Below are 922,746 nucleotides of genomic sequence, written 5' to 3' on the forward strand. Positions count from 1 at the left end.
GAAACATTAAAACGTTTTTTCATATTTTTTTGGTAAAAATTTACGGTGTGCTCAGAAATCGACAAAATAAGTGAAATTTCTTGTGACGTTTTGCCTTCAGCAGTCCATCTCAAAATTTCGAGCTCACGCTGACTAAAATCATTTCCCTGGACCATCAGTGCTTCATCATTCAGGCGTTCGAATAAGGACAGGCTTTGCTCAGCCAAAAAATGCAGCTTTACCTCGAGCTCAACTCGCCGGCTGCCAGTAATAAAGGGACGCTTTGATCCTATAGATAATATACCAACGGCGCGATTTGATGCCATTGCAGAACACGAAAATCCGCTCAGGAGCCCAAAATTACACGCATCCTGCCACATTTCTTTTGCCGAGCTAAACAGCTCAGGCGTCCACTCAACCCCTTTTCCTGAGCGCAGGCAAAGCTGCAACACGGGATCGATCGCATAATAATTCTGCTCTTTATAACGTTTAATCCATAATTTAGGATAAGTGTCATGTAAATAAACACGTGGTCGGGTAAAAGGAACGCGGTGCTGGATAAAAAAAGCGAAATAATCGAAACCCAGTGACTGGATATAATCCTGCAGGAGCCCCTTTAATTGTTGGGTCGTCGCCAGTGCCTGAAAATGATTTTCAGTCTCAGTCCGCCAGGAAAAATAATCTTCACTTGTCATATTGCCTCAACTTCCACTACGTGCTTGATATCTTTGCATCAGAAATGAATTTACCCTGTGTCAGCACATCAAAAAAAGCTTTATTTTCATTTGGTTTTCAGGACCCGTTACGGGCAAAATGCCAAAACCAGGGATAAAAGAATGCTGCTGGCAATTCAGGCAACGCGTGATGGGCAGAATAATAGGATTTTTCTTATATTTTTTCAATCTTTAAACGCAGCCAGCATTGAAAAATAATACTAAAGAAGTTGCGGTCCGCAACTTATTATTTTCCTGGATGACCCATTTGATACCCGCAACGGGTCAATGTACACCTTTTATGCATCATCATTGCTGATTAAACGTTCAAGGCAAAGCCTAAAAAAGAACATGCTGCAGTATCGCTGACATCAAATGTGGCGTTATTCAAACCTCCGGGTAACATGATCTCTGCCGAAAACGCGTCCCTTACCGCGCCTGGCGCCCTACCCTTTTGGCTCTGCTCAAGCGTGATGCACGACCTTAAGTGAAACGCGTGACGCAAAGAGAATGTCTTTTCCCTGATAAGAAAGAAGCTGTTCATATTGTTGCCCCAGGATAAAATATCAGACATGAATTAACTTAACATATTGTCTGAGCGGGGGTAAAATACAGCCTGTAAAAAACAATCAATAACGTATTTAATAAGAAAAAAATATCACAATAAAATATCGGAATGTTAATAAAATTAAAACACGGCAACGACCTCAGAATTCATTATCCCACATGCATTAAATAACGTCTATTCGCTGCAAGGCACAACGCCACACATAAAAAAGGTTGCATACCCGGATATAATGTTAATAAAAAAATCGAAGCCTGAAAAACCGAAATAGTCGCATATTTTTTATGCTGGATAATAAGAAATAAAAACCCCGTAATTACCCTCAGCGCTGTCCTGTTACTATCTGCAATAACCTGCCCCACGCATGCCAAAATGAAAATGTGTTGCATGCGCAGTATTATAATCCGGCCCAAGCGCATTACCAAAAAAGTGACAACCTGTTCGCCACAATCCGTGAAGTAATAGCGCTTTCTCTTCAGGTTGCTGCCAGTGTTGACTGACCACCAGCCGCTGACCATTGGCCAGACGATAGGCCGTTATATCCCAGGCGTCAGCAGTGGCATGTTCGCTTAGTCGCCCCTGAGTTCGGTGATAGATATTACGACAGGCATAACTGCCAACATGCTCAATGCCCACCAGCCGGGTGCCCGACTGCTGAAGAATCTGCTGACTGCTGTGAACCACATACAGGGTGGCCGCAACGGCCATGGGACAGCTGGCCAGAAAGCTGCTGCTGAGTGATACTGCGCCCATTTTTTGCACTCTCAGCGGCTGAGCTAGCGGACACTGGCCGGCGATGGCTGGTTGCTGGCTGAAACTCACCCGTCCCGCCTGCTCTGCCCGACGCATGACGTCAAGACAGGCGGCAGGATCATTTTGCAGACGCTTGATTTTCAGCCGCGTCATCCAGCCTGGCGGATCGGTCACCGACAGAGGCGTGAACGGATTAAACTGCGGGGGTAAGTGCTGTTTCAGCCAGGGCAAACTCATCCACCCCAGTCCGGTCATGATAATAAGCAGGACAAGCGTGCGCATAATGCCTCTGATGTGAAACAACCAATAATGAGGAAGTGTAGAAGCGCCGTGCGTTGTCTGCCCCGGAGATAACACAAGGTGATGAAATATTACCTAATCTGACGTAAAAACCGCCTGCTGGAAGCAAAAATGCTCTTTTGATGAGTATGTTGTCTGATATTGTTAAAAAATGATTACCGTTTTTATCCTTACTTCCTCTATCTTATGCCCAATTGTTTCAGACACTCAGTCATCCTCAACAGCCATCAGAGCTGACACAACATCAAGACAGGAAAGACAATTTCATGGTTGATCACTCTCACCACACGCAGAGCCCGCAAGGCTCAGACACATTGCGGCGTAATCTGCATAACCGGCATATCCAGCTCATCGCTATCGGCGGCGCTATCGGAACGGGTCTGTTTATGGGCTCGGGAAAAACCATTAGTCTGGCCGGCCCGTCCATCATTTTCGTCTATATGATCATCGGCTTTATGCTGTTTTTCGTCATGCGCGCAATGGGCGAATTGCTGCTGTCGAATCTGGAATACAAATCCTTTAGCGATTTTGCGGCCGACTTACTTGGGCCGTGGGCGGGCTACTTCACTGGTTGGACATACTGGTTCTGTTGGGTGGTCACCGGTATCGCCGACGTGGTGGCTATCAGCGCCTACTTCCAGCTCTGGTTTCCAGGGTTCTCCATCTGGATGAGTGCGCTGTTGTGCGTCTTTGTCTTTTTGGCGTTGAATATCGCCACGGTGAAGATGTTTGGTGAGATGGAATTCTGGTTCGCCATCATCAAAATTGTGGCGATTGTCGCCTTAATTGTGACCGGAATCGTGTTGGTTTCACTCCACTATCCTTCTCCCGGTGGCGGTACCGCAGCCCTGAGTAATATCTGGGATCACGGCGGTATGTTTCCCAAAGGACTGAGCGGATTTTTTGCCGGGTTTCAGATCGCTGTGTTTGCCTTTGTCGGCATTGAGCTGGTCGGTACGGCCGCCGCCGAAACACAGGATCCGCACAAGGTCTTACCGCGCGCCATTAACGCGATTCCCTTGCGCGTCATTATGTTTTATGTCCTGGCACTGATGGTAATCATGTCTGTCACGCCCTGGACAGAAGTGATGGCCGATCGCAGTCCGTTCGTTGAGATGTTTGTTTTAATTGGTCTTCCGGCGGCGGCAAGTATCGTGAACTTCGTGGTATTAACATCTGCCGCCTCATCGGCTAACAGCGGCATTTTCTCGACTAGTCGCATGCTGTATGGCTTATCACAGCAGGGCGTTGCCAGTCGGGCTTTTGGGCGGTTATCTGCGCGCGCCGTTCCCACGACCGGCCTGTTCTTCTCCTGCTTCTGTTTGCTGTGCGGCGTAGCGCTGATTTACCTGATTCCGGATGTGATGACCGTCTTTACTCTGGTCACCACGGTTTCGGCCATTCTGTTTATGTTCGTCTGGACCATCATCCTGTGCAGCTATCTGGCCTATCGCAAAAAATTTCCGGAACGCCATGCGGCATCTAACTTTAAAATGCCGTTGGGTAAATTCATGTGTTGGGTTTGTATGGCCTTCTTCGTGTTTATTCTCGTCCTGCTCACGCTACAGGAGGATACACGTCAGGCATTAATGGTGACGCCATTATGGTTTATCCTGCTGGCCATCGGCTGGCAGCTGCGTAAACGCACGCGCCGTTAATCCCCAGCATGAAGAAAGCCCGACAAAAGTCGGGCTTTTTTTTTATAACTGCTCAGCAATATGGCTGAACGTGCGCTTCAACGTGCGCCCGGCGGACGGGAGGCGCTGCGGCCGGGCATCCGGACGCTGTGCCGTTCCCAAACCAAAGGTGAAGGTGTAGCGGTCATCGTCGCCCATACGCAAATCGGCGATGGTGACCTGTCCATCGCGCTCACTCATGGCATAAAAGCCGTGGCTGAACCACGCAATGCGCTCGGCAAACCAGTTCCCCTTGAATGATGCAAATAATTCAGGATGACGGGGCCGCCAGGTCACCGTAACGGGACGCCGCGGCGACAGCAAAGACCAGTAAGCTTCCCCATAACGATCGGGCGTGATAATGACGCTACGCCAGACAAGGGTATTTAGCGCCGTGGGCGTGACCAGCACCTTGTTTGTTGCAATGCCCTGCTGTTCAAGTGACTGTTTGATCTGCCCGTCCGCGACCTGCTGAATCAGCACGCTCCAGACGAGATAGGCCGAGCTCAATGCCAGTCCCGCGCGGTTCCAGCGCAATCCCCGATCGCTGCGACGCCACAACGCCACCGCTAAGCCAACGAGCAGCGGTAAGGTATAAAGCGGATCGACAATATATATGCTGCCGATCGCGTAAGGATGATCGGTAAGCGGTAATCCCAGTTGCGTGCCATATACCGTCATCAGATCGAGAAGAGGATGGGTGATCAGCGCCAGCCAGATGGCGGGCCACCAGGCCGTCCATGCTGGCCCGGCACGACAAAGCCGTGCAACCAGCCAGGCCACTAAGGGGGAAAGCAGCGTCAGATAAAGCAGCGCATGGCTTTCGGTTCGGTGCAGCGTCATATTGCGGATAGCATCACCGTGATCGAGAAAGACATCAAGATCCGGCAACGTTCCACAGGCCGCGCCGATAATGGCGGCCTGCCAGGCCGGAACACGGCGGCCCATCACCGCCAGGGTTACTGACGCGCCCAGTACGCATTGTGAAACAGAATCCATCAGCCCGCTCCAGTGTTTATTCCTGTATTCAGTATGGCCTTGTTCTTTTAACGCACCCGAATACCTTCAATAATAATGCGCTGAACGTTCTCTACCGTTTCTTCAAAAAACAGCGGATTAGTGAGCCTGTTTCCCGTAATGGCTTCAACCTGACTGGCAAAATCGGCGTAGTGCTGCGTGGTTGCCCAGAGCATAAAAATCAGGTGTTGGGGCTGAATACCCGCCAGCCGTCCTTCGGCTATCCAGCGCTGTATAATCGCTGTTTTATCATCCATAAGTTGTTTTAAATCCCCCGCCAGTTCACCTTTCAACAGGGGCGCCCCCTGGAGCATTTCCAGGCAAAACAGCCTTGATGCCTGCGGATGGTCCCGCGAGACTTCAAGTTTTAGGCGGATATAGTGCCGAATGGCTCTCAAAGGATCCTGATCGTGGCTCAGTGCACGCAGGGGCGCCAGCCAGACATCCAGGATCTCTTTCAACACAGCAATATAGAGCGCTTCTTTGGAAGGATAGTAGTACAGCAAATTCGTTTTAGAGACACCGGCGCGGTCAGCGACTTTTTCCAGCCGCGTACCGTGGATGCCAAACTGGGAAAAAAAGCTCAGCGCGGCCTCCAGAATAGCAGCCCGTTTGGCAGCGACGGCCACTGAGCGGCGCGTGGGCACTGATTGTTCCTTTTTCATAGGGTTCCCCTCGCCTGACACTGTGTATCACAGCAAGCTCATGAATTTGCCACGTGATAACAGTGAAGGTTTAAACGCTGCGGTAATGTCAGTAACACGCACAACGACAACATCTCTCTCAGAACAGGCGCAATAACCGACTCGCGCCTTCGCGTCATCCTTTCGACCTTCATTCGTCCCGCGAAGAGGCTGAGGGTATCGCTTTGCGGCGCTTCAGACGCAGTTCACTGATAATCACGCCGCAGACGATAAAAGCGCCACCAAGTATCGCGGCTGCCGGCAAACGTTCGCCGGCGATGCGCCCGACCACGCCCGCCCATACCGGCTCTCCGGCGTAAATAACCGTTGCCCGCGTGGGCGACACGCTGCGTTGTGCCCAGTTCATCGTCACCTGGATAAGCGCACTGGCGGCACCCAGACCTAATGCGCTGAGCAATAACGGCGTCGACAGGGCAGGCAACGTTTCCCCGTTGGGAAGCATAAAGCAGAAGGCACAGAGTGAAGCGACGGTAAGCTGTATAAAGGTCACACGACGAACATCAACATGACCGGCAAAGCGGCTGATAAGAATAATTTCGCCCGCAATCGCCAGGGTACTGATAAGCGTGGCAATCTCACCCTGATTGAGCACCACCCTTCCGTCCTGCGGCCCCGCAACCAGTATTAAGCCGCAAAACGCCAGTAAGATACCCAGCCATGCCATTAACGGAGGTGGACGCCGCAGGAACAGCCATTGTAAAAGCGGCACAACCGGAACGTATAAGGCGGTCAGAAAGGCCGACTGGCTGCTGGAGATGGTCTGCATTCCCCATGTCTGCAGACCGTAACCCGCGGCAATGGTCAGGCCGATAAGCGTTCCCGCTTTTATTTCAGTCCAGCTGATTGCGGCAAGGTAACGGCGAAAAAAGAGCGCCAGCAGGATGGCCGCAGTGGCAAACCGCAACCCAACAAAGAAAAACGGGCCTGAGTGCTGCATCGCCCGATGTACCACTAAAAACGTCCCGCCCCAGATCATCGTAATGAAAATAAGTACCCATTCCTGACGCGTTATACGCACGGTCAGTCTGCGCGTCGTAGTCGACATAGTTCACCTGCCTGATTGATTCAGGCGCTATTGTGATCGGCGATGCCGGGTAATGCAATGTCACTCGCCGACGCGCTGACCCTGAAGACGAATAAAACGCGCTGCCGCCATCGGTAATGGGCCACTTTACCTTTCCGCCCGGAATGAATCCGGTCAGGCGCGGCATCATGTCTTACCGCTTCCGTTGCACGCCTTAGCATCTTTCATTGAGCCGCCTTTGTAAACGGACAGGCTTTGATGAGTCATATTCCAGGAAGGATGCGCGACGACATGTTGCCCCCCCGAATTAAATAACTTTCAGGGCTTTCAGGGCTTTCAGGGCTTTCAGGCAGAAATTTACATTTAGAAACAGAGCAAACGCTAAGAATCGCCCTGGAATTAGAATATTAACCCCAACAAAACCCCATTTTCAGCGTTTTTTAAGCCGTTAGGCCGAGTGCGTACCAGCAGTTGTTCAAAGCTCTTCTATACTTTTGGGTGTGTTGAATAACCCCCGGAGAGACCAATGGCCAAGATTCTGGTGCTGTACTATTCAATGTATGGACATGTTGAAACCATGGCTAACGCCGTGGCAGAGGGCGCCCGCAAGGTACCGGGTGCGCAGGTAGACGTGATGCGCATTCCTGAGACTATGGACGCTGACCGCTTTGCAGACGTTGGCGGTAAAACGCAACAGTCCGCGCCTGAAGCCACGCCTGAGATATTGCCGCAATACGACGCCATTATTGTCGGCACACCTACCCGTTTCGGTAATATGTCCGGTCAGATGCGTACGTTTTGGGACCGCACAGGCGGCCTGTGGGCATCCGGCGCGCTGTACGGCAAAATCGCCAGCGTCTTTGCCTCAACGGGTACAGGCGGCGGCCAGGAGCAAACCATTACCTCCGTCTGGACCACCCTCGCCCATCACGGCATGGTTATCGTTCCGATCGGCTACGGCACGAAAGAGATGTTTGACATTTCTCAGGTGCGGGGCGGCACGCCTTATGGCGCAACCACGCTGGCAGGAGGAGATGGCTCACGTCAGCCTACGGAAGAAGAATTGATCATCGCCCGTTTTCAGGGTGAACACGTTGCCGGACTGGCAGCAAAACTTAAGGATTAAACGCCCGGAAGGAGATCGTTATGTCGAATAGTCAGGCAAAAGCCCACCATGTTGGCGAATGGGCCAGCTTACGTCACACCTCACCTGAAATTGCCGAGGCCATTTTCGAAGTCGCCAATTATGACGAACGCCTTGCTGAAGAAATCTGGCGGCAACAGGGCAGTGACGACGTATTAATCCGTGCATTTGAAAAAACCAACCAGGATGTCCTTACCTGGGACGACAAAACGGTAGAACGAAAGAACGTTTAGCAGCATGGCGGGCTATCCCGCCATGCTTTTTTTATCGCTGACCAAGGAGCACTCTATGTCTTCCTATCAAAGCATCAACCCTGCAAACAACCAGTTAATGAAAAGCTGGCCTTCCCACGACAGCGCGGCGGTAAGTCATGCGCTGGAAACGGCCGACCGCCTCTATCATTCAGACTGGAGTAAAGGCGACATCCAGCCACGCCTCCAGGTGCTGAAAAAACTGGCTGATCTGATTGATGACCGTGCGGAAGAACTGGCTGCCATTGCCAGTAAAGAAATGGGCAAGCTAATAGGCCAAAGCCGCGGTGAAGTGCAGATCTGTTCCCAGATTGCGCGGTACTATGCCGAGCATGCGGAGCGCATTCTTAAGCCACAACCTTATGACAGTGAACTGGGCGAAGCCTGGGTTGAATATCATCCTATCGGTGTGCTGGTGGCGGTTGAGCCCTGGAACTTCCCGTATTATCAGCTAATGCGCGTGCTGGCACCCAACCTGGCGCTGGGAAACCCTGTACTGGCCAAGCATGCCAACATTGTCCCGCATTGTGCTGACGTATTCGAGAAGTTGGTCAGGGAAGCCGGCGCACCCGAAGGGGCCTGGACTAACCTGTTCATTTCTACCGATCAGGTGGCGGAACTGATTGCCGACGATCGTGTTCAGGGCGTAGCACTGACCGGATCCGAACGTGCCGGAAGTGCTGTCGCAGAACAGGCTGGTAAGCATCTGAAAAAATCGACGCTGGAACTGGGCGGCAACGATGTCTTCGTGGTAACTGAGGACGCCGACCTGGATGAAGCCGTACGCCAGGGCGTGCAGGCGCGTCTGAGCAACTGCGGTCAGGTTTGTACGGCCGCTAAGCGCTTTATCCTTAATGAGAAAATTGCGGATACCTTTATCGATAAGTTCAGCGCGGCAATGAATGCCGCAACGTTGGGCGATCCGCTGGATGAAAAAACCACGCTCGGCCCCCTTTCCTCCGCCGACGCACGCGATCGTCTGGTAAAACAGGTTGATGAGGCAGTGGCGAAAGGTGCCCGTCTGATCACCGGCGGTAAAGCCGTGGCAGGCGTGGGCTGCTTCTATCAGCCCACGGTCCTGACCCACATCACGCGCGACAATCCTGCTTACTTTGAGGAGTTCTTTGGCCCCGTCGCGCAAATGTACGTGGTGGCTAACGACGCAGAAGCGGTGGCGCTGGCCAATGATTCGCACTATGGGCTAGGCGGTTCGGTGTGGACACAGGACATTGCGCGTGGCCGCAAGCTGGCATCGGCGATCGAAACCGGCATGGTCTTTATTAACTCGCAAAGCGATACCTCGGCTGAGCTGCCGTTTGGCGGCGTTAAACGTTCGGGCTATGGACGTGAATTGTCCGATCTCGGCATTAAAGAGTTTGCTAACCAGAAGCTGGTGGTCGTTGCAGGCCAGGCCGGTTGATTCCGGCAATAAAAAACCCCGTCTCGACGGGGTTTTTTCTTTTCAGGTATTGTGCAGGATCAGTTGGCGGTAGCGGGTTGCTTCGCCTCACCGGTTTCAGCTTTGGTCTGCGCATTACTGCCAGGCGCATTGCTGCTGCCAGCCGGGGCCGCACTGCTGTCGGCCTTAGCCTTCTCATCAGCCGCTTTTTGCGCGGCAGCCTTATCTGCTTTGGCCTTTTCGTCTGCGGCTTTCTGCGCAGCCGCCTTGTCAGCATTAGCCTTTTCTTCAGCCGCTTTATCCGCTTTGGCCTTCTCATCAGCCGCTTTCTGCGCGGCGGCTTTGTCGGCGGCCGCCTTATCAGCATCCGCCTTTTGCGCCGCATCGCCCGCCGTGGCCGCTTTCGCATCCTCAGGTTTCGCCGCAGTCGCAGGCTGTGCCGGCTGGGCTTCCGCAGCAGGTTGCAGCGCCGTACCCTGTAGTGCGCTGTTCAGCACCTGGGCAAACTGATCCCAGCTGCAGTATCCATTAGCGTCTGTCGGGCAACCCGCCAGTTGAAGCGTAACGCGCTTAGGCGGCTTCTTAAGGCTCAGAACCTCTGCATCGCGCAGTTGATCGGCGGTCTGATAAACGTATTCGATTTTAAGCAGATCTTTATTGTTTTTCGCATCGTGCCAGCGTTCAAACACCACCTGACCGCCGATTGGCGTTTTTTCGTAGGTCTCAGGTAAGTCATAAGGCTTAACCTGTAACGCACTTAGCAGTGACGCAATGTTGGAGTCATGCCCGACCATCAGCGTAACTTTAGGTGAGTCTGACTTTTCCTGATCGATCAGCTGGCTGCGAATGTAGTCCACCAGTGGCGCGGCAACGTCGCGTGCAACCTCAGGCGTGGTAAACAGCGTGTCCTGATAGCCATTTTTAATAGCGGATAGTGCCTGCCACTGTTCAGGGGTTTTGATTTGTCCCCAGGCGACCTGGTCCAGCGGGAAGCCTTCATAATATTGCAGCGTAAAGGCATCCATTAGCGAATTGCCCACTTTTAGTGGCCCGTTCACGCCGGGTTCTTTGCCGTTTTCAACGATAAAGGTGTTCTGGCCATTGCTCAGATCGCACTGCTTTTTGTTATTACAGGCAGGAGAGGATTTGTAGTCAACAATCTTCTCGAGCCGCTGAAAAGCGGGTTTCAGTGACAGCTTTTCGTTGGCAGCGGTCATTCCGGCCAGCGCTTTCTTAATGAATTCTTCGTTCCCGTCTGTAATAACCGGATTAAATACCGGATCCATGCTGCCCATTTCATCCTGGTGAGTCACAGCAATGTCACAGCCCGGGAAGGCACCATTTACGAAGAACTGAGCCGTCGCCACGGTACGCTGCAGGCTGTTGGCGTAGACAAAGACGCTGTTGCTGTCCGGACAAACGCCATTTTTTACCAGCCCCTGCTGAGCAAGCCACTGACGGGTATAGTTACCCATGTACACTTCCAGCACGCCGCCTTTAGTGGTCAGCTGTCCACCCGGCACATCCCACTCCGGCCAGGTTTTTTTGGTGGATTGCGCCAGCACGCTGCCGTTATCCGCAAGCGGTGCACGCAGGTTATGGCGGCTGAACATTAACACCTGCTGTAACTGCATATCGTTGTCAGCGGCCTGTGCCAGCGTTCCAATCGGTAATGCAGCAAGTACCGACAATGCGCAAAGACTCAGTTTCTTGATCATTGTGCCTATTCCATTCATTCAGTAAAAAAACACTCTGGCTATCAACCGATTAGCTCGCATCAGAGCGACGTGGCGAATAGTGTAACTCAGCTTGCCCCTGAAAAGCGCCAGGCAACAGCAAAAACAATTAATGGACTATAGCAGAGATGCCAGATGCCGTTCAAAACCGCGCAGTCCGCTGAAAAGCAGGAAGAATTTTAAACGGGCGTGAGAAGAGAAAACAAAACGAAACAGGCCAGCACACTGTGCTGGCCTGTAAAATGTGGCGGAGGAAGAGAGATTCGAACTCTCGGATGGTTTCCCATCGGCGGTTTTCAAGACCGCTGCCTTAAGCCGCTCGGCCATCCCTCCGGGTTGTAACACTACTGCAAAGGCAAGATGATATTATGCTGTCTTGCCTCTTCATGCCTGCTGGCAATGAAGTGGCGGAGGAGGAGAGATTCGAACTCTCGGATGGTTTCCCATCGGCGGTTTTCAAGACCGCTGCCTTAAGCCGCTCGGCCACCCCTCCGCAATGACGCGCACTATAAACATCCCCTCTGGAGATGTAAAGCCTGCGATAATCCGTTCGCGTGAAAAACAGCCAAATTCGCGTTATTCGTTGGCTAAATCGCCATTCTGCTCAAAGAATTAACACCTTAACGCGTAAAGAAGGGTAAAACGGCTTTTCCCTCTTTATAGGGCTGCGTATTCTCAGAGCATATTTGGTGTTCTGCCTTACAGGAGCGCAACATGGACAGAATAGTTTCTTCATCATCGCGACAGTCATTACTCAGCACGCACAAAGTGCTGCGTAACACCTATTTTCTGCTGGGCCTGACGCTCGCCTTCTCAGCGGTGACCGCCACGGCAAGTACACTTCTGGCATTACCGGCACCCGGTTTAATTTTGATGCTGGTGGGCTTCTACGGTCTGATGTTTCTGACCTATCGCCTGGCTGACAGCCCAATGGGGATTTTAGCCGCCTTCGCCTTTACGGGCTTTTTGGGTTACTGCCTGGGGCCAATCTTAAGTTCTTTCCTGACGGCAGGAATGGGCGATGTGATCGCGTTGGCGTTAGGCGGTACAGCGCTGGTGTTCTTCTGCTGCTCCGCCTATGTGCTGACAACAGGTCGTGACATGTCATTCCTGGGCGGCATGATGATGGCGGGCTTCGTGGTGTTACTGGTGGCCGTGGTGGCTAACCTGTTCCTGCAGTTGCCTGCTCTTCACCTGGCGATTAGCGCCCTGTTTATCCTGTTCTCTGCTGGCGCCATTCTGTGGGAAACCAGCAACATTATTCATGGCGGCGAAACTAACTATATTCGTGCCACAGTAAGCCTGTATGTTTCCCTGTATAACATCTTTGTTAGCCTGTTAAGCATCCTGGGTTTTTCCCGCAGTAATTAATCGACGCCGCTGGCGCGATACGAACCCCGCTCAGGCGGGGTTTTTGCTTTTTCTGCGGTGCCATTTTGCTAAACTGCAGCCCGAATGATAATGAGGACGCGTTATGAACTATAAGGGTGACGAAATAGCTGTGGATGCCGAAGGCTATTTGAAAAACCACCAGGACTGGAGCGAGGAGCTGGCACAGCAGATTGCTGACAACGAGGCCATCGTAATGACGGAAGCCCACTGGGAAGTCGTGCGCTTTGTCCGTGACTTTTACCTGGAATTTAATACTTCTCCCGCCGTACGTATGCTGGTGAAGGCGATGGCGAAAAAGTATGGCGAAGAGAAAGGTAACAGCCGCTACCTGTTTCGGCTGTTTCCTGAAGGGCCCGCCAAACAGGCGACAAAAATTGCTGGCCTGCCCAAGCCTGCCAAATGTCTTTAATTAACCGGTGGTAAAGCTGCGGGGGAAGTCGCCGGGCTGATGCGGCTCCAGCAGCACCTTTTCCACATGGGCCGTGCGCGGCCCACCGGCTTTTAACCATGCGATTAACGCCTCGACCTGCTCTGCCTCACCGCAGGCGAGCACCTCAACCCGGCCATCATCAAGATTACGCGCATAACCCTGCACACCGAGCGCGTTGGCTTTCGCCTGTGTGCTGTAGCGAAAACCCACGCCCTGCACGGTGCCCTGCACCAAGGCTTTGTAACACATGCTCGCCATGGTCCTCTCCCGCTGTTCGTTGCAATTTGCCGTTATCCACTGGACAATAGCGCCTCATTTTTTCAGGTAAGCATAGCAAACTATGACAGTTCGATTGATTCTCGCCAAGGGACGTGAAAAGTCCCTGCTCCGTCGTCATCCCTGGGTTTTCTCTGGGGCCGTCGCCCGCCTTGAAGGGAAAGCCCAACAAGGGGAAACCATTGATGTTTGTGACAGCAACGGTAAATGGCTGGCGCGTGCCGCTTATTCACCTCAGTCACAAATTCGCGCTCGCGTCTGGAGCTGGCAGCAGGACGAATCTGTCGATATCGCTTTTTTTGTCCGCCGTTTTCAGCAGGCACAAATCTGGCGCGACTGGCTGGCTGCACGCGACGGCCTGGACAGCTATCGTCTGATTGCCGGGGAGTCCGACGGCCTGCCAGGCGTGACTATCGATCGCTTTGGTCAGTTTCTGGTGCTGCAACTGCTGTCTGCCGGCGCGGAGTATCAGCGGCCCGCCATTATCTCCGCCTTGCAGCAGTGTTTTCCGGATTGCGCTATCTACGATCGCTCAGATGTCGCAGTACGTAAAAAAGAAGGTCTGGAACTGACCCAGGGAACCGTAACCGGTGAACAGCCTCCCGCGCTATTGCCGATCACAGAGCACGATATGAAGCTGCTGGTAGATATCCAGGGCGGACATAAAACGGGCTACTACCTTGATCAGCGAGACAGCCGCTATGCCACACGCCGCTATGCCAAAGACGCGCGCGTGCTGAACTGCTTTTCTTATACCGGAGGCTTTGCCGTTTCGGCATTGATCGGCGGCTGTAAAGAAGTGATTAGCGTTGATACGTCGCAGGATGCCCTGGATGTGGCACGTCAAAACGTCGAACTGAACGGTTTAGATCTGTCCCGTGCCCGGTTTCAGCGCGATGACGTCTTTAAGCTACTCCGCCGCTACCGCGATGAGGGTGAGAAATTCGATCTGATCATTATGGATCCGCCCAAATTTGTTGAGAACAAAAGCCAGCTGATGGGCGCCTGCCGTGGCTATAAAGACATTAACATGCTGGCCATTCAGTTGCTGAATCCAGGCGGGATGTTACTGACCTTCTCCTGTTCAGGCTTGATGGCAACAGACCTGTTCCAGAAAATTATTGCGGATGCCGCGCTGGATGCAGGCCGTGACGTCCAGTTCGTTGAGCAATTCCGCCAGGCTGCCGATCATCCTGTGATCGCCACCTACCCCGAAGGTCTTTACCTGAAAGGTTTTGCCTGTCGCGTCATGTAACTTGAAAAAACTGTCTTTGCCCCCATCTCTTATGCAGGACAGTTTTTTCGGAGGTCATCATGATTGCCAGTAAATTTGGTATTGGTCAGCAGGTTCGTCATCGGTTATCCGGCGTGCTGGGTGTGATTGTCGATGTCGATCCTGAATATGCGTTAGATGAGCCACAGCTGGACGAGATCGGGGCAACTGACACGTTGCGCAGCGCGCCCTGGTATCACGTGGTCATGGAAGATGAAGAAGGCAGTCAGGTCCATACCTACGTCGCCGAAATTCAACTTGCCGGTGAAACCAGCCCTGAACATCCAGAGCAACCCTCTATGGATGAACTGGCCGCATCGGTACGTCAGCAGCTCCAGGCACCGCATTTGCGTCACTAACAGTGGGCGGCAATCTGTTTGCCGCCGCTATTGTTATTGCCCCATTCCCAGTCGCGGGATTTCAATTTTCGGGCAGCGATCCATCACGACCGTCATGCCCGCATCCTGCGCCAGCACGGCAGCCTGCTCATTAATCACGCCCAACTGTAACCAGAGCGTATCCGCACCGACCGCAATGGCTTCCTGCGCGACGCCCCATGCCGCTTCCGAATTGCGGAACACATCGACCATGTCAATTTTTCCGGGGACTTCTGCCAGCGAACCATACGCGGTTTGTCCCAGCAGAGTCTGACCTGCAAGCTTAGGACTGACCGGAATCACTTCATAACCCTGATCGAGCAAATACTTCATTACCCCATAGCTGGGGCGTTCGGGGCGATCGCTGGCGCCTACCAACGCAATACGTTTTGTGCGGGTCAATACGTCGCGAATAGTCTGATCATTCATGGGCTTCTCCTTTCTGTCTGCTCTTCATTGTAGTTGAGCCTTTACACACTCGCGGGGCGTTGCAAATACATATTGTGCCGCTTCGCTGGAATAAATATGTATAATTGTAAACTTAATGCCATAATGTAAGAATTTGCTACATCCATTCATTTTTAACCGGAGTCGAAATGAAGCTGTCAATGGCTGTAACGGGGTTCATTGCTCTCCTCGTTTCGGCATCCTGCTCTGCTATTACCCTAAAGCTTGATCCTCAAATCACGTTGCTGGTTTTGGACGGTCGCAAGATCTCCGGCTCACTGCTGAAAGGGGCTGACAGTTTAGAGCTGGATCGGGGTCAACATCAGTTCCTGTTTCGGGTGGAACAACCGCCTGGTGACAGCAAAACTCCTTCTCAGTACTATCAGTCTGTGCCGATGATCGTGACATTCACCGCCAAAGCCAGGAGCATCGCTATCCGCCTGCCTCCGCTCAGCAATTCACGAGAAAGACATAACTTTGACCGTTCACTGGCGTTCAGGCTGGTTGATGAAAAGGGTAAAGAGGTCTTTAGCGTGCGCGATCGCCTGCCGGTTACGGCTGGTGCGGATGTTGAAAAAGCGATGGTCAGTTACAATCGTATGGGCTTAGCGGCTTCGGTGCCTCAGTTCGCCAATCTCACCACCCCTTCCCCATCAGCACAACTTACTGCCGATCTTGCCTGGTCGGTTGAAACTACTACGCCGTCAATTCAGCACTGGTTTCAGCGTTTCGATGAGGCCACTCGTCAACAGTTCATCAATCTGGTCAAAATGCTGCGGGCAAGTTGATAGTGTGAAATGGCGCAGGGTAAACTGCTGCAACGGGCGTTTTTGCTCCTTTGCATCAGGATGCTGTTATGGAATACACCTTACGTACGCTTGGAAAACAAAAACATATCGCGCTGGTCGCTCATGACCACTGCAAAGACTCTCTGCTGGATTGGGTGACGCGTAATCAACCCGCGCTGGAATCTCATATTCTTTATGCGACAGGCACGACAGGCAATCTCATCAATCGTCACACCGGCCTGAACGTAAATGCAATGCTGAGTGGCCCAATGGGCGGAGACCAACAGGTTGGTGCATTTATTGCCGAGGGCAAAATTGATGCGCTAATCTTTTTTTGGGATCCGCTAAATGCGGTTCCTCATGATCCTGACGTCAAAGCGCTGCTTCGTCTGGCGACGGTCTGGAATATCCCGGTCGCCACCAACCGGGCGACCGCCGATTTTATCATTCAGTCGCCGCTGTTTGATCAGCCCGTCGATGTCCGTATTCCGGATTATGCACGTTATCTTGCCGATCGCCTGAAATAACTCAGGCTTTACGCAGCACCGGCACGTCCAGCTCGCGGAAGGTCTCGACAAAGACCGAAGGTTGCTGCTTATCAAACAGCAACCAGACCTGCTGGCGTGCGCGGGTTAACGCAACATAGGCCAGCCGCCGCTCTTCCGCATCCGGAAACGCTTCGGGCTGAGGCAGCAAGCCTTCCTCAATGATGGACTCGCGCTGCGCCGCCGGAAAGCCTTCTTTACCTTGCTGAAGCCCCAGCAGAATGACGTAATCTGCCTGCTGGCCCTTACTGGCATGAATGGTCAGAAAATCGATGTTTAATTTTGGCCAGCGGGTTTTGGCTTTATCCAGCACGTCAGGACGCAAATAGTGGTAACGTGCCAGTATCAGCACCCGCTCGTGGGGTTTTGCGTAGCCACTCAGCTTATTCAGCAACGGCTCCAACTGATCCTGCGGTAACAGGGCAATGGATTTTTTATTGCCCTTAACCAGGCTGTTTAAGGGTTTGCGCAGCTGATGCGGATTCTGCTGGATGAAGCGATTTGCGACTTCACCAATCCGATCGTTAAAGCGATAGGTCGTGTCCAGCACGCAGCGATCGCCCTCACCAAAATAGTGATGAAATGCCGTTGTGAGGCTCATTTCAGCCCCGCTGAAGCGGTAGATCGCCTGCCAGTCATCGCCAACAGCAAACAGCGTAGTGCGCTTGTTTTGCTGGCGCAGGGCGCTGAGCAAGGCTGCACGCTGGGGCGAAATATCCTGAAATTCATCGACCAGAATATGCTTCCATGGGCTGATAAAACGCCCCTTTTCCAGGATCGCTACGGCCTGATGAATCAGCCCTGAAAAATCGACGGCGCCCTCTTCCTTGAGTGCGCTTTTCCAGGCCTTCAGCAGCGGTGCCATCAGCTTGATGCGTTTACTGAACAGCTCACGTAGCGCCTCAGGAACGCCGTCGATCATGGCGGCCTGTGCACCACCGTGCATGCGCATCAGGCTTAACCAGCGTTCAAGCCGCGGTGCCAGACGCTCAGCCAGGCGATCGTCCTGCCAGAAAGGCCCCTCGCCGACCTCCCACGCCAGTTCATCACGCAGCCATTGCCGCCAGCCATTCGCCTGGGCTTTCTTTTCATGGCATTGCTGACGCCAGTTGTCGATCAATAATGCCCGGCGCGCGGCGGCGTCGCTTTCCAGTTTACTGATGACAGGCTGTTTATTACTGCCTTCGCGGATAATGTGCAGGGCCAGAGAATGAAAAGTACGTGCCTGCATATCCGTTGCCTGTAGCCTGCTCTGGATACGGTCGTTCATCTCTTCAGCAGCATGACGGCCAAAGGCTAACAGCAGAATCTGATCGGCGCTGGCGAGTCGGCGTTGTAATAACCAGCCCGCCCGGGCGACCAGCACAGAGGTTTTGCCACTGCCCGCGCCCGCCAGTACCAGCACCGCATCCTCACCGTTTACCACGGCTTCAGCCTGAGATCCGTTAAGCGGCGTGGACTCAACCGTGGCGAAGAAATCCTGATAACGCGTGAGCATCGCAGCAGTCCAGTCGCGGTTACGCTGACGGATTGCGGCCTCGCCCTGTTGCAGCCAGTGTTGGCAAAATGCCCAATTTTCCCGACAGGACTCAAAATCGTTGATGCGTGACAGCGGGAGTGGCAAGGCATCAAACTGCTTGAGAATTTGATCGTTAATCGCCTGCAGCTCACTGCGTTTTAACCAGCGGTCCTGCTCACTGAACCCGTTAATTTCAGCACGAAGGCCCTGCAGAACCGAGGCACACACGTCACTCATCTCATGGCTCCAGTCCTGCCATGCCTGCATCAGATAATGATAAAAACGTTGTGTCTCCTGCCATTCAGTGCCATGCAAACGCACAACCTTATTGTCCGCCAGCAGAAACTCGAGCTCTCCCCAGACCATGCCACGCTTACAGGTAATGTCCGACAACTGGTTAAAGGGAATCAGATATTCGTGTTTATCACCACTGACTTCAACACCAGCGGTCAACAGGCGAACACGATTGTAAGGATGCTGGGCAAGCCGTTTGCCCATGGATGTTGCTTTAAGTTCCACGCCGACACCAACGACCGAGATAAAGAGTAATCGGAGTTTACCTGTCAGACTCTTGACGCTCCAGCCTTAAAACACGCTAAACTGCGACATATCTTGCGGAGTGCAAAAGGAAAAGCGGTTATGCGCACTGTTTTAAATATTCTTAATTTTGTATTGGGTGGCTTCTTCACCACGCTCAGTTGGCTGTTCGCGACACTGATCAGCATTGTGCTGATCTTTACCCTGCCGTTGACGCGTTCATGCTGGGAAATCACCAAACTCTCGTTTCTTCCGTTCGGCAATGAGGCGGTGCACGTGGATGTGCTGCGTCCCGACAGCAAAAGTCACATCATGAACACCGGCGGCACCTTCCTGAATATTTTCTGGCTGATTTTCTTCGGCTGGTGGCTCTGCCTGTCCCACATCTCTGTCGGTATTGTGCAGTGTGTCAGCATCATTGGTATTCCGGTGGGAATCGCGAATTTCAAGATTGCGGCTATTGCACTGTGGCCGGTCGGCCGTCGGGTTGTCTCTGTGGAAGAGGCGCGTGCCGCGCGTGATGCCAATGCCCGCCGCCGCTATTAGTATTCTGTCCGGATGGCGTAAGTATCTTTTTAACAGCACCTGGCGTTACCTGCTGCGGATTCTGTTCGCCTTAACCGGCTGTGCAGCAGTGCCCTGGGTGCTGCAGCAGATTGAATGGACCATTCCCCTCACGCTTGGGGTGGTCGCCGCCGCGCTGGCCGATCTGGATGATCGACTGGCGGGACGTTTAAAAAATCTGCTGATTACCCTGTTGTGTTTTTGCGTTGCGTCGGTTTCAGTGGAACTGCTCTTTCCCCATCCGCTGGCCTTTATTATCGGTCTGGCGATCTCCACCTGGGGTTTTATTTTGCTGGGCGCTCTCGGGCAGCGCTATGCGACCATTGCTTTCGGCGCCTTGCTGATTGCCGTTTACACCATGTTGGGCATCGGACTGTTTTCCCAGTGGTATCTGCAGCCCATCCTGCTGCTGGTCGGCGCGCTCTGGTATAACCTGCTGACGCTGTTGGGCCACGTCATGTTTCCCGTTCGCCCGGTTCAGGAGCAGCTGGCAGCCAGTTTCTCGCAGTTAGCGCAATACCTGGACGCCAAAGCTAACCTGTTTGATCCGGACGCCGATGCGCAGGATGATGCCACGTTTGTTGAGGCGGCGATGGTGAACAGCCAGCTGGTCGCCCAGCTTAATCTGACCAAAACCACACTGCAAAGCCGCTTGCGCGGCGACAGGGGCTCACGTGGTACCCGACGCAGTCTGCACTACTATTTTGTTGCTCAGGATATCCACGAACGCGCCAGCTCTTCTCATCTCCAGTATCATTTACTGCGCGGCAACTGGCGCTATAACGAAATTCTGTTCCGCTTTCAGCGCCTGCTGAATATGCAGGCTCAGGCCTGTCGGCAACTGGCCCGGTCTGTTTTACTGCGCGAACGCTGGGAACATGACAGTCGTTTTGAGCGTGTTTTTGAACGCTTACATAATGCGATTCAACGCCTTGAAGATAGCCATCCGGATGCCACGCATACCCGGGCCCTGTTTTGGTTATTACGTAATCTGCAGGCGATTGATGCGCAACTGGCTTCTCTCGAATCTGAGCAGGCACTGGCCGACGATCCGCAGCACAGCGACAACATGCTGTCACGTGAAGAGATCAGCGGCTGGAGCGACATCAAGCTGCGCTTCAGCCGCCACCTGACGCCCTCTTCGGCCCTGTTCCGTCATGCTGTCAGAATGTCAGTGGTAATGTGCACCGGGTACGGATTCATTCAGGTTACCGGTCTGGAACGAGGCTACTGGATTCTGTTAACCAGCCTGTTCGTTTGCCAGCCCAACTACAGCGCGACCCAGCGCAGGCTGGCACTGCGCATCGGCGGCACGCTGGCTGGCATTGCCATTGGGTTGCCATTGCTCTGGCTGGTGCCCTCAGTAGAAGGCCAGCTGTTTCTGATTGTCGTGACGGGCGTACTCTTCTTTGCTTTCCGCCAGGTGCAATACGCGCATGCCACCTTGTTTATCACCCTGCTGGTTCTGCTCTGTTTTAATCTGCTGGGTGAGGGATTTGAGGTCGCGCTGCCGCGGGTAGTGGACACCTTACTGGGCTGTGCGCTGGCCTGGCTCGCCGTGAGCTTTATCTGGCCTGACTGGCGTTTTCGTCAGCTTCCGGCCGTTGCCACTCGCACGCTTAATGCCAACTGCCGTTATCTTGATGCGATCATGGAGCAGTACCATCAGGGCAAAGACAATCGTCTTGCTTATCGTATTGCGCGACGTGACGCCCACAACGCCGATGCTGAGCTGGCATCGGTGGTATCAAATATGAGCAGCGAACCCCGTACCAGCACTAAGCTCAGGGAGTCGGCATTTCAGTTACTCTGCCTGAATCACTCCTTCCTGAGCTATATCTCCGCTCTGGGCGCTCATCGCGACAAAGTGACCCAACCAGCCCTGCTGGCCCTGCTCGACGATACAGTATGTTATGTTGAAGATGTGCTGCAGACGGATGTCGTCAGCGACAGCCGGGCAGAGAAAATGCGTATTGAGCTGGTGCAGCGCATCGCGCAACTGACCGCCGAGCCCGATCCGCGTGCGCCGCTGGTTTTGCAACAGTTGGGCTTGCTGGTTGCCCTGATGCCCGACATTGCGCGCCTGCGACGCTCGCTGGACAGGCGCTAACGGCCTTTTTCTTTACATTCCGGCGTACTGAGTGCGGCCTGATACCATTCGCCTAACTCGGTTTTAATGGTTTGTGGCAGCGCCGCATGATGATGGCCGGAAATCGCCCCTTCAAGCGCTAATAAGGTTTTAAGGCCGAGGTGTTGATTATTGCGCCGCAGCCTTAACCAGCACTGCCTGGCCCCCGTTTCACGCAGATGTTTGACGGTACAAATACCTATCTCATGCAGCATCATTTCCAGTCGCAGGCTGACGTTTGGTAAGTCTTTTAACCGCACCTTACCCAGCCGCTCATTGTGCTCACGTTGGGCGGTTTGCAGAGACGCAGCAGAAAGGCGAACCAGATGCTCCGGATGCGCCCACAGGCGATCGTCTACCTTAAAATAGTTGAGGCTTACCGCAATACCCCGCTTATGGAATGTCAAGGGTTCCAGCGGCTGCTTTGCCCCATATTCCCGTAATGCTTCACTGGCACGTAAGTAGAGTTCGTCTTCTTTTACCAGCGCAAAAACCACGCGCTCAACAGCCAGTGCGTAGCCACCGAACTGGGTACGGGATTCAATTTTGCCCAGCGGTGCCAACTGCTGTATTGAGCGTAAAATTATCCGCTTCTGTTTCTTCATTTCATCACCTCCTTGTAACAAAAGCCTGCTAAAAATCTTACTATTCAGGAAGTTAGAAGATAATTAAATTCAGTTAGAGGTTCAATGAATAAATCCGTTAAAAGACAAGCTGATGCAAATTTTGCGAGGCGTTTTCAGAAATTCAGGTTGATCTTTATCCAGGATGCCATTACTGTACATCCATACAGTCAACTGCTGAGTGATTAATTTATGCGCACCCAACATACCAGTAATGTATGCTCTGCTCACCGTTACGCTTCGTCCTCTGTTCCGGCTACTCATAAAGGCTGGATTACTGAATTACGCTATAGCGAACAACCCGGAATGATGCAGATGCTGCTGTTACCACTGCTTCAGCAATTAAGCCAGCAGTCTCGCTGGCAGCTGTGGTTAACCCCCGCGCACAAGTTGAGCCGGGTCTGGATGCAGGAAGCCGGTTTGCCACTTGAGAAAAGTATGCATATCGCCGATGCTGAACGTTACAATGCCGTTGAAGCGATGATCAAAGCGCTGCGCACAGGAAATTACAGCGTGGTTTTGGCCTGGATTCCTTATGAATTAGACGTGGACGAACGTCGTGAACTTGAACGTGCAGCAGCGGAAGGAAAGGCGTTGGGGCTGATTTTACGCTCGGGTGAAACCCTCAAAACGGCAGTAAGACCAGAAAACTCGCTAAAAATTCAGTCTGATTTGTTTCATTAAGTAAAAAATGAGATTTATCTCAAGCAGTTTTTTATCTCGCTTAAGGCTAAGGCACTGATTCTGCTCCCCCCAGCAATGACAACGGCTTAGCCCCCATTTTGTGGGGTAAGCACCTCACAGAAGTTCAGGGTAAATTGTTAGAATTTATGTATAAAACACTGTTTTTTTACATAAGTGCCTCACATCACACTTGTAAGTTTCCAATCTCGTTGTAGACTTTATCTCGCCAGGGTGCTCAATAACCTCCGTTTTTTGCGGTAGAGTCATAAGCGAGCGTTTTGACCCGGCGAAGGATTAAACCAAGAGCAACCTTTATGCTCATTGCCTATTTGGATGATAACGAGGCGCAAAATGAAAAAGACAGCTATCGCAATTGCAGTGGCACTGGCTGGCTTCGCTACCGTAGCGCAGGCCGCCCCAAAAGATAACACCTGGTACACCGGTGCTAAACTGGGCTGGTCTCAGTATCACGACACTGGCTACTACGGTCACAATTACCAAAACAACGACGGTCCAACTCATGAAAGCCAACTGGGCGCAGGCGCGTTCGCTGGTTACCAGGCTAACCCATACCTGGGTTTCGAACTGGGCTATGACTGGTTAGGCCGCATGCCTAATAAAGGCAACCAGATTAACGGCGCATTCAAAGCACAGGGCATCCAGCTGGCTGCTAAACTGAGCTACCCAATCGCAGACGATCTGGACATCTATACCCGCCTGGGTGGCATGGTATGGCGTGCAGACTCTACTCAGCAGAACCTGGCTACTGGCACTCGCATCAGCGACCACGACACCGGTGTTTCTCCACTGGCAGCCGTTGGTGTTGAATATGCTCTGACCAAAAACTGGGCAACCCGTCTGGATTACCAGTGGGTTAACAACATCGGTGATGCACAGACCGTTGGTGCTCGTCCAGACAACGGCATGCTGAGCCTGGGTGTTTCTTACCGCTTCGGTCAGGATGATGTTGCTGCGCCAGCTCCGGCTCCAGCACCAGCTCCAGCACCAGTGGTACAGACCAAGCGTTTCACTCTGAAATCAGACGTTCTGTTCACCTTCAACAAGTCAACCCTGAAGCCAGAAGGTCAGCAGGCTCTGGATCAGCTGTATAGCCAGCTGAGCTCCATGGATCCTAAAGACGGTTCAGTTGTTGTTCTGGGCTTCACCGATCGCATCGGTTCAGAGCAGTACAACCAGAAACTGTCTGAGAAACGTGCTCAGTCAGTAGTGGATTACCTGGTATCTAAAGGTATCCCTGCTAACAAGATCTCTGCTCGCGGCATGGGTGAATCCAACCCAGTGACTGGCAACACCTGTGACAGCGTGAAAGGTCGTAAGGCCCTGATCGACTGCCTGGCGCCAGACCGTCGTGTAGAAATCGACGTTAAAGGCATCAAAGACGTGGTAACTCAGCCACAGGCTTAAGTTATCCGTTATGAAAAAACCCCGCTTATGCGGGGTTTTTTTTGGCCTGAATTTATCAATGCTGCTCATCCCGTATCGCGGAGTCTGAATCCGTAATCTCTCGCGTGAACTCAGGACTCTTTTTCAGACCCTGGATGACCTAATATTGCCTGCAGATCCTGCTTTAACGTTGACATCTGACTGGCATACTTCTCTTTACGTTCGGCATCTTCAATAAGCTGTACGATGGTTTCAGACAGCGTATTGTTACGACGTTGCGCCAGCCCTGCCAGTCGCTGCCAGACCAGATATTCCAGATCGATTGATTTTTTTCGGGTGTGCTGGTGCTCAGCATTGAAGTGACGTTTACGCCGGGCGCGGATAGTTTGCTTAAGCCGGTTATCGAGGTCGGGGTGAATATGCTGGCTGATCCAGTTGTTTATCTCTACCGGATTATTTTCCATCACCAGTAATTTATCCACCGCGGCCTGCGCAGCGCTAAGTTCAAGGTGACGCGTGATCAGTTCACCCTCCCGATGTTTTTTCACCAGGTATTTCCACTTCCATCCACTTTCAAGATTTTCGAGCTGCTGGTATTTCATCGGAATCTCATCGTGATCGCGTAACAAACTAAGAATAACAGCTTTTTTACCGGATGCAGCAACGAAAAACATGCTGCCAGCGTCACAACATCTGAATGAACTCTGCAGTGCTTAAGCAGGGTGAATCCTGTATAATCTCGCTTTTCTCAAAACAGACAAATGCGATTATTTTGACCAGCACTCAACTTACGTGGCAAACCTTACAGCCGGATAGCACGCAATATCAATCCGTTTTCTCCCGAATCGCTGATGAAGAGACCGATGCCCTGGCAACGGTACAGCCCCGACTGCTGAACGCGCTGGCCCACTTACATCATCAAAGTCAGGGTCTTCCCCTGCTGCTGGTTCGCAGCCAGGAAAACCGTGAATACCTTGCGCTGATAGCAGAGGCGGCTCAACGCGTTATGGGTGAGTCATCAACTCTGTCAGGCGGTGACTACCATATTCTGGCCGACAACGTCACGTTGCAACCGCCTACCGACAGCCTGCGCCCTTTTACCAGCCAGGGCGGGATTCACTATGCTGACTGGATCGAGCAGGAGCAGCTGTTTGGCTGCGTGCGGATGCACAAAGATCGGATCCAACTTGAGCCAGGGCTGATCCATCGCGCCAATGGCGGAACGTTAGTCCTTTCACTTCGTGCTTTACTCACTCAGCCGCTGCTGTGGCTGCGTCTGAAAAAGAGCATTGAGCAAGGCTACATCGAGTGGCAATCCCAGGACGAACGTCGTCCCCTGCCGGTTTCCGTGCCTCCGCTCCCGCTCAAGCTTAATCTGGTGCTCTGTGGCGAGCGCGATACCCTGGCCGATTTTCAGGAGCTGGATGCTGAAGCGCATGAAATGGCGATCTACACCGAATTTGAAGAAAATATTCAGATTGTGGATGAAGACGACATGCTCGCATGGTGTCGCTGGACGGTCGATCTGGCCGGGCAGGCTGATATTGCTGCACCCGACGAAGACTTCTGGCCCGAACTCATCAAAGAAGGTGTACGTTACAGCGGCGATCAGGATACGCTTCCGCTCTGCCCTCGCTGGCTGCTGCGCCAACTGCGCGAGACCGCGTTGATGGGAGAGACGCTCAGTGCTGAAGCGCTGCGTGACGCCCTGGAAGCGCGCCTGTGGCGTGAAAACTACCTTAATGAACGTATGCGTGATGAAATCCTGCTACGACAGATTTTGGTTGAAACGGAAGGTGAGGTCGTCGGCCAGATAAACGGCCTGTCCGTTGTGGAATATCCCGGTCATCCGCGCGCCTGGGGCGATCCCTGCCGTATTACCTGTGTGGTGCATCCTGGCGACGGTGAATTCACCGACGTCGAACGCAAAGCGGAGTTAGGCGGCAATATTCATGCGAAAGGCATGATGATTATGCAGGCCTATTTAATTGCTGAACTGGAGCTGGATCAGCAACTGCCCTTTTCCGCTTCGCTGGTATTTGAACAATCCTATTCCGAAGTTGACGGCGACAGTGCATCGCTGGCAGAACTGTGCGCATTAATCAGCGCCCTTGCCGGTGCGCCACTGAATCAGCAGATTGCGGTTACGGGCTCGGTGGATCAGTTTGGTAATGTGCAACCGGTTGGCGGGCTGAATGAGAAGATTGAAGGATTCTTTGATATCTGCCATCAGCGCGAGTTAACCGGTCAGCAGGGTGTCATTATTCCCGCCTGTAACGTTCGTCACCTTAGCCTGAACCAACAGGTGGTGAGCGCGGTGGAAGAAGGACGCTTCCATATCTGGGCGATCGACAGTGCGGATGAAGCGCTGCCGCTGCTTACGGGGAAAATATGGAATACGGAAGACGGCGAAGGCGAATGCCTGCTACGCACCATTCAGGAGCGCATCAGTCAGATGAATCAGCCTGAGCCCTCACCGCGATCCTGGCCGCTGCGCTGGCTTAACTGGTTTAACCACCGCTAATCCTGTTTGCTCAGCGTACAACTGTTCGCTAATATTCGTGATTCACTAAAAGAAGGCATATTAAGAACATGGTAGATAAACGCGAATCCTATACCAAAGAAGACCTGATTCTGTCCGGTCGCGGTGAACTGTTCGGCGAAAATGGTCCGCCGCTTCCATCCGGCAATATGCTGATGATGGACCGCGTGGTCAAAATGACCGAAGACGGTGGTAAATACGATAAAGGCTTCGTAGAAGCTGAACTGGATATCAATCCGGACCTGTGGTTCTTTGGTTGCCACTTTATTGGCGATCCGGTGATGCCCGGCTGCCTGGGTCTTGATGCAATGTGGCAGTTGGTTGGCTTCTATCTCGGCTGGTTGGGCGGCGAAGGCAAAGGCCGTGCGCTGGGTGTGGGCGAGGTTAAATTCACTGGCCAGGTTCTGCCAGAGGCGAAAAAAGTCACCTACCGTATTCACTTCAAGCGTGTGATCAACCGTAAACTGGTGATGGGCGTTGCAGATGGTGAAGTGCTGGTTGACGGTAATCTGATTTACACCGCCAGCGATTTAAAAGTCGGTCTGTTTAAAGATACCGCAGCGTTCTAATCGTTCCCCAGAAACGAAAACCTCCGCTTAGTGCGGAGGTTATATCCCTTTTCAGTGACATCCGGCTAAGCAGCAGCCGACCTGTCCTCCATGGCTTGTCGCCAACCTCCCAACCAGTGAGACTTAGCATCTATCATTTGATACGGACACATCTCTTTAGAGCGTCCTGTAATACCTGCTTGATAACCACGTGAATGGGCGCGCTCAAGGCGGTCTCGTTTCTGTCTCTTCATACTCCGTGTCCCTCATGTAAGGTCTGTGGAATCTGGTGGAAAGAAAAAGGTGACTAATAAATGTTCAGCCACCCTTTTGTTTTACTCGCTCTGTATGAAAAGATCAATGCGCAATATTCACGCCAATGTCACAAATGTGACCTGAAGTGGACATGAATTTTCTGTTTCGTGATGTAAGCCTATTGCTTTATCCACATGATTTATATAGAAACCCGATGTTATGTCAGAAAATAAGCACTAACCGAAACAACAGGTTAACTACAAGCCCGTTCCTGTCGAATTCTCAGAGGCCACATTGCGGGCAATCTGTTGCGCAATTTGCTGCCAGCCCTGAGCAAGGGTTTTGACAAGGGCATCATAGCCATCTTCCTGCTGTGGCAACACCAGGTTGAAAGCCTGCTTTGTGAAGCGTCCCTGATGTTCCAGCGTCCACTGCCCGCTAATGACCGCTTTGCCGTCATAGCGTCCCTGGAAATCGTTGACCGTAATGTTCAGGGTGTCATGTTCCTGCCCCATTAACGTCTGAGTCACCAGCCGACCCGGTAACGCTTTGGTGAGATTGGTTATCATCGTTTGCTGTAGCTGCTGATCGAGCGGGCTGGCCCACAAATTATTGGCGGCGATAACGTATTTAACATCGCTGGTTTGATATACCAGCCCATTACCCGCCAGATAGTCCGGAACCACAACCTGCTGTACCCATAAGGTCGGCTGTGCATTTGCCTCACTGCCGATCACCTGCATCGAGGCCGCCCCTGAGGGCAGCTGATAGTAAGTGGTATTCACCGTGCTGCTACAGGCACTCAGTGCGAGAGCGGCCAAAAAAACGAGTCCTTTTTTCATTGTTTTGCCCTCTTCGGCTGGGGATCCTGTCCCGGTTTTGCTTCAAACACTAACGCATTACTTTTGGCATTTAGCGTCTTCAGCACTGGCTGCAGTTCGCGCAGCACCTGATCAAGCCGTTGCATATCGCCCACCAGCTTGCTGTAGGCCGGTGAGCCAGGCTGCAGGCCTTTCATACTGCGGTTGAGCTCACGTAGCGTTTGCTGCGTCTCTTCCGGCAGCGTTTTCATCGCCGGACTGCTGGTTACAACGTTAATGTTGTCGATGGTACGTTGCAGATCGCGCAGAGTTTTCTGGCTCTCCTTCAGCGTTCCGGTGGCTTCCGACACCATATTGTTGAGCGGTAGACCGTTAATTTTATCCAGCGCAGCCATCAGTTTCTGCTGAATCTGGCTCAGGCCACCACTCACCGTCGGGATCACTTCATAACCCGCGACTTTATCTGGCCCTTTATAGGCAGGGGCATTGTCATAGAAGTCGATATCGACAAACAGCGCGCCAGACAACAGGTTGCCGGTTTTCAACGTTCCGCGCAGGCCACGTTTCTTACCGTCCTGCAGATGCTGCTCAAGATCGAAGTTTTCACCCAGACGGCTAATAAAGCGATCGGGTTCAATGCGAATCAACACCGGCACGCGGTAGTCATTATTTAGCGCCTGCGCAGTGCCCGCATTCATGAACGGCACCTCCGCAACGGTACCCAGACGAATGCCGCGGAATTCAACCGGCGCGCCCACCTGCAATCCACGAATCGAATCAGAGAAGAACATCAGATAGTCGATATGATTGGTATACAGTGAATCCTGAATACTGCGCTGATCGTCAAACAGGTGATATTCAGCCTGATTCTGCGCCGCCTTACCTAAATCCCAGCCGTCAGGCACGTCAAAGCTGACCCCGCCGCTAAACAGCGTGGTGAGCGACCCCATTTCAACCCGCATGCCTGATGCCGACATATCCACCGCGATGCCGCTGTCTTTCCAGAAACGCACATTCGTCGTCACCAGACGATCGTAGGGGGCGGCGACAAACAGCTGATAGGTCATCATGCGCTTATCGGTGTCGAAGCTGCTGGTTTCAACGGTGCCGACACGATAGCCGCGAAACAGCACCGGATCGCCAGCGTTAAGCTGCCCCGCTTTTTTGCTGTCGAGTGTAATACGAATGCCCTTCGCATCAGGCGGCGCTAACGGCGGCGCATCCAGCAAGGTGTACTGATCCAGGGGATCTTTTTTGGTACCAGGCTGCAGCTCGATATAGGCACCAGACAGCAGCGTTCCTAAGCCCGTAATGCCTTCGCGACCGACCTGCGGCTTAACGACCCAAAATACGCTGTCGCTGTGCAACAGCTTTTCCATACCTGAATTCAGTCGGGCTTTAATCTCAACGTGATGGAGATCGTCTGTGAGGACGGCACTCTCGACCACACCGACATTGACGCTGCGGCTTTTGATGGTGGTTTTACCCGCTTCAATTCCTTCTGCGCTCTCGGTGATCAGCGTCACTTCCGGTCCCTGATGACTAAAATGATAAAACAGAATCCAGCCGCCAATTAACAGCGTGACAATAGGGACGATCCATACCGGTGACCAGCGCTTAATCTGATCCACTTTGGCATGACCGTGATTATTTTCCGTCAAGATGCGGCTCCTTCATATTTTTCTCACCAGCACGATCCCAGGTTAAGCGCGGGTCAAACGTCATTGCTGCAATCATGGTCAGAATCACCACCAGCGCAAACAACACCGCTCCCCATGCCGGATACACTTTCATTAACTGTCCCATACGCACCAGCGCGGAGAGCACGGCAATCACAAAGACGTCGATCATTGACCAACGCCCAACAAACTCAACCACCTCATAGATCAGGTGCATTTTATGGCTGTCGCGCTGCCCGCGTCCGCTGGCATCCCAGCACAGCCAGCCAATCGCCAGCATCTTCAGAGACGGAACCATAATACTGGCGATAAAAATCACCAGCGCGACCGGATAAGATCCATCGCCCCAAAGTAAAATTACCCCGGCCATGATGTTCGAGGGCATCGCCGATCCCAGCGTTTCGGTAATCATAATCGGCAGCAGATTGGCGGGCACATAAAGCATAACGGAGGTTATCAGCAGCGCCAGTGTCCACTGCAGGCTGTGTTTACGGCGGGCATCGGCAACCACGCCGCAGCGCGGACATTCCCGCTGTGTCACAGGTAACACCGCAGTGCAGCACGGACAGGAGCGCAGGCCCTGGCTTAATCCGCTTACGCCTGCCTGGGGCGCATGGGGTAAAGACGGCATCGCTTCAATACGATCCCACAGCCAGCGGCGATCCAGACACTGAAACGCGCGCAGTTGCAAAAGGCAAAACAGACACCAGGGCCAGAAGCTGGTTTCGAGGCCAATTTCGCCATAGGCCATGAGCTTGACGAAACTAACCAGCACCCCGGCCATGAAGATTTCTGCCATTCCCCAGTTGCGCATATGAAAAAGGATACGCGCCAGGCCCAGTTTCAGGCTGACGGGCATTTTCACCTGATTGACCAGCAGGACAATGGTGATCATACAAAAGGCGGGAATTCCCTGGACAAACAACAGGAACAGTGTGGCCAGGCTGGCGTAATCGTCGGCCACCATCACCCTCGGGATTTGCATCAGGCTGATCTGACTGGACAGCCCGGCGACTTTCATGGTGATAAACGGAAACAGATTGGCAAGCACCAGCATAAATAGCGCGGCCAGCGCGTAACCGGTCGGACGCTTACGCGGCTCCGACCAGTTGACGGTCAGGGAGGTATGGCAGCGCGGACAGGACGCTCGGCTGCCAACGGGAATGGCCGGCAGTTTTACCATTAAGTCGCACTGTGGACAGAGCATCCACGCGTTCGTTTTCTCTGCTGAACACATTCCCGCCCCTTAATGACTATGCGCCGTTTCTCAGTGATTCCAGCTCTTCCCAACGCGCAAAGGCGGTTTCCAGCTGCTGTTCGACGTCAGCCAGTTCATCGAGCACCGGCTGCGTTTTATCGTGTGGCTGACTGAAAAAATCCGGATGACTCATTTTGGCCTGAAGCTCGCCAATACGCGCCTCTAACTGTTCCAGCTTTTGCGGTAACTGTTCCAGTTCACGCGTCAGGTTATAGCTTAGTTTGTTCGCGTTACGTTTGGCAGCGTCATTTTTCGTATCGGCAGGCTTGAGGGCACTATTTGTCCCCTTTGCTGAGCCCTGCACCTTTTGCTGTTTGTACGCTGCACGCTGCTGCTGCGCATCGTGATAGCCGCCGACAAAGGTCCCTATCTCGCCGTTGCCTTCAAAAATCCAGCATTCGGTTACGGTATTGTCAACGAACTGACGATCGTGACTGACCAGCAGCACTGTGCCCTGGTAACCGTCGATGAGCTCTTCCAGCAGCTCCAGCGTTTCCACATCAAGGTCATTGGTCGGCTCATCAAGGATCATCAGGTTACTGGGACGCAGGAACAGACGCGCCAGCAGCAGGCGGTTACGCTCCCCACCCGACAGCGCCCTGACCGGCGTCATCGCGCGTTTAGGATGGAACAGGAAATCCTGCAGATAGCCCAGCACGTGACGCGGTTTACCATTGACCAGCACCTCTTGTTTGCCTTCCGCCAGGTTGTCCATCACGGTCCGATCGGGATCGAGTTCCGCACGGTGCTGGTCGAAATAGGCCACTTCAAGTTTGGTCCCGGAGTGCACACGACCGTGATCGGCCTTCAGCTGTTGCAGCATCAGACGCAGTAACGTGGTTTTACCACAGCCGTTCGGCCCAATCAGGGCGATCTTGTCCCCGCGCTGCACCTGGGCTGAGAAATCTTTCACCAGCTGCTTGCCGTCTACCGCGTAATCCACGTTTTCCAGTTCAAAGACAATTTTGCCGGAGCGTGATGCTTCACCGACCTGCATATTGGCTTTGCCCATGACTTCACGGCGTTCTGAACGCTCGCGACGTAAGGCTTTTAACGCCCGAACGCGGCCTTCATTACGGGTTCGACGTGCTTTGATGCCCTGACGGATCCAGACTTCTTCCTGTGCCAGCTTGCGGTCAAACTCAGCATTTTGCATCTCTTCAACGCGCAGGGCTTCTTCTTTGCCTTCCAGATACGCGTCGTAGTTACCCGGCCAGGAAACCAGCTTGCCGCGGTCCAGATCCACAATACGGGTGGCCATATTACGGATAAAAGAACGGTCGTGAGAGATAAAGACGATACTGCCGCTGAAGCTTTTCAGGAAGGTCTCCAGCCAGTCAATCGTTTCAATATCAAGGTGGTTGGTGGGCTCGTCCAGCATCAGTACGCGAGGATTACTGACCAGCGCACGCCCCAGCGCGGCTTTACGCAACCAGCCACCGGACAGAGACGACAGTTCAGTGTCCGGCGACAGACCAATCTGCTGCAGCACGTCCATGATACGACTTTCCAGCTGCCACAAATTGTGATGATCCAGGATGCCCTGCAGACGCGCCATCTCATTGAGATTTTTATCACTGGGATCGTCCATCACCTGGTGCGAGATCGCATGGTAGGCTTTGAGATGCTCCGCCTGCTCTTCGACGCCCTCTGCCACAAAATCATAAACTGATCCGGTGATATTGCGCGGCGGATCCTGCTGGAGCCGCGCCACGACCAGATCGGTTTCATAAATGATGCGTCCGTCATCCAGCGGCTGCTCGCCGTTGATGATTTTCATCAGTGTGGATTTGCCCGCCCCGTTTCGGCCAACCAGACACACGCGCTCATTTTCTTCGATATGTAGTTCGGTATTGTCTAACAGAGGCGCATCGCTAAAAGACAGATAAGCGCCGTGGATACTAATCAATGACATGAAACTTATTCCTTACCAGCATGAGTGATCAGCCAGCAGTTATGAATTTGGCGATTACGCGCAAAATCCTGTGACAGGGTTTTCTGAGTGATGTCCTGAGCCTGGAGCCCCAATGCGTTAAGGCCATCCAGATCCATTTTGAAACCACGTTTATTATTCGAGAACATGATAGTACCGCCTTTACGCAACAGCCGTTTCAGGTTACGCATCAGCATCATATGATCGCGCTGCACATCAAAACTCTCTTCCATACGTTTTGAGTTAGAGAACGTGGGCGGATCGATAAAGATCAGGTCGAAATTTTCGTCGCTCTCGTTCAGCCAGCTCAGGCAGTCGGCATGCAGCAGGCGATGCTGACGACCGGTGAGGCCGTTCAGCCGCAGGTTACGCTCTGCCCACTCCAGATAGGTACGCGACATATCCACGGTGGTGGTAGAGCGTGCGCCGCCCAGACCCGCATGCACGCTGGCAGAGCCGGTGTAAGCAAACAGGTTCAGGAAATCCTTGCCCTGACTCATCTGACCCAGCATCTTGCGGGCAATACGGTGATCGAGGAACAATCCCGTATCCAGATAGTCAGTCAGGTTCACCAGGAAACGGGCGTTAAATTCCTGCACTTCAAAATAGTCGCCCTTCTCACTCAGCTTTTGATACTGCGCTTTGCCCTTCTGACGTTCGCGCGTCTTGAGGATTAAGCGGTTTGACGGCAGCGCCAGCACGCTCAGCGTGGCACTAATCACGTCAAACAGGCGTTGACGGGCTTTATTCGCGTCGATGGTTTTGGGTGGCGCATATTCCTGCACCACCACCCAGTCCGCATAGCGATCCACGGCCACATTATAGTCCGGCAGATCGGCGTCATAAATGCGGTAGCACTCGATACCTTCCTGGCGCGCCCACTTATCCAGCTTCTTGAGGTTTTTGCGCAAGCGGTTCGCGTAATCTTCAGCAATCTGATTACCGCGCTCAGCGCTGTTCGCCGACAGCTGATAGTTTTTCTGCACACAGTCCAGCGGGCCATTTTTGGCTTTGAACTGACGGTCGGCACGCAGTTGCAGACAGCTCAGTAGTTCGGGCGATGCGCTAAACAGCGACAGATTCCAGCCGGCGAAGTGCTGCTTCATCAACCGGCCAAGCTGGCTGTGCAGCGCAATAAGCGCAGGCTCACTTTCAAGACGTTCACCGTAAGGTGGGTTACTGAGCACCGTTCCCGTCACCTCAGTCTGAAGAGGATTCTGCAGCTTCAGCAAATCCTGTTGGCCAAAGGTGAACAGTTCAAAAACGCCGGCACGACGTGCATTCGCTTTTGCCCATTCCAGCACCCGTCCATTATTGTCATAACCAAAAAAGCGCGCCTGGCACGCCGCCGTCCCGGCACGGGCACGGGCCTGAGCATCGCTCTTGACCTCGCGCCACAGGCTTTCGTTAAAACCGGCCCATGCCGTGAAGCCCCACTGGTTACGCAGTAAACCCGGCGCGCGGTCGCAGGCCATCAGCGCAGCTTCGATCAGTAACGTGCCTGAACCACACATCGGATCGATGAGCGGCGTGGACGGCTGCCAGCCCGAACGCATCACAATCGCTGCAGCCAGGTTTTCTTTCAGCGGCGCCTGACCCGTTTGCTGACGATAGCCGCGCTGATGCAGGGCACTGCCGCTCAAGTCCAGAGCTATACTGGCGCGGTCGTCATCAAGCCAGACGTTAATACGAATATCGGCCTGTTCACGATCGACGTCCGGGCGTGCCAGGTTACGACGGGTAAAACTGTCGACAATCGCATCTTTGACGCGCAGCGCGCCAAACTGGCTGTTACGGATCTCATCGTTGGTGCCATTAAAGTGCACCACGAAGGTTTTGTCGCTACCGAACATGGCGGGCCAGTCAATGCCCTGCACGCCCAGATAGAGATCGAGATCGCTGTAAACGCCGACCTCGGTCAGAGGCAGCAAAATACGCGAAGCCAGACGACTCCACATCAGGCTTTGGTACATTACGCGGTCATCGGCCTTGAAGTGAACGCCTCCCTGTACCACTTGCAAATCCTGCGCGCCCAGCGCGTCCAGCTCATTTTTTAACAGCTCTTCGAGCCCACGCGCCGTGCTGGCAAACAGAGAATTCATATCGTCACTTTTTTACTCTTGAGAAAATTGTTGCGCATTATAGCGAATCGCAGACCTATGTCATAAAGTTAGCTTCTTTTGTCTTGCGCGCCCGCTTCTGGAGACTTTCATGATCACGCTTTCCCGCTTATTTATCCATCCCGTAAAATCCATGCGCGGGTTGCAGGTCTCACATGCCTGGGCTGCCAGTAGCGGGTTAACCTATGACCGTATTTTTATGGTGACCGAACCTGACGGAACCTTTATTACGGCGCGTCAGTTTCCGGAGATGGTGCAGTTCACGCCGGCGATTACGCCAGACGGTCTGTTCTTACAGGCCCCCGACGGGAGCCAGTCGCTCATTCGTTTTGCCGACTTTACCCATGCTGAGCAGCCCACGGAGGTCTGGGGCAATACGTTTACCTCACGAATCGCACCCGAGACGATCAACCAGTGGCTGAGTGCGTTCTTTCCACGACCGGTGCAGCTACGCTGGGTCGGACCGCAGCCTTCACGCCGCGTCAAACGTTTTACCGATGTGCCACTGGGCTTTGCCGATGGATATCCCTACCTGCTCGTGAACAGTGCTTCGCTGCAGGATTTACAGCAGCGCTGTCCCGCCAGCGTGCGAATCGAACAATTCAGGCCAAACCTGGTCGTGAGTGGCGCACCTGCGTGGGATGAAGACAGCTGGGCGGAGATCGCTATCGGTCAGGTTAATTTCGCCGTTCCAAAACCCTGTAGCCGCTGTGTTTTTACTACGATTGGCGTGGAAAGTGGTCAGAAGCATCCTGAGGGGCAACCTTTGACCACGCTGCAGGGCTTTCGTACGGCGCAGGACGGCAGCGGGGACATTGATTTTGGCCTGAATCTGATCGCGCTCAACAGCGGTATTATTCGCGCTGGCGACGCCGTCAGGATACTGAAACGCCAGTCGCCGCGCGTCTATGGTCCAGGAGAGGTGACTGAAACACTGAAACCGCAACGGCAACCCGCCGCGCAGGTAACCATCACCTGGCAGGGCCAGCGTTTCAGCGGTGATAATCAGCAGGTCTTACTTGAGCAGCTTGAAGCCCAGGGCTTTCGCATACCCTATTCGTGTCGGGCGGGTCTGTGCGGCAGTTGTAAAATAACGCTGGTTGCGGGAAAGGTGAACGCCTTAAAGCAAAGCGCCATCCGTCACGATGGCACTATATTGAGTTGCAGCTGTATTCCTGCAAGCGATATCGAGGTGATCTGAATTACACCGCGCGCGCATAGCGCGTGGTTTTTTCCTGCTGGTGCGGTTGTAGCCGATCGTTCATCACTTTAATCGCATCGCCGAGCACCATCCCCTTGCCCGCCAGCGTCAGAGCGGGCTGTGCCAGTAAGCAGAGTGCGGCATTATCACCGTTTTCAACCACCAGCAGACGCGCCTGCTCGCCGCTGTCCGCCAGCGTCACCGCCACCATCTCACCCACCGCAGGCTGCATAGGCTGGCGGTGCGCGGAGAAATGCCAGCTTTTCGGCATCAGTGGCTTCAGGAAACGTGCGGCAACCAGCGCATTTAAAACCAGCTCGGCACGCTGGTCGCTGCTTAGCGGGCTTTGACGACACTTCTCTTCGAACGTGAAATAAAGAGCCGCATCGTCAACACAGAATCCGGATTCGGTGAAAGCATCAGGGGTCAGCATTTTACGTGCATAGCGGGAACGAAAAAGCATACCGTCAGCCAGATCGAGCATCATACGGTCGTGCTCTGCGTCGTAGAACCAACGCCATTTGTCATCGGGTTTAATTTTCATCATGTGCCCTGTATTTACCGCTGCGCTAAAGCTAAAAATCCATAAAATAAAAATGCATGCTGAAAAATCGTGCAACAGGACAAAATATAAACGAGCCGGAGGGATAAATAAACCCCCCGGCGCATTATTATGGCGAATGTCTTAGATATGGTTCACGATATCTTTAATTAAACCGGGCCCTTTATAAATAAAGCCAGAATAAATTTGAACCAACGTCGCGCCCGCTGCTATTTTTTCACGCGCAGCAGTAAGCGAATCAATACCGCCTACGCCAATAATGGGCAATCTTCCCTGTAACTCCTGCGACAGTCGCTGGATGACGGCGGTACTGCGCGACTGTACCGGACGACCACTTAATCCACCGATTTCTTCGCCATATTTCAGGTCCTTTACCAGAGAACGATCGAGCGTGGTATTGGTCGCAATGACACCATCAATTTGGTGACGTATTAAACTGTCGGCAACCTGGATCAATTCCTCTTCAGAAAGATCCGGCGCGATCTTAACAGCCACCGGCACATATTTGAGATGCCGTTTTTCCAGATCTTTCTGTTTGGCTTTTATGGAAATGAGCAGATCGTCCAGCGCCTCACCATATTGTAACGAGCGTAAACCCGGTGTATTGGGTGATGAAATATTGATCGCGATATAACCGGCGTGCGCGTACACCTTCTCCATACAGATCAGATAATCGTCTTTTCCCTGCTCCACGGGTGTGTCTTTATTTTTGCCGATATTGATCCCGAGTACGCCTTTAAAGCGGGATTTTTTTACGTTTTCAACCAGGTTATCAACGCCGAGATTATTAAATCCCATGCGGTTAATAATCCCTTCGGCTTCCACTAAGCGAAACATGCGTGGCTTGTCATTGCCCGCCTGCGCGCGCGGCGTGACTGTTCCGACCTCCACAAAGCCGAACCCCATTGCCCCAAATGCATCAATACACTCGGCGTTTTTATCCAGGCCCGCCGCCAGGCCAAGAGCATTGTCGAAGGTCAGCCCCATGCAGGTAACCGGACGCGAGGGTAAATGCTGGCGAATGATCATTTCCAGCGGCGTGCCGCTCATAAAGCGTAATTGCTGAAAGGTGAGATGGTGCGCACGTTCAGGATCGAGCCTGAACAACGCCGGTCGGACAATTGAGTAAAACATGCACTCTCCTGGAAGACGGAAGCGATGGTGAAAATCAGTGCACGGGAAATTGTGCGCCAGAATGGTAAGGTGCTCTGGCGCAAAAGTAAATCGCGGGGCGCTAAGTCGGGAGACTGTTTAAAGTCGTTTTGATCTTACACAACGGAATCGTTTGCTGTACGGGAATTCAGCCTGTCCGGGAAAGCATAGTCGCGCCAGATGTTATGCCGCACCATAATGCCGAAGATACCAATACAGACCAGCACCTCGGCCAGTACCATCGACCAGGCCGCACCGATGGCACCAAACTTCCATGCCAGCAGACAGCACACCGGGACGTTAACCACCCCCGCAACCATCATTACCATCATACGTTGCCGCGCCAGTCCATGCGGAATCAAAATCTGCAGGCCCGCCGGATAGGCAATATTGCCAAACAGGAAGCAGAGTACAAAGACGCGCAGCACATCCGCTGACGGCAGGAAGTCTTTCCCTAACAGCAGTGCGACAACCTCATCGGCAAACAGCCAGGTGAAGATCACGATAGAGAGGCTCAACGCAAACGACAGCATCAGGCTTTTGCGCGTCGCCGCCACTGCAGCGGCTTTATCACGCCCAAATAAGTGGCTTACGCGGGGGAAAAACGCGCTACCAATCTGCTCCGGCACCGAGTTGGCGGCCTTGCGCAGCCTGTCCGCACCGTTATAGATCCCCACCATATAGTGCGAGGTAAACGACGCCAGAATCACGACGTTTACGCTGTTAAACAGATTGGCACCTGCGATGGCAATAAAGACATCGGCACTGTCGGTAATGCGCTGTTTGATTTCGCGTGGTTCAAAGCGATACGCGCCAATCACCTTCATTTCCAGCACAAACTTCAGCGTAATGATGGCATTGATGATCGATACCGCGCCCGGTATCAACGCAGCCAGCCAGGTATCGTCCGGCGTTTTAACCAGTAGGAACGTGAGCGGAATGGCACAAAAGTTACCAAAAGTGGCAATGACTGCAGTTTTGCCCAGCTTTTCGAAGCCCTGCATTAACCAACCAAACGAAAACAGTGAGCCGATTAAGGTGGTGCAGTTGGCCAGAATAATAAAGAACAGCGAATGCCAGGATGGATTAAACCACGTCGCAGTGAGTAACGTACCGCTGGTAACCAGTAACAGCATCAGCTTGGCGTTAAAGGTGGACCAAAAAAGCTGGGTAACACGTGCCTTATCGTCACGGTGATGGGCAATGTCCTTAGTGGTAAAAACATTGAATCCCCAGTCGGAGATGGTACTGCAGTAAAGGACGCAGGCAATCGCCAGCGCCAGAATCCCCATATGGTCCACCCCCAGCACGCGCGCCAGATAGGGGAGCGTCGCCAGCGGAAACAGGAACGAGGCTCCCCGGTACGCCAGCAAAGATAAGATATTCACTACTAAACTTTTATCGAGCACTTTTGCCATGTCGCAACAACCTTATACACATTGCATGTCTCACCTTCTCATTTCGCTCAGGTGCAAACAACATCAGGTCCCATTTTTAGGAATTACGGAACGCGTTTGAGTTCTTTCTTCACTTTATGGCTTTGCAATAAAATGAAGGTTTCCGGACGGTTAAGCAGCAGCCATTCTTTGAGGCTGCCGGCTTTAATTCTGCGCCCCAGATATCGAATCGCATTGAGCACATATTCCGGTACAGGCGTTTGATTGTAGAGCGACAGATAGATCATTAAACGGAAGGAGTGAATAAGGTAAGCTTTTTCCAGCGCCTTTTTTAATTCACTTTGGGTCTGCGCACAACATAAGGTGTCATAGGTGGCAATAAACGCATTGTAGCGTTGGGCGAAAAAGGATGGACTTTTACTGCTGTTAGTCAGTGATCCAACGCGGATACGCTGTTTGTAATACGTCTGGCGAGTGACCCATGCCTGTTGGCAATGCATAAATACCGATAAGGTAAATTTGTGATCTTCATGCACGCGATCGACGAAGCGCAAATGGTGCTGCTGGATAACGGTTTTTCTTACCACATAATTCCAGGCCGCCGACGTATAGGAGCCATTATGCAGCAAACTTAGCAGGACATCCTGTGGCTTCTGAATGCCGGTCAGGTTATGCCTGACTTTTGGCCACGTCACGTCCGGTTTGTCTTCGCGGTAAGCGCTCGAATTAAAACAAAATAAATCGGTATCGGGATAATTGTCGACAACCTGGGCCAGCTCATTGACGAATCCCTCCACCACCACATCATCCGGGTCGCAAAAGAAAACGAACTGCCCTTCAGCAACCTCAACGCCTTTATCACGCGCATTTCCTGCGCCACCGTTGGCAATAGTGATCAGTTTCACCTGAGGAAGATGACCATAGTGCTGTTCAATTAACGCCACGGTTCCATCGGTAGAACTGTCGTTAACAATGATAATTTCGTTTGGCGCGCTAATTTGTCTTAATAATGAATCCACACATTCGACAATATATTTTTCAACATTGTAAGTGGGAATAATGACCGATAACAGGATGTCAGACATACAGGTTTTCTCTGCTGTTAGAAAAGGACAAATAAATCCACCAGCCCGAGACAGGCACTGACCAAAGGCAAATAGTAATTTTAAAATAACAGGCGCTTACATTGAGCAGAGACATTTTACTGCCTGAATGACTAAAATGCCTGCCTCAATCTCAACAGGGTCCGAATGTGGCAAAAACCATGGTTAGAAAATCTGAAGAATAGCTCGCTGATAATCATCTTCCCGTTGAGGAACCATTTAGGCACAGCCGTCTGTTCAGGGGGGTTTCAGGCCGGACATCTGTAACTAAAAATGAATTGTTGTTAAAAACTTCGCCAGACTGCTGCACTTAACACGCACCGCCTGATGCAACTATTCCTAATCCCCTCTCGCCATCGCGTTAAATAACATTGAATTTTAATTCTTTTTTCTTTTTCCTTCCTCCTGTGAATTTAAAAAAGCGAAAGGCGTGTTTTCGTTTTACCTGAATGTTTCACTTTTCTGATACTCAAGTAACCAAATGTACGGATTTCCGGGTTTAAACGAATTTTATTCACCCGGATTAATGTATCGACTCGCCCGTCCTGGCGTTTTTAAGATTTGTCGCATCAGGTCTTTCTCAGAGACGCGGCGCTCTCGCTTCAGGCCTTTTGCCGGTTTTCACCTTTAGATTGTCAGAAAAATCATTTAAGCCGTGCCGCCGCCTCTGCCAGGATGAAAGCATCAGTTCTCAACAAAAGATAATCAATAACTTTCAGTTATAAGGAGTCGTAATGAGAGTGCTCACCCTGGCAGGTAGTCCGAGATTTCCTTCACGGTCCACATCGTTATTAGCGCTGTGCCAGCGCAAACTGGAAGCATCCGGTGTTGAGGTTATTCCCTGGAATATTCATAACTTTCAGCCTGAGGATCTGATCAACGCCCGCTTCGATTCCCCGGCTATTCTCGCCCTGAGCGAAGACCTGGCTCAGGCTGATGGCCTGGTCATTGCCACGCCGGTTTATAAGGCGTCTTTCTCGGGCGCGCTAAAAACCGTTTTGGATCTGTTACCTGAACGCGCGCTGGCCCACAAAGTGGTGCTGCCGTTAGCGAGCGGGGGCAGCGCTGGCCATATGCTGGCCCTGGATTACGCACTCAAACCCGTATTAAACGCCCTGAAAGCCGAAGAAGTGCTTCATGGTGTTTACGCCGAAGATAAACAAATTCATCACTATGATCGCCAGCCGGAACTGGATCCGGTACTGGCTACCCGTCTGGAGGAGGCGGTTCACACGTTCTGGCTGGCGCTGTCCCGACGTCATCTGCCCGTTGCCCTGGCTGTGTAAGGAAACAATGATGAAACGAATAATCAGCGCGTGGTTAATGGCAGGGATGTTCGTGGCAAGCACACAGGTGAATGCCGCAGAACCCGCCCCTGCACAGGTTCGCATCGGCTATCAAAAAGGATCGGTCAGTATGGTGCTGGCCAAGGAGCATCAGCTGCTGGAGAAGCGTTTCCCTGCTACCCGTATTCAATGGATCGAATTCCCGGCCGGACCGCAAATGCTGGAAGCGCTGAACGTTAACAGTATTGATATTGGCAGCACCGGTGACATTCCGCCTATTTTCGCCCAGGCAGCCGGGGCGGATTTACTGTATATCGGCTCAGAGCCGCCTAAGCCGAAAGCTGAGGTCATCCTGGTCAGCCAGAACAGTCCGTTGAAGTCGGTTGCCGATCTCAAAGGCAAAAAGGTGGCGTTCCAAAAGGGTTCCAGCTCGCACAATCTGCTGTTGCGTGCGCTGGAAGAAGCGGGTCTCAGTATCAAAGATATCCAGCCGGTTTATCTGACGCCAGCCGATGCGCGCGCCGCTTTCCAGCAGGGTAACGTGGACGCCTGGGCAATATGGGACCCCTACTATTCTGCCGTACTGCTTCAGGGCAATGTCCGCGTGTTGAAAGACGGCACCACGCTGAACCAGACGGGGCCGTTCTACCTTGCAACCCGCCATTTTGCGCAGGAACACAATGACTTCGTCTTAGCGACGTTAAAAGCCTTTAGTGATGCCGAAGCCCTGACGCGTAGCGAACGTGACCAGAGTATTCATCTGCTTTCGACATCGATCGGTCTGCCTGAGGCCGTCATTGCCAGCAACCTGGACCACCGTCCACCCAGCCCGGTCAGTCCGGTCAGTGCGCGCACGGTTGCTATGCAGCAGAAAACCGCCGATCTGTTTTATGCCAATCATCTGATTCCCGTAAAAGTATCGATTGCCGAGCGCATCTGGCATCCCCAGGCCGTGACGCAATAAGGAGAGAAAAATGAGTGTTTCTGTATTCTGGTTCCTTCCAACCCATGGTGACGGCCATTATCTTGGCACGGCTGAGGGCGCGCGTCCGGTTGATCATGCCTATTTACAACAGGTTGCCCAGGCTGCCGATCGTCTGGGATTTGGCGGCGTACTGATCCCTACCGGGCGTTCCTGCGAGGATGCCTGGCTGGTGGCGGCATCGCTGATCCCCGTTACGCAGCGTCTGCGCTTCCTTGTCGCGCTGCGTCCTGGCGTGATTTCCCCCACCCAGGCGGCGCGCCAGGCTGCAACGCTCGATCGTCTTTCCAACGGACGCGCGTTGTTCAACCTGGTGACCGGGGGCGATCCCGAGGAACTGGCCGGTGATGGCGTCTTTCTTGACCACCGTGAGCGCTATGCAGAATCGGCCGAATTTACCCGCGTCTGGCGCCGCGTGCTGGAAGGCGAAACGGTGGATTACGAAGGCAAGCACGTGCATGTACGAGGTGCGCGTCTGATGTTTAAGCCGGTACAGCAGCCTCGTCCGCCGCTGTGGTTCGGGGGTTCGTCAGAGCCCGCTCAGGATCTGGCTGCCGAACAGGTTGATGTGTACCTCACTTGGGGAGAACCGCCTGCACTGGTGAAAGAAAAAATTGAGCAGGTGCGGGCGAAAGCCGCAGCACAGGGCCGAAAAGTCCGGTTTGGCATCCGGCTACATGTCATCGTGCGAGAAACCAATGAGGAAGCCTGGCAGGCAGCCGATAAGCTGATCGCGAATGTGGATGATGCCACCATCGCCAAAGCACAAAGTGCCTTCCAGCGCACCGACTCGGTAGGCCAACAGCGCATGGCCGCCCTGCACGGCGGACGCCGCGATAAACTGGAAATCAGCCCCAACCTTTGGGCTGGCGTTGGGCTGGTGCGCAGCGGGGCAGGCACCGCGCTGGTTGGCGATGCGCCTACCGTAGCGGCTCGCATGAAAGAGTACGAAGCCCTGGGCATTGAAACCTTTATTCTCTCTGGTTATCCGCATCTGGAAGAGGCTTATCGCGTCGGCGAGCTGCTGTTCCCCCATCTGGATCTGGCTATTCCCCAGATTCCTCAGCCTCGTGTTGTTCAGGCGCACGGTGAAGCGGTCGCCAATGATTTTACGCCTGAGAAAAAAGCCGCGCGGGCCTGAGGAGATAACGATGACCAGACTACGTCAATCCTTCTCAGCGGCGCTGGTGCCCTGGCTGCTGCCGGTGTTACTGGTGGTGGTCTGGCAAGTTGCGTCACAGACCGGCTGGTTGTCCAGCCGTATCCTGCCAGCGCCGGAAAAGATTGTGACGACCTTTTGGCAGTTGGCTATCAGCGGAGAGCTCTGGCAGCATCTCGCCATCAGCAGCTGGCGAGCGTTACTTGGCTTCAGCATTGGCGGATCGCTCGGCCTGGTACTGGGATTAATTACCGGCACTTCGCGACTGGGTGAGCGTTTGCTGGATACTTCGCTGCAAATGTTACGTAACGTGCCCCATCTTGCGCTGATCCCATTGGTCATTCTGTGGTTTGGCATTGATGAGTCAGCCAAAATTTTTCTGGTGGCGCTGGGTACGCTGTTTCCCATCTACCTGAATACCTATCACGGTATTCGTAATGTGGATCGTGGGCTGGTTGAGATGGCCCGTAGCTACGGCTTATCCGGCTGGAGCCTGTTTGTTCAGGTGATCTTACCGGGTGCGTTACCGAGCATCATGGTGGGCGTCCGCTTTGCTTTAGGGTTGATGTGGCTGACCCTGATCGTCGCCGAGACAATTTCGGCTAACGCAGGGATTGGCTATCTGGCCATGAATGCCCGTGAATTTCTGCAAACCGATGTGGTGATGGTCGCCATTATTCTTTATGCCCTGCTGGGAAAACTGGCTGATGTCAGCGCACTGCTGCTGGAACGCGTCTGGTTACGCTGGCATCCGGCCTATCAACGTCAGGAGAAAACAGCATGATAAACTCCGCCAGCCCGGCGCGTCTGAATGCGGGTACCCCCGTAGGTGTGAAGGGCGTCAGTAAAAAATACGGTGAACGCACCATTCTGAATCATATCGATCTGCATATTCCTTCCGGCCAGTTTGTTGCCGTAGTCGGCCGCAGCGGTTGCGGTAAAAGCACCCTGCTGCGTCTGCTGGCCGGTCTGGAAAGCACGACCCAGGGCGAGCTGCTGGCAGGCAATGCGCCGCTGCAGACCGCACGTGAAGAAACCCGGTTAATGTTCCAGGATGCGCGACTGCTGCCGTGGAAAAAAGTGATTGATAACGTCGCTCTCGGCCTGCGTGGCAAGGCATGGCGTAAAGCCGCCCTGGAGGCGCTGGAAGCGGTAGGCCTGGCGGACAGAGCGCAAGACTGGCCTGCCGCTTTATCCGGTGGGCAGAAACAGCGCGTGGCACTGGCCCGGGCGTTAATTCACCGTCCCGGCCTGCTGTTGCTGGATGAGCCTCTGGGTGCGCTGGACGCCTTAACGCGAATCGAGATGCAGGAGCTCATCGAATCGCTGTGGCAGCAGTACCACTTCACGGTTCTGTTGGTCACGCACGATGTCAGTGAAGCGGTCGCGATGGCTGATCGGGTATTACTGATAGAGGAAGGCCAGATAGGACTGGATTTGCAGGTCGATTTGCCCCGGCCACGGCGACGAGGCTCGGCGCGTCTGGCAGAGCTGGAAGCCGAAGTGCTGGATCGGGTGATGCGCCGCGGCGCGGCAGAAAAGCCTCCCCGCTACGCGCAACAGCGTTAAAGAAACGGCGGGCATTTGCCCGCCGTTTCTTATCAGGCATTCAGTGCCTTGGTGATTTTCTCGTACAGATCGCCCGACAGTTTATCCAGTCCTTGTAACTGTTCCAGCGCCTGGCGCATCAGCGCCTGACGGTGGGCATCGTAACGTTTCAGACGAATTAATGGCTCAATCATACGCGAAGCCACCTGCGGATTGCGGGTGTTCAGATCCGTCAGCATCTCCACCAGGAAACGATATCCGCTGCCGTCTTCGGCGTGGAAGGCGGAAGGATTACCCGAAGCAAAAGCGCCAATCAGTGAACGGATGCGATTCGGGTTGCCCATACTGAAGGAACGATGTGACAGTAAACGGCGCACGTTGAGTAAGGCATTCTGCGCCGGGCTGGTAGCCTGCAACATAAACCATTTGTCCATGACCAGGCCATCCTTGTGCCAGCGCTCATCATAGTCGGCTAACAGCGCATCACGGCAGGGTAACTGTGCCGCCACCGCAGCGGAGAGTGCCGCCAGGGAATCCGTCATGTTATTGGCATGGTGGTATTGCGCCTGCACCAGCTTATCCGCCAGATCCATATCACCAAACGCCAGATAGTACAGACAGATGTTCTTCAGCGAACGTTTGCCGATTTCCGCATGATCAACGTGGTACTCCGCCTGCTGATTGGCGTTATAAACGGCAAAGAATTCATCTGCCAGTTCCCGCGCCAGGGTACGAACCAGAGCTTCGCGCACCAGTGCAATTGCCTGAGGATCGATAATCTCGAACAGTTCGGCGATTTCGTTTTCGCCAGGCAGCGACAGAATCAGAGCGGTCAGCGCCGGATCGCTGTTGGCATCCAGCAGCACCGTGCGGAAGGCATCAGCGACATGCAACGGCAGCGACAGATGCTGGCCCTGCTGATGGCGCGCGACATTGAGGCGCAGGTAGGTTGCCAACAGACTTTGCGCCGCGTCCCAACGTGAAAAATCGTTGCTTGCATGACGCATCAGGAAGGTCAGCTGCGCGTCGCTCCACTTGTAGTCGAGCTTCACCGGCGCGGAAAACTCACGCAGCAGCGATGGCACCGGCTGGAAGTAAACGTTGTCGAAAATAAAGGTCTGGAACTCTTCCGTTACGTTCAACACGTTATGCACCGGATGACCGTTGTGCTGCAACGGAATGACCTTACCCTGTCCGTCATACAGTTCGATGTCCAGCGGGATATGCAGAGGCAGTTTCTCTTTCTGCTCGGCCGTCGGCGGCGTGTGCTGCGTCACGTGAAGCGTGTACTGCTCCAGTTCCGGATTGTAGTCATCGCGTACCGAGAGCGTAGGCGTGCCTGACTGACTGTACCAGCGACGGAACTGGGAAAGATCAACGTTAGACGCGTCTTCCATGGCCTGAACGAAATCATCACAGGTCGCCGCGCTACCGTCATGACGTTCGAAATAGAGCTGCATGCCCTTCTGGAAATTCGCTTCGCCCAGCAAGGTGTGCATCATACGGATCACTTCTGATCCCTTTTCATACACCGTCAAGGTGTAGAAGTTGTTCATCTCGATAACCTGATCCGGGCGGATCGGGTGCGCCATCGGGCTGGCGTCCTCGGCAAACTGCGCGCCGCGCATAATGCGCACATTATCGATTCGGTTTACCGCACGCGATCCCAGGTCGGAACTGAACTCCTGATCGCGAAACACGGTCAGTCCCTCTTTCAGGCTCAGCTGGAACCAGTCGCGACAGGTCACACGGTTACCGGTCCAGTTGTGGAAATATTCATGACCGATGACCGCCTCAATCCCCAGATAATCTTTATCGGTGGCGGTTTCGGCTTTGGCCAGCACGTATTTGGAGTTGAAAACGTTAAGTCCTTTATTCTCCATGGCCCCCATGTTGAAGAAGTCCACCGCAACAATCATAAAGATGTCGAGGTCATACTCCAGGCCGAAACGCTCCTCATCCCACTTCATGCTGTTCTTTAATGACGTCATCGCCCAGTCGGCACGATCCAGATTGCCGCGATCGACGAAGATCTCCAACGCAACATTCCGACCCGAACGCGTAGTAAAGCTGTCACGCAGCACGTCAAAATCGCCCGCGACCAGCGCAAACAAATAACAGGGCTTAGGAAACGGATCCTGCCACTTCACCCAGTTACGGCCCTTGTCGTCCTGACCGCTGTCAATGCGATTTCCGTTAGACAGCAGGAAAGGATAACGGCTGCCGTCGGCAATGACGGTGGTCGTGAAGCGCGCCAGCACGTCGGGGCGATCTAAATACCAGGTAATATGCCGAAAGCCTTCGGCTTCACACTGGGTACAGAGCGCTTCACCCGATTTGTATAAGCCTTCAAGGGCACTGTTACGATCGGGATGAATGTCATTGACGATTTTCAGCGTAAAGCTGTCCGGTAACTGGCTGAGCACCAGGCAACCCGCCTCTTCACGCCAGGCCGTCCAGGCCTGTCCATCCACTTCCAGCGAGATCAGCGTCAGATCTTCGCCGTCCAGACGCAGTTCAGCCTGGCTGTCTCCCTGACGCTTAACCTGACTCACCGCCGTCACCCGCGTGGTGCTTTCATCGAGTTCAAAGGTTAAATCGATATCGGTGATGGTGTAGTCTGGTGCACGATAATCGTGTCGATATTTTATTTGTGGCTGCTGCGTCATATTCCGTCCCGCATTAAGTAGTTATTCATCAACGTCTTTGCATTATTCACTCAAGTATAAGCCCTACGCGTCAAACGTCTAAGCATGATGCGCCGAGCTTAGCATGCACAACGTGCACATCAGGTAAAATGGCTACAATTTGTTAACAATGACACATTTCGTCCTCGACTCGCTATCCTGAAATATGCTGTGATCGCTGTCTCTTAGTGATTTATACTTTTGCGTCTTTTACGACGTTTAATACACCGGGCTCTGCGCCACCGAACAGGATGCCGAAACGCGCCATGACAGGACATGCTTCCCCGATACTGACTTCGCTGCTGGATACGGATGCTTATAAGCTCCATATGCAGCAAGCCGTATTCCACCGTTACCATGATGTCACGGTGGCCGCGGAGTTTCGCTGCCGTAGCGACGAATTGCTGGGTTTTTATGCTGACGAGATCCGTACAGCCATTGACGCCATGCAGGCACTGGCGCTGACCGATGCTGAATATGCCTGGTTATCTGATCTGCCCTTCTTTGCTGATGACTACCTTAACTGGCTGCGAAATTTTCGCTACGACCCGCAGCAGGTAGAAGTTCGCAATCATCATGGCAAGCTGGCTATTCGTATCCAGGGCCCCTGGCGGGAAGTGATCATGTGGGAAGTCCCCCTGTTGGCCTTGATCAGTGAAGTGGTCCATCGCCACCGCACACCGGCCATCAGCAGCCAGCAGGCCGTGGATTTTCTGCATCAGAAACTCGCTACCTTTAAGACTCAGGTTGCCGACACTGACATGTCACGTTTTCGCCTGATGGATTTTGGTACCCGCCGCCGCTATTCCCAGGATGTACAGGAATCGATCGTCAGCACGCTGAAACAGGATTTTCCCTGGCTGATGGGCACCAGTAACTACGACCTGGCCCGTCGCCTCGCACTCACGCCAGTGGGTACCCAGGCCCACGAGTGGTTCCAGGCTTTTCAGCAAATCAGTCCGGTACTGGCGAACAGTCAGCGCGCTGCCTTACAGGCCTGGCTGGATGAATATGACGACAAGCTGGGCATTGCACTCACGGACTGTATCGCCATGGATGCCTTCCTGCGCGATTTCGGCCCGGTGTTCGCCCGCCGTTACCAGGGGCTGCGTCACGATTCAGGTGACCCGGTTGAGTGGGGCGAAAAAGCGCTGGCCCATTATCAGAAGTTGGGTATCGATCCGCTCACGAAAATGCTGGTGTTCTCAGATAACCTCAATCTGGATAAATCGCTGGCGCTGTATCGCCACTTTGGTCAGCGTACCAACGTCGTCTTCGGCATCGGCACGCGCCTGACTTGTGATATTCCTGGCGTTACGCCGCTCAATATCGTGATTAAGCTGGTGCAATGTAATGGTAAGCCGGTCGCCAAGCTTTCCGACAGCCCAGGTAAAACCATTTGTCAGGATAAAGCGTTCGTTAAGGCCCTGAGAAAAGCCTTTGATCTGCCACTGGTTAAAAAAGCCAGCTAGCGTCTTTGTTATCGGGGCGTTATCGCGCCCCGCCTTCCTGCAATAAATCGGTTATTCCCCTGAATTTTGCTTGTTTCCTGTTGACTCACAAGTAACATAGCTACACCCCAGTCTGGGGAATTCATTCACACACTTCTTCTATATAGAGAGATATTTATGAGCGTAGTGCCTGTAGCGGATGTACTGCACGGTCGCGTCGCGGTTGACAGTGAAGTCACCGTACGTGGTTGGGTGCGTACCCGAAGAGATTCCAAAGCCGGTCTTTCCTTTATCGCTGTCTATGACGGCTCCTGCTTTAATCCCGTTCAGGCTGTCGTCAATAATTCTCTGAATAATTATCAGGACGAAGTGCTGCACCTGACCACCGGCTGTTCCGTCATTGTCACCGGTAAGGTCGTTGCATCTCCGGGTCAGGGTCAGGCATTCGAAATTCAGGCGACAAAGCTGGAGGTCGTGGGCTGGGTAGAAGATCCCGACAGCTACCCAATGGCGGCAAAACGTCACAGTATCGAATACCTGCGTGAGGTAGCCCACCTGCGTCCGCGTACCAACCTGATTGGCGCCGTGGCGCGCGTTCGTCATACCCTGGCCCAGGCGCTGCACCGCTTCTTCCATGAGAACGGCTACTTTTGGGTTTCCACGCCGCTGATCACCGCCTCTGACACTGAAGGGGCCGGTGAGATGTTCCGCGTTTCGACGCTGGACATGGAAAACCTGCCGCGCAACGATCAGGGCAAAGTCGACTATTCGGAGGATTTCTTCGGGAAAGAGGCGTTCCTGACGGTTTCAGGGCAGTTGAACGGTGAAACCTACGCCAGCGCCTTGTCGAAAATCTACACCTTCGGCCCCACGTTCCGTGCGGAAAACTCCAATACCAGCCGCCATCTGGCAGAGTTCTGGATGCTGGAACCGGAAATCGCTTTCGCCTCATTAGACGATGCGGCAGCCCTGGCGGAAGCCATGCTCAAGTATGTCTTCAAAGCCGTGCTGGATGAGCGTGCAGACGATATGGCATTTTTTGCCGAGCGCGTAGACAACGATGCGATTAATCGCCTGGAGCGTTTTGTTACCACCGATTTCGCCCAGGTCGATTATACCGATGCCGTCGATATCCTGATGAACTGCGGGCAGACCTTTGAGAACCCAGTGTCATGGGGCATCGATCTGTCCTCTGAACACGAACGTTATCTTGCCGAGAAGCATTTCAAAGCGCCGGTGGTGGTGAAAAACTATCCGAAAGATATCAAGGCATTCTATATGCGCCTTAACGACGACGGGAAAACCGTGGCGGCGATGGATGTGTTAGCGCCGGGTATCGGTGAAATTATCGGCGGTTCTCAGCGTGAGGAACGTCTGGATGTGCTGGATGCGCGTCTGGAAGAGATGGGGCTGAAAAAAGAAGATTACTGGTGGTATCGCGATCTGCGTCGCTATGGCACCGTGCCACATTCAGGGTTTGGATTAGGTTTCGAACGTTTAATCGCCTATGTCACCGGCGTACAAAATGTAAGAGATGTTATCCCCTTCCCACGAACACCACGCAACGCGAGCTTCTGATTTTCAGCATTAAATATAAGAAATTCATATATATAAAGAGGTCGGCATCGCCGGCCTTTTTTTATTTTTGTAAATTTTGATATGACTCACAAAGTTCCGTTATTTTTACATTTTGTAATACATTTTTTATATTTGAAACAAGATTACGACTTTTGTAGCATTTTCGCAGTAGAATTACCCGATGGGGGATGGAAAGATGCGTGCAGACACAGGAGACACCAAACTTCTTTCAAGGTTCACGTAAAGTTTTCTTGACGGCAGTGGCAGGTGTCCAAATAACTCCAATGAGGGTAATAAATAATGATGAAGCGCAACATTCTGGCAGTGGTTATCCCTGCTCTGCTCGCCGCCGGCGCAGCCAACGCAGCAGAAGTTTATAACAAAGACGGCAACAAGCTGGACCTGTACGGTAAAGTGGATGCGCGTCACCAGTTCTCTGATAACTCAGGCGATGACGGCGACAAGAGTTACGCGCGTTTAGGTTTTAAAGGCGAAACTCAAATTAATGACCAGATGACCGGTTACGGTCAGTGGGAATACAATTTCCAGTTAAACAACCCTGAGTCATCAACAGATGCTGCGCAGAGTGGCAACAAAACCCGTCTGGGCTTTGCTGGTCTGAAATTTGGTGATGCGGGCTCAATCGACTACGGCCGTAACTACGGCGTGGTTTATGACGCGATCGGCTGGACAGATATGCTGCCAGTTTTCGGTGGTGACTCAGGTAATCCTGATAACTTTATGAACGGCCGTAGCACCGGTCTGCTGACCTATCGCAACAGCAACTTCTTTGGCCTGGTTGATGGCTGGAACTTCGCTGTTCAGTATCAGGGCAAGAACGAAAATTCTAACCGTAATGGCCAAACTGCCAACGGCGATGGCTGGGGTGTGTCTTCCTCCTACACCGCGCCAATCGGTGTCGGCATTGTTGGTGCCTATAGCAGCAGCGACCGTACTGACGCCCAAGCTCAGGGTGTTGTTGCAAATGGCAACGTGGTTGGCGCAGGCAAGCATGCAGAAAGCTGGGCAACCGCTCTGAAATATGATGCTAACAATGTTTATCTGGCAGCGATGTATGGTGAAATGCGTAATGCAGCACCAATTTCAATCGTTACTGGCCCAACAACTACCGCTGCTGCCTTTGCAAACAAAGCTCAAATCATTGAGATGGTTGCTCAGTATCAATTTGATTTCGGTCTGCGTCCATCTCTGGCCTACGTTCAGTCTAAAGGCAAAGACATCGAAGGTATCGGCGATGCGGACCTGTACAAATACTTCGATGTGGGCGCAACTTACTACTTCAACAAAAACATGGCCACCTACGTTGATTACAAAATCAACCAGCTGGACAAAAACAACCCACTCGGCATTCCTAACGATGACGTAGTTGGTGTTGGTCTGGTTTACCAGTTCTAAGTTTGTTGATGCAGTACAAAAAACGGAGCTTCGGCTCCGTTTTTTATTGCCGTTTCCTCGCACTAAGCCCCGCGCTATCCCACTGTTAACATTAGAACGGGTAATTCTGTCGCACAGACGATGAATTTTATCGCAAACGGTTGGCATTTCGCCGTGCTGACGTTAACCTGATGGTTCATTTGCTAAAGTTCACGCTACTGGACCCGACTCATGTTTGAATCGATCTCTGCTGCACCCGCTGACCCCATTCTTGGCCTGGCCGATCTCTTTCGTGCCGACGACCGCCCCAATAAAATCAATCTCGGTATTGGTGTTTACAAAGATGAAACCGGAAAAACCCCGGTGCTCACCAGCGTTAAGAAAGCAGAGCAGTACCTGCTTGAACACGAAACCAGCAAAAATTACCTGAGCATTGACGGTCTGCCAGATTTCGCGCACTGCACGCAGGAATTGTTATTTGGTCAAGGCAATGCCCTGATCGCGGCGGGCAGAGCCTGCACGGCACAGACGCCGGGCGGTACAGGCGCACTGCGCGTCGCCGCGGATTTCCTGTCTACTCAGACGTCCGTTAAGCGCGTGTGGGTGAGCAACCCGAGCTGGCCGAACCACAAAAACGTGTTTAATGCCGCCGGGCTTGAGGTATGCGAATACCAGTACTATGACGCAGCAAACCATACCCTGGATTTTGACGGCATGCTGGCCTCACTGAAAGAGGTGAAAGCCGGTGATGTGGTGCTGTTTCATGGCTGCTGCCATAACCCAACCGGTATCGATCCTACTGCAGAGCAGTGGCAACAGCTGGCACAGCTCTCTCTGGCTAACGGCTGGCTGCCCCTGTTTGACTTTGCCTACCAGGGCTTTGCCCGTGGTCTGGAAGAGGATGCTGAAGGTCTGCGCATTTTTGCGGCCAGCCATCAGGAACTGATTGTCGCCAGTTCTTATTCCAAGAACTTCGGCCTGTATAACGAACGTGTGGGTGCAATTACGCTGGTTGCGGGCGATGCCGCGACGGCCGACACCGCATTCAGCCAGGTGAAATACACCATCCGCGCCAACTATTCTAACCCGCCGTCACACGGTGCAGCCGTGGTGGCCACGATTCTGGGCAACGACGCGCTCCGCACTATCTGGCAGCAAGAGCTGTCTGATATGCGTCAGCGTATCCAGCGCATGCGCCAACTGTTTGTGAACACCCTGGCGGATAAAGGCGCGCAGCAGGACTTCAGCTTTATCATTAAGCAGAATGGCATGTTCTCGTTCAGTGGGCTGACCAAAGATCAGGTCATTCGCCTGCGCGAGGAGTTTGGGGTTTATGCCGTTAATTCAGGCCGCGTAAACGTTGCCGGTATGACACCAGATAATATGTCTGCACTGTGCGAGGCGATTGTCGCCGTACTCTAAGCGCATCGCGTATAAAAAAATGGGCCATTCTGGCCCATTTTTTATTGCAGGAAAGGATTGGTCAGACGTTCACGGCCCAGCGTTGACACAGGCCCGTGACCGGGTAAAAACGTCACATCGTCGCCGAGCGGCAGCAGCTTATTATTTATCGCATCGATAAGATGTTGATGATTACCCTGCGGGAAGTCGGTACGCCCGACGCCGCCGCTAAAGATCACATCACCTGATACCAGTAAGCGGCCTTTGGCATCAAAAAATACAATGTGCCCCGGCGTATGTCCGGGACAGTGCAGCACATCAAGCGTGACCTGACCAACCTGAACGGTATCCCCCTCCTCCAGCCAGCGATCCGGCGTCAACGGGGCACAATATTCCAGCCCAAACATTTGGCTTTGAGTAGGTAGGGATTCCAGCCAGAAAGCATCCTGCTTTTGCGGGCCGACCAGCGGCACCTGCCAGAATGCAGCCAGTTCTGCCGCTGCCCCAACATGATCGAGGTGACCATGCGTAAGCAGAATCTGTGCAGGCTTCAAATCAAGCTGCGCCAGCGTTTGCCTGATGGTATCGGCATCGCCACCCGGGTCCACCAGGGCCGATTCACGCGTGGTTTCGCACCAGATAACCGAACAGTTCTGGGCGAAGGCGGTGACGGGGATAATGTGATAATTCATAACGCTCCATGGTCGGCACCCGCAGCGTTGCCGACGTTACTACCAGTGCCTGACGGGACCGGTATCAATATGTACAAAGTTGCTGCTGGGATAATATCCTACACCACCGGCACGCATTTTTAATGCGGCTTTGCGAACATTCGCCAGCGTCACCCCTTCAATGTGGAAATCCATCGCCTGGCCTTTGGTGTGATAACTGTGTTTTGCCACACCGGGCCCGGATTCCCGCAGCATATTGTTCGTCGCCAGTGAGCGATAGCCGGAGACGAGCTGGACGGGTTTGCGCGTTTCTAACAGCGCCTGAAGGCGATAGAGCTGGTCAAATAAGTGGGGATCGATACTTTTGGTTTTATTGGCACGGTAGTCGCGGAAAAAGTGGTTCAGGCGTGACAATTCACTTTTGTCGTAACTTTTACCGTTAAAGAATTCCGTTTTAAGGGTTTCACCAGTGTGAAGATTATTGAGCGTTAATATCCGCGGGCGTGAAGTGGAGAGTGATGCCATCGCGGTCTCTGGCAGTAAGGCCAGGCCGGCAGCGGCACTTCCGCAAAGCAGCAGTTTGCGACGTAAAGAATCGATTGTAGACATGGAGCGGTTTACCTGAAAGCAGAGTCAAAGACATGTGCAAAAAACGTACTGGCGAACCATAACTTTATGGCGGTAGCACGTCAACCCATTATGGGCAAGTTTGGAAGGCGGCTCCGGATAAAGCCGCCTGAATGACAGGACTGAATAACGGACATACCGTACGACTAACGATTGAAAATCAACTATTAGAGTAATAACTGCTGCGCACGGCTTAAGACCTGGCTCGCCGAACGCGCCGTATTATCATAATTGTAAATATCTGTACGGAACTGCGTTTTGCCGTCATCCGCAACCCAGGCCGTTAAATAATACAAGTTAACCGGGATGCGATGCCGAATGGGTACATAGCGCGTATCGCCCTGCTTGAGCGTGTCAGAGATACGCGCGTCATTCCAGCCGACATCCTGCAACAAAATACCGGCCAGTTCCGAAGCTTTATTCACGCGCACGCAGCCCGAGCTGAGCGCACGAATATCGCGCTGAAACAGATTGTGGTTCGGCGTGTCATGCAGATAAATCGCATCCGAGCTTGGCATATTAAACTTATAGCGACCGAGTGAATTGGTTTGCCCCGGTGCCTGACGTATGCGGTAAGGGAAGGATGAGGCTGACACCATACTCCAGTCAATCATGCTGGGATCGATGACTTCGGAATCGGCGCTCCAGCCAGACAGCAGCGTGTATCCATGTTTATACAGATAGGTTGGGTCCTGTTTCACCTTAGGAATAATGTCCTGACGCACCAGATTGGTCGGCACATTCCAGGGCGGATTCAACACCACATTATTTAGTGCGCTTCGCATCAACGGCGTTTTACGATCTGGTCGTCCCACGATGACCCGGGAGGACAGCACTTTAGTGCCGTTGTTGTAATAATTCAGCGAATAGTTGGGGATGTTCACCATAATGCCGTTGTGCATATCATCCGGCAGCAAACGCAGCCGCTGGATATTCAGCGCCAGCAAGGCCGCACGCTGTTGAGGAGAGACATTCAGCCATTCCCGTGTACGCAGGCCAATCGCCCCATCGGCGTCCAGCCCCTGCCACTGTTGAAAGCGTTTTACCGCCGCGACCAGCTCATCGTTATAAACATTCACACTGCCGGGCGCAGCGGGAGCATTCTGGACGTTACCCTGAACACCGGGTGCCGCAGCAGGTATATCGTTAACCGTGACGGCCGAAGGGCTGACGGCGACAGGCTGCTCGCTGTGGCTGACGGCAACGGGTGCGGTGGGAACGGCATCCTCATTGGGCGCGGGTGCGGTTACCTGTGCACTCAGCATGCCGCTGCGGCGAAGAATTTCCCGCAACGCCGGCACATCGTCACTGACCTGTCCAGGTCGTAGCGTGTCGCGATTTTTAATTTGTGGCCAGGGTTGTTTATCTTCAAGCAGGCTTTTCAGGGCCTTATGCATGAGTGGATACTGCGGATGCTGCGGCACCAGTGAATTAACAAACGCCGCCGAACTGCCCGCATTGACGGCATTTTGCCAGGCATTGATCACGGATACAGAAGGCACAGCCAGCTTGTAGGGCGTGGTGCTGTACAGCCAGGTTTCTCCCTGGGCAGGCACCGAGGAGACAAACTGCAAATAGCCCAGCATCGCATCAGACAACGTGACATCACGGGCAAAGCCTGTGATATCAGGATCGGTCAGGCGATCGACCCAGCGGGTAAACTGCGGCTGCACGCCGGAGAGGGCAACCTCCGCCAGCTGCTGCTGAAATTTCTGTACGGCTTCATGATCCTGCCAGATCGGCTGCATGTTACGCGCGGCGTAGAGCGCGGCCAGAGAAGCACCGTAAAAAGGCTGGCTGTCGCCTGAAAACGCCTGGCGAATCTTCTGCTGACTCTCACTGACGGATGTGGTGGCGTACGCCGCGTGCGTACCGGGCATCGCGGCGATGATCGCAGCCTGAGCCATTGCACAGGGAATGAGCGTGAGCGCTAGCGTCAGCCACGAACTAACCTGATGAATTTTGAAGCGTTTATACAGTAACATCCCTGCCCCCTTCATTGATCTACCGCGCAGCCTGTCAGGAAACAACTGCGATCGGGCTGTTACTCATATTATTGAGTATACAAATAAAAACGGCATTTGCCTCCTGTGACAAATGCCGTTACCAGATTAACTAATGGCGCTGTTTTTGACTATCTCTGCATCGTGAATATTATGTCGTGGTTTCGCTCGCCGGATCGGCTTCGCTGCTGCGTTTTGCGGGCAGTGGATCGGCCGCGAAGCCCCGCAATCCTACCACGTGAACGTGCTCGGTGTTGTTAAACACTTTACGCATCAGTTTATAGGTGGTGCCCTTCTCCGGACTGATATTTTCTGGCGCCGCGATTACTAGTTGCATCTCCAGTCGCTCACAGAGTTCAAACAGGGTCGCGATCGAGCGCGCATCCAGACGTGCGGCTTCATCCAGGAACAGCAGACGGCAAGGCGAAATATCTTTACCGCGCAGGCGACGTGATTCCTCTTCCCAGCTCTGCACCACCATGACCAGAATTGACATCCCCGTACCAATGGCCTCACCGGTGGAAAGCGCGCCACTTTCGGCACGCAACCAGCCATCTGAACCCCGGTTGACCTCGACTTCCATCTCAAGGTAGTTACGGTAATCCAGTAGCTCTTCACCGATGGTTTGTGGTGTACGCTGCCCCATATCAATATGCGGATTCAGACGCTGGTAGAGTTTAGCCAGCGCTTCCGAGAACGTGAGTCGGTTGCTGTTAAACAGATCCTGATGCTGTTCGTGCTCTTCAGACAAGGTGTCCAGCAGCATGGCATGCGTTTCGCGCACGTTGACGTTCAGCCGGACGCTGCGCACCTGACCAAAGCTCACGGTTTGCAGCCCCTGATTCAGCTGGCGGATACGGTTCTGTTCACGCTGAATCGTTTTACGAATAATATTCGCGACGCTGCGTGAACTGATAGCCAGGGTCTGCTCGCGGGCCGTCAGCTCTTCCGTCAGTCGATTGAGTTCAATCTCCATCTGCTCGATGGCTTCAACCGGATCGTCCGTGCGAATGATATCCTGGCGGATACGTTCGCGCAGATGTTGATACACGGCGATGAAAAACTGAATCTTACGTTCCGGGCGTTTCGGATCTTCAGACAAACGCAGCACATCGCGCAGATGTTCGTTATCGGCCACCGCCAGGCGCAGTGCGCCCAGTGCCTTATCCGACATGGAACGCAGTTCATCGCCACTGAGATAAGCCAGTTCACGACGATGCAGACGACGTTCAACACCGTTATCTTTCACCAGACGCAGCACCAGGCACCAGCCCGCCTTAGCACTCACCACCTGTTCGCGGTTCTGGTGATAGTTACGTTCAAGCTGGCGCAGTTTTTTCTGCAGGTTGTCCATTTCTGCTTCGCAGAAAGTGAGCTGTTTCTCCAGCTGATTACGGCGGGCGCGGTTGTGACTTAACGCCGTATAAAGTTCATCGCGGCGGATACGCGCGCGTTCTTCCGCGCTGGCATCGGCCTGAACACCGATATCCTGCATTTCCTGCTGCAACTCTTTCAGCATATCGCGCTTGGCATCATAGGCGCTTTTAAGCGATGCCAGCACCTGAGAATATTGCGTCAGCTGCGACTGATGGCCGCGCAAACGCTCACGACAGCGGCTGCGCTCGGCTTCTGCCTGCTCCAGCCTTTGACGCAGTTTGTCGCTGAGATCGTTGTTGCCGCCCAGCATGCTGGCAGAGTCGTCATAGCCGAAATGCGCACGACGCTGCACCACTTCTGTCAAGGCAAACGCCTGCTGACGCGCGTTACGTTGCTGTTGCTGCGCCTGCTGGTAATCCGCCTGCAACTGCTCATGCTGTTCAGGATCGCTTTGCAGTACCGCAAGCATCGGCTCCAGTCTGGCCAGTTTTGCGCCATGTAAATGGAGGAAACGCGCGGCCTCCTGTGCCTCTTCAACCTGCTCGCGAATCTCCTCACAGCGATCCGCCAGCGTCTCATCCCGCAGCAGACTGATGCGCGGCAGCAGGCGGTTAAGCTGTGCAACGCCCTCTTTGGCCAGTTCATACTGCTGACGCTGTTGCTGATTATTACTTTCATGCTGATTGAGCGCACGTTCCAGCTCACCGCGACGGGCGCCGAGCTGACGGATTTGCGCTTCTGGGTCATCATCAAAGGCCACCGCAAGATGGCTGCCGATAAAGCGACTAAATGACTGATGCAGACGTTGCGTCTTTTGTACGTCAAACGACAAGGTGGCGTAACGTTCCGCCAGCCGGTCGCGCTCGTTATTGAGTAATTCAAGCTGGTTTTCGCGCGCCGCCCGACCAAACAGCGGGATTTTCGGGAAGCGGGAATAGCGCCACTGACGCTCGGCGACTTTTACCACGACGGCGTTCTGTAGCTCGTCTACGCTAAACACGCTGTCATCAAACGACTGCGGATCCCCTTCGATCAGGTACAGATCTTCCGGACACTCTTCTAAGCCATCGAGTTGCTCGCGCACCAGCGACAGATCGGGTACGACAATGGCGTGGCGCGATGGGCCGTACAAGGCAGAAAAGTAAGGCGCATCGTCCAGCGTTACGTCATCATAAATTTCCGACAACAGTACGCCGCCAAATCGCTCAGCCAGCTGATTCAGGCGAGGATCTTCGGCACCGCCCGGTTGGCTGAGGCGTTCAATCTGCTGCTCAATTTCACGCTTGCGGGCTGCGACTTCGTCACGCTCAACGGTGGTTTCACGCTCGCGCTCCAGCAGCTGCTGCATGTATTCCGTCACATCCTGACTGTTGGCCAGGTCCTGACCGGTTTGCTCACTGAGCTGAGTCAGGATTTCTTGCGCGGCCAGCCAGTGCGGCGCGCGCGCGGTCAGCGCGGTGATACGTTCGCGCAGTTGCTCAAGTTCCTGACGCATCATCATGCGCTGTTCGCCCGCGTCTGCCACGCTGCTGTTCAGCTGCTCGATTTGCGCTTCAAGCTCACGCTGAAGGCCTTCCAGCGCGTCAGGATCGTAGTGCTGCCCCTGACGTTTACAGAACTCTGCCAGCAGACGCTCGGCTTCCTGCTGCTCACGCAGGCGCTGTTCGAGTTCATTCAGGCGCAGGCGCAGGGAGGAAAGCTGATCGGCATGGTGACGTTGATTGCTGGCATCGCGCAGCAGATCGCGCCCGACCTGCCAGGCTTCTTTGCGGCTAACCTCACCGGCAATGCTGGTGACCAGTGATAACGCCTGTTCAAACTGGCTGTGGGCGGCTTCCGCTACACTCAGCTTCTGCTCCAGATTCAGCAGTTGCCCGGTGGCTTCTTCTTCTTTGGCCTGGAAACTGGCCTGCCATTCGGCGGCATTATCGATGGTTAAGTCTGGCAACTGACAAAGCGTGCGGGCGCGTTCCAGCGCCTGTAATGCCTGTTGATACTGAATAGCACGGGTTTGCTGCACATCCAGCGCCTGCTGAAAATCGGCCAACTGGCTCTTCAGCTCATCCACTTCCAGTTCTGCGGCTTCGGCACGGGCCTCATTTTCTTCCTGGATTTCGCGCGCTTCAGCAACGACTTCGCTCTGCTCTTCCAGACGGATCGTAAGATCTTCAATATCGCTGTCATAGCGCGTAATTTTTTCCTGCTGGCGCATCGCCGTCTGCACCAGATTCAGGTGATCGCTCGCCGCCTGATAATCGACTTCGAGATCGTTTTCTGCCCCGCTATGTTCGGCCAGCTCACGCGCCATCTCTACATGGCGGTACTGTTCAGAAGCCAGCTGTTTGCGACCGCTGAGCAGTTCATTGCGCAGCTGTAAGGCGCTGTCGAGGTGGATGCGTCGCTCGTTGGCATGACGCATATAATCCGCCGACACATAGCTGGTGGCCTCAGAAATAAGGTGCTTAAACAGGTCACGATCCGACTGGGTGACGCGGATCGCTTCCAGCGTCATACGGTTCTCGCGCAGCGCCGCTTCCATATCCTGAAAGGCTTTACGCACGCCGCTGTTTTCCGGCAACAGATAATCACGTAGCGAGCGGGTAATCGCACTGGAGATACCGCCGTAAAGAGAGGCTTCAATCAGGCGGTAAAACTTGCTGCGATCGCTGGCCGAACGCAGACGACGCGGGACAACGCCGAGATCAAACATCATGGCGTGATAGTCGGTGACCGAGCTGTACTGACGGAACTGAACGCCTTCCAGCGCCTCAACGCGTTCTTTTACCTCATTAAGCGGTAACACGCGCGCCTGGCGGCTGTTGAGGATTTCCGTCAGCATATCAGTAGGCAGCGTATCTGTAGGTAAACCATGAATACTGAAAGGTTTGATATCGACTTTCTTATCGCGTCCGGCGATCTGCTGCAGTCTGACGCCCGCCACCACGCGTTGGTGACGTGAATTGACGACGTCCAGCATGGCATAGCAAACACCGGCACGGAGTTTACCGTGCAGGCCTTTATCACGTGAGCCTGAGGTCGCGCCCGCTTCGGTCGTGTTACGGAAGTGCAGCAGCGTTAAGTCAGGGATCAGCGCCGTTACAAAGGCCGCCATGGTGGTTGACTTGCCTGCCCCGTTACCGCCCGACAGCGTGGTGACCAGTTCATCGAGATCAAAGGTTCGGGCAAAAAAACCGTTCCAGTTGATCAGCGTTAGCGAACGAAATTTGCCGCGTTCAATCATGCCTGTTCTTCCTCCGCGATATCACCCGCATCGCTGTCATTCTCATCACTGTCATCAGCCTCAGTCGTGGCCGTGGCGTTATCCAGCAACATTGCCTCACCGTCACGAATCAGGCGCAGCTGCGCTTCCCGCGGATCGTCACCGCTGCGCACATCGGCGCCGAAGCGAAAAACGGACTCGATAATACGGAACTTGCTGCTGTCGTTGCCAAAAAACCACACCATGCCAAGACGGCGCAGGCGGCTTAAAGACGCACGCATTTTTTCCTGCAGCTTGGCGCGATCGAGATCTGAGCCGGTTGAGCGCTGGTTAACCAGTTTCAGCAGTTTACTTTCATCCGCCAGGGACAGCAGCTCGTCATAAAGTTCCTGCTGGGTAAAAATGCCTTCATTCGCCAGGCGTTCCGGGCTGAGATAGAGATAGCAAAGGATTTTACCGACCATCATATCCAGCTCAGACAGGACAGAACGGGGAATGAGCGTGGTTGAACGCGGACGCAGATAGAAGAATCCCTCTGGCGCGCGAATCAGCTCAACGTTGTAGCGGGTGTAAAACTCTTCCAGATACTGCTGGTAATCCATCAGAAAAGCATGATTGTCCAGCTCTTCGATACCAATGTGGCGTCCGGCGCGTAACTGGCTGTCCAGCGCCGGAAAAATCGGATTTGCCAGTGCCTGTGCCAGTTTAACCGGCATCACTTGTTCAATATTTGTCGATGACATGTGCCTGCACCTTGGCTCCGTAATCATTAATGGCTTGCCATTCCACAGGCAAGCCGGCTAAATCGGCTTCCGCTACGCCGAGCCGCACGGCCTGATCCACCACAATACGCGCCAGGTCAAAGTGACGCGCGCGTGGATATTGAGCCAGATAGTCGCGCATCACAGCGGCGAGGTTGAGCGGTTTTTGCTGCGTTTTATAAATCTCTAAGGCTTCTTCAATCATGGCCGCCAGCTGCTCGCGAATTTCATTGAATTCTTCAAACTCCAGCTCGGCCGGCAATTCGCCCATAACTTCGTCATTGCGCAGCGTCAGTTCGTCGTCACGCATATCGTAAAGACGTTCGGCGTTGGCATAGGTGAGCGCCCAGGGCGCATCAAAATAGTTCTGCACAGAAACACGCAAACGCTGGGCGAAAACGCGGTTTTTGTCCATGTCGATGGCGGTACGAATGAATTTATGCACGTGGCGATCGTAGCCAATCCAGAGATCGATGGCCTGCTGCCCCCAACTGGTAATGCGATCGAGTTTGCTTTGCAAATCGAAAACCAGTTTGTCGACAAAACCCAGATCCGGGCTGTCCAGCGTGGCATCCTGAATGCGCAGCAGATTTTCCTGCAGCTTATCGCCCGCTGCCTCCAGCGTATCCTGCAGTTCACGCAGCGTACCTGAGGTTTCCGACAGCAACATTTCACAGCTCGAAATCGCGGCTCGCCAGTCTTTGTTCAGCAGTTCGGCAATATCCGTCTTAACCGCCTGCTGTTGCTCATCCATCAGGCGCTGCGTCATATCGATACTGTCGAAAATTTCGGCCACCGAATATTTCAGCGGCGCGAACACGTTGCGGTGCCAGTGAAATTCATCGCCGTTTTCCTGAGCCGCATCCGCGGCGCGCTTCAGCTCCGCCGCCACGATAGAAAGCTGCATTGACAGGCGCAGCGTGGAGAATTCCCGCTGGCGAATATAGTAATCAGTGATGCCAATGGCCAACGGGGTCAGGCGATAAATCGCATTGCCCTCGGTTAACTCACTGGTAAAGCGGTTTAACAGGCGCTGGCGCACCATATCGTTGATGGCGTTGTTGGCGCGTACCAACACCGTTTCACTGGTTTGCTCAAAGGCTTTGCTGACGTGACGAAACGCATCAATCAGGTCACCTTCGCTCATTTCACCGTCCATGCGTTCGCCATTTAGCGTGGCGATGGCCAGCAAAAAAGCCAGACGTTCAACTGGCAGCGCAAGCGAGAAGTCATTCTTGCGCGCCCAGGATACCAGCTCCGGTACCGTCTGGGAAAATTCACTCATAATTCGTCCTTCTGCCCGGGTTTGCGCGCGGTCACGTGGATGTAACGCCCTAAGCTTAAAAAGGGTTCCTGGCGGCAAAAGCGCCGCTCCATCTCAATAATTTCGTCGTCGCTCTTTGGCTCGCCTTTAGGCGGCTTCATATAATCGCTGAATACGCGAATCCCGGCACGCCGTTCAATCTGAAAACCACAGTTCTCCAGCCAACGATACACGTCATCGGGATCGCGGGGATAGTCCGGTGACAGCGTGCGCTTCTTGCGTTTGGTCAAGTTAGTGCGCAGATAACCAAAGTTGCCCAGCGTCAGGGTGCGTAATGTTAACCCATGCAGGTTGTAAAACATCAACGACAGCACGCCGCCGGGGCGCAGTGTATCAAACAAGGCTTTTAACACCGCTTCAGGTTCCGCAACCCACTCAAGCACAGCGTGAAACAATACCAGATCCACCGGCTTATCCAAATGTTCACCGACCTGCTGCGCGCTAATTTGTTTGAATTGCATGTTGTGGCTCACACCCAGCACATCCGCATTTTCCTGGGCACGGCGTAACATCTCTCCGGAAAGATCGCACAGCAGTATCTGGTGGCCCCGCCCAGCCAGCCCGCTGGACATCTGACCGATGCCGCCGCCCGCATCCAATACGTTCAGCGCGGAGGATGACAGGCTGGGAAGAATCGTTTCCAGCTCATCCCATAAGATGGCCTGACGCACCAGGCCTTTGGTTGTGCCGTAAATGTTTTGCGAAAATTTATCCGCGAGATCGTCAAAGTTACGATCCTGCATGGCGTGGGCTCCGGTATGCTGCGGTGAAACATATGCTATTTTGTCACAGGTACGGTAAGAATGAAGCTTTGATACCATTCTTGCGCTCTGGCTGCTGTTTTTTCGGACAACAAGAGGTTTTTTACATGGTTTTTATGCTGAAAAAGGCCGTCGGTAACCTGTTGCTGCCCTTGCCTTTTCTGCTTTTACTGATGGCGGCAGGCATTTTACTGCTTTGGTTCAGCCGCTGGCAGAAAAGCGGCAAAATACTCATCTCGGTGAGCTGGCTGATAATATTACTGATTAGCCTACAGCCTGTGGCAGACCGCCTGTTATTGCCGGTGGAGTCGCGCTATTCGACATGGAATGGTAGCCAGAAAGTGGATTACATCGTGGTACTGGGTGGAGGCTATACCTACAATCCTGCCTGGGCACCCAGCTCAAACTTGTTGAATAACAGTTTGCCTCGCGTGACAGAGGGCGTGCGTCAGTGGCTGCGTAACCCGCAGGCAACGATGGTCTTTACCGGTGCTGCTGCAGGGCACAATCCCAAAAGTAATGCGTGGGTGGCCGCACAGGTCGCCGAAAGCCTTGGCGTACCTGACGCTCATATTCATATTCTGGATCAACCCAAGGATACTGAGCAGGAAGCGCGGGCGGTCAGCGCAGTGATCGGGCATCATTCCTTTTTGCTGGTCACATCAGCGAATCATATGCCGCGTGCCATGCGTTTCTTCCAGCAGGCAGGGCTTAACCCGATTGCCGCACCGGCGAACCAGTTGGCAATTACCTCCCCGCTCAACTGGTGGGAGCGGGCTTTTCCTTCTCCGCTGTGGATGGGCCACAGCGAACGCGCCATCTATGAAACGCTCGGCAGTGCATTGCAACGCATTAATCCCCCCACCGAAACACCCGCTTCGTAACAGCGTTGAAGGATGCGCACGACGCCGCGCGCATCCTTCAATCGGGTAATCAGAAGAGCGGAGAGCCGTAGTCACGCCCTGAACCTGACGGATGACCTCAGCCGCGCATGGCAGCGCGCACACGAATCAGGTCCTCTGGCGTATCGACCCCAACGCCCGGCACCGTTTTTGCTACCGCTACGTGAATCTTTTCGCCGTACCACAGCACCCGGAGCTGCTCGAGTAATTCAATCTGCTCAAGGGGACAAGGTGCCCAGTCGATGTAACGGCGAATAAAGCCTGCCCGGTAGGCGTAAATGCCAATGTGCCGGAGCAGCGTATCGCCGATGCGATCGCGTGATTCCGCATAGCGCTCGCGGTCCCAGGGAATGGTCGCACGAGAAAAATACAGCGCATAGCCTTTGGCATCCATAACGACTTTCACGGCGTTAGGATTAAAGGCTTCTTCTGCATCGGTAATGGGCACGGCCAGCGTCGCCATACCGGCCTCAGACTGCGCCAGATTATTCGCCACCTGGTGCACGATTTCGGCCGGGATCATAGGCTCATCGCCCTGAACATTGACGATAATTTGATCGTCTGCGAACTGATACTTCTCAATCACTTCGGCAAGGCGTTCTGTGCCTGAATGATGATCGGCGCGCGTCATGCAGACTTCGCCTCCCGACGCTTCCACTGCGCTGGCCACATCCGGGTGATCGGTCGCCACGATAACCCGGCTGGCACCGGATTCGCGCGCGCGTTCCATCACATGTACCACCATCGGCTTGCCATGAATATCGACCAAGGGTTTACCGGGTAGACGGGTTGAGGCATAACGAGCAGGAATGATGGCAATAAAACTCATGGATGGATCTCTTCAACCGACAACGTACGGGCTTCGTTTTCCAACAGGACCGGAATGCCATCGCGCACCGGAAAAGCCAGTGCATCGGGCTTGCAGATCAGTTCTTGCTGTTCGTTGTTGTAATACAGCTTGCCATTGCAAACCGGGCAGGCAACGATTTCGAGTAAACGGTGATCCATATATCCTCCATCACGGACCGATAGCGTAAGCGCTAAAGCATATCACAGCGTTGATAAGAGCGGGTAAACCACACCGGTTGTGGCATCACGAATTATCCAGCGTCCACAACCGCGGCCAGTGTGCCCGCAATGCCGGAGGAGCCTGCTGTAACACGACCGTCTCTGCACCCTGCCAGCGCGCGAAACGGGTAATTGCCCGTTGTGCATCCTGGAGAAAGGAGGTGGTGACAGAGACGTCGTGCTCCAGCCAGATATTTTTGATCTCCAACTGACGTGACGCGCGAATCATTCGTGCATCCAGCCGGGCTTTAAGCTGGCCACGATGCAGCAAAGGTAAAACGAAGTAACCGTACCTGCGCTTTTCGGCAGGCGTGTAGCATTCGATACGGTAGTCAAAATCAAACAGTTCTCGCGCCCGCTTTCGATCCCAGACTACGGGATCAAATGGGGATAACAGCGCGGTGTGCGTCGCTTTCAAAGGCGTCGTTAATCCGGGCAGCGCGCTCTGGTGCAGCCACATCGCGCCCATCCCCTTGACCTCGACCGGAATAATGTCTCCCGCGACCTGCGCCGATTGGATAAAGGCTTTGATCGGTGCCTGTTTCAGCCGGTAATAATCGGCCAGCCATTCACTGCGAAAAATCCCCAGGCTGCGCGCACTGTTCATCAACATCAATCGGATCGCTTCATCCTCGCCGATCGCGTGGATCGCATCCTGCCAGTCCGGCATCACCCGGGTGCGTAAATCGTAGACTCGCTGAAAATTTCGGCGCTCTGCTACCATCAATTCACCTGCGCTAAACAGATTTTCGAGATGCCGCTTGTGCGGTTTCCACGCCCACCATCCCGGTTTATGATTTTTTTCGGTGGCAAAATCGGCCGATCTGACGGGGCCGTTATCGCGGATGTAGGTCAGTAAATCGGCCATCTCCTGCTGATACTCGGCAGCCCATTGCGCACTGTATTTCCAGCCCAGGCGTTCGGGCGAGAGCATGCGATGTCGCAGTAATTTGTAATCGTTGCGCGGAATAAAGCAGGCTTCGTGGGCCCAGTACTCAAAAATGTCCCCCTGAGCCAGGGATGTATCCAGCCAGGATTGAGGGTAATCCCCTAAACGACTAAACAGCACCAGATAAGGGCTTCGGGCAACCACATTGATGGTGTCGATTTGTAGTAAGGCCATTCGGGTAATACAGTCTGGAATGTCCTGCTGACGCGCCCGGCGGGCTGCCGGACGGAGCAGCCCCTGAGCTGCGAGGTGGATGTTACGTGCCTGCTGTCGCGAAAGTGAATGTATGCTCATTCTCTTCCTTATCAGATGGGGAGGTTAGTACTTTGCCCGGTGTGCAGACGTACGGCAAAGGTTTTCTATATCCTCTAACAGCAAGGTGGCTGCCTCGGCGTGCAGTTGTGCATCAACCGGCAGATACCACCACGAGGGTTGTGCGAATGCCCGGCACTTTACCGCATCTTTTTCGGTCATCAACAGCATCTGCTCAGGCTGCAGCAGACGTGAAAGTTCTTCTTCGCTGTAAGCATGGTGGTCGGCAAAAGCGATTTCCGCTACAGGCGTTAACCCCTGCTGCTTTAAGGTATTAAAGAAGCGTGGCGGATGACCAATTCCCGCCATAGCAACAACGTTATGAAAGGTGCTGAGCGGGCGTTGTTCCCCGCTCAGCAGATGCGTCGCCTTGCCCGGGCGCAGTTGCATCGCAATTTCACCTGCCTGCGGTTCGCCGCCATTGACGATAACGGCATCCACCGTTTTGAGACGTGAAGCGCGTTCGCGCATTGGGCCAGCAGGTAACCACCAGCCGTTGCCGAAACGGCGCACGCCATCCACCACGACAATCTCCCGATCGCGCTGCAAAGCGTAATGCTGCAGACCATCGTCAGTCACAATCAGATCCAGTTCGTGATGCTTCAGGAGAAGGTCAATGGACTCACGGCGGCGCGGCGCAACGGCCACGGGCGCAGCCGTGCGCTGGGCGATCAGAACGGGTTCGTCACCCGCCTGTTCAGTGGCGGTTGCGGCAGTGACCTGCAATGGATAATGGTCTGCTTTACCGCCATAGCCTCGTGAAATCACGCCAACACGCAGGCCGCGTTGTTGCAGGGCCTCTACCAGCCAAATCACCACCGGCGTTTTGCCGTTCCCGCCTGCGGTTAAATTCCCGACCACCACGACAGGCACGGGCGCACGCCAGCTTTTGCGCCAGCCGCGTTGAAAACTGAAGCGGATCAATGCCGTAATCGCCCCGTATAGCACACTAAGTGGCCATAGCAGTACCCATAAAGGCGATCGCCCGCTCCAGATGCGCTCAATCATTGGCCAAATTGCATTTTATGAAGTTGGGCATAGGCGCCTTTTTCCGCAAGGAGCACGGCATGCGTGCCGCGCTCGATAATTTTGCCCTCTTCCACGACCACAATTTCATCCGCTTTTTCGATAGTCGACAGGCGGTGTGCAATCACCAGGGAAGTACGGTTTTTCTGCAACTCATCCAGGGCTGACTGAATAGCACGCTCAGATTCCGTATCCAGCGCCGAAGTGGCCTCGTCAAGAATCAGGATAGGACAGTCGCGCAGTAACGCACGCGCAATGGCGATACGTTGACGCTGACCGCCAGACAACAGGACGCCGTTTTCGCCGATAACCGTATCCAGCCCTTTATCCATTTTATTGATAAAATCCATGGCATGAGCCATGGTCGCCGCTTTTTCAATCTCCTCACGGCTGTACTGCTCGCTGCGCGCATAGGCAATGTTATTGGCGACGGTATCATTAAACAGGTGCACATTTTGCGACACCAGCGCGACCTGATTACGCAATGACGATAAGGTGTACTCGCGCAAATCGTAGCCATCCAGCAAAATGTTGCCCTGCTGAATATCATAAAAACGGGTCAGCAGGCTTGCCATGGTCGATTTACCCGAGCCTGAACGCCCCACCAGGGCTACCGTTTTGCCTGCCGGCAGCGCCAGATTAATGTCTTTCAAGGCAGGCGTTTCACGGCCCGGATAGGTAAATGTCACATTACGGAACTCGACATCCCCTTTTGCGCGGGTAATTTCACGCTTACCGTTGTCAATTTCCTGCTCGCTGTCCAGAATGGAGAACAGCGTCTGGCAGGCCGCCATACCACGCTGGAACTGAGCATTCACGTTGGTCAGTGACTTCAGCGGGCGCATCAGCGCAATCATGGATGAGAACACCACAGTGATCGTACCGGCGGTCAAGGTATCCATCACGCTGGGGAAACTCGCCGCATAAAGCACAAACGCCAGCGCCAGCGAGGCAATCAGCTGAATAACCGGATCGGAGATCGAGGACGCTGACACCAGCTTCATACCCTGCTGGCGCATACGGTTGCTGACCTTGGCAAAACGCGCCGATTCGATTTCCTGTCCGCCAAAAATCAGCACTTCTTTATGCCCTTTCAGCATCTGCTCGGCACTGGTTGTCACCTGCCCCATGGTGTTTTGCATGGATTTGCTGATGTTGCGGAAACGCTTCGACACCATACGAATGGCAAAGGAAACAATGGGGGCGAGCACGATGAGAATCAGCGACAGCTGCCAGCTGTAATAGAACATCATGATAAACAGGCCGATGATGGACGCGCCTTCGCGCACGACCGTGACCAGTGCGCCTGATGAAGACGATGCAACCTGCTCCGAGTCATAGGTGATACGCGAGAGGAGCGTACCCGTAGACTGCTGATCGAAGAAGGCCACCGGCATGCCCATCATATGACTGAACAGACGCCGACGCATGTTCATGACCACATTCCCGGATACCCAGGAAATGCAGTAGCTGGAAATATAGCTACTTACGCCGCGAACCAGCATCAAGCCAATAACTGCCAACGGCATCCACAGCATCACGGACCTGTCCGCTTTACCAAAGCCGTCATCCAGCAAAGGCTTCAACAGGGAGAGCATTAACGTATCGCCTGCGGCATTAATAATCAGGGCCGTAGCCGCCACAATTAAGCCAGCTTTGTTGGGTGCGATCATCGGCCAGAGTCGACGGAATGTCTGCCACGTTGAGAGATCTTTATCTTGATGCATTATTTATTCACGTTGTTGGAAATAGCCGGCCATTCTACCTGGATTCGCGTTTGACGCCAAACCACTGATGATACCAACGGGGCATTAATTGTTCTCTGAGGGTAAAAACCTGCATTTTACCTTTACCAACTCTGATGCTTATCTGTCCAGATTGCCCTGTATCGAGCCAGTTATAGCCATATTCATGGTAATTACGTAATACAGGTTTAGCCGGCATTCGCCATGCATTGTAGCGCGCCAGAGAGGCAATCGCGGTGTGTCCGGCCACGCTACGAAGCAGTAATCGGGAGGATGACGTGCGGCTGCCATGATGGGGAACCTGCAAAATATCGGCTTTTAGCTGCTGCTTCTCCAGCCTGACCAACTGCTGCTCAGCCAGTTTTTCCAGATCGCCGGTCAGCAACAGCCGGACATTTCCGTCATCAACGCTCACCACGCAGGAGTCGTTATTTTCACCTTTATTGGGTGAACTGAGTGGCCAGAGCACGCTGAAATTTAGCTGCTTCCAACGCCATGTTGCTCCCCGAACGCAGGCCAAATGGTGCGTTCCCTCCAGGCTGCTGCGCACCTTTATCCCAGGCCAGCGTTGCAGAATGGCAGCGAGCCCGCCGGTATGATCGAGATGTCTGTGGCTCAGGATAACCTCCTGCAGTACCAGACCTTTATGTTGTAACCAGGGCGTAATCACGCGTGTTCCTGCATCACTGTGTTGCCAGCGTGGCCCCGTATCGTACAACACGGCCTCACGGCCCTGACTGATGACCACGCTCAAGCCATGCCCGACATCCAGCATATCAATGCGCCATTCCCTTTCCGGTTTATAGTGGCGGGAAAACACCATGGCCAGTGCGATAGCGCTGCAGCTCCACGGCAGGCTGAACAGTGCACCAGTGCGCCAGACCAGCAAGCCGCCCCACACCATGAGCATAAAAAAGGCTGCCCCCTGCAATGGCCACCAGCCCGGCGGCAACAGCGCCAGGCTGGTTAACAGAAAACGAAGAGAGCCATCTGCCGCCAGCCAAAACCAGGTGGAGAGTGCCGGCACCGGTAGCAGCATCGCAACCAGTATTAACGGCACCGTGACAAATGACACCACCGGGATGGCCAGCAGATTGGCTATCAGCGCCGTTATACTAATGCCGTTGAACAAGCCCGCCTGTAACGGCAGCATCAAAATCATCATGCCTGACTGCAGGTGGAGAAGCTGTATCGGTAACCAGCGGCGTGCGTGCCGAAAGCGCGCCGCCAGTGGGAACCAGTGGTACCAGGTCAACAGCATGCCCACCGCCAACACAGAAAGCCAGAAGCTGTCAGAGAGTACCGTAAGCGGGTCGACGGCAAGCAGTAAACCCACACACAGCGTCCAGACTTGCCAGCTACTCAACTGCACGCCAACGAAACGTGTTACAGCCCAAAGTGTCAGTGCCAGTAATGCCCGCTGCGCAGGTGCATGCGCCCCGGAAAGCCAGGTATACAGCGCGGCAAAAAGCCAGCCCATAATGACAGGATACAGATAGCTGACAGCGCGGGCCGGAAACAGAATCTGGCTTCCTCGTGCCAGTAACCACCCTGTCCCTGCTGCCAAAGCAATGTGCATGCCTGAAATTGCCATAAGGTGCGCGGTACCGGTCTCCCTTAACAGCTGTCGGGTCGCCTCGCTGAGGTTGTCCCGGATGCCAAAGGCTAACGCTTCAAGCGTGGCTGAGGCAGGCAAGTGGCCGTTTTGCTGACGATGGTGAGTGATAAATCGCCAGCGCACGCTGCAGGAGGCGTGCGTGATGGTCTGGGAAACAATACGGCCCTGCACGGGTGCATGATTCGCCATGGCGAAGCGCTGCGCATCAAACGCCCCTTCGTTGAGCCTGGCATGCACCGCTCTCAGCCTGAGCATCATCTTTCCACGCTGACCGGGGCAATACTCACTGGCGTTATCCGGCAACGAAAGCCACGCAAAGCGCGGCGGAAAGAGAATGTGATCGTCCACTTTTAGCAATCTGACTCTGATGCGCGAATGCGTCTGATGGACGTCCTCAATTTGCACATCAAACTTCCCCGGGGCAGCAATCATCATTTCGGTGTCTTTTACCAGTGATTGTGCATTAAAAAGCCCCCAGGCCGTGAACAGGAGCGCCACGCCGGCGATGCGGATCCTGCGATGAGACAAGGCAATCACGCAGACACCACTCAACAGCAGCACCAATATGGTGAAAGGGGAAGGAAGCCCGGGTAACACCAGTAAGGGTAACGTCGTGATCGCGGCGATTCTTGCCAGTAAAATCCATGTCAACATAATGCATCCCGCTCCTGTCGTGCCACAAGTATGCCGCACGACTTCTCAGGATAAAGCGCATTCGTTGTTCACCAGGTGAAGGATCGCAGTAAAAATCGGCCGTTGCAGCGAAGAGACATTTTTCTGGAAGAGAGATCCATCGCAGGTGACAGGCAAAAAAAAACGACATCCGGAGATGTCGTTTAGGCGGTTCGGTATCGGCTTAGCCGTAAATGTTTGCACGGTCACGCAGTTCTTTGCCCGGCTTGAAGTGGGGAACGTATTTACCTTCCAGATCCACTTTGTCACCCGTTTTCGGGTTACGACCGGTGCGCGGAGCGCGATAATGCAACGAAAAGCTGCCGAATCCCCGGATTTCAATGCGTTCGCCCTGTGCCAGCGTCGTGGCCATGTGCTCCAGCATTTCTTTGACGGCATCCTCAACGACTTTCGCCGGTATATGAGTATGCTGTCCCGCCAGCCTTTCAATCAGTTCTGACTTGGTCATGTAACCTCCGGTTAATCCCTACAGGAATGTATGACAGCTTTTACCGAAACCGGGCGAATAAATCCGCCCGGTGCAAGGTCGATTACTCGCCTTTAGCCGCTTTGAACGCTTCAGCCATAGCGCTAGAGAAGTTGCCTTCTTCCTGTTTGGTGTTAACAGTATTGATGGCTTCTTTCTCGTCAGCCTGGTCTTTCGCACGAACAGACAGGCTAACAACGCGGTTTTTACGGTCAACGCCGGTGAATTTAGCTTCAACGTCGTCGCCTACGTTCAGAACCAGCGTAGCGTCTTCGATGCGGTCCAGTGAAGCTTCAGAAGCGCGCAGGTAACCTTCAACGCCGTCTGCTAATTCAACTGTAGCACCTTTAGCATCAACTGCAGTCACTTTACCGGTGACGATGGCACCTTTCTTGTTCAAAGTGATGTAGTTGTTGAACGGATCTTCTGCCAGCTGTTTAACGCCCAGAGAGATACGCTCGCGCTCTGCATCAACCTGCAGTACAACGGCAGCGATTTCGTCACCTTTTTTGTACTCACGAACGGCTTCTTCGCCAGTCGCGTTCCAGGAGATGTCAGACAGGTGAACCAGACCGTCGATGCCGCCGTCCAGGCCGATGAAGATACCGAAGTCAGTGATTGACTTGATTTTACCTTCAACGCGATCGCCTTTATTGTGAGTCTCGGCGAACTGCTGCCATGGGTTAGATTTACACTGCTTCAGACCCAGGGAGATACGACGACGCTCTTCATCGATGTCCAGAACCATTACTTCAACCACATCGCCTACGTTAACAACTTTAGACGGATGGATGTTTTTGTTGGTCCAGTCCATTTCTGAAACGTGTACCAGACCTTCAACGCCTTCTTCGATTTCTACGAAGCAGCCGTAATCAGTCAGGTTGGTCACACGACCAGTCAGCTTGGTGCCTTCTGGATAGCGCTTAGCGATAGCCACCCATGGATCTTCGCCCAGCTGCTTCAGACCCAGAGATACACGGGTACGCTCGCGGTCGAATTTCAGGACTTTAACGTTGATTTCATCGCCAACATTCACGATCTCGCTTGGATGCTTAACGCGCTTCCAGGCCATATCAGTGATGTGCAGCAGGCCGTCAACGCCGCCCAGATCAACGAACGCACCGTAGTCAGTCAGGTTCTTAACGATACCTTTGACTTCCATGCCTTCCTGCAGGTTTTCCAGCAGCTGATCGCGCTCTGCACTGTTCTCAGATTCGATAACCGCACGACGTGAAACCACGACGTTGTTGCGTTTCTGATCCAGCTTGATCACTTTGAATTCAAGCTCTTTGCCTTCCAGGTGCAGCGTGTCACGCACTGGACGCACATCTACCAGTGAACCTGGCAGGAACGCACGGATACCGTTCAGCTCAACTGTGAAGCCACCTTTGACTTTGCCGTTGATAATACCGGTAACAGTTTCAGCTTCTTCGTAAGCTTTTTCCAGCGTGATCCAAGCTTCATGACGCTTAGCTTTCTCACGGGACAGCAGAGTTTCACCGAAGCCGTCTTCCACTGCGTCCAGAGCAACGTCAACTTCGTCACCAACCTGGATTTCCAGTTCGCCGGCTGCGTTTTTGAACTGCTCTGCAGGAATTGCAGATTCAGATTTCAGGCCCGCATCAACCAGAACGACGTCTTTGTCGATAGAGACAACGACGCCACGAACGATGGAACCCGGGCGGGTTTCGATTTCTTTCAGGGATTCTTCAAATAGTTGAGCAAAAGATTCAGTCATATTGATAATCTTAGGATTCTTCAATTTAACGTCCATCTGACTTCATGTCGGATGGGGTTGTTTCACATGCCCTGCACCGGATCCCTGGCACAGGGTTAATACAATTCGTTTAAACCAAAATGTTAAATGCCCAGCGTTTTGCGGGCATAATCTAACGCTTTATCAATAACTTGCTCGATAGACATCTGTGTTGAATCCAACACTAACGCATCTTCAGCAGGCACTAATGGCGCTATAGCGCGGTTACGATCGCGGTCGTCGCGCTCTTTTATCTCGGCTAAAAGGCGATCAAAGTTAACATTAAAGCCCTTGTCCTGCAACTGTAGCATACGTCGTTCTGCACGGACTTCCGGGCTGGCATCAAGGAAAATCTTCACAGGCGCGTCGGGGAAAACAACGGTTCCCATATCACGCCCATCGGCAATCAGGCCGGGAGCCTCGCGAAAGGCGCGCTGGCGGCGTAACAGGGCTTCACGCACGCGAGGAAATGCCGCAACGCGCGACGCGGTATTGCTCACTTCCTGGGTGCGAATTTCGCTGGTGACTTCTTCGCCTTCAAGGATGACCTGCATCTCACCGTTCTGTGAGATGAAGCGCACATCAAGGTGAGCGGCAATCGGCACCAGTCCTTCTTCAGATTCGATATCAACCTGGTGATGTAATGCAGCTAACGCCAGAACACGGTAAATCGCGCCAGAGTCCAGTAAATGCCACTGCAATGCTTCCGCCATCGCTTTGCACAGGGTGCCCTTTCCCGCACCACTTGGCCCATCAATAGTTATGACCGGGGCAGTTGCTGTCATTATTCCCTCCTGTTGCTGCGCGCATTTTGGCCAGTTGGCCATCACAAATGTCGGGCATTATACGCTGCCCTGCGACACGGCGTTACCCTTAAGAGAGAAGGTTAGGCGAAATTTCGTCTGAAAAAGGGCTTTTTGACGCGAGAAATGAGACAGGGAAAACGGCCCGGTGAAATACTCACCGGGCACAGGACTCAGGCGTTATGGCTAATTTTTGCCAGTTGCTCAAAATAGTCAGGGAAGGTTTTAGCAGTACAGCCCGGGTCAAGAATTGTTACGGGCGTATCTGATAACGCCACCAGCGAAAAACACATAGCCATACGATGGTCGTTATAAGTTCCGATGTCAGCATGCATCAGCTTAGCCGGCGGGGTAACACGGATAAAGTCGTGCCCTTCTTCGACGTCAGCCCCAACTTTACGGAGTTCTGTTGCCATCGCCGTCAGGCGATCGGTTTCTTTAACCCGCCAGTTGTAGATATTGCGCAGTTGGGTCGTGCCTTCAGCAAACAGCGCAGCAGTGGCAATTGTCATCGCGGCATCGGGAATATGGTTCATATCCATATCAATAGCCTGCAGCTTGCCCGCCGTACAGGCAATGAAATCGTCACCCCACTCGATGGTGGCACCCATTTTTTCCAGCACGTCGGCAAAACGAATATCGCCTTGCACGCTATGACGACCGATACCGGTCACGCGCACAGTGCCGCCTTTAATCGCGGCCGCCGCCAGGAAATAGGACGCAGAAGACGCATCGCCCTCCACCAGATACTCCCCCGGTGACTGATACTGCTGTTTTCCCTGGATCAGGAAATGCTGGTAGTGCTGATTTTCAACCTCCACGCCAAAACAGCGCATCAGGTGCAGGGTAATGTCGATGTAGGGTTTCGAGACCAGATCGCCTTTAATCGTGATTCGCGTGTCTTCCTGAGCTAACGGCGCCGTCATCAGCAACGCGGTCAAAAACTGACTGGATACGCTACCGTCAACGGTGACCTCTCCGCCCGTAAAGCCGCCACGCAGACGAACAGGTGGATAATCCGTATTCTCAAGGTAATCGATTTGGGCGCCGCCCTGACGTAGCGCGTCAACCAGATGCCCTATCGGCCGCTCTTTCATCCGCGGTTCGCCCGTCAGCACCACATCCTGCTCGCCAAGGCACAGCGCCGCAGCCAGCGGACGCATAGCCGTACCAGCATTGCCCAGGAAGAGTTCAACGGGTTGTGACGCCTGAAGCGGTCCGCCCTTTCCGGTAACGTCGCAAACGGTACGATCGCTGGAAAGCGTGAAATCGACGCCCAGAGCCTTAAGCGCATTAAGCATGTGCTTAACATCATCACTGTCCAGCAGATTAGTGAGTCGGGTTTTGCCGTTCGCCAATGCGGCCAGCAGCAGCGCGCGGTTTGAAACACTCTTGGAGCCGGGCAAATTAACCGTGCCATTTACGCGAGCAATGGGCTGAAGGGTCAGGGAATCTTGCATGTGAAACTCTATCCTCAAAAAAACGACAACTCCGCCGTATGGCGGAGTCAGGTGTCAGCAATCCCACTGACTGGGGAATAATCAGCCGTGGCGGCGTTCGAAATCGATCATGAAGTCTGTGAGGGCTTTAACACCTTCCAGCGGCATCGCATTGTAGATGGATGCACGCATGCCGCCAACAACGCGATGGCCTTTCAAGGCATGCAAACCTGCTTTAAATGACTCTTCCAGGAACAGGCTGTCGAGTGACGCATCCGCCAGTTGGAAAGGAATATTCATTCGCGAACGGTTCAGCAGAGCAACATCGTTACGGTAGAAATCACTCTTATCGATGAGGTCGTAAAGCAAGCCCGCTTTTGCCTGATTAATTTTTTCAATTTCACCGACGCCGCCTTTCTGCTTCAGCCACTTGAATACCAGACCGCTCAGGTACCAGGCGAACGTTGGCGGCGTGTTGAACATGGAGTCGTTTTCCGCCAGAACACTGTAATCCAGAATGGAAGGCACACTTTGATGCGCTTTACCTAACAGATCGTCCCGGACGATGACCAGGGTAATGCCCGCCGGACCAATATTTTTCTGGGCGCCCGCATAAATCACGCCATAGCGGCTGACATCAATAGAGCGGGATAAAATCGTGGAAGAGAGATCGGCAACGACGACCTTGTCGCCAAAATCAGGTTCTTCATCAATGGCAACGCCGTCAATGGTTTCATTCGGGCAGAAGTGCAAATAGGCTGCCGCATCGCTGACGTCCCACTCACGCATAGGCAGAATGGCGCGTTTTCCCTCAAGGGTCGTTTTGACATCCAGCGTGCGGGGCGAACAATATTTTGCCGCTTCTTTAATGGCGCTGTGCGCCCAGTAGCCGCCGTCGGCATAATCCGCACTGGTGGCGCTGCCCAGCAGGTTACCCGGTACCGCAGCAAACTGCGCACGTGCGCCGCCGTGGCAGAATAAAACTTTGTAATTAGAGGGGATTTTTAGCAGATCACGGAAGTCCGCTTCCGCTTCCTCGGCCACCTGAATAAACTCCTTACTGCGGTGACTGATCTCCATTACTGAAGTCCCCAGACCATGCCAGTTTGTCAATTCTTGTTCTGCACGGCGGAGCACTTCGCTCGGCAGCATCGCTGGCCCAGAGCTAAAATTATAAATTTGCGTCATTTCCCTCACCACTGTCATATCGAACGGTTATGAATAACGATTCGGTTTTATCACTGCATTCTGGTGGCTGCAATCATAAATCTAACACCGGTCACATTTTTTCAGCACGGCGCACCGGAGGTTATGTTACCAATGCAAGCCAACACAAAATATTGTGAGGGACGTTCCTTTCACTCGCTGCCGGTATTGGCAGACAAACCCTGACATGAGAAAACGTCCTGTAAAATTGCAGCGACTTGATAGCGAACAGGCGGTAAAAAACGTATCATTGCGCGCTTTAGGCACCCTATTCACAGAGAGAGCGGCACCATGACGCAAACTTTTATCCCGGGCAAAGATGCCGCCCTGGAAGACTCCATTACGCGTTTCCAGACCAAACTGCAGGATCTGGGCTTTAATATAGAAGAAGCTTCCTGGCTTAATCCCGTTCCACACGTCTGGTCTGTGCATATTCGCGACCGCGACTGTCCACTCTGCTTTACCAATGGCAAAGGTGCCAGCAAGAAAGCCGCCCTGGCTTCCGCATTGGGTGAATATTTTGAGCGCCTGTCCACGAACTACTTTTTTGCCGATTTCTGGCTGGGTAACCGTATCGCTCAAGGCGATTTTGTTCATTACCCCAATGAAAAATGGTTTGCGCTTCCGGAAGATGACAGCCTGCCAGAGGGGATCCTGGACTCACGCCTGCGTGCCTTTTACGATCCTGAAAATGCGGTGGCCGCATCAGACCTGATCGATCTCCAGTCGGGTAACAGCGAGCGCGGTATTTGCGCCCTGCCTTTTACCCGCCAGTCCGATCAGCAAACCGTCTATATCCCGATGAACATCATTGGCAACCTTTACGTATCGAACGGCATGTCGGCCGGCAATACGGCCAATGAAGCGCGGGTGCAGGGATTATCCGAGGTCTTTGAGCGCTACATTAAGAACCGTATCATTGCCGAATCGATCAGCCTCCCAGTCATCCCTGAGTCAGTGATGGCGCGCTACCCTTCCGTGGTCGAGGCCATTGCGCGCCTGGAAGCTGAAGGCTTCCCAATCTTTGCGTATGACGCGTCGCTGGGCGGTAAATATCCGGTTATCTGTGTGGTCCTGTTTAACCCTGCCAATGGCACCTGTTTCGCGTCCTTCGGTGCGCATCCGGACTTTGGCGTTGCGCTGGAGCGCACCGTTACTGAACTGCTCCAGGGCCGCAGCCTCAAGGATTTGGACGTCTTTACCCCACCCACCTTTGATGATGAAGAAGTGGCAGAGCACGCCAATCTGGAAACCCACTTTATTGATTCAAGCGGCCTGATTTCCTGGGATATGTTTAAAGAAACGGCCGATTATCCGTTTGTTGACTGGACGTTTGCTGGCACTACCGAGCAAGAGTTCAGCACGCTGATGGCCATTTTTGCTGCCGAAGATCAGGAAGTTTATATCGCGGACTACGAGCACTTAGGCGTTTATGCCTGCCGCATTATTGTGCCGGGCATGTCCGATATCTATCCGGCCGAAGACCTGCTGCTGGCAAATAACAGCATGGGCGCAGGCATTCGTGACACGCTGCTTGCCCTGCCCGGCAGCAACTGGAATCCAGAAGAGTACCTTGATCTCATTTCGCAGTTGGATGAAGAAGGTTTTGATGACTTCACCCGCGTCCGTGAGTTGCTTGGCCTGGCAACGGGTAAAGATAATGGCTGGTATACCTTACGCATCGGGGAGCTTAAAGCCATGCTTGCGCTGGCCGGCGGCGATCTGGATCAGGCATTGATCTGGACAGAATGGACCATGGAATTCAACGGCTCCGTGTTCAGCCCAGCGCGGGCAAATTATTATCGTTGCCTGCAAACTCTGCTACTTCTGGCCATGGAAGACGAGCGTAATCCACTGGAATATCACGCCGCCTTTGTCCGTATGTATGGCGCAGAGGCGGTAGAAGCGGCATCCGCAGCCATCAGTGGTGAAGCAGCCTTCAACGGTCTTCAGTCGGTAGACAGCGACCTGACCGCTTTCCCTGCTCATCAGGCGCTACTGGCGGCTTATGAAAAATTGCAGCGTGCCAAACGCCGCTACTGGGAAAATGCCTAAGCTGGCGTTGAACATTCACGCGGGTTAGTCTGACAATCATGCCTGAGGCACTGAACCTGTTCAGTGCCTTTTTATTGATCCTTATGTATTCCTGCCATTAATAGATTAATGTCATTATTTTTCTGCTAAATAGCGACACCAACAACCTATCTTATTAACAAATCTACAATATTTCAGCCTTGATTACGCCCTCTCGTTAAACAAAACCTGTATTATTTAAAATAAATTTATTCATTATTTTTCATGACGTTAGTTCCAAAAACCACCTTTCTTGTTAAACCTTTACCGTTGTTGCTCTGCTGGACATGATCTATATCAACTTTCATCACAGGTGCATTTGTTATTATTTTTTTCAGACAACTTTTGGAGTGAGTTAGTGTGAAAGCTGACAATCCTTTTAATCTGTTATTACCCGCCGCGATGGCAAAAGTGGCTGAAGACGCTGGCGTCTACAAAGCCACCAAGCATCCGCTGACGACAACCTTTCTCGCGTTTACCGCAGGCATGTTTATCTCCATCGCTTTCGTGTTTTACATCACAGCCACCACCGGCAGCGGTGAAATGGCTTACGGCATGGCTAAGCTCGTCGGGGGGATATGTTTCTCACTCGGGTTGATACTCGTTGTGGTATGTGGTGCCGACCTGTTTACCTCCACCGTGCTGATCGTCGTTGCGAAAGCGAGTGGCCGCATCACCTGGGGGCAACTGGCACGTAACTGGATCAACGTTTATGTTGGTAATCTGGTCGGTGCGCTGTTTTTTGTCGCGCTGATGTGGTTTTCCGGTGAGCATACGGTGGCCAACGGCGCATGGGGTTTAAACGTGTTGCAGACTGCCGACCATAAAATGCATCACACGTTTGTTGAAGCGGTCTCTCTGGGTATTCTGGCTAATTTGATGGTCTGTCTGGCGGTCTGGATGAGCTATTCAGGACGGACCTTAATGGATAAAAGCCTGATTATGATTTTGCCGGTGGCGATGTTTGTTGCCTGTGGTTTTGAACACAGTATCGCAAATATGTTTTTAATTCCTTTCGCCATCGTCATTCGCGATTTTTCTGGCCCGGAATTTTGGCATGCTGCGGGCGCGACGGCAGCACAGTTTCCGGCCCTTTCTGTGAAAAACTTTATTTTCGACAATCTGATTCCAGTCACGCTCGGCAACATTATCGGCGGTGGAGTGCTGGTCGGATTGACCTACTGGGTAATTTACTTACGCGGTGGACACGAAGCGCACTAATCCAGCCTCGAGGGTTCATCCCAACCGGATCGACCCAAGAGCAAAAGTCTCCTTAAATAAGGCAGGTATAATATGACCGAACTTAACGCAAAACTGGCCTCAGCCTGGCAGGGTTTTACTGAAGGCGAATGGCAGAACAGCGTCAACGTACGCGACTTCATCCAGAAAAACTATACGCCGTATGAAGGCAATGAATCTTTCCTCGCTGGCGCCACCGAAGCCACCACTAAACTGTGGGAAAGCGTGCTGGAAGGCATTAAAGTTGAAAACCGTACCCACGCACCCGTCGATTTTGATACCGATCTTGCTTCTACCATCACCTCGCACGATGCCGGCTATATCAATAAATCGCTGGAAAAAGTTGTTGGCCTGCAAACGGAAGCGCCGCTGAAACGCGCCATTATTCCTTTTGGCGGCATTAAGATGGTCGAGGGTTCATGCAAAGTTTACGGGCGCGAACTCGATGCTTCACTGAAAAAAATCTTCACCGACTATCGTAAAACGCACAATCAGGGCGTGTTTGATGTTTATACCCCTGACATTTTACGCTGCCGTAAATCAGGTATATTAACCGGCCTGCCTGATGCCTATGGTCGTGGACGCATCATCGGTGACTACCGTCGTATCGCCTTATACGGCATTGACTACCTGATGGCCGATAAGTTTGCTCAGTTTGCGTCTCTGCAAAGCGATCTGGAAAATGGCGTCAACCTGGAAGCCACCATTCGTCTACGCGAAGAAATTGCTGACCAGCATCGGGCGCTTGGACAAATCAAAGAGATGGCAGCCAAATATGGTCACGATATCTCAGGTCCGGCGACCAATGCAGTCGAAGCCGTTCAGTGGACCTATTACGGCTATCTTGCCGCAGTAAAATCACAGAACGGTGCAGCCATGTCCTTTGGCCGTGTTTCAACCTTCCTGGACGTGTTCATTGAGCGCGATCTCAACGCCGGTAAGCTGAACGAAGCGCAGGCGCAGGAACTGATTGACCACCTGGTGATGAAACTGCGCATGGTCCGCTTCCTGCGCACGCCTGAGTACGATGAACTGTTCTCTGGCGACCCCATCTGGGCAACGGAATCGCTGGCCGGTATGGGCGTTGATGGACGTACGCTGGTGAGTAAAACCACCTTCCGTTTCCTCAATACACTGTACACCATGGGCCCTTCACCTGAGCCTAATATGACCATTCTGTGGTCTGAGAAGCTGCCGGTTAACTTTAAAAAGTATGCGGCGAAAGTGTCTATTGATACGTCATCACTGCAGTATGAAAACGACGACCTGATGCGTCCCGATTTCGACAACGATGACTATGCAATTGCCTGCTGCGTCAGCCCAATGATCGTCGGTAAGCAAATGCAGTTCTTCGGTGCCCGCGCCAACCTGGCGAAAACCCTGCTCTACGCAATCAATGGCGGCGTGGACGAAAAACTGAAAATGCAGGTCGGACCAAAAGAAGCCAAGATTACCGATGAGGTGCTTGATTTTGACGTGGTAATGGCGCGTCTGGATCACTTTATGGACTGGCTGGCGAAACAGTACGTCACTGCACTGAACATCATCCACTTCATGCACGATAAATACAGCTATGAAGCCGCGCTGATGGCACTGCACGATCGTGACGTTTACCGCACCATGGCATGCGGTATTGCCGGACTCTCTGTCGCGGCCGACTCGCTGTCTGCCATCAAATACGCGAAGGTGAAACCGGTGCGTGATGAAGATGGCCTGGCCATCGATTTCGACATCGAAGGAGAGTATCCGCAGTTCGGGAATAACGATCCCCGCGTTGACGATCTGGCCTGCGACCTTGTTGAACGCTTTATGAAAAAGATTCAGCAACTCGAAACCTACCGCAACGCTGTACCGACCCAGTCTGTGCTGACCATTACCTCTAACGTGGTTTACGGCAAGAAAACCGGTAATACGCCAGACGGTCGCCGTGCAGGCGCGCCTTTTGGTCCGGGCGCTAACCCGATGCACGGTCGCGATCAGAAAGGTGCCGTGGCCTCGCTGACCTCGGTGGCGAAACTGCCCTTTGCTTACGCAAAAGACGGTATCTCCTACACTTTCTCTATCGTTCCTAATGCGTTAGGCAAAGATGACAACGTGCGTAAAACCAATCTGGCAGGCTTGATGGACGGTTACTTCCATCATGAGACCAGTATTGAAGGCGGTCAGCATCTTAATGTGAACGTCATGAATCGGGAGATGTTAATGGACGCGATGGATAATCCTGAAAAATATCCTCAGTTAACCATTCGCGTCTCCGGTTACGCCGTTCGCTTTAATTCGCTGACAAAAGAGCAGCAGCAGGACGTGATCACCCGTACCTTTACACAATCGCTGTAAGCGCTGTCGCCATCAGCCCTTTCTGAGGCTCCTTCATGGAGCCTCATATTCAAAGTCTGCTTTGGTCGTTGTCTGAGATACGGATAACCACCAAAATTGATTTCCTGTTCAGAGCACACCAGAGAGTGTGCCACCTGCTCCGCAGGCTTACCTGGAGAAACATCGCAATGTCAGCCATAGGTCGCATCCACTCATTCGAATCATGCGGAACCGTAGACGGTCCCGGCATCCGGTTTATTACCTTTTTCCAGGGTTGCCTGATGCGTTGCCTTTACTGCCACAACCGCGATACCTGGGACACGCACGCCGGTAAAGAAATCACCGTTGAGGCGCTGATGGCGGACGTTCTGTCCTACCGTCACTTTATGAATGCCTCTGGCGGTGGCGTCACCGCATCGGGTGGCGAAGCTATTCTTCAGGCTGAGTTTGTGCGTGACTGGTTTCGTGCCTGCAAGGCAGAAGGCATACATACCTGTCTGGATACCAATGGTTTTGTTCGCCGCTACGATCCGGTCATTGATGAGCTACTGGACGCAACAGATTTAGTGATGCTGGACCTTAAACAGATGAATGACGAGGTTCACCAGATTCTGGTTGGCGTATCTAACCATCGCACGCTTGATTTCGCTCGCTACCTACAGAAAAAAGGCAAACGGACATGGATCCGTTTTGTCGTCGTGCCTGGCTACTCAGATGACGACGATACCGTTCATCGCCTGGGAGCGTTTACCCAGGATATGGCGAACGTTGAAAAGATCGAGCTTCTGCCTTATCACGAACTGGGTAAACATAAGTGGATCGCGATGGGCGAAGAGTACAAGCTTGATGGCGTGAAACCGCCCACCAAAGAGACGATGGAACGGGTAAAAAACATTCTTCTCCGCTACGGACATGAAGTCATGTATTGAAAACGGGGCGGAGATCTCTACCGCCCCACAGGAACCTTTCAGGAAGGCGCACTGACCACCATGCAACAACGAGGCACAGTGCTGCCCTCTGCAGAAGGCATTCAGGCATGCGCCACGGGCGTGGCATGATGATCGGCTTTACGCAACAGCATCACCAGGTAAACCAGCGCCACTGCCGCAATCATAACGAACAGTAAACGGTCTGAGTAACTCTGCATCAGCATTGCTGTCATGCTCGGCCCCGCCAGACTGCCCAGCGTATAGCTCAGTAACAGCGCCTGATTCATGGCCACCAGTTCGTGATGCGCCACGGTTTCGCAGGCCCACGACATCGCCACAGGGTAAAGCGTAAAACCCGCCAGCCCCAGAACAAACAAGGCAGGTGCCATCGCGGCATTGGTTAGCATCGCAATCGCGCCCAGGATTACCACAAATACCTGCACACGTAGCACCATCATGCGGCCAAAGCGATCGGCAAGGCGCCCAATCGGCCACTGCCCGACAATACCTGAACTAACGAGTAACGCCATCCAGTAACCTACGTTTGCATCGCTCATGCCCTGATGGGAAAGATAGAGCGGCATCAAGCCATATAACGAACCTAAAACAATCCCGGAGATGATGCAGCCGTTGATGCCCAGGCGCGAACTGCGGCGGCGTAGCATGGGTAAGATACGGCCACCCGGCAAGGCTTCAGCCGGATCACGGCTGGCAGCAACCTGTGTGAAGATCAGCGGTAAAATGGCACAAATCACCGTCGCGGTTACCCAAGGGATCACACTTAACAGCTCTGTGGAAAGTTTGCTCACCAGTAGCTGCCCGGCAACCGTTCCCAGATAATAGACAATCATATAGGCAGCCAGGAGCTGCCCACGGTTACGCACCGTGCCGCTGCACAATAAAGCGCTTTCAACCACGACCCAGACTAAGGCGCAGCCGACACCCGCGCTAAAACGCAACAGCGTCCATGACCAGAAGCCTGCCAGCACCATCATACACAGGGTTGCCACCGCAAACAGGCCGGTTGCCAGATAATAACTACGGTTAAATCCATACTGTTTAATCAGCCAGCCCGCCAGCAACGTGCCAAGCAGATTGCCGGTGTAATACGACGAACTCACCACGCCCACCTGCCAGGTAGCCAGAGCATCATGCGTCAGCCAGAGAGGCACTAACGTATTCAGCACAGCAATTGAAACTGTCATTAACATCAGGCCGCAAAGCAGCAGTATCACAGGACGTGACCAGGTCGACATAGGGAATTAAAACCAAAAGAAATGAAGGAAATTGCGCGCAGTTTGCCACTGCGTTATTTAAAGTCAACGGGGCCAAACGCACCGCAGCACATTTTGCTGCCCGACAATTTAATTTATTTATCTTCAGTAAGTTAGCGGCATATTTTACGTCAGGGAAAATAAAGCTATCTTACTGATAATGTAGATTTTTACGCTTTCGGCATCGGGATATATCGATAACGTTTATTTGTGATAAATTCTGATACCGTCCTTTGGCATCGATCCGTCTTTCGGACCAAAAAAAACCCAGCAGCCGCTGGGTTTTTCAGAGAATAACGGGCGATTAACCAATAAATTCCAGGCCCTTCATATAAGGACGTAACACTTCAGGCACGGCGATGCGGCCATCCTGCTGCTGGTAGTTTTCCAGCACCGCTACCAAGGTGCGGCCCACGGCCAGACCGGAACCATTTAATGTATGGACCAGACGCGGCTTTTTATCCTGCTTACTGCGGGTCCTTGCCTGCATACGGCGAGCCTGAAAATCACCCATGTTTGAACAAGAGGAGATTTCACGGTACGTATTCTGCGCCGGTAACCACACTTCTAAATCGTAGGTTTTGGTCGCACCAAAGCCCATATCGCCGGAGCACAACAGCACTTTACGATAAGGCAGATTCAGCAGCTGTAAGACTTTTTCGGCGTGGCCGACCAGCTCTTCCAGGGCATCCATTGAGGTTTCAGGCGCCACTATCTGTACCATCTCGACTTTATCGAACTGGTGCATACGAATAAGCCCGCGCGTGTCACGGCCATAGGAACCCGCTTCAGAGCGGAAGCATGGCGTGTGAGCCGTCAGCTTAAGCGGCAGGTTTTCTTCCTCGACGATTTCATCGCGTACCAGATTGGTCAGCGGCACTTCGGCAGTAGGAATCAACGCATAGTGGCTGCTTTCTGACTCTTCTTCCAGCGGCCGGGTGTGAAACAGATCTTCACCAAACTTTGGCAACTGTCCTGTTCCGTACAGGGTCGCATGGTTGACCAGATAAGGCACATAGGTTTCCAGATAGCCATGCTGCTCGGTATGCAAGTCAATCATAAACTGGCTGAGCGCCCGGTGCAGGCGGGCAATCTGGCCCTGCATCACGACAAAGCGTGAACCGGTGAGTTTGACCGCCGCAGCAAAATCCAGCCCTTTCGCGGCTTCGCCCAGCTCAACATGATCTTTCACCTGAAAATCAAACTGACGCGGCTCACCCCAGCGGCTGATTTCCAGGTTCTCGGTATCGTCTTTACCCAGCGGTACAACATCTGCAGGCAGATTCGGCAGCGCCAGGCTGAAGTCACGAATCTGATTTTGCAGTTCATCCAGTTCTGCTTTGGCAGCATCCAGGCGTTCGCCCAGGCTGTTCACTTCCTGACGCAGTGGCTCGATGTCTTCCCCACGTGCTTTGGCCTGACCGATGGATTTGGATCGGGAGTTACGCTCGGCCTGCAGATTTTCAGTTTCTACCTGCAAGACTTTGCGACGCTCTTCGAGCGAACGCAGCATTTCCACATCCAGTTTGAATCCTCGGCGTGCCAGTTTTTCTGCGACTGCGTCTGGCTCATTACGCAGCAGATTGGGATCGAGCATGCTTATCCTGTGTATTTATGAGTTGAAAGAAGGGACGCATTCCAGCTGGAATGCGTTGAAAACATTGACCACATTACCGCAACGTCTGTTTTAGCGGTAGCGTTTTGTCTGGCTATTTTGATCGAGTTCAGTAAGCCAGGCCAGCTTTTCGCCAATTTTGCCTTCAAGACCGCGTTGGGTGGGATGATAGTAACGTGTTTGTGCCATTTCCGGAGGGAAATAGACCTCACCCGCCGCATAGGCGTTGGCTTCATCATGGGCATAGCGATAGCTTTCACCCAGGCCCATTTCTTTCATCAGCTTAGTGGGGGCATTGCGCAGATGATCGGGAACATCAAAATCAGGGTGGTCGCGCGCATCGCGCATCGCCGCTTTAAAGGCGGTATAAACGGCATTACTTTTTGGCGCACAGGCGAGATACACGATGGCCTGAGCAATCGCCCGCTCCCCTTCTGCCGGACCCACGCGGGTGAAACAGTCCCACGCCGATATCGCCACCTGCATGCCGCGCGGATCGGCATTGCCCACGTCTTCAGAGGCAATGGCCAACAGACGACGCGCGACATACAGCGGATCGCCACCTGCGGTAATAATCCGGGCGTACCAGTACAGGGCAGCATCGGGTGCTGAACCGCGAACAGACTTATGTAACGCAGAAATAAGGTCGTAAAAGCGATCACCCTTGTTATCAAACCGGGCAGATCGCTCCCCGGCAACTTCAGTCAACAGCTGTGGCGTCAGTTCTCTTTTGCCTTGCGCGTTGGTTTCGGCCATATCGGCCATCATTTCCAGCGTGTTAAGCGCACGGCGCGCATCGCCGCTCACCAGCTCAGCGATCATGCGGCGCGTATTATTCGGTAACAGGATATCGCTGTTGCCATAGCCGCGATCGGCATCTTGCATGGCCTGGTCAAGCACCTGCTCAATGTCTTCTGTGGTCAGGGATTTCAGTAGATAAACGCGGGCGCGTGACAGCAGTGCGGAATTAAGCTCGAAACTGGGATTTTCAGTGGTGGCGCCAATGAAGGTAATGGTGCCGTCTTCAATATGCGGCAGGAAGGCATCCTGCTGACTTTTATTGAAACGGTGCACCTCATCCACGAAAAGGATGGTGCGACGGCCGGCCTGCTTGCTCAAGCGCGCACGCTCTATCGCTTCACGAATTTCCTTGACGCCGGAGGTGACGGCAGAGATGCGTTCAACGTCCGCATTACCGTAGTGCGCGATAATCTCGGCCAGTGTGGTTTTGCCTGTTCCCGGCGGCCCCCAGAGAATCATGGAATGCAAATGGCCAGCCTCAATGGCGCGCGGCAGCGGTTTCCCCGCAGCCAGCAGGTGCTGCTGACCAATATAGTGCTTCAGGGTTTCTGGCCGCATACGCGCGGCCAGAGGTTTAAAATCTTCGCTGGAGAAATCCAGAGACAGGTTGCCCACTACCACCTCACTGACGTTGATCATCCACCGTGACACCTTTCGGCGGGGTGAAAGTGAATTTATCCGGACTGATAGGGCCGTTTTTCTGGCTCTTCAGCTGGTAATTACTGCGCTGTCCATCCTGCTCTACGGCGCTGAACTGATTAATCGTGCCATCTGGCGTTACGTCGATAGTGAACTGCTTGAGGTTACCGTCGCTTTTCTTCGGCGTCAGTTCAAATTTATCGCCCTGCTGCTTAACGTTGTATTGCTGCCAGTCGCTGGACTGATTGCGGGCAATTAACATAAACGGCGTATTGCTGGTAGCATTCTTTAACAGACTTACCGTAGCCTGCTCTACAAACGGGTTGTAGAACCATAACGATTTTCCGTCAGAGACAATGACGCTCTCGTCAGGCGCGGTCATGTGCCAGTTAAACAGGCTTGGGCGCTTGACCCACAGTTCACCTTCTCCATCCTGCACGTTAGCACCGCTGCCATCGGTCACCTTTTGCGTAAAGCTGGCGTGGAAGCTGTTTACTTTATTCAAACGCTGTTGCAGGTCACTTGATGCATCAGCGAAAGCGCTGGCTGAACCCAAAGCGGCCAACAGGCCTAAGGCAATTACGCGTAATTTCATCTGCTTAAATCCTTATTAAATCGTTTCCCGTTGATAACGCTACTAAGCCTGGTCGCTGTCCTGCGTTTAATACAGGAGAAAAAACCGAAAGCCTAATCAACTATGGGGGTAAACGGCTAAAAAACAATGAGCCAGCAAGAACTGGCTCATTGATTTATGTTTCAAAGCTTATCGTTCAGGCTCTACATATCGTGGGGAGGCGGTGACAGCACTTCGCGGTTACCGTTATGTCCCGGTGCCGAAACGATGCCCTGGGCTTCCATCTGCTCAATGATGCGCGCGGCGCGGTTATAGCCAATACGGAACTGACGCTGAACGCCTGAAATCGAGGCGCGGCGCTTGTCCACCACGAAACCCACCGCCTGATCGAACAACGGATCCAGTTCTTCATCGCTGTCGATGCCGCCCGCACCTTCGCTCTCTTCGCCCGCTGTAATGCTTTCAATGTATTGCGGACGGCCACGCGCTTTCCAGTCCTGGACCACCGCATGTACTTCCTGATCGCGCACGAAGGCACCGTGAACACGAACCGGCATGGAGGAGTTTGGCGGCATATAGAGCATGTCACCCATGCCCAGCAACGACTCCGCACCGCCCTGGTCGAGAATAGTACGCGAGTCAATTTTGCTCGACACGGTAAAGGCGATACGCGTTGGAATGTTGGCCTTGATCAGGCCGGTAATCACATCCACCGAGGGACGCTGGGTGGCCAGCACCAGGTGGATACCGGCCGCACGCGCTTTCTGCGCCAGGCGGGCAATCAGCTCTTCCACTTTTTTACCCACGGCCATCATCAGGTCGGCGAACTCATCCACCATCACCACAATGTAAGGCAGTTTTTCCAGCACCGGCGGCGTCATGTCCATACTGTCGCCCGGTTTCCAGAACGGATCGGGGATTGGACGGCCCATCGCCTCAGCCTGCTCAACTTTCTCGTTGTAGCCCGCAAGATTACGCACGCCAAGTGCCGACATCAGTTTATAGCGGCGCTCCATCTCACCGACGCTCCAGCGCAGCGCATTCGCCGCATCTTTCATATCGGTGACGACTTCGGTGAGTAGATGCGGAATGCCTTCATAGACCGACAGCTCAAGCATTTTCGGGTCGATCATAATAAAGCGCACTTCTTCCGGCGTGGCTTTATACAACATGCTGAGAATCATGGCGTTCACACCGACTGACTTACCCGAACCGGTGGTACCCGCTACCAGTAAGTGTGGCATCTTCGCCAAATCGGCCACTACCGGCTGACCAGCAATGTCTTTACCCAGTACCACGGCCAGAGGTGAAGGATTGTCACGGAATTTTGGACAATCCAGCACTTCACGTAAGTAAACGGTCTGACGGTGCTTATTCGGTAATTCCAGTCCGACATAGGGCTTACCCGGAATCACTTCAACAACGCGCACCGCCGTGGTGGACAGTGAACGGGCCAGATCGCGCGACAGGTTAGAAATACGCGCGGCTTTCACGCCCGGTGCCAGATCCAGTTCAAAGCGGGTAATGACCGGGCCGGGAGAGATGCCGACGACCTCAGCCTTAACACGATAATCGCCCAGGCGCGATTCAACCAGGCGCGCCGTCTGCTCAAGGGCAAACATGTCAACCGGCTCTTCTTCTGCAGGCGGTGCGGTTAACAGATCCAGAGAAGGCAACGGCGTAGAGGGTTTTTCCAGCGGCTGTTCATGGCGCATCAGGAAAGGATGAATCAGGCTGTCATGCAACGACGGCTTCGCCTCTTCCACAGGTTCGGGCTGCTCGACAGGTGCCGCGAAGGTATCCGACGCAACGTTCTGCGTCGGCATGCTTCTCTGCGCGTCCGCATGCGTCGGCGCAGCCTGTACTTGCTGCCACGGCTCATGTTTGGCCGCGACCTCATCCGTTTCCGGCGTTGCCGCAATGGTGAACAGCGGCTCAACCGGGCCGTCGTCAACCAGATCTTTCATCGGTGAGAAATCAAAGGCCGCAGACGTGTCCAGGTTGAATACCGGCGCATTGTTGGCAGATTCGGTCTCATAACGCTGTTGCTGCTGCTCGGCGAACTGACGGGCCAGGGATGCCTGCTCTAGAGCCTGTTCATCGTCTTCACTCTGTTCATCCTGTTGCCAGCTCTCGCCATAACGCTGTTGCTGCTCAGACTGAAACGCCTGACGTAACTCAGCCTGTTGCAGAGCATCCTGCTCCTCCGCTGACCAGTCTGGATTATGCGGCTGATCGGAAGCCTGTGGAGCCGCCGGGGCTTCAGACAGTCTGGCTTTCTCTTCTGCCATGCGCTGGGAAGGAAGTTTAATTCCGTAAGAAGCCAGTTCGCGTCGGGTCGGTAATTTAACCGGGTTTGGCCGCGGTAACGCCGGACCTATCCCCTGCTTCACCTGTGGATTCGCCTGATTTTCAGGCACAGGTTCAAACAGGGGCGACATCGAGGCCGCGGCTTTTCCTGCCGCGCCTGCCGTTACCGCACTGCTCAGGGTTGCAGCAGAGGCTGCCTCGCGCCAGTTGCCCATCTTCGGCGCATCATCCTCATAGGCCGTAAAGGGTGCTGAGGATGCGGGTGTTTCATCCGGCATTTCAAAACGGTACAGAGGCGGTTCACTGACCGGTTTATCCTGCGGAACAGGATCACGCGGTGCAAAATGACGCTCTGGAGCAGGATGAGGTACAGCCGCTTCCTGGGCGGGCGCGGCGACAGTATTCACGGGCGCAACCGCAGGCTGGGCTGCAGATGGGGCTGACGGCGGCACGGTAGCCGTGGTAAAGGTTGACGCCACGCTGGCTGCAGGTTGCTGGACGGGTGCCACCGGCATTTCAGCAGCGTCGGTGGTTGCCGCGACGGCAGCGCGTGTCGCTGTTGCCGCCTTAGCCAGCAGCGGATCGTGCTCGTCCAGATCGGGCTGCGCCTTACGGGGCGCAGAAAGCAGAACGTCATCGTCGTCATGGGGCTGCGCGTGAAGAACAGGCACATCATCTTCATGATGTTCGCCCTCGTCCTCTTCCTGCCAGGGTTCGTCGTGACGTGAACGGTTGCTGGCAAATGTCAGCACGCCCATGACCACGCCACCGATTCGTTCTGCAATGGTCAACCACGACCAACCGGTATACAGCGTAATGCCCGCTGCCCAGATGCAAAGCAGAGTGAGGGTGCCACCAGCAGGACTAAACCAGGGTGAAATCGCATTGCTGACGAGGCTGCCGATCACGCCGCCTGAAGCAAAGTACCAGATGTCGTCAGCATTCAGTGCAGCCATGCCGCAGGTCGTCACGACCAGGGCCAGCACGCCAATTAAGCGCAAACCTACGGCGAAATAGTCGAAGTAGTCCTGATTATCGCGCTGGCGAAAGGCTATCCAGCACAATCCAAGGATCACCGGTGGAATGGCGTAAGCCATCACGCCAAAGATGAACAACAGCGTGTCAGCCAGCCATGCCCCTACCGTACCGCCGATATTATGGATAGGCTCGTGCCAGGCCGTCTGCGACCAGCTCGGGTCGGAAGGATTAAAACTGACCAGGGAAACCATCAGGTAGACGGCAAATAACGCCACCAGAATGAGCAACGCTTCCAGCAGACGGCGTCCACTGCTCAGCGACTGTAACGAAACGTCTTTATCTTCTGTGTATTCCTGGCTCAAGAGAACTCTCCAGGTGCCTGTAAAGTAAGAAACAACAGCGTCGGGCTCACCCGACGCTGGTCCTGTATGTATTCACAGGAGTGTACCGAAATTTCACAGGCTTTGCACCTGCCACGCATCAGCGCGTTTTGATCACCAGACGGTTACTCTGTTTGACCTCTTCCATCACCACGTAAGTACGCGTGTCGTTTACACCCGGCAGGCGCAGCAGGGTTTCCCCCAGCAGCTTGCGGTAGGCGGACATATCGGGCACGCGTGTTTTCAGCAGGTAGTCGAAATCACCAGAAACCAGGTGACACTCTTGAGTTTCCTCAAGTTTTTGCACAGCGGCGTTAAATTGCTCAAACACATCTGGTGCGCCACGATTCAGAGTAATCTCAACGAATACCAGTAATGAGGCGTCCAGGTAGTGAGGGTTAAGTTGCGCAGTATAACCAAGGATGAATCCCTGGCGTTCAAGACGACGTACACGCTCAAGACAAGGTGTAGGCGATAATCCTACACGTTTGGAAAGTTCCACGTTTGAGATACGACCGTCTTTCTGCAATTCATTCAGAATATTTCTGTCGATCCTGTCGAGGTCTTTACCGGGGCGTTTCTTATTATCTACCATTATTATTGTCTCTCTTAATTCCTTCCCTTTACCTGCCATCCCCTGAAAACGCTCATTGTTCGGGGCATTTTTTGAAGTGAAATAACGGCGTCTCAGTGCTGTCGCACCTATGTGTATGACGCATGTTGTCTGTCCACATCATGCGTCATGACTCATATCAGACGACAAAATTCGTTCGGCACATTGCCCAAAACCCGGCGGCAAAACCCGTTTTGTTCCGAAGATGTCATTCGCTTCTCACACTGTTTTCGCAAATGCGCAGGCGATTGTCAAAGTAAAATGTCTAAATTCAGGACAAGATGCCAGACACATCGCTGGGTCACTGTTTTTAAATGAGTATTTTCGGGCGATAAGGTGCAACAACGTGAATTTTTGCCCCCTTTTGGCGCAAACCGCAGGCAAAAAGTGCAATCATCGTCTACGCCTTTTGCAGTAATCGCTAACAAACGCGCGCAAGTGTTGTCAATGACACGGCTTATTCCCTACAATCGCAGGCTATGTCAGACGAATGAAACTGAGGAACGCATGAGTACGGCTAAACACAGTAAGTTGCTCATTCTGGGCTCTGGTCCAGCAGGTTATACCGCAGCCGTTTATGCTGCACGCGCGAATCTGAATCCGGTGTTGATTACCGGTCTGGAAAAAGGCGGACAGCTGACGACCACGACGGAAGTGGAAAACTGGCCGGGCGACCCGCACGATCTGACAGGTCCATCGTTAATGGAACGCATGCATGAGCATGCCGAGAAATTTAACACTGAGATCATTTTTGACCACATCCATTCCGTGGATCTGCAGAATCGTCCGTTCCGTTTAACCGGTGACAGCGGCGAATACACCGCAGATGCCCTGATTATTGCCACAGGTGCATCGGCACGCTACCTCGGCCTGCCGTCAGAAGACGCGTTTAAAGGCAAAGGCGTTTCGGCCTGCGCTACCTGCGATGGTTTCTTTTACCGTAATCAGAAAGTCGCCGTGATCGGGGGCGGTAATACGGCGGTAGAAGAAGCACTTTACCTGGCCAATATCGCCGCTGAAGTGCATTTAATTCACCGTCGCGACAGCTTCCGCGCCGAGAAAATTTTGATCGATCGCCTGATGGAAAAAGTCAGCAACGGCAACATTGTGCTGCATACCCACCGTACGCTGGAAGAAGTGGTTGGCGATCAGATGGGCGTGACCGGACTGACGCTGCGTTCAACGCTGGACGACAAAACCGAGTCGCTGGAAGTCGCTGGCCTGTTTGTGGCGATTGGCCACAGCCCAAACACAGCGATTTTCGACGGCCAGTTAGCGCTGGAAAATGGCTATATCAAGGTTCAGTCTGGCCTGCACGGCAATGCAACCCAGACCAGCATTCCGGGTGTGTTTGCTGCAGGTGATGTGATGGACCATATCTATCGCCAGGCCATTACCTCTGCGGGCACCGGCTGCATGGCTGCTCTGGATGCAGAACGTTATCTTGATGGTCTGGTTAAAAACGATAAGTAAGTTGTTAATAACCTGATCTTAATTGTTTGAGGCGACTGTTTTTCAGTCGCCTTTTTTATTATCACCATGCTAAATTCATGCGCCAGGCGGGAGGGGCTCGCCTCTTTTCCTTTGTCTTCGCCACTGTGGGTTTCGCATGAACAAATCGCGGCAGCAGCACCTTACCCGTTGGCTTCGTCAACAGCGGCATCATGCCGGTCCCTGGTTACGGCTCGCCTCACTGTCAGGTTCCGCCAGTGCGTTGCTGATTATCCTGCAGGCCTGGCTGCTGGCGTCGTTGCTTCAGGCGTTGATTGTGACGCACCAGTCGCCCCCGTCGCTTCTTTCACAGTTTATGTTACTGCTGCTGTGCTTCGTGCTGCGGGCGATGCTGAACTATGCGCGCGAGCAGGCAGGATTCCGTGCCGGTCAGGCTATTCGCCAGGCGCTGCGCAAACAGATTCTGGACCGTTTATCCGCACTGGGCCCCGCCTGGATTCAGGGCAAACCGGCCGGCAGTTGGGCAACCTTACTGCTGGAACAGACAGAAGATATGCAGGCGTACTATGCGCGCTACCTGCCGCAGATGACGCTGGCGGCCGTCATCCCCTGCGCCATTTTGATTGCGCTGTTTCCGTTAAACTGGGCCGCCGGATTGATTCTGCTGGCTACGGCACCGTTGATTCCGCTGTTTATGGCGCTGGTGGGCATGGGCGCGGCCGATGCCAATCGGCGCAATTTTCTGGCCCTGGCGCGCCTGAGTGGTGACTTTCTTGATCGCCTGCGCGGCCGGGAGACGCTGAGGCTGTTTCATCGGGCCGAAGCAGAAAAACAGGCCATTGCCGCCACCACGACAGACTTTCGTCAACGCACCATGGACGTCTTACGGCTGGCTTTTCTCTCCTCCTCCGTTCTGGAGTTTTTTGCGTCATTAGCTATTGCTGTGGTCGCGGTTTATTTTGGTTTTTCCTACCTGGGTGAGTTGCACTTTGGCGATTATGGCAAGGGCGTTACGCTGTTTGCCGGTTTTCTGGTGTTGATTCTGGCCCCGGAATTCTTTCAGCCTTTGCGCGATCTCGGCACCTTCTACCATGCTAAAGCGCAGGCCATCGGCGGCGCCGATGCCATTGAGCGCTTTATGCAGGCGACGCCACAGTCAGAAGCGCGCAACGGCACTATCCCGTTTGCCGCCGCCGCACCACTGGAGCTGGTTGCTGACAACCTGGTGGTCTGCGCGCCCGGCGGTAAAATCCTGTGTGGTCCTTTACATTTCACTCTGCGCTCGGGCGGACGCATCGCGCTGGTCGGTAAAAGCGGCGCAGGCAAAACCGCGCTGTTGAATGCGCTGCTGGGATTTTTACCTTATCAGGGCTCGCTTAAAGCCAATGGGATTGAGTTACGCGATTTGGTTCAACGCGACTGGCATCGGCATCTTGCCTGGGTCGGACAAAATCCCCAGTTACCGGCAGAAACGTTACGTGAAAATATCCTGATGGGCGCGCCCCTCGACGCCGCACGTCTGGATGCCTTAATCGCGGCTTGTGGCATCCACGAGTTTCTCTCACGACTGCCTGACGGGTGGAATACCGCACCGGGCGATGCCAGCAGCGCGCTGTCCGTTGGTCAGGCACAGCGCATTGCGGTTGCGCGGGCGCTTTACAAACCGGCTCAGCTATTGCTCCTTGATGAGCCTGCAGCCAGCCTGGATGCGCTGAGTGAACATCATGTCATGCAGGCACTTCATCAGGCCGCGCGACAGCAAACCACCCTGATGATTACGCATCAGATCGATTCGCTGCGCGACTGGGATGAAATCTGGCTGATGGAGGCGGGAAAACTGGTACAGCAAGGCAGTTGGCAGGCACTGACGGCCCAGCCCGGCCCTTTCCGTGCACTGCTGCAACATCGTCAACAGGAGTGCATCTGATGTCTGCTCTGCGTCCTTTTCTGCGGCTGTGGCTGCGTCATCCCTTCCGGCTGGCGCTGGGGATTATACTGGCGATAGTCACGTTGCTGGCCAGTATTGGCCTACTCACCCTGTCTGGCTGGTTTCTGGCGGCATCGTCCGTTGTTGGCGTCGCGGGCCTGTACAGTTTTAACTATATGCTCCCGGCCGCCGGCGTGCGTGGCGCGGCCATTATACGTACCGCGGCACGTTACTTCGAACGGCTGGTCACGCACGATGCCACGTTCCGGGTGCTGCAGCATTTGCGCGTTTTCACCTTCAGCCGATTGATTTCACTGGCACCGGGTCAGCTTGCGGCCTTTCGCCAGGCGGATCTGTTAAACCGTTTTGTTGGGGATGTGGATACGCTGGATCACCTCTACCTGCGGGTAATATCGCCGCTGCTGGGCGCATTTATCGTTATTGTGGTGGTGACAGCCGGTTTAAGCCTGATTGATCCGCAGCTGGCACTCCTGCTGGGCGGTACCCTGCTTGCCCTGCTCTGTCTTTTTCCTCCCCTGTTTTACCACCTGGGCGCCCCGGCGGGCGTGGCGATAACCCGGCAGCGTTCGCACTGGCGCGTGCAGTTAATGCACTGGCTGGCGGGCCAGGCTGAACTGACGTTGTACGGTAACGCCTCCGCCTGGCGCGCGCGGCTGGACAGCAGCGAACAACAGTGGCAGAACGCGCAGCGCCAGCAGGCACGTTTAGAGGCACTGGCGCAGAGTCTGTTGCTGATGTGCAGCGGTATCACGGTGACCGCCTTGCTCTGGCTCAGCGCCGACAGCATTGCGCAGCAGCATCTTCCCGGTCCCTTTATTGCGCTGGTGGTGTTTTGTGCCCTGGCCGCTTTTGAAGCGCTGGCCCCGGTCGCGGGTGCCTTTCTGCCCCTGTCTCAGGTGATCACCGCCGCCCAGCGCGTCAATGAGATCATCGAGCAAACGCCGGCGATCGTTTTCCCCTCCGCAGCCGCTGTCCCGCCCGGCGCGCTCAGCATGAGCGTGCAGGCGCTTGAATTCAGCTATCCCGGTAGGCCGGAAAACGTGTTAAACCAGTTTTCCCTGCACATTAAGGCGGGTGAACATGTCTCGCTACTCGGGCCTACCGGCTGCGGAAAATCCACCCTACTTGGCCTCCTGACGCGCGCCTGGGATGTTGAGCATGGCGAGATAGCGCTGAACAACCTCCCGCTTGCCGAGTGGGATGAAGCGCAACTCCGTCAGCGCATCAGCGTTGTCACCCAGCGCGTTCATCTTTTCAGCCAGACCCTGCGTGATAATTTATTGCTGGCCTGCCCCGATGCCAGTGATGAAACCCTTACCGTGGCGTTAATGCAGACCGGCCTGCAGAGTCTGCTGGATAATGAAGAAGGATTAAATGCCTGGCTGGGCGAAGGCGGCCGGCCGCTGTCGGGTGGCGAATTGCGACGCCTGGCGATTGCCCGTGCGCTGCTGCACAACGGCGACCTGTGGTTGCTGGATGAGCCGACGGAAGGGCTGGATGCCGCGACCGAGCAGCATATTCTGTCCCTGTTGCAGCAGCTGACAGCGGGCAAGACCGTGATTATGGTTACCCATCGTCTGACCGGACTGGCGCAGATGGATAAAATTTGCGTTATGGACGGCGGGAAGATCATTGAGCAGGGAAATCATTCCGAATTAGTCGCAAAAGGTGGACGTTACTGGCGTTTCCAGCAACGCTTTGCGTTATAGTTTTGTAAAAGCTGATGGATAACTTAACGCGATGAGACTGGTTCAACTGTCACGGGAATCGTTGCTGTTTCCTCCTCCGGAAACGGCGCTGCGTGAGCCCAATGGCCTGCTGGCTATGGGCGGTGATCTCTCGCCTGCGCGCCTGCTCAACGCCTATCAGCAGGGGATTTTCCCCTGGTTTTCCCCTGGCGATCCGATTCTGTGGTGGTCACCCGACCCTCGCGCGGTGTTACTCCCAGACCGTTTTCACCTCAGCCGCAGTATGAAGCGCTTCCACCAGCAATCACCTTATCGGGTTACGATGAATGAAGCCTTTTCCGACGTGGTCGAAGGCTGTGCGGCCGGTCGGGAAGAAGGGACATGGATTACTTTTGAAGTCAAACGCGCATGGCTGAAGCTTTATGAGCTTGGTCATGCCCATTCCATTGAAGTCTGGCGCGAGCAAGACCTGGTGGGCGGCATGTATGGTCTGGCGCTGGGCCAGATATTTTGTGGCGAATCCATGTTCAGCCTGCAGACCAACGCCTCGAAAACCGCACTTTGGGTTTTCTGTCAGCATTTTATTAAGCACAAAGGACGCCTGGTGGATTGCCAGATACTGAATCCCCATACGGCTTCACTCGGCGCGGTCGATATTCCCCGCGAAGCTTACCTGGATGCGGTAAAAAACCTGTCCTCGCAGCCCGTTGACAGCGGCTGCTGGCGGAATCAAACCCTTTTTTAATCCGCGCGCAGATGTTTTGCACACATAAACCCGGTTAAGTGATATAATAGCGGCGTTTGGTATGTCGTCCGCGCTTGATTTTCAAGCCGGAATTGCCAGGCTGGGAATCTCATCGCACTCTCGGAACTGTTTCAATCGTGCGCGTGTTACCGGTTGATTCAGATTCTTAGCCCGCTAATCCCCCGCAGACGTCACATAAACACCCGAATTTAACCGACATGCTCGCGTTATAACGCGAAGCACGGCGATGCGTTGGCTTTATTGCCGACGGTTCTTTACATAACTTGTTGAATTGGGCATTATCTTGCCGGTTCAACTGAAAGGTAGTACACCCAGAGGATTCGATGGCCAAAGAAGACAATATTGAAATGCAAGGTACCGTACTGGATACGTTACCTAACACCATGTTCCGCGTAGAACTTGAGAACGGACACGTGGTTACCGCTCATATCTCCGGTAAAATGCGTAAAAACTACATCCGCATCCTGACGGGCGACAAAGTGACTGTCGAGCTGACCCCGTACGACCTGAGCAAAGGCCGCATTGTCTTCCGTAGTCGCTGAGTTGCGTTGATGTCGTTGCCTGCGCCTCGTGTGTGGGCAAACAAAAAAAGGCCGGATATTATCCGGCCTTTTCTCTTTCTGTCATACCGCGCTTAGTGCACGGTGCCTTCCGTTTTACGTTTTTGCGCACTCAGGAAGTGATAGGTCAGTTGCCCCTTCTCTTTATCCAGCGCAACAGAGACCGATCCACCGTCAACCAGCGAACCAAACAGCAGTTCGTTCGCCAGCGGTTTCTTCAGGCTCTCCTGAACGGTACGCGCCATCGGACGAGCGCCCATCGCTTTGTCATAGCCCTTCTCTGCCAGCCAGTCACGCGCTTCGTCACTGACCTCCAGTGAAACACCTTTCGCATCCAGCTGTGCCTGCAGTTCAACAATAAACTTGTCGACGACCTGATGGATAACGTCCGTTGACAGGTGGCTGAACCAGATAATGTTGTCCAGGCGGTTACGGAATTCAGGGGTAAAGATTTTCTTAATCTCTTCCATGGCATCCGTACTGTTGTCCTGATGGATCAGGCCAATGGATTTACGCTCGGTTTCACGCACGCCGGCGTTGGTGGTCATCACCAGCACCACGTTACGGAAGTCGGCCTTGCGGCCGTTGTTATCGGTCAGCATACCGTTGTCCATCACCTGCAGCAGCAGGTTGAACACATCCGGGTGCGCTTTCTCAATCTCATCCAGCAGCACAACGGCGTGAGGATGCTTGATTACCGCATCGGTCAGCAGGCCGCCCTGATCGAAACCCACATAGCCCGGAGGCGCACCGATCAAACGACTGACGGTATGGCGCTCCATGTACTCAGACATGTCGAAGCGCAGCAGCTCAATTCCCAGCGCTTTCGCCAGCTGAACGGTAACTTCGGTTTTACCGACGCCAGTTGGGCCAGCAAACAGGAACGATCCCACCGGCTTGCGATCCTGCCCCAGCCCTGCACGGCTCATCTTGATGGCTTCGGTCAGCGCTTCAATGGCGTTATCCTGACCAAACACCAGCATTTTCAGACGGTCGCCCAGGTTCTTGAGTGTATCGCGATCGGTTGCTGAAACGCTCTGCTCTGGAATACGGGCAATACGCGCCACCACGGTTTCGATATCAGCCACGTTAACGGTTTTCTTACGTTTGCTCGCGGGCATCAGACGCGCACGGGCACCGGCCTCATCGATCACGTCGATGGCTTTATCCGGCAGATGGCGATCGTTAATGTATTTCACCGCCAGCTCAACGGCCGCACGCACGGCTTTGGCCGTATAGCGAACGTCATGGTGCGCTTCGTATTTGGTTTTCAGGCCGTTAAGAATCTGCACCGTTTCTTCCACCGACGGCTCGGTGATATCGATTTTCTGGAAACGACGCGCCAGCGCACGATCTTTTTCAAAGATGTTGCTGAATTCCTGATAGGTGGTAGAGCCCATCACGCGGATCTTACCGCTGGAGAGCAGCGGTTTGATCAGGTTTGCCGCATCGACCTGTCCACCCGATGCCGCACCCGCACCGATAATGGTATGAATCTCGTCAATAAACAGGATGCTGCTGTTATCCTGCTCCAGCTGTTTCAGCAGCGCTTTGAAACGTTTCTCAAAGTCACCCCGGTATTTGGTGCCCGCCAGCAAGGAGCCGATATCGAGAGAGTAAATCGTGCAGTCTTTCATCACTTCAGGCACGTCACCCTGCACAATGCGCCAGGCTAAGCCTTCCGCAATGGCGGTTTTCCCGACGCCGGATTCGCCCACCAGCAGGGGATTGTTTTTGCGACGACGACACAGGACCTGAATAGTCCGTTCCAGCTCTTTGTCGCGACCGATCAGCGGGTCAATTCCGCCGACGCGAGCAAGCTGATTGAGATTGGTGGTGAAGTTTTCCATACGTTCCTCCCCGCCTGCTTGCTCTTCGTTAACCGGATTTTCAGCACCAGGTGCCTGGCCGGGTTCGTCTTTACGCGTGCCATGAGAGATGAAATTCACCACATCAAGGCGGCTGACTTCGTGTTTGCGCAGCAGATAAGCCGCCTGCGACTCTTGCTCGCTAAAGATGGCAACCAGCACGTTAGCGCCGTTAACTTCACTGCGTCCGGATGACTGAACATGGAAAACCGCACGCTGCAATACACGCTGGAAACTGAGCGTAGGTTGTGTGTCACGCTCTTCTTCGCTGGCTGGCAGCACAGGCGTGGTCTGTTCAATGAAGGCTTCGAGTTCCTGCCTTAGAGCCACAATGTCCACCGTACAGGCTTCCAGTGCCTCTCTGGCCGACGGGTTACTGAGCAACGCCAGTAACAGATGCTCGACGGTCATAAACTCATGACGGTGCTCACGCGCTCTGGCGAAAGCCATGTTTAAACTGAGTTCCAGTTCTTGATTGAGCATTAGGCACCTCCTCCAGTTAATCGCTCTGACCTGCTTCCTGTATGGAGAGAGGCTCAGGCTTTTTCAAGCGTACACAGCAACGGATGATGATTGTCCCGCGCGTAATTATTCACCTGCGCCGCTTTGGTCTCAGCGACCTCTGCGGTAAATACACCACAGATTGCTTTACCGTGGTAGTGAACTTTCAGCATCAGTTGCGTTGCACGTTCAATATCATAAGAAAAGAACTTTTGCAGAACGTCAATAACAAATTCCATAGGTGTATAATCGTCATTATTCAGAATGACTTTATACATGGAAGGCGGCTTTAACCCTTCGCGTACTTTATCGTCAGCTAATTGTTCAAAATTTAGCCAGTCATTTGTGTTTGCCATAGTGTTCCGTTGTGATTCTGTACATCGTCATAAACCCGGTTCATCTGTAGAGTTTAACACGTGTGTCAAGTGCACAGTCGCTAATGAATCATTCCGCTAAAAATGCCACACGCGACCTGTATCACACAATTTCAAATAGCGTTAACTACCTCAAATTTTGATGATTTTTTCCCCACCTTGCCCGGTGGTTTGCTTGACGACCACGCCAGTTTCTCTACATTCTACCTTCACAAGCTGATTGAGTTTTAATCAAACCCGACTCACGGCTTCAGTGACCTCACCTACTTATAAAATGTCTTGCGAGGGAAGTAAAAGCATGGAGACAGGTACCGTTAAATGGTTCAATAACGCCAAAGGTTTCGGCTTTATCTGTCCAATCGGGGGCGGAGAAGATATCTTCGCACACTACTCAACGATACAGATGGATGGTTACAGAACGCTAAAGGCGGGCCAGCAGGTCCATTTTGACGTTCATCAGGGCCCTAAGGGCAACCATGCCAGTCTGATAGTACCCGTTGAAGTGCAACAGGCTGTCGCCTGAGATCACCCCAACGTTGGACCGCTCCGTTGAAAATGCCAGCCTGCCGTGCTGGCATTTTTACTTGCGAATCGCTAACCCGCTTTACCCTGCGCCAGTCTGATAACGCGTGCAAACATGTCCCGCAGGCGTTCCGGTATGGACTCGGTGCCGCGTTCGGCTGCCGCCATCGCGACCATAATGGCCAGTTCAGGTTTAGATGCACGATGAATCGCTTTGGTAATAATACGCCTGGGTTTCATCGGCACGTTTAACGGCAGGTGCGCTGCTTGTTGATAAATATCGCTAAAGCCATGCTGATAAAGGAAGTGCTCTATATCCGCCGCCGGTAGCGCCGTTAAGTGATGCTTCTCAACGTCAGGCGGCAGGAACTGACTGCGCGCCGTGGCCGCGTATTTTTTCCCTGCCATATCGCCGTCAGTCAGCACATGCCAGGCAATGCCCATACGCCGGGCAAATTTTAACAGCGGTTTTAATCCTGACTGGGCGAATTCAATCACCTTTATGCCTTCCGCGGCAAAGTGAAAGCCGCATTGTCGCGCCATCTCGTTAATGATCCAGACTTCGGTTTCGCCTTCAACCAGGAGCCAGCAGCGGGCAAACAAGGCCGAAGGCCGGTTAACTTTAATATGGAAGCCGATTCGCCGGCTCTCTTCAGCACTCAGCCCTTCGGGACCGACGCGCCATGCGGCCACGCGCGCGGGCTCGCGAACCAGCCGGCAAACATGCTCGATCGCGACCTGAGAAAGCAGCTCTCCGGAATTGGTTGTCGCGATCTTCTGCAGCGGCAGCAGCGTCAGCAGATTCCACGCCACGGACAGCATAATGGGATGCAGGCGGGTCTCCGGATCCTCAATCAGCAGCAGCGGCCGTGCGCCCGGCGCCAGAGGTTCGCTTCCCCGTGCCTGCACCAGCAGGGTAAACATGCGCAACAAAATAAGCTGACGGCTGCGAACGTCGGTGGCGGCAATCAGATGATTGAGCTGATCCAGCGAATGCCAGCCCCGGGCACCTTCACGGGACTGCGGCTCAACGCGGTGCGGCTCGCTGCCCCGCTCAGGATGCTGGATCAGGAAATAGTGTTCTACGAGCTGCTGCATCGTCTGCAATCCTTGCCGCAGCATGGCATTACTCATCTGCTGCGGGTGCTGCTCCAGATCTCGCGTGAGGGTATCCAGCTCTTTCGCCAGTTGGTTTAAGGTAGAGAGGCGGGCATCAATACCGCTCTCAACCGGTCGGATGCGGCGGCTGAAGCGGGCATCGCGCAGCCGTAATACCGGGTTCATGCGCAGCAGGTAATCTATCGCCGCCGCGCTTCCCGCTTCCGGTAATACCTGCCCATTCCCGTCGATAAAGCGGCGCGTCGAGGTAATCTGATCGTCACGCCGTCTGGCCTGCACGCTATAGCTCAGGCGGCGCTTTCCCTGCTCGCCGGGTTGCCAGAATGGCTGCAGCAGCTCGCTGGTGTCCGCTTCGTCATCCGCAAAGTGGAAAACAACCGACAACCGATGCACCCGATCCTTAACCTCACCCGGCGTAAAATGAAAATCATCAAGGGAGAACGCATAGTCGCGCGTGCGGGGAGAGAGCAGCAGGCTGAGCGCGTCGAGCAGGCTGGATTTCCCCCAGGCGTTTTCACCAATCAACAGGTTGATGCGCGTCAGCGGTAAAGAGAGTTGATTGATGCCGCGGAATCCCCGGATATCGATATGTTCCAGAATCATAGCGTTTTTATCCTCTTTGCTTTCCGAAGAATGGAGCGGCTTCATCAGGGGGTCAAGAGACTTTATGACAAAGGTTTACTCCCCTACGCTTTTTCGCTAGCGTGTCGTGACTTTCGACATGGACGAACCTTTCATTATGTATTCCGGACTCTTAATTATTCTTCTGCCTCTGCTGGCAGGCTGGCTGTTACCGCTTCGGCACGTTGCGTTCCTGAAGGCCGTAAACCGGCTGCTGGGTTGGATGGTCTACGTCATCCTGTTTTTTATGGGCATCAGCCTGGCCTTTCTCGATAATCTCAGCAGCAATCTGGTGACGGTGTTTTATACCGCCGCCGTGGCAACGGCTTGCATTCTACTGTGTAACCTGCTGGCGCTACGCTGGCTTGAGCATCGCCTGCCCTGGCAGCACAGTCACAAACAACAAAAGCTGCCCTCACGTTTGCATATGGCGCTGGAATCGCTGACGTTATGCGGCGTCGTGATCGCCGGCTTTGTGCTGGGCCTGACCCAGTGGCCCTGGCTGCATCATGCGTCAGCCGCCAGTGAATATGCATTACTCTTTTTGCTTCTGCTGGTGGGGATTCAGCTGCGCGGCAGTGGGATGACGCTGCGGCAGATTGTGTTAAACCGCCGTGGCATGATGGTGGCGGGTGCGGTGCTGTTGAGCGCGCTGCTGGGCGGAATGATCGCGGCGCTGATACTGGGGCTGCCGCTGAAAACCGGTCTGGCCTTAGCCAGCGGCTTCGGCTGGTACTCGCTTTCGGGGATTCTGATGACGGAAGCCTTTGGCCCGGTGATCGGCAGCGCGGCATTCTTTAACGATCTGTTGCGAGAGCTTATCGCCATCATGCTGGTGCCCGCGCTGATTGCCCGCCACCGCAGCACAGCGCTGGGCTTATGCGGCGCCACCTCGATGGATTTTACCTTACCGGTATTGCAACGGGCGGGCGGTTCAGAAATCGTTCCGGCTGCGATTGTGCACGGTTTTGTCATGAGCCTGCTTGCGCCGGTCTTGATCGCGCTCTTCTCTGCCTGATGGCTGAATTCAACTTTTGATGCAATTTTTTACGGTTGAGTTGAATCAGCGTCGTCTACGCTTCTTGTGAGCTGTTTGATTCTGCTATCCGGTGGATGGCGACGGATGACCAAGGAGAAGAAGATGAAACAAACCGTAGCGGCGCTGGTGGCCAAAACGCTGGAAAACGCCGGTGTAAAACGTATTTGGGGCGTCACGGGTGACTCATTAAACGGTCTGAGCGACAGCCTGAACCGAATGGGCACCATTGAGTGGATGCCCACCCGCCATGAAGAAGTGGCCGCCTTTTCTGCTGGTGCAGAAGCGCATGTCAGTGGGGAACTGGCAGTATGTGCGGGTTCATGCGGCCCCGGTAACCTGCACTTGATTAACGGCCTTTTTGACTGCCATCGCAATCGCGTGCCGGTCCTGGCGATTGCGGCCCATATTCCTTCCAGCGAAATCGGCAGTGGTTACTTTCAGGAAACCCATCCTCAGGAGCTGTTCCGCGAATGCAGCCACTACTGTGAGCTGGTATCGAACCCCGAGCAGTTGCCGCAGGTGCTGGGCATTGCGATGCGTAAAGCCATCCTGAATCGTGGCGTATCGGTGGTTGTCCTGCCGGGCGATGTCGCGCTGCAGGCCGCACCGGAATCCGCCCGCGCTGACTGGTATCCACCGCAGTTGCCGCTGGTGCTGCCGTCCGCCGATGAGCTGACTACCCTGGCGCAAACCCTGAACGACGCGAAAAATATTACGCTGATGTGCGGCAGCGGCTGCGCAGACGCGCACCGGGAAGTCGTGGAGCTGGCGGCGACGCTGAAAGCGCCGGTGGTCCATGCCCTGCGCGGCAAAGAGCACATTGAATACGATAACCCGTACGATGTGGGCATGACCGGACTGATCGGTTTTTCCTCGGGCTATCATGCCATGATGAATGCCGACACCCTGGTCCTGCTTGGCACCCAGTTCCCCTATCGCGCCTTCTACCCGGAAAAAGCGAAAATTATCCAACTCGACATTAATCCGGGCAGCCTGGGCTCGCACTGCCATGTAGATCAGGCTTATATCGGCGATGTCAAAACCACGCTGCGCGCGCTGCTGCCAAAGCTGCAGGTCAAAACCGAGCAGCGTCACCTGGACAGCGCACTGAAGCATTATGCCGAGGCGCGTAAAGATCTGGATTCGCTGGCAACCGCCAATGATAACCAGCCGATTCATCCGCAATATGTGGCCCAGCAAATCAGTCAACTTGCCGACGACGACGCGATCTTTACCTGCGACGTGGGCACGCCAACCGTCTGGGCGGCTCGCTACCTGAAAATGAACGGTAAACGCCGCCTGCTTGGCTCCTTTAACCACGGTTCAATGGCGAACGCGATGCCGCAGGCCATGGGCGCGCAATCACTCAACCGTGACCGTCAGGTCGTGGCGCTATGCGGCGACGGCGGATTCAGTATGCTGATGGGCGATTTCCTGACCGTCGCCCAGTTGAAGCTGCCGGTAAAACTGGTGATTTTCAACAACAGCTCGCTGGGCTTTGTTGCCATGGAGATGAAGGCCGGCGGTTATCTCACCGACGGCACCGATCTGCACAATCCTGATTTTGCCGCCATTGCTCAGGCCTGTGGTGTTAAAGGCATTCGCGTTGAGAAAGCCTCTGAACTGAATGGCGCGCTGGAACAGGCCTTTGCCCATGATGGCCCGGTCCTGGTCGATGTGATTACCGCAAAAGAAGAACTGGCGATGCCGCCGGAAATTAAGCTGGAACAGGCCAAAGGCTTTAGCCTCTATATGCTACGCGCCGTTATTAACGGCCGCGGTGATGAAGTGCTTGAACTGGCAAAAACCAACTGGCTGCGGTAAAACAGACGGATGTTACAGGCGGGTTCTCCGCCCGCCTGGCATTTTGCTGCCCAGGAGCACAATGTGATTGATCTACGCAGTGATACCGTGACCCGTCCCAGTGCCGCCATGCTACAGGCGATGATGGCTGCTGAAACCGGGGATGATGTTTATCGGGACGATCCTACCGTTAACGCACTGGAAGCCGAAGCGGCGAGGCTGAGTGGTAAAGCCGCTGCGCTGTTTCTGCCCACTGGCACCCAGGCCAATCTGGTGGCGTTGCTGAGCCACTGTCAGCGTGGTGAAGAGTACATTGTGGGCCAGCAGGCGCATAACTATAAGTACGAAGCAGGCGGCGCGGCGGTACTGGGGAGCATCCAACCCCAGCCGATTCTGGCGGCGGCCGACGGCAGCCTGCCGCTGGATGTGGTGGCCGACTTCATCAAACCTGACGATATTCATTTCGCCCCGACCCGGCTCCTGAGCCTGGAGAATACCCATCATGGCAAAGTCCTGCCCGCGGGCTATCTGGAGCAGGCGTGGCATTTTACCCGCAAGCATAAGCTGGCGCTGCACATTGACGGCGCACGTATTTTTAATGCCGTCGTGGCGCAGCAAACCACGCTGGAAAACCTTGCCCGTTATTGCGATACCTTAACTATCTGCTTGTCAAAAGGACTGGGCGCGCCCGTGGGTTCACTGCTCTGCGGCGATACAGATTATATTGAACGCGCGCGTCGCTGGCGCAAGATGACTGGCGGCGGTATGCGTCAGGCGGGGGTGCTGGCAGCGGCGGGGCTGTATGCGTTGCAACACAACGTCGCACGGTTACAGACCGATCACGAGAATGCAGCCTGGCTAGGAGAGGCGCTGCAGAAGATCGGCATTGAGGTCACGGAGCAGCAGACGAATATGCTGTTTGTGCGCGTCCCGGCAGACCAGGTTGACGCGCTGGGTCAGTGGATGAGATCCCATGATGTGCTGATGAGCGTGGGTCCCGTGACCCGAATCGTCACCCATCTGGATGCTGAGCGCCCGGCGCTGGAAAAGGTGCTGTCGCACTGGCGGGCGTTTTTGGCACAGCATCGTCCCGGAGCTCCCGTCACGCCGTCTTCCCTTGCCGCGTCACCTTACGCGAGTCGCTAGATGTTGAGCGCGGTAACCACCGGTTATTGCGCTTCCCCGTATTTTTCCAGCAGCGCCTCTGCAATCGCCAGGGTTTCAGCATCCGCTAAACCCTGATAATTCGCTGGACGGAAATGCATCTGAAACGCCGCAATCAAATTCCGTTGCTGGTTCGCGCTCATCCCTTCCGTGACCTCATAGCCGTAGCGCTGCAGGCGATCAAGCACTGTGGCAACCGGTACGGCGGCATCTCGATGCTGCCCGGCTAAGTAAAAAGCGACGCGCTGCGGATCGGGCCAGGCGCCAATGCCCTGCTCAGCCAGCTGCCGCCACGGGAACCGCGGGCCAGGATCCTGTTTACGCTGAGGGGCGATATCGCCGTGGCCCACGATATTTTCCGGCGCGATACCATACCGGCGGGCGATATCCTTGATGAGGGCGCCGAGCACACGGATTTGTTCGGGAGGAAAAGGCTGCCATTCCAGGCCGGTCAGGGTACGGCGATAGCCGTTGTTCACCAGCTCAATGCCGACTGACGTATCGTTGATACGGGTTGCGCCGCGCCAGAAGCTCGGCCCGGCATGCCAGGCCAGATCCTGCTCCGGTACCAGTTGCAAGATAATGCCCTGCCCCTTGCGCTGCGGCGGCTGGCGAGGAATAAGATAATGGACGCTGACGTCACGATCGGTCAACGTGGCCAGGGAAGAGGAAAAGTCTTCTGCGGTATAGTGAATCACCACCACTTTTACGCGCGGTCGCGCGCCCTGAGCGGGATGACGCAGATCGACCCAATAACCCGGTCGTGATTCTATGCCCGACTGGCAGCCCACCAGCACCCAGAGCGCCAACAGCAGCAGAATACGTTTCAACGAATCACAACCGCCGTGCCGGTCACGCTCACCATCAGCATGCTGCTGTCTTTACCCACGGTTTCGTAATCGATATCAATGCCGACGACCGCATTGGCACCCAGCGCGCTGGCCTGCTCTTCCAGCTCTTTAAAGGCAATCTCGCGCGCTTTGCGCAGTTCCTTTTCATACGCGCCCGAGCGGCCACCGACAATATCGCGAATGCCGGCGAAAAAATCGCGGAAGATGTTGGCACCGAGAATGGCTTCCCCGGTGACCACGCCACAGTAATCCGTAATACTGTGTCCTTCCAGGGTTGGCGTCGTCGAAAATTTCATCGTTTTCTCCTGTTACGTAAACCGGCCAAAGGCTCTTTCACCTAAAAGCAGAACTATACTCTATGTTAAAAAGGCACCTTGCCAGAGAACAATAAGGAAATCGAGATGAGAAACAAAGGTTTTGCGCTTTTGCTCCCGGCCGCGCTACTGCTGAGTGCCTGTACGACAGTAGAGCCGGTAATTAAGGATAACGGCCCACGACTCGCCCCTTGCGTTGAAGGCGGCCCCGACACCGTGGCACAAAAGTTCTACGATATGCGGATCGCACATCCCACCGCCGGTCTGCCTGACACCACCACACTGGCAAACTATCGTCCTTACCTGAGCGAAGGCCTCTATCACGCCCTTCAGGAAGCAAGCCAAAGCCAGAACGCAACACAATGGCACAGCGGCGATCTGTTCTCCAGCCTGGCACAGGGGCCAACTCAGGCTGATGTTGCTGATGCGTCGACCATTCCAAACCGGGATGCCCGCAATATCCCGCTGCGGGTAAACATGAGCCGTGACGATAAGCAGTGGCAGGATGAAGTGTTGATGATCCATCAGGGCAGTTGCTGGGTGGTGGACGATGTCCGCTACGTCGCAGACGTGCCTCACCCGGCAGGCGGTTCTCTGAGCCAGATGCTTGAAAAGGCGAAAAAATAAATAACCTTTACCTCCACGTCTGAACGCGCGGGCTTAACCGCCGGACGCGTTCAGACGGCATTCAGCCTGCCTTTCCAGAAATGCCCGCCGTTCGCCTCACAACATCTTGTGCTAATCTTTTGGGTGTTTACCGCTTATTCGTAAATTTTAAGCCACCTTAATTGCATAACTATTTTGGTGACGTTAAAATCCGCAAAACTAATAGCTATTCAAAATTGGCGCATGAGTATTCAACTAAACGCGATTAACTGTTTCTACGGTGCTCATCAGGCGCTGTTTGACATTAACCTGGAATGTCCGCAAGGCGAAACCCTGGTGCTGCTTGGCCCAAGCGGTGCAGGGAAAAGCTCGCTGTTGCGTGTGCTGAATCTGCTTGAGCACCCGCGCTCTGGTCAGTTGCACATTGCAGGTCACGATTTCGACTTCAGCAAAACGCCTTCGGCGGCGGCAATACGCGAGCTGCGCCAAAACGTAGGCATGGTTTTTCAGCAGTACAATCTCTGGCCCCATCTGACGGTACTGCAAAACCTGATGGAAGCGCCCTGCCGTGTACTGGGCTTAAGCAAAGCCGATGCCCGGGCCCGAGCCGACAAGCTGCTCGATCGTCTGCGTCTCACCAGCTACAGCGACCGCTTTCCCCTGCACCTCTCTGGCGGACAGCAGCAACGTGTTGCGATTGCCCGCGCGCTGATGATGGAGCCGCAGATCCTGTTATTTGATGAACCGACCGCCGCGCTCGACCCCGAAATCACCGCACAGATTGTCAGTATCATTCGCGAACTGGCCCAGACCCAGATTACCCAGGTGATCGTGACCCATGAGGTGGAAGTGGCGCGTAAAACGGCCAGCCGTGTGGTGTACATGGAAAACGGTCATATTGTGGAACAGGGCGATGCCAGCCGCTTTACACAGCCGCAAACCGAGGCGTTTGCACATTATCTTTCGCACTAAGTCAGGATGCTAAAAATGAAAAAAGTCGTACTTGCTGCACTGCTTGCCGGATTAAGTCTGAGCGCTTCCGCTGCCGAAACCATTCGTATTGCTACTGAGGCTTCCTATCCTCCTTTTGAATTTGTTGATGCGAATAACAAAATTCAGGGCTTTGATGTCGATCTGGCTAATGCGCTGTGTAAAGAGATGGATGCGACCTGTACATTCACCAACCAGGCCTTTGACAGCCTGATCCCCAGCCTGAAATTCCGCCGCTTTGATGCGGTGATGGCAGGCATGGACATCACCCCTGAACGTGAAAAGCAGGTCCTGTTCAGCAAACCTTACTATGACAACTCGGCGATCTTCGTTGCGCAGAAGGGCAAAGTGGCGAGCGTTGAGGCGCTGAAAGGCAAGCGCGTCGGCGTGCAGAATGGCACCACGCATCAAAAATACCTGACGGACAAGCACGCGGATATTACCGTGGTGCCTTACGACAGCTACCAGAATGCGGTACTGGATCTGAAAAATGGCCGCATCGATGCCGTCTTTGGTGACAGCGCCGTGGTCAACGAGTGGCTGAAGCAGAACGCTAACCTGGCCCCGGTGGGTGAGAAAGTAACGGATAAAGCGTATTTCGGTACCGGTCTGGGCATTGCTGTGCGTCAGGGAAATACCGAGCTGCAAAGCAAATTCAACACGGCACTGGACAAAATCAAAGCCGATGGCACCTACAAAACCATCTACAGCAAATGGTTCCAGCAGTAATTTCTGATGAATGAAATAATCCCGCTTGCAAGCGCCGCCGGCATGACCGTCGGCCTTGCTGTTTGTGCCCTCATCGCTGGCCTGGTGCTGGCGATGATCTTTGCCGGCTGGGAGTCACTGCGACTGAAGCCGCTGGCGTGGATCGGAACCACGCTCGTCACGCTGATTCGCGGCCTGCCGGAAATCCTGGTCGTGCTGTTTATCTACTTCGGCGCATCACAGCTGCTGCTGACCTTATCCGACGGCTTTACGCTGAACTTCGGCCTGTTTACGCTGCCGGTTCAGATGCACATTGAAAACTTTGACGTTAGCCCGTTCCTCTGTGGTGTTATTGCTCTGGCCATGCTTTATGCGGCCTATGCTTCTCAAACCCTGCGCGGCGCGCTTAAAGCCGTCCCGATTGGACAGTGGGAATCCGGCCAGGCGCTCGGCATGAAAAAGTCAGCGATTTTTTTTCGTCTGATTATGCCGCAAATGTGGCGCCATGCCTTGCCAGGCCTGGGAAACCAGTGGCTGGTTTTGCTAAAGGATACGGCGCTGGTGTCGCTGATTAGCGTTAACGATCTTATGTTGCAGACGAAAAGTATCGCGACCCGCACCCAGGAGCCTTTCACCTGGTTTTTAGTGGCGGCGGCCATTTATCTGGCGATCACGCTTTTCAGTCAGGCCGTACTGCGCCGAATTGAACTGCGCACCACGCGTTTTGAGCGGGGGAACAGCTGATGCTGAGCTATCTACCCGAACTGCTTAAAGGGCTTAACACCAGCCTGAGCCTGACCGCGGCCTCGCTCGTAACCGCGCTGCTGCTGTCGCTGCTCTTTACCATCGTACTGGCCTTGAAAACCCCGCTGTTTTCTCCGCTGGTAAAAGGCTTTATTACCCTGTTTACCGGCACGCCGCTGCTGGTGCAGATCTTCCTGATCTACTACGGGCCGGGCCAGTTTCCCAGCCTGCAAACGCTGCCCTGGTTATGGCATCTGTTATCACAGCCCTGGCTCTGCGCCATGCTGGCCCTGTCGCTTAACAGCGCGGCCTACACGACTCAGCTGTTCTACGGCGCCGTTCGTGCCATTCCCGCTGGTCAGTGGCAGTCCTGTGAAGCCCTGGGCATGACGCCCCGGCAAACCCTGCGTATTTTGCTGCCTTATGCGTTTAAGCGCGCCCTGTCTTCTTACTCCAACGAAGTGGTGCTGGTGTTTAAGGGCACATCCCTGGCGTTTACCATTACGCTGATGGAGGTCATGGGCCATGGTCAACTGCTGTATGGCCGGACCTATGACGTCACGGTCTACGCGGCTGCCGGGCTGATTTACCTCTGTGTCAACGGGCTGCTCACCATTATGATGCGCCTGATCGAGAAACGCGCCCTGGCGTTCGAACGGCGAAATTAACCCGCAGGCAGGGCAGCCTGCCTGATTAATTTTATAATCATATTTATTGCATAAAAATTCATTTACTGGCATCGTGTGGCGCATTCACTTGCTGTGTTATTGATGGCTAACGGGAGCCTGTAATGAAAAAATGGATGATTGCCGCTGCACTGGTAAGCCTGGCCGTAAGCGCTCAGGCTGCTGAGAAAATTCGCTTCGCGACCTCTGCCACCTACCCACCTTTCGAATCGCTGAACAGCGATAATCAGATTGTCGGTTTCGACATCGATCTGGCGAAAGCGCTGTGCGAACAGATGAAAGCGGAATGCTCGTTTACCAACACGGCCTTTGACAGCCTGATCCCCTCACTTAAGTTCCGCCGCTATGACGCCGTGATTGCCGGTATGGATATCACCGCTGAACGCAGTAAGCAGGTTGACTTCACTCAGCCCTATTACGCGAACTCCGCCATTGTGATTGCGCCTAAAGGGAAATTTACCGCTATTGATGCGCTGAAAGGCAAACGTATCGGCGTTGAGAACGGTACAACGCACCAGAAATATCTGCAGGACAAGCATCCGGAAATCAACGTCGTCGCGTATGACAGCTATCAGAATGCGATTCTGGACATGAAAAACGGACGTCTTGACGGCGTATTTGGCGACAGCGCAGTTGTCAATCAGTGGTTAAAAACCAACAACGATCTGGCCAGCGTCGGTGAACACGTTACGGACCCGGCGTACTTTGGTACCGGCCTGGGGATTGCGGTGCGCAAAGGTAACGCCCCACTGCGGGATAAATTTAATCAGGCGCTGGCGGCCCTGAAAGCCAACGGCAGCTGGCAGAAAATCAATCAGAAATGGTTCCCTGAATAACGCTCATGGGCCAGCGGCGTTTCTGCTGATCGGTTCTGCACTCTTCTCCGTTCAGCAGAGGATCAGGCTGGCCCGCCTGACCGTTGACGCGTCAGTAGCGTCAGCACTTCAAAATGCGCCGTGTGCGGAAACATATCGAACAGCTGTACCTGGGTAACCTCGTAATCCTTCAGCCGGGCAATATCCTGTGCCATGGTCTGCGGATTGCAGCTTGAATAGAGCACATAGTCAGGCGCCATGGCGCTCAGATAATCACACAGCGCTTCCCCAATCCCGCGACGCGGCGGATTCACCAGCACCAGCTGTGGCACCCTATCCCGCTCAGTGGCAAACGCGGTGGAATCCAGTGCGGCAAAACTGACGTTGTTCAGACCCAGCATCTGCGCAGAGCGCTGCGCGCACTGGATGGCTTCGGGACTGATCTCAATACCGGTAAGCGCTAACGTGGGTGAGGCACAATGCAGGCCAAATCCGCCCACGCCGCAAAACAGATCCCACATGCTGGTCACCGGCAGTTGACGTACCCAGTCGCGCGCCGTCGCGTACAGCGCACTGGCGACCTGAGGATTGGTCTGGAAAAAGCTTTGTGGTCGAATCCACAACGGCACGCCGTTAAACTCGTCCGCCAGCGCCTGAGTGGATGTCAATGCGACCTCCTCGTCCCCTTCCAGAATAGCCATATGCACCGGCTGTATGTTGGCTGAAATGACCTTTAGCTGTGGGAGTTGCTGCTGTAGCCACGGCAGGGCGTTACGCAGCTGTGTCAGTTTGGTGTGCGACCGCAGGACAAAACGCAGCATCATGCCGCCCTGGGTACTTTCGGTGAGCAGCAAATACTTCAGTTCACCGCGCTGACGTTCAATGTTATACGGCGTTAAACCGGCACGCGCGATAAAGGGTTTTAAGGTCGCCAGTACCGGGGAAAAGCTGTCAGGATAGAGCGGACATGCGCAAAGATCTGTCGCCTCGCCGTTGCGCTGCACCATGCCGAAAACCGGACGCTCAACGCTGCCGCTTACCACCATCTTTGCTTTATTGCGGAACCCTTGCTGCGCTGAGGTTACCGGCGGCAGCCACTGTTTAACCGGAAACGCGGCCAGCAGTTGGTTCAGCCGGGCCCCTTTATCATCAAGCTGCTGGGGATAGGGTTTTTCAAGCCACTGGCAAGAGCGGCAACGGTGAGCGTCATAGAGCGCGCAGTGCATGGTAAAGCCTGTATTAACTGTCGGGAAGGTTGGCGGAGCGCGATTGTATCACCGCTTGCGGAAAAATGCGCGGCTGCTGGCGGGCAGAAAAAGCAGTAATAACACCATCAGATCGGGCAGTTTTTGCAGCAGCGTGCGGTGAATAATCTGCAGATTATTTTCACCTGCAATACTGTAGATTTCCGGATAGATCCCGCCTGTGGAGGCCATCAACATATATAACAGCACCACAATTTGCGCCGCCACGAATCCCCAGCGTCCCCGGTTGCTTCCGCGCATCAGCGTGAAGGCACAGCGCAATTCAAATAAGAAAATGACCTGGCTGGCGATGAAGATCAGCGTGGAATCCCATGACTGCGCACTGCGATGGACAAAGTTGGCCAGCTCGGTATAACCCAGTTCATTCGCCAGCATCAACACGCTCAGGCAGCGCGTTGCGATAATCGCCACGCCCGCCACCGTGACGGGGACCGGGGCAGCCGGTAAAACAGCGCCGTGTTTAAGCATTTCCGACATGTCTTTCACTCCACCATGACGATAAAAAGGCTGGATTAACCAGCCCTTCTATAGAATGGCAAAAGTCGGGGATTTCAGCCACGTTTCGCTTTCTGAATATCGCTTAAACGCTGTTTTTCTTCATGTGCCATGACGCGCCAGGCAATAAAGCCCACGATGCCCACAACGAACAGGATCAGGGAAGCCAGCGCGTTGATCTCCGGATTAACGCCACGTCGTACCGTGGCAAAAATCGCCATCGGTAAGGTGGTGGCACCCGGGCCGGTCACAAAGCTGGCAATCACCAGGTCATCCAGTGACAGGGTAAAGGCCAGCAGCCAGCCGGTCACGATGGCCGGCGCAATCATCGGCACCGTGATCACAAAGAAGACCTTCAACGGCGTCGCGCCAAGATCCATTGCGGCTTCCTCAATTGACCGGTCCAACTCGCGCAGGCGCGAATTGATCACCACCGCCACGTAGGCGGTACAGAAGGTCACGTGCGCCAGCCAGATGGTGAGCGTACCGCGTTCTGTCGGCCAGCCCAGCGCATTGCCGAGCCCGACAAACAGCAACAGCAGCGACAGGCCGGTAATCACATCGGGCATGACCAGCGGTGCAGTGAGCATAAAGGCAAAGCCGTTATGGCCACGAAAACGCCCAAACCGCACGATGATCACCGCCGCCATGGTACCCAGCACCACCGCCATGGTGGCGGAAAGCGCGGCAATGGTGAGGCTCAGCAGCACCGCATCGATCATGGCATCGTCCTGAAACAGCACCTGATACCAGTGAAATGAAAACCCTTCCCAGACCGTAACCAGTTGGGAACTGTTAAAGGAGTAAACCACCAGCAGCAGCATGGGCGCGTACAGAAACATAAAGCAGCAGGCCAAAATCGCCGTGCGCCAGGGAGAGCGGATCGTTGGCAGATTATTCATCCCTTCTCTCCCATTTCTCGGTTTTGATGTTTATGGAACCAGATAATCGGCAGAATCAAAATCAGCAAAATGATCACCGCCAGCGCGGAGGCCACCGGCCAGTCGCGGTTGTTAAAGAACTCCTGCCAGAGAATACGACCAATCATGATGCTGTCCGGTCCGCCCAGCAGTTCGGGAATCACGTACTCGCCGACCGCCGGGATAAACACCAGCATGGAACCGGCAATGATGCCGCCTTTGGTCAGAGGCACGATCACGCTGAAGAAGGTTTTCAGCGGGCGCGCGCCCAGGTCCAGCGAGGCTTCCACCAGCGAGTAATCGATACGCGTCAGCGCGGTATAGATGGGCAAGACCATAAACGGCAGATAGCAGTACACAATCCCGATATAGACCGCCGTATTGGTGTAGAGGATCACCAGTGGATGATCGATCACGCCTGTCCACATCAGAAAACGATTAAGAATACCGTTATTGTTCAGCAGCCCCATCCAGGCGTAAACCCGCACCAGGAACGACGTCCACGACGGCAATATGACCAGCAGCAGCAGGACAGACCGCATCGAGGGCTTACTGTGCGCGACGGCCCAGGCCAGCGGATAACCAATCAGCAGACAGATGACAGTGGAGATCGCGGCCACTTTTAACGACTGCAAATAGGCGTCGATATACAGCGGATCCTCACTGAGCGTGACATAGTTGCCCAGATTCAACACCAGACTCAGCTGATCGTCAGCCCAGGTGACCAACTCGGTGTAAGGCGGAATAGCACGGGCAATATCCGCAAAGCTGATTTTTAAAACAATCAGGAACGGCAACAGAAAAAACAGAATCAGCCACAGGTAAGGCAATGCAATGACGAGCTTGCGCCCGTGCTGCATTTTTATGCGCGTTGCCCAGCGCTGCAAGGGTGTACCGAGCAGCTTAGCCGGGGCTTTCGTGCGTTGAAAAATCTGGCTCATCGCGCCTCCTTAAACTGTCAAAACCACGCAGCTGTCACTGTCCCAGCACAGGCGCACCTGGTCGCCCCAGGTCGGCATACCTTTGCGGTAGCGATGTTCATTTTGCAGCTGGGCACTGAGCATCTGACCGCTGTGCAGGCGAACATGGTAAATGGAGAGATCGCCCAGATACGCGATGTGTACCACCTCACCGTCCGCGACGTTACAGCCATCGGCAGGGATCTCTTCACACAGCATCACCTTTTCCGGGCGCAGGGCAACGTGAACCGGCACGTTATCGACGACCGACACATCGGAATCCACTTTCAGAGGATGCTTGAGGCCCGGACTGTCAATCACCAGGCCGTCTTCCTGACGTTCACGCAGCAGACCGTCGAACACGTTAACTGAACCGATAAACTCGGCGCTGTAGCGGCTGGTAGGATGCTCGTAAATCTCTTCCGGCTCACCAATTTGCACGAATTTGCCCCGGTTCATGATGGCAATTCGCCCCGCCATCGTCATGGCCTCTTCCTGATCGTGCGTCACCATCACGCAGGTCGCCCCGACCCGCTCCAGAATATCGACCACTTCCAATTGCATACGGTCGCGTAGCTTTTTGTCCAGCGCCCCCATGGGTTCATCCAGTAGCAGCAGTTTAGGCCGCTTTGCCAGGCTGCGCGCCAGCGCCACGCGCTGCCGTTGACCCCCTGAAAGCTGGTGCGGCTTACGTTTGGCAAATTCCTGCATGTGCACCAATGACAGCATTTCTTCCACGCGGCTGGCGATTTCGCCCTTTGCCAGTTTGTCTTGCTTTAGGCCAAAGGCGATGTTCTGCTCCACCGTCATATGGGGGAACAGCGCATAGCTCTGAAACATCATATTGATCGGCCGTTGATAGGGCGCGACATGGGAGAGATCGTGCCCATCCAGCACAATCTGGCCGCTGGTGGGCTGTTCAAAACCCGCCAGCATGCGTAACAGGGTAGATTTGCCACAGCCGGACGCGCCGAGCAGAGCGAAAATCTCCCCTTTGTAAATGGTCAGGCTGACATCATCCACGGCATGCTGGCCGTCAAACGATTTGGTCAGGTTGCGAATTTCCAGCAGCGGCGTTAACGCTTTTGCGGTTTTATTTTGCGGGCGAGGGATGGCATCGTTCACGAATGTAGTTCTCCGGAGCCAGGCGGAACAACGCGGCAAACAGTGCCGCTAAAAATGGCACAACAGAGGCCTGCACTGCGCCTCTGTTGCTGTCACAAAACATATGCTGTCGAATTACTTACCGCTTTTAACCTTAGTCCATGCACGCGTACGCACACGATCCAGTTTTGGATCCTGAACCTTCAGCACAAACAGTTTGGCCATGGCATCCGGCGTCGGGTAAATACCCGGGTTATTACGGATATCGGCATTAATCAGCGGCAGTGACGCTTTATTGCCGTTGGCGTAATTCATTTTATTGGAGATGTCAGCAATCACTTTCGGATCCATGATGTAGTTCAGCCAGGTGTAAGCGGCATCCACATCTTTCGCGTCTTTTGGAATCGCCATCATATCGAAGAAGGCCAGTGCGCCCTCTTTCGGTACGCTGTAACCAATGTTGACGCCATTCTTTGCTTTCTCCGCACGGTTTTTCGCCTGAAGAATATCGCCTGACCAGCCAATAGCCACACAGATATTGCCGTTCGCCAGATCGTTAATATATTGCGAAGAGTGGAAGTAACGAATATTCGGACGCAGCTTAAGTAGCAGATCCGTCGCGGCGCCAGAATAATCTTTTGCATCGCTGCTGTTAGGATCTTTGCCCAAATAATTAAGTACGGTTGCGAAGATCTCTTCAGGCGCATCCAGGAAAGACACGCCACAGCTTTTCAGTTTTTCCAGGTTTTCCGGCTTCAAGACCAGATCCCAACTGTTTACCGGCGCATCCGCGCCCAGCGCAGCTTTCACTTTTTCGACGTTATAGCCAATGCCGGTGGTGCCCCACAAATAAGGAATCGCATATTTGTTACCCGGATCGTGTTGCGCCACTTTCGCCATTAACGCGGGATCCAGATTTTTATAATTTGGCAGTTTGCTTTTATCCAGCGGCTGAAACACGCCGGACTGAAGCTGACGCGCCAGGAAACTGGAAGAAGGCACCACGACATCGTAACCCGTACTGCCGGCCATCAGTTTGCCTTCCAGCACTTCATTGGAATCAAACACGTCGTAGACGACTTTAATGCCGGTCTGCTTTTCGAAATTAGGCACGGTATCTGGCGAAATATAATCCGACCAGTTATAAACGTGCAGCGTCTTATCTTCCGCCATGGTACTGGCTGAAGCAGCCATCAGCACCCCAGCAACCACACCTGACAACCATTTTTGACGTTGGTTGAACATGCTTTTAATCCTCCTGAGCGGGTTATAACAACGCTGCACATCAGTGATTCAGTTTTGCGTTTTATGATTAAAATTCAGTGACACAATGAATCATTATTCAGTGGACGTTTAATAGTAAAAACCTATACCTGCGCGGCAATCTAAGGCTTGTCGCCGCCCCGCAAGCATAGCCCCCCCGTTAAGGGTTCACCAGACCTCAGCGTAAAAAACGCCTGAACTCAATATTTTAGGCATGTTTAAGCTATGAGGTTCGGCTTTTATGGCATAAAGAACGTCATAAATCTGGCAATTAAGGGCTTAATGCAGAATAAAACATTACGGTTATAAATTAATCTATGTCGTTCACAATTGATAACATTAAGAATTACGCGTGCCGGAGACAGGGATCTTTGCGGCTGCATCGGCGGGGCGGGAAATAGCGCGGGTCAGCAAGTAGACATTCGCCGGGAATAAAAAAAGCCGTCACGGGTGACGGCTTAATCAGATCCTGTACTTAGTGCAGAACAGAATGGATGCTGCTGCTTGAGACGTGCTCTTCGTCTTCACCTATCATCAGCAGATTATTGGCAAAGGCTTCCATAATGACCATGGAAATTTCTTCTTCGCTCTGCTTCATAAAATGTGCAAACTGCCCGAAGGTTAACCCGGCAGTGGTCATCATTGACTGACAAACAATAAGCTTAGGCAGGTTGTCATCCTGTATATCGATGAACGCCTTCACCGTGAGCGAACTGGCGTTAATTTGCGATAAGTCACCCACCAGCGGAATAAGCGCAGTCGGTTTTACTTCGGCCAGTGCCGAAAACAGAATGACGTTATCGACCAGGTCGATTTTAGCGTCAAACACCCCGTCGAAGTTTTGCATGTGCGGCAAATGAAGTGCCTGACAAGCATCACATTCAAACCAAGTGATATTTTGCTGATCCAGCCAACGACGCAGCAGGTCGATATCCGGAACGACAAGAGAATCCATTGTAAAATCCCATGGGGTGATAAATAAGCGACCTAGCTTACGGAAAAACGTGGTGAGATTCCACGAAAACCACTGAAAAGCGCGGGTCAACCCGTGGTTTTAGGACGGAGCCCGGGGGTAGCATGCCGTTCAATGTGGTCAATCATCATGCCGGCGATGTCAAGACCGCTTGTGGTTTCAATCCCTTCCAGACCTGGTGAAGCATTCACCTCCATCACCAGCGGGCCGCGCGCCGAGCGCAGAATATCCACCCCCGCGACGTCCAGCCCCAGAACCGCGGCGGCTTTGACTGCCATCTCGCGCTCCTGCTCGCTAATGTCAACCGTGCAGGCTTTGCCGCCGCGATGTAAATTCGAGCGAAAATCGCCCTCTTTCGCCTGGCGCTCAATGGCCGCCACGACCCGATCGCCAATGACCAGACAGCGCACATCGCGTCCGCGCGCTTCCTGAATAAACTCCTGCACTAAAATGTGTGCATTCAGCCCACGAAAGGCATCGATAACGCTTTCTGCCGCCTGGCGCGTCTCTGCCAACACCACGCCGATCCCCTGCGTGCCTTCGACCAGTTTCACCACCAGCGGCGCGCCGCCTACCATGGCGATCAGATCCTGCGTGTCGTCAGGAGAAGAGGCAAATCCCGTTACCGGCATATCAATTCCGTCCCGCGCCAGCAGCTGCAGGGAACGCAATTTGTCACGCGCGCGGGTCACGGCGGCGGATTCATTTAAAGGATAACTGCCGCACATTTCGAACTGGCGTAGCACCGCCGTGCCGTAGAAGGTAATCCCGGTGCCAATGCGCGGAATAACGGCATCGAAGTGCCCCAGCGGCTCGCCACGGTAGTGAATACCGGGCGAGGCGGGGTTGATGTTCATGTAACACGAGAGCGGATCGATGATTTGAACAAAATGACCGCGCTGTTCGGCGACGTCACGTAAACGGCGACAGGAATAGAGCGTTCCATCGCGCGACAGAATGGCCATTTTCATCAATCAAAATCCTTGCGTTAAATTAGCGTGTTGCCCAGCCCTGCTGATGCAGGTAATCCAGCATAAACGGGCGCGTCTCTTTGATGATCAGGCGCTGAATCAACTGGCTCCAGGTTTCGCTACGCTGGTTGCTGTCGCGTTGTTCATAGTAGATCGCCGTGCGGCTATCGTAATCAGCCAGCACCGCAGGATCCACTGGTTGATAACGATTTTCGTGCACCAGCATCGACTGCGGGATGCGCGGTTTAACATCCGGTATGGATTCAGGATAGCCAAGACAGAAACCAAACAGCGGCAGCACAAATTTTGGCAGGCCCAGCAGTTCGGTAACCTGAGCGATATTATTACGAATGCCGCCAATAAAGACGCCGCCCAGCCCCAGGGATTCCGCTGCCACCATGGCATTTTGCGCCATCAGCGCCGTATCCACACAGCCCAGCAGCAGCTGTTCTGCCCGGCCTAACTGGGCATCAGGGCAGATTTGCAGGTGACGATTAAAGTCAGCGCAAAATACCCAAAACTCCGCCGCCTCGGCCACCCATGTCTGACCGCCCGTCAGGGTAACCAGTTGGTCACGTAACGCCGGATCGGTGATGCGTACAATAGATGAGCACTGCAAAAAGCTGGATGTGGACGCCGATTGGGCCGCAGCAATAATCGCCTCACGCTGTTCAGCACTCACCTTTTGATCCGTAAAAGAACGGATGGAACGGTGGCTGCATAATAAATCGATAGTCGGTGTCATAAAATCTCCAGCTAATTATCTTTTTTTTCAGAAAGGTTGAACAACTGCGGCGCAAGTGCTTTGGCACAGCGCCACATCAATAGCCAGGCGGCAGGTAACATCAGCAAAATGCCAATAATAAACAGTGCGGTCGCCAGACGCGTGCTCCCGGCACCGGCAGGCAGTGCGGGTAACCACTGGTTAACGACCAGCAGCGCGCTCGCGATAAGTACGCCGCCCAGCGCCTCCATTGCCAGTATGGTCTTGGGCAATTTTGCGACATTCCGCATGGTTTCCTCCTGCCTCAGGGCTGACTGAGTCTCAATTATGGATAACATCCTTAAAATTGCCCATCAGCGGTTTCGGAGAGTGCCATTGCAGAGCACCGGGCCCGGCTTTGCGACGTCATAGGATGCGGGCATCAGACTAACAGGTAAATCCTGCTTTCTTTAAGCACGACGAGCGGGCATCATTACCGGCTTTCCAGACTTTGTCGTGTGATCGTCATCACACACTGACCTCGCAAGGAGTTCTCAATGATTGCTGTTATTTTTGGTCGTCCCGGCTGCCCTTACTGTGTTCGGGCGAAAGAACTGGCGGATAAGCTGCAGGCCGGGCGTGACGATTTCAATTACCAGTATGTTGATATTCAGGCGGAAGGCATCACAAAAGCCGATCTGGAAGCCAGTGCAGGTAAACCTGTCAGCACCGTACCGCAGATTTTTCTGGATGAGCAGCATATTGGTGGCTACACCGAATTCGCCGCCTGGACAAAAGAGAATCTGGGATTTGTTGCCTGAGCAACGGATGTATCAGAACTGACGTCCTGAAAAGTGCGCGCTGGCGTGATGCCAGCCGCGCCTTGATGATCGGTTAAGCCAGCCCCGCGTGCGTTAACGCGACAACGGCAGAATGCAGCTCAACACAGTAGCCTAACGCTTTGACGCCGCGATCAGTCGCAGCAACCGCACCAGCAATGCCCCGCATCCCGCCCAGAACATACCGCTCATGCTCCAGACAGCAATATAATTCCAGCTGGCACTCCCGGCAAACACGCTATGTAGCAGCAGCGCAGCCAGCACCGTTCCAGTAAACGCCATCACCAGCGTGCTTTTTAGCGGCGCCTCCCGCTGCATGAGCGCCATGACGGCACCCGGCAGTAAAAAAAGCAGCAATTCAGGCTGGCTGTGTAGCGTCTGCGTGCCTGACAGCCGGAAATCCTGGGTAAACATAAACACGACACAATAAAACACGCCACCTGATACGCAGGTTGCCCAGAAATAATAACGCTGCGGCATAACTCCCCACTCATTAAAAACATGCCAAAACTTCGCCTTTGACCTTGCCGAGCCTGGTGGAAATAAAAAGAAACAGTCGTTTTGAGAACGAATGAAAGTCGCCAATGGCTGAGAATGATTTTTCTGATTAGAATATTGGCCGCGTTACCTTTTCAGACATCAGTGATAGCTGGAGGTAATCTTACGGCCTGCTCAAGATAGCGAAAAACAGGCCTCTCTTCAATAGGTTACAAGTAAACAAGAAGTTAAAATGTTGAATGTTAACATCGCAGAATTGTTAAGAGGTAATGACATTCTGTTATTATTTTTCGTACTGGCACTGGGACTTTGCCTGGGAAAATTACGTTTTGGCTCGATACAACTCGGAAATTCCATTGGCGTATTAGTGGTTTCATTATTATTAGGTCAGCAACACTTCTCGATGAATACGGATGCCCTGAGCCTGGGTTTCATGTTGTTTATTTTCTGCGTCGGCATTGAAGCAGGCCCCAACTTTTTTTCCATTTTCTTTCGGGATGGCAAAAATTATTTCATGCTCGCCATTGTGATGGTGGTCAGCGCCCTGCTGCTGGCCCTGGGATTCGGCAAGCTTTTTGGCTGGGACATCGGCCTGACCGCAGGCGTACTGGCCGGCTCCATGACGTCCACGCCGGTCCTGGTTGGCGCGGGTGATACGCTGCGCCAGAGCATCAGCGATCCCAGACAGCTGAGCATCATGCAGGATCAACTCAGCCTGGGTTATGCCGTAACCTATCTTGTCGGGTTAGTCAGCCTGATTTTCGGCGCACGCTATCTGCCCCGTTTACAACATCAGGACTTACCCACCTGCGCCCAGCAGATTGCGCGCGAACGCGGTCTTGACGCTGACAGCCAGCGCAAAGTGTTTCTGCCGGTGATTCGCGCTTACCGCGTCGGCCCGGAACTGGTGGCGTGGAGCGGCGGCAAAAACTTGCGTGAGCTCGGTATATACCGGCAGACCGGCTGCTATATCGAACGAATTCGCCGCAATGGCATCCTTGCCAGCCCGGATGGTGATGCGGTGCTGCAACTGGGGGATGATATTTCCCTGGTGGGCTATCCGGATGCCCACGCGCGCCTGGATGCCAGCTTTCGTAACGGCAAAGAAGTTTTTGACCGCGATCTGCTGGATATGCGGATTGTGACGGAAGAGATCGTGGTGAAAAACCACAATGCCGTCAACAAACGGCTAAGCAAACTCAACCTTACCGATCACGGCTGCTTTCTCAACCGCGTGATTCGCAGCCAGATCGAGATGCCTATTGATGACAACATCATGCTGAACAAAGGTGATGTGTTGCAGGTCAGCGGCGAAGCACGACGGGTGAAGAGCGTAGCGGATCGCATCGGCTTTGTGGCGATTCACAGTCAGATGACCGACCTGCTGGCATTCTGTGCTTTTTTTATCATCGGTCTGATGGTCGGGTTAATTACGTTCCAGTTCAGCAACTTTAGCTTTGGCATCGGTAACGCCGCAGGGTTGTTGTTTGCCGGCATTATGCTGGGCTTCCTGCGCGCTAACCATCCTACCTTTGGCTATATTCCGCAGGGTGCGCTGACGATGGTGAAAGAGTTCGGGCTGATGGTATTCATGGCGGGCGTCGGGCTGAGCGCCGGCAGCGGTATCGACCACGGTATATCGGGTAACGGCGCGCTGATGCTCTTGTGCGGCCTGCTGGTCAGCCTGTTACCGGTGGTGATTTGCTACCTGTTTGGCGCCTATGTTCTGCGCATGAACCGCGCGCTGCTGTTTGGCGCCATTATGGGTGCACGCACCTGCGCGCCAGCCATGGAGATAATCAGCGACACGGCTCGCAGTAACATCCCGGCACTCGGCTACGCCGGGACCTATGCTATCGCGAACGTTTTGCTGACGCTGGCGGGAACATTAATCGTTATTATCTGGCCGTTATTGCCCTTATAAAATTTTTTTACTGACGTCCAGAACTTTTTTTCCCGACCACAGTCTGAATAAGTGCCACTGCTTTTCTTTGAAATCCCCAAATTGTGGAGCCCGCTGGTCTTTTTCCCAGCGGGTTTTTTTATGCCTTTCTCCTGCCCGCCCTGCCTGGACACTAAAACATCATTAAACTTAAACCGTTTTGCAACCTTAACGCAGATTAAGAACCTTGTGATGGACTCTCCGACCGTCTGCACGCAGGATAGGCAGCTTATTTTGTTAGCAGTATGTGCTAGCAGATGCGACAGACTCAATCCGGTTTCGCTCGTTGGCTTAAGCCCTTTTTCCCGGATTGAGAGAATCTGAACATCAGTAAGAGGAACCGATCCCGTAATGGAAGAATTGAACCGCACCCTGTTTATGGCAATTAACGCAACACCGGATTCGCCTCACTGGTTATTGCAGCTTGCCATCTTCATCGCCAGAGACTTAATCGCCATCGTTCCGCTGCTGATTGTGGCACTGTGGCTGTGGGGACCGCGCGATCGGGTTGCCTCACAACGTGTGCTGGTATTAAAAACCGGCATTGCGCTGCTGTACGCGCTCGCCATCTCCTGGTGCGTTGGGCAGCTGTTACCGCATCCGCGCCCTTTCGCGATCAATTTTGGTCATCAGTTTCTTGCGCACGCGGCCGATGACTCCTATCCCAGCGATCACGGCACCACGATTTTCACCTTTGCGCTGGCTTTCCTGTTCTGGCATCGGCTCTGGTCGGGCATCATTCTGATGGTGGTCGCCACCGCAATCGCCTGGTCCCGTGTTTACCTTGGGGTTCACTGGCCAATGGATATGCTGGGCGGTTTTCTGGTGGGAATGCTGGGTTGCCTGGCGTCACACCTTGCCTGGCAACTGTATGGCGAACGCCTGCTCAATATCATCAACCCGCTCTATCGGGCGCTGTTCGCTTTACCGATTCGTAAAGGCTGGACACAAGGTTAAAAAAAAGGGACGCCACGGCGTCCCCTGTTTTTAGCTGAACCACTTCCCGAACCAGCCATTAAATTTCATCATGACGAAATCAATGATGCGGCTGAAGAAGCCGCCTTCCGGCACATCCTGCAGCACCACCAGCGGACGTTGTTCGATCGTTTTACCGTCCAGCTGAAAATCAATGGTGCCCACGACCTGATTTTTCTTCAACGGCGCCTCAAGCTGCGGCGATGTCAGGCTGTAGCTGGCTTTGAGGTTTTTCATCTGCCCTTTAGGAATGGTCAGTGCCGCGTCTTTTTCCACGCCCAGGTTGACCTGATTGTGTTCGCCAAACCAGACGCGCTGCTGGGCAAAAGGCGCACCCGCTTTAATTGGGGTCACGGTTTCAAAGAAGCGGAAGCCCCACGTCAGTAATTTTTCACTTTCCCGGAAGCGAATGGCATCGCTGGCGGTGCCCAGCACAACCGAGATCAGTCGCATATCGCCTTCGGTGGCTGAAGCGACCAGATTATTTCCCGCGCCAGAAGTGTGGCCGGTTTTAATCCCATCCACCTTCAGATTGCTGCTCCAGAGCAGACGGTTGCGGTTCATCTGACGAATATTGTTAAAGGTAAACTCTTTTTCCTTGTTCAGGGCGTACTCTTCCGGCACATCCCGAATCAGCGCCTGCCCAATCAGCGCCATGTCCCGCGCGGTGCTGTACTGTCCGTCGGCATCCAGACCATGCACCGTCATAAAGTGGGTGTTTTTCAGGCCAAGCGCTTTCACATAGTTATTCATCAGACCGATAAAGGAATCCTGACTGCCGGCAACATAGTCTGCCAGCGCGATGCAGGCATCGTTCCCGGACTGGATCACAATCCCTTTGTTCAGCTCATGCACCGGGATACGATCGCCGGGCTTCAGAAACATCAGAGAAGAGCCCCGCAGTTTAGGATTGCCGGTAGCCCAGGCATCCTGCCCCACTGTTACCATGTCGTCAGGTTTAATTTTGCCGGATTTGATTGCCTGGCCAACCACATAGCTGGTCATCATTTTTGTCAGGCTGGCGGGATCGAGTCGCTGATCGGCATTGGATTCGGTCAACACTTTGCCGCTGGCGTAGTCAATTAAAATCCAGGCTTTGGCGTCAATTTGAGGGGCGGCCGGTGCCTGTTCCGCGAAAACAGCCATTGGCGCAACGAGTAGCAAAGAGGTTGCAGCAATACGCCGCAGGTGAGATGAAAAGCAAGTATTTGTCATGGGCTTGGCCGGATTGTCCTTAGTAAAACGAGAGTCAAAGGCTTAACACCTTCTGTGAGAACGCTACCCGCTGGCGTCAATGAAAAAAACCGCTTAATCGTAAAGTTTTATAGATTTTAGTAGATTAACCCTGGCAAGCGTGCCGCGCGCGTGCCATTTTCCCGCACGAATGTCGCACATAAAAATGCGCTAAATTCTGATTTTTTAATCAGAAAGTTAAGGCCGTCACAAAACTGGGTTACCCTGACTTTATTCAATTGAGGAGAACCCCTATGGATCTAGCCCTGTTTGATCTGGACGAAACGCTGATTAGTGAGGACAGTACCGGCCTGTGGCTACGCTGGCTGGTCTCACAAGGCTTTGCCTCTAGTGACCTGATTGATGAAGAACAGGAATTAATGCGTCAATATTATGCCGGGACGCTGTCGATTGATGAGTACATGCATAAAACCCTTTCCCCGCTGACCGGCATGGCGACGATGACGGTGGAAGGATGGGTTCGACGCTTTATCCACCGTGATATCATGCCGCGCGTTTACCCGGAAGCCCGGGCGCGACTTGACTGGCATCAGGCGCGCGGTGACAGAATTATCGTGATCTCCGCCAGCGGCGAACATCTGGTGAATCCTATCGCCAGCCAGCTCGGTGCCTGCGGGGCCCTGGCCATTGGTGTCGAAGTGGTGGACGAACGTTACAGCGGCAACACCTATGGCACCCTGACGTTTCAGCATGGCAAAGTGAAGCGGGTAGAAGAATGGAAAGCCGCGCGCCCTGCCGAAACCTATGCGCACACCTGGGCTTACAGTGATTCCATGAACGACCTGCCCATGCTGGCGCAGGCCGACTATGCACACGTAATTAATCCGGCGGAACCGCTGTTACAGGAAGCCGAAAAGCGCGGCTGGCAGGTCTGCCACTGGGCTCGCTGAGTTAACCGCGGGACGCGCTGGCGTCCTGCGTCAACCCAACCCTGAGCAATTTACCGTTAGCCTCATCCGTCAGTAAATAGAGATAGCCATCGGGCCCCTGACGGACATCGCGGATGCGCTCATTGCGCCCGTCCAGCAACCGTTGTTCTTCGACGACCTTCTCGCCGTTGATATGCAACCGAATCAGGTTCTTCTCTTTCAGCGCGCCAATAAACAGCGAATTTTTCCACTGTGGAAAACGTGCGCTGTTATAAAACGCCATACCGCTGATCGCTGGCGAGACTTTCCAGTAAAACGCCGGCTGTTCCGTGCCTGCCACATGCGTGCCTTTGGATTCCGGCACCTTACTGCCGTTGTAATCAATGCCGTAGGTTGCCAGCGGCCAGCCATAATTTTTGCCCTTCTGAATAATATTTACCTCATCGCCACCGCGGGGACCATGCTCACTTTCCCACATCACCTGAGTCCAGGGATTCAGTGCCAGCCCCTGAGGATTGCGTAAACCATAGGCCCAGATTTCGGGGCGCGCGCCGGGTTTATTGACGAAGGGATTATCGTTTGGCACGCTGCCGTCCGCGTTCAAACGCAGCAGCTTGCCCTGAAGTTTATCGAGGTCCTGTGCGGCACTGCTGACAAAGTTGTCGCCAAAGGCAATCCATAAAAAGCCCTGACGATCGAAGGCCAGCCGGGTGCCGATATTATTGCCACTTGAGAGGCGCGGCGTTTGCTGAATCACCTCATGAAAATCGGTTAACTGGCGGTTATCAGGGCTGAGTTTACCGTAGCCCACTACGGCGCCCGCCTTGACGTTGCTGTCCGCTTCGGTATAGCTGAGCCAGACGCGGCGGCTCTGGGCAAAATCGGGGGCCAGCACCACGTCCAGCAGTCCGCTCTGACGCTGCGCCCAGACCTTTGGCACGCCCTGAATCGGTTCGGACAAGCCGCTGTCAGGTCGCCAGCTGCGCAGTTGGCCGGATCGTTCAGTAATCAGCAACGTCTGATTATCGGGCAAAAACGCCACAGACCAGGGGTGATCCAGCTTATCCTGAAGCACCTCAACCTTAAGGTCACTCGCCCACAGCGGGCTGGAAAAGAGTAATGCGCCACTCAATAACAACGGGGTCGGAATACGAACCATAGTCTTCTCCTGACAGCGTGCAGTGCTGTTAAGCGTAGTCAGACCGTCTGGAATGCAGTAAAGGATTTACAAAAGATTAAACAAGGCGTTGGCAGCAGGATGGCTAATGGCATGCGCTGGGAAATCCGACCGAAAAGGGATCGTGAAGAGAAGAGACCGCCCGCAGTAAGATAGCGGGCGGAAGCGGTTATTCGAAACAGGTATCCGGGTTTTCCGCCAGTGAGATAAACTCTTTACCGCCTGGCGTCAGCGCCAGAATCGTACCGCTTTCAATATCGTACACCCAGCCGTGCAGGCGCAGCTTGCCCTGACGTAACCCGACCGAGACTGACGGGTGGGTTTTCATGTTGTTCAGCTGGGCAATCACGTTTTCCTGCACCATTTCGTTGAGCTTCTTCTCAGGCGAATCGTATTCACGCTGCTCAACCACCGCTTTTGCCGCATCGGCATAACGCAGCCAGTGCTCGACGGCTGGCATAGAATCCATACAGGCACAGGAGGCGATAGCGTTCATCGCGCCACAGTTTGAGTGACCACAGATAATGATGTCAGAAACCCCCAGCGCCATTACGGCATACTCAATTGTCGCTGACACGCCGCCCGGTTCCGGACCAAAAGAGGGCACAATGTTGCCCGCATTACGGATGACGAACAGCTGTCCGGGTTCCTGCTGAGTAACGAGTTCCGGCACCAGACGGCTGTCTGAGCAAGAGATAAACAGCGCTTTTGGATTCTGATTAGATGCCAGACTTTTAAAAAGCGCCTTTCTTTCGGGAAAGACTGTCTGCTGAAAACTCAGAAACCCGTTGATGATCTCTTTCATTATTTTGCTCTCACATTGTCCACGTCATGATCTGAAGAAACGACGCCTTCAGTACTGGTTAAGCGATTCATTATTAATGAAAACAAGCAAATATCAACTTAGAATGTGACCAAAATCGCTGTCGTAAAGTTAAAGATGTTTAATATTTATCCACCTGATTATTCGGTGTTTATTAGAAATTCTTTTACACAACGGTGAGTTACTGACTTTCGGTTGCCCTCGTGTTCTGCCGTCCGACCCCGGGCGATGGGTGCAGACCTTTACGGGTTTTTGCGTTACTTTACGCTTAACTAATCCCTTACAGATAACGCTACAATTTTCATCACAACACAGGTAAAATCGCGCGCCATTGCTGTGCTGAACCGGAAACCACCTTATGTCCACTACCAATACACTGCCGCCGCGCGTCGGATTTGTCTCGCTCGGCTGTCCAAAAAACCTTGTTGACTCAGAGCGCATCCTGACGGAACTGCGCACCGAGGGTTATGAGGTGGTACCACGCTATGACGATGCTGAAATCGTTATTGTTAACACCTGCGGATTTATCGACAGCGCCGTCCAGGAATCTCTGGAAGCGATCGGTGAAGCCCTGAACGAAAACGGTAAGGTCATCGTGACCGGCTGTCTGGGCGCCAAAGTCGATCAAATTCGTGAGGTGCATCCGAAGGTGCTGGAGATTACGGGTCCACACAGCTATGAACAGGTGCTGTCGCATGTGCATCGCTACGTGCCTAAGCCGCAGCACAACCCGTTCCTGAGCCTGGTGCCGGAACAGGGCGTGAAGCTGACGCCGCGCCATTACGCCTACCTGAAGATTTCTGAAGGCTGTAACCATCGCTGCACCTTCTGCATTATTCCTTCGATGCGTGGCGATCTCGACAGCCGTGCCATTGGTGAAGTACTGGATGAAGCGAAACGTCTGGTTGAAGCTGGAGTGAAAGAGTTGCTGGTGATTTCACAGGATACCTCGGCCTATGGCGTGGACGTGAAGCACCGGACGGGCTTCTGGAACGGTGCGCCGGTAAAAACCAGCATGGTCAGCCTGTGTGAGCAGTTAGCCAAACTCGGCGTCTGGGTCCGCCTGCATTACGTCTATCCGTATCCCCACGTTGATGACGTTATTCCGCTGATGGCTGAAGGCAAAATTCTGCCGTATCTGGATATTCCGTTACAGCATGCCAGCCCACGCATTCTTAAACTGATGAAACGTCCTGGCGCAGTAGAACGGACGCTGGAGCGCATTAAGCGCTGGCGTGAAATCTGCCCTGAGTTAACCCTGCGCTCAACCTTTATCGTTGGCTTCCCCGGTGAAACCGAAGAAGACTTCCAGATGCTGCTGGATTTCATTAAAGAAGCCCGTCTGGATCGCGTAGGCTGTTTCCAGTACAGCCCGGTCGAAGGCGCGACGGCGAACCAGTTGCCCGATCCGGTTGATGAAGCTGTTAAGCAAGAGCGTTACGACCGCTTTATGCAGTTGCAGCAGCAGATCTCTGCTGAACGCCTGCAGGAAAAAGTGGGACGCGAGATCATGGTCATCATTGATGAGGTCGATGAAGAAGGTGCGATTGGTCGTAGCATGGCTGATGCGCCGGAAATCGACGGCGCCGTTTACCTGAACGGCGAGAGCAACGTTAAGCCGGGTGATGTCCTGCGCGTGAAGGTGGAACACGCAGACGAATACGATTTGTGGGCCAGCCGCGCTTAACCGTACTTCTGCTGGTGCGCTTTTTTGCGCGCCAGGTAGTCATCATCAGCACGTAGCTTGTCCCAGTATGCTTTGAAAATGGCCGCCGCAGCGGCCTTTTCTTCGTCCCTGCCCCAGGGCAATTCCTTCCCCTGGGCATCGTATTTCCGTCCGCCCTTGTGGTTGCTGTAGCGACGCGCGCGGGTATAACCCATCTGGATAAATTTGCGTGCCATGTCCATGCCGACAAAATCATCCTGCTGGCGATAGGCTTCGAACAGCGCCATGATTTCTTCTGCCGAAGCTTTGGCAACCTCAACGGTACGAAAACGCCAGTGCGGTAAGATCTCGCCCTTATAAGGCTGGACCATGAGCACGCCCTGCTCTCCGCGCCCCACCTGGTAACGCTCAGGCTGCTTGCGAAAATCGATGGTGCTGAAGTCCTGGTCATAATCAAAAGGTTTCATGTCTTAAGTTTAGGATCAAGTGCGTCACGTAGCCCGTCGCCAAGCAAATTAAAGGCTAAAACCGTAAAAAAAATGGCCAGCGCCGGAAAAATCGCCACATGCGGCGCTATGACCATATCGGCCCGCGCTTCGTTGAGCATGGCACCCCACTCCGGCGTGGGCGGTTGCGCGCCCAGTCCCAAAAATGACAGGCTTGCCGCCGTGATAATCGACGTACCGATGCGCATAGTGAAGTACACCACAATGGACGATACCGTCCCTGGCAACAGGTGGCGCAGGATAATCGTCCAGTCGGATGCCCCGATGCTGCGTGCAGACTCGATATAGGTTTGATGTTTCAGCACCAGCGTATTGCCGCGCACCAGACGGGCAAACGCCGGAATACTGAAGATCGCCACGGCGATAATCACGTTGCTGATACCGGTGCCCATAATGGCCACCACGGCAATGGCGAGCAGAATACCGGGAAAGGCAAACAGTACGTCACAAACGCGCATGGTTATCCTGTCCCACCAGCCTTCGTAGTAGCCCGCCAGCAGGCCCGCCAGAGTGCCGATAAACGCGCCTATTGCCACGGAGACAAAACCGGCAATCAGCGAAATTCGGGTGCCCACGAGTACGCGGCTGAAAATATCGCGGCCCAGTGAGTCCACGCCAAACCAGTGCATCAGGGAAGGCCCGTCATTCAGGCGGTCATAGTCAAAATAATTTTCAGCGTCGAACGGCGCAATGGCCGGTGCCGTGAATGCCAACACAATCAGCACCAGCACGAAGAGACCGGCCAGCAACGCCACGGGCTGATGGCGAAAGCGCCGCCAGAACTCGCGCCACGGTGTTCTCACCCGGTTGCCGTTTAACAGCGGCATACTTTTTAATGCCGCTTCCCGTCGCCAGTTTTTCATCAGGTGTCCTTAAAGCGAATCGCCGGGTTAATGACGGCATATAACATATCGACAAACAGGTTAATCAGGATAAACTCCAGCGAAAACAGCAGCACCTCCGCCTGAATGACCGGATAGTCACGCATCTGCACTGAATCCACCAGCAGACGCCCCAGACCCGGCCAGTTGAACACCACCTCCACCACAATCGACCCGCCCAGCAGGAAACCAAACTGCAGGCCCATCATGGTCACTACCGGAATCATGGCATTCCGTAATCCGTGTTTAATCACCACGCCGGATTCACGCACGCCTTTCGCGCGCGCGGTGCGCATGTAATCTTCCTGCATCACCTCAACAAAAGAGGCCCGGGTAAAACGCGCCATGACGGCGGCGACGGCCGCCCCCAGGGTAACGGAAGGCAAAATGTAGTGCTGCCAGCTATCGGCTCCCACCGTGGGTAGCCAGCCCAGCTGGACAGAAAACACCTGCATCAGCAGCATGCCAAGGGCAAACGCCGGAAAGGAAATGCCCGAAACCGCCAGCGTCATGCCCAGGCGGTCCGGCCAGCGATTGCGCCACACCGCAGAAACAATGCCAATCGCCATTCCCAGGATCACCGCCCATACCATACTAACTAAGGTCAGCCATAAGGTTGGCATAAAGCGGGTAGCGATTTCCTGTGAAACCGGCCGCCTCGACACCAGCGACTGGCCAAAATCCCCCTGTAGGGCATTGACGACAAAGTGCCAGAACTGCAGTGGCAGCGGTTGATCCAGCCCCAACTCCTGGCGTACCAGCGCGACGACGGAGGCATCGGCTTCCTGGCCGGCAATCAGGCGTGCGGGATCCCCTGGCAGTAAGTGCACAAACATAAACACCAGCACCGCCACGATAAACAGCGTGGGAATCAGGCCCAGCAGTCGTTTCAGAAAATAGTTAAACATGTCAGATCCTACACAGCCGCCAGCCGTCGCGGCTGGCCTGCCCGCCCGCTTCAGCACACACGGCAAAAGCGGGCATTACACGGCCCGCTCAGGTTTGGCTGTGGGCCGTGCCCCCTCACGTCAACCTGAACGGGTCCGCCGGGTTACTTCAGCTCGGCATCGTCAAAACTAAATGAGGTATCCGGCATCATATAAAAGCCACTCAGGTTTTTGCTGTGGGCTGAAACCAACTGCTCCACCACCAGTGGAATCCAGGGATAATCGTTCCAGATCGTATCCTGCGCATCTTTGTAGAGTTCGGCTTTTTGCTTGCTGTCGGTGGTTTTCAACGCATCGGCCAGATCCTTATCGACTTTCGGATTGCTGTAGAAGGCAGTATTAAAGATCGCTGGCGGCCAGGCGGTCGTGGCAAACAGCGGCGTTAATGCCCAGTCAGCTTCCCCGGTGGAAGCAGACCAGCCGGTATAAAACATGCGTACGCCGCTCTCTTTCTGACCTTTGCCTTCCACTTCCGCCGCGCGCTGTCCCGCATCCATGGCGGTAACCTTCACCTTAACGCCCACCTGTGCCAGCTGCTGCTGCACAAACTGCAGAACTTTCTGTGCCGTACTGTGGTTGTGAGAGGACCAGAGCGTGGTTTCAAACCCGTTCGGATAGCCAGCTTCTTTCAGCAACGCTTTTGCTTTGGCAGGATCATAGGGAATGGGCGGATAGGTTTGAGCGTACTCAATTGATGGCGGCACAATACCCGTAGCCGGTGTGGCATAACCGGCAAACGCGACTTTGACCAGGGCCTGACGATTAATCGCGTATTCCAGCGCCTCACGCACCTTTGGATTATCGAAAGGCTTTTGTGTCACGTTCAGGCTGATATAGCGCTGCATGATCGAGGGCGAGACCACCACGTCAAGCTTGCTGTTTTTCTCCAGCAGTTTGGCCTGCTCGTAGGGCACCGGGAAAGCAAAGTTCGCCTCGCCCGTTTGCAGCATGGCCGCACGGGTGTTGTTATCCACCACCGGACGCCACGTAATACTGTCGAGTTTTGGATAGCCCTTCTTCCAGTAGCCATCCCATTTTTTTACCTTAACGAAGTCGGTCTGGTTCCAGGTGACGAATTCAAACGGCCCGGTTCCCACCGGATGGAACCCAATCTCCTTACCATATTTTTTCAACGCAGCGGGCGAGATCATCGCGGCGGCCGGGTGCGCCAGAATGTTGATAAAGGCCGAGAAAGGCTGTTTGAGCGTGATTTTTACCGTCACAGGATCGACGGCTTCCGTGCTGGCGATATATTTGAACAGGTTATAGCGTTTCAGATGATTATCGGGATTACTGGCACGGTCGAGGTTGGCCTTCACCGCCTCGGCATTAAAGTCGGTGCCATCCTGAAACTTCACGCCGGAGTGCAGTTTAATCGTATAGGTCAGACCATCCTCGCTCACCTGGTAGCTGTCCGCCAGCACGTTGATGCGTTTCATGTCTTTATCAAAGCCGAACAGCCCCTGATAGAACGACTTTGCGACCGCCTGCGACAGCGTATCGTTGGCGTCGTAGGGATCGAGGGTGGTGAAATTAGAGGCCACGGCAATGACCGCATCCTGTGCGGCCCAGGCGGGTAACGCCATTGCACTGCTGAGTACGCCCGCTGCCAGTAAGCCTTTTCGCATCGTTATCTGCATTGTCTTCTCCTTGTTATCCCTGTCTGATTTGTCGCCGTAGCGACGGCTTAGTTATTCAGGTCGCGCGTTAGCGTGACGTGCCACGAAATGGCCGGGCGCGACTTCCATCAGCGAAACCGTTTCGGGTTCGTCGCCCAGTGAACGAATTGGGCTGGGGATCTCATCGACCAATAAACTGCGCTCGCGCTGCCGCTGCGACGGATCGGCAATAGGCACGGCGGCCATAAGCTTTTTGGTGTAAGGATGCTGCGGGCGTTCAAACACCGCCTGACGCGGCCCCATCTCGACGATTTGTCCAAGATACATCACCGCAACACGATGGCTGATGCGCTCAACGACCGCCATGTCATGGGAAATAAACAAAAATGCGATGCCAAACTCGCGCTGTAAATCCAGCATCAGGTTAATAATCTGTGCCTGAATAGACACATCCAGCGCCGAAACCGACTCATCGGCAATCACCACTTTCGGGTTCAGCGCCAGCGCCCGCGCAATGCAAATACGCTGCCGCTGGCCGCCGGAGAACTCATGGGGATAGCGCCTTGCATGCTCCGGCAATAACCCGACCTTTTCCAGCAACCACGCGACGCGCTGCTCTGCTTCATGGCGCGGCATCACCTTGTGGACCAGCAGTGGCTCCATAACAGAGAAGCCGACGGTCAGGCGAGGATCCAGCGACGCATAGGGATCCTGAAAAATAAACTGAATATCGCGCCGCAGATGGGCCAGGGCAGGACCGGAGAGATCGTTTATGCGCTGACCGTTAAAGGTGATACTGCCGCCCTGGCTGGCAACCAGCTTTAGCAGGGAGCGTCCGGTGGTGGATTTTCCGCATCCGGACTCCCCTACCAGCGCCAGCGTTTCACCTGCGTAGAGATCAAAACTGACATTCTCGACCGCGTGTACCCGACTTTTCACCCGGTTAAATAACCCTGAGCGGATATCAAACCGCGTGACCAGATTGCGTACCTGTAAAATCGGTGGCCGATCGTGGCGTACGGTATTCTGTGGTACTGCCGGTTCGTCGCCGCTGCCAATCAGCGGGAACCTGGCGGGCAGCGGCTGGCCCCGCATGGCACCCAGCGCCGGTACGGCGGCCAGTAGGTCGCGCGTGTAAGCCTGGCGGGGCGCACTGAACAGCTGAGCCGTTTCGGCATTTTCCACCACTTCGCCACGGTACATCACCTGTACCCGGTCAGCCATTTCAGCCACCACGCCCATATCGTGAGTGATAAAAATCACCCCCATCCGCATCTCTTTTTGCAGTTCGCGAATCAGTTGCAGAATCTGCGCCTGAATCGTCACGTCAAGCGCGGTGGTGGGTTCATCTGCAATCAGCAGCGCAGGTTGACATGACAGCGCCATGGCAATCATTACGCGCTGACGCATGCCGCCCGAGAGCTGGTGGGGAAAGCGGCGCAGGATCTTTTGCGCATCGGGAATACGTACCCTGTCGAGCATGCGACGCGCTTCTGCCAGCGCCCCGGCGTGGGATTGGCCCTGATGAAGACGAATGGATTCGGCAATCTGCTCGCCAACCGAGAACACCGGATTAAGCGACGTCATGGGTTCCTGGAAGATCATCGCCATATCGGCCCCGCGCACCTGCCGCATCTGACCGCGCGGCATGCGCATCAGATCCCGTACCTCGCCGTTACGACCGCGCAACAGGATCTCGCCGCTGACGTCTCCGCCGGCCTGCTCAATCAGGCGCATCAACGCCAGCGAGGTCACTGACTTGCCCGAACCAGACTCGCCCACCAGGGCCAGGATTTTACCCCGGTAGACGTCAAGGGAAAGATGGCGTACAGCCTGGGTGACTACGCCATCGTTTTCAAAACGCACGTTGAGATCGCGTACGGCCAGCACCTGCTCGTCGGTCAATACTGTTGTGCCAGACAGGCTGTTGTGGAGGGCCTCACGATTAGCTTTCACGGTAAATTGCCACCTCTGCGGCCTCATCTGTGCGGGCATAAGCCCGGTACATGCCTTCGCTGTTGAAAGGCAGCGCGACGTTGCCCTCACGATCAACCGCAATCAGCCCGCCGCTGCCGCCTAACTCCAGCACGCTGTCGTGAATAACATTTACGCTGGCCTGTTGTAACGTGCGTCCACCGTAGCGCATCTGCGCCGCCACATCGTAAGCGGCCAGCGTGCGGATAAACACTTCTCCGGTACCGGTACAGGACACCGCAACGCTGTCGTTGCTGGCATAGCAACCCGCACCGGGTAAGGGCGAGTCGCCAATGCGGCCAACCTGTTTATTGGTCATCCCGCCGGTAGAGGTGGCGGCGGCGAGATTGCCGTCGTTGTCCAGCGCAACCGCCCCCACCGTGCCGAACTTACGGTCCGGATCAAGGGGATCGCCGCCCTGGGCCGCACCATCATGGTCCAACAGCGCGGTATCGCTGCCGAGCGCGCGCTGCAGTTGCTCCCAACGTTCAGGCGTAGAAAAGAAATCAGGTTCAACCTGCTCAAGGCCTTGTGCCCGGGCAAACGCTTCAGCGCCCTCGCCCGCCAACAACACGTGCGGGCTGTTTTCCAACAGCGCGCGGGCCGCCAGCACCGGATTGCGTATACGCGATACGCCCGCCACTGCGCCGGCCTGTAACGTCCGGCCATCCATGATGCAGGCATCCAGTTCATGGGTGCCCTGCCGCGTAAACACCGCGCCTTTACCTGCATTGAATAACGGGCACTCCTCAAGCCTGCGCACCGCCTCAGTCACCGTATCCAGCGCAGAAGCCCCCTGAGCCAGCATGCTCTGCCCGTGCGTCACAATGTCGTAAAGCGCCTGTCGGTATGCCTGCTCTTTTTCTGCGCTCATGGCGGCACGGGTAATTGCCCCCGCACCGCCATGAATGGCGATCGCTGCTTTAGCCATACTGCGTTACCCTGTGGTTGCATCAGAAGGAAAAACACTGATTTTGAATGGTTTTAACTCGGTTTGGACCATTTTTGAATATAGAAAGCCCGCTATAGGTTGTAAAGCGGAAACTGACAATGCGCTAATAACCTTTCGTTGTGCCTTATGCCGATGTGACTCTGAAGGGAAAAGTCACCATAATAGACAGCCCTTGCAACAGACAAGCTGAGAATAGAATGGAAAGCTTTACTGCCGGACTGATTTCCCTTGAGGACGCGCAACAAAAGATGCTGGCGTCGCTAACGCCCATCACAGACTCGCTTGAGCTGAGCCTGCCAGACGCGGCCGGGCGCATTACTGCCTGCGCGGTCACGTCACCGATCGATGTTCCCCCTTTCAACAACTCGGCGATGGATGGTTACGCCGTCAGGCTGGCTGATATTGAGAGTAACCAGCCTCTGCCGGTTGCAGGTAAAGCCTTTGCCGGGGCCCCGTTTAGCGGTGAATGGCCCGCGGGTAGCGTGATCAGAATAATGACGGGTGCCCCTGTACCTGCCGGTTGTGACGCGGTCGTTATGCAGGAGGAAACCCGTCTGCAGGATGAGAAGGTGATTATCACCGCCCCGGTCAACGCCGGACAAAATATCCGGCTGACGGGTGACGATATTCGGGCCGGCCATCAGGTGCTGGCGGCGGGCGTGCGTCTGGGTGCTGCCGAACTGCCCTTACTGGCCTCGCTCGGGATCGCGACCGTGCGGGTGCTGCGTAAACTGCGCGTCGCGATTTTTTCCACCGGCGACGAACTTCAGCCTGTGGGCCAGCCGTTAGCGGCGGGGCAAATCTATGACACCAACCGTTTTGCGATTTCGCTGATGCTGCACAAGCTGGGATGCGAGGTTATCGATCTGGGCATTATCAAAGACGATCCTGCTGCACTGCGTGCGGCCTTTACCGAAGCCGATCGCCAGGCTGATGTGGTCATCAGTACCGGCGGCGTTTCGGTGGGCGAAGCCGATTTCACCAAAACGATGCTGGAAGAACTCGGCGTGATTCGCTTCTGGAAGCTGGCGATGAAACCCGGTAAACCTTTTGCTTTTGGTCGTCTGGCGAACAGCTGGTTCTGCGGCTTACCCGGAAATCCGGTTTCTGCCGTAGTGACCTTCTATCAACTGGTGCAGCCGCTGCTGTCCACCCTGACGGGACAAACGGCTGCCGCGCTGCCGCCCCGCCAGCGCGTACGCACGGCAACCGCGTTGAAAAAATCGCCTGGCCGGCTGGATTTCCAGCGTGGCGTTCTGCGGCAAAACAGCCAGGGTGAACCAGAGGTTGTCAGCACCGGCGCGCAGGGATCCCATGTCTACAGCTCTTTTTCTCAGGCCAACTGCTTTATTGTGCTGGAACGCGATCGCGGCCCTGTTGAAGCAGGTGAATGGGTGGATGTCGAACCCTTTAATACGCTGCTGGAGGGGTAAATGCTGCCCGAACTGAGCCACGAAGAGATGCTGCGCTACAACCGACAGATTGTATTGCGTGGTTTTGACTTTGACGGTCAGGAACGATTAAAAGCCAGTCATGTGCTGATTGTCGGGCTGGGCGGTTTAGGCTGTGCGGCCTCGCCCTATCTGGCGGCAGCGGGCGTAGGCAATCTTACGCTAGTGGACTTTGATACGGTCTCACTTTCTAATCTGCAGCGACAGATTTTGCATTACGATGCCGATATTGGCCGCGCCAAGGTGGAATCCGCCCGGGAAACGCTGGCCGCCATTAATCCTCACTGCCAGTTACAGGCTGTGCAGGGTCAACTGGACGATGAGGCGCTCAACGCCCTGATTGCCCGGCAGCAGGTGGTGGTGGACTGCACGGACAATGTGGCGGTGCGCGAGCAAATTAACCGGTTATGCTACCAGTTGAAAGTGCCGCTGGTTTCAGGCGCGGCGATTCGTATGGAAGGCCAGCTCAGCGTATTTGACTGGCAACCCGATACGCCCTGTTATCGCTGCATCAGCCGGTTGTTTGGCGCCCAGGTTCTGAGCTGTGTGGAGGCCGGCGTAATGGCGCCGCTGGTGGGCGTCGTCGGCGCCATGCAGGCGATGGAAACCCTGAAGCTGCTGACGCACTTCGGCTCACCGGCGCGCTCACGTTTGCTGATGTACGATGCGCTGAGCGCGGAGTTTCGTACCCTGAAGGTCGCGCAGGATCCCCATTGTGAAGTCTGCGGTCATCATGACTGAGCCGTTAATTGATAGGGTTCATGCGTAAAGCGGAGGGGGCTGCAGGTCAGGTAACGAAAGGATTTTAAGCCGGATCGTCGCAGGCAATCCACCCTGACGCACAGACCCAAACGATAACGGGGTAGCCATCGCTACCCCGTTCTTGTTAGACGATGCCCTGGCTGCGCAGGTAATCTTCGTAATTACCGGTGAAGTCCACAATGCGATCGGCTTTGATTTCCATCACTCGCGTCGCCAGTGAACTGACGAACTCACGGTCATGAGATACAAAAATCAGCGTACCTTCATACATTTCCAGCGCCATGTTTAATGACTCAATGGATTCCATATCAAGGTGGTTTGTCGGCTCATCCATAATCAGGATGTTGGGCTTTTCCATCATCAGCTTGCCAAACAGCATCCGACCTTTTTCCCCACCCGACAGCACCTTAGCCGGTTTTTTAATATCGTCCTGTGAAAACAGGAGGCGGCCAAGAATCCCACGCACGGCCTGTTCATCATCGCCCTGCTGTTTCCACTGGCTCATCCAGTCAAATACCGTCAGGTCGTTAGCAAAATCGTCTGCATGATCCTGGGCATAATAACCAATCTTCGCGTTTTCAGACCATTTAACGCTGCCGCTTTCCGGCGTCAGTTCACCGACAAGCGTTTTTAACAGCGTGGATTTACCAATACCGTTAGCGCCGAGGATCGCCAGTTTTTCGCCCACTTCCAGCAACAGATTTAAATTTTTAAACAGCGGACCGTTATCAAACCCTTTCGTCAACGCTTCGACTTCCAGTGCATTACGGAACAGTTTCTTATCCTGTTCAAATCGAATATACGGGTTCTGACGACTGGAGGCTTTTACCTCTTCCAGCTTTATTTTGTCCATCTGTTTCGCACGCGATGTCGCCTGACGTGATTTAGAGGCATTAGCACTAAAACGGCTGACAAAGGATTGCAGATCGGCAATTTGTGCTTTTTTCTTGGCGTTATCTGATAACAGTCGCTCACGCGCCTGGGTGGCAGCGGTCATATATTCATCATAATTACCAGAATAAACACGCAGTTCGCCGTAGTCCAAATCAGCCATGTGGGTACAGACCATATTGAGGAAGTGACGGTCGTGCGAAATGATAATCATGGTGCTGTCGCGTTCGTTGAGGACCTGCTCCAGCCAGCGAATAGTATCGATATCCAGGTTGTTAGTCGGTTCGTCCAGCAGCAAAATATCCGGGTTGGAAAACAATGCCTGAGCCAGGAGAACACGTAATTTAAAACCCGGGGCAATTTCGCTCATTGGGCCATAATGCTGCTCTACCGGAATACCGACGCCCAGTAATAATTCACCGGCGCGCGGTTCAGCGCTGTAGCCATCCATTTCACCATACAGCACTTCAAGGTCGGCCACTTTGTAGCCTTCCTCTTCTGTCATTTCAGGTAAGGAATAAATACGGTCACGTTCCTGCTTCACTTCCCATAATTCATGGTGCCCCATGATGACCGTATCTAACACGCTATATTCTTCGAAGGCGAACTGATCCTGACGTAATTTACCAATACGTTCATTAGGATCGTAAGAGACATTGCCGCCTGATGGCACCAAATCGCCACCCAAAATCTTCATGAAGGTGGATTTTCCGCTGCCGTTCGCACCGATTAAACCGTAACGATTACCGCCGCCAAATTTTACGGAGATATTTTCGAACAGTGGCTTGCTGCCAAACTGCATGGTGATATTGCTGCTAACTAACACGGCGTTGACCTTAGTGAAGAGAGTGGATGGAAAAACGGCGGCTATTATGCCAGATGTGACGTAGCGCACGCCAGTCTCCGGCAAGGATTGCCTGAGTGTCCCTTGAAAACGCGCAACTTTTAATTATCGTCCTGCACGGTTTACTGCAGCTGGCGCGCAGGTCGCATCGGGTTGCCACGCATGCCACAGACGTTGCCGTCACGCACGACGAGATTAATTAACGTGTGGAGATCGTAAACAGGGAAACGGCACGCAGGGTTTTTTAAATAAAAAAAGCCGGGAACATAAATGCACCCGGCTACCGCTTACAAGGATTGTGTCGATTAATCGATCAGGAAACTGTCCAGGCTTTTACCTTCATCCAGCGCTTTTTTAATAGCTGCTGGGGTGCGGCCCTGGCCGGTCCATGATTTTTTCTCGCCGTTTTCGTCGGTGTAAGAATATTTAGCCGGACGCGGCGCACGCTTAGTGCGTTTTTTACCCTGCTCCAGGGCACCTAATAATTCATTAGGATCGATGCCGTCAGCCAGCAACATTTCGCGATATTTAGATAACTTCTCTTCTTTTTCACGATTCTGCTGCTCTTCAGCGTGAGCTTCTTCACGGCGTTCAGTCACAACGACGGTCAATTTCTCAAGAATCTCTTCCAGATCGCTCAGTGGCAGTTCACGAGCCTGGGCACGTAATGTGCGAATGTTGTTTAGAACTTTAAATGCGTCACTCATCACAATATCCTTGATTAAGGGGGTTTAATTAAACTGTAGCGACAAGACTACCTAATTCAAATAAAAAAATAAATTAATTTATTACTACAGATAATTCCGAGTGTTTTTTTAAATGGCCGTGAAGTATTCAGAATCCTTATGTGGAGAGATTATTAACCACGAATTAACACTAAACGCCTGCTATCCTTGCACAATGTAAACGATTTCATTGATTACGCACGCTGCATGAATCCACCCCAAAACTTTATAACGTTCCGGTCGATTATTTTATCGTCTTTAAAGAATTTGCATTAAATTCGCTGCCTTCCCGTCTGTTTTTCTCACCACGGCCGCTCTGCCGCTCACAAAATTAACCTGCATATAACGGCAAAGTTATCCGGTTACCCGGGACAATATCGGGATGCTTTTTTATCATTCCGGCGTTTGTATCGCGCGTTCCTGCGTTTCTCTGACGTAAAAAAATACGCGCGCGTTTACAGACCCGGTGAGTGCTACTTCGGCGAGGACGTGATTCCTTCTCTTAACGTCGGGCGTAAAAGATAAATAGCGGAGCGTCGTTGGGCGGCGATTTCGACAGAGTAACATGAGGCGTTTGATGATTTTTATTTGACGATAAAACGCATAAATAATAAATCACGGGTATCAGTAGAGCGGATTGTCAGGCCGCGCCCTTTTAACAGGGGGCGCGGCCTGAACGCTTAGTTCACCTGCGTGGCGGGACCAAATACATCGTACTGCGGCAACTGCACGTTCTGGTAGGTCTCCCAGCCGCCCCCTAAGGCTTTATACAGGGCGACGAGATCCAGCCCGCTTTGCATGCGCGCCTGGGTCGCCTGTTCCTGGGCCTGCGCCAGCTGGCGCTGTGCATCCAGCACCTCGAGGAAAGTGGATAATCCCTGACGATAACTGTCACTGGCCAGATCGAAGGTACGCTGCAGCGCGCCAGTCGTCTCATCCAGTGCCGTTACCCGTTGCTGATCGGCACGGTAACTGACCAGGGCATTTTCCACATCCTGCAGGGCAGTCAGCACCGTCTGACGGTAGTTCAGTGCCGCGCTGGCCTGTTGCGCCCGCGCCAGCCTGACGCTGGAAACCAGCCTTCCCCCCTGGAAGATGGGAATAGATAACGACGGTCCCACGCTGTAGAAATGACTGCTCCAGTTATCAAGATAGCTGACGTCAGTGTTACGCACGCCCAACTGACCGGTCAGCGACAGGCTGGGGAACAGCTGCGCAACAGACACGCCAATCTCGGCGGTCTGTGCATGCAGTGTGGCTTCTGCCTGACGAATATCCGGACGACGTCGCGCCAGTGTGGAAGGAATGCCCACAGAAACAAACGCAGGCAGTGCAGGCAGTGCTTTCGGCTCGCTTAACTCGGCATCCAGCGCGCCCGGCGTTTTGCCCAACAGCACGGCCAGCCCGTTCATCGCCTGGCGCGTTTGTGCCTGATACTGCGGCAACTGCGCCTGCAGACTGCTTAACTGCGCGCGGGCATTTTCGACATTCGTGACTGGCGCTAAGCCGTTGCGCTGTTGGCTTTCCGTCAGTTGCCAGGTCTGATCCGCCACCGCAATCTGTTGTTGTAACGTTTTTACCGTTGCCTGCGCGCCACGCAGCTGTAACCACGCGCGCACCACTTCGGCCTCAAGCGACACCAGCGCGTCGTTGCGCTGCTCAATCGCCGCCTGCTGTTGGGCATTCGCTGACTCGATCTGGCGGCGCACCTTGCCCCATAGATCCAGTTCCCAACTGGCATCGAAACTGCCCTGATACAGCGTGACGGGCTGTGTCAGGCCGTTCAGCTGGCTGGCGACATTACTGTCGAGCTGGTCGGCACCGTTGGCTTTCAGTAGCCCTTCCAGGCCAAGCTGCTGACGGGTGACTTTGGCTGAACCGTTAAGGCTGGGAAACAACCCGCCCTGCGCCTGTGATAACTGCTCGCGCGCCCCGGCAATGCGCAATACTGCCTGTTGTAATGAGAGGTTACCTTCGATGGCGCGCGCAATCAGGCTATCGAGCTGAGGATCCCCGAAATTGCGCCACCAGCGCGAATCCACCGCTGACGTTTGCGGCCTTGAGGTTTCCTGTGAATCCAGAGCGTGATAGCTGCCCGGGAGCTGGGGCTTTGGCGCCTGGTAGTCCGGGCCAACGCTGCAGCCCGTCAGGGCGAACAACAGCATCAGGTTGAGTGGATTCAGGCGATGCGTAGTCATAACTTTCATGTCAGTGTGCTCCTGCACTGCCTTCGCTCTTGACAGGCGACAGCAGCCAACAAAATGGAATCAAAATCAGGGCAACGATACTCAAGCCTGAAAAGACGTCGATATAAGCCAGAATGCGGGACTGGACAATCATCTCTTTGTAGAGCTGACCCGTTGCCAACGTAACGGGATCGCCCACCGCAGAAGTGAAGTCGCGAATCGCCTGTGCCCAGTGCTGAACGGTGATGTTGAACTGTTCGTTCAGCGGCGTCATGTTGTGCACCATATGGGCCGAACGCGCCTGCTCCCGTTCAGTAATCGCCGCGGTGGACAACGAGATACCAATCGAACCCGCTACGTTACGGAACATGGTGAACAGGGCTGAGGCGTCCGCATTCAGGCGCTGGGGAATCGTAATAAAGGCAATGGTAGTCAACGGCACGAACAGGAAGCCCAGGCCAATTGACTGCGCACTGCGCATCATGACCAGCGTCGTGAAATCGACATCAGGCGTTAAGGACGCCGAATAGAAGAAGGCCAGCGCCAGGCAGCTAAAACCAAAGGCAATAATGTAGCGGGTCTGCACCACCGGCATCAGTTTCAAGACCAGCGGAATGGTCAAGACGATCAACACCGCGCCGGGAGACAGCACCAGTCCCGACCAGGTCGCCGTGTAGCCGAGATCCTGCTGCGCCAGCTGGGGCAGAACCACCGAGCTGCCGTAAAGTATCATCGCCATGCCGGCCATTAATAAACCAGCAACCCAGAAATTGCGATCTTTCATGACCAGAATGTCAACGACCGGTTTACGGGCATACATCAGCCAGTAAATGGCCCCCACGATCCCGACCAGCGCCAGCACGGCAAACAGGACGATAAAGTGCGAGGCGAACCAGTCTTCATCCTCGCCACGATCCAGCATGACCTGCAAACATCCCAGGCCGAGCGTAATCAGGCTGATGCCGATATAGTCGATCTTGAGTTTGCCCTTGGCCCATTTACGCTCCCACGGCGGATCTTCCAGCAAGGGTAAAATGGCCATGATGGTCAGCACGCCGACCGGGATATTAATAAAGAATACCCAGCGCCAGCTGTAATTATCGGTGATCCAGCCACCCAGCGTCGGGCCAATAACCGGCGCAACGATAATCGCGATAGAAGAAAGGCCAAACGCTTTGCCCCGATCTTCGGGTTTGAAGTAGTCGAGCAGCACCGACTGTTGTACCGGCTGCAGCCCGCCGCCAAAAAAGCCCTGCAGGACGCGAAACAGAATAATTTGCCAGAGTTCCGTGGCAATACCGCACAGGAAGGAGCAGATGGTAAACATCACAATGCAGATTAAAAAAAACTGTTTGCGGCCAAACAGACGGCTGAAAAAGGCAGAGATGGGCAGCACGATACCGTTCGCTACCAGATACGACGTCAATACCCAGGTTGATTCATCGTAACTGGAAGAGAGTGAACCCGCGATGTGCGGCAGGGCCACGTTAACGATGGTGGTATCCAGGATTTCCATAAATACCGCCAGCGTGACCGTAATGGCCACTAGCCAGGGGTTACTGGCGGGTTTCCAGCTCTGCGATTCGCTCATTCCACGGTTACCTTCGGTTCAACCGATAATCCCAGTGGCAGCGGTCGGTTTGGATCCAGCCCTTTATCAATCACGATTTTCACCGGAACACGCTGGACAATTTTCACGTAGTTACCCGTGGCATTCTCAGACGGGAAGGTGGAGAAACGCGATCCTGTGCCCATCTGAATACTGTCGACATGCCCTTCCAGCTTCATGTCTGGCCAGGCGTCTACGCTGATTGCCACTTTGTCACCGGGATTCATTCGCTCAAGCTGAGACTCTTTAAAGTTTGCGGTGATCCAGATGTCCGGAGAAACCAGCGAGAACAGAGCACTTCCCGCCTGGACCAGCGTGCCCATCTGGACATTGCGCTTCGTGACAAAGCCATCGTAAGGCGCACGAACCTGAGTGTAAGAGAGATTCAGCTCAGCCACGTTGAGCTGCGCTTTGGCCTGCTCAACCTGCTCCTGACGCGCTTCAACATTGGTTTCCTGCTGACGAATTTGCAGGGCAACCTGCGAGGCCACTTCCACCTGAGCTTTGGCACTTTGCAGCTGTGCCTGCGCAGAACGGAGCTGTGCAGATGCCGAGTCGATGTTTCGCTGACTGGTGGCACGCGGATCGACGCCACGCTGGCGCCGGTAGTCCGCCTGGGCGTTCATGTAGTTGGCTTCGGCTTTCGCCTGGTCGGCCAGCGCCTGATCGCGCTGGGCCGGATACTGAACACGAGAGAGAGCTAACTGCGCCTGTGCCTGATGCAGCTGTGCCGTGGCCAGACCCAACTGGGCTTTAGCCTGAGCACGCTGGGCCTCATTGTCACTCGGATCGATTTCAACCAGCAGATCGCCCTTCCTGACGCGTTGGTTATCGTTAACCAGCAGTTTAACAACATAGCCGGACGCTTTTGCGGCAATGGTGACCGCATTGCCTTCGGTAAAGGCGTCGTCAGTGGTTTCTTCGTTACGGGTCGTAAACCAGAAGAAAAAGGCCACGATTAGCATGACCACCACGACAACGGCCAGGATGATTAACGGTTTTTTGCCGGGGCGTTTGCGCGGCTTTTCGTCGTCATGATCCTGATTGTCATGTGGCTGGCTGTTTTTATCTGGCGCGTTTTCTGCGTCTTCCTGATGTGAATCGCGGTTGTTGTTCTCGCTCATAGTGTCCGTCGCTGGCTAAGGCCCTCTGTCCTGGGCGTAGAAAGTCCACTAAACATTAGATCGAAAACTGACAAAATCCAGTACAACTTTACGTAACTTGAGAAAGGCAGCACATCCTGCACCGCGGCAGGATGTGTCTGAGTCAGGCGACCAGTATCAGCAACAGCCAACCCGTGAGCATTGACCAGGCGAGTAAGGGCACGGAGAAGAGATGAAAACGCCACCAGATGGCGCGATCTTTGGCCATTCGTAGCGCAATAAGGTTAGCGAGCGAACCGGGAAGCAAACCAAAGCCACCAATATTGACCGCCCAGGCAAGCACTTCTGTCGGCTGCACTTTTTGCAGTAGCAGGATGGTGGCCGGCACATTACTGATGACCTGGGACAGACCGATGGCCAGCAGATAAAGCTCGCCTTTGCCCAGATGCGTAATGGCATCGAAATGCGCCTGAACGACCGGTAAACGCGTCAGCAAGAAGACATCCAGGAACATCACGATGAAGACCACCAGCAGGCTCCAGTCGATATTGAGCAAGACCTGACGCGCCATAATCAGGAAACACACCATAATCAGCAACAGGGCCCAACCGGTCACATGCCATTCCAGCGCGGCAATAAAAAGCAGATACAGCACGACACTGACGGCAAAAAGGGGTTTCTGCCAGTTGTGCTCTTCGATGGTCTCGTGCTTGTCAATCGTGCGTTTGGCAAAGCTGAACCAGGTCACCACCATCAGGCTCAGCAGCAGCCAGGCGGCCAGCGGCGTCATTTGCAAGATAAAACCGCCCACGCTCAAAGAGCCGTGGCTCCACAGCAAAATATTTTGTGGATTGCCCACCGGGGTGAGTAGCGAACCGGCATTGACCGCCAGCGCTTCAAAGATAATCAGGCGCGAGATAGGTAAATGCGAAAATTTGCGTAACGTCAGCGTCAGCGGCACCAAAATAAACAGCGCCACATCGTTGGTTAAGAAGGTCGACAGCAGCGCCGCCGCCAGCACCATAAAGAGTGCCAGCGTGCGTTCGTGTTTGAAGCGCGCAATTAACCTGGCCCCGAGAACATCAAAATACCCGCTGGTTTCTAACCCTTTTGTGAGGATAAGTAATCCACTCAGGGTAATGATGGTATGCCAGTCCACCGCGGCGGGAAGATCCGGCCAGCGATAGTCAGCAAGAAACAGCAGAACAACCCCAACAACGACTAACAAGTGCAATATATGGTCATGCAAAAATGAGCGAAGCACGATGGGCATGATGTCCGGCGCCTTACCTGAGGGTTAATTGTTTTCGTAAAATTTCTGGAATACAGCCAGGGTTTCATCACTCACGTGATGTTCAATGCCTTCTGAATCGCGCCGTGCCGTCTCCGGACTGATGCCAAGCGCTAACAGAAAGGTTTCAACAATATGATGGCGGGCGCGGCTCTCTTCAGCCAGCTTTTCGCCTTCACGTGTCAAAAAGACACCACGATAAGGGACCTGCTCTACCAGCCCGGCGGTACCTAATCGCTTTAACATTTTTGCGACGGTGGGTTGCGAAACCCCCAGGCGCGCCGCCATATCGACCTGACGTGCTTCACCAAATTCACCAATTAAATCAGAGATTAGCTCAACATAATCATCAATCAGCTCACGGCGATGCGCCTCGCGCACCTGCCGAAACCCTTCGACATGCTCTTCAATATCTTTTAGTGGTCCTTGCGGGGCAGAAACCACGCTTTTGGCACGACGACTCATTCAGCTTCCTCTTTATTTTTTTCCACACCAGCCCTGCCGTATGGATTTAGCTGCGCTCATTGTAAACCAGGCGCAAATAAGCTCAAATTTTTCGTCGTTAGCCTTGGCTAAACGATATAGCCAATGCTATATTTGTTGATAATGTAAACAGAGTGGTGCATTAAAGCACGATTAGGCCAGTCTGCTTACCGTTGCGTTAAATTAATTGGGAGGTGATGTTATGAGCACCCTGAAAAGCTGCATCGACTGCGGCAAATGCTTTCAGGCAGAAAAATCTACATCAGGTATGAAATCCTGGTGGTGCCTGCTGACGCGTTCCCCTTTTACGCTGCGCCTGATGTTGATCAACAAACTCCTGGGTCACGAACCTGAAGAACGCCACTGCCAGAAACTGATCTGGCGCGGCTAATCGTTGATAACGCCTTCTGGCTGCGAGCCTGAAGGTGCCATCTTCCGGCTGCTCGCCCTTTTTTTTCGCTGTCTGGCTGCGCCATTCGCGCACGATTTGCCTTTTGCTGTCGCCCGTTTGCACACCTCCAGCGCTTCTCACTTTTGCATCACCCTGTCTGTGGCAATCCCACGTTTATTTTGCAACCCACGACCACGTGGCTGTCTCCGGCATCGCCTGGCGGATCGCTTTTCTCATTGTGCAGCCGTCGTTTTCAGCACGAGCAAGCCGGTAAGCTCAGAGGGAGACAGGCTGCGGCGCCGCATCCGGTAGGGAGTCAGGGTACTTGAAGATATCGGGAAGACGTGAAGGCCAGGCTGACGCTCTCTGGCGGGCTGTTTTTTTGTCACCAATAAAAACGGCCCTTAACAGGGCCGTTTTTTTAAACTCGACTAAGATCACTTAGAAGCTGTAACCTACGCCAGCAATCCAGGTGCCAACGTCAACGCTACGGATGCGGCTCTGCTCATAGCCCACGTCCAGTGCAACGTTTTCCATTGGGTTGAACTGCATACCTGCGCCGTAAGAGAAACCGTAATCGCTGGTATCAGTTTTGCCGCGTGAAGCAGTGTCGTTCTGCTGGTATTTACCGTAGCCAACACCGACTACACCATAGATGCTTGCCCAGTCATTCAGACGGAATGCTGGACCACCGGTGATGCCGTAGTACTGGCCTTTATTGTAAATGCCATCTTCGGTACGATCTTTCTCGGTGTAGGTGAATGAGCCGATCCAACCCAGTGGGTTAGAACCGTCTTCATAACGATATTTCAGGTTGAAGCCGTTTGCTTTGTTAGCAACGCCCTGGTAGTCGCTCTGTGCGTAGCCACCGGTTACAGTGCTTTGTGCCATGGCGGAACCTGTCGCTACTGCTAACACACAGGCTAATGCTGAAAGACATGCAATTTTTTTCATAACCACCTCAAATGTGAAAGTACTTCTCTCCTGACAACGCTAAAAATATAACAAAAATTAGCGAGAAACTCTGCCCGCATTTTGTTGTCTAAGACATAGTTTGGTGTAACAGGAAGTTAATGAAGTTTCGTATGTCATTCTTTTTTCTTATAAAATACGTCATATGATTGCAACAAACCTGCTTAATAAATTTTCATGCTTTAAGTTAATTCCTAAAAAATCCTGACATTAATTTACTTTTGCAGCCGCAAATGTGCCTAAAATCCAGGCAAACAGACAAAATTAAAATCGGTTTACGTCCTCTTTTTGACCGCCACTTCCATTACACTGGTCATCTTTAGCTCATGTTTGGGAAGTGCCTACAGGATGTCAGCCACCTCGTTAAAGTCCATTACACCCGTTTTTATTCCCGTTATTGTTCTGCTTGTCTCAATGTTGTCACTTCAGGGCGGTGCCTCGCTGGCGAAAACCCTGTTTCCCACCGTGGGCGCAACCGGCATTACTGCGCTGCGTCTGGGATTTGGCACCCTGATCCTGTGCATTATTTTCAAACCCTGGCGACTGCGTTTTAGCCGGGAACAACGTACGCCGCTGCTGATTTATGGTTTGTCACTGGGCGCGATGAACTTCCTGTTCTACCTCTCCATCCGTACCGTGCCCTTAGGCATTGCGGTGGGCCTGGAGTTTGTCGGTCCACTGACGCTGGCGCTGCTCGGTTCGCGCCGCGCGCTGGACTTTGTCTGGGTCCTGCTTGCCGTGGCAGGGCTGTGGTTCCTGCTGCCGTTTAGCACCGGCATTGCCTCGGTGGATCCGGTCGGCGCGCTGTTCGCGCTGGGTGCCGGCGCCTGTTGGGCGATATATATCTTATCGGGCCAGCGCGCAGGGGCAGAACATGGTGCTGCGACCGTGGCCATCGGATCGCTTATTGCCTCGCTGGTTTTTGTTCCCGTGGGTCTGACGTTTGCCGCCAGTGGCATCTGGCAGTGGAGCGTGGTTCCCGTCGCGATTCTGGTGGCGTTTCTTTCTACAGCACTGCCCTACTCGCTGGAAATGGTGGCGTTAACGCGCTTGCCGGCGCGCATCTTTGGCACATTGATGAGCCTTGAGCCTGCAGTGGCAGCTCTGTCGGGGATGATGTATCTGCATGAAAGCCTCTCGGGTAAGCAATGTCTGGCGTTGCTGGCCATCATCCTGGCTTCCGCAGGCGCCACCTTGACGATGCGTCCAAGAAAGAGTCAGTTAAATGAAGTTGAATTGACCGACAACGTAAAAAAATAATCCGCTTTAGCCTGTTGAAAAACATGCTAAATAACAATAAAAATCATCTTGATAATTATTTCATCGAAAATGTCATTGAAAATTAATATTTTGAAACACACAAAACCTCTTTCCAGAACCCCCACCTAACCAACTGATTTTTATTACCTTTAAAGCGCTGTTAAATTTAACATATTATTAACTCTTTCGGTGTTTACGTCGTTAGAGCTAAGGCAGATGCTATTTCAGCCATTGATAAGGCCAATCCTGCAAATCCCGGAATCGCTGCTATACTTAGTTTCGTACTTGATTAGGACAACCATTGAATGAGAGGACTGAAACAATGAGTACCGCTAAACTGGTTAAAACAAAATCTTCTGATCTACTTTACACCCGTAATGATGTGGCAGATGACGAAAAGAGAGCCACCATTGAGGTGCTCAACCGCCTGGTAGTGGAGTTCATTGATCTGTCGTTGATCACCAAGCAAGCCCACTGGAACATGCGTGGTGCAAACTTCATCGGCGTGCATGAGATGCTGGATGGCTTCCGCACCGCGATTACCGATCACCAGGATACTATCGCTGAACGTGTTGTGCAGTTGGGCGGTGTGGCACTGGGTACCACCCAAGTTGTGAACGACAAAACGCCGCTGAAAAGCTACCCGTTAAATATTCACAGCGTACAAGATCATCTGAAAGCGCTGGCCGATCGTTACGGCATTGTCGCTAACGATACACGTAAAGCGATTTCGGAAGTTAAAGACGAAGATACTGCAGATATTTTCACTGCCGCCTCGCGTGACCTTGATAAATTCCTGTGGTTTATCGAATCCAATATCGAATAATGTCAGACACTGAGGTGTCAACAGGCGGGGAAACCCGCCTTTTTTACGTCTGTGTAATTATAATTTTATGACTTTGTTAACAGTTCTTACTTCCTGCCCTTCCTGTTTTTCCCGTCTGATGCACACTACCTCTGCACCACCGTAGCACGATGCACCAACAAAGAGCACCAAAACAGTGTACACCGTTTGACCTGTGCAGAATCGTGTCAGCGATTGTGTCACAGGCGGTGAATTCTGCGGTTTTTGCAAAGTTGGCATAATTTTTTCATATGATAGCCCGCAAACGATAGCTCGCAAACCTGGCTTTGGGCCCGGTCGTAAAAAGGAAAAATAATGAAATCGCTGTTTAACGTCTCTGTGGCCGCCCTGGCGCTGGCCTTCTCTCTCTCCGCTACCGCAGCCGAAAAGAAACTGATTGTCGCCACTGATACCGCCTTTGTCCCGTTTGAATTTAAACAGGGTGATAAGTACGTTGGGTTTGATGTGGATTTGTGGGACGCCATCGCCAAAGAATTAAAACTGGATTACACCCTGAAGCCAATGGATTTCAGTGGCATCATCCCTGCACTGCAAACGCGCAACGTTGACCTGGCCTTAGCCGGTATCACCATTACGGATGAACGTAAAAAAGCGATCGAATTTTCTGATGGCTATTACAAAAGTGGTCTGCTGGTGATGGTGCGTAATAACGAAAACGACATCAAAAGCATCAATGACCTTAACGGCAAAGTGGTCGCGGTGAAGAGCGGAACCGGCTCGGTGGATTACGCCAAGAGCCACATTAAAACCAAAGATCTGCGTCAGTTCCCTAACATCGACAACGCCTATATGGAACTGGGCACCAACCGTGCTGACGCCGTGCTGCACGATACGCCAAACATCCTCTACTTTATTAATACTGCGGGCAAAGGCCGCTTCAAGGCAGTCGGTGATTCCATTGAAGCACAACAGTACGGTATTGCCTTCCCGAAAGGCAGTGACGACCTGCGTGAAAAAGTGAATGGCGCCCTGAAAACGCTTAAAGAGAACGGTACGTATAACCAGCTCTACAAAAAATGGTTCGGCACCGATCCTAAATAATAACTGAAACGGTTTTACTTTTTTCAGCAGGGAAGATTTCCCTGCTTTTTTCCATCGCAACAACTGGAGTTTCACCATGGAGTTTGACTGGAGCGTCATTTGGCCAGCCATGCCCGCGCTGCTCGAAGGCGCAAAAATGACCTTAATTATTTCCATTATCGGCCTGGTGGGCGGTTTGATCATCGGGCTGGTCGCGGGTTTTGCGCGCGCTTACGGCGGCTGGATAAGCAATCATATTGCCCTGGTTTTTATTGAAATCATTCGTGGCACGCCTATCGTTGTGCAGGTCATGTTTATCTATTTCGCCCTGCCAATGGCTTTCCCGGATTTACGTATCGATCCTTTCACCGCTGCCGTGGTGACCATCATGATCAACTCGGGCGCTTATATTGCGGAAATCACGCGCGGCGCCGTGCTGTCAATTAATAAAGGTTTTCGCGAAGCCGGCCTGGCGCTGGGCCTGTCGAGCCGTGAAACCCTGCGCTATGTGATTATGCCGTTAGCGCTGCGCCGTATGCTCCCTCCGCTTGGTAACCAGTGGATCGTCAGTATCAAAGATACCTCTCTGTTTATCGTGATTGGCGTGGCCGAACTGACGCGTCAGGGCCAGGAAATTATTGCCGGTAACTTTCGCGCGCTGGAAATCTGGAGTGCGGTAGCGATTATCTATCTTGTGATTACGTTGGTGTTGAGCTTTGTGCTGCGCCGCATTGAGAAAAGGGTGAAAATCCTGTGATTGAATTTAAAGACGTCTCAAAGCATTTTGGCAAAACCCAGGTGCTACACAATATCGACCTGAAAATTAAGCAGGGAGAAGTGGTGGTAATTATTGGCCCATCCGGCTCCGGTAAATCCACACTGCTGCGCTGTATTAACAAGCTGGAAGAGATCACCAGCGGTGAGCTGATTGTCGATGGATTGAAAGTTAACGATCCGAAAGTCGACGATCGCCTGATTCGTCAGGAAGCGGGCATGGTGTTCCAGCAGTTTCACCTTTTCCCGCAGATGAGCGCCCTGGATAACGTGGCTTTTGGTCCGATTCGGGTACGGGGTGCCAGCAAAGAAGAGGCTCGTCAACTGGCGCAAAGCCTGCTGGCTAAAGTGGGCCTGGCCGAACGCGCCGGTCACTTTCCCTCTGAGCTGTCCGGCGGCCAGCAGCAGCGTGTCGCAATTGCCCGCGCGCTGGCGGTTAAGCCCAAGATGATGCTTTTCGATGAGCCGACCTCTGCGCTGGACCCGGAGCTTCGTCATGAAGTCTTGAAGGTGATGCAGGATCTGGCTGAAGAAGGCATGACGATGGTCATCGTCACCCATGAAGTCGGCTTTGCACAGAAAGTCGCATCGCGGCTGATCTTTATTGATAAAGGTCGCATTGCTGAAGACGGCGATCCTGATACGCTGATCAGCCATCCGCCAAGTGAACGTCTGCGCGAATTTTTACAGCACGTTTCCTGAGTGATTAACACAGCAGCCCATAACGGGCTGCTGTCTCATCGTGACAGACGCTGTGCGCGTTGGGCGGCGGACATAAAGCTCCACGCCAGAAAACGGCTCTGCTTCTGCCCCTGCGCCATATTGACGACCCGGACCACCGCGGTATCCAGTGCCTGTAACTGTTTTTCCAGCGCAGGCAAATGCTCTTTTCGCGATACCAGTGAGGTAAACCACACCACCTGACTTGCCAGGCCAGCGCTTTCCGCAATCATTTTCCCCACAAACGCTTTTTCACCGCCTTCGCACCAGAGCTCATTATGCTGACCGCCAAAGTTGAGCGGCGCCGACTGCTGTAAGCCCAGATTTCGTGATTTACGCTGTGAACCCGCCGCCGCCTCTGCAGCCGACGCATGAAATGGCGGATTGCAGATGACCGCATGGAAAAACGCACCTTTATTCACAACGCCGTTCAGCACCGCCTGAGGATTTTTTTGCCGACGTAAGCGGATCAGACGCGACATACCGGCGTTGGCGGCGACAATTTTACCTGCGGCTTTCAGGGCAGCGTCGTCGATTTCGGTTCCGGTGAAACGCCAGCCGTATTCTGCGGCTCCAATCAGGGGATAAATGCAGTTTGCCCCGCAGCCAATATCCAGCACGTCGGCCGAGGGAACCCTGCCCTGATTATCCAGCGCCAGGAGATCCGCCAGATAATGCAGGTAGTCGGCGCGCCCCGGCACGGGCGGACACAGCGATCCCGGCGCCAGCTGCCAGTCGAGTCCGTAGAAGAGTTTAAGCAGCGCCTGGTTAAGCAGCATCACGGCCTCGGGATCGGCAAAATCAACCGACATGACGCCATAACCATTGGGCCGGACCTTTGCTGCCAGCGGTGGATGCGCCGCCGTGAGGGCAGCAAAATCATATTCACCCTGATGGCGGTTTCGGGCGTGGAAGAGCGACGGGCTGGCAGACTTTTTCATACTTTCTCTCATGTTTTCAGGCGCGCGTACAATACGCTGTGACTGGCAGAAAATAAACAGCATTCTCGGCTGAAAGCAGACTTTATGGCGGGCAAGCCAGGTGATGTTATGCAGGCGAATCGCTGTTTAGGGTGTTTGGCAAAGCGAATAAAAGGCAGAAGAAGGGAAAAGCATGAGCGGAGAGCAAAATGCGCGCCGCCAGTCATCATGCTGGCGGCGCGACTCACGAATGCGGGATTATTTAAAATCGACGCGCATTAAATCCTGGATGGGCATCCCTTTCGTCGTTTCTACACAACGATCGATATAGCTGGTAAAGCCCGGGGGCGAACTCATTCCCAGACGCAGCAACTTATCATTAGAAAACACGACATTCAGACGGGCAAACTCGCCGTACAGACGCATCGCGCGCAGCATCAGGCGTTCGTTGCAAGGCCCGTAAATCTTTTTAAAGTTCTTACGCTCTTTAACGATTTCGCTGAAATCAACTTGCAGATAGTTAGGTGCCAGCGGTGCACTTTTTTCTGCGGTGGCAAAGGCCGAATCGATCTCAGAGAAGGTGTTGCTGCTGCGCTCACCGGCAGAAATATGGTAGACCATCTCTTTGGTGCAGCCGTGATCCATCAGGAATACCAGGGATTTTGCACAGTAGTCCACCGGGATAACATCGACACGATCATCAAGCGAGCAGAGGAATTTCTCCAGCTTCATCACCATTTTAAATACCCAGAAAATGCTGCCTGACGGCGTACAACCTTCCTGAGAATGGCCAACAACGATGGACGGACGGGCAATGACCAGCGGCAGGTGCGGTAACTCCTGCTTGATCTTGTTTTCGATATAAGATTTGGAATAGGTGTAATCGACAATGTGATCTTCACGTGACGACAGCACCAGGTCCTCTTTGACGACTTCACCCTGATCCGGCGCGGAAGACATTGCCGTGCCCACGTGAACAAATTTTACGAATTCTGGCAGCCCAGCCATTCTGGCAGCCAGCTTAAAGGTGCCTTCGACGTTGACGCGCCAGATATCGTTATTTTCACCAAATGACGCAATCGCTGCGCAGTTGATAACGTGGCTGACCTGATCGATACGCGCATCACCCAGAAAAAGTTCGGGTGCAAGGAGATCGCCGACCAGAATATGATCTGCGGTCAGGCGTTGAATCGCCTGTGCCGAACATGAAAACTTGGTTAAATTTTCTTTAACCCTCTCCAGTCCCTGGTTAGCATCGCTGGCTCTGACAAGCAGCAGCAACTCAACATCCTGGCGCATCAGCAATTCTGCCACAACTGCACCACCAACGAATCCAGAAGATCCTGTAACAAGAATTTTTTTCATATCGACCACGAGAACAATTGATGAGGTTGTATAGTGCACCTAATTCGTTAAACAAATACGAAACTTTGTTAGCACAAAATGTATAAAATGCAATCGTTTACTTTTCGTTTACTTTTGCACCATCTGTTTTCAGCAGTAAAATCGGAAAATAACACTTAACTAACTGATATAAATAAAAATTCATCCGTTAGCACAGAAAGTAACGGCTGTTATTATTCAGGAATAATCCGGTACCTGATCGAGACCTTTTTTACAGATTTGCCCCGCCAACAGCCATTTACCCACTACGCTTGAATCAGCTTTTACAGGGAGACAACCATGAACAAACGTTATTCATACCAGCCACGCGCCGGACACGGTCTGCCGCACGATCCACTCAATGCGATTATCGGCCCGCGCCCCATCGGCTGGATAAGCTCCACCAGCGCCAAAGGCATACGTAATCTTGCCCCTTACAGCTTTTTCAACTGTTTCAATTACCTGCCGCCGATCATTGGTTTTGCCAGTAGCGGCTGGAAAGACAGTGTGCAGAATATTGCTGAAACCAAAGAATTTGTCTGGAATCTGGCGACCCGTCCGCTGGCTGAGGCCATGAATGAAAGTTCGATTTCTGCGCCCGCCGATCAGGACGAGTTTGCCCTTGCCGGTTTAACGCCCCTGGCCGCCTCTCAGGTTAACGCCAGTCTGGTGCAGGAAAGCCCGGTGAATTTTGAATGTAAACTCACGCAGCTGATTCAGTTGCAGGATGCGCAGGGAAAAGCCATCGACAGCTGGCTGGTGTTAGGCGAAGCCGTCGCTATCCACATTGACGAAAGGCTACTGGAAAACGGGATTTATCAGACGGCAAAAGCCGAACCGATTCTGCGCGCGGGCGGCCCCAGTGCCTATTACGGGATCACTGAGGCGCAGCGGTTTGACCTGGTGCGTCCGGATGCGCGGCGGGGATAAATCTCAGAGCACCTCCGGCATCTGGGTTCGAAGGACCTGCACCGCGCGGGCAATCTCCGGTGCCAGCCAGCGATCCTCTTGCCAGCAGGGTACAATCTGACGCAGACGTCGCCAGGCGCGAAGGGTTCCACTTGCCAGTTGCGCCTCACCGTGGAACTCCAGCGCCTGGGCCGCCAGCAGGTATTCAATGGCGAGAATGTAATAGACGTTACTCACGGTTTTCAGCAATTTTAATGCCGCACCGGTTCCCAGACTGAGGTGGTCTTCCTGTAGCCCGGAGGTGATGTAGTTATCCAGCACCGCCGGCTGAGCCAACTGGCGATTCTCAGCACAGAGCGAAGCCGCCACGTATTGCGCAATCATCATGCCGGAGTTGACGCCGGGCTGGCCGACCAGGAAAGGCGGTAAGCCGCTGACCAACGGGTTGACCAGACGATCCAGACGCCGTTCGGCAATGCTCCCCAGTTCCGCCAGGGCAATGGCCAGCAGGTCGCAGGCCATCGCGACCGATTCACCGTGTGGATGCGCTTGTGAGACCACGCGCCAGGCCTGCGGTGTGCCCATTACCAGTGGATTATCGGTACAGGCGTTGAGTTCCGTTTCAATCTGACGCTCGGCATGTGCAAACTGATCGCGGCAGGCACCGTGCACCTGCGGCATGGATCGCAGGCTCAATGCATCCTGGGTCCGGATGCCGCTGCTTATCTTCAATAGCGGGCTGTCGCCCAGTAAACGCCGTAACCGCTCGCCGCTGCGCTGGATACCCGGGCTGGCTTTAAGGGACAACACCTCTTCGTCAAAGGCAACCAGCTGCCCACGCAAGGCTTCAAAACTCATGGCTCCGGTAACGTCTGCCCAGTCCAGCAAACGGCGGGCATCATCCAGCGCCAGGCAGGCCAGTCCGGTCATGCACGGCGTACCGTTTACCAGGCTAAGCCCCTCTTTTGCGCCGGGTCGATAGGGCGTGAGTCCGGTCCGCGCCAGCGCCTCACAGGCAGGCACAATCTGCCCATCAAATTCCGCCTCGCCCACGCCAATCAGCGTCAGGCTGATATGCGCCATGTGCGTCAAATACCCTACCGATCCCTGCGAAGGCACCTGAGGCGTAATGTGCTGGTTAAGCAGCACCAACAGGCGCCGAACCAGTTCGACCGACACGCCGGATTTCCCGTGACTGTAGTTCGCTATTGCGGTGCATAAGATAGCGCGCACCTCATGTTTTGCCAGCAGCGGCCCCACGCCACAGGCATGACTTAACAAGGTGTTACGCGACAGCTGACTCAGCTCTTCTTCCGCCAGCATAATATTGCACAGCGCCCCCAGCCCCGTGTTGATGCCATAGGCGATCTGACCACTCGCAACGATATTCGTTACGATTTCTCGCCCCCGGGCAATGCGCTGCCAGGCACTCTCGCTCAGCACCAGCTCGGCATCGTGGCGGGCGACCTCAACCACCTCCTGCCAGGCTACCGGCGCGTCTCCCCAGACAACAACGCGACTCATTACACAGACTCCGCTGCATGGTGGCTGGAGATAAACTGCCTGAAGCGCGCCGAGCCGCCCTCACCGAACATGTCATCCGGCGTTCCCTGACAGTCAATGGTGCCTTGATGCATAAATATCACCCGGTTTGATACGTGGCGGGCAAACCCCATTTCATGCGTCACCACTAACATGGTGCGCCCCTCTTCTGCCAGACTGCGCATGACCTTCAGCACTTCGCCGACCAGTTCAGGATCAAGTGCCGAGGTGGGCTCATCAAATAACATCACCTCCGGGTCCATGGCTAGCGCACGGGCAATGGCGACGCGCTGCTGTTGACCACCCGACAACTGGGCCGGATAAAAACCTTTGCGATTCAAAAGTCCGACCCGGTCCAGCAGCTGTTCTGCCTGCGCAATACAGGTTTTCTTATCGCGTTTCAGAACATATTGCGGCCCTTCAATGACGTTTTGCAGCACGGTCATATGGGACCAGAGATTGAAGCTCTGAAAAACCATCCCCAGGCGTGAGCGCAAACGTTCCACCTGTTTGGGATTCGCGGCCAGTTGATGCCCGCGGGCATGGCGTTTCATCTCAATGGTTTCCCCGCCGACGCTTACCACGCCGGAATCGGGTGTTTCCAGCAGGTTAATACAGCGCAGCAAGGTACTTTTGCCCGAGCCGCTGGCACCGAGGATCGAAATGACGTCACCTTTGTGGGCCTGTAATGAAATGCCTTTCAGCACTTCCATGGCGCCAAATGATTTATGGATATCGCTGGCGGACAGCGTTACGGCGGATGAATCCTGCATCTTAATCTCCCCCAGGGACGGGTTTAATGGCCGCTAGCGGCTTCTTTGCGGGCTGATGAACCGGCGTCAGTCGACGCTCAAGCAGGGCATACAGCTGCACGATGATGAAATTGAGGATCAGGTAAATGGCGGCGGCACACAGAAACACTTCCATCGTGCGGTAGGTACGCTGGATAATCTGCTGCGCGACGCCCGTGACATCCCACACGGTAACCAGGCTGGCGAGTGCGGTGGACTTCACCAGCAAAATGGCTTCGGTTGAATAGGCCGGCAAGGCATAGCGCAACATCACGGGCGCAATAATGCGCCGCAGCAGCAGCCAGCGCGACATACCGCACGCCATACCGGCTTCCACCTGCCCGGCGGGCACCGCCAGCAACGCACCACGCAGGATTTCTGCCGTATAGGCAGCGGTGCACAGGGACAGCGCCAGCACGGCACAGCTGAATGGCTCACGTAAAAACGGCCAGACAAAACTGTGGCGAATCACGCCAAACTGGCCCAGGCCGTAATAGATTAAAAACAGCTGGATCATCAGGGGAGAACCGCGAAACACCAGAATATAGCCACGGGCAAAACTGCTCAGTATGCGCCAGCGGCTCATGCGCAGCGCCAGAATGCCCACCGCCAGCACGCCGCCGCACAGGAATGAACTGATAAACAGGCCGAGCGTAACCGGCAGGGCGGCGCTTAACTTCAGGAAAGTATCAGCAAGAAAGGCAAAATCGATCATGGTGCGGTTCCTTAATGCTGTGCCGCCGTTCGGCTCTGCCAGGCGCGGCCCAGACGAGCTTCCACGCGCAGAAAAGCCCGATTCGACAGCACAGTTAACAACAGATAGCATCCGCCGCCGATCAGATAAAAGGTGAAGTAGTCCCGCGTAGAACCCGCCGCGACCTGACTGGCGCGCATCAGCTCCACGATGCCGGTGACCGAAACCAACGCAGAGTCTTTCAGGCTCATCTGCCAGACATTGGACAGGCCAGGCAGCGCGTAGCGCGCCACCTGAGGCAGCAGGATGCGCTGACGAATTCGCCAGCGCGACATGCCTGTTGCCACCGCCGCTTCCACTTCGCCCCGGGACAGCGCCAGCCGGGCAGCACGATAAACTTCAGCCTGGTAGGAGCCCGAAATCAGCCCGATCGCCAGCGCGCCGATCAGAAAAGGCGGCGCCTCGATAAATCCCTGCGCACCAAATATTTGACCGATCTGGGTGATCAGGCCTGAACCACCAAAGTAAAACAGGTAGATCACCAGTAGCTCCGGGATGCCGCGAAAAATCACCGAATAGCCCTCACCCAACCAGCGTAAGGGACGGTGAGAAGACAATTTCGCCGCGGCGATGCCTGAGCCCACGACGGCTCCTACCATCAGCGCGACCAGCGACAACAGCAATGTAGTAAGCGTTGCGCTCACTATCAGCCGCCCCCAGCCATCTGCGCCAAAACCCAGCAGGCTTATCATGCTCGACCTCACTTATGGCGTAACGTCAGTTTTAAACCATTTCTCGCTGAGCTCTTTTACGGTGCCGTCAGCCAGCGCGGCCTTAATGGCATCGTCCAGTTTTGCTTTCAGATCGCCGTCTGCCATCCGCACGCCCATGGCTTCACCTTCGCCCCAGATCGGGCCGCCCAGTTGCGGACCGCTGAAGGCCAGGTTGCTGTTGTCTTTGCGCGTCAGCATTGATTTAGCAAAGGTCACATCGTCAAACACCGCATCAATACGTCCAGCCTGTAAATCCAGAATGGCATCGGCAGAGGTGGTGTATTCGCGTATGTCGGCCACGCCTTTGAAATATTTATCGATAAAAGGCGTGTATACCGTGCCGGAGGCAATACCGATGGTTTTTCCTTTCAGGGCCGCCTTTATCGGTGCCAGTGCGGCTTCAATCTCTTTTTCATCATCATGCAACTTCGTCACGCCCTTGCCCGGGGGGAGCAGCGTCCCTTTTACGGCAATAAAGGTGGCTGGCGTAGAGGCATAGGGAAGCGTAAAACTGACCACTTTTTTTCGCTCTGGCGTGATCACAATGGCGTCCATGATCACGTCGTATTTACCCGCATTCAGCCCGGCAATCATGCCATCCCAGTTCTGGACAACCAGTTTGCATTCCATGCCCATGCGCTTGCACAGGTTGGCCATGAGTTCCGGCTCAAATCCCCCGAGTTTGCCGCCGGGCAGCGTCAGGTTCCAGGGTTCATAGCTGCCTTCCGTCGCTATCGTGATCGATTTCCACTCTTTCGCCTGCACCGCAACGGTGCTGAGCAGCAGGCTGGAAAACAGGGTCGTAAGGCAAAAACGGCGAAACGCTTCGGGGTGCTTCATACGGCTTCTCCTGGATGAAAATGCGTTTTAAGAGTGTCAGTGTTGTTTTAACAAAAAGCTTACAAGATGATGAATCATGTATATACAAGCTAACATTGTCGAATTCATTGTCGGCTTGATCGTTTTGTGAGCCAGACACGATAAATAGCAACGGGATATCGAACAGAGCTAACTTGTACATACAACCTAGCAAAGGTCGTGCCAGTTCAGGACGCTCGGCAACCGCCGCCCCATTGCCCGGTGAAAGTGCTCTTACCAGGCCAATGCCCGTTTCAGGTGCAGCACTGCACACATTCAGCGCAAACTTGCGCGCAGTGCTGCGGCGGACAGAAACAGATCGGCAACCGATTATGTTATCGCCTGGCGGGGATCACGGATAAGCGCCCTGCATTTAGCCCCTCTCACTGGTCTGGCGAACATCATCGCTCAGCCTCTTCATGCCTGGCGCGCACCTGTAAATGCCTTGCCTGAACAGGCGAAAAGATGCTGAGAGTCGTGGGAGAAAGTCGTGCGCTATGCGGTAAAAGGAGGCAGCCGGGACCCAGCGTGGCGCCCGGCTGTGTGCTATTGTGCCAACGGGCGCTAAGTGGCCGAAGCCCATCAGGTCCGTTATTCTGCGCCGGCCAAAACCGCCAGCCGGGCCGCGGTGATTGGGTTACGCCTCAGCCCGTTTTTCCCTGTTCGAGAAAGCTATGCAGCAGCGGCTTTAACACCTTCTTCAACTGCGCAGCCCGCGCTTCATGCCAGGTAAACGGCGGCGTTTCATCCATATAGTTAATTTGCGACAGCTCCAGCTGCACAGCCTGAACCTGCTGCTGCGGCTGCCCGTAAGCACGCGTGATATAACCACCTTTGAAACGGCCGTTCACCACCCAGCTGTAGCGATCCTGCGCGCGGCACACCGAGGTGAGTCCGTTAATCACGGCACTGCTGCAGCTCGCCCCATCGTTGGTACCAATATTGAGATCCGGCAACCGCCCCTCAAACAGACGGGGAATTTCACTGGCAATAGAGTGCGCATCAAACAGCAAAGCGTAACCAAACTCCGCTTTCATTTGCGCCAGCGTCTGCTGAATCTGCTGATGGTAAGGTTGCCAGATAGCGTTGATGTAGCCCTGGCGCTGCGCATCCGTGGGCGTTTTGCCCTCGATAAAAGTCGGCGTGCCGTCAAACAGGGTTTCGGGGAACAGGCCGGTCGTGGCCGTGGTATAGAGCGGTTGATTATCCGACGGGCGATTCAGATCGATAACAAATCGTGAGTAGCGACCGATGATAATGCTCGCTCCCATATCACGCAGAAAATCATAAAGTTGTGGCAGGTGCCAGTCGGTGTCAGGTAAGTTGCGGGCGGCCTCGCTGAGTCCCTCCTCCACTTCCGGTGTCAACAGCGTACCGGCATGAGGGATACTGACCAGTAGGGGAATATTGCCCTGGGTGAAATGAAAAGGTGTCATTGTGCTTCTCCGCGATAGATGACCGTACAGGGCAGTTCACCGCCCAGCCAGTAAACCAGTTCCGCCGGGCGAGCCAGCGGCCAGTGGACAAAACTGGCAACTTTGCCAGCCTCAAGCGAGCCGTGGCTGGCTTCCAGCCCTAGCGCCTTCGCGCCCCACAGGGTGACGCCGGCCAGCGCCTCTTCCGGCGTCATGCCAAACAGCGTGCAGCCCATATTGAGCATTAACCGCAGTGACAGGGCCGGAGAGGTACCAGGGTTGGCATCACTCGCCAGCGCCATGGGCACGCCATAGCGGCGAAACAGAGCCACAGGTGGGCGCTGCGTTTCCCGTAACAGGTAAAATGCGCCAGGCAGCAGTACCGCGACCGTGCCGTGCCCGGCCATCGCCTGGACATCCTGCTCGGTAGCATATTCCAGGTGATCGGCTGAGAGCGCGTCATGGCGTGCTGCCAGCGCCGCACCACCCAGCGCAGACAACTGCTCTGCATGAAGTTTTACCGGCAGCCCCAGCGCCTTTGCCCGCTCAAACACCCGGGCCACCTGCTGAGGAGAAAAGGCCAGATGTTCACAGAAAGCATCAACCGCGTCAGCCAGCCCTTCGGCTTTGACCTGAGGCAGCAGGCGTTCGCAGATAATCGCTATCCAGCCCTCGGGATCCTGTTTAAATTCGGGCGGAAAAGCGTGCGCAGCAAGGCAGGTTGCCTGCACATCCGCAGCCACCTCTTTACCCAGTTGGCGGATGGCGCGCAGCATACGTAATTCGCTCTCTTCGTCCAGCCCGTAACCGGATTTGATCTCGACAGTCGTCACGCCTTCAGCCAGTAAACGATTCAGTCGCCAGCGGGCCGATGAAACCAGTGCCTGCTCGCTGGCCGCGCGCGTAGCCCGAACGGTAGAGAGGATCCCCCCGCCCTGTGCCGCTATGTCGGCATAACTGACCCCGTTGAGACGCTGTTCAAATTCCTGACTGCGATCCCCACCAAAAACCAGATGCGTATGACAATCGACCAGCCCTGGCGTGATAATCCCGCCCGGTAACTGATGATGTTTTTGTGCGCTAAAGGCAGGCATATCCGCGGCGGCGCCTACCCACACCAGCTTGTCTGCCTTCACCGCCAGCGCCCCCTGCTCAATCATCGCGTAGCGACCACCGCGCATGGTCACCACATCAGCACCGGTCCACACACTGTCTACCTGGAGTTCTTCTGCCATTCCTGCCTCTCGTTACTCTCGCCGTTTACAGCCCACTTTAAAGTATGTATATGTATATACAACCACATCCCTTGAGGATCAACTATGGCAACTTTTTTTGCGCCCCGCGCACTGCTGGCTGACGGCTGGTACAAACAGGTACGCATCCACGTCAGTCCGGCCGGAATCATTGAGGCCATCACGCCCAACAGTGATGACCGTCAGGCATGTCGCTTACCCGGCGAGGTCATTCCCGCTATCGCAAATCTGCACTCTCATGCTTTTCAGCGCGCCATGGCCGGTCTGGCCGAAGTGGCGGGCGATCCACAAGACAGCTTCTGGACCTGGCGCGACTTAATGTATCGCATGGTGCAGCGCCTGACGCCCCAGCAGGTGGGCGATATTGCCGCGTTGCTGTACATCGATATGTTAAAAGGTGGCTACTGCCAGGTTGCAGAATTCCATTATCTGCATCATGACGTTAACGGCGCGCCCTATGCCGATGATGCCATGCTGCAGCAGTTGATTGCCGCCGCCGAGACGGCAGGCATTGGTCAGACCCTGCTTCCGGTGCTTTACAGCTACAGCGGGTTTGGCGCGCAGCCGCCTGTGGCCGGGCAGAAACGCTTTATTCAGCAGACCGACAACTACCTGCAACAGCAGGCACGCCTGCAGGCGTGGGTGAAAGACAAGCCATTGCACAACGTAGGCCTGTGCTTTCACTCACTGCGTGCGGTGAGCGAAGTGCAAATGCACGAAGTGTTAGCCGCCAGCGATCGGTCGTTACCGGTGCACATCCACGTTGCCGAGCAGGAAAAAGAGGTGAACGACAGCCTGGCCTGGAGCGGCGAGCGCCCGGTGAGCTGGCTGATGAACCGCTTTGACGTTGACGCGCGCTGGTGCCTGATCCATGCCACACATCTTGATAACAGCGAGGTGACGCGCCTTGCCACCAGCGGCGCGGTCGCCGGGTTGTGTCCGACTACCGAAGCCAATCTTGGCGACGGCATTTTCCCGGCGGTGGACTATATCGCTCAGGGCGGTCGCTGGGGCATCGGCTCTGACAGCCATGTCTCATTGAGCGTTCAGGAAGAGCTGCGCTGGCTGGAATATGCTCAGCGTCTGCGCGACCGCCGTCGTAACCGTATCGCCCTGGCTCACCAGCCTTCCGTCGGCGACCTGCTGTGGCAGCAGGCAGCTGCAGGCGGCGCTCAGGCCTGTGGGATCAGGAGTGGTTCACTGGCCGTGGGGCAGCGCGCCGACTGGCTGGTACTGCGCGATCAGGCCTGGCTGGGCAGCGTGAATGAACACGCCCTGCTTAACCGTTGGCTGTTTGCGGGCCAGCGCGATCAGATTCGCGACGTGTATGTGGCGGGCAATCGGGTCATTAACGACGGGCATCATGCCGAAGAACACGCCTGCGCGGCGCGCTTCGCCCAGGCAATGGCGGCGCTGCAATGAGAACGTTATTTTCTCTGGAAAACTTACCCGTCAGCCGCTGGCGCAACGGCGGAGGCGAAACACGCGAGATTATCAGCTTTCCGCCTGATGCCGACGATTTCGCCTGGCGAGCCAGTATTGCGACCATTGCTCAGGACGGCCCGTTTTCGACGTTCAACGGCATAGATCGTACCATTACTCTGCTGAACGGCAGCCCGGTGCTGCTGCGCGGTCCTGCAGGCGAACACCGCTTACTGCCTGAATTCCCCTGGGCTTTTGCGGGTGAATGGGCGCTTGAAGCCAGTCTGGAAGGCAAAGAGGCCAGTCAGGATTTTAACGTCATGACGCGGCGTGACGCATGGCGGGCGCAGGCCGACGTCGTTACGCAAGCCGTCTGCAGCGAGCACGGCGTGGCGTGGGTGCTAGCCGGAGAATGGCGCATCGCGGATGACGCGCGGTTAGAGGCGCAGCAGGGGACATGGTGGGTAGATCACTCCACCCTGCTCTCGCCAGCCAGTCCCGAGGCAAGACTGCTGTTCGTGCGCCTTACCCGTGTCCTTTGAAGCGGCCCAGCAGCTTATAGCGCGAGCCCGGATAGAGTAATCGCGCATAGGTCACGATTTTATTGTCGCTCCAGGTCTGGCGGCGGATAAGCAGACAGGGCTCATGCTCATCGATCGCCAGATGTTTACGCTGACGCGCATCGGGCATCACCGCTTCAACGATGTGCTCGCCTGCCGTTAACGGCGCGGCCCGCATCAGATAGGTATAAGGCGTGAGCGTATGGTAATCCTGAGTCAGATAGTCCGGAGCCAGCTGCGGATTCACCAGTCGGTCTTCAAGCTGCACCGGCAACTCGTTTTCATAATGCACAATCAGCGAATGAAACAGCGTTTGCCCGGTGGTCAGCCCCAGAACCGAAGCCTGCTCGGGATCGGCTTTGTTCTGACCCATCATCAGAATTTTGCAGCTGTGCTGGTGACCGCGCTGGGCAATTTCATCGGCGATGTTATGCACTTCGAGCATGGCCGTATAGCCTTTCATTTCGGCAACAAATGTTCCTACGCCCTGCATACGCACCAGAAACCCTTCGCTGGTCAGCTCGCGTAATGCACGATTGATGGTCATCCGGCTCACGCCTAGTTCATTGACCAGCTCGCTTTCGGAGGGCACGCGCTGATTTGCTTTCCAGTGTCCTTCACGAATCTGGCTGATGATAGCCTGCTTGACCCGTTGATAAATAGGCGCAGGTTCATCGCTCATGGCCGCCGCCAGTTGTGCAATTGCCGTATGCTCGGCCATAACGTTTTCCTTTCGCAGATAATGCGCAGAGTTTACTGCCTGCAGGGTTGGATGTATATACATTCAGACGCGGTTTCAGCACTTTAACCGTGCACCTGCTGCCTGATAAAGGTGCAGCAATACCGGTCGTTGCTCGCTCCCCCCTGTCCTGACGCCCGATCAATTTTGTGATCGGTTTGGCACGCTGATTGCAACTTGTATAGACAAGAATAGACACTTATGGTTCACTCGCGTTATTCAGTTGATCAGGGTCAATAAAGATGCCCTGCGGCAACCCAACCCTTGTATAGACAGGAGCAGGTTATGTCAGGTTCGACTCAGGTATTACACCTGGTGCCAGGTAATGTTGATCTCGCGACGTTACGCGCAATTTATCAGGGCAACGTTACCCTCAGCCTCGACGATGGCGCCCGCCAGGCCGTCGCCGAGGCACAACGCACCGTTGACGCGATCGTCGCCTCCGGCAGCGTGGTTTACGGCATTAACACCGGTTTTGGCAAACTGGCCCAAACTCAGATCCCCGCCAGCCGTCTGGCGGATCTGCAACGTAATCTGGTGCTGTCCCACAGCGTCGGGTTAGGGAATTTACTGCCTGATAACGTCACGCGGCTGATCGTCGCCAGCAAAGTGATCAGCCTTTCGCGGGGCCATTCGGGTGTACGCATCGAACTGATCGATGCCCTGCTGGCCCTGTTTAATGCCGGCATCATGCCGTGCATTCCGGAAAAAGGATCGGTGGGTGCCTCGGGCGATCTGGCGCCGCTGGCGCATATGTCGCTCATGCTGCTTGGTGAAGGTCAGGTCAGGTTCAAAGGGGAACTTATTGCGGCGACAGAAGGCCTGGCTAAAGTCGGGTTGACGCCCTTTGTTCTGGGCCCGAAAGAAGGTCTGGCATTGCTTAATGGCACCCAGGTTTCCACGGCGCTGGCGCTGCGTGGCCTGTTTGAAGCCGAAAACCTGTTTGCCGCAGGTTTACTGGCGGGCGCCCTGTCGTTAGAAGCGATCAAAGGTTCGTTAAAACCCTTCGATGCCCGTATCCATCAGGCGCGCGGTCAGCACGGGCAGATTGCCGTGGCCGCCGCGATTACCAGCCTGATTGAAGGAAGCGAAATCCTCGGTTCACATACCCACTGTGGCCGGGTACAGGATCCCTATTCTATCCGCTGCGTACCTCAGGTAATGGGCGCCTGCCTGGATAACCTCTCTCATGCCGCGCGCGTCCTGCAAATTGAAGCCAACGCCGCCTCTGATAATCCGCTGGTTTTCAGCGAAACCGGCGATGTGATCTCCGGCGGCAACTTCCATGCTGAACCGGTCGCCTTTGCAGCCGACATTATTGCGCTGGCCGTGGCTGAAGTGGGCGCTATCTCGGAACGTCGACTGGCCCTGCTTCTGGATACCGGCCTGTCCGGACTGCCACCTTTCCTGGTTCGCGACGGCGGCGTGAACTCCGGCTTTATGATTGCCCAGGTCACTGCGGCGGCGCTGGCATCAGAAAATAAATCGCTGGCCCATCCCGGCAGTGTAGACAGCTTACCGACCTCGGCTAACCAGGAAGATCACGTTTCCATGGCCACCTATGCCGCCCGCCGCCTGGGGGATATGTGCTTTAACAGCGCCGCCGTGGTGGGCATTGAAGCGATGGCCGCCGCCCAGGGCATTGAGTTTCATCGTCCCTTGCAAAGTTCTGCACCGATAGAGCAGGCCATTGGCCGCATCCGCGAACGCGTTGCCTTCCTGGAAGAAGACCGCCTGCTGGCACCCGACATTGAGGCGATGCGTCAGTGGGCAAGCCGCTGCGACTGGCCAGAGGCACTCACCGCATTACTACCCAGCATGGGCACCTATTCAGTTAAATAAGGAATCCGTCATGAGCGAAACCCTGTCTAAAGCGGTAGCACGCGAGATCCGTGCGCCGCGTGGAAATGAACTGCACTGCGCTAACTGGTTAATTGAAGCGGCTTACCGCATGATTCAGAACAACCTGGATCCCGACGTGGCAGAACGTCCGGAAGATCTGGTGGTGTACGGCGGTATTGGTAAAGCCGCGCGCAACTGGGAATGTTTTGAGCAAATTTTACGATCGCTGCAGCTCCTGCAGCCGGACGAAACTCTGCTGATCCAGTCGGGCAAACCCGTCGGCGTGTTTCGTACCCATGCGGATGCCCCCCGCGTCCTGCTGGCCAACTCCAATCTGGTTCCTCACTGGGCTAACTGGGATCACTTCCACGAACTGGATAAAGCCGGGCTGATGATGTATGGCCAGATGACGGCCGGCTCATGGATTTACATTGGCGCCCAGGGAATCGTTCAGGGCACCTACGAGACGTTTGTCGAGGCCGGACGCCAGCACTATAACAATGATCTAAGCGGACGCTGGATCCTGACCGCCGGTTTAGGTGGCATGGGTGGTGCGCAACCCTTGGCAGGCGTGCTGGCGGGCGCCTGCGTACTGGCGATTGAGTGTCAGGAATCCCGTATCGATTTTCGTTTACGCACGCGTTATGTCGATTACAAAGCCACCTCGCTGGATGAGGCACTGGCCCTGATTGATGAGGCAACCAAAGCGAAGAAAGCCATTTCTGTCGGCCTGCTGGGCAATGCGGCGGAAATCCTGCCCGAGCTGGTTAAGCGCGCCAAAGCGGGTGGACCTAAGCCTGACATCGTCACCGACCAGACTTCGGCGCACGATCCCCTTAACGGCTATCTGCCCATTGACTGGGACGTCTCACGCTGGGAGCAGGAACGCAAGACACATCCTAAAGCCGTGGAGAAAGCTGCCCGTGCCTCTATGGCCGTCCACGTTCAGGCGATGCTCGACTTCTGTCATATGGGCATTCCTACCGTCGATTATGGCAACAACATTCGCCAGGTCGCACTGGATGAAGGCATCAGCAATGCCTTTGATTTTCCCGGTTTTGTGCCAGCCTATATCCGTCCCCTGTTTTGCGAAGGTAAAGGTCCGTTCCGCTGGGTTGCCCTGTCTGGCGACCCCGAAGATATCTATAAAACGGATGCCAAACTCAAAGAACTTTTCCCGCAACATAAAACGCTGCATCGCTGGCTGGATATGGCGCAGGAACGCATCGCCTTCCAGGGCTTACCGGCGCGTATCTGCTGGCTGGGATTGGGTGAGCGCCATCTCGCGGCCCTCGCGTTCAATGAAATGGTACGCAACGGCGAGCTAAAAGCACCGATTGTGATCGGTCGCGATCACCTCGACTGCGGCTCTGTTGCCTCGCCAAACCGTGAAACCGAAGCGATGAAAGATGGGTCGGATGCGGTATCCGACTGGCCGCTGCTCAACGCCCTGCTGAATACGGCGGGCGGCGCGACCTGGGTGAGCCTGCATCATGGTGGTGGCGTGGGCATGGGCTTCTCCCAGCATTCTGGCGTGGTGATTGTGTGCGACGGCACGGAAGCGGCTGATGCCCGCTTGGGCCGCGTGCTATGGAACGATCCTGCTACCGGCGTGATGCGTCATGCCGATGCGGGATACGAACAGGCACAGCAGTGTGCGACAAAACACGGTCTGAACTTACCGATGCAATAACCCGCAACGCCGATTTTATTGAGTCGCGTCATGCGGTAAAAAACGCTGTTCCGGGGAGTGCGGTTCCGGAACAGCGGCGCGAAATGCTCGCAACAGGCTTACTCAGGCTTCGTGGACGTCAGCGTAATCCGTTCCAAAGGCCCGACAATAAAGAGATAGGAAATCAGGCCGAGCAGCCCCATCGATCCCACATATAAAATCGCATAATCAAATGATTGCGTATTCGCCAGAATGATCCCGATCACCAGCGGGGTAACGATACTGGCCATATTGCCGCACATGTTGAAAACGCCACCGGCAATGCCCAACACCTCTTTCGGCGATGTATCGCTCAGCACGCACCAGCCCAGGTTGCCAAAACCTTTGGCGAAAAAGGCAACGCTCATGGCCGCAACCACCACAATTTCCGAGGACGTGTAATTGGCGATGACAATGACACAGGAGAGCAGCATCCCACAGATGACGGGCAGTTTACGCGCAACCGTCAGGCTGTAACCGCGTTTGAGTAACGCATCAGAAAACACGCCGCCCAACAGGCCGCCCACAAAACCCGCGATGGCCGGTATACTGGCAATAAATCCCACTTTCAGAATCGACATGCCCTTGGCCTGATAGAGATAGGTAGGGAACCAGGTCAGGAAGAACCAGGTAATTGAGGTGACACAAAACTGGCCAATGTAGACACCAATCATCATGCGGTTAATACACACGCTTTTAAACTGCGCCAGTGTAATTTTCTCTTGCGCCTTTTTACTGCCTAATGCGGGTTCTCCACCGCCGTCACGAATATACTCGATTTCCTCCTGATTTACTTTGGGATGCTGTAAGGGATCTCTGACTTTAAACAGCCAGACGATCCCTAAAATAACGCCAATCGCGCCGATATAATAAAAAACATAGTGCCAACTTAAATTATGAAGAATAATTGTCATCAAAGGCGTAATAATTCCGAGCGAGATATATTGTGCTGACTGATAAATCGACGTCACAAATCCCCGCTCTTTGTTTGGAAACCACTGCACACTTAACCGACTGTTTGCCGGAAACGCTGGCGCTTCAATGGCCCCCATCAATAAACGCAAAATCACCAGAACGATAAGCGGACTGGCGTAGAGATAAATCGTGCCCTGCAGCATGGTCACCAGCGACCAGCCAATCAGCGCACAGCCGTATACCATGCGGGCACCGTAGCGGTCCAGTAACCAGCCGCCGGGTAATTGCATAATGACATAGGCGATACCAAAGGCCGAAAAGGCCAGCCCCATCGCTTCAGGATCAAAGCCCAACTCCTGACTCATAAAAGGCGCGACGACAGATAACGTCGCACGATCGGCATAATTAAATACGGTGGCAAGAAACAGAAATAGCAAAATAGAATAACGTACCTTGGTACGTTTTATTATTGTATTCATCACCCACTCCTGGATATCGGGTTGAGAGAGATTTAAAAGGAGAGGTGGCGGGAGAGATTCCCGCCAAAAAGATTAGGGACGTTTGCCGAACTCACAGGTTAATTGAGTCCAGCTTCGTGCCTGTTCGCTGAGCGTAAAACCAAGTCCGTGGCGATCTGAAACAAACATCCGTCCGTCACGTAATTCCAGTTGCTCATTAAATAACGGGTTCAGCCATTCGAAATGCTCCAGCCAGGGCTCAAGCGGATAAGCCGCCGCCAGATGCAGGTGAACCTCCATGGCGAAATGTGGCGCAAGTTTACGACCGTGCTTCGCCGCCAGATCCATGATTTTCAGGAAAGGGGAAATGCCACCCACGCGCGGCGCGTCCGGCTGAACGAAATCACTGGCGTTGCCCAAAATCAGTTGCTCATGCTCACGGAAGCTGGTGAGCATCTCACCGGTCGCAATGGGCGTGTCCAGCGCGGCGGCCAGTTGTGCATGGCCTTCCACATCGTAAGCATCCAGCGGTTCTTCAATCCAGATCAGATTGAACGGCTCCATTTTGCGGCCCATACGGATAGCGGTCTCACGATCCCACTGTTGGTTGGCATCAACCATCAACGGAAAATCGTCGCCCAGCGCTTCACGCACTGCCGTTAAGCGACGAATGTCTTCGGCACAGTTTGGCTGCCCCACTTTCAACTTGATCCCGCCGATGCCGTTTTCACGTGAAATCACCACGTTCTTTAATACCTGCTCCAGCGGTGTATGCAGGAAGCCGCCCGAGGTGTTGTAGCACTGTACGGAATCACGATGGGAACCTAACAGTTTTGCCAACGGCAGCCCGGCGCGTTTCGCTTTCATATCCCACAGCGCAATATCAATGGGAGAGATAGCCTGCACCGCCATGCCGCTTCGTCCTACCGATGCGCCCGCCCACAGCAGTTTGGTGTAGATTTTATCAATATCGTTTGGATCTTCCCCCAGCAGATTATCGGCAATCTCCTTAGCATGCGCGTAAATGCCCTGCCCACCAGCGCGTTTGGAATAGCTGAATCCCACCCCTTCAAAACCCTCACGGCTACGAATTTCAGCAATGATAATGGCCACTTCGGTTAACGGCTTTTGGCGCCCTGTCAGCACCTTGGCATCGCTGACGGGCGTGGCCAGGGGTAAAATCGACAGGGAGAGTTTGACCCATTCAATACGATCACCGACGTCAGCCGCCGTTTTGGCGTTCACCGTTTTGGCATAGCTCACGGCATGAGAATTTGCGCTTACAGACATAGTTATCTCCTGTGGTTTAAAAATGATTGCGCTAACATTTTTATCTTTACATCCCGGCCTGCGACAGAAAACCGCGTTGTGTTTATTTTGAACAACAGATCACATTTACCTTGCATAAAGGGAGACATGCTGCCAGCGAGATCGCATTTATGACTTTTTCTTCGTGTTAAACAATATAATGATTGCGTTAACATCTATCGCGAATTTTTTTAGTCATGTCAGCGCATATTGCTTAATGCGTAACGCACCGGCTGGAAATGCTCAGGAACATGAAGAATAATGCCAGTGCGAATACCGCCGTCACCGTGAAATGGATTGCCGTGAAAAGTTCGAAACCGACCCATGCGCCCACGCTTGAAGATGTCGCCCGTCATGCCGGACTGTCACCGATGACCGTCAGCCGCGTGCTGAATGCCCCGCAGTTAGTGCGGCCTAAAACGGCAGAAAGAGTCATGGAGGCGGTGCGGGTGACGGGATACATTCCTAATGCGCTGGCGGGAAGCCTGGCTTCAAGGCGCAGTAAGCTCATCGCTGTCGTGGTGCCGCAAATCAACAACAACATGTTCGTGGATACCATTCAGTCGTTGAGTGATGAGCTGGGCTTGCGGGGTTATCATATCCTGCTGAGCGTGGCGGGCTATCGCACTGATACTGAAGCCGAACTGGTGGCAACACTGCTGTCACGACGTCCGGACGGGATTGTTCTGACCGGGATCCATCATTCGGCCGCCCTTAAAAAGGTGATCCTGAATGCCGCGATACCGGTCGTTGAAATCTGGGATCTGACGCCAACGCCGCTCGATATGCTGGTGGGATTCTCGCATCAACGCGTCGGTCAGGCCACGGCAGAATACCTGCTTGAACAAGGCTTCCGTCGGCCCGGCCTGGTGTGGACGTCAGACAAACGTGCCGGACAGCGTAAACAGGGATTATGTGACGTCTTCAGCCAGCAAGGAATTGACGCAATCCCACAGGCAGACGCGGCGCTCCCCGCCTCTCTGGCATCCGGACGCGCCGGTTTAACGCAGCTCTTCGATCAGGGTGAGTATGACGTCATCGTCTGCAGTTCAGACACGCTGGCACAGGGTGCGATTATGGAGGCAGAAAGCCGTGGCCTGCGCGTGCCTGAAGATATTGCGGTGATGGGCTTTGGCGATCTGGATTTTGCTGCCAGCAATCGCCCTGCCCTCACCACGGTCAGCGTCGATCGGGTCGCTATAGGTCAACGTGCCGCTACGCTGCTGGCCGATCGGATTGAACAGCGTCCCTGCGCAGAAAGCATTATTGATATCGGCTTCCATTTAATTAAGCGTGAGTCGGCATAACAGGCGATACGGTTGCACGCTTGTTTATTACTTATTCCATTTTGATTTAGCCCATTCGCTATTTTATCGCGCCTGGCGATAGACGCGCTCTCGCCCGGCCTCTAAAGTGAAGCTTCCTGAATGATATGGAGCGCGACATTGCATGACTCTTTCCTCTGACCTGCTTGATGATGCGCTGCGCTGGCGCCACCAGTTTCATCGCGAACCCGAACTCGGCTATGAGGAACATCGGACCAGCGATAAGGTTGCGCATGAACTTGAGCAGGCGGGCCTGCAGGTATTTCGTGGTCTTGCCGGGACGGGCGTGGTTGGCACCCTGAAAAATGGAAGCGGACCGGTCATCGGCCTGCGTGCCGATATGGACGCGCTGCCCATCAATGAAAAAGGCGAAACCGCCTGGCGCTCCAGTAAACCTGGTGTGATGCACGCCTGCGGCCATGATGGCCACACGGCGATTTTACTGGCGGCCGCCAGACAGCTTGCCGCCACGCGTCAGTTCAGCGGCACGGTGCATTTTATTTTTCAGCCTGCGGAAGAAAACCTCGGCGGCGCCCGGAAAATGGTGGAAGAGGGATTATTTACCCGTTTCCCCATGGATGCTGTCTATGCGATGCACAACTGGCCCGGCCTGCCGCTGGGATCGCTGGCGGTTAACGCCGGTGCGATGATGGCCTCACTGGATGCGTTTGAAATTACGCTGAGCGGTAAAAGCTGCCACGCGGCCATGCCGGAAAGCGGTGCCGACCCGATGGTGGTGGCAGCTGAACTGATTCTGGCCCTGCAAACGATCCCCTCACGTCGCCTTTCTCCCCTTTCCTCAGCCGTGGTGAGCGTCACGCAGATTCAGGGTGGTGAGGCAATTAACGTGATTCCCGAACAGATCGTTCTGCGCGGCACCGTGCGCTGCCTGCAAGACGATGTGCGCAAACGGGTTCATGCGCTTATTGATGATTTTGTCACTACGCTGCCGAAACCCTTTGGCGTCTGCGGCGCGATTCGCTGGCTACCTGGCTACCCGGTGACAACCAACCATACAGGCCCGGCCCGGCAGGTTCACGACGTTGCCGTCAGTACGCTGGGGGAAGAGCAGGTGCGGTGGCAGGTGAATCCCTCTATGGCCTCTGAAGATTTCGCCTGCATGCTGGAAGCCTGCCCGGGGGCCTATTTCTGGCTCGGTGCAGATGGTGCAACCCCATCCGCCCCCTTACATAATGCTCACTACGATTTCAACGATGCGCTCATCCCCACCGGTATCCGCTTCTGGCAAAACCTGGTTGAGCACGCCCTGCCACAGGCTCACCGTTAAAAACCGGCCGCCGCCAGTTTCTCAAGGCCGGCTTCCCGCGAGGCGCACTGACCGCTTGCGCGCAGGCAGCAGGCAATTTGCAGTCGCAGCGCCTCTGGCAGAGGGCGCTGGTGATTCAGCACCTCTTCCGTCCACCGCGCTGTCTCGGCGGCCGACTTGTCGGCGGGCAGCGGCACCGCTACCTCCGGCTGTCTCTCTACCCAGACCTCCGCCTGCTGTGCTGCACCGCCCAAATAGCTGATGGCCGGGCAGCGCTGCGGATTGGCATAAACCTCACCTTCGGTCCCGTTCAGCAGAATCGCGGGGGCATCGATAGCGCTAAAAAAGGTCGCCACCCGTGGAACATACTCCGGGTGGGATACGCTTGACAGGCGCAGGGCCTCGCGCTCACCAAACGGCGTGGCCAGCTTCGCCAGCGTGTGGGCGCTGTTACGCACGCCCATGCGCCAGCGTAACGACAGCTGTTTTGCCATGGGTGGGCAGAGGTGATCGATGGTAATAAAGGCCAGCTCACCCCTGTCGAGCTTTGCCTGTGCCTGTTCGGCCGTAGTGACCGGCACGATCCCCAGCGCGGCAAAGACCGCTTCGCTGGTCACGCGCGTGGCATCGTCACTGACGCCGTGAACCAGCACGGGCAGACCGAGCCTGTTAAGCACCTGCGCCAGTAATGGGGTTAAATTTCCCTGACGGCGCGCACCGTTATAGCTGGGAATGACCACAGGCATTGGACGACCGCTCGGCGCCTGCAGGCGCATCACACGCGACTGCATCGCCTGATAGAAGCCGCGCATTTCTGCTTCGCCTTCACCTTTGATTCGCAAGGCGATTAAAATACTGCCCATTTCAAGATCCGGCACCTCGCCGTCCAGCATTGCGCCGTAGAGTGCCAGGGCACTGTCGAAATCGATATCGCGAGCATGGTTCTTACCGCGCCCGACTTCTTTGATAATTTTATTCAGTTCCATCACGCATTTCCGCTCAGTGGCAACGACTTAACGCTGCTTCGCACGCGGTTTGCGCGTGCCGGGATTGGGTTTGGTGTTTCTGGCCTCGGGTTCAGGCGTGACCGGCTGCTCAATTGAAAACACCGGCAGCGCCGCCAGCAGCCGACTGCCGTAAGCTTTACTCAACAGGCGGCGATCGTAAATAACTATCTCGCCAAAACACTGATGGCTGCGGATCAAACGCCCGACCTGCTGAATCAGCGTAAAAGAGGCGCTGGGTAAGCTCTGTACCTCAAACGGATAACGCCTGAGGCTCTTCAGCCATTCGCCCTCGGTTAAAATTACCGGACTGTCTATGGGCGGAAAAGCAATTTTATGGATATGTACCTGACTGAGCAGCTCACCTTTTAAATCCAGCCCTTCCGCAAACGACTGCAGGCCGATGAGAATACTGGTATCGCCCTGCTCTACCCGTTTGCGGTGTAGGGCGATCAGGCGACTGCGGGGCTGATCGCCCTGCACCAGCATCATCAGTCGTAATTCCGGCAGCGCCTCGACAAACTGTTGCATGGCGCGCCCGCTGGCAAACAACACCAGCACGCCTTTATGCTTTTCTGTCTGCATTTGCTGGCGGAAAAAGGCCGCCATCTCCGCGATGTGCTCAGCCTCATTCGCCATCAACGGTTCGTAGCGCATCTGCGGGATCACCAGCTTGCCCTGATCGACGTGGCTGAACGGCGACGCCAGTGCCACAAAACGGTCGCCCGCCTTTTCATTCAACCCCGACATTTCCTGCAGGCGGCTAAAGCTGTTCAATGAGCGCAAGGTCGCGGAGGTCACGACAACGTGAGGAATCTTGCGCCACAGCATTTTTTCCAGCTGATCGCAGACGCGAATTCCCGCGCAGTGGAAGAACAGGTGTGCCTGACCGTCGCGCAGTTCACGGGTTATCCATTTTGAAACGGGCGCACCAGAGGCTTTTTCCATCGCAGCCAGTCGCCACAGCTTGCTGACTGATTCAAACCAGCCAAAGTGGCGGTTGAGCTGCAATAAATTGCGGTGCAGACGCACGAGATCGACGCTTCCGGTTTGTTCACTCAAGGCGTTAATCAACCCTTCGCTGAGCCCACGTAGCCCGTCGCTCAGCTTGAACAGCCGGGCGCACAGCGCCAGCAGCTCGTCGGGTAAGGTGCCCAACACGAAACGAAACTCGCCGGGCTGATTGTGCGGCGGAAGCAATGGACTTAATGCCTCACTTATGGTGGCAAGGCGTTCGCGCAGTTCATCACAGTGGGCTTTAAGACGTTCGGGATTAGCCAGCGGCGGGGGTGATTTGGGCCGCATCTGGCTCATAATCGCCTCCACCAGCTTCACAAACAGATCGAGCTGCAGGCTGGTCCAGCCGGGCGTGATATCGGCGCTCATCTCCAGGGCATCACGCGCCACTTCAGGCAGGTGATGCCCTTCATCCAGCACCAGCATCAGATTTTTGGCCGGGGGCAGCACCGATTCGTTTTCCATGGCCGCCATCACCAGCGCGTGGTTGGCCACCACCACATCGACCTGCTCGATTTCCCGCCGGGCAACGAAAAACGGACATTCGCGATACCAGCGGCAATGCACGCCAAGGCAACTGGCTTTGTCAGTAGACAGACGCTGCCACAGGCTGTCGCTGACGTTCTCCTCGCTGTGATCGCGCAGGCCGTCCCACTGGTAGCGATCCAGTGACTTTTGCAGCCGTCCGCACTGAATCTGCTCTTCTTTGGTGCTGCTGACCGCTTCGTCATCCAGGTAGAACAGCAAATCGGCCTGCTGATTATCGTCTGCGACCAGCGCGGCCAGATTGCGCGGACACACATAGCGCCCGCGGCCAAAGGCCGCAGTAAAGGTGAGATCCGGAATGATTTTTTTAAGCAACGGCAAATCTTTGCTGAAGATCTGATCCTGCAAGGCGACGTTGGCCGTGCTGATCACCAGCCGCTTCTCTTCCGCGCGGCTGACGGCGATGCCCGGAATAAGATACGAAAGGGTTTTACCCACGCCAGTCGGCGCTTCGACAGCCAGGTGGCGCCCGTCATCACCCGACAGACATTTCGCGACTTCCGCGATCATCTGCCGCTGGGCAGGACGGGGAATAAAGTCTGGCACCTGTTGCTGCAGCGCTTTATACCACTGTGCGATCTGGCTTTTTAATGCTGCTGTCAGGGCCATGTTAAGATTACCACTTTACTCGATGGCCTGTATTTTTACACAGTATCGCAGTGACGTCAGCTTTCGGGTCTGTTTTTTCGTGCTGGCTTCAGAAAAGGCCTGCTCGTGCTTTAGGGTCAACAGCAGGCCACAGCCGCCGTGGCGCGTTGTTGCGTGTTGCGTGTTGCGCAGGGATAAGGCGGCGGCCCGAAGGCCTGTACTTCAGCCGCCGTGCGAATCCAGCACCTTAAACATCACTGTGGTCGCGTCCAGTTTTCCCTCAATAGACTGCGCATAGGCGGGAATCTCACCCGCAACCTGCCAGTGCAGCGCGCGATAAAGATCGCTGGCCACGTCCCCGGATCGGGTGTCCAGCACCAGCAGGCGTTTTCCCTTCTGATGCGCCCGCTGTTCTGCCTGCTGCATTAACCTGCGCGCTATCCCCTGCCGCCGCGCCTGCGGATGCACGAGCAGCTTACTGACTTCGGCCCGATGGCTTCCATTGGGCATGGCGCTGTCATTGAGCATCACGGTGCCCACCACCCGGCCATGCTGGCGGGCAACCAGCAGTTCACTCTGGCCTTTTTCCAGCGCGGCAAGCTGATTTTGCCAAAAAAGGGTCATCACGCTGATGTTTTCAGGATCGATAAAACCGATGCTGGCACCCTCGGCCACACAGGCCTGTAAGACCTGGGCCAGTTCGGGTAAAACCTGCTGTGCCTCAGCGGCGCTGAGTTGTTGATACGTCATCATGATTTGCAGACCACCAGTAAGTAGCGGGCACCTTCAGTGAGATGTGCCTGAAAAGCGGACGCGCCGCTAAGATGAAAACGCAGGCTGTCACCGGGTGCTAAGGTCCAGCTCTGCGCGCCCATGGTTATCGTCAGCTGTCCCTGTTGCATCCAGATATGTTGTTCCATGCCCTGTAGCGGTGGCGCGTCGTATTCGACGCGCGCGCCGGGCCGCAGTGTGCCTTCGATCAGCTCACAGCGGAAATTATGGGCGGGCGGTGAGACATTGCGGCGGCTAAATCCACTGGCTTCGTCGTTCCAGATCGGCTGGCGCTCGCGAGGGATCAGGAGATCGCTTTCCGCTTCCACTTCACTCAGCAGGCGCGACATGGTCAGACTGTAAGCCACACACAAACGATTAAGCAGGGCAGCCGTTGGGCTGGTTTCAGCACGCTCAATACGCGATAATGTGGGCCGGCTAATGCCGGTGGCGGTTGAGAGTTCATCAAGTGACCAACCCTGCTTCATCCGTAATTCTGCAAGGCGGGCTGCTAAGCGTTGCTCCGTATTATCAAAAGACATGTTTCATCTCACTTATGAAAAATAAATCTCATAATTGAGATAGAACAACAATTAAGCGCAGCCGTCAAGTTGTACATCTAAAAATTGGTTGTACAACTTAACAGGCTTCGTTATGGTGTTTTAACTCAGGTCAGTTTAAAGAGGTAAATATGACCTTATACAGTATCGGCGATGTCGCCGAACGCTGTGGCATAAATCCGGTTACCTTACGCGCCTGGCAACGACGTTATGGATTATTGAAACCACAACGTACCGAAGGCGGTCATCGACAGTTCGATGAAGAAGATGTTCAGCGTATCCAGGAAATCATGCGCTGGATTGAAAGTGGAGTACCAGTAGGCAAGGTCAAAGCACTACTGGAAGGTGGAGATGTTGATTCCAACGATGGCTGGACCGCCATGCAGGACGAACTCATCAGCATACTGCGCCATGTAAGACCGGCTAAGCTACGCAACAAGATCGCTTTAATTGGTCGCGAACATGCGGTTGATGCCTTGATCGATCACGTTTTTATGCCCATAAGGCAGAAACTCAGCCTGGATCAGAATACAGCACGGACAATGTGCAGCCTGCTGGATGGCATCCTGATCGACTACGTGGCTTTTTGTCTGGCAAGCAGTCGCAAAAAAGCCGGTAAAGAAGCGCTGATTATTGGCTGGGGCATTGAAGATCGCACGCGCATCTGGCTGGAAGGATGGCGACTGTCGCAGCACGGCTGGCGCATCGACGTCCTTGCCGAACCGCTTGATGTTCCCCGGCCCGAGTTATTTCCGGGGCTAAATATGTTTGTTTTTACCGGTAAAAGACTGACGCGCCGTCAGCAGGAACAGCTGGCACACTGGCAAGAACAGGGATTCTCTGTACGTTTGCACGACGCACACTGAAATAAAAACGCACGCTCGGCACTATGACTGCTGCCTTGCGCGCGCTATTATCCCCGCCTTGACGTAAACACCCTCAGGTTAGTTATGAACTGGAAAAAAACATTTTTTGCCACGCTGTTTGCCATTATGGCTATCGGCGGCACCAGTGGACTTATGCTGGTTGGCTATTCACTTATCGTTCATTCACGCTAAGACGGCGCTGCAGCCGTTCAAACAGGCGATCGCTGACGATCGCTAACAGCCCGACCAGCAACGCGCCTTGTATGACATAGGCGGTATTAAAGCCGCTCAGGCCGATGATGATGGGCGATCCCAGGCTCTTTGCCCCGACGGTAGAGGCGATGGCCGCCGTGCCGATATTGATGATGACGGAGTTACGTATCCCGGCAATGATCACCGGTGCCGCCAGCGCAAGCTCAACCTGCCACAAACGCTGCCAGCCACTCATGCCGACACCCACGGCGATCTCACGACTGCTGGCCGGGACGCTGTCCAGCCCCGCCAGTGTGCCCTGTAAAATTGGCAGCAGCCCATAAAGCAGCAATGCCACCACGGCAGGCCACGCGCCGAATCCCATGACAGGCACGGCTATCGCCAGCACCGCCACCGGCGGGATCGTCTGACCGGCGGCGGCGATGGTTTTTAACAACGGGCGAAAAGCCCGTCCCGCAGGGCGAGTGACCAGCACGCCGCTGCCGACGCCGATAGCAACCGCCATCAGGCTGGCGGTTACCACCAGAAAAAGATGTGCCAGGGTGAGCTGCCAGAAACTGTCCTGCTGATAAAGCGGGCGGGCCAGATCGGGAAACCAGGCGGCAAACACGGGGCCGCTGTAGGGCATGGCCGCCAGCAGGCTGAGATAAAACAGGACCAGCCACAGCAGAGGATCGGCTAACCGTCGCATTGTTGAGCCTCTGCGTGATGAAGGAGATCGCTGAAGTAGAGCACGCCCAGCGGTTGCTGATGCGCATCTACGACGGGCAGTTTATCCGTGCCGCGGCTGATAAACTGTGACAACGCTTCGCGCAGGCTCAGCGTCGCCGCCAGCGGCTCGGCATCCAGCCATTCCCCACGACGTACTGCGCGTCCCACCTGGCCAAGCGCCAGCAGATGCAGCCCTATCTGGCTGCGCCCCAGAAAATCACGCACAAAGTCGTTGCCTGGCCGGGTCAGCAATTCAAGCGGTTTACCCTGCTGAACGATCTCACCGTCGTCCATGAGTACAATATTGTCGGCCAGCGTCAGGGCTTCATCAATATCGTGCGTGACCAGCACGATGGTGCACCCTGAAGCACGGTGAATGCGTAACATCTCCTGCTGAAGCGCAGTGCGCGTGACCGGGTCCAGTGCGCCAAAGGGTTCATCCATCAGCAGTACGTCAGGATCCGCCGCCAGCGCCCGCGCAACACCAACGCGCTGCTGTTGTCCCCCGGAGAGCTGATGTGGATAGCGGCGAAGTAATGCCGGATCCAAATTCAGCAGTGCGATCAACTCGTCAATACGTTCGCGCCTGCGCGCTTTTGACCAGCCCAGCAAGGCAGGGACGGTAGCCATGTTCTTTTCAATCGTCCAGTGCGGAAACAGACCAATCGACTGAATGGCATAGCCGGTACGGCGGCGCAGCGCCTGGGCATCCATCTGACGAATGGATTCGCCTGCAAAGCGGATTTCCCCTTCATCGTACTCCACCAGACGATTAATCATTTTAAGCGTGGTCGATTTACCTGAGCCCGAGGTGCCCAGCAGCACGGTAAAGGTTCCTTTTGCGATGGTCAGCGACAGGTTTTTAACCGCGGCTTTACCCGCAAAGAACCGGGTGACGCCATCAAACTGAATCATCTTTTCTCTCCAGCAGGGAAATCAACAAGCGGAATAACGCATCCAAAGTCACCGCCATCGCAATCACCGGGATCACGCCTAACAGCACTAAGTCCAGCGCGTTGCTCAGCAGCCCCTGGAAAATAATCGCGCCGAATCCGCCTGCGCCGATCAGCGCCGCCACCACGGCCATGCCCAGTGTCTGCACCACCACAACCCGTATGCCCGACAACCACACCGGCAAGGCCAGCGGCACCTCCACGGCGAAAAACTGCTGCCTGCCGCTCAGCCCCATGCCGCGCGCACTTTCGCGCACGTCTGGCGGCACCTGCTGCAGTCCGGTTACCACGCTGCGCACCAGCGGCAACAGGGCATACAACACCAGCGCGATCAGCGCGGGCGCCATGCCAATGCCGCTGATGCCCCATGCACCTGCCCAGGGAAAGCGTTTTGCCAGCCCCGCCAGTGGGGCAATGAGTAAGCCAAACAGCGCCACGGAGGGCACCGTCTGAACCACATTCAGCACGCCGAAGACGCTGCTTTGCCAGCCGGATCGCCGGTAAAGCACGATGCCCAGCGGGAAAGCAATCAGTAAAGCAGGCAGGACGGTGGCGGCCAGTAGCGTCAGATGACGCAATAAGGCCGCATCAAAGACCGACTGGCGGTTGGCATATTCTTTCAGTAACGACAGGTCGTCCAGCTGGCCGCTGAACAGCAGCCAGAGGGGAAGGATCCATACCAGCAGATTCAGCACCAGTTGCCACAGCCTGCGGCGGGTGAGCGCACGCGCGGTATCGGTGATCAACAGTAGCGTCAGCGCGCTGCCGCACCACATGCCGCTCGCAAAGCTGGTTCGCGCCAGTCGGCTGCCCTGCCCGGCCAGCACCCTGGCCTGGTCGCCGCTGAGCCAGATCATGACCGCCAGCACCAGCCCGGCGCTTATTAACTGCAACGCGCAGCGAAACCCCGTCGGTCTGGCCCACAGCAGTAACCACAGCAACGCCAGCGGGGGCAGAAGCGCCATGCCGTGCGCCATTTGCCAGAGCATCACCGGCTGGCCGGCAACCAGACGATTAGCCGCAAAGCTCACAAACGGCAGGCAGCCTGACGTCAGGCTCAGTAACATAATCAGTACCAGCGCCACCGGCTGCTGTCGAGGCCGGGATATCGCCTCCCGCGATAGCCACATCGGTTACAGCAGCTTTTTCTGTTCTAACCACGCTTTCGCCACGCTGCTGGCGTCCTGCCCTTCAACGGCAATTTTGGCGTTGAGCTGCTGCAATGTCTTTTCATCCAGCGCACTGAAAACGGGTTTAAGCCATGCAGCCATTTGCGGGTAAGCCTGGAGAACCGCTTCACGCACTACTGGCGCAGGCGCATAAATGGGCTGAACGCCTTTTGGGTCACTGAGCGTTTTCAGGCCCAACGCGGCAACCGGGCCATCCGTACCGTAAGCCATGGCGGCATTGACGCCTGACGTTTGCTGCGCGGCTGCGCCGATAGTCACGGCGGTATCGCCCCCGGCCAACGATAACAGCTGATCCTGTTTTAACGTAAAGCCATAGGCTTTTTCGAATGCGGGAAGCGCATCACTGCGTTCAATAAATTCCGCAGAGGCAGCCAGCTTGAACGTGCCCCCTTTTTTCAGATAGGCGCTGAGATCGTCAAGGGAGTTGAGGTGATTTTTCTCCGCGACGTCGTTACGGACCGCGATGGTCCAGGTGTTGTTCGCCGGGGCGGGCGTCAGCCACACGAGGTGATTTTTTTCGGCATCAAGTTTTTTCACTTTTTCATAGCCTTCGCGGGCATGCTTCCAGGCACTGTCTTTTTCATCATTAAAAAAGAAGGCTCCGTTGCCGGTGTATTCCGGGTAGATATCCAGTTCGCCCGCGGTGATGGCGCCCCGCACCACCTGGGTTGCCCCCAGCTGAATTTTGTTAACGGTCTTGACGCCGTGCTTTTCCAGCACCAGCAGGATGACATTGCCCAGCAGTGAGCCTTCAGTATCTATCTTGGAACCCACACGCACCGGGTCGGCCGCGTGTGCCATTCCCAGACTCAGCAGTAAAAGGCTGATGCCGGCCAAACCGCGAATGTTTGCCATGATGCTTTCCTTATTGATGTATTCATCTGGAAGTACGGTTGGCTGTAGGGATAACCTGCCAGGCACGCCCACCGTTTTAGAGGTTGCAATAAAAGCGTAGCCTGGCAATCGCATTCCGCGATCTGTTTTGTCCTGAAATCAGATGCGGCTAACCCTGACCGCATCGGCCAGGGCTCGGTGATTAAGCCGGGAAAGTGAAACTGTCGAGACAGGCTGGAATACGGGGAAAGGTATGAAGGAACCAGGGCGTAAACTGCTGGGGCTGCTGCTGCATTTGCTGGGCAATATCCTGCATTGAGCGGTAGTCAAATGCATCCGCCTCCTGCGGGTTAAGCACGGGCAGCGCGTCGCTCACGGCAAAAAAGACATGGCCGTACTCGTGCTCTGTCAGGCCATTACTGAGCGGCAGGTTATAGCTCAGTTCGAAGACAGGCGTCAGCGACAGGATCATGCCCATTTCTTCGCGCAGACGGCGTTCGGCCGCCTCTTTAGTCGATTCATGAGGATAAGGATGACCGCAGCAGGTATTGCTCCATAATCCGCCGCAGTGATATTTGTCACTGGCGCGACGCTGGAGCAGCAGCTCCTGCCGGGTGTTAAAAACGTACACCGTGACAGCGCGGTGCAGTAATCCTTTTTCATGCACTTCCAACTTTTCCATTTTGCCGGTGGGACGATCAAGATGGTCGACGAGGATAACTTCAATAGCAGACATGAGGATTCCTTGAGTGTATTCCTCATTATTCTGGCACAAGATTGGGGAGGTTGAGGGGATAAAATTGTGCTGTTTATGCACAAATCTGTCAGACGGCAATGGCGATCGTCGAAAACGTCAGGCCAGCGGGCGCTGGCCTGACTGTGAATTACAGTTTGAAGCTTTGTACAACCTGTTCCAGTTGCAGACTCTGGGCTTCCATCGCCTGCGCGGCAGAGGAGACCTCTTCCACTAAGACGGCGTTCTGCTGCGTGGTGCCGTCAAGCTGAGTAATGGCAACGTTAACCTGTTCGATGCCCATGCTCTGCTCACGACTGGCGGCCATGATCTCGCTCATTAGCGTAGTGACGCTGCTCACGCCCTGCACCAGCTCGTCCATGGTTTGTCCTGCCTGTTCGACCAGCTGACTGCCTGCATCGATATTCGCGACCGACTCTTCGATCAGTTTTTTGATTTCACGTGCGGAGTTGGCCGAACGCTGCGCCAGATTACGCACCTCCGAGGCGACCACGGCAAAACCACGGCCCTGCTCGCCAGCACGCGCGGCTTCAACGGCGGCGTTGAGTGCCAGGATATTGGTCTGGAAGGCAATGCTGTCGATCACGCTGATGATATCGACGACTTTACGCGAAGAGTGGTGAATTTCGCCCATCGTGCTCACCACCTGACGAACCACTTCCGTTCCGCGCGACGCCACTTTAGAAGCCTCACCCGCCAGCTGGTTCGCATGCGTTGCGTTGTCGGCGTTCTGGCGTACGGTGCCGGTCAGTTGCTCCATAGAAGCCGCCGTTTCAACAATCGAGCTGGCCTGCTCTTCCGTGCGCGAGGAGAGGTTGGTGTTGCCGCTGGCAATTTCACGCGACGCCGCAGAGATGGCCAGGGCGCTGCTGCCGACCTGCTGCATTAACCCCTGCAGATAGCTGATAAAGTGGTTAAAGCTCTGCGCAACGGCGTTAAATTCCGGGCTGTTACTGGCTGGCAGACGCTGCGTGAGATCCGCGCCCCCTGTCGACAGCGCTTCGATATTTTGGTTGAGCATGCTCAAACGCTTCATCATGGCGCGCATGAAACCCAGCATGACCAGCAACAGAATAATGGCCAGAGGGATCTGCACCAAACCCAGGCGCATCAGCATATTGTGGGACTGGGCTTTCAGCAGGCTGGACGGTACGCTACTGGCCAGATACCACGGGCTGCCCGGAATAGCCTGCAGAAACAGCGTTTGCTCGCCATCGTTGCTGCCATAGGTTGACTCTGCGGACTTTGTCCCCGCACTGGCAAGCATCGCTTTCAGCGGCGCAGCCATAGGATTTTGCAGATCGCTCAGGTTTTCGAGTTTCGGCGTGCCGTTAACCAGCGCCGCGTTACCCACGACTTTGCCGTCGGACTCAACGATCAGGACGTCTCCATGAATCGCCTCGCCCATCTTTTTAGCCAGTTGGTTGAAGAAACCCAGCGTAACGTCGATGGTGGAAACGCCCCAGACTGTCCCGTCGCGGTAGATTGCCATGGCACAGTTGGTACGCGGCTGTGGGCTGGCGGCATCCTGATAAGCTTTAGCCCATGCGCACTGCCCTTTCGGCGCGGCCATGCCGTCTTTATACCAGGGCTGCTCCCAGTATTTGTCCGCGGCTTCAGAGTTCCAGTAGGTGTTAACCTGAAGCTTGTTGCTGGCGTCACGTGCAAAAAAGCTGCTGTCTTTCTCTTTACCCGCCTCGCGACGATGGGGTAAAGGCCAGATACCGCCACCGAAAACGTTACTGTCCTGATACTGGTTGACCAGTGCAGGTAATAAGGTGTCGATGGCGGCGCTGTCGATGACCGAGGCGGCCTCGGTAATGGCACGTTGCTGTGCCTGAACACGGTTCATTTGCTCAACGATGCCGGTTGCCAGCGAATCCACCTGATAGCGAATCAGGCGGCTTTCATTGTCCACCAACTGAGGCGCGACAAACTGGTTGATCACCCAAATAGTGACCAACACTAGCGCAACAAAAAAACCGATAAGCGTTGCTGTGAAGCGGGATTGCGTGGTCTTTAACATCATTGTTCCCCTGGACCTTTTGTGGCGCTATTGCCTGATCGGGGTTAACGGCACGGCAAGGGGGAACTTGAGTAGACCAGATCACAAATTTAACAAGTCTTTTAACAATAAAGATATTTAGTTACGCCAGGTCAGTAACTTTTTCCACCAGGAGGAAAAATCGCCCTGTCTCCGGCGTTTATTCTGTGTTCACGACCTGTTCGCGCGGTCGAAATATGTGCGTATTTCCCCCGGCGGTGAGCCGTTCACGCAGATGCTGCCCGCCCTGGGCTTCGCTCTGGGCAAATTGCCGTTCCGCTTCGGTTACCGGCGTGGCCCACAGCAGCGTGGGTCTGTCGCCATCCTGCCTCGGCAGCGGGAACTGGGCCTGTTCCGGGGCCAGCTCGTTGGCTAACAGGTAGCTTTCGAATCCCACCGGTGCCACCTCTGAGGCCAGCGTATGGCCTTCACCCAGCCAGGTCAGCCGCGCCCACGGCAAATGGACAAATTCAGCCAGCGCGCTGGCCATCTGGACCGCATTGCTTTCTGTCATGACTTCGCCATCGACCGCCATCGCCAGCTCTGCCCGGCGGTACTGCGGGGCCAGCTCATCGAACAGAAAATCAACCTGCGGCATGGGGCGAATGCTCATGCCCAGGGTCAGAAAGTACCAGATGCCGTTATGGTAGTGCTGAGAGAGCGCCATGGGCGGCCAGTTGCCCTGATCGATCGCGTAGTATTTGACCGACTCGCCAAACTGCGCCTGATAACAGGCCAGCAAGTCCTGTTGCACCTTGTCCCATTGGCTGCCGTCATGCCATTCACGCCAGAACTGGCGCTGCTGTTCGGCAAGGGCATAGTAATGATTGGTCGAGGCTGAACCGAGCGGCGCGGTCAGACGGTTTTTTTTGATACAACCGGCGGAGAAACTGACCTGTTTATCCTGGTAAAGGCTCCAACCAGGAATCACGGCAAGAAGTTGCCCGTAGTACCACAGTGCCGCTCCCGCATCTCCGGGTTCCCAGAGAATTTGCAGACCTGCGGGATCCAGCGGCGGTTCAGCTTCCAGATTACGGCAGTATTCTGCACTCAGCAGGGGGGCAATGCCCTGTTCCATCGCCTGGTGATCTTCCTGAACCGGCGCAGGGAGCAGGTTTCGTAACCAGCAGCCACGCACCGCAAACTGGCTACGAAACAGATCGGTTGGCCAGATATAGAAATAAGCAGTCCGCGCATCCTGTTCGACAATTGCCGTCAGGGTGCGCTGCTGATTGTGGACTTCAGCAATCAGTGATTGATACGTCATAGCGCCTCGACAGTACTTGAGGAATCCATTTTCCCCGAGGATAGAGCAGGATCACGTCTGCTGCCACGACAGGCAAGGGTAAAACTCTCAAAGTGAATCGATGAAGGCAGAAGGCAGAAGGCAGGATAAACCCGCCTCCCCGAACGGGGAAGCGGTGACATCAGCAGGAACCTGCAACCAGGTCCGTCTGAGGTTTACTGATAGGTGAATTGGGTGTTTTGCGTGCGGACTGAGTCCAGACCAATCATGACGTTAAATTTACCCGGTTCGGCAACGTGCTTCATCTGCTGGTTCCAGAACTTCAGCGCATCCACATCAATCTTAAAGGTCACCTGCTGAGATTCACCGGCTTTGAGCATGATGCGCTTGAAGCCATGCAACTCTTTTACCGGACGGCTGATGCTGGCAACGGGATCGTTAAGATAGAGCTGTACCACCGTGGCACCGTCCACTTTGCCGCTGTTCGTTACGGTTACGCTGGCTTCGATACTGCCGTTATGCGCCATCGTTTCTGATGAAAGCGTGACTGGCGACACGGTGAACGTGGTGTAGCTCAGGCCATAACCAAACGGATAAAGCGGGCCGTTTTCCGCATCGTAGTAGTGCGATGTGTACTTGTTGGGCTTGGCAAAATTGTACGGGCGGCCGGTCGGTAAATGGTTGTAATAGATGGGAATCTGACCCACGGAGCGGGGGAAGGACATCGGCAGTTTACCCGATGGGTTGTAATCGCCAAACAGCACATCCGCGATAGCATTGCCCCCTTCTGTTCCGCTGAACCAGGTTTCCAGCATGGCATCGGCCATTCTGTCTTCATCAACCAGCGTCAATGGGCGACCATTCATCAGCACAATCACCAGCGGCTTGCCTGTCGCTTTCAGCGCGGCTAACAGCTTCTGTTGCGAAGGCGGGATCATCAGATTACTGCGGCTGGACGCCTCGTGCGCCATGCCCTGCGCTTCCCCTACCGCCGCCACGATGACATCGGCCTGCTTCGCTTTCTCGACCGCCTCATCAATCATTGCCTGCGGCGAACGCGGATCGACCGCCACGGCCGGTTCATACATGTTGAGGAAGTCCTGAATGCCTTTGTTATCTGACACGTTCGCGCCTTTGGCGTACAGCAGCGTGGCTTTGCCTTCGGTGGCGTTTTTCATGCCCTGCAGCAGGGAAACCGACTGTTTGGCGACGCCCGCCGCCGACCAGCTGCCCATGACGTCACGCTGGCTGTCGGCAAGCGGTCCAATCAAGGCAATGGTGCCAGATTTCTTCAGCGGTAAGGTATCAAGGCGGTTTTTCAGCAGCACCATACTCTTGCGGGCCACATCGCGGGCTTCCGGGCGGTGTAAACGGCTTTCTGCGTTGGTATCCTGCGGATCGCTCTCTTTCGGGCCAAGATGACTGTAGGGATCGTTAAACAGCCCCATATCGTATTTCACATTGAGCACGTGCCGGGCCGCATCATCGATTTCGGCTTTGCTGACGATGCCGCGCTTCACCAGGTCGGGTAAATACTGGCTGTAGTATTCATCGCTCATACTCATATCTACGCCAGACTTAATGGCAATACGCACGGCATCCTGGGGATCGCTCGCCACACCGTGCTTGATCAGCTCTTTAATCGCCCCGTGATCGCTGATGGTTATTCCTTTGAATTTCCATTCATGACGCAGCAGATCTTTCAGCAGCCAGCTGTCGGCCGTCGCGGGCACGCCATTAATGGAATTCAGCGCGACCATTACGCCGCCGCTGCCGGCATCCAGCGAGGCTTTATACGGCGGCAGGTAGTCCTGGAACATGCGCTGTGGGCTCATATCCACGGTGTTGTAATCGCGTCCGCCTTCCACCGCGCCATAGAGCGCAAAGTGTTTCACGCTGGTCATAATGTTGTAGCGGTCTGCGGGGCTTTTGCCCTGCATCGCCTGCACCATGGTGCGTCCCATGGCAGAGGTTAAATAGGTGTCCTCGCCGAACCCTTCAGACACGCGGCCCCAGCGCGGTTCACGGCTGACGTCGACCATCGGTGCCCAGGTCATATTTAACCCATCGTCCGCCGCTTCATAGGCAGAAATGCGCCCCACTTCATTGACGGCGTCGAGATCCCAGCTGGATGCCAGCGCTAAGGGAATCGGGAAAATCGTTCGCTGCCCGTGTACCACGTCATAGGCAAAAAACAGCGGAATTTTCAGGCGGCTTAGCTGCATCACCTGGTCCTGCATCGCGCGAATATCCTGACGCGTCACGGTATTAAAAATGGCGCCAACCTGACCTTTGTGGATCATCTCACGTACGGCTTCTTTTGGCGTATCCGGGCCCACGCTGATTAAACGTAACTGGCCGATTTTCTCGTCCAGCGTCATTTTTTTCAGCAGGTTGTTCACGTAGGCATCACGCGCCTGTTCGGTCATGGGATGGTGAACGGTGGGCTCCCCGGCAAATGCAGGTTGCAGAGCAAGGGAAACAGCGAGGCTAACAGAGCAAATCCATTTCATCAGGTTGGGTTCTCTTAAGTAACTGCGCAATATCGACTAAATGCAGAATGCCATCTTCAGAGCATAGCATGTCACCTGCGGCTATCACACTGCGCCCGACGCAACTCACGTGCTACAGTAATGACGCATGCATAAGACAAGGGAATTGCCCATGATGACACCTTCTGCCCTGATCGCCGATCTCCGCCGCCAGGTCGGCTCTGGTAACGTACTGACCGAGGCCGCCCATACCGCCCGCTATCGTAAAGGCTTCCGTTCCGGTGAGGGAGACGCGCTGGCGGTCGTCTTTCCCGCGACGCTGCTGGAACTGTGGCGCGTCCTGCAAACGCTGGTGACTGCCGATGCCATTATTCTGATGCAGGCGGCGAACACCGGCCTCACCGAAGGCTCAACGCCGCAGGGTAACGACTACGATCGCCCGCTGGTCATTGTCAGTACCCTGAGGCTGGATAAGCTACAGCTGATCGACAACGGCAAACAGGTGCTGGCCTTTCCGGGGAGTACGCTGTATCAGCTGGAAAAAATCCTCGCGCCGCTGGGCCGCGAGCCGCATTCCGTTATTGGATCATCCTGCATTGGCGCGTCGGTGCTGGGTGGCATCTGCAACAACTCCGGCGGTTCACTGATTAAACGTGGCCCGGCCTACAGTGAGATGGCGTTGTTTGCCCAGATTGATGCCCAGGGACGGCTGAAGTTGGTTAACCACCTTGGTATTGAGCTTGGCACCACGCCGGAAGAGATTCTGGGGCGGCTGGATGATGATCGCTGGCAGCCCGGGGATGTGCTGCATGACGGCCGTCATGCCTCCGATCACGACTACGCCGAACGGGTGCGTGATGTTGATGCCGATACGCCCGCCCGTTTTAACGCCGATGCCCGCCGCCTGTTTGAAGCGTCGGGCTGCGCAGGCAAGCTGGCGGTATTTGCGGTGCGCCTGGATACGTTTGCGCGCGAACCGCAACAGCAGGTGTTTTATATCGGCACCAATGATGCCTCGGTACTGGGTGACCTGCGCTGCCATATGCTGGCGAATTTCAACAATCTGCCCGTGGCCGCGGAATATATGCATCGGGATATCTACGACATCGCCGAAGTCTATGGCAAAGACACCTTCCTGATGATCGACAAGCTTGGCACCGATAAGATGCCGCTGTTTTTCAGTCTCAAGGGCCGGGTCGATGGCTGGTTGAACAAACTGTCGTTTATCAAACCGCATCTGAGCGACCGACTGCTGCAGCGCGTCAGTCGCCTCTTCCCCGCCCATCTTCCCAAACGCATGAAACAGTATCGTGATAAATACCAACACCATTTAATGCTGAAAATGTCGGGTGATGGCATTGCGGAGGCGCGTGACTATCTGCGTGAGTTTTTTCGTGAGGGCGGCGGCGAGTTTTTTGAATGCGAAGGAAAAGAAGGTGCGCATGCCTTTCTGCATCGCTTTGCGGCCGCGGGCGCGGCAGTGCGCTATCACGCCGTTCATGCGGATGAGGTAGAAGATATTCTGGCGCTGGATATTGCGTTGCGTCGCAATGATAAAGCGTGGTTTGAGAGCCTGCCTGATGAGATTACCCAGTCGATAAGCCATCGCCTATATTACGGGCACTTCTTCTGCCATGTCTTCCATCAGGATTACATTGTGAAAAAAGGCGTGGATGTTCATGCGCTGAAAGAAAAGATGCTGGCGATTTTGCACAGCCGCGGGGCGGAATATCCGGCAGAGCATAATGTCGGGCATCTGTATCAGGCCCAGCCACAGCTCACCGCGTTTTACCGCAAGCTCGATCCCACCAACAGCTTTAATCCGGGCATCGGTAAAACCAGTAAGCTAAAAGGCTGGGCGGTAAAACAGCCCTGACTGGGCACGTCGCACCTGAACAGAGTAAAACGGGCGGCCAGCGAAAATGACCGCCCGTTTATTTAGCGAGGAGGTTCTTCGGTTACCGCATCAGAAGAAACCAGCTGACGGCGCTCAATAATCATGGTCTGAGGGGTGGACAGCACAATGCCCTCTTTACGCAAGCGGGTCAGAATATCGAACAGTAGATCGCTCTTTGCGCCCGCGATCTGGCGCTGACTGGCAACGTTGCCGGTGACGCTCAGCACGATGCCCTGGGCGGTAAGATCTTTAAAGGATACCGAGGGTTCCGGGTTCTCCAGAATACGCTCGTTTTCCTCATAGACCTTCAGCAAAATCTCCCGCACCTGTACCGGATCGATATCCAGCGGAAACGTCAGGCTAATGGTCACCACGCCCTGCGCATTGCCCATTGTCGCATTACGTACGTTCTGAGAGATGAACTGTGAGTTAGGCACGATCACGGTGGATTTATCACCCAGCTGGATTTCCGTTGCGCGCACGTTGATGCGGCGAATATCCCCTTCAACGCCACTGATCGTCACCAAATCCCCGACTTTGACCGGACGTTCAGTCAGCAAAATCAGACCGGAAATAAAGTTTTTAACGATTTCCTGCAGGCCGAAACCGATACCGACCGACAGGGCGCTGACGATCCAGGCCAGCTTGTTCCACTGCAGCCCCATAATCGATAGCGTCAGCAAAATAATCAGGACATAGCCGACGTTGCTGAACAGCGTGACCAGCGACATGCGCATGCCGCTGTCCATGGTGGTCTTCGGCAGGAAATCGGTATCAAGCCAGCGACGTACCGAGCGCAGAATATAGATGCCCACAATCAGGCACAGCAGCGCGTTAACCAGGTGGGCAGGCACAATATTTAGGGATTCAAGGCCCTTACCGCCCCAGAACTCAATCGCCTTTTGCAGCAGCTCAATCGGTGTTGAAGAGGCAAAGGTGCCGTTAAGCAGTGCCAGCGCGACAAACATGATCAGCAAGGTTTTACCGATCGCCGCAAGAATGGTGGCGACCTGCTGCAGATGTCGCTCATCAATGTTTAGCGAGCCCTGAATACGCTTGCCCGTCGTATTATTGACAGAGAAGAGGCTTTCACAGCCGTCGTTAATCAAATGACTGAGTATGTAAAACGAACCAAACAAAATGCCACACCACACCAGCTCGTAGCTTAAAAAACGCGCCAGGGTGACGTAACCAATCACCAGCGAAGCCAGAATCGTCAGCGACGTCAGCGTCAGGGCCATCTGAATCAGCCCGACCAGCGTTGAGCGCGCTTCCGGCGGCGTGCCTTCCTGCGCCAGACGCCGACGAACGCGCTTGGTGCGCATGCTGATTGCCAGCGCCGTGCTGCCGATCAGCAATGCCGTCAGGCCGTTAGCAAAGATACTGGTATTCAGGCTGGTCCCGGCGGTGTAGTTAAAGGACTCTACCGTCTGGAAAATAAACACCAGCAAGGCGGTGATAGGTGGGAAAGGTTTCAGGGCCAGCGCCACCTCGTTCGAGATGGTGGGTAAACGCCAGCTTGGCCGACGCGTTGACAAAAATGCCCGCCCGAGCCCGGCAATCAAACCACAATAAACGCTTAATTCGACCAGACGATAAATAAAGTCCTGCACGTCGCTGGAAACTTCATCGCGGCGGGTAAAGGCCTGGGAAATAAAGGCAAAGGTCAACACCACCGCCACCAGGCTGGTCAGGGCCACGGCCGTCGCCAGAAAGCTGCGGCGCAGGCGTCCTTCCGGCAGTTTATTAATGCTGACCCAGGCTAAAAATTCTTCGCCATAGCGGCGTCCCAACGTCATCACCAGCACGGCGGCCAGCAACCAGCCTAGCGTACCCAGACGCCAGCCTGACTCCCAGGATAGCGCAGCGGTATCTTTCAGCTCATTTAAGAAATCGCCAATCTTCTCATCATCAAGATCCTGACTGCTGAATACCGGCGACCAGAAACGTGGCCCTAAAATGCTGCCAGAGTTAAGCGCCAGTTTGTTTTTCAACTGATCGCGGCGCAGATTGACGATTTGCGATGACAGCATCAGGGCGCTGTTTTTAATGCCCTCCGCCTGCTTAATCTGCTCGTCGAGCTTACTTTTCTGACTTTCCAGCGCGCTACGTTTGCGCGTGACGTCTGCCGTCTCTTTGACGCCGCTTTCCGGTTTGGGGGCTGGGCCAAGCACGGCCAACTGGGCCTCAAGCTGCTGACGGTCAGGCTGCAACGCCTGGGCCAGCGTATCCGTATTGCCTGACAGCTCCAACGCCATTTCATTCAGCCGACTCAGCTTATTTTCATCGCTTTCAACGGAAACCTGACTTTTAATTTTGTCGAGGATTTTCTGCATCTTGGGCAGCTCGACCGAGGCGTTCACTTTCGGCTTGTCGTCAGGCTGCTGGGTAGTGGTGGCCTGAGCCGGATCGTCTGCGGCGACGCTCAGGGTGGGAACGGCGGTGAACAATGCTAAAAAAATCAGAACAATAAAGGATCGTAACGTGAGCATATGAATGAGATTCCGGCACAGTAATCAGGCGAATCACCCTCGCCATTTGCGGGTAGTTTAGGTTTTCGCCTGGCGTGAAACTATAGGAATACCGATCAATATTGGTCGGGCCGCCCGCGGCAGCCCGACGGGATATTACTCTACTTCAGAACCGCTGGCAGCGTTGCTGGCAACCTGACCTGCTTTCTGTTTTTTATAGGCCAGCGCGGCCGCCGGAACCGGCGCCGCTTTGCCCGTTTCCAGCCAGTCGCGCAGACGGTTAGCATCGGCAAAATGGGTATATTTACCAAATGCATCCAGCACCACCAGTGCCACCGGGCGGTTTTTAATCATGGTGCGCATGACCAGGCAATGTCCCGCTTCATCGGTATAGCCCGTTTTGGTCAACTGAATGTGCCAGCCATTCTTATACACCAGATGATTGGTATTGCGGAACGGCAGCGCGTAGCTGGGATGGGTAAATACGGCGGTTTCTTCTTTGGTCGTGCTCAGCTCGCCCAACAGGGGATATTCGCGCGTGGCTTTTAACAGCTTCACCAAATCTTCTGCGCTGGAGACGTTCTGAATGGAGAGACCGGTAGGTTCAACGTAATGGGTATGGTTCATGCCCAGCGCACGCGCCTTAGCATTCATCGCCTTAATAAAGGCGTTATATCCGCCGGGATACGCATGGGCCAGGCTGGCCGCCGCGCGGTTTTCAGATGACATCAGCGCCAGCATCAGCATGCTCCGACGGCTTATCTGGCTGTTAAGCTTCACGCGTGAAAACACGCCGCGCATCTCTGGCGTCTGACTGATATCAACCGTGACCATCTCGTTCATCGGCTGATGCGCATCCAGTACCACCATTGCCGTCATCAACTTGGTGATCGAGGCAATCGGCCGCACCCGGTCAGGGTGACTGGAAAATAACGTTTTCCCGCTCGTCAGATCGACGATCAGGGCGCTGCCTGAGGCAATTTGCGGCTGAGCAATGGGCGCCATTTGCGACAGCGTCGTGGTCGCCTGTGCTGGAAGGGAAACAACCTGCCCGGAAACGAGCAGCGCCAGCGTTAACAGTGAAAAGCGAATTTTTGCAGGCATCGTGAAAAAAAGACCCGGTTAAGATTGTGCGCTGTGTAAACACAGGCCGCCGACGACTGAGCAGGCAGAGCGCGGGCTGGCCGCAGCATCATACTCTGAAGCGGTAAAATTATCCTGGTGAGATTGTTTCTGAGCGTTAAAAAGATGTTGCCGCCCTGCAGGCGGCAACGGCACGTTAAAACAGGTGCGGGCCATAGCCCCACAGAATCACGGTTAAGGCCAGCAACACTTCAAATACCAGCACGCCGATGGCCAGAGTGGAACTGGAAAAACGCAGGCTTTCATCCCGGTCAATGTTCAGAAACAGTGGGATGCCCACGTACAGCAGATAGCCGGTATACAGCAGCGCCAGCGCACCCGCTAATACGCACAGCCATACCAGCGGATAAAGTGCCACGAGTCCGCTTAAAAACAGCGGCGTAGCCACATAGCCCGCAAACACCGTACAGCGTTCAACGCCAGGGCGCTGCGGGTAGTCACGCGCCATCCAGTGAATAACGCGTCCCATCACCGCCACACCGCCCAGAATCAACAGATAAAACAGAATACCCAGGCCCAGTGCTGTCAGGAAATTCAATTGTACATACTGCCCTTCACCCAGATTCCAGCCTGAGTTCGTGGTGCCGATTATGGCGCAAATAACCGGAATGGCTGCCATCAGCAGAACGTGATGAGTGTAATGGTGCGAAACCGTTTCGTTCTCTTGCTTGATATTGCGCATTTCCTGATTAGGATGCGCTAACAAACCCCAGACATGGTTCATACGCTTACTCCTCTGATGCCGTTGGGCTACCCCGTTTTGATGCAGCATCCACGTAAGGGCAGCATTGCTTACAGTATAAACGGCAAGGCAACTTCTGTGGGGCCTGCGCAAAAAAACAGCGAAAAAGATCGCTGATTAACGCTTAAACGGATGGCTTAACGAATCAGGTATAAACTGAAAGAAATTTCTTCACACAGGAAGTGCACCTTGCATTTGGATATCAACGCATTAATTACGCAGTACGGCTATCTTGCACTGTTTATCGGCTGTATTGCCGAAGGGGAAACATTTCTGTTGCTGGGCGGCGTAGCCGCGCATGAAGGATTACTGCATTACGCGGGTGTGGTACTGGCGGCGATGGCAGGCGGCATTCTGGGCGACCAGCTGCTCTTCTGGATTGGCCGGCGCTTTGGTACAGGCATCCTGCGGCGGTTTAAAAAACATCAGGACAAAATTGTTAAAGCTAACCGCCTGATTAAGCGGCGTCCCAGCCTGTTCGTGATCGGCGCGCGCTTTATGTACGGCTTTCGCCTGATTGGTCCCATTATCATTGGGGCAAGCCGCCTCAATCCGCTGAAGTTTCTGGCGCTTAACATCATTGGGGCGGCATTATGGTCACTGCTGTTTGTGACACTCGGCTATTTTGCTGGCGGAATCATTGCCCCCTGGCTGCACAAGCTTGATCAGCACTTTAAACATCTGTTGTGGCTGGCTGCTGCCGTACTCTTTGCCTTTGGGGTTCGCTGGGCCATTCGCCACTGGAATAACCGCCGGGCCGACGATCAGTAACCCTTGAACTGGGGATTTGCCAGCATAAAGCCGCCATCGATGATAAATGACTGGCCGGTGGTATAGGTGGCCCATTCAGAGCTCAGCCAGGCCACCATGCTGGCAATTTCGTGCGTATCTCCTGGACGACCCGCAGGAATCTCAGGCATTTTGACCTTGTGCGCATCGTCATCGGTCATTTTGTTCATCGGCGTGGCGATCGCGCCTGGCGCCACGGCGTTCACCAGAATATTGTGGGGCAGCAAACTCAAGGCCATCGATTTAGTCAGCCCGCCTGCCGCATGTTTAGCCGCGGTGTAGGCAACGGAACCCGGCAGCGGAGTATGTTCATGCACGGAGGTGATGTTGATGATACGTCCGCCCTGCCCCTGCTTGATCATGTTGCGTGCCGCAACCTGGCCGCAGATAAACACGCCATCCACATCTACGCTAAATGTCTTACGCCAGTCTTCCCAGGTCACGTCCATAAAGTCCGCTTTGAAATTCGCCCCGGCATTGTTGACCAGAACATCAATGCGGCCCAGCTTGTCTATAAGCTGCTGCAGCACCTTGCCCCCTGCGGGCGGATCGGCCAGGTCGAGCTGGATCGTCTCAGCTCGCTGCCCAATCTCCGCCACCCGTTTTGCCGTGCGCTTTGCGCCTTCCTCATCAGACCGCCAGGTGATGCCAATATCAAACCCCTGCTCTGCTAACATTTCAGCACAACGACTGCCAATGCCTGAATCCGACGCGGTAACGATTGCAACTTTTCGTTGTGGTGTAGTCATGAAGGTCTCCTCTGGAAGTGTATGAAAAGTATATACCGCAATGAAAATTGTGCCGTTTGCGGACGGCCCGGCGCCCGGATTAACGATCTGTGTCAGAACACAGCGCGATGAAGGCACCTGGCTATAGTTAAGGCTGACACTGACAGGGAGAAACCGATGAGTAAGGTTAAACGTAAGATTGACGACCATGGCGTAATAGGCGATTTACGCACCTGCGCCCTGGTCGCAAACGATGGCACTATCGATTATCTCTGCTGGCCGGAACTGGATAGCCCATCGGTATTTTCCGCCCTGCTGGACAGCGACGAGGCTGGCCTGTTTTCCCTGGCACCCGACTGGCAAAATGCCCGACGCCAGCAAATTTATCTGCCTGATACCAACATCCTGCAGACCCGCTGGCTGGCCGAAGAAGGCGTGGCCGAAATCACCGACTACATGCCGATTTGCGACCGGCAGGATAAACTGCCGCGTATCATCCGTCGGGTAAAGATGGTTCGGGGCCGGGCACACTTTAATATGGTGTGCTCCCCGCGCCATGATTACGCCCGGGCGGACACCCGCGCTGAGGTACAGCGGGGCTGTATCGATTTTCACGCCACCGATCAGCCCTCGCTGCGCCTGGCAGCAACGGTGGTGATGACGCTGGAGGGCAATCACGCCACCGCCAGTTTTGAGCTTAAAGCCGGTGAACATGCCGAATTCGAATTTGGCAGCGTACAGGATGCCCACATCGAAAAGCTGGCCACCGCCAACTGCTTTGAAGAAACGCTGAGCTACTGGCGGGAATGGAGCAGCCGCAGCACCTATCACGGTCGCTGGCAGGAGATGGTACAACGCTCTGCGCTGGTTCTTAAGCTGCTGACCTCCTGGCAACACGGCTCCATCGCCGCGGCTGCCACCTTTGGCCTGCCCGAGGAGCTGGGCGGCGAGCGCAACTGGGATTACCGCGCCTCCTGGATACGGGATGCCTCATTCAGCATGTACGCCCTGATGCGGCTGGGTTACGTGGACGAAGCCAAGCACTTTACGGAATGGGTCGGTCGCTGTGTAGAAAACAGCCACCACGATGAAATGCGGCTGCAGGTGATGTACCGCCTGGACAGCAGTACGGATCTTCAGGAGATGTCGCTGCTTAACCTGTCCGGCTATGCCAACTCCAGTCCGGTGCGCATTGGTAACGATGCCTGGCGGCAAAAACAGTTAGATATTTATGGCGAACTGATGGATGCCATCTACCTGTCCAACAAATACGGCGAGGCCATTTCTCAGCGGGGCTGGAATCATGTGTCAGAAATGCTGGACTGGCTGTGCGATAACTGGCATCAGCCCGATGCCGGCATCTGGGAAATGCGCGGCGAGCCGGAGCACTTCCTTCACTCACGTTTAATGTGTTGGGTCGCTCTGGATCGGGGCCTGCGGCTGGCAATGAAGCGTTCACTGCCGATGCCTTACGATCGCTGGGACAAAACCCGTCGCGAGATCCGCGATGATATCTGGAAGAATTTCTGGAACAGTGAACGCGGGCATTTTGTTTCGACCCGCCACGGTGAACACCTTGATGCCTCCATGCTGCTGATGCCGCTGGTGCGTTTTGTGGGCGCCACCGATCCGGACTGGATCGCCACGCTGGATGCCATCCAGGTGAACCTGGTGAGCGACGGCATGGTACGTCGTTATAACATTCACGAAACGCCAGCTGATGGGCTAACGGGCGCAGAGGGCTCCTTTGGTGCCTGCTCGTTCTGGTATGTGGAATGTCTGGCGCGTGCCGGACGCATTCGCGAGGCACATTTTGAGTTCGAGAAATTACTGAGCTACGCTAATCCGTTGGGTTTGTATGCGGAAGAGTTTGACAGTCATGGGCAGGCACTGGGAAATACGCCCCAGGCGTTGACGCATCTTGCGTTGATCAGCGCCGCGTTTTTCCTGAACCGTAAGCTAAACGGGGACGTCACGCTTTGGCAGCCATAATGGGCTGTTTTTCGCCCAAATTGGTAAAGAACAAAGGCAGATAACGCAGGCGAGTCAGGTAAAGTATTTTAAAGCGGTTAAAATCCTGATTCACAACATCAGTTTAATGAACATATAATGCGCAGCAGGTCATAGTGACCAGCATGGGTTCGATACATTGACAAGCCTGAAACATGGCGATAAAGACTTGTAAAATATGAAAAAAAGCATTCGCGCGTTCGCTTCACTTGCATTGGCTTTGGCGGCATTCAGTCAGTCAGCCCTTGCTGTTGTTTACCCGTTACCGCCGGCAAACAGCCGTCTGACCGGGCAAAATATTGAAATTACCATTCCCGAGGACAGCAAATTACCTCTGGAAGCTTTTGCAGCTCAGTTCCAAATGGGCCTCAGCAATATGCTGGAAGCCAACCCGGGCGTTGACGTTTATCTGCCAAAACCTGGCAGCAAACTGATTATCCCACAGCAGTTACTGTTACCTGACGCGCCGCGTGAAGGCATTGTGATCAACAGTGCTGAAATGCGTCTTTACTACTATCCGAAAGGCACCAAAACGGTGGTTGTACTGCCTATCGGTATCGGTGAACTGGGTAAAGACACGCCGCTGAACTGGACCACCACTGTTCAGCGTAAAAAAGATGGTCCGACGTGGACGCCAACGAAAGCGATGCACGCGGAGTACGCTTCACGTGGTGAAAACCTGCCTGCCGTGTTCCCGGCTGGTCCGGATAACCCGATGGGGCTGTATGCGCTCTATATCGGTCGTCTGTATGCCATTCACGGCACCAACGCTAACTTCGGTATTGGCCTGCGGGTCAGCCACGGTTGCGTGCGCTTACGTGCCGACGACATCAAATGGCTGTTCGATCATGTGCCGGTTGGCACGCGCGTGCAGTTTATCAACCAGCCGGTGAAAGCCTCGGTTGAGCCAGACGGTTCACGCTGGATGGAAGTGCACAATCCGCTCTCGACCACGGAAGAGCAGTTTAACTCTCGTGAGCTGGTGCCAATTACGCTGACCCAGGCCGTTGGCAAAGTTCTGGTAGACGGCAGCGTCAACCAGTCTCAGGTTGATAAAGCGATTCAGAACCGCTCCGGTATGCCCGTACAGGTTAACGCGCCAGAAAACAACGTGGTGCCCGCGCCTGTTCAGGTAACCGAAGGCGAAGACGCCGAGCCGAAGGAAGAGCCGATGACGCCGGTGATGTCACAGCCAACGAATCCGGTCGCTGTGCAGCCTGAGCCTCAGCAGTCGCAACCGGCAGAACAGCAGCCGCAGGTTCAGCCTTCACAGCCTGTGCAGCCGTCACAGCCTGCGCCAGCAAGCAATGGTAATCTGTAAGGTCTGAGCCTTAACGGGGTAAAAAGCCAGTGCCGGTTAACCGGGCTGGCTTTTTTTTTGTGCCCTTTACAGGCTTTGTCACCGGGTGCAGCCTCTACACGGTTGGCCTTCGCAAGGCCAGCCAGCCCGCCAGCAGGGTAAACGCGAGCACGATCAGCACCAGCAGTAAAAACCCGTGCGGATTCGCTGCCAGCGGAATACCGCCTACATTCATGCCAAAAAATCCCGCCACAATATTAATTGGCAGTGCCAGAACGGTTATCACGGTTAACAGGTAGAGCGTGCGGTTACTCTGTTCCATCAGACGCGCCGCAATCTCTTCCTGCAACAGCCGGATGCGCTCCATCAGGCTGGCGAGATCGTTGAGCACCACGCTGAACTCTTCGGTAAACGCCCGCAGCTCGCGGAGCGTGTCGTGGTTGAGCCAGGCCGGAGGTCGGTTGAGCAAGCGAAACAGCGCCGCCGGTTCAGGTGCCAGGAGGCGCTGAATCCGCAACAGCATGCGCCGATAGTGCCCCAGCTCGCTGCGATTAGCTTTAATGGCGGGGCTTAAGAGGCGCTCTTCAATGTTATCGACCACCTGACTGATGCGCCGCACGACCTGTTCCAGTTGCGACTCCTGCTCACCAAGCAGATAAAGCAACAAAGCCTCTGCACTGGGAAAGCTATGCCGGGCTAACCTCTGCTGCATCTTTTCAATCATCACTGACGGGCGATAACGTGCGCTGACCACCAGGTTACGCCGGCACCATATCCACAGCGTCGCATTTTGCGTACTGCGGTTCTCCTGGTTAAGCGTGACGTCGTTGAGTACCGCCAGCAACGCGCTACTTTGCTCCGCCAGCCGGGTTCGCGGCGAGGCCGAGTGAATTTCATCGAAGAAGTCATCATCCACCTGAAAATGACTCTGCACCCAGTGCTGCGCGCGGGCATGGTTCAGATTGATATGCAGCCAGAGAAAGCCGTCATCAGGAAGATGCTCACCGAGTTTAACTGCTTCACGGGCATTCAGGCGAACAGGAAGGGCATCGGGAGAAAAGAGATAACCATGAATGAGTCCTGCCACATCATCATCAAAATCACGTTTTTGTGGGGTAAGAACAACGTCTGTCGCCATGGCTATCCTGTCAGCATCATTAATAAAGAGGTTCAGCCTGCTGAAGTTTTGTTACAGCAAAATGACCTCTCACGGCGCAGATCATTTTTTTGTCACAAAAAGCGGGTATCACACAGCGTGAAACAGATGTAAATCCGCATCTGCATCCGCTATGAGGTTTTGCATGAGCGAAAACAGTTTACCCTCTTCAGGCCCGACTCATGGACGACCCGATTTCAATGGCAAAGGTAGCCGCTTCACAAAACCGATTTTCTTTCTTCTGCTGATCGCCGGTCTGGCCTTTGCCGGATTTAACCTGTTTCATGACGTAGAAAAAACCAACACGCCGGTCACCAGTTACTTACCCTTCTTTTTATTGGGCCTCGCGCTGCTGATTGCGCTGGGCTTTGAGTTTGTAAACGGTTTTCACGATACCGCAAATGCGGTCGCGACGGTCATCTATACCCACTCTCTGACGCCCGGTGTTGCCGTGGTCTGGTCGGGATTCTGCAATTTCCTTGGCGTGATGCTCTCCAGCGGTGTGGTGGCGTTTGGGATTATTTCGTTGCTGCCCGTCGAACTGATATTGCAGGCCAGCAGCGGCAACGGTTTTGCCATGATTTATGCCCTGCTCTTCTCGGCCATTATCTGGAACCTGGGCACCTGGTATCTTGGCCTGCCCTCCTCCTCCTCGCACACCTTGATTGGCTCGATCATCGGAGTGGGCGTTGCCAATGCCATGCTGCACGGCCGCAGCGGGCTGAGCGGCGTTGACTGGGAGCAGGCGCTGAAAGTCGGTTATGCCCTTCTGCTGTCGCCGGTGGTGGGGTTTGTCTGCGCCGCCCTGCTGCTGTGGACGATGAAGCTGTTTATTCGTAACCGTCAGCTTTATCAGGCCCCGCAGAGCAACGAGCCGCCGCCCGTCTGGATCCGTGGACTGCTGATTCTGACCTGTACCGGCGTCTCTTTTGCCCATGGATCGAATGACGGACAAAAAGGCATGGGGCTCATCATGCTGATCCTGGTCGGCACCATGCCGATCGCCTATGCCCTGAACCGTTCCCTGCCGCCCGATCAGATCCCGCGCGTGGCCGCCCTGACCGACGTCACGGCGCGCCAGCTCCTGCACATTCAGCCTGCCACCACGCCCGCACCGGCCCCACGGGACGTGTTAACCGCGTTTGTCAGCAGCGAAAAAATGAATGCCAACGTGCTGCCGGCCCTGGCGATGACGCTGCACGACGTGGGCGAACAGATCCGCCGCTACGGCTCGATGGAAAATATCCCGGCGCAATCCGTGAGCAACACGCGCAATCAAATGTACCTCGCGTCGGAGTCCATTAAACATTTGCAAAGCGCCCACGTTGCCCTGCCGGACGACACTGAACGCAATTTAACCGCCGTGAAAACCGAGCTGGACAGCGCTACGCGCTTTATTCCTGTCTGGGTGAAGGTGGTCGTGGCGATTGCACTGGGGCTGGGCACAATGGTGGGCTGGCGTCGCATTGTGGTCACCGTGGGGGAACGTATCGGTAAAACCCATCTGACCTATGCGCAGGGTGCCAGCGCCGAACTGGTGGCGATGGTGACCATCGGTGCGGCCGACGCATTCGGTTTGCCTGTGTCCACCACGCACGTTCTCTCCTCCGGTGTGGCAGGCACCATGGCGGCGAACCGATCGGGCCTGCAAATGTCCACGCTGCGGAATCTGGCAGTGGCCTGGATATTGACGCTGCCGGTTTCAGTCTTACTTTCTGCCCTGCTCTACGGGCTGTTTATCCACATCTGACCAGGTGATTCGTTATGGCAACACACGATAACAGCTTCAACCGGGATACATTTAATCAGCGTCTGTTACAGGAGTTCTACGACAGCTACGATGAAGAACTGGAGATGGAACTCGACGACCTGCGTTTTGGCGAGACCACGCCTGACGGGAATGATGAGAAGGCCTGGCGTCGTCGCTATTTTCGCGAACTGCTGCACCTGCAGGGCGAACTGGTTAAGCTTCAGGACTGGGTGATGCGCACCGGCCATCGGCTGGTCATTCTGTTCGAAGGCCGCGACGCCGCCGGTAAAGGCGGTGTTATCAAACGCATCACGCAACGCCTTAACCCGCGCACCTGCCGGGTTGCCGCCCTGCCAGCACCTAACGACCGCGAAAAAACCCAGTGGTATTTCCAGCGTTACATTGCTCATCTGCCCGCCGCCGGGGAAATGGTGCTGTTCGACCGGAGCTGGTACAACCGGGCGGGCGTGGAACGGGTGATGGGCTTTTGCAGTGAGGCTGACGTCGAGGAGTTCTATCGCAGCGTGCCGGAATTTGAAAAAATGCTGACCCGCAGCGGTATTCAAATCGTCAAATACTGGTTTTCCATTACGGACGAGGAGCAGGAACTGCGCTTTTTGAGCCGTATTCACGATCCGCTGAAGCAGTGGAAACTCAGCCCGATGGACCTGGAAAGTCGCCGCCGCTGGGAAGATTATACCGAAGCCAAAGAAGAGATGCTGAGCCGGACCCATATCCCGGATGCGCCCTGGTGGGTCGTTCAGGGCGTGGATAAAAAGCGTGCGCGACTGAACTGCATCAGCCACCTCTTGCAACAGGTGCCGTATGAAGACGCTACGCATGATGAAATTATTTTGCCACCGCGTGAACGGTCGCAGGATTACCGCCGTAATGACGTGCCGGACACGATGATCGTGCCTGAAAAGTATTAATGGCAAGCGCGGCAGGACGCTGCGCTAACCGGTTTTCACCACACTGAAGGCTTCAGAGCTGGCCTGCTCTTGCAACCGGGCATAACGGTCGATGGCCGTGGCGATATCCTGGGATGATTTTAACGCGCGAATCTCACCGAACAGCTCACCGGCTTCAACGTAGGCTTTACGTAAATACCCGAGCCACTGTTTGATACGGGCAACATGGTACATGCCGGTATCGCCCTGTTTTTCCAGCCGGGTATATTTCTGCAACAGCGCCACCACCTCCGGCCAGGGCATGGGCGCGTCATTGTATTTGATGACCCGACTCAGGTTAGGCACGTTAAGCGCGCCTCGGCCAATCATCACGGCATCACAACCGGTGGTCCGCAGGCAGTCCTGGGCCGTTTGCCAGTCCCAGATCTCGCCATTCGCGATAACCGGAATACGTAGGCGCTGACGGATGTCGCCGATGGCCTGCCAGTTGATCGCCTCGGCACGATAACCGTCTTCTTTGGTTCGACCATGCACCACCAGCTCGCTGGCGCCGGCCTGCTGTACCGCATCCGCAATTTCCATACTGCGCGCGCTGGAATCCCATCCCAGCCGCACCTTCACCGTGACGGGCAACGAAGCCGGTACCGCTGCCCGCATGGCTTTTGCCGCGCGATAGATTAAATCGGGATCTTTTAGCAGCGTGGCACCGCCGCCGCTGCCGTTGACCAGCTTTGACGGACAACCACAGTTCAGATCAACGCCCCAGGAGCCCAGAGTAACCGCTCGTGCGGCGTTTTCCGCCAGCCAGTCCGGATGCTGCCCCAGCAGTTGCAGACGGACCAGCGTGCCCGAGGGCGTGCGGCTGGCATGGTGCAGTTCAGGGCAGAGTCGATAAAAGGATTTTACCGGCAAGAGTTGATCCACGACGCGCAAAAATTCTGTAATGCACAGATCGTAGTCGTTGACCTCCGTTAACAGCTGGCGCACCAGAGAATCCAGTACGCCTTCCATCGGTGCCAGTAAAACCCGCATTGTCAGGCGTTTCCGCTACGCTTAGGCGCTGGGCGACGTGGACGCGCGGCTGGCTTGTCAGACGGGCCCGCTGCCGGTCCCTGACGACGGGGCTGTGAACGCTTGTCCCCTTGCGGACGCGCAGCGCCTGCACCCTGTCCGCCCTGGCTGCGACCACGGCCGCGTGGCTGCTGTGACTGACGGCCATTCACGATAGGTTCCGCTTTGATGCTTGGATCCGGCTCATAGCCCGGTACGGCCAGACGCGGAATTTCACGCTTAAGCAGACGTTCAATATCGCGCAGCAGTTTGTGTTCATCCACGCACACCAGTGACAGTGCGACGCCGGTTGCCGCCGCACGGCCGGTACGACCAATACGATGCACATAGTCTTCCGCTACGTTTGGCAGCTCATAGTTTACGACGTGTGGGAGTTCTTCAATATCCAGGCCACGGGCCGCGATATCGGTGGCCACCAGCACGCGAATTGCGCCGGATTTAAAATCAGCCAGTGCGCGCGTACGTGCACCCTGACTCTTATTGCCGTGAATCGCCGCAGCGGTAATACCGTCTTTACCCAACTGTTCTGCAAGGTGGTTAGCCCCATGCTTGGTTCGGGTAAACACCAGCACCTGCTGCCAGTTACCTTCGCCGATCAGCTGCGACAGCAGTTCCCGTTTGCGTTTCTTATCAACAAAATGCACCTGTTGAGAAACCTGCTCCGAAGCGGTGTTGCGGCGTGCCACTTCCACCTGCTCCGGGTTATGCAGCAGTTTTTCTGCCAGGGTTTTAATCTCGTCCGAGAAGGTGGCAGAGAACAGCAGGTTCTGACGTTTGGCAGGCAGTTTTGCCAGCACACGGCGAATATCGTGGATAAAGCCCATATCGAGCATACGATCGGCCTCATCCAGAACCAGCACTTCCACCTGAGAGAGGTCAACGGCGTTCTGATGGACCAGGTCCAGTAAACGGCCCGGTGTTGCCACCAGAATATCGACCCCGCCGCGCAGCTTCATCATCTGCGGGTTAATGCTGACACCACCAAACACCACCAGCGAACGAAGCGGTAAATACTTACTGTATTCAACAACGTTTTCCCCGACCTGAGCGGCCAGTTCACGGGTAGGCGTGAGGATCAGCGCACGCACCGGACGACGTCCACGTACTGCGCCGGTATTCGCCGACAGCTTCTGTAGTAAAGGCAGCGTGAATCCGGCCGTTTTGCCGGTGCCGGTCTGCGCACTTGCCAGCAGATCGCGGCCGGACAGCACCACAGGAATCGCCTGGCGCTGGATAGGAGTCGGTTCGCTGTAGCCTTGCTCAGCAACAGCACGCAAAATATCGGCACTCAGGCCGAGAGAGTCAAAAGACATGACGAGTATTACTCCGGTCCACTCTGACCGTGTTTCACGGTGTAGTTTTCAGAGGGATAGTGACGCCAGCTGACGCTGACGCGTGAAAAGGGTGCAAACTACGATGCATAAGCGGCGGAGTGTAACAGCTTTAACGTTCCTGTGCGAGATAGCTCACAATTGATTACAAACGGCCTAAACAACAAAGCCACCTTACGGTGGCTTTGGTTATCGGACGGTTCAGTTAACTGCGTTTTTTCTCAATGCGTCGTGCAGGCTCTTTGGCCAGCAGAGAAACCAGTGCCGGGCCCAGTAGCATAACCATGCCCAGGCTGGCCAGCAGCAGATTGTTGTGGAAAATGCGAGAGACCAGGAACAGCGTCATCATCGCAGCGCCGAAGTAGTAGGTGGTCGTCGCCTCTTCGAGGTAATCACCGAGGGTACGCAAACGGGCACTACGCTGCGTGATCAGCATGGCGATAAACACCCCTGCATACGTCACCACCAGGGTACTGCACACTTCGACCAGTGCTTTGTGTTTCCAGCCCCATACCAGCGCGGCAATCACCAGCAGGTGCATAGCGATATGGGCCCAGGTTTGACCGGTAATAATTTGAAAGCGATTAGACAATTTCATTTTTTCTCCTGCAGACCTGGCGGGTTGCCTGAATGCAACCGGATCCGGCCAGGGACGGTTTCATCAATGTAAAGCAAATATCAGATAACGCCTTATTTATTCCTCTTCTTCACCCTCCATTTGTGACAAAGACTACACTTTGTGGTTGATGAAGATGAAAAGGAGCGCGTCGCGAGTATGCCACAAATCCAGCAAGGATTTTCATTTAAAGTCCTGACGATCAATACCCATAAAGGTTTTGCCCCGTTTAACCGACGCTTCATCTTGCCAGAATTGCGCGAAGCCGTACGCGCAACGTCGGCAGATATCGTCTTGTTGCAGGAGGTGATGGGAACACATGACATCCATCCTCTGCAACATGAAAACTGGCCCAATACCTCACATTACGAGTTTCTGGCTGACACCATGTGGAATGATTTTGCCTATGGGCGTAACGCAGTCTATCCGGAAGGACACCACGGCAATGCCGTGCTGTCGCGCTTTCCCATTGCCGAATATCAGAACCGCGATGTCTCGGTGGCCGGTAGTGAAAACCGGGGCATGCTGCACTGCCAGATTACGCTCCCCGCGCCCTACGGTACGCTGCACGTTATCTGCGTTCACCTTGGTCTGAAAGCGGCCCACCGTCGCGCCCAGATGGCAATGCTGAACGAGATGGTGCTGGCCCTGCCGCCGGATGCGCCCGTGGTGGTGGCTGGCGATTTTAACGACTGGCAGGGACGCGCCAATAAAATCCTGCAAAAAGGGGCCGGGCTAAAAGAGGTATTCAGCATCAAACATGGTCGACCGGCACGCACCTTCCCGGCCCGCTTTCCTCTTCTAAGACTGGATCGTATTTATGTTCGCAACGCCACGGTGAGTCATCCCTGGGCGCTGCCGCGTAAACCCTGGTCACACCTTTCCGATCACGCGCCGCTGGCGGTGGAGATCCATTTATGAATTTTGACTGGCAAAACGGCAATAAACTGCGCCTGCTGGAAAACGGGGATACGTTTTTCCCCCGGGTTTTTGGCGCAATTCAGCGTGCCGAGCGCAGTGTGCTGTTGGAAACCTTTATCCTGTTTGAAGACGATGTCGGTAACGCTTTACACCGCGAGTTGCTGGCCGCAGCACAGCGCGGCGTCAAAGTTGAAATGATGGTGGATGGTTACGGATCGTCGGAGCTGTCAGACGACTTTGTGAACAGCCTTACCCAGGCGGGCGTCCGTTTTATTTACTACGATCCGCGTCCGCTGGTGATGGGCATGCGTACCAACGTCTTTCGCCGCCTGCATCGCAAAACCGTGGTGGTTGACGGGGTTATCGCCTTTGTCGGCGGGATTAATTTCTCCGCCGAGCACTACACCGACTATGGCCCTGAAGCCAAACAGGATTACACCGTTGAGGTGAAAGGACCGGTAGTGGCGGATATTACCCGCTACCTGCAAGAGGCAATCGGCAGTCAGGCCACCACCCGCCGCTGGTGGGGACAGCGTTCACATCGTCCGGCTAAGAACGCCCTGCCCGGCGACGCGCAGGTGCTCTTCGTGTATCGCGATAATGATGATCACCGGGACGATATTGAACAGCACTATCTGGATATGCTGCGCAGTGCCAAACAGGACGTGATTATCGCGAATGCCTATTTTTTCCCCGGCTACCGACTGTTGCGGGAAATGCGCAATGCGGCACAGCGCGGGGTTCGGGTGCGTTTGATTGTGCAGGGCGAGCCCGATATGCCGATTGTGAAAGTTGGCGCAGAGCTGCTCTATAACTATCTGGTGGATGCTGGCGTGGAGGTCTACGAATACTGCCGTCGTCCGCTGCACGGTAAAGTGGCGGTGAAAGATCAGCAGTGGGCGACGGTCGGCTCCAGCAACCTCGATCCCTTAAGTTTATCGCTAAACCTCGAAGCGAACCTGATCATTCACGATCGCCACTTTAATGAGACATTACGCGACAATCTTGAGCATTTACTGGCAGAAGATTGCCAGCGCGTTCAGGAGGATAAACTGCCGCCGCGTAACTGGTGGCAGTTGTCGAAAAGCGTCGTAGTGTTCCACTTCCTGCGCCACTTTCCTGCAATCGCCGGCTGGCTGCCGGCACACACGCCAAAACTGGCCCAGGTTGACCCGCCCGTGCAGCCTGAAATGGAGACGCAAGATCGCGTCGAAGCCAACAATGAAGGAGCAAAATCCTGATGGCAAACACGCATCCGCGCTGGAAACTGGCAAAAAAAATACTCACCGGCCTGTTCTTCGTGGCCGTCATTGTGCTGCTGGTCATCTATGCACGCAAGGTGAACTGGGATGACGTCTATAAAGTTATCGTCAACTACAACCGTTTCGTGGTGCTGACCGCCGCAGGCCTGGTGATCGTCAGCTACCTCGTGTATGGCTGTTACGACCTGATTGGTCGCGCCTACTGCGGTCATAAACTGGCCAGGCGCCAGGTGATGCTGGTGTCGTTTATCTGCTATGCCTTTAACCTGACCCTCAGTACCTGGGTTGGCGGCGTGGCTATGCGCTATCGACTGTACTCACGCCTTGGCCTGGACAGCGGTACCATTACGCGCATTTTCTCACTCAGCATTGCTACCAACTGGCTGGGCTATATCCTGCTGGCGGGCGTCGTCTTCAGCGCGGGCATGGTTTCCATTCCCAGCGGCTGGTTTATTGGCGAAACCACGCTACGGCTGACCGGGGTTGTCTTGCTGGTGCTGGCCGCCTTCTACCTCTGGTCCTGTGCCTTTTCAAAACGTCGCCGCTGGACGGTCAAAGGCCAGACGTTACAGCTGCCTTCATTACGTATGGCGCTGTTTCAGTTTGCCGTTTCCTGTGCCAACTGGATGGTGATGGGCACCATTATCTGGTTGCTACTGGGCCGGGATGTGGGCTATCCGATGGTGCTGGGGGTTTTATTGATCAGCAGTATCGCTGGCGTGATTATTCATATTCCGGCGGGGATTGGCGTGCTTGAGGCGGTGTTTTTAGCGCTGTTGAGCGGCGAAGATCTCTCTCACGGTACCATTATTGCCGCCCTGCTGGCCTACCGGGTGCTCTACTTTATTTTGCCCCTGCTGCTGGCGCTGGTGCTGTACCTGGGGCTGGAGAGTCGCGCTAAGCATATGCGGCATAAAAACGAACAGAAACTGCAGAAGTCGTAACCGGGGAGCGGCTGCTCTGGCAAACCAGAGCAGCCCGTTTTTTAGCGGCGATTGCCGAAAATACGCAGCAGCATCAGGAACAGGTTGATGAAGTCAAGGTAGAGCGTCAGCGCGCCCATGATCGAGTAGCGACGCAGGTTTTCCGTGTCGCGCGCATCAATCTGCTCGCCAATGTTTTTCAGTTTCTGCGTGTCATAGGCCGTCAGGCCCACAAACACCACCACGCCAATGTAGGTAATCGCCCACATCAACGCCGGGCTTTTCAGCCAGAAGTTCACCAGCGATGCCAGCAGAATACCGATCAGCGCCATAAACAGCAGGCTGCCCAGGCGGCTCAGATCGCGCTTGGTGGTGTAGCCATAGAAGCTCATGGCACCAAACATCCCCGCCGTGACAAAGAACGTACTGGCAATGGAGGAATAGGTGTACACCAGGAAGATGCTGGCCATGGTTAACCCGGTCAGGGCCGAATAAAGCATAAATAACCCGGTCGCTACGGCACCGCTCAGGCGATGGACCATGCCAGAGAGGAAGAACACCAGCGCCAGCTGCACAATAATCAGGCCGAAGAAGGTAATGCGGTTTGCAAACACCAGCTCCATCACCGCCGGCGTGCGGGCGGCAAACCAGGAGACAAACGCGGTGAGTAATAAACCACAGGTCATCCAGCCATAAACCTGTGCCATGTAAGCCTGCAACCCGCGAGATGCAGGCTGAACTATTGAATCATTCTGTGGATATCGGTCCATGATGCACCTCTTGTTGAACAAATGGGTTATTCCCCTGACAGGGGAGCCTGGTTAAGTGTGGCACAGCTCTGTTCAACTGCGCCACAACGCCGTGCTTATTGACGTTTCATGCACTGCTGATAACGACCGTCCACGCGCTGAGCAAACCACGCGGTGGTTAAATTGCGGGTGATTTTAGGGCTTTCAAGCTTAATGCCCGGCAACATTTCACGGGGCAGGCGCCGTCCGGCCATTTTATCTGCCAGCGCAAAGACCTGCTTCCACAAGTCGCTGTTACTGAATTCGGCCTTTTCGCCCTGCTCAAGATCGTCGCGAATTTCGCTGTTGCTCATATCCAGGCGTTTCGCCAGGGTGCGCACCGCCAGCTCCGTCGATCCCGCCTTGTCTGAGCCGTACTGAATGAGATCGCCATCCAGCGCCAGTTTCATGCCTGTCGCACGAGAGACTGCCGCCTGGAAAGCGGCATTGCGGCTGGCGTACCAGCCCGCGTTATAGTCCGCAAAGCGGTAAAGTGGCTTGCTGTAATCGGTAGGATAACCGAGCAGGTGCATCGTGCCGAAATAAACGCCGCCATGGCGGGTGAAGACCTCACGGCGGATGGAGCCGTCAACCGGCCATGGGTAGCCTTTGGCATGGGCTTCGGCAAACGCGATGCTCACCTGCATCGGCCCGCCGGTATGCACAGGGTTAAGGTTGCCAAACAATGTCTGCCCCATGGGCACCATCTCGATAAAGTCGTCGAAAATATCGCTCAGATCTTTTTCACTTTTTGCTTTATCCAGCCGCGCGGCATAGCTTTCGCCGTTGCTGGATTTGATGAGCAGCGCTGTGCGCACTAAAAACGCCGGCACGTGAACCTTCGCCGCGCGGCGGTCGATCTCGTCCCAGGCAATTTTTGACATGCCGGGCACGTTACCGCTGGCGTCAAAACCCGACTCCTGTCCCGCTACGGCAATGACCGCGCACAGGTTGCTGTCGCTGGCCTCAAGCCCCTGGGTGCGGAATGAGGTATAGATATCCTCCGCCCAGCCTGATTTGTTACTGACGTTGGCAGGCAGCAGGCGTTGGATCTGCGCTTTGACATCCTCAGGCTGCTTTGCAGGCGCTTCCGGCGTTTTTTTACTGCTACAGCCCGCCAGGATCAGCACGGCAAGCAGCGTCAGGCGTTTGGGTAAAGAAGTGAATGACATACCTGTCCTCTGAGGGGAAAAAGAGTAGCTTAACACTGCCCCGCTTCGCAGAGCAGGGTGGATTATCTGAACTCAGGTTATCGCTTTTCGCGCAACTGGCGGAAAAGGGATCTGTGATGTCAACGCGCTGGACGGTAACGTGATGCCGTTGCAACGCGACGAGGGCGGCGGCGAGCACGCGTAGGGAAAGATCCGGTTTGCCCCCGCAGCGCAACGCTCGCCCCTAATCCCAGCGCTGAGCGGCCTCATGATCGCTGTTGCGCGCATCCACCCAGCGGTCGCCCTGTTCGGTGGTTTCACGTTTCCAGAACGGAGCGCGGGTTTTCAGGTAGTCCATAATAAACTCCGCGGCGGCAAACGCGCTGCTGCGGTGTGCGCTGGTGACGCCAACAAACACAATTTCATCGCCGGGGAAGAGTTCACCAATGCGGTGAATCACGGAAACCCGCTGCAGCGGCCAGCGCTGGCGTGCGTCATCAATGATTTCCTGCAGCGCCTTTTCCGTCATGCCGGGATAATGCTCCAGCGTCAGGGCCGCCACATCATCTCCCAGATTATGATTGCGCACTTTGCCGGTAAAGGTCACCACAGCGCCGTCTTCTGGACATCCTGCCAGCCACTGGTACTCCTGAGCCATATCAAAGGCAGCCGGGCCCACCCGAATTTGCGTGTCCATTTATCCTCCCGTCACCGGCGGAAAAAAGGCCACTTCATCCCCGTCCTGCAGGGGATGATGCAGTGCGGTGAGCGTGTGGTTAACCGCAGCCAGTAAACGTTCGCTGTCCAGCGCCAGCGCCCAGCGTTCGCCCCGCTGCGCCAGAGCAGCCCGCAGCGCCGCCACATCGGGGTAATCCGAAGCCAGGGTGAGCGAATCGGTGCCCACCAGTTCCCGCACCTGAGCAAAAAACAGCACCTTAATCATGGGCAACCGCCTGAAAATCGCCGCTTTTGCCGCCGCTTTTGTGCAGCAGGCGCAGTTGGTCGATGACAATGTCTTTTTGTACCGCCTTGCACATGTCATAGATGGTCAGCGCGGCTACGGAGGCCGCCGTCAGGGCTTCCATTTCTACCCCGGTTTTCCCGGTGAGCCGACACAGTGACGTAATGCGCACCCGGTTCCACGCTGGCTCAGCCACCAGCGCGACTTCCACTTTGCTCAGCATCAGCGGATGGCAAAGGGGGATCAGCTCCCACGTGCGTTTTGCCGCCTGAATACCGGCGATGCGCGCCGTCGCGAACACGTCACCTTTGTGGTGACTGCCCTCAATAATCATCTGTAAGGTTTCCGGCTTCATCAGCACCAGCACTTCAGCCTGTGCCTCGCGCACGGTGTCGTTTTTAGCGGAAACATCCACCATATGGGCTTCGCCAGCGGCGTTAATGTGGGTAAGTTGTGACATGCTCAAAGCTTCTTTAAATGAGTAACAAAGTTGCAGGGACGCGTACGGGCATCCAGTTGATCGGCGATGATGCGCTCCCAGGCGCTGGTACAGGCCGATGTCGAGCCGGGAACCGCGAAAATTAACGTCTGGTTTGCCAGACCGGCGACCGCGCGGGACTGTAACGTCGAACCGCCAATGTCTTCATAGGAAATCATGCGAAACAGCTCGCCAAAGCCTTCGATTTCCCGATCGAACAGCGGCAGGAGCGCCTCAGGGGTGCTGTTTTTCAGGTTAAAGCCGGTGCCGCCGTTGACGATGACCACCTGAACGTCTTCACTGGCAATCCAGCGTGAGACAATAGCCCGAATGCGGTAAAGATTGTCGGGCACGATGGCGTGGTCGATGACGCTGTGTCCGGCTTCGGCCGCGGCCTCACGCAGATAATCCCCGGACGTATCATTACTGGCATCACGGCTGTCTGAGACCGTCAGCGTGGCAAGCTGTAACGGTTGAAACTCGCTGGCTGGTTTACCCATATTTGCTCCTGCAATTAACCGCCAATGTAAGAAAGATTCTGTGTGATACCGGTATTACCCTGCAACAGGAAATGCGTCTGTTTCTTCTGGCCCAGGCTGCTGGCAATGCGCGCCTGCAATTCATCTTGCTGATCGTCGGACGCCAGTAAATCACGCAGCGGAATGCCGCCATCGCCAAACAGACACAGGTGCAGGTTACCCTGAGCGGAAACCCGCAGGCGGTTACAGCTGGCGCAAAAATCTTTGGAATACGGCATGATCAGCCCGATTTCACCCACGTAATCCGGATGATAAAACACCTGCGCCGGGCCATCGCTGCGGCCGCTGATACGGCGCTGCCAGCCCTGCGCGAGAAGTCGATCGCGGATCACCTCGCCCGACACGTGCTGCTCGCGAAACAGCGCACCGCCCTCACCGGTTTCCATCAGCTCAATAAAACGCAGTTGAATGGGGCGCGTACGGATCCAGTCAAGAAAGGTCGTGAGGTTGTGGCTGTTGACGTCGCGCATCAGCACGCTGTTCACTTTGACCTGGCTGAAGCCGGCCTCAAAGGCCGCATCAATCCCGGCCATCACCTGGTGGAATTTATCCTGACCGGTTATGGCATGAAACTGGCGTGCATCAAGGCTGTCCACGCTGACGTTCAGGGCGGTGAGTCCGGCATCGCGCCACTGCTTAACGTCACGCGCCAGCCGGTAACCATTGGTGGTGACGGCGATATGGCGGATAGCCGCGTTTTCTCTGACCGCCGCAATGATGTCGGTAAAATCGCGACGTAATGAAGGTTCACCGCCGGTCAGGCGCACTTTCTCCGTGCCCGCCGCCGCGAAGGCGCGCGTGACCCGACGAATTTCATCCAGCGAGAGAAAACTTTTATTGCGGATACCGTTTGGCTGATAGCCATCGGGCAGGCAATAGGTACAACGGAAGTTGCATACATCCGTGACCGACAGGCGCAAATAGTAAAATTTGCGCGCAAATGCATCAGTAAATTGTGACACCAGAACACCTTTCCAATTCGGGAGATGCAGTCATTTCTTCCTGCACCCTGGCAGCGCGTAGGCTACGGCCTGAATCCCCTATCCACCGACGTAGGCATTCAGGCTTGAGTGTACGTTAACCGGCTGGTCAACGCGGTATACAGATGGTAGCGCGATTAGTGGTGATGCGCCATCCACGGCTTTTACTCTGTGTGCTGCATAACGTTAACTTTCACCGTATTTCGCTCACAGGATAAGTTAAAATACCCGGTAAGCATTGACGTAAATTACCCCCGTCTGCATCAACCGGGCCGCTGGCCGGCGCAGACGTGAAAAGGAGAAGTATGAATCGAACACTGGCGGACCTGGATCGCGTGGTGGCCTTAGGTGGCGGACACGGATTAGGACGCGTGATGTCGGCCCTGTCCCCTCTGGGTTCACGCCTCACAGGCATTGTGACCACGACAGACAACGGTGGCTCCACGGGCCGCATTCGTCGCGCAGAAGGTGGCATCGCCTGGGGCGACCTGCGTAACTGTATTAACCAGCTGATCACGGAGCCGAGCGTGGCCTCCGCCATGTTCGAATATCGCTTTACCGGCAACGGTGAACTGGCCGGACACAATCTGGGTAACCTGATACTGAAAGCGCTGGATCACCTTAGCGTGCGGCCGCTGGAAGTGGTCAACATCATCAGAAACCTGTTGAAAGTTGACGCCTTTTTAATCCCCATGTCAGAGCATCCGGTTGATTTAGTTGCAACCGATAGCGAGGGCAACGCGGTGTATGGGGAAACCGCTATCGACGCCATGCAGCTTCCACCGCAGGAACTGATGCTGCATCCTGCCGTGCAGCCCACCCGCGAGGCGCTCGATGCCGTTGCAGAAGCCGATCTGATTCTGATTGGACCGGGCAGCTTTTACACCAGCCTGATGCCCATTCTGCTCATGAAAGAGATGGCGCAGGCATTACGCCGGACGCCCGCTAACATGGTGTTTATCGGCAACCTGGGCCGCGAGTTGAGTCCTGCGGCGGCAACGCTTACCGTGGCCGACAAACTGGCGATGATGGAGCACTACATTGGCAAGCGGGTGATCGACGCGATCGTAGTTGGCCCGTCCACGGACGTCAGCCGGGTGGAAAACCGCCTGATTATTCGTGAACCGCTGGAGGCCGCCGATATCAAGTACCGCCACGACCGCCAACTGCTGCGCGCCGCGCTGGAGCACGCCGTTCAGGGATTTAACTGAATCAGGACACCGCAATAAACAATGTGCGCAATTCCTGCAGCTGATCGCGCAGGCCAGCCGCCTGTTCGAACTCCAGGTTTTGCGCATGTTGCTGCATCTGCCCTTCCAGCTCGTGGATCTTTTTCTGCAACGCCTGGGGGGACAACGCCAGGTAATCGGCGTCTGCCTCAGCGGCATTGCGCTTAGCGGGCTTGGCTTTACCACGCGTTTTCACCACGTTATTGCCCAGTTCCAGAATATCGGTGATTTTCTTGTTCAGGCCCTGAGGCACGATGCCGTTTTCTTCGTTATGCCGCTGCTGCTTCTCACGGCGGCGTTCCGTTTCTTCAATCGCTCTGGCCATTGAAGGCGTGATCTTGTCGCCATACAGAATCGCTTTACCGTTAATATTACGTGCCGCACGGCCAATGGTCTGAATCAGCGAACGCTCCGAACGCAGGAAGCCCTCTTTGTCCGCATCCAGAATGGCCACCAGCGATACCTCAGGCATGTCCAGCCCTTCTCGCAACAGGTTGATCCCAACCAGTACGTCAAATTTGCCCAGACGCAGGTCACGAATGATTTCCATCCTTTCCACCGTGTCGATATCCGAGTGCAGATAGCGCACCTTTTCACCGTGCTCTTCAAGGTACTCTGTCAGATCTTCCGCCATGCGTTTAGTCAGGACGGTCACCAGGACGCGCTCGTTGATCGTAACGCGCTGGCGGATCTCAGACAGTAAATCATCAACCTGCGTCGCCACGGGGCGGACCTCAAGAATCGGATCCAGCAGGCCGGTTGGACGCACCACCTGATCGATGACCTCGTCGCCGGATTTCTCCAGCTCATATTTGCCCGGCGTTGCCGACACATAGATCGTCTGAGGGGCCAGCGCTTCAAACTCTTCGAACTTCATCGGACGGTTATCAAGCGCCGAAGGCAGTCGGAAACCGTACTCTACCAACGTCTCTTTACGTGCACGGTCGCCACGGTACATGCCGCCAATTTGGGGAATCGTGACGTGGGACTCATCCACCACCAGCAGGCCATCTGCGGGGAGATAGTCAAACAGCGTAGGCGGCGCCTCTCCCGGCCCACGGCCCGACAGGTAACGCGAGTAGTTTTCGATGCCGGAGCAGTAGCCCAGCTCGCCCATCATCTCCAGATCAAACTGGGTGCGCTGAGTGATGCGCTGCTCTTCCAGCAGTTTGTTGTTTTCCAGCAGGGTTTTACGCCGGTCGGCCAACTCAACCTTGATGTCTTCCATGGCCTGCAGAATGCGCTCACGCGGCGTAACATAGTGCGTTTTCGGATAGATGGTAAAACGCGGTACAACCGATTCAACCTGCCCGGTGAGCGGATCAAACAGGGACAGGCGCTCGACCTCTTCGTCAAATAACTCCACCCGCAGTGCCATATCATCGGACTCTGCCGGAAAAATATCGATGACCTCGCCACGCACCCGGAAGGTGCCGCGCTGAAACGCCTGGTCGTTGCGCGTGTACTGCAGCTCTGACAAGCGACGCAGAATGCTGCGCTGGTCGATGATCATACCGCGCGTCAGGTGCAGCATCATTTTCAGATAAAGATCGGGATCGCCCAGACCGTAAATGGCCGACACCGAGGCAACGACGATAACATCACGCCGCTCCAGTAATGCTTTAGTGGCGGAAAGACGCATTTGCTCGATGTGTTCGTTAACCGAGGCGTCTTTTTCGATAAAGGTGTCAGAGCTTGGGACATAGGCTTCAGGCTGGTAGTAATCGTAATAGGAGACAAAAAACTCCACCGCGTTGTCCGGGAAAAACTCCTTCATCTCACCATACAGCTGGGCCGCCAGCGTTTTGTTCGGTGCCAGCACCATGGTGGGCCGGTTAAGATCGGCGATCACGTTAGCCACGGTAAAGGTTTTACCCGATCCGGTAACGCCTAATAGCGTCTGGTGCGCCAGGCCATCTTCCAGTCCGGCTTCAAGACGACGGATCGCCTCTGGCTGATCGCCGGAAGGCTTGAAAGCGGAGTTCAGTTTAAAATCTTTACTCATGAATGCGGTTCCTGCAGATGAAAGACGGCGGGCAGCCCATTATTTTACTCTGCTATGGCGATTTTGCCAGAAAAAAATACTGGATATAATAACAGTATTGATGCACAGTAACGGCAACCACTTTACGCTTGACTCTTTGACATTATCGCGCGCGCTAACCGGATTCTGTTGCGCAAGGTTATCCCCAAGCCCGATATTGATTTAACATTTGTCAAGCATGTGTCATAAAATTGCAGTTTGATGAATCGGCCCCAATCCGGCAGGCTTGTTTTTTGCTAAGTCACTGAATTAATGTCGTTACTTTAAAAAGCCCAGATTCTCATCATCGGGTTACCAGGCCCCGTATTTCCTCGCTTCCAACCTGTTTTCATTACCTAATGCACAAGGTTATCCACAGGAATAGTGGATAACTAATGACAGCCCTTTGCACATCGGCTGTGTATAATTTTTTTCACTCCCCTTTGGGCGATAAAAAAATATTTTTTTTCGCTTATTTTCTGACGCTAACGGGTAGTGATTTAGCTATCAGCGCAATCCGTGCCTTGATCGGCGACAAGTGCGTCTCACTTTTCTTTTTTTTATTGCCCCATTAACGAGCAGGTGCACTTCCCGGCTTCATGAACCTGCACCAACGCTGTACCGCGTAAGCGTCCTGACGTGGAATTGTTAACTTTTATTTATCTTTAAACAGGGTGATTTTCACTGGTTAGCCCCGACTCCACTCACCGTTGAGACTCTGGCCTGGTAATTGCATGCTCTCTCATCTGAGTGTTACAGGCAGTAGCCGCGTGAAATGCGCCGCTATCTCATTAGAGCGATTTACCAGAAATGAACGGCGAAAGCATTCAGGTTAATTATCTGGAAGGAGCGCGTCAGATGCTAAGTTTACGGTCGGTGAATCAGTTTTACGGTAAAAATCATATTCTCTGGAATGTGGATCTTGATCTGCCTCCCGGCACCTGCACCGGCATACTGGGACGCCCCGGTATGGGAAAAACCACGCTGGTGAACTGCATTATGGGCAAGCTACCGATTAACAGCGGGACGATCAGCTGGCAGCAGGATGGCTCACCGCCGGAAGACCTGCTCTCGCAGCCTGCTGAGCTGCGGGCCCGACAGGGGATCGGGTTTGTTCCGCAGGGGCGCCACATTTTTACTCAGATGAGCGTTGAGGATAATTTACTCATTGCCCTACTGGCAGGCGCACAGGCGAATGACGGTTATCGGGCGATCCCGGAAATGATCTTTGATCTGTTACCCGCCCTCTATTCGCTGCGTCAGCAGCGCAGCGGCGACCTGCCGGTCTATCAGCAGCAGCAGTTGGCTCTGGCCCGTGCGCTGGTGCTGCAGCCCCGCCTGTTGATTCTGGATGAGCCCGCCGACGGCATGGCGCCCTGGCTGGAAGAAGAGATGGGGAATCTGATTCGTCGCCTTAATCGTGACTACGGCCTGACGATTCTGCTGCTTGAACAGCGCGTCTCGCTGATTCGCCGCGTGGCTGACAACTTTCTCCTGCTGCATCGCGGGCGCAATGTGGCACAGGGCAACGTCGCCCAGCTGGATGACGCGACCCTGGAGAAGTGGTTAACGGTGGCCTGATCGATCCGGCAGCGTCAGATAATGTCCACAGTTTGCCTGCTGGTCTTCCTGGGTTAGCCAGGGGATCACGCCCAGGCAAGGTGCAGGAAGCCGCTGCGTTAAGGCCGCCAGGTAGGCCTGATAACGCTGGCCGGGTGGCTGTACCGTATTGGCGATCCAGCCCGCCAGGTGCAGGCCGCGTGCGCGAATCGCATCGGCAGTCAGCATGGCATGATTGATACATCCCAGCTTGACGCCCACCACCAAAATGACCGGTAGCTGCTCCTCCTCAACCCAGTCTGCATAGGTTTGCGTCTCAGAAAGCGGCGTGTACCAGCCGCCCGCACCTTCCACCAAAATCCATTCTGCCAGCGGCTCAAGTTCCCGCAGCCCCGCCGACAGCGTGGCAAACTCAATCGGTCTGCCCTCATCCGCGCTGGCGATATGAGGTGAAGTCGGCTCCATAAACGCCAGTGGATTGACCTGTTCGTAGCGCAGCGGGACGTTGCTGTAACGCTGTAAGGTCAGCGCATCACTGTTGCGCACGCCTGCTGCGGTGAGCTCGCAGCCTGAGGCCACAGGTTTATAGCCCGCGCTGCGGTAGCCTGCGGCGGTGGCAGCCTGCAGCAGCGCCGCACTGGCAACCGTTTTACCGACTTCGGTGTCGGTACCGGTAACAAACCAGCGATTCAACATTGTGTCACTCCAAACATAAGATGGTAACTGAGGCGGAAACCCTGCTCATCCCGCGGCCAGTGGGCTTCGAGCTGAGCAAGACGCTGGCGCGTTAATACGCAGCCAGACCGTCCGGTATGCAGATGCGTTGCCCCGATGCCCTTCAGGGAGCGCATTGCACTCAGCGCATCGGGAAAATGCAGGGTAAGGGTTTGCGCATGGCAGCGCAGACGCTGTGTTTCACAGGCGGCAGCAATCTCCTGTGCAGGCAAAAAGCGGTTCGCATGGAGACGGCCATCCACCTGTGACCAGGCCTGATGCACTTCTTGCAGGGAGCCCGCGCTCAGGGTGGAAAACAGCAGACAGCCGCCGGGCCTGAGTACCCGGTTAAACTGCATCAGCGCCGCCTGAAGATTCTCGCTCCACTGCACCACCAGATTGCTCCATACGAGGTCAACAGACTGGTCTGCCAGTGGCAGAGCATCAATATCGCCGGCCAGATAGTGATGCGCGGCCCCGTTTTGCCGGGCCTGTTGCAGCATCTGCGGGGAAAGATCCAGCGCCGTGACCTCTTTACCCCGATCGCGCCATATCCGGCTGTACCAGCCGGTTCCGCATCCGGCATCCAGCAGTTGCAAACCGCTGTGCGCTGGCACCTGCGCCAGTAGCGCGTCCCCGCTCAGCCGCTGGAGTTCAGCATAGTGATCATACTGAGATGCGGCGCGGCCAAATGCCCGTGCAACCGCGCCTTTATCAACCTGCAGCGTCATACAGCGCCTCCAGCAGGGCATCAATATCCTCTGGCTCATGGACGGCGGTAAGCGTGATGCGCAGACGGGCCGTGCCCGGCGGCACGGTCGGCGGACGGATCGCACTGACCCAGCAGCCCGCCCTGGCCAGGCGCGCAGACAGCGCCAGCGCCTCGCCGTTATCCCCGACGATTAATGGCTGAATGGCGCTGGACGACGCCATAAGTTGCCAGGGCAACGAGGCCGCGCCGTGCCGGAAATGGGCGACATTACGCGCGAGACGTTGACGGCGGTCATCACCCGCCTGCACCTGTTTCAGCGACGCTAACAGCGCACTGGCCTGGGCTGGCGGCATCGCCGTGGAGTAAATCAGATGACGGGAAAATTGCACAAAGTAATCGGCGGTCGCCTCATCACACAACAGCGCGGCCCCGCTTACGCCAAAGGCTTTGCCAAAGGTCACCACCAGCAGGTCGGGTTTCATGCCCTGTGCCCAACAGCTGCCACGTCCCTGCTCGCCCGTCACCCCTATGCCGTGCGCATCATCGACCAGCAAACAGGCACCGGCATGTTTCGCCCGGTCGGCGATCGCCTGAAGGGGCGCGCTGTCGCCGTCCATACTGAAAACCCCTTCGGTTACCACCAGCGTTTGCCCTTCGCAGGGCGCATCGAGGCGCTTAGCCAGACTGAGAGGATCGTTATGGGTAAAGCGGCGCAGCTGAGCAGGGCTTTGGCTGGCGGCCTCCAGCAGCGAAGCATGCGTCAGTTTGTCGGCCAGAATGCGGTCATTTTTCTCTGCCAGCAGGTGAATCACCGCCTGATTCGCTGCAAAGCCGGAAATAAACAGCAGCGCGCGCGAATAGCCCAGCCAGTCTGCCAGCTGTGCTTCCAGCTCGGCATGTAAACGATGAAAACCGGTTACATGGCCCGATGCACCCGCACCGGCACCGGCCTCGTCCACGCCTTGTTGCCAGCCCGCCATGACGGCGGGATGCTGGCTCAGCCCAAGATAATCGTTACTGGAGAAATGGCGAAAGGTCTGACCGGCATGGCGGATCAGGCGCGTCTGATTCTCTTCAATCACGCGCCGTTCGCGCCAGCCATCTTCAGCACGGCGCTGTATCAGCGCCTGCTGGATGCGTTGCTGCCAGCTCATTACAGCGCCGCGTTATAGAATGTTTCTGTATCGGCATGAAGCAGTTGCTCACTTAACTGCTGCTGCTGGGCATTGTCGCCGTTTGCGGTCTGCGTATGCTCAGGATTCAGCCCCAGCTTACGGAACAGCAGCATATCTTTGTCTTCTTCCGGGTTCGGCGTCGTCAGCAGCTTGCAACCGTAAAAAATGGAGTTTGCCCCGGCCATAAAGCACATCGCCTGGGTTTGCTCGTTCATCTGCTCACGGCCTGCGGACAGGCGAACATGCGAGGTGGGCATCATGATGCGCGCCACGGCGATGGTGCGGATAAAGTCGAACGGTTCAACGTCATCATTGTCTGCCAGCGGCGTGCCTTTCACCTTCACCAGCATGTTGATGGGCACACTTTCAGGCGGCGTCGGCAGGTTAGCCAGCTGTACCAGCAGTCCGGCACGGTCGTTTACGGTTTCACCCAGGCCCACAATCCCGCCCGAACAGACCTTGATGCCGGCGTCACGCACTTTCCCCAGCGTATCCAGTCGTTCCTGATAGCTGCGCGTGGTGATGATATTGCCGTAAAACTCCGGTGAGGTGTCCAGATTGTGGTTGTAGAAATCCAGTCCGGCACTGCCTAAACGCTGCGCCTGACTGTCGCTCAACGTGCCAAGCGTCATGCAGGTTTCCATGCCCATCGCTTTGACGCCTTCGACCATCTTTTCCAGGTAGGGCATATCGCGATCGCTGGGGTTTTTCCATGCCGCCCCCATGCAGAAGCGGCTGGAGCCTGCGGCTTTGGCTTTTTGCGCGGAACGCAGTACCTCATCCACTTCCATCAGTCGCTCAGATTCCAGGCCCGTCTTGTAGCGGGCGCTTTGCGGGCAATATTTGCAGTCTTCCGGGCAGGCACCGGTTTTAATCGACAGCAGTGTGCTGACCTGCACCTGACGTGGATCGAAGTGCTGGCGGTGCACCTGTTGCGCTTCAAACATCAGTTCAAGAAATGGCCGATCAAACAGCGCCTGGGCCTGAGCCAGAGTCCAACGTTGTGACATTACTTACTCCAAAAAAGGTGTCATCCCGACAGTTAACGTGGTTATACTTGTAAACTAAATCTTTTTATTTTGGTTTACAACTCCGATGTTTACTTCTCAGGACGCTGAATTTGATCGCCAGCATATCTGGCATCCCTACACCTCAATGCAGCAGCCGCTGCCCTGCTATCCGGTTGTTGCGGCACAGGATTATCATCTGCAGCTGGCAGATGGTCGTACCCTGGTGGACGGAATGTCGTCCTGGTGGGCGGCGATACATGGCTATAACCATCCGCGCCTGAATCGCGCCCTGCAACAGCAGATGGGGCAGATGTCCCACGTGATGTTTGGCGGCATTACCCATCCTGCCGCGGTGGCGTTGTGTCGTCAGCTGGTCTCGATGACGCCAGACGCGCTGGAATGTGTATTTCTGGCCGATTCCGGCTCGGTCGCCGTTGAAGTCGCGATGAAAATGGCGCTGCAATACTGGCTTGGGCGAGGCGAGACGCGTCAGCAATTTTTGACGCTCAAACGCGGTTATCACGGCGATACCTTTGCCGCGATGTCGGTATGCGATCCGGATAATTCCATGCACAGCCTGTGGCGCGGCTACCTGCCGGAACACCATTTCGCCGCGGCGCCGCAGTGCGGTTTTGATGACGAGTGGGATGCGCGTGATGCAGAGGATTTTATCCGGCTGATCCAGCAGCATCGGGGGCAGCTGGCCGCGGTGATTCTGGAACCCATCGTTCAGGGTGCCGGGGGAATGCGTTTTTACCATCCGCGGTATTTGCAGTGTGTACGAGAAGCCTGTGATCGCTACGGCATTCTGCTGATCGCCGATGAGATCGCAACCGGCTTTGGCCGCACCGGTACGCTGTTCGCCTGCGAACATGCGGCGATTTCACCGGACATCATGTGCGTAGGCAAAGCCCTGACCGGCGGCACGATGAGCCTCGCCGCTACCCTCACCACCCGTGACGTGGCCGATACCATCAGCCTCAGTCCGGCGGGCTGCTTTATGCACGGCCCCACCTTTATGGGCAATCCGCTGGCGTGCGCGGTGGCGTCAGAAAGCCTGGCAATGGTGCAGGAAGGTGACTGGCGTCAGCAGGTTGCGGCGATCGAGCGTCAGCTGCGTGGCGCGCTGCTGCCCCTGCGTCACGCGCCCGCGGTGGCTGACGTGCGCGTGCTGGGAGCCATTGGCGTGGTGGAAACGCATCAACCGGTCAATATGGCGGCGCTGCAACAGTTCTTTGTCAGTCAGGGCGTCTGGATTCGCCCTTTTGGCCGCCTGATTTATCTGATGCCGCCTTATATCATCTCCCCTGAGGCGCTGGATAAGCTGGTCAATGCGATTGGGGCGGCACTGGAGCAGCCCGCTCACTTTCTTTCTTAATGTTGCAACGGCTGGACGTAAACCGGCTTTTGGTTAAGATGAAAAGGCAGTGACCATTAACGCAAGGAGATGTAATGCGAGTTTACAGCCAGGATTTACACGACGGCGACAAGATGCCGGAGAAACACGTTTTTAACGGAATGGGTTATCAGGGCGATAATCTTTCCCCTCACCTTGCCTGGGAAGATGCGCCAGAAGGTACCAAAAGTTTTGTCATCACCTGCTTCGATCCGGATGCGCCTACCGGCTCAGGCTGGTGGCACTGGGTGGTGGCGAATATTCCGGCCGAGACCACATCGCTGCCGCAGGGTGCCGGTTCGGGTAAAGCCGCACTGCCCGCCGGGGCGCTACAAACACGCACGGATTTCGGTCAGGCCGGATACGGCGGCGCAGCACCGCCTGCCGGTGAAACCCATCGTTATATTTTCAGCGTTCATGCGCTGGATGTGGACAAAATCGACGTCGATGAGGGTGCCAGCGGCGCCATGGTCGGGTTTAACGTGCATTTTCACGTGCTAGCCAGCGCATCGCTGACCGTTCATTACGTCTGATCGCCGCATAAAAATGCCGCTTCCGGCCTGTCGAACGATTCCGGAAGCGGCAATTTGCAGGTTATCCTGCCAGCTGATGTACCACTACCCACATCGGACCCTGTCCAACGGCGTAACGGCCCACCGGCTTCAGTAAGCCCTGTGGCTCAGTGATATTGTAGACTTCAATGTGGTGTGACTTCTGCCCCGCCGCCACCAGGAACTGGCCCGCGTGATCGATATTGAATCCGCGCGGCTGCGTTTCGGTCGGCTGAAACCCTTCGACTGTCAGCACGGCACCGTCTTCGCTGACGCTAAATACCGTTAAGGTGCTGCTGGTGCGATCGCAGGCGTACAGGAAACGTCCGTCTGGCGTCAGATGAATATCGGCAGCCCAGCGGGTACCGGTAAAATCAGGCGGCATCATATCCAGCGTCTGTACCGACTCAACCTTGCCCTGCGCATTGTTCAGCGCCCAGACCTCGACCGTGCTGTTCAGCTCATTGACGCTGTAGGCGTACTGTCCGTTGGCATGAAACGCCATGTGGCGAGGCCCGGCGCCTTCCGCCGTGGTAACCTGCTCCTGCGAATGCGGGGTTAACTGACCGTCTGCGCCAAGGGTAAACAGGCAAATGCGATCCTGCTTCAGGGCAGGCACGTACAGCGTCCGATCGGCATTGTCGATATTGGCGGAGTGGCATCCCGCCAGGCCGTTAATGACCTGGCTCGGTGCCTGTGGCACGCCGTCATCCCCTATTGGGCTGATACTGACGCACGCATCGTTGTAAGAGCCGCAAAACAGGAAACGGCCGGCATGATCGGTGGAAATATGGGTCGGGCTGCCCGGCAGAGGCGCCTGTCCGGCTTCGGTCAAGGTGCCGTCTGAGGCGATGCGAAACGCCAATACACGGAAGTCGGGGCGCACGCCTACATACAAGAAATCTTTTTTTGGACTCACCACCATAGGCTGAACCTGACCGGCGACGTCCGTAACCTGCAGGAGCGTCAAGGTGCCATCTTCATTCAACTGCCAGACATGGATTTGTTGACTCTCGGGACTGGCGGTGTAGACAACCTGCTTCATGTATTCTCCTTTTTCGCTGACTCATGTTGTTCTGAGGGTCACTGTAGCGCGTTTTTTTCTGTCTCGCTGGAATGATTTGTGCCCTGATTTTTGTTTCTGTACCACGGTCAGGTGTAGACTTACTGTTCTGCTAACCCATCCCGATGAGAGGATTAATGAGCTATCGTGTAATCGCCCTCGACCTTGACGGCACGCTGTTAACCCCGACGAAAACCATTCTGCCCCAATCCGTGGAAGCGATTACTCAAGCGCGTCAGGCTGGCGTCAAGGTGATTATCGTGACCGGCCGTCATCACTGCGCTATCCATCCTTTCTACCAGACGTTAGCCCTGGATACGCCTGCAATCTGCTGTAATGGTACCTATTTGTATGACTATCCGGCCAAAAAAGTGCTGGCCGCTGACCCGCTGGACGTCGGCAGCGCGGTGCGCGTCATTGAGATGCTGGACGAACATCAGATTCACGGCCTGCTGTATGTAGACGATGCAATGCTGTATCAAACGCCAACCGGCCATGTGATTCGCACACTGAAGTGGAGTGAGTCGCTTCCGCCGCACCAGCGTCCTGTGTTTAAGCAGGTGGACAGCCTGGCGCAGGCGGCCAGAGAGGCCGGGTCGATCTGGAAGTTTGCCCTGTCTCATGAGAACACCACCGAACTGCAGCAGTTTGCGCAGCGCGCGGAAACCGAACTCGGGCTGGCCTGTGAATGGTCATGGCACGATCAGGTCGATGTAGCCCGCGGCGGCAACAGCAAAGGCAAGCGCCTGGCGCAGTGGGTAGAATCCGTGGGGCTGAGCCTGCAGGACGTCATTGCCTTTGGTGACAACTATAACGACCTGAGCATGCTGGAAACGGTGGGGCTGGGCGTGGCAATGGGGAATGCGGATGACGTGATTAAATCCCGGGCAAAAATGGTCACTGGCACCAACCTGGAAACCAGTATCGCCGACACGCTTTACCAGTACGTCCTGTAATCCTGCCCAACCCGGCAAGGCACACGCCTGCCGGGTTCAGGCCGTCACCGACACGCTTTTAATCTGGACATACAGCCACTGTGACGGCCGGATATTGAGCTCGTCGCGCGCCCAGGGCGAGATGCGCGCCCACAGTTCGCTTACGCCAATGCGCAACCTGACCTCAACCTGATCGCCCACCTCAATGAGTTCGACGACCTGCGCAGGCAGGATATTGCGGATAGAGCTGTGCTGAGCCGGTTGCAGCGTCAGGGAGACGTCCGCCGAGGCAATACGGATCCGCAATGCCGATTTAACGGGCAAATTCACCCGACTGACCCAAATATGTTGATCGCCCAGAGACAGCGCCGACATAGGATAATCAGGATGGTGCTCCAGCACCTGCACACGCAGCACGCTGGTCAGATCGCTGGCGGGCAGCCATGGCCGCATTGCGCTGCTGCTCCAGACGCGCTCCAGCGGGCCAAAGGCTTTAACCTTACCCTGATCCAGCACCAGCACGTTATCCGCCAGCTGCAGAATCTCCTCCAGGCTATGGGAGACGTACAACACGGGAATATCAACCTGCTTCGCCAGCTTCTGCAGATAAGGCATCAGCTCACGCTTGCGCGGTAAATCCAGCGACGCCAGCGGCTCATCCATTAACAGAATATCGGGCGCACTGAGCAGGGCGCGGCCAATAGCAACACGCTGCTTTTCTCCGCCCGACAGCGACAGCGGAAAACGATCCAGCAGCGGCTCAAGGCCCAGTAACGCCACCAGCGAATCAAACTGGCCCTTCATGCTGGCCGAGAGGCCGTAACGTAAATTCCCCCGAACCCGGTAGTGCGGAAACAGCCGTGCGTCCTGGAAAACGTAGCCGATGCGGCGCTTTTCCGGCGGCAAGGCGATCTGCTGATCGGCATCAAACAGTATTCGCTCATTCAGCTGAATCCGTCCGCGCTGAGGTTGGGTTAAGCCGCCAATGGCGTTAATCAGTGAGGTTTTGCCCGCGCCCGACACGCCGAATATCGCGGTGATACCGCTGGCGGGGATCGTCACATCAACCTCAAGCTGATGCTCGCCCAGGCGTTGAGCCATGTTCAGCGTCAGCATGAAGCACCCATCCGTTTACGCCCCCACTGCGCCAGCCATTCAGACGCCAGTAAGGAAGCCAGTGCCAGAACGATCGCGATAACGCACAGACGTGCGGCGGCCCCTTCCGCCCCGGGCGTTTCAATCAACGTATACATCGCCAGAGGAATGGTGCGGGTTTCGCCGGGAATGTTGGAAACGAAGGTAATAGTGGCACCGAACTCGCCAAGGGAACGGGCAAAGGCCAGTACGGTGCCGACAATAATACCGGGCAGCGTTAACGGCAGCGTAATGGTAAAAAAGACCCGCCAGCGTCCGGCACCTAAGGTGCGCGCAGCCTGCTCCAGCCGGCTATCCACCGCCTCCAGCGCCAGACGAATGGCCCGCACCATCAGGGGAAAGGCGATAACCGCAGAGGCCAGCGCCGCGCCGCGCCAGCTAAAGGCGAAGCTGAAGCCAAACCATTCATACAGTTTTTCACCGATCATACCGCGCCGACCCAGGCCAATCAGCAACAGGTAACCCACCACCACCGGCGGCAGTACCAGAGGCAAGTGGATCACACTGTCGAGGATGGCTTTACCGGGGAAACGGCAACGTACCAGCACCCATGCCATCAGGATACCGAATGGCAGACTGCACAGTACGGCAATGCCTGACACCTGCAGGCTGAGCAGGACCGCCTGCCATTCAACATCACTGAGTATCATTTTTTAGGCGAGAATCCGTATTGTTTGAACACTGCGGCCGCTTCAGGCCCTTTCAGGTAGTTATAGAAAGCCTTAACGGCAGCGTTGTCGCGATCGTTAACGATTGCGACAGGATATTCGACCGGCTTGTGGCTGTCTTCCGGAAAGGTGCCCACCACCTGAACTTTTTTACTGGCTACAGCATCTGAGCCGTACACAATGCCATAAGGCGTTTCATTACGTTCCACCAGCGCCAGGGCGGCGCGCACATTACTGGCACGCGCGAGCGCCGGGGAAACAGAAGACCAGGCACCCAGCTTTTGCAGCGCTTCTTTAGCATAGATGCCCGCCGGCACGTGATCGGGATCGCCCACGGCCAGACGTTCGCCCTTCAACAGGCTTTTCCAGTTGGTTTGATCGTTGATCGTCACCGGTTTGGCGCTGTCGCTGCGCGGTGCAATCAGCACCAGGTCATTGCCCAACAACGTATAGCGGGTGCTGTCGATCATACTTTTTTTAGCAACGGCATCGTCCATCCACTGTTGATCGGCTGAGATAAACAGATCGGCAGGTGCGCCCTGCTCAATCTGACGCGCCAGTACCGAGGACGACGCAAAGGATGAGACAACGTCAGTGCCGTGCGTTTTTTTGTACTGTGCTGCAATCTCTTCCAGCGCGTTAGTGAGTGACGCCGCCGCAAACACGGTGACCTTATCAGCCGCCAGCGCCTGGCCTGCCAGTGAAACGCTCATTACCAGCGCAATGCTCAGACGACGAAAGGGTAAACGCATGATTTTTCTCCAGTGATCGTTATATATTGAATAATACAACGCATTATCTGACAGCGGCGTCAAATTAGCAAAAAAGTAAAAAGAGGCGTTCAGGGCGAGGACAACGTCCGCACTGAGGCGGACGTTGTGTGGGGATTAGTTCTGTGAGCGGGCGTTGTTGTTGTTGCGGCGACCCGTTTTAGAGATGAGGTTAAACACTTCACCCAGGCCGTAGATCAGGCCTAACATAATCGCCATTACCACAGGTACCATGATCACTGCCACGGCGAGGCTTTTGATGAGTTCCAGCATGAAGAGTCCCACTTTGCGTGTAAAAAAAGAGATTGTAACGGCTTAGTAAAACTTTGCGCAGACCTTTTCGTGCTTTTACTTTGAGGCTGAAAGCTCGTTATCATCTGCCTGATTACGCGATTCATTCTTTGCAGGAGCCACCATGCAAGCCGAACTCACCCTTCACATCCGCCTGCAGCAAAAGCTGTTTGCCGATCCACGCCGCATTGAACTGTTAAAGCGCGTGCAGCAAACCGGTTCGATTAGCCAGGGCGCGAAGCTGGCGGGCATCAGTTACAAAAGCGCCTGGGATGCCATCAACGAGATGAACCAGCTGGCTGAACAGGAAATGGTGACGCGGGCAACCGGTGGCAAAGGCGGCGGTGGCGCGCAGTTAACCCGCTATGGCGAACGTCTGGTACAGCTGTTCGGCCTGATGGAAAAGATTCAACAGCACGCCTTTGATGCTCTGCAACAGGACTCGCTGCCGCTGGACAGCCTGCTGGCCGCTATCGCCCGCTCTTCATTGCAAACCAGTGCACGTAATCAACTGTTCGGCACCGTGGTGGATAACGACGCGCAGCATATCCAGCAGCACCTGACCATTCTGCTCTCGGATGGCGTAACCCGGCTCAACGTCGCCCTGACCGCGCGCAGCGCAGAACGCCTGCATCTCAAGGCCGGCAAAGAGGTGCTGGTTCTGATTAAAGCCCCGTGGATCAGCCTTCATACTGATGCAACCGGGGCGGATAATCAGCTGGCCGCCACCATAAGCGCTATCGAAACCGGTGAGCAGGTCAGTGAAGTCCTGATGCGCCTGCCGGGCGGTGAAACGCTGTGTGCCACGCTGGAAAACGCGGAAATTGCGCGTCGGCAGTGGCAACCGGGTCACGCCGTGATCGCCAGCTTTAGCGCCAGCCACGCCATCGTCGCCGCTTTGCGTTGATTTATCATTCGGGTTTGACTTCGTTCGAAGCAGTGGCTACAACAACGGTTAACGCTGCAAAAAATGGAACGAATCATGGCTTCATTGCATATTTCGCAAGGCATATTTCATCTTAATGATGCGCGAGTGTTGTCGCTGACCGATGTACACCTTCAGCCCGGCGAGCGCTGGGCATTTGTCGGTGCCAACGGCAGTGGTAAATCCTCACTGGCGCGCGCCCTCTCGGGGGAACTGGCACCGCTGTCAGGTCAGGTAACCTGTGATTTTCAACGTCCCAGCCGCCTGTCGCTGGAGCAGTTGCAGAAGCTGGTCGCCGATGAGTGGCAACGGAATAACACCGACCTGCTGAGCGAAGGTGAGGATGATACCGGCCGCACAACGGCTGAAATCATTCAGGATGAGGTTAAAGACAGGGTGCGCTGCGAGCAGCTGGCCACGCAGTTTGGTATCACCGGCCTGCTTAACCGCCGTTTTAAATACCTCTCTACCGGTGAAACGCGCAAAACATTACTGTGCCAGGCGCTGATGAAGCAGCCCGACCTGCTGATTCTGGATGAGCCTTTTGACGGCCTGGATGTCGAATCGCGCGCGAATCTGACCGCCACGCTGCACCAGTTGCCGCAGGCGGATTTTACCCTGGTGCTGGTGCTGAACCGCTTTGATGATATTCCGGACTACGTTGACCGGGTCGGCGTACTGGCAGAATGCAGCCTGACGCATGTCGGACCCCGTGAGGAGATTCTGGCGCAGGCGCTGGTGGCCCAGCTGGCGCGCAGTGAGCAACTGGCAGGTATGGCGCTGCCGGAAGCCGACGTCCCGGATGCGCTACCGCCGCTGGCAGATGACGCGCCACGAGTGCTTCTGCGTAACGGCATCGTATCCTATAACGACCAGCGTATTATCGACGGCCTCGACTGGCAGGTTAATACCGGGGAGCACTGGCATATTCTCGGGCCAAACGGCGCGGGCAAATCCACATTACTCAGCCTGGTCACGGGCGACCATCCCCAGGGCTACAGCAACGATTTAACCCTGTTTGGCCGGCGCCGTGGCAGCGGCGAAACCATCTGGGATATCAAACAGCATATTGGCTGTGTCAGCAGCAGCCTGCATCTTGATTACCGCGTAAGCGTCAACGTCCGGACCGTGATCCTGTCCGGCTTTTTTGACTCGATTGGTCTTTATCAGGCCGTCTCCGATCGCCAAATGACGCTGGCGCGTCAGTGGCTGGCGCTGCTGGGCATGGATAGCAGAATGGGAGATATGCCCTTTCACGGTTTATCCTGGGGCCAGCAACGGCTGGTGTTGATCGCCCGGGCGCTGGTTAAGCATCCTACGCTGTTGATACTGGATGAACCCTTGCAGGGGCTTGATCCACTCAACCGCCAGCTGGTAAGACGTTTCATCGATATTTTGATTGGTGAAGACCGTACTCAACTGCTGTTCGTTTCACATCATGCTGAGGACGCGCCCCAGTGTATTACCCACCGTCTGCATTTTGTGGCCCAGCCTGACGGCGGCTATCGCTACCAACAGGACAGCATTTGAGTGCCCTGACGCCGTGCCAGCGGCGTTGTTTACCACCAGATGTAAACGCTACCATTTAAACCTGTTTTTTAGCGATGCGATGTGCGGATCCGCCTTTAAATAAGAATATTCAGCTTGTGTAAACGATACCACTTATCCAGACTGGATCACGTTTTTGACTCACCCGATGTGCTATTTTTTCTTGATGACTTTTTAATTTTGACGCTTACCAGGATGCAACATGGAAAAATTTAACCCGGCCGATCATCCTCATCGCCGTTACAATCCCCTGACCGATCAGTGGATTTTGGTTTCTCCTCATCGTGCCAAACGTCCCTGGCAGGGGGCTCAGGAAACGCCCGCAGTGAATACGCTGCCGTCACACGATCCTGACTGTTTCCTGTGCGCAGGCAACACGCGCATCACGGGCGATGTGAATCCTGATTATCAAGGCACCTACGTTTTTACGAATGATTTTGCCGCGTTGATGACGGATACGCCCGACGCGCCTGAAAGTGATGACATGTTGATGCGTTGCGAAAGCGCGCGCGGTACCAGCCGCGTGATCTGCTTTTCGCCCGACCACAGTAAAACCCTGCCCGAAATGTCACTGAGCGCGTTACAGGAAGTCGTCCGCACCTGGCAAGAACAGACGGCTGAACTGGGTCAGCACTATCCCTGGGTGCAGGTCTTTGAGAACAAGGGCGCCGCGATGGGCTGCTCTAATCCTCATCCCCATGGACAAGTGTGGGCCAACAGCTTTCTGCCTAATGAAGCCCAGCGCGAAGACGATCTGCAGCGCCGCTACTTTGCCCAAAAGGGCTCGCCGATGCTGGTGGATTACCTTGCGCGTGAACAGCAGGATGGCAGCCGCACCGTTGTTGAAACCGAACACTGGCTGGCCGTGGTGCCCTGGTGGGCGGCGTGGCCGTTTGAAACCCTGCTGCTGCCAAAAACCCATGTTAAGCGCCTGACCGATTTGACCGATGCGCAGCGTGACGATCTCGCTTGTGCCATCAAGCGCCTGACCAGCCGTTACGACAACCTGTTTCAGTGCTCTTTCCCCTACTCCATGGGCTGGCACGGCGCGCCGTTCAACGGTGACGACAATGAACACTGGCAGTTGCACGCCCACTTTTATCCGCCGCTGCTGCGTTCCGCAACGGTGCGCAAATTTATGGTCGGCTACGAGATGCTGGCTGAAACCCAACGCGATTTAACCGCAGAACAGGCAGCCGAACGCCTGCGTTCCGTGAGCGATATTCATTTCCGTGAGGCACAACAATGAGCTTAAAAACCATCACGCAGCAGGTGTTTACTGAGACCTTTGGCTATGCGCCTACCCACGCGATTCAGGCCCCAGGCCGCGTTAATTTGATTGGCGAGCACACCGATTACAACGACGGTTTCGTGCTGCCTTGCGCTATTGATTATCAAACGGTTATCGCCTGTGCAAAACGCGACGACCGCCAGGTACGCGTGGTTGCCGTGGATTACGATCAGGCGCAGGACATCTTTTCACTGGATGCCCCGATTACCAGCGTAAAAGAACCCATGTGGGCGAACTATGTGCGCGGCGTCGTCAAGCACCTTCAGCAACGCGCACCGGATTTTGGCGGCGTCGATATGGTGATTAGCGGCAACGTGCCTCAGGGCGCGGGCCTTAGCTCTTCCGCCTCGCTGGAAGTGGCGGTCGGAACGGTTTTCCAGCAGCTGTTTAACCTGGCACTGGACGGCGCCGCCATCGCGGTCAACGGTCAGGAAGCAGAAAACCAGTTCGTGGGCTGTAACTGCGGCATTATGGATCAGCTGATTTCCGCGCTGGGCCAGAAAGATCATGCCATGCTGCTGGACTGCCGGACGCTGGGCACGACACCGGTTTCGATGCCGGACGATATTGCCGTGGTCATCATCAATTCCAACTTCCGTCGCAGCCTGGTGGGAAGCGAATACAACGTTCGCCGTGAGCAGTGTGAAGCCGGCGCACGCTTCTTTAACAAAAAGGCGCTGCGTGATGTCGACCTGGCCGAGTTCAACGCGGCTGAGTCTCAGTTAGATCCGCAGGTTGCCAAACGCGTACGTCACGTTATCACTGAAAACGCCCGTACGCTGGAGGCCGCCGAGGCGCTGTCTCGCGGCGATTTAGCCCGCATGGGCGAACTGATGGCGGAATCTCACGCCTCAATGCGTGATGACTTCGAAATTACCGTGCCGCCGGTGGATACCCTGGTCGAGATTGTTAAAGCCGAGATCGGCGATCGTGGCGGTGTTCGCATGACCGGCGGTGGCTTCGGTGGCTGTATTGTCGCCCTGATGCCGCTTGATCTGGTGGATCGGGTTCAGGCCGCCGTCGCCAGCCAGTATGAAGCCAAAACGGGCATCAAGGAGACCTTCTACGTGTGCAAAGCATCAGAAGGAGCGGGCCAATGCTAAACGATGTGAACTCCCATGCGCCGGACGGTCAGCCGTGGCGCATCACCGTATTACGTAATGCCAATGGCATGATTGCCACCTTTATGGACTGGGGCGCAACCTGGCTGTCGGCGCGAGTCCCACTGCAGGACGGTCACGTGCGTGAAGCCCTGCTGGGCTGTGCAACCCCTTCCGACTATCTGCATCAGGATGCCTATCTGGGTGCCACGGTAGGCCGTTATGCGAACCGTATTGCCGGCGCAAAACTGAATAAAATCAGCCGCCCGTTGAGCGCCAATCAGGGCGAACATCAGTTACACGGCGGCCCAGAAGGGTTTGATAAACGCCGCTGGCAAATTGTCAGTCAGTCAGAAACGGAAGTGCATTATCGTCTTGATTCGCCCGATGGCGATCAGGGCTACCCGGGCAACCTTATTGCTGATTTACGCTATGTGCTGGATGACGATAACTGCCTGTCTATTCACTATCAGGCGCAGTGCGACCAGCCCTGCCCGGTCGGTCTCACCAACCATGCTTACTTTAATCTTGATGCGCATCATGGTGATGCGCGCCAGCATCGGTTACAACTGCACGCCGATCGTTACCTGCCCGTGGATAGCGAGGGGATTCCCAACGGCCCACTGAAGGCAGTGGACGGCACCAGCTTCGATTTCCGTCAGGCCAAACGCATTGAGCAGGATTTTCTTGCCGATGACGATCAGAAGGCAGTTAAAGGCTATGACCATGCTTTCCTGCTGAACAGTGCAGGCGATAGCAGCCAGCCTGCCGCTGAACTCTGGTCAGAGGACGGCAAGCTCCAGTTGAGCGTGACCACGTCAGCGCCCGCGTTACAGTTCTACAGCGGTAACTATCTGGCCGGCACGCGCGCCCGGGAGCAGGAAAGCTATACTGCTTTTCAGGGGATCGCGCTGGAGAGTGAATTTTTACCGGATTCGCCTAATCATCCCGAGTGGCCACAGGATGATTGCTGGCTGCAACCGGGAGATCGTTGGGAATCCGTCACGCGCTATCGCTTTACACCACGCTGAGCCACCGTGTGAAAAACGCGCAGTGCGTCACAGACAGACTTACGCAGTGCGCCGTTTTCCGCTATGGTAGAACGCAATTGGTCAGCCAACGGGCTGGCGACAGCAGGTTTCCATTATCTCAGAAACATCAAGTATTAAGGAGTTAAGCTATGGCTGTAACTAAGCTGGTTCTGGTGCGACACGGCGAAAGCCAGTGGAACAACGAAAACCGCTTCACCGGATGGTATGATGTAGACCTTTCTGACAAGGGCCGTACCGAAGCTAAAGCAGCCGGACAGCTGCTGAAGAAAGAAGGTTTCGTGTTTGATTTCGCCTACACCTCTGTGCTGAAACGCGCCATTCACACCCTGTGGAATGTGCTGGATGAGCTGGATCAGGCCTGGCTGCCCGTTGAGAAATCCTGGCGTCTGAACGAACGTCACTATGGCGCGCTGCAGGGCCTGGACAAAGCTGAAACCGCCGCAAAATACGGCGACGAGCAGGTTAAACAGTGGCGTCGTGGCTTCGCGGTGACTCCGCCAGAGTTGGACCGCAGCGATGAGCGTTTTCCTGGACACGACCCGCGTTATGCTTCACTGAAGCCTGAGCAGCTGCCCACCACCGAAAGCCTGGCGCTGACCATCGAACGCGTGATCCCTTACTGGAACGAATCCATTCTGCCACGTATCAAAAGTGGTGAGAAAGTGATCGTGGCGGCCCACGGTAACTCACTGCGTGCGCTGGTGAAATACCTGGACAACATGAGCGAAGAAGAGATTCTTGAACTGAATATCCCGACCGGCGTTCCGCTGGTGTACGAGTTCGATGAAAACTTCAAACCGATCAAACATTACTACCTGGGTGATGCTGACGAGATCGCAGCGAAAGCCGCGGCCGTTGCCAATCAGGGTAAAGCGAAGTAATTTTGCTTCCGTGCAAAAAGGGCCAGACAATGTCTGGCCCTTTTTTATTGCGCCCTGCTTACCTGCGACGCTTTATAACCGCATCGGCCAGCTGACGCAGCACCTTTTCGGTATCGGCCCAGCCAATACAGGCATCCGTGACGCTCTTGCCATAGACCAGCGGCTCGCCGCTTTCCAGGCTCTGATTCCCTTCAACCAGATGGCTTTCAATCATCACGCCGATAATACCGCGCTCACCGTTGATCATCTGCTGTGCCACATCGTCCGCCACCTGCATCTGCTTCTGAAACTGCTTGCTGCTGTTAGCATGGCTGAAGTCGATCATTACCTGCTGAGGCAACCCGGCTTTTTCCAGACCGGCTTTCACCGCGCTGACATGACTGGCGCTGTAGTTCGGCTCTTTACCGCCGCGCAGGATGATATGGCAGTCGCCGTTACCGCGGGTTTCCACAATCGCGGAGTGACCGTATTTGGTCACTGACAGGAAACAGTGCGGTGAACCGGCTGCGTTGATGGCATCAATCGCCACTTTAATGGTGCCGTCCGTACCGTTTTTAAACCCTACCGGGCAGGAAAGGCCGGAAGCCAGCTCGCGGTGAACCTGTGACTCGGTGGTACGGGCACCGATGGCCCCCCAGCTCATCAAATCCGCCACGTACTGCGGCGTAATCATATCCAGGAATTCGCCAGCGGCAGGCAGGCCGGAATCGTTGATCTCCAGCAGCAGCTTACGCGCCAGGCGCAGGCCGTCGTTTAGCTGAAAGGAGCCATCCATGTAAGGGTCGTTGATCAGCCCTTTCCAGCCAACGGTGGTACGCGGTTTTTCAAAATAAACGCGCATGACCACTTCCAGCTCGCCTTTAAGCTGCTCACGCAGGGTTAACAGGCGCGCCGCGTACTCTTGTGCGGCTTCCGTATCGTGAATTGAGCAGGGCCCAATGACCACCAGCAGGCGATCGTCCTGGCCGGTCAGAATCTGGTGAATGGCCTGGCGAGCCTGAGACACGGTCTGCGCTGCACGTTCGGTGGCAGGAAATTTCTCCAGTAAGGCTACGGGGGGCAGGAGCTCTTTGATCTCTTTGATGCGTAAGTCATCGTTCTGGTAATTCATACTCATTCCATATAATTTCTGGCCCGGCGCCCGCCGGACACAACCCAGCCAATGTAGCCCGAAGCGCACAGGGTGTAAATTCCTGATGAGCGCATAATGTATGCGTGAAATTTGCATAAATGGGTAATGCGTCTAGACTTTTAAAGGTAATCACTGAGGAACGGTGGCTTACTTTTATTAACACCTGTCTTTAAGCTAACCAGCGAAATTTTATTTCGCTCAGGGCGTTTTTTCTCTGAACCTTATCTGGCAGCGGTTAGAGACAGCAAATATCATTTATTAACGGGAGCATAATGATGAATAAGTTTGCAATAATTTTTCTGACGGCAGCAATGACTCTGGGCAGTGGCGCAGCAATGGCTGCCAACGGAAACTCTAACCAGGCCGCAGCAGCAGGCGCAGTCGCCGGCGGCGCGAATGAGAATCTGCCACCGAACAAAGTGGATAACAGCAAAATTAATAACACCGGCACTGAGATGTCTTCTCCAACCCGAGACAGCACCTCCAGCAGCAAACACATGACTGCCGATGAAATTGACAAGAACACGCAGTGTAAAGATGGCAAATGCCCTGACATGAATAAAAAAGTGCACACCAAAAAAGGTGGCGGTCACGTCAATACCAAAACTGACGGCACCACGCAGTAATCACTGACTGTTGAGCTGATAAGGAGAGCCTGGCTCTCCTTTATTTTATCCCGCCGCAACTTCCGCTATGCTGAGCCTGTTAACTTGACAGGGAAATGTTCATGGCCTCACTGCTTCTGATAGACGATCATCCACTGGTTGAAGTAGCACTCGAAGCTGCGTTAGCTAAATCCCCCATTCCTCTTCAACTTTATTCCGCCTGCAGCGAACAGTCCGCCCGCGCTTTTCTCTCGCTTCCGCCCGATATCGTCGTGCTGGACATCGGCTTGCCCGATGGTGATGGGCTGGAGATCCTGCGTCGCCTGAAAATCCATTTACCCGACTGCCCGGTGCTGATTTATTCTGCCCAGCAAACTAGCCACTACGTCAGGCGCGCTCAGGCCCTGGGCGCGGCGGGCTATGTGGTGAAGAGCCAACGCATGGAGCAGTTACTCAGTGCGATTCTGGCGGTACTCGGTGGGCACGCCGCCTTCCCCGACTGTCCTGACGAGCCGGAACTGCCGTTGACCAGTAAAGAGCGCCAGATACTGGCTTTGCTGGCCAGTGGCTTATCCAACCTGCAAATTGCCGAGCGGCTGCATATCAGTAACAAAACCGTCAGCACCCACAAAAAGAATATTCTGGAAAAAACCGGCACCCGCTCCGTCGTTGAGCTGGCTGATTTATGGAAAGCACAGCAGTGAGACGCTGGCTGCTCCTGTTCCTGCTGATGTTTACCACGCTAGCGCAGGCCGATGTGCGCCCGGTCAGCAGCATCAGTCTGCCCATGATGATGCCGGTCAAAGGCGCCGAGCTGATGCAGGGCAAAGTCTTGCGGGTCGGCCTGCTGGAGGAGAATAATGCGCCCTGGACAATGCGGGTGGGTAACGATCTCTACGGCATCGATGCCGATTACCTGGCCGCGCTGCACCAGTTAACCGGGGCGCAGTTCACGCTCAGTCTTTATGCCACTCAGGCTGACTTATTAGGCGCACTAACGGACGGCCGGATAGATTTTGCTTTGGGAATGATTGCCCCGCCCCTGCCAGCCAATACGGTCGCCAGCGACAGCTGGTTTAGCAGTCCGTTGCGTATTTATCGCAATCAGCAGAACCAGCGTGCCGTGATGTTCAATAGTCATAATGCTCAGTTGGCTATCAGTCATCTCACGCTGGCCCAGCTGCCCCCGGCCCTGGCGGCCCGTCATCAGTGGCGAACCTACGGCAGCGATCTTCAGGCGCTCTATACGTTGTTGAATCAGCAGAACGATTACGTTGTGGCGGATGAAACCAGCGCGGGTTTTCTGTTGAGTCAGTTGCAACAGGGACAAATCTACCAAATCGCTTCCGGCATCGATGCCGGTCAGCTCAACCTGCGCGCCGTGGCGCGCGATCCGGCGCTTATCGCGTGGCTGAACGAGAGTCTGCGTCAGCTCCCCGCCGAGCTGATGAGTACCCTGCAGGCGCGCTGGAGCAGCAGTCTTCCCCGCTATCAGGACACGCAGACGCTGATGCTTAGCGCCAGCGAGCGCGAGTGGATAACGGCCCACCCGGTTGTGGCCTACGCCGCTGAAGCGGATAACTATCCCTGGAGTTACCGTGACAGCAACGGCACCGCGCGGGGCTACGGTATTGATCTGCTCAACGCGGTGGCCCAAAGCACAGGATTACGTTTTACCCCGCGCTGGGTCAGTAACCCTCAGGAGGCCGCCAGTCTGATCGCTCAGCACCAGGTGATGTTACAGCTGATGCAGCCGCTTAACGGCGAAACGCAAAGTACCAGCCTGCCGGTCTGGCGCGCGCTGTGGGGCATTTATATCCGCCAGCCAGCTGACTGGTCGCACTGGAGCGATCTGGCAGGCAAGCGCATCGGAATTCTGCAGAATGACCTGGCGCAACGCCTTATTCCTGAGAACGCGCAGGTTCAACGCTACAGCGACCGAAACAGCCTGTACGATGCGCTGGCAACCGGGCAGATTGATGCCTTAGTGGATAACGTGTTGTCCGCGCGCTGGCGGATTGCCAGCCGCAACGATCCGCAGATTCATCTGGCTTTTGCCGCCAGCGATATTGCGTGGCCCATCGCGGTGGGCATCGCGCCCGATCGGCCCGAGCTGCGTTCCCTTCTGGATCGCGCATTGCAACAGATCCCCGCCGATACGCAAAACCAGATGCGCGATCGCTGGTCGATGCCACCGCAACCTGGCAGCGTTGCGGCGATGCGTGTTCTGCCGGTGGCCGTATTGTTGACGGGCGGCGTCGCCATCGTGATTTTGCTGGTGCTGCTTGCCCGGCGTTACTGGCAACAGCGACGTGACCGTCAACAGCGTGAGCAGGCCGAACGCGCCAACGCGATGAAAAGCCAGTTTTTAGCGACGGTCAGTCACGAACTGCGCACGCCCATGCAGGCGATACTGGGCTTGCTGGAGCTGGAAAAACAGCAGCGTTCCAGTGACAACCTGCAACTGCTGCACCGCAGCGCGCAGTCACTGATGACGCTGCTTAACGATCTGCAGGATCATGCGCGTATTGAAAATAACAGTTTTGCCCTGTCGCCCCGTCCGCTGGCGCTAGCCCCCTGGCTGGCGCAGCAGCGCCATTTCTACCACCCGTTGATGCGCCCGGAGGGGCCGCGGCTGCAGGTTGAAGCCCTGACCCCGCTGCCTGACGCGATTATGATGGATGCCGATCGCCTGCAGCAGGTCGTGAATAATCTCATCACCAACGCGTTTAAATTTACCCGGCAGGGCCTGATTCGCCTGACGCTGTCGGCCACGGACAGGTTGCAGTTAACCGTGAGCGACAACGGCAGCGGCATCCCGGCAGAGGAGCAGCGTAAACTGTTCGATCCCTGGTACCAGGCACCGTCGGGAAAAGCCGTATCGGTCCAGGGCAGCGGACTGGGGTTGTTTATCTGTCGGGAGATGGTGCAGCGGATGGGCGGCGATATTGCACTCCATTCCGTACCCGGCAAAGGCACGGATGTCACGATCGTGCTGCCACTGATCCCCTGTGATCCCGTTCCTGACAGCGACCCGACCGCCCTGCCGGGCTTTCCGGGGCTGCGCGTGGCGGTGGTTGACGATCATCCCACCAACCTGATCGTCATGGAGCAGCAGCTTGCCCGCTTTGCTGTTCAGGCTGACTGTTTTGAGCATGGCCGCGATCTGCTGCTGGCCGATGCGCGCTGCCCTTACGACCTGCTGTTTATCGATCAGATGATGCCGCGTCCTGATGGCACGCTGCTGCTGCGCCTGTTACGCCGTCGGCAACGACAGCGTGGCGGCAGGCAGCGACGGGTGCTGTGTTCCGCCGATGCGCAGTTACTTAACGTGCAGCTGGCTGCGAACGAGCGCGTGCTGATTAAACCGGTTCAGCTACAGGATATCGGCGAGATACTGGCAGACTTCCGCGACGATCCGCTGGCGTCAGTGGAGGACAATCTGTGGCAGCTGGCACAGCAAAACGAGAAATTTCTTAACCGACTGGGTAAAACATTACGTGATACCCTGGAGAAAGATCGGGCACAGCTGTATGCCGCGCACCAGACCGGTGACGCGACGCAGCTGGCCGAGTCAGCACACCGTATGAAAGGAAGCTGGCTGTTGATTGGCATTGAAGAAGGGGCAAGGCTCTGTCAGCAGCTGTCTGACAAGGCGAAGCACCAGCAGGACAGCTCAGCAGAATGGCAATTGCTGATATCATTGACCGACAGGTTATTACTCAAACTGGATACTTATGGCACACACCCACTCTCATAGCGGTCAGGACACCAACCGTAAGCGCCTGATGGCGGCCTTTGCCGTGACGGCGCTCTTTATGGTCGCGGAAGTGATTGGCGGCTGGATTTCAGGCTCACTGGCCCTGCTGGCGGATGCAGGTCATATGCTGACCGACGCCGCCGCGCTGCTGATGGCATTACTGGCCGTACAGTTTGCCAAACGTAAACCCAACGATCGTCATACCTTTGGTTTGCTGCGGCTTACCACGCTGGCCGCCTTCGTTAACGCTATTGCCCTGATCCTGATTACCTTCCTGATTGTCTGGGAAGCCATTGAACGCTTCTCCCATCCGCAGCCCATCACCGGCGGCCTGATGCTGGGCATTGCTATTGGCGGGCTGCTGGCGAATATTCTCTCATTCTGGCTGCTGCACCACGGCAGTGAAGAGAAGAACCTCAACGTGCGGGCGGCCGCCTTGCATGTGATGGGCGACCTGCTGGGTTCGGTAGGTGCCATCGTCGCGGCGGTCATCATTCTGTTGACGAACTGGACGCCTGCTGACCCTATTTTGTCGATTCTGGTGTCACTGCTGATACTGCGTAACGCCTGGGCGCTGCTGCGGGAGAGTTTTCATGAGCTACTGGAAGGCGCGCCTGATTCGCTGGATGTGACTAAGCTCAGACGCGATCTGAAGCGTAATATTGCAGAGGTGCGCGATGTTCATCATGTGCATATCTGGCAGGTGGGCGAGAAGCCGATTTTAACGCTGCACGTTCAGGTGATCCCGCCACGCGATCATGATGGTTTACTGCGCCGCATTCACACCTATCTGCACGACCATTATCAAATTGAACACGCGACGGTGCAGATGGAGTTTCAGCCCTGTGTGGGACCGGACTGCGCGCTTAACACGCCGGTGATTGAGGGAGCTCACCACCATCACGAGCACGGTGAGCACGCACATCATCACTGAGCAGACAGCGCACGAGAACCCTGTTTTCGTGCGCTGATTATCCACATCCTCGAGCCATTGAGCGCAATCAACGTCAAAATAGCGTACTCCAGCGCCATCGCGTAAACCCCCTGACGGGCAAATATCATCACGCTGATGACGTTGATAATCACCCAAAGCAGCCAGTTCTCGACGTACTTACGCGTCATCAGCACCATGGCCACAATCGACAGCACCATCAGGCAGGCGTCCCAGAAGGGAAACGCATCCGGCTGCAGCGTGGGCATCGCCACGGCAAAGCCCGCCGCATTCATGAGGCTCACCGCCATTTGAGTGAGAAAGGCAAAGACCGGATCGATATACACCGTCATAAACGCAATCGCGATCACGCAGCCAACCGCCCAGCCAATGGCTTTTGCGCGCGGTAACCAGCGTATAGTTAACTCGGCCTGATGATCCGACGTTTGCCGACTCCAGGCGTACCAGCCATAAACGTTAGCCGCAAAAAAGAACAGCTGTAACAGCAGGCTGGCATAAAGCTGAATTTGAAAAAAGATCACCGCAAACAACGTGACGTTTAGCAGACCAAACGCATAGTTGACGATCTTTTCCAGACTGGCGAGCCAGATACACAGCAGGCCCGCCAGTGTCCCAATGGCTTCAATCCATGAGAGATCGTAGCCCGTGGCCCCCAGGGGGATGTGCACTAAAATATTTTGTGTGCTAAAAAAATCCATATCAGCCACCTGTCAAAGACGCGCGTTACGCGTTTCCTTTCACGTTATGTTTGAGATTTGCAGCAAAGGATAGCATACGGTTCAGCGGTACCAGTGCGGCTTCACGCAGCGCCGCATCCACGTGAATTTCATGTGCCTGCCCACCTGACTCCAGCGCCTCGGCAATGGCTTGCAGTCCGTTCATGGCCATCCAGGGGCAGTGCGCACAGCTTCGGCAGGTCGCACCTTCGCCTGCCGTCGGCGCTTCCAGCAATATTTTGTCGGGCACCGCCTGCTGCATCTTGTAAAAGATACCGCGATCGGTCGCCACGATCATCTGCGGATGCGGCAGGCTTTTGGCAGCCTGAATCAGCTGGCTGGTCGAGCCTACCGCATCGGCCAGATCCACAATCGCCTGGGGCGATTCGGGATGAACCAGCACCGCCGCATCCGGATAAAGCGCCTTCATCCGCTGCAGTGCCTGGGTTTTGAACTCATCATGGACGATGCAGGCGCCCTGCCAGCACAACACATCGGCCCCGCTTTTTTGACTGACGTAGCGCCCCAGATGCCGATCGGGTGCCCAGATAATCTTCTCACCCAGGCTATCCAGATGCTCGATTAATTCCACCGCGATACTGGAGGTGACCACCCAGTCGGCGCGCGCTTTCACCGCCGCCGAGGTATTCGCGTAAACCACGACTGTACGATCGGGATGGGCATCGCAAAAGGCGTTAAATTCCTCAATCGGACAGCCAAGATCCAGCGAGCATTCGGCTTCAAGCGTGGGCATCAGGACGGTTTTTTCCGGGCTGAGGATTTTGGCCGTTTCCCCCATAAACCGGACGCCGGCCACCAGCAGCGTACCGGCCGCATGCTGGCTGCCGAAGCGCGCCATTTCGAGCGAGTCAGAGACGCAGCCACCGGTTTCTTCCGCCAGGGCCTGAATCTCAGGATCGGTGTAGTAATGCGCCACCATCACGGCATTGCGAGCCTTAAGCAGCGCTTTAATTTTTTCCCGATAAAAGGTTTTTTGCTCGTCGTTCAGCCGGGCAGGCTTCGGGGGAAAAGGATAAACAGCATTTTCTGGATCAAAGATTGCGCTCATGACACCGCTCTCGTTCTGTAAAATTAACGAAAATCGCCAGTTATGGCTCAACAGGACGTAAATATCGCCATCGTGTTTTATATGCTAAACACGATAGCGGAAAAGCGGCAGAGTGTCGTGTTTTATTTGTTCGCTACGATGAAGAGAGGCCGACAAGCCCCTGCTGGGGCGCTTCCAGCTTGAGTAAGAAGGCTTTGACCGCCAGCCCGCCCGCAAAGCCGGTCAGTTTGCCATTCGTCCCAATCACCCGATGACAGGGCGCCACAATCGACAGCGGGTTTCGGCCATTCGCCGCGCCCACCGCGCGCACCGCGGCAGGATGACCAATCGCCTCGGCAATTTGTCGATAACTGCGCGTTTCGCCAAAGGGAATGGTGAGCAGCGCCTGCCACACTTTTATCTGAAAGTCGGTTCCGGCGAAATCCAGCGGTAAGGTAAAACGCTGGCGCGTCCCCGCGAAATACTCGTGCAGCTGGGTTTCGGTTTCGCGCAGCACCGGATGGTTATCGTCGCGTTCTACCGGCGATAAGCGGGGATGTCTGCGCACTTCGTCCTGCCATAAAATGGCCGCCAGACCGCGATCGCTGGCGATAAGCGTGAGTTCGCCGACCGGGGTTGTCACAGGTTTGCAGTAATACATGCTGTTCCTCCCATCATCATTCTGTCGGGCATTATCGCACTTTTTTAGCGTCAAACTGGCTGTTTTCGGTCATTACAATAAACTGATGTGCTGTCCGAAAACAGCCAGTCAATCTCATCCGCCAGCGCTACGCTGTCGCTATTTGCCGGAGAGCAACCATGTTTGATCCAGATACGGCTTACCAGGCGTTAACGTCGCGGGATACGCGTTTTGACGGCGTGTTTTTTGTTGGCGTGACCTCAACCGGCATTTATTGTCGTCCGATATGTCCGGTTAAGCCGCCGATGCAAAAAAACTGCGTGTTCTTTAGCAGTGCTGAGGCCGCGGAGAAAGCGCGTTTTCGCCCCTGCCTGCGCTGTCGTCCTGAACTGGCACCCGGTAATGCGCCCGTCGACAATGCCCACAGAGTGGCCGACCGTCTGGTGCAGCGCATTGAAGAGGGGTTGCTGGAAGAGCACGCAGGACTGGACGACATCGCCACCGAGTTTGGCATGAGTGCCCGTCAGCTGCGGCGGATTGTGCAGCAGGAGTTAGGCGTCACCCCGCTGGAGCTGAAACAGACACGGCGCATGTTGCTGGCCAAGCAGCTACTGACTGAAACCACGCTCCCGGTTACCGATGTTGCCTACGCCAGCGGCTTCGGCAGTTTACGGCGCTTTAATGACGTGTTCCAGGCCCGCTATCGCATGACACCCGGCGCCTTGCGAAAAACCGCGCCGCAACCCACACAGCAGCCAGGCGATACCATGCAACTACAGCTCAGCTATCGCCCGCCCTATGACTGGCAGGCAATGCTGGATTTTCTGCAGTTGCGGTTGATGAAAGAGATTGAAGCCGTTGAGGGCCAAACCTACCGCAGAACCGTGGCGCTGGGTCAGTATCGCGGCTGGGTCAGCGTTTCACCGCTCCCGGCCAGGCATGCGCTCCGCGTTGAGTTCACGCTGTCCCTGACGCCGGTATTACCTGCACTCCTGCGCCGCCTGCGCGATCTGTTCGACCTGAACGCGCAGCCGCAGCGAATTGCGGCTCACCTGCAGCAGGATCCTCTGCTGGCACAAAGCCTTCATGACGCTCCCGGCCTGCGCGTGCCTGGCGCGTTTGACAGCGTTGAAATGGGCGTCCGTGCCATTCTGGGTCAGCAGGTCACCGTGAAAGCAGCGACCACCCTCAGCAGCCGTTTTGCCCAGGCGTTTGGTGAGCCCTGCTCGACGCCATTCCCGGACCTGTCCCGCTATACTGTCCAGCCACAGCGCATCGCACAGGCGACGGTCGATGAGATTGCCAGCCTTGGGATTGTCAGCGCGCGAGCCAGAGCGATTCTGGCGTTTGCAGGTGCCTGTGTTGAGGGCAGCCTGCGTTTTAACGCTACGCTCACGCCCGATGAGATTATGACGCGGCTGGTCGCGCTGCCGGGCATTGGCCCCTGGACCGCGCATTACATCGCCATGCGCGCACTGCGCTGGCCTGATGCTTTTCCCAAAGAGGATATTGCTATACGCAATAAGCTGGGAGGCCTGACGCCTAAGGCCGCAGAAGTTCGTTCGCAGCAGTGGCGCCCGTGGCGCAGCTATGCCGTGATGCATATCTGGAAAAGCCTGTAAGCCTTACGCGGCGCGCTCATAATTTCTGCATTATCAAAAAAATAACCGCGTTCTTACTAAACTCCTGCCCTGTGCAACCGATAACCAATTTGGCTTAACATCGTTGACATGGGCAGGAGGCAGAAGTCATGGGGTTGCGGTTAGAAAATACAAAAATTGCGCACAAACTCAGTTTAGGATTTGGACTCGTTTTATTGTTAGTGGTGGGCTCGGGCAGTATCAGCGTATTACGCTTTAAAAATATTCGTGATGTTTATGAACAAAGCACCCTGATTTACGATATCAACATTGATGTCTTTCAGGCCAAAGTCAACCGGCTCAAACTGCTTTATGGGGATGAAAAAGCCGGCAAAGTGATGGCAGATTACATTGCCCACGCCTCTCAGCTCACTCAGGATGCTCAGCAGTTCACATGGCAGCCTGAACAGCAGGCCGAACTTCAGGCTATCGCCAGTCAACTCAGTCACTTTCAAAGCAGCATCACCACCATGACCCAGGCAGTCCAGACGTTGGCCGCCACGGGTAAACAGCTCGATCAGCGCAACATGCAAAGCCAGTCAACCCTGTATGAAGCGTTAATTAAAACGCAGATGACCGATGCCAGCGTACTGTTCCAGCAGCTTCTCGCCATCAGCCAGCTACGCGATCAGCTTCAGTTACTGCGCTACGACCCGGTTAATGCCGCTACGCTTCAGGTGCAGCTTGAACAGCAAGCCAGGGCGATTCAGTCCAGCCTCTCCGCCTTATTACCGCAGTTGCCCCCGGAGGCACAGACGCAGTTGAACGCACTGTGGAGCGCAACGCTTGACGTGAAACAACTCAGTGAGCGTTACGCGGCAGGCTTTCGCGAACTCAGCGTTGCGGAAAGCGCCGTTAAAACGGACGGTGATAAAAGCAGTGCCATCATTAAAATGCTTCTGCAGCAGATGAAAGTTGAAAACAGCAACCTGACCCACGGTTCAATTAATCTGACGCTGCTGACGGTCAGCATTGCGGTTCTGCTGGGTATTCTCATCGCCTGGCTGATCAGCCGTCAGATCACCGCCCCTGTCCGAAACAACCTGCTGCTGGCCGAGCGCATCGCCAGCGGGGATTTAAGTGCCGATATCAAACCGGGCGGCCGTGATGAGCTTAGCAAGCTGGCCGGTGCAATGGGCGCAATGAATCACCGCCTGCGGACGATGATTCAGGAAGTCCGCGACAGCGTCTTCACCGTCTCCCAGGCGGCGAGCAGTATTAACAGCGACAACCACAACCTTTCCTCACGGACTGAGCAACAGGCAGCGGCTGTCGTGCAGACTGCTGCCAGCATGGAGCAGCTCACCGTGACGGTGAAGCACAACGCGGATAACGCTCGCCATGCCAGCCAGATAGCGGCGGAAGCCTCTTTGCAGGCTGAGCAAGGCGGTGCTGCGGTGAGTGAAGTGGTGCAAACCATGGGCGACATCTCTGCCAGTTCCAAAAAAATTGCCGAGATCACTGCCGTCATTAACAGCATCGCGTTTCAGACCAATATCCTGGCACTGAATGCGGCGGTTGAAGCGGCGCGGGCGGGCGAACAGGGGCGCGGATTTGCGGTGGTCGCCAGCGAAGTGCGTAATCTGTCTCAGCGCAGCGCTCAGGCGGCGAAAGACATTGAGCAGCTCATCAGTGCATCCGTTGGTCAGATTGCCGAAGGCAATAACCGCGTTGCGCGTGCGGGCGAGAGAATGGGACAGGTGGTGAATGCCATTTCCCGCGTCAATCATATTGTGGGTGAGATCTCTTCGGCTTCTGACGAGCAAAGCCGCGGTATTGAGCAGATCGCCCGGGCGGTATCGGAGCTGGACAGCACCACGCAGCAAAACGCCTCGCTGGTCTCCGCCTCTGCCCTGTCCGCCAATGCCCTGGAAGATCAGGCGCTGCGGCTCGAAACGCTGCTGAAACAGTTCAATCTCGAACCGGGCCAGACCGCCGCACGCTAATCCTGCTGATGCCTCACGCCACACAAGCGCCCACAGGGCGCTTTTTTTATGGCAGATGGCTAGCAAGGAGGCGGATGATTCAGTCGGCCTGTGGCGGGCGCTTATCGCACGTTTAACCGCACTGCACGCCTGACGAAATGCCCGGTGGGCGTGCTTTTCTGAATGGGTGGGTCGTGCAGGATTGCCTCAGCGGGCGGGCCTCGCCCTCCGGGTAATGCTGACGCATCAGCCTGAATCGCTGCGCGATTCAGTCGAACCTGCTGCAGGTTCTCATCCCACACGTTTTACGCATAGCAAAAAGGCGCCTTTAGGGCGCCTTTCAACATTGGTGGGTCGTGCAGGATTGCCTCGGCCCGGCGGGCCTCGCCCTCCGGGTGATGCTGACGCATCAGCCTGAATCGCTGCCCGATTCAGTCGAACCTGCTGCAGGTTCTCATCCCGCACGTTTTACGCATAGCAAAAAGGCGCCTTTAGGGCGCCTTTCAACATTGGTGGGTCGTGCAGGATTGCCTCGGCCCGGCGGGCCTCGCCCTCCGGGTAATGCTGACGCATCAGCCTGAATCGCTCTGCGATTCAGTCGAACCTGCTGCAGGTTCTCATCCCGCACGTTTAACTACGCGGCGCGACAAACGAAAAGAGCGCCCACTGGGCGCTCTTTTCTGAATTGGTGGGTCGTGCAGGATTGCCTCGGCCCGGCGGGCCTCGCCCTCCGGGTAATGCTGACGCATCAGCCTGAATCGCTGCGCGATTCAGTCGAACCTGCTGCAGGTTCTCATCCCGCACGTTTAAATACGCGGCGCGACAAACGAAAAGAGCGCCCGGAGGGCGCTCTTTCCTGAATTGGTGGGTCGTGCAGGATTCGAACCTGCGACCAATTGATTAAAAGTCAACTGCTCTACCAACTGAGCTAACGACCCGCTCGGGGCTGACAACCGCTCAAACACATTCACCAATAATGCCTGAGGTTAAGATGGTGGGTCGTGCAGGATTCGAACCTGCGACCAATTGATTAAAAGTCAACTGCTCTACCAACTGAGCTAACGACCCATCTTAAGGTTGTGAAGCAATACTGAAGGTTCTCTTGGGGAACAACGTCCTGCGGGAGATGGTGGGTCGTGCAGGATTCGAACCTGCGACCAATTGATTAAAAGTCAACTGCTCTACCAACTGAGCTAACGACCCATCTTCAGGCTTGCCAGACACATCTGCAATGTGTCCCGGCAACGGCGGCATATATTACTGATTTACCGAGGTAGCGCAACCCTTATTTTCTGTTAAAGGGTTCAATTGCCTACCTTTCATGCGGCAAGACCAGAAATCACTCGATATCCGGTCAAACCTGCACAAATTACATACCAGACAACCGTTTTTGCGCCTGCTTAGCAGATTCGGTATCAGGATAAAGTTTGATCACCTGTTGATAAACGGCTTTGGCTTTCGCCGTGTCGTTTTTCTCCTGCATGATCACGCCAACCTTTAACAACGCTTCAGCAGCCTTGGGAGATTTTGGATACTGCTTCACCACCGTGGCGTAATAATACGCGGCGTCGTCTTTCTTGCCTTTGTTATAAAACAGCTGCCCCAGCCAGTAATTGGCATTCGGCTGATACGTCGAATCCGGATAGCGTTTCACCCACGCCTGTAGCGCAGCGATCGCCTGGTCATACTGTTTTTTCTCCAGAATGAGCGCGACAGCAGCATTGTAATCGCTGTTGGCATCGCCACTCTGTACCGGCGCACTGCCGCCGGCTGCTGCGGCACCGGAATCCGTGCCAGAGGCTGCTGCCGCGCCCGCACCGGCGCTATCACCGGCACCTGCGGCTGGCTGGCTGGCGTTGCTGTTATTGCTGCTCAGACTGTCGATCTGCTGATAGATCTGCTTCTGGCGCTCAACAACCTGGTTCAGCTGATAGGTATTTTGCTGGATTTCCCCACGCAACGAGTCGATATCCCGCTGGTTATCACTCATCTGCTGCTGCAGTTGCTGCATCAGCTGTGCCTGGGCGTTTGAGATTCTTTCTAGACTGGTGACGCGGTCTTCGACCGAGCCGGAGCCAACGCTACTGATTGACGCTTGGGCATTAGCGGCCCAGGGGGCCGCTACGCCAATCAGTAACGACAGACTCAACAGGTGATGTCTGAAGTTACTAACCATATGATTCTCTTAGTATACCAGTACGGCACGACGGTTTTTAGCGTAAGCCGCTTCGTCGTGGCCCAGAACGGCCGGCTTCTCTTTACCGTAAGAAACGATAGACATCTGGTCAGCTGACACGCCTTTACCTTGCAGATACATCTTAACGGCGTTAGCACGACGCTCGCCCAGGGCGATGTTGTATTCTGGCGTACCGCGCTCATCCGCATGACCTTCGATGGTCACTTTGTATGATGGATTGCTACGCAGGAAGTTAGCGTGCTGATCCAGCATCTGAGCGTAGTCAGACTGAACGTCATATTTGTCCAGACCGAAGTAAACGATGTTGTTCTGTTGCAGCTGTTGCATCTGCAGACGCGCCTGCTCATCAGAAGACATGTTACCGTTGCCGTTCATGCCAGAGTTAGCACCGTAAGCGCCATCAGCACCTGCGCCAGACTGGTCATTGTTGTTATTTTTGTGTGAGCTACACGCCGCAACTGCCATGATTGGCAGAGCCAGCATTAAACCCTTCAGTACTTTGTTCAGTTGCATTTGAAAATTCCCATTATTGTTTATTTTTTTGTAATGTCAGAAAGCTCAAACATTACAGGTACGGCGACCAGGCAGGAAATTTGACCTGTCCATCAGTTGCCGGAAGACGCGCTTTGAAACGACCGTCAGTCGAGACCAACTGCAACACGGAACCCATGCCCTGAGTAGAGCTGTAGATCACCATAGTGCCGTTTGGTGCCAGGCTCGGCGTTTCATCCAGGAACGTGTCCGTTAACGTTTGAACGGCTCCCGTTACCAGATCCTGTTTGGCGACGTGTTGAGCACCGCCACTGGTGCTAATCATCACCATTGATTTACCATCGCTGGCCACATCAGCATCCTGGTTCTGAGCCCCTTCCCAGGTAATACGCTGTGGTGAACCACCATTGATACCAATCTTATAAATTTGTGGTGCGCCAGCCTGGTCAGAGGTGTAAGCCAGCGTCTGGCTGTCCGGGAACCAGGTCGGTTCAGTACTGTTATAACGGCCGTCGGTGATCTGACGAATCTGACCAGAAGCCAGGTCCATTACGTACAGATTCAGGCTACCGGTTTTCGATAAGGCGAACGCCAGTTTGGTGCCGTCAGGCGAGAACGCCGGAGCACCGTTATGACGTGGGAATGAAGCCACCTGACGCACCGCGCCGTTCGAGAGCGTCTGAATAACCAGCGCCGACTTGCCGCTTTCAAAGGTCACGTAGGCCACTTTGCTGCCGTCTGGCGACCAGGCCGGTGACATCAGTGGCTGTGGTGAACGATGCACGACGAACTGGTTATAGCCGTCGTAGTCCGCCACGCGCAGTTCGTAAGGGAACTGACCGCCGTTGGTCTGCACCACATAGGCGATACGAGTACGGAATGCCCCTTTGATGCCCGTCAGTTTCTGGAACGCTTCATCACTCACGGTATGCGCCGCGTAACGCAGCCACTGTTTCGTGATTTTGTAAGAGTTCTGCGCCAGCACGGTACCCGGAGCACCTGCCGTATCGACCAGCTGGTAAGATACCTGATAGCTGCCGTCGGCGTTAGGCTGAATCTGTCCTACGACGACAGCATCAATGCCCAGTGCACTCCATGCAGCAGGCTGAACTTCCTGCGCGCTGGTCGGCTGCTGTGGCAGGCGAGAACGATCGAGCGGATTAAACTTACCGCTGTTACGCAGGTCAGCCGCGACGATGCCACCGATATCTTCCGGTGCCGCGCCAGGGCCTGCCCACTTGAACGGAACCACACCAATGGGACGCGCGCTGTTGACGCCCTGGGTGATTTCAATGCGAACCTCTGCGTGCAGCACTGCTGCCCACAACAGGATAAAAAAGCCTAACGTTACGCGAAGAGCTTGCTTCATTTTATCTCCCTTATCTGAACCTGAGTCCGCGATAATTGGCACTGTTCCTGAAAACCACGAGTACAACTAGAGTACGGCAAGCTAACCATAGATCAACCTGCCGCCGGTTACTGCATTATTGCGGTCTGAAACGCATCGGCGCGTTTTTAAACACTTCGTACACCGCTTGTGAAGGCGGTTTCGGAATACGTGCCTGCTTCGCTGCCGCGATGGCAGCCTGACAGAGCGCCGGATCGCCCCCTTCTGATTTCACATCAATCAGCATACCGTCAGGAGCAAGTTTAATACGTAAGTCACAGCTTTTGCCGCTATACAGGTCCGCATCGTAAAAACGGCTCTGGATAGCACTGGTAATCTGGCCAAGGTACGCGTTCACATCTGCGCCAGAGGCACCCGCTTTCTTCTGGTTGCCCTGCCCTGCAGCACCGCCAGAGGCGCCGCTTTTCGGTGCATTCTTACCGGACGCTAAGCCGCCCAGCAGATCGTCGACGTCGCTGTCGTTCGCTGCCTCAGCCGCCGCTTTCGCTTTTGCTTCCGCTTTTGCCTTCGCGTCTGCTTTGGCTTTTGCGGCAGCATCGGCCTTGGCTTTTGCTGCGGCTTCGGCTTTTTCTTTCGCGGCTTTCTCTTTGGCTTCAGCCGCCGCTTTCTCTTTAGCTTCCTGCGCGGCCGCGGCTTTAGCTTCGGCGGCGGCTTTCGCTTCTGCCGCTTTGGCTTCTTTAGCGGCTTCCGCTTTAGCCTGCTTCGCGGCTTCAGCCTTGGCCTGTTTCGCGGCCTCGGCAGCCTCGGCTTTCGCCTGTTGTTCAGCCTGTTTCTTTGCTTCGGCCGCGGCGGCTTTCGCCTGTTGCTCAGCCTGCTTCTTCGCCTCGGCCGCAGCCTGCTTAGCGTCTTCCTGAGCCTTTATTTTCGCGTCAGCGGCTGCTTTCTGCTGTTCAGCCTGGGCTTTCGCCTGCTGCTTCGCGTCTTCCTGGGCCTGCAGGCGTTCTTTTTCCAGCTCTTTCAGCCGCTGTTGTTCAGCCGCCTGCTTCTGCTGGAGCTCTTCGGCCTGCTGTTGTGACTGTTTCTGGCGCTGCTGCTCGGCACGCTGACTGTCGCTTTGCTGATTCTGCTGACGATTATATTGCTCAACCACCGCACCGGGATCGACCATAACTGCCTCGATATCGCTCCCGCCGCCGCCTCCGCTGGCTTCAATGTGCTCATTAAATGAGCTCCATATCAGCAGCGCAATCAGCACGATATGCAGAATCACCGAAATGATTATCGCGCGCTTTAATTTTTCGTTTTGCTCGGTTGCCTTCGACACACTCGGTTCCCAAAAACGGTTCGACTTTAAATCGGCTGCGTCATCAAACCGACAGATTTAACTCCAGCCTGATGCAGCAGGTTCAGCGCCTTAATGATTTCATCATAAGGGACCTCTTTGGCACCGCCGATCAGAAAGACAGTTTTCGGATTGGCTTCCAGACGACGTTGCGCTTCGCTAATCACCTGTTCAGGGGGTAGCTGCGATAAACGATCGTGATCCACCACCATGCTGTATTGGCCCACACCGGACACTTCTACAATTACAGGCGGATTATCATCACTGGAAACCGTCTTCGAATCCGTCGCATCCGGCAAATCCACTTCCACGCTTTGGGTAATGATCGGGGCCGTCGCCATAAAAATCAGCAACAGCACCAGCAAGACGTCCAGCAGTGGAACAATGTTGATTTCCGACTTTAGCTCGCGGCGACCGCGACCACGCACTCGGGCCATCATTTACCTCTGTTTACTTAGCGCTGTCGCTGGAAAAAGCCTGACGATGCAGGATAGCCGTGAACTCTTCCATGAAGTTGTCATAGCCCTGTTCCAGTTTATTGACGCGCTGGTTCAGTCGGTTATAAGCCATTACCGCAGGAATTGCCGCGAATAAACCGATAGCGGTCGCGATCAACGCTTCTGCGATACCCGGCGCAACCATCTGTAGCGTGGCCTGCTTTACGGCGCCCAGGGCAATAAAGGCATGCATAATCCCCCACACCGTACCAAACAGACCAATATACGGGCTGATGGACCCTACGGTGCCAAGGAAGGGAATGTGATTTTCCAACGCTTCCAGCTCACGATTCATGGAAATGCGCATCGCCCTGCTCGCCCCTTCCACTGCCGCCTCAGGCGCATGGTTGTTGACCCGATGCAGACGTGCGAACTCTTTGAAGCCGGCGTAAAAGATTTGCTCCGAGCCTGCCAGCTCTTCGCGACGCGCCTGACTTTCCTGATACAGGCGAGAAAGCTCAACGCCGGACCAGAATTTGTCTTCAAAGGCATCAGCTTCCCTTCCCGCCGCATTCAGAATACGCGTGCGCTGGATAATGATTGCCCATGAAGCAATCGAAAAGCCGATCAAAATCAACATGATAAGTTTGACCAGAAGGCTCGCCTTCAGGAACAAATCAAGAACGTTCATGTCAGTCACTGCTTGAACTCCGCGACAATAGACTTGGGAAGCGCAATCGGCTTCATTAGGTGTGGGTTGATGCAGGCAATCAGGACTTCTGCCTCATTGAGCACTTTGCCTTCTGCATTCACGATACGCTGGGTAAATGTCATCGTCGCCCGGGTCATTGATGTCACTTCACTCTGAATTTCCAGAAGATCGTCAAGACGCGCCGCCGAAAGATAGTCCACCGTCATGCGCCGCACCACAAAAGCAATCTGCTGTTCTAACAGCGTCTGCTGATTGAAATGATGCTGACGCAACATTTCGGTACGTGCTCGTTCATAAAAAGCGATATAGCTGGCGTGATAAACCACACCACCGGCATCGGTATCTTCATAGTAGACCCGAACCGGCCAGCGAAACAGCGTTGTACTCACTCTACATCCCGGCCTCGTTTTAAACGTTGCTACTATACGCAAGACAATTGGGGTTGGGAATGGGCTGCCAGGGCCAGGAGAAAATAATTATCAGTTGGTTACAACCGGAAGGCTTTAGTGGAGGTTTCTTGACCAGACGCTGAAGTAAACTCACGCTTCAGCGTAAAATGCTGACGGGCTGTCAGAGATAAAACCGGCTTACGCCCCACAAGAGTATCACTAATGCGGGTAAAGGGGTAAACAGAGCACGCCAGCGTAATCGTCGCGGACGAAACCCAACACCGTAAATCACGCCGGTGCATACCGCCCAGATGAGCAACACGCCCTGCCACAGCAGAATGCCGCCAGCACCGCTGGCATAACGTGCGGGATTCCACAGCAGACATCCCGCCAGCCAGAGTGCCAGCACCAGTGAAAGGGCCCGGAACGGGCCCTTATCCATCAGACGACAGGTCGTCTGTAGCCATCCGCTCATCAGGATTGTCGATCCGATGCGGCGCTGTCTTCGATATGCTCTATGGCCAGCGCCGTGATGATACCAAAGGCGCAGGCCAGCAAGGTGCCAAGAATCCAGGCAAAATACCACATGTGTTGACTCCTTATCAGTACAGTGAGTTGCTGTTGCTCTCAACATGCTCTTTGGTGATACGGCCAAACATCTTCCAGTAACACCAGCTGGTGTAAAGCAGGATGATGGGCACAAAAATAATCGCGGCAAAGGTCATGGTTTTCAGCGTCAGCAGACTGGAGGTTGCATCCCACATGGTCAGACTGGTGCCCGGTACCGTGCTGGAAGGCATAATAAACGGAAACATGGCAATACCGGCCGTCATAATGACGCAGGCAAGCGTCAGTGAAGAGAACACAAACGCCCATGCGCTTTTGTGCATACGTGAGCACAGCACCGTCAGCAGAGGCAGCACAACGCCCAGCAGTGGGAATAACCACAGCACGGGATGCTGCTGGAAATTCACCATCCAGGCACCGGCTTCGCGCACCACGGTTTTACCCAGCGGATTCGAGGCCGCATAGTGATCAAGCGTACTGGTCACCACATAACCGTCAATGCCGTACTTCACCCACACGCCCGCCAGTGCGAAGCACACCATCATCACCAGCGTGGAAATCTGGGTCGTGGCGCGTGCGCGCAGGTACAGTTCGCCGTTCGTGCGCATCTGCAGGTAGGTTGCGCCCTGCGCCAGTATCATGGCGACGCTCACCACCCCTGCCAGCAGGCCAAAGGGATTAAGTAACTGGAAGAAGTTACCGGTGTAATACAGGCGCATATACTCATCAGCATGAAACGGCACACCCTGGAGCAGGTTGCCAAAGGCCACGCCAATCACCAAAGGAGGGACGAAGCTGCCGATAAAAATGCCCCAGTCCCAGGCGCCGCGCCAGCGCTTGTCTTCAATCTTAGAGCGGTAATCAAAGCCCACCGGACGAAAGAACAGCGACGCCAGCACCAGAATCATTGCCACATAAAATCCTGAAAACGCTGCCGCATAAACCATCGGCCAGGCGGCAAACAGCGCACCACCCGCAGTAATTAACCAGACCTGGTTACCGTCCCAGTGCGGCGCAATGGTGTTAATCATTACCCGACGCTCGGTATCGGTGCGTCCCAGCAGGCGCGTCAGCATGCCCACGCCCATATCAAAGCCATCAGTGACGGCAAAGCCCACCAGCAAAATGCCGATCAGCAGCCACCAGACAAAGCGCAGAACTTCGTAATCAAACATGGCGGTTCTCCTTATCCACGTACCGGCTGAACGGTTTTCGCCATCTGCTCATGGTGATAACGACCCGTTTTCAGGCTACTTGGACCCAACCGGGCAAATTTAAACATCAGGTACATCTCGGCGACCAGGAACAGGGTATACAGACCGCAGATCAGCCCCATGGAGAACAGGATATCCCCAACGGTGAGCGACGAGTTCGCCACGGCCGTTGGCAGCACTTCGCCTATCGCCCAGGGTTGACGGCCGTACTCCGCCACAAACCAGCCTGCTTCAACCGCAATCCACGGCAGCGGAATGCCATACAGCGCGGCCTTGAGTAACCAGCGATGTTTGCCGATACGATTACGAATGACGCTCCAGAACGACAGCGTGATAACGCCGAGTAACAGCACGCCGCAGAGCACCATGATGCGGAAGGCAAAATACAGCGGCGCCACGCGTGGAATGGAATCCTGTGTTGCCTGCTTGATTTGCGCCTCGCTGGCATCTGAGACGTTTGGCGTATAGCGCTTCAACAACAGACCATAACCCAGATCTTTTTTGCTGTGATTAAAGGCATCACGCACGGCCGGATCGGTATTCCCGCTGCGCAGTTCATTTAACAGTGCGTAGGCTTTCATCCCGTTACGAATGCGAACTTCATGTTGGGTCATAAGCTCTTTCAGGCCCGTTACCGGCGTATCCGTAGAACGGGTGGCGATGAGTCCCAGCAGATAAGGAATTTGAATGGCGTAGTGGTTCTCTTGTGATGCCTGATCGGGTAGACCGAACAGCGTAAAGGCAGCCGGAGCAGGCTGGGTTTCCCATTCGGCTTCAATGGCCGCCAGCTTGGTTTTCTGCACATCGCCCATTTCGTAACCGGACTCGTCGCCCAACACGATGACTGACAATACAGCTGCCATACCGAAACTTGCCGCGATAGCAAAAGAGCGTTTGGCAAACGCCGTGTCGCGGCCTTTCAGTAAATACCAGGCGCTGATGCCTAAAATAAACATGGCACCGGTGGTGTACCCTGCCGCGACGGTGTGAACAAATTTCACCTGGGCGACTGGATTTAAGACCAGCTCAGAGAAGCTCAGCATCTCCATGCGCATGGTTTCAAAGTTAAACTCAGAGGCAATTGGGTTTTGCATCCAGCCGTTTGCCACCAGAATCCACAGCGCCGACATATTGGATCCCAGCGCCACCAGCCAGGTCACGGCCAGGTGCTGAACTTTGCCCAGCCGATCCCAGCCGAAAAAGAACAGGCCAACAAAGGTGGACTCAAGAAAGAAAGCCATTAATCCTTCAATAGCTAACGGCGCGCCAAAAATATCGCCGACATAATGAGAATAGTAAGACCAGTTGGTGCCGAACTGAAACTCCATGGTCAGTCCGGTCGCCACGCCCAGCGCAAAGTTAATACCAAATAACTTGCCCCAGAATTTTGTCATATCCTTATAAACTTGTTTGCCGCTCAGCACATAGACCGTTTCCATTATCGCCAGCAAAAACGCCATACCGAGCGTTAAAGGTACGAAAAGAAAATGGTACATGGCTGTTAAGGCAAACTGTAAACGCGACAGCTCGACAATATCTAGCATAATGACTCCTTGCTCCTCACCTTAACTCTGTATCCGTACAGACTGAATAAGAGTCAGGAACGACTGATTATTGATTCCAGTTTTGTCATCGACAGGACAGTACTGTGTGCGGCCTGGGATGAGGGCGTAACCGTTAACGGTAACCTGTGAAACACCAATGCAGCCGCGTGGTTCAGACGTTTAACGGGGCATAATTTAAAAATTGATGCTTTCCCGTATTTGAACAAACGTTTGATTATTTTTTTAAAAGGCTGGATTGATGCAGCGCAATTTAAGCGCTTAACCGCGCCCTTTGCTAGCAGTAAAGTTTGTTATATATGGCGGGAAATTGATTTGGAATAAGGAAATAATGTGGGAAATATGTTTAAACGGAAGCTTTGTTAAAAATGTGTCACCGGGCAATTTAATTTTATATAAATATTTAACTTTATAGCGTGTTTAATAACGCCCATTCTTTTTGCGCCCCAAAAGCCAGGTCAGATAAAGCATACCAAACACCACGGAAATACTTAAGATTATTTTATGTTATTTAAGGCACGACGCCAATCAGTTATGCGGCAAAAAGGCGTGCTCAGGTTTAAACGATAAAAAAAGCCACCCGAAGGTGGCTTAATGCATTCCGCTCAGACCGCTTATTTGGCTGGCAGAACCGCTTTCACGGCATCGCCGATGTCAGCCAGGCTGCGTACGGTTTTCACACCTGCGGCTTCCAGCGCAGCAAACTTCTCGTCTGCCGTTCCTTTACCACCGGCAATGATGGCGCCAGCGTGGCCCATACGTTTGCCCTTCGGTGCCGTTACGCCCGCAATGTAGCCGACAACCGGCTTGGTCACGTGCTCTTTGATGAACGCAGCAGCTTCTTCTTCCGCACTACCACCGATTTCACCGATCATGACGATCGCTTCAGTCTGTGGATCGTCCTGGAACATTTTCAGGATGTCGATGAAGTTAGAGCCCGGGATCGGGTCGCCGCCGATGCCGACACAGGTAGACTGACCGTAACCGATATCGGTGGTTTGCTTAACGGCTTCATAGGTCAGGGTACCGGAACGCGAGACGATACCGACACGGCCAGGCTGGTGAATGTGGCCCGGCATGATGCCGATCTTACATTCGCCAGGAGTGATCACACCCGGGCAGTTTGGCCCGATCATGCGCACGCCTGCTTCATCCAGCTTCATCTTCACGGTCAGCATATCCAGCGTTGGGATGCCTTCGGTGATGGTGATGATCAGCTTGATACCTGCATCGATAGCTTCCAGGATACCGTCTTTGCAGAACGGAGCTGGCACATAGATGACGGTTGCGGTCGCGCCTGTGGCTTCAACGGCTTCACGCACGGTGTTGAACACCGGCAGGCCCAGATGGGTGGTGCCGCCTTTGCCCGGTGTTACGCCGCCAACCAGCTGCGTGCCGTATGCCAGCGCCTGCTCAGAGTGGAAAGTTCCCTGTCCGCCGGTGAATCCCTGGCAAATGACTTTGGTGTTTTTGTCGATCAAAATGGACATTATTTACCCTCCGCAGCAGCAACAACACGCTGTGCCGCGTCTGTCAGACTGGTTGCTGCAATGATGTTCAGACCACTGTCCGCCAGTTTCTTAGCGCCCAGTTCAGCGTTGTTACCTTCCAGACGTACCACGACCGGTACGTTAACACCGACTTCTGCTACTGCACCGATGATGCCGTCTGCGATCAGGTCGCAACGCACGATGCCGCCGAAGATGTTAACGAATACCGCTTTCACCGCGTCGTCAGACAGGATGATTTTAAAGGCTTCGGTTACGCGCTCTTTGGTCGCGCCGCCGCCGACATCCAGGAAGTTCGCTGGCTGGCCACCGTGGTGCTTAACGATGTCCATCGTACCCATCGCGAGGCCTGCGCCGTTAACCATACAACCGATGTTGCCTTCCAGCGCAACATAGTTCAGTTCCCACTGTGTCGCGTGCGCTTCACGAGGATCTTCCTGGCTTGGATCGCGCATTTCACGCAGCTCTGGCTGACGGAACAGGGCATTGCCATCGGCACCCAGTTTGCCATCCAGACAGATCAGGTCGCCCTGCTTGGTGATCACCAGCGGGTTGATCTCAACCATCGCCAGATCGCGCTCCAGGAACATGGTGGCCAGACCCATGAAAATTTTGGTGAACTGGCTGACTTGCTTACCGGTCAGGCCCAGTTTAAAGGCTAACTCACGGCCCTGATAAGGCTGTGGACCGGCCAGTGGATCAAGCGCCATTTTGTGGATCAGGTGTGGCGTTTCTTCTGCCACTTTCTCGATTTCCACGCCGCCTTCGGTCGATGCCATAAAGATGACGCGACGGGTTGCACGGTCAACCACGGCACCCAGGTACAGCTCCTGATCGATATCGGTTGCCGCTTCAACCAGAATCTGGTTTACCGGCTGACCATTGGCGTCAGTTTGGTAGGTCACCAGACGTTTGCCCAGCCAGTTTTCAGCGAAAGCACGGATGTCTTCTTTGCTGTTAACCACTTTCACACCGCCCGCTTTACCGCGGCCACCGGCATGAACCTGACATTTAACTACCCACGGGCCTGCACCGATTTTCGATGCCGCTTCTTCTGCTTCACGTGGTGTAGTACAGGCGTAGCCGGTCGGTGCTGGCATGCCATACCGTGCAAACAGCTGTTTAGCCTGGTATTCGTGTAAGTTCATGATGTTCTATCCATTCAGATCTGAAAAGAGTATTGAGATTGGGCACGCAACGCGTGCCCAGTGATGAATCAGACATCCAGCAGCAGACGCGCCGGATCTTCCAGCATCTCTTTCACTGCGACCAGATAGCCGACAGATTCACGACCATCGATTAAACGGTGATCGTAGGAGAGAGCCAGGTACATCATTGGCAGGATCACAACCTGACCATTGACCGCCATAGGACGATCTTTAATGGCGTGCATACCCAGAATCGCGCTCTGTGGCGGGTTGATGATTGGCGTAGACATCAGCGAACCGAACACACCACCGTTGGTGATGGTAAAGTTACCGCCCGTCAGATCGTCAACCGTCAGCTTGCCGTCACGGCCTTTCACTGCCAGTTCTTTAATTTTCTTCTCGATGTCAGCCATGCTCAGCGCATCAACGTCACGCAGGACAGGCGTCACCAGTCCGCGTGGCGTAGAGACGGCAATACTCACATCGAAATAGTTGTGGTACACCACGTCTTCGCCATCGATAGAGGCGTTGACTTCTGGATAACGCTTCAGCGCTTCGACCACGGCCTTGATGTAGAAAGACATAAAGCCCAGACGCACACCATGACGCTTCTCGAACGCATCGCCGTACTGCTTACGCAGATCCATAATCGGCTTCATGTTGATTTCGTTGAAGGTCGTCAACATGGCGGTGCTGTTCTTGGCTTCCAGCAGACGCTCCGCGACGCGCTTACGTAAACGCGTCATCGGAACACGTTTTTCGCTGCGGTTGGCAACAGGCTGCTGAGCCGTTGCTGCACCCGCCGCTGGCGCGGCGGCTTTCTCAGCCTGCGGTTTGTTCGCCAGATGTTTTTCAACGTCTTCACGCGTTAAACGTCCGCCCACGCCGGTGCCTTTGATCTGCGCAGCGTCAAGATTATGCTCCGCAATCAGGCGACGGATCGCCGGGCTGAGCGCATCGCTGCTCTCTTCTTCAAGCGACGCTGTCTGACGCTGGGCTGGCGTGGTGTCATTGCTTTCCGCTTTGGCACTGCTTTCTTTACCCGCACTGTTGCCTTCTTTCAGGCGACCCAGGATCTGGCGGGACGTAACGGTTGCCCCTTCGTCTTCCAGCACGGCTTCCAGCACGCCATCGGCAGATGCCGGCACTTCCAGCACGACTTTGTCAGTTTCAATTTCGACGATGACTTCATCGCGGCTGACTGCATCGCCTGGTTTCTTGTGCCAGGTTGCTACTGTGGCATCTGCAACCGATTCAGGCAGGTCGGGAACGAGAATATCTACGCTACTCATTATCTTTCCTTTTAATTAATTGACGTTCAGTGCGTCATTAACCAGGTCTTGCTGCTGTTGTTGGTGTACGGACATATAACCCACGGCCGGAGAAGCCGATGCCGGGCGACCTGCATAACGCAGGGTGGCACCAAACGGCACGACATCACGGAAATGATGCTGGCTACAGTACCAGGCGCCCTGGTTCAGAGGCTCTTCCTGGCACCAGACAAAGTCCTGTACGTGAGAATAGGCTTTCAATGCTTCCTGTACCGCCTGATGCGGGAACGGGTAAAGCTGTTCGATGCGCACGATGGCAACATCGGTTTTCTCGTCTTTACGACGCTGTTCCAGCAGATCGTAGTAAACCTTACCGGAGCACAGCACGACGCGTTTCACGCCCTGCGGATCCAGATCGTCGATCTCACCAATGGCTGGCTGGAAACTGCCGTTTGCCAGTTCATCCAGCGACGAGATCGCCAGCGGATGGCGTAACAGCGACTTCGGCGACATCACCACCAGCGGACGGCGCATCCCGCGCAGCGCCTGACGGCGCAGCATGTGATACACCTGAGCCGGCGTCGACGGGACGCAAACCTGCATGTTCTGCTCGGCGCAAAGTTGCAGATAGCGTTCCAGACGGGCAGAGGAGTGTTCCGGGCCCTGACCTTCGTAGCCATGCGGCAGCAACATCACCAGGCCACACATACGGCCCCACTTCTGTTCGCCAGAGCTGATGAACTGGTCAATCACCACCTGAGCACCGTTGGCAAAGTCACCAAACTGCGCTTCCCAGATGGTCAGCACGCGCGGCTCAGCCGTGGCGTAACCGTATTCAAACGCCAGCACGGCTTCTTCAGACAGCACAGAATCCCAGACTTTGAACTCGCCCTGGCTGTTATGAATATGGTGCAGCGGCGTATAGGTTGAACCGTTAGCCTGGTTGTGCACGACCGCATGGCGATGGAAGAAGGTTCCACGACCGGAGTCTTCACCCGAGAGGCGAACCGGAATACCTTCATCCACCAGCGTGGCGTACGCCAGATTCTCGGCACCGCCCCAGTCGAACGCTTTCTCGCCTTCGGCCATCAGCTTGCGATCGTTATAGATCTTGGCCACGCGCGACTGCACTTCAATCTGCTCAGGGACCTGGCTGATACGCAATGCCAGTTCCTTCAGGCGTTTCATGTCAACCTGTGCCGGGTAAGGCTCATCCCATTCGTGGTTCAGATAAGGCGACCACGTGAAGGAGTGCAGGCTCATCGGACGCCATTCCGGCACCACGCATTCGCCCGCATCGAGCGCATCGCGGTACAGGTTCACCATCTCGGTGGCATCTTCCTGCGACGCGACACCTTCGCCTTCCAGACGATCGGCGTAAATTTTACGCGGCGTCGGATGCTTTTTGATTTTCTGGTACATCAACGGCTGGGTAGCACTTGGCTCATCCGCCTCGTTGTGACCATGACGGCGATAGCACACCAGATCGATAAACACATCGCGTTTGAAGGTGTTGCGATAGTCCAGCGCCAGGCGGGTAACAAAGGCCACCGCTTCCGGATCGTCAGCATTGACGTGGAAAATCGGTGCCAGCACCATCTTGCCGATGTCAGTACAGTACGGGGTTGAACGCGCATCTTTTGGGTTGGAGGTGGTAAAACCAACCTGGTTGTTAATGACGATACGTACCGTGCCGCCCACTTCGTAGCCGCGCGCCTGAGACATGTTCAGGGTTTCCTGAACCACGCCCTGACCAATCACCGCCGCATCACCGTGAATGGTGATAGGCAGCACTTTATTGCTGACCGGTTCGGCCAGACGATCGAGACGTGCACGTACCGATCCCATGACCACCGGGCTGACAATTTCCAGGTGAGAGGGGTTAAACGCCAGCGCCAGATGCACCAGACCACCTTCGGTTTCAATATCCGAAGAGAAGCCCATGTGATACTTCACATCACCGGTGCCCAGATGCTCTTTGTGTTTACCGGAGAATTCGTCGAACAGATCCTGTGGCTTTTTACCCAGTACGTTAATCAGTACGTTAAGACGGCCACGGTGCGCCATCCCCAGTACCACTTCACGTGTGCCGCTTTTGCCCGCATGACGAATCATCTCGCGCAGCATCGGCACCAGCGCATCACCGCCTTCCAGCGAGAAACGTTTTGCACCCGGGAATTTCGCGCCCAGATATTTTTCCAGCCCTTCTGCCGCGGTCAGCTCTTTCAGGAAACCTTTTTTCTCTTCGCCACTGAATGACGTCTGGCTCGCACCGGATTCGATACGCTGCTGGATCCAGCGTTTCTCTTCGGTGTTATTGATGTGCATATACTCTGCACCAATCGAGCCACAGTAGGTCTGCTTCAGCGCGTCGAACAGATCGGCCAGCTTCATGGTTTCTTTGCCAATGGCAAAAGAACCTACGTTAAAGCTTTCCTGAAAATCGGCGTCGGTCAGATCGTGAAAGGCAGGATCGAGATCGGCAACGCGGTCCTGTTTCCACAGGCCAAGCGGATCGAGATTTGCTTCCTGATGTCCGCGGAAACGAAACGCGTTAATCAGCTGCAGCACTTTCACTTGTTTGGAGTTGGTTGCCGGATCGGTAACTGAGGAGGTGTAACGAGATGCGTCTTTCGCCAGGCGACGGAAATATTCGCGAGTTGCGGAGTGGAACTGCTCAGGTTTCACTCCCGTGCCTGGTAACTGTTGGAACATCGAGCGCCACACTGCATCCACAGAGTCAGGATCGGTCAGGAAATCCTCATAGAGTTGCTCTATGTAAGACTGATTCGCGCCGGCCAGCCAGGAGGAGTCCAGCCAGGGCTTCATCGCGCTGTTCTGCATTGTGATCCCTTAAGCAATGTTATGCTTTTTTGAGGTTTCATTTGTTGCCGCTTTCGCGGTTTGCCGTAGTGAGTTCAGCGATACGAGCACTGTGCGCAGCGCGCGCCCGGCCCGTAAGGGAACCTTTGTAAACGTGGTCGGGACCGCGTTTACAGAGGCTTCCGTAAAATACCGGGAACCTGAGGTTCCCGGTGGTACAACTACGCGCTGCGTTGCAGCAGCATCGACTTAATGTGGCCGATAGCACGCGTCGGGTTTAGCCCTTTAGGACAAACACTTACACAGTTCATGATGCTGTGACAGCGGAAAACGCTGAATGCATCGCTCAGATTATCCAGACGCGCATCCGTTTCCGTATCACGGCTGTCAATCAGGAAGCGGTAAGCGGCCAGCAGGCCTGCAGGACCAATAAACTTGTCCGGGTTCCACCAGAACGACGGGCAAGAGGTTGAGCAACAGGCGCAGAGAATACACTCATACAATCCGTCCAGATGCTCACGCTCGCCCGGCGACTGCAGATGCTCTCGCGCTGGCGGGTTTTCACCGTTATTCAATAAGAAAGGCTTAATTTTCTCATACTGGGCATAAAACTGGCCCATGTCCACCACCAAGTCGCGCACGACCGGCAGGCCCGGTAGAGGACGGATAACGATTTTCTGCTTGCCGTTGCCTAACGCCGAAACCGGCGTGATGCAGGCCAGGCCGTTTTTCCCGTTCATGTTCAGGCCGTCTGAGCCGCACACGCCTTCACGGCATGAGCGACGAAACGCCAGGGTAGGATCCTTCTCTTTCAGACGGATCAGCGCATCCAGCAGCATCATGTCACGGCCGTCTTCCGCTTCCAGGGTATAGTCCTGCATGCGCGGTTTGTCATCGACGTCCGGGTTGTAACGATAGATCGAAAATTCAAGTCTCATGATGATCTCCGCAATTAGTAGGTACGCGCTTTCGGCGGGAAGGCCGCACGCAGTTTCGGTTGCATGTTCACCTCACGGCGCGTCATGCTTTCCGTTTGCGGAACATAGAGGCTATGGCACAGCCAGTTGGCATCATCACGTTCCGGATAGTCGAAGCGGCTGTGTGCGCCACGGCTCTCAGTGCGGTAGTTGGCCGCCACTGCGGTGGCATAAGCGGTTTCCATCAGGTTATCCAGCTCAAGGCACTCAATACGCTGTGTATTGAAGTCAGGTGAGCGGTCATCCAGGCGCGCGGACTTCAGACGCTCACGGATCTCTTTCAGTTCAGCAAGCCCTTCACGCATCGCATCGCCTTCACGGAATACCGAGAAGTTGTTCTGCATGCAGCGTTGCAACGCCTTGCGGATTTCAACCGGATCTTCACCCGTGGTGTTATTTTCCCAGCGGTTGAAACGCGCCATCGCGGCATCAATGTTTTCCTGGCTGGCTTCACGCAGTTCACCCTGCTCTTCCAGACATTCAAGCAGATGCACGCCAGCCGCGCGACCGAAGACCACCAGGTCCAGCAGCGAGTTGCCACCCAGACGGTTCGCCCCGTGTACCGATACGCAGGCGATTTCACCCACCGCGAACAGGCCAGGAATCACTTCGTCTTCACCCTGCTCATTCACACGCAGCGCCTGACCGGTGACTTTGGTTGGCACGCCGCCCATCATGTAGTGACAGGTTGGGATAACCGGAATCGGCTCTTTAATCGGGTCAACGTGAGCAAAGGTACGGGACAGCTCAAGGATGCCCGGCAGGCGCGATTCCAGCACTTCCGCACCCAGGTGATCGAGTTTCAGCTTGATGTGCGGGCCCCATGGACCGTCGCAACCACGCCCTTCACGGATCTCCACCATCATCGAACGGGCCACAACGTCACGACCGGCAAGGTCTTTGGCGTTAGGCGCATAGCGCTCCATGAAACGCTCACCGTGTTTGTTTAGCAGATAACCGCCTTCACCACGACAGCCTTCGGTGACCAGTACACCAGCACCGGCGATACCGGTTGGGTGGAACTGCCACATTTCCATATCCTGCACAGGCACGCCTGCGCGCAGCGCCATGCCAACACCGTCGCCGGTATTGATGTGGGCGTTCGTCGTGGACTGATAAATACGTCCTGCACCGCCCGTCGCCAGAATGGTGGCCTTGGCTTTGAAGTAAACCGTTTCGCCGGTTTCCATGCAGATTGCCGTACAGCCTACGATGGCACCGTCGTCATTTTTGACCAGATCCAGTGCATACCATTCGGAGAAGATAGTGGTTTTATTTTTCAGGTTCTGCTGATACAGCGTATGCAGCAGTGCGTGGCCGGTACGGTCGGCCGCTGCGGCAGTACGCGCCGCCTGCTCACCGCCGAAGTTTTTCGACTGACCACCAAACGGACGCTGATAAACGCGTCCGTCATCAAGACGGGAGAAGGGCAAGCCCATGTGCTCCAGTTCCAGAATCGCTTCCGGACCGACGTGACACATGTATTCAATCGCGTCCTGGTCACCGATGTAGTCGGAACCTTTGACGGTGTCATACATATGCCATTCCCAGTTATCGTCATGGGTGTTACCCAGCGCAACGGTGATTCCGCCCTGCGCGGAGACCGTATGGGAACGGGTCGGGAAGACTTTGGACAACAGGGCACAGGTCTGGCCCGACTGGGAGATTTGCAACGCCGCGCGCATACCCGCGCCGCCTGCGCCGATCACCACGGCATCAAATTCTCTTACTGGTAAACTCATTTACACACCCCACACCACAACAAATCCATAAATTGCATATGACAACAGCGCCACTACGATGACCAACTGCAACAGCAGACGCGTTGCCAGCGGTTTAACGTAGTCCGTTAAGACCTGCCACATACCGATCCAGCCGTGGATCAGAATGGAAAACAGCGTCAGGAGCGTGAACACTTTTGTAAATGCAGAAGCGAAGAAGCCACGCCAGATGTCATACGTCAGCGTGTCTGTCATCACCACGAAACCGAGGAGATAGATGATGTAAAGCGTGATGAGGATTGCCGTCGCGCGCAGCAGCAGCCAGTCCTGAATGCCATTGCGACCCAACGCGGATGCATTGCTTACCATACGAGGACTCCTGCTAAAATTGAAAGCACGACAGTAATACCAAACGTCACCTGCGCAGAACGCTTACCTGCTTCGAGCGTTTCGGCCAGATAACCAAAATCCATTAACATATGACGTATCCCGCCCACTGCATGATAGGCCAGCGCAGTCAAAATGCCCCACATGATGAACTTCGCAAAGAAGCCATTCATGACAGATGCAGCGTGCTGGAAACCTTCAGGAGAAGAGAGGGAAAGACCGAGAAGCCATAACAGGATGCCGAGAGCAACCAGGGTGATGACGCCGGAGACGCGGTGAAGAATGGACGATATTGCAGTAACGGGAAACCGGATCGTCGAGAGATCCAAGTTGACAGGTCTTTGTTTTTTCACGGTTTTGCCCACACAGCTCTTTTTTATTTTGCTTCCTCCGGACATAAGACCTGAACCCTAAACGTGTTCAGACTTTATCCGTCACCAAAATAGCAACATCCAGTGTTAAATGACGTGTTACAAACGCTGGGTGGCTCCTGGTGTCAGGGTATTCCGGAGACCTGGCCGGAAGTATAGGACGATCACATTCTGATTACAATTCCCCTACAAACTCTTTGGAGAATTTTGGGTGGAACAGTGATCATTCTCACGTTTTTCACAATTCATACAAATTTAATTATCTGATTTGACAATAGTTCAACAATTCAGTTACAAACTATCCCGATAAAATCCTATGATGCACAAAAGTTATGGGGATACACTTTCTCCTAAGCTCAAGTTATGTAACATTGCCACTAACAGCTTTTAAAACCATCAGGTTATTGGTTACAAAGAAGTTATGTCCTGACCGGATCTTTAACAACCGCGATATGCACATGTCACGGCTTTACATTTCCTGTGGAACGCGCCTCTCACTCTGTACCCTTCACTGCTTATAATGCAGAGTGACATCGTGAAGTACTGCCTAAATGCAACATGCGCGCGTTTCAGGTGTCGAAAGATCCTTACCTGCCCAAGGCGCTATGGAGACGAAAATGACAGATAAAAAAGTGACGCTAACCCTACCCGACGAAAAGCCTATTGAACTGAAAGTGCTGCAAGGCACGCTGGGCCAGGATGTCGTCGATGTCCGCGAACTGGGTTCTAACGGCCTGTTTACCTTCGATCCTGGTTTCACGTCTACCGCGTCCTGCGAGTCAAAAATCACCTTTATCGATGGCGATGAAGGTATCCTGCTTCACCGTGGTTTTCCCATCGATCAGTTGGCCACCCACTCTAACTACCTGGAAGTGTGCTATATCCTGCTGAATGGTGAAGCCCCGACGCAGAAACAGTTTGAAGAGTTCAAAGTCACCGTTACCCGCCACACCATGATTCATGAGCAGATCACGCGTCTGTTCCACGGCTTCCGTCGCGACTCACATCCAATGGCTGTGATGTGCGGCGTGACTGGCGCCCTGGCCGCGTTTTATCACGACTCGCTGGATGTGAACATTGAGCGCCATCGTGAAATCGCCGCTTTCCGCCTGCTGTCTAAAATGCCTACCATGGCAGCGATGTGTTACAAGTATTCAATCGGCCAGCCGTTCGTTTATCCACGTAACGACCTTTCCTACGCCGGTAACTTCCTGCACATGATGTTTGCAACGCCTTGTGAAGAATACAAGGTCAACCCTGTGCTTGAACGCGCCATGGATCGCATTCTGATTCTGCATGCCGATCACGAGCAGAACGCCTCAACCTCAACCGTCCGTACGGCAGGTTCATCAGGCGCTAACCCGTTTGCCTGTATCGCGGCCGGTATCGCCTCCCTGTGGGGACCGGCGCACGGTGGCGCAAACGAAGCCTGTCTGCGCATGCTGGAAGAGATCAGCACCGTTGAACACATTCCAGAATTCGTACGTCGTGCAAAAGACAAAAACGACTCCTTCCGCCTGATGGGCTTTGGTCATCGCGTTTACAAAAACTATGACCCACGCGCGACCGTCATGCGTGAGACCTGTCATGAAGTGCTGAACGAGCTGGGCATGAAAGATGACCTGCTGGAAGTGGCGCTGGAGCTGGAACACATTGCGCTGAATGACCCGTACTTCATCGAGCGTAAACTCTATCCAAACGTGGACTTCTACTCCGGTATTATCCTGAAAGCCATGGGCATTCCGTCTTCCATGTTTACCGTGATTTTTGCCATGGCACGTACCGTTGGCTGGATCGCCCACTGGAAAGAGATGCACGACGAAGGCATGAAAATTGCCCGTCCGCGTCAGCTGTATACCGGTTATACCGAGCGCGACTTTACGTCACAGCTGGATAAATAAGCCTGTCGCCTGGGCGAATATCGCACCGGGCCATCGACGACAAAACGGCTATGCTGACAAGGCATAGCCGTTTTTTTTGCCCGAAGGATGCAGGTTTCGTTGAGGCCGGACAGGTTTAACCTTATCGCTAAAGATGCTGTCGGATCACGGCAAAATGTTACTTTTTCGCGGCTGTTTCGCCAGCCTGAGCCGCTCTGAATTTGCGCCACTCATCCCGCGTCACCTCCCAGAGTTCGGAGTCATGTTCGCCTGAAACATAGCGTTGCTTTCCCGTTCTGATACAACGCATACCGCTCTTAACCGAGATAGCGACCGACCGCACGTTTGCTGCGGCTTTGGGCGTTCTTAATACCGGTTTATTCAGCACATTGAACCAGTAATCGGTAACGGCATTGCTGGCCTCCGACATGTAACCCTGCCCCTGCCAGTGGGGTACTAACCAGAAGCCGCGATGGTTGTCCGGCGTGTCCATCAGGCTGATGACCCCGATCAGCATCGTCTCCGCTTCCCTGCGCCGTATCGTCCAGTACCAGCCTTTTCCCGCCTCAACAGCGGGTAATGCCACGTTCGCAACAAAGTCTCTGGCGGCGCCGTCCGGATAGGGCCAGGGCACCGAATCGATCAGGTAACGGACAATTTCCCATTGGGGAAACGCCACCTGAATCGCATCCGCGTCCTGCAGGGTGAGCGGTTTTAAAACCAGCCGTTCGGTCAGGATTCCAGGCGTCATGATGATCTCCCTGCAGCAGAAAACGGAATGATTAACGGAGCCTGCCCGTCAGGCCCGCCTGTCTTTTATACCTGACAGCCCGGACACCAGTAAAATGGCCGGGAGGATAAAACGCCCTTCTCAATCACCGTGCCGCAGCGCCGACACGTCTTGCCCTGACGATGAAAGACTTCAAAACGAAAGGCAGCTTCGCTGTGATACTTTTTCATTGTGCCACGCATGCGGTAGGCATGACGCGGTACGGACAGCAGCGCGTCGCTGAAGGCGTCAAGCTGTGACTCGCTCAGTGACTGCGCGTTATGGTTTGGAAGCAGCTGTGCCAGCCAGAGGATCTCCACGCGCAGATAGTTGCCTAATCCGGCCAGAAACGCCTGGTCCAGTAATAAACCGCTGAACTGGCGACGGCGGAAGCGCGCTGAGAGCAGGCGCTGCTTTACCTCCTCCGGCGTCAGCGCGGGGCTTAACACATCAGGCCCAATGCGATTCAGGAACGGATGACTGGCCAGGGTTTCCGCATTCAGCAATTCAATATCCGAAGCGCTGTACAGCAGGATGGCCTGGTCTGCCGTTGCCAGGCGCACACGTAACTGCCGTTTAGTCTCGGGCTGCACGTCTGGCGACACGATGCGCCAGACGCCGTAAAGTTGATTATGCGAATAGAGCGTCAGACCATTGCTGAAATGTGTCAGCAACGCTTTGCCGCGCGTTTCAATCGACGCTACCTTTTCCCCCACTAATGTGGGCTCATAAGTTTTTAATGCAGGGAAAGCAAACCAGACGTCGGCCAAAGGCTTCCCGACAATGGCCATTTCAAGCTGATCCGCCACACGGCGAATCTCCGGTCCTTCTGGCATCACTCGTCCTCTTAATGGGTTGCGCCACCCGCTTCCTTGAGATCGTTGGCGGTTTCCAGCGTGGTCTGCACCGCAATTTTCAGCGCCTCGATCACGGTTGCGGCGGGCATGCTGGGTGCGCCAGGATGGTGGACCGCCTGCTCTGGCAGGTAAGGGATATGAATAAATCCGCCACGCGCCGCGCTGTCATGTTGATGCAGCCAGTGCAGCAGACCATACATCACCCGGTTACAGGTAAAGGTGCCGGCGGTTTGCGACACCGAAGCCGGAATACCGGCTTTGCGCACGGCGGCCACAATGGCTTTGATCGGCAGGCGTGAAAAGTAGGCGGCCGGGCCATCCTGCGCAATCGGCTCATCCACGGGTTGATGGCCCGCGTTATCGGGAATACGGGCGTCATCAACGTTAATGCCGATGCGCTCGACGGTGATATCGCTGCGCCCACCCGCCTGCCCCACAGCAATAATGGCATCCGGCTTAATCTCTTCCAGCGCCTGATACAACACGTCCAGCACCTCGCTAAAGACCACCGGCAGTTGGCGCGTCACGATACGTGCCCCGCCAATCTGCTGGCCTTCAAGCGCGCTGACCGCCTGCCACGAGGGATTAATGGATTCGCCACCAAAGGGCTCAAACGCCGTCATCAATACCGTTTTCATGCTGCCTCACAGAAACATCAGGAAATAGAGTAAAAACACGTTAACAATTAACAGTAGCACACCGGTTGGGACCTGAGCTTTGATGACCGCGTTACGATCCGGCAACTCCAGCAGCGCGGCGGGCACGATATTAAAGTTCGCGGCCATTGGTGTCATTAAGGTTCCGCAGTAGCCGGAAAACATGCCGATTGCCGCCATGACAGCCGGATTACCACCATGTTGTAGCACCAGAATGGGAATGCCCACACCGGCGGTAATAATCGGGAAAGCGGCAAAGGCGTTGCCCATGACCATAGTTAACAGCGCCATGCCAACAGCGTAAACGGTCACGGCAATAAAGCGGTTATCGACCGCCAGATAATGTTCGGTCAGATGCGAGATGGCGCCGCCCACGCCCGCAGCGGTGAACAACAGCCCCAGCGTGGCCAGAATTTGCGGTAGCAGGAAAGCCCAGCCCACACAATCCAGCAGACGCCGGGTTTCCTGCATCGACTGAACCGGCTTCTCATGCGTCAGTTTCATGGCGATTAGCCAGCCCAGCAGGCAGCCCACCGTCATGGAAAACAGCGTGACCAGGGTGGAATGATTGCCGGGTCCAAATACCCCGCTCTGCAAACCGGGAATATTATTAAAGGCCAGAACGCCAATCACCGTTACGACAGGAATCGCTAACGCAGGCAGAAAGAGTTTATTTTTAAGGCGTTGTGCGCTGGCCTCTTTTTCCTCTTCGCTACGTTGATGGTAGCGACCAAGCTTTACGCCACCACAGCCGGCAATTAAGCCCATCAGCACAACTGCCACGCCCACGGTAATATGCAGGGTTCGCGTGCCGCTCTGTGTAGATCCCATCAGCTGTGACATCAGCTGCGTTGTCCAGTCCCCCACCAAAAAAATCAGACCGTATAAGCCCCAAAACAGGCCGGTGGTAAAGCGACGTGGGTTCCCGCTGTCACGCCAGGATAAAAAAGCCACGACCAGCAGAATCACGCCAGCCAGCCACATCAAATATTGTTGCTGGAACATTAGCGATCTCCTCTGGCGTTGATGGCCTGGCTGTTGATGGCACTCAGTTCACGCGCGAGCTGACGGTCCAGCCTTATCAGGCGCGCGGAGTGAATCAGAAAAGCCGCAATGGCCGTTGGAATGCCCCACAGCGCGATATGCAGCGGCTCGGTCTGAATACCGGCGGACTCCTGCATAAAGTTGTGCATAAAGATGATGGCGCCAAAGGCGACAAAGATATCTTCGCCAAAGAACAGGCCGACGTTATCCGTCGCAGCGGACATGGCTCGCAGGCGATGGCGAATCTCAGGCGACAGTTCACCGTAACGGCTTTCGCTGGCCCCTTCGGCCATCGGTGCCAGCAGCGGTCGCACCATTTGCGGGTGACCACCCAGGCTGGTCAGCCCCAGCGCCGCAGTGATCTCGCGTACAAACAGGTAGATGATGAGCAGTCGCCCTGCCGTCGCCGTTTTAATCTGTGCGATCCACGTCTGGGCACGCTGTTTCAGACCATGGCGCTCCAGCAGGCCAATGACCGCCAGCGGCAACAGCAAAATAAGCGGCAGATTGCGAGTATTCAGGAAGCCCTCGCCCAGTTTTTGCAGAATATCGCCCAGCGGCATCATGGCGGCAATCCCGGTGACGAAGCCCGCAACGATTACCACCAGTACCGGATTAAAGCGTAAAACGAAGCCTGCGACGATGGCAGCAATGCCCAGTAGTGGCCAGAGATTCACTACGCTGTCCATATTTTCCCCTTGTGATAGACCAAAAAAAGCCTGAGCTTATCAGCCCGGCGGTGCTGTTTTATTGACTGGTTACAGCAATATTGTTATTTGCGAAGCTGGCCCGTAATCGTTGAGCGAACTGCAGCGCGTGTGCGCCGTCACCATGCACGCAGACGGTCTGCGCGTTAACCGCTACCCACTCACCACTTACGCTTTTTACCCGCCCCTGCTGCACCATCATCAACGTCTGATCGATTGCCTGAGCTTCCTCTTCAATTAATGCGCCGGGTTGACCGCGGGGCACCAGAGCACCGCTGCTGAGATAACCGCGATCGGCAAAAACTTCCTCGCGGGTTTTCAGGCCATGGTGCGCCGCCGCACGAATCGATTCGCTGTTCGCCAGCCCCACGACGATCAGTCCGGCATCGACGGCCTTAACGGCACGCGCAATGGTGTCCGCCAGGCCCGCGTCGGCGGCAGCCTGGTTATACAACATCCCATGCGGCTTTACATGGACCAACGATTGCCCTTCGCTCTCCGCCAGGCTTTTCAATGCGCCGACCTGATAGATGATTTGTGCGTAAAGGGTTTCTGGCGGCAGTTGCATGGCGCTGCGGCCAAAGTTTTCACGGTCAGGGAAGCTGGGATGCGCACCAATCGCCACACCAAACGCTTTGGCCCAGCGAACGGACTGCAGCATCATTTCTGCATCGCCCGCGTGAAACCCGCAGGCGATATTGGCGGAGCTTACCAGTTGCAATAGCGCACGATCGCTACTGCCGCCCTCGCCCAAATCGGCGTTTAAATCAATTTTCATTAGCCAGTCCCCATGCCATTTGATCCAGGGCGAGCTGTTGCTGCCGCTTTGCCGCCTGCGCTTCCTGAGTCGTGCAGAGAATAAAATGGATCGGTTCCCCCAGACGGATCTGCGCCAGATGGTAGAGATCGCTCTCTATCACACAGGCGATGCGCGGATAGCCCCCGGTGGTTTGTGCATCCGCCAGCAATACAATGGGTTGTCCGTTTCCCGGCACCTGAATAACGCCGGGTACCAGTCCATGAGATAGCAGCTCGCGTGAGGCCTCACGCTGCAAGGTTGGCCCCTGCAAACGGTAGCCCATGCGGTTGCTTTGCGGATTGAGTGTCCATGCCGCTCGCCACAGCTTTTGCTGTGCCTCTTCACTAAACTCATGATATTCCGGCCCCGGCAGTGCCCTAATGCGATTGCCCCACAGCAACTGCTTTACCCCTTTCTTATGCGTAAAGGGCTGCCCCGATTTGCCCAGAGGAATACGATCGCCATCCTGCAACGTGCGCCCCTGGAAGCCGCCAAACCCGGCTTTGATATCTGTGCTGCATGAGCCCAGTACCTCTGGGACATCGAATCCTCCCTGTATCGCCAGATAACTGCGCATACCGTGAACCGGTTTCTTTAACACCAGCACCTGGCCTTTTTTAACCGGCAACCGCCAGCAGGTCCAGACGGGTTTCCCGTCCAGTTCGGCCTGACAGCCGGCGCCCGTCAGGGCGAACCAGCCATCGCGTCTGAACTCGGCTTTAAACTGGCCCAGGACAATTTCCAGAACGGCGCTGCCCGGCGGATTACCGACCAGTAAATTTGCCGTGATCATGGCAGGCTGATCCAGAACGCCACTGACGCCGATACCGTACTGACGCCAGCGGTTGCGGCCCAGATCCTGAATGCTGGTGGCCAGCCCCGCCCGAAGAATTGTTAACATATACCTTCCTTTTGCGGCACAAACCGGACTTTGTCGCCGGGTTGCAGCAACGTCGGTGGCTGCTGTTGCGGAGTGAAAAGCGCCACCGGGGTTTGACCAATCAACTGCCAGCCGCCCGGAGAAGCCAGCGGATACACGCCCGTCTGGCTCCCGCCTATTCCCACCGAACCTGCCGGTACGGCTACGCGAGGTTCCGCGCGGCGCGGCATGTGCAGGCGGGGATCAAGCCCGGCCAGATAGGGGAATCCCGGCTGAAAACCAATAAAAAAGACGTCGTACTCGCTACTGCTGTGTAACTCGACCACCTGCTTTGCTGACAGTCCAGCATGATCCGCCACCTGAAGCAGATCGGGGCCTGCTTCACCGCCGTAGATAACCGGCACTTTTACCAGACGAGACCCGGTGGCCTGCGCTTCGCTTTCCAGCCACCACTGCTGAAGCTGCGCTGTGGCCTGCTGCGCGTCAGAGGGCGCCTCCTCCAGCAACAACGTGAGGTTATTCATGCCGGGAATCACGTCCCGTATCGCGCCATGTGACTGTAAGCGCTCGCTCAACTGCCATATTCGCTGCTGGCTGGTGAGGGAAACCGGCGGAGCCAGCTCCAGCACCACCGCGCGTTCGCCCAGCATGTAGCATCGTGTTTCTTGCAACGCGCACCTCCCGGTTAAAAAAATGGTTGCGCTCAGGCAGTATGCTGGCGTCCAAAAGCAGGCACTGGTGTTGCGGCCTTAAGAAGGTAGTTATGCGAAAGTGACAGAGATGTGTCAATAGATTTGGGTTCTGCCGCGTGATACAGAACCCGGAGGATCAGGCAGGATTGGGAATATCAATAAAGGTCACATCAAGGCCATGCTCTGCTGCCAGCCACTCGCCCAGCGCCTGAATGCCGCAGCGTTCGGTGGCATGATGACCCGCGGCAAAAAAGTGCAGACCCTGCTCACGTGCGCTGTGAATCGTCTGTTCTGACACTTCGCCAGTAATAAAAGCGTCTACCCCAAAGCCAGCCGCAGCGTCTATAAATCCTTGCCCACCGCCGCTGCACCAGGCTACACGACGAATTGCAGCAGGTGCCTTATCACCGCAGTGCAGCGGTTGACGCCCTAATACCTCGGTAATACGCTGTGCCAGCTGCTCACCGGTAATGGGCTGAGCGAACTCGCCCCACGGCACCAGCGGCATGATCTCGCCTACCACATCGATCCCCAACAGCCTGGCCAGTTGCGCGTTATTCCCTAACTGCGGGTGCGCATCGAGCGGCAGGTGCCAACCATAGAGGTTGATATCGTTAGCCAAAAGGGTGCGCAGCCGCTGGCGCTTCATCCCTTTAATGACCGCAGGCTCGCTTTTCCAGAAATAACCATGATGGACCAGCACGGCATCGGCCTGGCGGGCCACCGCTTCATCCAGTAATGCCTGGCAGGCGGTCACGCCCGTAATCACCGTTTTTACCCTGGCACGGCCTTCAACCTGAAGGCCGTTCGGTGCATAGTCGCTGAAGGCAGCGGTATTGAGCTGCTGGTTGACGATTTTTTCTAACTCGTAGTGATTCATTTCTGCTCCTTGCCGCCTCAGGCCGCGTTCTTCGCGCGCTCAAAGGCGTCGAGTGTCTTTTTACGTGCGTCCTTATGTTCCACGATTGGCGCCGGATAATCGAGTTTCTTGTTATTTTTCTGCGCCCATTGGTGAGGCTGATGGATATCGCTGTCAGGCACCTCTTTCAACTCTGGCAGATAGCGGCGAATAAACTCCCCCTCTTTATCGAAGCGCTCGCCCTGCGTGGTCGGGTTGAAAATGCGGAAATAAGGCGCGGCATCGGTGCCGGTTGACGCCGCCCATTGCCAGCCGCCATTGTTGGCAGCCAGGTCGCCATCGATCAACTGCTGCATGAAGTACCGCTCGCCCTCTCGCCAGTCGATAAGCAGGTCTTTCACCAGAAAGCTGGCGGTAATCATGCGAAGTCGATTGTGCATCCAGCCGATGGTCTGCATCTGACGCATGGCGGCATCCACAATGGGATAACCGGTTTTCCCCGCCTTCCAGGCGTCGAAGTGCGCACTGTTACGTTGCCACGCCACGTTGCGTGTCCAGTGAACAAAAGGCTGATGTTTGCACAAGCGCGGATGTGCCACGATGAGGTGACGGTAAAATTCACGCCATATCAGTTCGTTGATCCATACGGCAGCCGGACTGCTCTCCAGCGCTTTAGGTTGTTCATGTAGGATTCGATGCAGGCATTGCCGTGGCGAGAGCACGCCGGTAGAGAGATAGACCGATAAACGACTGGTGCTGTCCAGCGCGGGCAAATCGCGCTGCTTTGCGTAATCGAGCACCGCCTGTTTGGCAAACTCACGTAACCGCTTAACGGCCGCCTGTTCACCGGGCGGAAACAGCGACGTGTCGATATCCGCTTTTGGATAATCAAAAGGCGGAAGGCTTTTTGGCTCTTTAAGCGGCGCACCTTCACGGGCTTTGGGAGCCGGCACACACTCGGGTAAACCCTGTTGTAGCCGCCGTAAGAAGGCCTTGCTGAACGGCGTAAACACTTTATACATCTCGCCATCGCCGGTTTGAATACTGCCCGGTGGCAGCAGCAGGCTGTCATCAAAGCCCTGGCAGACTACGTTCGCCTCATGCAGGCGTTTTTCTGCGCTGGCATCCCGTTCACGCTCATTGACTTCGTACTGGTAATTGTAGAAAAGCTTATCGACCTGCTGCTTTTGGCAGAAGCCGACCAGAAAATCGATGCTGGCCGCGAAATCATCACACTGATGAAAGTGAAGCGGAATGCCCCGCTCCGCGAGTGAGGACTGCAGCATATCCAGACTCTGATGAATAAATGCGACCTGGCGGGCCGCCATCTCATGTTGCTGCCACTGCCCGGGCGTTGCGATAAACAGCGCAATCACCCTGGCATCGGGTTGGGTGCACGCCGCGTGCAGCGCCAGATTATCGTTAATACGCAGGTCGTTTCGCAGCCAGACTAAATGCGTGGTCATAGTACTCCTGAATCATTGTCCGTATCGCAGGCGCAGGGCTTCGGGGTAAGGATCGAAGTAACGCTGCTGCGTCAGCCAGGGGTGCGGATATTCCGCCATATAGTGCTTAAGAATCGTAATGGGTGCTAACAGCGGTTGCGTTCCCTGCCGGTAGCAGTCAATCAGCGACGTCAGCTCTTTGCGCTGAGGAGAGCTTAACTGACTACGGAAATAACCCTGAACGTGCATCAAAACGTTAGTGTGATTCGTACGGGACGCGGGCTGTGACATCAAATCCATCAGTCGGCTGCGGTATTCAAAGGCAAAAGCCTCCAACGATTCCCACTGGTTCATTGAGGCAACAAACGGCCCCAGCTCACGGTATTTCTTCTGAGAATGCGCCAACAGCAGCAGCTTGTAGCGGCTGTGAAAAGCCATCAGGTTGTGACGAGTCAGGCCCTGTTTCCACATCTGATTAAACTCATGCAGGGCACAAATCCGGCCAATAAAATTTTCGCGCAGGGTGGGATCGTTAAGGCGACCATCTTCTTCAAGCGGTAGCCAGGGCATTTCACGCTGCAAAAAGGCGGTAAAAATGCCGGTGCCTGCTTTGCGGTTATTGTTGGTGGCGGGTTCATAAATCCTGACCCGTTCCATGCCGCAGCTGGGTGATTTTGCGCACAGGATGTAGCCACAAAGATGATGAAGGGATTTAACGCGGTTTTCGGACCAGTCGCGCATTTTATCGGTGATGTCCTCTCCGCCCTCTTTACTGAAACACAGGTGCAGAGCATCATCATCGCCCATTTTAACGAGGCGTAAGGCCGGGCGAGGCGTAGGAAGGCCAATCGCCATTTCGGGGCAGACAGGTTCAAAACGTACAAAAGGGGTGAGTTGATCAGTAGCGAAAGCCAGGCGCTTATGGCCGCCATCAAATCTGACGCTCTCACCAAGCAGACAAGCGCTGATTCCAACCGGAATTTTCTCACTCATACTTGTACAACCTCCGAAAACTTGTAGAGGTTTAAGTGTAGCGCAAAATAGTGGGGAAATCAGCCTGCGGGGCTTTGCAGATGACGATAATGCTCAAAAAAAGCCCGTTCCCCGTAATAAGATTCAGGGAACGGGCCAGAAATTCAGGGGCTGAGGCGGTTTAATGCAGTCTGATTACCAAAAGACACCGGCAGCGGCTTCAGACTGTGCCAGCCAGACCGGCTTGGTGCTGGTTTTGCACCACATACGATGCAGATAGCTGTAAAAGCGGGCACGATCCTTGCGAAACAGCATGACCGGCAGAGCCAGCAGGCCCAACAGGATAACCAGCGTACGGCGCAAAATGATTTTATGACGAGAATAAGTCCGGTACATGGATTCCTCCTGACGAAAAGTCGGTTAAATGTGATCTGCGTCCAATATTACGCCTGATTGTGTAATTTTACTACTCATCTGACCACTAAATTTGACGCTTTTTTGTACTGTTAATGACAATCTGAAAATTAGTTACATTTTGGTTAAATAATGGTTTTGACGATGATCTTTAGCGCGATTCGATGGCAACACGGACGAAAGGCTGAAAAGTTGATACAGTGTGTTTTCCCTTTTCAGGCAATGGCAGGATTGGCGTGACCACGGTTTTAATCATTGAAGATGAGAAAGAAATTCGCCGCTTCGTGCGCATCGCGTTGGAAAGCGAAGGCCTGAAGGTTTTCGATGCCGAAACGCTACAACGTGGGTTGATTGAGGCGGCGACGCGAAAACCCGATCTGGTCATTCTCGATCTCGGCCTGCCCGATGGCGATGGCAAAAACTTTATTGGCGAGCTGCGTCAGTGGAGCACGCTGCCCGTGATTGTGCTGTCGGCCCGAATCGACGAACAGGATAAAATTGACGCGCTGGATGCAGGGGCCGACGATTACCTGACGAAACCCTTCGGTATTGGTGAACTGCTGGCACGCGTTCGCGTCGCCTTGCGCCGTCATGCCGGACAACATACCGATCCCAAGGTCAGCTTCGCCGACGTTACCGTGGATATTGCGGCCCGCAGAGTGTTGCGCGCTGGCGAGGAAGTGCACCTTACGCCGATAGAGTTTCGTTTGCTGACGACGCTGCTGAACAACGCGGGCAAAGTGCTGACCCAGCGGCAGCTGTTGAGCCAGGTGTGGGGACCAAACGCCGTTGAACACAGCCACTATCTGCGGATCTATATGGGGCACCTGCGGCAAAAGCTGGAGGCGAATCCTACCCAGCCGGTACATCTGCTCACGGAAACCGGCATCGGCTACCGGTTTATGCCATAAAAAAAAGCGCCACTAAGGCGCTTTTTTCATTTAACAGGCAAATCAGGCGTTTTTCAGCACTTCGCTGACAATCTCTACCGCTTCTTTTTCTATCTGCGCGCGGTGTTCTGCGCCCAGGAAACTTTCACAATAGATTTTGTATGCATCTTCGGTGCCTGAAGGACGGGCCGCAAACCAGCCGTTTTCCGTCATCACTTTCAGGCCGCCGATAGACGCGCCATTGCCCGGCGCAGCGGTCAGACGCGCGGTGATCGGATCGCCCGCCAGCGTGTCAGCACTCACCATTTCAGGTGACAGCTTAGACAGCGCCGCTTTCTGTGCCGAACTGGCTGACGCCTGCAGGCGATTGTAGCTGGGTGCACCGAAACGCGCGGCCAGCTCATCATAGTGCTCCTGCGGGTTCTTGCCAGTGACCGCGGTAATCTCCGCTGCCAGCAGACACATGATGATCCCGTCTTTATCGGTGGACCAGGGCGTACCGTCAAAGCGCAGGAATGAAGCGCCCGCACTCTCTTCTCCACCGAAGCCAAAGCTGCCGTCGAACAGGCCATCCACGAACCACTTAAAGCCAACCGGCACTTCCACCAGCTTGCGGCCAATGTCGTTAACGACGCGGTCAATCATGGCACTGGACACCAGGGTTTTCCCCACGGCAACGTCTTTGCCCCACTGTGGGCGATGCTGGAACAGATAGTTGATAGCAACGGCCAGATAGTGGTTCGGGTTCATCAGGCCGGCAGGCGTGACGATACCGTGGCGGTCGTAATCGGGATCGTTGCCAAACGCCAGGTCAAATTTGTCCTTATAGGCCAGCAGGCCCGCCATGGCAGATTCGGACGAGCAGTCCATGCGCACCACGCCGTCTTTATCCAGATGCATAAAGCGGAACGTCTGATCAACGGCGTCATTCACCAGGGTCAGATCGAGTTTGTAGTGCTCAGCAATGCGCTGCCAGTAAGCGATGCCGGAACCGCCAAGCGGATCGACGCCGATTTTCAGGCCCGCTTTTTGAATCGCCGGGAAATCGATGATCTGTGAAAGGCCTTCAACATAAGGCTGGATCAAATCTTTCTCAACCACGTGACCGCTGGCCCAGGCCTGGTCCAGTGGCAGACGCTTCACGCCTTTCAGGCCCTCTTTCAACAGCTGATTCGCGCGATCTTCAACCACTTTGGTGACGTTGGTATCGGCAGGGCCACCGTTCGGCGGATTGTATTTAATCCCGCCGTCTTCAGGTGGGTTGTGCGAAGGCGTAATAACGATGCCATCCGCCAGCTGATCGCCCGATTTATTGTGCTCAAGGATGGCGTTTGAAATCGCCGGCGTTGGCGTATAGCCATTGTCCTGTTGAACAATCACGTCTACGCCGTTTGCGGCCAGCACTTCCAGCACGGACAACAGCGCAGGTTCCGAAAGCGCATGCGTATCTTTACCTACGTAGCACGGACCGGTAATCCCGTTCTTTTTACGCTCTTCGGCAATCGCCTGAGCTATCGCCAGGATGTGCTTTTCGTTAAAGCTGTGGCGTCCTGCGCTACCGCGATGGCCTGATGTGCCAAATTTCACCGCATGTTCTGGGTTAGCCACATCGGGCTGCAGGACATAATATTGTGAAGTTAATTGTGCAACGTTAATCAAATCGCTCTGCTGGGCAGGCTGCCCGGCACGGGGGTGATTGGCCATTGGCGCTTCTCCCTGACGCTTCAGTTTAAATGGTGCCGCAAACTTTCTCTGCCAGCTCCGACGGGAACTGCATCGACAGCATAATGTGTTCAACCATGCTGCGTTTGCGACCGGTATTGGTATTGGTAATAACCCAGTACGGCGTGCCGGGAACGTGCTTCGGCTTGGTATGGGTACCGCTTTGCAGCAACGTATGTTCATCGCCCGCGAAATAGATGCGCGTGCGGCCCTGCAGCGACGTTGTCGCCTCGGCAAACGCTGCGGTATCCAGACGATAGAGCGTTGACAAGATTAGCATAAAGCGGTTAACCGCCCGCTTCTGCTCCGCATATTCATCCGACAGCATTAGCTCACGCACTGCGCGAACACGATCCTGAGGGCGCGATTCATTACCTGCCGACGGTGCCGCTTTAGACGGGGCCGGTGCGGAGACGGGCTGCGTGTCATTGACCGCCGCGGGCTGACCGGCAGTAAACTTCAGCATACGGCGCAGAATATCGGATGCACTTTCGCCAATGTGTTGCGTGTGGCTGGCAATATAACGGTAGAGCTCTTCGTCAACTTCGATCGTTTTCATCTTATTCCGTACGGTTTTTTTACTCACGACAGAACCCGCGATTTTCTGAATACCCCGAGCTGCTGATCGGCATTTCAAAAAGGAGGCAGGTTCTAACATGAAGATTATAAAGTTAAATTCAGACAGGCTGATAGCATTCAAACGGTTTATGGGCAAAAGTCAGAATATGTCCTAATGCCGCCGGAAGCAGCGCGCCTGAAAAGGTGAAACCATGATAACCTAAGCTCAGGTCTCACACTTAAGAACTTTGCTATGATTTTGAATGCGCGCCTGCAAACTGAACAATCTTCTTCTGATTCCACACCTGTCCTGCTGATTCATGGTCTGTTTGGCAGTCTTGATAACCTTGGCATTCTGGCCCGAGGGCTTAAAGACGATCGACCGCTTATTCAGGTTGATGTGCGCAACCACGGGCTATCGCCGCGCGCAGACGAGATGAACTACAGGGTGATGGCTCAGGACATGCTGGATACGCTGGATGCTCAGGGGATTGAGCGGATCGCGGTCATTGGTCATTCCATGGGCGGTAAGATCGCCATGACAATGAGCGCGCTGGCACCAGAACGTATCGAACAGATGGTGATGATCGACATCGCGCCCGTTGACTATCAGACACGTCGGCATGACGAGATTTTCGCCGCTATCCGGGCCGTCACGGCCGCTGGCGTCACCTTGCGCACTGAAGCCGCAGAGATCATGCGCAACCATATTGATGAGGACGGCGTCATTCAGTTCATCCTGAAATCATTCAGTCAGGGCGAATGGCGCTTTAATGTCCCGGTGTTATGGGACAACTATGCGCTGATCTCCGGCTGGCAGGAGGTGCCTGCCTGGCCACATCCCGCGCTGTTTATTCGCGGTGGCGACTCACCTTATCTGGATAATCAGTATCGTGACGCGTTACTCAGGCAGTTCCCGGCCGCGCATGCACATGTGATCGGTGGTGCTGGTCACTGGGTCCATGCTGAAAAACCTGATGCCGTTTTACGCAGTATTCGACGCTTTTTTGCGCTTTAAAACATCTTAACTGGCTGTAAAAGTTTAAGATTGGCGTCCGCGGTTAGCCTGGAGTATGATGGCGCGCTAAATTTTTGCCGTGGGCGCGGTTGCCCGCGGGAAGAGTCAATACTTTAATCTGCGCAGCGGAAACGTCTCGTTCGCGCCCACTCAGTTGTACTAAGTCATGGCAAAAGAACACACTGACCGTACGACGCTCGATCTGTTCGCTAACGAGCGTCGCCCTGGTCGCCCAAAAACCAGTCCGCTTACGCGTGATGAACAACTGCGTATCAACAAACGCAATCAACTGAAACGTGACAAAGGGCGCGGACTTCGTCGTGTCGAACTCAAAATGAACAGTGAAGCCGTTGAAGCGCTGAATATGCTGGCTGAGCAGCGCAATCTCAGCCGCAGCGAATTAATTGAACAAATGCTGCTGGCACAACTCAAACTGGACTCACGCGGGTAAACCGCACACAGAAACAAATGTCGCGGCTTTACACATTCCGCCCTTTTGCGCGGTCTGCTATCATTTGCTGAACAGGCTCCGGCATTCATTCTATCATCAGGATTTAAGAGGTTATTTTACCCATGGCAATCGTAGGCATCTTCTTTGGCAGCGATACCGGTAACACCGAAAACATTGCAAAAATGATCCAGAAACAACTGGGTAAAGACGTTGCAGAAGTTCACGACATCGCGAAAAGCACTAAAGAAGACTTAGAAGCCTTTGACATTCTGCTGCTGGGCATCCCCACCTGGTATTACGGTGAAGCCCAGTGCGACTGGGATGACTTCTTCCCGACGCTGGAAGAGATCGACTTTAACGGCAAGCTGGTTGCGCTGTTTGGCTGTGGCGATCAGGAAGATTACGCAGAGTACTTCTGTGATGCCATGGGAACCATTCGTGACATCATCGAACCTAACGGCGCCATCATCGTGGGCCACTGGCCGACCGAGGGTTACCACTTCGAAGCGTCAAAAGGCCTGGCTGATGACAACCACTTCCTGGGTCTGGCTATTGATGAAGATCGCCAGCCAGAGCTGACCAACGAACGCGTTGATAAATGGGTTAAGCAAATTTTTGATGAGCTGCAGCTCAAAGAAATCATTGAAGCCTGATCGCGCTGAGCTCAGTGTGGACGCAGGTTCACACTGAGCAAACGGCTTTTCCTATAAAAATAATAGCTACATTTTTGTAACTTTCCCCATTTAATCTGTAGAATACCCGCATCGATCATCTGCTTATTTCCCAGGAACTGAGATGACAAAACGCGAAATGCGACTCGTCCGCTTTCCATGCCATGCGCAGCGAACATCGCCGCTGGCGCATCGCAAGGACATCGGTTTTCATTTCAGCGCATCAGTTCTATAATGAGACGCAAATGAGAATGGCGGTCGATCGACATACAGGCTACGTGCCACAAGAGTGACTAAAGTAACAGGACAATATCCGCATGACTGACAACAATACCGCATTAAAGAAGGCTGGCCTGAAAGTCACATTGCCCAGACTCAAAATTCTGGAAGTGCTTCAGGAACCTGCATGCCATCACGTCAGCGCGGAAGATCTGTATAAACGCCTGATCGACATGGGCGAAGAGATTGGACTGGCCACGGTCTACCGTGTGCTTAACCAGTTCGACGATGCAGGCATCGTGACCCGCCACAACTTTGAAGGCGGTAAATCGGTGTTTGAGCTGACGCAGCAGCACCATCACGACCACCTGATCTGTCTGGATTGCGGTAAAGTGATTGAATTTAGTGACGAATCCATTGAGACGCGTCAACGTGAAATCGCGACCCGTCATGGTATTAAGCTCACCAACCACAGCCTGTACCTGTACGGTCACTGTGCACTGGGCGACTGCCGTGAAGACGAAACGCTGCACGACAAATAAGCGCTTTCGGGTATAAAGTAAAAAAGCCGATGTTCACATCGGCTTTTTTATTGCTGTCGCTCAGGTCACGAGCGTTTCCTGCAGGTAGCGCCAGCGTGGAACAGAGGTGGTGCAGTCCAGAATCGCCAGCGAAATACGGCTTTTATTTTCACCATTCATCATCTGCAGTTCGCGATACTGAATCGTCACTTCGTTCGCATGCTCAGAAAGAATTACATGCTCACTGGTCGCAATGCGCATCCCTTCCCTTGCCCCCTGCAGTCGTCGAAAAAGATCTTCAACCTGATCCAGGTTCAGCTGTTTTCCCTGCGGCGTGACCATCTTAAAATCGGGATGAAAGTGCGAGAGCAGCAGATGAAAACTGTCGCTACCATCCCGACCATGATTAAAAATATGTTCAATAAGCTGATGTAACACGACAACGCTATGTTTGGCTTCCTGTGCAAAAAGTGTCATTTTTTCCTTTTAAACCCACAAACTGATACTTCAGAGGGTTAGCGTACCTGAAAAAAAAGAATTAACACTGGGAAATTTATTAAAAAAATTAAACTGAGAGCGGTTCCACAAAAATAAAATTAATACTCTGACTCTGCTCAGGAGAAACGTCGGTACTAAAAAAAATCGCCGCAATAAAAAAGGGCGATAAGTCGCCCTTTCGATTACCCTGCGGTCAACATCACAGAGAAATTATTCGCCGATTTTCGCCCAGGTATCGCGTAAACCTACCGTGCGGTTAAACACTAACTGTGAAGGGGTTGAATAAACGCTGTCGGCACAGAAGTAGCCTTCGCGCTCAAACTGGTAGGGCGCGCTGGCCACCGCATCACGCAGGCCGGGTTCAACAAAGCCCTGTTTGACCTCCAGCGAGTCGGGATTAATCGTGGTCAGGAAATCGTCTGCCGCGCCAGGATTGGGTACGCTAAACAGGCGATCGTAAAGACGGAACTCAGCGGGCAGCGCATGTTCAGCGGACACCCAGTGAATCACGCCTTTAACTTTACGGCCGTCAGCAGGATCTTTGCTCAGCGTATCCACATCACAGGTGCAGTAGATGCAGGTGATATTGCCTTCTTCATCTTTCGCGATACGCTCGGCTCGGATCACGTACGCATTACGCAGGCGCACCTCTTTACCCAGCACCAGGCGTTTATACTGCTTGTTAGCTTCTTCACGGAAATCGGCCCGATCGATCCAGATTTCGCGGCTGAACGGCACGTCGCGCGTCCCCATCTCCGGTTTGTTAGGATGGTTCGGCATGCTAAGCACTTCGTTATGGCCTGCCGGCAGGTTTTCCAGCACCAGCTTAACCGGATCCAACACCGCCATCGCGCGTGGCGCATTTTCATTGAGATCGTCGCGGATACAAGACTCCAGCGAGGCCATTTCAACAATGTTGTCCTGCTTGGTAATACCAATACGCCGGCAAAACTCACGGATTGAGGCCGCGGTATAACCACGGCGACGCAGGCCGGACACGGTTAACATACGGGGATCGTCCCAGCCTTCCACATGCTTCTCACTGACCAGCTGCGTGAGTTTGCGTTTTGACATCACCGCATATTCAAGATTCAGGCGCGAAAATTCGTACTGACGTGGATGAACCGGAATCGTGATGTTGTCCAGCACCCAGTCATACAGACGGCGGTTATCCTGGAACTCCAGTGTACAGAGTGAATGCGTAATGCCTTCCAGCGCATCGGAAATGCAGTGGGTAAAATCGTACATCGGGTAGATGCACCATTTGTTGCCGGTTTGATGATGTTCAGCAAACTTAATGCGGTACAGCACCGGGTCGCGCATAACGATAAAGCTGGAAGCCATATCAATTTTTGCACGCAGACAGGCTTTACCTTCTGCAAATTCACCGTTGCGCATTTTTTCAAACAGGGCAAGGTTCTCTTCCACGCTGCGATCGCGGTATGGGCTGTTTTTACCCGGCGCGGTTAACGTTCCCCGGTATTCACGAATTTCTTCAGGGGTCAGTTCATCAACATAGGCAAGTCCCTTTCCGATCAGTTCAACCGCATACTGGTAAAGCTGATCAAAATAGTCAGATGAATAACGAACGTCGCCACTCCACGAAAAACCCAACCACTGCACATCACGCTTGATGGACTCAACAAATTCCATATCCTCTTTAACCGGATTGGTATCGTCAAAACGCAGATTGCACTCGCCCTGATAGTCTTGTGCAATACCAAAATTCAGGCAGATTGATTTAGCATGACCGATGTGCAGATAACCATTTGGCTCTGGCGGGAAACGGGTATGCACACTGCTGTGCTTCCCGCTCGCCAAATCCTCGTCAATAATCTGACGAATAAAGTTAGTTGGGCGGGCTTCAGCCTCACTCATCTCAAAATCCTCAACGCGTAGAAAGGGTGGTTTATACCACGTAATATCCGGGTATGATCCACAAAGCGTTGCAGAGAAACAACCGTTTGTTGGGCGTTTAAAATAAAAAAGGCAGGAATCGCTTCCTGCCTTTTATTGTTGATACAGCGAATTAGCCTTTAATTTCATACAGCGGGGTTTCACCCGCGATCACCTGGCCCTGCGTCAACAGCGTTAATCCTGCGAAGTCTTCAATATTGCTGACCACCACCGGACTTATCATCGAGCGGGCATGGGCGTTGAGATAGTCAAGATCCATCTCCAGCACCGGCTGACCTGCCGTGACCTGAGCGCCCTCTTCCACTAAACGGGTAAAGCCCTGACCGCCCAGCGCCACGGTATCCAGCCCCATGTGCACCACGATCTCCACCCCGTTTTCACTTTCCAGGCAGAACGCATGGTTAGTGTTAAAGATTTTCACCACGGTGCCCGCAATGGGGGCCACAACGCGCTTGTCGCTGGGTTTGATTGCTACACCGTCGCCGACCGCTTTACTGGCAAAAGCCTCATCCGGTACGGCATCCAGCGGCACAATTTCACCGCTTACGGGCGCCACTAAGGTCGCGATAACGCGTTTTTCACTGTTTAACACAGCCTGAGGTTTCACGTCGCTGGCCGCAGCGGGTGCGCTGGCGGTGCTGGCGGTAGCGGCTGCAACCGGGCCTTTCACCAACACTTTTTTCATGGCCATGGCGATACTTTCAGCCTGTGTGCCGACGATTATCTGAACGCTCTGCTTGTTCAGGCGGATGACACCTGAGGCACCCAGGCGTTTCGCCACGCCTTCATTAACCTGCCCGGCATCCTTCACATTCAGACGCAAACGCGTAATGCAGGCATCGATCGCGGTTAAGTTGTCTGAACCGCCCACCGCGCCAATGTAACGACGCGCCAGAGATTCGGTCGCGCTCTCACCGTTGTCGGTAGTATCCACATTCACGTCATAACCATCGGTTTCATCGCCAGCAACCGCCAGCTCACGGCCCGGCGTCATCAGGTTGAATTTTTTGATGGTGAAACGGAACACAACATAGTAGATAACGAAGAACACCAGCCCTTGCGGAATCAGCATGTACCAGTGCGTCGCCAGGGGATTGCGGGATGAGAGCACCATGTCCACCAGCCCCGCGCTGAAACCAAAGCCGGCAATCCAATGCATGCTGGCAGCAATAAACACAGACAGACCGGTCAACACAGCATGGATGACATAGAGTACCGGTGCCACGAACATAAAGGAAAATTCCAGTGGTTCGGTAATGCCGGTAAAGAAGGCTGCAAAAGCCGCCGCCAACATGATCCCGCCGACCTTCGCCCGATTTTCAGGACGAGCACAATGGTAAATCGCCAGCGCTGCGCCGGGTAAACCGAACATCATGATAGGGAAGAAGCCCGCCTGATAACGGCCCGTGATGCCCGGAATAGCGGTGCCATTCGCCAGCGACTGTGCACCGCCGAGGAATTTAGGAATATCGTTGATGCCCGCGACGTCGAACCAGAACACGGAGTTCAGCGCATGATGTAAGCCTACCGGAATAAGCAATCGGTTGAAGAAGGCATAGACGCCAGCCCCTACCGATCCCAGCTTCTGGATATGCTCACCAAAGCTCACCAGACCATTAAAGATGACTGGCCAGATATACATCAGGATGAACGCGACCAGAATCATCAGGAACGAGACCAGAATCGGGACCAGACGACGGCCGCTGAAGAACGAGAACGCTTTGGGCAGTTCAACATGGCTAAAGCGGTTGTAGACTTCGGCTGACAGAACCCCAACCAGAATACCGACAAACTGATTGCTGATTTTCCCAAAGGCCGCAGGGACGTCAGCCACCGGTATTTTCTGAATCATCGCCACGGCGGCAGGCGAACACAACGTCGTCACGACCAGGAAACCAACAAAGCCGGTGAGTGCGGCCGCGCCGTCTTTATCTTTTGACATACCGTACGCCACGCCAATCGCGAACAGCACTGACATGTTTTCAATGATCGCGCCACCGGATTTAATCAGCAGGGCGGCAAAGGCATTACCCGCGCCCCAGCTGTCCGGATCGATCCAGTAGCCGATCCCCATAAGTATTGCTGCAGCAGGCAAAGTGGCGACCGGCACCATCAGCGCCCGTCCCACTCGTTGTAAATAACTTAACATTGACCCTTCCCCCTATGAACTGACTCTGTAGCTATGCTGCCGCTTAATGTTGTTATGTCAGCAGCAAGCCTCTTACGGCATTACACTCAATGCTGTGGAGTGTAATAACAATTTAATTCGCTTCACAAATTAATAGCTACTATCTGTGACAATTATCACCATAAATCGATTTTTAAGGTCACTCTCACTGGCTATAAAGGCAAACTTATTTTATGATGCGAAATATCAAGATGTGCGCTTTCTAACACCCTTTGCGCCTGCCACTTCAGGCCTGACCCGCGTAATAGCTGCACGTCTGACCGTTAACTCACATTCGAGGTGCAATATGAGACTGATTCCTTTATCCACCCCAACTCAGGTCGGCAAATGGGCGGCACGCCATATCGTCAATCGCATCAATGCGTTTAATCCCCGTGCTGACAAGCCTTTTATCCTGGGACTGCCCACGGGCGGAACACCGCTGGAAGCCTATAAACACCTGATTGACATGCACAAAGCGGGCCAGGTCAGCTTTAAACATGTCGTGACCTTTAACATGGACGAATACGTTGGCTTGCCGAAAGAGCATCCGGAAAGCTATCACAGCTTTATGTACCGCAATTTCTTCGACCACGTTGATATCCAACCAGAAAATATCAATTTACTGAATGGTAATGCGCCAGATATTGACGCAGAATGTCGCCGTTATGAAGATAAAATTCGGACACTGGGTAAAATTCACCTGTTTATGGGCGGCGTTGGTAACGATGGGCATATCGCGTTTAATGAACCCGCCTCATCTCTGTCTTCACGCACCCGGATTAAAACCCTGACGCACGACACGCGCGTAGCGAACTCGCGTTTTTTCAACGGTGATGTGGATCAGGTACCCAAATACGCGCTGACAGTCGGTGTTGGTACGCTGCTGGATGCCGAAGAAGTCATGATCCTGGTCACCGGGCACGTAAAAGCCCAGGCGTTGCAGGCTGCTGTTGAAGGGAACGTGAACCATATGTGGACGATTAGCTGCCTGCAGCTTCATCCTAAATCCGTGGTGGTCTGTGATGAGCCTGCCACCATGGAGCTAAAAGTAAAAACGGTGAAATACTTCCGTGAAATGGAAGCGGAAAATATGCAGGGCGTTTAACACAATCATTTCGTCACCTGCGGTTAGACGCGTTAACGGCAGGCAAGCCGGGAGAACAAGATGTACGCATTAGTGAACGGCCGTATCTACAGCGGCGATGACATTTTCGATCATCATGCTGTCGTCATCGCTGACGGCAAAATTGAGCGGGTTTGCTCTCTGGCAGCCTTGCCGCCAGAAATAGAACAGCAGGATGTTGGGGGCGCGATTATCGCACCCGGCTTTATTGACCTGCAGCTTAACGGCTGTGGAGGCGTGCAGTTTAATGACGATATCCATGCCATCAGCGTGGAAACGCTGGAAACCATGCACCGCGCCAATGTTAAATCCGGCTGCACCAGCTTTCTGCCAACGCTGATTACCAGCAGTGACGAACTCATGGTGCGCGCCGTCGAAACAATGCGCGCCTTTTTGCAGAAGTATCCCCACTTTCTGCTGGGATTACATCTGGAAGGTCCGTGGCTGAACGTCGCCAAAAAAGGCACCCATAACCCTGCCCTTATTCGCCAGCCCGATCCGAAGATGGTCGATTTCCTGTGTGAGAACGCGGATGTGATTAGCAAGGTCACACTGGCGCCAGAAAGCGTCGGAAGCGCCGTGATTCGCCAACTCAGCGACGCCGGTATTGTGGTGTCTGCGGGTCATTCCAATGCCACCTTCGAAGAAGCCAAAGCGGGTTTTGCCGCCGGCATCACCTTTGCGACGCACCTTTATAATGCCATGCCGGCCTTTGCTGGGCGTGAGCCGGGCCTAATCGGTGCGCTGTTTGATGCGCCTGATGTATACTGCGGCATCATTGCGGATGGTTTACACGTTCATTACGCTAACGTTCGTAATGCCAAACGCATTAAGGGTGACAAGCTGGTCCTGGTAACCGATGCCACTGCGCCCGCAGGTGCCACAATCGATAAGTTTATTTTTGCTGGTAAAACAATATATTATCGTGATGGACTCTGTGTTGATGAACATGGCACGCTGAGCGGTTCAGCACTGACGATGATCGAAGCCGTGCAAAACAGCGTTGAACATGCAGGCATTCCACTGGATGAAGCGCTGCGCATGGCATCACTTTATCCGGCACGGGCAATGGGCGTAGAAAAACAGTCAGGCACTATCCAGGCAGGAAAACTCGCCAATCTGACCGTATTTACACGCGACTTTAAAATTATTAAGACGTTAGTCAATGGAGATAACGTCCTGAGCGAGTAAGCACTGAATGACTACTGGCGGCCAGACACAAATTGGAAATGTCGATCTTGTCAAACAACTGAACAGCGCAGCCGTCTACCGGTTAATCGACCAACAGGGACCGATTTCGCGCATTCAGATTGCGGATCTGAGCCAACTCGCGCCCGCCAGTGTCACCAAAATTACCCGCCAGCTTATTGAGCGCGGCCTGATCAAAGAGGTGGACCAGCAGGCGTCCACCGGCGGACGCCGCGCGATCTCCATCGTCACTGAAACCCGTCACTTTCACACTATCGGCGTGCGCCTCGGCCGCAACGATGCGACCTTAACGCTGTTCGATTTAAGCGGCAAATCACTGGCTCAGCAGGATTATCCCCTGCCGCAAACCACGCAGGACACGCTGGAGCAGGCGCTGTTCGATGCCGTTGCGCATTTTATTGAGCAGAGCGAAGCGAAAATTCGTGAGCTAATAGCCATTTCGGTGATTCTGCCTGGCCTGGTCGATCCGCATAATGGCGTTATCCGTTATATGCCGCACATTACGGTGGACCAGTGGCCTCTGGTGGCCAACCTGAAAAAACGCTTTAAGGTGACCAGCTTTGTGGGTCATGACATTCGCAGTCTGGCGCTGGCAGAGCACTATTTTGGCGCAACCCGTGATTGTGCTGATTCCATATTAGTGCGACTGCATCGGGGAACGGGCGCAGGGATTATTGCCAACGGACAAATATTCCTGGGCAGTAATGGCAACGTGGGTGAAATCGGCCATATTCAGGTCGATCCGCTCGGGGAACGCTGCCATTGCGGTAACTTTGGCTGCCTTGAAACCATCGCGGCGAATGGCGCCATTGAACAGCGCGTCAGAGAGCTGTTGAATAAAGGCTACCCCAGCATATTGACTCAGGATGCCTGCCAGATGCCGCACATCTGTCAGGCGGCGAACCAGGGCGATGCGCTGGCAAGTGAAGTTGTCGAATACGTGGGTCGCTATCTGGGTAAAGCCATTGCTATCGCCATTAACCTGTTTAATCCGCAAAAAATTGTGTTGGCCGGCGAAATTACGGAAGCTGAACGCGTGTTGCTCCCGGCCATAGAAAGTTGCATTAATACCCAGGCGCTGGCGGCCTTCCGTAAACATCTGCCGGTGGTGCGTTCACAACTCGATCACCGCTCCGCGATTGGGGCCTTTGCCCTGGCAAAACGGGCGATGTTAAACGGCATTCTGCTGCAACAACTTTTAGAAGACTAAGCGCGGCCTTACTCAGCGCGGCGCGTATCGGAACCCCTTTATGACGATTAAAAATGTAATTTGTGATATCGATGGCGTGCTGATGCACGACAATACCGCAGTGCCCGGCGCGAAAGAATTTTTGCAGCGCATCCTGGCGAAAGACATGCCATTGGTGGTGCTGACCAATTATCCTTCACAAACGGCGCGTGATTTGGCAAACCGTTTTTCCTCAGCGGGAATCGACATACCGGATTCGGTGTTTTACACCTCAGCCATGGCCACCGCGGACTTTTTACGCCGCCAGGAAGGCAAAAAAGCCTATGTCATTGGCGAAGGTGCGCTGGTACACGAGCTGTATAAAGCCGGTTTTACCATCACTGACGTTAACCCGGATTTCGTTATCGTCGGGGAAACCCGCTCATTCAACTGGGACATGATGCACAAGGCCGCTTTCTTTGTGGCAAACGGCGCGCGGTTCATTGCAACCAATCCCGATACGCATGCCCGGGGCTTTGTGCCCGCCTGTGGCGCACTGTGTGCCGGTATTGAAAAGATTTCAGGTCGCAGGCCATTTTACGTTGGCAAGCCCAGCCCCTACATCATGCGCGCCGCGCTGAACAAGATGCAGGCCCATTCAGAGGAAACGGTTATCGTGGGCGATAATCTTCGTACCGATATCCTCGCTGGTTTTCAGGCCGGTCTGGAAACGATTCTGGTGCTTTCTGGCGTATCCACGCTTACCGACATTGATGCGATGCCTTTCCGTCCTGACTGGATTTTCCCGTCTGTTGCCGATATCGACCTCTTTTGATTCATTTCTCTTATGACGCACTGCCAGATTCTGTGGTGCGTCTCACCTTTATGGCTCTCTGCGCCCGTTATCCTCGCTCAAAAAGCGTGCTGAAATTTCATTTCATTGCCGATTCAACAATAAAAGTCCAATTCTGTTAGATAAAATTCAATATACCTCGCCACACAACAACATTTTCATCAGCAAAATACGATTCCTCTTGCATTGGGGACCGTAAATAACGCATTTTCTTATACATCACGCAGCCACAGGCTGCCGGACAAACGTAAAATTACATCGCCGCAGGTGAGTTCAGGAGTCAGATATGTGTTCTATTTTTGGTGTGCTGGATCTGAAAAGCGATCCCGTTGAGTTACGTAAAAAAGCATTGGAAAGCTCACGTTTGATGCGTCACCGTGGGCCGGACTGGTCAGGCGTTTACGCCGATGACCACGCCATTCTTGCTCATGAGCGCCTCTCAATTGTTGACGTGAACAACGGTGCACAGCCGCTGTATAACGCTGACCACACCCACGTACTGGCAGTCAATGGTGAGATCTACAACCATCAGGCCCTGCGCGCAAAATTAAGCGATCGCTACGCGTTTCAGACCGGTTCTGACTGCGAAGTGATTCTGGCGCTGTACCAGGAGAAAGGTGTCGATTTTCTTGACGAACTGGAAGGCATGTTTGCCTTCATCCTGTATGACAGCGTCAAAGGCACCTATCTGATTGGCCGTGACCATATCGGTATCATCCCGCTGTATATGGGCAACGATGAGCACGGTAACCTGTTTGTCGCCTCAGAAATGAAAGCGCTGGTGCCAGTGTGCCGTTCAATCAAAGAATTCCCGCCGGGAAGCTACCTTTCCAGCACCGACGGTGAAATTCGTCGTTACTGGCAGCGTGACTGGATGGAATACCAGAACGTTGAGAACAACGTGACTGACGCAGCAGAACTGAAACATGCGCTGGAAGAGTCAGTAAAAAGCCACCTGATGTCCGATGTTCCGTATGGCGTGCTGCTGTCTGGTGGTCTGGACTCGTCAATTATTTCAGCGGTAACCAAACGTTTCGCGGCCAAACGCGTGGAAGATCAGGATAAAAGTGATGCCTGGTGGCCACAGCTGCACTCGTTCGCGGTCGGTCTGGAAGGATCGCCGGATCTGAAAGCGGCCAAACTGGTGGCAGAGCATCTGGGTACGGTGCACCACGAAATTCACTTCACGGTGCAGGAAGGCCTGGATGCGATTCGTGACGTGATCTACCACATTGAAACCTATGATGTGACCACGATTCGCGCCTCCACACCGATGTACCTGATGTCGCGTAAGATTAAAGCCATGGGCATCAAAATGGTGCTGTCGGGCGAAGGGGCTGACGAAGTCTTTGGTGGTTATCTGTATTTCCATAAAGCGCCAAACGCGAAAGAGTTCCATGAGGAGAACGTTCGCAAACTGCTGGCCCTGCATATGTTTGACTGCGCACGCGCCAACAAAGCGATGTCTGCCTGGGGCGTTGAAGCACGCGTGCCGTTCCTGGATAAGAAATTCCTGGATGTCGCCATGCGTATTAACCCACAAGACAAGATGTGCGGCAGCAACGGTAAAATGGAAAAACACATTCTGCGTGAATGCTTCTCCTCTTACCTGCCCGAAAGCGTGGCCTGGCGCCAGAAAGAGCAGTTCTCTGACGGCGTGGGTTACAGCTGGATTGACACACTGAAAGAAGTCGCGGCCAAACAAATCAGCGATCAGCAACTGGCGACGGCGCACTTCCGTTTCCCGTATAACACGCCGGGGTCGAAAGAAGCGTACCTGTACCGTGAAATCTTTGAAGAGCTCTTCCCACTGCCGAGCGCTGCCGAGTGCGTACCAGGCGGGCCGTCTGTTGCCTGTTCATCGGCAAAAGCCATCGAGTGGGACGAAGCCTTTAAAAACATGGATGACCCGTCAGGACGTGCCGTAGGCGTTCACCAGTCTGCCTACAAATAAGTGCTATACTGAGTGACAATATGGGCCGTATACGGCCCATCTTTTTTGTTATTGCCGTTGTATTCACTGAAAAATTGCCGAATAAAGCATCACCCTGGTTATAAGCCAGACAAACAGGCGTTTGAAGGCAAAAAACGGCAAAAAACTTGTTGACGCTGTGTAGTCAACTCCGCATAATGCGCCCCGCAACGCCGATGAAGGTTGCGCGAAAAAAAGATGGCTACGTAGCTCAGCTGGTTAGAGCACAGCACTCATAATGCTGGGGTCACAGGTTCGATTCCCGTCGTAGCCACCATCTTTTTTCTGCGGGAGTGGCGAAATTGGTAGACGCACCAGATTTAGGTTCTGGCGCCGCAAGGTGTGCGAGTTCAAGTCTCGCCTCCCGCACCATTTCATGATTCGGCAGCATGGATGGGGTATCGCCAAGCGGTAAGGCACCGGTTTTTGATACCGGCATTCCCTGGTTCGAATCCAGGTACCCCAGCCAATTTCGATGTATCTCGCGGCTGCGAGTGGACGAATGGGATATCGCCAAGCGGTAAGGCACCGGTTTTTGATACCGGCATTCCCTGGTTCGAATCCAGGTATCCCAGCCATCATCGAAAGGCAGTACAATTTGGCTACGTAGCTCAGCTGGTTAGAGCACAGCACTCATAATGCTGGGGTCACAGGTTCGATTCCCGTCGTAGCCACCATTTTCTTGGGGTGTCGCCAAGCGGTAAGGCACTGGTTTCTGATACCAGCATTCCGGGGTTCGAATCCCTGCACCCCAGCCATTTTTAGACAATTTGATTTGACACCATTGGGGTGTCGCCAAGCGGTAAGGCACTGGTTTCTGATACCAGCATTCCGGGGTTCGAATCCCTGCACCCCAGCCAAATTAAACAACAAAGCCCGCTTCTGCGGGCTTTGTTGTTTTTGTCTTTCGGTCAGACAGACCACGCATCACCTCAAGGCAACGCGCAGCCGATGCTTACAATCCCAGTGCGTATCGCAAAACCTGACGCTTCAGCACGCCTGAATGCTCAGCGGCAATGAGTCCCAGATTGCGCACCAGCTTTAGCGGCCCAACCTGGTTACTGAAGGTAAAATAGAACAGGTCCATGCCACTCTGCATCAGCAGGTTATCGTTGCGCCGCTGGCGTTGATAGCGCAGCAGTATGCGTTCGGATGACCAGTCCTCTGCTTTATCGCGCGCCTCAATCAATACGTCCATTAATGCATCGATATCCCGATAGCCCAGATTGACGCCCTGCCCCGCCAGAGGATTAATGGTGTGCGCGGCATCCCCCACCAGCGCCAGCCCTGGCATAACATAGCGCGAGGCGTGACGACGCACCAGCGGGAAGCCCCCGGCTGCATGGGCGTGAAAGCGTCCCAACCGTGCCGGGAAATGCCGGGCAATTTCTTTTTCCAGCTGCGCCATCGGCATAGTCTGTAGCTGACGAATGCGTGCAGCGGAGTCGTACCACACCAGAGAAGCATGGTTGCCAAACAGCGGCAGAAACGCACGCGGCCCCTGCGGCGTAAAATGCTGCCAGGTGGCATCGCCAGCGGGATGTTCACAGGTGACGCTGACCAGCAGACAGGACTGCGCGTAGCGCCAGCCACGAATGCCGATACCGGCCATTTGCCGCACCTGCGAGTTGGCACCATCGGCCCCCACGACTAATGCCGTGCTGACCGCAGCCCCATTGCTCAATGACAGCGTCCAGCCGCCGTTGCAGGGCTGGAGATCGTCCATCGTCGCCGGGCACAGCAGGGTGATCCCGCGCTGTTCCATCTCTTCCCACAGGGCGCGTTGCAACACATTATTTTCAACCATGTAACCGAGTTCAGGCAGCCCCAGCGATTCGGCGTCGAAATTGACCTGCGCCGTTTGCCACTCCCAGGTTTCAAGTTTGCGATAAGGCGCACAGCGCATCGCCTCAACACGTTGCCAGACGTTGAGCTGTTTCAGGAGTGCCACGGAAGAGGATCCGACCGCGGAAATACGCACATCGGGCAGGCTGTGTGGATCAAAAGGAGGTGGCGTTGCCCGCTCTACAACCGCCACACGAAACTGGTGTTGCGTCAGACCACATGCCAGCGCGGCGCCGACCATGCCTCCGCCCACTATCACCACATCAAACCGGTTATCCTGCATAACTTTTTTCCCTCTTATCTGCCGTCACTTTTCAGCGCGGTTGTCTTACGGCAAAGTGTACCGGAAAAATCAGACACGATCAGAAAAGCCCTCAGGCTGGTCACATCCGCAGCAAAGCATTACAATACGCCCCCAGCACTTCACTGCACTGATTTAATGGCTAGCTCGATGACAAAAAAACTGCATATCAAAACCTGGGGATGTCAGATGAATGAGTACGATTCATCTAAGATGTCTGACCTACTGAACAGTACGCACGGCTATACCCTGACAGAGGAAGCCGAAGAGGCGGATATTCTGCTGCTCAACACCTGCTCTATCCGCGAGAAAGCGCAGGAGAAGGTCTTCCACCAGTTGGGGCGCTGGAAAAAACTGAAAGAGCGCAACCCGGATTTGATTATCGGTGTCGGCGGCTGCGTTGCGTCACAGGAAGGCGATCATATTCGCCAGCGTGCGCCGTGCGTGGACATCGTCTTTGGTCCGCAAACCCTGCACCGTCTGCCCGAAATGATTAACACCGTGCGCGGCAGCAAAAGTCCGGTTGTGGATATCAGCTTCCCGGAAATCGAAAAGTTTGACCGCCTGCCTGAACCGCGTGCCGAAGGGCCAACCGCGTTTGTCTCCATCATGGAAGGCTGCAACAAATACTGTACGTTCTGCGTGGTGCCTTATACCCGCGGCGAGGAAGTCAGCCGTCCCTCAGATGATATTCTGCTGGAGATCGCCCAACTGGCCGCACAGGGGGTTCGCGAGGTCAACCTGCTCGGTCAGAACGTCAATGCCTATCGCGGCGCAACCTTCGATGGTGACGTTTGCACCTTTGCTGAGCTGTTGCGTCTGGTCGCGGCCATCGACGGCATTGACCGCATTCGTTTCACCACCAGCCACCCGATTGAATTCACTGATGACATCATTGAGGTCTATCGCGATACGCCAGAGTTGGTGAGCTTCCTGCATCTGCCCGTACAGAGCGGTGCCGACCGTATTCTGACGCTGATGAAGCGTGCGCATACCGCGCTGGAATACAAGGCCATCATTCGCAAACTGCGGGCGGCGCGTCCGGATATTGAAATCAGCTCTGACTTTATCATTGGCTTCCCGGGGGAAACCCAGCAGGACTTTGAACAGACCATGAAGCTGATTGGCGATATCAACTTTGATATGAGCTACAGCTTTATCTACTCCGCGCGTCCCGGTACACCGGCGGCAGACCTGCCTGACGACGTCAGCGAAGACGAGAAGAAACAGCGTCTCTATATTCTGCAGGAACGTATCAATCAGCAGGCGATGGCCATCAGCCGTCGTATGATGGGCAGCGTGCAGCGCATTCTGGTCGAGGGCATCTCACGTAAAAACGTGATGGAGCTGACTGGCCGCACCGAAAACAACCGTGTGGTCAACTTTGAAGGGCCCGTGGAGATGATTGGTAAATTTGCCGACGTGGAAATCGTGGACGTTTATACCAACTCACTGCGCGGCAAGCTGGTTCGTACAGAAGAGGAACTGGGCCTGCGTGTGGCGGAAAGCCCGGCGTCCGTTATCGCCCGTACCCGCAAGGAAAACGACATCGGCGTTGGCGTATTCCAGCCCTGATGCTTCGTTTTGTGCGGCGGCCCAGCATTCGCCGCCGCACATTCTGCTGTTTTGCACTTGGTTTATGCCAGTGCCGCCCAAATATCACTTCACAAGCTTGCGCCCCGGCGCTACCGCATAAATAATTTCGTTACGATGCATCCGCTTAACGCGTTTGATGCAGCAGCAAACCCTTTCAACTGGCCCTGAGTGACCCAAAGGATTCGTTTGAATATTGAAACCCGTGAAATCGCCCTTGAACCGGCTGATAACCGCCGTCTGATGAGCCTGTGTGGTCCGTTCGACGATAATGTGAAACAGCTGGAACGTCGTCTCGGCATTGAGATTAATCGCCGTGACAACCAGTTTAAACTGGTTGGTCGGGTGCTGTGTGTGAATGCCGCGGTTGATATCCTGAAAACGCTCTATGTCGATACTGCGCCAGTGCGCGGGGAGATCCCGGATATTGAGCCTGAACAGATTCACCTGGCGATTAAAGAGAGCCGGGTGCTGGAACAAACGGCGGAAAGCGTGCCGGACTATGGTAAGGCGGTCAACATTAAGACCAAACGTGGCGTCATTAAGCCACGTACGCCGAATCAGGCACAGTACATTGCAAATGTTCTCGACCATGACATCACCTTTGGCGTGGGTCCGGCCGGTACGGGTAAAACCTATCTGGCCGTGGCCGCTGCGGTCGATGCGCTGGAGCGTCAGGAGATTCGACGTATCCTGCTGACGCGTCCCGCGGTCGAAGCGGGGGAAAAACTGGGCTTTCTGCCGGGCGACCTGAGTCAGAAAGTGGACCCGTATCTGCGCCCTCTTTATGACGCCCTGTTTGAGATGTTGGGATTCGAAAAGGTCGAGAAACTCATGGAGCGCAACGTCATTGAAGTGGCCCCGCTGGCCTACATGCGCGGCCGTACGCTCAATGACGCCTTCATTATTCTTGATGAAAGTCAGAACACCACTATCGAGCAGATGAAGATGTTTCTGACCCGTATTGGCTTTAACTCTAAAGCGGTCATCACCGGTGACGTGACGCAGATTGACCTGCCGCGCCACACGAAATCCGGTTTACGTCACGCCATTGAGGTGCTGTCTGAAGTGGAAGAGATCAGCTTCAACTTCTTCCACAGCGAGGACGTTGTGCGTCATCCCGTAGTGGCACGCATTGTGACCGCTTATGAAGCCTGGGAAGAAGCCGATCAAAAACGCCGCGATCAGCAAGCGGAAGAGCGTAAACGTGATGCCCTTGCGGCTCAGCACAGCGCCCAGGAGAATTCATGAGCGACGTGATCCTCGATCTGCAGCTGGCCTGCGAGCAGACCGATAATTTACCGACTGAAAGCCAGTTTCAACGCTGGCTGGAAGCGGCGGTAACGCCCTTCCAGCCAGAAAGTGAAGTGACCATTCGTCTGGTGGATGAAGCCGAAAGTCATGAACTTAATCTGACCTATCGGGGCAAAGATAAACCGACCAATGTGCTGTCATTTCCCTTTGAAGCCCCGCCCGGCATTGAATTACCGCTGTTAGGCGATCTGATCATTTGTCGTCAGGTCGTTGAGCAGGAAGCGCAGGAGCAGGGAAAAACCCCAGAAGCCCACTGGGCGCACATGGTGATCCATGGCACGCTGCATCTGTTGGGTTATGATCACATTGAAGACAGTGAAGCCGAAGAGATGGAAGGTATTGAGACAGAGATAATGCTTGCTCTTGGTTATCCTGATCCGTACATTTCGGAGAAAGAAAACACCTGAGTATCTGATTCAGGCCACCCTGCTGCTGGTGAACAGGCCGGCAGCGTAATTTCCTTACCAGAGAGATCTTTAAAAACCGCCATGAGCGACGACCATTCTCAAAACAGCGATGCACCCAGTAGTAAAAAGGGATTTTTTTCCCTTCTCATCAACCAACTGTTCCACGGTGAACCTAAAAACCGTGACGAGCTACTGGGCCTGATCCGTGACTCCAATCAAAAAGATCTGATTGATCAGGATACCCGGGACATGCTCGAGGGCGTGCTGGATATTGCAGAACAGCGCGTGCGTGACATCATGATCCCCCGCTCCCAGATGATTACGCTGAAACGTAATCAGAACCTGGAAGAGTGCCTCAGCGTGATTATCGATTCCGCGCACTCCCGCTTTCCAGTTATCAGCGAAGACAAAGACCACGTTGAAGGGATCCTGATGGCGAAAGATCTGCTGCCGTTTATGAGCAGCGAATCTGAGCCTTTCAGCGTGGAAAAAGTCCTGCGTCCGGCGGTCGTGGTCCCTGAGAGTAAGCGCGTTGACCGCATGCTGAAAGAGTTTCGCTCACAGCGCTATCATATGGCGATTGTGATCGATGAGTTTGGTGGTGTGTCCGGACTGGTCACGATTGAAGATATTCTGGAACTGATCGTGGGCGAAATCGAAGACGAATATGACGATGAAGAAGATCGTGATATCCGCCAGCTTAACCGTCAGACTTATACCGTTCGCGCACTTACCCCGATTGAAGATTTCAACGAGGTATTTGGCACCCAGTTCAGCGACGATGAAGTGGATACCATCGGTGGACTGGTGATGCAGGGCTTTGGTCACCTGCCGGCGCGCGGCGAAAGCATCGACATCGATGGTTACCAGTTCAAAGTTGCCATGGCTGACAGCCGTCGTATCATCCAGGTGCACGTAAAAATTCCGGAAAATTCGGCGCAACCTCAACTGGATGACGAATAAATTTATGGCATTAGCCTCACTTTACCAGCAGCAGCGGGTCCGTCTGCTGCTGGCTTTACTCAGCGGTGCCTGCGGCACGCTTGCCTTCTCCCCCTATGATTTTTGGCCTGCCGCCCTGCTCTCGCTGTGTGGGTTGCAAATCCTTACGTTAAACCGCACCAGCCCGCAGGCCAGCGCCATAGGTTTCATCTGGGGGTTTGGCCTTTTTGGCAGCGGTATCAACTGGGTCTATGTCAGTATCGCTACCTTTGGCGGAATGCCAAGCCCGGTTAACGTATTCCTGGTCGTTTTGCTCGCGGCTTATCTGGCCGTTTATCCGGCGCTGTTTGCCGGACTGCTCAACCGCATTTGGCCGCGAACTACCCTGTGGCGACTGGCCCTGGCCGCGCCGGCGCTGTGGCAGATCACCGAATTTTTACGCGGCTGGATATTAACCGGCTTTCCGTGGCTGCAGTTCGGCTATAGCCAGATTAACGGCCCGTTAAAAGGGATTGCGCCCCTGGCCGGTGTGGAAACCATCACCTTCCTGCTGATGATCGTTGCGGGCTTACTGGTTTATGCTCTGCAGCAACGCCATCTTAAAAGCCTGCTGGGCGCGTTGGCATTACTGGCGGTATGCTGGCCGTTACGCTATCTGCACTGGTATCAGGCGCTGCCGAAGCAGGCGGTAAACGTGGCGCTGGTACAGGGTGATATCCCCCAGTCAATGAAGTGGGATCCGCAGCAGCTGCTAAATACCCTGCGCATCTACAGCGATTTGAGTCAGCCGCTGATGGGCAAAGCCCCCATTATTATCTGGCCTGAGTCGGCCATTACCGATCTGGAAAGCAACCAGCAGCCTTTCCTGCGTTCGCTGGATAATGAACTGCGCGCGCGCGGCAGCTCGCTGGTAACCGGCATCGTCGATTCACGGCTGGAACAGAATCGTTACCACGACTACAACACGGTCATCGTGCTGGGCGGCCCGAAACCCTATAACTACTACAGCACTAACCGCTACCAAAAAAACCACCTGGTACCGTTTGGGGAATTCGTGCCCATGGCCGATCTGCTGCGTCCGCTGGCCCCTTTCTTTGATTTGCCGATGTCCGCCTTTAGCCGCGGCGCTTATCTGCAACCTCAGCTTAATGTGGCGAATTATCATCTGACCACGGCCATTTGCTATGAGATCGTGTTGGGTGAACAGGTGCGCGCTAACTTCCGTCCGGATACCAATTTCCTGTTAACCGTTTCTAACGACGCCTGGTTTGGTCACTCGATTGGCCCCTGGCAGCATTTCCAGATGGCGCGTATGCGAGCGCTGGAACTGGGCAGGCCACTTCTGCGCGGCACTAACAACGGCGTAACGGCCGTGGTGAATGCCGATGGCGATGTGGAGAAAGTGCTGCCCCAGTTCACCCGGGATGTTTTAGTGGATAACGTGACGCCCACCCGCGGTGAAACGCCCTATTCTAAAGCCGGCATCTGGCCGGTGTGGTTGGCCGCGCTGCTGAGCGGCGTTATTGCCTTTATCAGGCGTAACCGCTAATCCTCTGCGGCGAAGCGCTGTTTCGCCGCCTCTTCATCTGTCTGCCTCTGCCTCTGCCTCTGCCTCTGCCTCTGCCTCTGCAGTAAAACGGCCATTTCACCCAATTGTCATTTTGTTTTGGCACGATGATTGCAAAATATTTCTGTATTCATCGACATTCGGGCCAGTTAACGGACGAGACGCACTAAAAAGAGTCCAGATGCGCACCTTTTACGTGCAATGGCGATTATTTGCCTTTTTTTGGTGCGAATGACATCGCAAAAAAGAAACTTTTTTGTTTCATTGAGTTAACAATCCGCTATGTTAGTGAATATTCTTAGCGCAGTCGCGCGAAGGGATAACAAAAAAAGCAGCGCAAAATACACACAACATCACACAATCAGTACAGGGTAGATCCTGTGCACTTTCCACATGAAGGAGTTGGAACATGCAATTACGCAAAGTGGCATTATCTCTTCTGCTGTTAAGCGCAGCGGCGGGAGTGGCCCAGGCGGAAGATCTGAGCGGTACCCTGAAGAAAATCAATGACAATGGCGTCATTGTCATCGGGCATCGTGAATCATCAGTTCCCTTTTCTTATTACGACAACCAGCAAAAGGTCGTTGGCTATTCTCAGGCGTATTCAAACGCTATCGCAGAAGCCATTAAAGCCAAGTTAAATAAGCCCGATCTGCAAATCAAAATGATCCCGATCACCTCACAAAACCGTATTCCCCTGCTGCAAAACGGCACATACGATTACGAATGTGGCTCTACCACTAACAACCTTGAGCGCCAGAAACAGGCGGCGTTCTCCGATACCATTTTTGTTATCGGCACCCGTTTGCTGGTTAAGAAAGGCAGCCCGATCAAAGATTTTGACGATTTGAAAGGCAAAACCGTTGTAGTGACCTCGGGTACCACGTCAGAAGTGCTGCTGCACAAACTGAACGACGAGAAAAAGATGGATATGCGCATCATCAGCGCCAAAGACCATGGTGATTCATTCCGCACGCTGGAAACCGGTCGCGCCGTGGCCTTTATGATGGATGATGCCCTGCTGGCAGGCGAACGCGCCAAAGCGAAAAAGCCGGATGACTGGGTCATCATCGGTACGCCACAGTCTAAAGAAGCCTATGGCTGTATGCTGCGTAAAGACGATCCGCAGTTCAAAGCCCTGGTCGATGACACCATTGCCAAAGCCCAGACCTCCGGTCAGGCAGAGAAATGGTTCGACACCTGGTTTAAACAGCCTATTCCGCCAAAAAACCTGAACATGAACTTTGAGCTGTCTGACGACATGAAAACGCTGTTCAAAACGCCGAATGACAAGGCACTGAATTAACAACGATAACAAGGGCGGCCTCGTCGCCCTCTCGATTGCTGAAACCGCGGCGTGGACAGACAGCCTGAACGGGTCGTTCCCCCGAATCAGGCGAAATTAGCCGCTCATCAATCTTCAGGGTAGCTCTGCTACCCTTTTTTACCGGAGCTCGTTATGGGTATCGATTGGAACTGGGGCATATTTCTCGAACAGGCCCCGTTCGGTAATACCACCTATCTCGGCTGGCTGTGGTCCGGTTTTCAGGTGACGATTGCCGTCTCCTGTTGTGCCTGGATTATTGCTTTCTGTGTGGGTTCATTTTTCGGCATTCTGCGTACTGTGCCTAATCGTCTGTTATCAACGATAGGAACCTGCTATGTAGAACTGTTTCGTAATATCCCCCTGATTGTTCAGTTCTTCTTCTGGTATCTGGTTGCGCCAGAGTTGGTAGGACAGGATCTGGGGATGTGGTTTAAGTCGGAGCTGGATCCCAATCTGCAATTCTTTATCTCCTCTGTTGTCTGTCTGGGACTGTTCACCGCTGCCCGTGTGTGCGAGCAGGTGCGTGCAGCCATTCAGTCTTTACCGCGTGGACAAAAGAATGCCGGGCTGGCCATGGGGCTGACGCTGCCCCAAACCTATCGCTACGTGCTGTTGCCCAATGCTTACCGGGTAATCGTGCCGCCAATGACGTCAGAAATGCTCAATCTGGTGAAAAACTCGGCTATCGCCTCGACGATCGGCCTGGTGGATATGGCGGCTCAGGCCGGCAAACTGCTGGACTATTCCTCGCACGCCTACGAATCCTTTACGGCGATTACCCTGGCTTACGTGGGAATTAACTTGGTGATTATGGTGCTGATGGGCCTGGTCGAACGCAAAGTGCGCCTGCCTGGCAACGTGGGAGGCAAATAATGTACGCATTTGACTGGAGTTCGATTCCTCCCAGCCTGCCTTATCTGTTCAGTGGCCTGATGATCACCTTTAAGATCACCCTGACGGCCGTTGTGTTTGGCATCCTGTGGGGCACCCTGCTGGCGGTGATGCGCCTGTCCACTTTTAAACCTGTCAGTTGGTTTGCCAAACTGTATGTCAACCTGTTCCGCTCAGTGCCGCTGGTGATGGTGCTGCTGTGGTTTTATCTGGTCGTTCCCAGCTTTTTACAGCAGGTGCTGGGGATTTCGCCCAAGACCGACATCCGCCTGATCTCAGCAATGGTGGCCTTTTCCCTGTTTGAAGCCGCCTACTATTCTGAAATCATTCGTGCCGGGATTATCAGTATCGCGCGTGGGCAGTCCAGCGCTGCGCTGGCGCTGGGAATGACGCAGTGGCAGTCGATGAGGCTGGTTATTCTTCCTCAGGCGTTTCGCGCCATGGTGCCGCTGTTACTGACGCAGGGCATCGTCCTGTTTCAGGATACCTCGCTGGTTTATGTATTGAGTCTGGCTGACTTCTTCCGTACCGCTTCCACTATTGGCGAGCGTGACGGTACCCAGGTAGAAATGATTTTGTTTGCTGGTCTGGTCTACTTTGTGATCAGCCTGAGCGCATCGCTGTTGGTCAGCTATCTAAAAAGAAAAAGGACGGTTTAAATGATTAACCTGAAAAACGTTTCCAAGTGGTATGGTCAATTTCAGGTGCTAACCGACTGCTCTACCGAGGTTCAGACCGGTGAAGTGGTGGTGGTATGTGGACCGTCAGGTTCCGGCAAATCAACCCTGATTAAAACCGTCAATGGCCTGGAGCCGATCCAGCAGGGCAGCATTACGGTAAACGGCACAGAGGTAAACAATAAAAAAACCAATCTGGCCACGCTGCGCAGCAAAGTCGGCATGGTGTTTCAGCATTTCGAACTGTTTCCTCACCTGAGCATTATCGACAATCTGGTACTGGCGCAGGTCAAAGTGCTGAAGCGTGATAAAACCGCCGCCCGTGATAAAGGCCTTAAGCTTCTGACTCGCGTCGGTCTGTCTGCCCATGCGGAAAAGTTTCCCGGTCAGCTCTCTGGCGGTCAGCAGCAGCGTGTCGCCATCGCGCGTGCGCTGTGCATGGATCCCATTGCCATGTTGTTCGATGAACCCACATCGGCGCTCGATCCTGAAATGATCAACGAAGTGCTGGACGTGATGGTGGAACTGGCGCAGGAAGGCATGACCATGATGGTTGTTACGCACGAAATGGGCTTTGCCCGTAAGGTAGCCAACCGGGTCATCTTTATGGATGAAGGCAAAATTATTGAAGACACGAATAAAGACGACTTCTTTAATAATCCGCAGTCAGAACGGGCGAAGGATTTCCTGGCAAAAATTCTGCACTAAAAAACAGGCGGGCACCCTGCCCGCCTGCTTCTTTTACGGCTCAAAAGGCTGACGATAAAACTGATCGTGGTGACATTCCGGGCAGCGCGACAGGGTTTCTGGCGTATAAATCGCCCGGGTAAAATGGCATTTTTCGCAGACCAGGTTGCCCAGGCCCACCACCTCACCACTTTGGTAAACGCCGTGGTGTTGCAAATCCTGAAAGACTTCCCGCCATTCCAGCTGGCTTTTATCGGTGATGTCCGCCAGTTCTTTCCAGATACTTTCCCGGATCACGCGCATAAAGACCGAGTCCGCCACCGGTTCTTCTGCTTCGGCATAGTTACGACCAAACTCCGCCAAATCGCGGCGCACCGACGCCAGCGCCCGATCGATTTCGTCCGGTGTCAGATCGGAGTGCGCACGTAAATAACTGCGTCTATCTTCAACCAGCGTATCCAGATCGCGATCGCCGTGGCGAAGACGTTCGGTTAATACCGCCAACGACTCATGATACTCCTGTGCCACTTTATTCATTTTATTCTCCTTTTTGCGCTCGGTACCTGTACTAAGTTTAGCTACTTTGTCACATTTGCCCGGTTCCCTGGGTAAGGAATGGTAAAAGAGTGAAAGCACTGACGCTTTGACGATAAATCGCCTCTGCAAAAGTGGGAAGTGTTGTTGATGCGCGGCCTTATGGGTATGCTATGCGGATCGTAAAGTCAGCAAAGTGTCATTTATTAAGGACCACAGGCAGCCATGCAAGAGCAATACCGCCCGGAAGAGATTGAATCCCGCGTTCAGCAGCAGTGGGATGAAAACGAAACGTTTAAAGTGACTGAGCAGGAAGGCAAAGAGAAATATTATTGCCTGTCCATGTTGCCCTATCCTTCTGGCCGCCTTCATATGGGTCACGTTCGTAACTACACCATCGGCGACGTCATCGCGCGTTATCAGCGCATGCTCGGCAAAAATGTGCTGCAGCCTATCGGTTGGGATGCGTTCGGTCTGCCTGCGGAAGGCGCGGCGGTAAAAAACAACACCGCGCCCGCCCCCTGGACTTATGACAACATCGCGTATATGAAAAACCAGCTTAAACTGCTGGGCTTTGGCTATGACTGGAGCCGCGAACTGGCGACCTGTCAGCCAGAGTATTACCGCTGGGAACAGTGGTTCTTTACCAAACTCTATGAGAAAGGCCTGGTTTACAAAAAAACCTCGGCGGTGAACTGGTGCCCGAACGACCAGACGGTACTGGCCAATGAGCAGGTTATTGACGGCTGCTGCTGGCGCTGTGACACCAAAGTTGAGCGTAAAGAGATCCCACAGTGGTTTATCAAAATCACCGATTACGCCGAAGAGCTGTTAAACGATCTGGATACGCTGGAAGAGTGGCCTGAGCAGGTCAAAACCATGCAGCGTAACTGGATCGGCCGCTCTGAAGGCGTGGAAATCACTTTTGACGTGGCGGACAGCCTTGAGAAAGTCACGGTTTATACCACGCGTCCAGATACCTTCTACGGCGCGACCTATGTCGCCGTGGCCGCCGGTCATCCGCTGGCGCTGCAGGCGGCTGCCAGCAATCCTGCCCTCGCTGACTTTATTGCCGAATGCCGCAATACCAAAGTGGCCGAAGCCGATATGGCCACCATGGAAAAGAAAGGCATGGCCACTGGCCTGTCTGCGGTGCACCCGTTAACAGGTGAGGCTGTTCCTGTCTGGGTCGCGAACTTTGTGCTGATGGAGTACGGCACGGGTGCCGTGATGGCGGTTCCGGCACATGACCAGCGTGACTGGGAGTTTGCCACGAAATACGATCTGCCGATCAAGCCGGTGATCCTGAACCTGGACGGCAGCGAGCCGGACGTAAGCACTGGCGCGATGACCGATAAAGGCACGCTGTTTAACTCCGCCGAGTGCAGCGGTCTGGATCACAGTGCCGGTTTCAACGCCATTGCGGATGCGCTGGCGGCGAAAGGTGTTGGCGTACGTAAAGTCAATTATCGCTTACGCGACTGGGGCGTTTCCCGTCAGCGCTACTGGGGCGCCCCCATTCCGATGGTGACGCTGGAAGACGGCACCGTGATGCCCACGCCAGAAGATCAGCTTCCGGTTATCCTGCCTGAAGATGTGGTCATGGACGGCATCACCAGCCCGATTAAGGCCGATCCCGAGTGGGCAAAGACCACCGTGAACGGTCAGCCGGCCCTGCGCGAAACCGATACCTTTGACACCTTCATGGAGTCTTCATGGTATTACGCACGCTACACCTGTGCGGACTATAAAGATGGCATGCTGGACCCGGCTGCAGCGAACTACTGGCTGCCAGTGGATCAGTATGTGGGCGGTATCGAACACGCCATCATGCACCTGATGTATTTCCGTTTCTTCCATAAGCTGCTGCGCGATGCCGGCCTGGTAAACTCGAATGAGCCTGCCAAACGTCTGCTGTGTCAGGGCATGGTATTGGCGGATGCATTCTACTATCTGGGCGTCAACGGCGAACGTAACTGGGTTTCCCCGGTGGATGTCACCGTCGAGCGTGATGAGAAAGGCCGCATTACCAAAGCCGTGGACACCCAGGGCCGTGAGGTGATCTACGCAGGCATGAGCAAAATGTCGAAGTCGAAAAACAACGGCATTGACCCACAGTTGATGGTTGAGCGCTACGGTGCCGATACCGTACGTCTGTTTATGATGTTTGCCTCACCGGCCGACATGACGCTGGAGTGGCAGGAATCCGGTGTTGAAGGCGCGAACCGTTTCCTGAAGCGCGTCTGGAAACTGGCCTATGACCATTCACAGAAAGGCGCGACTGTCGCTCTGGACGTTGCCAGCCTGAACGATGATCAGAAAGGCTTACGTCGCGATCTGCATAAAACTATTGCCAAAGTGTCCGACGATATCGGCCGCCGTCAGACCTTTAACACCGCGATTGCCGCCGTGATGGAACTGATGAACAAGCTGACGCGTGCACCCCAGGACAGCGAACAGGATCGTGCACTGATGCAGGAAGCGTTACTCGCCGTGACGCGTTTACTGTATCCGTTCACGCCTCATGCCTGCTTCGTACTGTGGCAAACGCTGGGCGGCCAAGGCACCATCGACAATGCAGAATGGCCGGTTGCCGATGACGCCGCGATGGTTGAGGACGCCTTATTGGTTGTCGTGCAGGTTAACGGTAAAGTCCGTGGTAAAATTACCGTGGCAGCCGATGCTACCCAGGAACAGGTTCAGGCTCGTGCGGCTGAGGAACCATTAGTGGCGAAATACCTTGATGGTGTTAGCATTCGTAAAGTCATTTATGTACCGGGCAAACTGCTTAACCTGGTTGTGGGTTAAGTTCAGGAGGAACTGTGCGACATCCGATTATCAGGTTGTTTGTCATGCTGGCGGTGGTGATCACCGCCGGCTGTGGTTTTCATCCGCGCGGCACCACTCAGGTGCCAACCGAACTGAGAACGCTGATTTTAGACAGTGGTGACCCTTATGGCCCGCTGATGCGTACCGTGCGACAGCAGCTGCGGATTAACAACGTCAATATTGTTGAGGCGACGCAGAAAAACAGCCTGACCGTCCCGACGATGCGTCTTGGTGGAGAAGCACAAAGCCGTAGTACCGCATCCGTATTTATCAGCGGTACCACAGCGGAGTATCAGCTGACGATGTCGGTTTCTGCTCAGGTGCTGCTCCCAAATAAAGGGATCTATCCGATCAGCGCAACCGTCTACCGCTCGTTCTTTGATAACCCGAACGCGGCGCTGGCGAAAGATGCTGAGCAGGACATGATTATGCAGGAGATGCGTCAGCGCGCGGCCGAACAGCTGGTTCGTAAGCTGCTTACCGTGCATGCCGCGCAGATGGAAAATCAGCAGATGCCCTCTACATCGACGGTTTCAAAAGCGGTTCAGCCTGCTGCCGGGGTCTCTTCCTCTGCGGCAACCATGTCGAAATGATCAGGATTTATCCGGAACAACTCAGCGCGCAGCTCCGTGAGGGGCTGCGCGCCTGTTATTTATTAACCGGTAATGAACCCTTGCTGTTGCAGGAAAGTGCAGATGCGATTCGGGCCAGTGCCCTGGCACAGGGCTTTGAAGAACATCTGAGTTTTACACTGGATGCGCAGACCGACTGGGACAGCCTGTTTATGAGCTGCCAGTCGCTGAGCCTGTTTGCCCAGCATCAAACGTTAACGTTGCAGTTCCCGGAAAATGGCCCTAACGCGGCGATTGCCGAGCAGTTGATCAAGCTGGCCCCGCTGCTTCACGCCGATATTTTGCTGATTTGCCGAATGGCGAAGCTCAGTAAAGCCCAGGAAAACAGCGCCTGGTTTAAAGCGCTTTCCGCTCATGCCGTGCTGGTCCCCTGCCAGACACCCGAACAGGCTCAGCTCCCCCGCTGGGTTGTCAGCCGAGCAAAAACCCTCAAGCTCGATATCGATGATGCGGCCGTCCAGCTGTTGTGTTACTGCTATGAAGGTAATCTGCTGGCTCTGGCCCAGGCGCTTGAACGGCTGTCACTGCAATGGCCCGATGGCAAACTGACCCTGCCGCGCGTTGAAGCCGCCGTCAGCGATGCCGCTCACTTCACGCCCTACCACTGGGTGGATGCGCTACTCGGCGGCAAAAGCCGCCGCGCGTTGCACATCCTGCAGCAGTTAGAAAGAGAAGAGAGCGAAGTGGCGATATTGCTCCGCACCCTGCAGCGCGATTTGATGACCCTGCTGCATCTGCAACGGCATCAGTCGCAACAGCCGCTGCGTACGCTAATGGATCAGCAGCGTATCTGGCAAAACCGTCGCAACCTGTTTACGGAAGCACTTCAGCGCCTTGACGCCTCCAGGCTACAGCAGGCCATTCATCTGTTGATGCAAATCGAACTTACTCTAAAGCAGGATTATGGTCAGTCGGTCTGGCCGCAGTTGCAGACGCTGTCGATGTTGATTGCCAATCGCGCTTTCCCTGCGAGCCTCGCCCATGTCTGATTTACACGCGCTGTTTGGCGGTACCTTCGATCCTGTGCATTTTGGTCATCTGCGCCCGGTGGAAACGCTGGCCGGGCAAATTGGCCTGTCGAGGATCACACTGCTGCCCAATAATGTGCCGCCGCACCGGCCCCAACCAGAGGCCAGTCCGCAGCAGCGGGTTGAAATGCTCGAGTGCGCTATTCGCGATTTGCCGCTTTTTGACATCGACACGCGGGAATTACAACGTGATACGCCCTCGTGGACGGTCGATACCTTAGAAGCGCTGCGTGCCGAACGGGGTGAACAACCTCTGGGTTTTATTATTGGTCAGGATTCTCTGCTGTCGCTGGAAAAATGGCATCGCTGGCAGGAGCTGCTTAGCCTGTGCCATCTTTTGGTCTGCAAGCGACCGGGCTATCCGACGGAAATGGCGTCTCCAGCAATGCAACGCTGGCTGGACAGCCATGTAACACAAGACAGCCAGCAGCTTCACCAACGTCCTGCAGGGGCGATCTGGCTGGCGGAAACCCCGCTTTATGCGATATCGGCCACCGAGATCAGACAGCGCCGCCATCAGCACCTCGCCTGCGACGATTTGTTGCCCGCCTCTGTGATAACCTACATCGACCGCGCCGGCTTATATCGCGACTGATATGGGCGTGATATACTGCGCCGCTAAATTTTTTGGCTGTCTTCCGGGTTTCAGCCAGCCCGCTATCACCAGTTTTGAAGGGGAACCTTTTGCAAGGTAAAGCACTCCAAGAGTTCGTTGTTGATAAGATTGATGATTTGAAAGGCCAGAACATCGTGACTCTCGACGTTCAGGGCAAATCGAGCATCACTGATTTCATGATCATTTGTACCGGTACCTCAACGCGCCACGTGACCTCTATCGCGGAACACGTCGAGCAGGAATCCCGTGCCGCCGGCCTGATGCCGCTGGGCGTGGAAGGTAAAGCCGCCGCCGACTGGGTCGTTGTGGATTTGGGCGAAGTGATCGTGCACGTCATGCAGGAAGAGAGCCGTCAGTTGTATGAACTGGAAAAGCTCTGGGGTTAAGCGGTGAAATTGCAGCTTGTTGCCGTCGGCACCAAAATGCCTGACTGGGTTCAGACCGGTTTTATGGAATACCTGCGTCGGTTTCCCAAAGACATGCCGTTTGAGTTAACGGAAGTCCCTGCGGGGAAACGCGGGAAAAATGCCGACATCAAACGCATTCTGGAAAAGGAAGGCGAAGCGATGCTGGCAGCGACAGGTAAAGGCAACCGCATTGTGACGCTGGATATCCCCGGACAACCCTGGGAAACCCCACAGCTGGCGCAGCAGCTGGAACGCTGGAAGCAGGATGGCCGTGACGTCAGCCTGTTGATTGGCGGGCCTGAAGGATTAGCGCCGGCCTGTAAAGCGGCGGCGGAACAAAGCTGGTCTCTCTCAACGTTAACGTTGCCTCATCCGCTGGTGCGCGTGCTGGTTGCAGAGAGCCTCTATCGTGCATGGAGCATTACGACAAATCATCCTTATCATCGTGAATAACCGATAAGCTCACTCCAGATATTACAAGTAGCGGATGAAATTACAAAGCAACGCCTTTCGCGATTACAGCGCCGAACAAAAAGTCTTTGTCCGCAGGGCTTTTATCGCTTTTGTCGGCATCTTACTGCTCTCCTCCGTGCTGGTGGTTAATCTCTATCACCTGCAGATTTTACGTTTCGACGACTACAGTACCCGGTCAAATGAAAACCGCATTAAGCTGGTGCCGGTTGCACCCAGCCGCGGCATTATTTATGACCGTACCGGCACGCCGCTGGCCCTGAACCGTACGATTTATCAGGCAGAACTGGTGCCGGAAAAGGTCGACGATTTAAAACAAACGCTGCAAAACTTACGCCCGGTGCTCGAACTCACCGATGACGATATTGAGGCGTTTGAAAAAGAGCGTAAGCGCTCACGTCGCTTTACCTCTATCCCGGTAAAAACCGGCCTTAATGAGGTGCAGGTTGCACGCTTTGCCGTGAACCAGTACCGCTTTCCCGGCGTGGAAGTCAAAGGCTACCAGCGCCGCTACTATCCCTTTGGGCAAACCCTGACCCACGTTGTGGGCTACGTATCGAAAATCAACGATCGGGATGTGGCGCGTCTGGACAAAGAAGGTAAATGGCCAAACTATGCGGCTACGCACGATATCGGTAAACTCGGTATCGAAGCCTATTACGAAGACCTGCTTCACGGTAAAACCGGTTATGAAGAGGTTGAGGTAAACAACCGTGGCCGGGTTATTCGTCAGTTGCACGAGCAATCCCCGCAGGCCGGGCGCGATATCTATCTGACCATTGATCTGAAACTGCAGCAGTACATCGAAACGCTGTTAGCCGGCAGTCGTGCCGCAGTGGTGGTCAGCGATCCCCGCACCGGAGAAATTCTGGCCATGGTGTCCACGCCCAGTTACGATCCGAACCTGTTTGTTGACGGAATTTCCAGCAAAGACTATCGCGGATTACTGAGCGATGAAAACCGTCCACTGTATAACCGCGCTATTCAGGCCGCCTATCCGCCAGCCTCAACGGTCAAACCCTATGTCGCCGTTTCCGCGCTCAGCGCAGGCGTTATCAACCGAAATACCAGCCTGTTCGATCCCGGCTGGTGGCAACTGCCCGGCTCTGAAAAACGCTATCGCGACTGGAAAAAGTGGGGCCACGGTCGTCTGAACGTCACCAGGTCGCTGGAAGAGTCTGCGGACACCTTCTTTTATCAGGTCGCCTATGACATGGGCATCGATCGCCTGTCGGAGTGGATGACCAAATTCGGCTACGGTGAACGTACGGGCATCGATTTACCCCAGGAGAGCGCGGGTAACATGCCGACGCGTGACTGGAAAATGCGCCGCTTTAAAAAGCCCTGGTATCAGGGTGATACCATTCCTGTTGGTATCGGTCAGGGCTACTGGACGGCAACACCATTGCAGATGAACAAAGCGATGATGATCCTCATCAACGACGGGGTTATCAAAGTGCCGCATATGCTGCGCGCCACGCGCGAAGGCCGCACCCTGGTGCCTTATCGTCAACCGCCTTCCCAGCCGATAGGCGATATCCACTCGGGCTACTGGGAAATTGCCAAAGACGGGATGTATGGCGTGGCCAATCGCCCCAATGGTACGGCTCACAAGAGCTTTGCCGATGCGCCATACAAAATTGCCGCGAAATCGGGTACGGCTCAGGTCTTCGGTCTGAAAGAGAACGAAACCTATAACGCACACAAAATCGCAGAACGCCTGCGTGACCACAAGCTGATGACCGCGTTTGCCCCTTACGATAAACCGCGTGTCGCCGTGACCATGATTCTGGAAAACGGCGGAGCCGGACCCGCCGTAGGCACGGTAATGCGTCAGATACTGGATCACATCATGTTAGGTGACAATAATACTGTCCTGCCGGATGCGGCCCCCACACCGCCAGGCTACGAAGGTGAATAATCATGTCGATGAATGACAGCCCGCAGAAGCGGTCAATATGGATGCGCATGCATATTGATCCGCTATTTATGCTGATTATCCTCGCGCTACTGACCTTTAGCGCCATTGTTATCTGGAGCGCCAGCGGTCAGGATCCCGGCATGATGGAGCGTAAGCTCGGCCAGATCGCCATGGGGCTGATCATTATGCTGGTGCTCGCCCAGGTCCCGCCCCGGGTATACGAAGGCTGGGCGCCTTACCTGTATATTGTCAGTGTCATCCTGCTCGTCGCCGTGGATGCCTTTGGCCAAATCAGTAAAGGGGCGCAGCGTTGGCTGGACCTGGGTTTTATCCGCTTCCAGCCCTCTGAGATCGCTAAAATCGCCGTTCCTTTAATGGTCGCGCGCTTTATCAACCGCGACGTGTGCCCACCGACCCTGAAAAACACCGCCATCGCTCTGGTGCTGATTTTCCTTCCTACGCTGTTAGTGGCCGCGCAGCCTGACCTCGGAACCTCGATTCTGGTCGCGGCCTCGGGATTATTTGTGCTGTTCCTCTCTGGCATGAGCTGGAAGCTGATTGGTATCGCCGTCCTGTTAGTTGCGGCCTTTATCCCCATATTGTGGTTCTTCCTGATGCATGACTATCAGCGAGACCGCGTGATGATGCTGCTCGATCCCGAAAGCGATCCGCTTGGCGCGGGTTACCACATTATTCAGTCTAAAATCGCTATTGGCTCTGGCGGACTGCGCGGTAAAGGCTGGCTGCATGGTACGCAATCACAGCTGGAGTTCTTACCGGAGCGTCACACCGACTTCATTTTCGCCGTGCTGGCAGAAGAGCTGGGACTGGTGGGCGTACTGTTGCTGCTGGTGCTGTACCTGCTGTTGATTATGCGTGGACTCATCGTGGCTGCCCGTGCGCAAACCACCTTTGGCCGGGTGATGGCCGGGGGGTTAATGTTGATTTTATTCGTCTATGTTTTCGTTAACATTGGCATGGTTAGTGGTATCTTACCGGTGGTTGGCGTTCCGTTGCCGCTGGTCAGTTACGGCGGCTCGGCGCTTATTGTGCTTATGGCGGGATTTGGCATCGTAATGTCGATCCACACACACCGAAAAATGTTATCTAAAAGTGTTTAAGAGGTCGCAGATGCGTAAGGACTGGCTTGGCGTTGTATTGGCTTCAATGGTTTTAGCTGCATGTTCTACCCAGGAACCGCAACAACAAAGTGCGCCACCCCAGCCTGCCTATAACGGCCCGGTGGTAGAGATTCCTGGCGTTGAGCCTCGTTATGAGCCGGTCAATCCGTCGACCAATCAGGACTACAGCGTCAACGGTAAAAACTACCGTATCATCAAAAATCCGGCCAACTACAGTGAAGTGGGGCTGGCCGCCTGGTACGGTGAGGAAGCCCAGGGTAATCGTACTGCGACGGGCGAGACCTTTGATCCCGATGCCCTGACGGCTGCCCATCCAACGCTGCCCCTGCCCAGCTACGTTCGCGTGACAAACCTGGCAAACGGCCGCCAGATTGTGGTGCGGGTTAACGATCGCGGCCCGTATACGCCGGGACGCATTATCGATCTGTCCCGTGCGGCAGGTGACCGCCTGAATATCTCCAACAATTCCCGCGTGCGGGTTGATTACATCAGTGTCGCACCGGATGGCACGCTTTCCGGCCCCGGCACCATCGGCACCGTCGTGGCAAAACAGAGCTATGCCCTGCCTGCGCGTCCCGACCTGAACGGTCCGGTCATGAGCAGCCCACAAGGCATGAGCGGTGGCAGTCAACCCATCATGAACGGTAGCAGCCAGCCGCAGACCGCCCCGGCGGCTGAACCCGAGGCTCAGGATATTTCACCCATCAGCAATGCGACGCTGCAAAGCAATAATGCTATGGGCGCGCCAGTGCAAAGTAGCGGCTTCCTGGGCGCGCCGCAGCCGTTACCCAGCGGCGTGCTGGAAAGCAGTGAGCCCGCTGCCAGCCCCCCTGTCGCAGCCGCGCCTGTTGCCGCTGCGCCGGTTGCGGCCAGTGCCGCCGCATCACCCCGCCAGCCCGCCGCCAGTCAGAGTGCCTCATCCCTTTCAGGCTATGTCGTTCAGGTGAGTGCCATTAATGATGCAGCACGTGCCCGGCAGTTAGTTAACAGTTTACGCCAGCGCTTTGGCGTTCCTGGCGCTGTGGAAAACGCAGGCAATGTGTACCGCGTGCAGCTTGGTGGTTATAAAACCCGTGCAGAAGCCGTGGCCTTACAGCAACGGCTGAGCAGCGAAGGCCAGAGTGCGGCCTTCGTTACCACCGCAGGTCGTTAATCGACAGAGGTTACCGTGACAGGTAACCTCTGCTAACAACTCATTCACTAAGCCGGATGTCTGAAAATCAGGCATTTGTTATGATGAGTGACTTTTTTAAACCTTAAACCCATGGATGTTGTCGTCCCACACATGAACACGCTGAAACCTTCTCGTTTGTTAAAACGCCTGACAGTGGGATCACTGATCGCCTTCTCCCTCAGCCATGCTGCCATCGCTGATGATGTTAATCTCAAGACCATGATTCCCGGCGTACCGGACATTGATGCCGAAGCTTATGTCCTCATCGACTACAATTCAGGCAAAGTGCTGGCAGAGAAAAACGCGGACGCACGCCGCGACCCGGCGAGCCTGACGAAGATGATGACCAGCTACGTCATCGGTCAGGCAGTTAAAGCAGGAAAAATCCACCAGGACGATATCGTTACCGTCGGGCAGGATGCGTGGGCGACCGGTAATCCGGTATTCAAAGGTTCATCCTTAATGTTCCTGAAGCCTGGCGACCGCGTTCCGGTTTCCCAGTTAACGCGCGGTATCGTTCTGCAGTCCGGTAATGATGCCTGTGTGGCGATGGCCGATTATGTCGCCGGGAGTCAGGATGCCTTTGTTGGCCTGATGAACAACTACGTGAAAGCGCTGGGTCTGCAAAACACGCATTTCCAGACCGTTCATGGCCTGGATGCGGAAGGTCAATACAGCTCAGCACGCGACATGGCACTGATTGGCCAGGCGCTGATCCGTGATGTTCCTGAAGAGTACGCGGTTTATAAAGAGAAAGAGTTCACCTTTAACAATATTCGTCAGATGAACCGCAATGGTCTGTTGTGGGATACCAGCCTGACCGTTGACGGCATCAAAACCGGTCACACTGCGTCAGCAGGTTATAACCTGGTGGCCTCTGCGACAGAAGGACAGATGCGTTTGATCTCTGCCGTGATGGGCGGTCATACCTTCAAAGGCCGCGAAACGGAAAGTAAAAAGCTGCTGACCTGGGGTTTCCGCTTCTTTGAAACCGTCGCACCGCTGAAAGCCGGAAAAGAGTTTGCCTCTGAACCCGTGTGGTTTGGTAACAGCGATCGCGTCCAACTGGGCGTTGAAAAAGATGCTTATCTGACCATTCCACGCGGCCGGATGAAAGATCTGAAAGCCAGCTATGTCCTCACCAATACCGAGTTGCATGCGCCACTGAAGAAAAACCAAGTGGTTGGCAGTATCAATTTCCAGCTCGATGGCAAAACTATCGATCAGCGTCCTCTGGTGGTGTTAAATGAAGTCTCTGAAGGCGGCTTCTTCAGTCGTATCGTTGACTATATCAAACTGATGTTCCACCACTGGTTCGGTTAATGGTGCCTGGCGGTTGAAAAACCGCCACTCTGCCCCCATTACAGGTTAATATGATGCTCCCGCTTCGGCGGGAGCCTGTTTTTTATGTACCGGAGTGATTATGAAAACCAAACTGAATGAACTGCTCGAATTCCCTACCCCATTTACCTACAAAGTAATGGGGCTGGCACAGCCGGAGCTGGTTGATTTGGTGCTTGAGGTCGTGCAACGCCATGCACCCGGCGATTACAGCCCAGAAGTGAAACCCAGCAGCAAAGGTAACTATCACTCGGTAAACGTCACGATCAATGCCACCCACATCGAGCAGGTCGAAACCCTGTACGAAGAGCTGGGCAAAATTGAAATCGTGCGGATGGTGCTGTAACGCTGTCAACACCGGTCAGCGGGTCAGGCTGCGCAGATAACGCGCTGACCCGTATTTTCTGCCTTACCGACCCAGCCGCTCTGTACTCATCCTCTCATCCCGAAGGCGTTTAACTTCATCGCCGCCAGCGTTATACTCAGCGTCTCCCCTCTTTAACGGATACTCGTTTTGTCTGCAGACACGCTTCTTATTCGCCAGTTTGGGTTATGTGACTGGCAATCGACCTCAGACGCCATGCACCACTATACCGATCAGCGCGATAGCGAAAGCCGGGATGAAGTCTGGCTGGTGGAACATTATCCGGTCTTTACACAGGGCCAGGCGGGAAAAGCCGAGCACCTGCTGATGCCCGGCGATATTCCTGTGGTACAAAGCGATCGTGGGGGGCAGGTGACCTATCACGGGCCAGGACAACAGATCATGTATGTTCTGATTGATGTGAAACGCCGTAAAACCGGCGTGCGTCAGCTGGTGACCGCCTTAGAAGAAACGGTCATTGCCGTACTGGACCGCTTTGGCGTGGCGGCGCGGGCCCGACCCGATGCGCCAGGCGTCTATGTTGGGGATGATAAAATTTGCTCGCTGGGGCTGCGCATTCGTAAGGGCTGCTCGTTTCACGGGCTGGCATTAAATGTGGCGATGGACCTGTCGCCATTTTTACGGATTAACCCGTGCGGCTATGCCGGAATGCACATGACGCAGCTGCAACACTTCCGGCCTGAAGTCACGTTAGGCGATGTTCAGCCGTTGCTGGCCGAAACCTTTGCCCGCCAGCTGGGTTATCAGCAGGTTGAATGGCATCAGGTTGAAAACCCACGCTGAGTTAACGGTGAATGCGTATTTACAAATATGTAACTTATCGGTGGTGTCTTTGGCTGCTTCCTGGCCGTTGAGATGATATAATTTTTGCACTTTTTTCAAATAAAGTTGAAAGCCGCCTTCTCTGATTGAGTGAGACAGCTTTCAAATCGCAATCCGACCGGAACCTGCTGATTTATGAGTAAACCAATTCAGATGGAACGCGGCGTCAAATATCGTGACGCAGACAAAATGGCGCTGATCCCGGTGAAGACCGTGGCCGTCGACCGGCAAGAGATTCTACGCAAGCCGGAGTGGATGAAAATCAAACTGCCGGCGGACTCCAGTCGTATTCAGGGCATTAAAGCCGCAATGCGTAAAAACGGGCTCCACTCCGTTTGTGAGGAAGCCTCCTGCCCTAACCTTGCTGAATGTTTTAATCACGGCACGGCGACCTTTATGATCCTGGGCGCGATCTGTACCCGCCGTTGCCCGTTCTGCGACGTGGCCCACGGTCGTCCTAACGCACCCGATGCAAACGAACCGGGTAAACTCGCCCAGACCATCGCCGACATGGCACTGCGTTATGTGGTTATTACCTCGGTGGATCGCGACGATTTACGTGACGGCGGCGCTCAGCATTTTGCCGACTGTATTACGGCTATCCGGGAAAAAAGCCCCAGCATCAAAATTGAAACGCTGGTGCCTGACTTCCGTGGCCGCATGGATCGTGCGCTTGAAATTCTGACTGCCACACCGCCGGATGTATTTAACCACAACCTCGAGAACGTGCCACGCGTGTATCGCCAGGTGCGGCCGGGCGCAAACTATGAATGGTCGCTGAAGCTGCTGGAACGCTTTAAAGAAGCCCATCCCGAGGTACCGACAAAATCCGGTTTAATGGTAGGCCTGGGAGAAACTAACGCTGAAATCGTCGAGGTCATGCGTGACCTGCGTCGTCATGGCGTGACAATGTTAACTCTGGGTCAGTATCTGCAGCCCAGCCGCCACCATTTGCCTGTTCAGCGCTATGTCAGCCCGGCGGAATTTGATGAAATGAAAGAAGAGGCACTGGCGATGGGCTTTACCCATGCTGCCTGCGGTCCTTTTGTCCGCTCGTCTTACCATGCCGACATGCAGGCAAAAGGCCTGGAAGTGAAATAACCGTTCGCCTGCTGGCTGCCTTAAAAAACAAAAAACCAGATTGCCCGCAATCTGGTTTTTTTATGGCTGTCAGAAATAAAAATTAACACTTTTCTAAAACTGACGCCGCGTTAATCTTTATGAGAAACGCGTTCCGCAGGGGTTTCTTCTGCCGTGGTGCGCGCTGCACTGGTGTCTTCGTCTTTCATGGCCTTTTTAAAGCCTTTGATTGCGGAGCCCAGATCGCCACCCAGAGAACGTAACTTGTTGGTGCCGAAAAGCAGTACGATAAGCGCACCGATAATCAGCAGCTTGGCAATACTGATACCTTCCATATATAACCTTTATAATCTGGCGAATAACGGTAACGCTTATTTAGGCGCAGTTTAGCGCTAACCTCAAGCGTAATCTGTAACAGATTAAGATCGCGCAGCGGCGCCGTCAGGCTTCAGGCCCAATCGGGTAGCGATGATCCCTGCCCCCGGTTAGCGCGTTCCATCCAGTTCGGGCCGGCTAAAACGGCGGTTATCCAGCACCGGCAGCATTGCGCGCGCTGTTGCGATTCTTTGTGGATCGAGCTCGGCAAAAATAAGTGCCCGGGACTCGGCCGCCCGGCTTATCGGTACGCCAAGGGGATCGACCACCATGCTATTGCCAATATTACGCATACCGCACTCGCCTACAGCCACCACATAACAGGTATTTTCCAGCGCGCGCGTGCGGGTAAGTAAATCCCAATGCATCTCTTTTAGCGGCCCTTTGACCCATGCGGAGGGTAAGACCAACACCTCGGCCCCCTCCAGCGCCAGACGCCGCGACAGCTCGGGAAAACGCACATCGTAGCAGGTCATCAGCCCGACTTTCATGCCCGCAACGTCCACCAGCGGCGGAATCTCTTGTCCGGCTTCAACCCGCTTTGATTCCTGCATCGCGAACGCATCGTACAGATGCAGCTTGCGGTATTCTGCCACGATCTTGCCATCGCGAATGACCACCAGCACGTTAAACACTTTGCGCTCACTGCCCGGCATATGCATTCCCAGCACGGTAGTCAGCCCATGGCCTTTGCTGGCGCTAAGCAGTTGCGACAGAAACGGCCCGTCAGGCGACTGAGCGGCTTCCAGTATGAAATCGGGATTAGTGATATCAGTGGCCAGCACCGCTTCTGGCAGAACCAGCAGATCGGCCCCGGCACGGCTGGCCTGGTCCATCATGTCCTGGCTGGTTATGGCGTTTTCCTGCCAGTCACGCTGAACCGCAAATTGCCCTAATGCGACTTTCATCGTGGGTTCTCCCTGAAAGCAGTACTGCCGTGATACAGGCCCTTTGGTAACCTTTCAATGCTCTTACAAAGGCTGAAGGGCTTTCACATGGTAGCGTGGTGATTCAACATAGCCTTCACGGCCATAAAACTGGTTAGCTTTAAGACGTGAAGCATGACAGTGAACTTCCATGCGGTCGCAGCCGTGCTGCGCTGCCAGGGCTTCTGCATGCTGGAGCAGTTTCTGGCCCACACCTTTGCTGCGCTCACCGTCCGCGATGCAAAAATAGCTGATACGGGCAAAATCCCCTGCCAGCGCCAACTGAGGGATAAAATGCAGGGAAAGGAATCCCAGTACATGATTACCCTGTTCTGCGATCAGCAGCTTTTCATTGGGGTCCGTCATAAGCTGGGCCAGACGTTGTTCAATAAAATGCTCTGTACCGCCATAACCGAGTTCACTTAACAACGCGCTCAGTACGAAGCTGTCCTTCGCCTGAGCCGGACGAATATCCATCCTGGCACCTCTTTATCTGTTATGCGGAGAGTCAGTTATAACCTGAGACGCGCTAAAATGCTCCCCCTGCGAGTTGTTATGATTATGTTACAAGGATTATCTGTGACTCGCGCCGCAGTTTACTGGCGGTTATCGTGCTGCAGTAGCCTGTCTGGCGCAGTGTGCCAGCGTGATATCGAAAAGCGCGGGAGGGCCTGAGGGCGTGATGTGCAGGAAATGATCCGGGGACGAGGCAGTGGCAGCACTGCAATTGCGCCTTAAAGCCGTTTCTTCCTTCAGCCAGAAATGTGACGCATACCGGCATAAAAAAACCCGCCAGAAGGCGGGTTTTTAGAATTCTGACTGTTAACTTACAGACTGATAACGTTAGCAGCAGATGGGCCTTTTGCGCCGTCAGTGATTTCAAACTCTACACGCTGACCTTCAGCCAGAGTTTTGAAGCCATTGCTCTGGATCGCAGAGAAGTGTACGAATACATCTTTGCTGCCATCTTCAGGAGTAATGAAACCGAATCCTTTAGATTCATTAAACCACTTAACGTTACCTTTAATCTTAGACATCTATATTACCTTTACATGAAAAATGGACACTAAACTGTGTCGCCATCTAGTACAGCAATTGCTGAGGGTTTTGTCCAGCCTGATTTGATGAAAAAGTGATAAATATCGCTATTATTTACCCTTTGGTTACTTTTTCACTGGCTCCAGAGCTTAAAACTGCCAGCGCAGCCAGGCAAAATACACGTTACCGTTGTTGTAAGTGCCTGGAATATAAGTCATTTGAAAGTTCAGCGAACCATAACCTATTGACGCCAACGGTAATATGGCCGGAACGGGATAGTATCCCCAGTTATGCCGTGCCGTTACCCCTGCGGTATAGCCCAGACCATAGTGAAAATTTTGATCCTGCAAAGGTCGCCAGGTGGCCTCCCAGCCGTAACCGCCAAACGGTTCCCACTTGTTGAAAGAATCTTTGAACGCCATCAGGTAAAGGCCGTGCCAGTTCCCTTTCTCATCGTAACGCGAAACGCCACCACCGGCGCCCCAGGGACGTTCGTTATATCTGTGAATATGCTCTTCATCATACGTCCAGCGGTTGTGCCAGGTGATGGCGGGCACATAAACATCAATTGCATCAGGCTGTTGCCAGGTTTGCTGGACGTTGCCGGTAAAGGTATCCCAGCCTGATTTAATCTCTTGGGAGAGCATAGCGGCCTGGAGGGAAAAAGAAAAAAACAGCGCCAGTAATGGAGCTGATAACGTTGTTAAAAGGTACCTGTTCACTTCGGTATTACCTGTCTCTTATTGATTGAACGCAGTGTTCCATGCTGAAAATCAGCAACGAGAAGACCCGCCTGACCCGAAATTTAAAAAAAATGCTCAGGGTATTCAGCATGTAATTATCATTGACGTAATAAAGCACGAGCAATTTTAGCGCAAAAAAGATGAACCAAGCCCAAACAGCAAGAATTTTCAACATTTCCACTAAGTTCTGTAGTTTTCACAACCAAACTCAACACTTACGCAACATCACGTCGCGCCTTCATACAGGCGCCGAACGGGGCGAGCAGTGATAAACAGCGACTTTTACCATCACACCACCTCAGGTAAACCACATAAAGAATGATTAAGGATCAGGGTAATGCCAGTAAAAATGCGCTCGCTTAACCAGGTAGCAGGTAGCAGGTAGCAGGTAGCAGGTAGCAGGTAGCAGGATGAAAATCTTACCGGCTCGCGGTGTCAAGAGAAACGCTCACTGGTCGGGCTGCGGGCACCCGTCAAGATGCCCGTCGAATCAGAAAATCAGTTTGAATACCCCTGTCAGGGTCAACAGTCCCACGATAAAAATAATGGCGATAATCCACAGAATTATTTTCATTTCCTCTCCCTTACCATTAAAAAACATTCCCATAACAGTATAGGCAAGATTCAGCGATGTGCTTTTTGCTTATTGCGTTCTCAACTATGAAAGCAACATTCAGCTTTAATTGTGATTTTCTGTGAGAAGCATCGCATAGCGGCCTTTTTGTCATCCCTGTCGCTTCGTTTTAAGAATCATCTCTGGCTAAAATTTAGGCGGACAGGACAGCTCGACGGTTTTGACACTAAAAATGCAAAGCAGGGAGAGAGACCTTATGAGTAGCATTAATACCAGCATGGGCCGCTACAGCCTGAAGGCAAAAGACAGCGGTGAACAAATCAAAGGTTTTTTCGCCATTAATGATGAAGGCGGCACGCAACTTACCCGACAGGAATTTGCGGAGCATTACCTTGATGATGTGGTGAATAACGTGATTTATCCGGTTACCGGAGGTAACCGGGAGATTGCCCGCGCACTGCGAGAACAGATGGTAAAAGCGGGCTTTGAAGCGTCAGATTAACGGCAGGGGCCGCCATGTTTGCGCGGCCCTTTTGTCACGTGCAGGCGCCCTTACACCACGTAAGAAAGTAGCAAGCATCCCACTAAACCACACACTGATATAATCGTTTCCAGTGCTGACCAGGAGCGGATGGTTTCGCCTATCGTCAGGTTGAAATACTCTTTAAACAGCCAGAATCCTGGATCGTTAACGTGTGAAAAAATCACACTGCCCGACCCCACGGCTATCACCATTAATTCAGGACTGGCACCGCTGGTTACAATTAACGGCGCGACAATGCCTCCGGCGGTAATCGCCGCCACGGTTGCCGAGCCAAGCGCGATACGCAGCACAGCAGCAATAGACCAGGCCATAAACAACGGCGACAAATTGGTGGCATGCATCATATTGGCAATGTATTTATCCACGCCGCTGTCCACCAGAACCTGCTTGAAGGCCCCGCCGCCCCCGATAATCAGCAGCATCATGGCAATAATTTTGATGGAATCGCTTAACGTGTCCATCACCTGTTCCATGCTGCGCCCGCGGTTCAGACCAAAGGTGAAGATCGCAATCAGCACGGCAATTAGCGTCGCCATAACAGGATCGCCAAAGAACTCGGCATAAGGCAACAGCGCGTGTCCCTTGGGCAGCACCATCTCCGCTACCGCACGCAGTGCCATCAGGATGACCGGAACAAGCGATGTCCAGACGCTGACGCCAAAGCCTGGCATTTCGGCTTCACTAAAGGTTTTGGGGTTGTAGAGCCCTTCAGGGATAGGCTTATCAATGCCTTTGAGGAAACGCGCGTAGACCGGCCCCGCCAGGATAACGGTCGGAATGCCCAGTAAGGTACCAAAAAGCAGGGTTTTTCCCATATCGGCGTTAAACAGCGTCGCTATTGCCGTGGGGCCAGGATGAGGCGGTAAAAACCCATGGGTGACAGACAACGCCGCCGCCATAGGAACGCCAACAAACAGCAGCGGTACCCGTGCAGAAGCCGCAACGCTAAACACCAGCGGCAGCATCAGCACAAAGCCCACTTCGTAGAACAAGGCAAAACCAACGATAAAACCGGTCAGCACCAGCGCCCACTGGATGTGCCTTGTGCCAAATTTATCGATCAACGTGGTGGCGATACGTTGTGCACCACCACAGTCGGCCAGTAATTTACCGAGCATGGCACCAAATCCCATGATCAGCGCCAGTCCGCCCAGCGTCCCGCCGACGCCGTTTTTAATCGAAAGAATGACTTTGTTGACCGGCATGCCCTGCATGATCCCTACCGCTAGGGCGACCAAAATCAGTGCGATAAAGCCGTTGAGTTTAAAGCGAATCATCAGCAGTAACAGTAATGCCACGCCAATCGCCACATAGAGTAATGGCATAATTTTTCTCCACCTGATGCTCTGAATCTTCTCAGTGCCGCTTTGTTATCGTCGTCCCGGAGGACGCGCAAAATTGGGGCGCTGCCATGGTCGTAACATTTTGACAACCCCTGTTACCGATAACATGTTAAGGGTAACATCCGTGTTAAAGCATCACTCCACGTCGTTGAATTTGCGTTTTGCGAAGACGATCAACTTTTGCTCCCCTCGCTATAAGAAAGTTTCCCGGGGCCGATCGCCCGCTTTTCGTTACACTCAGATTTTAGCGAAGATATAAAAGGATGCGCTGGTGAGTGACAATCTGAGTGAGCTGTACAGCAATCAACAAACCCTTTTCGGCCAGGGAAGCCTTAACAAACTGCTTCCCCTGTTGGCCGCCCAACCCCAGGCTACCCTGCTCTTTTGCGGCCGTTCGTTCTTACAGGGCGACGCCTATGCCCGAATTAAAACCACGCTGAACGATCACATTGTGGGTTATGAAATTGTGAGCAACGAGGCCTCGCCTGCCGATATTGATGGCTGGGTGGCACGTTGGCGCGGCCATGTCGATCGGGTTATCGCCGTAGGAGGCGGCAGTGTTCTGGATGCCGCCAAGGCCTTCAGCGCCATGATTCAGCACCCGCTTCCCACCGCCCGCTACCTGGAAAAAGTCGGAGACACGGCAGTCAGCGCCGTTACCTTGCCGCTCATCGCGATTCCCACCACGGCGGGCACCGGCAGTGAGGTCACGCAGAACGCCGTCGTGACTGACCAGCGGGATATCCAGATAAAAGCATCGTTGCGCCATCCGGTGTTCGTGCCACAGGTCGCGATTCTCGATCCCGACTTGCTTAAGGGCGCCCCCGATAAGGTGCTGGCCACCTGTGGAATCGACGCGTTTACCCATTTATTTGAAGCCTATCTTTCCAGCAAGGGCAACCTCTTTACGCGCCAGTTAGCCCTTACCGGACTGCGTCAGTTTATTCAGGGATGGCCTCGGCAAAACCAGCAAGACGAAACCGGCGATCGCGCGCGTGAGGCGATGATGATGGCGTCCTGGTTGGGCGGTGTCAGCCTGAGCAGCGCGGGGCTGGGCGTCATTCACGGCATCGCCGGAGAGCTGGGCGCGATTAAACCCTTCCATCATGGTGAAGTGTGCGGCAGGCTGCTGTTCACGTTTCTGGATCATCTTGCAGACAGCCAGCATGCGCGCCAGCGTCAGCTCATGGATGAAATGCATGCGCAGCTTTTTGACGAGGAGACCGATTCACCCGCGCGCTATCTTAAAGCCTGGCTACAACGCTCAGCCATTATGACGTTCTGGCAGGAGGGGCCAACGTTAAGCCCGTCGGATATCGACTGGATCCTGGCCCGGGCCAACAGTAAAAACAGCCTCGTCAGCTACAGCAAAGATGAGATGCGCGACATGATTACGCGCGCCTGGCCGGTCAGCGCGTAAGCGTAGTGCGGGCGGTGTTTTAGCCCGCACATTCCCCCTGTTCCGCCCCGCCAAAGGGCGTTTCACCTGCAAGCATTTGCTCGATCACCTGTAGCACACCTTCATCATTATTCGCGGGTGCCAGGAAGCGCGCGGCGTCTTTAACCCGCTGCGGCGCATTGCTCATCGCGAAACTGAAACCCGACTGCTGCAGCATCTCGAGATCGTTACCGCCGTCGCCAAAGGCCAGTACCCGATCGTGAGAAATGCCCCAGCGCTGCGCCAGCAGGTTAAGGCCGTTAGCTTTATGCTGACCAGGAACGATTAAGTCAACCGAACCGTGCCCGCTCGACGTCGCCGCCGCCGCCGAACCTTCGTGCAGGCGCTGGATATCCGCCATTAAAGGCTCGACATACTCATCCGACAGATTAAGGGCAAACTTAAGTATCCTGTCGTCGGCAACCTCATCAAGAGAACGAATGGGCCTGAGCCGGTGGCAATAATGCCGCATCTTGACCAGCCACTTCTCATCCATCCCTTCGAAGTAGTAGGCGCTCTCATGTCCGCAGAGCAGATAGCGCAGATCAGGATAGTGGCCATTTTCAAGCGTATCGAGTACCGCATCAATGTCATTACGGCTAAAAGCACCGCAGAACAGTTCTTCATCACGATCGATAATTAACGCGCCGTTTTCTGCGACAAACGCAATCTCACTGGCGATCTCAGGGAAAAATGAGCGGAGTTGATGGTATTGATTGCCGCTGGCCACGACAAATTTGATATGTCGCTGAGTGAGCTGGTGGTAACAGGCGAGGAACCGCGCGCGGTTATACTGCTTTTTGTCATCCAGAAAGGTGCCATCCATATCAACAGCAACCATCTTAACCGTGGTCATCAGAACTCCTTAGCCGGTAAACGTTCAGGATTAACTGTCAGAATAGCCTGGTAACGGGCGTTCGGTGCATAAAAAAGGGATGGCATCGGCCATCCCTGTGTCGCTATTGAGACGCGTTATTCAGGATTAACGAGGTAATAATGCCGGTGGCGGCGGCAATCAATACATAGTTACCGTCGATGTCGGCCCAGTGCTGACCCGGCGGCGGTTCTCTCAGACCACGCTCACGCCAGTCATCAACCCGATAATCTTCACCGCAGTACTCTCGCGGTACAGGACCACCACGGCGAAACTCATGACCGCGCCAGGCAAAGCGATCGTGATGATAATCGCGCCGCACATCTGGCGGTGGCGGGCCAGGCCGGTGGCCGGGAGGTCCATCGCGATCCAGGCCTGGCGGGCCATCGCCGTCGGGACCGCGGCCAGGATGATGCCACGGACCGTCTGGGCCGCCTGGCCCCTGTGCCAGCCCAGGGCTGCTGTACATCGTGCTGTATGCTAAAAGGGCGATAATCAAACCTGATTTTATTTTTTTCATGGTACTGCCTCCAGTGGTAACGGCGACTCAGCGCCGTTGCCATTACTATTGTCGTAACTGGAAGAAATAAGAATGACCAAAACTCTTAAAAGTCAGCGCGCTAAACAGGCGCGGACGGCGTCTCTCTCTCGTCAGGCACGCTGCATCAGGCGTGAAACACAGATACCTTGCGGAAAATCGTTTGGGGACTCAAACCTGGCGAGGCATCAAAATAAAACCCCGATCCTGAGATCGGGAAGTTATCGTCAAAGCCAGTAAACTGGAAAATGCCCCTTAAGAGAAAAAGGGAGAAGCAAAGCAGACAACACCACATCACAAGTGTCGGGATGAAATAATAACCTCTGGTTAATGACAGTTGGATGAAAAACGGCGCGGATATATTTTACATGCCGGTTTGATCCAATAAGAAATACACCGCTGCACATCGCAAACCTGAAAACGGGTGTTCAGTTTTATCCGTTCAGGCGCGCTTTACGCCTGAACGGATGACCATCAGGGGTAACTCAGCAGCACAGGCGCATCCGGTAATTTTGTAAACCTGCGGATGATTTGATGGTAATCCGCCACCGGATCGAGCTGACTAAACTGCTTTGGATACAAATCTTTTGCCAGAATCTCCATCCCGATAATGTTGTAAGGATGGTTGTAGAAGTGGTGATAGATCCCGTAGGTGCGCCCCTGTTTTACCGGCTCAATCTGCGCTAATCCTATACGCTTCAACAACGTCGTAAAGGTTGCCGCCACCGCTTTCCTGTCCGATCCGTAACCGAACGGCAGTACATTACTGTTTGAACGTTTTGACCCCGTCATGATGTAAACGTCCGGCTTCATGGCAATGATTTTCTCAAGGGAAACAAAACCTGCGTTACCCGGCAGCAAAGTCGATCCGATATTTTTGCCGCCGACCGCTTCCACCAGTCCACCCCAGCCGCTGTGGCTATGCGTAAAGCAGCAGCTGTCGCTGTTACCGGCTATCGGTTCAATAAAGACGGTGGGTTTGGTTTTAACCTGGTCAATGCCCTTCTGCAGATTCTGCCAGTGCTGCTGGTAAAAATCGGTGTAGGCCTTCGCCTCGGCTTCACGGTTCAGCACTTTACCCAGCAGCGTAATACCCGGCACGGTGTTTTCTTTAGGATGCAGTTCATAGTCAACAAACACGACCGGGATGTTCAGGCTTTTGAGCGTGGTCAGCACTCCCGACTGCATCAGCGCAGGTTTGGCACGCAACTGCGCAATCATGATATCCGGTTTCTTTGCCAATACGCTTTCGAGGTTCACCTGCCCCTGATCGTTGAAGCCCATATCCACAATCTTCTCAGCCTGCGGCCAGGTTTTCTTCAGCAGCGCCCAGGTTTGCGTATCCTGTTTCTTTGGCAGGTTATTCCATGCCACAACCCGTTTAAAAGGGTTATCCCGGTCCAGCAGCGCCAGCGTCATGATGTCTCGCCCGTCCTGGAGAATGACGTGCTGAGGTTCTTTCTGCAGCGTAATCGTCTGTCCATCCACATCCGTTACGGTCAGAGGATAGGTGGTGGCCGAACAGACCGTTGAGGCCAGCAACGTGGCTGCAAAAATACCGAATTTCATGTTTATTAACCCTGTTGAGAAATAAGAATTATTCTCGTTAACTTTACCATGCTAATTCGTAACAAATATAAACCTTTGTTTAATGAATACGTCTGAACGCTGTCTCAGGTTGGCGCCGTCCCGGCATAAGGATCGGACGGCGCCTTGATATCAATGAGAATTACGCCTTAAGCAGCGAATAAAAAATGGCCGAAATGGCGATCAGACCGGCGAGCATCACAAACAGATTACTGAGTTTGCCACTGTATTGACGCATAGCGGGCACCCGCTGGATAGCGTACATCGGCATCAAAAACAGAATTACGGCAATGATCGGGCCGCCCAGCGTTTCAATCATTTTGAGGATATTGGGATCGAGCGTTGCCACCAGCCAGGTTGTCAGCAGCATAAACACGGCCGTCAGACGATTCAGCCTGTCAGGGGCTAACGCTTTGCCCCGGCTACGGAGCGCTTTATTCACCATGCCGTTGAACCCTTCACGTGCGCCCAGATAGTGGCCAAGGAATGACTTGGTAATCGCCACCACGGCTATCAACGGCCCAATCCAGGCGATAAGCGGCGCATTAAAATGGTTGGCAAGGTAGGACAAGATCGAAATGTTTTGCGCTTTAGCGGACTGTAAGTCTTGCGGCGAGAGGCTGAGTACGCAGCTGAAGACAAAGAACATCACGGTAAGCACCATCAAAAGGTGCGCGCAGGCCAGAATCCGGGAGCATTTTCGCTCGGCCTGCTCGCCGTACTCCTGCCGCTTCGCCAGGGCGAACGAGGAGATGATTGGCGAGTGATTAAACGAGAATACCATGACCGGCAGGGCAAGCCACAGCGTCATCCACAGATTGCGCCCGCTGCCCGTATTGAGGGTTTCCAGTGCGGCCCCGTGCCAGTAAGGAATCAGACAACACGCCATCAGCATCAACACGGCGACAAACGGATAAACCAGGACGCTCATCGCTTTCACAATCATGCTTTTGCCAAAGCGCACCACCGTCATCATGCCGATAATCAATATCAACGACAGGAGCGCACGCGGCGGCGGCACCAGGCCCAGTTGGTTCACCATCAGGCTTTCAACGGTATTAGTCATGGCTACGCTGTACATCAGCAAAATAGGGTAAATGGCAAAAAAATAGAGCAGCGTAATCAGTTTGCCCGCCCCTGCGCCAAAATGCTCTTCAACCACGTCGGTGATATCCCCTGCCGGATTGCTGCCAGAGAGGACAAAACGCGTTAAGGCCCGATGGGCAAAGAAGGTCAAGGGAAACGCCAGCACCGCCATAACGATCAAGGGTAACAGTCCCCCCATGCCCGCATTGATCGGCAGAAACAACACGCCCGCACCGATAGCGGTGCCATATAAACCCAGCATCCAGACGGTATCCGTTTTTCGCCAGCCAGTTTCATCATTAACGTGAGGGGTTTCCAGCGTGCGGGTTTGCGAGGTTTTCATCAGATCTTCCAGAATATGCATCAGCCTGAATCAAGGCTTGCAGCGGGTAAAGGGTTGGCGTTTTTCGCCATCAACGCATGTGTGCAACCTGCCAGATTCAGCCCGTCCCGTCAGGACGTAATCGATTGCGCCCCATTTTTTACACTATCTGACGGTAAAAATTCAAGTTAAGCGCCATATCGTGCATCTTTCCGGCAAAAACAGGGGAAAACGTGTGATGACGGCGTTACGGCCTGCCCCGTCCGCCATAGTTTGCGGATACCGCTCTGCTTACCCATTTTTTCCTCACTACACTTCAATCACCTTTAACATTTTGGACAGGACAGTGCGCTCAACCGCGCTGTTAATGCTGCAGCCGCCCGATCGGCGGTTGCCGTCCAGTGATTTACAGGAGTCGACTCTATGAAAGCGTTAACCTATCACGGCCCTCATAAAGTCAGCGTTGATAACGTTGCCGATCCCGGACTGGAAGCCGCCGATGATATTATTCTGCGCGTAACGGCCACGGCGATCTGTGGCTCTGACCTGCACCTTTATCGAGGAAAAATTCCCGGCACCGATCATGGCGATATTTTCGGCCACGAGTTCATGGGTGAAGTGGTGGAAGCCGGCAGTGCGGTAACGGCCGTGGCAAAAGGCGACCGCGTGGTGATCCCGTTTGTTATCGCCTGCGGTGACTGCTTTTTTTGTCATCTGCATCAGTATGCCGCGTGTGAAAACACCAACAGCGGCAAAGGCGCGGCGCTAAACCGCAAAAGCATCACGCCGCCGGCGGCCCTGTTTGGCTACAGCAAACTCTATGGCGGAGTGCCCGGTGGTCAGGCAGAATACGTGCGCGTGCCTAAGGCCAACGCCGGCCCTTTTAAAGTGCCGAACACCCTTTCAGACGAAAAGGTTCTGTTCCTGTCCGACATTTTGCCTACCGCCTGGCAGGCGGTGAAAAATGCCGAGATTAAACAGGGATCGAGCGTCGCTATTTTTGGCGCAGGTCCTGTGGGCCTGCTCAGTGCCGCCTGTGCCCGACTGGAAGGTGCAGAGCAGATCTACATGATCGATCACAATGACTACCGGCTGAATTTTGCCAGAGAGCGCTACGGCGTGATCCCCATCAACTTTGATAACAACGACGATCCCGCCGCCTGGATTATTGAGCACAGCGCGGGACACCGCGGTGTGGACGGCGTGATTGACGCGGTGGGTTTTGAAGCCAAAGGCAGCATGACCGAAACAGTGCTAACCAACCTGAAGCTAGAAGGCAGCAGCGGCAAAGCGTTACGTCAATGCATCGCTGCGGTTCGCCGTGGCGGCATTGTCAGCGTGCCCGGCGTGTATGCGGGATTTATTCATGGTTTCCTGTTTGGCGATGCGTTTGACAAGGGCCTGACCTTTAAAATGGGCCAGACGCATGTGCATGCTTACCTGCCCGATCTGTTGAATTTGATTGAAAAAGGGCATTTAACACCGGAAGAAATCGTGACGCATCATATGCCACTGGAAGATGCCGCTCGCGGTTATGAGATTTTTGAAAAGCGTGAAGAAGCGTGCCGGAAGGTTATTCTGGTGCCTGGCATGATGCCAACCCAGGCCACGCTGTAAAAACATGGGCGGGAGATTCCCGCCCATGTTTTTTATCTGTGGGATTTGGCCTGTGCGTAAGCGGCGTCCAGATCCAGCCTCTGCCAGAATGCCTGATCGGCGCCCGGTCCACCCAGCGGATAACCGGCAGATAAGGCACTTTTCACCATCAGTTCACGGCGCTGTTTTGCGGACAGCTGTGGTAAGGCCGTTTCCAGCAGCACCTCGGCCCCGTCCGGTACCCGCAGTTTGGCCGTGTTCCCGGCGACCTTGGGCAGGTTATAGCTCATCGTAAAGCGATAAAACGGCTTCATGCTGCCATTGCCGTAAGGATCATCGCTACCGGCAGGTTTGGCGCACGCCGCCAGGGTTGTTCCACACTCTTTTTCCAGCGCGCTACGCAGTTGTTGACGGGCATCGTTGAATAACGTCCGATAAGCGGCATCGTTCAGATAATGGGCAACGTTGTATTGCGCCACCATGCGCGAGCCCATCACGTCGAGCGGGTAGTGTACGCCCAGAACCAGCCGTGAATAGCCGTAGCGTGCGCCGCGTTGCAGTAAGGCTTCAAACCGCTCCGGCACCATCTCTGCCAGCAGCAGCGCATCGGTATAGCCCGTGTTGGTGTGCCCGCTGGGGAACGAGCCGCCATCGGCCGTGTAGGGATGATTGTCTTTGATCACCGTATCATCCGGCACCAGATGAATCGTATTCCCTTTGTGCAGGAAAGGACGCGGATAGTTAAAATGTTTTTTTGCTTCACCGGTACTGACTTCACTGGCTTTGATCAGGGCTGCCGCCTTATTGATTTCGCCTTTGTCATAGGCGGCCAGGAAGGCTTTACCTAAACGCGGCCCGAGGGCATCGGCGAGAAAATAGAGATAGCTGATCCCCTCTGCGTCCGCCAGCGCCTGATGGCGCTCGCCCTGAGTGGCATTGAGATTAATTGATGTCACCGTGGCACGATTGGCGTCCAGTACCGCTTCCGGCAGCGTGCTGAACCCTGATAACAGGGCAATACCTGCCTTTTGCAACGCATTCCCCTGGAAATCATAACCACTGGCTTTCAGCCACTGGTAGTCAGCGAGTTTATCACTCTGCTTCGCCTGCTTGAGTTGGTCACGGCTGAGCGCAGGCGCGCCATGTTGTATGGCCGCACGCTCTGCCGCCAGCGCCTGTAATTCAAGTGCGTTAAAAGCCGGGCTGGACGATCCCTGCGAGGTGTTGTTTGCCAGCATGCTGGCCTCGGACAACGAAATTGCCTGTGCCTGCTGCGCCACCAGCAGTGCCGCCGCAATCAGCGTGAATTTCATTTTCATTATTATTCCTTTGATGTCTGATTATCTCTGACCTTGCCGGTTGTCACGCTAGCATTGCCCTATGACATTTTTATTTCAGCTGTTATGCCAGAGGTTTACCCCCAAAGCGTGTTGCGCGCTGAAAAAACCACCGCAAACGGGCAGCAAAAACGGCCTAACCCGCTACGCTAGTGTAGGATTGACCGGTGTTATTCACAGATAACGAGGTCTTGCCCAATGGCGATGTCAAGACTACGCCCCGCCACCTCTTTACGACGTTGTGAGGGCGTTAGCGCACGAATGCCATCTGACATTGATTAAAAAACAGAATTGATCGTTGATTACCGTTGCGACATTCATACACTCTCGGGTTGCGAATGGCCGCATCGGCGTGCGTGCTTATTAAGGGATGTTTACATGAGGTTATCCAATGCGCTTTAAAGGACTTACTGTCGGGTTTTTCCTTCTGATTTTAGCAATGGCCACCATTGCCTTTTTTGAAGTATTAGCGCCCTACTTTTCGGCCATTTTGTGGGCAGCGGTGCTGGCCGTCATCTTCCACCCGCTCAAAAGGTATCTGCGCGGCAAACTGGGCGATCGTAACGGTCTTGCCTCACTGCTGACGCTGGTTTGCATCTGCCTGATCGTTTTCACCCCGTTAGCGATCATCGCCTCATCCATGGTGGTGGAGGTGAACACGGTTTATCACAAGCTGCAAACCAACTCCGCCCAGTTTCCGGTGGTCTTCGCCGATTTGTTACAGCACCTACCGGGCTGGGCTAAACATTATCTGGCTGAAAATAATCTGGACAATGCCACGCAGATTCAGCAGAAGCTGTCGGCATTTGCCCTTAAGGGCGGTCAGTATCTGGCGGGCAGCGCCTTTATCATCGGTAAAGGTACGTTCAGTTTTACCGTTGGCTTCGGCATCATGCTTTACCTGCTGTTCTTCCTGCTGAAAGATGGTTCCTATCTGGTGCATCTCATTCTGGAAGCACTTCCGCTGTCTACCTACGTTAAACATCATCTGTTTATGAAATTTGCTGCGGTGTCACGCGCAACGGTGAAAGGCACGGTCGTCGTTGGCGTCGTGCAGGGGATTCTGGGCGGGCTGGCTTTCTGGTTTACCGGCATCGATGGCAGCCTGCTATGGGGCGCATTGATGGGCTTCCTGTCACTGGTTCCTGCGGTCGGTTCCGCCATCATCTGGGTTCCGGCGACCATTTTCTTCTTCGCCACCGGTGCGCTGTGGAAAGGGTTGTTCCTCGTTGGCTTCTTTGTCGTGGTTGTCGGCCTGGTAGATAACATTCTGCGCCCGCTGCTGGTGGGCAAAGACACCAAAATGCCTGACTACCTGATTCTGATTACGACGCTGGGTGGGATGGAAATCTACGGCATTAACGGCTTCGTGATTGGCCCGGTGATCGCCGCGCTGTTCATTGCCTGCTGGAATCTGCTGTCCGGACGCGATAACCGTGAAAACATCGAAGAGATCGATGAAGAGTTTATTGAAGAAGGAAAAAAACAGTCTGATACAGCACAACAGGATGCGGCAGAAGCAGAGGCCGCAAAGGCCGAGGCCTTAGAGGCGAAAACGGTTCCGGCCGAGCCGGCTCGAAAATAAGCCATAAAAAAACCCACCATCGGTGGGTTTCTTCACACTAAAGCGGCTTAGTTAGTCGCTTTATTTTTCAGGTCTTCAGCACCCTGCTTGGTTTTATCCCAGCCTTTCTCGGTGCCTTCTTTGGTTTTGTGCCAGCCTTTCTGCGTGCTTTCAGAAATTTTGCTGGAGGTCGAATTGCTCTTGCCTTCTGCGGCATGCTCAGACTTCAGCTTCAGCTCTTCGCCTTTATGCTCGGTCTGATGCAGTTTTTCTTTAGCGGTATCTGCGCCTTTGTGCGCTTCAGCGACAGTTTCATCCGTTGTGGTAGCAGCGAAAACTGGCGAGGCCAGTAAAACAGCAGACAGTGCAATAATTGCTTTCTTCATCGTAATTCCCTCTTGTGTGAAATTTGTCGTCTTGCGTGATTATCCTGGCACAGGGGACCAAAGAACGATTTAAGAATAGACCTGAAATGAAATATGGCGAACCTGACTGGTTAAAAGTCCATCAGCCACATAATCTTTTCTACCACAAATCCAGCTGCTGGCTGCCCGGCGAAGGTGATTTGGCGGCGGCTCTGGCCTTACGTACGCGCGGCGCAGGCGCGGGTTGCGCCATCGCCTGATGGATCCAGTGCATAATCACCGCGACCACATAAGCCTGATGTTTATCATCCAGCGCCTGATGCTGAGCAATCCCGTGCCATTTCGCCAGACAGCCACGACAACAGGTCGCGGTGGCGTGCTGCGCGATGAAAACCGGATGGCCGCGCATTGGCGTCTGTTTACCGTCATTAGGCGGTGCGCTGGCAGCCAGCCGCTGCTGGACAAACGTGGCCGCATGGGCTGCCACATCGGCCTCTCCCTTCGTCAGGCAGTAGTCATATTCCGACCGCCCCAGACGGAAACGCTGACGAAAAGGCGATTGGGCTAAGCGCTGAAACAGCGCGTCAAAGGTGTTCATCACTGGCGCATCACCGGATTAACTTTTTCTGCCTGACAGATAGCGAACGCCTCGGTCGCCAAACGTCTCGCGGTGCGGCTGCCCTGCATGCAGGTGAAAAATATCGCCTTCGCGATAGGTGGTCGCCTGATTTTCGGTGTACAAGGTAATATCGCCACTCAGGATCAGAGCCATCGCCTCAAAGGGATGTTCATGATGATCCAGCTCGCTATTTGCGCCCCGCTCCACAATAACCGGCTCTGCAAACCCTTTTTCTGCCAGCAGGGTTCGAAATTGCTGTTCTGTCATTTGTGCTCCCATGAGTCGTGCCATTTTCTGTCAGTGTAGACAATCCTGGCGCAGTTCGTCAGGGCCATCCCCCGTCCAGAGCTTACGTAAAGTAGCGCAAGCAAGGTTGTAAGAGATAATCCCGCATGTGTACTTTCTGGTTACTTCATCACTAACATTTCATTAAAAATGGACGAAGCATGCAGCAAAGGGTAAAGACGGCATTACTTTTAATCAACCAGCGCTCACGTAAAGGTCGCATTGATGCCGCGCGCGCCACGCAGCTGCTGCAGCAATCCGGTTTGATTCTGCTAGAACCCGCTTACGACGACAGCCGTCCTTACGCTGAGCTCATCACCGCGTATGCCAGCCAGGTGGATCTGGTGATTGTCGGCGGGGGCGACGGCACCCTCAATGCGGCGGCAGCGGGCCTTATGCAGACCGGCTTACCCTTAGGCATTTTGCCCCTTGGCACCGCCAACGATTTTGCACGTACGCTCGGGATTCCGCCTCAGCTGGAGCAGGCTGTCAGCATCATTTGCCAGGGACACGTACGCTTTGTGGATTTGGGTGAGGTAAATGGTCATTTGTTCCTGAACGTATCCAGCATCGGTTTTTCGGCAGAGCTGGCGCGGAACCTTACGGCTCAGGCCAAAAAACGCTGGGGCGTGCTGGGTTATGCTTTTGCAGCACTGCGCATCTTGCGGCAAAGCCGCCCCTTTAGTGCGACGTTACATCATGAGGGACAGGCTATTGCGATCAAAACCGTTCAGGTTTCGGTCGGTAACGGACGTTTTTACGGCGGTGGCATGACCGTAGAGCAAAGCGCGGCCCCGGACGATGGGCTGCTGGACGTCTACAGCCTGGAGTTGAAAAGAAGCTGGCAGTTGCTGGCGCTCTTCCCCTCTTTGCGGCGCGGCACCCAGGGCCGCTGGCGTAACGTACGCACCTTCAGCACCACGGCACTCACGCTGCATACGCGCCGTCCGCACTACATTAACGCCGACGGCGAAATTATTGGGCAAACGCCCGCGCAGTTTTGCCTGATTAATGATGCGCTCAAGGTGCTGGCCCCTGAAAAGCGCCACCCTTAACGGGCAACATCAGCAGGCTGAGGTTTTAGCATAGCGACCAGCGCCATGCCCATCAGCCCCAGACCGATAAGCACCAGAAAATAGTAGTTCAGCAAATGCCACAGCCAGATACCGGCCACGCCGCCCACCAGAAAAGCAAGAATCGTGTAGGTATGCAGTCGCAGGCGTTCCAGATAGAGTGGCGCATCTTTGGGTGATTCTTTTCGCCGGAGGACATCAAACAGCATGGCCAGTTCGATGCCAATGTCTGTGGAGGTACCGGACACGTGCGTCGTTCTGACGCGCGCATTCGAGATACGCGTGACCACCGCATTTTGCAGCCCCATTAAAAAGCTCAGGCTCAGGATCAGCACCACACCGGATGCAGCAATGGGATAGCGAGCCTCAATCACGCCCAGCGCCACCAGCGCAATGCCTTCTATAAAGATATTCACCGCGTAAATAGTGCGAATTTTGCGTCTGCGTCCGGCATTAATAATTAATGTGGAAAAGAGCGCGCCCACAATAAACATGCAGACGATAAACAGGAAAAACAGACCGTTGTGAAACTTTGCCTTGGCCAGAAAATCGGACAGCGAAGAGACGTTGCCGGTCATATTGGCGGAAAAGAATCCTACAATCTCAAACGCGGCGGTATTTAAGGCGCCCGCCACGGCGGCAAGGGTGCAGGCAAGACGGCTATCAGCGATATACGTCCGTTCTGTTTCTGTGCTGATAAGCATAAGGTCCACTCTGCAAGACAACCCACTCAGGTTGGCCGATTTTACGCCAGCCGCCTGTTGGCGTGAAGAAACGCCGGAATAATTTTTTAGACGCTCTTCACGAATGGGCCTGGTAATACGCGATTAAGGCCAGCAGGTTAACGATGACCGCTGGCCTGTCTGGATGTCACAGCCGAATTTTCTTTAGTCCTTCAGCGCTTGTTGCAGATACGCTCGCGGACAGCAGCTATGCGGCAAAACCATAAAGCTTCAACTGGTGAAAACGTCCGATAACATCATGCTTTTAGGCTTGAAAAACCGGGAAAGTAGTGAGATGGATCTGTTTATGTCCAGCGTGGCGTTTACTGCAGACAATACCTATTCCCGCTTCGTGCCCGTGAAGTTTGATCAGTTATCGAAGCACTTCATTGAAACGGACAATCCAGCGCTGGAAGTGGTCTGGGGCGCGGCCATAGACGATAAGAACGTGCTGAGCTATAAACTGGCGTTAGGCAGTTATACCTATTCCTGCGGTGACATTGAATCCAGGCCAAACGACACGGCAAACCAGCTGTATGGTGAATCAGAAAATGGCGCTGAAGCAGAGATAAAATAGCGCGATGAAGATCAAAACAGACTGCCAGAGTAAGTCGCGAGCAGCCCACCACGCGGTTAACGGCACGCTGTTTGAGGTGCCCGCGTAAAGCGCCCATGAACGATAGCAAAGCGTTCCTCTATCGTTGCCTGCTCACCGACAGTGACATTCTTTAAGGTCATCTCAAGCGGATAAACTTCGCTGTAACCATCCAGCGTAAGTTTCCCCTTGCCTGTTTTGACGTTATCGAAGGTGATATCGCGGTAATCCGGGATCATTGTGCCGCTTGCGTGCGTATCATAGTGCGTATCCATGACCACGGGATTGTCCACGTTCTGCATACAGACATTTTGATAGCGAATCGCCCGGACCTGCCCGCCCCGCGAGCGATCGCTTTTGATACGCAGGCCATTCGTCGTGCCGGTTAACGTCAGCCCGTCAACCAGTACATCACTAACGCCACGGTTGATTTCACTGCCAATTGACATACCGTGCCCAAAGCCAAACTGGTTATTCAGGATGGAGATATGGGAGGCAGGCGCATTGCCCGCTTTAATCGCCACATTGTCATCGCCGGTGCTGATTCGACTGTTAATTAGCGTGACATCGGAAGAACCCATCGGGTCCACGCCATCGGTGTTTCGCGCGGTGGCAGGCGTGTCGATGGTGATGCCCCACAGCGTAATGCCCTGACTGTCATTGATGACTACATGAAAGTTTGGCGCGTTCTTCAGGGTGATCTGGTACAGCGTAATATCACTGGCATGATCAATCTGAATCAGTCGCGGGGCGTTTTGCTTCGCCTCATCATTTTTGGCGCTGGCTGCCAGTTGCCACCAGGTTTGCCCCTCACCTGCCATGCTGGCAGCGCCCTGCCCGTCGATCACGCCTTGCCCGTAAATCCCGCTGCCGTGGACGTGATTAAGCGTAATAAACGCCCGGCAACCATTGCCCTGGTTATCCAGCTTCCCGCAGCTCCCGCGGCCGTTATCGTATAAGCGTGGATCCGGGATGGCGCTCAGCACCGCACCCTTATCAACTCCCAGGCTGACGCCGGAGGGCAAAGACAGGGGGCCGCTAGTCAACGTCTTTACAGTGGGCGATGGCACTAACAGTACCATCCTGCCAGGTGGGCAGTTGTTCAGCGCCTGTTGAATGTGCGGGCCGATATTGGATTGATTGCTTGCATAAATCCGCTGGCAAACGGGCGGCGAGACAGGCTGTGTCACCCTTCTTCGATCGCCAGCCTGAGCCGTAAAACTCATCAATACGCTCAAAACTGCGAACAGAATAGAGGCGCTGCGGCACATCGTCACATTCAGATTCGTCATAGTGAAAAGGCGATAAGGAAACAGAGCCTCACAATACGCAAGTCCTTCTTTGCAGGTAAAGCAGAATCACGGTAGCAGCGCCAGGAGTGGTCAAAATGTTAAATTCTGACTGCTTGCCGTTCTTCAGGTCATCATCTTTTTATTGCGCTGATGCCTGATACGCCCGGTTTGTTACCTGCTGATGCCCTGTGGTAAAAGCCGCTAAAAATCACATAATCTGTCATGACGCTCTTTGAATAAAAGGTGAGCCTGACGTGGAAAGCTATGACGCTATTTATCGTCGCCTCCAGAGGGAAGGCCATGAAGCCTGGACCGGCAGCGGTTATCAACGGGCGCATCAGCAACTTAACGCCACCATTAGCTGGCTGGGTGCTGCGCAGTTCATCCCACCTGGCGGAACGTTCCTTGAGTTGGGCTGCGGCAACGGTGCCATGGCCTCACATTGTTTTGCCGAAAAAGGCTTTCGGGTATTTGGCGTGGATATTTCAGCGGTCGCCGTGGACTGGGCCAGATCGCGATTCGCGGCGTCAGGCTTGAGCGGCTGTTTTGATCAGGGCGATGTCTGTGACCTGGCACATTATCCGGATGCAACGTTTGATGTCGTCTTTGACGGCAGTTGCTTTCACTGCCTGATCGGTCCCCAGCGCGCGGCGTGCCTCAAGGCTCTGCATCGGATTCTGGCTACCAATGGCACATTGATCATCAGCAGTATGTATGGTGCGCCTAAACAGCGAACCGACCTTGACCGCTATGATGCCCGCAGCGGGGTTTTAATGGTTAACGGTCATCCCTGGCGCACCCTGAAGCCGCTGGATGCACTTATCGCCGAGATCGCGGACGCGGGATTTATGCTGGTTGGGCAGGCGGTAAATGTTAATCCTTGGTGGGATCACGCGACGCTGGTTTATCACAAAGCGCCTTCTCCGTCCGTAAAAGCCCAGGCGTGCTTTTAAGCGTAATGGCGCTGAAAACAGGCGTTTGTCGCTCTGTTACAGCCTTAACGCGGTGCATAAAAAAAGCCCATAAAATGGGCTTCATCAAACAGGCAACCATTACATGCAACATCCTGACCTGGCTGGGTCAGGATTCAGAAGTCATGTTACTGGTTAGCCGCGCGCTCTTGCTTGATCTTGTGCGCGTAATCAATGACTTCTTCACCGGTCTTGCCAGCCAGCGCGCCTTTGATCTTTTTATCGATCAGTGCGCGTCCGCCTTCGTCACCGCTGCCCGCCTGCATCAACTCTTTCATACTGACCTGGCTGAACGCAATGACTTGAATAGCATCGTTAAAGGCCGCGCGTTTATCTTCGGCAAGAGAATCACGGACTTTTTGCATAGAGGTTTGAAAGGCCTGTTCGGATGAACCATCAATCTTTGGCTCGCCACAACCTGTTAACGCGAAAGCTAATAAAATGACTGCCACTGCTTTTTTCATATCGTCTTTATCCTAAAAAAGTTCTTCGCAATGGTAAGTTTTTGTGATGTTTTTTTAAAGAACTATTTATTGTAAGGCATCAGCCTGTATGCCTTATCAACAGCACCGTTGAAAGCTCAGGGGCTTTGTTGAATAAATCAAATTTCGGGTAAGTATCCCCGTGCCGGGCTGCGTTTTCAGGCGATACGCTCGCTTTCAGGCATACCTGCTTTCGTCATTTTGTTCAACGCGCGCACCATGGCTATAGCCTCCGTAACCTGACCATCATAATCCCGCAGCGTCAGTGAACCGCCGAACAGCTGCTTCACCTGCTACATCGCCGTTTCCGCTATTGAGCGGCGATTGTAATCTGTTGTCCATTTCCATCGGGCATTGCTTCCGCTCAAGCGCTGATTCGCAACAGCACGGTTGCGATACGCGTATTCACCGGGCCAGTAACCCATGCTCTTCCTGGACGGGATAAGCGCGCTGATTTTCTTGCGCCGCAGTTCATCGTGACAGAGCCGGGTGTCGTAAGCTCCGTCTACCGCTGCTGCCCTGATTTTTCTGTGCGTCTGCCGGATAAGTCCCGGGAAGGCCTCTGAGTCCGTTACGTTGTTCAGCGACAGGTCTGAACAGATGATTTCATGTGTTTTACCATCGACAGCAAGGTGCAGCTTTCGCCAGATACGACGGCGCTCTTTGCCGTGTTTTTTGACCTTCCATTCGCCTTCACCGAAAACTTTCAGCCCGGAGGAATCAATCACCAGATGCGCGATTTCACCCCGGGTGGACGTTTTGAAACTGACATTGACCGACTTCGCCCGCTTACTGACACTGGTGTAATCCGGGGATCGCAGAGGAACGTCCATCAGGGCAAAAACGGAATCAATAAAGCCCTGAGCAGCTCGCAGGGCCAGCCGGAACAGGCGTTTAATCATCAGGACAGTCGTGATAGCAAGGTCAGAATAACGCTGAGGTCTTCCCCGGGATGAAGGCGCTGCTGACTCATACCAGGCCTGAATCGCCTCATCGTCAAGCCAGAAAGTGATGGAGACACGGTTGATGAGGGCTTTGTTGTAGGTAGGCCAGTTGGTGATTTTGAACTTCTGGTTTGCCACGGGACTGCCTGTATTGTCAGGAGAATGCGTGTTCTGATCCTGCAACTCAGCAAAAGTTCGATTTATTCAACAAAGCCGGAGAGTATATAAATGCTCATGCCGTGCAACGCTTTGACAGGTAACAGACGAAAACTCAGCGGCCATTACCTGTCCTGAATTAATTAAGGAAATGCATAGTTGGATACTGTCATGAAAGTAATTATCGCCCCAAATCCCGCAACTTCTCACCCGCCATCAAATTCCTCTCAATCCGTTCCAGCGTCACATTCTTGGTTTCCGGCACCAGGTACACAGTAATGACAATAAACACCAGGTTAAACCCGGTATACAGCCAGAAGGTTCCGGCCGCGCCGATGCTGCCCAATAGCGACAAAAATGTCGCACCGATAATCATGTTCGCCACCCAGTTCGTCGTGGTGGAACAGGTAATACCAAAGTCACGGCATTTTAGCGGCTGGATTTCAGAACACAGGATCCAGACGACGGGTGCTGCACTCATTGCGTATCCACCAATACATAACATGGTCATGCCGACTGAAACCCAAGACAGACCGCTGCTGATATTTCCCTGCCCTGCTTTCATCAGGCAGTAACCTAATACCAGAGTGGCAAAGGCCATCACCGAGAAGCCAATTTTCAGGATGGGTTTTCTGCCCGCTTTGTCTACGGTAAAAACGGCAATAAAGGTGGCAAACATAAAAGTCAGGCCAACGATAACGGTGGCGATCATCTGCTCCTGAGTGCTTTTAAAGCCCGCCATTTTAAAAATCTGCGGCGCGTAATACATGATGATATTCATCCCGGTAAACTGCTGCATGCCCTGCAATAACATGCCCATAAAGACCGCACGCCTGACATTTTTATTGCTTTTGAAAAGCGAAAAACCGCCCTGCTTCATGCGCAGACTTTCCCGAATCTCATTGAGTTCCTGGCGGGCTTTTTCCGACGTATCGCGCAGCATGCGCAGCACTTCCTCCGCCTCAATATGCATCCCCTTAGCCGCCAGCCAGCGTGGACTGTTCGGTAGGAAAATGACCATAATAAAAAGTACAACGGCGGGAATGGCCAGAACCCCCAGCATGGCCCGCCAGTTACCGCTGTAGCTAAAAGCAGTATCCGATATAAAGGCCATTACGATGCCCAGGGTAATCATCAGCTGATACAGGCTTATCATTTTGCCACGCACGTTTTCAGTGGCCATTTCAGATAAATAAAGCGGCGCGGTATAGGATGCCACGCCAACGGCCAGGCCCAGCAGCAGACGAAAGATCAACAGCATTTCAACGCTGGTTGCGCCCGCGGAACCGAGCGATCCGATAGCAAACAACACGGCGCCCGCCATCAGACTGTATTTGCGGCCAAGCCGATGCGATACCCAGCCATTACATAGCGCCCCTAGCGCGGCACCCAGCATCATGATGCTGACCACCCACTCCTGCTCATGGCTGCTCAGGCTAAAATGATGAGTCAGAAAAGGTAGCGCACCGGAAATCACGCCAATATCCAGTCCAAACAGCAGCCCGGCTAGCGCGGCTGAAACTGAGATGAACAGGTTCATACGACGAACTTTTTGCTTATGTTCGCTTTGAATAGTGAAAGTATTTACATGAGACATCATTAAGCTCCGCTCATACAACATGTCGTGTCCATGCAGCATATAAAGTAGCGATAGCGGGCGATGAGGGCAAATGAGGTCAGGATATGGACGATTTTACTGATCCCACTCTAAGTGTGATGCAGATCTCACTGAATGAGGGAGGGCGCATTTATCGTTTTATGACCTGATATTTCAACACGCTTTTTTTGGCGATAATGTGTAAAAAGCCCGATGGTGACCGCTGACCTGTGGAACCATCCAAACCCGGCGGGTAATTAACCTAAGCCATCATCGCGGCAGTTTTGCATGAAGCGTCGCCAGAAGACCTGACCGTCACGGTGCCGCGCTGGCGATATGATGCATCGTATAAGAATAAATAGCCGCTATGTACCCGTCTTCTTGTTAACCACGCTCACCGCACACGCGATGAAATATCGTAATTTACTTTTCTGGTTATCGATGCTTCTTGCTGCTCATTTAGGCAATACAATACTGCACAGCAAAGCGCATCAATTTATTACCTGAGGGTGACAACGACGAAATACCGTTTTTTTAACACGTTCTTGTTCGACCCAATGCGCGCCCTTTCCTTTTACATCATTTTTTAACAGTCACTTTCCCTGTCTGCCGTGTTTGGAGCGTTCATCCTCAAGGAAAAGTGACGACAGGAAACAGGCAATGACCAGCATCATTTTATTATTACTGTTCTTTATTAATTTGATTCTTATCCTGGGTTTGATGGCTATCCAGGAAATACTTGATGATCGTTATTCGCCCCATTACGAGAACGGTGACTACGATTAATAACGGCCACATTCCCGCGCCGCCTGGCGATACTCAAGAGTCCCTGTTCATCATGGGATCCTTCCGGATTAAACTGTTATCGTTTCTGGATCAGCCCAGTTATAAACCGCAAATACCAGCCTGATGTCGCCCGAAATGGCCCCATATCTTCGGTGCATATTGTCTGTAAAATACGATTTGAGCGTGTCGGGCAGGCTTGTTGAACGATAACGTAGCAACGTGGTGTGCCAGTATTCCGGTGGCGATGTTTTTCCACCATGTCTTTGCAGAAGCAAATCCCGCCACTCTTCCAGTGACAGCAGCGCATTCCAGCATGCTGCTCTTTGCGCTACGGCGTGGCCTTCAGGAATACCTGCCAGTAGCAGTTGATCGGGAAGCGCCACCAGCCGTAATGCGTCAATCCTGAGTGACGAGTCGGTCACGTTCTGGCGAAAGGCATCCCTCAGGCCTGCTAAAGCCGGGAGCTGCTGCGGGCTTTGATAGCGCGCTGGCGTGACGGGCAGGAAGGTAACGTGAAAATGTTCGGCCCGCATGACGTCTGCCAGCGGATCCCCCTGAGTTAAGCCACGAAGATCGGCAAGGAGTGACTGAATTTGCGGGTTCAGGACGGGCTGAATGCCACTGGTCAGGGCGTGAAGCCCGGCAGGATAGAAAAACTTGTCTGCTTGCTGATGTGCACTCGCTGTTTCTTGCCGCCAGCATTGCTGGGTTTCCCTGTTACGTTGCGCGTAGAGAGCGTCAAAATAAGCGGCCGCCGTCATCTTCTCTCCTGAGATATCGTTAAACATCATGTCGGTAGCATAGCCAGATGAACACATGAATGCAGCACTTTCACGAAACAAGAAATGAAAGTCCATTTCATACTTCGCATAATGTGGCTGTTTATCAGCCCATTCCGGTACGTGGGTTTCATCAATTGTTGCGTCGTTGATATCACCCTGGTTCTTTTCTCGGGTTGCACATCCGGATGATCGCTCTTTACAGATCTGTCTGTCATCGTGGCTTCGGATTACAAGGCTGGATATGTTCTCTGCCGTCTTAGCCAAAGGTCAGCACAACAGTTTCCCGGCATTACATTGCACAGTCTGGATTCACTACCGTCAACCTGATGATATGGCTTACTTTTTCCCACCAACATTGACTTAGCAGAAATACCGACCAGGCTTATCAGGCGAGCTGTTTTATAGTGTATTCATCACGAGGGAAAGACATGAAAAGCATTTTGAGCGGTTTATTGATTGTTTCCAGCCTTTTAATGATGTCGGGTTGCCAGCAGGACAGCGGTGCTGTGGGCAATGATGGTCGTCCACATGCGCCAAGCGGGCAATCTGTTCCAGGCGGCCCGTTAGGTAAAGGCCCTGTAGGCCAGCCACAGGCTTAAATAAAAATCCGGCGCTGAGCCGGTTTTTTCACTTTGTGTTTGCGTAAATCTGATTTAACTTTCCACCAGACGCGCAAAATGGCTGTACAGCGCCGGCAAATGACAGCCGCTAAGCACGGTTATTATCCTCTGGATGCCGCCGTTATTTATCCCGCTGACAGAAAAAGTCCCGCACGGTGGTGTTTCATTACCGTTCTTAATTTGATTATTATATTAACATTTCACCCTCAACCATAAGGGAGCAGATTTAAGATTTTTCCTGTCCAGACTGAAAAATATTTTATCGACCACCACAAATGACGCGTCTGTCATCCCAGATATTCGTGATCCATCTCTCATTAATGAAGTCTTCCTTCACGTTCTTATCAAACATTACCCCGACGAAAATATTATTATTACATTTACTGTGAATCTAAATAATTAAGCAGCCGATTAAAACCTGCCAAACGCCACGCACCTAATTTCTTCATTTTCATCGACATCAACAGAAGATACCTGTTGTCTCTTCTCTATCGCCTTGTATTCAAACGTGAGCTTCTCTTACAAATAAACAGGACGTATCGATCAATTAATTTTGTACAATAGCCTCGACCTATCAGGAACACCGTACCGATCGATATTAACTATTTTTAAATGGTCAGCATCTCTGCAAAATAACCTTCACGCTCCGCTTAGGATTAAGGAGTATTTCTATACATTTAATTAACCTAATTTCGAGCAGATTAAAACATTCAGTCAGCCACACCACCAAGGTATAAAAATGACGTCACATTAATTTAATAATAATTATCATTAAGAATAAAGTGTTAATTCTTAATGTTAATTCATAATTTAACGGATGCGTTATTTAAAATATTCACATTAAAAAATAATTATTTTAACAGAATGCTTAAAAAGAATGTTCCTGCCTGATGAAAAGCGATCTTCTGAACATTTAACAACCCCATTACGCTAAGAAAAACATCGATGAAATAAATGGATGAATAAATAACAATGAGCAGAACAACGCGTAAATTTGTTATCGCTACGGTGATGAGTACGTTTGGATTAATGAATGCCCCTGCAGAGGCGGTCTGTAGCCAAGAAGGGAACAAATACACCTGTAGTGGCGCCGATCATGACACACAAAACCTGACAGGCGATGTCCTCGACGTCGTGCTGGACGGGACGTCTTACATTAATACCGATAGCGGATATGGCTTATCCGTCACGGGTTCATCCCTGACCATTACGCAGCAGGAAGGCGGCATTATCGTAGCCGATGGTTCAGGGATAAATATTGAAAATACCGGTACGGGCGACACCACGCTTAACATTTCCGGCACTGTGGTGGCGAAAAGAGCCGATGGTATTGAAATCATTACGTCCTACGAGGCAGGCGCAATCACCCTTATTCAGGAAGCAGGCACAATATCAGGGGAACAGAATGGCATCCAAACGCAGTATATGGGAACGGCCGATACGTTTATCGCGGTATCCGGCGAGGTGAAGGGAGAATCGAATAACGGTATTAATGCCCTGAATGGCAGCACGGCAAAAAACCTCTCCATCATGCAGTCTGGCGGAAAAATAACCGGCAGATTTAACGGTATTCAGGCATCTAACCAAGGTACCGGAAACACGTCCATCATCACAACCAGTGATGTCTCAGGTGAATACGCGGGCGTTTTTGTCGATAATCATGCTTCGGCACAAGACATCCTGGTGATGCAGTCAGATGGCAGCATCACTGGGGGCCATTACGGTATCTATGCCTTCAACCACGGAATCGGTGATACCACCATCCTGACAGCAGGTAACGTCACAGGCACAAACGGTTCAGGCATATACGTCGACAATGCTGAGAGCGCAAACAATCTGTCCATTGTGCAATCTGGCGGGAAAATAACCGGCGGTGAGCATGGTATCTACGCAAACAATCACAGTCGCGGCGATACTTCCGTTACCACCCGCGGTGAAATCGTGGGTGAAAATGGCTCCGGTGTCAGCGTCTCGACCATGGACGGCGGCGATATCGCCTTCACTCAGATTCAGGGAAAAATTTCAGGTACTCAGTCAGGCATAGATATCTTAAACCGCGAAACGGGCGCCACGACTGTGAATATATCGGGTGAGGTTATTGGCGGCAGCGTCGCCGGTATCAATACAGATTTTAGAGGTAATGATGGAAAAACTACCATCAACCTGAACCAGGGTGCGGATATTTCAGCCGCCTCAGGTATTGCAATCAGGTCTACTCATTCTGATGCAACGGTAAACCTGAATAACGGCGCCAAAGTTTCCGGACAGATTCTGTTGGGAAATGGGAATAACACCCTGAATCTCAATCAGGGTTCAGATGTAAGCGGCCTGACAGTGATAAATGGAAACGATGACGATGATCCTGAGGACAGTATCACTACCCTCAATATCAATCAGTCACTGACGGGTTCTTCTTTTTCTGAGGGGGCAGCAGGCGATGTCGCCATTCTGAACTGGAATATCATTAATGTTGGCAACGCAGCGCAGACCCGCAATGCGACGTTAACCCTTTCCGGCGATCTCAATGCAGATCAGATCACTATCGCATCAGGGGGAAGGGTTAACGTTTCTTCTGCGGTCCGGGATGTCACTCTTGCGGGTAAGGTAAATAATGCAGGCTCCCTCGATCTGGGCATTGAGCGAAACAGTGACAACAGGTTAACCATTGAGGGTGATTATTCAGGGGATAACGGCAACCTGGTCCTGAATAGCGTTCTCGAAGGTGACAATGGCACTGCTGACCGACTGATCGTCAATGGCGATACGGCCGGCCATACCTGGGTCAGTATCAATAATCTGGGCGGACAGGGAGCACTGACCGATAAGGGCATTGAAATTGTCACGGTTAAAGGTGATTCCGCCGGTACCTTTGCAAAATCAGGCCGAATCGTCGCCGGGGCCTATGATTACGATGTAGTTAAAAAAGACAGCAACTGGTTTCTTGCCAGCGAAAAAGCGTACCGTCCCGAATTTGGCAGCTATCTGGCAAATGCCCGTGCGGCCAACACGCTGTTCCATACCCGCCTCCACGACCGCCTGGGTGAAACACAATACACCGACAGGTTAACGGGCGAACAAAAAGTCACGAGCCTGTGGATGCGCCATATCGGTGGGCATAACCGCTTCAGAGATGCTTCCGGCAAACTCCATACCCAAAGTAATCGTTACGTGATGCAGCTCGGCGGCGATATCGCACAGTGGAGCCGCAATGGACTGGATCGCTGGCACCTTGGCCTGATGACCGGCTACGCCAATAACCAGAGCCGCACGCATTCTAAAGCGAATGGCTATACCTCACGTGGAGACACTAACGGTTACAGCGTAGGCCTGTACGGCACCTGGTACGCTAACCAGAAAGAGAAAACCGGGGCCTATGTCGATGCATGGATGCTGTACAACTGGTTCGATAATCAGGTTACCGGGCAAAATCTGGCGACGGAAAAATATCATGCTGATGGGATCACCGCTGCCCTTGAAACGGGCTACACCTTTCAGACAGGAGAGAGCCGCGATGGCCGCACGCGTTACTGGCTACAGCCAAAGATACAGCTTACCTGGATGGACGTGCAGGCTGACGATCACATCGAAAATAACGGCACACAGGTTGTCAACAACACCAACGGAAATCTGCAGACCCGTTTGGGCATGAAGTTTTATCAGCAGGGAAATCACATCAGTGATGAGGGCAAAGATCGCACTTTCCAGCCGTTTATTGAGGCCAACTGGATCCATAACACCCATAACGACAGTGTCATGATGAATGGTATCAGCAATGCGATCACAGGCGCGCGCGATGTGGGTGAACTGAAACTTGGCGTCGAAGGTCAGATCAACGCTCGCCTGCAACTGTGGGGCAACGTTGCTCAACAACTCGGCGATAATGGCTTTAGCGATACACAGGGCACGCTGGGGATAAAATACCAGTTCTGAATGTTCGCATAATATTCCACGTCAGCCCATTACCTCAGATGTCCGGTTTTTACGTTTGGGTACCATGACAGAAACCGGCCTGAATGAACCTGTTCAGGCCGACCGCACAATCAGGACAATCTGCATTTGTCGTGATGGCGTTCCACTCAGCTCCCCTTCCGCGCAGTTCTGCAATACTCGAGTAAACTTGATCATACTGGCTGAAAGGAAAAACCTGTATTGAGGCTTTGCCTGTCCTGCGGCGAGATCAAAACACGCCTTACAACCGTCCCCCATAACAATAATAAGGTGCGAACAGTGATGAAAAAGATCGCGATCGTCGGCGCTGGGCCAACCGGTATCTACACGTTTTATGCGCTTCTGGGTCATCATGTACCGATGTCCGTTTCCGTTTACGAACAGGGTGATGAGGCCGGTGTTGGCATGCCCTATAACGATGAAGAGAATTCCCGGATGATGCTGGCAAACATTGCCAGTATTGAAATCCCGCCTGTATTTATGACCTATATTGACTGGCTACGCGCCCAGAGCGACAGTCATCTCAGGCGATATCACGTCGATCCTGCCTCTCTGCATATCCGTCAGTTTCTGCCGCGTATCCTGCTTGGCGAGTATTTCCGCGATCGGTTTTTAGCGCTGGTGTCCCGCGCAACGGTACAGGGTTTCGAGGTAAAAATACATGAGCGCTGTCAGGTCACCGATCTTGAGGCCACCGATGCTGGCGTAAAACTCTGGACGCAGGGCGATACTGCCCCAGCAATATTTGATCAGGTCGTTATCGCCACAGGCCATGTCTGGCCAGACGACAGCGCCGCCACCCGCACCTACTTCCCCAGCCCCTGGTCCGGTCTGATGGAAGCGAAAATAGCGGCATGTCACGTGGGTATTATGGGCACCTCCCTGAGTGGCATTGATGCCGCAATGGCCGTGGCGATCCAGCATGGTGACTTTCAGGAAAGCGACGACGACGCGATCGCCTTCACACTGGACAAAGGCCACGAAGCCCTGAAGATCGTATTAATGTCACGATCGGGCATTCTGCCAGAAGCCGATTTCTACTGCCCGATTCCCTATGAGCCACTGAGCGTCGTTACCCAAAATGCCATCGATAACGCGATTGAGGCAGGCGCTGACGGATTACTCGATCGCGTATTTGCACTGATGGTTGAGGAGTTGGAGGAGGCTGCGCCTGCGTGGAGCACAACGATTGATCTGAAAGCACTCAATGCCGACAGCCTTGCAGAAGCCTGGTTTGCCAACCGACATAAACAGGATCCTTTCCACTGGGCCAGCGCTAACTTGAATGAAGTCGAACGCAACAAACGCGACAGGCGCACCGTGCCCTGGCGCTATACCCTTTTGCGGCTGCACGAGGTGGTTGAGAAAATCGTTCCCTTCCTTAACGAAAGCGACAGTAAACGCTTTTCAGGTGGCCTCGCTAAAGTGTTTATTGATAACTACGCGGCGATTCCTTCTCAATCCATCCGTCGACTGCTGGCCTTACGAGAGGCCGGAATCATCAGCATCCTTGCCCTTGGCGAAGAGTATGAACTGCGAAGGCAACAGCAGAAAACGCTGATCACGACTGAGGGGCAACAGCGAACGTTCGACGTGTTTATTGATGCGCGAGGGCAAAAGGCTCTTAAGACCCGCGATCTGCCCTTTGCAACACTGAAACAGCAGATCCAGCGCTGCGGCGATGAGATTCCCGATGTGGGTGACGATTATACTTTGCTGTCTCCTGAATCTGCCCGTGGACGCATTGCCCTGGCCGCCCTGCCCTATTTAATGCATGACCAGCCGTTTGTGCAGGGACTCACGGTGTGTGCCGAGATCGGTGCCGCCATCGCCAGTACGCTTGTGGAATCACCTTCACGTCCCCGAAAGCGCCTGGCGTATTTTGAACCCTAGGGCAACGCGATGCCGCTGTCTTGTTAACGCTGAAACGACTGGGCGACAGCGCATCTCGTCGTCCGGCTCTGGCATCAGCTACCTGATTCCGGCACGTGATTAAGGCAGAATATGCTCTGTGATGGCGTCAGAACTCAGTTGCACCAACCCTTTGACGCCATAGTGATAACCAGTTTTATCATGTTTAATGCGGATGCCGCTGATATGCGTGTCTGCATTCGCTGCGAGTATCGCCTGCGCCAGTGGCAGCACCTCGTCGCCATAGTCTTCAAACAGCTCACCGGTGACAATCACGTGTCTGATATTGTGAATCGGTGCGGTGCAGCAGATAGCAAAACAGAGCGCTCTGGCGGTGGCTAGAACCGTTGCTGGCTGGTTATCCGGATCGACAGCAAACGCCTGCTCGATACCGCCCTCATAAGGTAAATGCACTATCTCCGGATAAAATCCGTTCTCACCCAGTACCGGCTCGCCGTGAATACATTGCCCATAGCCCAGGCTGCCAAACCCAGGCATAAACGCCACCCACGATGAGTAAGGTAAGCGCTGAGCCAGCTGAAAGGTGGTGCAGAACGCAATATTAAAAATCTGTGTGCTGATACACATCGCGTCTTCAATCCGTTTTTTAAGCGCCACGTTCGTCTCACTGAACAACGGGCAATAACGTACGACGCCGGTGAAATGCTCGATGCCGCCCTGCAACGCCACGCTTATTACGTTGACCTGCTGCTGACGGACATTGCCTGACAGGCATAACGCCGCAACGCTGGTGGCGATAAAGGCAACCAGGCGTTGTGGCGTTAGCAGGGCAGGCAACGAGATCCTGTGGTGCGCCAGCGCGGGCACTTGCGTATTGAAGTCGTTTAGCATCGCCTGGAGCTGGCCTTTGCGAAGCGTAATATTGACGCTGAAAAACTGGCCCGGCGTTGCCGCCAGCAACTGTTGAGGTCGGCCAAACGCACTGTCCTTTACGTCCCGCTCCTCAATAACCCGCTCTTCCAGCAGCTGCGACGTCAATTTTGTCACGTAGGCCTTCGTCACACCCAGGCGGCGCGTCATCTCTGCCCGTGACTCGCATTCGCTGTGCAGAATATTCAATATCTGCTTCTTGTAATCCATTCACGACCCTCTGCCCGCTCTGCGCTTCTGAGCGGACAGTAACACAGTTCGCCTTATCAGGAATTTGCTCTCAACACGAGTATCCAGTCATTTCCGCTGGCGGGTGGGTCGATGTTAAGGAAGAAGGTCTCCGACATATCATTGCTCAGCCAGTTCATGATGCCATAGCGGGGATCAAACCATCCTGTTTCGAATCCCGTTGCGGCAAAGGCGCTGATATCCAGGGTGATATTTTGCTGTTGCGGAATATATACCGCTATCCAGCGCTGCTGGTGATCGCGCATCACACCACAGTGGCGTTGATCGCTGGGATTAGGGTTGATAAGCAAAGACCGATCGGGAACCCGTAGATGCCAGTCAGGCAGGGATTCAATAAACCGTCGCAGGATGCCAATGGCAAAGGCGCCGGGATAGTCAAGCGCATCAAACCAGTACGGAATGGTATCGCCCTGATAAGTACTCGCTGCGCTTTCAGGTATCGCCACGGCGTCATCTTCCGGTCGGCGCATCTGCCAGAGACTGTAGCAACCATAGGTAATGCCCGCGCCCCCCGCAAAGACTGACCAGTAGCTGCTGCGACGCACCTCACGATCGGTAAAGCGGCTGGCCTCCTGTGCACGACGGAACTGATGCTGACACATGATCGGATGGGCTTCATAGCAGGGTTCAGCATCGAGAACCGGCTTGCTCTGACGCTGGTAATCCATTTCAATGGCGCGCCACGACGGATAAGCCTCACCCATATGTCCCGATTGCCAGACGATAAAATCGTGCCAGGGCCGATCGCCCAGCATGTCCAGCGTGCTTCGCCCGCCCTGCGAGTGCACGGTCAACAGCGCATCGCCACTGCCGCCCTGTCGCAACCCTTGGGCCATATTTTCCATCAACTGGCCTTGTTCCGGGGTTTGCACTGCACGATCACCGCCGATCATCCATATGATGCCCGTGCCTTGCAGCTTGTCACTGAGATACCGACAGAATGCCTGAACGTTTTCTGCGTTAAATAAGGGCGTTTTGGCCGCTCCCCAACTGTTGTTCACACTCCAGTGTGACCCCCACATCGGCACCAGGGCGATATAGAGATCTCGCGAATTGGCGATGTCGGTGACTCGCCTCAGATGATCAAAATAGGCTTCATTGGGGATTAGAGACGTTAAATCCCTAAAGGGCAGATGTCCGCCTTCGTAAGTCGGCGTCTGTAAACCGTCAAGCTCACACAGGGCAACGGCCTGAATCACATTAAAGCCTTTTTTTGCCCGATTTGTTAAATACGCTTCTGCCTCTGTCAGCGTCAGTTTGTGAAACAGCTCCCAGGCAGTACAGGCCGTATAGAAAAAGGGGCGATCCTCCTGATAAAAACTTCTGTCACGAACCGTTAATTTTTTCATCTACCACTCCTGATATCAGAACGCTTTTTCATTGATAAATGACTGGCAGGTTTTTTCATCCAGTTTGTAACGTGAAAATATTCCGGCGGTGATAAACATGCAGGATGCGGGGAGCCAGACATAAAGGAGGTTAAACGCAGAAAGTTGATTTTCTGAAGCCGTGGTCATGAAATCGGGGTTATATCCCTACCATGCTAAGACATAACCAATAATTGCCCCACCGATCGCCATTCCGGCTTTTGTGGCAAACAACATGCCGCCGCCAATCATGCCGTTTATTCGGACGCCATATTTATAAAAGCCGTAGTCAGCCACATCCGCGACGGTTGCCCAAATAATTACGGCGATAAGTTCAACAACCAGTGTCGCCGTGACAAACAGCCCCGCATGTACCCAGACGGCTTCGGCAGAGGTAAAACCAATGATTAACGTAATAAGTCCCCCCACGATCTGACTCCAGATCAGTAATGGAATCCGTTTTACCCGTCCGGTTTTAAGGACATATCCGGTAATCAAGGGGGCAATAATTCCGGCAATTGAACCCGCGGTAAGCAAAATACTCAGAAATGAAACAGGCAAGTTAAGCACATATTTTACAAAATACGCCGCCGCACCAAACTTAAGCGTATTCATAATCATCACCACCAGCTGTGCAGCAAAAATGATTAAAGCCTGATCGTTTTTCAACATCAGCCGTATCTGGTTGCCGACGCTGAGCGTCTGTACATCCCCTGCTGAAACGCGTTCCTGAGTATTGTAATAGCAAATTAAAACCAATAGCGTTGAGAGCAGGCCAATACCGCACATCACAACCCGATAACCCATCACCTCATTATCAAAAAGCGCAATCAACATGGGGACCAGTAAAGAACAAATTAAGTAAGAGACCTTGGCTAACGGAAAGCGAATCGTGTTTATCTGTATCCTCTCGTCACTGTCTGCTGAAATGGCTCCCAGCAGAGAGACATAGGGGACCGCCACCAGGCTGAACGCCATAACCAGCATGATATAGGTGGTGTAGGCATAAATGATCCGGCCGGTTTCACCCAACTCGGGTGAAAGGAAAACGGCGGCGCAGCTAAGCCCATAAGGCACAGCGAACCATAATAGCCAGGGGCGGTAACGGCCATGTCGAGAACGCGTGCGATCGGCCACCACGCCGATTAATGGATCGCTTATCGCATCAATTAAGCGCGTAATCAGAAATAAGGTTCCCATTACTGCAGGGCTGAGCTTGAATACATCGGTGTAATATATCGACAAAAACATCATGGTCATGCCCATGAAGATATTCGCTGAGGTATCCCCAAGCCCGTAACAAAATTTTTCGCGAAAACTCACTTTTAATGGTTTATGTAATTCCATTCCAGCATCCTCCCGCATTAATAAAGGACGCCAACCATATAAAAACAGGGAACAGAAACAAACTGCATTAAGTTTCTTTTGTGAACTTAGTTCAATAAAAAACAAATCACACCTTCAAAAATACATCAACATTTAAGTTAATTAATTAACGCACCTCGATAAAACATCTCTTCACACCTCTAACCACCAACAACTAAAAGCGCTATTAAAGAGATAATAGTAACTGCCAAAAACACGCCTTATTTGCGGCATAGAATCTATTTAAAAAACAAAAATAGACAAAAACAGGCATCACGAATAATGTGAGAATGAATTAATAAAATCAAAATCACCCGACAAGAAAAGCGTCCACTTGAATGGTTTGCACAGATCACACCACCTGTAAAAGCCAGAACAAAATAAACAACATCATTAACAATGATGAAATTTTAAAAAATCAAAATACCCATAATAAACATATACATACCGGAGAAAAATCATGTCAAGAATACCACATCAATTAACCATGGCCGTTATTATCGCTAACCGGGGGTTCTTCCCCGGATACGTCGTCAATGAGGCGCGCGAGCAGATTATTGAGGTGTTTATTCAGCACGATATCAATCCGGTAATGCTCGATGAAACCCAGACCCGCTACGGTGGCGTTGAAACACGTGCAGAAGCCAAAATATGTGCAGCATGGTTACGCGCTCGTCGTGACGATATTCATGGCGTGGTGGTATTGCTTCCCAATTTTGGCGATGAAAAAGCCGTTTCAGAAGCATTACGTCTTTCCGGACTTAATGTTCCTGTGTTAATTCAGGCCCAGCCAGACCGCCTGGACAAGATGCATCTCGCCAGTCGGCGAGACAGTTTTTGCGGCAAAATCTCCCTGTGTAATAACCTGCGTCAATATGACATTCCCTTCACCTTAACCACCCAGCACGTGAGTGACTTAGCGGGTGAATCTTTTGCCCGGGATATAAGCCGGTTTAAGCAGGTTTGCCGGGTGGTCAGCAGCATGCGCGGCGCGCGAGTGGGCGCAATTGGTGCGCGTCCTGCTGGTTTTAATACCGTTCGCTACAGTGAAAAATTACTTGAAAGGCTGGGCATCGCCGTGGAAACCCTGGATTTATCGGAGGTGTTCAGCAGAATGAAACGGTTAGGCGACAGCGATATTCGTGTCGATGAGAAGCGCCGCCTGCTGCTGGATAATGCGCATGTCAGCACGATGGCTTCAGATAAAATCACCGTCATGGCAAAGTTGTTCGTGGTCATCGCTGAATGGGTTATAGCTGAAGACATTGATGCCACCGCCATCCAGTGCTGGACCTCATTGCAGGAAACGCTCGGTATTAACGCGTGCTCTGTGATGAGCGTGATGTCCGGTCAGTTACTGCCCAGCGCCTGTGAAGTCGATGTGATGGGCGCATTATCCATGTATGCCCTTGCCAGTTGCAGCCTGAGTCCGGCCTCCATTGCCGACTGGAATAATAACTACGGCGACGATCCAGACAAATGTGTGCTGTTTCACTGTGGCAACTTTGCCACAGCCTCTCTGGAGGACGCCACAATGGGCACCGCCAATATTATTGGTCATCGCGTCGGCAACGAAAATACCTGTGGTGCCGTTCATGGCAGAAGTAAAACTGGCAACATCACCTTCTTCCGACTGAGCTCAGACGATCTGAGGGGAGAAATTAAAGCCTATGTGGGTGAAGGCGTCGCCGTGAACGATCCGCTAGATACCGTTGGCTGTCGTGCGGTCATTGAAGTGCCGCAGCTGGAACGCTTGCTGGCGTGGATTTGCCGTAACGGCTTCGAGCATCACGTAGCCTTTAACCACGCATCCTGCGCAGAGGCTTTGCATGAAGCCTTTACCCGCTATTTGCAGGTTGGGACGCATTTTCATTGCCAATAAGGTTGATGTTAAATCAAGGCGGTTTGGTACATTCACCGATGAGCCCCTTCATTTCTGGTAAGAATCTGATGGGGCCGGTTTAAAATATATTCACGATGAAAAGACCAAAATTATGGCTATCGCTTTCTCCTCTCCTACCTGTCTGCCCGGGCCAGGTAAGTCACTATTATGAAGACAATATTTTAACCAAGAGGCTCTACGCTATTGAAGTTAACAGCTCAAAAGCGACAAAAGTAAAAGCAGAACAGTAGAAATAATGAATCCAGTTTGTCGGGCTATTCCAGCCTTAACAACGGCGTATACCGAGACATATCCCTGAAGGTACAAAACTCAGGCGCACCCAGCGTCATCACCGGCGCAACCCGCAGCAGCTTTTCCAGATATCCGGCTCTTAAAATTTGCAGCAGGCGCAACTCCTCATCGTTCGGTTTATTGATGAGATAAGAGACACTGACATGAAATTCGTAGACATCATGATTATTTCGTTTGCAGTTAAGCGTGCGGCTGAGCGCATCTCTGAGCGACCGTATTTTGCGCTCTTCGGCCTTGTCCAACGGCGCCAGCGACAGCGAGACGCCACGTTTTAAGGCAATAGCCCCAATGCGCATCTGCAAAGGTAACGAGGGCATGAGCCTCAAATTTGCCAGCTTCGCCGCGAACAGCCGGTCGCACTCTTCCATCGACGCATCAAGATTCAGGTCTTGTGGCCAGGCCGGATAGTGCCGTGCCCGGTCATTGGCACCGTTAAACACCGTCATATGGTAGCTCGACTGCGGCAGAAATGCGTAACAACGCCCCAGCCCTGCGGCTTTCATTGCATCAACCATTTCGCCAGTCACACGGACGATTTCACTGTCCTGTTCGAGATGACAAATCAGCGTATTGCCTCTGAATGGCAGTACCTCACCTTTGGCGTTAAATTTTTCACCGATGGCATTTTCTATCCATCCTTCCTGCTCCAGCACTTCTGACATGATTCAGGCTCCCGTGCGCTCGAGATGGCTTTCCTGAGACGATTACTCTCTAAGCTGGCATAACCAGGTGATATGATGACGTGCTTCAGGAACGCTCTTTGTGACTGCCGAACCACAGCATAAAGCATGATTGTGACCGTTATCAGGCAGCAGGAGCGATGGAAAATCAGGACAGCGGGCTGGCTTTAGTACAGAACAGGCAAAAAAGACATCCGAATGCGTTTTATGAAGCCATCATGGGCACAAAGCAGATAATTAACAGGTTGGTTTCTTACCGCTGTCGGGTTTGAGCCTGGCCTTTTTTAACCAGGCGTTGTGCCCCGTCGCCTGCGGATATCCGCAAGCGGGCTATTTTTTCCGTAACAGAAAAACAGCAATGGCGGTAAGCACGCCCATCAGTGGCATAGCGATCGCGCCCGAGAAGAAGTCGTGATGATCTTTTTGATTGCTTCGACGAATATCAGCAAACCGGTTAAGTGCCCGATGCTTGTCAGTTGCACTCACCTCTTCGAATTGCTTTTTATAGCCCTTATCTTCTAACTGAGAACCACCGTCCGCATCATGTCTTTCCAGCACGACGGTGTGCTGACCTTTTTGATAGAAACAGTAATCTGGCATTTTGCGCTTCGCCTGAAAGAAGAGGAGAAATGACTCTATCCTGCTGCGGTTGATGTTGTAAATACCTCTCCCGCCTCACGCTTCAGCCACCAGCCTGATAAGTTACACATTATGCGCTGATACCGAATGATGCCCACTGTTGAAGGAATTAGCAGACTGGGCATTTATGGTCTGAAAATGCGCTCCGCCAGGGTTGTCTCTGTGCATGCCGGCTACTGGCTTATCGGATATCAATCTGGTGGTCGCGGTTTGCTGACTATTGGCTTCACCAGCCTGACTCGATTGCTCCCCTGTCATCCTGTTGTCAGCCTTCGCGATAACAGATTTCACTGAACCGTCAGAAGGCATATAGAGCGCCTGCTGCAGGATAGTTTCATTTTGTGACAGGTTCTCATCCACCTGCGCCAGCTGACGACGCAGGACGTTAAGCTTTACGGATGTGGCTAGCGGTATTTGAAGCTGTTGGTCGTTCAAAACGTTTAACTGCTGGCGGGCACCATACTGTTGCTGTAACAGCGCACGGTACTGGCTTTCATAGCCCCATACCGTCGATTGCTCCTGCTCAAACTGAAGCGTGGAGATGTATCCCTTTGCTAACAGCGGTCGCCAGGTGTTGACCAGCTTCTGAGCCATACCCATTTGCGCCGATTCAATTTTAATCTGGTCCGCCAGTTGCTCAAGTTGACCATTCAGCATGGCCTGCTGGAAGCGGCTGTCGCTGACCTGTTGCAGAGCAAGCTGCTGGGTGTGCTCGATATCCTGCAGCAGACTGCTCTGCTCAAGCTTCAACTGCGCACTGACGAGCCGAATTTTTTCCGCGGCTAACCGCGCCTGGGCTGAGGCAAGTTCAAGTGAAGAGGCGGTCAGCGCAGGCTGGCCCTGGCTGTTCTGCCCCTGCTTAACCGTGCCGCCTGCAGGCGCATTGAAGGCCACAGGTTGTGGCTGCGCGGCCTGCTTGGCGGCTGACGGGCGCACGTGAAGCGGATGGCTTTGAACGAAATAAATGACGGTTATTGTCCCAACAACGAGTGAAACCAGGTTCCGGCGAAGCAACTGTGCCAACGGGGACAGGGTTTCACCGCACTCAGCGCCGGATGATTCAACGATCTGTTTCTTAAAAAATGGGTTTTCCATTTTTATACCTTCAATAATGACGTAGGGATATTACCGGGCAAGGCGCCATGTAACAGATGTTTTGTGAGTGCGGTTAATTCAAGGCTAATCGGGTAACGGATTCCCCTCTGCGCTTAACATCCCATTTCCTTGTGCCGTTTTAAAACAGAAGAACATTTCCAGTCGTTACCTTTTGCAAGCGAGTTTCAATCTTTCGGGTTTGCTGTGTCAGAGAACGGCTTTGACTGCATATGAAGGGACGTTTTACGGCGCTGACAGAAAAGGCGGGGGATGTCACCAGGCGAGCTAGGGCCAAAAGCTGGCCCCAGCGAGCAAACAGCACTCAGCAGTTCGGTTACGTCAGAAACGTACCGCCGCGCGTTTTATTTAACAAGATAAAGGTCCTTGGTGTAATAGAAACCCAGATGCGATGGGGCATAGCCGCCGACCTTTGGACTGACCATCTTGTTGAGCGCACCATAGAAAACCGGAATAACCGGCGCATCTTTTGCAATAATGTCGCTGGCTTTCTGGTAATCCAGGGTTACGGCGTTTGGATCGGTATCCATTCCCGCGGCTTTTACTGCCGCATCAAACGCTGTGCTGGCATAACCTGAGCTATTCTGACTGTCGCCACTGCGGAAGGTATTTAAAAAAGTAGAGGGCTCACTGTAGTCACCAATCCAGGTGTAGCGCACCAGATCATATTGCCTCTGATGCATGGTATCCAGCATGGTTTTCCATTCCTGATTTTGCAGCGTGACCTTCGCACCTAACGCTTTACCCCACATGGAAGCAGCGGCAATTGCGATACGTTGGTTATCCTGATTGGTGTTGTAGAGCAGGGTAAAACTCAGAGGATGGCTGGCTGAAAAACCGGCTCCGCTGAGTAACGCCTGAGCTTTTTTGATGCGCTGCGCCTGGGTCCAGCCCGCCCAGTCAGGCGGAGACAGTTTGACGTCCCCCATTGATAATGGCACAACGGTATAAGCCGGTTTCTGCCCCATACCAATGACCTTATCGGCGATGATGCCTTTATCCAGCGCCAGATCCAGCGCCTGACGCACGCGGACATCGGTAAAGGGTGCCTTGTGCGTATTTATCTGGAAATAGAACACGCTATAAACAGAGGTGCTGTGTACTTCTTTGGGCCGCTCTTTTTTCATTCGAGGGAAATCAATGGCGGGAATGTTGTCCGTAATGGTAATGCCGCCGGCAAGGTAGCGGTTAAGCTCGGCAGAAACATCATTAATCGGTAAAAACGTTACGCGATTAATTACGGTATGCGCGTTATCCCAGTAGCGATCATTACGGTTCAGCGTGATTTTTTCATTAACTACCCACTGATCCAGTTTATAGGCACCGCTGCTGACCATGTTGCCCGGCTGGGTCCAGGCCTCACCAAACTTTTTAACGTTATTTTCGCTGACCGGAAACAGGGAAGGATGGGCAACAAACTGCAAAAAATAGGACACCGGCTGATCCAGAGTAACCTGCACGGTGTGCGCGTCTAAGGCTTTTACGCCCAGGCTGTCAGGCGGGCTTTTACCGCCCGTCACCGCATCAGCATTAAGGATATGCGCATAGTTAGCAAAGGATGCATAAGGCGATGCCGTTTTGGGATCGGTCAGACGACGCCAGCTGAAGACAACATCTTCAGCTGTCAGCGGCGATCCGTCTGACCATGTCAGGTCAGGACGAAGATGAAAGGTCCAGACTTTGTTGTCGGCCGTTTCCCACGAAGCAGCCAGTCCCGGTATGACTTTGCCCTCTGGATCAGTCCGCACCAGCCCTTCAAACAGGTCGTTAATAACTGAAAAGGCATCGTTGGTTTCAGCTTTATCAACATCCAGGGTAGCAGGCTCGGCTCCATTGCCCCGCACGATCTCCTGCACGGGAGCCAATGTCACACCATTGGGTACGTTTGCCCCAAAGGCCGCCGTCGAGCACGATAACCCCGTGATAATTACAGACAACCCCATACGGGCAACATATAAACGGCTTACCGACATTCGTCCAACTCCTTTCGCATTGTTTTAAGATGACTTCACCCCATCAGCACTGCAATTTACAGGCCAGAGATAAGGGTAAGCGCCACGCCAGCCTGCACCCGATCTGAGACTAAAACCGCGTTGTATTGCACAGTTCTGATGCAAGGAGCCGGCGTATCCGCTCAAAAACAGCGCCGCTGTAATCTGCATATGTTCATTTTCAGCTATCAGACATAACGATGTTGCCTGCGTGAATAACTGTCGTGGTTCGTTTATCAGGGATAACGGGAATATTCGGAAAGGTGTTCTCAGGATTAAACGCGCGCGACAAGGCCAGAACATGGGGCTGCGACCGGTTTTCGCTGCTGAACGCCCCGATTAACGGAACTTTTACGCTATCCTGCCGGGTCTTTTTCATCCGCCACACACTTGTACAAGCAGGGCTTGATATAGTCATTCCTGTTAATCAGGAGCCTGTATGAAAAAATTGATTCTGTTCGTTATCGCGTTAGCAAGTGTTTCTGCCCTTTCGGGTTGTGTCTGGCCATTCTGGGGCCCTGGAGGCGATGGCCCGGGACATATGGGCCCTGGCGGCGGCGGTGGGCCTGGCGGCGGTCCACACAGGTAACACATGATGGCCTCACCAGGAGGCCATTGTTTGCATCGCGATCAGGATTATTCTGACATTACATTTACGCCCTCTCTCTGCGCATGCCTTTGCTGGAGATTCGCCGCTTTTCATGACAAACTTGAGCACATCTTAAGGATAGGGAATCTGCACGATGTCAGGCTCAAACATCGCTTGTCTGTTTACTGAAGGCCAAATCACACTGCCTGATGATTATCAGGACCGCACGGTTAACGCTTTCACCGCCTCTGATGCCACTGCTCCCGCTTTTAATATTTCACGCGATACGCTTAACGAGGGTGAAACGCTGCCTGCGTACATCGACCGTCAGCTCACGCTAATGCAAAAACACATAAAGGGATGGAAACAAACCGAACGTAGCGCTGCGGTATTGGGTGACGCGCTGCTACAGGGTGAATGCGTACACGCCAGTTTTCTGCGTGACGGCAAACGTATCTGGCAACAGCAGTCGGTCTTCACGCCCGATGGTCACAAAGTACTGGTCTTTACCATGACCTCTACGTCCGCCATTGGTGACGCGGACAGCGAACAGTTTCAGGCACTGCTTAAAAGTTTTCGTTTTAACGCTTAACGACAAGGGCAATTATCATGTTTGAAGCTGCACGCCTCGGCGATGATATCGGTCACTCTCATGCCCTGGCGGGCATGATTGCAGGCACTATCGTCGGTGGACTGATCGCTGCGGCGGGCGGTATTGCTGCGGGTGCATTGATGATTGCCGGGATAGGCGCCTCCTGCCTTGGCGTGGGCGTATTGCTGGTTGGACTCAGTATCGGCGTGGGTTACCTTACTGGCGAACTGGCCACCGCCGCGCGAGACGGAATAGCGGATGCTGGGGCGGCCAGCATGACCCCAAAGGGCAAGATTACCACCGGTTCGCCCAACGTCTTTATTAACAGTAAACCCGCCGCCATGGCCACCAACAGCATAGTGGCCTGCAAGGACGATGGTCCGCAGCAGATGGCGGAAGGCTCCTCCCGGGTGTATATCAACGGCCTGCCTGCATCACGCATCGACGATCGCACCACCTGCGATGCCAAAGTGATGACGGGCTCTGACAACGTCTATATCGGCGGCGAGCCTGAACAAACGCTGCCTATCCAACCTGAAGTGCCCGAATGGGTTTATAAAGCCTCCGATCTTACCCTGCTGTTTGCCGGGCTGGCCGGTGGCGTGGGCGGTGCGGCTGGCAAGGTCGGCGCGCTGGGTAAATTACTGAGCAAGATTCCCGGTATCAATAAAATCGCCCGGGTGGCCTGCCGTGCTGGTGCCTTAATGACCGGTGTGGCGGCCGCAGGTATTCTTGCCCGTCCCGTTGATATCGTAAGCGGCCAGAAGTTTCTTAGCGGCGATGATGAACTGGATTTTGTGCTGCCCTCCCGGCTGCCGCTACGCTGGCAGCGCTACTGGCGCAGCGGTAATCCCGGCGACAGCGTATTAGGCCGTGGCTGGAACCTGTTCTGGGAAACACGGCTGGAACGCTACCAGGATGGGCTAGTCTGGCGTGCGCCCTCCGGCGACTACGTCTCTTTTCCTCTGGTGCCCAAAGGCCAGCGTACCTACTGCGAAGCGGAGAAACGCTGGCTGGAACATCATCGGGACGACAGTTGGTCATTGTATGACATCAGCGGTGAGCGCTGGCATTTTATGCCCCTGCGCGATGATGCCCCTTCTCTTCCCCTCTGCCTGACCGAGCCCTGTGGCAATGAGATTCAGTTCGACTGGAACCCCGATCACACATTGGCTGCGCTGACAGACAGTGCCGGTCAGCGCGTAACCTGCCGCTATGCGAATGACAGGCTTGCAGGTGTCTGGCTGGATGACGATATTTGTCTGGTCAGTTACGCTTATGATGATATCGGCCAACTCGTTACGGTAACGGGCCGGGGCGATAGCGTGCGCCGACGCTTCCAGTGGCGCGATGGCCTGATGGTCGCCCATGAAGATATGAATGGCCTGCTAAGTGAGTATCGCTGGCAGGAAATCGATGGCCTCCCGCGAGTGGTGGCCTTCCGTCACAGCGGCGGCGAGCAGCTGGATTTTGAGTACGATTTTGACAACGGTATCCGACGCGCGCGACGTGATGACGGCGTTGAAGCTCACTGGCTCATTGACGATGACGATCATGTCGCCCGCTTCACCGACTTCGACGGCCGCCAGACCATGCTGGTTTACCGCGCAGGCGAGTTGTGCGATGTGATTATGCCCGGCGGCGCCATGCGCTGCAGCAGCTGGGACCGCTATGGTCGCATGACGCAGGAGATCGATCCGGTCGGACGTCGAACCACTTATCACTGGTTCCGCATGACTGACCGTGTGATCCGTACGGACTATCCCGATCTGAGCGCGACTCAGGCGGCTTACGATCTTAATGTTCGCCTGCTGACTGAAACCGATGCGCTCAATAACGTCACCACCTATCACTACCCTGATGACACAGAACTGCTGCCAGACAGCATCACCGATGCAACGGGCGGCGTGGTGAAGCTGGAATGGAACCGACAAGGGCTGCTGACGCAGCGCACCGACTGCTCTGGCAGCGTAACGACGTTTAGCTACGACCGATTTGGCCAGCTTGTTCGCAGCGTGGATGCTGAAGGTCATGTCACCCAGCGCGAGTGGAATGACAAGGGACAACTCTGCGCCATTATCCATCCAGACGGCAGTCGGGAAACCCTGCACTGGAACACCCAGGGGCAGCTCAGTGCGTGGCGCGATCCGCTGGAGACCGAAGTCCGCTGGACCTATAACGCACTCGGATTACCGGTGAGCCTGACGGACCGCATTGGTCGCACGCGTCGCTGGCATTACGATGCCCGTGGTAATCTGCTGCGGCTGGAAAACGGCAACGGCGGTGACTATCGCTTTACCTGCGATCCGCTCGGCCGTCCATTGAGTGAGATCCGGCCCGATAAAACCTCACGCAATATGGAATGGAATGCTCGTGGCTTTCTCATTGGTTTACAGGAAAATGGCCAGCCCGCTAATGACGGTGGCATAGCTCGACGCTGGCAGCGCTTTAGCTACGACGACAGCGGCTTGATTACCCAGCGCACAACGCAGCATGCTGAATACCACTACCGGCGTCATCGTAGCGGTCAACTTGCCAGCCTGGTTCGCACGCCGACCAGCGACGGAATGGCGCTTGGTATCGAAGAAGATGAAATCGCCTTTACCTATGACGTCGCAGGTCAGCTGTTAACAGAAGCCGGTATAAACGGGAAACTGGATTACGAATGGGATGCGCTGGGCAACCTCACCCATCTGACCCTGCCGGGTGAACAGCAACTTGCCTGGTTGCACTATGGCTCTGGCCATGTCAGCGCGATTCGCTTTAATCAGCAACTGGTCAGTGAATTTACCCGCGACCGCCTGCACCGGGAAATTCGCCGCAGTCAGGGCGCGCGTGAGCAGGCGCGTCAGTACGACAGCCTTGGCAGGCGCACGATGCAGCGCAGTGAATTGCATAGCGAGGTGGTGCTACCGGAAAGAGCCATTCTTGAACGCGCTTTCCGCTATTCGGCGCGCAGTGAACTGGAGTCTGTCAGTGATACGCTGCGCGGCGACATTATCTATGGTTACGATGATGAAGGCCGCCTGCTGAAGCACTACGAAGCCAGACAGGGCCACAGCACCTCGCATTTTGCTTATGATAATGCGGACAACCTGGCGGCCAACGACGATCTGCTGCACGCGTTGCCAGTTACCGACAACCGTCTGCATCACTGGCAGAACCTTTTTATGAAGTACGATGACTGGGGCAACCTGGTCAGTCGACGCAGCGGCCTGCATGAGCAGCATTTTACCTATGACGCCGAAAACCGGCTCATCAGCGCCAAAGGCAATGGCCCGGACGGCGGGTTTACCGCGCATTATCATTATGATGCGCTGGGCAGGCGCACCCGCAAAGTGGTCAGCACCCAGCACGATCGTAAAGAAGTCCGTTTTCTGTGGCAGGGCTATCGTCTTTTACAGGAGCAGCAGGATAACGGCCAGTGCCAAACCTATGTGTACGATCCCAACGAGGCCTGGAGCCCACTGGCGCGCATCGACCATATGGCAGCAGGCGGCCGGGGCGATGTGCTGTGGTTCAATACAGATATTAACGGTGCGCCGCTGGAGGTAACCGATGAACGGGGCGATATCCGCTGGAGCGGTCAGTACGGCAGCTTTGGCGAGGTACGCCGACAGACGGAGGGCTTTACCCGGCTGGCAAAACAGTCTGCCCTGCCCCATCAGCCGCTGCGCTATGCGGGCCAGTATGCGGACAGCGAAACCGGTCTACACTACAATCTGTTTCGCTATTACGATCCGCAGGTGGGACGGTTTACGGTTCAGGACCCGATAGGGCTGGAAGGCGGCTGGAACCTGTATCAGTATGCGCCGAACCCGCTGAGTTGGATCGACCCGTTGGGGTTGAATAAGTGTGGGAGCTTTACAAAGAATCCTGACGATATCCATTTCATGCAAAGTTCAATTAAAAATCAAACGGGCGAGCATACCGTTCTCAATAACGCAGCTGCTCTTAAAAACGGTACTCTTAAGCCCACTGATTTACCCGCAATTAAAATTTGGCAAGACTCAAGCGGAAAATTATGGACTCTGGACCACAGGAGACTGGCTGCATTCAAACTGTCAGGGCTGAAAGAAATACCGGTGCAGTGGGCTACGGAGAAAGAAATTGCTGGCCAAATGTGGAAAATGACTACGAAAACAGATGGAAAAAGTATCATTCTTAAAATGGGTGATGGTATTAAGAGAGTTATAGGTGGCTAAAATGTTAGATGATTTATTACCGGTTAGCAGTAAAGATGGGCTTGTTAAACTTATAGAAGCTCTGGCGAAAGATCTTAAAGACAACCCTGATGAATGGGAAAATAAAGATCTCAGCTCTTATCTTGAAGCTATAGCTTCATGGATTGAGGATATGGATGGGTATTATGAAAACACTAACCAGCCGTTGCCAAAGGATACGAACTGGAAAGTTTTTGCAGATATTTTAATGGCTGCAAAAGTCTACGAATAATAATAGCCGGAGGCGATCTTAACGATCCTTCCGGCTTTTTACCGTCAGCCGCTGACCCGAGTCAGCAACGCCTCGATCTGTTGCCGGGTCTGCCTGGCATCCCGCTTCTGCTGCACATAGCGGGCCACTTCTTGGTGCAGACAGAGATAGTCACGGTTAGGCAGTAGCGTGCGGGCCAAAAGTGCGCGTCGGGGTATATGGAAAAACCGGGCAGTAATCGGCAGAGCTGGCGTTATAAAGTCAATGTACATCAGTATGTTAAGTGACCTGAAAAGTATGGCCGCACCGGGATCGTCCCGATGACCCGATAGGGCTGAAAGGCGGCTGGAACCTGTATCAGTATGCACCAAACCCGCTGAGCTGGGTGGATCCGCTGGGGTTGAGTGGGGAATGGGTTAATCCCAAGGATATCAATTTTTCTCAGAGGACAATTTCGGCGAATGATTATGCTGAAATTATGAAAAATGGTCAGTGGGACTGGAACAGGTCTCCATTGAATGTAGTAGATGTTGACGGGCAACTAGTCACTTATGACAACAGACGCTTGGATGCAGCTTATGAAGCAGGATTGGATAAGTAAAGGTCAATAAAGTCAATCCTTTAGCCCCTCACCCTGAATCATCAACAGGGAAAACATGGTGGCAGAAATTTCAGCAGCGATTTAAAGATCGCCGTAATATTAAAGCAGGTGGTGTTGTTCCCGACAAAGGATTAAACACACGGCCCAAGAAATGTGGATAAAATAATGCAAAGCATCATATCAAAATTATGGAAAGAAGAGTTATTGCCAATAAAGGAAGCTGTGTTTTTTTTCGATGGAAGAGCTACATCCTGTAAAATTACATCCTTTCCCACACCAAAAATTGAAGTGGGCGCGGATTTTGATTTTATAGATTTTTATCGTAACAATAATGAAGAAGTCACATCCATTGATATAATAAAAGAAGTCAAGTTACTCAATGAATGTTATTGTTGTGTAGGAGAAGGAAGCTACGGCTCCGAGGGTTTCATTGCTTATCTTGATAATGATAAAAATCCAATATGGATTTTGTACTCTGAAAACTCAAATCCTTTTGTCAGCGTATTCGAGCATGAAGAAAATACAATACTGGTCGAGTCGACCGCTGGTCTAAAAATACAAATAGATCTCCATAATCCTGTAAACCTAAAGTTTATTGGGTAACTGTTCGATCAGATGCGCATGTTTATTAAACTAAGCAGCGCATGTAAATCCATCTCTGTTATTAATAATTCTTTCTATTAATAATTAAGACTCTAAAAATAGAATATTCTCATAAGATCTAAGCCAATCGTTAGTTTAGCCCGATTATTGAAAAAATCCAATTAACTACAGATTAGTGAGTGACCCCATCAGATGCCTTAAATATGAAAAATAGTATATTTTCAGGAAATAATAAATGAATTACGCCAGATCTATTTGTATGAGGTATAGCTCCTGTCGAGTAACCCCGCAGAGCATGCGCGAGCTGTGTGGCTGTATTGAGGACCTTAGCGTCACAAGCTTTAATTGTAAAAGGTCAGCGCCTGGATGAAAGACCTTCCGGGGGCGCTGAACCAGGACTGGCAGATGCCGGAGATCAAATAGCGTTAGGCGGGCTGATAAAAAGATCCCGATCGCTGAAGGACCGTGATCTTTAGCTGCTCAGTAAAAATCGTCCTGAGTGAGCTGTTTTCCTATTGGAAGGGTTTCGCTTTTATCAAAAGATAAAAGCTATTCTTCGTCATAGAGTTTTATCGAGTACCCTTACAGTATGCCGTCCTATTCACTTATCCCCATGACTCCTCCTTTTTCACCTGCATATTTTTTATTTTATCTTTGCAGCCGCAAATTATTTCTACTTCTTGATAAAAAAATTTTATTCTTCATAAATATGCACCTTGATTATTTATGTGTGAACTTTCTGTCAAGAGACACGTTCAAGTGCGAACCATCTCTTGTTGCCCAGCCAAGTTGCGATCTACCTTTGCTTGACAGCTGGACATACCATTCAAAAGCCTGCCCTGCGATACTGACCTCCCCCTGAAAACAGTGCCTGGCTGAACTGAAGTCCCCGGTCTTTCTTCCATCTCAGAGAGGGGCACATCGCCATGAAAAAGACCCGCTATAGCGAGGAACAGATTGCGTTTGCGCTGAAACAGCCCGAAACAGGCACCCGCGTCAGAGAAGTCTGCAGAAAGATGGGCATTTGTGAGGACACCTTTTACAACCGGAAGAAGAAACTTGCGGGTCTGGGCGTGACGGAACTGCGCCGTCTACGGCAACCGGAAGATGAAAACCAGCAGCTGAAGAAGCTGGTCGCCGACCTGAGTCTGGATAAGGAGATGCTGCAGGAGGTACTGAAGCAAAAGTTCTGAGGCCGGCTCAGAAGCGCCAGGCGGTGCATTTCCTGCAGGAAGCCTGTCGTATCAGCGTGCGCCGTGGATGTGGGCTGCTGATGCAGAGCAGAACTGTCTGCCACTGGCAGAGCCGGCGTGACGATCGGGCGATAACCCTGCGTATTCTGGAGATCGTGGAAACCCGGATACGGTATGGGTGTCCTCGTATTCATATCCAGCTGCAGGGGGAAGGCTGGCTTGTTAACCACAAGAAAACACACCGGATTTACTGTCTGGAAGGCCTCAACCTGCGCAGAAAGCGCTCCCGCAGACATCTCAGTGCAGCACATCGCCAGCAACGTTCGGTTCTGACCCATATTGATCAGTTCTGGAGTATGGATTTCGTGTCGGATAATCTGTTTAAGGGACAGCGTTCCCGGGCGCTGACTGTATCAATATACGATCGGCCTCAGAGAGATTGTCCATCGCCGTTTTCGCCACACCGAGGCCCAGCAATGCGCCTAACCCTTTCTCCACAACCATGTTACGGCATGAAGCGATCTCCACGCATGCTTTGGTGCCAAGACGCACAACGGCTGCCAGATTGTTATTCTCAACGACTATTATTTCCTATGACGCTCATGCAATTTATTTTTCAACCATACTCCGGCACCTAATACTACTCCTGCTATGCTCCCTTTTTTTAATGCGATATATAATGCCTCTTCCCATGAAAAAAGGAATGCCCCATCATTGAAGTAGAAAATTGTTGACACTCCTAGTTGGCATATGAAAAGAACAACAGAGATTAAAGCAATACAGTACACAATCAAGAAAAGAAGCCAAAGGATACCAACCTTGCTAAAGAGATTCATTGTTTCTTCTCCCGCTTGTCTAACTCATCTTTTACAGCTTTTCCTGTAAGTTCAGAAGCAGTAGAACCTGTAACTGCACCAATAACATCCTTTGTCACTTGATCAGTTACCGGTGACAATGAATCAACAACTTTTCCCCCTAAACTACCAGCCGCACTACCAAAGCCAGTACTTATCACAGAGTTAGTCGGATCTTCCCCTTTAATCGCACTGCCAATCGCAGCGCCTCCCATATTGATCGCTGCTGATGCCTGCCAGCTTTTACCTGTTGTCGCGGCAGCTGTCACACCGGCGAGAATTGCATCAACATAGCTGAAAGGATCATTCCCACTAAGTTTTACGCCCGTATTCACGCCCACACCGATTGCCGCATTAAGCGCCATACCTTCTTTTATTGTGGTGCCCAGGACACTGCTGCCAAATAACAATACCGGGTCTCCAATGCTGGCGTTGGATTTATGATAACCCCAGGTATTCATGATGGTTTGTGCTTTCTGCTGCGCCTCTGTCTGTGGCGCTGACTTCATATAATCCTGCCCAGTCAGCATTCCTGCGATCAGCTCTTTAGTCACTGCCTCACCATATTTAGCCTGCATGTCAGATGCATATATCTTCAAATAACTTACCAACTCGGTTCGCTCTGCTGTGCTCAACTCAGCTGGTTCTTTATTGAACTTAGCAACCAGTGCATCGCTACGTTTATCGGCATTCTCAAGTTGTAAAAAATCTTTCGCGGTTTGCAGGGATTTATCGCCTTTTAAGACTTTCTCTGCCAAAGCATCACGTTTTTCCGAGGAGGTACTGCTCAGGAAGTTATTCTCCACCGCATTCTTACCTGCCAGCGCGCCCGTCGCCGCACCCGCCGTGCTCCCGCTGCTCACACCCGCAGCGATTCCCGACGCCAGCGTCGCCAGCGCGCTCAGGTTCGCCTTCTGGTCCGGGCTCAGTTTATCACTGTCTGCCGTGCCGTAAAGCGCCAGTGCGATGGCCGGCGTCGCCAGTTCCCCCGTTACCGCGCCGGTGGCGCCTGCGGCTGCACTGCCCCCGCTCAGCTCAGCGACCACGCCGCCCAGCAGCGCGTGCGCCATCAGGTTATTCAGTTTCTGTGTGTCTGTCAGTTCACCGTAGGGCGCATTATCGGTGGTCAGTTCCTTGACCTTCGCGGCCAGATAAGGCGCAGCGCCCTGCGCCAGGGCAGCCCTGATGTCGCCGCCCGCCAGCGCCTGCAGGGCATTAACTACCGCGTTGACGCCCGTGCGCACGCTTCCGCCCATGTCCGCGCCCTGACGGACAATCGCCTGGTCGTAGGCCAGCTGCCAGGCCTTGCTGACCACCGCCTGCCTGCTGTTGTCGACATTCGGATCCTTTTCATGCGCCTTATCCAGCACTGCCTTCGCCTGCGCTTCCAGCGCAGTACGCGTATCCGTATCCGCCAGGCTGGCCGTGGCGGCGCGCGTGGCCCGGGCGGCTTCATGCGTGTTGTAAACGTCAAGCGCATGGGTGGCAACGTCGTTGACCAGCTGCGCCTGCTGCAGGCGGCGCTGCTCTTTCTCTTTGTCGAAAATAGGGCTGATGCTGCCGTCGTTGGCATGCTCCGTGTCGCGACTCTGGCCGGACAAATCCTGCTGCTGGGCATCCCGGTTGCGGATAATGATGAGAGATTCGGGTTTGATACCGGCAAGCTGGCGATTATCACCGTTAAACGTGGCAGAATGGTGATTGAGCTGGATATTAATCTCTGAACAGCAGATAAAAAGATCCCGGCGCTGTGACCGGGAGTCTTGTGTCGATCAGTCTGGATCGGACGGGGGTGATTTACAGGTCTTGTACTCGTCTATTTTAGCGAATATGTAACCTCCAGTTCCTACCGCAACACCTGCGATTAAGCTCATCACAATAATTCTCTTAAAAGTTGTCCGGTTCATTTCTAATTCCCCAGAAAATAATAAGTCTATTACTGCATCAGAGATTAATAGGAAAATTAAGCAGCAAAGCGTTATATATAAAATACTTAAACACATCAAAGTTAAGGTTTGCTTATTTTTTCTCATTTATCTTGTCCTTCACTTTATTGCCTATATATTCGCTACCAGCCGCACCGAATACGTCGCTCGCAAGACCTGATGCGCCCCCTAAAACTGGATCCAGTAAACTTGGCCCCCAAAGACCAATAGCTCCACCGACTCCAGCACCAATAATCGCCCCACTGACAGCGCCTTTGTCCGGCCCATCCGTAAACACCGCACTGCCTGCCGCTATTCCCACGTTCTGCCAGACACCACGGCCAAGGGCTAATACACCGGTCACAGCCGCAGAAGCGCTCCCCCAGTAATCCCAGGTTTTCTGCTGATTTTCAGGCAGGCTCTGATTCTTCTCACTGTTTATATCGAACCACTTGTAAGTCCCATTTGCTCTTTCAGCGACGGTTGCACCTGCCACAACTTTCCCGATGCTTGCCGCCGGCCCTAAATAACCTGCAACGGCAATCAGTACGCCCTCTTTATAACCCTCAACAATGGTTTTGGTGATTTTTGCGCCTTCCGGTAAATCACCTTTCGCATTTTTACTCAGCGCTGCGTTAATTTCTTCCGCTGCGCACCGGCTTCAGTCATTGAGGTGCCCAGCGATGTCGAAGCCTGGCCGTAACTGTTCAGCCCGCCTGGCAGCGAGAGGCTATTATTCTCAACTGTATCATTATCACCGCTCAGGACACCCGCGAGCCGTAGGGCTGCCTGGAAGGCCTGAGCCAGACGTGTATTCATCTTAAGAAGGTCAGCCACTGGCTGAAAGACTTCCCCGGTGCGCTACAGGAGAAATGTCCCGCACCGGTTATCCGCAGAACGAAGAGCTGAAAGGATCAAGTAAAATCCTGGCCAGAGAGGCCGGGATTGGTGATTTATTCAGAGGGACTCTGTTGATCTTTTCGCTCCTTTAACAAGACCTTTATCCAGATCCCGACACCCAAAATAAGGCCGCCGACATACCCGGTTCTGAAGAAAGAGTCAAAAACATTGCTCCAACTGAACTGGAAAAAATCTTTTTTAAAATAAATAATCGCTGATGCAAGTAGTTCAGCTACAACATCACCAATGAAAAATAAAATCAGGCAACTCAATATCAGTTTGACTAAACTAAAGAGATTATTTTTTAGCATCGGTTTTATCCTTCTTATCGAGTTCATCTTTTACAGCATTCCCTGTTTTCTCACCGATGTAGCCTCCAAGAACCGCTCCTGTTAAATCAGATACTGCATCTTTTCCAAGCTTTGAACCGACCCCTTTTATTATTTCGCCTCCTACGCCACCAACGACAGTACCTGCTCCAGCGCCTGCCATAGAGTTAACCGGATTCTCCCCTTTAATCCCGCTTCCTATTGCTGCTCCCCCTATGTTGATTGGAGTTGAAGCTATAATGCCTTTCCCTGTCGTTGCGGCTGCTGTCACCCCAGCCATTATTGCATCGACATAACTGAACGGATCTTTTCCTGCGAGCTGAACGCCAGTATTAACACCCACCCCAATCGCTACATTAGCGGCCATACCTTTTATTGTGGTTAACAGCACTTTAACTCCAAACATCAGTGGCGCATCACCAATACTGGCATTCGATTTATGGTAGCCCCAGGTGTTCATGATGCTTGAGCTTTAGACATGACTTCAGAGTCAGGGTTACGTTTTATGTAATCCTTACCAGAGAGCAGCCCGGTAACCAACTATTGTGCTACCGCTCGCCCAAAGGCTTTTTCCATTTCAGAGGCTTAAACTCGCAGATTTCCGGCTAGTTCAGCCCACGCTGTGCCGGTCATTTCTGAAGGGTATCTAGTAAATTTGGATACCAGAGCATCACTGCGTATGTCAGCATTTTCTAGTTTGATCAGCTCATTAGCCGATTCCAGTGATTTATCGCTGTTCATGATTTGCTCAATGACTTTATCGAGTTTGTCTGAAGATGTGGCTCCGAGCGCATTATTCGCCACAGAGAAAATTTATTTTAAACCTTGAATAACTGTTTTTTTGCCTAAAGCAACTACTTCGCAGTCCATTTCATCAAGTAGACCTAATGTTAAAAATACTACCCCATTTAATGACCAGAAATTATTCATCCACTCAAGCTCAGATTTAATATTGGCTACTTCCAATTCTTTCTTTCCAGACGGAGCAATTGCAAAAAAAATTTTTTTCTCGTCCTTAATTAACTTTGATAAATTATCTAACAATGAAACATCAAAAGATGCAGTCCCTGACAACGCTAATCCATCACCATAATTAAAAATAAAATCATTTTTATTTGACATAAAATCAAAATTGTAGCCCCTTGACTTCAAAAGGCCCCACGTTTTTTTATATCTTATCAAACGAGTGTCAGGTTGCTTTCCAGACAATTGAATGTAAATATAAATAGTCTCTATATCAGCAGAGGTTGATAGCTTTTTAACCATTTCTTTTATAATGGTTAAAGTTCCATCGCTACGCTTCATATTTTTTATTTCCCAGCTAACTGCTGATATATTTTCTCCTGCAACCCCCAGTGAATCAAAATTGGCAATTTCATTTTTAAAACTAATATTGCTAGCATAACGTATGGTAATATCAGTAATCATAATGATTCCCTTCCTGATCGTTAAAATGAGGGCCTCTATTTTGGATATCTTTCTCGCCAAAGAAATGGCCTTTAGCATCATCCCTTATTTGTATAGTTTGTGTACCACCTCCAGGTTTGGGTACATCAAACTCATAGATTTTTCCTGGCTGAGAATTCCCTCTTTTATCTACATTAGGAAGCACTCTATCCGGATTTTTACCCACTGGAATTCCTGATTGCCGTTTTGCCTCGTTGAATGCACCAGCTCTACCTGCTCCCTCAGGTGACATGTTCTCAGGCCGTGAACCTTCGGATTGATAAGCCAAATCATCCCTATTCGGCCCATCCGGGATTGGGATGACTGTCGTATTACTGCCCGCATTCGGCACATCACTGGTATTCCCGGTATGACTGCTGCCGTTCTGATCACGTTGATCCGGAGTGGTTAGCGTCGTGCCTTTATTCTGCCCTGGGATGGGATTAGTCAGCGTATTGTCAACTAAAGGCCGGTCAAGCACCGGTAATGGAAGCAGAGTGCCTTTCTGACTCTCGACCATTTCCTTATATACCGCCTGCTGTGCCGGAGTCAGCCGCTCTATTTCATCGGCTTTACCCGTCATGGCCGCTGCCAGTATCAATGTACGATCGGCCTCGGAAAGGTTGTCCATCGCCGTTTTCGCCACACCGAGGCCCAGCAATGCGCCTAACCCTTTCTCTACAACCATGTCACGGCATGAAGCGATCTCCGCGCATGCTGTAGCACCAAGACGCACAACGGCTGCCAGATTGTTATTCTCCGCCGCATTCTTACCCGCCAGCGCGCTCAGGTTCGCCTTCTGCTCCGGGCTCAGTTTATCACTGTCTGCCGTGCCGTAAAGCGCCAGCGCGATGGCCGGCGCCGCCAGTTCCCCCGTTACCGCGCCGGTGGCCCCTGCGGATGCACTGCCGCCGCTCAGAGTCGGTAGAAATCTACAACACACGACGCCCGCATCTGTCGTTGAAATATAAAACGCCCGATGAAGTACATCGGGCGTTGGATGGCTGAAAAGTATCAACCTATATCATGACTGGTCACACTTTAAAATCCGACAACAAAGCAATCTTCAAACACCATAAGCGTAGAAAATCAGTGCAATATAAAAAACTCTGGATAGCCATAAGAAAAAAAAATTCTTAGTTAACTTTAAATTCAGAAAAAACTCTTTAATTAATTTCACCCTGGTTTTACTATAACTAATTCCGGAAAAAAACCTACAATGCACAAAAAGAAACAACATCGCAAAAGAAACAACGACACCTTCATACAAAGCAGTTACATCATGATTTTTACTATAAGCAGAAAATCTACTCAGTAATATAATCATAGCCATCGCTAGTGAGGGGACGTTCGATTTAAAACCTGAACCAAAAAACATAAAATCGAAAAAAAGAAAGGTATCTCTTCCTATTTTAACCCCCCCCAATTCCTTATATATAAAATGAACAAAAAATGCAAAAAACACAATCATAAAAATTAACATTAAAAATATGGAAGTGTAATGTAAATCATTTAAACTCATAACTATAAATCTCGCTAGTAGCTGTCCCATTTAAATCAACGCCACGAATCTCCGTTGCGCTAATCCCCCAAGATGGTCCAATACCAAATGAAAAACCCAATCCATCCTTGTTTCCAGTTGCACTAAAGGAAAAAACCCCACCACCTAAATTAAATGAATAATCACGATCAGGACTCCCTAATACTCCTGGAAAATAAGGACCAAAACTTAACCCAACTGATGCACCTGCATGTGCACCAAAGCCATATATATCTCCACCAGTTACTGATAAATGTCTATTGTCTATAGAACCAGTAATGGTATAACCGACGGCGGCAGCAACGTCTCCATTAACCTGAACTACCGTGGTGACTTTGCCCTCAGCTCCTAAAGAGGGCCCTTCTCCAGTAGCAATTTGTTTTAATCCATCTTGATTTTTATCGGGTGATAAATCGTTATCTAAAGCATACTTGTTCCATGAAGAAACTGCCTTACCATAATCCATACCTCCTGATGGCAATATATTATTCCAGCCATCACTGAAGGAATTATTCTCAACCGCATTCTTACCCGCCAGCGCCCCCGTCGCCGCACCCGCCGTGCTCCCGCTGCTCACACCCGCAGCGATTCCCGATGCCAGCGTCGCCAGCGCGCTCAGGTTCGCCTTCTGCTCCGGGCTCAGTTTATCACTGTCTGCCGTGCCGTAAAGCGCCAGTGCGATGGCCGGCGCCGCCAGTTCCCCCGTTACCGCGCCGGTGGCGCCTGCGGCTGCACTGCCCCCGCTCAGCTCAGCGACCACGCCGCCCAGCAGCGCGTGCGCCATCAGGTTATTCAGTTTCTGTGTGTCTGTCAGTTCACCGTAGGGCGCATTACCGGTGGTCAGTTCCTTGACCTTCGCGGCCAGATAAGGGGCCGCGCCCTGCGCCAGTGCGGCCCTGATGTCGCCGCCCGCCAGCGCCTGCAGAGCATTAACCACCGCGTTGACGCCCGTCCGTACGCTTCCGCCCATGTCCGCGCCCTGCCGGACAATCGCCTGGTCATAGGCCAGCTGCCATGCCTTGCTGACCACCGCCTGCCTGCTGTTGTCGACGTTCGGATCCTTTTCATGCGCCTCATCCAGCATTGCGCTGGCCTGCGCTTCCAGCGCAGTACGCGTATCCGTATCCGCCAGGCTGGCCGTGGCGGCGCGCGTGGCCCGGGCGGCTTCATGCGTGTTGTAAACGTCAAGCGCCTGGGTGACAACGTCGTTGACCAGTTGCGCCTGCTGCAGGCGGCGCTGCTCTTTCTCTTTGTCGAAAATCGGGCTGATGCTGCCGTCGTTGGCATGCTCCGTGTCGCGGCTCAGGCCGGACAAATCCTGCTGCTGCGCATCCCGGTTGCGGATAATGATATTGCCGTCGCTGACCGCCGCTTTTGTGCTGCCCTCAGCGTGCCCACTACCTCCGGCAGCACTGATTGGAAGTGCACTGACGTTGCTTAACAGATTGGAACCAATGGGGCCACCGCTGTTGAAACCTGCGCTCTGATGCTCAGATTTATAGTCGGCCTGATTCTGAATATCGCTCCAGCCCAGGGTGCCGGTATCCAGAACATTGCGGTCTTTGTCCGCCGTGCTGGCAATGACAGCCCCGTCGAGCTGCGTGTGGTTCCCCACGGTGATCTGATAGCCACCTTTACCGGCAAACAATCCCGTCTGCTCTTTAACCGAGTCGAAATTGCTGTGGATTTTATCTTTGGATACGTTGACGTTTGCTGAACCGGTCATCGAACCAAACGTAAAGCTGCCACCCGCGCTGGCGCTCTGCTGTTTTGAGTCATAGCGGTCACTATCCTGCTCACTGGCGAGCGTCAGGTTCCGTCCAACATCCGCCTTGATGGTTTCTCCGTTAACCTGAGCCCCTTTCAAAGTGGTGTCACGGCCACTCTTCAAATTGATCCCGCCGCCTGCATCCAGCGTAGTTTCGTTATGCGTCAGCGAGTTGCCGTTTTCACGGCCCTTACTGCTGTTGACGCTGGCAGAGACGGTAATGCCATAGCCGCCTGATCCGACACCGATACCAATGCCAACCGATCCGCCTTTACTACTGTTTTTATTGTCGGTCTGTTGTGTATTTTGCGATGACAGCAGATTGATATCGCGGGCAGCGTCCAGCGTCATCTCCCCGCCCGCTTTCATCTGGGTACCGGCGAGCGTAATATCACCGCTCTGTTCGCCTTTGTTTTTACCGGTCGCCGTGATAGCGATATTTCTGCCTGCATTGAGTGTGCTTCCCTGCGCCTGACTGCTCTGGCTGTGAGACTCGCTTTTCGATGACTGGCTACCGTATGAGAGCGTGATACCAACGGTATTTTTCGCGCCCTGAGCCGCATTATCAGCCTTGGGATCGATCCCCGCCGCCGCATTTTTGGCGTTTGCCGCCTCGGTAAGAGCGCTGTCGTTCTCATAAGCCGCTGCTGCCTGCGCGCCGCTCAGCGCGGCTTTAGTTCCCTGCAGCGCACGGAGTCGTCCATCACCCTCTTTTCTTGCCTGCTGTGCCACGCTGACAGCCGTGTTCAGGGCGCTACCCACCGTACCCGACAGCGCCAGCGTAAAGCCACTCTGTTTAGACTCAAATGTTTCCGTGCGGTTATTGCGGTCAAAACCCGAGTCAATGTCTACACTGTCGCCGCTCAGGTTAAGATCTTTACCGGCTATCAGATCTGCGCCGCCAATATGCAGTTTATTCCCTGCGGTGATATTAACGTTCCCCTGGCTGCTGCCGATGGTGCTGAAGCTCTGGCTCTGAACGATCTCGTCTTCATTAACTTCATGACGCGTTGACTGTTTGCCGACCGTAAAGCCAATCCCCCCGCTGCCCATCAGGCCGCTCTTTTTCTTTTCTTCCAGAAGATAGTGATAACCGGTTTCGGTAGCGGCAGAAATATCGACATTGTTTCCCGCCTGCAAATCCACATTCTGATCGGCGGCGATGGCTGATCCACTTACAGTGAGATCGTTTCCGGCATCAATCGTGACACTGTTGCCGCTTATCAGCGTGCCTTTTTCACGCGTCACACGATCGTCCTGCACTGTATGACTGCTTTTCTTACTCAGGAAACCTTTCTTCTCAGAACGTTCATCCAGATAACGTGATTCACGCTCCGTCGCACTATTGAGCGTGATGTCGTGTTTAGCCTGAAGGGCGATTGCCCCCTCCTCGCTATGCAGGGTACTGCCAGTCACTGTGATGTCACCCGTGCGGGCAATCGTTGTAATGCCATGCTGTGCACTGAGCGTACTGCCGATCACGTCTTCTTTTGAAGTCTCTTCTATACGCGTATGGTTTTTGTTACTCGACTGCTCATTATCGTAGGCATGTGTTGAGCTTCGAACCTCTTTGATGGTGACATTTTCCGCACCAATCCCAATGGCCCCTGCTTTACTGTCAATCTGCGCACCTTCGGCAAGCAGTTCCTTGCCAGCAATGATCGTCACACCTTTATCGCCACCCAATGTACTGAGGTAAAGCTGATCTTCTTCACGGCTGTTGCTGACAGAAGAAGTCCGGCTATTCGCTTCGACATGCGTGCTGTTGGTGGTTTTATCCGCTAATAAACGGACATTGCCGCCCGCCTGAAGCACCGTTTGCCCGCCCGCCTGAGCCTGACTGCCCTGCAGCGTGATGTCTTTACCGGCTTTCATGACCAGATTGCCGCCCGCTTTCAGCTCACTGCCCTGGGCAAGCTGCCATTCACCGCTGACCTGCGCCATGCGCTGGCCAGCCTCTTCGGTTCCCGCACCACTGCGATTACCCATGGCCCCAGATATGACATCAATATTGGCTTTGTAGCTTGCCTTCGCAGCACTAATCTCCAGATTGTCACGCGCACTGAGCGCCAGATTGTCCGTTGCGCTAATCTTCGCGCCCTGCAGACGAATGTCATTGCCGCTGAGGCTGATATCGCCCGCACTCATGCTCGCCTGCCGTAAAGCTTCCTGCAGATTAGTGCTCATGCTCAGGCTGTCTGCATGCACGTTGATGCTTTCTGCTTTGATATCGCCACTCTGATGAGAAAACGCTGAGGCATCAATGCTCAGGGCCTTATCTGCCAGCAGATTACCCGCGTTGGTTACGCTGTTAGCAGAGAGCTGCAGATCGCCCCCCGCGATGAGTGCCCCGTCGCCAGTCAGGCGCAGCGTGGACTGGGCCAGATAGACCTTCGGCACCCAAACCGTCTGCGGGCCGTTCTCGGTATTGACCGTTTCGCTTACCAGCCAGACAATATCCTGCTGTAATGAGGCGATCTGTTCCGGTGTTAACGCCACGCCGGGCACCAGATGGAAATCCTGCGCCACTTTCACACCGTTATTCATCAGCGCCTGGTACTGGGCCATTGCATCCTCACCGTGCACCGACTGACGGCCGGTCAGGCTCAGCACCTGATCCCGTACCAGCTTCTGCTCATAAAACCCGTCACCCAGACGCTTATGCACCGCCGCCGGGTCATAACCCACGCGCGAAAGCAGATAATCGCTGCTGATAAACTGGGTCCGGCTGGTAAAGCGCGCGTCGGTGACCACCAGGTAAGGGCTTCCGCTGGCCGGAAACTGGCGGAACAGGCCGTTATTGGGAATGCTCGTCGCCACGCTTGCCAGATGCTGTCTGGCCGTGAAGGCCAGTTCCGCTGGAAGCAGCGGACGTCCGGGCAAAGAAGGCTGGCCTGTGGCGATCTGCCCACCAGCTTGCAGTTGGGTATCGGCATGTTGTCCGCTTGCGCCATTCACGCTAAACGCCAGGGGGTTACGCTCCCATTCTGCGCGCTCCGCGTCCACGGCCTTTAGCGCCGCTTCAACGCTGCTGATTTGCGCCTGATTGACAGTGGTATTCGAGATACTGGTCCCGGTGATGCTCACACGGCCATTACCAGAGATAATGCCATCAATGGTTTGTAGCGCCGTGGTGCCATCATAGTGTGAGGTGGGATACCAGTGATTTGTGTCTCTGTCATAGTGGTCCACGAGGGTTTCAATACGGTGTTCGTTAACCGAGTAACCTCGGTTATCCACGCTACCGCCACCGTCAATCCCCAGATTGCCGTTCGCTGTGATAACACTCGCATCGTTGAGCAACTGACTGCCAACATGCAGAGCCATATTGCCCCCGGCCAACATACGCGCGCCTGTGCCTTCGGATATAAGACGATCACGCGTTAAAGAGCCGGTTACCGTGCGCTCGCGTAAATTATTGTAGTCATTGACATTAGGCGCAGTGAAGATATCAATATGTTTATTGGGATCCCACGTTAATACCTGCGTCCTGTCATGCTCCCAATGGAAACCGTTTTGATAGGGAGTGGGGATGACCGCAAGCTGATTCTCTCCGCGCGTTTCGTAAAATGTCATGGCGTAGCTACCGTCGCCGTTCGGTCTGAGCGCCAGGTAATTGACCCACAGGTCGATCAGTTGACCGGTGTTGTCTTTGACCCGCACCTGCGCGCGCTTACCGGCCTCATCAATAGCCATTAGGGTGCCATAACGATTGTTTTGCGCCTCAGCACCATTGCCAAAAGTCAGCTGTTGGGTGGTCGGTGCCAGCGTATTTTTATCGTTGTTGACCCACATTCCATAGGATCGCCAGTAATAGTTATAGCGATGCCATTTATACGATTCGGACTCTGCATCACGGGCGATATTTAATCCGATGCGCTGATTGATTAAACGTTGTGCGTTTACCGTGAGATCACCGCTGGCCTCAATGGCACTTGCCCGGTTTTCAATCAGGTCGTTACTGCCCAGTTGCATATTGCCACTGCTGAACAGCAACGCCCCGTCACGGTTCGTCAGCCGCTCGTTGCCGCGCAGGTTAAGCGACTGGGTCGCCGCGATAACCCCACCCGCGCCGTAGTTATCAATAATGCGGGCGTTAACGGTGATGTTGTCGCCCATCACCGCCTTGGGGTTGTCCAGCGTGTCAACGTTAAGCGTCATCGTGTCAGCTTCAACACGGCCACGGTTGGTGAATTGTCCTGTTGTAATCTGCATGATTTTACTAACCAGCGTGCCCGGGTTAGTAAAATGCGCACTGGTAAGGTTCAGGTTACCAGGCAGCAGCCAGTCATTCAGGTTGGTAAACATGCCCGCGACCGACATCGTGAGCGTGCCATTACTGGTTAGAATATCACTGGCCCGCTGGACATAATCCTGCTGTACGCCCAACGTAAAGTCCTGCTGGCTTTGCAGTTTTCCGCCCTGGTTGTCCAGCGTACGCGCATTAACCGCCATCGTTGCACCACTCTGCACAACGCCGTTCTGGTTTAGTAGAGCTAATGAAGGCGCGGAGAAAGCGAGCCGGGCAAAACGTGCATTACTGCCATTGTTAATATTGAGTGGCCCATTTGCTACGATGCTGCCCTGGCGGTTATCCAGCAGTGACAGCCCTGCCAGCGTCATCGCCCCCGCACTTTGCAGTCGACCTGCGCTGTTATTCAACTCGTTGGCCGAGATGCCCGTACGCGTGGTGCCCAGAATCAGGCCGCCATCGTTGTTATCCAGTGTGCTGCCCTGCACATCCAGCGCCCCCTGGCTGCTGATTGTTCCCCGGCTGGCATTGGTGATTTGCGCCGCCGTGATGATCATATCCTGGGTCGAAACTAACTGGCCGCCCTGGTTACTGACCACGTTACCGTTCAGCGTCAGGCCGCGGCCGCTATGAATTTTGCCCTGTTGGTTATTCAGCGTATCAATACGATAAATGCCGGTTCCCTGGCTTATCAGAGTGCCCGCCGCGTTATCAAGTTGCGCCGCGGTGACGCCAAGATCGTCAAGGCTACTGATCGTGCCTTGCTGATTATTGATATGACTGGCGCTGACCTGCTGGACGCCATTGCTGCGTAACGCGCCGCCCTGGTTGCTGAGCTCGCCTGTCAGATTGAGCGTTAACTGCTGCTGGCTGGCGATCGAACCCGCATCGTTTTGCAATGAGCGGGCTGCAAGCGTCAGGCTTTCTCCGCTCTGCACTTTGCCCTGTTGATTACTCAGCGTGTCACTGAAAAGAAGATGAAGCTGTTTCTGACTGTAAAGCAGGCCATTCTGGGTATTGTCCAGCATCTGTGCCGCAAGGTTTAACGCTTCGCCCGCCAGCCACTGACCACCGGCATTATTAATGGCACCCGTGCTCGCCCCGTTATCATCGCCGCGTGCATCCAGCTGCGTTTGGGCGCTGATTTTACCCGCGCGATTGTCGATTCCCTGCGTCACTCTCATCGTCAACGCGGCAGCAGCCTGCAGCAGCCCCTGTTGGTTATTCAGCGCAGCCGCGTTAAGCCATGCCGACTGCTCGCTTTGCACGCTGCCCAGCGTATTAGCGAAATGACCTGTGGTGGCGCGCCATTCTCCCTGGCTTCCCATCCAGCCTTGCTCGTTTGCAATATTCCCCGCCGTCAGTTTCTGAGATAGCTGGCTGAAAATACGCCCATTACTGTTGTCCAGTTGGCCACTGAACTGCATCTCAAGGCCGCCAAGGGAATTGATTTTGCCGCCAGCATTGGTGAGACTGCCTGCGCGCAGGACCGTTTGACCACCGCCCGTGATTTGACCGTCCTGATTATTGACGTCAGCGGCCAGATCAAACGAGAGAGCATCCTGTCCCAGCACAATGCCCTGCGCGCGGTTGGTCAGTAGCCCACCCGTGACTGACAGGTTGTTTCCACTCTGCAACGAACCGCCATCATTATTAAATAAGCTGGTTGTGGCACCTTGCCACGTCAGGTCTTTTTGCGCAGTCAGTTTGCCACCCTGGTTGATAACATCCCCAGCACTGTCTAACCGCAGCGCGCCACCAGACTGAAGCCTGCCGTTTGTGTTATCAAAATCGTGCGTGGCGGCAATAACAGCCTTGCCGCCTTGTGCCGTGCCCTGCTGATTTTTCCAGTTGCCCTGGGTACTGGCATCAAGTGTCTCACCCGCTTCAAGCAAACCGAGAGTGTTATCCAGAGCCTGCTGTGCCCGCACGTGCAGGCCGTTATCCGCAATGATTTTTCCTTGCGTGTTATCGAGTTGACCGGCGGTGAGATCGAGATCGGCCGCGCTGATGCCGCCGTTCAGATTATTCAGCATACCTTCGGTAGAAAGGTTGAGCATCTGGCCGGCTGCCAACAGTCCCTGCGCGTTATCGAGCTCGTTTTTCGCATCAAGGATCACCGACCGACCGCCAATGACTTTCCCTTTGTCATTTGACAGGTTCTGTACACCTAACGTCAGCGCGCTGCCGCTGATTTCACCCGCAGCGTTATTCACTTCACCACTCGCTTTAAGCACGAGCAGATCGCCAGACAGCAACTTGCCTTGGGTGTTGTTGAGATTTCTCGCAGATAGCTTTAACTGGGTTTCGCTCTGTACCGTGCCGCCCTGGTTGTTCCAGCTCCCCTCGGTATGAACGTCTGCATTCTGCCCGGCGGCGATAAGGCCCTGGTGATTGTCGAGACTCTGCTGTGCGTCAAGCGCCAGGCCCTGCTGACTCAGGATCTGACCTTGTGCATTATCAAGCTGTTGAGCGGTGATTTTTACTGCCTCACCATTAAGCACACCGGCATGGTTAACCAGCGTCTCCGCCTGCAGCGTGACGTTATTGCCCGCCAGGAGCCTGCCTTCGCTGTTATCGAGCGCGTGTTTAGCATCGACCTGCAGAGAGAGCATACTTTTAACCGAACCACCGAGATTGGTGAGGCTTCCGGTGCTCAACGCCATATTCCCGTTACTGCCCAGTTCACCCGCACGGTTGTCGATCAGCCCTGTCACATGCCACTGCTGATCGCTTCCGTCGAGTGCAACCAGTCTGCCGTTCTGGTTAGTCAGCGCGCCCGCATTCAGGTTAAGGCGCTGTGCCTCTATCGTACCGCCGGTATTATCAAGCTGGTTTTGCAGCGTAAAACGGTTATCTCCGGTGCCCGTCTGCGACCAGACCGCCTGCTGATTAAACAGGTTGTCTGCATTAACGTCCCAGTTACCAGCCTTAATCTCTGCCTGTCGCGCATCCACGTCGCCCGTGCTGCTGATATGCAAGTTCTGGCTGTCGACCCTGGTTTTATTTAACCCAACCCCTTCTTTCTGGGCGGTGACTGTTGCCTGTTTCGCAGCCAGCTGTCCTTCACTAAGATCAACGCGTTTACCAGACAGGGTGACATTCTTTTTGCTCAACAGGCTACCTGTTGAGCGAACAGTTTCCTGGCTGCTCAGCGAGAGGTCGGCTTCGCGGTTGAGCATGCTGTTCACATCACTGCCCGCCAGCAGATGACCGCTGTTTTCAATCCCGCCAGCGGCAGTTAGCTGAACATCGCCAGCGGCCGCCATCGTCCCGGACTGCTTAATCTCTCCAGTGCGGCTCTGTACGTTGAGTGTGCCACCGCTGTGAAGTTTGCCCGCATGTTCGATATTGTCTTTGGCGATCAGGGTGACGGACTCACCCGCCTGTGTCACTGCCTCTTGCTTGCCCGATTGCCACACCAGACGGCCTTCGCTACTGACGGTAAGGGTTTTTCCGGCCTGTAACTGCCCGCCTTGATTACGCACACCAACGCCGGCTTCGGTGCCGATCATACGAATCTGGCCGCTGTACATTCCCCCCATATCGCCCATGTCTATCGCTAACTCAGGCTTACCGCCATCCTGGCCGGAGGAAGGCGTCACGGTGTTGCCATCCGCGCTGACAGTGTTTTTTCCCGCGACGACGTTGATCTTCTCTTTCGCCCAGACGCCCGCATTAACTTCCACGGCGCGCGCAAGCACATCAACGTATTCGGTGTCATGCCGCGAGTCGCCATTTAGGCCCCCGCCTTCAATGCGCACGACACCGCGCTCAACCTGATAACCTGCAATACTGCCGTCGGCATTGAGCTGCGGTTTACCGGTGGTAAGCGTCATCCTGCCTGCGTTGATGGTGCCACAGCCATTACAAACAATACCTGAAGGGTTGGCGACGATAACCTGCGCACGGCCACCAGCTACTTCCATATAGCCCCGAAGCTGGCTGGGATTGTTACTGTTAACTTCGTTCAGAATGACCCGGGCGGCCGCACCATTGGGATTGATATTGGGATTGCCCTGAATCATGCCCGCCATTTGCGTAGAGGTCATGACCGCAGAGTTATTAAGAATGGCGCCTTTTTGGTCAACGTCGAACTGGCTGTACTGGTTATGGGAAACGCCCGCCTGATTTGGCGCGGTGATGTTAACCTGTGGCAGGCCATTTTGCGTATTGATCACCTCAGGGCGCAGAGCTGCTGCGGCATTGCCATCTGCAACGATACCGTCAGCAAGTGCCTGACCGTTAAACAGCATCAGACTTATGAGCCATCCAGAACGACGCAGTGTTACCCAGACGCGCGCGGCTCCCGTCCCACGCGTCTGGCCCGGTTCATTACTGCAGCTACGGGCCAGTTCAGAAACAGCGCGAAGTTCACCGTGCGTACGGCTGAAGATCAGGCGGTAACAATGTTTGTTCATATAATTTGGCTTCTCAAATCCATGAGGTCTGAATCGTGGTCATAATGGGGCAAGGCATCATAGTTCGACGTTAATGCTGAATCCTGCTGTCGCACCTGAGGTATGAAAACTGTCGGGTTTCATCAGCGGAATGCCAGCAAACAGGTCGTAACTTACGCGCCTTATCAGTGTGCCTCTGATGCCCGCTGCGGCGCCCACCAGTTGATGTCCAACCAAATAACGCGTGCCTGGCCCATCAACGCGACCGTAATCCGCTGCAAGATAAAATTCATGGCCACTGGTAAAAACGTTCCAACCCAACTCATTTCGCCAGATAAGGCCTTTTTCCCCAGACAGCATCTGCTCGCCGTCAAAACCGCGAACCGAATAACGCCCGGCAATTGCCAGCCTTTCCTGAGGCGTGAGCGCACTACTACTCCACTGCCCACGCAGCGTGGTGTAATAGCGTAACGGCTGATTTAGCAGCGAGAAGGGTTGGTTAAGGCCAATGTCCCCAAATAACATGCCCGCACGTGCGCTACCGCTTTGAGTCGCCTCTTCTGGTGCAGGTGTTGCCCCCCAGGCACCGGTGCCGTGCCGCCAGTTGATACTGCCATCCAGCGTGGCGCTGCCCAGATAAGTGCGCTGGCTTAATCCCAGCTCCCAACCGGCTGTTCGCCGCCGCTGTTGATCAATATCAATATCATTAACGGCGTTTGAGGAACGACGGCGATAAGTGCGTACATTGAGCGTGGTTTTATTGGACTGGTCGCGGTACAGCAGTCTTGATATCGTCAATACGACGCTTTCACTTTTACCGTCATAGCTCAGGATTTCGTTCGCGTTAGGGATATTCTGGTGATAGGTGTAATCGTTATAGTTTGCCGAGAAAGCCCAGTAGCCAACGGGGAAAAAGTAATTCACCGCCTGGGAATGGTTACCAAAGGGTCCCTGCTCGAACATATTTTTTCCGAAGCTGGCATAAAACAGATCGTTCTGGGCCAGAGGGGAATCGATGGCCAGGGTAGCCGTTCCCAAATAGCGGCCGGTGCTTTCAGAACCGCTGTCATCAAGCCCGATGTTCAGTCGGACGGGACGCGATTCCTGCCAGTTCACCACGAGATCACTGGTGGATTCTTGTTCGCCGGGGACAATTTTGATATCCGCTGCCGCACTGGGAACGCGCTTGAAATTTTCGAGTCCCTGCTCGACATCACGCAGATTGAGGATGTCACCGCGAGAAGCGGGCACGGCATTCCATAACCGACCGCGCCATGATACGTCCTTGTTGAAGCGAACGTTTGCCACTCTGCCCGGCTGGATCGTGAGCGTCAGTGTGCCTTTGGTCAGATCCTGCTCCTGAGCCATGACGCGCGTGGTGACATAGCCTTTAGCCAGGATCGCATTTTGGACTTTTTTGATTACCAGCATAATGCCCTGCCCGCCCAGGCAGCGCCCTCTGGCGTCAGCTACGGCATTCAAGGCCCATTGAAATTGTTGTGATGCATCCCCCTGTAGCGCAATAGTGCTAATGACAAAGCAGGGTTTTTCATCAGAGGGGTAATCCGGCAGGGCAGCGTCAGGACGCTCAAGACGAATATCCGCACGCGGCGCATTTTGCTCACGCAGAATACGCGCACGTTCCAGCTGGCGCTGTTGCTCATTTGCGTCGATACCCGTAGCCGTATTTAAGACTTCGCCATCTGCCGCTGAAACAGGCAAAGGTAAGAGTGCTCCTGTCAAAAACAACAGCGCGGGCACACCGCCCATAAAACCACAGGCAATGAGAAAAGTCCTTTTAACGTTAACTTTCATTCTGTAAATCGTAATGATATGTAACAAAGGCGCGCATTATTCATGCCGTAAAATAAAAAAACAAGCCCTGAGTTAAGAGTTATTGATGAGTGAGGCCCGCCAGACTGGGTTTTCAGGGCGATCTGCAGGAACATCAGAATGAGCGATTGCCTATATCAAAAAAGAATAAATTATCTCTTATTTACAGTGAGTTATCTTGATTTTTCACATAATTTCCAGTCCACAAAAGCTCCAGAAAATTGAGTTCATGTATGAGGTAGCTTACCGATTCAGACGCGTGCTTTATTTTTTTCTAATGTAAAACAGACGTAAATCCTGCCTTAACTCTGTTTTAACGAAGATTAAAAATGCCAGCGATCTGTTCAGATCCCAGCCGTAATAACCGAGGCGCCCATTACGCAAAGATTTGAAAGGAAATATTCTTTTTACCCTGCATGGCAAAATAAATCTATTCACCTCAGGTGATCGTGCTGCTGTATAAAAAGTTTATCGGAAAAACAGATTGCTCTGTTTAGCTTTAGCCTGGCACCGTTTAAAAGAGACTGTATTTAACTGACGATACAGGATAACACGAGGCGTTTTTTTTAATTTTCACTTTGTTAATAAATAAGGGTAATTAGCGAGAAGCAAATCAACATGACGATTGTACCTTAACCATCACCTGCGGATAATTTATAACTTTCGCCGTGATAACTCACCCAAGTCGCACTAAAATATTTCCTGCCCCCTAAAACTTATTTACCCAGCCTTGCCTCCGTGCAATAAGCACATTCACGTGACCGTTTAAAAGGGCAACCACGTGATGAGACCAATGTTAGTGCGGACATGGAGGGCCCTTCCGGGCACGCGATTTCACTGTACCTGTTTCCTGATACAGCTACTGCGCGAATGCGAGGAACACAGGGTAAAAAAGGCAGACATCATTTTTACGCCTTCTTCTACATTCAGAATGTGACAGCCATTTTAGGAATGGCATAGCAATATTTTCCATGGCTTTATTAACAGTATGTACTTATTTATCCACCAGCCCTATGATTTGGCTGTGTCACCTGGACACGGTGGAGGTCGATATGAGAAATTTCGGTTTCGTCGTTCTTGGTTTGGTGGGTTTCTCTGCATTCAGCGTTGCTTTTTGCACACTTTGCTTAACCACCGCCGGTGTGTTGCATTAATCGTACCTGAATGCCCCCGACATGGCCCTTGGTGGCCATTTTATTTTTTAAATATTTAACGTTAACGCCATCACCTTGCCTTCTTCGCTTGCTAAAATTGTCATAATAAAACGCCCCTTTGCAGGACACTTAGCGACAGCATGTTGGCGACAAAATTAAATGCTGTCTTTTTTTAGGGTCAAATGCGGCTGATTATGCTTGTGGCCTTTGCCGCGCGTGTTCCTTCTGCTAACGTTGTTATGAAAACGACAATTTCAGACAAGGCAAGCTATGAATCAGTATGACAACCTCTGGAATGCTATCGAGACGCGCGTTAAGCAGAATAATGATGCCACGACGCTGGATATGGGCAATTCCGAAAATGTTTTTGTAAATCAAATCAGGCAACGGACAGCACAGATTTTCATTCTTGAAATCATTCTGGACAAGCATCGCAAACAATTTGGTACGCGCTATTTTCCCTTGTCGGGAGATGAAGCGCTTTATCATCTGATCTTTACGCGTACAAACTGGTTACCCGCGCAAATCAGAACGCTTTCGCTTTCCGATGCCCTGTTTGTTATTGCTGAACTGTTTCGTGACGGTAATCTTCAGGAGGGCGTAAAAAACTTTCTTGGCACCCAGGGGCTGCGCAATGTCTCCTATTCTGTAGATGAGTTCTCTGACAGAGACTGGGCACCAAAAGAAAATGAAGTTCATCTGTCGCTTCCCTGAGTGCAGATTTTATTGAAATAGCCGATGTAACGAATCTTTACTCGCCTGCAAAATGACTTCAGGCGAGTTAAGCATGAAAAATACTGGCTTATCTGTTCAGTCGATAAAGTTGGTAATTCTCTTCGTTATCCGCAGGCCGCTCCCCTTGCCAGACCAACGTCCCGTCGACAAACTCCTCAGGATGTCTTTTATCATGTTGCAGGAGTAGCCAGTTACAGCGGTAGGCGCCTCTGTGCTTCCCTTCTCGCAGCGTTACCAGCCCATCGTAATATTCCAGTAAAGCCCGTTGTGGTTCGCCAAGATGCCGGCTCGCGACACATTCATCCCTTGGCAACCATGCCCGCAGCGGGAGAAAAACATCAGAATAACGCTTGGTGTAATCCAGATACGGCATGCCCAGCGTCATGGCCAACACCCAGCACAGCGTGATGCAACTGGTAAAAATTGATAAGGGACTTTCCCGGCAGGTGCGATTCAAAAACACCAGCCCGCTCAGCAATAAAGTAGCCAGTAATGCTGCTGCAAACATCACTGATGAAATCTGGGGCGTAAATCCGGGCGCACCCTGTGCCACCCATTTATTCCACAGTGGCGCAGGCCAGCCGGTCATCAGGATGATGCCCGCCCCCCACATCACCGTTGGAAGCAGGCAGAATAAGCCGAGTGTCCATGACCGCAACTTTATCGTCCAGAGGGTTTTCTGCTGACAGGTACCTGCTGCCAGTATGGCCAACGGCAGTAGCAGCGGCATGGCGTAAAGCTCCCGCGCGTCAGATGCACTCGACAGAGTGACAAAACCGGCTAAAAAAAACGTTACCAGTACCATTGCGGATGCGCTGATGCCGGTTTTCCAACTGCGCCAGAGCCACCACGCAGCCATCGGCAATGCAGGAAAGGCATACCAGGGAAGCAGTTTAAAGTAAAAGAAGTGTTTCGCTTTAGGCCCGAGCTTAGCGGTACCGTCAAAACGGCCAAAATTATTGACCAGTAGCCAGGTTGAAAACAGCTTTTCAGAACGCATCCAGAGCGCATACAGCCACGGCACTACCAGCGGGCAAAAGACCAGAAACGCGATAGCACAAAAAACGATATAGCGTCTGCTACGAAACGCTGTATTCATCAAAGGTAACGTCAGCGCTGTCAGTCCCAATATGCCCGGGCCGAGAAGCCCTTTAGAGAGAAACATCACCGCTGCGCCAATGCCCAGTATCGCGCCACCCAGCACATGGCGGCGAATCCCCAAAATGAAACCATAAATGCCAATAGCGCCGCCTGCCAGCAACGCGGTATCGGTAATCATTTGGTGTGCCCGGACAGGAAAGCCCAAACAGGCAAACAGGATAAGCACCGCCCAACGGCCAGCCCCTTTGCCATAGAGCTCACGGGAAGTCATTGCGATAGCGTAACAGGCAAGACTAATAAACAGGCCCGTTGTCAGACGTGCCGCATCGGGCTCACCCAGGACCGGGCTGAACAGCCTGAGGAAGAAAGAGGCCACAACAAAGTAGAGCGGCGGCTTTTCCATAAAAGGTTCGCCGGCCAGGGTTGGCACAACCCAGTCCCCACTCTGGGCAATGTGGCGAATCAACCCAAAGGTATAGGCTTCGTCAGGCTTCCACGGTTCATGGCCCACCAGCCCCGGCAGCAGCCAGCAGGCGAAAATAACCAGGCATAGTAAGAGTGGGATTTGCTGTGACGCGGGTAAAAAAAGTCGATGACGGTAAGCGTACGTGTCACTTATGTGCATTGAAGTTCGCGGTAAAAATGACTCCGGACCTGCCGCCCGCGGAACAGGAAAGACTCTCTGGTAGTTACGGGTATTCACGATTAACGCGCCTGCCTTGCCTGCTTTTTAAACTCTGAATTCGGCTATGTCTGTTGCGGTTTTTAAGGCACGGTTTTTCATAGCATTATGCCGTTTCAGCTTGCTCTCACCGTTATTCCTTCATTGACTTTCCCTACCCTGAATGCCGCATCACTTCCTATGCGTTTTAAGATGTAACAGACAGGTTAGACATGAGTATTCAGAAGGTGTGCCTTTAAACATCTGACAGCAAATAAGATAAGGAATGGGGAATAAACAGCGCATCAACGTATTCTGTATAGCGATAACGTCTCATTTGTAGAGAGTAGAAATGAATTTAGGGTCAGGCTGACGTTAATGCGCAGGGGGCCAAACACAACGGACCAATCTGGTTGCATACGCAACACGCACAGGCATTTGAGAGATAAAATGACCAGGTTAAGCCTTCAATTTCGCGCTGACAGGCATTTATGTCCGAAACAACTTAAAAAAACCTGTCAGGGTTCAGCACAGTATCTCCGTTTGTCGCCACATCCGGCCTTGAACCGGCCAGAGTCTCTTCCCTTCAGGTTCCTGTGCTCATGCCATCTCTACCGCTTAATGGACCTGACTAATTGTTTTTTTCCTCAGAGATTTGTTGCCTTGTGGCTCAGGATGGATAAGATCGGCTGACTTAAAACGGTGGTGATAATGATAAAGCTCTTCTCAAAATACTTCTCGGTTGGGATCCTCAACACATTGATTCACTGGGGCATATTCTCGATACTTTATGCAACAGGCTCCTCACAAACCCTCGCGAATTTTGGGGCTTTTTGTGTTGCTGTAACGTTTTCATTCTTTGTAAATGCAAAGTGGACATTTAATGCAGAAGCATCAACGATTCGTTACATGATATATGTCCTGTTTATGGGATCCGTCGCCTCACTGGTGGGTTGGATTTCGGATAAAAGCATGCTTCAGCCGCTTTACACGCTGATCATCTTCTCTTTCATCAGCCTCATTTGTGGCTTTTTATATTCAAAGTACATCGTTTTCAGAGATGCCAGATGAAAATATCGCTGATTGTTCCTGTTCTTAATGAAGAAGACGCTATTCCCGTGTTTTATAAAACGGTGCGTGAATTTGAGGCGTTGAAACAGCACACCATTGAAATCGTTTTTATAAATGACGGCAGTAAAGATGCAACAGAATCTATTATCGATGCGCTTTCGGTTTCAGATCCTCTGGTCGTGCCGCTGTCCCTTACCCGCAACTTTGGTAAAGAACCTGCTCTTTTCGCGGGATTAGAGCATGCTACGGGTGATGCTGTTATCCCTATTGATGTTGATTTACAAGATCCCATTAACGTCATTCCTTTATTGATTGAAAAATGGCAGGCAGGTGCGGATATTGTTCTGGCTAAGCGCATCGACAGGTCTACTGATGGGCACCTGAAAAGGAAGACGGCGGAATGGTTTTACACCTTACATAATAAAATCAGCAACCCGAAAATTGAAGAAAATGTAGGTGACTTTCGCCTGATGTCACGGGACGTGGTTGAGAATATTAAGAAGATGCCAGAGCGGAACCTCTTCATGAAAGGGATTCTTTCATGGGTTGGCGGCAAGACGGAGGTAATTGAGTATGCCAGAGCCGAGCGTGTCGCTGGCGATTCAAAGTTTAATAGCTGGAAGCTGTGGAACCTGGCTCTTGAAGGCATAACCAGTTTCTCAACCTTTCCGCTACGTATGTGGACGTATATTGGCCTGCTCGTGGCGAGCTTCGCGTTTTTGTATGGCGCATGGATGATCGTGGATAAAATCTGGTTTGGCAACAGTGTTCCCGGTTACCCTTCGCTTTTAGTATCAATACTCTTTCTTGGTGGCGTTCAGCTCATTGGTATCGGTGTATTGGGCGAGTATATCGGAAGAATATACATAGAGAGTAAGAACCGACCACGTTACATCATTAAAAAGTGAGATGGAATTTCGAATGATTTGTAAAAATGATAAAAAAATGCTCGCCCTGTATGCAGGTTTGGCGTTGCTATTCATCTATCCTTTGATTCAGGCGGGCGTATTTTATCGGGACGATTTAGACAGAGCGATTACAGGCCAATATGGCTGGCGTGGGCTAGGTCGGCCGATGGCCGATATCCTAATGAAAATATTATCCGCGAGCGGCCACTATAATCTTGATCTGTTCCCTTACACCATGATCGCATCATGTCTCTTCATCGGTGCCGCATCACTGATGTTGAGTAAGCACCTTGTCAAAATGGATGTCCCCAATGAAAAGCTGGTCGCAGCCCTTCTGATCTTCAACCCCTTTTTTTTGCAGAACATAGCTTATCGATACGATTCCCTGGGCATGTCCATCGCTTTTTTTCTTGCTGTGGCCGCTTATACCTACAGCAGCAGCAGTCAGATACGAGAATATTCAGTTAAAGTGATTGCAGGCGTATTATCACTTACGCTGTATCAGCCTTGTGCCAATATTTTCATCGCCTTACTTGCCATTGACATTGTCATTCTGGCTGTCAAAAGCGAATTAACTGTGGCTGGGATGTTTAAAACCATAGTCAATAAAGCATCATTATTTATTGGTTTTTTCCTGGTTTACATGCTTTTTTTTGCATCTAAAAAGAACTCCCGCGCAGAGCTTATTCACCCAAACCAAGAGGGGTTCGCGCATCTTTTGAACACAGTCGTTGCGCTAAAAGAATTAATCCTCTCCTACTTTTACGGTCCGGTTTATATTTACTTTCTTATTCCTGTCGTAATCGCATTTTTGCTGATGTTATATAAATTTCGGCAGCAAAAGAGCAAAAGCCTTGCTGTAATACTTTACTGCACAGTCGCATTTTTCATCTTCCTTGTGTCGCTTATGGGGCCCACCATTTTACTTGTGGATGCGCCTGTTGCCCCCCGCGCCATTGTTTCTTTTTCTACTTTGCTGGTCATGATTGCGGTTCCTGTTGTCTTTTTTTCGCCGCGTCTCAGATATATATCGCTCATCCCTGTCATTACCGCCATCGCATTTAGCGCTCAATTGAGCAGCGCGCTTAAGTCACAGCGGGAATATGAAGACCTTATCTTCAACATGGTTACTCGGGATCTTATCAATATAAAGAACATCCACTCAATAGGTACTGTGGGTCAAATCAACATTGATGAACGAGCAAAGCTTTTAATGGAAAATAAACCGCTGATAGGACATTTCCTTAGCCCTGCCTCTCAGTTTTTGGCCTCTTTCCAGCTAATCAATAAAGGGTTTACCCAAACCACGCATGGTTACGGCAATGAAGACGACAATCATCAACTGCTGCAGAAAATGCTGCAAAAGGGCATAAACCCTGTCATTGCCAATTCGGCGTACTCTCTCTACGTTGAGGACGGAACTGCCATTGTGAAGCTGGGGGGCGGTGCTCAGTAATGTTGGATGGTTAATCCCTTCCCCATAGCCGATTAGGGCTGTGGGGAAGAACCGAGCGATGCTGTATCTGATATCCTGCAGGCGGCGCCGATCGTCATATTCGCCTTCGTGAATTTATCTTCACAGGTCAGACAATTAATCCGATGGTCAATTCATGCCACTACCTCTCTGGAAGGCAGCATTTGAGATCGCGTACCTGCGGCAACGTTACCGGCCAAAGCCCTCAGCTAAGGCCTCACGACGCGTATTGATGAACGATTCGCCGGGAAGACACCTGTTCATCAGGACGTGCTCAGGTTGTTGATAAGATATGGCTAATATCGGGATGTATGAGTCAGAAGGGAGCAGGTCAAACTGGCAGCAATGTCTCTGACGAAAATTTTTGCCTTAAGATTGTTTTTGCGTGCACCTGTTGACCCCACGGCATTTACAGTAAAAGGTGTGGTTGACTCCAGACGGCAAGTCAGTGCTTTTTTTTCTGCGGCAGCATTCTCTCGGGCAACACTTGTCAATGCCTGTGATAACGCGAAAGGCATCTGTTTGCTCAGTGACCTAAGCTGAGATTTAAGGTCTTTTAAAGCGGCCATAAACCCTCAGTTTTACTGCTTTGACAATCCACAAAAAAGCTATTTAGGCTGTCTGAATGAGTTCATTTCCACGATTCATCTGTGTGACACCATTATTCATGGCGTTGATGAGGTTGATTTTAAGCACGAAAAAATGTAGAAGATTAGCGTCCTATATAAGCTGTCAGAAAATATAGGACGCTTAGTTCTAATAAAATCCTAATGACAAATTAATTCTGCCACTTTTCAATTATTACATTAACTGTGCCTGAGTTATCTGCTCGCTGCCAATCTTGAAGATACAAATCAAAACCACCACCTTGTGGAAATGCATGGATGAGCGATGAAGCCTGAAGCCCGTCATTATTCAAACCATAAAAACTTACAGCAGCGGTTTTATCTGTAGTTGTCGTACGATCATAGGTCATTAATGCAGCGGATTTAGAATTCGTATTTCCTGACTGGCCAGTAGCATAATCTACCCCAGCTGAATTCGGGTCAATACGGAAGCGATAAACACCTGAAGCCACATTAGTTTCATTGTAAACACTACCACCGGGGATTGTATTATTAAACCCATCCAATGAAACAGTTTTATAAGGCTGCCAGTCAGCCATAGCTGAAAAAGATGCGATCACAGAAACTGCTACGATAGAGGCTTTTACTAATTTAAACATGATTTAATTTCCTTTGGTGAGTTAACTAGCCTCTTATATATATCGACATTAAACTCAGTTGTTAAGCTGACAAATTTTACTGGTCAACTACACAACAAAACACCATTTTGGACTCGGAAATCCTAAAAGTGGCATGTACGTATCATCACTTATTTGCTCTGCCCTAAAACCGTGCGCCTTTTTTGGCGAAAGCTGATGCCGCCCAAAAAAAAGCCAACGTCAGCTTCGGCAAGGTGCGCATGGTCTGGATTGTGCAGCCGCCCTTCTGGGCTAACTATCTGATCCTGAACTCAATTGTCTGTTTTCATTTGCCGGAGTGAGAGATATATGGCTTGAATTCCTCCATTAGCTCAATGGGTGGCATTGGTCGGCCATTCACTGCAATCTCTGGCAAATGTTACTTAAGTAGAATTACGACAATAAAAAACCGCCCGGAGGCGGCTTGACTGCTGTCATTTTTTTTCAAGCGATTCCGCTATTCGACGCAGATATTCGTTGTTTTTGAACGATACCATGATGCTCTCGAAGAAAACCCTCGCAAATACAGCCATCAATAGAAGTATTAATCCCGCTCCATTGACGCCTCTTGTGAAGAAAGTAATCACAGCAGCAATCGAGAGTAACGCAACTGTAACAAGGTAAAGAGCAGTGATAATTTTTGGCGTAATTAACTTATCGAATCCAAACATTAAATAATCTTCCTGATTAAAAGAGGAATAATCCTAATGTGTGTGGCATTATATTTCAACCTATCATCATCTGGCGCAGTCGTAAATGCGCCTTGTATAGTCTGCATTTACCTCTACCCTTTCGTTGCGCTCTGGTCTAATGTCGATGATAACTTCCGCAATGTCTGGTTTTGTGAGGTTTTCACTGCCAATCTTACGGGCGGTGTTATCGCTATACCCAGCCCAAATAGCAGCTTGCGTAGCGTTCAAATCGATGAGGTACTCGCGACAGAACGTTTCTTGTTTATCGGTGAGTGCCACTTTAATTCCAAGGATTGAATATGTCTGATGTAATTAAGCGCACGTCTAAAAACGCCGGTGATGCGGGTGAGTACTATGTTGCTTATATGCTATCAAGACTGGGCATTAGTGCGGCACTAACTACCAGTGGATCAAGTGCAGTTGATATTATTGCCACTATTGATGGCTCTAAAAGCATCAGCATTCAGGTTAAAGGCTCATGGGCCAGAAGCGCTCCACGTCAATGGACAGTCGGAAATCATAGGCCAATCGTATCGCCGGATTTTTTTTACGTTTTATGCAATATGTCTGAAGATATCGGAAACAATGCCGCTCCAGAGATATTTGTCGTCCCGAGCGCATCCATAAACGATACTTCGACCTGGCACCACAAAGTTCCTTTATTCAAAATAGCTAAAGGCGAGGACGAAAGGTTTAAGGACAGATGGGATTTTATCTTGAATGCTCTTGAGGCATGAGTCGCCAGCTTTCGGCTCCGTTTGGAAATATTTCAATATACATACCACCACCATCCGAAAGTTTGTATGACTTTTCTTTTGGCTTCGCAGAGTCGATTTGGCGGGCTGTTAGCTTCATTTGGGGGCATCATTTCCATTGAACCTGTCGATGCCCCCTGTCGTGCCCCCATATTGGATAAGAACGCAATAGGTGACCTTGGCCCGAAATGGACCAGCTAAAAGATTTATATTCTGATTTTTAAGGAAAAAGTAGACTTTAAGGAATGCAAATAGAAGAGAAGGTGGCGCGCCCTACAGGATTCGAACCTGTGACCTACGGCTTAGAAGGCCGGTGCTCTATCCAGCTGAGCTAAGGGCGCGGAGAGGTTGGGTCGAATTATACGGTTGAACGCTGTTACGTCAACGTTTTTGCCGCTGAGGGGCGGCGAGTGCCCAGGTAATAACCAATTTGCGCTAATGACGGTCGCGCCAGGCGCTGAGGGAGACCAGATTGCTTGCTTCTGTCGTTTCCCCTTCCAGCTCAACGCCCTGCTGCGTGACGCGCGCGTTGTATTGCTCGCGAAGCGCATTCAGCTCCTGGCTGTCGGGCTCTAACTGGCGCAAAAAGCCCAGTGCCAGCAACAGTTGCTGTCGGGTAAGCGTGGCAGAGAAACCTGCCCGGGTTAGCACGCTGTGCCAGCGCCAGGTATTTTCATCGCTGCCATCCACAATCAGCACCTGCCAAATCAGCAAAACTGCCGCGCCGTTGTTTAAGTGCGCTTCGTTATCACCCGCGATGTAATCAGTAAACTCTTTCGCCGCCTCTTTACCCATCTGCGACAACATCGATTCAATATGAACCGGCGGCAGTTGCAGGCGCTTGCTGAGTGCCTGTGCGGCATGGCGTGAACCGGCGGTCAGCAACTGAAATCCTACAACAAATACAACAGCCAGAGTGGCAAGCATTAACCAAATCATCACGTCATCCAGTAAGGTCCCTGTCTGGCATCATAAGCGTTAACCCACACTTTCGTCACGGCGAAATGTCGTAAACCAACCTGCTGCAAGAATCTCTACCTGACAGCCGGACGTGCTTCTGACAAAATAGGCGCCATTCCCGACTTAAACTCAACACAGTGGATTTACGCTCTGATGGCAGCAAAAATTATTGACGGTAAAACGATTGCGCAGCAGGTACGGCTTGAGGTTGCAGAAAAAGTGAAGCAACGTCTGGCAGCCGGTAAACGTGCTCCGGGTCTGGCAGTCGTTCTGGTGGGTGAAAACCCTGCATCGCAGATCTACGTCGGCAGTAAGCGTCGTGCCTGTGAAGAAGTGGGCTTTATCTCCCGCTCTTACGATCTGCCCGCCACCACCAGCGAAGCCGAGTTGCTGCAGCTGATCGATAAACTTAACAGCGACAACGAGATTGACGGCATTCTGGTGCAGCTGCCGCTCCCGGCAGGCATTGATAACGTCAAAATCCTGGAGCGCATTACGCCCGATAAAGACGTAGACGGCTTCCATCCCTATAATGTCGGTCGCCTGTGCCAGCGCGCACCAAAGCTGCGCCCTTGTACACCACGCGGCATCGTCACGCTGCTGGAGCGCTACAACATTGATGCCTACGGCCTGAATGCCGTCGTGGTGGGCGCCTCAAACATTGTGGGGCGTCCAATGAGCATGGAGCTGCTGTTAGCGGGCTGCACCACGACCGTAACGCACCGCTTTACTCGCGATCTGCGCCATCACGTTGAGCACGCCGATTTGCTGATCGTCGCGGTAGGCAAGCCCAACTTTATTCCAGGTGACTGGATTAAGCCGGGCGCTATTGTTATCGACGTCGGGATTAACCGTCTGGAAAGCGGCAAAGTCGTCGGTGATGTGGATTTTGATGCTGCCGCTGAGCGTGCCGCTTATATCACGCCCGTTCCCGGCGGCGTTGGGCCGATGACGGTCGCAACCTTAATCGAAAATACCTTACAGGCATGTGAAGAGTTTCACGATGGGGAGCAGGCATAATGGCGACGTTTTCTTTAGGTAAATTCCCACACGTTGATCTCTGCGATTTGCTGAAACTGGAAGGTTGGGTGGAAAGCGGCGCGCAGGCCAAAGTCGTGATTAGTGAAGGTGAAGTGCGAGTGGATGGGGAAGTTGAAACCCGTAAGCGCTGCAAAATCGTTCAGGGGCAAACGGTGGAGTTTGCCGGACAGCGCATCACTGTCGTTGCCTGAGCGTCAGGTGCCCTGTCCCCGGGGCACCTTAAATCCTTTCTTCCCCAACTATCCGCGTTTCCCCGTTAATCTGCTCCAGCTCAATGTGATTCACTTCTGCATGCTGCGCGATCAGTGCGGCCAGCTTCGGTGAGTGACTGGTGATCCACAGCTGACTAAACTGGCTGGCTTCAGCAATCAGCGCCGCCAGCGCCGGGAGCAAATCCTCATGCAGGCTGTTCTCGGGTTCGTTGAGCGCCATAAAGGCAGGCGGGCGGGGGCTGAGCAGTGCAACCACGAGGCACAGAAAGCGCAGCGTCCCGTCAGAGAACTCGGCGCTTTCCAGCGGGCGCATAATGCCCTGTCGCCGCATCAGCATCTGGAAACGGCCATTCTGGACATCCACCTGAAATTCGGTATCAGGGAAGGCTTTCGCTGTCACCTTGTAGAGCAGCTCATGATGACCCCGCTCAACAATGGTTGCCCATGCCGCCGCGAGGTTAGCGCCATCGTGCGCCAGAATGGGGGCGCGCACGCCAATCTGCGGCGCACGAATCGGTGATCCGGGCCAGACGGCAAACTCGTGATAGAAGCGCCACTGGCGCAGACGTTCACGCATCTGAGAAAGCTCAGGATAGCGGTGCGGCTCACCGAGCTGACCAAACAGGGACTCTTCAGGATGCAATACGGCCGGATAGCTTACGCGCTCCCCTTCTACATTATGCAAAAATGCGGTCTGGTTCGTGCGCTGCATGATGCAGGAAGAGGGACGCCGCTGCTGACCACTCAGCCAGATACGTTCTTCTTTGACCAGCGGATCGAGGTTAAACAGGCTGGTCTCAAGCTTCTGAGGAAACCCCACCGCAAGCTCAAAATCCATGTCGTCCATCAGGACCGAGAGGATGAGTCGGCTGGCATCCTGACGACGAGCGCTGCGATGCAGTTCCCCTGCCCACATGACTTTTTGGATACCGCCCTCTTCTGCCAGCGCTAACGCCAGGCGACCATTGGCGGCCTCGTGCAGCAGGCGCACGGCCTTATACAGGTTGGATTTACCACAGCCATTAGGCCCGCTTACCACGTTCAGTTGCTGAAGCGGCAGGGTCAGATCGCGTACCGAGCGGAAACCGCGAAGGTGAATCTGTTTTATCGTCATAGACAAAAAAGGGCGATGACTCGCCCTCTCCTGTGTTGCCCGTTATTTACGTCGCCAGCTGGAACCCTGAGGGCCATCTTCGACAATCACGCCAAGCGCGTTCAGCTTGTCGCGGGCTACATCAGCCTGCGCCCAGTCTTTTGCCGCGCGTGCGTCGGCACGGGCTTTCACCCAGCGTTCGATTTCTGCCACTTCTTCATCGTTGCCCTGCGCACTGCTTTGCAGAAACACTTCTGGCTCCTGCTGCAGAATGCCCAGCACGTTGGCAATTTCACGTAGCTTTGCCGCCAGCGCATTGGCTGCCGTCATGTCTTCGCCTTTGAGACGGTTCACTTCACGCGCCATGTCGAACAGCACGGAATAGGCTTCCGGAGTGTTAAAATCATCGTCCATCGCCTCGCGGAAACGGGCCTCGAAGGCTTCACCGCCGTGGGCAACCGCGTTGCGATCGGTATGTCGCAGCGCGGTATAAAGACGTTCCAGCGCCGCACGTGCCTGGTTCAGGTTATCTTCGCCATAGTTAAGCTGGCTACGATAGTGGCCGGACATCAGGAAATAGCGCACGGTTTCGGCATCATAATGCTGCAGTACGTCGCGCACGGTGAAAAAGTTATTCAGCGACTTCGACATCTTCTCACGATCGATCATCACCATGCCTGAATGCATCCAGTAGTTTACATAGGGACCATCATGGGCGCAGGTAGACTGGGCGATTTCATTTTCATGATGTGGGAACATCAGGTCAGATCCGCCGCCGTGGATGTCGAAATGCGCGCCAAGCTGTTTGCAGTTCATGGCTGAACACTCAATATGCCAGCCCGGGCGCCCCTGGCCCCACGGTGAAGGCCATGAGGGTTCGTCCGCTTTAGACATCTTCCACAGCACGAAATCCATGGGATTACGCTTCACATCCGCCACTTCAACGCGGGCGCCGGCCTGAAGCTGGTCCAGATCCTGACGCGATAGCGCACCGTAATCCACATCGCTCAGCACATCAAACATGACATCGCCGTTTTCCGCCACATAGGCATGACCGCGGGCAATCAGCTTTTCCACCAGCTCGACGATTTCCGGAATATGGCGCGTGGCGCGCGGTTCCCGATCTGGCGGCAAAATGCCCAGCGCATCAAAATCGCTGTGCATCTCGGCAATCATGCGATTGGTCAGGGTTTCGATGCTCTCGCCGTTCTCGTTGGCACGCTTGATAATTTTGTCGTCGATATCGGTAATATTGCGCACGTAATTTACGTCAAAACCGACGTAACGCAGATAGCGCGATACCACATCAAACGCCACAAACGTGCGCCCGTGCCCAATGTGACAGAGGTCATACACCGTGATGCCGCAGACATACATGCCGATTTGGCCAGCATGAATAGGGGTAAATTCCTCTTTTTGTCGACTCAGGGTGTTATAAATCTTCAGCATTGGGGTTTCCGTAGTAAGCGTGCGTAACGCACCGTTTTAAGTATCCTGATATTGTGCCGTATTTTTATCTGTCACGCGATGCAAAGCAAGCCAACTGCGCAGCCTGGCTGACGTATTATCGGAAATTATGATATAAGAACGTTCGAGAAAAAGGCGTGTGCACCCTAACCGCGCACCCTATGCTACTGACGACAACCTTTACAGGACGAAAAAAATGGTAACTTTCCAGACTAACCATGGCGATATCGTGATCAAGACCTTCGATGACAAAGCGCCCGCAACCGTAAAGAACTTCCTGGATTACTGCCGTGAAGGTTTCTACGACAACACCATTTTTCACCGTGTGATTAACGGCTTTATGATTCAGGGTGGCGGTTTTGAACCCGGCATGAAGCAGAAAGCCACCAAAGAAGAGATCCGTAACGAAGCCAACAACGGTCTGAAAAACACCAAAGGTACGCTGGCGATGGCGCGGACTTCTGCCCCGCACTCTGCGACCGCACAGTTTTTCATTAACGTGGCTGACAATGACTTCCTGAACTTTCGTGACGAAAGCCTGCAGGGCTGGGGTTACTGTGTGTTTGCAGAAGTGGTTGAAGGTATGGATGTGGTTGAGAAAATCAAAGCCGTTTCAACCGGCCGCAGCGGTATGCATCAGGACGTGCCGAAAGACGACGTTGTGATCCAGAAAGTGACCGTCAGCGAGTAATGCCGCGCACGCTGTTTATCGCAGATCTTCATCTGTGTCAGGAAGAACCGGCGATCACCGCCGGTTTTCTGCATTTTTTACAGCGCGAAGCCCCACACTGCGACGCGCTCTATATTCTCGGCGATCTGTTTGAAGCCTGGATAGGCGATGACGATCCCAATCCCCTGCATCAACAGGTTGCTGATGCCCTGCGATCCGTGCCTGTTCCGGTGTACTTTATTCATGGCAATCGCGATTTCTTAATCGGTCAACGTTTCGCCCGCGCCAGCGGCATGACGCTGTTGCCTGAAGCGCGCGTGCTGACGCTTTACGGCCATCGAGTGCTGATTATGCACGGCGATACGCTGTGTACCGACGATGTGGGTTACCTGCAGTTCCGCGCTAAAGTCCACAATCCCTGGATTCAACGTCTGTTCCTGGCGTTACCGCTGTTTATTCGCAAACGCATCGCAGAACGTATGCGCGCCAACAGTAAACAGGCCAATCAGCATAAGTCGCTGGAGATTATGGATGTGAATCAACAGGCCGTGATCGATGCCATGCTTCAGCATAAGGCGCCACTGCTGATTCATGGGCATACGCACCGTCCCGCAATTCACGATCTGCCGCTGAATGGCGTAAACGCTCAGCGTGCCGTATTAGGGGCCTGGCACAGTCGGGGATCCATGATTCAACTCGATGCTAGCGGCATTCAGCTGATCGATTTCGACTTCTGACAGGGCGAATCGCTTAGCTTCTCATCCAGGAAGGGATGGGGATAGTCTGCACCAAATTGTTCACGCCATGTGCGCTCAATTCGTGCTCTGTCCGTCTGGATGATCGCTTCCCGCGCCAGGTATGCCATGGCTTCATGCGCATGACGCAACGCTGCAGCCTGGTACGCATCCGGCCAGGCGACAGACAACATGCCCAGCGCCTTAAGTAACCGTAACTGCACTTCTTTTATCGCCGCGCCGTCTCGCGCGACAGGTGAGAAAAAATCATCGAATAATGCGTCTACTGACAAGGGCGCGACGTGAATGGCGGGATAGATCACCGTTGGCACCGCACATTCGCGTGCAAAGCAGGAGAGTATTCTTACGGCTCGCCCGATCACATCGATAGCGGTGCCAGGGTCATTAGTCGCAGGCGACAGCGCACGCGAGGCGATTTCTGCCATCACACACAGGCAAAAACGTGGATCCTGGGCGAAAGTGCGAGACGCGGCTATTGTCAGGGCAGACAACATCAGTTTGCGTTGCTCCGCAGGCAGGGCGTGGGTGACATACATGACCGGGCGGGCGGGATGAACAAAAAATCCGGGTTGCGCGACCAGGTAAACATGTACAGGACTGTCTGTCATCGCCTTATGTAACCTGTCCATATCAATATGCTGAACATAGCCAATAGCGTCCGAATAAACAGCAAACGTGCCCGCAGGTTGACGATCGCTTTCCCGCCAGGGCCTGGCGCCGAAACAAGGGGATTGAGCACTCGCGCTAAAAACATCAAGCGCCATGCGTTCCACACGTGAGGTCGTTTCATCTACGCTGCCAAGCGAGGTGAGATGGTGAATCCAGCGCAGAAGCGTCACCAGAATTAATGCAATGACCACCAGCGTGACCGCAAACAGGATCACTCGCCCCTGTTCACCATAAGCCCCCATATTCAGTGCGATGATGCCGACCAGACTAAACAAAAAAGAGCCAATAAAGGTCGCGAGAACATTTTGTGTTGTACTGTCTTCAACGACCAGTTTCGTGGCACGCGGCGTAACATGGGTAGTTGCTGAACCAAACGCCGTTACCATCGTACTCAAGGAAAACGTGGTGACCGCCAGCATGCTGGACGCCAGAATATTCAGGATATTGTCCACTGCGTCAGCCCCCACCTTTACCGAAACCGAGGGGGGAATTGCAGATTTAAAGACAATGGAGGCCAGGGCGCTGACAACCGCAGCAAGGGCAAATAAAGTTGCCCTGAACCACAGTTTTCTGCCTGCTTGTCTGAAAATCAGTTGCCAGCGTGAAATCATCCTGTTCCTCTTTCTGTCAGTTAACGTCATCCCTTACCAACCGGGTGCAGCGCGGCTCATCATGTCAGTCACCTTGCAACTCTGTTAACTAAAGTTCAGCGTTTCTTGCGCGTCAACGTCAGAGAACAGAATGTCGATAAAACCCCGCCAGCGCGACGTGTAATCCCGACGCAACCGTTTTCCTTGCGCCCTTCTCATGCTATTCTCTTTGCCCTTCAAAACCTGTCCGCCTGGTCAGGTGTGTTTTCATTCACAGGAGTTGACCGCATGTCGTCGAATGCCGCCCCGGCCCGCATCGCTGTTGTTATGGGTTCCAAAAGTGACTGGTCCACCATGCAGTTCGCTGCGGAAATCCTCTCCAGCCTGGACGTGCCCTTCCATGTGGAAGTGGTCTCAGCGCACCGTACCCCAGACAAGCTGTTTAGCTTTGCCGAAACGGCTGCAGATAACGGCTTTCAGGTCATCATTGCCGGCGCCGGTGGCGCGGCGCACCTGCCTGGCATGCTGGCGGCAAAAACCCTGCTGCCGGTGCTGGGCGTGCCGGTGCAGAGCGCGGCGCTGAGCGGCGTCGACAGCCTCTACTCTATTGTGCAAATGCCGCGTGGTATTCCGGTCGGCACGCTGGCAATCGGTAAAGCCGGTGCCGCCAATGCGGCATTACTGGCCGCGCAGATTCTGGCGATTCACGACAGCGCGCTGTCATCTCGTCTGGCCGCCTGGCGTCAGGCGCAGACCGATGAAGTGCTGGATAATCCGGATCCGCGGGAGGACGCATGAAGCCGGTTTGCGTACTGGGTAACGGTCAGCTTGGCCGCATGTTGCGCCAGGCGGGCGAGCCGATGGGCATTGCCGTTCATCCCGTGGGGCTGGATGCCGATCCCGCCGCCCTGCCTATCGCCGAAAGCGTGATTACGGCCGAAATCGAGCGTTGGCCCGAAACCGCTCTGACGCGCGAGCTGGCGAATCATCCGGCCTTTGTGAACCGCGATATTTTTCCGCGTCTGGCCGATCGCCTGACGCAAAAGCAACTGCTGGACGAGCTTAATCTGGCGACTGCGCCCTGGCAGTTGCTGGCGGATAAAAGCGAGTGGCCTGCGGTTTTCTCTCGGCTGGGTGAACTGGCGATTGTTAAACGCCGCACCGGGGGTTACGACGGTCGCGGTCAGTGGCGTTTACGGGCCAGCGAAACGGCCACGTTACCCGACGACTGCTATGGCGAGTGTATCGTCGAACAGGGCATTCACTTTTCAGGTGAAGTGTCGCTGGTCGGCGCGCGCGGCCAGGACGGCAGCACCGTGTTTTATCCCCTGACACATAATCTGCACGAAGAAGGCATTCTGCGGACCAGCGTCGCTTTTCCCCAGGCAGATGTGGAACAGCAGCAGCAGGCCGAAGGAATGCTGGGCGCGATCCTTCACGCGCTTGACTACGTTGGCGTGATGGCGATGGAATGTTTTGTGACGCCTCAGGGTCTGTTGATTAATGAGCTGGCGCCGCGGGTGCATAACAGTGGACACTGGACGCAGAACGGCGCCTCGATTAGCCAGTTCGAACTGCATCTGCGCGCGATTTTGGGGCTGGCGTTGCCCCAGCCGGTCGTCATTGCGCCCTCGGTCATGATCAACCTGATTGGCACCGATGTGAATCCAGACTGGCTACAGCAGCCGCTTGTCCATCTGCACTGGTATGACAAAGCGGTTCGGCAAGGTCGCAAGGTGGGCCATCTGAACCTCACCGACAGCGATCAGCCCCGACTCAAAGCTGCACTGCATGCGCTTCTGCCCCTGCTGCCGGCTGAATATGCCAGCGGTATTCGCTGGGCCACAGACAAGCTTTAAGACGGACTGACGCCGTGCGCAGCCTTGCCGCGCACGGCGTTTTTTATGCGCCGTCGAATGTCCTGAACAGCGCTTTGCCCTTGAGCAAACGCACGCCCAGCCAGCCTCCGCACAGCGACAACAACAACGCGCCACACAACGGTAACGCCAGCCACAAGGCCCAATCGGGCTGCCACGGGAAATCGAAGATTTTACGCTGCAGCGCCCAGAGCGCCGCTTCAGCCCCCACTGCGGCCGCAACGCCAGACACCACGCCAATCAGCGCAAACTCGCACCACAAGGTCGTCCGCAGCAGTCGCTTGCCTGCACCCAACGTGCGGTACACCACCAGTTCCTGACGGCGCTGACGCATGCCCACCTGAATCTGGGCCATCAGCAGCAATATGCCACAGGCGGTCACCAGCACCACCATAATCTCCAGGGCCTGGCTGACCTGGGTCAGCACCTGTCCGATCTGACGCATGATGCTGCCAATATCCAGCAGGCTCAGGGTCGGGAACTCACGGTTTAGCTGCGCCAGCAGTGTGGGGTTATTGTCCAGCCGAAAGCTGGTGAGCCAGGTCAGCGGCTGGCTGTCGAGCGCACCGGGTGGAAAGATAAAGAAGAAGTTTGGCTTCAGGCTTTCCCAGTCAACCTTGCGCAGACTGGTAATTTTGGCACTGAACTGTTGCGTATCCCCCTCAAACGTTAAGCTGTCTCCCAGCTTCACCCCCAGCCGCTCCGCCAGCTCGGCCTCCATAGACACTTCCCCCACGGCAGGCGGCCAGTTGCCCGCCACCAGCGGATTATGCGCAGGGAGGGCCGCCAGCGAAGTCAGGTTGAGCTCACGGTTAAGGGCATTATCCCGTTCAGGATCGGCGGCTTGGCCGTTCAGCTCGCTCAGCCGCATCCGTGCGATGGGATAAAAGGTTTCTGGTTTAATCTGATGCGTCTGCAGGAAATCACGCACCTGCGGCACCTGATTGGCCGTCATGTTAAGCAGGAAAAAGTTCGGGCTGTCTGCGGGTAACTGCTGCTGCCAGCGATCCAGCAGATCGCCCCGCATCACCAGCAGCAGGGCCAGCAACATAAACGACAGTGAGAACGCGGCAAGCTGGCTCAGCGTCATCGCGGGCTGTCGCAGTAGCCGATTAATCGCCAGACGCAGCGCCAGATTTCGCACTGTCAGACGGCGCAGAAGCAGTAACGTGCCCCAGCCAAGCAGCGCCAGTAGCCCCGCCAGCACCACCACGCCCGCCAGCAGCGCCCACAGCATGTTACTGCCGCCCACCAGCGCCGCCAGCAGCCCCACCACCACCACGACCATCGCCGGCAGGTAGATTTTCAGCGGCCAGACGGTGGCGACGGCATCGCGCCGAAATACGCGCAAGGGCTGCGTCGCCAGCAGCAGGCGATAAGGACGCAATCCCACCAGCAGGGAAATGACAAACAGCGACCCCGTGGCCCATACCCACGGCCACAGGCTCGCATCAGGCAGGGATGCGGGCAGAACGGGTTTAAGCATTCTCATCAAGAGGGCTTCGACGCCCAGCCCGACTGCCCCGCCCGCTCCGGCCGCCATCAGCAATACCGCCAGCCACTGTCCAATAATCAGCTTTTGCAGCGCGCCGCGCGTAGCACCCAGCGTTTTCAGCACCGCCACCAGGTCGTAACGACTTCGGCAATAATGGCTCATTGCCACGGCCACGGCAGCGATCGCCAGCATCAGCGTTAACAACGCCGATAACAGCAAAAACTGCTGCGCGCGCTGCATTGAACGGCCCAGCGCATCTTCGCTGTTCTCAATACTGATCCAGCGTTGACCGGTTTTTATTTGCGGCGTTATCCAGCGGTCGTAGTTTTCCAGCTGCTGAGGGGTGCCAGCAAACTTGTAGCGCCAGGTGATGCGACTGCCGGGCTGGATCGCGCCGGTCTTATCGGCATCGGCCAGATTAATCAGTAAACGCGGCGCCATTTCGAACGGATTGAAACCGCCATCCGGCTCCTGTATCACCTCTCCGGCAATACGCAGCGTGGTATCTCCCACATCGAGTTCATCGCCCACGTGGAGGTTAAGCAGCGCCATTAAGCGCGGAGCGGCCAGCGCCGTGCCGGGCTGAGGTTTCAGGCCCGGCGGGCGGGTTTGCAGCTCGCCAAACATCGGGTAGTGGTTATCGACGGCCTTGACCGACGCCAGCTGCGGCGTCTGGCCGGCAAAGGTCATGGTCATAAAGCTCAGCTGACGGCTAACCGATAATCCCGCTTGCTGCGCTTTCGCCAGCCAGTCGGGCGGTGCCGCCGTGCTGGTGCGCAGGGTACGATCGCCCGCCATAAAGTCGCGACTCTGCTGACTCAGCCCTTTTTCCATCCGGTCGCTGATTGATCCCAGCGCCAGCACGCAGGCCACCGCCAGAGTGAGTGCCAGCCAGACGATTAACAGTGAGGGCGAACGCCACTCACGCCAGAACCAGCGCCAGATCATTGCTCCTCCCACAGTTTGCCGTCACGCAGACGCAAGCGTCGGTTACAGCGCGCCGCCAGCTGTTCATCATGAGTGACCAGAATCAAGGTCGTGGCAAAATCGCGGTTGAGGGAAAACAGCAGATCGACAATACGCTCGCCCGTTTTACGATCCAGATTCCCCGTGGGCTCATCGGCAAACAGCAGGCCCGGACGACCGCTGAAGGCCCGGGCAAGCGCGACGCGTTGCTGCTCACCACCGGATAACTGCGCGGGCAGATGCAGCAAACGCTCACCCAGGCCTAACTGCGTGAGCAGTTCCCGTGCCTGGTCACGGCTCTGACGGTCGCTCTCACCGCGCAGCAGTGCAGGCAACTGGACATTTTCCAGCGCATTTAACGTTGGCACCAGCATAAAAGACTGGAACACGAATCCTACCTGCTGCGCACGTAAGGCCGCCCGCTGCTCTTCATTCATCTGATGCAAGGGCTGGCCCAGCAGATGCACCTCGCCCTGGCTGCCGTCATCCAGACCGGCCAGAATCCCCAGCAGCGTAGATTTGCCCGATCCTGACTCGCCAATCAGGGCGATTGTTTCAGCTGGTTTGACAACTAACTCAACTCCGGTAAGGATGGTTAACTGATGCTCTCCCTGACCCACGGACTTAGTAAGATGATGAACTTCAAGAATGTTTTCCGCTGGCATTATCCTTTCCTGTTATTGTGCTGTCTGTTGGTGTCCCGTCTTGCTGCGGCCGATACGTTGCTGGTGCTGGGCGACAGCCTGAGTGCAGGCTATCAAATGTCGGCCAGTAAAGCCTGGCCCAGCCTGCTCGATAAAAACTGGCAGCAGCAGCCCAGAGTGATTAATGCCAGTATTAGCGGCGATACCGCCGCACAAGGACTGGCGCGCTTACCTGCCCTATTAAAACAGCACCAACCGCAGTGGGTGTTAATCGAATTGGGCGGTAACGACGGCTTACGTGGCTTTCCGCCAAAGGATATTGAGCAAACGTTAAGCACCATCATCGAGCAGGTAAAAATCGCCAGGGCTAAACCGATCCTGATGCAGGTACGTTTACCCGCCAACTACGGCCGCCGTTATACGGATGCGTTCCGCGCGATTTATCCGCAGTTGGCGAAACAGCACGATATTCCTTTACTGCCCTTTTTCATGGAGCAGGTTTATTTAAAACCCGAATGGATGCAGCAGGATGGTATTCATCCCAATCCTGACGCCCAACCCTTTATCGCTGAACTGATGGCGAAAGAACTGGCCCCATTAGTTAAGCAGTAGTTGTGCAAAAAAGGTAACACATGCAAAAAACCATTTTGATCACGGGCTGTTCGAGCGGTATTGGCCTGGTTGCAGCCAATGACCTGCTGGCTCGCGGCTATCACGTTATTGCAGCCTGCCGAAAAGCCGACGACGTGGCGCGCATGCAAAGCCTCGGCTTTACGGGGCTGATGCTGGATTTGGACGACGCAGAGAGCGTTGACCGCGCTGCCGATGAGGTGTTGGCGCTGACCGGTAACCGGCTGTTTGCCCTGTTTAATAACGCCGGCTTCGGCACCTATGGTCCGTTAAGCACCATCACGCGTCAGCAATTTGAACAGCAATTTTCCAGCAATGTGTTTGGCACCCACCAACTCACTATGCGGCTGCTTCCGGCGTTGAAGGCTTTTGGCAATGCCCGGATCGTGAATACCAGTTCGGTGTTAGGCCTGATTTCCACGCCGGGTCGGGGCGTTTATGCCGCCAGTAAATATGCGCTGGAAGCCTGGAGCGATGCGTTACGCATGGAGCTGCACGCAAGCGGCGTGCGCGTCAGCCTCATTGAACCGGGTCCAATCCAGACCCGATTCACCGATAATGTGACGCAGGGTGAGCAGGATAATCCTGTGCTGAATCCCGGTCTGGCCGCGCGATTTACGCTGCCGCCTGAGGCCATTTTACCTAAGCTGCGCCATGCGCTCGAAAGCAAACATCCGCGTTTGCGTTATCCGGTGACACTGGTCGCACACGCGATGGGCCTGTTGAAACGCGCGCTGCCAGGCTGGATACTGGATCGCATAATTCGCAGTCAGTAAAGGTATTGCGCGAATACAGCTTGAAGCAGGGCCAGTCGGCCCCATATTCTTTAAACATTTTCTGCAAAGAGACTTAGTCATGTCACCACACGCTTCGATTATCGACATTAACGAATCCAACCTGCAACAGACCCTTGAGCAGTCAATGCAGATACCGGTGCTGTTCTACTTTTGGTCGGATCGCAGCCAACATTGCCAGGAACTGACGCCGCTGCTGGAGCGACTGGCTCAGGAATACGCAGGCCAGTTTATTCTTGCCAAACTGGATTGTGATAAAGAGCAAAGGGTGGCATCGCAATTTGGGTTACGCTCCATTCCCACCGTCTACCTGTTCCAGAACGGCCAGCCTGTTGACGGTTTCCAGGGGCCACAGCCGGAAGACGCCGTGCGCGCCCTGCTGGAAAAAGTGCTGCCGCGTGAGGAAGAGTTAAAAGCCCAGCAGGCGATGGCGCTGATACAGGAAGGCAAACCGCTGGACGCTTTACCGCTGCTGAAAGAGGCATGGCAGCTCAGTAATAAAGACAGCGAAATTGGTTTTCTGCTGGCGGAAGTGCTGATTACCCTGAACCGTAGCGATGAAGCAGAAACGGTACTCAACGCCGTGCCGTTGCAGGATCAGGACACCCGTTATCAAAGCCTGATCGCCCAGATCGATTTACTGAAACAGGCGGCCGATACGCCTGAAATTCAGCAGCTGCAATCACAGCTGGAAAGCGACCCGGATAACGCTGAACTGGCGACCAAACTGTCGCTGCAGCTGCATCAGGTCGGGCGTAATGAAGAAGCGCTGGAACTGCTGTTTAACGTCATTAAACGCGATTTGAACGCCGCTGACGGCCAGGCGCGTAAAATGTTGCAGGAGATCCTGGCGGCATTGGGCACGGGCGATGCGCTTGCCGCACGCTATCGCCGCCAGCTCTATTCCCTGCTTTACTGATGTAAGCAGAAAACGGGCCGAACGATTTGGCCCGTTCATCTGACAACCTGGAGGTTATATGCTCACCGTGATTCCTGTTCTCATCCTGGTCGCCCTGGTCACCGTATGGTCCGGCGTCAAAATCGTTCCGCAAGGCTATCAGTGGACGGTCGAACGCTTTGGCCGCTACACCCGCACGCTTCAGCCCGGCCTGAGTCTGGTTGTTCCCTTCATGGATCGTATCGGTCATAAGATCAATATGATGGAACGGGTGCTGGATATTCCCTCTCAGGAGATCATCTCCAAAGATAACGCCAACGTCACGATTGATGCGGTCTGTTTTGTCCAGGCCATCGATCCGGCGCGGGCCGCCTATGAAGTCAGCAATCTGGAGCTGGCGATTCTTAACCTCACTATGACCAATATGCGCACCGTGTTGGGCAGCATGGAACTGGATGAGATGCTGTCTCAGCGAGACAGCATTAATACCCGCTTACTGCATATCGTTGATGAAGCCACCAATCCCTGGGGCGTAAAAATCACCCGTATTGAAATTCGTGATGTTCGTCCGCCACAGGAGCTGATTGGCGCCATGAACGCCCAGATGAAAGCGGAGCGTACTAAACGAGCCGATATTCTGGCGGCGGAAGGTGTGCGGCAGGCGGAAATTCTGCGGGCCGAAGGGGAAAAACAGGCGCAGATTTTGAAAGCGGAAGGGGAACGAACGTCGGCTTTCCTGCAGGCTGAAGCCCGTGAACGTCAGGCGGAAGCGGAAGCCCGCGCCACGAAAATGGTATCGGAAGCGATAGCCGCCGGCGATATTCAGGCCATAAATTACTTTGTGGCGCAGAAATACACGGATGCGCTGCAAAAAATTGGTGAGTCCAGTAACAGTAAAGTGGTGATGATGCCGCTGGAAGCCAGCAGCTTGTTGGGTGCGATCGGCGGAATTGGTGAGCTGTTAAAAGAAACCCGCAGCGAGTCGAAACGCTGATGGTGAGTGAGATTGTTGCCCATCCGCACTGGTTCTGGCTGACGCTGGGCGGGCTGCTACTGGCGGCTGAGATGCTCGGCACAAATGGCTACCTGCTCTGGAGCGGGCTCGCAGCCATGCTGGTCGGTATCACAGAATGGGCTTTGCCGCTCAGTTGGACCGCCCAGGGCTCTTTGTTTGCCGCATTAACGCTGGCGAGCGTATTTATCTGGCATCGCGTAATGCGCTATCGCGAGCGCAACCAGCAGCCAAATTCCCTTAATCAGCGCGGCAACCAGATGATCGGCCTGCAGTTGACCCTGGACACTGCGTTGCAAAACGGTATCGGTCACGTCCGCGTTGGCGACAGCAGCTGGCGCGTTCAGGCAGACCAGAATCTTCCTGCCGGTACGTTGGTTGAAGTGGTAGCTGTGGAAGGTATTACACTGCGCATTCAGTCTCGCGTGCCGTCACCCTGACTGCAGCAGCCTGCCAGGTTATTGATGATCGGGCAATCGGCGCTGTCATTACCCGGGCAGGCCGCCGCCAGCGCCAGCAGGCGTGCGCGCATGGCTTGCAGTTCTTCAATATGCGCAGCAATTTCGTCAGCTTTCTGCAGCGTACGCGCCTTAACGTCCGCGCTGTGGCGTTCAGGGTCGTTAAACAGCCCGACCAGCTCGCGGCACTCATCAAGGGTAAAACCCACCTGCCGTGCCTGGCGTAATAAATTCAGCTCATCAAGATGGTGTGAATTGTAATGGCGGTAGCCGTTATCGCCGCGCAGCGGGGGCGTGACTACGCCCTTTTCTTCATAGAAACGAATAGCCTTACTGGTTAGCCCGGTCTTTTTCGCCACGGTACTAATATTCATAACAGTTTTCCTGATCTTCCCCTATAGGGGCGCTTCCAAAAGGCCCAGCCCGTGAGCTGCCGGGCTAAATCAGTGTTTGATTCTACTTCACTCGTGCCCGACTCTGTCGTTTTGCACCTGAGAACAGGTGGAAAACAAGGCATTTCATGCAGGAGATTATAGATCACCCTGCCAGGTAAAAGGGTTCTCGTCCCGGTATCTGAGTAAACGCGGTCGCTGCAGAGGCCTTCGGCTGACGCTTCCGGTTAACCTGAGTAATGCCAAAACGCGCCTGAGTGCAAAACAAACTGGTTAGCCGGTCAATCTGTCATCAATCCTATAAAAAATAAGATGATAACGCTTGTCAACGCAGAAAATTCCGATAAAATCCCGCCAGTTTGTAACAAATCATTATCATCATTAAAGTATAGGGGATTGGATTATGGCTTTAGTCAGCTGTCCAGAATGTCATAAGGAAGTGAGTGATTCAGCATTACGTTGTCCATCATGTGCCAGGCAGCTCAGAAAGCCGCGTCGCTCTTTTTTTGGCAAAATGGTTAAGTGGACTTTCATTCTGTTTAACATTCTTATGGTGTACTGCCTGTTCGCAGGATTAGGTGGAAGTGGCGACGTTATCAATAACGCGGCTTCCGATGCGGAAAAAGCCGGTGCTGCGCTTGGAGCAGGTTTAGGTTTAATGGCGATCGGCACCCTTTGGGTTATTGGCGACATCATTATCGGGACGCTGGTCTTCTTTACCAGACCCAAAGGGTAATTGACTCATCCTGCGTGCCTGCAAAGGGTTTAGCATGCCTGGCGAAAACCGTTGCACAGCAAGGGAACAGCGAAATTTCGATCCCGTTAACGCGGATAGCAGGTAAATCAGTCCCGCTTATCTGGCGAAGCACGGAACTGTGTTTATATTGAGCGACAGGCATGATCGAACAGGATGAAGCCTCAGCAGTAAGCGCAGGGCTGGCCGTCATTTCGTCACCCCTTTTCATCAGCGGGCTTGCACGCCTTTAAGCCGAATGAAAGTCAAAAAAAGCCCTGCTTATCTGGACTGCCGCAAAAGTTGGACAGTGCAGGTTACGCGGGGCTTTCTTCTTGTGGCGTCCTGAGTCATGTCAACGCCAGCAAGCCGGGTACACCACCGGTGAATAAACTTCCTTTATCTGGCCATTCAGGATTTGACCTTCCCCTTGAGGGAAGGTTTAACCTGAATAACAGTCACATCTCAACGATCAACCCCGCACATCTGATAAAGGAGTCAACCATGTCAAACACGATTGTTCTGGCGCTGGACGGATTGTCCTGCGGCCACTGCGTAAAACGCGTCAAAGATACGCTCGAACAGCGCGACGATGTCGAGCTGGCGGAGGTTACTCAACAGGAAGCCCGCGTGTCAGGCCGTGCAGACGCTACCGCGCTGATCGCTACCGTTGAACAAGCGGGCTACCATGCAACATTAAAAGCTGCGGGTTCCAGCCCAAAGCCTGAGCCGTTGACAGCAGCAGAGCCGCCGCCGGAGGCGCTGACAACGGAGTCTTCTCCTCTTCCGGCAACTGAAAATCAGCCCGCTCACGTGCTGTTAATTGACGGGATGAGCTGCGCCAGCTGCGTCAGCCGGGTTGAGAAAGCCCTTGAGCAGGTAAGTGGTGTGCAACAGGCCCGCGTGAATCTGGCCGAACGCAGCGCGCTGGTGATGGGCAATGTGGCACCCCATCTGCTGGTCGCCGCCGTGGATGCGGCCGGCTATGGGGCGGAAGTGGTCGAAGACGAACAGCAACGCCGTGAAAAGCAGCAGCGCAGCGCCCGACGCGCCATGCGACGTTTTAGCTGGCAGGCGGGACTTGCACTGCTGTTTGGCGTGCCGTTAATGATCTGGGGCATGTTGGGCGACAACATGATGCTCACCGAGGACAATCATACCACCTGGCTGGTGTTGAGCACGGTTACGCTGTTGGTGATGGTCGCCACGGGCGGTCACTTCTACCGCAGTGCCTGGCGCAGCCTGCTCAACCGCAGCGCGACAATGGATACCTTAGTCTCGCTGGGCACCGCCGCCGCCTGGATCTACTCCTTTAGCGTGGTGATTTGGCCGGCGTTCTTCCCGCTGCAGGCGCGTCATCTCTACTTCGAAGCCAGCGTAATGATTCTCGGCCTGATCAATCTGGGCCATGCGCTTGAACAACGCGCGCGTCAGCGTTCCTCGCGAGCCCTGGAACACCTGCTCGATCTGACGCCGGAACAGGCAAGAGTCGTAACGGAACAGGGTGAAACCTCAATGCCGGTTAGCGCGGTACAGCCCGGCATGATCCTGCGGCTGGTCGCGGGCGATCGCGTGCCGGTCGATGGCGAAGTCCAGGACGGTGAAGCCTGGTGTGATGAGGCCATGCTGACCGGTGAGGCGGTGCCGCAAAGCAAAACGCAGGGCGATCGTCTGTTTGCCGGCACCCTGGTGCAGGACGGGACAGTACGCTTCATTGCCCGCGCGACCGGTGGCAATACGACGCTGGCGCGCATCATTCAGTTAGTCCGTAAAGCCCAGAGCAGTAAGCCAGATGTGGGTCGTCTGGCCGATCGTATTTCTGCCGTGTTTGTGCCGGTGGTGGTGCTTATCGCCCTGATAAGCGCCGCAGTCTGGTATACCGCCGGTCCGGCGCCTCAGATTGCCTACGCGCTGGTGGTGGCCACCACAGTGCTGATTATTGCCTGCCCCTGCGCGCTGGGCCTGGCCACGCCCATGTCGATTATCGCCGGAACCGGCCGCGCCGCCGAATACGGCGTGCTGGTACGCGATGCCGATGCACTGCAGCGCGCCAGCCGTATCGATACGCTGGTGTTTGATAAAACCGGCACGCTGACAAGGGGCACACCGCAGGTGACCGAGGTGATGAGCTGGAACGGCAGCACGCGCGATTCGGTCCTGTCTTCGGCGGCGGCGCTGGAACAGACATCGGGTCACCCACTGGCGAAAGCGATCCTGGCGGAAGCGGGTACCGCAGCAACGCCCGCGATTGCGCAATTTCGTACAATACGCGGCAAAGGCGTAAGCGGCATACTCAATGGCAGACAGCTGTTACTGGGTAATGTCAGTCTGTTACACGATTACGGCGTGGATTGCCAACCGGCGCGGGCTGAAATTGACAGGCTCACCCGGCAAGGGGCAACCCCGGTATTACTGGCACAGGATAGACAGCTTACCGGTCTGATTGGCTTGCGGGATACGCTGCGCCCTGAAGCGAAAGCAGCACTGCAGCGGCTGCATGCAGCGGGTTACCGACTGGTTATGCTGACCGGGGATCATGAAAATACGGCCCGGGCTGTTGCGCATGAAGTCGGTATTGATGAGGTGATTGCAGGCGTACTGCCCGAAGGTAAAGCCGATGCGATAAGCCAACTACAGCAGCAAGGAAGGCAGGTTGCCATGGTGGGCGATGGTATCAATGATGCTCCGGCACTGGCGCAGGCTGATGTCGGTATTGCGATGGGCGGCGGCAGCGATGTGGCGGTAGAAACCGCAGCGATTACGCTCATGCGGGCCGATCTGCATGGCGTGGTGGATGCCTTAAAGATTGCCTCCGCCACCCTGGGCAATATCCGGCAGAATCTGTTTGGCGCGTTTATTTACAACGTTATCGGTATTCCGCTGGCGGCAGGCGTGCTCTTTCCTTTTACCGGCCTGTTGCTTAGCCCGGTTTTTGCCGGTGCCGCCATGGCGCTGTCGTCAATAACCGTGGTGAGCAATGCTAACCGCCTGTTGCGCTATAAGCCACGCGTTTAGCAATAACTGCCCTGCTCTGTCTTTCGCAACGGGATCCCGCTAGCATGGTGGCTTTCAAACAGTGAAGGACAGGGAATGACAGCGCGCCTTTTGCAACGTTTACGTAACTGGATTAATCCGCTTTTTCCAGCCAGCTATCGTTGGCCCGCCGTGGATATTCAGTCGGGCGAATGCCGGTTTCATCTGGTGGGTAGCATTCATATGGGCACCCGTGACATGCAGCCCCTGCCGGTCCGGCTGCTACAGCAGTTGCAAAAAGCCGATGCGCTGGTGGTTGAAGCGGATATTACCCAGGGAGGATCGCCATTTGAAAACACGGAAGAGCGTCCGCCACTGATCGCCAGAATGGATGATGATGCGCTGGCGAAGCTTGAAACACTGTGCAACGAAACCGGTCTGTCCCTGAGCCGGTTTGATACGTTACCGGCCTGGCAGATTGCGCTGATGCTACAGGCCCAGCAGGCCCAACGGCTGGGGTTACGTCCTGATTTCGGTATTGATTATCAGCTGCTACAGGCCGCGCGGGCGATGGATAAACCCGTGATTGAACTGGAAGGTGCGCAGGCGCAAATCACCCTGCTGAAATCCTTGCCCGACGATGGCATGGCGCTGCTGGCGGATACGCTGACCCACTGGCACACCAACGCACGCATGTTGCAAACGATGGTGAGCTGGTGGCTGGAAAGCCCGCCACGCGATCCCCAGATTGCGTTGCCAGCGACATTCAGTCAGACCCTGAACGACACGCTGATTAGCCAGCGTAACAGCCAGTGGTGTGATCATTTACGTCGCCTGCCTTCGGGTCGATACGTCGTCGCGGTCGGCGCTCTGCATTTATATGGCGAGAATAACCTGCCGGGAATGATGCGCGTCAGATAACTCACGGCAAAAAAAAGAGAGCCGACAGTCATATCGGCTCTTCAAAGAGGAATGTGTTAATGATTTTAGTTGTCGCCAACAACAGGATTGCTGGCGCGTGGCAATTCTCGCCTAAAGCACATTATTTCGCCACATTTATTGTTCATTAATACGTAATAAGATTTTTCTGAATATGAGGCAACAATGACGCCCGCGGTAAAACTACTGGAAAAACAAAAGGTCAGCTTCACACTGCATCCTTATGAGCATGACAGTAACGAAACCAGTTTTGGCGACGAAGCGGTTCGTAAGCTCAACCTGGACGCCCGGCAGGTGTATAAAACCCTGCTGGTGGCGTTGAACGGCGAGGCGAAACACCTTGCCGTGGCCGTTACGCCCGTCGCCACTCAGCTCGACCTCAAGAAAGTGGCAAAAGCGTTCAATGCCAAAAAAGCCGAGATGGCCGATCCCATGCTGGCCCAGCGCATCACCGGTTATCTGGTGGGCGGTATCAGCCCGCTGGGCCAAAAAAAGCGCCTGCCTACGGTGATCGACAGCTCTGCAAATGCCTTTGCGACGCTGTTTATTTCCGGCGGTAAGCGCGGGCTGGATATCGAGTTAAGCCCACAGGATCTGTCACGGCTGCTGGAGGCACCCTTAGCGGATATTGCCCGACGCGACTAAGCCGGTTGCAGTGCGCAGAGTTCATCAATCATCCAGCGCCCGGCAGGACCGGGTGGATTGCGGCGCGACCAGACGACGTCAACCGCGATGCGCTGCGGCCATCCTGGTAAGGGCAACTCCTTTAAAACACCATGTCCAAACTGTTTCACCAGCCAACGGGGTAAAATACTCCAGCCAAAGCCCTGTTCCGCCATCTCCAGCAGCACATAATAGGTTTGAGCAGACCAGGCTCTCCCCTGGAAAGTCGGTGCACGACGATCGGTCCAGGTATTGAGGCGCAGGTGACGAAGAGGTTCGAGCTGACTTTCGCTGATCGTGGTTTCCCACGCCAGGGGATGATCACGATGCAGATAAACTCCTAATTCAGCATCAACCTGCAGGCGCGCGATCGCAATGTCAGCCGGCAGCGTTGGCTGTGCACGAATCACCCCAATATGCGCACGCCCGGTTTGCAACAGCTCAACGACATCATCATCTTCCGCCGCAATGCCTTCCAGCTCGACATCAGGATAATGCTGATCAAATTGCTTAAGCAGTCGCTGATGGTAATGCGTTTGCCAAAAATCTGAGACTGCAACGCTGAGCCGCGGCTCTGTTCCCTCGGACAAGCGCGTCGCCAGCGCATCCAGTCGCTCGCTGGCGGCGAGGATTTGCTGCACCTGAGGCAGCACGCGTCGCCCCTGCTCGGTGAGCTGTGGCTGGCGGCCGCGCCGGTCAAACAGGGCGAAACCGAGATCGGCTTCCAGATTAACCACAGCCACGCTGACGGTAGACTGGCTTTTTTTTAACGCCCGCGCGGCGGCTGAGAACGAGCCGCTGGCAACGGTCTGGACAAAGGCTTCCAGAGATTCCGGTGAGTAACGCATGAGAACCATCGCTTTTATCGATAGATGATCATTTTATCTTAGCATTTTATCGTGGGAGAATGCGCAGCCTGAATAAAGGAGATTGAAATGCAAACCCGTTCGCTCACAGAACGCATCGTCCATGCCACCCTGTTTGAAGGCCTGGCCATCGTGACGATTGCTCCGCTGGCAGCATGGTTTATGAATAAACCCCTGTTTCAGATGGGAGCGCTGGCGATCATGCTGTCTACGGTGGCGATGCTGTGGAATATGATTTACAACAGCGTGTTTGATCGGTTTTATCCGCCAGGGCAGAAACGTCGCGCCCTGCTTCGAGCGCTGCACGCATTGGGTTTTGAGGGCGGTTTTATCCTGATAGGCCTGCCGCTGGCGGCCTGGATGCTGGAGATTTCACTGTGGCAGGCATTTTTAATTGAAGTCGCGTTTTTTCTGTTCTTTCTGCCCTACACCTTCGTCTACAACCTGGTGTGGGACAAACTGCGTCCACACTGGTTCGGCCGCAAATCCTGCCGCGCCTGAAAAAAAAGCAGGGAGGCGTTCTCCCTGCCTGGACTTAATGCAGCGTTGCACTCTCTCCATTCCAGTGCCGGATCCACGTCAGTAACATTTTGGGATAGCGCCGCAACGGCGTCGCGTCTTTCGCCTCATCCTTTGGTGGTGCTGCCTGCTCAGCCTGATAAATAACCGCTTCACGTGGCTGGTAATCGCTGGCGTTCACCGGAGAATGGGCGCTTAGCCAGTCCCGCAGGACCTGCGCATCCACCTTGCCGCTGTTCACATAACCCGGGTGCGTGTCGATGCGCGGATAGCCATCCCCGCCTGCGGCATTAAAACTGTTTGTCGCCATACGATAGGTTTTTTCATCTGCCAGCGGCTGTCCATTGATCCTGACCTGGCTGACGCTGCTGCCGTTGGCGATCAGACTGACGTTGGCCAACTGGGCAAAACCGCCTGAATCAGGTTTGATGTTTGCCACAACCGCCAGATAGCGTTTGATTTCTGCGCCGGTCAGCGTGACGGAAACGACCTGATTACCGAAGGGTTGTACCTGTAACAGATCGCGCCAGGCAACCGGGCCGGATGTCAGCGAGGTACGGATCCCGCCCCCGCTCATCACGGCGAAGTCAGCCTGCGTTGCGGCCATCTGCGCACGCAGTATTAACTGCCCAATGGCGCTTTGTTTAAACCGCACGGTTTCTTTTTCGCCGGGAAAATCCCCTTTAATGCTTCCCACGTTGACCCGTAGCTTCGCGTCTGCGCGCTTTTGAAAAGGCGTCAGTAGTTTCATCATTGCGGTGTTAGCCGGGATGGCTTCCTGCCAGGTCAGTGAGGATTCACTGCCATCAAGATTTTTGATTTTGTGTTTGAGGTTGACCGGTATCAGCTGGTAGGCCTCCAGCGTCACCTCTCCATTGCGGTAGGTAAAATCGCCGCGCCCTACGTATTTACCCCATTTTTCCGCCTGCATGATCCAGACGCCGTTCTGCCGATCGGGCTCACAGGGTTGGCCTGGCTGATAGTCTTTACGGCTGACATTCTCTTTTTCCATACATACCGCATCGTGAGAATGCCCCCCGACGATCATATTGAGGGTTCCCTTTGGCAGACTGCGGGCCAGCGTCACGTCATCAACACCGTTACTGCCGTGTTGACCGTCGTCATAATGGCCAAGATGGGTTAACGCGACGATAACGTCGGGCTTCTCAGTAGCACGCAGCTCGGCGACGGCCTTTTCGGCCTCGGCAATGGGATCGCGGAATTCGATATCGCTTAACTGCGCAGGATTTGTCAGCCGGGCGGTATCGGGGGTAATCAATCCGAGCACGGCGATTTTTAACCCCATGCGCTGAAATACAGCCCAGGGCTTAAACAGGCGCTTACCACTGCTTTTTTGATAGACGTTGGCGGCCAGGAACGGAAATTTGGCCCATTTTTCCTGCTTACGCAGGACGGCGAGCGGTTTATCGAACTCGTGATTGCCCAGCGTCATGGCGTCGTAGCCAATCAGGTTCATGCCGCGAATGTCGGGTTCCGCGTCCAGCTCATCCGACTCAGGCACGCCGCTGTTAACATCGCCAGCAGACAAGATTAACGCCCCACCGCCTTTGGCCTGAATATCGTAACGCTGCGTATCCATTAGCGTTTTTTGCGCCGCCAGCCCGTATTCACCCTGATCATTAGTCCAAAAATGCCCATGTTGATCGTTGGTATGCAGAATGCTGAAACGGTAACTGCGGTCAGGCACTGCAGCATGGGTAAACAGCGACGATAACATCACGAGCAGTGCCAGACCTGCTCCTGCCCCTCGAAATATCAACACAGCCCTTCTCCTTTGATTGTTATCCGTTTCACCCGCCGGCCATCGGCGCCCTTCTGTGTCGCACAGAAACGGCCGTAACTCAAGATGAATACGGCTCCGTCTGGCCATTATGGCAGGCCAGGCGACCTGACAGGAAACGCCAACCGTCTGATTTATCCGCTCTCTTCTCTCTGACGCGCTGTTAAAAGGCTAAATGTTGACGGGATATGAAGGTGTTGTTCATTAAACCTGCAACATTGTTAACCGCTGCGACATCAACTCGACAAAGTGGGTCTTTGCGCTTTTTCCGGCATGACTGCTGTTTTCAGCTCAACCTGACAGCCAGACTTTTTTCATGAGTGCTGTCAGCTTTGCGCTGTAGCTTCGGCACAATAGTCTGTTTTCACGATGTTTTTACCCGACATCCAGCACAGCGATGGTACCGCTGCTTCAATCTGAAAAAACCGCTATTACGCTTGTGAGGCTGACTGGCCTTAGCAAATCTCACGCTGGTTCCGGTTGGTGACGGTTTATAGCGCATTCGCGCATCATTGGCGTCACGTCTGTGTCATTTAACGGGCGTAAACTTATTCCGTTCTGTTCCTGATGAAGCGCTAAACCAGCCGGTGATAGGGATAAGTGATAAAAACAGCCTTCCGATTGCATTTTTCTCGTATTTGCATAATTTTTTCTGTTAATCCCACAAATTATTCAGCGATCCTTTTCGATATGCATTAGACTCATTTGTTACAAGCGGACACATTTATACCCATGGAGACTGGCATGCATCACACCACACCGTTGATTACGACTATCGTCGGGGCTCTGGTCCTGGCTTTTCTCCTTGGAATGCTGGCAAATCGGTTACGCATTTCGCCGCTAGTGGGTTATTTAGTCGCGGGCGTACTGGCTGGCCCTTTTACGCCGGGGTTTGTGGCTGATACCAATCTGGCACCGGAACTCGCAGAGCTGGGCGTTATCCTGCTGATGTTCGGCGTCGGTCTGCACTTCTCACTCAAGGATCTGATGTCGGTAAAGCGGATAGCCATTCCCGGCGCTATCGCACAGATCGCTGTGGCGACCTTACTGGGAATGCTGATGTCGTGGGCGATGGGCTGGTCCTGGATGACGGGCTTAGTGTTCGGTTTGTGTCTTTCTACCGCCAGTACCGTGGTGTTGCTGCGCGCATTAGAAGAGCGTCAGCTTATTGAAAGCCAGCGCGGCCAGATTGCTATTGGCTGGTTGATTGTTGAAGATTTGGTCATGGTGCTTACGCTGGTCCTGCTGCCCGCGATTGCCGGCATGATGGAACAGGGTAACGCCAGCGCCAGCCTGGTGATATGGGACCTGCTCTGGACCATCGGTAAAGTCGCCGCCTTTATGGTGTTAATGATGGTCGTCGGTCGCCGTGCCGTGCCCTGGATCCTCGCGAAAAGTGCCGCAACGGGTTCACGTGAGCTGTTTACGCTGGCCGTATTAGCCCTGGCGCTGGGCATTGCGTTTGGCGCCGTCGAGTTCTTTGACGTCTCTTTTGCCCTCGGGGCCTTCTTTGCCGGTATGGTGCTGAACGAGTCCGAGTTAAGCCAGCGCGCCGCCCGCGACACGCTGCCGCTGCGTGATGCCTTTGCGGTGCTGTTCTTTGTGTCTGTCGGAATGCTGTTCGACCCGATGATCCTGGTGAAAGAACCGCTGGCGGTGCTGGGGGCGCTGGTGATCGTCGTGATAGGAAAATCTGCCGCGGCGTGGCTTCTGGTCTCGCTGCTGGGTCATTCACGCCGCACCGCGATGACCATTTCGGTCAGCCTGGCGCAAATCGGCGAGTTTGCCTTTATTCTTGCCGGGCTGGGGATCTCCCTGGGGCTGCTGGATGAAGAGGGCCGTAATCTGGTGCTGGCTGCCGCCATTCTTTCTATCATGCTCAACCCGGTGCTGTTTACCCTGCTGGGGCGCTATCTGTCTAAGAACGAAACGGTGGAGCAGCAGACGCTCGAAGAGGCGCTGGAAGAAGAAGAACAACAGATTCCAGTGGATATCTGCCATCACGCGGTAATCGTTGGCTATGGTCGCGTCGGCAACCTGCTGTGTGAGCAACTGATGGCGCTCAATATTCCGGTGGTGGTGGTCGAGAGTTCGATTCCTCGCGTCAAAGCACTACGCGATCAGGGCATTCGGGCCGTGCTGGCCAACGCTGCCCGCGCAAACACGCTGGAGTTAGCCCGTGTGGACTGTGCAGCCTGGCTGCTCATCACCATTCCCAACGGATATGAGGTGGGGGAAATCGTTACCGCCGCCCGCCAGAAAAAAGCGGACATCAACATCATTGTGCATGCCCATTATGATGATGAGGTGGAGTACATTCTGGAACGTGGCGCAAACCATGTCGTGATGGGCGAACGCGAGATTGCCGCCAGCATCATTCAGAAACTGCAGGAAAACCTTGAGCAGGATCACACCAGGCTCGCCTGTGAAGGCAACAGCTAATGCCCTGCCCCTCAGCAGCGGCAGCGTTGCTGAGGGGCAGTTTGTGTTTCCGGCTTAACGATCCCAGTAGGACTCTTCCAGGCTGTCTTCCCGCTCGGGCAGGCCGCGCGTCAGTCGGGGAGAATGCTGGTTCAGCACCTGATAGCTTACCCGGTTCGCATATTTGCAAACCTGCGCCAGGGACGAATAGGTGAGATAAGCGCGCGCATGCTTACTGGAATTAGGCACGTTGCGGCGATGATAATTGTTTGCCGTAATATCGTGCAGCAATGCGGCCAGTGCGCCGTCCCCTGCCCCGTTGGTATTCATGATCTTTTCCGGACCGCCCATATAAGGGGCGATGTGAGAAAAAATGCGTAGCGGCTGCTGGCAGTCCTGTTTACGCATCGCCCGGCTAAATTCGTACAGGTTGAACTCCGCAATCGCGCCAGGCAGCAGCGGATGATTCGTTTTGCGCTTGAACGCCTCTTCCGTATAACCCGCCATATACAATCCGGTCGGCCCTGCGGTACACAACACCAGGTCAACCCATTCCAGCGCCATATCCGATGCCAGCAGAGGATCGGCTTCGCCGGTCAGCGCCAGGGCTTCTTCTTCGTTCATTGCCACAATTGAAACGTGATCGCGCAGAAAATCGCGCCAGAACTGCGGGTTGTCGCCGATGACGTGTTTGGTGCCCAGCGTCAGGACCACGGGCACGTTGTGGCGTTTGGCGTATTCAATGGCCTTTAATGTTGCCTCAGGCATGGGCTCGCCCGCCTCGCAGCGGATTAGATAGGAGGTCAGCACCAGCGCAGAGGCGCCCGCAATAACGTCTTCAGGGACGTTTTCCGCCCTGAGCTGATTCATTTGCCCCGGGCTGATAGCAAAGGTGCGGTCGCCCTGATCGCCAATCAGCGTAAAGCAGCGGCCAATCGCACCGTCAACGCCCTGCAGATAGTTCAGGTCCATTCGGCTGGAGGTATTACACAGATAGCGGTAGGCATAACCGCCAATCTGGATATTGTTGCACATCACCCCCAGCAGTACGGAACGATCGTCCGCCAGCACCGAGAAATTATGCAGCGTATTACCAATTGTGCCGCCCGCAAACTGGTGGGTCACCAGTTCGTCACGCATCAGTTCCGCATACAGCGCTTCCGCCACGGTATCGTCGATAACCAGCGAATGGCCAGCGCTCAGGCCGTAGCGAACAAGAAAGGCGTCATCGACTTTGGCTTCGATATCGACCAGCGTCTGATCGATGCCGACCACCCAACTGCCGTCTTCACTATCAAATTGGGAGGACTGTAACAGCGGATCGCGGGCGCTAACGGGGAAGTAATGTTTGGATTTACGTTTGCCGGGAAATTTCATGGTAACTGCCGTGAGGAAAAACAGGCAGAGAAGCATATCACATTCTGTGTCGTGACTTTACTGTCGCAAGTGAACCCACTGCATACTCATCTCAGTATGTTCTGCCATTGTATTTAGCACCAGGCGAACCTCAGCCTTCTGTCCAGCAGCATGCAGGAAGAGGAGAGAAACAGACACAGGGGGGAAGTCAACGCGTTGAGGGCAAAAGGGGCCAGCCTGGCCAGCCCCAATCCGCTTAGCCGAGAATCTTAGCCAGCTCTGCGCTCACGTCGGACACGTTGCGCGTACCGTCGATCTTGTGATACGCGGTGTGCCCCGCTTCCGCTTCTTTGCTGTAGTAAGCAATCAGCGGCGCAGTCAGCTGATGGTATTCCACCAGACGTTTGCGCACCGTTTCTTCCTGATCGTCTTTGCGCGTGGTCAGCTCTTCACCGGTCACGTCATCCTTGCCTTCCACTTTCGGTGGATTGAATTTGACGTGGTAGACGCGGCCTGATGGCGCGTGAACACGGCGGCCTACGATACGCTCAACAATCAGCTCGTCCGGTACGGCGAACTCCAGCACGTAGTCCACTTTAATACCGGCTTCTTTCATTGCGTCAGCCTGAGGAATGGTGCGTGGGAAACCATCAAGCAGGAAACCGTTTTTGCAATCTTCCTGGGTGATGCGCTCTTTAACCAGCGCAATGACCAGCTCATCAGTAACCAACTTACCGGCATCCATAATGGCTTTCGCCTGGTTGCCAAGTTCGGTGCCAGCTTTAACCGCTGCACGCAGCATGTCGCCAGTGGAGATCTGCGGAATGCCGTATTTCTCCATGATGAATTGGGCTTGAGTCCCCTTACCTGCGCCCGGAGCTCCGAGCAGAATAATACGCATTGCGTAAATCCCCTTGCGAATCGCATTGATGAATCTGAGAAGCGGAAGAACATACCATTATGACCCGCCCACCACAAGGAAGCGGCGGGTCAGGAAAGTTTAGTGTACTGGCTTTAGCGCGTGATAGCAGTGCGTCAGGTCAGCGAAAGGGCATTTTCGGACTGGCGGCTTATGCTGAATGCATTTCATGGCGTTTGCGCAACAAAACGGCTCGCTGAAATCAGGCGATGCACTTAAGCAAAAAAAACCGGTGGACCTTGCCACCGGTTTTGATTGGCTTACGCCGTCAGTAACTGATTCATACGGCGGATAAACTGGTTAGGATCGTCCAGCGTGCCGCGCTCGGCCAGCAGCGCCTGATCCAGTAACAGCTCTATCCACTCACCGAAGCGGGTTTCATCCTGGGTATCCGCCACGCGTTTCACCAGTTGGTGATCGGGGTTGATTTCAAAGATGTATTTCACTTCCGGCACATCCTGACCTGCCGCAGCAAACAGTTTGGCCATTTGCGTGGTCATCTCGTTCGCATCCGTGGTCACAATCGCCGGCGTATCGGTCAGGCGGTGCGTCAGACGCACTTCTTTCACGCGCTCACCCAGCAGCGTTTTCACGCGCTCAACAAACGGCTCCAGCGCTTTTTCAGCTTCTTTCTGCTCTTCCGTCTCTTCGTCGGCCAGCTTATCCAGTGCGTCATCGGCTTTGCTGACAGACTGGAAGACTTTACCGTCGAACTCGGTCAGGTAGCTCATCATCCATTCGTCGATGCGATCGGACAACAGCAGCACTTCGATGCCTTTCTTACGGAACAGCTCCAGATGCGGGCTGCTGTTGGCGGCGGCATAGCTGTCGGCCGTGATGTAGTAGATCTTCTCCTGACCTTCTACCATGCGGCTGACGTACTCTTCCAGCGAAACGGTTTGCGCCGCGCCTTCGCTTTGGGTACTGGCAAAGCGCAACAGTTTAGCAATCGCTTCTTTATTCGCGTGATCTTCCGCCGGGCCTTCTTTCAGTACCAGACCGAACTCTTTCCAGAAGGTCTGGTATTTTTCGCTGTCATCTTTTGCCAGTTTATCCAGCATCTGCAGCACACGCTTGGTCAGCGCGCCACGCAGGCTCTGGGTTACCCGGCTGTCCTGCAGGATTTCACGCGATACGTTAAGCGGCAGATCGTTTGAGTCAATCAGGCCGCGCACGAAGCGCAGGTAATTCGGCATGAACTGCTCGGCATCATCCATGATAAACACGCGCTGTACGTACAGTTTCAGGCCATGTTTATGATCGCGGTTCCACATGTCGAACGGCGCACGCGCCGGGATATAAAGCAGGCTGGTGTACTCCTGTTTACCTTCCACACGGTTGTGGCTCCAGATAGCCGGATCGCTGAAATCGTGGGCGATGTGTTTGTAAAACTCGTTGTACTCTTCATCGCTGATGTCAGCTTTGTTGCGCGTCCACAGCGCCTGGGCCTTGTTGATTTTCTCCCAGGTGGTGGTGCCGGTCTCTTCGTCTTTGCTTTCGATTTCTACCGGCAGGGCAATGTGATCGGAGTACTTACTGATAATGTTGCGTACGCGCCAGCTATCAAGGAACTCATCTTCGCCCTCGCGCAGGTGCAGGGTAATTTCGGTACCGCGTTCGGCTTTGCTGATATCCGCGATGGTGTAATCCCCTTCACCCGCGGATTCCCAGAAGACAGCTTCATCTTCTGCCGCGCCCGCTGCACGGGTGCGCACAGAGACCTTGTCGGCCACGATAAACGCCGAATAGAAGCCTACGCCAAACTGACCGATCAGCTGGCTGTCTTTCGCCTGGTCTGAGCCCAGAGACGCCAGGAAAGATTTGGTGCCTGATTTAGCAATGGTGCCCAGGTTTTCAATCACTTCATCACGACGCATGCCGATACCGTTATCGCTCAGCGTAATGGTACGGTTGTCCTTATCCACAGAGAGACGCACGCGCAGGTCGCCATCGCCTTCATACAGGCTGGCATCAGACAGCGCGCGGAAGCGCAGTTTATCTGCCGCATCCGAAGCATTGGAAATCAGCTCACGCAGGAAAATCTCTTTGTTTGAATAGAGAGAATGGATCATCAGGTGCAGAAGTTGTTTTACCTCTGACTGAAAGCCACGAGTCTCTTGTCCTTTCATGGTCATTGCTACCTCAACAGAATCAGATTTAACGAACGTTGAGGAGGATGTGGGGATAAATGAGAGGTTTTCAAGCCGGTGTCTTTCACAACACCGGCAAGCGTTTAAAATTTAATCTTTTGACGACCGGCGAGGGAGTGGGACAGCGTGGTGCCATCGACCATTTCCAGTTCACCGCCCATCGGAACCCCATGCGCAATACGGCTCGCGTCGACGCCATACTGTCCGCACAATTCAGCGATGTAGTTCGCGGTAGCTTCACCTTCAACCGTGGGATTGGTCGCCAGAATCACTTCGTGAAGCGTTTCTTTTTCCAGCCGTTGTTCCAGTCGGTCAAGACCAATATCGGCTGGACCAATGCCGTCCAGCGGCGAAAGATGCCCCATCAACACGAAATAGCGGCCGGCAAATTGCCCGGTTTGCTCAATAGCATGGATGTCTGCCGGGCTCTCAACCACGCAAATTTGACCATTTTGCTGACGCCGGGGATTGGCGCAAATGGTGCAAATTTCCTGCTCGGTGAAGGTGCGGCAATCGGCACAGTGGCCGATTTCCGACATCGCCCGGGTCAGGGCCTGCGCCAGCCGCATTCCGCCACTCCGATCGCGCTGTAGCAGTTGAAACGCCATACGCTGGGCCGATTTAGGCCCAACGCCCGGCAAACAGCGCAGCGACTCCATTAAAGACTCTAGCAGGGGGCTGGTTTGCATCAGAACGGCATCTTGAAGCCTGGTGGCAGCTGCATACCTGAAGAGACAGAGGCCATTTTCTCTTTCTGCACTTCGTCAATGCGACGAGCGGCATCGTTGAATGCGGCGGCAATCAGATCTTCCAGCATGTCTTTGTCGTCCTCAAGCAGGCTCGGATCGACTTCTACCCGGCGGCAGTTGTGAGCACCGTTGATCGTGACCTTGACCATGCCAGCACCTGATTCACCCGTGACTTCCAGGGCGGCAATTTCTTCCTGAACCTGGGCCATTTTGTCTTGCATCTGCTGGGCCTGCTTCATCAGGTTGCCCAATCCGCCTTTACCAAACATAGTTTTCTCTCTCTGCTGAGGCTACAACGCGGTTTATTCAGACCGTTGCAGCGTGTTCAAACGGGTCGAATGCTTTCCTCATCCAAATCGGCATCAAAAAAGCGACGAAGGGTTTGAATGTGGGTGTCACTCAAGATTGACTGACGCGCCTGCGCCAGCTTCTCTTCGTAAATGGCCTGACGCCACTCCAGTGGCGTCAATACCGAAGAATTATCGTCTTCAATAACCGACAGTTCAACCTGATGGCCTGCTGCCTGACTTAACGCGGCGCTCAGGGCCTGCTGCGCCGACGCGGAATTCAGGTGGCGCTGACTGGAACGTAAATGCAGGCAAATGCCGTTATCCGTGGTTTCTTTCCATGCATTCAGGGCCAGTTGCTGAACCAGTTTAGGCAGCGGTAAGCCCGCGACCTCTGCCGCCCATGCATCGCGCTGCTGGGCTTCTTCCGCCAGTCGCGCGGCCAGCTCAGGATTTTTCTCATGCTCCAGCGCAGAACGCAAGGCTTTTGGCGTCGCGACCGGCTCAGCGACCTCTGTCACTGGCGTCTGTGCTTTCCAGCGGTAAGCCTCTTTTTTTACCGGTGCCGCAGGCGTGCTGTCTCGGACTCGCTGCTGGCTGCGTTCGGTAACAGAGGCCAGTCGTTCCAGCGCAGAGTTGGCCGGCCGCGCACCTGGCGCTGCCGGCTCACTCTTTTTTGCTTTGTTTGCTCCCTGGCGCAGCAACTGGGTGCGCGCCTGCAGGAGCTGGCTGGTGGAGCTGGACAGTGACGGATCGGGCGAAGCCGGCGGCACGGCCTGCTGACTGACAGCCGGTTCCGGCGCGGCCATTTGCGGCTGCGCCGCGGGCGCCTTTTCAGCGGGCTGGGCAGCGACATTCTGCACCGGTGCCGGTGCCGACTGCGCCGTCAGCGTTGGCCGCGCGATCGGTTCGGCGATGGCTGCCTTAGGATGGAACGCCAGGGCGCGCAGCAATGTCATTTCAATCCCCATGCGGCGATCGGGCGCAAGCGGTAAATCTTTACGCCCCATGAGCAGGGTTTGGTAGTACAGCTGGAGATCGGCCGGTGGCACCGCGCGCGCCAGCTCACGCAGGCGTAACGCATTGCTCTCTTCATCGTCATTGAGCGACGTGGGCAGGAGTTGCACCATGGCAATCCTGTGCAGCAGGCGCAGCATCTCAACCAGCAGGGCTTCCCACTCAACGCCGCGTGAAGCAGCCTGGGCTAGCAGCGTCATCATCTGTTCGCCATTGCCCTCAACCACGGCTTCGAGCAGACCAAGCGGCTGTTCATCATCAAGCGTTCCGAGCATCGTGCCCACGGTGGCGCTGGTCACGCTGCCCTCGCCCATTGCAATGGCCTGATCGGTAAGGCTTAACGCGTCACGCATGCTGCCATCGGCGGCTCTGGCGAGCAGTTGCAGGGCGCGTGGCTCACGCGCGATCTGCTCCTGCTCTAAAACATGATCCAACTGCTGGCGGATCTGATCGACCTCAAGCGCTTTTAGATGAAACTGCAGGCAGCGCGACAGAATCGTCACCGGCAGTTTTTGCGGATCGGTCGTGGCCAGCAAGAATTTTACATGCGAAGGCGGTTCTTCCAGCGTTTTCAGCAGGGCGTTGAAGCTGTGACGCGACAGCATGTGCACTTCATCGATCAGGTAGACTTTAAACCGGCCGCGCGCGGGCGCGTACTGCACGTTATCGAGCAGATCGCGTGTGTCTTCCACTTTGGTGCGCGAGGCCGCGTCAATCTCAATAAGATCGACAAAGCGCCCCTGCTCAATCTCACGACAGTTGTCGCACTGACCGCAGGGTGTTGCGGTAATACCGGTTTCGCAGTTAAGCCCTTTTGCCAGCAGACGGGCAATCGTAGTTTTCCCTACGCCCCGCGTGCCGGAGAAGAGATAAGCATGATGGATGCGTCCCAGAGACAATCCATTCGCCAGCGCCGTCAGAACATGTTCCTGACCGACAACATCAGCAAACGCCTGTGGACGCCATTTTCGGGCAAGTACCTGATAGCTCATGTGGTTTCGACGAATTTGGATGGAAATGTGAGCGCAGACGCACTGCAACCCCTGTATATGATTGCAGTAGTCTAACAGCTACGCTTTCACCTATCACTCGTTATCTTGAACAGGGAAAGATGTGCGGCCTGGCGGAGCTCGAGGCCGCAAGCGAGGGTTAGTGGCCGGGAAAATTGACCAGGCTGTAGCTGTCAACGCCCAGCGCCTTGAGACGCGCTTCACCTGCCAGATCGAACAGGTTGATAATAAATGCCGCGTCCTTAACTTCGCCGCCTGCACGACGAATCAGTTTGATGGTCGCTTCGAGCGTGCCCCCCGTTGCCAGCAGGTCGTCGACCACCAGCACCACATCGCCTGGCTGAATAGCATCTTTGTGCAATTCCAGTCGGTCGGTACCGTATTCCAGCTCGTAAGCTTCGCTGAAGGTTTCACGTGGCAGTTTGCCCGGCTTGCGCACCGGAACAAAGCCCAGCCCCAGTCCGAGGGCGACAGGTGCCCCGAACAGGAAACCCCGCGCTTCCGTGCCCACCACTTTGGTGATGCCTTTATTGCGATACCGCTCTACCAGCAGCGAGATGGACGCGGCATAGGCTTTTGGGTCTTCCAACAGGCTGGTGACGTCACGGAAAAGAATACCCGGCTTCGGGTAATCAGGAATACTTTTGATACTGTTTTTAATCAGTTCAAGCTGCTGCGCAGTGTCGGTCATAATCTTAAGCCTGGTAAAAAAAATTCTGTTCTGTTTTGCGCAGCTTCAATAGCGCCAACACCGGGTTAAAGGCTCAGCGAAGAGGCATGAATAATGGGAAGCTACACACGAAGAGGCCCAAATCTAAGCAAATGGTCGGCTAATTGCAACTTTATCGCGGCGGTAAACGTTCATCCGCTGTTTCTGCCACCACCGGCATGCGCCCGATAAACAGCAGTAGCACAGCCAGCATAATAAGTAACATGACGCGCACCCACCACAGCGGAACCAGCCAGAGAGACACCGCAAAGGTTATTACAATCACGATCATCGCCCGGCTTTTTGCACCGGGGGGCATGCCACGATGCTGCTGCCAGTGGCGGATATAACGGCCAAAAGGCGATCTCCAGAGCAGCCAGTAGTGGAATCGGGGAGAAGAGCGGGCAAAACACCAGGCCGCCAGTAGCATAAATGGCGTGGTGGGTAATAAAGGTAATACAATACCCAGTATGCCAAGCACAATCGCCAGCCAGCCAAGGGTCAATAATACTATGCGTTGCATAACGATCGCTCAGCGCGTTTCCAGTCCCGTAACCTTAGCATACCTGAGTCTCGGGCGATGAGTTACGTCACTGCACACCAACGCCTGCTTAACTGCATGCTTGATTTACGACAGGATATTGCCAGCCATCCTGATGGATACTGCCGTTCCCCCCGCTTTGACAGCCAGCTCTTTACCACCAAAGGCACCCGGCTGGCAGATTATTTGCAGGAGATTGAACACAATTATCAGCGTTTGTGCCAGCCCAACGGTGACGTGGCCCGCAGCCAGTGGCTGGCCAGCCATCTGGTCGATCAGATTGCTGCTCTGCAACGTGAGGCCCGCACCCAACAGTTGCGTAGCCCACAGGAGCGCGCTCAGCCCTCTTCCCGGCAGCGAAAATATCAGGAATACCGCGAGTATGAACGTCGACTGCAGGCTATGATCGACCAGCGTGAACAGCGAATGGCGCTGGCGGAAACGCTGGCCGTGCAGCAGCAGTTGAAGAAAGACCTGGAGGTGCTCGAAGGTCGTATGGCACGCTGTCGACAGGCCATCCGTTCGGTGGAGTGGGCAATGTCGCTGGCAAACAGCGCCTTTAACACTTAATGCGCTATCCGTGCTGGAGTGGATTCCCGGATGGCACGCTTATCTGGCCCATGATACAACTGCTCAGGAGGAAAGATGTCCCTGGAAACGGCGCCTGAAGAGGTCAAACTGGCCGTCGATCTCATTCAGCTGCTTGAAGAGAATCAGATCGCGGTAGAAACCGTGCTGTCTGCACTGGCCATCGTTCAGCGCGACTTTGAAAGAAAGCGCGACACGCAGCGTAAAGATTAGGCCTTTTTAGCCAGCGTTGGGCTGAAGCGCAGCATATCAATCAGCGCATCAACCAGCACAGGCGCATCGGTAACCAGATCAAACTTATCGGGTGTAAACAGCCAGCTTTCCATCATGCCGTTCACGTAGCCGCGCATAATCAGCGCGGCCTGACGCGTCTGGAAGGTTTCCGGGAGCTGCCCGGCATCAATGCACTGGCGCAAAACGTCTTCTATTTCATTGTAACGCTCCAGCAACAGGCTTTGCTGAATGCTTTTTACCGCCGCCATTTCCCCCACAAACTCGCATTTGTGGAAGATAATTTCCATTAGCGCGCGGCGCTGAGGATCTCTGGCCGTCGCCTGAAAGATATACACCAGCATCGCTCGCAGAATGGAAAGTGGATCACCGGGGTATTTTGTCTGATACTCAAGTTTCACATCATCCAGCCCTGCATCACTGCGAAGCCATATTTCGTTTAACAAATCGGCTTTGTTTTTGAAATGCCAGTAGATTGCCCCCCGTGTTACGCTGGCTGCGGATGCGACATCCGCCAGGGAAGTGGCTGAAACCCCCTCTTTAGAAAAAAGGGCAAGTGCAGCGTCAAGAATTTGATGCCGGGTTTCAAGAGCTTGCGCTTTGGTTTTTCGTGCCATAGGGGACTTTTTTTACAATCGAGTAAGTTTACATACATTTGTGAATGTATGTACCATAGCACGACCTAAACTCTTACGCAGCAATGGGTTCCTGGCTTTGTGATCCATTGATCATTCGATATCGGACTCTAGAGGTTTATTTATGACTAAATTCAGAGGGTTAACGCCTCTGGCGGCCGTCCTGATGCTATCAGGCAGCTTCGTGTTAACAGGATGTGACGGAAATAAATCCGACCAGGCCGCCCAGCAGCAGCAGCCACCTGAGGTGGGTGTTGTTACGGTTAAAAGTGAACCCCTTAAAATTTCGACTGAATTACCCGGCCGCACTTTGGCTTTTCGTATTGCTGAAGTTCGCCCGCAGGTTTCCGGTATCATCCTGAAGCGTAACTTCATTGAAGGCGGAGAGATCAAAGCAGGGGAATCGCTGTATCAGATCGATCCGGCGACCTATCAGGCGTCCTACGACAGTGCTAAAGCCGATTTAGCGAAGGCGGAGGCTAACGCACGCATTGCGCAGCTTACCGTGAATCGCTATAAGCCGCTGCTCGGCACTAAATACATCAGTCAGCAGGATTATGATACGGCTGTGGCCACCGCCGCGCAAAACAATGCCGCGGTTCAGTCAGCCAAAGCCAATGTGGAAACCGCCCGTATTAATCTTGCCTACACCAAAGTCACCTCGCCCATCAGCGGCCGTATCGGTAAGTCTTCCGTAACGGAAGGTGCGCTGGTGCAGAGCGGGCAAACCACGGCGCTGGCAACCGTGCAGCAGCTTGATCCGATGTATGTCGATGTCACCCAGTCGAGTGAAGATTTCCTGCGTTTACGTTCAGAACTCGAATCGGGTCAGCTGAAACAGAACGATGGCAAAGCGAATGTCACCCTGCTGATGCAAAACGGCAAAGACTATGCTCAGCCGGGTACGCTGGAATTTTCCGACGTGACCGTTGACCAGACCACCGGATCCATCACCCTGCGTGCGATCTTCCCGAACCCCGACAAAGCGTTGCTGCCTGGCATGTTTGTCCGTGCTCGTCTGGAGGAAGGCACCAACCCGAATGCCCTTTTAGTGCCACAGCAGGCGGTGAGCCGTACGCCAACCGGCGATGCCTCTGTCATGGTGGTGGGCGCGGATAACAAGGTTGAAGCACGTAAGATTAAAGCGGCCCAGGCTATTGGCGACAAATGGCTGGTGACTGATGGGCTTAAAGCGGGTGAGCGCGTGATCTTTACCGGTCTGCAACGCGCAAAACCGGGTGCGCAGGTTACGCCTAAAGAAGTCACCGATGATGCCAAAGCCGCCAGCGGCGATCCGTCCAAAGCGCAGTCTGCTAAAACATCGTCATAACAGGAGCCGTTGATACATGGCTAAGTTCTTTATCGATCGCCCCATCTTTGCGTGGGTTCTTGCTATTATCGTGATGCTAGCGGGCGCGTTATCGATTCTTAAATTACCGATCGAGCAATATCCCAATGTTGCGCCGCCGGCAATTGAGATTCAGGCCAACTACCCAGGTGCTGACGCCAAAACGCTGCAAGACTCGGTGACTCAGGTCATCGAACAGAACATGAATGGTATTGATGGCCTGATGTATATGTCATCAAGCAGTGACTCATCGGGCGCACTGACGCTGACGATTTCGTTTGAGTCAGGCACCGATGCCGATATCGCTCAGGTTCAGGTGCAGAACAAACTGCAACTGGCCATGCCTTTGCTGCCTCAGGAAGTGCAACAACAGGGGATTCAGGTTAAAAAATCCTCCAGTAGCTTCCTGATGGTCGCCGGTTTTATCAGCGATGACGGCAGTATGAATCAGAACGATATTTCTGACTACGTTGCCTCAAACATCAAAGATCCGATCAGCCGTACGCCTGGCGTCGGTGATACCCAGGTATTCGGGGCGCAGTATGCCATGCGTATCTGGATGGATCCCAGCAAGCTTAATAACTATCAGTTAACCCCTGTTGACGTTATCAACGCGCTGAAAACCCAGAACGCCCAGGTCGCTGCCGGTCAGTTAGGCGGCACGCCACCGGTGCCGGGACAGCAGTTGAACGCCTCTATCATTGCACAAACCCGTCTGACCTCGACCAAAGAGTTCGGCAACATTCTGCTTAAGGTGAATGCTGACGGTTCTCAGGTTCGTTTGCGCGATGTGGCTCAGATTGAACTGGGTGGGGAAAACTACGAAATCATCGCACGTTATAACGGTAAACCCGCTTCCGGTATTGGTATCAAACTGGCGACCGGCGCTAACGCCCTGAACACGGCGGAGGCGGTGAAGGCAGAGCTGGCTAAACTGCAGCCCACTTTCCCGGCGGGTATGAAGGTCGTTTACCCTTATGACACGACACCTTTCGTAAAAATCTCGATTTTCGAAGTAGTGAAGACACTGATGGAAGCCATTCTGTTGGTGTTCCTGGTGATGTATCTGTTCCTGCAAAACTTCCGTGCCACGCTGATTCCTACCATCGCCGTGCCTGTTGTTCTGCTGGGTACCTTTGCCATTATCAGCGCCTTTGGCTACTCGATAAACACCCTGACGATGTTTGGGATGGTGCTGGCCATCGGCTTGCTGGTCGATGACGCCATCGTAGTGGTCGAGAACGTCGAACGCGTAATGGTGGAAGAAGGGCTGCCGCCCAAAGAGGCCACCAAGCGATCGATGGAACAGATTCAGGGCGCGCTGGTCGGTATTGCCCTGGTGCTGTCGGCAGTATTCATTCCTATGGCCTTCTTCGGCGGATCTACCGGGGTCATTTACCGTCAGTTCTCTATCACTATTGTTTCAGCGATGGCGCTGTCGGTACTGGTTGCGTTAATTCTGACGCCGGCGCTCTGCGCCACCATGCTCAAGCCGGTGAAAAAAGGCGATCATGGCAAAACCACCGGTTTCTTTGGCTGGTTTAACCGCCTGTTCGACAAGAGCACGCATCACTATGTCGACAGCGTGGGCCATATCGTTCGCGGTACCGGTCGCTATCTGCTGCTTTACCTGCTGATTGTGCTGGGCATGGCGTTTCTGTTCCTGCGCCTCCCCTCTTCCTTCCTGCCGGAAGAAGATCAGGGCCTGTTACTGGCTCAGGCACAGTTGCCTGCGGGGGCAACCCAGGAACGCACGCAGAAGGTGCTGGATCAGGTTTCTGACTACTTCCTGACAAAAGAGAAGGACTCGGTTAAGTCGGTCTTTACCGTTGCCGGTTTTGGTTTTGCCGGACGGGGCCAGAACACCGGTATCGCCTTCGTCAGCCTTAAACCCTGGGATGAGCGTACCAGCAGCGATATGAAAGTCCCGGCTATCCAGGGACGTGCCATGCAGGCATTAGGGCAAATCAAAGACGGTATGGTCTTTGCGTTTAACCTGCCGGCCATTATTGAATTAGGGAACGCGACAGGCTTTGACTTTGAGCTGATCGATCAGGCAAACCTGGGCCACGACAAGCTAACACAGGCGCGTAACCAGCTGTTTGGCATGATTGCCCAGCATCCGGATACGCTGGTCGGTGTTCGCCCTAATGGCCTGGAAGATACGCCGCAGTTCAAGCTGGATATCGACCAGGAGAAAGCGCAGGCGTTGGGCGTGTCACTCAGTGACATCAACACCACGCTCGCAGCCTCGTGGGGCGGCTCTTACGTCAATGACTTTATTGACCGCGGTCGTGTGAAGAAAGTGTACGTGATGGGTAAAGCCGACGCGCGTATGCTGCCGGACGACATCAATAAGTGGTTTGTCCGTAACAGCAACGGCGAGATGGTGCCCTTCTCTGCCTTCTCTTCGGCACACTGGCAGTATGGTTCGCCGCGTCTGGAACGCTATAACGGTCTGCCTGCCATGGAGATCCTGGGTCAGGCCGGACCGGGCAAGAGTTCCGGTGAAGCCATGAATCTGATGGAAGAACTGGCCTCTAAACTGCCAACCGGCATCGGTTTTGACTGGACGGGAATGTCCTATCAGGAACGTCTGTCAGGCAACCAGGCACCGGCTCTTTATGCCATTTCACTGATTGTGGTGTTCCTGTGTCTTGCTGCCCTGTATGAAAGCTGGTCCATCCCGTTCTCTGTCATGCTGGTCGTTCCGCTCGGTGTGGTCGGTGCATTACTCTTCACCACCTTACGTGGCCTGAGTAACGACGTTTACTTTGTCGTGGGGTTACTGACAACCGTTGGCCTCTCGGCGAAGAACGCCATCCTGATCGTGGAATTTGCGAAGGATCTGATGGAGAAAGAAGGTAAAGGCCTGGTGGAAGCGACGCTTGAAGCCTGTCGTATGCGTCTGCGTCCGATCCTGATGACCTCGCTGGCCTTTATTCTTGGCGTACTGCCTCTGGCCATCAGCACCGGCGCAGGCTCAGGTGCCCAGAATGCGGTCGGTACGGGCGTAATGGGCGGTATGGTAACCGCCACCGCGCTGGCAATCTTCTTTGTACCGGTATTCTTTGTGGTGGTGCGCCGTCGCTTCGGTAAGAAAGCGGACATCGAAAAGGATCATCCTGTCGATAACCACTCGCATTAATCCGTAAACATAAAGGCCGCGTCAGCGGCCTTTTTTTGTCCTCATCGTGCCTTCTCATACCTGACTGCTCACATTCTCTGTCTGCCACGCCGATGGGCCCGATGCCCGCTCAACTCTGACTGCACCTCGCCCTCTCCGCTATGGATTTCTTTTCCGCCTGTCTCACGCGCATCGCCACCGGGCTGTATTGTTACTGCCCCTGTTTTTCCCTGCTTTTTGGAGGGTTGCAATCGAATCGGCTGCGGCGCATAATATTGTTATAGTATAACATTACATTAGTGAGAATCATGAAAGCGAATATTCATCCTACCTATCGTGCAGTGGTGTTCCACGACACTTCTGCTGACGTGTATTTCAAAATCGGTTCCACCATCAAAACCGATCGTACCGTTGAGTTTGAAGGCGAAACCCTGCCTTACGTTACGCTCGACGTCTCGTCGGCATCTCATGTGTTTTATACCGGTAAGCAGAAAGACTTTGCTAAAGAAGGCAGCACTGCCCGCTTCAACCAGCGCTTTGGCCGCTTTCTGGGTCGCCGATAAGAGAGGACATGATGCAGGTATTAAGTTCGCTGCGCTCGGCGAAGAATCGCCATCGGGATTGCAAGGTTGTGCGCCGTAAAGGCCGCATCTATATCATCTGTAAAACGAATCCGCGCTTTAAAGCCGTACAGGGAAGAAAGAAAAAACGTTGATGTGTGTCGTGAACCTTAGCCGGAATGTCGCTCACCCGCCATTCCGGCTTTTTTTATGCTCAGCGCATGCTGTTCAGCATCGCCTCTACGTTATGTTTAAAAGCGGCCTCGTAGGTGGGTGCAGGGCCGGAAGCCGTTGACAGCGCTTCAGGATAAAGCTCTCCCCCCGGCTTCGCGCCCGTGGCGCTGGCAATCTGCTTCACCAGACGAGGATCGGTCTGGTTTTCCATAAAGTACGTTTTAATATGCTGCTGCTTAAGCTGCGTGATCAGGCTGGCGACATCGCTGGCGCTGGCTTCCGCTTCCGTTGAGAAACCGACAGGTGCCAGGAACGAGACGCCATAACGTTGCCCAAAATAGCCAAAGGCATCGTGGCTGGTCAGCACTTTGCGTTTTTGCTGCGGGATAGCCGCAAAAGACGTTTTGGCCCAGCTGTCCAGCTTCTGGAGCTGCTGAATATACTTTTCGCCGCGCTTACGGATATCATCGGCATCCTGCGGATCGGCCTTGATTAGCGCATCCATCACGTTTTTGGCATAAATCGTGCCGTTATACATGCTGTTCCACGCATGAGGATCGGTGATGGTTTTGCCATCTTCTTCCATCGTCCGCGTTTCGATGCCCGTTGACGCCACTACGGGTTGACCTTTATAGCCCGAGGCACTCACCAGACGATTCATCCAGCCTTCCAGCCCCAGCCCGCTGACGAAGACCACATCCGCTTTCGCCAGCGCTTCGCTGTCTTGTGGTGTCGGTTCAAAGGTGTGCGGATCGCCATTTGGCCCGACAAGACTCTTCACGTGGACGTGATCGCCACCAATTTGCTTCACAATATCGGCCAGGACGGTAAAACTCGCTACCGCATCGACCGTTTTTGCCATAGAGAATGGACTGATGACTAACGCACCGACTGCCAGACTAATGGGTAATATCTTCATAGCTACCTCTGATTAATGGCGGCGCAAAATCCCACCGCACGGCCCTGTTAAGATGGAGAGAAAGAACAGCATTGCGGCACTCAACACCACCGCCGGTCCTGCCGGCAGTGAAAAGTGCCAGGAAAGCACCAGCCCGGCAAACGCCGACAGCACGGCCATCAGCATGGCCGAGCCCAGCATGATGACGAGGTGACGACTCCAGAAACGGGCGCTGGCGGCGGGCAACATCATCAGCCCCACCGACATCAAGGTTCCCAGTACCTGAAAACCTGCGACCAGGTTGAGCACCACCAGCGTCAGAAAAATACCGTGCACCAGCGGCGCGCTCCATTTGCCCTGTGCGCGCAGAAAGTCGGAATCGAATGCATCAATGACCAGAGGACGGTAAATGACGGCCAGCATCAGCAGCGTAAACGCGGCGATACCACCGACCACCGCCAGCGCAGGGTTATCCACCGCCAGCAGGGAGCCAAACAGAACGTGCAGCAGATCAACGCTGGATCCGCGAAGTGAGACGAGCGTGACGCCCAGCGCCAGCGAGCCCAGGTAAAAGCCAGCAAAACTGGCATCTTCTTTGAGCGGCGTGTAACGACTCACGGCACCCGACAGCAGTGCCACCGCCAGGCCGGCAATCAGCCCGCCCACGCCCATCGCAACCAGGGACAAGCCGGAGAGTAAATAGCCGATAGCGGCACCGGGCAGTACGGCATGGGATAAGGCATCCCCAATCAGACTCATGCGGCGCAAAGAGAGAAAAACGCCTAGCGGGGTGGCGCTAAATGCAAGCGCGACACAGGCCACCAGCGCCCGTCGCATAAAGCTGAACTCAATAAACGGTTGAATAATTGTCACGGCGCCACGCTCCGTAAGGGCGCGGCATCGATCACACTGCGGCGGTGAGCACCATCATCCATAGACAAGACATCGCTAAAATAACGCTCAACCAGCGGGCGATCGTGGAGCACCACCATGAGCGTGGTGCCAGCCTGCTGCTGCTGCTGCAAGATGGACATCAGTAGCGTTACCGTCTTGCTGTCAATGCCGTTAAAAGGCTCATCAAGCAACCACAGGCGACTACGTTGCAGCATCAGCCGGGCAAACAGCACACGCTGCAGCTGTCCGCCGGATAAGGTGGCAGGTTGAGCATCGGCATAGTCGCTCATCTGCACCGCCTCCAGGGCCTCGCTAATTTCTTTACGCAAGCGCCGGTTGATTCCGCCAAACCAGCCACAGCGCGGCCAGCAACCTATTGAAACCAGCTCGTACACGGTTAAAGGAAAACGTGTTTCCAGCTCGCTTCGCTGAGGCAGCCAGCCAACTTCCCGGCGCGGAAGATGCAGTTCACACTGCCCCTGCACTGGCGGCAATAAGCCAGCGATGGTTTTAATCAGTGTGGATTTTCCGCTTCCGTTCGCACCAATCAGCGCGGTCATGCTGCCCTGTGGCAACTGGGTGGTCAGAACGGGTGAGACAGATTGCCCCTGATAACCCACCTGTAGATTTCTCAACGCTATCACGGCTGCATTCCCCACCACATCGCTGTTGCCAGAACAGCGATTAACAGGAGAGCCACCGCTAACCGTCCTCCGAGTGACATTAACAGTCCACTTTGATTCATCACCGCACCAAAAAATGTTATAACATAACAACTATGATATCCGATGTTGTCGCGTTATCACCACGGCAATGTGTTTCAAAAAATAAACCAGCGCACGATTTGCCATAAAAAGGGCTATAGAGAAGCAGCAACGAATCAACCACTTGCTTAAATTTGCCCTCAACGAGGCCTTATTATGTGTGGCGGACTACTTGCAAACCGCCAGAAGAACATCAATGATGGGTTTATAAGTTGTTATTCATGAGCAGACTATGTCAGTAAGAATTGAATGCGATGTCGCGCAGGATGAAACGGATTGCGCAAAATTAGCCACAATTATAGAGCGGAATATTCTCAAAATAACAGATTCACTTGTTGGCGATTTACAATGGTATTCAGCCAATGCCATCTTAGTGCCACGCAGTTTACGCGTTATTGCTGTTGAGATGACAGAGACGAATAGATTTAAGTTACTTTACGATTTTCAGTGGAATTTATTTAATCCGTGTCTGGATTTAAATGAAATCGTTACGCAAAATGAACAAGTCAGCTTCCGTATCTGCCCTGCCGCGCTTGTATTTGAGCCGATTGAGAATCAGCGCCCCTCACCTGGCGATGAATTGTAATATTTAGTAATGGAGGTGAGCAGAACTAATGATTCTACACTATTCTTAACTCAGTCCGTTATTTACAAACCCGATAACCACTTCCTGGCCGCTTCACCTAATCGCGCCGCTTTGCGGTAACTTTGCTCGCTACGGAGGGGAAAAAGATGGACGAATACTCACCGAAACGGCATGATATTGCCCAGCTTAAATACTTGTGTGAGAATCTGTTTGACGACAGCATGGCGACATTAACTGACAGTCATCACGGCTGGGTTAATGACCCCACTGCCGAAAGCAATTTACAGCTAAACGATTTGATTGAGCACATCGCCTCTTTCACCATGAATTACAAAATTAAGCACGTTGAAGACGAAGCACTGATTACCCAAATCGATGAATATCTTGATGATACCTTTATGCTGTTTAGCAACTACAGTGTAAATACTCAGGATCTTCAGCGCTGGCAACGCTCAGCGAAACGTTTATTTAATGTGTTTACTGAAGAGTGCGCTTTTCTTCAACAGCCAAGCCATTCATTATAGTACTGACGTGAGAACGGTTTATTTATGAACAAAACCCTAACTAAAACTGATTATTTGATGCGACTGAGGCGCTGTCGTTCTATTGACACGCTGGAACGCGTGATTGAAAAAAATAAGTACGAATTACCCGATGAAGAATTAGCAGTATTTTACTCAGCAGCCGATCACCGCCTGGCTGAACTGACGATGAACAAGCTCTATGACAAAGTCCCGGTGTCAGTCTGGAAATTTGTACGCTAACCTATTTTGTATTACGTTTGATCTGATTTCACCAGCCCGTTTTTGCACAACTCGCCTGCCGGCAATGGAACGGCCCAGGCGAGATTCGCCTGTTTATCATCTGGGAAGAGGGATGTTTACGAGATGAAATGGTGGAGGCCCCGCCAGCTACATCCCGGCACACACGTCACCTGCTGCGGCTGCTTCCTTCCGGACCTGACCGAGTTCACAAGCTAGCATTGCGGGAGAACCAACAGGGCCCCCATTGACTAGCCCTCATTTCGAGAGCGCAGGCATTATCGGGGATGCCCCCGGCAATTGCAAGCCTGGTCGGGATGACCGTTGGTTTCTTGTACGATCGCCGATAATTAACCCTCAATGTGATAAAATTATCGCCTTTTCTCGGGCAGGTAAGTTTATGGACAGCTCTGACAGCTTCAAACAGCGAATCTGGCAAATCGTTGCCGCAATTCCTCCCGGCCGCGTCACGACCTATGGTGACGTCGCCCTGCTGGCGGGCTCGCCAAGAGCAGCGCGCCAGGTCGGTGGCGTCTTGAGTCGCTTACCTGAGGGCAGTACGCTTCCCTGGCACCGGGTGATTAATCGCCACGGTACTATTTCGCTGCAGGGCGATCGGTTATTTCGTCAGCGAGATGCGCTGGAGGCGGAAGGCGTTGAGGTGAGTGACGCCGGTGAGATTGATTTAGACCAATATCGCTGGCGATTTTAAGGCGTCAGGGCGGCGGCAATGCCGCCCTGATAGGGTTGCCCTGAGGCCTTACATGGTCGTCGGTGCCGGGACAGCGGCTGACGGTGTAACCTGCGTCGGTGACGTTGGCGGTACGCTCGTGGCTGCGCCAGGCTGCGTTGGCATCGCCATAGAGGGGACCGGTACTAATACCAGATCGGTTTTTGTTCCGCCCTGATTGATCACTGGTTTGACCTCTTCGGTAATAAAGGCCATCTTGCCATCAACCGTAATGGCAGCGCTTAACAGGATGCGTGCATTAGGCTGAATGTCGGCCGGGTTGAAAGGCAGCACAAAATGGAATGGCGCCTGCTTCCCTTCCGTGCGCACGACGCGCTGGGACAGCACTTTCGACGGAGCATCCGCAACCGATGCATCTGACAGCGTCACGGTCAGTGCAGCATTCGGCGGCAGCGCAATGCGCTGACGAATATAGACGGATCCACTGACGTTAGGCTGAGCAATCGTTGCTGTTTGTCCTGCAACCGCTGACCCTAAAGTCGGGGTTGGAACCGGTTTGCCTTTGTGTGCACAACCCGCGAGAGCCATCGCCATCGCTACGCCACTTAACACATGCCAGAATTTCATTGATGTCGTCTCCTTTTGATCAAAATGATTTTTAGCAGTGAATCTTCATTACAGCGTTTCACTCGCCGTATGTCTTTAATGTTGGCACAAAATCAAAAGTTTGCCTGGTCGGATGAAAGACCGAAAGTCTGATTGACGGAAACTGGTCGGATCTTTCACACTTAGGCAAATACTTATTATCAGGAAAGCGTCATGAGTCAGGCACTCGAAAATCTGCTTAATTTAATCCATTTGGAAAAAATCGAAGAAGGCCTCTTTCGCGGCCAGAGCGAAGATCTTGGCCTTCGTCAGGTCTTTGGCGGTCAGGTAGTGGGACAGGCACTTTTTGCGGCCAAACAGACCGTGCCGGAAGATCGCGTCATTCACTCATTCCACAGCTATTTTCTCCGGCCCGGCGACAGCCAGAAACCGATTATTTACGACGTGGAAAGCCTGCGTGACGGTAAAAGTTTTAGCGCCCGCCGGGTCAGCGCCATTCAAAATGGTCAGCCTATTTTTTATATGACGGCCTCTTTCCAGTCGCCGGAAAGCGGCTTTGAACATCAGAAACCCATGCCGCAGGTGAAAGGGCCTGATAATCTCCCCAACGAGCAGCAGATGGCGCAAAAAATGGCCCATATGCTGCCAGAAAAGCTGCGCGAGAAATTTATCGCCGAGCGTCCGCTGGAAATCCGCCCGGTGCAGATCCACAACCCGTTACGAGGCCACGTTGATAAACCGCAGCGTCAGGTGTGGATTCGGGCTAACGGCACCCTGCCCGACGATTTACGCATCCATCAGTATCTACTGGGCTACGCTTCCGACCTTAACTTTTTGCCCGTGGCGCTGCAGCCCCATGGCAAGGGCTTTCTGGAACCCGATATGCAGGTGGCAACGATTGACCACTCTATGTGGTTTCACCGTGAGCTGAATTTTAACGACTGGCTGCTCTACAGCGTGGAGAGCACCTCTGCATCGGGCGCGCGGGGCTTTGTACGCGGTGAGTTTTACAACCAGCAAGGGGAACTGGTGGCGTCAACGGTTCAGGAAGGTGTGATGCGCCAGCGCAGCGAATAGTAAAAAGGGGCGAAATCGCCCCTTTTCTCTTATCGTTACAGATGAATTAATGGTTGTATGCGTTCTCGCCATGGCTGTTGACGTCCAGGCCTTCGCGCTCCTGCTCTTCCGGCACGCGCAGCCCTACAATCATATCCGCCAGTTTAAAGCCAATGAAGGCCACCACGGCAGACCAGACGATAGTCACCCCTACGCTGAACAGCTGAACGGCAACCTGATGCCCCATAGTGACGCCTGGTGCATAGCCTACGCCGCCCAGAGAAGAGGACGCGAACACGCCCGTCAGGATACAGCCGATGATGCCACAGACGCCGTGAACGCCGAATACGTCACAAGGATCGTCAACCCGCAGCCATCTTTTCAGCGTTGTTACGCCCCAGATGCCCGCCAGACCACCGGCTAAACCGATAATTAACGCGCCACCGACGCCGACATAACCACAGGCTGGCGTAATGGCAACCAGACCCGCAATAAAACCAGAACAGGCACCTAACAGAGAAGGTTTACCACGCAGCGCCCACTCGCCGAAGGTCCATGCCAGCACAGCAGCGGCAGTCGCCACAACGGTATTCAGGAAAGCCAGTGCGGCAATTTCGTTAGCTGCCGACGCCGAGCCTGCGTTGAAGCCAAACCAGCCGACATACAGAATCGCGGTACCGGTAAAGACCATTGGCAGGTTGTGAGGTTTAAATGCCTCTTTGCCGAAGCCTGCACGTTTGCCCACCAGGTAAGCACCGACCAGCCCGGCAACCGCCGCGTTAATGTGCACAACCGTGCCGCCAGCAAAGTCCAGCGCGCCATCCTGAGCCAGTAAGCCGCCAGCCCAGACCATATGCGCGATAGGCAGATAAGCCAGCGTCAGCCATACCGCCACGAAAATCAGTACGGCTGAGAAACGAATACGTTCCGCAATGGCACCGACGATCAGCCCCACGGTAATACAGGCAAAGGACGCCTGGAAAGCCACATGGATGTATTGATAAAAGCTGCCCATTACCGCTGTCAGCGCAATGTTTTTCAGCATCACCCAGTTGAAGCTGCCAAAGAAAGCATTGCCTTCGCTAAAGGCCAGTGAGTAGCCATAAATCACCCACAGCACACATACCAGCGAAAAGGTGACCGCCACCTGAGTGAGCATAGAGAGCACGTTTTTACCGCGGATCAAGCCGCCGTAAAACAGCGCAATCCCGGGAATTGACATAAACAGCACCAGCGCAGTGCAAATCATCATAAAGGCGTTATCGGCTTTGTCTGCAACGGCAGGCGCAGCAGCCATTGCCAGCGACGGTAACAGTGCCAGGCTGGTGAGGCCCAACTTGGTCAGCATTTTATTCATTTTTTTTCCATCCCATCACATTACTGAGTCTTGTTTACAGTGCGGCTTCGTCGGTTTCGCCGGTACGTATGCGAATCACGCGCTGCAGTTCAGCAACGAAAATCTTGCCGTCGCCAATTTTTCCGGTGTAAGCCGATTTACTGATTACGTCCACCACTTCGTCCAGTTGGTCGTCTGCAATGGCGATATCAATTTTGACCTTGGGCAGAAAGTTCACGCTGTATTCCGCACCACGGTACAGTTCGGCGTGCCCTTTCTGACGTCCAAAACCTTTCACTTCGGAGACGGTCAGTCCCTGAATACCAATGGAGGATAATGCCTCTCGCACATCTTCCAGCTTGAACGGCTTAATTACGACGGTAACCAGCTTCATAGCCTCTCCTTAAGGAATTGAAATAAGTAAGTCTCATGGACACGCAGAGACTTAAGCAAAGGCTGTGCCAGATGTAAGTATTGTGCGAAATCCGTTATCAGGCCGCGACGGAATAAGGCTCAGGAAATGCTGAATATCGGTCTGGGAAAAACTGGGGGATTAATAAACGAAGCGGATGCACTCCTTTGGTGCTGTTACGCTCAAAGGCGTGCATCCTGACGGAACAATGGAGAAAAAGATGCGCAAAAAAGGTGCAATCACCCTGCGCTGACTAACGGTGCTGCCGATTCCAGTTCATCGCCAACCTGTTGCAACTGATACATTTGCCAGTAGCGCCCTTCCTCTGCCAGCAGCTGCTGGTGCGTGCCCTGCTCGACAACATGACCACGGTGCAGCACCAGTATGTTGTCTGCTTCGGTAATGGTGGAAAGACGGTGGGCGATAACCACCAGCGTCGTATGCTGACGCAGGGTGCGCAGCGTGTGCTGAATGGCCTGCTCTGTACCGGAATCGATATTTGCGGTGGCTTCATCAAGGATGAGAATCTGCGGCAGTTGTACCAGTACGCGTGCCAGCGCCAGTAATTGCTTTTGCCCTACCGACAGGTTATTCCCCTGTTCGCCCAGTCGGGTATGAATACCAGCAGGCAATGCCCGGGCCAGCGGCGCCAGCTGTACCTGCTCCAGCGCCGTCCACACGGCTTCTTCGCTGATATCCCGACCCAGCCGCACGTTGGCCAGCAGCGTGTCGGCCAGTACGACCGGATCCTGCTGTACCATCGCGATGCTGCGTCGTAGCGCCTGGTGGGAATATTGCCCCAACGGACGATCGTCCAGACGGACTTCACCGCGCGTCACCGGATAGTAGCCCATTAACAGGTTTGCCAGCGTGCTCTTGCCGCTGCCGGTATGACCGACCAGAGCGACAAAGCCGCGTGAAGGCACATCCAGCGAGATGTTGCTTAGCACGTCCCGATCATCGCGATAGGCAAAGCTCAGGTTATCCAGCGTAATGCGTCCGGACGCCATGGGTCGATCGCTGTCACCATAGTGCTGCTGGGGCGCATCCATCAGTTCAAAAATACGCTCGCCCGCGACAACTGCCTGCTGCAACATCGACTGCTGCGTAGTGAGTTCGATTAAGGGCTCGTTAAGCCGTCCCAGATAGGTGATAAACGCGTACAGCACCCCGACTTCGAAAACGCCGGGCATTGAGAAACTGAATAACAGCAGCAGCCCGCACAGCACCAGCGCCGAAAACAGGCTTAAAAGCGGCCGTAACAGGAAGCCATCGAGCCGCAGGGTTTCCATGCGCGCCAGATAGTGAGAGCGGCTGGCTTCCCCCATGCGTTCGCCAAAACGTGCCTGCTGGCGGAACTGCTGAATCACGCTCATCCCGCTAATCACTTCGTTAAAACCGTTGTTGATATCGGCCAGATAGCTGCGAACGCGACGCGCTATCGGTGTACTGAAGCGCTGATAAATCAGCATGACGATGAGCACCATAGGGAAAATCAACATCGCCACCAGCGCCATGCGCCAGTCCAGGCTGAACATGGCCACCATCATTGCGCCCACCAGCGCGGCGCTGCGCAGGACCGTCGCGACAACGGTCACATACAGATCCCGGACGACTTCCGTGTCGTTGGTGACCCGGGAAATCAACTGCCCCACCGGCTGGGTATCAAACGCAGCGAGTGGCTGACGCAGCGCCGCGTTCATGGCATCGGTGCGTAAACGCTGCACCACGCCAATCGCGGCCTGGTTAAACAGTAACGCCTGCCCGTAATGCAGGGCGGCGGCCAGCAGCTGCAGCAGAATAAAACTCACGACCAGTCCTGCCACGATGCCCCAGGGCATTTGATGCTTTGCCACCAGATTATCGATGAAATAACTCACCAGAACCGGGCCGGTGACTTCGGCGGCGGCGGCAATCCAGAGCATCAACACGGCCAGCGACAGCGATTTGCGCCACGGTTTACCGTAGCTCAGCAGGCGTTTAAGTGTTGGCCACATACGTTGTGACTTAGCCATGCGGCACTCCTTTTTCCGTTTCATCATCATCCAGTGCGGCTTCCAGTTGCTGATAGCGATACATATCCCGATACCAGCCCGCCGCGTTGGTCAGAGCAGCGTGGTCGCCTCGCTGCGCCACGGTGCCCTGATGCAGCACCAGAATCTCACTGGCTTCCGTGAGTGCCGACAGGCGGTGGGCGCTGATGATCAACGTGCGCCCTTTGCCCCACAGGCGCAGATTATGCAAAATTTCGTGTTCTGTGCGTCCGTCCACGGCCGACAGCGCATCGTCCAGAACCAGGATCTCCGCATCAAGCAGCAGGGCACGGGCGATTGAAATACGCTGTTTCTGACCGCCGGACAGCATGACTCCGCGCTCCCCGACTTCGGTTTCGTAGCCTTGCGGCAGGCGTAAGATATCGTCATGGACGCAGGCCATTTTTGCCGCCTGCTCAATATCCTCCTGACTGGCATCCGGCCTGCCCAGCGCAATGTTATTGGCCACGCTGTCGGAAAACAGAAACGGCGTCTGACTGACGACGGCGAGACGGCTGCGCCAGCTGTCCAGCCGCAGCTGTGGCAGCGGGATGGAATGGTAGCGGATATCCCCCTGCTGAATATCGAAGTGACGCTGAATCAAACTCAGCAAGGTCGTTTTACCACTGCCGGTCGGGCCGCACAGGCCCAGCATATCGCCCGGCTTGAGTTGAAATTCAACCTGGCTCAGTATCGCACCTGAACTGGCGGGATAGCTGAATTCGCGAATCGAGACCTGTAACGTTCCGGCCCTGTCAGGCAAGGTTTTATCACCGTCCTCAACGACCGGTGCCTCAGAAAGCAGCGCGCGAATTCGGCTCCAGGCAGCACTGCCACGCTCAACAATGTTAAACATCCATGCCAGCGCCAGCATCGGCCAGATCATCAATCCCAGGTACATGACAAAGCTGGTGAGCTGCCCCAGCGTCATTTGATCATGCCACACCAGCCAGCTTCCGCCGCCAATCGCCAGCAGGTTGGCAAAGCCAATCGCGATATAAATGGTGGGATCAAAACGCGCATCCACTCGCGCAACGCGCAGGTTTTTCTCTCCGGTATCACGTGCAATATCGGCGAACTGCGCCGACTGATGTTGCTCCAGCCCAAATGCCTTAATCATTCGGATGCTGGTAAGGCTCTCTTGCGTCTGATCGTTCAGGCTGGAAAAGGCCGCCTGCGCCAGTTTGAAACGGTTATGTAGCTGCTCGCCATAGCGGTGAATGACCAACGCCATGAATGGCATCGGTATTAGCGATATCAGCGTCAGCTGCCAGCTGATTTGTGTACTCATGGCAATTAACACAACGCATCCCATGACCAGAGAATCCACCAGCGTCAGCACGCCTTCACCGGCAGCAAAAACCACCCGATCGACGTCGTTGGTGGCGCGGGCAATGAGATCGCCGGTTCGGTGACGCAGGTAAAACGCCGGCTGCTGACGGCTGAGCTGACGATAAAAATCCTCTCGCAGCTCAACGGCCAGTTGGTAGGATGCGCCAAACAGCAGCACGCGCCAGACATAGCGCAGCAGATAAACCACCACGGCGGTCAGCAGCATAATGCCAATCCACATCAGGATGCGCCGGGCATCCATGTTTTGGTGGGTCACGCCGTCCACAATCACCCCGACAATCCACGGCGGTAGCAACTGCAGAACGGCAATAACGATCAGTAAGGTGACGGCGCCCAGATAACGCCGCCACTCACGGATAAAATACCAACTTAACTGGCTGAATAATCGCACAAGGCTGCTCTCAATCTCAGATACTCAGGGGCCAACAGGCAGGGCTGTCGTGTATTTAATCTCTTCCATCGCGAAGCTGGAGGTCACATCGATCAGGCCTGTTACACCATTGACTAAACGCTTATAAAAGGCATCATAACTTTTCATGTCGGCAACCTGAATACGCAGTAAATAATCGTACTCACCGGCCATACGGTAAAAGCCCATCACTTCCGGCATGCTCTGCACCACCGAGACGAACTCTTGATACCAGGCTTTGCTGTGCTGGGTGGTTTTGACAAACATAAAGGCCGTGAGACAGAGGCCAAGCTTTTCATTATCCAGCAGAGCGACCCGTCCGCGAATAATGCCGTCTTCTTCCAGCTTTTTAAGGCGCTTCCAACAGGGCGTCGTGGTGAGATTAACCGCATCTGCCAGTACCTGGAGTGAAGTGGTGCAGTCCTGCTGCAGCATAGCCAACAGTTTAAGGTCGATTTTATCTGGCATACGGCCCTCCGGTAGAAATATTTTCTCCATTACCGCCATTTTAACGCAAAACCAGCAAGCTCTTTTTCCTACACGTGCCTTAAAATAATGACTTTCATCCGACCGGAAATGAACGCCATGTCAACATGCTGGGTACGCCACGCGATTAACGAAATTAACGCTGATTTTCAACGCTCAGCGGACACACACTTAATTCGCTTCAGTTTGCCGGATTTTCCGGGCATCAGGTTCTATCTCAAAGATGAAAGCACGCATCCCAGCGGAAGTCTGAAACATCGTCTGGCGCGCTCTCTGTTTCTGTACGCCCTGGCCAACGGTTGGATCAAACAAGATACACCGGTTATTGAGGCATCTTCGGGCAGTACGGCCGTGTCTGAAGCCTATTTTGCCCGCCTGCTGGGCTTGCCTTTTATTGCCGTCATGCCCGCCAGCACCGCGAAGCGTAAAATTGAGCAGATCACCTTTTACGGCGGTCAGTGTCACTTTGTCAGCGATCCCTGTCAGCTCTATGCAGAATCCGAGCGCCTCGCCCGGGAACTGAACGGCCATTTTATGGATCAGTTTACCTACGCGGAACGGGCCACCGACTGGCGCGGCAACAACAACATTGCTGAAAGCATCTTCCGTCAGATGGCAAACGAACCCTTTCCCGTTCCTCACACCCTGATTATGAGTGCCGGCACTGGCGGTACCTCGGCCACGCTGGGACGCTATATTCGCTATCAGGGATGCGATACGCGATTACTGGTCGTTGATCCGCAGCATTCCGTTTTTTATGACTACTGGCACAACCGTGACGCCACCCTGACCAGCAATCGTGGCAGCATGATTGAAGGCATTGGTCGTCCACGCGTCGAGCCTTCCTTTATGCCCGATGTGATTGACGAAATGCTTCGCGTACCGGATGGCGCATCAATTGCCGCCATGCTGAAGCTGGAAACGCTACTGGGACGCAAACCGGGCCCGTCTACCGGCACCAACTTCTGGGGCATGATGCAGGTGGCAAAACGCCTACGCGATAACCACGAGCAGGGCTCGCTGGTGACACTGCTGTGCGACAGCGGAGAACGTTATCCTGATACTTACTATCAACCTGAGTGGGTTGCCGAGCACATTGGCGATATTACGCCCTGGCAGCACGAACTGGGCTAGTGCGCTATCAGACCTTGACTAACGGGGTTAAGAAGCGCCAGATCGGGCCAGTTATTGCCCCTGCAGCTGTTCAGCCGCGCGTTCAGGTATTACCATAAGCACCAATTTTTATTATTGGGACGTGCCATGAAACGCGCCGTTGTCGTATTTAGCGGTGGACAAGATTCCACCACCTGCCTGGTTCAGGCCCTACAGCATTACGATGAAGTGCACTGTGTGACCTTCGACTATGGTCAACGTCATCGTGAAGAGATTGACGTGGCCCGGGACCTTTCCTTAAAACTAGGCGCCCGAGCGCACAAGGTACTCGATGTGACCATGCTGAATGAACTGGCCGTCAGCAGCCTGACGCGAGACAGCATTCCGGTTCCCGCTTATGATCCCAAGGCTAGCGGCCTGCCGAGCACTTTTGTACCGGGCCGCAATATTCTGTTTCTGACCCTGGCCTCGGTTTACGCGTATCAGGTTGAAGCGGAAGCCGTCATCACCGGCGTTTGCGAAACCGACTTCTCCGGTTATCCCGACTGTCGCGACGAGTTCGTCAAAGCGCTTAACCACGCGATCGGCCTTGGCATGGCGCGCGATGTTCGTTTTGAAACCCCGTTGATGTGGCTCAATAAAGCCGAAACCTGGGCGCTGGCCGATTACTGGCAGCAGCTTACGTTGATCCGCGAAGAGACGCTCACCTGTTATAACGGCATCAAAGGTGACGGCTGTGGCGAATGTGCCGCCTGTCATCTGCGCTCAAACGGCCTGAATGCTTATCTGCAGGATCGCCCCGGTATTATGGCAGCCATGAAGGCAAAAACCGGTTTGCCGTAACCTCGGGCGCGGCGGCGACAGATAGCCGCCGCCTTGATGACATGAGTTAAGACATCAGTTAAGACATCAGTCTTTCCAGTCGCTGCCGCAGTTCGCCTTCCAGCGGGACGGCTTTCTGGGAACGCAGGTCGATGCACACGAAGGTCAGTGCCGCATCTGCAACAACGGTCTCACCACCCGCTAAAAGAACCCGCTGAGAAATGATGCCGCTTTTTCCATTAAGCTGCTTGATGTCGCTGCTGATCTCCAGTACATCGCCCAGCACCGCCGGGCGACGATAATTGATGTTGATGTTTACCACCACAAAGGCCAGTTTCTGCTCAAGCAACCAATTAAAGGCGTCCACTTCTTCCAGCCATTGCCAGCGCGCTTCTTCTAAAAACTCCAGATAACGAGCATTGTTAACATGCTGATAGACATCCAGATGATAGCCGCGCACTTTTATCGTGGTCTGCATTCCTGTTCTCCTGCTGCTATAGATTAACTGGTTGGACCTGTTCACTTTAGCAGAGTCCGCCCCTAACAGCAGGTTAAGCATCAGAGTTGCGCATCACTTCACAATTTCAGACGCGACAGGTTTCTCTCAACCAGGGCATTGCCAAAGCCGGGCACCTCTTTCAGCTGATCGATAGCCGTAAACGGCCCGTACTCTTCACGATAGCTGACGATAGACTGCGCCTTCTTGAGGCCCACCCCGTTCATCGCCTTTGATAGCTGCTCTGCCGTCGCGTCGTTTATGCTGACCAGCTCCTGCTGCGGCATGGAAACCTGCGCGGCCTGGGTTTCACTTGGGGTTTCTGCCGCTGAAAGAGGCATTTGATACAGCGCGCCACACAGGGCGAGGGAAAGATAAAAGGCGTGTAAGTTGGGTTTAGCCATGCTGTGTTTCTCCTTGTGTTAAACAGCAGGCTCAGGTTGTCACGACAATAACCTGCCCTCAAACGGCAAAGGTTAAAAATGGAAAAGGCCGCATAAGCGGCCTTGGGTTGTTTCAGTCATTATCTGAAATTTGCGAGGATCACTGCATCTGCTGGGCAGCAGCACCGTATTTGATTTTGGCCTCTTTACGCAGATTTTGCAGCAATGCTTCAAAGGCAAGCTGCGCGTTGTTCTGCGTGACGCCTTTGACCATTTCATTAATCTGCGCCTGTGGCATCGTACCGGTGCTGACCTTATCCACCGCCACCAGAACCACATTGCCCTGCATATCTTCGCTGACGCCCCAGGAGGGTTTGTTATCCTCAGGCTGTGGCAGGTTAAAGGCAGCCTGTGCCACCGGATCCTGCGTATTTCGATCAACCGTTTTACTGGCGCTCAGGGTCAGGCCTGCCGCTTTAAGCACATCTTGTTTTCCTGCTTTGAGGTCGGCTAACAGTTTATCGGCCTGGGCTTTAGCCTGCTGCGTCGCTTTGTCGTGTTTCAACGTGTCGATAATCTGTGCTTTAACCTTCTCCAGCGGTTCAACCGCTTCAGGTTTGTGCTCACTGATACGCAACACGAAGGCACGATCGCCATCCACACTGATGATGTCAGAGTTATTGCCTGGCGCGCCATTTTGTCCAACAAGCCCGCCGTTGAAAATTGCCTGTTTCACCGCGTCAAAATCGAGATCTTTCGGCACGTCGTCACGGCTAAACCAGCCCGTTTCTGTGGCTTTCATGCCCGACGCCTGCTCCGCGCCCGCAAGAGACTCATTATCATTGCTGGCCGCTTCACTCACCTTCTGCTGCAGCTTATAGAAGGCATCCACTGCTTTTTCCTGCTTGACCTCATCCGCCACCTCACTGCGCACGTCAGCCAGCGGCTTGACCTGCTCAGGGATGATATCGTCGAGGCGCGCGATCAGGAAGCCAACGGAAGACTTGATCACGCCTGACAGCTGGCCTTTCTCTTTCAGTCCGGCATTTTTCAGCTCATCCGGCGTGGTAGAAGGTTCCAGCCAGCCCATATCGCCGCCTTTGCGGGCAGAAATCGGGTCAATGGATTTGGTTTTCGCCAGTTCGGCAAAATCAGCACCGCTTTTCAGCTGAGCCAGAATGGCGTTGGCATCGGCTTCCGTTTTGGTCTGAATGACGCTGTAGCGATCGCGCTGTGGCTGGGTGTAATCCGCTTTATGCTGATCGTACCAGGCCTGAATATCCGCATCGCTGGCGTTTTCCTGCATGCCTGCCGCATCCAGTTTGATATAGCTGACCCGGAACTGTTCAGGCGCCATAAAGCTGTTTTTATGCTGCTGATAATACTGGTTGATCTCGTCATCGTTGACGGTCTGCTTCGCCGCAAGTGCATTCACGTCCAGGGTTGCGGTCTGAATATCGCGCTTCTGCGCCACCAAATCCACCAGCTTGCTGGTTTCATTTTTCAGCATAAAGTCGGTGTTGGCGATGGCGTTGATGAGCTGCTGTGTCGCCAACTGCTTGCGCAGCGCTTCCGCATACTGGTCGGCAGTAAAGCCCATGTTGCCGATCATCGCGTTATATTTGGCGTTATCAAACTTACCGTTCGTCTGGAAAGCAGCCTGATTGAAAATCGCCTGCTTAACCTGATCGTCACTGATGGCAATGTGCAGATCTTTGATGTAGCTGTCCAGTAAGGCCTGATCGATCAGCTGCGACAGCGCCTGCTGGCGCATCTGCTGCATGTAACCATCGTTACCTGCAAGCTGCGAGAACTGGTCGCCCAGCATCTGCTGCTGGCGGTTACGTTCGCTGTTAAATGCCTGATCTAACTGCGCCCGGCTGATCTCCTGACCGTTCACTTTGGCCGCATAATCATTGTTGCCGCCAATCAGATAGTTGCCAACGCCGGTCAGCACAAAGGAGAGAATGATCAACCCCAAAATAATCTTGAGCACGACATGGTTCGACGCCGCGCGTAAATTGTCCATCATGGTATGACAACACTCCGCTGTAGTGTGAATGTAAAGCCCTGTCGCAATAACGCCCTCTTCCCGGCGCATTACTCAGCTGCAAATCTTGCTGGCAGCAATAATCCTGTTGAGACAAGCCTTGCGACCTTTACTGCCTCTCTGGATATAAAAAAAGGCACATCTTATCGATGTGCCCGTATGTTACATGAGAACGCGTTAACCGTCCTCTAATCCACTCAAGAAAATGTGTTAATGAGTGGTGGCGTTGTCATTAGTTGACAGCGTCTTTCAGTGCTTTACCTGCACGGAAACCCGGTACTTTACCTGCCGGGATAGTGATCTCTTTACCGGTTTGTGGGTTACGGCCTGTGCGCGCTGCGCGCTCACGTACTGAGAAAGTGCCGAATCCCACCAGCGCCACTTCATCTCCGCCTTTCAGCGCATCAGAAACAGAGCCCATAAATGCATCTAACACACGTCCTGCTGCTGCTTTAGAAATGTCGGCATCGGCAGCAATTTTATCGATCAGTTGTGACTTATTCACTCTATTCATCCCCTCTTTATTATTTCACATCGTACCCACGCTTCCTGTCGGGTACGAACGCGCAGCAAGTTATATCAAGCCTTATAAGCTGAAACAACGGTAATCCTCTTATAACGATGGTTCAGCAGCCACCTAAATTAGCGGCACAAAAAAAAGCTGGCAAGCACCAATTGGTGTTGCCAGCTCTGCTTTTTAACGGTTTATGCCATTAATCACTATTTTGCGGTAGCGACCTGCATGCCGTAAGGCGCGTTTTCCAGTGCAAGGTTCAATACTTCTTCGATGCGCTTAACCGGATGGATTTCCAAATCGGCAATCACGTTCTGTGGAATTTCTTCCAGATCGCGCTTGTTCTCGTCCGGAATCAGAACCACTTTAATGCCACCACGGTGCGCTGCCAGCAGCTTCTCTTTCAGTCCACCAATCGGCAGCACCTGACCACGCAGCGTGATCTCGCCGGTCATCGCCACATTTGACCGCACCGGGTTACCCGTCAGACAGGACACCAGCGCCGTACACATCGCAATACCGGCACTCGGGCCATCCTTCGGTGTTGCCCCTTCTGGTACGTGCACGTGGATATCACGTTTTTCGTAAAAGTCACCGTTGATACCCAGTTTCTCTGCACGTGCGCGCACGACGGTCAGGGCGGCCTGAATCGACTCCTGCATCACTTCACCCAGTGAACCGGTATAGGTCAGTTTCCCTTTACCCGGTACACAGGCGGTTTCGATTGTCAGCAAATCCCCGCCCACTTCTGTCCAGGCAAGACCGGTCACCTGGCCTACACGGTTTTCGCTGTCCGCACGACCATAGTCAAAACGCTGAACGCCAAGGAAATCCTTGAGGTTCTCACCATTGATGGTGATGTGCTTTTTGGTTTTATCCATCAGCAGCGTCTTCACGGCTTTACGGCACAGTTTGGACAGTTCACGTTCCAGGCTACGTACGCCGGCTTCACGCGTGTAATAACGAATGATGCCCACAATCGCGCTGTCTTCAACGCTGATCTCAGAGGCTTTCAAGGCATTGCGCTCAATCTGCTTCGGCAGCAAATGCTGTTTCGCGATGTTGAGCTTTTCGTCTTCGGTATACCCCGACAGGCGAATCACCTCCATACGATCCAGCAGCGGTGCCGGAATATTCATGGAGTTTGACGTTGCCACGAACATCACATCGGAGAGATCGTAATCCACTTCCAGATAGTGATCGTTAAACGCGATATTCTGTTCCGGATCCAGCACTTCCAGCAGTGCGGATGCCGGATCGCCGCGCATATCCGAGGACATTTTGTCGATTTCATCCAACAGGAACAGCGGGTTTTTTACCCCCACTTTCGCCATTTTCTGGATCAACTTGCCCGGCATTGAGCCAATATAGGTGCGGCGGTGACCACGGATTTCCGCTTCATCGCGCACGCCGCCCAACGCCATACGAACGTATTTACGGCCAGTCGCTTTTGCGATGGACTGTCCCAGCGAGGTTTTACCCACGCCCGGCGGTCCGACCAGGCAAAGAATCGGCCCTTTGATTTTGCTGACGCGACTTTGCACCGCAAGGTACTCAAGGATACGGTCTTTCACGCGTTCCAGACCATAGTGGTCCGTGTCCAGCGTTTCCTGGGCTTTGCGCAGGTCTTTCTTCACTTTGCTGCGCGCGTTCCACGGAACCTGCACCATCCAGTCGATGTAGCCGCGCACCACTGTTGCCTCTGCAGACATAGGCGACATCATTTTCAGCTTCTGCAGTTCGGCTTCGGCTTTTTCACGCGCTTCCTGCGGCATTTTAGCCGCATCGATTTTGCGTTTTAACGCTTCGTACTCGTCAGGCGTATCATCCATCTCGCCTAACTCTTTCTGAATGGCCTTCATCTGCTCATTCAGGTAGTACTCACGCTGGCTCTTTTCCATCTGCTTTTTCACGCGGTTGCGTATGCGTTTTTCAACCTGCAGCAGATCGATCTCAGACTCCATCATCGCCATCAGATATTCCAGACGCTCGTTAACGTCTGACATCTCCAGCACGGACTGTTTGTCCGCGAGTTTCAATGGCATATGCGCCGCAACCGTATCCGCCAGGCGCGCCGCATCATCAATATTGTTCAGGGAGGTTAAGACCTCAGGCGGGATCTTTTTATTCAGCTTGATGTAACCTTCAAACTGATTGATCGCCGTGCGCACCAGCACTTCCTGCTCACGCTCTTCGATCTCTGGTGAAACCAGATATTCAGCCTGGGCTACAAAGTGATCGCCGTTGTCGGCAAGCGTCGTGATGTTGGCACGCTGCAAGCCCTCAACCAGCACTTTCACCGTACCGTCTGGCAGTTTTAGCATCTGCAAAACGGAGGCGATGGTACCCACTGAAAAAAGATCGTTTATGCCAGGTTCATCCGTTGAAGCCTCTTTCTGTGCGACCAGCATGATCTTTTTATCATGATCCATTGCGGCTTCGAGGCACCGAATTGATTTTTCCCGGCCAACAAACAACGGAATTACCATGTGCGGATAAACTACCACGTCGCGCAAAGGCAAGACGGGGATTTCAATGCGTTCAGAACGCTCAGGATTCATAGAGCTCTCTCTTAGTTTCGTGTCCGCCAGGTGATGGGTACCGCACAGGCAGGTATGCGGTTAAACCCACAGGTGTCTGAGTATATGGGGATGATTGTCAGACATTCAATGTCACAACGGTGAGAAATGCAAAAGGGGAAAGATTTTCCCCTTTATAGATGGCACAATGTGGACGATTTGTTTACTTATTCGCCAGAAGCCTGAGCTTCATGCTTGCCATAAATCAGCATGGGTTCGGACTGCCCCTCAATGACTGACTCATCAATCACGACTTTCTCGACGTCGTCCATCGAAGGCAGATCGTACATCGTTTCCAGCAGTGCACCTTCCACGATAGAACGCAGACCGCGCGCGCCGGTTTTACGTGACATCGCCTTTTTCGCAATCGCCGTCAGGGCTTCATCACGGAATTCCAGATCAACGCCTTCCAGGTTAAACAACGCCTGGTACTGCTTGGTAAGCGCATTTTTTGGCTCGCGCAGAATCTGAATCAGCGCCTCTTCACTCAGCTCATTAAGCGTCGCGACGACAGGAAGACGGCCAATGAATTCCGGGATCAGACCAAACTTGATCAAATCTTCCGGCTCACACTGTGACAGCAGCTCGCCTTCCGTTGCTTTCTGCGATTTGCCTTTCACGGTGGCGCCAAAGCCAATGCCTGACCCGGTTTCAACGCGTTGTGAGATAACCTTATCCAGCCCGGCAAACGCACCGCCACAGATAAACAGAATTTTCGAGGTATCAACCTGCAAAAATTCCTGCTGCGGGTGCTTACGGCCGCCCTGCGGAGGAACCGCAGCCACCGTACCTTCAATCAGTTTCAACAACGCCTGCTGCACACCCTCACCTGAGACGTCACGGGTGATTGATGGGTTGTCTGACTTACGTGAAATTTTGTCAATTTCATCGATGTAGACAATACCACGCTGCGCTTTTTGCACATCGTAGTCACATTTTTGCAGCAGTTTCTGAATGATGTTTTCAACGTCTTCCCCCACATAACCGGCTTCGGTCAGGGTGGTGGCGTCCGCCATGGTGAAAGGCACATCCAGTAAACGGGCAAGGGTTTCTGCCAGCAGCGTTTTACCGCTCCCGGTAGGACCAATGAGCAGGATATTACTTTTACCCAGCTCGATACCGTTGCTGGTATCACCGTTGCGTAAACGTTTGTAGTGGTTGTACACCGCCACGGCCAGCACTTTCTTGGCCCTTTCCTGACCAATAACGTAATCGTCGAGGTGATGGCGGATCTCATGCGGCGTAGGCAGGGCGCTACGTTCGCGATGCGGGGCAACCTCTTTTATCTCTTCGCGAATAATGTCGTTACACAGATCAACGCACTCATCGCAGATATACACTGACGGCCCGGCAATCAGCTTACGCACTTCATGCTGGCTTTTGCCGCAAAAAGAGCAGTACAGCAACTTTCCTGAACCGTCTTTGCGCTTATCTGTCATCAGTTAACCTCTTCTTATTCTCAGGCCGTACCAGAAGTACAGCACTGGCCGTGGGTACACGGCCGATGTTCATTCAACCCATTATCACCTTGTCCTGTTAACTATAGACCAGAGACAAGGCGAAGTTAGGGCTTATTGGCGATGCGTCAGGATGGAATCGACCAATCCATACTCTACCGCTTCGCTGGCGGAGAGGAAACGGTCACGCTCGGTGTCACGCTCAATTTCTTCCAGTGACTTGCCGGTGTGCTCCGCCATCAGTTCGTTCATGCGCTGCTTCACCTTCAGGATTTCGCGCGCGTGGATCTCAATGTCAGTTGCCTGTCCCTGATAGCCACCCAGCGGTTGGTGAATCATCACGCGTGAGTTTGGCAGGCAGAAACGCTTGCCCTTCGTCCCGGCAGTCAACAGGAAAGCCCCCATTGAACAGGCCTGGCCCATACAAATGGTACTGACGTCCGGCTTGATAAACTTCATGGTGTCATAAATTGACATCCCGGCAGTAATCACGCCACCCGGTGAGTTGATATAAAGGTAAATATCTTTTTCCGGATTCTCTGCTTCCAGAAACAGCATCTGGGCCACAATCAGGTTAGCCATGTGATCTTCCACCTGACCGGTAAGGAAGATTACGCGTTCTTTAAGCAGACGGGAATAGATGTCGTATGAACGCTCGCCGCGCGAGGTTTGCTCGACCACCATTGGCACCAACGCATTGTGCGGTGCAGTAAACTCACGATCGCCACTGTATGACATTACCGTCTCCTGGATAAATTTCGTTGGCAACATTCTGTACCGATTTTACGTAAGACGAGCGACAAAAACTATGCTCTGCCTCTTACCGACAACTTCAGGACGGTTAATCAGTCAGCCGAACTGTTTTTGCATACTCCCTGTATCTTGGGATGCTGCTCAGTTGTTTCAAGCATAACAACCTTTTCATCAATCGCTAACCAGGAAAAAGCGATGCGTGAACAATTTGCCTAAAAATTAGCCAAATAGCGACAAACCGACTGGCAGCAAGCGTAATACAGAAAAAAGCCCGCGACTTTTCAGGCGCGGGCTTTAGCACAACCGGTTAAAAAGATGATTAGGCCTGAGCGGTCTGATTCATCAGTTCCTGGAAGTTAGTTTCTTTCTCAGAAACCTTCGCTTTCGCCAGCACGGCTTCAACAGCCTGCTCTTCCAGCGCAACGTTGCGCATATTGTTCATCAGCTCGTTATTCTTGCTGTAGAACTCGATCACTTCCTGCGGATCTTCGTAGGCAGAAGCCATCTCTTCGATCAGCACTTTCACGCGGTCTTCGTCAGCTTTCAGCTCATGGGTGCGGATCACTTCGCCCAGCAGCAGACCGACAACAACGCGACGTTTTGCCTGCTCTTCGAACAGCTCACGTGGCAGTTCCAGCGCCTGCTTCTCGTCACCACCAAAGCGCTGTGCAGCCTGACGACGCAGAACGTCGATTTCGCTGTCGATCAGCGCAGCTGGCACGTCAATTGGGTTTGCGTCAACCAGACCGTCGATAGCCTGGGTTTTCACGCGGTTACGAATAGCGCCTTTCAGCTCACGTTCCATGTTCTTACGCACTTCGGCACGCAGACCGTCAACTGAACCCTCTTCCACGCCGAAACGTTTAATGAATTCTTCAGTCAGTTCTGGCAGTTCACGCGTTTCAACTTTCTTCAACACGATCTCGAACTTCGCGTCTTTCCCTTTCAGGTTTTCCGCATGGTAGTCATCAGGGAATTTCACGTCGATAGTGAAGGTTTCGCCTGCTTTATGACCGATAACGCCCTCTTCAAAACCTGGGATCATGCGGCCCTGGCCCATCGCCAGAACGAAATCAGAGGCTTTGCCGCCTTCGAATTCTTCACCGTCAACAGAACCGGTGAAATCGATAGTCGCGCGGTCTTCTGCGCCGGCTGCTGCATCGGTTTCAATCCAGTTAGCCTGCTGCTTACGCAGGGTTTCCAGCATGGTATCCACATCCGCGTCAGTCACCTGAACCTGTGGCTTCTCGACTTCGATGTTTTCCAGGCCTTTCAGCTCAACTTCTGGATACACTTCGAATTCTACCGCATAGGTAAAGTCCTGACCTTCGGTGTATTCGCCTGGCACGTAGTTCGGTGCGCCAGCCGGATTAATTTTCTCTTTAATGATGGCGTCAACAAAGTTACGCGTCATCAGATCGCCCAGCACGTCCTGGCGCACAGAAGCACCATAGCGCTGTGCCACGATGTTCATTGGCACTTTGCCTTTACGGAAACCATCGATACGGACTTTCTTCGCCACATCCACCAGTTCTTTTTTAACGGCGCTCTCGATGCTGTCAGAAGCGACAGTAATCGTAATGCGACGGCCCAGGCCCTGAGTGGTTTCTACAGAAACTTGCATCTTGTTACCTCAAAAAATCACGTGCTCGGTCAACTTCAGACACCACACATTGGTTAATGCGCCGTATCCAACAACCGGGACGGCTTCCGTGAAGAGAACCTGATCCCTGTTACCAGAAGCGTCCCGAAGACATTCCGGAAAAATAGACGCAGCATTATAGCGGCATCGCTGAGATGAGTCGAGGATGCTAAGTCACCACTTTTCAGGGAGTTTGCTGTTTTTTTGAGCCACAGATCGCGTTTAGCCACCCTTAAACGCAAAAAACGGCCCAAAGGCCGTTTAAAACGCGGGCAATCAGGCTAGCGTTCCGGCGCCCCGACAATGAGGTGAGGCCAGTACCGTATCCTGCAATCCTTCCCACTCTTTCAAGGTGTAAGTGTGCAACGCAAGGGCATGGACGCTTCCCGCCAGCTCCGCGCTGAGTTCGCTGTAAATTGCGCGATGGCGCGCCAGGAAACGCTGGCCGGTAAAACGGTCACTGACGATCACGACTTTAAAGTGACTTTCCGAACCGGCAGGCACGTTGTGTCGGTAGCTTTCATCGTGGACCTCCAGATGAGCCGGCTCAAAAGCCAGGCGCAGCTTCTCTTCTATCTGTTCTCGAATCATGGTTTTACCCTCAATGGCGAGCGCTGTGCCCCATCTGTTTAAATATTAGTTGGTTTTCGGCCACTCTACGCGGTGAAGCGCCGAATATTATCATTCCGCTGGCCGTATCGCGCGCCTTATCAGCCTGCTGTTTATGCCAGAAAGCGGGGGCGAAAAGCCGCAGCGCTCACTTTACCTCTTGCAGGGGGCTTTAATCACTGCACCGCTTTGCTATGATGGCCGCAGTTTTTGCACACCAACCCATGACACTAACGAGAAAGCGTATGTTGAAAAAACTGTTATTCCCACTGCTGGCTGCCTTTATTCTGGCCGGCTGTGCTTCCAGCAACAACACACTGACAATCCAACCCAAGATTCAGCTGCCGCAGCGCGATCCCAGCCTGATGGGCATCACCGTCAGCATTAACGGCGCAGACCAGCGCCGCGATCAGGCGCTGGCAAAAGTGAACCGTGATGGCCAACTGGTCAGTCTGACCCCTTCACGCGACCTGCGTTTCTTACTGCAGGAAGTGCTGGAAAAACAGATGACCGCACGCGGCTATATGGTAGGGCCTAATGGCGCAGTAGATCTGCAAATCATTGTTAATAATCTGTATGCCGACGTCACCCAGGGCGACGTACGTTACAGCATTACGACCAAGGCGGACATTTCTATTATTGCTACCGCGAAAAACGGCAATAAGCAGATCAAAAACTACCGTCAGACCTACAGCGTAGAAGGTGCATTCAGCGCAAGTAACCAGAAAATCACCAATGCGGTTAACTCAACGCTGAGCGACGTGATTGCGGATATGGCGCAGGACACCAGCGTCAACGAATTTATCAAGCAGAACGCCCGCTAATTTTGTCCCCTGCCCGGCATGGCGCCGGGCCCTTCTCAAGGTCAGTATGAATCACTACTTCCGCGTCTTCCGTCAAAAAAATGCCGCTGTTTTACTCCTGCTGGGATTTGCATCCGGATTGCCACTGGCATTAACGGGTGGAACGTTACAGGCGTGGATGACCGTGGATAATATCGATCTGAAAACCATTGGTTTCTTTTCGCTGGTTGGCCAGGCCTACGTATTTAAGTTTCTCTGGTCACCCATGATGGATCGCTACACGCCACCTTTTCTTGGTCGCCGCAAAGGATGGTTGCTGATCACCCAACTGGCGCTAGTGGCCAGCATCATCACGATGGGGTTCATGCAGCCCAGCCGGGATTTGACCCTGATGGCGGCGCTGGCGGTGTTAATCGCGTTCTGTTCTGCGTCACAGGATATTGTATTTGATGCGTGGAAGACGGACGTGTTGCCGCCGGAAGAGCGCGGAAGCGGCGCGGCCATTACGGTTCTCGGTTATCGGCTGGCCATGCTGATATCGGGAGGTCTGGCGTTATGGCTGGCCGATCGCTACCTCGGCTGGCGAGCCACTTACTGGCTGATGGCGCTGTTACTGGTGCCCTGCATCGTAGCAACGTTTATGGCTGACGAGCCGGATGACCGCCAGTCCGCGCCCCGCTCATTACGTCAGGCGGTGGTTGATCCGCTGCGGGACTTTTTTAACCGCAACAACGCCTGGCTGCTGATTACCCTGATCATTCTTTACAAGCTGGGCGATGCGTTTGCCGCCTCGCTCACCACCACGTTTTTAATCCGTGGCGTGGGCTTCAATCCGGGCGATGTTGGCCTGGTGAATAAGACGCTTGGCCTGCTGGCCACCATTATCGGGGCGCTCTATGGTGGCGTGCTGATGCAGCGCCTGAGCCTGTTTCGCGCCCTGATGATTTTTGGCCTGTTACAGGCGGTGTCCAATTTTGGCTACTGGCTGCTGGCCGTCACCGACAAACATCTGTGGAGCATGGCGAGCGCGGTGTTTATCGAAAACCTGTGTGGCGGGATGGGCACGGCGGCTTTCGTCGCGCTACTGATGACGCTGTGTAATAAATCCTTTTCCGCCACGCAGTTCGCGCTGCTGTCCGCGTTGTCAGCGGTCGGCCGCGTTTACGTCGGCCCTGTGGCGGGTTTTTTAGTGGAATGGTGGGGCTGGCCAACCTTTTATGCCTTTACCGTACTGGCTGGCCTACCCGGCCTGGCGCTGTTAGCATTTTGTCGCAGCACGCTGGATTTCACACAAAAAACCGGGCAGTTTTTGCCGCGTACCCGCTTTGCATCGGGCTACCGCTGGACAAACCGCCTGTTTGCCGGCGGCTGTGGATTGCTGGCTTTATGGCTGCTGGCGCTGGCGCTGGACGCCGCGGGCCTGACTCGCCTGTCGGCCGTGCTGATTCCCTTGTTTGAGGCTGGTATGACGCTGGCGCTTTGTGGTGTACTATTCGGTGTGGTGCTGGATTATCGTGCGCTGCAGAAAGCAGAGGACTCCGCCGTTATCCGATAACGGCTCGTGATTTCGCCGTAATTTCGTACAGTCGATTAAGCGCGCCTAATTTGTCTTTGCGTGTCAATTTACAAAAAATTATTTCACTCACCGGGGGGATTACCCCCTGATATTTAAAACCGGTGCGCAATTAATTTGGTTAAAAATAATCGAATAAATGATGCAACATTGTTAAATAATTGGGTGATTAAAGTCAGGGTTATTCCTTTACCACTTTTGTTTAACCCTGTATCCATCTCTTTTTGTTATATTGCCGCCAACTGCTTGTCCACGTTAATAATTTGTCACCGAGAACAACATCTGTGACACCCTTAGCAAAAGGTGTCAACATGGTTCTGACACATCCTTAAGCTGGTTTACACTGCATAAACCTTCCCGTAAAATGCGCGCACACTTAAACGACAATAGAGCCCTTTGTCATTGAGGTCGTTAAATGAGACTCAGTAAATACAATAAAAGTTTGGGGATTTTGTCATTAATCGCAGGCACTTTATTAATGAGTGGCTGCGATAATGCATTGTTAAATCCCAAAGGACAGATTGCGCTGGAGCAACGTTCGCTGATCCTGACCGCTTTTGGTCTGATGATGATCGTCGTGATACCTGCAGTCTTGATGGCCATCGTGTTTGCCTGGAAATATCGGGCTTCAAACACGAATGCTAAATACAGCCCTAACTGGTCACACTCTAACAAAGTGGAAGCCGTGGTCTGGACCATTCCGATCCTGATCATTGTTTTCCTTGGTGTGCTGACCTGGAAATCAACCCACGCCCTGGAGCCGAGCAAACCGCTGGTGTCAGACGTGAAACCGGTTGAAATTGATGTGATTGCCCTGGACTGGAAATGGCTGTTCATTTATCCAGAACAAGGTATTGCGACCGTTAACCAGATCGCTTTCCCGGCGAATACACCGGTTAACTTCAAAATCACCTCTAATTCCGTTATGAACTCCTTCTTTATTCCTACGCTCGGTAGCCAGATCTACGCGATGGCAGGCATGCAGACTAAACTGCATCTGATTGCCAACGAGCCAGGAACTTTCGACGGTATTTCCGCCAACTTCAGTGGTCGCGGTTTCTCTGGTATGAAGTTTAAAGCCATTGCCACCAAAGACGACGCGGAGTTCCAGCAGTGGGTTGCCAAAGTTAAAGCGGCACCTAACACGCTGACAACGATGGATGATTTCGAAAAAGTAGCGGTACCAAGCGAAAATCACCCGGTGGAATATTTCTCTTCTGCTAATCCTGAACTGTTCTTGCAGGTCATCAACAAGTTCATGCATAGCCACGGGAAGATGGACATGCCTGAGCATAAAGGCATGGACATGAGTCACACCGCTACCGCGGGAGCCGAGGAATAATACGATGTTCGGAAAATTAACACTGGATGCTATACCGTTCCATGAGCCGATTGTCATGGTCACGGTCGCCGGTATCATCATCGCAGGTCTGGCGCTTGTCGCCGCCATCACTTATTTCGGTAAGTGGAAATATCTGTGGTCAGAATGGTTCACCTCCATCGACCACAAAAAACTGGGTATCATGTATATCATCATGGCCTTCGTCATGCTGCTGCGCGGCTTTGCCGATGCGGTAATGATGCGTACCCAGCAGGTTCTGGCTTCGGCCGGGGAAGCAGGCATACTGCCGCCGCATCACTACGACCAGATCTTCACCGCGCACGGCGTGATCATGATCTTCTTCGTGGCGATGCCGTTCGTTGTGGGCCTGATGAACATCGCGGTACCTTTGCAAATTGGTGCACGTGACGTTGCCTTCCCGTTCCTGAACAACCTGAGCTTCTGGTTTACCGCGATTGGTGTAATCCTGGTTAACCTGTCTCTGGGTGTCGGTGAATTCGCACAAACAGGCTGGCTGGCCTATCCACCGCTGTCGGGGGCAGAGTACAGTCCTGGCGTGGGGGTTGATTACTGGATCTGGAGTCTCCAGCTTTCCGGTATTGGTACCACGCTGACCGGTATTAACTTCTTCGTTACCATTCTGAAGATGCGTGCACCGGGCATGGACCTGTTCAAAATGCCAGTATTTACCTGGGCATCACTGTGCACCAACGTCCTGATCATCGCTGCGTTCCCGGTTCTGACCGTTACGCTGGCACTGTTGACACTTGATCGTTACCTCGGCTTCCATTTCTTTACCAATGATATGGGCGGTAACATGATGATGTACGTCAACCTGATCTGGGTTTGGGGTCATCCAGAGGTGTACATTCTTGTTCTGCCGGTCTTTGGTGTCTTCTCTGAAGTCACTGCGACCTTCTCGAAAAAGCGTCTGTTCGGTTACACCTCGCTGGTATGGGCAACCATCGCCATCACCGTGTTGTCGTTCATCGTTTGGCTGCACCACTTCTTCACCATGGGTGCGGGCGCGAACGTCAACGCCTTCTTCGGTATCATGACGATGATTATCGCCATTCCTACCGGGGTTAAAATCTTTAACTGGCTGTTCACCATGTACCAGGGCCGCATTCAAATGCACTCTGCTATGCTGTGGACCGTAGGCTTCCTGGTCACCTTCTCTGTCGGTGGTATGACCGGTGTTCTGCTGGCGGTGCCAGGTGCGGACTTCGTCCTGCACAACAGTCTGTTCCTGATTGCTCACTTCCATAACGTGATTATCGGTGGTGTGGTGTTCGGTTGTATGGCCGGTGTGACTTACTGGTTCCCGAAAGCGTTCGGCTTTACGCTGAACGAAACCTGGGGCAAGCGCGCCTTCTGGTTCTGGATTATCGGTTTCTTCGTTGCCTTTATGCCGCTGTACGTACTGGGCTTTATGGGCATGACCCGTCGTCTGAGCCAGGACATCGACCCGCAGTTCCACTCGCTGTTAGTGGTAGCGGCAGGCGGTGCGGCACTGATTGCCTGCGGTATCCTTTGCCAGATCATTATGTTCTACGTTTCTGTGCGTGACCGCGACCAGAACCGCGATCTGACCGGTGACCCATGGGGCGCGCGTACGCTGGAGTGGGCAACCTCTTCACCACCGCCGTTCTATAACTTTGCTGTTATCCCGCATGTGCATGAGCGTGACGCTTTCTGGGAAATGAAAGAGAAAGGCGAAGCGTACAAGCAACCGGCTAAATATGAAGAAATTCATATGCCGAAAAACAGCGGTGCTGCGATTGTTATTGCCGCGTTTGCGACCATCTTCGGTTTTGCGATGATCTGGCATATCTGGTGGCTGGCTGGTCTTTCTTTCCTCGGCATGATCGTAAGCTGGATCGTGAAGAGCTTCGACGAAGACGTGGATTACTACGTTCCGGTTGCCGAAGTAGAGAAGATTGAAAAGCAGCACTTTGACGAAATCAGCAAAGCAGGTCTGAAATAATGTCAACTGAAACCGTAAAACACCACCACGACGCCCATGCGGAGCATGGGCATCACGATGCAGGAGCCAATAAAGTCTTTGGCTTCTGGATCTACCTGATGAGTGACTGCATTATCTTCGCAACCCTGTTTGCGACCTATGCAGTTATGGTTAACAGCACCGCCGGTGGTCCGGCAGGCAAAGATATCTTTGAACTGCCGTTCGTGCTGGTTGAAACCGCGCTGCTGTTATTGAGCTCTATCACCTACGGCATGGCCGTTATCGCCATGAACAAGGAAAACAAAGGCGCCGTTATCGGCTGGCTGGCGTTGACCTTCCTGTTTGGTGCTGGATTCATTGGGATGGAAATCTATGAATTCCATCATCTGATTGTTGAGGGCTTCGGTCCTGACCGCAGCGGCTTCCTGTCTGGCTTCTTCACGCTGGTCGGTACTCACGGTCTGCACGTTACCTCTGGTTTAATCTGGATGGCCGTGCTGATGTTCCAGATCGCTAAACGCGGTCTGAACGCCACCAACCGTACGCGTATCATGTGTCTGAGCCTGTTCTGGCACTTCCTGGACGTGGTCTGGATTTGCGTGTTTACCGTAGTTTATCTGATGGGAGCCATGTAATGAGTCATTCTGTTAACGAACATGGTGCATCACACGGTAGCGTGAAGTCTTACATGATCGGCTTCATCCTTTCTATCATCCTGACGGGAATCCCGTTCTGGATGGTAATGGATGGTAGCGCTTCTCATGGAACCATCCTCGGCGTTGTGCTGGTCTGTGCAGTAGTTCAGGTGCTGGTTCACCTGGTTTACTTCCTGCACCTGGACAGCAAGTCTGAAGGTGGCTGGAACATGGTGGCCATTGTCTTCTCAGCAATCATTATCCTGATTGTTGTCGTTGGCTCACTGTGGATCATGTGGAACCTCAACTACAACATGATGCCCCACTAAAGAGTCTGTGTAATGTTTAAGCAATACCTGCAAGTTACAAAGCCAGGAATTATTTTCGGGAATTTAATTTCTGTGATTGGCGGATTTTTGCTGGCCTCTAAGGGCAGCATTGATTACGCCCTGTTTCTCACCTCGCTGGTTGGTGTGTCACTGGTGGTTGCCTCAGGTTGTGTTTTCAACAACGTGATCGACCGCGACATCGATATCAAGATGGAGAGAACCAGGAATCGGGTGCTGGTTAAAGGCCTTATCTCCGCGAAAGTTAGCCTGGTTTACGCCACTGTGCTGGGTATTGCTGGCTTTGCACTGCTGTATTTTGGTGCTAATCCGCTGGCCATGTGGCTGGCGGTGATGGGCTTCGTGGTATACGTTGGCGTTTACAGCCTGTATATGAAGCGTCACTCTGTCTACGGTACGCTGATTGGCAGCCTGTCCGGTGCTGCGCCGCCGGTCATTGGCTACTGCGCCGTGACCAACGAGTTTGATGCCGGTGCCTTAATCCTGCTGGCTATCTTTAGCCTGTGGCAGATGCCGCACTCCTATGCGATTGCCATCTTCCGCTTTAAAGATTACCAGGCAGCCAACATCCCGGTGTTACCGGTGGTGAAAGGTATCTCGGTGGCGAAGAATCATATTACGCTCTATATCCTGGCGTTTATGATTGCCACGCTGATGCTGACGCTGGGTGGCTACGCAGGCTACAAATATCTGGTCGTTGCGTCTGCCGTTAGCGTGTGGTGGCTGGGAATGGCGCTGTCAGGCTACAAAACCTCAAACGATCGGGTTTGGGCGCGTAAGCTGTTCGTTTTCTCGATTGTGGCTATCACGGCCCTGAGCGTCATGATGTCGGTTGACTTTATGACGCCAGCATCGAAAGACCTGCTGACCTACGTGCGCTAATGTGTACTGCAACAGCATGAAACGGGCGCGATTTTCGCGCCCTTTCTTTTTGTTACGACTGCTTAAGAACTATTGTTTTACCCGCCCGCTCTCCCTACCTAAAATAAATGCAGCACATCAACAGAGGTTGGAATGAACGATAACAAAATGACTCCGGTGGAGCTGCGCGCCACATGGGGCCTTGGCACGGTCTTTTCCCTGCGCATGCTGGGAATGTTTATGGTCCTGCCGGTGTTGACCACCTATGGCATGGCACTTCAGGGAGCGAGTGAAACCTTAATCGGCGTGGCAATCGGCATCTACGGTCTGGCTCAGGCTATTTTCCAGATCCCCTTTGGCCTGCTGTCCGATCGCATCGGACGCAAGCCGCTGATCGTCGGCGGCCTGCTGGTCTTCGTCCTTGGCAGCGTCATTGCGGCCAGCACCGATTCAATCTGGGGCATTATTCTGGGGCGTGCGCTGCAGGGCTCCGGTGCAATTGCTGCCGCGGTCATGGCGCTGCTGTCCGATTTAACCCGTGAACAAAACCGCACTAAAGCGATGGCGTTTATCGGTATCAGCTTTGGCGTGACCTTTGCTATCGCAATGGTCTTAGGCCCGATCGTCACCCACAAGCTGGGCCTGAACGCGCTGTTCTGGATGATCGCGATGCTTGCTTCACTGGGCATAGCGATTACGTTATGGGTTGTCCCCTCCTCTTCTCATCACGTGCTAAATCGTGAATCAGGGATGGTACGCGGCAGCTTCAGTAAAGTGCTGGCCAATCCCCGATTGATCAAACTGAACCTGGGCATCTTCTTTTTACATATCTTGCTGATGTCGAGCTTTATCGCCCTGCCCGACCAGTTTGAACAGGCTGGCCTGCCGCCGTCAGAACACTGGAAGGTCTATCTGATCACCATGCTGATTGCGTTTGCCGGTGTGGTGCCCTTTATCATCTACGCCGAAGTGAAGCGTAAGATGAAGCGGGTCTTTGTCGGCTGCGTAGGCATGATGGTCATCGCCGAAATCGTCTTATGGGGCGCCCAGGGGCATTTCTGGACGCTGGTTGTCGGCGTTCAGCTGTTCTTCCTGGCCTTTAACCTGATGGAAGCGATTCTGCCATCGCTGGTGAGTAAGGAGTCACCCGCTGGCTATAAAGGCACCGCTATGGGACTTTATTCCACCAGTCAGTTTCTGGGCGTCGCCATTGGGGGAAGCCTGGGCGGCTGGCTGTTTGGTCATTTCGATGCACAAACCGTGTTTATGGTCGGGGCGATTGTGGCCGCAGCCTGGCTGTTTGTCAGCATGACCATGCAGGAACCGCCTTATGTAAGCAGCCTGCGTCTGGTGCTGAGCGATGCCGCGCTGGCCGTGCCCACTCTGGAAAAACGCCTGAAAGCACAGCCCGGCGTCTCATCGGTGCTGATTGTGCCGGAAGAGAAAAGCGCCTACATCAAGATAGACAGTAAGGTCACCAGCCGGCCTGAGCTGGAAGCGCTGATCGGCAGCTGCTAGTCGCGAGCGGCGCTTAACTGCGCGCGATCGTGGCGAAAGGTTAAGTCAGTTCGTGTCAGACATGTCGCCACAAACCACGTGAAAAAGGTGCCCTGCTTCAGGCACCTTTTTTCATCCGGCGATTGAGGGTGGTTTACAACGACATATCCACCACAATACGGCCTTCAATCTTGCCCGCATGCATCCGGGCAAAGATATCGTTAATATTGCTGAGCGGTTCCACCGCCACGCTGGCTTTCACTTTATGACGGCTGGCAAAATCCAGCGCCTCCTGTAAATCCTTACGCGTTCCGACGATAGAACCCCGCACCGTAATGCCGTCCAGCACCATATCGAAAATAGAAAGATCGAATTTGCCAGGCGGCAAGCCGTTTAGCACCATGGTGCCCCCACGACGTAACGTGCCGATCGCCTGCTCAAAGGCTTTAGGCGACACCGCCGTGACCAGCACGCCGTGCGCGCCGCCAAAGTGCTCATGAAACACCCTGGCCGGATCGACGTTTCTGGCATTCGCCACCACGCTGGCGCCCAGGCGCTGGGCAAAGGCCAGCTTATCGTCATCGATATCGACAGCCGCCACGTTCAGCCCCATCGCGACGGCATACTGTATAGCCATGTGCCCTAACCCACCGATGCCGGAAATCACCACCCAGTCACCGGGTTTGGTATCGGTCATTTTTAACCCTTTATAGACCGTCACGCCCGCACAGAGCACCGGTGCCACCTCGTTGAATGCGAGGTTTTCGGGGATGATGCCGACATAGTTGGCGTCCGCCACGCAGTATTCGGCAAAACTGCCGTTAACCGAATAGCCGGTATTTTGCTGGCTGTGGCACAGCGTTTCCCAGTGATCAAGACAGTGCTCGCAGTGACCGCAGGCGGAGTAGAGCCAGGGCACGCCGACCCGATCGCCCACCTTCAGGTGATGTACGTTATCGCCCACCGCGACCACCTGCCCGACGCCCTCATGTCCCGGGATAAAAGGCGGAACCGGCTTCACCGGCCAGTCGCCCTCTGCCGCATGCAGATCGGTGTGACACACGCCGGTTGCCGCGATTTTTACCAGAATCTGCCCCGACCCAGGCTGGGGTACGGGCACCTGCTCAATCACCAAGGGTTCGCCGAACGCTTTAACAACTGCTGCCTTCATCATCGTGTTGATTTTCATCGTCATGATTTATGCTCCAGGGATAGGTTACGGACTTAAAACAGCCCCAGCGGTGCCGTGTCATAGCTGACTAACAGGTTTTTGGTCTGCTGGTACTGGTTGAGTGCCATTTTGTGTGTTTCGCGACCCACGCCGGACTGTTTGTAACCCCCAAAGGCAGCATGGGCAGGATAGATGTGGTAACAGTTGGTCCAGACGCGCCCGGCTTTAATGGCGCGCCCCATGCGGTAGGCTAAATTGCTGTCCCGCGTCCAGACGCCCGCCCCCAATCCAAACTGGGTTTCATTGGCAATACGCAAGGCTTCAGCCTCATCTTTGAAGGTGGTGATGCCGATAACCGGGCCAAAGATTTCCTCCTGAAAGCAGCGCATGCTGTTGCTGCCTTTAATCAGCGTGGGCTGAATATAGAAACCGTTATCCAGTTCGGACGATATCAAGGCCCGCTCACCCCCGGTCAGGATCTCGCCCCCTTCGTTGCGGGCAATCTCGATATACGACAAAATTTTATCGAACTGCTGACGCGAAGCCTGGGCGCCAATCATCGTGTCGGTATCGAGCGGATCGCCGCGACGAATGGTAGCGACTTTGGCCATCACCCGCTCCATGAAAGGCGCGTAAACGGACTCATGGATTAGCGCACGGGACGGACAGGTACATACCTCGCCCTGATTAAAGAAGCCCAGCACCAGCCCTTCCACCGCCTTGTCAATAAAGTCCGGCTCGCCATTCATGATGTCGGCGAAGTAGATGTTTGGCGATTTCCCGCCCAGCTCCACAGTACAGGGAATAATATTTTCTGCGGCACAGGCCATGATATGACGTCCCACCGGCGTAGAACCGGTGAAGGCGATTTTGGCAATGCGTTTACTGGTTGCCAACGCTTCGCCCGCCTCGCGACCGAAACCCTGTACCACGTTTAGCACGCCTGCAGGAAACAGGTCGCCGATCATCTCCATCAGCAGCGTAATGCCCAGCGGAGTTTGCTCCGCAGGCTTAAGCACCACACAGTTACCGGCAGCCAGGGCCGGCGCCAGCTTCCATGCGGCCATCAGCAACGGAAAATTCCAGGGAATAATTTGCCCCACCACGCCCAGCGGCTCATGAAAATGGTAGGCCACGGTTTTTTCATCGATCTCGCCCGTGCTGCCCTCCTGCGCGCGCAGGCATCCTGCGAAGTAACGAAAATGGTCGGCCGCCAGCGGCAGATCGGCATTGAGCGTTTCCCGAATCGGTTTGCCGTTGTCCCAGCTTTCCGCCACGGCCAGGGTTTCGAGATTGGCATCAATGCGGTCAGCCACCTGGAGCAGCAGATTAGATCGGGTTTGTACGGAGGTTTTTCCCCAGGCTTCTGCAGCCCGGTGCGCGGCATCCAGCGCTAAATCAATATCGCGCGCATCGGAACGAGGAAACCGGGCAATGTCACTGCCGTTGACGGGTGAGGTATTCATGAAGTACTCACCACTCAGCGGCTCGATAAATTTGCCATCAATGTAGTTGCCGTAGGCAGATTTAAACGTCACTAACGCACCAGGTGTGCCGGGATGGGCATAACGCATCGCAAACTCCTTCTGTAGGGTAGACAGGCAGCGGCATGTTGATTTTTAACGGATAGCGCGCTGTCACCTGACGTTTGCAGGTCCTGTGCCAACTTCCCTTACGCGCTGAAAATCCAGATAAAAATCAATCACCTGAATAGTAATCTCACAGGCATGCGTTGAGGACTAACCGGCTTTGATCCCGCTTTGTGTTGCAAATCGCAACACCGCTAAAACCAAAACGCTACAATCCCGCTACACTTTTCCGAGCCCACGAGGTCATTCATGCAGCACAAGGTTTCCGATGCTCTATTGCCCGCTATCGATAACAACCCCCTGCTGAGTGATTCCTGGCTACGCAGCCAGCTCTACGGACTGGATCGTTCGGCCGATGATTTTCCTCGCGTACGTCAGGCCGAGTTGACAGAGCTGGTGGCCAGTAATACTGACCTCCAGCAGTTTGCTCAGCCCGTCATGCACAAGCTGGCCCAGAAGGTGACGCAGATGCAGTCGGTGGTCATTCTGTCTGACGCGGCAGGCCGGGTGCTGCACACCTTTGGCGAGATGCAGGCGATGCAAAAAGCACAGCGTTTCGCCCTTGCCCCCGGCAACATCTGGAGCGAATGTGGCCGTGGCACCAACGCCATTGGTACGGCGCTGGCGATAGACGACGGTTGTGAAATCGAGGGTAATCAACACTTCCTGACCCGCAACCAGGGGCTTTACTGTGCCGCCATGCCGCTGCAAATGCCCAACGGGCAGATTGCGGGGGTACTGGATGTCTCTGGCCCTGCACATTTTTCCCATGCCCATACGTTTGCCTGGGTCAAACAGGCGGCACGGCACATTGAGTATCTGTGGGTTAAGCAGAGCCTGCATCCCCAACAATGGCTGATGAGCCTGCACAGCGACGCACACCGGCTAGACAGCCCGGATGAGCTGCTGCTAGTGTTTTCAGACAACGTGCTGACTGCCGCAAATCGGCTGGCCCTGCGTGAGCTTGGCCTGCACGCCGAACAGCTTGGCGTCATCACATTTCAGCAGCTGTTTCCTCACAGCGATCTGCGGGCCACCGCACTGCCAACGCCGGTGATGATCGGACCCCAGCCTTATTATTTTCGTCTGCGAGCGCCCACCCGAACCCGCTTCAGCGTAGCAGCAGGCCCTGCGCGTCCGCTGCCTTTCTCACTGCAACATGAGGGAGATAAAATGGTGCGGCTGCTGAATGCCGGCGTTTCATTGTGCATTCGCGGGGAAACCGGCAGCGGAAAAGAGTACGTCAGCCGCGCGTTACATCAGCAAAGCCGCTGGCGGGAAGGAAAGTTTGTGGCGATTAACTGCGCCGCGATTCCGGAATCCTTGATCGAATCTGAACTCTTTGGCTACCAGCCGGGGGCATTTACCGGCGCCAGCAAAAATGGCTACATCGGTAAAATCCGTGAGGCCGATGGCGGCGTCCTGTTTCTGGATGAGATCGGCGATATGCCACTGGCGCTGCAAACCCGGCTCTTACGCGTGCTACAGGAAAAAGAGGTCGCGCCGCTGGGATCCAGTCAGAGCTGGCCGGTTAACCTGGCCGTGATCAGCGCGACACATCGGGATCTGGCGCAACGCGTCGCACAGGGCGACTTCCGCGAGGATCTCCTGTACCGGCTGCAGGAATTTTCATTCACGATCCCGCCGCTGCGTGACTGGTCTTCTCTTCCGGCGTTTATCACGCAACTCTGGGACGCGCTGGGCGGCGGCGCGCGTCAGATCGGCCTGTCTTCCGAAGTGCTGGCGACATTAACGCGCTATCCCTGGCCGGGCAACGTGCGCCAGCTACGCAGCCTGATGAAAGTCTTGCTGGCGCTGGCGGAAGATGGCGATAGCGTGGAGATCACGCATTTACCTGAAGAGTACCGCAGCGGCAACGCCGCGGCATCACCCGCGCGCCAGCAGCATGACGATCGTCTGATAAAAGCGACGTTGCAGCAGTTTAACGGCAACATCAGCAAAACGGCGCAGGCGCTCGGCGTTGCGCGCAGCACGCTGTATCGCCGCGCTGCACGCGAGAAGTGAGCTTAATCGCGGAAGTTTTTAAACTGGAATGGCTGGCCCAGATTTCCCCCGCGCACCAGCGCCATCGCCCCCTGCAGATCGTCACGTGACTTACCAGTGACGCGCAGGGATTCACCCTGAATCTGGGTCTGCACTTTCAGCTTGCTGTCTTTGATCAGCTTCACCAGCTTCTTCGCTACATCGGCTTCAATGCCTTTTTTCATTTTGGCATCCAGGCTCCAGCTCTTGCCGCTGTGCTCAATTTCTTCCGGCACGTCCAGGGCCGCGCCTTCAATGCCGCGCTTAAGCATTTTTTCACGCAGAATATCGACCAGTTGCTTTACCTGAAAGTCAGATTCACTGATGACTTTAATGGTTTCATTTTTTTCATTGAGTTCGTAACTGGCGGTGACGTTACGAAAATCGAAACGGGTGGACAGTTCGCGGTTAGCGTTATCTACCGCATTGCGAACTTCCTGCATGTCGACTTCTGAAACGATATCGAAAGATGGCATCTCTTCTTCTCCTGAGGCTAAACTGGCATGCATAATACGCGTCTTAGGCCACTAAATAAAATCACGCTGTGCAGCGCTATACTTAACCCATTGTCACAGCGCATAAATAATACGCCCGCGAGCGGGAGGCAGCATGAAAATAACCGTATTAGGATGCGGCGCGCTAGGCCAGGTCTGGCTTACCGCCCTTGCCCATTCTGGACATGATGTACAGGGATGGCTGCGTGTTCCCCAGCCCTACTGTTCAGCCAACGTGATTGATCCTCTGGGTCGCGTGTCGAACCGGACCTTTATTGCCAACGATCCGCTGTTTCTGGCCCAGAGTCAGCTGCTGCTGGTCACGCTGAAAGCCCCCCAGGTTTCGACAGCCGTTAAAAATCTGGAGAGCGTGATGGCGGAAAACTGTCCCGTGCTGCTGCTGCATAACGGAATGGGGACGCTGGGGGAATTAAAGGGCCTGCGACAGCCGCTGTTGCGCGGCATTACCACGCACGCCGCCATGCGGGACGGAACGGTGATTAAACATGTCGCCAGCGGCGTCACGCATATTGGCCCCGGCAACCGTAAAAGCGAAGGCTGGAGCGCGATTGCCGACGTTCTACATGATGCACTGCCCGACGTCGCCTGGCATGACAATATCCGGGCCGCCTGCTGGCGCAAACTGGCGGTTAACTGCGTAATAAACCCGCTGAGCGTGGAGCACGATTGTCAAAACGGCGCGCTCCGCCAGTACAGCCGTGAAATACAAACCCTGTGCGATGAAATCAGTTGGGTGATGGAACGAGAAGGCCAGTCCGTTGACAGCCAGAGTCTGCAGGATCAGGTATTCGATGTGATAGAAACGACGGCGGCGAATACGTCGTCAATGCTGCAGGATATTCGCGCACAGCGGCTGACGGAGATTGAATACATCACCGGTTTCCTGCTGCGCCGGGCACGCACCCACGGCTTCGTGTTGACAGAAAACACGCGCCTGTATGACATGATTAAACGCAAGGAGTCTTTTTATGGGCGCGAACGCCTCAGTACTGGTCTGTCTGGCTCATGGCAGTGAAGAAATCGAAGCGGTCACCACGCTGGATCTGCTGGTACGTGGCGGGATAAAAACGGTTACCGCCAGCGTGGAAAGCGACGGCAGCCGTGAAATCCTCTGCTCGCGCGGGGTCCGCCTGCTGGCCGATGTCCCGCTGGTCGAGGTCGCGGATAACGCCTACGATGCCATTGTACTGCCCGGCGGATTGAAAGGCGCCGAGACGTTTCGCGACAGTCCGCTGCTGGTGGAAACCGTGCGGCAGTTTCATCTGACCGGGCGTATTGTTGCCGCCATCTGCGCCGCGCCTGGCACGGTGCTGGTGCCGCATAACCTGTTTCCCGTGGGAAACATGACGGGTTTCCCCGGTTTGAAATCCACCATACCGGATGATAAATGGATGGAGCGGCGCGTGGTGTGGGATCCGCGCGTCAATCTGTTAACCAGCCAGGGGCCGGGCACCGCGATGGATTTTGCGCTGAAGTTAATCGATCTGTTAGTCGGCAGTGATAAAGCGCGGGAGGTTGCCGCTCAACTGGTGATGGCACCCGGCATTTACGATTACCAGGCCAGTTAAGATTCGGCGTCTGAAAAGCGGTACAGGTAGCACTGTGCCCGCTTCCCGGTCGGGTGCGCGGGCACAGCGTACGTTTTAAGGGCGGTAAACTTTGACGTTTTTAAAGCCCTGCTCATGCAGATACAGCGCCTGAAGTTTACTCATCACGCCGCGATCGCAGTACAACAGCCAGGTTTTATTCTGATCGAGGTCGCCAAACTGGGTGCTGAGTTTGTAGAAAGGCATCGACTTCACCTCTGTTCCCACCAACTCAAGCGGTTTGTCTTCCTGCTCATCCACCGAACGGATATCCAGTACGCTGTCGTTTTCGTTCAGCAAGCCGACCGTTTCAACCTCGACCACTTCGTCCTGCGTTTGCTCAGCAATTTCGCGGATATCCACGTTGGTCGCTTCGGCCACCATGCGTTCCAGAATCGAGAAGTCAAAATGGCTTTCTTCAGCGTCGATTTTGCCCTTCACCGCTTTGACGGTTGGGCTTTTGGAAATCACACCGCAATATTCCGGCATGGTACTGGCAAAATCTTCGGTGCCGATCTCACGCGCGACCTTGATGATGTGCTCTTTATCATGGGAGATCAGCGGGCGCAGAATCAGCGTATCCGATGCATTGTCGATCAAACGCAGGTTGGTCAGGGTCTGACTGGAAACCTGTCCCAGCGCTTCACCGGTCACCAGCGCCTGAACGCCATAGCGTTCAGCGACCATTGACGCGGCGCGAACCATCATGCGCTTCAGTACCACGCCCATCTGGCCATCGTCGACTTTTTCTAAAATTTCGCCCACGACCGGTTCGAAGTTTATCGCGACAAAACGGACCCGATGCGAACGACCGAAACGGTTCCAGATATAATGCGCCACCTGACGCACGCCGATTTCGTGTGCGGCACCGCCAAGATTAAAGAAGCAGTAATGCACCCGGCAGCCGCGACGCATCAGCATGTAGCTCGACACGCCAGAGTCAAAGCCGCCCGAGATTAGCGACAGCACATCTTCCTGCGTGCCAATCGGGAAACCGCCCAGCCCCTCATAGCGTGCGGTCACCAGCGTTAAGCGGTTCTCTTCCACTTCGAGATTGACCGTCACCTCTGGCTTTTTAAGCTGCACCGTGGCGCTCTCGATGTGCTGATTCAGGCCACCGCCGACGTAGCGTTCCACATCCTGCGAACTAAAGCTGTGTTTGCCCCGGCGCTTAACACGCACGCAAAACGTTTTGTTTTCAAGAGCATCGCGATACTGCGCCAGCGTCTGCTCAAAAATATGATGAATATCGGTATATTCACGCTCTTCCACCGCAAGGACATGGTGGATACCGGGAATGCGCATGAGCTCATCAGGAATAACCGTGCGCATGGCTTCATCTTTGCAGCGCACTTCAATATGATCCCAGTAACGGACGACCGCGATCTCGTCGCTGACGGTTTTAAGCACGTTGCGAATATTGCTGGCAAGAATCTTAATAAAGCGCAGGCGCACCGACTGACTCTTGATGGTGATTTCGGGAAATAACTTGACGATAAACTTCATGGCGATACAGCTTCGTTGGGCAAATAAGTGCTAAAACAGGCTGCACTTAGCTGGTAAGATCATAAAATTGCGGGCTGCCAGGCGCATCCGCATCCGAGGCGCGGAAGTATATCACCTTTACCTGGTGACTGCTTCTGCAACAGCATGCACATTGATTATTTTGCTAATCATTCTCTCTCAGCTACCATGACCGATTGCATGATAACGTTCCAACCGTGAGTCGATCCTAACTATGCCGAAAAAAGCCGAACAGCCAGCCAGCTTTGAAACGTCATTGCAGCAGCTGGAACAGATTGTCAGTCGTCTGGAAAGTGGTGAACTGCCGTTGGAAGAGGCCCTCAATGAATTTGAGCGCGGCGTGCAGCTGGCACGCAATGGCCAACAGACGCTGCAACAGGCCGAGCAGCGCGTTCGTATTTTACTCAGCGATGATAAAGACGCCGACCTCTCCTCTTTTACGCCGGAAAACAACTAATGGATTTTCCTGAACTGCTCGACGCTTATCACAGGCAGGTGAATCGTGCGTTGACGGGCTTATTAGACGCCCTGCCTTTTCAGAGTTCTCCTCTGGTGAATGCCATGCAGTATGGGGCATTATTAGGCGGCAAACGCCTGCGCCCGTTTCTGGTCTACGCCACCGGCGAGATGCTTCACGCCGACAAAGCGAGTCTGGATGCGCCCGCTGCAGCAGTTGAGTGTATTCATGCCTATTCACTGATTCATGACGATCTTCCTGCCATGGACGATGACGCTCTGCGTCGTGGGCAACCGACCTGCCATATTAAATATGGTGAAGATACCGCCATCCTTGCAGGCGATGCGCTGCAAACGCTGGCATTTTCTATCCTTGCCGACCAGCCCATGCCGGGCGTGAGCGCGGAGTATCGGCTGGCCATGTTGTCAGAACTGGCAAAAGCCAGCGGCGTCGCGGGGATGTGCGGCGGTCAGGCACTGGATCTGGCGGCGGAAGGTCAGTCGGTGGGGCTTGCTCAACTTGAACAAATTCATCGTCATAAAACCGGTGCGTTGATCCGCGCGGCCGTTCGGCTTGGCGCGTTTGCCGCTGGCGAAAAAGGCCGCGAGGCGCTTCCGTATCTTGATCGCTATGCAGACGCTATCGGTCTTGCTTTTCAGGTGCAGGATGACATCCTGGATGTGACGGGTGACACAGCTGTCATCGGAAAACGCCAGGGTGCCGATCAAGATCTTGGAAAAAGCACCTATCCTTCACTGATGGGTCTGGATGATGCCCGCACTAAGGCACTGGATTTATATCAGGAAGCCGTCGATGCTTTGCACATGCTCTCTGCCAAATCCTATAACACCACAGCCTTGAAGGCGCTGGCGAGCTTCGTAATTGAACGCGATAAATAACTTCCATGATGAGTCACTGATGAGTTTTGATATTACAAAATACCCGACACTGGCGCAGGCAGAAACGGTTCAGGCGCTGCGAGCCCTGCCAAAAGAGAAATTGCCTGCGCTCTGCAACGAGCTGCGCCAGTATTTATTAGACAGCGTGAGCCGCTCAAGCGGCCATTTTGCGTCGGGCCTGGGCGTGGTCGAGCTGACCGTGGCGCTGCATTACGTCTATAACACGCCGTTCGATCACCTGGTGTGGGACGTCGGTCATCAGGCTTATCCACATAAAATTTTAACGGGACGCCGCGATCGCATTGGCTCTATTCGCCAAAAGAACGGCGTGCATCCGTTTCCCTGGCGCGGCGAGAGTGAATACGATGTGCTGAGCGTGGGCCACTCTTCGACCTCCATCAGTGCCGGACTGGGCATGGCTGCGGCGGCCGAACGTGAAGGCAAAGGCCGCCGCACGGCCTGCGTTATCGGTGATGGTGCCATTACTGCGGGCATGGCGTTTGAAGCCATGAACCATGCAGGCGATATCAAATCGGATATGCTCGTGATTCTGAATGACAATGAAATGTCGATTTCAGAGAACGTCGGGGCGCTGAACAACCGGCTGGCGCAGATCCTCTCGGGCAAAACCTATGCGCGTCTGCGTGAAGGCGGCAAGCGTGTTCTGACCGGCCTGCCGCCGATTAAAGAATTAGTGAAGCGTACCGAAGAGCATCTGAAAGGCATGGTCGTGCCCGGAACCCTGTTTGAAGAGCTGGGTTTTAACTATATCGGCCCGGTGGACGGCCATGATGTGCTGACGCTGGTAAATACGCTGAGTAATATGCGCAGCCTGAAAGGGCCACAGTTCCTGCATATTATGACCAAAAAGGGCAAAGGCTACGCGCCGGCAGAACAGGATCCTATTACCTGGCATGCTGTGCCGAAATTCGACGTCGCCAGCGGTGAGCTGCCAAAAAGCGCCGAAGGTTTGCCGAGCTACTCCAAAATTTTCGGCAACTGGCTGTGTGAGATGGCCGCTCACGATACGAAGCTGATGGCAATCACGCCTGCCATGCGTGAAGGTTCAGGCATGGTCGGTTTCTCTCGCAAATACCCCAACCAGTATTTTGACGTTGCCATTGCCGAACAGCACGCGGTGACCTTCGCCGCTGGCCTGGCGATTGGGGGCTACAAACCGGTGGTGGCCATCTACTCCACCTTCCTGCAGCGCGCCTACGATCAGGTCATCCACGACGTGGCAATTCAGAAACTGCCGGTGTTGTTTGCCATCGATCGCGGCGGCATCGTCGGCGCTGACGGGCAGACGCACCAGGGCGCGTTCGATCTCGCCTATCTGCGCTGCGTGCCGGACATGGTGATTATGACGCCAAGCGACGAGAATGAATGTCGCCAGATGCTATATACCGGTTATCACTATCAGGATGGCCCGGCCGCGGTACGTTATCCGCGCGGTACCGGTACCGGTGCTGCGCTGACACCGCTGCAAAGCCTGCCGCTGGGTAAAGGCGTGGTAAAACGTCAGGGCGAAAAACTGGCCATCCTCAACTTCGGTACGCTGTTGCCGGAAGCGAGCAAGGTGGCGGAAGCGCTGAACGCAACGCTTGTGGACATGCGCTTCGTGAAACCGCTGGATACGTCACTGATCGCCGAACTGGCGGCCAGTCATGAATCCCTGATTACGCTGGAAGAAGGCGCGATTAAAGGCGGCGCAGGCAGCGGCGTGAATGAGTTTGTCATGGCTAAACGCCTGGGCGTGCCCGTGCTGAATATCGGCCTGCCTGATGAGTTTATTCCGCCTGGTACTCAGGAAGAAATGCGCCACGACTACCAACTGGACATTGACGGTATTCAACAGCAGATCAGCCGCTGGCTTGCGCAGTAGGTCCCCTGCCCGCGCACTGTGGAGCGCGTCATTCCTGCTATGCTTAATCCCCTGGGTTAGACATAGCAGGAGTCTTCATGAAAACCATTCAATTAGCGAACACTGACTTAACGGTTTCCCGGCTTTGCCTGGGTTGTATGACCTTTGGGGAACCCGATCGCGGCAAGCACGCCTGGACACTTCCGGAAGAGAGCAGCCGTCCGCTCATCCAGCAGGCGCTGGAAGCAGGGATCAATTTTTTTGATACCGCGAACAGCTATTCTGACGGCAGTAGCGAGGAGATTGTGGGCCGGGCGCTCAAAGATTTTGCCCGACGTGATGAGGTGGTCGTTGCCACCAAAGTTTTCTTTCCCATGAGCAATCTTTCGCAGGGCTTATCTCGCCAGAACATCCTGCAATCTATCGACGACAGCCTGCAACGGCTGGATATGGAGTTTGTCGATCTCCTGCAAATTCATCGCTGGGACTATGACACCCCGCTGGAAGAGACGCTGGAAGCCCTTGACGCAGTGGTGAAGTCTGGTAAAGCGCGCTACATCGGCGCCTCCTCAATGCATAGCCACCAGTTTGCTCAGGCCTTAGCCCTGCAGGACCAACAGGGCTGGGCACGCTTTGTCAGCATGCAGGATCAGTACAACCTGATCCAACGTGAAGAAGAGCGGGAGATGCACCCTTTGTGTCTGCGGGAAAACATTGCGGTATTGCCCTGGAGCCCCCTGGCACGCGGCAAACTGACCCGCCCCTGGGGAGAAACCACCGCACGATCCGTATCGGATGACGTCATTCCCTCGCTCTATGCCACAACCGAGGAGAACGACGCGATGATAGCCGAGCGCCTGGCACAGGTTGCGGCGGACAAAGGCGTGACGCGTGCGCAGGTGGCGCTGGCATGGTTACTCAGCAAACCCGCCGTCACCGCCCCGATCATCGGTGCTTCGCGCGCCGGGCAGTTTGCCGAGCTGGCTAACGCCGTCAACGTGGAACTGACCGGGGACGAGATCGCTCATCTGGAAGAGGCCTATCAACCGCACCCGGCAACGGGTTATCAGTAAGCGGGTTGTGAAGCGTTTTGCATGCGGCGCTATGCGCTGTCCGACAGGCAAAGCGGCAGACCGTTCCCGCAGGGGAACGGTCATCATGCTGAAGGACGAAATGAGGGAGAACAGGCGGGGTTTTTCGCTGTACAGGCCCGGTGTGGCAAGCTTAAGCGGCCAAAAAGACGCCCGTCGCGTACAGCATCGCCGCCGCGATAATACCGGCGATAATATCATCTACCATGATGCCCATACCGCCATGCACGTTACGATCGAACCAGCGAATCGGCCAGGGTTTCCAGATATCCAGCACGCGGAACAGAACAAAACCACTCACCACCCATTGCCAGCTGTTGACCGGAATCGCCATCAGGGTAATCCACATCCCGATAAACTCATCCCAGACAATGCTGCCGTGGTCATGCACGCCCATATCCTTGGCGGTGCGATGGCAAAGGTAAACGCCCACACTAATGCCCAGCAAGACCACCAGCGAGTAGAGATCATGGGGGAGCAAGGTCATGAGCCACCAAAACGGAATGGCGGCCAGCGATCCTACCGTTCCGGGCATAAACGGGCTCAGGCCGCTGCCGAAGCCGGTCGCCAGCAAATGCCAGGGATTGCGCAGGCGCAGGCGGCTTTTCGCGAGGGTTTTATCTGAGGTCAAAATGGTCGAATCCTTTATGACGGAATTCCGTGGGTTTACCGTTTTCCAGCAGTGACAGCCCTTCTGACTCCGGTGCCATCTGGCCAATGCAGGTATAAGGCACGCCAAGATGCCCCAGCGCCACATCCAGCGCGCCACGATTGACTTCCGGCACGCTAAAGCACAGCTCGTAATCTTCTCCGCCGCTGAGCGCCCAGCGCAGCACCTGTTCGGCATCAAAGTTTTCACGCAGTGCAGAAGAGAGCGGCAGCGCATCCAGATTCAACCGTGCACCACAGCCGCTGGCTTTCAGTACATGGCCAAGATCGGAGATGAGTCCATCCGATAAATCAATGGCGGATGACGCCAGGGAACGCAGCGACTGTCCCTGTAAAATGCGCGGCATTGGGCGCAGGTGGCGCTTGATCAGGGCTTCGTGTATCGCCGGATCGTCAATGCGGCAGTGATGCTGTAATAACGCCAGCCCGGCAGCGCTGTCGCCCAGCGTACCGGTCACGTAGATCCAGTCACCCGGCCTGGCGCCCGAGCGTTTCAGCGCCTTGCCGTGGGGAATCAAGCCATGAATCCCCAACGTGAGGCTGAGGGGGCCACGCGTGGTATCGCCGCCCACCAGCTGCATGTCGTAGTATTCCAGCAGGTCAAACAGGCTTTCGCTAAAGCTGCTGAGCCAGGTTTCATTCACGTCAGGCAAGGTCATGGCCAGCGTCAGCCAGGCAGGATCGGCTCCCATCGCGGCCAAATCGCTCAGGTTTACCGCCAGAGATTTATACGCTAAATCCGCAGGATGGATGGAAGACAGGAAATGGACGCCGGAAACCAGCGTATCGGTGCTGACCGCCAGCGTCTGTTTTTCGGGCACGCTAAGCAACGCGCAATCGTCGCCAATGCCGAGTTCGACATCACGGCGGCTACGCGTTCTGCGATTGAAGTAGCGTGCGATGAGTTCAAATTCACCACATGACATAATTGCGTTCCGCTTAACCATTAATGAAAAAGGCCGGCAAGCCGGCCTTATTGATTATTTGCGTTGGGGTCTGATTTGTGGACCGGCTTTATCCAGTACGCCGTTGACAAATTTATGGCTGTCTTCGGCACCAAACACTTTCGCCAGCTCAATACCTTCGTTGATGGCCACTTTATAGGGCACATCAGAACGCTTGCTCAATTCATACAGCGAAACACGCAGAATGGCTTTTTCAACCTGTCCCAGCTCTTCGAGCTGTCGCGACAGATACGGCTTCATCAGGCCATCCAGGTACGCGCTGTTGGTCGCCACACCGGACAGCAGTTCGCGGAAATAGGTAATGTCGACGTCTTTGACGTCTTGTTCCGCCAGAAACTGGTATTCCACATCGGCAATGTCGTTGTTGGACAACTGCCAGGAGTAAAGCGCCTGGACAGCGCACTCACGGGCGCGACGACGAGCAGCAGGTTTCACAAAATTCCCCTTACAAAAATCAGGCTTTAATGGCTTTCAATACGTTGATCATTTCAAGCGCGGTCAGGGCCGCTTCGGCACCTTTATTACCCGCTTTCGTTCCAGCACGCTCAATGGCCTGCTCGATATTTTCAGTCGTCAGTACGCCGAATGCCACCGGAATATCACTGTCCATGGCAACGCTGGCAATACCGGAGCTGGCTTCACCTGCGACATATTCGAAGTGAGCAGTGCCACCACGAATTATGGTACCCAGCGCGATCACGGCGTCGTACTTGCCGGTTTTGGTCAGCGCACGGGCTGCCAGCGGCAGTTCATAAGCGCCTGGAACCCAGACGACGGTGATATTGTCATCGCTGACCTGGCCAATGCGCTTCAGGGCATCAACCGCGCCGTCTAACAGGCTGTCATTGATAAAGTTGTTAAAACGCGCGATAACGATGGCAATGTTTGCCTCAGGCGTTGCAACGGCAGCTTCGATAACTTTCATACATATCCTTTCAGGGGTTTGTTTGGCCCCGCGCAGGGGGGCGGATTCTAACATACTCTTTGGCGGCGTGCTCTCGCTTTTCCGCCTCCGTTATTGCGGTGTCAGCGTCAGGCGCACATCATCGCCGACCTGACGGATATCGCGAAAGGCAAAGACCGGCGCATCGGCCAACTGCGTTAACCCCGCAAGCTGGCACAGGCCACGCGCGTCATTGCCCAGTAATTTCGGCGCAACATACACAATCAGCTCATCCACCAGCCCGGCCTGAATGAGCGCGCCCGCGAGCGTCGCACCGGCTTCCACCCAGACGCTGTTAATCTGCCGCTGGCCCAGCACCATCATCAGCGCCACTAAATCCAGCTGGCTGTCGCGCAGTGGAACAGGAATCTGCGTCACCGTTTCCGGCCAGTGCCGATCGTCGACCTGCTGGCGCATCAGCCAGGTTTCGCCTAATTGTTCAATAAGTTTGTGGTCCGGCGTTACGCGATTCTGGCTATCGACGATCACTCTTACCGGCTGACGTAGCTCGGCTTCATCCACCAGGCGCTGACTTTCGCTGTCCAGTTCTGACCAGCGCACCGTTAACGAGGGGTTATCCGCCAGTACGGTTGCACTGCTGCTGAGGATGGCGGAACTCTGGGCGCGCAGCCGCTGCACGTCGCGCCGGGCCGCCGGCGAGGTGATCCACTGGCTTTCCCCACTGGCCATGGCGGTGCGGCCGTCCAGCGAGGCACCCAGTTTTAACTGTATCCAGGGAAAGCCGGTACGCATGCGTTTCAGAAAACCACGGTTCAGGGCTTCCGCTTCCTGCATCATCAGCCCGTGGCTGACCTCAATGCCCGCCTGATGCAGGCGGTGTAATCCCCGTCCGGCTACCTGCGGATTGGGATCCTGCATGGCCGCCACCACGCGGGTTACACCTGCGGCAATTAATGCATCACAACAGGGCGGCGTGCGCCCGTGGTGACTGCAGGGTTCCAGCGTCACATAGGCGGTTGCGCCACGTGCGCGGTCCCCCGCCATACGTAACGCGTGCACTTCCGCATGCGGTTCCCCGGCGCGCTGATGCCAGCCTTCCCCAACAATCTGACCGTCACGCACAATGACGCAGCCTACATTGGGATTGGGTGTGGTGGTAAAACGGCCGCGGCGCGCCAACTCCAGCGCGCGCGCCATATAGCGTTCATCGGTCATGATTTAATCCTGTAATCTGGCAATCTCTTCGCCAAAATCACGCACGTCCTCAAAGCTGCGGTAAACAGAAGCAAAGCGGATATAGGCTACCTTATCGAGCTTCTTCAGCTCGTCCATCACCAGGTTGCCAATCAGCTTGCTGGGGATTTCACGTTCTCCTGTCGCCCGCAGTTGGGTTTTAATATGGCTTACCGCACTCTCAACGGCATCCGCACTGACCGGACGCTTCTCCAGCGCTTTCATCATGCCGCTGGCCAGCTTGTCTTCATTGAAAGGCTCACGCACGTCGTTGCTTTTCACCACGCGCGGCATCACCAGTTCAGCCACTTCAAACGTAGTGAAACGCTCATGGCACACCAGACATTGACGACGGCGCCGCACTGACGAACCCTCACTAACCAGACGAGAATCAATCACTTTAGTGTCTACAGCGGAGCAGAATGGGCAATGCATGACGTTTCCTGACACGAGATAAATGGGTTATACAGTGTAGCGCGAACTGCAGGTCAACAAAATCGATTCCCGTGCTTTCCCCTGCCTGCCTCACAGCCTGAGCGGGCAACAGGCCAGCGACGTTAAACAGCACGACACTTACAGAGCCGCAGGCGGGATGTGGTGAGCAGACCGCCAGCCTCCCTCACCAGAGACACCGGCACACACGCAGGAACGCGTGAACGGGCCGTAACAGCTTCAGCGCATTACGGCAGCAGCCTTTGCCTGAGCGGGACAACGGGAGAAGGCTGACTCGGCTCACCTGCCGTTCAGACAATTCCGTTAACGAACAAACCGCTGTCTGGCCGCTCAGGACAGGCTTGACGACATCGCTAACCTGGAAGATAACGTGCTGTTGGCCCTTTCAGGTTACCCAGGCGAAACCGGACAGAGCCATGCCATGAATATTAATGAAACACAGAAGCCACACCGGATAACCTTCACCCGGACAGTTTCTGGCCATTTCTTTATAACGGATAAGGATAAATAATGATCAGGATGGTTTGGGCCCCCGCCGCCCTCTCACTGATGCTGTTGAGCGGTTGCAGCACAACGGCCGGGCAGCCACAGGTTAAACAACTTCATCAGGAAGTTAGTCAGTTGAACCAGCAGATGCAGCGGCTTACCAGCCAGGCAAGCGCGGTGGAGATTCAGGGGCAGCTTAACGGACATTCGCAGCAGGGTGCCTGGTTATTACCTCAGGCCAATACGCCCGTTGAATTACAAACCCAGGCCGGCACGCTTCGCTTGTCTTTATCGCGTGTTGAGGCTGAAGCCAACGGCTCACGCGCTAACCTGACCCTACAGACGCGGGATAATACGCCGCTGCCGGGGCTGGAGGCTACCGTAGTCTGGGGCCAGCTCGATCCCGCGACCGGTAAACCGCTTGAGGCCGACAGCCTGACGCAAACCATCCGGATTCCCGCCTCGCTGACGCCACGCAGTTCGGTCATTGTGCCGTTGCGCCTGGGCGGTATTACGCCGGACCAGCTTGGCTATGTGCGGATTCATCAGGTACTGGCCAAAACGGCTGTACCCACACCATAAAGACAAAAAAAAGCCGCCAGTTGTCTGAACTGGCGGCTTTTTTATCATGCAACGATTACGGCAGGATTGAAGGCTGATCTGCGCCCTCTTTCTCCACTTTCTGTACCAGCATGTGTTCGCGTTTCATGCCCAGCTTCAACGCCAGCGCTGAAGAGACGTAGATCGACGAAATCGTACCAATGGTGACACCGATCAGCATGGTCAGCGAGAAGCCTTTCAGCAGCGCACCACCAAAGATGAACAGGATCAGGATCATCGCCAGCGTCGTCAGCGAGGTGATCAAGGTACGGCTCAACGTCTGGGTCAGGGACACGTTGGTAATGTCGTAAGAAGAGCCGCGACGAATTTTGCGGAAGTTCTCACGAATACGGTCCGAAACCACGATTTTATCGTTAAGCGAGTAACCGATAACCGACATCAGCGAGGCCACGATGGTGAGGTCGACTTCAACCCGGAACAGCGACAGCAGTCCACAGGTGATGATCACGTCGTGCGCCAGCGCCAGCACCGTACCCAGCGCCAGGCGCCACTCAAAGCGAATACCGATGTAGATCAGAATCGCAATCAGTGCCGACAGCAGAGCCAACGCTCCGGCCTGCGCCAGATCGCTACCCACGCTCGGTCCAACAAACTCGATACGTTTTACCGTGGCGTTTTGCTGGGTGGTCTGGTTGATCACCGTGACCACTTTGTTGCCTAACTCTGTGCCTGCAGGCCCCGTGACAGGCGGCATACGCACCATCACGTCGCGGCTGCTACCAAAGTTCTGGATCAGCGGCTCCTGAAAGCCCGCCTTGACCAGCTCGGCACGGATCGTGTCGAGGTCAGCGGGTTTTTCCAGGTTGATCTCAATCACCGTACCGCCGGTGAAATCGAGACCCCAGTTAAAACCACGTACGCCAACAATGGCAATCGAGATGATGATTAACAGTCCCGAAATGATAAATGCCAGCGTATCCCAGCGCATAAAGTCGACGACTTTACGGCCATGGTTTAACTGCTCAATGTTATATTCCTGTGCCACAACGCACTCCTCAGATAGACAGCTTTTTGATGCGCTTGCCACCGTACATCAGGTTAATGATGGCGCGGGTACCGACAATCGATGTGAACATTGAGGTCGCAATACCAATAGCCGTTGTAATCGCAAAGCCCTTAATGGAACCCGTACCGATCGCATACAGAATCACCACTTTGATCAGGGTGGTGACGTTAGCATCGACAATACTGGAGAAGGCGCCTTTGTAGCCCTCATGAATTGCCTGCTGCACGCTACGCCCGTTACGCAGTTCTTCTTTAATACGCTCGTTGATCAATACGTTGGCATCGACCGCCACCGCCAGCGTCAGCACGATACCGGCAATGCCAGGCATCGTCAGCGTGGCGCCCGGCAGCAGTGACATGATACCGACAATCAGTACCAGGTTTGCCAGCAGTGCGCTGGTGGCAATCAGGCCCACCTTTTTGTAGTACAGCACCATAAACAGGATAGAGGCGACCAGGCCCCACAGGCAGGCTTCCAGACCCTGAGTAATGTTCTGCTGCCCCATCGTTGGACCAATAGTCCGCTCTTCCACAATCTGGATAGGCGCAATCAGCGCACCGGCACGCAGCAGCAGCGACAGCTGACGTGCTTCGTTCGGGTTACTGATACCGGTGATGCGGAAGCTGTTACCCAGGCGAGACTGGATATTGGCGACGTTGATCACCTCTTCCTGTTTCACCAGAATGGCACGACCGTTAGCATCTTTCTTGCCGCTGTCTTTGTACTCCACAAACAGGGTCGCCATCGGCTTACCGATGTTGTCCTTGGTGAAGTTAGACATGATATTACCGCCCGCGCCGTCCAGTGAAATGTTCACCTGAGGCTGGTTGTACTCATCCATGCTGGATGTGGAATCGGTAATGTGGTCACCGGTCAGGATCACGCGTTTATAGAGCACCACAGGGCGTCCATCACGCATGTCTTTCACTTCAGAATCACCCGGTACACGGCCGCTGGCGGCGGCGGTAGGATCCACGCTGGTGTTAACCAGACGGAATTCCAGCGTCGCCGTCGCACCTAAAATTTCTTTGGCGCGCGCGGTGTCCTGAATACCTGGCAGTTCAACCACGATGCGGTCAGAACCCTGACGCTGTACCAGCGGTTCTGCAACACCCAGTTGGTTTACACGGTTACGCAGGATAGTAATGTTCTGCTGAACCGCATATTCACGTGCTTCGCTGAGGCGGGCATCGGTCATGGTGGCGCGCAGTGCATCATCGCCACTGCTGTTAATGACGAGATCCTGATGACGCGAGGATAGCCACTTAACCGCAGCATCGCGGCTGGCTGCGTCACGGAAACGAATTTCCACGCCGTAGTTAGCAATCTTGTTGACGTTGGTATAAGGGATATTCTTTTCGCGCAGGTCGCTGCGCAGGCTGTCAGCATTCTGCTCTTGCAGTTTGCTCAGGGCAGTGTCCATATCCACTTCCATCAGGAAGTGCACACCACCACGCAGATCGAGGCCAAGCTTCATGGGCTGTGCCGCCAGCAGCGTCAGCCAGCGCGGCGTGGCCGGTGCAAGGTTAAGCGCGACCACATAGTTTTCGCCCAGCGCTTTCATGATCGCTTCGCGGGCACGCAGTTGCACATCCGTATTGGCAAAACGCGCGGTAATCGCGCCATTTTCCAGCGCAACAGACTTACTTTGAATATTGTCTTGTTTTAATACGTTCTGAATTTGATCCAACGTTTGCTCACTGGCGGCGCTTCCGCGCGCGCCAGTGATCTGAACAGCCGGATCCTCACCATAAAGGTTGGGAAGTGCATACACCAGGCCAATGACAAGCACCACGACCAGCATTATGTACTTCCACAAAGGATAACGATTTAACACGGCAGTTCCCTTAGGGAAGTAAAAATTACAGCGCCTTCATAGAACCTTTCGGCAGGACGGCAGCCACGAAATCACGTTTAATAACCACTTCAGTAGTGTCGTTCAGCGCAATCGCAATGTAGCCGGTTTCTGCCACTTTGGTTACGCGACCCACCAGGCCACCATTCGTCAGGACTTCATCACCTTTGGAGATAGAATCCATCAGCTTCTTATGCTCTTTTGCACGCTTCTGCTGCGGGCGCAGGATCATGAAGTAAAAGATCAGGCCGAAGACGACCAGCATGATCACCAGAGAATACGGACTTCCCTGAGACGGTGCGCCTGCTGCAGCCACAGCGTCAGAAATGAAAAAGCTCATTAAATTTCCCTCATTGATGAATTATCAGACGTTAAAGGCGGAACCGCTTTGCCCGTCCGTTGGTAGAACTCGCTAACAAAGCGCTCTAATTTACCCTCTTCGATAGCCTGGCGTAAACCCGCCATCAGACGCTGGTAGTAGCGCAGGTTATGAATCGTGTTGAGACGCGCGCCCAGTATTTCGTTACAGCGATCAAGATGATGCAAGTACGCGCGGCTGTAATTGCGACAGGTGTAACAATCGCACTCTGCATCCAGCGGCGAAACATCATCTTTATGCTTGGCATTGCGAATTTTTACCACGCCATCGGTCACAAATAAGTGGCCATTGCGCGCATTGCGCGTTGGCATGACGCAGTCAAACATATCCACGCCGCGACGTACGCCCTCAACCAGATCCTCAGGTTTACCCACGCCCATCAGGTAACGCGGTTTATCCGCTGGGATCTGCGGGCAAACATGCTCAAGAATACGGTGCATATCCTCTTTCGGTTCACCGACCGCCAGGCCGCCCACAGCGTACCCATCAAAGCCGATCTCTACCAGACCTTTCACAGAGACATCACGTAAATCTTCGTAAACCGAACCCTGAATAATGCCAAACAGCGCATTTTTGTTACCCAGGCTGTCAAAACGGTCGCGACTGCGTTGTGCCCAGCGCAGAGACATCTCCATGGAGCGCTTGGCATAATCCCAGTCCGCCGGGTACGGCGTGCACTCATCAAAGATCATCACGATGTCCGATCCCAGGTCGTACTGGATCTCCATCGATTTTTCCGGATCGAGGAAGATAGAATCGCCGTTGATCGGGTTGCGGAAATGGACGCCGGCTTCGGTGATCTTACGAATATCGCCCAGGCTGAAGACCTGGAAGCCGCCGGAATCGGTCAGAATAGGGCCTTTCCACTGCATAAAATCATGCAAATCGCCGTGCAGCTTCATGATTTCCTGGCCGGGACGCAGCCAGAGGTGGAAGGTGTTGCCCAAAATAATTTGCGCGCCGGTTTCCTGCACTTCTTCCGGCGTCATGCCCTTCACAGTGCCATAGGTGCCCACGGGCATAAAGGCCGGGGTTTCCACCACGCCACGATCGAAAATCAGACGACCGCGACGCGCGCGACCGTCTGTGGTATCAAGCTCAAATTTCACAAGACCTCCATCGGAGAAACAGTCCGATGTTCAAAGTAAACAGATCAGGCGCCCACTTTTTCCAGCGGCGCCTGGGGGTTTTTGCTGATAAACATCGCGTCGCCGTAGCTGAAGAAACGGTATTCTTCCGCCACCGCCGCACGATAAGCAGCCATCGTGTGCTGATAACCGGCAAAGGCCGAGACCAGCATGATCAACGTCGATTCGGGCAAGTGGAAATTGGTGATCAGCGCATCAATTACCTGATACTCATAGCCCGGATAGATAAAGATTTGGGTGTCATCAAAGAATGGCGCAATCAGCGCATCCTGACTGGCTTTGGCTGCGCTTTCCAGCGAGCGTACCGAGGTGGTGCCTACCGCCACCACCTTGTTGCCGCGCGCTTTGCAGGCCAGCACCGCATCCACCACCTCCTGCGGCACTTCCGCATATTCGGCGTGCATATGGTGCTCTTCAATCGTCTCTACGCGTACCGGCTGGAACGTCCCTGCCCCAACGTGCAAGGTGACAAAAGCCATCTCAACGCCTTTGTCTTTTAGCGCCTGAATTAAGGGTTCGTCAAAGTGCAGGCCGGCGGTCGGGGCCGCCACGGCGCCAGGGCGCGCGCTGTAGACCGTCTGGTAAAGCTCGCGATCCGCTTCTTCATCCGGGCGGTCAATGTACGGCGGCAGCGGCATATGGCCTACGCTGTTGAGAATGTCCAGCACGGCACGATCGTCTTCGAATGCAATCTCGAACAGCGCATCGTGACGCGCGACCATCGTGGCTTTCACGCTCTCATCGTCGCCCAGCAGCAATTCTGCGCCTGGCTTCGGCGCTTTGGACGCCCGAACGTGTGCCAGCACGCGCTTGTCATCAAGCATGCGCTCTACCAGCATTTCAATTTTGCCGCCGCTTGCTTTACGCCCGAACACCCGGGCCGGGATCACGCGCGTGTTGTTAAACACCAGCAGATCGCCAGGCTGAAGCTTGTCCAGTACATCGGTAAAAACGCCATGGGCCAGCGCCCCGCTCGGGCCGTCCAGCGACAGCAAGCGACAACCGCTACGCTGCGCCTGAGGGTAATGGGCGATAAGGGATTCGGGCAATTCAAAAGCAAAATCGGCGACACGCATGAAAGACTTCTTACTCAGAAAAACAGGCGGCACAGTTTAGCGGAAAATCGAACAATTCTGAACAACTGGCTGCGCAAAGCGAGTTGCGCTTATAATAGCGCATGAATTTTCTTGCTCATCTTCACTTAGCCCATCTTGCAGACAGCTCACTCCTCGGCAATCTGATGGCGGATTTTGTTCGCGGTGCGCCGCATCAACACTGGCCCAAACCGGTGGCCGACGGCATTCTGATGCATCGCCGGCTTGATGTCATGACCGATGCCCTGCCGGAAGTGCGTGAGGCACGCCAGCTTTTTCGGGCAGAAACCTACCGCGTTGCGCCCATTACGCTGGATGTCGTTTGGGACCATTTTCTGGCGCGTCACTGGGATCGCTTCCATCAGGCGCACTCGCTACAACAATTTTCGGCCCACGCCGAAAGCGAAATTGTTCCGCAGCTGGCTGCCACACCCGACGAATTTAAAGCGCTCAATGCCGTAATGTGGCGTGAACGCTGGTTCGAACATTACGCCGACCCGGAACGTCTCGAACGGGTACTGAATGGCATGGCGAGCCGTCGCCCCAGGCTGGCCGCCCTGCGCGACTCTTATCACGATTTTACGGCGCATTACTCCGCGTTTGAGGCCTGCTTTTTTCAGTTTTATCCGCGTCTGATGCAGCTGGCAGCCAATCAACAGTTGTAACCTTCCCCTGACGGCGTCAGGTTTGTGAGCGCATTTCATCGCACCACAAACCTGTAACGCTGAAAAAGCGCGCAGTCAGTAGCACGGCCGTATTGCCATTGGTTCCGGTCTGCGGCTTAATAAGTCTTGCTTAACTATGATTCACGATGCTCTCACTGTCAGACCGCCTGTTCAGGCGCTTCCTTTATCCGATATGTTTTAAAAATCATAAGAGGGAAACATGTCATCCGCTTCGCATTCTGAGATTGACGCGCGCTATCATTACGCCTGCGAAATCGCCCGTGCGGCCGCAAGCCGCGCCTGGTCATGGTATCAACAGCGTCAAAAACTGGTGGTGGAACATAAGAGGGACCTTCAGGATGTGGTCAGTGACGCTGACCGCAACGTTGAAGAATTAATTAAGTCACTGATTTCGGAGCGCTATCCTGATGATGCCGTTCTGGGAGAAGAGAGCGGCGGTGACACTCAAGGTGCCCGTATTGTATGGGTGATCGATCCCATCGATGGCACCGCCTGTTTTGTGAACGGGTTGCATAACTGGTGCGTATCGCTGGCAATTGTTTGCGACGGTGAGCCCGTCGTGGGCGTGATTTGCGATCCCAATCATCACGAACTGTTTCATGCCCGCAAAGGCAGTGGTGCCTGGCTCAACGATACCCGACTTGAGGTGCATAAAGCCCAACAGCTTAATGAGGGCCTGCTGGGAATCAGTAATTCCAGTCGGATTCCCGGGGAGCACGTGACGCAGCTCATCGATGCCCTGCTCAGGCAAGGCGGGATGTTTATTCGCATCGGCTCCGGCGCGTTAACCAGTGCCTGGGCCGCTGCAGGTCGCTTGATTGGCTATTATGAAGCGCATATGCATCCGTGGGACGGCCTGCCGGGCATCGTATTGATGCGCGAGGCCGGTGGGGTGACTAACGATTATATGCGCAACGACGGACTGAAAAAGGGCAATCCTGTTTTGCTGGCGAATGCGGTAATCTATCCGCAAATTAAAGCGCTGCTCGCCACGCACGAAATTGAGGATTGATGATGTCTGCCTACCTGCCCCGACATTGGTTTATGCTCTGCACTTTTTGGCTCCTGGCGGGGCCGCTGTACGCCGCCCCCGAGTACCAACTTGAGAAAGTCGTGGAGCTGAGCCGACACGGGGTACGTCCGCCGACGCCGGGTAACCGCACAGAGATTGAAGCGGCAAGCCAGCAGCCGTGGTACGTCTGGAGCACGGCGGACGGCGAACTGACGGGCCATGGCTACAGCGCGGTGGTCAATAAGGCCCGCTGGGAAGGGGAGCACTATCGCCAGTTGGGTTTACTTAACGCAGGTTGCCCTGACGCGAAGGCGATCTATGTCCGTGCCAGCCCGCTGCAGCGCACGCGGGCGACTGCCGAGGCGTTGGTGGATGGCGCGTTTCCCGGCTGTGGCGTGGCGATTCATACCGTTGCCGGCGACATCGATCCTCTCTTTCAAACCGAGAAACTGCCCTTTGCCCATACCGATCCCCAACGTGAACGAGAGGCAAAACGTGACGCGGCCGGGGATTTAGCGCAGCGTCAGCAGCAGCTTCAGCCCGCGATCACGCTGCTTAAACAGTCGGTATGCCGGCCCGGCAGCGATTGCCCCTTTTTCGATCGTCCGTGGGCGTTGAAACAGACGAAAAGCGGAAGCGTCTATGTTGAGGGCCTTAGCGCCATGGCCGCCATGGTCGAGACGTTGCGTTTGGGCTACAGCGAGAACCTCCCTTTCGCGAAACTGGCATGGGGACACATCACCTCTGCCCGGCAGATCACCGCTCTGCTTCCTCTGCTCACCACTAATTATGATCTCAGCAATGACGTGCTCTACATGGCACAACGTCACGGTTCCCTGCTGCTGTCCCAGATGCTTGAGGCCATTAAAGGTAACGACCCTGACGTGCGCTGGCTGCTTCTGGTGGCACATGACACCAACATTGCGATGGTGCGCCGCTTAATGGGATTTGAATGGCAACTGCCTGGTTATACGCGGGGCAATATCCCCCCTGGCAGCAGTCTGGTACTGGAACGCTGGCGCGACAGTAAGACGCATCAGCGCTTCCTGCGCCTCTATTTTCAGGCACAAAGTCTGGACGGCCTGCGTCAGTTACAACCCGTGAACGACAGCCATCCGCTTTTACGTCAGGAGTGGCGGCAGCCCGGATGTCAAATCACCGCAGTTGGGACGCTGTGCCCGTTGCAGGCTGCCCTGACGCAGTTGGGTAAACACCTGGATAACGACGCGATGGCTCCGGTCAGCATGATCTTGCCGCCTTCGGGCTAATGAACCCAGACAGGCCGGGCGTTTACGCTGATGCGCGCGCTGGCATTTGTCTTATTTTACGGCAACTTATTTAACGGGGATGCATTTTGCATTAGCATGATTTTGTCAATCATCCCTCTGTTTGTTTCACTTGCCCTGTCCCGTTTCGGCGAGTCATTTCGCCGATTTTATTTTGTGTTGCCGGTCATTATTGGCTGTCCCAACCCCGCACATATCGGGACCGGGACAGCAAACGTGGGTTATTTGCGCACCAGCTTATAGCCCAGCAACAGCACCACGATCCATACCATCCCGACATACAGCGAAACGCGGGTATCCGGGAAATAGCCGATCAGGCCAATGATGAAACATAAAAACGCCACGCCTGCGCCTGCCGTCCAGCTTCCGCCGGGCAAGGCAAAGGTTAACGTCCGGGCGGCCGCTTTGCCGATCTTGCGTCGAAACGCCATCTGCGACAGCAGAATCATGATCCAGACCCAAACGGTGGCAAAGGTCGCCAGCGAGGCGATGACCAGAAAGACTTTTTCTGGCATCAGGTAGTTGAGATATACCGCAATCAACATGGCGAACATCATCACCACCACCGTCACCCAGGGAATACCGCGTTTGGAGACCTTCATAAACATTTTGGGTGCATGGCCCTGCTGAGCCATGCCGTGCAGCATACGCCCCACGCCGAAGACATCGCTGTTTATCGCCGACAGCGAGGCGGTCAGCACAACAAAATTCAGGATGGACGCGGCGGCGGCAATGCCCAGATGCTGGAACGTCAGAACAAACGGGCTGCCGTTAGTGCCGACCTGATTCCACGGGTAAATGGACATGATGACAAACAGCGTGCCCACGTAAAACACCAGGATACGCATCGGAACCGAGTTGATAGCGCGTGGGATAGAGGTTGCCGGATCTTTGGCCTCACCCGCCGTAATACCGATGATTTCAATGCCGCCGTAGGCAAACATCACCATCTGCAGCGACAGCAACATCCCAACGATACCGTGGGCAAAAAAGCCGCCATTGGTCCACAGGTTATGGATACCGGTCGGTTGGCCGCCGTTGCCAATCCCCCAGACGATCATGCCAAACCCGGCCAGAATCATCACAATAATGGTCGCGACCTTAAAGAAAGAGAACCAGAACTCCACCTCACCAAACACCTTCACGCTCATCAGATTGACCGCGCCGATGATCAGCACCACGCTCAGCACCCAGATCCAGTGTGGCACCTCCGGAAACCAGACGCCCATATAGATCCCGAACGCGGTGACATCGGCAATGGCCACGATCAGAATTTCAAAGCAGTAGGTCCAGCCGGTGATGTAACCCGCCATTGGCCCGAGATAATCCTGCGCATAGCGGGAAAAAGAGCTGGCCTGAGGGTTATTGACCGACATCTCCCCCAGCGCGCGCATGATGATGTACGCCACCGCACCGCCAATAATATAGGCCAGCAGCACGCTGGGGCCCGCCATTTTGATGGCGTCCGCCGAGCCGTAGAACAGCCCGGTGCCGATCGCCGATCCCAGCGCCATAAAACGGATGTGGCGCGTGCTCAGTCCGCGTTTGAGCTTGTTGGTTTCTTGCATAACAACCTGTACCTGTGAAATGAAAAAACCACGGGCAAGCCCGTGGTTAAAGAAGAATCAATCTTAGCCGTTACGAGTGAACCGACACCTGTTCAGCCCCTTTTAACCGATCGACCAGCGCCACAATCAGCAACATCACCAGTGATGGCGGCAACCAGGCAAGGCCCTGGTCGGCTAACGGCAGATGCTGACTCAATGCGGGTAACGCTGCTGTAAACCCGGTGGTTTTGATGGCGTCAAGGATACCAAAGAGCAGGCTGACCAGCATAGTCGGCGCGATAATACGGCTGCTTTTATTCCACCAGTTCAGCGTAAAACTCAGCACGACCAGCACGATACAAGGCGGATAAATAGCCGTCAGCACCGGAATCGAAATCTGAATCAGATGGCTCAGCCCCAGGTTCGATACCACCATCGAGAACAGGCCCAGTACAAAGACCAGCGTTTTGTAAGACAAGGGCAAATACTGTGCGAAAAACTCTGCGCAGGCACAGGTCAGGCCTACCGCGGTCACCATACAGGCAATAAAAATCAGGGCGGCAAGGAAGAAGCTGCCCATGTCACCAAAGGTCTGCTGAACGTAAGCATGGAGAATTGCCGCACCGTTGGCATTCTGATCCACTAATGCACCACTGCCTGCACCCAGTTTAAACAGACTAAGGTAAACCAGGGTCAAACCAATGCCGGCGATAACCCCGGCTAAAACCGTGTAACGGGTTAACAGCGCCGCATTATCAATCCCGCGCGAACGTGCTGCGTTGACGATGACAATGCCGAAGACCATTGCGCCCAGCGTATCCATAGTGAGATAGCCGTTAACAAAACCACTGGAAAATGCGGCGCGCTGATAGTCCGCCGTCGCAGGAATCGTTCCTCCCGCCGGCCACAGCAGAGCCGCGACGCCCAGCAGCGTCAGGGCTGCAATTTTTAGCGGTGCCAGAAAATGGCCGACCGTATCCAGCAATTTCCCCGGATAGAGGGAAATCACCATCACCAGCACAAAGTAAATCAGGCTGTAGATAAACAGCGGCAGTTCGCCATCGCCGGTAAGCGGAGCAATGCCCACCTCAAATGAGACCGTGGCGGTACGCGGCGTGGCAAAAAGCGGCCCTACCGCCAGATAGCAGACCGTGGCCAGAACCACACCCGCAACTTTGCCGATGGGCGTGCTCAGGGCATCAATCCCGCCGCCGACGCGCGCAAGCGCGATCACGGTGATAACGGGCAGACCGACTGCGGTAAGCAGAAAACCAATAGCGGCCACCCAGACATGTTCGCCTGACTGAATACCCACCATGGGAGGAAAGATGATGTTACCCGCACCAACAAACAGGGCAAACGTCATGAAGCCCAGCGCGAGAATGTCTTTAACGGTTAAACGATGTGTCATACGGCCTGTCACTGATGTTGCGATGAAAGATAAGTTTGCGTTGCCCCCTCGCTGCGTTAATACAACGACCGACCAGATGATGACAGCGCATTATGCGCAGCGTCTGGTTTAGCGCAGGTGATTTAAGCTGCTTTTTTTCTGTTCACAGAGGGATAAATCGACAACGGCGGTAAGTAAAACGTTTATAGCGAAGAAAGGCAATACGGGATCGGAAAACCAGAGGGTTATTTCGCAATTTAAATCAATATTAGAGGATCACATCAATATTCTCTGCAACGGCATCAGATGATGTGCTTTAAAAATAAACAAGCGATGGTAAATATCAGCATAAAGGCGGGTTTGTATGCACAAGTGGCGCATTTATTGCGCCACGTTGCACACATTCCGCTATCACCAGACCTGATTCGCGACGTTCACGACCAGTCGAATCTTCTGCCACTGCTCTGCTTCGCTCAGGCTGTTGCCCTCTTCCGTCGAGGCAAAACCACACTGCGGACTGAGGCAAATCTGATCGAGGCTGATGTACTGGGTCGCTTCCTGCAGGCGCGCTTTCACCTGTTCGGCATCTTCCAGTTCACCCACCTTCGTGGTAATTAAGCCAAGCACCGCCTGCTGATGGCCGGGCTTGATGAACCGCAGTGGTTCGAATCCGCCAGAGCGATGATTGTCGTATTCAAGGAAAAACGCATCCACATTCACGGAGCCAAACAGGATCTCGGCCACCGGTTCGTAGCCACCTTCAGAAATCCAGGTGGAGCGGAAATTGCCACGGCACACATGCAGGCCCACGGTCAGGTCGGCCGGTTTCCCTTCTAACGCCTTATTCAGGACGCGCGCGTAGGTGCGGGCCAGCTGGTCTGGATCGTCGCCACGTTCGCGGATCTCACGCTTTTGATCGTCTGAACAAAGGTAGGCCCAGACGGTATCGTCCAGCTGTAAGTAGCGACAGCCCGCGTCGTAAAAGGCTTTGATCGCCTCTTTGTAGGTCTGTGCCAGATCGTCAAAGTACACATCGAGATCGGGGTAAACGTCAGCGTCGATGACTTTTCGGCCGCCGCGAAAATGCAGCACGCTCGGGCTGGGAATCGTCATTTTGGCTACCGCATCGCCTGCTACGCTCTGCAGGAAACGAAAATGGTCCAGCATCGGATGCCCGTCAAAACCCAGTTTGCCGGTGATTTTTACGCCGTGCGCTTTCGTCTGCACGCCGTTGAACTGAATGCCCTGCTCGGCTTCAAAATGCTCAACACCTTTCAGACCGTAGAAAAAGTCAAAATGCCACCAGCCACGGCGAAATTCGCCATCGGTCACGACCTTGAGGCCATTTTCACGCTGCTTCGCGACCACGTCCCGAATCGCGTCGTTTTCAATATCGCGCAGTTCATCAGCGCCGATCTCACCCGCATGAAATTTTTCGCGGGCATGCTTAATAGCGGCGGGACGAAGAAAGCTGCCAACGGTGTCGGCGCGAAACGGGGCGGTTTGTCTTTGCATGATCACTCCTGGTCACCGGCCAGATAATTTCGGGCGGGAATAGTTACACAATGTTATTTTAGCCTTCCAGATGGCTAAACGTCTGGATGTAGATTCCCACGCGATGTGCTCATGTGCAAACGAATAATATTCACTGGAGATGAAATAATTTCATGTTGCGAGGCCGGATTCTGACTGTGCTCCCCTTGAGGTTTGCACCGAGGCAATCGGCGGGAATTTATGCCCCTGATGCGGCACAGGTCCCCGCCAGCCATGCGGCAGGAACGGGAAAACATGGGCGAAGGCGGTAACCCCTTCGCCTGTGGGCGAGCGGGGAAACTTACTGGAGGGAGGCGCGCGCCAGGTTCATTTGCGTTTCAGACAGCGGCAGATAGCCGGCCTCGATGACGCGCTGCTGCCCTGCACTAGACAGAACCTGTTCCAGAAAGGCGGCTAACAACGGCGGCAAGGGCTTACCTGGCACTTTATTAACGTACAGATAGAGCGGACGTGCCCAGGGATAGCGACCGCTGCGGATGGATTCAGGATCAGGCGCAACGGCTTCCCCCCTTTTTGTGATAACCGGCAGCAGTTTTACCCCACTCAGGTGAAAACCGAAGCTGGCATAACCGATGCTGCGCGGATCCCCGGCGACCGCCTGTACCACCGCCGCCGAGCCGGGAAACTCCGCCACGTCGTTGCGGAAATCGCCCTGACACAGCGCCTGCTGCTTGAAGAATCCCCATGTGCCGGAGGCCGAGTTGCGGCCATAGCGCTGGATAGATCGCTGCTGCCACTCAGCCTGATGCAGACCCAAATCGCCCCAGCGTTCGGGCACCTCGTTTGCGCCACACAGACGCGTGACGGAGAACAACGCATCAAGCTGGCGGGGATCGATGGACGTCAGCGGATTGCGCTGGTTGACCACCACCACCAACGCGTCCATCGCTACCGGCACGGCCAACGGAGGATATCCGTATCGCGCCTCAAACGCCTGGCGCTCATCCGCCTGCATGGGACGGCTCATTGCCCCTAACTGGACGGATCCGGCTGTCAGCGCGGTTGGCGCCGTTGAGGAGCCCGATGCCTGAACCTGCACATTTACCCCGGGTGACTGACGGCTAAAGTCATCGCCCCACAGGGTCATCAGATAGCCGAGCGTGTCCGAGCCTGCGCTGCTGAGATTGCCTGAAAGCATCATAGGCTGTGCCTGCACCAAGGCAGGCAAGAGAGAAAAGAACAGCAAAAAAAGAAGGCGCATCGTTCCGGTCCGTCAGCAGTTAATGAACCGCATTCTCCTGCATCCCGTTAGTCACAATCAACCGTGGTGCCAGGGTAAAGGTAAAACAGGTTTCCTGGTGCGGGATGCTGGTGATCTCCAGCCGCGCATTGTGATGGCTGAGCGCATGCTTCACGATGGCCAGCCCAAGACCGCTGCCGCCGGTCGCACGTGAACGCGCTTTATCCACCCGATAAAACCGCTCTGTCAGGCGCGGGATGTGCTCAGGTGGAATGCCGGGGCCGTTATCACAGACTGTAAATACCGCGCCCTGCTTGCTGCGCAGCCAGCTGATATCAATGCGCGTCCCCTCGGGCGTGTGGTTCACCGCGTTGTAGACCAGGTTGGAGATAGCACTGCGTAATTGTTCATCATTGCCAAACACTTTCAGGTGAGGATCGGTATGAAAATGGATGGCGTGACGTCCGCCGCTCAGGGTTTCAGCTTCATGCTGCAGGAGTTTGAGCATAACCGGTACATCAACCTTTTCTTTCAGATTAATGGCCGGAGCCGCCTCGATGCGCGACAGCGTCAGGAGCTGTTTGACCAGGCTATCCATTCGCCGGGTTTGCTCCGACATGGTGTGCAACGCTTTGTCCCGTGAGCGCTGATTCATGACGGAGTCATTCATCATTTCCAGATAGCCCTGAAGCACCGTTAAAGGCGTGCGCAGTTCATGGCTGACGTTGGCAAAGAAGTTTCGCCGTGCCCCTTCAAGCTGATGCATCTGGGTTACGTCGCGAGCCACCATCAGCCACTGGCCTTCGCTGTAGGGCATCACACGGAATTCCATGTGGTGCTGGTTATTCAGCACCAGCGTAAGCGGCTTATCGAAATCACGTTGCCGCAGATAGCGAGAAAATTCAGGATAACGCAGCAGATTAAGGATATTTTGCCCGTTATCTTCTGGCCAGCGCAGCCCCAGGTGCTGCTGGGCCAGGCCGTTGCACCAGAAAATAGTGCCCTCTTCGGTGGTAAGTATCACGGCGTCCGGCAGCGACTCCGCGCCGCTGCGAAACCGCTTAATCAGATTACCTAATTCGCGCCGCCGCCGCCGGTTGCGCAGTTGCATTTGATACAACCCGTAAAACAGCGGTTCCCAACTGGCCTGTCCGGACGGTGGCGTCATCGTGCGATCCAGCCACAGCCAGTGAGACAGGCGCATCAGGTTGTAAAAATGCCACAGTAAAATACCGACTACGCTCAGTAACAGCAGCCACGGCAAATAGCCGAACAGCAGGCCGAGCACCAGCGCAGGCAGACACGCCAGCACCAGTTCGGACAGTAATCTCTTCCAGGAGAGGCGTTCCAGCACGGTTAAAGCTCCGTTTAAAAGCGGGCAGAGAAACGATAACCTGTTCCGCGTACGGTTTGTACCATGCGATCGTGGCCGGTCAGTTCCAGCGCCTTACGTAAACGACGAATATGAACGTCAACCGTACGATCTTCAACATAGACGTTAGTGCCCCAGACATGATTGAGTAACTGCTCACGGCTGTAAACACGTTCAGGATGGGTCATAAAGAAATGCAGCAGCTTGTATTCTGTCGGCCCCATTTCCAGCGGTGTGGTTTCTGACATCACGCGATGCGAAGAGGGATCCAGGCTCAGGCCCTGCATTTCGATCACATCTTCTACCGCCATCGGCGAAATACGACGCATAACGGCTTTAATTCGCGCCATCAGCTCTTTCGGGGAAAACGGTTTGGTGATGTAGTCATCGGCACCGACTTCCAGTCCGCGTACACGATCTTCTTCCTCGCCGCGCGCGGTGAGCATCATGACCGGTATATCACGCGTCATGGCTTCACGCTTAAGATGTTTAATAAATTGTATGCCGCTGCCGCCGGGTAACATCCAGTCCAGCAGGATCAGGTCAGGCCAGGGTTCAATCAGCTTGCTGACGGCGCTGTCATAATCTTCTGCCTCAATCGGCTGATAATCGTTTTGTTCCAGTACGAAACATAACATTTCACGGATTGGAGCTTCATCTTCCACAACTAAAATGCGCTTAGCCATTATTACTCCTGCAGGTAGGACGGCTTTCACTGATATTTGCGGCGCCATTATGCGTCAGTTTTGTGACACTTTTATGAAAAAGTTAGCCATAAAAACCGGCCTGCAACAACCATTTATGACAACATGACGACATGTTTTGTGGCTTTAGTGACTGAGCCAGTATAATTGCCGGGCAAATCGATTTGGCAGGGAGTTTTATGCGCATTATTCACACCGCGGACTGGCACCTGGGGCAGTTCTTCTATAACAAGAGCCGCGCCGCCGAGCACCAGGCCTTTCTTGACTGGCTGTTAATACAGATCGAACAGCATCAGGTCGATGCGCTGATTGTGGCGGGTGACCTGTTTGATACCGGTACGCCGCCCAGCTATGCGCGTGAAATGTTTAACCGCTTCGTGGTGGCGTTACAGCCCAGCGGCTGTCAACTGGTGGTGCTGGCGGGCAATCATGACTCGGTGGCAACGCTGAATGAATCGCGCGAACTGCTGGCCTGTCTGAACACCCGGGTCGTTGCCACGCCGCAGGAGAGTGACGACGTCATGATCCTGACAACCCGTCAGGGTGAACCCGGCGCGCTGCTGTGCGCGATTCCCTATCTGCGCCCGCGCGACATTATGCGCAGCCAGGCCGGTCAGTCTGGACGGGATAAACAGCTCAGCCTGCTGGAGGCCATCAGCGCCCATTATCAGCGCAGCTTTGCGGCGGCACAGGCGCTGAACATGTCCCTGCCGATCGTGGCGACCGGCCACCTTACCGCCCTTGGCGTCAGCAAAAGTGACTCCGTGCGCGATATCTACATCGGCACGCTGGATGCGTTTCCTGCCTCGGCGTTTCCGCCGGCCGATTACATCGCCCTTGGACATATTCATCGCGCTCAGCGCGTCGCGAACAGCGACCATATTCGCTACAGCGGCTCCCCTATTCCGCTGAGCTTTGACGAGCTGGGCAGCGAAAAAAGTGTCTGTCTGCTGACTTTCAGACCGCACGGCCTGGAAACCCTGACCCTGCCGGTTCCCACCTTCCAGCCGATGCAGATGCTTAAAGGCTCCCTGGCGCAAATCAGTGAGCAGCTCGCTCACCTTTCCCCTCCCAGCGGAGAGAAGCCGGTCTGGCTCGATATAGAAGTCACCACCCAAGAGTACTTAAGCGATCTGCAGCGCCAGGTTGAAGCGCTAACGGCAGATTTACCGGTGGAAGTGCTGCTGTTACGCCGCAGTCGTGAACAGCGCCAGCACAGCCTGGCGCAAACGGATAACGAAACCCTGAGCGAACTTAAGGTCGAAGAGGTTTTTGCCCGACGCCTGGCGCTTAATGAGGAGCTTGATGACAAGCAGATCGCCCAGGTCACGACCCTGTTTAAGCAGACGCTGGCCGACCTGGAGGCGAACCCATGAAGATCCTCACGCTGCGATTCAAAAACCTGAATGCGCTGAAAGGAGAATGGTTTATCGATTTTCGCACCGAACCTTTCGCCAGTAATGGTCTGTTTGCCATTACCGGCGCGACAGGTGCCGGTAAAACCACCTTACTGGACGCTATCTGCCTGGCGCTGTATCACCAGACGCCGCGCCTGGGTGCGATTTCTCAGGGCCACAACCCGCTGATGACGCGCGACTGCGCCGAGTGCCTGGCCGAAGTCGAGTTTGAAATCAAAGGTGAGGCCTGGCGGGCATTCTGGAGCCAGAACCGCGCACGAGGCACGGCCGACGGCAAACTGCAGGCTCCCCGCGTCGAGCTGGCTCGCTGCGCAGATAATCAGATCGTTGCAGACAAAGTGGGCGACAAGCTCAAGCTTACCGAAACGCTTAGCGGCCTGGATTTTGAACGTTTTACCCGTTCAATGATGCTGTCACAGGGCCAGTTCGCCGCATTTCTTAACGCCAAAGCGAATGAGCGCGCAGAGCTGCTGGAAGAGCTGACCGGAACGGAAATTTACGGGCTGGTTTCCATGGCCGCGTTTGAGCGCCATAAAGAAGCCAAAAATGCGCTGGAACTGATGCGCAGTCGGGCAGGCGGCATGGCACTGCTTGATGAGGCGACCCGCGCCGGGCTGCAGCAACAGCAGGCAGCCCTGACTGAGGCCGAGCAGCAACTCAGCCGTCAGTTTGACACCGCTCAGCGGCAGCAGCAGTGGCTGCAGCTGGCACAGCAGCTGAGCGCGGATGCTGAACAGGTGAACGCCGCCCGTCAGGCCGCCAACGCGGCGAGTCAGGCGGCAGAGGCCGATCGCCAGCGTCTGGCACGAAGTGAACCGGCAGAAAAACTGCGCGGTGCGCTGCAACAGCGCGACAACCTGCAGACTGAACGCGCGGAGCTGCAACAGCGTCAGCAGCAGTTAAACCAGCAGATGCAGGCGACGGCCCACGAGCAGCAGCAGTTGCAGCAGCGTTATCAGGAAACCGAAGCGGCGCGCGAACAGGTGCGTTTGCAACAGCACCAGCAGGAAACGCTACTGAGCGGACAGGTTATTCCACTCGATCAGGCGCTCTCGGCCCTGCAGCAGCAAATTCAACAGCTGCAGCATGAAACCGCACAGCAGCAGGCGAGCTGTACGCAGCGTGAACAGGCGATGCAAACCGAGCAACATAAGGTCAGCGATCTCCAGCAGGCGCTGGCACAGCAGCAGGCGCGTCGGCAACAGCTGGCGGATATGCCGGTTTGGGGCGAAAATCTTCCGCTGTGGCAGGACCGCTTTGCTCAACTGGCCCGCCATGAAACCGATCAGGCGGCGTCGGCGCAGCAAATTCAGCAACAGGCGTTGCAGCTTCATCAGCGCCAGCAGCAGGTCGAACAGCTGCAACAACAGCTTGCGCCATTGAAGCAGGCCGGGCAACTCACGCAGCAGACCTTGTCTGACGCTGAGCAAGCACTAACATCGCTCCATAAGGCGCATCCTCCCGAAGCCTTGCGTCAGGCCTTAAAGCAGTTAACTCAACAGCGTGACGCACGTCAGACGCTGACGTTACTTGCAGCCCAGTGGCAGCCGCTACATCAGCAGCGCGGTCAGTATGAAAAACGGTTACAGGATCTGGAAAAAGCCTGCCAGCAGGCTGAGGCTGAATTACTGACGCTGCGGGAAACATGGAAGCGGGAAAAACAGCAACTCACCGACGTGGAGAAGATTTGCCAGCTTGAAAGCCATATTGCCGATCTGGAAGAACACCGGGCGCGGCTGGAGGCCGGGCAACCCTGCCCTTTGTGCGGTTCCTGCGAACACCCCGCGGTTGAAACCTACCGCACGCTCGAAGTCAGCGCCAACCAACAGCGCAAAGCCGTGCTGCAAAAACAGGTGGAAGCACTGAGCGAAACCGGTACGGCCAAAAATGAGCAGATAAAACACCTTAAGGGCCAGCAGCAGTCTCTGCGCGACGAGCTCGCCAGTGTAGTGCAGCAGCTGGATGCATTGACCCAGCGCTGGCAGGCACTGAGCGGTGAGCTTGCGCTTATCTTCACTCTGAACGACACCGACGCGCTGGACCACTGGCTGCAGGCGCAAAGCCGTCAGGAACAGGCATTAACTTCGCAGACAGAGACGCTGGAACACGCCGAGCGAACGTATCAGGCGGCAAAAGAACAGCATCTGCAACAGCAGCAGACACAGCAGCAACACCAGCAAACGCTGCAGTTGACGCAACAGCAGCTGGAGAACGAACACCAGGCGTTACTGACTTTACAGCGCCATCACCAACAGGCTCAGGCGAATGCTCAGCCGCTCCAGGAGGGGCTGGCGCAACAATTCGCAGGCTTCGGCCTGACGCTGCCTGACAGCGCACAGCGCGACAGCTGGCTGGCTGAACAGCAACAGCGCTGGCAGCAGTGGCAGGAAAGTGAGCGGTTGCTTGCTAACTTGCAGCCTCAGTTGGCGCGCGCGGAAAGCCAGGCTGACGCCCTGCGCCAACAGCTGCAGCTTGAGCAGCAGCGCCTGAATCAGCAGCAACAGCAGCTCGCCGCACTGGACCAGCAATACCGCGAAAAACGTCAGCAGCGTGAGGCGTTGTTTGGCGATCGGGATGTCATTCAGGCCCGTCGGCAGATGCAGGAGAGCGTCGAGCATCATGAGGCGCAGCTGACGCAGCAGCGTGAAAGGCTGCAGCAGTCTCAGGCTGAAGCCAGCCGCCTCCACGGCCAACTGACGTTGCTGGAGAGCCAGCTACACAGGTTGGGCACTCGCCTGACGGACGCTGAGCAGCACTTCAACGCCGCGCTGACTGCGGCGGAATTCCCGGACGAGGCGAGCCTGCGCGCCGCGTTGCTTGACGAGCATGAAGCGCAACAGCTTCGCCAGCGACTGCAGCAGATCGATCAGCATCTGCTCCATCAACAATCCCGCCTGGCAGAGCTGCAGCAACGGCTGGCAACCCATGAGCAGGCTAAACCCGATAAGATGCCTGAGTCCGCCGATGCACTGACCACACAGCTGGAAGCGTTGCGGCATTCTCTGAGGGAGAACGCCAGTCAGCAGGGACAACTGCAGCAGCAGTTGCAAAGCGACGCCAGCCTGCGGACCCAGCAGCAAACGTTGCTGGCTCAGATTGCGCAGGAGGAAACCACGCTGGCGCAGTGGGCGTTGCTTAACGATCTGATCGGCTCGGCGACCGGGGATAAATTCCGGCGCTTTGCCCAGGGACTCACGCTCGATCACCTTGTGGCGCTGGCTAACCGCCAGCTGGATCGTCTGCATGGTCGCTACCTTTTACAGCGCCGCGCCATCGATGCGCTGGAACTGGACGTGGTGGATACCTGGCAGGCGGACAGCGCACGCGATACCCGCACGCTGTCAGGTGGAGAAAGCTTTCTGGTGAGCCTTGCGCTGGCGCTGGCGCTATCCGATCTGGTCAGCCATAAAACCCGCATCGAGTCGTTATTTCTTGATGAGGGTTTCGGCACGCTGGACGCAGAGACGCTGGATACCGCCCTGGATGCGCTGGATGCGCTCAATGCCAGTGGAAAAACCATTGGCGTGATCAGTCACGTCGAGGCGATGAAAGAGCGCATTCCGGTGCAAATTAAGGTCCGCAAAATGAATGGCCTGGGTTACAGCAAACTTGAATTGCCGGGTACGTAAGAGGTTAATTATGTTGAGATGTACAGGAATCATGGCGGCCACGATGCTGCTGCTGGCAGGATGCAGTCATCATCCTGAGGCTTCCGAAGCGCAATGCGCGTCAGGCCTGCCCCAGGCGCAGTGTCAGGACGTGAACCGCTATATTCGCGAGGTCAATGCGTCCGTCATGCGCAATTTTCACAATGCGAAAAACTATGTGGGCCAGCGTTGCCTGGTGACGGCACAGCGTCGCCCGGATGGGCGCTATAACGTGATGCGAACAGAAGGAAATGAGTCGCTGTGCCTCAAGGCCTGGCAGAGCGTCAGCAGCGCGCGGGATATGCCTTTGCCTCCACCGTACGCCCCACAGCAGCTCGTCTTTGCCTTCGCGCCGGTTCGCTGAGCCAGCCCTGTGCATCCTTCAGTATGTTGCACAGGGCCGCAGGCCACGGCGGCGTTTATTCCGGCCACAGCCAGGCCGCGCCGCGCACACCGCTTGAATCCCCGTGCATCGCTTTCAGCACCGGCGTTTCACACTCGCCGCCAAAAACCCATTTCTTCATCAGCGTGGGCACCGTCTGGTACAGACGGTCCACGTTGCTCATGCCGCCGCCCAGCACAATCACGTCGGGATCGATCAGGTTGACAACCTGAGCCAGGGATTTTGCCAGACGGATTTCATAGCGGCTCATTGCCAGGGCAGCCACGGGATCCTGCTGCTCCAGCAGTTTGACAATCTCAGCGCCTTTGCGCGCCACACCGCTTAACCGCTGATAGTCGATAGCAAAGCCGGTACCGGAAACAAAGGTTTCAATGCAGCCCTGCTGGCCACAATAACAGGGGACTTCCACGCGGTAACGCAACTCGTCTTCATCCATCCACGGCAAAGGATTATGACCCCATTCGCCCGCATTGCCGTTGCCGCCAATGCGTGACGCGCCGTTTATCGCTACGCCTGCGCCCGAACCGGTGCCGATGATTACCCCAAACACCAGTGCCTGCCCCGCGCCTGCGCCATCGACCGCTTCGGACACGGCCAGACAATTCGCGTCATTGGCTATGCGGATGTCACGATTCAGCGCCTGCGCCAAATCTTTATCCAGCGGCTGACCGTTTAGCCAGGTGGAGTTCGCGTTTTTCACCCGCTGCGTATAGGGCGAAATCGTGCCCGGAATACCTAAGCCTACCGTCCCGGTTTGGCCGGTTTTTTCTTCGGCGAGGCGGACTAAATCAACGATGGCCTGCACGGTCGCCCGGTAGTCGTCACGGGGCGTGGAAATCCGATGGCGAAACAGCTCTTTTCCCTCGCCGGACAGCGCAATCACTTCTGTTTTGGTGCCGCCCAAATCAATGCCTATGCGCACGGTTTATTCCTCATTATTCGTTAGGGTGTTTTCTACACTAAAAGGCGAATGCCTGAAAGGCAATGAAACCGCTACGATGTTTCGCTATCATGCGCACACTTAGTGAGATTTGTGCGCCCGATCGCGCCACGGTAAGGAATCCCGATGTTGTGGTTTAAAAATATGATGGTTTATCGTCTGAATCGTGACATTCCGTTGTCCGCAGACGACATGGAAAAACAGCTGGAGGCTTTCACCTTCTCGCCCTGCGGCAGTCAGGACATGAGCAAGACCGGGTGGGTGGCACCGATGGGCAATCGCAGCGATGCCCTGACCCACGTCAACAACGGTCAGATTGTCATTTGCGCGCGCAAAGAAGAAAAAATCCTGCCCTCTCCGGTCGTGAAGCAGGCGCTGGAGGCAAAAATCGACAAGCTTGAGGCAGAGCAGAGCCGCAAGCTAAAAAAGACGGAAAAAGATTCGCTGAAAGATGAAGTGCTGCACAGCCTTTTACCGCGTGCGTTCAGCCGTTTCAGTCAGACCTATATGTGGATCGACACCGTGAACAACCTGATCATGGTGGACTGCGCCAGCGCTAAAAAAGCCGAAGACACGCTGGCTCTGCTGCGTAAAAGCTTGGGTTCGCTGCCAGTTGTGCCCCTGACGCTGGAAAGTCCGATTGAACTTACCCTGACCGAATGGGTGCGTTCCGGGGATGTTCCGGCCGGTTTTGCCCTCATGGACGAAGCCGAGCTCAAGGCCATTCTGGAAGATGGCGGCGTGATTCGCTGCAAGAAACAGGATCTGGTGTGCGATGAAATTGCCAACCATATCGAAGCCGGTAAGCTGGTGACCAAGCTGGCGCTGGACTGGCAGGAGCGTATTCAGTTCGTATTATCCGACGACGGCTCGGTGAAACGCCTGAAGTTCAGCGATACGCTGCGTGACCAGAATGATGATATCGATCGGGAAGATTTTGCGCAGCGTTTTGATGCAGACTTTATTCTGATGACCAGCGAACTGGCGGCCCTGACCAGCAATCTGGTTGAAGCGTTAGGTGGCGAAGCTCAGCGTTAATGCATTTGGCCGCAGATTGCCTGCGGCCGTTCTTCTTAGTCTTTCAGATAGCGGCAAAGATATGCGCTCGGCTCGCCTACCTGCAGATGAAACTCGCTGTGGCCCGGTACGTTAAACACCGATCCCGCCTCAAACCATTTCCACTCTGTCTCACCCGGCAGCAACACTTTCATTGAGCCGCTTACCACGGTCATCTCTTCCGGTTGGGCGGTGCCAAACGTGTATTCACCTTCTGCCATAACACCGACGCTGGCACGGCCGGTGCTCGCACTGTCAAAACCGATAGATTTAACTTTTCCGTCAAAATACTCACTTAGATTGAGCATAAACCTTCCTCACAGCACATTAGGGTGACTGGCAGTGTAGAAGGGAACTTGCTGATCTGTCACGCGAAATAGTGAGTGATTGTGATCGCCGCGCGGCAATGGCTGCCGCGGGAACCGGGGGAAATCAATGGCTTCCTTGCCAGAGCAGAGGCTTACTCTTTTTCTACATCTTCATAGCGATCTTTTGCATCATGCGCTTCCTGCTCTGATTCGTGCTCGCTGATTAACGAATCTGGCTTGGGATGGTCGGCCCGCAGTTGCCATGACGTCACTTTTTTGCCTTCGGGGCCTTTTTCCACAGTGACAACGCGCGCTTCTCGGGGGTAAGGAGGTCTTGTCGGCATAATGTGTCCCTCTTCGCTAAATGACATTCCACACGACAGGCGATTGCCTGCCATGGGATAAGTATAGTCAATACGGCGGAAAGGACGGCGAAAGCGGGATAAATCTGAGGGTTAACTGGCACGCGCCAGAGATAACGACTGCAGGATCTGTTCAACGACGCGTTCAGGTGCCAGCATGGCGTTCACCTCGTGATGCGCGGCAGAACGGTACAGGTGCGCACGGGCGCGCAGCACTTCACCCATTTCTTCCGCGATGGGGCGTCCGGTTAACGTGGGGCGCTGAGCATTTTCCGGCTGGCTTTCCAGACGACGAGCCAGGATATCAGGCGGTGCACTTAACCAGATCACCTGACCGTGCTCACGCATATAACGGCGATTACCTTCCGCCAGCACCATTCCGCCACCGGTGGCGATAATGGTTGACGGGGCGGTTACGGCTTTGAGCGAGTCGGTTTCACGCGCACGAAAGCTCTCCCATCCTTCCGCAGCCACAATTTCCGCTACGGTACGCTGCGTCGTGAATTGCAGGTGATGATCGGTATCGCGAAACGCATAACCCAGCGCATGAGACAGGGCTTCACCGATAGTGGTTTTTCCGCATCCGCGCGCACCGATCAAAAAAATGGACAAGGACATCAGGGCAGTTCCTCCGCCGCGCAGCCCATCACAGCTGCAGGTTAGGCTCAATAATAGGACGCATCATAGCGGGAATTTATTTCGTCCTCTACCCATTGAGCGTATTTTACGCATGATTGCACCCACTCTTGCAAAAAAACAAATAAATACAGCAGGTTAACGATGCACATTTTGTGCATTGGGTAAAAAAGTTTACGTCAGCAACATTTGCTTACCGCCACGAATTTACATTGCTGCACGTCGCCCCCATATACTGTTAACAGTCGCAACGGGAGAGTCATCATGCAACGCGAAGAACAAGAACTGATTGAAAATCTGTTTAGCCGTTTGAAACAAGCTGAAAGCCAAACTGCGGCACGCGATGCTGCTGCCGAACAACTGATCAAACAACACCTGCAGGCGCAACCAGGCGCGCCCTACTATATGGCTCAGGCCATTTTGATTCAGGAAGCGGCACTAAAAAAACTGAATGAGCGGGTTCAGGAGCTGGAAAATCATCTGGCTCAGCAGCAGGCTCAGCAACAGCAGCAGCCAAAAAGCAGTGGCGGGTTTTTATCCAGCCTGTTTGGCGGCGGCAGTCAGCAGGCCCAACCGGCTCAGCCATCGCCCCAGTGGAACAGCGCACCGCAACAGCCGCAGCAGCAGCCCTATGCCAGCGCGCCTGCGCCCCGTGGCAGCGGATTTCTGGGCGGCGCACTGCAAACCGCCGTGGGCGTAGCAGGCGGTGTGGTCATGGCCGATATGCTGACCAGCATGTTCCACCACTCGCAGCCGGAAGAGATCGTTAACATCATTAACGAACCCCAGTCGCTGCCTCAGGTCGATGACAGCCTGAATACCTTTAATGGCGGGAACGATCAGTCGTTTCTCGATCAGGGAACAGGTGCCGACAATCAGTCCTTCCTGGATCAAAGCAACGGCTGGAGTGACACCTATGCCGACAATGGCGATCTGAATGACTTCGGCGGCAATGATTACGATGACGACGACAGTTTTGTTTGATTTAACGTTGTCGCTGTCTGAGCCAGCTGTCTAGTTCATTGGCAAACTGCTGGCGGTCCCGCGGGCTCATGGCGGCGGGACCGCCTGTCTGTACGCCGCTGGCGCGCATCGTGTCCATAAAATCACGCATCGTCAACCGCTCGCGTATGGTGGCAGGTGAATACCGTTCCCCGCGCGGATTCAGCGCCGACGCCCCTTTTTCAATCACCTCTGCGGCCAAGGGGATATCTGCCGTAATCACCAAATCGCCAGCCTGCACACGCTTCACAATTTCATTATCGGCAACATCAAACCCAGCCGGCACCTGTAGCGTGCGCAACCAGGGCGATGGCGGTACGCGTAAAAATTGATTCGCAACAAAGGTGACCATGGTTTGCGTTCTGTCCGCCGCCCGGTACAGCACGTCTTTTATGACGTTTGGGCAGGCGTCCGCATCGACCCAGATAGACATTGGTGTTCCTTATTCTGGAAAATAGCGACGATGTTAACCTGTTTTGCAAAACGGGGTTAAGTAAAATTCCCCGGCTTCCGGTATCCCCAGATCTCGCGTTCAGAACGCACGTCAGCCCCCCGAATATCGTCAACGATGAAGGGAGTGCTCAACGTGCGTTCACCACAAAAACGTGCCGCCATCACTCTCTTTTGCCCTTTGGCACCGGCCGCCGTGCGTTACCGCTAACTTGTTATTAATCCTGTCTGCAGTAAGCTACAGCGTTGATAACGGTGAAAACAGGAAAGGAGACGGTGATGCTGGAAAAGAAAATCGGATTTATTGGCGGTGGCAACATGGCAAAAGCCATCATTGGCGGGCTGATAAACAGCGGGCAAATGACACCGTCAGCTATCTGGATTTACGACCGCAAACCGAGCACCAATCAGCAAATGGCCGAACAGTACGGTATTAACGCCGCGGAGAGTGCGGAAGCGCTGGCCCAGCACGTGGATATTCTGTTTGGTGCGGTCAAACCCAATGTGATCCTCAAAGTGCTGAAAGAACTGGCTAACAGCCTGAAAAAAGAGGCAGTAGTCGTTTCAATTGCCGCGGGCGTGACGCTGGATAACCTGGCTTCCGTGCTGGGGCACGATCGTAAGATCATTCGCGCAATGCCAAACACCCCTTCCCTGGTCGGTGAAGGCATGACCTCCGTTACGCCCAACGTGCTGGTTGAACAGAGCGAGACCGATGAAGTGGTCGCGATATTTGAGAGCTTTGGTCAGGCGGCGGTCGTCGATGAATACCTGATCCACTCGGTGGTTGGCGTCAGTGGTTCAGCTCCGGCTTACGTGTTTATGTTTATTGAAGCCATGGCCGATGCCGCCGTGGCGGGCGGCATGCCGCGCGCGCAGGCTTACCGGTTTGCGGCCCAGGCCGTGAAAGGCTCCGCACAGATGGTGCTGGAAACGGGTAAACATCCCGGTGAGTTGAAAGATATGGTCTGCTCGCCCGGCGGCACCACCATTGAAGCGGTGAAAGTGCTGGAAGAAAAAGGCTTCCGTTCAGCCGTGATCGAAGCCATGCAGCAGTGCATGGCGAAGTCGGACAAGCTGAGCCGCAGTTAACCGACATTTCTGGCAAACATGCCGTTTGCCAGACGGTTTTACGGGCCCATTATTGTGCAGAATGGTGGGCCTGATACCATGCCAGTGCCTGTTCCATCGTCATGGGCTCCTGCATCTTTTCGACCAGCGCGGCGGTCAGCGTGTAGAGTCCACACGAGAAAACCGCAGCCAGCCGCCCTTCCTTGCCGTAAAAGGCCATAAACGTCTTCTCTTCCAGCGATCCCACCTGCTGGTAGTCGTCCCAGTCTGTGGCATGACCAATATATTCATAGCGGGTACCATAATGCGCGGTCCAGAAAAACGGCACGCGGTCATAGTGATGAATATTTCCCAGCATATTCATTGCTGCGGTCTGGCCCTGCTGCTCTGCCACGCGAAAATGCTCGATGCGCAGCGGCCCCTGGGCGGAAGGATAGGTTGCAATATCGCCGGCTACCCAGACGTTTTCGGCCACGCGTAGCTGCTCATCCGTTTGCAGGCTGCCATCTTCAACCCGCGGCAGGTCGTGAATAAACGAGGTGGCCGGTTTAACGCCGGTAGCGAACAGCACCACATCGGCAGCGATCTGCTGACCGGTTTTTAACCGCACGCCCGTCACGTGGTTTTCGCCCTGAAGCGACGCAATCTCACCTTCCACAAATGTTACGCCGTTGGCCTGATGCAGTTGATGGAAATAACGGCCGATCGCCTCACCAAACTGTGCCGCAAACGGCAGCGCGTGACGTGCAATGACGGTCACCTCAACGTCACGGTTACGCAGCGACGAGGCCAGCTCCATGCCAATAAAGCTGTTACCGATAATCACAATCTGCTGGCTTCGATCGACGGCCGCTAGCAGGGACGCGGTATGCTGCTTGTTGCGCAGAATATGTACGCCCGCTAAATCAGCGCCAGCAATCGACGGCTTGGCAGGCTCTGCGCCCGTTGCAATTAATAATTTATCGAACTGCAACGTGCTATCGTCGGCAAACACCAGACGGTGCGCCTCATTATCAACTCGCTCAACGCGCTTTTGGATGCGCTCGACGTGATCGAGTATGTCACTGCCAAGCAGCGACGGCACATCATCGATATCCATTTTGCCTGAGGGAACAAATTTCGTCAGCGCCGTGCGGTCGTAAGGGGCTTCCGGTTCACTCTCTACCAGCACCAGGCGGCCCTTAAAGCCGTCGTGGCGTAATCGCCACAGTGCCGCACTCCCGGCCGCGCCCCCGCCCAGTACCACAAAGACCGGGGCGCTGGCACCGCTGCCCACTGGCGAAGCAGGCGACATCGCTTTAGGGTTAACCAGAATCTGGCCATTTTCGATGCGAACGGGATACTGTTTCAGGTCGGCCAGCGCCAGCGGCTCGCACATTTTACCGCTGCTCAGTTCAAACGCCGCTTTATGCCAGGGACAGATGAGCCTGTCGCCGCAGATAGCGCCCTGCTCAAGCGGCGCGCCTGCATGAGGGCATTTTGCCTGGAAAGCCTGGACGCTGTCAGCCTCACGGATGAGTAAAAACTCTGTTTCACCCAGCTTTTTTTTAACCGGCTGACGTTGCGGTAAATCCTTGAGAGCAATAACAAATTGATAGTTCACGACATGGCTCCTTTTCCAACCGTCACGGGTAAAAGCACCGCGCCCGCACGCGCGCGGCGCAATCCCTTATAAACAGTAAGTGTGGCAAAGGATTGGAAAAGCTTGCGCCTCAATGGCGATTTTTTTCGCTAATCATCTGTTTCTTCAGTAATTAAAAGCGTGCTGCAGCGCACTGATGGCAGGCGAAGAGAGGAGGCGGCCACCGAAATGGCCGGCTGAGTATTAGCTTTTTTTGAGGCACTGACTCATAAAGGTTTTACGTGCGTCACCGGTCAGCTTTTTATCTCCGGCCTGGAGATTACAGGTTTTCATTTTTATTTGTTGCGGTGACATGTCCGCGACTTTGCTGTCTTTCTTCAGGCAATCGCTCATAAATTGCTTACGCACATCGCCTTTTAACGATTGGCTGCTGGCATGTTCATTACACATCGCCATTTTTTGCTGCTGCGGCGTTTTATCTGCTGCGCTGGCGTGGCTGCTCATCATTATTCCTGCCAGGACTATCATCAGGATATTGCCTTTCATTGTTTTCACTCCGTTGTGATAAAGACAGTATTTATTCTGGCATGCCAGAAAAGAATCAGACGACTTTTGCTTTGGAATAATACAGAGATCGCAATTTTATTCTGGTGATCAGCGTGATTTCAGCTGTGGGGCCGGTGAAGTAATCGGGTGACAGCGTTTTTTAATAACGCGGCATTGTGATCGTTGTGATCCACTCCGGCATGAATCATGGCCGTATCAATGCTGTTGACGAGGGACTGATGCTGCTCAGGCGGCATCATGCGCAGCATTGCGGTGATCACAAGTTCCAGCGCTTCGATCTGCACGACCTGCTCTTTAGACGCTTCTTCTTTTTCTGCCAGCGTAATTAATAGCTCAGCAATCAGATTTTTCATGCCGGTGCCTCTTCAGCAGGGTGAAGAAAAAAATATCACCCGCCAGAATAAAAAAAAAGGAATTTTTTATTCTGTTTATCAGTACATTAAAATAACAGCCCGGGGGCGGTGTTATCTTATTCTATTTATTGTGAGCGAAACGTTTTTATTCCACTGACAAGCGAGGCGTCACCATTTTGTCATCATGGTAAGCGTCGATAAATGCCTTGTTTTTGTTGCCAGCACGTTCTGCACTTAACTGGCAAAGCGTATCTGACGCTTCTCTGGCCACGGATTTGTCATCATGGTAAGCGTCGATAAATGCCTTGTTTTTGCTGCCAGCACGTTCTGCATTTAACTGGCAAAGCGTATCTGACACTTCTCTGGCCACGGAAAGACAGGGCAGGAAATCTTTCAGCGTCACCGCCTCTCGAAAGGTCAGATCCCGCAGTCGCATGCCACGAACCCTGCAGATTCCCTCTCCACACTACGCGTGTGTCGGGCGACGTTTCCCGAGGTAAGCACGATTTTTTTGCCTCTGCCCCGGGTTTTATCTGCGGTAATAATAAATCTATTAATCAGTTAACTACGTGCTAAAACCCTGACGTAACCTGGCGGCATTATTTGAAAATCACTCATCACATTTGAAAAATATTTCAGGTTGTTACTGACAAGACGTAACGGCAGACCTATGTTTAAAAAACCGCCAGATTCGTGCGGGACGTGGGTCGTTCTGATCAACGTAATGCGCCCGATTAAACCCTTGCCGTGCATATCGGGAGCCACTAACTCACCTGACTCTGCCTGCTGCGCATTCGCGTACCGGGCGGGCTGTCTGTTTGCGGAGATGGAGAATGAGAGTGCAATCTAACAGCGCCAGCCGTGCTATCACCGATTATTTCAACAGCCCGGACTGGAATGTCCCGCCAGAGTCGGATTTGCTGGCCGTTATTATGCGGGAACTGATGGAAGCCGGGCAGCCCACGACCAATAAAGCCGTTATCGCACGCGTGATCAATAAGCTGGAATTTGAAGGGGATGAGCAACGCCTGCAACGCTATCGTGCCCTGTTAGCCCGGCTGATGGAGGCGCGGCCCCACGAGTGAGCCGCTGTTAACCTACTTCGCCAGCCGGTACTGGTTGGCCTCGCTTACGCTGGCCCGACCGCTGCTGCGCTGAAACAGGCAAAGCTCTCGTCCCCGGCGGTTTTTCATGTGCTTCTGCGGATAGAGCCCTTCAAGCAGTAACGCGCTGTAGCCTACGCTGTCATCGTACTCGACAACCTGACCCAGTACTTTTGCCTTGCTTAAGGTGCTGGCGTTGATGCACGCCTGCCGCATCACCTGCTGGCTTTTCTGCCATGCCTCCGGGCTTGAAGCCAGAGCAACCGGGCTGACCAGCAGCAAAAATAAGACTGAAATCCTCTGGAAATATTCCATGCGTTGCTCCTTCTTCGGGCTTAACCAGAAAAAAATTCCCGCCTGAGCGGGAATAAACAAGACGAGCATTGCATATTGATGTAACGAGGAAATCCTTACCCTGTTGATTGAACCGATCGATAACGGTTATCGCCTACCCACAGGGTACAGGCGTTATCTTCGCCTGACGCCATGACAACTCTATGACAATGCGCTGTTTATTTGCCACTTAACCGCAATAGACACGGCTGATATTACCGCTTTTGTCGGCCATAAAGTTCAGACGGGTGAAATTAAAGTCCATCGTTACCGCTGAATTCCACGGGATGGCACGCACTTTTTGCGTGAAACGCTGATTATCGATGGCAGACAACGGCTTGCCCACAAAGTGTTGATACTGAGATGCGCCACAGCTGTCCGCCTGCGCATCCAGCGGCACGGCGGCCTTGTCGGATTGTGTGGCCGACTGGCAGCCCGTCAGCAGTAAAAAACCGGCGGCCGCCAGCGCTTTTCCATAATGATTCACGTGTTTTCTCCTCATGGACGTGTAAAACCTGACTCCGAAGAGTAACAAGCCTGTCAGCAGGTATGAACCGCTAAAATCAAACTTACCGCACAATACCAGGGATTAAATGCTAGGGAATGCGGTTATTGACAGATGAATCGCACTTGCTGGCTAAAATTACCGCGAGAAGCCTCTGATAGTATTTGCGGAATCACCCATGACACGATGAGTTATTGAGGAAGCGCGAGTGGAACTGATCCTTTTTATTAGCTTTGCCCTCTTGTTGACCCTGATCGCGGTCAGCATCCGCTAGCCAGTCATCATGCCCTTGGTGCTGCACGTCTTTTTTTCAGGCTGCAGCGCAAGCGTCTGGCAGCCTGTTGCAACCCTCTCTGACGGTGGGTTTGCCCCCTGAATCCATGCACATCAAACCGGCATAACGCCCTGACGGCGTTGAAAAAAAAATATTGTATCGTACGCTCTCTCGACAGCGATCCGACGCGTTGCTACTATGCGTTTATCATCGCTGGCTGGGTCGCCTATGAACACCAATTCCGACAGAGTGACGCTGACACTGTTTTATGTCGGCAGCTTTGTTGTCTATTACCTCATTACCATGCTGATTACCCTGTTTCCAAATTACGGTATTCTGCGTAATGACGGTTTGCTGGTGCCTGTACTCTGCCTGTTCGAGTTTGCGGTCATCTATCCGCTGTATCGGTTCTACTGCCAGCGTCGTACGGATATTCCATTGGGCTTTTTACGCTCAGGTCAGACGTTACTTTTTATTGGCGCCCTGTTTATTTTAATGGCGGCGCAAACCCAGTACTTACAGCCTGAAGGCTGGCTGGTCGCGCAAACGCAGCAGGGACGCAGCTCGATGCTTATCCTGTTGCTCACCGCCGTCTTGCTGGCCCCGGTATTTGAAGAAGTGCTGTTTCGCGGCTTTTTGTTGCAGGGCTTTCTGCTCTGGGCACCCAACAGCCGTTTTGCCTGCATGCTACTGACCTCCCTGCTCTTTGCGCTGATGCATACGCAGTATGTTCACTGGGAAACCGTGGTAGCGCTGACGCTCTTCTCTCTGCTGCTTTGCTATGCCCGCCTGCGCAGCAATTCGCTGGCCTTGCCGGTCTTTCTTCATACGCTGAACAACCTGATTGCTATCCTGCCCGCCTGGTATTTCGCCTGACAGGCATCATTTTTTTATTGCCCCTCCGTCAATAACCTGCGAAAAATCAGCTAGTATCCTTTTTTAACCACAGGGATGGATGGTCTGTAAGCCAATGATTACCATGCTGGATGTGGCCCGCAAGGCCGGAGTTTCTAAAGCCACCGTCTCGCGCGTGCTGGCGGGAAATCGTTACGTCAGTAAAAGTACGCAGCAAAAGGTCTATCAGGCCATTGCCGAAACCGGTTATCGCCCCAATCTGCTGGCGCGCAGCCTGGCCACGCAAAAGTCCCAAAATATTGGCTTAATTGTTACCCACTCGCTTTTTAACGGCCCCTACTTCAGCGAGCTGCTGTTTCAGGCTGCCACCCTGACCAATAACTACGGTCGCCAGTTAATTCTGGCTGATGGCAAAACCTGCGCGGACGACGAGCGCGCCGCAATTGAGTTTCTGCTCGACCTGCGCTGTGACGCGATCATTATCTATCCCCGCTTTCTGGACACCGAGGCACTGGATGCCATTATCGAGCAGCACGATATCCCAATTATGGTGGTGAATCGCCAGCTGCCGCGTCATCCGGCCCACTGTGTCTGGGCTACACATCAGCACAATACCTTTCAGGCGACGCGTTATCTGATCGCGCGCGGGCATCACGACATTGCCTTTATTCGTGGTATGACGGGTTCTCCTACCGCTGCCGCTCGCCTGGCAGGTTATGAGCAGGCCCTGGCTGAGCAGGGGCTTGCGGACAGGGCCTGCATCGTGCAGGGCGCGTGGACGCCGGCCAGTGGGATGGCGGCGGCAAAGCAGCTGCTGGACGCGGGCGTGACATTCAGCGCCCTGATGGCGAGTAACGATGACATGGCAATCGGGGCCGCGCTGGCGCTTCATGCCGCGGGAAAACGGCTGCCACAGGATGTTTCTCTGCTGGGATTTGATGATATCCGTATGGCCGAGTTTTTCCTGCCGCCGCTGACCACCGTGCATGTGCCGGTCGCAGAAATGATTCAGCACACGCTGGCGCAGCTGGTCGCCATGCTGGAAGGTCAGGAGGTGGAAGCCTTGCCGCCCTTTAGCGGCCATCTGATTGAGCGCGCCTCGGTCGCGGACGGGCCTCATAAGCGGTAAGTCGCGGCATCCCTGCCGCGCGGTCTTAGTAGTCCACCGACGCGTTCAGCGTTGCACCGTTACTGCGAATCAGCTTCTGATACCAAAAGAAGCTTTTTTTGCGGTAGCGTGCCAGGTCCTTTAACGCTTTTTCATCGCGGTTCACATAAATAAATCCGTAACGTTTGCTGATGCCCTGATGGGTACTCACCAGATCAATAGCAGACCACGGGCAATAACCGAACAGCTCGACGCCATCGGCAATGGCCAGCTGCAGCTGAGCGATATGCTCACGCAGATAGTCGATACGGTAATCATCATGCACCTTGTTGTCGGCCGCCAGGGTATCAAACGCCCCTAAGCCATTTTCGGTAACGATGAGCGGCAAGGCATAACGTGCATAAATCTGGCGCGCGGTGATGCGAAAGCCCACCGGATCGATATACCAGCCAAACTGATTTTGCTGCAGATGCGGATTATTACAGCCCACGTAGACGGAGCGGTCGATGCCGGCCATTTGCTGATCGGCATGGGGCCGACTGTCGGGGTCATGATGTTCGCCCTCTGCCCCGACGGTGGCCGAAGCATAATAGTTAAAGGCGATAAAATCGGGCTGACCGGCAGCGATGATGGCCATATCCTCATCCTCGATCGTCGGAAGCCAGCCGCGCTGTTTTAAGAAAGCCCATACCACAGGGTTGTAGCGCCCGTGAACGGCTAAATCCAGATAAAGCCAGTTACGGATTGCAGAGAAATTGTCCGCCGCCAGCACATCCTCTGGCCGCGAGCTTGCCGCATAGACGCAGGAGATATTCGGTGCCGGGCCAATTTTAGCGTCTGGCAAGCGTTCGTGGCAGGCAATCATCGCCTTTGCCTGCGCCAGCATCATGTGGTGATTTTGCTGATACAGGGTTTTCTGTGGATCGGCGGTGCCAGCCGGTAACGTCCCGATCACGTCGCCTTTCAGGATCATCATGTTCTGTTCGTTGATGGTCAGCCAGTATTTGACCTGGCTGCCATACTGCTCAAAACAGGTAATGGCAAAACGTTCAAATGCCGCTACCGTGCGGCGAGAAGACCAGCCTCCGTCCTGCTGCAGGGCCCAGGGCAGATCGAAGTGATAAAGCGTGACCAGCGGTGTAATGTCGTGCCGGCAAATCTCATCAATTAACTGCTGGTAAAAGGCCACGCCCGCCTCGTTTAACGCGCCGTCGCCTTCCGGGTAAAGACGGCTCCAGGCGATGGAGAAGCGGTAGGATTTTAGTCCCATCTCCGCCAGCAGGGCGATATCCTCTTTAAAGCGGTGGTAGTGGTCACTGCAAACGGTAAAATCCGTAATTGCCTGGCTGAACGTGGCTTTGTCGATAACCGACGGCCCTTTACCATCTGCATCCCATCCGCCCTCCACCTGATATGCCGAGGTCGAGGCGCCCCAGAGAAAACCGTCCGGAAATGCGGTCAGTGTCGAATGTTGCATAAAATCTCCTTTTTTAACGTGCGGCAAGCTCCCGACGCAGTTGAATAATTTCTTCTGCCAGCTCGCGGCAAAGCATCGCGTTCATCAGGTGATCCTGGGCGTGAACCATAATCAGGTTGACCGGGATTTTTCCGCTGCCCTCATCAGCACCGATGAGCCGGGTCTGTATCTGATGCGCCGCCTTTGCCGCCGCCGTCGCGGCGGTCAGCATGCTGTCTGCTCGTTCCCAGTTTTGCTGGCGGGCCGCACGCAACGCTTCCATCGAGCAGGAGCGCGCTTCGCCCGCCTGGATAATCAGTTCGATTACCGTGCTTTCATCGATTTCCATGCATTACTCCTTTACCGGTTGTGCTGCGCTCAGTTCCTGCTGCAGCAGTTGACGCTCGTACATTTTAAAAAACGGGTAGTAAATCAACGTGGCAATCGTCACCAGCACGGCAATCAGCACGATGACGCGCCAGTCCCAGCCGGTTGACCAGGCCGCACCAATTGGGGCGGGCGTGGTCCACGGTGCCAGCGAGATGACGTGGTTAATCAGATTGGTTTTAGTGGCGACCCAGGCAATGACGGCATTGACCAAGGGAGCAAGAACGAAGGGAATAAACAGAATGGGATTCATCACGACGGGCGAGCCAAAAATAACCGGCTCGTTGATGTTGAACATACTGGGCACGATGCTGAGTTTGCCAATGGAGCGCAGATGGGCAGACTGGCTTCGCAAATAAAGTAATACCAGCCCCATGGTGGAACCGGAACCGCCAATTACGATAAAAAACTGCCAAAAGGGTTCGATAAACACATGGCTGACAGGCTCACCCGCATTCAGTGCCTGCTGGTTCAGGCCGAGATTGGTCAGCCAGAAGGCCTGCAAAATCCCGCCGACAATCACGGCACCGTGAATGCCTGCGAACCACAACAGGTGGCACAGCAGGACGGCGACCAGCACGGCGGGCAGTGAATCCGAGGCGGAGATGATCGGAGAGAAGATCGCCATGATAGCCTGCGGCAGCAGCATGCCAAACTGTGCCTGTACCCACAGGCTAAGCGGAAATAAGGTAATAAAAATGGTAATGATGGGAATGAGCAGGTCAAAGGACTGACGAATTTTCGGCGGCACCTGTTCGGGTAATTTAAAGCCGATGTTGTGTTTCTGCAAAAAGTGCATCAGCTCCGTGGCAAAAAGCGCGACCAGAATGGCGGTAAAAATCCCCTCCCCGCCCAGCGATCCTACCGGCAGCATTTTGCCCGTTTGCGGTGCGGCCACGACCAGAAACGCCATCAGCGACAGGCTGGCCGCCATAAAGCCGTTCATCTTATAGCTGTTTGCCAGGTTGTAGGCGATAGCACTGGCGATATAGAGCGCCATAATGCCCATCGTCATGTTGTACGGCATCATGATTTGTTCTTCATGTGCCTTGACCATGCCGAGCCACCACTGTGCGAAGGCCCAACTGCTGTCTGCCGAAAAAGGAGGATGCGCAAACAGCAGCATGAAGGAACCCACAATCAGAAACGGCATTGAGGCAATAAATCCATCGCGGATGGCGATGACGTGGCGCTGGCTGGAGAGGCGCCCCGCCAGCGGACTGATGCGGTTTTCGATAACGCCGAATAACGATTCGCTTAAGCGGCTCATCCCTTAACTCCTGCTCAGGAAAACGAGAATAACGCTGCACAGGCAAATACAGGCCTGCGATATATTTTTCAGTTTCTTACTCATCAGGAATGAATAAGCTTAAGTGCATCACTTAATATCTTTTCACCCTTCATCATTCCGTAATCCATGCTGTTAATCACTGCGATGGGTTTACTGTGTTGTTGGGCGACAGGCTCAAAATCCGCCAGCTTATATTTAATCTGCGGCCCCAGCAGGCAGCAGTCATAGTCGGCAATAAGATCAGTAAACTCTTCAATTCCCACAGCTTTTACCTCTACCGCTATGCCTTGTTCTTTAGCGGCTTTTTCCATTTTCTGTACCACCATACTGGTGGACATTCCGGCGGCGCAGCACAGCAAAATCTTTGGCATTGTTAATTCCTCCGTGTGATGAATGATTAACGAATACACAGGGTAAAGATTTTCTGCAACCGGTTTCAGATTTGCATGTCAGAAGTGTGAGAAATATCAAAACGTACCGGCATCGCTGTTGAGCAATAAAACCTTCAACAGGCGCGATCATTTTCTGACCCTGAACATCGTCACGGCAGAGATAAAAATCGATGGGGTTGCGGCGTCAGAAATTAACGCGACGGCGTGGCGGCGCGTGCTGTTAACAATAAGATTTCACTGCTGTTCAGGCGCGCAAGCCTTATAATGCGTCAGAGCAATCCGATACCGTCCAGCGTGATGAGTGCCCCGACGGCAATTAGCTATACTGGTTTTATAAAAAAGGAACACTCATCCATTTCGTGATGTGCGAACCGGGAGAAGGAGTCGGTTATGTTGATTGGTTTTGTATTGTTGGTGAGCGCCTGTGGACATGATGCCTGTGAAGCGTTGCCGGTGTCGGAGCGCATCTATCCAACGAAAGCCGCCTGTGAAGTCATGGCAAACCGCATTCATAAAGTCCGCCCAAACGTGGTGCTGCTTTGTGGTGAAGTGCATCGTTCAGATAACTGAACAGGCGCAAGGACACAAAAACAGGCAGACAACATTGCAAGGATGCCGTTTAGCGTTCAAAATATAAGCTGTTTTACACCAACACAGTCGTGAATCCCATGAAAAGTAGTCGTCCCCGCCGTCCAACTGGGCGTTGGGTTTATTACATTTTGTATGAAGGCATTCTGTGGCCCTGTCCGGTACGCTGGGAATGGGAAAGCGCCTATGGCGGCTGGCTTCCGTTCTACTATTCGCCAACATTTGAATTTGTGGCAGGCGATCCCGGTAAGGCTTACCGTATTGCGCGCAGCGACGTGCGGACTAAGCGTGGAGAAGAGATGTATGCCTGACGTGTCAGGTGGCGTTCCAGGGAAACCAGGATGCGGTAAGCAGAAAGTAGAGTAACTCCAGCAGCAGTACCACCATTAGCAGCACACCAAGCTTGTGGCGAGAAAGCCACGATTTCATGCGCATATTATCGCTGTCCCCTCATTCGACAACAGTACGTCACGCGTTACTGGCAAGACGAACCGCCTTTTTCTCGTGCTTTGCAGAACCGCCTGCCCCTGCGACGATTGGATGCCGCACACGAAGATGCGCCCGCAGGCGCATCTGGATTCGGTACTATCACCGATGACATCACGACCGATTGCATCACGAAAAGTGACGCAGGATCGTCGTCAGTTGTTCAGGGTGTAGTCGAGCGTGATTTCTGCATTCAGCACCTGAGAAACCGGACAGCCTGCTTTGGCTTTATTGATGATTTCATCAAAGGTGTCGTTATCAATGCCCGGCAGAGAAACGGTGCTGGTTAAGGCGATTTTGGTGATCGCGAAGCCTTCACCTTTTTTATCCAGCGAGACGTCTGCAGTGGTATCGATGCTTTCAGGCTTATGGCCTGCGTTACCCAACATCAGCGACAGCGCCATAGAGAAACAGGCCGCATGTGCCGCACCAATCAGCTCTTCTGGGTTAGTGCCTTTTTGTCCTTCAAAGCGGGTGTTGAAGCCGTAGGGCTGTTGGTTCAGTACGCCGCTCTCGGTGCTGACTGTGCCTTTGCCTTTAATATCGCCTTCCCAATGCGCCGAGCCTTTCTTATGAATGGTCATGTCATTCCTCCTGTTGGTAAAGAAGGTAAGTATAGACAACGCATCTGATTTCGCAGCGGGCGACTATGCCGGACGCAGATTGGCTTCCTGCAGGAGCGCATTTGCCTGCACCAGCGAAGCCTGGGTGATATCGGCAATGCGCTTCGCGCCGGTTAAGGTCATCGCGACTTTCATCTCTTTTTCAATCAGCGTCAATAAATGCTCAACGCCGCGCTGTCCCTGTGTCGCCAGCGCATAGATAAAGGCGCGCCCCAGCAGAACGCTGTCTGCGCCCAACGCAATCATACGCACCACATCCAGTCCATTACGAATACCGCTGTCGGCAAGGATCGTGATATCGCCTTTGACCGCATCCGCAATCGCAGGTAAGGCACGCGCCGAGGACAGCACGCCGTCCAGCTGGCGTCCGCCATGGTTAGAAACCACGATACCGTCAGCGCCAAAGCGCACCGCGTCACGGGCGTCCTCAGGGTCCAGAATGCCTTTGATCACCATCGGGCCATCCCAGAAATCACGAATCCACTCCAGATCCTGCCAGGAAATGGAAGGATCAAAGTTCTTCGCCAGCCAGCCAATATAGTCCTCCAGGCCGGTAGGCTTGCCGAGATAGGTGGAGATATTCCCCAGATCGTGCGGCCTGCCATGTAATCCTACATCCAGTGCCCACTTTGGATGGGTGATGGCCTGCCAGTATCGCCGCAGTGCGGCATTTTCACCGCTCATGCCCGAATGCGCATCGCGATAACGCGCGCCCGGCGTCGGCATGTCCACGGTAAACACCAGCGTAGAGCAGCCTGCCGCTTTGGCCCGCTCCAGGGCATTACGCATGAAGCCTCTGTCCCGCAGCACATAGAGCTGGAACCACATGGGGCGATTGATCTGCGGCGCCACCTCTTCAATAGGGCACACAGAAACGGTGGACAGCGTGAAAGGGATGCCTTTGCCTGCGGCGGCGCGAGCAGCCTGCACTTCGCCCCGACGAGCATACATGCCGCACAGCCCGACTGGTGCCAGCGCCACGGGCATTGACAGCGTTTCATTAAACAGGGTGGTTTCGAGACTGAGTTCGGACATGTTGCGCAGGATGCGCTGGCGCAGCGCCACCTCCGAGAGATCGGCGACGTTGCGCTGTAATGTGTGCTCCGCATAAGCCCCGCCATCCAGATAGTGAAACAGGAAAGGCGGCAAAATACGTTGTGCAGCGGCGCGGTAGTCACTGGCGGCAGAAATGATCATCAGCGTTTCTCCTTGTGGTTGTCCAGGTGATGGCCTGGTAAACGCGTAATACGCGCCTGTCTGGCTTCGTCTTCATCAAGCGTTTTCATCGTGGTATGAACAAAACCAAGATGATCCATCGCCGCTAAGCGGGCGGCCTCGGCATCACCCAGTAAAATGGCGTCAAGCATTGCCCTGTGCTGAACGGTGAGGCGGTCGAAAATCGTCGAGCTGGTGTACATCAACCTGCGGCTGTGCAACATCGAGGACTGCAGCAAATCAAAAAATCCGCGCATGGTTTGTAGCAGCACCACGTTATGCGAGGCTTCCGCGATAGCGAGGTGAAAGCGCAGATCGGCCTGACCGGCCAGATGGGGATCGTCGCTCTCCTTCAACGCCAGCGTGGCGTCAAAAGCGTACTGCAGTCGTTCCTTATCTGACTCTGTTGCCCGAAGTGCCGCATGCCATGCGGTGCTGGCTTCAATCGCGTGGCGCGCTTCCAGAATGTCATAGCGGTAATCCGGATCGTTGGCCAACAGCTGACGAATCGGCTCAACAATGCGCTGTTCAGACCAGGGCTCCTGGGGCTGACGCAGCCAGGTGCCGTCGCCGCGTCGGCTCGTCAATATTCCGCTGCTGATAAGCTGCTGAATAGCTTCGCGCAGCGACGAGCGCGAGACGCCAAGCGCCGCAGCCAACTGGCGCTCGGCAGGCAAACGCATTCCGGGCTCAAGCTGATGGTCGCGAATATACTGTTGGAGCCGAACCCGCAGCGGATCGGCGGACGGCAGTAAGTTTGGTGTCATGGGATCATCCAGGGAAAAACGTAAGCCTGAAGCGTGGTAATGATGCCCACCAGGCAGGTAAATATCAGGCTGTGCTTGACGGTAAAACGGAACAGATCCGACTCCCTGCCTACCAGCCCGACGGCGGCACAGGCAATGGCTATCGACTGCGGCGAGATCATCTTACCGGTCACGCCCCCGGTGGTATTTGCCGCCACCAGCAGGATATCGGAAACGCCGATCTGCTGCGCGGTCGTCGCCTGCAAGGCGGCAAACAGGGCATTCGATGACGTATCCGAGCCGGTCAGAAACACGCCGAGCCAGCCCAGGAAAGGCGAGAAGAAGGTAAACGTATGGCCGGTGTGGGCCAATGCCAGCGCCAGCGTGGCAGAGAGGCCGGAGTAGTTAGAGATAAAAGCAAACGCCAACACCATCCCGATGGAGTAGATGGGCAACATGAGCTCTTTCAGGGTTTCTGCAAAGGTCACTACCGCAGTCCGGGGCTTCATCTTCAGGAAGATGATAGCCACGAGGGCGGCAACCAGAATAGCCGTACCGGTTGCCGAGAGCAGGTCGAGTTTAAAAATGGCCGGCCAGCTACTGGGCTGCGCGACCACCGGCGGCATTCTGGTTATCCAGCCATCAAGGCCGGGCACAGGGAGGCTGAGCACCGATTCCACTAAGGCCCCGCCTTTTGCGAACAGCGCTTTAAAAGGTGGAATGCTCCACACCGTGACGGTTGCCGTCAGAAACAGGAACGGCATCCAGGCGCGCACCACCTGCCCTGTCGTGTATTTTTGCCGCTTCACAGGCTGGCCCGCGTGCGGGCTTTCTGTTTCGCTGAAGCGAAAGATGCGCACCGGCTGCCAGACGCGCAAAAACAGCGTCAGCGAAATGAGTGAGGCGAGCGAGGAGATAATATCGGGCAGCTCCGGCCCCAGAAAGTTGGAGCTGAGGAACTGGGCAATCGCGAACGATCCCCCCGCCACGATCACGGCGGGCCAGGTTTCTTTGACACCGCGCCAGCCATCCATAATCGCCATGATCCAGAACAGCACGACGATCGTCAGTAGCGGAAGCTGACGGCCTGCCATCTGACCGATGGCAAAGCTGTCCAGCCCGGTCACCTGGCCCGCCACAACTATCGGGATCCCCATCGCGCCAAACGCCACGGGCGCAGTATTGACGATCAGGCACAAGCCTGCGGCATAGAGCGGATTAAAACCGAGCCCCACGAGCAGCGCGGCCGTGATGGCGACCGGCGCGCCGAAACCTGCCGCACCTTCTAAAAAGGCGCCAAAAGAGAACCCCACAATCAACATCTGTAAGCGCTGCTCGGGCGTGATCGATAAGATGGAAGCGCGGATGATGTCGAACTGACCTGTCTTAACCGAGATCTTATAAACAAAAACCGCCGCCACGATGATCCAGGCGATGGGCCACAGGCCGTACATAAAACCGTAAACTGCTGACGCCAGCGCCTGCTGTAGCGGCATCCGATACAGCAACAGCGCGACCAGCAGCGCAAGGACGACCGTGAGCGTGGCGGCCTGATAGCCTTTCATCTTTAACCTGATTAACGCAAAGAAGAAAAACAGAACAGGAAGCAAAGCAATCAGGCTGGAGAGCCAGATATTGTTTAGCGGATCGTAATTTTGCTGCCAGATCTGCATGCCATGATCTCCATAAGAGGATGAAAGCGATGCGCGATCGGCAAACCAGGTGGCGCATCTGTCACTTCAGCCGCGCCGATTGGTCCTACCAATCTGGCAATCAGCGCTTGCTTGCTACAGATACTTAACCCGCTGTTAACTCTAGGCAACAGTTACTGCACTATTTTTAACGTTATGTGAGCCGCTGAAAACGTTTTGCTGGTTTGGTAGGACCAATTGTCGTTCAGGAAAGGCCTCTTTGTAGCTTTCAGGATGAAAACGCAGGTTCAGGCCGATCAGCATGACCGTTACGCTCCCCTGCAACAGCCAGATAGAGGAAAAGTGGCCTGTAAGTTCATGCAATTGCCCGGCAAGAAACGGCATACTGCCCGCGATAATAAAGCCGACGCCCTGCATGAATGCCACCAGACGCGCCCCGGCCTGAGGATGCGCCAGGTGGTCCAGCGCCAGCACCAGGGCAAGGGGAAATGCGCCGCCCAGGCCAACGCCCGCTATCCCTGCCCACAGCCAGGCTGGGTAGAGCGGTGCCACCAGCAGGCCTGCTAATCCGCAGAGCTGAAGTGCCAGCGTCAGCAGAAGCAGCGGTCGCCTGTCCGCCCCCCGCACCAGCAGGGGAAACACCAGGGCACCGGCAACCTGACAGGCAATCATCACGCCCAGCAGGCCGCCGCCCGCCTGCGCGCTCCAGCCCTGTTGATGATAAAAATCCGGCAGCCAGGCCACACAGATGGCGTAGCCGCCGTTTACTAACCCAAAGCTCAGCGCCAGCGTCCATGCGCGCGTATTGCGCCAGACCGAGGGCATAACGGCTGATGTCTGCCGGGACGGGGACGCCGCAGGGATCCTCCACCACAGCATGACGGCCAGCAGCGCAGGCACACTCCAGCTGCTGAGCGCGCCCTGCCAGCCCAGGTGCGCACTGATCCCCGGCGTCATCGCCGCGCCCAGCCCACCGCCGCCCATTAACGCCGCCGCCCAAAGCCCGGTGATCATGGCGCTGCGCTGCGTAAAGCGCTGACGGATCAACCCCGGTATGGCCATTTGTACAATCCCGATGCCGATACCGCCAGGAACCGTGCTCCACACCAGCCAGGCGCCTTGCGCGATAAAAAACCGGCTGGCCAGCGCCAGTACTAACAGCGCCAGCCCGCTACACAGCAACCTACGTAGCGGGATACGTTGCAGCAGCGGCGCGCTCACTAAGGCTATTGCCCCCATCATCATCATGGGAATCGCGGGCAGAAGTGAGGCCGCCAGCGAAGATAATCCAATACTTTCCCGTAGCTGCTCCAGCAGTGGACTAACGGATGTCATCAGTGGCCGCATGTTCAGTCCGGCCAGTATCAGGGCGGCAATCATCAAAAAAGGGTCTTTTTTCATAGGGGATCCTGGAATTAAACGTTGTCAGCCTGACAGCAGCGATTACTATTTGGAAATGAAATAACAGGATGACAGGCAGTGGAAAAATGAATCGCCAGCCCATGTTTACGCCCCAACAGCTGTTGAGCTTTGTTGCCGTATGCGAAACCACCAGCTTTACCCGCGCCGCCGAACGGGTGCACCTGTCCCAATCGACGGTCAGCCAACAGGTGCGGCGGCTGGAAGAGATGGTCGGTAAAACGCTGCTGGCACGCTCGTCCCACCAGGTGCAGATCACGGAAGAAGGCGAAAAACTGCTGGGCTATGCCCGCCGGATCATTGCCCTGAACGGTGAAGCCCACGATGTGCTGAGCGATAAGTGGCGCGATGGCATCCTGCGCCTTGGCGTTCCGGAAGACTTCGCCGCCCCCACCGCGGGACTGCTGGCGCGGTTTAGCCGCGAACATCCGCACCTGCGGTTGGATGTCATGAGCGGAATGCAGGTGGAACTGCGACGCGCCTGGCAACGGGAAGAGCTGGATATCATGCTGATCAAGCAGCCTTACGGTGAGCGCCCACTGGCTTCGCGCCCGGAGCCGCTGCTGTGGCTGGACAGCGCCGCGCATCCCTGCTTCGAGCAGTCGCCGGTTCCGCTGGTGTTGTTTCCGCAACTGGGGCTGTACCGGGAGGAGATCTGCCAGACGCTGGATTTACTTGGTCGCAGCTGGCGGATTGGGTACAGCAGTGCCAGCCTGGTGGCACTCTCCGCCGCCAGCGCCCAGGGCTTAGGGATAACGCTGCTGCCGGCCAGCTGTCGCTTACCTTCGCATCGGGTTCTGGATAGCCAACAGGGTTTACCGGTGATTGATACGTTTGAGCTGGCGCTGTTTTGTCGTCAGCCTGAGGATGTGCTGCAGCGCCAGCTGGCGGATGCCCTGGCCGACTTCGCCGGTCTGAACTGGCAGTGATTTTTTAAATAGCAGGCAGTGGAAAACAACCCAGCAGAGAAAGCCGCAGTTTGTCAGATTAAAGACTCACTCACTTTCGCAGGAGTCGCTGATGCAGACCGCTTTGCCCACCAGCCGCCGCCGCTTTCTCCGCCAGGGGGTTCGCCTGACCGCCGCCAGCAGTATGATCATGGCCGGAATGACCGCCTCGGGCATGGCCGCCAACCGCAGCGCACCGCCCGCATCCTCTGGCAAAGCTTTGCCGCAAACCGATCACTACGTTTTACGTAATGTAGTGCTTGAAGAGGGCTTCGGACGTGACGGTGACGAGATTGTTGAGACGAAAACGGCGCGCTACGACATCACACTTCGCGATGGTCGATTTCATCAGATCAGTCCGGCCGGACAAGGTGACCGTTCACTGCCGTTTTGGGATGCGCAAGGTGCGCTGCTGCTGCCGTCTACGCAGGATATGCACATCCATCTCGACAAAACCTTTTACGGCGGCCCCTGGCAGGCACCGCGGCCGCGTAAAGGCAAAACGATTATGGACATGATTGCCCGCGAACAGGTGCTGATTCCACAGCTGCTGCCCACCTCTCAGGCCCGGGCCGAAGGGCTTATCGCCCTGCTGAACGCCATGGGCACGACCCGGGCGCGCAGCCATTGTAATATCGATCCGGTCAGCGGCCTGCAAAGCCTGGAACATCTGCAGGCCGCGCTGGCAAACCATCCCGATTTCCCCTGTGAGATTGTCGCCTTCCCCCAGCATGGATTGCTGCATTCTCAGGTTGATGGGCTGATGCGCGAGGCCATGCAATCTGGCGTGCAGTATGTTGGCGGACTCGATCCCACCCATGTAGATGGCGCGATGGAAAAATCCCTGGATGCCATGTTTCAAATTGCACTCGACTACCAGCGCGGTGTCGATATCCACCTGCATGAAACCTCTGCTGCTGGCGTGCAGGCGATTCGCTACATGATTAAGACCGTGCAGAATAATCCCTCGTTACGCGGTAAGGTCACCCTCAGTCATGGTTTTGCGCTGGCAACCCTACAGGGCGCAGAGCTGGACAAGATGATTGCCGATCTGGCCGAGCAGCAGTTCAGCATTGCCTCTACGCTGCCCATCGGCAAGCTGACCATGCCCGTGCCGCAGTTGCAGGCGGCAGGGGTAAACGTCATGACGGGCACCGACAGCGTGATCGATCACTGGTCGCCATTTGGCACCGGCAGCATGCTGGAAAAGGCCAATTTATATGCCCAGCTGTACGGGGGATCGGATGAATTCTCTTTAAGCCGCGCGCTGGCGATTGCGACTGATGGCGTGCTTCCGCTTTCTGCCAGCGGCGAACGCCAGTGGCCGCGCATCGGCGACAGCGCCAACATGATGCTGGTTGAGGCCAGTTGTTCGGCGGAAGCGGTGGCACGGATTTCTCCCGTGATAGCGAGTTTCTCGCGGGGTAAACCGCAGTTTGTGCGACAGCAGGTTTAACGCAGATGCGCCTCACTTCACGCAACGGCGCTAAAGTGAGGCGCGGACATCTCAGGCACAGCGATGTTAAGCCCGGCCAGCCTCCCTCTTTTTCGACATTAACTCCATCGCCAGCGCATAGAGCGGCGCGCCGTCAGGGGCAACAGGATCGTCTTCTGCATAACATCCGATCATAGAGGCAACTTTATCTGCCGATAAGGTTTCGCCATAAAGATGGAGCGTCAGGACAGCACGACCAACGATTTTTAGTACGTCTTCATGCAAGATCTGCGGGATATTATTCAATGAAAAAACCCTCTGCCAGTGGTTATATCGATCTATGTCGCTCAATATAAAGGAGTTACTCAATAATTTTTACAGGGGCTGAAGCCAATACTTTTACATTACTAATGCTATTTACCCTGTAAAAAAAACGGGCTTCACCGGTTAACTCAATATTCGCTCTTATAAACAAAAGATTATGAATTTATTAACGTTGTCAGACGGTTATCGGACCCGATCCTGGCGAATGTATTCCGCTGTCATTCATTAAAATAATCCACATAACGCACATCATCTTCAGTTTATTCTTAAAAAAACTCGCGTGAAATGGATATTATTTATTCATAAGGTTAACGTTGCCGTTGCGCACGCTTTCTGACAGACTTGCGCACGCAATGATGCCCCCCACTTTTAGCCGCAGAGGCCGCACCCGTGACCGCTTTTTCCTCGCTTAATTCTCTTCCCGACAGCCAGCTCGATAACCTGCGCGAAATGGGCTATACCAGCATGACGCCGGTTCAGGCCGCCACGCTGCCCGCGATTTTAGACGGACGCGACGTGCGTGCGCAGGCCAAAACCGGCAGCGGTAAAACCGCCGCATTTGGCATTGGGTTGCTGCAGCATATCGACAGCGCTCACTTTCAGACGCAGGCGCTGATTTTATGCCCGACCCGGGAACTGGCCGATCAGGTCAGTAACGTCCTGCGGCAGTTAGCCCGCTTCACGCGCAACATTAAGATCTTAACCTTATGTGGCGGCCAGCCTATGAGCGCCCAGCGCGATTCGCTGGTGCATGCGCCTCATATCGTGGTCGGCACACCGGGCCGTATTCTGGATCACATTAAGCGTAAGACGCTGAAGCTGGAGAGCCTGCGTACGCTTGTACTGGACGAAGCCGATCGCATGCTGGAAATGGGCTTCCGCGACGATATGGAAACGATTATCGCTGCTACGCCAGCATCACGTCAGACGCTGCTGTTCTCCGCGACCTGGCCGGAAGGCATTGCCGCCCTGAGCCAGCGCTTTCAGCGTGAGGCGCTGAGCGTGGTCACGGAAGAAGTGAGTGAACTCCCTGCTATCGAGCAGCAGTTTATTGAAGCCAGCCACGGTGAAAAGCTGTCACTGCTGATCAGTCTGCTCAGCGAACGCCAGCCCTCTTCCTGCGTGGTGTTCTGTAATACCAAGCGGGAGTGCGATGATATTGCGGCTGCGCTCAATGCACGCGATATCAGCGCCCTGCCCCTGCATGGCGATCTGGAACAACGCGATCGCGAACGGGTGCTGATCCGTTTTGCCAACGGCAGCGGCCGCGTATTAGTCGCAACCGATGTTGCGGCCCGTGGGCTGGACATCAAGTTACTGTCGCTGGTGGTAAACTATCAGCTGGCCTGGGATCCGGAAGTGCACCTGCATCGCATTGGCCGCACCGCGCGCGCTGGCGAACAGGGCGCAGCGGTGAGCTTTGTCGCTGCAGACGAAATGGCACGCGCTCATGCTCTTGAAGACTTCCTGCAACAGAAGCTGCCGTGGGTTGCGGCCAGTTCGTTAAAGAAAAGCAGTAAAGCGTTACCGGCCGCCATGATGACGCTCTGCATTGATGGCGGGCGTAAAGCCAAAATCCGCCCCGGCGATATCCTGGGGGCACTGACGGGCGAGGCGGGTTACCGGGCTGACCAAATCGGTAAAATCGATCTCACCGCGACTCATGCATATGTGGCGATAGAAGCGGCCCAGGCTAAGCAGGCACTGGTCAAGCTCAAGCAGGGCAAAATTAAAGGCAAGACCTGCCGCGCAGTCCTGTTAAAAGATTAAAAAAAAGGGCGAGACTCACTCTCGCCCACGCTTTTATGGCTCATCTATCCGCGTCACGTGCAGCGTTGTTTTATCGCCTTTCCCCTGCACCTTGCCACTCACCCGCACTTTGTCATTAGCGGTATAGGTTTTACCACCAAACGTTTTTTCCGGCGCGATAAGGGTCACATGGCCGGTATCGTCACGAAACTGATAATTATCGCCCTTTAATTTTTTAACGATATAGCCTTCCAGCGTGACGTAACCGCCCTGGCGGAAGTCACGGATCTGATCGATGTGGGTTTGCCCGGTATCTTCAGATCCTTTATAGCCCGCATCCTGTTTGCTCTGCGGCGGCGGCGTATCGCCTGTCTTAAAACCACCTTGCTCTGCATATGCGCCAGACGTTGCCATGGCTAACAAGGCGGCCAGTAATACTTTTTTCATCTCGTACTCCTTTAAGGGAAGGTGTCCATGTTGAATAGTCACTGTTAAGCCTGGCACAAGAATATGCTGCCGTTAGATTTTCCCCTCTCACCTTTTTGCACTTGCTGCCGATAACTTCATCACAACCCTTTTCACCTGCTGCGCTGATGCTGAGGCAACAATGGATAATTTTCAGAAAGAGATCGACGAGAGAGCAAATCTCGCGTTATCGAACAAATTTGAGCTGCTGCTGTTTCGCCTGGGCTCTGACCAGTTAAAAGGTAAATCAGAGCTGTTTGGTATCAACGTATTTAAACTGCGTGAAATTGTACCGATGCCGCCGATTACCAAAGCCGCAGGCATGCGTTCGCCGTTGCTCGGCATGGCCAGTATCCGCGGACAGTTTATTCCGGTGATTGATTTACCGGCTGTCGCAGGCTGTGTTCCAGAAACGGGACTTAACCTGCTGCTGGTGACCGAGTACGCGCGAAACACCCAGGCGTTTGCCGTCGAGTCTGTCGAAAACATCGTGCGCCTTAACTGGAGCCAGGTGCATACCGCTGAAGCCGGGATCGGTGGCCGAAATATCACCAGTATCGCCTGCCTTGATGACGATGAACAAAAAAGCAATCTGGCCATGGTGCTGGACGTTGAGCAAATTTTGTATGACATCATCCCGTCTGTGCGCGGCGTTGAGCCGGAAGCCCCGAAAGAGCGTCAGTTCAAAATGAAGCCGGGTTCAGTGGCGATTGTGGCGGAAGATTCTAAAGTTGCCCGTCAACTGCTGGAGCAAGGCCTGAAGAGCATGGGTATTCCCGCCATCATGTGCAACACCGGCCTGGAAGCATGGGAAAAGATCAAAGAGATGCATCAGCAGGCTCAGGCCCAGGGGGAATCCATTCACGACAAGATTGCGCTGGTGTTAACCGATCTGGAAATGCCAGAAATGGACGGCTTTACGCTGACACGCAATATCAAGCGTGATACGACGCTGCGCCATATTCCTGTGGTGATCCACTCCTCGCTTTCTGGCAGTGCAAACGAAGATCACGTGCGCAAAGTCGGTGCCGATGGCTATGTGGCGAAGTTCGAACTGAACGAACTGTCTGACGTGATTTTTAAAGCAATGGAAGCCGCGAGCTAAGACGTAACGGGCAGCTTATCCCTGCCCAGTAAGGCTTGATATCCACCACTCGAGAATATAAGAATGCATAGTGAAACGCTTCCCGTCATCCGTAAGTCACTGTTTCGTGGTCGTGTCCGTCAGCTGAGCTGGATTGCAGCGATCGCTTTCTGCCTGCTGTTCTGGGGTGGCGTGCTTGCCCTGATGGTTTAGTCAATAGCAGCGTAACGTTGCCTGAAGGGAAACAAAAAAGGCTGCCAGTGGCAGCCTTTTATTACGGTAAATGCAACAACGCTATAGAACTCTTTAGCCTTTTCAGAGCGCCTGAGGCTGGCTCTGAGCTGCAATCCTTGTCGCGTTAATTTGAACAACGACCGTTTTGCAAAAAATGCATTTCGCTCCATGCGGGTTGGCTCTTGTCACATCGAAATGTGATGTACGGTACTGCGAGCCACTACAGTGAGGACATTTAAAACGCGTAATTTTCAGTCCTTAGAGACCAACAACGTTCGCAGCAGCTGGGCCTTTGGCGCCATTTTCTACTGTAAACTCAACTTGTTGACCTTCATCTAATGAACGGAAATCTGTGCCCTGAATTGCAGAGAAGTGTACGAATACATCTTTGCTGCCGTCCTGAGGAGAGATGAAACCGAAGCCTTTCTCAGCGTTGAACCATTTAACGGTACCGCGGATTTTGTTAGACATGTTTAATTCCTTAATAATAGAGCCTTCCGGCGTAATGGCCTGAGAACAGATTTTAATCAGAACGTAAGAGAAGACTCAAAAAGAAGGAATGTCTCGCGACAGGCTTAGAGATGAGAACTGCTTTGGTTACTTACTTTGATAGTGTCTGTTAATCAAACCGACGATTCATTAGGTCATATCCTGCTGATGCATGCAAGGGTTATTTTAAAATAGTTGCGAGTGGGCCAGATGAACGTCATGCGCAGAAATCTGGCCCGTTCATGTGTTACGGTTTGCGAATATGCACGTGGTGCCCCTGCTCGCCTGCCGCCAGATCGTCGCGCAAAGTAAGATCCGGTATCCTGTAATCGCCGTCGTTTTGCCGATAATAGGCGACAGGTTCGGTCACAAACAGATTATCCAGACGCTTGCCCAGCTCTGCACACAGTGCTGCAAAGCGCGCGCTGTCGGTGCGGCCGGTGCGATAAAGCGTAAAAGGCGGCAGCACGTCAAAACCGGGATAAAACAAGATGCCATGCTGAATGGGGAACAGAATGTCATCGATATGGCCGTTGATGCCGCGTGGGCTGTAGTGGGATTCCCATCCGCCCATCGTGACAACCAGCATCGCACGCTTCCCTGCCAGCGTTCCTTCGCCATAGCGGTCGCCCCAGTGCGTATCTGAGTGCTCCCCCACGCCATAGGCAAAGCCGCAGGCGTAAACACGATCGATCCAGCCTTTCATGATTGCCGGCATGGAAAACCACCAGAGCGGAAACTGTAAAATCACCGCATCGGCCCACAACAGTTTTTCCTGTTCCTGCACAATATCTTCACTCTGGAAGCCGCCTTCAAAAGCCTGGGTGGATTCTAAAGAGGGATCAAAGCGTTCTGCATTCTGGCGATGCTGCGTGTCTGCCGACGAGACGCGCGCCTCCCAGTTCATGGCATAGAGATCGGAAACGCGCACCTGATGACCCAACTGCTCCAGGTGGCTGACGGAGAAACGCGCCAGCGCGCCGTTAAGGGAATGGGGTTCAGGGTGGGCAACAACGATTAACACATTCATAAAATCACCTGCTTTGATGGGAATCTGAGATGTAGCCTGCATCCGAATGTGCTATCAGTAAAAGTAAATGAATGGATATTCACTATAGGCAAGACTGATACCATGAAACCCGATCTCAACCTGTTAATGACTCTAAATGTGCTGTTACAGGAAAACAGCGTGAGCCGGACCGCGCAGCGGCTAAATCTTTCTCAGCCTTCTGTCAGTGCCCGGCTTGAGCGCCTGCGTGAGTGGTTTAACGATCCCCTGCTGATTCCGGTATCTCATGGCATGCGCCCCACCGCGCGCGCCGAGGCGTTACGCCTTTCGCTTGAGCAACTAAGCGGCATGATCGATGAGGTGGTTGCTGCGCCAGGCCCGTTTATCCCTGCCGACGCCGTTCAAGAGTGGCGCGTAGCGGCCACGGATTACGGTGCCCAGACGGCACTGGTTCCACTAATGGCAGCATTACGTCAGGAAGCACCGGGCACCCGGCTCGCCATTCTGGATATGAAACCCGCGTTGATCGCGCAGCAGCTGGAAAAAGGCACGGTCGATCTGGTGCTTCATTTGCGTGACGGCGTACCAGACGGGCTGCATATCCGCCCGCTATTTGAGGAGCGTTATGTGGTGGCAGGACGTCAGGGTCATCCCGCCCTGCATCCTGATATCACCGCTGAAGCGCTTTGCGCGCTGGAGCATGTAGTGGTATCGCCCGACGGCGGCGGCTTTCGCGGTGTGACGGATAGCGTGCTGGAAGCCAGAGGGTTGAGCCGGAAAGTGGTGCTCTCCGTGCCCCACTTTTTGCTGATGGGCAGCGTGCTGAGCACCAGCGATTTGGTGGCGTTGATGCCGGAGAGAGTGGCGGCGATGATGCCGGGATTAATGACCGTGAAGCCCCCGATGGCGATTCCGGGCTTTGAACTGGTGATGCTGTGGCATGAGCGATCGCACCGGGATTTGGGGCATCGGTGGTTGAGGGAAAGGGTGGTGGGGAGGTTTTAATGGAAACGGTATGGTGAGGTTCTGAGATACTATTAAAGTAATTGATATCATAAAGGTGAGTGATATGGATAAAGAGTTACACGCCGAAGCGAGTAAGTTCTTAAGCTACATTTTACGGCATAAACCTGAAACGATTGGTTTAACTCTAGATGCGGAGGGGTGGGCAGATATGGATGCATTGATCCGCCTTTCAAAAGTGAAAGGCCATCAATTTGATAAGGACCTCATTCGCACTATTGTTGAAGACAGCGCGAAGAAACGTTTTACCCTCTCTCCTGATGGCTTACATATTCGAGCCGCACAAGGACATTCCTCTCAGCAGGTAGATATCCGTTATGAAGAAAAAACACCTCCTGCTCTTTTATATCATGGGACTGCTACACGCTTTCTGGCATATATCTTAGGGGAAGGTCTTAAACCCCAAAGTCGTCAATATGTCCACTTATCTGGCGATGAAAATACAGCCGTTCAGGTTGGACTGCGTCACGGTAGGCCTGTCGTTTTGAAGATTCAGGCTCTGGCTATGCATGAACAGGGTTTTACTTTTTTTCAGGCTGATAATGGCGTCTGGTTAACCAAAAATGTCCCATTCAGTTATATTCAACAATAAGTAAGCTATTGTTCTGCCTGTTCAGCTTTGTAACGGGCAGACTCACATTTAGCAATTATTAACCACTCAGTAAAGCTGTCTACATGCCCTCTTCCTTCCCAGCCTGCTGAAGCAAATGCATGAATATAGTAGATTTTTGGCTCTTCTGTTGTATCTTCGCCATCAAAACAGACAATATCATCCGAATAGCGCAAGTTTGCGAAAGGTATCAACTTACGGTCAGGATAAAGCTCTTTGATTTTTTTACACCAAAAATCAACATAATTTTGTGCACAATAAAAAAACCACCACGGTTCTATATCTTCTTTTTGCTCAACTGCAACATAATTGATGAAGCTTTCTGGTAAGGAAAAATTTGGATACAAATACTTTCCATACATTGCTAATACATCGGTCATTTATTTATCCTTCCCCGTTACTTTTGGAAATTCAGCCGAACCATTAGGATTGTTTTTACTAAATCCACCTGACTGATTATTAATTCTTCCAGTAATAGCCTCACCCCAGGTTTTAGCTAAACCAAAACGCCCTGAATCCACCATATCTTTTGGTAATGCTTCGTCAAAATCCCTAAGATTAGCTTGAACTTTTGTTCCTGCCTCTCTTGCAGCTCTAATCCGCGTGTCATCCATACTGGTCTCTTTTCCATCTGGCATTTTGATGGCATCCACTAGTTCTCCTTTCCAGCCATCTTTTTTCATACTAGAAACAAGATCATCGTAAGTATATTTCATACTATTACTTTGTTCTGTTTTGTTATATGAAACGGTATTTTGAGAGAATCGGATATCATTAGCATCAAAGGAGGAGACAATTCCTACTGGTTTAATTGGACCAGATACAGAATAGAGTTCCCCCCCTTTGAACGAATCACTGTCTTCTTGGAAAAGATCTGGTTTCGATGGGTTTAAAGGTATAATTTTGACGGGGACATTGCCATGTTGATGTTCTTTTTCTAATTCATCATCGTCAAGCGCATTATTCTCAGCCGCATTTTTCCCCGCCTGAGCGCCCGCTATTGCTCCTGACGCGCTGCCGTTTGCCAGACCGCCAGCAAGCCCCGCGGCCAGCGTTCCGAGTGCGCTGATGGTTTGCTTCTGCTCTTCACTCAAATCCGTCCGCGCGATACCCGGATATATCTCCTGAGCGATAAATTCGCCCAGCGCTGCACCACCGGCACCGGACAGCGCACTGTTGCCCTGCGCCTGTGCGATTACAGCCCCCACAACCGCATGCGCCATCAGATTGGCTGCGGTATTCACCACTTCCTTGCCGTCAGGGCCTGTTGTGGTGGTATTTTTGTGGATCAGTTCGGCGAGGTAAGGGGCGGTTGCGCCAGCCAGTGCCGCTTTAAAATCTCCGCCTGCCAGTCCCTGCACTGCTGCGGTGGCCCCCTGAATCCCCCGCTGTAATGAACTTCCGGTACCGGAGTCAGCGATTGCTATTTTGTACTCAGTTGTGGCTTTAAGGCTCGCAATGTAGGCATTACGTACTTTTTCAGACGCGCCTTCGGGTGCGGGGCCTTTTACCTTCTGGGCTTCCTTCAGCGCACCAATCTCGCCCTGCGTACGAGCAATATCCGCCACCTGACTGCCAATCTCGCCAATCATCTGCGCGGTCTGCAGCCGTTGCTGTTCTTTCTCTTTGTTAAAGATCGGGCTGATGCTGTCGTTGGCATGCGCCGTGTCACGACTCAGCGTGGCGGTATGCCGGAAGATCTCTAAAGGTGAATGGCACGATTATGCGGGATACTTACATATCCATCTCAGGTCTGCCCCGTTCTCCAGCATCTGCGTTACCGGGACGGCGCTGGAGGTGAAGGTGTTACCGGGCTGTCTGATTCTGACGGCGCAGGAGCCGCCGCCGGAACCGCCCGAAGAGCCGGAAGTGGTGACTACGCTGAGGCGGGCCTGCAAGAAGCTCTCTGAGCGTAAGCGGCGGGAGATAGCGGAGTTTATTCAGATGATCGCCGCACCGCAGAAGCGGCCACGTAAGACCCCGGAAGGAATGGTTGAGTGGCGCAGGCTGGATTAACCTGGTTTGTTTTGCCATAAAAAAACTGCACCTTACTAAGTTGGGGGGCCAACGTTTGGGGTGCAGTCTACAGGGCCGGGATTTCGTTTAATCAACAGGAGTAGCTATATATTCATCAAGTATATGAACATCTTCAACATTACATTCTGGATATATCCATTTAGACCAATTGGTAATAATCCATTCTGTACTTAATGCTCTACCTTCGGTTGACGCACTTTCGATTGGTAAAGATATTAAAATCAGGCCAGCTTTGTGACCAGAAGATACAACTAAGCCATGAGTTTCAAATAAATCTATGACCATAAAATCAACCCATTCTTCATATGGCCAAACAGCAGGTAATCTAAAGACAGTTCCTCGACTTATAGATTTATTTTTATAATCAATGAGTTTCATTACTTCACCTTCAAGTCATGACTACCCGACTTATCTATGCTGTTAGGGATTTTTTGCATAGAGAAATCAACTTCGCCCAAATGCTTACCTTTCGGGCTGACAGCCTCAAATCGCCCATGCTGAGTATCTAGTGCATATAAATTACCATCGGCTCCTCGATAAACATCTCGATTATTTAGTTTGGTCAGTTTATTGTCTTTCACCATTCCTTGTTCAGCGACAACTTTATTAACTGTTTCTTTTACAATAGCTACTCGTTCTCCTGGTGGGAGCTTGGACAGACTCGCTTCAAAAGCACCAACAGTACTCCCTGTAGCAATTTTTATAGTTGGATCAACTGCTTTAATAACACCAGGCACTTTCTTGCCTGGTAGTATAATCCCTGCCAGCATCCCACCCGTAGCTTCCAGCGCTGCCTGATTACCTTCCGACGCCTGTACTACCGTGTCTTTCACTGCAGACCAGGTTTGACTGCTCATCAGCGCCTTAACGCTGTCAGCCACCGCCTGATTTTTCCCGGACAGATCGCTCAGTGCCTGATTACAGTAGCTGTCTCCGGCAGCACATGAAGCCAGTGCCATCGCTGCATCGGCTACATAATCCACTGAGCCTAATGCCGCATCACCGGTATTGGCAAGGGCATTGATAATACTATTGGCGATGGAAGATGTGGTGCCTTCACCCAGCTTATGCCTGACCTGATCCTTCAGAGACTCGGCGGCTTGTTTAACCGTTTCACGGGATTTATCACCACTCAGCGAGTTATTCTCCACCGCATTTTTCCCCGCCTGAGCGCCCGCTATGGCTCCTGACGCACTGCCATTTGCCAGACCGCCAGCAAGCCCCGCTGCCAGCGTTCCGAGTGCGCTGATAGTTTGCTTCTGCTCCTCGCTCAAATCCGTCCGCACGATACCCGGATACATCTCCTGAGCGATAAATTCGCCCAGCGCTGCCCCACTGGCACCGGACAGCGCGCTATTGCCTTGAGCCTGTGCAATGACGGCGCCCACAACCGCATGCGCCATCAGATTGGCTGCGGTATTCACCACTTCCTTACCGTCAGGGCCTGTTGTGGTGGTATTTTTGTGGATCAGTTCGGCGAGGTAAGGGGCGGATGCGCCAGCCAGTGCCGCTTTAAAATCTCCGCCAGCCAGTCCCTGAACAGCCGCAGTTGCCGCCTGGATCCCCTGCTGTAATGAACTTCCTGTGCCGGAGTCAGAGTCAGCGATTGCTTTTTTGTACTCAGGGGTCGCTTTAAGGCTCTCTATGTAGGCATTGCGTGCTTTTTCAGATGCGCCTTCGGGTGGGGGGCCCTTTACCTCCTGGGCTTTCTTCAGCGCATAAATCTCGCCCTGCGTACGAGCGATATCTGCCACCTGACTGCCAATCTCGCCAATCATCTGCGCGGTCTGCAGTCGCTGCTGTTCTTTCTCTTTGTTAAAGATCGGGCTGATGCTGTCGTTGGCATGCGCCGTGTCACGACTCAGCGTGGCGGTATCCTGCTTCTGATTAGCCTGATCGCGCACCACTATCGTACCGTCAGACACTGCTGACTGGGTAGTCCCTTCAGCATGCCCTTTTCCACCTGCGCCTGCCAGCATGGTGTTAGCCATATTCCCGGCAAACTGATCGCCCAGACTGGCACCCGAGCTCATGCCGATGCCCTGATGCTCGGTTTTGTAGTCGGCCTCGTTATGCAGATTGGTAAAGCCCAGTGTACCGGTATCCAGACGGTTTTTATCCGCATCGGCCTGACTGGCGATGACCGCACCGTTAAGTTGTGTATGGTTGCCCACCGTGACATCAAAGCCGCCATTGCCAGCATAAAGACCGCTTTGCTCCTTCACGCTGTCGAAATTGCTGTGCATCTTGTCCTGGCTGGCGTTGATATACCCGGACCCGGTCATTGAGCCAAAGGTAAAACTGCCGCCTGCACCAAAACTGGACTGCTTAGAATCGTATTTGTCGCTGTCCTGCAGGCTGGTAATGGTCAGATCCCGACCCACATCCGCCTTCACGCTGTTGCCATTGACCTGAGCGCCACTCAATGTGGTATCGCGACCGCTGCTGATGGCAACCTTGCCGCCGCTGTCCAGGGTCGTTTCGCTCCAGACCGTGCCGTTGCCTTTCTCATTGCCCTTAGCGCCATTGACGCTGGCAAAGACGCTTAATCCCGCACTGCCTGCCCCAACGCCGAAGCTGACACCAATGCCGCCCCCGCTGCTGCTGTTTTTACCTGTGGTTTGCTGGGTGTTTGCCGCACCGGTTAGGGTGATGTCGTTTGCCGCCTGTAACGTCGTATCGCCGCCTGCTTTCAGCTGACTACCAGAAATCACCAGATTGCCGCTGTCTCGCCCCTGGCCTTTGCCCGTGGCATTGATACTCAGATTACGGCCTGCATTGATCGTTGAGCCGTTAACCGTGTCTGACTGCTGATGCTGCTCCGATTTCGACTGCTGGGTAGAAAGTGAAATACTGATGCCAATGCCGTTATTAGGATCACCCTGTACCTGAGCAAGCTGACTGGCCTGATTCGCCTGCACGCCAGACAAGACGGCCTTGGTCGCCTGAAGCGCGGCCAGACGACCATCACTCTGCTGTTTGGCTGACTGCGCTGCAGCGACTGCACTGTTCACGGCTTCCGCTACCGCACCAGACAGCGCCAGCGTTAAACCACTGGTACGTTGCTCCGTTCTTTCATCGTGGGTACGCAGATCGTGTCCTGGCGTAACAGTAACGCTATCACCCTGGAGCGCCATATTACCGCCCGCCACCAAATCGGCACCGTTAACCTGCAACTGCTTGCCAGCGGTAATTGAAACATTCCCTTTAGTGCTGCCGACGGTACTGATGCTCTGGCTTTGTGTTGTTCCTTTATCGCGCATCTCCTGCAGTGATTTACTGCTACCGATGCTGATACCAATGCCGCCCGTTCCCATCAGGCCGCTCTTTTTCGTTTCCGAAAAACGCCATGTGGAATCGGTATTAGTTGCGGCAGCAATATCGACATTGTTACCGGCATCCAGTGCCACATTGCCATCACCGACGACCTGAGAACCTTTTACCAGCAGGTCATTACCTGCTTTAACGGAGACATTGTTGCCGCTCAGCAGGGTGCCTTTTTCATTCGTTGCACTGTCTTCCTGAATGGTGTGCGTAGTCTTTTTACTCAGGAAGCCTTTTTTAGTTTTGGTTTCTTCTTTGTAGTAATAATCGCTTTCGGTCGCCGTATTCAGGTTAACGTCGCGACCGGCCTGCAGGGCGATATCCTGTTTTGCCGTCACATCGGTTGCTTCGGTATTGATATCTCGACCGGCAACCATTGTCGTACTGCCACCACTGGCAATTTCCGTGCCCTGCTGACGCACGGTTTCACTGATAACAGTTTTCTTGTCGCCTCTCTCGCTGTAACCGGAACCGGTGGCTTCGGCATTCAGGTTGATATCACGGCCCGCTTTCAGCGCGGCATTACCTGTGGCGGCGATGGCGGCGGCCTGACTGTTGATATCCTGACCGGCAGCCAGGCTGAGATTACCGCCGCTGCTGACGGAGGTGCGATCCAGGCCGGTGGAATGGGATTCCTGGTTGCCACTTCTGCTATTCGTAGTGTTGCTGGAACTGTTGAGATTGATATTGTTGCCTGCTTTCAGGGCAACATCTCCGTTAGATGCAATATTTGCAGCCTGACTGGTAATGTCCTGACCAGCGGCGAGACTCAAATTACCGCCGCTGTTAATCTGACTTCGCGAAGTTCCAACTGACGACGATGATGAATTGCCTTGAGAACGACTCTGGCTGTTCGTAGCGCTATTGAGATTAAGATTGTTGCCAGCAATCAGACTGGCATCATTTGCCGCATTAATATTACTGGCAGTTACAGTCAGATCTCGGCCAGAATGGATAGTGACGTTTTTGCCCCCGGTAATCGTACTACTGTCTGTACTCACCTGAGTCTGGGTCGTACTACCAATGACTTTCCCTTCCCAACCTCTTCCATGACCATAAACTGTTTGCGAATAATCATTGATATTTTGATTGTCTGTAATAGCAATATCCTTCCACGCATCCAGAAGAAGATCGCCACCCGCTTTAACATTCGCACCTGTAACGTTAATACTATTTCCTGCTTTCAGACTTAGCGAATCTACTGCTGTGATATTGGCTGTCGCTTTCGTTAATGTTTCGCTATATTTTTTCTCTAACCCACTATTACCTTTCGCATCTAATTGCCATAAATCTGTCGTAGTAACGTTATTAATATCGCCATTTGTGGTTTCAAGTGCGACCTTTTTACCACTAATATTTGAACTGACGTTATTGATATTATTTATCGCGCTCAACTGCAGATTTTCGCCAGCATAAAGCATGCCTGCGCTCAGGTTATTTATACTGTTCTGACTGCTAACCGTCAGGTTATTTTTTGCGGTAACAGTACTGCCGCTATTGGTAATATCTCCGCCGGAAAGTGTCACGTTATTGCCCGCAATCACGCTGCCGTCATGCATTTCCACGTCTTTGGATGATAAATAGACTTTCGGCACCATTACCGTCTCGCCATTTATCGTCGTGGCTTCCCACCAGACCATACTTTTATCAAGTGAGGCTACCTGCTGCGCAGACAATGACACGCCAAACTGCAACCCCAGCGCACGCTGCGCAGAGGCTGCGTTATCCATTAAATAGCGCATCTGATCCAGTTCAGAACCAATGCCATTCAGATAACGGCTGCCGGTCTGGTTTAGCACTGCGTTACTGACATAGCGCGTATCAAAGGCCGCATCACCAAGGAAACGGTAATCATAGTTTGGCTTGAGGTTCAGACGGTCTAGTAGATAAGACGACCCCAGGAAGGTGGTTTTATCGGTATAAAGCTGACGGCTTTCTTGCGGTGCCTGTCCCGGCTGCCTGCCAAGCAATGCGTTAAGATCGCCAAACAGGCTGTTATCCAGTTGTCCCAGACCGTTAAGTTTTGGATTGAGAGTGATTAAATAGGGACTTTTGCTGTTACCAAAAACAAAATAGCCATTATCGCCAGACGGAATCGGATAGGCGCTGGTGTCGACACTGGCCGGCTTGTAACTGCGTAGATTAGCTGTGCTGACTGCAGGATCGGAAATCAGTCTACCTGACTGACTTAAATCGGCACGACCAAAGCTGACCGATGCATGAGTAACAAGCGAGGCCTTATCAGGTGTGCTGCTATCCAGTGAACTATTACCATTGACCTGCTGCAAGGCACCCTGAAGCTGATCGCGCCACTGAGGAGAATTAACCGTAACCTTTTCTGCTCCGGCAATCTGCTGACGTTGCTGTGCACCCAACTGGCTAAGTGAAGCCAGTCCTCTTATACCAGGAGTGGATAGTGTATTTCCGGTCCAGCCTGCGTTTGCTGTGGTGTTGGTATTACTAATATTGCTGGAGAAATTGGCACTGATGTTGCCTCCGGCCTGAATAACTGCGCGATAAAGTTCACCCGCCGTAAAGTTATTTTCATGCCCAACGAGTTGATAAGGTATATTATTGCCAATAGCACCATCCACTGTCCTTTGATTATTAGGTATCGGAGTAGTTGCAAAAACACCTGTGTACTTATATATAGCAAAATTATTTTGAGTACCTGCTTGCCAAGATTGATTATTAAAGTACCCACCTGAAAGAACAGTATTTCTTTGAGATAAAATATTGCTGGCTTGGTTATCTAGCCCATTTGCATTTATAACAAGATCTCTTCCTGAAGCTAAGCGTGCGACTCCACCATTTGCTATGACACTCAAGGTTGAACTGGAAAGAATAACTTTTTGCGTTTCGAGTTTTATATTAGGGGCATATACAGTTTCAGTTGTAGTTGTGCCGTGGCATTTTGTGGCCCCCTTACCTGAATCACAGTTAGGTTGGGCTGGATGATTGATGGTTACTATTGCAGTGCCATAATCTCCAGGATTAAGTTCCCATATAGAAAAATTTATATAGGCGTTACCAGCGCCTACTTTTGTGGGATTAGGATTATTAGTTTGTGTAACCTGCAACCCATCCCGCGTATTCAACAAATGCCCAGTATTGATATTAATATCCCCACCCTGCGTCTCAATCGTCCCAGAGGTGTTGATCACTTCCCCGTTGGCATTGCCCGCGCCATCGCGCTGCATCCACAGGCTGTTGCCCGCGAGAATATCGCCACGCTGGTTACGAATGCTGTTGGCAAATAAATAGAGATTCTGCCCGGCATAGAGCAGCGCTGTGTTGACCAGGCTGCCTGGCGTGCTGATGGTCAGGTTACCGAGCGTGCCGGTAAAACCGTCAAGAGTGACATCGCTGCGGCTGTTCAGGGTGACGTTGCCGCCGCCCTGCAGGCTGCCAGCACCGTTCATGGCGATGCGGTTGCCTGTCAGGCTACTGTCAGCGCCGCCGGTGGTGATCTGGCCGTTGTTGGTCAGGTCGCCGCCCGCATTCAGCGTCACGCCCTGGCCCTGCATTGTGCTCTGATTTTCCAGCGATCCGTTGCTGTTAAGCGTCAGCCGGTTGCCCGCTGCCAGCGTGTTATGACTGACGAAGCTGTTCGCCAGATTCACTAGCACATCGCCCAGCGCAACGACCTGACCGAACTGGTCAAAACCGTTACTCACCAGCGTCAAACCGCCGCCGCTGAACAGCCGTCCCGATCCGGCCAGGTTAACCTGCGCGGCATTCACGTTCAGTTGTCCGGTGCCGAGCACGGTGCCGCTGTTACCGAGATTCTGATAATTAACGGCCAGGTTGCCGCCCTGCGCCATGCCCTGGTTCTGGAAATTGGTGCCGTTCAGGGTGCCCTGTTGATCGGCAAGCAGCGTGCCGTTGTTAGTTAAGCCGGACGCGTTCAGCGTGAGCTGTCCGGCCTGCAGCCAGCCATTATTCACCAGTTGCGGTGTGGTAAAGGTCAACGCGCCGCCAGCCAGTAATCTGCCATTGTTGGTGGCTGAGTTTGTGGCGTTGACTGTGCCACCAACGCCCTGAATCAGACCATAGTTATAGAGATCTGGTGTGGTCAGCGTCAGCGCGTTCTGAGAAACCAGAGTGCCATTCGCGGCGTTGGTGAGATGCCCGGTGGCGCTGAGCAGCAGGTTATTGTCACCCTGTAGGCGGCCCGCGTTATCTAACGCACCGGTGTTAATCTGAAGATCGCTTCCCTGAATACGGCCCAAATTATTCAGCGATGCCGACTGCAGGCTGATTTTTCCGGCACTGAGCAGGTTCTTATCCTGCTGCTGTGTCAGCGCGCCGTTGAGCTGCACGCTAAGGCTGTCCGCGCCAGTAATTTCCCCGTTATTGTTTAGCGTGTCGCCTTTCAGGGTAAGGTTTTTAGCCACCCATTGCCCCTGATTCGCCAGCGTCAGCGCCTGTAAGGCTGCGGTGCCGTTGGCAGAGATCTTGCTGCCTGCGGCGGCATCCAGCCTGTCGCTCAGGGTAAGTTGCAGGCCATCGGCACTTTGAATCGCTCCACCGTTGGCCAGTTTTGCCGCATTCAGCAGGATCTGTTGCCCCTGCCACGATCCGTTGTTGGTGACGTTATCGGCCGTAATCGTTAACGCGCCCTGCGTGAGAAGCTGTCCTCCCGCGTTATTCACAAGTTCACGCGTCGGAGCGCTCTGCGCCAGCAGCATTCTGAACCGCTGCGGGGCCGGTCCGAGCGTCAGGGATTTCAGACCGATAAGGTTGCCCTGGTTGGTCACGCTTGCGGGAGTAACCGACAGCGTATCGCCCTGAATGGCGCCGCTGTTGTTCAGCGAACCGCCGTTAAGCGTCATGGCTTTTTCGGCGAGGACAGAGCCGGTATTCACCAGATTTTGCGCACTGAGTTGTGCACCGCCCTGACTGAGTAGAGATCCACCATTCGTAAGGTTGCTATCAATCGCGGCGCTGAGATCGCCGGTGCTCAGCAGCGATCCCTGATTTTGCCAGCTACCAGACGTTATCTCGGCATTCACCCCCTGCAGGGTGCCAGCCGTGTTTAATGTCGCCGCGCCAAGCAGCAGATCGCCACCGCTTAACGCTCTGCCTGTTGAAGACTGGGTGAGATCGCCAGTACTAAGCGCGTCCAGTGAAGTACTGCCCTGCCACAGGCCGCTGTTATTCAGCGATCCGGCACGCAGCGTCAGCCCGCTTGCCATGATTTTGCCACTGTTAGTCAGGCTCTCGGCATTCAGGCTGGCGTTGCCGCCCGTAATCAGGTTGCCGCTGTTATCCAGCAGCCCCGTGGTTTGCCCGTCCAGTGCACCAGTGCCATTGAGGGTACCGGTGTTTTTTAAGCTGCCGAAACGGTAACTGAGCTGGCTGCCCTGCCAGGTTCCGGCGTTACGGGCGTCCGTACCCTGTAACGTCAGTGCGCCACCAGTAATCAGTTGGCCGCCCGCAAGGTTATCCAGCTGACGGAACCCTGCCGTCAGCGCGTTATCGCCCTGTAGCAGCCCCTGATTTTGTAATGTATCGCCCGTTATCTGCAATTGCTGGCCTGCAACGCTACCGGCGTTAGTCAGTGACTGCGCCTGGACCTGCGCCAGCTGACGCGCAAGCAGCTTGCCGTTTACGCCATTATTCAGCGTGCCGGTCAGCGCGGTATTCAACGCGTCCGCATTCACCTGGCCGTTATTGGTAAAATCACCGCCATTGACGCTGAAGGTGCCCGCCACCTGTAACAGCCCATCATTTACCAACTGGACAGGTGCCAGGCTCAGTCCGCTTCCGCTGACAAGCCGACCGTTCGCCAGGTTAGCAATTTGCGCGCTGGTTATCGCCAGTGCGCTGTTGCCCTGTAGCAGGCCAGCATTACTGAGCTGGGGAGCCTGAATAGTTAGCTGATCCGCAGCAAGCGTGCCCGCATTGGTGACGTTGCCAGCCTGCAGGTTCATTGCCTGCTGGGCCGTCAGGGTGCCACCGTTGTTAAGCTCCCCAGCCACAGAGGCGGTGATATTTTTTGTGGCCTGCGCACTGCCGCTGTTTTGCCAGCTTTGTGCTGTGACAGCCAGATTATCGCCCTGCAGCTGTCCCTGGTTGTTCAGAGAGGAGGCCGTAATGTCAGCGTTGCCCGCCGTCTGCAACTGGCCCGTCGCCTGATTGCTCAGACTGCCGCCTTTCAACGTCAGCGCCGTATCGCCCTGAATCAGTCCGCTGTTGATTAAATCGCCCTGAAAGGCCAGCACTTTTGCCAGTAACCAGCCGCTGTTGTCTGTGGTATTTCCCTGCAGATCGACGCTTTGCTGACCCATTATCTTGCCGCTGTTGGTCAGGGTTTTCGCCTTCAGCGTGGCATCGCCTGCACTGAGCGCATTGCCGCTGTTTTGCCAGTTGCCCACTGTCAGAGCCAGTTTATCTGCCTGAATTAATCCCGCGTTATTCAGGTCACCGCCGTTAAGCGTCAGTTGCCCTGAGGTCAGTAGTTCGCCGCCCTGTCGGTTATTCGTCGTGTCCGCATTCAGGTTCAGGCTGCTGGCGCCCTGAATTCTGCCTGCGTTATTTAACGTAGCGGCCGTGAGCTCAGACTGATTCGCGGCAATCTGCCCACTGTTAGTAAGCTGGTCGTTTGTCAGTTGCAGTGAGCCTGTCGCCAGCAGTTTGCCATCTGTGAGGTTGGTCAGTTGACCGTTGTCAGAATGAAGCGTGCTGGCGTTGATTTCGCCATCGTTGACGAGACTGTTGCCGCTCAGGTGCAGTGCACCCTCCGTGCTCAGCAGCCCGCTGTTGCTGAAGTCAGGCAGGTTGAGCGTCAAATCGCCCGCCGTCGCAATACTGCCCTTTTTTAAGTTAGTCAGATGCTGGCTTAACAACGTCAGATTCTGCGTACCCTGCAACAGACCGCTGTTGGTTATGGCATCGCTGTTGAGCGTCAGCTGCGGTGCCGTCAGCGAACCACTGTTATTTAGCGTCATCGTCTCCAGCGTGAGTGCATCAGCACCCTGCAGCGTACCGCTGTTATTTAGTGCATCACTCTTGAGCCGGATCGCATTGCCCTGCAAGGCGCCCTGGTTAGTCACGTTGTTGCTGACCGTGGACAGTTGCCCTTTTGCTGACAACGATCCTGTGTTACCGATCGTGAAAGCATTCAGAGAAAGATTATTCCCCGCCTTAAACTGCCCGGCATTATCAAACTGGCCGGCCGGGTCCAGGCTTAAGCCGCCGGTGAAGTCTGGCTGCGCGTTGAACGAGATGTTATTGGTGGCGTTGAGCGCACTGCCGCTGTCCACCGACAGGCTGGTCGCGGCAAGGTTGATGCTGTCACCGGCCACGATCTTGCCACTGTTGATTTGCAGGCGCTTGCCGCCCTGCAATGCAATAGTGCGATCGCTCCCCAGGCTCCCATCGTGCAGACTGATAGTGTTTTGTGCGGTTATCGTCGCCGGGCCAGCGGATTTATGTTCCCCGCTCAGCTCTACGCTTTGCGCACTGGCGGTCAGTGCCCCGCTGCTGAGGCTGTTATGCACCGCCAGTTTACCGTTCGCATCCAGGGTGATATCGCCCTGTCTGGCCAGTAAGTTACCCAGATTAACGCCGACGCCTTTTTCGCTCGACACCAGATGAATGCGGTTGGCGTACATGCCGCCCAGTGCGCTGGTATCGACCGCCACGCCGGGCGCAGGCCCTTCGCCGTTAATGGGCGTTATCGATCCATCCTGCCCGACGCGGTTTGCTCCCAGCGTCACGGTGAGATCTTTGGCGTGAATCCCGGCATTGATTTCCGTTGCGCGTGCCACAATCGATACTGCATCGGCTTTACTGCCGTCCAGTCCCTGGCCCTCAATGGTAATGGTGCCTTTACTGACCTCCAGCGCGGCCAGGTTGCCGTTGGCATCAAACTGCGGTTTACCGGTGGTCAGCGTCACGTTGGGCGTATTGATAAAGCCACAGCCGTTACAGGTAATGCCGTAGGGGTTAGCCACCATAACGTTGGCGGCTTTACCGGCCACTTCGGTATAGCCCTGCAGCTGTGAACGATTAGCCCCCACCACTTCGTTAATAATGGCGCGCGCTTCCTGGCCGGCTTTAAGGTTGGGGTTGTTCTGGATCAGCCCGCCAAGCTGGGTCTGCGTGAGCTGGCCAGTGGCGTTGTTGAGGATAAGGCCCTGTTGCCCCACGTTATATTGATCGTACTGGTTATGAGAAACACCCGCCTGATTCGGCGTTGCAATATTGACCACGGGCACGCCATTGCCTGCCGCATCCATCCTGGTGCCTGGCGTGACTGGCGTGATTTCTGCGGCCATCACGGGCAGCATCGGTTGCACCGCCACCAGATAGCAGATGAGATAGCTGAGGGCGCGACGGGCAGGGGAAACAGGCTGACGATCGTCCATAATCAGTTCCTCTTTTTAGAATACCAGCCCGACGCGGGCGTAAATGCTGACGTGATCCGGCTGTAAATAGCCGGGATAGCTGAGCGGAATGCCGACGGTATATTGGGTATAAAAATGTTGATTGCGGGTGCCAAGCCCCACGGCACCGCCCCAGAGCGTGCCGGTAAACTGTGGGTTTTGCGGATCGCTTCTCAGCCAACCGCCATCTACCGCCGCCAGTGCCGTGACTTCACCCAGCCCCGGTAACGTAAACAGGCTGTAATCCAGCTCATTGCGTAAGTAACCGCCTACATCGCCCGACAGGTATTGCTCTTTGAAGCCACGCACAGAGCTGTCGCCGCCCAGCGTGAGTCGTTCGCTACCGTAAAGGTGATCGGGTGACCACTGTCCGTAAAGGCTGCTTAGCCACCACAGCTTGTTGGTGAGCGGTTTTTGATAGCTGGCGCTGATGCTCCATTTACGAAACTCTGCTTTCGGCAGGTTACCGTTTTTGCCTTCATCGCTCTCAGCATCAAACCACGGCATACCACGGCTAAACGATGGGTTAAGCGTGGCGACGCCACCGGCAATTTTCTGAGTGTGGTTCAGGCCAAACTGCAGGCTGGTTAATTTGCGGCTACTGCTTACCAGAGGCGCATCGTTGAGATAGTTGTGGCTGGAATAGTGATTAAGGCCAATCTGCACGCCCGTTTTGATATCGCCGTTGCGAAATAAAACCCAGGAGCCGTTAAGGCGATGGGCAATATTGTCGCCGTTGCTGAACCACGTGAAATCGTTATTGATAAAATGGCTGTGGTAGTTGCTCCAGCTGTAGCTGTAATCCAGCAGGCCATAACCATAAGGCACGCTGACGCCGGCCTGTAAGTTCTGCGCATCGCGCCAGTGGCTAAATGCGCTACTGCGCCCACCACTGACAAACCAGCGATCCGCCAGCCCCAAAAGATTATTTCCGGTCAGAGAGGCGTTAAGCTGGCCCAGGCCGGTGCTGCGCTGCCCGCTGTTATCAAAACCCAAGGTCGCGCTGAGGGGAAATTCAGGTTTTGCTGTCAGATTAACAATGGAATAACCCGGTTTGGGTGACGGCTGAATTTCGATTTGAACAGGTACCGTGCGTACGCGATTAATCTGCTCCATGCCCTGCTCAATATCGCGCAGGTTCAGGATTTTTCCTTCCAGCCCCGGAAATACCATGCGCAACAGGCGTGGATGTTTACCGTCCAGAATAATGGTGTCCAGTTTGCCTTCCAGCACGGGAATAATTAGCTGGCCAGAAGAGAGATCCTGTTCTGTTAAAAAAGCGCGGCTGGTAATATAACCCCTTTGCATATACCAGTCGGAAATCGCATGTACCAGCGCATTAATTTGCGTTAAGTCCAGACAACGATTGACGTAAGCAGAAGTCAGTGACTGCTGCTGGCTGGCGGAAAGCAGTGTGGCGTTGCGGATTATGATCTGATGAATAGTAAAGCAACGGCCTGACGCATCAGCACGGGGAGCGGGGACTATACGCGGTGACACAGCTTGCCAGAGTGCATCACGCTGCTGCTGATCCTGCTGCAGGCGTTGCTGTTGCTGAGTCTGGATATAATCGCGATCGCCTGGCGTCAACGGCGCAGCCAGTGCTCTTACCGTGATAAGCGCGGCGCTCAACGCCAGCCACTTCCCTGTCTTTGCTCTCATAGGTAAGCCCAATGAAAAGAAATGTAAGTTTTTTGTAAAGCAGTGAAAGCATAATATCACCTAAACTATTGGAAAATTCCTGATAAAAGTAAAAGACGACAGCTTGATATATATTTTATTTAATCACTCACTTTTTCCCGCCTTAACCCAAATATGATTTTAAAAATATTCCCTTAACTAAAATGCACTCCCTTGAGCCTTTCCCGAATAAAAATAAACATGAAATCCCAAGGTAGTCCCTGGCGGAAACCCATTTGTGGGACGCGATTTATTTATGTTTTCTGATTGAAATATCGAGTAAATATTGGATAAAAATGCGTCAAAATGAGAGGGGAGTTGTCGAAAGGTGAAGGTAACAAAAAGAGATTTAACTGAAATTTCGTCTCAGGGCCAAATAAATTAAAGCCCCTGAAACAGATACCAGAGGCTAATGAACACTAGCGTTATGCGCAACTCACGCGCTGTGCAGCGGGATCAATCAATAGCCTGTCCTCTGGCTGAATGATATCCAGCACTGCGCCCTGCTGACAGATAAAGGCAATACCGGCCTGCTGAGCAATGATTGCGGCATGTGACAGCGTGCTGCCCTCCCGCAAACAAATGCCTTTTACCAGTTGCGCATCCAGATTAACGACCGCTGACGGAAAGATATCGTCTGCCACGATAATGGCGGGCACGTCTGGTGTCGGCAGCCTGATGTCGCGCCCTTTCAGATGACACAGAGTACGGTACAGTATGTCTTCGATATCAATAAACCGCGCCTGCAAATACGCATCATCCAGGTGCTGATATTGCTGGCTTAATTCCATTAGCACCTGATACCAGGCTGATTCAGCGCAACACGAGTCATTACGGATGACCTTACAGGCAGCGTCAAACAGGTCGGGATCGTCCAGCAACGTGTGATGGCCTGAGAAAATAGCCGCCACCGAAGCACCATATTTCTTCTCTGCCAGGGCAGCCAGCGCATTCAGGTCATTGAGCGTATCGACTATCGCCTGCTGCAGCCGCCGCTCTTCCTGCCCGACATCGCTGCAAGGGTGCCTGGCAGGCTGCGCCAGCGGCAGGGGATAAAACACCGCTTTACCCTGAACCTTTTCGACGGTGGACGCCGATGTTTTTAACGCCATCGACTCGGGATGTTCGCCAAAATCTTCCGCCGCAAGGGATTCAAATGCCGCCAGGGCACGCTCAGCATCGGGCCCACTCGCCGACAAGGTAACGGCGTCATGACAGCGAACCTGAAGCAGAGCAATCTGGTTGAGGCTGTCTGGCTTCACGCACTGCCCCTGTTTCTCTAACACCAAATCAGCGTTCATTCCCGCCAGTGCCGCGACCAGCCGCGAAGCAGGACGAACGTGCAGACCGTGGTGGTTCCTGATGGTGACCGTAACCGAACGCGCGTCAGAATCGGGCGCTTGCGCGGGCAGCGAAGCGGCGTGCGCGGGAGGCGTTATCCCTAACTGGGCCTGTTTCGCCGCCAGCGCATTCATGGCAACGTCAATGACTGTGTCGATGTCCGCCCCCGCCGCCGCGCTGACGGTGGCCGCCAGCGTGCCTTCCACCAGCGGTGCTGCACACAGGCGCACTTTTTCAGCAATGACCGGATCGAGCAGATCAAGTGCCGTCTCAGCACTGAGCAGGGCACTTCCCATATCCATCATGACCAGCACATGATCGGTATCCGCGACAGCCTCAATCGCCTCCATCACTTTTATCGGATCCGTGCCGATGGGATGATCAGGATCGTCAATGCCGGCGGCGACCGCGATCCTGCAGTTATCGCCGGTTAACATTTGCCGGGCCAGCATTTCCACGCCCTCGCCTAACATTGCACTGTGTGACACGATCACCAGGTTTACCATTCCTCTCTCCTTACTCCCTGGCGGCGGCGGCCAGCATTTGCATCATGAACATGACCGAGGTTGCACCGGGATCCTGATGACCGATACTGCGCTCACCCAGATAGCTGGCGCGCCCTTTGCGGGCCTGCATGGTGATAGTTGACTGGGCGGCTGACTCCGCCTGCTGGAAGGCGGCATCAAGAGCGGCGGTGAGTGAGACATTCTGCTCACTGGACTGACGCAGTGACGCCACGACCGCGAGCCAGACGTCGCACATGGTTTTATCGCCAGGCTCGGCTTTACCGCGGTTAATGACCCCTTCCGCCCCTTCACGAATCATCTGATACAGCTCTTCCAGCGTCAGGCTCTGATGCGCCTGGGTAACCTGAGCCGCACGAATAAAGAACGTACCAAACAGCGGCCCGCTGGCTCCGCCTACGTTTGAGAGCAGCGTCATACCGGTATTTTTAAGAATAAAGCCGATATCTTTATCTTCGACAGAAGGCAGCTTCTCGACAACTTTACTGAATCCCCGATGCATATTTAACCCGTGATCGGCATCGCCGATTTCACGATCCAGTCCGGTCAAAAAATCACTTTCACGGGTAAAAACTTCACCACAGTGGTAAAGCCAGCTCACAATTTGGGCGCGGGTCAGTGACATATCGATCTCCTTATTGGCCCCAGTTCAGGGCTGGTGTATGGACCGGCGCATCCCACAGCGCCAGGGAATCATCGTCCACGCTCAGCAACGTGATGGAAAAGCCCACCATATCCAGTGAAGTGCAGTAACTGCCTACCAGACTGCGCTCAAGAGTGATCCCCTGCTCTTCACAACGCTGCGCCAGGCGGTTGTACACGCCATATAATTCTGATAGCGGCGTCGCGCCCAGGTTATTGACCAGCGCAATGACTCTGTCGCCGCGCGTTAAAGCCTGCTTGGTGTGCTGCACTTCTTGCCAGCTACCGGTCTCGACATCCCAGTGACGCAGCGGGCGGCTGTAGGTGCCATTCTCCAGCAGGGTTTCAAACATCTCATCGACCGTGTTATCCAGCGAAGTAAAGGTGCGGCGATCGATACCCGGCTCGCCATGAATCCCGACACCAAACTCCATTTCATTGTCCTGAAGTTCAAACGAGCGCTTTCCTGCAGCGGGAACGGTACAGGCGCCCAGCGCGATGCCAATAGAGTGACCACAGTTATTCAGCTTACGTCCCAACGCAGCGCAGGCTTCAAGGGAATCGCCCCGCTCTGCGGCAGCGCCAACCAGTTTTTCAATCAGCACGGTATTTGCCACGCCACGACGTCCAGCCGTATACAGGCTGTCTTTTACGGCGACATCATCATCCACGACTATCGTCGTGACCTTCACGCCGCTTTCGTGCAGCAGTTCGGTTGCCGTTTCAAAATTGAGGATATCGCCGGTGTAGTTTTTAATGATCATCAGTACGCCCTCACCGCCGTCAATTTTCATGGCGCACTCAAACATTTTGTCTGGCGTGGGTGAGGTAAAGATTTCGCCGGGGCAGGCGCCAGACAGCATGCCATGACCAATAAAACCGCAGTGCATCGGCTCATGGCCGCTGCCGCCGCCCGAAAGTAGCGCAACCTTTCCCACTACAGGCGCATCGGCTCGCGTCATGCAGACGGGATCCTGATGAAGCGTCAATTCGGGATGGGCTTTTGCCAATCCTGCCAGTTGTTCACTCAATACATCTTCCACACGGTTAATCAGCTTTTTCATTCTTTATGCTCCGTTGGATGCGGTTAGCTGTCACTCTGCCTGAGGCAAAGACAACCCGATTACGGGGGAACGGTAACGGCGGCAGACCGCTCGTCGACGCACTGATTCTCATGGAGTCGACGAGAAAAAAAATGTCAGGATGAAGAGTTTCATAACGGAACATCGTGAGGTTTTTTATGTTCCATAATGAAACATATCACGCGTCTGTTGGGTAAAAATGAGAGGCAAGGCAAGTCATGACAGCGGAAGCGATAAATAAAGACCGTTGAGCAGGCAGGTTTTTTAGCGGCAGACAGCATCGCGCGTCATGTAGTCAGGAAAATCGTCGCCACATTTTGCCGTTTTACACTGCTGGAGACGATCGCGATCGCAACATAGCTTTCAAACCTGGTTTATTGTTCCAGTATGAAACGTGCGGAGCGGTAAGGTGTTCCATATCAGAACGTTGGCCGCAAAACTTTTTCACCTCCATGTCGCGCGTAAAGTGAAACGCGACGTCGGCCATCATTCGGCTTTCACTGCAAGTCGAGCCAGAGAGATGCCAGCGTTCACTATGCGAACATGTTCTTACTTGAGGGTGAAAGGAATGCCAAAAATTATCCAGTCTCCAGCGAAATATATTCAGGGCCCCAATGCCGCCATGTCCTTCGGCCAGTACGCAAAGAACCTGGCCGATCGTTTTTTTGTGATTGCCGATGACTTTGTAATGAACATGGCGGGCGATAAGGTGTTGAGCGGCCTTGCTGAACATGACGTCACCTGTCATGCAGAACGTTTCAGCGGGGAATGTTGCCGGACTGAAATCAACCGGCTGATGACGTTAGCAGAACAAAACGGCTGCCGCGGCGTCATCGGATTAGGGGGCGGTAAAACGCTGGATACGGCCAAGGCGATTGCGTGGTATCTCAAACTGCCAGTGGTGGTTATCCCCACCATCGCCTCCACCGACGCGCCCACCAGCGCATTGTCTGTGATTTATACCGAAACCGGTGAGTTTGCAGAGTATCTGATCTATCCCAAAAACCCCGATATGGTCGTGATGGATACTACGATCATTGCCAAAGCACCGGTACGTTTACTGGTCGCGGGAATGGGCGATGCCCTGTCCACCTGGTTTGAAGCCAAAGCCTGTTACGATTCTGGCGCAACCAGCATGGCAGGCGGCAAGTCGACGGCCGCAGCGTTAAGCCTGGCGCGGCTGTGCTATGAAACGCTCCTGGCGGAAGGCGAAAAGGCTCGCTTTGCGGCTCAGGCAGGCGTGGTAACAGATGCGCTGGAACGTATCGTTGAGGCCAATACTTACCTCAGCGGGATTGGCTTTGAAAGCAGTGGTCTTGCCGCCGCGCATGCCATTCATAATGCGTTTACCGTACTGGAAGAGTGCCATCACCTTTATCACGGTGAAAAGGTCGCGTTTGGTACGTTATCCCAGTTAATTTTGCAGAACAGCCCGACAGAAGAGATCGAAACCGTGCTGGCGTTCTGCCAGAAAGTAGGATTGCCTGTCACCCTGGGGCAAATGGGCGTGAAACAGGATATCGAGAGAAAAATTCAGGCGGTTGCCGAGGCGGCCTGTGTGGAAGGCGAAACCATCCACAATATGCCGTTCCCGGTCACACCAGACAGCGTTTATGCGGCGATTATCACTGCCGATCTGCTAGGACAGCAGTGGCTGTCGCGTTAATCTGTCACAGGTAAACCGCTGGCCCGAGTCTCCGGGCAACGACTTCCCCCTGGCTGCGCGGCTGGGGGGATTCTCTATGGTCTTTCAGCGGAAATGGATATGACAGTGTTCGCGCCCGAGAGCGATAAACACGTTTCAGCGGTGATAGCTCAGTCATGGCACCGTTGCAGTAAATACATGCAGCGGGATAACTGGCAAGCACCGCATCAGGCACAGGGATTAACTTACGCGTCGATTTGCCGCCGCAAAACCGCCCTGCTCACCATTGGCCAGGCCACGCTTGAGGATGCGTGGGAATATATGGCGAACCGGCCTTGTGCGCTGTTTATTCTTGATGAATCCGCCTGTATCTTAAACCGTTATGGCGATGCACAGACGCTGCTGGATCTTGAGAAATTAGGCCTGCAGGAGGGAAGTTACTGTGCGGAAAGTATCATTGGTACCTGCGCCCTGTCGCTGGCCGCGCTTGAAGGCCAGCCATTAAAAACCAGCCGGGAACAGCATTTCAAACGGGCTCTTCATCCCTGGTCTTTCTGCTCTACACCCATATTCGATAATCACGGTCGTTTATTTGGCTCTATCGCGTTGGCCTGTCTTTATCAGGATCAGGCGCCCTCCGATCTCTCGCTTACGCTTTCTGTTGCCCGGGAAATAGGCAATTCACTGTTAACAGACAATTTGTTAGCCGATTCCAACCGCCATCTGAACCAGCTTTATGGCCTGCTGGAGAGCATGGACGACGGCGTCATGGCGTGGAATGAGCAAGGCGTCCTGCAATTCCTGAATGCTCAGGCAGCCCGGCAGTTGCACCTTGATGCCTTAACCAGTCAGGGAAAGAATATCGCTGACCTGATCACGCTGCCGGCTCTGCTGCGCCGGGCGATTAAGCAGGTACAGGGATTAAAACATGTGGAAGTCACCTTTGAGAGCCAGCATCAGTTTGTTGATGCGGTGATTACCCTGAAACCCATTGTTGAAGTTCAGGGCAACAGCTTTATTTTACTGCTCCATCCGGTTGAGCAGGTCCGTCAACTCATGACCAGCCAACTGGGTAAAGTCAGTCACACCTTTGAACAAATGCCAGAAGAGGATGCCGATACGCGTCGTTTAATACATTTTGGTCGTCAGGCAGCCAAAGGCAGCTTTCCAGTCTTACTGTGCGGGGAAGAAGGTGTAGGTAAAGAGTTGCTGAGCCAGGCGATTCATAATGAAAGTGACCGGGCAAGCGGCCCTTATATTGCGGTTAACTGTCAGCTTTATGCCGACAATACACAGGGAGAGGATTTTACAGGCAGTGCACCCGGCGAGGATAGAGATGGCCGTTTAAGCCGTCTGGAACTGGCCAGCGGCGGCACGTTGTTTCTGGAAAAGATTGAATATCTGACACCCGGACAGCAATCTGTCCTGCTTCAGGTCATCAAGCAAGGCGTGCTGACTCGCCTTGATGCGCGGCGGCTGATCCCCGTTGATATTAAAGTGATTGCCACGACTACCGTTAATCTGGCCCATCTTGTGGAACAGAATCGTTTTAGCCGTCAGCTTTATTACGCATTACATTCCTTTGAGATTGCCATTCCGCCCTTGCGCGCGCGGCGTAACAGCATTCCCTATTTAATTAATCACCGCCTACGCAGGCTGGAAAAACGTTTTTCCTCGCGCTTTAAAGTTGATGACGAGGTGATGACGCAATTAATGGGTTATGGCTGGCCCGGTAATGACTTTGAATTAAACAGCGTGATTGAAAATATTGCTATCAGTAGTGAACATGGCCATATCCGATGGAATAACCTACCAGAATCGCTTTTATCTGAGCAACCTGACAATGCCGCAAACGCCTCTCTGCTGCCGGATAATCTGTCATTTAGCGCGATTGAAAAAGAAGCGATCCTCCAGGCTGCCCGCATGACTCAGGGCAAAGTTCAGGCGATGTCTGATCTGCTACACATCGGCCGCACCACATTGTGGCGAAAAATAAAACGATACGCGATTGATGTAAGGCAGTTTAAACCCAAATAACGGTGTTCACTGCCTGTATTATGGGTTCAGCCAGACGCTGAGTGCTGTTCTGGCTGTCATTCCCTTTCTACATCACGATACTCGGCACGATGATCGCAAGGAATATCAGTACAATCGAGGAGTGCTTAACCCAGTAATAGACTGTCCTGTTCCGTTTTTTTAAATTTTGTCCGGCATCGCGAATCGCATTGACGTATTTAAAAATGCGGTTGATGAAACCCGTTTTGTCATTTTCGTCATTGGGTGAGGCTGCTGCCGACATCAGGGTACTGCCTACCCAGTGATTAATGGCCTGTGCCCAGCGCCACTTCATAGGACGCTCAATATCGCAGAATAAAATGATACGCGTTTGCTCACTTTCATTCTGTGCCCAGTGCACGTAGGTTTCGTCAAAAATAACCGCCTGCCCGTCGCGCCAGCTGTGACGTTGTCGATCCACCTCAATAAAGCAGCGGTCATCGTTGGGCGTCACAAGGCCGAGGTGATAGCGCACCGATCCTGCATAGGGATCGCGGTGTTTACCTAAATGACTGCCCGCCGGCAGCTCTGCAAACATCGCCGCTTTTACTGAGGGGATTTTACTGACCAGAGCCGTGGTGACCGGGCAGAGCTGCTGGGCAGACGGATGTGCGTCGCTATACCATTTAAGGTAAAACCGTTTCCAGCCACGCTTAAAAAAGGTATTAAACCCTGCATCATTATGGCTTTTGGCCGCTTTGATATGATCCTGAAGACGTATCGCCTCTTCGCGAATGACCTGCCAGTTATCGGTCAACTCGCGAAGCTCTGGAAATTCCTCTGCCGGAAAATAGGGCTGTTTCGCTGGCAATCTTGAAAAGCCTGTCATGAACATATTAACAGGTGCCATAAAGGTCGAGTGATCAAACAACTGACGCGAGAACTTTTGTTTTTCTACACCGCGCGAGTGTGCATAGATTACGCTAATAATAAAAATACCAATAATGATGGCAGCCACCATACAACGTGTTCCTTATGTTGCAAGAATGGATGGTTTCTTGCGGAGATTTAATGGAAGAATAATTTTTAGTATTAAATTGCAAAATTTTTTGTCAAGTAGTGCGCTTTTTGTTAATACTCCCGCAACCTGAGTTGACGTCGTTTAACAATCGTTTAAATAACAAAGACTGGCATCAAAGCGTTGCACGAATATATGCGGCTGGTCACTGGTGAAGATGACCTGATTAACGCCCTACAGCAGGGGAAATAAAAATAAACAAAACGAAGCACAATTTCGCTCGCCTGCCAGCGGAACCTGCTCAGGGCAAAACCGTAGATCCCCGCCGGGCAGGCAAGCTACAGGACTCAAGGATTTCGCAGCCTTGAAGGCGAACGCATTCAAGACAAATGCCGCAGGCAAAGCCGCACCAAATAAAAAACACGCCCCCACAGACGCGTGTTTTCAGGAGGCATCCGCCGCCAGACAGTCAAGATACAGAGCACAAGGATTTCGCAGCCTTGAAGGCGAACGCGTTCAAGACAAATGCCGCAGGCAAAGCCGCACCAAATAAAAAAACACGCCCTCACAGACGCGTGTTTTCAGGAGGCATCCGCCGCGCTGAGGAGAGAACGAAGGCCAGGACGGCGCGGCAGGGAAGCCGCGACGAGGACGGCTGCGCCAGGGACGGCGCATCCGGACGGTCCGTCAGGCCGCAGGGAACGACGAAGGAACAGCGGCGGCTGCCGGACGCCGGGATTGTTAAGGGGCTGGCGCCAGCCCCTTAACCCGACCGCATGGCGGGCGGAACATTCTCAGTGCAAAACCGTAAATACCCGCAGGCAGGCAAAGTATGCGCCAGCCTTGAAGGCGAACGCATTCAAGAAAAATGCCGCAGGCAAAGCCGCACCAAATAAAAAACACGCCCTCACAGACGCGTGTTTTCAGGAGGCATCCGCAGCGCTGAGGAGAGAACGAAGGCCAGGACGGCGCGGCAGGGAAGACGCGACGAGGACGGCTGCGCCAGGGACGGCGCATCCGGACGGTCCGTCAGGCCGCAGCAAACGACGAAGGAACAGCGGCGGCTGCCGGAGGCCGGGATTGTTAAGGGGCTGGCGCAAGCCCCTTAACCCGACCGCCTGCACGGACAGGCTGAAACTCCCCACCGCCTGGCGGGCGGAATCTGCACGGAGCAAAACCGTAAATACCCGCAGCAGGCAAAGTATGCGCCAGCCTTGAGGGCGAACGCATTCAAGACAAATGCCGCAGGCAAAGCCACACCAAATAAAAAACACGCCCTCACAGACGCGTGTTTTCAGGAGGCATCCGCCGCGCTGAGGAGAGAGCGAAGGCCAGGACGGCGCGGCAGGGAAGCCGCGACGAGGACGGCTGCGCCAGGGACGGCGCATCCGGACGGTCCGTCAGGCCGCAGTGAATGACGAAGGAACAGCGGCGGCTGCCGGACGCCGGGATTGTTAAGGGGCTGGCGCAAGCCCCTTAACCCGACCGCCTGCACGGACAGGCTGAAACTCCCTCACGCCTGGCGGGCGGAACCTGCTCAATGCAGAACCGTAAATGCCCCCAGACGGGCGGAACCTGCCCGGGGCAACATGACGTGAACTCAGCCCCCTGACTACTCCACCGCCTCCTTCTCAGCCGCCTCAACCTCGCGATACCAACGCGGATGGTGCTTTCTCGCCCAACGACGGCTTACCTTGCCCTCAATCATCCCCGTAATAGAGCCTTTAACCCAAAACGCCATATAGACATGAATCAAAATGGCGTGGATCAGCACGATTGCGGCGACGGCATGAATCAGCAGGCTCCAGCGGATAACCGTGATAGGGAAATATGCCGCAAGATAAGGCCGCCAGATAATAATGCCGGTCACCACCAGCACCACAATCAAACACATAATGGCCCAGAACATCATTTTCTGGCCCGCATTATATTTGCCTACGTCGGCTACTTTGTGCTCATTGCCCTTGAGCACTTCAACAATCCCTTTTACCCACGGCACATCCTGCCTGTCCGGGATGTTGTGGCGTACAAAGCGCAAAAACATCACCATCAATAACACGAAAATCAGTACGCCAAAAAACGGATGTAAAATCCGTCCCATCTGCGGCGTACCGAAGGTTGCTGTCAGCCAGTGCAGCGTTGGAAAGAACAGCCCAAGGCCGGAAAGCGCGACCAAAAAAAAGCTGATCACCACGGTCCAGTGACAGGCGCGATCGATAAATCGGGTACGCAGGATCATGTTGCGCTTACTCATGATCGTTCTCCTCTTCATTATCCGTCTCTTTATTCGGACCAATACCCACATAGTGATAAAGGAGCGCGGCTAAGGTCACAATCAATCCCGCGGCGGAAAGCGGTTTGAGCACGCCCTTCCATACATTAACCGGCGTAGCGATTTTTGGATCGACGGGCAGATGGTGGTAAAGTCCCGGCTTGTCCGCATGGTGCAGGACATACATCACATGTGTTCCCCCCACGCCCTCTGGGTTGTAGAGACCCGCATGGACATAGCCACGTTTTTTGAGCTGTGCCACGCGCGCTTCAGCCATGCTGAGCATCTCTTTTTTGCTACCAAACTGGATGGCACCTGTTGGGCAGTTTTTTACACAGGCGGGCTCCTGACCCACCCTTACTCTGTCCACACAGAGCGTGCACTTATAAACGCGATTATCATCGGGATTCAGCCGTGGCACGTTAAACGGACAGCCGGCAATGCAGTAACCACAACCGATACAATGCTCAGACTGAAAATCCACAATGCCATTCGCATACTGAACGATGGCGCCGGCAGAAGGACAGGCTTTGAGGCAGCCAGGATCGGCGCAGTGCATGCAGCCATCTTTGCGAATTAACCACGCCAGTTTGCCCTGCTGCATCGTTTCGCTGAACCGCATTACCGTCCAGGATTTCGCACTTAACTCCATCGGATTGTCGTAGACGCCGGTGCAGTGACCGACATCATCACGGATATCGTTCCATTCTGCGCAGGCCACCTGACAGCCTTTACAGCCAATGCAGATCGAAACATCGATAAGTTTTGCCACTTCTGCCTGAAAGTCCCGCGCCTGAGGCGGTGGCGTTAAACTGTTGGTCGCAGAGCGTTGAAGAATATCTTGAGATTGCATAGACATGGGTTGCCTCCTTACGCCCGCTCAATGTTTACCAGAAACGCTTTGTATTCTGGCGTGTGTGAGTTGGCATCACCCACCGATGGCGTCAACGTATTGGACAGAAAGCCTTTACGTGTTGCGCCTTCAAATCCCCAGTGGCAGGGAATCCCGATGGTATCCACGCGTTTACCGTCGATGGTTAACGTCTGCAAACGCTTAGTGACCACGGCTTTCGCCTTGATAAAACCGCGTTTAGACATCACCTTAACCATGTCTCCTGCGGCAATACCTTTTTCATTTGCCAGAGCCTCGCCAATCTCAATAAATTGCTCAGGCTGAACAATGGCGTTAAGTCGGGCATGCTTGGTCCAGTGGCGAAACAGCTCGGTAATGGAATAGGTGGTGGCGACATAAGGAAACGCATCGGCTTTGCCCATATTGGCAATATCGTCACTGAAAATTCGCGCCACCGGGCTGGAGACGATATCTGGATGCAGAGGGTTAGTCCCAATGGGTGACTCAATCGGCTCATAATGTTCCGGGAAAGGGCCATCATTCATTTTGTCGATCGAGAACAGGCGCGCAACGCCTTCCGGGTTCATGATAAAGGGTCCGACATGGCTGTCTGGCGCAGACAGGTTGTAATCCGCAACGTCCATCCCTGCCCATTTTTGACCATCCCAGTGCAGCAGCGCGCGTTTTGCATCCCAGGGCTTGCCCGCGGGATCGGCCGAGGCTCGGTTATAGAGAATCCGGCGGTTGGCTGGCCACGACCATGCCCATCCCGGCGTACAACCCAAACCATAAGGATCGCTGTTGTCGCGATTCGCCATCTGGTTGCCCTGCGCTGTCCAACTGCCGCAGTAGATCCAGCAGTAACTGCTGGTGGATCCATCATCACGAAGCTGTGCAAAGCTGCTGAGCTGCTCCCCTTTTTTCGCAATTAACCGACCTTGTGCGTCATACAGATCCTGAAGCGCCATCCCATTAGCCTCACGGGCAAGCTCTTCGGGGGGCGGATCACAGGGATCGCGATAATTCCAGTTAAGGTTGAGTAACGGCTGCGGATTAGCCCCGCCCTCTTGCTGGTAAAGCTCTCGCAATCGCATAAAGAGGCGGCCAAGGATTTTACCATCATGTAACGCCTCGCCCGGTGGCTCTGCTGCCGCCCAGTGCCACTGTAGCCAACGGCCGGAATTCACAATCGATCCGTTCTCTTCGGCAAAGCAGGATGACGGTAAACGGAAGACTTCGGTCTGGATCGCCTCTGGCTTAACATCATTCATTTCGCCGTGGTATTGCCAGAAGTTCGAGGACTCGGTTACCAGCGGATCAATGACTACCATGAATTTGAGTTTCGAAAGCGCGCGGGACGATTTGTTTTTATCGGGGAAGGCAGCAAGCGGATTAAAACCCTGGACAATATAACCGTTGATTTTGCCCTCTAGCATCAATTCGGCCTGCGTCATCACATCATAAAGACGATCCCATTTGGGCAGCCAGTCATAGCCCCAGTTATTTTCCGCCGTGGCATGTTCCCCCCAGAAGCTTTTCATCATACTGACGAAAAACGTTGGCGTGTTCTGCCAGTAGTTCACCTCGTTCACCCCCAGAGCAGGCGGTCTGATCTGTGAAATATAGGTCTGATAATCGGGTTGATGCTCTGAGGGCAGAGGCATGTAGCCGGGCAGATTGGTCGACAGCAATCCAAGATCGGTGTAACCCTGAATATTCGAGTGACCGCGCAGCGCATTGATACCGCCGCCCGCCATGCCGATATTGCCGAGCAGCAGTTGCAGCATGGCGGCCGCCCGGATGATCTGCGCACCGGAAGAGTGATGAGTCCACCCCAGCGCGTACAATATCGTTGCTGTACGATCCGGCACGCTGGTGCTGGCCAGAACTTCACAGATGTACGTGAAGTCAGCGACTGAGGTCCCACATAACCGATTCACCATGTCTGGCGTATAACGTTCGACGTGTTTTTTTAGCAGGTTCCACACACAGCGCGGATGACGCAGTGTAGCATCGCGTCGCGCATGGCCCTGTTCATCAAGCTGATAGAACCAGCTGGATTTATCATACTGCTTCTTATGTGCGTCATAACCGCTGAACAGGCCGTTATCAAACGCGTAATCATCACGAATCAGCAGGCTGGCATTGGTGTAATGACGGACGTATTCATGCTGAATACGATCGTGTTCAATCAGGTAGCGGATGACGCCAAGCAGGAATACGTTGTCCGAACCGGCGCGAATCGGCGCATAGATATCGGCAACGGCGGCGCTTCGGTTAAAACGCGGATCGACCACAATCACGGTGGCGTCATTTTTAGTCTGCGCCTCAATAACCCATTTAAACCCCACCGGATGCGCCTCAGCCGCATTGCCTCCCATAATCAGAACAACGTTGGCATTTTTGATATCGACCCAGTTATTGGTCATGGCACCGCGGCCAAACGTGGGGGCCAGCGCAGAAACCGTAGGCCCGTGACACAAACGTGCCTGGCAGTCTATCGCGGTCATGCCTAATCCCCGGGTAAACTTACCATCGAGGATGCCCGTCTCGTTACTGGCGGCGGAAGAGCACAGCATGCCCGTTGTGGCCCAGCGGTTAACCGTGACCCCTTGGGCATTCTTCTCAATAAAGTTTGCATCGCGATCGTCCTTCATCAGACGGGCAATGCGGTTGATAGCCTCATCCCAACTGATGCGCTGCCAGGTGTTTGATCCCGGCGCACGATACTCGGGGTACTGCAGACGGGTTTCACTGTGAATATAATCCAGCACCCCCGCCCCTTTCGGGCAGAGCGAGCCACGGCTGACCGGATGATCGGGATCGCCCTCTACGTGGTAGATACTTTCCCTCACGTTTTTAGCGGCGTCGCCCAGGCTGTAAATCAACATGCCGCAGCCAACAGAGCAGTAAGTACAGTTATTACGTGTCTCTCTCGCTTTTATCAGCTTGTATTGACGGACTTCTGCGTGCAAAGAGAAAGAGGATAAAAATCCGAGAGATGCAACAGTGGTACCGGCCAGGCCGCCTGCGCAGATGCGAAAAAGTTTTCTTCGGCTGAGTTCCATCTAGCCTCCAGAGTGAAATAGCAACAACGAAAAGTTGCACAGACTATAAGGTTATTCAACCCCAGAAACCATTAACTGTGTAGGGTTATTGATGTAGCGCAATCTTCTATTTGTTGAGCTTGATCTCAGCTTTGATCAAAACTGACTTTGAGACCGTTTGCGTCATATCCGGCAGGCATTCAGATCCCCATCAAACCAAAGAGCGGCGGAAGAGACAGGTACTGCGCTTAAAGCAAAAAAAGCGAGGCCGAAGCCTCGCGTAGGATTGCCAACGTTAATCGTAATAAGGGACTTTACGATCGGTACCGTTAATATTGATGAGCACAAAACCCGTCGGCGTTGTTTTATTGGTCGGCGACCCCGCCGCCGTGGCGAGGGTTACCACGCCTTTTTCATTGGCGCCCACGCCCGCGACACCATTATGTAACCCAAAGCGTGCGGCAGGCTTAAGCGTGCCCACTTTCGATACGTCATCCACCAGGGACAGGTCACTCTGAAACAGGGAACAGGAACCCGTATCAAAGCGCGTCGGACCGGTGGTTTTCAGGTTAAACATGGTTTCACCACTGTTGGCTCGCAGCTTAACCCAGATACCGGCATAGGTGGTTCCCACACGGTTATAGCGAATGTCCATCACCGCAGGCTGCCCCATATGGCAGGCATCTGCCCAGACCGTATCCAGCCGCTGCAGGTTGATCCAGGTCTTGCCCGTGCCGGGCATATTGACGGGCGAGCCTGCCGTACCTGAAGGCGTGGTGTTATCCGCTTTACCGATCAACTCAATGACCCACTGTTGATTGGGCGCCGGGAAAAATACCTGCCCAAGACGATACCAGTTATCCGTCTCCGTATTGTTCACCACCTTATAGCCACTAAAGTACCCGGCCCGCAGCGAACCGCTCATGAAAGTGCCGAAGTTCTCGTCACGTCGATAGCCATACTCGAAGGTAGAAAGCCACTTGCCTGCCACAAGGTCCTGGCTGAGCTTTGAACCTGACTGCAGGTTAATATGACGCATTACCACGCGGGCGTTGTTCAGTATTAATGGCGTACTGCAGTTCTCGACGTTGAGCGTATCGATGGTCCAGCCGCCATCAGACAGATCGCCGGGATTGCGCGTATGTTCAATCCAGACGTTACGCATAATCGCCTGCGTCATACGCGGCATATACAGCGTGGCATCACCATAGCCCGTCTGGAAATTCGCATTGCATAACTCAACGGCCGTAGAGTGATCCCAGACGCCTTTGGGGGAACCTGACCAGCCGATATCGAAAACGCGCGAGTAGGTGGTATTGGTATAGATTTGCTCAAACTTACTGTCGAGCGTGTCCTGCAGCTTAAAGATGGTTCCACCGCTGCGCTGCCCGCGAAAACAGCTGATATTAACGATTTGCCCTGCCATACAACTGTTTTCAAAAAACGGCTGAACATTGCTGCACATTTCAGGGGTAATGGTGGCCGTGTTGGTGACGGTATCCGCCGTGGCCTGTCCGTCCCAGGTAATCCCACGAATGGTGGTGCGCCGTGCCTGAACTTTGAACAGGGTATTGGCACTTTTATCTGACACGATGGTGGTGCCGGGCAGAGAACCTAGCGCCAGATCGTCCCCGGCCAGGCCAAAGAACGGGATTTCTGCATTGCTCAGATCCATGGGCATAATCAGAAAACGCCCGCCCGGGAAACGTACCGGCAATCCCTTCATGTTCTGGCTGTAAGTTTGTGACCAGCCGAGAATACGTTTAAACGCATCGGTGTCATCCGTGACGCCATCGCCCTTGGCCCCAAAATGCAGGATGTTCACTTCTCGCGGATCGTTGATTGAACGCTTCCAGTAGAAGCCGTTTCCTATGGCTACCGTACCGCCATCATCTTTTAAAATCGTGGTGCCGGTAAACCCCACAAAATCGCCGCCGCCACGAAAGCTGGAATCTTTATCGTAGTAGCGTTTCAGTACGGCAATTTCACCTGGTTTTGACGGCATGGTCGTACGAAGCTCAGCAAATGAGTTAACTTCAATCATGATATCCTCCTCAGGATAATAGGCTGTAAATCAGAAGGTTAAAGAATCTTCGGCAGCGGAATGACCACACAGGACATCCCATAAATCGTTATGGCTGTTAATGGCGCGCACGGTGCGAATGTCGGCCTTATTGGCGTCATCGCCATGGGTATAAATCGGGGAAAAGAGGATGCAGGCTGAATCGCGATAAATGATGGGCTCAGGGTTGGTGATATTTGGACTGCTGCAGCTTGTCGCGAGCAGCAGCGTCATCAAGATTAAGGTTATCAGTCGCCACACGCTTCGCCTCCTCACTATTGCGTTGCTGTTGATGAGTAACATTCGCCATGCGATTTGCCTCTTGCCTGGCGCTGTCGGCTTCCGACCGGGCTTGCTGTTGCACCTTGCCGATTTTCTTACCTCCGACGTAGCTGGCAACGACGGCGATGATCAGTGCACCCATCGCCGCCAGCCCGTGCCAGCCGCTGGTAAACAGAGAAAAAAACGTCATGATGCCTCCTCTTTGCTCTGGCGCTTTTCATTCAGCAGGTTTTTCTGGCGAACAAATTGCGCAATGACGCCCATCGCCACCATAAAGGCGCCAATGAGACCAAGGTAATTGTGGGGAAGGATGCTCTTCACATCGTCAGGCAGCGTTTGCCACGCACTGAGGGCAGACGACGGAAATGACTGGACCCAGGCGCTGAGCATTGACCCCAGCGAAGCCAGCCATACAGACCAGGTTTTAAATAACAATTTGGCATGGGAAACGAACTGCAACGTGGTGAAACGCTGCATCAGCAGCAAAATAATGATGACGGTCAGCACGGCAATGATGAAAAATAACCATCTCATAGCAGCCCCCGGTAGATGTCATAGTTACCGCTACGCATGACTTCAGCATGACGCCTGACGCGCCCGGGGGTTTGCCGGGCCCAGAGACTGTTGAGCATGGCATCGCCCGCCTCCGTAAAATGCTCACGCGTGATGGCACTGAGCATATTTTTAAACTGCAAAACTCCGTCAACGCCCAGTTGGTATGCCATGCTCATCAACACATCGGTTCGTGCGTCATTGCACTTTGCCAGCGCCTGCTTCAGGGGAGCGCGACTTTGCATATCCGTGATTTTGTTTTCCAGAATGCACTGTTTCCACACATCGCCCACCCGACGCGGCACCCGCAGCACATAGTTACTTAATGACGCCCCTTTTGGTCCGATACGAATCCCTCCGGCAACCGTAGGAAACCCCAGTGAATCGAGATAGGGCATTTCGGCGTAACCTTCTTCGAAATTCAGTATTGCAATAATCTGGCTCATAAAAACTCCTCAGTGATGATGCAGGCAGCCCATCCACCATGAAAAAACATAAAGCAAACTGATTAGTGCCAGCGATAAACGCAACGGCAGAACGGTAAAAAATGCAGCAGCACTAACGTTTTGCCTAAAAATCAGGCACAGGAAGGGAGGAAGGCGCGGCCTGCTACAGGCAGTGGATCGGTGACGGTCGCCGCGTTCAGCGAACCGCGTAAAGGTGAACATGGGGCAGACAGCAGTTATCAAAACCTGAAATCTCTTTGCTTCTCCGCTGGGGCGCGCTTACCGCGCGGTCAACCACAGAAGTAACCTGCCGCTGACAAATTTGTTCAGCGCGTCGCAAAGGTCGGGGTTCGGGTGGGTAGTTAAGCGCATCGTCGATGCTTTGTTTGAGACGGTTGAGAGGTTGACGCCGCTGATGACGGCGGGTACGTGCGTTGCCGATGAAAACGCTTTTGCCATAGTGAATTATCGCCATAACTCCTCCTGTGAATGAGTCTTTGGCGATAGGGTGGCAGGCGAGTATTTTGGGTCTGAAGAACAGGCTCGAATGTCGCTGAATGCTGTTCGCAGGCGCACCTCCCGGCTGATTAATCAGTCAGGTGGAAGGGTCATCAAAAGGGAACAGGCGGCATCTGACGACGCTGCATCAGGCGCATCCACCCCATCCCAAAGCCCATTAGCTTTTGGGGGGGTTGATTCGCGCTTGTGCAGCGCCTCAATTGTTTAAGAGCGTTTCATCCATGAGGTAACACGTTGTTTCATCCATGTTCAAATTATTAACAGGTTCTTATGCTTTATCAAATACCACCAGTTAATTTATTTTTAACTGTAAGTTAACTTTTTGAATTTAGGCCGATTATTTTTTTGCAGAGTATGCGGGCGGGCCTGCTGGATGGCCTATCCCAGAATATGATACTGCCGGGCCTGACTCATAATGACTTTAGCCAGTACGTTTAAACTCTCGACATCGTCTCTGTCGAGATACCAGGTTTCGTAACGTTTGTTGTCCGATATGACGGCAATTCTTTTGTGTTGCAGCTGCAGACGCTTGAGATACAGCTGCTCATCCAACGTAAAAATGTAGATACCGTCTCCGTCAAAATTCTGAACGCTTATGTCAACAAACAGCTGATCGCGCGGGCCAAAGGTATCGGACATGGCATCGCTGTTTATGGCAATGAGCCGGATATGGTCGGCAGGACGGCCGCTGAACAGAACCCGGGCCTCATCCTGATCGTATTCAATGGCCTGAATGATTTCGACAAAATCATCGCCTACCGCTGACTTTTGCCCTAAATCAAAACTGTTCACGCGAAAGGTGTTTTTTGGGCCGGGAAATGCGTGAAGGGGATAGGATTCCGGAGGCTGATCCATACCGTGTTGCAGCCACTCAACCCTGACGCCCAGTAACTGGCTGAGCGCGAGTAAATTGCCATTATCGGGTACGGACTGCGCGTTGAACCATTTCCACACGCCCGGTGCTGAAATCTTGCAACCCTGGCGTTGTAACGCACAGGCGACCTGTTTATTGCGTCCGTGTCCAGTAATGCCCGCACTTTCGCAGGCTGCAATCAGCCTGGCGGTGAAAGCTTGTCTGGTACTTTCTTTTTTAACCATTAGTTAATAATTGACCGTGAAAGAGGCGCTGAATGTTCTTTTCATTTTTGCTACCAGTTCATTTTATATTACCGTCAGTTTACTACCTAACAGCATGACTTAGCATTTCTGATTATTTGTCACCCTATCACCGCACAGCGAACCACAAAATGCGTCGGCAAGCCGCGTGCAGTCTCACTTTTCAGTCATTCTTTGTAAAAAAAGGCCAGGCTACTGAATCGTCCTGGTCGATCAATATCATTCTGACGGCTTAAAAACGCATCAAAAAACGCAAGACTCTACCATTGAGTGGCGCGGAAAAAGCAGCATAAAAAAAACGGGAGCCTGAACAGGCCCCCGTTTTATTTTAAAAAATGCAGTTATGCACGCAGGATGTCATCACCCCAGGCAATCCATTTGTAGGTGGTCAGCGCTTCAAGCCCCATAGGGCCGCGGGCGTGCAGTTTTTGCGTACTGACGGCAACTTCTGCGCCCAGACCGAACTGTGCGCCGTCGGTAAAACGTGTACTGGCGTTGACGTACACCGCAGAAGAGTCCACCTGCTTCACAAAGCGGGCCGCATTCTTGGTGCTACGCGTCAGGATAGCGTCGGAATGTTGGGTGCCATGCATACGGATATGCGCAATCGCCTCATCCATATCAGCGACCAGTTTGACGTTCAGATCGAGCGACAGCCACTCATCGTCATAGTCGCCCGCTTTCACGGCCGTTACGCTGGCAGGCCCCTGTTGCAGCCGCGTCAGAACATTGGCATCAGCATGTAAGGGGATATTTTCTTCGGCCATGCGCGCAGTAAAAGCCGGTAGAAAACGATCGGCAATCGCGGCGTCAATCAACAGCGTTTCAAGCGAATTACAGGCGCTCGGACGCTGTTTTTTGGCATTGACGATGATGTCCAGTGCAGGGGCAATGTCCATGGTGTCATCGATATAAATATGGCAAACCCCGATTCCACCGGTGATCACCGGGATAGTAGAATTTTCCCGGCAGAGCTTATGCAGGCCGGCCCCCCCGCGCGGGATCAGCATATCCACATACCGATCCAGTTTGAGTAGCTGATTGACTAACTCACGATCCGGATTCTCGATCGCCTGAATCGCCGCCGCCGGTAAACCGTGCTGCTGAAGGGCAGTCTGAATCACCCGCACCGTCGCTGCATTGGTGCGCCACGTTTCTTTCCCGCCGCGCAGAATCGCGGCGTTGCCGGTTTTCAGGCACAGGCTGGCGACGTCCACGGTAACGTTTGGACGCGCTTCATAAATCACTCCGATCACGCCCAGCGGCACCCGACGGCGCTCAATGCGCAGCCCACTGTCCAGCTGGCCGCCATCGATCACCTGCCCGACCGGATCGGCTAACTGGCAGACCTGGCGGACATCGTTGGCAATCGCGCTGAGACGCGCCGGCGTTAAGGTCAGACGATCGAGCAACGCGGCGCTCATACCGTTCTGTCGCGCCTCGGCCAGATCCTGCTCATTCGCCGTTAAAATAATCTCACTTTCTGCTTCAAGTCGGTCAGCAATCGTGAGCAAAACCTGATTTTTTTCGGCTGCGGACAGGTCCGCCATCGCCCAGGCTGCGGCACGCGCCGCCTTTCCCATTTCTTCAAGCATATCTGTTCCTTAGCTGACGATCATATCGTCACGATGTACCGCAACCGGCCCGTACTCATAGCCCAGAATTTCGCTTATCTGTTGACTATGATGCCCTGCGATCATGCGCATCGCGTCGCTGTTATAGCGCGAAACGCCGTGGGCGATATCGCGCCCCTGCAGGCTGCGGATACGGATGACTTCTCCACGGGAGAAATTGCCCTGAATCTCGCGGATACCTTTTGGCAGCAGTGAGCTGCCGCGCTCGATAATGGCGGCAAGCGCGCCGTCGTCCACGGTAATTTCGCCTGCTGGCGGGGCACCAAAAATCCAGCGTTTGCGGTTTTCAAGCGGCGTTTGCTGCGCATGAAACAGGGTGCCCACCGGCTTGCCCGCAATGACATCGCTAATGACGCCGCTGCGGCTGCCTGCAGCAATAATCACATCGATACCGGCGCGGCAGGCAACGTCTGCGGCCTGCAGTTTGGTCGACATTCCGCCCGTTCCCAGTCCGGACACGCTGCCGCCCGCTAAGGCGCGCAACGCATCATCGATAATATGCACATCGCTGATTAATTCCGCCTCTGGATTATTACGCGGATCGGCAGTAAACAGCCCCGGCTGGTCGGTCAGTAAGAGCAGCTTGTCTGCCCCACCCAGCATGGCTGCCAGCGCAGACAGGTTGTCATTGTCACCCACTTTGATTTCAGCGGTGGCAACCGCGTCATTTTCATTGATGACGGGCACGATGTTGTTATCCAGCAAGGCACGCAAAGTATCGCGCGCATTAAGAAAGCGTTCACGATCCTCCATATCGGCGCGAGTCAGTAACATCTGACCGATATGAATGCCGTAGATGGAAAACAGCTGTTCCCACAGTTGAATAAGACGGCTTTGCCCCACCGCAGCTAGCAGCTGCTTTGAGGCGATGGTAGGCGGCAGTTCGGGGTACCCCAGATGCTCACGACCGGCCGCCATCGCGCCGGAGGTCACAATCACAATACGATGGCCGGCGGCGTGCTGTTGCGCGCACTGACGCACTAATTCCACCATGTGCGCTCTGTTTAACCGACGCGAACCGCCGGTAAGAACGCTGGTACCCAATTTGACCACAAGGGTCTGACTGCCACTCATGTTGTCCTGCCGTAAAAAATTTCTGTGAACCGACTTTTTAACAGGTGCAGTGAGGGAAGCCAACAGCCAGTAAGGGAAAAACTGCAAATTTCGCAGAGCGTCAATTAGACCAAAAGTTCCCTGTTAACAACAAAACATCAAAATTGTCATAAAAAGTTCATCGTTGATCGGTAAAAAGTCCGTGTTTTACAAACTTTTTCATTGATGCCTCAAAAGTTTTCTTGTTGTAACAAGGCGGCAACTGAATGCCCCCCGGCCTGTTCACTGAGCAGCCGGAGAATAAAGGCAGCCATGCCTGTAACAGGAAGACGTTGAGGACAAAAAAATTTTACTCATTGGGATTGATAGCAAATGAAGAAAAGTACACTGGCAATCGTGGTATCTGCTCTGGCCCTGACCTCTGCTGCGCAGGCCGCTGAAGTTTATAACAAAGATGGTAACAAGCTGGATTTCTACGGCAAGGTTAAAGCCGAGCATTACTTCAGCGACAATGCCGGTGCTAACGGCGATAAATCTTACGTGCGTATTGGTTTTAAAGGCCAGACGCAGATTAACGATATGATGACCGGCTACGGCCAGTGGGAATATGAGTACAAGGCAAATAACTCTGAAGGCAGTGATGCTAACCAGAACAACAAAACTCGTCTGGGCTTTGCCGGTCTGAAATTCTCTCAGTACGGTTCATTTGACTACGGCCGCAACTACGGCGTGCTGTATGACGTTGAGTCTCTGACTGACGTCTTCCCGGAATTTGGTGGTGACGGCACGGCACGTACCGACAACTTTATGGCACAGCGCGCTACTGGCGTAGCGACCTACCGTAACACCAACTTCTTTGGTCTGGTGGACGGTCTGAAGTTTGCTCTTCAGTATCAGGGTAAAAATGATGACAAGAGCGCGAACACTCGTGGCTTAGGAACGAATAACGCCATCGATACAAGTCGTCAGAATGGCGACGGCTATGGCGCATCACTGGGTTATACCATTGCTGATTCAGGCGTGAGCGTGCTCGGTGCGATTACCTCTTCTGACCGTACCAATGCCCAGCAGGCAGGCGCATATGGTCACGGCGATAAAGCCACCTCGTGGGGCACCGGTCTGAAATATGACGCCAACAGTGTTTACCTGGCAGCGATTTACACCGAAACGCGCAATATGACGCCAATCAGTGGAACCAACCGCGTCGCGGGCGGCTCCGTTTCAGGCTCTGCCAACAAAGCAGAAAACCTGGAACTGGTTGCGCAGTATCAGTTTGACTTCGGCCTGCGTCCATCCATTGGCTACGTGCAGACCAAAGGCAAAGATATCGAAAACGGTATCGGCAACGAAGACCTGGTTAAATATATCGACGTGGGCGCGACCTACTACTTCAACAAAAACATGTCGACCTTTGTTGATTACAAAATTAACCAACTGGATAAAGACAACAAGCTGGCGCTTAACAACGATGACGTTGTTGCTGTTGGCCTGACCTACCAGTTCTGATGAATCTGAGTCTTGCCTGGCGAGAGGGACTGTCGAGGGAATGACGGCCCGCGCTATGGAGAGGCTTAGTGCTTTACCCTCAATGTGAATGTGTCTGCTAAAAGGGCGAGTTGCAAAACTCGCCCTTTCCTTTTCCTGTCGCCCCATGACTCTGTCTGCCTGCAGATACTCTGGCTGCCTGAGGCGGGTACAAAAAAGGCCCTCGCAGGGGCCTGATGTCAGGCGCTGAGTTTTACCGGTTTTTCATCAAAATCACTGGCAGGCACCAGATCCAGTTCAAACTCTTTCAGCATCTCTTTGAGACGGCCGTGGAAATTACGTAACGTTTCTTCCACGCGGGCGTTGTTATCTTTGCCCTTGATCGTAGCGACAGACCAGTCGCCTTCTTTGTCAAACAGGCCGATGTGATAAACGTAGGTAAAGTGATCGGCGTGCGCTTCCAACTCCATCCACCAGCCCCAGAACTCACGCAGTTCGGGCGCAGGTTTTACATTCACGCAGGCAGCCAGGCAGTCGAAGAAAAAACGGTTTTCACTACACTTTCCATCACGGATGTAAGGTCCCAGTTCCGTGAAGCGTTTAAGCAGGCGACTGCGGGGATGGCCACTCGGTAACGTCATGCTAATTCTCCATAAGGACAGGCTTTATATTCCGAACCGTAGCAGCCATGCTGCTCTGTCTTTCGACGATCCGAATGATTCCAGCTAGTAGTTGTAGCAAACACGGCAAATTTTGCCAGCTATCTTTGCAAACGTTGTGCCAGCCAGTCGCTGATTTCATTAAGTGCCTTATCAAAACTGGCGATCACCGGTTTTACCGGAATTAACAAGGCCTTACCCTGCGACGAGGAGTTAGCGATTAATTTGCTTTCCTCTTCCGGGCTGAAGAGATCGTTTGTCCAGTAGGCGGACAACATTGGCGTTGAGGTTCTGCGCCCCAGCAAGCCCTGATTTTTCAGGGAGTAGCTAAGCAGTTCCGCCCGCAATGCGCTGTCCGTGGTGCCCGTCATGCCGAGTCGGCTGGCAAGCATATCCATATACATATCCGGCACTTTGTTCTGCAGAGGAGCCTGCGTCAGCAGACTGTGTACGATCGGTCCCAGACAGGCCACGGCTTTAAGCCGCTGTGATTCGAGATAGGCCAGACGGACCGCCACATTGGCACCAAAGCGAAAGCCCAACGCGGCAACGCGTGTGTGATCGATCCAGGGGACAGAGGTCAGGTCACGCAGGACCTGCTGATGCAGAAAGCTGGTATCCTGGCTGAGCTTCCACTTCATCGAATTGCCCACGGAAGGCATATCCAGCGTGAGCATGGCAATGCCACGCGGTGCCAGATAGTCATGGAACAGACGATAATGATCGGTTTGTAGCGAATCCAGCGCGCCGCAAAACATGACGGTGGGATAAGGCGCGTCCACGCCGGACGGCATATGCAAAAAGCCGCTTACCGGGCTGCCGCCCTGAATCGGAAAGGTGAGCGTTTTAAGCTCTCCGGGTAGCCGTTGAGTTGCCTCTTCATAAGCGCGGCTGGCCAGCGTCTGCGCCTGATCGGCCAGCTCATCGCCTTTTATATAAGGATACGCCGCCACGCTGTAGAGATGCGACGCATGTAACCAGTCGTGACCAGACCGATCGTGTTCGTCGGTGTTCGCGTCAAGTGCCCGCTGCTGCCAGATGCCCGCCTGCCTGCTCCACTCGTAGTTCCAGTTACCGTTACGGTAACCGATGACCGTATCCAGCAGCGCCGAATTGGTGTGCTCAACATCGCTGATGGCGATTCGCGCCAGCACCTCGCTAATCTCCTGGGAGGGCAAACCACGCCAGGCCCACATCAGCTTATTAAGCATCCGGTACCAGCCACGCTGGCTGTCCCCATCCAGCGCAGAATGCACCTCATGTGTGGCGTGACGACGCAGTCGCACCAGGGTCGAGGTTTCAGGGTGTTTAAAACGAGGCTTGAACAGCTCAACGCTCAGGTTTTTGCCAGGCATATTACCTCTCTGACAGCATTAACAGCGGTAAGTAAGTGTACTGTACTGCAAAACAACTCGCGAGGCGCAGAAAGCACAACGCCCGGAAAACCGGGCGTTGTTTGTGTTACATCAATCAGCTTTTTACAATCGGCGGAATATAGACCACGCCCATGTCCCATGGCTGCTCAATCCAGGTGTTCTGAGGGATATCAACGATATAATCGTCAACCAGCTCACGGCCCGCAGGCTTAGCAAAAATGGTGCAGAAACGGGCTTTTGGGTACATTTCGCGAATGGCCTGTGCGGTGCCGCCGGTATCAACCAGGTCGTCAATTACGATAAAGCCTTCGCCATCGCCTTCAGCGCGCTTTAACACTTTCATTTCGCGCTGGTGATCGTGATCGTAGCTGGAAATACAAACGGTATCGACATAGCGAATACCCAGTTCACGTGCCAGCAGCGAAGCCGGTACCAGACCGCCGCGGCTGACTGCAATGATGCCTTTCCACTGTTCAACAGGAAGCAGGCGTTGAGCCAGTTTACGGGCATGAATCTGCAGCATGTCCCAGGTAACGACGTATTTTTCGCTCATAAATAGGTATCCCAGCCAGTCAGTGTGGCTTAAAAAATGTGCAACGGGGAAAAGGTTGCGCGAGATTATAAGGACATGACGCGCTAAAAACCAGCACCTGGCTTCTGGTTGCGGCTTTTTAACGCGTTGAATATCACACCGGGTGAGAAACAGTGATATTCTCGCCCTATCTCGTCGGTATACTGACGGCGATCTTTCACTGGAACTTCGCAATGTCCGGCCTGGCCGGCGCACTGACACAGGAGACTTGTCGTGTCTGAATTGTCTCAACTCTCTCCACAGCCACTGTGGGATTTTTTCGCTAAGATCTGCTCTATTCCGCATCCTTCTTTTCATGAAGAAGCACTGGCAAGCTATATCGTTGGCTGGGCTAAAGAACAAGGTTTCTGGTGTGAGCGCGATCAGGTAGGCAATATTCTGATCCGTAAACCAGCCACCCCGGGGATGGAAAAGCGCACCCCGGTGGTGCTGCAGGCTCACCTTGATATGGTGCCGCAGAAAAACAACGATACCGTTCACGACTTCACCAAAGATCCTATCCAGCCTTATGTTGATGGCGAATGGGTGAAAGCGCGCGGCACGACGCTGGGTGCCGATAACGGCATTGGCATGGCGTCTGCGCTGGCCGTCCTGGCGGACAGCAGCCTGACTCACGGCCCGCTGGAAGTCTTGTTGACCATGACCGAAGAAACCGGCATGGATGGCGCGTTTGGCTTACAGCCAGGCTGGTTGCAGGCCGATATTCTGATCAACACCGATTCGGAAGAAGAAGGTGAGATCTACATGGGTTGCGCAGGCGGTATCGACTTTATCACCACGCTCCCCCTGACTCGTGAAGCCGTTCCGGCTGGTAGCGAAACCCTGAAGCTTACGCTGAAAGGTTTGCGTGGCGGCCACTCCGGCGCAGATATTCATATGGGCCTGGGGAATGCCAACAAGTTACTGGCTCGTTTCCTTGCCGCCCATGCCGCAGAGCTGGATTTACGTCTGGTGACGTTCACCGGGGGAACGCTGCGTAACGCGATTCCACGTGAAGCCTTTGCGACCGTGTCTGTTGACAGCAGCAAAGTGGACAACCTGAAATCGGCAGCCGCCAGCTTCCTGGCTGCGTTGCAAAATGAACACGGCGTGAAAGAGAAAAACATCGCCTTTGTCAGCGAGCCGGTTGCCCATCAGGGTGATGCGCTGACGACAGAGAGCCGCGATCGCTTTCTGAATTTGCTGAACAGCACGCCAAACGGCGTGATCCGTAACTCTGACGTTGCCAAAGGCGTGGTTGAAACCTCACTGAACGTCGGCGTGGTCACGATGGAGGCAGATAAAGCAGAAATTAACTGCCTGATTCGTTCGCTGATCGATACCGGCCGCGATTACGTTGTGCAGATGTTAACCTCACTGGGTCAGCTGGCAGGCGCGCAAACGAAGCCGAAAGGCGGCTACCCTGGCTGGCAGCCAGATGCAGATTCGCCCATTATGGCACTGACCCGTGAAACCTACATGGCACTGTTCAACAAGACGCCTAACATTCAGGTTATTCACGCAGGCCTGGAATGTGGTCTGTTCAAAAAGCCTTATCCTGACATGGATATGGTTTCAATTGGCCCAACGATCACCGGTCCCCACTCACCCGATGAGCAGGTGCACATCGAGAGCGTCGGTCTTTACTGGAAACTGCTGACGACGCTGCTGAACGTGGTGCCCGAAAAGTAATTCCAGCGCGATAACGTCTCTGAGGGTTTATGTTCATCATAAACCCTTTTTTATTGCCCCTTTTGGCCCCCTCCCTCGCTACCCGGCACTGACTTAGCATGCGCTTTCGCTATCGCTCGCTAAAACAGCTAAATGCGTTTATTCCACCCGCAAATTGACATTTTCTGTTGCACCGCCGATGCAATAATGCGCATTAGCCAAACTGCCTCCGGCCACGGCATCATGCCTTTTGTGTGACGGAGAGGCCTTCTTCACTGCGCAATGAGAGGGTGCATGAATACGTTATTGCTTACCAAACAGGAAGTCCGTCAGCTCATCAGCACCGACGACGTCATTGAGGCCGTAGAAGAAGCCTACAAAGCGTTCAACAGCAACCTGGTGGAACAGCCGGATTATATTGGCCTGCATCTCCCCGAAGCGGGAGGGGAAATCGACTTCAAAACCAGTTATTACAAAACCAGTGAACTGATTTCGATGAAGGCTTCCTCCGGTCCTTTTCCCCAGAATCCGGTGGAATATGGCCTGCCGGGCGGCATGGGAACGGTAATTTTATTTGATGCCCGTAGCTGTGCGCTGTGCTGCGTCATGGACGGCAGCCTGATTACCGGCCTGCGAACCGGCGCCTCGGGTGCCGTTTCTGTGAAGGCGCTGGCGCGCGCCGGGGCAAAAAAAATTGCGATGATAGGCACCGGCAATCAGGCCAGGATGCAGATCAGCGCCATTGTCAGGGTAATGCAAATTGAGGAGATTCATGCGTGGAGCCGAACGCCAGCAACCCGTATTGCCTTTAAAAAGGATATTGAAAGCGCGTTTGGCATTCCGGTGATTGTGGCTGAGAGCTGTCAGGCGGCGGTGGAGCAAGCCGATATTGTCATTACCACCACCCGAGGCAAAGGGCCGCTGGTCGAAGCCAGTTGGATCAAGCCCGGCACCCATATCATCGCCATCGGCACCGACCAGCGCGGCAAGCAGGAGTTCGATCCGCAGATTTTCAGCCGGGCAAAAATCGTTGTCGATTCCCTGACCCAGTGCACGCAGAAAGGGGAAACCTGGCACGCGCTGGACAGAAACATCATCAGTGAAAACGCGATTCATGCTGAGATAGGTGAAATCTTGCTGGGCAATAAACCGGGCAGAGAGAACGAGGCGGAAATTACCTTTTTTGACTCCACCGGACTGTCCATCCAGGACAACACGACCGCCGGTAAAATTTACCGCAAAGCGATTGAAAAAGGCGTCGGAACCCGTTTTGCGTTTTTTGAATAATTTTTCGTCCAGACGAAGGTAACCGCTATGACGCGTCAGTATCCTACCCTGCAAGATATTCACGAAGCGCAACAGCGCATTGCCGCCCATATTCGCCACACACCCTTGCTGCGCGCTGAGAAAATTGAAAAACAGGTGGGCTGCCAGCTCTATCTCAAACCGGAAACGCTGCAAATTACCGGCGCGTTTAAAATTCGCGGTGCGTTAAATAAAGTGCTTTCCCTGCCCGTTGAAGCCTTTGCCCACGGCATTATTTCAAGTTCATCAGGCAATCATGCGCAGGGCCTGTCGTATGCGGCCAGCATGCTGGGCGTGAAAGTGGTTCTGGTGTTGCCGGTAACGACGCCGAAAATCAAAATCGAGAACACCCGGGCCCTGGGTGCGGAGATTATTCTCTTCGATGGCGACAACGCCTCGCGCTGGAAAAAAGTCTATGAGATTGCCGAGCTAAACAACTATGCGGTGGTGCATGGCTTTGAAGATCCGATGGTTATGGCCGGTCAGGGCACGATCGGCTGCGAAATACTGAATGATTTACCGGATGTGGATACCGTGATCGTGCCGCTGGGCGGTGGCGGGCTTCTTTCCGGTGTCGCCACGGCCATCAAAGAATCTCGCCCCGCTGTCAGGGTCATTGGGGCTGAGCCAGCCCTGACGCCGAAATATTATCAAAGCCGGATCAACCAGCAGCCCACCTCCCTTCCGCTGCTCAACACCATCGCTGACGGCTTAAGAATTAGCGTACCGGGACGTAATCCCTACCCCATTATTGAGAGGTACGTCGACGAGATTATTGTGGTGGATGAAGAACATATTATTCAGGGCATGCGCGTGCTTGCGAGGGATGCAAAATTGATTGCGGAACCGGCCGCCGCAATCGGTCTCGGTGCGCTACTGGCGGGATCGGTTAGCCTGCAACCCGACGAGAAAGTGTGTGTGCTGCTCACTGGGGGAAACTGGGATCTGGCCGACTTAGCCGAGGTTTACGCATTCAAATAACCTGCCCTGCCCCCGTATTAAAGATTAACCGGGTCACGTTGGCCTTCAGCATCCCAGCGCGCGCGCATTCTTTCCTGATGAGTGAAAGCGCGTCACAGCGTTCCTGGTGCCTGCGCAGCATAATCCGCTGGAGTAAGCCCACTTCCTGCCGCTAAATCACCAACTTACTGCGCTTCCCCAGCTTTAGCCGCCATTATGTCCAGATGTCTGGATGGCTAATAAGTTTCTGTGCTAACTTATGCGCTTTCGGCTGTTGCCGTGCCTGATGCTTCAGGAAAAAATGTGGTCAGTGACTTTAATGGAGATCCCTGCAATGCGTGCTTTAAATCGCCTTGAGATGCGTAACATCTCCATCGATTTTGGCGGATTTGCCGCGTTAACGTCGGTGGATTTTCAGAGTGAAGGCCACTCGGTTCATGCTCTGACCGGGGCCAATGGTGCCGGTAAGTCTACGCTGATGGCGGTGCTCTCGGGCGCCCACAGTCACTACAGCGGCGAGATTCTGCTGGACGGTAAACCGGTGTCGATTCGCAGCCCGCGAGACGCGAAGCAGTTGGGCATTCACCTCGTACAGCAGGAGGTGGATGTGGCGCTGGTGCCGCAATTAAGCGTCGCCGAAAATATTCTGCTGGATCAGTTGGCCGAGCCCGGCCACGGCTTTCGCTGGGGCGATATTCGTCGCCAGGCGCGCCAACTGCTGGCCCAACTGGATGCCAGCATAGATGTTAAACGCCCGGTAGAGCGCTGCTCGCTGGCGGAGAAGCAGCAAATTCTGCTGGCGAGAGCCCTGTCGCATCACTGCCGCTTTCTGATCCTCGATGAACCCACTGCGCCGCTAGACCAGCACGAGAGCGAACGCCTGTTCGCCGTGGTCCGTCGCCTGCAGACCAGCGGCATTGGCGTGGTGTTTATTTCTCACCGCATCCACGAGCTGAAAGCCATTTGCGATCGCCTGACGGTGCTGCGCGATGGACGGCTGATCGAAAGCGCCCCGATGGCTTCGCTGAGCGGTGAGCAGATTGTTGAAAAAATGCTGGGGCATCCGTTAACCGATATTTATCCCCCGCGTCGCCCCTTTCAGCCGCAGTCCGTGCTCATGGCGGTGGAGGGTTTGCATGATGAACACCTGCTACAGGATATCTCGCTGCGCCTGCACAAAGGCGAGATTCTGGGCATTGCCGGTCTGGCCGGTGCAGGGAAAACCGAACTCTGCAAGGCGCTGTTCGGTGCCAGTAAGAGCCGTGTTTCAGGCGGTGAACTGCACGGTAAACGCTGGAAACCGCGATCGCCACACGACTCGGTGCAACAGCGCATGGCCCTGGTGCCCGAAGAGCGTCGCAAAGAAGGCATTTTCATTGATGAATCGGTGGCGATGAACCTGAGTATCAGCGCAGACGACAGTTTTTCCCGCTGGAGCCTGTTTGGTCATCGTCAGGCCTGGCGCTGGGCAGAGGAGGTTATCCGTCGTCTCAGCGTACGTACGACAGGCCCGGCGCAGCAGTTGCGTCGTCTCTCAGGTGGTAATCAGCAAAAAGTGGCGATAGGCAAGTGGTTACGCAACAACGCCGACGTACTGATTTTTGATGAACCCACGAAAGGCGTGGACGTTAAAGCCAAAACGGAGCTGTTCACGCTGATCAGCAACCTTGCCCATGAAGGCAAAGGCATAATTTACGCCTCTGGCGAATTTTCTGAACTGGTCGGCTTATGCGACCGTATTTGTGTGCTCTGGGATGGACGTATTGTGGCGGAGTTAGAGGGACGGCAAGCCACAGAAGAGACACTTTTGCTCTATTCCACCGGAGGAACCCCTGCGTGAGCAGTAAAGACTTATCCCTGAATGCAGCGTCTTCCTCGCTGCGCCATCAACTGTTCGATTTCCTGTACAAGTGGGGCATGCTGCTGACGGTAGTGATATTGATCGCAGCCTTTGGTCTGGCATCCGACAGTTTTCTGGAGCCGAACAATATCATTAATATCCTGCGATCCATCGCCATCGTGACCGTTATCGCGGTGGGCGTTTCCGTGTCGCTGACCGTGGGCGGCTTCGATCTTTCCGTTGGTTCGACCGCCTCACTGGCAAACGCCCTGGTGATTTCGTTATTCGTCTGGTACGGCTTTGATACGACGGCGGCTATCGCGATTACGCTGGCCCTTTGTACGCTGGTCGGCCTGTTCAACGCCTTCCTGATCGTGGTGCTGCGTATTCCCGACATGCTGGCAACACTCGCCACCCTGTTTGTGATTCAGGGCGTGGCAATGACCTACAGCTTTGGTGGCTCGATTACGGAAAATATGGTGTTGCCCAGCGGCGACATGGCTGAGGGCACAATTCCGGCAACCTTTAACCTGCTGGGCCAGGTGCCCACCATCGTCATTATCATGTTGGTTGTCACGATCGTTGCACAGCTGGCGCTATCCCTGACAAAGCACGGTCGCCGCATGTACGCGTTGGGCGGTAATCCCGAAGCCGCCAGACTTTCGGGTATTCGTACCACGCGTTATCGCGTACTGGCCTATGTTATCGCCTCATTGTTAGCGGGGCTGGGCGGTATTCTGCTGGCCTCACGCATTGGATCGTCGCAGGTGAATGCGGGCGGCGGTTATCTGATGGATGCCGTCGCTGCGGCCTGGATCGGCTTATCCCTTGCCGGTTCAGGTAAACCGAATGCGCTGGGTACGCTACTTGGTGCCGTTATTCTTGGCGTGCTGCAAAACGGTCTGGTGATGTTATCCGTGCCCTATTACGCCATGGACATTATTAAAGGGCTGGTGCTGGCTTTAGCACTGGCTATCACGTACGTTCAGCGCCGCTGAGGCGCGTTCCCCTTACTGGAGTTAAGAATAATGAAAAAGATAACACTCTCGCTGCTGGCATTAAGCCTGCTAAACGCCAGCGCAGCGTTTGCCGACACCGTTACGCCCGTTCCTGCCGCTATCGCTAACCATGAAGGGCCGATCCGTATTGCGGTTATCCGTAACCTTGGCTCAGACGACAACACCACGCAGTTTGTTGCGGGGGCGATTCAACAAGGCCGCCAGTTGGGCTTTAAAGTCAGTACGTTTCTCAGCAACGGCGACGATGCGCGCTTTCAGGATTTCGTGAATCAGGCCATCAGCCAGAAATACGACGGTATTGTTCTGTCACATGGCAAAGCGCCATACGCCAGCGCGCTGGTAAAACGCATTGCGGACGCTGGTATTAAAGTCTCGGTATTTGATACACCGGTGGATACTCCGATTCCGGGCGTTACGGTGACAGCTCAGGATGATGCTTCTCTGGCTCAACTGTCTCTGGGACAGTTAATCAAAGATTTCAACGGTAAAGCCAACATCGTTAAATTATGGGTAGCGGGTTTCCCACCGATGGAACGTCGTCAGGTGGTTTATGAAAAACTGCTGAAAGAGAACCCGGGCATTCATCAACTTGAGTCGATTGGCGCGGTATCAACGGATGTTCAGGGCGACACCGCCAATAAAGTGGGCGCTATTCTGGCGAAATACCCCAAAGGCAAGATCGATGCCATCTGGGGCGCGTGGGATGCGTTCAGCCAGGGCGCTTATAAAGCGCTGCAGGAGAATGGCCGTACAGAGATCAAACTGTACAGCATTGATGTCTCCAATCAGGATTTGCAGCTGATGCGTCAGAAAGGCAGCCCGTGGGTACAGACCGTCGCGGTCGATCCTAAAACCATCGGAGCCGTAAATATGCGCCTGGTGGCGAACAAGATTGCCGGTGAAACCACCCCAGCGACGTATGAATTCAAAGCCGCGTCGATTTCTCAGCAGGCGCTCAACAGCCATCCAGGTGCGGTGAACGTGGCGTCGCTGAACAAGATTATTCCAGGCTGGGGCAGTAATGAGGATTTCGTCCAGCCGTGGTTTGCGACGCTGGAAGCGAAATATAAGAAGTAGGTGTTCGTCGCCGAACAGGGGTGGTTAAGGCTTGCCGCCTGAGCGGCGTCCAGTCACAAAGCGCCGAGAAGGTTTCGCTCGCCAGGCGGCAGGCAGTTTCAGCTCGCCCCGTGCGGGCGACCGACAAGGGGCCGCCAGTCGCCGCGGCCCCTTGACCCCGGGCTCCCGGCTTTACAGCCTGAGCGGCGTCCAGTCATAAAGCTCCGGGAAGGTTTCGCTCGCCAGGCGGCAGGCAGTTTCAGCTCGCCCCATGCGGGCGACCGACAAGGGGCCGCCAGTCACCGCGGCCCCTTGACCCCGGGCTCCCGTCCTGCCCACCCGCCGCTGCGCGGTCCCTTCGCTGCTTCAGGATTTCTGCCGGACCGCCAGGACGCGCCATCCCTGGCGCGGCCTGACTTTCGCCGACGTCCTGTCGGCTCATCCGGAAATCCTGCATCCGCTCAGCGAGTGGGAAGGCCGGCCCACTCCACCGCTTTGATACCTGTGCCAAAACTACTTTCCGCGTCGCTTCAGATGCCAGAAAAGCATCACAGCTTATTGCTGTTCATTTTTTCATTTTCGTCAGGCCTTCCTGTCTTCAGTTCTGATTGCGCATGTTAATAACAGGCAAAGCAGGCCTTTGGGAAAAATACACGCCCTCACAGGCGAGGGTTTGCTTGAGGCATCCGCCGCGCTGAGGAGAGAACGAAGGCCAGGACGGCGCGGCACGGAAGCCGCGACGAGGACGGCTGCGCCAGGGACGGCGCATCCGGACGGTCCGTCAGGCCGCAGTGAATGACGAAGGAACAGCGGCGGCTGCCGGACGCCGGGATTGTTAAGGGGCTGGCGCAAGCCCCTTAACCCGACCGCCTGCATGGACAGGCTGAAACTCCCCACCGCCTGGCGGGCGGAACATTCTCGGAGCAAAACCGTGGACTTATCACCTGGCAGGCCCCAGGCAAAGCCGCACAAAAAAAAGAACAAAATCCCACAGGCGGGGGTTTTCCTGAGGCATCCGCCGCGCTGAGGAGAGAGCGAAGGCCAGGACGGCGCGGCAGGGACGCCGCGACGAGGACGGCTGCGCCAGGGAGGGCGCATCCGGACGGTCCGTCAGGCCGCAGCAAACGACGAAGGAACAGCGGCGGCTGCCGGACGCCGGGATTGTTAAGGGGCTGGCGCGAGCCCCTTAACCCGACCGCCTGCACGGGCAGGCTGAAACTCCCTGCCGCCTGGCGGGCGGAACATACTCAGAGCAAACCCCATCCCCGCCAACGGCGGAACTCCCCCTATATGCCCAGCAACAGCTGCCGCTCCAGCTGCGGATCCACCAGCGTCACATGCAATCCCACCAGCCGCACACCGCGACCCGCCCGGCGCTCATCCCAGGTTTTACGCGCCACGGCAATCATGTCTTCTTTATTTAGCACCGGCCAGACATGCTCCTGAGTCGTCTGCTGGAAATCACTGAACTTCAGCTTCACGCCCTGGCGCGCAATATGCTTATCGGGGCGAATCTGCGTCAGGCGCCGATCAAGCTCGGCATAGAGGTAATCAATGATTTCCAGGCAGCGCTCCCAGCTGTCGATATCGTCAGCCAGCGTACGCTCAACGCCTAATGATTTCCGTTCGCGTTCCACCACCACACCGCGTTCATCAATACCGTGGCTGCGCTCCCATAATATCCGGCCAAACTTACCAAAACGTTTTAGCAGCAGTGCCAAATCGGCATTTTGCACGTCGGCGCAGGTGTGCAGGCCCATCTCTTCCAACTTTTTTGCCGAGACTTTCCCCACGCCGGGGATTTTTGCCAAGGGTAATGCCAGCAAAAAGTCAGACATCTGCGCAGGCGTGATGACGTACTGACCATCCGGCTTATTTAAATCGGAGGCGATCTTGGCAAGGAACTTGATCGGTGCGATGCCCGCCGAGGCGGTAAGCTGCGTTTCGCGAAAAATAGTGGCGCGGATCTCCTGGGCGATCAACGTGGCAGAGCCCTGGCAGTGCGTGCTGTCGGTAACGTCCAGATAGGCTTCATCCAGCGACAGCGGCTCAATAAGGGAGGTAAAACGGGAAAAGATGGCGCGAATCTGGCTGGAGGCTTCTTTATAGACTTCATAGCGCCCGGGCAATAAACGCAGATGGGGGCAAAGCTTTAATGCCATACCGGTCGGCATCGCACTGCGCACGCCATATTTACGTGCCGGATAGTTAGCGGTACTGATCACGCCGCGGCGATCGCGGCTGCCGCCAATGGCCATGGGAATATCACGTAATGAAGGGTCATCACGCATTTCCACTGCAGCAAAAAAGCAGTCCATATCGACATGAATGATCTTACGCATCGCCCCTCCAGTACTGGATAAGTATACAGTCAGAAGAGACTTGTGCAATATTTCTTGCAGTTGCTAACAAACTTTACAAATTTTCAGCGCTATTCCATCAAAGAAATGGACATTTTGCTCTGCGCTGTATTGCTAAAAAAACACACAATGTTTAATGTTGCGCTGCGGTAGCGGAAAGTTCCGATAATGCAAACAGAGGCGCACTTACCGCGCCATTGTTCTTCTTCACTTCAAGGTATACACAGCATGGGCAAAATCGCACTTCTGTTTGCGATGATTTTACTGCCAGCCCTCAGCATGGCAATGACTCCTGAGCCGGTTCAGCAACTGGCCCCGGTCAGTAAAGAATTAAAGAAACAGCTAATCGGTACACCGGTTTATATTCAGATCTTTAAGGAAGAGCGTACGCTTGAGCTATACGGCAAAATTGGTAATGAGTACCGTTTGCTGGATACCTACCGCATCTGCAACTTTTCTGGCGGCCTTGGCCCTAAACGTCGTGAAGGCGATTTTAAAAGCCCGGAAGGTTTTTACAGCGTAAAAATGAATCAACTGAAGCCAGACAGCCGTTTTTACCGCGCGATTAATATTGGCTTTCCCAACCAATATGACCGCGATCAGGGCTACAGCGGTAACTACCTGATGATTCATGGCGACTGCAAGTCTATCGGCTGCTATGCCATGACCAATGCTTACATGGATCAGATTTTCACTTATGTGAACGCCGCATTACGCAATGGCCAGCAGGAAGTGAATATTGCCATTTATCCGTTTCGCATGACGGAGAGCAATATGCAGCGTCATCGCTATTCCACCTATGCGGATTTCTGGAAGCAGCTTCAGCCCGGCTATGCCTACTTTGCGCAATATCATCAGCCGCCAACGGTGAATGTTGCCAGCGGCAGATATGTGATGAACAGCAGCCCGGTCATCACACAACCCGAAGCGGCCTCACAGTCGTTCCTGGCGCTCTCCAAGGTAAAATAAAGCCCATTCGCCTGGCACGATCCGGTGCCAGGTTTCATTCCCCGTTAACGGCTGTGTCGCAATGACAGTGACCACATCGTTCGCGCCGGTATGTTTCTGGAAATCAATTTCCACATCCTGATCAAGTAGCTGCGCCCGGCCAAAAGGGGCTCGGCGGGTAATCCAGAACAGATTGGTCGAGCAGAACGCCATTAAGTAGCGACCATCCGACAGCAGCATGTTAAACACGCCCTTCTGCCGCAGTTCGCCCGCCAGTTCGCCGATATAGCGAAAGACCGCAGGCCAGTTACCTGGCGTACGCGGATAGCGCGTGGCCAGCTTGTGCAGGATCCAGCAGAATGCCTTTTCACTGTCGGTTTCACCAACCGGACGAAAGGTTCCGGTCTCCAGTTGCCTGTAGCCTTTAAGCTGCCCGTTGTGCGCATAGGTCCAGTTTCGCCCCCACAGTTCCCGCGTAAACGGATGGGTGTTTTCCAGAGAGACCGGCCCACGGTTCGCCTGGCGAATATGCGCCACGACGGAATGGGACTTGATCGGGTATTCCTGCACCAGACGCGCAATGGGGGAATTAAAACTCGGCAAGGGATCTTTAAAGGTGCGGCAACCTTTATCTTCGTAAAACGTAATACCCCAGCCGTCTTTATGCGGCCCTGTTCCGCCGCCGCGCTGCACTAATCCGGTAAAACTGAAACAAATATCGGTGGGAACATTGGCGCTCATCCCGAGCAATTCGCACATAGCAACCGCCTTATGTCAAAACGCCTCCTGCCGCTCAGGAGGCCAGTCGTGCTGTTACCTGACCATCTCTTTTTCAATCAGCAGCATCAGGATATGAATCACTTTAATATGGATCTCCTGAATGCGATCGGCATAGCCAAAATGCGGCACACGGATTTCAATGTCCGCGCTGCCAGCCATCTTGCCGCCATCTTTACCCGTCAGAGTGATCACTTTCATCCCCTGCGCACGCGCAGCCTCAACGGCCTTGATGATGTTGGCCGAGTTTCCTGACGTCGAGATCCCGAGCAGCACGTCGCCTGAACGCCCTACCGCTTCAACGTAACGGGAAAAGACGTGGTCATAGCCGAAGTCATTGCTCACGCAGGAAAGGTGGCTAACGTCTGAAATGGCAATAGCCGGATATCCAGGACGATTTTCACGGTAGCGGCCCGTGAGTTCTTCAGCAAAGTGCATCGCATCACAGTGAGAACCACCGTTGCCGCAGGAAAGCACTTTGCCGCCCGCTTTGAAGCTGTCAGCCAACATCACCGCCGCCCGTTGGATGGTGTGAATGTTCGCGTCGTCACTCAGAAAGTGATTCAACGTCTCTGCCGCTTCATTGAGCTCTGAACGAATAATGTCCTGATACATAGACTTGTCCTTTGTAGGGGAGGTTAATCGCAGCAAGTTTAACGGAATGGTTGACCTGCGCAAAGCACCACAGGGTCAGATAGCCGTGTGCTCGCCGTTTTTTTCACGTTCGTTATTTTCATTACGGGCGCTGTTTCGCTGATTTTGTGAGTCAGGTTGTAATTGCGATGTAAACAAATTGATAAATGCCAGCAGGTGATTTAAACCTCTCCTTATAACAGGTCAGACCTCTTACTACTTAACGGAGCACTTCATTATGATGGTTGTCTCGATTCTTGCGACAGTGGTGCTAATTGGCGCCCTGTTTTATCACCGCATCTCTCTGTCACTCAGTAGCGCAATCCTGCTGCTGTGGACCGCTGCGATGGCGGTGGCCCACCTGTGGACGCCGTGGCTGCTGTTGCCGCTGGCGATCATCCTGCTGCCTCTGAACCTGACCAGCCTGCGCCGCAAACTGTTTTCCAAACCGGTGCTGCAGCGCTTTCAGCAGGTCATGCCGCCGATGTCTCGTACGGAAAAAGAGGCGATTGACGCGGGCACAACCTGGTGGGAAGGCGATCTGTTTCAGGGCAAACCTGACTGGCAGAAACTGCACAACTACCCGCAACCGCGCCTGACGCCGGAAGAACAGGCCTTTATTGATGGCCCGGTGGAAGAAGCCTGCCGCATGGCGAATGATTTCCAGATCACCCATGAACTGGCGGATATGCCGCCAGAGTTGTGGGCCTATCTGAAAGAGCACCGCTTCTTCGCCATGATCATTAAAAAAGAGTACGGCGGACTGGCATTCTCCGCCTATGCCCAGGCACGCGTGTTGCAAAAACTGTCGGGCGTATCGGGTATTCTGGCGATTACCGTGGGGGTGCCTAACTCACTGGGTCCGGGCGAACTGCTGCAACATTACGGAACGGAAAAACAGAAAGATCACTATTTACCGCGTCTGGCGCGGGGCGATGAGATTCCCTGTTTCGCCCTTACCAGCCCGGAAGCCGGTTCCGATGCCGGGGCAATCCCCGATACCGGCGTCGTTTGCATGGGCGAATGGCAGGGCCAGCAGGTGCTGGGCATGCGACTGACCTGGAACAAGCGCTATATCACGTTAGCCCCAATCGCCACCGTACTGGGTCTGGCCTTTAAGCTTTCCGACCCCGAGCATCTGCTGGGCGAGAAAGAGGAACTGGGCATTACCTGTGCCCTGATCCCAACCAGCACGCCGGGCGTGGAAATCGGTCATCGCCACTTCCCGCTCAACGTACCGTTCCAGAATGGTCCAACCCGTGGGAAAGACATTTTTGTCCCCATTGATTTCATCATTGGCGGCCCGGAAATGGCCGGTCAGGGCTGGCGGATGCTGGTGGAATGTCTGTCCGTCGGCCGTGGCATCACGCTGCCGTCAAACTCAACCGGTAGCCTGAAAACGGTGGCACTGGCGACCGGCGCCTATGCGCACATCCGTCGTCAGTTCAAGCTGTCTATCGGTAAAATGGAAGGTATTGAAGAGCCGCTGGCGCGCATCGCAGGTAATGCCTATGTAATGGACGCGGCCGCTACGCTAATCACCACCGGGATTATGCAGGGTGAAAAACCCGCGGTGCTGTCAGCCATCGTCAAATATCACTGTACCCATCGCGCTCAACAGTCAATCATCGATGCGATGGATATCGCGGGTGGTAAGGGCATCATGCTGGGTGACAGCAACTTCCTGGCGCGTGCCTATCAGGGTGCGCCCATCGCTATCACCGTGGAAGGCGCGAACATTCTGACCCGCAGCATGATTATCTTTGGTCAGGGGGCAATTCGTTGCCATCCTTATGTCCTGCAGGAAATGGCCGCCGCCGCCAGCAACGATGTTGCCGCCTTCGATAAGGCGCTGTTTAGCCATATTGGTCACGTTGGCAGCAACGCGATGCGCAGCCTGTGGCTAGGCCTGCTGGGCGGTCGAACCAGCGCCGCGCCAACCCGCGATGTAACGCGTCGCTATTATCAGCACATGAACCGCATTAGTGCCAACCTGGCCTTGCTGTCAGACGTCTCTATGGCGGTCTTAGGCGGCAGCCTGAAACGTCGCGAACGGATGTCTGCTCGCCTGGGTGATGTGCTGAGTCAGCTCTACCTGGCGTCTGCCACTCTGAAACGCTATGACGATGAAGGACGCCACGAAGCCGATTTACCGCTGGTGCACTGGGGCGTGCAGGATGCACTGAATAAAGCAGAGAAAGCCATGGACGATCTGCTGAGTAACTTCCCGAACCGCCTGGTGGCTGGCGTTATTCGACTGATGGTGTTTGCCGGTGGTCAGCACTGCCCTGCACCGTCCGATCGTCTTGATCACAAACTGGCAAAAATGCTGCAGGTGCCTTCAGCGACGCGCTCGCGCCTGGGCCGCGGTCAGTATCTTGCGCCGAGCCAGCATAATCCTGCTGGTCAGTTAGAGCAGGCATTGCAGGACGTGATGGCGGCGGAAGTGATTCACGACCGCCTGTGCAAGCAGCATAAAAAACACTTCTCATTCACCCGACTGGATGCGCTGGCTAAACAGGCGTTGGAACAGGGCTGGATTGACGACAAAGAAGCTGAAGTGCTGAAACGCGCCGAGCAGAGCCGTCTGCGTTCCATTAACGTGGATGAGTTTGAGGCTGATGCGCTGGCCGTGCCGGCAAAGCAGGATGTCTCAAAACCCGCCCGCCCCAGTGAGGCGGCATAAACAATCAGGCCGACATCATGTCGGCCTTTTTTTATCCTGCCTGACGAATGCGGGCAATCAATGCCTCGACATCGTCCACGTGCCCGGCGGCCAGAATCAGGGTGCGGCCTAAGGTAATCGCATTGCGAATACAATCGGTGCGCATTTCATCATCCCGAATCAGCTTCATGTCCGCCACGTGCGACATGCCCACCGTTCGACGGATCAACTCCGTTCCACAAAAGCCAATGGTGTCCGCCCAGACTTTACGCAGAAACGCCTGTGCATAACCCGGATACGCCATGGCCACATCCTGGGTGTGACTTTCTGCCAGCGCCAGGAAGCGCGTCGCAAAGGTATTCCAGACATCACGCACGTCGCTAAGGCGCTGCTCACGGGCATCAACGGCTTCGCGGGGAGGCAACAGGCCCGGTAAACCACAGTAGTTGATCAGCAGGTTACCCAGCGCGGTGCCCACGTCAAAGCCGATGGGTCCAAAATAACCAAACTCGGCATCAATCGCTTTCAAGCTGCCGTCAGCCACAAAAATCGAGCCGCTGTGGATATCCCCATGCAGTAACGCCTCGGCATGGCTGAAGAAAACGTGCTTGAGCCCGGCCACAGCAATACGCAACGCGTCGTCAGTGCGAAGGGATGCGACCAGCGGCTCCAGCGCGTCAGGATAGCTGTTGCGCTCGTGGTCAGTGTAGGGATCGTTAAAGAACAGATCTTCGGTGATCTCGCACAGCTCAGGGTTGATAAAGCGCGCCACCTCGGCTTTCTTGTGATGCGGGTGCAGAATAAAGTCTGAGGTGTGAAACAGCGTCTGCGCCAGATATTCTCCGAGCTGACGCGGCGCTTCAGGGTAGTAGGCGCCTTTCACCAGCTCACTGCGCCAGATGCGGTGGCTGGAAAGATCTTCCATCACCATCACCGCCAGATCCGCATCGTAATGCGTAACCTTAACCGTGTGCTGGGGGCAATATTTGTAGTGCTCAACCAGCGTTTGCGCTTCGATACGCGCACGATCCAGGGTTAACGGCCACGATTCGCCGACGCAGCGAACATAGGGCAGCGCCTGTTTGACTACCACGCGGCTTTTACCCAGGTTGTCGTAAATTTTAAAGACCAGATTGAGGTTACCATCGCCAATCTCTTCCGCGCTGCTTAGAACAGAAGGATCATCCATGCCGCCAAACGTTTTGGCATATTCCACAGCATCGGCTGCAGTGAACGTACGGTATTGCGACATTGACCTTTCCTCATCAACAAACGCCGGTGCAAGCCGGACCTGATTAATCTTTCGTAATAAGCCGTTCAGACGTCTATACATCCGTTAAGCATGTTGGCACAATATCCGCTATTAACGCAACATGGATTTCACCAACAATGCAGACATTCCAAACTACCAGCTTACAGGTTCGTAACAACCAGCTCTGGATACTGGATCAGCAGGCCCTGCCCCAGCAAAAGAACTGGCTGCCTGCCCATTCGGTCGCGCAGTTGGTTGAACATATTCATGCGCTGCGGGTGCGCGGTGCGCCGTTAATTGGCCTGTCTGCATCCCTGCTGCTGGCACTGCTGGCGGAACAGGGTGAAACGCGCGAGCAGCTGGCACAGTCGCTGGAAATATTGCGGGCCGCCCGCCCGACCGCGGTCAACCTGATGAATAACCTCGATCGTATGAAACAGGCGCTGGAGCAGCCAGACAGGGTGACGAGCCTGGCAGAAGAAGCCTTGCGGCTGGTGCAGGAGGATAAACAGCTCTGCGATCGCATCGCCGAAGCCGGAAACTCGCTGGTCAAACCCGGCAGCCAGCTGTTAACCCACTGCAATACGGGCGGCCTGGCGACCGCAGGCGTCGGCACAGCCCTGGGCGTTATCGCGCGCGCGCATCAAGAGGGCAAGGTCCGAAATGTTTGGGTCGATGAAACGCGTCCCCTGTTGCAGGGCGGGCGCTTAACCGCCTGGGAACTCGGCGAACTCGGCGTACCTTACCAGTTGATCACCGATTCGATGGCCGCCAGCCTGATGGCTGCGGGCAACGTGGACGCTATCTGGGTGGGTGCGGACCGCATCGCGGCCAATGGTGACGTAGCGAACAAAATCGGCACCTACAGCCTGGCGGTGTTAGCGCACTATCACGGTATTCCGTTCTACGTTGCGGCCCCGCATACCACGTTGGATCGGCTCTGCCCGACGGGCGCGGCCATTCCTATTGAACAGCGTGCCGCCAGTGAAGTCACCGGTGTGTCCGGAAGCTTCGGCAGCGTGCAGTGGGCTCCTGAAGAAGCGCAGGTCTACAATCCCGCCTTTGATGTTACGCCTGCCGCGCTGATCAGCGGTTGGGTGCTGGATACCGGCGTGATCGCACCGGCTCAGGTTGCCGCTGGCATCTTCCAGCCACAGTAAGCAGGACGGGCGGCTTACGGAATCAGCCGCCCGCAGAATGCGCCGTGATTACGCGAGGCGCGGATAAGCATCGGCAATCTTGTCGCCGGTGAAATTGGCGATCCAGCCTTCCTGATTATCAAAAATGCGAATCGCGGTGAAGTGCGGGGACGATCCCATATCAAACCAGTGCGGCGTGCCGGCGGGCACCGAAATCAGATCGTTCTTTTCGCACAGGATCTGCAAAATTTCACCGTCCAGATGCAGACAAAACAGCCCCGCACCCTCGACAAAGAAGCGCACTTCATCTTCGCCGTGCGTGTGTTCCGACAGAAACTTCTGGCGCAGAACGTCCTTCTGCGGGTTATCGGCACGCATGCTAATCACGTCCCAGCTCTGATAGCCTTTTTCGGCCACCAGCCGGTCGATGGCATGCTGATAGGCGTTGATGACCGTTTCCGCATCCGGGTTTTCGCCCAGATCGTGGTCGGCCTGCCAGCGTTCAAAACGGACGTCTTTGGCATTCAGCCGCGCGCGAATCGCCTCAGCATCGGTGCTGTGCCATATCGGCTGGCTGGGATCGCTATCGCTAAAAATGGTCAGTGCACTCATCTCAAATCGACTCCGGGTTAATCTGGGAAAAATCGGCGACCTGACGATGATGGCTGTCATCATCTGCCGCGTCACGAATCAGCTGCAGCGTGTGCCAGCCAGCCTGCTCTGCTGCGTCCAGCTCCTGATGAATATCAGAAAGAAACAGCAGTTGTTCGGCGGGCAAGCCCGTTTGCGCAGCGATGTTCTGATACGACGTCTTCTCACGCTTGGCGCCCACGTGGGTATCAAAATAGCCGCTGAACAAACCAGTAATATCACCTTCGTCGCTGTAGCCAAATAACAATTTCTGCGCGGCAACCGAGCCAGAGGAATATATATATAATTTAATACCTTGCGCGTGCCAGGCCTTAAGCGCGGGCAGCACATCAGGATAAAGGTGCCCGGTAAAGCGACCGCTCAGGTAGCCCTCGCGCCAAATCATTCCCTGCAGCGCCTTCAGGCCGGTCGATTTGCGATCCGCATCCATGTAAGAAAACAGAATAGCGATGACCTCGTTTGTATCGGCATCGGGTTGCCCCGCTTCGGTACGCACGGCGTTTAGCGCCTGTTGCACCTCAGTCTGCGTCTGATTCTCGCGAACATAATCAGCCAGATGCGCTCGGGCATAGGGAAACAGAACGTTATGTACAAAGCGGATATCGCTGGTGGTCCCTTCAATATCGGTAACAATGGCCTTTATCATGCTTTCTCCAGCAGGCGACGTTGGCGCTCGCATTCAAATAAAAATTCCAGACCTTCAAGATGACGACGGGCTTCAGCGACGTCTTTGCCCCAGCAGGTCAGGCCGTGTCCGCGCAGCAGAAAGCCATAGCGCAGGGGAAAACGGGCGGCATAATCCTCGATCTCTGACGCCAGCGCTGCCACATCCTGACTGTTGTCAAACAGGGGAATCGCCACGGTAGCATCGTGGGTCGTTTGCCCGCTCAGCGACTTTTGCATCTCATAGCCGTAGAGCAGCACGGCGGCGCCCTGCTCAACCCGCGACAGCACCGTGGAATTGACTGTGTGCGTGTGCAGTACCGCGCCCGCCTCCGGGAACAGACGGTAAATCAGCGTGTGCAGCGCGGTTTCTGCCGAAGGCTTACGGCCCGAGGGGGCCAGATTAGTGGCAATGTGGACCTGAATAAAATCATCCCGCGTCAGGCTGCCTTTGTCTTTGCCCGACTCACTCAGCAGGCAAACATGTGCATCCTGGCGCACCGACATATTGCCACCGGTGGCCGGTGCCCAGCCCTTCGCGCCTATCCAGTGACAGGCTTGCACCAGCTGATCTACTGCAGAAGAATCGGACATCATCGTTCCTTTTAGCCGTCTAAGCGTCTTGATTGCCAAATACTAGCATCCTGTTTATAGTGGCATCAACTAAGGGTTTTTCCGCTACCGTTTTTGCGCGTAAGGCTACCTAATCATGACGCAGTCCAACCTGACGCCCGAGAGCAAGCTGCCTGCACTCGGCACCACCATATTCACGCAAATGAGCACGCTGGCACAGCAGCATAACGCGATTAATCTTTCTCAGGGATTTCCGGATTTTGATGGTCCGTCTTACCTGCAGGAAAGGCTGGCTTACCACGTCAGTCAGGGCGCGAATCAGTACGCACCCATGACCGGCGCACAACCGCTTCGCGAAGCCATTGCGGATAAAACCGCCGCGATCTATGGCTATCGGCCCGATGTGAACAGCGATATCACCGTGACGGCAGGGGCTACTGAAGCCCTGTATGCCGCCATCACCGCCCTGGTGCGGCCCGGTGACGAGGTCATCTGTTTCGATCCCAGTTACGACAGCTATGCGCCTGCGGTACAGCTGGCGGGCGGCACACTGAAACGCCTCACCTTGCAGCCACCGTTGTTCACGGTTGACTGGCCTGCGTTCTCCGCGCTGCTAAGCGACAAAACCCGCCTGGTCATCTTAAACACGCCGCATAATCCCTCGGCCAGCGTCTGGCATCACGCGGACTATGCCGCGTTATGGCAGGCTGTCGCCGACCGGGAAATCTACGTGCTGAGCGATGAAGTCTATGAGCACATCTGCTTTGCACAGGACGGTCATGCCAGCGTGCTGGCGCATCCTGAGCTGCGTCAACGTGCGGTGGCGGTGTCATCCTTTGGCAAAACCTTTCATATGACGGGCTGGAAAGTCGGTTACTGCGTGGCACCGGCGGCCATTAGCGCCGAGATCCGTAAGATCCATCAGTACCTGACGTTTTCAGTCAACACGCCTGCGCAACTGGCGATTGCCGATATGCTGCGCCAGCATCCCGAACACTATCGTGAACTGCCCGAGTTTTATCGCGCGCGCCGTGACCGACTGATACAGGCCTTGCGCAGCAGTCGTTTTCACCTGTTGCCCTGTGAAGGCACCTACTTCCTGCTGGCGGACTACAGTGCCATTTCGGACCTGGACGATGTCAGTTTTTGCCAGTGGCTGACGCGTGAAGTGGGCGTAGCCGCCATTCCGCTGTCGGTATTCTGCGAGGCGCCTTTCCCGCACAAACTGATTCGGCTGTGCTTTGCAAAACAGGAAGCCACACTTGATGCGGCAGCGGAGCGGTTATGTCGACTCTAGCGATAACGCTGCTACAGGAGCCACTGACGTGGATGGATGGTGAGGCCAACCTGCGCCATTTCGATCGGATCTTAGTCGACCTCACGCAACGGGATGTCATTATTCTGCCCGAAATGTTCACCACCGGTTTTGCCATGGAGGCCGCACAGCAGGCCTTGCCGCAGCCGCAGGTCGTGGAATGGTTACAGCACCATGCTAAGCGCAGCAATGCGCTGGTGGGCGGTAGTGCCGCCGTTCATACCGCAGAAGGTGCCGTGAACCGTTTTCTGCTGGTCGAGCCGGATGGCACGCTGCACCAGTATGACAAACGTCATCTGTTTCGCATGGCCGATGAACAGCAGCATTATGTTGCGGGCAAGGCGCGTACGGTGATTCCGTGGCGCGGCTGGCGTATTCTGCCGCAAATCTGTTACGACCTGCGCTTTCCGGTGTTCTCACGCAATCAAAATGACTACGATCTGGCGCTGTATGTCGCCAACTGGCCTGCAGCGCGCGCCCTTCACTGGCAGGCACTGCTGCTGGCTCGCGCTATCGAAAATCAGGCATATGTAGCAGGCTGCAACCGTGTGGGCAGCGATGGTAATCAGCATCAGTACAGTGGGGACAGTCGAATTATTTCTCCGCAGGGGGAGATTCTGGCGGCGGGCGAGCCGTTCAAAGCCGGTCAGGTTGAGGCATCGCTGTCGCTAGCCGAGTTGCAGGCTTATCGCGAGCGGTTTCCGGCATGGCGCGATGCGGATGGCTTTACGTTGGCAGAATAAAATCGCCCCCGGCCTGGCCGGGGGCGATTCAGGCGTTTACTGCAGGTCGAAACGGTCCAGGTTCATCACTTTCGTCCAGGCCGCCACGAAGTCGGTAACAAACTTCTGTTTTGCATCGCTGCTGGCATAAACTTCGGCCAGAGCGCGCAGGATGGCGTTGGAACCGAACACCAGATCGGCGCGCGTCGCGCTGTACTTCACTTCTCCGCTCTGGCGATCGCGGCCTTCGAAGATCTCTTCACTGCCGTCGGTCGCACGCCATGCGGTGCGCATATCCAGCAGATTCACAAAGAAATCATTACTCAGCACGCCCACGCGGTCGGTGAACACGCCGTGATGGCTGCCGTCAAAGTTGGTGCCCAGCACACGCAGGCCACCCAGCAGGACGGTGAGCTCTGGGGCACTCAGCGTCAGTTGCTGCGCCTTATCCAACAACAGGGTTTCAGTGGATGATCCCCCCTGTACGCGACGATAGTTACGGAAACCATCTGCCAGCGGTTGGAGTACGTTAAAGGATTCTACATCAGTTTGATCCTGACGAGCATCCACGCGGCCAGGGGTAAAGGGCACCTGTGCGCTGACGCCGGCTGCGGCTGCGGCCATTTCGATGCCGACGCTGCCCGCCAGGACAATGACGTCAGCTAATGAAGCTTTACCGGATTCCTGCTGGATCTGCTGCAGTTTCGGTAATACATCGTTAATTACGCTGGCGTTCACCGCCCAGCTGTTCTGAGGCGCCAGCGCCAGACGGGCACCGTTTGCGCCGCCGCGTTTGTCGCCACCACGGAAGGTTGAAGCCGAAGCCCAGGCCGCCGAAACCAGCTGGCTTACCGTCAAACCTGATGCAGCGATTTTCGCCTTCAGTTCGCTGATATCATCGGCCGTCGGCTGATGCGTTGGCTGCGGTAACGGATCCTGCCACAGTAAATCTTCCTTTGGCACTTCCGGACCGATGTAACGCGCTTTTGGCCCCATATCGCGGTGGGTCAGCTTAAACCAGGCGCGGGCAAAGGCTTCGTTAAAGGACTGCGGATCGTTCAGGAAGCGGCGAGAAATCTTCTCGAACTCGGGGTCGAAACGTAACGTCAGATCCGTCACCAGCATGGTCGGTTTGCGCTTTTTCGCAGGATCGAACGGATCCGGAATAATGTCGTCAGCGTTGACCGCTTCATACTGAATCGCACCCGCCGGGCTGTGCGTTTTTACCCACTCATATTTGAACAGGTTCTCAAAGAAGTAGTTGCTCCACTGGGTTGGCGTTTGCGTCCAGACGACTTCAAGGCCGGAGGTAATCGCATCTGCACCCACACCGCTGCCGTGGCTGTTGTTCCAGCCAAAGCCCTGTGCTTCGATAGGTGAGGCTTCAGGATCGACGCCCACGTGACTCGCGGCGGCGGCACCATGGGTTTTGCCCAGGGTATGTCCACCCGCAATCAGCGCCACGATCTCTTCGTCGTTCATGCCCATGTTGCCGAATGTCGCGCGAATCGCTGGCGCGGCAGAAGCCGGATCGCCGCTGGCTTCAGGCCCCTCTGGGTTCACGTAGATCAGCCCCATTTCGGTCGCGCCCAGCGGTGCGTTAGCCAGGCTTTCCGGATGGCGATGGGCCAGCCACTCGGTTTCGTTACCCCAATCCACGTCCATATCCGGTTCCCAGACGTCTTCACGACCGGCACCAAAACCAAAGGTACGGAAACCTGAATTTTCCAGCGAAACGTTGCCGGCGAGGATATAGAGATCGGCCCAGGAAATTTTCTGACCGTATTTTTGTTTTACCGGCCACAGCAGGCGGCGGGCTTTATCAAGGCTGACGTTATCTGGCCAGGAGTTCAGTGGGGCGAAACGCTGTTGACCCCGGCCTGAGCCACCGCGCCCGTCGACGGTGCGGTAAGTACCGGCACTGTGCCACGCCATACGAATAAACAGGCCAATGTAGGTGCCCCAGTCGGCTGGCCACCAGGATTGGGAGTCGGTGAGCAACGCCCGGATGTCGGCTTTCAGTGCGGAGTAGTCCAGCGTGCTGAACGCTTCGCGGTAGTTGAAGTTTTCGCCGAGGGGATTAGAACGGTTGGAGTGCTGGTTTAGCAGATCCACGCGCAACATGTTTGGCCACCAGTCGCGATTGCTGGTACCACTGCCGGCTCCACGAGCCAGAACGCTTTCTTCTTCCGATTTACCGTGATGAAAGGGACATTTACCTGAAGCGGCTACATCATTATCTTTTGGCGTGCTCATTATCGGCTCCGTTGCCTTCACATTATTGACCTTAAGATAACCCTGGCGTTAGCAGGAATATAGTCGGATGGGCCGAAGGTATTGATAGCCGATAGCTCTCAAGCGCAGCGGAAAAACGCTGCGCCTGATGCACCTGTTAACTGCCGCGATAGGTAGACCAGCTCCAGGGCGAGATTAAAAATGGCAGATGATAATGGCTGGCGCTTTCCGTCAGCACAAAATCAATTTGCGCACTGACGTACAACGTTTCTCGTCCGCCTGCGCGGAAGTATTCGCCAATCGCGGCCGTCAGGCGGTACTGTCCCGGCGCAAGCGGCTCGGGTGTCAGATCCTTCAGGCGACCATCGTTATCCGTGATGCCCCGGGCACAGGTTACCCACCCTTGTGCCCCGTGCTGTTCCAGCAACATGGCTACGCCTGGCGCGGGTTTACCCAGCGCGGTATCCAGAATATGGGTGCTGATAGTGCTCATGAAAAACTCTCCTTAAGGCGCAGCAGGGTGATTTCCCGCAGTTGTTCCAGAGATTCCTGGCGCTCGCTTTCCGGGCTGTTGTCCAGCCGCCGTGTAAGTTCATCAAGCATATTCTGTGCGCTGCGCCCTTTCGCCCGGATCAAAAAGACCCGGTTAAAGCGCGCCTCATAAGCCTGGTTGCCCTGCACCATCGCCTGCTGTAACGCATCGTCTGCCTGTTGCATGGCCGCTTGTTCGCTGCGTGATAAACGTTTTTCCTTCTCGTCGCCCTGTGCCTTTTCCCCGATGCGCGGATGAGCTGAAAGCGCCTGATTCAGATCGTCTTCCTGCCAGGCCTGGGCCAGCCGTTGTGCCTCAGCCAGCAGGGCCTCAACGCTGTGAAACGGGCGGGCCGCCACCAGCGCCTGCTGCCAGCGAGGAATCGCGACGCAGTGCGAGAGCGCAAGCTGAGCGACGGCTTGCGGTAGCTGGTTAAAGGTGCCTAAATCCATCTTAATGCTGCTCCGCAAGGTGACATATCGTCTGCAAATAGGCCTGAACCGCCGGGGCGACATCGGCTTCATTGACCGATTCGGCCGGATGGTGGCTGATACCGCGATGGTTACGCACAAACAGCATGCCTACCGGCCAGCGTTCTGCGATTGCGATAGCATCATGGCCTGCGCCACTGGGCAGGGCCAGGCTGCGCCCCTGTACGGTTTCAACCGCGTGGCTCAACGCCTGTTGCAATCCGGCATCGCAGGCCGTCGCCGCAATGCGGTAATACTCATGAGATTCGAAGGTTAATCCCCGACGCAGCGCAATGGCTTCCGCCTGGGTCAGCAAGGCGGACAGCAGCGCTTCAAGCGGTGCGTCCTCGGGTCCGCGCACATCCAGCGACAGATTCACCTCGCCCGGAATGACGTTGACCGCGCCCGGTGCGCAGTTGAGCGTGCCTACCGTTGCCACTAACTGCCCCGGCTGTTCGCGCGTCGTGTGTTCAATAAACACCATCCATTCCGCCGCCGCCGCCAGGGCATCTTTACGATGCTTCATCGGCACCGTACCGGCATGGCCCGCCTCGCCCGTAAAGCAGCAGTTCAGGCGACGGGCACCGTTGATCGCCGTGACCACCCCGAGCGCGAGATCTTCCTGCTCCAGGCAAGGTCCCTGCTCAATGTGCAGCTCCAGATAGGCCACGATATCGCTGACGTTGCGCGCGGCACGCTGGATCTGACTGGCTTCCAGCCCCACGTCGCTCATCGCCTGGGAAACCGTGATGCCGTTGCCGTCAGGATGTGTCGGCCAGCTGTCAGGCCAGGTGCCGGTAATGCCGCGACTGCCCAGCAACGTGATGCCAAAGCGCGTGCCCTCTTCATCCCCGAAGCCGATGACTTCAATGGCCAGCGGCAATCGACGCTGGCGATCGTGCAGCCACTGGACGGTTTCAATGGCGCTCAGCACGCCCAGCATCCCGTCATAGCGGCCGGCGTTGCGTACCGTGTCCAGATGCGAACCCAATAACAGTGCGGGAGCGCCGGGCTGCGCGGCCTCATAGCGACCGCAGATATTGCCCACCTCATCCTGCCAGACCGTCATACCGGCAGCCTGCATCCATTCGCCCACGCGCGCATTGGCCCGCAGGTGCTCTGGCGACAGGTAAACCCGTGTCAGGCCCTGATCGCTTTCACTGATCTCAGCCAGCGCGTCACAGCGCGCCATCACGCGCCGAGCGGCAATCTGAGCCTCGCTGGCATTCATCATCATGCATTGCTCCCATAGTGGTTCCATGCCGCCTGCGAACCGGCCCCCTGTGGCGTACGATAACCGACATGGGACAGGACCATTTCCAGCGCCGCCAGCGTTTGCATCACGCAGTCTTTACGCGCGTTATAACCCATGGTGCCGATGCGCCACACTTTGCCATGCAGCGGGCCAAAGGACGTGCCGATCTCAATGCCAAAATCCTCCAGCATGAGCTTACGCACTTCATCGCCATTGACGCCCTGGGGAATCACCACGCCCAGGACATTGCTCATCTTGTTACTGAGATCGCCAAAGGTTTCCAGCCCCATTCCCTGAATGCCTTTCAGCATCGCCTCGCCGTGAAGCTGGTGGCGGGCAATGCCGTTGTCCAGCCCTTCCTGCAGAATCAGACGCGCACACTCACGCGCGCCGAACAGGGCGCTGGTGGCTTCAGTATGGTGATTGAGCCGTTCCGGGCCCCAGTAGTCCATGATCATGCCGAGATCGAAATAGTTGGAGTAGATCATCTCGTCGTCACCATCCTGATGCGCGTCGGTGCGGATCCCCTGCTCCACGCATTTGCGCTTGCGGACTATCGCCGCCATCTCATCGCTTAACGTGATCGGGGAGGTTCCGGACGGGCCGCCCAGGCATTTCTGCATGCCCGCGGAGACCGCATCCAGTCCCCATGCATCGGTTTCCAGCGCATTGCCCGCCAGCGACGCCGTCGCATCGGTATAGAACAGCACGCCATATTTTTTGCAGATGGCACCCAACTCAGCCAGCGGCTGCAGCATGGTGGTCGAGGTATCGCCCTGCACGGTCAGCAACAGGCGCGGTTTGACTTTTTTGATGGCGTCTTCAATCTGGTCTGGCGTAAAGACCTCGCCCCATGGCACGTCAATCGTGTGCACATCGGCACGGCAGCGGCGGGCAATTTCACACAGCAGATGACCAAAACGGCCAAAGACCGGCACCAGCACTTTATCGCCGGGGCGAATCGCCGACAGCAGAATTGCCTCAATACCGGCGCGTGAGGTGCCGTCAATCAGTAACGTCCAGCGGTTTTCCGTGCGAAACACGCCACGATACAGCGCCATCACCTCATTCATATAGTGCGTCATGGCCGGATCGTATTGCCCGAGCAGCTGGCTCGACATCGCACGCAGCACGCGCGGATCGGCATTGATAGGGCCAGGCCCCATTAACAGACGCTGAGGAGGATTAATTTGCGGAAATTGAGAGATATCCATAGTGAATTCCTTGTTAAGCACTCAAAGACGCACAGAGGAAATAAACTGCTTTAGCTCCGCCGTCTGTGGAGAAGCGAACAGCGTTTTACTGTCGCCCTGCTCCCAGACGCGCCCCTGATGCATAAAGACCACACGATCGCCCACGTCGCGGGCGAAGTTCATTTCATGGGTGACGAGAATCAACGTCATGCCCTCGGCGGCAAGCTGTTCCAGCACTTTTAGCACTTCACCGACCAGCTCAGGATCCAGTGCAGAGGTAATCTCATCACACAGTAAGACGCGGGGTTCCATCGCCAGCGCGCGGGCAATGGCAACGCGCTGCTGCTGACCACCAGACAGGCTGGAAGGGTAATAATCCAGCCGCTCGCCCAGCCCCACTTTTTCCAGCATGCGCGCCGCCAGTTCGCGGCACTCGGCCTGGCTTTTTTTCAGTACCCGACGCGGCGCCAGCATGACGTTTTCCAGCGCCGTCATATGCGGGAACAGATTGAAGTTCTGAAACACCATGCCGACTGAGCGGCTGATTTCCCGCGCCTGGGAATCACGGTCGGTAATCGTCATACCGCCGAGTTTAATGCTGCCATCCTGATAGCCTTCCAGCCCGTTCATGCAGCGCAACAGCGTACTTTTGCCTGAACCGCTGCGCCCGATAATGGAGATCACTTCTCCCATATCGATATCCAGATCCACGCCTTTGAGAACGTGGTTGGTGCCGTAATACTTCTGCACCTGATTAATGGTGATGAGCGGCATTAAATTTTTTCTCCAGATACTGGCTGTAACGCGACAGCGGATAACACAGCAGGAAATAGCCCAGTGCCACCAGCCCAAAGACTTTAAAGGGCTGATAGGTCACGTTATTCAGAATGGTGCCGGCCTTGGTCAGCTCGACGAACCCGATAATGGATGCCAGCGCCGTGCCTTTGATCACCTGCACCGCAAATCCCACCGTGGGGGCAATCGCAATGCGAATCGCCTGGGGTGCGATGACCCGCGTCAGCGTCTGACCAAAATCAAGCCCGAGGCAGCGTGATGCTTCCCACTGGCCCTTGGGCAGGGCCTGAATACTGCCATGCCAGATATCCAGCAGAAACGCGCTGGTATAAAAGGTCAGCGCCAGCGAGGCGGCGGTCCAGGGCGCGACGTCGATACCGAACAGTCCGACGCCAAAGAAAGCCAGAAACAGCTGCATCAGCAGCGGCGTGCCCTGGAACAGTTCGGTATAGGCACGGATCACGCGCGTCAGCCATTTACGCTTTAACAGGCGTAAAAACAGCAGCGGCAGCGTGACCAGCGTGCCGCCTAAAAAGGCCACCAGCGACAGCGCGATGGTCCAGCGAGCCGCCAGCAGCAGATTGCGCAGGATGTCCCAGTCAGTAAAGGTTGTCATCATGCCTGCACCCCCAGCCATTTGCGGCCAATCGCCAGCAGCAGCTGACGCATCACAATCGACAACGCCAGGTAAATCAGCGTGGTCACCGAGTAGACTTCAAAACTCAAAAAGGTGCGCGACTGAATCAGGTTGGCGGCGAAGGTCAGTTCCTCGTAGGAGACCTGCGAAACCACCGACGATCCCAGCATGACAATGATGCACTGGCTCACCAGCGCCGGATAAATCCGCTGCAGCGACGGCGGCAAAACCACGCGTAAAAACGTCTGGCTGCGCGTCAACCCCAGAACCCGACCGGCTTCCCACTGCCCTTTTGGCGTGACCTGAATACCGGCACGGATAATTTCCGTACTGTAAGCCCCCAGGTTAACCAGCATGGCCAGCAGCGCGGCTTCACCCGCAGTGAGTTTCAGCCCCAGGTTCGGCAAGCCGAACACAATAAAGAACAGCTGCACCACAAACGGCGTGTTGCGTATCAGTTCAACATAGAGGCCCCACAGGCGGCTTAACCAACTGGGTTTACCACTGCGCAGCGCCGCGCCGATGATACCGATACTGACGCCCCCGACCGTTGCCAGCACGGTTAACTGGATCGTTACCCACAGGCCGGAGAGCAACTCCGGCCAGTACGGCCACAATGCAGGGAAATTAAGTTGCCCGGTCATTGCTCCATCCTTATGCGCCCAGGTTGGCTGGCAGCGGCGCTTTCAGCCACTCTTCGGACATTTTATTCAGCGTGCCGTCTTTAATGCCCTGCTCGATCAGCGTATTCACTTTGTCTTTCAGCGCCGGCTCGTCTTTCTTCAATCCGATATAGCACGGAGAGTCTTTCAGCATAAATTGCGCAACAGGGGCTTTTGCCGGGTTCTGACGCGTAATGGCCGCGACCACAAGGTTACCCGTTGCCACGTACTGCACCTGGCCGGAGAGGTAAGCGGATAAGGTGGTGTTGTTATCTTCATAACGTTTCACCTGCGCATCCTTAGGGGCTACCTCACTCAGTACCATGTCCTCTACCGCACCGCGGGTGACGCCAACAGATTTACCGCTCAGTGCTGCGGCATCCTTCAGATGATCGCCTTTAGGACCGAAAACGCCCAGGAAGAACGGCGCATAGGCCCGGCTAAAGTCGATCACCTTTTCGCGTTCCGGGTTTTTCCCCATGCTGGAGATCACCAGGTCAACTTTGTCCGTTTGCAAGTAAGGTACGCGGTTCGCGCTGGTGACCGGCACCAGCTGCAACTTAAGTTTCATCTGCTTAGCCAGATACTTCGCCATGTCGATGTCATAGCCCTGGGGTTGCAGATCGGTTCCCACTGAGCCAAACGGCGGGAAATCCTGCGGTACCGCAACCCGCAGCACGCCGCGTTTCTGGATATCCTGCAGTTGATCGGCCAACACGTTGCCCGCCTGCACCATCAATACTGCCGCTGCTGCGACCGCCATCAGAACTTTTTTCATTATGCACCCCGGTGAGATTATGTGAAACAAAAGATTCTTATTGAAGGCATTCTGCAACTAATGTGCCAACGCGGACGCACGCTGAAAAAAGCGACTTAATGGCTGCTAAGCACTATTTATAGCGATACAGAGGCATCAGACGTTGCCCCGCAGGACGTTCCAAAACGGGGCAAAGCACCAAAACGGTGCCTGTTAACGGTGCTCCAGCTCGTCAAGCTGGTGATAAAGATCGGCAATATGGTGAATGCGCTGGCGTCCGTCTGACAGCAGTTCATGCAGCAAGGCATTGGCAAGCAGGTTGATCAGGCTCATGGCCGACGCGTAACTGTCAAACGCTGACACGCTGTCCAGCGGTGCGCAAAACTGCCAGCGCGCCAGGGCGATAACGCTCTGCGCCTGAGGCTCGCACAGCGCCAGCACGGGAATAGCGGCGCTTTGCAACTGCTGCATCAGCGGCTGGATAATGCGGGTGCGCCGCCGGAAGGCGATAACCACGACCATATCCTCAGGCGTTATATCCACCAGGTCCTCGGCCAGCGTCTGTCCCGGCTGGGGCAGGATATGCACCTGCGAACGCGTCTGTATCAGCTGTTGGCGCAGGTGCAGCGCCACCGGATAGGCATTGCGCATGCCGACAATGTAGATACGTTTCGCCTGAGCCAGTTGAGCGATCACCTCAGTAAACTGCCGGGCATCAATGCTGTTTACCCACTGTGTCAGGTTGGCCATCTCCTGCTTGTAATGGCGCGACAGTAAGGTATTGCCCTGTACGGCATCGCGGTTATCCGTTAGCGGCATCCCGCTCTGGCGCAGGGTACGCAGCTCATCGCGCATATCTTTGTACTTGTCATAACCGAGCCGTTTAAACAGCCGGCTGACGGTCGCTTTTGACACGCCGCTCAGGCGCGCCAGCTCGGCGCTGTTATAGCTAATCAGATCGTCGAAGTGGTCAAAGATAAAGTCGGCAATGCGCTGCTCCTGCGGCGAAAGCTGGGGGTAGTGGGTTTTGAGCCGTTCATCAAGCTGTTTCATTCAGGTCCTGTAACTTTTGTTTCAACCGCGGGGTTTAACAGAAGCTAGCATAATTTGGGCCAGATAAACCGGTTCCGATCCTTCGCGGCGATAAAAACTGGAACGGCTCTTGCTTAGTTATTGGTTCTGTACCCTGAATAACACAATGAGAAGAGCATGATTCAGAGCAATATGGCCCCGCTGGGCATGGCGGTAACGCCTCATCATCTGGCCAGTGAAAGTGCGCTGGCGGTGCTGCGTGAAGGCGGCAATGCGATTGAGGCCATGGTGGCCGCTGCTGCGACTATTGCCGTCGTCTATCCGCATATGAACGGCCTGGGCGGGGACGGTTTCTGGCTGATAATGCCGGGTAAGGGCGACCCCATTGCTATCGACGCCAGCGGCAGAGCGGGTTCTCTTGCAAATATCGACTTCTATCAGGGTGAAACGCAAATTCCACATCGCGGGCCAAAAGCCGCATTAACGGTGGCGGGCACGGTGAGCGGCTGGCATGAGGCATTGGCGCTGTCAGCCGAGCTGGGCGGCACGCCCCTGCCCCTGGCACGATTACTGCGTGACGCGGTGCGTTACGCAGCAGACGGCATTCCGGTCACGGCCTCGCAGGCCGCGGCCACCCGCAGCAAGCGCGAAGAGCTCCAGCATCAGCCCGGCTTTTCCGCCCTGTTTTTGCCGGACGGAGATGTTCCGGCGGAAGGCAGTCGTTTCACCCAACCCGACCTGGCGCGCACGCTCAGCCTGCTAAGTGAAGAAGGGCTGGAAAGCTTTTATCGCGGCACGCTGGCGCACCATCTGGCAGGCGAGATGGTCAACCTGGGCATTCCCGTTACCCTGGCCGATTTACAGCAGCAGCGGGCCAGTCGGGTCAAGCCGTTGCATGTCAGACATAGTGAAGGCGATATCTGGAATATCACACCGCCGACGCAGGGGCTGGTTTCTCTGGCGATCCTGGGCATTACCGATCATCTGGATATGGCGAATGCCGATGAAGCACAAACCATTCACCGCATCGTTGAGGCGACAAAAAAAGCGTTTGCTTTACGCGATCGGCACATCACCGATCCCCGTCATGTGGTGGACGATCTGCAGGCGCTGCTCGACAGCGATCTGCTCACAACGATCGCCAGCCAGATTGATGATAACCGCGCCGCGCCATGGGGAACCGGACGAGGCCCCGGCGATACCGTCTGGATGGGCGTCATGGACAGCAGCGGCCTTTCCGTCTCTTTTATCCAGAGCATTTATCATGAATTTGGCAGTGGCGTGGTGATGCCCGGCACCGGGATCGTCTGGCAAAACCGCGGAGCGGCTTTCAGCCTCGATCCCGATCACCTGCTGGCACTCGCCCCGGGTAAACAACCTTTCCACACGCTGAACCCTGCCGCGGCGCGCCTGAAAGACGGCCGGACGATGGTATATGGATCCATGGGCGGTGACGGACAGCCCCAGACCCAGGCTGCCATTTTTACCCGCCATGTGATCCAGCGCCTGCCGCTGCAACAGGCGGTCAGCGCACCCCGCTGGCTGTTGGGCCGAACGTGGGGACAGACCTCGGATTCCCTCAAGCTGGAGAGTCGCTTCGCGCCAGAAACGCTGGAGCGGTTACGTCAGTTAGGCCATGAGGTGGAGTCACTTCCGCCATTCAGTGAAGTCGTCGGCCATGCAGGTGCGATTGTTCGTCACAACAACGGTATGTTCGAAGGCGCAAGCGATCCGCGTAGCAACGGCAGCGCCGCCGGTTTTTGACAGGAGTACGTTATGAATCACATTGAGTGGGCAACCTATATCGCCCAAATGGAACACATTCTTCATCTGGACCTGGACGACGCACGCCGTGCAGCCCTGCTGGTCCAGATGACGCGCATTGCCGATATGGCGGCCCCGCTGATGGCTTATCCGCTGGACGATCGTCTTGAAGTTGCAGGAGTGTACAACGCATGAGGCTGAGCGAGGTTTCCATTCAGGCACTTCAGCAGAAGATTCAGCAGGGAGAGATCAGTGCGCGTGAAGTGGCGGAGCAGACGCTGACCGCGATTGAGAAACAGAATCCGCAGCTGAATGTCTGGACGGATATCACTTCAACGCGAATGTTGCAGGAAGCGGATGCGATTGATAAACAGCGCCTGCGCGGTGAGATGTTACCGCCGCTGGCGGGCATTCCCTATGCGGTAAAAAACCTGTTTGATGTGCAGGGTTACTCAACCCTGGCTGGGGCTGAATTATTTCGTCAGCGCCCGGCAGCCAACCGTGACGCCTTTGCCATCACCCAACTGCAACAGGCCGGCGCCCTGCTTTCTGGCATGGTGAATATGGATGCCTATGCCTACGGTTTTACCACTGAAAACAGCCACTATGGCGCCACGCGCAATCCGCATGATCTGGCGCGGATCGCCGGGGGATCCTCCGGCGGTTCAGCGGCAGCCGTGGCGGCCGGACTGGTGCCTTTCTCGCTGGGCACGGATACCAATGGATCGATACGCGTGCCGGCTTCCCTGTGCGGCATCTTTGGCCTGAAGCCAACCTTTGGTCGCCTGTCCCGCAGCGGTAGCCATCCGTTTGTCGCCAGTCTGGATCACATCGGTCCCTTTGCCCGCCGCGTTGACGATCTGGCGCAGGTTTACGATCTCCTGCAGGGTAAAGACAGCATGGATGCCTTTCAGGCCGATCGGCCTCAGGCACCCACGCGGCCTCAGTTGGAACGGGGGGCACAGGATTTGCGCTGTGCGGTTCTGGGCGGCTTCTTTTCGACGTGGTGTGATCATGATGCCCGTGCCGCGCAGATTCAAATCGCGACCGCGTTGCAGGCTAGTGAGGAAGTGATTATGGCGGAAGCCGAACTGGCCCGCTCAGCCGCCTTTATTATGACCGCGTCAGAAGGCGGCAATCACTATCTGCCGGCGCTGCGTCAGCAACCTGAACGGTTCGAACCTCATTCCCGTGAGCGCCTGCTGGCGGGCGCGATGCTGCCGGGTGCGTGGTATGTGCAGGCGCAACGCTTCCGTCGTCATTTCCAACAGCAAATACTGCCGTTGTTTGAGCGGTTTGATGTCCTGATCGCCCCCGCCACCCCTTGCAGCGCGCCGCTGATAGGTCAGGAAACCATCGCCATCAACGGCCAGAACTTGCCGACCAAGGCCAGCATGGGCATGTTAACCCAACCGATCTCTTTTCTCGGCCTGCCCGTCTGTACTGTTCCACTGGCCACGGCAAGCGGCTTGCCGATTGGCGTACAGCTTATCGGTGCGCCGTTTAACGAACAGGCGGTATTACGAGCCGCCTTTGCCCTTGAACAACAAGGTCTGACATTTTCGCCTACCTGTATGGCTGGAGCCTGATGAATACTGAAGAGATTAACCGCCCCGACGTGCTGGATGCCGTAACCGCCGCCTTTTACCGTTACGAACAGGCGCTGACGGGCAACGATATTGCCGTTCTGGATGCGCTATTCTGGCACGATGCCAGAACGGTGCGGCTGGGTGCCGGAGAGAACCTGTACGGCATTGATGAGATTCGCGCTTTCCGTGCCGCCCGCCCTTCGGCGGGGCTGGATCGCACCTTACAGAATACGGTGATCACCACCTTTGGCGATGCCTTTGCCGTGTGCAGTACCGAATTCACCCGTGCAGGCACGGAGAAAATTGGCCGTCAGCAACAAACCTGGGTGAAATTCCCCTCAGGCTGGCGCATCGTCGCGGCCCAGGTCAGTCTGATGAGTTAAACCGATCCCTTGCGCCAGAGGCAAGGATGCCTCACCTTCATGCTGGTCGATCATCGTCCCGGTGACCAGTGCAGGCCCCTCAGGAAAGGGAGGCGGCATCCCCGGCTGGCTTTCCGGCGGGACCGTGCTCTGCCGCGCGTTCCCGCAGCCAGGCAATCATCTCCTCACTTCCCTCCTGGCTGGCTGTCCGCGCAGGCCAGGCAAGATAATAGGGTTTACTGAGCGGCAGACATAAGGAATCGATCGCCACCAACTCGCCCCGGGCCAGTTCCCCGGCAATCATGTGACGTTGCCCTAACAGCATCCCCGCGCCTGCCACCGCCGCATCAATCGCCAGCGAGGTCAGATTAAACGTCAGGCCGGGCTGCGCCACGGGCTCAGGGAGTCCTTTTGCCTCAAACCACGCAGGCCAGTCCGGCAGAAAACGTCCCTCTTTCCCCCAGTCGAGATGAATCAACGGAGCCTGGTTTAATCTGTCTGCGGCAGCAAAGGTATTGATCAGCGCGGGACTGGCGACCGGAAAAACCTCATCATGGAACAGATACTGTTTGTTCAGCCTGGGATAGGCCTCTTCCCCAAAGCAAATAACAAAATCAGCCGGGGTTTTACTGAAGTCCACGTCGGCGTGCGTGCCATGAAGAGAGAGGCCGACATGCGGGCAGCGCGCGCGCCAGTCAGACAAATGCGGCAGGACCCATTTTGATGCCAGTGCGGGAAGCGCATACAGCGTAAGCTGAGCGGCGGTATCTTTTCGCCCGATATTCCGTTGACCAAGCTGCAGTATATCGAAGGCTTCCGACACGTAGCGGAGATACTGCCTGCCCATCTCAGTCAGCATGACACCATGCTGAGTCCGTAAAAACAGGACGCAGCCAAGGTGATCTTCCAGCTGACGAATCTGCTGGCTCACCGCGGCTGGCGTCAAGGCTAACTGCGCCGCCGCCTTTGTCAGGCTGCCGGTCTCCGCAGCGACCTTAAATGACTGAATAACGTTAATTTTAGGCAGGCGCAACGACGGCGTGGGCATTAAGGCTTCCTTATCAGGGTCTTAAATATTTATTGGTATTCAGTACAATCGGGCGTCGTTACAGTGATGACTAAATAATCACGCGTAGGAAATAAACGATGTCTGAATCTCTGGTACGCACTGACTTACATCCTCTGTCCAGTCACGCCTGGCGTCAACAGTGTCGGACGCAACTTCATCAGCAGGGCGCGCTGGTGCTGCGCAATTTTTTACAGCCCGCCGCCTTAGCGGCCATCGTCGCAGAAGGCGATGCGCAACGCCACCGTGCTTACCATACCCAAAGTAAGCATAACGTCTACCTGATGAAAACGGACCCTGCGTTTAGCGATACGCATCCCAGGAACCGCGAAGTCAGTAGCACTAAGGGCTGTATTACTGATGACGTCATCGCGCTGGATTCTCCGCTGCGTCAGCTCTACGACGATGCACTTTTTCAGGCTTTTTTGTGTGAGGTGCTTGATGAAGGGGCGTTGTATCCGTACGCCGATCCTTTGTCGTCCATTAACCTTCACTATGCCTCGCACGGGAAAGAGCTGGGATGGCATTTCGATAACTCGTCGTTTGCCATCACGTTACTGGTGCAGAAACCAACCGGCGGCGGGCGGTTTCAGTATGTGAAAGATCTGCGGGATGCCGATGCGGGCGAGATGAATTATCCGGGCGTGGCCGACGTGCTGGATGAACAGCAGCCCGTCGAAGAGCTGGCAATTGAAGCCGGTGACCTGGTACTGTTTCGCGGACGTAATTCCCTGCATCGCGTGACGCCTACCGAAGGCGACGTGACCCGGATGCTGGCGGTGCTGGCTTACAATACCGCGCCCGGCATCGCCTTGTCTGAGACGGCCCGGATGACATTTTACGGTCGGTTGTAAACGGCACCGGCGAGCGGATGGGCTCAGGCCACACGGGGCGTTCCGCCCTGCGTGGCTTAACCGGCCGCGTGCATCCACTGGCGCAGATTTTTTAACATCGTCATACAGCGTTCAAGCTGTTCAACACTGACAAACTCATCTGCTTTGTGTCCCTGTTCCATACTTCCCGGCCCACAAACCAGGGTCGCTATTCCCATCTCGTTAAATAACCCGCCTTCGGTGCCAAAGGCCACCGTGGTGAAGTCGTATTGCCCACTCCACTGCGCCAGCCAGCGGGCAAAGTCGGTCTGCGGATCCGTCAGCAAGCCGGGATAGTCGCTCAGCGGCTGAAAGGCAATGTGACATACCGGATCAATGCGCTGCATTTCAGGCATCAGCTCAGCTTCGGCGAAGTGGCGCACACTGTCATACAGGTTCTGTATATCCGTATCGGGCAGCGTTCGCCACTCCACATCAAACTGGCAGGTTTCAGGCACAATATTGAGTGCTGTTCCGCCCTGAATCGTGCCCACCTGCAGCGTGCTGTAGGGCGGTTCAAACCGTTCATCACGTTGCTGCCTGAGCGCCGCTTCCTGATGCAAAAGATGCGCAATTAGCCGCCCGGCATAGTGAATCGCGTTGACACCCTGGTGCGTATAGGCGGAATGGCAGGCAAGGCCCTGTACCCGGCAGCGCACCGCCCGCTTTCCCTTATGTCCGTAAACCGGCTGCATGCCGGTCGGCTCACCCACGATACACATCGCGGGCTTTGCCGCTGAGGCATTGAGCATCGCCACCAGCGAGCGAGCGCCCAGGCAGCCGACCTCTTCGTCATAGGAAAAAGCAAGATGTAAGGGCATGCGGAGGGGCTGTTGCAGAAAGTCATCCAGCGACGCCAGCACGCAGGCAATAAAGCCTTTCATGTCGGCGCTTCCCCGGCCATAACATCGCCCGTCACGCTCCGTCAGGGCGAAAGGCGGCACGGACCAGTTTTGTCCCTCAACCGGCACCACGTCCGTGTGCCCTGACAGCATGACCCCGCCCTCGCCGTCCGGCCCCAGACGCGAATACAGATTGGCTTTTTTACCGCTGTCGTCATGCAGCCACTGCGTCGTCACGCCTCTGTCAGTCAGGTAGTCGTCAATAAACTGAATCAGGGCCAGATTTGACGCCCGGCTGGTTGTGTCAACGGCCAGCAGTGAGGCCAGAATCGCCCGTAAACGGTCATTCATCGCCGGGCACGCCATAAGCTGGCGCATCACGCGGATCCAACGCGCGCGTGACATAGGCTTCCATCTGCGGTTCATAGGCAAGCCACAGTTGCGTCAGTTGTCCGACAGGATCGCCTTCTGTCCAGTCGATGCGCAGATCCACCAATGGCCAGGTGTAGTCATCCACCAGTTTGAGCGCGGCAGAATGTAACGGTCCGGCTTCTCCGCCCGCCGCTACTCCGGCCTGAAGGGCCGCAAGCAGCCGACTGGCCAGTTCACCGGAGGCCGCAGCAAAAGCCGCACACATTGCTGCCGTCACGCCTTTGTCCGCCAGCATATTACCTGCGGCGATACAGTTTTTTCCTTCAGCCACGCTCCAGATCCCCAGGGTTTGGCTGCCACTGAAAAACGCCGTATTCCCCTGGATATCGATTGCGGCGACCTGACGGTAGTCACTGAATCTGTCTTCAGCCAGCGCCAGCTTGAGCGCCACATCGAGCGCGCGGCCCTGATCCAGATACACCAGAATCTGCTGCCCCAGAGAAGGCAGCGTAATGTTCTGGCTGGATACGGCCCCCACGCCAGCCTGCAGCCAGGGGCAGCGCGCGCCCACGGCGATGCTGGATGAACTGATGGCGATGCCAAGTTGACCGGTTTCTTCACAACGTGCCGTTACCGATAAGGTCATTGGGTCGCTCCACCTTTCCAGTCATCCGGAATCACCGCAATGACATCTATTTCCATCAGCCACTGCGGCTGCGCCAGGGCTGAAATCACCAGACCGGTCGAGACGGGGAAAACGCCTTTGAGCCATTTTCCCACTTCACGGTACACCGGCTCGCGATAGCGCGGATCGATAATATAGGTGGTGGTTTTGACGATATGCGACAAGTCGCTTCCTGCCTCTTCCAGCAGTTGCTTCACATTTTTCATCGCCTGCGCCGCCTGTGCAGCCGGATCGCCCAGACCAATCAGATTGCCGTCGAAGTCAGTGCCGACCTGGCCCCGCAGATACACCGTGTTACCTGCACGCACGGCCTGGCAGAGATCGTTGTCCAGCGTTTGATTGGGATAGGTTTCTTTGGTGTTAAACATCCGAATACGTGTATGGGTTGGCATAAAGACAGTCTCCTGGTTCAGTTTTCTGAAGCGGCACGGTAATCCTGATACTGGCGCTGGATAGCAATATGGTCGGCGACATATTTTGCGTCATGCCACACGCCCCAGATAAACGAGGACCCCCGGCGCGACTGCCAGGGAAGCCCGAGAAAATAGAGCCCGGACTCGGTGGAAACGCCGCGTTGATGAACGGGTCTGCGCTTCTCGTCAAAGGCGTTAACCTTCAGCCAGCTGTAATCGGTGGCATAGCCCGTTGCCCAGATGAGGGTGGTTATCCCTGCGCGGACGAGATTGAGCGACTGCACAGGATGCGAGACGCTTTCCGGATCGGGCAGAAACGCGCGCGCGGCCGGATCCTCGGGCAAATTCAGGCCATGCCGTTTTACCCAGGCATCCGCCGCGTCAAGCAGGGATAAATAGTTTTCATCACCCGAGGCGATGTTTTGCGCCAGATCGGGCTTAAAGGTCACGACATCACCGGAAAAGCGCTCCGTTAACCCGACCAGGTTGATGCCCTGTTCCGCCAGCCTGCGAAAGTCAACGGTATGGCCGCCTCGCGCGCCGCTGACCGCAATGGTGACGTGCTCTTTACCCGGTTGACTGGCAGCAGCATCCCACAGGCCGAGCACACCTAACCACCAGCAAAAATCCCGGTTGCGATAACGGCGCGGCGGCCGATCGTGCGGCCCAACAGAGAGCCAGACGTCTTTTCCTGCACGCTGCAGCTCATCAGCAATCTGCACCCCTGACGAGCCTGCGCCGATCACCAGCACGCCGCCTTCAGGCAGTTGTTGCGGGTTGCGATAGTCTGCTGAATGCAATTGAGTGAATCCCGCATCCGTGGGCGCAATCGCGGGGATAATGGGCTTCTGAAAGGGGCCTGTGGCAACGACCACGCGTTGAGCGACGAGCGGGCCTTCAGAGGTGAGGACATCGAACCCGCTGCGCCCGGCACGGGGCGCCACGCTGATGACCTCGACGCCGGTCTTGACAGGGGCTTTAATGTGTTGCGCATAGGCTTCAAAATAGTCCGCGATCTGTTCTTTAGGCACAAAGCTGTCGGGATCCTGCCCCGAAAACGTCATGCCGGGAAACCGGTCGTGCCAGGCCGGGCCGTTGGCGACCAGCGAATCCCAGCGGCGGGTCCGCCATGCCTCAGCAATACGTTTTTTTTCCAACACGCAATGCGGAATGCCGAGCCGCCCCAGATGCTCGCTCATGGCGATACCGGCCTGTCCTGCCCCAATCACCAGGGTGTCTGTTTCTTGCTCTGTTATTGTCATTCCACCATCCTCAAGCCCGCCGTTTCAATGACGTGTTCCTGACACGCGATAGCGCCAAGACTATTTGAGGCAAGTGAATGGGTAAAATATTATAAAGCTAATATCTGAATAAGAAATTAATAAGCAAAGGATGTGCAGCCGATTATTATGGCCACCCAACGATTACAACGCGGAATGACTCAACACCGTGGTCAAAAATACTTTTCCTTTTCTTACCGAACTGCACGATAAATGCACCCTGCTTTTCACGCCGTCGGCCCTAATGCACTATTCTGGCAATAGTCCATAAAAAGTTTTGTTGGGCGCGTCGGTTCATTATGACTTAACCAGGCCATGATTAACGTCGAGGCTTCCATCTCATCTTCAATATCAATCTGCGCAAGTTTTTCACCGTCATAAGTCATATCCGTGTAAGGCCGGGTGACCAGCACGGAAAAGCCTAATCCCTGCCCCACCATGCACCGTACCATTTCGATGGAGGGCGAACTGTAGGCAACCTGCGGGTGATAACCTTTGCTTTTGAAAATATTGATGAAGTAATTCCTGCTGGGTACAGCATCCAGTAAAATCATGGGTTCCTGACTCAGCTCACGCAACGTGACGAGGGATTTTTGCGCCAGCGGATGCTTTACTGGTAAGAGCGCATAGGGTTTATGCGGCGCGTTCAACGCCGCTTTTTGTATCGTGTTATCCAGCTCAAGATCGTACAGGAAAGCCAGGTCGAAACGTCCGCGATGGAGCCCGTGCATCAGTTCATGCTGCTCGCCATCGTAAAGTTCAATGGTGATGTCGGGATAACGCTTTTTGAAGCCCGCAATCAGTTTTGGCATGTACAGCGGTGCCGCAGATTCGAAGCAACCTATTGCAATCGTTCCTGAAATCAGCGTGTTATCTGCACGTGAATTTTGCTCAAACTCATGTGTCAGGCGTAACAGCTCCTGGGCTTTTTCATAAAAACGGCGGCCACCGGGCGTCAGAGAAACCCCTTGAGCATGATGACGGATCAACAGCTGCTGATCGAAGGCGTCTTCCAGATTTTTAATGGAGACAGAGATAGAGGGCTGTGCGATATGCAGTTGGCGCGAAGCTTCAGCAATGCTTTCTGTCTCTACGACGGCGACAAAATACCTGAGCTGTTTAAGTGTAAAGCGACTCATAGCGTTACCTCTGTTTTTTATGGCTACCCGGAAGCTTTGCTTCGTTTTCGACTAAGTAGCGCTGCAAATGCTGTGCCACATCACGTTCAGTTAGCCTGCGTGCCCTTTATTCAAAAATACCGCCCGCCTGTTTTTTTAGCCGCAACCGATCGCGACGCTCAAAAAAAAGAAATTGCACCAATAACTCTCACGTTGCGTCTTAATGATCAGCGCCCTGCCCTAAATAAGCGCAAAAAGGGAAGCAATACGCTAATTATTCCCCTGTGATATTAAAAACACGTCATTTAAAAGGCAGATAGCCATTGGATAGTTTTTTTAAAATCAGAACCAAAGAAATTACTAATTGCTATCGTTCCCGTCATGCCGCCATAGTGAATTACAGAATTAAATGACTAACCCTCTTCTGTTTAATGTGAGCAAGCCCATGACATTTAACTGGAACTATATGTTCAGTCTGTTTAGCGACGCTAACTTTTGGCTGGCGACCTGGACCGTCATCAAACTGAGCCTGCTGACCTGGGGAATGAGCATTATCGCGGGATTTATTCTGGCGCTGGCCAAGCAGTCGCGCCATCCCTTGTTGACGCTGCCTGCCCGATTTTATATCTGGCTCTTTCGCAGCCTGCCTTTACTGGTGCTGCTGATCTTTGTTTACAACCTGCCTCAGGCAGTGCCCGCCACGTCGGCGATATTGAGCGATCCGTTTTGGGCCGGGTTTATCGCGCTGACCATTTGTGAGAGCGCCTACATCGCGGAGATTCACCGCGGCGGGCTGCTGTCAATTCCCAGGGGCCAGAGCGAGGCTGCCCGGGCACTGGGACTACGCTATGCCGGTATTCAGTGGCGCATTATTATTCCGCAGGCTCTGCGTGTGGCCTTGCCAGCGCTGGCGAACGAATACATCGCGATCGTGAAGCTGACGTCGCTGGTCTCTGTTATCTCACTTACCGAAATTTTGATGGTCGGCCAGCGGCTTTACTCGCAGAACTTTCTGGTCATGGAAACCATGGCTGCCGTGGCTTTCTATTACGTGCTGATCGTCACCGTCTTTGATTTCCTGTTAAAGCAGTTGGAGCGTTATCTTGACGTCACGCAGCGTCAGCCTTCCGGCAAACCCGATGCGCAACTGTTCGACCTCGCACAACGCGCGGCGGTGAGCCCGGTTCGTCAGGCAGTGCACGACAGCGGGCCAGCGTTGCAGGCCCTGCGTCTTCACAAGGCTTACAACAATGTTGAAGTACTGGGCGCAGTGAACCTGCAGATCCACGCTGGTGAGGTGGTCTCGGTGATCGGGCCTTCAGGCTCGGGAAAAACCACGCTGATTCGCCTGCTCAATGGCCTGGAGCAGATCGATAACGGTGAGATTCGTATTAACGGAAAACCTTTTATTCACCTTCGTCAGCAGGGAGAACAACGTAAGCCACGCTTCATTGAGCATACCGAGCACCGCCTCAACATTGGGATGGTTTTTCAGAGCTTCAACTTGTTCAGCCACCTCAACGTCATGGATAACCTGATGCTGGCGCCGCGCTATCACAAGCTCGCGCCCACCCAGGCCTTAAAGCAGCAGGCCGCCGCGCTGCTTTTCAAAGTCGGCATGCTCGAACATGCGTGGAAATACCCTCATCAGCTCTCCGGTGGTCAGCAGCAACGCGTGGCTATTGCACGCGCCTTAATGATGCGCCCCCAAATCATGCTGTTCGACGAACCCACGTCAGCGCTGGATCCTGAAAAAGTGAATGAAGTCCTTCAGGTGATTGAAGCCCTGGCAAGCGAGGGCATCACCATGGTGATCGTGACCCATGAGATGAACTTTGCCTTCAAAGTTTCTGACCGAATTGTCTTTATGGAAAAAGGACGCGTGGTCTGTGACGACGCACCCCAGGCGCTGCGCGATGGCCAGCATCCGCGCGTGGAAGCATTTCTGAAGGATGTCTCGCTGGCGTAACGATGTATTCAACACGAGGGCACGACCATGATTGAACAGTGGCAGGTAGATCAGTATCACCAGCAGGGATTTCTGGTAGTTGAACATGTCCTGACAAGCGAGGAAATCGCCGCGCTGCAGCACGATTTTGACCAATGGGTTGAGGAAAGCCGCAGCCAGAGTGCCCCCTGGGGCAATACTCAGGATGGCCGTTCGCGTTTCGACATTGAGAGCGATCACAGTGCCGACCATCCTTCTTTGCGTCGCGTGAGCTCACCAAACGACATCTCTGCCGCCTATCGCCATGCGGCACTGCAGTCACGAATGGCGCAGATTGCCGGGCAGTTAATTGGTGGCAGCGGCGCACGCTATCATCACAGCAAGATCAACTCGAAGCTGCCCCATACCGCAACGAAAGTGGAATGGCATCAGGATTTCCTGTTCACCCCGCACAGCAACGACGATATCGTGACCGCGCTGCTGATGGTCAGTGAGGTCACGCCGGAAAATGGCCCGCTGAACGTGGTGCCGGGCAGCCATCGGGGACCACTGTATTCGCACTGGCAGGACGGGCGTTTTACCGGGGCCGTCGAGCCTGCGGTGGTGAAAGAGCAGTGTCAGCAGCCCAGCGCCTGCTTTGGTCCCTCCGGGTCCGTGTGCTTTATGCACACAAGGCTGCTGCACGCCTCCAGCCCCAATGAAACCGAGTGGCCGCGCACGCTGTTTATCGCCGTGTACGCGGCGGAAGACGCGCTGCCTTTCGGTGAAAACCCCTTGCCCAGCCCGGATGCCGGAACGCTGGTTTATGGTGACGAAAGCGGCATGGTCCGCAGCACCCCAAATGAACTTCGCCTGCCGCAGAAACCGCGCGGAGCCTCGTTCTTTGTTCAGCAGGCAGGTCAAGATCTTGCCAACGTCTGATTGCGCCTAACAGAGAGATAATAATGATGAAAACATGTGTATTAAGTCTGCTTGCCGCAGGCGCTGTCCTGGCGTCATTTAACGCCTCAGCCTTTTTACAACCAGGTAAAATCATCGCCGGATCGGATATGACCTTCTTTCCGTATGAATACATGAAGGATAATAAACCTGCCGGCTTTGACATTGAGTTTCTTGATGGCCTGGCAAAAGTGATGGGCCGTCAGGCCGTGAATATTGATACCCGTTTTCCTAACCTGATCACCGGTTTACAGAGTAACCGGTTCGATATCACTAACTCGTCGATGTATATCACCGCCGATCGCATGAAAGTGATCGACATGATTCCCTACCTGAAAAGCGGCGAGGCTATCCTGTCGCTGAAGGGAAGTGATTATCAACCCAAGACGCCTGAAGCATTCTGCGGCCATAAAATTGGCTCGATGGGCGCCACCTCCTGGCTACAGCAGTTGCATAAACTGTCTGACGATTACTGTGTGAAAAACGGTAAGCCCCCTATCGCGATCAGCGAATATGCGACCGATCCTCAGACGACTCAGGCGATGCTTTCCCATGCGGTGGAAGCGCAGATCACCGATGCCGCGGTGGCGCGTGGCGTTGTCCAGAAGCTGGGCGACCGCATCCAGATATCTTCCACGACGCTCATCTATCCCGTATTAAACGGTTTCGGCGTGAAGAAGGACAATACGGAGGTGAAACAGGCCCTGGTTGCGGCGCTGGAAGCCTACAGTAAAACGCCAGAGTATGCCGCACTGCTCAAAAAATACCATTTTGAAGCGCCGACGGCGGACGATCTCAAGACCTTGATGCCTAAGCCTTAATCTCAAACGCGTGCCGGGCACGCGTTCATTTTCAGGAGGTAATATGGCGCTTTCTTTCGAAGAACAAACGCGTATCGATCTGGCGGCAGCCTTCCGCATTATTGCCCACCTGGGCATGCATGAGGCGGTAGCGAATCATTTCAGTGCCGCTGTCTCACCGGATGGTAAGCAGTTTCTGATGAACCCAAAGTGGAAACACTTTTCACGCCTTCGCGCCAGCGATTTACTGCTGCTCAATGCTGAGGATGCATCCTGTGCAGAGTGGGATGATGTTGATGCCACCGCCTGGTCCATTCATGGGCAAATTCATCAGCGGCTGCCAGAAACCCGGGTCGTGATGCATCTGCATCCGGTTTACACCACCAGCGTTGCCTGCCTGGCGCAGCCGCACATTCCGCCTGTCGATCAAAACAGCGCGCGCTACTTCAACCGCATCGCGGTAGATACGTTATACGGTGGCATGGCCGATACGAAAGAGGAAGGCGCACGTCTGGCCAGCCTGCTGACCGATAAGCGTCGTCTGTTAATGGGCAATCACGGCGTCATGGTTACCGCCCAGACCATTGGCGAGGCCTTTGATGACATCTGGACGCTAGAGCGCGCCTGCCAGATTTTGGTCACCGCCTGGTCTACCGGGCAACCCTTGAAAGTCCTGAGCGATGAGGTTGCGGAAAAAACGGCCCGCGACTGGGAAGGTATTCCCGACTTCTCTCTGCGGCATTTCGAGGAGATGAAGCAGTTGATGATTGAGGCCGATCCCGCCCTGTGCGACTGAGCGCTTCCACGCACGGCTGTCACGCAGGTGACAGCAACAAAGACAGCACGTGGCGACAGCCTTTTGCCGCCACGCGCTTGCCGCCCGGAAGCGATTACGCTTCTGAAGCGGGATGCGTTTTTATCCAGTGCTCGGCAATCTGCTGCCGGGTACAGATCCACACATCCTTATGCTGCTGAATGTGGTCAAGGAAGTTTTGTAGCGCGCGGAATTTTCCCGGGCGCCCTAACAGGCGGCAGTGCATCCCCACCGACATCATTTTGGGCGCGGTCTCGCCTTCTTCATACAGCACGTCGAACGTATCGCGCAAATACGTGAAGAACTGCTCTGCGGTGTTAAAGCCCTGGGGCGATGCAAAGCGCATATCGTTACATTCGAGCGTATAGGGAATGATCAGATGCGGTTTTACCGTACCATCCTGACAGGTAACCTGCGTCCAGAAGGGCAGATCGTCGCCATAATAGTCGCTGTCGTAACTGAATCCGCCCTGTTCGACCACCAGACGACGCGTATTCGGGCTGTCGCGTCCGGTGTACCAGCCCGTCGGCGCCTGACCAAACAGATCCGTTAACACATCCACCGCCTGCTGCATGTGCTGACGCTCGGTTTTAGCATCGATGCCCTGATAGTGGATCCAGCGCCAGCCGTGACTGACCACGTCGTACTTCGCCTGTTTAATGGCGTCTACGATTTCCGGATGACGCGCCAGGGCCATCGCCACACCGAACACGGTGAGGGGCAATCCCCGTTTCTGAAACTCGTTATGAATGCGCCAGAAACCGGCTCGGGAACCGTATTCATACAGCGATTCCATCGACATGTGACGATCGGGATAGCTGGCGGCACCAATGATGTCAGACAGGAACTGCTCTGAACCCGTGTCGCCATGTAATACGCTGTTCTCGGCCCCCTCCTCGTAGTTGAGCACAAACTGCACCGCCACCCGCGCTTTTTTGGGCCACGCCGCATGAGGAGGATTCGCGCCGTAACCGATTAGATCGCGCGGGTAATTTTTATTGAAGCTGTAGGTTTTCTTATCCTGGCTTTCAGTCATAACTTGCATCCTGTCGGTGAACGGGAACATCTGCTTAGTTTAGGTGCTGAAAGGCACCCGAGAGGGGTTTATGTAAAGGATAAGCCAAATCGCCCTGTTTGCTGGTGCCAAATCCCAGCGCCACCAGCGATTCCACCATTTTTACCGCCGCACTGACGCCATCAATCACCGGCATCTCCAGCTCCTGTGTGAGCGACGCCGCCAACGTTGCCATGCCGCCGCAGCCTAAAACAATCGCCCCACAGCCATCTTCCCGTTTTGCCTGTATACAGCGCTGGCGCACTTTCTCCTGTGCCAGCCCGCTGCCATCCTCCAGCGCCAGCACGGGTAAATCGATAGCATGTAAGGCCGCACAATGGTGGGTAAAGCCATACTGCTGAAGTAAATGTCGTGCGATGACCAGCGTGCGCGGCAACGTGGTGACGATCGAGAAACGCGTTGCCACCAGTGTGGCCGTATGCATGGCCGCTTCTGCGATGCCGATGACCGGACCGCTGGCCAGTTCACGTGCCGCCAGCAGTCCCGGATCGCCAAAACAGGCAATCACGTGGCCACTGACGCCCTGTGCTCTGCCAAGTTTCACCTGCTCCAGTACGCCTATCGCCGCAATCGCCTCATCGAAATGCCCTTCAATGGAGGGCACGCCCTGCGAAGGGCACACGGCGAGGATGTCCGTACCCGGCGCGGCAACGGCGCGGGCTGCCCGACCGATGGTTTCCGTCATCGCCTGGCTGGTATTAGGATTAATAACCTGAATCAGGCTCATGATACGGCTCCTTTGTGACCCGAAAATAGTCGGGTGAAATCGGGCAAGGTTTCGCCGCCGCGTTCGAAATGCAGGCTGGAAACAATGTGTTCAAAGTGGTGCTGCAGTGAGTCAGTGAGCGGCACCAAGGCCTTTTCACGTAGCAGCTGTAACAAACGATCGTGATCATCACAGCGACAACCGCGTTGCCACGGCGCGCCCCACGCGGCAATCACCAGAGACGATCGCTGCGCCAGGCGCGTAACAAGATCGGTTAACACCTGATTGCCGGAAATCGCCTGCAGCTGAATATGAAATGCCGCCGAGAGACGAATCGCCGCAGGGCCATCGTGATGTTCGATGGCCGCCTTTTCCTGGGCGACCAGCGCAGCCAGCCCGGCAAGGTGAGGCGGCTGCATATGTTCCAGCACAGCGGGAAGGTTGGCGCACTCGAGTAAACTGCGGGTACGAAAAATATCACGGGCTTCATCAACGCCGGGCGTAGCAACATGTGCACCACGTTTGGGCGTAAGCGTAACCATTTGCACCGCAGCAAGGCGCTGCAACACTTTACGGATGCCCGTGCGGCTGACGCCAAAGACCTCTGAAAGCGCCTCTTCCGGCAATTTGCTGCCGGGCGGCAGTTGGTGTTCAACAATGGCGTTCATTAACGCCTGATAGATAGGTTCATCTTTATCATGCAGATCGGCCGCCGTTCTCTGGCCCTTTTCACTCTTCATTACCTGCTCCGGTAAACAGCGTTGCGTCACTTATCGTATACGTTAAAAATAAATTTTGTATACAAAAAACAAATTTGGCCTGGATCCTGCAAAGTCATTTCACAAGGTTATTTTATTCATGTCTTTGAGAGGAGCAGGTTTCATGCCAAATCATTCAACGGTGAGTAGCACATCGGCCTCTGAAGCCGGGAAAGCATACAGTCCAAAGCTATGTAATGAAGACCTGGCGCCTACGCGCCATCAAAACTGGTCCTGGTACAACATCTTTTCTTTCTGGATGTCGGACGTACACAGCATGGGCGGCTATGTGGTAGCGGCGAGCTTCTTCACGTTGGGCCTGGCGAGCTGGCAGGTGCTGCTCTGCCTGTTGGCGGGGATCTGCATTGTTCAGCTCTGCGCCAACCTGGTCGCTAAACCGAGCCAGATGGCCGGTGTGCCTTATGCGGTTATTTGTCGTCAGGCATTCGGTGTTTTCGGGGCTAATATTCCGGCGGTAATCCGCGGCCTGATTGCATTTGCCTGGTACGGTATTCAGACCTGGCTGGCGGCAAACGCGCTGATGCTGGTGCTGCTGAAGTTTTACCCGTCGCTTGAAAGCCTGACCCACAGCCACTGGCTTGGTTTATCGCAGCTGGGCTGGTACTGCTTTGGCGTGATGTGGGTTCTGCAGGCAATGGTGTTCTGGCATGGCATGAGTGCGATTAAGCGCTTTATCGATATCGCAGGCCCCGCAGTGTATGTGGTGATGCTGGCACTGGCGGGCTGGATTGTATACAAAACCGGTTTCGACGGTATCTCCTTTACGCTGGCCAGCAAGTCGCTGTCGGCAGGTGAACAAACCTGGCAGATGATTACGGCAACGGCATTAGTGGTGTCTTACTTCTCAGGCCCGCTGCTGAACTTTGGTGACTTTTCCCGCTATGGCAAAAGCATGGGCGAGATCCGCCGGGGTAACCGCTGGGGACTGCCGTTCAACTTTCTGCTGTTCTCCATCGTGACCGTTGTCATTGTATCGGGCACTCAATCCCTGTTTGGCAAAATGATTACCGATCCTATTGAAACCGTCAGCATGGTCGGCAGCGATTTAGCCGTGGCGATTGGCTTACTGACCATGATCACCGCAACGATCGGTATCAACATCGTGGCGAACTTTGTCTCGCCTGCTTTCGATTTTTCAAACTGTTCGCCGCAGAAAATCAGTTTCCGCACCGGTGGCATGATTGCGGCAGTCGGATCGGTCCTGCTCACACCGTGGAATCTGTTTCAGTCTCCTGAACTGATTCACTACACGCTCGACGTACTGGGTTCGTTTATCGGCCCGCTGTTTGGCATTCTGTTAGCCGATTTTTATCTGATTAAGGGCGGCCGTATTTCAGTAGACGATCTGTTTGATGCCACACCGCAGGGGCGCTACTGGTATCGCGGTGGATTTAACCCGAAGGCCATTATCGCTTTGCTGCCCTCAGTCGCTATCTGTCTGGTGATCAGTTTTATCCCTTCCCTGCATCAGGTGGCCAACTTTAGCTGGTTTATCGGCGTGGCGCTGGCGGCAAGCTGCTACTGGTTAGTGGCGCGAGAAAAGCAGACCGAGCAGAAAGACCTCACTATGCCTTCCGGCACGGTGGTCATGCAGAAGGAATAACGCCCTGTTCAGACGCAGTATAACTGTACAATAACCACATAAACGACTCTGACTGGAGTCGTTTTTTTTAATAGCCGGACACCGGATCGCCTTGATGGCGAATACTGCTGACTGTTTGGCGCGCCAGCCCTGACCGCCCCAGATAATGTTCGTGGGTGAATACGCGCTCATCCTGTTTGCCCTCCTCTCCCTTTCGTGCAAAAGCGCCGTGTGCCCGTTACCCCCTGTCTTGACCTGCTAGAAATTTGCAGTGACAAGGCATTTAAAATCAGCGAGATAAGTCATTAAACCCTCTGCGTATCCCGGCGTCGCGGTAACGAAAGAACGCGGGATTCCCGCACCCGATAACATTCATTTCAAAATAAAAAAGATTCAAAATGAAAGTTAAATAATTTATTTGTGATCTATATAAAATATTTATGCCTTTTAAACGACTATATTTTCTGCGTGTTAAGACCTAACCAACGTGAAAATCCGGGCAACCTTAAAAGGAGCGGCACATGATTGATGCAATCACCTTTGGTGCGGAATGGTTTATTGGACTGTTCCAGAAAGGAGGTGAAGTTTTTGTCGGCATGGTGACAGGAATTTTACCTTTGTTAATTAGTTTATTAGTCGTAATGAACGCGTTAATCCGATTCGTAGGGCAACATCGAATTGAACGGCTGGCACAGAAATGTGCGGGCAATCCTGTATCACGCTATTTGCTTTTACCGCTTATTGGCACCTTTGTTTTTTGTAACCCGATGACACTCAGCCTGGGGCGATTTATGCCCGAGAAATATAAGCCAGGATATTACGCGGCCTCATCATACAGTTGCCATTCAATGAATGGGTTATTTCCGCACGTGAATCCGGGTGAACTCTTCGTTTATTTAGGGGTTGCCAGTGGCCTGACAACCCTGGGCTTACCCCTGGGCCCTCTTGCTGTCAGCTATTTTCTGGTTGGGCTTTTTACTAACTTTTTTCGCGGCTGGATTACCGATCTCACCACCAGCCTGTTTGAAAAAAAGATGGGCATCAAACTCGATAAAAACGTTCAGCTCTAATAAAGGCGGAAAATAAAATGACGACACAAATCCGTATCGAAAAAGGAAGCAGCGGTTGGGGCGGCCCTTTACAACTTGATATAACACCCGGGAAAAAAATTGTTTACATCACCGCCGGCGCCCGACCGTCAATCGTGGACAGGATCAGTGAAATCACCCATTGGGAAGCCGTAGATGGTTTCAAACAAGGGGAACCGCCAGCCGATGAAATTGGTCTGGCCATCATCGATTGTGGTGGCACGCTGCGTTGTGGTCTTTATCCCAAACGCGGTATCCCCACCGTGAATATCCATGCGACAGGAAAGTCCGGACCGCTGGCACAATATATCCTGGAAGACATTTATGTCTCTGGCGTTAAGCCTGAGAATATCAGCATCGTCAATCGCGATGATCACGGCAGTAAAGACGTCATTCACACCCATGACGAAAAACGTGCTGCCCTCGCGCCCCGTGGCGCTGGCGCGGGGAAAGATTATGACTCGAGTAAAAAAATCACCGAGCAAAGCGACGGTTTACTGGCAAAAATTGGCACAGGAATGGGGACCGTCGTTGCCGAATTTTTCCAGGCCGGGCGGGATACCATTGATACCGTACTCAAGACCATCCTCCCTTTTATGGCATTCGTGGCGGCCATCATTGGCATCATCATGGCCTCAGGTTTGGGCGACATGATTGCCCACGGGCTGACGCCACTCGCCACCAATCCTCTTGGCTTAATCACGCTGGCCTTAATCTGTTCCTTTCCGCTCCTGTCGCCGTTCTTGGGGCCGGGCGCCGTGATAGCCCAGGTTATTGGTGTACTCATTGGCGTTCAAATCGGACTGGGTCATATTCCGCCCCATCTTGCCCTGCCAGCCCTGTTTGCCATCAATGCACAAGCCGCTGCAGATTTTATTCCTGTGGGTTTATCGCTGGCGGAGGCGAAACAGGACACCGTGCGCGTGGGGGTTCCTTCCGTTCTGGTCGGCCGCTTCCTGACCGGTGCCCCTACCGTGCTGATTGCCTGGGCAGTCTCTGCCTTTATTTATCACTAAACGCCCCCTTCTGGAGAAAAGTCATGACGCACTTTGAAACCGAAATAATCAAAGTGGGCATAAACGCCCACGATGCGCTGCTTGAAAACATGATGATTTTATTTCGGGAAGGCGCACCCGCCGATATTCAGGATTATTGCTTTATCCACCAGCATGGCACGCTGACGGGGCATCCTGTCACGGGTTCAACCCTGCAGTTGGGAGAACGGTGTTATACCGTGACGGCCATCGGTGAGGTCGCGATCGAAAACTTGCGCGAACTGGGCCATATCACCGTTGTTTTCGACGGGCAGCCAACCGCGCAACTGCCTGGTTCAATCCATGTTAGTGGAAAAGCGCCCGACAGAATTACGACGGAAACATCCGTAAAACTCTTTGCATAGGAGCGAGTTATGTCTGAAGTTGCTGTGGTTATCGGTGGTGGGCAAACGCTGGGGGCATTTCTGGCAAAAGGGCTGGCCGAAGCAGGTTACCGCGTTGCCGTCGCGGATTTGAAAGGGGAAAACGCCCGAAAGGTCGCCTCAGAAATTAACGCCGAATATGGCGCCAATCGGGCCGTGGGTTTTGAGGTTGATGCAACAGATGAGGCGAGTGTTATTGCGCTTGCTGGCAATATCGATAAGGTCTTTAAACAGGTCAATGTGATGATTTACAGTGCCGGCATGGCAAAAGCGTCCTTTGTCACTGATTTCGCCTTAAAAGATTTTGAAATATCTTTGCAGGTCAATCTGGTTGGGTATTTTCTCTGTGCACGTGAATTTTCCCGACTGATGATTCGCGATAATATTCCGGGCCGCATTATTCAGATCAATTCGAAGTCGGGCAAAACAGGCAGTAAACATAATTCGGGCTACAGCGCGGCTAAATTTGGCGGCGTGGGATTAACACAGTCACTGGCCCTCGATTTAGCGGATTATGGCATCAGAGTACATTCGCTGATGCTGGGTAATTTGCTCAAATCGCCGATGTTTCAGTCTCTGCTTCCTCAGTATGCAAAAAAACTGGGCATCTCGCCCGAGGAAGTTGAAGCCAGCTATATTGCAAAAGTGCCACTCAAGCGCGGTTGTGAATACCAGGATGTGCTGAACGTCTTGTTGTTTTATGCAAGTGACAAGGCCTCATATTGCACCGGGCAGTCTATCAATATCACGGGTGGCCAGGTGATGTTCTGATTGCCCCTTCAATATCGCTGGCCTGGTATGTTGGCCTTGCTCAGGAGACGAAGATGAGTAGCGGGATAATTGCTGTAGCACTGTTGGCATGGCTGGCCCATTCGTTGTTTGGCTGGTATCAGTTACGACGCTTTAACCATATGCTGGAGGGGTTATTTCAGCAAGGTCGGGTTGGCATCGGGCGATCGGCTTCAAACCGCTTCAACGTTAAACCCCGCGTAATTATCGCAGTCGCGGTCAATCCCGAAGGACGAATCCTGGCGGCTGTCATTATGAAAGGCTTCACCGTTTTTGCGCGTCCACATGCTTTGCCTTTGTTAACCGACTGTTATCTTGATGATATCGATGCGAAAAAAATTTTTCCCGAACGTGAAACGTGTCAAAAAGCCTTACTTTCCGCCATATCAATGAAAGAGTGATGTGTTAAATTGAAAGCAGGATGAAAATTTTAGCGCTGCTTTAATTTTGACAAAACCCCTTTCAGATAAGGCGTTACTGATGAAACCGCAACAAAGACAGGAAGCTATCCTTGCCTATCTCCAAAAAAATGGCAAAACCACCATTGGCGATCTGATCGACTATTTCAAAGCAACAGGCACGACGATTCGCAAAGATCTAACCGAAATGGAAAAGCGCAGCGAGGTGATTCGTATTCACGGTGGCGTCATTCTGAGCCATGAAGAAGGCGATCAACCTATCGACCATAAAACGCATATCAACAGTGACAGAAAAAGGCACATTGCTGAATCGGCCATACAACTGGTTAACGATGGTGATTCGCTAATCCTGGATACCGGCAGCACCGTGCTTCAAATGGTCAGGCATCTCAAACCCTTCAATAACATTACCGTCATGACAAACAGCCTGCACATTGTGAATGCGTTAATGGAATTGGATGGCGATCAGACCATTTTAATGCCCGGCGGAACGTTACGAAAAAAGTCCGCCTCATTTCATGGCGGACTTGCCGAGTCAGCCTTTCGCTCTTTTAACTTCGATAAGTTATTTATTGGCGCCGATGGTATTGATTTGGATATGGGGATCACCACCTTTAACGAAGTTCATGCCGTCAGCACGTCAATGTGCGCGGCGGCTGACAGGATTATTGTCCTTGCTGATTCATCCAAGTTTGGTCGTAAAAGCCCAAATGTGGTGTGTAGTCTGGATAAGGTGGATACCATTATCACGGATGCCGGTATTACGCCTCATTACCTTCAGCGACTCGTGGACAAAAAAATCAACGTCATTGTCGCAGGAGGGGAGGATGAAGAATAAAGAGGTGCTGCTCGAGTATGCCAGAGAGGCGCTGTCGCTTGAAATTGCCGAGGCTCAGAATCTGTTTCACAGCTTAGATGACGCTTTTATCAATGCGTGTGAATTAATTCTGCAATGTCAGGGCAAAACGATTGTTTCTGGCATCGGTAAATCTGGCCATATTGGAAAAAAAATCGCCGCTTCGCTGGCCAGTACCGGCACTCCCGCTTTTTTTGTGCATCCTGCTGAAGCCTTGCATGGCGATCTGGGCATGATCACTTCGCAGGACGTGTTTATTTTTATCTCGAATTCCGGCAGCGCGGCTGAATTACAGATTATTGTTCCTGCCCTTAAGGCGCTCAACGTTCCCATTATTGCGATCACTAATGTCGCCCACTCCTTTCTGGCCCAGCAGGCCAACCACGTACTGCATCTTGCTGTTAATCGGGAAGCCTGCCCGATGGGGCTTGCGCCCACGTCGAGCGCCGTGAATACCCTGTTATTGGGTGACGCTTTGGCAATGGCGCTGATGCGTTCACGTAATTTTAATGAGGAGCAATTTGCCCGCTCCCATCCCGGAGGCAGCCTGGGCGCTGGCCTGCTTAATTCGGTTGCGCAATGTATGCGAAAAGGCGAACGCATTCCTCGCGTAAATAAAAACGCCTCCGTGTTAGATGCCATGGAAGAACTGACCCGTACCGGTATGGGGATTGTGATTGCCTGTGATGACGACAACGATATCGAGGGTATTTTTACTGACGGCGATCTGCGCCGCGCGCTGTTAGCTGGTAAAAAGCTGGACGATCGGCTTGATCCTCTCCTGACGCGCCCCGGCTACAAACTGGCCGAACACCTTAGCGTTGCGGCCGCTACGCAGAAATTATATGACCGACGCATTAGCGCGGCGCCAGTCGTCAATCAACAGGGTCAGTTAGTTGGAGCCATCAATCTCTATGATTTGCATAAATAACATTTATTTAGCCCGTTTTTAATCTATCAGCCACCTGGGAGGGAATATGGAATTGTATATCGATAGTGCAGATACGTTAGCTATTCACGATCTGGTCAACGTTTTACCCGTTAATGGCGTGACCACCAACCCTTCGCTCGTCGCCAAATCTGGCGTCGAACTGACGAAGTTAATCAGCGAGCTACGCACGATTTTAGGGAACGAGAAGCTTATCTTTGCTCAGGTTCTGGCAAAGGATACACCAACGATTATTCGCGAGGCGCAGTACCTCCATGAGCTGTGCGCCAATATGGTCGTGAAAATCCCCGTCGACCGGGCCGGACTCGCCGCGATTACCCAGTTGAAACAACGTAACATTCCTACTTTAGGCACGGCGATTTACTCTACCTCACAGGCGATGTTGGCGGCCTTTGCTGGCGCTGATTATATTGCGCCCTATTTCAACCGTATGGAAAATAATAATATCAATGCAAAGCAGGCCGTTTCAGATATGCAGCAATTTATTCAACTGCATAAGATGGAGTGCAAGATATTAGCAGCCAGCTTTAAAAACACGACGCAGGTAGCGGACTGCATGCTCTCTGGCGCGGCGGCTGTCACCTTACCTGTCGATGTGATGTGCGAAATGTTTAACTCCCCTCTGGCAAAGCATGCCATTGATGATTTCAGTCATGACTGGAATCGGGCGTTCAACCGTTTGCAGTTAATGATTTAGTGGTGCGAAGATGTTAATCGTGCTGGCGTGAGACAACGTTTTTATTTGGCAGCATTAATACTTTGGTTGCCTGAATGAAAGGAAATTGTTTCGGAGTTTTCGACGCTAGAAAACTAAAAACGCCATGCTGATAACCAGCATGGCGTCGAAATTTGGCGGAACGGACGGGGCTCGAACCCGCGACCCCCTGCGTGACAGGCAGGTATTCTAACCAACTGAACTACCGCTCCGCGCTTTGTTCCCCGTCGGGAACGAGGCGAATATTAATCACAACAAGAGTACGCGTCAACGCTTTTCCCCGTGCAACATTCTGTTTGCTGCTATTTTCGCCCCAATGTTGATTTTACACACAAATCTTTGCGACTCAGGCGCGCCACAGACAGCTGCCGCCCTTCTTCATAATGAGATCTAACCGGGACTCATGCTGGTTAACTTCCTCATCGCTGGCGGTAACCACACGCAATCCCGAGCTGGGGCGAGCAATACGCTGAATACCTTCGCTCTGCTGCTGACGTGCTCGTTCCTCTTCCGATGAGAACGACAGCGAAGTTTGCCCGCCGGTCATCGTTAAGAAAACTTCGGCCAGTATCTCGGCATCCAGCAGTGCGCCGTGCAGCGTACGCTTGCTGTTATCTATTTCGTAACGTGAGCACAGCGCATCAAGGCTGTTGCGCTTGCCGGGAAACATGCGGCGCGCCATTGCCAGGCTGTCGGTAATCTTGCAGAAGGTTTCGGTTTTCTCGATACCGCGCTGCAGTTTACCGAATTCGTAATCCATAAAGCCGATATCAAACGACGCGTTATGAATCACCAACTCCGCACCGCGGATGTAATCGAGAAACTCATCGGCAATATCGCTGAAGGTCGGCTTATCCAGCAGGAATTCATCGGCGATACCGTGAACGCCAAACGCTTCAGGATCCACCAGCCTGTCGGGCTTGAGATACATATGGAAGTTATTGCCCGTCAGGCGGCGGTTAATGACTTCGACGGCACCAATCTCAATGATGCGGTGACCTTCATAATGTACCCCGATCATATTCATACCGGTGGTTTCAGTATCGAGAACAATTTGACGGTTATTTGCAGTGCTCATAGGCCTCGTTTTATGTCAGACTTGGCGTTTTGTCAGAAGGAAGTCTACCAGAGATGCGTAAACAGGTAGAGATTTTCACCGATGGATCTTGTCTCGGCAACCCGGGCCCCGGTGGTTATGGCGCAATTTTGCGTTACGGGCAGCATGAAAAAACCTTCAGTGCGGGTTATCGCCTGACGACCAATAATCGCATGGAGTTAATGGCGGCCATCGTGTCACTGGAAGCCCTGACGCAACCCTGCGATGTGGTGTTAAGTACCGACAGTCAGTATGTGCGCCAGGGTATTACACAATGGATACACAACTGGAAAAAGCGTGGCTGGAAAACGGCTGAGAAGAAGCCGGTTAAGAACGTCGATTTGTGGCAACGGCTGGATACCGCGCTCAGCACACACCAGATTCAGTGGGAATGGGTTAAAGGTCATGCCGGCCATCCCGAAAACGAACGTTGTGATGAACTGGCGCGCAGCGCAGCGAACAACCCGGCCTTTGATGATATTGGCTATCAGCCAGAATCCTGATCTTTGACGTGTCGGAACTGGCGCGTCGCGTTGACCGTCTGGGGCAATTGTCTTTTGCTCAGGCTCATCCGCGCCTTGGTGGGCGTAAGGGGAAAACTCCGTTTACGCGCCACAACAATGTTCAGGCAACCTAACGCGGGAAGATGGGCGCTGATCATTTTCCCCCCCTGCCGATGCCAGGGCAGCACCTGGAAACGCGTGCGGTAAACCACTTCGTAATTCAGTAAGCCCAGCCAGTCCAGTAATCGCATCTGACTAAACATCCGGCTGCTCCAGGGCGCTTTACGCTGGATGCCCGGCACCATCTTACTGATGCCCAGCAGACTGAACGGATTAAAACCACTGATGATCATCCAGCCGTCATCGATCAGAACGCGATCAACCTCGCGCAATATCCGGTGCGGATCCTGACTCCAGGATAACGTATGGGCCAGTAAACAGGCATCAACAGACTTCGATTCAAACGGCAGCTGTGCCGGATTTGCCAGCACCTGTAGCTGTTCCCCTTCAGTGCCTACACTGACCTGATGTGAGATAGCACAATTTTCTGTATTGATTTCTGCGCTGAGGTTGCCAAGCTTAAGCATATGAAAGCCGTACAGCTTTCCCAGGTAAGGCTGAAGCTGCTGTGTAAGCGCATCGCGGAAATAGACGCCCCAGGGCATATCGTGCCATGAGCGTGGCGCGTTCAGGATTTGGCGTGTTTTAGCGGGCTTCATGCTTTACCATTTTCCTTTTTATACGGCCAGCGAGAGGTATCTATGAATCTTACCAGTATTCCTGCATTACAAGATAACTACATCTGGACGTTAACAGATGACAACGGAAAATGCCTGATTGTTGATCCCGGTGAAGCTCTGCCGGTACTGGAGAAGATCAAAGCTAACGGCTGGCAGCCTGAAGCGATTTTGTTAACCCATCATCATAATGACCACACAGGCGGTGTTAAAACCCTCTGCGAACATTTTCCTGACATTGCCGTTTATGGTCCGCAAGAAACAGCGGACAAAGGTGCAACCATTCGGGTCAGCGAAGGGGATAAATTCAACGTTCTGGGTCTGTCTTTCGAGGTTATCGCTACGCCCGGACACACTTTAGGACATATCTCATATTACAGTTCGCCTTATATTTTCTGCGGTGACACTCTGTTTTCGGGCGGCTGCGGTAGATTATTTGAAGGTACGCCAGAGCAAATGTTCGATTCTTTTCAGAAGCTTAACCAACTCCCAGAGGATACCCTGGTGTGCTGTGCACATGAATACACTTTATCCAATCTGAAGTTTGCTGCTGCAATTTTACCCCACGATCCGCAAATAACGGCTGAATACCATAAAATTAAGGACTTACGGGCCGAAAATCGCATTACTTTACCTACAAAACTGGCTCACGAGCGTGTGATAAATTTATTTCTCAGAACGCAAGATCCTGATTTACAACATGCTTTGAGCGTTGATTCAGAGGTAGAGCCTGTATGGAAGACATTTGCCGTTCTACGCGAGAAGAAAGACCGTTTTTGATTTTTCAGGTTGTGTTGTGAAGGACCGTCACGTATAGTTGCTCGTCTTTTAAGCGAACTATTGACACACACATGAAGGCTAAAGCGATATTACTCGCCTCGGTCTTGCTGGTAGGATGTCAGGCATCACGGAATGACGCCAATATCCCCGAACAGCATGCACAGAGTCTGTCTTCAGCTGGTCAAAGTGAAAATGGAAAGTACGGTGATCGACTTTTATCGCCGCGATGGCAGGAAGATGGAACTGGCCTCGCAGAAGATAGTGATCTCTGGAGTTTCATTAGTGACGAGTTGAAGATGGGGATTCCGGAAAACCCCCGGATCCGCGAACAGAAATTAAAGTTTTTAAAAAATAAGAGCTATCTCCACGATGTAACATTACGGGCAGAGCCGTACATGTACTGGATAGTCGAGCAGATTAAGAAACGTAAGATGCCGATGGAACTAGTACTGCTACCCATAGTGGAGAGCGCTTTTGATCCTCACGCAACGTCATCTGCAAATGCCGCTGGCATCTGGCAGATTGTTGGCAGTACGGGTCGAAACTATGGTTTAAAACAAAACCGTTACTACGATGGTCGTCGCGATGTTGTCGCTTCAACCAAAGTAGCGCTGGATATGATGCAGCGTCTAAATACCATGTTCGGTGGTGACTGGCTTCTGACAGTTGCGGCCTACAACAGTGGCGAAGGACGTGTGCTCAAAGCGATTAAGCAGAACAAGGCACGCGGTAAGCCTACCGACTTCTGGCATCTTTCGCTTCCACGTGAAACGACGGTTTATGTTCCAAAAATGTTGGCCTTGAGCGAGTTGCTTAAGAACAACAAGCGTTACGGTATCAAACTGCCGACACCTAACGAAAACCGTGCACTGGCACGTGTTGAAGTGGGTCAGCAGATAAAACTGACGCAAGCCGCTGAAATGGCCGGTATGTCGCTCACAAAGTTGAAGAGCTTCAATACCGGGTATAAAGGCGGTGCGACAGCACCTAATGGGCCACACTACATTATGGTGCCGAAAGCTAACGTCGCACAGTTGCGGGATTCACTGGCTTCCGGTGATATCTCTGCAGTGCAGCCCACCCAACTGGCAAAGGCCAGTAATGATGGTGGCTACAAAGTGCGAAGCGGCGATACCCTGTCGGGCATTGCCAATAAGTTAGGCGTCAGCGTTGCAACACTGAAGCAGCAAAATAACCTGCGCAGTGCCAGCATTCGTCCGGGCCAGATACTGACCGTCGGATCGAGCGGCACGAGCCTGGCGGATAATGGCAACAGCATCACCTATCGTGTTCGTAAGGGTGATTCTCTTGACAGTATCGCCCGTCGTCACGGCGTGAATATTAAAGACGTGATGCGCTGGAACAGTGTTGTGAGTAATGCAAAAGATATTCAGCCTGGCGATGAGCTAACGTTGTTTGTTAAGAATAACGCAACGCCAGATACCTGATACGTTGAAAAGGCTGACAAATGTCAGCCTTTTTTCTTATTCGATTCTTCTGCACTTTGCATGATCTCCCGGCGTTTCGCCCTCTCCTCCTGACAGAACGTCTCTCCGCGAGATTCTCCTCACCGACTGGCGTTAAATTCGACCAGTAAGGGATTATGATCGGATGCGCGCGTCACCAGCACTGACGCCTCACTAACGTGCATGTCGCGATAGAAGACGAAATCTAACGGCCGGCCAAAGGCTTTACGTCGATGATCCGCGGTGAACATCACCTCTTCCAGCTGCATCTGATGAGCAAACCGGTAAAGCGCGTTAATCCGTTGACGACTCCACGCATTGAAATCGCCAGCCATGATAACCGGACCACGGTGGTGAACGATCTGTTCGCCAATAGGCCCAAGTTGTTTACTGTAGACATCCACGCCCAGACTAAAGTTTACGGCATGAATGTTGACTACCATAAGCGTTTCACCCGTGGGTAACGGATAGGCCGTGACTAAAGCCGATTTAGAGAGCCTCAGAAGCGGCTCTCGCTCGCGCAAAGGGCAACAGTAGACTGGGTGAGCGGAAGCCAGTGTCATCACGCCAGAGGGATGCTGAGGCAACACGAATGCCGGAACCTGATCGGCCGCCAGATAGTTGCTGGTCGCAAATCGGATAAGCTCTGGCGTGGTTTGCGCTTCCTGGAGCAGAACCAGATGCGCATCTTTACCAAAGCCTTCCAGTACGGACATCCAGTCGGCACGCTGCTGTTTAAAGATATTCCATACCAGCACTTTAAGATTGGGGTGAGCGGGGAGCGGCGCGCCGGGAGGCAGCGCCTGGCCGAGATGAAACATTGCACCCGGGGGAAAGATCCTCTCCGCTGGCTGTCCGGCTACATATCTCATCGCGTAGGTTTTTTTGCGCACTTTCCCGCCTGGCTAATCGTTCAAAAAGTCGTATGACTTATCTGTTATAGGGATTTTAGTACGCGGTTTCAATGGATGCTGCCGATTGTTCCAAACCCACTCTGTTTATTTTAATCATAACGGGCTGTATTGATACGCTGTCTTGTGGGCCGGTCTGCTCAAGCGCGGCATAATTTATCATCTGTCTTATCGGGAAAAAGCCTTTCGCGCCAAGGGGCCAGGTCAGTGCTGTGCTTTAATAACAGTTCTATCGGCCTACAGGCTATTTGGCGTGAAGAGACACCATGAAGGCATCGTCTGAAGAACTGAAAGTATTTGTGAGCGTGGTTGAAAGTGGAAGCTTCAGCCGGGCTGCCGAGACGTTAGAGATGGCCAACTCTGCCGTAAGCCGTACGATTAAGAAGCTGGAAACTAAGCTGGGGCTGGCCTTACTTACGCGAACGACCCGCAATCTTGCATTAACGCAGGAAGGGGAACGTTATTTTCAGCAGGTCCAACATTTTCTTCAGGTGATGACCGCGGCGGAAAACGAGTTGATGGAAAGCCGTGATGTGCCCAAAGGGCTGTTGCGGATAGACGCAGCTACGCCAGTCATATTGCATCTCATCATGCCGATGATAAAGTCCTTTCGGGAACGCTATCCGGACATCGCGCTTTCGCTGATTTCTTCTGAAAACTTTATCAACCTGATTGAGCGAAAAGTCGATGTGGCAATTCGGGCAGGCAGTCTGACGGATTCTGGCCTCAGAGCGCGACTGCTTTTTATCAGCTATCGCCGTCTCATTGCCTCTCCCGACTATTTGAAAAAACACGGTATACCTTTGCGGGCGGCCGATCTGGATAATCATCAGTGTCTTGGTTTTATTGATGCACCGCGCCTTAATCGTTGGCCTGTGGCCTGTGAAGGCGGCGAACTTTATGGCATTCGTTCTGAGCTCGATTCAAATAGCGGAGAGACCATCAAGCAGCTTTGCCTGGAAGGGAATGGTATCGCCTGTCTGTCAGATTACATGGTGCATAAAGAAATTGAAGAAGGCAGCCTGGTGGAGATCATGTCCGATCAGCGTTTGCCGGTTGAGATGCCCTTTAACGCCGTGTATTACAGCGATCTCGGCGTAACCCAGCGCGTGCGTGCCTTTATTGATTTTCTCAGTGAGTGGGTGGTCAGACAGCCCTGGCATGTGCAAAACGATTTGCAGCAACACCTCTCTATAAAGCCCTGAAGGGCTGTGCTCGCTACAGCCTGTGAGACGTTGCCGTGTGGAAGAGTAATGGCAATTATTTTGGCTCAGAAATGGAAAAAGCCCTGACCGTTAAGTCAGGGCTTTCCAATTAAGTGGCGGAACGGACGGGGCTCGAACCCGCGACCCCCTGCGTGACAGGCAGGTATTCTAACCAACTGAACTACCGCTCCACCGATTCTGTACTGACGTCAGAAAAACGTTCTGATATCAGGTATATCGCCCTTCCGCGTCACCGGTAAGGTCACGACCAGCGTACTGGTCTTAATTTGATGCCTGGCAGTTTATGAATCACGCTGTGATTCACCCTTCGGGCCGCTGCTTCGCAGCGTTCAAAAGCGTTCGCTTTTGTCCTACTCTACTGAGTAGTGAACTGCCCGAGGTTACGTGCAGGTCCTTCAATTTGATGCCTGGCAGTTCCCTACTCTCGCATGGGGAGACCCCACACTACCATCGGCGCTACGGCGTTTCACTTCTGAGTTCGGCATGGGGTCAGGTGGGACCACCGCGCTAAGGCCGCCAGGCAAATTCTTTGTGCTCCGTCCTGCGTCTTTCACGCTGCTGCCGCGCTGGCTTCCCTCGCGCCGCTCAGTCACATACCTCAGTATGCTCCTTCACCCCGTCTCGGTTGCCGCCTTGCACTCAGCGCAAAATCTTTCGTTTCCGCAGATTCTTTATCCGGTAAACAATGCTGAAAATTTAAATCGTCTCTCTACCAAAACGCCTCTGGCGTTGTAAGGTTAAGCCTCACGGGTCATTAGTACCGGTAAGCTCAACGCATCGCTGCGCTTACACACCCGGCCTATCAACGTCGTCGTCTTCAACGTCCCTTCAGGAGCCTTAAAGGCTCAGGGAGAACTCATCTCGGGGCAAGTTTCGTGCTTAGATGCTTTCAGCACTTATCTTTTCCGCACTTAGCTACCGGGCAGTGCCACTGGCGTGACAACCCGGACACCAGCGGTGCGTTCACTCCGGTCCTCTCGTACTAGGAGCAACCCCCCTCAATTCTCCAGCGCCCACGGCAGATAGGGACCGAACTGTCTCACGACGTTCTAAACCCAGCTCGCGTACCACTTTAAACGGCGAACAGCCGTACCCTTGGGACCTACTTCAGCCCCAGGATGTGATGAGCCGACATCGAGGTGCCAAACACCGCCGTCGATATGAACTCTTGGGCGGTATCAGCCTGTTATCCCCGGAGTACCTTTTATCCGTTGAGCGATGGCCCTTCCATTCAGAACCACCGGATCACTATGACCTGCTTTCGCACCTGCTCGAGCCGTCACTCTCGCAGTCAAGCTGGCTTATGCCATTGCACTAACCTCCTGATGTCCGACCAGGATTAGCCAACCTTCGTGCTCCTCCGTTACGCTTTGGGAGGAGACCGCCCCAGTCAAACTACCCACCAGACACTGTCCGCAGCCCGGATTACGGGCCTACGTTAGAACACCAAACATTAAAGGGTGGTATTTCAAGGCCGGCTCCACGCAGACTGGCGTCCACGCTTCAAAGCCTCCCACCTATCCTACACATCAAGGCTCAGTGTTCAGTGTCAAGCTGTAGTAAAGGTTCACGGGGTCTTTCCGTCTTGCCGCGGGTACACTGCATCTTCACAGCGATTTCAATTTCACTGAGTCTCGGGTGGAGACAGCCTGGCCATCATTACGCCATTCGTGCAGGTCGGAACTTACCCGACAAGGAATTTCGCTACCTTAGGACCGTTATAGTTACGGCCGCCGTTTACCGGGGCTTCGATCAAGAGCTTCTCCTTGCGGATAACCCCATCAATTAACCTTCCGGCACCGGGCAGGCGTCACACCGTATACGTCCACTTTCGTGTTTGCACAGTGCTGTGTTTTTAATAAACAGTTGCAGCCAGCTGGTATCTTCGACTGGCTTCAGCTCCGGGAGCAAGTCCCTTCACCTACGCGCCAGCGTGCCTTCTCCCGAAGTTACGGCACCATTTTGCCTAGTTCCTTCACCCGAGTTCTCTCAAGCGCCTTGGTATTCTCTACCTGACCACCTGTGTCGGTTTGGGGTACGATTTTGTGTTACCTGATGCTTAGAGGCTTTTCCTGGAAGCAGGGCATTTATCACTTCAGCACCGTAGTGCCTCGTCGTCACGCCTCAGTGTAAAGTGAACCGGATTTGCCTGGAACACACACCTACACGCTTAAACCGGGACAACCGTCGCCCGGCTGATATAGCCTTCTCCGTCCCCCCTTCGCAGTAACACCAAGTACAGGAATATTAACCTGTTTCCCATCGACTACGCCTTTCGGCCTCGCCTTAGGGGTCGACTCACCCTGCTCCGATTAACGTTGAACAGGAACCCTTGGTCTTCCGGCGACAAGGTTTTTCACCTTGTTTATCGTTACTTATGTCAGCATTCGCACTTCTGATACCTCCAGCATGCCTCACAGCACACCTTCGACGGCTTACAGAACGCTCCCCTACCCAACAACACATAGTGTCGCTGCCGCAGCTTCGGTGCATGGTTTAGCCCCGTTACATCTTCCGCGCAGGCCGACTCGACCAGTGAGCTATTACGCTTTCTTTAAATGATGGCTGCTTCTAAGCCAACATCCTGGCTGTCTGGGCCTTCCCACATCGTTTCCCACTTAACCATGACTTTGGGACCTTAGCTGGCGGTCTGGGTTGTTTCCCTCTTCACGACGGACGTTAGCACCCGCCGTGTGTCTCCCGTGATAACATTCTCCGGTATTCGCAGTTTGCATCGGGTTGGTAAGCCGGGATGGCCCCCTAGCCGAAACAGTGCTCTACCCCCGGAGATGAGTTCACGAGGCGCTACCTAAATAGCTTTCGGGGAGAACCAGCTATCTCCCGGTTTGATTGGCCTTTCACCCCCAGCCACAGGTCATCCGCTAATTTTTCAACATTAGTCGGTTCGGTCCTCCAGTTAGTGTTACCCAACCTTCAACCTGCCCATGGCTAGATCACCGGGTTTCGGGTCTATACCCTGCAACTTAACGCCCAGTTAAGACTCGGTTTCCCTGCGGCTCCCCTATACGGTTAACCTTGCTACAGAATATAAGTCGCTGACCCATTATACAAAAGGTACGCAGTCACCCCATAAAGAGGCTCCCACTGCTTGTACGTACACGGTTTCAGGTTCTTTTTCACTCCCCTCGCCGGGGTTCTTTTCGCCTTTCCCTCACGGTACTGGTTCACTATCGGTCAGTCAGGAGTATTTAGCCTTGGAGGATGGTCCCCCCATATTCAGACAGGATACCACGTGTCCCGCCCTACTCTTCGAACTCACAGTATGTGCATTTTAGTGTACGGGAGTATCACCCTGTACCCTGCGACTTTCCAGACGCTTCCACTAACACACAAACTGATTCAGGTTCTGGGCTGCTCCCCGTTCGCTCGCCGCTACTGGGGGAATCTCGGTTGATTTCTTTTCCTCGGGGTACTTAGATGTTTCAGTTCCCCCGGTTCGCTTCATTACGCTATGTATTCACGCAATGATAGTGTGACGAATCACACTGGGTTTCCCCATTCGGAAATCGCCGGCTATAACGGTTCATATCACCTTACCGACGCTTATCGCAGATTAGCACGTCCTTCATCGCCTCTGACTGCCAGGGCATCCACCGTGTACGCTTAGTCGCTTAACCTCACAACCCGAAGGTGTCTCGTAAGACACAATCGCTGTTGTGAAAATTTGAGAGACTCGAACATGTCTTAACCTCATTCTTTATTACGGAAGAATGAGACGACATGTCGTTTCAATTTTCAGCTTGTTCCGGATTGTTAAAGAGCAAATATCTCAAACATGACTCTTTCAAGTCAGCTTTGAGATAGTTCGGCACGCAACTTTCACTTACATACCAGCAAGTGGCGTCCCCTAGGGGATTCGAACCCCTGTTACCGCCGTGAAAGGGCGGTGTCCTGGGCCTCTAGACGAAGGGGACACTGAAGTCTCAATCGCAAGACGCCTTGCTTCTCTACATCTATCAGACAATCTGTGTGAGCACTACGCGGGTTGTATCTTTTAGGTAAGGAGGTGATCCAACCGCAGGTTCCCCTACGGTTACCTTGTTACGACTTCACCCCAGTCATGAATCACAAAGTGGTAAGCGCCCTCCCGAAGGTTAAGCTACCTACTTCTTTTGCAACCCACTCCCATGGTGTGACGGGCGGTGTGTACAAGGCCCGGGAACGTATTCACCGTAGCATTCTGATCTACGATTACTAGCGATTCCGACTTCATGGAGTCGAGTTGCAGACTCCAATCCGGACTACGACGCACTTTATGAGGTCCGCTTGCTCTCGCGAGGTCGCTTCTCTTTGTATGCGCCATTGTAGCACGTGTGTAGCCCTACTCGTAAGGGCCATGATGACTTGACGTCATCCCCACCTTCCTCCGGTTTATCACCGGCAGTCTCCTTTGAGTTCCCGACCGAATCGCTGGCAACAAAGGATAAGGGTTGCGCTCGTTGCGGGACTTAACCCAACATTTCACAACACGAGCTGACGACAGCCATGCAGCACCTGTCTCAGAGTTCCCGAAGGCACCAAAGCATCTCTGCTAAGTTCTCTGGATGTCAAGAGTAGGTAAGGTTCTTCGCGTTGCATCGAATTAAACCACATGCTCCACCGCTTGTGCGGGCCCCCGTCAATTCATTTGAGTTTTAACCTTGCGGCCGTACTCCCCAGGCGGTCGACTTAACGCGTTAGCTCCGGAAGCCACTCCTCAAGGGAACAACCTCCAAGTCGACATCGTTTACGGCGTGGACTACCAGGGTATCTAATCCTGTTTGCTCCCCACGCTTTCGCACCTGAGCGTCAGTCTTCGTCCAGGGGGCCGCCTTCGCCACCGGTATTCCTCCAGATCTCTACGCATTTCACCGCTACACCTGGAATTCTACCCCCCTCTACGAGACTCAAGCCTGCCAGTTTCAAATGCAGTTCCCAGGTTAAGCCCGGGGATTTCACATCTGACTTAACAGACCGCCTGCGTGCGCTTTACGCCCAGTAATTCCGATTAACGCTTGCACCCTCCGTATTACCGCGGCTGCTGGCACGGAGTTAGCCGGTGCTTCTTCTGCGGGTAACGTCAATCAATGCGGTTATTAACCACATCGCCTTCCTCCCCGCTGAAAGTACTTTACAACCCGAAGGCCTTCTTCATACACGCGGCATGGCTGCATCAGGCTTGCGCCCATTGTGCAATATTCCCCACTGCTGCCTCCCGTAGGAGTCTGGACCGTGTCTCAGTTCCAGTGTGGCTGGTCATCCTCTCAGACCAGCTAGGGATCGTCGCCTAGGTGGGCCGTTACCCCGCCTACTAGCTAATCCCATCTGGGTTCATCCGATAGTGAGAGGCCCGAAGGTCCCCCTCTTTGGTCTTGCGACGTTATGCGGTATTAGCCACCGTTTCCAGTGGTTATCCCCCTCTATCGGGCAGATCCCCAGACATTACTCACCCGTCCGCCACTCGTCACCCGAGGAGCAAGCTCCTCTGTGCTACCGTCCGACTTGCATGTGTTAGGCCTGCCGCCAGCGTTCAATCTGAGCCATGATCAAACTCTTCAATTTAAAGTTTGATTTGCTGAAACCAGTTCAGCGGTGCTCATCTGTAAAACGTCATAATGAATTTCATTATGTGTTCACTCGTGAGGCTTTGATATTTTTTACGTCCGGAGACGCTGATATCAATCCTGCGAGTGCCCACACAGATTGTCTGATAAATTGTTAAAGAGCAGTGCGAACAGCGGGTTAACCGTCTGTCGCGAGGTGGCGTATATTACGCTTTCCTCCTTCAGAGTCAACCTCTTTTTCAGAAGTTTTTCTCCGGCGGAAACTCCTGGGAGCCTCCTGCTGAACACCGCGTTACGTAAGCCGTTGTGCCGTGTCAGTGGAGGCGCATTATAGGGAAGCTTTCACAGAGCGCAAGTGCAAATTTGAACTTTTTTGCTGTTCGTCTGAAATTTGCACAAAGGGGCTGTTTTACGCGCTTTTAATACGGGCAGGTAACTCGGCAAGACTCTTTATTACCCAGTCAGCCAGCGCTTCACCTTCAGCCGTGACCGGCTTACCGCTGCGCACAAGGACTTTCTTACCTACGCCGGCTGCCTCGGCGGCCTGCATATCTTCCAGTTTGTCACCCACCATATAAGAGGCCGCCATATCGATGTGCAACTCTTGTTGCGCGGACAGTAACATCCCGGGCTGAGGCTTACGGCAGTCACACTGCTGGCGATATTCTTCAATCGTCGCGTCGGGAAGGTGCGGGCAGAAATAGATCCCATCAAGGTCAATATCCCGATCGGCCAGCGACCAGTCCATCCACTCGGTAAGCCGCATAAACTGATCTTCGCTAAACATACCGCGAGCAATACCAGACTGGTTAGTCACGACAACCAACGCAAAGCCCATCTTCTTTAATTGTTGCAATGCTTCAATGACGCCATCAATAAACTGGAAATTATCGATTTCGTGGACGTAGCCGTGATCAACATTGAGGGTGCCATCGCGATCGAGAAAAATGGCCGGGACTTTATTCGTCACGTAAAAACTCCTGCTATAAAAATTGCCGATCAGTATCGCACGATTGCGATTAAAGGGAGAATGTCTGATTGAATCACTTCCATTGATTTAGACGTCTGGATGCCTTACCATCCATCCAGCTTATGCATGCTTTCAGTGATGAGAGCACACCAGACCACGGACAATGCAAGACGATAATAAATAACGTAATGATTAAATTAGAAAATATTACCAAAGTGTTCCAGCAAGGTTCGCGATCGATACAGGCATTATCAAATGTCAGCCTGCACGTACCTGCCGGGCAAATCTATGGCGTCATCGGTGCATCCGGTGCCGGTAAAAGCACGCTCATTCGTTGCGTGAATCTGCTTGAACGCCCGACTTCCGGCCGCGTGCTGGTTGACGGTGCAGACTTAACGGCGCTGGGCGAACGGCAACTGACTCAAGCCCGCCGTCAGATCGGCATGATTTTCCAGCACTTTAACCTGATGAACTCACGCACGGTTGCGGGCAACGTTGCGCTGCCGTTAGAGCTGGGTCAGCTCTCTCGTGAGGAAATTAAAAAGCGTGTGACCGAGCTGCTGGATCTGGTCGGCCTGGCTGATAAACACGACGCCTGGCCAGCCAATCTTTCCGGTGGTCAGAAACAGCGCGTCGCTATCGCGCGTGCGCTGGCAAGCAATCCCAAAGTCCTTCTGTGTGATGAAGCCACCAGCGCGCTCGATCCGGCAACAACCCGTTCGATTCTTGAATTGCTCAAAGATATTAACCGTCGTCTTGGCCTGACCATTCTGCTGATTACGCATGAGATGGATGTCGTAAAACGCATCTGCGATCAGGTCGCAGTGATAAGCCAGGGCGAGTTAATTGAAAAGGACAGCGTGAGCGAAGTCTTCTCGCATCCTAAAACGCCGCTGGCACAACAGTTTATCCAGTCAACGCTGCACCTGGATATTCCGGACGATTATCAACAGCGCCTGTCACCTGAAGCAGGCCCAGAGAGCATGCCCTTACTGCGTATGGAATTCACCGGGCAGTCTGTCGATGCACCTTTACTCTCTGAAGCCGCGCGTCGTTTCAATATCAACAACAACATTATTAGTGCGCAGATGGATTATGCCGGCGGTGTGAAGTTCGGCATCATGCTGGCGGAAATTCACGGCAGCGAAAGCGATACACAGGCCGCGATTCAGTGGCTGCAGGAACATCACGTAAAAGTAGAGGTACTAGGTTATGTCTGAAGCGATGATTGCGTTGCTGGGGCGCGGCGTGTGGGAAACGTTGATGATGACCTTTGTCTCTGGCTTTTTCGGTTTCGTACTGGGATTACCGGTAGGCGTCCTGCTCTATGTGACCCGTCCGGGTCAGATTCTGGAAAACAAAGGTTTGTATCGGGTGCTGTCGGCGCTGGTCAACATCTTCCGCTCTATTCCCTTTATTATCCTGCTGGTCTGGATGATTCCGTTTACCCGCATCATTGTTGGCACCTCTATTGGCTTGCAGGCCGCCATTGTGCCACTGACCGTGGGTGCGGCGCCCTTTATTGCCCGTATGGTTGAGAACGCCCTGCTGGAACTGCCAACCGGACTGATCGAAGCGTCACGCGCCATGGGTGCCACACCGATGCAAATCGTGCGAAAAGTGCTGCTGCCCGAAGCCCTGCCCGGCCTCGTCAATGCGGCCACCATCACGTTGATTACGCTGGTCGGCTACTCTGCAATGGGCGGAGCCGTGGGCGCGGGCGGTCTGGGACAGATTGGCTACCAATACGGTTATATCGGATATAACGCGACAGTGATGAATACGGTATTAGTGTTATTAGTCGTTTTGGTGTATCTCATACAATTCTGTGGCGACCGCATCGTGCGTGCTGTGTCCCATAAATAAGCAAGCAATATCACTATTAAGGAAAGGATATGTCTTTCAAATTTAAAAAAATTGCCGCTGTGGGTGCATTAATTGGCGCGATTGCGCTGGCAGGATGCGATCAAAAAGCCAAAGATCCAAACCACATTAAAGTGGGCGTGATTGTCGGCGCAGAACAGCAGGTTGCGGAAGCGGCGGCTAAAGTCGCTAAAGACAAGTATGGCCTGGATGTTGAGCTGGTCACCTTTAACGACTACGTGCTGCCTAACGAAGCACTGAGCAAAGGTGATATTGATGTGAATGCCTTCCAGCATAAACCGTATCTGGATCAACAAATCAAAGATCGTGGTTACAAGCTGGTATCCGTTGGTAACTCTTTCGTTTATCCGATTGCGGGCTACTCGAAAAAGATCAAATCACTCGACCAACTGCAGGACGGCGCGCAGGTTGCCATTCCTAATGATCCAACTAACCTTGGTCGTTCGCTGCTGCTGCTGCAGAAAGTGGGCCTGATTAAGCTGAAAGACGGTGTGGGCCTGCTGCCAACCTCACTGGATATCGTTGAGAATCCAAAACATCTGAAGATTGTTGAGCTGGAAGCGCCACAGCTGCCACGTTCGCTGGACGATCAGCAAATCGCACTGGCGGTCATCAACACGACTTACGCCAGCCAGATCGGCCTGACACCGGCGAAAGATGGCATCTTTGTTGAAGATAAAGACTCACCGTACGTGAACCTGATTGTTGCGCGTGAGGACAATAAAGACGCAGAAAACGTGAAAAAATTCGTGCAGGCTTATCAGTCTGACGAGGTCGCGGATGCGGCGAACAAAGTCTTTAACGGTGGTGCAGTTAAAGGCTGGTAATTCAGCCTCCCATCTCTCCTCAGGGCGGCTTATAGCCGCCCTTTCTGATATTGCGCTTTGCTGACTTGTTATTTATCCGTGTCCTTGTTTCAATAACGCCACTTTTTGAAACTTGAGGATGTTGCCATGCGTTTTTTACCGCTCTGCTTGTTAGCATTGATGCTGACAGGGTGTGTTCGAGAGTACCACCCAATAAGCAGCGCACCTTCTCATCCGCAGCAATCCAGCGAACCGACACGTAAGCCAACGTATCGTCCCGCGCCTGTTAAGGTTTACACCGATGCGGCCGATCTGGTGAGCAAACCCTTCCGCGATTTAGGCGAAGTGTCCGCTGAAGATTGCCAGGTGAGCAATCAGAGCTCCCCCCCAAATATCGCTACCGCACGTAAACGTATGCAGATTAAAGCGTCACAGATGAAAGCCAATGCTGTGCTGCTGCATAAATGTGAAATCGTCAGCAGCACGCCGGGCTGCTACCGTCAGGCTGTTTGTCAGGGATCGGCGTTGAAAGTCACCAGTCAATGAGTGAATTCGCCTTTGCGCAAATCGGCGTGATCCGTTCTCCCTGGAAAGAGAAGTTCGCCGTGCCGCGTCAGCCTGGGCTGGTACAGGACGGCGGCGGCGAACTGCATCTTTTGCCGCCTTATAACCAGGCGGATGCCGTGCGCGGCCTGGAAGACTTCAGCCACCTCTGGATTCTGTTTGTTTTTCATCAGACCATGGAAGGCGGCTGGCGCCCTACCGTACGGCCTCCACGGCTGGGCGGTAACGCGCGCATGGGCGTTTTTGCCACCCGCTCCACCTTTCGCCCCAATCCCGTCGGCATGTCGCTGGTTGAGCTCAAAGGCATTCGCTGCGAGAAGCAGCAGGTCATTCTGCAACTGGGCAGCCTGGATTTAGTGGACGGTACGCCGGTTGTCGATATTAAACCTTACCTGCCTTTTGCCGAGGCCCTGCCCGAAGCGCGCGCCGGTTTCGCGCAGGCCGCGCCGGAAAGCACTATGCCGGTCCGGTTTTCAGCGCTTGCCCAACAGCAGTTGCAACAGCACGCCCGCTATCCGCATCTGGCACGCTTTATCAGCGACGTTCTCGCTCAGGATCCGCGGCCCGCTTACCGTAAAGGTGAAATCCAGGACAGGGAATATGCCGCCTGGCTAATGGAGTTTAACGTGCGCTGGCGCATTGATGACGCAGGGACGGAAGTGGTGGCTATCGATCCGCGTTAAAACCCGCTTTTTAGCCAGTGATCTCACTGGTACACTAGCCGCCAGCAAATTTTGTCTGTGAATTTCCGATCAACTGGAATCGTAATCAATGCGTACTACTCAATATCTGCTCTCTACTCAGAAAGAGACACCTTCTGACGCGGAAGTGATCAGCCACCAGCTGATGCTGCGTGCCGGGATGATCCGTAAACTGGCTTCAGGCTTATATACCTGGCTGCCAACCGGACTGCGCGTATTAAAAAAGGTCGAAAACATCGTCCGTGAAGAAATGAACAATGCCGGTGCCATTGAGATTTCAATGCCTGTGGTGCAACCCGCCGATCTGTGGCAGGAGAGCGGTCGCTGGGAACAGTACGGTCCAGAGCTATTGCGTGTTGCCGATCGCCATGAGCGCCCGTTTGTGCTCGGTCCGACGCACGAAGAAGTGATCACCGATCTGATTCGTAATGAGCTGAGCTCCTACAAACAGCTGCCGCTGAATCTGTATCAAATCCAGACTAAATTCCGTGATGAAGTGCGCCCGCGCTTTGGCGTAATGCGTTCGCGTGAATTCATCATGAAGGATGCTTACTCCTTCCATACTTCTCAGGAATCGCTGCAGGAAACCTATGACGCGATGTATCGCGCCTACAGCCAGATTTTCAATCGTATGGGGCTGGATTTCCGTGCAGTGCAGGCTGATACCGGCTCAATTGGTGGTAGCGCATCTCACGAATTTCAGGTGCTGGCGCAGAGCGGTGAGGATGACGTGATTTTCTCAACGGCGTCTGACTTCGCCGCCAACATTGAATTTGCTGAAGCCGTCGCGCCCGCGGGCGATCGTCCTGCGCCTGCAGAAGAGATGCGTGAGGTGGATACGCCGAATACCAAAACCATCGCAGAACTGGTGAGCCAGTTCCAGCAGCCGATTGAGAAAACCGTGAAAACCCTGATGGTGAAGGGCGCAGAAGAAAGCGGTCACGCGTTGGTGGCGTTGCTGGTTCGCGGCGATCACGAACTGAACGAAATCAAGGCAGAGAAATCGCCTCTGGTTGCTTCTCCGCTGACCTTTGCCACCGAAGAAGAGATCCGCGCAGCGGTTGGTGCGGGTCCTGGTTCGCTCGGCCCAGTGGGGCTGAATATGCCAGTTATCGCAGACCGTACCGTGGCGAAGATGAGCGATTTTAGTGCCGGTGCCAACATTGAGGGTAAACACTATTTCGGCATCAACTGGGAACGCGATCTGCCAATGGCGCAGGTAGCCGATCTGCGTAACGTCGTGGAAGGTGACCTGAGCCCGGATGGCAAAGGTACGTTGCAGATTAAACGTGGTATCGAAGTCGGCCACATTTTCCAGCTGGGCACCAAATACTCTGAAGCGATGAAAGCCTCCGTACAGGGCGAAGACGGTCGTAACCAGATCATGACCATGGGCTGCTACGGCATCGGCATCACCCGCGTGGTTGCGGCGGCCATCGAGCAGAACCATGACGACCGCGGCATCATCTGGCCTGCTGCGCTGGCGCCGTTCGAAGTGGCGATTCTGCCGATGAACATGCAGAAATCGTTCCGCGTGAAAGAGTTAGCGGAAGAGCTGTACAACACGCTGCGCGCCAAAGGCGTAGAGGTGATTCTGGACGATCGTAAAGAGCGTCCGGGCGTGATGTTTGCGGATATGGAGCTGATTGGCGTACCGCACACCATCGTGATTGGCGATCGCAATCTTGATAATCAGGAGATTGAGTATAAAGCCCGTCGTGCCGGTGAGAAGCAGATGATCAAGCAGGATGAAATTGTCGAATTTCTGCTTAACGCGCTTAACAAGTAACCGCACTATAACGCCCCTTTAAGGGGCGTTTTTTTTTGCTGAATAACGTGCGACTATCAGGCTTGTTCCCGCATTCTGTTCCTGTCTGACTTGTCATAACGCCCCATGCACATGTCCCTTATTGCACCTTGCCGCGCAGCGCTTTGGTATTGCTGCGCCGTGACTTGCCCTCCAGCCTGCGCTCTTTCGAGGCGCGCGTAGGTCGTGTTGAGCGCCGGACTTTCTCTACCGTGGTAAGTTCGCGGATCAGGTTGACCAGCCGCTGCAGTGCCGCCTCCCTGTTCATCTCCTGACTCCGGTACTCCTGCGCCTTGATGATCACGGTTCCGTCACCGGTAATTAAATGGTGGCTGGCATTTAGCAGTCGCTCTTTATAGAACGGTGGCAAGGACGAGGCGGCAATGTCGAAACGTAGATGAATGGCGGTGCTGGTTTTATTCACATGCTGACCGCCAGAACCCTGCGCCCGAATAGCCGTCAGTTCAATTTCACTGTCCGGCAGCTCAACGTTGCGTGACAGCATAATCATCTGTCACCTGCCTGCGTGCAGTACGCGTTTTTTTGTATGGGGCTATCCATTCACTGAACCTTTCGTGCTTTATCCTGGGTCGTCTTAGACGGCGTAGCCAGCTACTTTAGCAGTGATTTGCGCGCGGTTCCTGTTTTTGCCTGGCTGATTTTCTGGAAATGCCTGTGATATAGTCGCTAATCAACCAGAGTGTTTCTGCTCTGCTGAGGAGGTGCCTGTGCAAAAATATTGTGAGTTAGTTCGCCAAAAATATGCCGAAATCGGCAGCGGAGATCTGGGATATGTACCCGATGCCATTGGCTGCGCCTTAAAAGCGCTGGATGATATTGCCGCGAATGTTGCGCTAAACGCTTCTCTCAGGGAACAGGCGGCCTATGCCGCCGCAAACTTATTGGTGAGCGACTATGTTGATGAATGAAGCTTATAAACCCATCAATTGCGATGACTACGATAATCTGGAACTCGCCTGCCAAAAAAACTGGATGCTGTCGCTGGAGTTAAAAGACGGTGAACAGCTTAAGGCCAAAGCCAAAGATATTCTTTCACGTAAAAACGTTGAATATCTGGCGATTGACCTTTCCGGTGAAACGCGCGAGTTACGCCTCGATCACATTGCCAGCTTCAGCCATCCTGAACTCGGCACCGTTGTTGTCAGCGAAGAGTAATTCACTTCCCGTCGGGCGGGATGCACTCCCGCCCACCTCATTCAGGTTTCAACGAACTGTAATAGGCGGCTAAATTCGCCATATCCTCATCATTTAAGCCTGCCACAAACGCCTTCATGACTTCAGCCTGTCCCCCGCTGCGTTCCCCTTTCTTATAGGCCTGTAATGCGTGGTTAAGATAGGCCGCATTTTGGCCAGCCAGATTGGGATAGAGAGGCGTGGTTGCTTTACCCTGTGCCCCGTGACAGGCCATACAGGCGGCCGCGCGTTGCTCACCCGCTTTCACATCGCCTGCGGCGTGGACCGGTAAAACAGTTATCAGCAGCAAGGCTGCTATGCGTTGCATTATTCCGACTCTCCCGTCGTTTTCTGCCAGTTGACTTGCCAGCCAGCGGCATCCTCGCTGGCACCTTCGCGGGTAACAAACAGCCCGGGCGCGCAAATCAACGTCTGATTAAAATAGATTAATGGAATGCGCGCGCGTTGCCAGGGCGGGATATTCAGCCTCTGCCAGATTTTTTTTATGTCACGTCCGCCTGGGCGATTCACGATATGCACATAGCCTGTTGCGTGAAACCGCACGAATACCTGCTCCTGCGGTTGTGGGCAGCGAAGCGTACTCGTGCTTTTTTCGGCCGTCAGTACGCCCAGGTTTTGTGGCAAATGCAGAGGTTGTTCGACGTCATTCCAGGCGATTTCACAGTCAGCTAAAGAGGCGCTGAGCGGCAAGTGGTAAAGCTGCTGCCGGTAGCGACGGATCTCGTGGTTGCCCAGCTTCAGGCGCGGCTGCGCATCTTCACGGCACAACATGATCTCCTGACGGATTCGACGTAATGCTTCGCGCGACGGCATTTTCTCGCCCTGAGCGGCCAGCCAGCGGCGCAGCAGGGCGTTGCCTTTTACCTCACTCATGGTCAGCAAAGGTGTGAAGCACAGGCTACCGTCGGGTTGAATAAGCTCGCTAAGCGGCTCAGCCAGTAACTCATCCAGCAGTTGCTCCTGCTCGCCACACAAGGCGGCACTGCGCGCCGACGCCTCGGCAAAATGCGGCCAGCGGCGCAGAAGCGTCGGCAACAGCTGCTGACGCAGAAAGTTTCGGTCATAGCGCTGATCCTGATTGCTTTCATCTTCAACCCAGACCAGTTGATGCGCCTTGGCGTACTGCTCCAGGCTCAGGCGGGAATGGTTTAACAAGGGTCTGAGTAAGGCATGTCCGGCAAACGTCGCCGCCGCCGGCATGGCCGCCAGGCCCGCCGGGCCGCTGCCGCGCTTCAGCGCCAGGAGCAGCGTTTCACACTGATCGTCCAGATGCTGCGCGGTTAGCAGCTTTTCATCCGCGCACAGCGCCTGCCCCAGAGCCTGATAGCGTACCTGCCGCGCTGCCGCTTCAATGCCTTGTCCCTGATCCGTTACCTGCACACGCAGGACTTCACAAGGAATCTGCCACCGTTCGCACAGGCACAGGCAGTGCGCTGCCCAGCTATCGGCATTCGGGCTGAGGCCATGATGCACATGCAGCGCACGCAGCCGTGACCGCGGGCGCGCTTGCTGCCAGGCCCGCAGTTGATGAAGCAGAACGGTAGAATCCAGACCACCGCTGAACGCCACGACCAGCGCGTCATTTTCCTTTAACAGTGCGTCAAAATCAGACATGTTCTCAATCCATACCGCGGCCAGTGGAGTAGCCCAAAGCCGCCATTTTACGCCTGATAGAGTTCCAGCGGCAAACCATCCGGATCGGCAAAGAACGTGCAGGGCTTTCCGGTGAGCTCATCGATGCGGATCGCTTCACATATCACGCCCTGCGTTGCCAGATAGCGCATCGCCGCTTCAACGTCCGGCACGCTGAAGGCCAGATGACGCAGGCCACAGGCTTCCGGTTGACTGACGCGTGCGGGCGGTGTGGGAAACGAAAACAGCTCAATCGTATACTGACCGTTCAGTGCCAGATCCCCTTTCCACGAATCACGCGCTTCACGATAGTGTTCGCTTTGCAGTTCAAACCCCAGAATGTCGCAGTAAAACGCTTTGCTGCGCGAATAGTCTGATGCAATGATCGCGATATGATGGATGTGCGTTAGCTGTAGCATCGTTGCTTCCTGTTAAACATGACGTCCTGTTACCCGGCCTGTTTCAGCACACGTACCCGATATTCCCCCTCTTCGGTGAGGATCGCGCCGTGAATATCCGTCTCAAAGCCAGGATAGTGGCGTCCAATGCTACACAGCATTAACAGGAAGTCGAGTACGGCGCGGCTTTGTTCTGTGATCATTTCACCAGGCATCACCAGAGGAACGCCCGGAGGATAAGGCAGGATCATGTTGGCAGAGATGCGGCCCACCAGCTCATTGATGTTCACGGTTTCAATATTGCCCTTCACCTGTTGCTGAAAAGCCTGATGCGGCGTCATTTTCATCTCGGGCAACACGTCAAACGCCTTCAACATGAGCCGCGGTAAATCATGTTGCTGGATAAGACGGTGGATCCCCTGCGCCAGCGCCTGAATACGCATGTTGCGATAAAAATCGGGATCCTCCGCATAGAGATCCGGCAACATATTTTTGACCCGGAGATTGAGATCGTAGGCGCGCTTAAATTCCGTTAACCCTCGCAGCACGCTCATCGCTTTGGTTTTATCAATGCCGATACTAAACAGGAATAACAGATTGTAAGGGCCGGTTTTTTCAACCACGATGCCGCGCTCATCCAGGAACTTCGCCACCAGCGCCGCCGGAATGCCCTCTTCCGCCATCACGCCCAGCTCGCTCATGCCGGGTGTCAGGATCGTTACCTTGATCGGATCAAGATACATGTGGTCGCGATCGGCCTGGGTGAATCCGTGCCAGTCCTCTTCCCCCGGCTGTATCGGCCAGCACTGGGCTTCATCAACGTGTTCAGGCTGCCAGATATCAAAAAACCAGCTGTCGCACTCTTCTCGCAACCGCTGTATCTCACGACGGAAATGCAGGGCGCGTTCCACTGACCGGTTAATGAGCCTTTTGCCCGGATTTCCCCGCAGCATCGCCGCCGCTGTCTCAATGGATGAGACGATGGCATAGTTCGGTGAGGTGGTGGTGTGCATCATGTAGGCTTCATTAAACGTCTGCTCGTCATAGTCGCCTTTAATATGAATCAGCGAAGCCTGGGAAAAAGCCGCCAGCAGTTTATGGGTGGACTGCGTTTCATAGAAGACTTTACCCGGCACCCGCTCACCGCTCATGCCGCTTTTCCCCTCATAGATGGGATGAAAGTTGGTATAGGGAACCCAGGCAGAATCAAAGTGGATCGACGGCACCTCAAGGGTTTGCTTGATGTACTGAGTGTTGTAGAGCAAACCGTCGTAGGTCGAATTGGTGATCACCGCATGTACTGGCCAACTGGCGCGCGGCGTGACCGCCACTTTTTGCTCGATGCTGGCACGGGTGAACTCTTTTTGCGGAATACCGCCCAAAATACCCAATGCGTTGCGTGTTGGCTTGAGCCAGATGGGGATCAAATCGCTCATCATCAACAGATGCGTGAGCGACTTATGGCAGTTGCGGTCCACCAGAATCGTGCTGCCTGCCGGGGCAGCATACATTCCGACGATTTTATTCGAGGTCGAGGTGCCGTTGGTCACCATGTAGCTCTGTTCCGCACCAAAAGTGCGGGCGATATACTCCTCGGCTTCCAGATGCGGCCCTGTGTGGTCCAGCAGCGATCCCAGTTCCGTTACCGAAATCGAGATATCCGACTTCAGCGTATTGGCACCAAAAAAGTCATAGAACAAGCAGCCGACCGGGCTTTTCTGGAAGGCCGTACCGGCCATATGGCCAGGGGTACAGAAGGTGTATTTCCCCTCTTTCACATAGGTAAACAACGCTTTGGTCAACGGCGGCGTGATGTTGTCGAGGTAGTCATCGGTGTACTGTCGGATGTGAAGAGCAATATCGTCGGCGGCATTCAGCGCATATTCAAAGAAATGCAGCGGCATACGCATTTCATTAATACTGATATCCATCTGGGAATGGGTATTGATAAAGGCATACAGCGGCAGGTATTCATTAAGCTGATTGATTTCACCACACAGCTCCGGGCTGTTGTGTTCATCCCAGTCAAAAATGACGCCGCTGATACGGGGATTGTGTTCAATGAGTTTTAGCAGATCGTCATTGTTTTTCGGCCGGATGAGTTGAAAACCTTGCTGACTCAGCGCGACTTCCAGTTCGCGCAAGGGTTCATCTTTGTAAAACACGCCATGCGCGCCCATGATCGCCAGAATATTCAATGCACATCTCCCTGATTGTTGAGGCATTAAGTAAGCATAGCGAATGATGCCACTCAACTGCAGTCAGATTAATGGCATAAAAAAAGCGGACCGAAGTCCGCTTTATCGTCATGAAGCACAATCAGGCGTAGCCGTAGCTCATCAGACGTTGATAACGGCGATCGAGCAGTTCTTCGGTGCTGAGCCCTTCCAGATCGGCCAGATCGGCCAGCAGTTGCTGTTTCAGCGACTGCGCCATTTCGACAGGATGACGATGCGCCCCGCCCAGTGGCTCAGGGATAACCGAGTCAATCAGCTTCAGCTCTTTCAGACGCGGCGCGGTAATACCCATCGCTTCGGCTGCCAGAGGCGCTTTATCGGCGCTTTTCCACAGAATAGAGGCACAGCCTTCCGGAGAGATAACAGAGTAAGTGCTGTACTGCAGCATGTTAACTTTATCACCCACACCAATGGCCAGCGCACCACCGGAACCGCCTTCACCGATGACCGTACAGATCACAGGCACCTTCAGACCGGACATTTCCCGCAGATTACGGGCAATAGCCTCAGACTGACCACGCTCTTCCGCACCAACGCCAGGATAAGCGCCAGGCGTGTCGATAAAGGTCAGGATTGGCATCTTGAAACGCTCAGCCATTTCCATCAGGCGCAGCGCTTTGCGATAGCCTTCTGGTGCTGGCATGCCAAAATTACGGCGAATCTTCTCTTTGGTTTCACGTCCTTTCTGGTGACCAATGATCATGACCGGGCGACCATCAAGGCGCGCAATCCCGCCCACAATGGCTTTGTCATCCGCATAAGCACGGTCACCCGCCAGCTCATCGAAATCGTCAAAGGCATTGCGCACGTAATCAAAGGTATAAGGACGTAGCGGATGGCGTGCCAGTTGTGCAATTTGCCATGCGCCCAAATCGGCGAAGATTTTACGGGTCAGCTCAACGCTTTTCTCGCGCAGTCGCTTCACTTCTTCGTCGAGATTGACGTGTTTATCGTCCTGACGACCAATCGAGGTTAGCGAATCAATCTTCGCTTCCAGTTCTGCAATTGGCTGTTCAAAATCCAGGTAATTAAGACTCATAATGTTCCTGTTTTAGTCAAACTCCAGTTCCACCTGCTCCGATCCAATTAACGACCGCAAATCGTTGAGTAAACGATCGCTGGGCGAAATTCGCCACGCTGCACCAAAGCGTAGCTTCGCTCGCGCGTCGGCTCTCTGATAGTAGAGATGCACCGGAATTGTCCCTGAACGATGAGGTTCCAGGGACTGACGGAGTCGGTTTAATAGCTGGTCATCAATTTGCCTGTCCGTCAGCGAGATAGCAAGTCCACGGGCGTATTTTTCGCGCGCTTCGTCGATGTCCATGACTTCCCGGGCGGTCATTTTAAGCCCACCACTGAAGTCATCAAAGCTGACCTGTCCGCTGACGATCAGGATACGGTCTTTCTCCAGCAGTTGCTGGTATTTATCTAACGCATCGGTAAATAACATGACTTCGAGACGGCCGGAACGATCGTCAAGTGTACAAATACCAATTCGGTTGCCGCGTTTGGTCACCATTACACGCGCAGCAATCACCAGACCTGCCGCAACGGTAATCTTACCACGATCGGTAGGATGCATATCTTTCAAACGCATCCCGCCAACGTAACGCTCAATTTCTTTTAAATACTGATTAATAGGATGGCCGGTAAGATACAACCCAAGGGTTTCGCGTTCACCATCCAACTGCACCTGTTCCGGCCAGGGCGTCACGCTGGCATAGGACTGTTCTACCTGTTCAGGCTCGTCGGCCAGTACGCCAAACATGTCCGCCTGGCCGATCGCTTCGGCTTTCGCATGCTGATCCGCCGCCTTCAGCGCATCGTTAAGGGCGCTCATTAAGGCAGCGCGATGCGGGCCGAGACGATCAAAGGCACCTGACATGATCAGTTTTTCCATGACCCGACGGTTGATCTTTTTGGTATCGGTGCGCGCGCAGAGATCGAACAGCTCCCGGAAATAACCGCCCTCGTTACGCGCATCGATGATCGCTTCGATCGGCCCTTCACCGACGCCTTTAATGGCGCCGATGCCGTAAACGATCTCGCCCTCATCATTGACGTGGAACTGATACAGGCCCGAGTTAATATCCGGCGGCAGGACCTTTAGCCCCATGCGCCAGCACTCATCCACCAGGCCAACCACTTTTTCCGTGTTATCCATATCCGCCGTCATGACCGCAGCCATAAATTCGGCCGGATAATGCGCTTTCAGCCACAGCGTTTGATAGGACACCAGCGCATAAGCCGCAGAGTGCGATTTGTTAAAACCGTATCCGGCAAATTTCTCTACCAGATCGAAGATTTTCATCGACAGTTCGCCGTCGATGCCCATGCTTTCAGCGCCGTCTTTAAATACGGAGCGCTGCTTGGCCATCTCTTCGGGTTTCTTTTTACCCATGGCGCGACGCAGCATATCCGCTCCGCCGAGCGTATAGCCAGACAGGACCTGGGCGATCTGCATTACCTGTTCCTGATACAGGATAATGCCGTAGGTCGGCTCGAGAACCGGCTTCAGGCTTTCATGCTGCCACTGGATATCAGGATAGGAGATGGCTTCCCGACCGTGCTTACGGTCGATAAAGTTATCCACCATGCCCGACTGCAACGGGCCAGGGCGGAACAGCGCCACGAGGGCGATCATGTCTTCAAAGCAGTCAGGTTTCAGACGCTTGATCAGATCTTTCATGCCGCGCGATTCAAGCTGGAAAACCGCCGTGGTTTCCGCGCGCTGCAGCATATCAAAGCTTTTCTTGTCTTCAAGCGGAATGGTGGCGATATCGATCGGCGGCAACCCCTGCTTTTCACGGCGCGGGTTAATCATCTTCAGTGCCCAGTCGATAATGGTCAGCGTACGCAGCCCCAGGAAGTCAAACTTCACCAGGCCGGCATATTCCACATCATTTTTATCAAACTGCGTCACCGGATACTGGCCGTTTTCGTCACAGTACAGTGGCGCAAAATCGGTAATTTTGGTGGGCGCAATCACTACCCCACCCGCGTGCTTACCGGCGTTTCGCGTAACACCTTCCAGCTTGCGCGCCATATCAATTAGCGCTTTGACTTCCTCATCGGCCTCATAAATTTCCGGCAGTTGCGGCTCTGCAGCAAAGGCTTTTTCCAGCGTCATGCCCGGATCGGGCGGCACCAGCTTTGAAATACGATCGACAAAACCATAGGGATGGCCCAGAACGCGTCCCACGTCACGAATGACCGCCTTAGCCGCCATGGTGCCGAAAGTAATAATCTGAGACACCGCTTCGCGGCCGTACATGTCGGCCACGTGTTCAATCACCTGGTCACGTTTCTCCATGCAGAAATCGACGTCGAAGTCGGGCATGGAAACACGTTCTGGGTTCAGGAAACGTTCGAACAGCAGGTCGAACTCCAGCGGATCAAGGTCAGTGATCTTGAGCGCATAGGCGACTAAGGATCCCGCACCAGAACCACGGCCCGGCCCAACCGGCACGCCGTTATCTTTCGACCACTGGATAAACTCCATCACGATCAGGAAGTAGCCAGGGAACCCCATCTGGTTAATAACGTTGAGTTCCACTTCCAGACGTTCATCGTATTCCGGCCGCTTTTCGGCCCGTACGGCTTCGTCCGGAAACAGCATCGCGAGGCGCTCTTCCAGCCCCTCGCGGGATTTCATCACCAAAAAGTCTTCGGTGGTCATATCCCCTGTCGGGAACTGGGGCAGAAAGTACTCACCCAGCCGGACCGTGACGTTACAACGCTTAGCAATCTCTACGCTGTTTTCCAGCGCTTCCGGGATGTCCGCGAACAGCTCGCACATCTCCTCTTCGCTGCGCATGTATTGCTGAGGACTGTAATGACGGGGACGTTTCGGATCGTCGAGCGTGTAACCATCATGAATGGCAACACGGATCTCGTGGGCGTCGAAATCTTCTTCATTGATGAAGCAGACTTCATTCGTGGCAACAACGGGGATCCCTTCTGCAATCGCCAGCTCAACCGCCGCATGCAGATAGCTCTCCTCATCAGGACGACCGGTACGGACCAGCTCCAGGAAGTAGCGATCGGCGAAATGCTGTTGATAGAAAGCCAGGCAGTCAGACACCAGCGCGCTGTTACCTCGTAGCAGGCTGCGGCCAACATCCCCTCGACGGCCCCCGGACAGCAGAATCAGCCCTTCCTGCAGTTCGGCCAGCCAGTCGCGATCGATAATCGGGCCAGCAATACCGTAACCCCGTTGGTAAGCACGGGAAATCAGCAGTGTCAGATTCTGATAGCCGGTATTATTTGCCGCCAGCACGGTAATCTGGGTCAGTTCATCGCCCATCAACTCGCTGGCAACGTTAAAATCTGCCCCGATAATCGGTTTAACCCCTGCACCGTGCGCACCGCCGTAAAATTTCACCAGCCCGCAAAGGTTGGTGAAGTCGGTAATCGCGATGGCTGGCATACCCAGCGCAGCCGCTTTCTTGATCAACGGGCCGGTTTTCGCCAGGCCGTCGACCATGGAATAGTCGCTGTGTACGCGCAGATGTATAAAACGGGGTTCGGCCATATCAGTTTCCGGTTAAAACAGGTTCGGATTAGCGCAGCGTGGTCAGGCTGCCCGCCAGTACATCGGCATCAATCAGCGCATTACGCACCGGCGCAAAGCTGCGGCGGTGATGAGGGGTTGCACCGTACTGCATCAATTTTTCCATGTGTAACGCCGTAGGATAACCTTTATGCTGCGCAAAACCATACTGCGGAAACAACAAATCCAGCTCTGCCATTTCACGATCGCGCGTGACCTTGGCGATGATGGAGGCGGCACTGATTTCGGCGACCAGGCTGTCGCCCTTCACCACCGCCAGAGAAGGCATCGGCAACGCCGGACAGCGATTGCCGTCAATCAGCACAAAGTCTGGCGTGATGGACAGGCCAGCGACCGCGCGCTGCATCGCCAGCATAGTGGCGTGCAGGATATTAAGATTGTCGATCTCGTCCGGTTCTGCGCGCCCCAGGCTCCAGGCGAGCGCTTTCTCTTTGATTTGATCAAACAGCGCGAGACGGCGTTTTTCTGACAGTTTTTTGGAGTCTGCCAGGCCGGGAACAGGATTCGCGGGATCGAGGATCACGGCGGCGGTCACAACGGCTCCGACTAATGGCCCGCGCCCGACTTCGTCCACCCCGGCAATACAACCGGCGGCAGGATAGATAAAATCAGCCATTGGCAAGCTCCAGCACCGCATCTGCGGCTTGTTCGTCAGCGTTCCAGCGGATCTGCTGGTGCAGTTCATAAAAGGTGTTCAGCAGCGTTTCACGTTCACGACTGGCATGGAGCAACGGATCCAGCGCCGCGGCCAGCGCCTCAGGCTGACATTCATCCTGCAACAGCTCTTTGACCAGTTCGCGCCCGGCCAGCAGATTCGGCAAAGAGACGTAATCCGTTTTGACCAGTCGTTTAGCCAGCCAGAAGGTGAACGGCTTCATGCGGTAGCCAACCACCATCGGGCATTTTGCCAGCATGCACTCCAGCGCCGCCGTCCCTGAAGCCAGTAGCGCAGCATCACTTGCCACCATGGCTTCCCTGCCCTGACCATTCAGCAGGTGCATCGGCAGCTCAGGCGCGACCTCCGCTTTAATTTTTTCAAACTGTTCGCGGCGCTTAGCGTTAACCAGGGGCACGACAATTTCCAGCGCCGGATAGTGCGTACGCAGACGCTGTGCGGTTTTAAGGAAATCCGCACTCAGCATTTCGACTTCGGCACCCCGGCTGCCGGGAAGCAGTGCCAGACAGAGCGCGTGCTCGTCTATGCCAAGATGGCGGCGAGCGGCGGCTTTATCAGGCTGTAACGGCATGGCATCCGCCATGGTATGACCAATAAAGCGACAGGGAACATTGAAACGGTCGTAGAAGGCTTTTTCAAACGGCAGAAACGCCAATACCAGATCGGTATTGCGGCCGATTTTAAAGACGCGCTTTTGTCGCCAGGCCCAGACAGAGGGGCTGACGTAATGAATGGTGCGAATGCCTGCGCGTTTGAGATGGCCTTCCAGCGTGATGTTGAAATCCGGCGCATCAATACCGACAAAGACGTCAGGCTGAAGCGCGGTAAAGCGCTGCGTAAGATCGCGACGAATACTTAATAAACGCCGTAACCGCCCCAGCACCTCCACAATGCCCATCACCGCCAGCTCTTCCATCTCGTACCAGGCTTCGCAACCTTCGGCCTGCATTAGCGGACCCGCGACGCCAACAAAACGGGCATCAGGATGACGCGCTTTTAATGCCCGAATCAGGCCTGCGCCAAGGATATCGCCAGAGGTTTCTCCGGCGACCAAGGCAATCGTAAGGGGACGCGCTGACATGAATTAGCGAATTAATCCACGAGTTGAACGAGCAAAGAAATCAAAGAAAGGCTGCACTTCGCTGTGCTGCTGAGCAATCGCCTCGATTTCCGGTTTGACTTCATCCAGCGTTCTGCCGCTGCGATAAAGTAACTTGTAGGCGTTGCGGATAGCGTGCAGTGCTTCTTTGCTGAAGCCACGGCGCTTCAGGCCTTCAATGTTGATACCAAATGGCGTGGCATGGTTGCCTTGCGCAATCACATACGGAGGGACATCCTGAACAACGCCTGAACAACCGCCGATCATGACATGTGAACCAATAGTGCACCACTGATGCACCGCCGTCATGCCGCCAATGATAGCGAAATCATCCACAGTGACATGACCACCCAGGGTCGCGTTATTGGCGAAAATGCAGCGGTTACCCACCACGCAGTCATGGGCGATATGGGCATTCACCATAAACAGGTTATCGCTACCAATGGTCGTGGTGTTAATACCCTGCGCCGTACCGCGATGAATCGTCACGCTTTCACGAATACGGTTACGATCGCCAATGTCAACACGGGTAGGTTCACCCGCGTATTTCAGATCCTGATTCACTTCACCGATAGAAGCAAACTGATAGATCTGGTTGTCTTTACCGATACGCGTATGGCCGTTTACCACCACGTGTGACTTAAGGACGGTTCCCTCACCAATCTCGACATTCGCCCCGACAAAACAGAAAGGACCAATATGAACGCCGGGGCCGATAACAGCCCCGTCTTCGATAACTGAACTGGGATGGATGTTGGCGGTTGGATCAATCACGAGTTATGCCTCCCGGCTACGGGCACACATCATGGTCGCTTCACAGACGATTTTACCGTCGACAGTCGCTACGCCATTGAAGCGAGTCAGACCACGGCGGGTTTTCTCGAAGGTCACTTCCATAATCATTTGATCGCCCGGTACGACCGGACGCTTGAAACGGGCATTATCAATGCCAGCAAAATAATAAAGCTCGCCTGGCTCCAGTTTACCCACGCTTTTAAATGCCAGAATGCCGGTGGCCTGTGCCATCGCTTCCAGAATCAGAACGCCGGGAAAAATCGGTTTACCAGGGAAATGCCCCTGGAAAAACGGCTCGTTAAAGGAGACATTCTTTACGGCGCGCAGATATTTGTTTTCTTCAAAATCCAGCACGCGATCTACCAGCAGAAACGGATAACGGTGCGGCAGCAGCTCTAAAATCTCTTCAATTTGCAGAGTATGAGTTTCAGTAGTCAAAATACTCTTCCTGTCCTAAAAATCTGATGACATCAATAACGCGGCCTGCACCGATCATCATGATCGTTGGCAGGCCGCAAATAGGTTCCGTGGCGCCTGGCTTCCCTGCTTAACACTGTTATTATGAAAGCCGGTCTGTCATGGGATGGCGTCTAGTCGTCTTTGCCGACTTTCCGCTCGATTGCTTTTAAGCGTTTGCTTAGTTCATCGATATTCATCACCAACGCTGCAGTTTTGCGCCAGGTTTTGTTGGGCTGTAATGGAATGCCTGAGGAGTATACACCAGGTTCTGTTATCGGACGCATAACCATGCCCATGCCGGTTACGGTTACTTTGTCACAGATTTCCATATGGCCATTAATGACGCTGGCACCGCCAATCATACAATAACGACCAATTTTCAAACTACCCGCCATGATCACACCGCCAGCAACCGCAGTATTGTCGCCAATAACCACGTTGTGAGCAATCTGACATTGGTTATCTATGATAACACCATTGCCGATCAGAGTGTTATCCAGCGCACCACGATCGATGGTGGTACAGGCACCGATTTCGACCCGATCGCCAATGATGACCGAACCCAACTGCGGGATTTTCACCCAGTTGCCACGATCGTTAGCATAACCGAACCCATCTGAACCTATCACCGTGCCGGACTGAATCAGACAATCCTGACCAATCTGCACCTCATGGTAAACCGAGACGTTAGCCCATAAACGCGAGCCGTTGCCGATACGGGTTTTTTTGCCCACAAAACAGCCTGGGCCGATGACCACGTTGTCACCGAGTACCACGTCGGACTCAATAACGGCATTGGCGCCGATGGACACATTCTCACCCAGTCTGGCGCTGGAATCGATCACGGCGCTCGGCGCAATGTGCTGCGCAGGCTGCGGCGTCGTATCCAGTAACTGCGCCATTCGCGCATAGGTAAGATAGGGGTTTTTAACAACCAGCGCGGCGGTTTTACACCACTCCAGATCCGCTTCCGTCAGCACCACGGCTGAAGCCTGGATCAGGGCGAGCTGCTCGCGGTAACGGCTGTTGGCAAGAAACGTGATTTGACCAGTGGTGGCGGATTGCATAGAAGCAATGCCGGAGATTACGATATCGCCATCTCCGTGCAATTCTGCATCCAACTGCTGGGCTAAATCAGCCAGTCGAATTGATGACATCGATTATTTAACCTGCTTCGCAACTTCATCGGTGATGTCTTTAACATCAGAACCCGAATACAGCACAGCCTGAGAATTCAGCACCAGGTCATAGCCGCCGCTTTTGGCAACCGACTGAACAGCAGTCTGGATTTTTTCCAGCAGCTTATTACGCTCCTGAACCTGACGGGTCTGGTTGTCTTTCTCAAACGCGTCGGCTTTTGCCTGGAAAGCATTACGCTCAGAGTCAATCTGCTTCTCTTTCTTGCTGCGCTCGCTCGCCTTCATGGTTGGCGCGTTACGCTGCAGATCCTGCATTTCCTGCTGGATTTTGTCGTGCTGAGAACGGAGTTCTGCCGCGCGGCCCTGGAATTCACTCTCGAGCTGCTTGGTGATAGTCGCGCGCTGAGGTGATTTCTGGAAAACCTGGCTCAGATCCACAGTTGCGACTTTATCCGCCGCCTGTGCGCCAGCAGAAGCAGCCAATGCAACACCCAGAGTAACTGCACATAACAACTTTTTCACTATAAACTCCTTACCCTCAACATGTATGTTTGCAGCGTGGAGCATAGCAATGCCCCACGTGTGCAAGCTAATTTTTTAACATCCCTGTACAGAACATTACCAGGTTTTACCAATGTTAAACTGGAACTGCTCTGACTTATCTCCCTCAACTTTCTTAACCGGCTGGGCATAGGAGAAGACTAACGGCCCCAGCGGTGACATCCACTGTAAAGACACACCGGTCGAAACGCGAATGTTGTTCGGATCGCTGTAGTCAGGAATACCGGCCGCGCGCGTCTCCGCCGTGTTCTGCCATTTAGTATCCCAGACCGTACCCGCATCCACAAACAGCGAAGTGCGGACGGAATTCGAATATTTCTCACTCAGGAACGGTGTTGGCGTGATCAGCTCAAGGCTGGCAATCGCCATCGCGTTACCCCCGATTGCATCGCTCGACTTACAGATACCGTTCGGATCGCTCAGGTTACAGTATGACGAACCATTGTTCAGGTAAGCGGCTTTCGGACCGATGGTATTGGACTGGAACCCGCGCACGGTACTCGAACCGCCGGCGTAGAAGTTCTCATAGAACGGCATCTCTTTACCGCTAATGCCGTCACCGTAGCCCACACGACCGCGACCTAACACAACCCAGGTATGATCTTTATTGATCGGAACATACTGCTGGCTGTCCAGGGTCATTTTGTAGAACTGGTTATCTGAACCTGGAATCGTGACTTTGCCGTTCAGGTTAGTACGGTTACCTGAGGTGGCAAAGAAACCACGATCGAGCGTGTTATAGGTCCAGCCATAGTTAAAGGTGAAGTCGTCAGCAGAGAAGTCGCCGTTGCTGTTCAACTGCTGTGGCTTACCGACCGAGTCAAGATAACGCCACATCGCAACCTGTGGACGCATGTCAGACAGGTCGTTATGGACATAGCCCAGACCGACGCGCAGCGAGTTGTTCTCGTTGATTGGGAAGCCCAATGTACCGTCTGTACCGTAACTTCTGTTGGTATAGCCGGAGAGATCGGCGTTGCTGGCCTTAAAGTTGTTGTAGAACACCCGGCCGCCCAGACTCACACCGTCAACGGTAAAGTAGGGATCGGTCAGGGAGAATTCTGCATAGGTCTGGTAATCGTTTTTAGTGCCGCTAATCCCCACGGTATTACCGGTGCCGAGCCAGTTATCCTGGGTAACACCGACCTGGAAACTCACGCCACTTTCTGTACCGTAGCCGACGCCAAAGTTAAAGGTACCGGTATTGCGTTCTTTAACTTTATAGACCACGTCAACCTGGTCAGGTGAGCCGGGAACGCGCTGCGTATCCACGTCAACGGTTTCAAAATAGCCCGTACGATTCAGACGCTCTTTGCCCTGATCGACCAGGTCGCTGCCCAGCCAGGCGCCTTCCATCTGACGCATTTCACGACGCAGTACGGCATCTTTTGATGTATCGTTTCCTTCGAAGCGCACTTTACGCACGTAGTAGCGGTTACCCGCATCGACGTTGATGTGCAGCTTAACGGTTTTATCCGCATCGTTAATTTCAGGCTGTGTCACAACACGTGGATAGGCATAGCCGTAGCGACCCAGCAGTTTCTTAATGTCATCTTCCATCGACGTGACTTTCGTGCCGTTATACAGCTCGCCCGCCGGAATTTTGGTCAGATGTTCGATTTCGGCCGAATGACCCGCCATGCTGCCGTTAACGATTACGCCAGCAATCTTGTACTGATCGCCTTCGGTAATGTTCACGGTGATGTAGATGCCTTTCTTATCCGGCGTCAGGCTGACCTGGGTCGAATCAATGTTGAAACGCGCATAACCCCGATCCAGATAGAAGCTGCGCAGGGTTTCAAGGTCGCCCGCCAGTTTCTGCTTCTGGTATTTACGGTCGCCCACCACGTTCCACCACGGCACTTCGTCACGCAACTGGAAGCGGGAAATGAGCTCGTCGGAGCTAAAAGCTTTGTTACCGACGATATTGATCTGCTGAATTTTGGCAGAAACACCTTCGGTAAACACCAGTTTCAAATCGACGCGGTTACGCGGCAGCGGTGTGACTACGGCTTTAACGCTGGCGGTGTATTTGCCCACGCTGTAGTAGAAGTCTTCCAGGCCCTTCTCAATCGAAGAGATGGTGGTGCGGTCCAGCGCTTCGCCGACGCGCACGCCTGAGGCTTCAAGGTTTTGTTTGAGCTGATCGTCTTTAACCGCTTTGTTACCGCTGAAGGTAATGCTGGCGATGGTGGGACGTTCTTTGACCTGAACAATCAGCGTATTACCATCTCGCAGGACCTGAACATCCTCAAAGTTGCCAGTTGCGAACAGGGAGCGAATGGTATTTCTGACGTCATCGTCATTCACCGTATCGCCAACCCGAACTGGCATGCTCAGCAGAGCCGCGCCGACGGCGACTCGCTGCAGCCCTTCGAAATGAATGTCCTTCACCACGAAATCGTCTGCACCGTAAACGGTGGCGCTGCTAAACAGCAGCGACGCTATGAGCAACTTTTTCATCGCCATCGTTATTATGCGTTTTCCTAACACATCCCACGTAAGCTCGCGTTCCAGCGGTTACAAACGTGAGAAATCATTGAAAAGTGCAAGCCCCATTAACATCACCAGCAGTATTGAACCGATGCGGTAACTAAAGTCTTGAACTCGCTCGGACACCGGTCCCCCTTTGATCTTTTCAATCGCAAGGAAGAGCAAGTGCCCACCATCTAAAACCGGTAGCGGGAACAGGTTGATGATCCCTAAGTTGACGCTAATCAACGCCAGGAACATCAGGTAGTAAATCATTCCATACTCGGCTGACAAACCTGCACCTTGCGCAATCGAAATCGGGCCGCTCAGGTTGTTCAGCTTCACATCGCCGGTTATTAACTTGCCCAACATAGAGACGGTCAGCTTCATTAACTGCCAGGTTTTTACACTGGCTTCACCAATGGCTGAAAACGCACCATATTGTCTTACCGTTTTATACTCGTCTGGCAGCGGTACGACTCGGGGAATCACCCCCGCAAACCCTTGTGCTTTGTTCCCAGGTTTCGCTTCGGGCGTCAGGGTTAACTGCACCGCGTCACCGTTGCGATCGACCTCAAGAGCAATACTTTTTCCTGGGTTATCCCGAACCTGGGTAGCAAAAGGCTGCCACTGCGATAATAACTGACCATCGACTTTAACGATCCTGTCGCCAGCTTGCAAACCGGCTGCACTGGCAGGCGAATTCTTTTGCACTTCAGCCAGGGTCGTTTCAATCTGCGGGCCCCGGGGACGAATTCCCAGCGCGACGACAGGGTCCTGCTTATCAGGTTCGAACTGCCAGTTGCGCAAATCGACCTGTTTTTGCTGCGTCCCCTGTTCGCCAAAACGACCCACTGTTAATGTCGTGCTGGCATCACCGATTTTACCGATCAATGCCATGCGCACAGCTTCCCAGTCAGGCGTTTCGATACCGTCAATGGCCTTAAGTTCCGTCCCGGGTGTAATTTGCGCTTCTGCGGCGACCGAACCGTTCAGAATTTCACCAACTACCGGTTTAATACCCGGTACGCCGTGGATGAACACGACCCAGTAGGCAAAGATAGCAAACAGGAAATTGGCAATCGGGCCGGCAGCAATAATAGACGCGCGCTGCCAAATCGCTTTATTGTTAAACGCCTGGTGCCGAAGCTCGGCGGGAACGCTTTCTACCCGCTCGTCCAGCATTTTGACATAACCGCCAAGGGGAATGAGCGCAATCACAAATTCGGTGCCGTGACGATCGCGGCGTTGCCATAACGCCTTGCCAAAGCCGATAGAAAAGCGCTCTACTCTCACACCGCAACGCCGCGCCACCCAAAAATGGCCAAACTCATGCACGGTGATTAACACGCCCAGTGCAATGATAAATGCGGCAAAACTCCAGATTACGCTTAACATCGTCGCTTGCCCTTAAAGTGTCTGAAACACCAACAGCAATAAACAGGCAAATACCGGCACTGCTGCTGTCAGGCTGTCGATGCGGTCAAGAATACCGCCATGTCCGGGAATCAGGCTCCCGCTGTCTTTGATACCGGCCTCGCGTTTAAACATGCTTTCCGTCAGATCGCCCAGTACCGAAGCAAGGGTGGAAATCACGGCGCAGATCACCAGCGTGCCGGTGGGAACGGAAAGCGGCGCAAAACTGGCGAACAGGACGGCAATTAGCGCAGAAGAGATCAGTCCGCCCAGAAAACCTTCCCACGTTTTACCGGGCGACACTTTTGGCGCCAGCTTATGTTTGCCAAACAGTTTGCCGAACATGTAGGCACCGGAATCGGCACCCCATACCAGAAACATAACAAACAGCAGCCACCAGGCACCGGCAAAGTGATCGGCTTCGTAATGATACTGGCGGAGCGCCATCATGCCCCAGAAGAAAGGAATGACCGTTAACGCACCAAACAGCAGACGCAAGGGTCGGGAAGTCCGCCATAACGCAGCAGAGGCAGGATAGAACAGAACCAGTAACAGCGCGGCAATCCACCAGGTCATTGAGGCCCACAGCCAGCCCGCCACCTGCGGCAGGTGCGCGTTATGTTCGTAGGGAGGAAGCGTAAACAGCATCAGCGTCAGAGCCAGACCGCATATCAGCGCGAGCCAGATCCGTTGCTGACGCGATGCCATACCAGACAACTGCCCCCATTCCCAGGCGGCAAGCATACAGATAATAATCGTAATAATTGCAAAGCCAACAGGCGGTAACCAGAACAATGCAGCGATCACCAGCGGGATGAGAATCAGCGCGGTGATCAGACGAGACTTCAGCAAAGGTTACCCCCAGATTGCTCAGGCGCCGCCTGGTGCAGCGCCGCCAAAGCGTCGCTCCCGCAGAGAGAATGCATTCAGTGCACCTTCAAAAACGTGTTCATCAAAATCCGGCCAGAGCACATCAGTAAAATAGAATTCCGCATAGGCAATTTGCCACAACAGGAAGTTGCTAATCCGATGCTCTCCCCCGGTCCTTATCACTAAATCCACTGGCGCCAACTGGTTCATGCACAGTTGCGACGTCAGGCTCTCTTCGGTTATCTGATCAGGGCGTAACAAGCCTTCCTGAACCTGTTCAGCCAACTTTTTAACGCCTTCGATAATATCCCATCGCCCGCCGTAGTTCGCAGCAATGTTTAGCGTGAGTCGATCGTTATTCTCCGTCAGCGCTTCTGCCCGACGGACACGTTCCTGAATGCGGGGGCTGAAGCGGCTGATATCGCCAATGATGCGTAAGCGAACATTATGCTTGTGCAGGCTTTTCACTTCACTGTCCAGCGCCCAGACAAACAGCTCCATCAAGGCAGTGACTTCCTGCGCAGGACGGCTCCAGTTTTCGCTACTAAAGGCGTAAAGCGTTAATGCTTCAAGATTATTACTGACGGCAAAGCTAACGGCGCGACGTACTGATTTCACGCCCGCTTTATGACCGGAGATACGCAGTTTTCCCTGGTTCTTAGCCCAACGGCCATTGCCATCCATAATGATAGCGACGTGGCGTGGACCGGTTCCCTGTTGGTCATCGGTGTTGTTGTGATTTTCAGACGACATAACGCGTAATCAATTCCTTTCATCAGAAATGCTGTGGTTTCTGAATACATTGCGCCCGGTACAAATCCCGGCACTGTCTGCCAGGCCACACCCAATTTGGTGACAGACCGTTAAACGCGAGCCAGCGACTATAACATTTTCACCTGAAGCGAACAAATAGCCTCAACGCAATCGTTGTTATGCCGTGAAGCGTGGCAACATTTCGGTCGCAGCGGCGCGTGCCATACGATCGATTTCGATGACAGCGTCCACTGAATCCGGTTCCTGGCCGTGCTGCGATGACAGCACTGCGCTGTTTAACGCTGCGATATCGGTAAAACGAATTCGCTGATTCAGGAACGCCGCCACGGCGATCTCATTGGCAGCATTAAGCGTGGTGGTGGCCGCCTGCCCGGCCTCGCAGGCATCAATTGCCAGTTTAAGACAGGGGTAACGGCCAAAATCAGGTTCTGAGAACGTCAGCGCCGACATGCGGGTAAAGTCCAGCGGTGTGACCCCAGCGTGAATACGCGCTGGCCAGGCCATACTGTGGGCGATAGGGGTTCGCATGTCAGGTGAACCTAACTGTGCCAGCACGCTGCCATCGCAGTAACGCACCATGGAGTGGATCACCGATTGGGGGTGCAAAATCACTTCCATCTGCGCGGCACTGGCGTTGAACAGCCAACGAGCTTCAATGTATTCAAGACCTTTATTCATCATGGTGGCCGAATCAACCGAGATTTTACGCCCCATTGACCAGTTCGGATGTGCACAAGCCTGATCTGGCGACATATTGCGCAGATCCGCTAAATTTGTGTCACGAAAAGGGCCACCCGATCCCGTAAGAATAATCGACTCAATGCCGTTATTCTGCAGGTCAGCGTAACCTAACTGATGCTGGATGGTAGCGGGCAAACTCTGAAAAATCGCATTGTGCTCGCTGTCTACCGGCAACAGCTGCGCCTTATGCTGGCGCACTGCCTCCATAAATAAACGGCCGCACGTCACCAGGGATTCTTTATTCGCCAGCAGGACGGTTTTACCCGCGCGAATCGCTGCCAATGTGGGCAGTAAACCGGAGGCGCCCACAATCGCCGCCATCACCTGGTCAACCTCATCCAGCGCGGCCAGTTCACAGGCTGCCTGAACGCCGGAGAGCACTTCAGTCTTCACCTTCAATGCTCTCAGTCGCTCACGTAGCGCAGCAGCGGCTTCTTCGTCTGCCATCGCCGCATAGCGGGGTTGGAACTGTACGCACTGCTCAGCCATCAGGGCCACGTTTTTACCGGCAACCAGCGCCGTGATCTGATAGCGCGTAGGATTGGCACTGACGACTGCCAGCGTGCTGGTGCCTATCGAACCGGTTGAACCGAGCAGAGTTAATCGCTTCATAATGCTGTCCATGTAGAGGTGAAAGCGTGGGGCACAATGTAAAACGCCGCCAGAGGTGACATTCTGTCAGAATGCCTCTCTGTACGGCGTTTTGGTCGGCGATGATGGAATCAGAAGTCCATCAACTCCGCTTCTTTTTCGGCCAGTGCCGCATCAACTTTCTTGATGTGCGCATCGGTCATTTTCTGGATTTCGTCCTGCGAACGACGTTCGTCGTCTTCGCTGATTTCTTTATCTTTCAGCAACGCTTTGATTTTATCGTTGGCGTCGCGACGAACGTTACGTACAGACACACGTCCCTGCTCGGCTTCACCGCGTACGATTTTAATCAGATCTTTACGACGCTCTTCCGTCAGCGCAGGGAGCGGAACACGAATGTCCGAACCCGCTGAGTTTGGATTGAGGCCAAGATCGGACGCCATAATCGCTTTTTCAACGGCCGGGCCGAGAGAGCGATCAAACACGTTGATTTTCAGCGTGCGGGAGTCTTCAACGGTAACGGAAGCCAGCTGACGCAGTGGCGTCGGCGTACCGTAATATTCAACGATAATGCCGTCGAGCAGAGAAGGTGAAGCACGGCCTGTGCGTACCTTGCTGATAGTGGTTTTGAATGCCTCGACGCATTTGTCCATGCGCGTATCAGCATCTTTTTTAATGTCGTTAATCACGTTAAAACCCTTGGATTCGGTTTGACCTGGCCAGTTCCGGCATCACCGGAAGCGGGATCGATAATCATCGATAATCCTGACTGGTGCACGGCTAAACATTACCGCACTGACAGAATATACCTTATTTTATCTCGCCTCGGGTATTAATGCGTAATCAGGGTACCTTCTTTTTCACCCATCACTACGCGACGCAATGCGCCAGGTTTGTTCATATTGAAAACGCGGATTGGCAGTTTGTGATCGCGCGCCAGCGTAAACGCGGCGAGATCCATCACTTTAAGCTCTTGATCCAGCACTTCCGCATAAGTCAGTTTTTCATACAGCGTTGCGTCAGGGTGCTTCACCGGGTCGGCCGAGTAAACACCGTCAACTTTCGTGGCTTTCAGCACCACATCCGCTTCGATTTCAATGCCACGCAGACAGGCGGCTGAATCCGTCGTGAAGAAAGGATTGCCCGTACCCGCAGAAAAGATAACCACACGGTTATTACGTAACAGGCTGATGGCTTCTGCCCAGCTGTAGTTATCGCAAACGCCGTTGAGGGGAATCGCGGACATCAGACGGGCATTGACGTACGCGCGGTGCAGTGCATCACGCATCGCCAGGCCGTTCATTACCGTAGCAAGCATCCCCATGTGGTCACCCACAACGCGGTTCATGCCCGCCTGCGCCAGGCCGGCTCCGCGGAACAGGTTACCGCCGCCAATCACAACGCCCACCTGGATACCCAGCTCGACCAGTTCTTTGACTTCCTGAGCCATGCGGTCAAGCACGCTCGCGTCGATACCAAAACCCTCTGCACCTTGAAGTGCTTCGCCACTGAGTTTTAGCAGGATACGTTGATAAACAGGTTTTGCGTTGGTCGCCATGGTCAATTCGTCCTGGAAGATATGATGAATAAGAAGTAATTCCGATCAATCATCCGCTTAGAGCAAAAGAATTACTATTGGGATGAAACTGAAAACGTATCTTTTGCCTGTGGCAGACAAAAAAGAACCGCCATCTGGCGGTTCTTTCAGATCATTAAGACTGTTTGGACATTGCTGCAACTTCAGCAGCAAAATCAGTCTCAACTTTTTCGATGCCTTCGCCCACTTCAAAGCGGATGAAGTTGATCACGTCAGCGCCCTGCTCTTTCAGCGCCTGGCCAACGGTTTTGCTTGGATCGATAACGAATGCCTGACCGGTCAGAGAGACTTCACCGGTGAATTTCTTCATACGGCCTTCAACCATCTTCTCTGCGATCTCTTTTGGCTTACCAGACTGCATCGCGATGTCCAGCTGAACCTGGTATTCTTTATCAACCACTTCCGCAGAAACGTCTTCTGGCTTAACAAACTCAGGTTTGCTTGCCGCAACGTGCATTGCGATCTGTTTGATCAGATCTTCGTTAGCGCCTTTGGCAGAAACCAGAACGCCGATACGTGCGCCGTGCAGGTAGCTGCCCAGTTCTTCGCCTTCCAGAAGAGCAACGCGACGAATGTTGATGTTCTCGCCGATTTTAGCAACCAGGGCAACACGTTCTTCTTCGAACTGTGCTTTCAGCACTTCAACGTCGGTGATGCGGTCAGCCGCAGCAGCGTCAAGAACTTTATCAGCAAACGCCTGGAAACCGCCGTCTTTTGCTACGAAGTCAGTCTGGCAGTTCACTTCCAGAATCACACCGTAGTTACCAACGATTTTGGTTTTGATTACGCCATCAGCAGCAACGTTACCCGCTTTTTTCGCTGCTTTAATTGCGCCAGACTTACGCATGTTTTCAATCGCCAGCTCGATGTCGCCGCTCGCTTCAGTCAGCGCTTTTTTGCAGTCCATCATGCCTGCGCCAGTACGCTCACGCAGTTCTTTTACCAATGCAGCGGTAATTTCAGCCATTCCAGAATCCTCGGTTCGTACCTGAGCACAAGTGCATCAGAAGGTACTTATTTGCGGAAAATTTACTCTGTCCCGCCGTACTGAACAGGGGCGTAACAGACTTGGATAAAATAAAGGGGCCATGTTTGGCCCCTTACAGATCACATCTGAATGCTAAGGGCTCTTATGCAGAGCAAACCTTAATTAAGCGTTTTCTAAAGACGCTTCTTCAGCCTGCTCAGCCAGATCCTGAGAGCGGCCTTCGCGAACGGTGGTCGCAACGGCAGTCAGGTACAGGTTGATAGCACGGATCGCATCGTCGTTACCTGGGATAACGTAATCAACGCCATCTGGATCAGAGTTAGTATCAACGATAGCAAATACTGGGATACCCAGGTTGTTTGCTTCTTTGATTGCGATGTGTTCGTGGTCAGCATCGACAACAAACAGTGCATCCGGCAAACCGCCCATGTCTTTGATACCGCCCAGGCTGTTTTCCAGCTTGGCCAGTTCACGAGCGCGCATCAGCGCTTCTTTCTTGGTCAGTTTGTCGAAAGTGCCGTCCTGAGACTGCGTCTCAAGCTCTTTCAGACGTTTGATAGACTGACGAACGGTTTTCCAGTTGGTCAGCATGCCACCCAACCAGCGGTGGTTTACGAAGAACTGGTCGCAGCTCAGTGCAGACTCTTTGATCGCTTCGGCAGCAGCGCGCTTAGTACCAACGAACAGAATCTTACCTTTACGGGAAGAGATTTTGGTCAACTCAGCCAGAGCGTCGTTGAACATTGGTACAGTTTTCTCAAGGTTGATGATGTGAACTTTGTTACGCGCACCGAAAATGAATGGCTTCATTTTTGGGCACCAGTAACGGGTCTGGTGACCGAAGTGAACACCAGCCTTGAGCATATCGCGCATGGAAACAGTTGCCATGATTACTACCTCTAGTTTAATTGGGGTTGGGCCTCCATGTATCCCATACAACCGACCTCTTTCAAGGCACCCCGGCGTATGTGTCGATACATGTGTGTTTTATTACACATAGTGAGATTATTGCGTTTCCCGCAGACTTTAACGGCCATACAGAGAATCGTCGGCGCGCTTTATACCACAATCACGCTTTGGACGCCAATAAATGTTCGCTTACGGCCTGTGGCGCGTTCTCTGTTTGGCAGCCCTTTTGGCTTGCTGTTAACATGAGAGCACAGCATTCATTATCGCTGAAAATTTCAGCAGCAGCGGAATAATTTAATGGCAATCTCAATTAAAACCCCCGAAGAAATCGAAAAAATGCGCGTCGCTGGCCGCCTCGCCGCCGAAGTGTTAGAAATGATCGAACCCCATGTACAGCCTGGCGTAACCACGGGTGAACTGGATCGTCTCTGCCACGAACACATTACGCAGCATCAGCAGGCGATTTCTGCCTGCCTGGGTTACCACGGTTTTCCGAAATCCGTCTGCATCTCGGTAAATGAAGTGGTCTGTCACGGTATTCCGAGCGACGATCGTCCGTTGAAAGATGGCGACATCGTTAACATCGACGTGACCGTGATTAAAGACGAGTACCACGGCGATACCTCGAAAATGTTTATCGTCGGCAAGCCGACGATCCAGGGTGAGCGCCTGTGCCGCGTGACTCAGGAAAGCCTTTATTTATCACTGCGTCTGGTGAAGCCGGGTATTCGCCTGCGCGAGCTGGGCCGCGCTATCCAGAAATATGTTGAAGCGAATGACTTCTCAGTGGTGCGTGAATACTGCGGTCATGGCATCGGCAAGGGCTTTCATGAAGAGCCACAGGTTCTGCACTACGATGCAGACGACAGCGGTGTCGTCCTGCAGGCCGGCATGACCTTTACCGTGGAACCGATGGTGAACGCCGGTGATTATCGCATTCGTACCATGAAAGACGGCTGGACGGTGAAAACCAAAGATCGCAGCTTGTCGGCGCAGTACGAGCATACTATTGTGGTGACGGATAACGGCTGTGAGATTTTAACCCTGCGTAAAGACGACACCCTTCCCGCGGTGTTAGTTAACCAGGCGTAATTCCTCCCCTGATAAAAGGCCGGCGCTCTGCCGGTTTTTTTATGCTTACTGATGAGAACGCTGCATGAGCCTGTCGCAAGAAGTGAAAAACGGTCTGAATGATTCGCCTGGCGAGTGGCAGGACGATCAGCTATCACGTGAAATACTCAAGCAGCGCCTGGAGTGCTTTCAACAGCACCTGGCGGCGGCCTTTGATAGCGGTGAGGCGGCAGAGAATCTGATTCATGCCCGAACCCTGTTTATCGATCGCCTTCTGCGTCGCCTGTGGCGTTACTTTGGCTTCGACAGGATGAAATCCATCGCTCTGGTTGCTGTCGGGGGTTATGGTCGGGGTGAGCTTCACCCGCTTTCCGATATTGACATATTGATTCTCAGCCGCCAGCCGCTTAACGAAGAGGCCGCCCAAAGCGCCAGCGCGCTGCTGACGCTGATGTGGGATCTCAAACTGGAAGTGGGCCACAGCGTGCGTAGCCTTGAAGAATGCCTGCTGGAAGGCCTATCCGACCTGACGGTGGCGACCAACCTGATTGAAGCGCGGATGCTGGCCGGTGATGTCGCGCTGTTCCTCGAACTGCAGAAAAATGTCTTTAGCGATGGCTTCTGGCCGTCGTCCCGCTTTTTTGCCGCCAAAATTGAAGAGCAACAAGAGCGTCATACGCGCTATCACGGTACCAGCTACAACCTGGAACCGGATATTAAAAGTAGCCCGGGCGGTTTACGTGATATTCATACGTTACAGTGGGTTGCGCGACGGCACTTTGGCGCGACAACGCTCGACGAGATGGTGGGCTTTGGCTTTCTGACCGACGCCGAACGCGCCGAACTGAATGAATGCCAGGCCTTTCTCTGGCGGATTCGGTTTGCGCTGCATCTGTTGCTGCCGCGTTACGACAACCGCCTACTGTTCGATCGCCAGCTTAGCGTTGCCCAGCGCCTTCAGTATCAGGGCGAAGGCAACGAGCCGGTTGAACGCATGATGAAGGATTTTTATCGCGTCACGCGTCGTATCAGCGAACTGAACCAGATGCTGCTGCAGTTGTTCGATGAAGCCATTCTGGCCCTCTCTACCAATGAAAAACCCTGCGCTATTGATGATGACTTTCAGCTACGGGGTAACCTGATCGATCTGCGCGATGAAACGCTGTTTGATCGGGAGCCTCAGGCGATAATGCGCATGTTTTACGTCATGGTACGCAATGACAATATCAAAGGGATCTATTCGACCACGCTGCGCCGCCTGCGCCACACACGTCGCCACCTTAAGCAGCCGCTCTGTCAGTTGCCTGAAGCACGCCGTCTGTTTATGTCGATCCTGCGTCATCCCGGTGCGGTCAGTCGTGCATTAGTCCCGATGCATCGCCATAGCGTACTCTGGGCCTATACGCCGCTCTGGGGTCAGATCGTTGGGCAGATGCAGTTTGACCTGTTCCACGCCTATACCGTGGATGAGCACACCATTCGGGTTCTTCAGAAGCTGGAAAGTTTTGCCAACGAAGCGACGCGTCCACAACATCCTTTATGCGTTGAACTCTGGCCGCGCCTGCCTCAGCAAGAGTTACTGCTGATGGCGGCGCTGCTGCATGACATTGCGAAAGGACGTAACGGCGATCACTCTGTTCTTGGCGCGCAGGATGCGCTGGAGTTCGCCGAGATGCACGGCCTTAACTCGCGTGAAACGCAGCTTGTCGCATGGCTGGTACGGCATCATCTGTTAATGTCCGTGACCGCGCAGCGTCGTGATATTCAGGACCCCACGGTGATTCAGCAGTTCGCCGAGGTCATGCAGAACGAAAACCGACTGCGTTATCTGGTGTGCCTGACGGTGGCTGATATCTGCGCCACCAATGAGAGCCTGTGGAACAGCTGGAAGCAAAGTCTGCTGCGAGAGTTGTTCTTCGCCACCGAAAAACAGCTGCGTCGCGGCATGGAAAACAGTCCGGATCTGCGGGAACGCGTACGTCATCACCGCCTGCAGGCGCTGGCGCTGCTGCGTATGGACAACATCAATGAAGAGCGGTTACATCACATCTGGAATCGCTGTCGCGCCGACTATTTTCTGCGCCATACGCCCAACCAGATTGCCTGGCATGCCCGCCACTTGCTGGGGCACGATCTTAATCAACCGCTGGTGCTGGTCAGCCCGCAGGCAACGCGTGGCGGGACCGAAATTTTTATCTGGAGTCCCGATCGCCCGCACCTGTTCGCCGCCGTGGCAGGAGAGCTGGATCGTCGCAACCTCAGCGTGCACGATGCGCAAATTTTTACCAGCCGCGATGGCATGGCGATGGATACCTTTATTGTACTGGAGCCGGATGGCAGTCCCCTGTCGCCCGATCGTCATGCGATGATCATTCAGGCGCTGGAGCAGGCGATAACCCAGAGAGAGTGGGTGCCACCGCGCACCCGCCGTCAGGCCGCCAGGCTTAAGCACTTTAGCGTGGATACCGAAGTGAATTTCCTGCCAACTCACACCGATCGCCGCAGTTATCTGGAGCTGGTAGCCCTGGATCAGCCCGGTTTACTGGCGCGCGTGGGGGAAGTGTTTGCCGATCTCGGCGTCTCTCTGCATGGTGCGCGCATCAGCACCATTGGCGAGCGCGTGGAAGATTTGTTTATTTTAGCCAATAGCGAACGCAAGGCACTGGATGAGGAAATGCGTCAGACGTTGCAACAACGGTTGACAGAAGCCCTTAATCCAAACGATAAAGTGTGACCCGCTTCAATTTGTGAACATCAACTTTTTACCCGTGCCGGTCACTGGCTGGCACCACAAATGACAGATCAGGAAAAAATATGCAACAGTTACAGAGTGTTATTGAATCTGCCTTCGAACGTCGCGCTGACATCACCCCGACCAGTGTGGATACTGAAACCCGCGAGGCGATTAATCAGGTTATCGCCAAACTGGACAGTGGTGAACTGCGCGTTTCTGAAAAAATCGACGGCGAATGGGTAACGCATCAGTGGCTGAAAAAAGCCGTTCTGCTCTCTTTCCGCATTAATGACAATCAGGTGATGGAAGGGGCTGAAACCCGTTTTTACGACAAAGTGCCAATGAAGTTTGCCGACTGGGACGATGCGCGCTTCAAAGAAGCCGGCTTCCGCGTGGTGCCGCCCGCTGCCGTTCGCAAAGGGGCTTTTATTGCGCGCAACACGGTTCTGATGCCTTCCTACGTGAACATCGGCGCCTTTGTGGACGAAGGCACAATGGTTGATACCTGGGCAACCGTCGGTTCCTGTGCACAGATTGGTAAAAACGTACATTTATCCGGTGGTGTAGGAATCGGTGGCGTACTCGAGCCGCTGCAGGCCAACCCCACCATCATTGAAGATAACTGCTTTATTGGCGCACGTTCTGAAATCGTTGAAGGCGTGATCGTTGAAGAAGGCTCCGTGATTTCAATGGGTGTTTATATCGGTCAGAGCACCAAAATTTATGACCGCGAAACCGGCGAAATCCACTACGGTCGCGTGCCTGCCGGCTCGGTCGTGGTATCCGGTAACCTGCCGTCTAAAGATGGCAGCTACAGCCTTTACTGCGCAGTCATTGTGAAAAAAGTTGATGCGAAAACGCTGGCGAAAACCGGCATCAATGAACTGCTGCGTACGATCGACTAATCTGTCGGACGGGCTGTACGGCAGCCCGTCATCTTTTGTTTACAGCTGTTACGGGTAATGTTGTTTTTCTACACGAACCAACAGGTGCGTTTACTTTTCATCCAGGTCATAATTCGCGCCAGTTAAATCCTGTTGCGCACTGATTCATGTTATTTATGTCTATAGTCATTAAGTCATGAACAATTCTGCGCGCCTATCATTTGGTGGAAAATAATTATGTATGACAATATTAAGAGCTTAGGCATTAGTAACCCTGACGATATCGATCGCTACAGCCTGCGTCAGGAAGCGAATAACGATATTTTGAAAATTTATTTCCGCAAAGATAAAGGTGAATTTTTCGCCAAAAGCGTGAAATTTAAATATCCTCGCCAGCGCAAGACCGTCGTTGCTGATAACGCGTCACAAGGCTATCGCGAAGTGCAGGAAATCAGCCCGAACCTGCGTTATGTGATCGATGAACTGGACCAGATCTGCCAGCGCGATCAGGTGGAAGTCGATCTGAAACGTAAAATCCTTGATGATCTGCGTCATCTTGAAGGCGTCGTTTCCCATAAAATCGCCGAAATTGAATCCGATCTGGAAAAACTGACCCGCAGCGGCCGTTAATTATTTCAGATTTACATCAGGCCAGCCGCATTAAGTGTGATTCACTTGACGCGTCTGGCCTTTTTTATTGGCAATCTGCGCGGCTATCGCCTGAGTAACACCACATCACGTAGCACCTCTGCTGAGCCGGTACGCCATTCAGGACGATCAATCCAGGATTGGTAACGTTCTGACTTAAGTGTGACGTCAGCCAACAGCAGTAAGGGGATTAACCGCTCGCTTTGGCGTTCGCGGGTTTTCCACGGCCAGCGGCGTGATGGATCGCTAAAGGGCGCCATATAATCCAGCGCCGCCAGTAGCGAGCCACCCTGCTTGTTTTGATAGTGCCAGAGATCGTCCAGCCCACGCTGAGAAGCTAACGCCGCGATAGCGGTTAGCGCCTGCAAATTAAAGACGCTGTAATGAAAGGAGCGGGTTCGCGCCAGCTCAAGTGGCTGAGTCCCCTCTTTCTGTATTTGCCCATCAATTTTTCGTTTGGCCAGTGCCGACATATCAGCGATCACCCTGTTTTTGCCCAGGTAAGCGGCAATACCGGCAACCTGTACGCTGTACCAGCTGCCATGATTATTTGGGGCATCCCGCTCCTGTTGCGCCAGCTGGCTGGTCTGCAGCCAGCTAAGATAGTCACTGAACCAGCGATGTAACGCCGCCTCGTCGCTGTCGCGCCAGCCGGGTGACTGGCGCAACAGCACCAGCGCATCAACAATGCGGGTCGCAAAATAGCGCCCATCCAGTACGCCATCATGACGGCCAGGCGTCCTGCCTGGAATCCCCTGGGCATAATTCAGGTTTGGATTCATACGGCTGGCAGGATCGATAAACCAGTGGCGGATCATCGATTGTGCTTTGCTGGCATAGCGTGCATCGCCAGAAAAGAACCAGGCCAGCGAGAGTGTCTGTACATCTGCGCTAAAGCGCGCCAGCCGCACGCCGTCGGTTTGGTTATTTTTCGTGTCGGGATTAATCTCACCATCCCGACGAATCCAGGGCAACCCCGTTTTCTGCTTTCCGTCCGGCCACCAGTAGGCGCTCAGGCTCAGATAGTCATGCCGCGATCCGCTGGGCGGCATCAGCCCCTTATCCATCACGCTGGGATCGGGCTGGCTGAGCGCCTTTTCTGCCTGATGTTGCAGCTGACGCCAGGCCTGTTCCGTCAGTGTGCTCGCCTGATGATTCTGCAAAGCCTGCCGGGTATTCATCAGGGCATCAGTAGAGAGAAAAATCAGGCTGTCAGGCCGTGCCTGGCAGGTAAACGTAACGATTAGCAGGCAAAGTATGGCGGGCAATATACGCATCGGGCGTCCTCATGGTTTCATAAGCAGCGTCATCAGCCCTGCTCATCCAGCTGTAACGCAATATACAGCAGTAATCGATCGTCAAAATGACCAAGGTTCAGTCCGGTTAACTCAGCGATCCGATTCAGTCGATACTCCAGCGTATTACGATGAATAAACAGCGCGCGTGATGTTGCGCCGGGCTGGACGTTATTGCTGAACCAGGCGCTTAAGGTCCGGCGCAGTAAACCGTTGCTGTCCATGCTTTTAAGTTTTTCCAGCGGACGTGCCAGTTCGTTCGCCTGCCAGCCACCGCGTAAACTGTCCAGTAATACCGGCAGCATCAGATCCTGATAAAAATAGCTGCGGACGTCTGGCATGCGCTGCTTTCCAACGGCCATGGTGGTGCGCGCAGTGCGGTAAGAGCGGGCGATGCTGCCCGGACCGGTAAAGAAGTTGCCCAGCGCAATACGCATGCGCAGATGACCGCTTTCGTTCATTCGCTGCATCAGTTGCTCAACCCGCTTGCGATGATCGTGACGGTCGTAACGTCCGTGTGTGTTTAATGCCGGTTTCAGTACGACCATTTCAGTTAGCGACACAATGGCTATCAGGTTATCCCGAACGGGGGTGGTGAGTAAGGTTTGCAGCTGCTGTAATTCAGACATGGCGCTGTCCACGCCTAACTGCCCGCTGTCGACTTCGATCACCGCCACCACGCGGGGCTGATTAAGATCGATACCCAGGCGCTGTGCCCACTCTGTCAGCTGTGGCGTCAGCGCATCACTTCTTATCAGGTTGAGCACCAGCTCTTCACGCAGTCGGCTGTCCTGAGCCAGCATATGTAATAGCCGGGCCTGCTCCAGCATCATCTCTGCCGCCATACAGACTAATTCGCCATAGTGACGCAGTGCGCCCGGCTCACCTGTCAGGCCAATGACGCCCACGATCGCCCCGTCAATACGTAGCGGAAGATTGATGCCTGGCCGCACGCCGTGCAGATGTTTTGCCACAGCATCGTCGATATCCACGATGCGCCCCTGCGACAACACCAACAGCGCGCCCTCATGCAACTCCCCGATGCGCTCCCTGTCACCACTGCCAATGATTCGCCCACGCGCATCCATCACGTTGACATTGCCATCAATGATTTTCATGGTGCGCGCAACAATTTCCTGCGCCAGCCGCGCGTCGAGATGACAGGTAGCCATCCTTATCTCCTGAGTCATATGAGAGGAAGGACAGAATAGCCGTGTGACACGCGGAGAACATTATGCATTCGCCCATAGCCGCGCCGGCTTTGGCAGAAATGCGGCAGGCATCACATTTGTGATCTGTGCCATAAAAAAGGCGGACCGAAGTCCGCCTGATAAGCATCAAGCAGTGATTACTGCATCAGCAGGTAGAGCGATGTGTCGCCACGTTGCACATTCAGCGCCAGTACCGGTGGTTTGGTATCGAGGATCTTGCGTAGTTCCCCTAAGTTGGTTACCGGCTGCTGGTTGACGCCAAGAATCAGGTCGCCTTTTTTCAGACCCACTCTTGCCGCCGCACTGCCCGCTTTCACGCTATCGACCCGCACGCCTTTCTCTTTGCCTGCGTTATTACTCAGATCTGCACCTTCAATGCCAGTGTAAATCGTAGCGGACTGCACTTTGTCCTGGGTGCTCTGCTGCAGCTGCACGGAGACATCCAGCGGTTTGCCATCACGCAGCAGGCCCAGCTTCAGCGTCGTGCCTACCGGTAAAGAGCCGACTTCAGCGCGCAGTGAGGCAAAGCTGGTGAGCGGCTTGCCGTTCATAGAAACGATCACGTCACCCGCTTTAATACCGCCTTTCGCTGCGGCGGAATTGGGCACGACCTGACTAACAAAGGCGCCGCGCTGCGCATCGACCTTCATCGCTTTGGCCAGTTCAGAGTTGAGCTCTGTTCCCATGATACCCAGCTCACCGCGTTTCACCTGACCATACTCCACCATCTGTGCGGTCAGGTTTTTCACCATGTTGCTGGGGATGGCAAAACCAATACCAATGTTGCCGCCGTCTGGGGCCAGAATCGCGGTGTTAATACCAATCAGCTCACCGTTGAGGTTCACCAGCGCGCCACCCGAGTTACCGCGGTTAATCGCGGCATCGGTCTGGATAAAGTTTTCATAGTTCTCAACGTTCAGACCACTGCGTCCCAACGCCGACACGATGCCCGAGGTTACGGTTTCGCCCAGACCATAGGGGTTACCGATTGCTACGGTATAATCGCCAACGCGCAAATTATCAGAGTCAGCCATTTTAATTGCGGTCAGATTTTTCGCGCCTTCCAGCTGAATCAGCGCTATATCCGAGCTGGGATCTTTGCCGATGACTTTGGCGTCGTAGCTACGACCATCGCTCAGTTTGACCTGAATTTTCGTCGCATCGTTGACCACGTGGTTGTTGGTTACCACATAGCCTTTTTCTGCGTTAATGATCACGCCAGAACCCAGCGCTCTGAATTTTTGCTGCTGCGTATCCGGGCCTGCAGGCGCACCGCCGCCGCTCCCGCCCGCGCCCTGGCACAGCGGCGAGCCCATGAACGGAGAACCGTCCTGACAGAAAGGCGAATTATCGCCAAAAAATTGCTGGAACTGCTGCGGCATACGCGGCGTTTTGACCGTTGTACTGCCTTCCACGCTGATGCTCACAACGGAAGGCATCACCTTCTCCAGCATGGGGGCAAGGCTTGGCAACGGCTGGCTTGGGGAAGATGAAACGGAAGAGGATGTCTCCGCAGCGAAAGCACTCACAGGGGTCAGTGCCATGCCAAGACTAAGCGCCAGAGCGCTTAACATTAACGAGGTTTTTTTCATTTTGGTATCTCACAATGATGGATATACTGACCATTGCTGTGGTCGAATGTTGAGATAAATGTTTTAGCGCGAAGTTCCTCGAAAAGTTTTAGGCAAAGGTAAAAATTTATTCGCGCTCTTTACAATTCTCTGCTTATTCCACCGCCATCAAACGACGGTACTCATCCCAGGCATAGAGATCGGTCATGCCGCTAATGTAATCCTGAATCAGACGAAAGCGATAATAACGTTCCCATAACAAACGCTCATATTTGTGTTCAACAACCAGCGTGCGCATTTTATGCAGATAGGCTTTTCTGTGCTTTCCGGAAAGTTTATGGAAAAGACGTGTCTCAATCGGATGGTTGCGCAAAAAATCTTCATTTATCAGTGTAGTAAAGTCTTCATAATTCAACATCATTAACGGTTGGTATATTTCAAGCAACCCCTTTATGACGCGATAACCCTGCAGCTCCAGCTGTTCAACTTCGGAATGATTAAACACCTGCTGCCGTGCTACAGTTTTAAATATTTGTAATAAACGCCCCTCTTCGCCGCCGTCTTCTAATAATGCATGGTTGAAGTTTCCGTCAAAAATAGCGGGCAGATTGTCGATAAAACGTTTAACGGCATAGGTGACCAGAACATTCTGAACATTAACCCGGAGGGACATGAAAAATTGATCGCTTCGGCTGCGGCGTTTTTTACTTCCTGCTTCGCGCCAGGCCTCACCTACGGTACGGCTGAACGCATCATTGTTATTTATTGGCCCCCAGGCTTTGCTGAGGAACTCATACAAACTGTCGACATTGAAAATGGCTTTTTCGACGGCGTCATCCAAATCGGCAATACAATATGAAATGTCATCAGCCGCTTCCATGATATAGGTCAGCGGGAAACGATGATGCTCCGTCAGATGCGTCGCGGCACGGAGATCGCTGATATATTCCCGCTCAGACAAATAAAAGCCCGGCTTTTTCATTAATACGCTAAATTCGGCCGGTTTCTCACCCTGCCACCATGCCGGCGCGGTATATTTAAGAATACAGGCCACCTGAGAGTAGCTCAGGTTGAGCTGCAGCAAGGTGTGCACCATACGGATCGCTTGGGCATTGCCTTCAAAATGGCATAAATCCTGACGAATCATAGCGTTCATTTGATCAAAGGACTGGCGCTGCTCTTCGCTTTCGACGCCAGCCACCAGCGGATCGACCAGTTCGGCAGCCAGATTATCTTCAAACCAGTCGTTAATGGCAGCTTCGCCAAAATGCCCGAACGGAGGATTCCCGACGTCATGCAACAGACACGCCATTTCGACCAGACTTTCAAAGGCCCCTTCCATGTCGTCCAGTCCATATTTTGCCAGCCCACCCTGCATTTTTAAGGTTTGCAGAATCTCTTTGCTGATATATCGACCGGTTTGCTGCACTTCAAGCGAATGCGTCAGGCGTGAACGGACGGCGGCGTTGCGCTCAAGCGGAAAGACCTGGGTTTTTTGTTGCAGTCGGCGAATGGCCGCCGAATTAATGATGCGTCCACGATCGCTTTCAAAATGGCGGGTAATAAAATATTCACCTTGCGGATCTTTACGGTTGCTATAAGGGCGAGTGAAGCTGATCTTCTTCCTGAAATTGATCGCCGCCATACCTGTCCCCTTATTTTTTCGTGAAATGATCCCGTCAGTGCCATGATAGACTATGCCCGATTTTTACATTCATTACATTAGCGAGACGCAAAATGAAAGCAGGCATCATTGGCGCAATGGAGCAGGAAGTGACCCTGCTGCGTGACAAAATTGAAAATCGTCAGACTCTGTCTCTGGCGGGCTGTGAAATTTACACTGGCACACTCAATGGTGTTGACGTTGCCTTGCTGAAATCAGGCATTGGTAAAACCTCGGCAGCCCTTGGCACCACGCTGTTGCTGCAGCTGTGTAAACCCGATCTCGTTATTAATACCGGTTCCGCAGGCGGTTTAGCCCCGACGTTAGCCGTAGGTGACATCGTGGTGTCGGAAGAAGTGCGCTATCACGATGCCGATGTGACCGCGTTTGGCTATGAGCCGGGCCAGATGGCAGGTTGTCCGGCTGCCTTTACGGCTGACAGCACCCTGATTGCCGAGGCGGAAGCCTGCATTAAGCAGCTCAACCTGAACGCGGTTCGCGGCCTGGTGGTGAGCGGCGATGCGTTTATCAACGGGGCTGAGCCCCTGGCGCGCATCCGGGCGACTTTCCCACAGGCTATTGCGGTTGAAATGGAAGCGACCGCCATCGGCCATGTCTGTCATCAGTTCCAGGTGCCTTTTGTGGTCGTCAGAGCGATTTCCGACGTGGCCGATAAGGAATCACACCTGAGTTTTGACGAGTTTCTGAGCGTCGCGGCCAGCCAGTCGTCACTGATGGTTGAAAATTTGCTGGCCCGTCTGGCTCGTGGCTAAACGGCTGTTGTTGTGCTGGCTGCTGCTGTTGAGCAGCAGCCTGTATGCTGCCCCACCCCGCGTCATCACCCTTGCTCCCCATCTGACTGAGCTCGCCTTTGCCGCAGGTATTACCCCGATTGCGGTCAGCGCCTGGTCCAGCTATCCGCCTGAAGCAAAAAACATTGAACAGGTCGCTAACTGGCAGGGCATCAATCTTGAACGTATTTTGCAGCTTAAACCCGATGTGGTGTTGGCGTGGCGCGGCGGCAATCCGCAGCGTCAGGTAGACCAGCTGCAGCAGTTGGGTATTAAGGTTGAATGGGTCAATGCCGCAACGCTGGATGGCATGATTGATGCACTGGCAGGATTAGCAAAGTGGAGTCCAGCTCCGCAACGTGCCGCACAAGCCGCCGGGGAGCTGCGCCAGCAGGAAGCGGCTTTGCGGGAGCGCTACCACACACAACATCCCGTTCCCGTCTTTCTGCAGTTTGGCTTTTCGCCCATGTTTACCGCGGCTAAGGCGACGCTGCAAAACGATATCATCAGGCTGTGTGGCGGGCAGAATATCTTTGCCGACAGTGCGGTGAGCTGGCCCCAGGTGAGCCGGGAACAGGTGCTGATGCGCCATCCCCAGGTCATCGTCACAACAGGTGATGCACAGCAGGCAAGTCACACGGCGCAGTTCTGGCGACCGCAGCTTAACGTCAGCGTGATTGCCATTAACGACGACTGGCTCAGCCGTCCGGGACCGCGCATCCTGTTAGCCGCCGACCAGCTGTGTAAAGGCCTGCACCCGGTTAAATAATGCTGTCGGTTCTGCATGCGTTACACCATCAACTAAAGAAATCACCCTGACTGCCGTTAATTTTAAGTATGAGACACGTGCCAAGTATGCCCGATGTCCGTTTTAGCGCTTAGCGCATTCGACTACACCAGGAATTTAAATATGACCAAAGCACCGCTTCTGGCCATAGGCCTTCTGATCGCGCAGCAGGCCTACGCGGGATCGACGACCGGCTCTATTAACGTCAGACTCGTCATCTATTCACGTTGTGAAGTTAACCGTTCAATGGGTCAGTCTGTGCCGCAGGTTGAGTGCGGTCGTCAGATAAACGCACAGCCGCGCGTGACACAAACGGTGTTAAAGCGACAGGGAAGCAGCGGGACGAACGATCGTCTGGTGACGGTTGAATGGTAGTCGAGGCCGCCCGCTGAGGCGGCCCGATAATCAGATACTGAATGACGACCCGCAGCCACAGGTGGTTTTGGCGTTAGGGTTGGTGACGATAAAGCGCGATCCTTCCAGCCCTTCCGTGTAATCCACAGAACCGCCCACCAGATACTGCAGGCTCATGGGATCAACCACCAGCGAGACGCCCTGCTTTTCAATGGTCATGTCGCCGTCGTTCATTTGATCGTCGAATGTAAAACCATACTGAAAGCCGCTGCAACCACCACCAGTGATATACACACGCAGCTTCAGTGCCGGGTTCTCTTCGTCAGCAATCAGATTCTTAACTTTTTTGGCTGCTGCGTCGGTAAACTGCAACGGCAGTGCTACTACTTCATCACTCATGAGTTACTCCGTAAACGTCCGGGTCAGAAAACGACCTCAATATTGCTATTATCTGCCAGCGACCCGGCGCAATCAAGCTTTCAGCTTCGCACTCTGTGCCGGATTCACTTTGATGATTATAGCGGCCTTTCGTCAGCAGCCCCTCTTCCGTAGAATAGCCCGATATTTTATGAACTGCTGGAGCCGAAAATGAGTAAGTCTGAAGAACTGTTCGCCGAAGCACAACGCCTGATCCCCGGCGGTGTGAACTCGCCGGTACGGGCGTTTACCGGTGTGGGTGGCGTTCCGCTGTTCATTGAGCATGCTGACGGTGCATATCTTTATGACGCCGACGGTAAAAAGTACATCGACTATGTTGGGTCATGGGGCCCGATGGTGCTGGGACATAACAATGATGGCATTCGTCAGGCCGTGATTGAGGCTGCCCAGCGCGGCCTGAGCTTCGGGGCACCAACCGAGATGGAAGTCACCATGGCGCAGCTGGTTTGTAAACTGGTTCCCAGCATGGAAATGGTGCGGATGGTGAACTCCGGCACCGAAGCCACCATGAGCGCGATTCGTCTGGCGCGCGGTTTTACCGGTCGCGATAAAATCATCAAGTTTGAAGGGTGCTACCACGGTCATGCCGACCATCTGCTGGTGAAATCCGGTTCCGGCGCGCTGACGCTGGGGCAGCCTAACTCACCGGGCGTGCCCGCCGATTTTGCCAAGCATACGCTGACCTGCACATATAACGATCTGGATTCGGTGCGCGCGGCGTTTGAACAGTATCCGCAGGCTATCGCCGCCATTATTGTCGAGCCCGTGGCCGGAAACATGAACTGTATTCCGCCCCAACCCGAATTCTTACCCGGCCTGCGCGCGCTCTGTGATGAGTTTGGCGCACTGCTGATTATCGATGAAGTGATGACGGGTTTCCGCGTTGCCCTGGGTGGTGCGCAAGAGTACTACAACGTCAAACCGGATCTCACCTGCCTCGGCAAAATCATCGGTGGCGGTATGCCGGTGGGTGCTTTTGGCGGCCGTCGTGAAGTCATGGAGGCACTGGCACCGACCGGACCGGTTTATCAGGCGGGTACGCTGTCCGGTAACCCTGTCGCTATGGCTGCCGGCTATGCCTGCTTAACCCAGATTGCCCAGCCGGGCATGCATGACAAACTCAATCGTCTGACCTCACAGTTAGCGCAGGGACTGCTCGACGCGGCAAAACAGGAAAATATTCCGGTGGTGGTGAATCAGGTTGGCGGCATGTTTGGCCTGTTCTTTACCGATGCCGACAGCGTCACCTGCTATAAAGATGTGACGCAGTGCGATGTTGAACGCTTCAAGCGCTTTTTCCACCTGATGCTTGAAGAAGGCGTTTACTTTGCGCCGTCCGCCTTTGAAGCCGGCTTTATGTCGCTGGCGCACAGCGCAGAGGACATTCAGCACACTGTCGATGCCGCCCGTCGCTGCTTCGCTAAGCTGTAAAAAAATGCAGACCGGCAAACGCCGGTCTTTTTTTAACGAGCGCGCCGCAATAACCAAATAAAATAGGGTGCCCCTAAAAATGTGGCCATCAATCCCGCCGGAATTTGGTTTGGGAACGCCACCATTCGCCCACACCAGTCAGCTATCATCATTAAACCTGCGCCAAGCACACCCGACAGTAACAGCTGCGGCAACGCGCGACGGAACCCCAGCATGCGCGCCATGTGTGGTGCCATCAGCCCCACAAAGCTCAATGGCCCAATCGTCAGCGTGGCACTGGCCGTTAAGGCCGCGGCCAGCAGCAGCAGCGCCAGCCGCGAGGCGGTGAGCGCCATGCCGGCCGAGCGCGCCGTGGCGCTTCCCAAAGGCAGCAGCGTGAGCCAGCGGCTGGCCAGCGGCGCTAACGACACCAGCACGACTGCACAGCCTGCACTTTGCAGCGCCTGGGTGGCGCTGACGTTATAGGTCGAGCCGGAGATCCAGGTCAGTAAACCCGACATCCGGGGATCGCCACTGGCCATCAACAACATCAGAATGGTGACAAAAGCGCTGTTTAACGCCATCCCGGCCAACAGCATGCGTTCGGGTGAAAACCCGCCACGGCTGGCAACCAGCATAATGATCGCCAGGGTTACCGCTGCGCCCAGCGCACCGGCAGGCAACAGAAACGCCAGCGCATTACCGGGTACCAGGAATAACATCACGACCACACCGCAGGCCGCGCCGGAACTGATGCCCAAGACTTCCGGGCTGGCCATCGGGTTACCCGTGAGTCGCTGGATCAGGCTACCGGCTACGCCCAGCATTAAGCCTACCGCCAGGGCCGCCAGCACACGCGGTGCGCGCCACGGAAGCAGCGCATTGAGCATGTCACCCTGGGTCCAGATCCAGCCTTGCGCGTCCCGTCCAAACGCCAGACAGAGCCAGGCCAGCATGCCTAGCACCACCAGACCGGTCAGGCTCCAGCGCAGAAAATGATGGCGTTCAACCGGCACGCTGTCGCCCTGATCCAGTGCGGGGGGAACGGACCCCGTCCGCAGGCGCGGGAGCAGCCAGAGCAGAATCGGCACGCCCAGTAACGCCGTCACCGTGCCGGTGGAAACCTCGCGCCAGTGCGTCGTAAGCCACAGGACGCAGGCATCCGCCAGCCACAGCAGCAATGCGCCAATCAGCGGAGCCAGCAGCATGCGGCTCAGCAAGCGGCGTCCACCGAGCAGCCTTGCCAGCAGCGGCGCAAACAGGCCGATAAAACCAATGATGCCGGCGACGCTCACCAGCTGTGCGCTCAGCAGTATTGCCAGCGCCAGAATCGCTAACCGGGTGACGGACAGGGCCAGCCCGAGGTTTTTTGCCACGCCATCGTCCAACCCCATGAGCGTCAGCGGCCGCAGAAGCGCCAGTGACAGTATCAGCGCCAGCACCAGGCGCGGCCAGAGCTGGGTAACGCTGTCCCAGCTCATCTGGTTCAATGCGCCCGTGCTCCACAAGAACATATTTTGCAACTGGTCGTGATTGAAGATGGCGAAGATCTGATTAACCGCCCCGCTGTAGAGACTCAGGACCAGCCCTGCCAGAATCAGGGTAACGGGCGATAAGCGTTTACTCCAGGCCACGCTAAAGACCAGCGCCCCCACCAGCAACGCACCACCTGAGGCGGCAAGCTGCTGGGTGAGTGCTCCGCCCGGCAGGTGCCACAATGTGGCGACGGTGATCCCCAACTGTGCGCCGGATGAAACCCCTAGCGTTCCCGGTTCCGCTAGCGGGTTTCGCAGTACCTGTTGAAACAGCAAGCCCGCTAATCCCAGACCCGCACCCACCAACAGCGCCAGCGCCCAGCGCGGCAGCAAACTGTAGTGAAACACCATCTGCTGGACATTAGCGGTATCCGGTGACCACAAGGCCTGAGTCCACTGCCCCGGAGGCAGGGCCTGCTGAAGGTTTATCGCGGTGAGCGCCAGCGCGAGCAGAAACAGGACGCTCAGCACGGTGACAGGAAAATAACGATGCCGCATCAGACCTTCTCCAGCGCATGTTCCAGCACGCGTATAAAATGCAGGGCCGACAATGTTGCCCCGTAGTACCAGACCGCCGGTACGCGTTGAAAATGACCGCTTTGGACAAAAGGCATTGCCTGCCACAGCGGGCTGCGCGACAGCTGCTGCATAACGGCCGCATTGTCGTGGTCGAAGCAGATGGCTTCGACATCGTGAAACGCCGCCAGCCTTTCCAGGCCAATCACTGAACTTCCCCAGAAATTGGTTTCTCCCTGCCAGGCATTCTTCAGGCCAAGCCGTTCCATGACTTCAAGGAATAAGCTGTTCTTACCGAAGGTGATGGCATGGCGGCTGTCAAGCAGTGACATCAGCAAGATAGCGCGTCCGGCATAGGGAGCCAGACGCTGACGGGCTGCGGCGATTTCCGCATCCACGTATTGCAGATGCGCTTCAGCCTGAGCTTCCCGCCCCAGCCTGGCCCCGAGCGCGCGCAGCGAGACACGCGCGCGCGACAAGGGTTTACCGTCGCCGCCGTGCAGGTCAAACCCCATAATGGGCGCAATACGCTGGAGTTTCTCTTTAGGCGGTCCATAGCCGTTTGAACAGAGAATCAGGGAGGGATGCATCTGGGTCATCAGTTCAAGGTTAGGCTCGGTACGCAGCCCAACATCCACCACGCCGGCAGGCAAGGCTGGCTGCCCGACCCAGATATTATAATTATGCACATCGGCGACCCCAAAGGGCTTAACGCCTAACGCCAGCAGCAGTTCGGTGGGTAACCACTCCAGCGCGATGATGCGAGCGGGATCGGGCTGCGCCGCCTGGAGTGAAAAGGGGCTCATCAGTGGCGATAACGCCATCGCCATCATCAGGCGACGGCGGAATAAATCGGGCATTATCCTGTCCTTAACACACAAAGCTCACCGGCGCGCCGCCGCCAGGATGGGGAAAGATCCCCATTGGAATACCATAGATATCCTGCAAAACGTCCGCCTGCATGATGTGCTCCGGGCCGCCTTGCGCGATAAGCCCGCCGCCACGTAATGCCACCAGATGGTCGCAGTAACGGGCCGCCATGTTGATGTCATGCAATACGGTAATGACGGTTAAGCCATGCTCCCGGCTCAGCGTCTGAATCAGGGCCAGCACGTCCACCTGGTGGGCAATGTCCAGTGCGGAAGTGGGTTCATCCAGCAGCAGACAGCGGCTGTTTTGCGCCACCATCATCGCCAGCCAGGCCCGTTGCCGTTCCCCACCCGATAAGCTGTCTACCAGACGAGAGGCAAAAGGCGTTAATCCGACGAGCGAAATCGCCTGCTCAACGCGTGCCCGGTCCTCCTGACTGAAACGTCCCAGCGCCCCATGCCAGGGATAACGCCCGATGGCCACCAGCTCACGCACCGTCATGCCTTCGGCAGCCGGTAACTGCTGCGGTAAATAGGCGACCTCCCGGGCAAACACTTTGCTTTTTAAGCTCTCTACAGGCCGACCGTTAAGGAGCACCCGGCCTTCGCTGGCCGCGTGATGCCGTCCCAACATTTTTAACAGCGTGGATTTGCCTGAACCGTTATGACCTATCAGTGCGGTCACTTTGCCTGGTGTAAAAGAGAGAGACAGCGGCTGGAGAAGCGTGCGACCGGGTACACGAAAGCTGGCATTCTCCAGTTGGAAGGTCGTTTGTTGATGCTGCGGAAGCTGCATGGTAATCCCTGTAAACGGGCGCCGGAGCGCCCTCATCTATCAGAACCGGAACGTGGCGGTACCTGTAATCTGCCGTTCAGCGCCCCAGTAGCACGCATACTCACGGTAACAACTGGCAACGTAGTCGCGGTTAAACAGGTTGTTAACGTTAACGCCTACCGTTGAGCCAGGCAAACCAAAACGTCCTAAATCATATTTCAGTGCAGCATCGACAGTGGTATAACCCGCCACGCTAAAGTTCTGGTTGACATCAGGACCTGTGCTATACAGCCCCTGACTTTCGCCCACGTAACGGACGCCCGCTCCGACCGTGACGCCTGACAGCGCGGTTTCGTGGAAGGTATAGTCACTCCACAGTGACGCCATGTGTTTGGGCACCTGTACCGGGGTTTTGCCCTGGAGCTGGGTATCTTCCGTATACTCGGCATCGGTATAGGTATAAGAGGCCGTCAGGTTTACGTTGGCGTTTAGCGCCGCTTTGGCTTCCAGTTCCACACCGCGAGAACGGATTTCGCCGCTCTGGATGCTGGCAAACGGATGCAATGGGTTGGGATCTGCCGTCAGATTTTTGGTCTTAGTCAGTTCATATACCGCGGCTGTCATGACGATTGGCCGATCTTTCGGTACATATTTCACACCGGCTTCATACTGCTTAGCCCGAGAAGGATCGAACGCGTTCCCCTCATACGTCGAGCCCGCATTAGGAAGGAAGGCTTCGCTGTAGCTGAAGTAAGGTGCGATACCGTTATCGAATACGTAGTTCAGACCGCCGCGCCAGGTAAAGGCCTGATCGTTTTGACGATCGAGATTACCGTTATAGCGGTTGTATACTGACGTCATGGCGTAATCATATCGGCCACCTAACGTCAGAACCCAGCGATCCCACTCCATCTGATCCTGCGCATACAAACCTGTCTGGCGCTGTTTATTTAAGTGCTTGTAGGGTTCAGCATAGGGCGAAGTCGTATCATTGCCATATTGCGGGTTAAACGGATTTAACGCTGTTGCCGTACCGAACTGTGCGTCAATATCATTACGGGTACGCTGGAAATCAACGCCAAGCAATAAGGTATGAGCGAGTTCACCGGTGGCAAATTTAGCCTGTACCTGATTGTCCACAGCAAACTGGTTCAGCTTCTCTTTGGAAAGTGCTGAATTGCGCGTAATCAGCTGCGTGTCCGGATTATAACCAAAGCCGTAAATACTGCGGTAATCCGTGGTTAACTCGGCATAGCGCAGATTCTGACGCACCGTCCAGGTATCATCAAAACGGTGCTCAAAGCTGTAGCCCAGCATTTTGGTGTTGCGTGAGATGCGGTTGCTCTTCTCGCCCTCATCAAAGTTGGTCGGCAGTTTGTACTGGCTGCCATCAGGCCGGGTGATCGGCACAACGGTCCCTTCACGCGGCAGCCAGCCGTAGTAGCCGGTGTCCGGCTCGTTCTGGAAATAGGTCAGCAGATCTAAACGGGTATTTTCATCCGGACGCCAGCTGAATGAAGGGGCGATAGTGTAACGCTTTTGTTTATTGTTCGCCTGTTGGGCATCCTGGCTGCTGGCCTGGCCTGTCAGGCGATAGCTGTATACGCCCGCATCGTCTATGGCACCGCCAAAGTCGAAACCGGTGGAGTAAAGATTATGGTTGCCCATCTGGAACTGGACTTCGCGCAGCGTTTCCTGAGTGGGACGCTTGCTGACTAAAGCGACAACACCGCCGGGATTGCTTTTACCGTACAGCACGGAAACCGGACCGCGCAGCAGTTCAGCCCGCTCCAGAAAATAGGGATCGATAGCGAATTCAGAGTAGTTGTCACCCTGCAGCTTCAGCCCATCAAGATACTGATTGGTGTTGGTTTCGCTAAAGCCGCGAATCGACAGCGCGTCAATGACCGAAGAGCTGCCGCGGTTGCCGGTGAGTACGCCTGGCGTATAGTTAAACGCCTGCTTGACGCTGCTGACGTTGCGCATCTCCATCTCTTCACGCGTGACCACGGAAACCGACTGCGGGTTCTTTTCAATCGGCGTATCCGTTTTGGTACCGGTAGCGCTGCGTTTCGCAGCAACGGTGGCCGCCGGTCCCCACGGATTTTCCTGCCCGACAGCGGCACCACCGTTGGCCGAAACCACCACCGTTTGTTCGGCGAAGGCCAGCGAACTTGCGCCGCCGGAAAGCAGCGCAATCATCAGTGCCAGAGGGCGACGGGTAAATAACCTTTGTGGGAAACCAAAAGTGGTGGTGCGCGCAGTCATGAAGGTGTCTCTCAAATGGGGATGAATAAGCGAATCGAAACGATAATGATTATTATAACGTTTCGATAATATGCGAGATCCAACATTTTCTGCAAGCGGAATTCCCTTCAGTGGCGCTGTTTGTCGCTCGATTCCTTCATCATCAGCAGGCACAAAAAAAGGCACCGGAGTGCCTTTTTTTAACCGCTTTTAGCCGGTTATTTACCAAACATATCTTTTATCCAGCCCGCAACGCCATCACTGTCTTTCTGTTCCTGTTGTTGCTGCTGTTGCAATTGTTGCTGCTGTTGTTGTTGTTGTTGCTGCTGCATTTGCTGCTGCTGAACCTGCTGCTGCTGCTGTTGACACAGCGCGTTGGGATCCAGCGCCCAAACCGGTAGCGAACGCCAGGTGCTGCTGCCCGAGCCACAAACAAAGTTGCCTGCCGAATCAATATTCATCATCGTGACATCTTCAGGCGGCGTCAGCTGCAACGGCATGGGAGCCTGGTTATCAAGATAGCGACGATAGATCTGCATGGCGCCGCTGGCACCGTACAGTTTGGTCGGCTGGTTGTTATCACGCCCTACCCAGGTTATCGCCACTTCTTTACCGTCGATGCCCGCAAACCAGCTGTCGACCAGGTCGTTTGTGGTGCCTGTTTTACCTGCCAGATGCGCATTCGGGAAACGCGCGCCCAGGGCGCGCGCTGTACCGTGATCGGCAACCTGCTGCATCGTGTAGAGCGTTAAATAGGCCGCCTGCGCCGGTTCAACCCGCTGGGCCTGTGGGAAGCTCTGGTACAGTACGGTTCCGTCTTCCGCAATGACGGAGCGCACTGCAGACAGATCGGCACGATTCCCTCCGCTGGCAATCGACTGGAACGCCTGGGCAACTTCAACCGGCGTCAGGTTGAGTGCGCCCAGCAGCATAGCCGGCACCGGGTTGAGCTGATCTTTTGGCACGCCCAGTTTGGTCCAGGTATCCACCACTGCATTGAGCCCTAGCGTCATGCCCAGGTTCACCGTTGGCACGTTCATAGAGTTGGTTAACGCGTCCACCAGCATAACTTTGCCACTGAAGCGGCGGTCGTCATTCATGGGTTTCCAGACGCTGCCGTTGGGCTGTTTCAGCGCAATAGGTTCGTCGGCGATCCAGGTATTCAGCCGGTACGTATTCGGCTGGCTCAGTGCAGTAAGATACGTCGCGGGTTTCGCCAGAGAACCAATTGAACGGCGAGCCTGTAACGCACGGTTATAGCCTGCAAACTGCGGATCGGCGCCGCCGACCATCGCGCGAACTTCACCCGTGAAGCGGTCAACGACCACCATTGCGGTTTCCAGATCTTTCAAACCGCGCTGCTTTTTCAGGGTGGGAATACCGTCGATCACCGCTTTTTCAGCGGCATCCTGTGAGACCGGATCTAACGTGGTGAAAATTTTCACACCCGACAGATCTTTGACCTTGTCGCCCAGCTTCGCCTGCAGCTCATTACGCACCATTTGCATAAAGGCAGGCTGAGGCGTGATCACACCGCCTTTCGGTTGCACGCCTAACGGACGGGCTGACAGCATGTCATACAGTTCCTGGTCGATGACTTTCTGCTGCTGCAGTAAGCGCAGAACCAGATTGCGTCGTTCCAGCGCCAGCTTCGGGTTACGCCATGGATTATAGAGCGAAGCGCCTTTTACCATGCCAACCAGCATTGCCTGCTGATCGAGGCTCAGTTCATCTACTGGTCGGCCAAAGTAGTAAAGGCTGGCCAGGGGGAAACCACGAATCTGATCGTTACCTGCCTGGCCGAGGTACACCTCGTTAAGGTAAAGCTCCAGAATGCGATCTTTACTGTAACGGGCGTCCATGATCACGGCCATATAGGCTTCACGCGCTTTACGCCACAGTGAACGCTCGTTGGTCAGGAACAGGTTTTTTACCAGCTGCTGAGTCAGCGTACTGCCGCCCTGCACCGCTTTACCTGCCGTAATATTCGCGACGAAGGCACGACCGATAGAATAGGGGCTGATACCGTCATGCTCGTAAAAATGGCGATCTTCGGTGGCGATCAGCGTATCAACCAGCAGATCCGGGAAGCCCGCACGGGGCACAAACAGGCGTTGTTCACCGTTGGGTGACTGCAGCATGGTAATCAGACGTGGATCAAGACGGAAGAAACCAAAATCACGTCCGGTTTCAACGTTTTTAATCTCGCTGAGTTCATCTTTGCTAAAGGTCATACGGGCATGGATCTGCCCCTCTTTGCTGTCCGGAAAATCAAACGGACGGCGCAACAGTTCAATGGTGTTGCCCTTGACCGAGAACTCACCCGGGCGCGTAATACGTGAAACTTCACGGTATTGCGTGCCTTCAAGCAGCGCGATCATTTCACTTTTGTTGTAGGCCATGCCAGGTTCAAGGCTGACCATACGACCGTATACGGCGGCGGGCAGCTGCCAGACTTTCCCGTCTATACGGCTGCGAATTTCCGAGTCGAGGTATACGCCCCACGCGGCCATTACCACCACAAATACCAGGAACAGCTTAATTAACCATCCCAGCCAACGGCGTTTGCCGCGCGGCGGTTTTCCACCTTTACCTTTACGTGGCACCGGCGCTTCCTCCTCGTAGTCATCATCAAAATCGTCCTGAGCATCGTCATCGATGTCTCTGCGCCGCCCACGGCGGGCGCTACTGCGCGGTGGCAGCGGTTTTCCTTTGCGCCCAATAGGTTCGCGATCGTTCCCAGACATGCGTTTTATTCTCCAGGCATAGCTTACGGCTGCGCCGCTACTCTAACTGCTTTCTTCACTGTCGCATGGCAGAACCCTCTGAATTAACCTGAGGTTCCGCCCTGTGACGTATTCTTTTTTGTCCGCCTTGTCGGCAAGGCAGAGGCAGGATCGTCAGGCCAGGGATGTTTGGGATAACGCCCTTTCATCTCTTTTTGCACGTCCGCATAGGCACCCCGCCAGAAGGCCGCAAGATCGCGGGTGATCTGTAAAGGGCGCTGGGCGGGCGATAACAGCTCCAGTACCAGTGGAACCCGCCCTTCTGCCACGGTCGGATTGCTGGCTTCGCCAAACATTTCCTGGATGCGTACCGCCAGTGCAGGCGGTTTATCCGCATCATAGCGGATGGGCAGCCGACTTCCGGTGGGCACAGTGTAATGAGTTGGCAGCACAGTATCCAGCCGCTGACGTTGTGACCATGTGAGCAAATGTAAGAGCGCGCTGACAAGGTTCACGGACTGTAAACTCTTCAGGTCGCGCACTCCGCTCATCTCAGGCAGAAGCCAGTGTTCGAGCGACTCAAGCAGGCTGGCGTCATCAACCTGAGGCCACGGCTCATCGGGTAACCATTGGGCCGCACACTGAATGCGCAGGCGCAACTGCCCGGACGCCGGCGTCCAGCCCAACACCGAGAGTCCTTTTTTACTGATCCACCGTAGCATGGCCGCCTGCAGTACTTCTGTATCGGGCCGGGCAAGCGGTTGGGTTTTCAGGACCAGTTCGCCAATCTGCTCACGCCGCAACGTGCGCAGTGTGCCTTTCTCCTCATCCCATTCCACCTCGGTACGCTGTTCAACGAGCAGCGGACACTGTTGCGTCAAGGTATCAATATCGACGGGCATGGCCAGCAGGATGCGCGCGTCCGGCGCGCTGCTGCCCTGTAACAATGTGGGCGCGATTAACCATTCGTAACGCGTCAGTGCCTGTTGTTCGTCCAGCATCGCGCCCAGTCCGTTAGCGAGCTGATACCGGCCGCTGTTATCGCGACGTCGTGCCAGGCGATCGCTGAATCCAGCGGTCAGCAGCGCGGCAAACCGGTCTTCGTCCACCCGGCCACCCAGGACGCCGATGCGTTTTTGCCAGTGCTGTGCGCGGCGTTGCCACTGAGGCGATGGACGATAAAGCGCGTCACGTAAATCGACGCTGGCGCTGCGAGGAGGATCTTCCAGAATGGCCACCAGCAAGGCCGCGCTGGCAACGGCATCAGCGTCACCGCCTGCCGCACATAACATCGCGCTAAGACGGGCGTCGCTGCCCAACTGCGCCATTCGTCGTCCCTGGGCATTAAGATGGCCCTGATCGTCCAGCGCCCCCAGCCGCAACAGCTGCTGCCGGGCCGCGCGCAAATGCTTTTCCGGCGGCAGATCGATCCACTGTAGCTGATCGATACGGGTACATCCCCACTGCAGCAGCTCCAGCCACAGCGAGGTGAGATCGCTGTGCAAAATTTCCGCTTCGCTCTGCGCAGGCGCGCGTGAGGCCTGTTCCTGCGCTACCAGATGCAGGCAAATACCGGGCATGACACGTCCGGCTCGTCCGGCGCGCTGCGTCATGGAGGCCTGACTGACGCGCTGGGTCTGCAGCCGCGTCACACCGCTGCGGGCATCAAACAGCGCGCTTCGTTCCTGCGCGCTGTCCACCACCAGGCGAATGCCTTCAATTGTCAGGCTGGTTTCGGCGATGTTGGTCGCCAGCACCACTTTGCGGCGTCCGCTGGCGGCAGGCAGGATGGCCCGTTGCTGGGCCGCAAGGGGAAGTGCGCCATACAGCGGAGTCAGATCCACATCAGCGTCAACGCGCGCTTCCAGCTCTCGCTTTACCCGCTCGATTTCCGCAACGCCAGGCAGAAACAACAGCAGTGAGCCCGTTTCCTCTCGCAGCAACTGCGCGACTTCGCGCGCCACCGCCTCTTCAAACCGCAGAGTCTGGCTCAGCGCCGTGTAGCGGCGTTCAACCGGGTAGCTCCGCCCTTCCGAGGTAATGAGAGGAGCATTCGGTAACAAGGCTGACAGCCTGGCGTTATCGAGCGTCGCCGACATCAGCAGTATTTTCAAATCTTCACGCAACCCCTGCTGCACGTCCAGCAGCAGCGCCAGCGCCAGATCGGCCTGGAGGCTGCGCTCATGAAACTCATCCAGGATAACCAATGATACGCCGTCCAGCATGGGATCCTGCTGCAGCATTCGGGTCAGAATGCCTTCGGTCACCACTTCAAGCCGGGTCATCGGCCCTGCGCAGCTTTCGCCACGCATACGGTAGCCTACGGTCGCGCCGGGTTGTTCACCCAACTGTTCTGCCAGCCGTTGCGCCACATTACGTGCGGCAAGCCGACGCGGCTCCAGCATAATGATGCGTCCCGCTATCGCCTGATGCTGTAAAAGCTGAAGCGGCAACCAGGTGGATTTACCTGCGCCAGTGGGCGCGGCCAGCAGGATGTTTGAGGCGTCGTTAAGCGCGCTCAGAAGGTCAGGCAACACCGCGCTGACGGGTAGATCACTCACCGCAAACTCCATGAATGGCTGTGTTAAGATGGCGCGCATTGTAGCACTCATCCGTGAGGATTGCCGGAGACCGCCATGGCGTCACAACGCTTATTTTTTGCTATTACCCCGCCAGAGGCGCTGCAACAGCAACTGGTGCACTGGCGGGCACACACGTTTAGTGAGGATGCTGGCCGCCCGATTGCAGCCGCCAACCTCCACCTGACGCTGGCTTTTCTGGGGGATGTCTCCCCTGAAACCTCAACCCAGTTGCAGACGCTGGCGTCGCGTATCCGCCAGCCCGCGTTTGACGTCGCATTAGACGATGCGGGCCACTGGCCTCGTCCCGGCGTGGTGTGGCTGGGTTGCCAGCGTCCGCCGCGCGGCTTGTTACAGTTAGCAAGCCTGCTGCGCGCCCAGGCCGCGCGCCACGGCTGCGGGCAACCGGCCCAGCCCTTTCATCCCCACGTGACGCTGCTGCGTGCGGCGACGCAGCCCGTCGCCCTGCCCCCTCGCGGCTTTCACTGGCAATTTTCAGCCAGCGAATTTTCCCTTTTCGCCTCCGAGTACGTGCAAGGCCGGACCCGCTACCGCACGCTGGCCAGTTGGCCCTTACTGCCTTAATCAGGAGCCTTATGCTTTTTTCCCCCGTTCTCAAATCTGCGCGACTGGTTACCCGCTATAAACGTTTTCTGGCCGATGTCGTGACGCCTGAAGGCGAGACGCTGACAATACATTGCGCCAATACCGGCGCAATGACCGGCTGTGCAACCCCGGGCGACACCGTTTGGTATTCAACCTCTGACAGCCTGACGCGCAAATATCCGCATAGCTGGGAGATGACCGAGACGCAGCAGGGCCACTGGATCTGCGTGAATACCCTGCGCGCTAACCAACTGGTACGTGAGGCGCTAAGCAAAAACCAGATTTTACCACTGGCGGGCTACGAGGAATGTCAGGCCGAAGTCAAATATGGCACTGAAAAAAGCCGAATTGATTTCCTGCTCAAGGCACAGGATCGACCTGAGTGCTATATTGAGGTGAAATCCGTGACGCTTTTACAGGAAGGTAAAGGCTATTTTCCGGATGCGGTGACGATTCGAGGACAGAAACACCTGCGCGAGCTGAGTCAGGCTGTGGCAGAGGGTCATCGGGCCGTTTTGTTGTTTGCCGTTCTGCACTCGGGGATTGAGGACGTTTCCCCGGCGCGTCACATTGATGCCGCTTACGCAGAGCAACTGGTACAGGCGCAGCTGAGTGGCGTGGAGATTTTGGCTTATCGGGCAGAACTGTCATCCGCCGGGATGTTATTAACGACGCCGGTTGACGTAACATTGTAATATCACTGGCATCCTTCTGTGATATGACTACCTTCTGTCAGGGGTCAACTACGCTGTTCCTCACAGGCTTGTCAAGATGCGATCAGGAATAATTGCCAACCTTGACTGCTTCTGTTATTTATAGCGGCCTGTTTTTTCCCCGTTGGGGGATCGATGTACCCAGGAGAGGGCCATAAACACGGTCAGCGTGAATGCGCTTACCGATGGCTATCGAAGGGTATAGTGCGTGTTATCCAGGAGAGAAACAACATGCAAGAAGGGCAAAACCGTAAAACATCGTCCCTGAGTATTCTCGCCATCGCTGGGGTGGAGCCTTATCAGGAGAAGCCGGGCGAAGAGTATATGAATGACGCGCAACTGGACCATTTTCGCAAGATTCTGGAAGCCTGGCGCAATCAATTGCGGGACGAAGTCGATCGCACCGTTACACATATGCAGGATGAAGCTGCTAACTTCCCTGACCCGGTTGACCGTGCCGCTCAGGAAGAAGAGTTCAGCCTGGAACTGCGTAACCGCGACCGCGAGCGTAAGTTAATTAAAAAGATCGAGAAAACGCTGAAGAAAGTCGAAGATGATGACTTTGGCTATTGCGATTCCTGTGGCGTAGAGATCGGTATCCGCCGTCTTGAAGCGCGTCCTACCGCCGATCTGTGTATCGACTGTAAGACACTGGCAGAAATTCGTGAGAAGCAAATGGCGGGTTAATGTTGCCGTCTGACTGCAGCCACACGGCGGAAGAAGTCCCACTTTTTCCGCCGTGTGATTCATAACGCCTATGTCATACTCATCCTGCGTTGGGCGCTTCGCGCCATCTCCCTCTGGCGAACTCCATTTCGGCTCCCTGATTGCTGCGTTAGGCAGTTACCTGAGCGCACGTTCACAGCACGGCCGCTGGCTGGTTCGTATTGAAGATATCGATCCGCCGCGCGAAGTCGCCGGTGCCGCAACGCGTATTCTGCAACAGCTGGAGCATTACGGCCTGTACTGGGATGGCGAGGTGATGTGGCAATCCCAGAGACACAACGCTTATCTCGATGCACTGCACTGGTTAAGAGCGCACCGTCAAAGTTATTTCTGCACCTGTACCCGAAGCCGCATTCAGCAAGCCGGTGGCTTTTATGATGGTCACTGTCGGGATCGTCAACGCGGCCCCGAAGGTGCGGCCCTGCGCCTGCGCCAGCATGCGCCTGTTTATGGTTTTCAGGATCGGCTCAGAGGCGAGATCATTGCCGATCGGCGGCTGGCTGAGGAAGATTTTATCATTCATCGTCGTGATGGGCTGTTTGCTTACAATCTGGCTGTCGTCGTGGACGATCATCATCAGGGCATCACGGAAATTGTGCGCGGTGCAGACTTAATTGAGCCTACGGTACGGCAGATTGCCCTTTACCAGCAATTTGGCTGGACGCTGCCGGACTATTTGCATTTGCCGCTGGCAACGACGGCCGATGGTCACAAACTTTCTAAGCAAAATCATGCGCCCGCGTTACCGGAAGGGGATACGCGGCCGAGCCTGGTGCAGGCTTTACGCTTTCTGGGGCAGCCTGTCGCCGAAGGCTGGATGGACAAAACGCAGGAGAAACTGCTGTCTGACGCCGTGAAGCAGTGGAATATCGCTTTGATACCTCACGATAACGCCCTGATAACGGATGCATAGACAACAGCATTCTCAAATGATTCACAACAGGCTATGATTAGCCGCTGATTTTACCTACACCCTAATTGTCACTGTCGAGGTGTCCCATTTTTACCCGAGTCGCTAATTTTTGCCGGAAAGTCCTGAAGCGTGATGACGAGGAAGCACCAGCAGAGGTTGAACCTGAGAGTCATATGACCATCATTCCTCGTGAAAGCCACACCATCTCACGTAAAGACATCAGCGAAAATGCCCTCAAGGTGCTGTATCGTTTGAATAAAGCCGGTTATGAAGCCTATCTTGTTGGCGGCGGCGTGCGCGATTTGCTGCTGGGACAGAAGCCTAAAGACTTCGACGTGACCACAAACGCCACGCCGGAGCAGATGCGTAAACTGTTCCGCAACTGCCGTCTGGTTGGCCGCCGCTTCCGTCTGGCGCACGTGATGTTCGGGCCGGAAGTGATCGAAGTGGCGACATTCCGCGGTCATCATCAGATTGAAGAGACCAGCGACGATCATAACAATTCTCAGCGTGCCCAGAGCGGTATGCTGCTGCGCGACAATATTTTCGGCAGCATCGAAGATGATGCTCAGCGTCGCGATCTGACGATCAACAGCCTCTATTACAGCGTGGCCGATTTTTCGGTTCGGGATTATGTTGGTGGTCTGAACGATCTGCAGCAAGGTATTATTCGCTTGATTGGCGATCCGGAAACCCGTTATCGCGAAGATCCTGTGCGCATGCTGCGCGTTGCGCGTTTCGCTGCCAAATTAAATATGCGTATTGCGCCTGAAACGGCTGAGCCGATTCCCCGTCTGGCGTCGTTACTTCGTGACGTGCCCGCCGCGCGTCTGTTTGAAGAGTCGCTAAAACTGCTGCAGGCCGGCTATGGTTACAGTACCTGGCTTAAGCTGTGTGAATACCAGTTATTTCAGCCGCTGTTCCCCACGCTGGCCCGTAACTTTACCGAGAACGGCGACAGCCACATGGAGCGCATGCTGGCCCAGGTGCTGAAGAACACGGATAACCGTATTCAAAATGATATGCGGGTTAATCCGGCCTTCCTGTTCGCCGCGATGTTCTGGTATCCACAGCTCGAAGCGGCTGAACGCATTGCGCAGGAAAGTGGCCTGACCTATTACGATGCCTTTGCCCTGGCCATGAACGATACGCTGGACGAAGCCTGCCGTGCGTTAGCCATTCCTAAGCGCATCACATCGTTGATTCGCGACATCTGGCAGTTGCAGCTACGCATGTCTCGTCGCCACGGTAAGCGGGCCTGGAAGCTGATGGAGCATCCTAAGTTCCGTGCTGCTTACGACCTGCTCTCGCTGCGAGCGGAGGTAGAAAACAATCCGGAACTGCTGCGCCTGAGTAAGTGGTGGGGAGAGTTCCAGGTTGCCGCGCCGCCACAGCAGAAAACGATGCTGAATACCCTGGGAGACGATCCGGCCCCGCGCAGCCGTACGCGCCGCCCTCGTCGCCGTTCAACGGCTCCGCGTCGTGATAACAACAACGCCTCATGACCCGGGTTTATCTGGCATTAGGCAGTAACCTTGCCGATCCGCTGCATCAGATTGATGCAGCGCTCTCAGCCCTGGACGCTCTCCCTGAGACTCAACGCGTAGCTACCTCCCCCTTTTACCGCACGCCGCCCTATGGCCCACCCGACCAGCCGGACTACCTTAATTCAGCGGTAGCGCTTGAAACCACGCTCACTGCCGAGGCGCTCCTGGATCAAACCCAGCGAATTGAACGGGAACATGGTCGCGTTCGCAAAGCCGAGCGCTGGGGCCCGCGCACGCTGGATATTGATATCATGCTGTTTGGTACAGCCAGCCTCAACAGCGATCGGCTGATCGTGCCGCATTACGACCTGCTTAATCGCGCATTTATGCTGGTACCGCTGCTGGCGATTGCGCCCAATCTGCACCTGCCTGATGGCCGCCCGCTTCAGCCGCTTCTGGCCAGACTTGACTGCTCCAGCATCCGTCCCTGGCACAGTTGATCATCTATTCACACGTCACAGATTCCGCTCAGCAACGCGATACAGTAAAATGCGTCCATCTGAATTTCTGAGTTGAGAGCGCCATGAAACCCACCACCATTTCTCATTTGCGTCAGTGGAAAGAAAGCGGCAAAAAATTCGCGACCCTGACCGCCTACGAGTTTAGTTTCGCCCGGCTATTTGCCGATGAGGGCATTCAGGTGCTACTGGTAGGCGACTCGCTGGGAATGACCGTACAGGGCCATGATTCGACGTTGCCTGTAACGGTAAGCGATATCGCCTACCATACCGCAGCGGTGCGTCGGGGTGCGCCTCAGTCGCTCTTACTGGCTGACCTGCCCTTCATGAGTTATGCCACGCCAGAGCAAACCTTTAATAACGCAGCGCAGCTCATGCGAGCCGGAGCCAATATGGTGAAGCTGGAAGGCGGCGCATGGCTGGCAGAGAGCGTACGCATGCTGACGGAGCGCGCCGTGCCGGTATGTGGCCATCTGGGATTAACGCCGCAGTCTGTGAATATTTTTGGCGGTTATAAAGTACAGGGGCGCGATGAAGCAGGCGCGGAGCAGCTTCTGGCTGATGCGCTGGCTATCGAAGCGGCGGGGGCTCAGCTGCTGGTGCTGGAATGTGTCCCTGTTGCGCTGGCGCAGCGCGTGACCCAGGCGCTGGCGATTCCGGTGATTGGTATCGGCGCAGGTAACGTTACCGACGGTCAGATACTGGTCATGCATGACGCCCTGGGGATCACCGGCGGGCACGTGCCCAAATTTGCGAAAAACTTTCTGGCTGAGACCGGCGACATCCGGGCGGCCATCCGCCGCTATATTGCTGAAGTTGAAGCAGGAAGCTATCCCGCTGTTGAACACAGTTTCCAGTAATTCAGGAGAATTGCCGTGCTGATCATCGACACTCTGCCTATGTTGCGACGTGACGTTCGTCGCTGGCGCGAGCAAGGTAAACGTATCGCGCTGGTGCCGACAATGGGCAACCTGCACGAAGGGCATTTAACGCTGGTCGACGAGGCGCGTGAACGGGGTGATATCGTTATCGTGTCCATTTTCGTCAACCCCATGCAGTTTGATCGTCCTGACGATTTGGCTCGCTATCCGCGTACGCTCCAGGAGGATTGCGAGAAGCTCAACCGTCACGGCGTCGATGTCGTGTTTGCGCCCTCACCTGCCGAGGTTTATCCCCAGGGGCTGGCGAATCAGACGTTCGTAGAGGTCCCGGTGTTGTCATCGCTGCTGGAAGGCGCGAGCCGTCCCGGCCATTTTCGCGGCGTCGCGACCATCGTCAGCAAGTTGTTTAATCTGGTTCAGCCCGATATTGCCTGCTTCGGTGAGAAAGATTTTCAGCAGTTAGCCATCATTCGTAAAATGGTGGCGGATATGGGGTTCGACATCGAGATTGTCGGTGTGCCCACCGTCCGTGCCAAAGATGGCCTGGCACTCAGCTCACGCAACGGCTATCTCACTGACGATGAACGCAAGCTGGCCCCCGGTTTGAGTCAGGTAATGAATGAAATGGCCGCCCGACTGGCTAATGGCGAGCGGCAGATTAACGATATTATTGATGCCGCGAATCTGTCGCTGCAGGAAAAAGGATTGCGCCCGGATGGCCTGGCAATCTGCGATGCAGAAACGCTAGCCCCTCTGACGGTGGACAGTCAGCGTGCCGTGGTTTTAATGGCGGCCTGGCTGGGGAACGCACGGCTGATCGATAATCAACAGGTCGACCTCACGCAGTAAAGGCTGCAGGTCGTATTTTTGGCTGTATAACAAGGTTTCTGACTATGATTCGCACGGTTTTACAAGGCAAATTGCATCGCGTGAAGGTGACGCAGGCAGACCTCAACTATGAAGGCTCCTGCGCCATCGATCAGGATTTCCTTGATGCTTCTGGCATCCTGCAATACGAAGCCATCGATATTTACAACGTGACCAACGGTCAGCGTTTCTCTACCTATGCTATCGCCGCCGAACGAGGTTCAAAAATCATTTCGGTCAACGGCGCAGCGGCGCGCTGTGCCTGTGAAGGCGATATCCTGATTATCTGCTCCTATGTGCAGGTTGAAGATGCAGAAGCCCGTCAGTGGAAGCCCAACGTGGCCTACTTTGAAGGGGATAATCAGATGAAGCGCCTGGCGAAAGCCTTGCCGGTACAGTTGGCGTAAGCCCGGCCCACATAAAAAAGCAGCGATATCGCTGCTTTTTTTGTCCGTCATGGCATCAGGTACGCAATCCGCGCCCGCGCTGAATCAGGAAGTAGACCGCGATATAGAACACCACGATAAAGGCAATCAGTACCGATAAGGTCAGTGCCAGCGGAACATCGTGGATGCCGAGGAAACCAAAGCGGAAGCCGCTTATCATGTACACCACCGGGTTCAGCTTTGAAATGGCTTGCCACACGGGCGGTAACAGCGTCAGCGAATAAAACACGCCGCCCAGGTAAGTTAATGGCGTCAGTACAAAGGTCGGTATCAGGCTGATATCGTCAAAGGTACGGGCAAACACCGCGTTAATCAGGCCGGCCAGCGAAAACAGCACGGCAGTGAGCAGCAGCGTGACGGCAACCATCATCCATGAATGAACATGGAAAGGGACAAAAAACAGCGACACCGCCGTAACCAGCACACCGACACAAACGCCGCGTGCCACACCGCCACCGACATAGCCCGCAATGATGATGTGCGTCGGCACCGGTGCCACCAGCAGCTCTTCGATATTGCGCTGAAACTTGGCGCTAAAAAACGAGGAAGCCACGTTGGCATAGGCGTTGGTGATCACCGACATCATAATCAGGCCAGGCACAATAAACTGCATGTAGCTGAACCCATTCATATCGCCGATACGCGCACCAATAAGGTTGCCGAAGATAATAAAATACAGCGTCATGGTGATAACGGGTGGCACCAGCGTCTGAATCCAGATACGGGCGAAGCGGTTCACCTCCCTGGCCCAGATGCTCTTTAACGCCACCCAGTACAAATGTGTCATGCTTTAGCTCCTGTTTTTCCTTGCGTCAGGCCGACGAACAGCTCTTCCAGACGATTCGCTTTGTTGCGCATACTCAGTACCTGCACGCCCTGAGCGCTGAGCTGGCTAAATACACTGTTCAGCCCCTGCTCACGTAGGACTTCGACCTCCAGCGTCGATGTATCGACCAGGCGATACTGGAAACCTTCCAGCGACGGCAGCGGACTGCGCGGGGCCAGATCCAGGATAAAGGTTTCCGATTTCAGCTTTGACAGCAGAGATTTCATTGAGGTGTTTTCCACCAGCTCGCCATTTTGAATAATGCCGATGTTGCGGCACAGCATTTCTGCCTCTTCAAGATAGTGAGTGGTCAGAATGATAGTGGTGCCCTGCGCGTTCAGATCTTTCAAAAACACCCACATCGAGCGGCGCAGTTCAATATCGACCCCGGCGGTAGGTTCATCCAGAATCAGCAGCTTGGGCGCATGCATCAGGGCGCGGGCAATCATCAAACGACGTTTCATGCCACCGGACAACATCCGCGCGCGCTCGTTGCGTTTTTCCCACAGGTCGAGTTGCTTCAGGTGCTTTTCCGCACGTTGCAGGGCTTCACGACGCTCAACGCCATAGTAACCGGCCTGATTCACTACGATCTGCATGACCGTTTCAAACGGGTTAAAGTTAAACTCCTGTGGGACAAGGCCCAACTGGCGTTTGGCGTTCACTACGTCTTTTTCCAGATCGTAGCCAAAAACCCTGACGCTGCCCTCAGACTTATTCACCAGCGAACTGATAATGCCGATAGTGGTCGATTTACCCGCGCCGTTAGGCCCTAAAAGCGCATAAAAATCACCGGCTTCGACGTTCAGATCGATGCCCTTGAGCGCCTGTACGCCGCCGGGATAGGTCTTGGTCAGCCGGGAAAGTTCCAGTGCATAGGTCATTCTGAATACATACCCTGTTGTATGGCATTGTAATGCCGTTTGAATTTAGGAAGCCTTCGCCTATAGTACGCGCACGCAAATGCGCAGTAACAGGTTGCTTAACGCCATGACAGATATTGATACCCTGATCAGTAATAACCGCGAATGGTCCACATTACTGGTCAAAGAAGATCCCGGCTTTTTTGAGCGACTGGCTCAGGCGCAAAAACCGCGTTTCCTCTGGATTGGCTGTTCAGACAGCCGCGTGCCCGCCGAACGCCTTACCGGCCTTGAGCCCGGCGAACTGTTTGTTCATCGCAACGTCGCCAACCTGGTCATTCATACCGACCTCAACTGCCTTTCTGTGGTGCAGTACGCGGTAGAGGTGTTAGAAGTTGAACATATCATCGTGTGCGGCCACTATGGCTGCGGTGGTGTTCAGGCCGCTATGGATAACCCGGAGCTGGGTCTCATAGATAACTGGCTGCTGCACATTCGCGATCTCTGGTACAAGCATAGCGTGTTACTGGGGGAACTCCCGCCGGATAAACGCCTGGATAAACTTTGCGAAATCAACGTTGTTGAGCAGGTTTATAATCTTGGGCATTCCACGATTCTGCAATCCGCCTGGAAACGTGGACGCAAAGTGTCGCTCCATGGCTGGGTTTACGGTATCCAGGATGGCTGCCTGCGCAATCTTGATGTGACAGCAAGCAGCCGGGAGAATCTTGAACAACGCTATCGTCACGGCATGGCTAATCTGTTAGTTAAGGGCGATTTTCAGCGCCAGTAACGCTGTTGCGCGACAAGCCTACACGAAACGACGGGCTCAGGCCTTGGAAGAATGTGCGGTCAACGGCATTCAGTCTTCGAGCGGCACCACTTTGCCGATGTAAGGCAGGTGGCGATAATGTTGCGCATAATCAATACCAAAGCCCACCACAAACTCATCGGGAATAGAAAAGCCGACGTATTCAACGTTGACGTTGACTTCCCGACGTTCAGGCTTATCCAGCAGCGTACAAATCGCCAGGGATTTTGGCTCACGCAAGCGCAGGATTTCACGCACTTTCGAAAGCGTGTTACCGGAGTCGATAATGTCTTCGACAATTAAAACATCTTTGCCGCGAATATCTTCATCCAGGTCTTTCAGGATTTTCACATCCCGGGTCGTGGACATACCGCTGCCGTAACTGGATGCGGTCATAAAATCCACTTCGTGCGGAACGTCAATGACGCGGCATAAATCAGCCATAAACATAAATGAGCCACGAAGTAGCCCCACCAGCACCATATCACTGCCGCTGTCGCGGTAATGGTCGGTGATTTCTTTGCCCAGTTCAGCGATGCGCGCGGCGATTGCCTGTTCAGGGATCATTACGTCAACAGTATGTTTCATTGCCTTTTGCCCGGTAGCTCACAAAGCCACGCAGTCTATCATAGTAGAAAGGCGTACTGATGCCGCGCGGAAAAAGCAAACGTTTACGTGTAGTAAAAATCTTCACCTGTCGTCTGGCAGTTGCACAGTCAGCATTACCTTAGAACAACACAGCATTTAACAGCATTAATTGCTGCATGATAGGATTTTATCAACATATCGTTATGCAGTTAACGACCTTATTGGGAGATCTCAATGACTTCACCCTCAAGTAAGAAAACGCACGTTGGCGATCGTCAACTGCATCCTGAAACCCAGATGCTGAATTATGGCTACGATCCTCGCCTGTCGGAAGGTGCCGTGAAGCCGCCCGTGTTTCTTACCTCTACCTTTGTTTTCGACAGCGCAGAAGAAGGCCGCGACTTTTTCGACTATGTTTCAGGCCGTCGTCAGCCTCCGGAAGGCAAAAGCGGCGGACTGGTTTATTCCCGCTTTAATCATCCCAACAGCGAGATCGTAGAAGATCGCCTGGCCATTTACGAACAGGCGGAAAGCTGTGCCCTGTTTGCTTCCGGTATGGCGGCTATCTCGACAACGCTGTTAACCTTTGCACGACCGGGAAAAGTCATTCTGCATTCGCAGCCGCTGTATGGCGGCACGGAAACGTTGCTGAGTAAGACACTGCACAATCTGGACATTCAGGCGGTCGGCTTCAGCGACGGACACGATGAAGCAAAAGTGCGTGATGCGGCTCATCGTGCGATGGCGCAGGGGCGCGTCGCGATGATTCTGGTGGAAACCCCGGCGAATCCCACCAACAGCCTGGTGAATATTGCGCTGATGGGGCGCATCGCCGACGAGATCGATCGGCATCAGGGTTCGCGTCCGGTCATCGCCTGTGATAACACCTTGCTGGGCCCGATTTTTCAACAGCCGCTGACGCTGGGGGCGGACTTATCGCTGTATTCTCTGACGAAATATGTCGGCGGGCACTCTGACCTGATCGCTGGCGCGGTGATGGGTAAGAAAACGCTGATGACGCAAATTCGCGCCCTGCGCAGCGCTATCGGTACGCAACTGGATCCGCACTCAAGCTGGATGATTGGCCGTTCACTGGAAACGCTGTCGCTGCGCATGGAAAAAGCCTTTCGCAATGCCGAAGCCGTTGCCGCCTTTCTGCAGCCGCATCCTAAGGTAGCAGCGTTGCACTGGTTGCCCTATCTGGATGCAGAAAGCCCCGCGGGCAAAACGTATCGCGAGCAGTGCAGCGGCGCCGGCTCGACCTTCTCTTTTGATATCGTGGGCGGACAACCTGCCGCGTTTCGCTTTCTCAATGCGCTTGCGTTGTTTAAGCAGGCCGTTAGCTTGGGCGGCACCGAGTCACTTGCCAGCCATCCCGGCACAACCACGCATTCTGGCGTGCCGGATGCAGTCCGTGAGCGCATCGGTATTACCGACGCGACGATACGCTTATCGATCGGCATCGAACATGCCGGAGATCTGGTAGAAGACATCCGACTGGCCCTTGAACAAGCCTGATCAGGTCACGGTGAAGCCCAGCATCATCCCGGTATCTTCATGCTCCAGCAAATGGCAGTGGGCCATATAAGCATGATCGGCGGCGGCGGCGTGATTGAAACGCACCAGTACTTCACTGCGCCAGCCGTCGACATTCACCATGTCTTTCCATCCCTGACGATGGGCGGCGGGCGGTTTGCCGTTTTCTGAAAGAATACGGAACTGCGTACCGTGAATATGAAAAGGATGCAGCATGCTGTCGCCTTCGCCGGAAATGGTCCATTTTTCCACGGCGCCCTGCTTCACATTGAAGGCGGGACGCGTCATATCAAATGCCAGACCGTTAATTTTATTGCCATTATGGAAATCATAGGCGGCAGCGGACATTGCGCCATGGTCCATATTTTGGTGATCCATCGTCTCTGCGCCGCTGTCATGTTTCATCCCGCTCGCGTCGTTGCCCATTGGCATAGCGTGCTGCCCTCCTTTGCCCATGGCTTTCTCACCGTAACGCGCCATTAACGCCTGCATACCGTGCTGATCCAACTGGGGATCCATACTGAGCTGCAGCCAGCGCGTTGTCAGGCCTTCTGTTTTTGGCACAGCTGGCAGCGTGGCGAGCTGGTCGGGTAAAGTTGCACTGGCCATGATCCGCAGCGGCAAGATATTCACCAGCGGCAGGGGGCGATCGAAAGGTGCCAGCGTCATGCCCATTTGCGTGACCGGCAGCGTAACGATATCAAAGGCGTTGCCGTCAGAGGTATCGACCATGATCTCAAAACGCTCACCAGGGAGCAGCGGAAGTGAATCCACTTTCACCGGCTCCGACAGCAGCCCACCGTCACTGGCGATAACATACAGGGGACGTTTGTCGCTGGCCGCGATATGCAGCGAACGGGCATTGCAGCCGTTAAGCAGGCGCAGACGTAGCCAGCCACGCGGCACGGCGTGCTGCGGATACTGCACGCCATTCGTCAGCATCATGTCGCCAAACCAGCCCACCGCCGCCCGCATCACGTCAAGTTGATAATCGATATGCTCGCCAGACTGACTCAGCAGCTTATCCTGAAAGATAAGCGGTACATCGTCGGTGCCCCACTGGCTGGGCAGCCGGAGCGTACCTGACGGCTGATCCTCCAGCAAAATTAACCCCGCCAGGCCCTGAGCGACCTGATGGCCGGTTTTGCCGTGTAGATGCGGATGATACCAGCAGGTTGCCGCAGGCTGATCCGGGGTAAAGGTCACCTGACGCATCGCACCCGGCGCAATGACGCCCTGTGGGCCGCCGTCTACCTCACCGGGAATGTCCAGCCCGTGCCAGTGAAGCGTCGTCGCTTCTTTAAGCCGGTTATGAATGTTGATGGTGGCTGTCGTACCGCGCTTCAGGCGAATGGCCGGGCCCAGCAGGCTGCCATTGTAGCCCCAGGTGGGTACGGCTTTCCCCTGCCACTGCGTCGTGCCCTCCATCGCCGTCAGGCTGTACAGGCCATTCGCATCCGCCTCCAGCAACGCGGGGATAAGAAGCGGCGGTCGGGTAGCGGCCATGAGCGAGCGGCTCCAGAGCGGCAGCGCACCCGCCGCGCCCAGTGCCGCGCTGAGTTTCAAAAAGTGGCGACGTTGCATAATCAGCATCCTTGTAACGAAATTACCTGAAGCCTAAACCCTGCCCTTATGGCAAGGTCAAGCATAGCCGGACAGAATGCCCCGAAAAGCGTAAATTGATCGAAAATCTTTACATAACTGTGCTAACGTCTTAAGACAATTATCTGATGAGAATAACTATGAAGAAAAGCATCAAGATCCTGCTGCTGGCGGGACTCTTCGGCTTCTCCTCCACCAGCTTTGCCCTGAGCGAATCCGAAGCAGAAGATCTTGCCGATCTCACTGCCGTATTCGTTTATTTAAAAAATGATTGTGGCTACCAGGATTTGCCCGATGCGCAGATTCGTAAGGCGTTGGTGTTTTTTGCTCAGCAGAACCGCTGGGACTTAAGCAATTACAACAACTACAACATGAAAGCCCTCGGCGAAGCCAGCTATCGTGATTTAAGCGGCATCGCGATTGCTAATGACCAAAAATGTAAGTCGTTGGCCCGGGATTCTCTCAGCCTGCTTGCTTATGTAAAGTAGCGCGCCAGCCCGCTCTCCCACCAGACATTTGCCCGTGCAAGGACTATCATAGTTAGCTATGATGTCCCGCCGATTTTCGGGGTGATGTCACGAAAGGAGAGCTTCATCATGGCCCAAAATGAGATGTGGTATGAAACACTTCATGCCGGCTTTGGCCAGTATTTTACCGTCGATAAACAGCTTTATCGGGATAAAACGGCCCACCAGGATTTAATCATCTTTGAAAACGCGGCCATGGGTCGCGTCATGGCGCTGGATGGCGTGGTGCAAACAACCGAACGTGATGAGTTTATCTATCACGAGATGATGACGCACGTGCCGTTGCTGGCTCACGGCTCGGCAAAAAGCGTGCTGATCATCGGCGGCGGCGACGGTGCCATGTTGCGCGAAGTGTCCCGCCACGCTGATATCCAAAAAATCACAATGGTCGAGATTGATGCTGGCGTGGTCACCTTTTGCCGTCAGTATTTGCCCAATCACAGTGCCGGCGCTTACGACGATCCGCGTCTCAATCTGGTTATCGATGACGGCGTGAATTTCGTCAATCACACCACTGAAAAGTTTGACGTTATTATCTCAGACTGTACCGATCCCATCGGTCCGGGCGAAAGCCTGTTTACCTCTGAATTCTATGCAGGCTGTAAAAAAGCCCTGAATGAGAACGGTATTTTCGTTGCACAAAACGGCGTCTGCTTCCTGCAGCAGGATGAGGCAGTGAACAGCCATCGTAAACTCAGCCACTACTTCCAGGATGTCAGCTTTTATCAGGCGGCTATCCCGACCTACTATGGCGGGATCATGACGTTTGCCTGGGCCAGCGACAATCCTGCTTTGCGCCAGCCCGACGCGGCCCTGTTACAGGCGCGTTTCGAAGCCTCTGGCTTGCGCTGCCGTTACTATACACCGGCGATTCATACTGGCAGCTTTGCCCTGCCACAATATCTGTTGAATGCACTGGAAGACCCGCGCTGACTGGGCATTTATAAGGGGTGAATAAAATTGCAAAAGCTAAAACTACATGGCTTCAATAACCTGACCAAAAGCCTGAGTTTTTGTATCTACGATATTTGCTATGCAAATACTGAAGCTGAACGTGATGGGTATATTGCTTATATCGATGAGCAATATAATGCCAATCGCCTGACAGAAATTCTGACCGAAACCTGTTCCATCATTGGCGCAAATGTCCTGAATATTGCCCGTCAGGATTATGAGCCACAGGGTGCCAGCGTGACCATTCTGGTCAGTGAGGAACCCATCGATCCCAAAGATATTGATACGTCAGAACATCCGGGTCCGCTGCCCAACTCCGTCGTTGCGCACCTTGATAAGAGTCATATCTGTGTACATACCTATCCAGAGAGCCACCCAGAAGGCGGCCTTTGCACCTTCCGTGCCGACATCGAAGTATCGACCTGTGGCGTGATCTCCCCTCTTAAGGCGCTTAATTATCTGATTCATCAGCTGGAGTCAGACATCGTCACGGTGGATTATCGCGTGCGCGGCTTCACGCGTGACGTGAACGGCGTGAAACATTTTATCGACCATGAAATCAATTCTATTCAGAACTTTATGTCTGAAGACATGAAGGGCATGTACGACATGGTGGATGTTAACGTTTACCAGGAAAACATCTTTCACACCAAGATGTTATTAAAAGAGTTCGATTTAAAACACTATCTTTTCAATACCCGCCCTGAAGATCTGACGCCTCAGGAGCATAAACGTATTACCGACCTGCTGTGGAAGGAAATGCGTGAGATTTACTACGGCAGAAATATTCCGTCAGTGGGATTAAAAACGTACTAGTCACCCTACCGCTGCCCTGCCCCCTGCGTTGGGGGCCATTTTCTCCTTCGTCATTATCCATGCCTCTTCCCGTTTCAACCAGAACAGGACTTATTATGCGCTGCAAACCAGGATGGCCGCCGTCCGGTTAATTTGCCTCTTCTGGTGGCTTTATCGCCTGGTGGCCGCGAGCACTTTTCTTGTAATACGCGCAGAACCCCGCGTCTCACTTTCTCCTGCTCAGCGCTGTCATCGCTGCCCTCCTCCGGCCGTTCTTGTCTCTTTTCCGCTACAACACAGGTATTAATTCAAATATTCAGTACTAAACACTAAAAAACCAATCCAGATCCGTCAAAATCATTAATTTAGTTAACATGAATTTATGTAATGAAAATGATGTGACATAACAAACTGCATCGCTTTACGCCACGCTAACCAATGCTTTTTCCATGAGGAAGATCACATTATATCGCAAGAAAACATAAGCTTAATTTTTGATTAAAAGTAAGCCATTTAAGGTTAGTCATCTAAAACCTCATTAAAAACCTTAACTATCATAGGCATAAAAATAATCCCATTAAAAAAACCAATAAAACATAAAAATAACTTAATGATCACATCACCCTGTGATATACATTAAAAAAATTTACTTTTCGCGGGTAATCGTTGGTAAGGAGAGTGATATGAGTCACGCATACTCTGTTATAAACATAAACAAACTTAACGTTTATGTGGAATTAGTGAAATGCAGCGTGCCCACACGTAACAGGACCATCCTGATAAATGGCGCGCTGGCGACCTCGTCTTCCTTTCGGAACTGGAAGCGGTTTCTGGCGGATAAATCAGATGTGATTACGTTCGATCTGCCTTTTTCCGGCAAATCGAAACCCTACAATGAGCAGGACTGTAATATCGTTACGCTGGATGATGAAGTGGCGATCATTCGGGAAATTATTTCAATCTATAAGCCTAACATTATTGCCTCTGCTTCGTGGGGCGGCGCATCGACGCTGAAGCTGTTAAATAACGGCGAAGATGGCCTGGAACACGCCATTATTGCGTCTTACTCTTTCGAATTTAACGATCGAATGCGCACCTACGTTAAACAGGCAAATCTGTACTCAAAAGAGAAAAAATTTGTCGATCTTGCGCATTTGATGAACGAAGAAGTCGGCGCCTATTTGCCGAACAAAATGAAATTCTGCAATTTCAGACACCTCACCACGCTGGATGAAATTGAGTACCGCCAGGGGCGCTTCCACCTTGAGCAAATCGCTAATATTCGCAATCATGACTACAAAAGTATTATCGATAATTCGGCATGTCAGTTTCACTTTATCAATGGCGATCTGGATATTCATACGCCGCAGAAAAACATTGAAGAGATTTGCGGCGAGTCGGACAAAACCTGCTTTTATCAGATCAGAGATGCGGGACACTTTTTAGATCTGGAAGGAAAAGTTAGCCGGGAGCGTACGGCTTCCGCCTTTAACACCATTTTTAACCAGATTGGTGTCTGAAATGAAAGTGATCATTGGCGCACTCGGCTCAGCTGGCGATGTCTTTCCCTGTATCGAAATTGGATCGCTTCTGAAAGAAAAAAATCACGATGTTTATTTGCTCGCTAACGATTACTTCAGGTCAGAAGCCGTTTCACGCGGACTTTCCTTTGTTGCGGTGGGCGATAAAGAAACGTACGTCAACGCGGTACAGGACCGTTCGCTGTGGGAAAAAAAGCACTCTCTGAAACGTATCTCACACTATATGGCGGAACAGCAGGAAGCCATGTTCAATGCCATGAGCGCCCTTGTGGATGATGACTGCATTATCATCCATTCTTTATGGTGCTTCGCTGCAAAAGCGGTAAGTGACAAATATCAGATTAAGAAATATGCAATCAGCCTGACCAATTCAAATTTAAAATTGCAGCCCGGGCGCGTGATTAACGCGCTGGAAAAAGGCCTGCGAGTGAATCTGAACTGGAAACTGGCCTTATTTCAACGCGCACTGGTGTCACCCGCACTTCAGGATACGCTGGACAAATTACGCCGCGACAATCACCTGCCCGCCTGTCGAAATATTTATGCTGACTGGGTGAGCGGTGGACAGCGTTCGATCGTGTTATATGAACCCTGGTTCTATCAGAAAAAAGCGCGTAACGGGTTTTACGCTGGTTTTATGCTTAATAAAAGCCGTGCATCAACGGATGACGAACAGATTACCGCCTTTATTGACTCCCGGACGGTGGTGTTTTTTACCAGTTGGGCACTGGCTGAGAAAAAGTCCGTTAGCCAGATATTGCAGGACTTAAAAGCTGAGGGGTTAAAATGCGTACTTGTTACGCCAACAGCAACCGCCTTGTCGGTGAACGATGACGTGATGACCGTACCTCAACTGAATATTGCCCTTGTCGAAACGTGCTTATTTGCCATTCATCATGGCGGTATTGGCACCACCGCGCAGTTACTCAAGAATGGCGTTCCCCAACTGATCTATCCCCGCGCGTTCGATCAGTTTGAAAACGCCCGTGCACTTGAGCGGCTGGCCTGTGGGCTGAAAGGAAAAGGGATAAAGGAAATCCGGAAAATGGCGGCGCTTTCACGCCATAAGAAACATAATTGCGATTACTACGCGGCGCAATTTGATAAAGCGGGCAATAAAGGTCACGAACTGGAAAACTTTCTGACCCGTTAAGCCATCCGGCACAGCCAGCCAGGCATGATTTACCCTGGCTGGCCGATGGGCATCAGATCTGAAACGCGGCCGTTAATACTCTCAGGCTCCTTGCCTGTTCCGTTAACGACTGAGATGCAGAAGCGGACTGTTCGACCAACGCCGCGTTGCTCTGCGTTACGCTGTCCATTTGGGTCACAGCCACGCTGACCTGCGAAACGCCCTGCATTTGTTCTACCGATGCCAGAGCCAGCCCATCCATATATTGTGCCAGCGAGGCGACCTCGCTCGCGGCTTTAAGAATACTGTGTGCCGTATTATCTGCCGCTTTTACGCCTTTCTCGACGCCACTGACGGCTTCTTCAATCAGGGTGCCGATTTCTCGTGACGACGAGGCGCTGCGTTGAGCCAGCGTCCGGACTTCGCTCGCCACCACGGCAAAACCGCGACCATGTTCACCTGCTCTTGCTGCTTCAACGGCGGCATTCAGCGCCAGAATGTTCGTCTGAAACGCGATGCTCTGAATGACCGCCGTAATCTCTTTGACCTTGGCCGCACTCACCGAAATGCTGTGCATGGTCTGACTCATTTCATTGACGGCTTTTTCACTGGCGCGGGTCAGCGATTCCGTCTCGCGAGCCGAAGAGGCGGTGGATTCTGCGACGGAAGTGTTATTGCGCACGGTAGCGGTAATCTGCTCCATACTGGCTGCAGTCTGCTGCAACGCGGCAGCCTGCTCCTCCGTGCGGGAAGAGAGCTCTGTATTTCCCTGTGCAATTTCGCTGGCTGCCAGTTCAACCGACGCAGCGGAATCTTTGATCTGAGAAACCAGTGTCCGCAGATGATTTTGCATATTGGCCAGCGCCGCAAGCAGCTTGCCGGTCTCATCCTTTCGATCCACGGTAATGACGGAGGTCAGGTCGCCCCGGGCGATGGTATCAGCCGTATTCACCGCCAGCGTCAGAGGACGGGAAATGCTACGGGAAATAAGCAGTCCCAGCACCAATGAGATGGCTGTCGAAAGCACCAGCCCGCCTGTTAACGTCATTCTGGTCTTTGTACGCTCAGTGATTAACTCGTCTGCACGGGCCTGCAGCAACGATTTTTCAGTGGCAATCATTGACTCAATGACAGAGCGCATCGCATCCATTTGAACTTTCCCTTCACCCGAGGCAAAGAGCTCAAAAAAGCGCTGCTGATCCAGCGAGCCCTGATTCAGGCGTTCGCGCGCATCGATCACCTTTTGGGCATAGGTTTCCAGCCAGGCCTTTTGTCTGTTTTCCAAATCAACTAAACGTTTCTGCTGTTCCGGATTATCCTGGGTCAGCTGATGCGTACTCTCTATATATCGACTGAATGCCTGTTTTCCTTCATTAAACGGGACCAGCATCTGCGGTTTGCCGTTGAGCGCAAAACCACGCACGCCCGTCTCCATATTAAGCAGGTTTTCGGTGGCCTTGTTTAATCCTTCAACAACCTGATAAGTATGAATATTAAGCTGGCTGGCTTGTGTTACCCGGCCAAACCCGGCATAAAACATGCCACAAACGACAATCATGACCAGCGTAATCGCGCCAAATGCAATATAGAGTCGTGTTCTGATAGATGTGTTGCTGAGCATAATTTCTCCGCGAGTGGAAAAAAATAAATAAATTCCATTAATTAACTGAGACTAATGGCAAAAACATTAATAATCAGGCATGTAAATTTAATGAAAAGCCTGTTAACGCACCCAAAAATGAGTGACGCCAATATAAACGCATTAATGTCCAGTTGATTATTAACGCAGTTGCTGAAATTTCCACTGCGTTACCTTTTTAATTTTAAGCCACTTCAAAAAATCGCAGAGATGCTTATCTATCACTATGCAGCTTCAGCGGAGCGTGAATTAACCCACCGAAATAAAAAAGATTAAAATCAAAGGCTTTTAAAAGAGATGAGAATGAAAATGCTTACAACATTGCGTTGAAGGAATAAAGTGCAACGTTAATTTGACTTAGCGCCATCGCATTATTAACCAATTAAATGTTATCACTCATGTCAAAACCGCCTGTCATCTCCTCATCTTTTTGGTGAAAGGTTATATTTTAATAAAACAGAACATCGCGCGCGGCGTTAAATATTGCCCTGTGCCCCGTGCTCTTAATACAAATCACCCCTACCTTGTGCTCTCTGAAATCGATTTTAACCTGCACATCGACTGCAACGTCGCCGATGTACAGGCCCGGGCTTAGGGTTGGAGATACAACTCTTCTATGTAGTGCAGGGCTTCGCATAGCGTACTGTCTGTGCCAAATCCCCCCGCCTTGGTAATAACCGGCAGGTCATCAATTTCACTGTTCACGAAGGTGCCGCAGGGGATACAGGGAGCGACTTCGCTCTGAATACGATAACCTTCAGCGCCCAATGCGTTAGCCACCGCAATAGCGATGTCCCCACCGGTGAGAAAAAGGCCGCCGGTACGAGCACGATCGAGAATCGCCAACGTGATTTCTCCCAGCCGCTGACTCAGCTTTTCACCTAAGGCTTCACGACTCAGTTCGTAGTGCGCGGTCAGAGCATCAATCTGATTACGATCGTCAACGCTACTGCTGGTCTGAAGAACACAGTGCCTGTTCTGCATCAGAATCTCGCACGCCTGGGCCACGATATGCTCGCACTCATCTTTAGGCCCCAGAAGGGTTTGTACCGCAATTCTGACAACGTCAACGCGTCCTGAGCGCTGCGCCTGCTCAACCTGACGTCGGGTCATTTCACTCATTGAGCCTGCCACCACCAATACGGGCAGAGTTTGATGCATAGTCATGTAACTTTCAGCCGGAAGTGCATTCGCCAGCCCCGCCGCACCGACCAATAAAGGGGGCTGGGTCATGGCCAGGGCGGCCTGGGCAATTAGCGTCAGATCGTTATCATTTTCGGCATCCATGACCACGATGCCCCCTCCCTGCCGGGCCAGACTTTCAAGCCGGGCACGTAGCTCACCGCCTCTTACCACGTCCAGCGACATTTCACTCACCGGCAGACGAGTCTGTAAGCCGATAAGCGTACTGATTCGCGACGAAATAATCGGGGTGCGAGGATCGCTGGCAAACTCTGTCTCCAGCAACGGACGCTGGTGCACCAGGCACTCACCCTGGCGCGTGATGCGGCCTGCCGAAGGTATGGCCGCGGCAACGATCGCCAGCGTGGCACCACTTGCCGCCATAGCCGCGGCAATCTCCGCCCCGGGGTTCCCCCGCAAGGTCGAGTCGATTTTTTTATAAATCAGTACGTTATTTTGCGTCGTGCCCAGCCAGGCAGAAAGCGCCTGAGTAACGGCAATGCTCGCCTGCTCTGCGCTAAGCGCCCGGCTATCCGTGTTGATGACGAGTACGTCAGTCCGCCGCGAGGGTTTCTGCTGTGGCGTCAGCATCACTTCGGTGCGTGCGCCCTTTTTAGCCAACTGGACACCGGTATCGTTTGCGCCCGTAAAATCGTCGGCGATGACAAGCATTTTCATCATAACTTCTCCGTGGATGACAGCGATCGCTGCTGATTACTCTTTGCCACCCATGAGGTCAGCATGGGCGTTAAAATTGCGGTAACAATGACCGACGTCGCGACCAGCGGCGTGGCCGACGCAACGACGTCCGCCAGGGCGGGATCGGCGTGAGCAATAGCAACAGGCGTGGCGACAGCATTGCCCGCCGTGCTGGATGCCGCCGCGCCGGCAATTCCGCTGCCACCTAACAAGCGATCGACTTTTATATTAAAGAAGCCGCCGACGAGCGTGGTTAAGCCCCCCAGAACAATGCCAGCCAGCCCGCCTTTGAGCAGCATGGCAAAATCAATGCTGGCGCCCAACGCAAAGGCAAAGAAGGGAATCAGTATCGGGCCGCCCTGAGACAAAAAATCGCGCATTTTTGGATCGAGATTACCGAGCAACATGCCCAGCAGCATGGGGACGATCACCACCACCACCGACATGACAGGAATATTTGCCATCCCTGCCGCGCCCAGGGCAATCATGGTGAGTACCGGACCATCGTTAAGGGAGATCACGGGGGTCGCGCCGACTTCATTGTCCTGGCCAAACTCCCCCGCAAGCGCAGCATAAAGGCCGCCATTCGTATTGCTCATGGCCGAAATGACGGCGACCGACGTCAGTCCCCACAGCCCCTCCGCGCCAAAAAAGGTATCCACAGCAAAGCCCACGGCCACAGCAACAAGAAACTTGCTTGCCGTGACGCCACCGCCTATCAACAAGGCTTTGGGTGCCGCTTTGATATATATCCCTGCGCCCATACAAAACAAAAATGCCCCAATCAGAGCAGGTGCACCTTCTTTAAAAAGCGCGGTGGTAAAGCCGCCCACCTGTAAGGCTTCGGGCGCGAGCGTATTCACGATGGCCCCTAAAACCAGCGGGACAACCATCATACCGCCCGGGATTTTTTCAACTGTTGCTTTAATATCCATATTATCACCATTATGATTAATTATAATCACCATGATGATATTAAATCATTAAGAGGAAAATTGCGGCATGAATCGCAGAATAGCGCGCGGTTAGTTGAGCATAATCAATCAATACGGAGGGGAACCACAGGGCCTGCAATACTCACCGGTATTATCTGTTTTGCATGAAGCGCCGCCAGGCAGCAATGACCGCCAGAAAATCTTCCATACCGCAGAAGCACAAGCTTTCTTCATCGTAATAATTCATGCCCTCTTCCATTTCATCGCCTTCAAAATTCAGCGTATTCGCGCGGACAATCACCTCTTCGTCATCCATCCACAGCGTGTATTCCCGCCCGATACGTTGCCACTGACGTTCACTTCCTTTTAATTTATGGGCTTCCGCTTCCACCTCATCCAGCACGCTGGCATCGTGCTCGACCTCTTCATTAAACCAGTGGCCCAGTGCTTCATGTCCCATCGACATACGAACTTTCACTTTGCCCGTGATGTCACGTAGAAATTCATACTCCATGATCTTATCTCTTTATCAGTCACTCGCGCTGTTATACCGCTATTTTCATTACCATGCACCTGCTTAGCGCACACATCCGGCTTCCTTCAGGACACTTTTCAGGCATAAAAAAAAGAGGAACGCCAGAGCGTCCCTCTTAAATGGACCAACGGTCAGCAATCAGACGGCGGTCTGGAAAATCACGCCATCCGCTTTTTCAGTGTACTGGCTCAACTGGTCAAAGTTGAGATAGCGATAGGTATCGCTAGCCGTTTTATCCACCTGCGCCATAAACTGCTGATACTCATCTGGCGTTGGCAGCTTACCTAACAGTGATGAGACCGCCGCCAGCTCCGCAGAAGCCAGGTAGACGTTAGCCCCTGTACCCAAACGGTTCGGGAAGTTACGGGTTGAGGTCGAAACGACCGTTGCGCCATCGGCGACACGTGCCTGGTTACCCATGCACAGTGAACAACCCGGGATCTCGATACGCGCACCGCTCTTACCGAACACGCTGTAGTAGCCTTCTTCCGTCAGCTGAGCCGCATCCATTTTGGTCGGTGGTGCGACCCACAAACGGGTTGGCAGCTGGCCTTTGTGGCTGTCCAGCAACTTACCTGCCGCGCGGAAGTGACCGATGTTGGTCATGCACGAACCGATAAAGACTTCATCAATCTTCTCGCCCTGCACATCTGACAGCAGACGCGCATCGTCGGGATCGTTTGGCGCGCACAGAATCGGCTCTTTGATCTCCGCCAGATCGATGTCAATCACCGCAGCATATTCTGCATCGGCGTCGGCTTCGAGCAGCTGTGGATCCGCCAGCCATTTCTCCATGCCTTCGATACGGCGCTCAAGCGTACGACGATCGCCGTAGCCTTCTGAGATCATCCATTTCAGCAGGACAATGTTAGATGTCAGATACTCTTTGATCGGCGCCTGATCCAGCTTGATGGTACAGCCTGCAGCAGAACGCTCAGCAGACGCATCGGTCAGTTCGAACGCCTGCTCCACTTTCAGATCGGGCAGACCTTCAATTTCAAGGATGCGACCGGAGAAGATGTTCTTCTTGCCTTTCTTCTCAACGGTTAACAGGCCCTGCTTAATCGCATACAGCGGAATGGCGTGAACCAGATCGCGCAGCGTAATGCCGGGCTGCATTTTACCTTTGAAACGTACCAGTACCGATTCCGGCATATCCAGTGGCATAACGCCGGTCGCTGCCGCAAAGGCAACCAGACCCGAACCTGCCGGGAAGGAAATACCGATTGGGAAGCGGGTGTGGGAATCGCCACCGGTGCCGACGGTATCCGGCAGCAGCATACGGTTCAGCCAGGAGTGAATCACGCCATCCCCCGGACGCAGGGAAACGCCGCCACGGTTCATGATGAAGTCTGGCAGCGTGTGGTGTGTGTTCACATCGACTGGCTTAGGATAAGCCGCCGTGTGACAGAACGACTGCATCACCAGATCGGCAGAGAAGCCCAGACATGCCAGGTCTTTCAGCTCGTCGCGGGTCATAGGACCGGTGGTATCCTGCGAGCCCACCGAGGTCATTTTCGGTTCGCAATAGGCACCCGGACGGACGCCGTCAACGCCACAGGCGCGGCCAACCATTTTCTGCGCCAGTGAGTAGCCGCGTGAGCTTTCCGCCACGTCTTTCGCGATACGGAACACGGTGCTGACAGGCAGCCCCAGGGATTCACGCGCTTTGCTGGTCAGGCCACGACCGATGATCAGTGGAATACGGCCACCGGCACGCACTTCATCAATCAGCACGTCGGTTTTCAGTTCAAAACTGGCCAGCAGATCGCCGGTTTCGTGATTGCGCACTTCGCCTTTAAAAGGATAGATATCAATGACATCACCCATATTCAGGTCGTTCACATCCACTTCGATCGGCAGCGCGCCGGCATCTTCCATGGTGTTGAAGAAGATAGGCGCAATCTTGCCGCCCAGAACAACACCACCGCCTTTTTTATTCGGCACGTTAGGGATGTCATCGCCCATAAACCACAGCACCGAGTTGGTGGCCGATTTACGGGATGAACCTGTGCCCACAACGTCGCCCACATAGGCCAGCGGGAAACCTTTAGCCTGCAGTGCTTCGATCTGTTTGATCGGACCGATGTTGCCTGACTCATCCGGCTCAATGCCTTCACGGGCATTTTTCAGCATCGCCAGGGCATGCAGTGGGATATCAGGACGTGACCAGGCATCCGGTGCCGGAGACAGGTCATCGGTGTTGGTTTCACCCGTGACTTTGAAAACCGTAACGGTAATTTTTTCAGCCAGCTCAGGACGTGACAGATACCATTCGGCATCCGCCCACGACTGCATCACCTGCTTCGCGTGTGGATTGCCTGCTTTGGCTTTTTCTTCAACGTCGTAAAAGCTGTCAAACATCAGCAACGTGTGGGAAAGCGCTTTTGCCGCAATCGGTGCGAGTTTCGCATCATCTAATGCTTCAATCAGAGGATGGATGTTGTAGCCGCCCTGCATGGTACCGAGCAGTTCAACAGCTTTTTCAGGAGATACCAGAGGAGAGGTTGTTTCGCCTTTGGCGACAGCAGCCAGGAAACCTGCTTTAACATACGCCGCTTCATCGACGCCGGGTGGTACGCGGTTGACCAACAAATCGGTCAAAAATTCTTCTTCACCCGCAGGTGGATTTTTTAGCAGTTCAACCAGCGCGGCCATTTGGGAAGCATCTAATGGCTTAGGTACGATCCCTTGGGCAGCACGCTCGGCAACGTGCTTACGGTATTCTTCTAGCACGACGTTCTCCTCGCTCTCATTGTATGGGTTTCCGGTGCACCCTGATGACAACGCATTCCATGAGTAGGGTAAGGTGCCCGGTTCCGCGTGGGGCAGCATAGCAGGATTTAACCGCCTTGTTAATCTGTTTACAAAAAAGCAACATTAGGGTTTTCTGTAGCAGAATGCGCTAACTAATCCGGTGTAAACGGAAAAAAAGCAGGGCGTAAAGCCCCGCCTGCTAACACAGTCATACCCGATTACGTTTAGCGGTCGATCATACCGTATTCTGCATTGGCGTAGCGCTCACCGCGAATGTTTTCCGGGGCAAACACAGTATCCAGCATGTCGATGTCGACCTTTTTCAGCGCAACTGACGCGGCGGCACAGTTTTCTTCCAGATGGTGGACTTTGCTTGCTCCCGGAATAGGCACGATATCCTCACCCTTCGCTAAAACCCACGCCAGTGCCAGTTGAGCCGCAGAAATACCATAACCCCGCGCCATCTCCATCAGTTGATCCACTAACTTTTGGTTATGTTGCTGTGACTGCTGCTGGAAACGCGGCAAGCCACGGCGGAAATCATGCGGATCAAGGTCGGTCACCGCTGCCAGCTTACCGGTCAGAAAACCGCGGCCCAGAGGGCTGTATGGCACGAAACCGACGTTAAGTTCGCGGCAGGTAGCAAGAATGCCCTGCTCGGGGTCGCGAGTCCAAAGTGAGTACTCGCTTTGTAAGGCCGAAATCGGATGTACGGCACAGGCACGGCGCAGCGTGGCGGCAGACACTTCCGACAGGCCGAGGTAGCGCACTTTTCCCTCATTAATTAAATCTGCCATCGTGCCCACCACGTCTTCGATCGGCACCGCGGGATCGAAACGATGTTGATAAAGCAGGTCAATATGATCGGTGCCGAGACGCGTCAAAGATCCTTCTACTGCCTCGCGAATATGCTGTGGCTGACTGTTCACACCGGTCATGTTCTCCCAGCCCTGACCGGCACCGCTAATGCTAAAACCAAATTTCGTCGCAACGGTCACGCTATCACGGCGGCCTTTAAGGGCTTTTGCAATCAGCGCTTCGTTTGTGAAGGGCCCGTAGATCTCAGCGGTATCCAGAAAATTAATGCCCAGTTCAAATGCGCGGGAGAGCGTATTCAATGCCTGCGACTCATCCGTGTTGCCATAGGCGAAGGTCATGCCCATGCAGCCCAGCCCGAGTGCCGATACCTGTAAACCCTGATTACCTAATTGACGTTGTTGCATGACATCTTCCTCATTATTGCGATGTTATTGTTATAATCCTCATCAATCGCAACAACAATTGTGCTTAATTTTCTAATTCAGTGAGAAAAACTCATCAATGACGCTATACCGGGCAACGCTTCAGGAACTGGAAATGTTTTGTGCGATTGCGCACCATCGTAGCTTTCGCAAAGCCGCGCAGGCGCGTAACGTCACGCCCTCGGCACTCAGCCATGCAATGCGCCATTTCGAGCAGCGGCTCGGCGTGAGGCTGCTTAACCGCACCACTCGCAACGTTTCCCTGACCGAAGCGGGCGCGCATTTTCTCCAGCGTATTCAACCCGCGCTGGTCGAACTCTCTCAGGCCGTGGATGAACTTAATGACTGGCGGGCGCGTCCACACGGCAAGCTGAAACTCAATATGCCGCGTTCTGCTGAAACACTGTTCTTTGAAAGCTTGATTCTGCCGTTTATCCAGCGCTATCCGGAAATCACGCTGGAAATTGACAGTAATGATGCGCTGGTCGATATTCTGGAAGCGGGTTTTGATGCAGGCATTCGCTATGGCGATGTGCTGGCACAGGATATGATTGCCCTGCCCTTTGGCCCGGCAATGCGCACTCTGGTTGTCGCAAGCCCGGCCTTAATCGAACGTCATGGCGCACCACAAACGCCGGATGAACTGCTTGCATTTCCCTGCATCGAACGCCGCTTCCCCAGTGGCCGACGCTATCGCTGGGAATTCTGGCACGCGGGGCAAAGGCAGGAGGTTGCGGTCAGTGGCCCGCTGGTGCTGGATAACAACGAGCGGATTTTGCAGGCCGCCCTTTCAGGGGCAGGGATCGCCTTCTTACAGGAAGCCGTGGTCAGCGCCCATCTGCAGCGCGGCGCACTCGTTGAACTGCTCAGTGGCTTTACCCAACATGCAGATGGCTTCTGGCTGTATTATCCTGGCAGGCGTTATGTCTCTGCGCCGTTGCGGCATTTTATTGACTGGCTACGCCTTAATAATAACGAAGCAGGCAATCATAAAAATTGAATAACAACGCGATCTCGCGTTAAAAAAATTAAAAAGGCGCCAAAAAGTAAATATAAAACCTTTTTAATCAGGACGTATTAACCTCTGACGATCTTATTAATGGTTCACTAAATAATCCAATAAAATATAAAGAGACTCTGAAATAATACATGCGCAGACTGCGGTTGGGCTCATGAATCATTCTGCCTGACGTGAAAATCTGAGGTGGAAAGAGGCAGGAACCGCTCACAATAATTTTAACGCGTGCGAGCGGGGAAACCCTGATACCTCAACACTGCAAGCCCTAACCCCTCTCACGATAAAAATCAAGAGAGGTGCCACCATCAAGTCGAAATACGGTTCGCTTGTTATCAGCGGGTCAATGCTCTTAGGATTACGTTTATCAAATTGACGTTCATTATGTGAACTTCGCCTCAGAATAATGAGTACTGAACTTTCGGCTGTCTTGAATAACGAAACCAGACAGTAAAAAATGCGTTAATGGCGGGATTGACTACGCCATTTTTGCCCGTGTAAAGGTGTTAGCACAGGCGCCCTTTCTTTTATTCCTTTCATTATCCGATTGAATCTAAGCCATAAAAAAACGGCCCCATAAGGGGCCGCTATTTCAGTTCTGAAAATTATTTCTTTTTCGCTTTCGCGTTAGGCAGATCGGTGATGCTGCCTTCAAAGATTTCAGCGGCCAGGCCTACTGACTCATGCAGGGTCGGGTGCGCATGGATGGTCAATGCGATGTCTTCTGCATCACAGCCCATTTCAATGGCCAGACCAATTTCGCCCAGCAGCTCACCGCCGTTAGTACCGACGATGGCGCCACCGATAACGCGATGGGTTTCTTTGTCGAAAATCAGTTTGGTGATACCGTCTGCGCAGTCAGAAGCAATAGCACGGCCGGATGCTGCCCACGGGAATGTGGCAGTTTCATAGCTGATGCCTTTCTCTTTCGCTTCTTTCTCGGTCAGACCAACCCAGGCAACTTCTGGTTCAGTATAGGCAATGGACGGAATCACTTTCGGATCGAAGTAGTGCTTCAGACCTGAAATGACTTCTGCCGCAACGTGGCCTTCATGCACGCCTTTATGCGCCAGCATCGGCTGCCCGACGATATCGCCGATAGCGTAGATGTGCGGCACGTTGGTGCGCATTTGTTTGTCAACGCGGATAAAGCCACGGTCGTCAACCTCAACGCCGGCTTTATCTGCATCCATGCCCTTACCGTTTGGCACGCGACCAATTGCCACCAGAACCGCATCATAACGCTGGGCTTCGCCTGGCGCTTTTTTACCTTCCATTGAAACATAGATACCGTCGTCTTTTGCTTCAACGGCGGTCACCTTAGTTTCCAGCATCAGGTTGAATTTCTTGCTGATACGTTTGGTGAAGACTTTCACCACGTCTTTATCGGCAGCCGGGATAACCTGGTCGAACATTTCAACCACGTCGATCTCTGAACCCAGCGCATGGTAAACCGTCGCCATTTCCAGACCGATAATACCGCCGCCCATGACCAGCAGACGTTTAGGCACTTCTTTCAGTTCCAGCGCATCGGTTGAATCCCACACGCGAGGATCTTCATGAGGAATGAACGGCAGCTCGATTGGGCGTGAGCCCGCAGCGATAATGGCGTTGTCGAAGTTAATGGTGGTTGCACCACCTTCACCTTCAACCACCAGCGTATTCGCACCGGTAAATTTGCCCAGGCCGTTAACAACCTTGACTTTACGACCTTTTGCCATGCCTGACAGACCGCCAGTCAGCTGGTTAATCACCTTCTCTTTCCAGCTGCGGATTTTGTTGATATCCGTTTGCGGCTGACCAAACACAATGCCGTGTTCTTCCAGCGCTTTCGCTTCTTCAATCACTTTGGCAACGTGCAGTAGCGCTTTAGACGGGATACAGCCTACGTTAAGACAGACACCGCCGAGGGTGCTGTAGCGCTCAACCAGTACGGTTTCCAGACCTAAGTCAGCGCAACGAAAAGCTGCAGAGTAACCTGCAGGACCTGCCCCAAGTACCACGACCTGAGTTTTAATCTCTGTACTCATCATGACCTCTTATTGGATTTCCGGCGGGTCAGACGCTGAGCCTATCCCATTAGGCTAGTTAACTGGCCATATTGCGTATGTTGCTACCACCCTACCGTTGACGGGTTTGCGTGGCAGGTACGCAAGCTGACTGCGCCAATTATGCCTAATGGAATAGGCTCATGATGTCCTTATTCCACCGGGACATGTTCACCGCAAGAGTTTACAGAATTGTTAATAAACTGCCAACCGCGGTGCCCTGAATGTTACAAAAAGGCCGGCATTTGCCGGCCTTTTGCGCTTTTTACATAACCAGACGACGAATGTCTGACAGCATATTGCCAATAATGGTAATGAAACGTGCGCCATCTGCACCGTCGATAACGCGGTGATCGAAGGACAGAGAGATTGGCATCATCAGACGTGGTGCAAACTCTTTACCGTTCCACACTGGCTCCATCGCTGACTTTGACACACCAAGGATGGCCACTTCTGGCGCGTTAACAATCGGCGCAAAGTGGGTGGTGCCCAGGCCGCCAAGGCTGGAGATGGTGAAACAGCCGCCCTGCATGTCGCCTGCGGTTAGTTTGCCATCGCGCGCCTTTTTAGAGATCGCCATCAGTTCACGAGACAGTTCTGTGATGCCCTTCTTGTTCACGTCTTTAAAGACCGGAACCACCAGGCCGTTTGGCGTATCCACCGCCACACCGATGTTGATGTACTTTTTCAACGTCAGCTTCTGCGCATCTTCAGACAGTGAGCTGTTAAAGCGTGGCATCTGCTCAAGCGCCGCCGCCACCGCTTTCATGATGAAGACCACTGGCGTGTATTTCACGTCCAGCTTACGCTTCTCCGCTTCGGCGTTCTGCTGCTTACGGAAAGCTTCAAGCTCGGTAATATCGGTTTTGTCGAAGTGCGTAACGTGTGGGATCATGACCCAGTTACGGCTCAGGTTCGCACCCGAGATTTTCTGGATACGGCCCAGCTCCACTTCTTCAACTTCACCAAACTTACTGAAGTCAACTTTTGGCCATGGCAGCATGCCCGGCAGGCCGCCACCGCTGGCGGCGGCTGGCGCGGCTTCTGCGCGTTTCACGGCATCTTTAACGTAAGCCTGAACGTCTTCTTTCAGAATACGACCTTTACGGCCTGTGCCTTTAACTTTGGCCAGGTTAACGCCAAATTCACGCGCCAGACGACGAATGACCGGGGTAGCGTGAACGTAAGCGTCGTTCTCTGCGAACTCACCTTTGCTCTCTGTTTTAGCGGCGGCAGGTACTGCTGCGGCTTTCGCTTCAGATTTGGCAGCAGGCGCCGGTGCGGCTTCCTGTTTCGCAGCCGCAGGGGCAGCCGGAGCAGCACCTTCAACTTCGAAGACCATAATCAGTGAGCCGGTGCTGACTTTATCGCCCGTCGCGACTTTCAGCTCTTTGACGATACCCGCAAACGGTGCTGGCACTTCCATAGAGGCTTTGTCGCCTTCAACAACGATCAGTGACTGCTCGGCTTCCACCTTGTCGCCAACCTTAACGAGGATCTCGGTGACTTCAACTTCGTCTCCCCCGATATCCGGAACGTTAACGTCTTTTGCGCCCGCAGCCGCGGCAGGTGCCGATGCCGCTTCTTCTTTCACTTCTGGCTTCGCATCAGAGGCCGGTGCTGCACCTTCTGCTTCAAAGACCATGATGGCTGAACCGGTGCTGACTTTGTCGCCGGTCGCAATGGTGATCTCTTTGACCACACCCGCGAACGGAGCCGGAACTTCCATTGACGCTTTGTCACCTTCGACGACAATAAGTGACTGCTCGGCTTCGACTTTATCGCCAACCTTAACCAGAATCTCAGTGACTTCAACTTCGTCACCGCCGATATCCGGCACAGCAACTTCTTTGCTGGCAGTGGCCGCAGCAGCGGCTGGCGCAGGCGCCGCGTCCGCTTTCTTCTCTTCGGCGGCGGCAGGGGCTGCTTCCGCAGCGCCTTCAGCATCAAACATCATGATCAGCGAACCGGTTTCCACTTTGTCACCGGTTGCGATTTTGATCTCTTTCACCACGCCAGCCTGCGGCGAGGGAACTTCCATAGAGGCTTTATCGCCTTCCACGGTGATCAGCGACTGCTCGGCTTCCACCTTGTCGCCAACCTTGACCAGAATTTCGGTGACTTCAACTTCGTCTGACCCGATATCTGGTACCTTGATTTCAATAGCCATTACTCTGTTACCTCTTAAGCCAGACGCGGGTTAACTTTATCGGCATCGATCTTGAACTTCACGATCGCATCCGCCACGACTTTCTTATCGATTTCGCCACGTTTAGCCAGTTCACCCAGCGCGGCAACCACAACGTAAGATGCATCCACTTCAAAGTGGTGACGCAGATTTTCACGACTGTCAGAGCGGCCAAAGCCATCCGTACCCAGCACGCGGTAATCGCTTGAAGGCACATAGCTGCGAACCTGCTCAGCGAACAGCTTCATGTAGTCGGTGGAGGCCACGGCTGGCGCTTCGTTCATCACCTGAGCGATGTAAGGCACGCGTGGGGCTTCCGTTGGATGCAGCATGTTCCAGCGCTCACAGTCCTGACCATCGCGGGCCAGCTCGGTGAACGAGGTGACGCTGTAAACGTCTGAACCAATGCCGTAATCGGTCGCCAGAATCTGGGCAGCTTCACGCACGTGACGCAGGATAGAGCCTGAACCCAAGAGCTGAACTTTACCTTTGCTACCCTCAACGGTTTCCAGCTTGTAGATACCTTTACGGATACCTTCCTCGGCACCTTTCGGCATCGCTGGCATGTGGTAGTTTTCGTTCAGCGTGGTGATGTAGTAATAAATATTTTCCTGCGCTTCGCCGTACATACGAACCAGACCGTCATGCATGATGACTGCCACTTCGTAGGCATACGACGGATCGTAGGAGATACAGTTAGGGATCGTCAGTGACTGAATATGGCTGTGGCCATCTTCATGCTGCAAACCTTCGCCGTTCAGGGTGGTACGGCCTGATGTACCGCCGACCAGGAAGCCCCGCGCCTGTTGGTCGCCCGCCAGCCACATCAGATCGCCAATACGCTGGAATCCGAACATCGAATAATAGATGTAGAACGGAATCATCGGCAGGTTGTTGGTGCTGTAAGAGGTTGCCGCCGCCAGCCAGGATGATCCTGCGCCCAGCTCGTTAATCCCTTCCTGCAGAATCTGACCTTTCTCGTCTTCTTTATAGTAAGCCACCTGCTCACGGTCCTGCGGTGTGTACTGCTGACCGTTCGGGCTGTAGATACCAATCTGACGGAACAGGCCTTCCATACCGAAAGTACGGGCTTCATCCGCAAGGATAGGCACCAGGCGATCTTTGATCGATTTGTTCTTCAGCATCACATTCAGTGCACGCACGAACGCGATGGTGGTCGAGATTTCTTTGTTCTGCTCTTCCAGCAGCGCACTGAACTCTTCCAGCGCTGGCATTTCCAGCTTTTCAGTGAACTTCGGCTGACGTGATGGCAGGTAACCGCCTAACTTCTCACGCTGGCCGTGCAGATAGTTGTACTCTTCAGAGCCTTTATCGAAGGTGATGTAAGGCAGAGATTCGATCTTGTCGTCTTCGACCGGCACGTTGAAGCGATCGCGGATGTAGCGAACGCCATCCATGTTCATCTTCTTCACCTGGTGCGCGATGTTCTTACCTTCGGCGGTGTCGCCCATACCATAACCTTTAATGGTATGGGCCAGGATCAGAACCGGCTTGCCTTTGGTATCCTGCGCTTTTTTCAGTGCCGCATAGATCTTCTTCGGATCGTGACCACCACGGTTCAGTGCCCAGATTTCATCATCTGACCAGTCTTTCACCAGGGCAGCGGTTTCCGGATATTTGCCGAAGAAGTGCTCACGCACATAGGCACCATCACGTGACTTAAACGTCTGGTAGTCGCCGTCAACGGTTTCGTTCATCAGCTGGATCAGTTTACCGCTGGTGTCATTACGCAGCAGTTCATCCCAACGACCGCCCCAGATAACCTTGATCACTTCCCAGCCAGCACCGGCAAAAATGCCTTCCAGCTCGTTGATGATCTTACCGTTACCGGTGACCGGTCCATCCAGACGCTGCAGGTTACAGTTGATGATGAAAACCAGATTATCCAGTTTTTCACGGGTGGCGATGGTGATCGCACCTTTGGATTCTGGCTCATCCATCTCGCCGTCGCCCAGGAAAGCGTAAACGGTCTGACCGGAGGTATCTTTCAGACCACGGTGTTCCAGATATTTCAGGAATTTAGCCTGGTAGATGGCATTGAGTGGGCCCAGACCCATGGAGACGGTCGGGAACTGCCAGAATTCCGGCATCAGTTTTGGATGCGGATAAGAGGACAGGCCTTTGCCATCCACTTCCTGACGGAAGTTATTCATCTGCTCTTCAGTCAGACGACCTTCCAGGAAAGCACGGGCATAGATACCCGGAGAAATGTGGCCCTGGAAGTACACCAGATCGCCGCCGTCTTTTTCACTGCGCGCGCGGAAGAAGTGGTTAAAACACACTTCATAGATGGTGGCAGAAGACTGGAAGGAGGACATGTGGCCGCCAAGTTCCAGATCTTTCTTCGATGCGCGCAGCACCGACATGATGGCGTTCCAGCGAATGGCGGAACGGATACGACGTTCAAGTGAGGTGTTGCCCGGATAATCCGGTTCATCTTCAACGGCAATAGAGTTGATGTAGTTACTGATTGCGGCAGCACCGCCAGCAACTTTCACACCGCCTTTGCGGGCTGCACTCAGCACCTGATCAATCAGATACTGTGCACGTTCAACACCTTCTTCACGGATGACCGATTCGATCGCCTGTAGCCAGTCACGAGTTTCAATCGGATCCACGTCATTGTGTAAACGTTCTGACATGGGGGTATTCCTTATCTGTGTCTAATACGTTGAAAAATCGGGAGCCTGTTAACGTCAGGGAGACAGGCTCGTCGCACATGTTCGCACGATCTTTGCCGCACGTTATTCCTTACGTTGCTGTAAACGACGCAGGGAGCGTTCTCGACGGCTCTGCTCCCGACTTCTGTCCAGCAAGATTTCCTCAATGAACGCCAGGTGACGGTGTGAAGCCTCGCGTGCTTGTTCCGGCTCACGAGCCACAATCGCCTCGAAAATTCTGGCGCGGTGACCGCTCACTTTCGCCAGCATTTCCCGGCGCGAGTAGAGCAATTCAAAATTCTGTCGAACGTTCTGTTCCAGCATAGGTCCCATTGATCGTAGCAAATGCAAAAGCACGACATTATGGGCTGCTTCTGTGACAGCGATCTGATACTTCATTACTGCGTCTGCTTCAGCGTCGAGATCGCCGCTGTCCTGCGCCTGCTGAATATGAAGATGGCAGTCGCGAATCCGCTGTAAATCCTCTTCTGTACCGCGCAGCGCGGCATAGTAAGCGGCGATGCCTTCTAACGCGTGGCGCGTTTCCAACAGGTCAAACTGCGATTCCGGATGCTCGGCAAGAAGCCCAACGAGAGGATCGCTCACGCTCTGCCAGAGATGTTTCTGTACAAATGTTCCGCCGCCCTGACGGCGTAGTAACAATCCTTTCGCTTCTAAACGCTGGATTGCCTCACGGAGAGACGGACGTGAAACATCGAATTGTTTGGCGAGTTCGCGCTCGGGGAGCAACTTCTCTCCCGGCTGCAGCGTCCCTTCCATAATCAGGGATTCAAGTTGCTGCTCAATGGCATCGGAGAGTTTGGGTTGACGAATCTTAATGTAAGCCATCTTCCCTTCTTAGTGTGCCTGTCTGATAAAGTAAATTGGTAATACCAATTCAAAAAAGGAGCCCGTAAAGTAACAAAGTATTCACCTTGTGTCTATACGGCATCGGTGACATTAAGGTGACGTAAGGCTGTGCTTTTGCATTAACTGTTGAGTTGAAAAGTGGAAAACAGGGTGTTAACTCAATGTTAAATTTTTTCGGGTTTACCTAAAATTACACAAAGCTCCCAGTTAAACCGATTTAGCTCGCTGCGCTTTCCTTTCGCTGCGTTCAGGTTCTTTTTTTACCCACCTCGTCAACATCCCCCTTTTCCGCTGCTTCTTTTTCAGCCAACTCGTAACAGGTAAAGCGAAAGCAGGTGCAAAGCCATGCGCTTATCACTATTCTGGTCGGCAGGTTACAGCTGGCGGCATTACGCAAGTCAGATTCCCTAAAAATATCAGTCTTACGTGTATTTAATTCTTTACAGTCAGAGCATCCTGCGGCGAAGAATAACAACATCATGAGGTGTGTATGGAACAACAGCACGGCGAATCGCTGAAGCGCGGTTTAAAAAACCGCCATATTCAGTTGATTGCCCTGGGTGGTGCAGTGGGAACCGGCCTGTTTCTGGGCAGTGCGTCGGTTATCAAATCCGCTGGCCCGGCCGTTATTTTAGGCTATGCCATTGCCGGATTTATCGCTTTTTTAATCATGCGCCAACTCGGCGAAATGGTCGTAGAGGAGCCGGTCGCCGGCAGCTTCAGCCATTTCGCTTACAAATACTGGGGCAACTTCGCCGGTTTTGCCTCCGGCTGGAACTACTGGGTCCTGTATGTGCTGGTGGCGATGGCCGAGCTGAGCGCGGTGGGCAAGTATATCCAGTTCTGGTGGCCTGATTTTCCTACCTGGGCCTCAGCCGCCATCTTCTTTGTGCTGATCAACGCCGTTAACCTGACCAATGTAAAAGTGTTTGGTGAGATGGAGTTCTGGTTCGCCATTATTAAGGTGATTGCGGTTATTGCCATGATCCTGTTCGGCGGCTGGCTGCTGTTTAGCGGTACCGGCGGTCCACAGGCCACCGTGCGCAACCTGTGGGAGCAAGGCGGCTTTATGCCCAACGGCCTGGGCGGACTGGTGATGGTCATGGCCATTATTATGTTTTCGTTCGGCGGATTGGAGCTGGTAGGGATTACGGCTGCCGAAGCGGACAATCCTGAAACCACGATTCCTAAAGCCACTAATCAGGTGCTGTGGCGTATTCTGATCTTTTATATCGGTTCGCTGGCGGTACTGCTTTCTTTAATGCCGTGGACGCGCGTAACCGCAGAAACCAGCCCGTTTGTGTTTATTTTCCACGAGCTGGGCGATGCGATGGTGGCTAACGCGCTGAACGTCGTCATTCTGACTGCGGCGCTGTCGGTCTATAACAGCTGCGTTTACTGTAACAGCCGTATGCTGTTTGGTCTGGCGCAGCAGGGCAATGCACCTAAAGCGCTGCTGAACGTGGACCGTCGCGGTGTGCCCGTGATGAGTATTCTGGTGTCGGCCGTTGCCACGGCATTGTGTGTACTGCTCAACTTTCTTATGCCGGCTGAAGCGTTTGGCCTGTTGATGTCGCTGGTCGTTTCTGCCCTGGTCATCAACTGGGCGATGATTAGCCTGGCGCACCTGAAATTCCGTAAAAAGAAAAATCAGCAAGGCGTAACCACCCGATTCAAGGCCGTTCTCTACCCGCTGGGTAACTGGATTTGCCTGGTGTTCCTGGCCGGCATTCTGGTTCTGATGGCCATGACGCCGGGGATGGCCATCTCCGTCTGGTTGATTCCTGTCTGGCTGATCGTTCTTGCTATTGGCTATTTCGTCAAAAATAAGACGCAAAAAGCCTGATCCCCCTGCCCACCCGCCGCCATTTTTCAGCGGGTGGGCCGTCACCAGACCCGACGCGGTTCACACTTCTTCTCGCATGGCTGTTTTGTCCATCATCGCAACGATTTATTGCCGCTCATCCTGCTGATTAAACATTAATACTTCTTTTCTGTTTAATTGTTCTGCAGGAAACATTAATGACAGGTAAAACCCTCTCGTTCAGAGAAAAGCTGGGTTACGGCATGGGTGATGCCGGCTGCAACATGATTGGCGGTGCCGTCATGTTATTTCTCAGCTATTTCTATACCGACGTATTTGGCTTAGCCCCGGCGCTGGTCGGTGTGCTGTTACTCTCCGTCCGGATTCTGGATGCCATTACCGATCCGATAATGGGCGCGATTGCCGACAGAACCCAAAGCCGCTGGGGGCGCTTTCGCCCCTGGCTGCTGTGGGTATCGGTGCCCTACGTTATATTCAGTGTGCTGATGTTTACCACGCCTGACTGGAGCTATCACAGCAAAGTTATCTGGGCGTTTGTGACCTATTTTTTCATGTCCCTGACCTACACCGCGATCAATATCCCCTACTGCTCGCTGGGTGGCGTGATCACTAACGATCCTGGCGAGCGTGTATCCTGTCAGTCGTACCGTTTTGTGATGGTGGGGATTGCCACGCTGATTCTCTCGCTGTCTTTACTGCCCATGGCAGAGTGGTTTGGCGGCGACAATAAAGCGCGCGGCTACCAAATGGCGATGGGCGTACTGGCCCTGGTCGGCCTGGCGATGTTCCTGTTCTGTTTCGCAAACGTCCGTGAACGTATTCATCCTGCCGTGCCGACAAATGATGACCTGAAACACGATTTGCGCGATGTCTGGAAGAATGACCAATGGGTGCGCATTCTGCTGCTCACGCTCTGCAACGTGTGTCCGGGGTTTATTCGTATGGCGGCGACCATGTATTACGTGACCTGGGTAATGGGCCAAACGCCGCACTTTGCGACGCTGTTTATCAGCCTTGGCGTGGTGGGCATGATGCTGGGCAGTACGCTGGCCAAAGTGCTGACCGATCGCTGGTGCAAGCTGAAAGTCTTTTTCTGGACCAATATTGTCCTGGCCCTGTTCTCCTGCGGCTTCTACGGGCTTGATCCTCATGCCACCGTAGCAATCGTTATCGCTTACTTCCTGCTGAATATCCTGCATCAAATTCCTTCCCCCCTGCACTGGTCCCTGATGGCAGACGTGGATGACTACGGTGAATGGAAAACTGGCAAGCGCATCACGGGTATCAGCTTTTCAGGCAACCTGTTCTTTCTCAAGGTCGGGTTAGCGGTAGCAGGAGCGATGGTGGGGTTCCTGCTCTCCGCTTACGGTTACGATGCGGGAGCTAAGCAGCAATCCGCCCAGGCGATTAACGGCATCGTGCTGCTGTTTACCGTTATTCCTGGCATCGGCTATTTGATTACCGCGGGCGTAGTACGACTGATGAAAGTGGATCGTACCTTAATGCAAACCATCCAACGCGATCTTGCCCTGCGTCGCATCGCGGCACAGTCGGGCAGCAACCAGACGCTGAGCGAGATCCAGACAGGAGCACTGAAATGAGTGAACACTGGCCGAACCCCTTTATCGAACGGCGTGCCGATCCTTTTATCCTGCGCCACAGAGAGCACTACTACTTTATTGCCTCTGTGCCGGAATACGATCGTCTGGAAATCCGACGCGCCAGTACGCTAATGGACTTACGCCACGCGGAGCCGGTGGTGATCTGGCACAAGCCCGATATCGGTCCCTTCAGCGAGCTGATTTGGGCGCCGGAGCTGCATCACATTGACGGTCAATGGGTCATCTATTTTGCCGCAGCGCCCTCGCGTGACATCAAAGACGGGCTGTTTCAGCACCGCATGTATGCGCTGGTTTGCGAGGGTGAGGATCCGCTCAGCGGCCGCTGGCAGCCTGTACGCCAGGTTTTGAGCCATATCGACAGCTTCTCGCTGGACGCCACTCACTTCGTTCATCAGGGTAAAAACTGGTATTTATGGGCGCAGAAAGATCCCGGCATTCCGGGCAATTCCAACCTCTATCTTGCGGAGCTGCGCAACCCATGGACGCTTAAAGGTAAACCGGTCATGCTGAGCCGTCCGGAATATGAATGGGAGTGCGCAGGCTTTAGTGTTAATGAAGGGGCGGCGGCGATAGTGCATGGCGACCGGCTTTTTATTACCTATTCCGCCAGCGCAACGGATGAGAATTATTGTATGGGCCTGCTGTCGATTCCGCGTGATGCCGATCCGCTTAATGCCCTGGCCTGGCAGAAGTCAGCGCGGCCGGTATTCTCAACCAGTTGGGAGAACCGCCAGTATGGCCCTGGGCACAGCTGTTTTACCCAGGATGAAGCGGGGCGGGATCTGCTGGTCTACCATGCGCGCAACTATACGGAAATTGAAGGGGATCCACTGTGGGATGGCAACCGCCACACGCGCCTGAAATATTTTTACTGGCGTGAAGATGGCACACCGGATTTTGGCGTGCCACCTGCGGATCACACCAGCGTCCCGTAAATGGTCAAGAGCGCCACGACCACCACTAATACCAGTGAAATGCGTTTTGCCAGCGCCACCGCAACACGTGGCGTAGCAACCTTATCGGTATGAGGATCGCGTGCCAGTGAAAACTGCGCCAGCGTCGTCAGCACATGGTATTGAGAGCGATGCCTGTCGGTTAATGATGCAAACCAGGCAGGCAACGCTTTTTCACCATGCCCCAGCAGCGCATAGGCAACGCCCGCCAGGCGGACCGGGATCCAGTCAACCAGATGCAAAAGCGTGTCTACGCCTGATTGCGCGCGCGCCATTGGCGTACCGTGTTTTGCCAACCAGCTTTGCCAGGCCCGTAAAAAGGCGTAGCCGACCAGTAAAACTGGCCCCCATGCGCCGCCCACCACAAACCAGAACATTGGCGCCAGATAGAAACGAAAATTAATCCAGATAAGGGCGTTTTGTAACTCGCGTAAAAATTCGCGTTCGCTGCATTCAACCGGCACGCCGTGGATCAAGGTCAGTTCTGCCGCCATCGCCTGATGCGCGGCCGCCTCATCCCGACTCGCCGCCTGCAGATAGGCATGATAATGCTGACGCACCACACCGGCACCGATGCACAGTAATCCCACCACAATCCAGAACACAAGCTGCGGGATCCCAAACAGAATCCCTTTCAGGCTCCACACCACCAGCGCGGTCAATGCCATCACGACCAACAACATCAACAGAGTGCGCATGAGGGAAACCTGGCGACGGCGACGAAAAACAGGTTCAAGCCGATGATCCAGTTGCCAGTGCTCTCCCAGCTTAAACAGCCGCTCCCAACCTAAAACCAGTAACAAGGTAAATAACGTCATAGTTACTCCAGATAAATCACGATTTTTGTTGCGGTAACCGCTGCAGATAATATTGCCAGTTAAACGCCGGTCCGGGATCGGTTTTACGTCCCGGTGCAATGTCGCTGTGTCCGGTAATGCGAGCAGGCGTTATCGGATAGTGCTGTAACAAAATTTGCGTGACCTGATGCAGCGCGTGGTATTGCGCTTCGGTATAGGGCTCAACGTCCGTTCCTTCCAGCTCGATACCGATGGAAAAGTCGTTGCAGTTTTCCCGCCCTTCAAACTGCGATATGCCTGCATGCCAGGCGCGTTGATCAAAAGGAACATATTGCACAATCTCGCCATCACGACGAATTAAGCAGTGGGCTGCAACGCGCAAATGCGCGATATCAGCAAAGTAGGGATGCGCGTCTGAGGGCAGTGTGCCCGTGAACAGTTTATCGATCCACGGCCCGCCATATTCGCCAGGCGGCAGGCTGATATTATGAATGACCAGAAGAGAGGGCGCCTCGTTGTGCGGCCGTTCATTACAGTGGGGTGACGGTACCTGGCGCACACCGGTCAGCCATCCATGTTCTAATTTCATACTGATTTCTCATCGCGAAGTCGAATTGAGAATAGCATGAATTCTAAGGCATTATTGCGCCAAAATGCGCCGCGCCCTCCTCACTCTCGCCCGTTTGTTAAGTATACTAAACAAAAATCCCCTCGGGGCTGGCACCGCTTTGTTATCCAGGATATGGTAATCCCACTGTTATCTGTCTTTTGCTGGAGCTGAACGCTATGTCTGTGCGTCGCTATGATCCTGACAGTCGCCGGAGTGCGCTGCTTGAACGTATTGAAAATGATATTCCTGAAACGGTCGCACGCGCATTACAGGAAGATCTTGGCGGTGAGGTAGACAGCGAACGGGATATAACCGCCCAACTGTTGCCCGCCGAAAGTCGCGCCCACGCCCGGGTGATTACCCGCGAAGCCGGTGTTTTTTGTGGTAAACGCTGGGTAGAGGAAGTCTTCAACCAGTTGGGTGCCTATACCGCGCTGACATGGCACGTGGAAGATGGCCAAACGCTTACGCCGGATCAACTGCTGTTTGAAATCGAGGGCCCTGCCCGCCTGTTGCTCACCGCCGAACGCACCGCCCTGAACTTTGTGCAAACGCTGTCTGGCGTTGCCACCGAAGTCAGTCGCTATGTTGCGCTGCTGGAAGGCACACAGACTCAGCTTCTGGATACACGCAAAACCCTACCAGGGCTGCGCACAGCTTTGAAATATGCGGTGCTGTGCGGTGGCGGCAGCAATCACCGTCTGGGTCTGTCAGATGCCTTTTTGATTAAAGAAAATCATATCATTGCCAGTGGTTCGATTCGCGAGGCCGTGGAAAAAGCCTCCTGGCTCTATCCGGATGTACCGGTCGAAGTCGAAGTTGAGTCGTTAAAGGAGCTACAGGACGCGCTTACGGCGTCGGCCGACATCGTCATGCTGGACAACTTCACGCTGGATGAGATGCGCGAGGCGGTGAAGATAACCGAGGGCCGTGCGCTGCTGGAAGTCTCAGGCAACGTGACCGAAACGACGATCCAGGAGATTGCTCAGACCGGTGTGGACTATGTTTCCGTCGGCGCACTGACTAAACATGTCCATGCCCTTGATCTTTCTATGCGCTTTGACGCTAAATAACAGCTTGTGCCGTGCCGCTTGGCACGGCCTGTTTTGTGCTATTTCTTCCAGCGTAACCGCTGTATTGCTGTAACCCGCTGTATTTACTGCCTGCCCTTTTCCACTCTTTCCTTTTGCTGCTGTTAACGCCATCACAGGCTTTTTAAACTGCGACCTTCTTATTCAGGAGGTAATGCAATGATCTCTCAACGTGGATTCACGCTGGTCGAGTTAATGATTGTGGTCGGCATCGTGGCAATACTCAGCGCTATTGGGTTGCCCGCCTACCAAAATTATCTGCAGCGCGCCGCGCTGACCGACATGCTGCAAACGATGGTGCCGTTTAAAACGGCGGTTGAGCTTTGCGCCATTGAACGCGGCGGCCCGGACGCCTGCCAGGCCGGACAGCGAGGGATTCCGCAAGGCACAACATCACGGTATGTTTCAGCGGTCACCGTCGTGAACGGCACGATCACCCTGACAGGACAGGAAAGCCTTAACGGGCTGAGCGTTGAAATGCTGCCTGTGTGGGACAGCAATGAAGGCAGCATTCAGTGGCAGCGCACCTGTACCAGCGCTAACACCACGCTACGTGATAATTGTCAGGAGCAGTTCCGCTTTGCCGATCGGGGAGGTGCCTATGCCCACGTCTGATGATGCGATTGCGCTCATCTGCCAGCGCTTTCGGGCGATTGTCCTTGAGCACAGTGCGACACACTTGCGCCTTGCCGTTCCTGAAAGCGTCCCGGCGGGCCTGATGGAGGCATTACAGTTTGCCAGCCAGTGTCAGGCAGAGGTGGAGTGCTGGCCTCGTGCCCGGATAGAACAGTTTGAATCGATGCGTAAACCTTTGGTGGCCAATGAAAAAGCTCCCGGCGAATCGACCATTGATACGGCCAGTCAGCTTTTGCGCCAGGCAACTCTGCGTCGTGCATCGGATATTCATATCGAACCTTATCAGAGCACTCTGCGTATTCGCCTGCGGATTGACGGGGTCCTGCATCCTCTCCCCCTGCAGTTTGATACACAACCGGCTGCGCTGCTGGCACGACTGAAAATTCTGGCCGGTCTGGATATTGCCGAACGGCGCCTGCCTCAGGACGGACAGTTTAGTTGTGACATTGACGGAAAATCGGCCTCTTTTCGGCTCTCTACCCTGCCCGTTCAGGGCGGCGAAAAAGCCGTCGTTCGCCTGCTTCAGAGTGAGGGCGCGGCCTTGTCGCTGGACAAGCTGGGATTACCCACCGCGCAGTTACGCCTTCTGACCGCCGCGCTCAGGCAGCCACAAGGGCTGATTTTGGTAACGGGCCCTACCGGGAGTGGCAAAACCTTCACGCTTTACAGTGGCCTGAGCGCGATCAACCAGCCTGATAAGAATGTCTGCAGCGTGGAAGATCCTGTTGAAATCCCTCTCCCCGGTATCAACCAGACCCAGATTAATCCAAAGTATGGCCTTGATTTTAATCGCGTGTTACGCGCCCTGTTACGTCAGGATCCGGACGTGATGATGGTCGGTGAAATACGTGACGGCGAGACGGCGGAGATTGCCGTTAAGGCAGCTCAGACCGGTCATCTGGTTCTCTCTACCCTGCACACCAACTCGACAGCGGAAACCCTGACGCGCTTGCGTCAAATGGGCATTCCCGGTTATCTGCTGGGTTCCGCACTTCGTCTGATCGTTGCCCAGCGGCTGGTCAGGCGTTTGTGCCCTCACTGCCGTAAGCCAGCACAGGCTGTTGCCCACTTTCCCGCCTCACTTTGGCCCGGAACGTTACAAACCTGGCGGGCGCCGGGCTGCGATCACTGCTTCTCCGGTTATTTTGGTCGGCTGGCCTTGTTTGAATTACTGCCCATAACGGCTAAGTTACAAAACGCCATTGCCGCCGAAATGCCACTTGAGGGCTTGCTGAGTCTGGCAAAACAGCAGGGCATGCGCACCCTGCTGGCGTCGGGTCTTGAAGCCGTCAGCCGTGGGGATACCTCCCTGGAAGAAATGCAGCGCGTTGTCGGACTGGATAATGACTAGCCTTTATGTGTATCGCTGGCATGCGGTAGACGGCAGCGGAAGGTTGCAAACGGGCCACCATCTTGCGCCTGACGGCGAGACGTTGTTTTCTGACCTGGCACAGCGTCATTTACTGCCCGTCAGCTGGACGCGGGGAAAGGTGATGCGGCGAAGAGACTGGAAGTGGCAGCACAAAATTGACTTGATTCGCCAGCTCGCCACGCTGCTTAAGGCAGGCCTTCCTCTTTCACAAAGCCTGAGCCTGCTTGCCGAAGGACATTCGCAGACGCCCTGGCGAGCCTTGATGCTGGCTCTACAACATCAGATATTAGCGGGCGAACCTTTTTCCAGCGCCTTACGACAGTGGCCGCAAATATTTTCCCCGCTTTACCCGGCGCTCATGGAGGTGGGTGAGCTGACGGGCCAGCTGGATGTCTGCTGCGAGCAGCTGGCACTGCAGCAAACGCGCCAGCAACATTTGCGGAGCAAGGTGATCAAGGCGCTGCGCTATCCGCTGTTTATTCTGGCCGTCGCACTGACCGTTACCTGCGGCATGCTGCTGTTCGTCTTGCCGGAGTTTGTTTCCGTGTATGCTTCCTTCAATGCTCCCTTGCCTGCGTTCACTGCGGCCGTGATCGGGCTCTCTGAGCGATTACAGGCATGGGGATTCCCGCTAAGTGGATTGATTATTCTGCTGGTCGCAGGGTGGCAACAGTGGCGGCGGCGTTCTGAAAACTGGCAGCGGCGCGAACAGCGCGTTTTGATGCACATTCCGATCGTTGGCGGGCTATGGCAGGGCAATCAGCTGACACAAATCTACAGCGTTCTCCAGTTGACGCAGCAGGCTGGACTCACGCTGCTACAGGGACTGGAGGCAGCGAAAGTCACCCTGTCCTCGCGACTGTGGCAGGACGCCATCAGGCTGCTACAGAACCACATTGCGCAGGGTAATCCCCTGTATCTGGCGCTGAGCAATCATCCCTTATTTAGTCCGCTCTGCAGCCAGTTGATTCGCGTGGGGGAAGAGGCTGGCGCACTGGATGTGATGCTGGCGCGCCTGGCTGAATGGCATGAAGGGCAAACGCTGATGCGGGCTGATAACCTTGCCGCCTCGCTGGAGCCTGTCATGATGGTGGTGATTGGCGGCATCGTTGGCACGCTGGTGATTGCCATGTATTTGCCGGTGTTTGGGCTGGGAGAAGCGATGCAGTAAAGGCGCTGTATAGCCCTTACTGCATACGCAGCAGGCAACCTTAACGATTAAAGGTTCGGTTTTCCTGCTCGGCGACCCGAATAAAGGTGGTGCGCTTGGTTAACTCTTTCAGACGCTCAGCGCCAACATAGGTGCAGGCAGAACGAAGACCACCAAGGATATCGCGGAGGGTTTCCTCTACCGGCCCGCGTAACGGAAGCTTCACCGTTTTGCCTTCGGCCGCGCGGTATTCTGCGACGCTACCGGCATGACGCTTCATGGCCGATTCTGAACTCATGCCGTAGAACAGCATGAAACGCTCACCGTTTTCTTCTGTTATACGACCTTCGCACTCATCATGCGCCGCCAGCATGCCGCCCAACATGACGAAGTCTGCGCCACCACCAAAGGCTTTTGCGATATCGCCGGGTACGCTGCAGCCACCGTCGCTGACGATCTGACCGCTCAGACCGTGCGCTGCATCGGCACATTCAATAACCGCAGAAAGCTGGGGATAGCCGACACCAGTTTTGACTCGCGTGGTGCAAACTGAGCCAGGCCCAATGCCCACTTTGACAATATCCGCCCCAGACAGGATGAGCTCTTCCACCATCTCACCGGTTACCACGTTACCCGCGCAGATTGTCTTGCCGGGAAACGTTTCACGGGCACGCTTCAGGAAATCAACAAAGTGTTCAGAGTAGCCGTTGGCGACGTCGATGCAGATAAATTGTAGCGCATCGGAGATCGCCATGATCGCAATCAGTTTATTGAGATCGGCATCCGAGGTACCGGTTGAAACCATGACATAGTTCAGTACTGAACCCGGCACGCGCTGAACAAAGGCCCGCCACTCTTCCACGCTGTAATGCTTATGGACGGCCGTTAAAAGATGAAAACCTGCCAGCGCCTCAGCCATCATAAAGGTGCCAACGGTATCCATATTGGCGGCGATAACCGGGACGCCGCTCCAGCTCAGACCGGAATGCTTAAAGGTGAATCGGCGATCCAGCTCAACCTGTGAGCGACTTTTCAGCGTGGAGCGCTTGGGGCGAATCAGTACGTCTTTAAATCCCAGTTTCAAATCTTCTTCAATGCGCATACATCGTGTCCTGGTAAGAGGTTATACACTGCCGTACATGACGCCATCAGGGTTTTCCCTGTCTCATGATACGCGCCATTCCAGCCGCAACAAGACTGCGAATTTCACTTTATTTACGCTACAATCCATTACATTCAGATGCGGATTTTTAGTGTGATCCGGCACGCATTTTTTCCTGTAACGACGCGTTGACCTGCGTGATACTGACCGACTAAGAGAGTTCGAGTGAGAAATCCCCCCTACACCGTGGCGCTGACTGGCGGAATTGGCAGCGGTAAAAGTACGATTGCCGGGTATTTTGCTGCGTCCGGTGTCGATATCATTGATGCGGATGTCATTGCACGCGAAGTCGTTGAACCCGGCACGCCAGCGCTTCAGGCCATTATCGAACGCTATGGCGATGCGATATTGACCGAACAGGGAACCTTGCAACGTTCACGGCTTAGAGAAATCATCTTTGCGACGCCCGATGAGAAAAACTGGTTAAACGCGCTGCTTCACCCGCTTATTAATGCCCGGACGCAACAGCTTAAAGCTCAGGCGGCCTCACCTTATGTTTTGTGGGTCGTGCCCTTGCTGGTCGAAAACCGGCTGCAGCGCCAGGCCGATCGCGTGCTGGTGGTCGATACCGACGAAGAGACGCAGCTCAGACGAACGCTGCAGCGCGATAATGTTTCTCTTGAGCAGGCTAAACGTATTCTTGCAGCACAGGCCACTCGCCAACAGCGCCTTGACTGTGCTGACGATATTATTGATAACAGTGGCGCACCTGAAAAGGCGCTACCCCAGGTTGCCAAGCTTCATCAGCTTTATCTAAAGCTTGCGGCAACGAGACAGGATTAACTCATGAGTACAGTCGTTCTGTTTGAACATCCACTGAATGAAAAAATGCGTACCTGGCTGCGCGTGGAATTTTTGATCGACCAGCTGCATGACATTATGCCGCTGGAAAACACCGCCACGGCACTGACTTTTTTCCGCCTGGTTGGCGAATTACTGGATATCTTCGAGCGCGGCGACATGCGCACCGAGTTGCTGAAAGAACTTGAACGCCAGCAAACGAAACTGCGCGCCTGGGCGGATGTCCCCGGTGTCGATATGTCCGTGGTCGATGCATTGCGTGACAAACTCAAAGCGCAGTCTGTTTTGCTTAACAGCGCCCCACGAATGGGCCAGCAGCTGCGGGAAGATCGTCTGATTGCCCTGGTGCGCCAGCGACTCAGCATTCCCGGCGGATGCTGTAGCTTTGATTTACCCGGCCTGCACATCTGGCTGCACCTGCCCCAGGCGACGCGCGACGCGCAGGTGACGCGCTGGATGGAAACGCTTATCCCGCTGCACAGTACGCTGGCGATGTTGCTGGATTTGATTCGCCAGTCAGGCACCTACCGTTTACAAACCAGTTTGAATGGGTTTTACCAGGATAATGCTGAAGGCGCTGATTTACTGCGGCTGCAGCTGGAAATGGAGGATGCGCTGTATCCTCAGGTTTCAGGCCATAAAAGCCGTTTTGCGATTCGTTTTATGCCATTGGACAGTGAGCGCGGCAAAGTGCCTGCGCGCCTGAATTTCCAACTGGCCTGTTGTTAGAGGTGAACATGCAGGAAGAGATAATGACGGTGGAATGTCCACAGTGCGGTAAAACGGTGATCTGGGATGAACTCAGTCCGTGGCGGCCATTTTGCAGTAAACGCTGTCAGTTGATCGATCTGGGCGAATGGGCGGCGGAAGAGAAGCGCATTCCCAGCAGTGATGATTTAAACGACAGCGACAACTGGAGTGAGGAAGAGCGCTGAGTGAGACGTGGGGCTTTGTTGCCCCACTCTGTTAAAGTTCGCCCGCCACCAGACGTGCGATCAGCTCATGATTCGCCGCAGGAAACTCATCGGCGATCAGCGCCTGTTGATCGACCCAACGCTGTGGTTGCCCTTCTTTGCCCCAGGGTTCTCCTTTCCAGCCTTCCACCAGAAAAAAGTGCAGCGTCACGCGCAGGTCATCGTAAGTGTGATCTTTCGTGCCAATTGCCCGCGCCTGCGTCACTTCAATCCCGGTTTCTTCGGCCAGTTCGCGCACCAGCCCTTCCTCTGCGCTCTCACCGGCTTCAATTTTGCCGCCGGGAAATTCCCATTTATTGGCCATATAGGAAGAGGCCGCACGCTGGGCAAGGAAAATTTGTTTACTGGCATTACGAATGATGCCGACTGCAACCTGCAGGTGCTTCATGAAAATATCCCGAAGAGTGGGTGAATGAGGGCTGATTCTAAAACATGTTAAGCAGGTTGTTAACCGCTCAGGGGGCCGAATGGTCAGCGGAAAAGTAAAAAAAAAGGAGCCAGTGGCTCCTTTTCGTTAACCGCTTATCAGGCCAGACGACCGTGACACTGTTTGTATTTTTTACCTGAACCGCACGGACAAGGATCGTTACGCCCCACTTTGCGCTCACCACCCTGCTGCGCAAGAGATTCCGCCGCCAGAATTTCTTCGCTGGCGTGGCTCAGATGCTGCTGTTGCGCCAGACGCTCGGCCTCTTCACGACGCTGTTGCTCCATCGCTTCAACCTCTTCCGGCATGCGCACCTGGACTTTGCTCAGCGTGCTGATCACTTCGTACTTCAGCGTTTCCAGCATCGCGGCAAACATAGCAAAAGATTCACGCTTATATTCCTGCTTAGGATCTTTTTGCGCATAGCCACGCAGGTGGATGCCCTGACGCAGATAATCCATTGCGGCCAAGTGCTCTTTCCACAGCGAATCCAGCGTTTGCAGCATGACGCCTTTTTCAAAGTTGCGCATCATTTCTGCGCCGACAATCTCTTCTTTTGCCGCATAACTTTCGGCCGCGTGCGTCATGATACGTTCACGCAGTGTCTCTTCATGCAGATCCGGTTCTTTGTCCAGCCATTCGCTAATCGGCAGATCCAGATCGAAGTCGTTACGCAGGCGCTCTTCAAGGCCCGGTACATCCCACATTTCTTCCAGCGACTGAGGTGGAATGTAGCTGTCGATAATGGATTTATAGACGTCTTCGCGAATGCTGTTGATAGTGTCTGATACATCGGACACATCCAGCAGTTCATTACGCTGGCTGTAGATAGCACGACGCTGATCGTTGGCCACGTCGTCATATTCCAGCAGCTGCTTACGAATATCGAAGTTACGGCTTTCCACTTTACGCTGTGCGTTGGCAATGGCTTTGGTCACCCACGGATGCTCAATGGCCTCGCCCGGTTTCATGCCCAGCTTGCGCATCATGTTTGAAACACGATCCGAAGCAAAGATACGCATCAGCGCATCTTCCATTGACAGGTAGAAGCGTGAAGAACCGGCGTCACCCTGACGGCCTGCACGACCGCGCAGCTGGTTATCGATACGGCGAGATTCATGGCGCTCAGTACCCACGATATGCAGACCGCCAGAGGCCAGCACCGCATCATGACGAATCTGCCAGGCGGCTTTAATCTCGTTGATTTGCGCATCGGTTGGGTTTTCAAGCTCGGCAACGTCCGCATGCCAGCTACCGCCCAGCATGATATCGGTACCACGGCCCGCCATGTTTGTCGCGATGGTAACCGCGCCTGGTTGACCAGCCTGCGCCACGATATCCGCTTCGCGGGCGTGAAACTTAGCATTCAGTACGTTGTGTTTAATGCCTGCACGTGTCAGCTCGTTCGATACCACTTCTGATTTTTCGATGGAGATCGTACCCACCAGAACCGGCTGCCCGTTAGCCGTACGCTCACGAATATCTTCGATGATGGCGTCAATCTTCTCTTTCTCGGTCATATAAACCAGATCGGCAAGATCTTTACGCACCATCGGACGGTTGGTCGGGACAACAATCGTGTCGAGTTTGTAGATGGAACTGAACTCAAACGCTTCTGTATCAGCCGTACCGGTCATCCCTGCCAGCTTGTCGTAGAGGCGGAAGTAATTCTGGAAGGTGATTGACGCCAGCGTCTGGTTTTCGTTTTGAATTTCAACGCCTTCTTTGGCTTCAACGGCCTGATGCAGACCATCTGACCAACGACGGCCCTGCATCGTACGACCCGTGTGCTCATCAACAATGACAACTTCACCCTCTTTGACGATGTAATCAACGTCACGCGTGAACAGCGCATGGGCGCGAAGCGCAGCGGTAACGTGGTGCATCAGCATGATATTGGTCGGTGAATAAAGCGACTCACCTTCTACCATGATGCCCTGGCTCACCAGCAGTTCTTCAACTTTGACCAGGCCGCGCTCGCTCATATGTGCCTGGCGCGCTTTCTCATCAACCCAGTAGTCACCTTCGCCCTGGAAATTGTCTGAGTCTTCTTTTTCCTGACGAATCAGATGAGGAATGATTTTATTCACTTTGGTGTACAGGTCTGAACTGTCTTCTGCCGGACCCGAGATGATTAATGGCGTACGGGCTTCATCAATCAGGATGGAGTCAACCTCATCCACCAGTGCATAGTGCAGCTTACGCTGTACGCGCTCGTCAGGGCTGAACGCCATGTTGTCACGCAGGTAGTCGAAACCGTATTCGTTGTTGGTACCGTAAGTAATGTCTGCGGCATAAGCTTCACGTTTGGCGACGGAAGGCAGGCCTGACATGTTGATCCCGACGCTCAGGCCAAGGAACTCAAACAGGGGGCGGTTATTTTCCGCATCACGCTGGGCCAGATAATCGTTGACGGTAACGACGTGTACGCCTTTTCCGGTTAACGCGTTCAAATAGGCTGGCAGGGTTGCCGTCAGGGTTTTACCTTCACCGGTGCGCATCTCTGCAATACAGCGGTTATTCAGCACCATCCCGCCAATCAGCTGCACGTCGAAGTGGCGCATGCCAAACACACGCTTACTGGCTTCACGTACCGTCGCAAAAGCTTCAGGAATCAGGCTTTCGAGTGATTCCCCTTTTTTCAGGCGCTCACGGAACAGCTCAGTTTTGGCTTTCAGTTCTTCATCAGAGAGCGCTTCGAATTCCGGCTCCATCTTGTTGATGATATCAACGTTTTTGCGCATACGGCGCAAAGTACGATCGTTGCTGCTACCAAAAACTTTGGTCAACATTTTGATTAACATAATAAATATATTCTCAATTCAGCCGGGTCACCCGGACTGCGAAATCTAAAATGGGATTTAAAGCACAAAGATTAGCAGAACAATGGCGCGGGTCCGGCACGGATACCGTGCACTTTGCCGTGTCCGTCAGCCTGTGAGGATACCGGAGCAGCAGGAAGAGGTTGCGGGGACAAACCAACAGGGATGCCGGACTGTGCCGCCTGAGACGTTAATAACGCATGAAGGGAATCAATCAACGCCAGCTTTTGTGCGGCCAGCGGATGCACCTGCTCTTCCGCCTGCGCCTGTGGCGTTAACGTGAAAGAGAGATGGCGGATAACCGTGCGAATGGCATGCTGGTGCCAGTAGTCAACCGTAAAACTGGGGCGTCGCGAGGCTTCCTGAAGACGGATCAAATGATCAAAACGGACCGCATTGCCAATGAACAGGCTACTGGCTGAGGCTTCGGATGCCGTATTGAGCTCAGTGGTTTGCGCACACGCCGGCAAGCCAAGACTGGCCGCCACCATTCCCAGGAGGAAATGAGGCCAGAAATAGCGTCTACCTATTTGTCGCCAGCGTAGAAAAATTCCGATCACAATTGTTCCATTGCGCATAACATTTTAATTATTCACTGCTGTTTTCAGCAGCATGCAGCCTGTAAAAGCGCCAGAGATAGTAACACTAATGTGGCGCGGCGACACCTGAGTTTAGTGCGACAGTGGGAGAAATCGCGCGCGATTGTGCAGCAATTCAGCAATTGGTCGTTCTGAGCGGAGAATGCTGTCGCAGCAAGCGGAAATGAATGGCGAGGCAATAAAAAACGGCTGGTGCAACTGACCGGAGAGAGTGTCAGCGCAACCAGCCGTTTTTACGTTCTGAGCCGATATCAGGCCAGAACCAGATTAGGTGCTTTAAACGCCAGTGGCAATTCAGCTTCGTCTTCGAAGGTCGCCCATTCCCAGGCTTCCTGCTTCGCCAAAACGGCCTGCAGCAGTTTGTTGTTCAGAGCATGACCCGATTTGTACGCGGTAAACGCGCCAATAACGTTATGGCCACACATAAACAGATCGCCGATGGCATCTAACATTTTGTGACGCACAAACTCGTCTTCAAAACGCAGGCCTTCTTCATTAAGCACGCGGAAATCATCAAGGCCAATCGCACAATCTAAACTACCGCCCAGGCACAGGCCTTTAGACTGCAGATATTCGATTTCACGCATGAAGCCAAAAGTACGTGCACGGCTGATCTGACGAACAAACGCTTCGGCAGAGAATTTCATCTGGTAACGCTGAGAGCTGGAATCGATAGCCGGGTGATTGAAATCAATGGTGAAATCAAGCGAGAAACCGTTGTAAGGTTTGATCTCAGCCCATTTGTCACCGTCTTCAACACGCACGGTCTGCTTAACACGCACAAATTTCTTTGCGCTGTTCAACTGCTCGATGCCTGCATCCATCAGCAGATAGATGAAAGGCGCTGCACTGCCGTCCATAATTGGGATTTCTGGCGCATCAACTTCGACAATAATGTTGTCAATGCCCAGACCTGCCAGTGCGGCATTTAAGTGTTCAACTGTCGAAATACGCACGCCTTCATCGTTCACCAGGCAGGTGCTCAGCATGGTGTCGCGCACGTATTTTGCATCAGCCGGAAAATCAACCGGTGGATTCAAGTCAGTGCGACGATAGATGACCCCGGTATTAGCCGGCGCAGGGCGCAGGGTCAGGCTGACTTTCTTGCCGGTATGTAAACCGACACCTGTCGCCTGAACAATACGTTTTAATGTCCTTTGTTTGATCATCGTTATTATCTCGCAATATCGCTTTCCGACCGCCAGTATACGTTACCAGCGGGCGAACACTTTAGCACAAAGAGCGGGAAATCCCAATTATAAGGTTATTCCTAGTCGGCCTGCTTGCGCAAAAACGCCGGAATATCAAGGTAATCGGGCTCTTTGTTTGACTGTGCACTCTGATCGTTTACCACTTTCGCAGCAGGTTTTTGCTCCTGCGGCAGCGGGGACATACCATGCTGCTGGTAACGATGATCCATGACAGGCTGGCTGGCAGGTTTGTTCGTTACCAGCGTGATCTCTGGACGCTTATCCATGCCGATACCGGTTGCCACCACGGTGACGCGCAGTTCGTCATTCATCTCTGGATCCAGAGAGGTACCAATTACAACGGTCGCGTTGTCTGAAGCGAAGGCGCGGATAGTGTTACCCACGGTTTCGAACTCATCCAGACGCAGGTCGAAGCCCGCAGTAATGTTGACCAGCACGCCGCGCGCACCAGAGAGGTCGATATCTTCCAGCAGTGGACTGGAGATCGCCATCTCAGCGGCTTCTTCTGCACGGTCTTCACCACAAGCCACGCCTGAACCCATCATCGCGTAACCCATTTCTGACATCACGGTACGTACGTCAGCAAAGTCCACGTTCATCAAGCCAGGACGGGTAATCAGCTCGGCGATCCCCTGTACGGCGCCTTTCAGCACGTCGTTAGCCGCACCAAACGCGTCGAGCAGGGAAATACCACGTCCGAGAACTTTTAACAGCTTGTCGTTTGGGATAGTGATCAGTGAATCCACGTGCTTGGACAGCTCAGCGATCCCCTGCTCAGCAAAGGCCATGCGCTTTTTGCCTTCAAAATTGAAGGGCTTGGTCACGACCGCAACGGTCAAAATACCTAGATCTTTGGCCACTTCAGCCACAACAGGCGCAGCGCCGGTACCGGTACCACCACCCATACCTGCTGCGATGAACACCATGTCTGCCCCTTCCAGCGCAGAACGCAGTGCTTCGCGATCTTCCTCTGCAGAGTTACGGCCGACTTCCGGGTTCGCACCCGCTCCCAGTCCTTTGGTAATGTTATTACCAATCTGGATGGTCTGGCCGACTGCTGTTTTACGCAACGCCTGCGCGTCGGTATTCACAGCGAAGAATTCCACACCTTCGATACGCTCGCGTACCATGTGCTCTACGGCGTTGCCACCGCCACCGCCGACGCCGATGACTTTAATCACCGCGTCATTGGTTAATTCCATAGGTTCAAACATGATTTCTCTCCGTTATGTGCCTGTCGCCTGGAGATCACTAAAGAAAACAGCATGATCCCCTTTTACAAAAATTAAAACTCTTTTTTTAACCAACTATTAATACGTTTAAACCAGTTACCCACGGAAACGCGCTTTTCAGCCTCTGCGTCACCGTTCATATGTGACTCTTTACCGTAGTGCAACAGCCCGACCGCCGTGGAATAGTAAGACTCCTGGGCGTAGTCCGTCAGGCCAGTAATGTTCAGCGGCTGTCCAATGCGCACCTGCGTATGGAATACGCGCTGCGCGCAGGCTGCCAGACCTTCAATCTGCGCCGCACCGCCGGTTAACACAATCCCGGCTGCCAGATGGTGCTTAACGCCCTGCTGGCGAAGCTGTTCCTGTAACTGCAAAATCTCGTCATTGACCAGATTTAAAAGCTCGGTATAACGTGGCTCAATCACCTCTGCCAGCGTCTGACGTTGCAGGCTTCGTGGCGGACGTCCGCCTACGCTCGGCACTTCAACGTTTTCATCTTTACCTACAATCGATCCTAGCGCACAGCCGTGACGCACTTTAATGGCTTCCGCATCGGTGGGCGGCGTACCAAATGCGTAGGCGATATCGCTGGTTACCACATTCCCCGCATAGGGGATCACCTTAGTATGACGCAATGCACCGCCAGTATAGACGGCGATATCCATTGTGCCGCCACCAATATCCACGACACAAACACCCAGCTCACGTTCGTCTTCGGTCAGGACCGCAAAGCTGGACGCCAGACCGGCAAAAATCAGTTGGTCAACTTTGAGGCCACAACGTTCAACGGCTTTAACAATATTTTTTGCCATGTCGTTGTGACAGGTGATCAAATGCACCTTTGCCTGCATGCGCACACCAGACAGGCCGACCGGATTTTTGATGCCTTCCTGGTAGTCGATAGCATATTCCTGCGGAATAACGTGCAGGATACGATGCTCATCACGAACGCGCACTGACTTCGCAGTATGCACCACGTTCTCGACATCATCCTGAGTCACTTCCTCTTCGGAAATCGGAACCATCCCGATTTCGTTCTGACAGCTGATATGTTTGCCCGATAATGCAAGGTAAACAGAGGAGATCTGGCAATCCGCCATCAACTCAGCCTGATCGATGGCGCGCTGAACGCATTTCACCACCGACTCAAGATCGTTTACGCCGCCTTTATCCATACCGCGGGACGGACAACTGCCGACCCCAATAATATTGACCATACCATCGGGCAGAATTTCCCCAACCAGGGCGGCGACCTTCGCAGTGCCGATTTCGAGTCCAACTACCAGTTTTCTGTCCGTTGCCTTGATCATTGTTGTTTAGCCTGTGCCTGGTTTTGTTGCTGATTACTGTCCTGTGGATCCATCACTATCGGTGTCCAGCCAACAGAAGCGCCAGAGTCATAGCGTAAATCAACCGAGTTGATGCGCTTGTGTTCATTCTGACCTTGCTGCAGCAGCACCGGATAGAGCTCAATAAAACGATTCAGACGCTTCATGGTATCGGTCCGCCCCAGCTCAATGCGGACATCATCGCTGGTCACTAACTGCCATGAACGTCGCGCCGTCATCGACGCCACCTTCAGGGTAAACTTCCTGGCCTTCAGCACGTCATCCATACTGTGATAACCCGCCAGCACCTCTTTTTCACTGCCTTCTGGACCGTATAACATCGGCAGCGTTTCTTTACCCATGTGGTTAGCCGGGACGCTGAATGACACACCGTCGCTGTCCACCATGTGTGAGTCATTCCAGCGCGCTACCGGTGTAAACTCCACCAAATGAATTTTCAGTTCGTCTGGCCACTGCTTACGCACACTAACCTGTTTAATCCATGGCAACCGTTCTATCTGCTGCTGGATCACGTTCACGTCCTGCGACATAAACGTGCCCGGTGAACCCAGTGACAAAATCGCCTGACGAATATCGTCATGGGTTGTGTAGTGCAGTTGCCCTGTGACCACCAGCTTCGACAGGGGTAAACGGGAGGCATCGTTCATCCACTTCAGAACGACCAGGCCACCCGCAATCATTACGCCCATCACCATCAGCAGAAACACGATGCCGAAGAGCCGGGCACCGTTACTGCGACCGGTGCGTGCCCGCTCCTGCGCTTCACGATTACGTACATTCATCGCCGCCTGTGACATATCAGTCGGCCAACTCCAGAATACGTACGACCAGTTGAGAAAATGTCAGCCCGGCCTGCTTTGCCGCCATCGGCACTAAGCTGTGGCTGGTCATGCCCGGTGAGGTGTTCGCTTCCAGCAGTTGGAAGTGTCCTTGATCGTCAGTCATGACATCAACGCGTCCCCAGCCGCTGCATCCGAGTGCACGCCAGGCTGACCACACCAGCTGTTGTAATTCCGCCTCGCGCTCGGCACTCAGCCCGGCTGGACAGAAGTACTGAGTATCGTCAGAAATGTATTTCGCTTCATAGTCATAGAACTCGCTGGCGGTCTTTATTTTTATCGCGGGCAGAATCTGGTCACCCAGAATGCCAACGGTATATTCCTCACCGCTCAGAAAAGCTTCGACCAGCACATTGTCGTCGTGGCGAAACGCCTCTTCCAGCGCAGCTGACAGATCGCTTAACTGGTTTACACGGCTGATGCCGACGCTGGATCCCTCGCTGCTCGGTTTCACGAACAGGGGTAATCCCAATGCGCTAATCGCCGCCTCGGTCGCCGCATCCAGACCGCTCTGCATCTGTTCACGCGTAATCCAGACAAATTTACCCGCCGGCAGTCCCCTGCCCTGCCACAGCAGTTTGGTGCGCAACTTGTCCATGGTGACGGCGGAAGCCATCACACCGCTGCCGGTGTAAGGCAACTGCAGGAATTCCAGCACCGCCTGAAGCGTGCCGTCCTCGCCGCCGCGACCATGCAGGGCGATAAACACCTTTTCAAAACCTTGCGCGGTTAACTCCAGCACTGAGACGTCGCGGGTATCAATACCCTGTGCATCGATACCGGCTTCACGCAGGCCCGCCAGCACGGCACCGCCGGACATCAGGGACACGTCGCGCTCGGCTGACGTGCCGCCCATTAAAACGGCAACTTTAGTCATGACGGCCCTCCACTTTACGTGCTGGCTGCAATTTGCATTCAGCCAGCTTCCGCGCCACTTTACCGACGTTTCCTGCCCCCTGAACCAGAATCAGATCGTTGCCTGACAGCAAAGGCGCCAGCATTTCAACGAGCGCATCATGTTCCGGCACCAGAATAGGATCGACCTTGCCGCGATGACGAATGGCGCGGCACAGTGCACGGCTGTCTGCGCCTGGGATGGGCGTTTCGCCTGCGGCGTAGACATCCAGCATCAGCAAAACGTCAACCTGAGACAGCACGTTGGCAAAATCATCAAACAGGTCACGCGTGCGGGTATAACGGTGCGGCTGAAACACCATCGCCAGTTTTTTATCCGGCCAGCCCGCTCGCGCGGCTTTAATGGTGGCGTCAACTTCCGTGGGATGATGACCATAATCGTCCACCAGCATGGCGGTGCCAGGCTGCCCATTAACCGGCTCCGTAGGAAACTCACCCAGCTGGTCGAAACGACGACCGGTACCCTGGAAGCTTTCCAGCGCAGCCAGAATCGCGCTGTCTTCAATCCCTTCTTCGCTGGCCACCGCCACGGCGGCGGCGGCGTTTAAAGCATTGTGTCGACCCGGCGCATTCAGAGTGATCTGTAACGGCGCTTTGTCCTGACGAATCAGGCTGAAATGAACCTGCGCGCCGCGTTGTTCAAACGCCTCGATGCGAAAGTCGGCGTCGTCGCTGAAACCATAAGTAGTAATCTGGCGGCCGACACGCGGCAGCAGATCGCGAATCACGGCATCATCAACACACATCACCGCACGACCGTAAAACGGCAAATTGTGCAGGAAATTAATGAACGTCTGCTTCAGGTTTTCAAAATCGCCCTGATAGGTGTCCATATGATCCGCTTCGATATTGGTGACAACGGCGACCATTGGCTGTAAGTGCAGGAATGACGCATCGCTCTCGTCCGCTTCGGCGATCAGGTAGCGGCTACTGCCCAGACGTGCATGCGTGCCTGCGGCTTTTACCAGCCCCCCATTCACAAAGGTGGGGTCCAGACCGCCTTCCGCGTAAATGCTCGAGACCATCGCCGTCGTGGTGGTTTTGCCGTGCGTGCCGGCAATCGCAATACCGTGGCGAAAACGCATCAGCTCTGCCAGCATCTCTGCGCGGCGGATGACCGGGATTCGCTGTTCGCGTGCAGCCACCAGCTCAGGGTTGTCCTGCGCCACCGCACTGGAGACCACGACAACGCTGGCATCCGTTACGTTTTCCGGGCGATGGTTAAAGTAAATGGTCGCGCCCAGATTGATCAGATTCTGTGTCACCGGATTTGGCGCCAGATCAGAACCGCTGATATGGTAACCTTCATTCGCTAACACTTCGGCAATACCGCCCATGCCAGCACCACCGATGCCGACAAAGTGAATGTGCCGGACGCGACGCATCTCGGGCACGATAGAACGCAGTTTCGCCAGTTGTTGTGTATTCATTACGCTTTATTACCTACCTACTCATTCAGTTTGTGCTCAATATGAGCACGGGTCAGCCAGGCTGACCTGATGCGTTAATGTGCGGCGCGAGCCACTTCCTGCGCGACCCGTTCAGTCGCATCGGGTACCGCCACCTCGTGGGCTTTTTCAGCCATCGCGAGTAATGTTGGTCGATCCCAGTGACGCAACGTTTCCGCTACCGCCTCCGCTGTAAACTGCGGCTGCTCAAAAATTTTGGCTGCACCTGCGCCCTCAAGCGGCAAGGCATTCCAGTACTGCTGACGATCTTTATGCTGAAACGGCACGAAGATCGCCGGTAATCCTGCCGCGGCGATCTCACTCACCGTCAGTGCACCTGAGCGACAAATCACGACGTCTGCCCAGGCGTAGGCCGCTGCCATATCATCAATAAACTCGGTCACCTTGTGATGGTCCTGACCCACTTGCTGATAAGCATGTTGAACGTCCTGCAACGCGCCTTTTCCGGTCTGATGCCAGACGGTAATCTGCTCACCCAGTAGAGCCGCAATCTGGGGCACGGTCTGGTTAAGGATACGTGCGCCCTGGCTGCCACCCACCACCAGAATACGGATAGCGCCGCTGCGCCCGGCCAGACGCTGAGCCGGTGAGGGCAGTGCCAGCACGTCTGTACGTACCGGGTTTCCTACCACCTCTGCGTGAGGAAAGGCGCCGGGAAACGCCTGCATAACCTTGGTGGCGATTTTTGCCAGCCACTTGTTTGTCAGCCCGGCGATCCCGTTTTGCTCATGCAGCACCACAGGGACACCGCAGCTCCATGCAGCCAGGCCACCCGGCCCCGAAACATAGCCACCCATGCCCAGCACAACGTCAGGCTTCCAGGCTTTAATAATCTTGCGAGCCTGACGCCAGGCGTTGAAAATACGCACCGGTGCCAACAGCAGGGCTTTGATGCCCTTGCCGCGTAATCCGCTGATACGAATGAAGTCGATGTCGATACCGTGCTTCGGTACCAGATCGGCTTCCATACGATCTGCAGTGCCTAACCAGCGAACTTCCCAGCCCTGCGCTTTCAGATGATGGGCAACAGCCAGCCCCGGGAAAACGTGTCCACCGGTGCCACCTGCCATTACCATCAATCGTTTACCACTCATCGACCACCTCGGGTAAACGCCTGCGCTTTAGCCAGACGCGTTTCATAATCAATACGTAACAAAAATACGATGGCCGTCGACATAATGATCAAACTCGAGCCACCGTAACTAATCAGCGGCAACGTCAGACCTTTGGTCGGTAACATACCAGCCGCAGCGCCCACGTTGACCAGTGCCTGAAAGCTGAACCACACGCCAATTGAACAGGCTAAAAAGCCGGAAAAACGTTGATCAAGTTCAAGCGCGCGCCGGCCAATCGACATCGCACGAAAAGCCACGAAGAATACCATTAACAGCGCTAAAACCACACCGATGTAACCCAGTTCTTCTCCGATAATGGAGAAAATAAAGTCGGTATGGGCTTCGGGCAAATACTCCAGTTTCTGAACCGAATTCCCCAGCCCCTGCCCCCAGAATTCACCGCGGCCAAACGCCATTAGAGACTGCGTCAGCTGGTAGCCGCTGCCGAACGGATCTTCCCACGGATTCCAGAACGAGGTGACACGACGCATACGGTATGGCTCGGCGATGATCAGCAGCACCACAGCAAAGATGCCGGAGCCGATAATGGCCAGGAACTGCCACAGTTTGGCCCCCGCCAGAAACAGCATCGCCAGCGTAGTGACAAACAGCACGACCACCGTCCCCAGATCGGGCTGGGCCAGCAGCAGTACGGCCAGCACCACCATCACGCCCATTGGCTTACAAAAGCCCCAGAAGTTATTTCGCACTTCTTCTACCTTGCGCACCAGGTAACTGGCGAGATAGCAGAAGAGCGTGAGTTTAGATAACTCGGCGGGCTGAATACGCAGCGGCCCCAAGGCAATCCAGCGTGACGCACCGTTTACCGAGCTGCCCACCACCAACACAATCAGCAGCATGGCGACGGAAACCATCAGCATTATGTTGCTGTAGCGCTGCCAGAAATCCATCGGAACGCGCAGCGTGACCAGCGCCATGCCGAATGCCAGCGCAATATAGAACGCATCACGCTTGGCAAAGTAGAACGGATCGTCATTCAGACGCTGACCTACCGGCATTGATGCCGACGTCACCATCACAAAACCAATCGCGGCTAATCCCAGGGTTAACCACAGTAGCGTACGATCGTAGAGCACCAGTGAGGTATCGTCGCTCTCACGTGACCCCATCACCCAGTTGCTCAGGCGACCTGACAGATAATTCACTATGCCTGCACCAGGAATCCGCATCAGCTTAACTCCCTTGCCAGCTGCGCGAAGACGTCACCGCGCTGTTCAAAATTGCGAAACTGATCGAGGCTGGCACAGGCGGGGGAAAGCAGTACCATATCGTCCGGCTGGACCTGTCTGGCGATCTGCTCCATGGCCTGCTGCAGCGTATCGGTACGCACCGCCACGTCAGGCCGCAGCGCGGCGAGCGCATCGCCATCGCGACCAAAGCAGTACAGCCGGATACGATCGCCTTGCAGATAAGTGGCCAGCGGCGAGAAATCAGCCGATTTCCCATCGCCCCCGAGCAGCAGCCAGAGCGTGCCGTTAACCTGTAAGCCTTTCAGTGCCGCTTCCGTGCTGCCAACGTTGGTCGCTTTTGAATCATTGATCCAGCGCACCCCGCGACTCTGATGAACCAGTTGAAAGCGGTGTGGCAGTCCAGAGTACGCTGCCAGCGCAGACAGGCTGGTTGAGCGGGGCAGCCCTACCGCATCTGCCAGCGCTAAAGCCGCCAGCGCATTGGTGTAATTGTGTTGGCCTACCAGCGTCATTTCGTCGGTATTCAGGACCTTCTCGCCTTTGGCGCGCAGCCAGATGCTGCCCTGCTGCTTATTAAGGTGATAATCGCCAATATCGATGCCAAAACTCACGCAGCGCGCGTCAGCGCCGCGTACCGGCATCGTCATGCCATCATCCGCGTTCACGACACAGACCTGCGCGTTTTCGTAAATCCGCAGTTTTGCTGCCCGATACTGCTGCATACCTAACGGATAGCGATCCATATGATCTTCAGTCACGTTAAGGATGGTGGCCGCTGCGGCTTTCAGGCTGTGAGTGGTCTCCAACTGAAAGCTGGACAGTTCAAGGACATAGAGCTGCGCAGGCGCTTTCAGCAGGCTGAGGGCGGGTAAGCCAATGTTGCCGCCGACACCGACCTGCCAGCCTGCGGCCTTCGCCATTTCGCCGACTAAGGTGGTGACCGTACTTTTTCCGTTCGAACCGGTAATTGCCACGATGGGTGCCTGTGCTTCACGGCAAAACAGCTCAATATCGCCCACGATTTCGATGCCCGCATCCGCGGCTTCGCACAGCGCCGGATGTGCCAGCGCAATACCGGGGCTGGCAACAATCAGGTCGGCAGCCAACAGCCAGTCGCTGTTGATCCCGCCCACATAGCGCTCCACCTGCTCAGGCAGCTTGTCCAGCCCGGGCGGTGACATACGGGTATCCATCACGCGTGGCGTTACGCCCTGCGCTACAAAGAAATCAACACAGGACAGTCCGGTCAGGCCCAGTCCGATGATGACAACTTTTCTCCCGCGATAGTCAGCCATGATTAACGTACCTTCAGCGTCGCCAGGCCAATCAGCACCAGCATGAGCGAAATAATCCAGAAGCGCACAATCACGCGCGGCTCCGGCCAGCCTTTAAGTTCATAGTGGTGGTGAATCGGCGCCATACGGAAAATGCGTTGCCCGCGGAGCTTGAACGATCCCACTTGCAGGATCACCGACAGGGTTTCAACAACAAACACGCCGCCCATGATCACGAGTAAAAATTCCTGACGCAGCAGCACGGCGATGGTGCCCAGTGCGCCGCCCAGCGCCAGCGATCCGACATCCCCCATAAACACCTGGGCCGGATAGGTGTTGAACCAGAGGAACCCTAAGCCCGCCCCCACGATAGCGGTACAGACGATCACCAGTTCGCCAGCGTGGCGCAGATAAGGAATATGCAGATATTCTGCGAATTTCACGTTACCCGTTGCCCAGGCAACCAGCGCAAAGCCCGCCGCAACAAAGACGGTCGGCATGATCGCCAGGCCGTCCAGACCATCGGTGAGGTTAACGGCATTGCCGGTGCCGACGATGACGAAGTAAGCCAGTACGATGTAAAACAAGCCCAGCTGTGGCATAACATCTTTAAAGAAAGGCACCACCAGCTCGGTCGCCGGGGTATCTTTTCCGGCCAGGTAAAGCGCAAAAGCGACGCCCAGAGAGATCACCGACATCCAGAAATATTTCCAGCGCGCAATCAGCCCTTTCGTGTCTTTACGGACCACTTTGCGGTAATCGTCGACAAAGCCGATCACGCCAAAGCCCACCAGCACCACCAGTACGCACCAGACGTACGGGTTGGAAGGGTAAGCCCACATCAATACTGACAGGGTTATCGACGTCAAAATCATGATGCCGCCCATGGTCGGCGTACCGCGCTTGCTAAAGTGCGACTCCGGACCATCGTTACGCACAACCTGGCCGATTTGCAGTTTTTGCAGCCACGCAATCAGCCGTGGGCCCATCCACAGTGAAATAAACAGTGCGGTCAGCAGGCTGACAATGGCGCGAAACGTCAGATACGAAAAGACGTTGAAGCCGGAATAAAATGCGACCAGATGCTCGGCCAGCCAAACTAACATGTTCCTTTCTCCTGTAAACTCTGTACTACCTGCTCCATGGCGGCACTACGCGAGCCCTTAATCAATACGGTCATTTCCTGGTGTTCGGACAGCAGCTGGCGTAAACGTTCAGTCAGCGCAGTTTTATCGCTGAAATGTTCGCCAACGCCACTGCTTTCACTCAGGAAGTGGCTGAACTGACCGGTGCTGAGCACCCGATCCAGCCCTGCGGCTTTGGCCGCCAGCCCGACTTCACGATGAAACTTTTCGCTTTCATCACCTAATTCAGCCATATCGCCCACGACCATCACACGGTAGCCCGGCATCTCAGACAGTACCTGCGCCGCCGCAACCATCGATCCGACGTTGGCGTTATAGCTGTCATCCAGAATGAGTTGATGCTCAGAGAGGCGAACAGGGAATAAGCGGCCGGGAACGGACTGAAGACTTTTCAGGCCCGCCTGAACTGCGCTAAGCGGCGCATCGACCGACAGGGCGAGCGCAGCAGCGGCCAGTGCATTGGCGATATTGTGCCGCCCGGGCAACGGCAGAATGATGTCGGCTTCTCCACGGGGCGTGTGCATCACAAAATGGGTCCCATCCTGACGAATGCGGATATCATGCGCACCGAAGTCACAGTCTGCGGCCTGAGGCGAGAAACGCCAGACCGTTTTACCGTGCAGGTTCTCCTGCCAGCGCGGCCAGTCATTGCTGTCAGCATTTAAAATGGCCGTTCCCCTGGCAGGCAGGCCGTAAAAAATTTCACCCTTCGCTTTTGCTACACCTTCCAGCGATCCGAAGCCTTCGAGGTGCGCGGCGGCCAGATTATTGACCAGTGCCGCTTCCGGACGAACCAGGTCAGTGGTGTAAGCGATTTCGCCCTGATGATTGGCGCCAAGCTCAATGACGGCATACTGATGTTCTGGCGTGAGACGCAGCAAGGTCATGGGCACGCCAAAATCGTTATTCAGGTTACCGGCGGTATGCAGCGTTTCGCCGCACTGACGCAAAATGGACGCGGTCATCTCTTTCACTGACGTTTTGCCGGATGAGCCGGTCAGCGCAACAACGCGGGCAGTGGCCTGCTGGCGCACCCATGCTGCCAGCTTACCAAAGGCGATACGCGTATCTTTTACAACCACCTGAGGCACTGAGACAGGTAAATGCTTACTCACCAGCAAGGCTTTGGCACCCTTGGCGATGGCATCTTCTGCAAAGTCGTGGGCATCAAAACGCTCGCCCACGATGGCCACAAACAGGCTGCCTGCGGTGACCTTACGGGTATCCGTCGTGACGTCATTTAAAACCAGGTCATCGCCGTGCAGGGTGCCGCTGGCGATCTCTGCCAATGTGCTCAATGAAACCGGAATCATGCTACGCCTCCTAGCAGTGTGGCGACCGTGGCACGATCGGAGTAATCCAGGCGTTGATTGCCAATAATTTGGTAGTCTTCGTGACCTTTTCCAGCCACCAGTACGATATCATCGGGCTGGGCCTGCATAATGGTGCTGGTCACGGCCTGCGCCCGACCGGCGACCACACGGGCACGGCCAGGGTCAAGCAGCCCACTCAGAATATCCTGTACGATGGCCTGCGGATCTTCGCTTCGTGGGTTATCATCTGTCACCACCACGATGTCGGCAAATTGCTCAGCGATCGCTCCCATTAGTGGGCGCTTACCTTTATCACGATCGCCGCCACATCCAAACAGGCACCATAGTTTGCCTTTGCAATGCAGCCGCGCCGCTTCGAGCGCTTTCTCTAATGCATCTGGCGTATGGGCATAATCCACTACCACGGTGGGTTTACCGGTGGCGCTAAAGACCTCCATGCGTCCGTTCACCGGCTGCAGTCTTGCCGCTGCGCGCAGCAGATCGTCCAGGGCGTAGCCCAGCGCCAGCAGCGTCGCCAGCGCCAGCAGTAAATTGCTGACGTTGAAGGCGCCCATCAGGCGACTGTTCATTTCGCCCTCGCCCCAGCTGGAGTCAAAACGAATGTGCGCACCATTGTCGTGATAATTCACGTCAGTCGCACGAAGCCAGCGGCCATGACAGCCGGGCTGCAGATTATTTTCCATCGTGACGGCCACAGCGTCTGGCAGGTTTGCCAGCCAGCGGCGACCGACCTCATCGTCAGCATTGATAATGGCCACACCGACCTGATGTTCGGAAAACAGCAGCCATTTAGCGGACTCGTACTGCTGCATGTCACCGTGATAATCAAGATGGTCGCGACTGAGATTCGTAAAGACGGCAGCGGCAAACGGCAGCGCTGCGACCCGATGCTGTACCAGCCCGTGCGAGGAAATTTCCATTGCCGTCAGCGATGCGCCCTTCCTGACCAGTTCGTCCAGGTTATGTTGCACATCCACCGCTGAACCGGTGGTGTTTTCGGCCGGGACCAGTTGCCCGACCAGACCATTGCCGACTGTCCCCATCACCGCGCTGGTTTCACCCAGCAGGCTGGCCCACTGCGCCAGCAGCTGTGTGGTCGTGGTTTTGCCGTTCGTACCGGTCACGCCAATCAGTTTCTGCTTTTCGCCCGGCTGCTGGTAAAAACGGCCTGCCAGGGCAGAAAGACGCTGATGCAGCTGCGCCAGATAAATCACCGGTACGCCGTGCATCTCCCGAATTTCACCGTCGCTTGCTTCCCCTTCCGCTTCCGCGATAACGGCCGCCACGCCCTGCGCAATTGCCTGAGGAATAAACCGGCGTCCGTCAACCTGATGGCCTGCAATTGCAACAAACAGATCACCTGCAGCCGCTAAGCGACTGTCCAGAGTCATGTCACGCAACGGGCGCGCGGGTGCGTCAGGCACCCACGGTCCGAGTAAGTCGCGCAGGTTACGATCTGTCACTTGATTCCTCACTTCTGTTTGTCACCAACTCGTTTTTGTCATTGGTCGGCAGGGCATCCGGTTCGATGTTCATGGTGCGCAGCACGCCGCCCATGATGGCACCGAACACCGGTGCAGAAACCGCACCACCATAATATTTACCGGCCTGGGGATCGTTAATGACCACCACCAGCGCAAAACGAGGGCGACTGGCAGGCGCAACGCCTGCGGTATACGCAATGTATTTATTCACGTAACGACCATCCGGGCCGACCTTTTTCGCCGTACCGGTTTTGATCGCCACGCGATAGCCTTTAATGGCGGCTTTTACCCCGCCGCCGCCCGGTAGCGCCACGCTTTCCATCATGTGGACCACGGTTTTCACGAGGGCCTCAGGAAACACGCGCTCTCCGCCTACCGGCGGATCAACTTTCGTTATCGACAGCGGACGGGCAATGCCAAAGCTGCCAATGGTTGCATAGACTCGCGCTAACTGTAACGGGGTTACCATTAGCCCGTAGCCGAAAGAGAAGGTGGCCCTCTCTATGTCAGACCACCGTTGTTTTTTAGGGTATAAGCCACTACTTTCCCCGACCAGCCCCAAATTGGTCGGTTTGCCCAGCCCAAAGCGCGCGTAAGTTTCTACCAGTGCTGAGGAGGGCATCGCTAACGCCAGTCGTGAAACACCAACGTTACTCGATTTCTGTAAAACACCTGTCAAAGTCAGTTCGTTATAACGCGCGACATCTTTGATTTCATGGCCGTTGACGCGGTAGGGAACGGTATTCAGCACGCTGTTCTCTTTCACCACGCCACGTTGCAGCGCCGTCATCACTACCATCGGCTTCACCGTTGAACCGGGTTCAAAAATGTCGGTGATGGCGCGGTTACGCATCAGGTCTTTGGCCGTGTCGCTCAGATTATTCGGGTTGTATGCCGGACTGTTGGCCATCGCCAGCACTTCACCGGTGTTAACGTCCACCAGCACCGCCGTGCCTGATTCCGCTTTGTTAAACGCCACCGCGTTATTAAGTTCGCGGTAGACCAGCGCCTGCAGGCGTTCGTCGATGCTCAGCGTCAGGTTATGCGCGGCACGGCTGTCTACAGAGGAGATATCTTCGATAACACGGCCATAGCGATCTTTACGTACGGTTCGCTCGCCCGGCTCGCCGGTCAGCCATTTATCGAAGCTCTTTTCGATGCCTTCAATGCCTTCGCCATCAATATTGGTAAAGCCGATGAGGTGTGAGGTGACCTGCCCCGCCGGATAGTAGCGACGGGACTCTTCGCGCAGGTGAATGCCCGGCAGCTTGAGTTTTTTAACATATTCCCCAATGGCGGGATTAACCTGGCGCGCCAGATAAATAAAGCGCCCTTTGGGATTGGCATTTACGCGCGCGGCCAGCTGATCGATCGGGATGGAAAGCGCATCTGACAACGCTTTCCAGCGGCTGTCGAGCGTGACGCCACCAGCGTCGTGCAGCTCTTTAGGATCGGCCCAGATCGCATTAACCGGCACGCTGACCGCCAGCGGACGGCCACCGCGATCGCTGATCATCCCGCGCGCGGTCGGCACCGCCTGAACGCGTAAGGAGCGTAAATCGCCCTCTTTAACCAGCTTGTCTGGATTGATCACCTGCAGCCACGCAACCCGGGACAGCAGCCCACCTAACGCCAGCAAAATGCAACCGCATAACAACGCAAAACGCCAGCTTACAAAGCTGGCTTTATCTTCTGGTTTTTTTAACTTCAGCGTTCTTTTTACGCCGTTCATTAGCAGTAACAGATCCTTATTTTTGCACCACGATGTTTTCCTGCGAAGGATCAACGTGCTGCATCTGCAGCTTTTCGGTGGCGATCCGCTCAACGCGGCTGTGATCGCCAAGGGCGTTCTCTTCCAGAATCAAATTGCGCCATTCAATGTCCAGCGCATCGCGCTCCAGCACCAGCTGCTCTCGCTGGGCAGTTAACAGGCGCGTTTTATGCGTAGTGGTGACCACCAACACGGCAGAAACCAGTACAGCAATCAGCAACAGCAGTGGAATTTTGCCTTTGCGCAAAATATCCCCGGCGATAACGCCGGGTAGGCTGTGCCTTTCGTTGCCGATCATGCGTCGGTTCTCTCCGCGATGCGTAAAACGGAACTACGCGCACGGGGGTTCTCTTTCACCTCGGCGTCACCCGGTACCATCTTGCCCAGTAACGTTAACTGACGACCGCCCAGCGCATTGAGCTGCTGTTCGGTCATTGGCAGTCCACGCGGCACCTGCGGCCCCCGACTTTGATCGCGCATAAAGCGTTTTACTAAACGGTCTTCCAGCGAATGGAAGCTAATAACGGACAAACGCCCTTGTGGAGCCAGGACCTCGACCGCGCCTTTCAGGGCGGTATCGATCTCTTCCAGTTCGCTGTTAATCCAGATCCGAATCGCCTGGAAGCTGCGGGTGGCCGGATGTTTAAACTTGTCTTTAATCGGCGTGGCTGCGGCGATCACCTCTGCCAGCTCTTTCGTGCGCGTCATTGGCTGTTCACGGTTGCGCTCGACGATGGCGCGGGCGATGCGTTTTGCAAAACGCTCTTCCCCATACGTTTTCAGCACAAATGCGATATCGGCTTCTTCCGCCTGCTTTAACCATTCGGCGGCAGAGTGGCCCCGCGTTGGATCCATTCGCATATCCAGCGGTCCGTCGCGCATAAAAGAAAAGCCACGTTCAGCATCATCCAGCTGCGGGGACGAAACCCCCAGATCCAGCAAGATGCCGTCGATGCGCCCAACCAGTTCACGCTCTGCCACGTAGTCCGCCAGGGCGGAAAAAGGGCCGTGAACAATGGAAAAGCGCGGATCCTTTATCTCAGCCGCCGCGGCGATAGCTTGTGGGTCACGGTCAATGGCGATGAGCTTTCCACTGGCGCCAAGCTGCGCCAAAATTAAGCGTGAGTGACCGCCACGACCAAAAGTGCCGTCGATGTAGATTCCGTCTTCCTTGATGTTGAGGCCATTAACCGCCTCATCCAACAGCACGGTGGTGTGTTTGTAATTTTCCTGCATAGCTATAGCGATAAATCCTGCAACCGCTCAGATAAAGGCGCCTGAGCTGACTGTTCTGCGTCAATATCTTCCCTGACTTGTTGATACCAGGTCTGTTCATCCCACAGTTCAAACTTGTTGAACTGCCCAACCAGCATCACTTCTTTGCTTAAATTTGCATGCTGACGAAGCGTATTCGCCACCAGTAAGCGGCCCGCATTGTCCATCTGACATTCACTGGCATGCCCCAACAGCAAGCGCTGCACGCGGCGCTCCAGAGGATTCATGCTGGAAAGACTCGCCAGCTTCTTCTCAATGATTTCCCAGGCGGGCAAGGTGTAGAGCAACAGGCATGGCTGGTGGAGGTCGATGGTACACACCATCTGCCCCTGTGATTCCTCGTTCAGCAAATTGCGATAGCGGGTTGGTACCGCCAGGCGTCCTTTGCTGTCGAGATTGACTAACGTTGCTCCACGGAACATGCCAGTCTCACCCCTCAATTACCCAATAACACCACTTTATCCCACTTTTTACCACAAAACGAGTTTAAGGATCGTAGGAAATCATTGTCAAGCCGGAGCGGCAGGTGAATATGATTATTTACCGAGGCGGGAATTAACGCTGGGAAGGTTTCAAAACGCCAAAAGATGATTAATCAAAATTAAACTAATGAATAACTGAATAAAAAAACCTGCCCCGAAACAGCATGGCTAAAATTAGCGCGCTTATTCCGGCCGAACGGCGGCGCGTCGTTTTGAGACAGGGGACGCATTTTAGGGGATTTCTTAAAGGATGCACAGCGGCACGCGCGCGGACGGGGGTTTTAAACAGCGGCTAAGTTGTAAGTAAACAAGAATGGTCTGTTAAGTTAATTTGTTAGCATAGATGATTAGCGCTGACGCTTTTTTACTTTGTAAGGAAAGAGTTTAAAAACAGCAGGTAATAATCAGGGGCAGACGCATTGCTGCCCTGATTTTATTTAGAAATTCTGCTTAATTGTCCCCGCCGTAATAAATTACGACGAATTCGGGTTAAACCGGGTTTGGGTTTTCTGGGCTCATCTAAAGAAGCCAACACTAATTCCAGCACCCGTTCGGCGACATCACGATGACGTTGACCCACAGACAGGACCGGACATTCAAGAAAGTCCAGCAGCTCATGATCGCCGAAGGTGGCAATCGCCAGGTCGGCCGGTAAGCGGCCGTTACGTTTCAGCGTAACATCCATAACGCCCTGCAGCAGGCCAAAAGAAGTGGTGAAAAGCGCATCTGGCATTGGATGATTTTCCAGATAGGTTTCGAACAGGGCTGCGGAGGCAGTGCGTTCAAAACTGTTACAGTAAATGTAATCTATCGGGCGCTCATCCCCTTTCCAGGCATCTCTGAAGCCCAGCTCGCGCAGAAAACTGACCGACAATTCAGGTAACGCGCCCATAAACAGCACATTACTGATTTTAAGCTGACGCAATTCAGCAGCCAGCGCAAAGGCATCATCCTGATCGGCACCCACCACGCTGGTAAAGTGTTCGCGATCCAGCGCCCGGTCCAGCGCAATAATCGGCAGCGGGTGATTAATCCAGCGCTGATAAAAAGGATGTTCGGGCGGAAGCGACGTTGAAACGATAATCGCATCAACCTGGCGTTGCAGCAGATGTTCAATACAGCGCATCTCGTTATCGGGCTGATCTTCAGAACAGGCGATCAACAGCTGGTAGCCGCGCTGGCGGGCCTGGCGTTCAAGGTAGTTAGCAATACGCGTGTAACTGGTATTTTCCAGATCGGGGATGACCAGCCCAATCGAGCGCGTGCGACCGGCGCGCAGACCTGCCGCTACCGCATTGGGATGGTAATTGTGCTCGCGCACCACCGCCATGACTTTCTCAACGGTTTTGTCGCTGACACGATACTGCCGTGCTTTCCCATTAATAACGTAACTGGCCGTGGTGCGCGATACACCCGCCAGACGCGCAATTTCATCCAGTTTCACTGTAACCCCACCATTAAACAGGCTTAAGCTGATCGTTAATCCGCAGATAAGCTATGGACATCCTCTCTAGCACATCTAACAGCAGAAAAGTGCGCGTAGCAACCGCTTTTCCGATGGTTGGCTGTCTTACGCATTAAAAAGAAAAAACCCGGCATTTCGCCGGGTTGCAAATTTCGCTGATGCTACCAGTGCGTCATTAACGCATAATGCGCTCACCACGAGACACGCCCACAATACCCGAGCGGGCCACTTCAACAATTTCCGCCACTTCCCGGACGGTGTTCAAAAAGGCATCCAGCTTGTCGCTCGTCCCTGCCAGCTGAACCGTGTAAAGCGAAGGCGTAACGTCAATGATCTGTCCACGGAAAATTTCGGCGCTGCGCTTTACCTCTTCACGGCCATAGCCCGTTGCCTGAATTTTCACCAGCATAATTTCACGTTCAACGTAAGCGCCCTGCCCCAACTCCGTGACGCGCAGTACATCGACCAGCTTGTGCAGTTGCTTCTCGATCTGCTCCAGCACTTTCTGGTCGCCCACGGTCTGAATCGTCATGCGTGACAACGTAGGATCGTCAGTGGGCGCAACGGTGAGACTCTCAATGTTATAGCCGCGTTGTGAAAACAGGCCCACTACGCGAGACAATGCGCCGGATTCGTTTTCCAGCAAAACCGATAAAATGCGACGCATAATTATGTCCTCTCCGTTTTGCTCAACCACATTTCGTCCATACTGCCACCGCGAATCTGCATCGGGTAAACATGCTCGCTGCCGTCAACGTTGACGTCAACAAAGACCAGCCGTCCTGTCGCCAGGGTTTCCAGCGCCATGGCCAGCTTCTCTTCCAGCTCAGCGGGATGATTAATGGCAATACCCACGTGGCCATAGGCTTCTGCCAGACGAACAAAATCAGGCAGCGATTCCATATAGGATTGAGAGTGGCGGCCAGAATAGATCATATCCTGCCACTGCTTCACCATGCCCAGGAAACGGTTATTCAGGTTCAGCACCAACACCGGCAAATCGTACTGCAGTGCGGTAGAGAGCTCCTGGATGTTCATCTGAATACTGCCATCGCCCGTAACGCAGATGACGGTTTCGTCAGGCAGGGCCATTTTCACCCCCAGTGCGGCAGGCAGGCCAAAGCCCATGGTGCCGAGACCACCGGAGTTGATCCAGCGACGGGGTTTATCGAAGGTGTAATAGAGGGCGGCGAACATCTGATGCTGACCCACATCCGAGGTCACATAGGCCTCCCCGTTGGTGAGACGACAAATGGTTTCGATAACCGCCTGCGGTTTGATTTTGTCGCTGGTGCGATCGTATTCGAGGCATTGACGACCACGCCAGGTTTCAATCGACTGCCACCAGTCGCGCAGACTGTCCAGTTGCTGCTTCGCTTCGCTTTGGTCAAGCAGTTCGAGCATTTGCTGTAACGTCTGTTTGGCATCCCCAACGATCGGAATATCGGCCGCCACCGTTTTTGAAATGGAAGTAGGATCGATATCGATGTGCATCACGGTAGCGTTCGGGCAATACTTCGCCAGATTGTTCGTGGTGCGGTCATCAAAACGGACGCCCACCCCGAAGATCAAATCGGCATTGTGCATGGTCATATTTGCTTCGTAGGTGCCATGCATGCCAAGCATGCCTACGCACTGACGATGACTGCCGGGAAACGCGCCCAGCCCCATCAATGACGTGGTAACCGGAATATTCAGGCGCTCGGCCAGCTGCAGCAGTTCGGCTTCGCACGAAGAGGTAATCGCGCCGCCTCCGGCGTAGATCACCGGCTTATGCGCTGCCAGCAACGTGTTTAACGCACGCTTGATCTGGCCCTTATGCCCCTGAATCGTCGGATTATAGGAGCGCATGCTCACTTCCTGCGGATAATGATAAGGCAGCTTATTGGCAGGATTGAGAATATCTTTTGGCAGATCGATAACTACCGGTCCAGGACGCCCCGTGGATGCCAGCCAGAAGGCTTTTTTCAGTACCGTCGGGATCTCTTCGGTATTTTTCACCAGGAAACTGTGTTTCACCACCGGACGGGAAATACCGACCATGTCACATTCCTGGAAGGCGTCGTAGCCGATCAGGGATGAAGGCACCTGACCTGACAGAATAACCAACGGAATAGAATCCATATAGGCCGTCGCAATACCGGTGATCGCATTGGTTGCGCCCGGACCCGACGTTACCAGCACCACGCCCACTTCGCCGGTTGCGCGAGCCAGGCCATCGGCCATATGCACGGCGCCCTGCTCGTGACGAACCAGAACGTGATCAATACCGCCGACGGTCTGCAGCGCATCGTAAATGTCGAGCACTGCGCCACCCGGATAACCGAATACCTGCTTAACGCCCTGATCGATTAACGACCGGACGACCATTTCGGCTCCTGACAACATCTCCATTTTCTGCCTCCCGGCTTGAGGAACTGAATCTACTGACGACTGCTTTCCCGCTAGCCACATGCATCCTGCCCTGCTATTCGCCAATTAAGATCAAAACCTTATGTTTTTGCGAAGACAGCAGAATTCATTTCTGCTGTCCCGATACAGAGAATTCTGCTGGGTTATTTTTCTAAGAGTAGGTCGATTAACATAACCGCAGAAAAACGGGCTGGCAAACGCCAAACGCCTTTTATTAAAGGGCACAGGATACAAAGGCTCTGCTCGCCAACTTTGGCTTACGATTATTAAACTAAATACGTCTGTTAATAGCAGAGGAAAATGCTGGGATTGATATTTTTTCCAGCCGTATCTAAGAAATAAAAAAAACATATGATGCAGGCCTTCAGGCAGCCGTGTTTTGGTCGGGCACTTTTATGGCGTAAGTCTCTTATAAACGCGTCATGCACATTCGATTATGCTGCCTTTAAACAAAACCGCCTGGGTAAAATAATGCCACGACAGTAAATTATCATTATATTTCATTGCATTACTCCATCACCGTAGCCCTTCAGGCCCGGATCGTCGGCACTAAACGCCGCGCGTGCAAAGGGTCTCGTTTAATACTCTGCGCAGGCGTTAAATGTCAGAACATTTTTCTTTACTGTGACAAAAAAATAACCCTTCGCTTATGGTTGACATTGATTGGCGATTCCAGTACCAATAGAGGCAGCAAAAAATTCACGAGGTTTGAAACATGTCACGTTCTTTCCGTCTATCAGGTCTACTACTAAACGCAACTTATCTGCGCGGTAGACTTGTGGGCGAAATCAAACACTGATTCGAACCTGCTAAAAGTTAAAAACCCGCGCCTGTCGCGGGTTTTTTTATGCTCGTTGCAAGGCAAGAAACGCAAAAGGATGAACACGATGAGCCAGCAAGTTATTATTTTCGATACCACTCTGCGTGATGGTGAACAGGCATTACAAGCCAGCCTGAGTGTGAAAGAAAAACTGCAAATTGCGTTAGCGCTGGAACGTATGGGCGTTGATGTTATGGAAGTCGGTTTCCCTGTGTCCTCACCGGGTGATTTTGAATCCGTGCAAACCATTGCACGCACGATTAAAAACAGCCGGGTTTGCGGCCTGGCACGCTGTGTTGAACAAGATATTGATGCCGCCTACGAGTCTTTACGCGTCGCCGAGGCCTTCCGTATCCATACTTTTATTGCCACCTCACCCATGCACATTGCCACCAAGCTGCGCAGCACCCTGCCTGAAGTGATTGAACGTGCGGTGCGCATGGTGAAACGCGCCCGTAACTACACGGACGATGTGGAGTTTTCCTGCGAAGACGGTGGCCGTACCCCGATTGACGACCTGTGCCGCATGGTCGAAGCCGCAATTAATGCCGGTGCCACCACCATAAACATTCCGGATACCGTTGGCTACACCTTGCCAAACGAGTACGCCAACATTATCGGCCAGTTAATTCACCGCGTGCCAAACATCGATAAAGCCATCCTGTCTGTTCATACCCATGATGATTTAGGTATGGCGACCGGCAACGCGATTGCTGCCGTGCAGGCTGGCGCGCGTCAGGTGGAGGGTACGCTGAACGGGTTAGGTGAGCGCGCTGGTAACTGCGCACTGGAAGAAGTGATCATGGCGATTAAAACCCGTCAGCAGATCATGAATGTTCACACCAACATTCACCATCAGGAAATTTATCGTACCAGCCAGATGATTAGTCAGATCTGCAACATGCCAATCCCGGCTAATAAAGCGGTGGTCGGTTCTAACGCCTTTGCCCACTCTTCGGGCATTCATCAGGACGGCGTCATTAAAAACCGTGAAAACTATGAAATCCTGACCCCAGAATCCATTGGCCTGCACAAAATTCAGCTTAATCTGACATCCCGTTCCGGCCGCGCAGCGGTAAAACATCGTATGGAAGAGATGGGCTACACAGAAAGCGAATACAATCTGGACTCCCTGTATGACGCTTTCCTGAAACTGGCGGACAAGAAAGGTCAGGTGTTTGATTACGACCTGGAAGCGCTGGCTTTCATTAATAAACAAAACGAAGAGCCTGAATTTTTCCAACTGAATGATTTCAATGTGCAGTCAGGCTCCAGTATCACGGCCACCGCGTCGGTGAATCTGGGCTGCGGCGAACAAACGAAATCAGAAGCGGCGACCGGTAACGGTCCGGTTGATGCGGTTTATCAGGCCATTAACCGAATTACCCAGTTCAACGCAGAGCTGGTTAATTACAAGCTGACGGCAAAAGGCCACGGCGAGAATGCGCTGGGTCAGGTTGATATCGTGGTGGGCTACAACAATCGTAAGTTCCACGGCGTCGGTCTGGCGACGGATATCGTCGAGTCTTCTGCCAAAGCGATGGTGAACGCATTAAACAACATCTGGCGAGCCAAACAGGTCGAGAAAGAGTTACAGCGCAAGTCTAAAGATCAGAAGGAAACGGTGTAATCATGTCAAACTCTTCACATATCGCAGTACTGGCGGGCGACGGAATCGGCCCGGAAGTGATGGCCCAGGCTATCAAAGTATTGGATGCGATTCGTCAGCGTTTTAACCTGCGTATTACCACCAGTGAGTACGACGTCGGTGGTATCGCCATTGACCGTCACGGCGAACCCTTGCCACCGGCTACCGTTGCAGGCTGCGAACAGGCCAACGCAATCCTGTTTGGATCGGTAGGTGGCCCTAAGTGGGAGCACCTGCCCCCGGCCTCTCAACCCGAGCGCGGGGCGCTGTTGCCGCTGCGTAAACACTTTAAGCTGTTCAGCAACCTGCGTCCTGCGGCGCTCTACAGCGGCCTGGAAGCTTTTTGTCCCTTGCGCAGCGATATCGCAGCACGCGGTTTCGATATCCTGTGCGTACGTGAACTGACCGGCGGCATTTATTTTGGTCAGCCGAAAGGACGCGAAGGCAGCGGCCCGCACGAGCGCGCTTTTGATACCGAAGTCTATCATCGTTTTGAAATCGAACGCATTGCGCGTCAGGCTTTCGAGTCCGCCCGCAAGCGCCGTAATAAAGTCACCTCTGTCGATAAAGCTAACGTGCTGCAAACATCCGTTATGTGGCGGGAAATCGTGAACGAGATCGCGAAAGATTATCCCGATGTTCAGCTGAGCCACATGTACATCGACAACGCCACCATGCAGTTGATCAAAGATCCTTCTCAGTTCGACGTGCTGCTGTGCTCTAACCTGTTTGGCGACATTTTGTCAGACGAGTGCGCGATGATCACCGGCTCAATGGGCATGTTGCCGTCCGCCAGCCTGAGCGAAGACGGTTTTGGCCTGTATGAACCGGCTGGCGGCTCGGCGCCGGATATCGCCGGGCAAAATATTGCTAATCCCATTGCCCAGATCCTGTCACTGTCGCTGCTGCTGCGCTACAGCCTGAATGCCGATGACGCCGCCGCCGCTATTGAGCGCGCCATCAGCCGGGCGTTAGCGGAAGGCTATCGCACCAAAGACCTGGCCGGTGACGGCCCTGCGATCAGCACAGATGAGATGGGCAGCATCATTGCCCGCTTTATCGCCGAGGAAAAATAATAAAATGAAAACCTTATACCAGAAGTTATTTGATGCACATGTCGTTCACGAAGCGCCGAATGAAACACCGTTGCTCTATATCGATCGTCATCTGATTCATGAGGTGACTTCGCCACAGGCCTTTGATGGCTTGCGTGCCCACGGTCGTAAAGTTCGTCAGCCTTCAAAGACGTTTGCCACCATGGATCACAACGTGTCCACCCAGACCAAAGATATTAATGCTTCGGGTGAAATGGCGCGTATTCAGATGCAGGAACTGATGAAAAACTGTGCCGAATTCGGCGTGCAGTTGTATGACCTGAATCACCCGTTCCAGGGCATCGTGCATGTGATTGGGCCAGAGCAAGGCATGACGCTGCCCGGCATGACCATTGTCTGCGGCGATTCCCACACGGCGACGCACGGTGCCTTTGGTTCACTGGCCTTTGGTATTGGTACGTCAGAGGTTGAGCATGTTTTTGCCACGCAAACCCTGAAACAGGGCCGTGCCAAAACCATGAAGATTGAAGTGACAGGTACGGTTGCGCCGGGCATTACGGCGAAAGATATCGTACTGGCGATTATTGGTAAAACCGGCAGCGCAGGCGGTACCGGCCACGTTGTTGAATTCTGTGGCTCGGCGATTGAAGCGTTGAGCATGGAAGGCCGCATGACGCTGTGCAACATGGCTATCGAGATGGGCGCAAAAGCCGGTCTGGTCGCCCCGGATGAGACCACCTTCGCTTACCTGAAAGGTCGCCAGTTTTCACCTCAAGGTGAAAAATGGGAGCAGGCCGTTGAGTACTGGGGCACGCTGAAGTCCGACCCAGGCGCTAAGTTTGACCGCGTGGTGACGCTGCATGCGGAAGAGATTGCACCGCAGGTGACCTGGGGAACCAACCCCGGCCAGGTGATCGCGGTGGATGCGCAGATTCCCGATCCGGCTTCGTTTGCCGATCCGGTCGAGCGCGCCTCTGCGGAGAAAGCGCTGGCTTACATGAATCTGCAACCCGGCATCAAACTGACCGATGTCAGCATTGATAAAGTCTTTATTGGCTCCTGCACAAACTCACGCATTGAAGATCTGCGTGCCGCCGCCGCGATTGCCAAAGGGCGTAAGGTCGCGCCTGGCGTTCAGGCACTGGTGGTGCCGGGTTCAGGCCCGGTTAAAGCACAGGCCGAAGCGGAAGGGCTGGATAAGATCTTTATTGAAGCAGGATTTGAGTGGCGCCTGCCCGGCTGCTCAATGTGTCTGGCCATGAACAACGACCGTCTGAACCCCGGCGAGCGCTGTGCCTCAACCAGTAACCGTAACTTTGAAGGCCGCCAGGGCCGTGGCGGACGGACGCATTTGGTTAGCCCGGCAATGGCCGCCGCTGCCGCCGTTAATGGCCATTTCGCCGACATTCGCAGCCTGACATAAGGACACCATCATGGCAGAAAAATTTACCCAACATACTGGTTTGGTGGTTCCACTGGACGCCGCTAACGTCGATACCGATGCCATCATTCCAAAGCAGTTTTTGCAGAAAGTCACCCGCGTAGGCTTTGGCGCCCACCTGTTTAATGACTGGCGTTTCCTGGACGATCACGGCCTTGAACCCAATCCGGATTTCGTGCTCAACTTTCCGGAGTATAAAGGTGCTTCTATCCTGCTGACGCGGGAAAACTTTGGTTGTGGTTCGTCACGTGAGCATGCGCCTTGGGCACTGACCGATTACGGCTTTAAAGTCGTGATTGCGCCCAGCTTTGCCGATATTTTCTATGGCAACAGCTTCAACAACCAGTTGCTGCCGGTTACGCTGAGCGATGAGCAGGTGGAGGAGCTGTTTACGCTGGTGAATGCGCATCCGGGTATCCACTTCGAAGTGGATCTGGAAGCGCAGGTCGTGAAAGCGGGCAACAACACCTACAGCTTTAAGATTGATGACTTTCGTCGTCACTGCATGCTGAACGGGCTGGACAGTATCGGCCTGACGCTGCAGCACGAAAGCGCGATCTCGGCTTACGAAAGTAACCAGCCTGCCTTTATGCGTTAACGCGTAAATAATGTAACCAGCCCGTTCGGCTCTGCCGTTCGGGCTTTTTTTCATCTGGCAAAAACTGCGCTAAAACAATTAATCGCGATTTATTTTATTGCAGAACTCCTGTTATTTATTCAGCAACAACGTTGATATTTTGACTCGCATCATTTTCCTCTCAACTTTCCCTTCTCTTTTTTCACAAGACGTAAATGGCTTGCTGATTTAATTAATATCATTTTCATTTTTATGTTATTTGATCGTTAACTCCATAGAGCTCACCTATAGCTTGTAGAAAAAAAAGCATTATTTCCGCTCATTCTCCCTCGCTATCATCGCCACAGATAAAGATTAACGCAAAACACATCGAGATCGTCTCAGCCTGGCTGTCGGATCTTTTGTGGAGACTCTGTATGCACGCTTATCCTCACCTGTTTACCCCGCTCACAATCAACGGAATGACGTTAAAAAACCGTGTCATCATGCCGCCAATGGGCACCAACCTGGCCAGTCTGAATGGCGAAGTGTCTCAGGAACAGCTTGATTACTATTCACTTCGTGCCAGGGGCGGCACTGGGCTCATTACGATTGAGAATATTTGTGTGGATTTTCCCTTCGCGTCGAACGGCACCACACAACTGCGCATTGATAATGATCAGTATATTCCTGGCTTATACAAACTTACCGAGACGTTGCATAAACATGGAACCTGTGTCGCCATCCAGTTAAACCACGCCGGTGCATCAGCCTATGCCTATCGCCTCAATGGGGAAATGCCCATTTCCGCCTCCGCGGTCCCCTCCAAAAAGAATGGTAATATTCCCCGTCCGATGACGCATGAGGAAATATATCGGGCGGTTGACAAATTTGGCGACGCAGCAGAACGCATCAGACGCGCCAATTTTGACTGCGTAGAGATTCATGCCGGTCACTCTTATTTAATCAGTCAGTTTTTATCTCCACTGTTTAATCAGCGTACTGATGAATTTGGTGGCAATATCGAGAATCGGTCGCGCTTTTTAACCCTGATTGTCGACAAAGTTCGGGCCTGCGTGGGACCGATGTTCCCCATCAGCCTGCGTATCAGCGCGGATGATTTCTTACAAGGCGGAAACACGCTGGAAGATTCGCTACACATTCTTGAACGTTGTCAGGAAAAGGTCGACATCATCAATGTGTCAGCGGCGCAGAATGACAACCTGTATTTACAGATAGACCAAATGTCTCAAGAGGATGGCTGGAAACGCTATCTGTCACGTGCCGTTCGCACCAGATTTAATAAGCCCACCGTTGTCGCAGGCAATATTCGCACCCCGCAACTTGCTGAAGACATTCTTGCTCAGGGTGACGCAGACCTGATCGCCATTGGTCGTGGGTTGATTGCTGAACCGGATTGGGTACAAAAGGTACAGAGTGGGCATGAGGAGACGATGCGTAAGTGTATCTCATGCAATATTGGATGCGCCGACCATCGCATCGCCCGCTCTCTTCCCCTTCGCTGCTCAGTTAACCCCGATATCATCCATGGCGACGCTTATAAGCAGCGCCAGGTCAAGCGACCGACGCGTGTCGTCGTGATCGGGGCTGGCACGGCAGGCATCGAAGCCGCCTGCACCGCCGCAGAGGTAGGGTGCAAGACCTGGCTGTTCGAAGCCAAAAACCATATCGGTGGGCTGGCTGTCGAGATCGCACGATTACCCGAAAAAAAACGTATTGCCGATTTTCCGCAATTCCTGCGCAACCGTATGGCCCGGCTGGAGAATTTGCAACTGCATCTGGGACAACAGGTTCAGCCCGAGCAGCTTGAGGTTCTGCGTCCAGACTTAATTGTTAATGCCACGGGCTCTGTCCCCCTGCTGCCGCCCATTGCGGGATTACATGAGACGATCGACCGCCCCGGCAGCGTCGTGTTCACGATTACGGGCATGATTCAACACCTGGATACATTCAGCGCTCTGCAAGGCAAACGTATCGCCGTGGTCGGCGGCGGTGCCGTTGGACTGGATGTCATCGAGTATTTTGCCACCCGGGGCGCTGAAGCAGTACTGATTGAAATGCAGAATTCACCAGGACGCGACCTCGACATCATCACAAAGAGTGCCATGTTAGCGCTGCTTGAACAGCACCAGGTAGAACAACACATGGACACGCAGCTCATTGAGGTCAAACCCGATCGCTTCCGCGTTAAAAACGCCCACCACACCTTCGACATCGCCTTCGACTACGGCTTTATCTGTCTGGGGATGTGCCCCAACCGCAGCGGTTTCGAGGCCGTTGAGCGCTGGGCCACCGCCAGACATATCAAAATAATGAACATCGGCGACAGCCTGAAAGCCCGGCGAATTATTGATGGTGTACGCGAAGGACGCAACGTACTGGATGCCCTGGAAGAGACTGGCGCACTGGGCAGCCACGAAGCGACAAGCATTCCACTTTTAACTTACTGAGGACACTATCATGGCAGAACGTATTACCGGGCATACCGAGCTGATTGGGCTGATCGCCACCCCCATTCGCCACAGCATGTCGCCAACCATGCACAACGAAGCTTTCGCGCACCTTGGGCTGGACTATGTTTATCTGGCTTTTGAGGTCGGCACTGCGGAACTGGAGAAGGTGGTGCAGGGTTTTCGTGCGCTGAAGCTGCGCGGATGCAATGTTTCCATGCCCAATAAGACGGAGGTTTGCCGCTATCTGGATAAGTTGTCTCCCGCAGCACAGCTTGTGGGCGCGGTGAATACCGTCGTCAATGATAACGGCGTGCTGACCGGGCACATCACGGATGGGACAGGTTATATGCGCGCCCTCGCTGAAGAGGGCATCGATATTCTGGGCAAAAAGATGACGATTCTGGGCGCGGGCGGTGCGGCAACGGCCATTTGCGTTCAGGCCGCCCTGGATGGCGTTAAGGCGATCTCGGTCTTTAACCAACGCGATAAATTCTTTGCAAATGCCCAGGAAACCGTTGCGAAGATTCGCGCCCATACTGACTGTGAGATTCACCTTTTTGACCTCGACGACCACGATCGTTTGCGTGCTGAAATTAACGACAGCGTTATTCTGACCAATGCGACCGGCGTCGGCATGAAACCCTTTGAAGGACAGATGCTGCTTCCCGACGAGAGCTTCCTGCGTCCTGAGCTTATTGTCTCCGATGTGGTCTATATCCCACGTAAAACACATTTGCTTGAGACGGCCGAGAAAAAAGGCTGCCGTATTATTAACGGTCTCGGCATGATGCTGTGGCAAGGCGCAAGCGCGTTCGAAATCTGGACGGGAAAACCGATGCCGGTTGATCACATCAAAAACATCCTTTTTTGAGGATGGCTGAGATGAAAAACAAGTATATTCCCACCGCCGCCGGGCTGTATCTCAATTACCTCATTCATGGCATGGGCGTGCTGGTCATCACTCTCAACATGGCTAACCTGCAGGCACAATGGAATACCGATGCGGCGGGCGTATCGATTGTGATTTCCTCACTGGGCATTGGCAAACTGATTACCATCGTTACGGGTTTTCTGTCGGATCGTTTTGGCCGTAAGCCTTTTGTCTATTTTGGCATCATCAGTTACGTGGCCTTTTTCATCGGTATCCTGTTTACCCGGGATATTTATACGGCCTATTTCTTTGGCGTGCTGGCAGGAATGGCTAACAGTTTCCTTGATTCTGCCACCTATCCGGCGCTGATGGAGGCCTTCCCGGACTACGCCAGCCGCGCTAACGTGCTGATAAAAGCGTTTGTCTCCGCCGGACAATTTTTATTGCCGTTTATCATTAGCCTGCTTATCTGGGCGGATTTGTGGTTTGGTTGGTCATTCGTTCTGGCAGCAGCCTTAATGACGATGAGCGGAATCTACCTGATCAAAATGCCGTTTCCCGATCACCGGGTACAGAAAGTCTCGGAAACATCAGCCAGCGTGACCGCGCCACCGCGTAGTCGTCTGTATCAGCTGGATATGGTTGTGTTCACCTTTTACGGCTATATCAGCATGGCGACGTTTTATCTGGTGAGCCAATGGCTGGCACAGTATGGGCAGTTTGTCGCGGGCATGCCCTACACCGCATCGGTGAAGTTACTCAGTATCTACACGGCAGGATCGCTGACCTGCGTATTCGTCACTGCGGTCATGGTGAAAAAAGTGTTGAGCTCAGCCATCGCGATGGTCATTTACACCTTCCTGTCGGCCCTCTCACTGCTGATCGTCTGCCTCTATCCAACACCACTGATTGTTACCGGTTTTGCGTTCGTATTTGGGTTTGCGGCCGCGGGCGGCGTTATGCAACTGGGTGCAACGATTATGGCGATGAGTTTTCCACAAGCGAAAGGCTTTGCGACAGGCGTGTTTTATACCGCCGGCAGTCTGGCCAGCTTTACCATCCCTTTATTTACAGCGCATCTCTCACGAACCAGTATCGCCAGCATCATGTGGTTTGATCTGATTATTGCGGTGACAGGTTTTATCCTTGCGCTTTATATCGCTTCCCGCCAATTTCAACGTCATTGTGCGGAAACACGCCGTCAATCCGCTACAGCGGCTAGTTGAACAGTTAAAACAGGAATGACTATGACTCAAACGGTTAGGGTTAAAAACATCGTCTTTCAGGCAGGGCAAACGCGGCTTTGTGTGCCCTTGACAGGCCGCACTCGCGAGGAGCTTCAGGCCAGAGCACAGTTACTGACTTCCGCACAAGCAGACATTATCGAATGGCGCGTCGACCACTTCATCGAGGGTAAAGACGAGAAGCAAGTATTGCTGGCGCTGGCCGACATTCGTCAGCAACTTGGGGAAACGCCGCTGCTCTTTACCTTCCGCAGTAAAAAAGAAGGTGGTGAAATGGACATCAGTGATGACGAATACTTCGCGCTCAACCGCGCGGCCGCCTTAAGCGGGCTGGCTGATGTGATTGATATTGAGTTGTTTAACGATGAGTCACGCATCCGTTCGCTGGTAAGCGAGGCGCATAACGCAGGTGTTAAGGTCATTATAAGTAATCATGACTTTCACCAAACGCCCGCGAAGGAAGAGATCATTTACCGGTTACGTCGCATGCAGGATTTAGGTGCAGACCTGCCCAAGATTGCCGTAATGCCTCAAACACCTCAGGATGTGCTGACGCTGCTGTCTGCGACCCTGTTAATGAAAGAGCACTACGCAACGCGGCCGCTTATCACGATGTCGATGGGAAAAATGGGCGGAGTCAGTCGGATCACCGGACGCCTGTTCGGTTCCGCAATGACGTTTGGCACCCTGGGCCAGTCCTCGGCACCAGGGCAAATCGCCGTTACACAACTGCGGGAGATGATGGAGACGCTTTCCTAGCGGCGGACATGCCCAAAGCCGCGCTTTGGGCATGTTTCCTGGCGACATCACTGTGAGTAATAATAAAGTTTTTTAGCCTCAGCGCCGCCGGTGAAAGCATTTTTGTTTTAATTGTCGCCAGACAAATATAACGCGGTGGAAGCGAATTTTTGATCGTCAGGATATGGAGATTGTAGTGCGTGAGCGCCGCAATTCTTGGCATGATGGCAATACCATAGCCGATACTGACCAACCCGGCCATTGCTAAATCCTCTTCCACATAACAGGCAATATCCGGTGACAGCGTTTGCTGGTGAAAGATGTCGTCAATAAACGGACGTAGCCCACTACTTTCTGAAAAATAGACATAGGGATAATGGATGGTTTCCGCTAAATCAACGTCGCTTTCGTGAAGACGCGCTAACGGATGATCTTTCGCTGTCACTACCACTAATTCTTGTTCAATAACCGGGATAAATTCAATATCAGGATCGTCGCCAATCCGCGAACAGATGACCATATCAACCTTATCCGCTTTGAGTGACTGCAACAACGCAACTGACGTCCCCTGTTTAAAAGAGAATGTCACATCATTATGACGAAAGTGTTGGGAGTAATTGTTGATAATTTGCGGAATAACATATTCTCCCATTGTATAGATAAACCCAATTCGGATATTTTCCCGGCACAGAAGGTGATTGTTTTTTAGCCTATCCCTGCCATTTTCCAGTGCCGACAGTGCTGTCTCAACATAGGGTAAAAAACATTTCCCACTTTCACTAATCCTTACATTTCTGCCCTGACGGAAAAAGAGTGAAACGCCTAACTCCTTTTCTAACTCAGCGATAGCATGGCTAAGCGAGGGCTGGGTGATAAAAAGACTGGATGCCGCTTCCGTGTAATGCTCCGTTTCTGACAGGCGTTTAAAATAATAAAGTTGCTTGAGGTTCATGGCATTTGCCTTTGAATGAAAAGTAAATCTGCTATCGCTACTTTATCACCGTTAAAAGGACTAATTATGTACTCAGGTCAAAATTAATGACGCTTAAAAAATGCTATAAAGAAACAAAAAAATTAGCAATATCAGACTATTTTTCAATGTAAAAAAAACATCAAAAAATAGTTTAAACTTCAGGGATACATCATGGAAAAGTTATACAATGAGGAACACGCTGGCAGGCGCACGCCGAAAAATAAACCCACGAAAGTCAGAATAATCATTCTGCTATTAATATCCGCTGGCACAATGATTAACTATCTTGATCGGACAATTTTAGGCATCGTTGCGCCAAAAATCACCCGTGAACTTGAAATCGATCCCGCTATGATGGGCGTGGCTTTTTCTGCGTTCGCCTGGACGTATACGCTGGCACAAATCCCCGGAGGGATGTTTTTAGATCGCTTTGGTAACAAACTGACCTACGCCCTTTCCGTGCTGTTTTGGTCGATTTTCACTCTACTGCAAACATTTACTCTTGGGCTCAAGTCTTTGATCTTCCTGAGACTGGGGCTGGGATTGAGCGAAGCACCCTGTTTTCCGGTTAACAGTCGCGTAGTGGCAAAATGGTTCCCGCGTCATGAACGTGCCCGCGCCACCGCAACCTATACCGTCGGGGAATATATTGGTCTGGCGGCTTTCTCGCCCTTACTCTATCTCATTCTGGAGTATCACGGCTGGCGCAGCCTTTTTTTTATTACCGGCGGAGCCGGTATTCTGTTCACGTTTATTTGGTGGCGACTTTACCATGAGCCTGAAGCATCCCAAAAAGCCAATCAGGAAGAAATTGATTACATTATCAATAATGAACCCATTGAAACATTAAAAAACACGCCCTTTAATTGGCCCGATGCCAAACGTTTACTCTGCTGCCGGCAAATTATTGGCGCCAGTCTCGGACAATTCGCTGGAAATACTACCCTGGTGTTTTTTCTGACATGGTTTCCCACCTATTTAGCGAAAGAACGGCAACTGGAATGGCTTCAGGTGGGCTTTTTCTCTGTATGGCCATTTATGGCTGCCGCTGTAGGCGTTATCTTTGGCGGGTGGCTCTCAGATAAACTGTTGAACGCAACAGGATCTATTAATCTGAGCCGAAAACTTCCGGTTATTAGCGGCCTGGTGCTTTCCGGCACGATTATTGCAGCTAACTGGATGAGTTCAGACAGCGCCGTTATCATCGTTATGTCCATTGCCTTTTTTGGACAAGGCATGGTCGGTCTGGGCTGGACAATAATCGCAGATATTGCCCCGGCTTCTATGGCAGGACTCACTGGTGGTATATTTAACTTTTGCGCCAATATGGCTTCGATTTTAGCGCCCCTGATTATCGGCATTATCATTTCAATGACAAGCAGCTTTTTTTATGCGCTCGTGTATATCGGCATCACTGCGGTGATTGGCTTAGTCGCCTATATCTTTATCATTGGCGATATTAAGCGGATTGTGCTCTAAAGCACCGTTCCCCCGGCACTGTTCTGCCGGGGGAACGTGCTTATTAAACGTCTTTAACGTTGCGTATCATTCCCAGCGTCAGTAAAGCAATCGCGGCGATCACCCAGTACACGCTGCCGTGACCAAAATGTTCAACCAGTATGCCCTGAAATAACCCCGCCAAAATAATGCCGGTCGAAATGCTGTTGGTAAACAGGGTTGTGGCTGCGCCTGCCCGCCCCGGCATCAGATCCTGAAACCACAACATTCCAATGCCCGCGACAACGCCGATAAACAGGGCGTTAAACACCTGCAGGACCAGCAGCGCCAGGTGGCTGTGAAACAGAATCAGGCCGCTGTAAAACACAACGGCGGAGGCCACCGCGCCCACCATCATCTTTCGCTTACCCCAACGTTTGGCATAGAAACCGGCCAGGATCATGACCGGGATTTCCAACCCGGCGGCCGTGCCCATTAAGAGACCGGCAAGCTTTTCGGGCAGGCCCAGATCGTTGCTGATCCACAGCGGCATATCGATAATGTACATGGTGTTACAGGTCCACATCAGCGTTGATGCGGCAAACAAAATGCGCACGTCACGAATCCGCCAGCCGCTCAGGGGGATCCCGCCCGACTGCATCAGGGAAGCCGCACGCGGCACCGAGGGCACGGTAAACCAGATCAGCAGGAAACAGAGAAAAAACAAGCCGGCCGCCACGCTGAACAGCGTAACGAAACCAAAATTCAGCGCCAGCGCAAACGACAGCGGTGGCCCAATCACCCACGCCAGCGACACCTGAGCGCGCATAATGGAACTGAACATCACCACTTCGCGCGAGGAACTGTCGGCATATTCTCGCGCCAGCGCAAAGAGCTGCGGCATGGCGACGTTCGCCAGCGACGATAACAGCACGCCCAGCGTTATCAGCGTCAGGTAATGGCGGGTAAACGCGAACAGTATGGCGTTTGCCAGGGCAAGGATACAGCACACTAAGATGATATTCCGCCGATCGCCAACGCTGTCGGAGCGCTTTGCGATCATCATGCTGACCACAATGCCGGCGATGGCATTGATGGTAAAAAACAGCCCGACCCACAGCGGTGGCACCTGCACTTCTCGCGATAAAAACAGGCTCAGCGTCGGTGCCTGCAGCGCACCGGCCACGCCGAGGATAAAGGCGGTCACCATAAAAGCCAAAAAGACCGGATTGAAACGGCGCGAGAACGATAACAAAGATTTCATGCCTTATCCCTGACAGAACAACGGGAGAAACGGGAACAATGGAACCCCGACCCAAACCTACAACGTAAAAAAAACCAGCAGAATAACCCTGCTGGCGAAATCGTAACACACTACTCAGAAGGGACAGACATCGCTGCCAGTCCATGTCAGAGCGCCATTCATTACTGAATGCCTCCCGCTCTTCCAATACAGGAAAGATTGCCTCTAAAATGGGGTAAGAAAAACAGAGCACCTTTATCAGGGAGTTCCTCTTTTATGTCGTCATCACGTCTGAAGCAGCAGTTCATTCGTCTGTGGCAAAATTGCCAGGGACAACCACAGGAAACAACCCTGGGCGAACTGGCTGATTTGCTGCACTGTTCGCGTCGCCATATGCGAAACCTGCTCAACAGAATGCAAGCGGCTGGCTGGCTCACCTGGCAGGCCGAAGCCGGACGGGGCAAACGTTCCCTGATGACCTTCTGCTACACCGGGCTGGCGCTGCAGCAGCAGCGTGCCGAAGATCTTCTGGAGCAGGATCGTATCGATCAGTTAGTCCAGCTGGTGGGGGATAAAGATCAGGTCAGACAGATGATCAGCGCCCACCTGGGGCGGAGCTTCCGCCAGGGCAAACATATTTTGCGCGTCCTCTATTATCGCCCTCTGCTGAATCTGTTACCCGGTTCGCCCCTGCGCCGTTCGGAAACCCATATTGCCCGCCAGATCTTTAGCGGCCTGACGCGCATAAATGAGGAACAGGGGGAAATCGAGGCCGATATCGCCCATCACTGGCAGCAAACATCCGATCTCCACTGGCGCTTTTATTTACGCCCTGCCATTCGTTTTCATCATGGCCGGGAGCTGGACATGGCCGATGTGATCGCAAGCCTGGAACGCCTGCGTCAGTATCCCCTGTTTTCTCATATCCAACGGCTCGACTCACCGGCCCCCTGGACCCTGGATATCTATCTGGATCAGCCCGACAGCTGGCTGCCCTGGCTGCTGGGCAGCGTCAGCGCCATGATTCTGCCACGGGAATGGCCTGAAATTCGCGATTTTGCCCGTCAACCTGTGGGAACAGGTCCTTATCGGGTCGTCCGTAATCAGCACAGCCAGTTGAAGATAGAAGCGTTTGACGACTACTTTGGCTATCGCGCGCTGATCGATGATGTGTCGGTGTGGGTACTGCCAGAGATCAGTGACGAGCTGGTTTATGCAGGGGTTCGCCTGCAGGGCGAAAAAGCCGATGAGAAACAGGAAGAGAGCCGGCTTGAAGAAGGCTGCTACTATTTACTGTTCGATCAGCGTTCAGAAAAAATGGCCGACCGAGACATTCGACGCTGGCTCAGCGACCTGCTTAACCCGATTGCACTCCTCAATAATGCGGGCAGGGGTTATCAGCGCTACTGGTTCCCGGCTTACGGCCTGCTACCCCGCTGGCACCATCGCCGCGATCTGACCCCAGTGGACAAACCGGCGGGCCTCACGAGCCTGACGTTAACCTGGTATAACCAGCATATTGAGCATGTCAGTATTACGGATGCCTTACGTCCGTTGCTGGCAGAACAGGGCGTTACGTTGAACACCCGGGAAGTCAGTTACGAAAGCTGGCATCAGGGCGAAGGCGAGAGTGATATCTGGCTGGGCAGCGTCAATTTTACCCTGCCCCTCGAATATTCCCTGTTTGCCCTGTTATACGAAACGCCGTTGATGCAGCACTGTCTGCCTGTTAACTGGCAGCAGGATGCCACGCGCTGGCGTGAAAAAACGCTCTCCCTCGCTGAATGGGGTAAATATCTGGTGGAAAATAGCTGGCTTCATCCGCTGTTTCATCACTGGCTGCTGCTGGAGGGCCAGCGCAGTATGCGCGGCGTGCGGATGAATACATTGGGCTGGTTTGATTTTAAATCCGCCTGGTTTGCCCCGCCTACGCTGTGAGCCTTTCCCCTTGCGCATTTAATGACTAGAATGTGGCGTTCTCAACGGGGTGCCCCTTTCCACAGTGTCAGGGCGCTGAGAAATACCCGTCGAACCTGAATCGGTTAATACCGACGTAGGGATTTGAGAGGTTGTTTTGCTCAGATCCTTTGCGACTCAACCCTGCCGCCCTAGGAGCGCAAAGTGTTAAAAAACGTCCTGCCCGTGCTGCTGTTACTCTCTGCCCCGGTCTTTGCGGCCAAACCTGTCCTGACGGTTTACACCTACGACGCCTTTTCCGCTGACTGGGGGCCGGGTCCGGCCGTCAAAAAAGCCTTTGAAGCCCAGTGCGGTTGCGAGCTGAAATTTGTCGCGCTGGAAGACGGTGTTTCGCTGCTGAACCGTGTACGTATGGAAGGCAAGAACACAAAGGCCGATGTGGTACTAGGCCTGGATAACAACCTTCTGCAGGCCGCGCAGCAAACCGGCCTGTTTGCCAAAAGCGACGTGGATACCCGTGAGCTGCAGGTGCCCGGCGGCTGGATGGACACCACCTTTGTGCCGTTCGATTACGGTTATTTCGCATTCGTGTACAACAAAAACACACTAAAAAATCCCCCTACAAGCCTGAAAGAACTGGTCGAAAGCCCAGAGAAATGGCGCGTGATTTATGAAGATCCTCGCACCAGCACGCCAGGCCTTGGCCTGCTGCTGTGGATGCAAAAGGTTTACGGGGACAACGCGCCTGAGGCCTGGCAAAAGCTGGCGAAGAAAACCGTCACGGTCACCAAAGGCTGGAGTGAAGCCTACGGCCTGTTTCTTAAAGGCGAGAGCGATCTGGTGCTGAGCTATACCACGTCACCGGCTTATCACATCATTGAAGAGAAAAAAGATAACTATGCTGCGGCATCCTTCGCCGAAGGCAACTATCTGCAGGTTGAGGTGGCCGCCCGACTGGCGAACAGCAAGCAGCCCAAACTGGCAGAACAGTTTATGCAATTCATGGTTACGCCAGCCTTTCAGAACACCATCCCTACCGGGAACTGGATGTATCCGGTGATCAAAACTGACCTGCCCGCCGGATTTGCCTCGCTCAGCGTGCCGAAGACAACATTGCAGTTTTCACCGGAAGAGGTTGCCAGCCACCGTTCGCAATGGGTTAGCCAATGGCAACGCGCCGTCAGCCGTTAATCCCTTTCTGGCTGATTCCGGGTTCGCTCGCCACGCTGCTGCTCTGCAGCGTGGCGCTGCTGGCCTTCACAGCACTGTGGATGGCGGCGCCAGCGACCGACTGGCGGTCTGTCCTGCAGGATACGTATCTGCATCATGTTATTGGCTTTTCGTTTAAGCAGGCGCTGCTTTCCGCCCTGCTCTCCTTGCTGCCGGCCATTCCACTGTCCCGAGCCCTTTATCGGCGGCGCTTTCCCGGACGTCAGGTGTTGCTGCGCCTGTGCGCCATGACGCTGGTTCTGCCCGTGCTGGTGGCCGTATTCGGCCTGCTCACCGTCTATGGTCGGGTGGGCTGGCTGGCGCAGCTTTGCGCCTGGCTTGGCGTGGACTATCACTTCTCGCCTTACGGGCTTCAGGGAATTTTACTGGCCCATGTGTTTTTCAACCTGCCGCTGGCCACGCGCCTGATGCTGCAGGCGCTGGAAAGCATTCCTGCCGAACAGCGTCAGCTTGCTGCCCAACTGAACATACGTGGCTGGCATCATTTCCGGCTGCTTGAATGGCCCTGGCTGCGCCGCCAGCTCCTGCCCACCGGGGCATTAATCTTTATGCTCTGTTTTGCCAGTTTTGCCACCGTGCTATCGCTGGGTGGCGGGCCGCAGGCGACCACCATCGAACTGGCCATCTTCCAGGCGCTAAGCTATGACTACGATCCGGGCCGCGCGGCGCTCCTGGCGCTGATTCAGCTCAGCTGCTGCCTGGTGCTGGTGCTCCTCAGCCAGCGCTTCAGCAACGCCATTCCGGCGGGTAGCCCGCAACTGAACGGCTGGCGCGATCCTCAGGATTCCACGCTGGCCCGCGTCAGCGACGCCGCCATCATCTTTTTCGCCCTGCTGCTGCTGCTGCCGCCGCTGCTGGCGGTGATCGTAAATGGTCTGGATAGCGGGCTTCGGGGCGCGTTACAGCAACCGGCGTTATGGCAGGCAACGTTGACCTCGTTACGTATCGCGCTCGGCGCCGGCGTGCTGTGTCTGGTCCTGACCACCATGCTGTTGTGGAGCAGCCGGGAGCTGCGCCTGCGGCAGCATACACTCGCCGCACAGATCATGGACACCAGCGGCATGCTGATTTTGGCAATGCCCGGTATCGTGCTGGCAACCGGCTTTTTCCTGCTACTGAACGCCACGACCGGCTTGCCGGACTCCGCGGATGGCGTGGTGATCTTTGCCAATGCGTTAATCGCGATTCCCTACGCGTTGAAAGTGCTGGAAAATCCGATGCGGGATATCGCTGAACGTTACGCCCACCTGTGCGGGGCACTGGGCATCAGCGGCTGGAACCGCCTGTGGCTGATTGAACTCCGGGCGTTGAAACGTCCGCTGGCGCAGGCGCTGGCGTTTGCCTGCGTGCTGTCGATTGGTGATTTTGGCGTCGTAGCGCTGTTTGGTAATGCCGATTTCCGCACGCTGCCGTTCTACCTTTATCAGCAGATAGGCGCCTATCGCGGTGCCGATGGCGCCGTTACTGCACTGTTATTGCTGCTACTCTGCCTGTCTCTGTTCACCTTGATGGAAAAATTACCGGGCCGCCATGCTGACACTGAATAATCTGACTTACCTGTATCAGCATTTGCCGATGCGTTTCTCCCTTCACGCCGGGCGCGGCGAACGACTGGCGATTCTCGGCCCAAGCGGGGCAGGTAAAAGTACGTTATTAAACCTGATTGCCGGTTTTCTGCCCGTCAGCCAGGGCAGCCTGACGATTAACGGTGTTGACCATACGAATAGCGTGCCCGCCCAGCGCCCGGTATCAATGCTGTTTCAGGAAAATAACCTGTTTCCGCACCTGAGCGTAGAACAGAACCTGGGGCTGGGCTTACATCCCGGTCTGAAGCTGACCTCAGATCAGCGCCAGCAGGTGACGACCATTGCGCAGCAGGTCGGACTCAGTGAGATGCTGTCACGCCTGCCGGGCCAGCTCTCGGGAGGACAACGCCAGCGCGTTGCCCTGGCACGCTGTTTACTGCGCGATCGCCCGGTGCTGCTGCTGGATGAACCTTTTTCGGCGCTCGATCCGGCCCTGCGCGGCGAGATGCTTAATCTGGTGCGCACCGTCTGCGAAACCCGTGCGATTACGTTGCTGATGGTGTCGCACAGTCTTGAAGACGCACAGCAGATAGCGCCACGTAGCGTGGTGGTGGTGGATGGACGCGTTTACTGGCAGGGATCGACGGACGCACTGTTGTCAGGGAACATACGGGAAGCCGATGTGCTCGGCATCCCGCGCCGTTAACCGATAAAGACCTGCCACAACAGGTGGCGGAAAATCGGCATCATCGGATGAAACTGGATGCCGACGAACGCCGCAACGGCCACCACAAAACTTAGCGGCGCCAGCCAGCGCAGACGTTCGGGTGGCAAATACGCCGTCGCCCAGTCGCGCGTTTTTCCACTGCGCCACCAGCGCCAGCACAGCCAGCATCCCAGCCATACCAGGATAGCAACGCCTAATAACAGCCAGATGAAATGGCCGCCCTGGGCTTCTTTCGGAACATCAATCGCGACGCCTGCCAGAATACCCGGCAATAAATAGAGCGGTGGCCATAAAATACAGCCGATCAGATTGGGGGGCAGAAATTTGCGTACCGGCAATTCCAGCATGCCCGCCACCAGCGGGATCAGCGGTCGGGTTGGCCCGACAAAGCGCCCGACCAGAATGGTAAACATGCTGTGCTGATACAGCGCGTGTTCGGTCTTATCCAGCAGCCCTTTGTACTTTTGCAGGTATTTCCAGCGATGGAGCGGCCCCTGAAACTTCCAGCCAATGCCATAGGAAACCCAGTCGCCCAGCAGGCAGCCAATGAAGCCCGCGGCCCAGGCGGGATATAAGCCGATCTGTCCACTGCCCACCAGCGCACCCAGGCTCGCCATCATGACGGTGCCAGGGAGTAACAGCCCCACGAACGCCAATGACTCCAGAAACGTCACCAGCGCGACGGCAAACAGCGCCCACTCCAGCGACTGTGTAATCAGGTGTTCAACCCAGGCTTCCATATCAATCCTCAGAAAAAGCAGAAGGCTGGATTGTCCAGAGCAGACATCACAGCGTCAAGGCAAGAATTGTAGGCCAATATTGACAAAACGCACCGGCAGACACTGTATAAATATCCATGTTATACTGGTCAATGAGATGTCCGACTCGCTATCTGCCTGGAGAATACGTGAATAAGCCCCGCGCAGGGTTTCTGCTCAGCCGTCACTGGCGCGACACGCCGCAAGGCACCGAAATTACGCTGTGGCTGGCCACCGACGAGGGTGCTCAGCGCGTTGTGCTGCCTTTGCAGGAATCCGTGACGTTTATTCCCTGTGAATATCAGGCGCAGGTCGACACGCTGTTGCAGGGCGAGCGCCAGCTGCGGATGCAGCCTCTGCAATTAAAAGATTTTCGCCGCCGTCCAGTATTTGGCCTGTACTGCCGGCAGCATCGCCAGTTGCAGTGGGTTGAAAAGAAACTGCGCGAAAGCGGTATCCCCCTGTATGAATCCGACATTCGTCCACCCGAACGCTACCTGATGGAACGGTTTATTACCGCGCCCGTATGGTTTGATGGTGACATTCAGGGCGACACATGGGTTAACGCCCGTCTGAAACCCCATCCCGATTACCGGCCCCCGCTGAAGTGGGTCTCGCTGGATATTGAAACGACCCAGCATGGCGAGCTTTACTGCATTGGTCTGGAAGGCTGCGGGCAGCGCCAGGTTTTCATGCTGGGACCGCCTAACGGCGACGCCAGCGAACTGGATTTCGAACTTATCTATCTTGAGAGCCGCCCGCAGTTGCTGGAGGCGCTGAATCGCTGGTTTGCCGATAACGATCCGGATGTGATCATTGGCTGGAACGTGGTGCAGTTTGACCTGCGCGTGCTGCAGAAACACGCCGATCGCTACGGTATTCCGTTACGCCTTGGCCGCCAGCAGGCCGCGCTGGAGTGGCGCGAGCATGGGTTTAAACCCGGCGTGTTTTTTGCCCAGGCGACAGGTCGCCTGATTATTGACGGCATCGATGCCCTGAAATCCGCCTTCTGGGATTTTCCCTCTTTTAGTCTGGAATCTGTTTCGCAGCAGCTGCTCGGTGAAGGCAAAGCCATTGATAATCCATGGCAGCGCATGGAAGAGATCAACTGGCGTTTTGCCAACGATAAACCGGCGCTGGCGCGCTACAACCTGAAGGACTGCGAGCTGGTCACGCGCATCTTTCATAAAACCGAGATCATGCCGTTTTTACTGGAGCGCGCTGCCGTTAACGGGCTGGCAGTCGATCGCCACGGCGGCTCCGTCGCGGCATTCGGTCATCTGTACATCCCCCGCATGCACCGGGCCGGTTTTGTCGCCCCGAATCTGGGCGATGTGGCGCCGGAAGCCAGCCCCGGCGGCTACGTGATGGATTCCCGGCCCGGCCTGTATGATTCCGTGTTAGTGCTGGATTATAAAAGCCTGTATCCCTCGATTATCCGCACCTTTCTGATCGATCCCGTCGGGCTCATCGAAGGTCTGGCGCACCCAACGGATGCGGACTCGGTGCCCGGTTTTCGCGAGGCGCGCTTCTCACGTGAGACGCATTGCCTGCCCGCCATCGTAGAGCAGATTTGGCAGGGGCGCGAAACCGCAAAAACACAGGGCAATAAACCCCTGTCGCAGGCCCTGAAAATCATCATGAATGCGTTTTACGGCGTGCTCGGCACCAGCGCCTGCCGCTTTTTTGACCCTCGCCTGGCCTCGTCTATCACGCTGCGCGGTCATGCCATCATGCAGCAAACCCGTGAACTCATTGAAGCCGAAGGGTACGATGTGATTTATGGCGACACCGATTCGACCTTTGTCTGGCTGAAATCCGCCCGGGATGAAGACGAGGCAGAGGCAATTGGCCGGGCACTGGCCGGGAAGGTCAACGGTTGGTGGCGTGAACATCTGCAGCAGCAATACGGCCTGACCAGCGCCCTGGAGCTGGAGTATGAAAATCACTTTTGCCGATTCCTGATGCCGACGATTCGCGGTGCTGAACAGGGCAGTAAAAAACGCTATGCGGGCTTAATTCGGGCAGGCGAAAGTGAGCGTATGGTGTTCAAAGGACTGGAATCGGTACGTACCGACTGGACGCCGCTGGCGCAGCAGTTTCAGCAGGAGCTTTACAGCCGCATATTTCATCGCCAGCCGTGGGAAGACTATGTTCGTAACACGGTGGCCCAGCTGTTGGCAGGTGAGCTGGACGACAGGCTGATTTATAAAAAGCGCCTGCGCCGCCCACTGAACGAGTATGAACGCAATGTGCCGCCGCACGTTCGCGCCGCACGTCTGGCTGATGAGCAGAATCGTAAGCTGGGCCGGCCGTTGCAATATCAGACCGGGGGCCGCATTCGTTATGTGATTGCCACCAGCGGTCCCGAGCCGGTAGAAGCCCGAACCACGCCGCTGGACTACGATCACTACGTGACTAAACAGCTGCAGCCCGTAGCCGAAGGCATTCTGCCTTTTGTCGATGGCGACTTTGCTACACTCATTACCGGGCAGTTAGGCCTTTTTTGACAGGTGACGAATGCCCTGCCATCCAGTACCATAACGCCCTTCCTCAAAACTCACTGCTCTGACATGACGCACCAGGCCCTTTTGCCTGGATGAAATGCTATTGCCTGAGAATGGGGAACACCTTCAAAAACGTTAAAAATTCGAGCAAAAATTATATGGTTTTTACATTAGGTCAGCGTTGGATTAGTGATACAGAAAGTGAACTGGGATTAGGCACCGTGGTGGCGATTGATACGCGCATGATCACCCTGCTGTTCCCGGCCACAGGGGAAAATCGCCTCTACGCTCGCAGCGACTCGCCGGTCACCCGCGTGATTTTTAATCCGGGTGATACCGTTACCAGCCACGAAGGCTGGCAGATGCAGGTCGATGAAGTACGCAATGACAATGACCTGATAACCTATATCGGCACGCGCCTTGATACCGAAGAAACCCACGTCATGCTGCGTGAAGTGATGCTCGACAGCAAACTGGTGTTCAGCAAACCTCAGGACAGGCTGTTTGCAGGCCAGCTCGACCGTATGGATCGCTTCGCCCTGCGTTTTCGCGCACGTAAATATCAAAGTGAGCAGTATCGCCTGCACGTCAGCGGCCTGCGCGGCATGCGTACCAATCTGATCCCCCACCAGCTGCATATCGCCCACGACGTAGGCCGCCGCCATGCGCCGCGCGTCCTGCTGGCGGATGAGGTCGGCCTGGGGAAAACCATCGAAGCCGGCATGATCATCCAGCAGCAGTTGTTGGCAGGCCGTGCTGAACGCGTACTTATCGTCGTGCCAGAAACCCTGCAACATCAGTGGCTGGTAGAAATGCTGCGCCGCTTCAACCTGCGCTTCGCCCTGTTTGACGACGATCGTTACGCTGAAGCCCAGCACGACAGCGACAATGCCTTTGACACCGAACAGTTGATTATCTGCTCGCTGGACTTTGTGCGTCGCAACAAACAGCGTCTGGATAAGCTGGCGGACGCCGACTGGGATTTAATGGTGGTGGATGAAGCGCACCATTTGGCCTGGTCCGAAGGCGAACCAAGCCGTGAGTATCAGGTGATCGAAAAACTGGCTGAAAAAACGCCGGGCGTTCTGTTACTGACCGCGACGCCAGAACAGCTGGGCATGGAGAGTCATTTTGCGCGCCTGCGCTTGCTTGACCCCGACCGTTTTCATGATTTCGCCGCCTTTGTTGAAGAGCAGCAGCACTTCCGCCCGATTGCCGATGCGGTGACATCGCTGCTGGCCGATCATGCCATCTCACAAAACGAGATGAATATGATCAATGAGCTGGTCGGCGAGCAGGATATTGAACCGCTGCTGCAGGTGGCAAACAGCGATCGTGAAGGCAAACAGGACGCGCGCAGCGAACTCATTTCCATGCTGATGGATCGCCACGGCACCAGCCGCGTGCTGTTCCGTAATACCCGCAACGGGGTGAAAGGCTTCCCGAAACGTGAGTTACACGCTATTCGTCTGCCCCTGCCGGCTCAGTATCAAACGGCCATTAAGGTGTCCGGTATTATGGGCACACGTAAAAGCGCAGAAGCGCGCGCGCGCGATCTGCTCTATCCGGAACAGATTTATCAGGAGTTCGAAGGCGATACCGGCACCTGGTGGAACTTCGATCCGCGCGTTGAATGGCTCATGGGTTACCTGACCAGCAACCGTAAAGAAAAAGTGCTGGTGATCTGTGCTCAGGCCGCTACAGCACTTCAACTGGAGCAGGTGCTGCGTGAACGTGAAGGGATTCGCGCCGCCGTGTTCCATGAAGGGCTGTCGATCATTGAACGCGATCGGGCTGCCGCCTGGTTCGCTTCTGAAGAGAACGGCGCACAAGTCCTGCTGTGCTCCGAAATTGGTTCCGAAGGCCGTAACTTCCAGTTCGCCAGCCGTCTGGTGATGTTCGATCTGCCGTTTAACCCGGATCTGCTGGAACAGCGTATTGGCCGACTGGATCGTATTGGCCAGGCGCACGATATTCAGATTCTGGTCCCCTGGCTGGAGAAAACGGCCCAGGCCGTGCTGCTGCGCTGGTATCACGAAGGGCTGGACGCGTTCGAGCACACCTGCCCGACCGGCAGAGCCATCTACGACAGCGTCAACGCAGAGCTGATTAACTACCTGGCCGCACCGGAAAACAGTGACGGGTTTGATGATTTCATTAGCGAATGCCGTAAGCAGCATGATGCGCTGAAATCCCAACTCGAACAGGGCCGCGACCGCCTGCTGGAGCTAAACTCTAACGGTGGTGAAGCCGCCCAGGCGCTGGCCAATACCATTGCCGAACAGGATAATGATACCGAACTGGTTAACTTTGCTCTTAACCTGTTTGATATCGTCGGCATTAATCAGGAAGACCGCAGTGATAACCTGATCGTTCTGACACCTTCAGATCATATGCTGGTTCCGGACTTTCCTGGCCTGCCGGAAGACGGCTGTACGATCACCTTCAATCGCGACCAGGCCCTGTCGCGTGAAGATACGCAGTTTATTACCTGGGAACATCCGTTAATCCGTAATGGCCTGGATCTGATTTTGTCAGGTGACACCGGCAGTTGTGCACTGTCGCTGTTAAAGAACAAGGCATTGCCTGTGGGAACACTGCTGGTCGAGATGATCTACGTGGTGGAATCCCAGGCACCGAAACATCTGCAGCTAACCCGCTTCCTGCCCCCTACGCCGGTGCGCCTGCTGCTGGATCGCAACGGGACGAACCTGGCCGGTAAAGTGGAATTCGAAAGCTTCAACCGCCAGTTGAATGCCGTTAACCGCCACACCGGCAGCAAGCTGGTGAATGCCGTACAGCAGGACGTTCACGCGATCCTGACGCTGGCTGAAAAAGAAGTCGTCAGTGAAGCACGTGCCGTTATTGACGCGGCACGGCGCGAGGCGAGCGAAAAGCTGGGGGCCGAGTTATCACGTCTGGAAGCACTGAGAGCCGTTAACCCCAACATCCGTGACGATGAGGTCGAGGCGCTGGAAACGAATCGCCAGCAGGTACTGGAGAGTCTGGATGAAGCGAACTGGCGACTGGATGCACTGCGTCTGATTGTGGTTACGCATCAATAAGTTCAGGGCCGCAAGGCCCTCTTTTTTTGGAATAGAGTATGGAACCCTACAATCCACCGCTTGAGCCCTGGCTGCACATTCTGTATCAGGATGCCCATATCATGGTGGTGAATAAGCCCAGCGGCCTGCTTTCGGTACCCGGTCGGCTTGACGAGCACAAAGACAGCGTGATGACGCGGATCCAACGCGATTATCCTGAGGCGGAATCTGTGCATCGGCTGGACATGGCGACCAGCGGCGTGATTGTGGTCGCCCTGACAAAGGCCGCAGAGCGCGAGCTTAAACGTCAGTTTCGTGAACGCGAGCCTGCAAAGACCTATGTGGCCCGGGTTTGGGGCCATCCGGCGCAGGAGAAGGGCATGGTGGATTTACCGCTGATTTGCGACTGGCCTAATCGCCCGAAGCAGAAAGTGTGTTTCGACACCGGCAAGTCGGCGCAAACCGACTATCAGGTTGTGGAATACGGTGAAGATAACAGCGCGCGCGTCGCGCTCAAACCGATTACCGGGCGCTCGCATCAGCTGCGCGTACATATGCTGGCGCTGGGCCATCCGATTCTGGGTGACGGTTTTTACGCACATCCGGAAGCAAAAGCCATGGCAGATCGTCTTCTGCTGCACGCCGAATCGCTGACCATCACGCACCCGGCGTTTGGTAATGCCATGACCTTCAGGCAGCCTGCCGATTTTTAATCTGCCGTGATGCTAATGCTTCTGCTTCGCGCGCCCTCGCCATCAGCCCGGGCGCGCATCTCACTTATTTAAAGCCTTTTTCTTTGCGAATCAGATCGTAAGCCGACTGAATGTCCTGCGCTTTCTGTTTCGCCATCTCCATCATCTCGGGCGGCAGACCTTTCGCCACCAGCTTATCCGGGTGATGTTCACTCATCAGTTTGCGATAGGCGCGTTTGATGGTGGTGGCATCGTCGGTGGTTTTCACACCCAAAACGTTACAGGCATCGGATAACGTCGGGCCTCGTTGCGCCTGCTGAAAACCGCCCTGCTGTGAATAGCTGCGACCGCCGCCGAACTGCTGTCCCCCCTCCATCATGCGCAGAAACTGATCGAACTGACTCTGAGAAATCCCCAGTTCTTCACCAATCACATACAGCACCTGACGTTCATTGGGATGCAGCGACCCATCGGCAAACGCGGCCTGGATCTGAATTTCCAGAAACATCCTAATCAGATCAAAACGTCCGAAGCAGGCACTGCGCAATTCACGCAGTTTGGTACGGAGCGGATATTCCCCCTGCTTGCCTTCGCGAAAGGCGCGCTGTGCAGCCATTCGGGCATCGCCATGCAGCTGCATGCGATCCATAAACAGCGATGCAATCTGAATATCCGCTTCGGTTACGCGCCCTTTCGACTTGGTTAAGTGCCCCATGACCTGAAAAGTCGTGCTGAAAAAGAGTGACTGCCGGGTCTGATTATTTGAGAAGTAAGCTTTGCTCTGCGCGCCGCGAACCTTGTCAAATCCATGCCCAATGATCAGACCAATAACAATTCCCCAAAAGCCTGCGCCGGACAGCAATCCAAGCACTAAACCTATTACTTTTCCCCAGTAGCGCATAAACTCCTCAATTCGCCATGCTTACGGCTGAAAATTGCATTATCATACCTGTCATTTATCTCAGCGCCTAACGGCAGCGCGGACAGAAAAGGATTAACACTGGCGCAACGCCAGGCAGTGCGTTAGTCTCTGACCCGATTGTCGGCATGATGCCAGTTTTCATGGAATTCTCGATACCGCGTATGAAAAAACATATACCTACTCTGCTGGCCACCATGATCGGCGCAGCCATTAGCCAGCAAGCCTTCGCCGATGATTTAATGTCGCAGTGTATGTTAGGCGTGCCGAGCTACAATCGCCCCCTGGTTAACGGCGATCCTAATCAGCTGCCCGTTACTATTCACTCGGATTCCCTGAAAGGCAACTATCCTGACGATGCGGTCTTCACAGGTGATGTGGATGTGCAGCAGGGTAACAGCCGCATGCTGGCAGATGAAGTACAGCTTCACCAACGCCAGCCTGAAGGTCAGACCGTCCCCGTTCGTACCGTCGATGCGCTAGGTAATGTGCACTACGATGATAATCAGGTCATCCTGAAAGGTCCGAAAGCCTGGTCAAATCTGAATACCAAAGATACCAACGTCTGGAACGGCGATTATCAGATGGTAGGCCGTCAGGGCCGTGGAACGGGCGATCAGATGAAGCTGCGCGGTGAAAACCGTTACACCATCATGGAAAACGGCACCTTCACTTCCTGTCTGCCCGGCAGCAACAGCTGGAGCGTCGCGGGTTCTGAGATCATTCAGGATCGTCAGGAAGAAGTGGCTGAAATCTGGAATGCGCGCTTTAAACTGGGTTCCGTTCCGGTGTTTTACAGCCCCTATCTGCAATTGCCATTGGGCGATCGTCGCCGCTCCGGTTTTCTGATCCCCAATGCTAAATACGGCAGCAGCAACGGTTTTGAGTTCATTCTGCCCTACTACTGGAACATCGCGCCACAGGCCGATGCGACCATTACGCCGCATTACATGAGTAATCGCGGGCTGCAATTACAGAATGAGTTCCGTTATCTGACACAGGCTGGCGCAGGCCTCGTTGAGTTTGACTATCTGGCCTCAGATAAACAGTATGACAACGACAAAGCTGCACGCGGCATTGCCCAAAATGACAGTTCGGACCGTTGGTTATTTTACTGGCGTCACTCTGGTGTTTACGACCAGCACTGGCGTTTTAACGCTGACTACACCAAAGTCAGCGACCCGTTTTATTTCAACGATCTGACCTCGCCTTACTACAGTTCGACAGATGGTTACGCCTCGCAAAAATTCAGCGTGGGCTATGCGGATACCAACTGGGACGCAACGCTGTCGACCAAAGATTTCCAGATTTTTGGCAACACGAGCAACAGCAACGTCTATCGCGCCTTCCCGCAACTGGATCTGAACTGGTACCAGAACGATGTGGGTCCGTTCGACACCCACATCTATGCGCAGGCCGTCAAGTTTATCAACGTCAACAACGACTATCCTGAAACCACGCGTTTACACGTTGAGCCCACGATTAATCTGCCGTTGTCCAACGGTTGGGCCAGTCTGGATACCGAAGCGAAGTTTCTGGCGACGCACTATCAGCAGAAAGATGTTGATTACTACAATAACGTAGTACTTAATAATTCAAATAATCGCCCTGTAAGTGGCCAGCTTAAAGACTCTGTCAACCGCACCTTGCCCCAGTTCAAGGTCGACGGTCGTATGGTGTTTGACCGCGATATGGACTGGGCGCAGGGCTACACGCAGACGCTGGAACCCCGGGTTCAGTACCTGTATATCCCGTATCGTAACCAGAGTGATATCTACCCTTACGACTCCACCCTGCTGCAAACCGACTATACCGGCCTGTTCCGCGATCGTTCATACAGCGGCCTGGATCGCATCGCATCGGCCAACCAGGTTGCCACCGGTGTCACTACGCGAATTTATGATACCGATTTGGTTGAACGTTTTAACGTTTCTGTAGGTCAAATCTATTCGTTCACGCCTTCTCGTACGGGTGTTAACCAGGTCAATAAAGAAGACGACACCGGTAGTCTTCTGTGGGCGGGTGACAGCTACTGGAAGATAAGTGACCGTTGGGGCGTGCGCGGCGGGCTGCAGTACGATACCCGCCTGAATAACGTGGCACAGGGAAATACCGTGCTGGAATACCGCCGTGATGCTGACCGTATGGTGCAGTTGAGCTACCGTTACAGTAGCCCGGAGTATGTTGCTTCTGCGCTGAACGACAGTTCACTGGTGAATAACCCGATTTATAAAAACGGGATTTCACAGGTCGGTACGACGGCGAGCTGGCCGATTCATGATGCCTGGTCGGTGGTTGGCGCGTATTACTATGATACGCGCAATAATCGTCCTGCATCACAGTTGGTTGGCCTGCAGTACAGCTCTTGTTGCTACGCAATTCGTCTGGGATATGAGCGCAAAATCAACGGTTGGGAAAACAACGACAGTAAGTATGACAACCAAATCTCATTCAACATTGAGTTACGTGGCCTGAGCTCAAATTATGGCCTGGGAACCGGCCAGATGCTGAGTCAGGGTATCATCCCTTATCAGCGTGCATTCTGATGTTGTGATGTTTGACAGGCAATCCCGCAGTGCGGAACCAATAATGGATAAAGTATGAAGAACTGGAGAATGCTGATTCTTGGTGTGGCGCTCAGTGCCAACACCGCGTTCGCAGCACCACAAGTGGTTGATAAAGTTGCAGCTGTAGTGAATAACGGCGTGGTCCTCGAGAGTGACGTGGACAGCATGATGAGCACCGTTAAATCTCAGGCGAAGCAGGCAGGTCAACAGCTGCCTGATGATAAGACGTTGCGCCATCAGATCCTCGAACGTGAGATCATGGACGCGATCATCCTGCAGTTAGGTGATAAAGCCGGTTTACAGATTACCGATCAGCAACTGGATCAGGCTATTCAGAATATCGCCGCGCAAAACCGCATGAGCGTTGATCAGCTGAGAAGCCGCCTGGCTTACGACGGGATGAACTACAACACCTATCGTGCTCAGATCCGTAAAGAGATGCTGATCTCTGAAGTGCGTAATAATGAAGTCCGCCGTCGTGTCACTATCCTGCCGCAGGAAGTCGATACGCTGGCGCAGCAGGTTGGCGCTCAGAATACGCAGGGCACTGAAATGAATATCAGTCATATCCTGCTGCCTCTTCCGGAAAACCCTACGCAGCAGCAGGTTGACGATCAGGAGAAGCTGGCAAAACAGCTGATAACGGAACTGAAAGCTGGCGCAGACTTTGGCAAGCTGGCCGTGACCTACTCCGCCGATTCTCAGGCGCTGAAGGGCGGCAACATGGGCTGGGCAAAAATCGAAGAGCTGCCTACCCTGTTTGCTCAGGCGCTGACTACAGCGAAGAAGGGCGACATTGTTGGCCCTATCCGTTCAGGTGTGGGTTTCCATATCCTGAAGGTGAACGATCTACGCGGCGAGAGCAAAAACGTCTCTGTTACCGAAGTGCATGCGCGCCACATTCTGCTGAAGCCGTCTCCGATCATGACTGACGATCAGGCTCGCGCTAAGCTGGAACAGATTGCTGCCGACATTCGCAGTGGTAAGACGACCTTTGCCGCGGCCGCCAAACAGTTCTCCGACGATCCGGGTTCGGCTAATCAGGGCGGCGATCTGGGCTGGACCTCACCAGAAGTGTTTGACCCGGCATTCCGCGATGCGCTGCTGCGTCTGAAAAAAGGCGAAACCAGTCAGCCGGTCCACTCCTCTTTTGGCTGGCATCTGATTCAGCTGCTGGATACGCGTCAGGTGGATAAAACCGATGCAGCCCAGAAAGAGCGCGCTTACCGTATGCTGTTTAATCGTAAGTTTGCGGAAGAAGCGCAAACCTGGATGCAGGAACAGCGCGCCGGCGCTTACGTGAAAATCCTGGATAACAATGCGCAGTGATTTTCGTGTGGTGATCACGCCCGGCGAACCCGCCGGGATTGGTCCCGATCTTGCCGTTCAACTGGCTCAGCGAGCCTGGCCTGTTGAACTGGTTGTGTGTGCTTCTCCCCAGCTGTTGCTGCAACGTGCTGCTCAGCTGGGTTTGCCGTTGACGCTGCGCGTTTACGACGCCGCAGGCGAACCCGAACCGCAACAGGCTGGCACGCTCACCGTTCTCCCCGTTGAAATACCGCAGCCGGTCACGCCCGGCACGCTATGCGTCGCCAACAGCCACTATGTGCTGGAAACCCTGGCACGCGCCTGCGACGGATGTTTATCCGGGGAGTTTTCTGCCTTAATTACTGGCCCCGTTCACAAGGGCGTGATTAACGACGCGGGCATTCCGTTTACCGGGCATACCGAATTTTTTGCCGAGCGCGCGGGCGCGCAGCGCGTGGTGATGATGCTGGCCACCGAGCAACTGCGTGTCGCGCTTGCCACTACGCATCTGCCGTTAAAAGATGTTGCTGGTGCCGTCACCCGCGATTGTCTGCATGAAGTCATCACCATTCTGCATCAGGATCTCAAGCATAAGTTTGCCATTGCTCAGCCGCATATTTTTGTCTGCGGACTGAATCCCCATGCCGGAGAAGGCGGTCACATGGGGCGGGAAGAGATAGACACGATCATCCCGGCACTCAATGCGCTGCGCGAGCAAGGCATTCAACTCACCGGTCCGCTGCCTGCGGATACACTGTTCCAGCCCAAATATCTGCAACATGCCGATGCGGTGCTGGCGATGTATCACGATCAGGGGTTACCGGTGCTTAAATTTCAGGGATTTGGTCGGGCGGTTAATATTACCCTCGGCCTGCCGTTTATCCGTACCTCAGTCGACCACGGCACCGCGCTTGAATTAGCCGGGTTGGGTCAGGCTGACGCGGGCAGCTTTATCACGGCGCTTAACCTCGCCATCACTATGATCAAGAGCAGTAATGAATAATCGCGTCCATCAGGGGCACTACGCCCGTAAACGTTTCGGGCAAAACTTCCTGAACGATCAATATATTATCGACAGCATCGTCTCCGCCATCCATCCACAGCGCGATCAGGCAATAGTGGAAATCGGTTCGGGTTTGGGTGCACTTACTGAACCCGTGGGCGAACGCCTGGACAGTTTAACCGTGGTGGAGTTAGATCGCGATCTGGCTGCACGCCTGCAAACTCATCCGTTTTTAGGGCCCAAGCTGACGATTTTCCAGCAGGACGCCATGACGTTTGACTTCGCTGCGCTGGCCAAAGAGAAAGGCCAGCCGCTGCGGGTCTTCGGTAACCTGCCATATAATATTTCGACCCCGCTGATGTTCCATCTGTTCAGCTATACTGGTTCGATTAAAGATATGCACTTCATGCTGCAGAAAGAGGTGGTTAATCGTCTGGTTGCGGGTCCCGGCAGCAAAGCCTATGGTCGTCTGAGCGTAATGGCTCAGTACTATTGTCAGGTGATTCCGGTGCTGGAAGTGCCGCCGCACTCCTTTACCCCGCCCCCGAAGGTGGACTCGGCGGTTGTGCGGTTAGTCCCTTACATGACACCGCCTCATCCGGTCAAAGACGTGCGTATTCTGAGCCGCATTACCACTGAAGCATTCGGTCAACGCCGCAAAACGCTGCGTAACAGCCTGAGCCATATGGTCGTTGCTGGCGCACTGGATGAGCTGGAAATCGACACCAGCCTGCGTGCCGAAAATGTTTCGGTCGCGCAGTATTGCCAGTTAGCAAACTGGCTGGCAGATCATCTGGATCAACCCCAGGAGTAACCCATGAGTGAACCGGCCCGCGTATCGCTGCACGTACAAAGTCTGTATGTCGCCTCACAGTCCTCACCGGAAGATGAGCGCTATGTCTTTGCTTATACCGTCACGATTCGCAACGTAGGCCGGTCCTCAGTGCAACTGCTCCGACGCTACTGGCTCATCACTAACGGCAATGGCCGTGAGACGGAAGTTCAGGGTGAAGGCGTCATAGGCGAACAGCCGCATATTGCACCGGGAAACGAATATCAGTACACCAGCGGTGCTGTTCTTGAAACCCCGATGGGCACCATGCAAGGTCACTATGTGATGGTCGATGAGCAAGGCGATGAATTCCACGTCGAGATCCCGGTATTCCGCCTCGCGATTCAAACCCACATCCATTGATACTGGCGCCCTTCGCCCGCCTGGCGGGCGACTGTCTGAGTTGGATAATCCTCTATGAATACTTACCTGATTGGCGACGTTCACGGTTGTTATGATGAATTACGTGCTCTGCTGAACCAGGTTAATTACGATCCCAGTCAGGATACCTTATGGCTGACGGGTGACCTGGTGGCGCGAGGGCCCGGCTCGCTGGAGGTTCTGCGCTACGTAAAGTCATTGGGTGACAGCGTCCGTCTGGTGCTGGGTAATCACGATCTGCATTTGCTGGCCGTTTATGCCGGAATCAGTCGTAATAAACCCAAAGATCGCCTGACACCGCTGCTGGAAGCGGAAGATGCAGATGACCTGATTAACTGGCTGCGTCGCCAGCCGTTGCTGCAGGTCGATGAAGAGAAAAAGCTGGTGATGGGCCATGCCGGCATTACGCCTCAGTGGGATCTGGATACAGCACAACAGTGCGCACGCGAAGTGGAAGCCGTGCTGTCCAGCGACAGTTACCCACTGTTTCTTGACGCGATGTACGGCGACATGCCGAATAACTGGAATGAATCCCTGACCGGCCTGGCCCGCCTGCGCTTCTCGACCAACGCACTAACCCGTATGCGTTTCTGCTTTCCTAACGGTCAGCTAGACATGATCTGTAAGGATGCGCCGGAATCCGCCCCGCCGCCGTTAAAACCCTGGTTCATGATTGAAGGCCCGGTCGCACGCGATCACACCATTGTTTTCGGTCACTGGGCGTCGCTGGAAGGGAAAGGCACGCCAGAGGGCATTATCGGTCTGGATACCGGCTGCTGCTGGGGCGGGAACCTGACGCTCCTGCACTGGGAAACCCAACGCTACTATGTTCAGCCATCGAACCGTCAGTTGTCCGTACCGGACGATCTTACTCCGCAATCGTCAACCCGCTAACGCGCAGCCATAAAAAAACGCCTTGTCACAACAAGGCGTTATTTACTGCGCGTAAATTAACGGCGGCGTTCGAGGATCTCAAAGCAGTAACTGTGCGAGTTCTGCTCATCGGCATCATGAAACTCACTGAACGTGGAGTGCCACTCATCCGGCTCGTAATCCGGGAACTGCGTATCGCCTTCCACTTCCGCATCAATGTGCGTCAGATAAAGACGGTCGGCGCGCGCCAGCATCTGCTCATAGATGCGGCCGCCGCCAATGACCATGATCTCTTCAGCCTCACCCGCCGCACTGATGGCGTCGTCCAGCGAAGTTACCCAGGTTACGCCTTCGGCACTGCCCGGCTTGCTGCTGACCACAATGTTGAGCCGGCCAGGCAATGGACGACCAATAGATTCAAAGGTCAGTCTGCCCATAATAACTGGCTTTTTCAGTGTGTTGCGCTTAAACCACGCCAGGTCTGCAGGCAGGTCCCACGGCATGGCGTTTTCCATTCCAATAATGCGATCTGCTGCTAATGCCGCGATAAGACTAATCATGTTAAAAGGCTCGCTGAAAAAAACAGGCGCCATGATACGTAAAGGTTAAACCTTCGTCGATAGCAGGAAGGTGCTTATTGCATAAAGCGGCATTGCCACCATGTTTCAGACGTTGTACAGGGTTTTACTCCATAAGAAGGGCAAGTCCACCGCAAAAGTCGCCAGATAATGGCGTCACCTCGCTATAAATCATGATAATAAAAACGGCTCCCTGGGGAGCCGTTGTGTGTCATCAGAAATCGTAGCGGAAACGAACCAGGTTCATATCGCCCTGATTGTCCGTACTGGAAGTGAAGACATGTTCGTAATCCACACGGAAACCGTAGTCCAGGAATAACGTTACGCCCAGGCCATTGTCAATGCGCTGGTAGTTGCGGCCATTCACGTATTCTAAACGGTCGCCCATCACGTAAGGCTGAACGGCTTTGACACCATATTGCGCCACCGGGATTTTGTATCCGGCGTAATATTCGATGCCCCAGGCATCGTCCGCAAAATAGTTATTCACGTTGCGCTGTTTGGTCGTCAGGAAGTTTTGATACCAGCCACCGCCTGCTGACAGTGTCCAGTTACCCGGCGTCCAGCTCAGTGCCGTGCCAAAAATGTTTTGGTCGTAATCTTTATTGTTGCCCGTGACCGGATCACGCATGCTGGCGCGGGTGTAGTTCCAGGCCGTGCCCCATGCCAGCGTTGGCGTAATGTTGTAATTCACGCCCAGCGAACCGCCGCCCTGACGCTTGTAGCGCAGTCCATTGCCCGGCAAATATTCGTTATCGCTAAACAGGTAAGAGGCATAAAGATCAACTGCACCATAACTGTTTTTGTATTTCAGCTGCTTACGAGAACGGTATGAACCGTCGTAATCACCGTTAATGCCGTTACCCGGTGCCTGGGCCAGCATGTCGTAATCCCAGATATCCGTCTTGGCACCCACAACGTCGTAATAAACGCTGTTCTGCTGACCGAAGGTCAACTGGCCCCAGGTTTTACTTTTCAGGCCGGTATAGAGCTGGCGGCGCGTGGTTTCATGCGCCCCTTCAGCGTAGTGATTATCCCAGTTGAATACGGCCGGAATGTTAACGCCCAGCTCGTAGTAGCTGGTCCAACTGATATCGTCGAACAGGTAGTAATCCGCGCTAAAGCGGAAACGTGAACCACCGTCAAAGCCATTACGCTTATAGGATTTATCATTCACGCCGGTTTGATGGTTAAACTGAGGACGAATACTGCCACCGAATTTAAAATCGAGACGGCTAAGGGGATCGCCTGCTTGTGGGTCTTGTTTGAGAAGAGTGATTTCAGCCTGGCTGGAAAAAGACGCCAGAGCCAGGAGTGCAGCCACTGCACTCAGTGAAAAAGAACGCGCTTTCATTGTTATAACTATCCTGTTTACGCTCTAATAATGAGCGAGCCGGATATTACAGCGGTCAATGTCAGCCTGGTAGTTTTTTGTATTATAGATTTGTGCGAATGAGCAGATTGGGCATTATTGGCTAAAAATTAAATCAAATTTATTTGAGATTGCTGCCGCTTATCCCAGTATGAACGGGTTGATACAGCGCCAGTGGGCCGCATCAGCAGCCTGACTGAGAATGCGTTACATCGCCGGTCTTCCCTTTGGCTGTGAGCCGTATTTAGTTTGCCCCTGGCAGATCGACCAGCACTTTTTCGATTAACGCGACGATGCCTCTAACCCTGGGAGGGATAAAGCGCGCATCCGGGAAAACGGCATACACAAAGCGATCGGGATAGCGATACGCTGGCAACACCCTGATAAGCGAGCCGGATTGCAACGCCTCAGTTGCAAGGGGTAATTGCATACCGCCTACACCGATTCCCGCCTGCAACGCCTGTAATAACCCTTCACTGCTATTGGCCCTGAAGGCTGTCTTTACGGCCAGTTCTACGGTTTCATCGCCCCTGACAAGCCGCAATGGCGCAGACTCGGCAATGCTGCTGAAACGCACGTGCGGTTGGCACATCAATGCATCCAGTGAATTGAGCGGCGGGAAATCCGGTGATGCGAAAAGCGGTGTTTCAATACGCGCGATTTTCCGTGCCGGATACACTTCCGGCGCATCCTGAGTAAGGCGGAACGCCACATCCACGCCTTCTCTGGCCAGGTCGGATATCCTGTCATCAAGCGAGAGCGTCAGATGCAAACCCGGATTCGCTTTTTGCAATCCGAGCAGATGAGGAAGAAACAAACGCCCTAATCCGCCCGGGAGTTGAACGTTTATCTTGCCCTGCCATTGCTGTGCGACAGGGGATAGCTGGTTCTCGACCGCCTGCATTGCCTCAAGTATGGGCTGCATCTTACGCCGGTAATATTCTCCTTGCGCTGTCAGTACCCTCACCCGCGTCGTCCTGTGCAGCAGCACTACGCCGAGTTCAGCCTCAAGCGCGGCGATCTGCTGGCTGACCGCAGACTGTTTGATATTCAACTGGCGTGCTGCCTCAGAAAAAGACCCCGCCTCAGCCACGCGTAAAAACGTTCGAATGGCATTGAGCTTGTTATTCATTTACGCATTTCTCTTATAAGTGACATCAGCTTTCGGGGATACCGGCAAAAAACAATTTATAGCAGGCTGTCTGCAACCAAACTGGAGGACAAAAAATGTCACAGAAGCCTCAATCTAAAGTCGCACTGGTTGCGGGTGCAAGCGGTATCGTCGGCAGCAACCTGGTTAAAACGCTGTTGCAGAATGAATGGCAGGTTATTGGATTGTCTCGCGCAGGAGGCGCTGACCGGGGCACGGTGCCGTTTGTTAACGTCGATCTGCTCAATGAAAAAGACACTGCGCGCGCCCTCAAGCCCCTTCGGCACGTTACCCACATTTTCTACAGCGCCTGGCTTAATGCCGCGAGCTGGCGGGAAATGGTTGAACCCAACGTCACCATGTTACGTAACCTGGTCACTCAGGTTGAGAACGTGGCTCCGCTGGAAACGGTGAGCCTGATGCAGGGCTACAAAATTTACGGCGCTCATCTTGGCCCGTTCAAAACCCCCGCCAGAGAAAGCGATGCCGCTATTCCCGGCGCCGAATTCAATACGGCGCAACAGGACTGGCTGTGCCGCTTTCAGCATCATAAAACCTGGCACTGGCATGCACTTCGTCCTGGCGTTGTCGGCAGCGCGTTAACCGGCAATACCATGAATCTTGCGCTGAGTATCGCGATATACGCTTCACTGTGCAAAGCGCAAAATCTGCCCCTGCGCTTTCCAGGGTCGCAGCGCACCTGGCACAGCATTATCGATCACACCGATGATAGCTTATTGTCTGCCGCCACCTTGTGGGCATCGACCGCATCCTCCGCCAGGAATCAGGCATTTAACATCAATAACGGTGATATCTGGCGATGGTGTGAGCTCTGGCCCCTGATTGCAGGCTGGTTTGAACTGGAGACGGCGCCCCCGGTTGCGTTGTCATTTCAGCAGCTTTTCGGCGATTACCGCAGGACATGGCATGCCCTGGCGGAAAAAAAACAGCTGGTTGAGGCTGACATCATGAGGCTGAGTGACGGTCAGTTCGCCGATTTTGTCTTTAGCTGGGATTACGATATGTTTGGTGATGGCAGCAAACTGAGGCGGGCAGGGTTTACCGAATTTTGCGCCACGGATGAGATGTTTATCCGCCTGTTTACTCAGTTCAGGATGGCGAACATTATTCCCTGAGGCATGCAGCGAGCCATTTTCCCCTGCCGTAGCGCTGGCAGGGGAGCATTGATCAATCGCGCTTCGCAGGCAAAAGCCGCCCACGGGAGGGGAAAAACAGGGCCATCAGGCACCTGGTCGAATCACGCTAAACTGGCTTCACGACGCAGAGGTATGTCAACGCGCCGACAGAACGGATCAATCAGATGATGACCCGGCCGTTATTAACCGAATGGCACCAGCGGTTTTTATAGTCTCCGGACATCGAACCGTAGGAGTAATGAAGAGGAAGCTGCTTTTCTGCTGCTTCCTGATACAAGGCTGTCAGGTTCTTCCACATCAGCATTGTCCCCACCGCGCCAGCATTGCTGTCTATCCGGTAGCCAATATTAATAAAATCAACGAACATCCCGGCACTGCTCGAGACAGAAAGCAGGAGCTGCAGTGCAACAGGTTCATTATGCAGGAACATCATATAGCCTTTGAAACAGGGCTGAAACTCCCGGAAAAACGCTTTATTAATGGCCCTCTCCGCGATGGCCTGATTGCGTCTCGCCTGATAGAGAATCTCAAACACCTCAAAAATATGTTCCCCGTCAAGCTGGCTGACATTGAGAAAACTCCCCCCGTCATTGAGAAACTTTCTGAGCTCTCTCTCCCGTGTCGAGACCGTTTTACGGGAAAAGTCGGCGACAGGGCTCTTGGTAAAAGCGGCATGGCTCTTACTAAACAGGCTATAGGAGGTATTGAGGAAGCGATGACGCTGCAAATGATGTAGCGACTTGCACCGGAAAGGTAAAAGCACCTTTTTCGACGCCTCGTTGCAAAACGGCACATAGACAGAGGTTGAGGGAGCCAGTAGCGCGGGAAGCGAACGCTGCCGATGTCTGCCATCGTTGGCAAGCCAGCCCTTTTCAACGCAGACGCTCCCCATCGTTTTCCCTTTCCTTTGATAAGAATAAAAGTCAAAGGACTGCCCACATCGCATTTTAAAGGCAATAAATTCCGGTGCGGACTCGCAGTTATAACCAAAATGATTACAGGCTCTTTGATAATCCTCAAAAGAGCACTGCCCCCATCTGAAAAACTTGGGAATAAACATGTCAGGCGCTAACTCTTAATCAAGCATGTAAACTTCAGAGAAGCGAATGGGTTCTCTGGATATGTAAACCATGAAAAATACAGGGTATTTTAAAGATAAGCGCTGCGGCTGAACAGGTGATTATCGAGCACTGTAAGCAGTAATGCGGGTTTGTTTAAAATCGGTTGAGCAACGATCAAATAGCGAAAATACAGTAGAACGTTAAGAAACAGATCGTAAATAATTAAAAATATTAATGCATATTTAAACATCAAGGCATCAATATTTAAAAAACCTATTTAATTAAAGTCTGTTTACTCAGAAACGTTCATGAGCCTGAAAAGAATATTAAAAAAATACCGGTTTATTCGAAATGTCGCGCTGACCTGAGAATCGCTGCCCAGAAACAGGGTTCATCCCGTTCCGTTGGGAACAGACTGCTTTCTGACCAACCCCAGACTCACCAACCATTCTAAAGGCGATGCCCTTTTTTACAGGCGGCGCTTGCCGCAGGCAGGTACAGCCTCCACGCTGCCCGCTAAGACAGAAACGCACTCAGCGGAGGGTGATCTGTACCCGTGCCTGTAGAACCGCTCAGTTCAGGCCCGATCTCTCAAAAAAAAGCCCCTGCGAGGAGCGTTAAGCCAGCACACTGGCAAATCGTCCCACCGCAGGGGCTATTACCGCCACTCAGCCAGCGCTATTTGTGCGCAAGGATCTGCGCATGCATTTCCTGTACTGAAATCACTTTTTCAGTCGGGTCGGCGTTTAGCGCCATGGCCGTTGCAAAACCCCCGTTTAGCGTAGTGTCGTAATGAACTTTGTATTGCAGCGCACTACGACGAATCAGCTTGGAGTCTTCAATAGCCTGGCGGCCTGCCGTGGTATTCACGATGTAGGCATATTCGCCGTTTTTCAGCCGGTCCTGAATATGTGGACGACCTTCGTGAACCTTGTTAACCAGGCGAGGATTAATGCCCGCTTCCCCCAACACCACGGCGGTGCCATGAGTGGCATCCAGCTCAAAGCCAAACTTCTGCAACTTCGCGGCCAGGTCAACGATACGTTTCTTATCGCCCTCACGGACCGACAGCAGCGCGCGTCCGGTTTTCTTCATGTTGCTTTGCGCACCCAGCATCGCTTTGGCAAAGGCCTCTGCAAAGGTACGGCCCACGCCCATGACTTCACCGGTTGAGCGCATTTCTGGCCCCAGAATGGGGTCAACGCCCTGGAACTTGTTAAACGGCAGCACCACTTCCTTGACAGAGTAGTAAGGCGGAATCACCTCTTCGGTGACGCCCTGCTCTGCCAGCGTTTTGCCTGCCATCACGCGTGCGGCGACTTTCGCCAGCGGTACGCCCGTCGCTTTTGACACAAAAGGAACGGTACGCGCAGCACGTGGGTTAACTTCAATCAGGTAGACTTCATTGTCTTTCACCGCGAACTGCACGTTCATTAAGCCGCGAACGTTCAGCTCAAACGCCAGCTTTTCAACCTGCTGACGCATTACGTTTTGAATATCCTGGCTCAGCGTGTAGGCCGGCAGAGAACAGGCCGAGTCACCTGAGTGAACGCCTGCCTGCTCAATGTGCTCCATGATGCCGCCGATCAGTACACGCTCACCATCACAGATGGCATCCACATCGACTTCTACAGCATCGTCAAGGAAGCGATCCAGCAAGACCGGCGCATCGTTAGAAACCGACACCGCCGTCTGGAAATAACGCTTCAGGTCTATTTCGTCGTAGACGATTTCCATCGCACGTCCGCCCAGCACGTACGAGGGACGGACCACCAGCGGATAACCAATCCCGGCAGCTTTTTCTACCGCCTGCTCCAGGGTGGCAACGGTGGCGTTGGCAGGCTGCTTCAGGTTCAGGCGGTCAACGGCCTGCTGGAAGCGTTCGCGGTCTTCTGCCCGATCAATCGCATCCGGGCTGGTCCCGATGACCGGTACGCCAGCGGCTTCCAGTGCGCGAGCCAGTTTCAGCGGCGTTTGACCACCGTACTGCACAATCACCCCTTTCGGTTTTTCGATGCGGACGATTTCCAGCACGTCTTCAAGCGTTACCGGCTCGAAGTAAAGGCGGTCAGAGGTGTCATAATCCGTGGAGACGGTTTCCGGGTTACAGTTCACCATGATGGTTTCGAAACCGTCTTCGCGCAGTGCCAGTGCCGCATGAACACAACAGTAGTCAAACTCAATGCCCTGGCCGATACGGTTTGGTCCACCACCCAGCACCATGATCTTGTCACGATCCTGGTTAGGATTCGCTTCGCACTCTTCCTCATAGGTAGAGTACATATAGGCTGTATCGGTCGAGAATTCTGCCGCGCAGGTATCCACCCGCTTGTAAACTGGATGCAGATTGTGATGCTGACGTAGCTTACGAATTTCACCTTCTGCCACGCCCACCAGTGAGGCCAGGCGCGCATCGGCAAAACCTTTGCGCTTCAGCGTGCGCAGGAAATCGGCGTTCAGCCCGTTCACGCCTTCGCGCGCTACCTGCTCTTCAAGACGAACCAGCTCTTCAATCTGCACCAGGAACCAGCGGTCAATATTGGTGAGATTGAATACGCCGTCCACCGACATCCCGGCACGGAAGGCATCGGCGATGTACCAGATCCGATCGGAACCGGCATCTTTCAGCTCACGACGGATACGGGTTAAGGCTTCCGCATCGTCAAGGTGGACTTTCGGATCAAAACCATTCGCGCCAACCTCCAGGCCGCGCAGCGCTTTCTGCACCGACTCCTGGAAGGTACGACCAATCGCCATGACTTCGCCCACTGACTTCATCTGCGTGGTCAGACGGTCATTCGCACCAGCAAACTTTTCAAAGTTGAAGCGAGGAATTTTTGTGACGACATAATCGATTGAAGGCTCAAACGAGGCCGGCGTCCGTCCACCGGTAATGTCGTTCATCAGCTCATCGAGCGTAAAGCCAACCGCCAGTTTTGCCGCCACTTTCGCGATCGGGAAGCCGGTTGCTTTGGAGGCCAGCGCCGAGGAACGTGACACGCGCGGGTTCATCTCGATCACGATCAGACGACCATTTTTCGGGTTCACCGCAAACTGTACGTTGGAGCCGCCGGTTTCCACACCAATCTCACGCAGCACCGCCAGCGAGGCGTTACGCATAATCTGGTACTCTTTGTCGGTCAGCGTCTGCGCGGGCGCAACCGTGATGGAGTCGCCCGTGTGGATCCCCATGGCATCAAAGTTTTCAATTGAGCAGACAATGATGCAGTTGTCGTTTTTGTCACGCACCACTTCCATCTCATACTCTTTCCAGCCAATCAGCGATTCGTCAATTAACAGCTCGTTGGTTGGGGAAAGGTCGAGGCCGCGTTCACAGATCTCTTCAAACTCTTCGCGGTTATACGCGATACCGCCGCCGGTGCCGCCCATGGTAAAAGACGGACGGATAATGCAGGGAAAGCCCACATCGGCCGCCACTGCCAGCGCTTCATCCATGGTATGCGCGATACCGGAGCGCGCGGTATCCAGACCGATGCTTTTCATCGCCACGTCAAAACGACGACGGTCTTCTGCTTTATCAATAGCGTCTGCGGTTGCACCAATCATGGTGACGCCGAATTCTTCCAGCACGCCCTGACGCTCCAGCTCCAGCGCACAGTTCAACGCTGTCTGGCCGCCCATGGTGGGCAGCACCGCATCCGGGCGCTCTTTTTCAATGATTTTACGTACCACTTCCCAGTGAATCGGCTCAATGTAGGTTGCATCGGCCATTTCCGGGTCGGTCATAATGGTGGCCGGGTTGGAGTTCACCAGAATGACGCGGTAACCCTCTTCACGCAGGGCTTTACACGCCTGTGCACCGGAATAGTCGAATTCGCAGGCCTGACCGATCACAATCGGACCGGCACCAAGAATCAGGATGGATTTTATGTCTGTACGTTTTGGCATGATTAGCTCCTGATTACTTTGCTTTCGAACGGAATGCGTCAATCAACTCAATAAAGTGGTCAAACAGCGGTGCAGCATCACCCGGTCCCGGGCTGGCTTCCGGATGGCCCTGGAAGCTAAACGCAGGCTTATCGGTGCGGTGGATGCCCTGCACCGTCTTATCGAACAAGGAGATATGCGTCACACGCAGGTTCGCAGGCAGATTCGCCTCATCCACCGCGAAGCCGTGGTTCTGCGCCGTGATCATGACGCGGTTGTTGTCCAAATCTTTAACTGGATGGTTGCCGCCGTGGTGGCCCAGCTTCATTTTGACGGTTTTCGCGCCGCTGGCCAGGGCCAGCAGTTGGTGGCCCAGGCAAATACCAAACACCGGGATATCAGTTTTCAGGAAGGCCTGAATCGCCTCAATGGCATAATCGCAGGGCTCAGGATCGCCAGGGCCGTTAGAGAGGAAGATACCGTCCGGATTCATCGCCAGGACCGTTTCTGCTGGCGTTTTGGCCGGCACCACTGTCAGGCGGCAGCCGCGGTCCACCAGCATACGCAGGATGTTGCGTTTCGCGCCGTAATCATAAGCGACGACGTGGTAAGGCAGTGCTTCTGCCTGTTTCTGTTCTGGCAAATCCCCTTCCAGTGTCCAGCTCCCCTGCTGCCAGGCATAGGTTTCAGCCGTCGTCACTTCCTTTGCCAGATCCATGCCTTTCAGGCCAGGGAAAGCCTGCGCTTTTTGTAAGGCCAGAGCCGCATCCAGATTATCGCCTGCAATAATGCAGCCGTTCTGCGCGCCCTTTTCCCGTAACAGTCGCGTCAGCTTGCGCGTATCAATATCGGCAATCGCCACGATGTTATTGCGCTGCAGATAAGCCGATAAGCTTTCTTCGCTACGGTAGTTGCTGGCAATCAGCGGCAGGTCACGAATGACCAGGCCCTGCGCATGGATTTGACTGGATTCTTCATCGGCGGCGTTAGCACCAACATTGCCGATATGGGGATAAGTGAGAGTAACAATCTGGCGGGAATAGGAGGGATCAGTGAGGATTTCTTGATAACCGGTCATTGACGTATTGAAAACGACTTCCCCCACTGCCGACCCTGTAGCCCCGATGGCCCGACCGTGGAATTGGGTTCCGTCTTCCAGAACCAAGAGCGCTGACTTAATCAAAACATCCTCCAGGGAATAAACAGTCACAATATCTGCATATTAATTCAAATTAGTGATCTGAATCAATGCAAAAACTGCCTGAGTGGTCAATTTTTGGCAAATTGCGCGCATTCTAATGATCGTCCTGATACTTGTCCACCCTGAAGCAACATTTTTAACATCTTTTCAGGCTCAGAGCGAAAATGAAGAGGATAAGCGTTAAAAACAGGGGTAAACACAGCCGAATAAACGTTTGCCGATCGCAGTCGATGTTTATTCCGGGAAAACCACCTGCTAATTTTGACCAAATGGTCAAAATTAGCAGGTTTACTGAGAAGCGAAAGGAAGAAAAACCCGACTTTCATTCATCACAATGAAAAAACAGGTCAAAGTGACTATTTTTTAGATAAAATTAAGGGCAATTAAAAAATTGCCCTTCTCAATCAAGTTATTAGCGATTGAAATCACCACATCACACAGGTAAAAATCATTACAAACTTGATAAATCCAGCACGTCACGCATATCGTAAAGCCCGGTTTTATTCTCACTCACCCAAATGGCAGCCTTTACGGCGCCATTGGCAAAGGTCATGCGACTGGACGCCTTGTGCGTTATCTCTATGCGTTCCCCTTCGTCGGCAAATAACGCGGTATGCTCTCCGACAATGTCTCCTGCCCGCACAGTGGCAAAACCAATGGTATTCGCTTTGCGCTCACCGGTATGGCCCTCACGGCTGTAAACGGCATGTTCATCCAGTTTCCAGTCCATCGCCTCTGCAATCGCCTCGCCCATCGCCAGCGCCGTGCCGGAGGGCGCATCCACCTTGTGGCGATGATGCGCTTCAATAATTTCAATATCCGCATAATCGCCCATCACTTTGGCGGCTTTCTCCAGCAGCTTCAGGACCAGATTAACGCCTACGCTAAAGTTAGCGGCAAACACAATGCCAATATCCGCCGCCGCGTCGCGAATCGCTGCTTTACCGGCGTCATCAAAGCCTGTCGTACCGATGATCATGGCTTTGCGGTGCTCACGACAGATGGCAAGGTATTCCAGCGTTCCTTCAGGGCGGGTGAAATCAATCACGACGTCAAAATCATCGACGACGGCGCGTAAGTCATCTCTCAGGGTAACGCCAGCGTGGCCGATACCGGCCAGTTCACCTGCGTCGCTGCCGATCAACGAGGATCCCGGTCGGGCTAACGCTGCGCCCAGCTCAACGCCTTCCAGCTGAGCAACCGCCTGAATCAGATTGCGCCCCATGCGCCCCGGCGCGCCCACGATGGCAATGCGGATATTCTTCATATTTATTCATTCCTAAAACAAATCTATGCATGCAAGCGCAATCAGGTTAACCATGAGATAACAACTGCGCCACTCTTTCTCGGGGATAATAAGAATTTTTATGCCAGGTGGGGCGGATTATCAGTAAAAGCAATTTCCGCCGCCGCCGCCCGGTCTGAAAAGCAAAAAGGCCGAACAGAGTCGGCCTTTTCATTGCTTAACGTGTGCGGATTACTGCACGTTGCGGACGTCAACCCGCAACTCTTTGGGCACTTCAAACACAATGTTTTCTTCCCGCCCTTCCAGCACTCTCGCTTCACCACCGCCCAAGGCCTGCAGGCGACTAATCACGTTCTGAACCAGAATATCGGGAGCCGAAGCGCCCGCCGTTACGCCAACACAATCGACAGAAACCACCCACTCAGGCTGAATGTCCGCCGCATCATCAATCAGATACGCCGCTTTGCCCATGCGCTGGGCCAGTTCGGCCAGGCGATTGGAGTTAGAGGAGTTTTTCGATCCGACTACCAGTACCACATCGGCCTGCTCGGCCATCGCCCGTACGGCTTCCTGACGGTTGGTGGTGGCATAACAAATATCATCTTTACGTGGGCCCACGATTTTCGGGAAGCGAGCGCGCAGCGCATCAATCACTTCCGACGTGTCATCCACCGACAGCGTCGTCTGGGTCATAAAGGACAGGCGGTTGTCATCTTTAACGTCCAGCTTCCAGACGTCCTCCGGCGACTCCACCAGGTACATCCCACCTTTAGGGTTGTTGTACTGCCCCATGGTGCCTTCCACTTCCGGATGGCCCGCGTGGCCAATCAGCACCGATTCTTCACCCCGACGGCTGGCGCGGGCCACTTCCATATGCACCTTGGTCACCAGCGGGCAGGTGGCATCAAAGACGGTGAGATCACGCCCTTTTGCTTCATTGCGTACCGCCTGCGAGACGCCGTGGGCAGAGAAAATCAGGATAGCGCCATCAGGCACTTCCGCGATCTGCTCAATAAAGATCGCGCCGCGCTGGCGCAGGCTGTCCACCACGTAGCGGTTATGAACCACTTCGTGCCGGACGTACACCGGCGCACCAAACAGCGTTAGTGCGTTTTCAACAATGCTGATGGCGCGATCTACACCTGCACAAAAACCCCGTGGATTAGCCAGCAGAATTTGCATTGTTCGCCTCCAGTACCGGATCGATATCCAGCACTTCAATATCAAACTGAACGCGGTGGCCTGCCAGCGGATGGTTAAAATCCACGGTGATTGAATCACCGGAAATTTCCCGAATCACGCCCGGCATTTCACTACCGCCCATTCCGGTAAACAGCATGATGGCGCCAATCTCAGGCTCTCCCGTGTCAATAAAATCACGGCGGGAAAAGTACTGGATAAGATCGGGGCTGACGCTACCAAACGCGTCTTCTGGTGCCAGCGTGAATTGATGTTTTTCACCCGGCGTCAATCCCAACAGTGCCTGCTCCAGCGCGCCGGACAGGCTACCGTCGCCGAGACGAAACAGCGCAGGTTTACCGTTGGCACGAGTGGATTCCGCCACTGAGCCGTCTTCCAGCTTCATGACGAAATGCAACAATACCGCGCTGTCGCCCTGTACAGACTCAGTCATGGTTTACCCTTTTTTAACCTGCTTGCTGGAAGGATTGAAAAAGCCCTCCAGCACCACCAACGCGGCCCCGATACAGATGCCGCAGTCAGCGATATTAAATGTAGCAAAGTGCCAGTTACCGACGTAGAAATCGATAAAATCTACCACAAAGCCATGATATGAACGGTCAAACAGATTGCCCACTGCGCCGCCAATGATTAAGGCATAGGCGATATTGGCGATCTTCTGACTGGCGCTGTTGCGGTACATCATGACCAGTAACGACACCACGATCGCCAGGGCAATGCCGGCAAAGAACCAGCGCTGCCAGCCGCCTTTATCCGCGAGGAAGCTGAACGCCGCGCCATAGTTATGCGCATAGAACAGGTTAAGGAACGGCATCAGCGGCTGCGTTTCATGCAGCATCATGTTGTTCATGACCCACTGCTTGCTGACGAAATCAACAACGATAACAACCAGCACCAGCCACAGCCAGCGCAATCCGGTGGAGAAAACAGGTCTACTCATCAGGCAAACTTACGCTCTTCGCCGTTGCCGGCTACGTTGGTGTAACAGCGACCGCACACCGCAGCGTGCTCCGGATTCTGACCGACGTCAGTCGTGTAGTGCCAGCAGCGCGGGCATTTCTCGCCTTCTGCCTTATGCAGGCCGATTTTCAGCCCTTTTACCAGTTCGCTCTGCTGCGCTTCAGCCTCTGCCTCTGCGTAATCAGCGACCTGAGCACCGGAGGTCAACAGCACAAAACGCAGTTCGTTACCTAACGCCTGCAGTTTCGTCGCCAGGTCCGCGTCGGCATACAGAGTAACGGACGCTTCCAGCGCGCCACCGATACGTTTGTCGCTACGCGCCTGCTCGATCACCTTGTTCACTTCACCGCGTACTTTCAGCAGTTCTGCCCAGTACGCATCGTTCAGCGCTTCGTTTTCTGGCAGACCAAACAGGCCGGTATACCACTCTTCAGTGAAGACATACTTCGCCCGATCGCCTGGCAGATAGCCCCAGATTTCGTCGGCCGTGAAAGACATGATCGGTGCCATCCAGCGTACCAGCGCTTCAACAATGTGCCACAGCGCTGACTGGCAGCTACGGCGGGCCAGGCTGTCGCCTTTCGCGGTGTACTGACGATCTTTAATGATATCCAGGTAGAAGGAGCCCATCTCGATGGAGCAGAACTGCATCAGGCGCTGAATCACTTCGTGGAAATCGTAGTGCTCGTAAGAGGCGATGATATCCGCCTGCGCCGCCTGCGCACGTCCCACCGCCCAGCGATCGACCACCACCATCTCTTCCGGTTTAACCAGATCGGTGGCCGGGTTAAAGCCGCTCAGGTTGGCTAACAGGAAGCGCGCGGTGTTACGAATACGACGATAGGCATCCGCAGAGCGTTTCAGAATTTCATCGGATACCGCCATCTCACCCGAGTAATCGGTAGAAGCAACCCACAGGCGCAGAATGTCCGCACCCAGCTTGTCCATGACATCCTGGGGTGCAACGGTATTGCCGATGGATTTGGACATCTTGCGGCCCTGACCATCGACGGTAAAGCCGTGCGTCAGTACCTGGCGATAAGGCGCTTTGCCTTTCATCGCGGTCGAGATCATCAGCGACGACATAAACCAGCCACGATGCTGATCGGAACCTTCCAGATACATATCCGGTGTATTGCCACCAAATTCCGGGCGGGCATCCACGACCGAATAGCTGGTGGAACCTGAGTCAAACCAGACGTCCAGCGTGTCCGGCACCTTCACGTAGTGGTCAGCATCGTCGCCCATCAGATCGCGCGGATCGAGATCCCACCATGCCTGGATGCCATCCTGTTCAACGCGCTGCGCCACTTTTTCCATCAGCGCCAGGGTATCCGGATGCAGGGCTTCGGTTTCTTTGTGTACGAACAGCGCCATTGGCACGCCCCAGGTACGCTGGCGGGAAATACACCAGTCAGGCCGGTTGGCAACCATGGACTCAATGCGCGCCTGACCCCAGTCCGGGATCCACTGCACGCCTTTGATCTCCTGCAATGACTGAGCACGCAGGCCTTTCTGATCCATGCTGATAAACCACTGCGGCGTGGCACGGAAGATAATCGGGGTTTTATGGCGCCAGCAGTGTGGGTAGCTGTGCAGCAGTTTTTCAACGTGCAGCAATGCGCCTTTCTCTTTCAGCAGCTCAACGATCATATCATTGGCTTTAAAGACGTTAACGCCGTCGAGTCCCGGATACGTACCCGGCAGGTAGGCACCATCAGGGCCGACCGGGTTAGCCGTTTCCAGACCATATTTCTGACCAATCACGTAGTCATCCGGGCCGTGGCCTGGCGCGGTATGAACAGCCCCCGTACCGGCATCCAGCGTGACGTGCTCACCTAATACGACTTTGGACTGGATCTGCTCAAGCAGAGGATGCTGGAACAGCTGCAATTCCAGGGCCGCGCCCTGACATTCGCCCAGCACGGTCCAGTCGCTGACGCCCGCGCGTTTCATGACGCTCTCAACCAGATCTTTTGCCAGGATCAGGCTACGTCCTGCAATCTGCACCAGCTGATAGGTGAACTCGGGATGCAGTGAAATACCGCGGTTAGCCGGAATGGTCCACGGGGTGGTCGTCCAGATCACCAGCGAAACCGGGCCTTCTGAGGCGGTCACACCGAAGGCTGCGCGCGCCCTGTCCGCATCAACGGCATTGAACATCACATCGATGGAGGGGGAGGTTTTGTCGTAGTATTCCACTTCGGCTTCCGCCAGAGCAGAACGGCAATCCATGCACCAGTGCACCGGCTTGGCGCCTTTGTGCAAGTGGCCATTGCCGATGATTTTACCCAGCGCACGGATGATATTGGCTTCGGTGGTGAAGTCCATGGTGAGGTAAGGACGATCCCAGTCGCCCAGCACGCCCAGGCGAATAAAGTCGGCTTTCTGCCCTTCAACCTGTTCGGCGGCATACTGACGGCAGGCGGCGCGGAATTCGGCGGCGCTGACTTTTTCGCCCGGCTTGCCGATCATCTGCTCAACTTTATGCTCGATAGGCAAACCGTGACAGTCCCAGCCTGGCACATACGGCGAGTCGTAACCTGCCATGCCTTTAGACTTCACAATAATGTCTTTCAGAATCTTGTTAACAGAGTGACCAATATGAATGCTGCCGTTCGCATAAGGAGGGCCATCATGCAGGATAAAGGTTTTTTTCCCTTTCTTGGCTTCGCGGATGATGCCGTACAGGTTGTCATCATACCAACGTTGCAGCATTCCCGGTTCACGCTTGGCCAGATCGCCACGCATGGGGAACCCCGTTTCCGGCAAATTCAGGGTTGATTTATAGTCACTCATCAGATTCTCGATTCCGTTTTTCGCTCAGGTTACAGACCAAAAAATTGTCGGGCCGTTACCGTATCTTTCGCAATTTGCTCTTTCAACGCATCCAGTGAAGCAAAGCGCTGCTCGTTTCGTATTTTCTGCTTCAACACCACATCAATGTGGCGACCATAGAGATCCATATTGATGTCCAACAGGTGAACTTCAAGCTGTTGGCGCAAACCTTTTACCGTCGGGCGGGTGCCGATATTGGCAACGCCAGGCAGGGGTTGTGGCCCCAGCCCATGGACTTCCACCGCATAAACGCCTTTAACCGGCGACACGCAGCGGCGTAAAGGAAGATTAGCCGTAGGGAACCCCAGCGTGCGTCCGAGTGCATCACCGTGCACGACGCGCCCAGAGATACTGAAAGGATGGCCCAGCAGTGACTGCGCCAGCGCTAAGTTGTCCTCGGCCAGTGCCTGACGCACCGCCGTGCTGCTGATGCGCTTACCGCCGTCACAAAAGGTTTCTGTGCTGACCACATCAAAGCCATACTGGGCGCCGGCTTTCTGTAATAACAGGAAATCCCCCTGGCGACCAGCGCCAAAGCGGAAATCATCCCCGACGGCAAGATAGTTCACGCCCAGCTTGTTCACCAGCAGTTCGCTGATAAAACTCTGCGCCGACAACGCGGCAAAGCGATGGTCAAAACGCACGCACAGCACGGAGTCCACGCCGATTTCTGCCAGATATTTTAGCTTCTCTCGCAAGCGAGTGAGCCTGGCGGGTGCGCTTTCGCCCGCAAACAGTTCAAGCGGCTGGGGTTCAAACACCATCACCATCACTGGCAGGTTACGTTTCCGTCCCTCTTCCAGCAACCGCCCCATCAGCGCCTGATGACCGCGGTGCACACCATCGAAATTACCAATGGTCAAAACGCAGCCGTGATGCTGCGCGTTAAGATTATGAATACCGCGGATAAACTTCATGGCTGACTCAAACCGGTGGAAATCGGCGGATTATACCCTCGAAAGCCGCCAAGGTTAACCCGTGAACACGCCTTTCATGCGTTACAGGCCGTATTTACTGCCTTGCAAAGCCGCTGAGAGAATTTTGTTGCGAAATACTGTATTCAGGGAGCGGAAGCTGGTAGAATCTTGCGCCATCAAATACGTAACCGAGTGTCATACAGGTTATCACTTGTAAACGACGCTTATTTGCACAAATCCATTGACAACAGAAGGTCCAAAAGGCATAGTCCTCGGCCTTTGATTTGTCTCTATCGAACATATTTGGGAGTTGGACCTTGGCTAATATCAAATCAGCTAAGAAACGTGCCGTAACATCTGAGAAACGTCGCAAGCATAACGCAAGCCGTCGCTCTATGATGCGTACCTTCGTTAAGAAAGTATACGCGGCGATCGCTTCAGGCGACAAAGCTGCTGCGCAGAACGCATTTAATGAAATGCAACCAATTGTGGACCGTCAGGCTGCTAAAGGTCTGATCCACAAAAACAAAGCTGCACGTTATAAAGCAAACTTGACTGCACAGATCAACAAACTGGCTTAATCGCCATTTGTTCATCGCTTTGTTGAAAGAACCGGCGCTAAGCCGGTTTTTTTATGCCTGCTGTTTAGCGCCGCCAGGCGACTGTCTCTTCCTGACGGTCTCTTCCTGACTTTATCTTCCAGCCCTGCCCTGCCAGACAACCCACCGCCTCTGCACTGCTCTCAACCTGTCGAACAATGCTGCCCCAGGTTCAGGCTCGTAGCGCTCCGGACAGCCTCTCTCACAAGCCCTCCGTCGGGTTATCAGGTCCAGGGTGAACAGAGAAGGTCAATCACGGCGTCCTTGCGAGTTCAGACCGGCCGCAGAGTAACGCGATAACAGCCATTCAACGCGCGATGTCATCGTGGGTCACAGGCCATATTGAGATGTTGAGATGTTGAGATGTTGAGATGTTGAGATGTTGAGATGTTGAGATGTTGAGATGTTGAGATGTTGAGATGTTGAGACAGGAACCAGCATTGCTGCAACACCGGATGAATGTGTTGCAGCAATGGATTTTTATCGCAGCTTGATTCGCAATAAGGTGTAACCCAGAACGGCGGAAAGCAACGAACCGCTGAGGATACCCAGCTTAGAGAACGTCACTAACTGCTCGTGGGCAGCGTCAAAGGCCAGCGAACTGATAAATATCGACATGGTAAAGCCAATGCCGCACAGCACGCCAATCGCCATGATATCGCGGATAGTCGTGCCGCTCGGCAAGGCTGCCAGCCTCAGCTTCACCGCCAGCCAGCAAAACAGTGTAATCCCCAGCGGCTTACCGATTAACAGGCCCAGGATGATGCCCAGCGGCTCTGGCGACAGCACGTCGCCAAAGGTGATGCCCGTCAGCGAAATGCCAGCGTTAGCAAAGGCAAACAGCGGCAGAATCAGCCAGTTAACCCACGGCATTAATCCGTGTGCCAGATGTTCCGCAGGCGAATGGCCGTCTTTCTCTTCCAGCGGGACAAAGAAGCCCACGATCACGCCCGCCAGCGTAGCATGGACGCCCGATTTCAGCACGGCCGTCCACAGCACTATGCCGACCAGCATATAGATGGCGATATTCCGCACGTTACAGCGGTTCAGCACCGCCAGCACCACGATAGCGCCTGCCGCCACGCTCAGAGACATCACAGACAGATCGCTGGTGTAAAACAGCGCGATGATCACGATGGCACCCAGGTCATCAATAATCGCCAGCGCCATCAGGAACACCTTCAGGGCGGTCGGCACACGGCTGCCAAGCAGGGCAAGGACTCCGAGCGCAAACGCGATATCCGTCGCGGTGGGGATCGCCCAGCCATTTCGGGCAATCTCATCACCGTGGTTAAACAGCAAAAACACCAGTGCCGGTGCCGCCATTCCCCCTAACGCGGCAATCACCGGAAAGATGGCCCGATCGCGGCTGGCGAGTTCGCCTGAGATCAGCTCGCGCTTCACTTCCAGACCAATCAGCAGGAAGAACAGTGCCATCAGGGCGTCGTTGATCCATAGAAGCAGATTTTTACTGATATCCAGTTCGCCGAAGCGAATCTGTACCGGTGTATCCAGCAAAGCCTGGTAGCTCTGGGCGGTGGAAGCGCCATTGGCGAGGATCATAGCGACGACCGCAGCCAGAATGAGCACCATGCCGTTGCTGGCATCGCTCTCAATAAAACTTTTCAGTAAATGCTTGATACGACGAGGTTTTGACAAAATGCACTCCTCCTGAGCGTAATACAGAATGCTGAGCAGTGTAACGATTCAACGAACCTGATAAAAAGCTTATTTAGTCGCTTTTACATTACGTTAGACTTTTGGCTACAACAGCCCGCGAATGATAACCCGACGGGAGAACCGGATAGCCGTGAAAGGTGCAGGGCTGGTCTGTGCCAGAAACCGTTTCAGCAGTGCAGGACGCAAAAAAAAGCGGAGAGTTTCCTCTCCGCTTTCATCGGGTCTGACGTCAGTAACGCGATTAACGCGTCAGGTCGTCGAAGAATTTCTTCACGCCGTCGAAGAAGCTTTTGGAGCGCGGACTGTTATGCTCGCCGCTGGGCCCACCAAAGCTCTCTTCCAGCTCACGCAGCAACGCTTTCTGCTTGTCGTTCAGGCTGACTGGCGTTTCCACCACCACACGACACAGCAGATCGCCTACCGCACCGCCGCGCACCGACTTCACACCACGCCCGCGCATGCGGAACAGCTTGCCGGTCTGGGTTTCTGCCGGGACTTTCAGCTTCACGCGACCGTCCAGCGTCGGCACTTCAATCTCGCCACCCAGGGCGGCCATCGCGAAGTTAATCGGTACTTCGCAGTAGAGGTTGTTCTCTTCACGCTCGAAGATCGGGTGTTTTTTCACCGACACCTGCACGTACAGATCGCCCGCAGGGGCGCCCTGCTCACCGGCTTCACCTTCGCCGCTCAGACGAATACGGTCACCCGTATCCACACCGGCAGGAATTTTTACCGACAGGGTTTTCGATTTCTCTACGCGACCGTGCCCGTGACAGGCATTGCACGGATCTTTAATCACCGAGCCGCGACCGTGACAGGTCGGACAAGCCTGCTGTACGGTGAAGAAGCCCTGACGCATCTGTACCTGGCCTGCACCATGACAGGTTGAACAGGTTTGCGGTTTGGTGCCCGCTTTGGCACCGCTGCCGTGGCAAACGTCACACTCTTCCAGCGTCGGTATACGGATCTCTTTGGTCACGCCGCGAACCGCTTCTTCCAGCGTCAGCTCCATGTTGTAGCGCAAATCTGCACCACGGGCTGCGCGCTGACGGCGGCCACCACCAAAGATGTCACCGAAAACGTCGCCAAAGATATCGCTGAAATCTGCACCGCCGCCGCCAAAGCCGCCGCCGCCGTATCCGCCACCGCCCATACCACCTTGTTCAAAGGCAGCATGGCCGTACTGATCGTAGGCCGCACGCTTCTGAGGGTCGGTCAGAATCTCGTAGGCTTCTTTCGCTTCTTTAAATTTGGTTTCAGATTCTTTATCACCGGGATTGCGGTCCGGATGATGTTTCATCGCCAGGCGTTTGTAAGCCTTTTTGATTTCACGCTCGTCTGCAGATTTGGCGACGCCTAAAATCTCGTAGTAATCACTCTTCGCCATTTATTTAGCCCTTAACATGATCGCACGGGCGTGGAGAAAACTCCTACGCCCGTGCTGGTTTCAACGGCTGTCAGGGCAACCGTCGCGCCCGGTCAGGGGCAATTATTTCTTATTGTCTTTCACTTCTTCGAATTCAGCATCAACCACGTCGTCATCTTTCTTCGCTGACGCATCGTGGGCATCCGCTGCACCTGCCTGAGACTGCTGTGCCGCTTCCATCAGCTTGCTGGATACTTCCATCAGCGCCTGCATTTTGGCATCGATCTCTGCTTTATCTTCGCCTTTCAGCGCAGTTTCCAGCGCGCTCAGTGCAGCTTCGATAGGCGCTTTATCATCAGCTGACAGCTTGTCGCCCGCTTCATCCAGCTGCTTACGTGTGCTGTGCGCGATCTGGTCGCCCTGGTTACGGGTCTGCACCAGCTCTTCGAACTTACGGTCAGATTCTGCGTTCGCTTCAGCATCACGAACCATCTTCGCAATCTCGTCCTCGTTCAGGCCGGAAGACGCTTTAATGGTGATCTTCTGCTCTTTACCGCTGTTTTTGTCCTTCGCCGACACGTGCAGGATACCGTCCGCATCGATGTCAAAGGTCACTTCAATCTGCGGCATACCGCGTGGCGCAGCCTGAATGCCGTCCAGGTTAAACTGGCCCAAAGACTTGTTGTCGTTGGCACGCTTGCGTTCACCCTGCAGCACGTGAATCGTTACGGCAGACTGGTTGTCTTCTGCCGTCGAGAACACCTGGCTGTGCTTGGTTGGGATGGTGGTGTTCTTGCTGATCAGCGATGTCATCACGCCACCCATGGTTTCGATACCCAGCGACAGCGGGGTCACGTCCAGCAGCAGAACGTCTTTAACATCACCACCTAACACACCGCCCTGTACCGCAGCACCTACGGCAACCGCTTCGTCCGGGTTCACATCTTTACGTGGCTCTTTACCAAAGAACTCGGTCACTTTCGCCTGAACCAGTGGCATACGAGTCTGACCACCTACCAGGATGACATCGTTGATGTCAGAAACTGACAGTCCGGCGTCCTGCAGTGCCACTTTCAGCGGCTCGATAGAGCGAGCAACCAGATCTTCAACCAGTGATTCCAGTTTAGAACGAGTCACTTTAATGTTCAGGTGCTTAGGACCGGTTGCGTCCGCCGTGATGTACGGCAGGTTAACGTCGGTCTGCTGCGCAGAAGACAGCTCGATCTTCGCTTTCTCTGCCGCTTCTTTCAGGCGCTGCATCGCCAGCGGATCGTTGTGCAGATCGATGCCCTGATCTTTCTTAAATTCCGCGACCAGATAGTTGATCAGACGGCTGTCGAAGTCCTCACCACCCAAGTGGGTATCACCGTTGGTTGCCAGCACTTCAAAGGTTTTCTCGCCATCAACTTCATCGATTTCGATGATAGAGATATCGAATGTACCGCCACCCAGGTCATAAACCGCTATCGTGCGGTTGCCCTGGCCTTTATCCAGACCGTAAGCCAGTGCCGCGGCGGTAGGTTCGTTAATGATACGTTTGACTTCCAGACCTGCGATACGGCCGGCATCTTTGGTCGCCTGACGCTGCGCATCGTTGAAGTAGGCTGGAACAGTGATAACCGCTTCAGTCACTGGCTCACCCAGGAAATCTTCAGCCGTTTTCTTCATCTTTTTCAGGACTTCCGCAGAAATCTGCGGCGGTGCCATTTTCTGGCCTTTCACTTCCAGCCATGCGTCGCCGTTATCGGCACCCACAATTTTGTATGGCATGATTTTGATATCACGCTGCACTTCTTCGTCCTGGAAGCGACGGCCGATCAGGCGCTTAATCGCAAACAGGGTATTCTGCGGGTTGGTGACGGCCTGACGTTTAGCCGGTTGTCCGACCAGAGTTTCCCCATCCTGGGTGTAAGCGATGATCGAAGGCGTGGTGCGATCGCCTTCCGCGTTTTCGAGTACGCGCGCTTTGGTGCCGTCCATGACCGCAACACAAGAGTTGGTTGTACCCAGGTCAATACCAATAATCTTACCCATCTAAACATCTCCCACTTAAATTCGTTGCCAGTTTGGGTTGTGAACCTTTTATGTGGGCAGGTTGTTTACATTCAACCCAACCTCACATGCTTTTTTTTACAACGTTCACAACGCTCGATGACAAGTAAATGGGGTCGCTTAGAAGCGCATCAAGGGTTAAATGAAAAAAAATTTTCAGTCCCTGTCAGACCAGGATCAAAGACGGCTATGAATACGCTGACTATTATGCGGCTCGCCGCGCTTATTCTGCATTGAGGCGGGCAGCGCCTTTTACGCTAACAACACCGCTGAGGAACGATGACAACGACAACACTGGCCAATCCTGCCCCCCTGGGGTTGATGGGATTCGGCATGACAACGATTTTACTGAATTTGCACAATACGGGCCTGTTTGCCATGGATGTGACCATTCTGGCGATGGGCATGTTTTATGGTGGGATTGCGCAGGTGCTGGCCGGACTGCTGGCGTTTAAAAAGAATAATACGTTTGGACTGACGGCCTTTACTTCTTACGGTATGTTCTGGCTGAGTTTTGTAGCGATTCTGTTACTGCCTGAAATGGGGCTGGCGAAACCGGCCAATGAGACCTTATTAGGCGCCTGGCTAGGACTGTGGGGCCTGTTTACCCTGTTTATGTTCTTTGGCACGCTGCGGAGCGCAACGATGCTGCAGTTTGTTTTCGGCTCGCTGGCGTTGTTGTTCCTGTTACTGGCGACGGGTCACCTGGCGCATATTCCCGCGCTGATCCCCTGCGCAGGCTGGGTCGGATTAGTGTGCGGTGCCAGCGCCTGTTACCTGGCCATGGGTGAAGTGCTAAACGAAACCTTCGGACGGATCGTTCTGCCCATCGGCGCGTAAGCAAATGGTCGAGGCAGCACGCGGAGCCCGGCTCCGCGTGCGTGTTTATGCCTGTTTTATCCCGTCACACAGATTCGGCTCATGGCTGATATCCTGTCTGAGCCAGAGACCGGTCAGCAACCCGACCAGCGCAAGCGCCATGACATACCAGCCGGGTGCCATGGTGGAAACGTTCATCAGCAGCGTCACGCAAATCGGCGTCAGGCCACCAAATACCGCATAAGAAAGATTATAAGAGAACGACAAGCCGGTGAAACGCACCTCAGCAGGGAACGCACGGACCATCACAAAGGGCACAATCCCCACGACGCCCACGCTAAAACCCACCAGCCCATAGAGCTGAAACAGGTAATCAGGATACTGAGGCGCGAGGGAATAGAACATCCCGCTACACAATGCCAGCAGCACGCTACCGAGGCTCAACGTCCGACTGGCGCCAAAACGGTCCACCAACAGCCCGGCAACGATGCAGCCGATACATAACATGATAATCGCGATGCTGTTGGCCTTTAAGGTGAGCGCCGGGGCCATACCATGCTGTTTCTGCAGCCAGACCGGCGCCATTAAAATCACCACCACGATGCAGGCAGACAGCATCCAGGTCAGCAGAATCGAAATCACGACCGATTTTTGGTGTTTAAGGATTACGGTTTTCAGCGGCAGCTCCTGCGCCAGCGTTTTACGCTGCTGCATTTCAATGAAAACCGGCGTTTCATGTAGCCAGCGGCGAAGATACATCGCCCCCAGGCCAAACAATCCACCCAGGAAAAAAGGAATGCGCCAGCCGCCATCATGAATGGCCTGCTGGGTCATGGTGGTATTAATTAAGGTTGCCACGACCGACCCTAACAGGATGCCGATAGTGAGTCCGGCGGTCAGCGTGCCGCAGGCGATACCAATACGTTTGTAGGGCACGTGCTCCGCCACAAAAACCCATGCGCCCGGGACTTCCCCACCAATCGCCGCGCCCTGTAGCATGCGCATCAGCAGCATTAACAGGGGGGCCGCCAGGCCAATCGCGTCCCAGCCAGGCAGTGCGCCCATAGCCAACGTGGGCAGCGCCATCAACAAAATACTCAGGCTGAACATTTTTTTGCGTCCCACTTTATCGCCAAAGTGGGCCATGATGATGCCGCCCAGCGGACGCGCCAGGTAGCCCGCTGCAAAAATGGCGAACGTCTGGAGCTGGCGGAGCCATTCAGGAATATCGCTGGGGAAGAAAATCTCGCCGATCACGGCAGCGAAAAAGACGAAAATAATGAAGTCGTAAAATTCCAGCGCGCCACCCAGCGCCGCGAGTGCCAGCGTTTTGTAATCCTGGGGTTTCAGGCGCGGTGTCTCAAGTGTGGTCATAAGCGTCCAGAGAAAGTGAAAACAGTTGTAAAGATTCGCTTACTATACCGTCAATTTATCACCACACCAGCGAGCCTGTAGCTTATTCCTGAAAAGCACAATATTTAGTTATTTATCTCACGTATCGCGCTTTTGGGGCGAAAAGCTGCTACCACATCCGCGTGCGTCTCCACGTAAGGGCCTTCCAGAAGCTGTAAACAATAAGGTACAGCCGCGAAGATGCCCGGAACGTTTATCTTGCCCTGGTCGTCTTTCAGGCCTTCAAGGGTTTCCCTGATGGACTTCGGCTGGCCGGGCAGATTGAGAATGAGCGACTGTTTACGGATTACCCCTACCTGACGCGACAGAATGGCAGTAGGCACAAACTGCAGGCTGATTTGCCGCATCTGCTCACCAAAGCCCGGCATCTCGCGATCGGCAACGGCCAGCGTGGCATCGGGCGTAACATCACGACGGGCCGGGCCTGTCCCACCGGTGGTCAATACCAGGTGGCAAAAACGCTCATCGACCAGCTCGCAAATCGTCTGTTCTATCATGGGCTGCTCATCGGGCACCAGGCGCGTTTCCACTTCAAAAGGCGTGCTGATCGCGCTGTTCAGCCAGGCTTCCAGGGCAGGGATCCCCTGATCCTGATAAATCCCGTTCGCGGCGCGATCGGAAACCGAGATCAATCCGATACGTAATGTGTTCATGATGATATTCGCTGTGATTTACCGCAGTGCGGTGCATGGGGAAGGAGGTACTAAGAAGAATAACAAACGGTGGCGGAAAGGGAAAACCGTGGCGACAGCGCCGCCACGGTAAAACGATTACAGCATTTCTGCCAGCATCTTCTCAAGCTTGCCCTGGTCGATGGCAAAATTACGAATGCCTTCGGCCAGCTTGGTCACAGCCATAGGATCCTGATTGTGCTGCCACAGGAACTCGGATTCTGTCATCTTAGCCGGACGCGCTTTAACTTCACCCTTGTAGCTCAGCTTACGCTCCAGTGTGCCTTCACTCTCCGCCAGCTCTTTCAGCAGCGCAGGCGAAATGGTCAGACGGTCACAACCGGCCAGTTCGATGATCTCACCGACGTTACGGAAGCTGGCGCCCATCACAACGGTTTCGTAACCGTGCTGCTTGTAGTAATCGTAGATTTCAGACACGGACACCACGCCAGGATCTTCGTGTGGCGCGTACTCTTTCTTATCCGTGTTGGCTTTGTACCAGTCGAGGATACGGCCAACAAACGGCGAAATCAGGTAAACACCCGCTTCAGCACAGGCACGCGCCTGAGCGAAGGAGAACAGCAGGGTCAGGTTACAGTTGATACCTTCTTTTTCCAGCTGCTCTGCTGCACGAATGCCCTGCCAGGTGGAGGCCAGTTTGATCAGGATACGATCGTTGCTGATACCGGCATCGTTGTACAATTTAATCAGGCTGCGAGCTTTGGCAATGCTGGCTTCGGTGTCATAAGAAAGGCGAGCATCTACTTCGGTGGAGATACGGCCTGGCACCAGCTTAAGAATTTCCAGACCGATGTTAACGGCCAGCTTGTCGGATACCAGCTGCAGCTGTTGTTCTTTATCGCTGCTCTGCTGACGCGCCCAGGCGATCGCTTCATCAATCAGTTTGCGGTATTCAGGGATTTGAGCAGCATTGAGAATCAGAGAAGGGTTGGTCGTTGCGTCCTGAGGCTGATACAGCTTCATCGCTGCGATATCACCAGTGTCGGCCACTACGGTGGTCAGTTGACGCAGGGAGGTCAGTTTGTCCGTCATGTTTTTTCTCTTAGTTAACTGTCAGGGTGATAAAAGGCTGTTGGGATAATATCACGCGGTAACGGTGGTGCAAGGTCAGGGAATGCCGTTTACGATAGCGCGAACAAATAGGAGTGATTTGCCGATCCTTGCGGCTTTTTTGCTACACTCGCAGGCAACAATTACAGGCTAACCCCTTAAAAAAAGGGACTCATTGAGGAAGCGACGATGTTGATGGTGATTTCTCCTGCCAAGACGCTGGATTATGAAAGCCCCCTGACAACGCAGCGTTTTACCCAGCCCGCGCTGTTAGAAAAGTCACAACAGCTGATTGAAATTGCGCGTAAGCTCTCGCCGGCACAGGTCGCTTCACTGATGAGCATTAGCGACAAGCTGGCACACTTAAACGCTGACCGCTTTAACAGCTGGCAGCCGGATTTCAATCTGAAGAATGCCCGTCAGGCTATTCTGGCGTTTAAAGGTGATGTCTATACCGGTTTACAGGCTGAGACGTTTAGCGAGCAAGATTTCGACTTTGCCCAGCAGCATCTGCGTATGCTGTCCGGACTTTACGGCCTGCTGCGGCCGCTGGATTTAATGCAGCCCTATCGGCTGGAGATGGGCATCAAACTGGCTAACCCGGCCGGTCAGGATCTCTACAGCTTCTGGGGCGATCTGTTAACGGAAAAACTGAACGACGCGTTGGCCAGTCAGGGCGATGACGTGCTGATTAATCTGGCTTCCGATGAGTACTTCAAAGCCATCAAACCCAAGAAACTGCAGGCGCGCCTGATTAAACCGGTCTTTCTGGATGAGAAAAATGGCAAATTCAAAGTGATCAGTTTCTATGCGAAAAAAGCGCGGGGACTGATGAGCCGTTACATCATTCAGAATCGCCTGACGAAGCCAGAGCAGCTTACGCGGTTCGACGTGGATGGCTATGCTTTTGCGGCTGAGGAAAGCCGTGAGAATGAGATGGTGTTTAAACGCGCCGAACAGTAACAACAGCCCGACGCATTAGCCCTGCAAAAGCGATGAGGTGGTCAGCCCACCTCATCCTGACTGACAGAGCATTACTTGAGCAGAAACGCCCGTAGTTGGGCAAAATCTGCGCCCATCTGATGCGACAGCAGGGGCAGATCCGCGCGCTCAGCCAGCTCGGCAGGCAATGCCAGTTTCTGATCCAGAATGCTTTCCACGCTCTCCAGGAACTTAGCCGGATGGGCCGTTCCGAGGAATAAACCAAACTCCCCTTCCTGCAACTGGTCACGCAACAGACGCCAGGCAATTGCCGCATGCGGCTCAGAGACGTAACCCAGCTTCGCCAGCTCGCGCATCGCTTCACGCGTAACATCGTCCGTTACCGCACCGTAAGCCAGATCGCTCAGACGCCAGGTTTTGCGGCGGAACAGCTCTTCCACACGCGGCCAGTTGTTTGGCTGGCTAACGTCCATAGCATTCGACAGCGTCGCCACGGTGGCGTTAGGCTGCCATTCACCCTTGCCCAGGAAACGTGGCACCGTATCGTTGGCGTTGGTCGCGGCGATAAAGCGTTTAATCGGCAGACCCAGTGATTTCGCCAGCAGGCCGGCCGTTAAATCACCAAAGTTTCCGCTTGGCACGGAGACCACCAGCTGATTACGCTTCTCCTGCGGCAGTTGGGCAACCGCTTCAAAGTAGTAGCAAATCTGCGCCAGCAGGCGGCTGATGTTAATCGAGTTAGCGGAGTTCAGGCCGATCGCCTTTTTCAGCGCCTGATCGTCAAACGCCTGCTTAACCAGCGACTGGCAGGCGTCAAAATCGCCGTCAATCGCAATGGTTTCGATGTTGCCGCCCAGCGTGCAGAACAACTTCTCCTGTAACGGGCTGATTTTCCCCTGCGGATAGAGGATGACAACACGCACATTCTCCATACCGTAAAAGGCGTGAGCCACGGCAGCACCGGTATCGCCGGACGTCGCCGTCAGAATGGTAATTTGCTCATCGGACCCGCTGACGTATGACAGCATCTGCGCCATGAAGCGGCCGCCAAAATCTTTGAACGCCAGCGTCGGGCCGTGGAACAACTCCAGGCAGGCAATGTCGTCGCTGACGGCCTTAACCGGCGCCGGGAAGGTGAACGCGGTTTTCAGGCGTTCAGTCAGGTGCGCTGCCGGGATTTCATCCCCGATATAGGCTGAAAGGATTTTACTGCTGCGGGTAACAAAATCCATTTCCAGCATGGCATCAATGTCGGTCAGTTCAAATTCCGGCAGTTCGAGCGGAAAAAACAGCCCTTGCTGTGAACCCAGACCTTGTTTCACCGCCTGGGCGAAGCTGACCTGCTCGTTATGATCCTTAAGGTTGTAGAGTTTCATGCGTTATCCCAGTTTACGTGCGCCAGCCGTATCAAGACGGCAGATATGGACGAAGCCTTCATCGTTCTGCAGATAGTGCTGGCTCAGCCAGTCGGCCATCTGCTGCGCCGTTTCCATCTGGTTGCAAACGGCAAATAGCGTGGGGCCGGAGCCCGATATTCCACAGGCCAGCGCGCCAATATCCTGCGCGGCCTGGCGAGCCTCGGCAAAGCCCGGTAGCAGCTGAGTACGATAAGGCTCAGCAATGACATCCTGCATAAGTTTAGCCGCCAGCGCGGGTTGGCGCGTATGACAGGCGTGAACAAAGCCTGCCAGCAGACGACCGTGTTTGATGCAGTCCTGCTTTGCATACTGCGCAGGTAAAATCGCCCGCGCTTCCGCCGTCGAGACTTTAATACCCGGATAGGCCATGACCCACAGCCAGTCGTCAAATCCGGGTACGGCCTGACTGATAATGCCGTTTTCTTCCAGCATCAGCTGAATACCGCCAAGGAAGCAGGGCGCGACATTATCGTAATGTACGCTACCGGAGATGCGCCCTTCCAGTTCTCCCATCAGGGTCAGGAGCTGAGTTTCATCAAGCGGGTTACCACAAAATTCATTCATCGCCATCAGGCCAGCCACCACGGAGCAGGCGCTGGAGCCGAGGCCGGAGCCGATCGGCATATTTTTTTCCAGCGTCATCGCTACAGGTACGGTTTTGCCAATCGCTTCACAGAAACGCTGCCAGCACTGATAGACGATGTTCTCTTTGGGATCGCTGGGCAGCTTACTGACAAAACGTCCCGCATTGCTTAGGCTAAAGCTGTCGGCCGCCTCGACCGACACGCAGTCACCCAGCAATGTACCATCCACTGGCGATACCGCCGCGCCCAGCACGTCAAAACCCACGCTGACGTTACCGATTGAGGCCGGCGCATAAATTTTTACCATCATTACACTCCCAACTTCCATGACAGTGTGCGCAGCAGATCGGCAAACACGCCCGCAGCTGTCACATCGTTTCCTGCACCGTATCCGCGCAATACTAACGGAATCGGCTGATAATAGCGGCTGTAAAAGGCCAGCGCGTTTTCGCCATTTTTGACTTTGAAAAGCGGATCGTTACCGTCAACCGCATCGATCTTCACTTTACATGCCCCGCCCTCTTCGATCACGCCAACCAGACGCAGCACTTTGCCTTCAGCACGTGCCTGTTCCACCCTGGCTGCAATCGCCGCATCGGCTTCGGGTAACTGCGCCATAAACTGGTCGACATCGGCGATGGCATTCAGATGCGCGGGCAGCAGGGGTTCGATTTCAATGTCGCTCATTTCGAGCGAATGCCCCGCTTCACGCGCCAGAATCAGCAGCTTGCGCGCGACATCCGTACCTGAGAGATCGTCGCGAGGATCGGGCTCGGTAAAGCCCATCTCGCGTGCCATCCTGGTCGCTTCTGACAGCGATACACCTTCATCCAGCTTGCCAAAAATATAGGATAGCGATCCTGATAAAATTCCAGAGAACCTGATCAACTCATCGCCTGCATTGAGCAGATTTTGCAGGTTCTCAATGACGGGTAAACCCGCGCCGACGTTAGTGTCATACAGGAACTTACGACGCGATCCCGCCGCCGCCACACGCATCTTCTGATAGTATTCCCACGACGAGGTGTTGGCCTTTTTATTCGGCGTGACCACGTGAAAACCTTCCGCCAGAAAATCTGCGTACTGGTCGGCAACCGCCTGGCTCGAGGTACAGTCCACAATCACCGGATTCAGTAAATGATACTCTTTAACCAGGCGAATTAAGCGCCCCAGGTTAAACGGCTCTTTGGCCTGCGCCATTTCGCCTTTCCAGTCGCTGAGATCGATACCGTGCACGTTGGTTAACAGCGCCCGGGAATTCGCAATGCCGCAAACGCGGAGATCGATGTGCTTTTGTTTAAGCCACGTCTGCTGGCGATGCAGCTGATCCAGCAGGGCGCCGCCGACTCCGCCGACGCCCACCACAAAAACCTCAATCACCTGGTCGGTGGCAAACAGCATCTGATGCACGACGCGCACGCCCGTGGTGACGTCATCATTATTGACCACGACCGAAATAGAGCGTTCAGACGATCCCTGAGCGATAGCGATAATGTTGATATTGGCGCGCGCCAGGGCAGAGAAGAATTTCGCTGAAATCCCGCGCAGGGTGCGCATGCCATCCCCTACAACCGAGATCACCGCCAGATTTTCGATAACGTCCAGCGCATCCAGCAATCCATCTTTCAGTTCAAGATAGAATTCGTCTTCCAGCACACGGCGCGCTCGCGCCTGCTCGCTCTGAGGAACACAGAAGCTGATGCTGTATTCAGAAGAAGACTGGGTGATTAACACCACTGAAATCCCGGTGCGTGACATGGTCGCGAACACGCGGGCGGCCATGCCCACCATGCCTTTCATCCCCGGGCCAGACACGTTAAACATCGCCATATTATTCAGGTTGGTGATGCCCTTAACCGGGAATTCATCCTGTTCACCATTGGCGCTGATCAGCGTACCTGGGGCCTGCGGATTGGCCGTGTTTTTAATCAGGCAAGGGATCTGGAACTGGGCGATAGGCGCGATAGTCCGTGGATGCAGGACTTTCGCCCCGAAATAGGAGAGCTCCATCGCCTCCTGGTATGACATGGATTTGAGCAGGCGGGCATCCGGCACCTGACGGGGATCGCAGGTATAAACCCCGTCTACGTCAGTCCAGATTTCGCAGCAATCGGCACGCAGACAAGCCGCCAACACGGCAGCAGAGTAGTCGGAACCGTTTCGGCCCAGCACCACCAGCTCACCCCGCTCATTACCGGCGGTAAAACCGGCCATCAGGATCATATTTTCAGCCGGAATTTTACTGGCTTCGATGCGGCGGGTTGATTCTGCGATATCCACGGTAGACTCGAGATAGTGGCCGATGGCTAACAGCTTCTCGACCGGATCGATAACGCTGACGCCATAACCTCGTGCCTCAAGCAGCTTTTCCATAATCGCAATCGAGAGCTTCTCACCACGACAGATCATCGCGGCGTTGACGCTGTCAGGGCACTGTCCTAACAGGCTGATCCCGTGCAGCACCTGTTTAAGCTGAGCAAACTCGCTGTCTACGCGGCTTTTAAGCCCGTCATAGTCGAAACCGGGTTGCGCCTCGGCCAGCCCCTGCAGCAGCTCCGCAAAGATGCGCGTCGCGTCACTGATATTCGGCAGCGCATCCTGACCGCTAATGGTTTTTTCGATCATCGCGACCAGATGGTTGGTAATCTTAGCGGGCGCAGAAAGCACGGTGGCAACCTGTCCCTGTTGCGCATTACTTTCCAGAATATCGGCCACGCGCAGAAAACGCTCTGCATTAGCAACCGAGGTCCCACCGAATTTCAGCACTCGCATGATGTCAACTCTCCTGATTTTGAGTCAAAAAAAAACCCGCACTCGTGAGGTGCGGGCTTCTTTTCTGTTTTTCCTGGATGCGTCAGCCCGCCCCTTTACCGATCGTAATGGTAATGGTGGTGGTAATAATTGTGGTGTTCAGGCTGTGATTACGCATTCAGATTTATTTTTTCTGTCTGTCATTGATTGTCCGTCTGCGTCAAGAAGTAAAGCAAAGCGCACATTAAGTCAACGGTTTTATCCGTTGCGCAAATACAGACCACAATGTTTAGCATGCTGTTAAACAAAAAAAGCCTGGTGAATCGTTTGTTATACCGCGTTTCGTTAACATCTGTGACTGTATAGTCACGCTTAACCCGAGGATTTATCTGCCAGCTTTTTTTCCACGTCATGCAACAAACGGTGCAACATCGCACTGTCGCGCTGCTCTAACAGGCCAATACGCTGGTTAATCCAGTCGGCCATTTTATTGTCGTCACTCACCTCTAACCGGCTCAGTAACTGTTCAAACCGCTGGCGCAGGGCATGGAGCTGCTGACCATCGGCCGCCGGGGCGACAGGCGCAGCCACCTGATTGAGCGCCGACAGCTGGTAACAGTAAACCATAACGGCCTGCCCCAGGTTCAGTGAAGGATAATCGTTTGCCATTGGAATGCCGGTGAGCAGGTCAACCTGCTCCAGCTCTTCATTGGTCAGCCCGCTATCTTCACGGCCAAATACCAATGCCATGCTGTTTACCCACTGACGTTTTTCCCGCAGTTGCGCTTCCACCTGCTGCGGCGTTGCATAATAGCGGAACCTGGCCCGACTTCGCGCGGTCGTGGCGACGGAAAAGTCGATGTCTGCCAGCGCTTCGGCCAGCGTATCAAAGGTTTTTATCCTGTCCAGAATATCACCTGCGCCATGAGCTACGCGGCGGGCGGCCGGATCCTGCCATGCATCACTGGCAACAATACGCATTTCATTAAAGCCCATGGTTTTCATGGCACGCGCCGCCGCGCCAATATTTTCTGCCCGGGCAGGTGAGACGAGGATAAGAGGAAAAAGCATGATCATTCCATCAGTAAATGTGCACGCTGCTAGTGTAACACGCACCTGCTTTATTGAGGGATATAGGTGGTCATGTTAAGACTCTGACATACATGTTAAAACACGTTAAAAAAGGCCGGAGCGCGCCTTTTTATCATAAAGTGCACATTATCAAAACCTTCAAAATAAAAGCCTTTCATTTCAGTCCACTGTAATAGTAAGTTTCTAACATCATATTTAGTGATAAGCCGGGCTGGCGGGGACAAAAATGAGACGTAATGTCAGCCAGCACGCTATTTTTTGAGATGTTTTTCACAGAAATGTTAACGTGCTACAATTGCATTTGATATAAGTCAACGAAGCGTTGTTTTTATGCTTACCAGTTGTTGTTATTGCTGTTAGGTTGCTGTTAATACAGTTAGTATGTGTTTCAAATTATTATTCCGCAGGGCATGGAATTTTTACCCCGGCAGGCTGGCGAATACGGTTGTTGACCTTGATAAAAGCTTATCAAAATTTACTTTTGTACAACGGTTCAGCAAAGCTTGCCGTTCTCCGCACTGGAGAGCACCTAACCGCTGTACGCCCTGTTTTCAATTTAGTTGGCAAAATTAGGTAGCTAAACATGCAGACCCCGCACATTCTCATCGTTGAAGACGAACTGGTCACGCGCAATACCCTCAAAAGCATTTTTGAGGCGGAAGGTTATGTCGTGTACGAAGCGACCGATGGTGCAGAGATGCACCAGGTGTTGACCGACAATGATGTCAATCTGGTTATTATGGACATCAATCTGCCGGGTAAAAACGGCCTGTTACTGGCACGTGAACTGCGTGAGCAAGCCAATGTCGCATTGATGTTCCTGACCGGACGCGATAACGAAGTCGATAAAATTCTTGGGCTGGAAATTGGTGCAGACGACTACATTACTAAGCCGTTTAACCCACGCGAATTAACTATTCGTGCACGTAACCTGCTGTTGCGCACCATGAATTTGCCTTTACCCAATGAAGAGCGTCGCCAGGTTGAAAGCTATAAGTTCAACGGCTGGGAGCTGGACATCAACAGCCGCTCACTCATCAATCCCAACGGTGAGCAGTACAAACTGCCGCGCAGTGAGTTCCGTGCCATGCTGCACTTCTGCGAAAACCCCGGCAAGATTCAGACGCGTGCTGATTTGCTGAAGAAAATGACCGGACGCGATCTCAAGCCACACGACCGTACTGTTGACGTGACAATCCGTCGTATCCGTAAACATTTTGAATCCACGCCAGATACCCCTGAAATCATCGCCACCATTCACGGCGAAGGTTATCGTTTCTGTGGTGACCTGCAGGATTAAGCTGGCAATCATTTAACGCCCTTACGGGCGTTTAATGATTGCCTTAGTGCCACGGCATAATCGGTACGGCGCTTAGCGCATTTTTAGGTGAACCATCCACCACTTTATCTGAGTAAGCCAGATAAATTAATGCGTTACGCTTGCTGTCAAAGAAACGCACGACCTGCAGTTTCTTGAAGATCAGCGATGTGCGCTGACGAAACACTACGTCACCCTGTGCTTTGCCTTTGGCAATTTTCTCGCTCAGTTCTACCGGCCCGATTTGCTGACACGAAATGGCCGCGTCTGATGTATCTTCCGCTAATCCCAGCCCGCCCTTGATACCGCCTGTTTTCGCCCGGCTGATGTAGCAGGTGACATTTTTTACGTCTGGATCGTCGAATGCCTCAACCACAATTTTGTGGTCGGGTCCAAACATCTTAAACACAGTGTCGACGGAGCCAATCTCTTCAGCCAGAAGCGGACTGGAAAACAGCAAACCCGCGAAGGTGACGAGCAGGAGACGAGGTATTGTCATTGAGTTACCATTGCAAATGTAATAGATGAGCATGTAATGTACTGTCAATCGATACAATAACCAACGTAAAAAGGGTATAAATTCCCGCGTAGATAGCACAACCATCCCAGTCAAAACCAAACATGTCTTTAAAGCAATAAGTGCTATTATTCGTCGACTTCATTTAGCTGCGCCACCAGAGTATGAGGATGTTTTATGGACCAAGCCGGTATCATTCGCGATTTGCTTGCCTGGCTGGAGAGCCATTTGGATCAACCACTTTCACTGGATAACGTTTCCACTAAAGCCGGTTATTCTAAATGGCATCTACAACGGATGTTTAAAGACGTTACCGGACACGCCATTGGCGCCTATATCCGGGCAAGACGTCTTTCCAAAGCCGCGGTGGCACTTCGCCTGACCAGCCGCCCGATTCTCGATATTGCTTTGCAGTATCGGTTTGATTCACAGCAGACCTTTACACGAGCCTTTAAAAAGCAGTTTAATCAAACACCTGCATGGTATCGCCGCTCGTCTGACTGGAATTCATTTGGTATTCGCCCACCCATTCGGTTAGGAAACGATCAGCAGCCGGAATCGCAGTTCGTCACCCTGCCGGAGACCGTTCTGGTGGGACAGACACAGAGCTACACCTGTACCCTGGAACAAATTTCCAGCTACCGCGATGAAATGCGTGTCCATTTCTGGAAACAGTTTCTGTTGGAGACGGATACGGTTCCGCCCGTGCTCTACGGTCTGCACCAGGTCCGTGCCAGTCATGAAAAAGACGATGAGCAGGAGATTCTGTACACCACAGCCGTGCCAACCGACAGCGCGACCAATATGCATTCGGGCCAGAAGGTCATTCTTGAAGCCGGGGATTACGTTCAGTTCAACTACAGCGGTCCGCGCGTTGAACTTCAGGAGTTTATTCTGTTGTTATACGGTACCTGCATGCCGACGCTGGGCCTGACGCGCCGCATGGGGCAGGACATCGAACGCTTTATTACCCACGGCGGTAAAAAGCGCAGCGAACCGCCTACAGAGATTCGTTGTGAATATCTGATCCCGATTCGCCGTTAATACCTGGTGTGATGCCGCCGTAATGACGGCATCACCGATTAACGCTGAAGCTCGTCCATCGCGGGTTCGTCGAGGTGGGCAATATCACCCGCCGTTTCCACGACCCAACCCTGTGCCAGCCATGCGCTCTGCTGATGATCAACGCGGGAAATCGAACAGTTGCGCAGGCGCAGGCGACGTTCGGCATAGGCCGGTAGTCCCAGAATGGTGCTGACCAGCACGCCCAGCGCCATGCCGTGGCTGACCAGTAGCGGGCGGCTCCCTGCCGGCAGCGCCAGGCAGGCATTAAGTGCCTCCTGCATACGCTGCGCCAGTTCCGTCATGGATTCGCCCTGAGGAATGCGGCCGCCCTCGCTGCCGTTTACCAGCGAAGCACGCCAGCCCTCTTCTTCCGGGCTCAGTTCATCAAGCAATCGTTTTTCCAGTATGCCCATGTTCAGCTCCCGCAGTCGCGGGTCGAAAGTGATATCACAACCACAGGCATCGGCAATGATTTCAGCGGTGCGCCGGGTGCGCCCTAAATCGCTGGAAATAATATGCGTGATACCGGCGCTTTTGATGCGTTCACCGACCTGACGGGCTTGTTGCTCACCTTTTTCCGTCAGCGGACTGTCGGAGTGCCCTTGAATGCGACGTTCTGCATTCCATACCGTTTCACCGTGACGAACAAGATAGACCTGTAGCATGCTTAGTTTCCGTTATACTGCGACCAAAATCGCCTTAATTACCTGAGGGTTCAATTAATTATGTACCATGTTGTCGCAGCTACCATCAATCCAGCGAAGATTCGTGCGATTGCTCAGGCATTCAACGACGTTTTCGGCGAGGGATCCTGCCATATCGAAGGGGTCGAGGTCGAGAGCGGCGTTGCGGCACAGCCTTTAACCAACCTCGAAACGCGAACTGGCGCACGCCAGCGCGTGATGAATGCCCGTCAGGTTCGTCCGGAAGCCGACTTCTGGGTGGCGATTGAAGCCGGAATTGAAGAAGAGTGCGCTTTTGCCTGGATGGTGGTGGAAAACCAGAAACAGCGGGGAGAGTCACGTTCGGCCAGTTTTACCCTGCCGCCGGTGGTGATGGCCGGTTTACGTGAAGGACGCGAACTAGGTGAGGAGATGGCGCGCCTCACCGGCATCGACAATATTAAGCACAAAGGCGGCGCAATCGGCACCCTGACCCAGGGCCTGCTCAGCCGCTCCAGCGTTTACCACCAGGCTCTGATACTGGCGCTCTGCCCGCTAACCCATCCGTTCTACCAGCAGTAATCAGCGACGCGTCAGGTGTGCTTCCAGCCACTGCTTCAGTGCCGGAGGCGCCTCTTTCAGGCTGTTTGATCCGCGGGTAATCGTGGCAATGCCCACGCCCAGTTCGTTTTTCAGTTCACGCTGGCTGATGTCGCCATTCAGCAGCGATTCAATGATACGCAAGCGTGTACCAAAGGACTCTCGTTCATCTGGCGTCGTCATCAGCTGTAACAGCGGCAGCGCCTGGTTATCCGCAAAAGCCTGTTGCATCAGCTCAACAAAACGCAGCCAGTGCGCGTCCGTAGCCGGGTCAGTCGTGGATGGCACAGAGGGTTGATTCATGAGAGGCTTCCGTACTCGCTAAAGAGTACGGAAGCTTAACACAGCTAGTAGCGGCGATTCCACTCAGCATCGGACAGGATCTTGTCCGGCTGACCCAGGAAGTAGCGGTAGTACGCATCATAGGCCAGCACATTCTTCACGTAACCCCGGGTTTCCGAAAACGGAATGGTTTCGATAAAGGCGACGGCGTTGAGATTGCCTGCGGTACTGCCTTGCCAGGTCCGTACGCGTCCCGGGCCGGCATTGTAAGCCGCTGAGGCGAATATCCGGTTCTTATCAAACTGCTGATAAACATACTCCAGATATTGCGTCCCGATCTGAATGTTGGTCTGCGGATCGAACAGCTGAGACGCGTTCACATAGCCCGGGATGCTAAACATCTTCACGGTGTGTGTCGCGGTCGCCGGCATAATCTGCATCAGTCCGCTGGCACCCACCGGGGAACGGGCTTTCGGGTTCCATGCACTTTCCTGACGGGAAATCGCCATCGCATAACTCTGCGGAATGGATTTACCCTGGGTGTTCTGCTTATACAGATCCTGCCATGCCAGCGGGAAACGCTCCTTCAGGCTGTCCCACATTTTCGCGGTGATCGTGGCCTGTACGCTCAGATCCCACCAGTCCTGTTCGCTTGCGTAGCGCGCCAGCATCTGCTGCTGGACATGGGTTTTGCTGCCGATCAGGTTGGCCCACTCGCTGCGTGCCAGATTGTCCATGCCCCAGTACATCAGCTCACGCACGCGTGCGAGTTCTGGCCCCTGGGTGGTTGCCGCGTCAGGTTTGGGTGCCGCATCGACCTGAAGAGGATAGTCCACCCCTAAACGTTGTGCGGCAACCATAGGATAAAAACCGCGCTCTTTCATCAGCTTACGCAGAATGTCATCGGCTTCTTCTTTGCGATCTTTTGAATAAAGCAAATCGGCCTGCCAGTACTGCCACTCGTCTTTCTCTTTCGCTTCAACCGGCAGACGCGCAATCCAGGTGTTCAGGCCACGACGATCGTTTTCACTCAGCGCCAGGCGCACCCGCCGTTCTACTAACGCGGTCGATTCGCTGTTCATTACCACCGCATCGCGCCAGCGCGCCTGCTCGGAGGTCAGATCGCTGCCCATCATCCGCCAGACGACAATCTCTTTCAGCGCCTGCTCATCTTCTGGCCCCATTTTTTGCGCGCGCACCAGCTCAGGGATCAGGCTACGGGCTGTTTCCATATCGGCACGGGCGACGCGGGTAAAGGCAAAAATCGTGGCCTGGCGCGTGAAGTCGGTTGCGCCCACGCTGTTGGCAAAGGTCGTGACGGACTGAGGATCTTTCTGCAACGCCAGTAATGCATCCGACATCGTCTTGTAATCGGCAGGCAGCGTTTTGGCCAGATAGCTGACCAGGCTGTCATTGCCCGCTTTCATTGCCAGGCGGATACGTTCAAGAATAGTGATGGGAGAAAGCTGACCGCTGGCCTGCCACACGGAGAAGAGCTTGTCGCAGTCATTCGGCAGGGCCGTGCCGCGCAGCCAAATGGCTTTGGCACCGTCAAATGCCGCCTGCTGCTTTCCGGTTGACCATTTGGCATAGTACCAGTTACAACGTGCCTGCACCGGCGTGGGCTCGTCGGGGCTGAAGTTAAGCACGCCTTGCCAGTCCTGACGATGCGCAAGTACGTTAACAAAACGCGTTTTCAGCGAGCGCGCTGGCGGTAAAGTCGGATACTTTTGAATAAAATTTTGTACTGCCAGGCTGGTTTCCTGGTCCAGGTCCTGCGCCAGCAGACGGTATTCTAAATAAGGATAAAGCGGATAATCCTGTAGCGTCGGTAACAGCTGTTCAACTGTTGCCATCTGATTACTGTCCCAGGCCTGCTTAATTTGTTGATATCGTTGCCGTTGTTGATCAAGCGAATCAGCCCATGCGCTGCCGGCCGTGCTGACCAGGCAGATCCCTATCATCCAGTTACGCCACTTCTCCACGTAAATCTCCTCTGTTGCTGGGCGCTGGCTCTGTGCCAGACGTTATTCATGCTAACCAGGGGAAGCCACTCTTGCCATGTTCTTCACAAAATTTACCTTCGCACCGCTTTAACGCACCCTGATGTCACACTGCCTGCGCGACAACTGTGCGTTTTATCATCACATCTTCTTATGGATGTTCGAATTATCTCATTGATTCATGGCATTAAAATTCTGGCACGTCCTTTGCTCTGTTGAATCCCATCTTGTATACCTGTTGGAATTCACTGCATGGCTTCGACATTCGGTTTGACCCTTAATGACTGGCAGCAACGCGTTCGGCAACACCCGGAGCAGGTTCACACGCTGCTGGCTGAACACCTTTCTGAGCTGGATCCAGACGATAATGCGTGGATCTGTCTTGCCACTCCCGCCCAGTTACTGGCGCAAACTGAGCCGCTCCTGGCGCGTTACCAGCAGGATCCGGATGCCCTTCCACTGTTCGGTGTTCCCTTTGCCGTGAAAGATAACATTGACGTGGCTGGCTGGCCGACAACGGCAGCCTGCCCTGCATTCCGTTATATCGCCGCCGAGGATGCCTTTGTGGTGGCACAGCTTAAAGCGGCGGGCGCGGTGGTGATGGGGAAAACTAACCTCGACCAGTTTGCTACCGGACTGGTCGGTACACGTTCACCTTACGGCGCGGTAAGTAACACCTTTGACCCGGACTTTGTAAGCGGCGGCTCCAGTTCGGGATCGGCCTCGGTACTGGCTCGAGGGCTGGTGGCGTTCTCTTTGGGTACCGATACCGCCGGTTCAGGCCGGGTGCCCGCCGGTTTCAACAATATCGTCGGTCTGAAACCGACCAAGGGCTGGCTGTCTGCGCGCGGTGTCGTTCCTGCCTGCCGCCTGAACGACACAATTTCCGTCTTTGCGCTGACGGTGGACGATGCTTTTCGCGTCGCCAGCCTGGCGGGAGGATACGATGCTCAGGATGCCTACTCGCGCGTTCATCCTCGTACGGTGCCCGCGGGCATGAAATCCCATCCTGATTTCGCAATTCCTGCCGCCCCCGTGTTTTTTGATGATGCAGCTGCCGAAGCGGCCTGGGACGCCGCGCTGACCGCACTGCAGGACAACGGCGCCACGCTGCATCCGATTGATTTCACCCCCTTCACGCAGCTCGCCGAACAGCTCTACTACGGCCCGTGGGTGGCAGAGCGTACCGCTGCCGTAGGCGAGATGCTCAACCACCCGGAGAAGATGGATCCGGTGGTGCACAGCATTATCTCGACGGGTCTGAAATACAGTGCCGTCGAGGCCTTTGAGGCCGAATACCTGCGCGCCCGGCTGGCGCGCCAGATTCAGCAGATTCTGGCGCCGTTTGATGCGCTGGTCGTGCCCACGTCCCCCACGATCTATACCCTGGATGAGATGCAGCAGGAGCCGGTGATTTACAACTCACATTTTGGTACTTACACCAACTTTACCAATCTGGCCGATCTTGCCGCACTGGCGCTGCCCGCCCCTTTCAGAAACGACGATCTGCCCGCGGGCATTACGCTCATCGCCCCCGCCTGGCATGACCGCGCGCTGGCGCAGTTTGGCCTGCGCTGGCAGCAGGCTATGGCCCTGCCGCGCGGCGCCACTGGCAAGGCCCAACCCGCTGAACCTGCGCCGCTTCCCCCTTCGGACGACCACGTTCGTCTTGCGGTCGTGGGCGCGCACCTGACCGGAATGCCACTTAACTTTCAACTCACGCAACGCCAGGCCGTCCGGGTAGAAGAGACCCAGACGGCCAGCCAGTATCGCCTGTTTGCCCTGCTGGATGGCCCGGTCAAAAAGCCGGGACTGATGCGGGCGGAACAGGGCGCCGCCATCGCCGTCGAGCTCTGGGATATCCCCCTGGCGCGCTTTGGCGAATTCGTGGCCGAGATCCCACAACCCCTAGGCATTGGCAGCCTCACGCTTGCCGATGGTCGCGTGGTGAAAGGCTTTATTTGTGAAGGTTCCGCGCTGACGCACGCGCTGGAGATTACCGAATTCGGCGGCTGGCGTAACTGGCTCGCTTCTCTGGAGAGTTAATCAATCATGTTCAGCACCGTTCTGATTGCCAATCGTGGCGAAATTGCCTGCCGCGCTATCCGTACCCTGAAACGTTTGGGCATTACCAGCATCGCGGTCTTTTCCAATGCCGACCGTAACGCGCAACATGTCAAAGATGCCGATATCGCTATTTGTCTGGGCGGTGACAAAGCCAGCGACAGCTATCTGCGCATTGATAAAATTCTGGCGGCCGCGCAGGAAAGCGGCGCCCAGGCTGTCTGGCCGGGCTACGGTTTTCTCTCTGAAAGCCTGCCGTTTGCCGCCGCCTGTGAGGAGGCCGGCATCGTATTTGTTGGACCGACAGCGCAGCAAATTGGTGAGTTCGGTTTAAAGCACCGTGCCCGTGAACTGGCAGCGCACGCCGGTGTTCCCATGACGCCAGGCACGCCGCTGCTCGACTCGCTGGATGACGCCCTGGCCGCCGCGAGCAATATTGGTTATCCGGTGATGTTAAAAAGCACGGCCGGGGGCGGCGGCATCGGCCTGACGCGCTGCGCGGATGCCGAGGCGCTCCGGCATGCCTGGGAGAGCGTGCGCCGGCTTGGCGAACAGTTCTTCAGCGACGCAGGCGTATTTCTTGAACGCTGCATCGATCATGCCCGCCATGTTGAGGTACAGATCTTTGGCGACGGCAAAGGCACCGTGGTCGCTCTGGGCGAGCGCGACTGCTCTTTGCAACGCCGCAACCAGAAAGTGGTAGAAGAAACGCCCGCTCCCTGTTTGCCCGCTGCAACCCGCGATGCGCTGCTCGCCTCGGCAGTCCGGTTGGGCGAGGTGGTCAATTACCGCAGCGCGGGCACCGTCGAATACATTTACGATGCGCAGCAGGACGCCTTCTATTTCCTGGAGGTCAATACCCGCCTGCAGGTTGAACATCCGGTCACCGAATGCGTCACGGGTCTTGACCTGGTCGAGTGCATGTTGCGCGTGGCTGCCGATGAAGCGATCGACTGGCCGCGCCTGCAGCAGGCACCTCAGGGCGCCTCGATCGAAGTCCGGCTCTACGCTGAAGATCCGCTTAAACACTTTCAGCCTTGTCCCGGTGTCTTAACCCATGTGCACTTTCCCGAGGATGTGCGCGTCGATAGTGGAATCAGCACCGGTAGCGACGTATCGAGCTACTACGATCCCATGATCGCCAAGCTGATCGTTCATGCTGAAACCCGGGACGCCGCGCTGGCCAAACTGCAACGCGCGCTTAATGCCACTCAACTGCACGGCATCGCCACCAATCTTGATTACCTGCGGCAGGTCATCGCCACCGACGCCTTCCAGAGCGGCAACGTCTGGACTGGTTTTCTGGATGATTTCACGCCATCGGCCCCGGTGGTGGAAGTTCTGCAGCCCGGCACCTTTAGCTCCGTGCAGGACGTTCCGGGCCGCCTTGGCTACTGGGATATCGGCGTACCGCCCTCCGGCCCCATGGACGACTATGCTTTCCGGCTGGCTAACCGTATCGTCGGCAATCATGAGGCCGCAGCAGGACTGGAATTTACCTTACAGGGCCCGACGCTGCGTTTTCATTGTGCGACGACAATTGCCCTGACCGGCGCTGACTGCGCCGCCATGCTGGATGGTGAACCCGTTGCAAACTGGCAGCCTGTCACGGTCAATGCGGGACAAACGCTCACGCTGGGCCGCGCGCTGCAAGGCTGTCGCTGTTACCTGGCCATCCGTAATGGGTTTGACGTACCGGAATACCTCGGCAGCCGCTCCACTTTCTCGCTCGGTCAGTTTGGTGGGCACGCGGGGCGGACGCTGCGGGTTGCCGATATGCTGCCGGTTTCCCAGCCGCTGCTGGCCGCCTGTACCACACCGGCCCCGATCAGCGCGCCCCTGGCGCTCAGCCCGGCGCTGATACCGACCTACACGAACGAATGGCACATTGGCGTGCTGTACGGGCCGCACGGCGCACCTGACTTCTTCACCCAGGCCGCCATCGACGACTTTTTTGCCAGCGACTGGCAGGTACACTACAACTCAAACCGCCTTGGCGTACGCCTGGTCGGGCCAAAACCGAGCTGGGCTCGTGCTAACGGCGGTGAGGCCGGTCTGCATCCCTCCAACGTACATGACTGCGAGTATGCTATCGGCGCAGTCAACTTTACCGGTGACTTCCCGGTGATCCTCACCCACGACGGCCCCAGCCTTGGCGGCTTTGTCTGCCCGGTAACGATAGCCAAAGCCGAGCTGTGGAAAGTCGGTCAGGTTAAACCTGGTGACAGCATCCGTTTTCACCCCATCAGCGTAGAGGAAGCGACCGCGCGGGAACAGGCTCAGAAGCAGGTGATTGCCACGCTGCGGCCCCACTCTGCGCCCACGTTTGACGTCCCCTCGCTGGCTGAAAACCGCTTTGGTTCCGGCACCCTGCTCGCCGCTGTCGCCGCCACGGAAACCTCCCCCAGGGCGGTCTATCGCCAGGCCGGTGATAAATACATCCTCATCGAATATGGCGACAACGTCCTCGATCTGGCATTGCGTCTGCGTGTGCATTTATTAATGGAGGCGCTGCGTGCTCAGCCTGTTACCGGGATCGAAGAGCTCTCTCCCGGCGTGCGCTCGCTGCAAATTCGCTACGACAGCCTGGTCCTGAGTCAGTCGCAGTTAATGAACGTGCTGCTGGAACGGGAAGCGATGCTCGGCAATGTCAGTCACCTGAAAGTTCCGTCACGCATCGTCTGGCTGCCGATGGCCTTTGAAGACAGCGCGACGCTCGGTGCGGTGGAACGCTATAAAGAAACCGTGCGTGCCAGCGCGCCCTGGCTGCCAAATAATGTCGATTTTATTCAGCGCATTAACGGATTAACCAGCCGCGACCAGGTCCGCGACACGATCTTTGATGCCAGCTATCTGATTTTAGGGCTGGGGGATGTGTACCTTGGCGCGCCCTGCGCCGTGCCTGTCGATCCCCGTCACCGCCTGCTGAGTTCCAAATACAGCCCGGCCCGTACCTTTACGGCAGAAGGCACCGTCGGCATCGGCGGGATGTATATGTGCATTTACGGCATGGACTCGCCCGGCGGCTATCAGCTGGTGGGCCGTACCTTACCTATCTGGAACAAGTTCCTCAAAAATGCGCAGTTTACTGCTGGCGAACCCTGGCTGCTGCGCTTCTTCGATCAGGTGCGCTTTTATCCCGTAACGGAAGAGGCGCTGACGCAGTTACGTGACGATTTCCGCGAAGGTCGCGCCACGCTGCGTATTGACGAAACTGAATTTGATTTTGCCGCTCACCAACAATTCCTGGCGGATAACGCTCAGGACATCACGGCGTTTCGCCAGCGTCAGGCAGCGGCTTTCGAGCAGGAAGTCACGCGCTGGTCGCAGGAGGAACAGGAGATCGCCTCTCCTCCAGATATCACGCCTCATACCTCCGCTGAAGATGACAGCGCGCACGCGGTGCAGGCAGATATGAACGGCAATATCTGGAAAGTGCTGGTACAGCCCGGGGATGACGTCAGCGCGGGTCAGACGCTGGTGATTGTTGAGGCAATGAAAATGGAGCTGGCGATTGCAGCCCCCTGCGCCGGTCGGGTGAAACGCATCGCCTGTCAGGCAGGGCGCGCCGTCAGCCCTGGCGATACGCTGCTGTGGCTGGAATAAGGAGGGCCGATGACAACCCGTTTACCCCGTAATAAAGCGCGTCCGGAAGCCCTGGCGGAACGTGTTTACCAGACGCTGAAAAACGACATTTTTGAGTTTCGCCTGATGCCCGGTGACCGCTTCAGCGAAAGTGAAATTGCTGAACGTATGGCGGTAAGCCGCACGCCAGTCCGGCAGGCGCTGTTCTGGCTGGAGCGTGAAGGCTATGTCGATGTGTGGTTTCGCAGCGGATGGCAGGTCAAAACCTTCGATTTTGCCTATTTCGAAGAGCTGTACGATCTGCGCACGGTACTGGAGTGCGAAGCCGTGAAGCGTCTGTGCGAACTGCCCTCGGCGCAGTGCGCCGCCCGGCTGCGCGAGCTTTATCAGTTCTGGTGTGAGGCCGCCCGGCTGGACGACGGCAAGAAAGTGTCGCAGCACGATGAGGCCTTTCATATGACGCTGGTCGCCGCCGCAGGCAACAGTGAAATCGCGCGTATTCACGCTGAACTGACCGAGAAGATCCGCATTATCCGTCGTCTCGATTTTACCCGCGAAGACAGGATCGCGGCGACGTATCGCGAGCACGCGCAAATTTTACAGGCCATTTTTTTGCAGCAGACCGGCAAAGCCCAGCAGATGCTGAGCGAACACATTGCCGCCAGTAAGGCTGAGGTCAGGAAGATCACGATCCATATGTTACAGCAGGCCAGGCTCCAACCCATCGAATAACGCATCCATCTAACCAGGGGTTTAACATTGATGAAAAGACGTTCATTGCTCAAGGCTTTTGCACTCTCCGCTACCGTTGCAGGTATGGGATTCTCATGGAGCGCCCAGGCGGCTGACACCATCAAAGTGGGTATTATGCACTCGCTTTCCGGCACTATGGCGATTTCCGAAACGCCACTGAAAGATGTCGCCCTGATGACCATTGATGAAATCAATGCGAAAGGTGGCGTGCTGGGTAAAAAGCTCGAACCGGTGGTGGTGGATCCCGCCTCAAACTGGCCGCTCTTTGCCGAAAAGGCGCGCCAGCTGCTGACCCAGGACAAAACTGCGGTGGTGTTTGGCTGCTGGACCTCGGTATCACGAAAATCCGTGCTGCCGGTCTTCGAAGAGCTGAACGGTCTGCTCTTCTACCCGGTACAGTATGAAGGTGAAGAGATGTCACCGAACGTATTCTACACCGGGGCAGCCCCTAACCAGCAGGCCATTCCGGCAGTGGAATACCTGATGAGCCAGGATGGCGGCGGCGCGAAACGCTTCTTCCTGTTGGGAACAGATTATGTGTATCCCCGCACGACCAACAAAATTTTGCGGGCTTTCCTGCACACCAAAGGCGTACAGGATAAAGATATCGAAGAAGTTTATACCCCGTTCGGCTACAGCGATTACCAGACCATCGTGTCCAATATCAAGAAGTTCGCCGCAGGCGGGAAAACCGCGGTGGTCTCCACCATCAACGGGGATTCCAACGTGCCGTTTTACAAAGAGCTGGCGAATCAGGGCATCAAAGCCACCGACATACCGGTGGTGGCGTTCTCAGTGGGCGAAGAAGAACTCCGTGGAATTGATACCAAACCGCTGGTCGGCCAGCTCGCCGCCTGGAACTACTTCGAATCGCTGGATAACCCGACCAACGCCAAATTTGTCGCCGATTACCGTGCTTATGCCAAAGCCCATAACCTGCCGAATGCCAGCAGCGTTGTGACGAACGATCCGATGGAGGCGACCTACGTAGGGATCCATATGTGGGCGCAGGCCGTCGAAAAAGCGGGCACCACCGACGTGGATAAGGTGCGCGCCGCCATGGCCGGGCAGACCTTTAAAGCGCCGGATGGCTTTACCCTGACGATGGATCAGACTAACCACCATCTGCATAAACCCGTGATGATTGGCGAAGTGGAAGAAAACGGTCAGTTCAACGTGGTCTGGCAAACCGACAAACCGGTACGCGCCCAGCCCTGGAGCCCGTATATCCCCGGTAATGACAAAAAACCCGATCACCCGGTGAAAACGTCTCAGTAAGACAGGTGCCGCCCCTGATCCCTCTGTGGGGCGGCAGTAAGGACTCCCTATGATCGCCTATTTGATGAGGCTCTCCCATGACGCTTCGCCTGTGTTTCTTTAGTTTTTTGCTGCTCCTGCCGCTGTTTGCCAGCGCCGGACCGGCGGCCGACTTCGCCGCGGCGAGCCGCGCTCAGCAGGCGGAATTGCTGCAACAGTGGGCCGCTGCGCCAGATGTCAGCCGGTTGCCGCTGCTTCAGGCGCTGAAAGCCGAAACCGTGGTCACGGATCAGGATCGTCATCCTTTTAGCCAAACCGGTAATGGGCTCCAGCCGCTGGATACGTCATCACAGCCGAAGGGCGCGCTAAAAAAACTGTTTATGAATAACCGGTTGCGCGTGCTGGTCGCCAGTGCGCTCGCCGCACATCAACTGGTGAGCAGCGACGCCAGCGTACGCCTGAGTGCGGCACAGCAGTTACAAAATGACGCCGCCGCCGATCTTCTCCCGCTGATTACGCAACGCCTGAGCCTCGAAAAGGATGCGCGCGTGCATGCCGCGCTGGCGATGGCGGCGGCCAGCCTGCAACTGTCCAGCCCTCAGCCCATGGTTCGGCTGCGGGCGGTGAAACTGCTGGGCGAGTCCGGCGATCCTAACACCCAGGCCAGCCTGCAACGGCTGACCCAGCCCACAGTGGAGCCCGATGAAACCGTACGCGAGGCGGCAACAGAAAGCCTGCAACAGATTAAAAGCCGCCTGATGTGGGGCGATCTGTTGGGCCAGGCGTTTAGCGGCCTGTCGCTGGGTTCGATACTGCTGCTTGCCGCCCTGGGCCTGGCGATTACCTACGGCCTGCTGGGCGTGATCAATATGGCGCACGGGGAAATGTTGATGCTGGGTGCCTACGCGACCTGGATGGTGCAAAACCTGTTTCAGCAGTTCGCGCCGCATTACATCGGCTGGTATCCGCTGCTGGCGCTCCCGGTCGCCTTTGGGTTAACGGCGGTTATCGGTATGGCGCTGGAGCGCACCATTATCCGTCATCTGTATGGCCGTCCACTGGAAACCCTGTTAGCCACCTGGGGCATCAGCCTGATGCTGATTCAGCTGGTGCGGATGCTGTTTGGCGCGCAGAACCTTGAGGTTGCGAACCCCGCCTGGCTGTCCGGCGGATTGCAGGTGCTGCCGAATCTGGTTCTGCCCTGGAACCGTATTGCGGTCATTCTGTTCGTGGTGTTTGTGCTGATCCTGACCTGGCTGCTGCTGAACCGCACGCGGCTGGGGATGAACGTGCGGGCGGTAACGCAAAACCGGGCCATGGCCGACTGCTGCGGCGTGCCAACAGGCCGAGTCGATATGCTGGCTTTTGGCCTGGGCTCCGGCATCGCCGGGCTGGGCGGCGTGGCCCTGTCCCAGTTGGGAAATGTCGGACCGGAACTGGGCCAGGGCTACATTATTGACTCTTTCCTGGTGGTGGTGCTCGGCGGTGTGGGGCAACTGGCCGGCACCGTCGTGGCTGCGCTGGGGCTGGGCATTCTCAATAAAGTGCTGGAGCCGCAAATCGGCGCGGTGCTGGGGAAAATCCTGATTCTGGTCATGATCGTGCTGTTTATTCAAAAACGTCCGCAAGGGTTATTTGCGGTGAAAGGAAGGGTGACTGACTAATGACGCAACCCATCTCCTTACGTCTGGCTCGTCAGGCCCCGCGCCTGACGCTGGGTATTGGCGCACTGGTTACGCTGATGCTGCTGATCATGCCATTTCTGGCGCTGCTGCCGGCCACCCATCCGCTGGCGATATCGACCTATACCTTAACCCTGGTGGGTAAAATTCTGTGCTATGCCGTGGTCGCAGTGGCGCTGGATCTGGTCTGGGGTTATGCCGGTTTACTCTCTCTGGGACACGGCCTGTTTTTTGCGCTGGGCGGCTATGCGATGGGCATGTACCTGATGCGCCAGGCGGCGGGCGACGGCGTACCGGCCTTTATGGCCTTTCTCTCCTGGGATCGGCTGCCGTGGTTTTGGGCGGGCACCCAGCATTTTGCCTGGGCGCTGTGCCTGATTGTGCTGGTTCCCGGCCTGCTGGCGCTGGTCTTTGGTTTTTTCGCCTTCCGCTCGAAAATCAAAGGGGTTTATTTCTCCATCATGACCCAGGCGCTGACCTATGCCGGCATGCTGCTGTTTTTCCGCAATGAAACCGGCTTTGGTGGCAACAACGGCTTTACCGGCTTCACCACCCTGCTTGGTTTTAATGTTACCGCCACGGGCACGCGCATCGGCCTGTTTGTCGCGACGGTGATATTGCTGTTAGTCAGTTTAGGCCTGGGTTTTGTCCTGGCACGCAGTAAATTCGGCCGGGTGCTGACGGCGGTCCGCGACGCGGAAAACCGTCTGATGTTCTGCGGTTACGATCCCCGTGGCTTTAAGCTGTTCGTCTGGACGCTGTCCGCCGTGTTATGCGGCATGGCGGGCGCACTTTATGTGCCGCAGGTCGGCATTATTAATCCCGGTGAAATGTCCCCCACCAACTCCATCGAAGCCGCTATCTGGGTCGCACTGGGTGGACGCGGCACCTTAATTGGCCCGCTGCTGGGCGCCGCGATTGTTAACGGCGCGAAGAGCCTGTTTACCGTTGCCTTCCCCGAATACTGGCTGTTCTTTCTGGGGATGATGTTTATTCTGGTCACGCTGTTTCTGCCGCGTGGCGTGATTGGCTTACTGCGCCGGAGAAAAGATGACTGAGCACCCGTATACCCAATCATTTCCCGCCGATCGTCATCGTGTTCAGCGCGATCCGGTGCTGCAACTGGAAGCCGTCACCGTCTCTTTTGATGGCTTTCGCGCCCTGTCCGATCTGTCCTTACAGATCGGACAGGGCGAACTGCGCTGTGTGATCGGCCCTAACGGCGCAGGAAAAACCACGCTAATGGATGTGATTACCGGCAAAACACGACCGGATAAGGGCCGGGTCATTTACGATCAGGATAATGACCTGACCAGCCACTCCCCCGTTGAGATTGCCCGTCGCGGTATCGGACGCAAATTTCAGAAACCCACGGTGTTTGAAGCGCTGACGGTGTTTGAAAATCTGGAAATTGCCCTGAAAACCACCAAAACCGTTTGGGCCAGCCTGCGCGCGCGGCTTAACAGCGAGCAGCGGGATCGGATTGACGAGGTCCTCGTCCTGTTGCGGCTCACGGGTTCGCGTCACCGCCAGGCGGGCCTGTTGTCGCATGGGCAGAAACAGTTTCTTGAGATCGGCATGCTGCTGGTGCAGGAGCCGCACCTGCTTCTGCTGGATGAACCTGCGGCCGGCATGACCGATGCGGAAACCGACTATACCGCCGAGCTGTTCCGTAGCCTGGCAGGGAAACACTCACTCATGGTGGTTGAACACGACATGGGCTTTGTGGAAACCATTGCCGACTACGTCACGGTTTTGCATCAAGGCAAGGTGCTGGCGGAAGGTTCGCTGCGCGAGGTTCAGGCCAACGAGCAGGTCATCGACGTTTATTTGGGGCGCTAAATGTTACAGGTATCTGAACTGCATCAGTATTACGGTGGCAGCCATATTCTACGCGGCCTGTCGTTTGAGGTAAAAACAGGCGAAATCACCTGCCTGCTGGGCCGTAACGGCGTGGGCAAAACCACGCTGCTGAAATGCCTGATGGGATTGATTCCGGCCAAATCGGGTGAGGTACGCTGGCAGGACAAGCCGATCGGGACGCGCAAGCCGCATCAGCGCGTGCAGTCCGGCATCGCTTACGTGCCACAGGGCCGCGAAATTTTCCCCCGTCTCACGGTTGAGGAGAATCTGCTAATGGGCCTGTCCCGCTTCTCCGCCTCACAGGCCAAACAGGTGCCTGATGAGATCTATCAGCTGTTTCCCGTGCTGTTCGACATGAAGTCGCGGCGCGGAGGCGACCTGTCCGGGGGACAACAGCAGCAGTTAGCGATTGGTCGCGCGCTGGCAAGTCGTCCGCAGTTGCTGATCCTCGACGAGCCGACGGAAGGGATCCAGCCGTCGGTGATCAAAGAGATTGGCATGGTGATCCGTCAGTTGGCGCAGCGCGGCGATATGGCGATTCTGCTGGTTGAGCAATTCTATGATTTCGCCGCTGAGTTGGCCGACAGCTATCTGGTGATGTCGCGCGGCGAGATTATCCAGCGCGGTCGTGGCAGTGACATGGAGGCGGATAACGTGCGCGGTCTGGTTGCCATCTGACATCTCCTCCCCGGCAGGCCAGATCGCCTGGCCTGCCTTCACGTTGTACGTGAAGCGTGTTGAATGTTTCTCCCTCGCCCCGCCCGATACAACCTGCCCGAAAAGGCTTCCCTGACGCACGTTCCACGCGTGTTTACCCCGTTAGCCTGCAATTTCTTTAACAATAACGCAGTAGACATCTTGTAATGATTAACAGTAAAGGCAATAATTCTCATTTGCATTCAATGTAAATAACCTGTTCTTAACACCAATTTTCGCTCCTTTCTTCTGTCGGGAGCGGCGTATCTACCATTTGTAAGGGATAAACAATGAGAATGCCTTTCTGCCGGAAACGGTTAGCGTTGCTGTGTTCCATCGCCATTGCCACACCTGCAGTGACCTTTGCCGCGAACACGCTGGTGGTCACAGCAAAGCCCGAAGAAACGTCGACAACCCCGACAGAAGGCTATACGGCGACCGTCAGTAAAGGCGCAACCAAGACCGATCGTCCGCTGATCACCACCGGGCAGTCAGTCTCGGTGATCACGCGCCAGCAAATGGACGATCAGGGTGCGATGGATGTGAATCAGGCGCTGAATTACACCGCGGGCGCCTTTACGAACTTCGCCGGTGCGGCCACCCGCTACGATACGGTATCGTTGCGCGGTTTCCACGGCGGCGACGTGGATAATATTTTCCTGGACGGCCTGCGGCTGATGAGCGATCCGGGCAGCTACAACGTGCTGCAGGTTGATCCCTGGTTCCTCGAACGCATTGACGTGATCAAAGGCCCCTCTTCTGCCCTGTATGGCCAAACCGTTCCCGGTGGCTTAGTGATGGAGACCTCTAAGCGTCCTCAATACGCGCCTGAAGGACATTTCCGTCTGTCCACCGGCACCCATAACACCAACAGCGCCGCATTTGATTACACCAACGCCATTAACGATCAGTGGGCTTTTCGTCTGACCGGCATCACGCGCAACAGCGATACGCAGTACGATCATACCCGCGAAGAAAAATATGCGATTTCGCCCTCGCTGCTGTGGCAACCGGATGAAGATACGTCACTGCTGTTACGCGCCTATCTGCAGAAGGATCCTTCCGGTGGCTATCACAGTGCCGTGCCGGGTGATGGCAGCATAACCGAGCATAACGGACGTAAGCTCAGCACCGGTTTTTATGACGGCGACAGCACACTGGATCAGTTCAAACGTCGCGAGCAAATTTACAGCGCGGAGTTCGCTCACCGCTTTAATGAAACCTGGGCCTTCCGCTCCAATGCCAGCTATTCCCACTCCAATGTCGATTTGGATCAGGTTTATCAGGCTGGCTGGGATTCACCGCAGTCTGAACTGCTTAATCGCTACTATTCCGGTTCACGTTCTTCACTGAATGCGTACGCGATCGATAATCAACTGGAAGCCGATTTTGCCACGGGTCCGGTAGATCATAAGGTCGTACTGGGCGCGGAATATCATCAGTACACCAATGATTTGCGTGATGCCAGTGGCTTAGCCAGTCAGCTTAACGCGCTGACAGGCCAGGCCGTGGGGACGAATCCGGCTTACGTATTCCAGAACTCACAGCGCCGTTACTACCAAACCGGTATGTATCTGCAGGATGAGATGAAATGGGACAAGTGGCATCTGGATCTCTCCGGCCGCTACGATCGGATCGTGTCTGAAAACAGACAGTACAGCACGGATACGCAATATCGCCGTCAAGACGATCACGTCAGCGGTCGCGCGGCGCTGCTCTATGCATTTGATAACGGTATCTCTCCGTATGCCAGCTACAGTCAGGCCATTACGCCGCAATCGCTTTCCGGACAGGACGGCAACCTGCTGAAGCCGACCACGTCTGAGCAGTACGAGGCCGGGATTAAATACCAGCCCGTGGGCACGTCCGATCTCTACTCAGCAGCCGTGTACGACCTGACGCAAAATGATGTGGGTAACCGCGTGGTGGTAGGCTCTTATTACGAACCGGCCGGGAAAGTGCACTCTCAGGGCCTCGAACTGGAAGCCCATAATCAGCTCACTCCGCGCCTGAGCACGCTGGCGAGCTTTACGCTCAACCACGTGCGCTTCAAAGATTCTATCGACGGTAACAACGGTCATACGCCTTACGTGACGCCCAACTCGATGGCTTCCGCGTGGGCGAAATACCAGTTTGATGCCGGGATCAGCGTAGGTGCAGGCGTCCGTTACATTGGTCGGCAGTGGGCAGACAATGAAAACACCACTCGTCTGCCTTCCGCCACGCTGTTTGATGCCTCGGTACGTACCGATTTAGGCGTCTGGAACAGCAGCCTGAAAGGGGCTTTTGTGCAGGTTAACGCAAATAACCTGACCGATCGCGACTATGTCTCCGCCTGCTATGGCACCGGCTTCTGCTACTGGGGGGCTGAACGCACCATCGTTGCCACCGTCGGCTACGATTTCTGATCCTTCCCACAGGCGGCACCTGGCCGCCTGTCTCACCTCAGGCCGTTACGGTGCTGTGTCGCCGCTGTTTTTCGCGCAGAAACGACCGCACCAGTGCCAGCCATAACAGCCCGCACAGCAGATTAATCAGGCTGAACCAGGCCGTTCCGCCTCCGAAGTACGCCGCTTTCACCGCCTCAATGCCCAGCGCAAACACCACCATACTGACCATCCCTAACATCGCCGCGACGCTGCCCTTGCCCGCCCGGCTGGAGAACAATGTCAGTCGGTACAGCCCGGCATTCACCATTCCGGTGCCGAATCCGTAAAGGCTCAGGCCCGCCGTCAGCCATGCCGCGTTGCCTGCATTGATAAAGGTGCCAACAGCGGCCACCGTCAAACCCGCCATAATCGGCCAGGCCCCCAGCCGCAGCGGCTGTTCAACCGGCAGACGGCTGGCAAGCCGCCCCAGCAGCAGATTTCCGGCGATCATCGCCAGAAAGACCGGTAACTGGAGCAGCGCATAATCCATGCGGCTCAGTCCCAGATCGTGAATCAGGATAACGGGAGAAAGCGCTACCCAGGCCAGACAGGGAATCGTCACCAGGCCGATGGCCAGTGAACCGCACATCACCTGGCGATCTTTTAACAAGGCGTAATAGCCGGCAGCCAGGGACTTCAGCGACACGGAGGTGTTTCTGTCGCCCGCCGTTTCCGGCATCGAGAGCCACAGGCCCGTCAATGCCAGAGCAGACAGGGCGGCAAAAAACAGAAACAGCGTGCGCCAGTCCGCAACAGCCAGAAACGCCGTGCCCGCCAGCGGCCCGGCCAGCGGTGCCAGCAGCGCCACGTTAGCCATCAGCGCCATCATCTTTACGCTGAGCGCTTCGTCAAATGCCTCCTGAATGGCGGCATAACCGACTGCACCGATGAAACACAGGCTGATGCCCTGAAGAAAGCGCAGCAGGATAAACTGCCCAATGCTCTGCACCCAGTGGGTTGCGAGGCAGGTCAGCATGAAAAAGGCAACGCCTGCCAGCAGCACCGGACGTCGTCCCAGCTTGTCGGATAGCGGGCCCAACAGCCACTGCAGCAGTATGCCGCCCATCAGGTAAGCGGTCAGTGACGTGGAGACCCACTCCGGACCCACGTGAAATGCCTGCGTGACCAGCAGCATGCCTGGCTGAATCATGTCGTGCGCCAGATAGGTGGCAAACTCAAATAACACCAGCGATAAGGGGAACAGGAAATGTCGACGCGTGAGGCGCGAGACCGGTTGAAAAAGAGCCATCGTGAATAATGTCCAGAAAAACGATAAAAAACGCGGTCGACTGAGCGACCGCGCTGATGTGATAGGAGGTCATTATCCCGTTACCGCCATTTGGCGATGGGATTCTCCAGCGTACCGGCAAACTTGAGGTTTTCTGCAGGATCGGACAGGTTAATCATCTGCTGATTGTTCGCCAGCTGCAGGCGATTCAGGCAAGAGCGGGTGAATTCGGGCGCAAACATATCGTAGCGGGCGAACTTACTGGCAAGCTGCGGATGGGCCTGCTGATAGTCCTTGACGCACTGCGCCACCCGCTGCCAGAACTGGGTTTCCGACAAGGTATCAGACTGATGCAAAATCGCGCTGATAAAGCGGAAAATGCAGTCGAAGACGTCGGTAAAAATCGACAGCAGCTTCAGATGTTCAGGCACGTCCACCGCCAGCCGCTGCACCTTTTCAGGCAGAACCGCATCCGGATTCATCACCGCAATCTCCTCGCCGATGTCCTTCATGTAGGCGCTGACCGGCACATTATTTTCCAGCAGCAGAATAAGGTTCTCGCCGTGAGGCATAAACACCAGATCGTGTTGATAAAAGCAATGCAGCAGCGGGCTTAGATAGCAGTTCAGGTAACGGTCAATCCACTGTTCCGCTGGCAGCCCCGAATCGGCGATCAGCGCCGGTAATAACGGCTGCTGCTGATGATCGACATGCAGAAACGCCGCCATGGTCATTAAACGCTGGCCAGGCTGCAGGTCAGTGACCGGATTATCACGCCACAGGGCCGCAAACATTTTCTTGTAGGCAGAGTCGCCTTTGATCGCGCGTTCGTAATGTCGGTTGTGATAGCCCACCGCGGCCACTTCACGCAGGATGCGGAAATCACAGCGCTGGAGCCAGCTATCGTTTGCCACCAGCGTTTCCAGCCATTCGTTAATCGCGGGCGTGGTCGCCATATAGTAAGGCGAAAGACCGCGCATAAAGCCCATGTTCAGCACCGACAGCGCCGTTTTCACATAGCGTTTCTGCGGCTGGCTGCGGTTAAAGAAGGTGCGAATCGACTGTTGAGCCTGATAATGGTCCTCACCGATTCCAAGATAAATAATGTCCTGGTTAGCAATATCCGCAGCAAACACCGTCAGCAGTTTATTCTGCCACTGCCAGGGATGGACCGGCATCAGGATATAGTCTTCGGCAACGACGTCTTTGCTCGCCAGCTGAGCGGCGAACTGGTCGAGGGCAGCCTGTCCTAACTCCTCCTGCAACAGCCGCGCATAGCTCAGCTCACTGATGCTGGAGAAGTGAGCATTACGTCGATGCACGGCGACCCAGATCAATCTCACCGGCGTCGCCGCCTCAGGCGCATAAGCGAGATAATCGCGTGCATCAAAACCAATACGGCCGTTATTGGCGACAAAGCAGGGATGCCCTTCCGTCATCGACGACTCCAGGGTCTGGAAGTCCGCCTTCACCAGCGCCTGGCTGTCTGGATTGTTCTTCTGCAGTTTAAACACGCTACTGCACAACGTGCTGCTAATCTCTTCCATATAGGTCGCCAACAGCGCCTGAGGGATGCCGATTTGGGCATTGAACTCTTCAATAAACTGCAGCGCATCCAGCGGTAAACGGTGGCCGTTTTCCTGTTTTTGCAGGGAAGCCACATCGATTTCCCAGTGGTCAAGCGCCAGCCGTTGTGCGGAAAAAACATATTCTGATTCGCCATTCGGCACGGCCAGCTGGTAACGGCCACTGCCGACATCAACAGGGGTGATCAGCTTCTCGTGCGCAAATTCGGCAATGGCTTTGCGAATCAGTAAACGGTTGGCCTGCAGCCAGTCATGTCCGGTGAGGTGTGAACCGTTCAACAGCGGTGTGGTGTTATTCATAAGTGAATCCTGCAGTAGGGCCTGCTGATAATCATCGCGCTGGCAGAAAGCCAACCAGGCCGTTTTATGTCCCATATCAATGGTGTGCTGATAGCGAAAACCCGCACGTTTATTCAGGCGATGAATTTTGTCATTGCGCACGTCCGGCTCGACCACCACGCGGTTAACCTCGGGGCGGCTGAACATGTAGTCCATGACCGTGCTGAACACCTGCCAGCTAAACTGGCTGACCGGTGTCACCGCGGGCGCGATCAGAATATGCATGCCGTAGTCGTCTGGCTGGGCGGGATAATGCCTGCCGACCTCATCCTCACTGGCACGATAACATTCGATAAGAAACGCCGGTTCGCCATCGCAGCAGCCGATTAACGCCGCATGGGGATCTTTTGCCGTCAGCTGTTGATAGAATTCGGCGACCTGCTCTGGCGCGTGATCCTGCATTCCCCAGAAGCGGGCGTAGTCGCGCGTGACCCAGCGGTGAATAAGCCTCACATCAGCGGGCAGCAGGGGACGAAGAGTAAACTGACCCGCTGGACGGGCCGCAGTGAAAAGTGTGGACTGTGACATATTAGTGTTCCGTTTGGGCCGGGAAAGTCTGGAAGGCGATTTGACGCTCAACGGGATAAACTTCCCGCCCGGTGAGTTCACGCAGGAGCACCGAGTTGCGATAGCAGGCCATGCCAAGATCCGGCGTCACAAAACCATGCGTATGCAGCTCCGCGTTCTGGACGAAGACCTGGTTGTGCAGGTCGATACTGTAATTGCGCTGGACGTCGTAACGGCCCTTCTCATCCCAGCGCAGACGCTGGCTGATGCCTTCGATAAACATCGGCGGGCGATACTGATAACCCGTTGCCATGACCAGGCCCTGAGTACGACGCGTGTAAGCACAATCCTGTTCCTGATGATGCAGCGCGAGTTCACATTCACCGCCTGGCAACCAGCGCATACCGGTAAGTTCAGAATGGGTGAACAGGTTAACGTCTAGCGCGCCATCCAGTTGCTTGACGTACATCAGGTCGTAGATGTCGTTGATTAACGTGCTGTTAATGCCTTTGTAGAGATTTTTGTGGCGCGCGTTCAGCGCATCGCGCTTCTCCCCCGGCAGCGCGTGGAAGTAGTCGACCCATTCTGGCGAGGTCATCTCCAGGGTCAGTTTGGTGTATTCCAGCGGATAAAAACGCGGCGCGCGGGTGATCCAGTTCAGCTGATAGCCAAACCGATCGATGTCCGTCAGCAGATCGTAATAGATCTCTGCAGCGCTCTGCCCGCTTCCCAGCACGGTGAGGGTGCTTTTTTTCTGCAATTCCGCTTTGTCTGCCAGATACTGGCTGGAATGGGTGAAACGCGACTGGTGCGGTCGGCTGCACGCCGGCACCCAGGCGGTGGGTCCGGTGCCCAACACCAGCTTACGGGCCAGCCACTCTTGCTGCTGACCCGTGAGCGTATCCACCGAGCGAACGCAGTAACACTGTCGGGCATCGTCGTAGCTTACATAGTCTACGCGCGTGTTCCAGCGTAAATTACTCAGCTGTGAACAGGCCCACTGACAGTACTGGTTGTACTCTTTACGCATCAGGAAGAAGTCTTCGCGAATGTAAAACGAATAAATTTTCCCTTTCTGTTTCATATAATTGAGCAGGCTATAGGGATTGGTGGGATCGGCCAGCGTCACCAGGTCAGCCATAAAGGGCGTTTGCAGATGCGCACTCTCCAGCATCATGCCGGTGTGCCAGTCGAATCCCGAATTTTGATCCAGAAAAATCCCCTTCAGCCCCTCAACCGGTTCGCTCAGGCAGGCCAGGCTGAGATTAAAAGGACCGATACCAATACCGATAAAGTCATACACCTGGTTGTTCATTGCACCGTTCTCACTGGTTAGCCACGGGTAATGTCACGTCACGCGCCTGTTCTCGACCGTAATGGGCAATCAGGGCGATCACATCTTCAATGTCAGCCACCGAGGTGGTGGGATTCAGCAGGGTAAATTTCAGGTACTGCCGCCCCTCCACTTTGGTCCCGGCAATCACCGCATTACCGGATCGGAACAGCGCCTTGCGGATACCGGCGTTGATGGCATCCAGCTGTGCGGGATTCATGCCAGGGCGTGGCACGAAGCGGAAGATTTGGGTGGTCAGTTCAGGCGCATGCAGAACCTCAATCGCCGGATGGGCGTTCAGCCGCTGATGGGTTGCCTGAGTCAGCGTCAGAATGGTATCGAATGCCTCACCCAGTGCAGACGGCCCCATAATGCGTAAGGTCAGCCACATTTTCAGCGCGTCAAACCGACGCGTGGTCTGAATACTTTTATTGACCAGGTTTGGCGTCCCTTCCTGCTGGGCGCTAAGCGGATTGAGGTAATCAGCATGGTGCGTCACATGGCTAAGGTGCTGTTTCTCGCGCACAAAGAACGCGCCACAGCTTACGGTCTGGAAGAATGACTTGTGGTAATCCACCGTCACCGAGTCGGCTTTTTCAATGCCGTTGAGGCGCTGGCGATGCTGTTCGGAAACCAGGAGGCCGCAGCCGTATGCCGCGTCGACGTGCATCCAGATGCCGTGCTGCTGACAAAGTTTCGCGATGCTTTCCAGCGGATCGATACTGCCGAAATCGGTGGTGCCGCTGGTGGCAACGACGGCGATGGGGATCAGGCCCTGCTCATGACAGCGCTGAATCTCCTGCTCAAGCTGCACGCTGTCCATGCGGTAATGGTCGTCATACGCTACCGGGATGACCGCATCGTAGCCCAGGCCGAGAATGGCCATCGATTTCTGGATGCTGAAGTGGCTCAGTCTGGAGGTCAACACGCGCCATTTTGCCGCATCGGCAGGCAGGCCCTGATGTTTGATCAGGTGGCCCGGATGATGTGCGGCGCACCAGCTGTCGCGCGCCAGCAGCATCGCCATCAGGTTCGACTGCGTCCCGCCGCTGGTAAAGATGCCGTCTGCGCTCGCAGGCAGACCGATGCGGCCCAGCGTCCAGTCAATCACCTTCTGTTCTATCAGCGTTCCGCCCGCACTCTGGTCCCACGTATCCACGGAGCTGTTGACTGCCGCCATGATCTGCTCGGCCAGCAGAGACGGCAGTACAACCGGGCAGTTAAGGTGCGCCACGTATTTGGGATGGTGGAACCAGACGGCATCGCGCAGATAAAGCGTCCGCAGCTCTTCCAGCGCGGCCTCGTTATTTCCCAGCGGCTGGTCAAGATCGACAGCGCTGAAAGCCGGAGCCAGCTCGTGGGGCAGAATACCGCTGAAGGGCTTTTCAACGCGCTGAACGGTGCTGGAGATCAGCGCCAGCGCCTCTTGCGTTTGCTGATGCCACGCAGGGATTTGCGCGTCGTTAAAGATAAAGTCCTGAGCAGTCAGGACCTCATCAGGCAGATGTCGGCGAGGCACCGACAGATTTTGCTTACGTAACACCATATCCTGTTCCTTTGTTAAAGACGTAGGCCGCCCGGCCACCGTGAAAACAGGGCAGCAGCATGCGCCAGACCGCGCGAGTCAGTTCAGATTCAGTAACCTTTAGCCGAGCTGGCTAACCCATGAGATCAAGAAAATTAAGAATTTATGTTTAAAAAAATCATTAAAAACTACATTTTATGTGGTTAATTTGCATTAAATATGCGCTTTTTAACGATAATGACAACATTAATAATAATCATTATCATTCAACTTTTAAAAGGGTAAGCATTCTCATAAAGGTGGCTAATGTCTTTTTATGTGATCTTGATCACATAAAACAGCTTATATTCGGCGCTGGAAGAGGAAGAGATGGCGAAAATCACCTCCATCGGTGCGAAAACAAAAGAAGAAGGGCTCTCAGCCGGGCAAAAAACAGGAGGCGTGACGGCGGGGTTCTGATATGACGCGGCATATCGGTGTGTTTATCCGGTCTGAAGAGGCTGGCTTCAGTAAGAAGCCAGCGCGAACGAAGATACCGACAGGCTTATCCAGCGCGTTTCGCCACAGGGATTATCCGGGGCGCATGACGCTCCCGGAATCCCTGGGGAAAAAGACGATGCGGTAACAACAGCCTGTTTCACCCGGTAAGGTTGCGACCCTGAAGCGTCGCCTTACGGGTTTTACAGCAGACCGGTTTCGACCTGAAAATGGCGCTGCTCGCCGGGCATCAGCACGATTAACGTTCCGGCGCGCGTTGCCGCAGCAAAGCCTTCGGGACGGCAGGTGGCAGGCAGCACATAGGCAGCAACCTGTTGATCCGCGTTATGCAGTATCCAGCGCGTGGCATGTGGGAACTGCGCAGTAGAAAAGCGGGTCATCAGGGCGTAACCGTCCGGAGAATGGAGTTCAAACTGAACGTTCTCACCGTACTGCGCCAGACGATCGGCAAAGAAGACAATCTCTGGATCGTACATCTCGGGTTGATCCAACCGGCGTAAAGCTGCGGGATCGCTGGCAAGGGAAGCGGTAAAAGCGGTCCATTGCGGCGTGGGCCGCACATGTGCCGGTAGGGAGCGGCGCAGCTGAAATGCCTCATCCGGTATCGTCTGCCTGAACTGCCCCTGCGCCACCCACGCGCTGTTGATGTGGCACATGTACTGCAACGGCATCGGCGCGCCAGCCAGGTTGGTGACGCTCATCTCCAGCACCAGTCGTGCCTGACTGGCCCCTAATCTTACCGCCGGAGCCGCCCGATAGTGGTGACCAAACCCCTTGATGTATTCGGTTTCGCCCTCCACCGAAAGTCTGTCGCCCTCCAGCACAATCCATGCTGTATCCATGCGTGCGCAGGCCATTTCGCCGTGCAGCGCGTGCGTGTCTTCCGCTGCAGGGCAGCCATTCGCCAGCAGGCCAGAGTGAAAGGCAAAGCAGCCATAGGTATCGATAATCGAATCACCCGGCAGCGGCTGTTTAAAGCGATGTCCCATGGTTAATGCGCGGCCGTCAAAATTCACGTCCCACACCATCTGGCCCAGAAACGGCAACACAATTACCGTGCCCCGTCGGTTGTGAATGCGAATGGCTTCAATGCCCGCAGGATAACGAAACAGCTCGACGCTGAAGTCCTCGCTCTCCAGCAGCAGGCAAGGCGTGTAGGTGAACTGTTCGCGACAAAGCGGTAAACGGGTTTTCATCGCCCCTCCTCCGCCAGGTTTCCGCTAAGGCGAGGCTGCTTTTTGTGGCGCAGCTCGCCCCAAAAATAGAACCCAACCCATGCGAAACACAGCAGCGATACGCCGAATGCCAGCTGCATCGATCCCAGGTGATCGGAAACAAAGCCCTGCAGCGCGGGCACAAAGGCCGCACCCACAATGGACATCACAATAAATGCTCCCGCGACTTCGGTGTATTTACTGTCAACGGTCGCGAGCGTCCCGGCATAGATCGTCGCCCAGCACGGGCCAAACAGCACGCTGACAAACACCGCGGCGTAGACTGCTGTGAAATTGGGCACCAGCATCACGTAGCCCAGCGTTGCGATGCCAAGGAGTGAAAAGGCGATAAGCACTTTCTCTGGCCGGAAACGCGTCATTAAAATGTTGGCGACAAACTTGCCAATAAAGAAACAGATAAAGCTGTAAATCATAAAGCTGGATGCCTCGCGCTCATTGGCCGCTCCCAACGTAAGCGCCAGACGGATGGTAAAGGACCACACCGCCACCTGCATACCGACGTACAAAAACTGCGCCAGAATACCGCGTTTAAAATGGCGATTTTTAGCCAGATAGCGAAAGGTTTCCCCCAGCGTTGGCAACGATTTTTCGTGGCTTTGCGGCTTGCAGCGTGGATAGCGGGTGAACACAAACAGCAGCATGACAACCACCAGCACCATCACCAGATATTTATAGGGTTCCAGGGTATGTTCCAGCATGGACAGGCGGAAAGCATGCGCCTGCGCCGCCGTCATGTTTGCCATTTGCGTTTCCAGGCTTTCTCCATCCTGAAACACCAGATATTTTCCCAGCACAATGCCCATCAGCGCCCCCACCGGATAGAACGTCTGACTGATGTTAAGACGCAGCGTGGCATGCTGACGCTGTCCGATCATTGAGCTGTAGGTGTTCGCCGCCGTCTCCAGAAAGCTTAACCCAATGGCAATGGCAAAAATCGCCGCCAGAAACATGGTGTAGGTTGCCATATGCGAGGCGGGATAAAACAGCAGGCAGCCCAGGATGTACAACGCCAGACCGGCTAATATAGCCAGCTTGTAACTGGTTTTACGGATCACCAGCGAGGCAGGAATCGCAATCAGAAAATAGCCGCCGTAAAAGGCGCTCTGCACCAGGGCGCTGGCAAAATCGCTCAGGGCAAAAACGCTTTTAAACTGCGTAATCAGAATGTCATTCAGGCTTGCCGCACAGCCCCACAAGGGGAACAGGCAGGAAAGCAGAATGAACTGGAACAGCGGAGTCTTATTTAGATAACCGTCATTTTGCTGAACAATGTTCTGGTGCATGGCTGTACCTCACTGAAAGTCAAGAAAGCGCTGAAATTCCGCTGTATCAGGATAAGAACGTTGTGTGCCGCGCGCCGTCACGCTACAGGCCGCGTAGGCGGAGGCTTTGGCCATCGCCGCAGGAATATCGCCCGTTTTCACCAGTTCATGAGCGAAGCAGCCGATAAACGCATCACCGGCACCGCTGGTATCCACTGCCTTAACCGGCACAGGCGCAACCTGGTGCTGTGTCTCTCCGGTCATCCACAACGATCCGCGACTGCCCAGCGTAACGATCAGGTTTTTCAGGCCACGTTTCAGCAAGGACGCACCGGCCAGCCTGACGTCATCATCCGTCCCCACCGGCATCCCGGTAAGAATTTCCAGCTCCGTCTCATTGGGCATAAAAAAGTCGCACTGGCAGGCATAGCGGATATCCAGGTCTGCCACGGCGGGCGCAGGGTTGAGGATGACGCGAATATCATGCTGACGGGCAAAATCGATAGCGTAGTACACCGTTTCCAGCGGAATTTCGAGCTGAAGAATGATCAACCGACAGCGTTTCAACGCATCACCCGCAGCATCAATATCCGCCGGCTTGAGGTGCTGATTCGCGCCTTTGATAATTAAAATGCGGTTTTGCGACTGATCATCAACAAAAATGGGGGCCACGCCGCTGGAAACCCCTTTTTCGGTTGTGACATAACGCGTATCCACGCCCTGCTGTTGCAAATTAGCCAACGTGGTGGGCGCAAACAGGTCATCGCCGACTTTACTGACCAGCATCACCTCGCCACCCAGTTTTGCTGCCGCCACAGCCTGATTGGCCCCTTTTCCCCCACAGCCAATCGCAAAATCGGGTGCCTCAAGCGTCTCTCCAGCTTTAGGAAAGCTGTTGGTATAGGTGATTAAATCCACCATATTTGAACCAATAACGGCGATATCCATTTTTCCCCCGGTAATGAACAGCTAAAATGTTATAAAAATAACACTACCAATTCACTGGCGTTTAATATGTGATAAATTTCACATTTAATGTGACAGGATTCCGCAATTTATCGGATTTTTCGCCCTCAAGATGTTACTATTATAACAAGGCCAGCTGCCTGAACGGCGCGTTATTCTTAGCTTTAGTGCAGGTTTGCGGGGTAATAACATTGCGGGTAAGATGAAAAATCTTAACCGGTGAGCACGCAACACCTTATATTTTTTGAAATTTGTCACAGCCTCAATAAAACCACGGCGATTTCAGGTAAATTTAATTGCGCGATAACAATGTGACAGGCACTGACGTATGACGTTTTCTTCAAGGAATACAGGTTCAGAAATGACAATGGAAACCCGCCGCGACGAACGCATTCGCAAACTGGCTCTGGCACTTAAGCGCACCGATAAATTACATCTGAAAGATGCCGCACAGCTGCTGGACGTCTCCGAAATGACCGTGCGTCGGGACTTAAGTGAACCGACATCGAGCGTGGTATTGCTGGGCGGTTATATTGTGAGCGATCCCCGAAACCACGCCGGACACTATTTCATCTCCGATCAGCATGGCCAAAATGCGGCCCGCAAACAGCGGCTCGCTCAGGCAGCAGCCAGCCTGATTAGTGAAAACGACACGGTGTTTTTCGACTGCGGCACCACCCTGCCCTATGTCGTGGATGCGATTCCGGATGAGCTGCCCTTTACCGCCATCTGCTGTGCCATGAATACCTTTCTCGCGCTGAAAGAAAAACCCGCCTGCAACGTGATCCTGAGCGGCGGGGAATTTCATGCAGACAATGCCTTATTCACGCCCGTCGGCGGCCATTCCATTCTGGATGACCTGTGTCCCAGCCTGGCGTTTATCTCTGCGGCTGGCGTAGATCGGGATCAGGGAGCGACCTGCTACAACCTCAACGAGCTGCCGATGAAACACCATGCCATGCTGCGCGCCCGCCAACGTATTTTGGTTGCCGACAGCAGCAAATATGGCAAAGTGCTGCCCGCGCGCATTGGCGAGCTCGCCCGCTTTGATTTACTTGTCAGCGACAGCGCGCCCGAACCCGCCCTGCGTGAGTGGTTAACCCAACAGCACATTCCCGTCCGCCTTCCCTGACGCTTTTCTGTCACGCGGCGGCAACAGGCTGTTGCTAAATTCTCGTCGCGGACAGCAGACGCGCTGCGCTAAGGCGGCCGTTTGCTGCTCCGTCTGACAGCGGACACAAATCAAACAGTTACGCCCGACTGTGCGACTGCGCGGAATTATCCCGGCGCATCGGCTGTGAATAGGCGGCGAAAAAGGCTAAACTTCGACATCATCCAAACGACAAACAGACCCAGAGGCTCAATACAACGTGGCTCAATTCGTCTATAGCATGCATCGCGTCGGCAAAGTAGTTCCGCCCAAGCGACATATTCTCAAGAACATCTCCCTTAGCTTTTTCCCCGGCGCGAAAATTGGTGTACTCGGCCTGAACGGTGCGGGTAAATCTACGCTGCTGCGCATCATGGCCGGTATTGATAAAGATATTGAAGGTGAAGCTCGCCCACAGCCCGGTATTAAAATCGGCTACCTGCCACAGGAACCGCAGCTTAACCTTGAGCACACCGTGCGCGAGTCCGTTGAAGAAGCCTTGTCCGAAGTGGTTGGTGCGCTGAAACGTCTTGATGAGGTTTATGCCTTATACGCTGAAGAAGATGCGGATTTCGATAAGCTGGCTGCCGAGCAGGGACGTCTGGAAGAGATCATTCAGGCACATGATGGTCATAACCTGAACACGCAGCTGGAACGCGCCGCCGATGCCCTGCGCCTGCCGGACTGGGACGCAAAAGTCGCAAACCTGTCTGGTGGTGAACGTCGCCGTGTCGCGCTGTGCCGCCTGCTGTTGGAAAAGCCCGACATGCTGCTGCTGGACGAACCGACAAACCACCTGGATGCCGAATCTGTCGCCTGGCTGGAGCGCTTCCTGCACGACTTCGAAGGGACCGTGGTAGCGATTACGCACGACCGCTACTTCCTGGATAACGTTGCTGGCTGGATTCTGGAACTGGACCGCGGCGAAGGTATTCCGTGGGAAGGTAACTACTCCTCATGGCTGGAGCAGAAAGATGCCCGTCTGGCACAGGAAGCCTCTTCCGAAGCCGCACGTCGTAAATCCATCGAGAAAGAGCTGGAGTGGGTACGTAAAGGGCCAAAAGGCCAGCAGTCTAAAGGCAAAGCCCGTCTGGCTCGCTTTGAAGAACTGAACAACACCGACTACCAGAAACGTAACGAAACCAACGAGCTGTTTATTCCGCCGGGTGCCCGCCTGGGTGACAAAGTGCTGGAAGTCAGCAACCTGCGTAAATCCTACGGTGACCGCGTTCTGATTGACGGCCTGTCGTTCTCCGTACCGAAAGGCGCCATCGTCGGCATCATCGGCCCGAACGGCGCCGGTAAATCAACGCTGTTCCGCATGATGTCCGGTCAGGAACAGCCGGACTCCGGCGAGATTGTGCTGGGTGAAACCGTGAAGCTGGCTTCTGTCGATCAGTTCCGTGACAGCATGGATAATGCCAAAACCGTATGGGAAGAAGTCTCCGGCGGTCAGGACATTATGCGCATCGGCAACACTGAAATGCCAAGCCGTGCCTATGTCGGACGCTTTAACTTTAAAGGCGTGGATCAGGGCAAACGTGTCGGCGAGCTGTCCGGTGGTGAGCGTGGTCGTCTGCATCTGGCAAAACTGCTGCAGGTTGGCGGCAACATGCTGCTGCTCGATGAGCCAACCAACGACCTGGACATTGAAACCCTGCGCGCGCTGGAAAACGCCCTGCTTGAGTTCCCTGGCTGCGCCATGGTGATCTCGCATGACCGTTGGTTCCTTGACCGTATCGCGACCCACATTCTGGATTACCAGGATGAAGGCAAGATCGAGTTCTTCGAAGGTAACTTTACCGAATACGAAGAGTACAAGAAACGCACGCTGGGCGCGGATGCGCTGGAGCCGAAGCGTATTAAGTACAAGCGTATTATTAAGTAACACAGGGGCGGCAGCGATGCCGCCCTTCTCTTTTCTTCAGTGGTAGAATTCGCGAAACACCGGCGACTGCAACGCAAATTCAATGTACTTCATCAGCGCAGGCGAGTTCAGTTTTCGGCTGGGATACACCAGCCACAGTTCATTCCCCTCCATTTCCCATTCCGGCAAGACCTGCACCAGGCGCGCATCATGCATGTCTCCGTCGATTAAAAAGCGCGGCAGAAGCGTAATACCGGCACTGCCCAACGCAGATTCGCGTGCATACAGTAAATTGTCGGTGAGGTGTGCAGGCGGGAGCAGCCAACGGTGATACTGATCGTGCCGTTTTAGCACCCACTCGTTCCAGGCCCGGTGCGCAATGCAACGGTGCGCGGCCAACTGCTGAGGATGGGTCACCGAAGGATGCTGATCGAGATAGGCTTGCGCGGCCACCAGCGAGCGCTGGCAGTAGCCAACGCGCCGACCAATCAGAGACGACTCCTGCGGCTGGCCGGTGCGCAAGGCCAGATCAAAACCGTCCTGCACCAGATCGCGGATATCATCCGAAATGGAAATATCCAGCGTCACATCCGGATAGCGCCGTAAAAACGCGGCGTTGCAGCGGGCCAGTAAGGTTGCGCCAATACCTGCCGGGCTGGTAATGCGCAGGCGACCGCTGGGATTTTCCCGCAGACTGGCAATAGCCTGCTCAGCACGTTCGCTGGCCTGCATCATCTCCTGGCAATGCAGCAGGTAGCGTTCGCCCGCAAACGTCAGGTTTAACTGACGCGTGGTGCGGTTTAACAGGCGAATGCCCAGCCGCTGTTCAAGCTGGCTGATGCGCTGACTGACGCTGGATTTGGGTAAGCCCGCCCGTTCTGCCGCGGCGGTAAAACTGCCACACTCTGCCACTAACGCAAACAGCGCCATATCCTGCCACTGACGAAACGCCATTGTTCACCTCAGACGAACACGCTAATAACGATTGTCCATCTTATCAGTATCGCCTCAGGGTTCTACACTTGAGAAAACACTACAGGAGATAAACCATGTCTGTTCGCGCGATTGCTGTCGATCCCGAAAACCCAAAAAACTTCGTCGAAATTTTTCCAGAAACCCTCACGCCTGGCGAATATGACCTGCGCGTCCAGGTGAAAGCCGCCTCGGTCAACCCGGTGGATACCAAAGTCCACAAAGGGGCGATCAAAAATGGTTTACAGGTGCCGCGTATTCTTGGCTGGGATGCCAGCGGTGTGGTACTGGAAACCGGCAGCAAAGTCAGCGGCTTTAAGCCAGGCGATGAGGTTTACTACGCGGGCGATATTACCCGCCCGGGCAGCAACAGTACGGAGCAGTTGGTCGATTCACGCATCACCGGCCACAAACCGAAAACCCTCGACTGGGCGGCATCTGCCGCTATTCCCCTGACGGCGCTGACCGCATGGGAAGGCCTGTTTGAACGGCTGGATATGGCCGCCGCACGTGAAGATCAAACACTGCTTGTCGTGGGCGGCGCTGGCGGCGTCGGTTCGCTGGCCATTCCGCTGGCAAAAATGCGCAGCAAAGCCAAAGTGATTGCCACCGCCTCACGGGAAGATTCCGCCCAGTGGTGCCGCGATCGCGGGGCAGACCTTGTCATTAACTACAAAGACATGGTTGGGGAGCTGGAAAAGCACGGTATCAAACAGGTCGATTATATTTTCTGCCTTAACGACACCGACGGCCATTGGGAAACCATGAGCCAGCTCATCGCCCCTCAGGGCCATATCTGCACCATCGTCGAGAATGAACATCCGCTGTCGATGGATCAACTGAAGTTAAAAAGCGCCGCACTGCATTTTGAGTTCATGTATACGCGCAGCATGTACAACACGCCGGACATGGCGCAGCAGGGTGAAATCCTCAATACCGTCGCCAGCCTGCTGGACGAAGGCAAGCTGCAAAGTACACTCAACGAAACGCTTCATGGCCTGAGTGTGGAAACGCTTGAGACCGCTCACCAGCGCGTGCTGGAAGGCCATATGCGCGGCAAGGTTGTCATGGTTTACTGATCACTCGCGGGTGCCAGACAATACGGGCACCCGCGTACGGTTATTTTACGGGGAAACCGAAGCCTGGCTCAGCGTTGCCGTGAAAACCTGAGGATTCCCCTGATCGTCCAGCGCGGTAAAGTTAAGGCTGCCCTCACCTGTGGCTAAAGGCGGCGCATCACCCATGAGGGGATACGCTTTATGGGTGAAAGGTGCCAGCGTTTTATCCCCGTCCAGATAAACGGGATAACGTTTCCCCCCTGCCGTCACCGTCATTTTTCCCGGCGTAAAAAAGTAACGGCTATGATTCATGGCCTGAATAAAAAACTGTCCCTGCTTTTTTCTTACCTGAAAGGTGACCGCGTTTACCCGTGCCGCAAAGGGCGTAATGTCCGTGAACGGCCGGTTAATCACTTTAAGCTGAGTGTTCAGCGCCATGCTGATCTTGTCGTTGTCCGCCCGTAGCGTGCTTTTTTTCACTGCGCTGATCTCGTAAAGATTGAGCCAGTAAAGGGATTCCCGATCCTTTGGCAGCTGTGCGGCCAGCTCGGTGCGCAGAACCGCAATCTGCTTTTTTTCCTCTTTATTCAGCGTAAAAACGCCGGGAAGTGCAACAAAGGGAAAGGCTTTACTGCCGGGTGATCGTTCCGGTGAACCGCCGTCTATCCAGGTCTGGATCAGTACAGGCGCGTCACCACTGTTGACCAACAGCAACGGAATTTGTACCTCGCCAGGATGAAAGATGAGCCGGCTTTGCTGTGGAATCACTGCGGCATGGGCATGAATCGCGATAGACATAACTAACCAAAAAAACGTTTTCATGTTATTGCAGCCGAATAAGGATGGATGCGGTCGCATCAACACGGCCCGCCGTCACTGTTTGACCGGGAATCTTTGCAAGACGGGCACTGAACGTACGCTGGTACAGCTTTTCGTCACTCTGCTGGCCACCGCTGATAACCTGCGCGTCTTCCAGTACCGGCCGCCAGCCCGCATTACTGCTGAAGCTGCTCCAGCTCAAAAAGGAGACAGGCTGACCACTGGACGTCTGTAACTGAATGCCGACGCCTTTTGCCAGTGAAGGATCGCTGTCATAGCGATCGGACACCAGGTAGCGCGAGATACCGCCTGCCGTCGTCAAACTCAGTTGCTCGGCCTGCAGCCAAGCCGCGTAACTTGGCTGGAAGCCCAGTGACAGCTGACCTGAATGAATACCGGAAATCTTGTCTGTCCCGTCGGCACAGGCCAGCGTAATGCTGAGCGGTGCCGTCACGCTCTGGCCTTCATTAAGCCCATTAATGCTGATGCCGGGGAAAATGACGTTTGCGGTATAATTTTCTACCCGGCAGCCCTGGGTCATATTTTGCGTCAGGGTGGCGACCGGCGCGGTATTCATCCCAAAGGCCATATAACGTCCGGAACCCCAGGTTTCAAAATGGTTCCAGCTGTCCTGACCCGCTTCGGGCACATTCATCCCCGGCCCCATAAACACCACATAGCCATTGGGCTGATTACAACTGTATGCGCCGGTATAATTATCGGCTGCCGCCCAGGGGCAGCCCCATGACGCGTAACCGGGCGTGCGGTTGTTGCTGTCGGTACGAATGAGCTCCGCGCTGATGGGGCTGAAATCGCGCCCCCTGATCTTGATTTTGTTCCCGTCTATCTCATACTGCGTGAGCGGCACTTTTTGCCAGATACGGGTAAAAGGCTTACCACTGCGCACGTGAACCAGCTTTAATGCGGTAAAAGGAAAATAGGTCTGGAAATAGTTGTTCCCCATGTCCCAGGCACCGCCAACGTTGCTGTCACCGTTGGTGGCGAAGACTTCAAACAGTTGGTCTTTATCAGCAAGGTCACACTCGTACAACACGCGATCGGGATTATTGTTAGCCACAGACGGCACCACCCGAAACACCGAACGGGCCAGCACGGTGCCGGCGGGCTGATAGCGAAGATTCATTAACCCGATATTGCCGAAATTCAGGGGCGCACCACAGGCATCACAGCCTTGATCGACCGGCTGTATACGCGTGCAGGTCGCGTGAGCCGGGAGCCACACCGTCCAAAAAAATACTGTTATTACCGCTAAAATGCGCTTCATCATTTATACCTCAGATTCTAAAAACGACAGACGGCATCCGCGTAGGTGATCACCGCGTCGGGCTTGGGTTTCGGGATGCGGTAATCAATTAAACAGGATGACTGTGCGCCCTCTCCCCAGACGGCCTTCAGTTGCCCCTGAGTTTTAGCCACCCGCAACCAGGCATTGCCGCCCTGACCAAATGTCCCCACCCGATTGCCCGACGCGTCCAGCAGATCTGCGCCCATCGGCACCGTGTTATCGCGATTGGTGCGGGTCTTTAACATGAGCGGATAACCGCGTAAGGTTCTGAACGACACCTTCACCATCGCACCGGCATAGGGCGCGACGATTTTCTCGCTGTCCTGTATCTCAACATGGCTATCGCTGCCGCCGGCTCCCAACGAAATCCGGTTGTAGTGATAGGGGTTAAGCGACGGCACCAGGGCATAGCCGAAGCGGTCGATCTCGGTACCCTGGCTGTTGAGAACGTGGGCGTTCCTGGCGCCTTTCGCTTCGACAAGGGCGAAGGTGTCGCCGAGATAATTGCCCAACGTCACGCCGCCGCTGTGGATCACTGCTGCGCCCATCGCGTTAACGGACATCTGGTTAAACCGCGAAGAGGTCGATGCGGTACCGGTCACGCTGGCTTCTGAAAACTTTTTGCCCAGGCTGCCACTTAACGTCGTATCACGTTGCTGCTGATCGCGATTCACATTTACGCTATAGCTGGTGCCGCTCTCGCCGCTCAGTCCGCTGAGCGACGCGTTGTAGTTACTGCCGTTCTGGCTTCCCCGCGTGCCGCCCAGAGCCAGATAGGGTGAGGTGGCGTCCGAGCCCAACGGCACAGAGAGGCTGACCTGCAACTGGGTATCTTTATAAAAGGTATCGTCTGCATGCTGGGCCATCACCGCCATGCGCGGATCGGTTGAGTAGGCTCTGCGCGAATACTGGCGGGAGAGCGAAATATTCAGCGCGATATTTTTGGGCAGCACCGTGCCATAGCCGACCTGAAACTGCGTCGTCCGGGACCGTCCATCATAGTAATTTTGCTTCGAGCCAGAGAGATAGACATTGCCCCACTGCCCCAGCGTTTGATTAAGGGTCATTTGCAGGCGGTTACGCTGCATATATTCGCTGTTGATAAGGTTGCGGCCTGGCGTTTCTGCATTATTCAGTGCAATCACGTCGTTAAGATCCCGGTAACCCTGAGTGGAATACTGGTATCCGGCAAAGGTCAGTGTGGTATTGGTAGGCTGAAAGGTTCGACTGTAACTCAGTGCGTAACGCCATCCCTGGGTCGACTCACCGCCGTTCAGATCGGCTTCAGAATACGCGCTGTTAAATCCCACTGCGCCGATGTCAGAGGCCCAGACGCCGCCGGCCAGCAAAGCATGATAGCGTTGGCCCAGCCGTACGCCGCCATTAAGGGTGATGGCGTTGGTCAGTCCGTGCTTAACGGTTAATTCGGTAAAGGCGTTGTCTTTACTGTAATCCCTGACTTTACCGGCAGCAAAGTTGTAGTCCGTCCGGCCAGGACGCAGCGACTGCGGTAACACCGCATAAGGCACGCTAAATCGATGAAGGCTGCCGTCAGACTCCTGAACCTCAACGCTGAGATCGCCGCCATAGCTCACCGGACTCAGGTCATTGATGATAAACGGACCCGGCGGCACGGTTGTCTGGTATATCCGCTGCTTGCCCTGCCAGATTGTTACCCGTGCATTACTGCTTGCCACGCCGCGCACCACCGGGGCATAACCCCGAACAGAATCCGGCAGCATACGATCGTCAGAGTCCAGACTGACGCCGTTAAAACTGACAGCAGTAAATAAGTCACCGTTACTGAAAAGTTCCCCTATCCCCGCCTCACTTCGTAAAGTGGGCAGCGCACGTTGCACCCAGGCCCGGGCGCTTTGCCAGCGATTGCCGAACTCGTCATGGGTGAAATTCCCCTGCTGACGGAAACGCCACATCCCGACGTTCATACCACTGTTAATGCCCAGATAGGTGGATTCAAAACGCTGCGCATTTTTATAATCGGAATAAAACTGGTTAAGGTTGTAATTCACGAATGCCATGGTATCGCCCGCCGTCAGGTTTTCGGGCGCGATATAGCCTACGGGCCGCTGGACCAGCATCGCCTGAGGAATGGTCACATCCACGCGTAAGCTTGCCGTATTCACGTTGACGGTCGCGCCGGGCAAAAACGCCTCAGGCCGTGCGCAGTCTTCCGCCTTCAGGGCTGACAGATAAGGGGTTTTGACGCCAAACGCCCGATAAAACGGCGAGGTAAGACACACGGAGAGCGGCCTCTCGGCGCGCACGATTTGCAGAGCCGTGGATTGCTGGAACTTACCATTGAGGTAAAGATCGACATCGTAACGGCCAGGCTGAAACCAGGCATCCTGTGAATCAACGGGCATCGCAACCTGTCCCGGCATCATTTCACGGATTAAAGCAGGATCAAACGTATAGTCATTTTGCGCATCAGCCGCCTGACTTGCCCAGGCTGCAATCAGGCTTGAAGCGAAGAATAACAATAATGTGGCTTTATTCATTTCTGCTATTTTTCGTTTACGTTGATTTTTTCGTCGGCGCCAAAATCATTAATCAGGACGGCATTAAGCGCATATCCAGAGAGGGGTGAATGGCTTTTCAGCGTAATGCGCTGTTCACTAAAAGGTGCCAGCGTGACGGCATCGTCCCAGGGAAGCGTGTGATTACCTTTTACCAGGACAAACGAGCGAATATTGGCGTAAAAGGGAGACGCATTTTTAAGGAGGATTGTGTGCCCCTCGATACGCCAGGAAAGCGCCTGTCTGACTTTATCCACAGAGAAATCGAGATCCTCGGGACGAACGATGACTTTCACCCTGTTCTTGATAACCAGATAAAGTTTATTTTTATCTTCATCGCCCTTTTTAACAGAGGGGAGCTCCGTGTAGTCCAGATAAAACAGCGACTCTCTGTCCTGCGGCAAATTTTTTTCAGTGACGTTGACTTTCACCGTTTGACCGGCGACCGGTGCTATACGAAAAATTTGCGGCAGCGCCACAAAGGGCGGCGTTGAATTTGCATCAGGATTCACTGCCTGAATTTGAATAAGCGCAGGCTGATCGCCTGCGTTAGTAAACTGGATGGTCTTTTCATTTTTCGAACCATCAATAATTATCCGGGTGCCGTTTAGTACCACACTCGCCTGACACAGAGTGGCTGACAGCATCAGCAACAAAATAACGCTAGATTTAAACACAGGTTTCTCCTGCCCTCTTAAATAAAGAGGGCCTGATAGTTATGGATAGCTGACAGAATATTGGACGCTACTCAAAACTGTACCTGCACCAGCGCTTCCAGAGTCGCTGTAATATTCGACCGAAAAATTTTGCGATGCGCTGGTACTTCCGCTCGCCAGCGTCATGCCGCTGACCGTCGCCGCACCGCCAGATAAATCGATCGCTTTATCACTACTATCCAGCAAACGCAGTGCCACGTTTTTCGCTGTTCCGGTATTCAGTAAATCACCAGTCGATGAAATGTTGTTGCCGACCAGATTAATATTAATTGCCTGCGTTGATCCTGATGCCGGTGCAACACAACCGGTTAAGTTAATGGTAAAAGGCGTTTTTCCGGCGGTTGATTTTGCCGTACTCAGCGCGGTAGTGGAAACCGTTGGCAGCAGAATAATCGGGCTACCGGTTGCATCATTGACATTAACGTTACAGGTTTGTGCATTGACCTCGCCCTGAAAGCGAATGGTATTTTGTGATGCGGAAAAAGCATTAAAAGAAATAAAACTTGCACCGCATAAGGCAATTGTCATGCCGAGTGATAAAGACCTGGCTTTCATTGGTTCCCTCTTGTGATTCTGATTAATAAACATGCTCATTGGCGGCGAGAATCATAAGGGGCATGGGAGAGAAACTGTGTGTGAAGTGTTCTGACCTTATGTGAAGAAGGCTTTAGAAAACAAAAAATATATTTAAATTCAATATGATAATGTTAACCCTGTGTTGCTAAAAAGAGACATTTCATAAGATAACAACAGGCCAGGCCGTGCGCGCGACGACAGCGAACGCCACATTGACGACATCACTTTTCGCAAAGGTAAAGCGGTACCGGCCCAGAATAGAATACCCACGTCTGCAGGCCTGTCCTTTTAATGACAAACGGAAATGTCGCCCCGACGCTAATGAAAAATGCCGGCAGCCACTTTTGTTGCTCCTCTAAAGACATTTGGTTATCCGGTGAGGGTTCTATTAATGTTGATCGCGCAAGATACAGATTACCCTCACGCTGATAAGTAAAACGGATAATTTTACTCAGGCTGATAACCTTATGCGCGCTATCGGTGAGTCGGCCCGTAATCGCAATAATACCCTGACCGTTTCGCATATCGTGAGAGGCGATCACTGAAAATGTCTCACCGCCTCTGATGTAATTAATGTTTGCTATACAATGGACAGAATCCTGTCGAAACATAAATACGACAATGCCTGCTGCTGTCATCACGATTACAGCCAACAGAAAGGTTAACTTCACCACTGACTCCTTATATAATAATACGAAACACAGTCCGGGGAGCCGAAAAGTGAAAGGGTATTTTTACACTGTAAAACTGAAATTCGTTCACCATTGGTGAACGCTGTAATAAAAATTTTTCGTCGCGCCGTACAACCGATTTTAATATCGACAGCGACTCGTGCCACCAGACTGTTATCCGCTTTTTCATTGCCATATATTTCGCATCCATTCATATCAAAGCGTTTAACAAAATCCATTTCCTGGCGGTAAAGTGAAAAGACCATGATGGCAAAACCACAAATCAGTATCGTCAACCCCGTCAGCCCTGTCACAAACAGATGACGGGGGGAAATCGCATAGCGATTTGCGCTTTTTCTGAGTGTTAATATAGCAGATTCAGGATCGCCGATCGGTTTTTTTGATTTTGGTTCAGAATGCGGCATGTCATTAATGAGGTTTTCTGAAATATTCTCATCATCCTGAATAACGGGCTGCGTCGTATTTGGCGAAACCTCATCTTCACTGGCCGAAGGTAAGAGCGGAATGCGCTGTTCTTCTTCCTGGTCACATTTACCAGCCACTGCTTCCTCATCAGAAATACGCTTTTCAGGCGCAGTCGTCGATTCCTCAATGAGGATTGCGTTTGAAAGCATAAAGCCGCGACGCGGAATTGTTCTGATCACGTCCTGGCGGATATCGCATGCCAGCAGCGCTTTTCTGATCAGGGAAATACTTTGATATAAGGCATTGGCACTGACTTCCATACCGAACCGGCGCCAGGCATATTGATAAAATGCTTCATGATCGACAATTTCGCCCTGGCGCGCGATCAGCAATTCAAAACAATAGGAGGCCGATGAGTGCAACTTCACCGTCTGATCATGACTAATAATTTCCCTTTTCCCAGGATAAAAAACCACATCGCTACCAATACTAATCTTTTTCATCTTATTACATCCGGGTATATCATTATTTCTATCTTAAGAACATTCCCTCAATATAAACCAGTTAAAAATATTGAACTTACATTTAACAGCAACACACAGAAGAAATGAAATAATATCAGTTTTTAAATACGTAATAATGTTACCTGAGAATTCAAAATCTCTTTTTTTGTTTTCTAATGTTACGCGCGTTATTTGGCTGCACGTGGTTTTTCACGAGCCATTATTTCTCATGTTCAGGTTAGAGAGGGCGCAAATAATATGAATAAAAAATAGCCATTAAAGGGGCGACGTCTTGTTTCTTCCCCGCCCCGGTATGAAGGTAAAAGCCTTAGAGCGGGCCCTGTTCGCCCAGCATTCCTTTCACCAGTTCAATACAGCGCAGGAAACGCGTATCGTAGTCTTCTTCCTGCACATGAACGAAATCGATGTGGTTTTCACCCAGCATCGAGATCAGCATGCTCTGGAACTCACGGCGATCGACAGAGCTGCCCAGGCTGCGCAATCCGTCCGCCACCCAGGGCACGTTATTCTCCAGCAAAATGACCAGGTCAAAGCGATACTCATCAATCATTGCCTGAACAAAAGGATGCTCGCGTCCCTCATACTTTTTGCAAAAGGCCTGGGTGGTGACAAAGTCGGTATCGATAAACGCCACTTTATTGGCATATTTCACCGCAAAATCGATGTACTGTGCATGGCCCAGCGCGATCTTATCGTAGTCAGAATACTGCAGTGCCATCTCATCGCCGCCCAGATGGGAAAAAACATAGTCACGGCCATATTCCCACGCACTGGACGTATTAAAGATGTTCGCCAGCTTGTTCACCAGCATCGACTTTCCGCTCGACTCACCGCCCAGAATGGCCACGGTGCGTACAAAGAAAGGCTTCACTTCGGTGGGAATATACTCCCAGAAGCGGAAGGGATCCTGACGAATCTGCGCGCCGCTGATATTCATAAACGATCGTTTTGGATCGATCAGTATCGTCTCAATGCCCAGGTGCTGTTGATACATTTCGGCATCGGGTGCTTCACTGGTATAGATGCAGTCTGCGGCAATCCCCTGCTCGTCCAGGAAGGTTTTCACCCCTGCACTCCACACATCCCAGCCGTGTGGATAGGGTTCAATGCCCTCTTCATCGAAGGCATGAATGCGAATATTTTTCTGGTACTTGAAGGTTTGCAGTAACCAACGCAGACGATCGCTAACGGTAGGCTGCTGCGACATGGCGCTGTTTTCAAACAGGCTCAGATCGCGCGGCTCGTCGTAGCCCATAATGATATGCAGCTCATCGACCTGACTACAGGCACGCTGGATCAGATAGATATGGCCGGTATGTAGCGGATAAAACTTACCAAATATCACCCCAATTTTTTTGTCGCGACGTGGAAACTCCAGACCGAGAAAACGGTGCAGGGCTTCCAGCTTTTGTGCACTGGGGCTTTTAATTTTCGCGTTAAGCAGTTGGCTTAAGTACCCTTTGGTCATGCCACTGGCATCGGCCACCTGTTGTAGCGTGTGGCCCTGCTGGCGAATGGCCGTTTTTAAATAATCAAACGCCGACATGTGGTGCCTCCTGCAAAAAATGATCAACGACGTGAGGACAGTTGTCCCTCACCGGCCCTTTTGCACAACGGCAAAAGGGCATTGGGGAAAGCTTAAAGGTCATCGAGAATCGCCAGCGCATCCGCCAACTTTTTCGCGCTGTAGACGCGCATGCCCTCAATCGGCTTTTTCGGCGCGTTACCGGCAGGCACAATCGCCCGTTTGAAGCCATGTTTAGCCGCTTCTGAAATCCGTTCCTGGCCGCTGGGCACCGGGCGAATTTCGCCGGCCAGCCCGACTTCGCCAAAGATAACCAGATCCTGCGGCAAGGGGCGATCGCGCAGGCTGGAAACCATTGACAGCATCAGCGCCAGGTCGGCGCTGGTTTCTGTGACTTTCACGCCGCCCACGACGTTGACGAACACATCCTGATCCGCCATTTGCAATCCACCGTGACGATGCAGTACCGCCAGCAGAATCGCCAGGCGGTTTTGTTCAAGCCCGACGGCAACACGACGGGGATTCCCCATCATCGAATGGTCCACCAGCGCCTGAATCTCGACCAGCAATGGCCGGGTTCCTTCCCACAGCACCATGACCGAACTGCCCGACGTAATCTCTTCACCGCGCGACAGGAAAATGGCGGAAGGATTGCTCACCTCACGCATGCCCTGCTCCGTCATGGCAAAAACCCCCAGTTCATTCACGGCACCAAAACGGTTTTTATGGCTGCGCAAGGTGCGGAAGCGCGAATCGGCATCGCCATCCAGCAGCACCGAACAGTCGATACAGTGCTCAAGGACCTTCGGCCCGGCCAGCGATCCGTCTTTGGTGACATGGCCCACCATGATAATCGCCACGCCGCGGGTTTTGGCAAAGCGCGTCAGATAAGCGGCGGTTTCGCGCACCTGGGCGACGCTGCCGGGTGAAGACTGGATATCGGCCATGTGCATCACCTGGATGGAGTCGATGACCATGATTTGCGGCGCTTCCTGCTCGGCGATCAGGCAGATCTGTTCGATGCTGGTTTCCGACAGCATGTTCAGGTTTTCAGTCGGCAAACCCAGCCGATGGGCGCGCATTGCCACCTGCTGTAAGGATTCTTCGCCGGTGACATACAGCGTTTTCATGTTCTGCGCTAAGCGGCACATGACCTGCAGCAACAAAGTGGATTTACCGGCCCCGGGATTACCACCAATCAGAATGGCACTGCCGGGCACCACGCCACCGCCCAGCACACGGTCAAATTCTTTAAAGCTGGTCGAGAAACGGGGCAAGGCTTCCAGGCTGATTTCGGACAGCTTTTGCACCCGACTGGTCCCGGCACTGCCCGCATAACCGCTGAGGCGCTCATTGCGCGCTGCAGCGGGTGAGGCGGCAATCCGTACCTCGGTAATGGTGTTCCAGGCGTGACAGGCGCTGCATTGGCCCTGCCAGCGCGGATAATCTGCGCCACACTCGTTACAAACAAATGCGCGTTTTGCCGCTTTGGCCAAAACAACTCCTCAGTTAACGCTCTTCGTGAATCAGGCTTCCGGTCAGGATGCAAAACACGCCCATTAAATCGGCATGGCGAATGGTGACGGCCGTTTGCTCATTGACCTTCGGTTTGGCGTGGTAAGCAATGCCCAGCGCCGAGGCTTTGATCATCGGCAAATCATTCGCCCCGTCACCCACGGCGACGGTTTGTTCTGGCGCAATCCCGAACCGCTTCGCCAGTTTTTTTAACGTCTCGGCTTTGTACTGGGCATCCACAATCTGGCCCAGCACTTCACCCGTGAGTTTACCGTCGCGGATTTCCAGTTCGTTAGCCGCGATGGCCGACAGATGCAGCTTGTCGCGCAGGAACTCCGCAAAATAGGTAAAGCCGCCAGAGGCGATAGCCACCTGCCAGCCCAACGCCTGCAATTTTTTGGTCAGCGTGGTTAAGCCTGGCATTAACGGCAGCTCATCGCGCACCTGTTTAAGAATATTGGCGTCGGCATCTTTCAGCTTGCCCACGCGCTGGCGCAGGCTGGCGGTAAAATCCAGCTCGCCGCGCATCGCCCGCTCGGTGACCTCTGCCACCTGCTCGCCGCAGCCCGCCAGTCTGGCTATCTCGTCGATACATTCGATTTGGATCGCGGTGGAGTCCATGTCCATGACAAGCAGGCCCGGCGTTTTCAGATGCGGGATTTTCCCGAGCGGTGCCACATCCAGCGCCAGATCGTGCGCCAGTTTGCTGGCAAACGGCGTCAGGGAACCTGCCAGACGAATCACCTGGTAGTCGTCTACGTTCCAGGCACTGACGATCACCATCGCGGCGCCAAGCTGGTGCTGATAATCGGTCAAACGCTGTTTATCCAGGCCGCGACCATAGAGTAACCAGCCGGTTCGACCCGCACGATAGTCCAGCGGCATGACTTCGTCACCGCTGAGTGAAAGGGGCAACCCCGGCCAGAGAGAGACATCAGCAGGCAGATCGCACCAGGTAAGATGATTTGACATCAGGGCTCCTGTAGGAACAACAAAACCACGCAAGAGGCTACCTTGTCTGCGCTGCTTCTGGCAACATAATATCCAGGCTTTCTGTCGTAACGTGATTCGGATAATTAATGGCTAAAACCGCACTGAAATTTCGCTTACATCGCACGGTGATCGTTTTGATTTCGCTGGCGCTGTTAGTGGTGCTTATGCAAGGCGCATCCTGGTTTAGCCTTGGCCATCAGATGGCGCGTTCTGAACAGGCAGAAGAGCTGGCTCAAACGCTGACCCGCCAGGTGGCGTTCAGTCTTAAGCCCCTGATGGATAACAGCGAAGACAACCGCAGTCAGATTGAAGCCATTATTAATCAGATGACCGAAAACAGCCGTATTCTGGATGCGTCCGTCTATGCAGGCGATGGCAGCCTGGTGGCGCACAGCGGCGAAAATATTAACGTGCGCGATCGGCTGGCACTGGATGGCAAACGCGCGGGAAGCTACTTCAATCACCAAATCGTTCAACCGCTCACCGGCGGCAACGGCCCCGCAGGGTTTCTGCGGGTGACGCTGGATACGCACGTGCTGGTCACCGAATCGCGTCAGGTGGATAACACCACGAATATTCTGCGCCTGATGATGCTGCTGGCGCTGGCGATTGGCATCATCCTCAGCCGTACATTACTGCGTGACCGCCGCACGCGCTGGCAGCAGTCTCCGTTCCTGCTCACGGCCAGTACGCCTGTGAAAGAGGATGATGATGAGGACGAGAAAAAGGACGATACCGCAAACCCCTCGGTCTGACGCGACGGCCCGGCGCGGTTTACTTTACCGCCTGCCAGACATTGCTCTCATGCCTCACCAACCCACTCGATGAAAAAAGGCCCGTCTTAAGGGCCTTTTCCTTTCCAGATCCGCGTGACGCGCCAGGATCAGCCTTTTAGCAGCGCTTCCAGCTCGGATAACGTATTCACCCGCCAGTCCGGTTTGATCGATTCGGGCAACGGGCGCGAGCCGTGGTCGATCCAGCAGGTTTTAACGCCCGCATTCATGCCGCCGAGGATGTCTGATTCTGGCGTATCGCCAACCATCAACACGCGATCGCGTTGCGGATGTCCCATCTGTTCGAGCGCATAGTCAAAAATCCTGGCGTCAGGTTTAGGCACGCCCACTTCTTCTGACACCACCAGTGCAGAGAAGTACTCGAGAAAGCCGGTACGCTCCAGACGACGCTGCTGCAGCGCGGTAAAGCCGTTGGTGATGATGCCCATTTTGACGCGGCCGTGCAGCAGCGTCATCAGGCTGACTGCACCCTCGAGCGGCAGACAAATTTCGGCCATGGCTGACAAAAAGCCA

The 922,746-nt window shown here is 54.2% G+C and carries 810 protein-coding genes, 16 tRNA genes, 3 rRNA genes, 5 other RNA genes, 7 pseudogenes, 2 riboswitches and 2 other annotated features (2 of these 845 only partly in view); of the genes and pseudogenes, 351 read left to right on the forward strand and 490 right to left on the reverse strand.

Annotated elements, in window-relative coordinates; translation table 11 throughout:
• Positions 1 to 674, reverse strand: the 5' portion of a protein-coding gene (locus AAIE03_RS10665; RefSeq protein WP_498563002.1) for an autoinducer binding domain-containing protein. The gene continues 49 nt to the left of window position 1, outside the view; only the first 674 of its 723 coding nucleotides appear in the window; its start codon is at positions 672 to 674; the stop codon falls past the left edge of the window.
• Positions 675 to 1,596: 922 nt separating this feature from the next.
• The gene (locus tag AAIE03_RS10670) at positions 1,597 to 2,292 is read right to left on the reverse strand and encodes an extensin-like domain-containing protein (protein ID WP_014593363.1); all 696 of its coding nucleotides are present in this window, start codon (positions 2,290 to 2,292) and stop codon (positions 1,597 to 1,599) included.
• 284 nt (positions 2,293 to 2,576) lie between these two features.
• Here AAIE03_RS10670 and cycA point away from each other — a divergent pair, with 284 nt between their 5' ends.
• Entirely contained in the window at positions 2,577 to 3,968 is a 1,392-nt protein-coding gene (gene cycA, locus AAIE03_RS10675) for a D-serine/D-alanine/glycine transporter (RefSeq protein WP_013025298.1), read from the forward strand.
• A 42-nt stretch (positions 3,969 to 4,010) separates the two neighbouring features.
• Here the strand turns inward: cycA and AAIE03_RS10680 are convergent, their stop codons facing one another.
• The 3 genes from AAIE03_RS10680 to AAIE03_RS10690 all read right to left on the reverse strand — a co-directional run bounded on the left by AAIE03_RS10680 (position 4,011) and on the right by AAIE03_RS10690 (position 6,752).
• Positions 4,011 to 4,985 carry a metal-dependent hydrolase gene (locus AAIE03_RS10680; protein ID WP_014606162.1) on the reverse strand — a complete coding sequence of 325 codons (975 nt, stop codon included), beginning with the start codon at positions 4,983 to 4,985 and terminating at the stop codon, positions 4,011 to 4,013.
• A 47-nt stretch (positions 4,986 to 5,032) separates the two neighbouring features.
• A complete protein-coding gene (gene rutR / locus AAIE03_RS10685; protein WP_014593360.1) occupies positions 5,033 to 5,668 on the reverse strand; it encodes an HTH-type transcriptional regulator RutR in 636 nt (211 codons plus the stop codon).
• 169 nt (positions 5,669 to 5,837) lie between these two features.
• Complete coding sequence (locus tag AAIE03_RS10690) at positions 5,838 to 6,752, reverse strand: DMT family transporter (protein ID WP_015700632.1); 915 nt, start codon at positions 6,750 to 6,752, stop codon at positions 5,838 to 5,840.
• A gap of 505 nt (positions 6,753 to 7,257) precedes the next feature.
• On the opposite strand from AAIE03_RS10690, the gene wrbA reads away from it, so the two are divergent.
• The 3 genes from wrbA to AAIE03_RS10705 are packed head-to-tail and all read left to right on the forward strand — an operon-like array spanning position 7,258 to position 9,546.
• The gene (gene wrbA / locus AAIE03_RS10695; protein ID WP_013025294.1) at positions 7,258 to 7,857 is read left to right on the forward strand and encodes an NAD(P)H:quinone oxidoreductase; all 600 of its coding nucleotides are present in this window, start codon (positions 7,258 to 7,260) and stop codon (positions 7,855 to 7,857) included.
• A 20-nt stretch (positions 7,858 to 7,877) separates the two neighbouring features.
• A complete protein-coding gene (locus AAIE03_RS10700; protein WP_013025293.1) occupies positions 7,878 to 8,108 on the forward strand; it encodes a YccJ family protein in 231 nt (76 codons plus the stop codon).
• Between the two features lie 55 nt (positions 8,109 to 8,163).
• Entirely contained in the window at positions 8,164 to 9,546 is a 1,383-nt protein-coding gene (locus AAIE03_RS10705) for an NAD-dependent succinate-semialdehyde dehydrogenase (RefSeq protein ID WP_024470944.1), read from the forward strand.
• A 59-nt stretch (positions 9,547 to 9,605) separates the two neighbouring features.
• Here the strand turns inward: AAIE03_RS10705 and agp are convergent, their stop codons facing one another.
• The 3 genes from agp to AAIE03_RS10720 form a co-directional block, all read right to left on the reverse strand.
• Entirely contained in the window at positions 9,606 to 11,243 is a 1,638-nt protein-coding gene (gene agp / locus AAIE03_RS10710) for a bifunctional glucose-1-phosphatase/inositol phosphatase (RefSeq protein ID WP_019106206.1), read from the reverse strand.
• A gap of 263 nt (positions 11,244 to 11,506) precedes the next feature.
• A tRNA-Ser gene (locus tag AAIE03_RS10715) sits at positions 11,507 to 11,594 on the reverse strand.
• 72 nt (positions 11,595 to 11,666) lie between these two features.
• A tRNA-Ser gene (locus AAIE03_RS10720) sits at positions 11,667 to 11,754 on the reverse strand.
• A 221-nt stretch (positions 11,755 to 11,975) separates the two neighbouring features.
• On the opposite strand from AAIE03_RS10720, the gene yccA reads away from it, so the two are divergent.
• On the forward strand, positions 11,976 to 12,632 hold the full coding sequence (gene yccA / locus AAIE03_RS10725; RefSeq protein WP_014606165.1) for an FtsH protease modulator YccA: 657 nt from the start codon (positions 11,976 to 11,978) through the stop codon (positions 12,630 to 12,632).
• A gap of 103 nt (positions 12,633 to 12,735) precedes the next feature.
• On the forward strand, positions 12,736 to 13,062 hold the full coding sequence (tusE, locus tag AAIE03_RS10730; RefSeq protein ID WP_013025289.1) for a sulfurtransferase TusE: 327 nt from the start codon (positions 12,736 to 12,738) through the stop codon (positions 13,060 to 13,062).
• Here the strand turns inward: tusE and yccX are convergent, their stop codons facing one another.
• Positions 13,063 to 13,341, reverse strand: a complete 279-nt coding sequence (gene yccX, locus AAIE03_RS10735) for an acylphosphatase (protein WP_019106205.1) — start codon at positions 13,339 to 13,341, stop codon at positions 13,063 to 13,065.
• Positions 13,342 to 13,423: 82 nt separating this feature from the next.
• Here yccX and rlmI point away from each other — a divergent pair, with 82 nt between their 5' ends.
• Complete coding sequence (rlmI, locus tag AAIE03_RS10740) at positions 13,424 to 14,614, forward strand: 23S rRNA (cytosine(1962)-C(5))-methyltransferase RlmI (protein ID WP_013025287.1); 1,191 nt, start codon at positions 13,424 to 13,426, stop codon at positions 14,612 to 14,614.
• A 59-nt stretch (positions 14,615 to 14,673) separates the two neighbouring features.
• Positions 14,674 to 14,991 carry a heat shock protein HspQ gene (hspQ, locus tag AAIE03_RS10745; RefSeq protein WP_014606167.1) on the forward strand — a complete coding sequence of 106 codons (318 nt, stop codon included), beginning with the start codon at positions 14,674 to 14,676 and terminating at the stop codon, positions 14,989 to 14,991.
• Between the two features lie 33 nt (positions 14,992 to 15,024).
• On the opposite strand, the gene AAIE03_RS10750 is transcribed toward hspQ, so the two are convergent.
• Positions 15,025 to 15,438, reverse strand: coding sequence for a CoA-binding protein (locus AAIE03_RS10750; protein ID WP_013025285.1), 414 nt, complete (start codon positions 15,436 to 15,438; stop codon positions 15,025 to 15,027).
• A gap of 167 nt (positions 15,439 to 15,605) precedes the next feature.
• Between AAIE03_RS10750 and AAIE03_RS10755 the strand changes: the two genes are divergently transcribed.
• Together AAIE03_RS10755 and mgsA are read left to right on the forward strand one after the other, a co-directional pair.
• Positions 15,606 to 16,244 (forward strand): YccT family protein, encoded by a 639-nt coding sequence (locus AAIE03_RS10755; RefSeq protein WP_019106204.1) that lies wholly within the window; start codon positions 15,606 to 15,608, stop codon positions 16,242 to 16,244.
• A 68-nt stretch (positions 16,245 to 16,312) separates the two neighbouring features.
• Complete coding sequence (mgsA, locus tag AAIE03_RS10760; RefSeq protein WP_014606169.1) at positions 16,313 to 16,771, forward strand: methylglyoxal synthase; 459 nt, start codon at positions 16,313 to 16,315, stop codon at positions 16,769 to 16,771.
• Position 16,772: 1 nt separating this feature from the next.
• Here mgsA and helD read toward each other — a convergent pair whose 3' ends face one another.
• Positions 16,773 to 18,827: a DNA helicase IV gene (helD, locus tag AAIE03_RS10765; RefSeq protein WP_026021042.1), complete on the reverse strand. Its 2,055-nt coding sequence runs from the start codon at positions 18,825 to 18,827 to the stop codon at positions 16,773 to 16,775.
• Between the two features lie 120 nt (positions 18,828 to 18,947).
• On the opposite strand from helD, the gene AAIE03_RS10770 reads away from it, so the two are divergent.
• The gene (locus AAIE03_RS10770; RefSeq protein ID WP_014606171.1) at positions 18,948 to 19,391 is read left to right on the forward strand and encodes a YccF domain-containing protein; all 444 of its coding nucleotides are present in this window, start codon (positions 18,948 to 18,950) and stop codon (positions 19,389 to 19,391) included.
• Positions 19,372 to 21,519, forward strand: coding sequence for a YccS family putative transporter (gene yccS, locus AAIE03_RS10775; protein WP_015700635.1), 2,148 nt, complete (start codon positions 19,372 to 19,374; stop codon positions 21,517 to 21,519). The genes AAIE03_RS10770 and yccS overlap by 20 nt, the downstream gene beginning before the upstream one ends.
• Here the strand turns inward: yccS and AAIE03_RS10780 are convergent.
• Complete coding sequence (locus tag AAIE03_RS10780; protein ID WP_014593353.1) at positions 21,516 to 22,142, reverse strand: TfoX/Sxy family DNA transformation protein; 627 nt, start codon at positions 22,140 to 22,142, stop codon at positions 21,516 to 21,518. The genes yccS and AAIE03_RS10780 overlap by 4 nt on opposite strands.
• A gap of 210 nt (positions 22,143 to 22,352) precedes the next feature.
• Between AAIE03_RS10780 and sulA the strand changes: the two genes are divergently transcribed.
• Both sulA and ompA read left to right on the forward strand, forming a co-directional pair.
• Positions 22,353 to 22,844: an SOS-induced cell division inhibitor SulA gene (sulA, locus tag AAIE03_RS10785; protein WP_013025278.1), complete on the forward strand. Its 492-nt coding sequence runs from the start codon at positions 22,353 to 22,355 to the stop codon at positions 22,842 to 22,844.
• A 351-nt stretch (positions 22,845 to 23,195) separates the two neighbouring features.
• Positions 23,196 to 24,269 carry a porin OmpA gene (ompA, locus tag AAIE03_RS10790; protein ID WP_024470942.1) on the forward strand — a complete coding sequence of 358 codons (1,074 nt, stop codon included), beginning with the start codon at positions 23,196 to 23,198 and terminating at the stop codon, positions 24,267 to 24,269.
• 110 nt (positions 24,270 to 24,379) lie between these two features.
• Here ompA and matP read toward each other — a convergent pair whose 3' ends face one another.
• Positions 24,380 to 24,850 carry a macrodomain Ter protein MatP gene (matP, locus tag AAIE03_RS10795; RefSeq protein WP_014606174.1) on the reverse strand — a complete coding sequence of 157 codons (471 nt, stop codon included), beginning with the start codon at positions 24,848 to 24,850 and terminating at the stop codon, positions 24,380 to 24,382.
• A gap of 95 nt (positions 24,851 to 24,945) precedes the next feature.
• Between matP and AAIE03_RS10800 the strand changes: the two genes are divergently transcribed.
• Both AAIE03_RS10800 and fabA read left to right on the forward strand, forming a co-directional pair.
• A complete protein-coding gene (locus AAIE03_RS10800; RefSeq protein ID WP_014593350.1) occupies positions 24,946 to 26,772 on the forward strand; it encodes an AAA family ATPase in 1,827 nt (608 codons plus the stop codon).
• 68 nt (positions 26,773 to 26,840) lie between these two features.
• Positions 26,841 to 27,359 (forward strand): bifunctional 3-hydroxydecanoyl-ACP dehydratase/trans-2-decenoyl-ACP isomerase, encoded by a 519-nt coding sequence (fabA, locus tag AAIE03_RS10805; RefSeq protein ID WP_008925876.1) that lies wholly within the window; start codon positions 26,841 to 26,843, stop codon positions 27,357 to 27,359.
• Positions 27,360 to 27,424: 65 nt separating this feature from the next.
• Here fabA and rmf read toward each other — a convergent pair whose 3' ends face one another.
• The 6 genes from rmf to rlmKL all read right to left on the reverse strand — a co-directional run bounded on the left by rmf (position 27,425) and on the right by rlmKL (position 35,386).
• On the reverse strand, positions 27,425 to 27,592 hold the full coding sequence (gene rmf, locus AAIE03_RS10810) for a ribosome modulation factor (protein ID WP_006118662.1): 168 nt from the start codon (positions 27,590 to 27,592) through the stop codon (positions 27,425 to 27,427).
• Between the two features lie 258 nt (positions 27,593 to 27,850).
• Positions 27,851 to 28,435 carry a membrane integrity-associated transporter subunit PqiC gene (pqiC, locus tag AAIE03_RS10815; protein ID WP_013025274.1) on the reverse strand — a complete coding sequence of 195 codons (585 nt, stop codon included), beginning with the start codon at positions 28,433 to 28,435 and terminating at the stop codon, positions 27,851 to 27,853.
• Complete coding sequence (pqiB, locus tag AAIE03_RS10820; protein WP_014606176.1) at positions 28,432 to 30,075, reverse strand: intermembrane transport protein PqiB; 1,644 nt, start codon at positions 30,073 to 30,075, stop codon at positions 28,432 to 28,434. Before pqiB ends, pqiC begins: the two co-directional genes overlap by 4 nt.
• The gene (pqiA, locus tag AAIE03_RS10825) at positions 30,062 to 31,330 is read right to left on the reverse strand and encodes a membrane integrity-associated transporter subunit PqiA (RefSeq protein WP_014593348.1); all 1,269 of its coding nucleotides are present in this window, start codon (positions 31,328 to 31,330) and stop codon (positions 30,062 to 30,064) included. Before pqiA ends, pqiB begins: the two co-directional genes overlap by 14 nt.
• A gap of 16 nt (positions 31,331 to 31,346) precedes the next feature.
• Positions 31,347 to 33,266, reverse strand: coding sequence for an ABC transporter ATP-binding protein (locus AAIE03_RS10830; RefSeq protein WP_014593347.1), 1,920 nt, complete (start codon positions 33,264 to 33,266; stop codon positions 31,347 to 31,349).
• 5 nt (positions 33,267 to 33,271) lie between these two features.
• Positions 33,272 to 35,386: a bifunctional 23S rRNA (guanine(2069)-N(7))-methyltransferase RlmK/23S rRNA (guanine(2445)-N(2))-methyltransferase RlmL gene (gene rlmKL, locus AAIE03_RS10835; RefSeq protein WP_014593346.1), complete on the reverse strand. Its 2,115-nt coding sequence runs from the start codon at positions 35,384 to 35,386 to the stop codon at positions 33,272 to 33,274.
• Between the two features lie 109 nt (positions 35,387 to 35,495).
• On the opposite strand from rlmKL, the gene AAIE03_RS10840 reads away from it, so the two are divergent.
• Entirely contained in the window at positions 35,496 to 36,605 is a 1,110-nt protein-coding gene (locus tag AAIE03_RS10840; RefSeq protein WP_210456373.1) for a YcbX family protein, read from the forward strand.
• Position 36,606: 1 nt separating this feature from the next.
• On the opposite strand, the gene AAIE03_RS10845 is transcribed toward AAIE03_RS10840, so the two are convergent.
• The 4 genes from AAIE03_RS10845 to AAIE03_RS10860 form a co-directional block, all read right to left on the reverse strand.
• Positions 36,607 to 37,149: a cell division protein ZapC gene (locus AAIE03_RS10845; RefSeq protein ID WP_015700640.1), complete on the reverse strand. Its 543-nt coding sequence runs from the start codon at positions 37,147 to 37,149 to the stop codon at positions 36,607 to 36,609.
• A gap of 141 nt (positions 37,150 to 37,290) precedes the next feature.
• On the reverse strand, positions 37,291 to 38,301 hold the full coding sequence (pyrD, locus tag AAIE03_RS10850) for a quinone-dependent dihydroorotate dehydrogenase (protein WP_498563003.1): 1,011 nt from the start codon (positions 38,299 to 38,301) through the stop codon (positions 37,291 to 37,293).
• A gap of 134 nt (positions 38,302 to 38,435) precedes the next feature.
• A complete protein-coding gene (locus tag AAIE03_RS10855) occupies positions 38,436 to 39,737 on the reverse strand; it encodes a flippase (protein WP_013025266.1) in 1,302 nt (433 codons plus the stop codon).
• An 83-nt stretch (positions 39,738 to 39,820) separates the two neighbouring features.
• Positions 39,821 to 40,801: a glycosyltransferase gene (locus AAIE03_RS10860; RefSeq protein WP_014606180.1), complete on the reverse strand. Its 981-nt coding sequence runs from the start codon at positions 40,799 to 40,801 to the stop codon at positions 39,821 to 39,823.
• 752 nt (positions 40,802 to 41,553) lie between these two features.
• On the opposite strand from AAIE03_RS10860, the gene ssuE reads away from it, so the two are divergent.
• Genes ssuE through ssuB form a run of 5 tightly spaced genes read left to right on the forward strand, consistent with a single transcriptional unit; the run spans position 41,554 to position 45,815 of the window.
• Complete coding sequence (gene ssuE, locus AAIE03_RS10865) at positions 41,554 to 42,105, forward strand: NADPH-dependent FMN reductase (RefSeq protein ID WP_498563004.1); 552 nt, start codon at positions 41,554 to 41,556, stop codon at positions 42,103 to 42,105.
• A gap of 10 nt (positions 42,106 to 42,115) precedes the next feature.
• Positions 42,116 to 43,069, forward strand: a complete 954-nt coding sequence (locus tag AAIE03_RS10870; RefSeq protein WP_024470938.1) for a sulfonate ABC transporter substrate-binding protein — start codon at positions 42,116 to 42,118, stop codon at positions 43,067 to 43,069.
• Positions 43,070 to 43,079: 10 nt separating this feature from the next.
• Positions 43,080 to 44,228, forward strand: a complete 1,149-nt coding sequence (gene ssuD / locus AAIE03_RS10875; protein WP_014593339.1) for an FMNH2-dependent alkanesulfonate monooxygenase — start codon at positions 43,080 to 43,082, stop codon at positions 44,226 to 44,228.
• A gap of 10 nt (positions 44,229 to 44,238) precedes the next feature.
• Positions 44,239 to 45,030: an aliphatic sulfonate ABC transporter permease SsuC gene (gene ssuC, locus AAIE03_RS10880; RefSeq protein ID WP_024470936.1), complete on the forward strand. Its 792-nt coding sequence runs from the start codon at positions 44,239 to 44,241 to the stop codon at positions 45,028 to 45,030.
• Entirely contained in the window at positions 45,027 to 45,815 is a 789-nt protein-coding gene (ssuB, locus tag AAIE03_RS10885; protein ID WP_015700642.1) for an aliphatic sulfonates ABC transporter ATP-binding protein, read from the forward strand. Before ssuC ends, ssuB begins: the two co-directional genes overlap by 4 nt.
• 32 nt (positions 45,816 to 45,847) lie before the next feature.
• Here ssuB and pepN read toward each other — a convergent pair whose 3' ends face one another.
• Positions 45,848 to 48,463, reverse strand: coding sequence for an aminopeptidase N (gene pepN / locus AAIE03_RS10890; RefSeq protein ID WP_014606183.1), 2,616 nt, complete (start codon positions 48,461 to 48,463; stop codon positions 45,848 to 45,850).
• Between the two features lie 284 nt (positions 48,464 to 48,747).
• Here pepN and pncB point away from each other — a divergent pair, with 284 nt between their 5' ends.
• The 4 genes from pncB to AAIE03_RS10910 all read left to right on the forward strand — a co-directional run bounded on the left by pncB (position 48,748) and on the right by AAIE03_RS10910 (position 54,327).
• Positions 48,748 to 49,953, forward strand: a complete 1,206-nt coding sequence (gene pncB / locus AAIE03_RS10895) for a nicotinate phosphoribosyltransferase (protein WP_024470935.1) — start codon at positions 48,748 to 48,750, stop codon at positions 49,951 to 49,953.
• Positions 49,954 to 50,109: 156 nt separating this feature from the next.
• On the forward strand, positions 50,110 to 51,510 hold the full coding sequence (asnS, locus tag AAIE03_RS10900) for an asparagine--tRNA ligase (RefSeq protein WP_014593334.1): 1,401 nt from the start codon (positions 50,110 to 50,112) through the stop codon (positions 51,508 to 51,510).
• A 300-nt stretch (positions 51,511 to 51,810) separates the two neighbouring features.
• Positions 51,811 to 52,926: a porin OmpC gene (gene ompC / locus AAIE03_RS10905; RefSeq protein WP_014593333.1), complete on the forward strand. Its 1,116-nt coding sequence runs from the start codon at positions 51,811 to 51,813 to the stop codon at positions 52,924 to 52,926.
• Between the two features lie 210 nt (positions 52,927 to 53,136).
• Complete coding sequence (locus AAIE03_RS10910; RefSeq protein WP_019106197.1) at positions 53,137 to 54,327, forward strand: amino acid aminotransferase; 1,191 nt, start codon at positions 53,137 to 53,139, stop codon at positions 54,325 to 54,327.
• 41 nt (positions 54,328 to 54,368) lie between these two features.
• Here AAIE03_RS10910 and AAIE03_RS10915 read toward each other — a convergent pair whose 3' ends face one another.
• The 7 genes from AAIE03_RS10915 to cmoM all read right to left on the reverse strand — a co-directional run bounded on the left by AAIE03_RS10915 (position 54,369) and on the right by cmoM (position 65,032).
• Positions 54,369 to 54,998 carry an MBL fold metallo-hydrolase gene (locus AAIE03_RS10915; protein ID WP_014593331.1) on the reverse strand — a complete coding sequence of 210 codons (630 nt, stop codon included), beginning with the start codon at positions 54,996 to 54,998 and terminating at the stop codon, positions 54,369 to 54,371.
• A gap of 39 nt (positions 54,999 to 55,037) precedes the next feature.
• A complete protein-coding gene (gene mepK, locus AAIE03_RS10920; protein WP_013025254.1) occupies positions 55,038 to 55,586 on the reverse strand; it encodes a peptidoglycan L,D-endopeptidase MepK in 549 nt (182 codons plus the stop codon).
• A gap of 185 nt (positions 55,587 to 55,771) precedes the next feature.
• A complete protein-coding gene (gene ldtD / locus AAIE03_RS10925; RefSeq protein WP_019106196.1) occupies positions 55,772 to 57,589 on the reverse strand; it encodes a L,D-transpeptidase in 1,818 nt (605 codons plus the stop codon).
• 169 nt (positions 57,590 to 57,758) lie between these two features.
• Positions 57,759 to 62,225 (reverse strand): chromosome partition protein MukB, encoded by a 4,467-nt coding sequence (gene mukB / locus AAIE03_RS10930; protein WP_014593329.1) that lies wholly within the window; start codon positions 62,223 to 62,225, stop codon positions 57,759 to 57,761.
• Entirely contained in the window at positions 62,222 to 62,947 is a 726-nt protein-coding gene (gene mukE, locus AAIE03_RS10935; RefSeq protein WP_014606188.1) for a chromosome partition protein MukE, read from the reverse strand. Before mukE ends, mukB begins: the two co-directional genes overlap by 4 nt.
• A complete protein-coding gene (gene mukF / locus AAIE03_RS10940; RefSeq protein WP_013025250.1) occupies positions 62,928 to 64,250 on the reverse strand; it encodes a chromosome partition protein MukF in 1,323 nt (440 codons plus the stop codon). The genes mukE and mukF overlap by 20 nt, the downstream gene beginning before the upstream one ends.
• Positions 64,247 to 65,032: a tRNA uridine 5-oxyacetic acid(34) methyltransferase CmoM gene (cmoM, locus tag AAIE03_RS10945; protein ID WP_024470932.1), complete on the reverse strand. Its 786-nt coding sequence runs from the start codon at positions 65,030 to 65,032 to the stop codon at positions 64,247 to 64,249. Before cmoM ends, mukF begins: the two co-directional genes overlap by 4 nt.
• A gap of 125 nt (positions 65,033 to 65,157) precedes the next feature.
• On the opposite strand from cmoM, the gene elyC reads away from it, so the two are divergent.
• Positions 65,158 to 65,934, forward strand: a complete 777-nt coding sequence (gene elyC, locus AAIE03_RS10950; protein ID WP_041930732.1) for an envelope biogenesis factor ElyC — start codon at positions 65,158 to 65,160, stop codon at positions 65,932 to 65,934.
• A 97-nt stretch (positions 65,935 to 66,031) separates the two neighbouring features.
• Here elyC and kdsB read toward each other — a convergent pair whose 3' ends face one another.
• The 11 genes from kdsB to serC form a co-directional block, all read right to left on the reverse strand.
• A complete protein-coding gene (gene kdsB, locus AAIE03_RS10955) occupies positions 66,032 to 66,781 on the reverse strand; it encodes a 3-deoxy-manno-octulosonate cytidylyltransferase (RefSeq protein ID WP_013025247.1) in 750 nt (249 codons plus the stop codon).
• Positions 66,778 to 66,960 carry a Trm112 family protein gene (locus AAIE03_RS10960; RefSeq protein WP_013025246.1) on the reverse strand — a complete coding sequence of 61 codons (183 nt, stop codon included), beginning with the start codon at positions 66,958 to 66,960 and terminating at the stop codon, positions 66,778 to 66,780. Before AAIE03_RS10960 ends, kdsB begins: the two co-directional genes overlap by 4 nt.
• Positions 66,961 to 67,045: 85 nt before the next feature.
• On the reverse strand, positions 67,046 to 68,263 hold the full coding sequence (locus AAIE03_RS10965) for a winged helix-turn-helix domain-containing protein (protein ID WP_014593326.1): 1,218 nt from the start codon (positions 68,261 to 68,263) through the stop codon (positions 67,046 to 67,048).
• A gap of 24 nt (positions 68,264 to 68,287) precedes the next feature.
• Positions 68,288 to 69,289: a tetraacyldisaccharide 4'-kinase gene (lpxK, locus tag AAIE03_RS10970; protein WP_014593325.1), complete on the reverse strand. Its 1,002-nt coding sequence runs from the start codon at positions 69,287 to 69,289 to the stop codon at positions 68,288 to 68,290.
• Positions 69,286 to 71,034, reverse strand: coding sequence for a lipid A ABC transporter ATP-binding protein/permease MsbA (gene msbA, locus AAIE03_RS10975; RefSeq protein ID WP_013025243.1), 1,749 nt, complete (start codon positions 71,032 to 71,034; stop codon positions 69,286 to 69,288). The genes lpxK and msbA overlap by 4 nt, the downstream gene beginning before the upstream one ends.
• A 34-nt stretch (positions 71,035 to 71,068) precedes the next feature.
• Complete coding sequence (locus tag AAIE03_RS10980) at positions 71,069 to 73,324, reverse strand: DNA internalization-related competence protein ComEC/Rec2 (RefSeq protein ID WP_014593324.1); 2,256 nt, start codon at positions 73,322 to 73,324, stop codon at positions 71,069 to 71,071.
• A gap of 202 nt (positions 73,325 to 73,526) precedes the next feature.
• Entirely contained in the window at positions 73,527 to 73,811 is a 285-nt protein-coding gene (gene ihfB, locus AAIE03_RS10985) for an integration host factor subunit beta (RefSeq protein ID WP_003849360.1), read from the reverse strand.
• Between the two features lie 82 nt (positions 73,812 to 73,893).
• The gene (rpsA, locus tag AAIE03_RS10990; RefSeq protein WP_026021040.1) at positions 73,894 to 75,567 is read right to left on the reverse strand and encodes a 30S ribosomal protein S1; all 1,674 of its coding nucleotides are present in this window, start codon (positions 75,565 to 75,567) and stop codon (positions 73,894 to 73,896) included.
• A gap of 122 nt (positions 75,568 to 75,689) precedes the next feature.
• Positions 75,690 to 76,370 (reverse strand): (d)CMP kinase, encoded by a 681-nt coding sequence (gene cmk / locus AAIE03_RS10995; protein ID WP_014606194.1) that lies wholly within the window; start codon positions 76,368 to 76,370, stop codon positions 75,690 to 75,692.
• A 191-nt stretch (positions 76,371 to 76,561) separates the two neighbouring features.
• Complete coding sequence (aroA, locus tag AAIE03_RS11000) at positions 76,562 to 77,848, reverse strand: 3-phosphoshikimate 1-carboxyvinyltransferase (RefSeq protein WP_014593322.1); 1,287 nt, start codon at positions 77,846 to 77,848, stop codon at positions 76,562 to 76,564.
• An 81-nt stretch (positions 77,849 to 77,929) separates the two neighbouring features.
• Complete coding sequence (serC, locus tag AAIE03_RS11005; RefSeq protein ID WP_015700652.1) at positions 77,930 to 79,015, reverse strand: 3-phosphoserine/phosphohydroxythreonine transaminase; 1,086 nt, start codon at positions 79,013 to 79,015, stop codon at positions 77,930 to 77,932.
• 309 nt (positions 79,016 to 79,324) lie between these two features.
• Here serC and ycaO point away from each other — a divergent pair, with 309 nt between their 5' ends.
• The 4 genes from ycaO to pflA all read left to right on the forward strand — a co-directional run bounded on the left by ycaO (position 79,325) and on the right by pflA (position 85,590).
• On the forward strand, positions 79,325 to 81,088 hold the full coding sequence (gene ycaO, locus AAIE03_RS11010; RefSeq protein WP_014593321.1) for a 30S ribosomal protein S12 methylthiotransferase accessory factor YcaO: 1,764 nt from the start codon (positions 79,325 to 79,327) through the stop codon (positions 81,086 to 81,088).
• Between the two features lie 378 nt (positions 81,089 to 81,466).
• Positions 81,467 to 82,327 carry a formate transporter FocA gene (gene focA, locus AAIE03_RS11015; RefSeq protein WP_013025235.1) on the forward strand — a complete coding sequence of 287 codons (861 nt, stop codon included), beginning with the start codon at positions 81,467 to 81,469 and terminating at the stop codon, positions 82,325 to 82,327.
• Positions 82,328 to 82,399: 72 nt separating this feature from the next.
• Positions 82,400 to 84,682: a formate C-acetyltransferase gene (gene pflB / locus AAIE03_RS11020; protein WP_014593319.1), complete on the forward strand. Its 2,283-nt coding sequence runs from the start codon at positions 82,400 to 82,402 to the stop codon at positions 84,680 to 84,682.
• Positions 84,683 to 84,849: 167 nt separating this feature from the next.
• Positions 84,850 to 85,590: a pyruvate formate lyase 1-activating protein gene (pflA, locus tag AAIE03_RS11025; protein ID WP_014606197.1), complete on the forward strand. Its 741-nt coding sequence runs from the start codon at positions 84,850 to 84,852 to the stop codon at positions 85,588 to 85,590.
• Positions 85,591 to 85,691: 101 nt separating this feature from the next.
• Here pflA and AAIE03_RS11030 read toward each other — a convergent pair whose 3' ends face one another.
• The 6 genes from AAIE03_RS11030 to lrp form a co-directional block, all read right to left on the reverse strand.
• The gene (locus tag AAIE03_RS11030) at positions 85,692 to 86,846 is read right to left on the reverse strand and encodes an MFS transporter (RefSeq protein ID WP_498563005.1); all 1,155 of its coding nucleotides are present in this window, start codon (positions 86,844 to 86,846) and stop codon (positions 85,692 to 85,694) included.
• 322 nt (positions 86,847 to 87,168) lie between these two features.
• Positions 87,169 to 88,461, reverse strand: a complete 1,293-nt coding sequence (gene serS, locus AAIE03_RS11035) for a serine--tRNA ligase (protein ID WP_024470925.1) — start codon at positions 88,459 to 88,461, stop codon at positions 87,169 to 87,171.
• 90 nt (positions 88,462 to 88,551) lie between these two features.
• Positions 88,552 to 89,895 carry a replication-associated recombination protein A gene (locus AAIE03_RS11040; protein WP_026021039.1) on the reverse strand — a complete coding sequence of 448 codons (1,344 nt, stop codon included), beginning with the start codon at positions 89,893 to 89,895 and terminating at the stop codon, positions 88,552 to 88,554.
• A gap of 7 nt (positions 89,896 to 89,902) precedes the next feature.
• The gene (gene lolA, locus AAIE03_RS11045) at positions 89,903 to 90,514 is read right to left on the reverse strand and encodes an outer membrane lipoprotein periplasmic chaperone LolA (RefSeq protein WP_014593314.1); all 612 of its coding nucleotides are present in this window, start codon (positions 90,512 to 90,514) and stop codon (positions 89,903 to 89,905) included.
• A 182-nt stretch (positions 90,515 to 90,696) separates the two neighbouring features.
• Positions 90,697 to 94,143, reverse strand: coding sequence for a DNA translocase FtsK 4TM domain-containing protein (locus tag AAIE03_RS11050; protein ID WP_210456377.1), 3,447 nt, complete (start codon positions 94,141 to 94,143; stop codon positions 90,697 to 90,699).
• Between the two features lie 118 nt (positions 94,144 to 94,261).
• Entirely contained in the window at positions 94,262 to 94,756 is a 495-nt protein-coding gene (gene lrp, locus AAIE03_RS11055; RefSeq protein ID WP_006118610.1) for a leucine-responsive transcriptional regulator Lrp, read from the reverse strand.
• Positions 94,757 to 95,281: 525 nt separating this feature from the next.
• On the opposite strand from lrp, the gene trxB reads away from it, so the two are divergent.
• The 5 genes from trxB to infA all read left to right on the forward strand — a co-directional run bounded on the left by trxB (position 95,282) and on the right by infA (position 101,170).
• Entirely contained in the window at positions 95,282 to 96,247 is a 966-nt protein-coding gene (gene trxB / locus AAIE03_RS11060; protein ID WP_014606200.1) for a thioredoxin-disulfide reductase, read from the forward strand.
• Between the two features lie 136 nt (positions 96,248 to 96,383).
• Positions 96,384 to 98,153: a heme ABC transporter permease/ATP-binding protein CydD gene (gene cydD, locus AAIE03_RS11065; RefSeq protein ID WP_210456378.1), complete on the forward strand. Its 1,770-nt coding sequence runs from the start codon at positions 96,384 to 96,386 to the stop codon at positions 98,151 to 98,153.
• A complete protein-coding gene (cydC, locus tag AAIE03_RS11070) occupies positions 98,153 to 99,883 on the forward strand; it encodes a heme ABC transporter ATP-binding protein/permease CydC (RefSeq protein WP_126843058.1) in 1,731 nt (576 codons plus the stop codon). The genes cydD and cydC overlap by 1 nt, the downstream gene beginning before the upstream one ends.
• A gap of 31 nt (positions 99,884 to 99,914) precedes the next feature.
• A complete protein-coding gene (gene aat / locus AAIE03_RS11075) occupies positions 99,915 to 100,607 on the forward strand; it encodes a leucyl/phenylalanyl-tRNA--protein transferase (protein WP_013025223.1) in 693 nt (230 codons plus the stop codon).
• Positions 100,608 to 100,951: 344 nt separating this feature from the next.
• Positions 100,952 to 101,170 carry a translation initiation factor IF-1 gene (infA, locus tag AAIE03_RS11080; RefSeq protein WP_002211347.1) on the forward strand — a complete coding sequence of 73 codons (219 nt, stop codon included), beginning with the start codon at positions 100,952 to 100,954 and terminating at the stop codon, positions 101,168 to 101,170.
• A gap of 92 nt (positions 101,171 to 101,262) precedes the next feature.
• On the opposite strand, the gene clpA is transcribed toward infA, so the two are convergent.
• Together clpA and clpS are read right to left on the reverse strand one after the other, a co-directional pair.
• Positions 101,263 to 103,539 carry an ATP-dependent Clp protease ATP-binding subunit ClpA gene (gene clpA / locus AAIE03_RS11085; RefSeq protein WP_006118605.1) on the reverse strand — a complete coding sequence of 759 codons (2,277 nt, stop codon included), beginning with the start codon at positions 103,537 to 103,539 and terminating at the stop codon, positions 101,263 to 101,265.
• Between the two features lie 53 nt (positions 103,540 to 103,592).
• On the reverse strand, positions 103,593 to 103,913 hold the full coding sequence (clpS, locus tag AAIE03_RS11090; RefSeq protein WP_013025221.1) for an ATP-dependent Clp protease adapter ClpS: 321 nt from the start codon (positions 103,911 to 103,913) through the stop codon (positions 103,593 to 103,595).
• 316 nt (positions 103,914 to 104,229) lie between these two features.
• Between clpS and cspD the strand changes: the two genes are divergently transcribed.
• On the forward strand, positions 104,230 to 104,454 hold the full coding sequence (gene cspD, locus AAIE03_RS11095; protein WP_024470922.1) for a cold shock-like protein CspD: 225 nt from the start codon (positions 104,230 to 104,232) through the stop codon (positions 104,452 to 104,454).
• Positions 104,455 to 104,525: 71 nt separating this feature from the next.
• Here cspD and AAIE03_RS11100 read toward each other — a convergent pair whose 3' ends face one another.
• On the reverse strand, positions 104,526 to 106,175 hold the full coding sequence (locus tag AAIE03_RS11100; RefSeq protein WP_210456379.1) for an ATP-dependent nuclease: 1,650 nt from the start codon (positions 106,173 to 106,175) through the stop codon (positions 104,526 to 104,528).
• Between the two features lie 136 nt (positions 106,176 to 106,311).
• Here AAIE03_RS11100 and AAIE03_RS11105 point away from each other — a divergent pair, with 136 nt between their 5' ends.
• The 3 genes from AAIE03_RS11105 to ltaE all read left to right on the forward strand — a co-directional run bounded on the left by AAIE03_RS11105 (position 106,312) and on the right by ltaE (position 110,181).
• A complete protein-coding gene (locus AAIE03_RS11105) occupies positions 106,312 to 107,211 on the forward strand; it encodes a LysO family transporter (RefSeq protein ID WP_024470921.1) in 900 nt (299 codons plus the stop codon).
• A gap of 123 nt (positions 107,212 to 107,334) precedes the next feature.
• Positions 107,335 to 109,056: a ubiquinone-dependent pyruvate dehydrogenase gene (gene poxB / locus AAIE03_RS11110; protein ID WP_072137911.1), complete on the forward strand. Its 1,722-nt coding sequence runs from the start codon at positions 107,335 to 107,337 to the stop codon at positions 109,054 to 109,056.
• A gap of 63 nt (positions 109,057 to 109,119) precedes the next feature.
• Positions 109,120 to 110,181, forward strand: coding sequence for a low-specificity L-threonine aldolase (gene ltaE, locus AAIE03_RS11115; RefSeq protein ID WP_227008653.1), 1,062 nt, complete (start codon positions 109,120 to 109,122; stop codon positions 110,179 to 110,181).
• A gap of 23 nt (positions 110,182 to 110,204) precedes the next feature.
• Here the strand turns inward: ltaE and AAIE03_RS11120 are convergent, their stop codons facing one another.
• Positions 110,205 to 111,029 (reverse strand): N-acetylmuramoyl-L-alanine amidase, encoded by an 825-nt coding sequence (locus tag AAIE03_RS11120; RefSeq protein WP_126843061.1) that lies wholly within the window; start codon positions 111,027 to 111,029, stop codon positions 110,205 to 110,207.
• Positions 111,026 to 111,346, reverse strand: a complete 321-nt coding sequence (locus tag AAIE03_RS11125; RefSeq protein WP_013025214.1) for a heavy metal-binding domain-containing protein — start codon at positions 111,344 to 111,346, stop codon at positions 111,026 to 111,028. The genes AAIE03_RS11120 and AAIE03_RS11125 overlap by 4 nt, the downstream gene beginning before the upstream one ends.
• 105 nt (positions 111,347 to 111,451) lie before the next feature.
• On the opposite strand from AAIE03_RS11125, the gene AAIE03_RS11130 reads away from it, so the two are divergent.
• The 6 genes from AAIE03_RS11130 (at position 111,452) to artJ (AAIE03_RS11155) (ending at position 115,934) form a co-directional block, all read left to right on the forward strand.
• The gene (locus AAIE03_RS11130; protein ID WP_014593303.1) at positions 111,452 to 111,991 is read left to right on the forward strand and encodes a lipoprotein; all 540 of its coding nucleotides are present in this window, start codon (positions 111,452 to 111,454) and stop codon (positions 111,989 to 111,991) included.
• A gap of 222 nt (positions 111,992 to 112,213) precedes the next feature.
• A complete protein-coding gene (gene artP / locus AAIE03_RS11135; protein ID WP_014593302.1) occupies positions 112,214 to 112,942 on the forward strand; it encodes an arginine ABC transporter ATP-binding protein ArtP in 729 nt (242 codons plus the stop codon).
• Between the two features lie 15 nt (positions 112,943 to 112,957).
• Positions 112,958 to 113,689 carry an arginine ABC transporter substrate-binding protein gene (gene artJ / locus AAIE03_RS11140; protein ID WP_014606210.1) on the forward strand — a complete coding sequence of 244 codons (732 nt, stop codon included), beginning with the start codon at positions 112,958 to 112,960 and terminating at the stop codon, positions 113,687 to 113,689.
• A gap of 6 nt (positions 113,690 to 113,695) precedes the next feature.
• Positions 113,696 to 114,412: an arginine ABC transporter permease ArtQ gene (artQ, locus tag AAIE03_RS11145; RefSeq protein WP_015700667.1), complete on the forward strand. Its 717-nt coding sequence runs from the start codon at positions 113,696 to 113,698 to the stop codon at positions 114,410 to 114,412.
• A complete protein-coding gene (artM, locus tag AAIE03_RS11150) occupies positions 114,412 to 115,080 on the forward strand; it encodes an arginine ABC transporter permease ArtM (RefSeq protein ID WP_013025209.1) in 669 nt (222 codons plus the stop codon). The genes artQ and artM overlap by 1 nt, the downstream gene beginning before the upstream one ends.
• A 122-nt stretch (positions 115,081 to 115,202) precedes the next feature.
• Entirely contained in the window at positions 115,203 to 115,934 is a 732-nt protein-coding gene (gene artJ / locus AAIE03_RS11155) for an arginine ABC transporter substrate-binding protein (protein ID WP_015700668.1), read from the forward strand.
• A gap of 62 nt (positions 115,935 to 115,996) precedes the next feature.
• Here artJ (AAIE03_RS11155) and rlmC read toward each other — a convergent pair whose 3' ends face one another.
• From rlmC to AAIE03_RS11205, 10 genes are all read right to left on the reverse strand, one after another.
• Positions 115,997 to 117,139 carry a 23S rRNA (uracil(747)-C(5))-methyltransferase RlmC gene (gene rlmC, locus AAIE03_RS11160; protein WP_015700669.1) on the reverse strand — a complete coding sequence of 381 codons (1,143 nt, stop codon included), beginning with the start codon at positions 117,137 to 117,139 and terminating at the stop codon, positions 115,997 to 115,999.
• A 48-nt stretch (positions 117,140 to 117,187) separates the two neighbouring features.
• Positions 117,188 to 117,655, reverse strand: coding sequence for a YbjO family protein (locus AAIE03_RS11165; protein ID WP_014593297.1), 468 nt, complete (start codon positions 117,653 to 117,655; stop codon positions 117,188 to 117,190).
• 74 nt (positions 117,656 to 117,729) lie between these two features.
• The gene (gene potI / locus AAIE03_RS11170) at positions 117,730 to 118,575 is read right to left on the reverse strand and encodes a putrescine ABC transporter permease PotI (protein WP_013025205.1); all 846 of its coding nucleotides are present in this window, start codon (positions 118,573 to 118,575) and stop codon (positions 117,730 to 117,732) included.
• A complete protein-coding gene (potH, locus tag AAIE03_RS11175) occupies positions 118,572 to 119,534 on the reverse strand; it encodes a putrescine ABC transporter permease PotH (protein ID WP_013025204.1) in 963 nt (320 codons plus the stop codon). Before potH ends, potI begins: the two co-directional genes overlap by 4 nt.
• 9 nt (positions 119,535 to 119,543) lie before the next feature.
• The gene (potG, locus tag AAIE03_RS11180; RefSeq protein ID WP_014606214.1) at positions 119,544 to 120,677 is read right to left on the reverse strand and encodes a putrescine ABC transporter ATP-binding subunit PotG; all 1,134 of its coding nucleotides are present in this window, start codon (positions 120,675 to 120,677) and stop codon (positions 119,544 to 119,546) included.
• 114 nt (positions 120,678 to 120,791) lie between these two features.
• Positions 120,792 to 121,901 carry a spermidine/putrescine ABC transporter substrate-binding protein PotF gene (potF, locus tag AAIE03_RS11185; RefSeq protein WP_014593294.1) on the reverse strand — a complete coding sequence of 370 codons (1,110 nt, stop codon included), beginning with the start codon at positions 121,899 to 121,901 and terminating at the stop codon, positions 120,792 to 120,794.
• A gap of 493 nt (positions 121,902 to 122,394) precedes the next feature.
• A complete protein-coding gene (locus tag AAIE03_RS11190) occupies positions 122,395 to 122,874 on the reverse strand; it encodes a type III secretion system chaperone family protein (protein WP_014593293.1) in 480 nt (159 codons plus the stop codon).
• Between the two features lie 86 nt (positions 122,875 to 122,960).
• Complete coding sequence (gene rimK, locus AAIE03_RS11195; RefSeq protein WP_014593292.1) at positions 122,961 to 123,863, reverse strand: 30S ribosomal protein S6--L-glutamate ligase; 903 nt, start codon at positions 123,861 to 123,863, stop codon at positions 122,961 to 122,963.
• Between the two features lie 22 nt (positions 123,864 to 123,885).
• Entirely contained in the window at positions 123,886 to 124,608 is a 723-nt protein-coding gene (gene nfsA, locus AAIE03_RS11200) for an oxygen-insensitive NADPH nitroreductase (RefSeq protein WP_014593291.1), read from the reverse strand.
• Positions 124,609 to 124,619: 11 nt separating this feature from the next.
• The gene (locus tag AAIE03_RS11205) at positions 124,620 to 124,877 is read right to left on the reverse strand and encodes a DUF1418 family protein (RefSeq protein ID WP_014593290.1); all 258 of its coding nucleotides are present in this window, start codon (positions 124,875 to 124,877) and stop codon (positions 124,620 to 124,622) included.
• A 246-nt stretch (positions 124,878 to 125,123) separates the two neighbouring features.
• On the opposite strand from AAIE03_RS11205, the gene AAIE03_RS11210 reads away from it, so the two are divergent.
• Complete coding sequence (locus AAIE03_RS11210) at positions 125,124 to 125,387, forward strand: GrxA family glutaredoxin (protein ID WP_013025197.1); 264 nt, start codon at positions 125,124 to 125,126, stop codon at positions 125,385 to 125,387.
• 132 nt (positions 125,388 to 125,519) lie between these two features.
• Here AAIE03_RS11210 and ybjM read toward each other — a convergent pair whose 3' ends face one another.
• Positions 125,520 to 125,885: an inner membrane protein YbjM gene (gene ybjM, locus AAIE03_RS11215; RefSeq protein ID WP_014606215.1), complete on the reverse strand. Its 366-nt coding sequence runs from the start codon at positions 125,883 to 125,885 to the stop codon at positions 125,520 to 125,522.
• Positions 125,886 to 126,138: 253 nt separating this feature from the next.
• Here ybjM and AAIE03_RS11220 point away from each other — a divergent pair, with 253 nt between their 5' ends.
• On the forward strand, positions 126,139 to 127,827 hold the full coding sequence (locus tag AAIE03_RS11220) for an aspartate:alanine antiporter (protein WP_024470916.1): 1,689 nt from the start codon (positions 126,139 to 126,141) through the stop codon (positions 127,825 to 127,827).
• Positions 127,828 to 128,196: 369 nt separating this feature from the next.
• The gene (ybjG, locus tag AAIE03_RS11225) at positions 128,197 to 128,802 is read left to right on the forward strand and encodes an undecaprenyl-diphosphate phosphatase (RefSeq protein WP_013025194.1); all 606 of its coding nucleotides are present in this window, start codon (positions 128,197 to 128,199) and stop codon (positions 128,800 to 128,802) included.
• Positions 128,803 to 128,832: 30 nt separating this feature from the next.
• Here the strand turns inward: ybjG and AAIE03_RS11230 are convergent, their stop codons facing one another.
• The gene (locus tag AAIE03_RS11230; RefSeq protein ID WP_013025193.1) at positions 128,833 to 130,035 is read right to left on the reverse strand and encodes a serine hydrolase; all 1,203 of its coding nucleotides are present in this window, start codon (positions 130,033 to 130,035) and stop codon (positions 128,833 to 128,835) included.
• Positions 130,036 to 130,307: 272 nt separating this feature from the next.
• Between AAIE03_RS11230 and AAIE03_RS11235 the strand changes: the two genes are divergently transcribed.
• Positions 130,308 to 130,964, forward strand: coding sequence for an HAD family hydrolase (locus AAIE03_RS11235; protein WP_014593287.1), 657 nt, complete (start codon positions 130,308 to 130,310; stop codon positions 130,962 to 130,964).
• A gap of 1 nt (position 130,965) precedes the next feature.
• Here the strand turns inward: AAIE03_RS11235 and AAIE03_RS11240 are convergent, their stop codons facing one another.
• Together AAIE03_RS11240 and AAIE03_RS11245 are read right to left on the reverse strand one after the other, a co-directional pair.
• A complete protein-coding gene (locus AAIE03_RS11240) occupies positions 130,966 to 132,102 on the reverse strand; it encodes a PQQ-dependent sugar dehydrogenase (protein WP_019106174.1) in 1,137 nt (378 codons plus the stop codon).
• Between the two features lie 187 nt (positions 132,103 to 132,289).
• A complete protein-coding gene (locus AAIE03_RS11245) occupies positions 132,290 to 132,925 on the reverse strand; it encodes a carbonic anhydrase (protein WP_013025190.1) in 636 nt (211 codons plus the stop codon).
• Positions 132,926 to 133,301: 376 nt separating this feature from the next.
• Here AAIE03_RS11245 and rimO point away from each other — a divergent pair, with 376 nt between their 5' ends.
• Positions 133,302 to 134,630: a 30S ribosomal protein S12 methylthiotransferase RimO gene (gene rimO / locus AAIE03_RS11250; protein ID WP_013025189.1), complete on the forward strand. Its 1,329-nt coding sequence runs from the start codon at positions 133,302 to 133,304 to the stop codon at positions 134,628 to 134,630.
• Here the strand turns inward: rimO and AAIE03_RS11255 are convergent.
• From AAIE03_RS11255 to AAIE03_RS11280, 6 genes are all read right to left on the reverse strand, one after another.
• Positions 134,627 to 135,076, reverse strand: coding sequence for a DUF4385 domain-containing protein (locus AAIE03_RS11255; RefSeq protein WP_014593286.1), 450 nt, complete (start codon positions 135,074 to 135,076; stop codon positions 134,627 to 134,629). The genes rimO and AAIE03_RS11255 overlap by 4 nt on opposite strands.
• The gene (gene gsiD, locus AAIE03_RS11260) at positions 135,073 to 135,978 is read right to left on the reverse strand and encodes a glutathione ABC transporter permease GsiD (protein ID WP_013025187.1); all 906 of its coding nucleotides are present in this window, start codon (positions 135,976 to 135,978) and stop codon (positions 135,073 to 135,075) included. Before gsiD ends, AAIE03_RS11255 begins: the two co-directional genes overlap by 4 nt.
• Positions 135,978 to 136,904, reverse strand: coding sequence for a glutathione ABC transporter permease GsiC (gene gsiC / locus AAIE03_RS11265; protein WP_014606229.1), 927 nt, complete (start codon positions 136,902 to 136,904; stop codon positions 135,978 to 135,980). The genes gsiD and gsiC overlap by 1 nt, the downstream gene beginning before the upstream one ends.
• A 143-nt stretch (positions 136,905 to 137,047) precedes the next feature.
• On the reverse strand, positions 137,048 to 138,583 hold the full coding sequence (gene gsiB / locus AAIE03_RS11270; protein ID WP_105087683.1) for a glutathione ABC transporter substrate-binding protein GsiB: 1,536 nt from the start codon (positions 138,581 to 138,583) through the stop codon (positions 137,048 to 137,050).
• A 51-nt stretch (positions 138,584 to 138,634) separates the two neighbouring features.
• Positions 138,635 to 140,557 (reverse strand): dipeptide ABC transporter ATP-binding protein, encoded by a 1,923-nt coding sequence (locus AAIE03_RS11275; RefSeq protein WP_498563006.1) that lies wholly within the window; start codon positions 140,555 to 140,557, stop codon positions 138,635 to 138,637.
• Positions 140,508 to 141,467 carry an isoaspartyl peptidase/L-asparaginase family protein gene (locus AAIE03_RS11280; RefSeq protein WP_013025183.1) on the reverse strand — a complete coding sequence of 320 codons (960 nt, stop codon included), beginning with the start codon at positions 141,465 to 141,467 and terminating at the stop codon, positions 140,508 to 140,510. Before AAIE03_RS11280 ends, AAIE03_RS11275 begins: the two co-directional genes overlap by 50 nt.
• A 218-nt stretch (positions 141,468 to 141,685) precedes the next feature.
• Here AAIE03_RS11280 and moeA point away from each other — a divergent pair, with 218 nt between their 5' ends.
• Complete coding sequence (gene moeA, locus AAIE03_RS11285; RefSeq protein WP_014606232.1) at positions 141,686 to 142,921, forward strand: molybdopterin molybdotransferase MoeA; 1,236 nt, start codon at positions 141,686 to 141,688, stop codon at positions 142,919 to 142,921.
• Entirely contained in the window at positions 142,922 to 143,680 is a 759-nt protein-coding gene (gene moeB, locus AAIE03_RS11290; protein WP_013025181.1) for a molybdopterin-synthase adenylyltransferase MoeB, read from the forward strand. It abuts the gene before it with no gap.
• A 145-nt stretch (positions 143,681 to 143,825) separates the two neighbouring features.
• Here the strand turns inward: moeB and AAIE03_RS11295 are convergent, their stop codons facing one another.
• On the reverse strand, positions 143,826 to 145,418 hold the full coding sequence (locus AAIE03_RS11295; RefSeq protein WP_014606233.1) for an ABC-F family ATPase: 1,593 nt from the start codon (positions 145,416 to 145,418) through the stop codon (positions 143,826 to 143,828).
• 95 nt (positions 145,419 to 145,513) lie between these two features.
• On the opposite strand from AAIE03_RS11295, the gene AAIE03_RS11300 reads away from it, so the two are divergent.
• Complete coding sequence (locus AAIE03_RS11300) at positions 145,514 to 145,639, forward strand: hypothetical protein (RefSeq protein WP_498563007.1); 126 nt, start codon at positions 145,514 to 145,516, stop codon at positions 145,637 to 145,639.
• 102 nt (positions 145,640 to 145,741) lie between these two features.
• On the opposite strand, the gene AAIE03_RS11305 is transcribed toward AAIE03_RS11300, so the two are convergent.
• The 6 genes from AAIE03_RS11305 to mntR form a co-directional block, all read right to left on the reverse strand.
• Positions 145,742 to 146,143 (reverse strand): H-NS family histone-like protein, encoded by a 402-nt coding sequence (locus AAIE03_RS11305; protein ID WP_014606234.1) that lies wholly within the window; start codon positions 146,141 to 146,143, stop codon positions 145,742 to 145,744.
• 698 nt (positions 146,144 to 146,841) lie between these two features.
• The gene (locus AAIE03_RS11310; RefSeq protein ID WP_024470911.1) at positions 146,842 to 148,368 is read right to left on the reverse strand and encodes an efflux transporter outer membrane subunit; all 1,527 of its coding nucleotides are present in this window, start codon (positions 148,366 to 148,368) and stop codon (positions 146,842 to 146,844) included.
• 1 nt (position 148,369) lies between these two features.
• Positions 148,370 to 149,938, reverse strand: a complete 1,569-nt coding sequence (locus AAIE03_RS11315) for a DHA2 family efflux MFS transporter permease subunit (protein ID WP_013025177.1) — start codon at positions 149,936 to 149,938, stop codon at positions 148,370 to 148,372.
• The gene (locus tag AAIE03_RS11320) at positions 149,935 to 151,080 is read right to left on the reverse strand and encodes an HlyD family secretion protein (protein WP_015700686.1); all 1,146 of its coding nucleotides are present in this window, start codon (positions 151,078 to 151,080) and stop codon (positions 149,935 to 149,937) included. The genes AAIE03_RS11315 and AAIE03_RS11320 overlap by 4 nt, the downstream gene beginning before the upstream one ends.
• A gap of 142 nt (positions 151,081 to 151,222) precedes the next feature.
• The gene (locus AAIE03_RS11325) at positions 151,223 to 152,332 is read right to left on the reverse strand and encodes an SLC13 family permease (protein WP_498563008.1); all 1,110 of its coding nucleotides are present in this window, start codon (positions 152,330 to 152,332) and stop codon (positions 151,223 to 151,225) included.
• 24 nt (positions 152,333 to 152,356) lie between these two features.
• Entirely contained in the window at positions 152,357 to 152,815 is a 459-nt protein-coding gene (mntR, locus tag AAIE03_RS11330) for a manganese-binding transcriptional regulator MntR (protein ID WP_013025174.1), read from the reverse strand.
• Between the two features lie 220 nt (positions 152,816 to 153,035).
• Here mntR and AAIE03_RS11335 point away from each other — a divergent pair, with 220 nt between their 5' ends.
• Positions 153,036 to 153,224 carry a hypothetical protein gene (locus tag AAIE03_RS11335; protein ID WP_014606238.1) on the forward strand — a complete coding sequence of 63 codons (189 nt, stop codon included), beginning with the start codon at positions 153,036 to 153,038 and terminating at the stop codon, positions 153,222 to 153,224.
• A 441-nt stretch (positions 153,225 to 153,665) separates the two neighbouring features.
• Here the strand turns inward: AAIE03_RS11335 and ompX are convergent, their stop codons facing one another.
• The gene (gene ompX, locus AAIE03_RS11340) at positions 153,666 to 154,178 is read right to left on the reverse strand and encodes an outer membrane protein OmpX (protein ID WP_014606239.1); all 513 of its coding nucleotides are present in this window, start codon (positions 154,176 to 154,178) and stop codon (positions 153,666 to 153,668) included.
• 366 nt (positions 154,179 to 154,544) lie between these two features.
• On the opposite strand from ompX, the gene rhtA reads away from it, so the two are divergent.
• The 5 genes from rhtA (at position 154,545) to glnQ (ending at position 158,817) form a co-directional block, all read left to right on the forward strand.
• Positions 154,545 to 155,456 carry a threonine/homoserine exporter RhtA gene (rhtA, locus tag AAIE03_RS11345; protein ID WP_015700688.1) on the forward strand — a complete coding sequence of 304 codons (912 nt, stop codon included), beginning with the start codon at positions 154,545 to 154,547 and terminating at the stop codon, positions 155,454 to 155,456.
• Between the two features lie 322 nt (positions 155,457 to 155,778).
• Positions 155,779 to 156,282 (forward strand): DNA starvation/stationary phase protection protein Dps, encoded by a 504-nt coding sequence (gene dps / locus AAIE03_RS11350; RefSeq protein ID WP_014593274.1) that lies wholly within the window; start codon positions 155,779 to 155,781, stop codon positions 156,280 to 156,282.
• Between the two features lie 333 nt (positions 156,283 to 156,615).
• Positions 156,616 to 157,362: a glutamine ABC transporter substrate-binding protein GlnH gene (glnH, locus tag AAIE03_RS11355; protein WP_014593273.1), complete on the forward strand. Its 747-nt coding sequence runs from the start codon at positions 156,616 to 156,618 to the stop codon at positions 157,360 to 157,362.
• A 76-nt stretch (positions 157,363 to 157,438) separates the two neighbouring features.
• Positions 157,439 to 158,098 (forward strand): glutamine ABC transporter permease GlnP, encoded by a 660-nt coding sequence (glnP, locus tag AAIE03_RS11360; RefSeq protein ID WP_014593272.1) that lies wholly within the window; start codon positions 157,439 to 157,441, stop codon positions 158,096 to 158,098.
• On the forward strand, positions 158,095 to 158,817 hold the full coding sequence (glnQ, locus tag AAIE03_RS11365; RefSeq protein ID WP_014606242.1) for a glutamine ABC transporter ATP-binding protein GlnQ: 723 nt from the start codon (positions 158,095 to 158,097) through the stop codon (positions 158,815 to 158,817). Before glnP ends, glnQ begins: the two co-directional genes overlap by 4 nt.
• A gap of 35 nt (positions 158,818 to 158,852) precedes the next feature.
• On the opposite strand, the gene rlmF is transcribed toward glnQ, so the two are convergent.
• Together rlmF and AAIE03_RS11375 are read right to left on the reverse strand one after the other, a co-directional pair.
• Entirely contained in the window at positions 158,853 to 159,776 is a 924-nt protein-coding gene (rlmF, locus tag AAIE03_RS11370; RefSeq protein WP_028714970.1) for a 23S rRNA (adenine(1618)-N(6))-methyltransferase RlmF, read from the reverse strand.
• A gap of 237 nt (positions 159,777 to 160,013) precedes the next feature.
• A complete protein-coding gene (locus tag AAIE03_RS11375) occupies positions 160,014 to 161,120 on the reverse strand; it encodes an SDR family oxidoreductase (protein ID WP_014593269.1) in 1,107 nt (368 codons plus the stop codon).
• Positions 161,121 to 161,438: 318 nt separating this feature from the next.
• On the opposite strand from AAIE03_RS11375, the gene AAIE03_RS11380 reads away from it, so the two are divergent.
• Positions 161,439 to 162,068, forward strand: a complete 630-nt coding sequence (locus AAIE03_RS11380; protein WP_014593268.1) for a flavin reductase family protein — start codon at positions 161,439 to 161,441, stop codon at positions 162,066 to 162,068.
• 3 nt (positions 162,069 to 162,071) lie between these two features.
• Here the strand turns inward: AAIE03_RS11380 and AAIE03_RS11385 are convergent, their stop codons facing one another.
• The 7 genes from AAIE03_RS11385 to hutI form a co-directional block, all read right to left on the reverse strand.
• The gene (locus AAIE03_RS11385; protein ID WP_028714969.1) at positions 162,072 to 163,571 is read right to left on the reverse strand and encodes an HAL/PAL/TAL family ammonia-lyase; all 1,500 of its coding nucleotides are present in this window, start codon (positions 163,569 to 163,571) and stop codon (positions 162,072 to 162,074) included.
• Complete coding sequence (locus AAIE03_RS11390) at positions 163,571 to 164,362, reverse strand: ABC transporter ATP-binding protein (protein WP_028714968.1); 792 nt, start codon at positions 164,360 to 164,362, stop codon at positions 163,571 to 163,573. Before AAIE03_RS11390 ends, AAIE03_RS11385 begins: the two co-directional genes overlap by 1 nt.
• 1 nt (position 164,363) lies before the next feature.
• Positions 164,364 to 165,095 (reverse strand): ABC transporter permease, encoded by a 732-nt coding sequence (locus AAIE03_RS11395; RefSeq protein ID WP_013025162.1) that lies wholly within the window; start codon positions 165,093 to 165,095, stop codon positions 164,364 to 164,366.
• Positions 165,096 to 165,106: 11 nt separating this feature from the next.
• Positions 165,107 to 165,826, reverse strand: coding sequence for an ABC transporter permease (locus AAIE03_RS11400; RefSeq protein ID WP_014606245.1), 720 nt, complete (start codon positions 165,824 to 165,826; stop codon positions 165,107 to 165,109).
• Between the two features lie 12 nt (positions 165,827 to 165,838).
• Entirely contained in the window at positions 165,839 to 166,687 is an 849-nt protein-coding gene (locus AAIE03_RS11405; protein ID WP_014606246.1) for a transporter substrate-binding domain-containing protein, read from the reverse strand.
• Between the two features lie 662 nt (positions 166,688 to 167,349).
• Complete coding sequence (hutG, locus tag AAIE03_RS11410) at positions 167,350 to 168,141, reverse strand: N-formylglutamate deformylase (RefSeq protein WP_014593263.1); 792 nt, start codon at positions 168,139 to 168,141, stop codon at positions 167,350 to 167,352.
• Positions 168,138 to 169,355 carry an imidazolonepropionase gene (gene hutI / locus AAIE03_RS11415; RefSeq protein ID WP_014593262.1) on the reverse strand — a complete coding sequence of 406 codons (1,218 nt, stop codon included), beginning with the start codon at positions 169,353 to 169,355 and terminating at the stop codon, positions 168,138 to 168,140. The genes hutG and hutI overlap by 4 nt, the downstream gene beginning before the upstream one ends.
• 84 nt (positions 169,356 to 169,439) lie before the next feature.
• On the opposite strand from hutI, the gene AAIE03_RS11420 reads away from it, so the two are divergent.
• Positions 169,440 to 170,795: a formimidoylglutamate deiminase gene (locus tag AAIE03_RS11420; RefSeq protein WP_029569832.1), complete on the forward strand. Its 1,356-nt coding sequence runs from the start codon at positions 169,440 to 169,442 to the stop codon at positions 170,793 to 170,795.
• Complete coding sequence (locus AAIE03_RS11425; protein WP_029569831.1) at positions 170,792 to 171,337, forward strand: HutD/Ves family protein; 546 nt, start codon at positions 170,792 to 170,794, stop codon at positions 171,335 to 171,337. Before AAIE03_RS11420 ends, AAIE03_RS11425 begins: the two co-directional genes overlap by 4 nt.
• Here the strand turns inward: AAIE03_RS11425 and hutC are convergent.
• Positions 171,321 to 172,076 carry a histidine utilization transcriptional repressor HutC gene (gene hutC / locus AAIE03_RS11430; RefSeq protein ID WP_014606249.1) on the reverse strand — a complete coding sequence of 252 codons (756 nt, stop codon included), beginning with the start codon at positions 172,074 to 172,076 and terminating at the stop codon, positions 171,321 to 171,323. The two genes, AAIE03_RS11425 and hutC, sit on opposite strands and share 17 nt — an antisense overlap.
• Positions 172,077 to 172,379: 303 nt before the next feature.
• On the opposite strand from hutC, the gene hutH reads away from it, so the two are divergent.
• Both hutH and hutU read left to right on the forward strand, forming a co-directional pair.
• Positions 172,380 to 173,936, forward strand: coding sequence for a histidine ammonia-lyase (gene hutH / locus AAIE03_RS11435; protein ID WP_029569830.1), 1,557 nt, complete (start codon positions 172,380 to 172,382; stop codon positions 173,934 to 173,936).
• 10 nt (positions 173,937 to 173,946) lie between these two features.
• Positions 173,947 to 175,629, forward strand: a complete 1,683-nt coding sequence (gene hutU / locus AAIE03_RS11440) for a urocanate hydratase (RefSeq protein WP_022623659.1) — start codon at positions 173,947 to 173,949, stop codon at positions 175,627 to 175,629.
• Between the two features lie 98 nt (positions 175,630 to 175,727).
• On the opposite strand, the gene AAIE03_RS11445 is transcribed toward hutU, so the two are convergent.
• Together AAIE03_RS11445 and AAIE03_RS11450 are read right to left on the reverse strand one after the other, a co-directional pair.
• On the reverse strand, positions 175,728 to 177,041 hold the full coding sequence (locus tag AAIE03_RS11445; RefSeq protein ID WP_014593257.1) for an MFS transporter: 1,314 nt from the start codon (positions 177,039 to 177,041) through the stop codon (positions 175,728 to 175,730).
• Between the two features lie 72 nt (positions 177,042 to 177,113).
• Positions 177,114 to 178,310: an L-talarate/galactarate dehydratase gene (locus tag AAIE03_RS11450; RefSeq protein ID WP_014593256.1), complete on the reverse strand. Its 1,197-nt coding sequence runs from the start codon at positions 178,308 to 178,310 to the stop codon at positions 177,114 to 177,116.
• Between the two features lie 269 nt (positions 178,311 to 178,579).
• Here AAIE03_RS11450 and AAIE03_RS11455 point away from each other — a divergent pair, with 269 nt between their 5' ends.
• Both AAIE03_RS11455 and AAIE03_RS11460 read left to right on the forward strand, forming a co-directional pair.
• Positions 178,580 to 179,635, forward strand: coding sequence for a LacI family DNA-binding transcriptional regulator (locus AAIE03_RS11455; RefSeq protein ID WP_019106162.1), 1,056 nt, complete (start codon positions 178,580 to 178,582; stop codon positions 179,633 to 179,635).
• A 142-nt stretch (positions 179,636 to 179,777) separates the two neighbouring features.
• A complete protein-coding gene (locus tag AAIE03_RS11460; RefSeq protein WP_024470907.1) occupies positions 179,778 to 180,941 on the forward strand; it encodes a M20 aminoacylase family protein in 1,164 nt (387 codons plus the stop codon).
• Here the strand turns inward: AAIE03_RS11460 and ybiB are convergent.
• The 4 genes from ybiB to AAIE03_RS11480 form a co-directional block, all read right to left on the reverse strand.
• Positions 180,938 to 181,906: a DNA-binding protein YbiB gene (gene ybiB / locus AAIE03_RS11465; protein WP_498563009.1), complete on the reverse strand. Its 969-nt coding sequence runs from the start codon at positions 181,904 to 181,906 to the stop codon at positions 180,938 to 180,940. The two genes, AAIE03_RS11460 and ybiB, sit on opposite strands and share 4 nt — an antisense overlap.
• Before the next feature lie 27 nt (positions 181,907 to 181,933).
• Complete coding sequence (gene dinG / locus AAIE03_RS11470; protein WP_498563010.1) at positions 181,934 to 184,096, reverse strand: ATP-dependent DNA helicase DinG; 2,163 nt, start codon at positions 184,094 to 184,096, stop codon at positions 181,934 to 181,936.
• Positions 184,097 to 184,297: 201 nt separating this feature from the next.
• Positions 184,298 to 184,828 (reverse strand): GNAT family N-acetyltransferase, encoded by a 531-nt coding sequence (locus tag AAIE03_RS11475; RefSeq protein ID WP_014593251.1) that lies wholly within the window; start codon positions 184,826 to 184,828, stop codon positions 184,298 to 184,300.
• Positions 184,825 to 185,388 carry a helix-turn-helix domain-containing protein gene (locus AAIE03_RS11480; RefSeq protein ID WP_013025144.1) on the reverse strand — a complete coding sequence of 188 codons (564 nt, stop codon included), beginning with the start codon at positions 185,386 to 185,388 and terminating at the stop codon, positions 184,825 to 184,827. Before AAIE03_RS11480 ends, AAIE03_RS11475 begins: the two co-directional genes overlap by 4 nt.
• Before the next feature lie 149 nt (positions 185,389 to 185,537).
• Between AAIE03_RS11480 and AAIE03_RS11485 the strand changes: the two genes are divergently transcribed.
• Positions 185,538 to 186,272 carry a MerR family transcriptional regulator gene (locus tag AAIE03_RS11485; RefSeq protein ID WP_013025143.1) on the forward strand — a complete coding sequence of 245 codons (735 nt, stop codon included), beginning with the start codon at positions 185,538 to 185,540 and terminating at the stop codon, positions 186,270 to 186,272.
• An 84-nt stretch (positions 186,273 to 186,356) separates the two neighbouring features.
• Positions 186,357 to 186,464, forward strand: a complete 108-nt coding sequence (locus tag AAIE03_RS11490; RefSeq protein ID WP_013025142.1) for a YohO family small membrane protein — start codon at positions 186,357 to 186,359, stop codon at positions 186,462 to 186,464.
• Here the strand turns inward: AAIE03_RS11490 and AAIE03_RS11495 are convergent.
• The 8 genes from AAIE03_RS11495 to bglX all read right to left on the reverse strand — a co-directional run bounded on the left by AAIE03_RS11495 (position 186,445) and on the right by bglX (position 196,730).
• On the reverse strand, positions 186,445 to 187,176 hold the full coding sequence (locus AAIE03_RS11495) for an ABC transporter permease (protein WP_498563011.1): 732 nt from the start codon (positions 187,174 to 187,176) through the stop codon (positions 186,445 to 186,447). The genes AAIE03_RS11490 and AAIE03_RS11495 overlap by 20 nt on opposite strands.
• Positions 187,164 to 188,111 carry an ABC transporter ATP-binding protein gene (locus AAIE03_RS11500; protein ID WP_498563012.1) on the reverse strand — a complete coding sequence of 316 codons (948 nt, stop codon included), beginning with the start codon at positions 188,109 to 188,111 and terminating at the stop codon, positions 187,164 to 187,166. Before AAIE03_RS11500 ends, AAIE03_RS11495 begins: the two co-directional genes overlap by 13 nt.
• The gene (locus AAIE03_RS11505; RefSeq protein WP_028714965.1) at positions 188,098 to 189,279 is read right to left on the reverse strand and encodes an ABC transporter permease; all 1,182 of its coding nucleotides are present in this window, start codon (positions 189,277 to 189,279) and stop codon (positions 188,098 to 188,100) included. The genes AAIE03_RS11500 and AAIE03_RS11505 overlap by 14 nt, the downstream gene beginning before the upstream one ends.
• A 3-nt stretch (positions 189,280 to 189,282) precedes the next feature.
• Positions 189,283 to 190,194 carry a glycine betaine ABC transporter substrate-binding protein OsmF gene (gene osmF, locus AAIE03_RS11510; RefSeq protein ID WP_015700703.1) on the reverse strand — a complete coding sequence of 304 codons (912 nt, stop codon included), beginning with the start codon at positions 190,192 to 190,194 and terminating at the stop codon, positions 189,283 to 189,285.
• Between the two features lie 181 nt (positions 190,195 to 190,375).
• Complete coding sequence (gene idi, locus AAIE03_RS11515; protein WP_014593247.1) at positions 190,376 to 190,909, reverse strand: isopentenyl-diphosphate Delta-isomerase; 534 nt, start codon at positions 190,907 to 190,909, stop codon at positions 190,376 to 190,378.
• Between the two features lie 148 nt (positions 190,910 to 191,057).
• Positions 191,058 to 192,953, reverse strand: coding sequence for a methyl-accepting chemotaxis protein (locus AAIE03_RS11520; protein WP_498563167.1), 1,896 nt, complete (start codon positions 192,951 to 192,953; stop codon positions 191,058 to 191,060).
• Between the two features lie 178 nt (positions 192,954 to 193,131).
• A complete protein-coding gene (locus AAIE03_RS11525; protein WP_019106159.1) occupies positions 193,132 to 194,238 on the reverse strand; it encodes a suppressor of fused domain protein in 1,107 nt (368 codons plus the stop codon).
• 194 nt (positions 194,239 to 194,432) lie between these two features.
• Positions 194,433 to 196,730 (reverse strand): beta-glucosidase BglX, encoded by a 2,298-nt coding sequence (bglX, locus tag AAIE03_RS11530; protein ID WP_013025134.1) that lies wholly within the window; start codon positions 196,728 to 196,730, stop codon positions 194,433 to 194,435.
• A 151-nt stretch (positions 196,731 to 196,881) separates the two neighbouring features.
• Here bglX and dld point away from each other — a divergent pair, with 151 nt between their 5' ends.
• Positions 196,882 to 198,585 carry a D-lactate dehydrogenase gene (gene dld, locus AAIE03_RS11535; RefSeq protein ID WP_019106157.1) on the forward strand — a complete coding sequence of 568 codons (1,704 nt, stop codon included), beginning with the start codon at positions 196,882 to 196,884 and terminating at the stop codon, positions 198,583 to 198,585.
• 62 nt (positions 198,586 to 198,647) lie between these two features.
• Here dld and AAIE03_RS11540 read toward each other — a convergent pair whose 3' ends face one another.
• The 3 genes from AAIE03_RS11540 to AAIE03_RS11550 all read right to left on the reverse strand — a co-directional run bounded on the left by AAIE03_RS11540 (position 198,648) and on the right by AAIE03_RS11550 (position 202,944).
• A complete protein-coding gene (locus AAIE03_RS11540) occupies positions 198,648 to 201,098 on the reverse strand; it encodes a DUF3772 domain-containing protein (protein ID WP_064373439.1) in 2,451 nt (816 codons plus the stop codon).
• 135 nt (positions 201,099 to 201,233) lie between these two features.
• Positions 201,234 to 202,181 (reverse strand): D-alanyl-D-alanine endopeptidase, encoded by a 948-nt coding sequence (gene pbpG / locus AAIE03_RS11545; protein ID WP_014593242.1) that lies wholly within the window; start codon positions 202,179 to 202,181, stop codon positions 201,234 to 201,236.
• 175 nt (positions 202,182 to 202,356) lie between these two features.
• Positions 202,357 to 202,944: a Yip1 family protein gene (locus AAIE03_RS11550; RefSeq protein WP_013025130.1), complete on the reverse strand. Its 588-nt coding sequence runs from the start codon at positions 202,942 to 202,944 to the stop codon at positions 202,357 to 202,359.
• 207 nt (positions 202,945 to 203,151) lie between these two features.
• Here AAIE03_RS11550 and AAIE03_RS11555 point away from each other — a divergent pair, with 207 nt between their 5' ends.
• Positions 203,152 to 203,733, forward strand: a complete 582-nt coding sequence (locus tag AAIE03_RS11555; RefSeq protein ID WP_014593240.1) for a DedA family protein — start codon at positions 203,152 to 203,154, stop codon at positions 203,731 to 203,733.
• On the opposite strand, the gene AAIE03_RS11560 is transcribed toward AAIE03_RS11555, so the two are convergent.
• Complete coding sequence (locus tag AAIE03_RS11560; RefSeq protein ID WP_078828563.1) at positions 203,727 to 204,500, reverse strand: SDR family oxidoreductase; 774 nt, start codon at positions 204,498 to 204,500, stop codon at positions 203,727 to 203,729. The two genes, AAIE03_RS11555 and AAIE03_RS11560, sit on opposite strands and share 7 nt — an antisense overlap.
• Positions 204,501 to 204,656: 156 nt before the next feature.
• On the opposite strand from AAIE03_RS11560, the gene AAIE03_RS11565 reads away from it, so the two are divergent.
• Both AAIE03_RS11565 and AAIE03_RS11570 read left to right on the forward strand, forming a co-directional pair.
• On the forward strand, positions 204,657 to 206,471 hold the full coding sequence (locus AAIE03_RS11565; RefSeq protein WP_019106154.1) for a glycoside hydrolase family 15 protein: 1,815 nt from the start codon (positions 204,657 to 204,659) through the stop codon (positions 206,469 to 206,471).
• A gap of 196 nt (positions 206,472 to 206,667) precedes the next feature.
• Positions 206,668 to 207,810 (forward strand): L,D-transpeptidase family protein, encoded by a 1,143-nt coding sequence (locus AAIE03_RS11570; protein ID WP_013025126.1) that lies wholly within the window; start codon positions 206,668 to 206,670, stop codon positions 207,808 to 207,810.
• Between the two features lie 94 nt (positions 207,811 to 207,904).
• Here the strand turns inward: AAIE03_RS11570 and AAIE03_RS11575 are convergent, their stop codons facing one another.
• Positions 207,905 to 208,927, reverse strand: coding sequence for a transporter (locus tag AAIE03_RS11575; RefSeq protein ID WP_064373437.1), 1,023 nt, complete (start codon positions 208,925 to 208,927; stop codon positions 207,905 to 207,907).
• A 163-nt stretch (positions 208,928 to 209,090) separates the two neighbouring features.
• Between AAIE03_RS11575 and AAIE03_RS11580 the strand changes: the two genes are divergently transcribed.
• Positions 209,091 to 210,695 (forward strand): inorganic phosphate transporter, encoded by a 1,605-nt coding sequence (locus tag AAIE03_RS11580; RefSeq protein ID WP_014606264.1) that lies wholly within the window; start codon positions 209,091 to 209,093, stop codon positions 210,693 to 210,695.
• 14 nt (positions 210,696 to 210,709) lie between these two features.
• Complete coding sequence (ppk2, locus tag AAIE03_RS11585) at positions 210,710 to 211,627, forward strand: polyphosphate kinase 2 (RefSeq protein WP_013025123.1); 918 nt, start codon at positions 210,710 to 210,712, stop codon at positions 211,625 to 211,627.
• Positions 211,628 to 211,651: 24 nt separating this feature from the next.
• On the opposite strand, the gene dusC is transcribed toward ppk2, so the two are convergent.
• From dusC to AAIE03_RS11600, 3 genes are all read right to left on the reverse strand, one after another.
• On the reverse strand, positions 211,652 to 212,638 hold the full coding sequence (gene dusC / locus AAIE03_RS11590) for a tRNA dihydrouridine(16) synthase DusC (RefSeq protein WP_014593235.1): 987 nt from the start codon (positions 212,636 to 212,638) through the stop codon (positions 211,652 to 211,654).
• Positions 212,639 to 212,640: 2 nt separating this feature from the next.
• The gene (gene rhlE, locus AAIE03_RS11595) at positions 212,641 to 213,990 is read right to left on the reverse strand and encodes an ATP-dependent RNA helicase RhlE (protein WP_014593234.1); all 1,350 of its coding nucleotides are present in this window, start codon (positions 213,988 to 213,990) and stop codon (positions 212,641 to 212,643) included.
• 223 nt (positions 213,991 to 214,213) lie between these two features.
• Positions 214,214 to 214,606, reverse strand: coding sequence for a YbhQ family protein (locus tag AAIE03_RS11600; protein WP_013025119.1), 393 nt, complete (start codon positions 214,604 to 214,606; stop codon positions 214,214 to 214,216).
• A gap of 177 nt (positions 214,607 to 214,783) precedes the next feature.
• On the opposite strand from AAIE03_RS11600, the gene AAIE03_RS11605 reads away from it, so the two are divergent.
• Genes AAIE03_RS11605 through AAIE03_RS11615 form a run of 3 tightly spaced genes read left to right on the forward strand, consistent with a single transcriptional unit; the run spans position 214,784 to position 217,751 of the window.
• Positions 214,784 to 215,545, forward strand: coding sequence for an endonuclease/exonuclease/phosphatase family protein (locus AAIE03_RS11605; RefSeq protein ID WP_014593233.1), 762 nt, complete (start codon positions 214,784 to 214,786; stop codon positions 215,543 to 215,545).
• On the forward strand, positions 215,542 to 216,786 hold the full coding sequence (gene clsB / locus AAIE03_RS11610; protein ID WP_014606268.1) for a cardiolipin synthase ClsB: 1,245 nt from the start codon (positions 215,542 to 215,544) through the stop codon (positions 216,784 to 216,786). The genes AAIE03_RS11605 and clsB overlap by 4 nt, the downstream gene beginning before the upstream one ends.
• Entirely contained in the window at positions 216,786 to 217,751 is a 966-nt protein-coding gene (locus AAIE03_RS11615; protein ID WP_042676969.1) for a lysylphosphatidylglycerol synthase domain-containing protein, read from the forward strand. The genes clsB and AAIE03_RS11615 overlap by 1 nt, the downstream gene beginning before the upstream one ends.
• Before the next feature lie 41 nt (positions 217,752 to 217,792).
• Here the strand turns inward: AAIE03_RS11615 and AAIE03_RS11620 are convergent, their stop codons facing one another.
• From AAIE03_RS11620 to moaA, 7 genes are all read right to left on the reverse strand, one after another.
• Entirely contained in the window at positions 217,793 to 218,500 is a 708-nt protein-coding gene (locus tag AAIE03_RS11620) for a Bax inhibitor-1/YccA family protein (protein ID WP_014593230.1), read from the reverse strand.
• Positions 218,501 to 218,595: 95 nt separating this feature from the next.
• Positions 218,596 to 219,690, reverse strand: a complete 1,095-nt coding sequence (locus AAIE03_RS11625; RefSeq protein WP_498563013.1) for a DUF1615 domain-containing protein — start codon at positions 219,688 to 219,690, stop codon at positions 218,596 to 218,598.
• A gap of 223 nt (positions 219,691 to 219,913) precedes the next feature.
• On the reverse strand, positions 219,914 to 220,366 hold the full coding sequence (moaE, locus tag AAIE03_RS11630) for a molybdopterin synthase catalytic subunit MoaE (protein ID WP_013025113.1): 453 nt from the start codon (positions 220,364 to 220,366) through the stop codon (positions 219,914 to 219,916).
• The gene (gene moaD, locus AAIE03_RS11635) at positions 220,367 to 220,612 is read right to left on the reverse strand and encodes a molybdopterin synthase sulfur carrier subunit (RefSeq protein ID WP_116197461.1); all 246 of its coding nucleotides are present in this window, start codon (positions 220,610 to 220,612) and stop codon (positions 220,367 to 220,369) included.
• Positions 220,605 to 221,090 (reverse strand): cyclic pyranopterin monophosphate synthase MoaC, encoded by a 486-nt coding sequence (gene moaC / locus AAIE03_RS11640; RefSeq protein WP_014593226.1) that lies wholly within the window; start codon positions 221,088 to 221,090, stop codon positions 220,605 to 220,607. Before moaC ends, moaD begins: the two co-directional genes overlap by 8 nt.
• Before the next feature lie 2 nt (positions 221,091 to 221,092).
• Positions 221,093 to 221,608, reverse strand: a complete 516-nt coding sequence (gene moaB / locus AAIE03_RS11645; protein ID WP_019106148.1) for a molybdenum cofactor biosynthesis protein B — start codon at positions 221,606 to 221,608, stop codon at positions 221,093 to 221,095.
• A 14-nt stretch (positions 221,609 to 221,622) separates the two neighbouring features.
• Complete coding sequence (moaA, locus tag AAIE03_RS11650) at positions 221,623 to 222,612, reverse strand: GTP 3',8-cyclase MoaA (RefSeq protein WP_165971849.1); 990 nt, start codon at positions 222,610 to 222,612, stop codon at positions 221,623 to 221,625.
• Positions 222,599 to 222,732, reverse strand: a riboswitch (molybdenum cofactor riboswitch). It overlaps the preceding gene by 14 nt.
• A 200-nt stretch (positions 222,733 to 222,932) precedes the next feature.
• On the opposite strand from moaA, the gene AAIE03_RS11655 reads away from it, so the two are divergent.
• Positions 222,933 to 223,838, forward strand: a complete 906-nt coding sequence (locus AAIE03_RS11655) for a gluconeogenesis factor YvcK family protein (RefSeq protein ID WP_014593223.1) — start codon at positions 222,933 to 222,935, stop codon at positions 223,836 to 223,838.
• Position 223,839: 1 nt separating this feature from the next.
• Here AAIE03_RS11655 and uvrB read toward each other — a convergent pair whose 3' ends face one another.
• On the reverse strand, positions 223,840 to 225,861 hold the full coding sequence (gene uvrB / locus AAIE03_RS11660) for an excinuclease ABC subunit UvrB (RefSeq protein WP_013025107.1): 2,022 nt from the start codon (positions 225,859 to 225,861) through the stop codon (positions 223,840 to 223,842).
• 876 nt (positions 225,862 to 226,737) lie between these two features.
• Between uvrB and AAIE03_RS11665 the strand changes: the two genes are divergently transcribed.
• Positions 226,738 to 227,460, forward strand: a complete 723-nt coding sequence (locus AAIE03_RS11665; RefSeq protein ID WP_015700718.1) for an ABC transporter ATP-binding protein — start codon at positions 226,738 to 226,740, stop codon at positions 227,458 to 227,460.
• Here the strand turns inward: AAIE03_RS11665 and bioD are convergent.
• Genes bioD through bioB form a run of 4 tightly spaced genes read right to left on the reverse strand, consistent with a single transcriptional unit; the run spans position 227,446 to position 231,050 of the window.
• Complete coding sequence (gene bioD / locus AAIE03_RS11670; RefSeq protein WP_014593221.1) at positions 227,446 to 228,135, reverse strand: dethiobiotin synthase; 690 nt, start codon at positions 228,133 to 228,135, stop codon at positions 227,446 to 227,448. The two genes, AAIE03_RS11665 and bioD, sit on opposite strands and share 15 nt — an antisense overlap.
• Complete coding sequence (gene bioC, locus AAIE03_RS11675; protein WP_019106145.1) at positions 228,129 to 228,884, reverse strand: malonyl-ACP O-methyltransferase BioC; 756 nt, start codon at positions 228,882 to 228,884, stop codon at positions 228,129 to 228,131. The genes bioD and bioC overlap by 7 nt, the downstream gene beginning before the upstream one ends.
• Positions 228,868 to 230,019: an 8-amino-7-oxononanoate synthase gene (bioF, locus tag AAIE03_RS11680; RefSeq protein WP_498563014.1), complete on the reverse strand. Its 1,152-nt coding sequence runs from the start codon at positions 230,017 to 230,019 to the stop codon at positions 228,868 to 228,870. The genes bioC and bioF overlap by 17 nt, the downstream gene beginning before the upstream one ends.
• Positions 230,019 to 231,050 (reverse strand): biotin synthase BioB, encoded by a 1,032-nt coding sequence (gene bioB, locus AAIE03_RS11685; protein ID WP_013025102.1) that lies wholly within the window; start codon positions 231,048 to 231,050, stop codon positions 230,019 to 230,021. The genes bioF and bioB overlap by 1 nt, the downstream gene beginning before the upstream one ends.
• Before the next feature lie 85 nt (positions 231,051 to 231,135).
• On the opposite strand from bioB, the gene bioA reads away from it, so the two are divergent.
• The gene (bioA, locus tag AAIE03_RS11690; RefSeq protein WP_028714956.1) at positions 231,136 to 232,428 is read left to right on the forward strand and encodes an adenosylmethionine--8-amino-7-oxononanoate transaminase; all 1,293 of its coding nucleotides are present in this window, start codon (positions 231,136 to 231,138) and stop codon (positions 232,426 to 232,428) included.
• Between the two features lie 74 nt (positions 232,429 to 232,502).
• The gene (locus AAIE03_RS11695) at positions 232,503 to 232,979 is read left to right on the forward strand and encodes a kinase inhibitor (RefSeq protein WP_013025100.1); all 477 of its coding nucleotides are present in this window, start codon (positions 232,503 to 232,505) and stop codon (positions 232,977 to 232,979) included.
• Between the two features lie 61 nt (positions 232,980 to 233,040).
• Here the strand turns inward: AAIE03_RS11695 and pgl are convergent, their stop codons facing one another.
• Positions 233,041 to 234,042 carry a 6-phosphogluconolactonase gene (gene pgl / locus AAIE03_RS11700; protein WP_105080543.1) on the reverse strand — a complete coding sequence of 334 codons (1,002 nt, stop codon included), beginning with the start codon at positions 234,040 to 234,042 and terminating at the stop codon, positions 233,041 to 233,043.
• 155 nt (positions 234,043 to 234,197) lie between these two features.
• On the opposite strand from pgl, the gene AAIE03_RS11705 reads away from it, so the two are divergent.
• The gene (locus AAIE03_RS11705) at positions 234,198 to 235,016 is read left to right on the forward strand and encodes a pyridoxal phosphatase (protein WP_014606276.1); all 819 of its coding nucleotides are present in this window, start codon (positions 234,198 to 234,200) and stop codon (positions 235,014 to 235,016) included.
• Between the two features lie 36 nt (positions 235,017 to 235,052).
• Here the strand turns inward: AAIE03_RS11705 and modC are convergent, their stop codons facing one another.
• The 4 genes from modC to AAIE03_RS11725 form a co-directional block, all read right to left on the reverse strand.
• Positions 235,053 to 236,111, reverse strand: coding sequence for a molybdenum ABC transporter ATP-binding protein ModC (gene modC, locus AAIE03_RS11710; RefSeq protein ID WP_064373427.1), 1,059 nt, complete (start codon positions 236,109 to 236,111; stop codon positions 235,053 to 235,055).
• Positions 236,105 to 236,800, reverse strand: a complete 696-nt coding sequence (gene modB / locus AAIE03_RS11715) for a molybdate ABC transporter permease subunit (protein ID WP_013025096.1) — start codon at positions 236,798 to 236,800, stop codon at positions 236,105 to 236,107. The genes modC and modB overlap by 7 nt, the downstream gene beginning before the upstream one ends.
• A complete protein-coding gene (modA, locus tag AAIE03_RS11720) occupies positions 236,797 to 237,570 on the reverse strand; it encodes a molybdate ABC transporter substrate-binding protein (RefSeq protein ID WP_028714954.1) in 774 nt (257 codons plus the stop codon). Before modA ends, modB begins: the two co-directional genes overlap by 4 nt.
• A 135-nt stretch (positions 237,571 to 237,705) precedes the next feature.
• Positions 237,706 to 237,861 (reverse strand): AcrZ family multidrug efflux pump-associated protein, encoded by a 156-nt coding sequence (locus AAIE03_RS11725; RefSeq protein WP_498563015.1) that lies wholly within the window; start codon positions 237,859 to 237,861, stop codon positions 237,706 to 237,708.
• 142 nt (positions 237,862 to 238,003) lie between these two features.
• On the opposite strand from AAIE03_RS11725, the gene modE reads away from it, so the two are divergent.
• From modE to gpmA, 6 genes are all read left to right on the forward strand, one after another.
• Complete coding sequence (gene modE / locus AAIE03_RS11730; protein ID WP_013025093.1) at positions 238,004 to 238,786, forward strand: molybdenum-dependent transcriptional regulator; 783 nt, start codon at positions 238,004 to 238,006, stop codon at positions 238,784 to 238,786.
• Positions 238,787 to 238,861: 75 nt separating this feature from the next.
• On the forward strand, positions 238,862 to 240,334 hold the full coding sequence (modF, locus tag AAIE03_RS11735) for a molybdate ABC transporter ATP-binding protein ModF (RefSeq protein WP_498563016.1): 1,473 nt from the start codon (positions 238,862 to 238,864) through the stop codon (positions 240,332 to 240,334).
• A gap of 220 nt (positions 240,335 to 240,554) precedes the next feature.
• Positions 240,555 to 241,601 (forward strand): galactose-1-phosphate uridylyltransferase, encoded by a 1,047-nt coding sequence (gene galT, locus AAIE03_RS11740; RefSeq protein WP_194761511.1) that lies wholly within the window; start codon positions 240,555 to 240,557, stop codon positions 241,599 to 241,601.
• On the forward strand, positions 241,598 to 242,746 hold the full coding sequence (galK, locus tag AAIE03_RS11745) for a galactokinase (RefSeq protein WP_028714951.1): 1,149 nt from the start codon (positions 241,598 to 241,600) through the stop codon (positions 242,744 to 242,746). Before galT ends, galK begins: the two co-directional genes overlap by 4 nt.
• Positions 242,740 to 243,774 (forward strand): galactose-1-epimerase, encoded by a 1,035-nt coding sequence (gene galM / locus AAIE03_RS11750; protein ID WP_015700727.1) that lies wholly within the window; start codon positions 242,740 to 242,742, stop codon positions 243,772 to 243,774. Before galK ends, galM begins: the two co-directional genes overlap by 7 nt.
• A gap of 149 nt (positions 243,775 to 243,923) precedes the next feature.
• Positions 243,924 to 244,676 (forward strand): 2,3-diphosphoglycerate-dependent phosphoglycerate mutase, encoded by a 753-nt coding sequence (gene gpmA, locus AAIE03_RS11755; RefSeq protein WP_013025088.1) that lies wholly within the window; start codon positions 243,924 to 243,926, stop codon positions 244,674 to 244,676.
• Positions 244,677 to 244,734: 58 nt separating this feature from the next.
• On the opposite strand, the gene aroG is transcribed toward gpmA, so the two are convergent.
• Positions 244,735 to 245,787 (reverse strand): 3-deoxy-7-phosphoheptulonate synthase AroG, encoded by a 1,053-nt coding sequence (gene aroG / locus AAIE03_RS11760; RefSeq protein ID WP_014606285.1) that lies wholly within the window; start codon positions 245,785 to 245,787, stop codon positions 244,735 to 244,737.
• A gap of 293 nt (positions 245,788 to 246,080) precedes the next feature.
• On the opposite strand from aroG, the gene AAIE03_RS11765 reads away from it, so the two are divergent.
• The 4 genes from AAIE03_RS11765 (at position 246,081) to zitB (ending at position 251,107) form a co-directional block, all read left to right on the forward strand.
• Complete coding sequence (locus tag AAIE03_RS11765; RefSeq protein WP_013025086.1) at positions 246,081 to 246,434, forward strand: YbgS-like family protein; 354 nt, start codon at positions 246,081 to 246,083, stop codon at positions 246,432 to 246,434.
• A gap of 101 nt (positions 246,435 to 246,535) precedes the next feature.
• On the forward strand, positions 246,536 to 247,117 hold the full coding sequence (locus AAIE03_RS11770) for a LuxR C-terminal-related transcriptional regulator (RefSeq protein ID WP_022623683.1): 582 nt from the start codon (positions 246,536 to 246,538) through the stop codon (positions 247,115 to 247,117).
• Entirely contained in the window at positions 247,099 to 250,173 is a 3,075-nt protein-coding gene (locus AAIE03_RS11775; protein ID WP_014593207.1) for a hybrid sensor histidine kinase/response regulator, read from the forward strand. The genes AAIE03_RS11770 and AAIE03_RS11775 overlap by 19 nt, the downstream gene beginning before the upstream one ends.
• Positions 250,151 to 251,107, forward strand: a complete 957-nt coding sequence (gene zitB / locus AAIE03_RS11780) for a CDF family zinc transporter ZitB (protein WP_024472424.1) — start codon at positions 250,151 to 250,153, stop codon at positions 251,105 to 251,107. Before AAIE03_RS11775 ends, zitB begins: the two co-directional genes overlap by 23 nt.
• Here zitB and pnuC read toward each other — a convergent pair.
• The 3 genes from pnuC to AAIE03_RS11795 all read right to left on the reverse strand — a co-directional run bounded on the left by pnuC (position 251,101) and on the right by AAIE03_RS11795 (position 253,550).
• Positions 251,101 to 251,823 carry a nicotinamide riboside transporter PnuC gene (pnuC, locus tag AAIE03_RS11785; protein ID WP_014593205.1) on the reverse strand — a complete coding sequence of 241 codons (723 nt, stop codon included), beginning with the start codon at positions 251,821 to 251,823 and terminating at the stop codon, positions 251,101 to 251,103. The two genes, zitB and pnuC, sit on opposite strands and share 7 nt — an antisense overlap.
• 25 nt (positions 251,824 to 251,848) lie before the next feature.
• Complete coding sequence (gene nadA, locus AAIE03_RS11790; RefSeq protein WP_014593204.1) at positions 251,849 to 252,910, reverse strand: quinolinate synthase NadA; 1,062 nt, start codon at positions 252,908 to 252,910, stop codon at positions 251,849 to 251,851.
• A 133-nt stretch (positions 252,911 to 253,043) separates the two neighbouring features.
• Positions 253,044 to 253,550, reverse strand: a complete 507-nt coding sequence (locus AAIE03_RS11795) for a methylated-DNA--[protein]-cysteine S-methyltransferase (protein WP_019106133.1) — start codon at positions 253,548 to 253,550, stop codon at positions 253,044 to 253,046.
• A 158-nt stretch (positions 253,551 to 253,708) separates the two neighbouring features.
• Here AAIE03_RS11795 and AAIE03_RS11800 point away from each other — a divergent pair, with 158 nt between their 5' ends.
• Positions 253,709 to 255,151, forward strand: a complete 1,443-nt coding sequence (locus AAIE03_RS11800) for an AlkA N-terminal domain-containing protein (protein WP_014593202.1) — start codon at positions 253,709 to 253,711, stop codon at positions 255,149 to 255,151.
• Positions 255,152 to 255,279: 128 nt separating this feature from the next.
• Positions 255,280 to 257,115 (forward strand): methyl-accepting chemotaxis protein, encoded by a 1,836-nt coding sequence (locus tag AAIE03_RS11805; protein ID WP_024472427.1) that lies wholly within the window; start codon positions 255,280 to 255,282, stop codon positions 257,113 to 257,115.
• Between the two features lie 164 nt (positions 257,116 to 257,279).
• Here the strand turns inward: AAIE03_RS11805 and AAIE03_RS11810 are convergent.
• The 26 genes from AAIE03_RS11810 to sdhC form a co-directional block, all read right to left on the reverse strand.
• Positions 257,280 to 257,410, reverse strand: a non-coding RNA gene (locus tag AAIE03_RS11810) — RtT sRNA.
• A 31-nt stretch (positions 257,411 to 257,441) separates the two neighbouring features.
• Positions 257,442 to 257,573, reverse strand: a non-coding RNA gene (locus AAIE03_RS11815) — RtT sRNA.
• A 31-nt stretch (positions 257,574 to 257,604) separates the two neighbouring features.
• Positions 257,605 to 257,736: non-coding RNA, RtT sRNA (locus AAIE03_RS11820), on the reverse strand.
• A gap of 44 nt (positions 257,737 to 257,780) precedes the next feature.
• Positions 257,781 to 257,912: non-coding RNA, RtT sRNA (locus AAIE03_RS11825), on the reverse strand.
• Between the two features lie 44 nt (positions 257,913 to 257,956).
• Positions 257,957 to 258,032, reverse strand: a tRNA-Lys gene (locus AAIE03_RS11830).
• A 54-nt stretch (positions 258,033 to 258,086) separates the two neighbouring features.
• Positions 258,087 to 258,162: transfer RNA gene (locus tag AAIE03_RS11835), tRNA-Lys, on the reverse strand.
• A 59-nt stretch (positions 258,163 to 258,221) separates the two neighbouring features.
• Positions 258,222 to 258,297 (reverse strand) — tRNA-Lys (locus tag AAIE03_RS11840).
• Positions 258,298 to 258,463: 166 nt separating this feature from the next.
• A complete protein-coding gene (gene cpoB, locus AAIE03_RS11845; protein ID WP_013025077.1) occupies positions 258,464 to 259,270 on the reverse strand; it encodes a cell division protein CpoB in 807 nt (268 codons plus the stop codon).
• Positions 259,271 to 259,279: 9 nt separating this feature from the next.
• Positions 259,280 to 259,804, reverse strand: a complete 525-nt coding sequence (pal, locus tag AAIE03_RS11850) for a peptidoglycan-associated lipoprotein Pal (RefSeq protein WP_014593199.1) — start codon at positions 259,802 to 259,804, stop codon at positions 259,280 to 259,282.
• A gap of 52 nt (positions 259,805 to 259,856) precedes the next feature.
• Entirely contained in the window at positions 259,857 to 261,152 is a 1,296-nt protein-coding gene (gene tolB / locus AAIE03_RS11855; RefSeq protein ID WP_014593198.1) for a Tol-Pal system beta propeller repeat protein TolB, read from the reverse strand.
• 115 nt (positions 261,153 to 261,267) lie between these two features.
• Positions 261,268 to 262,455, reverse strand: coding sequence for a cell envelope integrity protein TolA (gene tolA, locus AAIE03_RS11860; RefSeq protein WP_498563017.1), 1,188 nt, complete (start codon positions 262,453 to 262,455; stop codon positions 261,268 to 261,270).
• Positions 262,456 to 262,481: 26 nt separating this feature from the next.
• Positions 262,482 to 262,910: a colicin uptake protein TolR gene (gene tolR, locus AAIE03_RS11865; protein ID WP_014606291.1), complete on the reverse strand. Its 429-nt coding sequence runs from the start codon at positions 262,908 to 262,910 to the stop codon at positions 262,482 to 262,484.
• Between the two features lie 13 nt (positions 262,911 to 262,923).
• Complete coding sequence (gene tolQ / locus AAIE03_RS11870; RefSeq protein ID WP_013025072.1) at positions 262,924 to 263,610, reverse strand: Tol-Pal system protein TolQ; 687 nt, start codon at positions 263,608 to 263,610, stop codon at positions 262,924 to 262,926.
• Positions 263,607 to 264,011 (reverse strand): tol-pal system-associated acyl-CoA thioesterase, encoded by a 405-nt coding sequence (gene ybgC, locus AAIE03_RS11875; protein WP_013025071.1) that lies wholly within the window; start codon positions 264,009 to 264,011, stop codon positions 263,607 to 263,609. Before ybgC ends, tolQ begins: the two co-directional genes overlap by 4 nt.
• Before the next feature lie 181 nt (positions 264,012 to 264,192).
• Positions 264,193 to 264,486, reverse strand: coding sequence for a cyd operon protein YbgE (ybgE, locus tag AAIE03_RS11880; RefSeq protein ID WP_014606292.1), 294 nt, complete (start codon positions 264,484 to 264,486; stop codon positions 264,193 to 264,195).
• Entirely contained in the window at positions 264,486 to 264,599 is a 114-nt protein-coding gene (gene cydX / locus AAIE03_RS11885) for a cytochrome bd-I oxidase subunit CydX (RefSeq protein ID WP_013025070.1), read from the reverse strand. Before cydX ends, ybgE begins: the two co-directional genes overlap by 1 nt.
• Positions 264,600 to 264,613: 14 nt before the next feature.
• Positions 264,614 to 265,753: a cytochrome d ubiquinol oxidase subunit II gene (cydB, locus tag AAIE03_RS11890; protein ID WP_013025069.1), complete on the reverse strand. Its 1,140-nt coding sequence runs from the start codon at positions 265,751 to 265,753 to the stop codon at positions 264,614 to 264,616.
• 11 nt (positions 265,754 to 265,764) lie between these two features.
• The gene (cydA, locus tag AAIE03_RS11895) at positions 265,765 to 267,336 is read right to left on the reverse strand and encodes a cytochrome ubiquinol oxidase subunit I (RefSeq protein ID WP_019104975.1); all 1,572 of its coding nucleotides are present in this window, start codon (positions 267,334 to 267,336) and stop codon (positions 265,765 to 265,767) included.
• Between the two features lie 632 nt (positions 267,337 to 267,968).
• Positions 267,969 to 268,844, reverse strand: coding sequence for a succinate--CoA ligase subunit alpha (sucD, locus tag AAIE03_RS11900; protein WP_013025067.1), 876 nt, complete (start codon positions 268,842 to 268,844; stop codon positions 267,969 to 267,971).
• The gene (sucC, locus tag AAIE03_RS11905) at positions 268,844 to 270,010 is read right to left on the reverse strand and encodes an ADP-forming succinate--CoA ligase subunit beta (RefSeq protein WP_013025065.1); all 1,167 of its coding nucleotides are present in this window, start codon (positions 270,008 to 270,010) and stop codon (positions 268,844 to 268,846) included. The genes sucD and sucC overlap by 1 nt, the downstream gene beginning before the upstream one ends.
• 68 nt (positions 270,011 to 270,078) lie before the next feature.
• Positions 270,079 to 271,302: a 2-oxoglutarate dehydrogenase complex dihydrolipoyllysine-residue succinyltransferase gene (gene odhB / locus AAIE03_RS11910; RefSeq protein ID WP_013025064.1), complete on the reverse strand. Its 1,224-nt coding sequence runs from the start codon at positions 271,300 to 271,302 to the stop codon at positions 270,079 to 270,081.
• A gap of 15 nt (positions 271,303 to 271,317) precedes the next feature.
• Entirely contained in the window at positions 271,318 to 274,125 is a 2,808-nt protein-coding gene (gene sucA, locus AAIE03_RS11915) for a 2-oxoglutarate dehydrogenase E1 component (protein ID WP_013025063.1), read from the reverse strand.
• A 200-nt stretch (positions 274,126 to 274,325) separates the two neighbouring features.
• Positions 274,326 to 275,042 (reverse strand): succinate dehydrogenase iron-sulfur subunit, encoded by a 717-nt coding sequence (locus AAIE03_RS11920; RefSeq protein WP_013025062.1) that lies wholly within the window; start codon positions 275,040 to 275,042, stop codon positions 274,326 to 274,328.
• Between the two features lie 14 nt (positions 275,043 to 275,056).
• The gene (sdhA, locus tag AAIE03_RS11925; protein ID WP_013025061.1) at positions 275,057 to 276,823 is read right to left on the reverse strand and encodes a succinate dehydrogenase flavoprotein subunit; all 1,767 of its coding nucleotides are present in this window, start codon (positions 276,821 to 276,823) and stop codon (positions 275,057 to 275,059) included.
• Positions 276,824 to 277,171 carry a succinate dehydrogenase membrane anchor subunit gene (gene sdhD / locus AAIE03_RS11930; protein WP_013025060.1) on the reverse strand — a complete coding sequence of 116 codons (348 nt, stop codon included), beginning with the start codon at positions 277,169 to 277,171 and terminating at the stop codon, positions 276,824 to 276,826.
• Complete coding sequence (gene sdhC, locus AAIE03_RS11935) at positions 277,165 to 277,587, reverse strand: succinate dehydrogenase cytochrome b556 subunit (RefSeq protein ID WP_013025059.1); 423 nt, start codon at positions 277,585 to 277,587, stop codon at positions 277,165 to 277,167. Before sdhC ends, sdhD begins: the two co-directional genes overlap by 7 nt.
• A 590-nt stretch (positions 277,588 to 278,177) precedes the next feature.
• Here sdhC and AAIE03_RS11940 point away from each other — a divergent pair.
• On the forward strand, positions 278,178 to 279,461 hold the full coding sequence (locus AAIE03_RS11940; RefSeq protein ID WP_014606294.1) for a citrate synthase: 1,284 nt from the start codon (positions 278,178 to 278,180) through the stop codon (positions 279,459 to 279,461).
• A gap of 157 nt (positions 279,462 to 279,618) precedes the next feature.
• Here AAIE03_RS11940 and AAIE03_RS11945 read toward each other — a convergent pair whose 3' ends face one another.
• The 12 genes from AAIE03_RS11945 to AAIE03_RS12000 all read right to left on the reverse strand — a co-directional run bounded on the left by AAIE03_RS11945 (position 279,619) and on the right by AAIE03_RS12000 (position 289,516).
• Complete coding sequence (locus tag AAIE03_RS11945; protein ID WP_019104976.1) at positions 279,619 to 280,191, reverse strand: GNAT family N-acetyltransferase; 573 nt, start codon at positions 280,189 to 280,191, stop codon at positions 279,619 to 279,621.
• Between the two features lie 65 nt (positions 280,192 to 280,256).
• A complete protein-coding gene (gene nei, locus AAIE03_RS11950; protein ID WP_105083055.1) occupies positions 280,257 to 281,045 on the reverse strand; it encodes an endonuclease VIII in 789 nt (262 codons plus the stop codon).
• 11 nt (positions 281,046 to 281,056) lie between these two features.
• A complete protein-coding gene (pcp, locus tag AAIE03_RS11955) occupies positions 281,057 to 281,704 on the reverse strand; it encodes a pyroglutamyl-peptidase I (RefSeq protein WP_014593191.1) in 648 nt (215 codons plus the stop codon).
• 6 nt (positions 281,705 to 281,710) lie between these two features.
• Entirely contained in the window at positions 281,711 to 282,727 is a 1,017-nt protein-coding gene (locus AAIE03_RS11960; protein ID WP_014606296.1) for a DUF979 domain-containing protein, read from the reverse strand.
• Positions 282,727 to 283,455 carry a DUF969 domain-containing protein gene (locus tag AAIE03_RS11965; RefSeq protein ID WP_013025053.1) on the reverse strand — a complete coding sequence of 243 codons (729 nt, stop codon included), beginning with the start codon at positions 283,453 to 283,455 and terminating at the stop codon, positions 282,727 to 282,729. The genes AAIE03_RS11960 and AAIE03_RS11965 overlap by 1 nt, the downstream gene beginning before the upstream one ends.
• Positions 283,456 to 283,513: 58 nt before the next feature.
• On the reverse strand, positions 283,514 to 284,251 hold the full coding sequence (gene pxpA / locus AAIE03_RS11970) for a 5-oxoprolinase subunit PxpA (protein ID WP_014606297.1): 738 nt from the start codon (positions 284,249 to 284,251) through the stop codon (positions 283,514 to 283,516).
• The gene (gene pxpC / locus AAIE03_RS11975; RefSeq protein WP_498563018.1) at positions 284,241 to 285,173 is read right to left on the reverse strand and encodes a 5-oxoprolinase subunit PxpC; all 933 of its coding nucleotides are present in this window, start codon (positions 285,171 to 285,173) and stop codon (positions 284,241 to 284,243) included. The genes pxpA and pxpC overlap by 11 nt, the downstream gene beginning before the upstream one ends.
• Positions 285,167 to 285,823 carry a 5-oxoprolinase subunit PxpB gene (gene pxpB, locus AAIE03_RS11980; protein WP_013025050.1) on the reverse strand — a complete coding sequence of 219 codons (657 nt, stop codon included), beginning with the start codon at positions 285,821 to 285,823 and terminating at the stop codon, positions 285,167 to 285,169. The genes pxpC and pxpB overlap by 7 nt, the downstream gene beginning before the upstream one ends.
• Before the next feature lie 157 nt (positions 285,824 to 285,980).
• Entirely contained in the window at positions 285,981 to 286,724 is a 744-nt protein-coding gene (locus AAIE03_RS11985; protein ID WP_105082358.1) for a type 2 GTP cyclohydrolase I, read from the reverse strand.
• Positions 286,725 to 286,741: 17 nt separating this feature from the next.
• The gene (phrB, locus tag AAIE03_RS11990; RefSeq protein ID WP_014606300.1) at positions 286,742 to 288,169 is read right to left on the reverse strand and encodes a deoxyribodipyrimidine photo-lyase; all 1,428 of its coding nucleotides are present in this window, start codon (positions 288,167 to 288,169) and stop codon (positions 286,742 to 286,744) included.
• Positions 288,170 to 288,181: 12 nt separating this feature from the next.
• Positions 288,182 to 289,141, reverse strand: a complete 960-nt coding sequence (locus AAIE03_RS11995; RefSeq protein WP_013025047.1) for a YbgA family protein — start codon at positions 289,139 to 289,141, stop codon at positions 288,182 to 288,184.
• 174 nt (positions 289,142 to 289,315) lie between these two features.
• Positions 289,316 to 289,516: a DUF2517 family protein gene (locus AAIE03_RS12000; RefSeq protein WP_013025046.1), complete on the reverse strand. Its 201-nt coding sequence runs from the start codon at positions 289,514 to 289,516 to the stop codon at positions 289,316 to 289,318.
• Positions 289,517 to 289,770: 254 nt separating this feature from the next.
• On the opposite strand from AAIE03_RS12000, the gene kdpE reads away from it, so the two are divergent.
• The gene (gene kdpE, locus AAIE03_RS12005) at positions 289,771 to 290,445 is read left to right on the forward strand and encodes a two-component system response regulator KdpE (protein WP_024471152.1); all 675 of its coding nucleotides are present in this window, start codon (positions 289,771 to 289,773) and stop codon (positions 290,443 to 290,445) included.
• A 42-nt stretch (positions 290,446 to 290,487) separates the two neighbouring features.
• On the opposite strand, the gene pgm is transcribed toward kdpE, so the two are convergent.
• Both pgm and seqA read right to left on the reverse strand, forming a co-directional pair.
• Positions 290,488 to 292,128, reverse strand: coding sequence for a phosphoglucomutase (alpha-D-glucose-1,6-bisphosphate-dependent) (pgm, locus tag AAIE03_RS12010; protein WP_013025044.1), 1,641 nt, complete (start codon positions 292,126 to 292,128; stop codon positions 290,488 to 290,490).
• A gap of 25 nt (positions 292,129 to 292,153) precedes the next feature.
• A complete protein-coding gene (gene seqA / locus AAIE03_RS12015) occupies positions 292,154 to 292,705 on the reverse strand; it encodes a replication initiation negative regulator SeqA (RefSeq protein ID WP_019104980.1) in 552 nt (183 codons plus the stop codon).
• Positions 292,706 to 292,957: 252 nt separating this feature from the next.
• Between seqA and ybfF the strand changes: the two genes are divergently transcribed.
• The 4 genes from ybfF to fur all read left to right on the forward strand — a co-directional run bounded on the left by ybfF (position 292,958) and on the right by fur (position 295,605).
• Positions 292,958 to 293,722, forward strand: coding sequence for an esterase (ybfF, locus tag AAIE03_RS12020; protein ID WP_014606303.1), 765 nt, complete (start codon positions 292,958 to 292,960; stop codon positions 293,720 to 293,722).
• A 166-nt stretch (positions 293,723 to 293,888) separates the two neighbouring features.
• Positions 293,889 to 294,173, forward strand: coding sequence for a LexA regulated protein (gene ybfE, locus AAIE03_RS12025; RefSeq protein ID WP_013025041.1), 285 nt, complete (start codon positions 293,889 to 293,891; stop codon positions 294,171 to 294,173).
• 122 nt (positions 294,174 to 294,295) lie between these two features.
• Positions 294,296 to 294,826 carry a flavodoxin FldA gene (gene fldA, locus AAIE03_RS12030; RefSeq protein ID WP_006118431.1) on the forward strand — a complete coding sequence of 177 codons (531 nt, stop codon included), beginning with the start codon at positions 294,296 to 294,298 and terminating at the stop codon, positions 294,824 to 294,826.
• A 335-nt stretch (positions 294,827 to 295,161) separates the two neighbouring features.
• Positions 295,162 to 295,605, forward strand: coding sequence for a ferric iron uptake transcriptional regulator (fur, locus tag AAIE03_RS12035; protein ID WP_013025040.1), 444 nt, complete (start codon positions 295,162 to 295,164; stop codon positions 295,603 to 295,605).
• A gap of 60 nt (positions 295,606 to 295,665) precedes the next feature.
• Here fur and AAIE03_RS12040 read toward each other — a convergent pair whose 3' ends face one another.
• The 3 genes from AAIE03_RS12040 to nagE all read right to left on the reverse strand — a co-directional run bounded on the left by AAIE03_RS12040 (position 295,666) and on the right by nagE (position 300,148).
• On the reverse strand, positions 295,666 to 296,061 hold the full coding sequence (locus AAIE03_RS12040; RefSeq protein WP_015700747.1) for a hypothetical protein: 396 nt from the start codon (positions 296,059 to 296,061) through the stop codon (positions 295,666 to 295,668).
• Between the two features lie 231 nt (positions 296,062 to 296,292).
• Complete coding sequence (gene glnS / locus AAIE03_RS12045) at positions 296,293 to 297,960, reverse strand: glutamine--tRNA ligase (protein ID WP_014606305.1); 1,668 nt, start codon at positions 297,958 to 297,960, stop codon at positions 296,293 to 296,295.
• Between the two features lie 151 nt (positions 297,961 to 298,111).
• Positions 298,112 to 300,148, reverse strand: a complete 2,037-nt coding sequence (gene nagE, locus AAIE03_RS12050) for an N-acetylglucosamine-specific PTS transporter subunit IIBC (RefSeq protein ID WP_014593180.1) — start codon at positions 300,146 to 300,148, stop codon at positions 298,112 to 298,114.
• Positions 300,149 to 300,473: 325 nt separating this feature from the next.
• Here nagE and nagB point away from each other — a divergent pair, with 325 nt between their 5' ends.
• From nagB to AAIE03_RS12110, 12 genes are all read left to right on the forward strand, one after another.
• Complete coding sequence (gene nagB / locus AAIE03_RS12055; protein ID WP_014593179.1) at positions 300,474 to 301,274, forward strand: glucosamine-6-phosphate deaminase; 801 nt, start codon at positions 300,474 to 300,476, stop codon at positions 301,272 to 301,274.
• 60 nt (positions 301,275 to 301,334) lie between these two features.
• Positions 301,335 to 302,483, forward strand: a complete 1,149-nt coding sequence (nagA, locus tag AAIE03_RS12060) for an N-acetylglucosamine-6-phosphate deacetylase (RefSeq protein ID WP_014593178.1) — start codon at positions 301,335 to 301,337, stop codon at positions 302,481 to 302,483.
• A gap of 7 nt (positions 302,484 to 302,490) precedes the next feature.
• Positions 302,491 to 303,711: a DNA-binding transcriptional regulator NagC gene (gene nagC / locus AAIE03_RS12065; RefSeq protein ID WP_014593177.1), complete on the forward strand. Its 1,221-nt coding sequence runs from the start codon at positions 302,491 to 302,493 to the stop codon at positions 303,709 to 303,711.
• 40 nt (positions 303,712 to 303,751) lie between these two features.
• Positions 303,752 to 304,504, forward strand: a complete 753-nt coding sequence (locus AAIE03_RS12070; RefSeq protein ID WP_013025033.1) for an HAD-IIA family hydrolase — start codon at positions 303,752 to 303,754, stop codon at positions 304,502 to 304,504.
• A 304-nt stretch (positions 304,505 to 304,808) separates the two neighbouring features.
• A complete protein-coding gene (gene asnB, locus AAIE03_RS12075) occupies positions 304,809 to 306,476 on the forward strand; it encodes an asparagine synthase B (protein ID WP_013025032.1) in 1,668 nt (555 codons plus the stop codon).
• A gap of 218 nt (positions 306,477 to 306,694) precedes the next feature.
• Positions 306,695 to 306,771 (forward strand) — tRNA-Met (locus AAIE03_RS12080).
• Between the two features lie 10 nt (positions 306,772 to 306,781).
• A tRNA-Leu gene (locus AAIE03_RS12085) sits at positions 306,782 to 306,866 on the forward strand.
• Between the two features lie 22 nt (positions 306,867 to 306,888).
• Positions 306,889 to 306,963: transfer RNA gene (locus AAIE03_RS12090), tRNA-Gln, on the forward strand.
• 34 nt (positions 306,964 to 306,997) lie between these two features.
• Positions 306,998 to 307,072 (forward strand) — tRNA-Gln (locus AAIE03_RS12095).
• A 22-nt stretch (positions 307,073 to 307,094) separates the two neighbouring features.
• Positions 307,095 to 307,171 (forward strand) — tRNA-Met (locus tag AAIE03_RS12100).
• 6 nt (positions 307,172 to 307,177) lie between these two features.
• Positions 307,178 to 307,252 (forward strand) — tRNA-Gln (locus AAIE03_RS12105).
• A gap of 27 nt (positions 307,253 to 307,279) precedes the next feature.
• Positions 307,280 to 307,354: transfer RNA gene (locus AAIE03_RS12110), tRNA-Gln, on the forward strand.
• A gap of 95 nt (positions 307,355 to 307,449) precedes the next feature.
• Here the strand turns inward: AAIE03_RS12110 and ubiF are convergent.
• Entirely contained in the window at positions 307,450 to 308,622 is a 1,173-nt protein-coding gene (gene ubiF / locus AAIE03_RS12115) for a 3-demethoxyubiquinol 3-hydroxylase (protein WP_014593176.1), read from the reverse strand.
• Positions 308,623 to 308,790: 168 nt separating this feature from the next.
• Between ubiF and miaB the strand changes: the two genes are divergently transcribed.
• From miaB to AAIE03_RS12160, 9 genes are all read left to right on the forward strand, one after another.
• A complete protein-coding gene (miaB, locus tag AAIE03_RS12120) occupies positions 308,791 to 310,215 on the forward strand; it encodes a tRNA (N6-isopentenyl adenosine(37)-C2)-methylthiotransferase MiaB (RefSeq protein ID WP_014606307.1) in 1,425 nt (474 codons plus the stop codon).
• A 207-nt stretch (positions 310,216 to 310,422) separates the two neighbouring features.
• Positions 310,423 to 311,484 carry a PhoH family protein gene (locus tag AAIE03_RS12125; protein ID WP_014606308.1) on the forward strand — a complete coding sequence of 354 codons (1,062 nt, stop codon included), beginning with the start codon at positions 310,423 to 310,425 and terminating at the stop codon, positions 311,482 to 311,484.
• Positions 311,481 to 311,954 (forward strand): rRNA maturation RNase YbeY, encoded by a 474-nt coding sequence (ybeY, locus tag AAIE03_RS12130; RefSeq protein WP_013025028.1) that lies wholly within the window; start codon positions 311,481 to 311,483, stop codon positions 311,952 to 311,954. The genes AAIE03_RS12125 and ybeY overlap by 4 nt, the downstream gene beginning before the upstream one ends.
• 81 nt (positions 311,955 to 312,035) lie before the next feature.
• Complete coding sequence (corC, locus tag AAIE03_RS12135) at positions 312,036 to 312,917, forward strand: CNNM family magnesium/cobalt transport protein CorC (protein WP_014593173.1); 882 nt, start codon at positions 312,036 to 312,038, stop codon at positions 312,915 to 312,917.
• 4 nt (positions 312,918 to 312,921) lie between these two features.
• Complete coding sequence (gene lnt / locus AAIE03_RS12140; RefSeq protein ID WP_105083086.1) at positions 312,922 to 314,445, forward strand: apolipoprotein N-acyltransferase; 1,524 nt, start codon at positions 312,922 to 312,924, stop codon at positions 314,443 to 314,445.
• Positions 314,446 to 314,872: 427 nt separating this feature from the next.
• On the forward strand, positions 314,873 to 315,769 hold the full coding sequence (locus AAIE03_RS12145; protein ID WP_014593171.1) for an amino acid ABC transporter substrate-binding protein: 897 nt from the start codon (positions 314,873 to 314,875) through the stop codon (positions 315,767 to 315,769).
• 153 nt (positions 315,770 to 315,922) lie between these two features.
• Complete coding sequence (locus AAIE03_RS12150) at positions 315,923 to 316,663, forward strand: amino acid ABC transporter permease (protein WP_013025023.1); 741 nt, start codon at positions 315,923 to 315,925, stop codon at positions 316,661 to 316,663.
• Complete coding sequence (gene gltK / locus AAIE03_RS12155) at positions 316,663 to 317,340, forward strand: glutamate/aspartate ABC transporter permease GltK (protein ID WP_013025022.1); 678 nt, start codon at positions 316,663 to 316,665, stop codon at positions 317,338 to 317,340. The genes AAIE03_RS12150 and gltK overlap by 1 nt, the downstream gene beginning before the upstream one ends.
• The gene (locus AAIE03_RS12160) at positions 317,341 to 318,066 is read left to right on the forward strand and encodes an amino acid ABC transporter ATP-binding protein (RefSeq protein WP_014593170.1); all 726 of its coding nucleotides are present in this window, start codon (positions 317,341 to 317,343) and stop codon (positions 318,064 to 318,066) included.
• A gap of 33 nt (positions 318,067 to 318,099) precedes the next feature.
• Here AAIE03_RS12160 and AAIE03_RS12165 read toward each other — a convergent pair whose 3' ends face one another.
• Complete coding sequence (locus AAIE03_RS12165) at positions 318,100 to 318,582, reverse strand: zinc ribbon-containing protein (RefSeq protein WP_014593169.1); 483 nt, start codon at positions 318,580 to 318,582, stop codon at positions 318,100 to 318,102.
• A gap of 222 nt (positions 318,583 to 318,804) precedes the next feature.
• Between AAIE03_RS12165 and leuS the strand changes: the two genes are divergently transcribed.
• From leuS to lipA, 13 genes are all read left to right on the forward strand, one after another.
• Positions 318,805 to 321,387: a leucine--tRNA ligase gene (gene leuS, locus AAIE03_RS12170; protein ID WP_014593168.1), complete on the forward strand. Its 2,583-nt coding sequence runs from the start codon at positions 318,805 to 318,807 to the stop codon at positions 321,385 to 321,387.
• A gap of 14 nt (positions 321,388 to 321,401) precedes the next feature.
• Positions 321,402 to 322,001: an LPS assembly lipoprotein LptE gene (gene lptE / locus AAIE03_RS12175; RefSeq protein ID WP_024471154.1), complete on the forward strand. Its 600-nt coding sequence runs from the start codon at positions 321,402 to 321,404 to the stop codon at positions 321,999 to 322,001.
• The gene (holA, locus tag AAIE03_RS12180; RefSeq protein ID WP_024471155.1) at positions 321,998 to 323,029 is read left to right on the forward strand and encodes a DNA polymerase III subunit delta; all 1,032 of its coding nucleotides are present in this window, start codon (positions 321,998 to 322,000) and stop codon (positions 323,027 to 323,029) included. Before lptE ends, holA begins: the two co-directional genes overlap by 4 nt.
• Positions 323,022 to 323,663 (forward strand): nicotinate-nucleotide adenylyltransferase, encoded by a 642-nt coding sequence (gene nadD / locus AAIE03_RS12185; protein WP_014593165.1) that lies wholly within the window; start codon positions 323,022 to 323,024, stop codon positions 323,661 to 323,663. The genes holA and nadD overlap by 8 nt, the downstream gene beginning before the upstream one ends.
• An 89-nt stretch (positions 323,664 to 323,752) precedes the next feature.
• Positions 323,753 to 324,070, forward strand: coding sequence for a ribosome silencing factor (gene rsfS / locus AAIE03_RS12190; RefSeq protein WP_014606314.1), 318 nt, complete (start codon positions 323,753 to 323,755; stop codon positions 324,068 to 324,070).
• Positions 324,071 to 324,073: 3 nt separating this feature from the next.
• Positions 324,074 to 324,544, forward strand: coding sequence for a 23S rRNA (pseudouridine(1915)-N(3))-methyltransferase RlmH (rlmH, locus tag AAIE03_RS12195; RefSeq protein WP_013025014.1), 471 nt, complete (start codon positions 324,074 to 324,076; stop codon positions 324,542 to 324,544).
• 34 nt (positions 324,545 to 324,578) lie between these two features.
• Complete coding sequence (gene mrdA / locus AAIE03_RS12200) at positions 324,579 to 326,483, forward strand: peptidoglycan DD-transpeptidase MrdA (protein ID WP_013025013.1); 1,905 nt, start codon at positions 324,579 to 324,581, stop codon at positions 326,481 to 326,483.
• 8 nt (positions 326,484 to 326,491) lie between these two features.
• The gene (gene mrdB, locus AAIE03_RS12205) at positions 326,492 to 327,604 is read left to right on the forward strand and encodes a peptidoglycan glycosyltransferase MrdB (RefSeq protein WP_024471157.1); all 1,113 of its coding nucleotides are present in this window, start codon (positions 326,492 to 326,494) and stop codon (positions 327,602 to 327,604) included.
• Positions 327,605 to 327,614: 10 nt separating this feature from the next.
• A complete protein-coding gene (gene rlpA, locus AAIE03_RS12210; protein WP_014593164.1) occupies positions 327,615 to 328,778 on the forward strand; it encodes an endolytic peptidoglycan transglycosylase RlpA in 1,164 nt (387 codons plus the stop codon).
• A gap of 132 nt (positions 328,779 to 328,910) precedes the next feature.
• Positions 328,911 to 330,122 carry a D-alanyl-D-alanine carboxypeptidase DacA gene (gene dacA / locus AAIE03_RS12215; protein WP_019106261.1) on the forward strand — a complete coding sequence of 404 codons (1,212 nt, stop codon included), beginning with the start codon at positions 328,911 to 328,913 and terminating at the stop codon, positions 330,120 to 330,122.
• A 100-nt stretch (positions 330,123 to 330,222) separates the two neighbouring features.
• A complete protein-coding gene (gene ybeD, locus AAIE03_RS12220) occupies positions 330,223 to 330,486 on the forward strand; it encodes a DUF493 family protein YbeD (RefSeq protein ID WP_006118404.1) in 264 nt (87 codons plus the stop codon).
• A 168-nt stretch (positions 330,487 to 330,654) separates the two neighbouring features.
• The gene (gene lipB / locus AAIE03_RS12225; RefSeq protein WP_024471158.1) at positions 330,655 to 331,308 is read left to right on the forward strand and encodes a lipoyl(octanoyl) transferase LipB; all 654 of its coding nucleotides are present in this window, start codon (positions 330,655 to 330,657) and stop codon (positions 331,306 to 331,308) included.
• A 174-nt stretch (positions 331,309 to 331,482) separates the two neighbouring features.
• On the forward strand, positions 331,483 to 332,448 hold the full coding sequence (gene lipA / locus AAIE03_RS12230; protein WP_013025007.1) for a lipoyl synthase: 966 nt from the start codon (positions 331,483 to 331,485) through the stop codon (positions 332,446 to 332,448).
• A 110-nt stretch (positions 332,449 to 332,558) separates the two neighbouring features.
• On the opposite strand, the gene tatE is transcribed toward lipA, so the two are convergent.
• From tatE to AAIE03_RS12260, 6 genes are all read right to left on the reverse strand, one after another.
• Positions 332,559 to 332,762, reverse strand: a complete 204-nt coding sequence (gene tatE / locus AAIE03_RS12235) for a twin-arginine translocase subunit TatE (RefSeq protein WP_013025006.1) — start codon at positions 332,760 to 332,762, stop codon at positions 332,559 to 332,561.
• A 150-nt stretch (positions 332,763 to 332,912) separates the two neighbouring features.
• Positions 332,913 to 333,710 carry a deaminated glutathione amidase gene (locus AAIE03_RS12240; RefSeq protein ID WP_024471159.1) on the reverse strand — a complete coding sequence of 266 codons (798 nt, stop codon included), beginning with the start codon at positions 333,708 to 333,710 and terminating at the stop codon, positions 332,913 to 332,915.
• 63 nt (positions 333,711 to 333,773) lie between these two features.
• Positions 333,774 to 334,205 carry a GNAT family N-acetyltransferase gene (locus AAIE03_RS12245; RefSeq protein WP_013025004.1) on the reverse strand — a complete coding sequence of 144 codons (432 nt, stop codon included), beginning with the start codon at positions 334,203 to 334,205 and terminating at the stop codon, positions 333,774 to 333,776.
• A 350-nt stretch (positions 334,206 to 334,555) separates the two neighbouring features.
• Positions 334,556 to 334,765 (reverse strand): transcription antiterminator/RNA stability regulator CspE, encoded by a 210-nt coding sequence (gene cspE / locus AAIE03_RS12250; protein ID WP_006118399.1) that lies wholly within the window; start codon positions 334,763 to 334,765, stop codon positions 334,556 to 334,558.
• Positions 334,766 to 334,915: 150 nt separating this feature from the next.
• The gene (pagP, locus tag AAIE03_RS12255) at positions 334,916 to 335,488 is read right to left on the reverse strand and encodes a lipid IV(A) palmitoyltransferase PagP (RefSeq protein ID WP_015700757.1); all 573 of its coding nucleotides are present in this window, start codon (positions 335,486 to 335,488) and stop codon (positions 334,916 to 334,918) included.
• Between the two features lie 511 nt (positions 335,489 to 335,999).
• Positions 336,000 to 336,116, reverse strand: coding sequence for a small membrane protein YohP (locus AAIE03_RS12260; RefSeq protein ID WP_441338923.1), 117 nt, complete (start codon positions 336,114 to 336,116; stop codon positions 336,000 to 336,002).
• 223 nt (positions 336,117 to 336,339) lie between these two features.
• Between AAIE03_RS12260 and AAIE03_RS12265 the strand changes: the two genes are divergently transcribed.
• Positions 336,340 to 336,585, forward strand: coding sequence for a hypothetical protein (locus AAIE03_RS12265; protein ID WP_014606320.1), 246 nt, complete (start codon positions 336,340 to 336,342; stop codon positions 336,583 to 336,585).
• 50 nt (positions 336,586 to 336,635) lie between these two features.
• Here the strand turns inward: AAIE03_RS12265 and gntT are convergent, their stop codons facing one another.
• Complete coding sequence (gene gntT / locus AAIE03_RS12270; protein WP_014593160.1) at positions 336,636 to 337,952, reverse strand: gluconate transporter; 1,317 nt, start codon at positions 337,950 to 337,952, stop codon at positions 336,636 to 336,638.
• Positions 337,953 to 338,241: 289 nt separating this feature from the next.
• Here gntT and AAIE03_RS12275 point away from each other — a divergent pair, with 289 nt between their 5' ends.
• The gene (locus tag AAIE03_RS12275) at positions 338,242 to 339,390 is read left to right on the forward strand and encodes an iron-containing alcohol dehydrogenase (protein ID WP_041930725.1); all 1,149 of its coding nucleotides are present in this window, start codon (positions 338,242 to 338,244) and stop codon (positions 339,388 to 339,390) included.
• A 19-nt stretch (positions 339,391 to 339,409) separates the two neighbouring features.
• Here AAIE03_RS12275 and AAIE03_RS12280 read toward each other — a convergent pair whose 3' ends face one another.
• From AAIE03_RS12280 to AAIE03_RS12295, 4 genes are all read right to left on the reverse strand, one after another.
• On the reverse strand, positions 339,410 to 340,264 hold the full coding sequence (locus tag AAIE03_RS12280; protein ID WP_014593158.1) for a Cof-type HAD-IIB family hydrolase: 855 nt from the start codon (positions 340,262 to 340,264) through the stop codon (positions 339,410 to 339,412).
• A gap of 103 nt (positions 340,265 to 340,367) precedes the next feature.
• On the reverse strand, positions 340,368 to 340,802 hold the full coding sequence (locus AAIE03_RS12285; RefSeq protein WP_014593157.1) for an RcnB family protein: 435 nt from the start codon (positions 340,800 to 340,802) through the stop codon (positions 340,368 to 340,370).
• A gap of 492 nt (positions 340,803 to 341,294) precedes the next feature.
• Positions 341,295 to 342,389 (reverse strand): ABC transporter substrate-binding protein, encoded by a 1,095-nt coding sequence (locus AAIE03_RS12290; RefSeq protein WP_014593156.1) that lies wholly within the window; start codon positions 342,387 to 342,389, stop codon positions 341,295 to 341,297.
• A 160-nt stretch (positions 342,390 to 342,549) separates the two neighbouring features.
• Positions 342,550 to 343,836 carry an HAAAP family serine/threonine permease gene (locus AAIE03_RS12295; protein WP_024471162.1) on the reverse strand — a complete coding sequence of 429 codons (1,287 nt, stop codon included), beginning with the start codon at positions 343,834 to 343,836 and terminating at the stop codon, positions 342,550 to 342,552.
• 402 nt (positions 343,837 to 344,238) lie between these two features.
• Here AAIE03_RS12295 and AAIE03_RS12300 point away from each other — a divergent pair, with 402 nt between their 5' ends.
• Complete coding sequence (locus AAIE03_RS12300; protein WP_024471163.1) at positions 344,239 to 345,432, forward strand: zinc-dependent alcohol dehydrogenase; 1,194 nt, start codon at positions 344,239 to 344,241, stop codon at positions 345,430 to 345,432.
• A gap of 32 nt (positions 345,433 to 345,464) precedes the next feature.
• Here the strand turns inward: AAIE03_RS12300 and AAIE03_RS12305 are convergent, their stop codons facing one another.
• On the reverse strand, positions 345,465 to 346,730 hold the full coding sequence (locus AAIE03_RS12305) for an acid phosphatase (RefSeq protein WP_064373403.1): 1,266 nt from the start codon (positions 346,728 to 346,730) through the stop codon (positions 345,465 to 345,467).
• Positions 346,731 to 347,139: 409 nt separating this feature from the next.
• Between AAIE03_RS12305 and AAIE03_RS12310 the strand changes: the two genes are divergently transcribed.
• Positions 347,140 to 348,333, forward strand: coding sequence for an AI-2E family transporter (locus AAIE03_RS12310; protein ID WP_013024992.1), 1,194 nt, complete (start codon positions 347,140 to 347,142; stop codon positions 348,331 to 348,333).
• A 47-nt stretch (positions 348,334 to 348,380) separates the two neighbouring features.
• On the opposite strand, the gene AAIE03_RS12315 is transcribed toward AAIE03_RS12310, so the two are convergent.
• The 3 genes from AAIE03_RS12315 to AAIE03_RS12325 form a co-directional block, all read right to left on the reverse strand.
• Positions 348,381 to 348,698, reverse strand: coding sequence for a KPN_00521 family repetitive protein (locus AAIE03_RS12315; protein WP_013024991.1), 318 nt, complete (start codon positions 348,696 to 348,698; stop codon positions 348,381 to 348,383).
• A 139-nt stretch (positions 348,699 to 348,837) separates the two neighbouring features.
• A complete protein-coding gene (locus AAIE03_RS12320; protein WP_019105987.1) occupies positions 348,838 to 349,275 on the reverse strand; it encodes a DUF4186 domain-containing protein in 438 nt (145 codons plus the stop codon).
• An 18-nt stretch (positions 349,276 to 349,293) separates the two neighbouring features.
• On the reverse strand, positions 349,294 to 349,563 hold the full coding sequence (locus AAIE03_RS12325; protein ID WP_014606329.1) for a cupin domain-containing protein: 270 nt from the start codon (positions 349,561 to 349,563) through the stop codon (positions 349,294 to 349,296).
• A 179-nt stretch (positions 349,564 to 349,742) separates the two neighbouring features.
• Between AAIE03_RS12325 and AAIE03_RS12330 the strand changes: the two genes are divergently transcribed.
• Positions 349,743 to 350,636: a lipid kinase gene (locus AAIE03_RS12330; RefSeq protein ID WP_015700765.1), complete on the forward strand. Its 894-nt coding sequence runs from the start codon at positions 349,743 to 349,745 to the stop codon at positions 350,634 to 350,636.
• On the opposite strand, the gene AAIE03_RS12335 is transcribed toward AAIE03_RS12330, so the two are convergent.
• The gene (locus AAIE03_RS12335; RefSeq protein ID WP_014606331.1) at positions 350,633 to 351,358 is read right to left on the reverse strand and encodes a YoaK family protein; all 726 of its coding nucleotides are present in this window, start codon (positions 351,356 to 351,358) and stop codon (positions 350,633 to 350,635) included. The genes AAIE03_RS12330 and AAIE03_RS12335 overlap by 4 nt on opposite strands.
• Before the next feature lie 313 nt (positions 351,359 to 351,671).
• Between AAIE03_RS12335 and AAIE03_RS12340 the strand changes: the two genes are divergently transcribed.
• Positions 351,672 to 351,953, forward strand: a complete 282-nt coding sequence (locus AAIE03_RS12340) for a hypothetical protein (RefSeq protein WP_246871684.1) — start codon at positions 351,672 to 351,674, stop codon at positions 351,951 to 351,953.
• A 56-nt stretch (positions 351,954 to 352,009) separates the two neighbouring features.
• Here AAIE03_RS12340 and AAIE03_RS12345 read toward each other — a convergent pair whose 3' ends face one another.
• A complete protein-coding gene (locus AAIE03_RS12345) occupies positions 352,010 to 353,242 on the reverse strand; it encodes a glycoside hydrolase family 28 protein (RefSeq protein WP_202631289.1) in 1,233 nt (410 codons plus the stop codon).
• A gap of 275 nt (positions 353,243 to 353,517) precedes the next feature.
• Between AAIE03_RS12345 and AAIE03_RS12350 the strand changes: the two genes are divergently transcribed.
• Positions 353,518 to 354,216: a class I SAM-dependent methyltransferase gene (locus AAIE03_RS12350; protein WP_024471166.1), complete on the forward strand. Its 699-nt coding sequence runs from the start codon at positions 353,518 to 353,520 to the stop codon at positions 354,214 to 354,216.
• A gap of 146 nt (positions 354,217 to 354,362) precedes the next feature.
• On the opposite strand, the gene AAIE03_RS12355 is transcribed toward AAIE03_RS12350, so the two are convergent.
• The 3 genes and pseudogenes from AAIE03_RS12355 to AAIE03_RS12365 all read right to left on the reverse strand — a co-directional run bounded on the left by AAIE03_RS12355 (position 354,363) and on the right by AAIE03_RS12365 (position 357,416).
• Complete coding sequence (locus AAIE03_RS12355) at positions 354,363 to 354,698, reverse strand: DUF6694 family lipoprotein (RefSeq protein WP_014606334.1); 336 nt, start codon at positions 354,696 to 354,698, stop codon at positions 354,363 to 354,365.
• A 176-nt stretch (positions 354,699 to 354,874) separates the two neighbouring features.
• Positions 354,875 to 355,843: pseudogene (locus AAIE03_RS12360) on the reverse strand (IS5-like element ISPan1 family transposase).
• 154 nt (positions 355,844 to 355,997) lie between these two features.
• A complete protein-coding gene (locus AAIE03_RS12365; protein WP_026021014.1) occupies positions 355,998 to 357,416 on the reverse strand; it encodes a sugar porter family MFS transporter in 1,419 nt (472 codons plus the stop codon).
• A gap of 657 nt (positions 357,417 to 358,073) precedes the next feature.
• Here AAIE03_RS12365 and AAIE03_RS12370 point away from each other — a divergent pair.
• Positions 358,074 to 358,199: a hypothetical protein gene (locus AAIE03_RS12370; protein ID WP_015700783.1), complete on the forward strand. Its 126-nt coding sequence runs from the start codon at positions 358,074 to 358,076 to the stop codon at positions 358,197 to 358,199.
• A gap of 68 nt (positions 358,200 to 358,267) precedes the next feature.
• On the opposite strand, the gene AAIE03_RS12375 is transcribed toward AAIE03_RS12370, so the two are convergent.
• Positions 358,268 to 358,960: a hypothetical protein gene (locus tag AAIE03_RS12375; RefSeq protein WP_227008658.1), complete on the reverse strand. Its 693-nt coding sequence runs from the start codon at positions 358,958 to 358,960 to the stop codon at positions 358,268 to 358,270.
• Positions 358,961 to 359,409: 449 nt separating this feature from the next.
• Between AAIE03_RS12375 and AAIE03_RS12380 the strand changes: the two genes are divergently transcribed.
• The 3 genes from AAIE03_RS12380 (at position 359,410) to AAIE03_RS12390 (ending at position 365,442) form a co-directional block, all read left to right on the forward strand.
• A complete protein-coding gene (locus AAIE03_RS12380; RefSeq protein ID WP_015700785.1) occupies positions 359,410 to 359,580 on the forward strand; it encodes a hypothetical protein in 171 nt (56 codons plus the stop codon).
• A 993-nt stretch (positions 359,581 to 360,573) separates the two neighbouring features.
• Entirely contained in the window at positions 360,574 to 363,531 is a 2,958-nt protein-coding gene (locus AAIE03_RS12385; protein WP_105083047.1) for an autotransporter outer membrane beta-barrel domain-containing protein, read from the forward strand.
• Between the two features lie 300 nt (positions 363,532 to 363,831).
• On the forward strand, positions 363,832 to 365,442 hold the full coding sequence (locus tag AAIE03_RS12390; RefSeq protein WP_024471168.1) for an FAD-NAD(P)-binding protein: 1,611 nt from the start codon (positions 363,832 to 363,834) through the stop codon (positions 365,440 to 365,442).
• 99 nt (positions 365,443 to 365,541) lie between these two features.
• On the opposite strand, the gene AAIE03_RS12395 is transcribed toward AAIE03_RS12390, so the two are convergent.
• The 3 genes from AAIE03_RS12395 to AAIE03_RS12405 all read right to left on the reverse strand — a co-directional run bounded on the left by AAIE03_RS12395 (position 365,542) and on the right by AAIE03_RS12405 (position 369,419).
• Positions 365,542 to 366,561: a hypothetical protein gene (locus tag AAIE03_RS12395; RefSeq protein ID WP_024471169.1), complete on the reverse strand. Its 1,020-nt coding sequence runs from the start codon at positions 366,559 to 366,561 to the stop codon at positions 365,542 to 365,544.
• A 56-nt stretch (positions 366,562 to 366,617) separates the two neighbouring features.
• Entirely contained in the window at positions 366,618 to 367,949 is a 1,332-nt protein-coding gene (locus AAIE03_RS12400; protein WP_024471170.1) for a glycoside hydrolase family 140 protein, read from the reverse strand.
• A 186-nt stretch (positions 367,950 to 368,135) separates the two neighbouring features.
• The gene (locus AAIE03_RS12405) at positions 368,136 to 369,419 is read right to left on the reverse strand and encodes a glycoside-pentoside-hexuronide (GPH):cation symporter (protein WP_498563019.1); all 1,284 of its coding nucleotides are present in this window, start codon (positions 369,417 to 369,419) and stop codon (positions 368,136 to 368,138) included.
• Positions 369,420 to 369,792: 373 nt separating this feature from the next.
• On the opposite strand from AAIE03_RS12405, the gene AAIE03_RS12410 reads away from it, so the two are divergent.
• Positions 369,793 to 371,214, forward strand: a complete 1,422-nt coding sequence (locus AAIE03_RS12410) for an L-fucose/L-arabinose isomerase family protein (protein WP_024471172.1) — start codon at positions 369,793 to 369,795, stop codon at positions 371,212 to 371,214.
• Positions 371,215 to 371,489: 275 nt separating this feature from the next.
• Here the strand turns inward: AAIE03_RS12410 and AAIE03_RS12415 are convergent, their stop codons facing one another.
• The 4 genes from AAIE03_RS12415 to AAIE03_RS12430 all read right to left on the reverse strand — a co-directional run bounded on the left by AAIE03_RS12415 (position 371,490) and on the right by AAIE03_RS12430 (position 375,931).
• On the reverse strand, positions 371,490 to 372,188 hold the full coding sequence (locus tag AAIE03_RS12415; RefSeq protein WP_105082363.1) for a DUF1868 domain-containing protein: 699 nt from the start codon (positions 372,186 to 372,188) through the stop codon (positions 371,490 to 371,492).
• 348 nt (positions 372,189 to 372,536) lie between these two features.
• Positions 372,537 to 372,806, reverse strand: coding sequence for a hypothetical protein (locus AAIE03_RS12420; RefSeq protein WP_019105965.1), 270 nt, complete (start codon positions 372,804 to 372,806; stop codon positions 372,537 to 372,539).
• A 102-nt stretch (positions 372,807 to 372,908) separates the two neighbouring features.
• Positions 372,909 to 373,940, reverse strand: coding sequence for an HlyD family secretion protein (locus AAIE03_RS12425; protein ID WP_024471174.1), 1,032 nt, complete (start codon positions 373,938 to 373,940; stop codon positions 372,909 to 372,911).
• Between the two features lie 362 nt (positions 373,941 to 374,302).
• Entirely contained in the window at positions 374,303 to 375,931 is a 1,629-nt protein-coding gene (locus AAIE03_RS12430) for an ABC transporter substrate-binding protein (protein ID WP_024471175.1), read from the reverse strand.
• A gap of 457 nt (positions 375,932 to 376,388) precedes the next feature.
• On the opposite strand from AAIE03_RS12430, the gene AAIE03_RS12435 reads away from it, so the two are divergent.
• The 4 genes from AAIE03_RS12435 (at position 376,389) to AAIE03_RS12450 (ending at position 381,585) form a co-directional block, all read left to right on the forward strand.
• Positions 376,389 to 376,538, forward strand: coding sequence for a hypothetical protein (locus AAIE03_RS12435; protein WP_498563020.1), 150 nt, complete (start codon positions 376,389 to 376,391; stop codon positions 376,536 to 376,538).
• A gap of 154 nt (positions 376,539 to 376,692) precedes the next feature.
• On the forward strand, positions 376,693 to 377,130 hold the full coding sequence (locus AAIE03_RS12440) for a DcrB-related protein (RefSeq protein WP_013024967.1): 438 nt from the start codon (positions 376,693 to 376,695) through the stop codon (positions 377,128 to 377,130).
• A 17-nt stretch (positions 377,131 to 377,147) separates the two neighbouring features.
• Entirely contained in the window at positions 377,148 to 381,335 is a 4,188-nt protein-coding gene (locus AAIE03_RS12445; protein WP_105083042.1) for an RHS repeat-associated core domain-containing protein, read from the forward strand.
• A gap of 1 nt (position 381,336) precedes the next feature.
• Complete coding sequence (locus AAIE03_RS12450; protein ID WP_028723926.1) at positions 381,337 to 381,585, forward strand: DUF7660 family protein; 249 nt, start codon at positions 381,337 to 381,339, stop codon at positions 381,583 to 381,585.
• Between the two features lie 44 nt (positions 381,586 to 381,629).
• On the opposite strand, the gene AAIE03_RS12455 is transcribed toward AAIE03_RS12450, so the two are convergent.
• Positions 381,630 to 381,836, reverse strand: coding sequence for a hypothetical protein (locus AAIE03_RS12455; protein ID WP_133344387.1), 207 nt, complete (start codon positions 381,834 to 381,836; stop codon positions 381,630 to 381,632).
• An 80-nt stretch (positions 381,837 to 381,916) separates the two neighbouring features.
• On the opposite strand from AAIE03_RS12455, the gene AAIE03_RS12460 reads away from it, so the two are divergent.
• Together AAIE03_RS12460 and AAIE03_RS12465 are read left to right on the forward strand one after the other, a co-directional pair.
• Positions 381,917 to 382,165 carry a hypothetical protein gene (locus tag AAIE03_RS12460; protein WP_231963289.1) on the forward strand — a complete coding sequence of 83 codons (249 nt, stop codon included), beginning with the start codon at positions 381,917 to 381,919 and terminating at the stop codon, positions 382,163 to 382,165.
• A 165-nt stretch (positions 382,166 to 382,330) separates the two neighbouring features.
• Complete coding sequence (locus AAIE03_RS12465; protein WP_024471179.1) at positions 382,331 to 382,768, forward strand: hypothetical protein; 438 nt, start codon at positions 382,331 to 382,333, stop codon at positions 382,766 to 382,768.
• Between the two features lie 720 nt (positions 382,769 to 383,488).
• Here AAIE03_RS12465 and AAIE03_RS12470 read toward each other — a convergent pair.
• Positions 383,489 to 383,617: pseudogene (locus AAIE03_RS12470) on the reverse strand (polymorphic toxin type 17 domain-containing protein); the annotation flags it as partial.
• 77 nt (positions 383,618 to 383,694) lie between these two features.
• Here AAIE03_RS12470 and AAIE03_RS12475 point away from each other — a divergent pair.
• Positions 383,695 to 384,404, forward strand: a pseudogene (locus tag AAIE03_RS12475) (transposase); the annotation flags it as partial.
• A gap of 141 nt (positions 384,405 to 384,545) precedes the next feature.
• Here AAIE03_RS12475 and AAIE03_RS12480 read toward each other — a convergent pair.
• Together AAIE03_RS12480 and AAIE03_RS12485 are read right to left on the reverse strand one after the other, a co-directional pair.
• On the reverse strand, positions 384,546 to 384,797 hold the full coding sequence (locus tag AAIE03_RS12480) for a hypothetical protein (protein WP_024471181.1): 252 nt from the start codon (positions 384,795 to 384,797) through the stop codon (positions 384,546 to 384,548).
• Positions 384,794 to 386,452: pseudogene (locus tag AAIE03_RS12485) on the reverse strand (VENN motif pre-toxin domain-containing protein); the annotation flags it as partial. The pseudogene AAIE03_RS12485 and the gene AAIE03_RS12480, both read right to left, overlap by 4 nt.
• Between AAIE03_RS12485 and AAIE03_RS12490 the strand changes: the two are divergent.
• Positions 386,387 to 386,539, forward strand: a complete 153-nt coding sequence (locus tag AAIE03_RS12490; RefSeq protein WP_498563021.1) for a hypothetical protein — start codon at positions 386,387 to 386,389, stop codon at positions 386,537 to 386,539. The pseudogene AAIE03_RS12485 and the gene AAIE03_RS12490 overlap by 66 nt on opposite strands.
• Before the next feature lie 295 nt (positions 386,540 to 386,834).
• Here the strand turns inward: AAIE03_RS12490 and AAIE03_RS12495 are convergent, their stop codons facing one another.
• The 9 genes from AAIE03_RS12495 to AAIE03_RS12535 all read right to left on the reverse strand — a co-directional run bounded on the left by AAIE03_RS12495 (position 386,835) and on the right by AAIE03_RS12535 (position 403,145).
• A complete protein-coding gene (locus AAIE03_RS12495) occupies positions 386,835 to 387,236 on the reverse strand; it encodes a hypothetical protein (protein ID WP_049800800.1) in 402 nt (133 codons plus the stop codon).
• Between the two features lie 128 nt (positions 387,237 to 387,364).
• Positions 387,365 to 387,559: a hypothetical protein gene (locus tag AAIE03_RS12500; RefSeq protein WP_049800799.1), complete on the reverse strand. Its 195-nt coding sequence runs from the start codon at positions 387,557 to 387,559 to the stop codon at positions 387,365 to 387,367.
• Positions 387,560 to 387,693: 134 nt separating this feature from the next.
• Positions 387,694 to 387,951 carry a hypothetical protein gene (locus AAIE03_RS12505; RefSeq protein ID WP_024472492.1) on the reverse strand — a complete coding sequence of 86 codons (258 nt, stop codon included), beginning with the start codon at positions 387,949 to 387,951 and terminating at the stop codon, positions 387,694 to 387,696.
• A complete protein-coding gene (locus AAIE03_RS12510; RefSeq protein WP_014593123.1) occupies positions 387,938 to 388,429 on the reverse strand; it encodes a hypothetical protein in 492 nt (163 codons plus the stop codon). The genes AAIE03_RS12505 and AAIE03_RS12510 overlap by 14 nt, the downstream gene beginning before the upstream one ends.
• 353 nt (positions 388,430 to 388,782) lie before the next feature.
• Positions 388,783 to 389,397: a hypothetical protein gene (locus AAIE03_RS12515; RefSeq protein ID WP_024472490.1), complete on the reverse strand. Its 615-nt coding sequence runs from the start codon at positions 389,395 to 389,397 to the stop codon at positions 388,783 to 388,785.
• The gene (locus AAIE03_RS12520) at positions 389,387 to 390,358 is read right to left on the reverse strand and encodes an HNH/endonuclease VII fold putative polymorphic toxin (protein WP_024472489.1); all 972 of its coding nucleotides are present in this window, start codon (positions 390,356 to 390,358) and stop codon (positions 389,387 to 389,389) included. The genes AAIE03_RS12515 and AAIE03_RS12520 overlap by 11 nt, the downstream gene beginning before the upstream one ends.
• A gap of 123 nt (positions 390,359 to 390,481) precedes the next feature.
• Positions 390,482 to 390,937, reverse strand: coding sequence for a hypothetical protein (locus tag AAIE03_RS12525; RefSeq protein WP_042676644.1), 456 nt, complete (start codon positions 390,935 to 390,937; stop codon positions 390,482 to 390,484).
• Positions 390,924 to 401,396, reverse strand: coding sequence for a hemagglutinin repeat-containing protein (locus tag AAIE03_RS12530; protein ID WP_498563022.1), 10,473 nt, complete (start codon positions 401,394 to 401,396; stop codon positions 390,924 to 390,926). Before AAIE03_RS12530 ends, AAIE03_RS12525 begins: the two co-directional genes overlap by 14 nt.
• 57 nt (positions 401,397 to 401,453) lie before the next feature.
• Complete coding sequence (locus AAIE03_RS12535; RefSeq protein WP_019106610.1) at positions 401,454 to 403,145, reverse strand: ShlB/FhaC/HecB family hemolysin secretion/activation protein; 1,692 nt, start codon at positions 403,143 to 403,145, stop codon at positions 401,454 to 401,456.
• A gap of 1,487 nt (positions 403,146 to 404,632) precedes the next feature.
• Between AAIE03_RS12535 and AAIE03_RS12540 the strand changes: the two genes are divergently transcribed.
• Positions 404,633 to 405,076: an ECs1072 family phage-associated protein gene (locus tag AAIE03_RS12540; protein WP_013024960.1), complete on the forward strand. Its 444-nt coding sequence runs from the start codon at positions 404,633 to 404,635 to the stop codon at positions 405,074 to 405,076.
• An 88-nt stretch (positions 405,077 to 405,164) separates the two neighbouring features.
• Here AAIE03_RS12540 and AAIE03_RS12545 read toward each other — a convergent pair whose 3' ends face one another.
• Complete coding sequence (locus AAIE03_RS12545; RefSeq protein WP_498563023.1) at positions 405,165 to 406,823, reverse strand: ArnT family glycosyltransferase; 1,659 nt, start codon at positions 406,821 to 406,823, stop codon at positions 405,165 to 405,167.
• 747 nt (positions 406,824 to 407,570) lie between these two features.
• Between AAIE03_RS12545 and AAIE03_RS12550 the strand changes: the two genes are divergently transcribed.
• From AAIE03_RS12550 to AAIE03_RS12560, 3 genes are read left to right on the forward strand one after another with little or no spacing between them, the layout of a single operon-like run.
• Positions 407,571 to 407,930: a GtrA family protein gene (locus AAIE03_RS12550; protein WP_022622579.1), complete on the forward strand. Its 360-nt coding sequence runs from the start codon at positions 407,571 to 407,573 to the stop codon at positions 407,928 to 407,930.
• Complete coding sequence (locus AAIE03_RS12555; protein ID WP_014593116.1) at positions 407,927 to 408,838, forward strand: glycosyltransferase family 2 protein; 912 nt, start codon at positions 407,927 to 407,929, stop codon at positions 408,836 to 408,838. Before AAIE03_RS12550 ends, AAIE03_RS12555 begins: the two co-directional genes overlap by 4 nt.
• 13 nt (positions 408,839 to 408,851) lie before the next feature.
• Positions 408,852 to 410,294 carry a glucosyltransferase domain-containing protein gene (locus AAIE03_RS12560; RefSeq protein WP_022622580.1) on the forward strand — a complete coding sequence of 481 codons (1,443 nt, stop codon included), beginning with the start codon at positions 408,852 to 408,854 and terminating at the stop codon, positions 410,292 to 410,294.
• Between the two features lie 796 nt (positions 410,295 to 411,090).
• Here the strand turns inward: AAIE03_RS12560 and AAIE03_RS12565 are convergent.
• Positions 411,091 to 411,537 carry a hypothetical protein gene (locus AAIE03_RS12565; RefSeq protein ID WP_013024955.1) on the reverse strand — a complete coding sequence of 149 codons (447 nt, stop codon included), beginning with the start codon at positions 411,535 to 411,537 and terminating at the stop codon, positions 411,091 to 411,093.
• Positions 411,538 to 411,719: 182 nt separating this feature from the next.
• Here AAIE03_RS12565 and AAIE03_RS12570 point away from each other — a divergent pair, with 182 nt between their 5' ends.
• A complete protein-coding gene (locus AAIE03_RS12570) occupies positions 411,720 to 411,857 on the forward strand; it encodes a hypothetical protein (protein WP_155250602.1) in 138 nt (45 codons plus the stop codon).
• Positions 411,858 to 411,989: 132 nt separating this feature from the next.
• On the opposite strand, the gene AAIE03_RS12575 is transcribed toward AAIE03_RS12570, so the two are convergent.
• A complete protein-coding gene (locus AAIE03_RS12575) occupies positions 411,990 to 412,226 on the reverse strand; it encodes a DUF4282 domain-containing protein (protein WP_024471184.1) in 237 nt (78 codons plus the stop codon).
• Between the two features lie 87 nt (positions 412,227 to 412,313).
• Positions 412,314 to 412,526: pseudogene (locus AAIE03_RS12580) on the reverse strand (terminase small subunit); the annotation flags it as partial.
• Between the two features lie 20 nt (positions 412,527 to 412,546).
• On the opposite strand from AAIE03_RS12580, the gene AAIE03_RS12585 reads away from it, so the two are divergent.
• Positions 412,547 to 412,984 carry a hypothetical protein gene (locus tag AAIE03_RS12585; protein WP_024471185.1) on the forward strand — a complete coding sequence of 146 codons (438 nt, stop codon included), beginning with the start codon at positions 412,547 to 412,549 and terminating at the stop codon, positions 412,982 to 412,984.
• Here the strand turns inward: AAIE03_RS12585 and AAIE03_RS12590 are convergent.
• From AAIE03_RS12590 to AAIE03_RS12600, 3 genes and pseudogenes are all read right to left on the reverse strand, one after another.
• Positions 412,983 to 413,102, reverse strand: a pseudogene (locus tag AAIE03_RS12590) (Arm DNA-binding domain-containing protein); the annotation flags it as partial. The gene AAIE03_RS12585 and the pseudogene AAIE03_RS12590 sit on opposite strands and share 2 nt — an antisense overlap.
• Positions 413,103 to 413,266: 164 nt before the next feature.
• Positions 413,267 to 413,343, reverse strand: a tRNA-Arg gene (locus AAIE03_RS12595).
• Positions 413,344 to 413,437: 94 nt separating this feature from the next.
• On the reverse strand, positions 413,438 to 413,941 hold the full coding sequence (locus AAIE03_RS12600; RefSeq protein ID WP_014593114.1) for a DUF1198 family protein: 504 nt from the start codon (positions 413,939 to 413,941) through the stop codon (positions 413,438 to 413,440).
• 174 nt (positions 413,942 to 414,115) lie between these two features.
• On the opposite strand from AAIE03_RS12600, the gene folD reads away from it, so the two are divergent.
• Together folD and ybcJ are read left to right on the forward strand one after the other, a co-directional pair.
• Positions 414,116 to 414,982 (forward strand): bifunctional methylenetetrahydrofolate dehydrogenase/methenyltetrahydrofolate cyclohydrolase FolD, encoded by an 867-nt coding sequence (folD, locus tag AAIE03_RS12605; RefSeq protein WP_014593113.1) that lies wholly within the window; start codon positions 414,116 to 414,118, stop codon positions 414,980 to 414,982.
• Entirely contained in the window at positions 414,982 to 415,194 is a 213-nt protein-coding gene (gene ybcJ / locus AAIE03_RS12610; RefSeq protein ID WP_013024949.1) for a ribosome-associated protein YbcJ, read from the forward strand. Before folD ends, ybcJ begins: the two co-directional genes overlap by 1 nt.
• 28 nt (positions 415,195 to 415,222) lie before the next feature.
• Here the strand turns inward: ybcJ and AAIE03_RS12615 are convergent, their stop codons facing one another.
• Both AAIE03_RS12615 and cysS read right to left on the reverse strand, forming a co-directional pair.
• Positions 415,223 to 416,329, reverse strand: coding sequence for an AAA family ATPase (locus AAIE03_RS12615; protein WP_014593112.1), 1,107 nt, complete (start codon positions 416,327 to 416,329; stop codon positions 415,223 to 415,225).
• A 42-nt stretch (positions 416,330 to 416,371) separates the two neighbouring features.
• Entirely contained in the window at positions 416,372 to 417,757 is a 1,386-nt protein-coding gene (gene cysS / locus AAIE03_RS12620; RefSeq protein ID WP_072138619.1) for a cysteine--tRNA ligase, read from the reverse strand.
• Positions 417,758 to 417,971: 214 nt separating this feature from the next.
• On the opposite strand from cysS, the gene ppiB reads away from it, so the two are divergent.
• Together ppiB and lpxH are read left to right on the forward strand one after the other, a co-directional pair.
• Positions 417,972 to 418,466, forward strand: a complete 495-nt coding sequence (gene ppiB / locus AAIE03_RS12625) for a peptidylprolyl isomerase B (RefSeq protein WP_014593110.1) — start codon at positions 417,972 to 417,974, stop codon at positions 418,464 to 418,466.
• Positions 418,466 to 419,182 (forward strand): UDP-2,3-diacylglucosamine diphosphatase, encoded by a 717-nt coding sequence (lpxH, locus tag AAIE03_RS12630; protein ID WP_072138618.1) that lies wholly within the window; start codon positions 418,466 to 418,468, stop codon positions 419,180 to 419,182. Before ppiB ends, lpxH begins: the two co-directional genes overlap by 1 nt.
• Here the strand turns inward: lpxH and AAIE03_RS12635 are convergent.
• Entirely contained in the window at positions 419,158 to 420,480 is a 1,323-nt protein-coding gene (locus AAIE03_RS12635) for a DUF2254 domain-containing protein (RefSeq protein WP_498563024.1), read from the reverse strand. The two genes, lpxH and AAIE03_RS12635, sit on opposite strands and share 25 nt — an antisense overlap.
• Positions 420,481 to 420,747: 267 nt before the next feature.
• Here AAIE03_RS12635 and purE point away from each other — a divergent pair, with 267 nt between their 5' ends.
• Together purE and purK are read left to right on the forward strand one after the other, a co-directional pair.
• Complete coding sequence (gene purE / locus AAIE03_RS12640; RefSeq protein ID WP_014593107.1) at positions 420,748 to 421,257, forward strand: 5-(carboxyamino)imidazole ribonucleotide mutase; 510 nt, start codon at positions 420,748 to 420,750, stop codon at positions 421,255 to 421,257.
• A complete protein-coding gene (gene purK / locus AAIE03_RS12645) occupies positions 421,254 to 422,318 on the forward strand; it encodes a 5-(carboxyamino)imidazole ribonucleotide synthase (RefSeq protein ID WP_072138616.1) in 1,065 nt (354 codons plus the stop codon). Before purE ends, purK begins: the two co-directional genes overlap by 4 nt.
• 43 nt (positions 422,319 to 422,361) lie before the next feature.
• On the opposite strand, the gene ybbP is transcribed toward purK, so the two are convergent.
• On the reverse strand, positions 422,362 to 424,779 hold the full coding sequence (gene ybbP / locus AAIE03_RS12650) for a putative ABC transporter permease subunit YbbP (RefSeq protein WP_072138615.1): 2,418 nt from the start codon (positions 424,777 to 424,779) through the stop codon (positions 422,362 to 422,364).
• Positions 424,776 to 425,462, reverse strand: coding sequence for a putative ABC transporter ATP-binding protein YbbA (gene ybbA / locus AAIE03_RS12655; protein WP_013024940.1), 687 nt, complete (start codon positions 425,460 to 425,462; stop codon positions 424,776 to 424,778). The genes ybbP and ybbA overlap by 4 nt, the downstream gene beginning before the upstream one ends.
• On the opposite strand from ybbA, the gene tesA reads away from it, so the two are divergent.
• The 5 genes from tesA (at position 425,430) to AAIE03_RS12680 (ending at position 429,215) form a co-directional block, all read left to right on the forward strand.
• A complete protein-coding gene (gene tesA, locus AAIE03_RS12660; protein WP_176697700.1) occupies positions 425,430 to 426,053 on the forward strand; it encodes a multifunctional acyl-CoA thioesterase I/protease I/lysophospholipase L1 in 624 nt (207 codons plus the stop codon). The two genes, ybbA and tesA, sit on opposite strands and share 33 nt — an antisense overlap.
• A gap of 20 nt (positions 426,054 to 426,073) precedes the next feature.
• Positions 426,074 to 426,847, forward strand: a complete 774-nt coding sequence (locus AAIE03_RS12665) for an SDR family oxidoreductase (RefSeq protein WP_042676335.1) — start codon at positions 426,074 to 426,076, stop codon at positions 426,845 to 426,847.
• A gap of 79 nt (positions 426,848 to 426,926) precedes the next feature.
• Positions 426,927 to 427,784, forward strand: a complete 858-nt coding sequence (locus AAIE03_RS12670; protein ID WP_072138614.1) for a co-chaperone YbbN — start codon at positions 426,927 to 426,929, stop codon at positions 427,782 to 427,784.
• A gap of 58 nt (positions 427,785 to 427,842) precedes the next feature.
• Entirely contained in the window at positions 427,843 to 428,757 is a 915-nt protein-coding gene (locus tag AAIE03_RS12675; RefSeq protein ID WP_014606415.1) for an SPFH domain-containing protein, read from the forward strand.
• Complete coding sequence (locus tag AAIE03_RS12680) at positions 428,757 to 429,215, forward strand: NfeD family protein (RefSeq protein WP_014606416.1); 459 nt, start codon at positions 428,757 to 428,759, stop codon at positions 429,213 to 429,215. The genes AAIE03_RS12675 and AAIE03_RS12680 overlap by 1 nt, the downstream gene beginning before the upstream one ends.
• Here the strand turns inward: AAIE03_RS12680 and cueR are convergent.
• Positions 429,191 to 429,607: a Cu(I)-responsive transcriptional regulator gene (gene cueR, locus AAIE03_RS12685; protein ID WP_072138613.1), complete on the reverse strand. Its 417-nt coding sequence runs from the start codon at positions 429,605 to 429,607 to the stop codon at positions 429,191 to 429,193. The genes AAIE03_RS12680 and cueR overlap by 25 nt on opposite strands.
• A gap of 421 nt (positions 429,608 to 430,028) precedes the next feature.
• On the opposite strand from cueR, the gene AAIE03_RS12690 reads away from it, so the two are divergent.
• The 4 genes from AAIE03_RS12690 (at position 430,029) to ybaK (ending at position 434,915) form a co-directional block, all read left to right on the forward strand.
• The gene (locus tag AAIE03_RS12690; protein ID WP_013024933.1) at positions 430,029 to 430,361 is read left to right on the forward strand and encodes a hypothetical protein; all 333 of its coding nucleotides are present in this window, start codon (positions 430,029 to 430,031) and stop codon (positions 430,359 to 430,361) included.
• Between the two features lie 501 nt (positions 430,362 to 430,862).
• Positions 430,863 to 433,373, forward strand: a complete 2,511-nt coding sequence (copA, locus tag AAIE03_RS12695) for a copper-exporting P-type ATPase CopA (RefSeq protein ID WP_498563025.1) — start codon at positions 430,863 to 430,865, stop codon at positions 433,371 to 433,373.
• 75 nt (positions 433,374 to 433,448) lie between these two features.
• Entirely contained in the window at positions 433,449 to 434,252 is an 804-nt protein-coding gene (locus AAIE03_RS12700) for a TraB/GumN family protein (protein WP_013024931.1), read from the forward strand.
• 183 nt (positions 434,253 to 434,435) lie between these two features.
• A complete protein-coding gene (ybaK, locus tag AAIE03_RS12705) occupies positions 434,436 to 434,915 on the forward strand; it encodes a Cys-tRNA(Pro)/Cys-tRNA(Cys) deacylase YbaK (RefSeq protein WP_013024930.1) in 480 nt (159 codons plus the stop codon).
• Here the strand turns inward: ybaK and AAIE03_RS12710 are convergent.
• On the reverse strand, positions 434,912 to 435,781 hold the full coding sequence (locus tag AAIE03_RS12710; RefSeq protein WP_029569720.1) for a LysR family transcriptional regulator: 870 nt from the start codon (positions 435,779 to 435,781) through the stop codon (positions 434,912 to 434,914). The genes ybaK and AAIE03_RS12710 overlap by 4 nt on opposite strands.
• 87 nt (positions 435,782 to 435,868) lie before the next feature.
• Here AAIE03_RS12710 and AAIE03_RS12715 point away from each other — a divergent pair, with 87 nt between their 5' ends.
• Entirely contained in the window at positions 435,869 to 436,300 is a 432-nt protein-coding gene (locus AAIE03_RS12715; protein ID WP_029568499.1) for a multidrug/biocide efflux PACE transporter, read from the forward strand.
• Positions 436,301 to 436,334: 34 nt separating this feature from the next.
• Here the strand turns inward: AAIE03_RS12715 and ushA are convergent, their stop codons facing one another.
• Positions 436,335 to 438,056, reverse strand: coding sequence for a bifunctional UDP-sugar hydrolase/5'-nucleotidase UshA (gene ushA, locus AAIE03_RS12720; RefSeq protein ID WP_246870910.1), 1,722 nt, complete (start codon positions 438,054 to 438,056; stop codon positions 436,335 to 436,337).
• An 807-nt stretch (positions 438,057 to 438,863) separates the two neighbouring features.
• On the opposite strand from ushA, the gene ybaL reads away from it, so the two are divergent.
• Complete coding sequence (ybaL, locus tag AAIE03_RS12725) at positions 438,864 to 440,561, forward strand: YbaL family putative K(+) efflux transporter (protein ID WP_498563026.1); 1,698 nt, start codon at positions 438,864 to 438,866, stop codon at positions 440,559 to 440,561.
• A 54-nt stretch (positions 440,562 to 440,615) separates the two neighbouring features.
• On the opposite strand, the gene AAIE03_RS12730 is transcribed toward ybaL, so the two are convergent.
• From AAIE03_RS12730 to AAIE03_RS12765, 8 genes are all read right to left on the reverse strand, one after another.
• Positions 440,616 to 441,917, reverse strand: a complete 1,302-nt coding sequence (locus AAIE03_RS12730; protein WP_026021084.1) for an inosine/guanosine kinase — start codon at positions 441,915 to 441,917, stop codon at positions 440,616 to 440,618.
• A 235-nt stretch (positions 441,918 to 442,152) separates the two neighbouring features.
• Entirely contained in the window at positions 442,153 to 442,797 is a 645-nt protein-coding gene (gene adk, locus AAIE03_RS12735) for an adenylate kinase (protein ID WP_014606422.1), read from the reverse strand.
• Positions 442,798 to 443,075: 278 nt separating this feature from the next.
• Positions 443,076 to 444,944 carry a molecular chaperone HtpG gene (gene htpG / locus AAIE03_RS12740; protein ID WP_176697699.1) on the reverse strand — a complete coding sequence of 623 codons (1,869 nt, stop codon included), beginning with the start codon at positions 444,942 to 444,944 and terminating at the stop codon, positions 443,076 to 443,078.
• Between the two features lie 104 nt (positions 444,945 to 445,048).
• Positions 445,049 to 445,654: a recombination mediator RecR gene (gene recR / locus AAIE03_RS12745; RefSeq protein WP_014606423.1), complete on the reverse strand. Its 606-nt coding sequence runs from the start codon at positions 445,652 to 445,654 to the stop codon at positions 445,049 to 445,051.
• The gene (locus AAIE03_RS12750) at positions 445,654 to 445,983 is read right to left on the reverse strand and encodes a YbaB/EbfC family nucleoid-associated protein (RefSeq protein ID WP_013024920.1); all 330 of its coding nucleotides are present in this window, start codon (positions 445,981 to 445,983) and stop codon (positions 445,654 to 445,656) included. Before AAIE03_RS12750 ends, recR begins: the two co-directional genes overlap by 1 nt.
• 56 nt (positions 445,984 to 446,039) lie before the next feature.
• Positions 446,040 to 448,010, reverse strand: coding sequence for a DNA polymerase III subunit gamma/tau (dnaX, locus tag AAIE03_RS12755; RefSeq protein WP_022622653.1), 1,971 nt, complete (start codon positions 448,008 to 448,010; stop codon positions 446,040 to 446,042).
• Positions 446,637 to 446,698: a sequence feature (DnaX frameshifting element), on the reverse strand. (Overlaps the previous gene by 62 nt.)
• Positions 448,011 to 448,167: 157 nt before the next feature.
• Entirely contained in the window at positions 448,168 to 448,719 is a 552-nt protein-coding gene (apt, locus tag AAIE03_RS12760) for an adenine phosphoribosyltransferase (protein ID WP_014606425.1), read from the reverse strand.
• 151 nt (positions 448,720 to 448,870) lie between these two features.
• On the reverse strand, positions 448,871 to 449,260 hold the full coding sequence (locus tag AAIE03_RS12765; RefSeq protein WP_013024916.1) for a DUF454 family protein: 390 nt from the start codon (positions 449,258 to 449,260) through the stop codon (positions 448,871 to 448,873).
• 57 nt (positions 449,261 to 449,317) lie between these two features.
• On the opposite strand from AAIE03_RS12765, the gene priC reads away from it, so the two are divergent.
• Together priC and rsmS are read left to right on the forward strand one after the other, a co-directional pair.
• Complete coding sequence (priC, locus tag AAIE03_RS12770; protein WP_014593092.1) at positions 449,318 to 449,848, forward strand: primosomal replication protein PriC; 531 nt, start codon at positions 449,318 to 449,320, stop codon at positions 449,846 to 449,848.
• A 75-nt stretch (positions 449,849 to 449,923) separates the two neighbouring features.
• Positions 449,924 to 450,079 carry a pleiotropic regulatory protein RsmS gene (gene rsmS / locus AAIE03_RS12775; protein WP_013024914.1) on the forward strand — a complete coding sequence of 52 codons (156 nt, stop codon included), beginning with the start codon at positions 449,924 to 449,926 and terminating at the stop codon, positions 450,077 to 450,079.
• Here the strand turns inward: rsmS and acrR are convergent.
• Positions 450,076 to 450,714, reverse strand: a complete 639-nt coding sequence (gene acrR, locus AAIE03_RS12780; RefSeq protein WP_014593091.1) for a multidrug efflux transporter transcriptional repressor AcrR — start codon at positions 450,712 to 450,714, stop codon at positions 450,076 to 450,078. The two genes, rsmS and acrR, sit on opposite strands and share 4 nt — an antisense overlap.
• 142 nt (positions 450,715 to 450,856) lie before the next feature.
• Here acrR and AAIE03_RS12785 point away from each other — a divergent pair, with 142 nt between their 5' ends.
• The 4 genes from AAIE03_RS12785 to ykgO all read left to right on the forward strand — a co-directional run bounded on the left by AAIE03_RS12785 (position 450,857) and on the right by ykgO (position 455,922).
• Positions 450,857 to 452,062 carry an efflux RND transporter periplasmic adaptor subunit gene (locus AAIE03_RS12785; protein WP_013024912.1) on the forward strand — a complete coding sequence of 402 codons (1,206 nt, stop codon included), beginning with the start codon at positions 450,857 to 450,859 and terminating at the stop codon, positions 452,060 to 452,062.
• 16 nt (positions 452,063 to 452,078) lie between these two features.
• Positions 452,079 to 455,228, forward strand: coding sequence for a multidrug efflux RND transporter permease subunit AcrB (locus AAIE03_RS12790; RefSeq protein ID WP_014593090.1), 3,150 nt, complete (start codon positions 452,079 to 452,081; stop codon positions 455,226 to 455,228).
• Between the two features lie 287 nt (positions 455,229 to 455,515).
• Positions 455,516 to 455,770 carry a type B 50S ribosomal protein L31 gene (locus AAIE03_RS12795; protein ID WP_014606427.1) on the forward strand — a complete coding sequence of 85 codons (255 nt, stop codon included), beginning with the start codon at positions 455,516 to 455,518 and terminating at the stop codon, positions 455,768 to 455,770.
• 11 nt (positions 455,771 to 455,781) lie between these two features.
• On the forward strand, positions 455,782 to 455,922 hold the full coding sequence (ykgO, locus tag AAIE03_RS12800; protein WP_014606428.1) for a type B 50S ribosomal protein L36: 141 nt from the start codon (positions 455,782 to 455,784) through the stop codon (positions 455,920 to 455,922).
• Positions 455,923 to 455,981: 59 nt separating this feature from the next.
• Here ykgO and AAIE03_RS12805 read toward each other — a convergent pair whose 3' ends face one another.
• Genes AAIE03_RS12805 through AAIE03_RS12815 form a run of 3 tightly spaced genes read right to left on the reverse strand, consistent with a single transcriptional unit; the run spans position 455,982 to position 458,377 of the window.
• Positions 455,982 to 456,860 carry a metal ABC transporter substrate-binding protein gene (locus AAIE03_RS12805; protein WP_013024908.1) on the reverse strand — a complete coding sequence of 293 codons (879 nt, stop codon included), beginning with the start codon at positions 456,858 to 456,860 and terminating at the stop codon, positions 455,982 to 455,984.
• Positions 456,861 to 456,872: 12 nt separating this feature from the next.
• Complete coding sequence (locus AAIE03_RS12810) at positions 456,873 to 457,712, reverse strand: metal ABC transporter permease (protein WP_013024907.1); 840 nt, start codon at positions 457,710 to 457,712, stop codon at positions 456,873 to 456,875.
• Positions 457,709 to 458,377: a metal ABC transporter ATP-binding protein gene (locus AAIE03_RS12815; RefSeq protein ID WP_014606429.1), complete on the reverse strand. Its 669-nt coding sequence runs from the start codon at positions 458,375 to 458,377 to the stop codon at positions 457,709 to 457,711. The genes AAIE03_RS12810 and AAIE03_RS12815 overlap by 4 nt, the downstream gene beginning before the upstream one ends.
• Positions 458,378 to 458,729: 352 nt before the next feature.
• Between AAIE03_RS12815 and AAIE03_RS12820 the strand changes: the two genes are divergently transcribed.
• From AAIE03_RS12820 to hha, 3 genes are all read left to right on the forward strand, one after another.
• A complete protein-coding gene (locus AAIE03_RS12820; RefSeq protein ID WP_110286421.1) occupies positions 458,730 to 459,083 on the forward strand; it encodes a hypothetical protein in 354 nt (117 codons plus the stop codon).
• A 146-nt stretch (positions 459,084 to 459,229) separates the two neighbouring features.
• Positions 459,230 to 459,607 (forward strand): Hha toxicity modulator TomB, encoded by a 378-nt coding sequence (tomB, locus tag AAIE03_RS12825; RefSeq protein WP_015700827.1) that lies wholly within the window; start codon positions 459,230 to 459,232, stop codon positions 459,605 to 459,607.
• Between the two features lie 24 nt (positions 459,608 to 459,631).
• The gene (hha, locus tag AAIE03_RS12830) at positions 459,632 to 459,847 is read left to right on the forward strand and encodes a hemolysin expression-modulating protein Hha (protein ID WP_013024903.1); all 216 of its coding nucleotides are present in this window, start codon (positions 459,632 to 459,634) and stop codon (positions 459,845 to 459,847) included.
• Between the two features lie 138 nt (positions 459,848 to 459,985).
• On the opposite strand, the gene ffs is transcribed toward hha, so the two are convergent.
• An RNA gene (gene ffs / locus AAIE03_RS12835) (signal recognition particle sRNA small type) lies at positions 459,986 to 460,082 on the reverse strand.
• 162 nt (positions 460,083 to 460,244) lie between these two features.
• Between ffs and AAIE03_RS12840 the strand changes: the two genes are divergently transcribed.
• Positions 460,245 to 460,556, forward strand: coding sequence for an MGMT family protein (locus AAIE03_RS12840; protein ID WP_014606432.1), 312 nt, complete (start codon positions 460,245 to 460,247; stop codon positions 460,554 to 460,556).
• A gap of 48 nt (positions 460,557 to 460,604) precedes the next feature.
• On the opposite strand, the gene AAIE03_RS12845 is transcribed toward AAIE03_RS12840, so the two are convergent.
• Positions 460,605 to 461,162, reverse strand: a complete 558-nt coding sequence (locus AAIE03_RS12845) for a YbaY family lipoprotein (RefSeq protein WP_013024901.1) — start codon at positions 461,160 to 461,162, stop codon at positions 460,605 to 460,607.
• A 192-nt stretch (positions 461,163 to 461,354) separates the two neighbouring features.
• Here AAIE03_RS12845 and tesB point away from each other — a divergent pair, with 192 nt between their 5' ends.
• A complete protein-coding gene (tesB, locus tag AAIE03_RS12850; RefSeq protein ID WP_015700830.1) occupies positions 461,355 to 462,218 on the forward strand; it encodes an acyl-CoA thioesterase II in 864 nt (287 codons plus the stop codon).
• Between the two features lie 46 nt (positions 462,219 to 462,264).
• Here the strand turns inward: tesB and amtB are convergent, their stop codons facing one another.
• From amtB to AAIE03_RS12875, 5 genes are all read right to left on the reverse strand, one after another.
• Positions 462,265 to 463,554: an ammonium transporter AmtB gene (amtB, locus tag AAIE03_RS12855; protein ID WP_014606435.1), complete on the reverse strand. Its 1,290-nt coding sequence runs from the start codon at positions 463,552 to 463,554 to the stop codon at positions 462,265 to 462,267.
• Between the two features lie 34 nt (positions 463,555 to 463,588).
• The gene (gene glnK / locus AAIE03_RS12860) at positions 463,589 to 463,927 is read right to left on the reverse strand and encodes a P-II family nitrogen regulator (RefSeq protein WP_013024898.1); all 339 of its coding nucleotides are present in this window, start codon (positions 463,925 to 463,927) and stop codon (positions 463,589 to 463,591) included.
• 257 nt (positions 463,928 to 464,184) lie between these two features.
• Complete coding sequence (locus AAIE03_RS12865) at positions 464,185 to 465,960, reverse strand: SmdB family multidrug efflux ABC transporter permease/ATP-binding protein (RefSeq protein WP_014606436.1); 1,776 nt, start codon at positions 465,958 to 465,960, stop codon at positions 464,185 to 464,187.
• Positions 465,953 to 467,722, reverse strand: a complete 1,770-nt coding sequence (locus AAIE03_RS12870) for a SmdA family multidrug ABC transporter permease/ATP-binding protein (protein WP_013024896.1) — start codon at positions 467,720 to 467,722, stop codon at positions 465,953 to 465,955. The genes AAIE03_RS12865 and AAIE03_RS12870 overlap by 8 nt, the downstream gene beginning before the upstream one ends.
• Positions 467,723 to 467,746: 24 nt before the next feature.
• Complete coding sequence (locus AAIE03_RS12875) at positions 467,747 to 468,208, reverse strand: Lrp/AsnC family transcriptional regulator (RefSeq protein WP_026021085.1); 462 nt, start codon at positions 468,206 to 468,208, stop codon at positions 467,747 to 467,749.
• A 117-nt stretch (positions 468,209 to 468,325) separates the two neighbouring features.
• Between AAIE03_RS12875 and AAIE03_RS12880 the strand changes: the two genes are divergently transcribed.
• Both AAIE03_RS12880 and queC read left to right on the forward strand, forming a co-directional pair.
• A complete protein-coding gene (locus AAIE03_RS12880) occupies positions 468,326 to 469,360 on the forward strand; it encodes a PLP-dependent cysteine synthase family protein (RefSeq protein WP_022622657.1) in 1,035 nt (344 codons plus the stop codon).
• A 126-nt stretch (positions 469,361 to 469,486) separates the two neighbouring features.
• Positions 469,487 to 470,182 carry a 7-cyano-7-deazaguanine synthase QueC gene (gene queC / locus AAIE03_RS12885; RefSeq protein WP_015700834.1) on the forward strand — a complete coding sequence of 232 codons (696 nt, stop codon included), beginning with the start codon at positions 469,487 to 469,489 and terminating at the stop codon, positions 470,180 to 470,182.
• Positions 470,183 to 470,240: 58 nt separating this feature from the next.
• Here the strand turns inward: queC and AAIE03_RS12890 are convergent, their stop codons facing one another.
• The 9 genes from AAIE03_RS12890 to bolA form a co-directional block, all read right to left on the reverse strand.
• A complete protein-coding gene (locus AAIE03_RS12890) occupies positions 470,241 to 470,639 on the reverse strand; it encodes a YbgC/FadM family acyl-CoA thioesterase (protein ID WP_246872104.1) in 399 nt (132 codons plus the stop codon).
• Positions 470,640 to 470,737: 98 nt separating this feature from the next.
• Positions 470,738 to 471,061: a helix-hairpin-helix domain-containing protein gene (locus AAIE03_RS12895; RefSeq protein ID WP_013024891.1), complete on the reverse strand. Its 324-nt coding sequence runs from the start codon at positions 471,059 to 471,061 to the stop codon at positions 470,738 to 470,740.
• A 139-nt stretch (positions 471,062 to 471,200) separates the two neighbouring features.
• On the reverse strand, positions 471,201 to 473,072 hold the full coding sequence (ppiD, locus tag AAIE03_RS12900) for a peptidylprolyl isomerase (protein ID WP_015700835.1): 1,872 nt from the start codon (positions 473,070 to 473,072) through the stop codon (positions 471,201 to 471,203).
• Between the two features lie 250 nt (positions 473,073 to 473,322).
• On the reverse strand, positions 473,323 to 473,595 hold the full coding sequence (gene hupB / locus AAIE03_RS12905; protein ID WP_014606441.1) for a nucleoid-associated protein HU-beta: 273 nt from the start codon (positions 473,593 to 473,595) through the stop codon (positions 473,323 to 473,325).
• A gap of 215 nt (positions 473,596 to 473,810) precedes the next feature.
• Positions 473,811 to 476,165, reverse strand: coding sequence for an endopeptidase La (gene lon, locus AAIE03_RS12910; protein ID WP_064373321.1), 2,355 nt, complete (start codon positions 476,163 to 476,165; stop codon positions 473,811 to 473,813).
• Between the two features lie 185 nt (positions 476,166 to 476,350).
• Positions 476,351 to 477,622, reverse strand: coding sequence for an ATP-dependent protease ATP-binding subunit ClpX (gene clpX, locus AAIE03_RS12915; protein ID WP_013024887.1), 1,272 nt, complete (start codon positions 477,620 to 477,622; stop codon positions 476,351 to 476,353).
• 132 nt (positions 477,623 to 477,754) lie between these two features.
• On the reverse strand, positions 477,755 to 478,378 hold the full coding sequence (clpP, locus tag AAIE03_RS12920; protein ID WP_006117959.1) for an ATP-dependent Clp endopeptidase proteolytic subunit ClpP: 624 nt from the start codon (positions 478,376 to 478,378) through the stop codon (positions 477,755 to 477,757).
• Positions 478,379 to 478,712: 334 nt separating this feature from the next.
• The gene (gene tig, locus AAIE03_RS12925) at positions 478,713 to 480,017 is read right to left on the reverse strand and encodes a trigger factor (RefSeq protein WP_022622659.1); all 1,305 of its coding nucleotides are present in this window, start codon (positions 480,015 to 480,017) and stop codon (positions 478,713 to 478,715) included.
• A gap of 294 nt (positions 480,018 to 480,311) precedes the next feature.
• Positions 480,312 to 480,626: a transcriptional regulator BolA gene (bolA, locus tag AAIE03_RS12930; protein ID WP_013024884.1), complete on the reverse strand. Its 315-nt coding sequence runs from the start codon at positions 480,624 to 480,626 to the stop codon at positions 480,312 to 480,314.
• 263 nt (positions 480,627 to 480,889) lie between these two features.
• Here bolA and AAIE03_RS12935 point away from each other — a divergent pair, with 263 nt between their 5' ends.
• From AAIE03_RS12935 to AAIE03_RS12970, 8 genes are all read left to right on the forward strand, one after another.
• Positions 480,890 to 481,468: a lipoprotein gene (locus tag AAIE03_RS12935; RefSeq protein WP_014606442.1), complete on the forward strand. Its 579-nt coding sequence runs from the start codon at positions 480,890 to 480,892 to the stop codon at positions 481,466 to 481,468.
• Positions 481,469 to 481,514: 46 nt separating this feature from the next.
• Positions 481,515 to 483,002: a muropeptide MFS transporter AmpG gene (gene ampG, locus AAIE03_RS12940; protein ID WP_013024882.1), complete on the forward strand. Its 1,488-nt coding sequence runs from the start codon at positions 481,515 to 481,517 to the stop codon at positions 483,000 to 483,002.
• A gap of 433 nt (positions 483,003 to 483,435) precedes the next feature.
• Positions 483,436 to 484,362, forward strand: coding sequence for a cytochrome o ubiquinol oxidase subunit II (gene cyoA, locus AAIE03_RS12945; protein ID WP_014606444.1), 927 nt, complete (start codon positions 483,436 to 483,438; stop codon positions 484,360 to 484,362).
• 4 nt (positions 484,363 to 484,366) lie between these two features.
• Entirely contained in the window at positions 484,367 to 486,349 is a 1,983-nt protein-coding gene (gene cyoB / locus AAIE03_RS12950; protein WP_013024880.1) for a cytochrome o ubiquinol oxidase subunit I, read from the forward strand.
• Positions 486,349 to 486,963: a cytochrome o ubiquinol oxidase subunit III gene (locus AAIE03_RS12955; RefSeq protein ID WP_013024879.1), complete on the forward strand. Its 615-nt coding sequence runs from the start codon at positions 486,349 to 486,351 to the stop codon at positions 486,961 to 486,963. Before cyoB ends, AAIE03_RS12955 begins: the two co-directional genes overlap by 1 nt.
• Complete coding sequence (locus tag AAIE03_RS12960; RefSeq protein WP_013024878.1) at positions 486,963 to 487,292, forward strand: cytochrome o ubiquinol oxidase subunit IV; 330 nt, start codon at positions 486,963 to 486,965, stop codon at positions 487,290 to 487,292. The genes AAIE03_RS12955 and AAIE03_RS12960 overlap by 1 nt, the downstream gene beginning before the upstream one ends.
• Before the next feature lie 12 nt (positions 487,293 to 487,304).
• Complete coding sequence (gene cyoE, locus AAIE03_RS12965; RefSeq protein ID WP_013024877.1) at positions 487,305 to 488,192, forward strand: heme o synthase; 888 nt, start codon at positions 487,305 to 487,307, stop codon at positions 488,190 to 488,192.
• 132 nt (positions 488,193 to 488,324) lie between these two features.
• Positions 488,325 to 489,689: an MFS transporter gene (locus AAIE03_RS12970; protein ID WP_013024876.1), complete on the forward strand. Its 1,365-nt coding sequence runs from the start codon at positions 488,325 to 488,327 to the stop codon at positions 489,687 to 489,689.
• A gap of 133 nt (positions 489,690 to 489,822) precedes the next feature.
• On the opposite strand, the gene adhP is transcribed toward AAIE03_RS12970, so the two are convergent.
• Positions 489,823 to 490,839 (reverse strand): alcohol dehydrogenase AdhP, encoded by a 1,017-nt coding sequence (gene adhP / locus AAIE03_RS12975; protein ID WP_496111804.1) that lies wholly within the window; start codon positions 490,837 to 490,839, stop codon positions 489,823 to 489,825.
• A gap of 53 nt (positions 490,840 to 490,892) precedes the next feature.
• Complete coding sequence (gene exaC / locus AAIE03_RS12980) at positions 490,893 to 492,413, reverse strand: acetaldehyde dehydrogenase ExaC (protein WP_013024874.1); 1,521 nt, start codon at positions 492,411 to 492,413, stop codon at positions 490,893 to 490,895.
• 264 nt (positions 492,414 to 492,677) lie between these two features.
• On the opposite strand from exaC, the gene AAIE03_RS12985 reads away from it, so the two are divergent.
• On the forward strand, positions 492,678 to 494,453 hold the full coding sequence (locus AAIE03_RS12985; protein ID WP_105091987.1) for a sigma-54-dependent Fis family transcriptional regulator: 1,776 nt from the start codon (positions 492,678 to 492,680) through the stop codon (positions 494,451 to 494,453).
• Between the two features lie 2 nt (positions 494,454 to 494,455).
• On the opposite strand, the gene AAIE03_RS12990 is transcribed toward AAIE03_RS12985, so the two are convergent.
• Positions 494,456 to 494,947 (reverse strand): YajQ family cyclic di-GMP-binding protein, encoded by a 492-nt coding sequence (locus AAIE03_RS12990; protein ID WP_014606447.1) that lies wholly within the window; start codon positions 494,945 to 494,947, stop codon positions 494,456 to 494,458.
• Positions 494,948 to 495,080: 133 nt separating this feature from the next.
• Here AAIE03_RS12990 and panE point away from each other — a divergent pair, with 133 nt between their 5' ends.
• Positions 495,081 to 496,001 (forward strand): 2-dehydropantoate 2-reductase, encoded by a 921-nt coding sequence (panE, locus tag AAIE03_RS12995; RefSeq protein WP_013024871.1) that lies wholly within the window; start codon positions 495,081 to 495,083, stop codon positions 495,999 to 496,001.
• A complete protein-coding gene (gene yajL / locus AAIE03_RS13000; RefSeq protein ID WP_013024870.1) occupies positions 495,955 to 496,554 on the forward strand; it encodes a protein deglycase YajL in 600 nt (199 codons plus the stop codon). The genes panE and yajL overlap by 47 nt, the downstream gene beginning before the upstream one ends.
• A gap of 75 nt (positions 496,555 to 496,629) precedes the next feature.
• Here the strand turns inward: yajL and thiI are convergent, their stop codons facing one another.
• Positions 496,630 to 498,078 (reverse strand): tRNA uracil 4-sulfurtransferase ThiI, encoded by a 1,449-nt coding sequence (thiI, locus tag AAIE03_RS13005; RefSeq protein ID WP_013024869.1) that lies wholly within the window; start codon positions 498,076 to 498,078, stop codon positions 496,630 to 496,632.
• Between the two features lie 232 nt (positions 498,079 to 498,310).
• Here thiI and xseB point away from each other — a divergent pair, with 232 nt between their 5' ends.
• From xseB to AAIE03_RS13025, 4 genes are all read left to right on the forward strand, one after another.
• The gene (gene xseB, locus AAIE03_RS13010) at positions 498,311 to 498,553 is read left to right on the forward strand and encodes an exodeoxyribonuclease VII small subunit (RefSeq protein WP_013024868.1); all 243 of its coding nucleotides are present in this window, start codon (positions 498,311 to 498,313) and stop codon (positions 498,551 to 498,553) included.
• Positions 498,553 to 499,452, forward strand: a complete 900-nt coding sequence (gene ispA, locus AAIE03_RS13015) for a (2E,6E)-farnesyl diphosphate synthase (RefSeq protein WP_014593071.1) — start codon at positions 498,553 to 498,555, stop codon at positions 499,450 to 499,452. Before xseB ends, ispA begins: the two co-directional genes overlap by 1 nt.
• A gap of 19 nt (positions 499,453 to 499,471) precedes the next feature.
• Positions 499,472 to 501,337, forward strand: a complete 1,866-nt coding sequence (gene dxs / locus AAIE03_RS13020) for a 1-deoxy-D-xylulose-5-phosphate synthase (RefSeq protein ID WP_026021088.1) — start codon at positions 499,472 to 499,474, stop codon at positions 501,335 to 501,337.
• Between the two features lie 77 nt (positions 501,338 to 501,414).
• Positions 501,415 to 502,389, forward strand: a complete 975-nt coding sequence (locus AAIE03_RS13025) for an aldo/keto reductase (protein ID WP_072404200.1) — start codon at positions 501,415 to 501,417, stop codon at positions 502,387 to 502,389.
• A 151-nt stretch (positions 502,390 to 502,540) separates the two neighbouring features.
• Here AAIE03_RS13025 and pgpA read toward each other — a convergent pair whose 3' ends face one another.
• From pgpA to nrdR, 6 genes are all read right to left on the reverse strand, one after another.
• Positions 502,541 to 503,038 (reverse strand): phosphatidylglycerophosphatase A, encoded by a 498-nt coding sequence (pgpA, locus tag AAIE03_RS13030; RefSeq protein WP_013024863.1) that lies wholly within the window; start codon positions 503,036 to 503,038, stop codon positions 502,541 to 502,543.
• Complete coding sequence (thiL, locus tag AAIE03_RS13035; protein ID WP_014606449.1) at positions 503,025 to 504,002, reverse strand: thiamine-phosphate kinase; 978 nt, start codon at positions 504,000 to 504,002, stop codon at positions 503,025 to 503,027. The genes pgpA and thiL overlap by 14 nt, the downstream gene beginning before the upstream one ends.
• A 54-nt stretch (positions 504,003 to 504,056) precedes the next feature.
• On the reverse strand, positions 504,057 to 504,476 hold the full coding sequence (gene nusB / locus AAIE03_RS13040; RefSeq protein ID WP_013024861.1) for a transcription antitermination factor NusB: 420 nt from the start codon (positions 504,474 to 504,476) through the stop codon (positions 504,057 to 504,059).
• 19 nt (positions 504,477 to 504,495) lie between these two features.
• Entirely contained in the window at positions 504,496 to 504,966 is a 471-nt protein-coding gene (gene ribH / locus AAIE03_RS13045) for a 6,7-dimethyl-8-ribityllumazine synthase (protein WP_498563027.1), read from the reverse strand.
• Positions 504,967 to 505,056: 90 nt separating this feature from the next.
• Positions 505,057 to 506,160 (reverse strand): bifunctional diaminohydroxyphosphoribosylaminopyrimidine deaminase/5-amino-6-(5-phosphoribosylamino)uracil reductase RibD, encoded by a 1,104-nt coding sequence (ribD, locus tag AAIE03_RS13050; RefSeq protein ID WP_014593063.1) that lies wholly within the window; start codon positions 506,158 to 506,160, stop codon positions 505,057 to 505,059.
• A 3-nt stretch (positions 506,161 to 506,163) separates the two neighbouring features.
• Positions 506,164 to 506,613 (reverse strand): transcriptional regulator NrdR, encoded by a 450-nt coding sequence (nrdR, locus tag AAIE03_RS13055; protein ID WP_006117986.1) that lies wholly within the window; start codon positions 506,611 to 506,613, stop codon positions 506,164 to 506,166.
• A 528-nt stretch (positions 506,614 to 507,141) separates the two neighbouring features.
• On the opposite strand from nrdR, the gene AAIE03_RS13060 reads away from it, so the two are divergent.
• Positions 507,142 to 507,699 (forward strand): SadB/YajI family lipoprotein, encoded by a 558-nt coding sequence (locus AAIE03_RS13060; protein WP_013024857.1) that lies wholly within the window; start codon positions 507,142 to 507,144, stop codon positions 507,697 to 507,699.
• A 55-nt stretch (positions 507,700 to 507,754) separates the two neighbouring features.
• On the opposite strand, the gene secF is transcribed toward AAIE03_RS13060, so the two are convergent.
• From secF to queA, 5 genes are read right to left on the reverse strand one after another with little or no spacing between them, the layout of a single operon-like run.
• Complete coding sequence (gene secF, locus AAIE03_RS13065; protein ID WP_014606451.1) at positions 507,755 to 508,723, reverse strand: protein translocase subunit SecF; 969 nt, start codon at positions 508,721 to 508,723, stop codon at positions 507,755 to 507,757.
• A 10-nt stretch (positions 508,724 to 508,733) separates the two neighbouring features.
• Positions 508,734 to 510,581, reverse strand: a complete 1,848-nt coding sequence (gene secD, locus AAIE03_RS13070) for a protein translocase subunit SecD (protein ID WP_013024855.1) — start codon at positions 510,579 to 510,581, stop codon at positions 508,734 to 508,736.
• 25 nt (positions 510,582 to 510,606) lie between these two features.
• Positions 510,607 to 510,939 (reverse strand): preprotein translocase subunit YajC, encoded by a 333-nt coding sequence (yajC, locus tag AAIE03_RS13075; RefSeq protein ID WP_006117993.1) that lies wholly within the window; start codon positions 510,937 to 510,939, stop codon positions 510,607 to 510,609.
• Positions 510,939 to 512,087 (reverse strand): tRNA guanosine(34) transglycosylase Tgt, encoded by a 1,149-nt coding sequence (tgt, locus tag AAIE03_RS13080; RefSeq protein WP_013024854.1) that lies wholly within the window; start codon positions 512,085 to 512,087, stop codon positions 510,939 to 510,941. Before tgt ends, yajC begins: the two co-directional genes overlap by 1 nt.
• A 44-nt stretch (positions 512,088 to 512,131) precedes the next feature.
• On the reverse strand, positions 512,132 to 513,202 hold the full coding sequence (gene queA / locus AAIE03_RS13085) for a tRNA preQ1(34) S-adenosylmethionine ribosyltransferase-isomerase QueA (protein ID WP_014593059.1): 1,071 nt from the start codon (positions 513,200 to 513,202) through the stop codon (positions 512,132 to 512,134).
• Positions 513,203 to 513,303: 101 nt separating this feature from the next.
• On the opposite strand from queA, the gene AAIE03_RS13090 reads away from it, so the two are divergent.
• The 3 genes from AAIE03_RS13090 (at position 513,304) to AAIE03_RS13100 (ending at position 516,186) form a co-directional block, all read left to right on the forward strand.
• Positions 513,304 to 513,885: an ACP phosphodiesterase gene (locus AAIE03_RS13090; RefSeq protein ID WP_013024852.1), complete on the forward strand. Its 582-nt coding sequence runs from the start codon at positions 513,304 to 513,306 to the stop codon at positions 513,883 to 513,885.
• 220 nt (positions 513,886 to 514,105) lie between these two features.
• Positions 514,106 to 514,918 (forward strand): inositol monophosphatase family protein, encoded by an 813-nt coding sequence (locus AAIE03_RS13095; RefSeq protein ID WP_022622665.1) that lies wholly within the window; start codon positions 514,106 to 514,108, stop codon positions 514,916 to 514,918.
• Positions 514,918 to 516,186 (forward strand): histidine-type phosphatase, encoded by a 1,269-nt coding sequence (locus tag AAIE03_RS13100; RefSeq protein WP_158151003.1) that lies wholly within the window; start codon positions 514,918 to 514,920, stop codon positions 516,184 to 516,186. The genes AAIE03_RS13095 and AAIE03_RS13100 overlap by 1 nt, the downstream gene beginning before the upstream one ends.
• Positions 516,187 to 516,425: 239 nt before the next feature.
• On the opposite strand, the gene proY is transcribed toward AAIE03_RS13100, so the two are convergent.
• The 6 genes from proY to phoB form a co-directional block, all read right to left on the reverse strand.
• On the reverse strand, positions 516,426 to 517,772 hold the full coding sequence (gene proY / locus AAIE03_RS13105) for a proline-specific permease ProY (RefSeq protein ID WP_013024849.1): 1,347 nt from the start codon (positions 517,770 to 517,772) through the stop codon (positions 516,426 to 516,428).
• Positions 517,773 to 517,842: 70 nt separating this feature from the next.
• Entirely contained in the window at positions 517,843 to 519,162 is a 1,320-nt protein-coding gene (gene brnQ / locus AAIE03_RS13110) for a branched-chain amino acid transport system II carrier protein (protein ID WP_014593055.1), read from the reverse strand.
• 390 nt (positions 519,163 to 519,552) lie between these two features.
• The gene (locus AAIE03_RS13115; protein ID WP_013024847.1) at positions 519,553 to 520,656 is read right to left on the reverse strand and encodes a cobalamin-independent methionine synthase II family protein; all 1,104 of its coding nucleotides are present in this window, start codon (positions 520,654 to 520,656) and stop codon (positions 519,553 to 519,555) included.
• Between the two features lie 319 nt (positions 520,657 to 520,975).
• The gene (locus AAIE03_RS13120) at positions 520,976 to 521,896 is read right to left on the reverse strand and encodes a PstS family phosphate ABC transporter substrate-binding protein (protein WP_024472069.1); all 921 of its coding nucleotides are present in this window, start codon (positions 521,894 to 521,896) and stop codon (positions 520,976 to 520,978) included.
• Positions 521,897 to 521,915: 19 nt separating this feature from the next.
• Entirely contained in the window at positions 521,916 to 523,229 is a 1,314-nt protein-coding gene (gene phoR, locus AAIE03_RS13125; RefSeq protein ID WP_013024845.1) for a phosphate regulon sensor histidine kinase PhoR, read from the reverse strand.
• A gap of 14 nt (positions 523,230 to 523,243) precedes the next feature.
• Positions 523,244 to 523,933 (reverse strand): phosphate response regulator transcription factor PhoB, encoded by a 690-nt coding sequence (gene phoB / locus AAIE03_RS13130; protein ID WP_014606457.1) that lies wholly within the window; start codon positions 523,931 to 523,933, stop codon positions 523,244 to 523,246.
• A 197-nt stretch (positions 523,934 to 524,130) separates the two neighbouring features.
• Here phoB and sbcD point away from each other — a divergent pair, with 197 nt between their 5' ends.
• The 3 genes from sbcD to AAIE03_RS13145 are packed head-to-tail and all read left to right on the forward strand — an operon-like array spanning position 524,131 to position 529,380.
• Positions 524,131 to 525,327 (forward strand): exonuclease subunit SbcD, encoded by a 1,197-nt coding sequence (sbcD, locus tag AAIE03_RS13135; protein WP_024472068.1) that lies wholly within the window; start codon positions 524,131 to 524,133, stop codon positions 525,325 to 525,327.
• On the forward strand, positions 525,324 to 528,998 hold the full coding sequence (locus tag AAIE03_RS13140; RefSeq protein ID WP_498563028.1) for an AAA family ATPase: 3,675 nt from the start codon (positions 525,324 to 525,326) through the stop codon (positions 528,996 to 528,998). Before sbcD ends, AAIE03_RS13140 begins: the two co-directional genes overlap by 4 nt.
• A 10-nt stretch (positions 528,999 to 529,008) precedes the next feature.
• Entirely contained in the window at positions 529,009 to 529,380 is a 372-nt protein-coding gene (locus tag AAIE03_RS13145; RefSeq protein ID WP_015700855.1) for a cell envelope integrity TolA C-terminal domain-containing protein, read from the forward strand.
• Positions 529,381 to 529,435: 55 nt separating this feature from the next.
• Here the strand turns inward: AAIE03_RS13145 and mak are convergent, their stop codons facing one another.
• Positions 529,436 to 530,341 carry a fructokinase gene (mak, locus tag AAIE03_RS13150; protein WP_024472066.1) on the reverse strand — a complete coding sequence of 302 codons (906 nt, stop codon included), beginning with the start codon at positions 530,339 to 530,341 and terminating at the stop codon, positions 529,436 to 529,438.
• 144 nt (positions 530,342 to 530,485) lie between these two features.
• Between mak and rdgC the strand changes: the two genes are divergently transcribed.
• Positions 530,486 to 531,397, forward strand: a complete 912-nt coding sequence (rdgC, locus tag AAIE03_RS13155) for a recombination-associated protein RdgC (protein ID WP_013024839.1) — start codon at positions 530,486 to 530,488, stop codon at positions 531,395 to 531,397.
• A gap of 35 nt (positions 531,398 to 531,432) precedes the next feature.
• On the opposite strand, the gene ppnP is transcribed toward rdgC, so the two are convergent.
• The 3 genes from ppnP to aroL all read right to left on the reverse strand — a co-directional run bounded on the left by ppnP (position 531,433) and on the right by aroL (position 532,703).
• Positions 531,433 to 531,723 (reverse strand): pyrimidine/purine nucleoside phosphorylase, encoded by a 291-nt coding sequence (gene ppnP / locus AAIE03_RS13160; RefSeq protein ID WP_024472065.1) that lies wholly within the window; start codon positions 531,721 to 531,723, stop codon positions 531,433 to 531,435.
• Positions 531,724 to 531,875: 152 nt separating this feature from the next.
• Positions 531,876 to 532,067: a YaiA family protein gene (locus AAIE03_RS13165; RefSeq protein ID WP_014606461.1), complete on the reverse strand. Its 192-nt coding sequence runs from the start codon at positions 532,065 to 532,067 to the stop codon at positions 531,876 to 531,878.
• Positions 532,068 to 532,178: 111 nt separating this feature from the next.
• A complete protein-coding gene (aroL, locus tag AAIE03_RS13170) occupies positions 532,179 to 532,703 on the reverse strand; it encodes a shikimate kinase AroL (RefSeq protein ID WP_014593048.1) in 525 nt (174 codons plus the stop codon).
• 282 nt (positions 532,704 to 532,985) lie between these two features.
• Between aroL and AAIE03_RS13175 the strand changes: the two genes are divergently transcribed.
• The gene (locus AAIE03_RS13175) at positions 532,986 to 533,705 is read left to right on the forward strand and encodes a DUF2076 domain-containing protein (protein ID WP_210500947.1); all 720 of its coding nucleotides are present in this window, start codon (positions 532,986 to 532,988) and stop codon (positions 533,703 to 533,705) included.
• A gap of 1 nt (position 533,706) precedes the next feature.
• On the opposite strand, the gene AAIE03_RS13180 is transcribed toward AAIE03_RS13175, so the two are convergent.
• Positions 533,707 to 534,156 (reverse strand): YaiI/YqxD family protein, encoded by a 450-nt coding sequence (locus tag AAIE03_RS13180; RefSeq protein WP_014593046.1) that lies wholly within the window; start codon positions 534,154 to 534,156, stop codon positions 533,707 to 533,709.
• 296 nt (positions 534,157 to 534,452) lie between these two features.
• Here AAIE03_RS13180 and proC point away from each other — a divergent pair, with 296 nt between their 5' ends.
• Positions 534,453 to 535,265, forward strand: coding sequence for a pyrroline-5-carboxylate reductase (gene proC, locus AAIE03_RS13185; protein WP_014593045.1), 813 nt, complete (start codon positions 534,453 to 534,455; stop codon positions 535,263 to 535,265).
• A gap of 49 nt (positions 535,266 to 535,314) precedes the next feature.
• On the opposite strand, the gene AAIE03_RS13190 is transcribed toward proC, so the two are convergent.
• The 4 genes from AAIE03_RS13190 to AAIE03_RS13205 all read right to left on the reverse strand — a co-directional run bounded on the left by AAIE03_RS13190 (position 535,315) and on the right by AAIE03_RS13205 (position 538,182).
• Positions 535,315 to 536,847, reverse strand: a complete 1,533-nt coding sequence (locus AAIE03_RS13190) for an FAD-dependent oxidoreductase (RefSeq protein ID WP_089517549.1) — start codon at positions 536,845 to 536,847, stop codon at positions 535,315 to 535,317.
• A 222-nt stretch (positions 536,848 to 537,069) separates the two neighbouring features.
• Positions 537,070 to 537,372, reverse strand: a complete 303-nt coding sequence (locus tag AAIE03_RS13195) for a PsiF family protein (protein WP_014606464.1) — start codon at positions 537,370 to 537,372, stop codon at positions 537,070 to 537,072.
• A 119-nt stretch (positions 537,373 to 537,491) separates the two neighbouring features.
• Complete coding sequence (gene iraP, locus AAIE03_RS13200) at positions 537,492 to 537,746, reverse strand: anti-adapter protein IraP (protein WP_014593043.1); 255 nt, start codon at positions 537,744 to 537,746, stop codon at positions 537,492 to 537,494.
• 145 nt (positions 537,747 to 537,891) lie between these two features.
• A complete protein-coding gene (locus AAIE03_RS13205; RefSeq protein ID WP_089517550.1) occupies positions 537,892 to 538,182 on the reverse strand; it encodes a hypothetical protein in 291 nt (96 codons plus the stop codon).
• A 397-nt stretch (positions 538,183 to 538,579) separates the two neighbouring features.
• Here AAIE03_RS13205 and AAIE03_RS13210 point away from each other — a divergent pair, with 397 nt between their 5' ends.
• Positions 538,580 to 538,831: a biofilm development regulator YmgB/AriR family protein gene (locus AAIE03_RS13210; RefSeq protein ID WP_014606466.1), complete on the forward strand. Its 252-nt coding sequence runs from the start codon at positions 538,580 to 538,582 to the stop codon at positions 538,829 to 538,831.
• Between the two features lie 12 nt (positions 538,832 to 538,843).
• Here the strand turns inward: AAIE03_RS13210 and AAIE03_RS13215 are convergent, their stop codons facing one another.
• Both AAIE03_RS13215 and AAIE03_RS13220 read right to left on the reverse strand, forming a co-directional pair.
• Positions 538,844 to 539,164, reverse strand: coding sequence for a hypothetical protein (locus AAIE03_RS13215; RefSeq protein WP_014606467.1), 321 nt, complete (start codon positions 539,162 to 539,164; stop codon positions 538,844 to 538,846).
• 208 nt (positions 539,165 to 539,372) lie between these two features.
• Positions 539,373 to 539,669: an I78 family peptidase inhibitor gene (locus AAIE03_RS13220; RefSeq protein ID WP_019106658.1), complete on the reverse strand. Its 297-nt coding sequence runs from the start codon at positions 539,667 to 539,669 to the stop codon at positions 539,373 to 539,375.
• A gap of 520 nt (positions 539,670 to 540,189) precedes the next feature.
• Between AAIE03_RS13220 and AAIE03_RS13225 the strand changes: the two genes are divergently transcribed.
• Complete coding sequence (locus AAIE03_RS13225) at positions 540,190 to 540,837, forward strand: CPBP family intramembrane glutamic endopeptidase (RefSeq protein WP_024472063.1); 648 nt, start codon at positions 540,190 to 540,192, stop codon at positions 540,835 to 540,837.
• A 94-nt stretch (positions 540,838 to 540,931) separates the two neighbouring features.
• Positions 540,932 to 541,945: a LacI family DNA-binding transcriptional regulator gene (locus AAIE03_RS13230; protein WP_022622681.1), complete on the forward strand. Its 1,014-nt coding sequence runs from the start codon at positions 540,932 to 540,934 to the stop codon at positions 541,943 to 541,945.
• A gap of 25 nt (positions 541,946 to 541,970) precedes the next feature.
• Here the strand turns inward: AAIE03_RS13230 and AAIE03_RS13235 are convergent, their stop codons facing one another.
• The 4 genes from AAIE03_RS13235 to AAIE03_RS13250 all read right to left on the reverse strand — a co-directional run bounded on the left by AAIE03_RS13235 (position 541,971) and on the right by AAIE03_RS13250 (position 545,429).
• Positions 541,971 to 543,401 carry a glycoside hydrolase family 1 protein gene (locus AAIE03_RS13235; RefSeq protein WP_022622682.1) on the reverse strand — a complete coding sequence of 477 codons (1,431 nt, stop codon included), beginning with the start codon at positions 543,399 to 543,401 and terminating at the stop codon, positions 541,971 to 541,973.
• Between the two features lie 13 nt (positions 543,402 to 543,414).
• Positions 543,415 to 543,729 (reverse strand): PTS lactose/cellobiose transporter subunit IIA, encoded by a 315-nt coding sequence (locus tag AAIE03_RS13240; RefSeq protein WP_013024822.1) that lies wholly within the window; start codon positions 543,727 to 543,729, stop codon positions 543,415 to 543,417.
• Between the two features lie 3 nt (positions 543,730 to 543,732).
• The gene (locus AAIE03_RS13245) at positions 543,733 to 545,037 is read right to left on the reverse strand and encodes a PTS cellobiose transporter subunit IIC (protein ID WP_014606472.1); all 1,305 of its coding nucleotides are present in this window, start codon (positions 545,035 to 545,037) and stop codon (positions 543,733 to 543,735) included.
• 83 nt (positions 545,038 to 545,120) lie between these two features.
• Complete coding sequence (locus AAIE03_RS13250) at positions 545,121 to 545,429, reverse strand: PTS sugar transporter subunit IIB (RefSeq protein WP_498563029.1); 309 nt, start codon at positions 545,427 to 545,429, stop codon at positions 545,121 to 545,123.
• 411 nt (positions 545,430 to 545,840) lie between these two features.
• Here AAIE03_RS13250 and AAIE03_RS13255 point away from each other — a divergent pair, with 411 nt between their 5' ends.
• Positions 545,841 to 546,020: a hypothetical protein gene (locus tag AAIE03_RS13255; protein WP_013024819.1), complete on the forward strand. Its 180-nt coding sequence runs from the start codon at positions 545,841 to 545,843 to the stop codon at positions 546,018 to 546,020.
• A gap of 98 nt (positions 546,021 to 546,118) precedes the next feature.
• Complete coding sequence (locus AAIE03_RS13260) at positions 546,119 to 546,349, forward strand: hypothetical protein (protein WP_014606474.1); 231 nt, start codon at positions 546,119 to 546,121, stop codon at positions 546,347 to 546,349.
• A 330-nt stretch (positions 546,350 to 546,679) separates the two neighbouring features.
• Here the strand turns inward: AAIE03_RS13260 and AAIE03_RS13265 are convergent, their stop codons facing one another.
• From AAIE03_RS13265 to AAIE03_RS13285, 5 genes are all read right to left on the reverse strand, one after another.
• Positions 546,680 to 547,108 (reverse strand): OsmC family protein, encoded by a 429-nt coding sequence (locus AAIE03_RS13265; RefSeq protein WP_014606475.1) that lies wholly within the window; start codon positions 547,106 to 547,108, stop codon positions 546,680 to 546,682.
• 63 nt (positions 547,109 to 547,171) lie between these two features.
• Positions 547,172 to 548,344 carry an FMN-dependent L-lactate dehydrogenase LldD gene (lldD, locus tag AAIE03_RS13270; RefSeq protein WP_024472061.1) on the reverse strand — a complete coding sequence of 391 codons (1,173 nt, stop codon included), beginning with the start codon at positions 548,342 to 548,344 and terminating at the stop codon, positions 547,172 to 547,174.
• Entirely contained in the window at positions 548,344 to 549,129 is a 786-nt protein-coding gene (lldR, locus tag AAIE03_RS13275) for a transcriptional regulator LldR (protein WP_024472060.1), read from the reverse strand. Before lldR ends, lldD begins: the two co-directional genes overlap by 1 nt.
• Positions 549,126 to 550,781, reverse strand: a complete 1,656-nt coding sequence (gene lldP, locus AAIE03_RS13280) for an L-lactate permease (protein WP_498563030.1) — start codon at positions 550,779 to 550,781, stop codon at positions 549,126 to 549,128. The genes lldR and lldP overlap by 4 nt, the downstream gene beginning before the upstream one ends.
• A 141-nt stretch (positions 550,782 to 550,922) precedes the next feature.
• Positions 550,923 to 552,161: a cyanate transporter gene (locus AAIE03_RS13285; protein ID WP_498563031.1), complete on the reverse strand. Its 1,239-nt coding sequence runs from the start codon at positions 552,159 to 552,161 to the stop codon at positions 550,923 to 550,925.
• 86 nt (positions 552,162 to 552,247) lie between these two features.
• Between AAIE03_RS13285 and AAIE03_RS13290 the strand changes: the two genes are divergently transcribed.
• Both AAIE03_RS13290 and AAIE03_RS13295 read left to right on the forward strand, forming a co-directional pair.
• The gene (locus AAIE03_RS13290; protein WP_042677574.1) at positions 552,248 to 553,108 is read left to right on the forward strand and encodes a LysR family transcriptional regulator; all 861 of its coding nucleotides are present in this window, start codon (positions 552,248 to 552,250) and stop codon (positions 553,106 to 553,108) included.
• Between the two features lie 91 nt (positions 553,109 to 553,199).
• Positions 553,200 to 554,582, forward strand: coding sequence for an amidohydrolase (locus AAIE03_RS13295; RefSeq protein ID WP_089517552.1), 1,383 nt, complete (start codon positions 553,200 to 553,202; stop codon positions 554,580 to 554,582).
• A 66-nt stretch (positions 554,583 to 554,648) separates the two neighbouring features.
• Here AAIE03_RS13295 and AAIE03_RS13300 read toward each other — a convergent pair whose 3' ends face one another.
• Positions 554,649 to 554,867 carry a hypothetical protein gene (locus AAIE03_RS13300; RefSeq protein WP_014606481.1) on the reverse strand — a complete coding sequence of 73 codons (219 nt, stop codon included), beginning with the start codon at positions 554,865 to 554,867 and terminating at the stop codon, positions 554,649 to 554,651.
• Positions 554,868 to 555,275: 408 nt separating this feature from the next.
• Between AAIE03_RS13300 and dbpA the strand changes: the two genes are divergently transcribed.
• Complete coding sequence (gene dbpA, locus AAIE03_RS13305; protein WP_498563032.1) at positions 555,276 to 556,655, forward strand: ATP-dependent RNA helicase DbpA; 1,380 nt, start codon at positions 555,276 to 555,278, stop codon at positions 556,653 to 556,655.
• 33 nt (positions 556,656 to 556,688) lie between these two features.
• On the opposite strand, the gene AAIE03_RS13310 is transcribed toward dbpA, so the two are convergent.
• Positions 556,689 to 557,081, reverse strand: a complete 393-nt coding sequence (locus tag AAIE03_RS13310; RefSeq protein ID WP_015700873.1) for a YgiW/YdeI family stress tolerance OB fold protein — start codon at positions 557,079 to 557,081, stop codon at positions 556,689 to 556,691.
• Positions 557,082 to 557,241: 160 nt separating this feature from the next.
• Between AAIE03_RS13310 and AAIE03_RS13315 the strand changes: the two genes are divergently transcribed.
• Positions 557,242 to 558,204 (forward strand): chemotaxis protein, encoded by a 963-nt coding sequence (locus AAIE03_RS13315; protein WP_013024807.1) that lies wholly within the window; start codon positions 557,242 to 557,244, stop codon positions 558,202 to 558,204.
• Between the two features lie 63 nt (positions 558,205 to 558,267).
• Positions 558,268 to 558,396 (forward strand): hypothetical protein, encoded by a 129-nt coding sequence (locus AAIE03_RS13320; protein WP_019106665.1) that lies wholly within the window; start codon positions 558,268 to 558,270, stop codon positions 558,394 to 558,396.
• Positions 558,397 to 558,498: 102 nt separating this feature from the next.
• On the opposite strand, the gene ymcF is transcribed toward AAIE03_RS13320, so the two are convergent.
• The 3 genes from ymcF to AAIE03_RS13335 form a co-directional block, all read right to left on the reverse strand.
• Entirely contained in the window at positions 558,499 to 558,672 is a 174-nt protein-coding gene (gene ymcF, locus AAIE03_RS13325) for a cold shock small protein YmcF (RefSeq protein WP_085980249.1), read from the reverse strand.
• A 3-nt stretch (positions 558,673 to 558,675) separates the two neighbouring features.
• Positions 558,676 to 558,888, reverse strand: a complete 213-nt coding sequence (gene cspE, locus AAIE03_RS13330; RefSeq protein WP_009091867.1) for a transcription antiterminator/RNA stability regulator CspE — start codon at positions 558,886 to 558,888, stop codon at positions 558,676 to 558,678.
• 265 nt (positions 558,889 to 559,153) lie between these two features.
• Positions 559,154 to 559,936 carry an NAD(P)H-dependent oxidoreductase gene (locus tag AAIE03_RS13335; protein ID WP_024471981.1) on the reverse strand — a complete coding sequence of 261 codons (783 nt, stop codon included), beginning with the start codon at positions 559,934 to 559,936 and terminating at the stop codon, positions 559,154 to 559,156.
• Positions 559,937 to 560,038: 102 nt separating this feature from the next.
• Between AAIE03_RS13335 and AAIE03_RS13340 the strand changes: the two genes are divergently transcribed.
• Entirely contained in the window at positions 560,039 to 560,920 is an 882-nt protein-coding gene (locus tag AAIE03_RS13340) for a LysR family transcriptional regulator (protein WP_210453472.1), read from the forward strand.
• 64 nt (positions 560,921 to 560,984) lie between these two features.
• The gene (locus AAIE03_RS13345; protein ID WP_024471983.1) at positions 560,985 to 561,530 is read left to right on the forward strand and encodes an RNA 2'-phosphotransferase; all 546 of its coding nucleotides are present in this window, start codon (positions 560,985 to 560,987) and stop codon (positions 561,528 to 561,530) included.
• A 5-nt stretch (positions 561,531 to 561,535) separates the two neighbouring features.
• On the opposite strand, the gene AAIE03_RS13350 is transcribed toward AAIE03_RS13345, so the two are convergent.
• Together AAIE03_RS13350 and AAIE03_RS13355 are read right to left on the reverse strand one after the other, a co-directional pair.
• On the reverse strand, positions 561,536 to 561,928 hold the full coding sequence (locus AAIE03_RS13350; RefSeq protein WP_024471984.1) for a hypothetical protein: 393 nt from the start codon (positions 561,926 to 561,928) through the stop codon (positions 561,536 to 561,538).
• Between the two features lie 573 nt (positions 561,929 to 562,501).
• Positions 562,502 to 563,236: pseudogene (locus AAIE03_RS13355) on the reverse strand (VENN motif pre-toxin domain-containing protein); the annotation flags it as partial.
• Between AAIE03_RS13355 and AAIE03_RS13360 the strand changes: the two are divergent.
• The gene (locus AAIE03_RS13360; protein WP_024471986.1) at positions 563,193 to 563,564 is read left to right on the forward strand and encodes a SymE family type I addiction module toxin; all 372 of its coding nucleotides are present in this window, start codon (positions 563,193 to 563,195) and stop codon (positions 563,562 to 563,564) included. The pseudogene AAIE03_RS13355 and the gene AAIE03_RS13360 sit on opposite strands and share 44 nt — an antisense overlap.
• Positions 563,565 to 563,651: 87 nt before the next feature.
• Here AAIE03_RS13360 and imm45 read toward each other — a convergent pair whose 3' ends face one another.
• The 6 genes from imm45 to dhaK all read right to left on the reverse strand — a co-directional run bounded on the left by imm45 (position 563,652) and on the right by dhaK (position 580,553).
• A complete protein-coding gene (imm45, locus tag AAIE03_RS13365) occupies positions 563,652 to 563,963 on the reverse strand; it encodes an Imm45 family immunity protein (protein ID WP_151260377.1) in 312 nt (103 codons plus the stop codon).
• Positions 563,963 to 575,284 (reverse strand): hemagglutinin repeat-containing protein, encoded by an 11,322-nt coding sequence (locus tag AAIE03_RS13370; RefSeq protein ID WP_498563033.1) that lies wholly within the window; start codon positions 575,282 to 575,284, stop codon positions 563,963 to 563,965. The genes imm45 and AAIE03_RS13370 overlap by 1 nt, the downstream gene beginning before the upstream one ends.
• 15 nt (positions 575,285 to 575,299) lie before the next feature.
• Positions 575,300 to 576,964 (reverse strand): ShlB/FhaC/HecB family hemolysin secretion/activation protein, encoded by a 1,665-nt coding sequence (locus tag AAIE03_RS13375; RefSeq protein WP_015700880.1) that lies wholly within the window; start codon positions 576,962 to 576,964, stop codon positions 575,300 to 575,302.
• Between the two features lie 443 nt (positions 576,965 to 577,407).
• A complete protein-coding gene (dhaM, locus tag AAIE03_RS13380) occupies positions 577,408 to 578,829 on the reverse strand; it encodes a dihydroxyacetone kinase phosphoryl donor subunit DhaM (RefSeq protein WP_014606489.1) in 1,422 nt (473 codons plus the stop codon).
• Positions 578,830 to 578,839: 10 nt separating this feature from the next.
• Entirely contained in the window at positions 578,840 to 579,472 is a 633-nt protein-coding gene (gene dhaL / locus AAIE03_RS13385) for a dihydroxyacetone kinase subunit DhaL (RefSeq protein ID WP_498563034.1), read from the reverse strand.
• A 10-nt stretch (positions 579,473 to 579,482) separates the two neighbouring features.
• Entirely contained in the window at positions 579,483 to 580,553 is a 1,071-nt protein-coding gene (gene dhaK / locus AAIE03_RS13390; protein WP_014593024.1) for a dihydroxyacetone kinase subunit DhaK, read from the reverse strand.
• Between the two features lie 586 nt (positions 580,554 to 581,139).
• Here dhaK and AAIE03_RS13395 point away from each other — a divergent pair.
• Together AAIE03_RS13395 and dhaR are read left to right on the forward strand one after the other, a co-directional pair.
• Positions 581,140 to 582,237 carry a glycerol dehydrogenase gene (locus AAIE03_RS13395; RefSeq protein ID WP_024471988.1) on the forward strand — a complete coding sequence of 366 codons (1,098 nt, stop codon included), beginning with the start codon at positions 581,140 to 581,142 and terminating at the stop codon, positions 582,235 to 582,237.
• 99 nt (positions 582,238 to 582,336) lie between these two features.
• Positions 582,337 to 584,253, forward strand: coding sequence for a dihydroxyacetone kinase operon transcriptional regulator DhaR (dhaR, locus tag AAIE03_RS13400; protein ID WP_210475923.1), 1,917 nt, complete (start codon positions 582,337 to 582,339; stop codon positions 584,251 to 584,253).
• A 67-nt stretch (positions 584,254 to 584,320) separates the two neighbouring features.
• On the opposite strand, the gene lpxO is transcribed toward dhaR, so the two are convergent.
• From lpxO to proB, 12 genes are all read right to left on the reverse strand, one after another.
• Positions 584,321 to 585,232 carry a lipid A hydroxylase LpxO gene (gene lpxO, locus AAIE03_RS13405; RefSeq protein WP_014593021.1) on the reverse strand — a complete coding sequence of 304 codons (912 nt, stop codon included), beginning with the start codon at positions 585,230 to 585,232 and terminating at the stop codon, positions 584,321 to 584,323.
• A 1,609-nt stretch (positions 585,233 to 586,841) separates the two neighbouring features.
• Positions 586,842 to 587,483 carry a formate dehydrogenase-N subunit gamma gene (gene fdnI / locus AAIE03_RS13410; RefSeq protein ID WP_089517564.1) on the reverse strand — a complete coding sequence of 214 codons (642 nt, stop codon included), beginning with the start codon at positions 587,481 to 587,483 and terminating at the stop codon, positions 586,842 to 586,844.
• Positions 587,476 to 588,360 carry a formate dehydrogenase subunit beta gene (gene fdxH, locus AAIE03_RS13415; protein WP_498563035.1) on the reverse strand — a complete coding sequence of 295 codons (885 nt, stop codon included), beginning with the start codon at positions 588,358 to 588,360 and terminating at the stop codon, positions 587,476 to 587,478. The genes fdnI and fdxH overlap by 8 nt, the downstream gene beginning before the upstream one ends.
• A gap of 11 nt (positions 588,361 to 588,371) precedes the next feature.
• Positions 588,372 to 591,422 carry a formate dehydrogenase-N subunit alpha gene (gene fdnG / locus AAIE03_RS13420; RefSeq protein WP_498563036.1) on the reverse strand — a complete coding sequence of 1,017 codons (3,051 nt, stop codon included), beginning with the start codon at positions 591,420 to 591,422 and terminating at the stop codon, positions 588,372 to 588,374.
• A 274-nt stretch (positions 591,423 to 591,696) separates the two neighbouring features.
• Positions 591,697 to 593,445, reverse strand: coding sequence for a putative phage tail protein (locus tag AAIE03_RS13425; RefSeq protein WP_014593017.1), 1,749 nt, complete (start codon positions 593,443 to 593,445; stop codon positions 591,697 to 591,699).
• Between the two features lie 199 nt (positions 593,446 to 593,644).
• On the reverse strand, positions 593,645 to 593,935 hold the full coding sequence (locus AAIE03_RS13430) for a hypothetical protein (RefSeq protein ID WP_013024790.1): 291 nt from the start codon (positions 593,933 to 593,935) through the stop codon (positions 593,645 to 593,647).
• A complete protein-coding gene (locus AAIE03_RS13435) occupies positions 593,932 to 594,279 on the reverse strand; it encodes a DUF7940 domain-containing protein (RefSeq protein ID WP_013024789.1) in 348 nt (115 codons plus the stop codon). Before AAIE03_RS13435 ends, AAIE03_RS13430 begins: the two co-directional genes overlap by 4 nt.
• Complete coding sequence (locus AAIE03_RS13440) at positions 594,276 to 594,743, reverse strand: lysozyme family protein (RefSeq protein ID WP_013024788.1); 468 nt, start codon at positions 594,741 to 594,743, stop codon at positions 594,276 to 594,278. Before AAIE03_RS13440 ends, AAIE03_RS13435 begins: the two co-directional genes overlap by 4 nt.
• 196 nt (positions 594,744 to 594,939) lie before the next feature.
• Positions 594,940 to 595,218, reverse strand: a complete 279-nt coding sequence (locus AAIE03_RS13445) for a transcriptional antitermination N peptide (protein WP_013024787.1) — start codon at positions 595,216 to 595,218, stop codon at positions 594,940 to 594,942.
• Positions 595,219 to 595,640: 422 nt separating this feature from the next.
• Positions 595,641 to 596,360 carry a LexA family transcriptional regulator gene (locus AAIE03_RS13450; protein WP_029569687.1) on the reverse strand — a complete coding sequence of 240 codons (720 nt, stop codon included), beginning with the start codon at positions 596,358 to 596,360 and terminating at the stop codon, positions 595,641 to 595,643.
• A gap of 359 nt (positions 596,361 to 596,719) precedes the next feature.
• Positions 596,720 to 597,973: a glutamate-5-semialdehyde dehydrogenase gene (proA, locus tag AAIE03_RS13455; RefSeq protein ID WP_498563037.1), complete on the reverse strand. Its 1,254-nt coding sequence runs from the start codon at positions 597,971 to 597,973 to the stop codon at positions 596,720 to 596,722.
• Between the two features lie 9 nt (positions 597,974 to 597,982).
• On the reverse strand, positions 597,983 to 599,086 hold the full coding sequence (gene proB / locus AAIE03_RS13460; RefSeq protein WP_041457496.1) for a glutamate 5-kinase: 1,104 nt from the start codon (positions 599,084 to 599,086) through the stop codon (positions 597,983 to 597,985).
• 351 nt (positions 599,087 to 599,437) lie between these two features.
• Between proB and ompC (AAIE03_RS13465) the strand changes: the two genes are divergently transcribed.
• Positions 599,438 to 600,571: a porin OmpC gene (ompC, locus tag AAIE03_RS13465; RefSeq protein ID WP_042677580.1), complete on the forward strand. Its 1,134-nt coding sequence runs from the start codon at positions 599,438 to 599,440 to the stop codon at positions 600,569 to 600,571.
• A 218-nt stretch (positions 600,572 to 600,789) separates the two neighbouring features.
• Here ompC (AAIE03_RS13465) and crl read toward each other — a convergent pair whose 3' ends face one another.
• The 3 genes from crl to gpt all read right to left on the reverse strand — a co-directional run bounded on the left by crl (position 600,790) and on the right by gpt (position 603,138).
• Positions 600,790 to 601,191 (reverse strand): sigma factor-binding protein Crl, encoded by a 402-nt coding sequence (gene crl, locus AAIE03_RS13470; protein ID WP_015700889.1) that lies wholly within the window; start codon positions 601,189 to 601,191, stop codon positions 600,790 to 600,792.
• 119 nt (positions 601,192 to 601,310) lie between these two features.
• Entirely contained in the window at positions 601,311 to 602,564 is a 1,254-nt protein-coding gene (gene frsA / locus AAIE03_RS13475; RefSeq protein WP_019106680.1) for an esterase FrsA, read from the reverse strand.
• Between the two features lie 115 nt (positions 602,565 to 602,679).
• On the reverse strand, positions 602,680 to 603,138 hold the full coding sequence (gpt, locus tag AAIE03_RS13480) for a xanthine phosphoribosyltransferase (RefSeq protein ID WP_014606498.1): 459 nt from the start codon (positions 603,136 to 603,138) through the stop codon (positions 602,680 to 602,682).
• Positions 603,139 to 603,390: 252 nt separating this feature from the next.
• On the opposite strand from gpt, the gene pepD reads away from it, so the two are divergent.
• The 6 genes from pepD (at position 603,391) to AAIE03_RS13510 (ending at position 611,028) form a co-directional block, all read left to right on the forward strand.
• On the forward strand, positions 603,391 to 604,848 hold the full coding sequence (gene pepD / locus AAIE03_RS13485; protein WP_013024779.1) for a beta-Ala-His dipeptidase: 1,458 nt from the start codon (positions 603,391 to 603,393) through the stop codon (positions 604,846 to 604,848).
• A 273-nt stretch (positions 604,849 to 605,121) separates the two neighbouring features.
• A complete protein-coding gene (locus AAIE03_RS13490) occupies positions 605,122 to 606,114 on the forward strand; it encodes an ornithine cyclodeaminase family protein (protein ID WP_014606500.1) in 993 nt (330 codons plus the stop codon).
• A gap of 27 nt (positions 606,115 to 606,141) precedes the next feature.
• The gene (locus AAIE03_RS13495) at positions 606,142 to 607,113 is read left to right on the forward strand and encodes a threonine ammonia-lyase (RefSeq protein ID WP_013024776.1); all 972 of its coding nucleotides are present in this window, start codon (positions 606,142 to 606,144) and stop codon (positions 607,111 to 607,113) included.
• A gap of 313 nt (positions 607,114 to 607,426) precedes the next feature.
• Complete coding sequence (locus tag AAIE03_RS13500) at positions 607,427 to 608,932, forward strand: sugar ABC transporter ATP-binding protein (RefSeq protein WP_028714853.1); 1,506 nt, start codon at positions 607,427 to 607,429, stop codon at positions 608,930 to 608,932.
• Positions 608,929 to 609,930, forward strand: coding sequence for an ABC transporter permease (locus tag AAIE03_RS13505; RefSeq protein ID WP_015700892.1), 1,002 nt, complete (start codon positions 608,929 to 608,931; stop codon positions 609,928 to 609,930). Before AAIE03_RS13500 ends, AAIE03_RS13505 begins: the two co-directional genes overlap by 4 nt.
• A 30-nt stretch (positions 609,931 to 609,960) precedes the next feature.
• Positions 609,961 to 611,028: a sugar ABC transporter substrate-binding protein gene (locus tag AAIE03_RS13510; RefSeq protein WP_014593006.1), complete on the forward strand. Its 1,068-nt coding sequence runs from the start codon at positions 609,961 to 609,963 to the stop codon at positions 611,026 to 611,028.
• A 1,265-nt stretch (positions 611,029 to 612,293) separates the two neighbouring features.
• Here the strand turns inward: AAIE03_RS13510 and dinB are convergent.
• Complete coding sequence (gene dinB / locus AAIE03_RS13515) at positions 612,294 to 613,349, reverse strand: DNA polymerase IV (RefSeq protein ID WP_014593005.1); 1,056 nt, start codon at positions 613,347 to 613,349, stop codon at positions 612,294 to 612,296.
• 246 nt (positions 613,350 to 613,595) lie between these two features.
• On the opposite strand from dinB, the gene dpaA reads away from it, so the two are divergent.
• Entirely contained in the window at positions 613,596 to 614,336 is a 741-nt protein-coding gene (dpaA, locus tag AAIE03_RS13520) for a peptidoglycan meso-diaminopimelic acid protein amidase (RefSeq protein ID WP_014606503.1), read from the forward strand.
• Here dpaA and AAIE03_RS13525 read toward each other — a convergent pair.
• Complete coding sequence (locus AAIE03_RS13525) at positions 614,301 to 615,074, reverse strand: class II glutamine amidotransferase (RefSeq protein ID WP_013024770.1); 774 nt, start codon at positions 615,072 to 615,074, stop codon at positions 614,301 to 614,303. The two genes, dpaA and AAIE03_RS13525, sit on opposite strands and share 36 nt — an antisense overlap.
• A 54-nt stretch (positions 615,075 to 615,128) precedes the next feature.
• Complete coding sequence (gene lpcA / locus AAIE03_RS13530; protein ID WP_014593004.1) at positions 615,129 to 615,707, reverse strand: D-sedoheptulose 7-phosphate isomerase; 579 nt, start codon at positions 615,705 to 615,707, stop codon at positions 615,129 to 615,131.
• A gap of 256 nt (positions 615,708 to 615,963) precedes the next feature.
• Here lpcA and fadE point away from each other — a divergent pair, with 256 nt between their 5' ends.
• Positions 615,964 to 618,411 (forward strand): acyl-CoA dehydrogenase FadE, encoded by a 2,448-nt coding sequence (gene fadE, locus AAIE03_RS13535; protein WP_498563038.1) that lies wholly within the window; start codon positions 615,964 to 615,966, stop codon positions 618,409 to 618,411.
• A gap of 31 nt (positions 618,412 to 618,442) precedes the next feature.
• On the opposite strand, the gene mtnK is transcribed toward fadE, so the two are convergent.
• A complete protein-coding gene (mtnK, locus tag AAIE03_RS13540; protein WP_024471630.1) occupies positions 618,443 to 619,642 on the reverse strand; it encodes an S-methyl-5-thioribose kinase in 1,200 nt (399 codons plus the stop codon).
• Positions 619,643 to 619,779: 137 nt separating this feature from the next.
• Here mtnK and mtnA point away from each other — a divergent pair, with 137 nt between their 5' ends.
• On the forward strand, positions 619,780 to 620,802 hold the full coding sequence (mtnA, locus tag AAIE03_RS13545; RefSeq protein WP_019106335.1) for an S-methyl-5-thioribose-1-phosphate isomerase: 1,023 nt from the start codon (positions 619,780 to 619,782) through the stop codon (positions 620,800 to 620,802).
• Positions 620,803 to 620,850: 48 nt separating this feature from the next.
• Here the strand turns inward: mtnA and AAIE03_RS13550 are convergent, their stop codons facing one another.
• From AAIE03_RS13550 to AAIE03_RS13560, 3 genes are read right to left on the reverse strand one after another with little or no spacing between them, the layout of a single operon-like run.
• Positions 620,851 to 621,393, reverse strand: a complete 543-nt coding sequence (locus AAIE03_RS13550; RefSeq protein WP_498563039.1) for a 1,2-dihydroxy-3-keto-5-methylthiopentene dioxygenase — start codon at positions 621,391 to 621,393, stop codon at positions 620,851 to 620,853.
• Between the two features lies 1 nt (position 621,394).
• Complete coding sequence (gene mtnC, locus AAIE03_RS13555) at positions 621,395 to 622,078, reverse strand: acireductone synthase (RefSeq protein ID WP_498563040.1); 684 nt, start codon at positions 622,076 to 622,078, stop codon at positions 621,395 to 621,397.
• Entirely contained in the window at positions 622,075 to 622,689 is a 615-nt protein-coding gene (locus tag AAIE03_RS13560) for a methylthioribulose 1-phosphate dehydratase (protein WP_014606509.1), read from the reverse strand. The genes mtnC and AAIE03_RS13560 overlap by 4 nt, the downstream gene beginning before the upstream one ends.
• Positions 622,690 to 622,804: 115 nt before the next feature.
• Between AAIE03_RS13560 and AAIE03_RS13565 the strand changes: the two genes are divergently transcribed.
• Together AAIE03_RS13565 and AAIE03_RS13570 are read left to right on the forward strand one after the other, a co-directional pair.
• A complete protein-coding gene (locus tag AAIE03_RS13565) occupies positions 622,805 to 623,965 on the forward strand; it encodes a pyridoxal phosphate-dependent aminotransferase (protein ID WP_014593000.1) in 1,161 nt (386 codons plus the stop codon).
• Positions 623,953 to 624,726 (forward strand): amidohydrolase, encoded by a 774-nt coding sequence (locus tag AAIE03_RS13570; protein WP_498563041.1) that lies wholly within the window; start codon positions 623,953 to 623,955, stop codon positions 624,724 to 624,726. The genes AAIE03_RS13565 and AAIE03_RS13570 overlap by 13 nt, the downstream gene beginning before the upstream one ends.
• Before the next feature lie 36 nt (positions 624,727 to 624,762).
• On the opposite strand, the gene katG is transcribed toward AAIE03_RS13570, so the two are convergent.
• From katG to hpxU, 10 genes are all read right to left on the reverse strand, one after another.
• Positions 624,763 to 626,961 carry a catalase/peroxidase HPI gene (katG, locus tag AAIE03_RS13575; RefSeq protein ID WP_014592998.1) on the reverse strand — a complete coding sequence of 733 codons (2,199 nt, stop codon included), beginning with the start codon at positions 626,959 to 626,961 and terminating at the stop codon, positions 624,763 to 624,765.
• Between the two features lie 136 nt (positions 626,962 to 627,097).
• On the reverse strand, positions 627,098 to 627,433 hold the full coding sequence (uraH, locus tag AAIE03_RS13580) for a hydroxyisourate hydrolase (protein ID WP_013024759.1): 336 nt from the start codon (positions 627,431 to 627,433) through the stop codon (positions 627,098 to 627,100).
• Positions 627,430 to 627,924: a 2-oxo-4-hydroxy-4-carboxy-5-ureidoimidazoline decarboxylase gene (gene uraD / locus AAIE03_RS13585; RefSeq protein ID WP_014606512.1), complete on the reverse strand. Its 495-nt coding sequence runs from the start codon at positions 627,922 to 627,924 to the stop codon at positions 627,430 to 627,432. Before uraD ends, uraH begins: the two co-directional genes overlap by 4 nt.
• A 1-nt stretch (position 627,925) precedes the next feature.
• Complete coding sequence (gene hpxK, locus AAIE03_RS13590) at positions 627,926 to 629,179, reverse strand: allantoate amidohydrolase (RefSeq protein ID WP_498563042.1); 1,254 nt, start codon at positions 629,177 to 629,179, stop codon at positions 627,926 to 627,928.
• Positions 629,176 to 630,411, reverse strand: a complete 1,236-nt coding sequence (locus AAIE03_RS13595) for a pyridoxal-phosphate-dependent aminotransferase family protein (RefSeq protein ID WP_498563043.1) — start codon at positions 630,409 to 630,411, stop codon at positions 629,176 to 629,178. The genes hpxK and AAIE03_RS13595 overlap by 4 nt, the downstream gene beginning before the upstream one ends.
• Positions 630,412 to 630,432: 21 nt before the next feature.
• Positions 630,433 to 631,164: an amino acid ABC transporter ATP-binding protein gene (locus AAIE03_RS13600; protein WP_014592994.1), complete on the reverse strand. Its 732-nt coding sequence runs from the start codon at positions 631,162 to 631,164 to the stop codon at positions 630,433 to 630,435.
• Entirely contained in the window at positions 631,145 to 631,801 is a 657-nt protein-coding gene (locus AAIE03_RS13605) for an amino acid ABC transporter permease (RefSeq protein ID WP_024471625.1), read from the reverse strand. Before AAIE03_RS13605 ends, AAIE03_RS13600 begins: the two co-directional genes overlap by 20 nt.
• Positions 631,801 to 632,466 carry an amino acid ABC transporter permease gene (locus AAIE03_RS13610; protein WP_013024753.1) on the reverse strand — a complete coding sequence of 222 codons (666 nt, stop codon included), beginning with the start codon at positions 632,464 to 632,466 and terminating at the stop codon, positions 631,801 to 631,803. Before AAIE03_RS13610 ends, AAIE03_RS13605 begins: the two co-directional genes overlap by 1 nt.
• A 10-nt stretch (positions 632,467 to 632,476) precedes the next feature.
• Entirely contained in the window at positions 632,477 to 633,262 is a 786-nt protein-coding gene (locus AAIE03_RS13615; RefSeq protein ID WP_014592993.1) for a transporter substrate-binding domain-containing protein, read from the reverse strand.
• 192 nt (positions 633,263 to 633,454) lie between these two features.
• Positions 633,455 to 634,294: a MurR/RpiR family transcriptional regulator HpxU gene (hpxU, locus tag AAIE03_RS13620; RefSeq protein WP_013024751.1), complete on the reverse strand. Its 840-nt coding sequence runs from the start codon at positions 634,292 to 634,294 to the stop codon at positions 633,455 to 633,457.
• 156 nt (positions 634,295 to 634,450) lie between these two features.
• On the opposite strand from hpxU, the gene AAIE03_RS13625 reads away from it, so the two are divergent.
• Genes AAIE03_RS13625 through hpxZ form a run of 4 tightly spaced genes read left to right on the forward strand, consistent with a single transcriptional unit; the run spans position 634,451 to position 638,009 of the window.
• Entirely contained in the window at positions 634,451 to 636,037 is a 1,587-nt protein-coding gene (locus tag AAIE03_RS13625) for a gamma-glutamyltransferase family protein (RefSeq protein WP_014592991.1), read from the forward strand.
• 12 nt (positions 636,038 to 636,049) lie between these two features.
• A complete protein-coding gene (gene hpxX / locus AAIE03_RS13630; RefSeq protein WP_498563044.1) occupies positions 636,050 to 636,232 on the forward strand; it encodes an oxalurate catabolism protein HpxX in 183 nt (60 codons plus the stop codon).
• Positions 636,229 to 637,626: an AtzE family amidohydrolase gene (locus tag AAIE03_RS13635; protein WP_013024748.1), complete on the forward strand. Its 1,398-nt coding sequence runs from the start codon at positions 636,229 to 636,231 to the stop codon at positions 637,624 to 637,626. The genes hpxX and AAIE03_RS13635 overlap by 4 nt, the downstream gene beginning before the upstream one ends.
• On the forward strand, positions 637,626 to 638,009 hold the full coding sequence (hpxZ, locus tag AAIE03_RS13640; RefSeq protein ID WP_014606520.1) for an oxalurate catabolism protein HpxZ: 384 nt from the start codon (positions 637,626 to 637,628) through the stop codon (positions 638,007 to 638,009). The genes AAIE03_RS13635 and hpxZ overlap by 1 nt, the downstream gene beginning before the upstream one ends.
• Before the next feature lie 79 nt (positions 638,010 to 638,088).
• Here hpxZ and AAIE03_RS13645 read toward each other — a convergent pair whose 3' ends face one another.
• Positions 638,089 to 639,036 (reverse strand): LysR substrate-binding domain-containing protein, encoded by a 948-nt coding sequence (locus AAIE03_RS13645; protein ID WP_019106327.1) that lies wholly within the window; start codon positions 639,034 to 639,036, stop codon positions 638,089 to 638,091.
• Positions 639,037 to 639,134: 98 nt separating this feature from the next.
• Here AAIE03_RS13645 and AAIE03_RS13650 point away from each other — a divergent pair, with 98 nt between their 5' ends.
• Complete coding sequence (locus tag AAIE03_RS13650) at positions 639,135 to 639,908, forward strand: HalD/BesD family halogenase (protein ID WP_014606522.1); 774 nt, start codon at positions 639,135 to 639,137, stop codon at positions 639,906 to 639,908.
• A gap of 56 nt (positions 639,909 to 639,964) precedes the next feature.
• Here the strand turns inward: AAIE03_RS13650 and argE are convergent, their stop codons facing one another.
• The 5 genes from argE to AAIE03_RS13675 all read right to left on the reverse strand — a co-directional run bounded on the left by argE (position 639,965) and on the right by AAIE03_RS13675 (position 644,657).
• Complete coding sequence (gene argE / locus AAIE03_RS13655; protein WP_498563168.1) at positions 639,965 to 641,134, reverse strand: acetylornithine deacetylase; 1,170 nt, start codon at positions 641,132 to 641,134, stop codon at positions 639,965 to 639,967.
• Entirely contained in the window at positions 641,112 to 641,786 is a 675-nt protein-coding gene (locus AAIE03_RS13660) for a DUF1028 domain-containing protein (RefSeq protein ID WP_498563045.1), read from the reverse strand. Before AAIE03_RS13660 ends, argE begins: the two co-directional genes overlap by 23 nt.
• Entirely contained in the window at positions 641,783 to 642,217 is a 435-nt protein-coding gene (locus AAIE03_RS13665) for a RidA family protein (protein ID WP_013024742.1), read from the reverse strand. Before AAIE03_RS13665 ends, AAIE03_RS13660 begins: the two co-directional genes overlap by 4 nt.
• 17 nt (positions 642,218 to 642,234) lie before the next feature.
• Entirely contained in the window at positions 642,235 to 643,500 is a 1,266-nt protein-coding gene (locus tag AAIE03_RS13670; protein WP_013024741.1) for a flavin-containing monooxygenase, read from the reverse strand.
• 245 nt (positions 643,501 to 643,745) lie between these two features.
• Positions 643,746 to 644,657, reverse strand: a complete 912-nt coding sequence (locus tag AAIE03_RS13675; RefSeq protein WP_013024740.1) for a LysR substrate-binding domain-containing protein — start codon at positions 644,655 to 644,657, stop codon at positions 643,746 to 643,748.
• 424 nt (positions 644,658 to 645,081) lie between these two features.
• On the opposite strand from AAIE03_RS13675, the gene AAIE03_RS13680 reads away from it, so the two are divergent.
• The 4 genes from AAIE03_RS13680 to AAIE03_RS13695 are packed head-to-tail and all read left to right on the forward strand — an operon-like array spanning position 645,082 to position 649,119.
• Positions 645,082 to 646,605 carry an amino acid ABC transporter permease/ATP-binding protein gene (locus AAIE03_RS13680; RefSeq protein ID WP_029569676.1) on the forward strand — a complete coding sequence of 508 codons (1,524 nt, stop codon included), beginning with the start codon at positions 645,082 to 645,084 and terminating at the stop codon, positions 646,603 to 646,605.
• Between the two features lie 27 nt (positions 646,606 to 646,632).
• A complete protein-coding gene (locus tag AAIE03_RS13685; RefSeq protein ID WP_013024737.1) occupies positions 646,633 to 647,505 on the forward strand; it encodes a phytanoyl-CoA dioxygenase family protein in 873 nt (290 codons plus the stop codon).
• A gap of 23 nt (positions 647,506 to 647,528) precedes the next feature.
• Positions 647,529 to 648,344 (forward strand): ABC transporter substrate-binding protein, encoded by an 816-nt coding sequence (locus tag AAIE03_RS13690; protein ID WP_072137824.1) that lies wholly within the window; start codon positions 647,529 to 647,531, stop codon positions 648,342 to 648,344.
• Positions 648,345 to 648,387: 43 nt separating this feature from the next.
• Positions 648,388 to 649,119, forward strand: a complete 732-nt coding sequence (locus tag AAIE03_RS13695; RefSeq protein WP_014592986.1) for a class II aldolase and adducin N-terminal domain-containing protein — start codon at positions 648,388 to 648,390, stop codon at positions 649,117 to 649,119.
• A 94-nt stretch (positions 649,120 to 649,213) separates the two neighbouring features.
• Here the strand turns inward: AAIE03_RS13695 and puuE are convergent, their stop codons facing one another.
• Genes puuE through AAIE03_RS13710 form a run of 3 tightly spaced genes read right to left on the reverse strand, consistent with a single transcriptional unit; the run spans position 649,214 to position 651,658 of the window.
• On the reverse strand, positions 649,214 to 650,173 hold the full coding sequence (gene puuE, locus AAIE03_RS13700) for an allantoinase PuuE (protein ID WP_014606528.1): 960 nt from the start codon (positions 650,171 to 650,173) through the stop codon (positions 649,214 to 649,216).
• A gap of 34 nt (positions 650,174 to 650,207) precedes the next feature.
• The gene (gene hpxA, locus AAIE03_RS13705) at positions 650,208 to 650,939 is read right to left on the reverse strand and encodes an allantoin racemase (RefSeq protein WP_013024733.1); all 732 of its coding nucleotides are present in this window, start codon (positions 650,937 to 650,939) and stop codon (positions 650,208 to 650,210) included.
• Entirely contained in the window at positions 650,936 to 651,658 is a 723-nt protein-coding gene (locus tag AAIE03_RS13710) for a GntR family transcriptional regulator (protein WP_014592984.1), read from the reverse strand. Before AAIE03_RS13710 ends, hpxA begins: the two co-directional genes overlap by 4 nt.
• A 142-nt stretch (positions 651,659 to 651,800) precedes the next feature.
• Here AAIE03_RS13710 and AAIE03_RS13715 point away from each other — a divergent pair, with 142 nt between their 5' ends.
• The 9 genes from AAIE03_RS13715 (at position 651,801) to AAIE03_RS13755 (ending at position 659,494) form a co-directional block, all read left to right on the forward strand.
• A complete protein-coding gene (locus tag AAIE03_RS13715; protein WP_015700909.1) occupies positions 651,801 to 653,300 on the forward strand; it encodes an NCS1 family nucleobase:cation symporter-1 in 1,500 nt (499 codons plus the stop codon).
• Positions 653,301 to 653,800: 500 nt separating this feature from the next.
• Positions 653,801 to 654,349 carry a PTS glucitol/sorbitol transporter subunit IIC gene (srlA, locus tag AAIE03_RS13720; RefSeq protein WP_013024730.1) on the forward strand — a complete coding sequence of 183 codons (549 nt, stop codon included), beginning with the start codon at positions 653,801 to 653,803 and terminating at the stop codon, positions 654,347 to 654,349.
• A 17-nt stretch (positions 654,350 to 654,366) separates the two neighbouring features.
• The gene (srlE, locus tag AAIE03_RS13725) at positions 654,367 to 655,383 is read left to right on the forward strand and encodes a PTS glucitol/sorbitol transporter subunit IIB (RefSeq protein WP_072138583.1); all 1,017 of its coding nucleotides are present in this window, start codon (positions 654,367 to 654,369) and stop codon (positions 655,381 to 655,383) included.
• A 23-nt stretch (positions 655,384 to 655,406) separates the two neighbouring features.
• Positions 655,407 to 655,766 (forward strand): PTS glucitol/sorbitol transporter subunit IIA, encoded by a 360-nt coding sequence (locus AAIE03_RS13730; protein WP_072138582.1) that lies wholly within the window; start codon positions 655,407 to 655,409, stop codon positions 655,764 to 655,766.
• A gap of 9 nt (positions 655,767 to 655,775) precedes the next feature.
• Entirely contained in the window at positions 655,776 to 656,555 is a 780-nt protein-coding gene (gene srlD / locus AAIE03_RS13735) for a sorbitol-6-phosphate dehydrogenase (RefSeq protein WP_015700911.1), read from the forward strand.
• A gap of 53 nt (positions 656,556 to 656,608) precedes the next feature.
• Positions 656,609 to 656,974: a transcriptional regulator GutM gene (locus AAIE03_RS13740; RefSeq protein ID WP_015700912.1), complete on the forward strand. Its 366-nt coding sequence runs from the start codon at positions 656,609 to 656,611 to the stop codon at positions 656,972 to 656,974.
• Between the two features lie 79 nt (positions 656,975 to 657,053).
• Complete coding sequence (gene srlR, locus AAIE03_RS13745) at positions 657,054 to 657,830, forward strand: glucitol operon DNA-binding transcriptional repressor SrlR (protein WP_014606536.1); 777 nt, start codon at positions 657,054 to 657,056, stop codon at positions 657,828 to 657,830.
• Positions 657,820 to 658,779 (forward strand): KpsF/GutQ family sugar-phosphate isomerase, encoded by a 960-nt coding sequence (locus AAIE03_RS13750; RefSeq protein ID WP_072138580.1) that lies wholly within the window; start codon positions 657,820 to 657,822, stop codon positions 658,777 to 658,779. Before srlR ends, AAIE03_RS13750 begins: the two co-directional genes overlap by 11 nt.
• Positions 658,780 to 658,825: 46 nt before the next feature.
• Positions 658,826 to 659,494: a transaldolase family protein gene (locus AAIE03_RS13755; protein ID WP_105088437.1), complete on the forward strand. Its 669-nt coding sequence runs from the start codon at positions 658,826 to 658,828 to the stop codon at positions 659,492 to 659,494.
• Between the two features lie 153 nt (positions 659,495 to 659,647).
• On the opposite strand, the gene AAIE03_RS13760 is transcribed toward AAIE03_RS13755, so the two are convergent.
• A tRNA-Asp gene (locus AAIE03_RS13760) sits at positions 659,648 to 659,724 on the reverse strand.
• 134 nt (positions 659,725 to 659,858) lie between these two features.
• Positions 659,859 to 660,590: a DNA polymerase III subunit epsilon gene (gene dnaQ / locus AAIE03_RS13765; protein ID WP_014606539.1), complete on the reverse strand. Its 732-nt coding sequence runs from the start codon at positions 660,588 to 660,590 to the stop codon at positions 659,859 to 659,861.
• Positions 660,591 to 660,643: 53 nt separating this feature from the next.
• Here dnaQ and rnhA point away from each other — a divergent pair, with 53 nt between their 5' ends.
• On the forward strand, positions 660,644 to 661,111 hold the full coding sequence (rnhA, locus tag AAIE03_RS13770; protein WP_014606540.1) for a ribonuclease HI: 468 nt from the start codon (positions 660,644 to 660,646) through the stop codon (positions 661,109 to 661,111).
• On the opposite strand, the gene AAIE03_RS13775 is transcribed toward rnhA, so the two are convergent.
• On the reverse strand, positions 661,096 to 661,830 hold the full coding sequence (locus AAIE03_RS13775) for a class I SAM-dependent methyltransferase (RefSeq protein WP_013024720.1): 735 nt from the start codon (positions 661,828 to 661,830) through the stop codon (positions 661,096 to 661,098). The two genes, rnhA and AAIE03_RS13775, sit on opposite strands and share 16 nt — an antisense overlap.
• 42 nt (positions 661,831 to 661,872) lie before the next feature.
• Between AAIE03_RS13775 and gloB the strand changes: the two genes are divergently transcribed.
• Together gloB and mltD are read left to right on the forward strand one after the other, a co-directional pair.
• Positions 661,873 to 662,628, forward strand: a complete 756-nt coding sequence (gene gloB, locus AAIE03_RS13780) for a hydroxyacylglutathione hydrolase (RefSeq protein WP_019106317.1) — start codon at positions 661,873 to 661,875, stop codon at positions 662,626 to 662,628.
• 71 nt (positions 662,629 to 662,699) lie between these two features.
• Entirely contained in the window at positions 662,700 to 664,076 is a 1,377-nt protein-coding gene (gene mltD, locus AAIE03_RS13785) for a murein transglycosylase D (RefSeq protein ID WP_013024718.1), read from the forward strand.
• A gap of 119 nt (positions 664,077 to 664,195) precedes the next feature.
• On the opposite strand, the gene AAIE03_RS13790 is transcribed toward mltD, so the two are convergent.
• A complete protein-coding gene (locus AAIE03_RS13790) occupies positions 664,196 to 664,987 on the reverse strand; it encodes an endonuclease/exonuclease/phosphatase family protein (RefSeq protein WP_014606543.1) in 792 nt (263 codons plus the stop codon).
• Between the two features lie 284 nt (positions 664,988 to 665,271).
• Between AAIE03_RS13790 and yafC the strand changes: the two genes are divergently transcribed.
• Positions 665,272 to 666,210 carry a DNA-binding transcriptional regulator YafC gene (gene yafC, locus AAIE03_RS13795; protein ID WP_491652765.1) on the forward strand — a complete coding sequence of 313 codons (939 nt, stop codon included), beginning with the start codon at positions 665,272 to 665,274 and terminating at the stop codon, positions 666,208 to 666,210.
• A gap of 114 nt (positions 666,211 to 666,324) precedes the next feature.
• On the opposite strand, the gene AAIE03_RS13800 is transcribed toward yafC, so the two are convergent.
• From AAIE03_RS13800 to gmhB, 6 genes are all read right to left on the reverse strand, one after another.
• A tRNA-Asp gene (locus AAIE03_RS13800) sits at positions 666,325 to 666,401 on the reverse strand.
• Positions 666,402 to 666,636: 235 nt separating this feature from the next.
• Positions 666,637 to 666,752 (reverse strand): 5S ribosomal RNA (gene rrf / locus AAIE03_RS13805).
• Between the two features lie 212 nt (positions 666,753 to 666,964).
• Positions 666,965 to 669,869, reverse strand: a 23S ribosomal RNA gene (locus AAIE03_RS13810).
• A 221-nt stretch (positions 669,870 to 670,090) separates the two neighbouring features.
• A tRNA-Glu gene (locus tag AAIE03_RS13815) sits at positions 670,091 to 670,166 on the reverse strand.
• Between the two features lie 85 nt (positions 670,167 to 670,251).
• Positions 670,252 to 671,793 (reverse strand): 16S ribosomal RNA (locus tag AAIE03_RS13820).
• The 16S, 23S and 5S rRNA genes sit together here with 2 tRNA genes alongside, the layout of an rRNA operon.
• 411 nt (positions 671,794 to 672,204) lie before the next feature.
• Entirely contained in the window at positions 672,205 to 672,765 is a 561-nt protein-coding gene (gene gmhB, locus AAIE03_RS13825) for a D-glycero-beta-D-manno-heptose 1,7-bisphosphate 7-phosphatase (RefSeq protein WP_014606544.1), read from the reverse strand.
• Between the two features lie 188 nt (positions 672,766 to 672,953).
• Between gmhB and metN the strand changes: the two genes are divergently transcribed.
• The 6 genes from metN to proS all read left to right on the forward strand — a co-directional run bounded on the left by metN (position 672,954) and on the right by proS (position 678,509).
• Entirely contained in the window at positions 672,954 to 673,985 is a 1,032-nt protein-coding gene (gene metN, locus AAIE03_RS13830) for a methionine ABC transporter ATP-binding protein MetN (protein WP_020693764.1), read from the forward strand.
• On the forward strand, positions 673,978 to 674,631 hold the full coding sequence (locus AAIE03_RS13835) for a methionine ABC transporter permease MetI (protein WP_013024713.1): 654 nt from the start codon (positions 673,978 to 673,980) through the stop codon (positions 674,629 to 674,631). Before metN ends, AAIE03_RS13835 begins: the two co-directional genes overlap by 8 nt.
• A gap of 29 nt (positions 674,632 to 674,660) precedes the next feature.
• A complete protein-coding gene (locus AAIE03_RS13840) occupies positions 674,661 to 675,476 on the forward strand; it encodes a MetQ/NlpA family lipoprotein (protein ID WP_014592975.1) in 816 nt (271 codons plus the stop codon).
• Between the two features lie 126 nt (positions 675,477 to 675,602).
• A complete protein-coding gene (gene rcsF, locus AAIE03_RS13845; protein ID WP_014592974.1) occupies positions 675,603 to 676,001 on the forward strand; it encodes an envelope stress sensor lipoprotein RcsF in 399 nt (132 codons plus the stop codon).
• On the forward strand, positions 675,998 to 676,702 hold the full coding sequence (tsaA, locus tag AAIE03_RS13850) for a tRNA (N6-threonylcarbamoyladenosine(37)-N6)-methyltransferase TrmO (RefSeq protein ID WP_013024710.1): 705 nt from the start codon (positions 675,998 to 676,000) through the stop codon (positions 676,700 to 676,702). Before rcsF ends, tsaA begins: the two co-directional genes overlap by 4 nt.
• Before the next feature lie 88 nt (positions 676,703 to 676,790).
• Positions 676,791 to 678,509, forward strand: a complete 1,719-nt coding sequence (gene proS, locus AAIE03_RS13855; RefSeq protein ID WP_013024709.1) for a proline--tRNA ligase — start codon at positions 676,791 to 676,793, stop codon at positions 678,507 to 678,509.
• Between the two features lie 118 nt (positions 678,510 to 678,627).
• On the opposite strand, the gene arfB is transcribed toward proS, so the two are convergent.
• Positions 678,628 to 679,038, reverse strand: a complete 411-nt coding sequence (gene arfB, locus AAIE03_RS13860) for an alternative ribosome rescue aminoacyl-tRNA hydrolase ArfB (protein WP_013024708.1) — start codon at positions 679,036 to 679,038, stop codon at positions 678,628 to 678,630.
• A gap of 217 nt (positions 679,039 to 679,255) precedes the next feature.
• On the opposite strand from arfB, the gene AAIE03_RS13865 reads away from it, so the two are divergent.
• Positions 679,256 to 679,456, forward strand: coding sequence for a YaeP family protein (locus AAIE03_RS13865; RefSeq protein ID WP_014606545.1), 201 nt, complete (start codon positions 679,256 to 679,258; stop codon positions 679,454 to 679,456).
• Positions 679,443 to 679,703: a Rho-binding antiterminator gene (gene rof, locus AAIE03_RS13870; protein WP_013024706.1), complete on the forward strand. Its 261-nt coding sequence runs from the start codon at positions 679,443 to 679,445 to the stop codon at positions 679,701 to 679,703. The genes AAIE03_RS13865 and rof overlap by 14 nt, the downstream gene beginning before the upstream one ends.
• A 37-nt stretch (positions 679,704 to 679,740) precedes the next feature.
• On the opposite strand, the gene AAIE03_RS13875 is transcribed toward rof, so the two are convergent.
• The 21 genes from AAIE03_RS13875 to rpsB all read right to left on the reverse strand — a co-directional run bounded on the left by AAIE03_RS13875 (position 679,741) and on the right by rpsB (position 703,648).
• The gene (locus AAIE03_RS13875; RefSeq protein ID WP_200286655.1) at positions 679,741 to 680,049 is read right to left on the reverse strand and encodes a c-type cytochrome; all 309 of its coding nucleotides are present in this window, start codon (positions 680,047 to 680,049) and stop codon (positions 679,741 to 679,743) included.
• A complete protein-coding gene (gene tilS, locus AAIE03_RS13880; RefSeq protein WP_200286656.1) occupies positions 680,049 to 681,356 on the reverse strand; it encodes a tRNA lysidine(34) synthetase TilS in 1,308 nt (435 codons plus the stop codon). The genes AAIE03_RS13875 and tilS overlap by 1 nt, the downstream gene beginning before the upstream one ends.
• 47 nt (positions 681,357 to 681,403) lie before the next feature.
• The gene (locus AAIE03_RS13885) at positions 681,404 to 681,793 is read right to left on the reverse strand and encodes a VOC family protein (RefSeq protein WP_014592971.1); all 390 of its coding nucleotides are present in this window, start codon (positions 681,791 to 681,793) and stop codon (positions 681,404 to 681,406) included.
• 29 nt (positions 681,794 to 681,822) lie between these two features.
• On the reverse strand, positions 681,823 to 683,970 hold the full coding sequence (locus AAIE03_RS13890; RefSeq protein ID WP_019106450.1) for a lysine decarboxylase LdcC: 2,148 nt from the start codon (positions 683,968 to 683,970) through the stop codon (positions 681,823 to 681,825).
• A 121-nt stretch (positions 683,971 to 684,091) separates the two neighbouring features.
• On the reverse strand, positions 684,092 to 685,048 hold the full coding sequence (gene accA, locus AAIE03_RS13895) for an acetyl-CoA carboxylase carboxyl transferase subunit alpha (protein ID WP_013024701.1): 957 nt from the start codon (positions 685,046 to 685,048) through the stop codon (positions 684,092 to 684,094).
• A gap of 12 nt (positions 685,049 to 685,060) precedes the next feature.
• Positions 685,061 to 688,543 carry a DNA polymerase III subunit alpha gene (dnaE, locus tag AAIE03_RS13900; protein ID WP_014592968.1) on the reverse strand — a complete coding sequence of 1,161 codons (3,483 nt, stop codon included), beginning with the start codon at positions 688,541 to 688,543 and terminating at the stop codon, positions 685,061 to 685,063.
• A 28-nt stretch (positions 688,544 to 688,571) separates the two neighbouring features.
• Complete coding sequence (rnhB, locus tag AAIE03_RS13905) at positions 688,572 to 689,198, reverse strand: ribonuclease HII (protein ID WP_498563046.1); 627 nt, start codon at positions 689,196 to 689,198, stop codon at positions 688,572 to 688,574.
• Entirely contained in the window at positions 689,191 to 690,339 is a 1,149-nt protein-coding gene (gene lpxB / locus AAIE03_RS13910) for a lipid-A-disaccharide synthase (protein WP_064352842.1), read from the reverse strand. The genes rnhB and lpxB overlap by 8 nt, the downstream gene beginning before the upstream one ends.
• A gap of 3 nt (positions 690,340 to 690,342) precedes the next feature.
• Positions 690,343 to 691,131, reverse strand: coding sequence for an acyl-ACP--UDP-N-acetylglucosamine O-acyltransferase (lpxA, locus tag AAIE03_RS13915; protein WP_019106447.1), 789 nt, complete (start codon positions 691,129 to 691,131; stop codon positions 690,343 to 690,345).
• A 3-nt stretch (positions 691,132 to 691,134) separates the two neighbouring features.
• Positions 691,135 to 691,590, reverse strand: a complete 456-nt coding sequence (fabZ, locus tag AAIE03_RS13920) for a 3-hydroxyacyl-ACP dehydratase FabZ (RefSeq protein ID WP_006117769.1) — start codon at positions 691,588 to 691,590, stop codon at positions 691,135 to 691,137.
• 152 nt (positions 691,591 to 691,742) lie between these two features.
• Positions 691,743 to 692,768: a UDP-3-O-(3-hydroxymyristoyl)glucosamine N-acyltransferase gene (gene lpxD, locus AAIE03_RS13925; RefSeq protein ID WP_013024695.1), complete on the reverse strand. Its 1,026-nt coding sequence runs from the start codon at positions 692,766 to 692,768 to the stop codon at positions 691,743 to 691,745.
• 3 nt (positions 692,769 to 692,771) lie between these two features.
• A complete protein-coding gene (locus tag AAIE03_RS13930) occupies positions 692,772 to 693,272 on the reverse strand; it encodes an OmpH family outer membrane protein (RefSeq protein ID WP_014606549.1) in 501 nt (166 codons plus the stop codon).
• Between the two features lie 96 nt (positions 693,273 to 693,368).
• On the reverse strand, positions 693,369 to 695,780 hold the full coding sequence (gene bamA / locus AAIE03_RS13935; protein WP_014592965.1) for an outer membrane protein assembly factor BamA: 2,412 nt from the start codon (positions 695,778 to 695,780) through the stop codon (positions 693,369 to 693,371).
• Between the two features lie 51 nt (positions 695,781 to 695,831).
• Complete coding sequence (rseP, locus tag AAIE03_RS13940; RefSeq protein WP_072404440.1) at positions 695,832 to 697,181, reverse strand: sigma E protease regulator RseP; 1,350 nt, start codon at positions 697,179 to 697,181, stop codon at positions 695,832 to 695,834.
• A 12-nt stretch (positions 697,182 to 697,193) separates the two neighbouring features.
• A complete protein-coding gene (cdsA, locus tag AAIE03_RS13945; protein WP_498563047.1) occupies positions 697,194 to 698,051 on the reverse strand; it encodes a phosphatidate cytidylyltransferase in 858 nt (285 codons plus the stop codon).
• A gap of 18 nt (positions 698,052 to 698,069) precedes the next feature.
• Positions 698,070 to 698,822 carry a (2E,6E)-farnesyl-diphosphate-specific ditrans,polycis-undecaprenyl-diphosphate synthase gene (gene ispU, locus AAIE03_RS13950; RefSeq protein WP_013024690.1) on the reverse strand — a complete coding sequence of 251 codons (753 nt, stop codon included), beginning with the start codon at positions 698,820 to 698,822 and terminating at the stop codon, positions 698,070 to 698,072.
• 177 nt (positions 698,823 to 698,999) lie between these two features.
• Entirely contained in the window at positions 699,000 to 700,196 is a 1,197-nt protein-coding gene (ispC, locus tag AAIE03_RS13955) for a 1-deoxy-D-xylulose-5-phosphate reductoisomerase (protein ID WP_105077142.1), read from the reverse strand.
• Between the two features lie 110 nt (positions 700,197 to 700,306).
• Positions 700,307 to 700,864 carry a ribosome recycling factor gene (frr, locus tag AAIE03_RS13960; RefSeq protein ID WP_013024688.1) on the reverse strand — a complete coding sequence of 186 codons (558 nt, stop codon included), beginning with the start codon at positions 700,862 to 700,864 and terminating at the stop codon, positions 700,307 to 700,309.
• A gap of 143 nt (positions 700,865 to 701,007) precedes the next feature.
• The gene (pyrH, locus tag AAIE03_RS13965; protein WP_006117760.1) at positions 701,008 to 701,733 is read right to left on the reverse strand and encodes a UMP kinase; all 726 of its coding nucleotides are present in this window, start codon (positions 701,731 to 701,733) and stop codon (positions 701,008 to 701,010) included.
• Positions 701,734 to 701,887: 154 nt separating this feature from the next.
• Positions 701,888 to 702,739 (reverse strand): translation elongation factor Ts, encoded by an 852-nt coding sequence (gene tsf / locus AAIE03_RS13970; protein ID WP_013024686.1) that lies wholly within the window; start codon positions 702,737 to 702,739, stop codon positions 701,888 to 701,890.
• Between the two features lie 183 nt (positions 702,740 to 702,922).
• Positions 702,923 to 703,648 (reverse strand): 30S ribosomal protein S2, encoded by a 726-nt coding sequence (gene rpsB, locus AAIE03_RS13975; protein WP_014592960.1) that lies wholly within the window; start codon positions 703,646 to 703,648, stop codon positions 702,923 to 702,925.
• A 318-nt stretch (positions 703,649 to 703,966) separates the two neighbouring features.
• Between rpsB and map the strand changes: the two genes are divergently transcribed.
• The 4 genes from map (at position 703,967) to AAIE03_RS13995 (ending at position 708,988) form a co-directional block, all read left to right on the forward strand.
• Positions 703,967 to 704,761 (forward strand): type I methionyl aminopeptidase, encoded by a 795-nt coding sequence (gene map, locus AAIE03_RS13980; protein ID WP_013024684.1) that lies wholly within the window; start codon positions 703,967 to 703,969, stop codon positions 704,759 to 704,761.
• Positions 704,762 to 704,825: 64 nt separating this feature from the next.
• Positions 704,826 to 707,474: a bifunctional uridylyltransferase/uridylyl-removing protein GlnD gene (gene glnD, locus AAIE03_RS13985; protein ID WP_015700925.1), complete on the forward strand. Its 2,649-nt coding sequence runs from the start codon at positions 704,826 to 704,828 to the stop codon at positions 707,472 to 707,474.
• A gap of 80 nt (positions 707,475 to 707,554) precedes the next feature.
• Complete coding sequence (dapD, locus tag AAIE03_RS13990) at positions 707,555 to 708,379, forward strand: 2,3,4,5-tetrahydropyridine-2,6-dicarboxylate N-succinyltransferase (protein ID WP_014592957.1); 825 nt, start codon at positions 707,555 to 707,557, stop codon at positions 708,377 to 708,379.
• A gap of 216 nt (positions 708,380 to 708,595) precedes the next feature.
• On the forward strand, positions 708,596 to 708,988 hold the full coding sequence (locus AAIE03_RS13995; RefSeq protein WP_006117754.1) for a DUF3461 family protein: 393 nt from the start codon (positions 708,596 to 708,598) through the stop codon (positions 708,986 to 708,988).
• An 83-nt stretch (positions 708,989 to 709,071) separates the two neighbouring features.
• Here the strand turns inward: AAIE03_RS13995 and AAIE03_RS14000 are convergent, their stop codons facing one another.
• The 4 genes from AAIE03_RS14000 to dgt all read right to left on the reverse strand — a co-directional run bounded on the left by AAIE03_RS14000 (position 709,072) and on the right by dgt (position 714,728).
• The gene (locus AAIE03_RS14000; protein ID WP_019106444.1) at positions 709,072 to 710,283 is read right to left on the reverse strand and encodes an alginate lyase family protein; all 1,212 of its coding nucleotides are present in this window, start codon (positions 710,281 to 710,283) and stop codon (positions 709,072 to 709,074) included.
• A 32-nt stretch (positions 710,284 to 710,315) separates the two neighbouring features.
• A complete protein-coding gene (locus AAIE03_RS14005) occupies positions 710,316 to 711,473 on the reverse strand; it encodes a CdaR family transcriptional regulator (RefSeq protein WP_014606551.1) in 1,158 nt (385 codons plus the stop codon).
• 176 nt (positions 711,474 to 711,649) lie between these two features.
• A complete protein-coding gene (gene degP, locus AAIE03_RS14010; RefSeq protein ID WP_013024679.1) occupies positions 711,650 to 713,104 on the reverse strand; it encodes a serine endoprotease DegP in 1,455 nt (484 codons plus the stop codon).
• A 133-nt stretch (positions 713,105 to 713,237) separates the two neighbouring features.
• Entirely contained in the window at positions 713,238 to 714,728 is a 1,491-nt protein-coding gene (gene dgt / locus AAIE03_RS14015) for a dGTPase (RefSeq protein ID WP_019106443.1), read from the reverse strand.
• Positions 714,729 to 714,820: 92 nt separating this feature from the next.
• On the opposite strand from dgt, the gene mtnN reads away from it, so the two are divergent.
• The 3 genes from mtnN to AAIE03_RS14030 all read left to right on the forward strand — a co-directional run bounded on the left by mtnN (position 714,821) and on the right by AAIE03_RS14030 (position 716,699).
• A complete protein-coding gene (mtnN, locus tag AAIE03_RS14020; RefSeq protein ID WP_013024677.1) occupies positions 714,821 to 715,519 on the forward strand; it encodes a 5'-methylthioadenosine/S-adenosylhomocysteine nucleosidase in 699 nt (232 codons plus the stop codon).
• Positions 715,512 to 716,306 carry a vitamin B12 ABC transporter substrate-binding protein BtuF gene (gene btuF, locus AAIE03_RS14025; protein ID WP_041930706.1) on the forward strand — a complete coding sequence of 265 codons (795 nt, stop codon included), beginning with the start codon at positions 715,512 to 715,514 and terminating at the stop codon, positions 716,304 to 716,306. Before mtnN ends, btuF begins: the two co-directional genes overlap by 8 nt.
• 141 nt (positions 716,307 to 716,447) lie before the next feature.
• On the forward strand, positions 716,448 to 716,699 hold the full coding sequence (locus AAIE03_RS14030) for a hypothetical protein (protein ID WP_014606555.1): 252 nt from the start codon (positions 716,448 to 716,450) through the stop codon (positions 716,697 to 716,699).
• A 30-nt stretch (positions 716,700 to 716,729) separates the two neighbouring features.
• On the opposite strand, the gene erpA is transcribed toward AAIE03_RS14030, so the two are convergent.
• Positions 716,730 to 717,077 (reverse strand): iron-sulfur cluster insertion protein ErpA, encoded by a 348-nt coding sequence (gene erpA / locus AAIE03_RS14035; protein WP_013024674.1) that lies wholly within the window; start codon positions 717,075 to 717,077, stop codon positions 716,730 to 716,732.
• 189 nt (positions 717,078 to 717,266) lie between these two features.
• Between erpA and hemL the strand changes: the two genes are divergently transcribed.
• Positions 717,267 to 718,547, forward strand: coding sequence for a glutamate-1-semialdehyde 2,1-aminomutase (hemL, locus tag AAIE03_RS14040; protein WP_210454182.1), 1,281 nt, complete (start codon positions 717,267 to 717,269; stop codon positions 718,545 to 718,547).
• A gap of 32 nt (positions 718,548 to 718,579) precedes the next feature.
• Here the strand turns inward: hemL and fhuB are convergent, their stop codons facing one another.
• From fhuB to hrpB, 6 genes are all read right to left on the reverse strand, one after another.
• On the reverse strand, positions 718,580 to 720,559 hold the full coding sequence (gene fhuB / locus AAIE03_RS14045) for a Fe(3+)-hydroxamate ABC transporter permease FhuB (protein WP_014606557.1): 1,980 nt from the start codon (positions 720,557 to 720,559) through the stop codon (positions 718,580 to 718,582).
• On the reverse strand, positions 720,559 to 721,437 hold the full coding sequence (gene fhuD, locus AAIE03_RS14050) for a Fe(3+)-hydroxamate ABC transporter substrate-binding protein FhuD (RefSeq protein ID WP_014592950.1): 879 nt from the start codon (positions 721,435 to 721,437) through the stop codon (positions 720,559 to 720,561). The genes fhuB and fhuD overlap by 1 nt, the downstream gene beginning before the upstream one ends.
• A gap of 10 nt (positions 721,438 to 721,447) precedes the next feature.
• On the reverse strand, positions 721,448 to 722,242 hold the full coding sequence (gene fhuC / locus AAIE03_RS14055) for a Fe3+-hydroxamate ABC transporter ATP-binding protein FhuC (RefSeq protein ID WP_014606558.1): 795 nt from the start codon (positions 722,240 to 722,242) through the stop codon (positions 721,448 to 721,450).
• A gap of 39 nt (positions 722,243 to 722,281) precedes the next feature.
• Positions 722,282 to 724,489 (reverse strand): ferrichrome porin FhuA, encoded by a 2,208-nt coding sequence (gene fhuA / locus AAIE03_RS14060; RefSeq protein WP_026021066.1) that lies wholly within the window; start codon positions 724,487 to 724,489, stop codon positions 722,282 to 722,284.
• Positions 724,490 to 724,686: 197 nt separating this feature from the next.
• Positions 724,687 to 727,215, reverse strand: a complete 2,529-nt coding sequence (gene mrcB / locus AAIE03_RS14065) for a bifunctional glycosyl transferase/transpeptidase (protein WP_498563048.1) — start codon at positions 727,213 to 727,215, stop codon at positions 724,687 to 724,689.
• 83 nt (positions 727,216 to 727,298) lie between these two features.
• Positions 727,299 to 729,794 carry an ATP-dependent helicase HrpB gene (gene hrpB, locus AAIE03_RS14070; RefSeq protein WP_498563049.1) on the reverse strand — a complete coding sequence of 832 codons (2,496 nt, stop codon included), beginning with the start codon at positions 729,792 to 729,794 and terminating at the stop codon, positions 727,299 to 727,301.
• A 36-nt stretch (positions 729,795 to 729,830) separates the two neighbouring features.
• Between hrpB and thpR the strand changes: the two genes are divergently transcribed.
• The 9 genes from thpR to panD all read left to right on the forward strand — a co-directional run bounded on the left by thpR (position 729,831) and on the right by panD (position 736,891).
• The gene (gene thpR, locus AAIE03_RS14075) at positions 729,831 to 730,358 is read left to right on the forward strand and encodes an RNA 2',3'-cyclic phosphodiesterase (RefSeq protein ID WP_015700935.1); all 528 of its coding nucleotides are present in this window, start codon (positions 729,831 to 729,833) and stop codon (positions 730,356 to 730,358) included.
• 11 nt (positions 730,359 to 730,369) lie between these two features.
• Positions 730,370 to 731,074, forward strand: a complete 705-nt coding sequence (gene sfsA, locus AAIE03_RS14080; protein ID WP_014592945.1) for a DNA/RNA nuclease SfsA — start codon at positions 730,370 to 730,372, stop codon at positions 731,072 to 731,074.
• Positions 731,075 to 731,323: 249 nt separating this feature from the next.
• Positions 731,324 to 731,779, forward strand: coding sequence for an RNA polymerase-binding protein DksA (gene dksA / locus AAIE03_RS14085; RefSeq protein ID WP_006117731.1), 456 nt, complete (start codon positions 731,324 to 731,326; stop codon positions 731,777 to 731,779).
• A 70-nt stretch (positions 731,780 to 731,849) separates the two neighbouring features.
• Entirely contained in the window at positions 731,850 to 732,731 is an 882-nt protein-coding gene (gene gluQRS, locus AAIE03_RS14090; protein WP_210454185.1) for a tRNA glutamyl-Q(34) synthetase GluQRS, read from the forward strand.
• Between the two features lie 86 nt (positions 732,732 to 732,817).
• Positions 732,818 to 734,236, forward strand: coding sequence for a polynucleotide adenylyltransferase PcnB (pcnB, locus tag AAIE03_RS14095; RefSeq protein WP_206099803.1), 1,419 nt, complete (start codon positions 732,818 to 732,820; stop codon positions 734,234 to 734,236).
• Complete coding sequence (folK, locus tag AAIE03_RS14100; RefSeq protein ID WP_498563050.1) at positions 734,233 to 734,718, forward strand: 2-amino-4-hydroxy-6-hydroxymethyldihydropteridine diphosphokinase; 486 nt, start codon at positions 734,233 to 734,235, stop codon at positions 734,716 to 734,718. The genes pcnB and folK overlap by 4 nt, the downstream gene beginning before the upstream one ends.
• An 83-nt stretch (positions 734,719 to 734,801) precedes the next feature.
• Positions 734,802 to 735,596 (forward strand): 3-methyl-2-oxobutanoate hydroxymethyltransferase, encoded by a 795-nt coding sequence (gene panB / locus AAIE03_RS14105; RefSeq protein ID WP_019106435.1) that lies wholly within the window; start codon positions 734,802 to 734,804, stop codon positions 735,594 to 735,596.
• Positions 735,597 to 735,611: 15 nt separating this feature from the next.
• Positions 735,612 to 736,466 carry a pantoate--beta-alanine ligase gene (gene panC, locus AAIE03_RS14110; protein WP_210454186.1) on the forward strand — a complete coding sequence of 285 codons (855 nt, stop codon included), beginning with the start codon at positions 735,612 to 735,614 and terminating at the stop codon, positions 736,464 to 736,466.
• A gap of 44 nt (positions 736,467 to 736,510) precedes the next feature.
• Positions 736,511 to 736,891, forward strand: coding sequence for an aspartate 1-decarboxylase (gene panD / locus AAIE03_RS14115; protein WP_013024658.1), 381 nt, complete (start codon positions 736,511 to 736,513; stop codon positions 736,889 to 736,891).
• A 55-nt stretch (positions 736,892 to 736,946) separates the two neighbouring features.
• Here the strand turns inward: panD and AAIE03_RS14120 are convergent, their stop codons facing one another.
• Both AAIE03_RS14120 and AAIE03_RS14125 read right to left on the reverse strand, forming a co-directional pair.
• Positions 736,947 to 737,717 (reverse strand): ABC transporter permease, encoded by a 771-nt coding sequence (locus AAIE03_RS14120; RefSeq protein WP_013024657.1) that lies wholly within the window; start codon positions 737,715 to 737,717, stop codon positions 736,947 to 736,949.
• Positions 737,714 to 738,640, reverse strand: a complete 927-nt coding sequence (locus AAIE03_RS14125; protein ID WP_013024656.1) for an ABC transporter ATP-binding protein — start codon at positions 738,638 to 738,640, stop codon at positions 737,714 to 737,716. The genes AAIE03_RS14120 and AAIE03_RS14125 overlap by 4 nt, the downstream gene beginning before the upstream one ends.
• A gap of 106 nt (positions 738,641 to 738,746) precedes the next feature.
• On the opposite strand from AAIE03_RS14125, the gene can reads away from it, so the two are divergent.
• On the forward strand, positions 738,747 to 739,412 hold the full coding sequence (can, locus tag AAIE03_RS14130; RefSeq protein ID WP_014606563.1) for a carbonate dehydratase: 666 nt from the start codon (positions 738,747 to 738,749) through the stop codon (positions 739,410 to 739,412).
• A gap of 69 nt (positions 739,413 to 739,481) precedes the next feature.
• On the opposite strand, the gene hpt is transcribed toward can, so the two are convergent.
• On the reverse strand, positions 739,482 to 740,018 hold the full coding sequence (gene hpt / locus AAIE03_RS14135; protein WP_013024654.1) for a hypoxanthine phosphoribosyltransferase: 537 nt from the start codon (positions 740,016 to 740,018) through the stop codon (positions 739,482 to 739,484).
• A gap of 234 nt (positions 740,019 to 740,252) precedes the next feature.
• On the opposite strand from hpt, the gene AAIE03_RS14140 reads away from it, so the two are divergent.
• Entirely contained in the window at positions 740,253 to 741,536 is a 1,284-nt protein-coding gene (locus AAIE03_RS14140) for a cystathionine gamma-synthase family protein (protein ID WP_498563051.1), read from the forward strand.
• Here the strand turns inward: AAIE03_RS14140 and cueO are convergent, their stop codons facing one another.
• On the reverse strand, positions 741,537 to 743,138 hold the full coding sequence (gene cueO, locus AAIE03_RS14145; protein WP_498563052.1) for a multicopper oxidase CueO: 1,602 nt from the start codon (positions 743,136 to 743,138) through the stop codon (positions 741,537 to 741,539).
• 158 nt (positions 743,139 to 743,296) lie between these two features.
• Between cueO and AAIE03_RS14150 the strand changes: the two genes are divergently transcribed.
• From AAIE03_RS14150 to AAIE03_RS14170, 5 genes are all read left to right on the forward strand, one after another.
• Positions 743,297 to 743,644, forward strand: coding sequence for a YacC family pilotin-like protein (locus tag AAIE03_RS14150; protein ID WP_014606565.1), 348 nt, complete (start codon positions 743,297 to 743,299; stop codon positions 743,642 to 743,644).
• 108 nt (positions 743,645 to 743,752) lie between these two features.
• The gene (gene speE / locus AAIE03_RS14155) at positions 743,753 to 744,616 is read left to right on the forward strand and encodes a polyamine aminopropyltransferase (RefSeq protein WP_014606566.1); all 864 of its coding nucleotides are present in this window, start codon (positions 743,753 to 743,755) and stop codon (positions 744,614 to 744,616) included.
• Between the two features lie 27 nt (positions 744,617 to 744,643).
• Entirely contained in the window at positions 744,644 to 745,453 is an 810-nt protein-coding gene (gene speD / locus AAIE03_RS14160) for an adenosylmethionine decarboxylase (protein WP_013024649.1), read from the forward strand.
• Positions 745,454 to 746,184: 731 nt separating this feature from the next.
• Positions 746,185 to 746,952, forward strand: a complete 768-nt coding sequence (locus tag AAIE03_RS14165; protein WP_498563053.1) for an alpha/beta fold hydrolase — start codon at positions 746,185 to 746,187, stop codon at positions 746,950 to 746,952.
• Position 746,953: 1 nt separating this feature from the next.
• A complete protein-coding gene (locus AAIE03_RS14170; protein WP_014592934.1) occupies positions 746,954 to 748,126 on the forward strand; it encodes a nucleotide disphospho-sugar-binding domain-containing protein in 1,173 nt (390 codons plus the stop codon).
• Between the two features lie 52 nt (positions 748,127 to 748,178).
• Here the strand turns inward: AAIE03_RS14170 and AAIE03_RS14175 are convergent, their stop codons facing one another.
• From AAIE03_RS14175 to AAIE03_RS14200, 6 genes are all read right to left on the reverse strand, one after another.
• Positions 748,179 to 749,726, reverse strand: coding sequence for a methyl-accepting chemotaxis protein (locus AAIE03_RS14175; RefSeq protein ID WP_013024646.1), 1,548 nt, complete (start codon positions 749,724 to 749,726; stop codon positions 748,179 to 748,181).
• A gap of 609 nt (positions 749,727 to 750,335) precedes the next feature.
• Positions 750,336 to 751,604, reverse strand: coding sequence for a D-threonate kinase (gene dtnK, locus AAIE03_RS14180; protein ID WP_031283385.1), 1,269 nt, complete (start codon positions 751,602 to 751,604; stop codon positions 750,336 to 750,338).
• Positions 751,604 to 752,560, reverse strand: a complete 957-nt coding sequence (locus AAIE03_RS14185; RefSeq protein ID WP_015700944.1) for a 2-keto-3-deoxygluconate permease — start codon at positions 752,558 to 752,560, stop codon at positions 751,604 to 751,606. The genes dtnK and AAIE03_RS14185 overlap by 1 nt, the downstream gene beginning before the upstream one ends.
• A gap of 151 nt (positions 752,561 to 752,711) precedes the next feature.
• Complete coding sequence (yacL, locus tag AAIE03_RS14190; protein ID WP_013024643.1) at positions 752,712 to 753,074, reverse strand: protein YacL; 363 nt, start codon at positions 753,072 to 753,074, stop codon at positions 752,712 to 752,714.
• A gap of 159 nt (positions 753,075 to 753,233) precedes the next feature.
• Positions 753,234 to 755,831 carry a bifunctional aconitate hydratase 2/2-methylisocitrate dehydratase gene (gene acnB / locus AAIE03_RS14195; protein ID WP_085980279.1) on the reverse strand — a complete coding sequence of 866 codons (2,598 nt, stop codon included), beginning with the start codon at positions 755,829 to 755,831 and terminating at the stop codon, positions 753,234 to 753,236.
• 245 nt (positions 755,832 to 756,076) lie between these two features.
• On the reverse strand, positions 756,077 to 757,075 hold the full coding sequence (locus tag AAIE03_RS14200) for an aldo/keto reductase (protein ID WP_013024641.1): 999 nt from the start codon (positions 757,073 to 757,075) through the stop codon (positions 756,077 to 756,079).
• Positions 757,076 to 757,172: 97 nt separating this feature from the next.
• Here AAIE03_RS14200 and AAIE03_RS14205 point away from each other — a divergent pair, with 97 nt between their 5' ends.
• Positions 757,173 to 758,093, forward strand: a complete 921-nt coding sequence (locus tag AAIE03_RS14205) for a LysR family transcriptional regulator (RefSeq protein WP_028714821.1) — start codon at positions 757,173 to 757,175, stop codon at positions 758,091 to 758,093.
• A gap of 620 nt (positions 758,094 to 758,713) precedes the next feature.
• On the opposite strand, the gene lpdA is transcribed toward AAIE03_RS14205, so the two are convergent.
• The 4 genes from lpdA to pdhR form a co-directional block, all read right to left on the reverse strand.
• Entirely contained in the window at positions 758,714 to 760,138 is a 1,425-nt protein-coding gene (gene lpdA, locus AAIE03_RS14210) for a dihydrolipoyl dehydrogenase (protein ID WP_014606575.1), read from the reverse strand.
• A gap of 283 nt (positions 760,139 to 760,421) precedes the next feature.
• Positions 760,422 to 762,326 (reverse strand): pyruvate dehydrogenase complex dihydrolipoyllysine-residue acetyltransferase, encoded by a 1,905-nt coding sequence (gene aceF / locus AAIE03_RS14215; RefSeq protein ID WP_498563054.1) that lies wholly within the window; start codon positions 762,324 to 762,326, stop codon positions 760,422 to 760,424.
• 14 nt (positions 762,327 to 762,340) lie between these two features.
• Complete coding sequence (gene aceE / locus AAIE03_RS14220) at positions 762,341 to 765,007, reverse strand: pyruvate dehydrogenase (acetyl-transferring), homodimeric type (RefSeq protein WP_014592928.1); 2,667 nt, start codon at positions 765,005 to 765,007, stop codon at positions 762,341 to 762,343.
• A 102-nt stretch (positions 765,008 to 765,109) separates the two neighbouring features.
• Complete coding sequence (gene pdhR / locus AAIE03_RS14225) at positions 765,110 to 765,874, reverse strand: pyruvate dehydrogenase complex transcriptional repressor PdhR (RefSeq protein WP_013024636.1); 765 nt, start codon at positions 765,872 to 765,874, stop codon at positions 765,110 to 765,112.
• Positions 765,875 to 766,385: 511 nt separating this feature from the next.
• On the opposite strand from pdhR, the gene aroP reads away from it, so the two are divergent.
• From aroP to AAIE03_RS14240, 3 genes are all read left to right on the forward strand, one after another.
• On the forward strand, positions 766,386 to 767,741 hold the full coding sequence (aroP, locus tag AAIE03_RS14230; protein ID WP_014592927.1) for an aromatic amino acid transporter AroP: 1,356 nt from the start codon (positions 766,386 to 766,388) through the stop codon (positions 767,739 to 767,741).
• A 176-nt stretch (positions 767,742 to 767,917) separates the two neighbouring features.
• A complete protein-coding gene (locus AAIE03_RS14235; RefSeq protein WP_014592926.1) occupies positions 767,918 to 769,321 on the forward strand; it encodes a glycoside-pentoside-hexuronide (GPH):cation symporter in 1,404 nt (467 codons plus the stop codon).
• Positions 769,318 to 770,277: a glycoside hydrolase family 43 protein gene (locus AAIE03_RS14240; RefSeq protein ID WP_014606578.1), complete on the forward strand. Its 960-nt coding sequence runs from the start codon at positions 769,318 to 769,320 to the stop codon at positions 770,275 to 770,277. The genes AAIE03_RS14235 and AAIE03_RS14240 overlap by 4 nt, the downstream gene beginning before the upstream one ends.
• Here AAIE03_RS14240 and ampE read toward each other — a convergent pair.
• A complete protein-coding gene (gene ampE / locus AAIE03_RS14245) occupies positions 770,259 to 771,113 on the reverse strand; it encodes a beta-lactamase regulator AmpE (RefSeq protein ID WP_013024632.1) in 855 nt (284 codons plus the stop codon). The genes AAIE03_RS14240 and ampE overlap by 19 nt on opposite strands.
• A 16-nt stretch (positions 771,114 to 771,129) precedes the next feature.
• Positions 771,130 to 771,681: a 1,6-anhydro-N-acetylmuramyl-L-alanine amidase AmpD gene (gene ampD / locus AAIE03_RS14250; protein WP_014592923.1), complete on the reverse strand. Its 552-nt coding sequence runs from the start codon at positions 771,679 to 771,681 to the stop codon at positions 771,130 to 771,132.
• 197 nt (positions 771,682 to 771,878) lie between these two features.
• Here ampD and nadC point away from each other — a divergent pair, with 197 nt between their 5' ends.
• The 4 genes from nadC (at position 771,879) to hofC (ending at position 775,972) form a co-directional block, all read left to right on the forward strand.
• Positions 771,879 to 772,775: a carboxylating nicotinate-nucleotide diphosphorylase gene (nadC, locus tag AAIE03_RS14255; RefSeq protein ID WP_019106426.1), complete on the forward strand. Its 897-nt coding sequence runs from the start codon at positions 771,879 to 771,881 to the stop codon at positions 772,773 to 772,775.
• Positions 772,776 to 772,952: 177 nt separating this feature from the next.
• Positions 772,953 to 773,408, forward strand: coding sequence for a prepilin peptidase-dependent pilin (gene ppdD, locus AAIE03_RS14260; protein WP_014606580.1), 456 nt, complete (start codon positions 772,953 to 772,955; stop codon positions 773,406 to 773,408).
• A complete protein-coding gene (gene gspE, locus AAIE03_RS14265; protein WP_026021064.1) occupies positions 773,395 to 774,780 on the forward strand; it encodes a type II secretion system protein GspE in 1,386 nt (461 codons plus the stop codon). The genes ppdD and gspE overlap by 14 nt, the downstream gene beginning before the upstream one ends.
• Positions 774,773 to 775,972 carry a protein transport protein HofC gene (gene hofC, locus AAIE03_RS14270; RefSeq protein WP_498563055.1) on the forward strand — a complete coding sequence of 400 codons (1,200 nt, stop codon included), beginning with the start codon at positions 774,773 to 774,775 and terminating at the stop codon, positions 775,970 to 775,972. The genes gspE and hofC overlap by 8 nt, the downstream gene beginning before the upstream one ends.
• A 40-nt stretch (positions 775,973 to 776,012) precedes the next feature.
• On the opposite strand, the gene AAIE03_RS14275 is transcribed toward hofC, so the two are convergent.
• The gene (locus AAIE03_RS14275; RefSeq protein ID WP_013024626.1) at positions 776,013 to 777,053 is read right to left on the reverse strand and encodes a GMP reductase; all 1,041 of its coding nucleotides are present in this window, start codon (positions 777,051 to 777,053) and stop codon (positions 776,013 to 776,015) included.
• Between the two features lie 225 nt (positions 777,054 to 777,278).
• Between AAIE03_RS14275 and coaE the strand changes: the two genes are divergently transcribed.
• Genes coaE through yacG form a run of 3 tightly spaced genes read left to right on the forward strand, consistent with a single transcriptional unit; the run spans position 777,279 to position 778,849 of the window.
• On the forward strand, positions 777,279 to 777,896 hold the full coding sequence (gene coaE, locus AAIE03_RS14280) for a dephospho-CoA kinase (protein ID WP_014606583.1): 618 nt from the start codon (positions 777,279 to 777,281) through the stop codon (positions 777,894 to 777,896).
• Between the two features lie 3 nt (positions 777,897 to 777,899).
• Positions 777,900 to 778,643 (forward strand): cell division protein ZapD, encoded by a 744-nt coding sequence (zapD, locus tag AAIE03_RS14285; protein WP_498563056.1) that lies wholly within the window; start codon positions 777,900 to 777,902, stop codon positions 778,641 to 778,643.
• Positions 778,644 to 778,651: 8 nt separating this feature from the next.
• Positions 778,652 to 778,849 carry a DNA gyrase inhibitor YacG gene (yacG, locus tag AAIE03_RS14290; protein ID WP_014606584.1) on the forward strand — a complete coding sequence of 66 codons (198 nt, stop codon included), beginning with the start codon at positions 778,652 to 778,654 and terminating at the stop codon, positions 778,847 to 778,849.
• A 31-nt stretch (positions 778,850 to 778,880) separates the two neighbouring features.
• Here yacG and mutT read toward each other — a convergent pair whose 3' ends face one another.
• From mutT to ilvI, 22 genes are all read right to left on the reverse strand, one after another.
• Positions 778,881 to 779,276, reverse strand: coding sequence for an 8-oxo-dGTP diphosphatase MutT (mutT, locus tag AAIE03_RS14295; protein WP_013024622.1), 396 nt, complete (start codon positions 779,274 to 779,276; stop codon positions 778,881 to 778,883).
• Positions 779,277 to 779,413: 137 nt separating this feature from the next.
• Positions 779,414 to 782,119 (reverse strand): preprotein translocase subunit SecA, encoded by a 2,706-nt coding sequence (gene secA / locus AAIE03_RS14300; RefSeq protein WP_028714819.1) that lies wholly within the window; start codon positions 782,117 to 782,119, stop codon positions 779,414 to 779,416.
• Between the two features lie 71 nt (positions 782,120 to 782,190).
• Entirely contained in the window at positions 782,191 to 782,697 is a 507-nt protein-coding gene (secM, locus tag AAIE03_RS14305) for a secA translation cis-regulator SecM (protein WP_014606586.1), read from the reverse strand.
• 290 nt (positions 782,698 to 782,987) lie between these two features.
• A complete protein-coding gene (gene lpxC, locus AAIE03_RS14310) occupies positions 782,988 to 783,905 on the reverse strand; it encodes a UDP-3-O-acyl-N-acetylglucosamine deacetylase (RefSeq protein ID WP_013024619.1) in 918 nt (305 codons plus the stop codon).
• A 101-nt stretch (positions 783,906 to 784,006) separates the two neighbouring features.
• Entirely contained in the window at positions 784,007 to 785,161 is a 1,155-nt protein-coding gene (ftsZ, locus tag AAIE03_RS14315) for a cell division protein FtsZ (RefSeq protein WP_013024618.1), read from the reverse strand.
• 71 nt (positions 785,162 to 785,232) lie between these two features.
• A complete protein-coding gene (gene ftsA, locus AAIE03_RS14320; protein ID WP_006117681.1) occupies positions 785,233 to 786,489 on the reverse strand; it encodes a cell division protein FtsA in 1,257 nt (418 codons plus the stop codon).
• Positions 786,486 to 787,325, reverse strand: coding sequence for a cell division protein FtsQ (gene ftsQ, locus AAIE03_RS14325; RefSeq protein WP_013024616.1), 840 nt, complete (start codon positions 787,323 to 787,325; stop codon positions 786,486 to 786,488). The genes ftsA and ftsQ overlap by 4 nt, the downstream gene beginning before the upstream one ends.
• 1 nt (position 787,326) lies before the next feature.
• On the reverse strand, positions 787,327 to 788,244 hold the full coding sequence (locus tag AAIE03_RS14330; RefSeq protein WP_013024615.1) for a D-alanine--D-alanine ligase: 918 nt from the start codon (positions 788,242 to 788,244) through the stop codon (positions 787,327 to 787,329).
• Complete coding sequence (gene murC, locus AAIE03_RS14335; protein WP_013024614.1) at positions 788,237 to 789,712, reverse strand: UDP-N-acetylmuramate--L-alanine ligase; 1,476 nt, start codon at positions 789,710 to 789,712, stop codon at positions 788,237 to 788,239. Before murC ends, AAIE03_RS14330 begins: the two co-directional genes overlap by 8 nt.
• 74 nt (positions 789,713 to 789,786) lie before the next feature.
• Entirely contained in the window at positions 789,787 to 790,845 is a 1,059-nt protein-coding gene (gene murG, locus AAIE03_RS14340; protein WP_013024613.1) for an undecaprenyldiphospho-muramoylpentapeptide beta-N-acetylglucosaminyltransferase, read from the reverse strand.
• The gene (gene ftsW / locus AAIE03_RS14345) at positions 790,842 to 792,056 is read right to left on the reverse strand and encodes a cell division protein FtsW (protein ID WP_013024612.1); all 1,215 of its coding nucleotides are present in this window, start codon (positions 792,054 to 792,056) and stop codon (positions 790,842 to 790,844) included. The genes murG and ftsW overlap by 4 nt, the downstream gene beginning before the upstream one ends.
• Positions 792,056 to 793,372, reverse strand: a complete 1,317-nt coding sequence (murD, locus tag AAIE03_RS14350) for a UDP-N-acetylmuramoyl-L-alanine--D-glutamate ligase (RefSeq protein ID WP_029571008.1) — start codon at positions 793,370 to 793,372, stop codon at positions 792,056 to 792,058. The genes ftsW and murD overlap by 1 nt, the downstream gene beginning before the upstream one ends.
• Before the next feature lie 2 nt (positions 793,373 to 793,374).
• A complete protein-coding gene (mraY, locus tag AAIE03_RS14355; RefSeq protein ID WP_013024610.1) occupies positions 793,375 to 794,457 on the reverse strand; it encodes a phospho-N-acetylmuramoyl-pentapeptide-transferase in 1,083 nt (360 codons plus the stop codon).
• Entirely contained in the window at positions 794,451 to 795,809 is a 1,359-nt protein-coding gene (murF, locus tag AAIE03_RS14360) for a UDP-N-acetylmuramoyl-tripeptide--D-alanyl-D-alanine ligase (RefSeq protein ID WP_058705565.1), read from the reverse strand. Before murF ends, mraY begins: the two co-directional genes overlap by 7 nt.
• Complete coding sequence (gene murE, locus AAIE03_RS14365; protein WP_019106421.1) at positions 795,806 to 797,293, reverse strand: UDP-N-acetylmuramoyl-L-alanyl-D-glutamate--2,6-diaminopimelate ligase; 1,488 nt, start codon at positions 797,291 to 797,293, stop codon at positions 795,806 to 795,808. Before murE ends, murF begins: the two co-directional genes overlap by 4 nt.
• Positions 797,280 to 799,046 (reverse strand): peptidoglycan glycosyltransferase FtsI, encoded by a 1,767-nt coding sequence (locus AAIE03_RS14370; RefSeq protein WP_013024607.1) that lies wholly within the window; start codon positions 799,044 to 799,046, stop codon positions 797,280 to 797,282. Before AAIE03_RS14370 ends, murE begins: the two co-directional genes overlap by 14 nt.
• Positions 799,047 to 799,062: 16 nt before the next feature.
• A complete protein-coding gene (gene ftsL, locus AAIE03_RS14375; RefSeq protein WP_013024606.1) occupies positions 799,063 to 799,383 on the reverse strand; it encodes a cell division protein FtsL in 321 nt (106 codons plus the stop codon).
• Complete coding sequence (rsmH, locus tag AAIE03_RS14380) at positions 799,380 to 800,321, reverse strand: 16S rRNA (cytosine(1402)-N(4))-methyltransferase RsmH (protein ID WP_013024605.1); 942 nt, start codon at positions 800,319 to 800,321, stop codon at positions 799,380 to 799,382. The genes ftsL and rsmH overlap by 4 nt, the downstream gene beginning before the upstream one ends.
• A 2-nt stretch (positions 800,322 to 800,323) precedes the next feature.
• Positions 800,324 to 800,782 (reverse strand): division/cell wall cluster transcriptional repressor MraZ, encoded by a 459-nt coding sequence (mraZ, locus tag AAIE03_RS14385; RefSeq protein ID WP_014592911.1) that lies wholly within the window; start codon positions 800,780 to 800,782, stop codon positions 800,324 to 800,326.
• A gap of 493 nt (positions 800,783 to 801,275) precedes the next feature.
• A complete protein-coding gene (gene cra, locus AAIE03_RS14390) occupies positions 801,276 to 802,286 on the reverse strand; it encodes a catabolite repressor/activator (RefSeq protein WP_019106419.1) in 1,011 nt (336 codons plus the stop codon).
• Between the two features lie 196 nt (positions 802,287 to 802,482).
• Positions 802,483 to 802,974 carry an acetolactate synthase small subunit gene (gene ilvN, locus AAIE03_RS14395; RefSeq protein ID WP_014592909.1) on the reverse strand — a complete coding sequence of 164 codons (492 nt, stop codon included), beginning with the start codon at positions 802,972 to 802,974 and terminating at the stop codon, positions 802,483 to 802,485.
• Between the two features lie 2 nt (positions 802,975 to 802,976).
• A complete protein-coding gene (ilvI, locus tag AAIE03_RS14400; RefSeq protein WP_014606592.1) occupies positions 802,977 to 804,701 on the reverse strand; it encodes an acetolactate synthase 3 large subunit in 1,725 nt (574 codons plus the stop codon).
• A 733-nt stretch (positions 804,702 to 805,434) separates the two neighbouring features.
• Here ilvI and leuL point away from each other — a divergent pair.
• The 9 genes from leuL (at position 805,435) to aroD (ending at position 815,587) form a co-directional block, all read left to right on the forward strand.
• Complete coding sequence (leuL, locus tag AAIE03_RS14405) at positions 805,435 to 805,518, forward strand: leu operon leader peptide (RefSeq protein ID WP_109707008.1); 84 nt, start codon at positions 805,435 to 805,437, stop codon at positions 805,516 to 805,518.
• Positions 805,519 to 805,606: 88 nt separating this feature from the next.
• Complete coding sequence (gene leuA, locus AAIE03_RS14410; protein WP_498563057.1) at positions 805,607 to 807,169, forward strand: 2-isopropylmalate synthase; 1,563 nt, start codon at positions 805,607 to 805,609, stop codon at positions 807,167 to 807,169.
• 2 nt (positions 807,170 to 807,171) lie between these two features.
• The gene (leuB, locus tag AAIE03_RS14415; protein ID WP_013024599.1) at positions 807,172 to 808,263 is read left to right on the forward strand and encodes a 3-isopropylmalate dehydrogenase; all 1,092 of its coding nucleotides are present in this window, start codon (positions 807,172 to 807,174) and stop codon (positions 808,261 to 808,263) included.
• 4 nt (positions 808,264 to 808,267) lie between these two features.
• On the forward strand, positions 808,268 to 809,665 hold the full coding sequence (gene leuC / locus AAIE03_RS14420) for a 3-isopropylmalate dehydratase large subunit (protein WP_014606594.1): 1,398 nt from the start codon (positions 808,268 to 808,270) through the stop codon (positions 809,663 to 809,665).
• A 10-nt stretch (positions 809,666 to 809,675) separates the two neighbouring features.
• On the forward strand, positions 809,676 to 810,281 hold the full coding sequence (gene leuD, locus AAIE03_RS14425) for a 3-isopropylmalate dehydratase small subunit (RefSeq protein ID WP_015700963.1): 606 nt from the start codon (positions 809,676 to 809,678) through the stop codon (positions 810,279 to 810,281).
• Between the two features lie 395 nt (positions 810,282 to 810,676).
• Positions 810,677 to 812,710 carry an oxidoreductase gene (locus tag AAIE03_RS14430; RefSeq protein WP_072138565.1) on the forward strand — a complete coding sequence of 678 codons (2,034 nt, stop codon included), beginning with the start codon at positions 810,677 to 810,679 and terminating at the stop codon, positions 812,708 to 812,710.
• Positions 812,711 to 812,720: 10 nt separating this feature from the next.
• Positions 812,721 to 813,584: a shikimate dehydrogenase gene (locus AAIE03_RS14435; protein ID WP_013024595.1), complete on the forward strand. Its 864-nt coding sequence runs from the start codon at positions 812,721 to 812,723 to the stop codon at positions 813,582 to 813,584.
• An 11-nt stretch (positions 813,585 to 813,595) separates the two neighbouring features.
• Positions 813,596 to 814,810, forward strand: coding sequence for an MFS transporter (locus tag AAIE03_RS14440; protein WP_072138564.1), 1,215 nt, complete (start codon positions 813,596 to 813,598; stop codon positions 814,808 to 814,810).
• A gap of 21 nt (positions 814,811 to 814,831) precedes the next feature.
• Positions 814,832 to 815,587, forward strand: a complete 756-nt coding sequence (gene aroD / locus AAIE03_RS14445) for a type I 3-dehydroquinate dehydratase (protein ID WP_498563058.1) — start codon at positions 814,832 to 814,834, stop codon at positions 815,585 to 815,587.
• Here the strand turns inward: aroD and AAIE03_RS14450 are convergent.
• Positions 815,550 to 816,518, reverse strand: coding sequence for a LysR family transcriptional regulator (locus AAIE03_RS14450; RefSeq protein WP_014592901.1), 969 nt, complete (start codon positions 816,516 to 816,518; stop codon positions 815,550 to 815,552). The two genes, aroD and AAIE03_RS14450, sit on opposite strands and share 38 nt — an antisense overlap.
• Positions 816,519 to 816,710: 192 nt before the next feature.
• Between AAIE03_RS14450 and AAIE03_RS14455 the strand changes: the two genes are divergently transcribed.
• Positions 816,711 to 818,018, forward strand: a complete 1,308-nt coding sequence (locus AAIE03_RS14455) for an MFS transporter (protein ID WP_022622259.1) — start codon at positions 816,711 to 816,713, stop codon at positions 818,016 to 818,018.
• A gap of 43 nt (positions 818,019 to 818,061) precedes the next feature.
• On the opposite strand, the gene AAIE03_RS14460 is transcribed toward AAIE03_RS14455, so the two are convergent.
• The gene (locus tag AAIE03_RS14460; protein ID WP_013024590.1) at positions 818,062 to 819,240 is read right to left on the reverse strand and encodes an MFS transporter; all 1,179 of its coding nucleotides are present in this window, start codon (positions 819,238 to 819,240) and stop codon (positions 818,062 to 818,064) included.
• A 255-nt stretch (positions 819,241 to 819,495) separates the two neighbouring features.
• On the opposite strand from AAIE03_RS14460, the gene sgrR reads away from it, so the two are divergent.
• From sgrR to thiQ, 4 genes are all read left to right on the forward strand, one after another.
• Positions 819,496 to 821,157 carry an HTH-type transcriptional regulator SgrR gene (gene sgrR / locus AAIE03_RS14465; RefSeq protein WP_110015281.1) on the forward strand — a complete coding sequence of 554 codons (1,662 nt, stop codon included), beginning with the start codon at positions 819,496 to 819,498 and terminating at the stop codon, positions 821,155 to 821,157.
• Between the two features lie 35 nt (positions 821,158 to 821,192).
• Positions 821,193 to 821,297, forward strand: a riboswitch (TPP riboswitch).
• Between the two features lie 43 nt (positions 821,298 to 821,340).
• Entirely contained in the window at positions 821,341 to 822,327 is a 987-nt protein-coding gene (gene thiB / locus AAIE03_RS14470) for a thiamine ABC transporter substrate binding subunit (protein ID WP_105077122.1), read from the forward strand.
• Positions 822,303 to 823,913: a thiamine/thiamine pyrophosphate ABC transporter permease ThiP gene (gene thiP / locus AAIE03_RS14475; protein WP_105077121.1), complete on the forward strand. Its 1,611-nt coding sequence runs from the start codon at positions 822,303 to 822,305 to the stop codon at positions 823,911 to 823,913. Before thiB ends, thiP begins: the two co-directional genes overlap by 25 nt.
• Complete coding sequence (thiQ, locus tag AAIE03_RS14480; protein ID WP_013024586.1) at positions 823,897 to 824,598, forward strand: thiamine ABC transporter ATP-binding protein ThiQ; 702 nt, start codon at positions 823,897 to 823,899, stop codon at positions 824,596 to 824,598. Before thiP ends, thiQ begins: the two co-directional genes overlap by 17 nt.
• Here the strand turns inward: thiQ and AAIE03_RS14485 are convergent.
• On the reverse strand, positions 824,595 to 825,359 hold the full coding sequence (locus tag AAIE03_RS14485) for a DedA family protein (RefSeq protein ID WP_013024585.1): 765 nt from the start codon (positions 825,357 to 825,359) through the stop codon (positions 824,595 to 824,597). The two genes, thiQ and AAIE03_RS14485, sit on opposite strands and share 4 nt — an antisense overlap.
• A 167-nt stretch (positions 825,360 to 825,526) precedes the next feature.
• Here AAIE03_RS14485 and polB point away from each other — a divergent pair, with 167 nt between their 5' ends.
• From polB to rluA, 3 genes are all read left to right on the forward strand, one after another.
• Positions 825,527 to 827,887: a DNA polymerase II gene (gene polB, locus AAIE03_RS14490; protein WP_105077120.1), complete on the forward strand. Its 2,361-nt coding sequence runs from the start codon at positions 825,527 to 825,529 to the stop codon at positions 827,885 to 827,887.
• Between the two features lie 155 nt (positions 827,888 to 828,042).
• Positions 828,043 to 830,949, forward strand: a complete 2,907-nt coding sequence (gene rapA, locus AAIE03_RS14495; RefSeq protein WP_105077149.1) for an RNA polymerase-associated protein RapA — start codon at positions 828,043 to 828,045, stop codon at positions 830,947 to 830,949.
• Between the two features lie 38 nt (positions 830,950 to 830,987).
• A complete protein-coding gene (rluA, locus tag AAIE03_RS14500) occupies positions 830,988 to 831,641 on the forward strand; it encodes a bifunctional tRNA pseudouridine(32) synthase/23S rRNA pseudouridine(746) synthase RluA (RefSeq protein ID WP_013024582.1) in 654 nt (217 codons plus the stop codon).
• A 64-nt stretch (positions 831,642 to 831,705) separates the two neighbouring features.
• Here the strand turns inward: rluA and djlA are convergent, their stop codons facing one another.
• Complete coding sequence (djlA, locus tag AAIE03_RS14505) at positions 831,706 to 832,521, reverse strand: co-chaperone DjlA (RefSeq protein WP_013024581.1); 816 nt, start codon at positions 832,519 to 832,521, stop codon at positions 831,706 to 831,708.
• 182 nt (positions 832,522 to 832,703) lie between these two features.
• On the opposite strand from djlA, the gene lptD reads away from it, so the two are divergent.
• Genes lptD through apaH form a run of 6 tightly spaced genes read left to right on the forward strand, consistent with a single transcriptional unit; the run spans position 832,704 to position 839,524 of the window.
• A complete protein-coding gene (gene lptD / locus AAIE03_RS14510; protein WP_234033801.1) occupies positions 832,704 to 835,085 on the forward strand; it encodes an LPS assembly protein LptD in 2,382 nt (793 codons plus the stop codon).
• 54 nt (positions 835,086 to 835,139) lie between these two features.
• Complete coding sequence (gene surA / locus AAIE03_RS14515) at positions 835,140 to 836,435, forward strand: peptidylprolyl isomerase SurA (RefSeq protein ID WP_498563059.1); 1,296 nt, start codon at positions 835,140 to 835,142, stop codon at positions 836,433 to 836,435.
• Positions 836,425 to 837,417, forward strand: a complete 993-nt coding sequence (gene pdxA / locus AAIE03_RS14520; protein WP_013024578.1) for a 4-hydroxythreonine-4-phosphate dehydrogenase PdxA — start codon at positions 836,425 to 836,427, stop codon at positions 837,415 to 837,417. The genes surA and pdxA overlap by 11 nt, the downstream gene beginning before the upstream one ends.
• Positions 837,410 to 838,231, forward strand: coding sequence for a 16S rRNA (adenine(1518)-N(6)/adenine(1519)-N(6))-dimethyltransferase RsmA (gene rsmA / locus AAIE03_RS14525; RefSeq protein ID WP_498563060.1), 822 nt, complete (start codon positions 837,410 to 837,412; stop codon positions 838,229 to 838,231). The genes pdxA and rsmA overlap by 8 nt, the downstream gene beginning before the upstream one ends.
• 3 nt (positions 838,232 to 838,234) lie before the next feature.
• Positions 838,235 to 838,612, forward strand: coding sequence for a Co2+/Mg2+ efflux facilitator ApaG/CorD (gene apaG / locus AAIE03_RS14530; RefSeq protein ID WP_013024576.1), 378 nt, complete (start codon positions 838,235 to 838,237; stop codon positions 838,610 to 838,612).
• A 54-nt stretch (positions 838,613 to 838,666) separates the two neighbouring features.
• Positions 838,667 to 839,524 (forward strand): bis(5'-nucleosyl)-tetraphosphatase (symmetrical) ApaH, encoded by an 858-nt coding sequence (apaH, locus tag AAIE03_RS14535; RefSeq protein WP_013024575.1) that lies wholly within the window; start codon positions 838,667 to 838,669, stop codon positions 839,522 to 839,524.
• A 56-nt stretch (positions 839,525 to 839,580) separates the two neighbouring features.
• On the opposite strand, the gene folA is transcribed toward apaH, so the two are convergent.
• From folA to AAIE03_RS14550, 3 genes are all read right to left on the reverse strand, one after another.
• Positions 839,581 to 840,063 (reverse strand): type 3 dihydrofolate reductase, encoded by a 483-nt coding sequence (gene folA / locus AAIE03_RS14540; RefSeq protein WP_024472273.1) that lies wholly within the window; start codon positions 840,061 to 840,063, stop codon positions 839,581 to 839,583.
• 232 nt (positions 840,064 to 840,295) lie between these two features.
• A complete protein-coding gene (locus tag AAIE03_RS14545) occupies positions 840,296 to 841,435 on the reverse strand; it encodes a porin (RefSeq protein ID WP_014592892.1) in 1,140 nt (379 codons plus the stop codon).
• 262 nt (positions 841,436 to 841,697) lie between these two features.
• A complete protein-coding gene (locus tag AAIE03_RS14550) occupies positions 841,698 to 842,585 on the reverse strand; it encodes a LysR family transcriptional regulator (RefSeq protein WP_029570999.1) in 888 nt (295 codons plus the stop codon).
• 95 nt (positions 842,586 to 842,680) lie between these two features.
• Between AAIE03_RS14550 and AAIE03_RS14555 the strand changes: the two genes are divergently transcribed.
• Positions 842,681 to 843,739 carry an SDR family oxidoreductase gene (locus AAIE03_RS14555; protein ID WP_064373201.1) on the forward strand — a complete coding sequence of 353 codons (1,059 nt, stop codon included), beginning with the start codon at positions 842,681 to 842,683 and terminating at the stop codon, positions 843,737 to 843,739.
• A gap of 181 nt (positions 843,740 to 843,920) precedes the next feature.
• On the opposite strand, the gene AAIE03_RS14560 is transcribed toward AAIE03_RS14555, so the two are convergent.
• The 9 genes from AAIE03_RS14560 to ribF all read right to left on the reverse strand — a co-directional run bounded on the left by AAIE03_RS14560 (position 843,921) and on the right by ribF (position 857,071).
• Positions 843,921 to 844,652 carry a GNAT family protein gene (locus AAIE03_RS14560; protein ID WP_015700978.1) on the reverse strand — a complete coding sequence of 244 codons (732 nt, stop codon included), beginning with the start codon at positions 844,650 to 844,652 and terminating at the stop codon, positions 843,921 to 843,923.
• Positions 844,653 to 845,499: 847 nt separating this feature from the next.
• Entirely contained in the window at positions 845,500 to 848,730 is a 3,231-nt protein-coding gene (carB, locus tag AAIE03_RS14565; protein WP_014592889.1) for a carbamoyl-phosphate synthase large subunit, read from the reverse strand.
• 13 nt (positions 848,731 to 848,743) lie between these two features.
• Positions 848,744 to 849,892, reverse strand: a complete 1,149-nt coding sequence (gene carA, locus AAIE03_RS14570) for a glutamine-hydrolyzing carbamoyl-phosphate synthase small subunit (RefSeq protein ID WP_014606611.1) — start codon at positions 849,890 to 849,892, stop codon at positions 848,744 to 848,746.
• Positions 849,893 to 850,361: 469 nt separating this feature from the next.
• Positions 850,362 to 851,177 carry a 4-hydroxy-tetrahydrodipicolinate reductase gene (gene dapB, locus AAIE03_RS14575; RefSeq protein ID WP_019106403.1) on the reverse strand — a complete coding sequence of 272 codons (816 nt, stop codon included), beginning with the start codon at positions 851,175 to 851,177 and terminating at the stop codon, positions 850,362 to 850,364.
• 210 nt (positions 851,178 to 851,387) lie between these two features.
• On the reverse strand, positions 851,388 to 852,338 hold the full coding sequence (gene ispH / locus AAIE03_RS14580; RefSeq protein ID WP_014592886.1) for a 4-hydroxy-3-methylbut-2-enyl diphosphate reductase: 951 nt from the start codon (positions 852,336 to 852,338) through the stop codon (positions 851,388 to 851,390).
• Positions 852,319 to 852,789: an FKBP-type peptidyl-prolyl cis-trans isomerase gene (gene fkpB, locus AAIE03_RS14585; protein WP_014592885.1), complete on the reverse strand. Its 471-nt coding sequence runs from the start codon at positions 852,787 to 852,789 to the stop codon at positions 852,319 to 852,321. Before fkpB ends, ispH begins: the two co-directional genes overlap by 20 nt.
• 3 nt (positions 852,790 to 852,792) lie before the next feature.
• A complete protein-coding gene (gene lspA / locus AAIE03_RS14590; RefSeq protein ID WP_013024564.1) occupies positions 852,793 to 853,296 on the reverse strand; it encodes a signal peptidase II in 504 nt (167 codons plus the stop codon).
• Positions 853,296 to 856,115: an isoleucine--tRNA ligase gene (gene ileS, locus AAIE03_RS14595; RefSeq protein WP_013024563.1), complete on the reverse strand. Its 2,820-nt coding sequence runs from the start codon at positions 856,113 to 856,115 to the stop codon at positions 853,296 to 853,298. Before ileS ends, lspA begins: the two co-directional genes overlap by 1 nt.
• 29 nt (positions 856,116 to 856,144) lie before the next feature.
• Positions 856,145 to 857,071 (reverse strand): bifunctional riboflavin kinase/FAD synthetase, encoded by a 927-nt coding sequence (gene ribF, locus AAIE03_RS14600; RefSeq protein ID WP_013024562.1) that lies wholly within the window; start codon positions 857,069 to 857,071, stop codon positions 856,145 to 856,147.
• A 317-nt stretch (positions 857,072 to 857,388) separates the two neighbouring features.
• Between ribF and rpsT the strand changes: the two genes are divergently transcribed.
• On the forward strand, positions 857,389 to 857,652 hold the full coding sequence (rpsT, locus tag AAIE03_RS14605; RefSeq protein WP_006117633.1) for a 30S ribosomal protein S20: 264 nt from the start codon (positions 857,389 to 857,391) through the stop codon (positions 857,650 to 857,652).
• Between the two features lie 498 nt (positions 857,653 to 858,150).
• Here the strand turns inward: rpsT and nhaA are convergent, their stop codons facing one another.
• From nhaA to dnaK, 3 genes are all read right to left on the reverse strand, one after another.
• Positions 858,151 to 859,329 (reverse strand): Na+/H+ antiporter NhaA, encoded by a 1,179-nt coding sequence (nhaA, locus tag AAIE03_RS14610; RefSeq protein WP_105077117.1) that lies wholly within the window; start codon positions 859,327 to 859,329, stop codon positions 858,151 to 858,153.
• 262 nt (positions 859,330 to 859,591) lie between these two features.
• Entirely contained in the window at positions 859,592 to 860,737 is a 1,146-nt protein-coding gene (dnaJ, locus tag AAIE03_RS14615; RefSeq protein WP_013024559.1) for a molecular chaperone DnaJ, read from the reverse strand.
• A gap of 102 nt (positions 860,738 to 860,839) precedes the next feature.
• Complete coding sequence (gene dnaK / locus AAIE03_RS14620) at positions 860,840 to 862,750, reverse strand: molecular chaperone DnaK (RefSeq protein WP_013024558.1); 1,911 nt, start codon at positions 862,748 to 862,750, stop codon at positions 860,840 to 860,842.
• Positions 862,751 to 863,047: 297 nt separating this feature from the next.
• Between dnaK and AAIE03_RS14625 the strand changes: the two genes are divergently transcribed.
• On the forward strand, positions 863,048 to 863,608 hold the full coding sequence (locus AAIE03_RS14625; protein ID WP_105077116.1) for an acetate uptake transporter: 561 nt from the start codon (positions 863,048 to 863,050) through the stop codon (positions 863,606 to 863,608).
• A gap of 45 nt (positions 863,609 to 863,653) precedes the next feature.
• On the opposite strand, the gene AAIE03_RS14630 is transcribed toward AAIE03_RS14625, so the two are convergent.
• From AAIE03_RS14630 to tal, 3 genes are all read right to left on the reverse strand, one after another.
• Positions 863,654 to 864,961, reverse strand: coding sequence for an MFS transporter (locus tag AAIE03_RS14630; protein WP_029570996.1), 1,308 nt, complete (start codon positions 864,959 to 864,961; stop codon positions 863,654 to 863,656).
• A gap of 104 nt (positions 864,962 to 865,065) precedes the next feature.
• Positions 865,066 to 865,653 carry a molybdopterin adenylyltransferase gene (gene mog / locus AAIE03_RS14635; protein ID WP_013024555.1) on the reverse strand — a complete coding sequence of 196 codons (588 nt, stop codon included), beginning with the start codon at positions 865,651 to 865,653 and terminating at the stop codon, positions 865,066 to 865,068.
• Positions 865,654 to 865,770: 117 nt separating this feature from the next.
• Positions 865,771 to 866,724, reverse strand: coding sequence for a transaldolase (tal, locus tag AAIE03_RS14640; RefSeq protein WP_013024554.1), 954 nt, complete (start codon positions 866,722 to 866,724; stop codon positions 865,771 to 865,773).
• 207 nt (positions 866,725 to 866,931) lie between these two features.
• Here tal and yaaA point away from each other — a divergent pair, with 207 nt between their 5' ends.
• Positions 866,932 to 867,705, forward strand: coding sequence for a peroxide stress protein YaaA (gene yaaA, locus AAIE03_RS14645; RefSeq protein WP_014592877.1), 774 nt, complete (start codon positions 866,932 to 866,934; stop codon positions 867,703 to 867,705).
• A gap of 71 nt (positions 867,706 to 867,776) precedes the next feature.
• Here yaaA and thrC read toward each other — a convergent pair whose 3' ends face one another.
• From thrC to AAIE03_RS14670, 5 genes are all read right to left on the reverse strand, one after another.
• Positions 867,777 to 869,060 carry a threonine synthase gene (gene thrC / locus AAIE03_RS14650; protein ID WP_013024552.1) on the reverse strand — a complete coding sequence of 428 codons (1,284 nt, stop codon included), beginning with the start codon at positions 869,058 to 869,060 and terminating at the stop codon, positions 867,777 to 867,779.
• Between the two features lie 3 nt (positions 869,061 to 869,063).
• Complete coding sequence (thrB, locus tag AAIE03_RS14655; RefSeq protein WP_024472265.1) at positions 869,064 to 869,993, reverse strand: homoserine kinase; 930 nt, start codon at positions 869,991 to 869,993, stop codon at positions 869,064 to 869,066.
• A gap of 2 nt (positions 869,994 to 869,995) precedes the next feature.
• Positions 869,996 to 872,458: a bifunctional aspartate kinase/homoserine dehydrogenase I gene (gene thrA / locus AAIE03_RS14660; protein WP_013024550.1), complete on the reverse strand. Its 2,463-nt coding sequence runs from the start codon at positions 872,456 to 872,458 to the stop codon at positions 869,996 to 869,998.
• Positions 872,459 to 872,483: 25 nt separating this feature from the next.
• Positions 872,484 to 872,608, reverse strand: a sequence feature (Thr leader region).
• Positions 872,541 to 872,615, reverse strand: coding sequence for a thr operon leader peptide (gene thrL, locus AAIE03_RS14665; protein WP_109707012.1), 75 nt, complete (start codon positions 872,613 to 872,615; stop codon positions 872,541 to 872,543). It overlaps the preceding feature by 68 nt.
• Positions 872,616 to 872,809: 194 nt before the next feature.
• Positions 872,810 to 873,508: a tRNA/rRNA methyltransferase gene (locus tag AAIE03_RS14670; RefSeq protein WP_022622271.1), complete on the reverse strand. Its 699-nt coding sequence runs from the start codon at positions 873,506 to 873,508 to the stop codon at positions 872,810 to 872,812.
• A 604-nt stretch (positions 873,509 to 874,112) separates the two neighbouring features.
• Here AAIE03_RS14670 and arcA point away from each other — a divergent pair.
• On the forward strand, positions 874,113 to 874,829 hold the full coding sequence (arcA, locus tag AAIE03_RS14675; RefSeq protein ID WP_013024548.1) for a two-component system response regulator ArcA: 717 nt from the start codon (positions 874,113 to 874,115) through the stop codon (positions 874,827 to 874,829).
• A 43-nt stretch (positions 874,830 to 874,872) separates the two neighbouring features.
• On the opposite strand, the gene creA is transcribed toward arcA, so the two are convergent.
• Positions 874,873 to 875,346, reverse strand: a complete 474-nt coding sequence (gene creA, locus AAIE03_RS14680; RefSeq protein WP_019106396.1) for a protein CreA — start codon at positions 875,344 to 875,346, stop codon at positions 874,873 to 874,875.
• 195 nt (positions 875,347 to 875,541) lie between these two features.
• Here creA and robA point away from each other — a divergent pair, with 195 nt between their 5' ends.
• Positions 875,542 to 876,408: an MDR efflux pump AcrAB transcriptional activator RobA gene (gene robA, locus AAIE03_RS14685; RefSeq protein ID WP_013024546.1), complete on the forward strand. Its 867-nt coding sequence runs from the start codon at positions 875,542 to 875,544 to the stop codon at positions 876,406 to 876,408.
• A 38-nt stretch (positions 876,409 to 876,446) separates the two neighbouring features.
• Here robA and gpmB read toward each other — a convergent pair whose 3' ends face one another.
• Positions 876,447 to 877,094, reverse strand: a complete 648-nt coding sequence (gene gpmB / locus AAIE03_RS14690; protein WP_014606621.1) for a 2,3-diphosphoglycerate-dependent phosphoglycerate mutase GpmB — start codon at positions 877,092 to 877,094, stop codon at positions 876,447 to 876,449.
• Between the two features lie 60 nt (positions 877,095 to 877,154).
• Between gpmB and yjjX the strand changes: the two genes are divergently transcribed.
• The gene (yjjX, locus tag AAIE03_RS14695) at positions 877,155 to 877,673 is read left to right on the forward strand and encodes an inosine/xanthosine triphosphatase (protein WP_013024544.1); all 519 of its coding nucleotides are present in this window, start codon (positions 877,155 to 877,157) and stop codon (positions 877,671 to 877,673) included.
• Here yjjX and trpR read toward each other — a convergent pair whose 3' ends face one another.
• On the reverse strand, positions 877,674 to 877,994 hold the full coding sequence (gene trpR / locus AAIE03_RS14700) for a trp operon repressor (protein ID WP_013024543.1): 321 nt from the start codon (positions 877,992 to 877,994) through the stop codon (positions 877,674 to 877,676).
• A 44-nt stretch (positions 877,995 to 878,038) separates the two neighbouring features.
• Positions 878,039 to 879,958, reverse strand: a complete 1,920-nt coding sequence (sltY, locus tag AAIE03_RS14705) for a murein transglycosylase (protein WP_028714803.1) — start codon at positions 879,956 to 879,958, stop codon at positions 878,039 to 878,041.
• Between the two features lie 270 nt (positions 879,959 to 880,228).
• Here sltY and atzF point away from each other — a divergent pair, with 270 nt between their 5' ends.
• The 9 genes from atzF to AAIE03_RS14750 all read left to right on the forward strand — a co-directional run bounded on the left by atzF (position 880,229) and on the right by AAIE03_RS14750 (position 894,284).
• Complete coding sequence (gene atzF / locus AAIE03_RS14710; protein ID WP_105083192.1) at positions 880,229 to 882,022, forward strand: allophanate hydrolase; 1,794 nt, start codon at positions 880,229 to 880,231, stop codon at positions 882,020 to 882,022.
• 6 nt (positions 882,023 to 882,028) lie between these two features.
• Positions 882,029 to 885,646 (forward strand): urea carboxylase, encoded by a 3,618-nt coding sequence (uca, locus tag AAIE03_RS14715; RefSeq protein WP_210456414.1) that lies wholly within the window; start codon positions 882,029 to 882,031, stop codon positions 885,644 to 885,646.
• Positions 885,647 to 885,655: 9 nt separating this feature from the next.
• Complete coding sequence (locus tag AAIE03_RS14720; protein ID WP_013024540.1) at positions 885,656 to 886,357, forward strand: GntR family transcriptional regulator; 702 nt, start codon at positions 885,656 to 885,658, stop codon at positions 886,355 to 886,357.
• A gap of 30 nt (positions 886,358 to 886,387) precedes the next feature.
• Complete coding sequence (gene urtA / locus AAIE03_RS14725) at positions 886,388 to 887,656, forward strand: urea ABC transporter substrate-binding protein (protein ID WP_015700992.1); 1,269 nt, start codon at positions 886,388 to 886,390, stop codon at positions 887,654 to 887,656.
• A gap of 77 nt (positions 887,657 to 887,733) precedes the next feature.
• Entirely contained in the window at positions 887,734 to 889,299 is a 1,566-nt protein-coding gene (gene urtB / locus AAIE03_RS14730; RefSeq protein WP_014595298.1) for an urea ABC transporter permease subunit UrtB, read from the forward strand.
• The gene (urtC, locus tag AAIE03_RS14735) at positions 889,299 to 890,375 is read left to right on the forward strand and encodes an urea ABC transporter permease subunit UrtC (protein WP_013024537.1); all 1,077 of its coding nucleotides are present in this window, start codon (positions 889,299 to 889,301) and stop codon (positions 890,373 to 890,375) included. The genes urtB and urtC overlap by 1 nt, the downstream gene beginning before the upstream one ends.
• Positions 890,368 to 891,159 carry an urea ABC transporter ATP-binding protein UrtD gene (gene urtD / locus AAIE03_RS14740; RefSeq protein ID WP_029568448.1) on the forward strand — a complete coding sequence of 264 codons (792 nt, stop codon included), beginning with the start codon at positions 890,368 to 890,370 and terminating at the stop codon, positions 891,157 to 891,159. Before urtC ends, urtD begins: the two co-directional genes overlap by 8 nt.
• Positions 891,160 to 891,858, forward strand: a complete 699-nt coding sequence (gene urtE, locus AAIE03_RS14745) for an urea ABC transporter ATP-binding subunit UrtE (protein ID WP_029568447.1) — start codon at positions 891,160 to 891,162, stop codon at positions 891,856 to 891,858.
• Positions 891,859 to 892,166: 308 nt separating this feature from the next.
• A complete protein-coding gene (locus AAIE03_RS14750) occupies positions 892,167 to 894,284 on the forward strand; it encodes a TonB-dependent siderophore receptor (RefSeq protein ID WP_498563061.1) in 2,118 nt (705 codons plus the stop codon).
• A gap of 37 nt (positions 894,285 to 894,321) precedes the next feature.
• On the opposite strand, the gene AAIE03_RS14755 is transcribed toward AAIE03_RS14750, so the two are convergent.
• From AAIE03_RS14755 to rbsK, 7 genes are all read right to left on the reverse strand, one after another.
• On the reverse strand, positions 894,322 to 895,554 hold the full coding sequence (locus tag AAIE03_RS14755; protein ID WP_014595295.1) for an MFS transporter: 1,233 nt from the start codon (positions 895,552 to 895,554) through the stop codon (positions 894,322 to 894,324).
• An 80-nt stretch (positions 895,555 to 895,634) separates the two neighbouring features.
• Positions 895,635 to 897,986: a GNAT family N-acetyltransferase gene (locus AAIE03_RS14760; RefSeq protein ID WP_022622273.1), complete on the reverse strand. Its 2,352-nt coding sequence runs from the start codon at positions 897,984 to 897,986 to the stop codon at positions 895,635 to 895,637.
• 1 nt (position 897,987) lies between these two features.
• Complete coding sequence (locus AAIE03_RS14765) at positions 897,988 to 899,280, reverse strand: lysine N(6)-hydroxylase/L-ornithine N(5)-oxygenase family protein (protein WP_019106389.1); 1,293 nt, start codon at positions 899,278 to 899,280, stop codon at positions 897,988 to 897,990.
• Positions 899,281 to 899,290: 10 nt separating this feature from the next.
• Positions 899,291 to 900,844 carry a pyridoxal phosphate-dependent decarboxylase family protein gene (locus tag AAIE03_RS14770; protein WP_029568443.1) on the reverse strand — a complete coding sequence of 518 codons (1,554 nt, stop codon included), beginning with the start codon at positions 900,842 to 900,844 and terminating at the stop codon, positions 899,291 to 899,293.
• A gap of 659 nt (positions 900,845 to 901,503) precedes the next feature.
• Entirely contained in the window at positions 901,504 to 902,517 is a 1,014-nt protein-coding gene (locus AAIE03_RS14775; protein WP_282844642.1) for an aldose 1-epimerase family protein, read from the reverse strand.
• Complete coding sequence (fucP, locus tag AAIE03_RS14780) at positions 902,514 to 903,839, reverse strand: L-fucose:H+ symporter permease (protein ID WP_105080485.1); 1,326 nt, start codon at positions 903,837 to 903,839, stop codon at positions 902,514 to 902,516. The genes AAIE03_RS14775 and fucP overlap by 4 nt, the downstream gene beginning before the upstream one ends.
• A 9-nt stretch (positions 903,840 to 903,848) precedes the next feature.
• Positions 903,849 to 904,766, reverse strand: a complete 918-nt coding sequence (rbsK, locus tag AAIE03_RS14785; protein ID WP_072138550.1) for a ribokinase — start codon at positions 904,764 to 904,766, stop codon at positions 903,849 to 903,851.
• 385 nt (positions 904,767 to 905,151) lie between these two features.
• Between rbsK and deoR the strand changes: the two genes are divergently transcribed.
• Both deoR and ettA read left to right on the forward strand, forming a co-directional pair.
• Positions 905,152 to 905,916 carry a DNA-binding transcriptional repressor DeoR gene (deoR, locus tag AAIE03_RS14790; protein WP_024472311.1) on the forward strand — a complete coding sequence of 255 codons (765 nt, stop codon included), beginning with the start codon at positions 905,152 to 905,154 and terminating at the stop codon, positions 905,914 to 905,916.
• A 238-nt stretch (positions 905,917 to 906,154) separates the two neighbouring features.
• A complete protein-coding gene (ettA, locus tag AAIE03_RS14795) occupies positions 906,155 to 907,822 on the forward strand; it encodes an energy-dependent translational throttle protein EttA (protein ID WP_013024525.1) in 1,668 nt (555 codons plus the stop codon).
• A 36-nt stretch (positions 907,823 to 907,858) separates the two neighbouring features.
• Here the strand turns inward: ettA and AAIE03_RS14800 are convergent, their stop codons facing one another.
• Entirely contained in the window at positions 907,859 to 908,755 is an 897-nt protein-coding gene (locus tag AAIE03_RS14800) for a LysR family transcriptional regulator (RefSeq protein ID WP_105083188.1), read from the reverse strand.
• A gap of 95 nt (positions 908,756 to 908,850) precedes the next feature.
• On the opposite strand from AAIE03_RS14800, the gene AAIE03_RS14805 reads away from it, so the two are divergent.
• Positions 908,851 to 909,852 carry a zinc-binding alcohol dehydrogenase family protein gene (locus AAIE03_RS14805; RefSeq protein ID WP_014606636.1) on the forward strand — a complete coding sequence of 334 codons (1,002 nt, stop codon included), beginning with the start codon at positions 908,851 to 908,853 and terminating at the stop codon, positions 909,850 to 909,852.
• Positions 909,853 to 909,897: 45 nt separating this feature from the next.
• Here AAIE03_RS14805 and AAIE03_RS14810 read toward each other — a convergent pair whose 3' ends face one another.
• The 10 genes from AAIE03_RS14810 to serB form a co-directional block, all read right to left on the reverse strand.
• A complete protein-coding gene (locus AAIE03_RS14810) occupies positions 909,898 to 910,653 on the reverse strand; it encodes a fimbrial biogenesis chaperone (RefSeq protein WP_181135333.1) in 756 nt (251 codons plus the stop codon).
• Between the two features lies 1 nt (position 910,654).
• The gene (locus AAIE03_RS14815) at positions 910,655 to 911,938 is read right to left on the reverse strand and encodes a fimbrial protein (RefSeq protein ID WP_029568439.1); all 1,284 of its coding nucleotides are present in this window, start codon (positions 911,936 to 911,938) and stop codon (positions 910,655 to 910,657) included.
• A 14-nt stretch (positions 911,939 to 911,952) separates the two neighbouring features.
• Positions 911,953 to 914,475 carry a fimbria/pilus outer membrane usher protein gene (locus AAIE03_RS14820; RefSeq protein ID WP_498563062.1) on the reverse strand — a complete coding sequence of 841 codons (2,523 nt, stop codon included), beginning with the start codon at positions 914,473 to 914,475 and terminating at the stop codon, positions 911,953 to 911,955.
• A 5-nt stretch (positions 914,476 to 914,480) separates the two neighbouring features.
• The gene (locus AAIE03_RS14825; RefSeq protein ID WP_498563063.1) at positions 914,481 to 915,170 is read right to left on the reverse strand and encodes a fimbrial biogenesis chaperone; all 690 of its coding nucleotides are present in this window, start codon (positions 915,168 to 915,170) and stop codon (positions 914,481 to 914,483) included.
• 39 nt (positions 915,171 to 915,209) lie between these two features.
• Entirely contained in the window at positions 915,210 to 915,797 is a 588-nt protein-coding gene (locus AAIE03_RS14830) for a fimbrial protein (RefSeq protein ID WP_231963267.1), read from the reverse strand.
• A gap of 209 nt (positions 915,798 to 916,006) precedes the next feature.
• Entirely contained in the window at positions 916,007 to 916,456 is a 450-nt protein-coding gene (locus AAIE03_RS14835; RefSeq protein ID WP_022622279.1) for a YqeJ family protein, read from the reverse strand.
• Entirely contained in the window at positions 916,453 to 917,385 is a 933-nt protein-coding gene (locus AAIE03_RS14840) for a winged helix-turn-helix domain-containing protein (protein WP_105083185.1), read from the reverse strand. The genes AAIE03_RS14835 and AAIE03_RS14840 overlap by 4 nt, the downstream gene beginning before the upstream one ends.
• A gap of 328 nt (positions 917,386 to 917,713) precedes the next feature.
• Entirely contained in the window at positions 917,714 to 918,952 is a 1,239-nt protein-coding gene (gene nadR, locus AAIE03_RS14845; RefSeq protein WP_014595284.1) for a multifunctional transcriptional regulator/nicotinamide-nucleotide adenylyltransferase/ribosylnicotinamide kinase NadR, read from the reverse strand.
• 92 nt (positions 918,953 to 919,044) lie between these two features.
• Positions 919,045 to 920,427 (reverse strand): DNA repair protein RadA, encoded by a 1,383-nt coding sequence (gene radA / locus AAIE03_RS14850; RefSeq protein ID WP_013024514.1) that lies wholly within the window; start codon positions 920,425 to 920,427, stop codon positions 919,045 to 919,047.
• A 13-nt stretch (positions 920,428 to 920,440) separates the two neighbouring features.
• Complete coding sequence (gene serB / locus AAIE03_RS14855; protein ID WP_014595282.1) at positions 920,441 to 921,418, reverse strand: phosphoserine phosphatase; 978 nt, start codon at positions 921,416 to 921,418, stop codon at positions 920,441 to 920,443.
• A gap of 107 nt (positions 921,419 to 921,525) precedes the next feature.
• Here serB and AAIE03_RS14860 point away from each other — a divergent pair, with 107 nt between their 5' ends.
• Positions 921,526 to 922,194 (forward strand): YtjB family periplasmic protein, encoded by a 669-nt coding sequence (locus tag AAIE03_RS14860; RefSeq protein WP_013024512.1) that lies wholly within the window; start codon positions 921,526 to 921,528, stop codon positions 922,192 to 922,194.
• Between the two features lie 128 nt (positions 922,195 to 922,322).
• Here the strand turns inward: AAIE03_RS14860 and yjjG are convergent, their stop codons facing one another.
• Positions 922,323 to 922,746: the 3' portion of a pyrimidine 5'-nucleotidase gene (yjjG, locus tag AAIE03_RS14865; protein ID WP_014606646.1), read on the reverse strand. The gene runs 257 nt beyond the window's last position; 424 of the gene's 681 nt are visible here — the last part of the coding sequence; its start codon lies off the right edge, out of view — the gene reads right to left on this strand; it ends in the stop codon at positions 922,323 to 922,325.

The organism is Pantoea sp. Ae19-2, assembly GCF_059801205.1.

What these genes read in the sequence shown, in the direction of transcription:
- thiP (WP_105077121.1), top strand. Translation starts at nt 822,303, where the DNA reads ATGGCAACGCGCCGTCAGCCGTTAATCCCTTTCTGGCTGATTCCGGGT.
- tolB (WP_014593198.1), bottom strand. Translation starts at nt 261,152, where the DNA reads ATGAAGCAAGCTCTTCGCGTAACGTTAGGCTTTTTTATCCTGTTGTGG.
- ftsZ (WP_013024618.1), bottom strand. Translation starts at nt 785,161, where the DNA reads ATGTTTGAACCTATGGAATTAACCAATGACGCGGTGATTAAAGTCATC.
- gpmA (WP_013025088.1), top strand. Translation starts at nt 243,924, where the DNA reads ATGGCTGTAACTAAGCTGGTTCTGGTGCGACACGGCGAAAGCCAGTGG.
- AAIE03_RS11235 (WP_014593287.1), top strand. Translation starts at nt 130,308, where the DNA reads ATGGATCTAGCCCTGTTTGATCTGGACGAAACGCTGATTAGTGAGGAC.
- AAIE03_RS11575 (WP_064373437.1), bottom strand. Translation starts at nt 208,927, where the DNA reads ATGGCGACAGACGTTGTTCTTACCCCACAAAAACGTGATTTTGATGAT.
- dtnK (WP_031283385.1), bottom strand. Translation starts at nt 751,604, where the DNA reads ATGAAAATGCTTGTCATCGCCGACGATTTTACGGGCGCAAACGATACC.
- AAIE03_RS11625 (WP_498563013.1), bottom strand. Translation starts at nt 219,690, where the DNA reads ATGTCATTCACTTCTTTACCCAAACGCCTGACGCTGCTTGCCGTGCTG.
- erpA (WP_013024674.1), bottom strand. Translation starts at nt 717,077, where the DNA reads ATGAGTGATGAAGTAGTAGCACTGCCGTTGCAGTTTACCGACGCAGCA.
- fhuA (WP_026021066.1), bottom strand. Translation starts at nt 724,489, where the DNA reads ATGACTGCGCGCACCACCACTTTTGGTTTCCCACAAAGGTTATTTACC.
- ompC (WP_042677580.1), top strand. Translation starts at nt 599,438, where the DNA reads ATGAAGAAAAGTACACTGGCAATCGTGGTATCTGCTCTGGCCCTGACC.
- AAIE03_RS12680 (WP_014606416.1), top strand. Translation starts at nt 428,757, where the DNA reads ATGGTGAGTGAGATTGTTGCCCATCCGCACTGGTTCTGGCTGACGCTG.
- AAIE03_RS13875 (WP_200286655.1), bottom strand. Translation starts at nt 680,049, where the DNA reads ATGCAACGCATAGCAGCCTTGCTGCTGATAACTGTTTTACCGGTCCAC.
- hpxK (WP_498563042.1), bottom strand. Translation starts at nt 629,179, where the DNA reads ATGATGATGAATGCCAGCGAGGCTCAGATTGCCGCTCGGCGCGTGATG.
- yacG (WP_014606584.1), top strand. Translation starts at nt 778,652, where the DNA reads ATGCAGGAAGAGATAATGACGGTGGAATGTCCACAGTGCGGTAAAACG.
- ssuB (WP_015700642.1), top strand. Translation starts at nt 45,027, where the DNA reads ATGATAAACTCCGCCAGCCCGGCGCGTCTGAATGCGGGTACCCCCGTA.
- yafC (WP_491652765.1), top strand. Translation starts at nt 665,272, where the DNA reads ATGAAGGCATCGTCTGAAGAACTGAAAGTATTTGTGAGCGTGGTTGAA.
- ssuE (WP_498563004.1), top strand. Translation starts at nt 41,554, where the DNA reads ATGAGAGTGCTCACCCTGGCAGGTAGTCCGAGATTTCCTTCACGGTCC.
- zitB (WP_024472424.1), top strand. Translation starts at nt 250,151, where the DNA reads ATGGCACACACCCACTCTCATAGCGGTCAGGACACCAACCGTAAGCGC.
- AAIE03_RS12345 (WP_202631289.1), bottom strand. Translation starts at nt 353,242, where the DNA reads ATGTGCCGCAGCGCCTCTATTCTGTTCGCAGTTTTGAGCGTATTGATG.
- yaaA (WP_014592877.1), top strand. Translation starts at nt 866,932, where the DNA reads ATGTTGATGGTGATTTCTCCTGCCAAGACGCTGGATTATGAAAGCCCC.
- uvrB (WP_013025107.1), bottom strand. Translation starts at nt 225,861, where the DNA reads ATGAGTAAAGATTTTAAACTGAACTCCGCTTTCAAGCCTTCCGGCGAT.
- cyoA (WP_014606444.1), top strand. Translation starts at nt 483,436, where the DNA reads ATGAGACTCAGTAAATACAATAAAAGTTTGGGGATTTTGTCATTAATC.
- AAIE03_RS11490 (WP_013025142.1), top strand. Translation starts at nt 186,357, where the DNA reads ATGAACTGGAAAAAAACATTTTTTGCCACGCTGTTTGCCATTATGGCT.
- aroG (WP_014606285.1), bottom strand. Translation starts at nt 245,787, where the DNA reads ATGAATTACCAGAACGATGACTTACGCATCAAAGAGATCAAAGAGCTC.
- cyoE (WP_013024877.1), top strand. Translation starts at nt 487,305, where the DNA reads ATGTTTAAGCAATACCTGCAAGTTACAAAGCCAGGAATTATTTTCGGG.
- wrbA (WP_013025294.1), top strand. Translation starts at nt 7,258, where the DNA reads ATGGCCAAGATTCTGGTGCTGTACTATTCAATGTATGGACATGTTGAA.
- AAIE03_RS12280 (WP_014593158.1), bottom strand. Translation starts at nt 340,264, where the DNA reads ATGACCACGGTTAAGATGGTTGCTGTTGATATGGATGGCACCTTTCTG.
- AAIE03_RS12330 (WP_015700765.1), top strand. Translation starts at nt 349,743, where the DNA reads ATGCAGCAAAGGGTAAAGACGGCATTACTTTTAATCAACCAGCGCTCA.
- potF (WP_014593294.1), bottom strand. Translation starts at nt 121,901, where the DNA reads ATGTTCAACCAACGTCAAAAATGGTTGTCAGGTGTGGTTGCTGGGGTG.
- queC (WP_015700834.1), top strand. Translation starts at nt 469,487, where the DNA reads ATGAAACGCGCCGTTGTCGTATTTAGCGGTGGACAAGATTCCACCACC.
- corC (WP_014593173.1), top strand. Translation starts at nt 312,036, where the DNA reads ATGAGCGACGACCATTCTCAAAACAGCGATGCACCCAGTAGTAAAAAG.
- aroP (WP_014592927.1), top strand. Translation starts at nt 766,386, where the DNA reads ATGGAACAACAGCACGGCGAATCGCTGAAGCGCGGTTTAAAAAACCGC.
- amtB (WP_014606435.1), bottom strand. Translation starts at nt 463,554, where the DNA reads ATGAATAAAATGCTGACCAAGTTGGGCCTCACCAGCCTGGCACTGTTA.
- AAIE03_RS10800 (WP_014593350.1), top strand. Translation starts at nt 24,946, where the DNA reads ATGAACTCTGCAGTGCTTAAGCAGGGTGAATCCTGTATAATCTCGCTT.
- ribD (WP_014593063.1), bottom strand. Translation starts at nt 506,160, where the DNA reads ATGACCGATGAACGCTATATGGCGCGCGCGCTGGAGTTGGCGCGCCGC.
- AAIE03_RS11655 (WP_014593223.1), top strand. Translation starts at nt 222,933, where the DNA reads ATGAATCGAACACTGGCGGACCTGGATCGCGTGGTGGCCTTAGGTGGC.
- fdxH (WP_498563035.1), bottom strand. Translation starts at nt 588,360, where the DNA reads ATGTCTATGCAATCTCAAGATATTCTTCAACGCTCTGCGACCAACAGT.
- AAIE03_RS14185 (WP_015700944.1), bottom strand. Translation starts at nt 752,560, where the DNA reads ATGGATATTAAAGCAACAGTTGAAAAAATCCCGGGCGGTATGATGGTT.
- holA (WP_024471155.1), top strand. Translation starts at nt 321,998, where the DNA reads ATGATCAGGATTTATCCGGAACAACTCAGCGCGCAGCTCCGTGAGGGG.
- AAIE03_RS12400 (WP_024471170.1), bottom strand. Translation starts at nt 367,949, where the DNA reads ATGAAAAAATTAACGGTTCGTGACAGAAGTTTTTATCAGGAGGATCGC.
- AAIE03_RS12370 (WP_015700783.1), top strand. Translation starts at nt 358,074, where the DNA reads ATGACCAGCATCATTTTATTATTACTGTTCTTTATTAATTTGATTCTT.
- galK (WP_028714951.1), top strand. Translation starts at nt 241,598, where the DNA reads ATGAGCTTAAAAACCATCACGCAGCAGGTGTTTACTGAGACCTTTGGC.
- potH (WP_013025204.1), bottom strand. Translation starts at nt 119,534, where the DNA reads ATGAGCCAGATTTTTCAACGCACGAAAGCCCCGGCTAAGCTGCTCGGT.
- AAIE03_RS11560 (WP_078828563.1), bottom strand. Translation starts at nt 204,500, where the DNA reads ATGACTACACCACAACGAAAAGTTGCAATCGTTACCGCGTCGGATTCA.
- gpt (WP_014606498.1), bottom strand. Translation starts at nt 603,138, where the DNA reads ATGAGCGAAAAATACGTCGTTACCTGGGACATGCTGCAGATTCATGCC.
- rutR (WP_014593360.1), bottom strand. Translation starts at nt 5,668, where the DNA reads ATGAAAAAGGAACAATCAGTGCCCACGCGCCGCTCAGTGGCCGTCGCT.
- tal (WP_013024554.1), bottom strand. Translation starts at nt 866,724, where the DNA reads ATGACGGACAAACTGACCTCCCTGCGTCAACTGACCACCGTAGTGGCC.
- artP (WP_014593302.1), top strand. Translation starts at nt 112,214, where the DNA reads ATGAGTATTCAACTAAACGCGATTAACTGTTTCTACGGTGCTCATCAG.
- ispC (WP_105077142.1), bottom strand. Translation starts at nt 700,196, where the DNA reads ATGAAGCGATTAACTCTGCTCGGTTCAACCGGTTCGATAGGCACCAGC.
- ispH (WP_014592886.1), bottom strand. Translation starts at nt 852,338, where the DNA reads ATGCAAATTCTGCTGGCTAATCCACGGGGTTTTTGTGCAGGTGTAGAT.
- lldD (WP_024472061.1), bottom strand. Translation starts at nt 548,344, where the DNA reads ATGATCATTTCTGCCGCCAGTGACTACCGCGCCGCTGCACAACGTATT.
- AAIE03_RS14330 (WP_013024615.1), bottom strand. Translation starts at nt 788,244, where the DNA reads ATGACTAAAGTTGCCGTTTTAATGGGCGGCACGTCAGCCGAGCGCGAC.
- AAIE03_RS12565 (WP_013024955.1), bottom strand. Translation starts at nt 411,537, where the DNA reads ATGTTTAAATTAGTAAAAGCCTCTATCGTAGCAGTTTCTGTGATCGCA.
- yajL (WP_013024870.1), top strand. Translation starts at nt 495,955, where the DNA reads ATGGGCGCGAACGCCTCAGTACTGGTCTGTCTGGCTCATGGCAGTGAA.
- lolA (WP_014593314.1), bottom strand. Translation starts at nt 90,514, where the DNA reads ATGAAATTACGCGTAATTGCCTTAGGCCTGTTGGCCGCTTTGGGTTCA.
- ybaK (WP_013024930.1), top strand. Translation starts at nt 434,436, where the DNA reads ATGACGCCCGCGGTAAAACTACTGGAAAAACAAAAGGTCAGCTTCACA.
- ribH (WP_498563027.1), bottom strand. Translation starts at nt 504,966, where the DNA reads ATGAAAGTTATCGAAGCTGCCGTTGCAACGCCTGAGGCAAACATTGCC.
- pxpA (WP_014606297.1), bottom strand. Translation starts at nt 284,251, where the DNA reads ATGAAAATTGATTTAAACGCCGATTTGGGCGAGGGCGGCAGTAGCGAT.
- tolR (WP_014606291.1), bottom strand. Translation starts at nt 262,910, where the DNA reads ATGGCCCGAGTGCGTGGTCGCGGTCGCCGCGAGCTAAAGTCGGAAATC.
- AAIE03_RS13995 (WP_006117754.1), top strand. Translation starts at nt 708,596, where the DNA reads ATGTATGACAATATTAAGAGCTTAGGCATTAGTAACCCTGACGATATC.
- hutH (WP_029569830.1), top strand. Translation starts at nt 172,380, where the DNA reads ATGTCAGGTTCGACTCAGGTATTACACCTGGTGCCAGGTAATGTTGAT.
- murG (WP_013024613.1), bottom strand. Translation starts at nt 790,845, where the DNA reads ATGAGTGGTAAACGATTGATGGTAATGGCAGGTGGCACCGGTGGACAC.
- AAIE03_RS11600 (WP_013025119.1), bottom strand. Translation starts at nt 214,606, where the DNA reads ATGAAATTGTCTAATCGCTTTCAAATTATTACCGGTCAAACCTGGGCC.
- AAIE03_RS12960 (WP_013024878.1), top strand. Translation starts at nt 486,963, where the DNA reads ATGAGTCATTCTGTTAACGAACATGGTGCATCACACGGTAGCGTGAAG.
- AAIE03_RS14140 (WP_498563051.1), top strand. Translation starts at nt 740,253, where the DNA reads ATGACTTCACCCTCAAGTAAGAAAACGCACGTTGGCGATCGTCAACTG.
- iraP (WP_014593043.1), bottom strand. Translation starts at nt 537,746, where the DNA reads ATGAAAAATCTGATTGCTGAGCTATTAATTACGCTGGCAGAAAAAGAA.
- gsiB (WP_105087683.1), bottom strand. Translation starts at nt 138,583, where the DNA reads ATGCAGATAACGATGCGAAAAGGCTTACTGGCAGCGGGCGTACTCAGC.
- purK (WP_072138616.1), top strand. Translation starts at nt 421,254, where the DNA reads ATGAAGCCGGTTTGCGTACTGGGTAACGGTCAGCTTGGCCGCATGTTG.
- htpG (WP_176697699.1), bottom strand. Translation starts at nt 444,944, where the DNA reads ATGAAAGGACAAGAGACTCGTGGCTTTCAGTCAGAGGTAAAACAACTT.
- AAIE03_RS11190 (WP_014593293.1), bottom strand. Translation starts at nt 122,874, where the DNA reads ATGGATTCTCTTGTCGTTCCGGATATCGACCTGCTGCGTCGTTGGCTG.
- AAIE03_RS13615 (WP_014592993.1), bottom strand. Translation starts at nt 633,262, where the DNA reads ATGAAAAAAGTTCTGATGGCGGTCGCAGCAGCGGCAGTATTGATGGTG.
- AAIE03_RS13335 (WP_024471981.1), bottom strand. Translation starts at nt 559,936, where the DNA reads ATGAATGTGTTAATCGTTGTTGCCCACCCTGAACCCCATTCCCTTAAC.
- cueR (WP_072138613.1), bottom strand. Translation starts at nt 429,607, where the DNA reads ATGAATATTAGTACCGTGGCGAAAAAGACCGGGCTAACCAGTAAGGCT.
- ftsQ (WP_013024616.1), bottom strand. Translation starts at nt 787,325, where the DNA reads ATGTCACAGGCGGCGATGAATGTACGTAATCGTGAAGCGCAGGAGCGG.
- AAIE03_RS12340 (WP_246871684.1), top strand. Translation starts at nt 351,672, where the DNA reads ATGGATCTGTTTATGTCCAGCGTGGCGTTTACTGCAGACAATACCTAT.
- cydX (WP_013025070.1), bottom strand. Translation starts at nt 264,599, where the DNA reads ATGTGGTATTTTGCCTGGATTCTTGGCACCTTGCTGGCCTGCGCCTTT.
- AAIE03_RS10700 (WP_013025293.1), top strand. Translation starts at nt 7,878, where the DNA reads ATGTCGAATAGTCAGGCAAAAGCCCACCATGTTGGCGAATGGGCCAGC.
- hrpB (WP_498563049.1), bottom strand. Translation starts at nt 729,794, where the DNA reads ATGCGCGCCATCTTAACACAGCCATTCATGGAGTTTGCGGTGAGTGAT.
- uraH (WP_013024759.1), bottom strand. Translation starts at nt 627,433, where the DNA reads ATGAGCACTATCAGCACCCATATTCTGGATACCGCGCTGGGTAAACCC.
- folD (WP_014593113.1), top strand. Translation starts at nt 414,116, where the DNA reads ATGGCAGCAAAAATTATTGACGGTAAAACGATTGCGCAGCAGGTACGG.
- AAIE03_RS10965 (WP_014593326.1), bottom strand. Translation starts at nt 68,263, where the DNA reads ATGAGCATACATTCACTTTCGCGACAGCAGGCACGTAACATCCACCTC.
- nadC (WP_019106426.1), top strand. Translation starts at nt 771,879, where the DNA reads ATGTCTGTGCGTCGCTATGATCCTGACAGTCGCCGGAGTGCGCTGCTT.
- AAIE03_RS13695 (WP_014592986.1), top strand. Translation starts at nt 648,388, where the DNA reads ATGGCGCTTTCTTTCGAAGAACAAACGCGTATCGATCTGGCGGCAGCC.
- folK (WP_498563050.1), top strand. Translation starts at nt 734,233, where the DNA reads ATGACCCGGGTTTATCTGGCATTAGGCAGTAACCTTGCCGATCCGCTG.
- tsf (WP_013024686.1), bottom strand. Translation starts at nt 702,739, where the DNA reads ATGGCTGAAATTACCGCTGCATTGGTAAAAGAACTGCGTGAGCGTACT.
- AAIE03_RS12245 (WP_013025004.1), bottom strand. Translation starts at nt 334,205, where the DNA reads ATGGATATTCGTCCGGCTCAGGCGAAGGACAGCTTCGTACTGAGCGCG.
- hha (WP_013024903.1), top strand. Translation starts at nt 459,632, where the DNA reads ATGAACAAAACCCTAACTAAAACTGATTATTTGATGCGACTGAGGCGC.
- ilvN (WP_014592909.1), bottom strand. Translation starts at nt 802,974, where the DNA reads ATGCGTCGCATTTTATCGGTTTTGCTGGAAAACGAATCCGGCGCATTG.
- AAIE03_RS12575 (WP_024471184.1), bottom strand. Translation starts at nt 412,226, where the DNA reads ATGTTTGGATTCGATAAGTTAATTACGCCAAAAATTATCACTGCTCTT.
- AAIE03_RS13360 (WP_024471986.1), top strand. Translation starts at nt 563,193, where the DNA reads ATGCTGTCGTTGGCATGCGCCGTGTCACGACTCAGCGTGGCGGTATGC.
- dgt (WP_019106443.1), bottom strand. Translation starts at nt 714,728, where the DNA reads ATGGCGGCGATCAATTTCAGGAAGAAGATCAGCTTCACTCGCCCTTAT.
- AAIE03_RS13610 (WP_013024753.1), bottom strand. Translation starts at nt 632,466, where the DNA reads ATGACCGGGCAACTTAATTTCCCTGCATTGTGGCCGTACTGGCCGGAG.
- AAIE03_RS12295 (WP_024471162.1), bottom strand. Translation starts at nt 343,836, where the DNA reads ATGAAAACCTCGCAAACCCGCACGCTGGAAACCCCTCACGTTAATGAT.
- ybfE (WP_013025041.1), top strand. Translation starts at nt 293,889, where the DNA reads ATGGCAAAAGAACACACTGACCGTACGACGCTCGATCTGTTCGCTAAC.
- urtC (WP_013024537.1), top strand. Translation starts at nt 889,299, where the DNA reads ATGACGCAACCCATCTCCTTACGTCTGGCTCGTCAGGCCCCGCGCCTG.
- mutT (WP_013024622.1), bottom strand. Translation starts at nt 779,276, where the DNA reads ATGAAGCACCTGCAGGTTGCAGTCGGCATCATTCGTAATGCCAGTAAA.
- AAIE03_RS12545 (WP_498563023.1), bottom strand. Translation starts at nt 406,823, where the DNA reads ATGCACATAAGTGACACGTACGCTTACCGTCATCGACTTTTTTTACCC.
- ampE (WP_013024632.1), bottom strand. Translation starts at nt 771,113, where the DNA reads ATGACGTTATTTACCTTGTTACTGGTTTTAGGTTGGGAGCGGCTGTTT.
- AAIE03_RS13645 (WP_019106327.1), bottom strand. Translation starts at nt 639,036, where the DNA reads ATGCCCACGCCGTCGTTGCGCCTGCCTAAAATTAACGTTATTCAGTCA.
- djlA (WP_013024581.1), bottom strand. Translation starts at nt 832,521, where the DNA reads ATGCGCTACTGGGGAAAAGTAATAGGTTTAGTGCTTGGATTGCTGTCC.
- AAIE03_RS12385 (WP_105083047.1), top strand. Translation starts at nt 360,574, where the DNA reads ATGAGCAGAACAACGCGTAAATTTGTTATCGCTACGGTGATGAGTACG.
- proB (WP_041457496.1), bottom strand. Translation starts at nt 599,086, where the DNA reads ATGAGTGGCAGTCAGACCCTTGTGGTCAAATTGGGTACCAGCGTTCTT.
- tilS (WP_200286656.1), bottom strand. Translation starts at nt 681,356, where the DNA reads ATGTCTGATTTTGACGCACTGTTAAAGGAAAATGACGCGCTGGTCGTG.
- AAIE03_RS11770 (WP_022623683.1), top strand. Translation starts at nt 246,536, where the DNA reads ATGGCCTCACTGCTTCTGATAGACGATCATCCACTGGTTGAAGTAGCA.
- AAIE03_RS14005 (WP_014606551.1), bottom strand. Translation starts at nt 711,473, where the DNA reads ATGGCTACCTGTCATCTCGACGCGCGGCTGGCGCAGGAAATTGTTGCG.
- urtA (WP_015700992.1), top strand. Translation starts at nt 886,388, where the DNA reads ATGAAAAGACGTTCATTGCTCAAGGCTTTTGCACTCTCCGCTACCGTT.
- uca (WP_210456414.1), top strand. Translation starts at nt 882,029, where the DNA reads ATGTTCAGCACCGTTCTGATTGCCAATCGTGGCGAAATTGCCTGCCGC.
- serC (WP_015700652.1), bottom strand. Translation starts at nt 79,015, where the DNA reads ATGACGCAAATTTATAATTTTAGCTCTGGGCCAGCGATGCTGCCGAGC.
- AAIE03_RS13600 (WP_014592994.1), bottom strand. Translation starts at nt 631,164, where the DNA reads ATGCCGCTCATCACCATTAATCAGGTGCAGAAGTATTACGGCACCAAC.
- katG (WP_014592998.1), bottom strand. Translation starts at nt 626,961, where the DNA reads ATGAGCACGCCAAAAGATAATGATGTAGCCGCTTCAGGTAAATGTCCC.
- AAIE03_RS14830 (WP_231963267.1), bottom strand. Translation starts at nt 915,797, where the DNA reads ATGTTTATTAATCAGAATCACAAGAGGGAACCAATGAAAGCCAGGTCT.
- AAIE03_RS13315 (WP_013024807.1), top strand. Translation starts at nt 557,242, where the DNA reads ATGGATAATTTTCAGAAAGAGATCGACGAGAGAGCAAATCTCGCGTTA.
- AAIE03_RS13260 (WP_014606474.1), top strand. Translation starts at nt 546,119, where the DNA reads ATGAAAAGTAGTCGTCCCCGCCGTCCAACTGGGCGTTGGGTTTATTAC.
- nagA (WP_014593178.1), top strand. Translation starts at nt 301,335, where the DNA reads ATGTACGCATTAGTGAACGGCCGTATCTACAGCGGCGATGACATTTTC.
- srlD (WP_015700911.1), top strand. Translation starts at nt 655,776, where the DNA reads ATGTCTGAAGTTGCTGTGGTTATCGGTGGTGGGCAAACGCTGGGGGCA.
- seqA (WP_019104980.1), bottom strand. Translation starts at nt 292,705, where the DNA reads ATGAAAACGATCGAAGTTGACGAAGAGCTCTACCGTTATATTGCCAGC.
- AAIE03_RS14765 (WP_019106389.1), bottom strand. Translation starts at nt 899,280, where the DNA reads ATGAACAACCAGGTGTATGACTTTATCGGTATTGGTATCGGTCCTTTT.
- thrB (WP_024472265.1), bottom strand. Translation starts at nt 869,993, where the DNA reads ATGGTAAAAATTTATGCGCCGGCCTCAATCGGTAACGTCAGCGTGGGT.
- AAIE03_RS13710 (WP_014592984.1), bottom strand. Translation starts at nt 651,658, where the DNA reads ATGAAGAGTGAAAAGGGCCAGAGAACGGCGGCCGATCTGCATGATAAA.
- AAIE03_RS11505 (WP_028714965.1), bottom strand. Translation starts at nt 189,279, where the DNA reads ATGTGGCTATCGCGGGAGGCGATATCCCGGCCTCGACAGCAGCCGGTG.
- AAIE03_RS13430 (WP_013024790.1), bottom strand. Translation starts at nt 593,935, where the DNA reads ATGACGTTTTTTTCTCTGTTTACCAGCGGCTGGCACGGGCTGGCGGCG.
- glnK (WP_013024898.1), bottom strand. Translation starts at nt 463,927, where the DNA reads ATGAAGCTGGTTACCGTCGTAATTAAGCCGTTCAAGCTGGAAGATGTG.
- AAIE03_RS13755 (WP_105088437.1), top strand. Translation starts at nt 658,826, where the DNA reads ATGGAATTGTATATCGATAGTGCAGATACGTTAGCTATTCACGATCTG.
- AAIE03_RS13740 (WP_015700912.1), top strand. Translation starts at nt 656,609, where the DNA reads ATGAGTAGCGGGATAATTGCTGTAGCACTGTTGGCATGGCTGGCCCAT.
- AAIE03_RS11335 (WP_014606238.1), top strand. Translation starts at nt 153,036, where the DNA reads ATGAGCACCCTGAAAAGCTGCATCGACTGCGGCAAATGCTTTCAGGCA.
- AAIE03_RS14760 (WP_022622273.1), bottom strand. Translation starts at nt 897,986, where the DNA reads ATGTCACAGTCCACACTTTTCACTGCGGCCCGTCCAGCGGGTCAGTTT.
- AAIE03_RS13090 (WP_013024852.1), top strand. Translation starts at nt 513,304, where the DNA reads ATGAATTTTCTTGCTCATCTTCACTTAGCCCATCTTGCAGACAGCTCA.
- arcA (WP_013024548.1), top strand. Translation starts at nt 874,113, where the DNA reads ATGCAGACCCCGCACATTCTCATCGTTGAAGACGAACTGGTCACGCGC.
- adk (WP_014606422.1), bottom strand. Translation starts at nt 442,797, where the DNA reads ATGCGTATTATTCTGCTCGGAGCTCCGGGCGCAGGTAAGGGGACTCAA.
- hpt (WP_013024654.1), bottom strand. Translation starts at nt 740,018, where the DNA reads ATGAAACATACTGTTGACGTAATGATCCCTGAACAGGCAATCGCCGCG.
- AAIE03_RS11620 (WP_014593230.1), bottom strand. Translation starts at nt 218,500, where the DNA reads ATGGACCGATATCCACAGAATGATTCAATAGTTCAGCCTGCATCTCGC.
- AAIE03_RS13180 (WP_014593046.1), bottom strand. Translation starts at nt 534,156, where the DNA reads ATGTCTATCTGGGTCGATGCGGACGCCTGCCCAAACGTCATAAAAGAC.
- ftsW (WP_013024612.1), bottom strand. Translation starts at nt 792,056, where the DNA reads ATGCGGATTCCTGGTGCAGGCATAGTGAATTATCTGTCAGGTCGCCTG.
- AAIE03_RS14275 (WP_013024626.1), bottom strand. Translation starts at nt 777,053, where the DNA reads ATGCGCATTGAAGAAGATTTGAAACTGGGATTTAAAGACGTACTGATT.
- cspD (WP_024470922.1), top strand. Translation starts at nt 104,230, where the DNA reads ATGGAGACAGGTACCGTTAAATGGTTCAATAACGCCAAAGGTTTCGGC.
- hpxA (WP_013024733.1), bottom strand. Translation starts at nt 650,939, where the DNA reads ATGAGCCTGATTCAGGTTATTAATCCTAATACCAGCCAGGCGATGACG.
- AAIE03_RS12990 (WP_014606447.1), bottom strand. Translation starts at nt 494,947, where the DNA reads ATGCCATCTTTCGATATCGTTTCAGAAGTCGACATGCAGGAAGTTCGC.
- AAIE03_RS12410 (WP_024471172.1), top strand. Translation starts at nt 369,793, where the DNA reads ATGTCAAGAATACCACATCAATTAACCATGGCCGTTATTATCGCTAAC.
- sdhC (WP_013025059.1), bottom strand. Translation starts at nt 277,587, where the DNA reads ATGTCCGGAGGAAGCAAAATAAAAAAGAGCTGTGTGGGCAAAACCGTG.
- acrR (WP_014593091.1), bottom strand. Translation starts at nt 450,714, where the DNA reads ATGGCACGAAAAACCAAAGCGCAAGCTCTTGAAACCCGGCATCAAATT.
- cydC (WP_126843058.1), top strand. Translation starts at nt 98,153, where the DNA reads ATGTCTGCTCTGCGTCCTTTTCTGCGGCTGTGGCTGCGTCATCCCTTC.
- sdhD (WP_013025060.1), bottom strand. Translation starts at nt 277,171, where the DNA reads ATGGTAAGCAATGCATCCGCGTTGGGTCGCAATGGCATTCAGGACTGG.
- argE (WP_498563168.1), bottom strand. Translation starts at nt 641,134, where the DNA reads ATGGCGTGCCCGGCGATGAATGACCGTTTACGGGCGATTCTGGCCTCA.
- AAIE03_RS13525 (WP_013024770.1), bottom strand. Translation starts at nt 615,074, where the DNA reads ATGTGCGAATTGCTCGGGATGAGCGCCAATGTTCCCACCGATATTTGT.
- artJ (WP_015700668.1), top strand. Translation starts at nt 115,203, where the DNA reads ATGAAAAAATGGATGATTGCCGCTGCACTGGTAAGCCTGGCCGTAAGC.
- AAIE03_RS11570 (WP_013025126.1), top strand. Translation starts at nt 206,668, where the DNA reads ATGAAAAAAAGCATTCGCGCGTTCGCTTCACTTGCATTGGCTTTGGCG.
- mog (WP_013024555.1), bottom strand. Translation starts at nt 865,653, where the DNA reads ATGAACACATTACGTATCGGATTGATCTCGGTTTCCGATCGCGCCGCG.
- AAIE03_RS12530 (WP_498563022.1), bottom strand. Translation starts at nt 401,396, where the DNA reads ATGAACAAACATTGTTACCGCCTGATCTTCAGCCGTACGCACGGTGAA.
- tusE (WP_013025289.1), top strand. Translation starts at nt 12,736, where the DNA reads ATGAACTATAAGGGTGACGAAATAGCTGTGGATGCCGAAGGCTATTTG.
- AAIE03_RS13490 (WP_014606500.1), top strand. Translation starts at nt 605,122, where the DNA reads ATGAATACGTTATTGCTTACCAAACAGGAAGTCCGTCAGCTCATCAGC.
- dxs (WP_026021088.1), top strand. Translation starts at nt 499,472, where the DNA reads ATGAGTTTTGATATTACAAAATACCCGACACTGGCGCAGGCAGAAACG.
- AAIE03_RS11540 (WP_064373439.1), bottom strand. Translation starts at nt 201,098, where the DNA reads ATGCTCACGTTACGATCCTTTATTGTTCTGATTTTTTTAGCATTGTTC.
- AAIE03_RS12160 (WP_014593170.1), top strand. Translation starts at nt 317,341, where the DNA reads ATGATTAACCTGAAAAACGTTTCCAAGTGGTATGGTCAATTTCAGGTG.
- rlpA (WP_014593164.1), top strand. Translation starts at nt 327,615, where the DNA reads ATGCGTAAGGACTGGCTTGGCGTTGTATTGGCTTCAATGGTTTTAGCT.
- arfB (WP_013024708.1), bottom strand. Translation starts at nt 679,038, where the DNA reads ATGATTATGCTGTCACGCAACGTTGAGCTGCCGGACAGTGAAATTGAA.
- AAIE03_RS11495 (WP_498563011.1), bottom strand. Translation starts at nt 187,176, where the DNA reads ATGCGACGGTTAGCCGATCCTCTGCTGTGGCTGGTCCTGTTTTATCTC.
- AAIE03_RS11125 (WP_013025214.1), bottom strand. Translation starts at nt 111,346, where the DNA reads ATGAAATTTTCGACGACGCCAACCCTGGAAGGACACAGTATTACGGAT.
- lpxO (WP_014593021.1), bottom strand. Translation starts at nt 585,232, where the DNA reads ATGGTGGCTGCCATCATTATTGGTATTTTTATTATTAGCGTAATCTAT.
- AAIE03_RS13375 (WP_015700880.1), bottom strand. Translation starts at nt 576,964, where the DNA reads ATGAGAGCAAAGACAGGGAAGTGGCTGGCGTTGAGCGCCGCGCTTATC.
- AAIE03_RS13660 (WP_498563045.1), bottom strand. Translation starts at nt 641,786, where the DNA reads ATGACCTTATCGGTAACGGCACGTTGTGAAGAAACCGGTCAACTTGGC.
- rdgC (WP_013024839.1), top strand. Translation starts at nt 530,486, where the DNA reads ATGTTGTGGTTTAAAAATATGATGGTTTATCGTCTGAATCGTGACATT.
- AAIE03_RS11030 (WP_498563005.1), bottom strand. Translation starts at nt 86,846, where the DNA reads ATGTCGACCTGGTCACGTCCTGTGATACTGCTGCTTTGCGGCCTGATG.
- hofC (WP_498563055.1), top strand. Translation starts at nt 774,773, where the DNA reads ATGACTAGCCTTTATGTGTATCGCTGGCATGCGGTAGACGGCAGCGGA.
- lon (WP_064373321.1), bottom strand. Translation starts at nt 476,165, where the DNA reads ATGAATCCTGAGCGTTCTGAACGCATTGAAATCCCCGTCTTGCCTTTG.
- murF (WP_058705565.1), bottom strand. Translation starts at nt 795,809, where the DNA reads ATGATTCCGGTTTCATTGAGCACATTGGCAGAGATCGCCAGCGGCACC.
- AAIE03_RS11390 (WP_028714968.1), bottom strand. Translation starts at nt 164,362, where the DNA reads ATGCAGGATTCATCCGCCGTAACGCTGTCCGCCAGCGATATCCATAAA.
- AAIE03_RS12895 (WP_013024891.1), bottom strand. Translation starts at nt 471,061, where the DNA reads ATGGCTAAACCCAACTTACACGCCTTTTATCTTTCCCTCGCCCTGTGT.
- rhlE (WP_014593234.1), bottom strand. Translation starts at nt 213,990, where the DNA reads ATGTCTTTTGACTCTCTCGGCCTGAGTGCCGATATTTTGCGTGCTGTT.
- fhuD (WP_014592950.1), bottom strand. Translation starts at nt 721,437, where the DNA reads ATGCCCGATTTATTCCGCCGTCGCCTGATGATGGCGATGGCGTTATCG.
- AAIE03_RS12955 (WP_013024879.1), top strand. Translation starts at nt 486,349, where the DNA reads ATGTCAACTGAAACCGTAAAACACCACCACGACGCCCATGCGGAGCAT.
- AAIE03_RS12880 (WP_022622657.1), top strand. Translation starts at nt 468,326, where the DNA reads ATGTCAACATGCTGGGTACGCCACGCGATTAACGAAATTAACGCTGAT.
- AAIE03_RS12805 (WP_013024908.1), bottom strand. Translation starts at nt 456,860, where the DNA reads ATGAAGATATTACCCATTAGTCTGGCAGTCGGTGCGTTAGTCATCAGT.
- AAIE03_RS11805 (WP_024472427.1), top strand. Translation starts at nt 255,280, where the DNA reads ATGGGGTTGCGGTTAGAAAATACAAAAATTGCGCACAAACTCAGTTTA.
- dnaX (WP_022622653.1), bottom strand. Translation starts at nt 448,010, where the DNA reads ATGAGCTATCAGGTACTTGCCCGAAAATGGCGTCCACAGGCGTTTGCT.
- gloB (WP_019106317.1), top strand. Translation starts at nt 661,873, where the DNA reads ATGAATCTTACCAGTATTCCTGCATTACAAGATAACTACATCTGGACG.
- tatE (WP_013025006.1), bottom strand. Translation starts at nt 332,762, where the DNA reads ATGGAAGGTATCAGTATTGCCAAGCTGCTGATTATCGGTGCGCTTATC.
- hpxU (WP_013024751.1), bottom strand. Translation starts at nt 634,294, where the DNA reads ATGAAACAGCTTGATGAACGGCTCAAAACCCACTACCCCCAGCTTTCG.
- nagC (WP_014593177.1), top strand. Translation starts at nt 302,491, where the DNA reads ATGACTACTGGCGGCCAGACACAAATTGGAAATGTCGATCTTGTCAAA.
- AAIE03_RS14770 (WP_029568443.1), bottom strand. Translation starts at nt 900,844, where the DNA reads ATGGTGTTACGTAAGCAAAATCTGTCGGTGCCTCGCCGACATCTGCCT.
- yacL (WP_013024643.1), bottom strand. Translation starts at nt 753,074, where the DNA reads ATGGAGTATGAATTTCTACGTGACATCACGGGCAAAGTGAAAGTTCGT.
- AAIE03_RS12490 (WP_498563021.1), top strand. Translation starts at nt 386,387, where the DNA reads ATGCTCCGTGTCGCGACTCTGGCCGGACAAATCCTGCTGCTGGGCATC.
- thrC (WP_013024552.1), bottom strand. Translation starts at nt 869,060, where the DNA reads ATGAAACTCTACAACCTTAAGGATCATAACGAGCAGGTCAGCTTCGCC.
- AAIE03_RS12675 (WP_014606415.1), top strand. Translation starts at nt 427,843, where the DNA reads ATGCTCACCGTGATTCCTGTTCTCATCCTGGTCGCCCTGGTCACCGTA.
- dpaA (WP_014606503.1), top strand. Translation starts at nt 613,596, where the DNA reads ATGGGCAAAATCGCACTTCTGTTTGCGATGATTTTACTGCCAGCCCTC.
- murC (WP_013024614.1), bottom strand. Translation starts at nt 789,712, where the DNA reads ATGAATACACAACAACTGGCGAAACTGCGTTCTATCGTGCCCGAGATG.
- modB (WP_013025096.1), bottom strand. Translation starts at nt 236,800, where the DNA reads ATGATACTCAGTGATGTTGAATGGCAGGCGGTCCTGCTCAGCCTGCAG.
- AAIE03_RS12820 (WP_110286421.1), top strand. Translation starts at nt 458,730, where the DNA reads ATGTCAGTAAGAATTGAATGCGATGTCGCGCAGGATGAAACGGATTGC.
- ybjG (WP_013025194.1), top strand. Translation starts at nt 128,197, where the DNA reads ATGGAAGAATTGAACCGCACCCTGTTTATGGCAATTAACGCAACACCG.
- AAIE03_RS13670 (WP_013024741.1), bottom strand. Translation starts at nt 643,500, where the DNA reads ATGACAATAACAGAGCAAGAAACAGACACCCTGGTGATTGGGGCAGGA.
- AAIE03_RS14775 (WP_282844642.1), bottom strand. Translation starts at nt 902,517, where the DNA reads ATGAAAACCCGTTTACCGCTTTGTCGCGAACAGTTCACCTACACGCCT.
- moaE (WP_013025113.1), bottom strand. Translation starts at nt 220,366, where the DNA reads ATGGACACGCAAATTCGGGTGGGCCCGGCTGCCTTTGATATGGCTCAG.
- AAIE03_RS11305 (WP_014606234.1), bottom strand. Translation starts at nt 146,143, where the DNA reads ATGAGTGACGCATTTAAAGTTCTAAACAACATTCGCACATTACGTGCC.
- rcsF (WP_014592974.1), top strand. Translation starts at nt 675,603, where the DNA reads ATGCGTTTTTTACCGCTCTGCTTGTTAGCATTGATGCTGACAGGGTGT.
- AAIE03_RS11420 (WP_029569832.1), top strand. Translation starts at nt 169,440, where the DNA reads ATGGCAACTTTTTTTGCGCCCCGCGCACTGCTGGCTGACGGCTGGTAC.
- AAIE03_RS12670 (WP_072138614.1), top strand. Translation starts at nt 426,927, where the DNA reads ATGTCACCACACGCTTCGATTATCGACATTAACGAATCCAACCTGCAA.
- AAIE03_RS12935 (WP_014606442.1), top strand. Translation starts at nt 480,890, where the DNA reads ATGTTGAAAAAACTGTTATTCCCACTGCTGGCTGCCTTTATTCTGGCC.
- modA (WP_028714954.1), bottom strand. Translation starts at nt 237,570, where the DNA reads ATGCGTTTACCCTTTCGTCGTCTGAGCATTGCGCTGGTAATGAGCGTT.
- bolA (WP_013024884.1), bottom strand. Translation starts at nt 480,626, where the DNA reads ATGATTCGAGAACAGATAGAAGAGAAGCTGCGCCTGGCTTTTGAGCCG.
- cyoB (WP_013024880.1), top strand. Translation starts at nt 484,367, where the DNA reads ATGTTCGGAAAATTAACACTGGATGCTATACCGTTCCATGAGCCGATT.
- bioA (WP_028714956.1), top strand. Translation starts at nt 231,136, where the DNA reads ATGTTTACTTCTCAGGACGCTGAATTTGATCGCCAGCATATCTGGCAT.
- AAIE03_RS11765 (WP_013025086.1), top strand. Translation starts at nt 246,081, where the DNA reads ATGATGAATAAGTTTGCAATAATTTTTCTGACGGCAGCAATGACTCTG.
- rimO (WP_013025189.1), top strand. Translation starts at nt 133,302, where the DNA reads ATGTCCACTACCAATACACTGCCGCCGCGCGTCGGATTTGTCTCGCTC.
- AAIE03_RS12750 (WP_013024920.1), bottom strand. Translation starts at nt 445,983, where the DNA reads ATGTTTGGTAAAGGCGGATTGGGCAACCTGATGAAGCAGGCCCAGCAG.
- serB (WP_014595282.1), bottom strand. Translation starts at nt 921,418, where the DNA reads ATGTCAAATCATCTTACCTGGTGCGATCTGCCTGCTGATGTCTCTCTC.
- ybeY (WP_013025028.1), top strand. Translation starts at nt 311,481, where the DNA reads ATGAGCGACGTGATCCTCGATCTGCAGCTGGCCTGCGAGCAGACCGAT.
- AAIE03_RS14670 (WP_022622271.1), bottom strand. Translation starts at nt 873,508, where the DNA reads ATGCTTTTTCCTCTTATCCTCGTCTCACCTGCCCGGGCAGAAAATATT.
- AAIE03_RS13730 (WP_072138582.1), top strand. Translation starts at nt 655,407, where the DNA reads ATGACGCACTTTGAAACCGAAATAATCAAAGTGGGCATAAACGCCCAC.
- serS (WP_024470925.1), bottom strand. Translation starts at nt 88,461, where the DNA reads ATGCTCGATCCCAATCTGCTGCGTAATGAGCCAGACGCAGTCGCAGAA.
- AAIE03_RS14800 (WP_105083188.1), bottom strand. Translation starts at nt 908,755, where the DNA reads ATGGCGTTTCGTCAGTGGCAGGATATGGCGCTGTTTGCGTTAGTGGCA.
- msbA (WP_013025243.1), bottom strand. Translation starts at nt 71,034, where the DNA reads ATGCATCAAGATAAAGATCTCTCAACGTGGCAGACATTCCGTCGACTC.
- sbcD (WP_024472068.1), top strand. Translation starts at nt 524,131, where the DNA reads ATGCGCATTATTCACACCGCGGACTGGCACCTGGGGCAGTTCTTCTAT.
- puuE (WP_014606528.1), bottom strand. Translation starts at nt 650,173, where the DNA reads ATGACTGAAAGCCAGGATAAGAAAACCTACAGCTTCAATAAAAATTAC.
- nfsA (WP_014593291.1), bottom strand. Translation starts at nt 124,608, where the DNA reads ATGACACCGACTATCGATTTATTATGCAGCCACCGTTCCATCCGTTCT.
- gsiC (WP_014606229.1), bottom strand. Translation starts at nt 136,904, where the DNA reads ATGTTTAACTATTTTCTGAAACGACTGCTGGGCCTGATTCCCACGCTG.
- AAIE03_RS11475 (WP_014593251.1), bottom strand. Translation starts at nt 184,828, where the DNA reads ATGATGACGTATCAACAACTCAGCGCCGCTGAGGCACAGCAGGTTTTA.
- AAIE03_RS12260 (WP_441338923.1), bottom strand. Translation starts at nt 336,116, where the DNA reads ATGGGAATGTTTTTTAATGGTAAGGGAGAGGAAATGAAAATAATTCTG.
- AAIE03_RS12985 (WP_105091987.1), top strand. Translation starts at nt 492,678, where the DNA reads ATGCAGCACAAGGTTTCCGATGCTCTATTGCCCGCTATCGATAACAAC.
- AAIE03_RS12785 (WP_013024912.1), top strand. Translation starts at nt 450,857, where the DNA reads ATGACTAAATTCAGAGGGTTAACGCCTCTGGCGGCCGTCCTGATGCTA.
- mrcB (WP_498563048.1), bottom strand. Translation starts at nt 727,215, where the DNA reads ATGTCTGGGAACGATCGCGAACCTATTGGGCGCAAAGGAAAACCGCTG.
- pncB (WP_024470935.1), top strand. Translation starts at nt 48,748, where the DNA reads ATGACAGGACATGCTTCCCCGATACTGACTTCGCTGCTGGATACGGAT.
- mtnC (WP_498563040.1), bottom strand. Translation starts at nt 622,078, where the DNA reads ATGATAAAGGCCATTGTTACCGATATTGAAGGGACCACCAGCGATATC.
- tesA (WP_176697700.1), top strand. Translation starts at nt 425,430, where the DNA reads ATGATGAACTTCAAGAATGTTTTCCGCTGGCATTATCCTTTCCTGTTA.
- dhaK (WP_014593024.1), bottom strand. Translation starts at nt 580,553, where the DNA reads ATGAAAAAGCTGATTAACCGTGTGGAAGATGTATTGAGTGAACAACTG.
- AAIE03_RS13550 (WP_498563039.1), bottom strand. Translation starts at nt 621,393, where the DNA reads ATGAGTGCACTGACCATTTTTAGCGATAGCGATCCCAGCCAGCCGATA.
- AAIE03_RS12875 (WP_026021085.1), bottom strand. Translation starts at nt 468,208, where the DNA reads ATGCCAGATAAAATCGACCTTAAACTGTTGGCTATGCTGCAGCAGGAC.
- AAIE03_RS11455 (WP_019106162.1), top strand. Translation starts at nt 178,580, where the DNA reads ATGAAGAATAATGCCAGTGCGAATACCGCCGTCACCGTGAAATGGATT.
- dinB (WP_014593005.1), bottom strand. Translation starts at nt 613,349, where the DNA reads ATGCGTAAGATCATTCATGTCGATATGGACTGCTTTTTTGCTGCAGTG.
- dps (WP_014593274.1), top strand. Translation starts at nt 155,779, where the DNA reads ATGAGTACCGCTAAACTGGTTAAAACAAAATCTTCTGATCTACTTTAC.
- rnhA (WP_014606540.1), top strand. Translation starts at nt 660,644, where the DNA reads ATGCGTAAACAGGTAGAGATTTTCACCGATGGATCTTGTCTCGGCAAC.
- AAIE03_RS14560 (WP_015700978.1), bottom strand. Translation starts at nt 844,652, where the DNA reads ATGGGGAGCGTCTGCGTTGAAAAGGGCTGGCTTGCCAACGATGGCAGA.
- AAIE03_RS11395 (WP_013025162.1), bottom strand. Translation starts at nt 165,095, where the DNA reads ATGATCGATTTTGCCTTTCTTGCTGATACTTTCCTGAAGTTAAGCGCC.
- AAIE03_RS11965 (WP_013025053.1), bottom strand. Translation starts at nt 283,455, where the DNA reads ATGGACAGCGTAGTGAATCTCTGGCCACTACTGGGCATTGCTGCCATC.
- AAIE03_RS14170 (WP_014592934.1), top strand. Translation starts at nt 746,954, where the DNA reads ATGAAAGTGATCATTGGCGCACTCGGCTCAGCTGGCGATGTCTTTCCC.
- hutC (WP_014606249.1), bottom strand. Translation starts at nt 172,076, where the DNA reads ATGGCCGAGCATACGGCAATTGCACAACTGGCGGCGGCCATGAGCGAT.
- AAIE03_RS13240 (WP_013024822.1), bottom strand. Translation starts at nt 543,729, where the DNA reads ATGGAAATCGATGAAAGCACGGTAATCGAACTGATTATCCAGGCGGGC.
- AAIE03_RS11320 (WP_015700686.1), bottom strand. Translation starts at nt 151,080, where the DNA reads ATGAGCGAGAACAACAACCGCGATTCACATCAGGAAGACGCAGAAAAC.
- AAIE03_RS10840 (WP_210456373.1), top strand. Translation starts at nt 35,496, where the DNA reads ATGATCACGCTTTCCCGCTTATTTATCCATCCCGTAAAATCCATGCGC.
- xseB (WP_013024868.1), top strand. Translation starts at nt 498,311, where the DNA reads ATGCCGAAAAAAGCCGAACAGCCAGCCAGCTTTGAAACGTCATTGCAG.
- clpX (WP_013024887.1), bottom strand. Translation starts at nt 477,622, where the DNA reads ATGACAGATAAGCGCAAAGACGGTTCAGGAAAGTTGCTGTACTGCTCT.
- brnQ (WP_014593055.1), bottom strand. Translation starts at nt 519,162, where the DNA reads ATGACACATCGTTTAACCGTTAAAGACATTCTCGCGCTGGGCTTCATG.
- dhaM (WP_014606489.1), bottom strand. Translation starts at nt 578,829, where the DNA reads ATGGTAAACCTGGTGATCGTGTCACACAGTGCAATGTTAGGCGAGGGC.
- AAIE03_RS13840 (WP_014592975.1), top strand. Translation starts at nt 674,661, where the DNA reads ATGTCTTTCAAATTTAAAAAAATTGCCGCTGTGGGTGCATTAATTGGC.
- cysS (WP_072138619.1), bottom strand. Translation starts at nt 417,757, where the DNA reads ATGCTGAAGATTTATAACACCCTGAGTCGACAAAAAGAGGAATTTACC.
- dapD (WP_014592957.1), top strand. Translation starts at nt 707,555, where the DNA reads ATGCAACAGTTACAGAGTGTTATTGAATCTGCCTTCGAACGTCGCGCT.
- AAIE03_RS11460 (WP_024470907.1), top strand. Translation starts at nt 179,778, where the DNA reads ATGACTCTTTCCTCTGACCTGCTTGATGATGCGCTGCGCTGGCGCCAC.
- AAIE03_RS12500 (WP_049800799.1), bottom strand. Translation starts at nt 387,559, where the DNA reads ATGAATACACGTCTGGCTCAGGCCTTCCAGGCAGCCCTACGGCTCGCG.
- AAIE03_RS12465 (WP_024471179.1), top strand. Translation starts at nt 382,331, where the DNA reads ATGCAAAGCATCATATCAAAATTATGGAAAGAAGAGTTATTGCCAATA.
- sgrR (WP_110015281.1), top strand. Translation starts at nt 819,496, where the DNA reads ATGTCGTCATCACGTCTGAAGCAGCAGTTCATTCGTCTGTGGCAAAAT.
- ftsL (WP_013024606.1), bottom strand. Translation starts at nt 799,383, where the DNA reads ATGATCGGCAACGAAAGGCACAGCCTACCCGGCGTTATCGCCGGGGAT.
- matP (WP_014606174.1), bottom strand. Translation starts at nt 24,850, where the DNA reads ATGAAATACCAGCAGCTCGAAAATCTTGAAAGTGGATGGAAGTGGAAA.
- AAIE03_RS14860 (WP_013024512.1), top strand. Translation starts at nt 921,526, where the DNA reads ATGGCTAAAACCGCACTGAAATTTCGCTTACATCGCACGGTGATCGTT.
- AAIE03_RS13145 (WP_015700855.1), top strand. Translation starts at nt 529,009, where the DNA reads ATGTTGAGATGTACAGGAATCATGGCGGCCACGATGCTGCTGCTGGCA.
- thiQ (WP_013024586.1), top strand. Translation starts at nt 823,897, where the DNA reads ATGCTGACACTGAATAATCTGACTTACCTGTATCAGCATTTGCCGATG.
- AAIE03_RS12315 (WP_013024991.1), bottom strand. Translation starts at nt 348,698, where the DNA reads ATGAAGAAAGCAATTATTGCACTGTCTGCTGTTTTACTGGCCTCGCCA.
- poxB (WP_072137911.1), top strand. Translation starts at nt 107,335, where the DNA reads ATGAAACAAACCGTAGCGGCGCTGGTGGCCAAAACGCTGGAAAACGCC.
- leuB (WP_013024599.1), top strand. Translation starts at nt 807,172, where the DNA reads ATGTCAAACTCTTCACATATCGCAGTACTGGCGGGCGACGGAATCGGC.
- proY (WP_013024849.1), bottom strand. Translation starts at nt 517,772, where the DNA reads ATGCAAGAAACCAACAAGCTCAAACGCGGACTGAGCACGCGCCACATC.
- fldA (WP_006118431.1), top strand. Translation starts at nt 294,296, where the DNA reads ATGGCAATCGTAGGCATCTTCTTTGGCAGCGATACCGGTAACACCGAA.
- AAIE03_RS14120 (WP_013024657.1), bottom strand. Translation starts at nt 737,717, where the DNA reads ATGACACATTTGTACTGGGTGGCGTTAAAGAGCATCTGGGCCAGGGAG.
- lipA (WP_013025007.1), top strand. Translation starts at nt 331,483, where the DNA reads ATGAGTAAACCAATTCAGATGGAACGCGGCGTCAAATATCGTGACGCA.
- AAIE03_RS11705 (WP_014606276.1), top strand. Translation starts at nt 234,198, where the DNA reads ATGAGCTATCGTGTAATCGCCCTCGACCTTGACGGCACGCTGTTAACC.
- copA (WP_498563025.1), top strand. Translation starts at nt 430,863, where the DNA reads ATGTCAAACACGATTGTTCTGGCGCTGGACGGATTGTCCTGCGGCCAC.
- dksA (WP_006117731.1), top strand. Translation starts at nt 731,324, where the DNA reads ATGCAAGAAGGGCAAAACCGTAAAACATCGTCCCTGAGTATTCTCGCC.
- glnS (WP_014606305.1), bottom strand. Translation starts at nt 297,960, where the DNA reads ATGAGTGAGGCTGAAGCCCGCCCAACTAACTTTATTCGTCAGATTATT.
- AAIE03_RS12865 (WP_014606436.1), bottom strand. Translation starts at nt 465,960, where the DNA reads ATGGCTAAGTCACAACGTATGTGGCCAACACTTAAACGCCTGCTGAGC.
- ompA (WP_024470942.1), top strand. Translation starts at nt 23,196, where the DNA reads ATGAAAAAGACAGCTATCGCAATTGCAGTGGCACTGGCTGGCTTCGCT.
- AAIE03_RS13650 (WP_014606522.1), top strand. Translation starts at nt 639,135, where the DNA reads ATGTCTGAATCTCTGGTACGCACTGACTTACATCCTCTGTCCAGTCAC.
- nadA (WP_014593204.1), bottom strand. Translation starts at nt 252,910, where the DNA reads ATGAGCGCAATCTTTGATCCAGAAAATGCTGTTTATCCTTTTCCCCCG.
- AAIE03_RS11995 (WP_013025047.1), bottom strand. Translation starts at nt 289,141, where the DNA reads ATGAGTGAGAAAATTCCGGTTGGAATCAGCGCTTGTCTGCTTGGTGAG.
- AAIE03_RS13120 (WP_024472069.1), bottom strand. Translation starts at nt 521,896, where the DNA reads ATGCGCCTTCTTTTTTTGCTGTTCTTTTCTCTCTTGCCTGCCTTGGTG.
- AAIE03_RS10855 (WP_013025266.1), bottom strand. Translation starts at nt 39,737, where the DNA reads ATGGCAAAAGTGCTCGATAAAAGTTTAGTAGTGAATATCTTATCTTTG.
- ftsA (WP_006117681.1), bottom strand. Translation starts at nt 786,489, where the DNA reads ATGATCAAGGCAACGGACAGAAAACTGGTAGTTGGACTCGAAATCGGC.
- AAIE03_RS12665 (WP_042676335.1), top strand. Translation starts at nt 426,074, where the DNA reads ATGCAAAAAACCATTTTGATCACGGGCTGTTCGAGCGGTATTGGCCTG.
- rpsA (WP_026021040.1), bottom strand. Translation starts at nt 75,567, where the DNA reads ATGACTGAATCTTTTGCTCAACTATTTGAAGAATCCCTGAAAGAAATC.
- AAIE03_RS13435 (WP_013024789.1), bottom strand. Translation starts at nt 594,279, where the DNA reads ATGAGATGGTTATTTTTCATCATTGCCGTGCTGACCGTCATCATTATT.
- ykgO (WP_014606428.1), top strand. Translation starts at nt 455,782, where the DNA reads ATGCAGGTATTAAGTTCGCTGCGCTCGGCGAAGAATCGCCATCGGGAT.
- AAIE03_RS12505 (WP_024472492.1), bottom strand. Translation starts at nt 387,951, where the DNA reads ATGCTAAAAAATAATCTCTTTAGTTTAGTCAAACTGATATTGAGTTGC.
- AAIE03_RS10755 (WP_019106204.1), top strand. Translation starts at nt 15,606, where the DNA reads ATGAAGCTGTCAATGGCTGTAACGGGGTTCATTGCTCTCCTCGTTTCG.
- lldR (WP_024472060.1), bottom strand. Translation starts at nt 549,129, where the DNA reads ATGACACCAAACTTACTGCCGTCCGCCGATCCGCTGCGGGTTCGGCTC.
- ushA (WP_246870910.1), bottom strand. Translation starts at nt 438,056, where the DNA reads ATGTTATCGTCGCTGTTTACCCATGCTGCAGTGCCTGACCGCAGTTAC.
- rsmA (WP_498563060.1), top strand. Translation starts at nt 837,410, where the DNA reads ATGAATAATCGCGTCCATCAGGGGCACTACGCCCGTAAACGTTTCGGG.
- rlmKL (WP_014593346.1), bottom strand. Translation starts at nt 35,386, where the DNA reads ATGAATTCTCTGTTTGCCAGCACGGCGCGTGGGCTCGAAGAGCTGTTA.
- apaH (WP_013024575.1), top strand. Translation starts at nt 838,667, where the DNA reads ATGAATACTTACCTGATTGGCGACGTTCACGGTTGTTATGATGAATTA.
- AAIE03_RS12715 (WP_029568499.1), top strand. Translation starts at nt 435,869, where the DNA reads ATGCAAACCCGTTCGCTCACAGAACGCATCGTCCATGCCACCCTGTTT.
- AAIE03_RS14205 (WP_028714821.1), top strand. Translation starts at nt 757,173, where the DNA reads ATGACGCTATACCGGGCAACGCTTCAGGAACTGGAAATGTTTTGTGCG.
- fucP (WP_105080485.1), bottom strand. Translation starts at nt 903,839, where the DNA reads ATGCACCAGAACATTGTTCAGCAAAATGACGGTTATCTAAATAAGACT.
- dinG (WP_498563010.1), bottom strand. Translation starts at nt 184,096, where the DNA reads ATGGCCCTGACAGCAGCATTAAAAAGCCAGATCGCACAGTGGTATAAA.
- AAIE03_RS12070 (WP_013025033.1), top strand. Translation starts at nt 303,752, where the DNA reads ATGACGATTAAAAATGTAATTTGTGATATCGATGGCGTGCTGATGCAC.
- ybaL (WP_498563026.1), top strand. Translation starts at nt 438,864, where the DNA reads ATGCATCACACCACACCGTTGATTACGACTATCGTCGGGGCTCTGGTC.
- AAIE03_RS11945 (WP_019104976.1), bottom strand. Translation starts at nt 280,191, where the DNA reads ATGACGCCTGGAATCCTGACCGAACGGCTGGTTTTAAAACCGCTCACC.
- fhuC (WP_014606558.1), bottom strand. Translation starts at nt 722,242, where the DNA reads ATGCAGCTTCCGCAGCATCAACAAACGACCTTCCAACTGGAGAATGCC.
- AAIE03_RS11275 (WP_498563006.1), bottom strand. Translation starts at nt 140,557, where the DNA reads ATGCCCGCACAGATGAGGCCGCAGAGGTGGCAATTTACCGTGAAAGCT.
- mukB (WP_014593329.1), bottom strand. Translation starts at nt 62,225, where the DNA reads ATGATTGAACGCGGCAAATTTCGTTCGCTAACGCTGATCAACTGGAAC.
- ispU (WP_013024690.1), bottom strand. Translation starts at nt 698,822, where the DNA reads ATGTCGTCTGAAAATCACAACAACACCGATGACCAACAGGGAACCGGT.
- AAIE03_RS12305 (WP_064373403.1), bottom strand. Translation starts at nt 346,730, where the DNA reads ATGAAAATGAAATTCACGCTGATTGCGGCGGCACTGCTGGTGGCGCAG.
- AAIE03_RS13320 (WP_019106665.1), top strand. Translation starts at nt 558,268, where the DNA reads ATGCATAGTGAAACGCTTCCCGTCATCCGTAAGTCACTGTTTCGTGGT.
- AAIE03_RS12145 (WP_014593171.1), top strand. Translation starts at nt 314,873, where the DNA reads ATGCAATTACGCAAAGTGGCATTATCTCTTCTGCTGTTAAGCGCAGCG.
- bamA (WP_014592965.1), bottom strand. Translation starts at nt 695,780, where the DNA reads ATGGCGATGAAAAAGTTGCTCATAGCGTCGCTGCTGTTTAGCAGCGCC.
- AAIE03_RS14820 (WP_498563062.1), bottom strand. Translation starts at nt 914,475, where the DNA reads ATGAATAAAGCCACATTATTGTTATTCTTCGCTTCAAGCCTGATTGCA.
- cmoM (WP_024470932.1), bottom strand. Translation starts at nt 65,032, where the DNA reads ATGCAGGATCGTAACTTTGACGATCTCGCGGATAAATTTTCGCAAAAC.
- AAIE03_RS13350 (WP_024471984.1), bottom strand. Translation starts at nt 561,928, where the DNA reads ATGACCGATGTATTAGCAATGTATGGAAAGTATTTGTATCCAAATTTT.
- surA (WP_498563059.1), top strand. Translation starts at nt 835,140, where the DNA reads ATGAAGAACTGGAGAATGCTGATTCTTGGTGTGGCGCTCAGTGCCAAC.
- bioD (WP_014593221.1), bottom strand. Translation starts at nt 228,135, where the DNA reads ATGTTGAATCGCTGGTTTGTTACCGGTACCGACACCGAAGTCGGTAAA.
- asnS (WP_014593334.1), top strand. Translation starts at nt 50,110, where the DNA reads ATGAGCGTAGTGCCTGTAGCGGATGTACTGCACGGTCGCGTCGCGGTT.
- nadR (WP_014595284.1), bottom strand. Translation starts at nt 918,952, where the DNA reads ATGTCGGCGTTTGATTATTTAAAAACGGCCATTCGCCAGCAGGGCCAC.
- AAIE03_RS11775 (WP_014593207.1), top strand. Translation starts at nt 247,099, where the DNA reads ATGGAAAGCACAGCAGTGAGACGCTGGCTGCTCCTGTTCCTGCTGATG.
- metN (WP_020693764.1), top strand. Translation starts at nt 672,954, where the DNA reads ATGATTAAATTAGAAAATATTACCAAAGTGTTCCAGCAAGGTTCGCGA.
- crl (WP_015700889.1), bottom strand. Translation starts at nt 601,191, where the DNA reads ATGACGTTACCGAGTGGCCATCCCCGCAGTCGCCTGCTTAAACGCTTC.
- galT (WP_194761511.1), top strand. Translation starts at nt 240,555, where the DNA reads ATGGAAAAATTTAACCCGGCCGATCATCCTCATCGCCGTTACAATCCC.
- AAIE03_RS13310 (WP_015700873.1), bottom strand. Translation starts at nt 557,081, where the DNA reads ATGAAAAAAGTATTACTGGCCGCCTTGTTAGCCATGGCAACGTCTGGC.
- ompX (WP_014606239.1), bottom strand. Translation starts at nt 154,178, where the DNA reads ATGAAAAAAATTGCATGTCTTTCAGCATTAGCCTGTGTGTTAGCAGTA.
- AAIE03_RS10960 (WP_013025246.1), bottom strand. Translation starts at nt 66,960, where the DNA reads ATGGATCACCGTTTACTCGAAATCGTTGCCTGCCCGGTTTGCAATGGC.
- lldP (WP_498563030.1), bottom strand. Translation starts at nt 550,781, where the DNA reads ATGCAGATCTGGCAGCAAAATTACGATCCGCTAAACAATATCTGGCTC.
- degP (WP_013024679.1), bottom strand. Translation starts at nt 713,104, where the DNA reads ATGAAAAAAACCTCGTTAATGTTAAGCGCTCTGGCGCTTAGTCTTGGC.
- AAIE03_RS12415 (WP_105082363.1), bottom strand. Translation starts at nt 372,188, where the DNA reads ATGTCAGAAGTGCTGGAGCAGGAAGGATGGATAGAAAATGCCATCGGT.
- leuC (WP_014606594.1), top strand. Translation starts at nt 808,268, where the DNA reads ATGAAAACCTTATACCAGAAGTTATTTGATGCACATGTCGTTCACGAA.
- leuS (WP_014593168.1), top strand. Translation starts at nt 318,805, where the DNA reads ATGCAAGAGCAATACCGCCCGGAAGAGATTGAATCCCGCGTTCAGCAG.
- AAIE03_RS14150 (WP_014606565.1), top strand. Translation starts at nt 743,297, where the DNA reads ATGAAGAAAAGCATCAAGATCCTGCTGCTGGCGGGACTCTTCGGCTTC.
- AAIE03_RS11985 (WP_105082358.1), bottom strand. Translation starts at nt 286,724, where the DNA reads ATGAATCACTACGAGTTAGAAAAAATCGTCAACCAGCAGCTCAATACC.
- AAIE03_RS12240 (WP_024471159.1), bottom strand. Translation starts at nt 333,710, where the DNA reads ATGAAAGTCGCATTAGGGCAATTTGCGGTTCAGCGTGACTGGCAGGAA.
- proA (WP_498563037.1), bottom strand. Translation starts at nt 597,973, where the DNA reads ATGCTTGAAGAAATGGGAAAGGCGGCGCGTGCCGCAGCCTGGGCGATG.
- queA (WP_014593059.1), bottom strand. Translation starts at nt 513,202, where the DNA reads ATGCGTGTCGCCGATTTTGCTTTTGAATTGCCCGAATCCCTTATCGCC.
- AAIE03_RS11105 (WP_024470921.1), top strand. Translation starts at nt 106,312, where the DNA reads ATGTATTCCGGACTCTTAATTATTCTTCTGCCTCTGCTGGCAGGCTGG.
- AAIE03_RS11520 (WP_498563167.1), bottom strand. Translation starts at nt 192,953, where the DNA reads ATGTTAAAGACCACGCAATCCCGCTTCACAGCAACGCTTATCGGTTTT.
- AAIE03_RS14805 (WP_014606636.1), top strand. Translation starts at nt 908,851, where the DNA reads ATGTCTGTTCGCGCGATTGCTGTCGATCCCGAAAACCCAAAAAACTTC.
- AAIE03_RS13265 (WP_014606475.1), bottom strand. Translation starts at nt 547,108, where the DNA reads ATGACCATTCATAAGAAAGGCTCGGCGCATTGGGAAGGCGATATTAAA.
- mraY (WP_013024610.1), bottom strand. Translation starts at nt 794,457, where the DNA reads ATGTTAGTTTGGCTGGCCGAGCATCTGGTCGCATTTTATTCCGGCTTC.
- fhuB (WP_014606557.1), bottom strand. Translation starts at nt 720,559, where the DNA reads ATGCGGCATCGTTATTTTCCTGTCACCGTGCTGAGCGTCCTGTTTCTG.
- fdnG (WP_498563036.1), bottom strand. Translation starts at nt 591,422, where the DNA reads ATGGAACTCAGCCGAAGAAAACTTTTTCGCATCTGCGCAGGCGGCCTG.
- AAIE03_RS13345 (WP_024471983.1), top strand. Translation starts at nt 560,985, where the DNA reads ATGGATAAAGAGTTACACGCCGAAGCGAGTAAGTTCTTAAGCTACATT.
- clpA (WP_006118605.1), bottom strand. Translation starts at nt 103,539, where the DNA reads ATGCTCAATCAAGAACTGGAACTCAGTTTAAACATGGCTTTCGCCAGA.
- mtnA (WP_019106335.1), top strand. Translation starts at nt 619,780, where the DNA reads ATGCAGACATTCCAAACTACCAGCTTACAGGTTCGTAACAACCAGCTC.
- ihfB (WP_003849360.1), bottom strand. Translation starts at nt 73,811, where the DNA reads ATGACCAAGTCAGAACTGATTGAAAGGCTGGCGGGACAGCATACTCAT.
- AAIE03_RS14545 (WP_014592892.1), bottom strand. Translation starts at nt 841,435, where the DNA reads ATGAAAGCGCGTTCTTTTTCACTGAGTGCAGTGGCTGCACTCCTGGCT.
- rbsK (WP_072138550.1), bottom strand. Translation starts at nt 904,766, where the DNA reads ATGGATATCGCCGTTATTGGTTCAAATATGGTGGATTTAATCACCTAT.
- AAIE03_RS12355 (WP_014606334.1), bottom strand. Translation starts at nt 354,698, where the DNA reads ATGAAAAAAGCAGTGGCAGTCATTTTATTAGCTTTCGCGTTAACAGGT.
- nagB (WP_014593179.1), top strand. Translation starts at nt 300,474, where the DNA reads ATGAGACTGATTCCTTTATCCACCCCAACTCAGGTCGGCAAATGGGCG.
- AAIE03_RS13165 (WP_014606461.1), bottom strand. Translation starts at nt 532,067, where the DNA reads ATGCCGACAAGACCTCCTTACCCCCGAGAAGCGCGCGTTGTCACTGTG.
- AAIE03_RS11480 (WP_013025144.1), bottom strand. Translation starts at nt 185,388, where the DNA reads ATGTCTTTTGATAATACGGAGCAACGCTTAGCAGCCCGCCTTGCAGAA.
- ilvI (WP_014606592.1), bottom strand. Translation starts at nt 804,701, where the DNA reads ATGGAGATGTTGTCAGGAGCCGAAATGGTCGTCCGGTCGTTAATCGAT.
- AAIE03_RS12300 (WP_024471163.1), top strand. Translation starts at nt 344,239, where the DNA reads ATGAAAGCGTTAACCTATCACGGCCCTCATAAAGTCAGCGTTGATAAC.
- aroD (WP_498563058.1), top strand. Translation starts at nt 814,832, where the DNA reads ATGACTCAAACGGTTAGGGTTAAAAACATCGTCTTTCAGGCAGGGCAA.
- dnaE (WP_014592968.1), bottom strand. Translation starts at nt 688,543, where the DNA reads ATGGCCGAACCCCGTTTTATACATCTGCGCGTACACAGCGACTATTCC.
- sdhA (WP_013025061.1), bottom strand. Translation starts at nt 276,823, where the DNA reads ATGAGTTTACCAGTAAGAGAATTTGATGCCGTGGTGATCGGCGCAGGC.
- AAIE03_RS12435 (WP_498563020.1), top strand. Translation starts at nt 376,389, where the DNA reads ATGAAAAAATTGATTCTGTTCGTTATCGCGTTAGCAAGTGTTTCTGCC.
- cydA (WP_019104975.1), bottom strand. Translation starts at nt 267,336, where the DNA reads ATGCTAGATATTGTCGAGCTGTCGCGTTTACAGTTTGCCTTAACAGCC.
- AAIE03_RS11800 (WP_014593202.1), top strand. Translation starts at nt 253,709, where the DNA reads ATGTTTGATCCAGATACGGCTTACCAGGCGTTAACGTCGCGGGATACG.
- AAIE03_RS13500 (WP_028714853.1), top strand. Translation starts at nt 607,427, where the DNA reads ATGCGTGCTTTAAATCGCCTTGAGATGCGTAACATCTCCATCGATTTT.
- ybfF (WP_014606303.1), top strand. Translation starts at nt 292,958, where the DNA reads ATGATTTTGAATGCGCGCCTGCAAACTGAACAATCTTCTTCTGATTCC.
- AAIE03_RS11550 (WP_013025130.1), bottom strand. Translation starts at nt 202,944, where the DNA reads ATGAACCATGTCTGGGGTTTGTTAGCGCATCCTAATCAGGAAATGCGC.
- cmk (WP_014606194.1), bottom strand. Translation starts at nt 76,370, where the DNA reads ATGACAGCAACTGCCCCGGTCATAACTATTGATGGGCCAAGTGGTGCG.
- moeA (WP_014606232.1), top strand. Translation starts at nt 141,686, where the DNA reads ATGGAAAGCTTTACTGCCGGACTGATTTCCCTTGAGGACGCGCAACAA.
- AAIE03_RS12265 (WP_014606320.1), top strand. Translation starts at nt 336,340, where the DNA reads ATGAGTAGCATTAATACCAGCATGGGCCGCTACAGCCTGAAGGCAAAA.
- AAIE03_RS14460 (WP_013024590.1), bottom strand. Translation starts at nt 819,240, where the DNA reads ATGAAATCTTTGTTATCGTTCTCGCGCCGTTTCAATCCGGTCTTTTTG.
- cycA (WP_013025298.1), top strand. Translation starts at nt 2,577, where the DNA reads ATGGTTGATCACTCTCACCACACGCAGAGCCCGCAAGGCTCAGACACA.
- ampG (WP_013024882.1), top strand. Translation starts at nt 481,515, where the DNA reads ATGAATCACTACTTCCGCGTCTTCCGTCAAAAAAATGCCGCTGTTTTA.
- yccS (WP_015700635.1), top strand. Translation starts at nt 19,372, where the DNA reads ATGCCCGCCGCCGCTATTAGTATTCTGTCCGGATGGCGTAAGTATCTT.
- AAIE03_RS13195 (WP_014606464.1), bottom strand. Translation starts at nt 537,372, where the DNA reads ATGAAAGGCAATATCCTGATGATAGTCCTGGCAGGAATAATGATGAGC.
- AAIE03_RS13245 (WP_014606472.1), bottom strand. Translation starts at nt 545,037, where the DNA reads ATGAGCCGCTTAAGCGAATCGTTATTCGGCGTTATCGAAAACCGCATC.
- lpxB (WP_064352842.1), bottom strand. Translation starts at nt 690,339, where the DNA reads ATGTCAGCGCGTCCCCTTACGATTGCCTTGGTCGCCGGAGAAACCTCT.
- AAIE03_RS13750 (WP_072138580.1), top strand. Translation starts at nt 657,820, where the DNA reads ATGAAGAATAAAGAGGTGCTGCTCGAGTATGCCAGAGAGGCGCTGTCG.
- AAIE03_RS12365 (WP_026021014.1), bottom strand. Translation starts at nt 357,416, where the DNA reads ATGATGTCTCATGTAAATACTTTCACTATTCAAAGCGAACATAAGCAA.
- ppiD (WP_015700835.1), bottom strand. Translation starts at nt 473,072, where the DNA reads ATGATGGACAATTTACGCGCGGCGTCGAACCATGTCGTGCTCAAGATT.
- AAIE03_RS12480 (WP_024471181.1), bottom strand. Translation starts at nt 384,797, where the DNA reads ATGAATCTCTTTAGCAAGGTTGGTATCCTTTGGCTTCTTTTCTTGATT.
- nei (WP_105083055.1), bottom strand. Translation starts at nt 281,045, where the DNA reads ATGCCAGAAGGACCGGAGATTCGCCGTGTGGCGGATCAGCTTGAAATG.
- AAIE03_RS13290 (WP_042677574.1), top strand. Translation starts at nt 552,248, where the DNA reads ATGAATCGCCAGCCCATGTTTACGCCCCAACAGCTGTTGAGCTTTGTT.
- cydD (WP_210456378.1), top strand. Translation starts at nt 96,384, where the DNA reads ATGAACAAATCGCGGCAGCAGCACCTTACCCGTTGGCTTCGTCAACAG.
- artM (WP_013025209.1), top strand. Translation starts at nt 114,412, where the DNA reads ATGCTGAGCTATCTACCCGAACTGCTTAAAGGGCTTAACACCAGCCTG.
- AAIE03_RS12635 (WP_498563024.1), bottom strand. Translation starts at nt 420,480, where the DNA reads ATGATTTCACGCTGGCAACTGATTTTCAGACAAGCAGGCAGAAAACTG.
- moaC (WP_014593226.1), bottom strand. Translation starts at nt 221,090, where the DNA reads ATGTCACAACTTACCCACATTAACGCCGCTGGCGAAGCCCATATGGTG.
- pal (WP_014593199.1), bottom strand. Translation starts at nt 259,804, where the DNA reads ATGCAACTGAACAAAGTACTGAAGGGTTTAATGCTGGCTCTGCCAATC.
- modE (WP_013025093.1), top strand. Translation starts at nt 238,004, where the DNA reads ATGCAAGCCGAACTCACCCTTCACATCCGCCTGCAGCAAAAGCTGTTT.
- AAIE03_RS11450 (WP_014593256.1), bottom strand. Translation starts at nt 178,310, where the DNA reads ATGTCTGTAAGCGCAAATTCTCATGCCGTGAGCTATGCCAAAACGGTG.
- fkpB (WP_014592885.1), bottom strand. Translation starts at nt 852,789, where the DNA reads ATGACTGAGTCTGTACAGGGCGACAGCGCGGTATTGTTGCATTTCGTC.
- AAIE03_RS14125 (WP_013024656.1), bottom strand. Translation starts at nt 738,640, where the DNA reads ATGACCTATGCACTGGAACTTTCCCGGCTGACCAAGACCTATCCCGGC.
- AAIE03_RS14430 (WP_072138565.1), top strand. Translation starts at nt 810,677, where the DNA reads ATGCACGCTTATCCTCACCTGTTTACCCCGCTCACAATCAACGGAATG.
- AAIE03_RS11240 (WP_019106174.1), bottom strand. Translation starts at nt 132,102, where the DNA reads ATGGTTCGTATTCCGACCCCGTTGTTATTGAGTGGCGCATTACTCTTT.
- AAIE03_RS12535 (WP_019106610.1), bottom strand. Translation starts at nt 403,145, where the DNA reads ATGGGCGGTGTGCCCGCGCTGTTGTTTTTGACAGGAGCACTCTTACCT.
- rsmH (WP_013024605.1), bottom strand. Translation starts at nt 800,321, where the DNA reads ATGCAGGAAAATTACAAACACACCACCGTGCTGTTGGATGAGGCGGTT.
- AAIE03_RS12285 (WP_014593157.1), bottom strand. Translation starts at nt 340,802, where the DNA reads ATGAAAAAAATAAAATCAGGTTTGATTATCGCCCTTTTAGCATACAGC.
- AAIE03_RS11795 (WP_019106133.1), bottom strand. Translation starts at nt 253,550, where the DNA reads ATGTATTACTGCAAACCTGTGACAACCCCGGTCGGCGAACTCACGCTT.
- AAIE03_RS12395 (WP_024471169.1), bottom strand. Translation starts at nt 366,561, where the DNA reads ATGGATTACAAGAAGCAGATATTGAATATTCTGCACAGCGAATGCGAG.
- AAIE03_RS12335 (WP_014606331.1), bottom strand. Translation starts at nt 351,358, where the DNA reads ATGCTTATCAGCACAGAAACAGAACGGACGTATATCGCTGATAGCCGT.
- panE (WP_013024871.1), top strand. Translation starts at nt 495,081, where the DNA reads ATGAAAATAACCGTATTAGGATGCGGCGCGCTAGGCCAGGTCTGGCTT.
- pdxA (WP_013024578.1), top strand. Translation starts at nt 836,425, where the DNA reads ATGCGCAGTGATTTTCGTGTGGTGATCACGCCCGGCGAACCCGCCGGG.
- sucD (WP_013025067.1), bottom strand. Translation starts at nt 268,844, where the DNA reads ATGTCCATTTTGATCGACAAAAACACCAAAGTCATTTGCCAGGGATTC.
- rof (WP_013024706.1), top strand. Translation starts at nt 679,443, where the DNA reads ATGTTGATGAATGAAGCTTATAAACCCATCAATTGCGATGACTACGAT.
- AAIE03_RS11375 (WP_014593269.1), bottom strand. Translation starts at nt 161,120, where the DNA reads ATGAAAAAAATTCTTGTTACAGGATCTTCTGGATTCGTTGGTGGTGCA.
- ubiF (WP_014593176.1), bottom strand. Translation starts at nt 308,622, where the DNA reads ATGCAGGATAACCGGTTTGATGTGGTGATAGTGGGCGGAGGCATGGTC.
- pflB (WP_014593319.1), top strand. Translation starts at nt 82,400, where the DNA reads ATGACCGAACTTAACGCAAAACTGGCCTCAGCCTGGCAGGGTTTTACT.
- AAIE03_RS12730 (WP_026021084.1), bottom strand. Translation starts at nt 441,917, where the DNA reads ATGAAATTTCCCGGCAAACGTAAATCCAAACATTACTTCCCCGTTAGC.
- rpsB (WP_014592960.1), bottom strand. Translation starts at nt 703,648, where the DNA reads ATGGCAACTGTTTCCATGCGCGATATGCTCAAGGCTGGTGTTCACTTC.
- AAIE03_RS13025 (WP_072404200.1), top strand. Translation starts at nt 501,415, where the DNA reads ATGAAAACCATTCAATTAGCGAACACTGACTTAACGGTTTCCCGGCTT.
- AAIE03_RS10670 (WP_014593363.1), bottom strand. Translation starts at nt 2,292, where the DNA reads ATGCGCACGCTTGTCCTGCTTATTATCATGACCGGACTGGGGTGGATG.
- AAIE03_RS14630 (WP_029570996.1), bottom strand. Translation starts at nt 864,961, where the DNA reads ATGACCACACTTGAGACACCGCGCCTGAAACCCCAGGATTACAAAACG.
- AAIE03_RS13250 (WP_498563029.1), bottom strand. Translation starts at nt 545,429, where the DNA reads ATGCCAAAGATTTTGCTGTGCTGCGCCGCCGGAATGTCCACCAGTATG.
- recR (WP_014606423.1), bottom strand. Translation starts at nt 445,654, where the DNA reads ATGCAAACCAGCCCCCTGCTAGAGTCTTTAATGGAGTCGCTGCGCTGT.
- moaB (WP_019106148.1), bottom strand. Translation starts at nt 221,608, where the DNA reads ATGGGTAAACCAGCCAGCGAGTTTCAACCGTTACAGCTTGCCACGCTG.
- artJ (WP_014606210.1), top strand. Translation starts at nt 112,958, where the DNA reads ATGAAAAAAGTCGTACTTGCTGCACTGCTTGCCGGATTAAGTCTGAGC.
- AAIE03_RS13595 (WP_498563043.1), bottom strand. Translation starts at nt 630,411, where the DNA reads ATGGATATCTCTCAATTTCCGCAAATTAATCCTCCTCAGCGTCTGTTA.
- AAIE03_RS14000 (WP_019106444.1), bottom strand. Translation starts at nt 710,283, where the DNA reads ATGCGTATATTGCCCGCCATACTTTGCCTGCTAATCGTTACGTTTACC.
- rsmS (WP_013024914.1), top strand. Translation starts at nt 449,924, where the DNA reads ATGTCCCTGGAAACGGCGCCTGAAGAGGTCAAACTGGCCGTCGATCTC.
- hpxX (WP_498563044.1), top strand. Translation starts at nt 636,050, where the DNA reads ATGAATCACATTGAGTGGGCAACCTATATCGCCCAAATGGAACACATT.
- urtB (WP_014595298.1), top strand. Translation starts at nt 887,734, where the DNA reads ATGACGCTTCGCCTGTGTTTCTTTAGTTTTTTGCTGCTCCTGCCGCTG.
- sucA (WP_013025063.1), bottom strand. Translation starts at nt 274,125, where the DNA reads ATGCAGAACAGCGCGATGAAGCCCTGGCTGGACTCCTCCTGGCTGGCC.
- AAIE03_RS14550 (WP_029570999.1), bottom strand. Translation starts at nt 842,585, where the DNA reads ATGAATAACAAGCTCAATGCCATTCGAACGTTTTTACGCGTGGCTGAG.
- infA (WP_002211347.1), top strand. Translation starts at nt 100,952, where the DNA reads ATGGCCAAAGAAGACAATATTGAAATGCAAGGTACCGTACTGGATACG.
- ybbP (WP_072138615.1), bottom strand. Translation starts at nt 424,779, where the DNA reads ATGATCTGGCGCTGGTTCTGGCGTGAGTGGCGTTCGCCCTCACTGTTA.
- AAIE03_RS11940 (WP_014606294.1), top strand. Translation starts at nt 278,178, where the DNA reads ATGACAGATAAAAAAGTGACGCTAACCCTACCCGACGAAAAGCCTATT.
- dnaJ (WP_013024559.1), bottom strand. Translation starts at nt 860,737, where the DNA reads ATGGCGAAGAGTGATTACTACGAGATTTTAGGCGTCGCCAAATCTGCA.
- mgsA (WP_014606169.1), top strand. Translation starts at nt 16,313, where the DNA reads ATGGAATACACCTTACGTACGCTTGGAAAACAAAAACATATCGCGCTG.
- fadE (WP_498563038.1), top strand. Translation starts at nt 615,964, where the DNA reads ATGATGGTTGTCTCGATTCTTGCGACAGTGGTGCTAATTGGCGCCCTG.
- AAIE03_RS13625 (WP_014592991.1), top strand. Translation starts at nt 634,451, where the DNA reads ATGATTCAGAGCAATATGGCCCCGCTGGGCATGGCGGTAACGCCTCAT.
- AAIE03_RS14555 (WP_064373201.1), top strand. Translation starts at nt 842,681, where the DNA reads ATGTCACAGAAGCCTCAATCTAAAGTCGCACTGGTTGCGGGTGCAAGC.
- mrdA (WP_013025013.1), top strand. Translation starts at nt 324,579, where the DNA reads ATGAAATTACAAAGCAACGCCTTTCGCGATTACAGCGCCGAACAAAAA.
- artQ (WP_015700667.1), top strand. Translation starts at nt 113,696, where the DNA reads ATGAATGAAATAATCCCGCTTGCAAGCGCCGCCGGCATGACCGTCGGC.
- idi (WP_014593247.1), bottom strand. Translation starts at nt 190,909, where the DNA reads ATGTCTGCTATTGAAGTTATCCTCGTCGACCATCTTGATCGTCCCACC.
- AAIE03_RS11400 (WP_014606245.1), bottom strand. Translation starts at nt 165,826, where the DNA reads ATGATAAGCCTGCTGGGTTTTGGCGCAGATGGCTGGGGGCGGCTGATA.
- AAIE03_RS12440 (WP_013024967.1), top strand. Translation starts at nt 376,693, where the DNA reads ATGTCAGGCTCAAACATCGCTTGTCTGTTTACTGAAGGCCAAATCACA.
- ybbA (WP_013024940.1), bottom strand. Translation starts at nt 425,462, where the DNA reads ATGCCAGCGGAAAACATTCTTGAAGTTCATCATCTTACTAAGTCCGTG.
- moeB (WP_013025181.1), top strand. Translation starts at nt 142,922, where the DNA reads ATGCTGCCCGAACTGAGCCACGAAGAGATGCTGCGCTACAACCGACAG.
- AAIE03_RS11665 (WP_015700718.1), top strand. Translation starts at nt 226,738, where the DNA reads ATGCTAAGTTTACGGTCGGTGAATCAGTTTTACGGTAAAAATCATATT.
- cydB (WP_013025069.1), bottom strand. Translation starts at nt 265,753, where the DNA reads ATGTTTGATTACGAAGTTCTGCGCTTTGTCTGGTGGCTGCTGATCGGC.
- AAIE03_RS12290 (WP_014593156.1), bottom strand. Translation starts at nt 342,389, where the DNA reads ATGAAATTCGGTATTTTTGCAGCCACGTTGCTGGCCTCAACGGTCTGT.
- hutG (WP_014593263.1), bottom strand. Translation starts at nt 168,141, where the DNA reads ATGACACCTTTTCATTTCACCCAGGGCAATATTCCCCTACTGGTCAGT.
- AAIE03_RS10830 (WP_014593347.1), bottom strand. Translation starts at nt 33,266, where the DNA reads ATGTCATTGATTAGTATCCACGGCGCTTATCTGTCTTTTAGCGATGCG.
- AAIE03_RS13775 (WP_013024720.1), bottom strand. Translation starts at nt 661,830, where the DNA reads ATGAAGCCCGCTAAAACACGCCAAATCCTGAACGCGCCACGCTCATGG.
- can (WP_014606563.1), top strand. Translation starts at nt 738,747, where the DNA reads ATGACAGATATTGATACCCTGATCAGTAATAACCGCGAATGGTCCACA.
- uraD (WP_014606512.1), bottom strand. Translation starts at nt 627,924, where the DNA reads ATGGATTTAGGCACCTTTAACCAGCTACCGCAAGCCGTCGCTCAGCTT.
- AAIE03_RS11210 (WP_013025197.1), top strand. Translation starts at nt 125,124, where the DNA reads ATGATTGCTGTTATTTTTGGTCGTCCCGGCTGCCCTTACTGTGTTCGG.
- rlmF (WP_028714970.1), bottom strand. Translation starts at nt 159,776, where the DNA reads ATGAAAAAGTCTGCCAGCCCGTCGCTCTTCCACGCCCGAAACCGCCAT.
- AAIE03_RS14450 (WP_014592901.1), bottom strand. Translation starts at nt 816,518, where the DNA reads ATGAACCTCAAGCAACTTTATTATTTTAAACGCCTGTCAGAAACGGAG.
- pqiC (WP_013025274.1), bottom strand. Translation starts at nt 28,435, where the DNA reads ATGAAAAAAGGACTCGTTTTTTTGGCCGCTCTCGCACTGAGTGCCTGT.
- mukF (WP_013025250.1), bottom strand. Translation starts at nt 64,250, where the DNA reads ATGAGTGAATTTTCCCAGACGGTACCGGAGCTGGTATCCTGGGCGCGC.
- sucC (WP_013025065.1), bottom strand. Translation starts at nt 270,010, where the DNA reads ATGAACTTACACGAATACCAGGCTAAACAGCTGTTTGCACGGTATGGC.
- rluA (WP_013024582.1), top strand. Translation starts at nt 830,988, where the DNA reads ATGGAACCCTACAATCCACCGCTTGAGCCCTGGCTGCACATTCTGTAT.
- AAIE03_RS12380 (WP_015700785.1), top strand. Translation starts at nt 359,410, where the DNA reads ATGAAAAGCATTTTGAGCGGTTTATTGATTGTTTCCAGCCTTTTAATG.
- aroA (WP_014593322.1), bottom strand. Translation starts at nt 77,848, where the DNA reads ATGCAAGATTCCCTGACCCTTCAGCCCATTGCTCGCGTAAATGGCACG.
- kdsB (WP_013025247.1), bottom strand. Translation starts at nt 66,781, where the DNA reads ATGAGTTTTATTGCCATCATTCCTGCTCGTTATGCCTCAACCCGTCTA.
- AAIE03_RS14435 (WP_013024595.1), top strand. Translation starts at nt 812,721, where the DNA reads ATGGCAGAACGTATTACCGGGCATACCGAGCTGATTGGGCTGATCGCC.
- dld (WP_019106157.1), top strand. Translation starts at nt 196,882, where the DNA reads ATGATGACACCTTCTGCCCTGATCGCCGATCTCCGCCGCCAGGTCGGC.
- AAIE03_RS14485 (WP_013024585.1), bottom strand. Translation starts at nt 825,359, where the DNA reads ATGGAAGCCTGGGTTGAACACCTGATTACACAGTCGCTGGAGTGGGCG.
- lptD (WP_234033801.1), top strand. Translation starts at nt 832,704, where the DNA reads ATGAAAAAACATATACCTACTCTGCTGGCCACCATGATCGGCGCAGCC.
- AAIE03_RS11405 (WP_014606246.1), bottom strand. Translation starts at nt 166,687, where the DNA reads ATGAAGCACCCCGAAGCGTTTCGCCGTTTTTGCCTTACGACCCTGTTT.
- nadD (WP_014593165.1), top strand. Translation starts at nt 323,022, where the DNA reads ATGTCTGATTTACACGCGCTGTTTGGCGGTACCTTCGATCCTGTGCAT.
- lpxD (WP_013024695.1), bottom strand. Translation starts at nt 692,768, where the DNA reads ATGTCATCAATTCGACTGGCTGATTTAGCCCAGCAGTTGGATGCAGAA.
- mltD (WP_013024718.1), top strand. Translation starts at nt 662,700, where the DNA reads ATGAAGGCTAAAGCGATATTACTCGCCTCGGTCTTGCTGGTAGGATGT.
- AAIE03_RS12710 (WP_029569720.1), bottom strand. Translation starts at nt 435,781, where the DNA reads ATGCGTTACTCACCGGAATCTCTGGAAGCCTTTGTCCAGACCGTTGCC.
- AAIE03_RS12890 (WP_246872104.1), bottom strand. Translation starts at nt 470,639, where the DNA reads ATGCAGACCACGATAAAAGTGCGCGGCTATCATCTGGATGTCTATCAG.
- AAIE03_RS11100 (WP_210456379.1), bottom strand. Translation starts at nt 106,175, where the DNA reads ATGATTCTGGAACATATCGATATCCGGGGATTCCGCGGCATCAATCAA.
- map (WP_013024684.1), top strand. Translation starts at nt 703,967, where the DNA reads ATGGCAATCTCAATTAAAACCCCCGAAGAAATCGAAAAAATGCGCGTC.
- AAIE03_RS13140 (WP_498563028.1), top strand. Translation starts at nt 525,324, where the DNA reads ATGAAGATCCTCACGCTGCGATTCAAAAACCTGAATGCGCTGAAAGGA.
- aceF (WP_498563054.1), bottom strand. Translation starts at nt 762,326, where the DNA reads ATGGCTATTGAAATCAAGGTACCAGATATCGGGTCAGACGAAGTTGAA.
- mtnN (WP_013024677.1), top strand. Translation starts at nt 714,821, where the DNA reads ATGAAAGCAGGCATCATTGGCGCAATGGAGCAGGAAGTGACCCTGCTG.
- glnH (WP_014593273.1), top strand. Translation starts at nt 156,616, where the DNA reads ATGAAATCGCTGTTTAACGTCTCTGTGGCCGCCCTGGCGCTGGCCTTC.
- AAIE03_RS13175 (WP_210500947.1), top strand. Translation starts at nt 532,986, where the DNA reads ATGCAACGCGAAGAACAAGAACTGATTGAAAATCTGTTTAGCCGTTTG.
- purE (WP_014593107.1), top strand. Translation starts at nt 420,748, where the DNA reads ATGTCGTCGAATGCCGCCCCGGCCCGCATCGCTGTTGTTATGGGTTCC.
- trxB (WP_014606200.1), top strand. Translation starts at nt 95,282, where the DNA reads ATGAGTACGGCTAAACACAGTAAGTTGCTCATTCTGGGCTCTGGTCCA.
- srlA (WP_013024730.1), top strand. Translation starts at nt 653,801, where the DNA reads ATGATTGATGCAATCACCTTTGGTGCGGAATGGTTTATTGGACTGTTC.
- priC (WP_014593092.1), top strand. Translation starts at nt 449,318, where the DNA reads ATGAGTTACGTCACTGCACACCAACGCCTGCTTAACTGCATGCTTGAT.
- AAIE03_RS12795 (WP_014606427.1), top strand. Translation starts at nt 455,516, where the DNA reads ATGAAAGCGAATATTCATCCTACCTATCGTGCAGTGGTGTTCCACGAC.
- ybgE (WP_014606292.1), bottom strand. Translation starts at nt 264,486, where the DNA reads ATGAGCGGATGGCTACAGACGACCTGTCGTCTGATGGATAAGGGCCCG.
- glnD (WP_015700925.1), top strand. Translation starts at nt 704,826, where the DNA reads ATGAGCCTGTCGCAAGAAGTGAAAAACGGTCTGAATGATTCGCCTGGC.
- AAIE03_RS12555 (WP_014593116.1), top strand. Translation starts at nt 407,927, where the DNA reads ATGAAAATATCGCTGATTGTTCCTGTTCTTAATGAAGAAGACGCTATT.
- dusC (WP_014593235.1), bottom strand. Translation starts at nt 212,638, where the DNA reads ATGCGGGTTTTACTGGCACCGATGGAAGGCGTACTGGATTCTCTGGTG.
- pbpG (WP_014593242.1), bottom strand. Translation starts at nt 202,181, where the DNA reads ATGCCTGCAAAAATTCGCTTTTCACTGTTAACGCTGGCGCTGCTCGTT.
- bioB (WP_013025102.1), bottom strand. Translation starts at nt 231,050, where the DNA reads ATGTCACAACGTTGGACTCTGGCTCAGGCCCAGGCGCTGTTTGATCGG.
- modF (WP_498563016.1), top strand. Translation starts at nt 238,862, where the DNA reads ATGGCTTCATTGCATATTTCGCAAGGCATATTTCATCTTAATGATGCG.
- AAIE03_RS11280 (WP_013025183.1), bottom strand. Translation starts at nt 141,467, where the DNA reads ATGGCTAAAGCAGCGATCGCCATTCATGGCGGTGCGGGGGCAATTACC.
- ldtD (WP_019106196.1), bottom strand. Translation starts at nt 57,589, where the DNA reads ATGTTACTGTATAAACGCTTCAAAATTCATCAGGTTAGTTCGTGGCTG.
- apaG (WP_013024576.1), top strand. Translation starts at nt 838,235, where the DNA reads ATGAGTGAACCGGCCCGCGTATCGCTGCACGTACAAAGTCTGTATGTC.
- AAIE03_RS11500 (WP_498563012.1), bottom strand. Translation starts at nt 188,111, where the DNA reads ATGATTCAGTTTGATGGCGTCACCCGGTTCTTTGCGGGTAAAGCCGCG.
- cspE (WP_009091867.1), bottom strand. Translation starts at nt 558,888, where the DNA reads ATGTCTAACAAAATCCGCGGTACCGTTAAATGGTTCAACGCTGAGAAA.
- deoR (WP_024472311.1), top strand. Translation starts at nt 905,152, where the DNA reads ATGGAAACCCGCCGCGACGAACGCATTCGCAAACTGGCTCTGGCACTT.
- murD (WP_029571008.1), bottom strand. Translation starts at nt 793,372, where the DNA reads ATGGCTGACTATCGCGGGAGAAAAGTTGTCATCATCGGACTGGGCCTG.
- clpP (WP_006117959.1), bottom strand. Translation starts at nt 478,378, where the DNA reads ATGTCATACAGTGGCGATCGTGAGTTTACTGCACCGCACAATGCGTTG.
- AAIE03_RS10870 (WP_024470938.1), top strand. Translation starts at nt 42,116, where the DNA reads ATGAAACGAATAATCAGCGCGTGGTTAATGGCAGGGATGTTCGTGGCA.
- gpmB (WP_014606621.1), bottom strand. Translation starts at nt 877,094, where the DNA reads ATGCTACAGGTCTATCTTGTTCGTCACGGTGAAACGGTATGGAATGCA.
- AAIE03_RS11315 (WP_013025177.1), bottom strand. Translation starts at nt 149,938, where the DNA reads ATGAGCGAATCGCAGAGCTGGAAACCCGCCAGTAACCCCTGGCTAGTG.
- mepK (WP_013025254.1), bottom strand. Translation starts at nt 55,586, where the DNA reads ATGTCTACAATCGATTCTTTACGTCGCAAACTGCTGCTTTGCGGAAGT.
- sulA (WP_013025278.1), top strand. Translation starts at nt 22,353, where the DNA reads ATGCGCACCCAACATACCAGTAATGTATGCTCTGCTCACCGTTACGCT.
- AAIE03_RS13605 (WP_024471625.1), bottom strand. Translation starts at nt 631,801, where the DNA reads ATGACAACCTTTACTGACTGGGACATCCTGCGCAATCTGCTGCTGGCG.
- galM (WP_015700727.1), top strand. Translation starts at nt 242,740, where the DNA reads ATGCTAAACGATGTGAACTCCCATGCGCCGGACGGTCAGCCGTGGCGC.
- cpoB (WP_013025077.1), bottom strand. Translation starts at nt 259,270, where the DNA reads ATGGTTAGTAACTTCAGACATCACCTGTTGAGTCTGTCGTTACTGATT.
- AAIE03_RS12430 (WP_024471175.1), bottom strand. Translation starts at nt 375,931, where the DNA reads ATGTCGGTAAGCCGTTTATATGTTGCCCGTATGGGGTTGTCTGTAATT.
- proC (WP_014593045.1), top strand. Translation starts at nt 534,453, where the DNA reads ATGCTGGAAAAGAAAATCGGATTTATTGGCGGTGGCAACATGGCAAAA.
- ispA (WP_014593071.1), top strand. Translation starts at nt 498,553, where the DNA reads ATGGATTTTCCTGAACTGCTCGACGCTTATCACAGGCAGGTGAATCGT.
- thiI (WP_013024869.1), bottom strand. Translation starts at nt 498,078, where the DNA reads ATGAAGTTTATCGTCAAGTTATTTCCCGAAATCACCATCAAGAGTCAG.
- AAIE03_RS12540 (WP_013024960.1), top strand. Translation starts at nt 404,633, where the DNA reads ATGAATCAGTATGACAACCTCTGGAATGCTATCGAGACGCGCGTTAAG.
- proS (WP_013024709.1), top strand. Translation starts at nt 676,791, where the DNA reads ATGCGTACTACTCAATATCTGCTCTCTACTCAGAAAGAGACACCTTCT.
- tomB (WP_015700827.1), top strand. Translation starts at nt 459,230, where the DNA reads ATGGACGAATACTCACCGAAACGGCATGATATTGCCCAGCTTAAATAC.
- AAIE03_RS10705 (WP_024470944.1), top strand. Translation starts at nt 8,164, where the DNA reads ATGTCTTCCTATCAAAGCATCAACCCTGCAAACAACCAGTTAATGAAA.
- AAIE03_RS14810 (WP_181135333.1), bottom strand. Translation starts at nt 910,653, where the DNA reads ATGAAAACGTTTTTTTGGTTAGTTATGTCTATCGCGATTCATGCCCAT.
- lpxH (WP_072138618.1), top strand. Translation starts at nt 418,466, where the DNA reads ATGCCGCGCACGCTGTTTATCGCAGATCTTCATCTGTGTCAGGAAGAA.
- ybiB (WP_498563009.1), bottom strand. Translation starts at nt 181,906, where the DNA reads ATGGAACTGAATAAAATTATCAAAGAAGTCGGGCGCGGTAAGAACCAT.
- AAIE03_RS14840 (WP_105083185.1), bottom strand. Translation starts at nt 917,385, where the DNA reads ATGAAAAAGATTAGTATTGGTAGCGATGTGGTTTTTTATCCTGGGAAA.
- pepN (WP_014606183.1), bottom strand. Translation starts at nt 48,463, where the DNA reads ATGACGCAGCAGCCACAAATAAAATATCGACACGATTATCGTGCACCA.
- AAIE03_RS11485 (WP_013025143.1), top strand. Translation starts at nt 185,538, where the DNA reads ATGACCTTATACAGTATCGGCGATGTCGCCGAACGCTGTGGCATAAAT.
- lnt (WP_105083086.1), top strand. Translation starts at nt 312,922, where the DNA reads ATGGCATTAGCCTCACTTTACCAGCAGCAGCGGGTCCGTCTGCTGCTG.
- ybcJ (WP_013024949.1), top strand. Translation starts at nt 414,982, where the DNA reads ATGGCGACGTTTTCTTTAGGTAAATTCCCACACGTTGATCTCTGCGAT.
- urtD (WP_029568448.1), top strand. Translation starts at nt 890,368, where the DNA reads ATGACTGAGCACCCGTATACCCAATCATTTCCCGCCGATCGTCATCGT.
- rseP (WP_072404440.1), bottom strand. Translation starts at nt 697,181, where the DNA reads ATGTTAAGCGTAATCTGGAGTTTTGCCGCATTTATCATTGCACTGGGC.
- lspA (WP_013024564.1), bottom strand. Translation starts at nt 853,296, where the DNA reads ATGAGTAGACCTGTTTTCTCCACCGGATTGCGCTGGCTGTGGCTGGTG.
- AAIE03_RS13295 (WP_089517552.1), top strand. Translation starts at nt 553,200, where the DNA reads ATGCAGACCGCTTTGCCCACCAGCCGCCGCCGCTTTCTCCGCCAGGGG.
- exaC (WP_013024874.1), bottom strand. Translation starts at nt 492,413, where the DNA reads ATGCGTTATGCCCATCCCGGCACACCTGGTGCGTTAGTGACGTTTAAA.
- ssuC (WP_024470936.1), top strand. Translation starts at nt 44,239, where the DNA reads ATGACCAGACTACGTCAATCCTTCTCAGCGGCGCTGGTGCCCTGGCTG.
- AAIE03_RS11310 (WP_024470911.1), bottom strand. Translation starts at nt 148,368, where the DNA reads ATGAAAGTTATGACTACGCATCGCCTGAATCCACTCAACCTGATGCTG.
- ampD (WP_014592923.1), bottom strand. Translation starts at nt 771,681, where the DNA reads ATGAAATTAGAACATGGATGGCTGACCGGTGTGCGCCAGGTACCGTCA.
- AAIE03_RS12325 (WP_014606329.1), bottom strand. Translation starts at nt 349,563, where the DNA reads ATGACAGAACAGCAATTTCGAACCCTGCTGGCAGAAAAAGGGTTTGCA.
- AAIE03_RS13230 (WP_022622681.1), top strand. Translation starts at nt 540,932, where the DNA reads ATGATTACCATGCTGGATGTGGCCCGCAAGGCCGGAGTTTCTAAAGCC.
- AAIE03_RS10770 (WP_014606171.1), top strand. Translation starts at nt 18,948, where the DNA reads ATGCGCACTGTTTTAAATATTCTTAATTTTGTATTGGGTGGCTTCTTC.
- odhB (WP_013025064.1), bottom strand. Translation starts at nt 271,302, where the DNA reads ATGAGTAGCGTAGATATTCTCGTTCCCGACCTGCCTGAATCGGTTGCA.
- asnB (WP_013025032.1), top strand. Translation starts at nt 304,809, where the DNA reads ATGTGTTCTATTTTTGGTGTGCTGGATCTGAAAAGCGATCCCGTTGAG.
- cspE (WP_006118399.1), bottom strand. Translation starts at nt 334,765, where the DNA reads ATGTCTAAGATTAAAGGTAACGTTAAGTGGTTTAATGAATCTAAAGGA.
- rhtA (WP_015700688.1), top strand. Translation starts at nt 154,545, where the DNA reads ATGTCAGCCACCTCGTTAAAGTCCATTACACCCGTTTTTATTCCCGTT.
- ybeD (WP_006118404.1), top strand. Translation starts at nt 330,223, where the DNA reads ATGAAAACCAAACTGAATGAACTGCTCGAATTCCCTACCCCATTTACC.
- pyrH (WP_006117760.1), bottom strand. Translation starts at nt 701,733, where the DNA reads ATGGCGACCAACGCAAAACCTGTTTATCAACGTATCCTGCTAAAACTC.
- ppk2 (WP_013025123.1), top strand. Translation starts at nt 210,710, where the DNA reads ATGGCAACACACGATAACAGCTTCAACCGGGATACATTTAATCAGCGT.
- AAIE03_RS13680 (WP_029569676.1), top strand. Translation starts at nt 645,082, where the DNA reads ATGACATTTAACTGGAACTATATGTTCAGTCTGTTTAGCGACGCTAAC.
- AAIE03_RS11255 (WP_014593286.1), bottom strand. Translation starts at nt 135,076, where the DNA reads ATGAAACCTTTTGATTATGACCAGGACTTCAGCACCATCGATTTTCGC.
- hpxZ (WP_014606520.1), top strand. Translation starts at nt 637,626, where the DNA reads ATGAATACTGAAGAGATTAACCGCCCCGACGTGCTGGATGCCGTAACC.
- AAIE03_RS13115 (WP_013024847.1), bottom strand. Translation starts at nt 520,656, where the DNA reads ATGCAAAGACAAACCGCCCCGTTTCGCGCCGACACCGTTGGCAGCTTT.
- nrdR (WP_006117986.1), bottom strand. Translation starts at nt 506,613, where the DNA reads ATGCATTGCCCATTCTGCTCCGCTGTAGACACTAAAGTGATTGATTCT.
- clpS (WP_013025221.1), bottom strand. Translation starts at nt 103,913, where the DNA reads ATGGCAAACACAAATGACTGGCTAAATTTTGAACAATTAGCTGACGAT.
- AAIE03_RS13665 (WP_013024742.1), bottom strand. Translation starts at nt 642,217, where the DNA reads ATGCCAACCCATACACGTATTCGGATGTTTAACACCAAAGAAACCTAT.
- AAIE03_RS12525 (WP_042676644.1), bottom strand. Translation starts at nt 390,937, where the DNA reads ATGAGTTTAAATGATTTACATTACACTTCCATATTTTTAATGTTAATT.
- mntR (WP_013025174.1), bottom strand. Translation starts at nt 152,815, where the DNA reads ATGAGTCGTCGTGCCAAAAGCGTGGTTTCTGCCCCGCAAGGACCACTA.
- AAIE03_RS14440 (WP_072138564.1), top strand. Translation starts at nt 813,596, where the DNA reads ATGAAAAACAAGTATATTCCCACCGCCGCCGGGCTGTATCTCAATTAC.
- AAIE03_RS13340 (WP_210453472.1), top strand. Translation starts at nt 560,039, where the DNA reads ATGAAACCCGATCTCAACCTGTTAATGACTCTAAATGTGCTGTTACAG.
- AAIE03_RS14755 (WP_014595295.1), bottom strand. Translation starts at nt 895,554, where the DNA reads ATGGCTCTTTTTCAACCGGTCTCGCGCCTCACGCGTCGACATTTCCTG.
- atzF (WP_105083192.1), top strand. Translation starts at nt 880,229, where the DNA reads ATGGCTTCGACATTCGGTTTGACCCTTAATGACTGGCAGCAACGCGTT.
- yccX (WP_019106205.1), bottom strand. Translation starts at nt 13,341, where the DNA reads ATGGCGAGCATGTGTTACAAAGCCTTGGTGCAGGGCACCGTGCAGGGC.
- AAIE03_RS13685 (WP_013024737.1), top strand. Translation starts at nt 646,633, where the DNA reads ATGATTGAACAGTGGCAGGTAGATCAGTATCACCAGCAGGGATTTCTG.
- trpR (WP_013024543.1), bottom strand. Translation starts at nt 877,994, where the DNA reads ATGAATCAACCCTCTGTGCCATCCACGACTGACCCGGCTACGGACGCG.
- secA (WP_028714819.1), bottom strand. Translation starts at nt 782,119, where the DNA reads ATGTTAATCAAAATGTTGACCAAAGTTTTTGGTAGCAGCAACGATCGT.
- AAIE03_RS12765 (WP_013024916.1), bottom strand. Translation starts at nt 449,260, where the DNA reads ATGCAACGCATAGTATTATTGACCCTTGGCTGGCTGGCGATTGTGCTT.
- miaB (WP_014606307.1), top strand. Translation starts at nt 308,791, where the DNA reads ATGACAAAAAAACTGCATATCAAAACCTGGGGATGTCAGATGAATGAG.
- leuA (WP_498563057.1), top strand. Translation starts at nt 805,607, where the DNA reads ATGAGCCAGCAAGTTATTATTTTCGATACCACTCTGCGTGATGGTGAA.
- phrB (WP_014606300.1), bottom strand. Translation starts at nt 288,169, where the DNA reads ATGACCACGCATTTAGTCTGGCTGCGAAACGACCTGCGTATTAACGAT.
- AAIE03_RS11615 (WP_042676969.1), top strand. Translation starts at nt 216,786, where the DNA reads ATGGCAAACACGCATCCGCGCTGGAAACTGGCAAAAAAAATACTCACC.
- AAIE03_RS11380 (WP_014593268.1), top strand. Translation starts at nt 161,439, where the DNA reads ATGAACAAACGTTATTCATACCAGCCACGCGCCGGACACGGTCTGCCG.
- AAIE03_RS13205 (WP_089517550.1), bottom strand. Translation starts at nt 538,182, where the DNA reads ATGCGACTGCGGGATCTGACCTTTCGAGAGGCGGTGACGCTGAAAGAT.
- dnaQ (WP_014606539.1), bottom strand. Translation starts at nt 660,590, where the DNA reads ATGAGCACTGCAAATAACCGTCAAATTGTTCTCGATACTGAAACCACC.
- phoB (WP_014606457.1), bottom strand. Translation starts at nt 523,933, where the DNA reads ATGGCTAAGCGCATTTTAGTTGTGGAAGATGAAGCTCCAATCCGTGAA.
- rapA (WP_105077149.1), top strand. Translation starts at nt 828,043, where the DNA reads ATGGTTTTTACATTAGGTCAGCGTTGGATTAGTGATACAGAAAGTGAA.
- AAIE03_RS11230 (WP_013025193.1), bottom strand. Translation starts at nt 130,035, where the DNA reads ATGACAAATACTTGCTTTTCATCTCACCTGCGGCGTATTGCTGCAACC.
- AAIE03_RS11130 (WP_014593303.1), top strand. Translation starts at nt 111,452, where the DNA reads ATGAGAAACAAAGGTTTTGCGCTTTTGCTCCCGGCCGCGCTACTGCTG.
- AAIE03_RS10910 (WP_019106197.1), top strand. Translation starts at nt 53,137, where the DNA reads ATGTTTGAATCGATCTCTGCTGCACCCGCTGACCCCATTCTTGGCCTG.
- lpcA (WP_014593004.1), bottom strand. Translation starts at nt 615,707, where the DNA reads ATGTATCAGGACATTATTCGTTCAGAGCTCAATGAAGCGGCAGAGACG.
- AAIE03_RS13255 (WP_013024819.1), top strand. Translation starts at nt 545,841, where the DNA reads ATGTTGATTGGTTTTGTATTGTTGGTGAGCGCCTGTGGACATGATGCC.
- speE (WP_014606566.1), top strand. Translation starts at nt 743,753, where the DNA reads ATGGCCCAAAATGAGATGTGGTATGAAACACTTCATGCCGGCTTTGGC.
- AAIE03_RS14200 (WP_013024641.1), bottom strand. Translation starts at nt 757,075, where the DNA reads ATGCAACAACGTCAATTAGGTAATCAGGGTTTACAGGTATCGGCACTC.
- AAIE03_RS14235 (WP_014592926.1), top strand. Translation starts at nt 767,918, where the DNA reads ATGACAGGTAAAACCCTCTCGTTCAGAGAAAAGCTGGGTTACGGCATG.
- AAIE03_RS13425 (WP_014593017.1), bottom strand. Translation starts at nt 593,445, where the DNA reads ATGATTGAAGTTAACTCATTTGCTGAGCTTCGTACGACCATGCCGTCA.
- AAIE03_RS11920 (WP_013025062.1), bottom strand. Translation starts at nt 275,042, where the DNA reads ATGAGACTTGAATTTTCGATCTATCGTTACAACCCGGACGTCGATGAC.
- AAIE03_RS11425 (WP_029569831.1), top strand. Translation starts at nt 170,792, where the DNA reads ATGAGAACGTTATTTTCTCTGGAAAACTTACCCGTCAGCCGCTGGCGC.
- AAIE03_RS12320 (WP_019105987.1), bottom strand. Translation starts at nt 349,275, where the DNA reads ATGAACACCTTTGACGCGCTGTTTCAGCGCTTAGCCCAATCGCCTTTT.
- AAIE03_RS14815 (WP_029568439.1), bottom strand. Translation starts at nt 911,938, where the DNA reads ATGATGAAGCGCATTTTAGCGGTAATAACAGTATTTTTTTGGACGGTG.
- yjjX (WP_013024544.1), top strand. Translation starts at nt 877,155, where the DNA reads ATGTACCATGTTGTCGCAGCTACCATCAATCCAGCGAAGATTCGTGCG.
- AAIE03_RS12310 (WP_013024992.1), top strand. Translation starts at nt 347,140, where the DNA reads ATGCGCTTTAAAGGACTTACTGTCGGGTTTTTCCTTCTGATTTTAGCA.
- AAIE03_RS11385 (WP_028714969.1), bottom strand. Translation starts at nt 163,571, where the DNA reads ATGAGTCGCGTTGTTGTCTGGGGAGACGCGCCGGTAGCCTGGCAGGAG.
- ppiB (WP_014593110.1), top strand. Translation starts at nt 417,972, where the DNA reads ATGGTAACTTTCCAGACTAACCATGGCGATATCGTGATCAAGACCTTC.
- tsaA (WP_013024710.1), top strand. Translation starts at nt 675,998, where the DNA reads ATGAGTGAATTCGCCTTTGCGCAAATCGGCGTGATCCGTTCTCCCTGG.
- AAIE03_RS11445 (WP_014593257.1), bottom strand. Translation starts at nt 177,041, where the DNA reads ATGAATACAATAATAAAACGTACCAAGGTACGTTATTCTATTTTGCTA.
- zapD (WP_498563056.1), top strand. Translation starts at nt 777,900, where the DNA reads ATGAGTACAGTCGTTCTGTTTGAACATCCACTGAATGAAAAAATGCGT.
- AAIE03_RS12840 (WP_014606432.1), top strand. Translation starts at nt 460,245, where the DNA reads ATGGACAGCTCTGACAGCTTCAAACAGCGAATCTGGCAAATCGTTGCC.
- sfsA (WP_014592945.1), top strand. Translation starts at nt 730,370, where the DNA reads ATGCTTTTTTCCCCCGTTCTCAAATCTGCGCGACTGGTTACCCGCTAT.
- adhP (WP_496111804.1), bottom strand. Translation starts at nt 490,839, where the DNA reads ATGAAGGCAGCAGTTGTTAAAGCGTTCGGCGAACCCTTGGTGATTGAG.
- aroL (WP_014593048.1), bottom strand. Translation starts at nt 532,703, where the DNA reads ATGTCCTTGTCCATTTTTTTGATCGGTGCGCGCGGATGCGGAAAAACC.
- dapB (WP_019106403.1), bottom strand. Translation starts at nt 851,177, where the DNA reads ATGAAGAATATCCGCATTGCCATCGTGGGCGCGCCGGGGCGCATGGGG.
- AAIE03_RS13445 (WP_013024787.1), bottom strand. Translation starts at nt 595,218, where the DNA reads ATGGCGATAATTCACTATGGCAAAAGCGTTTTCATCGGCAACGCACGT.
- AAIE03_RS13635 (WP_013024748.1), top strand. Translation starts at nt 636,229, where the DNA reads ATGAGGCTGAGCGAGGTTTCCATTCAGGCACTTCAGCAGAAGATTCAG.
- AAIE03_RS11960 (WP_014606296.1), bottom strand. Translation starts at nt 282,727, where the DNA reads ATGTTCCAGCAACAATATTTGATGTGGCTGGCTGGCGTGATTCTGCTG.
- srlE (WP_072138583.1), top strand. Translation starts at nt 654,367, where the DNA reads ATGACGACACAAATCCGTATCGAAAAAGGAAGCAGCGGTTGGGGCGGC.
- thpR (WP_015700935.1), top strand. Translation starts at nt 729,831, where the DNA reads ATGGCGTCACAACGCTTATTTTTTGCTATTACCCCGCCAGAGGCGCTG.
- AAIE03_RS13835 (WP_013024713.1), top strand. Translation starts at nt 673,978, where the DNA reads ATGTCTGAAGCGATGATTGCGTTGCTGGGGCGCGGCGTGTGGGAAACG.
- panD (WP_013024658.1), top strand. Translation starts at nt 736,511, where the DNA reads ATGATTCGCACGGTTTTACAAGGCAAATTGCATCGCGTGAAGGTGACG.
- AAIE03_RS13060 (WP_013024857.1), top strand. Translation starts at nt 507,142, where the DNA reads ATGATCAGGATGGTTTGGGCCCCCGCCGCCCTCTCACTGATGCTGTTG.
- AAIE03_RS13210 (WP_014606466.1), top strand. Translation starts at nt 538,580, where the DNA reads ATGAGAGTGCAATCTAACAGCGCCAGCCGTGCTATCACCGATTATTTC.
- AAIE03_RS11165 (WP_014593297.1), bottom strand. Translation starts at nt 117,655, where the DNA reads ATGTCGGAAATGCTTAAACACGGCGCTGTTTTACCGGCTGCCCCGGTC.
- rlmC (WP_015700669.1), bottom strand. Translation starts at nt 117,139, where the DNA reads ATGCACTGCGCGCTCTATGACGCTCACCGTTGCCGCTCTTGCCAGTGG.
- AAIE03_RS12600 (WP_014593114.1), bottom strand. Translation starts at nt 413,941, where the DNA reads ATGATTTGGTTAATGCTTGCCACTCTGGCTGTTGTATTTGTTGTAGGA.
- thiL (WP_014606449.1), bottom strand. Translation starts at nt 504,002, where the DNA reads ATGTCATGTGGTGAATTTGAACTCATCGCACGCTACTTCAATCGCAGA.
- rimK (WP_014593292.1), bottom strand. Translation starts at nt 123,863, where the DNA reads ATGAAAATGGCCATTCTGTCGCGCGATGGAACGCTCTATTCCTGTCGC.
- AAIE03_RS14240 (WP_014606578.1), top strand. Translation starts at nt 769,318, where the DNA reads ATGAGTGAACACTGGCCGAACCCCTTTATCGAACGGCGTGCCGATCCT.
- AAIE03_RS12165 (WP_014593169.1), bottom strand. Translation starts at nt 318,582, where the DNA reads ATGAATAAAGTGGCACAGGAGTATCATGAGTCGTTGGCGGTATTAACC.
- osmF (WP_015700703.1), bottom strand. Translation starts at nt 190,194, where the DNA reads ATGGCAAACATTCGCGGTTTGGCCGGCATCAGCCTTTTACTGCTGAGT.
- AAIE03_RS12445 (WP_105083042.1), top strand. Translation starts at nt 377,148, where the DNA reads ATGTTTGAAGCTGCACGCCTCGGCGATGATATCGGTCACTCTCATGCC.
- panB (WP_019106435.1), top strand. Translation starts at nt 734,802, where the DNA reads ATGAAACCCACCACCATTTCTCATTTGCGTCAGTGGAAAGAAAGCGGC.
- dhaL (WP_498563034.1), bottom strand. Translation starts at nt 579,472, where the DNA reads ATGTCACTGACCCGCGCCCAAATTGTGAGCTGGCTTTACCACTGTGGT.
- AAIE03_RS13560 (WP_014606509.1), bottom strand. Translation starts at nt 622,689, where the DNA reads ATGTCCGATTCTTCTGCAGTAGATCAGCTGGTGCAAGCCTGTCACTGG.
- gltK (WP_013025022.1), top strand. Translation starts at nt 316,663, where the DNA reads ATGTACGCATTTGACTGGAGTTCGATTCCTCCCAGCCTGCCTTATCTG.
- agp (WP_019106206.1), bottom strand. Translation starts at nt 11,243, where the DNA reads ATGATCAAGAAACTGAGTCTTTGCGCATTGTCGGTACTTGCTGCATTA.
- rmf (WP_006118662.1), bottom strand. Translation starts at nt 27,592, where the DNA reads ATGAAGAGACAGAAACGAGACCGCCTTGAGCGCGCCCATTCACGTGGT.
- mukE (WP_014606188.1), bottom strand. Translation starts at nt 62,947, where the DNA reads ATGTCATCGACAAATATTGAACAAGTGATGCCGGTTAAACTGGCACAG.
- potI (WP_013025205.1), bottom strand. Translation starts at nt 118,575, where the DNA reads ATGAATAATCTGCCAACGATCCGCTCTCCCTGGCGCACGGCGATTTTG.
- tesB (WP_015700830.1), top strand. Translation starts at nt 461,355, where the DNA reads ATGAGTCAGGCACTCGAAAATCTGCTTAATTTAATCCATTTGGAAAAA.
- robA (WP_013024546.1), top strand. Translation starts at nt 875,542, where the DNA reads ATGGACCAAGCCGGTATCATTCGCGATTTGCTTGCCTGGCTGGAGAGC.
- ppdD (WP_014606580.1), top strand. Translation starts at nt 772,953, where the DNA reads ATGATCTCTCAACGTGGATTCACGCTGGTCGAGTTAATGATTGTGGTC.
- clsB (WP_014606268.1), top strand. Translation starts at nt 215,542, where the DNA reads ATGAATTTTGACTGGCAAAACGGCAATAAACTGCGCCTGCTGGAAAAC.
- AAIE03_RS12450 (WP_028723926.1), top strand. Translation starts at nt 381,337, where the DNA reads ATGTTAGATGATTTATTACCGGTTAGCAGTAAAGATGGGCTTGTTAAA.
- frsA (WP_019106680.1), bottom strand. Translation starts at nt 602,564, where the DNA reads ATGCCTGGCAAAAACCTGAGCGTTGAGCTGTTCAAGCCTCGTTTTAAA.
- fabA (WP_008925876.1), top strand. Translation starts at nt 26,841, where the DNA reads ATGGTAGATAAACGCGAATCCTATACCAAAGAAGACCTGATTCTGTCC.
- bioC (WP_019106145.1), bottom strand. Translation starts at nt 228,884, where the DNA reads ATGACGCTGCAGGTTGATAAAGGCGCGGTTGCACGGGCATTTGGCCGC.
- creA (WP_019106396.1), bottom strand. Translation starts at nt 875,346, where the DNA reads ATGACAATACCTCGTCTCCTGCTCGTCACCTTCGCGGGTTTGCTGTTT.
- bioF (WP_498563014.1), bottom strand. Translation starts at nt 230,019, where the DNA reads ATGAGCTGGCAGCAACGCATCCAGCAGGCGCTGATACAGCGCCGTGCT.
- elyC (WP_041930732.1), top strand. Translation starts at nt 65,158, where the DNA reads ATGGTTTTTATGCTGAAAAAGGCCGTCGGTAACCTGTTGCTGCCCTTG.
- AAIE03_RS12970 (WP_013024876.1), top strand. Translation starts at nt 488,325, where the DNA reads ATGAACGATAACAAAATGACTCCGGTGGAGCTGCGCGCCACATGGGGC.
- yajC (WP_006117993.1), bottom strand. Translation starts at nt 510,939, where the DNA reads ATGAGCTTTTTCATTTCTGACGCTGTGGCTGCAGCAGGCGCACCGTCT.
- AAIE03_RS10980 (WP_014593324.1), bottom strand. Translation starts at nt 73,324, where the DNA reads ATGTTGACATGGATTTTACTGGCAAGAATCGCCGCGATCACGACGTTA.
- AAIE03_RS10860 (WP_014606180.1), bottom strand. Translation starts at nt 40,801, where the DNA reads ATGTCTGACATCCTGTTATCGGTCATTATTCCCACTTACAATGTTGAA.
- AAIE03_RS11605 (WP_014593233.1), top strand. Translation starts at nt 214,784, where the DNA reads ATGCCACAAATCCAGCAAGGATTTTCATTTAAAGTCCTGACGATCAAT.
- AAIE03_RS13565 (WP_014593000.1), top strand. Translation starts at nt 622,805, where the DNA reads ATGACGCAGTCCAACCTGACGCCCGAGAGCAAGCTGCCTGCACTCGGC.
- AAIE03_RS10780 (WP_014593353.1), bottom strand. Translation starts at nt 22,142, where the DNA reads ATGAAGAAACAGAAGCGGATAATTTTACGCTCAATACAGCAGTTGGCA.
- AAIE03_RS14175 (WP_013024646.1), bottom strand. Translation starts at nt 749,726, where the DNA reads ATGCTCAGCAACACATCTATCAGAACACGACTCTATATTGCATTTGGC.
- hutI (WP_014593262.1), bottom strand. Translation starts at nt 169,355, where the DNA reads ATGGCAGAAGAACTCCAGGTAGACAGTGTGTGGACCGGTGCTGATGTG.
- AAIE03_RS12790 (WP_014593090.1), top strand. Translation starts at nt 452,079, where the DNA reads ATGGCTAAGTTCTTTATCGATCGCCCCATCTTTGCGTGGGTTCTTGCT.
- AAIE03_RS12550 (WP_022622579.1), top strand. Translation starts at nt 407,571, where the DNA reads ATGATAAAGCTCTTCTCAAAATACTTCTCGGTTGGGATCCTCAACACA.
- AAIE03_RS13285 (WP_498563031.1), bottom strand. Translation starts at nt 552,161, where the DNA reads ATGAAAAAAGACCCTTTTTTGATGATTGCCGCCCTGATACTGGCCGGA.
- AAIE03_RS14030 (WP_014606555.1), top strand. Translation starts at nt 716,448, where the DNA reads ATGACCAAAGCACCGCTTCTGGCCATAGGCCTTCTGATCGCGCAGCAG.
- pqiA (WP_014593348.1), bottom strand. Translation starts at nt 31,330, where the DNA reads ATGTGTTCAGCAGAGAAAACGAACGCGTGGATGCTCTGTCCACAGTGC.
- pnuC (WP_014593205.1), bottom strand. Translation starts at nt 251,823, where the DNA reads ATGGATTTTTTTAGCACACAAAATATTTTAGTGCACATCCCCCTGGGG.
- AAIE03_RS11205 (WP_014593290.1), bottom strand. Translation starts at nt 124,877, where the DNA reads ATGCGGAATGTCGCAAAATTGCCCAAGACCATACTGGCAATGGAGGCG.
- AAIE03_RS12425 (WP_024471174.1), bottom strand. Translation starts at nt 373,940, where the DNA reads ATGGAAAACCCATTTTTTAAGAAACAGATCGTTGAATCATCCGGCGCT.
- tig (WP_022622659.1), bottom strand. Translation starts at nt 480,017, where the DNA reads ATGCAAGTTTCTGTAGAAACCACTCAGGGCCTGGGCCGTCGCATTACG.
- AAIE03_RS13395 (WP_024471988.1), top strand. Translation starts at nt 581,140, where the DNA reads ATGCCAAAAATTATCCAGTCTCCAGCGAAATATATTCAGGGCCCCAAT.
- hutU (WP_022623659.1), top strand. Translation starts at nt 173,947, where the DNA reads ATGAGCGAAACCCTGTCTAAAGCGGTAGCACGCGAGATCCGTGCGCCG.
- AAIE03_RS13450 (WP_029569687.1), bottom strand. Translation starts at nt 596,360, where the DNA reads ATGGTTAAAAAAGAAAGTACCAGACAAGCTTTCACCGCCAGGCTGATT.
- dnaK (WP_013024558.1), bottom strand. Translation starts at nt 862,750, where the DNA reads ATGGGTAAGATTATTGGTATTGACCTGGGTACAACCAACTCTTGTGTT.
- AAIE03_RS10750 (WP_013025285.1), bottom strand. Translation starts at nt 15,438, where the DNA reads ATGAATGATCAGACTATTCGCGACGTATTGACCCGCACAAAACGTATT.
- aat (WP_013025223.1), top strand. Translation starts at nt 99,915, where the DNA reads ATGAGACTGGTTCAACTGTCACGGGAATCGTTGCTGTTTCCTCCTCCG.
- fur (WP_013025040.1), top strand. Translation starts at nt 295,162, where the DNA reads ATGACTGACAACAATACCGCATTAAAGAAGGCTGGCCTGAAAGTCACA.
- hemL (WP_210454182.1), top strand. Translation starts at nt 717,267, where the DNA reads ATGAGTAAGTCTGAAGAACTGTTCGCCGAAGCACAACGCCTGATCCCC.
- AAIE03_RS13370 (WP_498563033.1), bottom strand. Translation starts at nt 575,284, where the DNA reads ATGGACGATCGTCAGCCTGTTTCCCCTGCCCGTCGCGCCCTCAGCTAT.
- pxpC (WP_498563018.1), bottom strand. Translation starts at nt 285,173, where the DNA reads ATGTTAACAATTCTTCGGGCGGGGCTGGCCACCAGCATTCAGGATCTG.
- modC (WP_064373427.1), bottom strand. Translation starts at nt 236,111, where the DNA reads ATGCTGACGCTGAACATGGCTCAACGCCTGGGCGAGCATCAGCTTGAG.
- AAIE03_RS12000 (WP_013025046.1), bottom strand. Translation starts at nt 289,516, where the DNA reads ATGTACCGGACTTATTCTCGTCATAAAATCATTTTGCGCCGTACGCTG.
- AAIE03_RS12150 (WP_013025023.1), top strand. Translation starts at nt 315,923, where the DNA reads ATGGGTATCGATTGGAACTGGGGCATATTTCTCGAACAGGCCCCGTTC.
- AAIE03_RS13495 (WP_013024776.1), top strand. Translation starts at nt 606,142, where the DNA reads ATGACGCGTCAGTATCCTACCCTGCAAGATATTCACGAAGCGCAACAG.
- AAIE03_RS13225 (WP_024472063.1), top strand. Translation starts at nt 540,190, where the DNA reads ATGAACACCAATTCCGACAGAGTGACGCTGACACTGTTTTATGTCGGC.
- AAIE03_RS11325 (WP_498563008.1), bottom strand. Translation starts at nt 152,332, where the DNA reads ATGCCCATCGTGCTTCGCTCATTTTTGCATGACCATATATTGCACTTG.
- AAIE03_RS11565 (WP_019106154.1), top strand. Translation starts at nt 204,657, where the DNA reads ATGAGTAAGGTTAAACGTAAGATTGACGACCATGGCGTAATAGGCGAT.
- AAIE03_RS14625 (WP_105077116.1), top strand. Translation starts at nt 863,048, where the DNA reads ATGACAACGACAACACTGGCCAATCCTGCCCCCCTGGGGTTGATGGGA.
- glnP (WP_014593272.1), top strand. Translation starts at nt 157,439, where the DNA reads ATGGAGTTTGACTGGAGCGTCATTTGGCCAGCCATGCCCGCGCTGCTC.
- AAIE03_RS13570 (WP_498563041.1), top strand. Translation starts at nt 623,953, where the DNA reads ATGTCGACTCTAGCGATAACGCTGCTACAGGAGCCACTGACGTGGATG.
- urtE (WP_029568447.1), top strand. Translation starts at nt 891,160, where the DNA reads ATGTTACAGGTATCTGAACTGCATCAGTATTACGGTGGCAGCCATATT.
- cueO (WP_498563052.1), bottom strand. Translation starts at nt 743,138, where the DNA reads ATGCAACGTCGCCACTTTTTGAAACTCAGCGCGGCACTGGGCGCGGCG.
- leuD (WP_015700963.1), top strand. Translation starts at nt 809,676, where the DNA reads ATGGCAGAAAAATTTACCCAACATACTGGTTTGGTGGTTCCACTGGAC.
- AAIE03_RS12390 (WP_024471168.1), top strand. Translation starts at nt 363,832, where the DNA reads ATGAAAAAGATCGCGATCGTCGGCGCTGGGCCAACCGGTATCTACACG.
- bglX (WP_013025134.1), bottom strand. Translation starts at nt 196,730, where the DNA reads ATGAAATGGATTTGCTCTGTTAGCCTCGCTGTTTCCCTTGCTCTGCAA.
- pgm (WP_013025044.1), bottom strand. Translation starts at nt 292,128, where the DNA reads ATGGCCAATCACCCCCGTGCCGGGCAGCCTGCCCAGCAGAGCGATTTG.
- lpxK (WP_014593325.1), bottom strand. Translation starts at nt 69,289, where the DNA reads ATGATTGAGCGCATCTGGAGCGGGCGATCGCCTTTATGGGTACTGCTA.
- nagE (WP_014593180.1), bottom strand. Translation starts at nt 300,148, where the DNA reads ATGTTAAGTTATTTACAACGAGTGGGACGGGCGCTGATGGTGCCGGTC.
- AAIE03_RS13215 (WP_014606467.1), bottom strand. Translation starts at nt 539,164, where the DNA reads ATGGAATATTTCCAGAGGATTTCAGTCTTATTTTTGCTGCTGGTCAGC.
- ribF (WP_013024562.1), bottom strand. Translation starts at nt 857,071, where the DNA reads ATGAAGTTTATCCGCGGTATTCATAATCTTAACGCGCAGCATCACGGC.
- pgl (WP_105080543.1), bottom strand. Translation starts at nt 234,042, where the DNA reads ATGAAGCAGGTTGTCTACACCGCCAGTCCCGAGAGTCAACAAATCCAT.
- AAIE03_RS14720 (WP_013024540.1), top strand. Translation starts at nt 885,656, where the DNA reads ATGACAACCCGTTTACCCCGTAATAAAGCGCGTCCGGAAGCCCTGGCG.
- AAIE03_RS10680 (WP_014606162.1), bottom strand. Translation starts at nt 4,985, where the DNA reads ATGGATTCTGTTTCACAATGCGTACTGGGCGCGTCAGTAACCCTGGCG.
- gspE (WP_026021064.1), top strand. Translation starts at nt 773,395, where the DNA reads ATGCCCACGTCTGATGATGCGATTGCGCTCATCTGCCAGCGCTTTCGG.
- ycaO (WP_014593321.1), top strand. Translation starts at nt 79,325, where the DNA reads ATGACGCAAACTTTTATCCCGGGCAAAGATGCCGCCCTGGAAGACTCC.
- lpxC (WP_013024619.1), bottom strand. Translation starts at nt 783,905, where the DNA reads ATGATCAAACAAAGGACATTAAAACGTATTGTTCAGGCGACAGGTGTC.
- lpdA (WP_014606575.1), bottom strand. Translation starts at nt 760,138, where the DNA reads ATGAGTACAGAGATTAAAACTCAGGTCGTGGTACTTGGGGCAGGTCCT.
- hspQ (WP_014606167.1), top strand. Translation starts at nt 14,674, where the DNA reads ATGATTGCCAGTAAATTTGGTATTGGTCAGCAGGTTCGTCATCGGTTA.
- gntT (WP_014593160.1), bottom strand. Translation starts at nt 337,952, where the DNA reads ATGCCATTACTCTATGTGGCGATTGGCGTGGCATTACTGTTACTGCTG.
- apt (WP_014606425.1), bottom strand. Translation starts at nt 448,719, where the DNA reads ATGACCGACACTGCGCAGCAGCTTGAACTGATTAAAAACAGTATCAAA.
- ileS (WP_013024563.1), bottom strand. Translation starts at nt 856,115, where the DNA reads ATGAGTGACTATAAATCAACCCTGAATTTGCCGGAAACGGGGTTCCCC.
- AAIE03_RS14370 (WP_013024607.1), bottom strand. Translation starts at nt 799,046, where the DNA reads ATGAACGGCGTAAAAAGAACGCTGAAGTTAAAAAAACCAGAAGATAAA.
- AAIE03_RS11695 (WP_013025100.1), top strand. Translation starts at nt 232,503, where the DNA reads ATGCGAGTTTACAGCCAGGATTTACACGACGGCGACAAGATGCCGGAG.
- rlmI (WP_013025287.1), top strand. Translation starts at nt 13,424, where the DNA reads ATGACAGTTCGATTGATTCTCGCCAAGGGACGTGAAAAGTCCCTGCTC.
- AAIE03_RS12845 (WP_013024901.1), bottom strand. Translation starts at nt 461,162, where the DNA reads ATGAAATTCTGGCATGTGTTAAGTGGCGTAGCGATGGCGATGGCTCTC.
- AAIE03_RS14455 (WP_022622259.1), top strand. Translation starts at nt 816,711, where the DNA reads ATGGAAAAGTTATACAATGAGGAACACGCTGGCAGGCGCACGCCGAAA.
- AAIE03_RS13440 (WP_013024788.1), bottom strand. Translation starts at nt 594,743, where the DNA reads ATGAGCCAGATTATTGCAATACTGAATTTCGAAGAAGGTTACGCCGAA.
- ppnP (WP_024472065.1), bottom strand. Translation starts at nt 531,723, where the DNA reads ATGCTCAATCTAAGTGAGTATTTTGACGGAAAAGTTAAATCTATCGGT.
- AAIE03_RS12700 (WP_013024931.1), top strand. Translation starts at nt 433,449, where the DNA reads ATGACAGCGCGCCTTTTGCAACGTTTACGTAACTGGATTAATCCGCTT.
- AAIE03_RS13095 (WP_022622665.1), top strand. Translation starts at nt 514,106, where the DNA reads ATGTCATCCGCTTCGCATTCTGAGATTGACGCGCGCTATCATTACGCC.
- AAIE03_RS12040 (WP_015700747.1), bottom strand. Translation starts at nt 296,061, where the DNA reads ATGACACTTTTTGCACAGGAAGCCAAACATAGCGTTGTCGTGTTACAT.
- pdhR (WP_013024636.1), bottom strand. Translation starts at nt 765,874, where the DNA reads ATGGCTTACATTAAGATTCGTCAACCCAAACTCTCCGATGCCATTGAG.
- AAIE03_RS12615 (WP_014593112.1), bottom strand. Translation starts at nt 416,329, where the DNA reads ATGACGATAAAACAGATTCACCTTCGCGGTTTCCGCTCGGTACGCGAT.
- AAIE03_RS11725 (WP_498563015.1), bottom strand. Translation starts at nt 237,861, where the DNA reads ATGCTGGAACTCATCAAAAGCCTCGCCGTGGCAGTGATCATGGTACCT.
- accA (WP_013024701.1), bottom strand. Translation starts at nt 685,048, where the DNA reads ATGAGTCTTAATTACCTGGATTTTGAACAGCCAATTGCAGAACTGGAA.
- AAIE03_RS11245 (WP_013025190.1), bottom strand. Translation starts at nt 132,925, where the DNA reads ATGAAAGAGATCATCAACGGGTTTCTGAGTTTTCAGCAGACAGTCTTT.
- folA (WP_024472273.1), bottom strand. Translation starts at nt 840,063, where the DNA reads ATGATTAGTCTTATCGCGGCATTAGCAGCAGATCGCATTATTGGAATG.
- AAIE03_RS12515 (WP_024472490.1), bottom strand. Translation starts at nt 389,397, where the DNA reads ATGATTACTGATATTACCATACGTTATGCTAGCAATATTAGTTTTAAA.
- AAIE03_RS11525 (WP_019106159.1), bottom strand. Translation starts at nt 194,238, where the DNA reads ATGACGTATCAATCACTGATTGCTGAAGTCCACAATCAGCAGCGCACC.
- leuL (WP_109707008.1), top strand. Translation starts at nt 805,435, where the DNA reads ATGTCACGTTCTTTCCGTCTATCAGGTCTACTACTAAACGCAACTTAT.
- AAIE03_RS14750 (WP_498563061.1), top strand. Translation starts at nt 892,167, where the DNA reads ATGAGAATGCCTTTCTGCCGGAAACGGTTAGCGTTGCTGTGTTCCATC.
- AAIE03_RS13885 (WP_014592971.1), bottom strand. Translation starts at nt 681,793, where the DNA reads ATGCTACAGCTAACGCACATCCATCATATCGCGATCATTGCATCAGAC.
- AAIE03_RS13235 (WP_022622682.1), bottom strand. Translation starts at nt 543,401, where the DNA reads ATGCAACATTCGACACTGACCGCATTTCCGGACGGTTTTCTCTGGGGC.
- AAIE03_RS10690 (WP_015700632.1), bottom strand. Translation starts at nt 6,752, where the DNA reads ATGTCGACTACGACGCGCAGACTGACCGTGCGTATAACGCGTCAGGAA.
- dacA (WP_019106261.1), top strand. Translation starts at nt 328,911, where the DNA reads ATGAACACGCTGAAACCTTCTCGTTTGTTAAAACGCCTGACAGTGGGA.
- AAIE03_RS12455 (WP_133344387.1), bottom strand. Translation starts at nt 381,836, where the DNA reads ATGTACATTGACTTTATAACGCCAGCTCTGCCGATTACTGCCCGGTTT.
- mraZ (WP_014592911.1), bottom strand. Translation starts at nt 800,782, where the DNA reads ATGTTCCGTGGAGCAACGTTAGTCAATCTCGACAGCAAAGGACGCCTG.
- AAIE03_RS12690 (WP_013024933.1), top strand. Translation starts at nt 430,029, where the DNA reads ATGGCTTTAGTCAGCTGTCCAGAATGTCATAAGGAAGTGAGTGATTCA.
- AAIE03_RS11580 (WP_014606264.1), top strand. Translation starts at nt 209,091, where the DNA reads ATGAGCGAAAACAGTTTACCCTCTTCAGGCCCGACTCATGGACGACCC.
- AAIE03_RS12510 (WP_014593123.1), bottom strand. Translation starts at nt 388,429, where the DNA reads ATGAACACCTGGGGCTACCATAAATCGAATGCCAGTATTGGTGATGCG.
- thrA (WP_013024550.1), bottom strand. Translation starts at nt 872,458, where the DNA reads ATGCGAGTGCTGAAATTCGGTGGGACCTCGGTTGCTAATGCAGAGCGT.
- lrp (WP_006118610.1), bottom strand. Translation starts at nt 94,756, where the DNA reads ATGGTAGATAATAAGAAACGCCCCGGTAAAGACCTCGACAGGATCGAC.
- AAIE03_RS12560 (WP_022622580.1), top strand. Translation starts at nt 408,852, where the DNA reads ATGATTTGTAAAAATGATAAAAAAATGCTCGCCCTGTATGCAGGTTTG.
- AAIE03_RS13690 (WP_072137824.1), top strand. Translation starts at nt 647,529, where the DNA reads ATGATGAAAACATGTGTATTAAGTCTGCTTGCCGCAGGCGCTGTCCTG.
- pyrD (WP_498563003.1), bottom strand. Translation starts at nt 38,301, where the DNA reads ATGTTTTACTCAATTGTCCGACCGGCGTTGTTCAGGCTCGATCCTGAA.
- AAIE03_RS13715 (WP_015700909.1), top strand. Translation starts at nt 651,801, where the DNA reads ATGCCAAATCATTCAACGGTGAGTAGCACATCGGCCTCTGAAGCCGGG.
- AAIE03_RS10845 (WP_015700640.1), bottom strand. Translation starts at nt 37,149, where the DNA reads ATGAAAATTAAACCCGATGACAAATGGCGTTGGTTCTACGACGCAGAG.
- mrdB (WP_024471157.1), top strand. Translation starts at nt 326,492, where the DNA reads ATGAATGACAGCCCGCAGAAGCGGTCAATATGGATGCGCATGCATATT.
- fdnI (WP_089517564.1), bottom strand. Translation starts at nt 587,483, where the DNA reads ATGAGTAAGCGCAACATGATCCTGCGTACCCGATTTATCGATCGCGCC.
- AAIE03_RS12420 (WP_019105965.1), bottom strand. Translation starts at nt 372,806, where the DNA reads ATGCCAGATTACTGTTTCTATCAAAAAGGTCAGCACACCGTCGTGCTG.
- mtnK (WP_024471630.1), bottom strand. Translation starts at nt 619,642, where the DNA reads ATGTCGCAATACCGTACGTTCACTGCAGCCGATGCTGTGGAATATGCC.
- carB (WP_014592889.1), bottom strand. Translation starts at nt 848,730, where the DNA reads ATGCCAAAACGTACAGACATAAAATCCATCCTGATTCTTGGTGCCGGT.
- ompC (WP_014593333.1), top strand. Translation starts at nt 51,811, where the DNA reads ATGATGAAGCGCAACATTCTGGCAGTGGTTATCCCTGCTCTGCTCGCC.
- pcp (WP_014593191.1), bottom strand. Translation starts at nt 281,704, where the DNA reads ATGAAAACGGTATTGATGACGGCGTTTGAGCCCTTTGGTGGCGAATCC.
- gluQRS (WP_210454185.1), top strand. Translation starts at nt 731,850, where the DNA reads ATGTCATACTCATCCTGCGTTGGGCGCTTCGCGCCATCTCCCTCTGGC.
- pflA (WP_014606197.1), top strand. Translation starts at nt 84,850, where the DNA reads ATGTCAGCCATAGGTCGCATCCACTCATTCGAATCATGCGGAACCGTA.
- rnhB (WP_498563046.1), bottom strand. Translation starts at nt 689,198, where the DNA reads ATGGCTGATTTTATCTATCCTGCCGCCGGTTGTATTGCCGGGGTGGAC.
- imm45 (WP_151260377.1), bottom strand. Translation starts at nt 563,963, where the DNA reads ATGAAACTCATTGATTATAAAAATAAATCTATAAGTCGAGGAACTGTC.
- AAIE03_RS12585 (WP_024471185.1), top strand. Translation starts at nt 412,547, where the DNA reads ATGTCTGATGTAATTAAGCGCACGTCTAAAAACGCCGGTGATGCGGGT.
- AAIE03_RS12375 (WP_227008658.1), bottom strand. Translation starts at nt 358,960, where the DNA reads ATGACGGCGGCCGCTTATTTTGACGCTCTCTACGCGCAACGTAACAGG.
- AAIE03_RS13675 (WP_013024740.1), bottom strand. Translation starts at nt 644,657, where the DNA reads ATGAGTCGCTTTACACTTAAACAGCTCAGGTATTTTGTCGCCGTCGTA.
- moaD (WP_116197461.1), bottom strand. Translation starts at nt 220,612, where the DNA reads ATGATTAAGGTGCTGTTTTTTGCTCAGGTGCGGGAACTGGTGGGCACC.
- AAIE03_RS10915 (WP_014593331.1), bottom strand. Translation starts at nt 54,998, where the DNA reads ATGAATTATCACATTATCCCCGTCACCGCCTTCGCCCAGAACTGTTCG.
- ssuD (WP_014593339.1), top strand. Translation starts at nt 43,080, where the DNA reads ATGAGTGTTTCTGTATTCTGGTTCCTTCCAACCCATGGTGACGGCCAT.
- aceE (WP_014592928.1), bottom strand. Translation starts at nt 765,007, where the DNA reads ATGTCAGAACGTTTACACAATGACGTGGATCCGATTGAAACTCGTGAC.
- AAIE03_RS13100 (WP_158151003.1), top strand. Translation starts at nt 514,918, where the DNA reads ATGATGTCTGCCTACCTGCCCCGACATTGGTTTATGCTCTGCACTTTT.
- AAIE03_RS13510 (WP_014593006.1), top strand. Translation starts at nt 609,961, where the DNA reads ATGAAAAAGATAACACTCTCGCTGCTGGCATTAAGCCTGCTAAACGCC.
- gsiD (WP_013025187.1), bottom strand. Translation starts at nt 135,978, where the DNA reads ATGAAAAACTGGCGACGGGAAGCGGCATTAAAAAGTATGCCGCTGTTA.
- dhaR (WP_210475923.1), top strand. Translation starts at nt 582,337, where the DNA reads ATGACAGTGTTCGCGCCCGAGAGCGATAAACACGTTTCAGCGGTGATA.
- ybjM (WP_014606215.1), bottom strand. Translation starts at nt 125,885, where the DNA reads ATGCCGCAGCGTTATTATTTCTGGGCAACCTGCGTATCAGGTGGCGTG.
- yccA (WP_014606165.1), top strand. Translation starts at nt 11,976, where the DNA reads ATGGACAGAATAGTTTCTTCATCATCGCGACAGTCATTACTCAGCACG.
- srlR (WP_014606536.1), top strand. Translation starts at nt 657,054, where the DNA reads ATGAAACCGCAACAAAGACAGGAAGCTATCCTTGCCTATCTCCAAAAA.